This is a genomic window from Serratia sp. Tan611 (assembly GCF_905188235.1).
GTDB classification, from domain to species: Bacteria; Pseudomonadota; Gammaproteobacteria; order Enterobacterales; family Enterobacteriaceae; genus Serratia_B; species Serratia_B rhizosphaerae.
In genome coordinates this window covers 2,523,537-3,441,736 of sequence record NZ_LR994655.1, presented here as the reverse complement: position 1 = coordinate 3,441,736, position 918,200 = coordinate 2,523,537, and the positions used below count along the sequence as shown (strand labels likewise).

858 protein-coding genes, 11 tRNA genes, 3 other RNA genes, 8 pseudogenes, 1 riboswitch and 1 other annotated feature (2 of these 882 cut by a window edge) are annotated in these 918,200 nt (G+C 57.9%); of the genes and pseudogenes, 471 read left to right on the top strand and 409 right to left on the bottom strand.

Annotated features, from left to right (window positions below):
* Positions 1-1,096 carry the 3' portion of a sensor histidine kinase gene (locus tag TAN611_RS16250; protein WP_105231967.1) on the top strand. Its footprint begins 320 nt before the window's first position, so only the last 1,096 of its 1,416 coding nucleotides appear in the window; its start codon lies beyond the left edge, outside the window; its stop codon occupies positions 1,094-1,096.
* A gap of 47 nt (positions 1,097-1,143) precedes the next feature.
* On the opposite strand, the gene TAN611_RS16245 is transcribed toward TAN611_RS16250, so the two are convergent.
* On the bottom strand, positions 1,144-2,043 hold the full coding sequence (locus TAN611_RS16245; RefSeq protein ID WP_105231966.1) for a DMT family transporter: 900 nt from the start codon (positions 2,041-2,043) through the stop codon (positions 1,144-1,146).
* A gap of 121 nt (positions 2,044-2,164) precedes the next feature.
* Here TAN611_RS16245 and TAN611_RS16240 point away from each other — a divergent pair, with 121 nt between their 5' ends.
* The 15 genes from TAN611_RS16240 to hisP all read left to right on the top strand — a co-directional run bounded on the left by TAN611_RS16240 (position 2,165) and on the right by hisP (position 16,444).
* On the top strand, positions 2,165-2,938 hold the full coding sequence (locus tag TAN611_RS16240; RefSeq protein WP_105231965.1) for a helix-turn-helix domain-containing protein: 774 nt from the start codon (positions 2,165-2,167) through the stop codon (positions 2,936-2,938).
* Between the two features lie 99 nt (positions 2,939-3,037).
* A complete protein-coding gene (gene pdxB / locus TAN611_RS16235; protein WP_105231964.1) occupies positions 3,038-4,159 on the top strand; it encodes a 4-phosphoerythronate dehydrogenase PdxB in 1,122 nt (373 codons plus the stop codon).
* Between the two features lie 83 nt (positions 4,160-4,242).
* On the top strand, positions 4,243-5,253 hold the full coding sequence (locus tag TAN611_RS16230; RefSeq protein WP_105231963.1) for an aspartate-semialdehyde dehydrogenase: 1,011 nt from the start codon (positions 4,243-4,245) through the stop codon (positions 5,251-5,253).
* Positions 5,253-6,065: a tRNA pseudouridine(38-40) synthase TruA gene (gene truA / locus TAN611_RS16225; RefSeq protein ID WP_105231962.1), complete on the top strand. Its 813-nt coding sequence runs from the start codon at positions 5,253-5,255 to the stop codon at positions 6,063-6,065. Before TAN611_RS16230 ends, truA begins: the two co-directional genes overlap by 1 nt.
* A 100-nt stretch (positions 6,066-6,165) precedes the next feature.
* On the top strand, positions 6,166-6,828 hold the full coding sequence (locus TAN611_RS16220) for a DedA family protein (RefSeq protein WP_203066733.1): 663 nt from the start codon (positions 6,166-6,168) through the stop codon (positions 6,826-6,828).
* Positions 6,829-7,063: 235 nt separating this feature from the next.
* On the top strand, positions 7,064-7,975 hold the full coding sequence (gene accD, locus TAN611_RS16215) for an acetyl-CoA carboxylase, carboxyltransferase subunit beta (RefSeq protein ID WP_105231960.1): 912 nt from the start codon (positions 7,064-7,066) through the stop codon (positions 7,973-7,975).
* A 153-nt stretch (positions 7,976-8,128) separates the two neighbouring features.
* Positions 8,129-9,394, top strand: coding sequence for a bifunctional tetrahydrofolate synthase/dihydrofolate synthase (folC, locus tag TAN611_RS16210; RefSeq protein ID WP_187044351.1), 1,266 nt, complete (start codon positions 8,129-8,131; stop codon positions 9,392-9,394).
* Positions 9,395-10,075, top strand: coding sequence for a cell division protein DedD (dedD, locus tag TAN611_RS16205; RefSeq protein ID WP_203066732.1), 681 nt, complete (start codon positions 9,395-9,397; stop codon positions 10,073-10,075). It begins immediately after the preceding gene.
* 246 nt (positions 10,076-10,321) lie between these two features.
* Positions 10,322-10,822: a colicin V production protein gene (cvpA, locus tag TAN611_RS16200; protein WP_015673187.1), complete on the top strand. Its 501-nt coding sequence runs from the start codon at positions 10,322-10,324 to the stop codon at positions 10,820-10,822.
* 27 nt (positions 10,823-10,849) lie between these two features.
* Positions 10,850-12,367, top strand: a complete 1,518-nt coding sequence (purF, locus tag TAN611_RS16195) for an amidophosphoribosyltransferase (protein WP_105231957.1) — start codon at positions 10,850-10,852, stop codon at positions 12,365-12,367.
* Between the two features lie 125 nt (positions 12,368-12,492).
* Positions 12,493-13,065, top strand: a complete 573-nt coding sequence (locus TAN611_RS16190; protein ID WP_111736714.1) for a UbiX family flavin prenyltransferase — start codon at positions 12,493-12,495, stop codon at positions 13,063-13,065.
* 312 nt (positions 13,066-13,377) lie between these two features.
* Positions 13,378-14,160 carry a lysine/arginine/ornithine ABC transporter substrate-binding protein ArgT gene (gene argT, locus TAN611_RS16185; protein WP_105231955.1) on the top strand — a complete coding sequence of 261 codons (783 nt, stop codon included), beginning with the start codon at positions 13,378-13,380 and terminating at the stop codon, positions 14,158-14,160.
* Positions 14,161-14,263: 103 nt separating this feature from the next.
* Positions 14,264-14,950: a histidine ABC transporter permease HisQ gene (locus tag TAN611_RS16180; protein ID WP_105231954.1), complete on the top strand. Its 687-nt coding sequence runs from the start codon at positions 14,264-14,266 to the stop codon at positions 14,948-14,950.
* Positions 14,947-15,654, top strand: a complete 708-nt coding sequence (locus TAN611_RS16175; protein WP_105231953.1) for an ABC transporter permease — start codon at positions 14,947-14,949, stop codon at positions 15,652-15,654. Before TAN611_RS16180 ends, TAN611_RS16175 begins: the two co-directional genes overlap by 4 nt.
* 16 nt (positions 15,655-15,670) lie before the next feature.
* Complete coding sequence (hisP, locus tag TAN611_RS16170) at positions 15,671-16,444, top strand: histidine ABC transporter ATP-binding protein HisP (RefSeq protein WP_105231952.1); 774 nt, start codon at positions 15,671-15,673, stop codon at positions 16,442-16,444.
* Positions 16,445-16,463: 19 nt separating this feature from the next.
* On the opposite strand, the gene TAN611_RS16165 is transcribed toward hisP, so the two are convergent.
* From TAN611_RS16165 to yfcG, 3 genes are all read right to left on the bottom strand, one after another.
* Positions 16,464-17,369 (bottom strand): TIGR01777 family oxidoreductase, encoded by a 906-nt coding sequence (locus TAN611_RS16165; protein ID WP_203066731.1) that lies wholly within the window; start codon positions 17,367-17,369, stop codon positions 16,464-16,466.
* A gap of 36 nt (positions 17,370-17,405) precedes the next feature.
* Positions 17,406-17,780: a dihydroneopterin triphosphate 2'-epimerase gene (folX, locus tag TAN611_RS16160; RefSeq protein WP_105231950.1), complete on the bottom strand. Its 375-nt coding sequence runs from the start codon at positions 17,778-17,780 to the stop codon at positions 17,406-17,408.
* Positions 17,781-17,900: 120 nt separating this feature from the next.
* Complete coding sequence (gene yfcG / locus TAN611_RS16155; RefSeq protein WP_105231949.1) at positions 17,901-18,530, bottom strand: GSH-dependent disulfide bond oxidoreductase; 630 nt, start codon at positions 18,528-18,530, stop codon at positions 17,901-17,903.
* A gap of 264 nt (positions 18,531-18,794) precedes the next feature.
* Between yfcG and yfcE the strand changes: the two genes are divergently transcribed.
* Complete coding sequence (gene yfcE, locus TAN611_RS16150) at positions 18,795-19,346, top strand: phosphodiesterase (RefSeq protein ID WP_111736715.1); 552 nt, start codon at positions 18,795-18,797, stop codon at positions 19,344-19,346.
* 88 nt (positions 19,347-19,434) lie between these two features.
* Positions 19,435-20,010, top strand: a complete 576-nt coding sequence (gene yfcD / locus TAN611_RS16145; protein WP_105231947.1) for an NUDIX hydrolase YfcD — start codon at positions 19,435-19,437, stop codon at positions 20,008-20,010.
* Positions 20,011-20,065: 55 nt separating this feature from the next.
* Here the strand turns inward: yfcD and TAN611_RS16140 are convergent, their stop codons facing one another.
* Entirely contained in the window at positions 20,066-21,085 is a 1,020-nt protein-coding gene (locus TAN611_RS16140; RefSeq protein WP_105231946.1) for a LacI family DNA-binding transcriptional regulator, read from the bottom strand.
* Positions 21,086-21,544: 459 nt separating this feature from the next.
* Here TAN611_RS16140 and TAN611_RS16135 point away from each other — a divergent pair, with 459 nt between their 5' ends.
* The 6 genes from TAN611_RS16135 to TAN611_RS16110 all read left to right on the top strand — a co-directional run bounded on the left by TAN611_RS16135 (position 21,545) and on the right by TAN611_RS16110 (position 26,084).
* Positions 21,545-21,988 carry a PTS sugar transporter subunit IIA gene (locus tag TAN611_RS16135; protein ID WP_105231945.1) on the top strand — a complete coding sequence of 148 codons (444 nt, stop codon included), beginning with the start codon at positions 21,545-21,547 and terminating at the stop codon, positions 21,986-21,988.
* A 92-nt stretch (positions 21,989-22,080) separates the two neighbouring features.
* Complete coding sequence (locus tag TAN611_RS16130; protein WP_105231944.1) at positions 22,081-22,362, top strand: PTS sugar transporter subunit IIB; 282 nt, start codon at positions 22,081-22,083, stop codon at positions 22,360-22,362.
* Positions 22,363-22,385: 23 nt separating this feature from the next.
* Entirely contained in the window at positions 22,386-23,765 is a 1,380-nt protein-coding gene (locus TAN611_RS16125; protein WP_105231943.1) for a PTS ascorbate transporter subunit IIC, read from the top strand.
* Between the two features lie 13 nt (positions 23,766-23,778).
* The gene (locus TAN611_RS16120) at positions 23,779-24,618 is read left to right on the top strand and encodes a transketolase (RefSeq protein WP_160030466.1); all 840 of its coding nucleotides are present in this window, start codon (positions 23,779-23,781) and stop codon (positions 24,616-24,618) included.
* Positions 24,611-25,564, top strand: coding sequence for a transketolase family protein (locus tag TAN611_RS16115; protein WP_203066730.1), 954 nt, complete (start codon positions 24,611-24,613; stop codon positions 25,562-25,564). Before TAN611_RS16120 ends, TAN611_RS16115 begins: the two co-directional genes overlap by 8 nt.
* A 94-nt stretch (positions 25,565-25,658) precedes the next feature.
* Positions 25,659-26,084 carry a putative T6SS immunity periplasmic lipoprotein gene (locus TAN611_RS16110; RefSeq protein ID WP_105231940.1) on the top strand — a complete coding sequence of 142 codons (426 nt, stop codon included), beginning with the start codon at positions 25,659-25,661 and terminating at the stop codon, positions 26,082-26,084.
* A 77-nt stretch (positions 26,085-26,161) separates the two neighbouring features.
* Here TAN611_RS16110 and pta read toward each other — a convergent pair whose 3' ends face one another.
* Together pta and ackA are read right to left on the bottom strand one after the other, a co-directional pair.
* Positions 26,162-28,297 (bottom strand): phosphate acetyltransferase, encoded by a 2,136-nt coding sequence (gene pta, locus TAN611_RS16105; protein ID WP_172606333.1) that lies wholly within the window; start codon positions 28,295-28,297, stop codon positions 26,162-26,164.
* Between the two features lie 162 nt (positions 28,298-28,459).
* Positions 28,460-29,662, bottom strand: a complete 1,203-nt coding sequence (gene ackA / locus TAN611_RS16100; RefSeq protein ID WP_105231938.1) for an acetate kinase — start codon at positions 29,660-29,662, stop codon at positions 28,460-28,462.
* Between the two features lie 363 nt (positions 29,663-30,025).
* On the opposite strand from ackA, the gene yfbV reads away from it, so the two are divergent.
* The 4 genes from yfbV (at position 30,026) to TAN611_RS16080 (ending at position 33,717) form a co-directional block, all read left to right on the top strand.
* Positions 30,026-30,481 (top strand): terminus macrodomain insulation protein YfbV, encoded by a 456-nt coding sequence (gene yfbV / locus TAN611_RS16095; RefSeq protein WP_105231937.1) that lies wholly within the window; start codon positions 30,026-30,028, stop codon positions 30,479-30,481.
* A 134-nt stretch (positions 30,482-30,615) separates the two neighbouring features.
* Positions 30,616-31,110 (top strand): YfbU family protein, encoded by a 495-nt coding sequence (locus TAN611_RS16090; RefSeq protein WP_105231936.1) that lies wholly within the window; start codon positions 30,616-30,618, stop codon positions 31,108-31,110.
* Positions 31,111-31,127: 17 nt separating this feature from the next.
* Positions 31,128-31,784 (top strand): sugar phosphatase, encoded by a 657-nt coding sequence (locus tag TAN611_RS16085; RefSeq protein WP_105231935.1) that lies wholly within the window; start codon positions 31,128-31,130, stop codon positions 31,782-31,784.
* 100 nt (positions 31,785-31,884) lie between these two features.
* On the top strand, positions 31,885-33,717 hold the full coding sequence (locus TAN611_RS16080) for an SLC13 family permease (RefSeq protein ID WP_105231934.1): 1,833 nt from the start codon (positions 31,885-31,887) through the stop codon (positions 33,715-33,717).
* A gap of 46 nt (positions 33,718-33,763) precedes the next feature.
* Here TAN611_RS16080 and yfbR read toward each other — a convergent pair whose 3' ends face one another.
* Together yfbR and TAN611_RS16070 are read right to left on the bottom strand one after the other, a co-directional pair.
* On the bottom strand, positions 33,764-34,363 hold the full coding sequence (yfbR, locus tag TAN611_RS16075) for a 5'-deoxynucleotidase (protein WP_015673162.1): 600 nt from the start codon (positions 34,361-34,363) through the stop codon (positions 33,764-33,766).
* Between the two features lie 77 nt (positions 34,364-34,440).
* Entirely contained in the window at positions 34,441-35,655 is a 1,215-nt protein-coding gene (locus TAN611_RS16070) for a pyridoxal phosphate-dependent aminotransferase (protein ID WP_105231933.1), read from the bottom strand.
* A gap of 846 nt (positions 35,656-36,501) precedes the next feature.
* Between TAN611_RS16070 and lrhA the strand changes: the two genes are divergently transcribed.
* The 14 genes from lrhA to nuoN all read left to right on the top strand — a co-directional run bounded on the left by lrhA (position 36,502) and on the right by nuoN (position 53,266).
* Positions 36,502-37,425 (top strand): transcriptional regulator LrhA, encoded by a 924-nt coding sequence (gene lrhA / locus TAN611_RS16065; protein WP_105231932.1) that lies wholly within the window; start codon positions 36,502-36,504, stop codon positions 37,423-37,425.
* Positions 37,426-38,136: 711 nt separating this feature from the next.
* Positions 38,137-38,574: an NADH-quinone oxidoreductase subunit NuoA gene (gene nuoA, locus TAN611_RS16060; protein WP_015673159.1), complete on the top strand. Its 438-nt coding sequence runs from the start codon at positions 38,137-38,139 to the stop codon at positions 38,572-38,574.
* Between the two features lie 29 nt (positions 38,575-38,603).
* A complete protein-coding gene (locus tag TAN611_RS16055; protein WP_015673158.1) occupies positions 38,604-39,278 on the top strand; it encodes an NADH-quinone oxidoreductase subunit B family protein in 675 nt (224 codons plus the stop codon).
* Between the two features lie 96 nt (positions 39,279-39,374).
* Positions 39,375-41,171, top strand: a complete 1,797-nt coding sequence (nuoC, locus tag TAN611_RS16050) for an NADH-quinone oxidoreductase subunit C/D (protein WP_203066729.1) — start codon at positions 39,375-39,377, stop codon at positions 41,169-41,171.
* Positions 41,172-41,173: 2 nt separating this feature from the next.
* Positions 41,174-41,725 carry an NADH-quinone oxidoreductase subunit NuoE gene (nuoE, locus tag TAN611_RS16045; RefSeq protein ID WP_105231930.1) on the top strand — a complete coding sequence of 184 codons (552 nt, stop codon included), beginning with the start codon at positions 41,174-41,176 and terminating at the stop codon, positions 41,723-41,725.
* Positions 41,725-43,068, top strand: coding sequence for an NADH-quinone oxidoreductase subunit NuoF (gene nuoF, locus TAN611_RS16040; RefSeq protein ID WP_105233457.1), 1,344 nt, complete (start codon positions 41,725-41,727; stop codon positions 43,066-43,068). Before nuoE ends, nuoF begins: the two co-directional genes overlap by 1 nt.
* Before the next feature lie 123 nt (positions 43,069-43,191).
* A complete protein-coding gene (gene nuoG / locus TAN611_RS16035) occupies positions 43,192-45,927 on the top strand; it encodes an NADH-quinone oxidoreductase subunit NuoG (RefSeq protein WP_111738031.1) in 2,736 nt (911 codons plus the stop codon).
* Complete coding sequence (nuoH, locus tag TAN611_RS16030; RefSeq protein WP_105231929.1) at positions 45,924-46,901, top strand: NADH-quinone oxidoreductase subunit NuoH; 978 nt, start codon at positions 45,924-45,926, stop codon at positions 46,899-46,901. The genes nuoG and nuoH overlap by 4 nt, the downstream gene beginning before the upstream one ends.
* Positions 46,902-46,915: 14 nt before the next feature.
* A complete protein-coding gene (gene nuoI, locus TAN611_RS16025; RefSeq protein WP_015673152.1) occupies positions 46,916-47,458 on the top strand; it encodes an NADH-quinone oxidoreductase subunit NuoI in 543 nt (180 codons plus the stop codon).
* Between the two features lie 13 nt (positions 47,459-47,471).
* Entirely contained in the window at positions 47,472-48,032 is a 561-nt protein-coding gene (nuoJ, locus tag TAN611_RS16020; protein ID WP_105231928.1) for an NADH-quinone oxidoreductase subunit J, read from the top strand.
* Positions 48,029-48,331 (top strand): NADH-quinone oxidoreductase subunit NuoK, encoded by a 303-nt coding sequence (gene nuoK / locus TAN611_RS16015; protein WP_004960562.1) that lies wholly within the window; start codon positions 48,029-48,031, stop codon positions 48,329-48,331. Before nuoJ ends, nuoK begins: the two co-directional genes overlap by 4 nt.
* On the top strand, positions 48,328-50,175 hold the full coding sequence (gene nuoL / locus TAN611_RS16010; protein WP_187044360.1) for an NADH-quinone oxidoreductase subunit L: 1,848 nt from the start codon (positions 48,328-48,330) through the stop codon (positions 50,173-50,175). The genes nuoK and nuoL overlap by 4 nt, the downstream gene beginning before the upstream one ends.
* A gap of 97 nt (positions 50,176-50,272) precedes the next feature.
* Positions 50,273-51,802 carry an NADH-quinone oxidoreductase subunit M gene (nuoM, locus tag TAN611_RS16005; protein WP_105231926.1) on the top strand — a complete coding sequence of 510 codons (1,530 nt, stop codon included), beginning with the start codon at positions 50,273-50,275 and terminating at the stop codon, positions 51,800-51,802.
* 6 nt (positions 51,803-51,808) lie between these two features.
* Complete coding sequence (nuoN, locus tag TAN611_RS16000; protein ID WP_105231925.1) at positions 51,809-53,266, top strand: NADH-quinone oxidoreductase subunit NuoN; 1,458 nt, start codon at positions 51,809-51,811, stop codon at positions 53,264-53,266.
* 59 nt (positions 53,267-53,325) lie between these two features.
* Here nuoN and TAN611_RS15995 read toward each other — a convergent pair whose 3' ends face one another.
* Positions 53,326-54,201 carry a LysR family transcriptional regulator gene (locus TAN611_RS15995; RefSeq protein ID WP_187044361.1) on the bottom strand — a complete coding sequence of 292 codons (876 nt, stop codon included), beginning with the start codon at positions 54,199-54,201 and terminating at the stop codon, positions 53,326-53,328.
* A 307-nt stretch (positions 54,202-54,508) separates the two neighbouring features.
* Here TAN611_RS15995 and TAN611_RS15990 point away from each other — a divergent pair, with 307 nt between their 5' ends.
* From TAN611_RS15990 to menE, 13 genes are all read left to right on the top strand, one after another.
* Positions 54,509-56,332: a thiamine pyrophosphate-binding protein gene (locus TAN611_RS15990; protein WP_203066728.1), complete on the top strand. Its 1,824-nt coding sequence runs from the start codon at positions 54,509-54,511 to the stop codon at positions 56,330-56,332.
* A 47-nt stretch (positions 56,333-56,379) separates the two neighbouring features.
* On the top strand, positions 56,380-56,808 hold the full coding sequence (locus tag TAN611_RS15985) for a cupin domain-containing protein (protein WP_234008591.1): 429 nt from the start codon (positions 56,380-56,382) through the stop codon (positions 56,806-56,808).
* A 55-nt stretch (positions 56,809-56,863) separates the two neighbouring features.
* Positions 56,864-57,736 carry a DMT family transporter gene (locus TAN611_RS15980; RefSeq protein ID WP_105231923.1) on the top strand — a complete coding sequence of 291 codons (873 nt, stop codon included), beginning with the start codon at positions 56,864-56,866 and terminating at the stop codon, positions 57,734-57,736.
* Positions 57,737-58,158: 422 nt separating this feature from the next.
* Positions 58,159-59,403, top strand: coding sequence for an MFS transporter (locus TAN611_RS15975; RefSeq protein WP_105231922.1), 1,245 nt, complete (start codon positions 58,159-58,161; stop codon positions 59,401-59,403).
* 29 nt (positions 59,404-59,432) lie between these two features.
* Positions 59,433-59,621, top strand: coding sequence for a hypothetical protein (locus tag TAN611_RS15970; RefSeq protein ID WP_187044363.1), 189 nt, complete (start codon positions 59,433-59,435; stop codon positions 59,619-59,621).
* Positions 59,618-60,109, top strand: a complete 492-nt coding sequence (locus TAN611_RS15965) for a DUF1097 domain-containing protein (RefSeq protein ID WP_105231920.1) — start codon at positions 59,618-59,620, stop codon at positions 60,107-60,109. Before TAN611_RS15970 ends, TAN611_RS15965 begins: the two co-directional genes overlap by 4 nt.
* A 139-nt stretch (positions 60,110-60,248) precedes the next feature.
* Positions 60,249-60,560 (top strand): stress response protein ElaB, encoded by a 312-nt coding sequence (gene elaB, locus TAN611_RS15960; protein ID WP_105233449.1) that lies wholly within the window; start codon positions 60,249-60,251, stop codon positions 60,558-60,560.
* Between the two features lie 158 nt (positions 60,561-60,718).
* A complete protein-coding gene (gene menF, locus TAN611_RS15955) occupies positions 60,719-62,011 on the top strand; it encodes an isochorismate synthase MenF (RefSeq protein WP_203066727.1) in 1,293 nt (430 codons plus the stop codon).
* A 319-nt stretch (positions 62,012-62,330) separates the two neighbouring features.
* Positions 62,331-64,004 (top strand): 2-succinyl-5-enolpyruvyl-6-hydroxy-3-cyclohexene-1-carboxylic-acid synthase, encoded by a 1,674-nt coding sequence (gene menD, locus TAN611_RS15950; protein ID WP_203066726.1) that lies wholly within the window; start codon positions 62,331-62,333, stop codon positions 64,002-64,004.
* Positions 64,004-64,771, top strand: coding sequence for a 2-succinyl-6-hydroxy-2,4-cyclohexadiene-1-carboxylate synthase (gene menH, locus TAN611_RS15945; protein WP_203066725.1), 768 nt, complete (start codon positions 64,004-64,006; stop codon positions 64,769-64,771). The genes menD and menH overlap by 1 nt, the downstream gene beginning before the upstream one ends.
* Before the next feature lie 11 nt (positions 64,772-64,782).
* Positions 64,783-65,640: a 1,4-dihydroxy-2-naphthoyl-CoA synthase gene (gene menB / locus TAN611_RS15940; RefSeq protein ID WP_111736723.1), complete on the top strand. Its 858-nt coding sequence runs from the start codon at positions 64,783-64,785 to the stop codon at positions 65,638-65,640.
* Positions 65,640-66,623, top strand: a complete 984-nt coding sequence (menC, locus tag TAN611_RS15935; protein ID WP_203066724.1) for an o-succinylbenzoate synthase — start codon at positions 65,640-65,642, stop codon at positions 66,621-66,623. Before menB ends, menC begins: the two co-directional genes overlap by 1 nt.
* The gene (gene menE / locus TAN611_RS15930) at positions 66,611-68,002 is read left to right on the top strand and encodes an o-succinylbenzoate--CoA ligase (protein ID WP_203066723.1); all 1,392 of its coding nucleotides are present in this window, start codon (positions 66,611-66,613) and stop codon (positions 68,000-68,002) included. The genes menC and menE overlap by 13 nt, the downstream gene beginning before the upstream one ends.
* Positions 68,003-68,041: 39 nt before the next feature.
* On the opposite strand, the gene katA is transcribed toward menE, so the two are convergent.
* Positions 68,042-69,478: a catalase KatA gene (gene katA / locus TAN611_RS15925; protein WP_105231914.1), complete on the bottom strand. Its 1,437-nt coding sequence runs from the start codon at positions 69,476-69,478 to the stop codon at positions 68,042-68,044.
* 345 nt (positions 69,479-69,823) lie between these two features.
* Here katA and TAN611_RS15920 point away from each other — a divergent pair, with 345 nt between their 5' ends.
* Positions 69,824-70,366: a YfaZ family outer membrane protein gene (locus tag TAN611_RS15920; RefSeq protein ID WP_105231913.1), complete on the top strand. Its 543-nt coding sequence runs from the start codon at positions 69,824-69,826 to the stop codon at positions 70,364-70,366.
* A gap of 47 nt (positions 70,367-70,413) precedes the next feature.
* Here the strand turns inward: TAN611_RS15920 and tyrP are convergent, their stop codons facing one another.
* On the bottom strand, positions 70,414-71,622 hold the full coding sequence (gene tyrP, locus TAN611_RS15915; RefSeq protein ID WP_187044371.1) for a tyrosine transporter TyrP: 1,209 nt from the start codon (positions 71,620-71,622) through the stop codon (positions 70,414-70,416).
* Between the two features lie 244 nt (positions 71,623-71,866).
* Between tyrP and TAN611_RS15910 the strand changes: the two genes are divergently transcribed.
* Positions 71,867-73,063, top strand: coding sequence for a nicotinamide mononucleotide deamidase-related protein YfaY (locus TAN611_RS15910; RefSeq protein ID WP_111736726.1), 1,197 nt, complete (start codon positions 71,867-71,869; stop codon positions 73,061-73,063).
* Positions 73,064-73,229: 166 nt separating this feature from the next.
* A complete protein-coding gene (locus TAN611_RS23720) occupies positions 73,230-73,445 on the top strand; it encodes a Hok/Gef family protein (RefSeq protein ID WP_015673130.1) in 216 nt (71 codons plus the stop codon).
* 132 nt (positions 73,446-73,577) lie between these two features.
* Here the strand turns inward: TAN611_RS23720 and yfaE are convergent, their stop codons facing one another.
* The 4 genes from yfaE to ubiG all read right to left on the bottom strand — a co-directional run bounded on the left by yfaE (position 73,578) and on the right by ubiG (position 78,516).
* On the bottom strand, positions 73,578-73,838 hold the full coding sequence (yfaE, locus tag TAN611_RS15900; protein ID WP_105231910.1) for a class I ribonucleotide reductase maintenance protein YfaE: 261 nt from the start codon (positions 73,836-73,838) through the stop codon (positions 73,578-73,580).
* Between the two features lies 1 nt (position 73,839).
* Positions 73,840-74,970, bottom strand: a complete 1,131-nt coding sequence (nrdB, locus tag TAN611_RS15895) for a class Ia ribonucleoside-diphosphate reductase subunit beta (protein ID WP_105231909.1) — start codon at positions 74,968-74,970, stop codon at positions 73,840-73,842.
* 98 nt (positions 74,971-75,068) lie between these two features.
* Positions 75,069-77,357: a class 1a ribonucleoside-diphosphate reductase subunit alpha gene (gene nrdA, locus TAN611_RS15890; RefSeq protein ID WP_105231908.1), complete on the bottom strand. Its 2,289-nt coding sequence runs from the start codon at positions 77,355-77,357 to the stop codon at positions 75,069-75,071.
* A gap of 433 nt (positions 77,358-77,790) precedes the next feature.
* Positions 77,791-78,516 carry a bifunctional 2-polyprenyl-6-hydroxyphenol methylase/3-demethylubiquinol 3-O-methyltransferase UbiG gene (gene ubiG / locus TAN611_RS15885; protein ID WP_105231907.1) on the bottom strand — a complete coding sequence of 242 codons (726 nt, stop codon included), beginning with the start codon at positions 78,514-78,516 and terminating at the stop codon, positions 77,791-77,793.
* A 191-nt stretch (positions 78,517-78,707) separates the two neighbouring features.
* Between ubiG and gyrA the strand changes: the two genes are divergently transcribed.
* Together gyrA and rcsC are read left to right on the top strand one after the other, a co-directional pair.
* Positions 78,708-81,350, top strand: a complete 2,643-nt coding sequence (gene gyrA, locus TAN611_RS15880; protein ID WP_105231906.1) for a DNA topoisomerase (ATP-hydrolyzing) subunit A — start codon at positions 78,708-78,710, stop codon at positions 81,348-81,350.
* A 157-nt stretch (positions 81,351-81,507) separates the two neighbouring features.
* Positions 81,508-84,387 carry a two-component system sensor histidine kinase RcsC gene (gene rcsC, locus TAN611_RS15875; protein ID WP_187044373.1) on the top strand — a complete coding sequence of 960 codons (2,880 nt, stop codon included), beginning with the start codon at positions 81,508-81,510 and terminating at the stop codon, positions 84,385-84,387.
* Positions 84,388-84,441: 54 nt separating this feature from the next.
* Here rcsC and rcsB read toward each other — a convergent pair whose 3' ends face one another.
* From rcsB to TAN611_RS15855, 4 genes are read right to left on the bottom strand one after another with little or no spacing between them, the layout of a single operon-like run.
* Positions 84,442-85,092: a response regulator transcription factor RcsB gene (rcsB, locus tag TAN611_RS15870; protein ID WP_105231904.1), complete on the bottom strand. Its 651-nt coding sequence runs from the start codon at positions 85,090-85,092 to the stop codon at positions 84,442-84,444.
* Positions 85,085-87,799 (bottom strand): phosphotransferase RcsD, encoded by a 2,715-nt coding sequence (gene rcsD, locus TAN611_RS15865; RefSeq protein ID WP_203066722.1) that lies wholly within the window; start codon positions 87,797-87,799, stop codon positions 85,085-85,087. The genes rcsB and rcsD overlap by 8 nt, the downstream gene beginning before the upstream one ends.
* A 20-nt stretch (positions 87,800-87,819) precedes the next feature.
* The gene (locus tag TAN611_RS15860) at positions 87,820-88,974 is read right to left on the bottom strand and encodes an MFS transporter (RefSeq protein ID WP_105231902.1); all 1,155 of its coding nucleotides are present in this window, start codon (positions 88,972-88,974) and stop codon (positions 87,820-87,822) included.
* Positions 88,975-89,028: 54 nt separating this feature from the next.
* Positions 89,029-89,433 carry a DUF4186 domain-containing protein gene (locus TAN611_RS15855; protein WP_105231901.1) on the bottom strand — a complete coding sequence of 135 codons (405 nt, stop codon included), beginning with the start codon at positions 89,431-89,433 and terminating at the stop codon, positions 89,029-89,031.
* Positions 89,434-90,147: 714 nt separating this feature from the next.
* On the opposite strand from TAN611_RS15855, the gene TAN611_RS15850 reads away from it, so the two are divergent.
* Entirely contained in the window at positions 90,148-91,248 is a 1,101-nt protein-coding gene (locus TAN611_RS15850; RefSeq protein ID WP_187044377.1) for a porin OmpC, read from the top strand.
* A gap of 129 nt (positions 91,249-91,377) precedes the next feature.
* Positions 91,378-91,794: a VOC family protein gene (locus tag TAN611_RS15845; RefSeq protein ID WP_203066721.1), complete on the top strand. Its 417-nt coding sequence runs from the start codon at positions 91,378-91,380 to the stop codon at positions 91,792-91,794.
* A gap of 87 nt (positions 91,795-91,881) precedes the next feature.
* Here TAN611_RS15845 and TAN611_RS15840 read toward each other — a convergent pair whose 3' ends face one another.
* On the bottom strand, positions 91,882-92,325 hold the full coding sequence (locus tag TAN611_RS15840; RefSeq protein WP_203066720.1) for a DUF2946 domain-containing protein: 444 nt from the start codon (positions 92,323-92,325) through the stop codon (positions 91,882-91,884).
* 157 nt (positions 92,326-92,482) lie between these two features.
* On the opposite strand from TAN611_RS15840, the gene TAN611_RS15835 reads away from it, so the two are divergent.
* The 3 genes from TAN611_RS15835 (at position 92,483) to TAN611_RS15825 (ending at position 94,655) form a co-directional block, all read left to right on the top strand.
* On the top strand, positions 92,483-93,877 hold the full coding sequence (locus tag TAN611_RS15835; protein ID WP_111736730.1) for a PepSY domain-containing protein: 1,395 nt from the start codon (positions 92,483-92,485) through the stop codon (positions 93,875-93,877).
* Between the two features lie 115 nt (positions 93,878-93,992).
* Positions 93,993-94,322, top strand: coding sequence for an osmotically-inducible lipoprotein OsmE (gene osmE, locus TAN611_RS15830; protein ID WP_105231897.1), 330 nt, complete (start codon positions 93,993-93,995; stop codon positions 94,320-94,322).
* A 245-nt stretch (positions 94,323-94,567) separates the two neighbouring features.
* Positions 94,568-94,655, top strand: a tRNA-Ser gene (locus TAN611_RS15825).
* Between the two features lie 94 nt (positions 94,656-94,749).
* On the opposite strand, the gene purU (TAN611_RS15820) is transcribed toward TAN611_RS15825, so the two are convergent.
* The 10 genes from purU (TAN611_RS15820) to TAN611_RS15775 form a co-directional block, all read right to left on the bottom strand.
* On the bottom strand, positions 94,750-95,613 hold the full coding sequence (purU, locus tag TAN611_RS15820) for a formyltetrahydrofolate deformylase (RefSeq protein WP_203066719.1): 864 nt from the start codon (positions 95,611-95,613) through the stop codon (positions 94,750-94,752).
* A gap of 12 nt (positions 95,614-95,625) precedes the next feature.
* Positions 95,626-96,270, bottom strand: coding sequence for a sarcosine oxidase subunit gamma (locus TAN611_RS15815; protein WP_105231895.1), 645 nt, complete (start codon positions 96,268-96,270; stop codon positions 95,626-95,628).
* Positions 96,263-99,289, bottom strand: coding sequence for a sarcosine oxidase subunit alpha family protein (locus TAN611_RS15810; RefSeq protein ID WP_203066718.1), 3,027 nt, complete (start codon positions 99,287-99,289; stop codon positions 96,263-96,265). Before TAN611_RS15810 ends, TAN611_RS15815 begins: the two co-directional genes overlap by 8 nt.
* Positions 99,286-99,657: a sarcosine oxidase subunit delta gene (locus TAN611_RS15805; RefSeq protein WP_105231893.1), complete on the bottom strand. Its 372-nt coding sequence runs from the start codon at positions 99,655-99,657 to the stop codon at positions 99,286-99,288. The genes TAN611_RS15810 and TAN611_RS15805 overlap by 4 nt, the downstream gene beginning before the upstream one ends.
* A 14-nt stretch (positions 99,658-99,671) precedes the next feature.
* Positions 99,672-100,922 (bottom strand): sarcosine oxidase subunit beta family protein, encoded by a 1,251-nt coding sequence (locus tag TAN611_RS15800; RefSeq protein WP_105231892.1) that lies wholly within the window; start codon positions 100,920-100,922, stop codon positions 99,672-99,674.
* A gap of 18 nt (positions 100,923-100,940) precedes the next feature.
* On the bottom strand, positions 100,941-102,257 hold the full coding sequence (gene glyA / locus TAN611_RS15795) for a serine hydroxymethyltransferase (protein ID WP_105231891.1): 1,317 nt from the start codon (positions 102,255-102,257) through the stop codon (positions 100,941-100,943).
* 147 nt (positions 102,258-102,404) lie between these two features.
* Positions 102,405-103,496 (bottom strand): GlxA family transcriptional regulator, encoded by a 1,092-nt coding sequence (locus TAN611_RS15790; RefSeq protein ID WP_203066717.1) that lies wholly within the window; start codon positions 103,494-103,496, stop codon positions 102,405-102,407.
* A gap of 96 nt (positions 103,497-103,592) precedes the next feature.
* Complete coding sequence (locus TAN611_RS15785) at positions 103,593-104,351, bottom strand: 3'-5' exonuclease (RefSeq protein WP_105231889.1); 759 nt, start codon at positions 104,349-104,351, stop codon at positions 103,593-103,595.
* A gap of 7 nt (positions 104,352-104,358) precedes the next feature.
* The gene (locus TAN611_RS15780; RefSeq protein ID WP_203066716.1) at positions 104,359-106,245 is read right to left on the bottom strand and encodes a DUF294 nucleotidyltransferase-like domain-containing protein; all 1,887 of its coding nucleotides are present in this window, start codon (positions 106,243-106,245) and stop codon (positions 104,359-104,361) included.
* Between the two features lie 35 nt (positions 106,246-106,280).
* Positions 106,281-107,936, bottom strand: a complete 1,656-nt coding sequence (locus TAN611_RS15775; RefSeq protein ID WP_105231887.1) for a BCCT family transporter — start codon at positions 107,934-107,936, stop codon at positions 106,281-106,283.
* 283 nt (positions 107,937-108,219) lie between these two features.
* Here TAN611_RS15775 and TAN611_RS15770 point away from each other — a divergent pair, with 283 nt between their 5' ends.
* Together TAN611_RS15770 and TAN611_RS15765 are read left to right on the top strand one after the other, a co-directional pair.
* Positions 108,220-109,596, top strand: a complete 1,377-nt coding sequence (locus tag TAN611_RS15770; RefSeq protein WP_203066715.1) for an L-serine ammonia-lyase — start codon at positions 108,220-108,222, stop codon at positions 109,594-109,596.
* 290 nt (positions 109,597-109,886) lie between these two features.
* The gene (locus TAN611_RS15765) at positions 109,887-111,041 is read left to right on the top strand and encodes a GlxA family transcriptional regulator (protein WP_105231885.1); all 1,155 of its coding nucleotides are present in this window, start codon (positions 109,887-109,889) and stop codon (positions 111,039-111,041) included.
* A 151-nt stretch (positions 111,042-111,192) separates the two neighbouring features.
* On the opposite strand, the pseudogene TAN611_RS15760 reads toward TAN611_RS15765, so the two are convergent.
* Positions 111,193-111,309: pseudogene (locus TAN611_RS15760) on the bottom strand (AbrB/MazE/SpoVT family DNA-binding domain-containing protein); the annotation flags it as partial.
* 102 nt (positions 111,310-111,411) lie between these two features.
* On the opposite strand from TAN611_RS15760, the gene TAN611_RS15755 reads away from it, so the two are divergent.
* Genes TAN611_RS15755 through TAN611_RS15730 form a run of 6 tightly spaced genes read left to right on the top strand, consistent with a single transcriptional unit; the run spans position 111,412 to position 119,101 of the window.
* Positions 111,412-112,389 (top strand): dipeptidase, encoded by a 978-nt coding sequence (locus TAN611_RS15755; RefSeq protein WP_187044385.1) that lies wholly within the window; start codon positions 111,412-111,414, stop codon positions 112,387-112,389.
* Between the two features lie 31 nt (positions 112,390-112,420).
* Positions 112,421-112,951, top strand: a complete 531-nt coding sequence (locus TAN611_RS15750; RefSeq protein WP_105231883.1) for a 4-vinyl reductase — start codon at positions 112,421-112,423, stop codon at positions 112,949-112,951.
* A 56-nt stretch (positions 112,952-113,007) separates the two neighbouring features.
* On the top strand, positions 113,008-115,071 hold the full coding sequence (gene dgcA / locus TAN611_RS15745; protein WP_203066714.1) for a dimethylglycine demethylation protein DgcA: 2,064 nt from the start codon (positions 113,008-113,010) through the stop codon (positions 115,069-115,071).
* A 40-nt stretch (positions 115,072-115,111) separates the two neighbouring features.
* Positions 115,112-117,070 carry a (Fe-S)-binding protein gene (locus TAN611_RS15740; RefSeq protein WP_203067792.1) on the top strand — a complete coding sequence of 653 codons (1,959 nt, stop codon included), beginning with the start codon at positions 115,112-115,114 and terminating at the stop codon, positions 117,068-117,070.
* Positions 117,070-118,308 carry an electron transfer flavoprotein subunit alpha/FixB family protein gene (locus TAN611_RS15735; protein WP_203066713.1) on the top strand — a complete coding sequence of 413 codons (1,239 nt, stop codon included), beginning with the start codon at positions 117,070-117,072 and terminating at the stop codon, positions 118,306-118,308. The genes TAN611_RS15740 and TAN611_RS15735 overlap by 1 nt, the downstream gene beginning before the upstream one ends.
* Positions 118,298-119,101, top strand: a complete 804-nt coding sequence (locus TAN611_RS15730; RefSeq protein ID WP_203066712.1) for an electron transfer flavoprotein subunit beta — start codon at positions 118,298-118,300, stop codon at positions 119,099-119,101. Before TAN611_RS15735 ends, TAN611_RS15730 begins: the two co-directional genes overlap by 11 nt.
* Positions 119,102-119,189: 88 nt before the next feature.
* On the opposite strand, the gene TAN611_RS15725 is transcribed toward TAN611_RS15730, so the two are convergent.
* The gene (locus TAN611_RS15725) at positions 119,190-120,512 is read right to left on the bottom strand and encodes an aromatic ring-hydroxylating dioxygenase subunit alpha (RefSeq protein WP_105233441.1); all 1,323 of its coding nucleotides are present in this window, start codon (positions 120,510-120,512) and stop codon (positions 119,190-119,192) included.
* Between the two features lie 344 nt (positions 120,513-120,856).
* On the opposite strand from TAN611_RS15725, the gene TAN611_RS15720 reads away from it, so the two are divergent.
* Positions 120,857-121,984: a hybrid-cluster NAD(P)-dependent oxidoreductase gene (locus TAN611_RS15720; protein ID WP_105231879.1), complete on the top strand. Its 1,128-nt coding sequence runs from the start codon at positions 120,857-120,859 to the stop codon at positions 121,982-121,984.
* A 75-nt stretch (positions 121,985-122,059) separates the two neighbouring features.
* Here TAN611_RS15720 and TAN611_RS15715 read toward each other — a convergent pair whose 3' ends face one another.
* Both TAN611_RS15715 and TAN611_RS15710 read right to left on the bottom strand, forming a co-directional pair.
* Positions 122,060-123,349 carry an MFS transporter gene (locus TAN611_RS15715; RefSeq protein WP_105231878.1) on the bottom strand — a complete coding sequence of 430 codons (1,290 nt, stop codon included), beginning with the start codon at positions 123,347-123,349 and terminating at the stop codon, positions 122,060-122,062.
* A complete protein-coding gene (locus TAN611_RS15710) occupies positions 123,346-124,761 on the bottom strand; it encodes a M20 family metallopeptidase (protein ID WP_203066711.1) in 1,416 nt (471 codons plus the stop codon). The genes TAN611_RS15715 and TAN611_RS15710 overlap by 4 nt, the downstream gene beginning before the upstream one ends.
* 171 nt (positions 124,762-124,932) lie before the next feature.
* On the opposite strand from TAN611_RS15710, the gene TAN611_RS15705 reads away from it, so the two are divergent.
* Together TAN611_RS15705 and TAN611_RS15700 are read left to right on the top strand one after the other, a co-directional pair.
* A complete protein-coding gene (locus TAN611_RS15705; protein ID WP_203066710.1) occupies positions 124,933-125,853 on the top strand; it encodes a LysR family transcriptional regulator in 921 nt (306 codons plus the stop codon).
* 170 nt (positions 125,854-126,023) lie between these two features.
* Positions 126,024-126,099: transfer RNA gene (locus TAN611_RS15700), tRNA-Thr, on the top strand.
* Positions 126,100-126,180: 81 nt separating this feature from the next.
* Here TAN611_RS15700 and TAN611_RS15695 read toward each other — a convergent pair.
* From TAN611_RS15695 to TAN611_RS15665, 7 genes are all read right to left on the bottom strand, one after another.
* Positions 126,181-127,332, bottom strand: a complete 1,152-nt coding sequence (locus TAN611_RS15695; protein ID WP_105231875.1) for an acyltransferase — start codon at positions 127,330-127,332, stop codon at positions 126,181-126,183.
* 149 nt (positions 127,333-127,481) lie between these two features.
* The gene (locus TAN611_RS15690; RefSeq protein WP_156484018.1) at positions 127,482-127,634 is read right to left on the bottom strand and encodes a hypothetical protein; all 153 of its coding nucleotides are present in this window, start codon (positions 127,632-127,634) and stop codon (positions 127,482-127,484) included.
* A gap of 162 nt (positions 127,635-127,796) precedes the next feature.
* Positions 127,797-128,342 carry an AAA family ATPase gene (locus TAN611_RS15685; RefSeq protein WP_203066709.1) on the bottom strand — a complete coding sequence of 182 codons (546 nt, stop codon included), beginning with the start codon at positions 128,340-128,342 and terminating at the stop codon, positions 127,797-127,799.
* 340 nt (positions 128,343-128,682) lie between these two features.
* Positions 128,683-129,321 carry a hypothetical protein gene (locus tag TAN611_RS15680; RefSeq protein ID WP_111736742.1) on the bottom strand — a complete coding sequence of 213 codons (639 nt, stop codon included), beginning with the start codon at positions 129,319-129,321 and terminating at the stop codon, positions 128,683-128,685.
* A 197-nt stretch (positions 129,322-129,518) separates the two neighbouring features.
* Positions 129,519-129,595, bottom strand: a tRNA-Pro gene (locus tag TAN611_RS15675).
* 77 nt (positions 129,596-129,672) lie between these two features.
* Positions 129,673-131,451, bottom strand: a complete 1,779-nt coding sequence (yejM, locus tag TAN611_RS15670) for an LPS biosynthesis-modulating metalloenzyme YejM (RefSeq protein WP_105231872.1) — start codon at positions 131,449-131,451, stop codon at positions 129,673-129,675.
* 10 nt (positions 131,452-131,461) lie between these two features.
* Positions 131,462-131,689, bottom strand: a complete 228-nt coding sequence (locus TAN611_RS15665) for a YejL family protein (RefSeq protein WP_105231871.1) — start codon at positions 131,687-131,689, stop codon at positions 131,462-131,464.
* 190 nt (positions 131,690-131,879) lie between these two features.
* Between TAN611_RS15665 and yejK the strand changes: the two genes are divergently transcribed.
* Complete coding sequence (gene yejK / locus TAN611_RS15660; RefSeq protein WP_015673075.1) at positions 131,880-132,887, top strand: nucleoid-associated protein YejK; 1,008 nt, start codon at positions 131,880-131,882, stop codon at positions 132,885-132,887.
* A gap of 89 nt (positions 132,888-132,976) precedes the next feature.
* Here the strand turns inward: yejK and rplY are convergent, their stop codons facing one another.
* Together rplY and TAN611_RS15650 are read right to left on the bottom strand one after the other, a co-directional pair.
* Complete coding sequence (rplY, locus tag TAN611_RS15655; protein WP_105231870.1) at positions 132,977-133,261, bottom strand: 50S ribosomal protein L25; 285 nt, start codon at positions 133,259-133,261, stop codon at positions 132,977-132,979.
* Positions 133,262-133,424: 163 nt separating this feature from the next.
* Complete coding sequence (locus TAN611_RS15650) at positions 133,425-135,182, bottom strand: DEAD/DEAH box helicase (protein ID WP_105231869.1); 1,758 nt, start codon at positions 135,180-135,182, stop codon at positions 133,425-133,427.
* 258 nt (positions 135,183-135,440) lie between these two features.
* Between TAN611_RS15650 and rsuA the strand changes: the two genes are divergently transcribed.
* From rsuA to TAN611_RS15635, 3 genes are all read left to right on the top strand, one after another.
* Complete coding sequence (gene rsuA, locus TAN611_RS15645; RefSeq protein WP_105231868.1) at positions 135,441-136,157, top strand: 16S rRNA pseudouridine(516) synthase RsuA; 717 nt, start codon at positions 135,441-135,443, stop codon at positions 136,155-136,157.
* Positions 136,158-136,190: 33 nt separating this feature from the next.
* On the top strand, positions 136,191-137,402 hold the full coding sequence (locus TAN611_RS15640; protein ID WP_105233437.1) for a Bcr/CflA family multidrug efflux MFS transporter: 1,212 nt from the start codon (positions 136,191-136,193) through the stop codon (positions 137,400-137,402).
* 648 nt (positions 137,403-138,050) lie between these two features.
* Positions 138,051-138,395 (top strand): YejG family protein, encoded by a 345-nt coding sequence (locus TAN611_RS15635; RefSeq protein ID WP_105231867.1) that lies wholly within the window; start codon positions 138,051-138,053, stop codon positions 138,393-138,395.
* Positions 138,396-138,553: 158 nt separating this feature from the next.
* On the opposite strand, the gene TAN611_RS15630 is transcribed toward TAN611_RS15635, so the two are convergent.
* From TAN611_RS15630 to TAN611_RS15605, 6 genes are all read right to left on the bottom strand, one after another.
* A complete protein-coding gene (locus TAN611_RS15630) occupies positions 138,554-140,356 on the bottom strand; it encodes an extracellular solute-binding protein (RefSeq protein WP_203066708.1) in 1,803 nt (600 codons plus the stop codon).
* Positions 140,357-140,440: 84 nt separating this feature from the next.
* A complete protein-coding gene (locus TAN611_RS15625; protein WP_105231865.1) occupies positions 140,441-142,033 on the bottom strand; it encodes a cyclic di-GMP phosphodiesterase in 1,593 nt (530 codons plus the stop codon).
* A gap of 100 nt (positions 142,034-142,133) precedes the next feature.
* Positions 142,134-142,787 carry a TetR family transcriptional regulator gene (locus TAN611_RS15620; protein WP_105231864.1) on the bottom strand — a complete coding sequence of 218 codons (654 nt, stop codon included), beginning with the start codon at positions 142,785-142,787 and terminating at the stop codon, positions 142,134-142,136.
* A 181-nt stretch (positions 142,788-142,968) separates the two neighbouring features.
* Positions 142,969-143,547, bottom strand: coding sequence for a bifunctional murein DD-endopeptidase/murein LD-carboxypeptidase (gene mepS, locus TAN611_RS15615; protein ID WP_105231863.1), 579 nt, complete (start codon positions 143,545-143,547; stop codon positions 142,969-142,971).
* Positions 143,548-143,958: 411 nt separating this feature from the next.
* The gene (locus tag TAN611_RS15610) at positions 143,959-144,669 is read right to left on the bottom strand and encodes a phosphatase PAP2 family protein (protein WP_105231862.1); all 711 of its coding nucleotides are present in this window, start codon (positions 144,667-144,669) and stop codon (positions 143,959-143,961) included.
* A gap of 48 nt (positions 144,670-144,717) precedes the next feature.
* Positions 144,718-145,692 carry a GTP-binding protein gene (locus tag TAN611_RS15605; protein WP_105231861.1) on the bottom strand — a complete coding sequence of 325 codons (975 nt, stop codon included), beginning with the start codon at positions 145,690-145,692 and terminating at the stop codon, positions 144,718-144,720.
* A gap of 320 nt (positions 145,693-146,012) precedes the next feature.
* On the opposite strand from TAN611_RS15605, the gene TAN611_RS15600 reads away from it, so the two are divergent.
* Entirely contained in the window at positions 146,013-146,324 is a 312-nt protein-coding gene (locus TAN611_RS15600; protein WP_105231860.1) for a type 1 fimbrial protein, read from the top strand.
* A 45-nt stretch (positions 146,325-146,369) separates the two neighbouring features.
* On the opposite strand, the gene TAN611_RS15595 is transcribed toward TAN611_RS15600, so the two are convergent.
* Positions 146,370-147,848, bottom strand: a complete 1,479-nt coding sequence (locus TAN611_RS15595) for a mannitol dehydrogenase family protein (protein ID WP_197949957.1) — start codon at positions 147,846-147,848, stop codon at positions 146,370-146,372.
* 331 nt (positions 147,849-148,179) lie between these two features.
* On the opposite strand from TAN611_RS15595, the gene uxuA reads away from it, so the two are divergent.
* Positions 148,180-149,373 carry a mannonate dehydratase gene (gene uxuA, locus TAN611_RS15590; RefSeq protein ID WP_111736747.1) on the top strand — a complete coding sequence of 398 codons (1,194 nt, stop codon included), beginning with the start codon at positions 148,180-148,182 and terminating at the stop codon, positions 149,371-149,373.
* Positions 149,374-149,510: 137 nt separating this feature from the next.
* Here uxuA and yeiP read toward each other — a convergent pair whose 3' ends face one another.
* Positions 149,511-150,083 (bottom strand): elongation factor P-like protein YeiP, encoded by a 573-nt coding sequence (yeiP, locus tag TAN611_RS15585; protein ID WP_105231857.1) that lies wholly within the window; start codon positions 150,081-150,083, stop codon positions 149,511-149,513.
* 131 nt (positions 150,084-150,214) lie between these two features.
* Positions 150,215-151,456: a tryptophan permease gene (mtr, locus tag TAN611_RS15580; protein WP_105231856.1), complete on the bottom strand. Its 1,242-nt coding sequence runs from the start codon at positions 151,454-151,456 to the stop codon at positions 150,215-150,217.
* A gap of 299 nt (positions 151,457-151,755) precedes the next feature.
* On the opposite strand from mtr, the gene TAN611_RS15575 reads away from it, so the two are divergent.
* Entirely contained in the window at positions 151,756-152,010 is a 255-nt protein-coding gene (locus tag TAN611_RS15575; protein ID WP_111736750.1) for a YkgJ family cysteine cluster protein, read from the top strand.
* 76 nt (positions 152,011-152,086) lie between these two features.
* Here TAN611_RS15575 and torA read toward each other — a convergent pair whose 3' ends face one another.
* The 3 genes from torA to TAN611_RS15560 all read right to left on the bottom strand — a co-directional run bounded on the left by torA (position 152,087) and on the right by TAN611_RS15560 (position 156,413).
* Entirely contained in the window at positions 152,087-154,567 is a 2,481-nt protein-coding gene (gene torA / locus TAN611_RS15570) for a trimethylamine-N-oxide reductase TorA (RefSeq protein WP_203066707.1), read from the bottom strand.
* Positions 154,568-154,580: 13 nt separating this feature from the next.
* Positions 154,581-155,735, bottom strand: coding sequence for a NapC/NirT family cytochrome c (locus TAN611_RS15565; RefSeq protein ID WP_187044398.1), 1,155 nt, complete (start codon positions 155,733-155,735; stop codon positions 154,581-154,583).
* A 255-nt stretch (positions 155,736-155,990) separates the two neighbouring features.
* The gene (locus TAN611_RS15560) at positions 155,991-156,413 is read right to left on the bottom strand and encodes an NUDIX hydrolase (RefSeq protein WP_111736753.1); all 423 of its coding nucleotides are present in this window, start codon (positions 156,411-156,413) and stop codon (positions 155,991-155,993) included.
* A gap of 247 nt (positions 156,414-156,660) precedes the next feature.
* Here TAN611_RS15560 and fruB point away from each other — a divergent pair, with 247 nt between their 5' ends.
* Genes fruB through fruA form a run of 3 tightly spaced genes read left to right on the top strand, consistent with a single transcriptional unit; the run spans position 156,661 to position 160,435 of the window.
* Positions 156,661-157,794, top strand: coding sequence for a fused PTS fructose transporter subunit IIA/HPr protein (gene fruB, locus TAN611_RS15555; protein WP_203066706.1), 1,134 nt, complete (start codon positions 156,661-156,663; stop codon positions 157,792-157,794).
* Positions 157,791-158,732: a 1-phosphofructokinase gene (gene fruK / locus TAN611_RS15550; RefSeq protein WP_105231850.1), complete on the top strand. Its 942-nt coding sequence runs from the start codon at positions 157,791-157,793 to the stop codon at positions 158,730-158,732. The genes fruB and fruK overlap by 4 nt, the downstream gene beginning before the upstream one ends.
* A gap of 11 nt (positions 158,733-158,743) precedes the next feature.
* Entirely contained in the window at positions 158,744-160,435 is a 1,692-nt protein-coding gene (gene fruA / locus TAN611_RS15545) for a PTS fructose transporter subunit IIBC (protein WP_187044400.1), read from the top strand.
* 65 nt (positions 160,436-160,500) lie between these two features.
* Here the strand turns inward: fruA and nfo are convergent, their stop codons facing one another.
* The 3 genes from nfo to TAN611_RS15530 all read right to left on the bottom strand — a co-directional run bounded on the left by nfo (position 160,501) and on the right by TAN611_RS15530 (position 164,668).
* Positions 160,501-161,340, bottom strand: a complete 840-nt coding sequence (gene nfo, locus TAN611_RS15540) for a deoxyribonuclease IV (protein ID WP_105231848.1) — start codon at positions 161,338-161,340, stop codon at positions 160,501-160,503.
* Positions 161,341-161,498: 158 nt separating this feature from the next.
* Positions 161,499-162,575, bottom strand: coding sequence for a YeiH family putative sulfate export transporter (locus TAN611_RS15535; RefSeq protein WP_111736756.1), 1,077 nt, complete (start codon positions 162,573-162,575; stop codon positions 161,499-161,501).
* A gap of 146 nt (positions 162,576-162,721) precedes the next feature.
* Entirely contained in the window at positions 162,722-164,668 is a 1,947-nt protein-coding gene (locus tag TAN611_RS15530) for an acyltransferase family protein (protein WP_234008589.1), read from the bottom strand.
* 171 nt (positions 164,669-164,839) lie between these two features.
* On the opposite strand from TAN611_RS15530, the gene yieE reads away from it, so the two are divergent.
* The 6 genes from yieE (at position 164,840) to TAN611_RS15500 (ending at position 171,076) form a co-directional block, all read left to right on the top strand.
* On the top strand, positions 164,840-165,718 hold the full coding sequence (gene yieE / locus TAN611_RS15525) for a DNA-binding transcriptional regulator YeiE (protein WP_105231845.1): 879 nt from the start codon (positions 164,840-164,842) through the stop codon (positions 165,716-165,718).
* A 168-nt stretch (positions 165,719-165,886) separates the two neighbouring features.
* A complete protein-coding gene (locus TAN611_RS15520) occupies positions 165,887-167,359 on the top strand; it encodes an amino acid permease (RefSeq protein WP_105231844.1) in 1,473 nt (490 codons plus the stop codon).
* Between the two features lie 244 nt (positions 167,360-167,603).
* Positions 167,604-168,686 carry an iron ABC transporter permease gene (locus tag TAN611_RS15515; protein ID WP_105231843.1) on the top strand — a complete coding sequence of 361 codons (1,083 nt, stop codon included), beginning with the start codon at positions 167,604-167,606 and terminating at the stop codon, positions 168,684-168,686.
* Complete coding sequence (locus TAN611_RS15510) at positions 168,686-169,474, top strand: ABC transporter ATP-binding protein (RefSeq protein WP_197949951.1); 789 nt, start codon at positions 168,686-168,688, stop codon at positions 169,472-169,474. Before TAN611_RS15515 ends, TAN611_RS15510 begins: the two co-directional genes overlap by 1 nt.
* Before the next feature lie 178 nt (positions 169,475-169,652).
* A complete protein-coding gene (locus TAN611_RS15505; RefSeq protein WP_187044403.1) occupies positions 169,653-170,651 on the top strand; it encodes a hypothetical protein in 999 nt (332 codons plus the stop codon).
* Between the two features lie 17 nt (positions 170,652-170,668).
* The gene (locus TAN611_RS15500; RefSeq protein ID WP_105231841.1) at positions 170,669-171,076 is read left to right on the top strand and encodes a hypothetical protein; all 408 of its coding nucleotides are present in this window, start codon (positions 170,669-170,671) and stop codon (positions 171,074-171,076) included.
* A 77-nt stretch (positions 171,077-171,153) separates the two neighbouring features.
* Here the strand turns inward: TAN611_RS15500 and TAN611_RS15495 are convergent, their stop codons facing one another.
* Together TAN611_RS15495 and puuR are read right to left on the bottom strand one after the other, a co-directional pair.
* Complete coding sequence (locus tag TAN611_RS15495; RefSeq protein WP_187044404.1) at positions 171,154-173,145, bottom strand: ligand-gated channel protein; 1,992 nt, start codon at positions 173,143-173,145, stop codon at positions 171,154-171,156.
* Positions 173,146-173,420: 275 nt separating this feature from the next.
* A complete protein-coding gene (gene puuR, locus TAN611_RS15490) occupies positions 173,421-173,978 on the bottom strand; it encodes an HTH-type transcriptional regulator PuuR (RefSeq protein WP_105231839.1) in 558 nt (185 codons plus the stop codon).
* Positions 173,979-174,875: 897 nt separating this feature from the next.
* Between puuR and TAN611_RS15485 the strand changes: the two genes are divergently transcribed.
* Positions 174,876-176,243 (top strand): APC family permease, encoded by a 1,368-nt coding sequence (locus TAN611_RS15485; RefSeq protein WP_105231838.1) that lies wholly within the window; start codon positions 174,876-174,878, stop codon positions 176,241-176,243.
* Positions 176,244-176,322: 79 nt separating this feature from the next.
* Here the strand turns inward: TAN611_RS15485 and TAN611_RS15480 are convergent, their stop codons facing one another.
* Positions 176,323-177,351, bottom strand: a complete 1,029-nt coding sequence (locus TAN611_RS15480; RefSeq protein ID WP_105231837.1) for an HlyD family secretion protein — start codon at positions 177,349-177,351, stop codon at positions 176,323-176,325.
* 2 nt (positions 177,352-177,353) lie between these two features.
* Positions 177,354-178,958, bottom strand: coding sequence for an MFS transporter (locus tag TAN611_RS15475; protein ID WP_187044405.1), 1,605 nt, complete (start codon positions 178,956-178,958; stop codon positions 177,354-177,356).
* A 164-nt stretch (positions 178,959-179,122) separates the two neighbouring features.
* Here TAN611_RS15475 and TAN611_RS15470 point away from each other — a divergent pair, with 164 nt between their 5' ends.
* Together TAN611_RS15470 and TAN611_RS15465 are read left to right on the top strand one after the other, a co-directional pair.
* The gene (locus tag TAN611_RS15470; RefSeq protein ID WP_105231835.1) at positions 179,123-179,911 is read left to right on the top strand and encodes an IclR family transcriptional regulator; all 789 of its coding nucleotides are present in this window, start codon (positions 179,123-179,125) and stop codon (positions 179,909-179,911) included.
* A gap of 9 nt (positions 179,912-179,920) precedes the next feature.
* Positions 179,921-180,373, top strand: a complete 453-nt coding sequence (locus tag TAN611_RS15465) for a universal stress protein (protein WP_105231834.1) — start codon at positions 179,921-179,923, stop codon at positions 180,371-180,373.
* A gap of 33 nt (positions 180,374-180,406) precedes the next feature.
* On the opposite strand, the gene sbcB is transcribed toward TAN611_RS15465, so the two are convergent.
* From sbcB to TAN611_RS15440, 5 genes are all read right to left on the bottom strand, one after another.
* The gene (sbcB, locus tag TAN611_RS15460) at positions 180,407-181,837 is read right to left on the bottom strand and encodes an exodeoxyribonuclease I (RefSeq protein ID WP_160030564.1); all 1,431 of its coding nucleotides are present in this window, start codon (positions 181,835-181,837) and stop codon (positions 180,407-180,409) included.
* An 830-nt stretch (positions 181,838-182,667) separates the two neighbouring features.
* Positions 182,668-183,078 carry a hypothetical protein gene (locus TAN611_RS15455; protein ID WP_111736761.1) on the bottom strand — a complete coding sequence of 137 codons (411 nt, stop codon included), beginning with the start codon at positions 183,076-183,078 and terminating at the stop codon, positions 182,668-182,670.
* Between the two features lie 12 nt (positions 183,079-183,090).
* Positions 183,091-184,128, bottom strand: a complete 1,038-nt coding sequence (locus TAN611_RS15450) for a hypothetical protein (protein ID WP_111736762.1) — start codon at positions 184,126-184,128, stop codon at positions 183,091-183,093.
* Positions 184,129-184,205: 77 nt separating this feature from the next.
* Positions 184,206-184,448 carry a DinI family protein gene (locus TAN611_RS15445; RefSeq protein WP_105231830.1) on the bottom strand — a complete coding sequence of 81 codons (243 nt, stop codon included), beginning with the start codon at positions 184,446-184,448 and terminating at the stop codon, positions 184,206-184,208.
* 157 nt (positions 184,449-184,605) lie between these two features.
* Complete coding sequence (locus tag TAN611_RS15440) at positions 184,606-184,764, bottom strand: hypothetical protein (RefSeq protein ID WP_172606270.1); 159 nt, start codon at positions 184,762-184,764, stop codon at positions 184,606-184,608.
* Between the two features lie 254 nt (positions 184,765-185,018).
* Between TAN611_RS15440 and TAN611_RS15435 the strand changes: the two genes are divergently transcribed.
* Positions 185,019-186,128 (top strand): SDR family oxidoreductase, encoded by a 1,110-nt coding sequence (locus TAN611_RS15435; RefSeq protein ID WP_203066705.1) that lies wholly within the window; start codon positions 185,019-185,021, stop codon positions 186,126-186,128.
* Between the two features lie 6 nt (positions 186,129-186,134).
* On the opposite strand, the gene TAN611_RS15430 is transcribed toward TAN611_RS15435, so the two are convergent.
* Positions 186,135-186,881, bottom strand: coding sequence for a S24 family peptidase (locus TAN611_RS15430; protein ID WP_105231828.1), 747 nt, complete (start codon positions 186,879-186,881; stop codon positions 186,135-186,137).
* A 177-nt stretch (positions 186,882-187,058) separates the two neighbouring features.
* Here TAN611_RS15430 and TAN611_RS15425 point away from each other — a divergent pair, with 177 nt between their 5' ends.
* The 4 genes from TAN611_RS15425 (at position 187,059) to mgrA (ending at position 190,690) form a co-directional block, all read left to right on the top strand.
* On the top strand, positions 187,059-187,826 hold the full coding sequence (locus tag TAN611_RS15425; RefSeq protein WP_203066704.1) for an N-acetylmuramoyl-L-alanine amidase: 768 nt from the start codon (positions 187,059-187,061) through the stop codon (positions 187,824-187,826).
* Positions 187,827-187,957: 131 nt separating this feature from the next.
* Positions 187,958-189,022 carry an FUSC family protein gene (locus tag TAN611_RS15420; RefSeq protein ID WP_203066703.1) on the top strand — a complete coding sequence of 355 codons (1,065 nt, stop codon included), beginning with the start codon at positions 187,958-187,960 and terminating at the stop codon, positions 189,020-189,022.
* A 162-nt stretch (positions 189,023-189,184) separates the two neighbouring features.
* Positions 189,185-189,502: a PTS system regulator TmaR gene (gene tmaR, locus TAN611_RS15415; RefSeq protein WP_105231825.1), complete on the top strand. Its 318-nt coding sequence runs from the start codon at positions 189,185-189,187 to the stop codon at positions 189,500-189,502.
* 153 nt (positions 189,503-189,655) lie between these two features.
* Positions 189,656-190,690: an L-glyceraldehyde 3-phosphate reductase gene (mgrA, locus tag TAN611_RS15410; protein WP_105231824.1), complete on the top strand. Its 1,035-nt coding sequence runs from the start codon at positions 189,656-189,658 to the stop codon at positions 190,688-190,690.
* A gap of 54 nt (positions 190,691-190,744) precedes the next feature.
* Here the strand turns inward: mgrA and TAN611_RS15405 are convergent.
* Positions 190,745-190,820: transfer RNA gene (locus TAN611_RS15405), tRNA-Asn, on the bottom strand.
* Positions 190,821-191,300: 480 nt separating this feature from the next.
* Here TAN611_RS15405 and TAN611_RS15400 point away from each other — a divergent pair.
* The 3 genes from TAN611_RS15400 (at position 191,301) to TAN611_RS15390 (ending at position 194,661) form a co-directional block, all read left to right on the top strand.
* Complete coding sequence (locus tag TAN611_RS15400; RefSeq protein ID WP_203066702.1) at positions 191,301-191,705, top strand: hypothetical protein; 405 nt, start codon at positions 191,301-191,303, stop codon at positions 191,703-191,705.
* Positions 191,706-191,875: 170 nt separating this feature from the next.
* Positions 191,876-193,063, top strand: coding sequence for a sugar transporter (locus tag TAN611_RS15395; protein WP_197949927.1), 1,188 nt, complete (start codon positions 191,876-191,878; stop codon positions 193,061-193,063).
* Positions 193,064-193,260: 197 nt separating this feature from the next.
* Complete coding sequence (locus tag TAN611_RS15390; protein WP_203067791.1) at positions 193,261-194,661, top strand: MFS transporter; 1,401 nt, start codon at positions 193,261-193,263, stop codon at positions 194,659-194,661.
* 45 nt (positions 194,662-194,706) lie between these two features.
* On the opposite strand, the gene TAN611_RS15385 is transcribed toward TAN611_RS15390, so the two are convergent.
* Positions 194,707-196,167: an AMP nucleosidase gene (locus TAN611_RS15385; protein WP_105231820.1), complete on the bottom strand. Its 1,461-nt coding sequence runs from the start codon at positions 196,165-196,167 to the stop codon at positions 194,707-194,709.
* A 207-nt stretch (positions 196,168-196,374) separates the two neighbouring features.
* Here TAN611_RS15385 and TAN611_RS15380 point away from each other — a divergent pair, with 207 nt between their 5' ends.
* Positions 196,375-197,811 (top strand): EmmdR/YeeO family multidrug/toxin efflux MATE transporter, encoded by a 1,437-nt coding sequence (locus TAN611_RS15380; protein WP_105233436.1) that lies wholly within the window; start codon positions 196,375-196,377, stop codon positions 197,809-197,811.
* Here TAN611_RS15380 and TAN611_RS15375 read toward each other — a convergent pair.
* Positions 197,808-198,164: a DUF805 domain-containing protein gene (locus TAN611_RS15375; RefSeq protein WP_105231819.1), complete on the bottom strand. Its 357-nt coding sequence runs from the start codon at positions 198,162-198,164 to the stop codon at positions 197,808-197,810. The two genes, TAN611_RS15380 and TAN611_RS15375, sit on opposite strands and share 4 nt — an antisense overlap.
* A gap of 68 nt (positions 198,165-198,232) precedes the next feature.
* Positions 198,233-199,135, bottom strand: a complete 903-nt coding sequence (locus tag TAN611_RS15370; protein WP_203066701.1) for a LysR substrate-binding domain-containing protein — start codon at positions 199,133-199,135, stop codon at positions 198,233-198,235.
* Between the two features lie 131 nt (positions 199,136-199,266).
* Here TAN611_RS15370 and TAN611_RS15365 point away from each other — a divergent pair, with 131 nt between their 5' ends.
* Both TAN611_RS15365 and TAN611_RS15360 read left to right on the top strand, forming a co-directional pair.
* Positions 199,267-199,842: a hypothetical protein gene (locus tag TAN611_RS15365; protein ID WP_203066700.1), complete on the top strand. Its 576-nt coding sequence runs from the start codon at positions 199,267-199,269 to the stop codon at positions 199,840-199,842.
* Between the two features lie 118 nt (positions 199,843-199,960).
* Positions 199,961-200,128, top strand: a complete 168-nt coding sequence (locus tag TAN611_RS15360; protein WP_158684826.1) for a hypothetical protein — start codon at positions 199,961-199,963, stop codon at positions 200,126-200,128.
* Positions 200,129-200,225: 97 nt separating this feature from the next.
* Here the strand turns inward: TAN611_RS15360 and TAN611_RS15355 are convergent, their stop codons facing one another.
* The 6 genes from TAN611_RS15355 to TAN611_RS15330 all read right to left on the bottom strand — a co-directional run bounded on the left by TAN611_RS15355 (position 200,226) and on the right by TAN611_RS15330 (position 206,168).
* Positions 200,226-201,464, bottom strand: coding sequence for an acetyl-CoA carboxylase biotin carboxylase subunit family protein (locus tag TAN611_RS15355; protein ID WP_203066699.1), 1,239 nt, complete (start codon positions 201,462-201,464; stop codon positions 200,226-200,228).
* A gap of 92 nt (positions 201,465-201,556) precedes the next feature.
* A complete protein-coding gene (locus TAN611_RS15350) occupies positions 201,557-202,756 on the bottom strand; it encodes a sugar efflux transporter (RefSeq protein ID WP_203066698.1) in 1,200 nt (399 codons plus the stop codon).
* 47 nt (positions 202,757-202,803) lie between these two features.
* Complete coding sequence (locus TAN611_RS15345; protein ID WP_203066697.1) at positions 202,804-203,400, bottom strand: hypothetical protein; 597 nt, start codon at positions 203,398-203,400, stop codon at positions 202,804-202,806.
* Between the two features lie 52 nt (positions 203,401-203,452).
* Positions 203,453-203,683: an acyl carrier protein gene (locus TAN611_RS15340; protein WP_203066696.1), complete on the bottom strand. Its 231-nt coding sequence runs from the start codon at positions 203,681-203,683 to the stop codon at positions 203,453-203,455.
* Positions 203,680-204,648 carry a hypothetical protein gene (locus tag TAN611_RS15335; protein WP_203066695.1) on the bottom strand — a complete coding sequence of 323 codons (969 nt, stop codon included), beginning with the start codon at positions 204,646-204,648 and terminating at the stop codon, positions 203,680-203,682. Before TAN611_RS15335 ends, TAN611_RS15340 begins: the two co-directional genes overlap by 4 nt.
* Complete coding sequence (locus tag TAN611_RS15330; RefSeq protein WP_203066694.1) at positions 204,645-206,168, bottom strand: amino acid adenylation domain-containing protein; 1,524 nt, start codon at positions 206,166-206,168, stop codon at positions 204,645-204,647. The genes TAN611_RS15335 and TAN611_RS15330 overlap by 4 nt, the downstream gene beginning before the upstream one ends.
* 593 nt (positions 206,169-206,761) lie before the next feature.
* On the opposite strand from TAN611_RS15330, the gene TAN611_RS15325 reads away from it, so the two are divergent.
* The 9 genes from TAN611_RS15325 to TAN611_RS15280 all read left to right on the top strand — a co-directional run bounded on the left by TAN611_RS15325 (position 206,762) and on the right by TAN611_RS15280 (position 218,565).
* Positions 206,762-207,802: a hypothetical protein gene (locus tag TAN611_RS15325; RefSeq protein WP_203066693.1), complete on the top strand. Its 1,041-nt coding sequence runs from the start codon at positions 206,762-206,764 to the stop codon at positions 207,800-207,802.
* Positions 207,803-207,822: 20 nt separating this feature from the next.
* Positions 207,823-208,065: a phosphopantetheine-binding protein gene (locus TAN611_RS15320; RefSeq protein ID WP_203066692.1), complete on the top strand. Its 243-nt coding sequence runs from the start codon at positions 207,823-207,825 to the stop codon at positions 208,063-208,065.
* A 23-nt stretch (positions 208,066-208,088) separates the two neighbouring features.
* The gene (locus tag TAN611_RS15315; RefSeq protein ID WP_203066691.1) at positions 208,089-209,261 is read left to right on the top strand and encodes an acyl-CoA dehydrogenase family protein; all 1,173 of its coding nucleotides are present in this window, start codon (positions 208,089-208,091) and stop codon (positions 209,259-209,261) included.
* Positions 209,239-211,470 (top strand): polyketide synthase, encoded by a 2,232-nt coding sequence (locus tag TAN611_RS15310; RefSeq protein ID WP_203066690.1) that lies wholly within the window; start codon positions 209,239-209,241, stop codon positions 211,468-211,470. Before TAN611_RS15315 ends, TAN611_RS15310 begins: the two co-directional genes overlap by 23 nt.
* Positions 211,471-211,484: 14 nt before the next feature.
* Positions 211,485-213,038, top strand: a complete 1,554-nt coding sequence (locus tag TAN611_RS15305) for an amino acid adenylation domain-containing protein (RefSeq protein ID WP_203066689.1) — start codon at positions 211,485-211,487, stop codon at positions 213,036-213,038.
* A gap of 62 nt (positions 213,039-213,100) precedes the next feature.
* Entirely contained in the window at positions 213,101-214,756 is a 1,656-nt protein-coding gene (locus TAN611_RS15300) for a hypothetical protein (protein WP_203066688.1), read from the top strand.
* Positions 214,753-215,547, top strand: coding sequence for an alpha/beta fold hydrolase (locus TAN611_RS15295; RefSeq protein WP_203066687.1), 795 nt, complete (start codon positions 214,753-214,755; stop codon positions 215,545-215,547). The genes TAN611_RS15300 and TAN611_RS15295 overlap by 4 nt, the downstream gene beginning before the upstream one ends.
* A gap of 1,334 nt (positions 215,548-216,881) precedes the next feature.
* Positions 216,882-217,175: an SDR family oxidoreductase gene (locus TAN611_RS15285; protein ID WP_203066685.1), complete on the top strand. Its 294-nt coding sequence runs from the start codon at positions 216,882-216,884 to the stop codon at positions 217,173-217,175.
* Positions 217,168-218,565 (top strand): MFS transporter, encoded by a 1,398-nt coding sequence (locus tag TAN611_RS15280; RefSeq protein ID WP_203066684.1) that lies wholly within the window; start codon positions 217,168-217,170, stop codon positions 218,563-218,565. Before TAN611_RS15285 ends, TAN611_RS15280 begins: the two co-directional genes overlap by 8 nt.
* A gap of 388 nt (positions 218,566-218,953) precedes the next feature.
* Here TAN611_RS15280 and TAN611_RS15275 read toward each other — a convergent pair.
* Positions 218,954-219,029, bottom strand: a tRNA-Asn gene (locus tag TAN611_RS15275).
* A 162-nt stretch (positions 219,030-219,191) separates the two neighbouring features.
* Complete coding sequence (gene dpiA / locus TAN611_RS15270; RefSeq protein ID WP_105231799.1) at positions 219,192-219,878, bottom strand: two-component response regulator DpiA; 687 nt, start codon at positions 219,876-219,878, stop codon at positions 219,192-219,194.
* 306 nt (positions 219,879-220,184) lie between these two features.
* Between dpiA and citC the strand changes: the two genes are divergently transcribed.
* The 10 genes from citC (at position 220,185) to alkB (ending at position 229,789) form a co-directional block, all read left to right on the top strand.
* Complete coding sequence (gene citC / locus TAN611_RS15265) at positions 220,185-221,255, top strand: [citrate (pro-3S)-lyase] ligase (RefSeq protein ID WP_105231798.1); 1,071 nt, start codon at positions 220,185-220,187, stop codon at positions 221,253-221,255.
* Entirely contained in the window at positions 221,255-221,563 is a 309-nt protein-coding gene (citD, locus tag TAN611_RS15260) for a citrate lyase acyl carrier protein (protein WP_111736787.1), read from the top strand. Before citC ends, citD begins: the two co-directional genes overlap by 1 nt.
* Positions 221,547-222,467 carry a citrate (pro-3S)-lyase subunit beta gene (citE, locus tag TAN611_RS15255; protein WP_203066683.1) on the top strand — a complete coding sequence of 307 codons (921 nt, stop codon included), beginning with the start codon at positions 221,547-221,549 and terminating at the stop codon, positions 222,465-222,467. The genes citD and citE overlap by 17 nt, the downstream gene beginning before the upstream one ends.
* Positions 222,464-223,969: a citrate lyase subunit alpha gene (gene citF / locus TAN611_RS15250; RefSeq protein WP_105231796.1), complete on the top strand. Its 1,506-nt coding sequence runs from the start codon at positions 222,464-222,466 to the stop codon at positions 223,967-223,969. The genes citE and citF overlap by 4 nt, the downstream gene beginning before the upstream one ends.
* 3 nt (positions 223,970-223,972) lie before the next feature.
* Positions 223,973-224,521: a citrate lyase holo-[acyl-carrier protein] synthase gene (gene citX / locus TAN611_RS15245; protein WP_203066682.1), complete on the top strand. Its 549-nt coding sequence runs from the start codon at positions 223,973-223,975 to the stop codon at positions 224,519-224,521.
* Positions 224,499-225,389 carry a triphosphoribosyl-dephospho-CoA synthase CitG gene (gene citG / locus TAN611_RS15240; RefSeq protein WP_203066681.1) on the top strand — a complete coding sequence of 297 codons (891 nt, stop codon included), beginning with the start codon at positions 224,499-224,501 and terminating at the stop codon, positions 225,387-225,389. The genes citX and citG overlap by 23 nt, the downstream gene beginning before the upstream one ends.
* 25 nt (positions 225,390-225,414) lie before the next feature.
* Positions 225,415-226,878: an anion permease gene (locus TAN611_RS15235; RefSeq protein WP_111736792.1), complete on the top strand. Its 1,464-nt coding sequence runs from the start codon at positions 225,415-225,417 to the stop codon at positions 226,876-226,878.
* Between the two features lie 141 nt (positions 226,879-227,019).
* Positions 227,020-228,249: a bifunctional glucose-1-phosphatase/inositol phosphatase gene (gene agp, locus TAN611_RS15230; RefSeq protein WP_203066680.1), complete on the top strand. Its 1,230-nt coding sequence runs from the start codon at positions 227,020-227,022 to the stop codon at positions 228,247-228,249.
* Between the two features lie 96 nt (positions 228,250-228,345).
* On the top strand, positions 228,346-229,041 hold the full coding sequence (locus tag TAN611_RS15225; protein ID WP_203066679.1) for a 4'-phosphopantetheinyl transferase: 696 nt from the start codon (positions 228,346-228,348) through the stop codon (positions 229,039-229,041).
* 100 nt (positions 229,042-229,141) lie between these two features.
* Positions 229,142-229,789: a DNA oxidative demethylase AlkB gene (alkB, locus tag TAN611_RS15220; RefSeq protein ID WP_203066678.1), complete on the top strand. Its 648-nt coding sequence runs from the start codon at positions 229,142-229,144 to the stop codon at positions 229,787-229,789.
* On the opposite strand, the gene TAN611_RS15215 is transcribed toward alkB, so the two are convergent.
* Positions 229,767-230,723: a LysR family transcriptional regulator gene (locus tag TAN611_RS15215; protein ID WP_203066677.1), complete on the bottom strand. Its 957-nt coding sequence runs from the start codon at positions 230,721-230,723 to the stop codon at positions 229,767-229,769. The genes alkB and TAN611_RS15215 overlap by 23 nt on opposite strands.
* Before the next feature lie 76 nt (positions 230,724-230,799).
* Between TAN611_RS15215 and TAN611_RS15210 the strand changes: the two genes are divergently transcribed.
* The 9 genes from TAN611_RS15210 to TAN611_RS15170 all read left to right on the top strand — a co-directional run bounded on the left by TAN611_RS15210 (position 230,800) and on the right by TAN611_RS15170 (position 241,187).
* The gene (locus TAN611_RS15210; RefSeq protein ID WP_105233431.1) at positions 230,800-231,429 is read left to right on the top strand and encodes a hypothetical protein; all 630 of its coding nucleotides are present in this window, start codon (positions 230,800-230,802) and stop codon (positions 231,427-231,429) included.
* 231 nt (positions 231,430-231,660) lie between these two features.
* Complete coding sequence (locus tag TAN611_RS15205; protein ID WP_054307116.1) at positions 231,661-231,984, top strand: PTS sugar transporter subunit IIB; 324 nt, start codon at positions 231,661-231,663, stop codon at positions 231,982-231,984.
* Positions 231,981-233,303: a PTS sugar transporter subunit IIC gene (locus TAN611_RS15200; protein ID WP_187044430.1), complete on the top strand. Its 1,323-nt coding sequence runs from the start codon at positions 231,981-231,983 to the stop codon at positions 233,301-233,303. Before TAN611_RS15205 ends, TAN611_RS15200 begins: the two co-directional genes overlap by 4 nt.
* Before the next feature lie 14 nt (positions 233,304-233,317).
* Positions 233,318-234,709, top strand: a complete 1,392-nt coding sequence (locus TAN611_RS15195; RefSeq protein ID WP_187044431.1) for a glycoside hydrolase family 1 protein — start codon at positions 233,318-233,320, stop codon at positions 234,707-234,709.
* Complete coding sequence (locus TAN611_RS15190; protein WP_105231788.1) at positions 234,709-235,032, top strand: PTS lactose/cellobiose transporter subunit IIA; 324 nt, start codon at positions 234,709-234,711, stop codon at positions 235,030-235,032. The genes TAN611_RS15195 and TAN611_RS15190 overlap by 1 nt, the downstream gene beginning before the upstream one ends.
* Positions 235,033-235,237: 205 nt before the next feature.
* Positions 235,238-236,158: a LacI family DNA-binding transcriptional regulator gene (locus TAN611_RS15185; RefSeq protein ID WP_105231787.1), complete on the top strand. Its 921-nt coding sequence runs from the start codon at positions 235,238-235,240 to the stop codon at positions 236,156-236,158.
* A 241-nt stretch (positions 236,159-236,399) separates the two neighbouring features.
* Complete coding sequence (locus TAN611_RS15180; protein ID WP_203066676.1) at positions 236,400-238,295, top strand: glucose PTS transporter subunit IIA; 1,896 nt, start codon at positions 236,400-236,402, stop codon at positions 238,293-238,295.
* 15 nt (positions 238,296-238,310) lie between these two features.
* Positions 238,311-239,741 (top strand): 6-phospho-beta-glucosidase, encoded by a 1,431-nt coding sequence (locus tag TAN611_RS15175; protein WP_172606335.1) that lies wholly within the window; start codon positions 238,311-238,313, stop codon positions 239,739-239,741.
* Between the two features lie 186 nt (positions 239,742-239,927).
* The gene (locus TAN611_RS15170) at positions 239,928-241,187 is read left to right on the top strand and encodes a DUF2254 domain-containing protein (RefSeq protein ID WP_238404476.1); all 1,260 of its coding nucleotides are present in this window, start codon (positions 239,928-239,930) and stop codon (positions 241,185-241,187) included.
* A 53-nt stretch (positions 241,188-241,240) separates the two neighbouring features.
* On the opposite strand, the gene TAN611_RS15165 is transcribed toward TAN611_RS15170, so the two are convergent.
* Entirely contained in the window at positions 241,241-241,714 is a 474-nt protein-coding gene (locus TAN611_RS15165) for a FidL-like protein (protein WP_203066674.1), read from the bottom strand.
* 1 nt (position 241,715) lies between these two features.
* Positions 241,716-242,621 (bottom strand): winged helix-turn-helix domain-containing protein, encoded by a 906-nt coding sequence (locus tag TAN611_RS15160; protein WP_203066673.1) that lies wholly within the window; start codon positions 242,619-242,621, stop codon positions 241,716-241,718.
* A gap of 502 nt (positions 242,622-243,123) precedes the next feature.
* Here TAN611_RS15160 and TAN611_RS15155 point away from each other — a divergent pair.
* The 12 genes from TAN611_RS15155 (at position 243,124) to TAN611_RS15100 (ending at position 255,428) form a co-directional block, all read left to right on the top strand.
* Positions 243,124-243,645 carry a fimbrial protein gene (locus tag TAN611_RS15155; RefSeq protein ID WP_105231781.1) on the top strand — a complete coding sequence of 174 codons (522 nt, stop codon included), beginning with the start codon at positions 243,124-243,126 and terminating at the stop codon, positions 243,643-243,645.
* A 78-nt stretch (positions 243,646-243,723) separates the two neighbouring features.
* Positions 243,724-244,269, top strand: coding sequence for a fimbrial protein (locus tag TAN611_RS15150; RefSeq protein ID WP_158684824.1), 546 nt, complete (start codon positions 243,724-243,726; stop codon positions 244,267-244,269).
* Positions 244,270-244,308: 39 nt separating this feature from the next.
* Entirely contained in the window at positions 244,309-246,840 is a 2,532-nt protein-coding gene (locus TAN611_RS15145; RefSeq protein WP_203066672.1) for an outer membrane usher protein, read from the top strand.
* A 55-nt stretch (positions 246,841-246,895) separates the two neighbouring features.
* Positions 246,896-247,651: a fimbria/pilus periplasmic chaperone gene (locus TAN611_RS15140; RefSeq protein ID WP_105233427.1), complete on the top strand. Its 756-nt coding sequence runs from the start codon at positions 246,896-246,898 to the stop codon at positions 247,649-247,651.
* A 21-nt stretch (positions 247,652-247,672) separates the two neighbouring features.
* Complete coding sequence (locus TAN611_RS15135) at positions 247,673-248,305, top strand: fimbrial protein (RefSeq protein WP_238404475.1); 633 nt, start codon at positions 247,673-247,675, stop codon at positions 248,303-248,305.
* 90 nt (positions 248,306-248,395) lie between these two features.
* Positions 248,396-248,917: a fimbrial protein gene (locus TAN611_RS15130; protein ID WP_203066671.1), complete on the top strand. Its 522-nt coding sequence runs from the start codon at positions 248,396-248,398 to the stop codon at positions 248,915-248,917.
* Between the two features lie 32 nt (positions 248,918-248,949).
* Positions 248,950-249,471, top strand: coding sequence for a fimbrial protein (locus TAN611_RS15125; protein WP_203066670.1), 522 nt, complete (start codon positions 248,950-248,952; stop codon positions 249,469-249,471).
* Positions 249,472-249,551: 80 nt separating this feature from the next.
* Complete coding sequence (locus tag TAN611_RS15120) at positions 249,552-250,565, top strand: fimbrial protein (RefSeq protein ID WP_203066669.1); 1,014 nt, start codon at positions 249,552-249,554, stop codon at positions 250,563-250,565.
* A 79-nt stretch (positions 250,566-250,644) separates the two neighbouring features.
* Positions 250,645-251,661 (top strand): fimbrial protein, encoded by a 1,017-nt coding sequence (locus TAN611_RS15115; protein WP_203066668.1) that lies wholly within the window; start codon positions 250,645-250,647, stop codon positions 251,659-251,661.
* 79 nt (positions 251,662-251,740) lie between these two features.
* Positions 251,741-252,778, top strand: coding sequence for a fimbrial protein (locus TAN611_RS15110; protein WP_203066667.1), 1,038 nt, complete (start codon positions 251,741-251,743; stop codon positions 252,776-252,778).
* A 413-nt stretch (positions 252,779-253,191) separates the two neighbouring features.
* The gene (locus TAN611_RS15105) at positions 253,192-254,826 is read left to right on the top strand and encodes a Wzy polymerase domain-containing protein (RefSeq protein WP_370576230.1); all 1,635 of its coding nucleotides are present in this window, start codon (positions 253,192-253,194) and stop codon (positions 254,824-254,826) included.
* Positions 254,823-255,428 carry a LuxR C-terminal-related transcriptional regulator gene (locus tag TAN611_RS15100; protein WP_203066666.1) on the top strand — a complete coding sequence of 202 codons (606 nt, stop codon included), beginning with the start codon at positions 254,823-254,825 and terminating at the stop codon, positions 255,426-255,428. The genes TAN611_RS15105 and TAN611_RS15100 overlap by 4 nt, the downstream gene beginning before the upstream one ends.
* Before the next feature lie 130 nt (positions 255,429-255,558).
* Here the strand turns inward: TAN611_RS15100 and TAN611_RS15095 are convergent, their stop codons facing one another.
* The 5 genes from TAN611_RS15095 to TAN611_RS15075 all read right to left on the bottom strand — a co-directional run bounded on the left by TAN611_RS15095 (position 255,559) and on the right by TAN611_RS15075 (position 260,279).
* On the bottom strand, positions 255,559-256,674 hold the full coding sequence (locus tag TAN611_RS15095) for an FAD-binding oxidoreductase (RefSeq protein ID WP_105231773.1): 1,116 nt from the start codon (positions 256,672-256,674) through the stop codon (positions 255,559-255,561).
* Between the two features lie 38 nt (positions 256,675-256,712).
* Positions 256,713-257,786, bottom strand: coding sequence for a Gfo/Idh/MocA family oxidoreductase (locus tag TAN611_RS15090; protein ID WP_105231772.1), 1,074 nt, complete (start codon positions 257,784-257,786; stop codon positions 256,713-256,715).
* Positions 257,787-258,563 (bottom strand): amino acid ABC transporter ATP-binding protein, encoded by a 777-nt coding sequence (locus tag TAN611_RS15085; protein WP_105231771.1) that lies wholly within the window; start codon positions 258,561-258,563, stop codon positions 257,787-257,789. It lies immediately after the preceding gene.
* A 2-nt stretch (positions 258,564-258,565) separates the two neighbouring features.
* Positions 258,566-259,384: an amino acid ABC transporter permease gene (locus tag TAN611_RS15080; protein WP_203066665.1), complete on the bottom strand. Its 819-nt coding sequence runs from the start codon at positions 259,382-259,384 to the stop codon at positions 258,566-258,568.
* Between the two features lie 73 nt (positions 259,385-259,457).
* Positions 259,458-260,279 (bottom strand): ABC transporter substrate-binding protein, encoded by an 822-nt coding sequence (locus TAN611_RS15075; RefSeq protein WP_105231770.1) that lies wholly within the window; start codon positions 260,277-260,279, stop codon positions 259,458-259,460.
* A 199-nt stretch (positions 260,280-260,478) separates the two neighbouring features.
* Between TAN611_RS15075 and TAN611_RS15070 the strand changes: the two genes are divergently transcribed.
* Entirely contained in the window at positions 260,479-261,570 is a 1,092-nt protein-coding gene (locus TAN611_RS15070) for a LacI family DNA-binding transcriptional regulator (RefSeq protein ID WP_111736809.1), read from the top strand.
* A gap of 40 nt (positions 261,571-261,610) precedes the next feature.
* On the opposite strand, the gene TAN611_RS15065 is transcribed toward TAN611_RS15070, so the two are convergent.
* From TAN611_RS15065 to TAN611_RS15030, 8 genes are all read right to left on the bottom strand, one after another.
* Positions 261,611-262,408, bottom strand: a complete 798-nt coding sequence (locus TAN611_RS15065) for a class II aldolase/adducin family protein (RefSeq protein ID WP_105231768.1) — start codon at positions 262,406-262,408, stop codon at positions 261,611-261,613.
* A 54-nt stretch (positions 262,409-262,462) separates the two neighbouring features.
* Entirely contained in the window at positions 262,463-263,251 is a 789-nt protein-coding gene (locus tag TAN611_RS15060; RefSeq protein WP_203066664.1) for an ABC transporter ATP-binding protein, read from the bottom strand.
* On the bottom strand, positions 263,245-264,243 hold the full coding sequence (locus TAN611_RS15055; RefSeq protein ID WP_105231766.1) for an ABC transporter permease: 999 nt from the start codon (positions 264,241-264,243) through the stop codon (positions 263,245-263,247). Before TAN611_RS15055 ends, TAN611_RS15060 begins: the two co-directional genes overlap by 7 nt.
* Entirely contained in the window at positions 264,224-265,273 is a 1,050-nt protein-coding gene (locus TAN611_RS15050; RefSeq protein WP_111736811.1) for an ABC transporter substrate-binding protein, read from the bottom strand. Before TAN611_RS15050 ends, TAN611_RS15055 begins: the two co-directional genes overlap by 20 nt.
* Entirely contained in the window at positions 265,270-266,238 is a 969-nt protein-coding gene (locus tag TAN611_RS15045; protein ID WP_203066663.1) for an ABC transporter substrate-binding protein, read from the bottom strand. Before TAN611_RS15045 ends, TAN611_RS15050 begins: the two co-directional genes overlap by 4 nt.
* Positions 266,225-267,418: an acyl-CoA dehydrogenase family protein gene (locus TAN611_RS15040; RefSeq protein ID WP_203066662.1), complete on the bottom strand. Its 1,194-nt coding sequence runs from the start codon at positions 267,416-267,418 to the stop codon at positions 266,225-266,227. The genes TAN611_RS15045 and TAN611_RS15040 overlap by 14 nt, the downstream gene beginning before the upstream one ends.
* 24 nt (positions 267,419-267,442) lie before the next feature.
* Positions 267,443-268,525, bottom strand: coding sequence for an LLM class flavin-dependent oxidoreductase (locus tag TAN611_RS15035; RefSeq protein ID WP_105231762.1), 1,083 nt, complete (start codon positions 268,523-268,525; stop codon positions 267,443-267,445).
* Between the two features lie 173 nt (positions 268,526-268,698).
* Complete coding sequence (locus TAN611_RS15030) at positions 268,699-269,586, bottom strand: LysR family transcriptional regulator (RefSeq protein WP_203066661.1); 888 nt, start codon at positions 269,584-269,586, stop codon at positions 268,699-268,701.
* A gap of 110 nt (positions 269,587-269,696) precedes the next feature.
* Here TAN611_RS15030 and TAN611_RS15025 point away from each other — a divergent pair, with 110 nt between their 5' ends.
* From TAN611_RS15025 to TAN611_RS15015, 3 genes are read left to right on the top strand one after another with little or no spacing between them, the layout of a single operon-like run.
* Positions 269,697-270,296, top strand: a complete 600-nt coding sequence (locus tag TAN611_RS15025) for a cysteine dioxygenase (RefSeq protein WP_105231760.1) — start codon at positions 269,697-269,699, stop codon at positions 270,294-270,296.
* A gap of 2 nt (positions 270,297-270,298) precedes the next feature.
* Positions 270,299-271,879 carry a rhodanese homology domain-containing protein gene (locus tag TAN611_RS15020; RefSeq protein WP_203066660.1) on the top strand — a complete coding sequence of 527 codons (1,581 nt, stop codon included), beginning with the start codon at positions 270,299-270,301 and terminating at the stop codon, positions 271,877-271,879.
* Positions 271,880-271,924: 45 nt separating this feature from the next.
* Positions 271,925-272,881, top strand: coding sequence for an ABC transporter substrate-binding protein (locus TAN611_RS15015; protein ID WP_232251568.1), 957 nt, complete (start codon positions 271,925-271,927; stop codon positions 272,879-272,881).
* 242 nt (positions 272,882-273,123) lie between these two features.
* On the opposite strand, the gene TAN611_RS15010 is transcribed toward TAN611_RS15015, so the two are convergent.
* The 3 genes from TAN611_RS15010 to TAN611_RS15000 form a co-directional block, all read right to left on the bottom strand.
* The gene (locus TAN611_RS15010) at positions 273,124-273,342 is read right to left on the bottom strand and encodes a hypothetical protein (RefSeq protein ID WP_203066659.1); all 219 of its coding nucleotides are present in this window, start codon (positions 273,340-273,342) and stop codon (positions 273,124-273,126) included.
* The gene (locus TAN611_RS15005) at positions 273,332-273,982 is read right to left on the bottom strand and encodes a hypothetical protein (protein ID WP_203066658.1); all 651 of its coding nucleotides are present in this window, start codon (positions 273,980-273,982) and stop codon (positions 273,332-273,334) included. Before TAN611_RS15005 ends, TAN611_RS15010 begins: the two co-directional genes overlap by 11 nt.
* 281 nt (positions 273,983-274,263) lie before the next feature.
* Positions 274,264-274,339: transfer RNA gene (locus tag TAN611_RS15000), tRNA-Asn, on the bottom strand.
* 318 nt (positions 274,340-274,657) lie between these two features.
* Between TAN611_RS15000 and nac the strand changes: the two genes are divergently transcribed.
* From nac to TAN611_RS14980, 4 genes are all read left to right on the top strand, one after another.
* On the top strand, positions 274,658-275,581 hold the full coding sequence (gene nac / locus TAN611_RS14995; protein ID WP_105231756.1) for a nitrogen assimilation transcriptional regulator NAC: 924 nt from the start codon (positions 274,658-274,660) through the stop codon (positions 275,579-275,581).
* Between the two features lie 157 nt (positions 275,582-275,738).
* The gene (locus tag TAN611_RS14990; RefSeq protein ID WP_203066657.1) at positions 275,739-279,827 is read left to right on the top strand and encodes an autotransporter domain-containing protein; all 4,089 of its coding nucleotides are present in this window, start codon (positions 275,739-275,741) and stop codon (positions 279,825-279,827) included.
* 166 nt (positions 279,828-279,993) lie between these two features.
* A complete protein-coding gene (locus tag TAN611_RS14985) occupies positions 279,994-285,342 on the top strand; it encodes an autotransporter domain-containing protein (protein ID WP_203066656.1) in 5,349 nt (1,782 codons plus the stop codon).
* A 258-nt stretch (positions 285,343-285,600) separates the two neighbouring features.
* Complete coding sequence (locus TAN611_RS14980; protein WP_160030604.1) at positions 285,601-286,605, top strand: LacI family DNA-binding transcriptional regulator; 1,005 nt, start codon at positions 285,601-285,603, stop codon at positions 286,603-286,605.
* Here TAN611_RS14980 and TAN611_RS14975 read toward each other — a convergent pair.
* The 5 genes from TAN611_RS14975 to mtfA form a co-directional block, all read right to left on the bottom strand.
* Positions 286,598-287,482 carry an NAD(P)-dependent oxidoreductase gene (locus TAN611_RS14975; RefSeq protein ID WP_203066655.1) on the bottom strand — a complete coding sequence of 295 codons (885 nt, stop codon included), beginning with the start codon at positions 287,480-287,482 and terminating at the stop codon, positions 286,598-286,600. The genes TAN611_RS14980 and TAN611_RS14975 overlap by 8 nt on opposite strands.
* A 54-nt stretch (positions 287,483-287,536) precedes the next feature.
* Positions 287,537-288,892 carry an NAD(P)H-dependent oxidoreductase gene (locus TAN611_RS14970; RefSeq protein WP_160030606.1) on the bottom strand — a complete coding sequence of 452 codons (1,356 nt, stop codon included), beginning with the start codon at positions 288,890-288,892 and terminating at the stop codon, positions 287,537-287,539.
* A gap of 34 nt (positions 288,893-288,926) precedes the next feature.
* The gene (locus TAN611_RS14965; RefSeq protein WP_160030607.1) at positions 288,927-290,285 is read right to left on the bottom strand and encodes an MFS transporter; all 1,359 of its coding nucleotides are present in this window, start codon (positions 290,283-290,285) and stop codon (positions 288,927-288,929) included.
* Between the two features lie 354 nt (positions 290,286-290,639).
* Positions 290,640-290,715 (bottom strand) — tRNA-Asn (locus TAN611_RS14960).
* Between the two features lie 102 nt (positions 290,716-290,817).
* Entirely contained in the window at positions 290,818-291,606 is a 789-nt protein-coding gene (gene mtfA / locus TAN611_RS14955) for a DgsA anti-repressor MtfA (RefSeq protein ID WP_203066654.1), read from the bottom strand.
* Between the two features lie 376 nt (positions 291,607-291,982).
* On the opposite strand from mtfA, the gene TAN611_RS14950 reads away from it, so the two are divergent.
* From TAN611_RS14950 to TAN611_RS14935, 4 genes are all read left to right on the top strand, one after another.
* Complete coding sequence (locus tag TAN611_RS14950; RefSeq protein WP_203066653.1) at positions 291,983-292,786, top strand: alpha/beta hydrolase; 804 nt, start codon at positions 291,983-291,985, stop codon at positions 292,784-292,786.
* Positions 292,783-293,154: a RidA family protein gene (locus TAN611_RS14945; protein ID WP_187044450.1), complete on the top strand. Its 372-nt coding sequence runs from the start codon at positions 292,783-292,785 to the stop codon at positions 293,152-293,154. Before TAN611_RS14950 ends, TAN611_RS14945 begins: the two co-directional genes overlap by 4 nt.
* A gap of 102 nt (positions 293,155-293,256) precedes the next feature.
* The gene (locus tag TAN611_RS14940; protein ID WP_203066652.1) at positions 293,257-294,447 is read left to right on the top strand and encodes an amino acid aminotransferase; all 1,191 of its coding nucleotides are present in this window, start codon (positions 293,257-293,259) and stop codon (positions 294,445-294,447) included.
* A 16-nt stretch (positions 294,448-294,463) separates the two neighbouring features.
* Positions 294,464-295,867 carry an amino acid permease gene (locus TAN611_RS14935; RefSeq protein WP_111736820.1) on the top strand — a complete coding sequence of 468 codons (1,404 nt, stop codon included), beginning with the start codon at positions 294,464-294,466 and terminating at the stop codon, positions 295,865-295,867.
* Positions 295,868-295,923: 56 nt separating this feature from the next.
* Here the strand turns inward: TAN611_RS14935 and TAN611_RS14930 are convergent, their stop codons facing one another.
* Both TAN611_RS14930 and TAN611_RS14925 read right to left on the bottom strand, forming a co-directional pair.
* Complete coding sequence (locus tag TAN611_RS14930) at positions 295,924-296,352, bottom strand: hypothetical protein (protein WP_203066651.1); 429 nt, start codon at positions 296,350-296,352, stop codon at positions 295,924-295,926.
* Positions 296,349-297,047, bottom strand: a complete 699-nt coding sequence (locus tag TAN611_RS14925; protein WP_187044451.1) for a hypothetical protein — start codon at positions 297,045-297,047, stop codon at positions 296,349-296,351. The genes TAN611_RS14930 and TAN611_RS14925 overlap by 4 nt, the downstream gene beginning before the upstream one ends.
* 192 nt (positions 297,048-297,239) lie before the next feature.
* Here TAN611_RS14925 and TAN611_RS14920 point away from each other — a divergent pair, with 192 nt between their 5' ends.
* Positions 297,240-297,647, top strand: coding sequence for a putative T6SS immunity periplasmic lipoprotein (locus tag TAN611_RS14920; protein ID WP_203066650.1), 408 nt, complete (start codon positions 297,240-297,242; stop codon positions 297,645-297,647).
* Between the two features lie 45 nt (positions 297,648-297,692).
* Here TAN611_RS14920 and paaY read toward each other — a convergent pair whose 3' ends face one another.
* The 13 genes from paaY to paaA all read right to left on the bottom strand — a co-directional run bounded on the left by paaY (position 297,693) and on the right by paaA (position 309,002).
* Positions 297,693-298,289, bottom strand: coding sequence for a phenylacetic acid degradation protein PaaY (gene paaY / locus TAN611_RS14915; protein WP_105231745.1), 597 nt, complete (start codon positions 298,287-298,289; stop codon positions 297,693-297,695).
* An 11-nt stretch (positions 298,290-298,300) separates the two neighbouring features.
* A complete protein-coding gene (gene paaX / locus TAN611_RS14910) occupies positions 298,301-299,242 on the bottom strand; it encodes a phenylacetic acid degradation operon negative regulatory protein PaaX (RefSeq protein ID WP_105231744.1) in 942 nt (313 codons plus the stop codon).
* Between the two features lie 91 nt (positions 299,243-299,333).
* The gene (gene paaK, locus TAN611_RS14905) at positions 299,334-300,641 is read right to left on the bottom strand and encodes a phenylacetate--CoA ligase PaaK (RefSeq protein ID WP_197949866.1); all 1,308 of its coding nucleotides are present in this window, start codon (positions 300,639-300,641) and stop codon (positions 299,334-299,336) included.
* Positions 300,642-300,651: 10 nt separating this feature from the next.
* Positions 300,652-301,863: a 3-oxoadipyl-CoA thiolase gene (pcaF, locus tag TAN611_RS14900; RefSeq protein ID WP_203066649.1), complete on the bottom strand. Its 1,212-nt coding sequence runs from the start codon at positions 301,861-301,863 to the stop codon at positions 300,652-300,654.
* Complete coding sequence (paaI, locus tag TAN611_RS14895; protein ID WP_203066648.1) at positions 301,860-302,300, bottom strand: hydroxyphenylacetyl-CoA thioesterase PaaI; 441 nt, start codon at positions 302,298-302,300, stop codon at positions 301,860-301,862. Before paaI ends, pcaF (TAN611_RS14900) begins: the two co-directional genes overlap by 4 nt.
* A complete protein-coding gene (locus TAN611_RS14890) occupies positions 302,297-303,832 on the bottom strand; it encodes a 3-hydroxyacyl-CoA dehydrogenase (RefSeq protein WP_105231740.1) in 1,536 nt (511 codons plus the stop codon). The genes paaI and TAN611_RS14890 overlap by 4 nt, the downstream gene beginning before the upstream one ends.
* Before the next feature lie 2 nt (positions 303,833-303,834).
* The gene (paaG, locus tag TAN611_RS14885; RefSeq protein ID WP_105231739.1) at positions 303,835-304,626 is read right to left on the bottom strand and encodes a 2-(1,2-epoxy-1,2-dihydrophenyl)acetyl-CoA isomerase PaaG; all 792 of its coding nucleotides are present in this window, start codon (positions 304,624-304,626) and stop codon (positions 303,835-303,837) included.
* A 3-nt stretch (positions 304,627-304,629) separates the two neighbouring features.
* Positions 304,630-305,403 carry a 2,3-dehydroadipyl-CoA hydratase PaaF gene (gene paaF, locus TAN611_RS14880; protein ID WP_105231738.1) on the bottom strand — a complete coding sequence of 258 codons (774 nt, stop codon included), beginning with the start codon at positions 305,401-305,403 and terminating at the stop codon, positions 304,630-304,632.
* A 9-nt stretch (positions 305,404-305,412) separates the two neighbouring features.
* Complete coding sequence (gene paaE, locus TAN611_RS14875; protein WP_203066647.1) at positions 305,413-306,471, bottom strand: 1,2-phenylacetyl-CoA epoxidase subunit PaaE; 1,059 nt, start codon at positions 306,469-306,471, stop codon at positions 305,413-305,415.
* Between the two features lie 14 nt (positions 306,472-306,485).
* Complete coding sequence (gene paaD / locus TAN611_RS14870; RefSeq protein ID WP_105231736.1) at positions 306,486-306,983, bottom strand: 1,2-phenylacetyl-CoA epoxidase subunit PaaD; 498 nt, start codon at positions 306,981-306,983, stop codon at positions 306,486-306,488.
* An 11-nt stretch (positions 306,984-306,994) separates the two neighbouring features.
* On the bottom strand, positions 306,995-307,753 hold the full coding sequence (gene paaC / locus TAN611_RS14865; protein ID WP_105231735.1) for a 1,2-phenylacetyl-CoA epoxidase subunit PaaC: 759 nt from the start codon (positions 307,751-307,753) through the stop codon (positions 306,995-306,997).
* A 7-nt stretch (positions 307,754-307,760) separates the two neighbouring features.
* Positions 307,761-308,048: a 1,2-phenylacetyl-CoA epoxidase subunit PaaB gene (paaB, locus tag TAN611_RS14860; RefSeq protein ID WP_105231734.1), complete on the bottom strand. Its 288-nt coding sequence runs from the start codon at positions 308,046-308,048 to the stop codon at positions 307,761-307,763.
* A gap of 15 nt (positions 308,049-308,063) precedes the next feature.
* Positions 308,064-309,002: a 1,2-phenylacetyl-CoA epoxidase subunit PaaA gene (gene paaA, locus TAN611_RS14855; protein ID WP_111736826.1), complete on the bottom strand. Its 939-nt coding sequence runs from the start codon at positions 309,000-309,002 to the stop codon at positions 308,064-308,066.
* A 319-nt stretch (positions 309,003-309,321) separates the two neighbouring features.
* On the opposite strand from paaA, the gene paaZ reads away from it, so the two are divergent.
* Entirely contained in the window at positions 309,322-311,400 is a 2,079-nt protein-coding gene (gene paaZ / locus TAN611_RS14850) for a phenylacetic acid degradation bifunctional protein PaaZ (RefSeq protein WP_203066646.1), read from the top strand.
* A gap of 56 nt (positions 311,401-311,456) precedes the next feature.
* Here paaZ and TAN611_RS14845 read toward each other — a convergent pair whose 3' ends face one another.
* Entirely contained in the window at positions 311,457-312,995 is a 1,539-nt protein-coding gene (locus TAN611_RS14845; protein WP_105231731.1) for a GGDEF domain-containing protein, read from the bottom strand.
* Positions 312,996-313,141: 146 nt separating this feature from the next.
* On the opposite strand from TAN611_RS14845, the gene TAN611_RS14840 reads away from it, so the two are divergent.
* Entirely contained in the window at positions 313,142-313,336 is a 195-nt protein-coding gene (locus TAN611_RS14840) for a hypothetical protein (protein WP_105231730.1), read from the top strand.
* Positions 313,337-313,358: 22 nt separating this feature from the next.
* Here TAN611_RS14840 and TAN611_RS14835 read toward each other — a convergent pair whose 3' ends face one another.
* Positions 313,359-313,778 carry a VOC family protein gene (locus tag TAN611_RS14835; protein ID WP_105231729.1) on the bottom strand — a complete coding sequence of 140 codons (420 nt, stop codon included), beginning with the start codon at positions 313,776-313,778 and terminating at the stop codon, positions 313,359-313,361.
* A 253-nt stretch (positions 313,779-314,031) separates the two neighbouring features.
* Here TAN611_RS14835 and TAN611_RS14830 point away from each other — a divergent pair, with 253 nt between their 5' ends.
* Both TAN611_RS14830 and TAN611_RS14825 read left to right on the top strand, forming a co-directional pair.
* On the top strand, positions 314,032-314,805 hold the full coding sequence (locus tag TAN611_RS14830) for an SDR family oxidoreductase (protein ID WP_105231728.1): 774 nt from the start codon (positions 314,032-314,034) through the stop codon (positions 314,803-314,805).
* A 59-nt stretch (positions 314,806-314,864) separates the two neighbouring features.
* Positions 314,865-315,782 carry a LysR family transcriptional regulator gene (locus TAN611_RS14825; RefSeq protein ID WP_203067789.1) on the top strand — a complete coding sequence of 306 codons (918 nt, stop codon included), beginning with the start codon at positions 314,865-314,867 and terminating at the stop codon, positions 315,780-315,782.
* Here TAN611_RS14825 and TAN611_RS14820 read toward each other — a convergent pair.
* A complete protein-coding gene (locus TAN611_RS14820; RefSeq protein WP_111736828.1) occupies positions 315,779-316,699 on the bottom strand; it encodes a Kdo(2)-lipid IV(A) acyltransferase in 921 nt (306 codons plus the stop codon). The two genes, TAN611_RS14825 and TAN611_RS14820, sit on opposite strands and share 4 nt — an antisense overlap.
* Before the next feature lie 341 nt (positions 316,700-317,040).
* Between TAN611_RS14820 and TAN611_RS14815 the strand changes: the two genes are divergently transcribed.
* From TAN611_RS14815 to TAN611_RS14800, 4 genes are all read left to right on the top strand, one after another.
* A complete protein-coding gene (locus TAN611_RS14815; protein WP_105231726.1) occupies positions 317,041-317,238 on the top strand; it encodes a DUF883 family protein in 198 nt (65 codons plus the stop codon).
* A gap of 15 nt (positions 317,239-317,253) precedes the next feature.
* Entirely contained in the window at positions 317,254-317,502 is a 249-nt protein-coding gene (locus tag TAN611_RS14810) for a GlsB/YeaQ/YmgE family stress response membrane protein (protein WP_054307869.1), read from the top strand.
* A 102-nt stretch (positions 317,503-317,604) separates the two neighbouring features.
* Positions 317,605-318,009: a YidB family protein gene (locus tag TAN611_RS14805; protein WP_105231725.1), complete on the top strand. Its 405-nt coding sequence runs from the start codon at positions 317,605-317,607 to the stop codon at positions 318,007-318,009.
* A 221-nt stretch (positions 318,010-318,230) separates the two neighbouring features.
* Positions 318,231-319,313, top strand: coding sequence for an endonuclease/exonuclease/phosphatase family protein (locus TAN611_RS14800; RefSeq protein WP_105231724.1), 1,083 nt, complete (start codon positions 318,231-318,233; stop codon positions 319,311-319,313).
* Between the two features lie 31 nt (positions 319,314-319,344).
* Here TAN611_RS14800 and TAN611_RS14795 read toward each other — a convergent pair whose 3' ends face one another.
* Positions 319,345-320,349 carry an NAD(P)H-quinone oxidoreductase gene (locus TAN611_RS14795; protein ID WP_203066645.1) on the bottom strand — a complete coding sequence of 335 codons (1,005 nt, stop codon included), beginning with the start codon at positions 320,347-320,349 and terminating at the stop codon, positions 319,345-319,347.
* Positions 320,350-320,510: 161 nt separating this feature from the next.
* The gene (locus TAN611_RS14790; protein WP_105231722.1) at positions 320,511-320,720 is read right to left on the bottom strand and encodes a hypothetical protein; all 210 of its coding nucleotides are present in this window, start codon (positions 320,718-320,720) and stop codon (positions 320,511-320,513) included.
* Between the two features lie 808 nt (positions 320,721-321,528).
* Here TAN611_RS14790 and cspE (TAN611_RS14785) point away from each other — a divergent pair.
* Positions 321,529-321,741, top strand: coding sequence for a transcription antiterminator/RNA stability regulator CspE (gene cspE, locus TAN611_RS14785; protein WP_015672942.1), 213 nt, complete (start codon positions 321,529-321,531; stop codon positions 321,739-321,741).
* Between the two features lie 423 nt (positions 321,742-322,164).
* Here the strand turns inward: cspE (TAN611_RS14785) and TAN611_RS23550 are convergent, their stop codons facing one another.
* Positions 322,165-322,350, bottom strand: a complete 186-nt coding sequence (locus tag TAN611_RS23550) for a hypothetical protein (protein ID WP_238404474.1) — start codon at positions 322,348-322,350, stop codon at positions 322,165-322,167.
* Between the two features lie 498 nt (positions 322,351-322,848).
* On the opposite strand from TAN611_RS23550, the gene dsrB reads away from it, so the two are divergent.
* Positions 322,849-323,049 (top strand): protein DsrB, encoded by a 201-nt coding sequence (gene dsrB, locus TAN611_RS14775; RefSeq protein ID WP_111736829.1) that lies wholly within the window; start codon positions 322,849-322,851, stop codon positions 323,047-323,049.
* Positions 323,050-323,285: 236 nt separating this feature from the next.
* On the opposite strand, the gene rcsA is transcribed toward dsrB, so the two are convergent.
* Complete coding sequence (rcsA, locus tag TAN611_RS14770; protein ID WP_105231680.1) at positions 323,286-323,918, bottom strand: transcriptional regulator RcsA; 633 nt, start codon at positions 323,916-323,918, stop codon at positions 323,286-323,288.
* A gap of 722 nt (positions 323,919-324,640) precedes the next feature.
* Between rcsA and TAN611_RS14765 the strand changes: the two genes are divergently transcribed.
* Entirely contained in the window at positions 324,641-325,378 is a 738-nt protein-coding gene (locus tag TAN611_RS14765) for a GNAT family N-acetyltransferase (RefSeq protein WP_203066644.1), read from the top strand.
* Here the strand turns inward: TAN611_RS14765 and TAN611_RS14760 are convergent.
* Complete coding sequence (locus TAN611_RS14760; RefSeq protein WP_203066643.1) at positions 325,365-326,780, bottom strand: pyridoxal-dependent decarboxylase; 1,416 nt, start codon at positions 326,778-326,780, stop codon at positions 325,365-325,367. The genes TAN611_RS14765 and TAN611_RS14760 overlap by 14 nt on opposite strands.
* Positions 326,781-326,884: 104 nt before the next feature.
* Between TAN611_RS14760 and TAN611_RS14755 the strand changes: the two genes are divergently transcribed.
* A complete protein-coding gene (locus TAN611_RS14755; protein WP_105231677.1) occupies positions 326,885-327,751 on the top strand; it encodes a LysR substrate-binding domain-containing protein in 867 nt (288 codons plus the stop codon).
* Between the two features lie 617 nt (positions 327,752-328,368).
* Positions 328,369-331,068, top strand: coding sequence for a magnesium-translocating P-type ATPase (gene mgtA / locus TAN611_RS14750; protein ID WP_105231676.1), 2,700 nt, complete (start codon positions 328,369-328,371; stop codon positions 331,066-331,068).
* A gap of 11 nt (positions 331,069-331,079) precedes the next feature.
* Here the strand turns inward: mgtA and TAN611_RS14745 are convergent, their stop codons facing one another.
* The 3 genes from TAN611_RS14745 to TAN611_RS14735 form a co-directional block, all read right to left on the bottom strand.
* A complete protein-coding gene (locus TAN611_RS14745; RefSeq protein ID WP_105231675.1) occupies positions 331,080-331,853 on the bottom strand; it encodes a DUF3307 domain-containing protein in 774 nt (257 codons plus the stop codon).
* A 2-nt stretch (positions 331,854-331,855) separates the two neighbouring features.
* On the bottom strand, positions 331,856-332,455 hold the full coding sequence (locus TAN611_RS14740) for a hypothetical protein (RefSeq protein WP_105231674.1): 600 nt from the start codon (positions 332,453-332,455) through the stop codon (positions 331,856-331,858).
* A 153-nt stretch (positions 332,456-332,608) separates the two neighbouring features.
* On the bottom strand, positions 332,609-332,788 hold the full coding sequence (locus TAN611_RS14735; protein ID WP_105231673.1) for a hypothetical protein: 180 nt from the start codon (positions 332,786-332,788) through the stop codon (positions 332,609-332,611).
* A 213-nt stretch (positions 332,789-333,001) separates the two neighbouring features.
* Here TAN611_RS14735 and TAN611_RS14730 point away from each other — a divergent pair, with 213 nt between their 5' ends.
* The 3 genes from TAN611_RS14730 (at position 333,002) to arsC (ending at position 335,130) form a co-directional block, all read left to right on the top strand.
* Positions 333,002-333,337: a metalloregulator ArsR/SmtB family transcription factor gene (locus TAN611_RS14730; protein ID WP_111736834.1), complete on the top strand. Its 336-nt coding sequence runs from the start codon at positions 333,002-333,004 to the stop codon at positions 333,335-333,337.
* A gap of 65 nt (positions 333,338-333,402) precedes the next feature.
* On the top strand, positions 333,403-334,692 hold the full coding sequence (locus tag TAN611_RS14725) for an arsenic transporter (protein ID WP_111736835.1): 1,290 nt from the start codon (positions 333,403-333,405) through the stop codon (positions 334,690-334,692).
* Positions 334,693-334,704: 12 nt separating this feature from the next.
* The gene (gene arsC, locus TAN611_RS14720) at positions 334,705-335,130 is read left to right on the top strand and encodes a glutaredoxin-dependent arsenate reductase (RefSeq protein WP_105231670.1); all 426 of its coding nucleotides are present in this window, start codon (positions 334,705-334,707) and stop codon (positions 335,128-335,130) included.
* 39 nt (positions 335,131-335,169) lie between these two features.
* Here the strand turns inward: arsC and benD are convergent, their stop codons facing one another.
* The 11 genes from benD to TAN611_RS14665 all read right to left on the bottom strand — a co-directional run bounded on the left by benD (position 335,170) and on the right by TAN611_RS14665 (position 344,730).
* Positions 335,170-335,952, bottom strand: coding sequence for a benzoate diol dehydrogenase BenD (benD, locus tag TAN611_RS14715; protein WP_197949849.1), 783 nt, complete (start codon positions 335,950-335,952; stop codon positions 335,170-335,172).
* A 10-nt stretch (positions 335,953-335,962) separates the two neighbouring features.
* The gene (gene benC / locus TAN611_RS14710) at positions 335,963-336,982 is read right to left on the bottom strand and encodes a benzoate 1,2-dioxygenase electron transfer component BenC (protein WP_105231668.1); all 1,020 of its coding nucleotides are present in this window, start codon (positions 336,980-336,982) and stop codon (positions 335,963-335,965) included.
* A 12-nt stretch (positions 336,983-336,994) separates the two neighbouring features.
* Positions 336,995-337,480: a benzoate 1,2-dioxygenase small subunit gene (benB, locus tag TAN611_RS14705; RefSeq protein WP_111736838.1), complete on the bottom strand. Its 486-nt coding sequence runs from the start codon at positions 337,478-337,480 to the stop codon at positions 336,995-336,997.
* The gene (locus TAN611_RS14700) at positions 337,477-338,838 is read right to left on the bottom strand and encodes a Rieske 2Fe-2S domain-containing protein (protein WP_105233414.1); all 1,362 of its coding nucleotides are present in this window, start codon (positions 338,836-338,838) and stop codon (positions 337,477-337,479) included. The genes benB and TAN611_RS14700 overlap by 4 nt, the downstream gene beginning before the upstream one ends.
* Before the next feature lie 89 nt (positions 338,839-338,927).
* Entirely contained in the window at positions 338,928-339,857 is a 930-nt protein-coding gene (gene catA / locus TAN611_RS14695; protein WP_105231666.1) for a catechol 1,2-dioxygenase, read from the bottom strand.
* Between the two features lie 135 nt (positions 339,858-339,992).
* Positions 339,993-340,283: a muconolactone Delta-isomerase gene (gene catC / locus TAN611_RS14690; RefSeq protein WP_105231665.1), complete on the bottom strand. Its 291-nt coding sequence runs from the start codon at positions 340,281-340,283 to the stop codon at positions 339,993-339,995.
* A gap of 13 nt (positions 340,284-340,296) precedes the next feature.
* Positions 340,297-341,412, bottom strand: a complete 1,116-nt coding sequence (locus TAN611_RS14685) for a muconate cycloisomerase family protein (RefSeq protein WP_203066642.1) — start codon at positions 341,410-341,412, stop codon at positions 340,297-340,299.
* Between the two features lie 3 nt (positions 341,413-341,415).
* Positions 341,416-342,174 (bottom strand): 3-oxoadipate enol-lactonase, encoded by a 759-nt coding sequence (gene pcaD / locus TAN611_RS14680; RefSeq protein WP_203066641.1) that lies wholly within the window; start codon positions 342,172-342,174, stop codon positions 341,416-341,418.
* Positions 342,174-343,376 carry a 3-oxoadipyl-CoA thiolase gene (pcaF, locus tag TAN611_RS14675; RefSeq protein ID WP_203066640.1) on the bottom strand — a complete coding sequence of 401 codons (1,203 nt, stop codon included), beginning with the start codon at positions 343,374-343,376 and terminating at the stop codon, positions 342,174-342,176. Before pcaF (TAN611_RS14675) ends, pcaD begins: the two co-directional genes overlap by 1 nt.
* Positions 343,354-344,034 carry a 3-oxoacid CoA-transferase subunit B gene (locus tag TAN611_RS14670; RefSeq protein WP_111736841.1) on the bottom strand — a complete coding sequence of 227 codons (681 nt, stop codon included), beginning with the start codon at positions 344,032-344,034 and terminating at the stop codon, positions 343,354-343,356. Before TAN611_RS14670 ends, pcaF (TAN611_RS14675) begins: the two co-directional genes overlap by 23 nt.
* A gap of 9 nt (positions 344,035-344,043) precedes the next feature.
* Positions 344,044-344,730 carry a 3-oxoacid CoA-transferase subunit A gene (locus tag TAN611_RS14665; protein ID WP_203066639.1) on the bottom strand — a complete coding sequence of 229 codons (687 nt, stop codon included), beginning with the start codon at positions 344,728-344,730 and terminating at the stop codon, positions 344,044-344,046.
* A gap of 241 nt (positions 344,731-344,971) precedes the next feature.
* On the opposite strand from TAN611_RS14665, the gene TAN611_RS14660 reads away from it, so the two are divergent.
* Positions 344,972-345,805: an IclR family transcriptional regulator C-terminal domain-containing protein gene (locus tag TAN611_RS14660; RefSeq protein ID WP_105231659.1), complete on the top strand. Its 834-nt coding sequence runs from the start codon at positions 344,972-344,974 to the stop codon at positions 345,803-345,805.
* A 35-nt stretch (positions 345,806-345,840) separates the two neighbouring features.
* Here the strand turns inward: TAN611_RS14660 and TAN611_RS14655 are convergent, their stop codons facing one another.
* On the bottom strand, positions 345,841-346,806 hold the full coding sequence (locus TAN611_RS14655; RefSeq protein ID WP_203066638.1) for a Dyp-type peroxidase: 966 nt from the start codon (positions 346,804-346,806) through the stop codon (positions 345,841-345,843).
* 308 nt (positions 346,807-347,114) lie between these two features.
* Between TAN611_RS14655 and TAN611_RS14650 the strand changes: the two genes are divergently transcribed.
* Positions 347,115-349,430 (top strand): FdhF/YdeP family oxidoreductase, encoded by a 2,316-nt coding sequence (locus TAN611_RS14650; RefSeq protein WP_203066637.1) that lies wholly within the window; start codon positions 347,115-347,117, stop codon positions 349,428-349,430.
* Between the two features lie 68 nt (positions 349,431-349,498).
* On the opposite strand, the gene TAN611_RS14645 is transcribed toward TAN611_RS14650, so the two are convergent.
* From TAN611_RS14645 to TAN611_RS23545, 4 genes and pseudogenes are all read right to left on the bottom strand, one after another.
* Positions 349,499-350,416 (bottom strand): bestrophin family protein, encoded by a 918-nt coding sequence (locus TAN611_RS14645; RefSeq protein ID WP_203066636.1) that lies wholly within the window; start codon positions 350,414-350,416, stop codon positions 349,499-349,501.
* A gap of 225 nt (positions 350,417-350,641) precedes the next feature.
* Positions 350,642-351,430 carry a formate dehydrogenase accessory sulfurtransferase FdhD gene (gene fdhD, locus TAN611_RS14640; protein ID WP_238404473.1) on the bottom strand — a complete coding sequence of 263 codons (789 nt, stop codon included), beginning with the start codon at positions 351,428-351,430 and terminating at the stop codon, positions 350,642-350,644.
* A 158-nt stretch (positions 351,431-351,588) separates the two neighbouring features.
* Entirely contained in the window at positions 351,589-352,293 is a 705-nt protein-coding gene (locus TAN611_RS14635; RefSeq protein WP_238404542.1) for a LysR substrate-binding domain-containing protein, read from the bottom strand.
* 63 nt (positions 352,294-352,356) lie between these two features.
* A pseudogene (locus TAN611_RS23545) lies at positions 352,357-352,482 on the bottom strand (LysR family transcriptional regulator); the annotation flags it as partial.
* Positions 352,483-352,599: 117 nt separating this feature from the next.
* On the opposite strand from TAN611_RS23545, the gene TAN611_RS14630 reads away from it, so the two are divergent.
* From TAN611_RS14630 to TAN611_RS14615, 4 genes are all read left to right on the top strand, one after another.
* Positions 352,600-353,544 carry an amidohydrolase family protein gene (locus TAN611_RS14630; RefSeq protein ID WP_203066634.1) on the top strand — a complete coding sequence of 315 codons (945 nt, stop codon included), beginning with the start codon at positions 352,600-352,602 and terminating at the stop codon, positions 353,542-353,544.
* Between the two features lie 202 nt (positions 353,545-353,746).
* Positions 353,747-355,018, top strand: coding sequence for an MASE1 domain-containing protein (locus TAN611_RS14625; protein WP_111736847.1), 1,272 nt, complete (start codon positions 353,747-353,749; stop codon positions 355,016-355,018).
* 2 nt (positions 355,019-355,020) lie between these two features.
* A complete protein-coding gene (locus TAN611_RS14620; protein WP_105231653.1) occupies positions 355,021-356,304 on the top strand; it encodes an MFS transporter in 1,284 nt (427 codons plus the stop codon).
* Complete coding sequence (locus TAN611_RS14615; RefSeq protein WP_105231652.1) at positions 356,304-357,059, top strand: DUF4105 domain-containing protein; 756 nt, start codon at positions 356,304-356,306, stop codon at positions 357,057-357,059. Before TAN611_RS14620 ends, TAN611_RS14615 begins: the two co-directional genes overlap by 1 nt.
* Here TAN611_RS14615 and TAN611_RS14610 read toward each other — a convergent pair.
* The 4 genes from TAN611_RS14610 to TAN611_RS14595 all read right to left on the bottom strand — a co-directional run bounded on the left by TAN611_RS14610 (position 357,051) and on the right by TAN611_RS14595 (position 360,201).
* Positions 357,051-358,181, bottom strand: a complete 1,131-nt coding sequence (locus tag TAN611_RS14610; RefSeq protein ID WP_160030649.1) for an MFS transporter — start codon at positions 358,179-358,181, stop codon at positions 357,051-357,053. The two genes, TAN611_RS14615 and TAN611_RS14610, sit on opposite strands and share 9 nt — an antisense overlap.
* 110 nt (positions 358,182-358,291) lie before the next feature.
* The gene (locus TAN611_RS14605) at positions 358,292-358,720 is read right to left on the bottom strand and encodes a universal stress protein (RefSeq protein WP_203066633.1); all 429 of its coding nucleotides are present in this window, start codon (positions 358,718-358,720) and stop codon (positions 358,292-358,294) included.
* The gene (locus tag TAN611_RS14600) at positions 358,717-359,160 is read right to left on the bottom strand and encodes a universal stress protein (protein WP_105231649.1); all 444 of its coding nucleotides are present in this window, start codon (positions 359,158-359,160) and stop codon (positions 358,717-358,719) included. Before TAN611_RS14600 ends, TAN611_RS14605 begins: the two co-directional genes overlap by 4 nt.
* A gap of 126 nt (positions 359,161-359,286) precedes the next feature.
* Positions 359,287-360,201: a LysR family transcriptional regulator gene (locus TAN611_RS14595; RefSeq protein ID WP_203066632.1), complete on the bottom strand. Its 915-nt coding sequence runs from the start codon at positions 360,199-360,201 to the stop codon at positions 359,287-359,289.
* Between the two features lie 125 nt (positions 360,202-360,326).
* On the opposite strand from TAN611_RS14595, the gene TAN611_RS14590 reads away from it, so the two are divergent.
* The 3 genes from TAN611_RS14590 to kynA all read left to right on the top strand — a co-directional run bounded on the left by TAN611_RS14590 (position 360,327) and on the right by kynA (position 363,168).
* Entirely contained in the window at positions 360,327-361,706 is a 1,380-nt protein-coding gene (locus tag TAN611_RS14590) for an MFS transporter (protein WP_203066631.1), read from the top strand.
* Positions 361,706-362,098: a DUF4440 domain-containing protein gene (locus tag TAN611_RS14585; protein WP_105231646.1), complete on the top strand. Its 393-nt coding sequence runs from the start codon at positions 361,706-361,708 to the stop codon at positions 362,096-362,098. The genes TAN611_RS14590 and TAN611_RS14585 overlap by 1 nt, the downstream gene beginning before the upstream one ends.
* 227 nt (positions 362,099-362,325) lie before the next feature.
* A complete protein-coding gene (kynA, locus tag TAN611_RS14580; RefSeq protein ID WP_105231645.1) occupies positions 362,326-363,168 on the top strand; it encodes a tryptophan 2,3-dioxygenase in 843 nt (280 codons plus the stop codon).
* Positions 363,169-363,188: 20 nt separating this feature from the next.
* Here kynA and TAN611_RS14575 read toward each other — a convergent pair whose 3' ends face one another.
* The 48 genes and pseudogenes from TAN611_RS14575 to ydgT all read right to left on the bottom strand — a co-directional run bounded on the left by TAN611_RS14575 (position 363,189) and on the right by ydgT (position 409,160).
* Entirely contained in the window at positions 363,189-363,566 is a 378-nt protein-coding gene (locus TAN611_RS14575; protein ID WP_203066630.1) for a DUF6508 domain-containing protein, read from the bottom strand.
* Between the two features lie 122 nt (positions 363,567-363,688).
* A complete protein-coding gene (locus TAN611_RS14570; protein ID WP_187044474.1) occupies positions 363,689-363,964 on the bottom strand; it encodes a hypothetical protein in 276 nt (91 codons plus the stop codon).
* Between the two features lie 47 nt (positions 363,965-364,011).
* Positions 364,012-365,103 carry an ADP-ribosylarginine hydrolase Tri1 gene (gene tri1, locus TAN611_RS14565; protein ID WP_203066629.1) on the bottom strand — a complete coding sequence of 364 codons (1,092 nt, stop codon included), beginning with the start codon at positions 365,101-365,103 and terminating at the stop codon, positions 364,012-364,014.
* Between the two features lie 213 nt (positions 365,104-365,316).
* Entirely contained in the window at positions 365,317-365,649 is a 333-nt protein-coding gene (locus TAN611_RS14560; RefSeq protein ID WP_203066628.1) for an RHS repeat domain-containing protein, read from the bottom strand.
* Between the two features lie 21 nt (positions 365,650-365,670).
* Positions 365,671-365,997: a hypothetical protein gene (locus TAN611_RS14555; protein ID WP_203066627.1), complete on the bottom strand. Its 327-nt coding sequence runs from the start codon at positions 365,995-365,997 to the stop codon at positions 365,671-365,673.
* Between the two features lie 58 nt (positions 365,998-366,055).
* Positions 366,056-366,427: an EndoU domain-containing protein gene (locus TAN611_RS23540; protein WP_370576264.1), complete on the bottom strand. Its 372-nt coding sequence runs from the start codon at positions 366,425-366,427 to the stop codon at positions 366,056-366,058.
* Positions 366,400-366,544 (bottom strand): annotated as a pseudogene (locus TAN611_RS23715) (RHS repeat-associated core domain-containing protein); the annotation flags it as partial. The pseudogene TAN611_RS23715 and the gene TAN611_RS23540, both read right to left, overlap by 28 nt.
* A gap of 119 nt (positions 366,545-366,663) precedes the next feature.
* Positions 366,664-367,143, bottom strand: coding sequence for a hypothetical protein (locus TAN611_RS14545; RefSeq protein ID WP_203066626.1), 480 nt, complete (start codon positions 367,141-367,143; stop codon positions 366,664-366,666).
* An 18-nt stretch (positions 367,144-367,161) separates the two neighbouring features.
* Complete coding sequence (locus TAN611_RS23620; protein WP_255520060.1) at positions 367,162-367,284, bottom strand: hypothetical protein; 123 nt, start codon at positions 367,282-367,284, stop codon at positions 367,162-367,164.
* A gap of 49 nt (positions 367,285-367,333) precedes the next feature.
* Positions 367,334-367,633, bottom strand: a complete 300-nt coding sequence (locus tag TAN611_RS14540) for a hypothetical protein (RefSeq protein ID WP_203066625.1) — start codon at positions 367,631-367,633, stop codon at positions 367,334-367,336.
* Positions 367,634-367,642: 9 nt separating this feature from the next.
* Complete coding sequence (locus tag TAN611_RS23710) at positions 367,643-368,017, bottom strand: hypothetical protein (protein WP_370576229.1); 375 nt, start codon at positions 368,015-368,017, stop codon at positions 367,643-367,645.
* A gap of 42 nt (positions 368,018-368,059) precedes the next feature.
* Positions 368,060-368,125, bottom strand: a pseudogene (locus TAN611_RS23705) (hypothetical protein); the annotation flags it as partial.
* A gap of 77 nt (positions 368,126-368,202) precedes the next feature.
* Entirely contained in the window at positions 368,203-368,601 is a 399-nt protein-coding gene (locus TAN611_RS23700) for an RHS domain-containing protein (RefSeq protein WP_370576228.1), read from the bottom strand.
* A 45-nt stretch (positions 368,602-368,646) separates the two neighbouring features.
* Positions 368,647-368,994: a hypothetical protein gene (locus TAN611_RS14530; RefSeq protein ID WP_105231641.1), complete on the bottom strand. Its 348-nt coding sequence runs from the start codon at positions 368,992-368,994 to the stop codon at positions 368,647-368,649.
* Positions 368,994-369,446 (bottom strand): hypothetical protein, encoded by a 453-nt coding sequence (locus TAN611_RS23695; protein WP_370576227.1) that lies wholly within the window; start codon positions 369,444-369,446, stop codon positions 368,994-368,996. The genes TAN611_RS14530 and TAN611_RS23695 overlap by 1 nt, the downstream gene beginning before the upstream one ends.
* A 42-nt stretch (positions 369,447-369,488) precedes the next feature.
* Positions 369,489-369,554, bottom strand: a pseudogene (locus tag TAN611_RS23690) (hypothetical protein); the annotation flags it as partial.
* A gap of 77 nt (positions 369,555-369,631) precedes the next feature.
* The gene (locus tag TAN611_RS23685) at positions 369,632-369,931 is read right to left on the bottom strand and encodes an RHS domain-containing protein (RefSeq protein WP_370569835.1); all 300 of its coding nucleotides are present in this window, start codon (positions 369,929-369,931) and stop codon (positions 369,632-369,634) included.
* Positions 369,932-370,315: 384 nt separating this feature from the next.
* The gene (locus TAN611_RS14520; protein WP_203066624.1) at positions 370,316-370,711 is read right to left on the bottom strand and encodes a hypothetical protein; all 396 of its coding nucleotides are present in this window, start codon (positions 370,709-370,711) and stop codon (positions 370,316-370,318) included.
* 1 nt (position 370,712) lies between these two features.
* On the bottom strand, positions 370,713-375,164 hold the full coding sequence (locus TAN611_RS14515) for an RHS repeat-associated core domain-containing protein (protein WP_203066623.1): 4,452 nt from the start codon (positions 375,162-375,164) through the stop codon (positions 370,713-370,715).
* 3 nt (positions 375,165-375,167) lie between these two features.
* Positions 375,168-375,605 carry a DcrB-related protein gene (locus TAN611_RS14510; protein WP_105231637.1) on the bottom strand — a complete coding sequence of 146 codons (438 nt, stop codon included), beginning with the start codon at positions 375,603-375,605 and terminating at the stop codon, positions 375,168-375,170.
* Positions 375,602-377,539 (bottom strand): type VI secretion system Vgr family protein, encoded by a 1,938-nt coding sequence (locus TAN611_RS14505; protein ID WP_111736857.1) that lies wholly within the window; start codon positions 377,537-377,539, stop codon positions 375,602-375,604. The genes TAN611_RS14510 and TAN611_RS14505 overlap by 4 nt, the downstream gene beginning before the upstream one ends.
* A 119-nt stretch (positions 377,540-377,658) precedes the next feature.
* Positions 377,659-379,095: a serine/threonine-protein kinase gene (locus tag TAN611_RS14500; protein ID WP_105231635.1), complete on the bottom strand. Its 1,437-nt coding sequence runs from the start codon at positions 379,093-379,095 to the stop codon at positions 377,659-377,661.
* Positions 379,096-379,141: 46 nt separating this feature from the next.
* Positions 379,142-381,850, bottom strand: a complete 2,709-nt coding sequence (gene tssH, locus TAN611_RS14495) for a type VI secretion system ATPase TssH (RefSeq protein ID WP_105231634.1) — start codon at positions 381,848-381,850, stop codon at positions 379,142-379,144.
* 84 nt (positions 381,851-381,934) lie between these two features.
* Positions 381,935-383,005 carry a type VI secretion system baseplate subunit TssG gene (gene tssG, locus TAN611_RS14490; RefSeq protein WP_203066622.1) on the bottom strand — a complete coding sequence of 357 codons (1,071 nt, stop codon included), beginning with the start codon at positions 383,003-383,005 and terminating at the stop codon, positions 381,935-381,937.
* The gene (tssF, locus tag TAN611_RS14485) at positions 383,002-384,888 is read right to left on the bottom strand and encodes a type VI secretion system baseplate subunit TssF (RefSeq protein WP_105231632.1); all 1,887 of its coding nucleotides are present in this window, start codon (positions 384,886-384,888) and stop codon (positions 383,002-383,004) included. Before tssF ends, tssG begins: the two co-directional genes overlap by 4 nt.
* Before the next feature lie 4 nt (positions 384,889-384,892).
* Positions 384,893-385,471, bottom strand: a complete 579-nt coding sequence (locus TAN611_RS14480) for a type VI secretion system baseplate subunit TssE (RefSeq protein ID WP_105231631.1) — start codon at positions 385,469-385,471, stop codon at positions 384,893-384,895.
* Between the two features lies 1 nt (position 385,472).
* Positions 385,473-386,294 carry a type VI secretion system accessory protein TagJ gene (locus tag TAN611_RS14475; protein ID WP_105231630.1) on the bottom strand — a complete coding sequence of 274 codons (822 nt, stop codon included), beginning with the start codon at positions 386,292-386,294 and terminating at the stop codon, positions 385,473-385,475.
* A 17-nt stretch (positions 386,295-386,311) separates the two neighbouring features.
* Positions 386,312-387,313, bottom strand: coding sequence for a type VI secretion system-associated protein (locus TAN611_RS14470; RefSeq protein WP_105231629.1), 1,002 nt, complete (start codon positions 387,311-387,313; stop codon positions 386,312-386,314).
* A 26-nt stretch (positions 387,314-387,339) separates the two neighbouring features.
* The gene (locus TAN611_RS14465) at positions 387,340-388,113 is read right to left on the bottom strand and encodes a PP2C family serine/threonine-protein phosphatase (protein ID WP_105231628.1); all 774 of its coding nucleotides are present in this window, start codon (positions 388,111-388,113) and stop codon (positions 387,340-387,342) included.
* On the bottom strand, positions 388,113-389,960 hold the full coding sequence (tagH, locus tag TAN611_RS14460; protein WP_203066621.1) for a type VI secretion system-associated FHA domain protein TagH: 1,848 nt from the start codon (positions 389,958-389,960) through the stop codon (positions 388,113-388,115). Before tagH ends, TAN611_RS14465 begins: the two co-directional genes overlap by 1 nt.
* 449 nt (positions 389,961-390,409) lie before the next feature.
* Entirely contained in the window at positions 390,410-391,171 is a 762-nt protein-coding gene (locus TAN611_RS14455; protein WP_203066620.1) for a DUF4225 domain-containing protein, read from the bottom strand.
* A gap of 34 nt (positions 391,172-391,205) precedes the next feature.
* The gene (locus TAN611_RS14450; protein ID WP_203066619.1) at positions 391,206-392,027 is read right to left on the bottom strand and encodes a lysozyme inhibitor LprI family protein; all 822 of its coding nucleotides are present in this window, start codon (positions 392,025-392,027) and stop codon (positions 391,206-391,208) included.
* Positions 392,028-392,036: 9 nt separating this feature from the next.
* Positions 392,037-392,471 carry a T6SS amidase immunity protein Tai4 family protein gene (locus TAN611_RS14445; protein ID WP_203066618.1) on the bottom strand — a complete coding sequence of 145 codons (435 nt, stop codon included), beginning with the start codon at positions 392,469-392,471 and terminating at the stop codon, positions 392,037-392,039.
* A gap of 81 nt (positions 392,472-392,552) precedes the next feature.
* On the bottom strand, positions 392,553-392,918 hold the full coding sequence (locus tag TAN611_RS14440) for a T6SS amidase immunity protein Tai4 family protein (RefSeq protein ID WP_111736867.1): 366 nt from the start codon (positions 392,916-392,918) through the stop codon (positions 392,553-392,555).
* Positions 392,903-393,388 carry a type VI secretion system amidase effector protein Tae4 gene (locus tag TAN611_RS14435; RefSeq protein ID WP_370576226.1) on the bottom strand — a complete coding sequence of 162 codons (486 nt, stop codon included), beginning with the start codon at positions 393,386-393,388 and terminating at the stop codon, positions 392,903-392,905. Before TAN611_RS14435 ends, TAN611_RS14440 begins: the two co-directional genes overlap by 16 nt.
* A 47-nt stretch (positions 393,389-393,435) precedes the next feature.
* Complete coding sequence (locus tag TAN611_RS14430; RefSeq protein WP_015672867.1) at positions 393,436-393,918, bottom strand: type VI secretion system tube protein Hcp; 483 nt, start codon at positions 393,916-393,918, stop codon at positions 393,436-393,438.
* Positions 393,919-394,507: 589 nt separating this feature from the next.
* Positions 394,508-396,013: a type VI secretion system contractile sheath large subunit gene (gene tssC, locus TAN611_RS14425; protein WP_105231618.1), complete on the bottom strand. Its 1,506-nt coding sequence runs from the start codon at positions 396,011-396,013 to the stop codon at positions 394,508-394,510.
* A 3-nt stretch (positions 396,014-396,016) separates the two neighbouring features.
* Positions 396,017-396,556, bottom strand: a complete 540-nt coding sequence (tssB, locus tag TAN611_RS14420; protein ID WP_105231617.1) for a type VI secretion system contractile sheath small subunit — start codon at positions 396,554-396,556, stop codon at positions 396,017-396,019.
* Positions 396,557-396,686: 130 nt separating this feature from the next.
* On the bottom strand, positions 396,687-397,712 hold the full coding sequence (gene tssA / locus TAN611_RS14415) for a type VI secretion system protein TssA (RefSeq protein ID WP_203066616.1): 1,026 nt from the start codon (positions 397,710-397,712) through the stop codon (positions 396,687-396,689).
* 29 nt (positions 397,713-397,741) lie between these two features.
* Positions 397,742-398,461 carry a type VI secretion system-associated protein TagF gene (gene tagF / locus TAN611_RS14410; protein ID WP_187044489.1) on the bottom strand — a complete coding sequence of 240 codons (720 nt, stop codon included), beginning with the start codon at positions 398,459-398,461 and terminating at the stop codon, positions 397,742-397,744.
* A 22-nt stretch (positions 398,462-398,483) separates the two neighbouring features.
* Positions 398,484-402,131 carry a type VI secretion system membrane subunit TssM gene (tssM, locus tag TAN611_RS14405; protein WP_105231614.1) on the bottom strand — a complete coding sequence of 1,216 codons (3,648 nt, stop codon included), beginning with the start codon at positions 402,129-402,131 and terminating at the stop codon, positions 398,484-398,486.
* Positions 402,131-403,354, bottom strand: a complete 1,224-nt coding sequence (locus tag TAN611_RS14400; protein ID WP_105231613.1) for a DotU family type VI secretion system protein — start codon at positions 403,352-403,354, stop codon at positions 402,131-402,133. Before TAN611_RS14400 ends, tssM begins: the two co-directional genes overlap by 1 nt.
* A gap of 3 nt (positions 403,355-403,357) precedes the next feature.
* A complete protein-coding gene (gene tssK / locus TAN611_RS14395; RefSeq protein ID WP_111736869.1) occupies positions 403,358-404,704 on the bottom strand; it encodes a type VI secretion system baseplate subunit TssK in 1,347 nt (448 codons plus the stop codon).
* Positions 404,705-404,746: 42 nt separating this feature from the next.
* Positions 404,747-405,274, bottom strand: a complete 528-nt coding sequence (tssJ, locus tag TAN611_RS14390; protein ID WP_105231611.1) for a type VI secretion system lipoprotein TssJ — start codon at positions 405,272-405,274, stop codon at positions 404,747-404,749.
* A 26-nt stretch (positions 405,275-405,300) separates the two neighbouring features.
* Positions 405,301-405,804 (bottom strand): type VI secretion system accessory protein TagV, encoded by a 504-nt coding sequence (gene tagV / locus TAN611_RS14385; RefSeq protein ID WP_105231610.1) that lies wholly within the window; start codon positions 405,802-405,804, stop codon positions 405,301-405,303.
* A 1,439-nt stretch (positions 405,805-407,243) separates the two neighbouring features.
* Positions 407,244-408,278, bottom strand: coding sequence for an NADP-dependent oxidoreductase (locus tag TAN611_RS14380; protein WP_203066615.1), 1,035 nt, complete (start codon positions 408,276-408,278; stop codon positions 407,244-407,246).
* A gap of 89 nt (positions 408,279-408,367) precedes the next feature.
* Positions 408,368-408,787, bottom strand: coding sequence for a universal stress protein UspC (uspC, locus tag TAN611_RS14375; protein WP_203066614.1), 420 nt, complete (start codon positions 408,785-408,787; stop codon positions 408,368-408,370).
* Between the two features lie 157 nt (positions 408,788-408,944).
* Positions 408,945-409,160: a transcription modulator YdgT gene (ydgT, locus tag TAN611_RS14370; RefSeq protein ID WP_105231607.1), complete on the bottom strand. Its 216-nt coding sequence runs from the start codon at positions 409,158-409,160 to the stop codon at positions 408,945-408,947.
* A gap of 1,437 nt (positions 409,161-410,597) precedes the next feature.
* On the opposite strand from ydgT, the gene flhD reads away from it, so the two are divergent.
* The 15 genes from flhD to TAN611_RS14295 all read left to right on the top strand — a co-directional run bounded on the left by flhD (position 410,598) and on the right by TAN611_RS14295 (position 426,587).
* Positions 410,598-410,948 (top strand): flagellar transcriptional regulator FlhD, encoded by a 351-nt coding sequence (gene flhD, locus TAN611_RS14365; RefSeq protein ID WP_203066613.1) that lies wholly within the window; start codon positions 410,598-410,600, stop codon positions 410,946-410,948.
* A gap of 2 nt (positions 410,949-410,950) precedes the next feature.
* The gene (gene flhC, locus TAN611_RS14360; protein ID WP_105231605.1) at positions 410,951-411,532 is read left to right on the top strand and encodes a flagellar transcriptional regulator FlhC; all 582 of its coding nucleotides are present in this window, start codon (positions 410,951-410,953) and stop codon (positions 411,530-411,532) included.
* Between the two features lie 147 nt (positions 411,533-411,679).
* Positions 411,680-412,570 (top strand): flagellar motor stator protein MotA, encoded by an 891-nt coding sequence (motA, locus tag TAN611_RS14355; RefSeq protein WP_105231604.1) that lies wholly within the window; start codon positions 411,680-411,682, stop codon positions 412,568-412,570.
* Entirely contained in the window at positions 412,567-413,610 is a 1,044-nt protein-coding gene (motB, locus tag TAN611_RS14350; protein ID WP_203066612.1) for a flagellar motor protein MotB, read from the top strand. The genes motA and motB overlap by 4 nt, the downstream gene beginning before the upstream one ends.
* On the top strand, positions 413,607-415,580 hold the full coding sequence (gene cheA, locus TAN611_RS14345; protein WP_203066611.1) for a chemotaxis protein CheA: 1,974 nt from the start codon (positions 413,607-413,609) through the stop codon (positions 415,578-415,580). Before motB ends, cheA begins: the two co-directional genes overlap by 4 nt.
* A 30-nt stretch (positions 415,581-415,610) precedes the next feature.
* Complete coding sequence (gene cheW / locus TAN611_RS14340; protein WP_105233410.1) at positions 415,611-416,111, top strand: chemotaxis protein CheW; 501 nt, start codon at positions 415,611-415,613, stop codon at positions 416,109-416,111.
* Between the two features lie 169 nt (positions 416,112-416,280).
* Complete coding sequence (locus TAN611_RS14335; protein ID WP_203066610.1) at positions 416,281-417,948, top strand: methyl-accepting chemotaxis protein; 1,668 nt, start codon at positions 416,281-416,283, stop codon at positions 417,946-417,948.
* Positions 417,949-418,051: 103 nt separating this feature from the next.
* Positions 418,052-419,656 carry a methyl-accepting chemotaxis protein gene (locus tag TAN611_RS14330; protein WP_203066609.1) on the top strand — a complete coding sequence of 535 codons (1,605 nt, stop codon included), beginning with the start codon at positions 418,052-418,054 and terminating at the stop codon, positions 419,654-419,656.
* Between the two features lie 28 nt (positions 419,657-419,684).
* Positions 419,685-420,545: a protein-glutamate O-methyltransferase CheR gene (gene cheR / locus TAN611_RS14325; RefSeq protein WP_197949791.1), complete on the top strand. Its 861-nt coding sequence runs from the start codon at positions 419,685-419,687 to the stop codon at positions 420,543-420,545.
* The gene (locus TAN611_RS14320) at positions 420,545-421,594 is read left to right on the top strand and encodes a chemotaxis response regulator protein-glutamate methylesterase (protein WP_187044501.1); all 1,050 of its coding nucleotides are present in this window, start codon (positions 420,545-420,547) and stop codon (positions 421,592-421,594) included. Before cheR ends, TAN611_RS14320 begins: the two co-directional genes overlap by 1 nt.
* A gap of 109 nt (positions 421,595-421,703) precedes the next feature.
* A complete protein-coding gene (gene cheY / locus TAN611_RS14315; RefSeq protein ID WP_105231597.1) occupies positions 421,704-422,093 on the top strand; it encodes a chemotaxis response regulator CheY in 390 nt (129 codons plus the stop codon).
* 12 nt (positions 422,094-422,105) lie between these two features.
* The gene (gene cheZ / locus TAN611_RS14310; RefSeq protein ID WP_105231596.1) at positions 422,106-422,750 is read left to right on the top strand and encodes a protein phosphatase CheZ; all 645 of its coding nucleotides are present in this window, start codon (positions 422,106-422,108) and stop codon (positions 422,748-422,750) included.
* Between the two features lie 207 nt (positions 422,751-422,957).
* The gene (flhB, locus tag TAN611_RS14305; RefSeq protein ID WP_105231595.1) at positions 422,958-424,109 is read left to right on the top strand and encodes a flagellar biosynthesis protein FlhB; all 1,152 of its coding nucleotides are present in this window, start codon (positions 422,958-422,960) and stop codon (positions 424,107-424,109) included.
* A complete protein-coding gene (gene flhA, locus TAN611_RS14300) occupies positions 424,102-426,183 on the top strand; it encodes a flagellar biosynthesis protein FlhA (protein ID WP_203066608.1) in 2,082 nt (693 codons plus the stop codon). The genes flhB and flhA overlap by 8 nt, the downstream gene beginning before the upstream one ends.
* The gene (locus TAN611_RS14295) at positions 426,183-426,587 is read left to right on the top strand and encodes a flagellar protein FlhE (protein ID WP_203066607.1); all 405 of its coding nucleotides are present in this window, start codon (positions 426,183-426,185) and stop codon (positions 426,585-426,587) included. Before flhA ends, TAN611_RS14295 begins: the two co-directional genes overlap by 1 nt.
* A gap of 4 nt (positions 426,588-426,591) precedes the next feature.
* Here TAN611_RS14295 and TAN611_RS14290 read toward each other — a convergent pair whose 3' ends face one another.
* From TAN611_RS14290 to flgA, 5 genes are all read right to left on the bottom strand, one after another.
* Entirely contained in the window at positions 426,592-426,894 is a 303-nt protein-coding gene (locus tag TAN611_RS14290) for a DNA-binding transcriptional regulator (RefSeq protein WP_105231592.1), read from the bottom strand.
* The gene (locus TAN611_RS14285; RefSeq protein WP_111736879.1) at positions 426,875-427,261 is read right to left on the bottom strand and encodes a type II toxin-antitoxin system RelE/ParE family toxin; all 387 of its coding nucleotides are present in this window, start codon (positions 427,259-427,261) and stop codon (positions 426,875-426,877) included. Before TAN611_RS14285 ends, TAN611_RS14290 begins: the two co-directional genes overlap by 20 nt.
* Before the next feature lie 238 nt (positions 427,262-427,499).
* On the bottom strand, positions 427,500-427,934 hold the full coding sequence (locus TAN611_RS14280) for a flagella synthesis protein FlgN (protein WP_203066606.1): 435 nt from the start codon (positions 427,932-427,934) through the stop codon (positions 427,500-427,502).
* 30 nt (positions 427,935-427,964) lie between these two features.
* Positions 427,965-428,276, bottom strand: a complete 312-nt coding sequence (flgM, locus tag TAN611_RS14275; RefSeq protein WP_105231589.1) for a flagellar biosynthesis anti-sigma factor FlgM — start codon at positions 428,274-428,276, stop codon at positions 427,965-427,967.
* A gap of 127 nt (positions 428,277-428,403) precedes the next feature.
* Positions 428,404-429,054 carry a flagellar basal body P-ring formation chaperone FlgA gene (gene flgA / locus TAN611_RS14270; RefSeq protein WP_187044504.1) on the bottom strand — a complete coding sequence of 217 codons (651 nt, stop codon included), beginning with the start codon at positions 429,052-429,054 and terminating at the stop codon, positions 428,404-428,406.
* Positions 429,055-429,240: 186 nt separating this feature from the next.
* Here flgA and flgB point away from each other — a divergent pair, with 186 nt between their 5' ends.
* From flgB to flgL, 11 genes are all read left to right on the top strand, one after another.
* Positions 429,241-429,651, top strand: coding sequence for a flagellar basal body rod protein FlgB (gene flgB, locus TAN611_RS14265; RefSeq protein ID WP_111736882.1), 411 nt, complete (start codon positions 429,241-429,243; stop codon positions 429,649-429,651).
* A gap of 5 nt (positions 429,652-429,656) precedes the next feature.
* Positions 429,657-430,061, top strand: coding sequence for a flagellar basal body rod protein FlgC (gene flgC, locus TAN611_RS14260; protein WP_111736883.1), 405 nt, complete (start codon positions 429,657-429,659; stop codon positions 430,059-430,061).
* Between the two features lie 12 nt (positions 430,062-430,073).
* Positions 430,074-430,763, top strand: coding sequence for a flagellar hook assembly protein FlgD (flgD, locus tag TAN611_RS14255; RefSeq protein WP_105231585.1), 690 nt, complete (start codon positions 430,074-430,076; stop codon positions 430,761-430,763).
* A 64-nt stretch (positions 430,764-430,827) separates the two neighbouring features.
* Positions 430,828-432,066 (top strand): flagellar hook protein FlgE, encoded by a 1,239-nt coding sequence (flgE, locus tag TAN611_RS14250; RefSeq protein ID WP_105231584.1) that lies wholly within the window; start codon positions 430,828-430,830, stop codon positions 432,064-432,066.
* A gap of 24 nt (positions 432,067-432,090) precedes the next feature.
* The gene (locus TAN611_RS14245) at positions 432,091-432,846 is read left to right on the top strand and encodes a flagellar basal body rod protein FlgF (protein ID WP_187044506.1); all 756 of its coding nucleotides are present in this window, start codon (positions 432,091-432,093) and stop codon (positions 432,844-432,846) included.
* Between the two features lie 10 nt (positions 432,847-432,856).
* Positions 432,857-433,639: a flagellar basal-body rod protein FlgG gene (gene flgG, locus TAN611_RS14240; protein ID WP_203066605.1), complete on the top strand. Its 783-nt coding sequence runs from the start codon at positions 432,857-432,859 to the stop codon at positions 433,637-433,639.
* Positions 433,640-433,726: 87 nt separating this feature from the next.
* Positions 433,727-434,431, top strand: coding sequence for a flagellar basal body L-ring protein FlgH (gene flgH, locus TAN611_RS14235; RefSeq protein ID WP_187044722.1), 705 nt, complete (start codon positions 433,727-433,729; stop codon positions 434,429-434,431).
* A 9-nt stretch (positions 434,432-434,440) separates the two neighbouring features.
* Positions 434,441-435,541, top strand: a complete 1,101-nt coding sequence (locus TAN611_RS14230; protein ID WP_105231581.1) for a flagellar basal body P-ring protein FlgI — start codon at positions 434,441-434,443, stop codon at positions 435,539-435,541.
* Positions 435,541-436,488 carry a flagellar assembly peptidoglycan hydrolase FlgJ gene (gene flgJ, locus TAN611_RS14225; protein WP_203066604.1) on the top strand — a complete coding sequence of 316 codons (948 nt, stop codon included), beginning with the start codon at positions 435,541-435,543 and terminating at the stop codon, positions 436,486-436,488. The genes TAN611_RS14230 and flgJ overlap by 1 nt, the downstream gene beginning before the upstream one ends.
* A 238-nt stretch (positions 436,489-436,726) precedes the next feature.
* On the top strand, positions 436,727-438,376 hold the full coding sequence (gene flgK, locus TAN611_RS14220) for a flagellar hook-associated protein FlgK (protein ID WP_111736888.1): 1,650 nt from the start codon (positions 436,727-436,729) through the stop codon (positions 438,374-438,376).
* Between the two features lie 16 nt (positions 438,377-438,392).
* A complete protein-coding gene (flgL, locus tag TAN611_RS14215; protein WP_105231578.1) occupies positions 438,393-439,358 on the top strand; it encodes a flagellar hook-associated protein FlgL in 966 nt (321 codons plus the stop codon).
* 181 nt (positions 439,359-439,539) lie between these two features.
* On the opposite strand, the gene fliR is transcribed toward flgL, so the two are convergent.
* The 13 genes from fliR to fliF all read right to left on the bottom strand — a co-directional run bounded on the left by fliR (position 439,540) and on the right by fliF (position 450,262).
* Entirely contained in the window at positions 439,540-440,322 is a 783-nt protein-coding gene (gene fliR, locus TAN611_RS14210; protein WP_105231577.1) for a flagellar biosynthetic protein FliR, read from the bottom strand.
* Between the two features lie 2 nt (positions 440,323-440,324).
* Positions 440,325-440,594: a flagellar biosynthesis protein FliQ gene (gene fliQ / locus TAN611_RS14205; protein WP_105231576.1), complete on the bottom strand. Its 270-nt coding sequence runs from the start codon at positions 440,592-440,594 to the stop codon at positions 440,325-440,327.
* A gap of 48 nt (positions 440,595-440,642) precedes the next feature.
* Complete coding sequence (gene fliP, locus TAN611_RS14200) at positions 440,643-441,431, bottom strand: flagellar type III secretion system pore protein FliP (RefSeq protein ID WP_232251561.1); 789 nt, start codon at positions 441,429-441,431, stop codon at positions 440,643-440,645.
* Positions 441,428-441,823, bottom strand: a complete 396-nt coding sequence (gene fliO, locus TAN611_RS14195) for a flagellar biosynthetic protein FliO (protein WP_111736889.1) — start codon at positions 441,821-441,823, stop codon at positions 441,428-441,430. The genes fliP and fliO overlap by 4 nt, the downstream gene beginning before the upstream one ends.
* Complete coding sequence (gene fliN / locus TAN611_RS14190) at positions 441,820-442,236, bottom strand: flagellar motor switch protein FliN (protein ID WP_105231574.1); 417 nt, start codon at positions 442,234-442,236, stop codon at positions 441,820-441,822. The genes fliO and fliN overlap by 4 nt, the downstream gene beginning before the upstream one ends.
* Complete coding sequence (fliM, locus tag TAN611_RS14185) at positions 442,229-443,233, bottom strand: flagellar motor switch protein FliM (RefSeq protein WP_015672814.1); 1,005 nt, start codon at positions 443,231-443,233, stop codon at positions 442,229-442,231. Before fliM ends, fliN begins: the two co-directional genes overlap by 8 nt.
* 6 nt (positions 443,234-443,239) lie before the next feature.
* On the bottom strand, positions 443,240-443,728 hold the full coding sequence (gene fliL, locus TAN611_RS14180) for a flagellar basal body-associated protein FliL (protein WP_197949779.1): 489 nt from the start codon (positions 443,726-443,728) through the stop codon (positions 443,240-443,242).
* Positions 443,729-443,890: 162 nt separating this feature from the next.
* Positions 443,891-445,069 carry a flagellar hook-length control protein FliK gene (locus tag TAN611_RS14175; RefSeq protein ID WP_203066603.1) on the bottom strand — a complete coding sequence of 393 codons (1,179 nt, stop codon included), beginning with the start codon at positions 445,067-445,069 and terminating at the stop codon, positions 443,891-443,893.
* Positions 445,066-445,512 (bottom strand): flagellar export protein FliJ, encoded by a 447-nt coding sequence (gene fliJ, locus TAN611_RS14170; protein WP_105231572.1) that lies wholly within the window; start codon positions 445,510-445,512, stop codon positions 445,066-445,068. The genes TAN611_RS14175 and fliJ overlap by 4 nt, the downstream gene beginning before the upstream one ends.
* Positions 445,513-445,532: 20 nt before the next feature.
* Complete coding sequence (gene fliI / locus TAN611_RS14165) at positions 445,533-446,897, bottom strand: flagellar protein export ATPase FliI (protein WP_203066602.1); 1,365 nt, start codon at positions 446,895-446,897, stop codon at positions 445,533-445,535.
* A complete protein-coding gene (fliH, locus tag TAN611_RS14160; protein WP_105231570.1) occupies positions 446,894-447,598 on the bottom strand; it encodes a flagellar assembly protein FliH in 705 nt (234 codons plus the stop codon). Before fliH ends, fliI begins: the two co-directional genes overlap by 4 nt.
* Positions 447,591-448,583: a flagellar motor switch protein FliG gene (gene fliG / locus TAN611_RS14155; RefSeq protein ID WP_105231569.1), complete on the bottom strand. Its 993-nt coding sequence runs from the start codon at positions 448,581-448,583 to the stop codon at positions 447,591-447,593. The genes fliH and fliG overlap by 8 nt, the downstream gene beginning before the upstream one ends.
* Complete coding sequence (fliF, locus tag TAN611_RS14150; RefSeq protein WP_203066601.1) at positions 448,580-450,262, bottom strand: flagellar basal-body MS-ring/collar protein FliF; 1,683 nt, start codon at positions 450,260-450,262, stop codon at positions 448,580-448,582. The genes fliG and fliF overlap by 4 nt, the downstream gene beginning before the upstream one ends.
* Before the next feature lie 270 nt (positions 450,263-450,532).
* Between fliF and fliE the strand changes: the two genes are divergently transcribed.
* Together fliE and TAN611_RS14140 are read left to right on the top strand one after the other, a co-directional pair.
* Positions 450,533-450,847: a flagellar hook-basal body complex protein FliE gene (fliE, locus tag TAN611_RS14145; protein WP_187044514.1), complete on the top strand. Its 315-nt coding sequence runs from the start codon at positions 450,533-450,535 to the stop codon at positions 450,845-450,847.
* A 349-nt stretch (positions 450,848-451,196) separates the two neighbouring features.
* On the top strand, positions 451,197-451,646 hold the full coding sequence (locus tag TAN611_RS14140) for a PaaI family thioesterase (protein ID WP_105231566.1): 450 nt from the start codon (positions 451,197-451,199) through the stop codon (positions 451,644-451,646).
* 70 nt (positions 451,647-451,716) lie between these two features.
* On the opposite strand, the gene TAN611_RS14135 is transcribed toward TAN611_RS14140, so the two are convergent.
* Positions 451,717-452,169 (bottom strand): GNAT family N-acetyltransferase, encoded by a 453-nt coding sequence (locus TAN611_RS14135; protein WP_203066600.1) that lies wholly within the window; start codon positions 452,167-452,169, stop codon positions 451,717-451,719.
* A 501-nt stretch (positions 452,170-452,670) separates the two neighbouring features.
* Between TAN611_RS14135 and lpxO the strand changes: the two genes are divergently transcribed.
* Positions 452,671-453,579 (top strand): lipid A hydroxylase LpxO, encoded by a 909-nt coding sequence (gene lpxO, locus TAN611_RS14130; RefSeq protein WP_105231564.1) that lies wholly within the window; start codon positions 452,671-452,673, stop codon positions 453,577-453,579.
* A gap of 46 nt (positions 453,580-453,625) precedes the next feature.
* Here the strand turns inward: lpxO and TAN611_RS14125 are convergent, their stop codons facing one another.
* The 4 genes from TAN611_RS14125 to fliD all read right to left on the bottom strand — a co-directional run bounded on the left by TAN611_RS14125 (position 453,626) and on the right by fliD (position 456,965).
* Positions 453,626-454,456 (bottom strand): helix-turn-helix transcriptional regulator, encoded by an 831-nt coding sequence (locus TAN611_RS14125; RefSeq protein WP_105231563.1) that lies wholly within the window; start codon positions 454,454-454,456, stop codon positions 453,626-453,628.
* A gap of 302 nt (positions 454,457-454,758) precedes the next feature.
* Complete coding sequence (gene fliT / locus TAN611_RS14120; RefSeq protein WP_105231562.1) at positions 454,759-455,127, bottom strand: flagella biosynthesis regulatory protein FliT; 369 nt, start codon at positions 455,125-455,127, stop codon at positions 454,759-454,761.
* Entirely contained in the window at positions 455,127-455,537 is a 411-nt protein-coding gene (gene fliS, locus TAN611_RS14115; RefSeq protein WP_105231561.1) for a flagellar export chaperone FliS, read from the bottom strand. Before fliS ends, fliT begins: the two co-directional genes overlap by 1 nt.
* A gap of 30 nt (positions 455,538-455,567) precedes the next feature.
* Positions 455,568-456,965 (bottom strand): flagellar filament capping protein FliD, encoded by a 1,398-nt coding sequence (gene fliD / locus TAN611_RS14110; protein ID WP_111736898.1) that lies wholly within the window; start codon positions 456,963-456,965, stop codon positions 455,568-455,570.
* A gap of 285 nt (positions 456,966-457,250) precedes the next feature.
* Here fliD and TAN611_RS14105 point away from each other — a divergent pair, with 285 nt between their 5' ends.
* From TAN611_RS14105 to TAN611_RS14055, 11 genes are all read left to right on the top strand, one after another.
* Positions 457,251-458,312 (top strand): FliC/FljB family flagellin, encoded by a 1,062-nt coding sequence (locus TAN611_RS14105; protein WP_105231559.1) that lies wholly within the window; start codon positions 457,251-457,253, stop codon positions 458,310-458,312.
* A gap of 186 nt (positions 458,313-458,498) precedes the next feature.
* Complete coding sequence (locus TAN611_RS14100) at positions 458,499-459,218, top strand: RNA polymerase sigma factor FliA (RefSeq protein ID WP_203066599.1); 720 nt, start codon at positions 458,499-458,501, stop codon at positions 459,216-459,218.
* 25 nt (positions 459,219-459,243) lie between these two features.
* Positions 459,244-459,750, top strand: a complete 507-nt coding sequence (fliZ, locus tag TAN611_RS14095; RefSeq protein WP_111736900.1) for a flagella biosynthesis regulatory protein FliZ — start codon at positions 459,244-459,246, stop codon at positions 459,748-459,750.
* 122 nt (positions 459,751-459,872) lie between these two features.
* Positions 459,873-460,862, top strand: a complete 990-nt coding sequence (locus TAN611_RS14090; RefSeq protein ID WP_105231556.1) for a D-cysteine desulfhydrase — start codon at positions 459,873-459,875, stop codon at positions 460,860-460,862.
* 120 nt (positions 460,863-460,982) lie between these two features.
* The gene (gene tcyJ / locus TAN611_RS14085) at positions 460,983-461,783 is read left to right on the top strand and encodes a cystine ABC transporter substrate-binding protein (protein WP_105231555.1); all 801 of its coding nucleotides are present in this window, start codon (positions 460,983-460,985) and stop codon (positions 461,781-461,783) included.
* Positions 461,783-462,445 (top strand): cystine ABC transporter permease, encoded by a 663-nt coding sequence (gene tcyL, locus TAN611_RS14080; RefSeq protein ID WP_054306766.1) that lies wholly within the window; start codon positions 461,783-461,785, stop codon positions 462,443-462,445. Before tcyJ ends, tcyL begins: the two co-directional genes overlap by 1 nt.
* A gap of 4 nt (positions 462,446-462,449) precedes the next feature.
* The gene (tcyN, locus tag TAN611_RS14075; protein ID WP_105231554.1) at positions 462,450-463,202 is read left to right on the top strand and encodes an L-cystine ABC transporter ATP-binding protein TcyN; all 753 of its coding nucleotides are present in this window, start codon (positions 462,450-462,452) and stop codon (positions 463,200-463,202) included.
* A gap of 175 nt (positions 463,203-463,377) precedes the next feature.
* Positions 463,378-464,427, top strand: coding sequence for a cell division protein ZapE (gene zapE / locus TAN611_RS14070; protein WP_203066598.1), 1,050 nt, complete (start codon positions 463,378-463,380; stop codon positions 464,425-464,427).
* A gap of 36 nt (positions 464,428-464,463) precedes the next feature.
* The gene (locus TAN611_RS14065) at positions 464,464-465,219 is read left to right on the top strand and encodes a sulfite exporter TauE/SafE family protein (RefSeq protein ID WP_203066597.1); all 756 of its coding nucleotides are present in this window, start codon (positions 464,464-464,466) and stop codon (positions 465,217-465,219) included.
* A gap of 284 nt (positions 465,220-465,503) precedes the next feature.
* Positions 465,504-466,541, top strand: a complete 1,038-nt coding sequence (locus tag TAN611_RS14060) for a hypothetical protein (RefSeq protein WP_203066596.1) — start codon at positions 465,504-465,506, stop codon at positions 466,539-466,541.
* Between the two features lie 140 nt (positions 466,542-466,681).
* Positions 466,682-466,960 carry a hypothetical protein gene (locus TAN611_RS14055; protein ID WP_238404471.1) on the top strand — a complete coding sequence of 93 codons (279 nt, stop codon included), beginning with the start codon at positions 466,682-466,684 and terminating at the stop codon, positions 466,958-466,960.
* 176 nt (positions 466,961-467,136) lie between these two features.
* On the opposite strand, the gene putA is transcribed toward TAN611_RS14055, so the two are convergent.
* Complete coding sequence (gene putA, locus TAN611_RS14050) at positions 467,137-471,108, bottom strand: trifunctional transcriptional regulator/proline dehydrogenase/L-glutamate gamma-semialdehyde dehydrogenase (RefSeq protein WP_105231549.1); 3,972 nt, start codon at positions 471,106-471,108, stop codon at positions 467,137-467,139.
* 595 nt (positions 471,109-471,703) lie between these two features.
* On the opposite strand from putA, the gene putP reads away from it, so the two are divergent.
* From putP to TAN611_RS14015, 7 genes are all read left to right on the top strand, one after another.
* Positions 471,704-473,188, top strand: a complete 1,485-nt coding sequence (gene putP / locus TAN611_RS14045) for a sodium/proline symporter PutP (RefSeq protein WP_105231548.1) — start codon at positions 471,704-471,706, stop codon at positions 473,186-473,188.
* A 132-nt stretch (positions 473,189-473,320) separates the two neighbouring features.
* Positions 473,321-474,574 carry a nitrate regulatory protein gene (locus tag TAN611_RS14040; RefSeq protein WP_203066594.1) on the top strand — a complete coding sequence of 418 codons (1,254 nt, stop codon included), beginning with the start codon at positions 473,321-473,323 and terminating at the stop codon, positions 474,572-474,574.
* A gap of 269 nt (positions 474,575-474,843) precedes the next feature.
* Positions 474,844-476,121 carry a CmpA/NrtA family ABC transporter substrate-binding protein gene (locus TAN611_RS14035; protein WP_203066593.1) on the top strand — a complete coding sequence of 426 codons (1,278 nt, stop codon included), beginning with the start codon at positions 474,844-474,846 and terminating at the stop codon, positions 476,119-476,121.
* Positions 476,118-477,020, top strand: coding sequence for a nitrate ABC transporter permease (gene ntrB, locus TAN611_RS14030; RefSeq protein ID WP_111736907.1), 903 nt, complete (start codon positions 476,118-476,120; stop codon positions 477,018-477,020). Before TAN611_RS14035 ends, ntrB begins: the two co-directional genes overlap by 4 nt.
* A 10-nt stretch (positions 477,021-477,030) precedes the next feature.
* Positions 477,031-477,819: an ABC transporter ATP-binding protein gene (locus TAN611_RS14025; RefSeq protein ID WP_187044522.1), complete on the top strand. Its 789-nt coding sequence runs from the start codon at positions 477,031-477,033 to the stop codon at positions 477,817-477,819.
* 9 nt (positions 477,820-477,828) lie between these two features.
* Entirely contained in the window at positions 477,829-481,971 is a 4,143-nt protein-coding gene (nirB, locus tag TAN611_RS14020; RefSeq protein ID WP_203066592.1) for a nitrite reductase large subunit NirB, read from the top strand.
* Entirely contained in the window at positions 481,968-484,616 is a 2,649-nt protein-coding gene (locus TAN611_RS14015) for a nitrate reductase (RefSeq protein WP_203066591.1), read from the top strand. The genes nirB and TAN611_RS14015 overlap by 4 nt, the downstream gene beginning before the upstream one ends.
* Before the next feature lie 16 nt (positions 484,617-484,632).
* Here the strand turns inward: TAN611_RS14015 and TAN611_RS14010 are convergent, their stop codons facing one another.
* On the bottom strand, positions 484,633-485,886 hold the full coding sequence (locus tag TAN611_RS14010; RefSeq protein WP_203066590.1) for an EpsG family protein: 1,254 nt from the start codon (positions 485,884-485,886) through the stop codon (positions 484,633-484,635).
* 201 nt (positions 485,887-486,087) lie between these two features.
* Positions 486,088-487,377, bottom strand: a complete 1,290-nt coding sequence (locus TAN611_RS14005; protein ID WP_203066589.1) for an acyltransferase — start codon at positions 487,375-487,377, stop codon at positions 486,088-486,090.
* A 254-nt stretch (positions 487,378-487,631) separates the two neighbouring features.
* Here TAN611_RS14005 and TAN611_RS14000 point away from each other — a divergent pair, with 254 nt between their 5' ends.
* Positions 487,632-489,116 (top strand): YchO/YchP family invasin, encoded by a 1,485-nt coding sequence (locus tag TAN611_RS14000; protein ID WP_105231539.1) that lies wholly within the window; start codon positions 487,632-487,634, stop codon positions 489,114-489,116.
* Here TAN611_RS14000 and narL read toward each other — a convergent pair.
* Positions 489,109-489,768 (bottom strand): two-component system response regulator NarL, encoded by a 660-nt coding sequence (narL, locus tag TAN611_RS13995; protein WP_111736911.1) that lies wholly within the window; start codon positions 489,766-489,768, stop codon positions 489,109-489,111. The two genes, TAN611_RS14000 and narL, sit on opposite strands and share 8 nt — an antisense overlap.
* A gap of 53 nt (positions 489,769-489,821) precedes the next feature.
* The gene (gene narX, locus TAN611_RS13990) at positions 489,822-491,588 is read right to left on the bottom strand and encodes a nitrate/nitrite two-component system sensor histidine kinase NarX (RefSeq protein ID WP_105231537.1); all 1,767 of its coding nucleotides are present in this window, start codon (positions 491,586-491,588) and stop codon (positions 489,822-489,824) included.
* A gap of 354 nt (positions 491,589-491,942) precedes the next feature.
* On the opposite strand from narX, the gene TAN611_RS13985 reads away from it, so the two are divergent.
* From TAN611_RS13985 to TAN611_RS13900, 18 genes are all read left to right on the top strand, one after another.
* Entirely contained in the window at positions 491,943-493,337 is a 1,395-nt protein-coding gene (locus TAN611_RS13985) for a NarK family nitrate/nitrite MFS transporter (RefSeq protein WP_105231536.1), read from the top strand.
* A gap of 673 nt (positions 493,338-494,010) precedes the next feature.
* Positions 494,011-494,913 (top strand): helix-turn-helix domain-containing protein, encoded by a 903-nt coding sequence (locus TAN611_RS13980; RefSeq protein ID WP_105231535.1) that lies wholly within the window; start codon positions 494,011-494,013, stop codon positions 494,911-494,913.
* Positions 494,914-495,087: 174 nt separating this feature from the next.
* Positions 495,088-496,050, top strand: a complete 963-nt coding sequence (locus TAN611_RS13975) for an NAD(P)-dependent oxidoreductase (protein WP_105231534.1) — start codon at positions 495,088-495,090, stop codon at positions 496,048-496,050.
* A 74-nt stretch (positions 496,051-496,124) separates the two neighbouring features.
* Positions 496,125-497,174 (top strand): UDP-N-acetylglucosamine--undecaprenyl-phosphate N-acetylglucosaminephosphotransferase, encoded by a 1,050-nt coding sequence (gene wecA, locus TAN611_RS13970; protein ID WP_187044527.1) that lies wholly within the window; start codon positions 496,125-496,127, stop codon positions 497,172-497,174.
* A 20-nt stretch (positions 497,175-497,194) separates the two neighbouring features.
* The gene (locus tag TAN611_RS13965; protein WP_203066588.1) at positions 497,195-498,325 is read left to right on the top strand and encodes a polysaccharide export protein; all 1,131 of its coding nucleotides are present in this window, start codon (positions 497,195-497,197) and stop codon (positions 498,323-498,325) included.
* Positions 498,326-498,353: 28 nt separating this feature from the next.
* Positions 498,354-500,540, top strand: coding sequence for a polysaccharide biosynthesis tyrosine autokinase (locus TAN611_RS13960; protein WP_203066587.1), 2,187 nt, complete (start codon positions 498,354-498,356; stop codon positions 500,538-500,540).
* 4 nt (positions 500,541-500,544) lie between these two features.
* Positions 500,545-501,828, top strand: coding sequence for a flippase (locus TAN611_RS13955; RefSeq protein WP_187044529.1), 1,284 nt, complete (start codon positions 500,545-500,547; stop codon positions 501,826-501,828).
* A complete protein-coding gene (locus tag TAN611_RS13950; protein WP_105231530.1) occupies positions 501,821-502,669 on the top strand; it encodes an ATP-grasp fold amidoligase family protein in 849 nt (282 codons plus the stop codon). Before TAN611_RS13955 ends, TAN611_RS13950 begins: the two co-directional genes overlap by 8 nt.
* A gap of 84 nt (positions 502,670-502,753) precedes the next feature.
* Positions 502,754-503,659 carry a glycosyltransferase family A protein gene (locus tag TAN611_RS13945; RefSeq protein ID WP_105231529.1) on the top strand — a complete coding sequence of 302 codons (906 nt, stop codon included), beginning with the start codon at positions 502,754-502,756 and terminating at the stop codon, positions 503,657-503,659.
* A gap of 1 nt (position 503,660) precedes the next feature.
* Positions 503,661-504,716 carry a glycosyltransferase family 4 protein gene (locus tag TAN611_RS13940; RefSeq protein ID WP_105231528.1) on the top strand — a complete coding sequence of 352 codons (1,056 nt, stop codon included), beginning with the start codon at positions 503,661-503,663 and terminating at the stop codon, positions 504,714-504,716.
* A gap of 7 nt (positions 504,717-504,723) precedes the next feature.
* Positions 504,724-505,467 carry a glycosyltransferase family 2 protein gene (locus TAN611_RS13935; RefSeq protein ID WP_105231527.1) on the top strand — a complete coding sequence of 248 codons (744 nt, stop codon included), beginning with the start codon at positions 504,724-504,726 and terminating at the stop codon, positions 505,465-505,467.
* On the top strand, positions 505,464-507,296 hold the full coding sequence (locus TAN611_RS13930; RefSeq protein WP_238404470.1) for a carbohydrate-binding protein CenC: 1,833 nt from the start codon (positions 505,464-505,466) through the stop codon (positions 507,294-507,296). The genes TAN611_RS13935 and TAN611_RS13930 overlap by 4 nt, the downstream gene beginning before the upstream one ends.
* A gap of 333 nt (positions 507,297-507,629) precedes the next feature.
* Complete coding sequence (locus TAN611_RS13925; protein ID WP_203066586.1) at positions 507,630-511,391, top strand: nitrate reductase subunit alpha; 3,762 nt, start codon at positions 507,630-507,632, stop codon at positions 511,389-511,391.
* The gene (gene narH / locus TAN611_RS13920; protein WP_105231525.1) at positions 511,388-512,932 is read left to right on the top strand and encodes a nitrate reductase subunit beta; all 1,545 of its coding nucleotides are present in this window, start codon (positions 511,388-511,390) and stop codon (positions 512,930-512,932) included. Before TAN611_RS13925 ends, narH begins: the two co-directional genes overlap by 4 nt.
* Positions 512,929-513,654, top strand: a complete 726-nt coding sequence (narJ, locus tag TAN611_RS13915; protein WP_203066585.1) for a nitrate reductase molybdenum cofactor assembly chaperone — start codon at positions 512,929-512,931, stop codon at positions 513,652-513,654. The genes narH and narJ overlap by 4 nt, the downstream gene beginning before the upstream one ends.
* 2 nt (positions 513,655-513,656) lie before the next feature.
* The gene (gene narI / locus TAN611_RS13910; protein ID WP_062778904.1) at positions 513,657-514,334 is read left to right on the top strand and encodes a respiratory nitrate reductase subunit gamma; all 678 of its coding nucleotides are present in this window, start codon (positions 513,657-513,659) and stop codon (positions 514,332-514,334) included.
* 173 nt (positions 514,335-514,507) lie between these two features.
* Positions 514,508-514,732, top strand: a complete 225-nt coding sequence (locus TAN611_RS13905; RefSeq protein ID WP_105231522.1) for a hypothetical protein — start codon at positions 514,508-514,510, stop codon at positions 514,730-514,732.
* Positions 514,732-515,001, top strand: a complete 270-nt coding sequence (locus TAN611_RS13900) for a hypothetical protein (protein ID WP_105231521.1) — start codon at positions 514,732-514,734, stop codon at positions 514,999-515,001. Before TAN611_RS13905 ends, TAN611_RS13900 begins: the two co-directional genes overlap by 1 nt.
* Before the next feature lie 30 nt (positions 515,002-515,031).
* Here TAN611_RS13900 and TAN611_RS13895 read toward each other — a convergent pair whose 3' ends face one another.
* Genes TAN611_RS13895 through TAN611_RS13885 form a run of 3 tightly spaced genes read right to left on the bottom strand, consistent with a single transcriptional unit; the run spans position 515,032 to position 517,600 of the window.
* A complete protein-coding gene (locus tag TAN611_RS13895) occupies positions 515,032-515,187 on the bottom strand; it encodes a DUF2474 domain-containing protein (protein WP_370446954.1) in 156 nt (51 codons plus the stop codon).
* Positions 515,187-516,194, bottom strand: coding sequence for a cytochrome d ubiquinol oxidase subunit II (gene cydB / locus TAN611_RS13890; RefSeq protein WP_105231519.1), 1,008 nt, complete (start codon positions 516,192-516,194; stop codon positions 515,187-515,189). The genes TAN611_RS13895 and cydB overlap by 1 nt, the downstream gene beginning before the upstream one ends.
* A 2-nt stretch (positions 516,195-516,196) precedes the next feature.
* Positions 516,197-517,600: a cytochrome ubiquinol oxidase subunit I gene (locus TAN611_RS13885; protein ID WP_105231518.1), complete on the bottom strand. Its 1,404-nt coding sequence runs from the start codon at positions 517,598-517,600 to the stop codon at positions 516,197-516,199.
* Between the two features lie 231 nt (positions 517,601-517,831).
* On the opposite strand from TAN611_RS13885, the gene TAN611_RS13880 reads away from it, so the two are divergent.
* The 7 genes from TAN611_RS13880 to TAN611_RS13850 all read left to right on the top strand — a co-directional run bounded on the left by TAN611_RS13880 (position 517,832) and on the right by TAN611_RS13850 (position 527,673).
* Positions 517,832-519,250 (top strand): PLP-dependent aminotransferase family protein, encoded by a 1,419-nt coding sequence (locus TAN611_RS13880; RefSeq protein ID WP_203066584.1) that lies wholly within the window; start codon positions 517,832-517,834, stop codon positions 519,248-519,250.
* Between the two features lie 550 nt (positions 519,251-519,800).
* Entirely contained in the window at positions 519,801-521,015 is a 1,215-nt protein-coding gene (locus tag TAN611_RS13875) for an aspartate aminotransferase family protein (protein WP_105231516.1), read from the top strand.
* Between the two features lie 52 nt (positions 521,016-521,067).
* The gene (gene astA / locus TAN611_RS13870) at positions 521,068-522,102 is read left to right on the top strand and encodes an arginine N-succinyltransferase (protein WP_105233402.1); all 1,035 of its coding nucleotides are present in this window, start codon (positions 521,068-521,070) and stop codon (positions 522,100-522,102) included.
* On the top strand, positions 522,102-523,574 hold the full coding sequence (gene astD, locus TAN611_RS13865; RefSeq protein ID WP_105231515.1) for a succinylglutamate-semialdehyde dehydrogenase: 1,473 nt from the start codon (positions 522,102-522,104) through the stop codon (positions 523,572-523,574). The genes astA and astD overlap by 1 nt, the downstream gene beginning before the upstream one ends.
* Positions 523,575-523,616: 42 nt before the next feature.
* Entirely contained in the window at positions 523,617-524,957 is a 1,341-nt protein-coding gene (gene astB / locus TAN611_RS13860; RefSeq protein WP_203066583.1) for an N-succinylarginine dihydrolase, read from the top strand.
* Positions 524,958-524,991: 34 nt separating this feature from the next.
* A complete protein-coding gene (astE, locus tag TAN611_RS13855; protein ID WP_187044537.1) occupies positions 524,992-525,975 on the top strand; it encodes a succinylglutamate desuccinylase in 984 nt (327 codons plus the stop codon).
* Between the two features lie 618 nt (positions 525,976-526,593).
* A complete protein-coding gene (locus TAN611_RS13850) occupies positions 526,594-527,673 on the top strand; it encodes a porin (RefSeq protein ID WP_105231512.1) in 1,080 nt (359 codons plus the stop codon).
* Between the two features lie 70 nt (positions 527,674-527,743).
* Here TAN611_RS13850 and TAN611_RS13845 read toward each other — a convergent pair whose 3' ends face one another.
* A complete protein-coding gene (locus tag TAN611_RS13845) occupies positions 527,744-527,935 on the bottom strand; it encodes a YebW family protein (RefSeq protein WP_105231511.1) in 192 nt (63 codons plus the stop codon).
* 258 nt (positions 527,936-528,193) lie between these two features.
* Between TAN611_RS13845 and lysM the strand changes: the two genes are divergently transcribed.
* From lysM to TAN611_RS13830, 3 genes are all read left to right on the top strand, one after another.
* The gene (lysM, locus tag TAN611_RS13840) at positions 528,194-528,640 is read left to right on the top strand and encodes a peptidoglycan-binding protein LysM (protein WP_111736922.1); all 447 of its coding nucleotides are present in this window, start codon (positions 528,194-528,196) and stop codon (positions 528,638-528,640) included.
* A gap of 189 nt (positions 528,641-528,829) precedes the next feature.
* Positions 528,830-529,045, top strand: coding sequence for a hypothetical protein (locus TAN611_RS13835; RefSeq protein ID WP_187044797.1), 216 nt, complete (start codon positions 528,830-528,832; stop codon positions 529,043-529,045).
* 24 nt (positions 529,046-529,069) lie between these two features.
* Entirely contained in the window at positions 529,070-529,234 is a 165-nt protein-coding gene (locus TAN611_RS13830) for a hypothetical protein (RefSeq protein ID WP_187044538.1), read from the top strand.
* Between the two features lie 822 nt (positions 529,235-530,056).
* On the opposite strand, the gene TAN611_RS13825 is transcribed toward TAN611_RS13830, so the two are convergent.
* Positions 530,057-530,443 (bottom strand): helix-turn-helix domain-containing protein, encoded by a 387-nt coding sequence (locus TAN611_RS13825; RefSeq protein WP_105231509.1) that lies wholly within the window; start codon positions 530,441-530,443, stop codon positions 530,057-530,059.
* Positions 530,444-530,884: 441 nt separating this feature from the next.
* Positions 530,885-531,097: a YccJ family protein gene (locus TAN611_RS13820; RefSeq protein ID WP_061323113.1), complete on the bottom strand. Its 213-nt coding sequence runs from the start codon at positions 531,095-531,097 to the stop codon at positions 530,885-530,887.
* A 177-nt stretch (positions 531,098-531,274) separates the two neighbouring features.
* Between TAN611_RS13820 and TAN611_RS13815 the strand changes: the two genes are divergently transcribed.
* Positions 531,275-531,514: a DUF2766 family protein gene (locus tag TAN611_RS13815; protein ID WP_015672738.1), complete on the top strand. Its 240-nt coding sequence runs from the start codon at positions 531,275-531,277 to the stop codon at positions 531,512-531,514.
* Between the two features lie 39 nt (positions 531,515-531,553).
* On the opposite strand, the gene TAN611_RS13810 is transcribed toward TAN611_RS13815, so the two are convergent.
* Positions 531,554-531,787 (bottom strand): YobH family protein, encoded by a 234-nt coding sequence (locus TAN611_RS13810; RefSeq protein WP_105231508.1) that lies wholly within the window; start codon positions 531,785-531,787, stop codon positions 531,554-531,556.
* Positions 531,788-531,948: 161 nt separating this feature from the next.
* Between TAN611_RS13810 and TAN611_RS13805 the strand changes: the two genes are divergently transcribed.
* Together TAN611_RS13805 and TAN611_RS13800 are read left to right on the top strand one after the other, a co-directional pair.
* On the top strand, positions 531,949-532,107 hold the full coding sequence (locus TAN611_RS13805; RefSeq protein ID WP_071889299.1) for a PhoP/PhoQ regulator MgrB: 159 nt from the start codon (positions 531,949-531,951) through the stop codon (positions 532,105-532,107).
* A gap of 91 nt (positions 532,108-532,198) precedes the next feature.
* Positions 532,199-532,471: a YebO family protein gene (locus TAN611_RS13800; protein WP_105231507.1), complete on the top strand. Its 273-nt coding sequence runs from the start codon at positions 532,199-532,201 to the stop codon at positions 532,469-532,471.
* A 58-nt stretch (positions 532,472-532,529) separates the two neighbouring features.
* On the opposite strand, the gene fos is transcribed toward TAN611_RS13800, so the two are convergent.
* Positions 532,530-532,955, bottom strand: coding sequence for a fosfomycin resistance glutathione transferase (gene fos / locus TAN611_RS13795; protein ID WP_105231506.1), 426 nt, complete (start codon positions 532,953-532,955; stop codon positions 532,530-532,532).
* Between the two features lie 164 nt (positions 532,956-533,119).
* Between fos and TAN611_RS13790 the strand changes: the two genes are divergently transcribed.
* From TAN611_RS13790 to TAN611_RS13780, 3 genes are all read left to right on the top strand, one after another.
* Complete coding sequence (locus TAN611_RS13790; RefSeq protein ID WP_187044539.1) at positions 533,120-533,434, top strand: phage protein NinX family protein; 315 nt, start codon at positions 533,120-533,122, stop codon at positions 533,432-533,434.
* 60 nt (positions 533,435-533,494) lie between these two features.
* Complete coding sequence (locus tag TAN611_RS13785; RefSeq protein WP_105231504.1) at positions 533,495-533,731, top strand: DUF4060 family protein; 237 nt, start codon at positions 533,495-533,497, stop codon at positions 533,729-533,731.
* A 174-nt stretch (positions 533,732-533,905) separates the two neighbouring features.
* Positions 533,906-535,294: an amino acid permease gene (locus TAN611_RS13780; protein ID WP_197949731.1), complete on the top strand. Its 1,389-nt coding sequence runs from the start codon at positions 533,906-533,908 to the stop codon at positions 535,292-535,294.
* 37 nt (positions 535,295-535,331) lie between these two features.
* Here TAN611_RS13780 and TAN611_RS13775 read toward each other — a convergent pair whose 3' ends face one another.
* The gene (locus TAN611_RS13775) at positions 535,332-535,628 is read right to left on the bottom strand and encodes a hypothetical protein (RefSeq protein WP_105231502.1); all 297 of its coding nucleotides are present in this window, start codon (positions 535,626-535,628) and stop codon (positions 535,332-535,334) included.
* A 188-nt stretch (positions 535,629-535,816) separates the two neighbouring features.
* Between TAN611_RS13775 and TAN611_RS13770 the strand changes: the two genes are divergently transcribed.
* Both TAN611_RS13770 and TAN611_RS13765 read left to right on the top strand, forming a co-directional pair.
* Positions 535,817-536,827, top strand: coding sequence for an MBL fold metallo-hydrolase (locus TAN611_RS13770; RefSeq protein ID WP_187044541.1), 1,011 nt, complete (start codon positions 535,817-535,819; stop codon positions 536,825-536,827).
* 259 nt (positions 536,828-537,086) lie between these two features.
* Complete coding sequence (locus TAN611_RS13765) at positions 537,087-537,569, top strand: type VI secretion system tube protein Hcp (protein WP_203066582.1); 483 nt, start codon at positions 537,087-537,089, stop codon at positions 537,567-537,569.
* Between the two features lie 55 nt (positions 537,570-537,624).
* Here the strand turns inward: TAN611_RS13765 and TAN611_RS13760 are convergent, their stop codons facing one another.
* Positions 537,625-538,113: a lysozyme inhibitor LprI family protein gene (locus tag TAN611_RS13760; RefSeq protein ID WP_105231499.1), complete on the bottom strand. Its 489-nt coding sequence runs from the start codon at positions 538,111-538,113 to the stop codon at positions 537,625-537,627.
* Positions 538,114-538,701: a hypothetical protein gene (locus tag TAN611_RS13755; RefSeq protein WP_145961118.1), complete on the bottom strand. Its 588-nt coding sequence runs from the start codon at positions 538,699-538,701 to the stop codon at positions 538,114-538,116.
* Between the two features lie 284 nt (positions 538,702-538,985).
* Here TAN611_RS13755 and TAN611_RS13750 point away from each other — a divergent pair, with 284 nt between their 5' ends.
* The 3 genes from TAN611_RS13750 (at position 538,986) to cspE (TAN611_RS13740) (ending at position 539,856) form a co-directional block, all read left to right on the top strand.
* Entirely contained in the window at positions 538,986-539,192 is a 207-nt protein-coding gene (locus tag TAN611_RS13750; protein WP_111736925.1) for a hypothetical protein, read from the top strand.
* A gap of 293 nt (positions 539,193-539,485) precedes the next feature.
* Positions 539,486-539,605: a DUF2627 domain-containing protein gene (locus TAN611_RS13745; RefSeq protein WP_071823832.1), complete on the top strand. Its 120-nt coding sequence runs from the start codon at positions 539,486-539,488 to the stop codon at positions 539,603-539,605.
* 41 nt (positions 539,606-539,646) lie between these two features.
* The gene (gene cspE / locus TAN611_RS13740; RefSeq protein ID WP_002221949.1) at positions 539,647-539,856 is read left to right on the top strand and encodes a transcription antiterminator/RNA stability regulator CspE; all 210 of its coding nucleotides are present in this window, start codon (positions 539,647-539,649) and stop codon (positions 539,854-539,856) included.
* 56 nt (positions 539,857-539,912) lie between these two features.
* Here cspE (TAN611_RS13740) and pgeF read toward each other — a convergent pair whose 3' ends face one another.
* A complete protein-coding gene (pgeF, locus tag TAN611_RS13735; RefSeq protein ID WP_187044544.1) occupies positions 539,913-540,626 on the bottom strand; it encodes a peptidoglycan editing factor PgeF in 714 nt (237 codons plus the stop codon).
* Positions 540,627-540,785: 159 nt separating this feature from the next.
* Between pgeF and rlmA the strand changes: the two genes are divergently transcribed.
* Complete coding sequence (gene rlmA, locus TAN611_RS13730) at positions 540,786-541,604, top strand: 23S rRNA (guanine(745)-N(1))-methyltransferase (protein WP_111736927.1); 819 nt, start codon at positions 540,786-540,788, stop codon at positions 541,602-541,604.
* Positions 541,605-541,667: 63 nt separating this feature from the next.
* Here rlmA and mntP read toward each other — a convergent pair whose 3' ends face one another.
* The 5 genes from mntP to manX all read right to left on the bottom strand — a co-directional run bounded on the left by mntP (position 541,668) and on the right by manX (position 545,843).
* Complete coding sequence (gene mntP, locus TAN611_RS13725) at positions 541,668-542,237, bottom strand: manganese efflux pump MntP (protein WP_105231495.1); 570 nt, start codon at positions 542,235-542,237, stop codon at positions 541,668-541,670.
* A gap of 12 nt (positions 542,238-542,249) precedes the next feature.
* Positions 542,250-542,432, bottom strand: a riboswitch (yybP-ykoY riboswitch).
* A gap of 205 nt (positions 542,433-542,637) precedes the next feature.
* Positions 542,638-543,108 (bottom strand): DUF986 family protein, encoded by a 471-nt coding sequence (locus tag TAN611_RS13720; RefSeq protein WP_105231494.1) that lies wholly within the window; start codon positions 543,106-543,108, stop codon positions 542,638-542,640.
* A 56-nt stretch (positions 543,109-543,164) separates the two neighbouring features.
* Positions 543,165-544,007, bottom strand: coding sequence for a PTS mannose transporter subunit IID (locus TAN611_RS13715; protein ID WP_105231493.1), 843 nt, complete (start codon positions 544,005-544,007; stop codon positions 543,165-543,167).
* Positions 544,008-544,022: 15 nt separating this feature from the next.
* On the bottom strand, positions 544,023-544,823 hold the full coding sequence (locus TAN611_RS13710) for a PTS mannose/fructose/sorbose transporter subunit IIC (RefSeq protein ID WP_105231492.1): 801 nt from the start codon (positions 544,821-544,823) through the stop codon (positions 544,023-544,025).
* A 54-nt stretch (positions 544,824-544,877) separates the two neighbouring features.
* Positions 544,878-545,843: a PTS mannose transporter subunit IIAB gene (gene manX / locus TAN611_RS13705; RefSeq protein WP_203066581.1), complete on the bottom strand. Its 966-nt coding sequence runs from the start codon at positions 545,841-545,843 to the stop codon at positions 544,878-544,880.
* 547 nt (positions 545,844-546,390) lie between these two features.
* Here manX and TAN611_RS13700 point away from each other — a divergent pair.
* Positions 546,391-547,938 (top strand): TerC family protein, encoded by a 1,548-nt coding sequence (locus TAN611_RS13700; RefSeq protein ID WP_105231490.1) that lies wholly within the window; start codon positions 546,391-546,393, stop codon positions 547,936-547,938.
* A 23-nt stretch (positions 547,939-547,961) separates the two neighbouring features.
* Here TAN611_RS13700 and TAN611_RS13695 read toward each other — a convergent pair whose 3' ends face one another.
* From TAN611_RS13695 to pabB, 4 genes are all read right to left on the bottom strand, one after another.
* Positions 547,962-549,572, bottom strand: a complete 1,611-nt coding sequence (locus TAN611_RS13695) for an EAL domain-containing protein (RefSeq protein WP_203066580.1) — start codon at positions 549,570-549,572, stop codon at positions 547,962-547,964.
* A 277-nt stretch (positions 549,573-549,849) separates the two neighbouring features.
* Positions 549,850-551,214, bottom strand: a complete 1,365-nt coding sequence (gene sdaA / locus TAN611_RS13690; RefSeq protein ID WP_015672717.1) for an L-serine ammonia-lyase — start codon at positions 551,212-551,214, stop codon at positions 549,850-549,852.
* A gap of 446 nt (positions 551,215-551,660) precedes the next feature.
* Positions 551,661-552,239 carry a CoA pyrophosphatase gene (locus tag TAN611_RS13685; protein WP_203066579.1) on the bottom strand — a complete coding sequence of 193 codons (579 nt, stop codon included), beginning with the start codon at positions 552,237-552,239 and terminating at the stop codon, positions 551,661-551,663.
* Entirely contained in the window at positions 552,236-553,609 is a 1,374-nt protein-coding gene (pabB, locus tag TAN611_RS13680) for an aminodeoxychorismate synthase component 1 (protein ID WP_187044547.1), read from the bottom strand. The genes TAN611_RS13685 and pabB overlap by 4 nt, the downstream gene beginning before the upstream one ends.
* 286 nt (positions 553,610-553,895) lie before the next feature.
* On the opposite strand from pabB, the gene TAN611_RS13675 reads away from it, so the two are divergent.
* Positions 553,896-554,906 carry a glycosyltransferase gene (locus tag TAN611_RS13675; protein WP_203066578.1) on the top strand — a complete coding sequence of 337 codons (1,011 nt, stop codon included), beginning with the start codon at positions 553,896-553,898 and terminating at the stop codon, positions 554,904-554,906.
* A gap of 68 nt (positions 554,907-554,974) precedes the next feature.
* A complete protein-coding gene (locus TAN611_RS13670) occupies positions 554,975-555,220 on the top strand; it encodes a YoaH family protein (RefSeq protein ID WP_105231485.1) in 246 nt (81 codons plus the stop codon).
* Between the two features lie 41 nt (positions 555,221-555,261).
* Here the strand turns inward: TAN611_RS13670 and purT are convergent, their stop codons facing one another.
* Positions 555,262-556,440 (bottom strand): formate-dependent phosphoribosylglycinamide formyltransferase, encoded by a 1,179-nt coding sequence (gene purT / locus TAN611_RS13665; protein ID WP_203066577.1) that lies wholly within the window; start codon positions 556,438-556,440, stop codon positions 555,262-555,264.
* Between the two features lie 243 nt (positions 556,441-556,683).
* Between purT and cspC the strand changes: the two genes are divergently transcribed.
* The 7 genes from cspC to TAN611_RS13630 all read left to right on the top strand — a co-directional run bounded on the left by cspC (position 556,684) and on the right by TAN611_RS13630 (position 562,606).
* On the top strand, positions 556,684-556,893 hold the full coding sequence (cspC, locus tag TAN611_RS13660) for a cold shock-like protein CspC (RefSeq protein ID WP_015672709.1): 210 nt from the start codon (positions 556,684-556,686) through the stop codon (positions 556,891-556,893).
* A 174-nt stretch (positions 556,894-557,067) separates the two neighbouring features.
* Positions 557,068-558,450 carry an ATP-dependent RNA helicase DbpA gene (gene dbpA / locus TAN611_RS13655; RefSeq protein ID WP_105231483.1) on the top strand — a complete coding sequence of 461 codons (1,383 nt, stop codon included), beginning with the start codon at positions 557,068-557,070 and terminating at the stop codon, positions 558,448-558,450.
* Positions 558,451-558,535: 85 nt separating this feature from the next.
* Complete coding sequence (locus TAN611_RS13650; RefSeq protein ID WP_111736929.1) at positions 558,536-558,856, top strand: YebG family protein; 321 nt, start codon at positions 558,536-558,538, stop codon at positions 558,854-558,856.
* Between the two features lie 38 nt (positions 558,857-558,894).
* The gene (gene yqfB / locus TAN611_RS13645) at positions 558,895-559,203 is read left to right on the top strand and encodes a N(4)-acetylcytidine aminohydrolase (RefSeq protein WP_111736930.1); all 309 of its coding nucleotides are present in this window, start codon (positions 558,895-558,897) and stop codon (positions 559,201-559,203) included.
* A gap of 63 nt (positions 559,204-559,266) precedes the next feature.
* Positions 559,267-559,632 (top strand): protein YebF, encoded by a 366-nt coding sequence (gene yebF / locus TAN611_RS13640; RefSeq protein ID WP_203066576.1) that lies wholly within the window; start codon positions 559,267-559,269, stop codon positions 559,630-559,632.
* A gap of 181 nt (positions 559,633-559,813) precedes the next feature.
* Positions 559,814-560,467, top strand: a complete 654-nt coding sequence (locus tag TAN611_RS13635; RefSeq protein ID WP_105231479.1) for a tellurite resistance TerB family protein — start codon at positions 559,814-559,816, stop codon at positions 560,465-560,467.
* Positions 560,468-560,572: 105 nt separating this feature from the next.
* Positions 560,573-562,606 (top strand): S9 family peptidase, encoded by a 2,034-nt coding sequence (locus TAN611_RS13630; protein ID WP_105231478.1) that lies wholly within the window; start codon positions 560,573-560,575, stop codon positions 562,604-562,606.
* A gap of 34 nt (positions 562,607-562,640) precedes the next feature.
* Here TAN611_RS13630 and exoX read toward each other — a convergent pair whose 3' ends face one another.
* Positions 562,641-563,309 carry an exodeoxyribonuclease X gene (gene exoX / locus TAN611_RS13625; RefSeq protein WP_105231477.1) on the bottom strand — a complete coding sequence of 223 codons (669 nt, stop codon included), beginning with the start codon at positions 563,307-563,309 and terminating at the stop codon, positions 562,641-562,643.
* 263 nt (positions 563,310-563,572) lie between these two features.
* Here exoX and pip point away from each other — a divergent pair, with 263 nt between their 5' ends.
* On the top strand, positions 563,573-564,532 hold the full coding sequence (gene pip / locus TAN611_RS13620) for a prolyl aminopeptidase (RefSeq protein ID WP_111736933.1): 960 nt from the start codon (positions 563,573-563,575) through the stop codon (positions 564,530-564,532).
* A gap of 39 nt (positions 564,533-564,571) precedes the next feature.
* Here pip and TAN611_RS13615 read toward each other — a convergent pair whose 3' ends face one another.
* Positions 564,572-564,802, bottom strand: a complete 231-nt coding sequence (locus tag TAN611_RS13615; protein ID WP_105231475.1) for a DNA polymerase III subunit theta — start codon at positions 564,800-564,802, stop codon at positions 564,572-564,574.
* 387 nt (positions 564,803-565,189) lie between these two features.
* Between TAN611_RS13615 and ftnA the strand changes: the two genes are divergently transcribed.
* The 4 genes from ftnA (at position 565,190) to TAN611_RS13595 (ending at position 567,814) form a co-directional block, all read left to right on the top strand.
* Positions 565,190-565,711: a non-heme ferritin gene (gene ftnA, locus TAN611_RS13610; protein ID WP_105231474.1), complete on the top strand. Its 522-nt coding sequence runs from the start codon at positions 565,190-565,192 to the stop codon at positions 565,709-565,711.
* Between the two features lie 424 nt (positions 565,712-566,135).
* Entirely contained in the window at positions 566,136-566,519 is a 384-nt protein-coding gene (gene yobA, locus TAN611_RS13605; RefSeq protein WP_203066575.1) for a CopC domain-containing protein YobA, read from the top strand.
* A 3-nt stretch (positions 566,520-566,522) separates the two neighbouring features.
* Positions 566,523-567,404, top strand: coding sequence for a copper homeostasis membrane protein CopD (gene copD / locus TAN611_RS13600; RefSeq protein ID WP_111736935.1), 882 nt, complete (start codon positions 566,523-566,525; stop codon positions 567,402-567,404).
* Between the two features lie 68 nt (positions 567,405-567,472).
* Complete coding sequence (locus TAN611_RS13595) at positions 567,473-567,814, top strand: YebY family protein (RefSeq protein ID WP_111736936.1); 342 nt, start codon at positions 567,473-567,475, stop codon at positions 567,812-567,814.
* A 337-nt stretch (positions 567,815-568,151) separates the two neighbouring features.
* On the opposite strand, the gene TAN611_RS13590 is transcribed toward TAN611_RS13595, so the two are convergent.
* The 7 genes from TAN611_RS13590 to TAN611_RS13560 all read right to left on the bottom strand — a co-directional run bounded on the left by TAN611_RS13590 (position 568,152) and on the right by TAN611_RS13560 (position 577,852).
* Positions 568,152-568,463, bottom strand: coding sequence for a DUF1493 family protein (locus TAN611_RS13590; RefSeq protein WP_203066574.1), 312 nt, complete (start codon positions 568,461-568,463; stop codon positions 568,152-568,154).
* 175 nt (positions 568,464-568,638) lie between these two features.
* Entirely contained in the window at positions 568,639-569,730 is a 1,092-nt protein-coding gene (locus TAN611_RS13585) for a Rieske 2Fe-2S domain-containing protein (RefSeq protein ID WP_203066573.1), read from the bottom strand.
* Positions 569,731-569,754: 24 nt separating this feature from the next.
* Positions 569,755-571,458 (bottom strand): NAD(P)/FAD-dependent oxidoreductase, encoded by a 1,704-nt coding sequence (locus TAN611_RS13580; RefSeq protein WP_203066572.1) that lies wholly within the window; start codon positions 571,456-571,458, stop codon positions 569,755-569,757.
* Positions 571,459-571,501: 43 nt separating this feature from the next.
* On the bottom strand, positions 571,502-572,587 hold the full coding sequence (locus TAN611_RS13575) for a monodechloroaminopyrrolnitrin synthase PrnB family protein (protein WP_203066571.1): 1,086 nt from the start codon (positions 572,585-572,587) through the stop codon (positions 571,502-571,504).
* The gene (locus TAN611_RS13570; RefSeq protein WP_203066570.1) at positions 572,587-574,173 is read right to left on the bottom strand and encodes a tryptophan halogenase family protein; all 1,587 of its coding nucleotides are present in this window, start codon (positions 574,171-574,173) and stop codon (positions 572,587-572,589) included. The genes TAN611_RS13575 and TAN611_RS13570 overlap by 1 nt, the downstream gene beginning before the upstream one ends.
* Before the next feature lie 308 nt (positions 574,174-574,481).
* Positions 574,482-576,254 (bottom strand): acyltransferase family protein, encoded by a 1,773-nt coding sequence (locus tag TAN611_RS13565; protein ID WP_203066569.1) that lies wholly within the window; start codon positions 576,252-576,254, stop codon positions 574,482-574,484.
* A 1,223-nt stretch (positions 576,255-577,477) separates the two neighbouring features.
* Positions 577,478-577,852, bottom strand: a complete 375-nt coding sequence (locus tag TAN611_RS13560; RefSeq protein ID WP_105231464.1) for a VOC family protein — start codon at positions 577,850-577,852, stop codon at positions 577,478-577,480.
* A gap of 175 nt (positions 577,853-578,027) precedes the next feature.
* Here TAN611_RS13560 and TAN611_RS13555 point away from each other — a divergent pair, with 175 nt between their 5' ends.
* Entirely contained in the window at positions 578,028-578,549 is a 522-nt protein-coding gene (locus TAN611_RS13555) for a hypothetical protein (protein ID WP_105231463.1), read from the top strand.
* 74 nt (positions 578,550-578,623) lie between these two features.
* On the opposite strand, the gene TAN611_RS13550 is transcribed toward TAN611_RS13555, so the two are convergent.
* The 4 genes from TAN611_RS13550 to TAN611_RS13535 all read right to left on the bottom strand — a co-directional run bounded on the left by TAN611_RS13550 (position 578,624) and on the right by TAN611_RS13535 (position 582,266).
* A complete protein-coding gene (locus TAN611_RS13550) occupies positions 578,624-579,652 on the bottom strand; it encodes a fatty acid desaturase (RefSeq protein ID WP_203066568.1) in 1,029 nt (342 codons plus the stop codon).
* A gap of 330 nt (positions 579,653-579,982) precedes the next feature.
* A complete protein-coding gene (gene ampC / locus TAN611_RS13545) occupies positions 579,983-581,116 on the bottom strand; it encodes a class C beta-lactamase (RefSeq protein WP_203066567.1) in 1,134 nt (377 codons plus the stop codon).
* A gap of 161 nt (positions 581,117-581,277) precedes the next feature.
* Complete coding sequence (locus TAN611_RS13540) at positions 581,278-581,598, bottom strand: AzlD domain-containing protein (protein ID WP_105231461.1); 321 nt, start codon at positions 581,596-581,598, stop codon at positions 581,278-581,280.
* Positions 581,598-582,266, bottom strand: coding sequence for an AzlC family ABC transporter permease (locus TAN611_RS13535; protein ID WP_203066566.1), 669 nt, complete (start codon positions 582,264-582,266; stop codon positions 581,598-581,600). The genes TAN611_RS13540 and TAN611_RS13535 overlap by 1 nt, the downstream gene beginning before the upstream one ends.
* 103 nt (positions 582,267-582,369) lie before the next feature.
* Between TAN611_RS13535 and TAN611_RS13530 the strand changes: the two genes are divergently transcribed.
* The gene (locus TAN611_RS13530; RefSeq protein WP_105231459.1) at positions 582,370-582,918 is read left to right on the top strand and encodes a helix-turn-helix domain-containing protein; all 549 of its coding nucleotides are present in this window, start codon (positions 582,370-582,372) and stop codon (positions 582,916-582,918) included.
* A gap of 249 nt (positions 582,919-583,167) precedes the next feature.
* Positions 583,168-583,590, top strand: a complete 423-nt coding sequence (locus tag TAN611_RS13525) for a hypothetical protein (RefSeq protein ID WP_203066565.1) — start codon at positions 583,168-583,170, stop codon at positions 583,588-583,590.
* A gap of 69 nt (positions 583,591-583,659) precedes the next feature.
* On the opposite strand, the gene TAN611_RS13520 is transcribed toward TAN611_RS13525, so the two are convergent.
* The 6 genes from TAN611_RS13520 to TAN611_RS13495 form a co-directional block, all read right to left on the bottom strand.
* Positions 583,660-584,499, bottom strand: a complete 840-nt coding sequence (locus TAN611_RS13520; RefSeq protein WP_105231457.1) for an alpha/beta fold hydrolase — start codon at positions 584,497-584,499, stop codon at positions 583,660-583,662.
* A 150-nt stretch (positions 584,500-584,649) separates the two neighbouring features.
* Complete coding sequence (locus TAN611_RS13515) at positions 584,650-585,225, bottom strand: hypothetical protein (RefSeq protein ID WP_105231456.1); 576 nt, start codon at positions 585,223-585,225, stop codon at positions 584,650-584,652.
* A gap of 455 nt (positions 585,226-585,680) precedes the next feature.
* Positions 585,681-586,397: a two-component system response regulator DcuR gene (gene dcuR, locus TAN611_RS13510; RefSeq protein WP_105231455.1), complete on the bottom strand. Its 717-nt coding sequence runs from the start codon at positions 586,395-586,397 to the stop codon at positions 585,681-585,683.
* A gap of 4 nt (positions 586,398-586,401) precedes the next feature.
* Positions 586,402-588,003 (bottom strand): sensor histidine kinase, encoded by a 1,602-nt coding sequence (locus TAN611_RS13505; RefSeq protein WP_105231454.1) that lies wholly within the window; start codon positions 588,001-588,003, stop codon positions 586,402-586,404.
* A gap of 127 nt (positions 588,004-588,130) precedes the next feature.
* Positions 588,131-588,973: a class I fructose-bisphosphate aldolase gene (locus tag TAN611_RS13500; RefSeq protein ID WP_111736942.1), complete on the bottom strand. Its 843-nt coding sequence runs from the start codon at positions 588,971-588,973 to the stop codon at positions 588,131-588,133.
* Between the two features lie 125 nt (positions 588,974-589,098).
* Positions 589,099-589,422, bottom strand: a complete 324-nt coding sequence (locus TAN611_RS13495) for a cupin domain-containing protein (RefSeq protein ID WP_105231452.1) — start codon at positions 589,420-589,422, stop codon at positions 589,099-589,101.
* 219 nt (positions 589,423-589,641) lie between these two features.
* On the opposite strand from TAN611_RS13495, the gene TAN611_RS13490 reads away from it, so the two are divergent.
* On the top strand, positions 589,642-590,196 hold the full coding sequence (locus TAN611_RS13490; RefSeq protein WP_145961120.1) for a hypothetical protein: 555 nt from the start codon (positions 589,642-589,644) through the stop codon (positions 590,194-590,196).
* A 15-nt stretch (positions 590,197-590,211) separates the two neighbouring features.
* Here the strand turns inward: TAN611_RS13490 and TAN611_RS13485 are convergent, their stop codons facing one another.
* Positions 590,212-591,024 (bottom strand): DeoR family transcriptional regulator, encoded by an 813-nt coding sequence (locus TAN611_RS13485; protein WP_105231450.1) that lies wholly within the window; start codon positions 591,022-591,024, stop codon positions 590,212-590,214.
* Positions 591,025-591,274: 250 nt separating this feature from the next.
* On the opposite strand from TAN611_RS13485, the gene kbaZ reads away from it, so the two are divergent.
* The 11 genes from kbaZ (at position 591,275) to TAN611_RS13430 (ending at position 603,793) form a co-directional block, all read left to right on the top strand.
* The gene (kbaZ, locus tag TAN611_RS13480; RefSeq protein WP_105231449.1) at positions 591,275-592,570 is read left to right on the top strand and encodes a tagatose-bisphosphate aldolase subunit KbaZ; all 1,296 of its coding nucleotides are present in this window, start codon (positions 591,275-591,277) and stop codon (positions 592,568-592,570) included.
* A gap of 19 nt (positions 592,571-592,589) precedes the next feature.
* Positions 592,590-593,063, top strand: coding sequence for a PTS N-acetylgalactosamine transporter subunit IIB (gene agaV / locus TAN611_RS13475; protein WP_105231448.1), 474 nt, complete (start codon positions 592,590-592,592; stop codon positions 593,061-593,063).
* A 10-nt stretch (positions 593,064-593,073) separates the two neighbouring features.
* A complete protein-coding gene (agaW, locus tag TAN611_RS13470) occupies positions 593,074-593,853 on the top strand; it encodes a PTS N-acetylgalactosamine transporter subunit IIC (protein WP_111736944.1) in 780 nt (259 codons plus the stop codon).
* Positions 593,843-594,724, top strand: coding sequence for a PTS N-acetylgalactosamine transporter subunit IID (gene agaE / locus TAN611_RS13465; RefSeq protein WP_111736945.1), 882 nt, complete (start codon positions 593,843-593,845; stop codon positions 594,722-594,724). The genes agaW and agaE overlap by 11 nt, the downstream gene beginning before the upstream one ends.
* Positions 594,725-594,740: 16 nt before the next feature.
* Positions 594,741-595,175, top strand: a complete 435-nt coding sequence (gene agaF, locus TAN611_RS13460; protein WP_105231445.1) for a PTS galactosamine/N-acetylgalactosamine transporter subunit IIA — start codon at positions 594,741-594,743, stop codon at positions 595,173-595,175.
* A gap of 85 nt (positions 595,176-595,260) precedes the next feature.
* Positions 595,261-596,415 carry an SIS domain-containing protein gene (locus TAN611_RS13455; RefSeq protein ID WP_203066564.1) on the top strand — a complete coding sequence of 385 codons (1,155 nt, stop codon included), beginning with the start codon at positions 595,261-595,263 and terminating at the stop codon, positions 596,413-596,415.
* A gap of 8 nt (positions 596,416-596,423) precedes the next feature.
* On the top strand, positions 596,424-597,302 hold the full coding sequence (gene kbaY, locus TAN611_RS13450) for a tagatose-bisphosphate aldolase subunit KbaY (protein WP_105231443.1): 879 nt from the start codon (positions 596,424-596,426) through the stop codon (positions 597,300-597,302).
* A 49-nt stretch (positions 597,303-597,351) separates the two neighbouring features.
* Positions 597,352-599,241 (top strand): enterotoxin, encoded by a 1,890-nt coding sequence (locus TAN611_RS13445; protein WP_203066563.1) that lies wholly within the window; start codon positions 597,352-597,354, stop codon positions 599,239-599,241.
* Between the two features lie 480 nt (positions 599,242-599,721).
* Complete coding sequence (locus TAN611_RS13440) at positions 599,722-600,180, top strand: (2Fe-2S)-binding protein (protein WP_105231440.1); 459 nt, start codon at positions 599,722-599,724, stop codon at positions 600,178-600,180.
* Positions 600,177-602,414: a xanthine dehydrogenase family protein molybdopterin-binding subunit gene (locus tag TAN611_RS13435; protein ID WP_203066562.1), complete on the top strand. Its 2,238-nt coding sequence runs from the start codon at positions 600,177-600,179 to the stop codon at positions 602,412-602,414. Before TAN611_RS13440 ends, TAN611_RS13435 begins: the two co-directional genes overlap by 4 nt.
* Positions 602,415-602,440: 26 nt before the next feature.
* On the top strand, positions 602,441-603,793 hold the full coding sequence (locus TAN611_RS13430; protein ID WP_203066561.1) for a cytochrome c: 1,353 nt from the start codon (positions 602,441-602,443) through the stop codon (positions 603,791-603,793).
* A 69-nt stretch (positions 603,794-603,862) separates the two neighbouring features.
* On the opposite strand, the gene ychF is transcribed toward TAN611_RS13430, so the two are convergent.
* Positions 603,863-604,954 carry a redox-regulated ATPase YchF gene (gene ychF / locus TAN611_RS13425; RefSeq protein WP_105231437.1) on the bottom strand — a complete coding sequence of 364 codons (1,092 nt, stop codon included), beginning with the start codon at positions 604,952-604,954 and terminating at the stop codon, positions 603,863-603,865.
* 355 nt (positions 604,955-605,309) lie between these two features.
* On the opposite strand from ychF, the gene TAN611_RS13420 reads away from it, so the two are divergent.
* Both TAN611_RS13420 and TAN611_RS13415 read left to right on the top strand, forming a co-directional pair.
* Positions 605,310-606,785, top strand: a complete 1,476-nt coding sequence (locus TAN611_RS13420) for a SulP family inorganic anion transporter (RefSeq protein WP_105231436.1) — start codon at positions 605,310-605,312, stop codon at positions 606,783-606,785.
* A 204-nt stretch (positions 606,786-606,989) separates the two neighbouring features.
* Complete coding sequence (locus TAN611_RS13415; RefSeq protein ID WP_145961122.1) at positions 606,990-607,238, top strand: hypothetical protein; 249 nt, start codon at positions 606,990-606,992, stop codon at positions 607,236-607,238.
* A gap of 11 nt (positions 607,239-607,249) precedes the next feature.
* On the opposite strand, the gene pth is transcribed toward TAN611_RS13415, so the two are convergent.
* The gene (pth, locus tag TAN611_RS13410) at positions 607,250-607,840 is read right to left on the bottom strand and encodes an aminoacyl-tRNA hydrolase (RefSeq protein WP_105233394.1); all 591 of its coding nucleotides are present in this window, start codon (positions 607,838-607,840) and stop codon (positions 607,250-607,252) included.
* 310 nt (positions 607,841-608,150) lie between these two features.
* Here pth and ychH point away from each other — a divergent pair, with 310 nt between their 5' ends.
* Entirely contained in the window at positions 608,151-608,429 is a 279-nt protein-coding gene (gene ychH / locus TAN611_RS13405) for a stress-induced protein YchH (protein WP_105231435.1), read from the top strand.
* 171 nt (positions 608,430-608,600) lie between these two features.
* Here ychH and prs read toward each other — a convergent pair whose 3' ends face one another.
* The 4 genes from prs to TAN611_RS13385 form a co-directional block, all read right to left on the bottom strand.
* Entirely contained in the window at positions 608,601-609,548 is a 948-nt protein-coding gene (gene prs, locus TAN611_RS13400; RefSeq protein ID WP_015672655.1) for a ribose-phosphate diphosphokinase, read from the bottom strand.
* A 178-nt stretch (positions 609,549-609,726) separates the two neighbouring features.
* Positions 609,727-610,587 (bottom strand): 4-(cytidine 5'-diphospho)-2-C-methyl-D-erythritol kinase, encoded by an 861-nt coding sequence (ispE, locus tag TAN611_RS13395; RefSeq protein ID WP_187044572.1) that lies wholly within the window; start codon positions 610,585-610,587, stop codon positions 609,727-609,729.
* Positions 610,584-611,207, bottom strand: a complete 624-nt coding sequence (gene lolB, locus TAN611_RS13390; protein ID WP_187044573.1) for a lipoprotein insertase outer membrane protein LolB — start codon at positions 611,205-611,207, stop codon at positions 610,584-610,586. Before lolB ends, ispE begins: the two co-directional genes overlap by 4 nt.
* Positions 611,208-611,441: 234 nt before the next feature.
* Positions 611,442-612,593 carry a porin gene (locus tag TAN611_RS13385; protein ID WP_105233392.1) on the bottom strand — a complete coding sequence of 384 codons (1,152 nt, stop codon included), beginning with the start codon at positions 612,591-612,593 and terminating at the stop codon, positions 611,442-611,444.
* Between the two features lie 557 nt (positions 612,594-613,150).
* On the opposite strand from TAN611_RS13385, the gene hemA reads away from it, so the two are divergent.
* The 6 genes from hemA to kdsA are packed head-to-tail and all read left to right on the top strand — an operon-like array spanning position 613,151 to position 618,491.
* Positions 613,151-614,413, top strand: coding sequence for a glutamyl-tRNA reductase (hemA, locus tag TAN611_RS13380; protein WP_105231432.1), 1,263 nt, complete (start codon positions 613,151-613,153; stop codon positions 614,411-614,413).
* A gap of 32 nt (positions 614,414-614,445) precedes the next feature.
* The gene (prfA, locus tag TAN611_RS13375) at positions 614,446-615,531 is read left to right on the top strand and encodes a peptide chain release factor 1 (RefSeq protein ID WP_105231431.1); all 1,086 of its coding nucleotides are present in this window, start codon (positions 614,446-614,448) and stop codon (positions 615,529-615,531) included.
* Positions 615,531-616,370, top strand: a complete 840-nt coding sequence (gene prmC, locus TAN611_RS13370) for a peptide chain release factor N(5)-glutamine methyltransferase (RefSeq protein ID WP_203066560.1) — start codon at positions 615,531-615,533, stop codon at positions 616,368-616,370. Before prfA ends, prmC begins: the two co-directional genes overlap by 1 nt.
* Before the next feature lie 28 nt (positions 616,371-616,398).
* The gene (locus TAN611_RS13365; RefSeq protein ID WP_105233390.1) at positions 616,399-616,797 is read left to right on the top strand and encodes a SirB2 family protein; all 399 of its coding nucleotides are present in this window, start codon (positions 616,399-616,401) and stop codon (positions 616,795-616,797) included.
* Complete coding sequence (gene sirB1 / locus TAN611_RS13360) at positions 616,794-617,603, top strand: invasion regulator SirB1 (RefSeq protein ID WP_111736956.1); 810 nt, start codon at positions 616,794-616,796, stop codon at positions 617,601-617,603. Before TAN611_RS13365 ends, sirB1 begins: the two co-directional genes overlap by 4 nt.
* 33 nt (positions 617,604-617,636) lie before the next feature.
* The gene (kdsA, locus tag TAN611_RS13355; protein WP_015672646.1) at positions 617,637-618,491 is read left to right on the top strand and encodes a 3-deoxy-8-phosphooctulonate synthase; all 855 of its coding nucleotides are present in this window, start codon (positions 617,637-617,639) and stop codon (positions 618,489-618,491) included.
* A 170-nt stretch (positions 618,492-618,661) separates the two neighbouring features.
* Here kdsA and TAN611_RS13350 read toward each other — a convergent pair.
* From TAN611_RS13350 to TAN611_RS13340, 3 genes are all read right to left on the bottom strand, one after another.
* A non-coding RNA gene (locus TAN611_RS13350) (RtT sRNA) lies at positions 618,662-618,783 on the bottom strand.
* A 44-nt stretch (positions 618,784-618,827) separates the two neighbouring features.
* Positions 618,828-618,917: transfer RNA gene (locus tag TAN611_RS13345), tRNA-Ser, on the bottom strand.
* A gap of 204 nt (positions 618,918-619,121) precedes the next feature.
* Positions 619,122-620,009, bottom strand: coding sequence for a LysR substrate-binding domain-containing protein (locus tag TAN611_RS13340; RefSeq protein ID WP_203066559.1), 888 nt, complete (start codon positions 620,007-620,009; stop codon positions 619,122-619,124).
* Between the two features lie 119 nt (positions 620,010-620,128).
* On the opposite strand from TAN611_RS13340, the gene TAN611_RS13335 reads away from it, so the two are divergent.
* Positions 620,129-620,752: a glutathione S-transferase family protein gene (locus TAN611_RS13335; RefSeq protein WP_203066558.1), complete on the top strand. Its 624-nt coding sequence runs from the start codon at positions 620,129-620,131 to the stop codon at positions 620,750-620,752.
* A gap of 79 nt (positions 620,753-620,831) precedes the next feature.
* Here the strand turns inward: TAN611_RS13335 and TAN611_RS13330 are convergent.
* Positions 620,832-620,953, bottom strand: a non-coding RNA gene (locus TAN611_RS13330) — RtT sRNA.
* 43 nt (positions 620,954-620,996) lie between these two features.
* Positions 620,997-621,086 (bottom strand) — tRNA-Ser (locus TAN611_RS13325).
* 491 nt (positions 621,087-621,577) lie between these two features.
* Between TAN611_RS13325 and TAN611_RS13320 the strand changes: the two genes are divergently transcribed.
* The 4 genes from TAN611_RS13320 to TAN611_RS13305 all read left to right on the top strand — a co-directional run bounded on the left by TAN611_RS13320 (position 621,578) and on the right by TAN611_RS13305 (position 625,575).
* Positions 621,578-623,047 carry a peptide MFS transporter gene (locus tag TAN611_RS13320; protein WP_105231426.1) on the top strand — a complete coding sequence of 490 codons (1,470 nt, stop codon included), beginning with the start codon at positions 621,578-621,580 and terminating at the stop codon, positions 623,045-623,047.
* A 141-nt stretch (positions 623,048-623,188) separates the two neighbouring features.
* Positions 623,189-624,130 (top strand): glyoxylate/hydroxypyruvate reductase GhrA, encoded by a 942-nt coding sequence (gene ghrA, locus TAN611_RS13315; RefSeq protein WP_203066557.1) that lies wholly within the window; start codon positions 623,189-623,191, stop codon positions 624,128-624,130.
* An 81-nt stretch (positions 624,131-624,211) separates the two neighbouring features.
* Positions 624,212-624,949 carry a phosphatase gene (locus TAN611_RS13310; RefSeq protein ID WP_203066556.1) on the top strand — a complete coding sequence of 246 codons (738 nt, stop codon included), beginning with the start codon at positions 624,212-624,214 and terminating at the stop codon, positions 624,947-624,949.
* Positions 624,950-624,993: 44 nt separating this feature from the next.
* Positions 624,994-625,575, top strand: coding sequence for a molecular chaperone (locus TAN611_RS13305; protein ID WP_105231423.1), 582 nt, complete (start codon positions 624,994-624,996; stop codon positions 625,573-625,575).
* Positions 625,576-625,618: 43 nt separating this feature from the next.
* On the opposite strand, the gene TAN611_RS13300 is transcribed toward TAN611_RS13305, so the two are convergent.
* The 4 genes from TAN611_RS13300 to TAN611_RS13285 all read right to left on the bottom strand — a co-directional run bounded on the left by TAN611_RS13300 (position 625,619) and on the right by TAN611_RS13285 (position 629,051).
* On the bottom strand, positions 625,619-626,182 hold the full coding sequence (locus TAN611_RS13300; RefSeq protein ID WP_105231422.1) for a lipoprotein: 564 nt from the start codon (positions 626,180-626,182) through the stop codon (positions 625,619-625,621).
* Between the two features lie 158 nt (positions 626,183-626,340).
* Positions 626,341-627,984: an AarF/ABC1/UbiB kinase family protein gene (locus tag TAN611_RS13295; protein ID WP_187044576.1), complete on the bottom strand. Its 1,644-nt coding sequence runs from the start codon at positions 627,982-627,984 to the stop codon at positions 626,341-626,343.
* A 34-nt stretch (positions 627,985-628,018) separates the two neighbouring features.
* Positions 628,019-628,666, bottom strand: a complete 648-nt coding sequence (grxB, locus tag TAN611_RS13290) for a glutaredoxin 2 (protein WP_111736960.1) — start codon at positions 628,664-628,666, stop codon at positions 628,019-628,021.
* 133 nt (positions 628,667-628,799) lie between these two features.
* Positions 628,800-629,051: a hypothetical protein gene (locus tag TAN611_RS13285; protein WP_105231419.1), complete on the bottom strand. Its 252-nt coding sequence runs from the start codon at positions 629,049-629,051 to the stop codon at positions 628,800-628,802.
* 328 nt (positions 629,052-629,379) lie between these two features.
* Here TAN611_RS13285 and rimJ point away from each other — a divergent pair, with 328 nt between their 5' ends.
* The 4 genes from rimJ to murJ all read left to right on the top strand — a co-directional run bounded on the left by rimJ (position 629,380) and on the right by murJ (position 633,197).
* Positions 629,380-629,964: a ribosomal protein S5-alanine N-acetyltransferase gene (gene rimJ / locus TAN611_RS13280; protein WP_105233388.1), complete on the top strand. Its 585-nt coding sequence runs from the start codon at positions 629,380-629,382 to the stop codon at positions 629,962-629,964.
* 10 nt (positions 629,965-629,974) lie between these two features.
* Positions 629,975-630,622, top strand: a complete 648-nt coding sequence (locus TAN611_RS13275) for a DUF480 domain-containing protein (protein WP_105231418.1) — start codon at positions 629,975-629,977, stop codon at positions 630,620-630,622.
* Positions 630,615-631,550, top strand: coding sequence for a Gfo/Idh/MocA family protein (locus tag TAN611_RS13270; protein ID WP_105231417.1), 936 nt, complete (start codon positions 630,615-630,617; stop codon positions 631,548-631,550). Before TAN611_RS13275 ends, TAN611_RS13270 begins: the two co-directional genes overlap by 8 nt.
* Before the next feature lie 111 nt (positions 631,551-631,661).
* The gene (murJ, locus tag TAN611_RS13265) at positions 631,662-633,197 is read left to right on the top strand and encodes a murein biosynthesis integral membrane protein MurJ (RefSeq protein ID WP_203066555.1); all 1,536 of its coding nucleotides are present in this window, start codon (positions 631,662-631,664) and stop codon (positions 633,195-633,197) included.
* 101 nt (positions 633,198-633,298) lie between these two features.
* Here murJ and argS read toward each other — a convergent pair whose 3' ends face one another.
* Entirely contained in the window at positions 633,299-635,029 is a 1,731-nt protein-coding gene (gene argS / locus TAN611_RS13260; RefSeq protein WP_187044578.1) for an arginine--tRNA ligase, read from the bottom strand.
* Between the two features lie 889 nt (positions 635,030-635,918).
* Here argS and TAN611_RS13255 point away from each other — a divergent pair.
* The gene (locus TAN611_RS13255) at positions 635,919-636,482 is read left to right on the top strand and encodes a VOC family protein (RefSeq protein WP_187044579.1); all 564 of its coding nucleotides are present in this window, start codon (positions 635,919-635,921) and stop codon (positions 636,480-636,482) included.
* Here the strand turns inward: TAN611_RS13255 and TAN611_RS13250 are convergent.
* Positions 636,479-637,627 carry a MalY/PatB family protein gene (locus tag TAN611_RS13250; RefSeq protein ID WP_203066554.1) on the bottom strand — a complete coding sequence of 383 codons (1,149 nt, stop codon included), beginning with the start codon at positions 637,625-637,627 and terminating at the stop codon, positions 636,479-636,481. The genes TAN611_RS13255 and TAN611_RS13250 overlap by 4 nt on opposite strands.
* Positions 637,628-637,728: 101 nt before the next feature.
* On the opposite strand from TAN611_RS13250, the gene cutC reads away from it, so the two are divergent.
* Both cutC and TAN611_RS13240 read left to right on the top strand, forming a co-directional pair.
* Entirely contained in the window at positions 637,729-638,487 is a 759-nt protein-coding gene (gene cutC, locus TAN611_RS13245) for a copper homeostasis protein CutC (protein ID WP_105231412.1), read from the top strand.
* A gap of 135 nt (positions 638,488-638,622) precedes the next feature.
* Positions 638,623-639,330 carry an HPP family protein gene (locus TAN611_RS13240; protein WP_105231411.1) on the top strand — a complete coding sequence of 236 codons (708 nt, stop codon included), beginning with the start codon at positions 638,623-638,625 and terminating at the stop codon, positions 639,328-639,330.
* Between the two features lie 45 nt (positions 639,331-639,375).
* Here TAN611_RS13240 and cmoB read toward each other — a convergent pair whose 3' ends face one another.
* The 5 genes from cmoB to TAN611_RS13215 all read right to left on the bottom strand — a co-directional run bounded on the left by cmoB (position 639,376) and on the right by TAN611_RS13215 (position 643,159).
* Entirely contained in the window at positions 639,376-640,347 is a 972-nt protein-coding gene (gene cmoB / locus TAN611_RS13235; RefSeq protein ID WP_105231410.1) for a tRNA 5-methoxyuridine(34)/uridine 5-oxyacetic acid(34) synthase CmoB, read from the bottom strand.
* On the bottom strand, positions 640,344-641,087 hold the full coding sequence (cmoA, locus tag TAN611_RS13230) for a carboxy-S-adenosyl-L-methionine synthase CmoA (RefSeq protein WP_105231409.1): 744 nt from the start codon (positions 641,085-641,087) through the stop codon (positions 640,344-640,346). The genes cmoB and cmoA overlap by 4 nt, the downstream gene beginning before the upstream one ends.
* Before the next feature lie 113 nt (positions 641,088-641,200).
* Positions 641,201-641,596: an MAPEG family protein gene (locus TAN611_RS13225; RefSeq protein WP_105231408.1), complete on the bottom strand. Its 396-nt coding sequence runs from the start codon at positions 641,594-641,596 to the stop codon at positions 641,201-641,203.
* 102 nt (positions 641,597-641,698) lie between these two features.
* Positions 641,699-642,511 carry a DUF72 domain-containing protein gene (locus TAN611_RS13220; protein WP_203066553.1) on the bottom strand — a complete coding sequence of 271 codons (813 nt, stop codon included), beginning with the start codon at positions 642,509-642,511 and terminating at the stop codon, positions 641,699-641,701.
* 75 nt (positions 642,512-642,586) lie between these two features.
* Entirely contained in the window at positions 642,587-643,159 is a 573-nt protein-coding gene (locus tag TAN611_RS13215) for a hydrolase (RefSeq protein ID WP_187044582.1), read from the bottom strand.
* A 202-nt stretch (positions 643,160-643,361) separates the two neighbouring features.
* Between TAN611_RS13215 and TAN611_RS13210 the strand changes: the two genes are divergently transcribed.
* From TAN611_RS13210 to ruvB, 7 genes are all read left to right on the top strand, one after another.
* Complete coding sequence (locus TAN611_RS13210) at positions 643,362-643,649, top strand: zinc ribbon domain-containing protein (protein ID WP_232251557.1); 288 nt, start codon at positions 643,362-643,364, stop codon at positions 643,647-643,649.
* Between the two features lie 11 nt (positions 643,650-643,660).
* Entirely contained in the window at positions 643,661-645,454 is a 1,794-nt protein-coding gene (gene aspS / locus TAN611_RS13205; RefSeq protein WP_203066552.1) for an aspartate--tRNA ligase, read from the top strand.
* Positions 645,454-645,900 (top strand): dihydroneopterin triphosphate diphosphatase, encoded by a 447-nt coding sequence (gene nudB / locus TAN611_RS13200; protein WP_105231404.1) that lies wholly within the window; start codon positions 645,454-645,456, stop codon positions 645,898-645,900. Before aspS ends, nudB begins: the two co-directional genes overlap by 1 nt.
* A gap of 19 nt (positions 645,901-645,919) precedes the next feature.
* Positions 645,920-646,663 carry a YebC/PmpR family DNA-binding transcriptional regulator gene (locus TAN611_RS13195; RefSeq protein WP_105231403.1) on the top strand — a complete coding sequence of 248 codons (744 nt, stop codon included), beginning with the start codon at positions 645,920-645,922 and terminating at the stop codon, positions 646,661-646,663.
* 73 nt (positions 646,664-646,736) lie between these two features.
* Positions 646,737-647,258 carry a crossover junction endodeoxyribonuclease RuvC gene (gene ruvC / locus TAN611_RS13190; RefSeq protein WP_015672619.1) on the top strand — a complete coding sequence of 174 codons (522 nt, stop codon included), beginning with the start codon at positions 646,737-646,739 and terminating at the stop codon, positions 647,256-647,258.
* Positions 647,259-647,604: 346 nt separating this feature from the next.
* Positions 647,605-648,219, top strand: a complete 615-nt coding sequence (ruvA, locus tag TAN611_RS13185) for a Holliday junction branch migration protein RuvA (protein WP_105231402.1) — start codon at positions 647,605-647,607, stop codon at positions 648,217-648,219.
* Positions 648,220-648,240: 21 nt separating this feature from the next.
* Positions 648,241-649,245 carry a Holliday junction branch migration DNA helicase RuvB gene (ruvB, locus tag TAN611_RS13180; protein ID WP_015672617.1) on the top strand — a complete coding sequence of 335 codons (1,005 nt, stop codon included), beginning with the start codon at positions 648,241-648,243 and terminating at the stop codon, positions 649,243-649,245.
* Positions 649,246-649,304: 59 nt separating this feature from the next.
* Here the strand turns inward: ruvB and znuB are convergent, their stop codons facing one another.
* Together znuB and znuC are read right to left on the bottom strand one after the other, a co-directional pair.
* Positions 649,305-650,090, bottom strand: coding sequence for a zinc ABC transporter permease subunit ZnuB (gene znuB, locus TAN611_RS13175; RefSeq protein ID WP_105231401.1), 786 nt, complete (start codon positions 650,088-650,090; stop codon positions 649,305-649,307).
* Complete coding sequence (gene znuC, locus TAN611_RS13170; protein WP_105231400.1) at positions 650,087-650,845, bottom strand: zinc ABC transporter ATP-binding protein ZnuC; 759 nt, start codon at positions 650,843-650,845, stop codon at positions 650,087-650,089. The genes znuB and znuC overlap by 4 nt, the downstream gene beginning before the upstream one ends.
* Before the next feature lie 77 nt (positions 650,846-650,922).
* Between znuC and znuA the strand changes: the two genes are divergently transcribed.
* The 3 genes from znuA (at position 650,923) to lpxM (ending at position 654,362) form a co-directional block, all read left to right on the top strand.
* Positions 650,923-651,849 carry a zinc ABC transporter substrate-binding protein ZnuA gene (gene znuA / locus TAN611_RS13165; RefSeq protein WP_105231399.1) on the top strand — a complete coding sequence of 309 codons (927 nt, stop codon included), beginning with the start codon at positions 650,923-650,925 and terminating at the stop codon, positions 651,847-651,849.
* Positions 651,850-651,870: 21 nt separating this feature from the next.
* Positions 651,871-653,193, top strand: a complete 1,323-nt coding sequence (gene mepM, locus TAN611_RS13160; RefSeq protein WP_105231398.1) for a murein DD-endopeptidase MepM — start codon at positions 651,871-651,873, stop codon at positions 653,191-653,193.
* A gap of 200 nt (positions 653,194-653,393) precedes the next feature.
* The gene (lpxM, locus tag TAN611_RS13155; protein WP_203066551.1) at positions 653,394-654,362 is read left to right on the top strand and encodes a lauroyl-Kdo(2)-lipid IV(A) myristoyltransferase; all 969 of its coding nucleotides are present in this window, start codon (positions 653,394-653,396) and stop codon (positions 654,360-654,362) included.
* 50 nt (positions 654,363-654,412) lie between these two features.
* Here the strand turns inward: lpxM and TAN611_RS13150 are convergent, their stop codons facing one another.
* The 3 genes from TAN611_RS13150 to TAN611_RS13140 all read right to left on the bottom strand — a co-directional run bounded on the left by TAN611_RS13150 (position 654,413) and on the right by TAN611_RS13140 (position 657,931).
* A complete protein-coding gene (locus tag TAN611_RS13150; RefSeq protein ID WP_238404469.1) occupies positions 654,413-655,303 on the bottom strand; it encodes a leucine-rich repeat domain-containing protein in 891 nt (296 codons plus the stop codon).
* Positions 655,304-655,401: 98 nt separating this feature from the next.
* Entirely contained in the window at positions 655,402-656,844 is a 1,443-nt protein-coding gene (gene pyk, locus TAN611_RS13145; RefSeq protein ID WP_105231396.1) for a pyruvate kinase, read from the bottom strand.
* Between the two features lie 214 nt (positions 656,845-657,058).
* Positions 657,059-657,931, bottom strand: a complete 873-nt coding sequence (locus TAN611_RS13140) for a MurR/RpiR family transcriptional regulator (protein WP_054304816.1) — start codon at positions 657,929-657,931, stop codon at positions 657,059-657,061.
* 458 nt (positions 657,932-658,389) lie between these two features.
* Here TAN611_RS13140 and zwf point away from each other — a divergent pair, with 458 nt between their 5' ends.
* From zwf to mdtI, 4 genes are all read left to right on the top strand, one after another.
* Entirely contained in the window at positions 658,390-659,865 is a 1,476-nt protein-coding gene (zwf, locus tag TAN611_RS13135) for a glucose-6-phosphate dehydrogenase (RefSeq protein ID WP_111736968.1), read from the top strand.
* Between the two features lie 142 nt (positions 659,866-660,007).
* Positions 660,008-660,649, top strand: coding sequence for a bifunctional 4-hydroxy-2-oxoglutarate aldolase/2-dehydro-3-deoxy-phosphogluconate aldolase (locus TAN611_RS13130; protein WP_105231394.1), 642 nt, complete (start codon positions 660,008-660,010; stop codon positions 660,647-660,649).
* 565 nt (positions 660,650-661,214) lie between these two features.
* Positions 661,215-661,583 carry a multidrug/spermidine efflux SMR transporter subunit MdtJ gene (mdtJ, locus tag TAN611_RS13125; protein ID WP_105231393.1) on the top strand — a complete coding sequence of 123 codons (369 nt, stop codon included), beginning with the start codon at positions 661,215-661,217 and terminating at the stop codon, positions 661,581-661,583.
* Positions 661,570-661,899 carry a multidrug/spermidine efflux SMR transporter subunit MdtI gene (gene mdtI, locus TAN611_RS13120; RefSeq protein ID WP_105233382.1) on the top strand — a complete coding sequence of 110 codons (330 nt, stop codon included), beginning with the start codon at positions 661,570-661,572 and terminating at the stop codon, positions 661,897-661,899. Before mdtJ ends, mdtI begins: the two co-directional genes overlap by 14 nt.
* Positions 661,900-661,959: 60 nt before the next feature.
* On the opposite strand, the gene TAN611_RS13115 is transcribed toward mdtI, so the two are convergent.
* On the bottom strand, positions 661,960-662,304 hold the full coding sequence (locus tag TAN611_RS13115; protein WP_105231392.1) for a RidA family protein: 345 nt from the start codon (positions 662,302-662,304) through the stop codon (positions 661,960-661,962).
* A gap of 123 nt (positions 662,305-662,427) precedes the next feature.
* Between TAN611_RS13115 and TAN611_RS13110 the strand changes: the two genes are divergently transcribed.
* From TAN611_RS13110 to rnd, 5 genes are all read left to right on the top strand, one after another.
* Positions 662,428-664,329: an ATP-dependent DNA helicase gene (locus TAN611_RS13110; protein WP_111736969.1), complete on the top strand. Its 1,902-nt coding sequence runs from the start codon at positions 662,428-662,430 to the stop codon at positions 664,327-664,329.
* A gap of 102 nt (positions 664,330-664,431) precedes the next feature.
* Positions 664,432-665,133, top strand: coding sequence for a tRNA (adenosine(37)-N6)-threonylcarbamoyltransferase complex dimerization subunit type 1 TsaB (gene tsaB / locus TAN611_RS13105; RefSeq protein ID WP_203066550.1), 702 nt, complete (start codon positions 664,432-664,434; stop codon positions 665,131-665,133).
* 105 nt (positions 665,134-665,238) lie between these two features.
* Positions 665,239-665,829, top strand: coding sequence for a Slp family lipoprotein (locus TAN611_RS13100; RefSeq protein WP_105231389.1), 591 nt, complete (start codon positions 665,239-665,241; stop codon positions 665,827-665,829).
* Between the two features lie 207 nt (positions 665,830-666,036).
* Complete coding sequence (gene fadD, locus TAN611_RS13095) at positions 666,037-667,725, top strand: long-chain-fatty-acid--CoA ligase FadD (protein ID WP_105231388.1); 1,689 nt, start codon at positions 666,037-666,039, stop codon at positions 667,723-667,725.
* 85 nt (positions 667,726-667,810) lie between these two features.
* Positions 667,811-668,932, top strand: coding sequence for a ribonuclease D (gene rnd, locus TAN611_RS13090; RefSeq protein ID WP_203066549.1), 1,122 nt, complete (start codon positions 667,811-667,813; stop codon positions 668,930-668,932).
* A gap of 237 nt (positions 668,933-669,169) precedes the next feature.
* On the opposite strand, the gene minE is transcribed toward rnd, so the two are convergent.
* Genes minE through minC form a run of 3 tightly spaced genes read right to left on the bottom strand, consistent with a single transcriptional unit; the run spans position 669,170 to position 670,981 of the window.
* Positions 669,170-669,439, bottom strand: coding sequence for a cell division topological specificity factor MinE (gene minE, locus TAN611_RS13085; RefSeq protein WP_105231386.1), 270 nt, complete (start codon positions 669,437-669,439; stop codon positions 669,170-669,172).
* 3 nt (positions 669,440-669,442) lie between these two features.
* The gene (gene minD / locus TAN611_RS13080) at positions 669,443-670,255 is read right to left on the bottom strand and encodes a septum site-determining protein MinD (protein WP_105231385.1); all 813 of its coding nucleotides are present in this window, start codon (positions 670,253-670,255) and stop codon (positions 669,443-669,445) included.
* A 24-nt stretch (positions 670,256-670,279) separates the two neighbouring features.
* A complete protein-coding gene (minC, locus tag TAN611_RS13075) occupies positions 670,280-670,981 on the bottom strand; it encodes a septum site-determining protein MinC (protein WP_105231384.1) in 702 nt (233 codons plus the stop codon).
* Between the two features lie 136 nt (positions 670,982-671,117).
* Between minC and TAN611_RS13070 the strand changes: the two genes are divergently transcribed.
* From TAN611_RS13070 to TAN611_RS13055, 4 genes are all read left to right on the top strand, one after another.
* On the top strand, positions 671,118-671,387 hold the full coding sequence (locus tag TAN611_RS13070) for a YcgL domain-containing protein (protein WP_105231383.1): 270 nt from the start codon (positions 671,118-671,120) through the stop codon (positions 671,385-671,387).
* 59 nt (positions 671,388-671,446) lie between these two features.
* Positions 671,447-672,532, top strand: a complete 1,086-nt coding sequence (locus TAN611_RS13065; protein WP_203066548.1) for a lytic transglycosylase domain-containing protein — start codon at positions 671,447-671,449, stop codon at positions 672,530-672,532.
* Positions 672,533-672,629: 97 nt separating this feature from the next.
* Positions 672,630-673,286 (top strand): fumarylacetoacetate hydrolase family protein, encoded by a 657-nt coding sequence (locus TAN611_RS13060; RefSeq protein WP_105231381.1) that lies wholly within the window; start codon positions 672,630-672,632, stop codon positions 673,284-673,286.
* A 184-nt stretch (positions 673,287-673,470) separates the two neighbouring features.
* Positions 673,471-673,917, top strand: a complete 447-nt coding sequence (locus TAN611_RS13055; RefSeq protein WP_203066547.1) for a YcgN family cysteine cluster protein — start codon at positions 673,471-673,473, stop codon at positions 673,915-673,917.
* Positions 673,918-673,958: 41 nt separating this feature from the next.
* Here TAN611_RS13055 and TAN611_RS13050 read toward each other — a convergent pair whose 3' ends face one another.
* Positions 673,959-674,111, bottom strand: a complete 153-nt coding sequence (locus tag TAN611_RS13050) for a hypothetical protein (protein ID WP_203066546.1) — start codon at positions 674,109-674,111, stop codon at positions 673,959-673,961.
* Between the two features lie 305 nt (positions 674,112-674,416).
* Between TAN611_RS13050 and TAN611_RS13045 the strand changes: the two genes are divergently transcribed.
* Complete coding sequence (locus TAN611_RS13045) at positions 674,417-674,554, top strand: hypothetical protein (protein WP_203066545.1); 138 nt, start codon at positions 674,417-674,419, stop codon at positions 674,552-674,554.
* Positions 674,555-674,673: 119 nt separating this feature from the next.
* Here TAN611_RS13045 and TAN611_RS13040 read toward each other — a convergent pair whose 3' ends face one another.
* The 4 genes from TAN611_RS13040 to nhaB all read right to left on the bottom strand — a co-directional run bounded on the left by TAN611_RS13040 (position 674,674) and on the right by nhaB (position 679,546).
* Positions 674,674-675,459, bottom strand: coding sequence for a radical SAM/SPASM domain-containing protein (locus tag TAN611_RS13040; protein ID WP_238404468.1), 786 nt, complete (start codon positions 675,457-675,459; stop codon positions 674,674-674,676).
* Between the two features lie 241 nt (positions 675,460-675,700).
* Positions 675,701-676,933, bottom strand: coding sequence for an O-antigen ligase (locus tag TAN611_RS13035; RefSeq protein ID WP_238404467.1), 1,233 nt, complete (start codon positions 676,931-676,933; stop codon positions 675,701-675,703).
* Between the two features lie 402 nt (positions 676,934-677,335).
* Positions 677,336-677,848: a disulfide bond formation protein DsbB gene (gene dsbB / locus TAN611_RS13030; protein WP_187044594.1), complete on the bottom strand. Its 513-nt coding sequence runs from the start codon at positions 677,846-677,848 to the stop codon at positions 677,336-677,338.
* Positions 677,849-677,974: 126 nt separating this feature from the next.
* Complete coding sequence (gene nhaB, locus TAN611_RS13025; RefSeq protein ID WP_105231378.1) at positions 677,975-679,546, bottom strand: sodium/proton antiporter NhaB; 1,572 nt, start codon at positions 679,544-679,546, stop codon at positions 677,975-677,977.
* A gap of 238 nt (positions 679,547-679,784) precedes the next feature.
* Here nhaB and fadR point away from each other — a divergent pair, with 238 nt between their 5' ends.
* A complete protein-coding gene (gene fadR / locus TAN611_RS13020; RefSeq protein WP_105231377.1) occupies positions 679,785-680,504 on the top strand; it encodes a fatty acid metabolism transcriptional regulator FadR in 720 nt (239 codons plus the stop codon).
* 57 nt (positions 680,505-680,561) lie between these two features.
* Here fadR and TAN611_RS13015 read toward each other — a convergent pair whose 3' ends face one another.
* The gene (locus tag TAN611_RS13015) at positions 680,562-682,097 is read right to left on the bottom strand and encodes a SpoVR family protein (protein WP_105231376.1); all 1,536 of its coding nucleotides are present in this window, start codon (positions 682,095-682,097) and stop codon (positions 680,562-680,564) included.
* Between the two features lie 526 nt (positions 682,098-682,623).
* On the opposite strand from TAN611_RS13015, the gene TAN611_RS13010 reads away from it, so the two are divergent.
* Positions 682,624-683,928, top strand: a complete 1,305-nt coding sequence (locus TAN611_RS13010; RefSeq protein WP_105231375.1) for a D-amino acid dehydrogenase — start codon at positions 682,624-682,626, stop codon at positions 683,926-683,928.
* A gap of 61 nt (positions 683,929-683,989) precedes the next feature.
* A complete protein-coding gene (gene dadX / locus TAN611_RS13005; protein WP_187044596.1) occupies positions 683,990-685,063 on the top strand; it encodes a catabolic alanine racemase DadX in 1,074 nt (357 codons plus the stop codon).
* 2 nt (positions 685,064-685,065) lie between these two features.
* On the opposite strand, the gene TAN611_RS13000 is transcribed toward dadX, so the two are convergent.
* Together TAN611_RS13000 and TAN611_RS12995 are read right to left on the bottom strand one after the other, a co-directional pair.
* Entirely contained in the window at positions 685,066-686,259 is a 1,194-nt protein-coding gene (locus TAN611_RS13000) for a multidrug effflux MFS transporter (RefSeq protein WP_160030893.1), read from the bottom strand.
* 138 nt (positions 686,260-686,397) lie between these two features.
* Entirely contained in the window at positions 686,398-686,964 is a 567-nt protein-coding gene (locus TAN611_RS12995; RefSeq protein WP_203066543.1) for a 3'-5' exonuclease, read from the bottom strand.
* Positions 686,965-687,101: 137 nt separating this feature from the next.
* On the opposite strand from TAN611_RS12995, the gene TAN611_RS12990 reads away from it, so the two are divergent.
* On the top strand, positions 687,102-687,278 hold the full coding sequence (locus tag TAN611_RS12990) for a hypothetical protein (protein ID WP_172606275.1): 177 nt from the start codon (positions 687,102-687,104) through the stop codon (positions 687,276-687,278).
* Between the two features lie 245 nt (positions 687,279-687,523).
* Entirely contained in the window at positions 687,524-689,641 is a 2,118-nt protein-coding gene (locus TAN611_RS12985; RefSeq protein WP_203066542.1) for a TonB-dependent siderophore receptor, read from the top strand.
* Between the two features lie 53 nt (positions 689,642-689,694).
* Here the strand turns inward: TAN611_RS12985 and TAN611_RS12980 are convergent, their stop codons facing one another.
* Positions 689,695-689,871: a GhoT/OrtT family toxin gene (locus TAN611_RS12980; RefSeq protein WP_105231371.1), complete on the bottom strand. Its 177-nt coding sequence runs from the start codon at positions 689,869-689,871 to the stop codon at positions 689,695-689,697.
* Positions 689,872-690,110: 239 nt separating this feature from the next.
* Between TAN611_RS12980 and TAN611_RS12975 the strand changes: the two genes are divergently transcribed.
* Positions 690,111-690,272: a YqaE/Pmp3 family membrane protein gene (locus TAN611_RS12975; protein ID WP_072186051.1), complete on the top strand. Its 162-nt coding sequence runs from the start codon at positions 690,111-690,113 to the stop codon at positions 690,270-690,272.
* A gap of 44 nt (positions 690,273-690,316) precedes the next feature.
* On the opposite strand, the gene TAN611_RS12970 is transcribed toward TAN611_RS12975, so the two are convergent.
* Both TAN611_RS12970 and yeaG read right to left on the bottom strand, forming a co-directional pair.
* Positions 690,317-691,585, bottom strand: coding sequence for a YeaH/YhbH family protein (locus tag TAN611_RS12970; RefSeq protein ID WP_111736978.1), 1,269 nt, complete (start codon positions 691,583-691,585; stop codon positions 690,317-690,319).
* Positions 691,586-691,687: 102 nt separating this feature from the next.
* Positions 691,688-693,622, bottom strand: a complete 1,935-nt coding sequence (gene yeaG / locus TAN611_RS12965; RefSeq protein WP_105233378.1) for a protein kinase YeaG — start codon at positions 693,620-693,622, stop codon at positions 691,688-691,690.
* A gap of 606 nt (positions 693,623-694,228) precedes the next feature.
* On the opposite strand from yeaG, the gene TAN611_RS12960 reads away from it, so the two are divergent.
* On the top strand, positions 694,229-694,975 hold the full coding sequence (locus TAN611_RS12960) for a MipA/OmpV family protein (RefSeq protein ID WP_304621751.1): 747 nt from the start codon (positions 694,229-694,231) through the stop codon (positions 694,973-694,975).
* A gap of 68 nt (positions 694,976-695,043) precedes the next feature.
* On the opposite strand, the gene TAN611_RS12955 is transcribed toward TAN611_RS12960, so the two are convergent.
* Both TAN611_RS12955 and gapA read right to left on the bottom strand, forming a co-directional pair.
* Positions 695,044-695,919 carry a D-hexose-6-phosphate mutarotase gene (locus tag TAN611_RS12955; protein WP_203066541.1) on the bottom strand — a complete coding sequence of 292 codons (876 nt, stop codon included), beginning with the start codon at positions 695,917-695,919 and terminating at the stop codon, positions 695,044-695,046.
* 107 nt (positions 695,920-696,026) lie between these two features.
* Positions 696,027-697,022 (bottom strand): glyceraldehyde-3-phosphate dehydrogenase, encoded by a 996-nt coding sequence (gene gapA, locus TAN611_RS12950; RefSeq protein WP_015672573.1) that lies wholly within the window; start codon positions 697,020-697,022, stop codon positions 696,027-696,029.
* Positions 697,023-697,370: 348 nt separating this feature from the next.
* On the opposite strand from gapA, the gene msrB reads away from it, so the two are divergent.
* Together msrB and TAN611_RS12940 are read left to right on the top strand one after the other, a co-directional pair.
* Complete coding sequence (gene msrB / locus TAN611_RS12945) at positions 697,371-697,784, top strand: peptide-methionine (R)-S-oxide reductase MsrB (protein WP_105231368.1); 414 nt, start codon at positions 697,371-697,373, stop codon at positions 697,782-697,784.
* Between the two features lie 69 nt (positions 697,785-697,853).
* On the top strand, positions 697,854-698,126 hold the full coding sequence (locus tag TAN611_RS12940; protein WP_015672571.1) for a YeaC family protein: 273 nt from the start codon (positions 697,854-697,856) through the stop codon (positions 698,124-698,126).
* A gap of 55 nt (positions 698,127-698,181) precedes the next feature.
* Here TAN611_RS12940 and pncA read toward each other — a convergent pair whose 3' ends face one another.
* The 3 genes from pncA to sppA all read right to left on the bottom strand — a co-directional run bounded on the left by pncA (position 698,182) and on the right by sppA (position 701,795).
* Positions 698,182-698,814 (bottom strand): bifunctional nicotinamidase/pyrazinamidase, encoded by a 633-nt coding sequence (gene pncA / locus TAN611_RS12935; protein ID WP_105231367.1) that lies wholly within the window; start codon positions 698,812-698,814, stop codon positions 698,182-698,184.
* Positions 698,815-698,830: 16 nt separating this feature from the next.
* Positions 698,831-699,847, bottom strand: a complete 1,017-nt coding sequence (gene ansA, locus TAN611_RS12930) for an asparaginase (protein WP_105231366.1) — start codon at positions 699,845-699,847, stop codon at positions 698,831-698,833.
* Positions 699,848-699,941: 94 nt separating this feature from the next.
* Complete coding sequence (gene sppA, locus TAN611_RS12925; protein WP_105231365.1) at positions 699,942-701,795, bottom strand: signal peptide peptidase SppA; 1,854 nt, start codon at positions 701,793-701,795, stop codon at positions 699,942-699,944.
* Between the two features lie 161 nt (positions 701,796-701,956).
* Between sppA and TAN611_RS12920 the strand changes: the two genes are divergently transcribed.
* The 5 genes from TAN611_RS12920 (at position 701,957) to TAN611_RS12900 (ending at position 707,121) form a co-directional block, all read left to right on the top strand.
* Positions 701,957-702,508: an NAD(P)H nitroreductase gene (locus TAN611_RS12920; protein WP_105231364.1), complete on the top strand. Its 552-nt coding sequence runs from the start codon at positions 701,957-701,959 to the stop codon at positions 702,506-702,508.
* A gap of 242 nt (positions 702,509-702,750) precedes the next feature.
* Positions 702,751-703,794 (top strand): selenide, water dikinase SelD, encoded by a 1,044-nt coding sequence (selD, locus tag TAN611_RS12915; protein WP_203066540.1) that lies wholly within the window; start codon positions 702,751-702,753, stop codon positions 703,792-703,794.
* Positions 703,795-703,796: 2 nt separating this feature from the next.
* Positions 703,797-704,912, top strand: a complete 1,116-nt coding sequence (gene mnmH / locus TAN611_RS12910) for a tRNA 2-selenouridine(34) synthase MnmH (protein ID WP_197949642.1) — start codon at positions 703,797-703,799, stop codon at positions 704,910-704,912.
* Entirely contained in the window at positions 704,912-706,837 is a 1,926-nt protein-coding gene (locus tag TAN611_RS12905; RefSeq protein WP_172606276.1) for a DNA topoisomerase III, read from the top strand. Before mnmH ends, TAN611_RS12905 begins: the two co-directional genes overlap by 1 nt.
* On the top strand, positions 706,834-707,121 hold the full coding sequence (locus tag TAN611_RS12900) for a DUF1496 domain-containing protein (RefSeq protein WP_111736982.1): 288 nt from the start codon (positions 706,834-706,836) through the stop codon (positions 707,119-707,121). The genes TAN611_RS12905 and TAN611_RS12900 overlap by 4 nt, the downstream gene beginning before the upstream one ends.
* 5 nt (positions 707,122-707,126) lie before the next feature.
* Here TAN611_RS12900 and TAN611_RS12895 read toward each other — a convergent pair whose 3' ends face one another.
* The 8 genes from TAN611_RS12895 to TAN611_RS12860 all read right to left on the bottom strand — a co-directional run bounded on the left by TAN611_RS12895 (position 707,127) and on the right by TAN611_RS12860 (position 711,367).
* Positions 707,127-707,531: a pyrimidine (deoxy)nucleoside triphosphate diphosphatase gene (locus TAN611_RS12895; protein ID WP_203066539.1), complete on the bottom strand. Its 405-nt coding sequence runs from the start codon at positions 707,529-707,531 to the stop codon at positions 707,127-707,129.
* Between the two features lie 45 nt (positions 707,532-707,576).
* The gene (xthA, locus tag TAN611_RS12890) at positions 707,577-708,383 is read right to left on the bottom strand and encodes an exodeoxyribonuclease III (protein WP_105231358.1); all 807 of its coding nucleotides are present in this window, start codon (positions 708,381-708,383) and stop codon (positions 707,577-707,579) included.
* A 100-nt stretch (positions 708,384-708,483) separates the two neighbouring features.
* Complete coding sequence (locus TAN611_RS12885) at positions 708,484-709,056, bottom strand: TIGR00730 family Rossman fold protein (RefSeq protein ID WP_105231357.1); 573 nt, start codon at positions 709,054-709,056, stop codon at positions 708,484-708,486.
* 225 nt (positions 709,057-709,281) lie between these two features.
* Positions 709,282-709,408, bottom strand: a non-coding RNA gene (locus TAN611_RS12880) — RtT sRNA.
* 45 nt (positions 709,409-709,453) lie between these two features.
* Positions 709,454-709,538, bottom strand: a tRNA-Tyr gene (locus tag TAN611_RS12875).
* A gap of 107 nt (positions 709,539-709,645) precedes the next feature.
* Positions 709,646-709,730: transfer RNA gene (locus TAN611_RS12870), tRNA-Tyr, on the bottom strand.
* A 255-nt stretch (positions 709,731-709,985) separates the two neighbouring features.
* The gene (gene purU, locus TAN611_RS12865) at positions 709,986-710,834 is read right to left on the bottom strand and encodes a formyltetrahydrofolate deformylase (protein ID WP_105231356.1); all 849 of its coding nucleotides are present in this window, start codon (positions 710,832-710,834) and stop codon (positions 709,986-709,988) included.
* Between the two features lie 68 nt (positions 710,835-710,902).
* Entirely contained in the window at positions 710,903-711,367 is a 465-nt protein-coding gene (locus TAN611_RS12860; RefSeq protein WP_187044604.1) for a YchJ family protein, read from the bottom strand.
* 147 nt (positions 711,368-711,514) lie between these two features.
* On the opposite strand from TAN611_RS12860, the gene rssA reads away from it, so the two are divergent.
* The 5 genes from rssA to TAN611_RS12835 all read left to right on the top strand — a co-directional run bounded on the left by rssA (position 711,515) and on the right by TAN611_RS12835 (position 717,057).
* Positions 711,515-712,414 (top strand): patatin-like phospholipase RssA, encoded by a 900-nt coding sequence (gene rssA / locus TAN611_RS12855; protein ID WP_203066538.1) that lies wholly within the window; start codon positions 711,515-711,517, stop codon positions 712,412-712,414.
* 104 nt (positions 712,415-712,518) lie between these two features.
* A complete protein-coding gene (gene rssB, locus TAN611_RS12850) occupies positions 712,519-713,532 on the top strand; it encodes a two-component system response regulator RssB (protein WP_105231353.1) in 1,014 nt (337 codons plus the stop codon).
* A gap of 205 nt (positions 713,533-713,737) precedes the next feature.
* Positions 713,738-714,655, top strand: coding sequence for a UTP--glucose-1-phosphate uridylyltransferase GalU (galU, locus tag TAN611_RS12845; protein WP_105231352.1), 918 nt, complete (start codon positions 713,738-713,740; stop codon positions 714,653-714,655).
* 38 nt (positions 714,656-714,693) lie between these two features.
* Complete coding sequence (locus TAN611_RS12840; RefSeq protein ID WP_105231351.1) at positions 714,694-716,037, top strand: UDP-glucose/GDP-mannose dehydrogenase family protein; 1,344 nt, start codon at positions 714,694-714,696, stop codon at positions 716,035-716,037.
* A gap of 9 nt (positions 716,038-716,046) precedes the next feature.
* Entirely contained in the window at positions 716,047-717,057 is a 1,011-nt protein-coding gene (locus tag TAN611_RS12835) for an NAD-dependent epimerase (RefSeq protein ID WP_105231350.1), read from the top strand.
* A gap of 174 nt (positions 717,058-717,231) precedes the next feature.
* Here the strand turns inward: TAN611_RS12835 and hns are convergent, their stop codons facing one another.
* Positions 717,232-717,636 carry a histone-like nucleoid-structuring protein H-NS gene (gene hns / locus TAN611_RS12830; RefSeq protein WP_105231349.1) on the bottom strand — a complete coding sequence of 135 codons (405 nt, stop codon included), beginning with the start codon at positions 717,634-717,636 and terminating at the stop codon, positions 717,232-717,234.
* Between the two features lie 661 nt (positions 717,637-718,297).
* Here hns and TAN611_RS12825 point away from each other — a divergent pair.
* The gene (locus TAN611_RS12825; protein WP_105231348.1) at positions 718,298-718,882 is read left to right on the top strand and encodes a thymidine kinase; all 585 of its coding nucleotides are present in this window, start codon (positions 718,298-718,300) and stop codon (positions 718,880-718,882) included.
* A gap of 66 nt (positions 718,883-718,948) precedes the next feature.
* Here TAN611_RS12825 and adhE read toward each other — a convergent pair whose 3' ends face one another.
* A complete protein-coding gene (gene adhE, locus TAN611_RS12820; protein WP_105231347.1) occupies positions 718,949-721,615 on the bottom strand; it encodes a bifunctional acetaldehyde-CoA/alcohol dehydrogenase in 2,667 nt (888 codons plus the stop codon).
* Positions 721,616-722,112: 497 nt separating this feature from the next.
* Here adhE and TAN611_RS12815 point away from each other — a divergent pair, with 497 nt between their 5' ends.
* From TAN611_RS12815 to oppF, 7 genes are all read left to right on the top strand, one after another.
* The gene (locus TAN611_RS12815; RefSeq protein WP_015672549.1) at positions 722,113-722,757 is read left to right on the top strand and encodes a YchE family NAAT transporter; all 645 of its coding nucleotides are present in this window, start codon (positions 722,113-722,115) and stop codon (positions 722,755-722,757) included.
* A 686-nt stretch (positions 722,758-723,443) separates the two neighbouring features.
* On the top strand, positions 723,444-725,078 hold the full coding sequence (locus TAN611_RS12810; protein ID WP_203066537.1) for an ABC transporter substrate-binding protein: 1,635 nt from the start codon (positions 723,444-723,446) through the stop codon (positions 725,076-725,078).
* Positions 725,079-725,228: 150 nt separating this feature from the next.
* Positions 725,229-726,860: an oligopeptide ABC transporter substrate-binding protein OppA gene (oppA, locus tag TAN611_RS12805; protein ID WP_203066536.1), complete on the top strand. Its 1,632-nt coding sequence runs from the start codon at positions 725,229-725,231 to the stop codon at positions 726,858-726,860.
* A gap of 80 nt (positions 726,861-726,940) precedes the next feature.
* Positions 726,941-727,861: an oligopeptide ABC transporter permease OppB gene (gene oppB / locus TAN611_RS12800; protein WP_061323594.1), complete on the top strand. Its 921-nt coding sequence runs from the start codon at positions 726,941-726,943 to the stop codon at positions 727,859-727,861.
* A gap of 14 nt (positions 727,862-727,875) precedes the next feature.
* Positions 727,876-728,784: an oligopeptide ABC transporter permease OppC gene (gene oppC, locus TAN611_RS12795; RefSeq protein ID WP_105231343.1), complete on the top strand. Its 909-nt coding sequence runs from the start codon at positions 727,876-727,878 to the stop codon at positions 728,782-728,784.
* 11 nt (positions 728,785-728,795) lie between these two features.
* On the top strand, positions 728,796-729,812 hold the full coding sequence (locus TAN611_RS12790; protein WP_105231342.1) for an ABC transporter ATP-binding protein: 1,017 nt from the start codon (positions 728,796-728,798) through the stop codon (positions 729,810-729,812).
* Entirely contained in the window at positions 729,809-730,810 is a 1,002-nt protein-coding gene (oppF, locus tag TAN611_RS12785; protein ID WP_187044608.1) for a murein tripeptide/oligopeptide ABC transporter ATP binding protein OppF, read from the top strand. Before TAN611_RS12790 ends, oppF begins: the two co-directional genes overlap by 4 nt.
* A gap of 62 nt (positions 730,811-730,872) precedes the next feature.
* Here the strand turns inward: oppF and TAN611_RS12780 are convergent, their stop codons facing one another.
* The gene (locus TAN611_RS12780) at positions 730,873-731,196 is read right to left on the bottom strand and encodes an HI1450 family dsDNA-mimic protein (RefSeq protein ID WP_105231340.1); all 324 of its coding nucleotides are present in this window, start codon (positions 731,194-731,196) and stop codon (positions 730,873-730,875) included.
* A gap of 54 nt (positions 731,197-731,250) precedes the next feature.
* Positions 731,251-732,711: a cardiolipin synthase gene (cls, locus tag TAN611_RS12775; RefSeq protein ID WP_105231339.1), complete on the bottom strand. Its 1,461-nt coding sequence runs from the start codon at positions 732,709-732,711 to the stop codon at positions 731,251-731,253.
* A 262-nt stretch (positions 732,712-732,973) separates the two neighbouring features.
* On the opposite strand from cls, the gene TAN611_RS12770 reads away from it, so the two are divergent.
* The gene (locus tag TAN611_RS12770) at positions 732,974-733,150 is read left to right on the top strand and encodes a YciY family protein (RefSeq protein WP_145961123.1); all 177 of its coding nucleotides are present in this window, start codon (positions 732,974-732,976) and stop codon (positions 733,148-733,150) included.
* 56 nt (positions 733,151-733,206) lie between these two features.
* Here TAN611_RS12770 and TAN611_RS12765 read toward each other — a convergent pair whose 3' ends face one another.
* Positions 733,207-734,679: an MFS transporter gene (locus TAN611_RS12765; protein ID WP_203066535.1), complete on the bottom strand. Its 1,473-nt coding sequence runs from the start codon at positions 734,677-734,679 to the stop codon at positions 733,207-733,209.
* Positions 734,680-734,796: 117 nt separating this feature from the next.
* Here TAN611_RS12765 and TAN611_RS12760 point away from each other — a divergent pair, with 117 nt between their 5' ends.
* Positions 734,797-735,351 (top strand): TetR/AcrR family transcriptional regulator, encoded by a 555-nt coding sequence (locus TAN611_RS12760; protein ID WP_105231337.1) that lies wholly within the window; start codon positions 734,797-734,799, stop codon positions 735,349-735,351.
* A gap of 124 nt (positions 735,352-735,475) precedes the next feature.
* Here TAN611_RS12760 and TAN611_RS12755 read toward each other — a convergent pair whose 3' ends face one another.
* Complete coding sequence (locus TAN611_RS12755) at positions 735,476-735,772, bottom strand: YciI family protein (RefSeq protein ID WP_203066534.1); 297 nt, start codon at positions 735,770-735,772, stop codon at positions 735,476-735,478.
* Between the two features lie 166 nt (positions 735,773-735,938).
* Here TAN611_RS12755 and TAN611_RS12750 point away from each other — a divergent pair, with 166 nt between their 5' ends.
* On the top strand, positions 735,939-736,595 hold the full coding sequence (locus TAN611_RS12750; protein WP_203066533.1) for an epoxyqueuosine reductase QueH: 657 nt from the start codon (positions 735,939-735,941) through the stop codon (positions 736,593-736,595).
* Between the two features lie 39 nt (positions 736,596-736,634).
* On the opposite strand, the gene TAN611_RS12745 is transcribed toward TAN611_RS12750, so the two are convergent.
* On the bottom strand, positions 736,635-737,441 hold the full coding sequence (locus TAN611_RS12745; RefSeq protein ID WP_203066532.1) for a helix-turn-helix domain-containing protein: 807 nt from the start codon (positions 737,439-737,441) through the stop codon (positions 736,635-736,637).
* Between the two features lie 276 nt (positions 737,442-737,717).
* Here TAN611_RS12745 and TAN611_RS12740 point away from each other — a divergent pair, with 276 nt between their 5' ends.
* Positions 737,718-739,394: a 2-isopropylmalate synthase gene (locus TAN611_RS12740; RefSeq protein ID WP_187044610.1), complete on the top strand. Its 1,677-nt coding sequence runs from the start codon at positions 737,718-737,720 to the stop codon at positions 739,392-739,394.
* Between the two features lie 366 nt (positions 739,395-739,760).
* Positions 739,761-740,513, top strand: coding sequence for a TonB system transport protein TonB (gene tonB, locus TAN611_RS12735; protein WP_105231332.1), 753 nt, complete (start codon positions 739,761-739,763; stop codon positions 740,511-740,513).
* A gap of 69 nt (positions 740,514-740,582) precedes the next feature.
* Here tonB and yciA read toward each other — a convergent pair whose 3' ends face one another.
* The 4 genes from yciA to TAN611_RS12715 all read right to left on the bottom strand — a co-directional run bounded on the left by yciA (position 740,583) and on the right by TAN611_RS12715 (position 743,195).
* Positions 740,583-741,011 (bottom strand): acyl-CoA thioester hydrolase YciA, encoded by a 429-nt coding sequence (yciA, locus tag TAN611_RS12730; RefSeq protein WP_105231331.1) that lies wholly within the window; start codon positions 741,009-741,011, stop codon positions 740,583-740,585.
* Positions 741,012-741,087: 76 nt separating this feature from the next.
* Complete coding sequence (locus TAN611_RS12725) at positions 741,088-741,627, bottom strand: septation protein A (RefSeq protein WP_111736991.1); 540 nt, start codon at positions 741,625-741,627, stop codon at positions 741,088-741,090.
* Between the two features lie 343 nt (positions 741,628-741,970).
* Entirely contained in the window at positions 741,971-742,723 is a 753-nt protein-coding gene (locus TAN611_RS12720; RefSeq protein WP_105231329.1) for a YciC family protein, read from the bottom strand.
* Positions 742,724-742,754: 31 nt separating this feature from the next.
* On the bottom strand, positions 742,755-743,195 hold the full coding sequence (locus TAN611_RS12715) for a YkgJ family cysteine cluster protein (protein ID WP_105233374.1): 441 nt from the start codon (positions 743,193-743,195) through the stop codon (positions 742,755-742,757).
* Positions 743,196-743,483: 288 nt separating this feature from the next.
* Here TAN611_RS12715 and ompW point away from each other — a divergent pair, with 288 nt between their 5' ends.
* Positions 743,484-744,137: an outer membrane protein OmpW gene (gene ompW, locus TAN611_RS12710; protein ID WP_145961170.1), complete on the top strand. Its 654-nt coding sequence runs from the start codon at positions 743,484-743,486 to the stop codon at positions 744,135-744,137.
* 47 nt (positions 744,138-744,184) lie between these two features.
* Here ompW and TAN611_RS12705 read toward each other — a convergent pair whose 3' ends face one another.
* The 6 genes and pseudogenes from TAN611_RS12705 to TAN611_RS12675 form a co-directional block, all read right to left on the bottom strand.
* The gene (locus tag TAN611_RS12705; protein ID WP_105231327.1) at positions 744,185-744,499 is read right to left on the bottom strand and encodes a BON domain-containing protein; all 315 of its coding nucleotides are present in this window, start codon (positions 744,497-744,499) and stop codon (positions 744,185-744,187) included.
* Between the two features lie 171 nt (positions 744,500-744,670).
* Complete coding sequence (trpA, locus tag TAN611_RS12700; protein WP_203066531.1) at positions 744,671-745,477, bottom strand: tryptophan synthase subunit alpha; 807 nt, start codon at positions 745,475-745,477, stop codon at positions 744,671-744,673.
* Positions 745,477-746,667 carry a tryptophan synthase subunit beta gene (trpB, locus tag TAN611_RS12695; RefSeq protein WP_105231325.1) on the bottom strand — a complete coding sequence of 397 codons (1,191 nt, stop codon included), beginning with the start codon at positions 746,665-746,667 and terminating at the stop codon, positions 745,477-745,479. Before trpB ends, trpA begins: the two co-directional genes overlap by 1 nt.
* Positions 746,668-746,712: 45 nt before the next feature.
* Positions 746,713-748,074: a bifunctional indole-3-glycerol-phosphate synthase TrpC/phosphoribosylanthranilate isomerase TrpF gene (trpCF, locus tag TAN611_RS12690; RefSeq protein ID WP_172606339.1), complete on the bottom strand. Its 1,362-nt coding sequence runs from the start codon at positions 748,072-748,074 to the stop codon at positions 746,713-746,715.
* A 3-nt stretch (positions 748,075-748,077) separates the two neighbouring features.
* Positions 748,078-749,675, bottom strand: a pseudogene (trpD, locus tag TAN611_RS23525) (bifunctional anthranilate synthase glutamate amidotransferase component TrpG/anthranilate phosphoribosyltransferase TrpD).
* On the bottom strand, positions 749,675-751,231 hold the full coding sequence (locus TAN611_RS12675; RefSeq protein ID WP_203066529.1) for an anthranilate synthase component 1: 1,557 nt from the start codon (positions 751,229-751,231) through the stop codon (positions 749,675-749,677). The pseudogene trpD and the gene TAN611_RS12675 overlap by 1 nt, the downstream one beginning before the upstream one ends.
* Positions 751,232-751,259: 28 nt before the next feature.
* Positions 751,260-751,362 (bottom strand) — a sequence feature (Trp leader region).
* Positions 751,363-751,605: 243 nt separating this feature from the next.
* On the opposite strand from TAN611_RS12675, the gene TAN611_RS12670 reads away from it, so the two are divergent.
* The 4 genes from TAN611_RS12670 (at position 751,606) to rluB (ending at position 755,037) form a co-directional block, all read left to right on the top strand.
* Positions 751,606-752,481, top strand: coding sequence for a PHP domain-containing protein (locus tag TAN611_RS12670; protein ID WP_203066528.1), 876 nt, complete (start codon positions 751,606-751,608; stop codon positions 752,479-752,481).
* Positions 752,482-752,552: 71 nt separating this feature from the next.
* Positions 752,553-753,173: an L-threonylcarbamoyladenylate synthase gene (locus TAN611_RS12665; RefSeq protein ID WP_111736995.1), complete on the top strand. Its 621-nt coding sequence runs from the start codon at positions 752,553-752,555 to the stop codon at positions 753,171-753,173.
* Between the two features lie 103 nt (positions 753,174-753,276).
* Entirely contained in the window at positions 753,277-753,636 is a 360-nt protein-coding gene (locus tag TAN611_RS12660) for a Rap1a/Tai family immunity protein (RefSeq protein ID WP_105231318.1), read from the top strand.
* A gap of 486 nt (positions 753,637-754,122) precedes the next feature.
* Positions 754,123-755,037, top strand: coding sequence for a 23S rRNA pseudouridine(2605) synthase RluB (gene rluB / locus TAN611_RS12655; RefSeq protein WP_105231317.1), 915 nt, complete (start codon positions 754,123-754,125; stop codon positions 755,035-755,037).
* Between the two features lie 46 nt (positions 755,038-755,083).
* Here the strand turns inward: rluB and cobO are convergent, their stop codons facing one another.
* Positions 755,084-755,674 carry a cob(I)yrinic acid a,c-diamide adenosyltransferase gene (cobO, locus tag TAN611_RS12650; protein ID WP_111736997.1) on the bottom strand — a complete coding sequence of 197 codons (591 nt, stop codon included), beginning with the start codon at positions 755,672-755,674 and terminating at the stop codon, positions 755,084-755,086.
* A 12-nt stretch (positions 755,675-755,686) separates the two neighbouring features.
* Positions 755,687-756,448, bottom strand: coding sequence for a YciK family oxidoreductase (locus TAN611_RS12645; RefSeq protein WP_105231315.1), 762 nt, complete (start codon positions 756,446-756,448; stop codon positions 755,687-755,689).
* A gap of 359 nt (positions 756,449-756,807) precedes the next feature.
* Between TAN611_RS12645 and sohB the strand changes: the two genes are divergently transcribed.
* Positions 756,808-757,854, top strand: a complete 1,047-nt coding sequence (gene sohB / locus TAN611_RS12640) for a protease SohB (protein ID WP_105231314.1) — start codon at positions 756,808-756,810, stop codon at positions 757,852-757,854.
* Positions 757,855-757,901: 47 nt separating this feature from the next.
* Here sohB and TAN611_RS12635 read toward each other — a convergent pair whose 3' ends face one another.
* Positions 757,902-758,153 carry a YciN family protein gene (locus TAN611_RS12635; RefSeq protein ID WP_105231313.1) on the bottom strand — a complete coding sequence of 84 codons (252 nt, stop codon included), beginning with the start codon at positions 758,151-758,153 and terminating at the stop codon, positions 757,902-757,904.
* A 425-nt stretch (positions 758,154-758,578) separates the two neighbouring features.
* On the opposite strand from TAN611_RS12635, the gene topA reads away from it, so the two are divergent.
* From topA to acnA, 5 genes and pseudogenes are all read left to right on the top strand, one after another.
* Entirely contained in the window at positions 758,579-761,182 is a 2,604-nt protein-coding gene (gene topA, locus TAN611_RS12630; protein ID WP_203066527.1) for a type I DNA topoisomerase, read from the top strand.
* A gap of 359 nt (positions 761,183-761,541) precedes the next feature.
* Positions 761,542-762,516, top strand: a complete 975-nt coding sequence (gene cysB / locus TAN611_RS12625; RefSeq protein ID WP_015672511.1) for an HTH-type transcriptional regulator CysB — start codon at positions 761,542-761,544, stop codon at positions 762,514-762,516.
* A gap of 428 nt (positions 762,517-762,944) precedes the next feature.
* Positions 762,945-763,643, top strand: a pseudogene (locus TAN611_RS12620) (hypothetical protein).
* 2 nt (positions 763,644-763,645) lie between these two features.
* Positions 763,646-764,071, top strand: a complete 426-nt coding sequence (locus TAN611_RS12615) for a hypothetical protein (RefSeq protein WP_105231311.1) — start codon at positions 763,646-763,648, stop codon at positions 764,069-764,071.
* Between the two features lie 293 nt (positions 764,072-764,364).
* Positions 764,365-767,037: an aconitate hydratase AcnA gene (gene acnA / locus TAN611_RS12610; RefSeq protein ID WP_203066526.1), complete on the top strand. Its 2,673-nt coding sequence runs from the start codon at positions 764,365-764,367 to the stop codon at positions 767,035-767,037.
* A gap of 43 nt (positions 767,038-767,080) precedes the next feature.
* Here acnA and ribA read toward each other — a convergent pair whose 3' ends face one another.
* Positions 767,081-767,674, bottom strand: coding sequence for a GTP cyclohydrolase II (gene ribA, locus TAN611_RS12605; RefSeq protein WP_105231309.1), 594 nt, complete (start codon positions 767,672-767,674; stop codon positions 767,081-767,083).
* A 295-nt stretch (positions 767,675-767,969) separates the two neighbouring features.
* On the opposite strand from ribA, the gene pgpB reads away from it, so the two are divergent.
* From pgpB to lapB, 3 genes are all read left to right on the top strand, one after another.
* Positions 767,970-768,734, top strand: coding sequence for a phosphatidylglycerophosphatase B (gene pgpB, locus TAN611_RS12600; protein WP_105231308.1), 765 nt, complete (start codon positions 767,970-767,972; stop codon positions 768,732-768,734).
* 291 nt (positions 768,735-769,025) lie between these two features.
* Positions 769,026-769,328 (top strand): LapA family protein, encoded by a 303-nt coding sequence (locus TAN611_RS12595; RefSeq protein ID WP_105231307.1) that lies wholly within the window; start codon positions 769,026-769,028, stop codon positions 769,326-769,328.
* A 6-nt stretch (positions 769,329-769,334) separates the two neighbouring features.
* On the top strand, positions 769,335-770,507 hold the full coding sequence (lapB, locus tag TAN611_RS12590) for a lipopolysaccharide assembly protein LapB (protein ID WP_105231306.1): 1,173 nt from the start codon (positions 769,335-769,337) through the stop codon (positions 770,505-770,507).
* A gap of 41 nt (positions 770,508-770,548) precedes the next feature.
* Here the strand turns inward: lapB and TAN611_RS12585 are convergent, their stop codons facing one another.
* On the bottom strand, positions 770,549-770,830 hold the full coding sequence (locus TAN611_RS12585) for an Arc family DNA-binding protein (protein WP_187044617.1): 282 nt from the start codon (positions 770,828-770,830) through the stop codon (positions 770,549-770,551).
* Positions 770,831-771,105: 275 nt separating this feature from the next.
* Here TAN611_RS12585 and pyrF point away from each other — a divergent pair, with 275 nt between their 5' ends.
* Positions 771,106-771,834 (top strand): orotidine-5'-phosphate decarboxylase, encoded by a 729-nt coding sequence (gene pyrF / locus TAN611_RS12580; RefSeq protein WP_105231304.1) that lies wholly within the window; start codon positions 771,106-771,108, stop codon positions 771,832-771,834.
* A gap of 13 nt (positions 771,835-771,847) precedes the next feature.
* The gene (gene yciH / locus TAN611_RS12575; RefSeq protein ID WP_054307362.1) at positions 771,848-772,174 is read left to right on the top strand and encodes a stress response translation initiation inhibitor YciH; all 327 of its coding nucleotides are present in this window, start codon (positions 771,848-771,850) and stop codon (positions 772,172-772,174) included.
* Between the two features lie 185 nt (positions 772,175-772,359).
* Here yciH and osmB read toward each other — a convergent pair whose 3' ends face one another.
* On the bottom strand, positions 772,360-772,578 hold the full coding sequence (gene osmB, locus TAN611_RS12570) for an osmotically-inducible lipoprotein OsmB (protein ID WP_015672500.1): 219 nt from the start codon (positions 772,576-772,578) through the stop codon (positions 772,360-772,362).
* Positions 772,579-773,021: 443 nt separating this feature from the next.
* Between osmB and araD the strand changes: the two genes are divergently transcribed.
* Entirely contained in the window at positions 773,022-773,717 is a 696-nt protein-coding gene (gene araD, locus TAN611_RS12565; protein WP_105231303.1) for an L-ribulose-5-phosphate 4-epimerase, read from the top strand.
* A 10-nt stretch (positions 773,718-773,727) separates the two neighbouring features.
* On the opposite strand, the gene TAN611_RS12560 is transcribed toward araD, so the two are convergent.
* Positions 773,728-774,474: a DNA-binding transcriptional regulator YciT gene (locus TAN611_RS12560; RefSeq protein WP_105231302.1), complete on the bottom strand. Its 747-nt coding sequence runs from the start codon at positions 774,472-774,474 to the stop codon at positions 773,728-773,730.
* 173 nt (positions 774,475-774,647) lie between these two features.
* On the opposite strand from TAN611_RS12560, the gene fsa reads away from it, so the two are divergent.
* Together fsa and kdgT are read left to right on the top strand one after the other, a co-directional pair.
* The gene (gene fsa, locus TAN611_RS12555) at positions 774,648-775,313 is read left to right on the top strand and encodes a fructose-6-phosphate aldolase (protein ID WP_203066525.1); all 666 of its coding nucleotides are present in this window, start codon (positions 774,648-774,650) and stop codon (positions 775,311-775,313) included.
* A gap of 229 nt (positions 775,314-775,542) precedes the next feature.
* Positions 775,543-776,526, top strand: coding sequence for a 2-keto-3-deoxygluconate transporter (gene kdgT, locus TAN611_RS12550; protein ID WP_105231301.1), 984 nt, complete (start codon positions 775,543-775,545; stop codon positions 776,524-776,526).
* A 71-nt stretch (positions 776,527-776,597) separates the two neighbouring features.
* Here kdgT and araA read toward each other — a convergent pair whose 3' ends face one another.
* Together araA and TAN611_RS12540 are read right to left on the bottom strand one after the other, a co-directional pair.
* Complete coding sequence (araA, locus tag TAN611_RS12545; protein ID WP_111737002.1) at positions 776,598-778,100, bottom strand: L-arabinose isomerase; 1,503 nt, start codon at positions 778,098-778,100, stop codon at positions 776,598-776,600.
* 24 nt (positions 778,101-778,124) lie between these two features.
* On the bottom strand, positions 778,125-779,819 hold the full coding sequence (locus TAN611_RS12540; RefSeq protein WP_203066524.1) for a ribulokinase: 1,695 nt from the start codon (positions 779,817-779,819) through the stop codon (positions 778,125-778,127).
* 367 nt (positions 779,820-780,186) lie between these two features.
* Here TAN611_RS12540 and TAN611_RS12535 point away from each other — a divergent pair, with 367 nt between their 5' ends.
* The 6 genes from TAN611_RS12535 (at position 780,187) to TAN611_RS12510 (ending at position 786,947) form a co-directional block, all read left to right on the top strand.
* Entirely contained in the window at positions 780,187-781,170 is a 984-nt protein-coding gene (locus TAN611_RS12535; RefSeq protein WP_105231298.1) for an arabinose ABC transporter substrate-binding protein, read from the top strand.
* Between the two features lie 60 nt (positions 781,171-781,230).
* Complete coding sequence (araG, locus tag TAN611_RS12530) at positions 781,231-782,766, top strand: L-arabinose ABC transporter ATP-binding protein AraG (protein WP_105231297.1); 1,536 nt, start codon at positions 781,231-781,233, stop codon at positions 782,764-782,766.
* Between the two features lie 17 nt (positions 782,767-782,783).
* Positions 782,784-783,767: an L-arabinose ABC transporter permease AraH gene (gene araH / locus TAN611_RS12525; protein ID WP_105231296.1), complete on the top strand. Its 984-nt coding sequence runs from the start codon at positions 782,784-782,786 to the stop codon at positions 783,765-783,767.
* 68 nt (positions 783,768-783,835) lie between these two features.
* Positions 783,836-784,765, top strand: coding sequence for an arabinose operon transcriptional regulator AraC (gene araC / locus TAN611_RS12520; RefSeq protein ID WP_105231295.1), 930 nt, complete (start codon positions 783,836-783,838; stop codon positions 784,763-784,765).
* 79 nt (positions 784,766-784,844) lie between these two features.
* Positions 784,845-785,885: an oxidoreductase gene (locus tag TAN611_RS12515; protein ID WP_105231294.1), complete on the top strand. Its 1,041-nt coding sequence runs from the start codon at positions 784,845-784,847 to the stop codon at positions 785,883-785,885.
* Between the two features lie 66 nt (positions 785,886-785,951).
* Complete coding sequence (locus tag TAN611_RS12510) at positions 785,952-786,947, top strand: bile acid:sodium symporter family protein (RefSeq protein ID WP_105231293.1); 996 nt, start codon at positions 785,952-785,954, stop codon at positions 786,945-786,947.
* Positions 786,948-786,966: 19 nt separating this feature from the next.
* Here the strand turns inward: TAN611_RS12510 and TAN611_RS12505 are convergent, their stop codons facing one another.
* Positions 786,967-787,932: a LysR family transcriptional regulator gene (locus TAN611_RS12505; RefSeq protein ID WP_203066523.1), complete on the bottom strand. Its 966-nt coding sequence runs from the start codon at positions 787,930-787,932 to the stop codon at positions 786,967-786,969.
* A gap of 134 nt (positions 787,933-788,066) precedes the next feature.
* Here TAN611_RS12505 and TAN611_RS12500 point away from each other — a divergent pair, with 134 nt between their 5' ends.
* Positions 788,067-788,768: an SDR family NAD(P)-dependent oxidoreductase gene (locus TAN611_RS12500; protein ID WP_105233368.1), complete on the top strand. Its 702-nt coding sequence runs from the start codon at positions 788,067-788,069 to the stop codon at positions 788,766-788,768.
* 41 nt (positions 788,769-788,809) lie between these two features.
* On the opposite strand, the gene add is transcribed toward TAN611_RS12500, so the two are convergent.
* The 9 genes from add to TAN611_RS12455 all read right to left on the bottom strand — a co-directional run bounded on the left by add (position 788,810) and on the right by TAN611_RS12455 (position 795,996).
* Complete coding sequence (gene add / locus TAN611_RS12495; protein ID WP_105231291.1) at positions 788,810-789,808, bottom strand: adenosine deaminase; 999 nt, start codon at positions 789,806-789,808, stop codon at positions 788,810-788,812.
* Between the two features lie 163 nt (positions 789,809-789,971).
* Positions 789,972-790,586, bottom strand: coding sequence for an AAA family ATPase (locus TAN611_RS12490; protein WP_105231290.1), 615 nt, complete (start codon positions 790,584-790,586; stop codon positions 789,972-789,974).
* Complete coding sequence (locus TAN611_RS12485; RefSeq protein WP_203066522.1) at positions 790,583-791,020, bottom strand: PTS sugar transporter subunit IIA; 438 nt, start codon at positions 791,018-791,020, stop codon at positions 790,583-790,585. The genes TAN611_RS12490 and TAN611_RS12485 overlap by 4 nt, the downstream gene beginning before the upstream one ends.
* Positions 791,021-791,029: 9 nt before the next feature.
* Positions 791,030-791,296 carry a hypothetical protein gene (locus TAN611_RS12480; RefSeq protein WP_105231288.1) on the bottom strand — a complete coding sequence of 89 codons (267 nt, stop codon included), beginning with the start codon at positions 791,294-791,296 and terminating at the stop codon, positions 791,030-791,032.
* A gap of 76 nt (positions 791,297-791,372) precedes the next feature.
* The gene (locus TAN611_RS12475; RefSeq protein ID WP_105231287.1) at positions 791,373-792,215 is read right to left on the bottom strand and encodes a class II fructose-bisphosphate aldolase; all 843 of its coding nucleotides are present in this window, start codon (positions 792,213-792,215) and stop codon (positions 791,373-791,375) included.
* On the bottom strand, positions 792,202-793,569 hold the full coding sequence (locus TAN611_RS12470) for a PTS sugar transporter subunit IIC (protein WP_111737009.1): 1,368 nt from the start codon (positions 793,567-793,569) through the stop codon (positions 792,202-792,204). The genes TAN611_RS12475 and TAN611_RS12470 overlap by 14 nt, the downstream gene beginning before the upstream one ends.
* Positions 793,566-793,877 (bottom strand): PTS sugar transporter subunit IIB, encoded by a 312-nt coding sequence (locus TAN611_RS12465; RefSeq protein ID WP_105231285.1) that lies wholly within the window; start codon positions 793,875-793,877, stop codon positions 793,566-793,568. Before TAN611_RS12465 ends, TAN611_RS12470 begins: the two co-directional genes overlap by 4 nt.
* Positions 793,878-793,888: 11 nt before the next feature.
* Positions 793,889-794,869 carry a 6-phosphofructokinase gene (locus TAN611_RS12460; RefSeq protein WP_187044625.1) on the bottom strand — a complete coding sequence of 327 codons (981 nt, stop codon included), beginning with the start codon at positions 794,867-794,869 and terminating at the stop codon, positions 793,889-793,891.
* A 371-nt stretch (positions 794,870-795,240) separates the two neighbouring features.
* A complete protein-coding gene (locus TAN611_RS12455) occupies positions 795,241-795,996 on the bottom strand; it encodes a DeoR/GlpR family DNA-binding transcription regulator (RefSeq protein WP_203066521.1) in 756 nt (251 codons plus the stop codon).
* Between the two features lie 99 nt (positions 795,997-796,095).
* Between TAN611_RS12455 and TAN611_RS12450 the strand changes: the two genes are divergently transcribed.
* Together TAN611_RS12450 and TAN611_RS12445 are read left to right on the top strand one after the other, a co-directional pair.
* Entirely contained in the window at positions 796,096-796,692 is a 597-nt protein-coding gene (locus TAN611_RS12450) for an NUDIX domain-containing protein (RefSeq protein WP_197949601.1), read from the top strand.
* Complete coding sequence (locus TAN611_RS12445) at positions 796,689-797,054, top strand: NUDIX hydrolase (protein ID WP_111737012.1); 366 nt, start codon at positions 796,689-796,691, stop codon at positions 797,052-797,054. Before TAN611_RS12450 ends, TAN611_RS12445 begins: the two co-directional genes overlap by 4 nt.
* 34 nt (positions 797,055-797,088) lie before the next feature.
* On the opposite strand, the gene TAN611_RS12440 is transcribed toward TAN611_RS12445, so the two are convergent.
* Both TAN611_RS12440 and malX read right to left on the bottom strand, forming a co-directional pair.
* A complete protein-coding gene (locus tag TAN611_RS12440) occupies positions 797,089-798,270 on the bottom strand; it encodes a MalY/PatB family protein (protein ID WP_203066520.1) in 1,182 nt (393 codons plus the stop codon).
* Positions 798,263-799,885, bottom strand: coding sequence for a maltose/glucose-specific PTS transporter subunit IIBC (gene malX, locus TAN611_RS12435; RefSeq protein ID WP_203066519.1), 1,623 nt, complete (start codon positions 799,883-799,885; stop codon positions 798,263-798,265). Before malX ends, TAN611_RS12440 begins: the two co-directional genes overlap by 8 nt.
* A gap of 214 nt (positions 799,886-800,099) precedes the next feature.
* Between malX and malI the strand changes: the two genes are divergently transcribed.
* Positions 800,100-801,125 carry a Mal regulon transcriptional regulator MalI gene (gene malI, locus TAN611_RS12430; protein WP_111737015.1) on the top strand — a complete coding sequence of 342 codons (1,026 nt, stop codon included), beginning with the start codon at positions 800,100-800,102 and terminating at the stop codon, positions 801,123-801,125.
* Positions 801,126-801,144: 19 nt separating this feature from the next.
* On the opposite strand, the gene TAN611_RS12425 is transcribed toward malI, so the two are convergent.
* From TAN611_RS12425 to manA, 3 genes are all read right to left on the bottom strand, one after another.
* Positions 801,145-802,383: a hypothetical protein gene (locus tag TAN611_RS12425; RefSeq protein WP_203066518.1), complete on the bottom strand. Its 1,239-nt coding sequence runs from the start codon at positions 802,381-802,383 to the stop codon at positions 801,145-801,147.
* A gap of 339 nt (positions 802,384-802,722) precedes the next feature.
* A complete protein-coding gene (locus TAN611_RS12420; RefSeq protein ID WP_203066517.1) occupies positions 802,723-804,264 on the bottom strand; it encodes a YdgA family protein in 1,542 nt (513 codons plus the stop codon).
* A gap of 176 nt (positions 804,265-804,440) precedes the next feature.
* The gene (manA, locus tag TAN611_RS12415; protein ID WP_203066516.1) at positions 804,441-805,619 is read right to left on the bottom strand and encodes a mannose-6-phosphate isomerase; all 1,179 of its coding nucleotides are present in this window, start codon (positions 805,617-805,619) and stop codon (positions 804,441-804,443) included.
* A 168-nt stretch (positions 805,620-805,787) separates the two neighbouring features.
* Between manA and fumC the strand changes: the two genes are divergently transcribed.
* Positions 805,788-807,185: a class II fumarate hydratase gene (gene fumC, locus TAN611_RS12410; protein ID WP_105231272.1), complete on the top strand. Its 1,398-nt coding sequence runs from the start codon at positions 805,788-805,790 to the stop codon at positions 807,183-807,185.
* A 60-nt stretch (positions 807,186-807,245) separates the two neighbouring features.
* Here the strand turns inward: fumC and TAN611_RS12405 are convergent, their stop codons facing one another.
* From TAN611_RS12405 to TAN611_RS12395, 3 genes are all read right to left on the bottom strand, one after another.
* On the bottom strand, positions 807,246-807,623 hold the full coding sequence (locus TAN611_RS12405; protein ID WP_234008573.1) for a hypothetical protein: 378 nt from the start codon (positions 807,621-807,623) through the stop codon (positions 807,246-807,248).
* 259 nt (positions 807,624-807,882) lie between these two features.
* The gene (tus, locus tag TAN611_RS12400) at positions 807,883-808,821 is read right to left on the bottom strand and encodes a DNA replication terminus site-binding protein (RefSeq protein WP_187044630.1); all 939 of its coding nucleotides are present in this window, start codon (positions 808,819-808,821) and stop codon (positions 807,883-807,885) included.
* A 172-nt stretch (positions 808,822-808,993) separates the two neighbouring features.
* Positions 808,994-810,280: an MFS transporter gene (locus TAN611_RS12395; RefSeq protein WP_172606340.1), complete on the bottom strand. Its 1,287-nt coding sequence runs from the start codon at positions 810,278-810,280 to the stop codon at positions 808,994-808,996.
* A 126-nt stretch (positions 810,281-810,406) separates the two neighbouring features.
* On the opposite strand from TAN611_RS12395, the gene TAN611_RS12390 reads away from it, so the two are divergent.
* The 3 genes from TAN611_RS12390 (at position 810,407) to bioD (ending at position 813,528) form a co-directional block, all read left to right on the top strand.
* Positions 810,407-811,315, top strand: coding sequence for a LysR family transcriptional regulator (locus TAN611_RS12390; protein ID WP_105231269.1), 909 nt, complete (start codon positions 810,407-810,409; stop codon positions 811,313-811,315).
* 150 nt (positions 811,316-811,465) lie between these two features.
* On the top strand, positions 811,466-812,683 hold the full coding sequence (locus TAN611_RS12385) for an ROK family transcriptional regulator (RefSeq protein ID WP_105231268.1): 1,218 nt from the start codon (positions 811,466-811,468) through the stop codon (positions 812,681-812,683).
* 173 nt (positions 812,684-812,856) lie between these two features.
* Positions 812,857-813,528, top strand: coding sequence for a dethiobiotin synthase (gene bioD / locus TAN611_RS12380; protein WP_203066515.1), 672 nt, complete (start codon positions 812,857-812,859; stop codon positions 813,526-813,528).
* Here bioD and clcB read toward each other — a convergent pair.
* The 6 genes from clcB to TAN611_RS12350 all read right to left on the bottom strand — a co-directional run bounded on the left by clcB (position 813,525) and on the right by TAN611_RS12350 (position 819,931).
* Positions 813,525-814,805: a voltage-gated ClC-type chloride channel ClcB gene (gene clcB, locus TAN611_RS12375; protein WP_111738052.1), complete on the bottom strand. Its 1,281-nt coding sequence runs from the start codon at positions 814,803-814,805 to the stop codon at positions 813,525-813,527. The two genes, bioD and clcB, sit on opposite strands and share 4 nt — an antisense overlap.
* A 117-nt stretch (positions 814,806-814,922) precedes the next feature.
* The gene (locus TAN611_RS12370; RefSeq protein ID WP_111737022.1) at positions 814,923-816,293 is read right to left on the bottom strand and encodes a cytochrome c peroxidase; all 1,371 of its coding nucleotides are present in this window, start codon (positions 816,291-816,293) and stop codon (positions 814,923-814,925) included.
* A gap of 206 nt (positions 816,294-816,499) precedes the next feature.
* Positions 816,500-817,639, bottom strand: a complete 1,140-nt coding sequence (gene osmV / locus TAN611_RS12365) for an osmoprotectant ABC transporter ATP-binding protein OsmV (RefSeq protein ID WP_197949586.1) — start codon at positions 817,637-817,639, stop codon at positions 816,500-816,502.
* The gene (osmW, locus tag TAN611_RS12360; protein ID WP_105231264.1) at positions 817,639-818,286 is read right to left on the bottom strand and encodes an osmoprotectant ABC transporter permease OsmW; all 648 of its coding nucleotides are present in this window, start codon (positions 818,284-818,286) and stop codon (positions 817,639-817,641) included. The genes osmV and osmW overlap by 1 nt, the downstream gene beginning before the upstream one ends.
* Before the next feature lie 9 nt (positions 818,287-818,295).
* Positions 818,296-819,204, bottom strand: a complete 909-nt coding sequence (locus TAN611_RS12355; RefSeq protein ID WP_105231263.1) for a glycine betaine ABC transporter substrate-binding protein — start codon at positions 819,202-819,204, stop codon at positions 818,296-818,298.
* Positions 819,205-819,214: 10 nt separating this feature from the next.
* The gene (locus TAN611_RS12350; protein ID WP_105231262.1) at positions 819,215-819,931 is read right to left on the bottom strand and encodes an ABC transporter permease; all 717 of its coding nucleotides are present in this window, start codon (positions 819,929-819,931) and stop codon (positions 819,215-819,217) included.
* Positions 819,932-820,446: 515 nt separating this feature from the next.
* Between TAN611_RS12350 and TAN611_RS12345 the strand changes: the two genes are divergently transcribed.
* Positions 820,447-821,934 (top strand): MDR family MFS transporter, encoded by a 1,488-nt coding sequence (locus TAN611_RS12345; RefSeq protein WP_105231261.1) that lies wholly within the window; start codon positions 820,447-820,449, stop codon positions 821,932-821,934.
* Between the two features lie 36 nt (positions 821,935-821,970).
* On the opposite strand, the gene TAN611_RS12340 is transcribed toward TAN611_RS12345, so the two are convergent.
* Positions 821,971-822,270 carry a DUF1161 domain-containing protein gene (locus tag TAN611_RS12340; protein WP_105233362.1) on the bottom strand — a complete coding sequence of 100 codons (300 nt, stop codon included), beginning with the start codon at positions 822,268-822,270 and terminating at the stop codon, positions 821,971-821,973.
* A gap of 90 nt (positions 822,271-822,360) precedes the next feature.
* Positions 822,361-822,729, bottom strand: a complete 369-nt coding sequence (locus TAN611_RS12335; protein WP_105231260.1) for a DUF1283 family protein — start codon at positions 822,727-822,729, stop codon at positions 822,361-822,363.
* Between the two features lie 167 nt (positions 822,730-822,896).
* Here TAN611_RS12335 and TAN611_RS12330 point away from each other — a divergent pair, with 167 nt between their 5' ends.
* Positions 822,897-823,223, top strand: a complete 327-nt coding sequence (locus TAN611_RS12330) for a YnfA family protein (protein ID WP_197949584.1) — start codon at positions 822,897-822,899, stop codon at positions 823,221-823,223.
* A gap of 34 nt (positions 823,224-823,257) precedes the next feature.
* On the opposite strand, the gene ydfG is transcribed toward TAN611_RS12330, so the two are convergent.
* From ydfG to TAN611_RS12315, 3 genes are all read right to left on the bottom strand, one after another.
* A complete protein-coding gene (ydfG, locus tag TAN611_RS12325; RefSeq protein ID WP_105231258.1) occupies positions 823,258-824,007 on the bottom strand; it encodes a bifunctional NADP-dependent 3-hydroxy acid dehydrogenase/3-hydroxypropionate dehydrogenase YdfG in 750 nt (249 codons plus the stop codon).
* A gap of 134 nt (positions 824,008-824,141) precedes the next feature.
* Positions 824,142-824,666 (bottom strand): GNAT family N-acetyltransferase, encoded by a 525-nt coding sequence (locus TAN611_RS12320; protein ID WP_105231257.1) that lies wholly within the window; start codon positions 824,664-824,666, stop codon positions 824,142-824,144.
* 140 nt (positions 824,667-824,806) lie between these two features.
* Positions 824,807-826,240: an MFS transporter gene (locus TAN611_RS12315; RefSeq protein WP_111737025.1), complete on the bottom strand. Its 1,434-nt coding sequence runs from the start codon at positions 826,238-826,240 to the stop codon at positions 824,807-824,809.
* Between the two features lie 633 nt (positions 826,241-826,873).
* On the opposite strand from TAN611_RS12315, the gene guaD reads away from it, so the two are divergent.
* The 5 genes from guaD to dcp all read left to right on the top strand — a co-directional run bounded on the left by guaD (position 826,874) and on the right by dcp (position 835,085).
* Entirely contained in the window at positions 826,874-828,205 is a 1,332-nt protein-coding gene (gene guaD, locus TAN611_RS12310; protein ID WP_203066514.1) for a guanine deaminase, read from the top strand.
* Positions 828,202-829,626, top strand: a complete 1,425-nt coding sequence (gene xdhA, locus TAN611_RS12305; RefSeq protein WP_203066513.1) for a xanthine dehydrogenase small subunit — start codon at positions 828,202-828,204, stop codon at positions 829,624-829,626. The genes guaD and xdhA overlap by 4 nt, the downstream gene beginning before the upstream one ends.
* Positions 829,619-832,021 (top strand): xanthine dehydrogenase molybdopterin binding subunit, encoded by a 2,403-nt coding sequence (xdhB, locus tag TAN611_RS12300; protein ID WP_203066512.1) that lies wholly within the window; start codon positions 829,619-829,621, stop codon positions 832,019-832,021. Before xdhA ends, xdhB begins: the two co-directional genes overlap by 8 nt.
* Positions 832,005-832,787 carry a xanthine dehydrogenase accessory protein XdhC gene (gene xdhC / locus TAN611_RS12295; protein ID WP_203066511.1) on the top strand — a complete coding sequence of 261 codons (783 nt, stop codon included), beginning with the start codon at positions 832,005-832,007 and terminating at the stop codon, positions 832,785-832,787. Before xdhB ends, xdhC begins: the two co-directional genes overlap by 17 nt.
* Before the next feature lie 96 nt (positions 832,788-832,883).
* Positions 832,884-835,085 (top strand): peptidyl-dipeptidase Dcp, encoded by a 2,202-nt coding sequence (gene dcp / locus TAN611_RS12290; protein WP_105233360.1) that lies wholly within the window; start codon positions 832,884-832,886, stop codon positions 835,083-835,085.
* Positions 835,086-835,172: 87 nt separating this feature from the next.
* Here dcp and TAN611_RS12285 read toward each other — a convergent pair whose 3' ends face one another.
* Complete coding sequence (locus TAN611_RS12285; protein ID WP_187044639.1) at positions 835,173-835,877, bottom strand: SDR family oxidoreductase; 705 nt, start codon at positions 835,875-835,877, stop codon at positions 835,173-835,175.
* 106 nt (positions 835,878-835,983) lie between these two features.
* On the opposite strand from TAN611_RS12285, the gene TAN611_RS12280 reads away from it, so the two are divergent.
* From TAN611_RS12280 to TAN611_RS12270, 3 genes are all read left to right on the top strand, one after another.
* Positions 835,984-836,865 (top strand): LysR substrate-binding domain-containing protein, encoded by an 882-nt coding sequence (locus TAN611_RS12280; RefSeq protein WP_111737030.1) that lies wholly within the window; start codon positions 835,984-835,986, stop codon positions 836,863-836,865.
* 258 nt (positions 836,866-837,123) lie between these two features.
* A complete protein-coding gene (locus TAN611_RS12275) occupies positions 837,124-837,822 on the top strand; it encodes a hypothetical protein (protein ID WP_203066510.1) in 699 nt (232 codons plus the stop codon).
* Positions 837,819-838,250 carry a hypothetical protein gene (locus tag TAN611_RS12270; protein ID WP_105231248.1) on the top strand — a complete coding sequence of 144 codons (432 nt, stop codon included), beginning with the start codon at positions 837,819-837,821 and terminating at the stop codon, positions 838,248-838,250. The genes TAN611_RS12275 and TAN611_RS12270 overlap by 4 nt, the downstream gene beginning before the upstream one ends.
* A 54-nt stretch (positions 838,251-838,304) precedes the next feature.
* On the opposite strand, the gene TAN611_RS12265 is transcribed toward TAN611_RS12270, so the two are convergent.
* Positions 838,305-838,838, bottom strand: a complete 534-nt coding sequence (locus TAN611_RS12265; protein WP_105231247.1) for an SRPBCC family protein — start codon at positions 838,836-838,838, stop codon at positions 838,305-838,307.
* Between the two features lie 3 nt (positions 838,839-838,841).
* Positions 838,842-839,189 carry a helix-turn-helix transcriptional regulator gene (locus tag TAN611_RS12260; RefSeq protein WP_105233358.1) on the bottom strand — a complete coding sequence of 116 codons (348 nt, stop codon included), beginning with the start codon at positions 839,187-839,189 and terminating at the stop codon, positions 838,842-838,844.
* Between the two features lie 219 nt (positions 839,190-839,408).
* Between TAN611_RS12260 and TAN611_RS12255 the strand changes: the two genes are divergently transcribed.
* Entirely contained in the window at positions 839,409-839,651 is a 243-nt protein-coding gene (locus TAN611_RS12255; RefSeq protein WP_105231246.1) for an acyl carrier protein, read from the top strand.
* Positions 839,652-839,664: 13 nt separating this feature from the next.
* Here TAN611_RS12255 and TAN611_RS12250 read toward each other — a convergent pair whose 3' ends face one another.
* Entirely contained in the window at positions 839,665-840,537 is an 873-nt protein-coding gene (locus tag TAN611_RS12250) for a LysR family transcriptional regulator (protein WP_203066509.1), read from the bottom strand.
* Between the two features lie 107 nt (positions 840,538-840,644).
* Between TAN611_RS12250 and TAN611_RS12245 the strand changes: the two genes are divergently transcribed.
* Positions 840,645-841,742 (top strand): tRNA-dihydrouridine synthase, encoded by a 1,098-nt coding sequence (locus TAN611_RS12245; protein WP_197949566.1) that lies wholly within the window; start codon positions 840,645-840,647, stop codon positions 841,740-841,742.
* A 31-nt stretch (positions 841,743-841,773) separates the two neighbouring features.
* On the opposite strand, the gene TAN611_RS12240 is transcribed toward TAN611_RS12245, so the two are convergent.
* The 4 genes from TAN611_RS12240 to TAN611_RS12225 form a co-directional block, all read right to left on the bottom strand.
* The gene (locus TAN611_RS12240; RefSeq protein ID WP_105231243.1) at positions 841,774-842,784 is read right to left on the bottom strand and encodes a transketolase family protein; all 1,011 of its coding nucleotides are present in this window, start codon (positions 842,782-842,784) and stop codon (positions 841,774-841,776) included.
* Entirely contained in the window at positions 842,781-843,632 is an 852-nt protein-coding gene (locus TAN611_RS12235; RefSeq protein WP_187044642.1) for a transketolase, read from the bottom strand. The genes TAN611_RS12240 and TAN611_RS12235 overlap by 4 nt, the downstream gene beginning before the upstream one ends.
* Before the next feature lie 15 nt (positions 843,633-843,647).
* On the bottom strand, positions 843,648-844,946 hold the full coding sequence (locus TAN611_RS12230) for an MFS transporter (RefSeq protein ID WP_105231241.1): 1,299 nt from the start codon (positions 844,944-844,946) through the stop codon (positions 843,648-843,650).
* Positions 844,947-845,013: 67 nt separating this feature from the next.
* Complete coding sequence (locus TAN611_RS12225) at positions 845,014-845,763, bottom strand: SDR family NAD(P)-dependent oxidoreductase (protein WP_105231240.1); 750 nt, start codon at positions 845,761-845,763, stop codon at positions 845,014-845,016.
* A 201-nt stretch (positions 845,764-845,964) separates the two neighbouring features.
* Between TAN611_RS12225 and TAN611_RS12220 the strand changes: the two genes are divergently transcribed.
* The 9 genes from TAN611_RS12220 to dpgD all read left to right on the top strand — a co-directional run bounded on the left by TAN611_RS12220 (position 845,965) and on the right by dpgD (position 855,638).
* Positions 845,965-846,873: a LysR substrate-binding domain-containing protein gene (locus tag TAN611_RS12220; RefSeq protein ID WP_105231239.1), complete on the top strand. Its 909-nt coding sequence runs from the start codon at positions 845,965-845,967 to the stop codon at positions 846,871-846,873.
* Between the two features lie 178 nt (positions 846,874-847,051).
* Positions 847,052-847,228: a hypothetical protein gene (locus TAN611_RS12215; RefSeq protein ID WP_160030994.1), complete on the top strand. Its 177-nt coding sequence runs from the start codon at positions 847,052-847,054 to the stop codon at positions 847,226-847,228.
* A 448-nt stretch (positions 847,229-847,676) separates the two neighbouring features.
* Positions 847,677-848,861 carry a sugar efflux transporter gene (locus tag TAN611_RS12210; RefSeq protein ID WP_203066508.1) on the top strand — a complete coding sequence of 395 codons (1,185 nt, stop codon included), beginning with the start codon at positions 847,677-847,679 and terminating at the stop codon, positions 848,859-848,861.
* Between the two features lie 206 nt (positions 848,862-849,067).
* The gene (locus TAN611_RS12205; RefSeq protein WP_187044644.1) at positions 849,068-850,309 is read left to right on the top strand and encodes an ATP-grasp domain-containing protein; all 1,242 of its coding nucleotides are present in this window, start codon (positions 849,068-849,070) and stop codon (positions 850,307-850,309) included.
* Positions 850,310-850,630: 321 nt separating this feature from the next.
* Positions 850,631-851,665, top strand: a complete 1,035-nt coding sequence (locus TAN611_RS12200; protein WP_238404466.1) for a PLP-dependent aminotransferase family protein — start codon at positions 850,631-850,633, stop codon at positions 851,663-851,665.
* Positions 851,666-851,689: 24 nt separating this feature from the next.
* On the top strand, positions 851,690-852,847 hold the full coding sequence (dpgA, locus tag TAN611_RS12195) for a 3,5-dihydroxyphenylacetyl-CoA synthase DpgA (RefSeq protein ID WP_238404465.1): 1,158 nt from the start codon (positions 851,690-851,692) through the stop codon (positions 852,845-852,847).
* A gap of 22 nt (positions 852,848-852,869) precedes the next feature.
* Complete coding sequence (gene dpgB / locus TAN611_RS12190; RefSeq protein WP_187044646.1) at positions 852,870-853,511, top strand: enoyl-CoA-hydratase DpgB; 642 nt, start codon at positions 852,870-852,872, stop codon at positions 853,509-853,511.
* Positions 853,512-853,518: 7 nt separating this feature from the next.
* Positions 853,519-854,778: an enoyl-CoA hydratase/isomerase family protein gene (locus TAN611_RS12185; RefSeq protein WP_187044647.1), complete on the top strand. Its 1,260-nt coding sequence runs from the start codon at positions 853,519-853,521 to the stop codon at positions 854,776-854,778.
* A gap of 47 nt (positions 854,779-854,825) precedes the next feature.
* Positions 854,826-855,638 carry an enoyl-CoA-hydratase DpgD gene (gene dpgD, locus TAN611_RS12180; RefSeq protein ID WP_105231233.1) on the top strand — a complete coding sequence of 271 codons (813 nt, stop codon included), beginning with the start codon at positions 854,826-854,828 and terminating at the stop codon, positions 855,636-855,638.
* Between the two features lie 43 nt (positions 855,639-855,681).
* Here the strand turns inward: dpgD and TAN611_RS12175 are convergent, their stop codons facing one another.
* Complete coding sequence (locus tag TAN611_RS12175; protein ID WP_203066506.1) at positions 855,682-857,661, bottom strand: sigma 54-interacting transcriptional regulator; 1,980 nt, start codon at positions 857,659-857,661, stop codon at positions 855,682-855,684.
* Between the two features lie 206 nt (positions 857,662-857,867).
* Between TAN611_RS12175 and TAN611_RS12170 the strand changes: the two genes are divergently transcribed.
* The 8 genes and pseudogenes from TAN611_RS12170 to TAN611_RS12135 all read left to right on the top strand — a co-directional run bounded on the left by TAN611_RS12170 (position 857,868) and on the right by TAN611_RS12135 (position 866,826).
* Positions 857,868-859,316: a sugar porter family MFS transporter gene (locus TAN611_RS12170; protein WP_203066505.1), complete on the top strand. Its 1,449-nt coding sequence runs from the start codon at positions 857,868-857,870 to the stop codon at positions 859,314-859,316.
* A 32-nt stretch (positions 859,317-859,348) separates the two neighbouring features.
* Positions 859,349-860,356 (top strand): Gfo/Idh/MocA family oxidoreductase, encoded by a 1,008-nt coding sequence (locus tag TAN611_RS12165; protein WP_105231230.1) that lies wholly within the window; start codon positions 859,349-859,351, stop codon positions 860,354-860,356.
* Positions 860,357-860,368: 12 nt separating this feature from the next.
* Positions 860,369-861,145, top strand: a complete 777-nt coding sequence (locus tag TAN611_RS12160; protein WP_160031004.1) for a TIM barrel protein — start codon at positions 860,369-860,371, stop codon at positions 861,143-861,145.
* 173 nt (positions 861,146-861,318) lie between these two features.
* Complete coding sequence (locus TAN611_RS12155; RefSeq protein WP_160031005.1) at positions 861,319-862,302, top strand: LLM class flavin-dependent oxidoreductase; 984 nt, start codon at positions 861,319-861,321, stop codon at positions 862,300-862,302.
* A 52-nt stretch (positions 862,303-862,354) separates the two neighbouring features.
* Positions 862,355-864,628, top strand: a pseudogene (locus TAN611_RS12150) (NtaA/DmoA family FMN-dependent monooxygenase).
* A 10-nt stretch (positions 864,629-864,638) separates the two neighbouring features.
* The gene (locus TAN611_RS12145) at positions 864,639-865,148 is read left to right on the top strand and encodes a GNAT family N-acetyltransferase (protein ID WP_160031008.1); all 510 of its coding nucleotides are present in this window, start codon (positions 864,639-864,641) and stop codon (positions 865,146-865,148) included.
* A 9-nt stretch (positions 865,149-865,157) separates the two neighbouring features.
* The gene (locus TAN611_RS12140) at positions 865,158-866,069 is read left to right on the top strand and encodes an amino acid ABC transporter permease (protein ID WP_160031009.1); all 912 of its coding nucleotides are present in this window, start codon (positions 865,158-865,160) and stop codon (positions 866,067-866,069) included.
* The gene (locus TAN611_RS12135; RefSeq protein ID WP_187044729.1) at positions 866,053-866,826 is read left to right on the top strand and encodes an amino acid ABC transporter ATP-binding protein; all 774 of its coding nucleotides are present in this window, start codon (positions 866,053-866,055) and stop codon (positions 866,824-866,826) included. The genes TAN611_RS12140 and TAN611_RS12135 overlap by 17 nt, the downstream gene beginning before the upstream one ends.
* Positions 866,827-866,847: 21 nt before the next feature.
* Here the strand turns inward: TAN611_RS12135 and TAN611_RS12130 are convergent, their stop codons facing one another.
* Positions 866,848-867,762 (bottom strand): LysR family transcriptional regulator, encoded by a 915-nt coding sequence (locus TAN611_RS12130; RefSeq protein WP_105231228.1) that lies wholly within the window; start codon positions 867,760-867,762, stop codon positions 866,848-866,850.
* 108 nt (positions 867,763-867,870) lie between these two features.
* On the opposite strand from TAN611_RS12130, the gene TAN611_RS12125 reads away from it, so the two are divergent.
* Both TAN611_RS12125 and TAN611_RS12120 read left to right on the top strand, forming a co-directional pair.
* The gene (locus TAN611_RS12125) at positions 867,871-868,311 is read left to right on the top strand and encodes an ester cyclase (protein WP_203066504.1); all 441 of its coding nucleotides are present in this window, start codon (positions 867,871-867,873) and stop codon (positions 868,309-868,311) included.
* Positions 868,312-868,396: 85 nt separating this feature from the next.
* Positions 868,397-869,134, top strand: a complete 738-nt coding sequence (locus tag TAN611_RS12120) for an SDR family oxidoreductase (RefSeq protein ID WP_105231226.1) — start codon at positions 868,397-868,399, stop codon at positions 869,132-869,134.
* 30 nt (positions 869,135-869,164) lie between these two features.
* Here TAN611_RS12120 and TAN611_RS12115 read toward each other — a convergent pair whose 3' ends face one another.
* Positions 869,165-869,770, bottom strand: coding sequence for a hypothetical protein (locus TAN611_RS12115; RefSeq protein WP_158684811.1), 606 nt, complete (start codon positions 869,768-869,770; stop codon positions 869,165-869,167).
* Between the two features lie 142 nt (positions 869,771-869,912).
* On the opposite strand from TAN611_RS12115, the gene TAN611_RS12110 reads away from it, so the two are divergent.
* Complete coding sequence (locus tag TAN611_RS12110; RefSeq protein ID WP_203066503.1) at positions 869,913-870,767, top strand: AraC family transcriptional regulator; 855 nt, start codon at positions 869,913-869,915, stop codon at positions 870,765-870,767.
* A gap of 56 nt (positions 870,768-870,823) precedes the next feature.
* Positions 870,824-871,234: a DUF2000 domain-containing protein gene (locus TAN611_RS12105; protein WP_111737046.1), complete on the top strand. Its 411-nt coding sequence runs from the start codon at positions 870,824-870,826 to the stop codon at positions 871,232-871,234.
* A 94-nt stretch (positions 871,235-871,328) separates the two neighbouring features.
* Here TAN611_RS12105 and TAN611_RS12100 read toward each other — a convergent pair whose 3' ends face one another.
* The 3 genes from TAN611_RS12100 to TAN611_RS12090 form a co-directional block, all read right to left on the bottom strand.
* Positions 871,329-872,129, bottom strand: a complete 801-nt coding sequence (locus TAN611_RS12100; protein ID WP_105231222.1) for a MetQ/NlpA family ABC transporter substrate-binding protein — start codon at positions 872,127-872,129, stop codon at positions 871,329-871,331.
* Positions 872,130-872,323: 194 nt separating this feature from the next.
* The gene (locus TAN611_RS12095) at positions 872,324-872,638 is read right to left on the bottom strand and encodes a hypothetical protein (RefSeq protein WP_203066502.1); all 315 of its coding nucleotides are present in this window, start codon (positions 872,636-872,638) and stop codon (positions 872,324-872,326) included.
* Between the two features lie 553 nt (positions 872,639-873,191).
* The gene (locus TAN611_RS12090; protein WP_203066501.1) at positions 873,192-874,085 is read right to left on the bottom strand and encodes an alpha/beta fold hydrolase; all 894 of its coding nucleotides are present in this window, start codon (positions 874,083-874,085) and stop codon (positions 873,192-873,194) included.
* 85 nt (positions 874,086-874,170) lie between these two features.
* On the opposite strand from TAN611_RS12090, the gene TAN611_RS12085 reads away from it, so the two are divergent.
* Positions 874,171-874,536 carry a MerR family transcriptional regulator gene (locus TAN611_RS12085; protein ID WP_105231220.1) on the top strand — a complete coding sequence of 122 codons (366 nt, stop codon included), beginning with the start codon at positions 874,171-874,173 and terminating at the stop codon, positions 874,534-874,536.
* On the opposite strand, the gene TAN611_RS12080 is transcribed toward TAN611_RS12085, so the two are convergent.
* The 3 genes from TAN611_RS12080 to TAN611_RS12070 form a co-directional block, all read right to left on the bottom strand.
* Positions 874,533-875,150 carry a GrpB family protein gene (locus tag TAN611_RS12080; protein WP_105231219.1) on the bottom strand — a complete coding sequence of 206 codons (618 nt, stop codon included), beginning with the start codon at positions 875,148-875,150 and terminating at the stop codon, positions 874,533-874,535. The two genes, TAN611_RS12085 and TAN611_RS12080, sit on opposite strands and share 4 nt — an antisense overlap.
* Positions 875,151-875,233: 83 nt before the next feature.
* Positions 875,234-876,244, bottom strand: a complete 1,011-nt coding sequence (gene gap / locus TAN611_RS12075) for a type I glyceraldehyde-3-phosphate dehydrogenase (RefSeq protein WP_203066500.1) — start codon at positions 876,242-876,244, stop codon at positions 875,234-875,236.
* A gap of 79 nt (positions 876,245-876,323) precedes the next feature.
* Positions 876,324-877,301, bottom strand: a complete 978-nt coding sequence (locus TAN611_RS12070) for a GlxA family transcriptional regulator (protein ID WP_203066499.1) — start codon at positions 877,299-877,301, stop codon at positions 876,324-876,326.
* Positions 877,302-877,585: 284 nt separating this feature from the next.
* Here TAN611_RS12070 and TAN611_RS12065 point away from each other — a divergent pair, with 284 nt between their 5' ends.
* From TAN611_RS12065 to TAN611_RS12055, 3 genes are all read left to right on the top strand, one after another.
* Complete coding sequence (locus TAN611_RS12065; RefSeq protein WP_203066498.1) at positions 877,586-878,419, top strand: alpha/beta fold hydrolase; 834 nt, start codon at positions 877,586-877,588, stop codon at positions 878,417-878,419.
* Positions 878,420-878,657: 238 nt separating this feature from the next.
* Entirely contained in the window at positions 878,658-879,692 is a 1,035-nt protein-coding gene (locus TAN611_RS12060) for a LacI family DNA-binding transcriptional regulator (protein ID WP_105231215.1), read from the top strand.
* 353 nt (positions 879,693-880,045) lie between these two features.
* Positions 880,046-881,218, top strand: a complete 1,173-nt coding sequence (locus TAN611_RS12055) for a Gfo/Idh/MocA family protein (RefSeq protein ID WP_203066497.1) — start codon at positions 880,046-880,048, stop codon at positions 881,216-881,218.
* Positions 881,219-881,311: 93 nt separating this feature from the next.
* Here the strand turns inward: TAN611_RS12055 and TAN611_RS12050 are convergent, their stop codons facing one another.
* The 3 genes from TAN611_RS12050 to TAN611_RS12040 all read right to left on the bottom strand — a co-directional run bounded on the left by TAN611_RS12050 (position 881,312) and on the right by TAN611_RS12040 (position 883,019).
* Positions 881,312-881,758 (bottom strand): hypothetical protein, encoded by a 447-nt coding sequence (locus tag TAN611_RS12050; protein WP_232251552.1) that lies wholly within the window; start codon positions 881,756-881,758, stop codon positions 881,312-881,314.
* 69 nt (positions 881,759-881,827) lie between these two features.
* On the bottom strand, positions 881,828-882,049 hold the full coding sequence (locus TAN611_RS12045) for a hypothetical protein (protein ID WP_105231212.1): 222 nt from the start codon (positions 882,047-882,049) through the stop codon (positions 881,828-881,830).
* 136 nt (positions 882,050-882,185) lie between these two features.
* Positions 882,186-883,019: an oxidoreductase gene (locus TAN611_RS12040; RefSeq protein WP_203066496.1), complete on the bottom strand. Its 834-nt coding sequence runs from the start codon at positions 883,017-883,019 to the stop codon at positions 882,186-882,188.
* Positions 883,020-883,180: 161 nt separating this feature from the next.
* On the opposite strand from TAN611_RS12040, the gene TAN611_RS12035 reads away from it, so the two are divergent.
* Positions 883,181-884,122, top strand: a complete 942-nt coding sequence (locus tag TAN611_RS12035) for an AraC family transcriptional regulator (RefSeq protein ID WP_203066495.1) — start codon at positions 883,181-883,183, stop codon at positions 884,120-884,122.
* A 24-nt stretch (positions 884,123-884,146) separates the two neighbouring features.
* Here the strand turns inward: TAN611_RS12035 and TAN611_RS12030 are convergent, their stop codons facing one another.
* Entirely contained in the window at positions 884,147-884,491 is a 345-nt protein-coding gene (locus TAN611_RS12030) for a GlpM family protein (protein ID WP_105231209.1), read from the bottom strand.
* Between the two features lie 446 nt (positions 884,492-884,937).
* On the opposite strand from TAN611_RS12030, the gene TAN611_RS12025 reads away from it, so the two are divergent.
* The 7 genes from TAN611_RS12025 (at position 884,938) to TAN611_RS11995 (ending at position 892,758) form a co-directional block, all read left to right on the top strand.
* Positions 884,938-885,366 (top strand): putative T6SS immunity periplasmic lipoprotein, encoded by a 429-nt coding sequence (locus TAN611_RS12025; RefSeq protein WP_105233354.1) that lies wholly within the window; start codon positions 884,938-884,940, stop codon positions 885,364-885,366.
* 82 nt (positions 885,367-885,448) lie between these two features.
* Positions 885,449-886,342 (top strand): PhzF family phenazine biosynthesis protein, encoded by an 894-nt coding sequence (locus TAN611_RS12020; RefSeq protein WP_105233352.1) that lies wholly within the window; start codon positions 885,449-885,451, stop codon positions 886,340-886,342.
* Between the two features lie 243 nt (positions 886,343-886,585).
* The gene (locus tag TAN611_RS12015; RefSeq protein WP_234008571.1) at positions 886,586-886,942 is read left to right on the top strand and encodes a MarR family winged helix-turn-helix transcriptional regulator; all 357 of its coding nucleotides are present in this window, start codon (positions 886,586-886,588) and stop codon (positions 886,940-886,942) included.
* Between the two features lie 35 nt (positions 886,943-886,977).
* Positions 886,978-887,718 carry an NADPH-dependent F420 reductase gene (locus TAN611_RS12010; RefSeq protein ID WP_238404464.1) on the top strand — a complete coding sequence of 247 codons (741 nt, stop codon included), beginning with the start codon at positions 886,978-886,980 and terminating at the stop codon, positions 887,716-887,718.
* A gap of 155 nt (positions 887,719-887,873) precedes the next feature.
* A complete protein-coding gene (locus tag TAN611_RS12005; RefSeq protein ID WP_105231206.1) occupies positions 887,874-888,488 on the top strand; it encodes a TetR/AcrR family transcriptional regulator in 615 nt (204 codons plus the stop codon).
* Between the two features lie 74 nt (positions 888,489-888,562).
* Complete coding sequence (locus TAN611_RS12000; protein WP_187044663.1) at positions 888,563-889,672, top strand: efflux RND transporter periplasmic adaptor subunit; 1,110 nt, start codon at positions 888,563-888,565, stop codon at positions 889,670-889,672.
* A complete protein-coding gene (locus tag TAN611_RS11995) occupies positions 889,669-892,758 on the top strand; it encodes an efflux RND transporter permease subunit (RefSeq protein ID WP_203066494.1) in 3,090 nt (1,029 codons plus the stop codon). Before TAN611_RS12000 ends, TAN611_RS11995 begins: the two co-directional genes overlap by 4 nt.
* Positions 892,759-892,873: 115 nt before the next feature.
* Here the strand turns inward: TAN611_RS11995 and fdhA are convergent, their stop codons facing one another.
* From fdhA to TAN611_RS11980, 3 genes are all read right to left on the bottom strand, one after another.
* Positions 892,874-894,061, bottom strand: coding sequence for a formaldehyde dehydrogenase, glutathione-independent (gene fdhA, locus TAN611_RS11990; protein WP_203066493.1), 1,188 nt, complete (start codon positions 894,059-894,061; stop codon positions 892,874-892,876).
* Positions 894,062-894,240: 179 nt separating this feature from the next.
* Entirely contained in the window at positions 894,241-895,257 is a 1,017-nt protein-coding gene (locus tag TAN611_RS11985) for an NADP-dependent oxidoreductase (RefSeq protein WP_203067782.1), read from the bottom strand.
* 41 nt (positions 895,258-895,298) lie between these two features.
* Positions 895,299-896,090, bottom strand: coding sequence for an SDR family oxidoreductase (locus tag TAN611_RS11980; RefSeq protein WP_203066492.1), 792 nt, complete (start codon positions 896,088-896,090; stop codon positions 895,299-895,301).
* A gap of 356 nt (positions 896,091-896,446) precedes the next feature.
* Between TAN611_RS11980 and TAN611_RS11975 the strand changes: the two genes are divergently transcribed.
* The 3 genes from TAN611_RS11975 (at position 896,447) to TAN611_RS11965 (ending at position 900,019) form a co-directional block, all read left to right on the top strand.
* Positions 896,447-897,016, top strand: coding sequence for a TetR/AcrR family transcriptional regulator (locus TAN611_RS11975; RefSeq protein WP_197949531.1), 570 nt, complete (start codon positions 896,447-896,449; stop codon positions 897,014-897,016).
* 615 nt (positions 897,017-897,631) lie between these two features.
* Complete coding sequence (locus TAN611_RS11970; RefSeq protein WP_203066491.1) at positions 897,632-898,981, top strand: MFS transporter; 1,350 nt, start codon at positions 897,632-897,634, stop codon at positions 898,979-898,981.
* Positions 898,982-899,122: 141 nt separating this feature from the next.
* Positions 899,123-900,019 carry a PhzF family phenazine biosynthesis protein gene (locus tag TAN611_RS11965; RefSeq protein ID WP_203066490.1) on the top strand — a complete coding sequence of 299 codons (897 nt, stop codon included), beginning with the start codon at positions 899,123-899,125 and terminating at the stop codon, positions 900,017-900,019.
* A 116-nt stretch (positions 900,020-900,135) separates the two neighbouring features.
* Here TAN611_RS11965 and TAN611_RS11960 read toward each other — a convergent pair whose 3' ends face one another.
* Positions 900,136-900,480: a helix-turn-helix domain-containing protein gene (locus tag TAN611_RS11960; protein ID WP_105231198.1), complete on the bottom strand. Its 345-nt coding sequence runs from the start codon at positions 900,478-900,480 to the stop codon at positions 900,136-900,138.
* A gap of 96 nt (positions 900,481-900,576) precedes the next feature.
* Between TAN611_RS11960 and TAN611_RS11955 the strand changes: the two genes are divergently transcribed.
* Both TAN611_RS11955 and TAN611_RS23680 read left to right on the top strand, forming a co-directional pair.
* A complete protein-coding gene (locus TAN611_RS11955) occupies positions 900,577-901,326 on the top strand; it encodes an SDR family NAD(P)-dependent oxidoreductase (protein WP_197949528.1) in 750 nt (249 codons plus the stop codon).
* Between the two features lie 146 nt (positions 901,327-901,472).
* Positions 901,473-901,727, top strand: a complete 255-nt coding sequence (locus TAN611_RS23680; RefSeq protein WP_370576224.1) for a DUF4440 domain-containing protein — start codon at positions 901,473-901,475, stop codon at positions 901,725-901,727.
* 373 nt (positions 901,728-902,100) lie between these two features.
* Here the strand turns inward: TAN611_RS23680 and TAN611_RS11945 are convergent, their stop codons facing one another.
* On the bottom strand, positions 902,101-902,565 hold the full coding sequence (locus TAN611_RS11945) for an NUDIX hydrolase (RefSeq protein WP_203067781.1): 465 nt from the start codon (positions 902,563-902,565) through the stop codon (positions 902,101-902,103).
* Between the two features lie 276 nt (positions 902,566-902,841).
* On the opposite strand from TAN611_RS11945, the gene TAN611_RS11940 reads away from it, so the two are divergent.
* The gene (locus TAN611_RS11940) at positions 902,842-903,444 is read left to right on the top strand and encodes a hypothetical protein (protein ID WP_203066489.1); all 603 of its coding nucleotides are present in this window, start codon (positions 902,842-902,844) and stop codon (positions 903,442-903,444) included.
* 49 nt (positions 903,445-903,493) lie between these two features.
* Here TAN611_RS11940 and TAN611_RS11935 read toward each other — a convergent pair whose 3' ends face one another.
* On the bottom strand, positions 903,494-903,805 hold the full coding sequence (locus TAN611_RS11935; RefSeq protein WP_111737064.1) for a cupin: 312 nt from the start codon (positions 903,803-903,805) through the stop codon (positions 903,494-903,496).
* A 405-nt stretch (positions 903,806-904,210) separates the two neighbouring features.
* Here TAN611_RS11935 and TAN611_RS11930 point away from each other — a divergent pair, with 405 nt between their 5' ends.
* On the top strand, positions 904,211-906,187 hold the full coding sequence (locus tag TAN611_RS11930; protein ID WP_203066488.1) for an alkyl/aryl-sulfatase: 1,977 nt from the start codon (positions 904,211-904,213) through the stop codon (positions 906,185-906,187).
* 63 nt (positions 906,188-906,250) lie between these two features.
* Positions 906,251-906,547: a YicS family protein gene (locus tag TAN611_RS11925; RefSeq protein ID WP_197949522.1), complete on the top strand. Its 297-nt coding sequence runs from the start codon at positions 906,251-906,253 to the stop codon at positions 906,545-906,547.
* 3 nt (positions 906,548-906,550) lie between these two features.
* Here TAN611_RS11925 and TAN611_RS11920 read toward each other — a convergent pair whose 3' ends face one another.
* The gene (locus tag TAN611_RS11920) at positions 906,551-907,678 is read right to left on the bottom strand and encodes a GGDEF domain-containing protein (RefSeq protein ID WP_238404463.1); all 1,128 of its coding nucleotides are present in this window, start codon (positions 907,676-907,678) and stop codon (positions 906,551-906,553) included.
* Between the two features lie 237 nt (positions 907,679-907,915).
* Positions 907,916-908,683, bottom strand: a complete 768-nt coding sequence (locus TAN611_RS11915) for a lytic polysaccharide monooxygenase auxiliary activity family 9 protein (protein ID WP_105231192.1) — start codon at positions 908,681-908,683, stop codon at positions 907,916-907,918.
* Positions 908,684-909,440: 757 nt separating this feature from the next.
* On the opposite strand from TAN611_RS11915, the gene TAN611_RS11910 reads away from it, so the two are divergent.
* Entirely contained in the window at positions 909,441-910,826 is a 1,386-nt protein-coding gene (locus TAN611_RS11910; RefSeq protein ID WP_172606278.1) for a diaminobutyrate--2-oxoglutarate transaminase, read from the top strand.
* A gap of 15 nt (positions 910,827-910,841) precedes the next feature.
* On the top strand, positions 910,842-912,308 hold the full coding sequence (locus TAN611_RS11905; protein ID WP_203066487.1) for an aspartate aminotransferase family protein: 1,467 nt from the start codon (positions 910,842-910,844) through the stop codon (positions 912,306-912,308).
* Positions 912,309-912,365: 57 nt separating this feature from the next.
* Here the strand turns inward: TAN611_RS11905 and TAN611_RS11900 are convergent, their stop codons facing one another.
* Positions 912,366-912,767 carry a helix-turn-helix domain-containing protein gene (locus TAN611_RS11900; protein ID WP_105231189.1) on the bottom strand — a complete coding sequence of 134 codons (402 nt, stop codon included), beginning with the start codon at positions 912,765-912,767 and terminating at the stop codon, positions 912,366-912,368.
* A 135-nt stretch (positions 912,768-912,902) separates the two neighbouring features.
* On the opposite strand from TAN611_RS11900, the gene TAN611_RS11895 reads away from it, so the two are divergent.
* The 4 genes from TAN611_RS11895 to eutB all read left to right on the top strand — a co-directional run.
* Positions 912,903-913,958, top strand: a complete 1,056-nt coding sequence (locus TAN611_RS11895; RefSeq protein WP_105231188.1) for an NAD(P)-dependent alcohol dehydrogenase — start codon at positions 912,903-912,905, stop codon at positions 913,956-913,958.
* Positions 913,959-914,683: 725 nt separating this feature from the next.
* Positions 914,684-916,171 (top strand): NAD-dependent succinate-semialdehyde dehydrogenase, encoded by a 1,488-nt coding sequence (locus TAN611_RS11890; protein WP_203066486.1) that lies wholly within the window; start codon positions 914,684-914,686, stop codon positions 916,169-916,171.
* A gap of 2 nt (positions 916,172-916,173) precedes the next feature.
* Positions 916,174-917,577 carry an aminotransferase gene (locus TAN611_RS11885; protein ID WP_203066485.1) on the top strand — a complete coding sequence of 468 codons (1,404 nt, stop codon included), beginning with the start codon at positions 916,174-916,176 and terminating at the stop codon, positions 917,575-917,577.
* A gap of 14 nt (positions 917,578-917,591) precedes the next feature.
* A protein-coding gene (gene eutB / locus TAN611_RS11880) for a hydroxyectoine utilization dehydratase EutB (protein ID WP_105231185.1) crosses the window boundary here: on the top strand, positions 917,592-918,200 show its 5' portion. The gene runs 405 nt beyond the window's last position; the window shows 609 of its 1,014 coding nt (coding positions 1-609); its start codon is at positions 917,592-917,594; the stop codon falls past the right edge of the window.

The window sequence follows — 918,200 nt, the reverse complement described above, 5'->3', positions numbered from 1 at the left end:
GCCGCCGCCGCACCTGGCGCGTTCCACGCTGTACCCGGCGCTGGTGCATTTTTACGACGCTGAATATGCCGGGCGGCCGATCCGCGTCGCCGCGCTCTATCAGCCGGTGAATGAAGGCGGCATGATGGGCATGGCGACCATCCTGGTGGCGGAAACTCTGGAATCGCGCAACTATCTGGCGCGTCAGATGCTGCTGTCCGCGCTGCTCAGTCAGGGGACGGTGGTGGTGTTGACGCTGACGCTGGCGTTTGTGCTGCTAAAAAAGCTGCTCAAGCCGCTGCGTAAACTGTCGAGCGTGATGATGCGCCGCGATCCGGGCGAGCTGACGCCGTTGCCGACCCTGCTGTTGCCGTGGTCGGAAATGCAGCCGCTGCTGCTGGCGTTTAACCGCTATACCGAACGGCTGCGGGTGATGGTGGCGCGTCAGGAGCGTTTCAGCGCCGACGCCTCGCACCAGCTGCGTACGCCGCTGACGGTGCTGAAGACGCAGGTTGGCGTGGCGCTGGCCAGCGATGATCCGCAGCAGTGGCGCGAAAGCCTGCTGGCGATCGGCAAGACGCTGGATAACACCGTGGCGCTGACCGACCGGCTGCTGTATCTGTCGCGGCTGAAGGCGCACGAGCCGCACGGTGAACGCCGGCTGCAGCCGGTCAATCTGGCGCAGGTGCTGCGCGACGCCTGCTTTTCCCGTCTGCCGCAGGCGCGCAGCAACGGTATCGACCTGGGTTATGAAGGGGAGGCGGTGTGCTGGATCGGCGGCGAGGCGCTGCTGCTGACGGAGATGTGCGCCAATCTGCTGGATAACGCGCTGAAGTATACGCCGCGCCGCGGCACGGTGACGGCGCGCCTGAGCGCATTAAATGGAGAAGGCATACTGGAAATCGAAGACAGCGGGCCGGGCATTACCCAGCAGGATGCGCAGCAGGCGCTGCAGCCTTTCCGTCGTCTGGATAATGTGGGCGAGCAGCCGGGCGCCGGGCTGGGGTTGGCGCTGGTGAAGGATATTGCCGCCTATCACGCGACGCGGCCGGAGCTGCTGAGCTCTGCTGAACTCGGCGGCCTGTTGGTGCGGGTGCGTTTCCGCTTATTGTCCTGAGCCGGCAGGCCGGGGCGGAGACGCCGTTCTCCGCCCCGGCGGCGTCCTTATTTGGATACCGCCGTCTGCGGTTTTTTACGGCCCAGCGGCGTGCGCAGGCGCTGAGAGAGGATCACCCCCAGCAGGGTGATACCGCCGCCGACCAGGTGGTAGGCGTGCAGCTGTTCATGCAGGAACAGCACGGCGATCACCGCGGTGAACACCGGTGCCAGGTTCATAAAGATAGAGGTGGTATTGGCGCCGAGGCGGACAACGCCCTGAATCCACAGGAACGGCGCGATAATCGATGCCGGAATGCCGGCAAACAACACCAGCGACAGGTTCTGACTGTTCAGGCTGACGTCCGGCGCCATCAGGAAGTTCGGCAGTAGCAGCAGCACGCCGAGGGCGATCTGCACGTACAGCGATTGCCAGTTGGACAGAGCAATCGCCCAGCGTTTGGTCAGCACGCCGTACAGCGCGTAGGAGGCGGTGGCGGCAAACATCATCAGTTCGCCTTTGCCGATGCCGTGCTGCAACAGCGCTCCCGGCTGACCGGCGCTCACCAGCCAGATCAGGCCGCATAATGAAGTCACGCTCCCCAGCGCTACGCCGACGGTCGGCGCCACCCGCAGCAGTACGATGCTGATCAGAATGGTCAGCAGCGGGATCAGCGACACGATAATGCCCATAAACAGCGCGCTGACGCTGTGCGCGGCGTAGTAGGCCAGGCTCTGATAGAGCACCATGCCCAGCAGCCCCAATACCAGCAGTTTGCCGCCGTTAGCGCGCACCGTGCGCCAGTTGCGGATCACGCCGGGCAGCACAAACGGCGTCAGCGCGATCAGCGCCAGCAACCAGCGATAGAAAGAGATCGCTGCCGGGTCGATCGCGCCGGCCGACAGTTTGCTGACCACGGCGTTGATGGACCAGATCAGTACCGCCACCAGAGGGAAGAATATGTTCATGATAATTATTCTCAACAACGTACAAAGTGATGCCTAGTTTACGCATGTCTGGTTTATTGCATATACTGAAAACCAGACAAAAATCACCGTAAACAAGACAACCTGCAGGGGAGATAGCGCTATGCCGGAAATCCGTCATTTCTCAGAAACGCTGATCCCGGCGCCGCAGCTGGTGCAGTTTCGCTGTGAGGCGTTCAATGTGCGCACCGAATTTCAGCCGCACAGCCACTCCTGGGGACAGCTGATGTGGGTGACCAGCGGCGTGATGGTCACCCGTATCGGCGGGCAGCGCTTTCTGGCGCCGCCGGAGTTTGTGCTGTGGGCGCCGGCGGGCGTGGAGCACTCCTGTTATAACCATAAATTGGCGAAGTGCCGCATGGTGGACATCGCTCTGCCTTTATGCCGTCAGATGCCGGCAACGCCCTGTCTGGTCAGCGTCACGCCGATTTTCCGCGCCATCGCGGATGATTTCTACGCGCGCGAACAGTATATCCCGCAGAGCCGGGCGGATCTGCGCCTGTGCCGCGTACTGATTGACCAACTCCACCTGTCGCCACGGCAGCAGACCTATTTACCTTCCTCGCAGGATAAGTTTCTGGCGCCGATTCTGGAGGCGCTGGAGCACTGTCCGTCGGACAACACCTCGCTGGCGCAGTGGGCACGGCGGGTCTATACCACGGAGCGCACGCTGTCGCGCCGCTGCCAGCAGGATCTCGGCATGTCGTTCAGCGAATGGCGCCAGCGGCTGCGCTTTCTGCACGCGGTGTCGCTGCTGGAGCAGGGGAAGACCGTGCAGGAGGTGGCGCTGGACGTCGGGTACAGCTCCGCTTCGGCGTTTATCGTGATGTTTCAGCAGATTGCGGGTGCTACCCCCGAACGTTTTCGGCGCGCATAGATATGCGCGCCGGGTTGCCGTTGCGTGCAATGCCGTGACGCAGGCATAACTCGAGTATATGATCGGGCGGCAAATGGCCGTCCTGGGTTGGAGAAAGAAGTGAAGATACTGGTTGATGAAAATATGCCGTATGCGGTTGATCTGTTCAGCCGTCTGGGAGACACGCTGGCGGTGCCGGGCCGCCCGATCCCGCAGGATGCATTGGCGGACGCCGATGCGCTGATGGTGCGCTCGGTCACCAAAGTGAACGAGGCGCTGCTGAACGGCACCCGCGTCGGCTTTGTCGGCACCGCGACTGCGGGCACCGACCATGTGGACGACGCCTGGCTGCAGCAGGCGGGCATTGGTTTTTCCGCCGCGCCCGGCTGCAACGCCATCGCCGTGGTGGAGTACGTTTTCTCCGCGCTGATGCTGCTGGCTGAACGTGACGGCTTCCAATTGCGTGACAAAACCGTTGGCATCGTCGGGGTCGGCAACGTCGGCGCACGGTTGGATGCGCGCCTGCGGGCGCTGGGCGTACGTACGCTGCTGTGCGACCCGCCGCGCGCCGATCGCGGCGACGCCGGTGAGTTCTGGCCGCTGGAAAAACTGGTAGCGGAAGCCGATGTGCTGACCTTCCACACGCCGCTGAATAAATCCGGCCCTTATCACTCGCTGCACCTGGCCGACGCCGAATTGCTGGCGGCGCTGCCGGACAACCGCATCCTGATTAACGCCTGTCGCGGTGCGGTGGTGGATAACGCCGCGCTGCTGCAGGCGCTGGAAAAGGGCAAAAAGCTCAGCACGGTGCTGGACGTCTGGGAGCCGGAACCGGAGCTGTCGCTGCCGCTGCTGGCGCGGGTGGACATCGGCACCGCGCACATCGCCGGCTATACGCTGGAAGGCAAGGCGCGCGGCACCACGCAGGTGTTTGAGGCCTTCTGCCGCCATCTGGGCCAGCCGCAGCAGATTGAGCTGGCCTCGCTGCTGCCGACGCCGGAATTCAGCGAAATCCGTCTGAACGGGCCGCTCGATCAAGGCAGGCTGAAACGTTTGATGCACTTAGTGTATGATGTGCGCCGCGATGATGCGCCGCTGCGCAAAGTTGCCGGCCAGGCGGGCGAATTCGACCGCCTGCGCAAGCAGTATCAGGAGCGACGCGAATGGTCGTCGCTGCGCGTGGCGTGCGATGACGACGCCAGCGCCGAGCTGCTGGCCCGGTTGGGCTTTAGCGTACGCTAAACGGCGCGCGGTTTTAAATATCAGGGCGGTGATGCACCGCCCGTTTGTTTTGCATGTTAATGAAATACTCGGGAGATACCCCAATGTCTGACGGCTGGAATATCGCTCTGCTTGGCGCCACGGGCGCGGTAGGTGAAGCATTGCTGGAATTGTTACAGGAACGTCAGTTCCCGGTGGGCGAACTCTATCCGTTGGCCAGCGAACGCAGCGCCGGCGAAACGGTGCGCTTTAACGGCAAAACCCTGCAGGTGGAAAATGCCGACGAGTTCGACTGGTCGCAGGCACAGCTGGCCTTTTTCGTCGCCGGTGCGGAAGCCTCGGCGCGCTATGCCGTCGACGCCGGCAATATGGGCTGTCTGGTGATCGACAGCAGCGGCCTGTTTGCGCTGGAGCCGGACGTGCCGCTGGTGGTGCCGGGCGTCAACCCGCAGGTGCTGGCCGACTACCGCAACCGGAATATCGTTGCCGTGGCCGACGGCATGGTCAGCCAGTTGCTGACCGCCATCAAGCCGCTGACCGAACAGGCCGGCCTGTCGCGCCTGCACGTCACCACCCTGATGTCGGTGTCCGCCCGTGGTAAAGCGGCGGTGGACGATCTGGCGGGCCAGAGCGCGCGCCTGCTGAACGGTATGCCGGTGGAAGAGGGGCTGTTCGCCAAACAGCTGGCGTTCAACCTGTTGCCGCTGCTGGCGGACGAGCAGGGCAGCGTGCGCGAAGAGCGTCTGATCGTCGATCAGGTGCGTAAGGTGCTGCAGGACGAAGGGCTGCCGATGTCGGTGACCTGCGTACAGTCGCCGGTGTTCTACGGCCATGCGCAGGCGGTGCAGGTGGAAGGGCTGCGTCCGATCGACGCCGATGAGGCGCGTGCCGAACTGCAGGACGCGGAAGATATCCAGCTGAGCGACGAAGACGACTATCCGACCCAGGTCACGGAAGCCTCCGGCAGCGATGCGCTGAGCATCGGCTGCCTGCGCAATGACTACGGTATCCCGCAGGTGCTGCAATTTTGGTCGGTGGCCGACAACGTGCGCTTTGGCGGCGCGCTGATGGCGATTGAAACCGCAGAGCGTCTGCTGCAGGAGCAGCTGTACTGATGTCCGAACCGGCTGTAGCGACCCAGAAAATCGCGCTGGGCATTGAATATGACGGCAGCGGCTATTACGGCTGGCAGCGTCAGCAAGAGGTGCCGAGCGTGCAGGCCTGCCTGGAACAGGCGCTGAGTAAAGTGGCGGACGCGCCGATCACGGTGCTCTGCGCCGGCCGCACCGACGCCGGGGTGCACGCCACCGGCCAGGTGGTGCATTTTGAAACCACGGCGCGCCGTAAGGATGCCGCCTGGACGATGGGGGTCAATACCCATCTGCCGCCGGATATCGCCGTGCGCTGGGTCAGCCCGGTGGCGGAGGATTTCCATGCGCGTTTCAGCGCCACCGCCCGCCGTTATCGCTATGTGATCTTCAACCACCGCTATCGTCCGGCGGTGCTGCAGCAGGGGGTGACGCATTTCTATCACCCGCTGGACGCCGAGCGCATGCAGCGCGCAGCGCAGGCGCTGCTGGGAGAGAACGACTTTACCTCATTCCGCGCCGTGCAGTGTCAGTCGCGCACGCCGTGGCGGAATGTAAAACACGTTAAGGTCACGCGTCACGGGCAGTATATCGTGGTAGATATAAAGGCGAATGCCTTTGTGCATCATATGGTGCGCAACATCGTCGGTAGCCTGATGGAGATTGGCTGCGGCAACCAGGATGAAAACTGGATGGCGGAGCTGCTGGCGTTAAAAGACCGTAATCTGGCGGCGGCCACCGCCAGAGCGGAAGGTCTGTACCTGGTTTCCGTGGATTATCCTGAGCGTTTCGCGCTGCCGCAACCGCCGATGGGGCCGCTGTTTTTAGCCGATGACTAAAGAAGACGCGCAGTTGCGCCAGGCTCCGCCAAGGGGATCCTGCGCGGTGCGTCCTGATTAATCCGCCGGCGGGGGAGACCTCCGGCACAAGAGAGAAGCTATGGACATCATCAAGTTTGTTATTGATTTCATTTTGCATATCGACGTGCATTTGGCTGAGTTGGTGGCGCAGTACGGCATGTGGGTGTACGGGATTTTGTTCCTGATTCTGTTTTGCGAAACCGGTTTGGTGGTAACGCCGTTCCTGCCGGGAGATTCTCTGCTGTTCGTGGCCGGGGCGCTGGCCTCGCTGCCGACCAACGATCTGAACGTGCACACCATGGTGGCGCTGATGGTGGTCGCCGCGGTGGTGGGCGATGCGGTCAACTACACCATTGGCAGGCTGTTCGGCGAAAAGCTGTTCAGCAACCCGAACTCAAAAATTTTCCGCCGCAGCTACCTGGATAAAACTCATCAGTTTTATGAAAAGCACGGCGGGAAAACGATTGTTTTGGCGCGCTTTGTGCCGATCGTGCGTACATTTGCGCCGTTCGTCGCCGGTATGGGGCATATGTCCTATCGCCACTTCGCCGCCTACAACGTGATTGGCGCGCTGGTCTGGGTGCTGCTGTTTACCTATGCCGGTTACCTGTTCGGCAACGTGCCGGTGGTACAGGAAAACCTGAAGTTGCTAATTGTTGCTATTATCGTTGTGTCAATTTTGCCGGGCGTCATTGAAATCTGGCGCCATAAGCGCGCGGCTGCCCGCCAGCAAAAACAGTAAAAAACATCGCTTAACCTATCGGTTCGACCAGTTTTTTATCTACAGCGTCGGGCCGATATGGTTTAATGAGCGACATTTATGGTCTGTTCCTGCGGACAACCCTGAATTCAGTGCCTTGGTTGCGCGCCTGTCGCGCTGAGTCCCGGGCGCTTTTTCATTGGCTGTTGCTGCGAAGGGATTGTTAAAGCATGAACTGCGAACTGGCGTCTGCCAGGTTCAAACAGAAAGGTCTTCGATGAGCTGGATTGAACGAATTCTTAACAAGAGCAATATCACCCAAACCCGTAAGGCGAGCATTCCTGAGGGCGTTTGGACCAAATGTGACAGCTGCGGTCAGGTTCTCTACCGCGCCGAGCTGGAACGTAACCTGGAAGTCTGCCCGAAGTGTGACCACCATATGCGCATGTCTGCGCGCATGCGTCTGCACACGCTGCTGGACGAAGGCAGCGAAGTGGAAATCGGCAGCGAGCTGGAACCGAAAGACGTTCTGAAATTCCGGGATTCCAAAAAATACAAAGACCGCCTGCAGGCCGCGCAGAAAGCGACCGGTGAAAAAGATGCGCTGGTGGTGATGAAAGGCACGCTGTACGGCATGCCGGTTGTCGCCGCCTCCTTCGAATTCGCCTTTATCGGCGGTTCAATGTCTTCTGTCGTCGGCGCGCGCTTTGTCCGTGCCGTTGAGCAGGCGCTGGAAGACAACTGCCCGCTGGTGTGCTTCTCCGCCAGCGGCGGCGCCCGTATGCAGGAAGCGCTGATGTCGCTGATGCAGATGGCGAAAACCAGCGCCGCGCTGGCCAAAATGCAAGAGCGCGGTCTGCCGTACATTTCCGTACTGACTGACCCGACCATGGGCGGCGTTTCCGCCAGTCTGGCGATGCTGGGTGATATCAACATCGCCGAGCCGAAAGCGCTGATCGGCTTTGCCGGCCCGCGCGTTATCGAGCAGACGGTGCGCGAAAAGCTGCCGCCGGGCTTCCAGCGCAGCGAGTTCCTGATTGAGAAAGGGGCGATCGACATGATCGTGCGTCGTCCGGAAATGCGCCAGACGCTCGCCAGCATTCTGTCCAAGCTGACCAACCAACCGCAGCCGGCGTTTGACGAGCCTGAGCCGGTGGTAGTGACGCCGGAGAATCAGGCGGACGAATAAGGCATGCATACGCCGCGACGGCCTGTTTACGCCGTCGCGGCGCTCAACCGCCGCTGAGTGGCCATGCGGCGGTTGAAACGCAGAGCATCGCCTTTCCCGCGGTGAGGGTGGTGCCCTGATGGATTAATGAACCCAAGTTCAGTGATGGGACTCATGCAAAACCACCAAATTCCTCAAGCCACGTCGCCATTGAGCTCGTGGCTTTACTATCTGGAACGTCTGCACAGTCAGGCGATCGAACTCGGCCTGGAACGCGTGCAAAGCGTTGCAGCGCATCTTGATCTTCTTACTCCGGCCCCGACGGTGTTCACCGTTGCCGGTACCAACGGCAAAGGCACCACCTGTCGCACGCTGGAGGCCATTTTGCTGGCGGCCGGCCTGCGCGTCGGCGTTTACAGCTCGCCGCATCTGGTGCGCTATACCGAACGGGTGCGTATTCAGGGGGAAGAGCTGAGCGAAGCGGAGCACTGCCGCTCGTTTGCCGCCATTGAAGCCGGACGCGGCGACACTTCCCTGACCTATTTTGAGTTCGGCACGCTGTCGGCCCTGCAGCTGTTCCGTCAGGCCAGGCTGGACGTGGTGATCCTGGAAGTCGGCCTCGGCGGGCGGCTGGACGCCACTAATATCGTCAACCCGGACGTTGCGGTGGTCACCAGCATCGCGCTCGACCACACCGACTGGCTGGGCGACGATCGCGACAGCATCGGCCGGGAAAAAGCCGGTATTTTCCGCGGCGGCAAGCCGGCGGTAGTCGGCGAGCCAGATATGCCGGACTCGATCCGTCAGGTAGCGGAAACGCTGGGGGCGCAGCTGTATCGGCGCGGCGACGCCTGGACGTTCAGCGAGCAGGACGAGCGCTGGCAGTGGCGTAGCGAAGGCACCGAACTGAACGACCTGCCGAGGCCCAACGTGCCGCTGGCCAACGCCGGTACGGCGCTGGCGGCGCTGCACTATTCCGCGTTGGAAATTGACGAGCGTGCCATTTTCGCCGGGTTGCAGCAGGCGACGCTGCCGGGGCGTTTCCAGACCGTGCAGCAGTCGCCGCGGCTGATCCTTGACGTGGCGCACAATCCGCACGCCGCCGGCTATCTGGCCGGGCGGCTGGCGCAGCTGCCGCACGATGGCGGCAAGGTGCGCGCGGTGGTCGGCATGCTGGCGGACAAAGATATTGCCGGTACGCTGGCCTGCCTGCTGCCGCAGGTGGATGAATGGTACTGCGCGCCGCTGGACGGGCCGCGCGGCGCCAGCGTAGAGCAGCTGGCGCAGCATCTGCCGCAGCCGCGCTCTTTCACCGATGTTGAAAGCGCCTGGCGACAGGCGATGCAGGATGCGGATAATCAGGATATTGTGATCGTCTGTGGATCGTTCCACACCGTCGCGCAGGTCATGGCGGCGTTAGACGAGATGCGGGGAGAGTGAGTGGCAAGTAAATTTCAGAACCGACTGGTCGGTACCGTAGTGTTAGTGGCCCTGGGGGTGATTATCCTGCCAGGTCTGCTGGACGGTAAGAAAAAACATTATGAGGACGAATTCGCCGCGATCCCGCTGGTGCCGAAGCCGGGCGATGCGCGGGAAAACGACGCCATTCCGCCGGTGAGCCAGCCGCTGCCGTCGCAGCCGCCGGCGGGCACCGGGGCGTTGATGGAGCAGCAGGCGGCCAACGAGGCGGCGACGCAGCAGGCGGTGACTCAGCCGCAGCAGAACACCGCGCCGCCGCCGGCGGTGACGACGCCTTCGCCAGCGCCGCAGCCAAAACCGGTTGAAACCAAACCTGCGCCGCCGCCGAAGCCGAAACCGGAAGTGAAGCCGAAGCCGGAGGTGAAACCGCAGCCGAAACCGGCTGAGAAAGCGCCGTCCGGTCAGGCCTATGTGGTGCAGTTAGGGGCGCTGAAAAACGCCGCCAAGGTTAACGAGATCGTCGCGTCGCTGCGTCTGTCCGGCTATCGCGCCTTTACCGTGCCGTCTACGCCGGTGCAGGGGCAGATCACCCGTATTTACGTCGGTCCGGACGCCTCGAAGCAGAAGCTGCAGTCTTCGCTGTCGGCGCTCAATTCGCTCAGCGGGTTGAACGGGCAGGTGAAGCCGTACAGCGCGCGTTAACCCCATTCTTCTGCCGCGTTTGCAAGGCGGGGCAGAAGAATCAGCTATGTAGGCGCGGCGATTGAGAATTTTTTTATCGCCGCTTTTTATTTGTAAATTGCGAGGGAAATCCCCTACGCAAACGTTTTCTTTTTCTGTTAGAATTCGCCGCGCATGGGAAATACCCCAGTGCATTCGGGCTGTGGCCGCTGTGCGACAGCCGGAAGGATGAGGGGACGTGCGGGGCATTTCATTATTGGAATGGTCATGGTCTGGATTGATTACGTCATTATTGCGGTAATTGGATTTTCGGCTCTGGTGAGCCTGATCCGAGGGTTTGTTCGCGAAGCATTGTCACTTGTGACATGGGGATGTGCGTTTTTTGTCGCCAGCCATTTTTATTCTTACCTCGCCGTCTACTTCACCCGTTTTGACGATGAACTGGTGCGAAACGGCATCGCGATTGCGATTTTGTTTATCGCGACCCTGATCGTGGGGGCGATAGTGAACTACGTGATCAGTTCGCTGGTCGAAAAGACCGGGCTGTCAGGAACCGATCGGGTGCTGGGCATCTGCTTCGGCGCATTGCGCGGCGTGTTGATTGTCGCCGCGATACTGTTCTTCCTCGACAGTTTTACCGGCTTCTCGCAAAGTGAAGACTGGAAGCAGTCGCAGCTGATTCCCCAGTTCAGCTACATCATCAGGTGGTTCTTTGACTACCTGCAAAGCACGTCGAGTTTCTTACCGTCTCACTTACCGGGGCGGTAGCGGCTTAGGCTTAGAGGAAAAGACAACATGTGCGGTATTGTCGGTATCGCCGGTTTTATGCCGGTAAACCAGTCGATTTATGATGCGTTGACGGTGCTGCAGCACCGTGGCCAGGATGCCGCCGGCATCGTCACCATCGATGCCCATAACGGCTTCCGTTTGCGTAAGGCGAACGGTCTGGTGAAGGATGTTTTTGAAGCACGGCATATGCAGCGCCTGCAGGGTAATATGGGGATCGGCCATGTGCGTTACCCTACGGCCGGCAGCTCCAGCGCCTCAGAGGCCCAGCCTTTTTACGTGAACTCACCGTTCGGCATTACGCTGGCTCACAACGGTAACCTGACCAACGCGCATGAACTGCGGCAGCAGCTGTTTGAAAGCGGTCGCCGTCATATCAACACCACCTCCGATTCCGAAATTCTGCTTAACGTGCTGGCCGCCGAGCTGGATCGTTTCCCGCACTATCCGTTGGAATCCGACAATATCTTTACCGCCGTGGCGGCGGTGCATCAGCAACTGCGCGGCGCTTACGCCTGCGTGGCGATGATTATCGGCCACGGTCTGGTGGCGTTCCGCGACCCTAACGGCATCCGTCCGCTGGTGATCGGCAAACGCGCGCTGGAGGATGGCCGCAACGAGTATATGGTGGCCTCCGAAAGCGTGGCGCTGGATACGCTGGGCTTTGAGTTCCTGCGCGACGTGGCGCCGGGCGAAGCGGTGTACGTGACGGAAAAAGGCCAGCTGTTTACCCGCCAGTGCGCCGAGAACCCGAAAACCAACCCGTGCCTGTTTGAATATGTCTACTTTGCCCGTCCTGACTCCTTTATGGACAAGATCTCGGTATACAGTGCGCGCGTGCGCATGGGCCAGAAGCTGGGCGAGAAGATCGCACGCGAGTGGGAAGATCTGGACATTGACGTGGTGATCCCGATCCCGGAAACCTCCTGCGATATCGCTCTGGAGATCGCGCGTATTCTGGATAAACCGTATCGTCAGGGTTTTGTGAAAAACCGCTACGTCGGCCGCACCTTTATCATGCCGGGCCAGCAGGCGCGCCGCCAGTCGGTACGCCGCAAGCTGAACGCCAACCGTGCGGAGTTCCGCGACAAAAACGTGCTGCTGGTGGATGACTCCATCGTGCGTGGCACCACCTCCGAGCAGATCGTCGAGATGGCGCGCGACGCCGGCGCCAAGCGCGTCTATCTGGCCTCCGCCGCGCCGGAAGTCCGCTTCCCGAACGTCTACGGCATCGATATGCCAAGCGCCAATGAGCTGATCGCCCACGGCCGCGAAGTGGATGAAATCCGACAGATCATCGGCGCCGACGGGCTGATTTTCCAGGACCTGAGCGACCTTATCGACGCGGTGCGTGAGGAAAACCCGGATATTACCCAGTTCGAATGCTCGGTATTCGACGGTATTTACGTCACCAAAGACGTCGATCAGGGGTATCTGGAGTACCTGGAGTCGCTGCGTAACGATGACGCCAAAGCGCTACGCGGCCAGGCCGAAGCGGAGAATCTGGAAATCCATAACGAAGGCTAAGCCTGCCTCGCCATACCGATGCGCCGTGCACCGCCGCGGCGCATCGTTCCCGCCTGAACCTTGCTTATCCGCCGTGATTACGGCAAAGTTGCTGCGACCCTTGGAATTTTTGGCAGAGACCCTTCATGAAACGACTCATCATCGGCATTTCCGGCGCCAGCGGCGCTATCTACGGCGTACGCCTGCTGCAGGTGCTGCGCGACGTGGCGGAGGTGGAAACCCATTTGGTGATGAGCAACGCCGCCCGGCAGACGCTGGCGCTGGAAACCGCGTTCAGCCTGCGTGAGGTGCAGGCGCTGGCCGATGTGGTGCACGACTCGCGCGATATCGCCGCCAGCATCTCTTCCGGCTCCTTCAAAACGCTGGGCATGGTGATTTTGCCCTGTTCGATCAAGACACTGTCCGGTATCGTCAACAGCTACAGCGACGGTCTGCTGACGCGCGCCGCCGACGTGGTGCTGAAAGAGCAGCGGCGTCTGGTGCTGTGCGTGCGTGAAACGCCGCTGCACCTGGGGCATCTGCGTCTGATGACCCAGGCGGCGGAGATGGGCGCGCTGCTGATGCCGCCGGTGCCGGCCTTCTATCACCGGCCGACCAGCGTGGAAGACATTATCGATCAGACGGTTAACCGCGTGATTGACCAGTTTGACATTGAACTGCCCCAGGATTTATTCACCCGCTGGCAAGGCGCAAATTAACAAACACACCCTCAAATTTGCACATTTGTGCAACAACGCACTGTATTGATGCGCGGCCCGCACCATAATGGGGCCGTTTCACCACGCTCGCTGTTTCATGGTATGGGCATCCTGTCGTTGCCCGTGGCGCGGCCCGAACGGCCGGTTTCATTTTGCGGTTCTCGTCCAGGAAACAGTTTTGCGCAGGGCGGAGCCGTTCCCTCCGTGGCCTGACGCATGCAATGTGGCACGATTACTGCAAATTGATATTGATTCGGTGGGGCACGCTTCCCGCAAGGCATCAAAAAAATAAAATCAATTTGAGGGTAATGTATGAAAAAGCTGGTTAAGGTTCTTCCGCTGGTTATGGCCTTGGCTGCGGCGAACGGCGCATTGGCCGCCATCCCGTCGACGCTGAAGATCGGCACCGATCCGACCTATGCACCATTTGAATCCAAAGATGCCAACGGCGAGCTGGTCGGTTTTGATATCGATCTGGCCAAAGAGTTATGCAAACGCATCAACACCAAATGTACTTTCGTCGAAAGCGATTTCGACGCGCTGATCCCATCGCTGAAAGCCAAAAAAATTGATGCCATCATTTCATCGCTGTCGATTACCGAAAAACGCCAGCAGGAAATCGCCTTTACCGACAAGCTGTTTGCCGCCAACGCCCGCCTGATCGCGCCGAAAGGCTCGAAGCTGCTGCCGACGGTGGAATCCCTGCGCGGCAAGAGCGTCGGGGTGCTGCAGGGCACCACGCAGGAAGCCTATGCCAACGCCTACTGGCAGCCGAAAGGGGTGACCGTGGTGCCGTATCAGAACCAGGATCTGGTGTACGCCGATCTGGCCTCCGGCCGTATTGACGCCGCCTTCCAGGACGAAGTGGCCGGCAGCGACGGCTTCCTGAAGCAGCCGCCGGGCAAAGATTACGCGTTTGCCGGTGAATCGGTGAAGGATGACAAATTCTTCGGCGTCGGCACCGGCATGGGGCTGCGCAAGGCGGATACCGAGCTGAAGGCGGCGCTGGATAAGGCCTTTGCTGAAATGCGCAAAGATGGCACCTACGATAAGTTTGCGAAAAAATACTTCGATTTTGACGTCTACGGCGGCTGACCGCCCGTTCGCCTGCCGGTAGCCGTGGCGGCGCAGCGTGCTGCGCCCGCCCGTGGCTGTCCGGCGGGGATTGCTTACGCCTACTGACGACAGGATGAGGTACATGCTGCAAGGTTATTCCCAACTGATATTTGAGGGCGCGCTGGTGACGCTGGAGCTGGCGCTCAGTTCCGTTCTGCTGGCGGTGGCGATTGGCCTGATCGGCGCCGGCGGCAAACTCTCCAAAAACCGTCTGCTGGCTTCGCTGTTCGGCGCCTATACCACGCTGATCCGCGGCGTGCCCGATCTGGTGCTGATGCTGCTGATCTTCTACGGCCTGCAGATCGTGTTAAACAGCCTGACCGAGGCGCTGGGTATGGCGCAGATCGATATCGATCCGCTGACGGCGGGCATTATTACGCTGGGCTTTATTTACGGCGCCTACTTTACCGAAACTTTCCGCGGCGCCTATCTGGCGGTGCCGCGCGGGCAGATTGAGGCGGCGACCGCCTATGGCTTCAGCGGCGGGCAGACGTTTCGCCGCATTCTGTTTCCGGCGATGATGCGTTTTGCTCTGCCGGGTATCGGCAATAACTGGCAGGTGGTGCTGAAGGCGACGGCGCTGGTGTCGATCCTCGGTCTGAATGACGTGGTGAAGGCGACCCAGCTGGCGGGCAAGGGCACCTATCAACCCTTCTTTTACGCGTTGGTGGCCGGCGCGGTGTACCTGCTGTTTACCACCGTCTCCAACGGCGTCCTGCTGTGGCTCGAGCGGCGTTACTCATTAGGCGTCAAGAGGGCCGAGCTATGATGGAGATCCTGCAACAGTATTGGCAGTCGCTGCTGTGGAGCGACGGCTACCGTTTTACCGGCGTGGCGGTGACGCTGTGGCTGCTGATAAGTTCGGTGGTGATGGGCGGGCTGCTGTCGATTCCGATGGCGGTGGCGCGCGTCTCTTCCCGGCGCTGGCTACGCTTCCCGGTGTGGCTGTATACCTATGTCTTTCGCGGCACGCCGCTGTATGTGCAGCTGCTGGTGTTTTACTCCGGCATGTACAGCCTGGAGATGGTGCGCGGCAGTGAATTGCTCAATGCCTTTTTCCGCAGCGGGCTGAACTGCACCATTCTGGCGCTGACGCTGAATACCTGCGCCTACACCACCGAGATTTTCGCCGGCGCGATCCGCGCGGTGCCGCACGGAGAAATTGAAGCAGCCAACGCCTACGGCTTTTCGCGCTTCAAACTGTACCGCTGCATTATTCTGCCTTCGGCGCTGCGCACCGCGCTGCCGGCCTACAGTAATGAAGTGATTCTGATGCTGCACTCCACCGCGCTGGCGTTTACCGCCACCGTGCCGGACCTGCTGAAAGTGGCCCGCGATATCAACGCGGCGACCTATCAGCCGTTTTACGCGTTCGGCATCGCCGCGGTGCTGTATCTGGCGATTTCCTACACGTTGATCAGCCTGTTCCGCAAGGCGGAAAAACGCTGGATGGCGCACGTGACTCACCGATAAAAAACGGAAGAACATCATGTCTGAGATTAAATTAGCCGTCAGCGATCTGCACAAACGCTATGGCGACCATGAGGTGCTGAAGGGCGTATCGCTGGCGGCCAACGCCGGTGACGTGATCAGCATCATCGGCTCTTCCGGCTCTGGCAAGAGCACCTTTCTGCGTTGTATCAACTTTCTGGAGCAGCCCTGCGCCGGCAGTATCAGCCTGAATAATGAAGATATCCGCATGGTGCGCGATAAAGACGGCCAGCTGCAGGTGGCCGATAAAAAACAGCTGCAGCTGCTGCGCACCCGGCTGACGATGGTGTTTCAGCACTTTAACCTGTGGAGCCATATGACGGTGCTGGAAAACGTAATGGAGGCGCCGGTGCAGGTGCTGGGGCTGAGTAAACAGGAGGCGCGGCAGCGCGCGGAGCGCTATCTGGACAAGGTCGGCATCGATCAGCGGGCGCGCGCCAAGTATCCGGTGCATCTCTCCGGCGGCCAGCAGCAGCGCGTTTCCATCGCCCGTGCGCTGGCGATGGAGCCGGAGGTGCTGCTGTTTGACGAACCAACGTCGGCGCTGGATCCGGAGCTGGTGGGCGAGGTGCTGCGCATCATGCAGCAGCTGGCGGAAGAGGGGAAAACCATGGTGGTGGTGACGCATGAAATGGAGTTTGCCCGCCACGTCTCCAATCAGGTGATTTTCCTGCACCAGGGGCTGATTGAAGAACAGGGGCCGCCGGCGCAGCTGTTCGATAACCCGCAAAGCCCGCGCCTGCGGCAGTTTCTGTCAGGAGCGCTGAAGTAATCCCACGGCGGCGCGGCGGCTAGGCCGGCGGCTGAATCACCGATGCCAGCGCCTGCTCCAGGTCGACATACCGGAAGCGGAAGCCGGCATCTTCCAGCCGCTTGGGCACCGCGTGCTGGCCGCCCAGCACCAGCACCGCCGCTTCGCCCATCATCAGCCTGATCGCCCAGGCCGGCATGCGCAGCCAGGCCGGACGCCCCAGCGTTTTGGCCAGCAGGGCGGCAAACTGTTCATTATGCGCCGGATAGGGGGCGACCATATTGAACGGGCCGCTCAGAGTGGGGGTGTCGAGCAGAAATAGAATGCCGCTGACCATATCGTCAAGATGAATCCACGGCAGATACTGCCGGCCGTTGCCGATCGGGCCGCCAAGTCCCAGGCGGAAAGGCGGCAGCATCTTCGCCAGCGCGCCGCCGTGCGGGGCCAGCACCACACCGGTGCGCAGCAGGCACACCCGCGTGCCGTTACTTTGCGCCCGCAGCGCCAGCGCTTCCCAACGCTGACAGAGCCGGTGAGTGAATTCGTCGTGCGGCGCTTCCTCTTCGGTCACCACCGCCTGATCCTGATCGCCGTAATAGCCCACCGCAGAACCGGAAATCAGCACCGCCGGCGGCCGTTCGCTGACGTGGATCAGCGCCGCCAGCCGTTCGGTCAGATCCCAGCGGCTGTGGCACAGGCGCGCCTTCTGCGCTTTGCTCCAGCGTTTATCGGCGATCGGTTCGCCGGCCAGATTAATGACCGCGTCAATGCCGTCGAGGGACGGCTTATCCTGCAGTGAGGGCCAGTAGTCGACATGCTCGCCGAACAGGCCGCGTGCGCGCGCCACGTCGCGGGTCAGCACGCTCACCGAGTGGGAAAGGGCCAGCAGACGCTGCGTCAGGCGGCGGCCGATAAGCCCGGTCGCGCCGGTAATCAGGATATGCATGGTGGATACTCCCCCTGGCGGCCCTGCCTGGCGCGTTTACCTTTCCCGACGATAGCTCATGGTCATCGACACCGAATCGGCGTAGCGCAGGGCCAGTAGTTTATCGATCTCTACCTCAGCATAGGTCACCCACGGATGTTGTTTCACGATATCGAGCACATCCTGGGTTAATTTTTCCAGCAGCGCGAAGCGGTTATCTTCCACGTGACGGATGATGGCCTTGGTGATGGTGCGGTAGTTGAGCGCGTCGGCGATATCTTCGCTGTTGCGTGCCTGGTCGGCCGGGTAGTGGATCTCGACGTTGATCAGTACATCTTGCCGGTTGTTAATCTCTTCTTCCTTGATCCCGATAAACGTGCGCAGCCGCAGGTTTTTTATGCGAATGACGGCGTCGGGTTGGCTAAATGACATCAGCGGTTCTCCATATAATCTGATTATTTGCGTCCAGAATACACGGAAAGTAGGGAAATGATAACGCCGCGGGGGGAAACTCTGCCGGCTGCGGCAGGAAACCGCGCCGGCAGGGGAAGATTACGCCGGATCGGCCAGCTTGTAGGCGCGTTCGGTGGCCGGACGGTTGCTGATGCGTTCGAACCAGTTGCGTACCGCCGGGAAGTCGGCCAGATCGATGCGCTGGCGCGGATGAGAGACGACCCACGGATAGGTGGCGATATCGGCAATGCTGTAGTTGTCGCCGCCGAGATACGGGTGTTTCTGCAGTTCGGCTTCCAGCACGCCGTACAGGCGTTTGGTTTCCAGATGATAACGCTCGATGGCGTAAGGCACCGGCTGCGGCGCGTAATGGTTGAAGTGGTGATTTTGCCCGAGCATCGGCCCGAAACCGGCAACCTGCCAGAACAGCCACTGCAGAGTGGCGGCGCGTTCACGCAGGCCCTTGCTCAGCAGTTTGCCGGTCTTCTCCGCCAGGTACAGCAGAATTTCGCCGGATTCAAACAGGGAAATGGGGTCGCCGCCGTCTACCGGCTGCTGATCGACAATGGCGGGAATTTTATTGTTCGGGGAAATCGCCAAAAATTCGGGGTTGAACTGTTCGCCGGCGCTGATATTGATGGGATGCAGGCGGTAGGGTAAGCCCACTTCTTCCAGAAACAGCGTGATCTTGTGACCGTTGGGAGTAGGGGCGTAATACAGGTCAATCATACTCTAATACTCCTTGTAAAACATCATGATAAGATGAAGCATGAACCAGTCGGCAGCGTGTGAACCATGAGATCATTCTTATACTGTTGCGCCGGTTTGTCCATTAAACCCGGCGGCGCGTCAGCGTCGATCGCAGACGACCCGCAGTCCAGCTTAGACGATCATCGCCATTTTCGGAAATTGGCCGCCCCTGTTGGCGCGTGTTTTTTTAACCGTCTGTTCTACGCTAAAATAGCGCCTGTTTCGCAGAAAGGAGGAAAGGGGATGAAACTGATGTTTGCCTCGGACCTGCACGGTTCGCTGCCGGCGACGGCCAGGGTGCTGGAGCTGTTTGCACAACAGGGCGCCGACTGGCTGATTTTGCTGGGCGATTTGCTGAATCACGGCCCGCGCAACGCGCTGCCGGACGGTTACCAGCCGGCGCAGGTTGCCGAACAATTGAATCGCTATGCGCACAAGATCATCGCCGTTCGGGGCAATTGCGACAGCGAGGTCGATCAGATGCTGCTGTCTTTCCCGATGGATGCGCCTTGGCAACAGGTGCTATGGCAAAAAAGACGATTGTTTTTAACCCACGGTCACCTTTATCATCCCTCCGCACTGCCGCCGTTATCGGCCGGGGACGTGCTGGCTTACGGCCATACGCACCTGCCGCAGGCACAGCGCTGCGGGGAGATTTATTGCTTTAATCCGGGGTCGGTCAGTTTGCCCAAAGGCGGCTTCCCGGCCAGCTACGGCATGCTGGAGGACCAGACTTTGCGCGTGGTCACGCTGTACGGCGGCGAGGTTGTTGCAGAGGCGGCATTAACGCACTAATTTATACACACAATAAGAATCATTGAATACGGCTAATTGGTCAACCAGCGCGCGATGACCCTCGCGCCAAAATAGAAGGTTTTATAGGATGGCGGAACAGGATCAGGCTGCAGCGAGCGAGTGGGTTGATATCGTCAACGAGCAAAATGAGGTGATTGCTCAATCCAGTCGTCAACAGATGCGTGCGGAACGGCTACGCCATCGTGCGACCTATATTGTGGTGCATGATGGGATGGGGAAAATACTGGTTCAGCGCCGTACCGATTCCAAGGATATCTATCCGGGACGGCTGGATGCGACTGCCGGCGGCGTGGTGCAAAGCGGCGAGAACGTGCTGGACTCCGCACGCCGTGAAGCGGAGGAAGAGCTGGGGATTGCCGGCGTGCCGTTCGCCGAGCACGGCCAGTTCTATTTTGAAGAGGAGCAGTGCCGCGTCTGGGGCGCGCTGTTCAGCTGCGTATCACACGGGCCGTTTGCGCTGCAGGAAGAAGAGGTGGTGGAGGTGACCTGGCTGACGCCGGAAGAGATCACCGCGCGCTGCGACGACTTTACACCGGATTCGCTGAAAGCGCTGTCGCTGTGGCTGACACGCAACAACGAACAGGATTACGGCAAGCCGCTGGCGCGGGCGGAAAAGCCGGAGGACGGCGCGGAAAACGCCTGATTTTGCACGGATATATTAAAGTATAACGCCGGTCTTCTGACCGGCGTTGTCGTTTTCAGCAGCTGTCGCGGCGGCACAGCGTTGAGGGCAGCGAACCTTCAGCATGCCATTCCTGATCATTCAGCCGCGCCAGCAGCGCCTTGCCGGCCTGAATGCCGATCTCCCGGTGCGGCACCGTCATGGTGGTCAACGGCGGCTGGCAGACCCGGCTGACCTCGCTGTTGCCGAAGCCGACCACCGCCAGCTGTTCCGGCACCTTGACGTGCCGGCGCTGGCATTCATACAGCGCGCCGCAGGCCAGCTCGTCCGAGGCGCATACCAGGGCGTCCAGCTCCGGCCAGGCCAGCAAAAACTCCGGCAGCTGGTGAGCGCCGGTGGCGAAACTGGCGGGCTGTGCGGCGTTGATCACCCGGTGCGGCGACATATGGCTGCGCAGCAGCGCCTGATGCCAACCCTGCAGATGCTGCTGGAAAATCCACTGCTCCTGGTTGGCGCACAGCAGGCCGATATTCTGATAGCCGCCGGCGATCAGCGTGTGGGTTAACTGGTACATGGCGGCGACATAATCGATGCCGATGGTGATATCGATCGGGTCATCGCGCAGGGCGCCGATTTCCACCACCGGGATATTGGCGGCCTGCAGCGCCTGACGGGTGGTCGGCGAGTGTTCGACGCTGAGCAGCACCGCCGCCGCCAGATTGTAGGACAGCAGGGTGGTCAGCAGTTTCTCTTCACGTTCCGGATAGTGCTGCGACTCCGCCAGCATGATCTGATAACCCGCCGGCTGCAGCACCTGCTGCAGGCCGGCGAACATCTCGGCGCAGCCGGACTCCGAAAAACTCGGCACCACCATGGCGATGGTATAAGACGACGCCGACGCCAGCGAACTGGCGGCCAGATTGGGCAGGTAGCCCAGCTCATTGACCGCCGCTTCAATTTTCTCTCTCAGTTTGTCTGAAACCTGTTCCGGCGTGCGTAACGCGCGCGACACCGTCATGGTGCCGACGCCTGCCAGCTGGGCGACCTCGGCCAGCGTAACCCTGCCGGTACTGCGGCGTTTTTTACCGATCGACATGCGTAATCCCGACTGAAAATGCGCATCGTGCGCATAAGCGCCAACCCCAGTAGGCGTTAAATGTTACCGACAGTCTGGCCACGGACAGCGCGGAAGAACCGGAGCGTACACAGGGTACGCGGGGGTTCTGAGCCCTGCCCAGGGCTAAACGGTAAAATGGCCTAATGGGATAGGCGCCAAGTGAATGTGGCTGTAAGAAGCGCTGTCACTGACCCTTACTATCCCGGTATGGGATCCATTTTAACGCGTTCCTTCCATCAGCGATAAAAAACTGTGCGACAACGGCAGCGGCGCTGCATTTTTTTGATAGCGCTATCACAGAACCGGGCGATAACGTTTTGGTAGCGCTATCTTTGAGATCTTTATCACAGTGAGGCGTAAAAACGTTGATTAAAGTTTCTTCGTTGCCCGGGCAAACGGGCGTCGACGGCGACGCTGTATCGGGCTGAAGGAGGAGATGTGCTGAAAGACTGGCTGAAGGCAGAGCATATCCAGCTGTGCGAGCAGGTGGAAGACTGGCGGCAGGCGATAACGCTGAGCGCGCAGCCTTTGCTGCGGGGCGGGATCATCAGCGCCGACTATCTGACGGCGATCTTTCGTCAGTATCAGACGCTGGGACCCTATTTTGTGCTGGCGCCCGGCATCGCCATGCCCCACGCCAGACCGGAAGAGGGGGCAAAGGCGCTCGGCCTGTCGCTGCTGAAGCTGCATCAGGGCGTGCGTTTCCATTCACAGGACAACGACCCGGTGTTTGTGGTGGTGATGCTGTCGGCGCCGGATGGTGACAGCCATATCGAACTGATTGCGCAGTTGGCGGAATTATTTGCCGATGAACGGGCGATGAGTGCGTTATTCGGCGCCACCGATATAAAACAGATTGAGGAGATTATCGCCCGCTATTAATTCCCAGGTTTATTTATTCTTACCGGAAAAGACCCAGCGCAGAATAATTTCTGCGGCCTTACCCTACGCTTAAAATTTGACAGGTGAAAATAATGAAGATTATGGCAATTTGCGGTTCCGGCCTCGGCAGTAGCTTTATGGTGGAAATGAATATTAAAAAGGTGCTGAAAAAAATGGCGGTTGAGGCAGAGGTGGAGCACTCGGATCTTTCCTCCGCCACGCCGGGCGCCGCCGATATTTTTGTGATGGCAAAAGATATCGCCGACAGCGCCAGCGTGCCGGCAGATCAGCTCGTGGTCATCAGCAATATCATTGATATTAACGAGCTGGAAAACAAACTGCGCGCTTACTTTATTGCGCACTCCATTATCTAAGCAACGCAATTGGCGAGGTGGATATGTTTATCCAGGAAACGCTCAGATTTGTGGTTGATATATTAAAAGTCCCTGCGGTGCTGGTGGGGGTTATTGCGCTGATTGGTTTATTAGCGCAGAAAAAATCGTTTTCCGATGTGGTAAAGGGCACGGTAAAAACTATTCTCGGTTTTATTGTATTGGGCGGCGGCGCGAGCGTATTAGTCAGCTCGCTGAATCCGCTGGGGGGGATGTTTGAACACGCATTTAATATCCAGGGCATCATTCCGAATAATGAGGCGATCGTTTCTATTGCGCTGGAGAAGTACGGGGCCTCTACCGCATTGATTATGGCGTTTGGCATGGTGGCGAATATTATCGTCGCCCGCTTTACCCGGCTGAAATACATTTTTCTTACCGGTCATCACACCTTCTATATGGCCTGCATGATCAGCATCATTCTGTCGGTGGCCGGCTTTGAGGGGATCCCGCTGGTGTTTACCGGCGCCCTGACGCTGGGTTTGGTGATGGCGTTTTTCCCCGCCATTGCCCAGCGCTATATGCGGCGGATTACCGGCAATGATGATATCGCCTTCGGTCATTTCGGCACCCTGGGATATGTGCTGTCCGGCTGGATTGGCGGCCGCGTCGGCAAAAACTCGCGTTCCACCGAAGAGATGAACCTGCCGAAAAATCTCAGCTTCCTGCGCGATAGCTCGATCTCCATTTCACTGACCATGATCATTATCTACCTGATCATGGCGATCAGCGCTGGGCAGAGCTATGTGGAAAGCGCGCTGAGCGCCGGGCAGAACTATCTGGTGTACTCCATTATTCAGGCCATCACCTTCGCCGCCGGGGTGTTTATTATCCTGCAGGGCGTGCGTCTGATTCTGGCGGAAATCGTGCCGGCGTTTACCGGCTTTTCCGAAAAGCTGGTGCCGAATGCGCGCCCGGCGCTGGACTGCCCGGTGGTGTATCCCTACGCGCCTAACGCGGTGCTGATCGGCTTCCTGTTCAGCTTCCTGGGCGGGCTGGTCGGCCTGTTCTTGCTGGGACAGTTCAAGCTGGTATTGATCCTGCCGGGCGTGGTGCCGCATTTCTTCACCGGCGCGACGGCGGGCGTCTTTGGTAACGCCACCGGCGGTCGCCGCGGCGCCATGCTGGGTGCGTTTGCCAACGGCGTACTGATTACCTTCCTGCCGATGCTGCTGCTGCCGGTGCTGGGCGCGCTGGGTTTTGCCAACACCACTTTCTCCGACGCCGATTTTGGCGTGCTGGGCATCGTGCTGGGCAATATGGCGCGCTTTATGAATACCGAAGCGATTATGGCGACGGTGGTGATCATTTTCGCACTGCTGGTGGCGCATAACCTGCTGGGGAAACGCAAAGGCGCGCCTTCCGGCGACGGCGTTAAAAAATAGTGAGGGCCATATAATGACAACGACAGATATCAGGGAACTGCGGCTGCTGGCGAAGGCAATTCGTCTGGAGACGCTGAAGGCGCTGACCGGGCTGGGCTTCGGCCACTACGGCGGCTGCATGTCGGTGGTGGAGACGCTGGCGGTGCTGTACGGCGAGGTAATGCGCATCGATCCCGGCGATCCGGACTGGCCACAGCGCGACAATTTTGTGTTGTCGAAGGGGCATGCCGGCCCGGCGCTGTACAGCACGCTGGCGCTGAAAGGCTATTTCCCGCTGGAAGAGCTGGGCACGCTGAACCAGAACGGCACCCGCCTGCCCAGCCATCCGGACCGGCTGCGCACCCGAGGGGTGGATGCCACCACCGGCTCGTTGGGACAGGGCGTCTCCATCGCCGCCGGCATGGCGCTGTCGCACCGGCTGGCGCAGCGCGATAACCGGGTGTTTTGCCTGCTTGGGGACGGCGAATTGAACGAAGGTCAGTGCTGGGAGGCGTTCCAGTTTATTGCGCACCATAATCTGCACAACCTGACGCTGTTTATCGATTACAACAAACAGCAGCTGGACGGCCTGCTGGATGAGGTGATCAAACCCTTCGATCTGGCGGGCAAGTTCCGCGCCTTCGGCTTCGCGGCCGAGAGCGTCAAAGGGGACGATATTGCGGCGATCCGTGCGGCGGTAGCGCCGCGCCGCAGCGGCGAGCAGCGGCCGCTGGTGGTGATTCTCGACAGCGTTAAAGGCCAGGGGGTGCCCTATCTGGAGCAACTGAGCAACTCGCACCACCTGCGGCTGACGCCGGAGGTGCGTCAGCATATCGAACACGCCATAGCCGAACTGGAGGCCGCCCATGTTTAACGACAGAACGCAGATGGAACAAGACCGCGTTGAAATGCGACAGGTGTATGCCGGCATGGTGCGCGGCCAGATAGAGCAGGGGGCGCCGATTATCGCGCTGGAGGCGGATCTGATGAGCTCGATGGCGATGGATGGCGTACAGCGCGATCATCCGCACCACGTGATTAACTGCGGCATTATGGAGGCGAATGTGATCGGCGTGGCGGCCGGCCTGTCACTGACCGGGCGGGTGCCGTTCGTGCACACCTTTACCGCCTTCGCCAGCCGCCGCTGTTTCGATCAGCTGTTTATGTCACTGGATTATCAGCGCAATAACGTCAAGGTGATCGCCTCCGATGCGGGGGTGACCGCCTGCCATAACGGCGGCACCCATATGTCGTTTGAGGATATGGGCATCGTGCGCGGGCTGGCGCACTCGGTGGTGCTGGAAGTAACCGACGCTACCATGTTTGCCGATATCCTGCGCCAGCTGATGACGCAGGAAGGCTTTTACTGGGTGCGCACCACGCGCAAGCAGGCGACGCGTATTTATCAGGATGGCGCGCAGTTCACCATCGGTAAGGGCAACCTGCTGCGCGACGGCGAGGACATCACGCTGATCGCCAACGGCATTATGGTGGCCGAAGCGCTGCAGGCGGCGCAGATGCTGGCGCGGCAAGGGGTTAGCGCGGCGGTGATCGATATGTTCACCCTCAAGCCGATCGACCGCGATATCATTACCCGCTATGCGACCAAAACCGGGCGCATCGTCACCTGTGAAAACCACAGTATCCATAACGGGCTGGGTTCGGCGGTGGCGGAGGTGCTGGCGGAACACTGCCCGACGCCGATGCGCCGGGTAGGCGTGAAGGAGCGCTACGGCCAGGTCGGCACACAGGCATTTTTGCAGCAGGAGTATGGTTTGACGGCGGAGCATATTCTGGCGGCGGCGCAGCAGCTGTTGTAAAAACGGGGCCGGCAGTGCCGGCCTTGGGTTCGAAAGCGTTATAATTGGCCACCGAAAGGATTGCGGTACACTCTTACAGACAGGAAAGTCTAAAATGAAAAGAATCTATACGCTGATAATCACCGTGTTACTCAGCGGCTGTATGCTTGAGAAGCAGCGTTTTTATGCGGCAGAGGTCGTTTTACAGGGGAGCAATCTCTGTTTCTCTCTGCCGGCAGAGCATCTGAGCGCAGATGCCAAGGTTAACCTTGTCAGCATTGCTATCGATCAACGGCAGGATAAGCAAACGCGTGAAGTCTGGCGCAGGAGTGTTATGCCGCCGCAGCCGGCGGAGTCGGTGAGTGCCGGGCAATGCATCCCTTATTCCTTTAGCGCTTTTGAGAACGATGTACTTTATACCGTGGCAATCAGTACCGTAGCGTCGCAGGACGCCGATAGCAAACGCTTCTGGCAACGCAGTTTTTCGCTGAAAATCGACGACGGCCGTATCTTACAGGTTATCACCGGTCAGGAACCTTGAATCGGACGGAGTGCGGATAGCGGAAATGGCAGGGGCCAGCATTGCCGGCCCCTGTATTTTTTTGTCAGGCGTTTGAATTACGCCTGGGCATCAGCCTGGGAAGACTGAATGGCCGTCAGCGCTACGGTATAGACGATATCGTCTACCAGCGCGCCGCGCGACAGGTCGTTCACCGGTTTGCGCATGCCTTGCAGCATCGGCCCGATGGACACCAGATCGGCGGAACGCTGCACCGCTTTATAAGTGGTGTTGCCGGTGTTCAGATCCGGGAAGATGAACACGGTGGCTTTACCGGCAACCGGCGAGTTCGGCGCTTTGGATTTCGCCACGTCGGCCATGATGGCGGCGTCGTACTGCAGCGGGCCGTCGATGATCAGGTCCGGACGTTTTTCCTGCGCCAGGCGGGTCGCTTCGCGGACTTTTTCCACGTCGCTGCCGGCGCCGGAGTTACCGGTTGAGTAGGAGATCATCGCCACGCGCGGCTCGATGCCGAATGCGCTGGCGGAGTCCGCCGACTGGATGGCGATCTCGGACAGCTGTTCGGCGGTCGGATCCGGGTTGATCGCGCAGTCACCGTAGACCAGCACCTGATCCGGCAGCAGCATAAAGAACACGGAAGAGACCAGCGAGCTGCCCGGCGCGGTTTTGATCAGCTGCAGCGGCGGACGGATGGTATTGGCGGTAGTATGCACGGCGCCGGAAACCAGGCCGTCGACTTCGCCTTTTTCCAGCATCAGCGTGCCGAGCACCACGTTGTCTTCCAACTGCTCACGTGCCACCACTTCGGTCATGCCTTTGTTTTTGCGCAGTTCAACCAGACGCGGCACGTAGTTTTCACGTACCTGCTCCGGATCGACGATCTCGATGCCTTTGCCCAGTTCCACGCCCTGCGCTGCGGCAACGCGCTGGATCTCATCCGGGTTGCCGAGCAGTACGCATTCGGCAATGCCGCGTTCGGCGCAGATTGCCGCCGCTTTCACGGTGCGCGGCTCGTCGCCTTCCGGCAGAACGATGCGTTTACCGGCTTTACGCGCCAGTTCGGTCAGCTCGTAACGGAACGCCGGCGGCGACAGGCGACGCGAGCGCTCGGAGGCGGCGGTCAGCGATTCGATCCACTCGGCGCTGATATGGCTGGCCACGTAGTTCTGCACTTTTTCGATGCGCTGATGGTCGTCGGTCGGGACTTCGAGGTTGAAGCTCTGCAGGCTCAGTGAGGTCTGCCAGGTGTTGGTGTCCACCATAAACACCGGCAGGCCGGTGGCGAATGCGCGTTCGCACAGCTTTTTGATCGGCTCGTCGATTTCATAGCCGCCGGTCAGCAGCAGCGCGCCGATTTCCACGCCGTTCATCGCCGCCAGACAGGCGGAAACCAGCACGTCCGGGCGGTCGGCGGAGGTCACCAGCAGCGAGCCAGGGCGGAAGTGTTCCAGCATATGCGGGATGCTGCGCGCGCAGAAGGTCACGGACTTCACGCGGCGGGTCATGATATCGCCTTCGTTAATCACGCGCGCCTTCAGGTGGCGTGCCATATCAATGGCGCGGGTGGCAATCAGATCGAAGCTCCACGGCACGCAGCCGAGCACCGGCAGCGGACTGTTGGCGAACAGCTGCTTCGGATCGACATTGGCGACGCTGGCCTTGGTGGAGTCGTCGAAGATTTCCGACAGGTCAGGGCGGGTGCGACCCTGCTCGTCGACCGGCGCGTTCAGTTTGTTGATGATAACGCCGGTGATGTTTTTGTTCTTGCTGCCGCCGAAGCTGGTGCGCGCCAGTTCGATGCGTTCTTTCAGCTGCGCCGGCGAGTCGTTGCCCAGCGCCAGCACGAAGACGATCTCGGCGTTCAGGGTTTTGGCGATCTCATAGTTCAGCGCGCTGGCGAACTGGTGCTTGCGGGTCGGCACCAGGCCTTCGATCAGCACCACTTCCGCGTCTTTGGTATTTTCGTGGTAGCGCGCCACGATCTCTTCCATCAGCACGTCCTGCTGATTGGAGCTGAGCAGGCTTTCCACATAGCTCATGCGCAGCGGCTCGGCGGCCGGAATGGTGGAGTTGCTGCGGATGATGGTGGTGGTCTGGTCGAGGGTATCGTCGCCGGTGCGCGGCTGGGCGATAGGTTTGAATACGCTGAGGCGAACGCCTTGCTGCTCCATGGAGCGGATGACGCCCAGGCTGACGCTGGTCAAACCGACGCTGGTGCCAGTGGGGATCAACATAATTGTACGTGACACAGAATAGTCCTCTTCACGATGGATATGCGGTAGTCGCCTGATCGTGCGCTGCGGCCGGGCGGCAAAGCAGTGCGGCCAACGGGGCCGTCTGCGGCGGCGATAAGGCTGAAACAACACCGCCAGCCGGAGCTGACGGTGTTTGGTACGTTACGCAGTCAGGCGGGCTGCGTCCTGCGCGATAACCAACTCTTCGTTGGTCGGGATCACCAGCGCCAGACGGCTGCCGTCTTTGGTGATGGCCCCGGCTTTGCCGAAACGGGCGGCCAGGTTGCGTTCATGGTCGACTTCGAAGCCGAGCAGGCCCAGCTTGTTCAGGGTCATTTCACGCACCATGCCGGCGTTTTCGCCGATGCCGCCGGTGAAGATCACCGCGTCCAGACGGCCGTCCATCAGCGCGCTGTAGGCGCCGATGTATTTCGCCAGGCGGTGGCAGAAGACGTCCATCGCGCGCTTGGCATCTTCTTTGGTGGCGTAGTTGTCTTCCACATAGCGGCAGTCGCTGGTGACTTCGGTCAGACCCAGCAGGCCGGACTCTTTGGTCAGCAGTTTGTTGATCTGATCGACGCTCATGCCCAGCGCGTCATGCAGGTGGAAGATGATCGCCGGGTCGATGTCGCCGCTGCGGGTGCCCATCACCAGACCTTCCAGCGGGGTCAGACCCATGGAGGTGTCGACGCATTTGCCGTTGCGCACTGCGGTCACGGAGCCGCCGTTGCCCAGGTGGCAGGTGATGACGTTGACCTCATCCACCGGCTTGTTCAGCATTTTGGCCGCTTCCTGGGTCACGAAGAAGTGGCTGGTGCCGTGTGCGCCGTAGCGGCGTACGCCGTGGTCGCGGTACAGGCTGTACGGCAGGGCATACAGATAGGATTCTTCAGGCATAGTCTGATGGAACGCGGTGTCGAACACGGCGACGTTCTTGTCAGCCAGCGCAGGGAAAGACTTCAGCGCCTCATTGATACCGATCAGGTGCGCCGGGTTGTGCAAAGGTGCAAACGGCACGGAATCTTTGATACCCTGCAGCACTTCATCGTTGATCAAGGCGGAGGCGGTAAACTTCTCGCCGCCGTGTACGATACGGTGACCAATGGCGGTCAGCTGGGCGGAAAGTTCAGGTTTTTGTGCAAGGATGGTGTTAACAATAAAATTCAGCGCTTCGCTGTGGGCCGCACCGGCACCGAGTGCCGCTTCTTGCTTGCCGCCGTCCATTTTCCACTTAATGCGCGCCTCGGGGAGGTGGAAGCATTCAGCCAAACCGGAAAGATGTTCTTCACCGTTGATAGCATCAATGATCGCGAATTTCAGGGAAGAACTGCCGCAGTTAAGAACCAGTACTAGCTTACTCGACATGGAAGTACCTACTTATAGTTCGTGTTGTTAAAAGAAAATCAAAAAACACGTAGTGAATTAATCGTCAATCAGACAACAAGCGTAGCGCATAATGCCGTTGACATTTATGATTAACATCATGTGAAGCACAGAAAACACATGATGGTGAAAAAACCGGGTGTTTCTCCACGGTTTAAGTAATCTTGCTTGTTATAGGGCTAAAAATTGACAAAATTTGACAAACTTGTCGTCATCTTCTAGCTGGCCAAAAGGCCGGTTTAGGATACCGATAGCCCGCGGTAAACACAAAATAAATTTAAAGCTTCAAATTTTTTAGTATTGTGGTTGGCGCCACCCCATTTTTCTGCGACGTTGAGGTACGCGATGACGAGCAAACCGTCCGGTTCCGTAAGTTGGTTTCAGGTATTCCAACGCGGACAGCACTATATGAAAACCTGGCCGTCGGACAAACGTCTGGCCCCGGTCTTTCCGGAGAATCGCGTTGCGCGCGCCACTCGTTTCGCCATTCGTTTTATGCCGCCGCTGGCGGTGTTCACCCTGACCTGGCAGATTGCGCTGGGCGGCCAGCTCGGCCCGGCGATCGCCACCGCGCTGTTTGCCTGCAGCCTGCCGATGCAGGGACTGTGGTGGCTGGGGCGCCGTTCGCTGACGCCGCTGCCGCCAGCGTTGCTCGGCTGGTTCCATGAGGTGCGCGACAAGCTGGCGCAGGCCGGTCAGGCGCTGGCGCCGGTGGAAGGCACGCCGACCTATCAGTCGCTGGCGGATCTGCTCAAGCGCGCGTTCAAGCAGCTGGATAAGACCTTCCTGGACGATCTCTGAGGTCCGCCGCCGCCGGGCGTAACGCCCCGGCGGCGTCAAACTTGGCGCAAATCAAAGAAGCGGCGGGTTGTGATTCCATGCCTCAAATCAGTATGCGATGCTCACGCCAATTTGCAGAACTGAGGACCCTAAACATGGAAATGACCCACGCCCAACGCCTGATCCTGTCTAACCAGTATAAGATGATGACGATGCTCGACCCGGGCAACGCCGAGCGCTACCGCCGCCTGCAAACCGTGGTGGAGCGCGGTTTCGGCCTGCAGCTGCGTGAACTGGATCGTGATTTTGACGAGATGAGCGAAGAGGTTTGCCGCACCATCATCAATATTATGGAAATGCACCATGCGCTGCAGGTGTCCTGGGAGAATCTCAAGGATCGCCAGGGGCTGGAGGCGCGTCGTCTGGCGTTCCTCGGCTTTGATGCGGCGACCGAGGCGCGCTACCTGAGCTATGTGCGTTTCCTGGTCAACACCGAGGGACGCTATACTCACTTCGACGCCGGCAGCCACGGCTTTAACGCCCAGACCAAAATGTGGGATAAATATCAGCGCATGCTGGCGCTGTGGCTGTCCTGTCCGCGTCAGTATCATTTGAGCGCCGTCGAAATAGCGCAAATTATTAACGCTTGATTAAAAAGAGGTTTCCTGTGGAGTGTAAAGGTTTTCTGTTCGACCTGGATGGTACGTTGGTAGATTCATTGCCCGTCGTGGAGCGCGCCTGGACCCAGTGGGCCAACCGGCACGGCGTCGATCCGCAGGAGGTGCTGGATTTTATTCACGGTAAACAGGCCATTACCTCTTTGCGCCACTTTATGCCGGGCGCCAGCGAGGCCGATATTCAGCATGAGCACGACCTGCTGGAGCAGGTGGAAGCGCAGGATACCGACGGCGTACGCGCCCTGCCGGGTGCGGCGGCGCTGCTGGAACGGCTGAACACGCTGGGTATTCCTTGGGCGATCGTCACCTCCGGTTCGGTGCCGGTTGCCAGCGCGCGCCGCGAGGCGGCGGGGCTGCCGCTGCCGGCGGTATTTGTCACCGCCGAGCAGGTCGAGCGCGGTAAACCGCAGCCGGACGCTTATCTGCTGGGTGCGGAGCGCCTGGGGCTGGCGCCGCAGGCGTGCGTGGTGGTGGAAGACGCGGCGGCGGGCATCGCTTCGGGCCTGGCCGCCGGCTGTCAGGTGATTGCGGTCAATGCGCCTGCCGATGCGCCGCAGCTGGAACAGGTCGATCTGCGCCTTTCCTCCCTGGAGCAATTGCAGGTTGACGGCGGGGCGCACGGCGCGCGCATCACGCTGCGCGACTGATCGCCGCTATTCGCCGGCAAATTGATTAGACCCCGCATGCGCGGGGTTTTTTTGTGCTAATTTTTAAGACCTTGGAACCTGGCGGACGGACGAGGCCGATTTGAACAGCGAATTACTGTGGGTGTTGTGTTTGTTGCTGGTGGCGATTGTGCTGTTTACCACCAACAAACTGCGCATGGATGTGGTCGCCTTATTGGTGATCATCGCCTTTGTGTTAAGCGGAACGCTAACCTTGCAGGAGGCGACGGTCGGCTTTAGCGACCCGAACGTAATTCTGATCGCCGCGCTGTTCGTTATCGGCGAAGGGCTGGTGCGCACCGGCGTGGCCTATCAGGTCGGGGACTGGCTGGTGAAGGTGGCCGGCAGCAGCGAAACCAAAATGCTGGTGCTGCTGATGGTGACGGTGGCCGGGCTGGGCGCGTTTATGAGCTCCACCGGCGTGGTGGCGATTTTTATCCCGGTGGTGCTCAGCGTGGCGGCGCGGATGAAAACCGCGCCGGGGCGGCTGATGATGCCGCTGAGCTTTGCCGGCCTGATCAGCGGGATGATGACGCTGGTGGCGACGCCGCCGAATATGGTGGTGAACAGTGAGCTGGTGCGCGAGGGCATTCGCGGCTTCGGTTTCTTCGGCGTCACGCCGATCGGCATCGTGGTGCTGGTGCTCGGCGTGGGCTATATGCTGCTGGCGCGGCGCTGGCTGGGCGGCGAATCGCCGGACAACCGTAAAGAGAGCTGGCAGCGACGCACTTTCCGCGATTTGATCCGCGATTACAAACTGACCGGGCGGGCGCGACGCCTGGCGCTGCGCCGCGGCTCCCCGCTGGTGGGGCGTTCGCTGGATGAGCTGCATCTGCGGGCGCGCTACGGCGCCAACGTGGTGGGCATTGAGCGCTGGAAGCGTTTCCGGCGGGTGATGGTCAGCGCCTCCGGCAGTACCGAGCTGCGCGAACGTGATGTGCTGCTGATCGATATGTCGGCCAGCGACGTTGATCTGCGTGAATTCTGCAGCGAGCAGCAGCTGGAACCGATGGTGTTGCGCGGCGACTATTTCTCTGAACAGTCGCGCAACGTCGGCATGGCGGAGGTATCGCTGATCCCCGATTCGGCGCTGCTGGGTAAAAGCCTGCGGGAAAACGGTTTTCGCAGCCGCTACGATCTCAACGTGGTCGGCATTCGCCGCAATGGTGAGACGCTGGCGGGCAAGCTGGTGGATGAGCCGTTGGCGCTGGGGGATATGCTGCTGGTGATTGGCGACTGGAAGGCCATTCGCCAGCTGCAGAGCAAAACTCACGACTTTATCGTACTCAACCTGCCGGCGGAGGTGGACGAAGTGGCGCCGGCGATGACGCAGGCGCCGCACGCGCTGTTCTGTCTGGCGCTGATGGTGGCGATGATGCTGACCGATGAGGTGCCGAACCCTATCGCGGCGCTGATCGCCTGCCTGCTGATGGGGAAATTCCGCTGTATCGATATGGAAAGCGCCTATAAATCGATCCACTGGCCGAGCATTATTCTGATCGTCGGCATGATGCCGTTTGCGCAGGCGCTGCAGAAGACCGGCGGGGTGGATCTGATCGTGCAAGGGCTGATGGACGTGGCCGGCAATATGGGGCCGCGCGTGATGCTGCTCTGTCTGTTTGTGCTGTGCGCCACGATCGGCCTGTTTATCTCCAATACCGCCACGGCGGTTCTGATGGCGCCGATTGCCATCGCAGCGGCGCGGGAAATGGCGGTATCACCGTATCCGTTCGCCATGATTATCGCCATTGCCGCTTCCGCAGCCTTTATGACGCCGGTCTCTTCGCCGGTGAATACGCTGGTTCTGGGGCCGGGTAATTATAAGTTCGGTGATTTTGTGCGCCTTGGCGTGCCGTTCACCGTGTTGGTGATGCTGGTCAGCGTCGCGCTGGTGCCGTGGCTGTTTCCGTTCTGAGAATGGTAAATTGCAGGGCGCGTACGTGGTTGCTGCGCCCTGACGGTTACAGTTCGGCGTCCAGACTGATCTCATCCAGCGACAGGCTGAAACTGGGGATAAACACCGTCATGAAATACTCCATTTCCGGGCTGTTGCGCAGTTGCAACGTCTTTTCCAACCGGGCTTTGGCCAGCGTGAACTCCTGATTGCCCGCCGACAGCTCTTCCAGGCACTTCAGGTAGGCGCACAGGGCGTCGGCCTGCTTGACCACCAGCTTTTCATCTTCGCTGTAGCAGTGCTCGTCCAGGATGCTGCGAAAGTCATTGCGCAGTTCTTCCGGGATCATCGCCAGCAGTTTTTGCTGCGCCACTTTTTCGATCTTCTTATATTCGTGGGCAATCTGCGGATTGTAATATTTGATCGGCGTCGGCATATCGCCGGTGATCACTTCGCTGGCGTCGTGATACATCGCCAGCAGCGCTACGCGTTCGGCGTTCAGGTTGCCGTTGAACTTGCGGTTTTTGATCACCGCCAGCGCGTGGGCGACAAACGCCACCTGCAGGCTGTGCTCGGAGACGTTTTCGGTGCGCACGTTGCGCATCAGCGGCCAGCGGTTGATAAGTTTCAGACGGGACAGGTGGGCAAAAAAATGGCTCTGGCTCATGGGGTGTTCTCTACGGCGGCAAGGAGCTTTATTCTGATCACTACGGCGCGTTTATGCAAACGCGCCGTGAATGACATTTACTGGCGGTAGTTTTCCAGGAAACGCCCCAGTTTGCCGACCGCCATTTCCAGCTCGTCGACGCGCGGCAGGGTAACGATGCGCACGTGATCGGGGTAAGGCCAGTTAAACGCGCTGCCCTGCACCAGCAGCACTTTTTCCTGCAGCAGCAAATCCAGCACCAGCTTCTGATCGTCGTGAATATTAAAGCGTTTGGCGTCAATGCGCGGGAACATATACAGCGCGCCCTGAGGCTTCACGCAGGAGACGCCGGGGATCTCATTGAGCAGTTCCCAGGTGCGGTTGCGCTGTTCGTACAGGCGGCCGCCCGGCTGGATAAATTCGCTGATGCTTTGGTAGCCGCCCAGCGCGGTCTGGATAGCGTGCTGCATCGGCACGTTGGCACACAGGCGCATCGATGCCAGCATTTCCAGCCCTTCGATATAGCCTTTGGCGTGCTTTTTCGGGCCGTTCAGCACCATCCAGCCCTGGCGGAAGCCGGCGACGCGGTAGGTCTTGGACAGACCGTTAAAGGTGACGGTCAGCAGGTCCGGTGCCAGCGAGGCGATAGAGATATGTTCGGCGGCGTCATACAGAATTTTGTCGTAGATTTCGTCGGCGAAGATGATCAGGTTATGTTCGCGCGCTATCTCGACGATCTGTTCCAGCAACGCTTTGCTGTACACTGCACCGGTCGGGTTGTTCGGGTTAATGATCACGATGCCGCGGGTGCGCGGGGTGATTTTACTGCGAATATCGTCGAGGTCCGGAAACCAACCGGCTTCTTCGTCACACAGATAGTGGACGGCTTTGCCGCTGGACAGGGAAACCGCCGCGGTCCACAGCGGGTAATCAGGCGCCGGCACCAGCATTTCGTCGCCGCTGTTCAGCAGCGCCTGCATCGACTGGACGATCAGCTCGGACACGCCGTTGCCAATATAGATATCCTCGACGGTGACGTCGCGCATGTCGCGCGCCTGATAGTGCTGCATAATCGCCTTACGCGCCGAGTAGAGCCCTTTGGAATCACAGTAGCCCTGAGCGGTCGGCAGGTTGCGGATCACATCGACCAGAATTTCATCCGGCGCTTCAAAGCCGAAAGGGGCGGGGTTGCCGATGTTGAGTTTGAGGACTTTGTTGCCTTCTTCTTCTAGGCGTTTGGCTTCTTTGAGCACCGGGCCGCGAATGTCGTAACAGACGTTGTCCAGTTTGCTGGATTTCTCAATGGGGGACATAAAAAAACTGTGCCTTCTGCTGGGATAGGGCATTCCTACCGTGGAACGCCGCAACCTGACCAATGTACTCCTGGTACCTGCGCTTTTGAAGGGCTGCGCACACCTTTGGTGCAAATGATCGGCTAAAATGGCGATTTTAACGATGATAAGTCTGGTTAAAAAATTTTGTTGGCGTTAAATTCTGTTTTTTATTTTATTGTTGGTGTTTTATTGTGTTGGGCGATCAGGGGCGTAAACCTGACTGCACAGCGTGAGCAAGGGCGCTTTGGCTTTCGGCAGCAAGCCGTTATGTTTCCCTTTTGATGCCGAATCTGCGTGATATTCCCGGACTAGTCTTATGGCTTGACGGGGAATTCATCACCACACTGCTACATAAATAATATTTATATTAGAAAACTTTCACTTTGTGACTTAACTAACATTTAAGTTATTATTTTGGCTTTCAGATTGGATGGTTTTTTACTGGTTGAATTTATTGATTTATTTTTATGCCTGACGCGTATTATCGGCGAAAAATGCCAAGTTTTCATGAGCTTTTACGCTAAGGTTGCGGGCGTATATGAGAAAAAAGAAGCACGTTTAGTGTGGTAATTCAGCGGGGGGAATGAGTAAAATTCTTGTTCCCACTCAAATCAATCACTTTAGCAAAGCGCAGATCCGTGCCCGTTAAGCGGCTGCGATCGGTTGCATTCTAAAAGGCGATAGAGGTAACGAAATATAAGGAATTTTTTGCCCTCTACTTATGAGTGGGGTAGTGTCGTACCTGGCGCCGTTCTTTTAAACAGTGCCTTAGAAATACACCAGGGTAGTTTCAAATATAGAATTTAAAAAGTGAAGAAAAACACTATGACCAATGCAAATCGTCCGATACTTAATCTCGACCTCGATCTGCTAAGAACTTTTGTGGCTGTTGCCGATCTGAATACGTTTGCCGCAGCGGCCGTCGCCGTCTGCCGTACTCAGTCCGCGGTCAGCCAGCAAATGCAGCGATTAGAGCAATTGGTAGGCAAAGAGTTATTCGCCCGTCACGGCCGTAATAAACTGCTTACCGAGCATGGCATACAGCTGCTGGGTTATGCCAGAAAAATATTGCGCTTTAACGATGAAGCCTGCGCCTCGTTGATGTTTAACAATATCAAGGGCGTGCTCACCATCGGCGCTTCCGATGATACGGCCGACACCATTTTACCGTTCCTGTTAAACCGCGTAACCGCCGTCTATCCGAAGCTGGCGGTCGACGTACGGGTAAAGCGTAGTCCATTTATGCTGGATATGCTCAATAGCGGCGAAGTGGATCTGGCTATTACCACCGTTGATACCGTGGGCCACCCGCATGTGGTGCTGCGCACCTCGCCAACGTTGTGGTACTGCGCGGCGGATTACCACTTCCAGGCGGATGAGCCGATTCCGCTGGTGGTGCTGGATGAGCCTTGTCCTTTCCGCGCGATGGCAATTGAGCATCTGGATGAGGCCGGGATCCCATGGCGTATCGCCTATGTGGCTTCCACGCTGTCGGCGGTTCGCACCGCATGTAAGGCGGGGCTGGGCGTAACCGTCCGGCCGGTGGAGATGATGAGCCCGGATCTGCGCGTGCTGGGCGCGGCGGAAGGCCTGCCGACGCTGCCGGAGACGCAATACACGCTGTGCAAAGATATCCAGTGCGAAAATGAGCTGGCAATGGCGATTTTCGGCGCGGTACAGCACGGCAATACCAGCTACAACTTCCAGAATGCCACCCCCACAGAAGATGTGGTGGATGAAGACGAATAACGCCGAACAGCGCGTTGCGTAACCACAAAACCTCTGCTACGGCGGAGGTTTTTTTTGGCCTTTTTTAGTAAAAATCCAATTTATTATCACTTCAGTATAAATCCTTTCCGTAACGTCTATTTGTATAACTCTTTATTGCCGTTAAGCCACGTTTATTCGTATGAAAATATTTATCTTCGCTTTTTTGTCTATTGTGCGAAAATCGAGAAGGCAGGTTTTTTCTGTGGATATCTTATGGTCTGACTGTGTGGTTAAAATTTGCGCTTAAATTTATAAAAAATGTTAAAGAGCCACACTTTTTTTGAGGATTTCTGCTGAAAACGTGTCCTGGATCAAAAAAATACCCCTAGGTAGTGAGTGGAACAACAGGGAATACCTGAGAGAATGGTATAGTAAAACTGAAATGTGCATATTGGTTGATATCTATCTGTTTCTACACAGCAAATGACTGACACGATTTAGCCTGAAAGCTGGCGCATGAAATGTTAATTAAATGATACGTATGTAAACTAATGTGTAGATACTTTTGTCAAAGTTGACAAAAGGTTATAGAAAGGAGTAAAAAGCCCACAGTAAAAACGCTGCTTAACGCATTGTGATAGCAGTTGGTTTTTTGTGGTTATTTATCCTTCCCTTAAATCGATGTGGTGCACTAACTGCCGTGATAAGAGCAGAATGATCGACGCCACTTTTGATGAGTAAGCAAAGAGTATGTCAACAACCACTGAAGTTATCGCTCATCACTGGGCATTCGCCGTATTTCTTGTCGTGGCCATCGGGCTGTGCGGCCTCATGCTGCTGGGCGCGTATTTCCTGGGCGGGAGAGCCCGTGCGCGTGCCAAAAACACCCCGTTTGAATCCGGTATCGACTCGGTCGGTTCGGCGCGTATGCGCCTGTCCGCCAAGTTCTATCTGGTTGCCATGTTCTTCGTTATTTTCGATGTAGAAGCCTTGTATCTCTATGCCTGGTCGGTCTCGATTCGCGAGAGCGGCTGGGTGGGCTTTATCGAAGCCGCCATTTTCATTTTGGTGCTACTGGCCGGTCTGGTTTATCTGGTGCGCATCGGCGCATTGGACTGGACGCCTGCACGCTCAAAGCGTCAGGTCAAACCAAGCACGATCACTAACACCAACCGTCATCCGCAGTAGTTATTTGTGGTTAAAAACGAGGCATTAAGATGGACTATACGCTCACCCGCATAGACCCGAACGGTGAGAACGACCGTTACCCCCTGCAAAAACAGGAGATCGTCGCCGATCCTCTGGAACAACAGGTTCACCGCACGGTTTACATGGGTAAACTCGAACATGCATTGCATGACATGGTGAACTGGGGGCGCAAAAACTCTCTTTGGCCGTATAACTTCGGCCTTTCGTGCTGTTATGTAGAGATGGTGACCTCGTTTACCGCCGTTCATGACGTTGCGCGTTTTGGTGCGGAAGTGCTGCGTGCTTCCCCGCGCCAGGCCGACTTTATGGTGGTGGCGGGTACCTGCTTCACCAAAATGGCCCCGGTCATCCAGCGGCTGTACGAGCAGATGCTCGAGCCGAAATGGGTGATCTCCATGGGCGCCTGCGCCAACTCCGGCGGCATGTACGATATCTATTCCGTGGTGCAGGGCGTGGACAAGTTCCTGCCGGTCGACGTGTATATCCCAGGCTGCCCGCCGCGTCCGGAAGCGTATATGCAGGCGCTGCTGCTGCTGCAGGAATCCATCGGTAAAGAGCGTCGTCCGCTGTCGTGGGTGGTTGGCGATCAGGGTGTGTATCGCGCCAACATGCAGTCGGAAAGAGAACGCAAGCACGGCGAGCGTATTGCAGTCACCAATCTGCGCACGCCTGACGAGGTTTAAGACGTTCATTTAACGTCCATCTTAATGCGCTATTGGTAAACACAGCGAAAGTTAAGCTTGCAGCGATTTGACCCTTCAGTGTGGTGAAAAAATATTATGACAGATTCAACGACGCACGACGCTCTGCCTGACTGGCACACCCGCGATCATCTTGACGATCCGGTGATCGGCGAACTGCGCAACCGTTTTGGGCCGGAAGCCTTTACTGTTCAAGCAACCCGTACCGGTATGCCCGTGGTATGGGTCAAGCGTGAGCAGCTCCTGGAAGTAATGACGTTTTTAAGAAAACAGCCGAAGCCGTATGTCATGCTTTTCGACCTGCATGGCGTTGACGAGCGTCTGCGCACTCACCGCCAGGGTCTGCCTGCTGCGGATTTCTCTGTTTTCTATCATCTGATTTCCATCGAACGCAACCGCGATATCATGCTGAAGGTGGCGCTGGCTGAAAAAGACCTGCACGTGCCTACCGCGACCAAGGTGTTCCCGAACGCCAACTGGTACGAGCGTGAGACCTGGGAAATGTTCGGCATCACCTTCGACGGCCACCCGCACCTGACGCGCATCATGATGCCGCAGACCTGGGAAGGCCACCCGCTGCGTAAGGATTACCCGGCGCGCGCCACCGAATTCGATCCGTTCGTGCTGACCAAGCAGAAAGAAGATCTGGAGATGGAGTCGCTGACCTTCAAGCCGGAAGAGTGGGGCATGAAGCGCGGCAATGAGAACGAGGACTACATGTTCCTCAACCTCGGGCCGAACCACCCGTCGGCGCACGGTGCGTTCCGTATTATCCTGCAGCTGGACGGCGAGGAGATCGTCGACTGCGTGCCGGATATCGGTTACCACCACCGCGGCGCGGAGAAGATGGGCGAACGTCAGTCCTGGCACAGCTACATTCCGTACACCGACCGTATCGAATACCTGGGCGGCTGCGTTAACGAAATGCCGTACGTGCTGGCGGTGGAAAAACTGGCCGGCATCAAGGTGCCCGAGCGCGTCGACACCATCCGCGTGATGCTGTCCGAGCTGTTCCGCATCAACAGCCACCTGCTGTATATCAGCACCTTTATTCAGGACGTCGGCGCCATGACGCCGGTATTCTTCGCCTTCACCGACCGTCAGAAAATCTACGACCTGGTGGAAGCCATCACCGGTTTCCGTATGCACCCGGCATGGTTCCGCATCGGCGGCGTGGCGCATGACCTGCCGCGCGGCTGGGATCTCCTGCTGCGCGAATTCCTGGAGTGGATGCCGAAGCGTCTGGACTCCTACGTCAAGGCGGCGCTGAAAAACACCATCCTGAAAGGCCGTTCCGTCGGCGTGGCGGCGTATAACGCCAAAGACGCGCTGGACTGGGGCGTTACCGGCGCCGGCCTGCGCGCTACCGGCATCGAGTTCGACGTGCGTAAATGGCGTCCGTACTCCGGCTATGAAAACTTCGACTTTGAGGTGCCGGTCGGCGACGGCGTCAGCGACTGCTACAGCCGCGTGATGCTGAAAGTGGAAGAGCTGCGCCAGAGCCTGCGCATCCTCGAACAGTGCCTGAACAATATGCCGGAAGGCCCGTTCAAGGCCGATCACCCGCTGACGACGCCGCCGCCGAAAGAGCGCACGTTGCAGCACATTGAAACGCTGATCACCCACTTCCTGCAGGTTTCCTGGGGCCCGGTGATGCCAGCGAACGAATCATTCCAGATGATTGAAGCCACCAAAGGGATTAACAGCTACTACCTGACCAGCGACGGCAGCACCATGAGCTATCGCACTCGGGTACGTACGCCAAGCTTTGCGCACCTGCAGCAAATCCCGGCGGTTATCCGTGGCAGCCTGGTTTCCGACCTGATCGTCTATCTGGGTAGTATCGATTTTGTAATGTCAGATGTGGACCGCTAACTATGCATGATCAAAAAGATAATCACGTGAGTCACCATGTGCCTGAGCCTATCGACGCGGCCGCTCCAGCGAGCGGCGTTGATGCGTTTGAGCTGAGTGCGGCAGAGCGTGATGCGATTGAGCATGAAAAGCACCATTACGAAGATCCGCGCGCCGCTTCGATTGAAGCGCTGAAAATTGTGCAGAAGCAGCGCGGCTGGGTACCGGATGGGGCGATTTATGCCATCGCAGAAGTGCTGGGCATTCCTGCCAGCGACGTAGAAGGCGTTGCCACGTTCTACAGCCAGATTTTCCGTCAGCCGGTAGGACGTCACGTGATTCGCTACTGTGACAGCGTGGTGTGTCACATCACCGGTTACCAGGGCATTCAGGCCGCGATCGAGAAGAAACTGAACATCAAGCCGGGTCAAACCACCGGCGATGGCCGTTTCACGCTGCTGCCGACCTGCTGTCTGGGCAACTGCGATAAAGGGCCGACCATGATGATTGATGAGGATACTCACAGTCAGCTGAAGCCTGAAGATATCGATAATCTACTGGAGCAGTACCAATGATCAAAGACATTGTACGCACTCCCGAGATGCATCCGTTGACCTGGCGTTTGCGCGACGACAAACAGCCGGTGTGGCTGGATGAATACCGCAGCAAAAACGGCTACGCGGGAGCGGAAAAGGCCATCAAAGGCATGGCGCCGGATGAAATCGTCAGCCTGGTCAAAGACTCCGGCCTGAAAGGGCGCGGCGGCGCGGGCTTCTCCACCGGTCTGAAGTGGAGCCTGATGCCGAAAGACGAAACCATGAACATCCGTTACCTGCTGTGTAACGCCGATGAGATGGAGCCGGGCACCTACAAAGACCGCCTGCTGATGGAACAGCTGCCGCACCTGCTGGTGGAAGGCATGCTGATCTCCGCCTTTGCGCTCAAGGCGTACCGCGGCTACATCTTCCTGCGCGGTGAATATGTCGAGGCGGCGGAACGCCTGCGTCGCGCCATCGCCGAAGCCACCGAAGCGGGCTATCTGGGCAAAAACATTATGGGCAGCGGCTTCGATTTCGAACTGTTTGTCCACACCGGCGCCGGCCGCTATATCTGCGGCGAAGAGACGGCGCTGATCAACTCGCTGGAAGGCCGCCGCGCCAACCCGCGCTCCAAGCCGCCATTCCCGGCCTCCGCCGGCGTCTGGGGCAAGCCGACCTGTGTCAACAACGTGGAGACGCTGTGCAACGTGCCGGCGATCCTGGCCAACGGCGTGGAGTGGTATACCGGTATTTCCGGCAGCGAAGACAAAGGCACCAAGCTGATGGGCTTCTCCGGCCGGGTGAAGAACCCGGGCGTCTGGGAGCTACCGTTCGGCACCACCGCGCGTGAAATTCTGGAAGATTATGCCGGCGGCATGCGCGACGGCCTGAAATTCAAAGCCTGGCAGCCGGGCGGGGCGGGGACCGACTTCCTGACCGCCGACCACCTCGATCTGCCGATGGAATACGGCACGATCGGCAAGGCCGGCAGCCGTTTGGGCACCGCGCTGGCGATGGCGGTCGATCACGAAATCGGCATGGTTTCCCTGGTGCGCAATCTGGAAGAGTTCTTTGCGCGCGAGTCCTGCGGCTGGTGTACCCCGTGCCGCGACGGCCTGCCGTGGAGCGTGAAAATCCTGCGTGCGCTGGAAAAAGGCGAAGGGCAGCCGGGAGATATTGAAACCCTGGAGCAGCTGTGCCGCTTCCTTGGCCCGGGTAAAACCTTCTGCGCACACGCGCCGGGCGCCGTAGAGCCGCTGCAAAGCGCAATTAAATATTTCCGTGACGAGTTTGAAGCCGGTATCGCCGTACAGCATTTTAGCAATGCTCATGCCATCAGCGGTATTCAGGCCAACAACTTGCTGAAGCAACGCTGGTAAGCCCGCTTTTAGCCCGCCGTACGTCCGCGGGCGGCCAACGGTGCCGCCGGGGCAGTACGCAGGGATAACAGAATTTTTGATTAACGCCTGCCGCAAAGCAGGCCATTTGGAAGCATGCTGACTATGGCTACGATTCATGTAGACGGCAAAGAATACGACGTTGACGGAGCAGACAACCTGTTACAGGCCTGTCTCTCCCTCGGCCTCGATATTCCTTACTTTTGCTGGCACCCGGCGCTGGGAAGCGTCGGCGCTTGCCGCCAATGTGCGGTAAAGCAATACCAAAATGCGGAAGACACGCGCGGCCGCTTGGTGATGTCCTGTATGACGCCGGCGTCCGATGGCACCTTCATTTCCATCGATGACGACGAAGCCAAACAGTTCCGCGAAAGCGTGGTTGAGTGGCTGATGACCAACCACCCGCACGACTGTCCGGTGTGTGAAGAAGGCGGCAACTGTCATTTGCAGGATATGACGGTAATGACCGGCCACAGCTTCCGCCGCTACCGCTTCACCAAACGCACCCACCAGAACCAGGAGCTGGGGCCGTTTATCTCTCATGAGATGAACCGCTGCATCGCCTGCTACCGCTGCGTGCGTTACTACAAAGACTATGCCGACGGCACCGATTTCGGCGTCTACGGCGCGCACGACAACGTCTACTTTGGCCGCCCGGAAAGCGGCACGCTGGAAAGCGAGTTCTCCGGCAACCTGGTGGAAGTGTGCCCGACCGGCGTCTTTACCGACAAAACCCACTCCGAGCGCTACAACCGTAAATGGGACATGCAGTTTGCGCCAAGCATCTGCCAGCAGTGCAGCATCGGCTGTAACACCAGCCCGGGCGAGCGCTATGGCGAGCTGCGCCGCATTGAGAACCGTTACAACGGCAGCGTGAACCACTACTTCCTGTGTGACCGCGGCCGCTTCGGCTATGGCTACGTCAACCTGAAGGACCGTCCTCGTCAGCCGCAGCAGCTGCGCGGCAATGACTGGATTGCGCTGAACGCCGAGCAGGCGATGGAAGGGGCGGCGGATATTCTGCGTCAGGCCAAGAAAACCATCGGCATTGGCTCGCCGCGCGCCAGCCTGGAAAGCAACTTCGCGCTGCGTGAACTGGTCGGCGCCGAGAACTTCTATACCGGCATTGCGCAGGCGGAACAGCAGCGTCTGGAACTGATGCTCAACGTGCTGCAAAACAGCGGCGTGCATACGCCGGCGCTGCGTGAGATCGAAGAGTACGACGCGGTGCTGGTGCTGGGTGAAGACCTGACGCAAACCGGCGCGCGTATCGCACTGTCGGTACGTCAGGCGGTGAAAGGCAAAGCCCGGGCGATGGCGGCGGCGCAGCGCGTGGCCGACTGGCAGATCGCGGCGGTGCAGAACATCGGTCAGCATGCCAAATACCCGCTGTTCGTCACCAACGTCGACAGCACCCGTCTGGATGATATCGCCGCCTGGAACTACCGTGCGCCGGTCGATGAGCAGGCGCGTCTCGGCTTCGCTATTGCGCACGCGCTGGACGCGGCGGCGCCGGCGGTCGATGGCCTGACGGACGATCTGAACAAGAAAGTCGACATTATCGTGCAGGCGCTGACCGGCGCGCGTAAACCGCTGATCGTGACCGGCAGCAGCGCCGGCAGCGACGCGGTGATCGCAGCGGCGGCCAACATTGCCACCGCGCTGAAGGGACGCGGCTCCGAGGTGGGCATCACCCTGGTGGCCGGCGCTGCCAACAGCATGGGGCTGGCGATGATCGGCGGCGGTTCGCTCGATCAGGCGCTGGCGCAGCTGGCGGACGGCCAGGCCGACACCGCCATCGTGATGGAGAACGATCTGTACCGGCATGCGTCGGCGGACAAGATCGACGCCGCGCTCGCCAAGGTCAGCAACCTGATCGTCGCCGATCACCAGCGCACCGCGATTATGGACAAAGCCAGCCTGGTGCTGTCAGCCGCCAGCTTTGCCGAAAGCGACGGTACGCTGGTCAACCAGGAAGGTCGCGCGCAGCGCTTCTTCCAGGTTTACGATCCGGCTTACTACGATGACGCCAAAAACAACGTGCGGACGGAAATTCTGGAGAGCTGGCGCTGGATGCACTCGCTGCACTCCACCTATACCAGCCGTCACGTGGACTGGACCCAGCTTGACGATGTGATTGAAGCTTGCGTCGAGGCGCTGCCGCAGCTGCAGGGCATCAAGGATGCCGCGCCGGACGCCAGCTTCCGCATCCGCGGGCAGAAACTGGCACGTTCACCGCACCGTTACAGCGGCCGCACCGCGATGCGCGCCAATATCAGCGTGCATGAACCGCGTCAGCCGCAGGATAAAGACACCATGTTCGCCTTCTCCATGGAAGGGAACAACAGCCCGCTGGCCGATCGTCAGCAGATCCCGTTCGCCTGGTCGCCAGGCTGGAACTCACCGCAGGCGTGGAACAAATTCCAGGCCGAGGTCGGGGGCAAGCTGCGCCACGGCGATCCGGGCGTGCGCCTGATCGAAGCGGGGGAGGGCAGCCTTGGCTACTTCACCAACGTGCCTGCCGCATTTAATGCGCAAGGCTGGCAGGTAGCGCCGTATTACCACCTGTTCGGCAGCGACGAGATGTCGCAGCGTTCCGAGGTGATCCAGCAGCGTATGCCGGCGGCGTATGCGATGGTCAACCCGGCCGACGCCGCGCGCCTGGGCGTTAACGAAGGGGCGCTGGTGGAGTTCAGCTGTGCGGGTCAGACGCTGCGTCTGCCGGTGCGCCTGAGTGAAACCCTGACCCAGGGCCAGGTTGGTTTGCCGCTCGGCTTGCCAGGGATCCCGCCGGTACTGGCGGGTGCGAAGGTTGAAAATCTGCGGGAGGCGGTACGATGAGCTGGTTTACCCCTGAGGTGATCGACATATTGATCGCCGTATTGAAAGCGGTCGTGATCCTGCTGGTCGTGGTCGCCTGCGGGGCGTTCATGAGTTTCGGCGAACGCCGCCTGCTCGGCCTGTTCCAGAACCGCTACGGGCCAAACCGCGTCGGTTGGGGCGGCTCGCTGCAGCTGGTCGCCGACATGATCAAAATGTTCTTTAAGGAAGACTGGGTTCCGACCTTCTCCGACCGGGTGATCTTCACCCTGGCGCCGATGATCGCCTTTACTTCCTTGCTGCTGGCATTTGCCATCGTTCCGGTCAGCCCGACCTGGGCGGTGGCCGATCTCAACATCGGTATTCTGTTCTTCCTGATGCTGGCCGGTCTGGCGGTCTACGCCGTGCTGTTCGCCGGCTGGTCGAGCAACAACAAATACTCGCTGTTGGGGGCGATGCGTGCCTCGGCACAAACCCTGAGCTACGAAGTGTTCATCGGCCTGTCGCTGATGGGGGTTGTGGCGCAGGCAGGTTCATTCAACATGCAGGACATCGTTGAATCACAGGCTCACGTCTGGAATGTCATCCCGCAATTCTTTGGTTTTGTAACCTTTGCGATTGCCGGCGTGGCGGTGTGTCACCGCCATCCGTTTGACCAGCCGGAAGCGGAGCAGGAACTGGCCGACGGTTACCACATTGAATATTCCGGTATGAAATTCGGTCTGTTCTTCGTGGGGGAATATATCGGCATCGTGACCGTTTCCGCCCTGATTGTGACGTTGTTCTTCGGCGGCTGGCAGGGGCCATTCCTGCCGCCGTTCATCTGGTTCGCGCTGAAAACGGCATTCTTCATGATGATGTTCATCCTGATCCGCGCCGCGCTGCCGCGTCCGCGTTATGACCAGGTGATGTCATTCGGCTGGAAAGTGTGCCTGCCGCTGACGCTGCTGAACCTGCTGGCGACCGCCGCAGTTATTTTGTACAACGCTCAATAAGGGGTGAATAAACCATGACATTGAAAGAGTTAGTGGTTGGTTTCGGCACCCAGGTACGCAGTATTTGGATGATTGGCATGCACGCCTTCGCCAAACGCGAAACCCGGATGTATCCGGAAGAAGAGGTTTACCTGCCGCCGCGCTACCGTGGCCGCATCGTGCTGACGCGCGATCCGGACGGCGAAGAGCGCTGCGTCGCCTGTAACCTGTGTGCGGTTGCCTGCCCGGTCGGCTGTATTTCGCTGCAAAAGGCAGAACAGAAAGATGGCCGCTGGTATCCGGAGTTCTTCCGCATCAACTTCTCGCGCTGCATTTTCTGCGGCCTGTGTGAAGAGGCCTGCCCGACCACCGCAATCCAGCTGACGCCGGATTTCGAACTGGGCGAATTCAAGCGCCAGGATCTGGTGTATGAGAAAGAAGATCTGTTGATCTCGGGCCCGGGTAAATATCCGGAATATAACTTCTACCGGATGGCCGGTATGGCGATCGACGGCAAAGCGAAAGGCGAAGCCGAAAACGAAGCCAAGCCGATCGACGTGAAAAGCCTGTTGCCGTAAGGAGCCAGCAAGCATGGAAATTGCATTTTATCTGGCAGGTTTGATTGCGATTCTCGCGACGCTTCGCGTGATTTCGCATACCAATCCTGTGCATGCGCTGCTGTATTTAATCGTCTCACTGTTGGCGATCTCGGCAGTCTTTTTCTCACTGGGCGCCTATTTTGCCGCCGCGCTGGAAATCATCGTCTACGCCGGCGCCATCATGGTGCTGTTCGTCTTCGTGGTGATGATGCTGAACCTCGGCAATGCGGTGCAGCAGCAGGAACGCGAATGGCTGAAGCCGTCGGTGTGGATTGGCCCCGGCCTGATGTCGCTGGTGTTGCTGGTGGTGCTGGTTATCGCCATTCGCAGCGTCTCCGACCAGGGCATCAGCGGCGAGATGGTCGACGCCAAGGCGGTCGGCATCAGCCTGTTCGGCCCTTACGTACTGGCGGTTGAGCTGGCCTCAATGCTGCTGTTGGCCGGCCTGGTGGTTGCCTTCCATATTGGCCGTGAGCACAAACCGGGCGAAGTGCTGAGCAACGCCCCGGCAAGCAGCGAAATGGCGAAAAGAAAATCGGAGGAGCAAGCATGATCCCTCTTCAACATGGGCTGATTCTGGCGGCGATTCTGTTCGTACTCGGGCTGACCGGGTTGCTGATCCGCCGTAACCTGCTGTTTATGCTGATCAGTCTGGAAGTGATGATCAACGCCGCGGCGTTGGCGTTTATCGTGGCGGGAAGCTACTGGGGTCAGGCGGACGGACAGGTGATGTATATCCTGGCCATCAGTCTGGCGGCAGCGGAGGCCAGTATCGGCCTGGCGCTGTTGCTCCAGCTCTACCGTCGTCGTCATACCCTGAATATTGATACTGTCAGTGAGATGCGCGGATGAACCTATTATATTTAACTATTCTGCTGCCGCTGATCGGGTTCCTGCTGCTGGCGTTTTCACGCGGCCGCTGGTCTGAAAATACGGCGGCGACCGTCGGCGTCGGCTCAATCGGCCTGGCGGCGGTGGTCACCCTTTACGCGGCGATGGATTTCTTCAGCCAGAAAGCCGCCGGCGTAGAGCTGTTTGAGCAAAACCTGTGGAACTGGATGACGGTCGGCAACTTCAATATCGGCGTAACGCTGGTGTTGGACGGCCTGTCGCTGACCATGCTGTCGGTGGTGACCGGCGTTGGTTTCTTCATCCACATGTTCGCGTCCTGGTACATGCGTGGCGAAGAGGGCTACTCGCGCTTCTTCGCCTACACCAACCTGTTTATCGCCAGCATGGTGGTTCTGGTACTGGCGGATAACCTGCTGCTGATGTACTTGGGTTGGGAAGGCGTGGGCCTGTGCAGCTACCTGTTGATCGGTTTCTACTATAAAGATCCGGCCAACGGCGCGGCGGCGATGAAAGCCTTTATCGTCACCCGCGTGGGCGACGTGTTCCTGGCCTTTGCGCTGTTTATTCTGTACCACGAGCTGGGTACGCTGAACTTCCGCGAGCTGATGGTGCTGGCGCCGCAGAAACTGGCGATGGGCGACACCGCGATTACCTGGGCGACCCTGATGCTGCTGGGCGGTGCGGTCGGTAAGTCAGCGCAGCTGCCGCTGCAGACCTGGCTGGCGGACGCGATGGCCGGCCCGACGCCGGTATCGGCGCTGATCCACGCCGCCACCATGGTGACCGCGGGCGTGTATCTGATCGCCCGTACTCACGGCCTGTTCCTGATGGCGCCTGAAGTGCTGAACCTGGTGGGCATCGTCGGGGCGGTGACCCTGCTGCTGGCCGGTTTCGCCGCGCTGGTGCAGACCGACATCAAACGCGTGCTGGCCTACTCCACCATGAGCCAGATCGGCTATATGTTCCTGGCGCTGGGCGTACAGGCCTGGGACGCGGCGATCTTCCACCTGATGACCCACGCGTTCTTCAAGGCGCTGCTGTTCCTGTCGTCCGGTTCGGTGATCCTGGCCTGCCACCATGAGCAGAACATCTTCAAGATGGGCGGCCTGCGTAAGAGCATTCCGCTGGTGTACGTCTGCTTCCTGGTGGGCGGCGCGGCGCTGTCGGCGCTGCCGCTGCTGACCGCCGGCTTCTTCAGTAAGGATGAGATCCTGGCGGGGGCGATGGCCAACGGCCATATCAACCTGATGATTGCCGGTCTGGTCGGCGCGTTTATGACCTCACTGTATACCTTCCGCATGATCTTCATCGTGTTCCACGGTAAAGAGCAGATTAAAGCGCATGCGGGCAAGGGCATCACTCACCATCTGCCGCTGCTGGTTCTGCTGGTGCTGTCCACCTTCGTCGGCGCGATGATTGTTCCGCCGCTGCAGGGCGTACTGCCGGCAACCACCGAACTGGCGCACGGCAGCGTGCTGCAGCTTGAAATCACCTCCGGGGTGGTCGCGGTTATCGGCATTCTGCTGGCTGCGGCGCTGTGGCTGGGCAAACGTCGCCTGGTCAGCAGCGTGGCCGCCAGCGCGCCGGGCCGCTTCTTCTCGACCTGGTGGTTCCACGCCTGGGGCTTCGACTGGCTGTATGACAAAGTGTTCGTCAAACCTTATCTGGGCATCGCGCGTCTGCTGCAAAGCGATCCGCTGAACAGCCTGATGAACATTCCGGCGGTGTTCTCCCGCTGGGGCAACCGCGGTCTGACGGTCAGTGAAAACGGACAGGTGCGCTGGTATATCGCGTCTATGGGTGTGGGTGCAGTGGTCGTATTGGCGCTGTTGATTTTGGTTTAACTGAATAATTTAAGCAGACGCAATTTTGGGTTCGGCCCTTGATAAGCAAGGGCCAGATACATGTTTTAGATTATTCATATTAGGGACACAAAACGCCATGCTATTACCTTGGCTAATTCTTATCCCCTTTATCGGCGGCCTGCTGAGCTGGCAGTTCGAGCGTTTCGGCACCAAGGTGCCGCGCTGGATCGCGTTGATTACAATGGGGCTGACACTGGCGCTCTCGCTGCAACTGTGGCTGCAGGGCGGCTATACCTTGACCACGCCGCAGGGCATTCCGCAGTGGCAGGAAGTGTACCTGCGCTCGTGGATCCCGCGTTTCGGCATCAGTTTCCACCTGGCGCTGGACGGTCTGTCGCTGCTGATGGTGGTGCTGACCGGCCTGCTGGGCGTGCTGGCGATTCTCTGCTCCTGGCGTGAGATTCAGAAGTATCAGGGGTTCTTCCACCTGAACCTGCTGTGGATCCTGGGCGGCGTTATCGGCGTGTTCCTCGCTATCGACATGTTCCTGTTCTTCTTCTTCTGGGAAATGATGTTGGTGCCGATGTACTTCCTGATCGCGCTGTGGGGCCACAAGGCGTCTGACGGGAAAACCCGTATCACCGCGGCCACCAAGTTCTTCATCTATACCCAGGCCAGCGGTCTGGTGATGCTGATTGCGATTCTGGGCCTGGTCTTCGTGCACTACAACGCTACCGGCGTCTGGACCTTCAACTATGAAGATCTGCTGAAAACGCCGATGTCGCACAACGTGGAATACCTGCTGATGCTGGGCTTCTTCATCGCTTTCGCGGTGAAAATGCCGGTGGTGCCGCTGCACGGCTGGCTGCCGGATGCGCACAGCCAGGCGCCGACCGCCGGTTCCGTTGACCTGGCGGGCATCCTGCTGAAAACCGCGGCCTACGGCCTGCTGCGTTTCAGTCTGCCTCTGTTCCCGGAAACGTCCGCCGAGTTTGCGCCAATCGCCATGTGGCTGGGCGTTATCGGCATCTTCTACGGCGCCTGGATGGCGTTCGCGCAGACCGATATCAAGCGCCTGATCGCGTACACCTCGGTGTCTCACATGGGCTTCGTACTGATTGCCATCTACACCGGCAGCCAGCTGGCTTACCAGGGCGCGGTGATTCAGATGATTGCGCACGGCCTGTCTGCGGCCGGTATGTTCATCATCTGCGGTCAGCTGTACGAGCGTCTGCATACCCGTGATATGCGCCAGATGGGCGGCCTGTGGGGACGTATCAAATATATTCCCGCGCTGTCGCTGTTCTTCGCGGTTGCTACGCTGGGGATGCCGGGCACCGGTAACTTCGTCGGTGAATTTATGATCCTGTTCGGCAGCTTCCAGGTCGTACCGGTGATCACCGTGATTTCTACCTTCGGTCTGGTGTTTGCTTCGGTTTACTCGCTGATCATGATGCAGCGCGCCTACTACGGCACGCCAAAGTCTGACCAGCCGCTGCCGGGCATGACCGCACGCGAACTGTTCATCATTCTGCTGCTGGTGGTTCTGCTGGTGCTGCTGGGGGTTTACCCGCAGCCGATTCTGGATACCTCTGCTGCCGCAATGAGCAACGTGCAACACTGGTTTGGTTCGTCAGTTTCTGCAATTTCAACAACAAGGCCGTAATTCGCCATGACAATAACTCCTCAACAACTGATCGCACTGTTGCCGCTGTTGATCGTCGGATTGACGGTGGTGGTTGTGATGCTAGGCATTGCGTGGCGACGCGACCACTTTATCAACGCGACCCTGACCGTGATCGGTCTTAACCTGGCGCTGCTTTCGCTGTACTTTGTCGGCCAGGCTGGCCCGATGGACGTTACCCCGCTGCTGCGGGTTGACGGTTACTCCATGTTCTACACCGGGCTGGTGCTGCTGGCGAGTCTGGCCACCTGCACTTTTGCCTATCCATGGCTGGTCGGCTACCCGGACAACCGCGAAGAGTTCTATCTGCTGGTGCTGATTGCCGCGCTGGGCGGCATTCTGCTGGCGAGCGCCAATCACCTGGCCTCGCTGTTCCTGGGGATTGAGCTGATCTCGCTGCCGCTGTTTGGCCTGGTGGGCTACGCCTATCGCCAGAAGCGTCCGCTGGAAGCCGCCATCAAGTACATGCTGCTGTCCGCCGCCGCCTCCAGCTTCCTGCTGTTCGGCATGGCGCTGCTGTACGCGGAATCCGGCACGCTGGCGCTGTCCGGTCTCGGTAAGAGCCTCGGTGAAAACATGATGCACCAGCCGCTGGTTCTGGCGGGGATGGGCATGATGATCGTCGGTCTGGGCTTCAAGCTGTCGCTGGTGCCGTTCCAGCTGTGGACGCCGGATGTGTATCAGGGGGCGCCCGCGCCGGTTTCCACCTTCCTGGCCACCGCCAGCAAAATCGCCATCTTTGCGGTGGTGATGCGTCTGTTCCTGTACGCGCCGGCGGCCGACAGCGAGGCGCTGCGCACGGTGCTGGCGATTATCGCCTTCTGCTCCATCCTGTTCGGTAACCTGATGGCGATCAGCCAGACCAATATCAAGCGTCTGCTGGGCTACTCCTCCATCGCTCACCTGGGCTATCTGCTGGTGGCGCTGATTGCGGTGCAGACCCATCAGCTGTCGCTGGAGACCGTCGGCGTTTATATGGCCGGTTATCTGTTCAGCAGCCTGGGCGCCTTCGGCGTGGTCAGCCTGATGTCCAGCCCGTACAGCGGGCCGGATGCCGATTCACTGTTCTCCTACCGCGGCCTGTTCTGGCATAAACCGATTCTGTCGGCGGTAATGACGGTGATGATGCTTTCGCTGGCCGGTATCCCGATGACGCTGGGCTTTATCGGTAAGTTCTTCGTTATCGCGATGGGCGTCAGCGCACACCTGTGGTGGCTGACCGGCGCGGTAGTGGTGGGCAGCGCCATTGGCCTGTACTACTATCTGCGCGTGACCGTCAGCCTGTATCTCAACGCGCCGGAAACGCTGTCGCGCGATACGCCGCGTAACTGGGCGCTGACCGCCGGCGGGGTGGTGGTGCTGATCTCCGCAGCGCTGGTACTGGTGCTGGGTATCTATCCGCAGCCGCTGATTACGCTGGTGCAGATGGCGCAGCCGCTGTTCTGATAGCGCGTTGTAAACGTAAAAAGGTCGCCACGGCGACCTTTTTTTATGCCCGCAGGCAATTATTGCGGATAGTTTTGAAAGGAAGTTTCCAGCGCCTGTACCACCGCGCGTACCCGCGCGGCGCGCTGCAGATCGGGATGCAGCACCAGCCAGATATCCACCCAGTCCTGATTTTCCGGCAGTATCCGCACCAGTTCAGGATCGTTATCCGCCAGGAATGAGGAGAGCAGGCCGATGCCGAGGCCGTTGCGGGTGGCTGAGCGCAACAGCAGCTGCGAGTTGCACTGCAGCACCACGTTGGGGTCGATCAGCGTTTCACCGCAGAAGCTGCTCCAGTGACGCGGCACCAGTTCACGCGGAAACATCAGCAGATTATGGCCGCGCAGATGTTCGCCCTTGACCGGCATACCGTGAACGTCCAGATAGTGCTGCGTTGCGTACAACCCCATCTCAATGGTCGCCAGCCGTTTGATAATCAGTTCATCGGACTCCGGGCGCGCGCCGCGGATCGCCAGATCGGCGCCGCGATAGGAAATATCAGAGATATTTACCGCGGTCAGCAGCGTCACGGTGATCTGCGGGTGTTGCTCGCGCAGCCTTTGCAGCGCCGGGATAACGAAGGCTTCGGCCAGGGTGTCGGTGGTGGCGATGCGCACATTGCCGCACAGGCTTTCATCGCCGCTGGTCGCCTTGCGGGCGATGGCCTGTACCGCGTTCTCCATATTCATCACATCCGCCAGCATCTCCTCGCCCAGCGGGCTGAGGGAGAATGCTTTGGGCGTGCGGATAAATAATTTGGAACCCAGGGATTCCTCAAAGGCGGAAATGCGTCGCCCGACGGTGGCCTGGTCGACGTGTAGCTCATTTGCGGCCTTACGTAAAGTGCCGCAGCGGGCTACGGCGAGGAAAAAGCGGGCATCATCCCAATTCATCAACGACTTCCTTCTCTGAGAGCGGCGGGATACCACTGGGGTTGTATTGGCTTATCCGTGGTGCAATGGGGGTTGCGCTAAAAATGAGGCAGCCGTATCATAATTATCTATTATGTTTTATGGTATAAAAAAATGCATCATTGTGAAGCAATTTTGCATCTTTATTTTTACCTGCCGAACTTTATGCTAACGGATGAGCTGGCGTGATCTGCCGCACATTTCATCGTTAGCGACTCATTGGAGCCAGTCTCGATAGGCGGCGATGCCTGATGGGATTCGCTCGATTCTCTATTGTGACTGGACATTAAACATGGCGTCTCACGCAGGAAATACGTGCGCTCCCGCAGCATTGGCTAACGCGGACGCAATCGCAGGAGGCTTCCCGGCCGCCGCTAAATCAGCGGTACAAAGTAATAACGCCGATGTTATTATCCAGGCGCTCGCCGAGCGCGGCATTCAGCATATCTTTTTGGTGCCGGGCAAACTGATTTATCCATTGATTAAGTCCATTGACGAATCCGCGATCGCCGGGATTGTCGCTGCTCATGAAACCGCCTGCGGTTTTATGGCCGACGGCTATGCGCGCGCCAGCGGCAACTTCGGCGTCTGCCTTGGCATCTCCGGGCCGGGCACCATGAATTTCCTGCCGGCAATGGCGGCGGCGCAGGCGGATAAGATCCCGGTGATGTATCTGGCCGGCGGCATCGCCACCTATCATGAAGCGCAGGGCGCGTTCCAGGACGGCAGCAACAGCGGCATCGATGAGCTGACCATTGTCAAACCGCTGCTGAGCAACGCCATCGAGGTGAAACAGCCGCATACGCTGCAGCATGAGCTGCGCCGCAGCCTGTCATGCCTGAACGGCCAGCGGAAAGGGCGTACCTATCTGAGCGTGCCGGTCGATATGCAAAAGCGTCCGGCGGTTGAGCCGCCGGCATCGCGCACGTCGCAGCGCCGTGAAACGGCGATTGACCTGCCGGCGCTGGAGGCGGTGCTGGATAATTATCTGCTGCGCGGCCTGAATATCGCCTGTCTGGCCGGCAATCGGGTGAATAACCCGCAGGACGCCGAACTCCTGCGGCAGGTGGCGGAAAAATACCATCTGCCGGTCGCCACCACGCTCGCAGGGAAGGGCGCATTTCCGGAAGGACATCCGCTGGCGCTGGGCCTGTACGGCTTTGCCGGCCATACCCGGGCGGTGGAGACCATCAACGGCGACGAAGTCGATGTGCTGCTGGTGCTGGGGTGCGATCTCAATCAGCGTGACAGCCTGAACTGGCACCCGAAATTGCACGGCACCAAGACGTTGGTGGTGATTGATGAAGATTTCGATCAAGTCAGCTCGCACTATCAGCCGGACGTGCAGATTTTCTCCAGCCTGAGCGCTTCTCTCCAGTACCTGCTGACGGCGGTTGACGCTGATGACCCGCATCTTGCCTGCGTCAATAAGCTGCGTAATCAGTGGATGGAATACGTCGGCCAACTGCCGCTTGAACAGCGTCAGCCGGACCGGACTGCGCGCATGATGGCGGAGGAAAAACACCTGTACCCCGGCGAAGTGATTGAGCATTTACGCCGCAGCACCGCTGCGGACGCTAATGTGGTGGTGGACTCCGGCGCGCACCGTGTTTTTATGGCGCACCATTGGCAGAGCAGCGGCGTGGGCGATTATCACACTTCCAGCGCCTTGGCACCGATGGGCTGGGCGATTTGCGCCGGAATCGGCATCAAGCTGGCGGCGCCGCAGCGCGACTGCCTGGTGGTGACCGGCGACGGCTGTATGCTGATGCACGGGATGGAAATTCAGACCGCCGCCCGCTACCGCCTGAAAATGACCTTTGTGGTGATGAATAACTGCGCACACGGCGCGATGCATATCGACACGTTACAGCAGAGCGGCGTGGGAGAAGCATACACCGCGCTGCCGTCGCACGACTGGCGGGCGTTTGCCGGCAGTCTGGGCGTGGCCGCCGCCAAGGCCGCCACGCTGGCCGAGCTGGATGATGCGCTGGCCGCCGCCGCCGCACATGACGGACCATATCTGATTGAAATGATGGTAGGAAACCATCGGGCACCCAATCGTTATTATGCCGAGAGCGTTGCTGAATATGAGCAGCGTATCCGGGAACAATAACCGGGAGTGTTCACGCTGTTTTTTTATAAGATTGCGGGGTGATGACAATGATGTATCGATCTGGCGTAATTGCCGCCATGATGGTGGCCTGTACGAATGCGTTGGCGGAAGAGACCCATGGTGAAGGCATTAATAAAGAAACGTTGCTGAAAACCGAAAAATCATGGGAAGGGACGCCTTACGGCCACTATCCCGCCGGCGCGCCGCAGATCACTATCCTGAAGGTGACCGTTGAGCCGAATCGGGTGCTGGCCTGGCATACGCATCCCTGCATCAGCGCGGTGCATATGACCGCGGGCAGCATTTCGCTGACGGTGGCGAAAACCGGCGAGAAGAGAACTTTCCGCCAGGGGGATTCGTTTACCGATACGGTAGATATTGTGCATCAGGGCCAGGCCGGCGCGCAGGGGGCGGAGATGCTGGTGTTTTTTGCCTGTTCGGATAACCGCCCGCTGACCGTCGCCGAAGCTAAATAATCCATCCCGGCGTATAAGCCGGCGATCTGTCCGAACCGCTATTAATGAGGAAGTTATGGTTGCGTTATGGATGTTGGTGGCCAGCGTGTTTTTTGCGCTGATGGGCGCCAGCATAAAACTGGCGTCGGCGAAGGTCGGTTTTTTTGACATTATCTTTTATCGCTCGTTCATCAATGTGCTGATTGTCGCGGCGCTGATAAAGATCAAGAATCTCGGCTTCCGCACCCGGCATCTGGGGCTGCATATGAAGCGTGCGGCGATTGGCAATGCGGCGATGTACTGCGGTTTCTATTCCCTGATTCATTTACCGATCGCCACCGCCACGACGCTGGGTTACACCAACCCGATTTTTCAATCGGTGATTACTTTTGTCACCGCCAAAGGCCAACTGACCGGCAAACTGCTGTTTTCGGTCCTGCTGGGCTTTGTCGGTATTTTGGTGCTGTTGCGGCCGGATATGCCGCACGGCGAGTATGCGGCGACGCTGATCGGCCTGTTGTCCGGCCTGCTGACCGCGCTGGCCTATTTTAACGTGGGCAAACTGGTGCGCACCGGCGAGCCGGAACTGCGGGTGGTGTTCTATTTTTCTCTGGTCGGCACGCTGGTGGGGCTGGTGATGGCCGGCGCCATCGGTTTTGCCGCGTTGGATGCCATTACCTTACTCAATGTCTGCGCAATTGGCGTTTTCGGCAGCCTGGGGCAAATTACCATGACGCGCGCCTACGGCAGCGGCAACCCGGTGATTGTCAGCATTCTTTCTTACAGCACGATTATCTTCTCTACGCTGCTCGGCTATCTAATCTTTGATGAGAAACAGTCGTATATTGCCGCCGTAGGCATGGCGCTGATTATTCTTTCCGGCGGTCTGGCGATTCTGCGGCGCACGCCGGCGAAGGCACGCCAGCCGGCCGCGGCGGGCAGGGGGTAGATCGCTGATAATTTCTCCGATCTCTAATATGGCGCTGCAGGTTATTCGCGCGCCATTTTATTTTTTATAATTTCACTTTTTCTTTTTTCACTTATTTTTAGATTTATTGCTGATAAATAACGGGAAATTTTATTTATCGCTTAGTCCTTTCTCTTATATCCTTATGCATAATTTATCCATCGGCGGGCTAGGTTTCTGAGTGAGTAACAGTAATAATAGATACTTATAAAGTATCCGCCCGATAGCGTTTGATGGTATATGCCCTTAAAAGGGCGGTATGCATAATTGAATCACTCTGATGCATTCTTGGCTATTTTGACGGTTATTCCTGAACGGTATGATAAACGCGTTTCCTGATACGTTTTGGTTTTCAGGAGGGTGTGTTTATTACGGCCTTGCGCCGAGAGTTTCAGGAGAATGAGATGTCTGACGGAGTGGCCGTAGAAGAAGCCGCTAAAGTGAATTCGGGTGCGTCGCACTTTGCTATTTTGCTATTTTTGGCGCTGGCGTTAATGTCGGCTTTATTGAATAGCAGTGCGCCGACGCCGCTGTATCCGCTTTATCAACATGAGTTGGGCTTAACGTCAGTCAGTCTGACGATTATTTATGGTGCTTATGCCGGCGGCGTGCTGATTTCGCTGTTCGGCGTGGGCAACATGGCCGGCAAAGTGCGCGATCTGCGCAGTATGATTGTGCCGGCCCTGCTGGTGGTATTAGCCGGCGCGCTGCTGTTCGCCATGGCGGATTCGTTTGTGATGATGTTTATGGCGCGCCTGCTGGCCGGCATCGGCACCGGGGCTTTAACCGGTGCAGCGAACATTGCGCTGGTGCGCTTCGGGCCTAAAGACGGCGGTAAGGTGGCGGCGCTGATTGCTACGCTGTCCTTTACCACCGGCCTGGCGCTGGGGCCGATTTTTAGCGGTCTGGCGTTGCAGACAGGGTTTTACACCACGTCACTGCCGTTTATCATTATTATGGCGGTCGCGGCGGTGGCGGCTCTGGGCGTGATGCTGAAGTGGCCGGGTGAGGCGGCGGTTGCGCCGGCGGGTGATGCATCGGCCAGCGCGGCGACGCCGGCAAAGAGTTCGCTGGCTGACGGCCTGCGGGCCACCGGCATCAAGTTTTATCTCTGCGCCGGCGCGCTGTTTACCTGCTGGGCGGTGGCCGCCAGTATTCTGGCGATTGGTCCGAACGTAGCGGAAAAACTGCTGAATATGCACAGCCGCGGTATGTATGGCTATGTGATTGCGGTCTATCTGGTGATTGCCGGCATCAGCCAGATTCTGAGCCGCCGGATTAACGCGCGCCACTCGCTGATGTTTGGCTGTCTGGCGCAGGCGCTGTCGGTGGTGGTGTTTGCCGAAGCGATTCAGATCCACTCGCTGGGTCTGGCCGCTGCCGGAATGGTAATTGCCGGCTATGCTTATGGTGCGATTTTTGTCGGCAGCGCGACGCTGGTGAATCTGATTTCACCAAAATCCAGCCATGCGCGACTGATTTCGCTGTTTTATGTGATTGCTTATATCGCCAACTGGGTGCCTATCCTGTTGGGGGTAGTTATCGACCATGCCAGCCTGCAGCTGGCGGTCAACTTACTGTTTATGGTCAGTGCAGTGGTATGTCTCGTTTTGGGACTGCTGGTGACGCGAGCGGGGTTCCCGCGCTAAACGTGCGTTAACCGCATACTGTACGACCGATGATTTCCCTGGTGTTGTTGTGTGTCATTTCCAGCGTGCTTGCACGCTGGTTTTTTTTTGCCTTTTTCCTGCCGCTGCGTGCCTTGCCATCCGCCGCTTATTACATGCGTTTGCTGATCGCGATCATATACAGCCGGGTGCTTTTCGGTAAACTGCACGCTCCTTTTTTACCAGGGTCGGTATTATGAATGTACTTGTTGCCATTGCCGTTACCACCGGCATTCTTTCTGGCATCTGGGGCTGGGTTGCGGTCAGTCTCGGGTTGATTAGCTGGGCGGGCTTTTTGGGCTGCACGGCCTATTTCGCCTGTCCGCAGGGCGGCGTAAAGGGATTGTTAGTCAGCACGCTGACCTGCTGCAGCGGCGTTTTCTGGGCGATGCTGATTATTCACGGCAGCGCGCTTGAGCCGGCCTGGAGCCTGCTCGGCTATGTGTTGACCGGCGTGGTGGCGTTTCTGATGTGTATCCAGGCCTGGCAGCAGTGGCTCAATTTTGTGCCGGGGACCTTTATCGGCGCCTGCGCCACCTTCGCCGGTGGCGGCGAGTGGCGTCTGGTGACGCTGTCGCTGCTGGTGGGGCTATTGTTCGGCTTTGCGATGAAAAACAGCGGCCTGTGGTTGGCGGCGCGTGGGCGGCGGGCGGCGTTACGCTCGACCTCGGCGACGGGAGACGCCTGAAGAAGAGCACGCGTCAGCCGTTAACATCTGGCAAGCGCCGGGAATTGTTGTCTATAGTGTAGAGACGGCGAACCGCTATGCCGTACGGATTTCGGCACGGCGCTGAAATCCGACGGCGACAACAATGGAGAACGGTGAAATGACAAGATATACGGACGAAAGTCGTACCACCCTTGATGACGATCTGCGCATGCTCAGCGATACCCTGCAGGAAGTATTGGACTATTCGGGCGACCGCGCCGATCAGGCTTATGTGGATATTAAGAGCCATGCGGAGCAGGCGCTGAAAGAAGTAAAGTCTCGCTTGAGCGGCGCTTCCGAGGGATATTATGCGCGCGCCAAAGAGGCGGTGCATCGCACCGACGATTATGTGCGTGATAATCCCTGGCATAGCGTGGGCATCGGCGCGACGATTGGTCTCGTCTTCGGGCTATTGCTGGCCCGGAAGTAAACCATTGTGCTGATAGGCGGCCGCAATGCGGTCGCCTGCCATTTCACTTTTCCCGCCGCCGCTTCTGTCTCACCTTTGGCCGCGGGGCTTTATTTTTCCGACTCTCTGGCGGTTTTACCGTATAATCCCCCACATTTCGTTTGGTTAATGAGGTGGCGGTGGAACATATCTCAGCATTGTTGCAGCAGTTGCGCCAGCGGCTGGCGCAGCCTTCCTCGGACGCCGCTGGCTTCCGGCAGATGTCCCTCCCCGTGAGCGACGCGCTCAGCGACGATTTGCTGGCATGGCTGGCGGCGCAATCCACTTTCCCGCAGTTTTACTGGCGCCATCGGGATGAGCAGGAAGAGGCGGCGGTGTGCGGCGCGCTGCGGCAGTTCAGTGATGTGGCCGCCGCGCAGGCGTTTATTGCGGCGAACCCTGCGGCGCGCGTCTGGGGGTTAACGGCATTTGACGGCTCATCCTGTCTGTTTTTACCACGGCTGGCGTGGCTGAGACGTGATAATTGCACGAGTTTGACGCTTAACCTGTTTACGGAAAACGCATCAGCAACGGCTGATTGGCTGGCGACATTGGCGCCGGCGACGCCGATTGCTCCGCTGCGGACGACGGTTGAGGCGGTAGAGCATCGTCCCGATGCCGCCGGTTGGGCGCAGATGCTGCAGCAGGCGCTGACGGCGATCGCCGCAGGGCGGCTGGAGAAGGTGGTGCTGGCGCGCAACAGCCGGTTGACGCTGACGCAGCCGCTGTCCGCCCCCGCGCTGATGGCGGCCAGCCGGCGGGTTAATCACCGCTGCTACCACTTTATGCTGCGCTTTAGCGCACGTTCGGCCTTCCTCGGCTCCAGCCCGGAACGGCTCTATCTGCGTGACGGACGACATTTGCTGACCGAGGCGCTGGCCGGCACGGTTGCTAATGACGGCGATGATGTTCGGGCGCAGCGGTTGGCGCAGTGGTTGCTGGACGATCGGAAGAATCAGCATGAAAACCTGCTGGTAGTGGATGATATTTGCCAGCGCCTGCAGGGCGGCGTCAGCGCGCTGGACGTGCAGCCGCCGGAAGTGCTGCGTTTGCGTAAGGTGCAGCATCTGCGCCGACGCATCTCCGGGCAGTTGCAGGCGGCGGATGATGCGGATTGCCTGCAGCGTCTGCAGCCGACGGCGGCGGTTGCAGGCCTGCCGCGCCGGGCAGCCCGGGTATTTATCGCCGCCCATGAGCCGGTGACGCGCGGCTGGTACGCCGGCTGCGCCGGGTATCTGTCCGCCGGGCGCGCTGAGTTTTGCGTTGCGCTGCGTTCCTGCCAGATTGACGACGATAGCCTGCAGCTGTATGCCGGCGCCGGCATCGTCAGCGGTTCGGACCCACAGCAGGAGTGGCGGGAGCTGGACAACAAGGCGGCGGCGCTGCGCAGTCTGCTGCAGCCGGAGTCAACGGCTGCAGATGCTGCTGATTAACTGCGCGTATCTCTCCTAAATAATTCGAGTGACAGGATAGCGGCAAGGAAAGGGAGCCTGATGGGGGCTGATACAGGTAAGTGACTCAGGGACTGAGTACAGTCAACGCGGCTGTAACTTGAAGTGTGACGGCTATAAATCTCTAAAATTGATCGGCGGGGGGATTGGCCGCATTTCCTGCTGCCGGGATATCGCGTGTTTTTGCGCTGGCGCAAGAGTTGCCAGGATAACTACTCATATAATTCTTGTTAATGACTTTTAGTGAATCAGACAGCGATGGCTATATCCCCGGCCGATTGCTTTGACTTGTGAGCCAACTATGTCGACAAGTGTCTTTAACCGCCGTTGGGCGGCGTTGTTGTTGGAGGCGGTGTCCCGCCACGGCGTACGACATGTGTGTATTGCCCCGGGCTCACGCTCTACGCCGCTGACGCTGGCGGCGGCAGCCAATCCTGCTTTTATTTGCCATACCCATTTTGATGAACGCGGGCTGGGCCATCTGGCGCTTGGGCTGGCGAAGGCCGCTCGCGAGCCGGTGGCGGTGATCGTTACCTCCGGCACTGCAGCCGCTAACCTGTATCCGGCGCTGATTGAAGCCGGGCTGACGGGGGAGCGGCTGGTGTTTCTCACCGCCGACCGGCCGCCGGAGCTGATCGACTGCGGCGCCAATCAGGCGATTCGCCAGCGCGGCCTGTATGCCTCCCATCCGACCCTCAGTATTGACTTACCACGGCCAACGCCGGATATCCCCGCCAGTTGGCTGGTTTCTACCGTCGACGATGCGATGGCGCGGCTGTCGCACGGCGCGCTACATATTAACTGTCCGTTTGCCGAGCCGCTGTATGGCGGCGACGAGCAGCACTATGCCGGCTGGTCTGCAGAGCTTGGAGACTGGTGGACAGGCAATCAGCCGTGGCTGCGCGAGATGGATACGCACCAGGTGCCGCTACAGCCGGACTGGTTCTTCTGGCGGCAAAAGCGCGGCGTGGTGGTGGCCGGGCGTATCAGCGCCGAAGAGGGCGCTCAGCTGGCGCAGTGGGCGGCGACGCTGGGCTGGCCGCTGATTGGCGACGTACTGTCGCAGACCGGCCAGCCGCTGCCCTGCGCCGACCTGTGGCTGGCGCAGCCGCGGGCTCGCCAAGTGCTGGACAATGCGCAGCTGGTGATTCAGTTCGGCGGCAGTCTGACGGGAAAACGCCTGCTGCAGTGGCAGGCGAGCTGTCAGCCGGAGGAGTACTGGCTGATTGACGCTCTGCCGGGACGGCTCGATCCGGCGCATCATCGCGGCCGACGTATTTGTGCTGCGGTCAGTGACTGGCTGGCGCAGCATCCGGCGCAGCCGCGTACGCCCTGGGCCGTTGAGTTGTCTGCATTGGCGCACGACGCGTTCGAGACGGTGGCGGGCGACGTTTATCACCGCTTCGGCGAAGCGCAACTGGCGCATCGCCTGCCGGAGCTATTGCCGCAGAACGGGCAGCTGTTTTTGGGCAACAGTCTGGTGGTGCGGCTGGTTGACGCGCTGGCGCAGTTGCCTGCCGGCTATCCGGTGTTCAGCAACCGCGGCGCCAGCGGCATCGACGGCCTGATTTCCACCGCCGCCGGCGTACAGCGCGCCGGCGCCAAACCCACGCTGGCGCTGGTGGGCGATTTATCCGCGCTGTATGACCTGAACTCACTGGCGTTGCTGCGTCAATGCTCGGCGCCGACGCTGCTTGTGGTGGTGAATAACAACGGCGGACAAATTTTTTCGCTGCTGCCGACGCCGGAAGAGGAAAGAGAACGTTTTTACTGCATGCCGCAGGCGGTGGACTTTAGCCATGCCGCCGCCATGTTCCAACTGGAATATGCGCAGGTTAGCGACTGGGAAGCGCTGCAGCAGGCGGTTGAGCGCGGCTGGCGTCACCACGGCGCAACGCTGATTGAGCTGCAGGTCACGCCTGCCGCTGGGGCGGAAACCTTGCAGCGCCTGCTGGCGCAGATGGCGGCGCGCTGATGCTGGCCGCACGCATACTGCAGCAGGGCGAGCGCCAGCGTCCGTGGCTGGTTTGGCTGCATGGCCTGCTGGGCAACAATAATGAGTGGCGGGTGATCGCCGCCCGCTGCGCGCAATGGCCGTCGCTGGCCATCGATCTGCCGGGGCATGGCGAATCGGTCGGTCAGCGCTGCCATAGCTTTGCCGAGGTCAGCCGCCAGATTGGCGCTACGCTGCGGCAGCATAAGATTGAGCGCTACTGGCTGGTGGGGTATTCGCTGGGCGGACGCATTGCCATGTATCACGCCTGCTGCGGCGAAACGACCGGTTTGCAGGGGCTGGTGATTGAAGGCGGCAATCCGGGGCTGACCAGCGATGAACTGCGCCGTCAGCGTTGTGAGCACGACGCCCGCTGGGCGGCGCGTTTCCGCAGCGAACCGCTGCCGCAGGTGCTAGCTGACTGGTATCGGCAACCGGTGTTTCACGAACTGAGCGCGCCTCATCGCGAGGCGCTGATTGAAGCGCGCTCGCTCAATGACGGTCCGGCGGTGGCGGCGATGCTGGAGGCCACCTCGCTGGGGCGTCAGCCCTGGCTGGCGCCGCAGTTACGGCGGCTGCAACTGCCGAAACTGGTGTTGTGCGGTGCCGACGACGACAAATTTCAAGCGCTGACGCGCACGGCCGGTCTGCCGCTGCGCACCGTCGCGCAGGCCGGGCACAATGCACATCTGGCCAATCCGCGCGCGTTTGCCGCGCAGCTGAATGATTTTCTTGTTAATCCTGCTTAAAGGAATCGAACATGCTTTATCCGAATGAAGAACACCTGTACGCCGCCATCGACTGGCAAGACTGCAGCGGCGATTTCAGCGATATCCTGTATCACAAGTCACACGACGGCATCGCGAAAATCACCATCAACCGCCCGCAGGTGCGCAACGCTTTCCGTCCGCAGACGGTAAAAGAGATGATTGAGGCGCTCAGCAATGCGCGTTACGACGACGGCATCGGCGTGATTATCCTGACCGGCGCGGGGGACAAGGCGTTCTGCTCCGGCGGCGATCAGAAGGTGCGCGGCGACTACGGCGGCTATCAGGACGACAGCGGCGTGCACCACCTGAACGTGCTCGATTTTCAGCGCCAGATCCGCACCTGCCCGAAACCGGTGGTGGCGATGGTGGCGGGCTATTCGATCGGCGGCGGTCACGTGTTGCATATGATGTGCGATCTGACCATTGCGGCGGACAACGCGATATTCGGCCAGACCGGCCCGAAAGTCGGCTCCTTTGACGGTGGCTGGGGCGCTTCCTATATGGCGCGCATTGTCGGCCAGAAAAAGGCGCGGGAAATCTGGTTCCTGTGCCGTCAGTATGACGCGCAGGCGGCGCTGGATATGGGGCTGGTCAATACCGTGGTGCCGCTGGCCGAGCTGGAAAGAGAGACGGTGCGCTGGTGCCGCGAGATGCTGCAGAACAGCCCGATGGCATTGCGCTGTCTGAAGGCGGCGCTGAATGCCGACTGCGACGGCCAGGCCGGTCTGCAGGAGCTGGCGGGCAATGCCACCATGCTGTTCTATATGACCGACGAAGGGCAGGAAGGACGTAATGCGTTCAACGAAAAGCGCCAGCCTGACTTCAGCAAATTCAAGCGTAATCCGTAATGACGGCCCCTGAGCGTAGTGCCGGCGTTTACCGCTATTGCCTGCCGATGGAGGCGGGCGTGGTGCTGCGTCACCAGCGGCTGAAAACGCGCGACGGGCTGTTGGTGCATCTGCAGCAGGGCGAACGCAGCGGCTGGGGCGAGATCGCGCCGCTGCCGGAATTCAGCCGCGAGACGCTGGAGCAGGCGCAGCAGGCGCTGCTGGCCTGGTTGCCAGGCTGGCTGGACGGCGATTTACCGGCCGAGAGCGGGTTGCCGTCGGTGGCGTTCGGCGTCAGCTGCGCGCTGGCGGAGTGCGGGCAGCAGCTGCCGGCCGACGCCGATTACCGCAAGGCGCCGCTGTGCACCGGCGACCCCGATGCGCTGTTTGCCGAACTGGCGGCGCTGCCGGGCGACAAGATCGCCAAGGTGAAGGTCGGGCTGTATGAAGCGGTACGTGACGGCATGGTGGTCAATATGCTGCTGGAGGCGCTGCCGGATTTGCGTCTGCGACTGGACGCCAACCGCAGCTGGACGCTGTCGCGGGCCGCCGGCTTCGCCAAATACGTCAACCCGGCGTGGCGCAAGCGCATCGCGTTTATTGAAGAGCCCTGCAAAACCCGCGCAGAGTCGCGTGCCTTTGCGCAGGAGAGCGGCATCGCCATCGCCTGGGATGAAAGCGTGCGCGAGGCGGACTTTGTGGTGCAGGCCGAGCCGGGCGTGGCGGCCATCGTGATAAAACCGACGCTGACCGGCAGCCTGAACCGCTGCCGCGCGTTGATTCAGCAGGCGCATCGGGCCGGGCTGACGGCGGTGATCAGCTCCAGCATTGAGTCCAGCCTGGGGTTGACTCAATTGGCGCGGATGGCGCACTGGCTGACGCCGGATACCGTACCGGGGCTGGATACGCTGGGGCTGATGCAGGCGCAACTGCTGCGGCGCTGGCCGGGCAGCCCGCTGCCGCTGCTGGATATTGAGGCGCTGGAGTGCGTATGGCGCAGTTGAACGACTGGCCGTGGCGTTACTGGGCGCGGCAGCGGCCGGCGGACACCGCGCTGACGGTAGGCCAGGAGGCGATAAGCTGGCGGCAGCTGCGCCAGCGGATCGATGCGCTGGCGGCGGGCTTTCAGCGTCAGGGCGTGACGCCGGGCTGCGGCGTGGCGCTGTGCGGTAAAAATGATTATCCGCTGCTGCTGGCCTATCTGGCGCTGCTGCAGTGCGGCGCCCGGCTGCTGCCGCTCAATCCGGCGCTGCCGTTGCGGACGCGGGAAGCGCTGCTGCCGGCGCTGGATATCCGGTTCGCCGTAGCGCCGGACGGGACGCCGGCGGAGATCGGCGGGCTGTCGGTGCTGGACGCCGATGCGGCCGGCGGCGGCGAACCGCGCGACATCGGCTGGCAACCCCAACGCCTGGCGACGCTGACGTTGACCTCCGGCTCCAGCGGTCTGCCCAAGGCCGCGGCGCACAGCTGCGCCGGGCATCTGGCCAGCGCGGAAGGAGTGCTGCAGCTGATGGCGTTTCAGCCCGGCGACAGCTGGCTGCTGTCGCTGCCGCTGTATCATGTTTCCGGGCAGGGCATCATCTGGCGCTGGCTGGCGGCGGGGGCGCAGCTGGTGGTGCGAGCCGGAATGCCGTTGGCGCAGGCGCTGGCCGGCTGCAGCCACGCGTCGCTGGTGCCGACTCAGCTGTGGCGTTTGCTCAGTCAGCCGCAGGCGTCACTGGCGCTGAAAGCGGTGCTGCTTGGCGGCGCAATGATCCCGGTCTCCCTGACGGAGCAGGCGGAGGCCAAAGGCATCCGCTGCTGGTGCGGCTACGGCCTGACCGAATTTGCCTCGACGGTGTGCGCCAAGCGTGCCGATGCGCTGCCGGGCGTCGGTTTGCCGTTGGCAGGGCGGGAAATCAGGCTGGTGGATGAAGAAGTGTGGATCCGCGCGGCGAGCATGGCGCTGGGATACTGGCGCGACGGCCGGCTGCAGCCGATTGGCGATGCGCAGGGCTGGTTCCACAGCCGCGATCGCGGCGTGATGGCGCAGGGCGAGCTGCGTGTTATCGGGCGCCTGGATAATCTGTTTTTCAGCGGCGGCGAGGGCGTGCAGCCGGAGGATGTGGAGCGGGTGCTGGCGGCGCATCCGCAAATCTCGCAGGTGTTCGTGGTGCCGGTGGATGACGCCGAGTTCGGTCAGCGTCCGGCAGTGGTGATTGAAGGGGACGGCGCGCTGTCGCTGGAAGCGCTGCTGCTGTGGGCGCAGGATCGGCTGGCGAATTTCCAGCGGCCCGTGGCGCTGTGGCATTTGCCGGAGCAGTTAAAAAGCGGTGGCATCAAGATTGCGCGACGGCAGGTGCAGGAGTGGGCCAGCCGACAGTGGCGGGCGACGAGTCAATAAGGGGCCGGATAGAAACGGCCCCTGACGCTGCATTACCTTTTATTTCAGACCCAGCGCCTTGGCGACGCCGGCGCCATAGTCCGGATGGACGCGGGTGAACAGGTCGACCTGACGACGCTGGATAGCCTCGGGCACCTGCGACAGCTCACCGGCGATGCGGGTGAACATCCGCTGATGCTCTTCGGCGCTTAACAACTCAAACAGCGCGCGCGGCTGGCTGTAGTAATCATCGTCTTCGCGGTGGTTCCAGTGGTCGGCCGCACCCTCAATGCTCAATGGCGGTTCGCTGAAATCCGGCTGCTCCTGATACAGGCCGAAGCTGTTCGGCTCATAGGTGGCGCCGTTGCCGCTGTTGCCGTCCACGCGCATGGCGCCGTCGCGGTGGTAGTTATGGAACGGGCATTTGGCGGCATTGACCGGGATCTGGTGATGATTAACGCCCAGGCGGTAGCGGTGCGCATCGCCATAAGAGAACAGGCGGCCCTGCAGCATTTTATCCGGCGAGAAACCGATGCCGGGCACCACGTTGGCCGGGTTCATCGCTACCTGCTCAACCTCGGAGAAATAGTTGTCCGGGTTGCGGTTCAGCTCGAAGAAACCGACGTCGAGCAGCGGGTAGTCGGCGTGCGGCCACACCTTGGTCAGATCGAAGGGGTTATACGGCGTTTGCGACGCCTCATGTTCCGGCATGATCTGCACCTGCAGCTTCCAACGCGGGAAGTCGCCTCGCTCGATCGCCTCGAACAGATCGCGCTGTGAGCTTTCACGATCTTTGGCGATGATCGCTTCGGCCTGATCGTCCATCAAATTCTCAATGCCCTGTTCGCAGCGGAAGTGGAATTTCACCCAGAAACGCTGGTTGTCGGCATTGATCAGGCTGAACGTATGGCTGCCGAAACCGTGCATATGGCGATAGGACTTCGGCAACCCGCGGTCGCTGAAGTCGATGGTCAATTGGTGCAGCGACTCCGGCAGGTGGGAGAAGAAGTCCCACTTGTAAACCGGGTTGCGCAGGTTAGTGCGCGGATCGCGTTTGACCACGTGGTTGAGATCGGGGAATTTCAGCGGATCGCGCAGGTAAAATACCGGCGTGTCGTTGCCCACCAGATCCCAGTTGCCTTCCTCGGTATAGAACTTCATGGCAAAGCCGCGGATATCGCGCTCGGCATCGGCCGCGCCGCGTTCGCCGGCCACGGTGGAGAAGCGCACGAACATCTCGGTCTGTTTGCCGATCTCAGAGAAGATCTTGGCGCGCGTGTACTGGCTGATGTCATGGGTGACGGTAAAGGTGCCGTAAGCGCCGGAACCTTTGGCGTGCATACGGCGTTCCGGGATGACTTCCCGGTCAAAGTGGGCGAGTTTCTCCAGAAACCAGACGTCCTGCAGCAGCATTGGGCCGCGTTTGCCTGCGGTGATGACATTATTATTATCCACAACCGGCGCGCCGGCCGTGGTCGTCAATCCTTTCTTGCTCATCCTATGCTCCTTGATATAGCAGTTAAATGTGATAGCGCATACTCGGGTGACTCAGCGTTCACGGTGTTTACCTGCGGAGCGGATTGTCGTCCCGCGTCGGTAAAGCACTATTATTTGTAGACCTATTAATCCGCAGCGGCAAATAGGTCTGAGTTATTGTTGCCGGTAACAGTGAGAATTTTCCTGTCGATCGGCAAAAATTTACATTCATTTGATTGGAAAAGGTTTTTCTCACGCAGGCTGCGCTGATAGGCTGTTGCGCTTCGGTATAGGTATTTCGCGTTACGATGGCGCGTTCAGCCATCGCATATCAGGCGAACAGATCAACGCAAAAAGGGAAAGCACATGAAGAAAAGTTTAGTGGCATGCGCAGCAGGTCTGCTGCTGGTCAGCGGAACGGCAAGCGCCATCGGTGTTTCTGCACAAGCCGGGCGCCATTACACCAATCTGGGCGTCGGCCTGGGCAGCAACAGCGCCGGGTTTGGCCTGAACGGCAACTGGGCGCGCAGCGACCATGACGGCAACGTCGGCAGCCTGGGGCTGACCTTCAGCCTGCCTGCCGGCCCGCTGAGTGCGACCGTCGGCGGCAAGGCGCTGTATCTGAGCCCGAAAGAGGGCAAAGACGGCGGGGCGCTGGCGCTGGGCGGCGGCCTGGAGTGGACGATTAACCGTTACTTCAGCCTGTACGGCGAAGGCTACTTCGCGCCGGAGGCCTTTACCAGCGGCGTGAAGTCGTACAGCGAAGCCAACGGCGGCCTGCGCTGGAATGTCCTGCGTCCGCTGAGCGTGGATGTCGGCTATCGCTATATGAAGATGAAAGGTAAAGACGGGCACCGTGATAACACGCTGGCCGACGGGCCATATATTGGCGTCGGTTTGAGTTTCTGACCTGACTCAATCATAACGGGGGCCTCGGCCCCCGTTGTTATTTTCGCTTAGCCCACCGCCGGCAACAGGCCGCCGGCAATGCTTAACTGAATGGCGATCACCGCGATACCGCAGATGAATACCAGCGCCAGCGCGGGCGTTCCTCCCCACACGCGGTATGAAGTCTGATGCTGACGGCGGGTTTTCCAGACCAGCAGCGAAGGCAGCAGCAGCGCCAGCACCGCCAGCGCAATGGCGGCAAAGCCCAACGCCAGCACGAAGCCACGCGGGTAGAACAGCGCGAAGGCCAGCGGCGGCAGGAAAGTGATCAGACCGGTCTGCAAACGCCCCCCGATGTTATCTTTGCGTTTGCATAAATCGGCCAGGAAATCGAACAGACCGAGCGACACGCCGAGGAAGGAGGTTGCCAGCGCCAGGTCAGCGAACAGGTGCACCGTCAGTTCAACGTGCGGAGACGCCACCACGTCGCGCATCGCCTGAAGCAGCCCGTTTAAGCCCGCCTGCTGCGCCAGAATGCCGATAAAGGTGTCTGAGCTGATGGTGCCGAGCGTCGCCAGCTGCCAGAAGATGTAGGCCACCAACGGAATCGCGCTGCCGATGATAAAAATCCAGCGCAGCCTGCGGATATTGCCGCCCATATAGTTGACGATGCTCGGCACGCTGCCGTGGAAGCCAAAAGAGGTGAAAATCACCGGAATGGCCGACAGCGCCAGCCCTTGCTCCAGCGGCAGCGTCATCAGATTGGTTTGGTGAATATTCGGCAGCATCAGGCCGAGCATCACGATCAGGAACACCACCTTGGCGCTGAACAGCAGGCGATTGAACATATCGACCGAATGCGTGCCGATACACACCACGCCGCCGGCAATCAGGGTAAACAGCAGCACGCCCAGCGCATTGGGCATGTGGCTGTCAGTCCACTGGCTGATGCTGGCGGCCAGCAGTTCGCCGGCGCCGCTGATATAGGCGGCGGTCAGAGCGTACATCAAAAACATCATGCTGAAACTGGTGAGCCACTGCCCGCCGCCGCCCAGATAGCGTTTTGCCAGGGTGCCGAGGCCGGTATCGGCCTGCTCATGCTGATAGACCTCTACCAGCAGCAGGGCGGTGTAACACATCAACAACCACAGCCCAATCAGTAAACTCAAGGTTACGCCGAACCCGACGCCGGCTGCCGCCAGCGGCATGGCCAGCATTCCGGCGCCGATAGAGGTGCCGGCTACGATAAAAACACTGCCAAGAGTGCGATTCTTCACGTTTTTCTCTGCGGTTGATGAGTTTGGAAAAATTATAGGTAACGATTTGCGTGAGCGGCAGGATAGTTGAAGGTGCAAATCATGTCAAACATGCGTTACATGGTATGTAAAGTTATGCTTACATCATCGTGGGCGGTGCGGTTATTCAGAAAAATGCTTAGTGTGATAAGAAACGATTTATAGATAGTGAAAAGTTATTTACAGACTTCTATAGTGGAATGACCAGAAAATGTGGGAGAGATCAATGTTAAGGGTTGAGATGCTCAGCACCGGCGACGAAGTGTTGCATGGGCAAATTATTGATACCAATGCGGCCTGGCTGGCTGATTATCTGTTCCAGCAGGGAATCCCGATGAGCGGGCGTGAAACGGTGGGGGACAGCCTCGCTTCCCTGATTGAAACGCTGCAGGAACGCAGTCAAATCGCTGACATCTTGATCGTCAACGGCGGTCTGGGGCCGACCAGCGACGATCTCAGCGCGCTGGCGGCGGCGACGGCCTCCGGCGTTGAGCTGGTGGAGCAGGCGGCATGGATCGCCCGCATGGAGGCGTATTTCGCCGAGCGCGGCCGGCCGATGGCCGATTCGAACCGCAAGCAGGCGCAGATTCCGGCTAACGCCGAACTTATCGATAACCGCGTCGGCACCGCCTGTGGGTTTATGCTACGGCTGAATAAGTGCCTGATGTTCTTTACGCCCGGCGTACCGTCTGAATTTAAAACCATGGTCACGGAACAGATTGTGCCGCGTCTGCGTCAGCACTTTACGCTGTCCGCGCCGCCGCTGTGCCTGCGGTTGACTACCTTCGGCTGCTCGGAAAGCGATCTGGCCGCCGAGCTGGACGGTATGCCGTTGCCGGAGGGCGTGGTGCTGGGTTACCGCTCTTCCAGCCCGATTATCGAGCTGAAGCTGACCGGCCCGGAAACACAACGCGCGGCGATGGAAGCTGCCTGGCAGCGAGTGCGCCAGGTCGCCGGCGACAATACAATTTTTGAGGGCACGGTGGGGCTGCCGGCAACGCTGGCGCAGCAACTGCGTCAGCAGGGGCTGAAGCTGGCGCTCAGCGAACAGTTCAGCGCCGGCCTTATCAACCTGCAGTTGCAAAGCGCAGATGCGCCGCTGGCCGGGGGCGAACTGTTGCCTTCGCACTGTCTGGAAACGCTGGAAACGGTCATCGCGCGCGCACAATCGCTGGCGCAACTGGCGGGCGCACAGCTGGCGCTGGCGGTCAGCGCGATGCAGGATGAGCAGGTCAGCATTGCGCTGCATACGCCGCGCGGCAGCGTCGGGCAGACGGTGCGCTATCGCGCCTCACGTCATGGTCTGCGTCTGCGGCAGGAGTCGGTGGCGATGCTGGCGCTGGATATGCTGCGTCGCTGGCTGGCCGGTGGGCAGGTATGCGGTAAAAACGGCTGGTTGGAGATGGTGGAGATTATCGAGTAAGGAACCGTTGATGTTAATGATATATCCCTTATTAATCATAATATTATAGGGGATATTCGTCGCGGGACAATGCTGTTATTCTGCTTGCGGGTGCTTGAGTCTGTTCGTCTTGAGCATGGTGTGGCAGGGCGGATAAATGAAAGCCCCAGACTGACTCTAAATCAGAATGGGGCTGCTCATACCGCCTAGACACCGGTATGGTAGCCCCTTCACCGCAAGGAGGCAAGCAGTGCATAAAAAATATGCGCTACACCTGTTAGTCGTTGTATGTATTACGGTTTTAATATTCTTTGGGATGATAAAAGGTTCGCTCTGCGAGCTGAAGATTGACCAGGGGAATATTACTATCCACATGACGCTGGCATGTGATGTGAAGCGGTAATCATAGCGCGGGGTAACCTCAGATGGCGAAAGGCGGACAAGGCTGTCGCAGCGTTTTGCCAGGGTTGAGGCGGAGCTGCAACCGGGTTACCCCGTCTATTTCTGGTATCCAGGCGTTGGCTCAGGCACCCTTTTACAATTCCAGCTCGATATCCGCCTGCGGCATACAGCAGCAGGGCAGGATCTCGCCGTCATTGATAAACGCCAGCGGCTGCTGGCGATAGATCACCTGGCCTTTCACCAGCTTGAGCCGACAAGCGCCGCAATAGCCGGAACGGCACTGATATTCCACCTGCACGTCGTGCAACTCCAGCACGTCGAGCAGGCTGTTTTCATGCGCCGGACAGTTTAGCTGCGTGCCGGAAGCCCGCAGCGTGACGGTTGGCGTTGCCATCTTAGAGCTCGAAGTCGCTCAGGTCGTCGGCGTTGACTTCAGAGTCGATCTGGCCGACCAGGTAGGAACTGACTTCCACTTCCTGCGGCGCCACCTGGACGTTGTCGGACACCAGCCAGGCGTTGATCCACGGGATAGGGTTGGAGCGCGTTTCGAACGGCGCGCCCAGCCCGACGGCCTGCATGCGGATGTTGGTGATGTATTCCACGTACTGGCACAGGATGTCTTTGTTCAGGCCGATCATCGAGCCGCCACTGAACAGGTATTCGGCCCACTCTTTTTCCTGCTGTGCGGCCAGAACGAACAGGTCATAGCACTGCTGCTGACATTCGACGGCGATCTCGGCCATTTCCGGGTCGTCGGCGCCGGAGCGCATCAGGTTCAGCATATGCTGGGTGCCGGTCAGGTGCAGCGCTTCGTCACGGGCGATCAGCTTGATGATTTTGGCGTTGCCTTCCATCAGCTCGCGCTCGGCAAAGGCGAATGAACAGGCGAAGCTGACGTAGAAGCGGATCGCTTCCAGCGCGTTGACGCTCATCAGGCACAGATACAGCTGTTTTTTCAGCGCGCGCAGATTGACGGTAATGGTTTTACCGTTCACCTGATGCTCGCCTTCCCCCAGCAGATGGTAATAGCCGGTCATCGCAATCAGATCGTCGTAGTAGGACGAAATGTCTTTCGCACGTTTTTTGATCTCTTCGTTGGTGACGATGTCGTCAAACACCAGCGCCGGATCGTTGACGATATTGCGGATGATATGGGTGTAGGAGCGGGAGTGAATGGTCTCGGAGAAGGACCAGGTTTCCACCCAGGTTTCCAGCTCAGGGATCGAAATCAGCGGCAGCAGGGCGACGTTCGGGCTGCGTCCCTGAATGGAGTCCAGCAGCGTCTGATACTTCAGGTTGCTGATGAAGATATGTTTCTCGTGTTCCGGCAGAGCCTGATAGTCGATGCGGTCGCGGGAAACGTCCACTTCTTCCGGACGCCAGAAGAAGGACAGCTGTTTTTCGATCAGCTTTTCAAAAATTTCATATTTTTGCTGGTCGAAACGCGCGACGTTGACCGATTGGCCAAAGAACATCGGTTCGAGCAGTTGATCGTTTTTATTCTGAGAAAAAGTGGTGTAAGCCATGAGCCTGAATCCTTTGATACCACACAGATAGGGGCCGGATTATACCGGCCCCTACGTGCGAACTTTGTAGGGGCCGAACGCCCGGCCCTCAGCGTTAATTAAATCTTGCAGGCGCCGCTTTCGCAGTCGTCATCGCCGCCTTTGGCCGGCAGAATATCTTCCTGAACGTCTTCGGCGCCGTCACGGGTGTTTTGATAATACAGCGTCTTCACACCGAACTTGTAAGTGGTGAGCAGGTCTTTGAGCAACTGCTTCATCGGCACCTTGCCGCCGGTAAAGCGGGTCGGGTCATAGTTGGTGTTGGCCGAAATCGACTGGTCGATAAACTTCTGCATCAGGCCGACCAGCTGCAGATAGCCGTCGTTGCTCGGCATGTCCCACAGCAGCTCGTAGGCTTCTTTCAGACGTTCGTATTCCGGCACTACCTGGCGCAGAATGCCGTCTTTCGACGCTTTGATGCTGATGTGGCCGCGCGGCGGCTCAATGCCGTTGGTGGCGTTGGAAATCTGCGAGGAGGTTTCCGACGGCATCAGCGCGGACAGCGTGGAGTTACGCAGGCCGGTTTCCTGAATCTCTTTACGCAGCGTTTCCCAGTCGTAGTGCAGCGGCTCCTGGCAGATGACATCCAGATCTTTCTTGTAGGTGTCGATCGGCAGAATGCCTTGCGCATAGGTGGTTTCGTTGAACCACGGGCAGGCGCCTTGCTCCTGCGCCAGACGGTTGGAGGCTTTCAGCAGGTAGTACTGAATGGCTTCAAAGGTCTTGTGCGTCAGGTTGTTGGCGCTGCCGTCGGAGTAACGCACGCCGTGTTTCGCCAGGTAGTAGGCGTAGTTGATAACGCCGATGCCCAGAGTACGACGGCCCATGGCGCCGCGGTGGGCTGCGGTGATCGGGTAATCCTGGTAGTCCAGCAGCGCATCCAGCGCACGTACCGCCAGGGTCGCCAGCTCTTCCAGTTCATCCAGGTGCTCAATGGCGCCCAGGTTGAAGGCCGACAGCGTACACAGCGCAATTTCGCCGTTTTCGTCGTTGACGTCTTCCAGCGGTTTGGTCGGCAGGGCGATTTCCAGGCACAGGTTGGACTGGCGCACCGGCGCGATCTGCGGATTAAACGGGCTGTGGGTGTTGCAGTGGTCAACGTTCTGGATGTAGATACGGCCGGTAGAGGCGCGCTCCTGCATCATCAGCGAGAACAGCTCAACCGCTTTCACACGTTTCTGGCGGATGCTGCTGTCCTGCTCGTATTGGGTGTACAGGCGCTCGAATTCGTCCTGATCGGCGAAGAACGCATCGTACAGGCCCGGCACGTCGGACGGGCTGAACAGGGTGATGTCGCCGCCCTTGATCAGACGCTGATACATCAGGCGGTTCAGCTGCACGCCGTAGTCCATGTGACGTACGCGGTTGCCTTCAACGCCGCGGTTGTTCTTCAGCACCAGCAGGCTTTCAACTTCCAGATGCCACATCGGGTAGAACAGCGTCGCCGCGCCGCCGCGTACGCCGCCCTGAGAGCAGGATTTCACCGCGGTCTGGAAGTGTTTGTAGAACGGGATACAGCCGGTGTGGAACGCTTCACCGCCGCGGATCGGGCTGCCCAGCGCGCGGATGCGGCCGGCGTTGATGCCGATACCGGCGCGTTGGGAAACGTATTTCACAATGGCGCTGGAGGTGGCGTTGATGGAATCCAGGCTGTCGCCGCACTCGATCAGCACGCAAGAGCTGAACTGGCGGGTCGGGGTGCGCACGCCGGACATAATCGGCGTAGGCAGAGAAATCTTGAAGGTGGAAATCGCGTCGTAGAAACGTTTGACGTAGTCCAGACGGGTTTCACGCGGATAGTTGGAGAACAGGCACGCGGCCACCAAAATATACAAGAACTGCGCGCTCTCGTAGATTTCGCCGCTGACGCGGTTCTGCACCAGGTATTTCCCTTCCAGCTGTTTAACCGCTGCGTAAGAGAAGTTCATGTCGCGCCAGTGGTCGATAAAGTCATTCATCTGCTCGAACTCTTCGACGCTGTAGTCTTCCAGCAGATGCTTATCGTATTTACCCATCTCAACCATGCGCACCACGTGCTCGTGCAGCTTCGGCGGCTCAAACTGGCCGTAAGCTTTTTTACGCAGGTGGAAGATCGCCAGACGCGCGGCCAGGTATTGGTAATCCGGCGCGTCGCGCGAGATCAGATCGGCAGCCGCCTTGATGATGGTTTCATGGATATCGGCGGTTTTGATGCCGTCATAAAACTGGATGTGTGAACGCAACTCTACTTGAGATACCGAGACGTTGTGTAAACCTTCCGCGGCCCAGTCGATGACCCGGTGGATTTTGTCGAGGTTGATGCGCTCTTTACGCCCATCGCGTTTAGTTACAAGTAGACTTTGGTTCATTTTTACCTGTCCGTGTGATTCCCCTAAGCAGAAGTGTAGTCGCTCTGCTCAGTATGTAAACACTATATATAGGGGGTGTGTATTGATGTGGTAACAAGATAGTGAGAAAGCCGGGGGTTTGCAAGTGAACAAAATGGCCCGATTTTGTGGATAACTTGGGGGTGAAATGTGGGGGTGCGTTGCCAGTGCGCGCCGTGTCTGGCCCCGAAGGTTGTCAATAAGCGCGATAAGATTTTCCTCTGGTTTACAAAAATTTGATCGATTGCCGATTTCTTAAACGTTAGATAAAAACGGCATATTGATCGAACTTAATATGATTAAAAACAGTTTATATAGCGTTTTCAGTATCAAAGCGGAAAAAGCGCGACATTCTGTGTGTAATGCTTGACACGCCGGACGTTATCAGAGCACGTCCGGCGCGGGGTGAGGGCACTTAGCCAACGTGTTGGGTATGAACCATATAGTTCACGTCAACGTTGCGTCCCAGCTTGAAATGGTCGGTGATCGGGTTGTAATGCAGGCCGATCATGTGCTTTTCCCGCAGCGCGGTGCCGTCGACCCAGCGGATAAGCTCGGAAGGGCGGATAAACTTCTTATGGTCGTGAGTGCCCTGCGGCACCATCTTCAAAATATACTCGGCACCGACCACCGCCATCAGCCAGGCTTTGGTGTTGCGGTTGATGGTGGAGAAGAACACATGGCCGCCCGGCTTGACCAGTTGCGCACAGGCGCGCACCACCGAGGCCGGATCCGGCACGTGCTCGAGCATCTCCATGCAGGTGACGACGTCATACCGTTGCGGATTGGCTTCGGCATGGCTCTCGACCGTTTCCTGTACGTAGCTGACGTCAACGCCGCTTTCCAGGGCGTGCAGCCGCGCCACCTGCAGCGGTTCCGCCCCCATATCCAGTCCGGTGACCTGTGCGCCTTCGCGCGCCATGCTTTCGGCCAGAATGCCGCCGCCGCAGCCGACGTCGAGCACTTGTTTGTCAAAGATGCCGTCGGCGTGCTGCATAATGTAGTTCAGGCGCAGCGGATTAATGCGGTGCAGCGGTTTGAATTCACCTTCCAGATCCCACCAGCGTGAGGCGACGGCTTCGAATTTGGCGATTTCCTGTTGGTCGACGTTGGCAGCGCGGCCGGATGATTCAGCATTCATGGGCGTGTTGGGCTCCTTGTTCTCTTTGCGGCGGATTATACATGTTCTGTCGTCTCCCTGTCGCCGTCGGCGCATTTTTGCCGACAAAGGCGGGTATATTTTTCCCGTAAAGCGCGCTTTGTGATATAGTTTTACACCTTTGGCACTATGCCAGGGCAGATGAATCATTCAGTATGAGGGATAGCAGCTCCATGAGCGACCTTGCCAGAGAAATCACACCGGTAAACATCGAAGAAGAGCTGAAAAGCTCGTATCTGGATTATGCAATGTCCGTTATTGTCGGACGTGCGCTGCCGGATGTTCGCGATGGATTGAAACCGGTGCACCGCCGCGTTCTGTACGCGATGAATGTACTGGGTAACGACTGGAATAAACCCTATAAAAAATCCGCCCGTGTCGTCGGTGACGTGATCGGTAAATACCACCCGCACGGTGACAGCGCGGTCTACGACACAATAGTGCGTATGGCTCAGCCGTTCTCACTGCGCTATATGCTGGTGGACGGTCAGGGCAACTTCGGTTCTGTCGACGGCGACTCCGCCGCGGCGATGCGTTATACCGAAGTGCGCATGTCGAAAATTGCTCACGAACTGCTGGCGGATCTGGAAAAAGAAACCGTCGATTTCGTGCCGAACTATGACGGCAGCGAGCAGATGCCGGCGGTGATGCCGACCAAGATCCCCAACCTGCTGATCAACGGTTCCTCCGGTATCGCCGTAGGTATGGCGACCAATATTCCGCCGCACAACCTGTCTGAAGTGATCAACGGCTGTCTGGCCTATATTGATGATGAAAACATCAGCATCGAAGGGCTGATGGAACATATCCCGGGGCCGGACTTCCCGACCGCGGCGATTATCAACGGCCGTCGCGGCATTGAAGAAGCTTACCGCACCGGCCGCGGCAAGATGTATATCCGCGCCCGCGCCGAAGTGGAAGCGGACGCCAAAACCGGCCGCGAAACCATCATCGTTCATGAGATCCCGTATCAGGTGAACAAGGCGCGGCTGATCGAAAAGATCGCCGAGCTGGTGAAAGACAAGCGCGTGGAAGGCATCAGCGCGCTGCGCGACGAGTCTGATAAAGAAGGCATGCGCATCGTGATCGAAGTGCGCCGCGACGCGGTAGGGGAAGTGGTGCTGAACCACCTCTACGCGCAGACGCAAATGCAGGTGACCTTCGGCATCAACATGGTGGCGCTGCATCAGGGGCAGCCGAAGCTGCTGAACCTGAAAGACATCCTGGAAGCCTTTGTGCGCCACCGCCGTGAAGTGGTGACCCGTCGTACCATCTTCGAACTGCGCAAAGCGCGTGACCGCGCCCATATCCTGGAAGCGCTGGCCGTTGCGCTGGCTAACATCGACCCGATTATCGAGCTGATTCGTCAGGCGCCGACGCCGGCGGAAGCGAAGGCCGGGCTGGTGGCCAAGCCGTGGGAACTGGGCAACGTGGCCTCGATGCTGGAGCGTGCCGGCGACGACGCCGCGCGTCCTGAGTGGCTGGAGCCGGAATTCGGCATTCGCGACGGTAAATACTACCTGACCGAACAGCAGGCTCAGGCGATTTTGGATCTGCGTCTGCAAAAGCTGACCGGTCTGGAACACGAAAAACTGCTGGACGAATATAAAGAGCTGCTCAACACGATCGCCGAGCTGATCTTTATTCTGGAAAGTCCGGAACGTCTGATGGAAGTGATCCGCGAAGAGCTGGTGGCGATCCGCGATCAGTTCGGCGACGAGCGCCGCACGGAAATCACCGCCAACTCTTCCGATATCAACATTGAAGATCTGATCAACCAGGAAGACGTTGTGGTCACCCTGTCGCATCAGGGATACGTCAAGTACCAGCCGTTGAGCGACTATGAAGCCCAGCGTCGCGGCGGCAAAGGCAAGTCCGCCGCGCGGATCAAAGAAGAAGACTTTATCGACCGTCTGCTGGTGGCCAACACCCATGACACCATTCTGTGCTTCTCTAGCCGTGGCCGTCTGTACTGGATGAAGGTTTACCAACTGCCGGAAGCAAGCCGCGGCGCGCGCGGGCGTCCAATCGTCAACCTGTTGCCGCTGGAAGCCAACGAGCGTATCACCGCGATTCTGCCGGTGCGCGAGTATGAAGAAGGGCGTCACGTGTTTATGGCGACCGCCAGCGGCACGGTGAAGAAAACGGCGTTGACCGAGTTCAGCCGTCCGCGCAGCGCCGGCATCATTGCGGTTAACCTCAATGAGGGCGATGAGCTGATCGGCGTCGACCTGACTGACGGCAGCAACGAAGTGATGTTGTTCTCCGCCAACGGTAAAGTGGTGCGTTTCCCGGAATCTCAGGTGCGCTCCATGGGCCGTACCGCCACCGGCGTACGCGGCATCAACCTGGGCGAAGGCGACAGCGTGGTTTCCCTGATTGTGCCGCGCGGCGAAGGCGATATCCTGACCGTTACGCAAAATGGTTACGGTAAACGCACCGCGGTCACCGAGTATCCGACCAAGTCGCGCGCGACCCTGGGGGTTATCTCCATCAAGGTCAGCGAACGTAACGGCCAGGTTGTCGGTGCGGTGCAGGTGGAAACCACCGACCAGATCATGATGATCACCGATGCCGGCACGCTGGTGCGTACCCGCGTCTCGGAGGTCAGCGTGGTGGGCCGTAATACCCAGGGCGTGACGCTGATTCGTACTGCGGAAGACGAAAATGTCGTCGGCCTGCAGCGCGTGGCCGAACCGGTTGAAGATGAAGAGCTGGACAGTCTTGAACCGGGTGAAGTACCGGAAGAAGACGCCGCGCCGCTGGACGATGACGGCGACGCTGCCGCTGACGATACGGACGGCGAAGAAGCCTGATCCGTAGGGGATTTCCCCGTCGGTGAGAGTGATGAAAACAGGGCTTAGCAGCGATGCTAGGCCCTTTTTCAGATATATGGTTTAATTGCGTCAGATTTCCAGGCGCTGACCCGCGCTTCACGCGTGCGTTACCCCTTCACTTTTGTATGGTATCCGATTGAAATACTTGGCCTCTTTCCGTACCACGCTAAAAATTTCCCGCTACATGTTCCGGGTGCTGGCCGTTTTGCTGTGGTCGCTGGGCGCGCTGCTGAGCACGTTTTATATTCTGAATATCCTGCACGATAAAGAGTCGGAATTGCGGCAGGAATATAACCTGAACTTCGATCAGGCGCAGGGCTACATCCGCCACTCGGCGGATATCATTCGTGATATCAAATATATGGCGGAAAACCGGTTGAACGGTTCCGTCAGCAGCCTGGATATTCTGGGCGGGATTTTCCCGGGTAAAAGCGCGCCGCCGGAATTTTTCCCGCTGTATCCGGAGTCAAACTGTTCGCTGAACACCAACTATCGCACTTCCCTCGATTCACTCAGCAGCCTGATTCAGTATTGGAAAGAAAACTTCGTCGCGGCTTACGATCTGAACCGGGTCTTCTTTATCGGCGGCGACAGCCTGTGCATGGCGGAATTTGGCAAGGGCAATGACGTCGCAGACCGCGAAAACACCCTGAAGTCGCTGCATGAACGCATCCTGACCTACCGCAACGCCAAAAACCAGGATAAAGACAGCAACCTTTATTGGATAAGCCCCAGCCAGCAGCGTCCGGATGTGGGGTATCTGTATGTGCTGGCGCCGATTTATATCGGCAATAAGCTGGAAGCCTTGCTGGGCATTGAACAGACCATCCGGCTGGAAGATTTCGTCACGCCGGGCACGCTGCCGGTCGGCGTAACGTTGCTGGATGAAAACGATCAGCCGATACTGCGGCTGACTGACGGTGAACGCTACGCGTCAGCGCTGAACAGCTATCCCGAAGAGCATGCCTATTTCGGCTATGTGGACAGCTATCATGATTTAATCATGAAAAAGGCGCTGCCGCCTTCGTCGCTCAGCATCGTCTATTCGCTGCCGGTCAAGAGCGTGCTTGAACGCTTCAAAATGCTGATTCTCAACGCGGTGCTGCTGAATCTGCTGTCGGCCATCATACTGTTTACCCTGGCCTGGCTGTTTGAGCGCAAAATGTTCCTGCCGGCGGAGGAGAATGCCTTCCGGCTGGAGGAGCATGAGCAGTTTAACCGCAAGATTGTCGCGTCAGCGCCGGTGGGCATCTGTATTTTGCGTATCAGCGACGGCACCAATATCCTCAGTAACGAACTGGCGCACAACTATATCAATATGTTGACGCATGAGGATCGTGACCGCATCACGCGCATTATCTGCGAGCAGCAGGTGAATTTTGTCGATGTGATGACCAGCGACAACAACAATCTGCAGATCAGCTTCGTCCATTCCCGCTATCGCAACGAAGATGTAGCGATTTGCGTGCTGGTGGACGTCAGCGCGCGCGTGAAGATGGAAGAGTCGCTGCAGGAGATGGCGGCGGCGGCGGAACAGGCCAGCCAGTCGAAATCCATGTTTTTGGCGACGGTCAGTCATGAGCTGCGCACCCCGCTGTACGGCATTATCGGCAACCTTGACCTGCTGCAGACCAAGGCGCTGCCGGAGGGGGTCGACCGGCTGGTCAACGCGATGAATAACTCATCCAGCCTGCTGCTGAAAATCATCAGTGATATTCTGGATTTCTCGAAAATCGAGTCCGAACAGCTGAAGATTGAGCCGCGCGAGTTTTCTTGCCTGGAGGTGATTACCCACATTGCCGGCAACTATCTGCCGCTGGTGGTGAAAAAGCGCCTGGGGCTGTACTGCTTTATTGAACAGAGCGTGCCGGAGCGCATTTCGGGCGATCCGGTGCGTCTGCAGCAGGTGCTGTCGAACCTGTTGAATAACGCCATCAAGTTTACCGATACCGGCTGTATTATTTTGCAGGTCTGCGCGCAGGATAATTACCTGATCTTCAGCGTGCGCGATACCGGTGTGGGGATCCCGGAGAAAGAGGTGAGCCGGCTGTTTGATCCGTTCTTCCAGGTGGGCACCGGCGTGCAGCGCCATTTCCAGGGCACCGGTCTGGGGCTGGCGATCTGTGAGAAACTGATCAACATGATGGACGGCGATATCGCCGTGGAGTCCGAACCGGGGCTGGGCAGCATGTTCTCTGTTCGCCTGCCGCTGTTTAACGCGCAATACCCGGCGCCGCAGCCGAGCGACGCCTGGCAGGGCAAAACGCTATGGCTGGACGTACGCAACCAGCGGCTGGAGCAGTATCTGATGGCGTTGCTGGATGCGCGCGGCGCGGCGGTATTGCGCTACGAAGGTCAGGCCACTGCCGCCGGCGACGTACTGCTCAGCGATTACGATCTGCAGGTGAATACGCCGCTGCTGGCGCATATCTATTTCTCGACCGAACATATCGGCCCGTCGCAGGAGCTGCATCCGGGCTACTGGCGGCACAGTACTTCCACGCCGCGTGAGACCATTGGCCTGCTCAACCGGCTGTTTGGTCTTGAGGACGGTCATGCCAAGGCGCTGATGCCGCTGCCGTCGCCAAGTAAAAACTGCGGCGTCGACAACGGAGATATCCGCCTGCTGGTGGTTGATGACCATCCGATCAATCGCCGCCTGCTCTCCGACCAGCTGACATCGCTGGGATATCGGGTAGTGACCGCCAATGACGGCGTCGACGCGCTGGGGGTATTGAACCATGAGAGCGTGGATATCGTGCTGACCGACGTGAACATGCCGAATATGGACGGCTATCGCCTGACTCAGCGGCTGCGTGAGCTGAATTTCACCTCGCCGGTGATTGGCGTAACGGCTAACGCGCTGGCGGAAGAAAAACAGCGCTGTATTGAGGCCGGCATGGATAACTGCCTGTCCAAACCGGTAACGCTGGATACGCTGGCAGAGACGCTGGCGGTCTATTCCGCCATCGTGCGCAAGCAGAATCAGGATACGGCGCGCGAAGATGCGGAGTAGGGCAGGTTTGCGGGGATAAAAAAACGGGGCCTTCAGGCCCCGTTTCAGGATGGATTAGTCTTTATCCAACTGTGTCATACTGACGGAAGAGAGGTAGTTGAGCAGGGCGATGTCGTTGTCGACGCCCAGCTTCATCATTGCCGATTTTTTCTGGCTGCTGATGGTTTTGATGCTGCGGTTCAGTTTCTTGGCGATTTCGGTCACCAGGAAGCCTTCGGCGAACAGGCGCAACACTTCGCTCTCTTTCGGCGACAGACGTTTGTCGCCGTAGCCGCTGGCGCTGATTTTCTCCAGCAGTTTCGACACGCTTTCCGGCGTAAACTTCTTGCCTTTCTGCAGCGCCGCCAGTGCTTTCGGCAGATCGGTCGGCGCGCCCTGTTTCAGTACGATGCCTTCGATGTCCAAATCCAGCACCGCGCTGAGAATGGCCGGGTTGTTGTTCATGGTCAGGACGATGATCGACAGTTGCGGATAATGGCGTTTGATGTATTTAATCAGCGTAATGCCATCGCCGTATTTGTCGCCGGGCATGGACAGGTCGGTGATCAGTACATTGGCGTCCAGTTTGGACAGACTGTTGATCAGCGCTGTTGAGTCTTCAAATTCCCCAACGACATTCACCCATTCAATTTGCTCGAGTGACTTCCGGATGCCAAACAGTACGATAGGATGGTCATCAGCAATAATTACGTTCAGGTTATTCATGTAGTTGGTTACCTTGCTGCAGCAGTCTACTGACGAAAAAATCAATCTGACTGATGTTGTTCTCGATCTTAAGCGCATCACCGTCAGCGATGTGCTGTTCTAGCGATTCACACAGTTGCTTGCCGGGAAGCAAGTTTAACATGGCAAACACCCCCTTCAGGCGGTGAGCAGTTTGAGACAGCGCCTCGAAATCACCGCTGCCCGCCTCAGTATACAGTTTTTTGATGTCATCGGGTACTGTGTCGATAAACAAGCCATAGTAATCACTTGATTTCAGCTGTTTTTCATACAGTTGGATATCATCTGCGCCGATTTCAGGCGGGTTTTCCGGCTGATCCAGCGCCGCCATCTGCTGTTCAATCAGCAGCAGAATGGCATCGATCATCGCGCTGCCGAGGTTGTAGTTGACGCGAATATAGCGTTTGTTCAGCTGCTGCCAGCCGTTCTCGTCGCTGCTGAGCAACAGGGTATAGTCATCGGCCCGCTGCGGATTATCGGTCAGCAGCACGTCGTAGTCGCGCTTGATTTTCCGGTCGTCGGCAATGATGCAGTCAGCGCCGTAGGCATGCAGCAGACGGGTGACGATGCCGCGGATCTCGTCGGAGGTCACTTCCAGCAGGGCGGTGACGCCGTCCAGCAATTTCTCCTGCTCTTCCTCGTCCTGGCGCTCCAGCGCCATCGGTACGCGAATGGTGTAACGCGTGCCGATATCCACCTTGCTGCGGATATCCAACTGGCCGTTAAGTTTTTTACACAGCTGGTTGCAGAGGAAAAACGTCAGGCCGGAACCGTGGTCGAAGCGGTCGACCAGCGTCTGGCTGAGGAACGGATAGTTCAGGTTGCTGATCTCTTCGTTGGAGATGCCTGCGCCGGTGTCGTTGATATGGAACACCAGCTGCTCCGGACGTTCCGGCTCGTGGTTAACGACGACGGAAATCTTGCCGTAGGCAGTGGTGATAATGGCGTAGCGGATCAGCAGCGACAGCGCCTTGCGCAGGGCGTTGGCATCGCCGATATACGTTTGGTTGACGTCGAGCTGATAGTGGTTGAACAGCGCCAGACCTTTACGGTTGAGCGCCGGCAGCACCTCTCTAAGCAGTTCATCCACCAGCGCGGCCGGGCTGAACGGCTGGCTGGCCGGCTGCCAGTCCTGCGTTTCCAGGCGGGTAAGCAGGGTGATATTGTCGATCAGCGCCAACACCGACGCCGACTCATCAAACAGTTGGTTCACCAGCTGCTGTTGCTGCTGCGGGTCCGCCTGGGTGCGCAGCCGGTCGGCCATGTCGTGAATCTGCTGCATCGGCTGGTTCAGCTCAATGCCGAGGTTATGCAGCATCAGCTTGCGCGCCTGCACGTTTTTATCGTATTCGCGGCGTGCCTGCTGCAGGCGTTTGTTGACCATCACCTCTTTGTCCTGATCGTTCAGCAGGAACAGATAGGTTTCCGGCGTCAGCTGGCTGCGGAAGATGCGTATCTCATACACTTCGTTGTTGACCGTGGCCTGGATTACGCCGTGATGCTGCTGCGCCATATGGGCGATTTTCTGCAGGCTGAGATGCGGCAGCAGGTGCTCGGCAATCTTGTTGCTGGCGATCACCGTATTGCTGGCGAAGTCATACACCAGCAGTCCCGAAGGCAGGCTGGCGATAATCTCCTGATTCAGCGCCCGCTCGGCGTCCAGCTCGTCGGCCAGCGTTTCGCTCGGTTGGACATACTGGTGACGGATAAAATAGATGGCGATCAGCGACAGCATGAACAGCACCAGATTGGTCACCAGCAGCCACATGTTGTTGCGCAGCAGGTCGATGGCCAGGCTGAGCACCGATACGCGGTACACCATGTTCAGCGGCGCGTTGGGCAGGCTGGCGCTGAACTCGACCCAACTGCCTGACAGCGTCACCTGCGGGGTGTTGGGCATGCTGGTCGTAGTGTCGTCTTCGCTGCCCGCCGGATCGATACCGTCGTCGACCGGCTGTAGCTCGAAGTTGGCGCGAGCCATATTGAACGGAATAATGTCGTTGATCGGCAGATCGAAGGCGATCACCGTCGCCAGATGGCCCGGTTGGTTAAAGGTGGTGCGGATAGAGAACGAATAGGCGTTCTGGAAACGCTGTTTGCGCAGGGTGGAGAAACTCTCGCGTTCGTCCAGCATATTGGCCTGCTGCAGCATTTCGGTGCGGCGATCCTCGGCCGAGTTGGTCAGGTAGCTATCCCGGAAGCGTGACGTCAGATCTTTCAGCGATTGGGTGGTCACCAGGCTCAGGCTGTTATCCTGCCCGTTCAGGTAGTACATCGCGTAGTTTTCGGTGTTTGCGCCCCAGCGGTTATCCAGATAGTCGGAGATATGGGCCATCATCGCCAGCGTGTTGGCGTCGTGATTGCCGAAAATCACCGCGTCGGTTTTTTTATACGGCTTATCGACGTAGTAGACGTCCGGGCGCAGACGCGTTTCCATCACCGACGGCGCGGCTTGCAGCATCGGCGTATTGCCGAAGCGTTCATAAACCTGTTCGGTGACGTAGCGGTAGGTATCCACGCGCTTTTGCAGGCTTTTGACGATGGTGTTCAGCGCCGATTTTTTATCGCTCAGATAGGCGTTGGTATAGTTGTAGCCATACAGGCCGAGGCTGACAAACAGCAGCACAATAAACACCAGAAAACAGCGGATGATATTGCCGGAACTGATGGTCAGTTGTTGATTTTGCATAGTTGACGCAGCGTCCTGAGTTAACGGGTAACGGCTTTGGCGCTGGCGGCTACCGCCAGCAGCAGCGCGGTGACGCAGCCGAAGGCCACGGTCAGGCTGGAGACCTGAGCGATAAATCCGATCAGCGCCGGCCCGGCCAGAATACCGGCATAGCCGAGGGTCGTTACCGACGCGATCGCCAGATTGGCCGGCATATCACGCTGGTTACCCGCCGCGCTGAATAAAATCGGCACCACGTTGGAAGCGCCCAGCCCTACCAGCATAAAGCCCAGCAGGGCAATAACGGCGTTGTCGCAGGCCACCGCCAGCGTCAGCCCCAATGCGGCGCACAGGCTGCCGAGCAGCAATATCTTATAGCGTCCCAGGGCGTTGACCACCCGGTCGCCGTTCAGCCTGCCGATGGTCATGGCGATGGAAAACAGCGCATAGCCCAGTCCGGCCTGGCTGTGTTCGACCCCGCGCAGCGTCGTCAGAAACAGGGCGCTCCAGTCCAGCATGGAGCCTTCCGCCAGAAACATAATAAAGCACAGCGTGCCGAGAAACATCACCCAGCCGCGCGGCAGCACAAACAGCGGGCCGTCGTCTTGTGCGTCGCTGTCGCGCAGCAGGTTCTTCTGAGCCAGAGCGAGCAGCAGCGCGATGGCCAGCACCGTGGTCAGCACGGCAGAGAGCGGGCTAAGCCCCAGCCACATTAACAGGCTGACGCCGCCGGCGCCGGCGATCCCGCCGATGCTGAAGAAGCCGTGAAAACCGGACATCATCGCCCGGCCGCTGGCGCGTTCGACAATCACCGCCTGGATGTTCATTGCGACGTCAATCATGCCGATGGCGGCGCCGAACAGCAGCAGCGCCAGTCCCATGCCCGGCGTCGAATCCATCAGCACCAGCAGCGGCAGATCGACGCACAATGCCAGCCCGGCCAGCAGGATAACGCGCCGGCAGCCGAGCTTGCCGGTCAGCAACCCGGTCAGCGGCATGGCCAGCAGCGACCCGGCGCCGATGCACAGCAGCAACAGTCCCAGCGAACCATCATCCAGGTTCAGACGAAGTTTGGCGAAAGGCACCAGCGGCGCCCAGGCCGCCATGCCGAGGCCGGAGACAAAAAAGGCGATGCGGGTGGCTATCTGTTCGGGAACGCCGGGCTGTTGCTGTTCGGTGCACAAAGTGGATGTCATGTGGGCATCAAGGATCTGTTAGGAAATGGTGGCTTAAGTTGTGGTGTGTTTTTATCACAAAGCGCGATCGGGGTCGAAAACATTTGCGCACTCGTCGGCCTGCGCGCCGGCTTTGCGCACCAGCCACAGGGCAATTAACTGCACGATGTAGCGCCGCTGTTGTTCGTTCAGCGCCTGGCCGGCGGGAATGGCATGCCATTTCGCCAGGCAGCCGCGACAGCAGGTAGCGGTGGCGTGTTGGGCGACAAACGCCGGGTGGCCGCGCATCGGCGTCTGTTTACCGTCGTTTTTGGGCTGGGCGTCGGCCAGACGCTGGTCGATGAAATCGCGTGCGTGGCTGAGGATCACGGCGAGGCCTTTCTTTTCCAGGTAGAGCCGATCTTTATCGTTCAGGCGGAATTTGGCGCGGAATGGCGAGGTCTGTAGCCGCTGCCATCGGGTTTCGAGTTGAGAGTGCATATGGGGTTGCCGTAAGCAATAATCACCCGGCAAGAATAACAGATTTTATGACGGGCGACGAACGCTGGCCGGCGGCGATATTTATTATCTCGCTGGTCAATAATTACGCCGAAAGTGTTTATTTATTTTCCAGCTATCAATGTGTAGACCAAAATAAATAAAACGTTTAGCGATAAGTGCGGAAGTTTAAATCAGGGATTATTTCTGTAAGTGATTATTTCTGGTCGGATAGTTTGCCGCTGGCGTATGGTCGGCGGTAAAAAGACAATAAAAAACCGGCCCGGGGGCCGGCTGTAAAGTACAGGGGTTATCATTACGATAATGAAGGTAATAATGAAAATAATGATGATAGCGAGTGAATTATAGTGGCTGTTTGCGGGGAATATTTTGACAGTATGTGCTTATTGATCGCTATTTTTGTATGGAATTCTACATTAGTTTAAGGTTTTGTATAACTTAGTGAATTTATTAAATTAAATTCATTTTTTGTCTTTAGATGCGCTATTTTGTTTGTCGGTAAGTTTTTGTGAAAGTTCGCCGGTATTTACATTTTGCAACCTTTACTTGCTCGATAGAAACACTCTTGGACACTTGGTATCATTTTCTTTCTGGATTAATATAACCCGTGTTACCAGAATGGTAATGCACAGTCGTGCTAATAATGCTCAAAAGGGCAGTGGCCGTAGCTCGACATAATTAACGAGGATAATAACGATGAAACTTCGAGTACTCTCCCTGATTGTCCCTGCGATGCTGGTTGCCGGCACCGCAGGCGCAGCGGAAATCTACAACAAAGACGGTAATAAACTGGATTTGTTCGGTAAAATCGATGGTCTTCACTATTTCTCTGACGACAATGGCACTGATGGCGACCAGTCTTACCTGCGTTTCGGCCTGCGTGGCGAAACTCAGATCAGCGACCAGCTGACCGGTTACGGTGAGTGGGAATATCAGGTTCAGCTGAACAAGACTGAAAACGAAAACGATTCCTACACCCGTGTCGGCTTCGCCGGTCTGCGTTTCGGCGACTACGGCTCACTGGACTACGGCCGTAACTACGGCGTTCTGTACGACATCGGCGCCTGGACCGACGTGCTGCCGGAATTCGGCGGCGACACCTACGGCGCGGACAACTTCCTGTTCCAACGTTCTAGCGGCGTGCTGACCTACCGTAACAATGACTTCTTCGGTCTGGTTGACGGCCTGAACTTCGCCCTGCAGTACCAGGGTAAAAACGACAGCGCTACCGAGTCCAACAACGGTCGCGACGTGCTGGCGCAAAACGGCGACGGTTACGGCATGTCTGCCACCTACGATCTGGGCTACGGCATCAGCGCGGCGGCGGCTTACTTCTCTTCTGACCGTACCAATGAGCAGAACCGTCTTGCGTTTGGTCATGGCGACAAGGCTGAAGCGTACAGCGGCGGCCTGAAGTATGACGCCAACAACGTCTACCTGGCGGCGATGTACACCCAGTCTTACAACGCAACCCGCTTTGGTAACAGCGGCAGCAGCACTGCTTACGGCTACGCCAACAAAGCGCAGAACATTGAACTGGTTGCTCAGTACCAGTTCGATTTCGGTCTGCGTCCTTCCGTGGCTTACCTGCAGTCTAAAGGCAAGGACATCGATCGCGGCTACGGCGATCAGGACCTGATGAAGTATGTTGACGTGGGCGCGACCTACTACTTCAACAAAAACATGTCCACCTATGTTGATTACAAAATCAACCTGATGGACGACAACGACTTCACTCGTGCGGCGAAAATCAACACCGACGACGTAGTAGCGCTGGGTCTGGTTTACCAGTTCTAAGCCTCAAGTTGTTTTGCATAACGCGGCCTCCGGGCCGCGTTTTTTTTGCCTGCCGGTTGGGCACGGATTGCTAGCCTGTCTTATCCACGCTGGCTAGGCTTGCTGAGTAGTCATTGCTCAGGAGGCCCTATGCCGCTCACGATTGAACGCATTATCGAAACGGCGCTGTATGTCAGCGATATGCCGTGCGCCAGCCATTTTTATGAAACCGTATTACAGCTGCCGGCGATGGTGGCGAAAGCACGCTTTCGTGCTTACAACGTTGGCGGTCAGAACGTGCTGCTGCTGTTTGTCAAAGGTGACGCACAGGAAGGCTTCCGTGAAGAGGCGGGCTACATACCGCCTCACGACGGCAGCGGCCCCTATCATCTGGGGTTCGCGGTCAGTAAGGCGCAGCTGCCGCAGTGGGAGCAACGCTTAAACCAGCACGGGGTGGAAATCGAAGGGCGCATGAGCTGGCCGCGCGGCGGGGAAAGTATTTATTTCCGTGACCCGGACGGCCATCTGTTGGAATTAGTGACGCCCGGACTGTGGGAAAATTATTAAATACGATGGTGAAAACGATTAATAAAAATCACTGAATGGGGTAGGGGAAGTCTAATTAATAAATACGCTACCTCCTACCTTAATAAATTAAAGTATAAATGTGGAAACAATATTATTGGCGTTAATATTTTTTGGCGGCGCGCGCGTTTGGTAAGGCAGGAATAATTCACTGATAACCGGTTCTGGAATAATAACGGCAATAGCCTTACCGGCGGAAAACGGCGCGTGCAGGAAGGGCGGCAGCGTAAAGTGCAACGGTGGATTATGATGGAACAGGCTGCAGTAACCGCAAAGGTCGCCGCTGCCGTCATCCGTCATACCGGAGGCGTGCTGCCGTGCGGCGGGGGCGTCGCCTGTCTGATGATGCATCATCATCATATGCTCACCCATCGGCATGTTCATGCCCATCTCACTGTTATATTGTGAGTTTTTTACCAGCTGCGCGGAGATTAACGGCCCGGCAAATACCATCAGCATGGCAAACAGGCCCAGCCAGGCCAGCGTGCGTATTGAGTGCTTTGACAGTTTCACCAGTAATCGGCCCTTGAGGAATGGAAAAGGCGGCATGCTGTGCCGGCGCCAGTGTAACATCATTCACAAATTACCAACACCGCAAGAAAATCATTTGTTAATTAAATATAGATCGGATAAATTCCGCAGGTATTAAATTCACCTGTGGAAAATAATAATGACTGAACGCGTAAACGCGTTACCTTCGGCTGCCCGAAATATGCGGCAGCGGGTAACGACTCGCAGCTGGTTTATTCCGTTGATGATGCGTCTGCATTTCTATATTGGCGTATTTGTCGGTCCCTTTTTACTTATTGCCGCATTAAGCGGAATTTTTTATGCCCTGACGCCGCAGCTGGAATCTTATTGGTACGCCGAACAGTTGTATCACCACAGCAGCGGACAGCCGCAGACGCTACAGCGGCAGATTGCGGCCGCACAGGCGGTGGCGCCGACGGAGGCGCAGCTCTCCGCCGTACGTCCGTCGCCGGCAGCCGGGGAGAACACGCGGGTGCTGTTTAACGTCAGCGGCTTGACGTCTGGCGAACGTCTGGCGGTGTTTGTCGATCCCGTCACGCTGCAGACCCACGGCGCGCTGGCGGTGTACGGCACCAGCGGCGTGCTGCCGCTGCGCACCTGGCTGGACCAGTTGCACCGCAGCCTGTTGCTGGGGGAGCTTGGCCGCAACTACAGCGAGCTGGCGGCATCCTGGCTGTGGGTGGCGGCGCTGGGCGGCCTGATCCTATGGGGAGCGCGCAAACGCGCGGCGCGGCGTCAGCGCGGCGTGCGCGCTCTGCACCGCCAACTGGGCGTGCTGTTGTCGCTGGGGCTGCTGTTTTTCTCGATTACCGGCCTGACCTGGTCGAACTGGGCCGGCGATAATATCAGTGTATTACGTCATCAGTTTGGCTGGGCGACGCCGTCGCTGTCTACCGCCTTGCACGGCGCATCCCATGAGGCGATGGATGAACATGCGGAGCACCGCGGTCACGCCATGGCGTCAGGCGAGATGGCGCCTGTGGCGGATGCCGCTATGTATGACCGGGTATTGCAGCGGGCGCGCATCGCGGGCATTGACGCCAATAAAGTAGAGATTCGTCAGCCGCAGGGGGCGGGCCAGGCCTGGTCGGTCAGCGAAATCGACCGCAGCTGGCCGACGCAGGTCGATGCGGTGGCGGTAGACCCGCATACCATGATGGTTGTCGACAGCGTGCATTTCGCCAGTTTCCCGCTGGCGGCCAAGTTGACGCGCTGGGGCATCGATCTGCACATGGGCATTCTGTTCGGTCTGGTGAATGAGCTGGTGCTGGTGGTCTTTGCCGCCGGGCTGGTGGCGATGGTGATCATGGGGTATCTGATGTGGTGGCGCAACCGGCCGACGCGGGCGGCGGAACGCGCGCCGCGTTCGCCGCTGATGCTGCTGCGTCGCACGCCAAAAGGGCCGCTGGCGTTGATTTTACTGGCGACGCTGCTGCTGGGTTACAGCCTGCCGGTTCTTGGGGCCAGCATCGTGTTGTTCTTGCTGGCTGATGCGCTGCGTTACGGTTGGCTGCGCTGGCGGCAAGCCGATTAACGCTGCTGATGAATCGCCGGATTGAAATAGCACCAAGAGTTAAAGCGGAATTTGTGGAAAAGCCTTTCGCCATCTAGACTTAGAATACAATAAACGCACTCTAAGAGGACAAGCTATGACGAAGAAGTTGGTTTTAGCCGTTTGTACTACAGCAGCACTTTCCATTCTTGCCGGCTGTACCGCTTATGACCGGGCGGCGAGCTATGTGAAAGAGCCGGTGGTCAGTGATGTGAAAGTCGGGATGACCAAGGAGCAGGTGCGTGCGATTGCCGGGCCGCCGTCAACCTCTGCGACGCTGGTTCATGCGCAGGGCACCTGTGATACTTATGCCGTCGCGCCGCGTGATGGCAAGGCGCAAACCTATTTTGTCAGCTACAACGATACCGGTCATGTAATGAACAAAGGCTATCAAAGCTGTTCAGACTATGACTCGCAGCCGAAGTAATCGGCGCCAGATGCCAAAGGCCGGACGACTGTCCGGCCTTTTTGTTGTTGGGGCCAGCGGAAAATCCACCGCCGTGCGGTAGAAAAAAACAGGTCAGGCTGATGAGATATTGTGCTGTTTTCGGCGTGGTTTGCACTTTTTAACCACTCTTGGTCTGAAGTTTGAGCAAACGCGCCGAAATGCCTATTTTTTTGTATGGCAACGCTAGACATTTCATAACGGTACCGTTAATATCTGCGCCCATTGGAAGGATGGCTGAGTGGTTTAAGGCAGCGGTCTTGAAAACCGTCGAGTGTAACAGCTCCCAGAGTTCGAATCTCTGTCCTTCCGCCAAATTCGAAACCCCAGGCTTTAATCAGCCTGGGGTTTTTTCGTTGTGCCGTGGGCAGAAAAGAGAAGAGGCCCTGTGGGGCCTCTTGTTTCATGTTCAGCGCGGGAACACCACCGTGCGGTTCTCATAGAGAAATACCCGCCGTTCCACGTGCCAGCTGACGGCGCGCGCCAGGGTCACGCGTTCGATATCGCGTCCTTTTTCAATCAGATCTTCCGGGTAGTCGGTATGGGTTACCGGCTCTACGCTCTGGGCGATGATCGGCCCTTCGTCCAGTTCCTCATTGATGTAATGCGCCGTGGCGCCCACCAGTTTGACCCCTTTGGCCCAGGCCTGATGGTAGGGCTTGGCGCCCTTAAAGCCCGGCAGCAGCGAATGGTGGATATTGATCGCCTTGCCCGCCAGCCGGCGGCACATCGTGTCCGACAGCACCTGCATATAGCGCGCCAGAATCACCAGCTCGGCGCCGGTCTCCTCAATGATTTTCCACACCTGCGCTTCCTGCTGCGGTCGGGTGTCGGCGGTGACCGGCAGGTAGTGGTAGGGCAGGCCGTGCCATGTCACCAGCGGTTCCAGATCGCGGTGGTTGGAGATCACGGCGCACACCTCCACCGGCAGCTGGCCGGTACGGTAGCGGTACAGCAGGTCGTTCAGGCAGTGATCGGTACGCGAGACCATAATCACCACCGGCACCCGATGCCCGGGAGCGGTCAGTCCGAAGGTCATCTCGAACCCCGCCGCCCGCTCTTCGAAGCGCGCCTCGAAGGCCTGGCAGTCAAAACCGGACGGCGGCCGAAACTCGGTGCGGATAAAGAAGCGCCCGGATTCGCGATCGTCAAACGAGTTCTGCTCGGTAATGTAGCAGCCGTTTTCCCGTAGGAAACCGGTCACGGCATCTACCGTGCCGAGCCGCCCCGGACACTGGGCGGTCATAATCCAGCAGTCATTATTACGACTCATTTCTGTTCTCCGTCAGGGGATCGCGCCGATGCCGTACTCTTCTCCGGCGTCCAGCAGCCAGCGCCAGAGGTAATCCGCGAAGCTGCGTCTGACCACCAGTTCCCAGCGAACATCGTCGGGCCGGCGCAGTACCGCGGTGGTTTTGGCGAAGACGGTGGTCACCGCCTTGCCCGCAGGGAAATTGTCCGGGTGCACGTCGTAGACCACCGACTTCATCAGCAGCTCGCGAACTTTTTCCCCCCGCAGTTCCAACAGCGTCTGGCCGCCGCTGACGTTGGTGATGGCGTAGTGGGCATCGCCCAGCGCCGCCCGCAGCCGGTTTTCCACCTCAAACTCGCTGCCTTCCGGCACGATCAGCAGCCATTCGTCCGGCGACAGCCACTGGGTACTGATCTCGCCGCCGTTTTCACTGACCAGCCCCAGCGGCTGGCCCGGAAGCCCGATCCCCAGCACGTCGCGCAGCGCCTGATCGAGGACGATGGCGCCGCCGCGCAGAATCAGATGCCCGCAGAACGGCCGTTCCCGCAGCGTCACGCCGCTGCGCTCATCGGCCTCCGGGCGGCCCGTGTTGCGGTAAGACAGCGCCAGCGGCGATTCGCGCGTCACCTGCGCCTCGGGGTGGCTGTTAAAGGTGCTTATCTTTACGGCATCAGACATTTTGGCGCTCTCCTTTGGGATCGACGAAGATCGGGCTGACAATTTCGGCCTCATGGACCTGGCCGTCGACCATCGGCAGCCAGACGGTATGGCCCATTTTCTGGTGGCCGTCTTTCACCACCGCCAGCGCGAAACCGCTGTCCAGGGTTGGGCTGTAGTAGCTGGAGGTGACGTGGCCCACCATCGGCATCGGGATCGGATGGTTGGGATCCAGTACAATCTGTGCGCCTTCTTCCAGCACCACTTTCGGATCTTTAGGCCGCAGGCCGACCAACTGCTTACGGTCGGTGCGCCGGGTATCGACGCGCGTCAGCGCCCGCTTGCCCACCCAGGAAAAGCTTTTGTCATAGCCTACGCACCACTGCATGCCGAGATCTTCCGGCGTCATGGAGCCGTCGGTGTCCTGGCCGGCGATAATAAAGCCTTTCTCGGCGCGCAGAACGTGCATCGTTTCGGTGCCGTAAGGCGTCAGGCCATACTTTTCTCCGTGCTCGAACAGCGCTTCCCAGACGTGGCGCGCGTAGTTGGCCTGCACGTTAACTTCATAGGCGAGTTCGCCGGTAAACGAGATGCGGAACACCCGCGCCGGAACGCCGGCCACCGTGCCGGCGCGCCAGTCCATAAACTTAAAGGCTTCGCGCGACAGATCGATATCGCACACTTCTTCCAGCAGGCGGCGGGATTCCGGCCCGGACAGGGAGAGAGTGGCCCAGTGGTCGGTCACCGAGGTGAAAAACACCTGCAGCTCCGGCCATTCGGTCTGGTGCCACAGCTCCAGCCACTCCAGCACTGCCGCCGCGCCGCCGGTGCTGGTGGTCATCAGGAAGTGGTTAGCCCCCAGGCAACTGGTGGTGCCGTCATCCATCACCATGCCGTCGTCCTTGCACATCAGGCCGTAGCGCACCCGGCCAAAGCCCAGCTTCGCCCACTTGTTGGTGTAGATACGCTCCAGGAAAGTACGGGCGTCCGGCCCCTGAATATCGATCTTGCCGAGGGTAGAGGCATCGAGGATCCCCACGCCGCTGCGTACGGCGCGGCACTCCCTGGCCACGGCTTCTTCCAGCGTTTCGCTGCGTCCGTTGACGCGCTGCGGGAAATACCACGGGCGCTTCCACTGGCCGACCTCTTCAAATTCCGCCCCCCGATCAAGATGCCACTGATGCAGCGCGGTATGGCGCTCCGGCTCGAACAGTTCGGCGCAGTGGCGTCCCGCTACGGCGCCAAAGGCGACGGGCGTATAGTTGGGACGGAACACGGTGGTGCCGACTTCCGGGATGGTGCGTCCCAGACAGCGGGCGGCGATGGCCATGCCGTTGATATTGCCCAGTTTGCCCTGATCGGTGCCGAAACCCATCACGGTGTAGCGCTTGATATGTTCGATGGACTCAAAGCCTTCGCGTATCGCCAGCTCAATGGCGGCGGCGGTGACGTCATTTTGCAGGTCGACAAACTGCTTCGGCGCCCGCGAGGTGGGCCGATCGTGCGGCACCTGATAGAGCGCCAGCGCTGCGCCGTCGTTGCGGTTTGCCACTTCAGGCAGCGCAATTTCCACTGGCTCGCCGCCGGTTTCTGCGGCAGCCTGAGCACCCGCCGCCGCGCCGTCTTGCAGGACTTTTCCGGTAGCGAACGCGCCGGTCACTGCGCCGGCGGCGATCATACCGTCCACCTGCGGCGCGACAAATCCCGGCACCTCATCGCGCCAGACCGGTCGCGCGCCGGTGTGCACGGCCAGGTGAATCACCGGGCTATAGCCGCCAGAACTTGCCACGGTATCGCACTCCAGGGTGTCCACCCGATCCACCACCCGGAAGCCGGCGTGGTCGATGCGGGCGACCCGCACGCGGTTAACTCTGGAGCCGCCCTGGGCCTCAATCACGGCGCTGCCGCTGATGATACGAATGCCTCTGGCGCGCGCCTGGGCCACCAGTTCGCCCTGCGGGTTATCTCTGGCATCGACAATCGCCGCCACTTCCCGGCCGCTGTCCAGCCAGTCCAGCGCGGCGCAGTAGGCGTGGTCGTTGCTGGTCGACAGCACCAGACGCTGGCCCGGCGCCACGCCGTAGCGGTGAATATAGGTGGAGAGGGCGCTGGCGATGAAGTTGCCCGGAATATCGTTGCCCGCGTAGACCAGCGGCCGCTCGTGGGCGCCGCTGGCCAGCACAATGCGTTTGGCCCGTACCCGGTGCAGGCGCAGACGCGCCTGATGGTCCGGCGCGGTTTCGTCCAGATGGTCGGTGCGTCGCTCCAGCAGGGTGACGAAGTTGTGGTCATGACGGCCGGTGGCGGTGGTGCGCGGCAGCAGCTGTACATTATCCAGCGCCGCCAGCGCGTTCAGGGTTTCCGCCACCCAGTGTGCGGCGTCGCGGCCGTTTAACGGCTCACGGCTGTCGAGCAGCGAACCGCCCATCTCTTCCTGCTCATCCGCCAGCATTACCCGTACGCCGCTGCGGCCGGCGGCCAGCGCCGCAGCCAGACCGGCCGGGCCGGCGCCGATGATCAGCACATCGCAGTGCTGGTTAAGATGATCGTAGCGATCCGGATCGCGCGCCACGGGGCTGCGCCCCAGTCCGGCGCCCTTGCGGATATACTTCTCCCAGGTCATCCACATCGAGGCCGGCTTCATAAAGGTCTTATAGTAAAAGCCGGGCGGCATAAAACGCCCGAGCATTTTACCCACGGCGCCCATCAGGTCGCGTTCGGTGCTGGGCCAGCCGTTGGTACTGCCCGCCGTCAGTCCGTCATACAGCGCCTGCTGGGTGGCGCGCACGTTCGGCACCTGGCTGGCTTCGGTGCTGCCCAATTGCACCACGGCATTGGGTTCTTCGGCGCCGGCGGCGACAATGCCGCGCGGGCGCCCGTACTTAAAGCTGCGGTTGACGATATCCACGCCGTTGGCCAGCAGCGCCGAGGCCAGGGTATCGCCGGCAAACCCCTGCAGGGTCTGGCCGTTAAAACGAAAACTCAGCGGTCGGTTGCGGTCAATACGGCCGCCGTCGGCCAGACGATTCACCTGTTTCATACGCCACCTCCGGCCTGGATCCGCTCATCAGGGGTCACGGTTTCAGTTTTGCTGTCGTCGCGGCGCGGCAGGGGCACCACATCGGCCCCGGCGCCGGTTTTCGGCTGTTCGCCAATCCGGTAGGTTTCCAGAATTTCGTAGCTCACCGTATTGCGCACCATGTTAAAGAATTTGCGGCAGCCGGCGGCATGCACCCAAAGTTCCCGGTGAATGCCGCGTGGGTTATCGCGGAAAAACAGATACTCTCCCCACTCTTCGTCGCTACAGGCGTCGGGATCCGCCGGGCGCACGATATGCGCCTGGCCTTTGGGGTGGAATTCTTCTTCTTCCCGGTGTTCGCCACACCAGGGGCACCAGATATGCAGCATCTTGCTTCCTCCTCTCAGTGGGCAACGCCGGCGGCGCCGTGTTCGTCCACCAATGCGCCGGTATTGAATCGATCGATCGAGAACGGGGCCGCCAGCGGGTGCGGCTTGCCTGCCGCCAGGCTGGCGGCGAAGACGTGGGCCGAACCCGGCGTGGCTTTAAAGCCGCCGGTTCCCCAGCCGCAGTTAAACCACAGCCCTTTGACTTTGGTGGCCGACAGAATCGGGCTGGCGTCCGGCGTGGTATCGACGATGCCGCCCCATTGCCGGTTCATGCGCACCCGCGAGAACGCCGGGAACATCTCGACGATCGCCTGCAGCGTATGCTCGATGGTGGAGTAACTGCCGCGCTGGCCGTAGCCGTTGTAGCCGTCGATACCGGCGCCGATCACCAGATCGCCTTTATCCGACTGGCTGATGTAGCCGTGCACGTGGTTTGACATCACCACGGTATCCAGCACCGGTTTCAGCGGTTCGGACACCAGCGCCTGCAGCGGGTGGGATTCCAGCGGCAGCTTCAGCCCGGCCATGCCGGCCAGCACCCCGGAGTTGCCCGCCGCCACGCAGCCGACGGTGCGGGCTTCGATATCGCCGCGGGTGGTGTGCACGCCGTAGACCTGGCCGTCACGCATCATAAAGCCGGTGACCTCGGTCTGCTGCAGGATATCCACCCCCAGGGCGTCCGCCGCGCGCGCAAAGCCCCAGGCGACCGCATCATGGCGCGCCACGCCGCCGCGAGGCTGCCAGGAGGCGCCCAGCACCGGATAGCGGGCGTTTTTCGAACAGTCGAGCATCGGCACCAAATCCTGCACCTGGCGGGCGTCCAGCACCTCGCCGTCGATGCCGTTCAGGCGGTTGGCGTTTACCCGGCGGCGGATGTCGCGCATATCCTGGAGGGTATGCCCCAGATTGAGCACGCCGCGTTGGGAGAACATCACGTTGTAGTTGAGATCCTGCGACAGGCCTTCCCACAGTTTCATTGAGTGTTCAAACAGCGCTGCGGCCTCGTCCCACAGATAGTTGGAGCGCACGATGGTGGTGTTACGGGCGGTATTGCCGCCCCCCAGCCAGCCTTTTTCCACCACCGCCACATTGGTGATGCCGAACTCTTTCGCTAGGTAGTAAGCGGTGCCCAACCCGTGGCCGCCGCCGCCGATGATAATTACGTCATAAGATTTCTTCGGCACGGGGCTGCGCCACATCCGCGGCCAGTCTTCATGGTGGTTGAGGCCATGGCGCAGCAGACTCAAACCTGAATAATGTTGCATAGCGTCTCTTCCTGTCTGTTAGGCGAAAGCGGGGCGGGGCAGCGTCATGCCCTGAGGGTCGCCGTAAACCGGGTAGCGGGCGCACAGCTCCGCCACGTTGGAGCGTACCCAGGCCTCGATATTGCTGCTCTCTTCGTGAGTGCCTTCTTTACCGCGAGCCAGGGTATCCAGAATGTCGCAGATCCAATGCGCCAGCATTTCGCACTCGCGCAGATCAAAGCCGCGGGTGGTGATCGCCGGGGTGCCGATACGCAGTCCCGATGTGACGAAGGGGCTGTGGGGATCGTTGGGCACGGCGTTTTTATTGACGGTGATATGGGCGCGCCCCAGCGCGGCATCCGCCTCTTTGCCGGTAATGCCCTGGCGAATCAGTGAGACCAGGAACAGATGGTTGTCGGTGCCGCCGGAGACCAGATCGTACCCGCGCCGGATGAACACCCCCGCCATCGCCCGGGCATTGTCGATAACCCGTGCCTGATAGCGGACAAACTCTTCGCTCATCGCTTCGCGCAGCGCCACCGCCTTGGCGGCGATCACGTGCATCAGCGGGCCGCCCTGCTGCCCAGGGAAGACTGCGGCATTCAGTTTTTTGTACAGCTCCTCATCGCCGCAGGCGGAGAGGATCATGCCGCCGCGCGGGCCGCGCAGCGTTTTATGGGTGGTGGTAGTGACCACGTGGGCGTGGGGCAGCGGGTTGGGGTAGCAGCGGGCCGCCACCAGCCCGGCGACGTGGGCCATGTCCACCAGCAGCCAGGCACCGACTTCATCGGCGATCTCGCGGAAACGGCGCCAGTTCACCACCCGGGCGTAGGCGGAGAAACCGGCGATAATCAGCTTCGGCTGGTGTTCAAGCGCCAGTCTCCGCACCTCATCGTAATTGATCTCGCCGCTTTCCGGGTCGAGGCCATACTGCACCGCGTTGTAGTGTTTGCCGGAAACGTTAGGCGCCGCGCCGTGGGTCAGGTGGCCGCCGTGGGCCAGGCTCATCCCCAGGATGGTGTCCCCCGGCTTCACCAGCGCCATAAACGCCGCAGCGTTCGCCTGAGCGCCGGAGTGCGGCTGCACGTTGGCGTAGTCGGCGCCGAACAGCAGACAGGCGCGCTCGATAGCCAGCCGCTCCACCACGTCGACGTGTTCACAGCCGCCGTAGTAGCGCTTGCCCGGATAACCTTCAGCATATTTGTTGGTTAACTGGCTTCCCTGAACCGCCATCACCTGAGAGCTGGCGTAGTTTTCGGAAGCGATCAGTTCGATATGGTTTTCCTGACGCACCATTTCGCCAACGACGGCGGCGAAGAGCTGCGGGTCGGTCTTGTTCAAATCATCGGCATTCATCTGCTTATCCTCAGGGTTAGCGCTGCGGCGGCACCATCCGCCTACCGTCAGCCAAGATAGATCGGGGCGTACCCCTGAAGATTGAACAGATGCGACAACTTTATGTCACAATCGCGACATATGTATTTAACTTGCTGTTATTTATGCTTATTTTTTGATGGTGTCGTTTTGTATTTTTGCGTTCAATCGCAAAACGGCCGCTGGCTCGTGGCGACGCTGAGCGCTTTCGGGCTGGCCGATATGCAGAAAGAAGGGATCGACCGCCTGTTCGTGGCCGGTTTTGCGCGCCCGCGACGGAGAGTAGCCGAAGGTTTCACGGAACTGACGCGAAAAGTGAGCGGTATCGGAAAAGCCGCACTGCTCGCCGATATCGGTGACGGTGCGCGGGGTATAGTGCAGCAACCACAGGCCGTAGCGCAGCCGCAGGTTACGCATAAAGCGCTGCGGGGTGACGCCGAGTTCATCGCGAAACTTGCGCTCGATATTGCGCCGTGAAGTGCCTACCCGTCGTGCCAGATCGTCAATCGACAGCGATTCGCCCAGGTGCTGGGAAATAATATCGATTGCCCGGCGCAGCGCCCGATCCGCCACCCGTTCAAACACCACGGGCTGCGGCTGGGGATGCTCGCCGCGCCGCCCTTCGTCAATCAGCATAATATGCAGGCTTTTCATCGCCCAGGCGCGGCCCAGATGGCGTTCCACCAGATAAGCGGCCAGATCCGCCGCCGCGCTGCCGCCGGCGCAGGTGATCAGATCGCCGTCGTCGACGAACAGCCGGTCGGCCACCGGCGTCACCTGCGGAAAGCGCCGGGTCAGATCGCCATGGTGATACCAGCTGACGCAGCAGCGCCGCCCGGGCATCACGCCGGCCTGAATCAGCGCAAACACGCCGGTACAGACGCCCACCAGCGGCACGTTGGCTGCGGCGGCGCGGCGAATGTAGTCCAGCGCTACGCGGTCGGTGTGGTCTTGCTCATCCTGCACGCCGCCGATTACCACCAAATAGTCAAAGCGCGTCGGATCCGCAAAAGGCTGGCAGGGCGCAACGGCGGCGCCGCAGCTGGAGAGCGCCGGTTGGCCGTCGCCGGTCATAAAGGTCCAATGGCAGCGCAGCTGGCGGCTGCGATCTCCCTCATCGGCGGCCAGCCGCAGACAATCGACGAAAGCGGCAAACGGCAGCAGCGTAAAGCGCTGCAGCAGAACGAAACCTACCGTTAGCAAGGGCGACGCATCGGTCATCAGAGATTCCTCGTGGGGGTAGCAGGCTGACTGCCACAGCTTAGCAAGGTAACGGCGGGGACGGTGACCGCATTGTGCCGCCGTCCTGGTATCGGCTCAGCACCACAGTGCCTCGACCGGCGTATCCGCAGAAAAATGGTGGGCGACCTGAGCCTGAAGCAATTCGGCGCAGGCCAGGGCGTCGGTGAGGGCATTGTGCGCCGGGTAGCGGGGCAGATTATAGCGGGTGCGGCTTTCGGGCAGGCGCAGCGAAACCCGCGGCCGGCGACTGAACAGCCGCGCCGCCAGGCTGACGGGGCGATGACGGTGCTGGCGCGCTTCCAGCGCCAGGGTATCGATACAGGGAAAGGTAATCCCTTCCCCGATGCGCCGCTGCAGGGCGGCATCGAGAAACTGCCGCTCGATGCCGCGGTGGTGTACCACCAGCACTTTACCGGCCATCAGTTCGAGCAGCGTGATAAACAGCGCGTTCAGGTCCGGCGCCTTTTCCACTTCGGAATGGGTAATACCGTGGATCACCACCGACTCGTCGCGCAGCACCGCCCGTGGTTTCAGCAGCCAATGGCGGCCGTGCCGCAGGTGAATGCGCTGCAGCGTCATGGGTACCAGCCCGATGCTGACGATATCGTCGCGGCGGGCGTCGGTGCCGGTGGTTTCAAAATCCATCGCCAGCAGCGGCGCCTGGGCGATCGCCGTGTCGGGTGCTATGGCGCCAGCCTGGTAAAATGCCCGCAGCGCCGGATGACGCGCCTGGTGCGCCAGCTCAGCCATCCGCTCCGGCCATACCGGGGGGGCGCATTCGGCGATGGGTTGCCGCGACGTCGTGTTGAACGGGTGCTTGCCGATATAGAACATGGCGACCTCAGCGTATTCGTCCGGCCTGATAGCGGTATTTCAGGAATTTCTGGGCATTGCTCAGGATCTGGAAGGCATCCTTGAGGTTTTTGCGTTCGAAATCCGACAGGTTTTCCGGCTCGATATTGTTATCCGGCTGGCGTTCGGCATCCAGATCCAGCGCCTGATGGCGGATGCGCACCATCGAGATAAACTCCAGCGCGTCACGCAGATCCTGGCCGCGCCCGTGCGGCAGAATATCCGCCTCGATAATCTCCTGCAGGCGTTCAAAGGAGTTACGGGCGCGGGAGCCGATCGCCAGCGCATGCACGCGGATCAGATCCGCCAGCGGGGCGGTGCCGCGCCGTTTCATATTGATGGAGCGGCTGTGCTGGCCGGAAGGCTCCATCACAAACCCCTTAAAAAAGCCGAGCGGCGGCGTGCGCAGCAGCGCGTTGCGCGCCATGCAGGCCAGAAAACGGGCGTTATGGCGCGTCTGCTGTGTAATGCTCTGATTCAGATGTTCCGCCCACTCGGTGTTGCCCCAGACACCGTCGAGGTCGAAAAAGATAGCGCTGTCGAGCAGGGTTTGCGGTGTGGGTTTGCCGATCCAGTCGGCAAAGTAGCGCTCCCACACGGCGAGCGGCTGGCGCCATTTGGCGTTGGTGGCCATAATTCCGCCGTTGCAGTAGCGATAGCCGCAGGCCGCCAGGCCGTCGCTGACGAAGGTCGCCAGCTCAAGGAACCAGCCGTCGTGGCGTAGCGGATCGAAACTGTTGTCGAGCACCAGCGCATTGTCCTGGTCGGTGACGATCAGCTGCTCCTGACGCGCCATCGATCCCAGCGCCAGAAAACAGTAGGGCACCGGCGGCGGCCCCAGCTGCTGTTCCGCCAGCTCCAGCAGGCGCTGGGTAAAACTGCGGCCGATGACCGCCATGGCGCTGCCGATCATCTTCGAGTTGGCGTCTTCACGCACGATGCGCCTGAAGCAGGCGCGGACTTCGCTGCTCAGGGCGCTCAGTTCGGCGACGCTGTTGGCGTGGAAGATGCGGCTGACTACGAACAGGCTGTTCTGAGATTCATAGCGCAGGATATCCGACTGCGATATCACGCCGATGGGCTGACCCTGTCTGAGCACCGGCAGATGATGCACATTGTGACGCATCATGGTCAGCATGGCTTCGAACACCATCTGATGATGTTCGCCGTAAATCAGCTCTGGCGTCATGATCTCGCTGACCGGCGTATCAACGCTCAGCCCTTTGGCGACGACCCGGGTGCGCAGGTCGCGGTCGGTGAGCATGCCGGCCATACGGGCGGCGTTGCCCATTGCGCCCTCCGGCACGCCGGGGTGCATCACCAGTAACGAAGAGACCCCTTCCGTGCTCATTGTGATGGCGGCCTCGCGCACGGTGCCGGAGGTTTCGATGGTGACCGGCTGACGGCCAATCAGCGTATCGATGCTTGAGGTGAGCAGTTCGTTGGCGTCCTCGGTGCGAGCCACGGTGTGGCGCAGCCGGGTGCGGTCTTCCACCTCCACGATGTCGGCGAATGCCTCATACTGCGCAAACAGCTGGTGGAATACCGGGGCAGGGATCAGCCAGGCCAGCGTGTCTTCCAGTGCGGTCACCGGAAAGCGCACGCTGCTTTCGCGAAGCAGGCCGAACTGGCCGAAATATCCTCCCGCGCTGAGGCGATTGTAGAGATCGCCGTTGCGTCGGTAGACCTCGACGGCGCCGCTGCGGAGCACATACCAGGCGTCCACCTGCTGGCCGAAGGACAATATGTGGCTGCCTGCCTTGAAGTAGCTGACTTCGATATTGGCGGCCGCCAGAGCCAGCGCTTCAACGGGCAGCGCGTCGAAGGGCGGATAGCGCCGCAGAAAGTCGATCATGTCCTGATGTTCGGCCTGCATGGTGACCTCCGTGGCAGCCGGAATACCGGAACGGCTCAGCTGCGTTCCGCGCTGGCGTTAGTACGCAGCCGAGGTTCCGTTGCCAGACCTTTCAGCACCGAGACCGCCGCAATCAGCAGCACGATGGCGAACGGCAGCCCGGTGGTCAGCACCATGGTCTGCAGCGCCACCAGTCCGCCGCCCAGCAGCAGCGCTATCGCGACGACGCCCTGGAAGCTGCACCAGAACACTCGCTGCGGCGTGGGCGCGTTGACTTTTCCGCCCGCCGAGATGATATCGATCACCAGCGAGCCGGAGTCCGACGAGGTGACGAAAAACACCACCACCAGCAGAATGCCGATCAGTGAAGTAATCTGCGCCAGCGGCAGCGTGTCGAGCATGGTAAACAGCTGCAGCGGCAGTTCCGCTTCGGCAACGGCCTTGTGTCCCAGGTCAAAAAACTGATGGATGGCGGTATTGCCGAGGATGGTCATCCACATCACACAGGCCAGCGACGGGACAATCAGCACCGAGATAATAAATTCGCGCACGGTCCGGCCACGGGAAACGCGGGCGATAAACATGCCGACAAACGGCGACCAGGAGATCCACCAGGCCCAGTAGAAGGCGGTCCAGCTGGCGACGAAGTTGCCGTCTTCACGGCCGAAGGGGTTGGAGAGCGCCGGCAGGTACTGCAGGTAGGAGGCCAGATTAGAGAAGAAGCCGGTCAGCAGCGCCAGGGTCGGGCCGACGATGATAACGAACAGCAGCAGCAGCGCCGCCAGCATCATATTGATTTCCGACAGGCGGCGTACGCCTTTCTCCAGCCCCGCCACCACCGACAGCAGGGTAATGGCGGTAATGCCGATCACCAACAGGATCTGCGTGGTTTCGCCCATCGGGATGCCGAACAGGTAGTTCAGCCCGGAAGCGGCCTGGGAAGCGCCCAGTCCCAGCGAGGTCGCCAGGCCAAACAGCGTGGCCAGCACCGCCAGAATATCGATGATATGCCCGGGCCAGCCCCAGACCGCATCCCCCAGCAGCGGATAGAACACCGAGCGCATGGTCAGAGGCAGCCCTTTGTTAAAGGAGAACAGCGCCAGCCCCAGCGCCAGCATCGCATAGATGGCCCAGGGGTGCAGCGCCCAGTGGAAGATGGTGGTGGCCATCGCCAGTTGGCGGGCGGCATCCGGGTCGCCCGCGGCGGCGGCCAGCGGCGCGGTGTCGCTGCGTACGCCGTTTTCGATACTGACGCCGCCAAGCGCGCTGGAGAAGTGCGACAGCGGTTCCGAAACGCCGTAGAACATCAGGCCAATCCCCATACCGGCGGCGAACAGCATGGAGAACCAGGCCAGATAGTTGTAGTCCGGTCTGGCCAGGGTGCCACCCAGCCGCACCTTGCCGAGCGGGGAAAACACCAGCACCAGACAGAGAATCACGAAGATATTGCCGACGCTCAGAAAGAACCAGCTCAGGTTGGTGGTCAGCCATTTAAGCACGCTGCTGAAGATGGGTTCCATCTGGCTGTGAAACGCCAGCGTCAAGACGACAAAGATAACGATCGCCACTCCGGAGATGACGAAGACGCGGTTATGAATATCCAGCCCGAAAGGGCCGACGCTGACCACGATATTGTCCTGGCCCACCTGATAGTCGGTATCGTACGGGTTAACCTCACCATCGGGTACCATCGGATCTTTTGAATCCGGCATAGTGATTCCTCCTAGGGAATGGTTGGTGATTGCCTGAACTCTGCGTGGGGCTGGACACGGCCTCTGGTTAGTCAGCCCGTCCAAGACGGATGATAGCGACGGGATGGCGGTGTGAAATGCCTGTCAACGTCTTGACGGGGTCGATTTGCGACATGCGGCTCAGGCGAGGAGCGGCGGTGATTTTCGGTCGGTGTGACGCTTGAAAACGTCGTGAATCGGCATTTCCTGACCTGCGTCCGCAGCGATAATGGACGCTGACATTTCAGGCTCTCGGGAGAAGGTAATGAGTATCAGCGTCTTTGATCTGTTCAAGATTGGGGTCGGCCCCTCCAGTTCACATACCGTAGGGCCGATGCGTGCCGCGCAGCGCTTTGTCCGGCAGTTAAGCGAGCAGGGCGTGCGGGATGCGGTGACGCGCGTCAGGGTGGCGTTGTTTGGCTCCCTGAGCGCCACCGGCGTGGGGCACGGTACCGATAAGGCGACGCTGATGGGGCTGATGGGCGAGTCGCCGGAAACGGTCGATCCCCGCACTATCGACCCCGCGATCCGAGCGGTGTGCGAAACCGGCTTTCTGACCCTGGCCGGCGGGGCTGGCGTGGAGTTTGACTGGAACCGCGATCTGCATTTCGTTGATGAAGTGCTGGCATATCATCCCAACGCCATGCGTTTGACCGCCTTCAACTCGCGGGGCGTGGCGTATGAGAACACCTACTATTCGGTAGGGGGCGGTTTTGTGCTGGATGAGAGCGAGGCCACCGCGAGCGCGCATCTGGTGCCGCAGGTGGAACTGCCTTACGACTTTAACACCTGCGCGGAACTGCTGGCGCACTGCCGGCGGCAGGGGTTAAGAATCAGTGAGCTGATGCTGGAAAATGAAAAGGTATGGCGCGATGAAGCCGAAATCCGCGCCGGTATCGCCGCCCTCTGGCAGGCGATGCAGGATTGTATTGCCCAGGGGCTGGAGAATGAGGGCGTCCTGCCGGGCGGGCTGAACGTCAAGCGCCGTGCTCCCGGGCTGTATCGTTCCCTGCAGCGGGCGACAGGGGCGAATGTGATTGGCACCACGCTGTCGGCGATGGACTGGGTCAATCTCTATGCGCTGGCGGTCAATGAGGAGAACGCTGCAGGGGGGCGTATGGTGACAGCGCCCACTAACGGTGCGGCCGGTATCGTGCCGGCGGTGTTGATGTATTACATGCGCTTCAGCGAGCAGACGCAGGAGCAGGACGTGGTGGACTTTCTGCTGGCAGCGGCGGCGGTAGGGGCGCTGTGTAAGAAAAATGCCTCGATTTCCGGCGCAGAGGTGGGCTGCCAGGGCGAGGTCGGCTCAGCCTGTGCCATGGCCGCCGCCGGGCTGACCGAGGTGCTGGGCGGTACGCCGGAGCAGGTGGAAAATGCGGCGGAGATTGCGCTGGAGCATAACCTGGGGCTGACCTGCGATCCGGTGGCCGGGTTGGTGCAGGTGCCCTGCATTGAGCGCAATGCCATCGCCGCGATGAAAGCGATCAACGCCGCGCAGATGGCGCTGCGGGGAGACGGACAGCACTTTGTTTCGCTCGATAAAGTGATCCGCACCATGCGCGATACCGGACGGGATATGCAGGACAAGTATAAGGAGACGTCGCGCGGCGGTCTGGCGGTGAACGCGATAGAGTGCTGAAGGTTGCCTGATGTCTGCCCGTTTATTGGGCAGATGCACCAAAAAAGCATGGGGTGGCAGGGAATTACCCCGGCCTTATCCGATCAGCATAAACCGTGCCACCTCTGTTTTTTTAATCGCAACAGCGGCGCTAAATCACTATCGATGAATGATTATCGAGATATTGCGCATACATTTTAAATGTAAAAAGGAAGTGGCACATTTGTTGCCTTATTGTTTTCTGTGGAAGTGAAGAAGTATCAGACCCGTTTGTTCCCTCTCCTGACGAGAGACCACAGAGGCAAGAGCATATGTCTGAAACAAATGCATCATCCCGGGATTCTATCAATAACAATAAGACGCATACCGTTGGTTTTTTACTGGTGAACAATTTCACCATGATGGCGCTGGCGACGGCGGTTGAGCCGCTGCGCATGGCGAACCAGTTAAGCGGCCGCGAGCTGTATGACTGGCATACCATCAGCGAGGATGGCGGCGTGGTGATGGCCAGCGACGGCATTCACATTACGCCGGATTGCTCCATGGCCGATTCCAGCGCGCTGGATGTGCTGATCGTGGTCGGCGGCGTCAATATTACCCGCAGCTACAGCCGACGACAGGTGAGCTGGCTGCAGGCGATGGCGCGCAAGCAAATTCTGATTGGCGGCGTCTGTACCGGCCCTTATCTGCTGGCGGAAGCCGGGCTGCTGGACGGTTACCACTGCAGCGCGCATTGGGAGTGTATCGCCTCGATGCAGGAAGCCTATCCCAAAGTGCGATGTACCAATCAATTGTTCGTTATCGAGCGCGACCGCATGACCTGCAGCGGCGGCACGGTGCCGATGGATATGATGCTCAGCATGATCAAGCGCGATTTTGGCTATCAGCTGACGGCGGCGATCTCGGAGATGTTTATCTGCGATCGGGTGCGCAACGAGTCGGACTACCAGCGCATCCCGCTACGCCACGTGCTGGGGACCGCGCAGCCGAACCTGGTGGAGGCGGTGTCGCTGATGGAGGCCAATATCGAAGAGCCGATCGATCTGGACGAGCTGGCCACCTATGTGGGGCTGTCCCGGCGCCAGCTTGAACGTCTGTTTCAGAAGTATCTGCAATGCTCGCCCTCCCGTTACTATATGAAACTCCGCCTGTTCCGGGCGCGGCAACTGCTGAAGCAGACTTCGATGTCGATTATCGAAATCGCGCTGGCCTGCGGTTTTGTCTCGACGCCGCACTTTAGCAAATGCTACCGCGAGCATATTGGCATTCCGCCGCGCGAGGAGCGACGCGGTATACGCAGCCAGGTGCTGAGCGAAACCCTGCCGCAGTTGGTGACCACTGCGCTGCCCGGCCTGAACGGCAAGAAGGAGCGCGTGGCGTCGGCGGTGGCGGTGCGCGCCCTGAGCGAGGCGCGCTTTGAGCCGACCTACGGTTCGGTGACGCTGGGCTGGAGCTCGCCGCCCTGAAGTGCTGAACATCATGCTTATTCTGCTGCCGCCTGCCCGCAACGGGCGGGCGGCGGCTATGTAGCCCAGTCTTCCAGCATGTGGGCGTGGCCTATGGCTCGACGCGTCCTCCACGTTCCGTCATAACGTCCGCATCGGCTTTCTCTTCCTACAGGAACGAACCCCAGCTCGGCTTTACCGGCCGCAGGATGATGGCGTCGCCTTCGCGGGCGATCTCCGGTTCATTGACGCCTGCAGAATCCAGATAGCTCGGCGCCGGCTGCGCTCTGGGTCAGTCAGGTGACGTTTTCAGAACACTTTCTTTGTGGGGTTAACCCTATGCTGTCAAACATCAGGGCCGCTCTGGCCGTTACAGACAGGGGGTGAAAAGATGGACGCAGAACAGTTGCACAACGACGCCATTATTATCGATGGTCTGGTGATTGCGAAGTGGGATCGCGAGCTGTTTGAGGATATGCGGCGCGGCGGCCTGACCGCGGCGAACTGTACGGTGTCGGTCTGGGAAGGGTTTCAGAGCACCGTGGACAATATCGTCGCGATGAACGCGCTGCTCGAGCAGAATTCGGATCTGGTGATAAAGGTGCGCACCACCGACGATATTCGCCGCGCCAAAGCGGCGGGCAAGACCGGCGTGCTGATGGGGTTCCAGAATGCTAATGCCTTTGAGGATCAGCTCGGCTACGTGCAGATATTCAAGGATCTTGGCGTTGGGGTGGTGCAGATGGCCTACAACACCCAGAACCTGGTGGGCACCGGCTGCTATGAGCGCGACGGCGGTCTGTCCGGCTACGGCCGGGAAGTGGTGGCGGAAATGAACCGTGCCGGCGTCATGTGCGATCTCTCCCACGTCGGCGCCAAAACCTCTGAAGAGGTGATTCTGGCGTCGGAAAAGCCGGTCTGCTATTCGCATTGTCTGCCTTCCGGCCTGAAGGATCATCCGCGCAATAAGTCCGATGCGGAGCTGAAGTTTATTGCCGATCACGGCGGCTTTGTCGGCGTCACCATGTTTACGCCGTTCCTGAAAAACGGCATTCACTCCACCATCGACGACTATGTCGAGGCCATCGAATACATCTTCAACCTGGTGGGAGAGGATCAGATCGGTATCGGCACCGACTTCACCCAGGGCCAGGATCAGGCCTTTTTCGAGTGGCTTACCCATGACAAAGGTTACGCCCGCCATCTGACCAGCTTCGGCAAGATCATCAACCCTGAAGGGATCCGCACCCTTGGTGAATTCCCCAATCTGACCGAGGCCCTGCTGCGTCACGGATTCAGCGAACATCAGGTGCGCAAGATTATGGGCGAGAACTGGGTCCGCGTTCTGGCTGAGGTATGGGGCGAATAACCGCCAAGATGAAGATTGTCCGGGAGAAACCATGAGCTCACATGCACCTGAACTGCCGATTGCGGTGGACGACGAAACCGGCGTCTGGACCAGCGATGCGCTGCCGATGCTGTACGTACCGCGTCACTTTTTCGTCAACAACCATATGGCGATTGAAGAAGAGATTGGCGCAGAACGCTATGCGGCGATCCTGTATAAGGCGGGTTACAAATCCGCCTACTACTGGTGTGAAAAGGAGGCGGAAGCCCACGGCATCAGCGGCGCTGCGGTGTTTGAGCACTATATGAAACGGCTCTCCCAGCGCGGCTGGGGGCTGTTTATCATCGAGGCGCTCGATCTGGAGCAGGGCACGGCCCGTATCCGTCTGGAACACTCCGCGTTTGTTTATCAGTACGGCAAGGTCAACCGCAAAGTCGATTACATGTTTACCGGCTGGTTCGCCGGCGCCATGGATCAGGTAGCCCAGAGCCTGGGCTATGCGGTCAGAACCCGGGCGGTCCAGACCCGGAGCGCTGCCGAAGAGGGAAGTGACTACGGCGTGTTTGAGGTAACGCCGCTGTAATACGCGATGGCCGCCTGCGGGCGGCCTGGGTTTAAGCATTGAATCAGGGTGTTGCCATGTCCCAGTTTGATCTCCTGTTCCAGCCGTTGAATATCAATAAGCTGACCATCCGTAACCGCATCGTCAGTACCGCCCACGCCGAGGTGTATGCCACCGACGGCGGCATGACCACCGATCGCTACGTCAAATATTACGAAGAGAAAGCGAAAGGAGGCTGCGGCCTCTGTATCTGCGGCGGCTCCAGCGTGGTGTCGATCGACAGCCCGCAGAGCTGGTGGAGCTCGGTGAACCTGTCGACCGACCGCATCATCCCTCATTTCCAGAACCTGGCCGATGCGGTGCACAAACACGGCGGCAGGATCATGATCCAGATTTCCCATATGGGGCGTCGCTCACGCTGGGACGGTGAAAACTGGCCCAACCTGATGTCGCCGTCGGGCATTCGCGAGCCGGTGCACCGCGCGACCTGCAAAACCATCGAGGTGGAAGAGATCCGGCGGGTGATCGGCGATTTCGCCCGGGCGGCGGTGCGCGCCAAAGAGGGGGGCCTCGACGGCGTGGAGCTTTCCGCCGTGCATCAGCACATGATCGATCAGTTCTGGTCGCCGCGGGTCAACAAGCGTACCGACGAGTGGGGCGGCAGCTTTGAAAACCGCATGCGTTTCGGTATGGAAGTGCTGAAGGCGGTGCGCGAAGCGGTAGGCCCGGATTTTGTGGTGGGCATGCGCATCACCGGTGATGAGTTCCACCCTGACGGCCTGAGCCATGAGGATATGAAGCAGATCGCTGCCTACTACGACGGAACCGGCATGGTGGACTACTTTGGCGTGGTCGGCTCGGGCTGCGATACCCATAACACGCTGGCCAACGTTATTCCGAATATGAGCTACCCGCCGGAGCCGTTCCTGCACCTGGCGGCCGGGATCAAAGACGTGGTGTCGGTGCCGGTGATCCACGCTCAGAACATCAAGGATCCGAACCAGGCGCAGCGCATTCTGGAGCAGGGCTATGTTGATTTTGTCGGCATGACCCGGGCCCATATCGCCGATCCGCACCTGATCGCCAAGATCAAACTGAATCAGGTTGACCAGATTCGCCAGTGCGTGGGCGCCAATTACTGCATCGACCGCCAGTATATGGGGCTGGACGTGCTGTGCATCCAGAACGCGGCGACCTCGCGCGAGTATATGGGGCTGCCGCATAGTATTACCAAGAGCGACGGCCCGCAGCGCAAGGTGGTGGTGGTCGGCGGCGGTCCCGGCGGGATGGAGGCGGCGCGGGTGGCGGCCGAGCGCGGTCATCAGGTCACGCTGCTGGAACGCGGCGCGGAGCTGGGCGGGCAAGTATCGATCGCCGCCAGAGCGCCGCAGCGCGATCAGATGGCGGGTATTACCCGCTGGCTGGCGATGGAGCTGCAGCGGCTGGGAGTGGCGATTCAGTTGAATACCGAAGCGGATGCCGCCACGGTGCGCGATCTGCGGCCGGATGTCTGCATTCTGGCGACCGGCGGTCGTCCGTTCCTGGAGCAAAACCCGGAATGGGGCGCGGACGACGGGCGGGTGGTGTCCAGCTGGGATATCCTGACCGGCGCCGTCGAGCCGGGTAAAAACGTGCTGATTTACGACACCATCTGTGAATTCACCGGCATGTCGACCGCCGACTACCTGACCGCCAAAGGGGCGCTGGTGGAACTGGTGACCGATGATATCAAGCCCGGCGTCGGCATCGGCGGCACCACCTTCCCGACCTATTATCGCAGCCTGTATGAAAAGGCGGTGATCATGACCTCGGATCTGGCGCTGGAGGCGGTATACCGCGAAGGCGACAAGCTGGTGGCGGTGCTGGAAAACGAGTACACCGGCCAGAAAGAGGAGCGGGTGGTGGACCAGGTGGTGGTCGAAAACGGCACCCGGCCAAACGAAGAGCTGTACTACCAGCTGAAGGCGGAATCGCGCAATCAGGGGCAGATCGATAACGAGGCGCTGTTTGCCGCTCAGGCGCAGCCGGTACTGGCAGAGACGGGCGAGGGCATGATCCTCTGGCGGCTGGGGGACTGTGTGTCGCAGCGCAACGTCCATGCGGCGATCTACGACGCACTGCGCCTGTGCAAGGATCTGTAACCCAACGCCCACCCGGCTTATTGCGAGAGAGGACACCATGATACTCGACAGATTACTCCCCGTGTTGCTGGTGATGGCATTGCTGCTGGCGGCGGTCGGTATGATCCGGCGGATCCGCCTCTGGCGCGCCGGCCGGCCGGAAAAAGTGGCCCTGCTGGCCGGGCTGATGGCGATGCCGCGCCGCTATCTGGTGGATCTGCACCATGTGGTGGCGCGGGATAAGGTGATGTCGAACACCCACGTGGCGACCGCGGGCGGCTTTGTGCTGTCGATGCTTTTGATCCTGGCGGTTCACCTGTTCGGCATCCATAGCCGTTGGCTGGCTGGCGCGCTGTTAGGTGCGTTGGCGCTGATGCTGACCGGGGCGCTGTTTGTCTATCGCCGCCGTCGCCATCCGCCGGCGCGGCTGTCGAAGGGGCCGTGGATGCGGCTGCCGAAAAGCCTGCTGGTCTTCGCGGCCAGCTTTTTTATCGCCACGCTGCCCGCGGCGGGCATCCTGCCTGAAGGCAGCGGCGGCTGGCTCTTGGCGGCGCTGCTGGCCGGCGGGATCGTCTGGGGGCTGGTGGAACTGCTGTTCGGCATGGCCTGGGGCGGGCCGATGAAGCACGCTTTTGCCGGCGCGCTGCACCTGGCATTTCACCGGCGGCCGGAGCGCTTTGGCGGCGGACGTTCCACCGCGCTGAAAGCGGTGGATTTGGCTGCGCCGAAGCTGGGGGTGGAGAAGCCCGCCGATTTTACCTGGAACCAGCTGCTCGGTTTCGACGCCTGTGTGCAGTGCGGCCGCTGCGAGGCGGTGTGTCCGGCGTTTGCCGCCGGGCAGCCGCTGAACCCCAAGAAACTGATTCAGGACATGGTGGTTGGCCTGGCCGGCGGCTCGGACGCCCGTTTTGCCGGCAGCCCCTACCCGGGCATCGAGGTCGGCAAGGCGTGCGGCGCTCCGCATCAGCCTATCGTCTCCGGGCTGATCAGTCCGGAGACGCTGTGGTCCTGCACCACCTGCCGCGCCTGCGTTGAGGAGTGCCCGATGATGATCGAGCACGTGGACGCCATCGTTGATATGCGCCGCTTCCTGACGCTGGAGAAAGGCAGCACCCCGAACAAGGGGGCCGAAGTGCTGGATAACCTGATCGTGACCGACAACCCGAACGGTTTTAACCCGCGCAGCCGCACCAACTGGGCGGCGGATCAGAACCTGCGGGTGATGAAAGAGGTGAAGCAGGCGGACGTGCTGTTCTGGGTCTCCGACGGCGCATTCGATATGCGCAGCCAGCGCATTCTGCGCGCCTTTGTGAAGATCCTGAAGGCGGCGGGAGTGGACTTTGCCGTGCTGGGGGACGAAGAACTGGACTGCGGCGACGTGGCGCGCCGTCTGGGGGATGACGCCACCTTCCAACGGCTGGCGAAGCGTAATCTCGCCACCCTGGGCAAATACCGCTTCAACCGCATCGTCACCACCGATCCGCACGCTTTTCACTGCCTGCGCAATGAGTACCCGGAATTCAGCCCCGAAGGCGAGAAGCCGGATTACGAAGTGCTGCACCATACCACCTTTATCAATGAGCTGGTGAAGGCGCAGCTGCTGACCCTGAATGACTACAAGGGCGGCAGCGTGACCTGGCACGACCCCTGCTATCTGGGGCGCTATAACGGCGAATATGAAGCCCCCCGCGAGCTGCTGGCGGAACTGGGTATTCAGCCGGCCGAGATGGAACGTTCCGGCTTTCGTTCCCGCTGCTGCGGCGGTGGCGGCGGCGCGCCGATTACCGATATCCCCGGCGAGAGGCGGATTGCCGATATGCGCATGGAGGATGCCCGCGCCACCGGCGCCGAACTGGTCGCCGTCGGCTGTCAGCAGTGCACCGCGATGCTTGAAGGCGTGGTGGAGCCGCGTCCGGTGGTGAAGGATATTGCCGAACTGGTGGCCGAGGCGCTGGTGGAGCCGAGCGCACCGCCGGCGGCCAGGCGCAAGAGTGAACAACCTGCGATGGAGGTAGCCTGATGAGCGAGATTCTGCGCAGAGACCCGCGCGCCGAATGGATTGCGCGCAACCGCCTGCACCCGCAGCATGCGGCAATGATGATGCCGGCGGGCGAATCACGTGGCCCGTCCGGGCTGATTCGCCGCAACCCGCACGCCGTAGGTTTTATCGGCCCGAACGGCCTCCGCCGCATTGACCGGATGAATGTCGGCGCGCCGGTCGGCCGCGCCGGGCCGCGGACGGTCAGCGCGCTGCAGACGACGGCGCTGCCGCTGCACCGGGTGGAGCAGGTGGAATACTACATTGCGGTAGTGCCCGATATGGAGGGTGGCCGGCTGAGCGATCACGACCGGGATGTGTTGGGTCAGGCCCATGCGCTGATTCGCGAAATCGGCGGCGCCGGAGCGGTGCTGGCCGTGGTGTTCGGCGATCACCGCGAACAGGCGTTTGATACCGCTGGCGTCGACCGGCTGTTGGAACTGAACGGCGACGGCTATCAGGCGTATGCGCCGGAGCTGCGGGTCGCCGCCCTGAACGAGGTCGACAGCCAGTTTGCACCACGTCACTGGCTGCTGCCGGACAGCGTAGCCGGCGGCTTTGAGCTGGGATGCCGGCTGGCGGCGCGTCTTGGCGAACGACCGGCGACGCAGGCCTGGCGGGTTGATGCCGCACAGAGCGTCTGCCGCGGCGCCGGCGGCAGCACCGATATTACCCGCGCCACGCCGCGTATGCTACTGCTGGCATCGGAGTGCGCCGAACCGGTTGATGAAACCCGCCACGAGGCATTGCCGGTGCAGTTGCAGCAGACGGTAAGCGTGGCGGCGCGCATTCGTGATGACGGGCAGGTGGCGGTGGATCCCAACGCGGTGGCGCTGGCAGAGGCGGAGTTTATCCTTTCGGCGGGCAACGGTGTGCAGGACTGGACGCTGTTTCACCAGTGCGCCGAAGCGCTCGGCGCGACGGAAGGCGCCAGCCGGGTGGCGGTGGACGATGGCCATATGCCGCGCCAGCGTCAGGTTGGCGCTACCGGCACCTGGGTCACCGCCCGGGTTTATGTGGCGGTGGGCATTTCCGGCGCCATTCAGCATTTGCAGGGCATCGGGCAGTGCGACAAGGTGATCGCCATTAACACCGATGCCGGCTGCGATATGGTGAAGCGCGCGGCGCTCAGCGTGATTGGCGACAGCAGCGAGATTATGGCCCAGCTGATCCGGCTGGTCAGGGAGCACCATCAGGGGGAGTTTGAACATGCAGCCTGAAAAGCATCATGCAGACCTGCGCGTGACAGCGCTGGTATCGATTGGCAAGCACCCCGGCTCTGCGCGCGAGCGCCGCGCTGGGCAGGACGCCCGGGCCGTCGAGCTGGGCATGACGCTGGCGTCTGACGGGCTGGAGGTGCTTCATGCGGGCGATCCTCAAGCCGAGGCGCTGCGCAGCTATGCAGGGATGGGGCTGGACGTCCTGCGGGTTCTGGATCAGGAGGAGAATGCGGATGTGGTGCCGGCGCTGTGCCGTTATCTGAGCCAGGACAAACCGGATATTATCCTGACCGGCGTACGGGCCGAGAGCGGCGAATCGTCCGGTATGCTGCCTTACCTGCTGGGGGAGGCGCTGGGCATGCCGGTGGTGACCGGCATTGCCGATATTGTCGCTGTCGATGGCGGCGAGGCGCAGCTGCTGCAGGCGTTGCCGCGCGGCCAGCGCCGGGCGCTCAGGGTGCCGCTGCCGTTTATCGCCAGCGTTGATATGGCGGCGCCGGCGCCGCGCCAGAGCGCGTTTGGCCCCGCCAGCCGGGCGCGGCTGGAAAGCACGCCGGCAGGCATTGCCTGTCCCGATGAGGTCAGGGCGCAGTGGAGCGAAGCGCCGGCCCGCAAGCGGCCGAAGCGCCTGCAGGTGGTGAAGGCGAAAACCGCCGCCGACCGTTTCAAGGCGGCGACCGCGAAGTCGCAGGGCGACGGCGGCCGTATCCTGCGCGATAAGCCGGCGCCTGAGATGGCACAGGCGATATTCGATCTGCTGTTGGAGGAAGGCGTGGTGCGCGGCGGCCGGTGAGGCGTGTTGTTCAGGTTGTTTTTTATACCAAGAAAAGATCGTACCGTTGCCCGGCCCTCTCAGGCGAGAGGGCCGGGGCAAAGGGGAATCAGCCATATTGTCGTTCGACGTCGGGCACGCCGATCGGGTAGTGCTCGCTGTTATCCGTCTCGCCCAGATTTTTCAGCACGGTATCGCTGTACCACTCCAGGAAGTTGATCACGCCGAACTCGTAGGTTTCGGAGTAAGGACCGGGCTGATAGCCGATGGAGTTAATGCCGCGCTGGTTCTCTTCACCCAGAACGCGATCCTGATCGTTGGTGGCATCCCAGACCTGGCGCAGGCGCTCCGGATCGTAATCGACGCCCGGCACCGCATCCTTATGCACAAACCATTTGGTGGTCACCAGTGACTCCTGGGCCGAGATCGGCAGCACCCGGAACACGATAAAGTGATCGCTCTGCATGTGGTTCCAGGAGTTGGGCAGGTGCAGGATGCGCATCGATCCCAACTGGCGGCTCTGAATGCGGCCGAGCAGTTTGGTGCAGCCTTCGCTGCCGTCGATGGTCATCACGTTGGCCCCCGGTTTCAGCGGCATACGCACGATGCGGTTGCGCTGGCCAAAGCTTTGGTGGCGATGCGGGATCCCTTCCTGATCCCACCGTTCGGCCTGCTGGTTGTAGTAGTCGATAAACTCCGGCGTGGCGCGCGGATCGTTGGTGTCGTCCCACTCCAGCAGGGTGTTGAGCAGTTCCGGGTGGCTGCCTGCGCAGTGGTAGCATTCGCGGTTATTTTCCAGCACCAGCTTCCAGTTGGCCTTTTCATACATCTCGGATTCGGTCGCCAGCTTGGTGTTCTCCACGTCGTACGGCGCCATATATTCTTCGAGCGTCGCCAGGAAGTCATCGAAGTCGGATTCCGGCTGCTGCTCCGCGATGCAGACAAAGATAAAACCACCGGCGGTGCGGCAAAACGCCGGCTTCAGGCCGTGCTGACGCGGCTCGAAGCCGTCCCCCATATGGGTGCCGGCAAACAGCAGGTTGCCCTTCAGATCGTAGGTCCACTGGTGGTACGGGCAGACCAGGTTCGCTACCTTGCCGCGCGGCTGCTGACAGATGCGCGAGCCGCGGTGGCGGCAGGTATTGTGGAAAGCGTTGACCGCGCCGTCGGCGTCGCGCACCACCAGCACCGGGTTCTGGCCGATTTCAAGGGTGAAATAGTCGCCCTTTTTCGGGATTTCGCTGGTCATGCCAACGAACAGCCACTCTTTCTGAAACACTTCCTCCATATCAATGCGGAATAGGGCCGGATCGTTATACAGCGGCTGCGGCAGCGAATAGTTCGGCTGGCGCCTTTTGAGCAAGTCGGCCATCTGTTCGCGCGCATCGGTAATGCTGGCGCAGGTGATATTCAGCAGATCGTTATGACTCATGATGTTGCTCTTCTCATTCAGATCAAAGTGTTTCGCGCCCGCGCGCGGACGCATCCTGGTTGCAACAACGCCCCGTTCCCGGTCACCCCATTGGAGAAATGGGTCACTGTTGGATCAGATGCTGCACCCGGTCGAGAATAAGGAATGTTCTGGCTGCGACATCGATCCCCTCCGTTAGAGACGTCGAGGGAAAGTATTGTTGTCCGGTGGTTTTTTCAGATATCTCGATGTCGTGAATAAGTAAATGGCAAAGGGGGGTTGAACTGAAAATTCAGTCCGTATTGCGGCCGCGCCGAACCATCGCGAGCTATTCATCGACACCTGGCCCACAGGAAGCATTCCCTATGACCAACCAGACTATTTCGGTAGTAAATAGCGGCGCTTTTGAGCCCGTAACCACCCAGACTTGGATCAACGGTCGTCATGCTGTGCGTTGCGTCAAAGTGATTCAGGAAACCTGGGATGTAAAAACCTACTGCTTTATGGCCGAGCAGCCGATCATGTTCTTCTTTAAGCCCGGCCAGTTCGTCACCCTGGAGCTGGAGATCGACAGCGAGCAGGTGTTCCGTTCCTACACCATTTCCAGCTCGCCGTCGGTGCCCTACAGTTTCTCGATCACGGTCAAACGGGTGCCGGGGGGTAAGGTGTCCAACTGGCTGCATGACAACATGAGCGAGGGGATGGAGCTGGCGGTGCATGGTCCGGTTGGCCAGTTTAACTGTATCGATAACCCGAGCGACCGGGTGCTGTTTCTGTCGGGGGGCGTCGGCATTACGCCGGTGATGTCGATGGCGCGCTGGTATTTTGATACCAACGCCGACGTCGATATGGTGTTTGTTCACAGCGCGCGTACGCCGCGAGACATTATTTTCCAGCGCGATCTGGAGAATATGGCCGCGCGCATCGCCAACTTTAAGCTGAACCTGATTTGCGAACGCTATGAGTCAGGCCAGAACTGGGGCGGCTATCGCGGCTTCTTTAATCACGCGATGCTGGAAATGATGGCTCCCGATTTTATGGAACGCGAAGTCTACTGCTGCGGTCCGGCGCCTTATATGAAGGCGGTGCGCAACATGCTGCAGGAAGCCGGGTTTGATATGCGTCGCTATCACGAGGAATCGTTCGGCGCGACGCCGGAGCCGGTCAAAGAGCAGGCGCAGCAGGATGCCGAACAGGCGGCCGAAGAGGCCGAAGCGATACCGCGTTCCGACCTGATTCAGGTGTTCTTCGCCAGCACCGGCAAGAGCGTGCAGATCGCGCCGGGGGAAACCGTACACGCCGCCGCCGCCAAACTGGGGCTGCACATCCCCAAAGCCTGCGGCATGGGAATCTGCGGCACCTGCAAGGTGAAGAGGCTGGAGGGCGCGGTCGAGATGGCGCATAACGGCGGCATTACCGATGAGGATGTCGAAGAGGGCTATATTCTCTCCTGCTGCAGCGTGCCGACGGGGGATGTGGTGGTGGAGTATTAAGGCAGATGCGGCCACGGAGGGCGCAGTTTCTCTTGACTGACGGGAAAACCCCGGGCGGTCAGCCCGGGGTGTGATTTATGATGCGCGCGCGACGCCGCGCAGCTGGTGTTGGCTGCTCAGCAACGCCCAGCCGCTCAGCAGCGCCACCATCATCAGGTAGTAGCTTGGCGCTAGGCTGGTGCCGGTCATGCTGATCAGCAAGGTGCAAATCAGCGGCGCAAAGCCGCCGAACACCGTCACCGCCACGTTATAGCCGATCGCCATACCGCTGGCGCGGGTCTCCATCGGGAACAGATCCGCCATCACCGACGGCACCGTGGAGAAATACACCGATTTCAGCAGCGCCATCCAGCCGACCAGCAGCATCAGGGTCAGCGGCGTGGTGTGGTTGACCACCAGACGGAATGCCGGGTAGATGCTGACCACCAGCAACAGCAGCGAACCCCACATCAACGGCAGCCGGCCGACTTTTTCCGCCCATAGTCCCACCAGCGGCGTCACCACCGTCAGGATTACGCCGGCCAGCAGCGTTGCGCTGAAGGCCACCGACCCCGGCAGATGCAGGTTCTTGGTGGCGTAGGTCGGCACATAGTTGAGCATGTAGTTGATGGCGGTGGAGATCACCATCAGCCCGATAGCCAACAGCAGCAGTCGTTTTTGACTGCCCAGCAGCGTCTTGAGCGGCGCTCTGGCTTTCACATGCTGTTTGAAGCTGGCCGGCTCATGGACGTGACGGCGAATATACAGCCCTACCGGGCCAATCAACAGGCCGAAGGCGAAGGGAATGCGCCAGCCCCATTCCTGAATCTGCGCTTCGCTCAACCAGTAGGTCATGCCCAGACCAAACGCCGAGGCCAGCAGGGTACTGGCCCCCTGGGTAGCAAACTGCCAGCTGGCGATAAACGCCTTGCGTTCGGGGAAGTGTTCTACCAGAAACGCGGTTGAGCTGCCGAACTCGCCGCCGGCGGAGAAACCCTGGATCAGACGGGCGAGCAGGATCATCAGCGGTGCCGCCAGCCCGATGGTGGCGTAAGACGGCATAAAGGTGATGATAACGCCGCCGAGCATCATCAGGCTGATTGACGCCAGCAGGGCTTTTTTACGTCCGACGCGGTCGGCGTAGGCGCCCAGCACTACGGCGCCCAGCGGGCGGATCAGAAAGGAGACGCCGAAGCTGCCGAAGGTCAGCAGCATTGAGACGGCGGGATCTTCGGTGGGAAAGAAGGCATGGGCGATATAGTTGGCGAAAAAGCCGTAAACGGCGATATCGAACCATTCCAGGGCGTTGCCGATGCAGGTGGCGAACAGCGTTTTGTAGAGATGCGGCTTATTGCCGGCAACCGGTGTGTGGGCGGACGTACTCATCGTGTCGCCTCCCGCCGGCGCTGCGCCAGCACGTCACCACCGTTCTCGCCGAGATCCCAGAACAGGCGCGTCATAATCTGCAACCCCTCACGGGCGATAGATTGCAGCATATGTTCATTTACGCCGTGCTGGCCGCAGGCCGGATAGGAATGCGGCACCCACAGCGTGGGCAGCCCCAGAATATCGGCGAACACGTCGTTAGGCAGCGAACCGCCGAGGTTAGGCAGCAACGCCGGTTTTTTACCGCTGGTGCGCTGCATGATATCAAGCGCCCAGTGCACCAGCGGATCCTGAGGATCGAGGCGGGTGGCGGGGGAGCCGCGCAGCCACTCCACCTCGACATTGCCAAAGCCGTGCGCTTGCAGGTGGGCCTGCAGGTGCTCGACCAGCCGCTGCCAGTCGGTGCCGACCACAAAGCGCAGCTGGCAGACCGCCGTGGCGCTGGCAGGGATGGCATTCATCGGCCGTTGCGGATTGCCGGTCTGGTAGGCCAGTACTTCCAGCGTATTCCAGCCGTAGAGCCGCTCGCTGGGCGTTAATCCTGTTTCACCCCAGTTTTCATCAATCTGCGGGTCGTGGGGTTGGCCGCCGACATCCAGCTCGCGCAAAATAGCGCGCATGGCGTCATCCAGCGCCGGCGGCTGTAATGCGGCGACCTGCAGCTGACCGTGCTGATTGACCAGCGAGGCGAGGGCGTTGGCAAGCTGGATGCCGGGGTTGCTGAGCAGGCCGCCCCAGTTGCCGGAATGGTAGGCGTTATCCCGCGCGCGAATGCTCAGGCGGAAATTGACGCAGCCGCGTGAGCCGAGGAACAGCGTCGGCTGCATGGCGTTCAGCCGCGGGCCGTCGGAGGCGATAAACAGATCGGCCTGCAGCAGATCTCGCTGACGGCGGCAGATCTCCGCCAGTCCCGGGGAGCTGATCTCTTCCCCCATTTCGAAGATCAGTTTGCAGTTAAAACCCAGCCTGCCGCCGCGCGCCTGAAACACCTGCTCCAGAGCGGCGAGGTTGATGCTGTGCTGCCCTTTGTTATCGGCGCTGCCGCGCCCGTACCAGCGATCGCCTTCCTCATGCAACTGCCACGGGGAGAGATCGCTGCGCCAGTTGTCATCATCGCCGAAGACGACGTCGCCGTGGCCGTAGCTCAGCAGGGTCGGCAGCGCAGGATCCTCGATGCGTACGGCGATCAGAAACGGTCGGTTGGCCGCTTCCGGGTTATCGCACAGATGAAGTTCAAAGCCGAGCGCGCGCAGCGGCGGCATGATCTCCTGCTGCAGGTATTGCATCAGCAGCGCATCGCGATCCTGCCGCTGGCTTTCCGTTTGCAGGGCAATACGGCGCGCCAGCTCCTGCCGAAAAGCCCCGCTGTCAAAATAGGCGTTTGCCTGTTGTACCACCTGTTCACCCGTCATGGTTGCTTCCCGTTGTGTTTGTTGTTGATGTTGTGTTGGTTTTCATTGTTATGCGGGTATCTAAGCTAAAATTGAGGTTTGCCACAATTGTCTATTTAACAAACAAGCTTTGCTGTTATAACAAGGCTTGTTTGCCCTGTTGTGAAGCATGCGCCGCCAGGAGGCCCCGGAATGATCAGTAGTGAAGTGCGTTTTTTTCTGGCGGTGGCCAGCAGCGGTTCGCTGAGTGCCGCCAGCGAACAGTTATTTGTGGCGGTATCGGCCATCAGCCGCAAGATTCAGCGCCTGGAAGCGCAGGTGGGGGCGCCGCTGTTTGAGCGCCATGCGCGCGGTATGGTGCTGACCGAAGCAGGGCAGATTTTTGAGAATCACCTGCGCAAGAGCTTGCTGAATATTGAACAGGCGATGGCGGAAATTAAGGGGCTGAAAGCGGTGCGGCGCACGGCGCTGCGCGTGGCGTGTTCCAACGGCCTGGCCTTTTCGCTGCTGCCGCAATTGATGGCCCGTTTTCGTCAGCAGAATCCGGCGGTGACTTTTGTGCTGACGGTGGCGGACAGCAAAACCCTGGCGCGTCTGGTGCGCAACGGCGAATGCGATCTGGCGCTGCAGTTCAGCCTGCACCCCGAGCAGGGGGTGGACGTGCTCGCCTCGTGGGCGGCGCCGGTATTGCTGCTGATGCACAGCGATCATCCGTTGGCGAATCAGCAGGTGGCGCTGACCGACCTGTGTCAGTATCCGGTGTGTTTGCCGGAGCCGAGCACCACCATACGCCAGCTGTTTGATATCTGCTGCCAGATGAGCGGCACCTTTATTGAGCCGGTTTTGACCTGCGATAACTTTGCCGCGTTGTTCAATTTTTTGCAGGTTTCACCGCGCGCGGTGTCTATTTGCAGCCAATTCACCGTATTGCCGCTGTTGCAACAGCCCATCACCATCAAATCTTTTGGCGTTGATCAGCTCAGCCAGCGTACGCTGCAGTTACAGCTGCCGCCGGGCCGGCAGCGCAGCGCCGCGCTGCAGCTGTTTGTTGAATTTGTCAGCGACACGCTGAACCAGGAGGATAGCACTGTACGCCGGCGCTATGCGCTATAGATGGATAACGTAATGGAAACCGGGTAAAAAAACGCCTTTTCCCCGGCAATGCCGTCGGCCGCGTGTTTTTTAAACAACCGGTGCCATAGCCCGTTGATTAGGCTTGCTTGTCGGCCGGGCGCTGTATTATATTGCGCAGCACGGAAACGGAACGTTTTCCGACAGAATTCGCCGGCTTAGCTCAGTAGGTAGAGCAACTGACTTGTAATCAGTAGGTCACCAGTTCGACTCCGGTAGCCGGCACCAATTAAAAAGCCACCTCAATGAGGTGGCTTTTTTGCGTTATATCATCGTCGAATCCGCCGGCATGTTGCCGGCGGCATCGTTTTACGGCAGCGCCACGGCTTTGGCTTTCTGGCCGCGTTCAATAATGGTTTTACCCAGCTTAATGCCTGGTTTTTCCACAAAGCGATACAGCAACAGGCTGATGCCGTAGGTCACGGGCAGGATAATCGCGGCGGCGGCGGCAAACCTCACCGGGCCAGCCAGATCGGCAAATGCACTGCCTGTGAGCAGGTGAGCGATAACCGGCAGCACGATCAGCAAATGCAGCAGATAGACCGAGTATGAGACATCGCCCAGGAATACGCTGAATTTATTGGTAAGCACCCAGCGCGGGAAGCGCAGGAGTTTGGCAACGGCGCTGTTTTCGGCACGGCTCCACAAGATGGTTGCCATCATGACAATCATACCAAGCTGTGCGGCATAGCGGAGCTTATTCATGCTGTCATGTTGATACAAGCTGGCGACCGTGGCCAGCAGAGCCAACAGGATATAGCCGACGTTTTTGTTACGTACGCCGTTGGCGATCAGCATACCGGCGATGAACAGATTCAGCTTTATCAATATCATCGATGGCATGGGGAACGCGGCGAAGTAATCAGGCCACAGCGTTCTGGCGCCGACGCACAGTAAAATCACCGCAATGCAGGCTGGCGCAAAACCAAAGCGCATCACACCCAGCATAATGAACGGGAACAGGAAGTAGAACTGCATTTCCAGCCCGATGCTCCAGTCCGGCAATACGGTATTAAATGAATAGTAGGGCAGGAAACCAAACAGGAAACTGACGTGGGTAAAGAGGTTCATCAGCGAGCCGTCGCTGTAGCGGCTGGTATTGGTCTGCGTGCCCGGATAGAAGTTGGCGATGGCGTCGCGCGCTTCACCGAAATAACTGCCAAAGCCAATGGCGAACACCAGCAGCACATAATAGAGCGGGGCGATACGGAAGAAGCGGCGCAGCCAGAATTTCTTAAAGGTGCTGGCGGCGGTCCAGGGTTCTTTCTCTTTACGCTCCATGTAATTCTTTGCCATCAGATAGCCTGACAGCAGGATAAACAGATCAACGCCCATGGCAGGGTCTGACAGGATGGGGAAGTGAAAATCGACCAGGATGCAAATATGTCCCAGAACTACCCACAGGGAAGCCAACCCCCGTAGCCCTTCCAGTTCTTGTGACCACTTCTTAGCAGGCTGCATTGGCGGTAACCCTCAATTGATGCACATTGTCACTGCAAAACGAATAATCGAATGACTATAGCATCTTGCTCAAATGTTACTTATTGGTAGTAATCTGATTATTAATAAGTAACTGGCAACGCGGTGGTGAATGCCGTGTTGCCATGCCATCAATAAGTTTGCGGGCCGACGGAAGGTGCGCATTGTGCGTCGCTACAGTGAGATACCGGTGGGCCGCCGTTATCTTCTGGTGGCGGTCCTTCCCCGGAAGAGCAGGCCGCCAGCATCAGCAGCGCTAATAATAGCGGGATTGAACGTAGCATCAGACCTCCTTGCATAGAGCGTTAGGGTTCACTTTAAAAGGTATAGCAGAGAAACCCGTAGAAGGATGGCGGGAAAAGGGAAATCTGGAAGGTTAACAGCAGGAAAGGGATGCGGTTGTGTGGGGATGAGATCATGCAGAAGGGGCCGGTATAGCGTTAATCTCAGTCTGAATGTCGCAGGGCGGCGAGCACGAAACTTACTCTTTCAGCGACCGACGCGCGCGGCAGTTCCAGCAGCTGGTAACCGTATTGCTGATAGGTTTCGCGCATTACCCGGTATGTCATCTCCGCCTCGGTGAACGACTGCTTGCGCTCTGCATCCTGAGCATAAATTTCACGCCACGGCGGGGCGATAAACACACGCTCGGCATAGCGAAAGTGCGCTATCGCCTGCTCCAGATGAGCAGGTACGGAAAGTTGGCAAAGCGTTAGATAGCCCGCCACGTCAGGGATGCCGCGGTCGAAAAAGTATGGAGCGTCGGTATTGCCGGCGCTGTGCCATGCACGTATCTCCCGGCTCAGCATCAGTTCGGCAAACGCCTGGCGCTCTTCCCAGGGCAGCGCATTACCGCCACTGGCGACTTGTTCCTGAATAATGGCTCTGCCTGATTCCGTGGTGCATGCATAGCCGCGCCGGGTCAGGGCGTCAATCAGTGTGCTTTTGCCCGATCCCGGGCCACCGGTCAGAATAATTCTTTGATTAGTCATCTGTATTTCCTTGAGGAATGGGAGAGTAATCGATCTGGCGGATTAATTATCAAAAAACGATCGGTTTGAATGATCGTTTCTGTCTTGGTATAGATATGAAAAGCCCGGCTATGCCGGGCAGAAATGATTGGGAAGAGGGGGGATTTCTTATCGTTCGCCTCTGGCGTAACCGCATATGGCGAACACAATTACGGTAATTGCAAAGAACCCACCGGCCGCCAGTAGGCCCTTCCACCACTCGCCGAACCAGAATAAGGAACCGAACGCGGCAATAGAACACACTGTGGCTACGGTTATCTCAATTGCATACAACGCCGATATTCCCACCGCTTTCCCTAACTTACTTCCCAAGGATCTGAGTGAGCTCATGATTTACACCTGCGCAGAACATTTTCGAGTGGATGTTTGCATATGCAACGAATGGCTCCAGGTACTCTTGGGCTAAGAAATAAAGCATATCCAAATTACGGGGCGTTAGTTTGTGGTATGTAGCTGGGTATTTGTTGCGTAAATGTCTTGATGCGACCGCTGCCTGCTCGATAAATCCTTGGAGCATTATCGTGTTTATGCTGAAGAATAATCCGGCTTGAACTACTTTGCGGAACATGAAGCCAGCAGCAACTTTCTTGAAAATATTGTGGGCTATGTAAAACGTTAGGGCTCCTTGGGTGCCAATTCGGCCGCCGGCGAACCCTTTAGCGTGGGTTACTTTTTGGTTAAGGGTATTCTGGGTTTGCTGATCCATATGCTTGTAGCAGTCATTGATAATGATACTGATTAGTTCGCGCAGGGGAGCTTCTATGCCATACCCCATTTTTATAACCCTGAAAAACCTTTCAGTCTCTAACTGATTACGCCGTTTTAAATCTGAGCCAGCAAGGCCAGATCCTTCCCATGTCCTACGCACACTGAGAGCAATACCTTCAGGAACAGATTCGATTCCATCGATGATACCCAGCGCTATCATTTTTGCATCCATCACTTTTCCTTGTAAATTGTCCTGTGCATAACATAGCCAATAAAGCATAGGCATTCAATGATCACAGGTTAGGTATGTTACTCATGATTAGTGGCCCGATAAGTATGCTGGGGGTCTGTTTCTACACCAGTTTTACACCGCTGAAAATTCATGCATAAAAAAACCAACCATAAAAGGTTGGTTTTTAAAGGAATGTTTGGTCGGCATGAGAGGATTCGAACCTCCGACCCCCGACACCCCATGACGGTGCGCTACCAGGCTGCGCTACATGCCGACGCGATGCAATCAGTCTACCTCTTCCCGATGGCAATGCAAGATCGCTGACGCCCGATTGCTATAGTTTTAAGCAACTTAGTTGGCGATAAAGCGTTTTACATCGGTCAGAACCTGCAGCAGCAGGGCCAGCTGCGGTTTTTCATCTTTTATCTCACGGTCGTTCTTATCGTATGAACGGTAGCTGCCGTTATTATCCAGCACGATGGTCTGTTCCGGCGTGGTAATCACCAACTGCTTGCTGTCGCCGGTCGTCACCCAATTATGGCGGCGTTGGGCGGTAAACAGATCCTCGCCCTGGGAATAGTCGTTGGCAGCGGTTTTTACGTGCAGCAGGCGTTGCATCAAGGTGCGCATCACGTCGTTGTGGCTGGTCATCTTATTGATGGTCTGCGCTGGCGTACCCGGCCAGTGGATCACCAATGGCACCTGCAGTTGCAGCGGGCTGAAGCTGCTGCCCGCGCCCCATTGATCCTTACCGCTGTCGTTGAACTCTACGCCATGCTCGGCGGTGATGACCACCACGGTTTTCTCCAGCATGCCGCGGGCTTTCAGCGTGTTCAGCACCTGGGCGATTTGCGCATCGACATCCTGCGCGCCGCTGCGGTAGCGTTGCATAAAGTCGTCAGGCGCTGTCGGAGTCGCGTCCTGCGCGTCGCCGCCGCGGAAGTTGAGGTACGAGAACCATGGCATAGCGCCGCCCTGAGCTGTCAGCCAATGCTGCCACTGCTGCGTGGTGGCGGCATCGCTTTGCGCCTGCGGGGCAGGCAGCGAGAAGTCGGTCAGCAACGCCTGACGATACAGCGGCGCATTAAAGCCGTCTGAGGAGAACAGGCCGAACTGATAGCCCTGCGCGCCGAGCGCGTTAATCAACGCCGAAGGCTTGCGCGAGGCCAGAATGCCGTCCAGATAGGTCGGAGAAATGCCGTAGAACAGCCCCATCAGGCCGGTGTCAGCGCGGTTGCCTGAACTGTAATGATCGGTGAAGCGTACATTTTCCTGCGCGAAGCGGGTGAGGGCCGGCATATCCTGCGCCACATCCTGATTGCGGATACCGTTCACCACAATCATCAGCAGGTTGTAGCCGCTGCCGTTATCACGGTAGCTCAGATCGTTAAGCGGATACTCGACCGTTGCCGCTTCCGGATCGCCCTGCTGCACCAGCCGTCGCTCAAACTCTTGCGGGTCGAGCAGACCATGCTTCTCCAGGAACTTGCGCGCGGTCATCGGGTATGACAGCGGCAGGTTGGCGCGCTGCATGGTAATAGGGCGATAGAAATTGGCGTCCGCCCAGATATAAATCAGGTGCGAGGCAAAAAAGGAGACGATAAACAGTGCCGCCAACGGTTTGCCGAAGCTGCGTCGGTTCAGGCTGCGCAGCTTCTGCCAGCTCCAGGTGCCGAACAGCATCTCGATCAGGAAAATGACCGGCACGCAGATAAACATCAGCTGCCAGTCGCGCGCCAGTTCGCTCTGGTCCGGGTTGACCACCAGTTCCCACACCACGGGGTTGAGGTGCAGGTGGAAGCGGGTGAAGACCTCGCTGTCGACCAGCAGCAGCGTCAGCCCGGCGGTCGCCAGCGTGGCGGAGATAAAGCGCAATAGTCGCTGCGACATCACCACGAAGGTGAGCGGGAAGATGATCAGCAGATAGCTGGCGAACACGATAAAGCTGAAGTGTCCCAACACGCTGACCATGGCATAGACGCGGCCGAGCAGCGAGGCCGGCCAGTCGGTGACAAACAGGTAGCGGCTGCCCAACCCAATGCTGAGCAGAATATTGAACAAGGCGAACCAGTGCCCCCAGCTGATCATCTGGGAGACTTTTTCACGATAACGCTGACGGTTTGTCACCATAAATTAAGTATTAATGCGCTTTATCTTCATGAATTGAAGCCTGCAGGGCCTCAGCAAACGATTTTGCCAGCGTTTGCCGCTGTGCGGGAGAGACGCTGGTGTTAATCAAGTTGGTTACCATGTTACCCAACACCATCAAAGACAGATCGGTGGGAGTATGGTGTTTTTCCAGAACATTGACCAGCTCAGCGAGCAGTTGTTCAACGTGTTCGTCACTATAACGCGATGATTGTGGCATAAAAATTGAGCTCAAAACCTGACAAAGTCCCATATCTTACCGTATAGAGCCGTGATTTTCCGCTCTTTTATCAATTCAGTTTATCTTTCTGCCTGACGCTGCGGCAATGCGTTGCCGAACGCCATCTTTCGAGTTGCAGCACCGGGCCTTCAGTGTTTGAATACGCGCTCAAAGAACGGGAGGATTTATCATGAGTCTGGATATTGACCAGATCGCTCTGCACCAGTTGGTAAAGCGCGACGAACAAACGCTGGATGTGGTGCTGCGCGATTCCCTGCTGCCGGCCAACGCGGCGGTTGAAGAGATGATGGCGGAGCTGCACCGCGTATACAGCGCCAAGAGCAAAGCTTATGGCCTGTTCAATGAAGAGAGCGAACTGGCGCAGGCGCTGCGCACCTGCCGCAAGGGCGACGAAGATTTCCTCGCCTTCAGCCGTGCGGCGACCGGTCGGCTGCGCGATGAGCTGGCCAAATATCCGTTTGCGGAAAGCAGCGTGGTGCTGTTTGGTCAGTACCGTTATCTGGCGGTGGAATATCTGCTGATTGCGGTGTTGAACAGCTGCAACAGCATGCGCGTTAATGAAGAGCTGGATATCAGCACCACGCATTATCTGGACATTAACCATGCCGATATCGTGGCGCGCGTCGATCTGACCGAATGGGAAACCAACCCGGAATCCACACGTTACCTGACCTTCCTGAAAGGGCGGGTGGGGCGTAAGGTCTCCGATTTCTTTATGGATTTCCTGGCGGCGTCCGAAGGGCTGGATACCAAAGCGCAAAACCGCGGTCTGCTGCAGGCGGTGGACGATTACTGCGCCGAGGGACAACTGGATAAAAATGAGCGTCAGAACGTGCGTCAGCAGGTGTACAGCTACTGTAACGAACAGCTGCAGGCGGGCGAGGAGATTGAGCTGCAGGCGCTGTCGGCGGAAATCGCGCCGGTGGGAGAAAAAGATTTCCTGCAGTTTTCCAGCGAGCAGGGTTATGAGCTGGAAGAGAGCTTCCCGGCCGATCGCGGTACGCTGCGCCAGCTGACCAAATTTGCCGGCAGCGGCGGCGGCATCAGTATCAACTTTGACGCCATGCTGATGGGCGAGCGCATCTTCTGGGATGCGGCGACCGATACGCTGACCATTCGCGGCACGCCGCCGAACCTGCGTGACCAGCTGCAGCGTCGTCTGAACGGCGGGAAATAAGGCCGGATAACAGACAATAAAAAACGCCGCGATTGCGGCGTTTTTTACTTCGGCGTCCCGAAATACTAAAGCTCGATAACGTTGTGCGATTAAGCGCGAACGAAGTCGATGTGAGCCAGTTTAGGCTTGAACGGGTGACGTTGCACTGCCTGAACTTTCACTTTAGTTTCTTTGCCGTCGATAACCAGCACGATAGCTTCATCGTAGAATTCTGGCTTAGCTTCCATGTTCTTTACAGAATCATGGTCCAGTTCGATAGCGATTGCAGCCTCTTCGCCACCGTAAATGATAGCTGGGAATTTGCTGGCTGCGCGCAGGCGGCGGCTCGCACCCTTACCCTGCTCTTTACGTACTTCTGCATTGATAGTGAACATTATTTTTTCTCTTAAAAGAAAATGTACCCTGCTACAGGCGACCCAGTAACAGGTTCGATAATTCGACCCACCCGGGCGGACCCAGGTAAAGCGGGCGGCATTTTAACGGAAAGCCGCCGCCAGGGCAACGAAAACCTGCCCGCGGCGGCGGGCAGGGCGCGCATCAGTACAGGGCGTCGGCGCGGCGGAAGCGGCCTTGATAATCAAACACTTTTTCCCGGATTTGCCAGAACTGGCCGCGTTTGCGCGCCACCACAAAGTCGGGGTGGCGCAGCAGCGCCTGCTGATTAAGCACGTCGGCCGCCTGCTGCCAGTTGAACGGCACGCCGGGCGCCCGCTGGTGCGGCCGCAGAAACAGCATCTCAAAGGCTTTGCGCTGCGCCGGCGTCTGCAGCCTGAAGCGTTCGCTGGCGCTGGCGCCGTCCTCATCGTAGTAGATGGCTTTCAGCCATTCGCCCTTATCATCGCGGCCGCTGCTTAGCTCCATGCCGCCGCAGCGCAGCACCAGCGCGTCTTTCAGCTTGAGCGCGGCCTTGAGCATATCGTCAGGATCCACCAGTACCTCCTGGCACTGATGGCAGCGGCGGGCGGCGATATCATTTTCCGCGCCGCAGTGCGGGCAGCTTTTAAAGCGGAAGCGGTAGTCGCACTGCTCGCGGTTGCCGTCATCATCCTCCAGCCAGCCCTGACAGCGGCGGCCGTAGTGTTCGATAATCTCGCCGCTTTCGGTGCATTTGCCCCAGAACAGGTTGGCGAAGCCGCAGCCGGGGCAAAAGACTTGCACCGGCTGGCTGTCGCCGTGCGGCTTGCGTACGCCCACCTCCGGGGTGAACAGATCGTGCGGGTTGCCGGCGTAATCGAGGATCAGACAATCTTCCTTGCCCGGTGCCAGCCGCAGGCCGCGGCCGACGATCTGCTGGTACAGGCTGACGGATTCGGTCGGGCGCAAAATGGCGATCAAATCCACGTGCGGCGCGTCAAAGCCGGTGGTCAGCACCGCGACGTTAACCAGATAGCGCAGCTGCTGCTGTTTGAACGCCTCGATCAGCGCGTCGCGCTCCGCCGGCGGCGTTTCCGCACTGACCAGCGCTGCTTCGCCCGGCGGCAGCAGGCCGTGGATTTCACGCGCGTGTTCAACGGTGGAGGCAAAAATCATCACCCCTTTGCGCGTTTCGGCATATTCCACGATCTGGCTGATAATGTGCGGCGTAATACGATCCTGACGCTTCAGCTCGCGGTTCAGGTCCGCCTCGCTGAACAAACCGCTGCTGTTGGCCTGCAGCCGGCTGAAGTCATACTGCACAATCGGCATATCGAGCCGCTCCGGCGGCACCAGATAGCCGTTCTTGATCATGTAGCGCAGCGGCAGCTCGTAAATACAGTCACGGAACAGGCTGCTGCCATCGCCGCGGGTAAAGCCGTGGTAGTGGTATTGATAAATCCAGCCTTTGCCCAGCCGGTAGGGCGTTGCGGTCAGCCCCAACAGGCGCAGCTGCGGGTTACGCTGCTGCAGATGCGTGATGATCTGTTGATACTGGCTGTCGTCGTTGTCGCTGATGCGGTGACACTCGTCGATAATCAGCAGGGAAAACGCACCGTCAAACAGCGGCAGGTTGCGTGCGACGGACTGTACGCTGCCGAACACCACCTTGCCGTCGCTCTGCTTTTGCTGCAGCCCGGCGGCGAAGATATCCGCCTCCAGCCCGTAAGCGCAGTATTTGGCGTGGTTCTGCGCCACCAGCTCTTTGACGTGCGCCAGTACCAGCACCCGGCCGCGCGCCCGCTTCGCCAGCTCGGCGATCACCAGGCTTTTGCCGGCGCCGGTAGGCAGGACAATCAGCGCCGGCTCCGGGCGTTGGCGGAAGTGGCTGATGGTGGCGTTGACCGCTTCCAGCTGATAGGGGCGTAGGGTAAATGCCATGTTATAACGTCTCTGGCCGCAAAAAAGATTGCGCTTATAGTACCGTTTGCCGGCATGGGTTGCGACCTGCAACAAAATTGCCCTGTTACGGCAACCTTTCCGTGGCTATAATCAGCGGACAGCAATCGCTGTTTCCCCACGCGATGTTACTGATTCACCCTCTTCGAACCGGCTATTGCACCTGGTGCAAGGGCGGGACGTCATATTTTTTAGCAATACGATCGAAGCGATCTGACAACGACAGGCAAAGCAGACTCAATGCGACTGGACAAGTTTTTATCTCAGCAGTTAGGTATCAGCCGTGCGCTGGTGGCGCGTGAACTCCGTGCGAAACGCGTCACGGTTGACGGCGAAGTAGTAAAAAGCGGGGCGCTGAAGCTGACCCCGGAGATGACGGTGACGTTTGACGGCAACGTGCTGGAGCAAATGAACGGCCCGCGCTATTTCATGCTTAACAAACCGCAGGGCTACGTGTGTTCCACCGACGATCCGGACCATCCGACGGTGCTGTATTTCCTCGACGAGCCGGTCGCCTACAAACTGCATGCCGCAGGACGATTGGATATTGATACCACCGGGCTGGTGCTGATGACCGATGACGGCCAGTGGTCGCACCGCATCACCTCGCCGCGTCACCATTGCGAGAAAACCTATCTGGTGACGCTGGAGCAGCCGCTGGCGGCGGACACCGCACAGCGCTTCGCAGAAGGGGTGCAACTGCATAATGAAAAAGATCTGACCCGCCCGGCGCAGCTGGAACAGCTGGAAGAATGTCTGGTGCGGCTGACCATCAGCGAAGGGCGCTATCATCAGGTCAAACGCATGTTTGCCGCCGTGGGCAACCGGGTGGTGGAGCTGCATCGCGAGCGGATCGGCGCGATTACGCTGGATGAGGATCTGGAACCGGGCGAATACCGCCCGCTGACGGAAGAAGAGATTGCCAGCGTGGGCGCGCCACACTTGCAGCAAAACTAATGATAAGCGCGGCTGACTAAGGAGTCGTTGAAGGTGCAACATAACCGGACATCTCATCTCGGTTTGATTTTTATTCTGGGTCTGCTTTCCATGTTGATGCCGCTGGCCATCGATATGTATTTGCCCAGCATGCCGGTGATCGCCCAGGAGTTCGGCGTTGCATCCGGCAGCGTGCAGATGACGCTCAGCGCCTATATGCTCGGCTTTGCCGTCGGCCAGCTGTTCTACGGGCCGATGTCGGACAGCATCGGGCGTAAGCCGGTGATTCTGTGGGGAACGCTGATTTTTGCCCTGGCCGGCTGCGCCTGCGCGATGGCGCAGTCGGTGGAGCAGCTGATTAACCTGCGCTTTTTGCACGGGCTGTCGGCGGCGGCGGCCAGCGTGGTGATCAACGCCCTGATGCGCGATATGTTCACCAAGGATGAATTCTCGCGCATGATGTCCTTCGTGATCCTGGTGATGACCATCGCGCCGCTGCTGGCGCCGATGATCGGCGGGGCGCTGCTGCTGTGGTTCAACTGGCACGCGATTTTCTGGACCATGGGCGCCGCGGCGCTGATTGGCTCGCTGCTGGTGGCGCTGTTTATCAAAGAAACCTTGCCCAGAGAGCGGCGGCAAAAGTTTCACCTGCGCACCACGCTGGGGAATTTCGCGTCGCTGTTCCGCCATCGGCGGGTGCTGAGCTATATGCTGGCCAGCGCGTTCTCCTTTGCCGGCATGTTTTCGTTCCTCAGCGCCGGCCCGTTTGTGTATATCGAGCTGAACCACGTATCACCGCAGCATTTTGGCTACTACTTTGCGCTGAATATCGTGTTTCTGTTCCTGACCACCTTGGTGAACAGCCGTAATGTGCGGCGCGTCGGCGCGGTGAAGATGTTCCGGCTGGGGCTGAGCGTACAACTGACCATGGGGCTGTGGCTGCTGATAGTCAGCGCGGCCGGCCTGGGGTTCTGGGCGCTGGTGATTGGTGTGGCGGTCTATCTGGGCTGTATCGCGATGATCTCTTCCAATGCGATGGCGGTGATTCTTGACGATTTTCCGCACATGGCAGGCACCGCTTCTTCGCTGGCCGGTACGCTGCGCTTTAGCATCGGTGCGCTGGTCGGCGCGCTGTTATCACTGCTGCCGGGTAAAAGCGCCTGGCCGATGGTGTCGTCAATGGCGCTGTGCAGCATCATCGCCATGTTGCTGTATCTCTATGCCAGCCGGCCTCGCGCTGGCGCGGCATCCTCCTCTCGCGGATAAAATAAGCGGGAACCGCCATCCCGGTTCCCGCTATTGCCGCCGCACCACGCACCCCACCAATATGCCGCTTCGGCTTATCGTCCTGCCGGCGCCATTTTTACGCATCATCATGATCTCCCTCAGCAAGCAACGTTTAATTTGTTGCTAAATATAAGCTTGCTAACTTGTTGGGCGGGTGGCGCGGCGCGACCTGTTGTTAAAACTGGCTGTCTATCCGGCCACGATTCTGACGTGATAAATCGCTGGGAATACGGCGGTGGCGAAGAGGCAGTTTGTTTTTTGTTGGTTTGTTAATCAAAAGGTTAGCTAGGAGTCGGCGTAGCGCGGAGATGAAAAAATGTTTAATGCATGTAAAATTATGGCGATATAAAGGTAATCGCAATGCAATAAAAAAGAGTTGAGATTGTGAGCGGAAAGGGTTACATATAACGCAAAAATGCGAGCTGAGTCGCAAAATAAGCCAAGAGGCACGCCCGTCAAGGGTAAAAACAGCGACAAATCAGCAAGTGCCGGTTTCTGTTAATAGTTTGTGACATAATATACTGATGAAAGCGGGCAATTCGCAGCAGAGTCAGTATTGAGCGGCTATAACTTAGTTACCCGGTGATGTAAAAAAAATGTTTCAACTTTTCAAACTAGGGATTTCATGTGGACAGTATCCAACTTTCGGTAGTGCATCGCTTGCCGCAAAGTTACCGTTGGCTATCGGGGTTCACCGGCGTTAAGGTTGAGCCGCTGCCGTTGAACGGTATCGACGAAGATAACAACCTGATTGGCCTGAAACTGCTCAGTCACGATGGCAATGAAGCCTGGCGCGTGATGCAACAGCTTAAACTTTCCCTGCAGGAAATTCAGGTCGACTGCGCCGTGGTGGAATGGGAAGGGGAGCCTTGTCTGTTCGTTCACAGCCGGGACGAGAGCGCCACCATCTGTCGCCTGAAAAATGTCGGTGCGGCGATCGCCGAACCGATGAGCGCGCAATATCCTTTCTGACCCCGCTGACTTTCTCCACAGCCGTTGCCGCATACTGGCTGCGGCAGACTGATTCCGTTCCCCTGCACCGCACCTGTTTTGCACCGGCATGCGTTTAACGCGCCTGCCATGTGCAGGAACGCCCGTCAGGACGCCCCAAGTCAGCGTTGGCCCGGGCCTTACCGCTGCGCCGGTAAACGCGCGGCTTTATTTACGTCGAACCACCAGTCATCAAGACCGATAGCGTTGGCAGGGCGGATCGCCGGGGAGGAAAACTTATCCCAGAAGGCGTAGCGAACGTGGCTGGAGTACCACATCGGCAGCATATAATGGTTCCAGGTCAGCACCCGATCCAGCGCGCGACCGAGCGGCAGCAGCGCTTTCGCGTTATTTTGGTTTTTAACGATCTGCGCGATCAGTGTATCGACCGCCGGATCGCTGACGCCGGAGGCGTTATGGCCGGCATCAAGCCTGCCGCTGCTCCAATAAAACGGTAAATCGGCGTTGGGATACGGCATGGCCGGATAGACTATCGCAACCATATCGTAATCGCGCTTGCGCAGGCGCTGGGCGTACTGGGTTGCACTGACGTTGCGCAGCTTCATACTGATGCCCAGCCGCTGCAGGTTGCGCTGGAACGGCTGTACATACTGGAATGTGCTGTTGTCTGGCAGCAGCAGTTCAAAGGTCAGCGGTTGACCTTGGGCATTAACCAGCCGCTGGTCGCCGGGTTCCCAGCCGGCCTCTTTCAACAGCTGGGCCGCTTTAAGCAGGTTTTGCCGCTCGTTGCCGCTGCCGTCCGAGCGCGGAGGCTGATAAATACCGGTAAACACTTCCGGCGGCACTTTGCCCTTCAGCGGCGCCAGCAGCGCCAGTTCTTCGGCGTTCGGGTAGCCTTTGGCCGCATAAGGCGTGTTCTGAAAATAGCTGTCGGCGCGTTGGTAGGCATTGTTGTAGAGGGTTTTATTCATCCACTCGAAGTCGAAGGCCAGCGTAATGGCTTCACGCACCCGACGGTCGTTAAAGGGCGGCCGCTGAATATTGAACGCCAGCCAGCGTGCGTTTTGCGCCGCCTGACTGACGTCGTCGCGTTTGACGATATAGCCGCGGGTGAAATTGTCGCCCTGATACTGGCTGGCCCAGCTTTTGGGCGAACTTTCACTGCGGAAATCATAGGCACCGGCCTTAAAGGCCTCCAGCGCCGCCTGCTCGTCCGGGTAGTACTCGTAGCGGATAGTATCGAAATTGAAACGGCCACGGTTGACCGGCAGACCTGCGGCCCAGTAATTACGCACGCGCTGATAGGTGATGGATTGGCCGAGCCGATAGTCGCTGATTTTATACGGCCCGCTGCCGAGCGGCGGCGTGCTGAGCGGTTCGCTGAGCTTATGGTTTTGCCAGAAGCTCTGCGGCAGCACTTTCAGGCCGAGCAGGCTGAGCATCTGCACGCGATCCGGTCTGGACTGTTCAATGCGCACCGTCAGGCGGGAGATCGCTTTGACGGTAATGCCCCGGTAATAAGCCCGGAACTGCGGCACGCCTTCAGTCATAAACTTATTGAAGCTGAACGCCACGTCGGCGGCGGTAATCGGGCTGCCGTCCTGAAAACGGGCAAGGGCGTTGATATTCAGCTCCATCCAGCGCATATCCTGCGGATAACGCGCCGATTCGGCAATCAGCGGGTAGTAGCTCCCCGGTTCGTCATCCGAGGTGGCGAACAGCGGATCGTACAGCTCGCCGGTGCGTTGACCCGGTACGCCGCGGCTGGCGTAGCGGTTGAAGCTGTCATAGCCGCCGATGGCCGCCAACCGGATATCGCCGCCCTTGGGCGCCGCCGGATTGACGTAGTCGTAGTGGCTGAAATCGTTTGAGTATTTGGGATCGCCGAGCAGCGCGAAAGCGTAGCTCTCATTAAGCTGTTCGGCGTGTACACCTAAACTCAGGGCTGAAAGCACCAGAGCAGCAAAAACGCGCATGGACATTTTTACGGTAGGCTCCTGCTGTATCCATTGGGTACCCGGCGTATCCGCGTCTTACCGGCGGCTGAGGCGCTGGGCGTAAAAAACTCAGGGACCGGTGGTTTCGCCGGTCAGGCTATTATAGACCGAGTTTGTTTGACAAAAATCAACAAAATCATCTATTTTCAACGGCTTGCTAAAGTAGTATCCCTGCATGAAACTCACTCCGCGCTGCTGCAGGAAACGAACCTGTTCGGTGGTTTCCACCCCTTCGGCCACCGTACGCATCTTCAGTTTATCCGCCAGCGCCAACACCGCATCCAACACCGGTGCGGTGACGGTCTCCCGGCCGATGGTATTGACGAATCCGCGGTCGATTTTCAGGTAGTCCATGCTAAAGCGTTGCAGATAGATCAGCGCGCTGTGGCCGGTGCCGAAATCATCAATCGCGATTTCGATCCCCTGGCGGTGTAGCCAGTCAAACTCTTGCTGTGCGCAGTCTTCCTCCACCATATCGCGCTCGGTGATTTCGAATACCAGCGTAAGGTCGTGCTGCGGCAACTGGGTTAATAGCTCCAGCACATCCTGATGGAAGCTCGGAGCGCGCAGATGCGAAGGCGCGATATTCATCCCCAGTTTGGCGCCCGGTGGCAGCGCCTGGGCCAGCCTGGCGGCATCGTCGGCAATCAGTTTGAACAGGTGGCGCGTCAGCGGCACGATCAGGTTTTCGCTTTCGGCATAGGGAATAAACAGATCCGGCGGGATGCGTCCCTCTGTCGGGTGTTGCCAGCGCAGTAGCGCCTCCAGACCGGAAACGGCATTGCTGGCGGTATGGAATACCGGCTGATATTCAATGAAGAATTCATTGCGCTTTATGCCGCGTATCAGCGCGCGTTCCGGGCTTTGCCGCAGCAGCATGGCGTAATAGCACAGCACGCCGATCAACAGGGACAGGATCAACCCGGCAAGCAACGTCAGGCGGATATCGTTGCTGGTGAGCTTCTGATTATAGAACAGCAGCGCCAGCGGATAGCCGGGGATGGATAATCGGTCGGACTGATAATCTGGCAAACGGTTCAGCGGGATCAGATCGGTAGAGAAGGTGGTTAAGGCGCGGGTGCCCATAATCACGGCCACGCCGGATCTTTTGGAGCCGGGGGCACTGAGTAAGTAGGGCAGCATATCGATATCCAGCGTGGCGAGGACGCCGTCGGCGCTGCTGCCGGGTTTACGCAGCCAGATCATCACCGCCGGCCGGTACGGGATCATTGGCGTGCCTGACTGCAATTTCATATCCAGCGGCTGATGCCAGTTAATTTCCGGTGAAATGGCTTTCAGGCCGAGCCTCATATCGCCGGTGGCGGATGAACAATAAGCGACGCCGTTTTTGATCAGCAGAAAAGTGCGAACATCGGGGGTAAAAGCGGCGCGATAGCCGATATTCGGCTGCGCCGACCGACAACTTTCCTGGGTCAGCGGCAGTATATTGCGCATCACGCCGGTCAGGGTATTTAAATAATTAATGGTGAACCGTTGCGTGCGCTGTGCCAGTTCGTGATGAAATTGCGCGCGCTGGTGATAGATCAGGGACAGCGTTACCGAGCTGAAAAGGATAAAAAAGACCAGAGCCACCATACAACTTTTAACCAGACTACGCCGACGATGTGATAGATGGCGGGTAAATGCCTTTTTTAAACCCATGAGCCAGCCCCCTGAGCACGGCGTAATAATTTGTTCTGCTTTTACTATATCTTATTCGCGCCGCTTTGAGCACAAAGGAGTGGGGCGCCGTGCGGTTTATTTATTCGCACTGTAAATAACGCATCACCACTTCCACCGTCATTTGTCGGTAGTGGGCCAATTTTTCTTCCGCCGTGCGGTTGCCTTCAAATAAGGTATCGAACGTATATTGGTTAGCGGCGTGGTGAAAACACAGGGCGCTGATAATACGGTGCACATCGCGCGCGTTCATTTTTTCGGAGAATAATCCCGACCGTTTACCCCGCTGTAAAATATCCTCCAGCGTCTGCAGCGCGCTGATATTGAGTAATTTCAACTTTTCCGACTGGCGGGCGTACTGACCGCGCTGCATGTTTTCCAGGCTGACCAGACGGATAAATGCCGGATGGGCGATGTGATAGTCGAAGTTGGCCTCAATCAGGCGCTGCATGGCGGCCTGCGGCGGCAGCGTCGCCAGATTGAGCGCCATCTCATCCTGGCGGATATGCGCATAGGCGTATTCCAGCACGGCGATATACAGCGACTCTTTATTCTTGAAGTGATAAACCACCATGCGTTTGGTGGTGTCAGCCTGCTCGGCAATGCGCTCCAGGCGCGCGCCCTTCAGGCCTGCCTCGGAGAACTCCGCCAGCGCACTGGCGAAAATACGTTGCTTCAGCCCTTCGGGGTCATTTTTGCGGGTGTTTTTTGCGGATGTTTCGCGAGGTGTACTCAAAATAGGCTCCGTAAAGTATGCCGTCGCGGCGGGCTATTGCTGGCGTCGTGCGCGGGAGGTCAGCCGCCACTGTAAAATCCGGCGGACAAAAGTGCAAATTTCACCGCGGCGGCCGGAATAAAAACGCCGCCCGGAGGGCGGCGTTACAGCGTTCAGTTTGGTATTCAGGACTTCTTTCAGGTCAGCTGTTGTTGGTCAACACCCGCCGCGCTTCGTGGTAGCGCTTGTTCCAGTAAACGTTGGACAGTTTGGAAATCATCACGCCATTGCTGGTCGACGCATGAACGAACTGATCGTTACCCAGATAGATGCCGACATGGCGACCGGTGGAACCGGAACGGAACAGTACCAGGTCGCCCGGACGCAGCTTGCTACGCTGCACTCTCTTGCCCATATCTTCCTGCTGATAGGTCGAGCGCGGCAGATCCATGCCGAACTGCTCGCGGAAGGTGCGTTGCACAAAGGCAGAGCAGTCGATGCCGCGTTTGCTTTCGCCGCCCAGACGGTAGCGAACGCCTTTCCAGTCGGCATACTGGTCCAGAATTTTTGACTTGATGTCAACATTACGCACCATGGCCTCGAATTCATCCTGAGAGGCTTGCAGTAAAAGACCGTCTTTGTCATTAACTGCACGCATCTCAGTTTGCGCGCTATCCGGATTGGCCGTGTGAGTCGAACTACATGCGGAGAGCAGGACCGCTGCCGCCATTGCGGGTACCAACCGCAACATGTATCTCAGAAAAGGTTGAGATTTGACCATTGTTCTCGAATTCCCTTGAAGTCCTTAACGACGAATGTCGCTACCTGAAAAATGCCAAACTGAACGAGGCTGAGCCGCATCCCGGTTTATCAGCCATCGGAAAACGGCAAAAAAATGTGCTGTAACGCACACTTTTCACGGTTTTAATACCGAAAAGTGATAAAACGGGCGCAAACGTTAAAGAGATTACCGGAAGATATAGGGGATTGCGAGCCTTTTTCTCTGACTTTTTTGTGTGAGTTCGCGATGTAACATAATGTAAAACTTCAGATAAAAAAAACCAAACCTGCTCAGGCGATTTTAACGAGTAACGACGGGGCGAAATAAGGCCGGAGGCGGGGGCAAAGATGCGGACGATTTGAGGGGGATTTCCCCCACAGCGGATGCGTTGCGGGGGAAGATAACGTTGACTTATGACCGGCCCGGGCGGTGTTTGCCGGGCAACAGGCGATTTAACCCGTCAATCAGGGCGTCGCTGGCCGGCGTCATCAGCCACCAACTGGCGCCGACCAGCACCACGGACAGCGAACCGACCGCAATATCGGTGAACCAGTGCGCGCCGATCATCACCCGCGGCAGCGAAAATACCACAACGATCGCCAGGGCGACCATAAAGGCCCAGACGCTAAAGTAACGCAGCATAAAGCAGGCGAAAATAATCAGCATCATGCCGTGGTCGCCGGGAAAACTGTCGCTGGAGGCATCTTTGGTCGGGATGCCGGTCAGCTCGCTGACGCGATTGATATTGTCAAAGGTCAGAGTCGGACTGGGGTGTTTTACCGGCAGCAGGTGCCCTAACTGGTTCAGCACTACCGCAGTCAGCAGCATCACCACGCCGGTCACCAGTAAACGACGGCGGCCGCTGGCGTCCTGTTTCAGATAAAAATGGAGATACAGCAGCCCCATGGCGATCAGTGAAATGCCGTCAAAGGCGCGGTTATTGGTAATGGCGACCAGGTGCAAAAACGTTGGGTCGCTGGCCAGGTGCTGGTTAAAGAAGAAGAAAATGGCCGAATCCATTTTAAACCACAGCCCGTGGTTGGCAGGTAAATACCAGGACAAAAATAAGGCGATGCCCAGGATATTAAGGAGCAGAATACGGGGAAGATTACGGCGCGTCATGAAATAACCTGTGTCGATAGTCAGAAAACGATAATAACGGTAAAGCCGTCAGCCTAAACGAATCTTAAACAAAGCCGATTGCAGCGCATTCCAGTCGGCATCCTCGCTGTGAATCAACTCAATGCGGCTATCCAGCGGCGGCGCGGGGCGGGTTTCAATACTCAGATCCTGCCCCTGACGGTTGATCACCAGCGTGCCTTCAGCGATGCGCACTACGCCTTTGGCGCGGTCAACCGGTGCCAGTCGGATCCACTCCATCATGCCAATGGTGTCAAACTCGGTATCGCCGTCAAAAATCCAGCCGCAGGCGGTGTAGCCTTGCCCCTGGTTCAGCGCCCGGCGCCAGCGCGCGTTGGACGGCAGACGCAATGCGGCCAGCCCCTGCGTCGCGGCGTGCGCATGGTGATGTTGTCCATCGGGTAATTCCGCGTGGTTGGTGCGCGGCAGGTCGAGCAGCGCGACGTCCATCTGCCCGCGCTCAATCTGGTATACCGGCCGGCCGGCGGCGGCATTTTCCTGCCAGCTTTGCAGCGCGTCGCGATCGGCGTCCTGCCAGACGTCGCGTTTGTTCGCCATAATCAGGTCGGCGGCTGCCAGCTGATCGCGGAAGTTTTCATTATCGCGGTAGCGCGTTTCCCGTAGCTGGCGTGCGTCCAGCAGACAAACCGTGGCGCGCAGATCGATCCAGCCGCCGTAGGTTTCCTGCGTCAGCAACGACAGGATCTGCTTCGGGTGGCCGAGCCCGGTGGGTTCAATCAGCAGCCGATCGGGTTTAGCCTGCTGCAGCAACATGTTCAGCCCGACCTGCATCGGCAGCCCGTTGACACAGCACATACAGCCACCGGGGATCTCTTTCAGCACGGCGCCGGAATCGGCCAGCAGCGCACCATCAATTCCGATTTCTCCAAACTCATTGACCAATACCGCCCAGCGTTCATTTTCCGGCTTATTCGCCAACAGATGACGAATGGTGGTGGTTTTGCCGCTGCCGAGGAAGCCGGTGATCAGGTTGGTTTTCGTCATAAATAGATTCCTGATGTTAATTTATTTAACAGTACAATTATTGAACATTATTGATGGGATTATCGGCGGCCATCCCGGGCACGTGTGCTGAATCACAAATATTGCAGATAAAAATGCGCCTTTCTGGTTTCAAAATCCATCTTGCGATACAAGAAATTTCCTAAGGAAAATCATTACAGTCAGTGTGTTTTTTGTTGTTATTAGCTTGTTTTTCTTCTGTTAATTGAGCAAGCAGTCGACAAAGTTCACGTCTGTTCTTGAGATTATTCCCAAGGATATCTCCTATGTTTAAATTGGCTTAATAAAAATATGAGGTGGCCATGAATACCCATAGGTTTGTCACTGCCGTAGGCGCATTGTGTTTATGGATGGCGGCCGGCGATGTCGGTGCGCTCGGCGGCACCGTCCATTTTATTGGTGCAGTGGTGGAAAGCCCTTGCGAGCTGAATATTACGGCAACGGCGGCGCGGACGGAATGTTATCGTAACGGGCGCGACTATCAAAGCCTGCAGCACACCCTGCCAAACTTCGATACTACACGCAAAGAACTGCCGCGGAATTTAGGCACTACAGAAATTCGCTGGGTGGACCAGCAGCAGCAACTCGCCATGATGACGGTGGACTATCGTTAACGTCCGGCCATGCCGGGAGCAGTCGCCCGGCATGGCCGATTGTTCTTATTCCCCTTTACTGACCCACGCTTGCACCGTCTGGCGCGCGCCGCGATCGCGCAGCGACAGATAGGCCTGCGTCACCGCTTCGACAAATGCCTGGCTCTCCGGCAAGGCCTCGCCGAAAATGGCGTTTAACGCCAGCAGCGCCTGTACCCGGCGTTCGTCGTCCGGCGTGCTGCCGACCACCTGCTGCAGGGTGCTCAGCATCGGGTCGCGAATGTCTATCGGTTGCCCGGCGTCGTCAATGCCGCCGACATAGCGCATCCAGCCTGCAACGCCCAGCGCCAGGCCGGTATAATCGCCGCCGTGCGCCAGATGCCAGCGCACGGAATCCAGCATACGCTGTGGCAGTTTTTGCGAGCCGTCCATGGCGATCTGCCAGGTGCGGTGCTGCAGCGCCGGGTTGCTGTAACGTTCGATCAGCTGGTCGGCATAGGCGGCGAGATCGATACCGCTGACGCTGAGCGTCGGCGCCTGTTCCGCCAGCATCAGCCGGCGGGCGGCCTGACGGTAGCTGGCGTCGGTCATACAGTCATTGATATGTTGATACCCGCCAAGATAGCCGAGGTAGGCGAGGAAGGAGTGGCTGCCGTTCAGCATACGCAGCTTCATCTGTTCGAACGGCAGCACATCGTCCACCAGTTGTGCGCCGGCGACCTCCCACTCGGGGCGGCCGGCGACGAAATTGTCTTCCACCACCCACTGAATAAATGGCTCGCAGGCGATGGCGCACTCATCCTGGACGCCGCCCAGCGCGGTTGCAATTTCATCCAGCGTTTCCGGCGTGGCCGCCGGCACGATGCGGTCGACCATGGTGCTGGGGAAGGTGACCTGCTCCGCGATCCATTCCGCCAGGTCGGCATCGCGCGCCTGCGCCAGATCGATCACCGCATGGCGCACGACGCGGCCGTTTTCCGGAATATTATCGCAGGACAATACGGTAAACGGCGGCAGGCCGCGCTGACGGCGCAGGCGCAGGGCTTCAACCAGCAGTCCCGGCACGCTGCTCGGCTGGCCGGGGTTGGCCAGATCGTCGCGAATCGCCTGATGCTGCAGATCCAGTCGTCCGCTGCCGGGTTCGATGCAGTAGCCTTTTTCGGTGATGGTCATGGACACGATCGCCACCTGCGGTTCGGCGAGTTTTTCCAGCACCGCCTCCACGCCTTCCAGTTTACGGTGGACGCTTTCATGCACCGCGCCGATGACGATCGCCTGATTACCGGCGGCGCCTTTTTCCAGCACCGTATAACGATGATCCTGCCGGCGCAGCGTTTCAAACAGCTTGTCGCCGCTGAACTGGCTGATTTCACACAGCCCCCAGTCGCCGCCCTGACGGTTAAGCACCCGGTCGGTCAGTAATGCCTGATGAGCGCGGTGAAATGCGCCGAAGCCGATATGCACGATGCGGCTGCGCAGGGCGCTGCGGTCGTAGGTCGGCTGTTGGACATCGGCGGGAAGCGGCTGGTTGGCGATCGTGTTCATGCAAAGCTCCGTAGCAAAGTAAAAGGCTGGCCGGCAGCGCTAAAGCTATCAGACCAGTTGGCCGTGCGTTATCGGTGAGGCTGCGTGCGGACGGCATTGCATCCAGAGTGCCATAGCCGCCGCTGCAAAGTTAGTCATTACGCCGCTGTCATGGCAAATAAACTGGGAAGCGTGAGATGGATCAATCAAACGAAGTTTGCATTTTGACAGCCGGCTACGAAAGAGTAAGTTAAAGATGAATGACATCTATCGCAAGTTGGTATAACAACATTCTCTAAAATATGCGATCTGCCTCACCACCGGCGATCGGCAAGCGCAATAAGGATACGGTATGGAACAAACGTGGCGTTGGTACGGGCCGAATGACCCGGTTTCTCTGGATGATGTGCGTCAGGCAGGCGCCAGCGGCGTGGTGACGGCGTTGCACCATATTGCCAACGGGGAGGTGTGGCCGGTCGACGAGATCAAGGCGCGTCAGGCACTGCTGGCGGAGAAGGGGCTGGTCTGGTCGGTGGTGGAAAGTATCCCGGTGCATGAGGATATTAAAACCCAGCGCGGCGATGCTGCACGCTACATTGCCAACTATCAGCAGTCGCTGCGTAATCTGGCGGCCTGCGGTATCGATACCGTGTGCTACAACTTTATGCCGATCCTTGACTGGACGCGCACCGATCTGGCGTATCAATTGCCGGACGGCTCCAAGGCGCTGCGTTTCGATCAGATCGCTTTCGCCGCCTTCGATCTGCATATTCTGCAGCGCGCCGGCGCGGAACAGGATTACAGCGCCGAGGAACAGACGCAGGCGCAGGCGTATTTCGCCGCGATGAGCGAGGCGGACATCGCCAAACTGACCGGTAATATTATCGCCGGTTTACCGGGGGCGGAGGAGGGCTACACGCTTGAGCAGTTCCGCGCGCGTCTGGCCGAGTATGACGGTATTGATAAGGCGCAGCTGCGGCAGAATATGGCCGTCTTCCTGCAGGCGATCGTGCCGGTGGCGGAAGAGGTGGGCATTCGTCTGGCGGTGCACCCGGACGATCCGCCGCGTCCGATCCTCGGCCTGCCGCGCATCGTCTCTACCATTGAGGATATGCAGTGGCTGAAAGCGTGCGTCGACAGCCTCCATAACGGCTTCACCATGTGTACCGGCTCTTACGGCGTGCGCGCCGATAACGATCTGGTCAAGATGATTGAAACCTTCGGCGATCGCATTCACTTCACCCACCTGCGCGCCACCTGCCGCGAAGAGAACCCGAAAACCTTCCACGAGGGCGCGCACCTGCAGGGGGATGTCGATATGGTGGCGGTGATTGAGGCGATCCTGAGCGAAGAGCAGCGGCGGCTGCGCGCCGGCGACCGCCGGCCGATTCCGATGCGTCCGGATCATGGTCATCAGATGTTGGATGATTTGCGTAAGAAAACCAACCCCGGCTATTCGGCCATTGGTCGCCTGAAAGGGCTGGCGGAAATTCGCGGCGTGGAGTTGGCGCTCAAACGACGCTTTTTCCCGGACCTCTTGCCGTAAAAGGTCGGGGGAAAACCCAATGGATTTCAAGTCGCAGCCAGGCGGCAAGTCCGTGAATCCCCGGGAGCTTACATCAGTAAGTGACTGGGGTGAGCGGACGTAGCCAACGACGCTGCGGCTTGAAAGACGCAGGGTTTTTAGTCGGCACGGCTCATATAGCGCCGCTCGGCGATATGAATTCTGATCTTGTCGCCGTTGCTCAGATACTCCGGCACGTGGATCACCAGGCCGGTGGCCATGGTCGCCGGTTTGTTGCGCGCGCTGGCGGAAGCGCCCTTGATGCCCGGCGCGGTGTCGACGATTTCCATATCCACGGTCTGCGGCAGTTCCAACGCCAGCACCTGGCCGTCCAGCGTCAGTACCTGCATCCCCGGCAGGCCGCCTTCCGGAATAAACAGCAGTTCGTCTTCTATCTGCTCTTTTTTGAAGATATACGGCGTGTAATCTTCTTCGTCCATAAACACATACTCTTCACCGTCGATGTAAGAGAAGGTCACCTTACGGCGCGACAGCGAGATGGTGTCGAGGATATCGTCGCCTTTGAAGCGTTCTTCTACTTTCAGCCCGGTGCGCACGTCGGAGAAGCGCATTTTGTACAGCGTGCTGGCACCGCGTGCGCTCGGGCTTTGTACGTCGATATCTTTCACCAGCAGCAATTTACCGTTGTGGTTGATCGCCATGCCGCGTTTAATTTCGTTAGCTCTTGCCATAAAAATAAACCTGTTTGTGAGGAGTCTTGGGAAGTTGCGACAAGTTACTCGCGCCGCGGCTTGCAGGCAAGTATCGCGCGCTAAAATAAAACGGCGAAAAGGCGGGGCGGCGCGCCGTCCCGCCGGCAGGGTTATTTAAATTCAGGCAGCATGCCCAGCAGCGCCAGACAGTGTGCGACGGCGTTAATCAGGCCGAACAGAATAATAAAGGCAATCATGCCGCGGCCGCCGGGCGCACGATAGTCTGACTGCGCGAAGCGGCGGCGGCTGGCGCGCGCCATCAGCGCCGGCACGATCACCGCCCACACCGTCGCCGCCAGGCCGGCAAAGCCGATGGCGTACAGGAAACCGTTCGGGAACAGCAGGGCCGCCAGCGTTGGCGGCGCGAAGGTCACCAGCGCGCTTTTGGCCCGTCCGCAGCCGTCGTCGCTGAATTTGAAAAAGTCGGCAATATAGTCAAACAGGCCGAGCGATACGCCGAGGAATGAACTGGCCAGCGCCATATAGGAGAACACGTTCAGCAGCTGGCTGACGGTCTGGCTGCTGCTGTTGCCCATCTGCTTCAGCAGGCTGCCGATATTGCCGCCTTCGGCGATCACCTGTTTAAAGGCGTCGCGCGCGATATTGCCCTGAATCACATATTGCCACAGGATGTAAATCGCCAGCGCCAGCAGCGTGCCGTACACCAGGCTGCGCACCACCGCGCGGCTGTCTTTATGGTAATACTTCACCAGCCCCGGCACGTTGCCGTGATAGCCGAACGATGTCAGCAGATAGGGCAGCGCGGCCAGCGCATACGGCATGTAGCTGGCGTCGCTGTTATGCAGATCGAACAGCACCGCCGGCTGCACCTGAGTGAACATATTGCCGACCGACAGCGCGAAGGTAATCACCATGCCGCCGATAAGAATGGTGCTGAGCCGGTCGACGGCGCGAGTCGACAGCCAGACGATAAACGCCACCAGCACGGCAAACACCAGGCCGGCGCCGGTCTGGCCCGCGCCGACGCTGTTCCCCAGCGTATGGGCGATAATCGAGCCGCCGGCGGAAATATAGGCGTAGGTCAGAATATACAGCACGAAGGCGATCGACAGGCCGTTGATACCGCTCCAGACGTTGCCGAGCAGATCTTTGACCACGGTATGGAAGCTGGCGCCGGCCGGGTAGTGCAGCGTGGCTTCCAGGATCATCAGGCCGGAAATCAGCATACAGGCCCAGGTATAAATCAGCAGCGCGACCGAACCGCTGAACCATACGCCGGAAGTTACAATAGGGATGGAGAACATACCGGCGCCGACGGCGGTGCCGGCAATGATCATGGCGCCGCCAAGTACTGAGGGGCGGGAAATTTTCTGGATACTGTCCGCAGACATACTGGCTCCTGGTGTGGCCGTTTAGCGCGCTGGTTCTTTTGTACTAGCGTGATGGTACGCGGTGGTGAGGTGCATGTAAAGGGCTTATTACGCATAAAGAGTGCATGATTGGCGGGCAACCTGGCGCTATCTTGCATACCGAACCGAGTCAGCGGCGCTGACATCGCATTGTGCCCGCAGTGGTTACCGGATGCCGACGCAGCGCGCCGCCGCCATCCGCGCAATAAAACTCAGGGGGCTGTATCGCTGCCGGGGCGCTTCTGGTATCGTCGCGCCTTTACCGTTACCGGGAGTTGCGTATGGAATGCCGTATTGATTGTGGGGCCTGTTGTACCGCGCCTTCCATATCCAGCCCGATACCGGGCATGCCGGATGGCAAGCCGGCCAATACTCCTTGTATCCATTTGGATGAGCGCCTGCGCTGCGGGTTGTTCCACTCGCCATTGCGCCCGAAAGTCTGCGCCGGTCTGCAGCCCAGCCGCGAGATGTGCGCCGACAGCCGGGATGAGGCGCTGATCTATCTTATCCGCCTGGAGGCGGACACCGCCCCTTAACATGTTCAGTGTGCGGCAGATAAAAAACGGGGCGCCGTCACCAGCGCCCCGTGATTCTCTGCCCTCTAATGCCGCATCAGGCGCCGGCCGGCACCGCATGCGCGGTGTTTTTCGGCGGTTCTCCCTGATACTTCTCGATCTCCAGCTGCGCCATCTGGCCGCAGTTGCCCTGCGCCAGGCTGGAGGTGCCGATATCGAACGTCAGACAGTTGACGTTGCCGTTCTTGCAGAGGGAGCCAGGCTGCGACGGATCGGCCGGATCGAACCAGGCTCCTTCGCTGATGCGCACCGCACCCGGACGCACGTCTTCGCTGACCCGCGCGCCGACCAGGATCTGGCCGCGGTCGTTAAAGGCGCGCACCAGATCGCCCTCGCTGATGCCGCGCGCCTTGGCGTCCTGCGGGTTGATCATGATCGCTTCGCGGTCGGCCACGGCAAGTTTCAGGCGCAGCGGCGTATTATCGAGCTGCGAATGCAGGCGGTTGGCCGGGTGCGCGGTATTCAGCGACAGCGGGTATTTTTCCGCTTCCGGCCCGCGATACCATTCGTGCGGCGGCATCCAGCTCGGCATGCCGCGGCAGTCCTGATAGTGCATTTTGGCGATGGCGTCGGAGTAGATCTCTATCTTGCCGGACGGCGTGCCGAGCGGGTTCAGCAGCGGGTTTTCCCGGTAGTCGGCAAAGCGCACCCACTGGGTGTTGGCCTCCGGCACCGGGAAGCGCACATAGTTGTTGGACTGCCAGAACATATCGAACGGCGGCAGGGCGACGCGGGCGTTGCGCGCCTGCTGTTTCATATCGTCATACATGCCTTTCAGCCACTGGGTTTCGTCTTTGCCTTCGGTAAAGGCTTCCTGCACACCCAGCTTGGCCGCCATGGCGGCGAAGATATCAAAATCACTGCGCGCCTCGTGCTGCGGCGGTACGCACTGGTGCATCGGGAACACATACAGCTGCGAATAGTCGCCGCCCATTTCCAGGTCGTTGCGCTCATAGCTGGTGGTGGCCGGCAGTACGATATCGGCATATTTGGCGGTGGCGGTCCAGTACGGTTCGTTGACCACGATGGTGTCCGGCCGCTGCCAGGCCTTGATCAGATTGTTGGTGTCCTGATGCTGGTGGAAGGTGTTGCCGCCCGCCACATACACCATCTTCACTTCCGGATAGGTGACGTCTGCGCCGTTGAACTGAATGGTTTTGCCCGGATTGGCCAGGCAGTCGGCGATGCGCGCCACCGGAATCGGCGTCGGCGAGTTGCGCGGGGCGTTGCCGGCGGAAATCCCGGCGACGATGCCGCCTTTGGCCGTTGGGCTGCCGCCGGAGGAGTAGTGATAGCTGAAGCCGAAGCCGCCGCCCGGCAGGCCGATCTGGCCGAGCATTGCCGCCACGGTCACCAGCAGCCAGTGCTGCTGTTCGCCGTGGTGCTGGCGCTGAATGCCCCAGCCGCCCATGATCATGGTGCGGTGGCCGGCCATATCGCGCGCCAGTTGGCGCAGCGCCTCGGCTTCCACGCCGCAGATATCGGCGGCCCAGTCGGCAGTTTTAGCGACGCCGTCGTCATCGCCCAGCAGGTAGGCGCTGAATTTGTCAAAGCCAACGGTATAGGTGTTCAGGAAGTCGGCGTTATGCAGCTTTTCCGTCAGCAGGGTGTGGGCGATGCCGAGCAACATCGCGCCGTCGGTATAGGGACGCGGGGCGAGCCACTGCGCATTGACGAATTTGGCGCTGTCGCTGTGCACCGGGTCGATACTGATGACGCGGGTGCCTTTCTGCTTCAGCGCGGCAAAACCGGTCTGGCCGTAATGGTCCGGCACGTTCCAGCTGTTTTTCAGCGTCACCATCGGGTTGCAGCCCCACAGAATCACCAGCTGGCTGTGCTCCACCACGTTCGGCCAGGCGGTCTGCTGCTCGTAAACTTCCATCGAGCCGACCACGTGCGACATGATCACCTGCGCTGCACCGGTAGAATAGTCGCCGGCATAGCCGAGGAAGCCGCCGGTCAGGTTCATCAGCCGCTGCAGCAGCGTACGGCTGTTGTGCAGCATGCCGACGCTCTTCCAGCCGTAGGAGCCGGCGTAGATCGACTGCGGGCCGTGATCTTTTTGCAGGCGGGTGATTTCGCCGCACACCAGCTCAATCGCCTTCTCCCAGCTGACGCGCACCCACTCGTCATGGCCGCGCAGATCGGTGCGGCTGCCGGGGCCGCCTTCCAGCCAGCTTTTGCGCACCATCGGGTATTTCACGCGGTTTTCCGCATGCACCTGATAGGGTGCCATGGCGATCAGCTCGTTCGGGTAAGGGTCGTCTTTTACCGGCTGGACGCCGACCATTTTGCCATCCTGCACGATGGCCTCAAAGGCGCCCCAGTGGGCGCCGGTCAGAATGCCTTTCTGCGCCTGACGCAGCGCCGTAAACTGCGGCAGAGCCTGACTGATGGCCTGCGCCAGCGCGGATTTTGGCCACAGGCCCGCCAGCAGCGGGGCGGCGGCCAGCGCGGTGACACCGGTCAGAAAGCGGCGGCGGCTGAGGGTTAACGGCTGTTGTAAATATTTGCTCATCTTCGTATCTCCCTTAAGACTTGGCCGCCGGTGGCATATCGCTGGCGTGTTTCTGTACGTACTGGGTCAGCACGCGCAATTGTTCCTGCGTCAATGAGGTACGCGGCGCCATGCCTTTGATTACGCCGATCCACTGGTTGGCGTTGAAGCGGTCAAGGGCGGTCAGACCGTGGCAGCCGGTGCAGTTGGCCGACATCATCTCCGCGCTGTAGCGCCAGATTTTTTGCTGGTCATCAATCAGCTGCTTGCGCGGCAGCCAGACCTGCAGGGAAACCTGATGCCAAACCAGGCCGGTTTCCGCATCGGTCAGGGTATCGCTAGTTTTCAGCTGTTTACGCGCCTCTTCACCCAGCAATACGCTGAGGATGCGTTTGCCTTGCGCGGCATAAAATACCTCGCTGACGCCGTCCTGCTGCCAGCCGTCGACCTGGGCCAGCACCTTGTCGCCGTCCTGTTTGATCACGTGCACCTCGGTGGACGGCATCAGGTTGCCGGCGTTGTGGCTATCCTGCGGCTGCAGGAAGAACGGCTCGGTGGCGATGGTGTACAGCGTGGTGGCGCTTGGCGAACTTGCCGCTGCAGCCTGCGCCAGTTCGGCTGCGCCAGCCTGGGTGGTGCCGCTCATATCGGGCAGAATGTGGGCGACGCCTTTATGGCAGTCGATACAGGTTTCGCCCTGTTTGATGGCGACCGGATGCTGCAGACGCGCTTCCGGGCGTTGCGCCGTGATGTCCATGGCGTCAAAGCTGTGGCAGGAGCGGCAGGTGGCGGAATCATTGTCCTTCAACGTCTTCCAGACCGACTGCGCCATCGCCAGTTTATGCGCCTCGTATTTCTCCGGCGTATCGATCACCCCGGTCATTTCACCATAAATATCTTTGACCGCGCGGATCTTGGTCCATAAATAGTCGATGGGCTGATGTGGCACGTGGCAGTCGGCGCATTCGGCGCGGATGCCTTTAGGGTTCTGGAAGTGTACGCTACCCTGATATTCCGCCAGGGGCTGCTGCATGCTGTGGCAGGAGACGCAAAATTCGCTGTCGCTGGTTTTATGGAACACGGTGGCGGTGGCGGCCAGCAGCGCCGCGCCCAGCACAATGCCAAGCAGTAACAGCCATAACCATCCCCACCGGCGTCGCTTTTCATTGTTCGTCAGTTTTTTGCTCATAGTAAACCCGCTTATAATGATGAAATGCCCGATAAAAACGCGTTGAAAACCGGCTCTTTCGGCCGTTATAACCGCGAGATTATAAAGGTTATCATTAAAGTCACCTAACACATTAGGGTTATTAGCGGTAAAAGTGACACTTTCAGGAAAAAGCAGCGCGATATATCGCTGATATATCACGCTGTTGTGAACAACGGTGACGAAACAGATGGCGCGGGTATCACGGATTTGTTGCCAAAGCGTGATGTTCGGCGATCAGCGTGGGGCGTGGTAGGCCAGCTGGTGCTGCCAGAGGTAGATCGCCATGCGGCTGGCTTCAAAGTGGGGCTCGGGCAGCGCCTCCGGCCGGCACCAGCGCCATTCGGCACACTTTTCCGGCTCTTTCAGCACCGCTTCGCCGCCGGGGTGTGCGGTGACCAGGCAGATGGATACGGTGTGTTTGCCTTCTTCGCGCCAGGTTTGCAGGTTATTACATACGCCGACAAACTGCGGTGTAGCGATATGCAGCCCGGTTTCTTCCGCGACTTCGCGTTGGGCGCAGCGTTCGAAGCTTTCGCCGGCCTCCAGATGGCCGCCGGGAATCGACCAGTAGGGCGCGTGTCTGCCGCAGCGTTTGCCCACCAAGACTTCCCCCTGTGGGTTGACGATAATCACCCCGATGCCCGTTAACACCGCCATGCTTTTCTCCTTCAGCTAAACTTCAGCAATCTGCCTTTTCCGCCCGTTCGCGCGTGCGGAGCGAGGGAAAAATGTGCGTAAGCTCAAAAATCTATCATATCAAACGCGGCAAAGCTTGCTTTCAGCCAGTGCGCCTCACATATTGATTGAAACGTTTCAGCGTTATCAGGCCGATTGCTTTTCGATAGATAACGCTCCTTTTTCTCAATAAAGCTGAAACGATTCAATTCAGCAGGAGAGGAGAACCATGTTCCAGTTGTCACAGCAAGACATCCACTTGGGCGCCGCCGCCGGCGGCAAACAGGATGCCATCCGGCAGGTGGCGGCCGCACTGACCGAGGCCGGCTGCGTCAGCGCCGCCTATGTCGACGGCATGCTGCAGCGCGAGCTGCAAACCTCCACCTTCCTGGGTAACGGCATTGCCATTCCGCACGGCACCACCGACACGCGCGATCTGGTGCTGAACACCGGTGTGCAGGTCTTTCAGTATCCGCAGGGCATTGAGTGGGGTGAAGGCCAGACCGCCTATGTGGTGATCGGCATCGCCGCCCGTTCCGATGAGCACCTGGCGCTGCTGCGTCAGTTGACCCATGTGCTGAGCGATGACAACGTTGCGCAGCAGCTGGCGCAGACCACCAGCGCGGAAGAGCTGCGCAGCCTGCTGATGGGCGAGAAACAGGCGGCTGAATTCCAGTTTGACGCTTCGCTGATTGCGCTGGACGTCAGCGCCGACAGCCTGATGACGCTGCAGGCGCTGAACGCCGGCCGTCTGCAAAAGATTGGCGCGGTGGACGCAAACTTCGTCAGCGATGTGATTACCCGCAAGCCGCTGAATCTGGGGCAGGGCATCTGGCTGAGCGACAGCAACGAAGGCAACCTGAGCAGCGCGGCGACGGTCAGCCGCCCGGCACAGGCGTTTACCGAAGACGGCGAGCCGGTAGCGCTGCTGCTGACCGTGGCGGTCGCCGATGAGCAGCCGCTGACGGTGCTGAACTACCTCAGCGATCTGCTGCTGGCGCAAAAAGCTGAACGTCTGCTGAAGGCGGATGCCGCCGGCGTGCTGGCGTTGTTGACCAGTGAGGTGGCGGAACAGAGCGAAGTGCTGACCGCCGAATATGTGATTCGTAATGAACACGGTCTGCATGCCCGTCCGGGCACCGCCTTGGTGAACGTGATCAAACAGTTTAACTGCGATATTACCGTCACCAATCTGGACGGCAGCGGTAAACCGGCCAATGGACGCAGCCTGATGAAAGTGGTGGCGCTGGGGGTGAAGAAAGGTCACCACCTGCGCTTTACCGCCAGCGGAGAAGATGCTGAAGCGGCGCTGACGGCGATTGGTGAAGCCATCGGCAGCGGACTGGGCGAGGGTGTGGCATGAGCAGAAGAGTCGCAACCATTACGTTAAACCCGGCTTACGATCTGGTGGGCTTTTGCCCCGAGATTGAGCGCGGCGAAGTCAACCGGGTGAAAACCGCCGGTCTGCACGCCGCCGGCAAAGGCATTAACGTAGCCAAGGTGCTGAAGGATCTGGGCATCGACGTGACCGTCGGCGGGTTCCTCGGCAAAGATAATCAGGACGGCTTCCAACTGCTGTTCAGCGATTTGGGCATCGCCAACCGTTTTCAGGTGGTGCCGGGCCGCACCCGCATTAACGTCAAGCTGACGGAAAAAGACGGCGAAGTGACCGACTTTAACTTTTCCGGCTTTGAGGTGACGCCGCAGGACTGGGAACGTTTTGTGACGGATTCCCTGAGCTGGCTCGGCCAGTTCGATATGGTGGCGGTCAGCGGCAGCCTGCCGGCCGGCGTGGCGCCGGAAGCCTTTACCGATTGGATGACCCGCCTGCGCACCCAGTGTCCGTGCATTATTTTCGACAGCAGCCGCGAGGCGCTGGTCGCCGGGCTGAAAGCGTCGCCGTGGCTGGTGAAGCCTAACCGCCGCGAGCTGGAAATCTGGGCCGGCCGCCCGCTGCCGACGCTGAAGGATGTGGTGGAGGCGGCGCATGCGCTGCGCGATCAGGGCATTGCTCACGTGGTGATTTCTCTCGGCGCCGAAGGCGCGCTGTGGGTGAACGCTTCCGGCGAATGGATCGCCAAGCCGCCGTCCTGCGAAGTGGTCAGCACCGTCGGTGCCGGCGATTCGATGGTTGGCGGGCTGATCTACGGCCTGCTGATGCGCGAATCCAGCGAGCACACCCTGCGCCTGGCGACCGCGGTCGCCGCCCTGGCCGTGAGCCAGAGCAACGTAGGCATCACCGATCGTCCGCAGTTGGCCGCGATGATGGCGCGCGTCGACCTGAAACCTTTTAATCAATAGCAGGAGGCAGAATGAAAACGCTGCTGATAATTGACAGTTCACAGGGGCAGGCGCGCGGGCACCTGGCGCAACGCATGCTCAGCGCTGCGGCGGCCAAAGCCGGCCTGCAGTTGGTTGATGCGCCGGCGGAGGCCGAACTGGTGGTGGTCGCCGGGGCGGCCGTGCCGGCGGACGAAGCGCTGAGCGGCAAGGCCGTGTATCTGGGCGATGTTGAACACGCGGTGCGTGATGCCGACGCCTTCCTGGCGCAGGCCAAACGCGACGCGGCGCCGTATCAGGCGCCGGCCGCCGCGCCGGTTGCGGCGCAGGCCAGCGGACAAAAACGTATCGTGGCGGTGACCGCCTGTCCGACCGGCGTGGCGCACACCTTTATGGCCGCCGAGGCGATTGAAAGCGAAGCGAAGAAACGTGGCTGGTGGGTGAAAGTGGAAACCCGCGGCTCCGTCGGCGCCGGCAATGCCATTACGCCGGAAGAGGTGGCCGAGGCGGATCTGGTGCTGGTAGCCGCTGATATCGAAGTGGATTTGGACAAGTTCGCCGGCAAGCCGATGTACCGCACCTCTACCGGGCTGGCGCTGAAGAAAACCGCGCAGGAGCTGGACAAGGCGCTGGCGGAAGCGGAAGTGTTTCAGCCGCAGAAAGGCGGCGCCGCCCAGTCTACCGGTGCGCAGAAGAAAGAGGGCAATGGGCCGTATCGCCACCTGTTGACCGGGGTCTCCTATATGCTGCCGATGGTGGTGGCGGGCGGCCTGTGTATTGCGCTGTCCTTTATGTTCGGCATCAAGGCGTTTGAAGAGCCAGGCACGCTGGCGGCGGCGCTGATGCAGATTGGCGGCGGTTCGGCGCTGGCGCTGATGGTGCCGGTACTGGCCGGCTATATTGCCTTCTCCATTGCTGACCGTCCGGGCCTGACGCCGGGCCTGATCGGCGGCATGCTGGCGGTGAGCACCAACGCCGGCTTCCTCGGCGGGATTATCGCCGGTTTCCTGGCGGGCTATGTCGCCAAAGCCATCAGCGGCAAGCTGCGTCTGCCGCCGAGTATGGAAGCGCTGAAACCGATCCTGATCATTCCGCTGTTCGCCAGCCTGATCACCGGTCTGGTGATGATCTATGTGGTCGGTACGCCGGTCGCGAGAATCATGGAAGGCCTGACCCACTGGTTGCAGTCGCTGGGTACGGCGAACGCGGTGCTGCTGGGGGCGATTCTGGGCGCCATGATGTGCACCGATATGGGCGGCCCGGTCAACAAGGCGGCCTACGCGTTTGGCGTGGCGCTGCTCAGTTCCTCAGTCTATGCGCCGATGGCGGCCATTATGGCGGCGGGCATGGTACCGCCGCTGGCAATGGGGCTGGCGACCTTGCTGGCGCGGCGTAAATTCGACAAGTCGCAGCAGGAAGGCGGCAAGGCGGCGCTGGTGCTGGGGCTGTGCTTTATCAGTGAAGGGGCGATTCCGTTTGCGGCGCGTGACCCGATGCGCGTCCTGCCGTGCTGCATCGCCGGCGGTGCGCTGACCGGCGCGCTGTCCATGATGTTCGGCGCCAAGCTGATGGCGCCGCACGGCGGCCTGTTTGTCCTGCTGATCCCGGGCGCGATTTCACCGGTGCTGATGTATCTGCTGGCGATCGTTGCCGGCACGCTGCTGGCGGGTATTTCCTACGCGCTGGTCAAACGCGCCGACGTGGCGGTGAAAGCGGAAGCCTGAGTCAGATCTGCGGCCATAAAAAACCGGAAGCCTTTGGCTTCCGGTTTTTTTATCGCTGCGGCCGGTTACTGCTGGGCTTTCAGCCAGGCAATCTCTTCCGCCCAGATATCGGGATTGACGGTTTCAAGGATCAGCGGAATATTATCGAAGCGCGCATCGCGCATGATATAGCTGAACACCGTTTTTCCGATATTGCCTTCTCCCAGACTGTGGTGGCGGTCAACGCGGCTGTTGAACTCGCTTTTCGCATCGTTCAGGTGCATACCGCGCAGATAGTTGAAGCCGACCACCTCTCCCAACTGCTTAAAGGTGTGTTCACACGCTTCTTCGCTGCGCAGGTCATAGCCGGCGGCAAAGGCGTGGCAGGTGTCAATACAGACGCCGACGCGGCTTTTGTCTTCCACGCCGTCGATGATCGCCGCCAGATGCTCGAATTTAAACCCCAGGTTACTGCCCTGGCCGGCGGTGTTTTCAATCACAGCGGTCACGCCTTCAGTCTGATCCAGCACGATATTGATGGATTCGGCGATGCGCGCCAGACACTTGTCTTCATCAATCTGCATCAGATGGCTGCCGGGGTGGAAGTTCAGCAGCGTCAGCCCCAGCTGTTCGCAGCGCTGCATTTCGTCGAGAAAGGCCGCGCGGGACTTCTCCAGCGCTTCGGTCAGCGGGTGCCCCAGATTAATCAGATAGCTGTCGTGCGGCAGAATTTGCCCCGGGCCATAGCCATAACGCGCGCAGGCGCTCTTAAATTTATCAATAACTTCGGCAGACAACGGTGCTGCTTTCCATTGACGCTGATTTTTGGTGAACAGGGCGAACGCGGTCGCCTCTAATTCGTGTGCGCGGATAACCGCCTGATCCACGCCGCCTGACGCGCTGACATGTGCACCGACAAACTTCATTTGCAATCTCCTGTGTTAACCCCGCGCCAGTTCCTGCCGTCTCCTGAGCGAAGCGGTCGAACCGGCGAGGGTGTCGCACTGCCATTATGGCATTGATGGACGGCGGTTTGAATGGCAGGAAGGGGGCAGGCCCGAATTACGGACCTGCCGGGAGGCGATTAGAACAGATGCTGCACGGCCTGGTTAATCACGCCGCCGCCGACAATCAGCCAGATAAACAGCAGGGTTGCCAGCAGAATCGGTTTGACCCCCGCCTGACGTACGGCGCTGATATGGGTGGTGAGGCCCAGCGCCGCCATCGCCATTGCCAGCATCCAGGTGTCGGCGGTAATCAACTGCTGCACCAGCGCGGCCGGCAGCAGGTTGAAGGAGTTGAACCCGGCAACGGCGATAAACAGCACGGCGAACCACGGGATGGTGATGGCGGATTTTTCCGCTTTGCCGGCGCCGCTGCCACGGCTGATATAGCCTGACAGCAGCAGCAGGAACGGGGCCAGCATCATCACGCGGATCATCTTGGCGATCACCGCGGCGTTTTCGGCGTCAGGGCCGATGGCATGACCGGCGGCCACCACCTGCGCCACCTCATGAATGGTCGAGCCGGTATAAATGCCGAAGGTTTCCTGGCTGAACGGCAGCCACTGATACTGCAGGTTTAAATGGTACAGCCACGGATAGGCGAAGATCGCCAGCGTGCCGAACACCACCACGGTGGATACCGCAACGGCTACCTTGCTGGACTCGGCTTTCAGCACCGGTTCGGTGGCCATGACCGCCGCCGCGCCGCAGATGCTGCTGCCGGCGCCGATCAGCATGGCGGTCTGGCTGTCGATGCCGAACACCTTTTTACCCAGCCAGCAGGCCAGCAGAAAGGTGCTGCTCAGCGTCAGCGCATCGATCAGAATGCCGGTGGCGCCGACGTCGGCGATTTGCTGAAAGGTTAAACGGAAGCCGTACAGGATAATGCCCAGACGCAGCAGGCGCTGTTTCGCCAGCTGTACGCCGGCGTGGCAGCTGGGCTGCAGCCAGGGATACAGCGTATTGCCTATCACGATGCCGAACAAAATGGCCAGCGTCAGCGCGCCGAGGCCCAGCCCGGCTATCCAGGGTACGTCGCCCGCCCAGACGGCGAGCGCGGTTAACGCGGCGGTCAGTGCCAGTCCGGGCACCAGACGCGGCAGGCCCAATAACGGGAAGCGCCGTTCAGGATAGGTTGTTGTTGTTTCAGTCGCCATTGCTCAGGTCCTTTCTCTGATTCTCTGCGGACAAGAGTAGGGCGTGGCGCTATAAAAGAGAAATTGATTATATGGTTATAATCAATCTGAATAAGTGGTAAATAAAAAGGGCCGCACGATGTGCGGCCCCGGTTTTAACGTCGACGTTATTGGAAAAAGAAGTGGTTACTGTTGAGCTGCGCGACGATGCCCTTCGCAACGTAGTTCGCTCCGCTCAGGGTAAAGTGGCCATAATCGAAGGCGGCAGGTTGCCCGCTGGTTGTCATTTCCAGGCAGCGATCTCCCGGACAGATCAAATCGTAAACCGAGATGTAGTTGGTTTTCATCGAGGTAGACAGGGCTTTGAGTTCACTGTCCATCAGTTTACGGCTTTTCACGACGGAACGACTGGCCAGCGCCGGATCGCCATTTTCCTGATAGGCCAACAGTTCCGGCAACGGCCCTTTATACTCTACGGTCGGCCCCAGGATGTAGAAGTTCTTAGTGTGTTGCTTCAGGTAGTTGATGGTGTTGATCAGCGCCGGCTTATCGTGTTCATTCCAACGCGCAGAGACGATGACGCCGTCGATCTTATTATTGATAATCAAATCTTTATAGACATAGTCCATAATGGCGGTGCAGCGGTTGCTGAACTTTTGTTCGGTAACCGGTTTACAGCCGGAGGCGGTGGCCTGCATCAGGTTGACGTTTTCACCCGCCGCCAGGCTGATGGCGCGCCACAGGTGAGCGCCGTGGCTGTCGCCGATCAGTACGACGTTCTTTTTGGTGTCGGACAGTTTCAGGCAGTGCTCTTTGTTGTAATTGCCCGTCGCGCCCACTTCACCATTGATAAAGCATTCGCCGAAGCGGTATTGATAGTTGTATTCGTCGGTGGTGCGGTAATTAATGTAATCGGCAATTTTTAACGAATTATCGGAGAAACTGCCGTTGTCATACTGCCAGTAGCCGATAATCGACGTCAGCGAGGCGGCTAGCACCACGCTGGCGGCTGAAGCGGTAACAATACGTTTTGACGGCACGTTCTTCAGTTTATAGCGGAACGGAATTTCGATCAGATAACGGGAAGCAATTGCCAGAATAAAGGTGCTGGAAAGCACCAGCAGGCTTTTTTGCCACAGCGCGCCGTCAAACAGAATATTGGTATACACGATAATCGGCCAGTGCCAGAGGTACAGGCAGTAAGAGATCATACCGATATACACAATCGGCTTGATTGCCAGGATCTTGTTGATGATGGCATCGCGGCCGGAAATAATAATCAGAAATGCGCCTACACACGGGTAGAGGGCATTATATGACGGGAACTTTTTGGTGGTATCCAACCACAGGAAACCAAATACGATTAGCGCCAACCCCAGCAGGCTTAAAGCGTGGCGGGTTGCAGATTTTTTCAGAAAAGCGGCCTGTTCCAATCCGCCAACCGCCAGCAGGGCGCCGAGCGCCAATTCCCAGGCGCGGGTCGGCAGCATATAAAAAGTCATGCTTGGCTGGAACTTCAACCCCAGCAGGCTGAGCATAAAGGAGCCGATGATAATAAGTACAATCATCATCGTAGTGCGGTTGCGGAAGAATTTTAATGCGGTAAATAAAATAATCGGGAACAGAATATAGAACTGTTCTTCAACCGCCAGCGACCAGGTGTGCAGCAGGGGTTTTAATTCTGCTGGGCCGTCGAAGTAACCGGTTTGACTAAAGAAGAAAAAGTTTGAGGAAAATAACGTTGTGGCCAGCGCGCTTTTTCCCAATTCGGCGACCTGCACAGGTAGCAGAATATGGTAGCCGATAACCAGCGTGACGAGTAAAACGACAAATAAAGGGGGGAGAATCCTTAAGCTGCGGCGTTTATAAAAGTCTACGTAAGAAAAATCACCCTTAATATATTCTTGGAAGATAATACCGGAAATTAAATAACCGGATATTACAAAAAATATATCAACACCGGTAAATCCGCCGGGAATGCCAGGAAATCCCATATGGTATGCGATGACCGGCAGAACGGCGAGCGCCCGTAACCCGTCGATATCTGCTCTATATTTCACAATCCCACCTAAAGTAAGCAAAATGATGCGAAAGTATAAGCAAATCGTTAACATTATTTGAAGAGCGTTACAGTCGATTGGGAGTGATAATGTATAAAATAGGATTAAGCTCAGCCTGCCCGGCGCCGGTGCGTCAAGACAGGGCTTGCGAATCCGCGACGCTGCGGTAAGGTTATTCGTCTATTTTGGCCGTTTGCTCCTTCCATTTATTGTACTGAGACCGTTATGCATATCACTTTACGTCAGTTGGCCGTCTTCACCGAGGTGTTGAAAAGCGGCTCCACGACCCAGGCATCGCAGGTCTTGGCGCTGTCCCAGTCGGCGGTGAGCGCCGCGCTGGCCGATCTGGAAGGGCAACTCGGCGTGCAGCTGTTCGACCGGGTAGGCAAGCGGCTGGTATTGAATGAGCACGGCCGTCTACTGTATCCCAAGGCGCTGGCGCTGCTGGAACAGGCGGGTGAGATTGAGCAACTGTTTCGCCACGACGGCGGGGCGCTGCGCATTGCCGCCAGCAGCACCATCGGCAACTATATGCTGCCGGCGATGATGGCGCGCTACCGGCAGGATTTTCCGGCCACGCCGCTGGAGCTGAACGTCGGCAACAGTCAGGACGTGATTAGCGCGGTGGCGGATTTTCGCGTTGACCTGGGGCTGATCGAAGGGCCGTGCCATATGCCGGAACTGGTGACTCAGCCCTGGCTGGAGGATGAGCTGGTGGTGTTTGCCGCGCCCGACAACCCGCTGACCCGGCAGCCGCTGACCCTGACGGCACTGGCCGAAGCGCCGTGGATCCTGCGCGAACGCGGTTCGGGAACGCGTGAAGTGCTGGACCATCTGCTGCTGGCGCATCTGCCGCATTTCCAACTGGTGATGGAGCTGGGCAACTCTGAGGCCATCAAACATGCGGTGCGTCATGGCATCGGTATCAGCTGTCTGTCACGCCGGGTGATCGCCGAACAGCTGGCGAGCGGCGCGTTGGTGGAACTGCCGGTGCCGCTGCCGCCGATGATCCGTACCCTGTATCTGATCCATCATCGCCAGAAGCATATCTCCAACGCGCTGCAGCGTTTTCTCAGCTACTGTTTGCCGCCTGCCGAAGCATAAAAATCTGTGTTGCGTCACATAACTGACAGGAAGTCAGGGTATTAGGGGTGTTGCTAATAATTGCCTCTGAATTATGAAGCTATCTTATATCACTGGAATGTTACTAGTGCGCCGGCGGGTATTTGCTACAATCCGCCCTCAATTTTTGGACGAGCAGATAGGGTAAGAATGGCTCAGCAGGATATAAAAACATCGGGGCAGCAAGAACCCGGACTCCGCCGCGAGTTAAAAGCGCGGCACTTAACCATGATTGCCATCGGCGGCTCTATCGGTACCGGTCTGTTTGTCGCCTCCGGCGCTACCGTTTCACAGGCCGGCCCCGGCGGGGCGTTGCTGTCCTATGCGCTGATCGGCCTGATGGTCTACTTCCTGATGACCAGCCTGGGCGAACTGGCGGCGTTTATGCCGGTGGCCGGTTCGTTTTCCACCTATGGCGCCAAATATGTGGAAGAGGGCTTCGGCTTCGCGCTGGGCTGGAACTACTGGTACAACTGGGCGGTGACCATCGCGGTCGACCTGGTGGCCGCGCAGCTGGTGATGAGCTACTGGTTCCCCGATACGCCGGGTTGGATCTGGAGCGCGCTGTTCCTCGGCGTCATGTTCCTGCTGAACTACATTTCAGTAAAAGGGTTCGGCGAAGCGGAATACTGGTTCTCACTGATCAAGGTCACCACCGTAATTATCTTTATTATCATCGGCATTCTGATGATTGTCGGCATTCTGAAAGGCGGCGAGCATGCCGGCTGGCAGAACTGGAGCATCGGCGACGCGCCGTTTGCCGGCGGTTTCTCGGCGATGATCGGCGTGGCGATGATTGTCGGTTTCTCATTCCAGGGGACTGAGCTTATCGGCATCGCCGCCGGTGAGTCGGAAGATCCGGGGAAAAACATCCCGCGGGCGGTGCGTCAGGTGTTCTGGCGTATTTTGCTGTTCTATATCTTTGCGATCCTGATCATCAGCCTGATTATTCCTTATACCGATCCGAGCCTGTTGCGTAACGATGTCAAAGACATCAGCGTCAGCCCATTCACGCTGGTGTTCCAGCATGCCGGCCTGCTGTCGGCGGCGGCGGTGATGAATGCGGTAATCCTGACGGCGGTGCTGTCGGCGGGCAACTCCGGCATGTACGCCTCGACGCGTATGCTGTTTACCCTGGCGCGTGAGGGCAAGGCGCCGCGCATTTTCGGTAAACTGTCGAAAGGCGGCGTGCCGCGCAACGCGCTGTATGCCACCACGGTGGTGGCCGCGCTGTGCTTCCTGAGCTCAATGTTCGGCAACCAGTCGGTATACCTGTGGCTGCTTAATACCTCCGGTATGACCGGCTTTATCGCCTGGCTGGGGATCGCCATCAGCCACTATCGTTTCCGCCGCGGCTATATGCTGCAGGGGCATGATCTGAATGCGCTGCCGTATCGTTCCGGTTTCTTCCCGCTGGGCCCGGTCTTTGCCTTTATTCTGTGCCTGATCATCACGCTGGGGCAGAACTATCAGGCCTTCCTGGAAGACAAGATCGACTGGTACGGCGTTACCGCCACCTATATCGGCATTCCGCTGTTCCTGATCATCTGGTTCGGCTATAAGCTGGTGCGCGGCAGCCGTTTCGTGAAGTACCGCGATATGGAATTCCCGACGTTTAAATAAGGGTTGTTGCGGAACGCGGCGTTATGCGCCGCGTTCTTTTACTCTTTGTCCCGCCTGACATTTTTCCTTTTCTGATGCATACATCGTTACAAATTCCTCCTCACGCGGCATAGTCATCGACGTGATTGATAAGTATTATCGTTTGCTCTATTGTTGACGTCCGCAGCATCCCCGAAATGATGCTTTCCAGATTCTTTTATCGCCGCCGCGGGCGGTGATGTCGTCGTAACAGGTACCCGAAATCATGAGCGTAACCACCGATCCTTTACCCGACGCGAGCGGCAAATCCGGCGTCCAGGTTATGGGGCGTTATCAGCATATCCTCCGCCACCGTTTATTGATTATGGGCGTGCTGGGAATCGCGATAGTGGCTTCGCTGGTACTGGATTTCACCATGGGGCCGTCCGGCCTGTCCTTATCCAGCCTGTGGCAGACGCTGATTCATCCGGCCAGCGCCGACGCCGGCACGCGGGTGATCGTCTGGGACATCCGCATGCCTTATGCGCTGATGGCGGTGGTGGTCGGCCTGGCGCTGGGGCTGGCGGGGGCGGAGATGCAGACCATTTTGAACAACCCGCTGGCGAGTCCCTTTACCCTTGGCGTGTCATCGGCGGCGGCCTTCGGCGCGGCGCTGGCGATCGTGCTCGGCATCGGCCTGCCGGGGATCCCGGACCAGTGGTTTATTTCGGCCAACGCTTTTATCTTTGCGCTGCTGGCGGCGCTGATGCTGGACGGCATCACCCGCTGGACGCGGGTGGCGACCTCCGGCGTGGTGCTGTTCGGCATTGCGCTGGTGTTTACCTTTAACGCGCTGGTGTCGATGATGCAGTTTATCGCCAGCGAGGATACGCTGCAGGGGCTGGTGTTCTGGACCATGGGCAGCCTGGCGCGCGCCTCATGGGAAAAGCTGGGCATCCTGCTGGCGGTGTTCGCCGTACTGCTGCCGCTGTCGATGATGAGCTCCTGGAAACTGACCGCACTGCGTCTGGGTGAAGACCGCGCCGTCAGCTTCGGCATTGACGTACGCCGTCTGCGACTGACCACGTTGCTGCGCATCAGCATTCTCTCCGCGCTGGCGGTGGCGTTTGTTGGGCCGATCGGCTTTATCGGCCTGGTGGCGCCGCATATCGCGCGCCTGATTTTTGGTGAAGATCACCGCTTCTATTTACCGGCCAGCGCGCTGATCGGCGCGCTGGTGCTGTCGATGGCCTCGGTGGCGTCGAAAAACCTGGTGCCGGGCATCATTATTCCGGTCGGCATCGTGACCTCGCTGGTGGGGGTGCCGTTCTTCCTCAGCATTATTCTGCGTCACCGGGGGAACGTCTGATGAGCCAGGGGCTGCGCATTGAGCATTTTTCCGCCGGCTATCCCAAACGCCGGGTGATTAACGACCTGTCGGTGCCGCGTCTGGCGCGCGGCGATATTACCGTGCTGCTGGGGCCGAACGGCAGCGGCAAATCGACCCTGCTGCGTTCGCTGGCCGGCCTGAACCCGGCGCAGGGCAAGCTGTGGCTGGATGATAACGATCTGATGGCGATGCCGTTCGCCCGTCGCGCCGAACAGGTGGTGTATCTGCCGCAGTCGCTGCCGGCCGGGGTGCATCTGCACGTGCTGGAGTCGATTATCGTCGCCCAGCGCGCGTCCGGCGGCCGCAGCAATGCCGGCAGCGAAGCCGAGGTGATGGCGCTGCTGGAACAGTTGGGGATCGCCCATCTGGCCCTGAGTTATCTGGACCAACTCTCCGGCGGGCAGAAACAGCTGGTGGGGCTGGCGCAGTCGCTGATCCGTCAGCCTTCGCTGCTGCTGCTGGATGAACCGCTGAGCGCGCTCGATCTGAACTACCAGTTCCACGTGATGGATCTGGTGCGGCGTGAAACCCGCAAGCGTAATATCGTCACGGTGGTGGTGGTACACGATATCAATATCGCGCTGCGTCACGGCGACCATGTGCTGATGCTGAAGGACGGCGACCTGATTGCCGATGGCGTGCCGGAGGCGGTGATCACCCCGCAAAGCCTGGCGCAGGTGTACGGCGTGCGCGGGCGTATCGAGCGCTGCTCGCAGGGAACGCCGCAGGTATTGATTGATGGGTTGGTGAAGGCGCCGGTGATTTGATTATCTTGAAAGTGACCATTAAAGGTTATACTGGCTCCGGGATTATGATATTAAATAGTATTATTCTTTATAGATTAACCATGGGTAATACAGGGATTAAATGGTTGCTGTGATCGGTGGCTGGTGTGTTACTAGCCATGTATACTTTTAGTAATTATCCATTACAAGGAGGTATGATATGTCGCGTTTTTTAGCCCCGGGATACTGTATTGTCGAGCAGGCAGGGACATTATCCTTCCAGACAAATATGCTATTTCGCCATCGTATGTCTTCAGCATCGAAGCTATTCATGCAGCTAAATGCAGATTCTCCATGGCTGAAACCAGGGCAAGTTTTAATTGTTGCTGACCCCGCCAGAGATATCCCACAGAATACACTACGGCTTTTACGATTGGCAAAACAGCATGTAAATAGAAATATCAATGAATTAAGTTGTGATGAGTCTGGGTTTTTACAAAAAAACTATGGAGTTATTGCTGCATTGACAAGCGTTGGAGATAAACTTTTTGGAACAGTCAGTGATGCTGGGAATAAATATTTTTCTCATATTGAAAACGCTCTGAGGAAAATTGAAATAAGCTATCAGAACCAATACCGTTCTCAGGGAACCCTTGTTAGTCAACAATTCTATGTCGAACGGGCGGCTTTATTTAATGAATTGAAAGGATTAATTAATAAACCAGTTCTGCAACAGCTGACCCGAAGGGCAGTAAAGATAATGCCTTATGAAAGCATGAAGAGAGCACTTAATTTATCAAGTAAATCAATAGTGCATGAGTGGTCAACGGTAGGTGTCGGTGCGATAAAGGGTTATTCAACGTACCTCGATAGCGCAGCTCGAGCGGCTAAATTTTTAAAAGCCGGGGGATATGTCGGGATTGGGCTTTCTTTTGCGAATACAACTAATGAAGTAACTCACTCCTGTACCGTTGGACGTAAAGAAGAATGTCCGAAGGTAGCTGTTCGGGAATATTCGAAATTCGGACTCAGTACCATTGGTTCTATTGGCGGAGGAACCGCCGGGGCTTTTGCTGGAACGGGGGTGTGTATTGCTTTAGGTGCGATCAGCGCTCCCGCCGCAGGTGTCGGAGGCTTTGCATGTGCTGCTATTGGCTCTTTAGTTGCAGGTTATGCTGGTGGTAAAGCTGGGGAAGCAATGGGTGATTTGCTTTTCTAAATAATTAAGGTGGCAATATGGAGCTTGACGCTAAATCAGTAGGTGCTATTTTTGCGTGGTTGGCTATCGCGCTGTTTATCTGTTCATTTTTTTATTTTGGTATCAAAAAGAAAAAATATACGGAGCTGATTGAGCTATACAAGGCTAATGGTTTTTCTTTCCCTGGCCTTTACGCTTTCTTTTCACTGGCTGGTTTTTTTGGTTGTTTTCCTATGGCTTTATACTTTAAACGTTTATTGGCGGGAAATAGTGTTCGTATGGATGATGGTGGAAACATACCTTTGGCCGCTTATCGTTTTATCAAGTCTCAACCTACGGCTCTAACTGGTTGGGTGCATAAGTTGTATTACCTCTGGTTGTCAAGCATGCTGTTTTTCGTACTGGCGGCGATTTGCGCCGCCTTGGTTAGTTTTTCCCCCGACTGATATTTTTGTTCCTCTCTGATGGGACAAGGGAGATCAATACGCGATAAAAAGGCCCGTTGCCGAGCCTGATATTACCATCAGAAGTTATAGCTCATCCCTACGGTATAGCGACGGCCGTCCAGCGTGGTGTTGTAGTGCTCGTAATCCACGGTTTTATCGAGGATGTTATATACCCCGCCGGTCAGCTGCAGGTTTTTCGCCGCCTGATAGCTGACGCCGACGTCGACAAAGGTATAGGACGGCGTGCTTTTGGCCATCGAGGTGCGGCTCAGGTACTCCGAGGTTTTACTGCGGAAGTTGACGCGGGTCCACACATCGAGATCGTGCGCCGCCTGCCAGTCCAGCACGGTGTTGAACATATGTTTCGGCATCTGGTTCAGCGGCTGGCCCTGGAACTGGCCGCTTTTCTGTTCCGATTCGGTATAGGTATAGTTGGCGGTCAGCTGCCAGTCTTTGGCGATCTTCCAGCCGGCGGTGGCTTCTACACCGCGCATATTGGCCTTGTCGACGTTGACGCGGTCGCTGATAAAGTCGTAATCGGTGCCGCCGAGAGAGCAGCCCGGCTCATCCTCGCAGCGTCTGACTTCGGTGATCTTGTCTTTGAAGTCGGTGTTGAACAGGGTAATCCCGGCGTTCAGATTTTGCTGGTTATCCCACAGCAGGGCGATCTCTTCGCTCAGGCTCTTTTCCGGCTTCAGGTCCGGGTTGCCGACAATCATGCCTTTGCTCGACCCGCCGCCGGTGGCCTGGCCCCAGCTGGCTGACGACTGGCGCAGATCCGGCGAGCGGTAGCCGGCGGAAACGCCGCCCTTCAGCGTCCACTGCTCGGCCAGATGCCAGACGCCGTACAGGCGCGGCGTCCAGTGGCTGCCGTAGTTTTGGTCGCGGTCCATACGGATGCCGCTGGTCAGGCTGAAATCATTGGTCATTGCCCATTCATCTTCGGCGAACAGCGCCCAGCTCCAACGGGTCAGCTGGTTGACGCCCTGCGCAGATTCCAGCTGGTTGCCGCTGTCGCTCAGTTTTTCATAGCGGTACTGGCCGCCGATATTCAGCATATGGTCACCCAGCGCGAACTGATTCTGGGTATTGAAGATGGTGTTGTACATCTTCATGTTGCGGCCCGGGTTGTTGGTCTCTTCACGCTGGATATAGCTGGTGGTATTGCCGATATCGTAATAGCCGTTGTGCGTCAGCGAGTAGTTGGTGCGGGTATACAGGCTGTCGCTTGGCTGGTTGGGTTTACAGCTGCCTTTGCGGCAGCTTTCCGTCGCCGTGGATTTGCCCGGCGTGCTGTTGCGGTCCTGCAGCGAGCGGCCGACTTCAAACTCAAACTCATTCTGCTCATCCGGCGTCAGGCTGAAGACAGCGGTACCGCTGCGCATGCGCTGTTCATTATAGCCGTTGACGATTTTGTCTTCGGCGCGGTGGGACAGCAGGCCGTTGACGCGCAGGCCGAGCAGGCCTTCAATCAGCGGGCCGGAGGCGTAGGCGTTGGTCTGGTACAGGTCGCCGGAGTCGCGGTTTTCCTGGAAGGTGGCGTCGGCGTGCACCGAGCCGCGCCAGCCCTGCGTGGTGGAGGTTTTACGGGTGATGATGTTAATCACGCCGCCCATCGCGTCGGAGCCGTACAGCGAGGACATCGGCCCGCGCACCACTTCGATGCGTTCGATGGCTTCCAGCGGCGGCAGCCAGCCCTGCTCAATCCCGGCGTTGTCGCTGTTAGGGCGGGTGCCGCGGGTATCCACGCGTTTGCCATCGATCAGAATCAGGGTGTATTTGGACGACATGCCGCGGATGCTGATATCGCTGCTGCTGCCGCCGCCGGTGACCACCACGCCCGGCACGTCTTTCAGTGCGTCGGTCACGTCGCGATAGGCTTTATTTTCGATCTGCTGACGTGGGATCACCGAGATGGAGGCGGCGGAATCCTGGATCTTCTGTTGGAAACCAGAAGCGGTGACCACCATGGTGTCTTGCGCGCTTTCCGGATCGGCGGCGAGGGCGGCCTGGCTGGTGAGCGCGGCGATAATGAATGCGGTGAGTTTGTTATAGCTTGGCTTTTCCATGAAATAGCAATTCCTGGCCCAGAGCGGCAGAACAACGTTGTCTGCCAAAAGAGTAAGTACAAATGAAAACCCATTAAATTCCGGGGAATTCAATGGCCCGCGTGAAAACGTGAGGCTATTGTAAGGAAATAATAGAGAATGTAAATGCAAATGATAATCCGTATCATTTGTATATTTGATCAGGGTTTTTGATACGGTGCAGTGCGTGGCGCAGAGACGTAGGCAGCAATACGGCGGCCCTCTTCAGCAGAAGAGGGCGCAGGCAGGGCAGAGATTTAGAAGGTGGTAGGGGTATGGGCGCTGATGATGCGGCACTCGCGGGCCGAAGTATTGCTGAAGCTGTGCGGGATGCCGGTGTTGATGGCGTAACTCTGGCCGGCGCTGAGCGGGTAGCTCTGGCCATTAATCGTCAGAATAATTTCGCCCTCCAGTACGGTGCCAATCTCTTCGCCCTGATGCTTGATTTTTTCCCCGGTGGTGGAGCCGGGCTGATAGGTTTCCAGCATCATCGCCAGGTTACGCGTCGGGCTGCCGTTATGCACCAGTTTCATCGAAACGCCCTGGCTGCCGATTTCGATCAGCTCTTCCGCCTCGATCACCACTTTCGGCTCATCCGGCCGCTCCGGCTCGGCAAAGAACTCGGACAGCGACAGGTCATAGACCTTCAGCAGTTTTTGCAGCGTGCTGATCGCCGGGCTGACCTTGTCCTGCTCAATGGTGCTGATGGCGCTGTGGGTCAGGCCGGACAGCTCGGCGACCCGCCGCTGCGACAGGCCTAACTGCTGACGGATTTGCGACAGGCGCTTTCCTGGCGCCAGGGGGATTTCGCTCATAGTGGTACTTCCTTCTGGTGGCTGCGACAGGCAGAGATAAAACCGTTATACGGCGGGAATGCGCCGCACGATTGTGATATCCCGGATATCAGATGTATCCATCATACGGAGGAAAGGATGGAAAATATATTGCCCATGCTTGTCTCCGATAAGACGGCAAGAATATAGATGAAAACGACGTTAACGGTTTTATTGGTGCAGCTGATGAAAAATCATGCGCCATTGTAACATTCGCTCCCTTACTATGTTAATAGTATGTTTCTCTTTGCGGCCGTTATTTTGAGCGCGGAGCGCGGGACGGGCAATTTGCCGCGCAGCTACGCACCGTCGTCGGCGATTGGGTGTTGAAAAATGATTGAAAGGGTGTAAGGTAAAACCTAAGAAACAACTTAAGGTGATGTCAGCCGCTGAAATATCCATCTAAACGAAGGATTTTAGTGCGATCGCCAAAAAGAATTTGCAGTTGGAGGGCTTCTGGATCTTGTCATCCAGAGGTTTTCTGATGCAAAATACCCGTAATGCAGAGATAGCCGACGTTTTAAAGCGTCGGTTATTTTTTTGCATCTAGTTTTGTAAACCGAGCGTTTCATACACAAGCGAGGCCGGACTCCGAGCCGGATAGATAAACAGTTTTGTGCACGATCAACCAAAAACTTCATTGGTCGTGACTCATGAGGAAAAGAAAGATGGGGCAATTTTTCAATACAGCACCGGTGCCCGCCGGTTTCCGCTGCACCCGCGGCGATTACGGACCAGCAGCCAAGGTTTCCTTGATGCATATCCCAGCTCCCCTTACCCCTCTTTTAGAATTAAGTCGCCTGTTGCGAAGTTTCCCCGCAACCTTGAGTCTTAGCGTGTCTACTCTCCGCAAGTCTGAAGGTAAGGGGGGGCTGAACAATGTCCGATAATATCGTCAGCGCCGCTCCGGCACAGCGCACTCAACTGCGTAAAACCCTTACTCTGGTACCTGTGGTCATGATGGGCTTGGCTTATCTGCAGCCGATGACCATCTTTGATACCTTTGGCATTGTTTCCGGCCTGACCGACGGTCACGTCGCCACCGCCTACGCCTTCGCGCTGCTGGCGATTTTGTTCACTGCGCTCAGCTACGGCAAACTGGTGAAGAAGTTCCCATCGGCCGGTTCTGCTTATACCTATGCGCAGAAGGCGATCGGGCCGCACGTCGGCTTTATGGTGGGCTGGTCATCGCTGCTTGATTACCTGTTCATGCCGATGATCAACATCCTGTTGGCCAAAATTTACCTGGAAGCGATCTTCCCGGGCGTGCCGTCGTGGATCTTTGTTGTGGCGCTGGTGGCGCTGATGACGCTGTTCAACCTGCGCGGCATCAAGCTGGTGGCGAACCTGAACTCCATTATCGTGGTGGTGCAGGTGGCGATCATGGTGGTGTTCCTGGGGCTGGTGATCAACGGCGTGTATCACGGCGAAGGCGCCGGTACGCTGGTGAGCAGCCGTCCGTTCTGGTCCGACAATGCGCACGTGGTGCCGATGATTACCGGCGCGACCATTCTGTGCTTCTCATTCCTCGGCTTTGACGGCATCAGCTCGCTGTCTGAAGAAACCAAAGACGCAGAGAAGGTGATCCCGAAGGCCATCTTCCTGACGGCGCTGATTGGCGGCGTGATCTTTATCGTGGTGTCTTACTTTGTGCAGCTGTACTTCCCGGACATCTCCCGCTTCAAGGATCCGGACGCGTCCCAGCCTGAAATCATGCTGTACGTGGCCGGCAAGTTCTTCCAGTCGGTGATTCTGGTGTTCTCCTGCGTGACCGTTCTGGCATCCGGTATGGCGGCGCACGCCGGCGTATCCCGCCTGATGTATGTGATGGGCCGCGATGGCGTGTTCCCGGAGCGTTTCTTTGGCTATGTGCATCCGAAATGGCGTACCCCGGCGATGAACGTGCTGCTGGTGGGGGCGATCGCCCTGTCTGCGGTGTCGTTTGACCTGGTGACCGCGACGGCGCTGATCAACTTCGGCGCGCTGGTGGCCTTCACCTTCGTTAACCTGTCGGTGATCTCGCAGTTCTACATCCGCGATAAGATGAACCACGGAGTTAAAAATACCGTGAACTATCTGATTCTGCCGGTGCTGGGCGCGTTGACCGTCGGTGCGCTGTGGCTGAACCTGGAAAGCAGCTCGATGACGTTGGGCCTGGTTTGGGGCGCTATCGGCCTGATCTATCTGGCGTTCGTCACCCGCAGCTTCCGTCTGCCGGTGCCGCAGGCGAGTGAAGACGTGGCGTAAACGGTAAGCGTTACCGCTGAATAAAAAAGGGCTGAACAGTGTTCAGCCCTTTTTTGTGCCCGCAGATTGGCGGATGAAATCAGCGCATTTCCAGCCGCGGGATTACCGACATGCCGACGCGCAGGCGCGCGACGTCGCGCTGGTTCGGTTCCAGCTGGATTTTCACCGGCAGGCGCTGCACCACTTTGGTGTAGTTGCCGGTGGCGTTGTCGGCGCTGATGGCGGCAAAGGTGGCGCCGGTGGCCGGTGCGATGCTGTCGACGTGGCCGCGCAGGGTGACGCCGGGCAGGGCATCGACGCTGATGGTGACCGGCTGGCCGCGGCTGACGTTAGACAGTTGGGTTTCCAGGAAATTGGCCAGCACATAGCTCTGCTCAAGCGGCACGACCGCCAGCAGCCGCGTACCGGCGCTGACCCAGGCACCCTGACGCACCGCCCGCTGGCCGATCATGCCGTCGATAGGCGCCACGATGCGGGTATAGGAGAGGTTCAGACGTGCCTGATCGACGCTGGCCTGCGCGGCGGCGATATCGGCGGTTGCCTGCTGCCGGCTGGCTTGCAGCACGCCGACTTGCTTGCGTGCGGATACGACGGCGGCCTGATTCTGCTTAACCTGTGCGGCGGCGCTCTGCATCGAGGAGGCGGACTTCAGCTGTTCATCGGCCGAAATGGCATGGCTTTTCAGCAGGCGGCGGTAGCGCTCGGCATTTTGACCGGCGTAGTTCAGCGTTGCCTGGCTGGCGCTGACGGCCGCTTCGGCCTGGGCGATATTGGCCTGCTGCTGTTCCAGCTGGGCCTGAATGCTGGCCAGCTTGGCCTGACTGAGCTGCAGGCTGGCTTCGGCGGTTTCCAGCGCGACGCGGTAATCGCGGTCATCGATCGTCGCCAGTACATCGCCGGCTTTAACCTGTTGGTTGTCCTCGACGTTGACGCTGCGGATATAGCCGGACACCTTGGGGGCCACCAGCGTATAGTCGGCGGTGACCACTGCATCGGTGGTGCTGTAGTCGTGACGGTTGCTGAATGACCAGATGGCAAAGGCGCAGGCCAGCAACAGCAGCAGTAGCAGCGCCAGGATGAATGTCCGTTTGGCAGGTGTAAAACTCATAGTTATGGTCTCGATGTTTTAGGAGCTAAAGGTAACAGCGTTTGTGGCGGATAGACGCGTTTTGGCAGCCAGAGGGTCAGCAGTACCAGCAACAGCGCGCAGCCGATGATCAGTAAATAGGCATCGCTGATGCCGAGGATCAGCGCCTGATGTTTCACCAGCGTTGAAAAATGGCCGAGGTTTTCCGCCGAACTGACGGTGCCGTCGGGCAGCAGCGGCGTACTGTAGCCGGCGCTGTCACCGGTGGCGGCGGTCATCAGCCATGGGCGGTTGCCCAGTTGGTCGACCAGAATGTGTGAATGGAACTGCTCGCGCCGGTTGAGGAAGTGGGTAACGAATACGCCGGCCGCCACGCTGGAAAAACCGCGCACGGTATTGAACATGGCGGAGGCGAACGGCCCTTCCGGCGGCGCCACCACGCTGGTTGAGCCCATCAGGATCGGCAAGATCATCATCGGCTGGCCGAACGCCTGCAGCGTCTGGATCAGCCAGAAGTTCTGCCGCGCCCATTCGGCGGTCAGCTGCATGCCCAGCAGGCAGGAGAGCATCATCGCGCCGGCGCCCAAGGCCAGCATCCAGCGGCTATCGACCCAGCGCCAGTTCAGCAGCATGGCGATAAACGGCGCGATAATCAGCTGCGGCAGGCCGACGGCCAGCGCCAGCGGCGCAAACTGGGTGGTGCGGAACCCTTCCACCTGTGCGAAATAGGCGGACGGCAGTGACGAGCCGGACAGCGACAGCGTCAGCACCGCGGCGAGCGCCAGCAGGCCGAAAGCCAGGTTTCTGCGTTCCAGCATCTGCAGCTTGAACAGCGGTAGCGGATGGAACCACTCGTTAATCAGGAAAACGACCAGCAGCGCGGCGGAGGCCAGCAGCATGGCGCCGATCAACGGCGAATTCAGCCAGTCCAGCCGTTCCCCCTGGGTGAGCGCCAGGATCAGCAGTGCAATCCCGCTGCAGCCGGTCAGCATGCCGAACAGATCGGCCTGCTTCAGCCGCTCCAGTCGCAGCGGGTCCTGCGGCAGTCCCCAGCCTATCAGCGGCGCGGCGATCAGACATAGCGGCACGGCCTGCCAAAAGGCGAACTGCCAGCCGACGCTGTCGGTCCACAGCGCTGTCAGCGATGCGGCGACGTTAGGCCCGAAGGTGGCGGTCAGCGCATAGGCGGCCAGACCGTAGAGTTTAATTTTGGGCGGCAGAAAGCGCAGCGCCACCGTCATCAGCAGCGGTGGCAGTGCGCCGCCGAACAGTCCCTGAATCACCCGCAGGGTAATAAACGGCGCGGCGCCGGTGGCGAAGGGCTGCAGTATGCCCACCGCAGCGAAGCCGGTGATGACGATCAGGGCGAAGCGCCGCAGGGAAAAGGTGACGGCCAGCCAGGGCGCTACCATCATCGCCGCCACTTCGGCGGCCTGATAGGCGGAGGTGATCCAACTGCCCGTGTCATAATCAATACCGATCGCCGCGCGGATATCCGCCAGCGCCAGACTGGAGATACGATCGTTCAATCCGGACGTCAACGCGGCAATCAGCACGCCGACTAACCCCAGCGCTAAACGCAGGGTAAAAGGGTGCGGCGGCGGCGCGGCCGCAGGCTGGGTTGTCATATGAGTACTCCAGAGAGGGGAATTAATCGATGCGGTGTACTGTATTGTGATACAAGTCGCGATTTATATTATATTGTGATGCATTGTATTGCAATGTGGTACAGTGCGCGCGTCAAAGTATGAGTGTTACAATGGACGTGAACCGCACGAAAAGGGAAAGTGTTATGTCTGAATCGCCAATAGCCCGCGACGACGAAAGGACGAGGGGTATTCAGGTCATCGCTCGCGCAGCGAAGATCCTCAACGCGTTGGGCGAAAAGCCAAACGGTATGAGTCTGGGCGAGATCGCCCAGCGGGTCGATCTGCCGCGTTCTACGGTGCAGCGTATTGTCGGCGCGCTGGACGATGCTCAACTGGTACGCAGCCACGGCAGCGTCGGCGGGGTACGTCTGGGGCCGGCGCTGCTGCGTCTGATTACCAACGTGCATACCGACGTGGTGGCGATCGCCCAGCCCTGGCTGCAGGCGCTGAGCGATGCGACCGGGGAAACCGTGTCGCTGGCGCGGGCCAACGGCCTGCAGCTGGCGGTGGTGCACTATATTGTTGCCGAGCGCGAGCTGCGCGTGGTGCCGCGGTTGGGTATGAACCTGCCGCTGTACAGCACCTCCGGCGGCCGGGCGCTGCTGGCGCTGGATAACGACGATGCGGCCCGCACGCTGCTGGGTGAGGCCTACCCGGCGATTACTGATTTAACGGTGCGTGATTTTCCCGCGCTGATGACGCGTCTGGCGGAGATTCGCCGAACTGGGCTGGCTTACGATCGCGGTGAGACGCTGGAAGGCATTTCCACTATGGCGGTGGCGATCGACACCATCCTGGGGCGTTTCTCCATCAGTCTGTTGATCCCCGGCCCGCGCCTGCAGAAAAATGAGGCGCATTACCGGACTGAAATTCTGAAGTGCAAAGAGGCGCTGATCGATGAAATCGGCAAGGCGGCGCTGCGTGATGAATAGGAGCCTGAGATGAAAACGTTGTTGGTGGCGGTGGATAATTCGGACGCGACGCAATATGTGCTGGCCCTGGCCGCCGAACAGGCGCGGGCGCTGCAGGCGCAGGCGCTGGCGGTATGCTGCATCGATGCGGGTTACGCGCTGGTTGTGAACGGCGATGAAGAAGGCGGCGAAGATCCGGCTGACTTTGCCTATGCCAATGACGAGCAGCAGGCGGCCGAAACGGTGGTACGGCAGGCGCTGGCGGTGCTGAGCGAGGCCGGTGTCAGTGCCAGCGGCAAGGTGCTGGTCGGCGAGCCGGCGGAAGCGATTGTCGCGGAAGCGAAGGCGCAGAAGGCGGCGATGATCGTGATGGGGCGTCGCCAGATGTCATCCTTTAACCGCCTGTTGAAAGGTTCGTGCAGCGTGGCGGTGATTGAACATGCGCCTTGCCCGGTGCTGATCGACGTGCGCATTGACGAATAACCTGCGGTGGGCCAGGCCCACCGCACTCCTGCCTTACCCGACCAGCTGCTTACCATAATCAAACAGCGCTTTTAGCTGCGCCATTTTGGCGTTGTCGCCTTCATGCAGGTTATACAGCGCTTCCAACTGCAGAATATAGGCCTGCACCCGCTCGGCGTTGAGCACTTCCCGACGGTGCTGCAGCCAGCGTTGTTGTTCGGCATCGTCCAGCGTGTTCGGATAGTTGCGTGCGCGGTAGCGGAACAGCAACTCCTTCATGCGGCCGTCGCCAAAGGCCAGATCCAGCGCCGGCAGGTTTTGCGGCTTGGTTTGCAAAATGATTTTCATCGCCGCTTTATCGGCATCGCTGAAGAAACCATCGTACAGTTTGGCGTCGACGTCATCGGCCGGGGTGAAGGGCTCCGCTTCGGCATACAGCGCTACCACTTTCTCGCGGACTTCCGGGTGCTGACGCAGAATCTGCAGGTTATCCAGGCAGGCCTGGCGATCGATGCCCAGCCGTTCGGCATTTTCCGGCAGCAGGGTTTTGGCCGGCGCCAGCACCGGGCATTTATTGATATGCACCAGTTTGATCGGCGCCGGCGGCTGATCGGCCGCCAGCTGGTCGCGGCGGGTATATAAACGTTCGCGCAACTGATCGGCATTCAGATCCAGCAGCGGGGAGATGTCGCCGGCCAGATCGCAGACGATCACCGCATTTTTATTCTCCGGGTGCCAGGCCAGCGGCGCGATCCAGCTGGTGTTGCTGCGTGCCGCGCCGAACATGCCGGAAACGTGCACCAGCGGCGTCATCTCGGCAATGTCGATCAATGCATTCAGCTTGTGCTTGTTGCGGTGCTGCAGCAGGTAGTCGAACAGGCGCGGCTGCGCCTGCTTCAGCAGCTTGGCCATGGCAATGGTGGCATACACGTCCGACATTGCGTCGTGCGCTTGTTCATGTTCGACGCCGTTGGCGCGGGTCAGGTGCTCCAGACGGAAGCTGGGGAAGCCCTCGTCATTTTCCGGCCAGACAATTCCCTCTGGCCGCAGGGCGTAACAGGCGCGCATCACATCCAGCAGATCCCAGCGTGAATTACCGTTTTGCCAGCTGTAGGCGTAAGGATCGTGGAAGTTGCGGTAAAAAATATTGCGGCTGACCTCATCATCGAAACGAATATTGTTGTAGCCGAGGATACAGGTGCCGGGAACGCTGAAGGCTTCGTTGATCTGACGGGCAAACTCGGCTTCGCAAACGCCTTTGGCCAGCGCTTCCTGCGGCGTAATGCCGGTAATCATCACCGCTTCCGGATCCGGCAGGTAGTCATCCGCCGGGGTGCAGTAGATCACCAGCGGCTCTTCGATGATATTGAAGTCCATATCGGTGCGCACGCCGGCAAACTGGGCCGGACGATCCAGCGACGGACTTTTGCCAAAGGTCTCATAGTCGTGGATGTAAAACGTATTCTGTCTGCTGTTGTTTTTCACTGTCTGAGCTTGTCCGCGTTTGTCATCTGATTGACAGATTTAAAGGTGTTTCACCCTGTTGATCCGCTGCGTTTGCTACATGGTAAACCATCTTCGGGCAGTCCAGAAGGGGAATGCGGCCGGTTTTGCTGCGCAGGTTCAGTCTAAAAGAAATTATCGATAGGCTGCATGGTTCAGCGCTCGAACATTGGTAGGAGGGCCTTTGAAGTGTCTGAGAGGTTCATCGCGCTATGGAATATGAAACCATTCGGGTATGTGCATGAGTAGACCTCCTCCAAGTATTGAAAACGACTCATGGGATTTTTGAAGGCTATGAGGCAAGACTATCAATAAACATAAGGGTAAAACCAACGGAAATTAAAGTGGCCGCTACCATATGCATACTATAATACCTATTTATCCATGCCTTCAAAGGTTCGGGTAATGATTGCACATATTCATAGGAGATTTTTGGCATTTTGGTACCCCTCCCCAACTTAATGGTTTTATTTTTGAGAAGCTTCCTGAAAAATCCAACGACAAATAGGCTTGTAAAAAAACCACCCTTGGAATAAACAACGTAAACATCCGGCATGATAAGATCACTGGATAAATACCGGGATAAAACCTCCTCATATCTTTTCTTTGTGAAACCGAAGTACACCATAATAAATATGAAAAAAGTAGTACCAGAGAAACCAAGCACTGTCCCGAGAAACATTAAATAGAAACTCATTGGCGATATCTCATCATTATTTTTAAACAATATCGGCAGCGTAATCACTATACTTTCTGCCCATATAGCCGTTAACAGCCCTCCTACCAGATAGCAATAATGGTTTTAGTCTCCGTCACGAGATAGGTAGCCAGTCGGGTAGATACATCAGCACCCCTCCCAAGAGCATTGAAAATGACCAGATTAAAAAGAGGTGAAAGTAGCGTTTAATCCAACGTGTTTCACTCTCTGGTAAAGCATTGACAAAATCGTAAGATTCATTCCCAAGGTACTCATTTTTGGACAGTTGAATGCGCTTTCGGGTCAGAAGCTGCCAAAAAAATATGGTAACGATCATGCTGCCAAAATATCCCGCAGAAGCGGCAAGCATATCAAATCGCCTCATAAACAAACCATGTGATAAATATTTTGAAATCGTGTTGTTATAATCTTTTTTTATGTAAGAAAAATAGGCAATGCTAAAAATAAAGAGCAACATCCCTAGGAAGGCTATTATTGTACCAAAATTTCTAACTGCATCACTCATAATTTACCTATGTTACTTAAACAAGATATCGGCCATACCGCGTCCTACACCTCTACCAATAGCTTCACCTGCGGTGGTCCCAGCGTATGCTCCAATACCACTGCCTATGATGGCACATGCTACGCCGGCACTACCGGCCATAGGGGCACTGATAATTCCTAAGGCAACACAAACTCCACCCCCAGCCAGAGCTCCCCAGGTACCTCCAGCTGAACCTAATCCTACTCCGCCAACAAAGGCGCCGTATTCTTTGAAGGCAACATGACCGCATTCATTCTCGCGGCCGGTTGTACAGGCATGATACACGTCATTGGTCGTGCTGGTCGCTGATATTGCCAAACCCACCCATCCAGCATTCTTCATAAATTTAATGGCTCTGCTGGTTCCATCCAGATAAGTCGAATAACCTCTAATCGCGCCCACCCCAACCGTAGACCACTCATGGACAATTGAGCGGCTTGACAAATTCAGGGCGCTTTTGATGCTGTCATACGGACGCAGATTCAGGATTTTACGCGTTAGTCGGCTGAATACAGGTTTATCCAGCATCACTTTGAGTTCCCCAAACAGGCGATTCCGTTCGACAAAAAACTGCTGTCCAATCAGCGTACCTTGGGTGCGGAACTGGTTCTGATACGTAGCTTCTACTTTTCGCAATATTTCATCAATTCGTTCAAAGTAGCGTTTCCCTGAATCACTGGCGATGCCTAATCCGGTGCTGCTGCCATTAAGTATGGTGGCGAGAGTGTCGTAATTGCGCTGCAGAAATGTCGCTTGTTCGGCATCCACCTGCGCCATCGCTTTATTCACCTGGTTTTTGGCCCGGCGTAAATGGTGTAGGGCTGGGCCTTGGTGGGGGTTGTGCGGATCGGCAACGATCAGAATATGTCCCGGCTTCACCCATGGAGTATCGGCATTAAGCTGCAGGTAATAGCGGGCGGCTTCGCTGTTTGGGTTTCTGAACAGCATGTTTGCCTGCGAAGTGAGCGAACCAGGGGTTTCAACAACGCAGTAACCAGGTTCAATCCGTTGACGGGGAGGTAAGGCCATGGGGTGACTCCTTGTCATAGTCGATAGGGACTTTTAGCCTATGTACCTTAAACTAACCTTACCTAATATTTCAACGGCTACAGGTCGCTAACCAGCCACTGATCGGCTTCTTCAAACATCTCTTCCAGCAGGCGGTTCAGTTTTTCTTTGTCGCTCTTGCTGACATCCGTATTCAGGCCGTTGGCCTGCATGGGTTTTACCCTCACTTCGGCATCGGGAAAAATCTTGTGCACCCGCCTTGTCAGTTCGTCCTTGATAATCCCGGCCGCGCCCGGCAATCCCTGCACATTACGTTGGTCAAAAATCAGCTCTACAAACATATCATCATCTTTAGGTTACTGTGATTGTGTACAGTATTCTTATCCGTAAGGTGTCTTTCCGTCAAGCAGAGCAGAGCGCACATGCCTCTATGCGTAGATAAAAGAGAGCCAGGAAAAGAGCGGATGATGAAATAGGTTTAATTTCAATGCATTATTCTTAACATGTCGGATGCTTGGCAACGCTGTTTTTTTGCTCGGCGTAGCTTCCTGGCTGGTGATGATGGTCATTCAACGTGCAGAACGTGCCGATGATTGCTGTCCAGAACAGGGCGCACATCAAGAGTACCGCTGACCAGACTTTTTGGTTGTAACTCATAGTGGTTCCGAAATAAAAGGGAAAAATCACGCGTATTAAGACAGAGATAATATAAATAATCCTTCAACGAACCGATTAAATATCTTGAGTGTGAATATAAGAGTGTAACTAAAGATATTGTATGGATTTCAGTTCAAACCTTAATGAAGCCTTAACGGCGATATTTATTTTCTCTCCGCATAGTTGATTGATGATGCGTTTAATTATTGCCATTTAAAATCCGTTTTATTCTATCCTTCTACGAGTAAAACGAAATGAAAACTTTGTTGCTGACAGGTGCTACCGGCTTTCTGGGTGGTGCGGTTCTGGAAAAATTATTAATTGAAAATCAGCAGGTAAACTATCTGCTTCTGGTGCGTGCGGAAAATAAAGAGCAGGGATTGGCACGGATTAAAAATAATATGGCCAAGTTTAACCTGACGCCTGAAGTATTAGATAGAATTACACCGGAAAGTATTTTGTTGGGGGATTTGGCCGACGCGGAAAGTTTCCTGAGCGATGTGCGCTTGAATAATGTGACGCACGTGATTAACTGTGCGGCGGTGGCGTCATTTGGCAATAACCCGCTGATCTGGAAAGTTAACGTTGAGGGTACGCTGGCACTGGCCAGCAGAATGGCGCAGGTGGAAGGGCTGCAGCGTTTTTTACACGTCGGCACCGCCATGTCCTGTACGCCGGAACCGGGCACGCTGGTGGCAGAAAGCGGCGAGTTCGCCGAAGACGCCGAGCATCTGGTGGAATACACCCGTTCCAAATCTGCCATTGAACAGCTGATGCGTCAGCAACTGCCGCAGCTGCCGTTGGTGATTGCCCGGCCGTCGATCGTCGTCGGCCACACGCGCCTTGGTTGCCAGCCATCCAGCAGCATTTTTTGGGTATTCAGCATGGCGCTGATGCTGCGCAAATTTATGTGTTCGCTACAGGACAAAATTGACGTGATCCCGGCGGATTACTGCGCCGATGCGTTGGTGATGTTGCTGAACGGCGAACGGCTGGAGAACGATGTGTACCATATCTCCGCCGGGGCGGAGCGCAGCGTCAGCTTTGCCGATATCGACCGCGCCATGGCCAGCGCTTTGGAGCAGGCGCCGGTTGGCGAACACTATGCGCAGGTCAGCTATGAGGCGCTGGTGAAGATGCGCCGTCAACTTAAGGATATCTTCGGCCCGTGCAACGAACGGCTGATGCTGAAAGCGATGCGCCTGTACGGCTCGTTCGCCATGCTCAACGTGCGTTTTAGCAATGATAAACTGCTGAAGCTGGGGATGCCGCAGCCGCCGCGTTTTACCGATTATCTCGCACACTGCGTGGCCAGCACCCGCGGCCAGTCGATTCCGCAGCAGATGGCGGTGGACTTCAAATAAGCGCGCTTACCAGGATGAGGATGACCAGAACACCCGGCCGAGCACCACCAGCTGATCTTTACGCTGCTGATAGCTGAGGTACTCATCCTGGTACTCCTCACGGTTCAGCGAGCGGATAATCACGCCGCCGTCCGGCTGCTCCAGCAGCACTTTGACACGCAGGAGATTGCCGTGGCGGATGGCGTAGGTTTTGCCTTCACGGATGCGTAAATCGTCGGTATTGATACCGACCACGTCACCGTCCTGCAGGCGCGGCTCCATGCTGGAGCCGGAGATGCGGATAATCCGCGCGGCATTCACCGGTACGCCCATCTTGTGCAGATAGTAGCGGCGGAAAATCAGCGAAAATTCTTCGCGGTCGACGATTTCATAGCAGCCGTCGCCCGCAGAGAAATCGATATCCAGCAGGGGGATCTCCACAAACTCTTCCTTGTCCTGGTTGGTGTCTTCCCACACCACCGGCTTCAGGCGGGCAGGCTGAAAGTCTGACGCCGTATCGACGTTATCAAAGGGTTTGGCCAGCTGCTTTTCATGGAAAACATCGAACCAGCCCTTGGGTAAATTCAGCCTGGCTTCAATTCGCCTGGCGAGGTTGTCGCCAAGATTGCGTGAAGATTTGTCCCCGATAATTTGGCTCAGCGTGGGCGCGGAAGACTCCACCAGGGCGGCGAACTCGTTCTGGTTGGTGCCGTTGCGTGCGTAGCGGGCCATCAGGTCGCGCAAATTATTGCGTCTTATTTCTTTGGTTTCCATGGGCGGATAATCGCACTCTTTAGCAAAAAGGTAAATATTTTATCCGCTAAAAACGCTTGCTAAAAATTTAGCGTTTAGCTAAAAATAAAGCGTGGTGATGTTCATACCACCCAGCCTTCGCGTATCATGATGCTATGCGAATACCTTTGGACAGCTAACGCAAAGAGGGAATCTGCGATGTTCACTATCGATTACAACAGCTACCGTTCGGTGGCCAGCTTTAACCGCCGCGTGCGCTTTCTGGTGCTGCATTATACCGCGCAAAATTTTGCCGACTCGGTCACCTCGCTGACCGGCAACGCCGTCAGCGCGCACTATTTGGTGCCGGATCCGCAGGATCCCAGCTATCAGGCGGCCGGGTTCGACGGGCTGCGCATCTTTAACCTGGTGGATGAGCAGGAGCGCGCCTGGCACGCCGGCGTCAGCCAGTGGGGCGCGCGCAACAGCCTGAACGACACCTCGATCGGCATTGAGATCGTTAATCTGGCCAGCGGCGACGGCGAAGATATCACGTTCCCACCGTTTGAGCCGCAGCAGATTGAGGCGGTGATCCAGCTGACGCGCAATATTCTGCAGCGCTACCCGGACATTTCTCCGGTCAACGTGGTGGCGCATTCGGACATTGCGCCCGGCCGCAAGAGCGACCCCGGTCCGCAGTTCCCGTGGCATCAGCTGTATCAGGCCGGCGTCGGCGCCTGGTATGAGGAAGAAACGCGTCAGCGCTATCAGCACTACTATTGCAACCAGGGGCTGCCTGACCGGCAGCAACTGCTGGCGCTGTTTGCCAAATATGGCTATGACGTCAGCGCCGCCGGCGATGACGAAGGCTACCGCCAGCTGGTGCGGGCATTTCAGTTGCATTTCCGTCCGCAGAAATATGACGGCGTAATGGATGCGGAAACCGCGGCGATCCTGCAGGCGCTGGTGGATAAATACGTTGCATAATAGCTAAGCCGGGCGTAGCGGCTGCGCCCGGTTTCCCGCTGCGGTACATATTCTTCTACATTCCCGGTTATCCATTTTTGTGCTGGCTCCGCTACACTGAGGGTTTTCCGTTATCAGTAAGTGGACTAACCGTGCGTCTGGATCGTGGCATTTCCTCATTTGAACACCTGATATACCGTCATTACCGCATTGTGCACGGTGTGCGCATCGGGCTGGCGTTTATTCTCACCTTTTTACTGATCCGCCTGCTGGAGGTTCCGGAAGGCACCTGGCCGCTGATTACGCTGGTGGTGGTGATGGGGCCGATATCGTTTTGGGGCAATGTGTCGCAGCGGGCGCTGCAGCGCATTGCCGGCACGGTGTTCGGCGCCGCCTCCGGGCTGGTGGCGTTGTATCTGGCAATCTATTCATTGCCGCTGATGCTGCTGTGGTGCGGGGTAGTGATGTTTGTCTGCGGCTACTTTACTCTCGGCAAGCGGCCCTATATGGCGTTGCTGATCGGCATTACGCTGGCGGTGGTGTGCGGCGAAGGCAGCGGCGATATGCAAACCGCACTGTGGCGCAGCGGCGATGTCATCTTCGGTTCGATACTGGCGCTGCTGTTCACCAGCATTTATCCGCAGCGCGCCTATATTCTGTGGCGGATGCAGATGGCGGACTGTTTTCGCACCGCCGGGCAGGTTTACGGCGCCTATTTGTCGCCGAACGTGGTGGAGAGGCCGCGGCTGGAGCTGCGCCTGAAGCGCCTGCTGAATCAGGTGGTGAAGCTGCGCAGCCTGATTGCCCCCAGCAGTAAGGAAAGCCATATCTCCATCGAAGTCTTTGAAGCGGTGCAGACCCTGAGCCGCAATCTGGTGTGCACGCTGGAACTGCTGGCCGATGCCTATTGGGCATCGCGTGAAACGCACTTTATTATGCTGAACGCCAAAAAGCTGCGCAGCGCTCAGCTGCTGACGCTGCATTCGCTAGAGGCGCTGGCGGCGATGATGGAGCACGGCGGCCCCGGTCTGCCACAGCAAACCATTGGCGAGCTGGGGGAGATCTCCGCCGAGCTGAAAACCCTGATGCAGGAAGCCGGCGGGCAGCACGTTGAAGCGCCGATTTACGGCTATGTGTGGCTCAGTATGCAGCTGGCGCAGCAGTTGGAAGAACTGGGCGATCTGCTTAAAGTCTGTACCGCCGACAGCGCGGAATAGTGGGTGAGATCATTAAGCGTGCGCTTCGGGTTTTGGCCGCGACGCTAAAGTGGGTAAGATAGCGGTATTGGGAGTTGTGCCGCACCGCCACAAACCTGTATCTTGAGAACATTGTGGCCGTAAGCAAATGAATCTGTGTATTACTAAAGCAAGGGTATAAAGATGGATAATGCAACTAAGCCGAGTTTCCAGGATGTTTTGGAGTTTGTGCGTATGTTCCGCCGTAAAAACAAGCTGCAGCGCGAAATCGTCGATAACGAAAAGAAAATCCGTGATAACCAGAAGCGTGTACTGCTGCTGGACAACCTGAGCGAGTACATCAAGCCGGGCATGAGCATCGAAGACATTCAGGCCATCATCGCCAATATGCGCAGCGACTATGAAGATCGCGTTGATGACTACATCATCAAAAATGCCGATCTGTCGAAAGAGCGTCGCGAGCTGTCTAAAAAGCTGAAAGCCATGGGCGAAGTGAAGTAACCCAACGTTCCCCACAGGCCAGATCTACGATCTGGCCTGCTTTATTTTACCTGCCTCAAAGTTATGTGTTTTACCCGTTGCCAGCCGGTGAACCACGCTTTAGTCTGATATTGAAACAATGTTTTAATATTAAACAATGCGTAGGGATCACTCATGACTTATTGTGCAAATGCTTCCCGATATGACCAGATGCAATACCGTTACTGCGGCAACAGCGGGCTACAGCTGCCTGCGCTGTCGTTGGGACTGTGGCACAACTTTAGCGATGGTCACAGTCTCTCTTCCCAGCGGGCGCTGCTGCGTAAAGCGTTTGATCTGGGAATTACCCACTTCGATCTGGCAAACAACTACGGTCCGCCGCCGGGTTCGGCGGAAAGCCATTTCGGCCGGCTGTTGCAGCAGGACTTTCTGCCGTATCGCGATCAGCTGATTATTTCCACCAAGGCGGGTTACGATATGTGGCCCGGCCCTTACGGCAGCGGCAGCTCACGCAAATACCTGCTGGCCAGCCTCGACCAGAGCCTGAAGCGCATGGGGCTGGATTACGTCGATATCTTTTATTCGCACCGGGTGGATGAACATACGCCGATGGAAGAAACCGCCGCGGCGCTGGCGCAGGCGGTGCAGAGCGGCAAGGCGCTGTACGTGGGGATTTCTTCCTATTCCACCGACCGTACCGTCAAAATGGCGGCGCTGCTGCGGGAATGGAAAATACCGCTGCTGATCCATCAGCCCTCGTACAGCATTCTGAACCGCTGGGTCGAAAGCAGCGGCCTGCTGGATGCGCTGGAACAGCAGGGGACGGGCTGCATCGCCTTTACGCCGCTGGCACAGGGGCTGCTGACCAATAAGTATCTGCACGGCATTCCGGAGGATTCGCGCATGAAGCGCGAGCAGGGCGGTTCGCTGAAAGAGAGCATGCTGTCCGCGCAGAACCTGCAAAGCATTCAGCTGCTGAACCAGCTGGCGCAGCAGCGCGGGCAAACGCTGGCGCAGATGGCGCTGAGCTGGCTGTTAAAGGACAATCGAGTTACCTCGGTGCTGATTGGCGCCAGCCGGCCGGAGCAGCTGGAGGAAAACTGCCAGGCGCTGAACAACCTCACATTCAGCGCGGCGGAGCTGCAGCAGATTGATGAGCACGTGGCCGACGGCCAGCTTAATCTCTGGCAGGCATCGTCCGATCGCTAAACGCCGGATAGCAAAAAGCCCGCTTAAGTTGCCTTAAGCGGGCTTTTCTAAATATGGCTCCTCTGACTGGACTCGAACCAGTGACATACGGATTAACAGTCCGCCGTTCTACCGACTGAACTACAGAGGAATCGTGTGAACGGGGCGCATAGTAACGAGCCGGAAGGGCTTTGTCAAAGCGTCAGGAGGGTTAAACGGTGCGTTCGCTGGCTTAATAAACAATTTGCGCCATTTTTCAGCATCTTAATGTTGAACCGTGCGGTTTTTGCGTGCAGAAACCTTGTTATTGCCATCGCCTGGCGTGTTGCCGTTAACGAAGGCGCGGTTATCAGGCGATGGCGGAGCGGCAGGCGACGGCCTGACCGGTGACCTGCTGACTTTTAGCTACTTTCCAGAGAGTTAACAAAAAAACGATAGCCCTGTTTATATTAATACTTTCCATTTCACCTTACTGTTTGTTGGGATTTTTCTGTGTTAGCATGGCGGCTTGTTTGGGAATATCCCTGATAAACAAGCCGCTACGCGCTTGCCTGGCGGTTTGATACCTATAACAGCACGTCTGACGGCGTATATAGTCCGCCGTTGCCGCATTTCTGGGATTTTGAAAGTTATGAAAAGAACCATCGCAGTAGTAACGTTTTGCGCGTTACTGGCGGGTTGTCAGCAGGCTGGCAACCGTTCCGTCGCCAAGGCGGAGCAGGCGCAAGCCACGGAAACATCCTCCATGTTATCAACCCGGCCGGCAGTGAATGTGGGCAACGACGCCGCCCTGTATACCTGCATGAAAGAACTGAATGCGTTGCAGCAGGTTTCGCCGGCGGCCTATCAGAGCAAAAACGCCGAATTAAATCAGATTCTGACGCAGGCCAAACTCTATACGCAGGTGCGCGCCAATCTGAGCCGTGAGATCAACGGCATTCTGGACTCCGGCTATCAATACCGCATCGGCAAAGCCTGCAATGACATTCGTACGGCGTTAACTCAGGCGCTAGTTGAGCGGGTGGAAAACATCTGACGGACGGCGCGGTTGGATGACGTTCGCTGCCGGACGTCATCCTTCTCTCCTGCGCGAATAGACGGCGTAAGTAAAAAAATTGGCATAAAAGTGTGATGGGTGTCGCGTTTTTTCCGGCAATTGGATAAAATATCCCCATTGCTACCCACCTGTTCTGGATCTGTTTACTCATGAACGAAGTCGCCGCTTCCCGCCGCACAGCCTGGCTGCGCGTTGTCGTGCTTGCCGTTTCCGCCTTTATCTTTAATACCACCGAGTTTATTCCGGTTGGTTTACTGAGCGATATAGCACAAAGTTTTGCCATGCAGACCGAGCAGGTGGGGCTGATCATTACGATTTACGCCTGGATTGTTGCCGCTGCCTCGCTGGTGTGCATGCTGCTGACCAGCAAAATCGAACGGCGTAAATTGCTGATTGGCGTATTTATCCTGTTTATCGGCAGCCATGTGCTGACGGCGGTTGCCTGGAACTTCACCACGCTGGTGATTTCCCGCGCCGGCGTGGCGCTGGCGCACTCGGTGTTCTGGTCGATTACCGCTTCGCTGGCGATCCGCGTGGCGCCGGCGGGCAAAAAAGCGCAGGCGCTGAGCATGCTGGCGGGCGGCACCGCGCTGGCGATGGTGCTCGGCCTGCCGCTGGGGCGCGTCGTCGGGCAGCTGCTGGGCTGGCGGATGACCTTTATCGGCATCGCGGTGGCGGCGACGCTGGCGCTGCTGATGCTGTGGCGGCTGCTGCCGGTGCTGAAGAGCGAGCACTCCGGCTCGCTGGCCAGCGTACCGGTACTGTTCAAGCGCCCGGCGCTGGTCAGCCTGTATATGCTGACCATCATTGTGGTGACGGCGCACTTTACCGCTTACAGTTATATCGAGCCGTTTATCCAGCGGGTGGCCGGCCTGAGCGATAACTTCACCACGCTGATGCTGCTGCTGTTCGGCGCGACCGGCATTATCGGCAGCCTGCTGTTCAGCCGCTACAGCGAACGCTTCCCGTCCGGGCTGTTTATCAGCGCGATCGGTCTGCTGGCCGTCTGCCTGCTGCTGCTGCTGCCGGCCGCCGACAGTGAGCTGCACCTGACGCTGCTGTGCGCGTTCTGGGGGATGGCGATTATGGCTATCGGCCTGTCGATGCAGGCGAAGGTGCTGAGCCTGGCGCCGGACGCCACCGACGTTGCGATGTCGATTTACTCCGGTTTGTACAACCTGGGCATCGGCGGCGGGGCGCTGCTGGGCAACCAGGTCAGCCTGCACCTTGGCATGCCGAGCATCGGTCTGGTGGGCGCGCCGCTGGCGCTGATTGCGCTGGGGTGGTGCGTGCTGAACTTCTACCGCAGCGAGCGCCTGCAGCATCATCGCGCCTGAGCCGCATAGACCGGCTGGCGAACCCCCTTCGTCAGCCGGTTAAATTTTCCCCCAGCCAAACCGCATCCCCGCAGTTTTTTATGCTTAATTAACTTCTTTAGCCTGCTAATTAAAAATTTAACTCCGTCCGCGAATCATTAGCATAGACAGCCTATGTCAATGTTATCGAGAGGTTGCTGGTGAGTGATACTTTTGTGATGGATAACCGGCGGGCCGATGCGCAATCGCCGATTCATGAGCAGGACCTGTCGGCCAGAATCGATGCGCTACCCGCCTCGGCCGGGCTATGGCGCTTTATTACCCTGTTGTCGTTAGGCGGTTTTTTTGAGCTGTACGATCTGTTTCAGACCGGCTATATCAGTGGCGCAATGATCGCCGAAGGCATTTTCCATCTCGGCGCCGACGGCGTGTTCGGCGTCTCCGATCAGGCGGCGTTTGCCTCGGTGACTTTTCTTGGCCTGTTTGTCGGCGCCAGCCTGCTGAGCCCGTATGCCGACCGCTTCGGGCGGCGGGCGACCTTTATGTTTGCGCTGGCCTGGTACGGCGCATTTTCGCTGCTGCTGGCGCTGCAAAATCAGGCGGAATGGATATTGCTGATGCGCTTTCTGGTCGGCGTCGGCCTGGGCATCGAGCTGGTAACCATCGACACCTATCTCACCGAATGGATCCCGGCGCATTTACGCACCCGCGCGTTCGCCTTTGCTTTCTTTATCCAGTTTTTATCGGTGCCGGCGGTGGCGCTGATGTCATGGTGGCTGGTGCCGCAGACCATTTTCGGGCTGACCGGCTGGCGCTACGTGGTGATTATCGGCGCGCTGGCCTCGCTGGTGATTTGGCTGGTGCGTAAAGGCCTGCCGGAGTCGGCGCGCTGGCTGGTGCAGCAGCAACGCTATGGCGAGGCTCGTCAGGTTATGGCGGGCATGGAGCAGCGCTGCGGCGTGACGAATGCGCCGCCGTTTCCGCAGCGCGACGCGCCGGCGGCGGAAGAGGGGCGACAGGGGCGTTTTCGCGATATCTGGTCGCCGCGCTACCGCGGCCGTACGCTGATGCTGGTAGTGATGAACTTCTTCCAGGCGATCGGCTTTTTCGGCTTCGGCAACTGGCTGCCGGCGCTGCTGTCCGGCAAAGGCGCCTCGGTGACCCACAGCCTGCTGTATGCGTTTTTTATCACGCTGGCCTATCCGCTGGGCTCGTTAATCTGCAGCCGCTTTGCCGACCGGATGGAAAACAAGTGGCAAATCGTTCTTTCCTGCCTGGTGACGGTTATTTTCGGCTCGCTGTTCGCCTGGCAGAGCAACCCGCTGTGGCTGGTGCTGTGCGGTATTTTCATCACCTGGTCGAACGCCTGGCTGACCTACAGTTACCACTCTTATCAGTCGGAAGTGTTCCCCACCTTTATCCGCGCCCGCGCGGTGGGTTTTTGCTACTCCTTCAGCCGCTTATCGACGGCGTTCAGCAGCATTATTATCGGCGTGATCCTGCAGTACGGCGGGTCGGCCGGCGTCATCGGCTTTATCGTCTTCAGCATGCTGATGGTGATGGGAGTGATTGGCATTTTCGGGCCGAAGACTCGCGGCCGCGACCTGGAAGTGATTTAAACGCAGATAAAAACAAACGGCCTGGATTTTCCGGGCCGTTTACCGTCAGCGGAACGGTGGCTCGTTAAAGGTGCGCAGCTTGCGGGAGTGCAGCCGTTCGCCTTCGGCGCGCAGCAGGTCGATGGCGCGGATGCCGATCTGCAGGTGCTCGGAGATCGCCCCCTCATAAAAGCGGTTGGCCTGCCCCGGCAGCTTGATCTCGCCGTGCAGCGGCTTATCGGAGACGCACAGCAGCGTGCCGTAAGGCACGCGGAAGCGGTAGCCCTGTGCGGCGATGGTGGCGCTTTCCATATCGACCGCCACCGCGCGGCTGAGGTTAAAGCGCAGCGCCGAGGCGGCGTAGCGCAGCTCCCAGTTGCGGTCATCGGTGGTGACCACCGTGCCGGTGCGCAGCCGCTGTTTGACCTCTTCCCCCGGCATGCCGCTGACCTGCTTGGTGGCGTCGTACAGCGCCCGCTGTACTTCGGCGATGCTGGGGATCGGGATATCCGGCGGCAGTACCGCATCCAGCACGTGGTCGTCGCGCAGGTAGGCGTGCGCCAGTACGTAATCGCCAATCGACTGGCTTTCACGCAGGCCGCCGCAGTGGCCGATCATCAGCCAGGCGTTCGGCCGCAGCACCGCCAGATGGTCGCAGATGGTTTTGGCGTTGGAAGGGCCGACGCCGATATTAATCAGCGTAATGCCCTGACCGTTGGCGCCAATCAGGTGGTAGGCCGGCATCTGGTTGTTTTTCCATGCCAGATCGGACACGGCCTGCTCCGGCGACAGAGTATCGGCGGTGATGTAGATACCGCCGGCGCAGGAGAGCGCCTGATACGGGCTGTCCGGATCGGCGATCTCGCTGCAGGCCCAGCGGACAAATTCGTCCACATAGCGGGTGTAGTTGGTGAACAGCACAAACTGCTGGAAGTGTTCCACCGGCGTGCCGGTGTAGTGGCGCAGGCGCGCCAGCGAGAAGTCGGCGCGTAGCGCGTCGAAGTGCGACAGCGGGAAGGTGTCGCTGGCCTGAGACAGACCGTCGGCGGTGTCATCGCCGATCTGCGCCAGCTCCGGCACCGGAAAATGTTGCGCCAGCCCGGCGCTCATCGAACGCTCCAGCTCCAGAGTAGAGCCGTCTATCACATACGGATAGGGGATTTCACGCTGCGAGGGCGCCACCTCGATGGCGGCGCCGTATTCTTCCACCAGCAGCGTCAGTTGGTCTTCCAGGTAGTGGCGGAACAGCGCCGGCCGCGTCACGCTGGTGGTGTAGCAGCCGGGATGGGTGAAGCGGCCATAGGCGCGGGTTTTCTTTTCGCTGGGGGCGGTGCCGTGCCAGCTGACGCGCAGCTCCGGGTAGACAAACAGCCCGGCGGCCCGCGCCTGCGCGTCCGGCAGCGTGCCGTTATCAATAAAATCGCCGATCGCCGTACGCAGCGCTTCGACCGCACCCTGGTAGAGGGCTTCCAACTGATCCAGCGCGTCTGCGACCGCGTGGTGACTGCCTGTTTTGCTATGAGCCATAGTACCTCTGAACGTGTTGATGTCCGACTGCGGGTATTGTTAGAAAGTAGCATATTCTCAATATGTTACAAATCCATATCAGCGCCGTGGCGCAGGGTGCCAGCCCGCCAGCGCCCGGCATGCTCAATCAGCACAAAAAACTTTGCAGGATCGGCAGGGATCAAACATGATTTAAAACAGAGTTTCGTTTTATGCCATGGAGCAATGTTGAACTTATTTGCGCAGCTTCGTCAACGGGTGATCGCCACGCCGTGGTACCCCAAACGGAAAAGTTACCGCGTGCTGTTTCGGCGCGAGATCGTGCCGCTGGCGGTGCCGATCTTGCTGGAAAACACCTGCGTCCTGCTGATGGGCGTATTGAGTACGTTTCTGGTGAGCTGGCTGGGCAAGGAGGCAATGGCCGGGGTCGGGCTGGCGGACAGCTTCAACATGGTGATCATCGCCTTTTTCGCCGCGGTGGATCTTGGCACCACGGTGGTGGTGGCGTTCAGCCTGGGCAAACTGGATCACCAGCGGGCGCGCGCGGCGGCGCGTCAGTCGCTGGTGCTGATGACGGTGGTGGCGCTGCTGCTGGCGGCGGCGATCCACCTGGCCGGCGAGCAAATTATTGATGTGATTGCCGGCGCCGCCACGCCGGAGGTAAAGGCGCTGGCGCTCTCCTATCTGCAGACCACCGTGTGGAGCTACCCGGCGGCGGCGATTGCGCTGATCGGCAGCGGTGCACTGCGCGGCGCGGGCAACACCAAAATTCCGCTGCTGATCAATGGCGGCATGAACATCCTCAATATCATTATCAGCAGCGCGCTGATATATGGCATTCCGGGCTGGGACGGTCTGGGCTTCATCGGGGCCGGACTGGGGCTGACCCTGTCACGTTATATTGGCGCCGTGGCGATTATTTATGTGCTGGCGATCGGCTTTAATCCGTCGCTGCACATTACCCTGAAGAGCTATTTCAGCCGGTTGCAGCTGTCGATCCTGAAAGAGGTGCTGGGCATCGGCATTCCCGCCAGCATTGAGTCAGTGCTGTTTAACGGCGGCAAATTGCTGACGCAGATGTTTGTGGCCGGCATGGGCACCAGCGTGATCGCCGGTAACTTTATCGCTTTCTCGATCGCCTCGCTGATTAACCTGCCGGGCAATGCGCTGGGCTCGGCGTCGACCATTATCGTGGGACGGCGGCTGGGCAAGGGGCAAATTGGCCAGGCGGAGAGGCAGCTGCGGCATATTTTCTGGCTGTCGACCCTTGGCCTGACGCTGCTGGCCTGGGGCAGCGCGCCGTTCGCCGGGCTGTTTGCCGCGTTCTATACCCAGCAGGATGATGTGAAAGAGGTGGTGAAGGTGCTGATCTGGCTGAACGCCGCCTTTATGCCGATTTGGGCCGCCTCCTGGGTGCTGCCCGCCGGGCTGAAGGGCGCGCGCGACGCGCGTTTTGCCATGTGGGTGTCGATGCTGGGCATGTGGGGCTGCCGGGTGGTGGCCGGCTATACGCTGGGGATCGTGCTGGGCATGGGGGTGACCGGCGTCTGGCTGGGGATGTTTATGGACTGGGCGGTACGCGGCGCGCTGTTCTACTGGCGTATGGTCAGCGGCCGCTGGCTGTGGAAGTACCCACGTAATAAGGAAAATGCGTCCCGGGATTAATTTTGCGGGTAGCGGGTGTAGGGATTGTTGTTATTGAGCGACGACAGAAACATGGTGCCAATCAGCGCCAGGTGCGGCATCACAAACCAGCAGAAACACCAGGTGCCGCTGTAGCCGCCGTCATGCAGGCGGCGGATATTGCTGGCCAGCAGCGGCAGCACAAAGATAATGACCACGATCCATGAAAGCGGGTAATTCATCACCACCTTGACAGCCAGGTAAAGCACAAACCACAGGTGCTGAAATACCACCAGCGTGATATAGAATGCGCGGCTGTCCCGGCCTTTGATGCTGAACGACTGTCGATATCCCTGATAGATCACATTTAACAGGTAAATGATAGCATCCTCCATGATGGATATATTTTATATATCAATAAGTTAATAACTTATAGATCATGAAGGGGAAGGGCAAGCGTTTATCATTTATCTGCAGGTTGCCCCGCCATTTGCTGCAATAACCAGTGCCGCAGGGCGATAATATCCGCCCGCAGCGCCGCTTCCTCCGTTGTCACCAGATAATAGCGCGCGCCGGGCAGCGACTCGTCAAACGGTGCGGTCAGCACGCCGCGCTGTAGCAGATCGTTCGCCAGCAGCCGGCTGGCGATCACCACGCCTTGTCCAGCCACCGCCGCCTGCAGCGCGTGCGTTTCATCGCTGAAAATCAACCCGCCGTTGCAGTCCAGCCCGTCAGGCCCGTAGCGCCGCTGCCAGTTTTGCCAGGTGGGCGAGTCGGCGGGAACGTGCCGCTGCTCCACGTGAAACAGTGTGGCGGTGTGTAGATCTTCCCTCGTTTTGATGCCGAGCGACGGGCTGGCCACCAGGATAAAGCGGTCTTCATACAGCAGGGTACTGTGCAGGTGAGTTTCCGGCGTTTCGCGGTAGCGGATGGCGGCATCGACGGTGCGCTGGGTTAAATCCACCCGCTCAACGCTGGTGTGCAGACGTAAATCAATGGCCGGCAGCTGCGCTTTAAAATCGGCCAGGCGCGGCACCAGCCAGTGGGTGAGAAAATTGGAGGTGGTGGTGACCGTCAGCGCCGGCGGCTGAGCGGCCTGCATAATCTGCGCGGTGGCGGTCTCCAGCGCGCTGAAGGCGCTTTGCGTTGCGCCGTATAACAATTCCCCGGCATGGGTTAGGCTGACGCCCTGGGCGCTGCGTTCACAGACCCGGCATTCCAACATCGACTCCAGCAGTTTGATCTGATGGCTGACGGCGGTGGCGCTGACGCCCAACTGTTCGGCGGCCAGCTTAAAGCTCAGGCAGCCCGCAACGGCATGGAAGGCGCGTACGGCGCCCAGCGGCGGTAAGCGTGGTTTTCTCATGGCTGAGTTATTCTCATCTATGAATGAAATCTATGACTTTGATTACCTGATTATACGCGAGATAAGCTTATTGCAGTTGCTCACTGAGGGTGAGTTTATCTCATGATTATTGCGTATGATGCAGGAGGACGATGATGATACCGTTAGCCAAACAGCCGGACGCAGGCGCGATCGCGCCGCCGGGTGCGGTGCTCCGGGCGATCGTGCTGAGCGTACTGCTATCTGCGGCGCTGCTATTGTTCCGGCAGTATGGCTGGGCGCAGCCGCTGCCCGGTGTTGCGCTGCCGCTCAGCCTGGCGCTGGCCTTTGCCTGCGGCGTGGCGCTGGGGCGTTACCGTCCGCTGGCGCAGCCGTCGCCGCTGGTGGTGGCGCGCTATGGCTTATTGATCGCTGCCGCAGGGTTGCTATGGATCCTGCTGGCGCTGCACGGACGGCTGGAATGGACGATGCTGCTGCCGGGCGCCTGGCTGACCGGCGCCGGTCTGGGCGCGGTCTACCAGCGCCATCGCGCTAGCGCGCCGCCGGGGCGACATCCTGTTTGGGGGCGCGCCGCGCTGGCGCTGATCTGCGGCGCGGCGCTGGCGGCGACGCAGTGGCTGCAGTGGCAGGCGGCGGGCGGGTTTAACTTCGCTTTTGCGCTGCTGGTGGATATGGTTCTGTTTGGCGCACTGCTGGTGCGCATTGTCGAACGCGACCGTGAAAGCTGACACCGGCGCAGCGGTTAACCCGGTTTTCAGCTAAGCAACGCAAAAATGCATATTTCCTTTCCGGGCCGGTAAGCGTTTTACTTCTCTCAGGCGTCAATCATTGACTGAGGAGGGGAGCATGAAGCGTTTACTGGCTTTTTTGCGGTTCAGCCGTGGGGTACAGGCCGAACCGCAGCAGACGAAGCAGCCCGGCGACAGCGCCGCACTGTTGGAAACCATGCTGGCCACCAGCCAGCTGTACGGTTTTGAGTTCCATCCTTCGCTGCTGCGTCATTATGGAAAATAATCGCTACCGCCGCGCGATGCGCTACAGCTACTGGAATGAGCTGTGCATTTTATAGAGTCCAGGCATGAAAGCTGATTATGCCTGGACGTTAATAGGGCTATTTCTCCATGGGCTGGCCTGACACTTTTACGTCGTCGAGTAATGCCTGGCATAATTGTTCGCCGTCAATACCATCCTGGTAAAGACATAGTGCGTATGCAGCGCGAGATACATACCCTGATGGCGGCAGTGCCAGTTTATCTCCTTGCTCGGCAAGCTGAACGCAATAGGCCTGTGCTGTTTCGGTAGTAATAGGTTCAGGCAGCCTGATATCGCATACCGTCATATCAAAATCAGGATATTTGAAGCTTATTGCTGCATTTTTTGCATTCTTATGTATTACTGCTTCCACCACATCGCCACAGGCTATTTTACCAGCAATGAGTCCCGGGGAGATGCCCATTGCATTTGTTGCTAACCACGGTATCAAGTCACCACCTAGGCGCCCATTGATTTCGATAATCAAGAAACCTTTTGGGGTTATTTTTAACTCAGTATGCGTCACGCCATTTTGGAAATTGATGGTCTGATGCGCTTTAACTAAAACATCGATCAGTGTTTGCTCGCCAAGTAAAGGATCATCATGGTGTAACACATGGCCCAGTTCTTCAAAGTGAGGTTCTAGACCAATACGTTTTCTGGCGACAAACAGTGGCTGATAATGCCCGTTGACGATCATACCATCGACGCTGATTTCCTGACCTTCAATATATTCTTCCAGCAATGCACCACTATGGAAATCTTCCGCCCCCTGATGGCTAATAGCATCCGCTTCAGTAAAGCGCAGAATCAACTCCTCGTGATTTTTAGCCAGAGCAACGCCAATACTTCCGCCCATCCCCCGAGGCTTAATAACCAATGGATAGTTTATTCGTTCAGCAAACTCCTGGGCTTCATTGAGTGTGTGGCAAAATCGACTTTGCGGCTGCAATAAACCTGCATCGGATAATAACTTACGGCAAAGTGCTTTATCACGGCAGCCGCGTATTCCTGCTTTTCCAGCCGTAGGCAGATTATAGTGTTCAGCGACATCGGCGGTTACCATAATAAAGCGTTCATCCCAGCAAATCAGACCGTGAACAGGAAAGTCTTTTTGTATGTCTTCAACAGCGTTGCTGATAGCTTCAAAGGTATAGTTACTGATCTTTACCGCATCTGTTATTAATGGTGATTGCCATGTCGGATTTTCAGTGCTGATAAGCCACACATGGTATTCGGAAGCGAGCTGCTCAAGAAGGTATTTTCTATAAAGCTCCTTCCCGCAGGCGATAAGAACTATGTTTTTTTCTTTCATCATTTATTCTCTTCTGTTTTTTAATTTTCAGTTTTTTACTTCATTTGCTCATATTTAAATTCACATTTCAACATGAGTTTTAATATGTTTTTAATTTATAACTCATTGGATAAGCTGACATTTTTTTGTGTTGGTTTCAACATGGCTGATACCCATGTTAACAATGTGATTGACAGAAGGATCGATATAATTGGCGCAATCAATGCAACTTTAAAGCTATATAGCTGTGCTAAAATCCCAGCCAATGATGTGCCGCTCATCATACCGATACGCATGGCGTTAGAATAAAAAGCAGACGAGAAGCCACTTCTTTCCGGTATTGCCTCTTGAATAATGGTGATACCTAGTCCAATAAATATTCCATAAAATAGCGCATTGAATATTTGCAGCAATAGGAAGCCGAACATCGAATGGGTGAACTGAAGAGCGGTATAATAGATCATGGCAAAAAAGAATCCGAACAGCATCATCCTAAACTTACCAGTCTTTTCAGAAATACTGGATGCAGCCAGCATTACTGGGATTTCTAGCAATGCGGTAAGACCAAGTAATAACCCTGGGAAGAACATAGGAAGTTTCTCTTCGTGTGTGATATATAATGGCATTGAGGTTATATAGAGGTTATTCGCCAGATTGGATAACACCATTACACCACCCAATAGCCAAACGGTCATAGGTATTGAATTTTTTTTCTGGGTACTATCATTATGTGCAGCAGGTTGTACATCTGCAGGAGATAGCATGATTGTTGAGTAAATAATAACACAGCATGCTAACACCGCTGAGGCGATAAAGTTGAATTTAAACCCGTACATATCCGTCACGATAAAGGCCAGGGCAGGGCCGATGATCCATACAAGGGAAACGCCTGAACGCATTTGGCTATTCAAGCGTGTAGCATTCTTCCCTGCGGTGACAGAATATCGGCGTATCATTGATAAAAGTAAAGGGATCGAGGCATTTCCTGGCCCCATAAGGAAAATCCCTATCAGTAATGCTTGCCAGGCATTAGAGCAAAGTAGAAAGGCTATGCCTGACATCAAAATAGCTAACAGAGAAAAGATGAACAACTTTTTATTGCTGTAACCTTTATCTACTAGTCCCCCCATCCACTGGCTAAAGAGTATGCCTGAGAGGGCAAAACCAATGCTATAAAAGGTTATAAATGTTGGTTGTGATTTTAATCCTTCAACCAAAAATGTGCTCATTATTGGTAATATAAATGCGTATGATAAGGCTGTTAGCCCGTTGATGATAAATAAACTACCTGCCGTACTGCTCAAAAACTTTCTCATACCATCAAAACCCCATTATTTTATTTAAAAATCAATATGTTATGATTTTATGGGCAGCAAAGACCAACGTATTGTGGCTCCAATGCGCAATTGCTAATTAAGAATACTGGCCATGATGTAGCACGTGGACTTTGATAGAACCAATATTCTCCTATCACCACGTGATCGCCAGCATAAAGACGGCATGACTTTTTTAAATTTCCGCTTCTGAGCGTATATTCGGTAAAGTAATTATTATTCCCCGAGCTATTTTTTGATGTCATTTCTATATCGACCTGCAGGTTAACCGTAGCACTGAGGGCCTGAAACATGATGGATGCCCCCTCCCTGGCCTGAAAGAAAGGGAAGGGAAATGACGTTATCTCACAGTTTAAATAATAGCTTATGCCATCAGGAATACAGAACCAGAAACGATCACCGTTAAAGTAAAGTTTCTTTTTCAATATCGCGTTATCAGCCATGAAGAAGGTAAAGCATAGCTCTCCCTCAACACTGCCTACAGCAATCAACGGCTCGGGGATATTCCACTCGATGAGCTGTTCGGAACCTTGATAGCTTAATAACAAAGCGCTGTCCTGCTTTTCGATGCTGACCACTCCCGCCAGGGGATGATTGATTGTTAAGGATATAATGGGAATATTCATAGTTCCGTATTTTTTCAGCTATAAGGGCGAAGATATCGCCCTTATAATTTATTCACGCTGAAGCGAATTTACTGCTCAGCAGTTCATAGGTTTCATTGAATGAAGAGGTGATATTGAAATTCTCCCATTCGAGGCGAATGCCGGTAAGTTTGAATATGGCCTCTGAAATATCAATGACTTTAATGGAGTCCATACCTTGGTCAAACAGTGTCTTATCCAGATCGACCTCATTTTCCTGTAGGGCATCCTTCCAGATTTCTAACAATTTCTCTTTACTTATCATGGTGCTTCCTTTTGTCTTACTGTTAATACAACCATTCCCCAAAAATATAAGCCTGTACCTATAACGGCAATATGTTCCGGAGATGCTATGGGATCTGTTCTCTCTTGATGATAACTGTCAAGATTGATCAAGCTGTCGCAGGTATAGGCGTGACCAAACTTAGGGATATTATTTTTATAGAATATATTTTCGTTAACGCTAATGGCATTGGCAATCTGTCTTAATGCGCTATAACTGAAGTTGTGGCAGATGATCTGCTTTAAATTCTGTGCATACAGTCGGCTTTGGCTTAATGCCGTGTCGAAAACATGACGAATCCCTGCCAGATAATTTTCATGTACCTCAAGATTCATTGAATTACTGTGTGGATCAATGAGGTCATCAGTTGTCAACTTGGTTTTTTTACTGATACCAGAAACTTCAAACTCAAGTTCAATCTCAGTATCGCTGGAAACTATGCAGGCAACGGCAGCATCGCTGTTAATCGCTAGGTTTTTAAAACGCGTAGCCTCATCTAATACGCGATCGGCAAACACCAGTAGCGCTGTTTTCCCAACCTCATTCTTCAGATATTGTACGGCGATATCCAATGCGGCGAAGAAATTATTACATTGAGAAAGGTAGACGCCGATTGGATAAACATCCTGCAGCCCACAGTTAATCAGACACTGTGCGACATCTTTATCAATAACGTCGCCATGACGGTCGCCAAATGTACTGGAGGCATAGACCACAATATCGACTTTTTCAGCAGGAATATTGGCCTTGCTGAGCGTTTTCTTAATGGCGCATTCTGACAATTCGCCGAGGGTTCGATCGGTACGCTGATACTCAGCGAACCCCATTGTACGCAAAAACAGCTGGCTTTTACGCTCATTGGTCAAACGAACGTTATCCTCAAGAGCGACGGGATGTTCGCCAAGCTCATAGCCGATGGCGCCGATGTTTATAGTGATGTCTTTCATACCAGATAATCCATTTTTAACTTCACTTTGTCGCGCTTACCATTGCTGGTTAAAGGCAATGCGTCGAGAAAGAAAATGTTCCGCGGTAACATATAAACGGGCAGGTATTCTGCTAATTTCCGTCGCAATGCCTTAGGATCTTGTTGCTCGGTAACCACAAAAGCCGCCAGTTCATAACGTTCATTTTTCAACACGGGGAGCACGCAGGCATCCCGGGCGCCAAAATGCTCGACGATGTTTCTCTCTATTTCACTTAGTTCAATGCGATAACCATTGATTTTTACCTGATCGTCGACACGACCCTGGTACTCAATGTCACCGTTGTCATTTAAACGTCCAATATCGCCGGTACGGTAATAACGAGGACGTGGGGCATCATTCTCAATGAAAGCCTGCCGCGTTTTTTCTTCATCAAGGTAGCGCAAAGCCAGGTGTTCACCGCTGACTTGTATCTCCTGTGTCCCATCACCGAAGTCTTTCAGCGTAATATGTGCGTGCTTAAGGGGTTTACCTAGTGGAACGACGGTTAGATCGCTATTGAGGTACTCATAGGCCCAGCACCAGGAAACCTGAACTGACGCTTCTACAGGGCCGTAAAGGTTTAGAGGCTGAGCTGAGGTGTGGGTAAATGATGCTTTGAATTTGGCAACGAGCGACACCTCCAGCGGTTCTCCACAAAACATCATTATGCGCAGCGAATTAAGTGCATCGCTCTGCGGATAAAAATGAAGAATTTGTCTCATTAATGAAGGAACCGATTGCCAAATCGTGATGCGGTGTTTGTCTAACCAAGGGAGCAGAGAGAATGGGTCCCTTACGGTAGATTGAGAGGGAACATACAATGCCGCACCGGATACAAGGGCAAGCACAATTTCTCCCAATGAAAGGTCGAAACTATGGTTGGTGGTTAGGGCGACACGATCGTTGGGTTTTACCGACATCAATTCTTGCACGCCTTCAAACCAGCGTTGATAACCGATGTGGCAAAGCTCAACGCCTTTCGGTTTACCGGTAGAGCCGGAGGTGAAGAAAACCACGGCCGGCATTTCCGGCGTTAACTGTGGCAGTTCCCCTGGAGTGATGGTGAATCCTAGATGATGCGTCAGAGGTTGGGGTGAACCGGCATCAATTACCGCCAGGGGAACGTTAAGCCGGGAGGCAATGGCGGTACAGCTTTGCAGATTCTTACCGTCGGTCAAAATCAAAGACGGTGAGGCTGCGGCAAATATTGCGTCGATTCGAGCATCAGGAATCTTAGGTTCCAAAGGGATATAGGCGCCACCGGCGAGCTGCACCGCTAAAATGGCAATGACCATTTCCGCTGAACCATCAAAGAAAACGGCTACGCGTTTTTTGCTTGCCCCATTGATCTGTGATGAGATGGATTTTGCGGTATTAATCACTGAATTTTTCAGCTCAGACCAGGTTAATTCACTATTATCATCGGACAGTGCGATGTTATTCGGTTGTTTTTCAGCATGTGCCATCATGCTTAATACAGGTATCAGCCTATCACTCACGTTCAATCCTTAAATTTACCATTAGGAGACATCATCACTTATTTGCAACTCGATGTAACATTCTCTTACTTTTACTATGGCCTGCTTGATCACATCCGGACTGCATCCTTAGTTGTTTGCAGAGTGTTGCAAGAAAACGAATCCGAATTTATATCTGCCATATCTATTTTTTTTGGAGTTTCATATTGGCTGATGGAATATCTGCAGCAATACATCTGACGCACCAGCTTATGCCATTTTCCTCTATTCAATCCCACTTTTATGCATACTCCCTAAACTTGCATTGATAAGAAATGTTTTCATATTAACCATGATAATCATTAGATACTGTTACCATTTTTTTCAGGTTAATTGTAATGATGGTTATTAATTTTCATTGAAAAATAACGTCACTTGTCACAATGTATTGTTTTTTCATGTATTTTTAATGTTATGCCTATCGCTATCAATGAGGTGATATGGATGGTTTTTTTCTATCATAATGGTTTGGCGTTGTACACATTAAATTATTTTCTTTATCTTGTAGACATGCTTTTATGACTCTGATAGTTTTTTTCGCAAAAATCAGGATGCATAGCCAGAGATCAAAAGCCATGAGTCAGCAAGTTCAGGATGATTGTTTTATTCGCTATCAAACCATGCCATCGCAAGACAGTATTAACTGCTTTATGGCAACTCTTGAATGTTTTGCTCAGCGTAATCAATTGACGGATGATTTATCGCTCGCGCATTTTGAGCATGAGTTTTATCTTAAAAATAGTGAAAGTAATGATTTTATTTCGGTGCATTCAAAGTTTGGAATAGATACAGCCTGGGCCTGCGTGGATAGCCTTGAGATGATGAACGACCGAGTGGTTGAGAGGATCAGGGCGCGGTGCGGTGTGGCGATTTCTTTAGAGATGGTTTTTGATTGTGAAGGGTTAATACAGCGACTTCACGCCATGAATGATCATGCTGTTTGTATTTTTGACCCATTTTATCTTCCAAGAAGTATTAATTTTGGTGTCAAACATAGTTTAAGTGTATGTATTGTTAATGGTTATGATCCTGAGCAGGGCGTGTTTGGCTTGATTGAGCGTAAAAATGGGCAATCGTTTGTATCTCTGGATGCAATGCGGGAGAGCACGAAGCATTTTATTCGCTCGAGAGGGTCTTGCCATATCTTTCACTTGGCTAAGGTAAAGCGTGTGGTCTCACCTGATAATATTGATATTAGATCAGACCTGGAAAGGATTATAAAGCATTTCTATTCTAAAGATAATGATACAGGCCTGCAGGCATTGAAGAGATTTCCCAAGCGTTATGCAGAGCTTTTAGCGTTTGAAAAACCTTTTATCATTCCCTGGGCTGAGCGTTGTTTTGGTGAACGCTATGGTAATGCTCGCTTTTTGCAAAAACTGCTGAATGAGAAACATCCGATGGTCAGCGAAGAGCATCATCGCTGTTGCGAACTCATTGAGTTATATCAGGAGTTGGGGGGATTATGGCGATCTTTTGAGGTGTTCCATATTTATTCTGTTACCCATAATAATCCTACTATCTTACAGCGGAATCTGCCGCTGTTGGAAAACATCATTAATAATGAAAATCGTTGTCTGCAAGTCTTAGAGAAGTTGTTGACATCACTACGTTGATATTTATCGGGATGAGAATCATGCATATTGAAAAAATTAAAGCCATTGCTACTGAGAACTTATCTGAATTAATCGGTTCAACTCCATTGGGAGATGAAGATAATCTCTATGATCTTGGGATGACGTCTCTGCAAGCAGTAACGCTTATGATCGCGTTAGAAGAAAATTTTAATATTAGGTTCCCGCATACCGCATTAAATGCAGTGAGTTTTGAATCTGTTAAAAATATAAATTCAGTTATTGCGTCGGTATTACCTAATTAATTCTCGATGCCAGGGAGAAGACAGTGAATTTGACAGGGCAACAGATAAAAAGAAATTTAGAACAGTATCGGGATGTTTTTCTAAAGTTGGCGGATGAGGCAGAGTCTGCGGGGCAGATGCCGACAGAACTAAAAAGCATCATGAAAGAATGCGGCATTTGGCAGTACCTCTATCCGCAGGAGGCTGGGGGTAACTGTCGTGAAGCCGCCGACTTGATTGACATCTGGCAGGCGTGCGCGGCAATTGACGGCTCATTTGGTTGGTTGGCTATTGCTTACGTATTAGCGGCAAGCCATTGCGCGATTTACCTGCAGCCATCTGCTTATCAGCAGGTTTTCGCCAGCGGCAGCCAGCCGATTATCGCTGGACAGTATCAGCCTAACGGACGGGGCACTATGGTTGAAGGCGGCTATCTGCTTTCGGGTAAATGGGCATTTGGCAGCGGTATTCATCATGCAGATTGGGCCGTAGCCGGTTTTATTCCGCTTGATGGCGATAGTGTTGTTAAAGGTGATGATGGCAAACCAGAAATTATGATTGCTGTCATACCTCGGGAAGCAATTACGCTCTCCGGCTGTTGGGATACGACAGGGCTGCGTGGTACGGGCAGCATCAATTACAGCTGTGAAGAACTCTTTATTCCTCATGCATTTTGTTACCGCTTTGAAGCTCCGGAAGCCGTGCGCGGCGGTGCGCTGCACCGCATTGGGATTACGGAAATATCTGCTGTTTCTCACGGCAGTTGGGCTTTAGGTATGGCGCAGCGGGTTGTCGATGAAATGACGTCGATGGCGCGGAAAACCCTGAGAGCAAACGAAAGTTTGCCGCTGGCTAAAAAGGAAACGTTCTTGCTGGATTTGGCGCGTGCCGCTGCAAGAGTGAAATCGGCTCGCGCTTTTTTGACGGCTGCGACTGAACAAGCTCAGCATGAGGTGGCGCAATCATCCAGTATTTTGCCGCAAACGCAAAAAGAGATCCGTTTATCGGCCACCTTTGCCAATGAGATTTGCGCGGAAATTGCTGAAATGGCCTATCGCCAGATGGGGACATCAGCGATTGCGCGACGCAACCCGTTAGAGAGGGTGCTTCGGGATATCCAAACCGGTAGACAGCATATGATGATCAGTCCGCAAAGTTATATTTCCGTGGCGAAAACATGGTTTGAGGTGGGTTGTGACAACGTACAAAGCAGGTAAACTGGCCGTAATTGGCTATGCTGGAGTTTTTCCACAGGCTGACTCGCCAGAAGCATTGTGGGATCTTCTCTGTGCGGGGCAGGATGCTTTCACAGAGATCCCTGCGGATCGTTGGCCAGTGGTGGACTTCTATAGTGAAGATCGCTTTGCCCGTAACAAGAGCAGTTCAAAATGGATGGCTGCGATAGATCTACCGGCTCTTAAACAAAGCTTTTGGGCTAATTTTCCGGTGGCGGAACATGCTACGGTTGATCCTCAGCAGCTTTTGTTATTGCGTGAAACCGAGCGCGCGCTGGCACACGCGGGGTTATCTGCCGAGGCTTTGGTAGGGAGACGCGTTTCCGTTTCTGTTGGGTGCATGGACGTTGACAATTTGCACAGCCAATGTATGAGCGATCTACCTGTTGGCCCAGGCACAGTCTTCGGTAACTATCAGGCACTGTTGGCTAACCGTATCAGCCAACATTTTGGTTTTACGGGCGAAAGCAAGGCAATCAATACCGCATGCAGCGCATCGTTTATGGCGCTTTCAGACGCGCGTTCCCAATTGACGGCGAGTCGAGCCGACTATGCTATTGTTGCCGCCGCCAATCTTAATTTACACCCGTTGAAATATTATGCCTTCTCAAAGGCAGGTATGCTCTCGCGTACTGGCCGCTGCAGGCCTTTTGATATTACGGCAGATGGCTATGTGCCGGGAGACTGCGTTGCTGCACTTTGTGTGACAACGCTTGAAAGGGCGGTAAAGGAGCGACATAAAATACATGCCGTGATTGATGGAATGGCGGGGAATCACAATGGTAACCGTTCGTTATCCCCCACCGCTCCCAGCGTTACGGCGCAAATAGAATTGCTGGAAGCGGCGCTGGAGGATGCGCAAGCGCTAGCACAAGATGTTTCTTATATTGAAGCCCATGGAACCGGTACGTCATTAGGTGATCCGATAGAAATCGAAGCGCTGGCGCATGTCTATGGCCAACATCCTTGCCATGTCGGCAGCATCAAAGGTGTGATTGGTCATACGGAAGCTGCAGCCGGTCTGGCTGCAATGATTAAAACTATGCTGATGTTTCGTTTTCAGACCATACCGGGTAATCACTGGATTACAGCACTAAGCCCTTTGGTCGCTGAACGACTTGACCATATCCAAGTTACACAACAAGGTCTTGAGTGGAACGCGAAGCCAAAGCGTATTGTTGGCATTAGCTCTTTTGGCTCCGGTGGGGCAAATGGACATATTATTCTGAGCGAGTGGTGTCCGGAAACGGGTGAGACAGCGCCGCCATTAAAAGATGGTTTTTATCTGTGCCAAGATTATTGCCCGCCAGCCCATCAGATTATGCAATGGGCAGCCGATAAGACCTGGCAGCGTTCTGCGCAGGAAGATCGGGTATATCGTACGGCATTCCAGGTTCATCAGGAACGGTTAGAGTTGTTGGCGCCGTTGTCTGATACGCCGAGATTGGCGGCAAGCAATGCGCTTCGTGATATTCAGCGTTTCAACTTGCTATGTAGTCCGCTTGTCATCCTGGCCGATGCGGCATGTCGTGTGACGGACGTTTCCGAACTGCTGTCTGCACTGCCTAATGGCAGCTTTTATGTGACGTCAAGTGGTCTGTCAGCCAAATTACCTACAACTTTTCTTCAAGAATTGAGTTGTCTAAGGTCGCTGCTAGCGGGATTAGATCGTGAATGGCTCGAACGGGCCGGTCAGCTGGAACACCACCAGTTTACGTTTAAATTATTGGTCGCCAAGTGGAGGAAATATCTTCCCGGTGACTTGAATGATGTGGCGGAACGGTGGGTTTATGCGATGGCGTATAGCGATCTCTACGATAAATGGTCGCTTGTGCCCAAGACGATACCGGCCTGTCTTGGCGTAATTAAGCGGTTATTGAGCGCCAACATGCTGAAAGATCGAGAGATTAGCGAGTGGTTTCATAGTGGTAAACCGCTGATCAATCCTATTTTATCTACTATCGGTCGAGCGCTGACGTCTGGCGAAGTATTACCGGTTGATATGTTTGAGTGCAAATCCACAGGAGAAATAGTGCATTGCACGTGGCCTGAAGATGATAGGGCGGTGGGATTCCAGGCGGAAGGCGAGACATTTGACATGTTAATTGTCAGATCCTGGCTCAATAAACAGCACATGGTGAGAACCGAACGGGAAAATAATCTCTCACCGCAAACATATTTCTCCGAGTAAATAAGGGAAGCATTATGACTAATTCGGTACAACACTATCTTAATGAATCTGCAAAACTTTTCCCTAATAAAGTTGCTGTGAGATGTCGGACTGATGAAGTTAATGAATTCATTACTTATCAGGAGCTTGATAATTTCACTAATGCTTTTGGCGCATATCTTCAACGACTTGGAGTAGAAAAAGGAGACATGGTCGCCTTTTATATGCCTAAGTCTGTTTCTGCTGTTAAGGCATTGCTCTCGATTGTCAAGTCTTCAGCTGCGTATATTCCACTGGACTACCGGACGCCAGAGAACCGCTTAGCATCTATTTTGAAGGAAAGCGATGCTAAGATCGTCATTGTCAATCAATATAGTGTCGATCGTGCAGTCGAAGTTTTTGGCAAATTGGACCATCGAATAAAAATCATCAATATTGATGATTTCTCAGCGGACACGAGTGTTTTGCCGGCATTGAATGACAATACAATCTCTGTCGATCTGGCCTACGTATTATTTACGTCGGGTTCGACGGGAACGCCTAAAGGTGTGATGATTCCACATGGTGCGATTGTCGATTACATTGACTGGTGTGTAGAGACCTATGGGTTGACCGCCGAAGACCAAATTGCCAATCATGCGCCGCTTTATTTTGATAATTCGACGTTTGATATTTATACCGCACTAAAAACGGGAGCAACGCTGAATTTAGTGCCTGAAAGCGTTAATATGATGATCCCAAGATTGGCGGATTGGATTCGGGATGAATCTATCAGTATCTTTTTCTGCGTACCTTCTGTTTTATCGATGTTACAACAGACAGGGCGCCTGCATGCAGATATGTTCCCTGAGTTAAAACAAATTTTGTGTGCTGGAGAGGTCCTGCCGATAAATGTACTAAGAACCTGGATGAATCTTTTTCCGCATATACAATTTACTAATATGTACGGGCCTACGGAGATCACCGTGGACTGCTCTTATCACATTATCGATAAAATCCCCGGGCCGGAAAAAAAACATGTGCCTATCGGTCAGCCTAGAGGAAATATGGAAATGTATATTCTCACCGATGAAGGGGAGCTAACCCAACAGCGAGGTAGCCGTGGTGAGCTATTGGTGAGAGGGTATTCCGTAGCTTATGGTTACTTGGGAAATCAAGAAAAAACTAATGAAAGCTTTATTCAAAATCCCAAGCATAATAAATACAGCGATATTTTATATAAGACCGGTGATTTGGCCCTTATTGGTGAGGATGGCCTGTTCTACTATTCGGGACGTAAGGATAGCCAAATAAAACACCTCGGATATCGTATCGAGTTGGGTGAAATAGAGAGTAATGTGCTACGTTTAGCCTTTGTTGAAGAGGCGGTCGCTATCTATCGGACCTCTGGCGAGAATTTAGGCTCATTTATAGGTATGGCATTGAAAACAAATCAAAATATTGAGTTTAGAGCATTACGTAGTGCTTTGGCGACGGTTCTTCCTAACTATATGATTCCTTCCAAGTTTGTTTTCATTACAGATTCATTCCCAAGAACGGCAAATGGGAAGTATGACAGGAAGGCTATATCAGAGCTTTTCTCATCCTGAGACATAATGACGGCTTCTCGCATATGTATGCATTAAACAACGAACAATAAAAGAGATTTAATATGTCAGGTAACTCATTAACCAACGGGGTTGATATTACCCCGACACCGTCACAGTATTTATTTTCTATCTGGAATGGTTTGTGTGGAAATACGGTTGTTTGCAGTGGTGTAACATTGGCTGCTAGGCAGGGTTTTTCAGAGGAAACATTTTTATCCGCATGGCGGAGCTGGTTTCGTACCAGCTATGAATTAAATATTAATGTAGGCTATCATAGTGGGCGAGATGAGCCATTAACGTTAACATTAGATGAGCGGGATACCGACGAAAGCTGCTTTCGGTATATTGAAAATAGTAATACATCGATGAGTGACGTGGTGGCTGACGAAATGCGCACTCTGCTAAATACACAGATGAACATTGGAGAGAAACACAGCCATAATCTATTGGTTATCCGATTTGAAAATGGAGAATTTGCCATATTACTGGCCGTAGAACATATGTTTGCTGATGGTCTTGGCGTGGACGTATTACTTAATCGTTATTTGGCTCTTATTGACTCGCCGGATGATTCACCCATTTCCGCCAAGGAAAGGTATTTTGAAGACAAAATCCACCTGGATAAATATGCTGATTATCAAGAGTACGATGGTGAATTTGTACGTAGCTATGCGAAAGATGTTTTGGCTAAGCGGTTTTTCTGGGATCCTGAAGGGCGGGCGTTAGCTCATCGAAAGGGGAATTATGCAACACTGCAGAAGAGAATATCATTCTCTGCACTAAAAAATATCAACCATTATCTTACTGCGCATAAAATCTCGCTTTTTTCTTATTTAACCGGGACTTTTGTCGAGAGTTTTTTTGCATCACAGCCGTTACAGAGCGAGTTGTTATTGCAGATACCGACTCACGGCAGGAAGTATAATCAGAATAGTTTGGATAAGCACGTTGTGGGATGCTTCGCACAGGCTTTTTTATTACATGCGCGACGGGATGAGCATGAAGCACTGCCGGCTGAACAGCGATTCAGCCGCTTGCAACGTTATGTTCTGGACTGTATGGGAAGTGAAATAGATCAGTTGACAGCGCGAAGGAATGCGGCATCTATCAAGAAATCCGCAGTGCAAAGTAAGTTAACGGATGATGCATACGCACTCTCTTTGCGTAAAAGTATGCCGACCAATATTTATTTCTCGTTTTATGGCGCATCATCGCTACCGATTCAGCATACGAGTTTTGATATTGACCGCTACTATCTGGCAACGACCAATTTAGCCGGAGCATTGGATGTTATGGCGATACAGTATGGCGAATGTCTGGAAATATCGTTTAACTATGATGCACTCTTCTTTCAGGAACAGACCATTGCCGGTTTGGCGGAGTGTTATGAACGGCTGCTGCTGGACGCCGTAGCTCCTTCTGTCGGACTCGTTGATGAAACCACGAGGGCTCCAAAGTCGGATAACCGTAATAATACATTACTCATTGATATCATAAATAAATATAGCCTGGAAACCATAAGTGCTCAGGATCTGGATTCACATTTGGAAATAGATCTGGGACTTGATTCATTGTTAAAAACGCGCATTCTCTCTGAATTTATGGCGCGGGGAACATATGGTGAGCAGGATATCAACCGGGAGCATTTCTACTCCGCCGCAACATTGGCAGAACTGTTAGATACTGTTATTCCTGAGAATGGACATATTCGCCAATGAAATACTATGAGGTCAGGCCGGAGGGGGACAAGGTTGTCATTATGTTATCCGGCTATATGTTTGGCGCCTGGAGCTTGATGCCGCTGGCCCGTTGTTTTACTGATCAACGGGTTTATTGTATAGATAGCATTGCGGATGGTGAAAACCATGATGAGACTTTTGACGAATTTAATGAGAGTTTATCAGGCTTTCTGAACGACAGAGATATTGATAAAGTTACACTTATCGGCTATTCGATGGGGGGATTTGCTGCACAGTATTTTGCCAGTAAGTACCCTGAGTATATCGATACGCTCATCTTGTTGGGCAGCTGTCATCCACGCGATCATCAGGACTTTTGCTATAAAAGCTCAAGTGAGTTTGGCGATTATCTGTTTACGTTATCCCCAGATGATATTTACAGAATTACTACGTGGAACTTGCTGAGTGTGCCGGCAAGAAACGATATGGGATTGATGGCGGCGTTAAGGGACGATTTTTTGCGTGCGCCCCCTGATAAAGCCTGTTGTATGAACCAACTGCGCGCTATGGCGCAGTTGATTGAACATCAATCTCAATTTAGTACGGATGTTGATTGTCTCTCCTTGTATGCCCGCCAAGATTTGGTGATTAAGCCAGAGTCCACTCTGAAATCCCACGGCAATAAACAGATTGAATTACAGTCTGTTGAGGGGGGACACCTGTTTGTGTATGAGAAGCCTGTAGAAGTATACGATATTATAAATACCTGGTTGACGCGGCGTGGCGCATCACTCGCTTGCTCTCATCCGAACCTCTCTCTCGGCGGGTAGCCAGCAATAGGCGTATACAGCATACGGTCGGAAAACATACCTTTTGCAGGTCATACCGTAATTTATGGCGGGGCGTGGTATTGGCACCTTCGCCGAATGGTGTGAAGCGCGATTTTTGTACATACTGTTTAAGTCAGTAGATATTTTCCGGACGCGTGCTGGATTAGGGTAATTTAATGTGTTCATAGTGGTAATACATAAGTGTTTTTTAATTCCATGCTGGACTTGATTGATTGTTTTTTGGTTTTAAATATTTTTTGTTTATATATCAATGCGTTAATGTGGATGCTGTTATGTTTTGTTTTTATGGTGATTTTATTTGGTAAATTAAATTTACATATCCTTACTCGAAATCATGAGCCACATCAAAAAAATGTGATATTTTTGTTAAGCAGACCTGCAGCATGTTTAGGCTTGCGAATGTAATCCTTGATAAATGAAATAAGCAGTAATCAAAATTTTCTAAAACTTGGTGTAGGAAGCGCAGCGCAATGAATAAAGTTGTCCAAGGAAGCAGAGATGATTTCTTTAACGTTGTAGTCGTGAATGTATTCTCAGAGAGAAACGTAGAGTGCTACTTGTTGACTGCTTTGTCGATTAGGCAATGAAAAATATCTTGAAAGCAACGGACACTTTCTTGCCAAAGGAAATTATTCTGAGGTAAGCAGAATAATTTGATATCTTCGGTTGTATGGACATTGATAGAGATAAAGGGGGCATAAACTTTTTCGGGGGGTATTTTAAATACTAAATAATTTCTCCGGTTCTTTTGTTTTGGTCTATTCCATGATTTAGGCTGGTCCGCCAATTGTTCGTTTGAAACAGTATTAACGCTCATGTGGGCGAATACTCTGATGTTTGCTGGTTCGCAGGCGAAACTCTCGCGCTCTATTAAAGAGAACACGTTCTGTGTGTCATCACCCTATGTTTCAGATTCTATATTTAAAGTAAATACGTTAATTGACGCGCGGATTTTATCTAAAAATGTCCGCTCAGGTCGTTCACGCTTATTTCGGAGTTTGCTGGCAACTGGCGCGGTGACAGATTTCGAAAATTCATTAGGCGGCGATGTATTTAATACCGCGGTGTTGCAGTAACGCGAGCACCATTCAACGCTTTAACCAAGAAGGGCCAGAAAGCTCTGTCCATGCTATCGGCATTCTTGTTGTACATACTCGCTGGTGAGGCCATTCGGTTCAGGGAGAGCGGGCGTGCGGGGATAGTTTACGAAAGATGCTGACGCAATAGCGGAAAGGGGGGACTGCTTTCTTAAGCATGTCAGTTGCTGCAAATGAATCAGAAGTCGCTACCAATATTGAAAAGGAGAAATGTAGATGTATGAGGTGGACAAGAAAAACAAAAAACAGAGGGTGCTTGAAAGCCTGACAGAAGGGCTTGCGCTTGAGAAAGTATCAACCCGAGTGAATGTTGCATCTCCCGGGATAGCGGGTAATGCGTCGGCGCCTGCATATTTGAGTGACGAGGAACGGCCGTCTATCGAAGCCCGCCAGCCTGCCAGGACAATTTTTCATCCTGAGCTCACGGCAGATGCTGTCTTCCTCTTGACGAATAACAACCATATCACTGGCACAATGTTGGTCGTCGATGGAGGTGGCACCCTTGTCTGACAACAATATCATCAAATCCAGGATCAAGAAGGTTGTAACCCCGGAACAAGAGACCGTTAAATCACGTGCACTGCTCACGGTTTGTATCGGTTTCTTTATGGTCAGTTTGGACGCAACCGTAGTTAATGTTGCTCTGAGCAGCCTAGGCTCCAGCTTAAATATTGGTCTAAGCGGATTACAGTGGACGGTTGATGCGTACACGCTTGCGTTTGCGGCTCTGCTGCTGAGTGCTGGAGCGTTGGGGGATATTTTTGGCCCCAAACGCATCTTTAATCTGGGTCTGATCGTTTTCTCGTTGGCATCTGCTTTGTGCGGCATAGCGATGAATCTGGATGCGCTGCTTGCATCCCGTGTTCTTCAGGGAGTGGGGGCGGCGCTTCTTGTCGCAACGTCACTCTCACTTTTACAGAAAATATTTACTGAGCCAGCAGACAGGGCACGTGCGTTCGGCGTCTGGGGCGGCGTTGGCGGCGTTGCTGTGGCGACAGGTCCCGTGCTGGGCGGGTTTCTTATTTCGACGTTCGGTTGGCCCTCTATATTTCTGGTCAATGTGCCATTTGGCATTTTGGGCGTGATTCTTTCAGCGCGTTATTTGCCGAATGTGTCCGGGGAGGCTCGGCGAATTAACTTTGCTGCGCAACTGCTTTCGGCTTTGGCGCTGGGGTCATTGGCGTTTTTGTTCATCGCCGCCGGTGAAAATGGATGGTCGAGCTATGACGTCAAAATTGCAATAAGCGCATTCGCCATTACGACCTGTCTGTTCCTGTTAATAGAGCGGTCTTCCGCTAATCCTATGTTGCCACGAGGTATTTTCAGAACGCGGACTTTCTCGGCTGCCACGACCGTCGGGATGATTATTAACTTTGGGTTCTACGGACAGCTTTTTTTATTGAGCCTCTATTTTCAGCAGATCTGTAAATATTCGACGATGGAGACGGGATTGGCTTTGCTCCCGCAGGCGATAGTCTGTTCACTTACCGCTTTTTATTGCGGGAGAGTGACCGCCCGGACCGGCCCAAGTTTCCCAATAAAGGTCGGTTTATTGGCCGGGGCCGCGGGTTTTCTGGGGCTTATGTTTGTCAACGGACATAGCCCCTATGTAGCCGTTCTGATACCGATGCTGGCCGTGGGATTCGGTATGTCATTCACTGCGCCAGCGACCGTTGCTGCCGGTATGTCAACGGCCCCTGCTGGCAAAGGTGGAATTATCTCCGGAGTAATTAACGCAGCACGTCAAAGTGGCAGCGTAATGGGAATTGCTGTTCTTGGCGGCCTTATAGGACTGAGTGCTAATTTTGAATACGGTATGCATTTAGCGTTTGGCGTTGCATGTGTCCTTTTTGCCATCGCGTTGCTCATAACGACTTTGCTTGTTCGTAAAGAAATGTGACGTGTCGCTTCAGTGGATGTTGAACTATCGCATCCCGGCGACGAAAGCCATGTGGGGAGTCTATATCAGGCTCCCCACAAATATTCTGTCTAATCTTGATGCAACATGTGATAGAGCAACTGTATGCGGGCATGCCCAGGATGACATACTCGGTGCTCTATTTCAGTCCATTGGCAATTGTCACCTGCAGATGAATCATTTTAACTGGCATCTGCCTTGATATGAGGCTTGTTGGTTCTGTGAGTATGCCCCGATTTATTTTTCATTTACCGCCAAAGGATAGGGCTTCACGGGGCGAGTGAAAGGGAGTAAGCAGAGAAAAGCAATAATCAACGGTAAGAAAAGCAAAAAGCCCGCTTAAGTTTCCTTAAGCGGGCTTCTCTAAATATGGCTCCTCTGACTGGACTCGAACCAGTGACATACGGATTAACAGTCCGCCGTTCTACCGACTGAACTACAGAGGAATCGTGTGAACGGGGCGAATCATAGCGAGCCGCTGCGGGCATGTCAAAGGGGGAATACGCATTCTGTGACCGTTTGCTTACAGAATGCGCAATCGCTTGAGTTTTTTGCAGATTTAGCGCATTTCACCGCCAAAATGCCGGCCCTGTATCGGGGCACAGCCGTCAGGATGCGGCGACGCCGCGATAAATCCGCTGTGGCCGGCCGACCTTGCCGTATACCATCTCCGCCGTCAGCTGCTGGTGCGCACTGCAAAACTCCAGGTAGCGGCGGGCGGTGGTGCGGCTCAGCCCCAGCTGCTGCGCCACGCTTTCGGCGGTGTGGCGGATGGCCGGGTCGGCGAACAGCTCGCGCACCTTAGTCAGCGTCAGCGCGTCGATGCCCGCCGGCAGCGTCGCCTGCCGCTCGCTGCGGGCATAGGTATTGAACATCTCGTCAATGCGCTGCTGGCTGACGCGGGTTTTGCCCTTCAGCGCCTGCCGCCGCTGGCTGAAGCGTTGCAGGGTCTGCGCCAGCCGGTCGTAGGCCAGCGGTTTAATCAGATAGTCGAACACGCCGTAGCGCAGCGCTTCGGCTACCGTATCCATATCGCTGGCGGCGGTGATAAATACAATACCGCCGCCGTAGCCCTGCAGCGTCAGCTCGCGCAGCAGCTCAATGCCGCGGCCGTCGGGCAGAAAGTTATCCAGCAGGATCAGATCGGGTTTAAAGCGTTCGCACATTGCGCGCGCCTGCGCCAGATTGCCCGCCAGCCACATCTGCCGGCAGTTGCCGTGCTGCCTGATAAACTCGGCGTGCATCTCCGCCAGCGGCGTTTCGTCCTCAACGATTAAGATATTCAGCCATTCCATATGCTCCCCCTGATGAAATAACGCTTAAGCTGAAGGTAATGGATCTTCTGGCATTGGAGCGCCGTGCCAGATCAATAAAAACGATAAAAATAATTAAGTAAATAAAAACCATTAAATAACTTATTAATCGCCAACGCTTTGTGAATTAGGTCAATTATTGCCGTAATAATTCCCTTTACCATAATTTTTAGCTTACCTCTTTATTGTTATCTCCGGCGTAAGGTGGTGGTTTTTAAGGTGTTATTTTACCTGGTTGTTAACTTTACCCGGTATTTGTATTTGAATTGTTATATTAGCGAGCGAGTTATGTTGGCGGGCGCCATATTTAATCGAGTCTACAGAACGGAACATCAGGCCATTGCCGATATTCGCGCATTTCTGCGCGCCAATGACCTGAATATTGATACGACGGTGGAAGTGTTTATTACCGTTACGCAGAACGATAAATTGATGGCCTGCGGCGGCATCGCCGGCAATATTATTAAATGTGTTGCCATCAGCCCGCAGCTACGCGGCGAAGGGCTGGCGCTGTCGCTGGCGACCGAGCTGGTCAACCTGGCGTACGAACGCCATCACAGTCAGCTGTTTATCTATACCAAAACGCAAAACGAAGGCCTGTTCCGCCAGTGCGGCTTTTACCCGATCGCCGATGTGCCGGGCATTGTGGTGCTGATGGAGAACAGTCCGTGCCGCCTGCAGCGCTATGCGGCGCGGCTGGCAACGCAGCGCCGGCCGGGCGAGGTGATCGGCAGTATCGTGATGAATGCCAACCCGTTCACCCGCGGTCACCAGTATCTGATCCGCCGCGCCGCCGCACAGTGCGACTGGCTGCACCTGTTTCTGGTGCGTGAAGACACCTCGCGTTTTCCCTATGAAGACCGGCGCCGGCTGGTGATGCAGGGCAGCCGCGACATCGCCAACCTGACGGTACACGAAGGTTCGCAGTATGTGATCTCGCGCGCCACCTTCCCCTGTTACTTCATCAAGGAGCAGGGGGTGGCCGACGACTGCTACACCGAAATCGATTTAAAAATCTTCCGCCAGTATCTGGCGCCGGCGCTGGGCATTACCCACCGCTTCGTCGGCAATGAGCCTTTCTGCGCCGTCACGGCGAAATATAACCGCGATATGCGCCACTGGCTGGAAACACCGGCGCTGTCCAGCCCGCCGATCCAGCTGGTGGAGATTGAACGGCTGCAGTATCAGGGCACCGCCATCTCCGCCTCCTGGGTTCGCAAACTGCTGGCCGCCGGCGATTTCCACGCCGCCGCGCCGCTGGTGCCGGAAGACACCCTTTACTACCTGCAGGATCTGCAGGCGCGACGCCAGTCTAACGCGGCGTCGCCGGAATTTGAGTCCGCACAATCAGGTGAATGATGAAGATAATCCGAGAAGCAATGGCCGGCACGCTGGAATCCAGCGATGTGATGGTGCGCATCGCGCCCTGCGACGGCCCGCAGCATGACCTGCTGATTGCCAGCAGCGTGGAAAAACAGTTCGGCGCGGCGATCCGCAACACGCTGCTGCAGGTGCTGAACCAGTACGGCGTCGAGCCGGTACAGGTGATGGTCGACGACAAAGGCGCGCTGGACTGCGTGCTGCGCGCCCGGCTGGAAACCGCGCTGATGCGCGCCAGCGACGACGGCCAACTGCCCTGGGAGGTGAGCGATGAAAACGCTGAGTAAATCCCGTCCGCGCCGCAGCATGCTGTTTGTGCCGGGGGCCAACGCGGCAATGGTCAGCAACGCCTTTATCTATCAGGCCGACGCGCTGATGTTCGATCTGGAAGATTCGGTGATCCTGCGGGAAAAAGACGCGGCGCGCCGTCTGGTGTACCACGCGCTGCAGCACCCGCTGTATCAGGAGGTGGAAACCATCGTGCGGGTCAACGCGCTGGATTCCGCCTACGGCCTGGCGGATCTGCAGGCGGTGGTGCGCGGCGGCGCCGACGTGGTGCGGCTGCCGAAAACCGACGGCGCGCAGGACGTGCTGGATATGGAGCGTGAAATCAGCGCCATCGAGCGCGCGTGCGGTCGTCCGCAGGGCAGCACCGGGCTACTGGCGGCGATTGAGTCGGCGGCGGGCATCACCCACGCCGTCGCCATCGCTCAGGCATCGCCACGCCTGATCGGCATCGCGCTCGGCGCGGAAGATTACGTACGCAACCTGCGCACCGAACGTTCGCCGGAGGGGATTGAGCTGCTGTTCGCCCGCTGCTCGATTCTGCAGGCGGCGAGAGCGGCCGGCATTCAGGCGTTCGATACCGTCTATTCCGATGCCAACAACGAGGCCGGTTTCCTGCAGGAGGCGGCGCTGATCAAGCAGCTGGGCTTTGACGGCAAGTCGCTGATCAATCCGCGGCAGATTGAGCTGCTGCACAACCTGTACGCGCCGAGCGCCAAAGAGGTGGCGCACGCCGAGCGGGTGGTGAATGCCGCCGAAGCGGCGGAGCGTGAAGGGCGCGGCGTGGTGTCGCTGAACGGCAAGATGGTCGACAGCCCGGTGATTGAGCGGGCGCGTCTGGTGCTGCAACGCGCGGCGTTGTCCGGCATTCGTGAAGAAGCAACGCACAGCGGGGAGGCGCAATGAAACGTCAACAAGGACCGATCGATCTGCAGCAACTGGCCGGCCTGGCCGTCTATCAGGAGAGTTCAAAAGCCAATCAGCAGGCGGCCAAACCGCGCGACAGAAAGCGCTGCGACTCGCTGCAGGAGGCGGTGCGCCGCAGCGGCCTGCAGGACGGTATGACCATTTCGTTCCACCACGCGTTTCGCGGCGGCGATCTGACGCTGAATCAGGTGATGGACACGCTGGCGGCGATGGGCTTTCGCAACCTGACGCTGGCTTCCAGTTCGCTCAGCGAGTGCCATGCGCCGCTGGTGGAGCATATCCGCCACGGCGTGGTCAGCCGTGTTTACACCTCCGGCCTGCGCGGCCCGCTGGCGGAAGAGATTTCTCGCGGCCTGCTGGCACAGCCGGTGCAGATTCATTCCCACGGCGGGCGGGTCAACCTGATTGAGTCCGGCGAGCTGCATATCGACGTCGCCTTTCTCGGCGTGCCGGCCTGCGATGAGTTCGGCAACGCCAACGGCTACAGCGGCGACGCCTGCTGCGGTTCGCTCGGCTACGCCAAAGTGGATGCGCAGCACGCCGATACCGTGGTGCTGCTGACCGAGGCGCTGGTGCCGTACCCGCATCATCCCGCCAGTCTGGCGCAGGATCGGGTCGATCTGATCGTACAGCTGGAGCGGGTCGGGGATGCCGACAAGATCGGCGCCGACGCCACCCGCATGACCTCCAACCCGCGCGAACTGCTGATCGCCCGCCGCGCCGCCGAGGTGATCGCCGCTTCCGGCTATTTCAGTGAAGGTTTCTCGCTGCAGACCGGCACCGGCGGCGCGTCGCTGGCGGTAACGCGCTTTCTGGAAGACAAGATGCGCGCCCGCGGCGTGCGCGCCGGTTTTGCGCTCGGCGGCATCACCTCCACCATGGTGGATCTGCACGAGAAGGGGCTGATCGGCAAACTGCTGGACGTGCAGAGCTTTGACCGCGCCGCGGCCGGCTCGCTGGCGCGCAACCCGCAGCATATCGAAATCAGCGCCAATCAGTACGCCAACCTGACCTCGAAAGGGGCGGCGGTGGATCGGCTCGACGTGGTGGTGCTGAGCGCGCTGGAAATTGACGCCGGGTTCAACGTCAACGTGCTGACCGGTTCCGACGGCGTGCTGCGCGGCGCTTCCGGCGGCCACTGCGACACCGCCGCCGCCGCGCGGTTGGCGATTATCGTTGCGCCGCTGGTGCGCGGGCGCATCCCGACGCTGGTGGATGAGGTGACCACCTGCGTCACGCCGGGATCCAGCATCGACATTCTGGTTACCGATCACGGCATTGCCGTCAACCCGGCGCGCCCGGAACTGGCGCAGCGGCTGCGCGACGCCGGGCTGGCGGTGGTTGATATCGGCTGGCTGCGCCAGCGCGCTCTGACGCTGACCGGTGAACCGCAGCCGATCGCCTTCAGCGACAAGGTGGTGGCGGTAGTGCGCTACCGCGACGGTTCGGTGATTGACGTGGTGCGTCAGGTGGCGGAGTAGCGTATGACGATCCTCCCCCCCGAACAGGCTGCCAACCGCGCCGTCGGCCTGACGGAACTGCTCGCCGCCCGCGAGCGGCGGCGCGACCGTCAGCAGGCCTGGCTGACGCGCCATCCGGCGACGCTGGTGGTGCTGACGCCGCTGGCGCCGGGCGCGCTGAAAGACAGCCCGCTGACGCGGCGCATCTTCAACCTCGGCTGGCAGGCGCTGCGCGCCGAGCAACGGCGGCAGGGGTGGCGCTGCCTGCGCGCCGAGGCGCAGGGGCTGCCCAGCGGCGGCGAAGGTTTTTTGTCGCTGCAGGCGGCGGCACGGCAGGTGAAACAGTGCTGCATCCGGCTGGAGGATATGCATCCCGCCGGGCGGCTGTGGGATATCGACGTGCTGGACGCGCAGGGGCGCATTCTGTCGCGCGACGATGGCGGTCTGCCCGCCCGGCGCTGTCTGCTGTGCGATCGGCCGGCGCGCGTCTGTGCGCGGCAGCGCCGCCACGACGTTGAACGGCTGCTGGCCGCCATGGAGGAGACGCTTAATGCTGCACTCGCTGCCCGCTAGTTCCGCCAGTCCGTCGCCGCTGTCTGCGGCTGAACGGCGCTTTGCCCTGTATGCCTATCGCGCCTTGCTGACCGAGGTCAACCTGACGCCGAAGCCCGGACTGGTCGACCGCGACAACAACGGGGCGCATCAGGATATGCATATCGGCCATTTCTATCGCAGCGCGCGCGCCATCGGCGTCTGGCTGCCTCGCTTTATCCGTCAGGGGCGGCAGGACGCGGCGCTGCCGGCCGATCGCGTGCTGGCGCGGCTGCGGCCGCTTGGTCTGGCCTGCGAAAACCATATGTTCCACGCCACCGGCGGGGTCAACACCCACAAGGGCAGCGTGTTTGCGCTCGGGCTGCTGTGCTACGCATTCGGCCGTTTGTCGTCGCCGACGCCCGCTGCGCTGTGCGCGGAGGTGGCGGCTATCTGCCAGGGGCTGACGGTGCGCGAGCTGCAGCGCAACAACGCCGGGCAGAGCGCCGGCCAGCGGCTGTACCGCCGGTTCGGCCTGAGCGGCGCGCGCGGCGAGGCCGAAGCCGGCTTCCCGCTGGTGCTGCACGGCGCATTACCACGCTATCTGCGGCGGCTGCGGCAGGGCGATAACGCGCAGAGCGCGCTGCAGGACTGCCTGTTGTGGCTGATGGCGCACAACGGCGATACCAATGTCGCCGCGCGCGGCGGCATGGAAGGGCTGCGCTGGCTGCAGCAGCGCGCGGCGCAGTTGCTGGCACAGGGCGGCGCCGGCGGCAGAGACGGTATCGCGCGGCTGCGCCAGTTTGACGCCGAGTGCACGGCCCGTCATCTCAGCCCCGGCGGCTGCGCCGACCTGCTGATAGTCACCTGGCTGCTGGCGCAGATATCGCCACCGGCCTTACAGGAATAATAATGCTGCGTTCAGGAGAACCTCTATGAGTCCGTTGAAACAAAAATTCGCCAAGGCGCTGGCGCCGCTGGTGGTGCTGGCGATCCTGCTGCTGATACCGGCGCCTGCCGGTATGCCGCCGCAGGCGTGGCGCTATTTCGCCATTTTTGTCGCCATGATTATCGGCATGATCCTGGAGCCGATCCCGGCGACCGCCATCAGCTTTATTGCGGTAACGGTGGGCGTGCTGGCTGCGCCCTGGGTGCTGTTCAGCCCGCAGGAACTGGCCGGGCCGGGCTTTAAGGCCGGCAAAGAGGCGCTGAAGTGGGGGCTGGCCGGCTTTTCCAGCACCACGGTGTGGCTGGTGTTCGGCGCATTCATCTTTGCGCTCGGTTACGAGGTCACGGGGCTGGGGCGGCGCATCGCGCTGTTTCTGGTGAAGTTTATGGGCAAGCGGACGCTGACGCTCGGCTATGCGGTGGTGATTATCGATATCCTGCTGGCGCCGTTTACTCCGTCCAACACTGCGCGCACCGGCGGCACGGTGTTCCCGGTGGTGAAAAACCTGCCGCCGCTGTTTGACTCGTTCCCGAACGATCCGTCGTCGCGGCGCATCGGCGGCTACCTGATGTGGATGATGGTGGTCGGCACCAGCCTCAGCTCGTCGATGTTCGTCACCGGCGCGGCGCCGAACGTACTGGGGATTGAGTTTGTCAGCAAAATCGCCGGCGTACATATCAGCTGGATGCAGTGGTTTATGGCGTTTCTGCCGGTGGGGCTGGTGCTGCTGATTGTCGCGCCGCTGCTCTCCTATTACCTGTATAAACCGGGCGTCACCCACAGCAGCGAGGTGGCCGGCTGGGCCGACGGCGCGCTGGCGGAGATGGGCAAACTGAGCCGTCAGGAGTACACGCTGATCGGCCTGGTGCTGTTGAGCCTGTGCCTGTGGGTGTTCGGCGGTAAAGTGGTGAACGCCACGGCGGTGTGCCTGCTGGCGGTGTCGCTGATGCTGGCGCTGCACGTGGTGTCGTGGAAGGCGATCACCCAATACTCCAGCGCCTGGAATACGTTGGTGAATCTGGCGACGCTGGTGGTGATGGCCAATGGCCTGACGCGCTCCGGCTTTATTGACTGGTTCGCCACCACCATGAGCACCCACCTGAGCGACTTCTCGCCGACGATGACCGTGGTGGCGCTGGTGCTGGTGTTCTACTTCGCCCACTATCTGTTTGCCAGCCTGTCGGCCCATACCGCCACCATGCTGCCGGTGATTCTGGCGGTGGGCAAAGGGCTGCCGGGCGTGCCGATGGAGCAGCTGTCGATTCTGCTGGTGCTGTCGATCGGCCTGATGGGCGTGCTGACGCCGTACGCCACCGGGCCGGGGGTGATCATCTACGGCTGCGGCTATGTGAAGTCGAAAGACTACTGGCGGCTGGGGGCGATCCTCGGCGTGCTGTATATCGCCGCCTTGCTGCTGATCGGCTGGCCGATCCTCAGCCTGTGGTATTAAGCGTGATGCCGGCGGCCCGTTAGCGGGCCGCCGCTGTATTGCGCCGCGCGTGACCCTCCTCACACCTTTTCTTGCCGAACCCCGCCATGATGTCCGGTCAGGCTAACTGATTAAAAACACACACAACAGGGACCCTTCGCGATGAAAAAAAACAAGATGCTGCTCTGCCTGCCGCTGCTGTTTTCCGCCTCGGCGTTGGCGGAAACCGCCGACTATCAGCTGGAGCAGGTGCTGGTGATGAGCCGCCACAACCTGCGCGCGCCGCTGGCCAACAACGGCAGCGTGCTGGCTAACTCAACGCCGCAGGCCTGGCCGCAGTGGGATACGCCGGGCGGTGAGCTGACCACCAAGGGCGGGGTGCTGGAAGTGTATATGGGGCACTATTTCAACGCCTGGCTGAAGCAGGCCGGCCTGCTGCCGCAGCAGGGCTGTCCGACACCGGGCAGCGTCTACGTGTACGCCAACAGCCTGCAGCGCACGGTGGCCACCGCGCAGTTCTTTACCAACGGCGCGTTCCCGGGCTGTGACGTGGCGGTGCATCATCAGGATAAAATGGGGACTATGGACCCGACCTTTAACCCGATTATTACCGATAACAGCAAGCAGTTTAACCAGCAGGCGCTGAAGGCGATGAACGACAAACTGCACTCGCTGCAGCTGGATGCCGCCTACCGGCAGCTGGCGAAAATCACCGACTACGCCGACTCCAGCGCCTGTAAAACCGACAAGCAGTGCGACCTGACCGCAGAAACCAGCACCATGAGCGCGGTGCCGGGTAAAGAGCCGGGCGTCGCCGGCCCGCTGCGGGTGGGCAACTCGCTGGTGGACGCCTTTATGCTGCAGTATTACGAGGGCTTCCCGGCCGATCAGGTGGCGTGGGGCAAGGTGACCACGTCGGAGCAGTGGCGGCAGCTGGCGCAGCTGAAAGACGGCTATCAGGATTCGCTGTTCACTTCGACGGTGGTGGCGCAGAACGTCGCCAAGCCGCTGCTGACCTACATCAGCTCGGCGCTGATCGGTAAGGAGAAGGGCGATGCGCCCAAGCTGACGGTGCTGGTGGGGCATGATTCCAATATCGCCTCTCTGCTGTCGGCGATGCAGTTCAAACCTTATCAGCTGCCGCAGCAGTATGAAAAAACGCCGATCGGCGGCAAGCTGGTGTTCCAGCGCTGGCACGATAAGCAGGGCGATCGCGACCTGCTGAAGATTGAGTATGTCTATCAGTCCACCGAGCAGCTGCGCAACGCCGATAAGCTGACGCTGCAGCATCCGCCGCAGCGGGTGACGATGGCGCTGGAAGGCTGCCCGACCGATAAAGACGGCTTCTGCAGCTGGAGCGACTTTGAAAAAGCGATGAAAACAATGTTGTAACGGCCATCGCCCCTTTCTCCGGTGAGAGAGGGGCTGTACGCCCGCCCGTCACTCGCATTACACTGCTCCCCGTCGATCCTAAACTGCGGAACCGCCGTGCTCACTACGTTTCTTACCGATATCTGCTGGCTGCCGGTCAGCGACTTTCCCGGCCGGGTTATCCGCGGCCGTTTCAGCCTGACGGCCTACCATGACGCACTGTGGCAACAGGCGGCGCTGCCGTTCCCCGACCATCTGTCCGCGGCGGTGGCGAAGCGCCGCGCGGAGTATCTGGCCGGGCGTCTGCTGGCGCGCCAGGCGCTGGAGGCGTTGGGGTATCTGCAACGGGTGGTGGCGCGCGGCGCCGATCGCGCGCCGGTCTGGCCTGACGGTATCGTCGGCGCGCTGAGCCACAACGCGGATACCGCGCTGTGTGCCGTCGCGCCGGCGGCCGATAGCGGCGGCGTCGGGCTGGATGTGGAAACGCAGATGCCGATGCAGCGCGCCGAGCAACTGTGGAGCGGGATCGTCAACCCGGCAGAGCAGGCGTGGCTGCGGCAACAGCCGCTGCCGTTCAACCTGTCGCTGACGCTGACGTTCTCCGCCAAAGAGAGCTTGTTCAAGGCGCTTTATCCGCAGGTGCAGCGCTACTTTGATTTTCTCGATGCGCAGATCGTCGCATTGGATCCGCAGGCGCAGACCTTTACGCTGGCGCTGCTGCAGGATTTAACGCCGCAGTGCCCGGCCGGGCGGCGTTTTGGCGGACGCTTTACGCTTGGTGGTGACAACGTAACCACATTTATTTTCTTTTAAATCAACCAACTAAATGCATTCCGCCGCCGGTTGCGGCGGCGCTGGACAAGCGTATTTTCGCCGCTACAATAAATACTGTTTAAATAAACAGGTGTTGGCGATGACGATCGACCTTTTTGAAGACGCGCTGCCGGCGCCGTGGCGTGAGGAGATAGCGCCCGGCGCGGTGGTGCTGCACGGCTTTGTCCGCGACCACGGCCCCGAGCTGCTGGCGGCGGTGCGCGGCGTGGTGGTGCAGGTGCCGTGGCGGCATCTGACCACGCCCGGCGGCTATACCATGTCGGTGGCGATGAGCTGGTGCGGCAACGGCTGGACCAGTGACAGCCGCGGCTACCGCTACGCCGAACGCGACGCGGGCAGCGGCCGCCGCTGGCCGGCGATCCCGCCCATTCTGCTGGCGCTGGCGGACGAGGCTGCGCTGCAGGCCGGCTTTGGCCACTTTACGCCGGACTCCTGCCTGATTAACCGTTACGACCCCGGCAGCAAGCTGTCGCTGCATCAGGATAAAGACGAGCGCGATTTCGGCGCGCCGATCGTATCGGTGTCGCTCGGGCTGCCGGCGGTGTTTCAGTTCGGCGGCCTGCAGCGCAGCGACCGGGCGCGGCGTATTCCGCTGGCGCACGGCGACGTGGTGGTGTGGGGCGGTCCGTCGCGCCTGTGCTTCCACGGTATTTTACCGGTGAAGGAGGGCTACCACTCGCTGGTGGGATCGCACCGCATCAACATCACTTTGCGCAAGGCGCTGTAAGACGCGGCTGCTGCGCCAGGCAGGCGACCAGATGGTCGATAAACACCCGCAGCCTGGCGGGCAGGTGCGGCGTCGGCGCATACAGCAGCCACAGCCCGCCGCGATAGTTACTGAGAAACTCCCAGTCCGGCAGCACCTGCACCAGTTCACCGTCCTCCAGCGCCTGTCGGGCGGTAAAGTACGGCAGGCTGCCGATGCCGATATGCTGTCTGACCGCATCCAGCCGTACGCCGGTGTGGTTGGCGGCATAGCGCCCGCGCACGTTGACCGTCTGCGTCTTGCCTGCCCGGCGGAAGCGCCAGCGCGCGTCGTTCGGCGTCTCTCCCAGATAGATGCAGCTGTGCTGCGTCAGCGCCTGCGGCTGCTGCGGCGTACCGTGCTGCGCCAGATAGTGCGGCGTGGCGCACAGCAGGTGCTCAATATCCATCAGTTTACGGCCGATCAGCCCCGGCGACGGGCTGTCGGTGATGCGCAGCGCCAGATCCACGCCGTCGTCAATCAAATCCATATAGCGGTCTTCCAGCCGCAGGCGCACGTCCACCTTGGGGTAGCGTTGCAAAAATGCCGGCATATGCGGGTGCAGCACAAAGCGGCCGACCGCTTTCGGCACGCTGATGCTGACCAGCCCTTCCGGTTCGGCGTCGTTTTGTCCGCTGAGGCTGAGCACCGCGTCGGCCGCCGCCAGCATCTGCCGGCAGTATTGCAGGGCGGTTTCTCCCTGCTCGCTCAGGCGCAGCTTACGGGTGGTGCGGTGCAGCAGGCGCAGCGCCAGCGCCCGTTCCAGCTTGCTGACGCTGCGGCTGACGGCCGAGGGGGAAGCACCCAACTGACGGGCGGCGGCGGAGAAACTGCCGCTTTCCGCCACCTGGACGAATACGGCCATCTCGGCCAGTAATGCGGTGGCTTGATTTGTGATCACAGCGCAAAAGTCCATTCTTCTGATAACGGATTATCCTCTGATTATGACATGAATATACTGGGTGCAGGGTCAATTAACCGGGGAATAAACGATGACAGAACGACATTACTATCACAGCGATGCACTGCAGTTGCAGGCGCAGGTGCTGGCCTGCCAGCCGCTGGAGGACGGCAACTATGCGCTGGAGCTGGATGCTACGCTGTTTCATCCGCAGGGCGGCGGACAGCCGGCCGATGGCGGCACTCTGAACGGCGAACCGCTGCTGCGGCTGGTGCCGCGCGGTGAGGATATTCTGCACGTGGTGGCGCGCCCGCAGCCGCCGGGCGCCATCGATATCGAGGTCGACGGCCGGCTGCGGGTACTGCATGCGCGCTGGCACTCCGCCGGCCATCTGATCGGCTATCTGGGGGAAACGCAGGGCTGGCGCCCGGTGAAGGCGCATCACTGGCCGGGGGAAGGGCGCATTACCTTTATGCCCGGCGACGGTGTGAAAGCGCTGGAGCAGGCATGGCTGCAGGAGGCGCTGACGCGCCTGATCGCCGCCGATTTACCGCGCCGTCAGCGGCAGGAAAACGGCGTTCGCCAGGTCGGCTTCGGCGATCTGCCGGCCTACGGCTGCGGCGGCACCCACGTGCGCTCGCTGGCTGAGCTGGGTGAGGTGACCATCAGCGCGCTGAAAATGAAAAAAGGCCAACTGGTGGTTTATTACGATCTCAGATAACGGCGCGACATTTCGCCGGTAATTTTTCTGCCCCGTAGCACGTGCTGCGGGTTTTTTATGCCGCCATGCCTGCCGCTTGCGTAACTTGTGAGCCGCCTCACGCCGTTTCCCTTATTTTATTCCTGATGCTTGAGAACGCTCTCATTCCTTTTTATTGGTGTTGGAAACCGGTTTCCATATCGTTTCCAATGGCGGTGAGAAATACATCCAACCATCACTGGGGTAATAACAATGAAGAAAATTATGCTTTGCTGTTCTGCGGGGATGTCGACCAGTCTGCTGGTAAAGAAAATGACGGCGGAGGCCGCCAGCCGCGATCTGCCGGTGGAGATTGCCGCCTATAGCGCGGGGGAATTTGATGAGCAGTTCAGCCGCTATCAGGTGGTGCTGCTGGGGCCGCAGGTGAAATATATGCTGCCGGCGCTGTCTGCGCGCGCGGCGGAGCAGGGCATTCCGGTCGCGGCGATCGATATGATGGATTACGGCATGCAGCGCGGCGATAAGGTGCTGGATTTCGCCCTGGCGCTGATCGCGCAGCAGGGAGAGCCGGCATGACCTCTCTCTATCAGGCGATGGTCAACCTTATCGAGCAGAAGGTGACGCCGCTGGCCGGCAGCGTCGGCCAGCAACGCCATGTGATTGCCATCCGCGACGGCTTTGTCTCCGCGCTGCCGTTTATGATCATCGGCTCATTTATGCTGGTGTTTATCTTTCCGCCGTTCTCCGCCGACAGCAGCTGGGCGTTCGCCCGCGGCTGGCTGAATTTTTCACTGCAATACCGTGAACAGCTGATGCTGCCGTTTCACCTCAGCATGGGGGTGATGACTTTCTTTATCTCGGTGGGGATCGGCGCCAGCCTGGGGCGGCACCATAAACTGGACCCGATCATGACCGGCCTGCTGGCGCTGATGGCGTTTTTACTGGTGGCGGCGCCGTACCGCGACGGCGTGATCGATACGCAGTATTTCTCCGGCGAGGGGATTTTCACCGCTATCGTTACCGCGCTGTATGCCGGTGAACTGTACGCCTGGCTGAAGCGGCACAATATCACCATCCGGTTGCCGCAGGAGGTGCCGACTGGCGTCGCGCGATCGTTTGAGATCCTGATCCCGGTGGTGGCGATCGTCGCCACCCTGCATCCGCTTAATCTGCTGGTGCAGAGCTACACCGGCATGATCATTCCCCAGGCGATTATGCATCTGCTGCAGCCGCTGGTGTCCGCCTCGGACTCGCTGCCGGCGATCCTGATTTCCGTGTTTATCTGCCAACTGCTGTGGTTCGCCGGTATTCACGGCGCGCTGATCGTCACCGGCATCATGAACCCGTTCTGGATGACCAACCTGGCGCTGAACCAGACCGCTCTGGCGGCGGGCGCGCCGCTGCCGCATATCTACCTGCAGGGCTTCTGGGACCATTACCTGCTGATCGGCGGCGTCGGCTCTACGTTGCCGCTGGCGTTTTTACTGCTGCGCAGCCGGGCGGCGCATCTGCGCAGTATCGGCAAGATGGGCGTGGTGCCCAGCGTGTTCAATATCAACGAGCCGATTCTGTTCGGTGCGCCGATCATCATGAATCCGGTGTTTTTCCTGCCGTTTATTCTGGTGCCGATGATTAACGCCACCTTCGCCTATATCGCCACCAAACTGGGCTGGGTAGCGCAGGTGGTGTCGCTGACGCCGTGGACCACGCCGGCGCCGATTGGCGCCTCATGGGCGGCGAACTGGGCGGTAAGCCCGCTGCTGATGTGCCTGTTCTGCATGGTGCTGTCGGCGCTGATGTATTACCCGTTCCTGAAGGCTTATGAGCGCACGCTGCTCAAGCAGGAGCAGGAAAAACAACAACCACAGGGCGGAGAAGCCGCCGTTAATTCCTGACGTAAGGGGTCGTGATGAAATATGCATTCCCGCAAGATTTCTGGTGGGGCAGCGCCAGTTCGGCGCCGCAGAGTGAAGGCGAGAGCCTCAGTTTCGGCAAAAGCGCCACCATCTGGGACGAGTGGTTCCGGCTGCAGCCGGAGCGTTTTCACCAGCAGGTCGGCCCGCAGCAAACCTCGGATTTCTACCGCTGCTGGCGCGACGACATCGCGTTGCTGAAACGGCTGAACCACAACAGTTTCCGCACCTCCATTTCCTGGGCGCGGCTGATCCCGCAGGGGCGCGGCGAGGTTAATCCGCAGGCGGTGGCGTTTTATAACCAGGTGATTGACGAGATGTTGGCGCAGGGCATTACGCCGTTTATCAACCTGTTTCACTTTGATATGCCGCTGGCGATGCAGCAGCAGGGCGGCTGGGAAAGCCGTGAAGTGGTGCAGGCCTACGCCGAGTTTGCCGATGTCTGTTTCCGCCTGTTCGGCGACCGGGTCAAGCACTGGTTTACCTTTAACGAGCCGATTGTGCCGGTGGAGGGCGGCTATCTGTATGACTTCCACTACCCGAACGTGGTGGACTTCAGGCGCGCCGCGACGGTGGCCTACCACACCATGCTGGCGCACGCGCTGGCGGTGCGGAACTACCGCGCCCGCGGGCAGGACGGGGAGATCGGCATCATCCTCAATCTGACGCCTTCCTATCCGCGCTCCGCCAACCCGGCCGATGTGCAGGCGGCGCATGTTGCCGATCTGATGTTTAACCGCAGTTTCCTCGACCCGGCGCTGCGCGGCAGCTACCCGCAGGAGCTGGTGGCGCTGCTGCGTCAGCATGACCAGCTGCCGCCATGCCAGGCGGAGGACGCCGCGCTGCTGGCGCAGGGCGTGGTGGATCTGCTGGGCATCAACTATTACCAGCCGCGCCGCATTCAGTGCCGCGACAGCCTGGTCAATCCGGACAGTCCGTTTATGCCGGAGTGGTTTTTCAGCCACTATGCGATGCCGGGCCGCAAGATGAATCCGTACCGCGGCTGGGAGATTTACGAAAAGGGCATCTACGATATTCTGACCAACCTGCGGGAAAACTACGGCAACCCACGCTGCTTTATTTCCGAGAACGGCATGGGCGTGGAGGATGAACGGCGTTTTGAGCAGAACGGGCAGATTCAGGACGACTACCGCATCGATTTTATCCGCGAGCATCTGCAGTGGGTGCACCGGGGCATCAGCGAGGGCAGCCGCTGCCTGGGCTACCATATGTGGACCTTTATCGATAACTGGTCATGGAGCAACGCCTACAAGAACCGCTATGGCTTTGTGCAGCTGGATCTGGCGAGCCAGCAGCGCACTATCAAGAAAAGCGGCGAATGGTTCGCCGCAACCGCCGCCGCCAACGGTTTTGAGGAGCAACGCTGATGGACGATTTGGAAAGTACGGTGATGGAGATTATCGTCAATGCCGGCCAGACGCGCAGCCTGTGTTTCAGCGCGCTGCAGGCGGCGCGTGACGGCGATTTTGCACTGGCGCAGACGCAGCTGCAGCAGGCCGATGAGTTTTCCCGCGCCGCACACCGGGTGCAGACCCGGCTGATTGAGCAGGACGGCGGTGAGGGCAAAACGCCGATGACGCTGATTATGGTGCATGCGCAGGATCATCTGATGAATGCGATACTGGCGCGGGAACTGATTGCCGAAATGGTCGAACTTTATCAACGACAACGGCCATCGGCTCAGGGATAATCACTAGCGGGCCGCCGGCCCGTTTGAGGTTGATGACAACGTCGTCTGATGATTCGTGATACCCGGGCCTAGCGTAACGAGGGGCGCTTCGGCGGCTTACGCCGCTACGACCCCATCGTCACGCTCTCCCTAATAGTTGGCTTTATCAGTCGTCTGTAGCGGGCCGCCGGCCCGTTTTTCTCTATCAGCAGGAAGACCCGCAGTTATGGCCAATATCAATGATGTTTCCCGCCTGGCGCAGGTATCGAAAGCCACGGTGTCCCGGGTGCTGAGCGGCAGTCGCGGGGTAAAGGAAGAGAGCCGGCAGGCGGTGCTGCGGGCGGTGGAAACGTTGAACTATCGTCCGAACGCCGTCGCCCAGTCGCTCACCAGCCAGAGCACCGGCTGTATCGGCGTGATTTGCGCCACGGAACATATTCAGCAGGCGACCGGTTATCTCCAGGCGCTGGAGAAGCAGCTGAGCCGTCAGCAGAAGCATCTGCTGCTGCGTTTCGCCAACGACGCCGCCGCGCTGGCGGCCGCGGCGGCGGAGCTGAGCAGTGGCTGGTGCGATGCGCTGATCGTGGTCGGCGCGCGTTTCGCGCTGCCGCCGCTGCCGGACAGCACGGTGTGTCTGGACTGCGTCACCGCGTCCACGGCGAAAAGCGTGGGTTTTGACCACCAGTTTGCGGCAGAAACCGCGGTGCATTACCTCGCTAGCCAGCAGCGGCGGCAGATCGCCCTGATTAACTTTGCCGCCGGCGATGCTGCCGAACAGGTGCTGCAGGGCTATTGCCACGCGCTGGAAACGCACCTTATCCCCTATAACCGCCAGCTGGTGGTGGAAGACGAAGCGGTGACGCGCATTGCGCTGCAGCGCCTGCTCAACAGCACGATGCCGTTTAATGCGCTGCTGGTGACCGACGACTGTCAGGCGCAGGAGGCGCTGACGGTGCTGGCGCAGTATCAGCGTCAGGTGCCGGCGCAGGTGATGGTGTTCAGTCTGGACGGTTCGCTGCAGTGGCCCGGCGCGCCGACGGTGCCGTCGATTGAGTATTCGCTGGATGCGCTGGCGCAGCGTGCGCTGGCGCTGCTGAGCGGCGCAGAAGAGCCTGGTTTACTGCGCGGCAGCCTGACGGCGCGCTGACGCGCCGCAGCCCCCGTCGTTCTGGCGGGCGGCCGTTTCTCCCCGCTATTTTTTGTGTCTCCCGCAGCGACGCCGCTCTGCCGCCGTCGCTCATGGCCGCGCGCCGCAAACTGTTATCCCTGACACACTTCTCACTGAAACCGGTTGCAGAAAAGAAGCCTCCCACTTATTCTGCAACCGGTTTCATTTTTGAGAAACACGTAGGCGGAAGTCATAACCTTTACGATAAGGTATTAAAATAATGACGAAAATAAGAAACTATGCCCAGTTGGCCGGCGATATTCTGGCGGAGGTCGGCGGGCAGGATAATCTGGTCAGTTTTACCCGTTGCGCCACCCGTCTGCGGCTGGTGCTGAAGGAGACGCCGCCGCAGGCGGCGGAGCGGATTAAACAGCTGCCGGGCGTCATCATGGTGGTGCAGAGCGGCGGACAGTTTCAGGTGGTGATCGGCGTACATGTGGCGGAGGTGTTTGACGCTTTTTCCGGCCTGGTCGATCAGAGCCAGCTAAAAACCGAAGGCGCGAAAGTCCGGCTGCTGGACGCGGTCATCGGCTCCATGTCGGCGATTTTCGCGCCGATCGTGTTTGTGCTGGCGGCGGCGGGCATCCTGCAGGGCGGCCTGATCGTCGCCAGACATTTTGCGCCGCAGCTGGCGAACGGCGGCACCTTCGAGGTGCTCAACTTTATGTCTTGGACGCCGTTTGCCTTTCTGCCGGTGCTGATTGCCATTACCGCGTCGCGCTTTTTCCGCTGTAACACCTTTATCGCGGTGCTGTGCAGCTGCGCGCTGATTAATCCTGAGTGGGGCGCCATCGCCGCGCGTATCGCGCAGGGCGAAGCGATCCACTTCCTCGGCCTGCCGCTGGCGGAAACGGTGTACACCTCGTCGGTGCTGCCGCCGATCTTTATGATCTGGTGCCTGTCATACGTGGAAAAATATGCCCGCCGCGCGATCCCCGACGTCGTCAACGAATTATTTACCCCGCTGGTCTGCATGCTGATTATGGTGCCGTTTACGCTGTTGCTGATCGGCCCGATCACCAGTTCGGCGGCGTTCGCCATTGCCGGCGGCTACAACTGGCTGTTTGACACCGCGCCGGCGCTGGCCGCCGCGCTGATCGGCGGCGTATGGCAAATGGTGGTGATCTTCGGCGTGCACTGGGGGATTACGCCGGTGGTGATGGCCAACTTTGATGCGCACGGCCGCGACTCTTTTCAGGCTTTCCAGACCATTGCGGTGGTGGCGCAGATGGCGGCGGCATTGGCCGTCGGTTTTAAATCACGCAACCCGCAGTTTAAAACTACCGCGCTTTCCGCCGGCGTCACCGGCGTGTTCGGCATTACTGAACCAGCGCTGTACGGTGTGACCCTGCGCCTGAAAAAGCCGTTTATCTGCGGCTGTATCGGCGGCGCGCTGGGCGCTTTGGTCACCAGCTTCTTCGGCAGTTACTACTATGCTTATGCTGGATTACCCAGCCTGCTGACCGTGGTAAACGCTATCAGCCCGGAGAACCCGATGTCGTTTATCGGCGAACTGGCGGGCGTTGCTACGGCGATAATCAGCACCATGGCGATGGTGTACGCGGTGGGCTTTGACGATCCGCCGCTGGCGGCGGGCGGCGCGGCGCCTGCGGCACCAAAGACGCCAGAAATGCCTGCGGCTGATGAGCCGGCGGCGCAGCCGCAGGCGGTGACGCTGCTGTCCCCGGCGGCGGGGCATTATGTGCCGTTGGAGCAGGTGAACGATCCCAGCTTTGCGCAGAAATTGCTGGGCGAAGGCGTGGCGATCCGCCCGGTGGACGGTCAGATCCTGGCGCCCTGCGACGCGGTGGTCTCCTCGGTGATCGACAGCCGGCATGCGGTCGGGCTGACCTGCGCCAACGGCGCCGAATTGCTGATCCACGTCGGGCTGGATACGGTCAAGCTGCAGGGGCAGCATTTTGACACGCTGGTGGCGATGGGCCAGCAGGTGAAAGCGGGCGACCCGCTGATCCGCTTTGAGCAGCAGGCGATAGAAGCGGCGGGGTATGACGTGACCACGCCGTTTGTGGTGCTGAACAGCGATGAGTTCGCGGTGCGCCTGCTGGACGTAAACAGAGAGGTTGCCTGCGGGCAGCCGGTTATGCAGATTGGGTAACAAACAGGAGCGATGATGAAAAGCGTATTTCCGCAGGATTTTCTTTGGGGCGGCGCGGTTGCCGCACACCAGGTTGAAGGTGGTTGGGATCAGGGCGGCAAAGGCCCGAGCATTTGTGATGTGCTGACCGGCGGCGCGCACGGCGTGCCACGCGAGATCACCCAGGAAGTGGTGCCGGGCAAATATTACCCGAACCATGAGGCGGTGGATTTCTATCATCACTACAAAGATGACATCAAACTGTTCGCCGAGATGGGGTTCAAATGCTTCCGCACCTCGATTGCCTGGACGCGCATTTTCCCCAAGGGCGATGAGGCTGAGCCGAATGAAGAGGGGCTGCGTTTCTACGACGACATGTTCGACGAGATGCTCAAGCACAATATTGAGCCGGTCATCACCCTGTCGCATTTCGAAATGCCGCTGCATCTGGTGCAGCAGTATGGCGGCTGGACCAACCGTCAGGTAGTCGATTTCTTTGTCCGCTTCGCCGAGGTGGTGTTTGAACGTTACAAACACAAGGTGAAGTACTGGATGACCTTCAACGAGATCAATAACCAGCGCAACTGGCGCGCGCCGCTGTTCGGCTATTGCTGCTCCGGCGTGGTGTACACCGAACATGATAATCCTGAAGAGACCATGTATCAGGTGCTGCACCACCAGTTTGTCGCCAGCGCGCTGGCGGTGAAAATCGGCCACCGCATCAACCCGGCGATGAAGATCGGCTGCATGCTGGCGATGGTGCCGCTGTATCCGTTCTCCTGTAAGCCGGAAGATGTGATGTATGCGCAGGAATCCATGCGCGAACGCTATGTCTTCACCGATGTGCAGCTGCGCGGCTATTATCCGTCCTACGTACTGAACGAGTGGCAGCGACGCGGCTTCAACATCAGGATGGAAGCGGGCGACGAGCAGATTCTGCGCGAAGGCTGCTGCGACTATCTGGGCTTCAGCTACTACATGACCAACGCGGTGCAGGCCGCCGGCGGCGAGGGTGACGCCATTTCCGGCTTTGAGGGCAGCGTACCGAATCCGCACGTCAAAGCCTCCGACTGGGGCTGGCAGATTGACCCGGTCGGCCTGCGCTATGCGCTGTGCGAGCTGTATGAGCGTTATCAGAAGCCGCTGTTTATCGTCGAAAACGGCTTCGGCGCCTACGACAAGGTGGAAGACGACGGCAGCATCAATGATGATTACCGCATCGACTACCTGAAGTCGCATATCGCCGAAATGGGCAAGGCCGTCAGCTATGACGGGGTGGAGCTGCTGGGCTATACGCCGTGGGGCTGCATCGACTGCGTTTCCTTTACCACCGGCCAGTACAGCAAACGCTATGGCTTTATCTATGTGAACAAACATGATGACGGCACCGGCGATCAGTCACGTTCGCGCAAGAAGTCGTTCTACTGGTATCAGGGGGTGATTGCCTCTAACGGTGAAACCCTTTAATCGTGGAGCCACCTCGCTATTGGTAGCGGACGTCATACTGAAAAACCTGCCCCGGCGGCAGGTTTTTTTATCTCCCGGTGGTGATAACGGCATAAAACGACGGGATTCTGGCCGGCGCGAAACGTGGTGCAGATGAAACAGTCTGGGCTATAGTGATTAGCATGTGCTCACAACGGATTGTTTACCATGTCAAAATGGCATTGGCTGTTTAGCCAGTTAACGCGCAAACTCTGGTTTCGCGCATGCTTATTCGCGCTTCTGGCCGTCATTTCAGCGTTAGTTTCCATCGTCATTAAACCATTTATTCCTGCCAGCATCGGCGGCATGGTCGGCGCCGATGCGGTAGATAATATCCTCAATATTCTGGCGTCCAGCATGCTGGCGGTAACGACATTTTCATTAAATATCATGGTGTCCGCCTACAGCTCGGCAACCACCAGCGTGACGCCGCGCGCGACGCGGCTGGTGATGGAAGACAGCACCACGCAAAACGTCCTGGCGACCTTTATCGGCTCCTTCCTGTTCAGCCTGGTCGGGATTGTGGCGCTGAGTATGGGCGCCTATGGGGAGCGGGGGCGGGTTGTATTATTCGTTGTTACGCTGCTGGTCATTGCATTAATCGTTATCACGCTCTTGCGCTGGATCCAGCATCTTTCATTATTGGGGCGCGTAGGGGAAACGACGTCGCGGGTGGAAGAGGCGGCGCGCAATGCGCTGGAAAATCGCGTTAACATCCCTTACATGGGGGGCAAAGCGTGGTTATCCCCTCAGCACTCTCCTGCGGATGCCATCGCGCTCTATCCGACAGAAATTGGGTATATTCAGCATATTGATATGCAGATGCTGGATGACCGGCTGCAAGAAATTGAAGGGGAGCTTTATTTGGCCTGCCAGACCGGCGCCTTTGTGCATCCGGGGCATCCTGTGGGCTGGATCGTTGCACCAGATACTGACCTCGAGACGGCAGCACTATTGGCTGCCATCACCATCGGAGCGGAGCGCTCGTTTGATCAGGATCCTCGCTTTGGCCTTGCTGTGTTGGCGGAGATCGCCTCTCGCGCGTTGTCACCGGCCGTTAACGATCCTGGCACGGCGATTGATGTTATCGGCCGCGCGGTGAGACTGTTGGCGGTATGGGGCAGAAACAAGCCGGAATCTGACGCGGTGATCTATCACAACGTGTGGGTCAAACCGATCGTGACGGCAGATCTCTTCGATGACATTGTGAATCCCATAGCTCGCGACGGCGCAGCGCTGATTGAGGTACAACTCCGTTTGCTCAAAGGATTACAGGCGCTCGATCGGATGAATACGGCCGTTTTTGCTGCGGACGTGCGCAGATATGTCGCCATCATTCAGCAACTGGCTGAAAAACAGATGGTGTCGCAGCAAGATTGCGCCAGACTCCATGCATGGATACGCCAATCGGGGTTAGACAATCACTGAACCGCTTCTCCCCGTTGCAGGCAGCGGCCGGTCAGCCCGGCCGCGAAGGTGGTTCAGATCTTCTGGCACAGCATGGTGGGGAAGGACAAATGGCTGAACAGGATCAGGTTATCGTTCAGTTTTGAGATATCCACCGGGTAACCGGGCGTTTCCTTGCCGATCTCATAAAAATAATCCAGCATTGCCTGCGGCGTATTGTCGAGCGGTTTGGGCCGGCTGTGGGTAAATTTCACGGTGTAAAAACCATCGCGCGCGGCGCGGGCGTAAGTGAAGTAAATGATCCTGTCCAGATGGGCGGCTTGCCGTTTATTTTGTACGGTGCCGATAATATCCACATAGCCTTTCCCTGCCGGGTCGAAGAAGTAGTGTGCATTTGCATGCAGTGAAATGGGATCGTTTTCCGTCACGTTTTTACGGATCAGCATTTCGGCTTCACAATGCAGCAGCGCCGTGGCGGCATTGGCAGGAATAGAGGGAACCGATAACAGCGCTATCAGGCTAACCATAAAACAGACCAGTTTCTTCATGCTAGTTCCCTGCAAAATTTTTGATGGTGAAACAACGTTCGTATTTTTCCGTGGTGGTGACCGAACAGATGCCCATAAAGGTGACTTCGTTGAATTTATCCTCGGCCCACATTTTTTTATAAAAGATCACGTTTTTGATGTGTTGGCAGTCCAGTTTCTCCCGGGCTATATCCTGTCTGGCCATGGCGATCAGCGTTTTTTTGCTGTAGGCGTTTTTATAGTCCAGCGAGTACACCTCGCAACCGCCAAGGGTGAAAAGATAGGAATAGGGCTCCGATACAATCTTCAACAGTCGCGGCGTGTGAAAATACGCATACCCCAGCCAGGCGATTAACGCGAATGCCATGGCCATGACCACACCGAGTTTATAGCTGCGCTGGCGGGAGCTGTTTGGCACTGCCGGCGGCGTGTGTGTTGATGCCTCTACGGGAGCCGCTTTATTATTAACGCCGCTGTACTGTCGATCAGCGTTGTTTCTTTTATCCTCACTCATTTCCAGCTCTTCCTGTGGCGGTGAGGTGGTGCGTTGAGCGACCACCTCGGCGTCGGCACGCGTTTCCGCATGTGCATCAGGGTGTAATGCCGGTTCTATTTCTGCTTCCAGACGAAAGCCGACCTTAGGGACGGTGGTGATGATTTTTATGTTTTCACTGAGGCTGGAAAATGATTTCCGCAGTTCGCTGATATAGGTGTTTAAGTTGCTGTTGGAACCGGTAAAACCATACTCCTCCCATACGTTATGCAATAACGTTTCTCGCTCCAGCGTTTTTCCATTGTACCTGATTAACTCCAGCAGTAAGCGATTAGCCGGATTCGACAGATTCACTTTTTGCGACGGGTCGTTATGTAAAGCGAGCGTTTTTTCCGATGGTGTATAAACGATAATCAGATTTATTATGTATTTCATAAGGATAGGATGATTCCTAGTTATAATAATGTTTATAGGGTTATACACTCGGCAAATGACCGTCAAGTCACTATGGTAAATATTTTCACTTAATATAATCCAGCTAAACTTTAGCCTGGTTAAAAAAACTCTATGGCATAAATAAAAACTTAGTATCCATTATTAAAATCTATGTGTTTATGTTTTTGTGGTGTAAAAAACTATATATTTACTTGTTTAAGGCATGTTTTGCTGGTTGTTGTCGGTGTGTCTATCATTGTCATCGCTGTCACGGCAGACCTGTATACCTGTTTGATGGGAGTCTGTTTCCTGACATTCAGAGGTAAAAATTCTCTAATAATGGAATGAGAAAATTCTTCTGTTTATAGGTTGATTCTAAATGCATATCACTTTCATTGCGTAAAAATGAGGCGATATGCAGAGAAGGCAGGGAGGCATGACAATGCGCATTAATAATGCACAACCATGACATTACATTGGAATTTAATAAGGAATTTAACAAATGAAATTAAACAAAATCATGATGGCCAGCGTATTGGTATTCGGTGCTTCAACCATGGCGCACGCAGGCAATCAGGGGCAAGGGGTGGTTAATTTCAAAGGAGCGATTATTGATGCGCCATGTTCCATCTCGCCAGAAACCGTCGATCAAACTGTCGACCTGGGGCAGATCTCTAAAGTGGTACTGAAAGACGGCGGTAAATCTGTCAAGAAAGAGTTCCAGGTACTGCTGGAAAACTGCGAGCTGGAAAAAGATAAGAGCACCGTTTCTCTGACCTTTACCGGCGTTGAAAACAGCGACGGCCGCCTGGAAATCAACGGCACCGCGAAAGGCGCCAGCATCGCGCTGGTGGATACCGAAGGTAAACCAATCAAACTGGGTACTGCGACTGCCGCACACAAGCTGACCGAAGGTAAAAACATTCTGCGTTTCGGCGCTTACCTGCAGGGTGACGGCGCGTCTGCAGCCGTGGTCCCGGGTGATTTCACCAGCGTTGCTGACTTCACCATGTCTTACCAGTAATAGCCAGTACGTAAATGAACACATGCGGGTAGCGATACCCGCATGTTATCCCATAAAGGATTGTGTGGTGGAAACGTGATGCGTTGGTTGAAACCCTGGATAACTGTGGTTCTTTTATTGTTGTTGGGCATGCTGGCCATGGGCCCTGTCGCGTTTGCCGGTTTATCCGGCCGGGGAACGGTGCATATGGGCGGGGCGATTATTGACAGCGCCTGTGCGATTGCGGCCGGAGAACGCGATCAAACGGTCGATATGGGGACGGTTCCCGTCAGTCAGATTGTCAGTCAGGGGCAGGGTAGCGCCATTCCTTTTAGCGTGCGCCTCGTTAACTGTTCGCTGGAAAGATACACCTCAAGGCTGCCTGACTGGCAATATTTTCAAATCACGTTTGACGGGCCGACGGAAGGCAACGGGTTCGGCCTGCAGGGCGAGGCACGGGGTCTGGCCATCCAAATCAGCGACGAACAAGGCAATGTTGCCGCGCCTGGCGTAGCGATGCCAAAGAGCGACATTCACTCGGGAAATATGCAGCTGAATTATTTCATCAGGCTGATTGGGGATAAAAAAACGCTGCGTACCGGCGATTATTTTTCAACCATCAGATTCAAGCTCGATTATTACTGATTCGTCGTCATAAGTTTATATTACGAAAGGTCTGCAGATATGGATTGGTTTTCTGCTGGGGCACTCTTTCGCCCGAAAACGATAGGGATATTAATTGCGTTAGCCATTAACGGGTTGCCTGGTTATGTACTGGCAGGCGACGCAATTGAATTTAACACCGATGTGTTGGATTTGAATGACCGAAATAATATTGACCTCAGCCAATTTTCGCGTCGCGGATATATTATGCCGGGTGCATATAACATGACGATTCGGCTGAATAAACATGAATTACCGGAACAGCAGGTTATGTTCTATGCGCCTGACGATGACGACAAGGGGAGTCAGGCCTGTCTTACCCCGACGCAGGTGGCGCAGCTGGGGCTGAAAGAGGACATCAGCAAGAAACTGACGTGGTGGCACAACGGCGAATGCCTGGATATGCATAGCCTGAAGGGAATGGAGGCCACCGGCGATCTGTCGGCGGCGTCGCTCTATCTAAATATGCCGCAGGCTTACCTGGAATATACCTCCGAGGATTGGGACCCGCCTTCACTGTGGGATGACGGTATTGCCGGGCTGTTGTTTGACTACAACGTCAATGCGCAGGGCACCCGCCAGCAGCGGGACGGCGCGCGCGATTACGACTTCAGCGGCAACGGCACCGCCGGCCTGAACATCGGCGCCTGGCGTTTGCGTGCCGACTGGCAGGGCAATATCAGCCACCAGAGCGGGAGCGCTCAGGGGACGGAAAAGAAACTGGACTGGAGCCGTTACTACGCGTTCCGCGCCCTGCCGTCCTGGCGATCACGCTTGACGGTGGGGGAAGATTACCTGGATTCGAACGTGTTCGACAGCTTCCGCTATACCGGCGCCAACCTGCGATCCGACGACAATATGTTGCCGCCCAACCTGCGCGGCTATGCGCCGGAGGTGGTCGGCGTGGCGAAAACCAACGCTAAGGTCACCGTCAGCCAGCAGGGGCGCGTGCTGTATGAAACGCAGGTGGCGGCGGGGCCGTTCCGCATTCAGGACATTAATGACGCGGTGTCGGGCAAGCTGGACGTACGGGTGGAAGAGCAGGACGGCAGCGTGCAAAAGTTCCAGATGGACACCGCCAGCATTCCGTACCTGACCCGACCGGGCAGCGTGCGTTACAAACTGGCGGCGGGCAAACCCTCTGACTGGCGGCATCGCACGCGCGGACCGATGTTTGCCAGCGGCGAGTTTTCCTGGGGCATCAGCAACGGCTGGTCGCTGTTTGGCGGCAGCATTCTCGGCGGCGATTATAACGCGCTGTCGCTGGGGGTCGGCCGCGATCTGTGGGTGTTGGGGGCGATTTCGTTCGACGTGATTCAGTCGCGTGCGCATATCCCGCAGGAGGGGACGTTCAGCGGCGGTTCATATCGCGTGAACTACTCAAAAAACTTTGATGAGTACGACAGCAATATCACCTTCGCCGGCTATCGTTTCTCGGAAAAGAACTTTATGACCATGAGCGAATATCTGGATGCGCGTTACTACGGCTATCAGATCGGCAGCAGTAAAGAGATGTATACCCTCAGCTTTAACAAGCAGTTCCGCGATCTGGGGGTCAGCACCTTTATCAGCTACAACCACCAGACCTACTGGGATCGGGCGGCGAACGACCGCTACAACCTGACGGTATCGCACTATTTCGATCTGTGGTCGATGCGTAATTTGAGCCTGTCGCTGTCGGCTTACCGCAATACCTATGACGGCGTCAAAGATGACGGCGCCCACCTGTCGCTGTCGATTCCCTGGGGCAACAGCGGCAGCCTGAGCTACAACGCCGCCTTGGCGAAAGGGGATAACAGCAACAGCCTGAGTTATTACGACCGCATTGATGAACACAATAACTATCAGGTCAGCGTCGGCAAGACGCGCAGCGGCGCCTCGGTCAGCGGTTATATGAACCATGAAGCCGATGCCGCGCAGCTGAGCGGCAATATCAGTTACCAGGAAGGGCAATATACCGCGCTCGGTCTGTCCGCTCAGGGCGGGGTCACGCTGACGATGGAAGGCGGCGCGCTGCACCGCGTCGGCACGATGGGCGGTACGCGGCTGATGCTGGATACCGGCGGCGTGGCGGATGTGCCGGTGCGTGGCTACGGCAGCACCAGCCGCAGCAATATGTTCGGTAAAGCGGTGGTGACCGACATTAACAGCTACTACCGCAACAAGGCCAGTATCGATCTGAACAAGCTGGCGGACAATGCGGATGCCAGCAATTCGGTAGTGCAGGCGACCCTGACGGAAGGGGCGATCGGTTTCCGGCGTTTTAATGTGATTGCCGGTGAAAAGGCCATGGCGGTCATTCGCCTGGCGAATGGCGATGCGCCGCCGTTCGGCGCTACGGTGTTTAATCTGCGCAAGCAGGAGACCGGCATCGTTAACGACGGCGGCAAGGTTTACCTTAGCGGCATCAAGGCGGGCGAAAAAATGCGGGTGTTCTGGAACGGTGACGCGCAGTGCGCCATTTCGTTGCCGGATCCGCTGCCGAAAGACGGTTTCAACAACCTGTTGCTACCGTGCCAGCCGCTGGAACAGGCGGTCAACGCGGCGAAGTAGCGCGGACTTTCGGTCTATGACGGTTTTTATGATGATTGAATGGAGTAATAAAGGAATGAAACCAAGTACTTTGCTGATGATGTCCGCCTGCCTGTTTAGCGGCGCGGCGGCGATGCAGCAGGCCAATGCCGCCATCGCCCTGGATCGCACCCGGGTGGTATTCGACGGCGGCGCGAAATCCGTCAGCCTGAACGTCAGCAATCAGAACCAGCAACTGCCCTATCTGGCGCAGGGGTGGATTGAGGACGAGCAGGGCAACAAGATCAGCGATCCGCTGGTGGTGTTGCCGCCGGTGCAGCGCATCGAGGCCGGCAAGCCGAGCCAGGTGAAAATCCAGGCGCTGCCGGGCGTTAAACAACTGCCGCAGGACCGGGAAACGCTGTTCTATTTCAACCTGCGTGAAATTCCGCCCAAGAGTGATAAGCCCAATACGCTGCAGATCGCCCTGCAGACGCGGGTCAAACTGTTTTACCGCCCGCACGCGATTATGCAGGACGTGGAGGCGCTGACCAAGCCCTGGCAGGAGAAGCTGACGCTGACCAGGCACGGCGATCGCTACACGGTGAATAACCCGACGCCATATTACGTCACGCTGGTGGACGCCAGCAGCCAGAAGAACGGCAAGAGCGCGGCGGGTTTTGAACCCTTTATGGTGCCGCCGCTGGGTGCGGCCGAGATGTCGGTCAGCGCGGCGGCGCTGGGCAGCGCGCCGGTGCTGACCTATATCAACGATTACGGCGGTCGTCCGCAGCTGACTTTCCGCTGCGCCGGCAATGACTGCCAGGCCGTGGCGGAAAATCACCGCAGCTAAACCGGTAAGGGGGACAAGGGAATGACCATCAAACGCAGTCTGTCGGGTAAAGCCCGTTTATGCCCGACACGTCAGGTTCTACCGCTCGCCGCACTGTTGCTTTGCGCGGCGGGACTGGCTCCGGGCATCGCCGCGGCGGCGGATAACTGGCAGGTGGAAGGCGCCAACGGCGTGCTGCACGTGCACGGCGTGTTGACGGAAAGCGCCTGTCGGCTGGAGATGAATTCTGCCGAGCAGGCGGTATCGCTGGGCAATACCGGCACCGGACGCCTGCAAAAGGCCGGCGACCGTGGCGAACCGGTCGCTTTCCAACTGCGGCTGCGCGACTGCATTCGCACCACCGGCAGCAGCCGGGACGAGCGCGGCGGCATGTTGAGCTGGGACGCCAACCAGCCGGTGGTCAGCGTGCGTTTTATCGCGTCGGCGGATGCTGACAATGCACAGCTGATTAAAGTGCAGGGCGTTTCCGGTTTAGGCCTGCGCATGCTTGATGCGAAAGGGCGGGATATTCGCCTGGGTTTCCGCGGTAAGCCGCAGTTTCTGACGCCGGGTCAGGACGTTCTGACTTACCGGGTGATGCCGGAGCGCACCGCTGCGCCGCTGCAGGCCGGCGCGTATCGCAGCCAGGTTAATTTCAGTTTGAATTATGACTGAGCGGTACAAACGCCGTCAGCGCATAGCCAGTGATTAAAAGCCGATGGCAAAAGGACGCGGGCTATTTTCTCAAGCCTATGGAGAGGGTATATGCACAGTTATTTAAGCCGCAGCAGGGGGTTTTGGCTGGCGATGGGGGGATGCCTGCTGGCGCCGATTTTTTCCCCCGCTCTGGCTGCGCCGGGCGGCAGCGGCGGTACGGAAATCAAAATTTATGGCACGCTGGTTGAGCCGCCGCCGTGCCAGATTAATAACAACAAGGTGATCGACGTGCCGTTTGGCGAGATCGGGATCAACCGGGTAGACGGTAAGAATTACTTAAAGCAGGTTGAAGCGCCGCTGAAGTGCGATGAAAGCCAGCTGAAATGGGATCTCTGGCTGGAGGTGCACGGCCAGGCAACGGCGTTTGATAAAGCCGCGATCCAGAGCTCCGTGACCGATCTGGGCATTCACATGCTGCTGGATGGTAAACCGCTGGAGCTGAATAAGCCGGTGCGGATTACGCCTGTCCCGACGCTGAAGTTGCAGGCTGTGCCGGTAAAAAAAGCGGGTGCCGAGCTGCCGGAAGGGGCGTTTGACGCCTCTGCCACGCTGCTGGTCGAGTACCAATAATGTTTACGAAGAATTGGCGAAAAGGAGCTGCCATGCGTACCCAGTGCGTTGCGCTGTTATTAAGCCTGCTCATTCCATGTGCTGCGCTGCAGGCCAAAGAGAATTTGTATTTCCACGGCTCACTGGTGGCGGAGCCTTGCATGCTGGAGCCTGATGATGCGGAGATCGAGCTCGACTTCGGCAACGTGGTGGATAAATACCTGTACCTTAACCAGCGCACGACCGGTAAGGCGTTTGCCATCCGTTTGACGCAGTGCGATACCAAGCTGGGTAATTTGGTGGAAATCACCCTGAAAGGGGCTGAAAGCGGCCCGTTGCCCGGCCTGCTGCAGCTGGCGGGCGGCAGCCTGGCAAAAGGCATTGCTATCGGGCTGGAGTCCGTTGAAGGAAAGTCGCTGCCGATCAATCGGGCCTACCGTCATGAACTGCACGACGGCAGCAATATTTTTAGCCTGATGGGTTACGTGCAGGCTGAACCTGACGCGCTGAAGAACCATACGATTACGCTCGGTAGCTTTAGCGCTACGCTGACGCTGATGATTGACTATCCCTGAGTGGGATACGAAGAAATACCGTTTCACGCGGTCATGGCGGATGATCACGGAATAGATGAAGAAAAACGGGGAGTAAGGGAATGCGAGTATTGGCTTTATTATTGGGGGGACTGACGGCGTTATCCGTTCATGCAGAGCCGGATAATACCTGTTGGGGCGACCCAGTGAATGTTGCTGTGCTGGATATTTCCTCCGCACCTTTTACGAGTAATAAAAAAGGTGCGGAGGCAACAATGAAATATCAAACGAATCCTAACTGGTTTAGTGGGGTTTGTAATCGCAGTGTACCATTTAGCTCAATGACTCATTATATTGATGTGGGACCGGCACTTATACCTTCAGATATTAACCCGGGGTATTTTAAACTCAGTGATGACATTGACATTCTTTTAGGTTCCTACGGTGATGATACGATAATGAAATACTTTCCTTTGGAACCATCTGATTCATTAATTGGTAGTGCTGGCCCAGGCAGTTTTGGGAAAAATATACCTACCACAGGATTCGCAGTGGCCGGTTCTGGAGTGGCGAAATTCAAATTAAGGCGGGATATCATTGGCGGAGCTATCGTGGTGCCGCCAGATACTGAACTTTTTTCAGCTTACCGGGTAATGGATTGGAAACCTTATCCGCCACGCCCCAGCAGACCGTTGGTTCAGGCGCGCACCAAAGGCAGCGGGCAGGTAATACCGGTGATGCCGGAGTGTTCGATTAATCAAGGGAACACCATTGAAGCTAATTTTCATACGTTACAAACGAATTTGGTTCCAAGTCGCAGCGATGATGAGGGGTACCGCAAAGATATTGCGTTGCATTTTAGCTGTACTACCAGCCTAACGCAGGATATTCAGGTACAGCTGGTGGCAGGCAGCGCGGACTTCTCCTCAGATCTTATCCGCTCTGATAATCATCAACTGGGGTTTGCGCTAAAACATAACGGAGTTTTGATCAGACCCATGGAGTCATTTTCTGCCCGATTGGAAAACGGAGTGGATAATGAGAATATTACTTTATCGCCGGTAAAGGATGTTTATCGTGAGCTAAAAGGCGGTAGGTTTAACGCTTCGGCTACGTTAGTTATTTTGTCTATTTGAACGTGCTGAATGTGATTTCGTCGACATGCTTGATATTGAGTTGATGATGAGAGTCTTACTTTTCTGAGGGTAGACTTAAATGAGGCATTTTTTATTCATTTTGCTAGCGGTGTTTTCGTCATGCTCCCATGCAGAGCCGGATAATACCTGCTGGTCTGATCCGGTTAATGTTGCTTCGGTAGATATTGCGTTGGCATCTTTTTCCAGTAATCAGGCTGGTGCAGAGGCACAGATGAAATATGCAACCAATCCGCAGCGGTTCAACGCTATTTGCAACAGAAGTGCTGCCGGTTATACGATGACGCATTACGTTGATATGGGGCCGAGTTTGATACCGTCTGGTATCAATCCCGGTTATTTTAAGTTGAGTGATGACATTGATATAAAAATTGGTAGCGAGGGAATGGATCATCCAGGATATCAGTATTTCCCTTTGACTCCTCCCAACTCATTATTAGCAACCGGTAGGCCGTCTGTCGGACAAGGCGTCAGAGTGGATGATTTCTATGTCGCTGGCAGTGGAATAATAGATTTAAAATTAAGGCGGGATATTATTGGCGGGGCGATTGTGGTGCCGTCTAATACCGAGTTGTTTTCCGCCTACCGGATTATGAATTCTCGGCCTTTTGCTCCACGGGCCAGTCGCCCGGTAGTCCAGGCACGTACGCGTTCTGGTGGGCAGGTGATACCGGTGACGCCGAAGTGTTCGATAAACCAGGGGAATGTTATAGAAGTGAATTTCAATACATTGCAAACAAAAAAAATCCCCGCGTCCAGCAGCCTCGATGGAGGTTACAGTAAAAATATTGCGTTGCATTTAAGCTGTACTACCAACCTGACGCAGGATATTCAGGTACAGCTGGTGGCAGACAGCGCGGACTTCTCCTCAGATCTTATCCGCTCTGATAATTATCAACTGGGGTTCGCGCTAAAACATAACGGAGTTTTGGTCAGACCCATGGAGTCATTTTCTGCCCGATTGGAAAACGGAGTGGATAATGAGAATATTACTTTATCGCCGGTAAAAGATGCTTATCGTGAGCTAAAAGGCGGTAGGTTTAACGCTTCGGCTACGTTAGTTATTTTGTCTATTTGAACGTGCTGAATGTGATTTCGTCGACATGTTTGATATTGAGTTGATGATGAGTGCCTTACTTTTCTGAGGTTAGACTTAAATGAGGCGTTTTTTATTCATTTTTCTAGCGGTATTTTCGCCATGCTCCCATGCGGAGCCGGATAATACCTGCTGGGGGGATCCGGTTAATATTGCGGTGGTGACGATGTCCTCTGCGTCGTTTTCCAGTAATAAGAAAGGCGCTTCGGCACGGATGCGCTACTCAACGGTTCCCGACAGGTTTCCTGCTGTTTGTAACCGGAATATGGAAGGCTCCGGTCTTATGATGTCGCACTATGTCGATATGGGAAGCGGCTTGGCGCCGTCTGATCTTAACCCTGGTTACTTTAAATTAAATGAGGACGTAGACATTCGCATTTCCAGTGCCGCGACGGGGAGTGCGGCCTATGAGTATTTTCCCTTAGCCCCTCCTAGGTTGAAAGCTTTTACGGTTCCCCCTGTCGGGCAGGGAACCCGTGGGATGATGTTCTCTACGACCAGTCAGGGATATATTTATTTAATGTTGAGGCGGAATATTATTGGTGGTGCCGTTGTCGTCCCCTCAAATACTGAACTGTTCTCTGTTTATCGGGTCATGTATACCAATGATATTTCTGTACCCCGGCCATCCCGACCCAGTAAGCCGCTGGTACAGGCGCGGACGCGGCCCGGGGGGCAGGTAATCCCGGTGCCGTCAGAGTGCTCTATTAATCAAGGAAATGTCATTAACGTTAACTTCGGCATGTTGCAAACCGCGCTGATCCCTGCTTCCAGTTCTGGCAAAAAAGGCGAAGGGTATAGTAAAGATATTACGTTGTCCTTTAACTGCAACAGCAGCCTGACACAGAATGTTAAAGTTAAATTGGTGGCGGATACGTCAATATTTTCATCGGAGTTAATCCGTTCTGACAATGCTGATTTAGGCTTTGCGCTAAAAAACAATGAGAGGTTGGTCAAACCAATGGGGGCATTTCCCATTCGGTTGGAAGACGGTTTGGGGCGTGCAAGCATCACCTTGATGCCGGTAAGAAACCCTCAGGCTGAATTAAAAGGCGGTGTATTTAATGCTTCGGCCACGCTGGTTATTCAGTCTCTTTAATGAAATGTGAATGAAAGCACACAAAATAGCTATGTCATATTGTGACTTGACACACTGCAGTCCGTGTTTGTCGGCAGGGGATGCGAGGGGAGTTACATAATACGTACCCTATCAATATTGGCTTGTAAAATATTATTTGTCCGGATAATTCCTGCTGGCGGAGGTCAGTAAACGTTGCCGTGGCAGGTAGTGTTGTTGCCACCTTTTATTATTAATGCTCACTGTTCAGTGGGGTTTGTTTTTTTAGGTGAGCTATTGATTATTTTTTCGGAAGTTATTTGAGGATGGCGCGCTTGTATTTAGAACATTGTTCTACCTCTTTTTTGGCCTATCAGCGGCTGCCAGCAATGATTTTTTGCCTGTGGTTCATCATTGTCATGCAAATTTACCTGCCAAACGGTGGCGGAATTGGTTTGAATTTACCGCTAAATAGTCTTGCCTGGATGGCGATGGCTGCGGTAACGCTGGTTATTTGGCAATGCCTGCCTAAGCATAAATACCTGACGTTAACATCGGTCAGCAGGTTGTTTATTGGCGGCGCGGCGCTGCTGTTTATTCCGCTGACTTATACGCAGCCGGAATGGCTGGCGCATGCCGGCTGGCGCCTGGCGGGGCTGGCGGGAGGCCTGCTGTTTTACTTGATCTTGTCGCAATACCGCATGCCGCTGCGTTTTCGTTGTTTGCTGCTGCATATGATGCTGTGCGCAGTGGCGCTGCAGGCGGCGCTGACGCTGTTTCAGCTGTTCTGGCCGGATGTGGCGCAGGCGTGGATGGATTATGTGCCCGGCGGTCGCCCCTACGGTATTTTCCAACAGCCGAACGTGCTGGGCAGCTTTATTGCCATGGGCGTGGCGTTGACGCTGATGCTGTGGCTACAGCCGCAGTTTGGCCTGCCCGGTTTGGTTACTGAACGCTGGCGCAGCGGGCTGCTGGCCGCGCTGCTGTTACTGTTGCCGGCGGTGCTGGTCTGGGTTCAGTCGCGCACCGGCTGGCTGGCGGGAGGCGTGGCGGCGGCGTTGATGCTACTGACACAGTGGCGCATTGCGCCGCGGCGTAGCCGGATCGCGGCACTGTTAATCACGCTGGGTGCGGGGTTGGCGCTGTTGGCCCTGTGGCAGGGGCTGTTGACGGAACAGGGATTGCGCTATGTCAGTCATACCGCCTCCAACCATGCGCGTTACACCATGCTGCGCGACACGCTGGCGATGATTGCAGAGAAACCGTGGTCAGGCTGGGGATACGGCGGTTTTGAGTACAGCTTTCAACACTTCCGCGTGCATCAGGCGGTGCCGACCGTGGTGACGGAAATTGCCCGTCATCCGCATAACGAGCTGCTGCTGTGGTGGGTGGAGGGCGGTGTAATCGCCCTGGCCGGCGCCTCGCTGCTCATCGCCGGCGGCATCGTCCTGCTGCGGCACACGCTGCGTTTGGCGCAGGGGGAAAGACGTGCGGAAGGCATCGCGCTGTTTCTCGTGCTGTTGCCGCTGCTGCTGCACACTCAGACGGAATATCCCTTTTATCTGTCGTTTCCGCACTGGATGGCGTTTTTAATCCTGCTGGCGATGCTGGAGCGACGGGCCATGCCGGTTATGCGCCGACGGCGTTTGTCACCGCGCTTACGCGCGCCGATCGCCTGGGGAACGCAGCTGCTGGCGGTGGTGACCCTGGTGATGATGGCGGGCGCGTTAAGCGGCGGCTATACGCTGACGCAGGCGGAAAGGGGCGGTTTCAGGCAGATGGAGGATGTGGACGCCATGTCGCCGTTTACCTACTGGGCGTATCGCGATCGCCGTCAGTTTGACCGGCAAATGTCTTCCCTGCTGACGTTTAACCAGACGGGGGATGAACGGCGTTTACAGCAGTATGCATCTTGGGCGGAGCGTTATTTGAAGCATCGCGTCGATGCCAACGTGTACGCCACATTCATCCAGATTTTGCAGTATCAGCAACAAGATGTGCCGGCAGAACAGCAACGCCGCGAGGCAGCGCTGCTGTTTCCTATGGACGCGCGTTTTCAACCCGTGGCATCTGATGAGGGAACACAATGACCCGGACACTCTCCATTTATATCGACGACTCCAATCTTTTTTTTGCCACAGGCTTAAGGTTGGCGCTGGAGCAGCATTTTAGCGCCCGCAGCGTCGGAGTCTGCCATTTATACAGTACGGCTTCACCGGCCGATCTGGTGATTATTGCCGCCGGCGAAGGTGTGGCCGGCCAGTTCTGCCGGCTGCCGCGTCCGGACTATCGACTGTCTACGGCGTACCTGACCCTGCGCGATCGGCCGGAGGTGCCGATGCTGATGCTGCCGGCCTGCCAGCGGGAAACCGGCCGCCTGTACCGCCGCGACCCGCTGGAAAAAATTATGCGCCAGGTTGACGCCGCACTGGAAGCCTGTGAGATGCGGTACGATTTTGCGCACCGCTGTTATTGGTGTGACAAGCATGCGTTAACGTTGCGCGAGCATGATATCGTGCGCCGCCTTGGCCGTGGGGAAACGCCGTACGACATTGCAGAGCGCTTACAAATCAGCGTAAAAACCGTCAGCCTGTACAAGCGCTCGATGATGCGCAAGATGCACCTGAAGAGCACGTCGGACCTTTATCACTGGCTGCAGAACGGCGGCCTGAAGCACCAGCCTGTGGCGTAACGTTGGCCGTTGGCGAGAAAAGGCAAACACCAAACCCCCCGGCTGTTTACCGCCTAGTGGTTTGGTGTCATACGCATAATCTGACGCTGGACGCATTTCTGATTCCCCGCCGGTGAAGGCGGGTTGATCGTCAGTGGAAACGTTCGGCGCGGAATGTCGCCAGCATCGGGTGTTGCTTACCGTCAACAATCTCGTCGGCCAGCAGTTCGCCGACGATCAGCGCCAGCGTGGCGCCGGAGTGGGTAAAGGCGACGAAACATCCGGGCACTTTCTGCAGTTCGCCGAGTACCGGCTCGCCATCGCCCGGGATAGGTTTAAGCCCCAGCTTCCAACTCTGAGCGTGCAGCGGGGCGCCGCGACCGATGAGTGCGCCGGCTTCCTCCATCAGTTGATCGACCACGCTTTCGGCAATGGTGTAGCCGCCATCAGGCTGTGGAACGATCTGCTCTTCATACCAATCGTGATCCACGGCAATGGTGCTCCCCGGGTTCGGGCGCACCGCCGCGCGCGGCGTATTCATCACCAGCTTGATGCTCTGCGCGACGGGCTGGCTGATCGCCAGCATCGAAACCGGCGAACCATTGGGAATAGCGACGCCCAGCGGCGCGACGACATCCGGCGTCCACGGCCCGCAGGCCACCAGGACCGCATCGGCACGAAAGGTGCCTTTCTGGCAATGGATACCGCAGGCCCGCCCCTTATCGGTCATAACCTCCGCTTTGCCGGCATGCTCGATCACCTCCCCGCCAAGCGCCTGAAATTGCTGATGAAGATGGCGGATTAAGTCGGGCAGGCTAACCCAGCCTTCTCCCGGATTGACGATGGCGCACTCAGCCGGCGCAGCCGGATTCACCGCGCTGTCAATTTCCGCGATACCGTGCGCGTCAACCACATGCGAATCGTAACCGTGCGCCTTTTCATAGGCGTGCCGGGCCAGCGTACCCGCCGTGTCGTTGGCCGCCCAGAACAGCCCGCCGTCAAAGCGCAGCCAGTCGCGGGCAGGATCCTCCGCGAACAGCGTCCGGTAACGATCGATGCCCATCATCCGCAGCGCGTGATATTCCGCCGATCGTTCCCCGGCCGAATTTAACCATGATAGCGAGCGGCCGGAAGCGCCGGAGCACAGCGCGGCTTCGGTGACCAGCGTCACCTGCGCGCCTTTTTTCACCAGCTGCAGGGCGGTGGAGACGCCCAGCACGCCGCCGCCAAGCACCACAACCGTTTTACGTTCAGATTTCACAGGCATGTCTGTTTCCTTTTCTGCAAAGATAAAATTCACGCCGTTCAGGCGCAGCGGACGGCAAAGCGTTGATGGAGATCGTCGATCAGCCGGAGTACCGTCAGCGCTTCTCCGGCATCAACCGGGGAAGGGCCGCCGTCCAGCAGGGCGCCGGCCAGCTGCTGATAAAACGCGGGGTAATTCCCGCGCTGATGCGGTACGGCATGGCGCGTTTCGCCATTGCTCAGCGTCCCCCAGTCCGGCTCCGGCGTGACGCCATATTGCGAGTCGCTTGGTAACAGACCGGCGGCGAGCGACGGCTCCTGGTTATCCAGGCCCCAGCAGGTATAGCCGCCCCGGCTGCCCAGCAGGTGAAAGCGCGGTCCGTTCTGCGCCGCCTGGCCGTTCATCCACAGGCGGGAACGTACGCCGTTCTCATGCAGCAGTGAGACAAACGCATCGTCATCGCTGTCCGATTGGCGGCCGTAGCGAACCAATTCGGCGGAGGCCTGCCGTACCGGGCCAAACAGCTGAATCGCCTGATCGATAAGGTGGCTGCCGAGGTCAAGCAGCAGGCCGCCGCCTTCGGCCAGCGGAGTCCGGTCGCGCCAGTTGCCGAACCCCTGCGGACGCCACCACTCAAAGCGGGACTCAAAGGTGCGGACGGCGCCAACCGCGTCCTCACTCAGCAGCTTTTGCAGCGTCAGGAAATCGCCGTCCCAGCGGCGGTTATGAAACACGGTCAGCAGCGTATTCGCACGCCGGGCGTCGGCGAGCATCTGCTCGGCCTGCGCGGCATTGGCGGCAAACGGTTTATCGACCACCAGGTGAATGCCGCGCGCCGTGGCGTCGCGCGCCTGTTCGGCGTGCAGCGCGGGCGGCGTCCCCAGCACGATCAGGTCAATCTCCAGCTCACCGCTATCGATATGCCGTAATAACGCCTGCCAGTTGGCGAGCAGGCGCGCCTGCGGATAACGCTGCCGCGCCTTGCCGATGCGCTCCTCATTAGCGGTGACGATAGCGTCCAGCCGGAACCGCGTATTGGCGGCCAGCAAGGGCGCGTGAAAGACCTGCCCGGAAATGCCAAAACCGACCAGCGCTGTCCGAATCAGGCCGGTGGCGATGCTTTTGTATGCCATTTACAGTACCTCCGATAAAAAACGCTGCAGGCGGGCCGACCGCGGGCGTTCAAAGATATTTTCCGGCGAGCCGTACTCAACGATTTCGCCTTCATCCATAAACACCACCTGATCGGCAACCCTGCGGGCAAAACCCATCTCATGCGTAACCACCACCATCGTCATGCCGCAGCGGCACAGATCCGCCATCAGCGTCAGAACGCCCTTGACCAGCTCCGGGTCAAGCGCTGAGGTGGCTTCATCAAATAACATCACTTCAGGATCCATCGCCAACGCCCGGGCAATGGCCACGCGCTGCTGCTGGCCCCCGGAGAGATCCCGCGGCCGGTGATCGGTGCGCTGGCCCAGACCGACCTCATCCAGCCGCCGTTGTGCAATCGACATCGCCTGGGATTTCGGCAGCCCTTTGACTTTCCACGGCGCCAGCGCCACGTTCTCCAGCGCGCTATGGTCCGGGAACAGGTTGAAATGCTGAAACACCATGCCGATACGCAACCGCAGCGCATCCGGCTTGTCCTGCAGCACCGATTTGCCCGACAGCAGCACGTCCCCTGACTTTGGTTCATGCAGGCGGTTAATCCCCCGCAGCAGCGTCGACTTGCCGGAGCCGGACGGGCCGATAATGCAGGTGGTGGTGCCGGGTTCGACGCGTAGCGAGACCTTGCGCAACACCTCCAGCGGCCCATAGGCCAGCGTAAGCTCCCGCAGTTCCAGCCCGGCCCCGTGGTAGGTGGGCTGCGGCGTCGGGTGGGTTTCATGAATCACTGACTGGCTCATGGTTACTGACCTCTCTCGGTGATAAGCGCGTTAGCCGAACCGTTTTTCAGCGTGGTGTCGGCGTGGTGTTGAACTTCATCGACCTCTTTCAGACCGCTTTTCGGCGCTGTTAAACGGCGGCGGCCGGTGCGGAAGCGCACATCCACATAATTCACCATATGGGTCAGCGGAACGGTGATGGCGAGATAAAACAGGCCGGCCAGCATCAGCGGCGAAAGGTTGCCGGTCAGAACGGCCGCGTCCTGGCTGACGCGAAACAGCTCGCGCTGGTCGGTCATCAGCCCAAGCAGATAGACCAGGGATGAGTCTTTAATAATCGCGATAAACTGATTCACAATGGCCGGCAGCACCCGGCGTATCCCCTGAGGAATAATCACCAGCCTCATGGCGCGGCCGTAGCTCATGCCCAGCGCCCGGCAGGCTTCCATTTGTCCTTTTTCTACGCTCTGAATACCGGAGCGGAATATTTCTCCCATATAAGCGCTGGCGATCAGGCTGAGGGCAAAAATACCGAGCGGATAGGGCGTCGGGCCGAAAAGCTGGTAGCTAAAGCGGGCCAGGCCCTGGCCAATCACCAGGATGGTCAGAATCGCCGGCAGCCCGCGGAACAGGTCGGTATAAATGCGGGCCGGCAGACGAAGCCAGCGCGACGGCGAGATCCCCATCAGGGCCAGCAGTAAGCCAAACAGCGTGCCCAGCACCGTCGCCGACAGTGAGATGATGATGGTATTTATCAGCCCGGTGCCGATCAGCTGCGGCAGTACCTCCAGCATCGACGGGATATCAAAGAAGGTGCGCGAGAGAATGGTTAACAGGTCCATAACCGTGCCTCATTTTCTTCAGGGTGAGCGCGGCTCACCCCCGGTGGCATTCAGAACGTGAACGTTCGCGGAGTTACTGCCCGTCGGGCAGATACTGCTTCGGCATCGGTGAACCCGGGAACCACTTCTGATACAGGGTCTTCCAGGTGCCATCTTTCATGGCGTCGTTGATCGCCTGATCCAGCGCGGCCTTGAAGGCGGGCTTGTTCTTGGCGATCGCGATGCCGGCGGGGGCATCAAACGAGGGAACATTGGCGGCGTTAACCAGATGAAAACGATCGCTGTAGCTTTTTGCGGCTTCGTAATCGAGGAACATGGCATCCAGGGTGCCGTTGTTCACCGCCGAGACGGCGGCATTGTTATCGGGAAAACGCACGACGTCGGTCTGGGTAAAGTGCTTGACGGCATAGCTTTCCTGCAGTGTCCCCTGGACGACGCCAAGGCGTTTTTTCGCCAGCGAGGCGACATCCTTCACCCCCGAATCTTTACGGGTCAGTACGGTGAGGTAGCCCGCCAGATAACCGGTAGAGAAATCGACGGTCTTTGCCCGGGCCGGGGTAATGCCAATAGCGGCGACGCCGGCATCGTACTGGCCGTTGGCTACGGCGGGCAGAATGGCGGAAAAATCCTGGCCGATAAAATCGACCTGATTGATCCCAATCCGGTGCGCCACGTTGGTGAAAAACTCCACGTCAAAGCCGGTGAACTGGCCGTTTTTATCGGTGAACGTATAGGGTTTGGCATCGCCGAGGCTGGCTATCCGCAGGTGGCCGGGCTGGATCAGCCCGTAGGGATTATCATTATCGGCGGCCAGAGCGCCGTATGGCGCGCTAAGGAGAACTGCTGAGCCAAGGAGTATGGCCGTCATGTTGTGCAGGTATTTGTGCGATTTCATAGCTCATCCGTCATTATTGTTTAAACATCAGAGACTGCCGAAGTGACGGGATTATGGTGTTGTATTGTCAGCATCGGCGCAGGTGTCTGTTAAGCCGTCTCATCGTTGTGAGACCGGTCTCAATCAGTTATTATGATAATATGCACACCGTTTACGCAGCGTCAATCTTCACGTTATTAACTTGTGATTCGGAATACTTATGACAAACAGGATGCCTAAAACCAAATCGCCGACCGTGGCTGATGTCGCCCGGGAAGCCAACGTCTCCAAGGCGCAGGCCGCCCGTGCCCTGGGCGGCTATGGCGCAGTGAGTGAAGAGGTACATAAGCTGGTGCATCAGGCGGCGTTAAAGCTCGGCTACCGGCCGAACGAGCTGGCGCGCAGTATGAATACGGGGCGTTCCAATACGATAGGCGTCATCGTCGGCGATATCGAAAACCCGCACTTTGGCCTGGCGCTGCGCGGCATTGCCGATGTCGCCCGACAGTCCGGCTATCATCTGCTGTTAAGCAACAGCGATGAGCAGCTTGAGGAAGAGCAGGAGGCCGTGCGCGTGATGATGGAAAAACGCGTGGACGGCATCATCGTCGTGCCGTGCAGTTCCGCCGCCAATGATAATCAGCACCTGGCGCAGATTATCGCCGACGGTAAAGCGCTGGTGCTGTTTGACCGGGCGGTTCATGGCCTTGGCGTTGCCACCATCTCGGTGGATTTTACCGATACCGCGCAGGAAGCGACCCGGCTGATGCTGGATGGCGGCCACCGGCGTATTGCCTATGTGACGAGCATGCGCTGTGAGGAACCCTGGCGCTATCCTGAAGATTTAGGCCCGACGCCGGTAGCGCAGCGTCTGGCGGGGATGGAGAAAGCGTTTCTTGAAGCCGGCGTGCCGTTTGACACGTCGCTGATCAAGGCGAATGCGGTGGATGACGCTTCGATTGCGCGCATTGTGGCGGAACTGTGGGAGAGCGCTTCTCCGCCGACGGCGCTGGTGGCCTCCGATAGCCTTATCGCCATGTCGCTGCTGCGTGAGTTGACGCAGCGGGGATTGCGCATACCCGACGATCTGTCGTTTATCATGTACGATAATTTCCCGTGGACCGAGATCGTCACGCCACCCTTGAGCGTGGTGGCGCAGCCGGTGTATGAAATGGGGCGAGAAGCCGCCCGGCATGTGATCGCCCAGATACGGCAGGAACCGCTGACCGATCGGGTTGAGTTTACCGCCAGACTGCTGGTGCGCGGCTCTGTTGTGCCTTGCGCCGACAAGAGCGGGAACGCGGGCCGTTGACGGCGATGTCTCATGGCTGACGGAGAAAGAGCGCCAAAAGTTACTGGTTAAAGCGGGATAAACCGCTGGCTTCCAACTGGCGGATGGCCGCCGCCCAGTGTTTTTGCGTGATCTCATCCGTGCCGCTGCTAAAACGCGCAGACTGCGCCTTAACCTTTTCGATCGCGGCCGGCGGCGCGTAGTGTAAATTGTCCCGCCCGCCGGCGAGCGCCGCCACCTGAATGTTGCAGGCGCGCTCCAGACCGTGCAGCTCGCGGAACGCGTGTTCGATGCTCACGCCGCCGGCCAGCAGGCCGTGGTTGCGTAAAATCATCACGTTGCTGTGGCCCAGATCGTTCACCAGCCGTTCCTGCTCATCCAGATCGAGCGCCACGCCTTCGTATTCGTGATAGGTCATACGCGAATAGTAAGCCAGCGCATGTTGCGACAGCGGCAACAGACCCTCTTTTTGCGCCGAGACCGCCGCGCCGTCTTTGGTGTGGGTGTGCAGCACGGCTTGCAGATCGGGCCGGGCGCGGTGTATGGCGCTGTGGATCACAAAGCCGGCCTGATTAATGCCAAGCCCGGTAGGGTCGGCAAGGATATTGCCGTCCAGGTCGATTTTCACCAGATTGGAGGCGGTGATTTCACTGAATAACAGGCCGTAGGCGTTAATCAGGAAGTGCTCTTCCACCCCCGGTACGCGCGCCGAGAAATGGGTATAAATATGATCGGTCCAGTTATACAGGGCAGCCAACTGATAGGCGGCTGCCAATTTGACGCGCACCTGCCACTCTTCCTGGCTGACGCCGTTTTTTACCGGGTCGATAGAGGGGGTAGGGACAGACAGTAAAGACATAACAACTCCCGTTAGCGGTGGTTTGATCGGTGTTGGCCGCGATTGGCAGTAAAGTTACCAATCGATCTCCTGGCCGAGAATTTTCAGAATGTCCTGCCGGTGTTTAATCAGCAGCGGGGCGTCCCGGTGGCGCGGGTAGGCGAGCGGCACCGTAAACTGCGCCAGAATCCGGCTCGGACGCGGCGACAGCACGATCACCCGATCGCACAACAGCAGCGCTTCTTCAATATCGTGCGTGACCAGCAGGCTGGTGTAGCCCTGGCTTTGCCACAGGTTAATCAATTCGCGCTGCATACTGATGCGGGTCAGCGAGTCCAGTTTTCCCAGCGGCTCGTCGAGCAACAGTAGGCGCGGCTCGTTGAGCAGCGCGCGCGCCAGCGCGGCGCGCTGGGCCATGCCGCCGGAGAGTTGCTTCGGGTAGGCGTTGGCGAACTCGTTAAGGCCGATACGGCTAATCAGGCTGTCGGCCCGTTGCTCCTGGCCGCTCAGCCCCTGCGCCTGCGGCCCGAGCAGCACGTTCTGCCGCACCGTCCGCCAGGGGTAGAGCGTGGGATCCTGGAAAACCAGAATGCGCTCGGGGCTGGGGGCGCCGAGCGGGCGGCCGTCAGCAAGCAGTTGGCCGGTCTGCAGCGGTTCCAGCCCGGCCAGCAGGCGCAGCAACGTGGATTTCCCGCAGCCGGAAGGGCCGAGCAGGGCGACGCTTTCACCGGGGGCAACGTTCAGGCTGATGTTATCCAGCACGGCTATTTCCCGTTGCCCCAGGGTGAAGCGGTGGCTGACGTTGCGCACGTCAACCGCCGTCCCTCTGGCGTTTATCCGGGCCTGTGCGGCTTGCGCTACCATTTCATCACTCCTTTTTGCCAACCGAGCAGCCGATCGCGGACGAAAAACAGCAGGCCGATCAGCCCTGAACACAGAAAGGCCATCACAAGCAGCGCTGCGTACATATTGGGATAGGCCGCCCAGCCCTGCGCCCACTGCAGATAAAAGCCGATGCCTGCTTTCACTCCGACCATCTCAGCAACGATCAGCACTGAAAACGACGCCCCCAGCCCCATAAACAAGCCGACAAACACGCTGGGCAGGGCGGCGGGGATCGCCACGTGGAAAATTAAAAAGCGCTGGCTGGCGCCGAGGGTGCGCGCCACCTCGTAGTAGGCTTTATCGATGTTGGCGACGCCCGACCAGGTGAGCACGGTAACCGGGAACCAGGTCGCCAGCGCGATCAGGAACACGCTGGCGGCAAAGCTGCTGGGGAAAATAAACAGGCACAGCGGCAGCAAGGCGGTTGAGGGCACTGGCCCGAGAATGCGCAGTATCGGGTGCAGCCAATAGCCGATGCGCTGCGACCAGCCGATCGCCACGCCGCTGACAAAGCCGCTCAGGGTGCCGATCGCGACCCCCAGCAACAGTAACGATAGCGAGTGATACAGGCTGTTCAGCAGGCGCGGCCAGTCGGTGAGGTAAACCTCAATCAGCGCCTGCGGCGGGGCGAAAAACGGCACCGGCAGCAGCCCGGTTTTCGCCGTGAGCAGCTCCCACAGGCTGAAAAACAGCGGCAGCGCGATCAGCCACTGCCCGGCGCGCTGTAAGCGCTGCCCGCGGCCGCGCCAGCGCCGATAGCCAAGCGCCAGGGCCAGCAACGCCACCCCGAGCGTCAGCTGCAGACAGGACCAGGCCCGGCTGTATGGCCATTGGCGGCTGGCGTCAGGCCAATAGGTGGTGATAAGCCCGGACGCCAGCCACGCGGCGGCGGCCAGCAGGCCGGTAAGCCAGATCCGTTCGCCGGCGGTTTTCTCTCTTTTCAGAGTGCTATCAAGCAAATACGTTGGCATAGATGCTCTCCGCAAATTGGTGGGCATCGGTACCGGGTTTAATTACCTGTACCCGCTGTAAATCGCTGACGTATTGGGTCAGCTCTTTGACGAAGGCTTCCCCCACTGCGTGATGCCCGTGGGCCTGGCCATGGATAATGCCGGCCACTTCTTTGACATTGGTGTTTAACGCGTGGGCCATAAAGGCGTCGGCAACGCTTTCCGGGTGCTCTGCCGCGTAGCTGTGGGCATCCAGCAGCGCCTGGGTTAACGCCGCCGCTGCGGCCTTGTGTTTACGCGCCAGCGATCCGCTGACGCCAACCACGCAGCAGCTGAGATTGGCGTATTCCCCGGTCATATTGCTTGCCAGCAGTTGGTATTTGCCGCTCGCCAATAAGCGGTAGCTAAAGGGTTCGCTGCCGCTGATGGCGGCAATTTCCTGCTTATCCAACGCGACGCTCAATAAATCGGCGGGATAAACCTTCCACTGCACGTCGGCGATCGGGTCTACGCCGTGGCGTTTGAGCAGGATGGCAAAAAAGTTTTTGTCCGGGCCGGCCATATCGGTCACGCCGATGGTTTGTCCTTTCAGCTTGTCCAGGCTGGTAAAGGGCGCATTTTTGGCGGTCAGCAGATTCAGGCAGCCGCCGTGGGTGCCGGCGGTGAGCTTGACGTCAAAACCTTGCTCCAGCGCCTTCAGCCAGCGCAGCGCCATGCCGATGCCGGCGTCGGCTTTGCCGGTGGCGATCGCTTCCAACAGCAGATCGGTCGAGTTGCCGAAGTTGACAAATTCAACGTCCAAATTGTACTTGCTGAAGAAGTGCTGCTGCTCCGCCACGGTGACGGGAGCAATACATATCGCGCTCTGGTTGATGGCGAGTTTCAACTTATAAGGCGCGGGCAGGCGCAGTGCGTTGCCGCCCTCCTGATGCATGGCGGTCATATCATGGGCGAACAGCGTCGGCGATAGGGCGGCCAACGCGGGGGCTGCCAGCAGGCTGCCTCCCAAACTGAGAAATCTGCGGCGTGAATACTGGGCAAGGTGTTTCATGGCTGACCTTCCTGTGGCGTTTGCGGCGGCACGCTAAAGCCCTTATCAAAGGTATGAGTAACGTCAAGCGGTTGCCGGATCAGCCCGTTAGCCTGATAGAAATCGGCCGTGGCCTGCTGTTGGCGCACGGTCTGTGCGTCAATCGGTTGCCAGCGTAGTTGGCGGTTGGCGAACTGCTCGCGGGCGATATCGGGCGGGAAACGGATAATTTTTCCCAGCGTTTTGCCGTAGCTGTCGAGGTTGGCGTAGGCCCAGCGCTCCGCATTGGCCAAGCGGCGGAGATAATCCTGCAGCGCCTGGCGTTTGGCGCTATCGCGCAGCGTGACATCGGTGGCCGCCAGGAAGGTATTCCCCGGCAGCAGACCGCTACCGCTGACCAGCACATGCCCTTGCCCGGTTTTAACCAGTTGGGTGGTGTAAGGCTCCCAGGTGGCCCAGGCGTCGACCGAGCCGCTGAGCAGCGCGATCTTGGCATCCACGGGGCCTAAAAAGACCAGCTGTACGTCCGCGGTTGTCAGGCCGGCCTGTTGCAGCGCCTTCAGCGCCACGAAGTGGCCGATCGAACCTTTACCGGTGGCGATGCGCTTTCCTTTCAGGTCCTGGCCGCTTTTCAGCGGCGAGTTCTCGCCCACCAGCACCGCGGTGCCCGCCGGATTGCTTTTATCCACGGCGACCGCTTTCACCGGTGCGCCCTGCGCAAGGGCAAACAGCAATGGCGCATCGCCGATAATGCCGGCGTCGACCGCGCCGGCGTTCAGCGCTTCGGCAAGCGGGGCGGCAGCGGGGAACTCGGCCCATTTGATATCGTAAGGCAGGTTGGCGAGTTCGTTGGCCGCTTCCAGCTGTGAACGCATCCCGCCTTTTTGATCGGCGATATGCAAGGTGATACGTGCGTCGGCGAGCAGCGGCAGGCCTGCCAGGCCTAGCAGCAATAGGGCGCCCAGGGGGGATTTAATACGCAACATGTTGATTATCGTCCTGTGGTCTTAACGCAGCCTGGCCGGCTTTGATCCATGCGCTGTCGTTTTGTGGGGTATGTACCCGTCCGCAGAGTACGTTACGGTAGTGGCGTTCCAGCGGGTTATGGCGCGTCAGGCCGTGGTTGCCGCTCTGCGTCAGCGCTTTTTCCACCGCCGCTATCGCATTTTCGGTGATGGTCACTTTCGCCAGATTGGCTTGTTCCGTGCTGAATGCCTGCGCCGCAGCCTGACGCAGCAGGCTCTGATTGACCAGCAGCAGGCCGTCGATTTGCCCAACGGTTTCCTGTACGCGGGCCAGGCTGGCTAACGGTGCGCCCAGACTGGTCGGCGTCCGTTGTTGCAGCCAGGCGATCAGCCAGCGGCGCGCCGCCTGTGCAATGCCGTCATAGATGGCCGGCAGCAGGGCGGCGTGCGCATTGGCGGCGGCCCGGATCTGCGCCGTATCCGGCGGCGGCGGCCGATCGGCCGGGTAAATATCCGCCGCATGGCTCAACGGCACCGTCACATCGTGCAGGATCACCTCATGGCTGCCGCTGGCGCGCATGCCCAGATGATCCCAACTGCGTTTAATGGTGATGCCCGGGCTGTTGCGCGGCACCAGCCAGGTGCCCACCTGCGGGTTGGCATCATCGCTGCGCGCCCAGATGGCCAGCCAGCTCAGCCCGTCAATGCCGGTGGTATAGAGCTTGTGGCCGTTGAGCCGCCAGCCGGCCGAGGTGCGGGTCGCCACGGTGCGGGGCAGGCCGCCGCGCGCCGGGGAACCCAGTTCCGGCTCGACCCGCAGGCTGTTGATGAGCGCCCCGTGTTGAACCGCGCTTTGGCTGATTGCGCAGCGCAGCGCTTCTGACCACTTGGGATTGGCGGCCAGGCGCAGGTGGTGCAGGTACTGCATGCAGACGATCAGCGCCGTTGACGGTTCGCCCTGTGCGATGGCGCTGACAACCTGCTGCAGAGTGGGCAGGTTGGCGTCGGCGCCGCCATAACGCTGCTCACAGGCCAGGCCCAGCAGCCCATATTCATGCAGCAGGGCCAGATTGGCGTGCGGGAACTCGCCGCTGCGATCCAGCGCTGCGGCCTGCTGCGCCAGTTGCTCGGCGATCTGCGCGAGCGGCGCCGGTATGCGCTGTCGCCGCGCAAGGAGAGGGATAGACTGAACGGAGCTCATACGAGGTGCCTCTTCCGTAGGCCATCAGGCGCTTTGTTTGGCGTTGCGTTGGGCGATTTTGGCACGGGCGATCGGCAACAGTGCTTTACCGTATTCCTGCGCGTCATTCAGGGGATCGAAGCCGCGGATCAGGAAGTTGCGCACGCCCAGATCGTAGTAATCAAGCAGCGCATCGGCCACCTGCTCCGGCGTGCCCACCAGCGCAGTGGAATTGTGCCCGCCGCCGACCAGTCTGGCGATGCCGGTCCACAGACGTTTATCCACCACGTCGCCCTGCGCCACGGTTTGCTGCAGGCGTTGCGCGCCCACGCTGTTGGGCTTGTTCTTATGGCTCACGCCGGTTTGCGCGGCATGTTCGGTGGCGACATGCAGGATCTCTTCGGCCTTTTCCCAGGCCTGCGTTTCGGTGTCGGCGATAATCGGCCGGAATGACACGCTGAAGTCGATGTGGCGCTGGTGTTTGGCCGCTTCGGCCCGTACACGCTGGATGGTTTCCTGGGTTTGCGCCAGCGATTCGCCCCACAGGGCAAACACGTCGGCGTGCTTGCCGGCCACGGCGATCGCTGCGTCTGATGAGCCGCCGAAAAAGATCGGGATATGGGGTTGTTGCAGCGGTTTTATTGCCGAAAAGGCCTGCTCGACCTGGTAAAAATCGTTAGCGGCGTCAAACGGTCGTTCCTGAGTCCAGACCTGACGCACAACGTCTAAAAACGCATCGGTGCGGGCATAGCGCCGATCGTGATCGAGGTAGTCGCCGTCGCGGCGCTGCTCGGCGTCGTTGCCGCCGCTAATGATATGCACCGCCAGGCGACCGTTCAGCAGATGTTCCAGCGTGGCGAATTTGCGCGCCGCCAGGGTCGGCGAGACAAAGCCCGGACGGTGTGCCAGTAAGAAGTTGATTTTTTGCGTGGATAGCCCGGCCAGCGCCGTGACTAAAAAACCGTCGGGCTGATCGGACCAATGCCCGACCAGCAGGCGGTCAAAACCGGCGGCCTCGTGGGTCTGCGCAAAGCGCACAATGTAGTCGCGGTCAAATATCGGGCCTGCCGGGGGGATGATTTCCGAAGACAGGCGGTGGCCGATCATGCCTAAAAATTGGACGCTCATTAGAACTCCTTGCCAGGATGCGTGATAGGGTTGGGCTGCCGGCCAAAGGTTTGGCGATAAGCAGCGTTGTTTTTATACCCTATACGCGATGCTCTAATGATCTAAATGCATTTTTATCATATCTTAATATGCGAAAAGTTAATTATAACTCTAACTTGTTATTTTTAATCTCATTAATCGCGAAGCGACTGCACGATCTTCTCGGCAAAAAAGGTAGTGGGCCGCTGCAGGTTGCCCAGTCCCGGGCTGCTGACCTGCCACAGCTGGACCTTCGGCTGGAAGTCGGTCAGCTCAACAATGGCGATCTCGTCCTGATGCGGGCTATGGGTTAATGCGGCCCGGGGCACCAGCCCGAGCCCCAACCCCTGGGCCACCAGGCTGATTTGCAACTGCGCGCCGGCGGTTTCCACGTTGATTTTCAGCCCGAGCCCCTGCGACTGCAGGTCGCGGTTTAAGCCGGCGCGCAGGCCGCAACCGTCGGGGTTCAATACCCAGCCGTGGTGTGCGCAACGGCCGAGACGGCTGGCGTTGAGATTAAGGTTTTTGCCGGCGATCACCACAACCTCCAGCGGGCACAGCGCCTTGGCCGTCAGACTGTCATCAAAGGTTTGCTGAGCCGGCCCCATGGCGAGCAGGCTGTCCAACTCAACGTTTTCCAGGCGCTTTATCAGCTGCCCGCCCCAACCGCAGACCACCTGCGGGCGCAGTTGCGGGTAATGTTCGCCGAGGGCCAGCAGCGCCGGGCGTAAGGCAATTTCACTCAGGCTCTGCGGAATTCCCAGGCGCAGCGGGCCGCGCGGTTCCGCATCCTGATTAAGCAAACTTTCCAACCGCTTGGTTTCGCGTTTGATCGTCAGGCACTGCTCATAGACGCGATGGCCGATGGCCGTCAGTTTAAGCGGTTTGGTTTGGCGATCCAGCAGCGTGGTGCCCAGGCTCTGTTCAAAGCTTTGCAGACGGCGGGTCATGGCGGATTGGCTAATGCCAAGGTATTCCGCGGCCTGGCTAAGAGAAGCGAATTGCACCACCGCCAGCAGTGCGTCAATGTCGTCTGTACGCATGAAAACTCTCTTTATGTGAATAATGCATTTTAGTTTATTACAAAAATGCATTTAGATAATAAAAACTTCTTTGTTAGCGTGATAGGCACGGTTTCAGACAGGAAAACCCTATGACAGTGCCATTACGCTTAGACCGTTTACGCGGGTTCATCGAACAATTGGCCCGACTGCATCAACAGCCGCTGGGCGATACGGCGCGGCTGGAACAGGCGGCGCAATGGCTGTCCGAACTGGTCAGCCAGGATGACTGGCTGGCCGAAGAATACGCCCGCCCACACCCTCAGCATTACCAGCAGTACCTGCTGCACGTTGATTCCGCCCAGCGCTTTTCCATCGTCAGCTTTGTTTGGGGGCCGGGGCAGGTTACGCCGATCCATGATCACCGCGTGTGGGGACTGATTGGCATGCTGCGCGGCGCCGAAATCAACCAGCGTTACGTGCTCGACGGCCAGGGCGTGCCCCGGCCCGAAGGCGGCGCCGAGCGGTTAACCGCCGGGCAGGTGGTGAAACTGTCCGAGCAGGAGGGCGATATTCACCAGGTCAGTAATGCGTTTAACGATCGCGTATCAATCAGCATTCATGTGTACGGCGGCAATATCGGTGCCGTCAAGCGGGCGGTGTATGGCGAAAGTGGCGCGGTGAAGCCTTTTATCTCCGGCTACTCGAACACCCAACTGCCTAATATCTGGGATCTTTCTAAGGAAGTATAAGTATGTCTGCCTTTGTTTACCGTGATTTTTCCACCCTGCGCGCCGCGTTGTTGGCACGGCAGGAGTTGGCGTTGATCGATGTGCGCGAAGAGGCTGAATTTGCGCAAAGCCACCCGCTGTTTGCCGTCAATATTCCGCTGAGCAAGCTGGAGCTGGAGGCCTACCGGCGCATTCCGCGCCGTGGCACCCCCATTACCGTTTACGACAACGGTGACGGACGGGCCGAACAGGCGGCAGCGCGGTTACGGCAGTTCGGCTATGGCGACGTCGCTCTGCTGGCCGGCGGTCTGGCGGGCTGGCAAGCCGGTGGCGGCGAGCTTTTCCAGGACGTCAATACGCCAAGCAAGGCCTTTGGCGAGCTGGTGGAAAGCCGCAGGCATACGCCATCGCTGACCGCGCAGCAGGTTAAGGCGCTGATCGATCAGCATGCCGATGTGGTGATCGTCGATGCGCGCCGTTTTGATGAATACCAAACCATGAGTATCCCCACCGGCACCAGCGTGCCGGGGGCGGAGCTGGTGTTGCGGATCAACGCGTTGGCGCCGGATCCCAATACGCAGGTGATTGTTAACTGCGCCGGGCGTACCCGCAGCATTATCGGTACCCAGTCGTTAATCAATGCCGGCATCAGCAACCCGGTAGCGGCGCTGCGCAATGGTACGATCGGCTGGGAGCTGGCGGGGTTTGCGCTGGAAAGCCAACAGCAGCGCCGCTACCCGGACGGCGTGGAGAATCGGGCGCAGGCTCAGCAACAGGCCCGGCGGGTGGCGGACGCGGCCGGTGTCGTGCGTATCGATCGCGAGACGTTTGGGTTGTGGCGGCAGGATACGACGCGCACCACCTATCTGTTTGATGTGCGCAGCCCCGAGGAGTATCACGCCGGGCATGTGCCGGGCAGTGATAGCGCGCCGGGCGGGCAATTGGTGCAGGAAACAGATCACTATGCCAGCGTGCGCGGCGCCCGCGTGGTGCTGGTGGATGATGACGGCGTGCGCGCCAACATGAGCGCCTCCTGGCTGGCGCAGATGGGCTGGGAGGCGGCGGTGGTGGACGGGCTGTCCGCCGCCGACTTTACCGAGCAGGGCGGCCCGGCGGCGCAGCTACCGCCGTCGCCGCCGACGGATGACATCACCCCGGCGCAGTTGGCCGCACTGCTGGCGAAGGAAGGCACGGTGCTGCTGGATTTCACCACCAGCGCCAACTATGTGGCGCGCCATATTCCCGGTGCGTATTGGGTCATCCGTTCACAGTTGCCGCTGGCGCTGGAAAAACTGCCGCCGGCGGAACGCTATGTTGTGACCTGCGGCAGCAGCCTGCTGGCGCGCTATGCCGTGCCGGAAGTGGCCGCGCTGACCGGCAAGCCGGTGCAGCTGCTTGCCGGCGGCACCCAGGCGTGGATAGCTGAAAACCGGCCGTTGGAAAAGGGCGAAGGGCGGTTGGCCGCGCCGCGCATCGATCGCTATCGCCGCCCGTATGAAGGCACCGACAATCCGCGTGACGCGATGCAAGCGTATCTGGACTGGGAGTTCGGATTGGTGGAACAGCTGGCGCGTGATGCAACCCATGGCTTTAACGTGCTCTGACCCATCGGACAATACGCATCACCGTCACTGATAAAGAGGAAAAGTATGGCGCAGTTTTCTGTTTTACTTAGGGTTGTGGGGCTGGGCGCCATGTTATTGACGGCGCCGCTGGCACAGGGGGCGATCGGCGACGCCAAACTGGTGCTGGGCGATCAGGCCCGCGGGCTGCGCAGCCTGGTGGAGGCCGCCGGCGTGATGAAAGATGCGCCTTATCAGTATCAATGGGCCAATTTCCAGGGGGCGGCGCCGCTGTTTGAAGCGCAGCGCGCGGCCGCCGTAGATACGTCCTATGCCGGGGATCTGCCGGTATTAATGGCGGCGGCGGGCGGGGTGGATTTTAAGCTGATTCAAACCAACGTCGGCTATGGCCAGTCTAACGGGATTATTGTGCCGAAGGATTCGCCGTTGCACAGCGTTCAGCAGTTGAAAGGGCAAACGGTGGTGGTTTCCTCCGCGCGTGGCAGCATCTCGCAAAACTTGCTGTATGCGGCATTACAGGAGGCCGGGCTGAAGCGGGAAGATGTGAAGGTTCAGTTTGTGATGCCCACCGATGCCAGCGCGGCGTTTAGCACCGGCAGGGTGGCGGCCTGGGCGGTTTTTGATCCCTATTTGGGCGTTGCGGAGCAAAGCGGCGCGCGCCTGCTGCGTGATGGTCAGGGATTAACGCCGTCGCTCGGTTTCCTGACCGCCACGACGCGCTCATTGGCCGATGCGGACAAGCGAGCGGCCATCAAAGATTTTGCCGAACGCGTCGCCAGAGCACGGCAGTGGGCGATCGACCATCCGGAGGAATACGCCAAGGTTTACGCTCAATTGACGCGTTTACCGCTGAAAACCGCCCGGCACATTGCGGGTCGGACGTCAAAGGGCGCGCATAGCGTCAATCAACAGGACATTCAGGTGCTGCAGCCCGTGGCCGATTTGTTTTATCAGTTAAAGATTCTGCCAAATCGCGTGACGGTTAATGACCTGATCGATAAGGAGTTTAGCTTGATTAAATGAACAGCGGATGGGACTCAGTGGTGGCGATGCCTGTTTCCGGGTTTGGCCGCCCATTTTTCCGATACGGCGGAGGACATCACAATGCACCGGGAGGTGTTTTCACGCTCGCTGATTGAATTGTAAGTATGCCGCATGCGCTGCTTGCAGAATACTCAACCGTGAAACAGCCGCTCAACGTGGGCTGAGTTCTAAAATATAACTCAGCCCACGTTGAGCGCTCATAAAACTAAACGATTAAAACTTTACTCTTCTGGTCTTTCGGGGAGAAGCTTAACAATAAGATATACAACAGCTATACTAACAGCAATATATATAAATCTTTCATGCCATGTTTCAAAGTGGAAGAACCAATAGATACATAAAAAAACTAATACTCCGCCAAGTAAAGAAACAGAGTACTCCAGAAAACTATGGAATATGCGTTTTCCGATTGGTAACTTTCCTTTTTTATCATTTCCCATAATTAACCTCTTTCTCTACAAGCTCTAGAATCTGATTGAATGCTGCTTCTCCCTGCGTTCTTCTCACTCTTAATGCTTCAACAAAAGGATGTAAAGCCGGCTCAACAATAAAATAAAGGAAGTCATAATTTTTTGGGCGCAACGCGTTATATATTTTTGGTTCAGTGCGTTGAAGCCTTTGAGACGTATAAATGCTACGTTCTGCCATGCCTCCTGCTAAGAGCGTATTGCCGACAATGCCACCTCGCAGAGCGATCATAAGAGTACTACGTTGAGCTATAGATGTTGCTATTTTTTTTGATATTATGGAGTTGGTGACTGTACGACCCACTATAGACGATCCGATTTTAGCGTAAATGTTATCTCTTTTGTTTTTCGGTACGTATTGATTGAATTTTTTTAATATGGTTTCTATTGTGTTTATAAAGCTTTCATTTTGAAGAATGCCAAAGCGAACCGCCTTAATTAACCTGATGCGTTCCGTGTCTCTGTTATATCTGGATTCTGTATTCAGATAACCATAGGCCAGATAACCTAAGTCTTGAGGTACGGATAATACACCGTGCACAAAACCAATTGCCGTTTCGGGAGAAACAATAATCTTCGCGATGCGTTTTGCTATCTCTTTGTAAGTACTCATTAAGATTCCCTTCTTATCTATTTTCGTTAGACTAAAACAAAAATAAAATAAAAACAACTCCAATTTTAATTTGTAATTTTTTCACGCACTGAAAATAAATGAACTATCAATATGGCAATTAATTGACCCTGGAAATACCGGTAACAATGAATCAATCACCGTTTACGATTGAGCAATTGACCGGGTGAATGATAAAGCGCGTAGGCTGACTGAAGGGGATAGTCTATATATAGAAAAGCAAAAAGCCCGCTTAAGTTGCCTTAAGCGGGCTTTTCTAAATATGGCTCCTCTGACTGGACTCGAACCAGTGACATACGGATTAACAGTCCGCCGTTCTACCGACTGAACTACAGAGGAATCGTTTGAACGGGGCGCATAATAGCGAGGCGGCAGGGGCTTGTAAAGCATGAAAAAACGCATTTTGACGCGTTTGCTGTAAGAATACCCAACCTGCTGCATTATTGAGTGATTGGGCGTGTTTCTGCGGGCGGCGCTGCTTCTTTTTGGTGCAGCGCGCCGGCGTAGCCGGCCTTCGGCGGCGGGCGGCGGCGGCCGGAGTGCGCCGGTTTTCCCTGCCTTTTTAGCCTGTTGGCGGCGTCATTGGCTTTTTCCCCCGATTATGGCCCGGATCTTGCTGTGGGGTTAGCGTTGTTTTTTGCGCATAACGGGGGCTCCATGAATTTCAGACGTCTTAAATACTTTGTCAAAATCGTCGATATCGGCAGCCTGACGCAGGCAGCGGAAGTGCTGCATATTGCGCAACCGGCGTTAAGCCAGCAGCTGGCGACGCTGGAAGGCGAACTTCAGCAGCAACTGCTGATTCGCAGTAAGCGCGGCGTCATGCCGACCGAAGCGGGCAACATTCTCTATGCCCATGCGCAGACGATTTTGCGCATGTGTGAGCAGACTCAGGCCGCCGTCAGCAACATCGGGCTGGCGGTCAGCGGGCAGGTTGCCCTTGGCGTCGCCTCCGGCTGCGCCGCCGCGCAGCTGGCGATGCCGCTGCTGCAGGCGATGCGCGATGCGCACCCCGGCATTCTGCTGCGCCTGCATGAGGATACCGGCCCGGCGCTGACCGATCAGGTGGCCAACTGCGCGCTGGATATGGCGGTTATTTATGGCACCAAGGCGCCGCAGGGGTTTAATACCACGGTACTGGCGAAAGAGGATCTGTATCTGGTGGCGTCACGTTCGGTGCCTAATCCCGGCGACTATATCGATCTGCGGGCGCTGGCGCGGCTGAATCTGTTTTTACCGCACCGGGGAGACAGCGTGCGCGATCAGATTGAAGACGCGATGGCGGTGCGCAAACTGGCGTTGAATGTCGTCGGCGAGATCGAATCGCCGACCATGCTCAGCGCCGCCATCGCCGGCGGGCTGGGGGCGACCATTTTGCCGGAGTCCGCCGCGCGGGCGCTGACCGGCCCGGCCAGAGCCTGGATGGCGCGTATCAGCAATCCGTCGCTGGCATTGCCGCTGGCGCTGTGCGTGTCTGTTCAGCAGCCGCTGTCTGAAGCGGCGCAGGCGGTGAAAGCGCAACTCTTGGCGATGATTGCCGCACCGGGCCAGCCGAAACGCGCGCTGACGCTGGTGCAGTAACGCGAGGCTGACTTTTCTCCTCAATCTCTCGCCGTATGAGAGATTTTCGCACGTCTTTTCTGAATTATTGCGCCCGTGTGGCGCATTCCCCGTCCCTATGCCAGCCTTATTGTGCCGCGGTTGGCGGCGCAATAATAATCAAAAAGAGGGAGGGTATATGGAGAAGCTCTGGGGGCATCCATCGTTACCGGTCAAAACCCGGCTGTCGCGGCTGTATGTCGCGCTGACGGCGGCGCTGACGCTGGCCGGCACGGTCGGCGCGGCCTATGCGGAAAACATCAGCGTCGAAAACGGCGAAAAGCGGATCAGAGAGGTGGACTTTGCATCGTTAGGTAAGGTCAGCGGTAAGGGCAGCGAGTGGCGGGTTAGTGATGCGTTGGCGATCAGCGACGGGCTGTATGTGCTGGATGGCGGCGTGATGAGCGTCGGCCGGCTGGAAGCATCAGGCTCGTTTGTTGGCACTAACAGTTCGACGGAAATTGTCGTCAGCGGCAGCGGTTCGCATCTACAAATAGAAAATTATCCAAGGATGGAAATCCTCTCGCTGTCCGATCATGGCCGTTTTAGCAGCGCGAGTAATGCGTTAGAAATCCATGGCGGCCTGATAATAGGCAGTCGTGGCACCCTGGATGGCCATGCGCAGGATGATGAGGATGTGGTGGAGAAAGGGTGGGATATTTTTACCCTGGGGGAAGCGCAGGCGCCCGGCGTATTGGATCCTAATATTGTCGTCTTCTTTGATCGGGATACGTATTTGGGCGGGCGCTGGAACTCCCTCATCTTCAACCATACTGCGGATGACTATCAGTTTGTCAACAGCGTCAGGGACGACGAGGGACATGCGTCGATAGCCAATTTTGCCGGCAATACCACCATGTCCGGCGATCTCAGCAATTTCCATGGCGATATCTTCGTCAAAGGCGGCAAGCTGACGATTAACTCTGATGTGGGGCGCTACAAGATTGATCCTCCTTATCAAGGTCTATACGTTGAGCGAGGCGGTACGCTGATCCTCAACGGCACCATCGGGGGATTTGGCCGCGGCATCGGTTTTACCACTTCGCTGTTTGTTGATCCCGGCGCGAGGCTGGGCGGCGATGCGACCATCGGCCGTACGATTATCGAGGGCGGCGGCCATATTGCTCCCGGCGACGGCAGCACGGGCAAGTTCGACATTAACAGCTATCTGACCTTTAAAGACGGCGCGTTTTATGACGTGGATATCGCCGCCGACGGCCGCAGCGATACCATGGCGGTGGTCGGCCAGACGACGATCGGCAACAACGTGAAGGTGCTGGTGAATATGCTGGATCCCTACACCAGCTATCAGGATGAACAGACCTACCGCATACTCACCTCCGAAAAAGATATTGCCGGCATGTTCAGCGAAGCGGTGCTGGATTCGGCCTTTCTGGAAGCGACCTTTAAACGCGGCCAGCAGTTTATCGATCTGCTGATTAAACAAATTACCCCCGGCGGCGATGTGACGCTGGACGGCGATCGCCACGTTTCTCAGTCGGTCTCCTATGCCGGCGCGGTCAGTATGGGTCAGGATAAAGCCAGCGAGTGGTTGATAGACGGCGGTACGTTCAGCGCTAAAAAGCTGATTATCGGCTCTGAACGCCAGTCGCAGGCGGCGGTGCGGGTGGAAAACGGCGCTAAATTGGTGACCGAACGGGCAAGGATCGACTACGGTCTGGATGATGCCGACTATCAACACCGGCCGATGGCGACTATCAGCGGTAAAGGCAGCGAATGGCGGGTCAATGACTGGCTGTCGCTTGCCGGCAAGTTGGACGTGCTGGACGGCGCGCAGGTGAGCGTCGGCGATCTGCTGGCCTCTGAACGTCCCGCCGAGGCGAAAAAGTCTGCGGATATTTACGTCAGCGGTGAAGGCTCGCATCTGCACACCCGTGGAACTACCGACGCCGATGTGCTGGCGCTGGCGAACGGCGGGCGCTTCAGTAACGATAATAAACAGTTAACGCCGCGCAGCGCGCTGGTGATCGGCAGCCGCGCCTCTTTTGACGGCTATTCGGCGGATGGCCCTTACGGCCGCGAGATCTGGCCGCTGCCTACGCTGGGCGAGGCGCAGGCGCCCGGCGTGATTGACCGCGATATTGTGATCACCACGCCAACCGACCATCGGGGTATGCGGGGGTCGATTATTTTTAACCATACGTCGGACGACTATCAGTTCGCCAATACCATCATCGGCAGTGGATCGATGGCCAACGTGGCCGGGCAGACCACGCTGACCGGCGATCTCTCGCAATACGGCGGGCGCATTTTCGTGAAGGGCGGCAAGTTAACGATTGACGGTGATGTAGGCACGAACGTGGAGGAGTCCGAAAAACTACAAGGGTTGGCGGTAGAGAACGGCGGAACGCTGCTGCTTAACGGTAATGTGGGGCATATCATCGAGATTTCTCCAGGGTTTACGGATTTTTCAACGGCATTGTTCGTAGGCGGCGGCAGTGTACTGCGCGGTAATGCGACGACAGGCCGGGTGAGTATCGGGCGCGGAAGCCATCTTTCCCCCGGGGATCCTGACAATAACGCTATCGGTCAATTTATCATTAAGAGTAATTTGGGCTTCAATGAGGGCGCGTTTTATGACGTTGATATCGCCGCGGATGGCCGCAGCGACTATGTGAGGTCGCAGGGCGGCGCTTATATCGACAAGAACGTCAAGGTGCTGGTCAATACCCTTGATCCGCACACCAGCTATCAGGATGGGCAAACCTACCGCATTCTGACCGCCGGCGGCGGCGTTAACGGTATGTTCAGTGAAGCGGTGCTGGATTCGGCCTTTTTGGACACGGAGTTGACGCGCGATCATCAAAACGTCGATCTGACCATCCGGCAGAAAGAGACCGGCGGCGGTGACGACGGCCATACCGGTGGCGGTGATGACGGCCATACCGGCGGTGGTGACGACGGCCATACCGGCGGTGGTGATGACGGCCATACCGGCGGTGGTGATGACGGCCATACCGGCGGCGGTGATGACGGCCATACCGGCGGTGGTGATGACGGCCATACCGGCGGCGGTGATGACGGCCATACCGGCGGCGGTGACGACGGCGATATCGGCGGCGGTAAACCGGACGTGCCAGGCATCTTCCAGACGGTGGCGACCAGCGACAACCAGTGGAACACCGCCGGTGCGCTGAGCTCGCTGGCGCAGCAGGGGCCGTCGCTCGGCCTGTACAACTCGCTGCTGATGCTGAATGCGGGGCAGGCGCGCGAGGCGTTTAACCAGCTGTCCGGCGAGCAGTATGCGTCGGTGCAGGCGAGCCTGCTGCAGAGCGGTACGCTGGTGGGCAGCGTGGTGAACCAGCATATGCAGACGATGTTCGACGGCGACAGCCTGACGGTGCCGCCGCTGGCGATGAGTCTGGTGCAGGGTCCGGAGCGCGAGCGCAACGGCGCCTGGGGACAGATGTTCGGCAGCTGGACGCGCAGCAAGGGCGACGGCAACACCGGCAAGCTGGACAGCAACACCGGCGGCTTCCTGGTGGGGGCGGACCGTGAGCTGAGCGACGGGGTGCGCGCCGGCGCCTACGCGGGCTACAGTCGTACCCATTTCGACGTTGACAGCCGTGCGTCGTCGGGCCACAGCAACAACTACCACCTGGGTCTGTATGGCGCGGGGCAGCGCGATGCGCTGGCGCTGCGCGGCGGCCTGGGCTACAGCTGGCACCGGATTGAGAGCGAGCGCAACGTCGGCTTCGGCGGCTATAGCGACCGGCTGAAGGGGGATTACGACGGTAATACGCTGCAGGCGTTTACGGAGCTGGGCTACCGGCTGCGCTATGAGTCATCGAGCGTGGAGCCGTTCGTCAACCTGAGCTACGTGCGTCTGCATACGGATGCGGTGCAGGAGCAGGGCGGCGCGGCGGCGTTGAGCGTGCAGGATGAGACGATGAACACCTTCTACTCGACGCTGGGCCTGCGCGGTGCGACGGATATCCCGGTCTCGGGCGTTGACGTCACGCTGCACGGCAATCTGGGCTGGCAGCACGCCTACGGCGACACGGACACCTCGGCGCGGATGGCGTTCACCACCGGCGACAGCTTTGCCACCAAGGGCGCGCCGGTGGATAAGGACGTGGCGGTGGTCGGCGTCGGTCTGGACGTGCCGCTGACGCGTTCGACGCGTGTCGGGGTGTCCTATCAGGGACAGTACGGCTCGCAGCTGCAGGCCAACTCGGTCAATGCACAGCTGACGGTCTCGTTCTAACCCGCCGTATTTACAGGTGCGGGCTGCCGGATTCTCCGGCAGCCCTTTTTATTTCAAACAATCCTATTCTGAATTCCGGCGCCCGCGTGGCGCATTCCCCGTTCCTATGCCAGCCTTATTGTGCCGCGGTTGGCGGCGCAATAATAATCAAAGAGAGGGATGGTATATGGAGAAGCTCTGGGGGCATCCATCGTTACCGGTCAAAACCCGGCTGTCGCGGTTGTATATTGCACTGGCGGCGGCGTTGACGCTGGCGGGTAATATCAGCGCGTCCTATGCGGAAAATATTAAGGCAGAGGATAGAGCGGGACGCGCGGGCGATGTTGACGGCATGTATGGCAATGAACGGCGTCTCGCTAACTTTCAGGGGGGCTTTGACGTTTTGAACGGCAAGGTGATGAACCTTGAGCCGCTGGGTTTTGGTCATGATGGACAGGGCGGCGAGTCGACGGAAGCTTATGTCAGCGGCGTTGGTTCGAGTTTGCATGTTACTGGGGAGCCTCCGGCTGATGTGCTGGCTTTATCCGAACGCGGGCGCTTTAGCAGCGATGTTAACCCGGTATATGTGAACGGCGCATTTATTATCGGCAGCCTGGATGGTACTCCGTCCCAGGATGAAAACGGTGAGGTATGGCGGCTGTCGACGTCGGGGCCGGCGCAGGCGCTCGGTGTGCTGGATGCCGACATCGTGGTGGATACCGGCACGTATAATATGGGAATGTCGAATTCTATTACCTTTAACCATACCGCAGATGGTTACCGCTTTGTGAATGCCATCATCGGCGACGGGGCAATAGCGAATGTTGCCGGAAATACGGAGTTAACCGGCGATCTTAGTCGTTATAACGGGCACATTTTCGCCAAAGACGGCAAGCTGACGGTTAATACCGATATCGGCACGGAAGATGACCTGCTGATCAGAACGCAGCATCTCTATGCCGAAGATGGCGGGACGTTGATCCTTAACGGCACGATAGGGAGATTTGCGCGCAATATCGGTTTTTCAACCTCGCTGTTTGTTGAATCCGGCGGCGTACTGGGCGGCAATGCGACCATCGGCCGCACGGTGGTGGAGCGTGACGGACATTTTTCCCCCGGCGACGGCGGCATCGGCAAGTTTGATATCAACAGCTATCTGACCTTTAACGACGGCGCGCTCTATGATGTGGATATCGCCGCGGACGGCCGCAGCGACAGTACGGCGGTATTGGGCCAGACCACCATCGGCAAGGACGTCAAGGTTCAGGTCAATGCCCTTGACCCGCATGCCAGCTATCAGGATGGACAAACTTACCGCATCCTCACCTCTGAAAAGGATATCGCCGGCACGTTCAGCGCCGCGGTGCTGGACTCGGCGTTTTTAGACGCAACGCTTGAGCACGGCAAGCAGTTTATCGATCTGATTATTAAGCAGCTCCAGCCCGTCGGCGATGCGATTCTTGATGGCAGCCGGCATATCTCCCAGTCGGTCTCCTACGGCGGTACGGTCAGCGTCGGGCAGAATCAGGTCAGCGATTTACTGATTGACGGCGGCACCTTCAGCGCCAAAAAACTGGTGGTCGGCTCCGAGAGCCAGCCGCAGGCGACGGTGCGGGTGGAGAACGGCGCCCACCTGGTCACCGATGATGCCACGGTGAACTACGGCCCGGACGATACCGACTACCGATACGGCCCGAAAGTGGCCGTCGCCGGTAACGGCAGCGAATGGCAGATTGCCAACCGGCTGGCGCTGGCCGGCAAGCTGGACGTGCTGGACGGCGCGCAGGTGACGGCTGGCGAGCTGGCGGTGGCCGACCGGCCCTGGAACGGCACAAAAAGTTCGGATATTTACGTCAGCGGTGAAGGCTCACGCCTGCATTCCCGGGGGCGCAGCGATATTGATGTCCTGTCATTAGCTGACAATGGCCGTTTCAGCAACGACGGCGGCAGGCTGGCGCTGAAAACGGCGCTGATTATCGGTAGCCGTGGTTATTTTGACGGTCATGTGCCTGCAGATGATGATAACAGTTGGACGCCGCCTATGCTGGGTGGGGCGCAAGCGCCCGGCATCCTTGATCCGGGCATTGCCCTGACCGCGCCGACCATTATTTTTAACCATACCGCGGATGATTATGCATTCGGCAATACCCTCACCGGCAGCGGTGTAATGGCTAATGTCGCCGGTCAGACGATATTGACGGGCGATCTCGGCAATTACTTTGGCGATGTGTTCGTCAAAGAGGGTAAGCTGACCATCAATACCGATCTGGGCACTAATCCTGATTATCAGTTGTTAAAAGAGCATAAACTGCGCGTTGAGGACGGCGGAACGCTGATCCTTAATGGCACCATGGGAATGTTTGCCCGCAATGTCGGCTTTTCGACCTCACTGTTTGTTGAGCCCGGCGGCGTACTGGGCGGCGATGCGACCATTGGCCGCACGGTGGTGGAAAACGGCGGCCATCTCTCCCCCGGCGACGGCGGTATCGGCAAGTTTGATATCAACAGTTATCTGACCTTTAACGATGGCGCCTTCTACGACGTGGATATTGCCGCGGACGGCCGCAGCGACAGCACGGCGGTGTTAGGCCAGACCACTATCGGCAAAAACGTCAAGGTACAGGTCAATGCCCTTGACCCGAACGTCAGCTATCAGGACGGGCAAACCTACCGCATACTCACTTCTGAAAAGGATATCGCCGGCACGTTCAGCGCCGCAGTGCTGGACTCGGCGTTTTTAGACGCAACGCTTGAGCACGGCAAGCAGTTTGTCGATCTGATCGTGAAGCAGCTCGGGCCCATCGGCGATGCGCTGCTTGACGGTAGCCGGCATATTTCCCATTCGGTTTCCTATGGCGGTACGGCCAGCGTCGGGCAGGATAAGGTCAGTCATTTACTGATTGACGGCGGCACCTTCAGCGCCAAAAAACTGGTGGTCGGCTCCGAGAGCCAGCCGCAGGCGACGGTGCGGGTGGAAAATGGCGCCCGGCTGGTCACCGGCGATGCCACGGTGAGCTACGGCCCGAACAATACCGACTACCGATACAGCCCGAAAGTGGCCATTGCCGGTAAAGACAGTGCATGGCAGGTAGGCAACCAATTGGCGCTGGCCGGGGAGCTGGACGTGCTGGATGGCGCGCAGGTGACCGCCGGCGAATTGGTGGTGGCCGACCATCCTTGGGACAGTAAAAAAACGTCAGAGATTTATATCAGCGGTGACGGGGCGCACCTGCACTCTCGGGGATTCAGCGGAGTGGGCGTGCTGTCATTAGCCAACAATGGCCGTTTCAGCAACGACGGCAGTAAACTAGCGCTGAATACGGCGCTGATTATCGGCAGCCGCGGCTATTTTGACGGTTATTCACCTACGGATGTCAATGGTCATGAGATCTGGACGCTGCCGGCGTTGGGTGAGGCGCAGGCGCCAGGCATCCTGGACCCGAACATTGTGGTGGATACCTTAACCTACAATATGGGTATGCAGCGCTCCATCATCTTTAATCACACTGCAAGCGATTACCAATTTGCCAATACCGTCAACGGCGACGGCACGATGGTTAATGTGGCCGGTCAGACGACGCTGAGCGGCGATCTTACCGGATACAATGGGTATATTTTCGTGAAGGGCGGCAAGTTGACGGTTAACGGCGACATGGCGACCAATATTAGTTTTTACCCGAGGTACCAGGAGCTGCGTGTGGAAGATGGCGGTACGCTGATTCTCAACGGCACCGTGGGTGCATTTATCGAGCAATCGCTGGGCAATCCGGGTTTTTCCAGTTCGCTGTTTGTTGAATCCGGCGGCGTTCTGGGCGGCAATGCGACCATTGGCCGTACGGTGGTGGAACGTGGCGGCCATCTTTCCCCCGGCGACGGCGACATCGGTAAACTGACCGTCAGGAGCTACCTGACCTTCAAGGACGGCGCGTTCTACGACGTAGATATTGCCGCGGACGGCCGCAGCGATACGGTGGGGATGCAGGGTGAAACGACTATTGGCAAGAACGTTAAAGTGCTGGTTAACGCACTCGATCCGCATAGCAGCTATCAGGATGGACAAACCTATCGCATTTTAACTTCTGGCGACGGTATTAAAGGCATGTTCAGCGAAGCGGTACTGGACTCGGCCTTTTTAGAGACGGCGCTGACGCGCGACCGGCAAAACGTCGATCTGACCATCCGGCAGAAAGACACCGGCGGTGGTGACGACGGCCATACCGGCGGCGGTGATGACGGCGATACCGGCGGTGGTGACGACGGCGATACCGGCGGTGGTGACGACGGCGATACCGGCGGTGGTGACGACGGCCATACCGGCGGCGGTGATGACGGCCATACCGGTGGCGGTGATGGAGGCAATACCGGCGGCGGTGACGACGGCGATATCGGTGGTAACCCGAACGCACCGGGCATCTTCCAGACGGTGGCAACCAGCGACAACCAGTGGAACACCGCCGGTGCGCTGAGCTCGCTGGCGCAGCAGGGGCCGTCGCTCGGCCTGTATAACTCGCTGCTGATGTTGAACGCAGGACAGGCGCGCGAGGCGTTTAACCAGCTGTCCGGTGAACAGTATGCGTCGGTGCAGTCGAGCCTGCAGCAGAGCGGCACGCTGGTAGGCAGCGTGGTGAACCAGCATATGCAGACGATGTTCGACGGCGACAGCCTGACGGTGCCGCCGCTGGCGATGAGTCTGGTGCAGGGTCCGGAGCGCGAGCGCAACGGGGCCTGGGGACAGATGTTCGGCAGCTGGACGCGCAGCAAGGGCGACGGCAACACCGGCAAGCTGGACAGCAACACCGGCGGTTTTCTGGTGGGGGCAGACCGTGAACTGAGCGAGGGGGTGCGCGCCGGCGCCTACGCGGGCTACAGCCGTACCCATTTCGACGTTGACAGCCGTGCGTCGTCGGGCCACAGCAACAACTACCACCTGGGTCTGTATGGCGCGGGGCAGCGGGATGCGCTGGCGCTGCGCGGCGGCCTGGGCTACAGCTGGCACCGGATTGAGAGCGAGCGCAACGTCGGCTTCGGCGGCTATCGCGACCGGCTGAAGGGGGATTACGACGGTAATACGCTGCAGGCGTTTACGGAGCTGGGCTACCGGCTGCGCTATGAGTCATCGAGCGTGGAGCCGTTCGTCAACCTGAGCTACGTGCGTCTGCATACGGATGCGGTGCAGGAGCAGGGCGGCGCGGCGGCGTTGAGCGTGCAGGATGAGACGATGAACACTTTCTACTCGACGCTGGGCCTGCGTGGTGCGACGGATATCCCGGTCTCGGGCGTTGACGTCACGCTGCACGGCAATCTGGGCTGGCAGCACGCCTACGGCGACACGGACACTTCGGCGCGGATGGCGTTCGCCACCGGCGACAGCTTCACCAGCAAGGGCGCGCCGGTGGATAAGGACGTGGCGGTGGTGGGCGTCGGTCTGGACGTGCCGCTGACGCGTTCGACGCGTGTCGGGGTGTCCTATCAGGGACAGTACGGCTCGCAGCTGCAGGCCAACTCGGTCAATGCACAGCTGACGGTCTCCTTCTAACTACAGGCACCCGGTTAACGCGCCGGGTCAAGCGTAATCAGGCCCGCTCACGTTCTCTTGAGCGGGCTTTTCCAATTATGGCGATCTGAACGGGAGTGCTTTGGCGGGTCACTGGCTAATTGCCCGCCTGTCCTGCAAACGGCATCATTCAACCCGGCGCCTTGTAAACCATGATGATGATGCAAGAACATTTATCTTGTCAGGTGATTAATCTACCATGAGCTTATCCGGGCGAATGATGCGAGGCTGAGTATTACATTGACAGGTAAAAAGAAAAGTACCATCAAAGAGGTCGCAGCCTTGGCGGAGGTGTCGATCGGCGTGGTTTCCCGGGTGTTGAACCCTGGCTCTGGCTCCGTGTCTGAACGCACCCGCCAGCGTATTCTCAAAGCCATGCAAACGCTGAACTATACCCCGCAGAGCGCCGCCCGTGAGCTAAAAACCAGTTTGAATAACACCATTGGCCTGGTGGTGGCAGATATCGCCAACGATTTTTTCGCTGAAATTGCCGATCTTATTGTCCGTCGCGCCAGAGAAATGGCGATGAATGTCATTTTGGTCACCACCCAGGAGGATCCGCAGCTGGAGCGGGAAAGCCTGGAAATGCTGATGCAAAAACGGGTAAAGGCCATCATCGCCACGCCGACCAGCGACAACAGCGATATGTGGCAATCCATCAGCGAAATGGGGATCGCGGTGATCTTCATCGATCGCTATCTCAAGGACGTGGCGCACGCCAGCGTCATTGGTTTTAATAATGAAGCTTCTGCCCGTGAGGCCACCTGCTATCTTGCCCGGCAGGGACATCGGCGCATTGGCTGGATCAGCGGGCCGCTGAACACGTCAACCTCTTTGCAGAGGCTGGAGGGGTACCAGCAAGGATTGCAAGCCAGCGGCATTGGCTGGGAGCCGCAGTATGCGGTGGTGAAGAACTTTCGCGATCCGCTTGCCAGCCAGGCGCTTGACGAGCTGCTGGCGCTGCAGAACCCGCCGACGGCCATTATTATCGGCAATACTTCAATTGCGCCGATGATTATGTCGCGCATCCGGGCGCTGAAACTTGCCGTCCCGGAAGATCTGTCGCTGATTGTTTATCACGACAGCCACTGGAGCCGGTTACTGAGTCCGTCCATCAGCGTTATCAAACATCCGCTGGAAGCGCTGGCCGATAAGGCGTTATCCAGCCTGTCTGGCGAGAAGCAGGAACCCTGTGAACTCAACAGCCGGTTAATCAAGCGCGAGAGCGTGCTCCGGATTAAATAGGCGAACCGTTCAACCGCCGGATTTGCCTGATAATGGCGCAGTGATCCAGTTCCCCGTCGCCGGCGGCAATCATCTGGCTGAAGAGCGTATTTATTTTTTCCGTCAGCGGTAGTGTCAGACCCAGTTGCTGAGCCAGCGCCACAGCGCTGCGCGTGTCTTTGAGCTGCCACTTTGCCGCACCGCGCGCCTTAAAGTCCTCGTTCACCATCCGCGCGCCGTGTTGCTGCAGCAGGGTCGAATCGGCAAATCCGCCCAGCAGTGCTTCGCGTACTTTTGCCGGGTCGGCGCCGCCTCGCTGGGCGAGCGTAAAGGCTTCCGACAATAAACTCAGGGTGCCTGCGACAATGATCTGATTGGCGAGTTTAGCCAACTGCCCGGCTCCGACGTCACCGATACGCGTGACGGTTCCCAGATGAGCGAGCAGGGGGCGCAGGCGATCGATGTCCTCAGCATTACCGCCGGCCATTAATGATAACGTACCGTTTTCTGCTCCCGCCGTGCCGCCGGACACCGGCATATCGATATACTCAGCCTGCGCGCTCATTGCCTGACGTTGCTGCTCCATCACTATCGCGGGCGACAGGGTGCTCATCATGACAATCACCGTGCCGTTGGCGATATGCCGCAGCGCGTTAGCGTCGAAAATCACCTCATTGCAGGCCTGCGCATCGCTTAATAAACAGATGATGACCTGACTGCCGGCCAGCAACTGGGCGGAGGAGTCCGCGACTGCAATACCATATTCCTTCAGGGCGCGCGCTTTTTCCCTGGAGCGATTCCACACCGTGACGGTATAACCGGCGGCGGCGAGGCGTCTCGCCACCGGTTGCCCCATGAGTCCGGTCCCTAACAATCCAATGCGTGTTTCGGCTGCCATGTTTCCTCCTGAGATAACCGCCGCGCCGTATAGCGCAGCGGGTCATGCCGTTATTTATAAGCCTGCCAGACTGACCATCTGCTTACGCAGCTCGACGATATCCAGATTGTTGTCAAACTGAACATCGGAGAAGCGCACCGCCTGGTTTTTGGCAACATCGCGAACCAGACGGACGTGGTGCGCCAGCCCCATCGGCAAGAGATCCTGCGCCACGCTGATGCTGGCCGGCAGCGCATTGGCCCAGACGGTGAAGCCACCTTCGCCATCCAGCATTTCTCCGGCTTTCAGATCGCGCTTGGCGGTCGCCACCGCATCGCCCCGGAAGCTTAATGCCGAACCGGTGGCCTCTCCGCGCAACACCGCAGAAAGAATGCTGATGCTGGTCTCAAGGCCAATCAGGTGGAAGGGGCGCCACATGGAGGCATACCATCCGCTGGGGTCTGTCAGCAAGCCATACTGTTTGAAACAGGCGCGGCTGTACTCATCTTTGGCTTTAAAGGTGACAAATACGCCGTAGCGGATGTTGTTGAGCACTTCCCGCCCGTCCGGCTCCTGGCTGGCGGCAATGTCGACCAGACCGCTGCGGCTCAGCCGCCCGCCGTCAGATTCCGGTGAGAACACGCGCGCCAGGTCATGCACGCCGGCAGGGGGGAAAGCCAGCCCGTTATCGGGGCAGTCCAGCCCGGTGGCGTTGGCCACCGCCGCCATTTCAATCGCCGCTTTGGTGCCGTCGGTGAAAGAGTTGTACATCTTGGGGTTGAAGTCGCCGGCCGCCACTTCCTCTTCGCTCCAGCCGAAAAACCCCCACACGGTATCGGGCGTGGAGTAGCGATAGCGCGGTTCAAAATTCATGCCTTTACCTGCGGCCACGATGTCAAATCCGCAGGCCCTGGCCCAGTCCACCAGCTCACAAATAATGGCCGGCTGATCCCCGTAAGCCATGCTGTAAATGACGCCGTTTTTACGCGCACGTTCGGCGATCAACGGCCCGCACAAGACATCGGCTTCGACATTCACCATCACCACGTGCTTGCCATGTTCGACGGCATGGAGCGCGTGACGCGTGCCTGCCAGCGGGTGTCCCGTCGCTTCGACAATACAGTCAATCTGCTCACAGCGGAACAGCTCTTCCGCGTCCTCAACCACGCAGGTTGATCCTTCGCGCAGTGCCGCCTCAATATTTGCGGCCTGATACTGGGAATCCGGCCAGCCGACACGCGCCAGCGCCGTCCGTGCTTTTTTCACATCAAGATCGGCGACGGCCACCACCTGCAAGCCGGCAAGATGGCGTAACTGGGCAAGGACCATCGAGCCAAATTTACCTGCGCCGATAATGCCAACCCGGACGGGCTGCGCGGAACCTGATTTTACGGCACCGGCGCGCTCGGCTAACAATGCTGCTAAGTTCATGTGCTACTCCTTTACAAGGTGTGATGTGTCGGATTTAACGCCAGCCAGCGACCTGGCGGCGGCTTTTACTCAGGAGATAAATCAGTAACGGCGAAAACAGCACCAGAATCGATAACAGGTAGAGACCATTTTGCGATTTACCGCTAAGGGAGATGGTGAGCCCCACCAGGAAGGGGCCGAAAAAACCGCCGATATTGCCGATGGAATTAATCAACGCCAGACCGCCGGCCGAACCTTGGCGGGTCAGGAAAGAGGCGGGCAGGGTATAGAACGTCGGGACGCACGACAGCATGCCGACGGTCGACAGCGTCAGCCCCAGCATGGAAATCACCGGCGAATCACTGATGGCGGCAACCACAAATCCGACAGAAAACAGCAGCGAAGGCAGGATGAAATGCCAGGTGCGCTCATTGGTTTTATCAGAATGGTTTGACCACCAGCACATCACGACGGCGCCAACAATATAGGGAATGGTGCCCAGCAGTCCGACCACGGTATCAGAGTAATCAAAGCGCTTAATAAATTGCGGCATCCAAAAGCCGAGGCCGGTCAGGCCAATCACCGTAAAGAAGTAAGCCATGCCTAAAACCCAGACGCGGCGATCCTTGAACATCGCCTTTAAGCCGGCGTGGCCGACCGCTAATGTCGCCTGCCGCTCTTTTTCCATCAGCGTCTGGTAGGCCCGGCGCTCTTCAGAACTGAGCCAGGAAGCCTTGGCCGGTTCGTCGGTGAGGTAAAGAAAGACAATCAGCGATAAAATGACCGGCGGGCAGCCTTCAAGTAAAAACAGCCACTGCCAGCTTTCCAGGCCGCCGACCTGATGAAAATTGTCCAGAATATAGCCGGAGAGGGGGTTGGCGATAATCGCCGCCAGCGGCACCCCCAGGTAGTAAATGGAAAATACCTTGGCCAGCTCCTGTTTAGGAAACCAGGTGGTGAGATAGAAAATAATGCCCGGCGCCAGACCCGCTTCGGCCACGCCGAGTAAAAAGCGCAAAATACTGAGGCTGACCACCCCTTGGGCAAAGGCCATCGCCATGGAAATCACGCCCCAGGTGATCATTATCCTGGCCAGCCAAAAGCGCGCGCCGTAGCGTTCCAGCAGCACATTGCTGGGGATCTCAAACAGGATATAGCCAAAAGAGAAAATGCCGACGGCAAAACCAAACTGCTCCGGCGTTAACCCGAGAGCGTGGTTCATGGTTAATGCCGCCATGCCGATATTGGAGCGATCAATAAACGCCAGCAGATACATCATCAGGATCAGCGGCATTAAACGCATCCGAGCTTTTTTGATCGCGCCACTCGCCAGTGGCGAGATTTCTGTCTGAGGCTGGCCCGGCGTAACGTCAGCGCCGGCCAGTGAACTGTCATACTCTTCTACGTGTTTCATGATGAATCCCAGTAGTGTTTTAACCCCCGGAAATATCACGGAAAATGCATAGATACCGCGATGCCTGAATAAAAGTAAAACGTTTTACTTTTTTGTGAGTTTTACGACAGACCGTTAAACAGTCAAGGGGATGTCGCAGAGAAGTTAAAAAATTGTGACTAAGTTAACGTGTCGCCTTGGCGGCTAAAAAGCGCGCCGAGGGCGAAGACTTACCGCTGGCGGCAGGGGAGGCGGGAACTGTTGTTTGATACCGAACGGCTGAAGATAACGTCGATTGCCGGGGCATCTGCCGGCACAGAGAAATGGAAAAGCAAAAAGCCCGCTTAAGTTTCCTTAAGCGGGCTTCTCTAAATATGGCTCCTCTGACTGGACTCGAACCAGTGACATACGGATTAACAGTCCGCCGTTCTACCGACTGAACTACAGAGGAATCGTGTGAACGGGGCGCATCATATCCAGCCGCTCCGGGTGTGTCAACGCTAATTTAGCGCTTTTGATTCAACTGCTCAGCAACTGAGCAGGGCGGGCGTAGTTAGGCCTCGCCGCCGCCGTGTTCGCTCTGCCAGCGCTGCAGCCGCGCCAGCGGATCCTGGCGGTAGAAGCGGCAAAACTGCGGGTATAGCGTGGGGAAACGCTGGGCCAGCAGATCCGGCGCGCTGAAGAAATATTCCGACAGCACCGCAAAGCACTCGGCGGGATCGCTGGCGGCATAGGCGTCGATGCTGGCGGCTTCCTCGCCGACCAGATCGATCTCGTCCTGAATGGCGTCCATCGCGCCGTGCAGTTCGTGCTCCCAGGCCGCCACCTCGCGCAGCGGCATCGGTGGTACGCCGTTGGCGACGCCGCCGTTGCGCATATCCAGCTTATGCGTCGCTTCGTGGATCACCAGGTTAAAGCCGGACAGATCGAACGAGTCCTGCACGTCCTGCCAGTTCAGCACGATGGGGCCTTGCTCCCAGCTCTGCCCGGACTGCACCACCGGCCCGGAATGCACCAGCCCCAGATCGTCCTGCCACTCTTCTTCCACCACAAACGGGGAAGGATACAGCAGGATTTCATTGAAGCCGTCCAGAACGTCGACGCCCAGCTCCAGCACCGGCAGGGCGAACAGCAGGGCAATGCGCATCTGCATCAGCGGCGTCAGCGGCAGCTCCTGCAGCGGCACGATGCGCTTTTGCTGCAGCAGTTTCTCGGCAAGCGCCGCCAGTCGGCGGCATTCATCGTCATCAAGCGGCATCAGCAACGGAATTGCCAGCGCTTCCTGCCATTGGGCGGGCGTCAGCGCCGGGGAGGGCGTGGTTTTCCATGGCCATCTAATCATCAGGGCACTCATCAATGCTTATAGGTTCGGTAGCGTCAGGCTTGCTTGAGTAAAAATGCCGCAAAATCAGCCGTGATAGCAAGTGTTTTAAGCGAGAGGCATCGCCGCCAGGGCAAAAATGCGTATAGTGACCATTCAAACACTTAGCGCTGTTTTAGTCAGCGACCGCAATCACAGTTAAGCAATATGATGACGACGCGATGTCGCAGGTATTTATTGGCTGATTTGCGGAAAAAAGTTTCACCGGTAAAACTTTATCGCGCAATCATTTATTTTATTCTACCGGACGCGCATTGCGTTTGTTCACTTCTTGACAACATTTTGACCGGTTGCTAATAGTTAATCCATATATTAAATAATAAACAAAGTTCAATATATGAAACTAATGCCGGGGAGTTATGATAATGGCACTACGGTGGATAATGAGGCGGAAATTCTGGCTTCATTTCAGCACCGCAGCCGCGAGATTTATCAAAGATTCAATTTTGACGGTGATATTCCCTATGGAGAATTGCTGCGTCAAACCATTGATTGGCTATATTCTCCCCATTCGGTTGTCGGCACGCTGATATTTATTCACGGCGGTTACTGGCAATTTTGTAATAAAGAAGATTTTGCCTTTATCGCTGCGGTGCCGCTGACTCTGGGGCTGGACGTGGTGTTGGTGGAGTATAGCCATGCGCCGCAGGCGACGCTGACGGATATCGACGGGGAAATCGGCGCGGCGCTGAGCGAGATCCAACGCCGGCTGGCGCAGCGACCGCCGTGCGGGCCGGTCTATCTGGCCGGGCATTCGGCCGGCGGGCAGCTGGTTGCCCGCTGGCAGCAGCATCCGCTGGCGGATGCGGTATTCCCGATCAGCGGTATCTTTGAGCTGGAGCCGCTGCTGTCTACCTACGTCAACCACCGCCTGCAGCTGACGGCGGCCGAAATTGCCGCGCTCAGCCCGGCGCGGCATATTCCCGCACGGCTTACGCCGATGACGCTGTTCTACGGCGCGCAGGAGCTGCCGGAGCTGATCGGCCAAAGCGAACACTACTGCCAGGCGCTGCGTCAGCAGGGCTTGTCGGTCGGGCTGCAGGCGGTGGCCGGCGCCAATCATTACAACGTGCTGGACGCGCTGTTTGCCGCCGACGGGGCGTTGATTCATCTACTGCAACAGGGGGAAGATGGCCGATGAGAACCATCGTCGACACCGGGCTGCCGGATATCGGGCAGCCCTTTTCATGGGCGACACGCGGCGGCGGTATGCTGTTTACCGCCCACGGCCCGGTGCGTGCGGACGGCACGATTGAAACCGGCGCGGCGGAGCGGCAGATAGCGCTGACGTTCGATAATCTGGCGCAAACGCTGCGCGCCGCCAACAGCCACAGCGATAACGTGCTGCAGGTGATTATTTATCTGACCGACGTGAATGACGTCAAACTGCTCGATGAAATATATAAACGCTATTTTAATCCGCCTTATCCCAACCGTTCGACGGTCATTGTCGATAAACTGGTGGTGCCGGGAATGAAAATAGAAATTACCGTCAGCGCCTGCGATTAAGTTATTTAAATAATCTGCTTATTAACGCCGTGCCATTTTTATTTGGCGGCGTTATTTATTCCATTTACCTGCCGGCCCATTAATGATGGGCTAAGGATAACTATGTTCGCACATCTGCAACCTTCCGCCGCCGATCCTATTATGTCGTTAATGGAGGCCTATTTACGGGATGATAATCCGCAAAAGGTTAATTTAGGTATCGGCCTGTATTACGACGGACAGGGCAATATCCCGCTGATGCAGGCGGTGCGGCAGGCGGAGCAACGCTTACTGACGCAGGGTCATCCGCACGGTTATCCGCCGATTGAAGGCAGCGCGGCCTTTGCCGCGCAGGTACAGCGTCTGCTGCTGGGCGAGGAGGTCTCCGCATGCGGACTGGCGACGGTGCAGACGGTCGGTGGTTCCGGGGCGCTAAAGCTGGCGGCGGATTTTCTGCGTGATTATCTTTCCCGCGAGGAGATCTGGCTGTCAGACCCGACCTGGGCCAACCACGGGGCGATTTTCGCCGGCGCCGGCCTGCAAACGCACAGCTATCCCTATTTTGACGATATCGCCGGCGAGCTGCGCTTTGAGGCGATGCTGGAGTGCTTCAACGGCCTGCCGGCCGGGGCGGTGGTGTTATTGCATCCCTGCTGCCATAACCCGACCGGCACCGATCTGACGCCGGCGCAGTGGCGCACGGTGATTGAGGTGATGCAGCAGCGTCGCCTGCTGCCGCTGTTTGACATCGCCTATCAGGGATTCGGCGACGGTCTGGAGCAGGACGCCTATGCGCTGCGCGCGGCGCATCGGGCCGGGCTGGACTGCCTGATCGCCAACTCATTTTCCAAAAACGCGGCGCTGTACGGCCTGCGGCTGGGGGCGTTGACGCTGTGCTGCGGCGATGCGCAGACGGCGTCGAATGCGCAAGGCGCGCTGAAAACCCTGATCCGCCGCAGCTACTCCTGCCCGCCGACCCACGGCGGCCGAATTATGGAAACCATTCTGACGGATGATGCACTGCGTCACCTGTGGCGCAGCGAACTTGACGCCATGCGCGATCGCATCCGTCAGATGCGCCTGCGGCTGGCCAGCGGGCTTGAGCAGGGCGGTTCGGCGCTGGACTACCGGCGAATTCGCGACCAGCGCGGCATGTTCAGCTACACCGGCCTCAATCCGCAGCAGTTGGAGACGCTGCGGCGGCGCTACGCCATCTACCTGGTGGCGCCCGGCCGCATGTGCCTGCCGGGCCTGAACCTGAACAATATCGACTATGTCGCCGACGCCATTCTGGCCGTTTCCCGCAGCGTGTGAACAAGGTGGATTAACGATGAAAGATCAGGCGCGTTTTGATGAAATCGCCCGGCGGCAGGGCGGGCTGAAAAAGCAGCTGACGGCCGGGCAGATGTCGATGCTGGCCATCGGCGGCGCGATAGGCACCGGCCTGTTTCTCGGCAGCGCTTACGCGATACAGATGGCCGGGCCGAGCGTACTGCTGAGCTACCTGATTGGCGGCGTGGTGGCGCTGCTGCTGATGGGCTGCCTGGCGGAGATGACCTCGCAGCACCCGACCTCCGGTTCGTTCGGCGATTACGCGGAGTTTTACCTCAGCCCGCTGTGCGGTTTTTTAGTGCGTTACTCCTACTGGTCGTGCGTGGTGCTGGCGGTGGGCACCGAGGTGACCGCCATCGGCATGTATATGCAGTTCTGGTTCCCGGATACGCCGGCCTGGCCGTGGGTGCTGCTGTTCTCCGCCGCGGTGGTCGTCATTAATCTGGTCGGCGTGAAGTCTTTCGGCCAGGTGGAGTATGCGCTGTCGGCCATCAAGGTGCTGGCGATTGGTGCGTTTATCGCCATCGGCGTCGGCATCCTGATCTTTTCCGCCAACCCGCATTTTGGCCTGCACAACTTTACCGCCGGCGGCGGCTTTTTCCCGTTTGGCCTGAGCGGCATGTGGTTTGCGGTGATCGTGTCGATCTTCAGCTACCTGAGCATTGAGATGATTGCGGTAGCCGCCGGCGAGGCGAAAAATCCGGTGGTGGCGGTACGCAGCGCCTTTAAGGGCACTATCTTACGGCTGTTTATCTTCTATATGCTGTCGATTGCGCTGATGCTGGCGATTGTGCCCTGGCGCCAGTCCGGTACCGGGGAAAGCCCGTTTCTGGTGGCGATGAACGTCATCCACCTGCCGGCGGCCGGCGGTATCTTCAACTTTGTCGTGCTGATTGCCGCCCTGTCGGCGATGAACAGCCAGCTGTATATCACTACCCGCATGATGTTTTCGCTGGCGCGCGCCGGGCAGGCGCCGGCGGCGCTGGGGCGGGTCAGCAAGCGCGGAATCCCGCTCAACGCGCTGGCGATGTCATGCATCGGCATTGTGGTGTCGATTGTGCTGAGCCTGGTGGCGCCGGAACAGTCCTTCGCCGCGATGATGTCGATATCGGTGTTCGGCGCCTGTTTCACCTGGCTGATGATTTTTATCACTCACCTGTTTTTCCGTCGCCATCACGGCGGGACGCATCTGAAGTTCCGCATGTGGGGCTTCCCCTATACCACGTTGCTCGGGGCGGGGCTGATGCTGGCGCTGATGATCTCCACCGCCTTTACCGACTTTTTCCATATGACGCTGTGGTTCGGCATCCCGTTTACCCTGCTGCTGGCGGGCATCTATCTGTATCGCCTGCGCCGCCGGCCGGCGGCCCACGCGGTGAGGCCGACGCCGGGCATGGAGTAGCGGGGCGGAAGCGCCTCCTGCAGGAGGCGCGAAGTGTCCGTTAAGATACCGGAAAATTATGATGTGAAATCATAGACTACTTGCACAACGACACCTTTTTCACTTTTCAGTTTCATGACCATGACCGTTTCCACGGGGTCTTTGCCTTTCCAGCATTCATTGTCAATATTACAGTTATCCTGACGCTGGTAGCCAATGGATGTCAGGTAATTATCAATTTTGCTGGTATCCTCAGTCGCGTAAAAGTTTACGGCGTACACATGCGTTGAAGGACCTGTAATGTTGGCGAAGTCAAAGTCATAACGCGGGGAGATTCGTGGCATTTTTTTCAGGATATCTGGGGTATAAAATGCATACTCTCGCTGATCCTGCTCGGTATAGTGTGCACTGCCGGCAAACTCCATCTGGATTAACGGCCAGGAATAGAGCAACCCCGCGACAATCAGCACTGCCACGATGCCAACGATTTTCGACGACTTTTTCATAATGGCAAGATTCCCCCTCGTGCTCTGTCGATAAATGAGCCATTGCGAGACGCTACTACAACGTTGCCAGATTTGAAATCGCTATAAGGCCGGATTGTCTTCATAAAAGGGGGCAATTCTCCCAGACGTGGTTTGGCATGGGGGTATCTGACCGGGTCAGGGAATAATATTGGCAAGAAACAGGTGTTTTTGAACGATCCAATCGGACCATAGTGATCCCAACGTTTTAGAGCTTCTGCTTTACTGACAGGGCGCAGCAGTGGAAATGGGTTGTGAATAGACATCACGCGATAGAAACCCAGTAAGTCGGAAACCAGATCTTCACCACTAAAACCGCTGTCCGTCACTAGGTTGATGGGGAATGATGATTGGAATGCTTCAAACTTTCGCGCTAGTGTTGTCATCATCGCGAGAGCAATACTTTGTCGTTCATTATATGAACGCCCCCTCTTAATGCGCCAGGTAATGAATTTACCCATTTTAATGGTGTAGGTGGGATCGGTCATCGATTGTGAATACGTAACATTGTATTCATCCTGTCCGGAAGATTCACCAGCGTTAATTTTTCGCATCAATCCCCTGATGTCATTGCCCCGCGCATGACCTAAATCAATCCATCCAAGAACTTCGGTGTAAATCAATCCGTTGGATCTACCGTAATCCCGTCCATCAATGATGTCCTTTTTTTTACTCATCCTTAATCCTATCTTCCTGTTTGATAGATAGGTTTTAATATACGGCTAGGCTAACGTATGGCAATATATTTTCTCTTTCGTTGAACCTGAATATCGACTCGCTCTCATTATTTCTCAGATAAATAAAAAAATTAAATACATTATCTGAAAATAATGTGGAAAATTTATAAATTCGGGTAAGGACTCACCATTGTGCTAAATATCAAATTAACCATTGTGGTCTGTAGCGCTGTGCTGCTGGTCGCCTGCGAGTCCAGGCTGCTGGATATCCAGCCTGCCGACGTGACTATTAAAGATAACCGTCTGTGCGTGTCTATCCCGGCAGGGAAAAATGAATACCTGAACGGATTACAAATCGTTGATGCTGAGGGCCGCATTTTCCGCAAATACTTGGCTGCAGACGCCAGCGTGGCGCCTATTCCTGTACTTTCCGGCCGCTGTATTCCTGATTTCGGTTATCCGTTTAACGCGGGCGGCCAATATGGTATCCAGGTGGAAACTTTCTTTACCGATGCCCGGCGGCCCGGTGGGAACAGCTACTCGGCGTCGTTCAGACTGTACCGCGAGCAGGGCGTGCTCAAGGTGGCCAGGGCAGGGTGACGGGGCGTCCGTGGCGGCAGGGTCAGCGTTAACCCCGCCGGCGGATTACAGCTGGCTTTTCGGCACCAGACGATCGCCGAAGGTCAGGCGCTGGCGGTCTGGCTCGGCTTCGCTCAGCGGCGCGACTTCCCGCAGGGTGGTTTTGCAGCGCGTCACCAGATCCTGATACTCCTGGGTGCCGACGCGTTTCCAGGCCAGCTCCTGTTCGCTCAGCTCGCGCAGCACCCGCGCCGGGCTGCCGAGCACCAGCTTATTGGCGTCGAACACCGCCGCGGCCTTGATAAACGAACAGGCGCCGACGATGGTGTTTTCACCGACGACCGCGCCGTCCATCACCACCGCATTCATGCCGACCATCGCGTTGCGGCCGATGCGGCAGCCGTGCAGGATGGCGCCGTGGCCGATATGACCATCCTGTTCCACCACCGTGTCCTGCTGCGGGAAACCGTGCATCACGCAGTTGTCCTGAATATTGGCGCCGTCCTCAATCACCAGCCGGCCAAAGTCGCCGCGCAGGCTGGCGTTGGGGCCGATATACACCCCTTTGCCGATAATCACATCGCCGATCAGCACCGCCGTCGGGTGAACATAGCTGCTGGGGTCGACCACCGGCGTCAGGCCGTCAATTTGATACACAGGCATGTGGCTACTCCTCAATAGGTGACGTTATCGCGCGGCAGGCCGCCAAAGCGCCGGTAATAGCCGGCGGCGGGCGCCGGCAGGGCGCCGATGGTGGTTTCCGCCAGCGCGCTGACATACTCCGTCGCGGCGCGGTCGACGCGCTGATAAATATTGATGCACAGGTTGCGGGCGATTTGTCCCTCCCACTGGGCGGGCAGCAGCGCATCCGGCAGCAGCGGGTCTTTCAGCACCACGCGGCGGAAGAAGTGAATTAATAATAGCTTGATCTGGAAGCAGCGCCGGGGCGTCAGCACCGCGTCGTCCGCCTCGCGCAGCAGCGCCATCAGCGGGCGAAAAGAGACGATAAACTCATGGTAATAACCGGCGACCTGCTCCAGCGCCCAGCAGTCGGCCACCCGCTGGCGCAGGGTGGTTTCGGAGCGGGCGTAGGGGTAGTCGGCGCGGAAGTAGATCACCTGTTCGCTGGCGTTCAGCTCGCCGAGCAGGGCAGTGACGTCGGTCTGCGCGTGCGTCGGCGCCGCCATCAGGTTACTGGCCAACTGGCCGAACCCCAGCCAGCCCAGCTCCTTCTTCAGCCGCGCGCGCTCGCTTTTTTCCGCCGTTTCCAGCAGCAACAGCTCCCACTTGCCGTCCCATTCCGGCTGTTCACTCAGGTAAATTTTGGATTCGGCGTGGCGAAACTGGCGCATGCCCTGTTCGGTTACACGGTAATAGCTGCGGCGGCCGATTTTCTCCACGTCGAGCCAGCCCTCTTTTTGCAGCCGGAATACCGAGGTGCGCACAAAGCGATCGCCAAACCCCATCGATTCCAGCAGGGCGCTCAGGCTGCCCAGCCACACTTCGCCGCCGCGATGGCTCAGCGCATCGCCATACAGGGAAATAATCAGCGACGTGCCGCTAATCGGCTGAGCCTCTAAAGCATGGTGGATAAAGTCATCCAGTTTTTGTTCCATATTTTTCCACGAGTTAGGCTACGGTGACTCACCACATTACCATATCCCCCGGCGGCTGCCAGCGGCGGCGCCATCCCTGGCGTCGGCGTCGTCAGCGGGGACGCAGGTCGACCACCCGCTGCGCCTTGCCTTCCGAGCGCGGAATATCGCCGCAGTTGGCGATGCTGACGTCGGTGCTGACGCCGACGATCGATTTGATATGGTGGCGCAGCTGATGGCAGATATCGCAGCGCTGCTGGTGGCTGAGACTGAGCGCCGACTCTTTGAGTTCCACCCGCACCGCGAGCGTATCCAGGTGGCCGGCGCGGCTGACCTGCAGCTGATAATGGGGCGACAGCTGCTCGAACTGCATAATCTGCTCTTCAAGCTGCGACGGGAAGACGTTGACGCCGCGGATGATCAGCATATCGTCGGAACGACCGGTGATTTTGCCCATGCGCCGCATCTGGCGCGCGTCGCCCGGCAGCAGGCGGGTCAGATCGCGGGTGCGGTAGCGGATCACCGGCAGCGCCTCTTTGGTCAGCGTGGTGAACACCAGTTCGCCGTGCTCGCCGTCCGCCAGCGGCGCGCCGCTGTCCGGGTCGATAATTTCCGGCAGAAAGTGGTCTTCCCAGATGGTGGGGCCGCCGCCGCTTTCGGCGCACTCCATCGCCACGCCTGGCCCCATCACTTCTGACAGGCCGTAAATATCCAGCGCCTTGATGCCCATGCGGCTTTCTATTTCATGGCGCAGCGCTTCGGTCCACGGCTCGGCGCCGAACACGCCGATACGCAGCGAGCAGCCGCGCGCGTCGCCGCCCAACTTGCGCTCCAGCTCGTCAATCAGCGTCAGGCAGTAGGACGGGGTGACCATAATCACGTCGGGCTTAAAGTCGAGAATCAGCTGCGCCTGCTTTTCCGTCTGGCCGCCGGACATCGGGATCACCGTCGCCCCCAGCCGCTCTGCGCCGTAGTGGGCGCCCAGCCCGCCGGTAAACAGGCCGTAACCGTAGGCGACGTGCACCTTATCCCGCGGCGTGGCGCCGGCGGCGCGCAGGCTGCGGGCGACGATGTCGGCCCAGTTGTCGATATCGCGCTGGGTATAGCCCACCACCGTCGGCCGTCCGGTGGTGCCGGAGGAGGCGTGGATGCGCACCACCTGTTCCATCGGCACGGCGAAAGTGTCGAACGGGTAGTTATCGCGCAGATCCTGTTTGGTGGTGTAGGGGAACAGCGCCAGATCGCTCAGCTGGCGTAAATCGTCAGGGTGGACGCCGGCCTGATCGAATTTGCGTTTATACATCGGCACGTTTTGGTAGGCGTGGTTCAGGGTCCACTTCAGGCGCCGTAGCTGCAGTGCTTCAATCTCATCGCGCGAGGCGAATTCAATGGTGTCGAGGGGCTGGGGATTGGTTGTCATTATTTTGGCCTCAGTGTTGGACGCGTTCAATAATCATGGCGATGCCCTGACCGACGCCGATGCACATGGTGCACAGCGCATAGCGGCCGTCCCGCCGTTCCAGTTCGTGCATGGCGGCCAGCGCCAGTCTGGCGCCGCTCATGCCCAGCGGGTGTCCGAGTGCGATGGCGCCGCCGTTGGGGTTGACCTGCTCGGCGTCGTCCGGCAGGCCGAGCTGGCGCAGCACCGCCAGCGCCTGGGCGGCGAACGCCTCGTTAAGCTCAATCACGTCCATTTGCGCCAGGCTCAGCCCGGCGATTTCCAGCACCCGGCGGGCGGCCGGCAGCGGGCCGATGCCCATCAGACGCGGCTCCACGCCGCAGGCGGCGGTGGCGACAATGCGCGCGCGCGGCGTCAGCCCCTGCTGTTGCGCCATTGCCTCCGAGGCGACGATCAGCGCCGCCGCGCCGTCGTTAACCCCGGACGCGTTGCCGGCGGTCACGGTGCCGGGCTGGCGGAACGGGGTTTTCAACGCCTGCAGTTGCGCCAGCGAGGTTTCAGGGCGCGGGTGCTCATCGTCACTGACCTGGATAAGCGCACCTTTTTTCCCCGCAATGCTGACCGGCACGATTTCCTGCGCCAAAATGCCGGCGGCCTGCGCCCTGGCGGCGCGCTGCTGGCTGCGCAGGGCGAAGGCGTCCTGATCGGCGCGGCTGATGTTGAACTGTGCGGCGACGTTTTCGGCGGTTTCCGGCATCGAGTCGGTGCCGAACTGCTGCTGCATCAGCGGGTTGACGAAACGCCAGCCGATGGTGGTGTCGAACAGCTGCGCCTGACGGCTAAAGGCGCTGTCGGCCTTGCCCATCACCAGCGGCGCACGGGTCATCGACTCTGCACCGCCGGCCAGCACCCAATGGGCTTCGCCGGCCTTGATGCTGCGGGCGGCCATTGCCAGCGCGTCCAGGCCGGAGCCGCACAGACGATTGATGGTGGTGCCGGAAACGCTCTGCGGCAGCCCGGCCAGCAGCAGCGCCATGCGCGCCAGGTTGCGGTTATCTTCCCCGGCCTGGTTGGCGCAGCCGAGGATCACATCGTCAACCTGCGTCCAGTCGGCCTGCGGGTGGCGCGCCATCAGCGCCCGCAGCGGCAGGGCGGCCAGATCGTCGGCGCGCACCGTCGCCAGCGCACCGCCGTAGCGGCCAATCGGCGTGCGTACGCCGTCGCAGATGAAGGCGTGGTTCATGGCTGTTCCTCCAGGACCTGATGGCCAAGGCGATGGGCGCGGCCGCGGAACCAGGCCACGGTTTTCCCCTGTTGGTTGATAATTTCCACGTCGTACAGCCCGGTGGTTTTTCCCTGATGGCGCACTTCGGCGCTGGCGATCAGCCGGTCGCCGGCCAGCGCCGGGCGGATAAAGTCGATGCTGCAGCCGGCGGCGACCGCCGCCAGCCCCTGACTGTTGCAGGCGTAGGCGAAGGCGGTATCGGCCAGGCTGAACAGCTGGCCGCCGTGGCAGGTGCGGTGACCGTTCAGCATCTGCTGGCCGACCTCCATACTGACCTGCGCAAAACCGCAGTCGACCGCATCCAGACGCATGCCCATCGCCTGGGCGCAGCTGTCTTGTTGAAACATATGTTCGGCGCAGCGTTGCGCCAGCGCGCGCGGCGTATTGGCGTTCATTGTTCGGCTCCTGAAGGGGGAAGGGCGTGACCGGCGGCGCAGCGGCGCAGCAGCGGCATCGGGCGGTAGCGTTCTTCAAGGTAGAAGCGCTGCAGGTTTTCCAGCGTGGCGAGGATCTGTTTCCAGCCCAGCGCCTGTCCCCAGGCCAGCGGCCCGCGCGGATAGTTAACCCCGAAACGCATGGCGTTATCGGTATCGGCCGCGCTGGCGATGCCTTTGTTGACCACGTCCAGTGCCTCGTTGACCAGCATGGCGACGGTGCGCATCACCAGCAGACCGGGATAATCCGGCAGTGTGATGACCCGTTTGCCCAGCGACTGCAAGCATTGAATCACTTTGGCGTTGTCCTGAGGGTTGTTTTGCGCCGCGCAGCCGATCGCCAGGGTATTTGCCTGCCGGTAGTCGGCTGACAGATCGAACAGCACCACCGGCGTGCCGATGTCTTCGGCGACCTGACTGGCTGACTTACCATTTGTTAACATAAAAGTAACATCATCGATCATCGCCAGCGGGCTGGTCTGGCCGGGTTGTTTGACCGACGCCGCATTTTCCGTCAGCAGCGCGGCGAAATCCGCCAGCGGCGACCAGTCGCCGTGCAGCGTGACCCGAGCAGCCGGGCCGGCGTTAGCGGCAGCGGCGTAGCTGGCCTGCGGTGCATCGACATCGTCGCCATAGCGGTAAAAACCACGGCCGCTTTTGCGCCCCAGATGGCCGGCGGCCACCCGCTCCTGCTGCAACAGCGACGGGGTGAAGCGCGTGTCGTTGAAGAAAGCGTCGAACACCGATTGGGTAACGGCGAAGTTAACGTCCTGGCCGATCAGATCGGTCAGCTGCAGCGGCCCCATGGCGAAGCCGCCGGCGTCGCGCAGCACGGCATCCAGCGTCGCCGCATCGGCGAGCTGCTCCTCCAGCGCCCGCAGCGTTTCGGCATAGAACGGCCGGGCGACGCGGTTGACGATAAAGCCCGGCGTCGAACGGCACACAACCGGTCGTTTGCCCCATTGCTGCGCCAGCTGGCTCAGGCGATCGCACGTCGCGGCGCTGGTTTCCAGCCCGGTGACGATCTCTACCAGCTGCATCAGCGGCGCCGGATTGAAAAAGTGCATGCCGGCCATGCGTTGCGGGTGGCGCAGCGCGGCGGCGATAGCGGTAATCGACAGCGATGAGGTGTTGCTGGCGAACACCGTGTCGGCCGGACAAATCGCTTCCAACTCGCGGAACAGGCTCTGTTTGACCGCCAGCTTTTCCGCTACGGCCTCGATCACCAGCGCGCTGTCGGCCAGTTCTTCCAGCGCCTCGGCGATGCGGATGCGGGCCAGCAGCTGTTCGCTGGCGCGGCGATCCGCCTTGCCGGCCTCGACCCGGCGCATCAGGCGCTGGCTCAGTGTCTCGTAGGCGCGCTCGGCGGCGGCGCGGTCAATATCGAACACGGTGACCGGATGCCCGGCGGCGGCGGCCACCTGCGCGATGCCGATGCCCATGGTGCCCGCGCCAATCACCGCAACGGGTGAGGTAAGGGGAATTGCGTTCATGATTATTTTCCGCTGAAGACCGGTGGGCGTTTGGCGAAGAATGCGCTGACGCCTTCGCGATAGTCGTCGCTGCGGCCGCCAAGGCGCTGCAGGTCGCGCTCCAGATCCAACTGTTGGTCCAGCGTGTTGGTGGCGGCGCTGTAGATGGCTTTTTTGATCAGCCCCAGGCCGTAGGTCGGCTGGGTCGCCAGATGGCGCGCCAGCGCCCGGGTATGGGCCTCCAGTTCGCTGCCGTCCACCACCTGCCAGATCATGCCCCACTCCTGCGCCTGACGGGCGCTGATTTTATCGCCGAGCATCGCCATGCCCATTGCGCGCGCGTGGCCTGCCAGACGCGGCAGGAACCAGCTGCCGCCGGAGTCCGGCACCAGCCCGAGTTTGCAGAAAGATTGGATAAAATTGGCGTTGTCGGCGGCGATAACGATATCGCAGGCCATCGCCAGCGCCGCGCCGGCGCCGGCGGCTACGCCGTTCACCGCGCAGACGATCGGTTTGGGCAGCGCGGTCAGACGGCGGATCAGCGGGTTATAGAAACGCTCGACCGACAGGCCGAGGTCCGGCGCCTGTTGGTCGGCGTTGACGGTGCGATCGTTCAGATCCTGCCCGGCGCAGAAGCCGCGTCCGGCGCCGGTCAGCAGGACGCAGCGCACCGCCTCGTCGCGTTCGGCGAGAGTCAGCGCTTCCGCCAATTGGTGGTGCATCTCATCGTTAAAGCTGTTCAACCGGTCGGGGCGGTTCAGCGTGATGGTCAGTACGCCGGCGTCGAGGTGAGTGAGAATCAGGTTGTTGTCCATGGATCAGCGCCCTTTATAGTGTGGGGTACGTTTTTCGAAGAAGGCGGCAATGCCTTCACGGCGGTCTTCGGTGGCGGCCAGCGCGGCAAACTGCTGGCGCTCCATGGCCAGCCCCTGCGTCAGCCCGGTTTCCTCCGCCTGGCGCAGCGCCTGTTTGGCGGCGCGCAACGCCAGCGGCGCCTGTTGCGCTATACGTGCAGCCACCTGCTGCGTGCGCTCCAGCGTCAGCGCGTCGACGCATACCTCGCTCGCCAGTCCGCTCTGCAGCGCCAGGCGGGCATCAATGGCCTCGCCGCTCAGCACCATCTGGCTGGCGCGGGATTTACCGACGCAGCGAATCAGCCGCTGAGTGCCGCCGGCGCCCGGCATCAGGCCGAGGGTGATTTCCGGCAGGCCGAAGCGGGCGCTTTCGCCGCAGATGACGATGTCGCAGGCCAGCGCCAGCTCGCAGCCGGCGCCGAGCGCATAGCCGTTGACCGCCGCCAGCAGCGGCTTGCTGAACTGGGCCAATTGCTGCCACAGCAGCGGGCGCGGGTCACGCAGGGTGGCGGGCAGATCTTGCTGCTGCAGTTCACGCAGGTCGGCGCCGGCGGCAAAAAAACGCGCGCCGCCGGCGATCACCACCGCGCCGGTGTCGTCGTCGGCCTCGGCCTGTTCCAGCCGTTCGATCAGCTGTTGCAGGCAGGGGGTGCTGAGCGCGTTACGCGCCTCCGGGCGGTGCAGCGTCAGGGTAAGAACGCGACCCTGCCGCTCGTGCAATATCCAGGGGGTAGTCATCGGCGGCTCCTAAACGTCGAAATCCAACGTCACGCCGTCGCCTTTCGGCCACGACTGACAGCTGAGGATGTAACCGGCGGCCAGCTGGTCCGGCTCGAGGCTGTAGTTGACGCCCATCTCGACTTCGCCGGCGGTAAGCTTGCATTTGCAGGTGGCGCAGACCCCGCCTTTACAGGCGTAGGGCAGGTCCGCCCCCTGACGCAGCGCGGCGTCGAGAATGCTGTCGTCCTGCGCCGTGACGTCGATCTCCTGCCGGCGACCGTCGAGCTGAATCGCCACCCGGGTGGCGTTGCGGCTGGCGGCATCGGCCGGTCTGGCGCTGACGCCGCTGGTGTTGAAGCGTTCGCTGTGGATGCGCCCGGCCGGAATGCCGGCCTGCTCCAGTACGCTGTGGGCGTCGTCCATCATCGCTTCCGGGCCGCAGATAAACGCATGTTGATAGTCGCGGTAGTCGAGCAGCGTGGCGCCGATAGCCTGCAGGCGTTCGCGGTCAATGCGGCCGCTGAGCAGCGGGCTGTCCAGACTCTCCTGGCTGAACAGGTACAGCGGCTGGAAGCGTTGCGGGTAGCGGTTTTTCAGATCGGACAGCGCTTCTTTGAACATCACCGAGCGACTGCTGCGGTTGCCGTAGATCAGCGTGAACTGGCTGTCCGGTTCCAGCAGCAGCGTGGCTTTGATAATCGACAGCATCGGCGTGATGCCGGAGCCGGCGGCGATGGCCAGATAGTTGCCGTGGCGCTCCGCCTGCGGCTGGTAGCCGAAGCGCCCCTGCGGCACCATCACCTCCAGCGCGTCGCCGACCTTGAGCCGTTGATTGACAAATGAGGAAAAACGCCCCTGATGAATGGCCTTGACGCCGATTTGCAGCAGCCCGTCCTGCGGCGCGCTGCAGATGGAGTAGCAGCGGCGCAGCTCTTCGCCGTCGAGGCTGGCTTTCAGCGTCAGGTGCTGGCCGGGGGTATAGCGGTAGGCGCTTTTCAGTTCGTCGGGCACGCGCAGGGTAATGGCGACGGCGTCCGGCGTTTCGCGTTCAATAGCGGCGACATTCAGGCGATGAAAAACCGTCATGATGTTCTGCGCTCCTAGATGCATTTGAAATAATCGAACGGCTCGCGGCAGGCGCAGCAGCGGTAGAGCGCTTTGCAGGCGGTGGAGCCGAACTCGCTGATTTTCTCGGTATTGTCACTGCCGCAGCGCGGGCACTGCACCGGGCCGTGGCTGTCCGGTCTATCGCAGGTATGGCCCTGCGGCGGCGCGACGCCGTAGGCGCGCAGCCTGGCGCGCGCGTCGGCGTTCATCCAGTCGGTGGTCCAGGCGGGATCGAGCCGGATGGCGACCGTCACCGGGCTGAAACCGGCGGCGGCCAGCCGCTGTTTGATCGCGTCCTGCAAAAATTCGCTGGCGGGGCAGCCGGAATAGGTTGGCGTAAAGATAATGCGCCAGCCGTCGCCGTCGCGCTCCACCTTGCGCACCATGCCCAGATCGGTAATCGACAGCGCCGGCAGTTCCGGGTCGCTGATCTGCTGTAGGCAGTGCCAGATCTGCGGGATTTCGGCGGGCTCCAAGTGGGGGAGGATCATCAGTCACCTCGCTACCAGTTGCAGTTGGGGTAGGCGCGCTGCAGGAATTGCATCTCGGCGAGGATAAAACCGAGGTGCTCGCTGTGCTGGCCCTGTTTGCCGCCGAGGCGGAACGCCGGCTGCTCCGGCAGCGTCAGCGTCGCCTGGCGCAGCGTATCGTTCACCAGTTCCTGCCACGGCGCCTGCAGCTGACGCGGATCGGCGGCGATGCCCTGTTCGGCCAGCATCAGCTCGGTGTCATCGGCGTGGAACAGTTCGGCGGTAAAGCGCCACAGCGCATCCAGCGACTGCTGAATTTTTTGATGGCTGGTTTCGCTGCCGTCGCCGAGGCGGATCATCCAGCCCTGGCTGAAGCGCAGATGGTATTCCGCTTCTTTCAGCGATTTGGCGGCGATGGCCGCCAGCTGCGGATCGCGGCTGCGGCTGAGTTCGCGCTGCAGCAGCAGGTGGTAGGCATCCAGCAGGAACTGGCGCACCAGCGTATCGTTGAAGCCGCCGTTTGGCTGTTCGGCCAGCAGCAGGTTATGGAATTCGCGCTCGTCGCGACCGAAGGCCAACTGGTCTTCACTGCATTCGGGGCCGATCAGCGTCGCGGCGTAGCTGAGGATATTGCGCGCCTGGCCGAGCAGATCGAGGCCGATATTCGCCAGCGCCAGATCGATCTCCAGCTCCGGCGCGTGGCCGCACCAGGCGCACAGGCGCTGCGCCAGAATCAGCGGCGTATCGCCCTGACGCAAAAGATAGGTAATACGGGGATCGCGTTGCGTCATGGCCGCCTCACATGTTCTTGATGCCGTCGGGAATGGTGTAAAACGTCGGGTGGCGGTAGATCTTGTCCTCCGACGGATCGAAAAAGGCGTCGCGGTCTTCGGCCTGCGAGGCGATCAGGTGGCAGGACTGCACCACCCAGATGGAACAGCCTTCGTTACGCCGGGTGTAGGCGTCGCGGGCATTTTCCAGCGCCATCCGGTCGTCGGCGGCATGCAGGCTGCCGACGTGACGATGCGCCAGTCCTTGTTTGCTGCGGATAAATACTTCATACAGCGGCCATTCGGCGTGAGTCATGGAAGAATCCTCTTGTTAAGCCGCTCGCGTGCGGTTTTTTTCGGCATGCGCCATGGCGCCTTCGCGCACCCAGGCGCCGTTTTCCCAAGCCTGACGCTTGGCCTGCAGGCGTTCGTGGTTGCACTGGCCCTGGCCCTTGATCACCTGGAACAGCTCGCTCCAGTCGATGTTGCCGAAGCGGTAGTGGCCGCTGGCCTCATCCCAGGCCAGATCCGCATCGGGGGCGGTCATGCCCAGCGCTTCCAGCTGTGGAACGGTGTTGTCGACAAACTTCTGCCGCAGCTCGTCGTTGCTGTGGCGTTTGATTTTCCACGCCATGCTCTGCGCGCTGTGCGGAGAGTCGTTGTCGCTGGGGCCGAACATCATCAGCACCGGCCACCAGAAACGGTTAATGGCGTCCTGCAGCATGGCCTTTTGCTGTTCGCTGCCGTGCGCCAGCGCCATCACCGCCTCATAGCCCTGACGCTGGTGGAAGCTCTCCTCTTTACAGATTTTCACCATTGAACGGGCATACGGGCCGTAAGAGGCGCGGCACAGCGCCACCTGATTGACGATGGCCGCGCCGTCGACCAGCCAGCCGATCACGCCGACGTCGGCCCAGTTCAGCGTCGGGTAGTTAAAAATGGAGGAGTATTTCATCTTGCCGTCGAGCATCTTTTGGTAGATGTCCTGACGCGAACAGCCCAGCGTTTCGGCGGCGCTGTACAGGTAGAGGCCGTGGCCGGCTTCGTCTTGCACCTTGGCCAGCAGCACCGCTTTGCGCCGCAGGGTCGGGGCGCGGGTCAGCCAGTTGGCTTCCGGCAGCATGCCAATCACTTCCGAATGCGCGTGCTGGCCGATCTGACGGATCAGGTTTTGCCGGTAGGCGTCCGGCATCCAGTCTTTGGCCTCGATGGAGATATCGGCGGCCAGCTTGGCGTCGAAATGCTGCTGATGTTGTGCGTCGGTGGTCATGGTTACCTCATTGATGATTCGTATTTTTAAAGTGAACAATAAAAATGTGAATCACTTTAATAACCATAAAGCTACAAGTTGATAACCTAAAGATCAAACAAGGTTCTTAGGGTTTTGCGACGGCCTTCACAACTAATTTTCTTATTTTATTGATTTGTATTTACTTTTTGTGCCGTAAGTTCGCACGGATGCTGACGTACGGCCAGCTTTACACTCCCGTTGTTTGTTTTTTGTTAAATTTTAACTTGGCGATGACTGGAAAATATGTGATACGTAATTACGCTTTATGACGTCACTTTATGAATTCAGGAGAAGCCGCATGCAGCAGTTGAACAGTTACCTCTCGGGGCGTTGGCTACACGGCCAGGGGCCGGCTCGCGAGATCCGTCACGCGCTCACCGGCGAGCCGTTGTATCAGGTTTGCTCTGAGGGGCTGCCGCTGGCCGACAGCCTGAACTATGCGCGGGAGCAGGGCGGCCGAGCGCTGGCGGCGATGACCTTCCAGCAGCGCGCGCAGATGATGAAGGCGGTGGCGAAGTATCTGCTGGCGCATAAAGAGACGCTGTATGAGATCTCCTACCAGACCGGCGCGACGCGCAGCGACGGCTGGGTGGATATTGAAGGCGGCATCGCTACGCTGTTTGCCTACGCCGGCCTGGCCGGGCGCGAGCTGCCGGACGACACGCTGTGGCCGGAAGACGAGCCGATTCCGTTATCGAAACAGGGCCAGTTTATGGCGCGTCACGTGTTGACCTCGCGCCCCGGCGTGGCGCTGCATATTAACGCCTTCAACTTCCCCTGCTGGGGCATGCTGGAAAAACTGGCGCCGACCTGGCTGGCCGGTATGCCGGCGATTGTGAAACCCGCCACCGCCAGCGCGCAGCTGACGCAGGCGATGGTGCAGCTGATTATCGACAGCGGTCTGGTGCCGGACGGGGCGCTGCAGCTGATTTGCGGCGGCGTCGGCGATCTGTTTGACCATCTGGACTATCAGGATGCGGTGACCTTTACCGGCTCGGCGCAGACCGGCCGGCAGCTGCGCGCCCACCCGCGGCTGCTGGAAAAATCGATTTCGTTCACCATGGAGGCCGACTCGCTGAACTGCTGCGTGCTGGGAGAGGACGTGACGCCGGAGATGCCGGAGTTTGCGCTGTTTATTAAAGAAGTCTGCCGTGAGATGACCAGCAAGGCGGGGCAGAAATGTACCGCCATCCGCCGGGTGATGGTGCCGGCGACGCAGGTTGAGGCGGTGAAACAGGCGCTGTTGCAGCGCCTGGCCGCGGTGAAGGTTGGCGACCCGCGGCTGGAGCAGATCAGGATGGGGGCGCTGGTCAGCCTGGAGCAGCGGGATGATGTGCAGCAGAAAGTTGAACTGCTGCTGCACAACGGTTGTGAACCGCTATGCGGCGCCAGCCTGCAGTCATTCAGCGCGCAGGGCGATGACGATCGCCAGGGCGCATTCTACCCGCCAACTCTGTTGTACTGCGCCGAGCCGCTGCGTAACAGCGCGGTGCACGATATTGAGGCCTTTGGCCCGGTCGCTACGCTGATGCCGTACGACAGCGGCGAGCAGGCGATTGAGCTGGCGCTGCTGGGGCAAGGCAGCCTGGCCGGCTCGCTGGTCACCGCCGATGCCGCCGTGGCGACGCGCTTTATCCGCGCCGCCGCCTGCGCCCATGGACGGATGCTGGTGCTGGACCGTGCGGCGGCGGAAGAGTCCACCGGCCACGGCTCGCCGCTGCCGATGCTGATGCACGGCGGGCCGGGACGCGCCGGCGGCGGCGAGGAGCTGGGCGGCCTGCGGGCGGTGAAGCACTATATGCAGCGTACCGCGCTGCAGGGCAGCCCGAGCATGCTGGCGGCGATCGGCCAAGAGTGGGTGCGCGGCGCCGAGGCGCTGGAATCGCCGGTTCATCCGTTCCGCAAGTATTTTGAACAGCTGCCGATCGGCGAAAGCCTGCTGACCGCGCGGCGTACGGTCACCGAGGCGGATATCGTCAATTTCGCCTGTCTGAGCGGTGACCATTTCTATGCCCATATGGATAAACTCGGCGCGGCGGAGTCGCTGTTCGGCGAGCGCGTGGCCCATGGCTACTTTGTGGTTTCCGCGGCGGCGGGGCTGTTTGTCGACCCGGGCGTCGGGCCGGTGATCGCCAACTACGGCATGGAAAATCTGCGCTTTATCGAGCCGGTGAAGATCGGCGACACCATTCAGGTGCGGCTGACCTGCAAGAAAAAGATCCGCAAGCCGCAGAAAAGTGCGGAGGATAGGCCGCACGGCGTGGTGGTGTGGGATGTGCAGGTGCTGAATCAGCATCAGCAGGCGGTGGCGCTGTACAGCATTTTAACGCTGGTGGCGCGGCAGCAGGGCGACTTCCCGCAGCAAGAGGCGCAGTAAGCGCCGCTTCTCTCCTTACGCGGGGCCGTTGTGGCCCCGTTGTTATTGGCGCCGCCTCAGGCGTGACACACCTGGTTCTTACCGTTTTTCTTGGCCTGATAGAGCGCCGCATCCGCCTGTTTGATCAGCGCGACCGGCGTGCTGTCGGCGTCGCCGGGAGCCTGAATGGCGACGCCGATGCTGACGGTAATCAGGCCCAGCGGGCTGCCTTCGTGAGGGATTTGCAGCCGGCGCACATGCGCCAGCACCCGTTTGGCGCAGCTCATCGCCTCTGCCAGATCGGTATCCGGCAGGATGATCGTCAGCTCTTCACCGCCGTAGCGCGCGATCAGATCGCCGACGCGGTTAGGCATCTCTTTCAGCAGCCGGCCGATCTGCTGCAGGCAGCGGTCGCCGGCGACGTGGCCGTAGATGTCGTTGTACTGTTTGAAATAGTCGATATCCAGGATCAGCAGCGCCAGATCGCGCTGATAGCGTACGGCGTGATTGATATGGTTGGCCAGCGCCATATCGAAGCGGCGGCGGTTGGCTAGCCCGGTCAGGCCGTCCAGCAGCGCCAGCTCCTCCAGCGTCTGGTTCATCTGCGTAAGCTGATCGCGGGTGCGCACCAGTTCCGCCTCCGTCTGCAGGCTGTGGTTGATTTGCCGGATCAGCGCCATGCCCAGCGCCAGCAATATCGCCAGCAGTATGCCGCCGCCGAGGGCGAACAGGCCGGTGTCCTTGCGCCAACTGCTCAGTACATCGTGTTTCGACAGCCCGGCGGCGATCACCAGCGGGTAATGCGGTACGCGGGAGTAGCCGTAAATACGCTCCACGCCGTCAAACTGCGACACCAGCGTGGCGTTGCCGAACGCCGAATACGGCAGAATCTGCCGGAACAGCACCCCGAGGGCGACGTTCTTGCCGATGTTATTCGGCGCGTAAGGGCGGCGGTACAAAATGGTGCCGTCCGCCAGCAGCAGGCTGAGCGCATCGTTGTCCTCAAGGGCGAAGTCATCGTAAAAGTTGCGGAAATAATCGACATACAGCGTCGACAGCACCACGCCGGCAAAGCTGCCGTCCGGGTGGTTAAGCCGGCGTGAGATGGGGATCACCAGATCGTCGGTGGAGCGGCTGCGGATTACTTTGCCAATATAGAAGTTATTATTGTTGTGGTTCTTATGATATTGGAAATAGGCGCGGTCGCCGTTATTGGCGTGGGCGCCGGTCAGGCCGAACGAGGTCACCACCCAGCGCCCCTGCGCGTCAAAGATAAAGCTGCCGTGCAGCTGCGGCGAATTGGTGACCTGGTCATGCATCACTTTTTGCAGGCGACGCTGTTGCGGAGCGCCAAATCCGTCGTGTTCGGCGCGTTCTTTCAAATCCAGCAGGCCGTTATCCACCTGCTTGAAGGTGTCGTAGGCATGCTGCGCCAGCGAGCGCGCCAGATTAGAGGTGCCGTTATCCGCACTTTGCAGATCGAGTTTGCGGGCATGCCAGCTCTGCCAGACGTTAAACACGATCAGCGTAACGACGACGATCACCACGAACACGGCGGCTTGAAACAGCAACGGCGAAGTTCTGGACTTTGCTGACTCTGAGGACGGTGGCGTCATATCATCCTGATTTTCGGGTAGTGATTAATGCGAACAAAACGTTGGGCGATGCGCGTTGAAACCTGCCCGCCGGCCGAATGAACGGGCGGACGTGGAAGGAATAAATTTAGTACAAGTTAACTGATTAATACAGGAAGGGGGACAAGGTGTCGGACTACATTATCATTACGCTGTTGACGTTGTCGGTCTATTATCCGCTGACGCTGGGAGCGTTGGCCGTGATGATGGCTATCGCCGTGCGCCGGCGGCAATCGCCTTACTGGCGGCTGGCGCTGCTGCTGTTTACGCTGCTGTTTGTGCTGTTCGCCATGGCGGCCTACAGCTGGCATCACTCGCGCTGACGCCCGCTGCAGGCCTATGGGCTTATTCCACGTTAATCATCCAGTTGACGCCGAACTGGTCGGTCAGCATGCCGAAACCTTTGGCCCAGAACGTAGGCTGAAAAGGCATGGTGACCGTGCCGCCCTGCGCCAGTTTGTTAAAAATTTCTTTACCTTGCTCCACGCTGCTGGGGTTCAGCGACAGCGAGTAGCCCCGGTGCGCGCCGTTGTCGCCGTCTTCCTGCGGGCAGCCGTCGGAAGCCATCAGCGCGCCGTCGCCAATCAGCAGGTGCGCGTGCATTACCGCCTGCGGGTCTACCTCCGGCATGTCGTCCTGTTTCGCCTCGGCGGGCAGATCTTTATAGCGCATCAGCATTTCCAGCCTGGCGCCCAGTTGCTCGACATAAAAATTAATCGCCTGTTCGCAGTTACCGTTAAAGAACAGATAGGGTTGAATCTGCATGGTATTGCCCTCGGATTATCTTCAGCCCCCACCGCCTGAGGGCGCTGATAAAATGGTTACGCCCGGCAACTGTTGCAGAGCGTGATTGGTTAGTGTAGCGGCTGGCAGGGAGAAGATCGGGCGGGGGATCACGCTCTGTGCATTTGCCATGATTAAACGAAAAAGCGGGACAGTGCATCCCGATTTTCGCTGATTATCTGCGCGATAAGACTTCCTATACTCAACGGCACCTTCACTAAAGGAGTTTATGGTTATGGGAAGTCAATCTCTTAATGGCAAAGTGGTCCTGATTGCCGGCGGGGCAAAGAACCTGGGCGGCCTGGTGGCGCGCGATCTGGCGCAAAACGGCGCGGCGGCGGTCGTGGTGCACTATAACAGCGACAGCAGCCGCCCGGCGGCGGAAGAGACGCTGGCGGCGGTCAAGGCCGCAGGCGCGCAGGCGATCGCCGTACAGGGCGACCTTTCCCGGCCGGACAACGTCGCCCGGCTGTTTGAAGAGGCGGTGAGCGCGTTCGGCAAGGTGGATATCGCGATCAATACCGCCGGGTTGGTGATTAAAAAGCCGATCGCCGAAGTGACCGAGGCGGATTACGACACCAGCTTTGACGTGAATGCCAAGGCGGCGTTCTTCTTTATTCAGCAGGCGGGGAAACATCTGGCGGATAACGGCCGGATTGTCACCATTGTCAGTTCGCTGCTGGCGGCCTATACGCCGTTTTATGCGGTGTATCCCGGCAGTAAGGCGCCGGTAGAACACTTCACCCGCGCCGCCTCGAAAGAGTTCGGCGAGCGGGGGATCAGCGTCAATGCCATCGGTCCTGGCCCTATGGATACGCCGTTCTTCTACGGGCAGGAAAGCGAGGAAGCGGTAGCCTATCACCGCAGCGCGGCGGCATTGAGCAAGTTCTCCAAAACCGGCCTGACCGATATTGAAGATATTGCGCCGATCGTGAAATTCCTGGTGACCGACGGTTGGTGGATCACCGGGCAAACGCTGTTCGCCAACGGCGGCTATACTACCCGTTAATTGACGATATCGTTCAACCTGGCTGCGGCGTGACGCCGCAGCCGCAGCGTGAGGCGCCGGTGGATAAAATAGGGAGACTGCGGGTATTTATCCAGGTCGCCGAAGTGGGCAGTTTTGTGCGCGCATCGGAAATCATGCTGATGCCGAAAACTACGGTGTCCTCGGCGATCCAACAGTTGGAAAGCGAGATGGGCGCCCGGCTGTTCCACCGCACCACGCGACGGGTGCAGCTGACCAGCGACGGCGAGCGCCTGCTGGAACGCGCGCGCATGTTGCTGGATGAGATAGCGGCGCTGGATCGGCTTTTTCTGCCGCCGGATGCGTCGATCGGCGGCCGTCTGACGGTGGATGTGCCCAGCCGCATTGCGCGGCGCATCATCGTGCCGGCGCTGCCGGACTTCTTTACCCGTTACCCCGATATTCAACTGTTTCTCAGTTCCAGCGATCGCCATATCGATCTGGTGCAGGAAGGCGTGGACTGCGTTGTGCGGGTCGGCGAGCTGCACGACAGTAGCCTGATCGGCCAGAGCCTGGGGCAACTGGGCATGATCAACTGCGCCAGCCCGGCGTATCTGCAGCGGCAGGGCGTTCCGCTGCGAACCGAACAGCTGACTGCGCATTGGGTGGTGGGCTATGCTCAGCCGAATTTGATGACCGCGAACGTCTGGCAGTGGCGACAGGATGGCGCGGCGCAGGAGAAAGCGCTGCCCAGCCGGGTGACGGTGAATAATGCGGAAAACTACATCGGCTGCTGTCTGGCAGGGATGGGGCTGATTCAAATCCCGCGTTTTGACGTGCAGCACTATCTGGATGCCGGACAGTTGGTGGAAGTCTTACCGCAGGCGCGCGCGCCTGCGATGAATCTTGCGCTGCTGTATCCGCACCGTCGCCAGCGCACGGCGCGTTTCAGCGCCTTTGCGGACTGGTTTAGCCGGCTGATTGCGCCTTTTTGTGAAACGGCGCAATCAGCAAACTAGTAAAGGGACGCTTCGCCTGCGGGGCGCGTCTTGAAACGGCGGTGCAGCCACATGTACTGGTCAGGGGCGAGTAAAACCTGCTCCTCTACCACTTTATTCATGTAGGCGGCCGCTTTGGTGTCGTCATCCAGCGGAAAATTGTCCAGCGGCGGCTGAATAATCAGCTCATAACCTTTGGCGTGCGGCAGACGGCGCGGCACGAAAGGTACGATGGCGGGCCGGCCCATGCGCGCCAGCAGATAGGTGCCGGTGGTGGTGGCGGCGTTCGGCACGGCAAAAAACGGCACAAACACGCTGCTCTGCCGGCCATAGTCATGGTCCGGCGCGTACCAGATGATTTCGCCCTGTTTCAGACAGCGAATCATGCCTTTTACGTCCTTACGGTCGATCATGTATTTGTTGGAGCGCAGGCGGCCCCAGGTCTGTACATACTCCATCAGCTTGTTGTTATGCGGGCGATGCACGCCGATGCCCGGGTTCTGCATGCCGAAGATGCGTGCGCCCAGTTCCAGCGTCAGGAAATGCATGCCGATCAGCAGGACGCCCCTGCCGTTTTCGCGCGCTTTTTGCATATTTTCCAGGCCGCTGACGGCAAACCAGCGGGAAATCCGCCAGTCGGGCCAGAACCAGGCCATGCCGACCTCAAACAGACCCATGCCGACCGACTCAAAGTTGCGGGTCACCAGGGCTTCGCGTTCCGCTGCGGGCATGTCGGGGAAGCACAGTTCCAGATTCCGTCGGGCTATTTTTACCCGACGTGGCATAAAGCGTTTGGCGATTCTGCCGAGCAGATGGCCGAGGCGATAAATAAGCGGGTAGGGGAGAAGAACTAACAAATAGAGTATGCCGAGACCGATCCAAAGCAGCCAGTATCGAGGGCGCAAGAAAGAGCGCTCAAAAGTTGGGCTTAATAACATTTGCTTTCAACTTCCTGCTGTTACGTGTTTTTTCTCAAAGATGGATTTGGTGAATGATAATAATATAATTTGAATCAACCGATCGACTTTTTCCCTTTAATGCCATTGCACGCCTGACGTCAGGGGCGCGTGAATCCGCCCGACGATTCAGATGATGTGAAATAGGTAACGCGCTGATTTTTGACTATAGTAATAAAGTGCAAACGCGTCGTTTCGTTGGGCACCCTGTCGCTGCCGGCGGCGTATGCGGGCGGCGGAGCAGGTGAAACATAAGGCGGAAAGACGCGCTCACACGCGGTGTGATGCGGGGCTTCCAGATTATGTTATGCTAAGGAATTGAAATGTTTGTTAAAAATGACAGTAAAGATCGTGTAGAATCGGCATGCGGCAGCGCCAGAGGGTGCGCATGTGAAGTGCGCGCCTGTGTGAAGGACGCTGTCGATTGTTCTTGTCGTTATGTAAAAGACAACCCGTGGGCTGGGGTTGGCGCCGGCGCCGTTGTTGGACTGGTCGTCGGTTTCCTTTTAGGCAAAAAGTAAATAGGGAGAGTATAAATGGGCATCATTTCTTGGATTATTTTTGGTTTAATCGCCGGTATTCTGGCTAAGTGGATTATGCCGGGCAAAGATGGCGGCGGTTTTATCATGACCATCATCCTGGGTATTATCGGTGCAGTTGTCGGCGGTTGGATCAGTACCTTCTTCGGTATGGGCCGCGTCGATGGCTTTAACCTGGGCAGCTTTGTGGTTGCCGTGATCGGTGCCCTGGTGGTGCTTTTTGTCTACAGAAAGATCAGAAGCTAATCCGGTGCTGATCAATGAGGGTCGCCCACGGCGGCCCTTTTTCGTTTAATTACAGGTGACGATCGCCCGGCGTATGGCCGGCGATCTGAGAAGGGGAATACTATGGGTTTGTTAGATGGCGCATTAGGCAATGTTTTAGGCAACGTGCTGGGTAATGCATTGGGTAATGGCGGTAAAGGCGGGATCGATATCGCGGCCATTCTGCAGTGGGTTGAGCAGCAGGGTGGTTTGCAGGCAATCCTGAACAAACTGCAGCAGGGACAGCTGGGCGATATCGTCGGCTCCTGGCTGGGCAACGGTGAAAACCAGGCCATCAGCGGCGACCACGTTCAGCAGGCACTGGGCAGCGATGCGATTGCGCAGCTGGCCGCCAAATTGGGCGTTGACAGCAACCAGGCGTCTGAAACCGTGGCGCAGCTGCTGCCGACGCTGGCGGATAAAGCCTCGCCAAACGGTGAAGTGAAACAGGACGAACTGGCCAACTACGTCGGTAAACTGTTCAGCTAAGCCTTGATGCCCCGGTTTGCCGGGGCATGTTTCTCTCCTGCCATCCGCGTCTGCGCCGCAGACGGTTTACAGAATTTCCTCGCTTTATACGCAAAATATTCCTTGCACCGCCGCTGGCGGAAACAAGGTCGTTTGTGGCAACCTTTTGGCTGCCGCATAGATGTGTGCGGTAGGTCGGTGCGTAAATCCGCCGACGATTAACTAAAAAAGAGGAACGTTGCGTGACAGGGATTATCTCAATACTGACGTGTTTACTGGCGTTGGTGACTATTGCGCCGATTTCAACGCATCCGGCCTGGTGGGTCCGCGTATGGGATTTCCCCCGTTTGCAGATACTGGCGCTGGCGTTATTGACGCTGTTGCTGAATGTGACGCTGCTGCCCTGGTCATCGCCGTGGGTTTGGGGCCTGGCGGTAGTCAATCTGGCCTGTGTGATTTATCAGGCGCGCTGGATTTATCCTTATACGCCGCTGAGCAAGCCGCAGGTGCTGGATTTTACCGGTTATGAGAAAAAGCCGCGCGTGCGCATACTGGTCGCCAATGTGCTGACGCCGAACCGCCATGCGGAAAAGCTGCTGGCGCTGGCGGCGTCAGAGCGGCCGGACGTGCTGGTGGCGGTGGAAACCGACGGCTGGTGGGAGCAACAGCTGGCGCCGCTGGAACAGGATTATCCCTATACGCTGAAATGCCCGCAGGACAACCTGTACGGCATGCACGTCTATTCGCGCCTGCCGCTTGTCGACGCAGAGATTCAGTATCTGGTGGATAAGGAGATTCCGTCGATGCATATGCTGGTACAACTGGATAACGGGCCGCAGGTGCGCTTGCACTGCGTACACCCGATGCCGCCCAGCCCGACGGAGAATGATGAATCGGAAGACCGCGATGCAGAACTGGTGCTGGTGGGAAAAAGCGTAGTGGATGCCAAAACGCCGGTGATCGTCACCGGCGATCTGAACGATGTCGCCTGGTCCACCACCACGCGGTTATTCCTGAAAATCAGCGGGCTGCTTGATCCGCGCCGCGGTCGCGGCATGTACAGCACCTTCCATGCCGGCTATCCGTTTTTACGCTGGCCGCTGGACCACGTTTTTCACAGCGATGATTTTGTGCTGGGCAGCCTGCGCCGCCTGCCCTCTATTGGCTCTGACCACTTCCCGATCATGGCCGAACTGGTGTACTCGCCGAAGAAGGGCGCACAGCAAGAGAGCCTGCAGCGGGAGAGCGAGGATGAGGCGCTGGCTCAGGAGAAACTGGCCAGCACCGACGCCACGCCGGCGGACGTCCACGCCCCCGGCGCCTGATGCCTTGCCCCACCGCAGGGTGGGGCAAGGATTATAGGGTGAGCATAATCTTGCCGATGTGCGCGCTGGATTCCATCAGCCGGTGCGCTTCGTCCGCCAGCGCCAGCGGGAAGGTCTGAAAGATTTGCGGTTTGATGGCGCCGCGCTCCAGCAGCGGCCAGACTTTTTGCTGCAGGTCGGCGGCGATTTGCGCTTTATCCTGCACGCTGCGCGCGCGTAAGGTGGAGCCGGTATGCGTCAGGCGCTTCAGCAGCAGCGGCATCAGGTTGAGCTCTTTCACCACGCCGTTTTGGGTGCCGATTTGCACAATGCGCCCCTCCATCGCCGCCGCCTGATAGTTTTTCGCCAGGTACTCTCCGGCGATCAGATCGACAATCACGTTGGCGCCCTTACCGTTGGTCGCTTTCATCGTCTGTTCGACGAAGTCTTCCGTGCGGTAGTTGATCGCCACATCGGCGCCGAGCGCCAGGCTGGCCGCCCGTTTTTCTTCTGAACCGACGGTGGTGATCACATGGGCGCAAAACGCTTTGGCCAGCAGGGTGGCGACCGTGCCGATCCCGGAAGTGCCGCCGTGGATCAGAACAGTTTCACCGGCCTGCAGGTGGCCGCGCTGAAAGACGTTCACCCAGACGGTGAAGAAGGTCTCCGGAATGGCAGCGGCTTCAGCCATGCTGAAGCCTTTGGGAACCGGCAGCGCATTGCTTTCATGCACCTTGCAGTATTCGGCATAGCCGCCGCCGGCGATCAGGGCGCAGACGCTGTCGCCGAGCGCATAGTGCTGGACGCCCTCGCCGACGGCGACCACTTCCCCGGCGATTTCCAATCCCGGGATATCGGATGCGCCCGGCGGCGGCGCATAGTGTCCACGCCGCTGCAGCACATCCGGGCGGTTAACCCCTGCGGCGGCAACCTTCACCAGTATTTCGCCCTGCGCCAGCACAGGCAGCGGGCGCTGGGCGGGCTGCAGCATTTCCGGGCCGCCGGCGGCGGTAATCTCAATAACGCGCATCTGCTCGGGCAGGTGTGTGACGGTCATGCGGTTCTCCTTATTGAATGGGGTGACGCTACTCTCTCAGTGTAGATAAGCGTTACGTTACATCATGATAAGAATGTTACCGCAAGCCGGCGCGGTGGATGTAGAAGAAAGGGCGATGGACGCCAGAGGCGAGGAAAGCGCCGCCGGAAGGCGGCGTAGGATTAATCATTGGGAGGAATGCGGAATCCTTTCAATGAAACAACGAAGTGTTCTTTTCCCTTGGTGATTTTGGCGCCGCGATCGCACCATAAACTGGCGAGCTGAAAGAAATCATCGCTGCCGATATCGTACGCCAGCTCAATTTTTTTCGCCGTGCCGGAGCGGATTAACGTTTCCGCCTGCTGATGGTTAACTGCTTTTATTGTAGCCATAGACGATCCCTGGAATAAACCGATAAGGATAGGGCGCTCACTATAATATGGCTTTATTGTGACGACGGTGTGACGGTAATGTTACCGTCGGCGAGGGAGGCAAACCGGGGCGTTTCCCCGGTTATTCATCGATTAACGGTCGTTTGGACGCACCAAACTGCTTTTTTTAACGTTTTTGAAGTGTTTATACATCGCAAAGCCTGCGACGCCAGCCAAACCGGCCAAGAGTAGTAAGTATTCAGTCGCCATAACGTGACCTCGGTAAAGTGCCCTGGAAGGGGCATATTTGTGACGGAAGTCACTCTGAACAGCAATGAGAAGATTCCTGAAGCGCGGGGCCGGGATACGGGGATAAAAAAAGCGCCTATAGGGAGGCGCATAAAATTTACAACACAGCTTGTAGTGTCCATCACCAGGAGGAGTGGTGAACTTATTGTTATTTTATGGTCTTGTTCGGTGAGACGATATAGGGATAACTCTGAAAGCAGTCGTCGGCAATATATCTGTAAAAATAACGAACAGTGCGCTAAAAACGCGCATAAGGCGTGAAATATGAACAAATGATGTTCTTTGGCGTCGTCAATGACGAAAAGAGTTGCTATTAAATGCCCATCGTGCGTTAATGCAGTTGGCCTGTGGTACAGACCTATTTATGCACGACATTTTGAGTAAAGTAGTTCAATTTTAGAGCGTTATCCCTGATAGCCTTCTTTGACGAATTTCCTTTCCGGTGCCTCCATAAGTAACTGATAACCGGCTATTAAACGCTGCCAATGGCGGCTAACATATTTTATTAAAGGAAATCGACATGTCCAACATGATCAAAGGTCAAGTGAAGTGGTTCAACGAGTCTAAAGGTTTTGGTTTCATCACTCCTGCAGACGGCAGCAAAGACGTGTTCGTACACTTCTCTGCAATCCAGGGTAACGGCTTCAAAACTCTGGCTGAAGGCCAGGACGTTCAGTTCTCTATCGAGAACGGCGCTAAAGGTCCATCTGCGGCTAACGTTACCGCTATCTAATCGGCATCCACGCTGATTAACTAAAAACCCGCCAAGGCGGGTTTTTTTGTGTCTGGTGGAAAAGACTTTTTGTTGGATGATGAGCACACTCTCTAGTGGCGCTTCGCATAACCAATCGATCGCCTGCAGGCCAAGCCTGTAAACTTGGGAAGTCGAATCCAACCCCTGCTTCACCGTGGTTACTCGGTATACTCACTGCGATAAATTTCGACACTCACTAAATTTAATTCCGTTGATTGATAAAAAGATACGACATCTTTGCTGTGTGGAGAGCGCCAGCATTCAGCTTCTGTCTGGCATTGCTTCTGTGGCTCATAACCTTCAGAAGTCAGGTAGTCGCGAATCTTGCTGGTATCGGTTGTGCCGTTGAACTGTATACCAAATACAAACGCCTGCGGACCACTGATATTGCTATAATTAAACTCATAATTTTTTGAAATTTTGGTATTTTTTTAGCAGGTCCGGTGTGTAATATTCATACTGCCGCGTATCTTGTTCGGTATAGTGGGCGCTGCTGGCAAATTCCATCTTCACGTATGGCAAGACCGCTGTCAGTACCATACCGGCGGCTAATATTACGCCCATCGCTACAGCTACACTTTTTCTCACAGACCACTCCTGTTGTTGTCGGCACCTAAAACTATAAAGGTTTTATCATGCTGGGGAAGCATCACATTCCCAGACTGAAAGTCGCTATAAGGAACGACCGTGCGCATAAACGAGGGAAGAACGCTTTTATACGGTTTAGCGTTAGGAAATAATCTGCACCAGTATGCATCCGTTGCGCTACGATAATCATTTAAGGTGTTGTATAACTATTTGTTTTTATTATGATTAATGTGGGCATTGCCGGGTTTGAAAATGAGATTTGCCGATGAAAAAAAGCCCGCCGGTGCCGGCGGGCAAAAGTTCCTTGTTACTTCTTCATTTGCAGGCACCTCTCTGGGGGGAGATACCGTGATACAGACTACCCGTCGGCGGTGTAAGATTCTGCTGGCAGAGTGTTAAGAATGCGAAAAGTCATGGCGACAGATAAAATAGTGGCCGGATGCCAGGCAGTGGCGCACGGTGTTATACACTGAGAGCAACGAATGAGGAGAGTTAGCGATGAAAGTCAACGATGTGGTAACGGTGAAGACCGACGGCGGCCCACGGCGCGAGGGAACCATTCTGGCGGTGGAAGTTTTTAATGAGGGGACGATGTATCTGGTGGCGCTGGAGGATTACCCGGCTGGCGTGTGGTTCTTCAATGAAATCGACAGCCGTGACGGCACCTTCGTTGAGCCGCGCAATCCGGAAAAATATTAGCTGCGCTGACCAGTTGTGCTGGCCGGAAAGTAGTTTTGTCGGTTATTTTCACTCTGCGTAATGATAACTTGCGTATCTGTATGTCAGCACAGGCGGCGATAAAAATGAATAACCCGCTGCGGCAAAAAATGTCGCAGTCAGGCGTTTCATATTTAGTGGCGAAATACGTTGCTATACGTAATCTGATGGTTATTTAAACCTGCTTATCGCCGATTGTTGCGGTGATATTCTCGCCATTAGCGGCTATTAACAAATATTCCGCTGGTCAGCGTATCGGTTAAACGCACCACGTGATAGATGATCTGTTTATTATGCGTTTTAATCTTGCGCTTGATATTCCCTTTATGAGAAGAGACCGTTTTTGCTTTAATTTGCATCTGGTCGGAGATCTGGATTGTACCTTGCCCAGACATCCACATACGCAACATATTCGATTCGGTTTGGCTTAGCGTGACCGGCGTTTGATCGAGAGCGGTTTTTTCAGAGCGGGTTGCCGGCTTGCGTTCCAGGTAGTGGCTCAACAGCTGGTTCATCGTCTCCGGTTTGATGGATTTTGACGAGATGATGACATTTTTACGAACATATAAGTAATCGTCAAAATGCACATTGGTGATGGCCATAAAGATGAAGAACAGCGTATCCGGATGTAGTGAGATCACCCGTTTAATGCGTTCCGTTGCGTTGCTCTCATGGATGAAACAGTCTTCGTTAATAAATACCAGACTGGGTTTCAAACGTGTGCACTTTTCGTGCAGATTATCAATGTCGGTCGCGGCGTTTATTTGCCGTTTTTTCACACCGTTCGATGTCAGGTAATCCGTTAGACCCAATCGCGTATAGCTGCATGAGTCCATGATGATCGTTGGCATAGTTGCACCCCCACTTAAATCCGTTTTACCGCGGTAATAATGAGAAAAAGCCTGAAAGCCAAAAAGGCAAAAAAATCAAAATATCACTAATTAAGAATGTTCTACCAACAAAAGCGAAACGGCTCAATGATATTTTCTGACTAACCTTATCAAACAGATGAATTCATAAGTTTGGCTTAAGTCAGCACAAGGCTTCACCAATGCCTCCAGAGCACCACACATGCTCTACAGCCTAAGGCATCTTAAGCACCGCTCGCCTGTTCATTGAGTCTGTTTATCATGTCACGATTTTAAATTTCAGATTGCTAGGAAAATTCTTAAAAAAAATTCATGTGTTGTTTTTTTGACTGATAACCGTCCATTTTTTATGCGCATTTTGCCTTCCCGATCGTTGTTTGTAGGGGAAAATTCCTATAATTCACTATGTTAGCATGGCTCATCGTATTGTTGAGAATGGTAATCTTTTCATTTTGTATCATTGTGCTTCTTTGCTTGTCACATTTTTTTAATATTTTCGGTGTATTTTTCGTTCCGCAATGCGATATGGAACAAAGAATTAGCGCTTTGTTGATGATTCGTTAATGGAAAAGTGACGAGGGAATACCTACCTATTGGTTTTTCTGAACTATTGCCGGCGAAATTTTCTGCGTAGCGCTTGCGTCCTATGGGCGTTCCGCTTAGTTTGCTTGAGCTAACCAATTTACTGGGAGAGGTCAACGACGATGGGGAATAACCTGTTTGGTCAATGTGTCGGCGATGCGTTACCCGCGTGGCAGCCAGCCGGAGAACCGGGAGCACAGACGCTGTCCGGGCGTTTTTGCCGGCTGGAGCCGCTGGATATCCAGCGCGATGCCGCAGCGCTGTTTCAAGCCTATCAACTGGCTGAAGATGGGCGCGACTGGACTTACCTTCCCTATGAACGTCCGCAAACGCCGGATGAATTTACCCGTTATCTGCAAAGCCAGGCTCAGGCCGGCGATCGAAAAACCATGACGGTGATCGATCAGCGCAGCGGCAGAGCGCTTGGCACCTGCGCTTTTATGCGTATTGACCGGGCCAATGGCGTGGTTGAACTGGGCATGATCAACTGGTCGCCGCGGATGCAGCGCCAGGCGAGCGGCAGCGAAGCGATTTTTCTGATGCTGCGTCACGTCTTTGACGATCTGGGCTATCGCCGCTGCGAGTGGAAATGCGACCAGCTTAATGCGCCGTCGCGTGCGGCGGCACTACGCTTTGGCTTTAGCTTGGAAGGCACCTTCCGCCAGGCCGTGGTGGTTAAGGGGCGCAACCGGGATACCGACTGGCTGTCAATGCTGGACCATGAGTGGCCGCAGCGTCGTGCTGCCTTTAACGCCTGGCTCTCTGCCGGCAACATTGACGATGATGGCCGGCAAAGGCAGCGGCTGCAGGCGTTTGCCACGTGGCATGCAGACCATTCTGCTGTAGTCAGTTCGCTGTAAACCGGCATGCCCGCAACGAATCCAGCGCCAGTGCGATATCGCTTTCTTCGGTCATCCAGTTAACCAGCGCGGCGCGGATCGCCGGCTGGCCCTGATAGTGGGTGGCGGTACAGCGTATAATGCCGTGCCGATCGAGCCGCGCCAAAAAGTTATCGCGCTCCGCTTCTGCGTCGCCGCTGATTCCCGTCAGTGCGAAACACACCACGTTAAGGTTGACCGGCGCCAGCAGACAGAATCCCTCACTGGCCGTCAGGCCATCGCCCAACTGTTTAGCCAGCAAGATATTGCGTTCAACCATATCGCGTATACCATCGCGGCCATAGGCTTTCAGCGCCATCCACAGCGGCAGCGCGCGAAAGCGCCTTGAGTTTTCGGGCGTCAGGTGCAGGTAATGATCCGGGCGCAGGGCCGGCGCTTCCATATAAGCCGACACGTTCTGGAACACCTGCATCTGCAACGCCAAATGACGGGTAAACTGGATGGCGCTGTCATAGGGCACGTTCAGCCATTTATGGGCATCGACGGTGATGGAATCCGCCTGTTGCCAGCCTTCCAGTAATGGGGCGTAGGCGGGGGAGCAGGCGGCGACGCCGCCGAATGCCGCATCGACATGCAACCAGAACCCGTAGCGTTCGCGCAGCGCCAGCAGACGGGAAATATTGTCGAACGCCGTGGTATTCACCGTACCGGCGCTGGCCAGTACGATGGTCGGCGTGGCCGGGTGTGCGGCCAGATGGCGCGCCAGCGCATCGGGGTCGATGGCTTCCGAATCCGGCAGGGGGGCTATAGGCACCAGAGCATCACGGCCGATGCCCAGCATGCCGAGCGCTTTCTCACTGCTGGAGTGGGGGTTGGCGGCCAACACCTGCACCGCGCCCAGCGCCGCCACGCCCTGCTGCGCCACGTTGATGCCGCGCTGGGCGCCCAGCCATTGGCGGCCAATCGCCAGTCCGCAAAAATTGGCCATCGTTGCGCCGCTGACCAGGCTGCCGCTGAATGTCTTCGGCAGGCCGAGTAAACTTTTTAGCTGTTCAATCGCTGCCAGCTCGATGGCGGCGGCTACCGTGTCATGGCTGAGCAGGCTGTTTTGGTCGAAAACGCTAACCAGCCAGTCGCCGGCCAGCGCGGCGGGCGTGGCGCCGCCGGTGACAAAACCAAAGTAACGTGGTCCGGCGCTGGCGGAAAGGCCGTCGGCATAATGTTGCCAAAAGTGCTCCAGCGCAGCCTGGGCGCCTACGCCCTCTGCAGATAAGCGATCGTCGCCGAGCTTGAGTTGCTGCGCTGCCGCCGGCGGGCAGACGGGGCGTTCATTCAGGCCGGCCAGAAAGGTTTCGGCCAGCCGGCGGGTGTGATCAAGGATCAGTGGAAAGCGGGTTAAATCTTGTTGCAGCGTTGGGTGCATTATCGGCTCCGGGTCAGAGTGGAGAGTGTTAAGCGTAGAGTAAACAGGTTGTCAGCCGGTGAAAATCGAGAAAGAATGACGCTTTTGGATAGAAGGGCTAACCAGTGAAATTTGACCGCTTGCCTCTGCAGTGTTTGCCGACCTTTATTATCGCCGCGCGGTTGGAAAATTTGCGCGCTGCGGCGCTACAGGTTCATCTGACGCATGGGGCCGTCAGTCAGCAGATTCGGCAGCTGGAACAGGCGCTGGGATACCGGTTATTTGAACGTCGCGGTCGCGGCGTACGCCTAAACGGTGCCGGTCGCGAGCTGTTGGCGGCCGCAGAGCCGGCGATGCAAGCGCTAGAGCAAGGGGTCTTGCGGGCGCGCGCCGTTGCTGCCGGTCAGGGGTTGCGCATCAGCGTATTGCCGTCATTTGCCCATTATTGGCTGCTGCCGCGTCTGCCCGCGTTTCAGGCGGCGCATCCGGATATCGTGTTGGATATTGACGCCTCCCTGACGGTGCAGGATTTGGCCCACCAAGGATTTGACGCGGCGGTTCGCATCGGCGCTGGCGAATGGCGCGGCGTGCAGGCGCAGCGGATTGCTGATGGTGACGTTATTCCGGTTGCGGCTCCTGACCTGGCGCAGCGCTGGCAAGCGGCGCTGTTGCAAGGTGGCGAAGAACTGCCGTTACTGGAGCATGATGTGACGCCGTGGCGTACATGGTTTCAGGCAAGGGGAAGGGAGGCGTGCGGGCAAACGCTGGCGCTGTTCAATGATGCGGGGCTGCTGCTGCGCGCCGCAGAGCAGGGGTTTGGTATTGCATTGGTGAAGACCCTGCTGGCCAGGGATATGCTTGCCGCCGGCAGGCTGGTTGCGTTGGCTGATGCCTGGCGGCCGGAAGGCGTCGATTACTACCTGGTCTGGCCGCAGGCCAATGATAACCCTGCCGTGCAACGGCTGCTGGCGTGGCTGCAGCAACAGCTGTGACGGCCGTTTCCGGCAGATTATCGGCGCCGGTAATTATTTCGCCGTCAGGTTGACGCTTCGTTTAATAAAACCTGCTTTACTTAATAATTCCGCATTATTATACTTCGTGCAAAATCTATCAGGAGAAATTAATTGGACAGTTTTAGTTGCGATAAAATAAACAAGGCAAGCTGAACTATCTTCTTCTGATATGTTGCTTGCCGACTTTGGCGGGCAGCACCTTCCCAGTATTCCTGTGTTGTGCATTCCCGAATAATAACGCCGTATCCACCGCCTGCGCGTCGTGGATGATTGAATTCGGATATCGATATGGCACTTTTCCGCTTCAGCCTGTTCCCTCCAGGCCTCCTTTCGCACCTGCGCTGAGCATCGCTCGGCGTGCGTCCGGCCATGCTCTGCGCAGTCCGGCCGGTTCATTCTGATCAATGTGCTTCACCCGCTGGGTGATAAGGAGGCGTCATGGACGATCATCCCGGATTTTTATTGTCTGCATTACCGGCGGAATAACATTCACGTCGGGTAAGTCTTATTAAATAAAATTCTTTCTGCGTAACGTCGTTAATTTATTTTCGGCGGAGGAACCCTTGTGCGCAGAATAAAAATAAGAGCATAGCATTATGACTTATTTCAGCAACAAAACTCATCGCCGTCCGCAGGGGCATGAGTCGTATGCCATCGCGCAAGAGGCGACAAACAGCATTGACCAGACGTTGGCGCAGCTTAACTGTAATCGTCTTGGTTTGACGCAGGACGATGCGCAGGAGCGGCTCGCCTATTACGGGGCAAATCAGGTCGCTCATGAAAAAGCGCCGCATGCGCTGTGGCAGTTGGTCAGCGCTTTCAATAACCCGTTTATTTTTGTGCTGATGGTATTGGCGGCGATCAGTTTCTTTACCGACTACTGGCTACCGGCCCAGCAGGGTGACGAAACCGATCTGACCGGTGTCAGCATCATCTTGATTATGGTGGCGCTGAGCGGTTTGCTGCGCTTCTGGCAAGAGTACCGCACCAATAAAGCGGCGGAGGCGCTGAAAAGTATGGTGCGCACCACCGCGACGGTGCTGCGGCGCAGCAGTTTCAGCGCCCAGTCGCTGGTGGTGGAAATTCCGCTGCGTGAGCTGGTGCCGGGGGATATTATCCAGCTGTCGGCCGGCGATATGGTGCCGGCGGACGTGCGGCTGCTCAGCTCGCGCGATCTGTTTATCAGCCAGGCTATTCTGACGGGGGAAGCGATTCCGATTGAAAAATATGACACGTTGGGAAGCGTCAGCCAGAAGTCCTGCGATGCCGAGGCCGCCAGCGAAAGCGAGCTGCTCGAGATGGCCAATGTTTGCCTGATGGGCACCAACGTCGCCAGCGGCACCGCCAGCGCGGTGGTGGTGGCCACCGGCGGACAAACCTATTTTGGTTCGCTGGCAAAATCGATCGTCGGCAGCCGGGCGCAGACGGCGTTTGACCGTGGGGTCAACAGCGTCAGCTGGCTGCTGATCCGCTTTATGCTGGTGATGGTGCCGGTAGTGCTGCTGATTAACGGTTTTACCAAGGGCGACTGGGGGGAGGCGGCGCTGTTTGCGCTGGCGGTCGCCGTCGGCCTGACGCCGGAAATGTTGCCGATGATTGTCAGCTCTAACCTGGCAAAAGGCGCTATTGCCATGTCACGGCGTAAGGTCGTGGTTAAACGGCTTAACGCCATCCAGAACTTTGGCGCGATGGACGTGCTGTGTACCGATAAAACCGGCACCTTGACGCAGGATCGCATCATTCTCGAGCATCACCTGGACGCCAGCGGCGCTTCGGATAGCCAGGTGCTGCATCTGGCCTGGCTGAACAGCTTTCACCAGAGCGGCATGAAGAACCTGATGGATCAGGCAATCGTGCGTTTTGGCCGCGGTAAGACGGGCATAGAGGCCCTGGGGCGTTACAGCAAGGTGGACGAACTGCCGTTTGATTTTATCCGCCGCCGCCTGTCGATCGTGGTGCAGGACGAACGGCAGCAACAGTTGCTGATCTGCAAAGGGGCGGTGGAGGAGATGCTTGCTATCGCCAGCCATGTGCAGGAGGGCGACTGCCGGGTTACGTTGGATGAGACGCGTCGTGCGGCGCTGCTGGCGCTGGCCAATCAATATAATGAGGACGGCTTCCGCGTACTGCTGCTGGCGACGCGCGAACTGGGCGTACAGGGCTGCACGCTGCCGCTCAGCGTGGAGGATGAGCGCGATCTGGTGATCCGGGGGCTGCTGACATTCCTGGATCCGCCGAAAGAAAGCGCGCAGGCGGCGATCGGCGCGCTGCAGGAACATGGTGTGGCGGTGAAGGTGCTGACCGGCGATAACCCGGTGATTACCTGCAAAATCTGTCGCGATGTCGGGCTGGAGCCGGGGGTGCCGCTTTCCGGGCCGCAAATCGAGCTGATGGACGATCGTCAGCTGGCGCAGGAGGTGGAGCTGCGCACCGTGTTCACCAAGCTGACGCCGCTGCAAAAGTCCCGCGTACTGAAAATGCTGCAGGCGAATGGCCACACCGTCGGTTTTCTCGGCGACGGCATCAATGACGCCCCGGCGCTGCGCGATGCCGACGTGGGTATTTCGGTAGACAGCGGCACCGATATTGCCAAGGAGTCGGCGGATATCATCCTGTTGGAAAAAGACCTGATGGTGTTGGAGGAAGGGGTCATCAAGGGGCGCGAGACTTTTGGCAATATCATCAAATATCTGAATATGACTGCCAGCTCCAACTTCGGCAATGTGTTCTCGGTACTGGTCGCCAGCGCGTTTATTCCGTTCCTGCCGATGTTGGCGATTCATCTGTTGATTCAGAACCTGATGTATGACATCTCACAGCTGTCGCTACCGTGGGACAAAATGGATAAGGAGTTTCTGCGTAAGCCGCGCAAATGGGATGCCAAAAATATCGGACGCTTTATGATCTGGATTGGCCCGACGTCGTCGATTTTTGATATGACCACCTATGCGCTGATGTGGTTTGTGTTTGCCGCCAACAGCGTTGAGCATCAGGCGCTGTTCCAGTCGGGCTGGTTTATTGAAGGGCTGCTGTCGCAAACGCTGGTGGTGCATATGCTGCGTACCCAGAAGATTCCGTTTATCCAGAGTACGGCGGCACTGCCGGTGCTGCTGATGACCGGGCTGATCATGGCGATTGGCATCTATATTCCGTTCTCGCCGCTCGGCGCCTGGGTGGGTTTGCAGCCGTTACCGTGGGAGTATTTCCCGTGGCTGGCGGCGACGCTGGTCAGCTACTGCGTGGTCGCGCAGCTGATGAAGCGCTTCTATATCCGCCGGTTTGGCGTCTGGCTGTAAGCGGCGGTCGGTTACCATAACAGGGTAATCAGCAGCCCCAGCATAATCGTCAGGGTGAAAGAAAACAGCGTACCGAGCATCACATACTCGGTACGCATTTTATCGTCGCTCTGTCGCAGATCGCCAAAGCGGAAAATAGATTTGGCCGCCAGCAGAAAGCCAATGGCCGGAATATGCCCCAGCAGCACAAAGGTCAGGATCAGCGTTCTTTCCAGATAGCCGATCTGTTTGCCGGCGCGCAGCAAAGAATCGTTGTCCGTCTTGGCGTTCGGCTGCATCTGCGGCGTCCAGCTTGCCAGCAACTGCCCGATCAGCAGCCCCATCGGCATATAAATCAGCCCGTATCCCAGCGCCGCCAGGCCGACGCGCCAGCCGTCGAAACGCTGCCATAACGCCTCGAACAGCGTAGCGACATGCGGCACGATTGCCAGCCACAGCAGAATAATCACCAGCAGATGCAGGCCCTGATCCAACAGGAAGCTTGCCGCCGGCTTCATCGGCGCCATCAGCGTCACCTTGGCCAGATCAATCACGTAGTGACTGATGCCGACCACCAGCAGCGCCAGCAGCACATCCGCCGACGAGACGCCGCCGTGCAGCAGACCGAAGCCGGCAACGGCCCAGGCCGCCACGACGCCGTGCAGCAGGGCGTGCAGCAGTAAAAAACGCGACCGGTGGCGGTATTGAGCCTTATCCTGCACCCAGGCGCGCGGTTGCAAAGGGAAGTCCGCCAGCAGATGGAGCACCAGCAGCCAGATCAACAGTGGCGCATAGGTTAAAGCCATACTTAAATGATCCTGTTAATTGCATCAATGAACCGGATAATTTCATCATAGGCCGCGCGTTTGAGCGTTGCGGAGACGGTTGACGCTGCCTTGCGCACCGCGGCGGCCGCTTGCGCGTTGGTCGTTGTCAGCATGCGTGCCTGGACGACCTGCGCTTCTGCCTGTGACAAACGGCTGAGGGTATGATCTAGCATCGGTAGCAGATCGCTGACAATGGCATTGGCGCGTTCATTGTCAATTTTCAGAGCCAGCCTGCAATTTTTTGTCATCAGGTCCAGCGCGTTGCCGGAATTGAGGAAGGCGCTGCCGTAACCGTCGCCCCGGCCCCGGCGTTTGCCCAGGCCGACGGCGATGCGCGCGTCCCAGAGCGCGGCATCATGTTGCGCTTTTAAGGCGGTACGCAGGTAGACGGCCAGCCACAGGCCGGACTCGGGCTGGCCCACGGCCTGAAAGGCGTCGCCGCGAAAAATTTCAAACTGCGTCAGCAGGCCGGCCTGTTGAAGCGCCGTGAGTTCGGTGCGTAACTGCGCGATGTAACGTGGGGTGTCAACACGTCGTGAGTTGACGAGATCGCCGGTGATAACGCTGATTTGCGCTTTCATAGTAGGCTGTCCAGAAAAAGAACGGACATTTAAATTCGCATCTGAAGGCGAATTTGTCAATTATTCGTACTCAGATGCGAATTTTTATGATATTCGTATCCAGAGACGAATTTTATGTATGGAAAATATGAGTAAATCCAGGCGTACCAAGCTTCAGAAGCTTTTCATCATCACTTCACGCGGCTGTTCTGCGCCATACTTGAGCAGATGTTCGAATGACTTTTCCGTCTGCTTAAGCTGCTGCAGGAATGCCTGCGGCGAGAGATCGTGCTGTTTGCCGCTCATATAGGCTAATGCCAATTCTTTGGCCTGATAACGTGAAAAATTGTACATGGCGCCCCCCTTGGCGATGTCTGGTTGTCAGTGCGGCGATTGTAGAGTGCTGCTTAGAACATGAACAGCGGCTTTACCGTATCGATTCGATAGCTGAAACTTTCACGATGTGCGGCGCGGCCGCTCAATAACATATGAATTTCCATATATGTTGTTGACAGCGTGTCGTGCAGGGTTAAGATTGGCCGGGCAATGGGATAAGGAGCCTGCGGAATGATGCTGACGCCATTACAACTGTTTAAAAACCTGTCGGACGAAACCCGACTGACGATGGTGCTGCTGTTGCGGCAGGCTGAAGAGCTGTGCGTGTGTGAACTGGCGGCGGTTTTAACGCTGCCGCAGCCTAAAATCTCCCGTCATCTGGCGATGCTGCGCGCAAGCGGCCTGCTGCTGGACCGCCGTGAGGGCAAGTGGGTCTATTACCGGCTTTCGCCGCATATGCCGGCCTGGGCGGCGGGCATTATCGAGCAGGCTTACCTTAGTCAGCAGGAGCAGGTGAGCAATCTGGCAAAACGCGCCGCCGCGGACGGGCGGACGGTGTGCCGCTAACGTAAAAATTTTAACTTTTCATATTTGAAATTTCGAATATGAAATCCAAGAGACAAGGAGTACGTATGTGGCTGGCGGGCGCGATTTTTATCCTGACCATCGTATTGGTTATCTGGCAGCCGCGGGGGCTGGGCATCGGCTGGAGCGCCTCGTTGGGCGCCGTTCTGGCGCTGCTGAGCGGGGTGGTGCAGCTTGGCGATATTCCGGTGGTGTGGCACATCGTCTGGAATGCTACCGCCACCTTTATCGCGGTGATTATCATCAGCCTGCTGCTGGATGAGTCCGGCTTTTTTGAGTGGGCGGCGCTGCACGTTGCGCGTTGGGGTAAAGGACAAGGGCGGCGGCTGTTCAGCTATATCGTGCTGCTGGGGGCTACGGTGGCGGCGCTGTTCGCCAATGACGGCGCGGCGCTGATCCTGACGCCGATAGTGATTGCCATGCTGCTGGCGCTGGGGTTTGGTCCGGCGGCGACGCTGGCGTTTGTCATGGCCGCCGGCTTTATTGCCGACACGGCCAGCCTGCCGCTGGTGGTTTCCAATCTGGTGAACATCGTCTCGGCAGACTTCTTCCAGCTTGGTTTTAATGACTATGCGGCGGTGATGGTGCCGGTGAATATCGCCGCCATTATCGCCACGCTGGCGATGCTGCACCTGTTTTTCCGCAAGGATATTCCGGCCCGTTACGATGTGGCGCTGCTGAAGGCGCCGCATGAGGCCATTCGCGATGTGTCGACTTTCCGCGCCGGCTGGGGCGTATTGCTGCTGTTGCTGGTCGGTTTTTTTGTGCTGGAGCCGCTGGGCGTGCCGGTCAGTCTGGTGGCGGCGGTGAGCGCGCTGGTGCTGTTGCTGGTGGCGAAAAGCGGCCGGACGATCGCTATCGGCAAGGTGCTGCGTGGCGCGCCGTGGCAGATTGTGATTTTCTCGCTGGGGATGTATCTGGTGGTATACGGCTTGCGCAACGCCGGGCTGACCGATCTGCTGTCGGCAGTGCTGAACCGCCTGGCGGAACAGGGGCTGTGGGCGGCGACGTTGGGCACCGGTTTTATCACCGCTTTCCTGTCTTCGGTGATGAACAATATGCCGACGGTGCTGATCGGCGCGCTGTCGATTGACGGCAGCAGCGCTGGCGGCGTGATTAAAGAGGCGATGATCTACGCCAACGTGATCGGCAGCGATCTGGGGCCGAAGATTACGCCGATTGGCAGCCTGGCGACGCTGCTTTGGCTGCATGTGCTGGCGCGCAAGAATATCAATATCACCTGGGGTTACTATTTCCGCGTAGGTATTGTCATGACGCTGCCGGTGTTGTTCGTGACGTTAGCCGCCCTGGCGCTGCGTTTGTCGGTCTCATCGTAAAAAGGGGCAACCATGAAAACGATCACCATCTACCATAATCCGGCCTGCGGCACGTCGCGCAATACGCTGGCGCTGATCCGCAACAGCGGCGTCGAACCGACGATCGTACTGTATCTGGAAACACCGCCGAGCCGTGACGAACTGTGCCGGCTGATTGCCGATATGGGCATCCCGGTGCGGGCATTGCTGCGCAAGAACGTCGAGCCGTATGAACGGCTGCAACTGGCGCAGACGCACTGGCGTGATGAACAGCTGATCGATGTTATGCAGCAGCAGCCGATACTGATTAACCGGCCGATCGTGGTGACGCCGCTCGGCACCCGGCTGTGCCGGCCGTCGGAGGTGGTGCTGGATATCTTACCGGACGCGCAGCAAGGCGAGTTTATCAAGGAAGACGGAGAAAGGGTGGTTGATGAGCACGGGCGGCGGCGGCGTTAGAGCGGGACGGCAGAGCGGAGGCCCGCTCTGCCGGGTCTGTCAGCCTAAATCGCCGCCGGCCACCGGCAGCACGGTGCCGTTAATATAGCTGGCCGCGTCGCTGGCAAGGAATAAAATGGCGGCGGCCTGTTCGTTTACCGTGCCGTAGCGGTGCATCAGGCTGCTGTTTAGGGTCTGATCGACCACCTGCTGATACCACGCCTCCTCCTGCGGTGTCGGCGTTTCCCGGTTGCGCGGCGTCAGGCGCGGCGGCGCTTCGGTGCCGCCCGGCGCGGTGGCGTTGATGCGGATGCCGGCGTCGGCGTACTCAAACGCCAGCGACCGGGTGAGCGCATTCACCCCGCCTTTGGCGGCCGAATAGGGCACCCGGTTGACGCCGCGGGTGGCGACCGAAGAGACATTGACGATCGCGCCGCCGCCCTGCGCCAGCATGTGCGGCAGCACGGCGCGGCAGCCCCACAGCGTCGGGAACAGCGAACGCTGAATCTCCGCCTCAATCTGCGCCGGCGCATACTCGGCGAACGGCCGCGCCCAGATGGTGCCGCCGACGTTGTTCACCAGTATATCCAGCCGGCCGAAGCGTTGCTGCGCCTCATCGATGGCCGCCTGCGTCTCCTCCCAGCGTTCCAGATCGGCATGAATCGCCAGCGCGTCGCAGCCCAGCTCCCGCAGCGCTGCGGCCGCCTCCTGCAGATAGGGCGCGCGGTCGATCAGCGCCAACTTCGCGCCTTCCCGCGCGGCCTGTTCAGCGACCGCTTTGCCGATCCCCTGCGCCGCGCCGGTGATGACCATTACCTTGTTGCTAAAACGTTGCTGTAGCATCAGCGACTCCTTACGCCGTCTGACTGGGGGCGAATTTTTCATAGTGGAAACTGGCCGGCGTGAAGGCGCGCTGACGGAAGTCGTGCAGCACCGCCTCGACCATCGGCGGCGGGCCGCACAGGTAGACGTCCACATCGCCGTCGTGCAGCTGGCTGTCATCAAGATGCTGGGTGACATAGCCTTTGCGCGCCGCCTGCGAGGCGTCGCTGGCGACGCAGGTCAGGTAACTGAAATCGCTCAGCCGTGCGCGATAACTGTCCAGCTGTTCCAGCTTCACCAGATCGCAGTCGTGGGTGACGCCGTAGATCAGCCGCACCGGCTGCCGGACGTCGTCCTGCGCCAGTTGCTCCAGCATCGACAGAAAGGGCGCCAACCCGGTGCCGCCGGCGAGGAACAGCAGCGGCCGCGTCACGCTGCGCAGATAAAAGCTGCCCTGCGGGCCGTGCAGACGCACTTTATCGCCGGGGCGCGCCCGGCCGCTCAGGTAGCTGCTCATCATGCCGCCCGGCACATTGCGCAGCAGGAACGACAGCCGGGGCGCGTTGGGCAGGGAGCTGAACGAATAGGCGCGGCGGGCGTCGCTGCCCGGCACTTCAATGTTGACGTACTGGCCGGGCAAAAAGGCGACGCCGCCGTGGGCGTCATCCAACTGCAGGCTGAACTCAATCGCGCTGTCCGACAGCGCGGTGGCGCTTACCACGCTGGCGGAAAAGGTTTCGCAGCCGGTTTTACACTGCGTGGAGGCCATCGGCACGTCGATCACGCAGTCGGACTGCGGCACCATCTGGCAGGTCAGCACCTGGCGTTGTCCGGCTTCCTCTGCGGAGAGGGCGTCATCCAGGTAGTCATCGCCCAACTGGTAGTCGCCCTGTTCGCAATGGCATTTACAGCTGCCGCAGACGCCGTCGGCGCAGTCCATCGGCAGATTGACCTGCTGGCGATAGGCGGCGTCGAGCACGGTCTCATCGGGATTGCACTGGATAAAACGGCTGACGCCGTCCTCAAAGTTAAGCGCAACGGTATAGCTCATCATCGCCTCCCATTAAACATGGTAAATATCAATCACATGACTGATGTAGTCGTTATTGAGACGGATCGTTTTGCTCAGGATCTGCGGCTGTTCGCCGCCAAGCGCGATGCGGCAGCGGCAACTGCCGAAAAACAGATCGGTTTTCTGATAGCGGTGGCTGTAGGTGCTCCAGTTGTAGCGTACGTCCACTGCATCCGCCGTTTCGCCGATCAGCTCCACGTTGCTGATATGGTGGGTGGTGCGCGGTTCCGGCGTGCTGGCCGCTGAACGCTCGGTCTTGATGCGGTAGACGCGGTCTTCCAGCCCTTCGCGGTTCGGGTAGTAAATCAGCGATACTTCGCGCTGCGGATCGCGGGTGAGCCGGTCATCCTCGCCCCAGGAGGGCATCCAGTACTCGACCTGCGGGCTGTAGCACGCCAGCCACTCATCCCACTGGCGGTCATCCAGCAGCCGCGCCTCGCGGTATAAAAACTGCTCAATACGTTGTTGCTGGCTCATGACTGCACCTCGGTGTCGTTCAGGCTGCGCAGCAGGGTCTGCTGCCAGTGATGGTGGTGGGGGACATACAGCGCTTCATCCTCGGCGCGCACGCCGCTCATCAGCGGCCGGATCGCCATCGCCTGCGCGTTGTCGTCGGGGCCTTCCAGCCAGCGCGTGGCCCCGCGGCTGATATCGCTCCAGGGCATGTTGCCGGCGAGATAGCCCTGCTGGCAGGCGCGGAACTCTTCCAGATCGTCCGGCGTGCCCATGCCGCTGACGTTAAAGAAGTCCTCATACTGGCGGATGCGCAGGGCGCGATCCTCGGCGCTTTCTCCCTTCGGCGCGAAGCAGAAAGTGGTGACCTCGGTTTTATCCACCGCGATGGGGCGCATCACGCGAAGCTGGGTGGAGAACTGATCCATCAGGTAGAGGTTGGGGTAAATGCACAGGTTGCGGGTATGGTTGACCATAAAATCGGCGCGCGTCTCGCCGAAGCGGTCGCTCAGGCGGCGGAAGTGTTTGAATACCGGCCGCACCTCCGGGTTCAGCGCCCGGGTCCACAGCAGCATATGACCATGTTCGAAGCCGTAGACGCCGCCGGTGCTTTTCGACCAGCAGGTGGCGTCCAGCGTCTGGGTACTGCTGGCGTCGTGGCTGCGGCGCGACATGGTCGAGACATAGTTCCAGTGCACCACGCTGACGTGATAGCCGTCGACGCCGTTTTCCATCTGCAGCTTCCAGTTGCCGTCATAGGTATACGAGGAGGCGCCGGTCAGCAGTTCGATGCCGTCTTCCGCCTGATCGACAATCAGGTCCAACACCTGCCGGGTATCGCCCAGGTATTCCTCCAGCGGCAGCACCTTGTCGCTCAGGCTGCCGAACAGAAACCCTCGGTAAGAGGCAAAGCGCGGCAGGTGCTTGAGATCGTGCGAGCCGGCCTGTTTGAAGCACGGGGGATAGCCGCCGCTCTTTTCGTCTTTGGCCTTGAGCAGATTGCCGGCGTTGTTAAACGTCCAGCCGTGAAACGGACAGGTAAAGGTGGCTTTGTTGCCCTTTTTGCGGCTGGCCAGCATCGCACCACGGTGCGAGCAGCTGTTGATCATCGCATGCAGTTCTCCCTGCTTGTCGCGGGTAATGATCACCGGCTGGCGGCCCATCGTCAGGGTATAATAGTCGCCCGGCTCGGCGACCTGGCTTTCGTGCGCCATATATACCCAGTTGCCTTCAAAAATAGCCTTCATTTCCAGTTCAAATATCGCCGGGTCGGTAAATATGCCGCGGTGACACTGGTAGACGCCTTGCTCTTTATCTACCCGCAATGCATTTTTTATTTTCTGTTCCAGCGTGGAATAAATAGCAGTTGTTGATGAGTTCATACTAATGACCTCGTTAATCACGTTGCGTAGGGTGCCCTGGGGAAATTTATTCCCCATGGCGCAGGTATTATTGTTGTTCTTTTTCCGGTTTAACTTTCCAGCGCGCGCGGGCGTTTAATTCGCTGTTCCTCTGCGCTGTCGCCGGCGGCGTAAATCATGAAATCAAAGCGGATTTCGGTATGTTCGCCGGGCAGATCGCGCTGTGCGGCCAGCGCCGGATCACTGATTTTGATCGGATCGGCGATCAGTTCATCGCGGGTAGCGAAGGCAAAATCGTCCCACAGGTAGCGGTCGCCGTTCAGGTTGATCTGAGTGGTGAGGTGCTTGTGGCCGGGAGCGGAAACAAAAAAGTGGATATGCGCCGGCCGGTTGCCGTGGCGGCCAAGGCGATCGAGCCAGGCCTGCGTCGGGCCGTCCGGCGGGCAGCCGTAACCGGAGGGCAAAATACTGCGCACCGCGTAGCGGCCGTCGGCGTCGGTTTGCACCCGGCGACGCAGGTTGTAATTGCTCTGCGACTTATCGAAGAACGAATAGTTGCCCAGCGTATTGGCGTGCCAGATATCGACGATGGCGCCGGCCAGCGGGCGGCCGTGCTGGTCGCTGACCTGGCCGTGCAGCCACATGACTTCGCCGCTGTCCGTACCGTCGTCCATCCGTGCGTAGCCGTCGCTCAGCGGCGCATTGGCGACATACAGCGGCCCTTCGATGGTACGCGGCGTGCCGCCGTTCAGGCCCTGCTGGCGTTCTCGCGCGTCCTCACGCATATCCAGATAGTGCTCCAGCCCCAGGCCGGCCGCCAGCAGCGCCGCTTCCTGACGGCCGCCGAGCTGATGCAGATAGTTAATCGCCCGCCAAAACTCTTCGGCGCTAATATCAAAGTCGTCGATCAACTGACAGATATTACCCAGCAGCTGGCGGGTGATGGCTTTAAAACGCGGATCGCCGTCGTTTCCGGTTAAACCGCTGCTGATATCCAGCAGCTTGCTGACGTCTTCAGACTGATTGAAGGATACGGACATTGCAGACTCCTCATTATAATAGAGCCGTAAATAACGGCGATGGCCGGCAGCGGCGCATCGCAATTATTCGGGCTGAGCTCGGGTTTACGGCGCCGAAAATAACCGGCTAACCCGTGGAGATGAATTATTTCTGCTTTATTTATCGTCGTCGTAAATGGATGACGGATGCCGGCACAAGGCCTCAATATGCATTTCCATATACGGGAACAGCGGCAGCGCCGATAAGATATCGTGCAGTTCGCTATTACTTTCCACGTCAAAGATACTGACGTTGGCGTATTTTCCCGCCACGCGCCAAAGGTGGCGCCATTTTCCCTGCGTCTGCAGCTCTTGCGCATAGCGCTTTTCACGCAGTTTGATCTCATCGGCGACGGCGGCCGGCATATCGGACGGCAGTTGCACGGACATTTCAACTTTGAACAACATCAGGCAGGCTCCTCTAGGTGCGCTGATAAAAACGCAGTTTGTCTTCATCGACCTCAATGCCGAGGCCCGGGCCGTCCGGCAGCGTGACCTGTCCGTCGGCGAAATTCAGCGGTTCGGCGATGATGTCGTCTTTTAGCAGCAGCGGACCGAACATTTCCGTTCCCCAGGCCAGCTTCAGCGTTGACCAAGCGTGCAGCGACGCCACGCTGCCGATGCTGCCTTCCAGCATGGTGCCGCCGTACAGCGCGATGCCGGCCGCATCGGCGACGTGCGCCAGTTTCAGCGCCTGCGCCGGGCCGCCGGCCTTGGCGATTTTCAGCGCATAGGCGCCGCGGAAACCGCCGGCGGCCAGCGCGTAGCCGTCATGGGCGTCGGCTACCGCTTCATCGGCCAGAATCGGCAGGGTGAACCGTTGACTCAGCTGCGTCAGCGCGGCGCGGTCCCACAGCGCCACCGGCTGCTCCACCAGATCGATGCCGATTTCCTGCAGCGCAGTCATGCCGCGCACCGCGCTGGCGGCGTCCCAGGCCTGATTGACGTCAACCCGGATACTGGCGTCGGCCCCCAGCGCCCGGACGATCGCCGCGGTGTGGCGCAGGTCGTCGGCCAGCGGTCTGGCGCCGATCTTGAGTTTAAAGGCGTTATGGCGGCCTTCCGCCAGCAGGCGCTGCCCCTCGGCGATATCGCGCTCGGTGTCGCCGCTGGCCAGCGTCCACAACACCGGCAGCTGCCGGCTCTGCGCGCCGCCGAGCAGGGTGCTGAGCGGCTGACGCAGCGCTTTGCCCTGCGCGTCGAGAAACGCGGTCTCCAGCGCCGATTTGGCAAAGGTATTGCCTTTGACGCTGGCGTTCATCAGATTGACCAGCGGCGTCAGGCCGTCAAACTGCTGGCCGGTCAGCAGCGGCGCCAGATAGGTATCGATGGCGGACTTGATCCCTTCCGGGCTTTCCGGGCCGTAGCTCAGGCCGCCGATGGTGGTGGCTTCGCCCCAGCCGACCAGGCCGCCCGCACAGGTGAGGCGAACGATGGTCAGCGTCTGGCAGCCCATGGTCGCCATCGACAGTTTGTGCGGCCGGATGGTGGGAATATCCAGCAGCCAGCTTTCAATGCGTTCAATACACAGCGTCATGGGTTATACCTCTGTCAGAAAGTCGAGTACGCGGTGGGCGAACAGCGCCGGACACGCAATATTGCTGATGTGCGAGGCGGGCAGGGTCGCCAGTTCGGCCTGCGGCGCGTTCGCCAGCAGGAAGCGTGCGTCGTCCGGCGTGGTGACCGGATCCAGCTCGCCGGCGATCGCCAGCATCGGCTGCGGCATGTGGCGGACTTCGGCCCGCAGATCCGCCTGCGCCAGCGCGTCGCAGCAGGCGGCATAACCGGCGGCGTTGCCCTGCGCCAGCTGCGCGGCCAGTGCCGCCACCTGCTGCGGTTCGCGGCGTTGGAATTCCTCGCTGAACCAGCGCGCCGGCGACGCGGCGGCAATCTCCGCCAGGCCGTCACGGCGCACCGTTTGCGCGCGCTGATGCCAGCCTTCGGCTTTGCCGATGCGCGCGGCGCTGTTGGCCACCACCAGCCGCTGCAGGCGCTGCGGCTGATAGCGGTTGAGCCACAGGCCGGTCAGCCCGCCCATCGAAATGCCGCAGAAATGGGCGCGTTCAACGTCCAGGCTGTCGAGCAGGGCGACGACATCGCGGCCAAGGATCTCCAGCGTCAGCGGGGCGGCGGGCAGCGGCGTTCCGCCGTGGCCGCGCTGGTTATAGCGCAGCACGCGGAAATGGGCGGTAAAGAGCGCCATCTGCGGCTGCCACAGATCCAATGTAGTACCCAGCGAATTGGACAGCACCAGCAGCGGCGCGCCGGCCGGGCCGTCAAGGCGGTATTCAATCTCCATCACACCCTCTCGATAATCATGGCGATGCCCTGACCGACGCCGATGCACATGGTGCACAATCCGTAGCGTCCGCCGCTTTGCTGCAGCTGATAGGCGGCATTCATCACCAGCCGGCCGCCGGAGGCGCCCAGCGGGTGGCCGAGAGCGATGGCGCCGCCGTGCGGGTTAACCTGCGGCGCATCGTCCGGCAGCGACAGGGCGCGGGTCACCGCCAGCGCCTGCGCGGCGAAGGCCTCATTCAGCTCAATCACGTCCATCTGTTCGAGGCGCAGGCCGGCGCTTGCCAGCACTTTACGCACCGCCTGCGCCGGGCCGAAACCCATAATCGACGGCTCGATGCCGGTGACCGCGCTGGCGACGATGCGCGCCAGCGGCTGCAGGCCGTGCCGGCGCATACCGCGTTCGCTGGCCAGCAGCAGGGCGCAGGCGCCGTCGTTCAGCCCGGAGGCGTTACCAGCGGTGACGCTGCCTTGCGGATGCACCACCGGCTTGAGTTTTTCCAGCGCCGCACGGCTGGTGGCGCGCGGGTGTTCATCGCGGCTGAAGCTCAGCGCCTCGCCTTTTTTCTGCGGAATGGTTACCGCGATCAACTGGCTGGCGAAGAAGCCGCTTTCCTGCGCGGCGGCGGCGCGCTGCTGGCTGCGCAGGGCGAAGGCGTCCTGATCCTGCCGGCTGATGCGGAACTGCTCCGCCACGTTTTCGGCGGTTTGCGGCATGGAGTCGACGCCGTACAGCGCTTTCATCTGCGGGTTGATAAAGCGCCAGCCCATGGTGGTGTCTTCCAGCCGCATGGCGCGGCTGAAGGCGCTTTCCGCTTTGCCCATGACGAACGGCGCGCGCGACATGCTCTCGACGCCGCCGGCGATCAGCAGGTCGCCTTCACCGCTTTTAATCACGCGCGCCGCCATTGCCGTCGCATCCAGGCTGGAGCCGCACAGACGGTTGACGGTGCAGCCGGGTACGGAAACCGGCAGCCCGGCCAGCAGCAGCGCCATGCGCGCCACGTTGCGGTTGTCCTCGCCGGCCTGATTGGCGCAGCCGAGCAGCACATCGTCCAGCGCGCTCCAGTCCAGCTGCGGGTGGCGTTGCTGCAGCGCCTGCAGCGGCAGCGCCGCCAGATCGTCGGCGCGGATCCCGGCCAGGCTGCCGTTCAGCTTGCCGAACGGGGTGCGCACCGCGTCACACAGATAAGCGTGAGTCATCGTGTTGTTCTCCGTGTTGCAGGGCAAAAGTCAGCTCAACCGGGGTGACCTCCTGGAGCTGGCGTGGCGTCAGGCCGGCAAAAATCTCGCGCACCACCAGCCCGTGGTCGGTGACGTCGATCACCGCCAGGTCGCTGTAGATGCGGGTAATGCAGCCGACGCCGGTCAGCGGATAGCTGCACTCTCTGACGATTTTGCACTCGCCTTTTTTGGTCAGGTGTTCGGTCATCACATACACCTGACGCGCGCCGATCGCCAAATCCATCGCGCCGCCGACCGCCGGGATTGCCCCCGGCGCGCCGGTGCTCCAGTTGGCCAGATCGCCCCGTTCCGACACCTGATAGGCCCCCAGCACGCAGATATCCAGATGGCCGCCGCGCATCATGGCGAAGGAGTCGCCGTGGTGGAAAAAACAGCCGCCCGGCAGCAGCGTCACCGGCTGCTTGCCGGCGTTAATCAGTTCGGGGTCTTCTTCTCCGGCCGCCGGCGCCGGCCCCATGCCGAGGATGCCGTTTTCACTGTGTAAAAAGATCTCTTTATCGGCGGGCAGATAGTTGGCGATCTGGGTCGGCATGCCGATGCCCAGATTGACGTAGGCCCCTTCCGGAATATCACGCGCGATACGTTCGGCCAGCTGTTGATGCGTCAGTTTTGACATGATGGTTCCTCAGGCCGAAAGCCGTTGTGGGGTGGACGGTGCGCTGACCACGCGCTGCACGAAAATCCCCGGCGTGATCACCGCTTCGGCATCCAGCTCACCCAGGGGCACCAGATGATTGACCTCGGCAATGGTGCAGCCGGCGGCCATCGCCATGATCGGGCCGAAGTTGCGGCCGGTCTGGTTATAGACCAGATTGCCCCAGCGGTCGGCGCGCTCGGCCCGGATCAGGGCAAAATCGGCCTTCAGCGGCAGTTCGAACACATAGTGCCGGCCGTCGATTTCGCGCACCTCTTTATCTGTCGCCAGCTGGGTGCCGTAGCCGGTCGGGGTATAAATACCGCCGAGGCCGGCGCCGCCTGCCTGAATGCGCGCCGCCAGGTTGCCCTGCGGGATCAGCTCCAGTTCCAGCTCCCCACGCCGGTAGAGGTCGTCAAACACCCAGGAGTCGGACTGGCGCGGGAATGAGCAGATGATTTTGCGTACGCAGCCGGCTTTCAGCAGCGCCGCCAGCCCGAAATCGCCGTTGCCGGCGTTGTTGCTGATTACCGTCAGGTTACGCGGGCGTCGGCGGATCAGGGCGTCCAGCAGGGCATAAGGCTGGCCTGCCGGACCGAAGCCGCCCACCATCACGCTGGCGCCGTCGGGAATATCGGCAACGGCGGCGTCGGTGGACTGCACGCTTTTATTAATCATTTCTTCTCCTTGGTAGGCTGATTCTTTAACGCCATATGGCCTGGCTTGAATTCAACTTAGGGGAGGAAAAAATCACCAGCAAGTGCGAATATCAGATCTTTGTGCGATTATCGGACGGTTTGTTATTTTGATGTTAATTTTGTGATGCAGCTAACTAATTCACCCATTTGCTGTAGCAGGTGGTTGCATACGCTGACGTAAGACGCTATTTGCATGATTATTAACGAAAAGGAGAGGCGGAATGAGCGATATGCCGGAATTAGGCGACGGCGAACTGCAGCGGCTGCAGGAGATCGGCGAGCTGAGCAATGATAAATATAAGGGCGACCCCAACTTTATGGCGTCGCTGGCGCGCGGGCTGGAAGTGCTGCAGGCTTTCAAGCCGCAGTATTCGCAGATGTCGGTGTCGGAAATCAGCCAGATTACCGGCATTCCGCGCGCGGCGGTGCGGCGCTGCCTGTACACGCTGAAGGCGCTGGGGTTTGTGCACTGCCCCGACGGCCGCCACTACCGGCTGCTGCCGCGGGTGTTGACCCTGGGGCACGCCTATCTGTCCTCTTCGGAACTGGCGAAGGCGGCGCAGAATTCACTGGATTACCTGAGCAAGCAGCTTAATCAGTCCTGTTCGGTGGCGACGCTGGACGGCGACAATATCCTGTATATCGCCCGCGCCTCGGTAAAGCGCATTATGACTATCGATCTCGGGCGCGGCAGCCGCCTGCCGGCCTATGCCACGTCGATGGGGCTGGTGCTGCTCAGCGCGCTGGATGAAGCGCAGCTGGAGGCGTATTTGTCGCGGGTGACGCTGGAGCCGCTGACGGCGCATACCGTCGTCAGCGAGGCGCAGCTGCGCGAACAGCTGGCCCGGGTGCGGCGCCAGGGCTATGCGATTAACGACCAGCAGTTGGAGATTGGCCTGCGTTCCATCGCGGTGCCGATGCATTCGCGCAAAGGCGGCGTGGTGGCGGCGATGAACGTCGGCGTCAATGCCTCGCAGGTGTCGGCGCAGGAGCTGCGTGAGCGCGTGTTGCCGCTGCTGCAGCGCACGGCGATGGAGCTGGCGCTGCTGCTGTAGAGGTTAACTTTTTATGGCATACGCCGTTACCGGAATCAGTGCAGGTTGACGGGGAGCGTGCGCGTTGATAACTGCTCCAACAGCGTCGCCGACGGAATAAAGAACAGGCTGCCGGTCACCGCGTGGCTGAAGTCGAGCAGCCGGTCGTAATTGCCCTCCGGCCGGCCGATAAACATGTTTTCCAGCATCTGTTCAATCGGTTCCGGCGAGCGCGCATAGCCGATAAAATAGGTGCCGAATTCACGCATGCCCGGGCGGCCGAACGGCATGTTGTCACGCAGGATTTTCACCTCGTTGCCGTGTTCATCTTCAAGGGTGGTGAGGGAACTGTGGGAGGAGGAGGGTTTCACATCGTCGTCCAGTTCAATATTGGACTGTTTATGGCGGCCGATAATACCTTCCTGCTGCTCCACGCTCAGGGCGTTCCAGCCCGTCATATCGTGCAGATACTTTTGCACCAGCGCGTAACTGCCGCCGCTAAACTCGGCGTCTTCTTCGCCAATCACCGTAAAATCAACGGCTTCTCGGCCTTCCGGGTTTTCCGTACCGTCGACGAAGCCGATCATCGCGCGTTGATCGAAATAGCGGAAGCCGTGCACTTCATCAACCACGCTGACGGCGTCGCCCAGTTTGTCCAGCAGCTGGGTCGCCAGTTCAAAACAGAGATCCATATCATCGGCGCGAATATGCAGCAGAATATCCCCCGGCGTGGCGACGGCGACGCGTCCGCCGGCGCCTATTTCGCGGAACGGGTGCAGTTGCGCGGGGCGCGGCTGGCCGAACAGCGTATTCCAGGCGCCGGAGCCGAAGCCGCAGACGCAGGATAATTTTCCGGCCGGCGCTCTTTTCCCGACCGAACGCACCAGCGCAGCGACGTCGGCGCACCAGTCGCGTACCGTATCGTAGTGTTCAGGGGCGGGGTTAAGGGTGGCGACAATAAAAATGGCGCTGCGCGTTATCGGGCTAAAAACTGCTTGTGAATCATAATTATGGTTGTTCATGAGTCCTTTGCCGTAAAAGTGAGAATGCCACTGATATTTTAGAAGTAAAAAGTAGCGAGCGCCAAAATCGTCACGATATCGATTGGATATTTCCCCACATCATGAGCTTCAGATTGTTTCCTTTAAATACAGTGAGATAGGTCGATATTGTGTGTGATAGACCGTATCTATTGCGCCATAAAGTTAACCAATTTGACGGTATGTTATACAGAGGTAAAATGATTTTACATCGCAGAAAATAGCCGGACACAAATAAAAAATTGATTAGCCAGCGGCCGGTTATTTATTAAAAAGACATCGAGACAATTATGAAATTCAAATCAAAAATAAAGCCGTATAAAGCGGCCGCGGGCGGTTGGGGCTCATTGGAGGCCACCACGCGGTTTGTTTTTGACAGTAAACAAGCACTGAAGAACATGGTCAACCTGATGCGGATGAATAAATCCAAAGGGTTTGACTGCCCGGGCTGCGCCTGGGGTGACGATAATAAAAGCACCTTCAGCTTCTGTGAGAACGGCGCCAAAGCGGTGACCTGGGAAGCGACACGGCGTCACGTCGATCGCGAATTTTTCGCCGCGCACCGCGTCAGCCGCCTTTATCTGGAAAGCGATTATTTTCTGGAGTATCAGGGCCGGGTGACCGAGCCGATGCGCTATAACGTCGCCACCGATCATTATGAACCCATCAGCTGGGATGACGCTTTTGCCCTGATCGGCAAACACATCAAGGGGATGGAGAATCCGAACCAGCTGGAGCTGTACACTTCCGGACGCGCCAGCAATGAAGCCTCGTGGCTGTATCAACTGTTTGGCCGGGTGCTGGGCACCAATAATTTCCCCGACTGTTCCAACATGTGCCACGAAGCCAGCGGCTTCGGCATGCGGCAAAGCCTGGGCGTTGGCAAGGGCACCATCCGCCTGGAGGATTTCGACCAGGCGGACGGCATCTTTGTCTTCGGCCAAAACCCCGGTACCAACCACCCGCGCATGCTGCACAGCCTGCGCCATGCCGCAGAACACGGCGCGCGCATCGTCACCTTCAATACGCTGCGCGAGCGTGGGCTGGAACGCTTTGCCGACCCGCAAAAACCGTTGGAAGTGGTGACGCCGATGGCCGGCGAAATCAGCCATCGCTATTACCAGCCGAACCTGGGTGGCGATATGGCGGTGGTGCGCGGCATGGTGAAAGCGCTGGCGGAAACCCACCACGCGCGCATCGCCGCCGGGGAATCCGGTCTGTTCGACACGCAGTTTATCGCCAACCATACCGGGGGCGTGGAGCGCTATCTGCAGGAAGTGGCGGCCAGCAGTTGGGCGTTTATTGAGCGGCAGTCCGGCCTGAGCGAGGCGCAAATCCGCGAGGCGGCAGAGATTTATCAGCACGCAGAACGGGTGATTTGCACCTGGGCGATGGGCATTACCCAACATAAACATTCGCTGGCGACGGTGCGTGAGATCGTCAACATGCAGCTGCTGTTCGGCCAACTGGGCAAACCGGGCGCCGGTCTGTGCCCGGTGCGCGGCCACAGCAACGTGCAGGGCAACCGCACCATGGGTATCGATGAGCAGCCGCCGGCCGCCTTTCTGGACAGCCTGGGCGCGCACTTTGGCTTCGAGCCGCCACGCGCCCACGGCCACAATACGGTGGATGCGCTGAGCGCCATGCTGCGCGGCGAGGTTAAGGTATTGATCGCGCTGGGCGGCAACCTGGCCGCGGCGGCTCCCGATAGCCGCCGTACGGAAGAGGCGCTGCGCAACTGCGATTTGACCGTGCATATCAGCACTAAACTTAACCGCAGCCACCTGGTGACCGGCAAAAAAGACGCGCTGATTCTGCCGGCGCTGGGGCGCACCGAGCAGGATGTTCAGGCCGGTGGCAAACAGTTCATCACGGTGGAAGACTCCTTCAGCATGGTGCACGCCTCCGAAGGTATTGGTAAACCGCTGTCTGACAGCCAGCGCTCTGAAACGGCGATCGTCGCCGGCATCGCCAACGCGGCGTTCGGCAATACGCCGACCATCAACTGGCTGGAACTGGCCGGAGATTACAACAAGATCCGCGACCATATTGCCGCCACCATTCCAGGCTTTAGCGACTTTAACCACAAGTGTGAGCAGCCGGGGGGCTTTTACCTGGGCAATGCGGCCGCCGAGCTGCGCTTCCCGACGGCGTCTGGCAAGGCGCAGTTCAGCCATGCGCCGCTGCCGGCCACGCTGTTCCCGCAGTTGGCGACGCAGCAGGACGTGCCGTTCGTACTGCAGACGTTACGCTCCCATGACCAGTACAACACCACCATTTATGGCCTGGATGACCGTTACCGCGGCGTTTACGGCCAGCGTGAGGTGCTGTTTATGAACCCGGAGGATATCGCCGCGGCCGGCTATCAGGCCGGCGATCTGGTGGATATTGAAACCATCTGGAACGACGGCGTGCAGCGAGCGGTCAGCGGCTTCAAACTGGTGAGCTACGCCATTCCCCGTGGCAACCTGGCCGCCTATTACCCGGAAACCAACCCGCTGGTGCCGATGAACAGCATCGGCGACGGTACCGGTACGCCTACCTCAAAATCCGTTCCGGTAAAAATTACCCGCACCATGAGCAGATCAACTCAGCGGATTGCATAACCTGTTTTCCGCGCCGTCGGCGGATGATAAAAAAGCCTGTTTCGACAGGCTTTTTTATCGTTGGCGGCTCAGGTCAGGTTGAAGTGGCGATCCGGCTTATGCAGCGCCGGCAGCGGCTGCTGATCGTTCATTTCCATCAGGCTGCGTTCAATACCGTTACAGATGGCGCTGAGCGGCAGATCGTTGGCGGTGGTGCCGAACGGGTCCTCCAGCTCTTCGGCCAGCGAGTCCCAGGACAGGAAGGTGTAGGAAATAAATACCGAGACGAACGGCGTCATGTAGTGCAGGTCGGCCACCAGCGCGAAGGGCAGCAGGGAGCAAAACAGGTACACGGTACGCTGCAGGATCAGGGTATAGGCAAACGGCACCGGCGTATTGGCGATGCGTTCGCAGCCGCCGAGTACGTGGGCGAGTTCGTCGAGTTTATTATCCAGCATCCTGTAGGTGATGTCGCTGAGCCGGCCGGCCTGACGCAGCCGGCCGATTTCATGGCCGAGCAGCAGCAGGATACGGTTGGTCGGCATCGGGCTGACGTTCACTTCTGCAAACGCCGGCTTCGGCAAAATGCGGTACAAATCGGCGGTCGCATCGGTGTGGCGCAGCTGGTGCTTCAGGCTCCAGGCGAAGGCGATCAGATACCGGGCGATATGGCGATGCAGCGCTTTCTCTTCCGGCAGCAGGTTTTGCAACTGGCGCAGCAGGGTGCGTTCGGCGATCAGCAGCGTGCCCCACAGCATGCGCGCCTCGACGAAGCGGCTGTAGCCGGCGTTGTTGCGGAAGCCGAGAAAAATGGCGATGGCGATCCCAAGCAAACTGAAAGGGGCAACGGTTAAATGAATGCCGAATTGCTCATACCATTGATAAAAGACAATGGCGATAATCGACATCAGGACATTTAAGGCCAGACGAAAAGTTATTTTTGACAGCACCGAGCCGCGCCAGTCAAACAGGCGCAAAAACCAGTGCTGGTTTGGACGAATGATCATAAGGTCAATATTTCCTGATTTTTACTGAAATATTTTATGGGATTAATAATAGGTTGTATTTTAACGGATGGTGGCGTCATTGAGAATAAGCTATTTAATCAACAACGGATTTTTATTATCCATCCGGATGACGGAAAGCTTCCTGATTAATTTATTACGCCGGAGGTCATGTTTTTCTCCGAAACAAAATAAAACCGGCCCTGCCGGGGGCCGGAAACAGCGAGCCTATGCGCTGCCGGAGCGCCACAGACGCTGCGGATGCGTATAGACGGTGGCGCGCCCCGGCTTGCTGAAGCCGACCAGGGTTAGATTGCAGCGCTCGGCCACCTCAACCGCCAGGCTGGTGGCGGCGGAGACGGCGAACAGAATTTCAATGCCGCACATCGCGGTTTTTTGCACCATTTCATAGCTGGCGCGGCTGGAAACCAGCACCGCGCCGGCCTGCCAGCCCTGCTGGCTGCGGTATCCCAGCAGCTTATCCAGCGCCACGTGACGGCCGACGTCTTCATAGCCGCCGCTCAGGTTACCGTCCGGCTGCAGCCAGGCGGCGGCGTGGGTGCAGCCGGTCAGCTGCCCGACGGTCTGATAGCTTTTCAGCTGCGCCAGCCCGGCATCAAGCTGTGTTAAATCAAAACGTTGGCTGAACGGCAGCGGGGCGATGGGGCGGGTGACTTCCTGCAACTGCTCCACGCCGCAAACGCCGCAGCCTGTGCGCCCGGTCATGCTGCGGCGGCGCTCTTTCAGCTGCATAAAGCGCCGGCTGGAGAGTTCGATATGCACTTCTATACCGTTGCAGGCAGGGTACTGCTGAATATCATAGATCTCGTCGGCTGAGGTGATAATGCCTTCCGACAGGGAAAAACCGATGGCAAAGGCCGGCAGATCCTTTGGCGTTGCCATCATCACCACGTGGGAAATGCCGTTATACACCAGCGCGACCGGCACCTCTTCCGCCAGCCAGTCTTCTTCCGCCTGTTGCAGATTATCGCGCTGCCAGACCGGGCGTTTAACCATGCACGTATCGGTGTTATTTTCAGGCGCATTTGTTATTAAATGTTTATTCATCATATCTTCTTGCCGGCTGTGATTCAGATAACGACGCGGCTAAACGGTCGAGGTTTTATTATACACGGATGACGGTGGAGATTCCCGAAAATATTGGCGGATTGTTATTATCCGGCATCAGCAGTTTTATTTTTTATAATCTGAATAAAATCATCAAGCAGTACGCTGTCATCATCGCTTCTGAATATATAATTTAATGTCGAGCGGCTGAGATTTTTTGCCGTCAGCGGCCGGTAGATGACCTCCGGCATATTGATATTCTCTGCCCATTGGGTCGTGATGCAGGAACCGTACCCGCCGGACACCAGCAGAAGGCTGGTCATGATATCCTCGCAGTAATTGGCAATATTAAGGCTGACGTTTTCAGCGATAAACGCGTCGTACACACGCTGCGCCATGCCTGACAGCGACGAGGAGGGATAGAGGATCATGGGTTTATCGGCCAGATCGGCCAGATCGATGTGCGTTTGTTGGCTGAGCGGGTCGTTGGCGTTGATGGCCACCAGGTATTTTTCCTTCCCGATGCAGCCTATGCTCAGCCCGCCCTGGCTGGCGGCAAAGCGGCAAAAACCAATATCGATTTCCTTGTTTCTGAGTGCTTCCACCTGTTTTTCTTTGGAAATATTGAGTAGCCGGACATTGACGTCTGGTTTCAGTTCGCGCAGCGTTTTCAGGTAATTTGGCAACTGGTGGATGACCCCCCAACTGAATATGCCGATGACCAGTTCGCCGCTGCAGCCGCGGGCGCTGAGCTGTACGCGGCTGGTGACACCCTGCGTTAAGGCAATGATTTTACCTGCTTCGTTCAGCAACACTTTGCCGGCAGCCGTCAGTTCTACTTTGCGGGTGCTGCGTTTAAACAGTGCGGTGCCGAGACTGTGTTCCAGCTGTTGTATCTGACGGGTGAGCGGCGGCTGCGTCATATTGAGTTTTTCAGCCGCGCGGCGAAAGCTGAGTTCGGTAGCGACGTAAACAAAGCTTCTGAGCTGATGGATTTCCATGTTTACTACTCTCATTGATGCTATCTGGGTATCAATACTAACAGATAAAGCAATTCTCAGCGTGTCGCCAATCTCCTAACCTGAAAAACATCCGATCAAACAAGAAGAGAGAGCGGCATGAAAATTATCGCGATAGAAGAACACTGGATATCTGAGGAATTTCAACGTTATTACCCCAAAGCCGGGAGCGTAGGCTACGACGCTGATATCGCTGTACTGACCGATATCGGCGAACGGAGAATCGCCGTTATGGACCAGCACGGCATTGATATGCAGGTGTTGGGACACGGCATGTTTCCCGTCACGACAGTGAGCGTGGAACAGGTAATGAAAACCAACGATCAGGCCGCCGCCGCGGTTGAGCGGTATCCTGACCGGTTTGCTGCGTTTGCCGCCTTACCGCTGGCGAATATCGGCGCGGCCGTGGAGGAGCTGGCAAGAACCGTGACCCAGTTTGGCTTTAAAGGTACGATGATCAACGGCACGGTGGAGGGCAAGTTCCTTGACCACCCAGACTTCTGGCCGCTGTTGGCAAAGGCTGAAGAGCTTGGCGTCCCGATTTATTTGCACCCGGCCTATCCGGTAGCGGCGGTCAGCAAACCTTATTACGACGGTAACTTCAGCGATTTGGTGTCATTCACGCTGGGCTCTACGGCCGCAGGCTGGCACTGGGAAACCGGTTTGCACGTACTGAGAATGATCGTTTCCGGTATTTTCGATAAATTTCCCCGGTTGCAGATTATTATCGGCCATCTCGGCGAGCTGATTCCTTTTTACTGGGAACGGATTGAATACTGGCTGGAGCCGCGGGTGGAAAATCTGCGCAAACCGGTCAGAGAGTATTTTCGCAGCAATATCCATATTACAACCAGCGGATACAGCACGCAGGCGCCTTTTCAACTGGCACTGCAAACCTTCGGGCTGGAGCGGTTGATTTTTTCCGTCGATTATCCATTTAACCCGCTGGCGCCGGCCATATCGTTTTTGCATAATCTGCCGTTGACGCAGGAACAGAAAGCGCAGGTCGCTGGGCTGAATGTTGCACGGCTGCTGCGGCTTTAATGCCGTAAAAATAATAAACATCATCGCCGCATTGCGATGACGTTTTCGAAGGCATTGCAGGCAGGCGCCGTTTACTGAGAACCGATGGTGAAGGGGGCCTGCTTTACTGATGGAACGTCCGACACCAGCAGGCATGTCCCTACCATTTGCCCCATGCTGCACTATTCTTAAGTCACGCTGATTTTGCTCTTGGAGGCACGACGTGTCTTACCTGTCCGGGCGCTCGTTGCTGGCTTTACTGTTCTGGTGCGCGCTCTATTTTCTTACCGGCTATATCTCTTTGTATATGGATGCGCCCGTCAGCCGGGTCGCCGCCGTCTGGTTCCCTGCCGGGGTAGCGGTCAGCGCATTTCTGATCTTCGGCCGGGGTTATTGGCCGATGCTGTTTCTGGTGCTGTTCCTTACCCGGGTGCTGCTGGATGCCACGTTGCGGCATACGCTGGAAACCTCCCTGATTCTATCCGCGATCTCCCTGAGTAACAGCCTGGCGGTGGCGTGGTGCGTCAGGCATTTTTCCTCACCACAAGATCAACTGCGCAGCGTGGGCGTCTGGCTGTTGGCGACGTTGGGCACCAGCGTGCTCTCCGGTCTGCTGGGCGGTGGCTGGCTGGCGTTAAGGCACGAGGTTGATTTTGTGCAGGCCGCTTGGACGTGGTGGGCGTCCAACGTGGTCGGCACCATTTTGCTGACCACCATCCTGATGGGGCTGCGCTGGCGTTCCGGGCCATTAAGCGTTCGCCAACTGCTGTCCGGCGGTGTGCTGTGGTTGCTGCTATGCCTGAGTGCCTGGTACGTTTTTCATCAGCCGATCGGCGGAGCGCACGGAACGGCGCTACAGTTTGCCCTGGCCTGCCTGCCGGTGATGCTGATGATTGCGATTCCGGTGATGAGCGGCAACCGGTTCGGTGCATTTTCCTTCCTGTGTTTTAGCATCATCGTGATTTATTACTCCTGGCAGCGCTATGGCCCATTTTTTATCCCCGGGCTGCGCGACGGTGAATCGTTGCTGCTGGCGCAGTGTTACCTGTCCGCCACGGCGTTGCTGCTGAGTTTTGTCTATGTGCAAAAGCGTGCGGCGGTAAGCGCGTCAGAGGCGGAAGAACGCATGGCCGGCCCCGGACAGGGGAAGGCGGCCTACCATCTGGAGCCGCAGAGCGGGCGGCTGACGTGGGATGAAAACATCCATACCCCGCTGAGCCAACAACTGGCCGCGATAAGCAATGTCGAACAATTGTTTGCGCTGCTGTCGGCAGAGGACAGCAGCGCCATGCAGCAGCGTTGGCAGCAGGTGTTGCAGCAGGGGGGCAACAGTGAAACCTTCCGCTTCCATCTGGCGCTGCCGCCGTCAAACCGGATTGCGGTCAGCGAAAACCGTTTGCTCGGCCTGCGCGGGCCTGCTGGCGTGGTGATTGTCGGCTACTGGAGCGAAGAGCCGCACAGCAAAGTCTCTATTCACTCACCGCAGGGGGCGTAAATATGTTACAGCTTGCCTTGTTGCTATCCGGTGCTGATTTCGTAAGAAGGAATGCCCCGCTGCTGGCGGTAATCGGGCTGTTGTGGGGCGGGTTGGGCGTCTCCATATTTATTGACGGTTTGCAGGGCATTCGCTATTTCCCTCTGCATATCTTTGGCATTCTGCTGCTGATTGAGAGCCTGGCGACGCTGATGCTGGCCCCTGGCGGCGTCGGTGCGCAAAAGGCGGTGCTCTATTTTAAAGGCGGCATTTTTTGTTTTGTTGCGCTGCTGATTTTATCCGGGCGTAACAGCAGTAATCTGTTACTGGCGGTCATTTTTGGTTTTGCCTTCTTTATTACCGGGCTGTTTGTGATGGCCTCGGCCTGGGTGGTGCGCTATCACGGCTGGCGGCGGGCGTTTGCCGCCGGCGTTGCGCAACTGCTGTTCGCGCTGTTTCTTTTCTTCCCGTACCCGACGCACCATCATGGCACCGTTTCGCAGTTTCTTGGCGCGATTATGATGGCCGGCGGCCTGCAGTGCCTGCGGCTGGCCTGGCGTGCATTCCGCCTGCGCGACGGCGCGGCGGTGTTTAATTTGCTGGCGCCGGGCGGGCTGCTGCCGGAAACGGCAGCGCCGCCGCAGGAACCAGATCCGTTGCCCTATGACGGCTCGCTGGTGGTGCATATCTGGACGCCGGAAGGCTCGGCAGCCAGTAAACCGATCCGCCGGCCGGTGTTTAACCGCTATATCGCTGCGGTTGACGCCAACGGCGTGATTTCTACCGGCCATGCAGCGCTGGAAATGCCGCCGGAACTGTATATCAGCCTCTATCCGGCGGTGGATATCGACCGCTCGCCGTCGGAATTTTTCAACACCCTGAAGGCAATTCAGGAGAACAACGTCGCCGGGCAGTACCAGCAGAGCTACGCCAGCGAGTCGGCGGCGTGGTGTGAGTCCGACCGCAAGATTGTCTTCCACGACTTTAATCCCGAAGGGCTGCGGCGCTACTGGGCCAGCTATCGCCAGGCGGAGGTGTACAACCTGACCTGGCGCAACTGTTCCAGCAGCGTGGCCTACGGGCTGGAGGCGGCGTTGGACGGCGTTTTTGCCCGCGGCGGCTGGCTGACGTTTTTACGCCTGTTTTTTATTCCCGAACTGTGGATTGCCGCCCAGTTGCGCAAGCGCGCCACCACCATGGCCTGGACGCCCGGCCTGGCGCTGGACTATGCCCGGGCGCTGCATGCCATTGTGCATCCGGCGCGCCTGTCATGGCGACGCCGGCGGCGTCAGGATGACGCTTCCTGATGCTTCGCCCGGTAGAAAACGGTGCGCCCTGGCTGGCGGAATACGCCCGGCTGGCCGGCGTGGTCTGGCTGGATAATGACCGCTTTCAGATTCGCAACGTACGCAATTTTCGCTACCGCAGCGTTGCTGAACCGCTGCCGGCGTGGGACGATCGCAGCTTTCGCCTGAGTGAACTGAACGCCACCGATCTGGTGCTTTCTTACTGGGGCGGCAACGCCATTGCCCACGTATTTCTCAGTTTTGGCTTTAGTAACGGGGAGTGGCTGGCGATCTCGATTGAGACCCGTCGCAGGGAGGATCAGCCGTGGTCGGCCATGGGGGGATTTTGGCGCAACTACCCGGTGATCTATGTCGTGGCCGACGAGCGCGATCTGATCGGCGTGCGCAGCGATGTGCGCCACGAACGGGTCTGGCTGTATGGATTAACGCTGACGGCCGAGCAACGTCGGCTGCTGCTGCGTGATTACCTGCTGCGTATTGAGCAGGTGAATGCACAGCCGGAGTGGTATCACACACTGTGCAATAACTGCACCACCAATATTCTGCGTCACGGCCGGGCGGTATCGCCGGCGGTCAAGTATGACTGGCGGCTGCTGCTCAGCGGCTTTGCCGACCGTTACTGTTACCGCATGGGGCTGCTGGACAGCCGGCTGCCGTTTGCCGATCTAAGGCGTCGCAGCCGGTTGCAGCGTCCGCCCGGCGCGCTGATTGACGGCGAGTTTTCCCGGGCGATCCGCCGCGGGCGCTCAACGTGATGCCGTCCGGCGGCTGAGCGACAGCACGGTAAACAGCGCGCACAGCAGCGCGGTCATATACGGCAAACCATGGGTAGCGGCTTCCATCGCTGCGCCTCCCAGCAGCGGGCCGAGCAGGGCGCCGGCGCCCCAGGCGACCGACATGGCGGCATAGATGCCCGCCAGCTGCGCGCCGCGAAACCGTGAACCTACCCAGGTGATGGCGACGGTATAGATGCCGACAAAGACCCCGCCCCAGACAAACAGCAGGCAGTAGGCCAGCAGCGGCGTGGTCAGCAGCAGTGGCCACACCAGCGCGCCGAGGGCTGAAATTGCCGCCAGCAGCGTCATCAGGCGGCGGCGATCCACTTTGTCCGCCAGCCAGCCCAGCGGCAGCTGCAGTACGATGGCGCCAAACATCAGCACCGAGATCAGCAGCGTCGCCCGTGATTCACTCCACCCCAGGCTGATGGCGTACAGTGACAGAAAATTCATTCCCGCCACTTCAATCGCGGCGTTGAGCGCGGTGGCGACGATCGCCAGCAGGGCCAGCTGCAGGCTCTGCCGCAGCCCGATCGGCGTCAGCTCCTCGCCTGGCTGCCGCACCATACCGGCTCTGGCGATCAATGGCACGGCGGCCAGGGCGATCAGCGCGCCAACCACAAACGGCCCGGCGCTGTCGCTGCCCATCATCGTCAGGATCAGCGGACCGGAAGCGAACCCCAGCGACATCCCGGCGGTATACAGCGCCATGGTTTTCCCTCTGGCCTGCTCGACGGTGGCGTCATTCAGCCAGGTTTCGGTCAGCACCATAATGATTTCGGTAAATATGCCCAGCCCGAAGCGCAACACAAACCATGCCGGCAGCGGCAGCCAGGGAAACAGCAGAAACAGCAGCGCGATGGCGCTGAGCGAGGCGCACATCAGCGCCAGCGGGCTGAAGCGGCGGAACAGCCGCGGCAGGAACGGGGCGACGGCGAATACCCCAAGGGCGTGCATGGCGGCGTTAAGCCCGATAGTGGTCTCGCCATAGGCGTTATCCGCCAGCTGCAGCGCGATAAGCGGTGCGCTGAGCCCATAGGTCAGGCTGAAGACCGACACGGAAAAAATGACGGACAGAATGTTACGGTGCGCCTGTTGCATGGACGATCGATCCTTTCTGCAGAGAGCGGCCAGGGGTGACGGTGTGAGGTGTGAGAAGTATAGCAAGTGCGGAGAAAGGCGCGCCGGCGATGCACCGGCGCGGCGCGCGGTTATTTCCTGATGGGAACCACCAGAATATCCGTATGCAGGGTATTAATGGCGTTTCTGGCGGAAGAGAACAGGTTGCCCCAGAGATCCTGATGGTGGCCGAAGATAAACAGATCGATGCCTTTTTCTGCGGCGGCGTATTTCAGCTCATAAGCCAGCTCGCCGCGTCTGATAATAACTTCCGCGATCGGATAGGAGGCGGCCTGCAGCAGCGGCTGCATCTCCGTTCTGATCTTCTCCTCAAACTGGGTTTCGGAGAAGTTCGCCACCGGGCGGCCCAGTTCCGAATAGTAAGAGGCGTGATGCTCATCGACATAAATCAGCGACAGCTTCGTCCCGAGCGCCGAGGCGAGGGCGATGCCTTTGTCGATAAGCAGGCGTTCCTCATCCAGCAGTGAGGTGGCGACGGCGATATGCTGGTAGCTGCTCATAAGGCCTCCTGATTGGTCACTAACGGTACAACGAGGACATCGACGTCGAGATGATTAATCGCCTGCCGCGTAGTGGAGAACAGGTTGCTCCACACGTCGTGATGGTGGCCGAAAATAATCAGATCGATACCGCGCGCGTCGATTTCTTTTCTCAGTTCCGGCAGCAGTTCGCCCGACACGACGATCGAATCCGGTATCGGATAAGACGATTGCTGGGCAATGGCGGCTAGCTGCTTGCTGGCGGTGACTTCGGCGGGCACCTCGCCGCTGTAGTGGTAGGTCTGCAGGCCCAACGCCGAGTAGTAGGGCGCGTGGTGAATATCGACGTGAATTAATGACAGCTTGGCATCACAGGCGTCGGCCAGCGCCGCACCTCTTGCTAACAGTTGCCGGTTGTCGCCGTTAAGGTCGACGGCAATCACGATATGTTGGTAGCTCATGGCGCCTCCTTGGGGTTCTGACCCAATGCAGAGAGCGGTCCCACGCATCCATCCGCTGTTGGCGGGGTATGTAATTAGTTTAGTACAGAAATTACCTGCGGCCCGGCGACCGTTGCAAACGCAGCGCTAAAGGGGGGCATCGGGAGCGTCAATACGGCGTTGCAGAAAATCGATAAACGCCCGCACCTTCTCGGAGACATGGCGGGTATTGGGATAGAGAGCGTAGATGCCCTGTCTGGGAAAACGGTGGTCGGGCAGCAGCCGGGTTAAGGCGCCGCTGGCGATGTCCTCCCGCACCAGCCAGGCGGGCAGTAACGCTACACCCGCGCCGCTGCGGGCAAACGCCAGAAGTGCCGCCGCGCTGTCTGCCATGATTGTGGCAGGGGTGCTGGCCCGGAACAGCACGCTGTCGCCGGCCGGCGTCACCACCTGCCAGCTCAGCGGCGTGGCCAGACGGCTATGGGCGATCCAGCGTGCGTTTTGCAATTGCTGCAGGTCCGCGATTGTCCCGTCATGATGCGTCGTCAAGTAATCCGTTGAGGCTACAGGGAAAATATCAAACCACTCCAACAGTTTTGCATGGTGCGTCGAGTCCGCCAGCTGGCCAAGGCGTATCGCCACGTCAAAACGCCCGGCGATCAGATCGTCGTTTTTTGACGAGGAGACGTGTTGAATGCGCAGCTGCGGATGCAGAGCGGCAAACGCCGAGAGCGCGGGCACCACGACGTTGGCGCCATATTCCGGCGTGGTGGTGATGCGCAGTATGCCGTGCAGGCCGCGATGGTCGCTGCGCACATCGTCCAGAATTTTTTCTGCATCCTGCAGCAGCTGCAGACAGCGCAGATAAAAACGCTCGCCGGCATCCGTGACGGCAACTTTCCGGGTGCTGCGGGTGAGCAGGGAGACGCCCAGCTTTTCCTCCAGCTGCTTGATATTAAAACTCACCACCGCCTTGGTCAGCCCCAGCGTCTGCGCCGCGCCGGTAAAGCTGCCGGCTTCCACCACCGCCACAAATATCTCCAGGCGCTGCATATTCAACATGGGTTTTCCTCGCGTGGGTGAATAATTGTCAAAATAATTTTGACAGTGTAACCGCCAGGCGCCGATTTATCTTTTTTTTTATGATTTTATACTACGCGCACTGTGCTGTTTTTTATGGAAAACCTATGAATTACCGGCTGCGTGTCGCCAGCGTCTATCTGCTGGGATTTTTTATCGATCTGGTCAACATGTTTATCGCCAACGTTGCCTATCCGGATATCGGTCGGCAGCTTGATGCGCCGGTCAGTCAGCTGGCGTGGGTGAGCAACGGCTATATTCTGGGACTGACGCTGGTTATTCCCCTGAGCAGCTGGCTGGCAAAACGGATGGGATCAAAGCGCCTGTTGATGCTCTCGCTGGGGGTTTTCATTATCGGCACCTGCGGCGTAGCCGCCGCCGGCAATATTGGACAGCTGATAGCCTGGCGCGTGCTGCAGGGGCTGGGCGGGGGGCTGCTGATCCCGGTCGGCCAGACCATGACCTACGCCCTGTACCGCAGCCATGAGCGGGCCAGGCTCTCTGCCGTCGTGATGCTGGTGGCGCTGATGGCGCCGGCGCTCTCTCCGGCTATCGGCGGGGCGCTGGTCGACAACGTTAGCTGGCGCTGGGTATTTTTGGCCAGCCTGCCCCTGGCGTTCGCCGCATTAATTCTCGCCGCCTGCTGGCTGAAGCCCGACGCCGAGGCCGGCGCCGCCGAACGGCTGGACTTCAGCGGCCTTATCTCGGGTTGCCTGGCGCTGAGCCTGATCCTGTTAGGGCTGACCAACATGGGGGAGTCTGGCCGTCTGGGCGTGGGGGCGATGCTACTGCTTGCCGGTCTGGCGCTGATGGGCGGTTATGTGCGCGCTTCATTACGCAAAACGCAGCCGCTGCTTAACCTGCGCCTGATGCAGGAGCCGATGCTGCGAACCGCGATGCTGATTTATCAGCTGATTCCCGGCATTTTTACCGGCGTCAGCCTGGTTGCGATGCTGTATCTGCAAAATCAGCTGGGTATGCACGCCACGCTGGTGGGGGTGATGATGCTCCCGTGGGCGATCGCCGCGTTTGCCGCTATCTCCCTTACGGGCAAAACGTTTAATCAGCTTGGGCCGCGTCCGCTGTTTATCATCGGCTGTCTGGTGCAGGGGAGCGGTATCGGCTTACTGTCGCTGATTGGCAGCGGCGATGACGTGGTGCTGGCGGCCTCCGCCTACGCGTTGATGGGGTTTGGCGGCAGCCTGTGCAGCAGCACCGCGCAGAGTTCGGCGTTTATACAGGTAGACGATACTGAACTGGCGGATGCCAGCGCGCTGTGGAACATTAACCGCCAGCTCAGCTTCTGTTTCGGCGTCACGCTAATCAGCTTATTGCTTAACGTATTACTCAATATGACCGGTATGCCGGCAGCGCGGGCTTACCACCTGTGTTTTGTCCTGGCGGCGGTCAGCACCGTCATCCCCGTTCTGCTCTGCCTGCGGATCGCCAATCGCAGCGTTATTCTTATGCTTAATCAGGAGAAATGATGAACCGTTATTTTCAGGAAGTTTTAGATGCCCATACGCTGATTCGCCGCTGGCTTGGCGATGGCGACAGCCCGGTGGCCGTGTGTGACGATTTATTGGCGCGTTTCAGCCCGGACTATTCCATGGTGACGCCGGGCGGCGCACTGCTTGATTTCCCCTCGCTGACTACATTTTTCCGCGCCCAGTGCGGCGCGCGGCCGGGGCTGGAGATTGAAATTGACAACATGCAGCTGATTGCAGAGAGCGCCGCCGGGGCGACCGTGACCTATCAGGAGCGGCAGCAACTGCCGGGCCAGGAGGCGACGCTGCGCTTTTCGACCGTGGTGTTTGAATTGGGGGCGGATAATCAGGTGGTATGGCGTCATCTGCATGAAACCATGCTTCCCCTGTAAGCGCGCTGCCCGCGTAACGCCGGTGGTTTGAGCCACGGCGGGTATGGAGCGGGCGGCGTAGCCGAAAGCGTCAAGAAAAGTGAACACCGGACGCCGGTAGCAGGCGTACATTCTGCGAGGTAACTCTCGTTTATTGTTGAGCAGTTGTTGCACGCATGGGCTATTGTTTTCTCTCAGTTTAGTAATCGGAACCCTGTTTCATATTTGAAACTGCGCGGAGAGAACAGATGAATCAACGGGAAATAGAGAGCACGGTTGTTACCGATTTTTCCAAGCGTATGAGCTACGGCGACTATCTGTGCCTGGACCAGCTGCTGGACTGCCAGCACCCGCTGTCCAACCCGCAGCATCATGATGAAATGCTGTTTGTGGTGCAGCATCAGACCTCCGAACTGTGGATGAAGCTGATGCTGCATGAGCTGCAGGGCGCGCGCCAGCTGGTACAACAGGATAAACTCAGCCACTGCTTCAAGATCCTGGCGCGGGTGAAGCAGATCCAGCGTCTGCTGTTCGAACAGTGGGCGGTGCTGGAAACCTTAACCCCGTCGGAGTACGTCGAGTTTCGCAACGTGCTGGGCAATTCGTCCGGTTTTCAGTCGCATCAGTACCGTTCGATTGAGTTTTTGCTGGGGAATAAGAATGCGGCGATGCTGGAGGTGTTCCGCAACGACGAGGGGAAATACGCCGCGTTGAAAGCGATTTTGGACGCGCCGAGCCTGTACGATGAGTTTCTGCTGTACCTGGCGCGCAAAGGGCTGCCGGTACCGCAGGCCTGCGTCGAGCGGGACTGGACGCAGCCTTACCAGCGCAACCCCGATTTATTGCCGGTGTTTAAAATCATTTATGACAATCCGCAGACTTACTGGGAAGCCTATGAAATGGCGGAGAAGCTGGTGGATATTGAGGAGAGTTTCCACCTGTGGCGCTTCCGCCATATGAAAACGGTGGAGCGGATTATCGGCTTTAAGAGCGGCACCGGCGGTTCCAGCGGCGTCAGTTTCCTCAAAAGGGCGCTGGAGCTGACCTTCTTCCCGGAGCTGCTGGATGTGCGCACCGAGATCGGCAACTGATGGGGCAGGGCGCCGGCGGGTTACATTGCCCGGCGCAATTCTTGCAGGCGATCCAGACAGGCCTGCCAGTATCCGCAGATGATAAGGCTGGCAAGGTGATTTTCGCAGAAGCGATCCATGCGGAGATGGGCGGTCATTAGTTTGCGCAGCAGCGTCAGGTCGGCCTGCGCCAGCGTGCGCCGGCAAGTGAAACGCGGATCGCCCCCGCGGGAAAACTCATTCGTCCAGTCGTAGACAAAGATAAACCGGCTGTGGCTCAGGGCCTGAATATGGCGCAGCAGAGGCTCATGAGGTACATCGTCAAATCGCCATTGGGCGCCCGGCGGCGGCGTAACGCCCGCAGCGCTGTCCAGCACGGCGTCGATGTCTTCTTTACCCAGTGGGGGGATGGAGGTCATAGGGAGAGATCCGTGTTTTTAATGAGATGTTTATTGTTTATAAGAAGTTTAACCACTTTTTTCAGTATAAGCACGGTTCTGCCGGATCGGCGACAATGTCGTGTTCTTCGTAAGCGAAGATATCAACCGAATTTTCTGTGAAGACGTTTTTTTATTTCTCCTGGGTTAATTTCCTTATCTTTATAATATGATGGATTATTTCTTATCGCGTGGGATAATTCATTGAATATAAAATCGTTTGTTTTTAATGGGCCAATCTCAGTAGTTAAATCATAATATCGCTCAATGTCTACTTTGCAATCACCTTCTGAAAACATAACTTTAATAATATATTCCCCGGTTTCGGTTAGGTATACCGTGAAGTCCCAAGGTTGAGAGTGTAACGTTTTAAAACTCACTTTTTACCTCCATGTATTATTACCCTTTTAGCGTGATTATGCTGGTTTCAATTCGGCGATAACTCAAATAGGCTTTCGGCTAATTGCGAGATTCTTTCTCGTTGAGCCAGTTTGGCAAGCCATTCATCAGGAATACCCGAATAGCCATAAAGCGCCCCGGCCAGTTGCCCAGCGGTTGCTGCCACGCTGTCTGCATCATCACCGAGATTTGCAGCCAGTAAAATAGCATCACGGAAATTATCAGTATTCCATACGGCCCACATGGCGGCTTCGAGAGTATCAATGACATAGCCGCTTGAACGGATCTGATCTCGTGTTTTATCTTTATACTCACCGGCATTGATTAATAATAAACGCACTGATAAAGGCATAACGTGAGGAGCGAATGCTTCCTCTTTGCTGGCGCCATTGAGCAGGTAGTGCAGGATGAAACCCAGATATTGGCAGCTGTGAATTGACTCGACGGCACCGTGAGTTGCCATGCTCTGTCGTTTTGACTCCAGATACGTATTGTGTAAGGATTTTCTGCATAAAATGGCGACAGGCGCGTGGCGTATGATTGCGGCATTGCCTGCTGTATCTGGCGATGTATTACCAAACCACGAATTGCCGTGTTGTATATATTGCTCAAGAGCATACCGAGTGGTGTTACCAATGTCGAAACAGCGACCGTTGGAGCTGTTTTCACCATAACGATACCAGCGCACCAATTTTTCTCTGAATAAACCGATGTCTAATTTTCCTGACTCGATATAACTTTCAGCAAGGCATAGCGCCATGGAGGTGTCATCGGTCCATTCGCCAGGGGCGAGATTGAAGGGGCCACCTCCAACCATATCATCAATATTTTTTTTATCCCGAGGTAAAAACTCCAGGGTGGTACCAACGGCATCCCCCACAGCCAGACCTATAAGTGCGCCTTTGGCCTTATCAAGCGCCTGGCTGTCTGAGACTGCCTGCTGATAACTGGCTGACCATGCTGGACGGTTACCTATCATAGCCCGAGGTGAAGGGCCTACAGGTGTGTTGTAGTCATACTCCATCCTCTGTTGCAATTCTCGCGAGACAAAAGGACGTAAGTGTTGGTAGCGCTCGGCATAGGCTTCAAGTTGTTTCTTGCATTGGTGCAGGTCAATCATAGTCTCTCGTGGTCAATAGTAGGTAACGGTTGATAAATTGCGCTAGATTGCGATTGCTGGAACTGTTTCCCATGGATTAAATGATTATTTACAACCAGATCTTTGAATATTACCTATCTTTCCCTGTCTATTTTTCGATAAAATCCAATCAATAATAAAGAACAGAGTCTGTGGTTTTAGTGGTTTGATTTCATTATGGATGAATATTCTTGACTATAAAGAAGAGAGCCAGTTTTTCCAGTATGTAACTTGTTCTTCTGGATCGGAGACAATATCATTGTCTTCGTAATCAAATATATCAACTTGCGCCAGCGGGTACTCGGTTATGGCGCTGACCTGTCCCAGCGGGTTGTAACGGTACTGCCTGCGGCGGCCGGCAAAGTCGCTCTGGGCCAGCAGACGGTGGCCGGCGTCGTAGTCAAACTGCCAGCGTTTATTGTTGGGGGAGGCTGAGTTGTGAGATGGATAAAACGGCCGTACTGATAATGTGTCTCGATATTGACTTGGATTAGCGTAAAAAAAGATAAAAAAACAGAAAAGTTCCAATAGGAACTTTTCTGCCTAAAATTATTCTTTTGCTCCATTTCTTATAAGTAATTTTTTCCAGCCTCCAAGATATTCTTCGAATTTTTCTATGGATTTTATGGTTAGCTCTTCTTCAGAGTATTCATTGAAAACATTCACACCATCTTTTTTTATAGTAACGGTGTGAGCATTTCCTGTTCCTGACCATGTTTCCATTTTCCCTGAAACAACACTCTTACAAGCTTCAATATATTCATTTACGCCAAATAAACTGCGTTGTATATCCCCAGATAAGAAATCAGCCAATACATGATAATCATAATCTATATCTAAAGATGGATACCCTTGTTTATCAATGAGAAATTTCATGATGCCTCCACGATTAATATATTGGATAAGCTGTGTTTATATTCCCGGAAGGAGTCAGTCATCCCTCAATTTTCACACCACTTGGAGATATGCCTGACCATTTTCTATTGGGTAATACTATTCCGTTGTTATAAGTACCTCTAATTTCTTTCATTACCTGATTTCTATTCCATGATTTTGGGAAAAATGACGACTGTGTCCCTTTTAGTATCCATTGACCTGTGGCTGCATTAAATATTTCTACTTTTCCTTGATAAACACCCTGAGCATTGGGAGTGTTAGTGATTTGCGTGATCCTTGCTTTACCCTGATGGCCTATACTTGCTTCATGGTGGAAACCTACGGCATTTCCTCTTCGGTTTATTTCACCATGAAAAACATGTTTAGCATTAATTTTGGGAGCACATCCTGCCAACCCCAACGGATCCACCCAGCTAATCGGATCTGGGGTATACGCATAGGTATTCACCCCGCCCGCCAGCCCGATCGGATCTGACTGGGTAAACCTGCCGCAGTTCGGATCGTAGTAGCGGAACAGATTGTAATGAGTTCAGACTTCTCTCACCAGACACTATTAAAAAACCGGAAGATCCATCAAGAGTACTTCCGGTCATATTTAAAGCTGAGCTGAGGATGATAAAAATGATATTAGTGGTATAATTTTTATTAGATGGCCACTATATGATCTTTAGAAAATCCGATAGGCCAGTGCCCTGCATAGTATACGTTAACAATATCCTCCCATTTGTTTCCTAGTTCGAAATATCGTTCGGATACATATTGTCGGAAAGCAAAGCATATTCCATTTCTTGCCGCTTGGCTAAAGTCATGAGGTAGGCATATAAATTTATCCTTAGATGTGTTTTTTACTGATTCCGTTATGACTTTGCTTATTTCCACCCTAATTTCTGATAACTCTTTTGGAATATCTTGTTTTTTATAGAAAGGGTCATCTTGAGTAGCTGATGTCGGAAGCCATTCGACACTATTGTATAATCCTTTAAATTCTAAATCAGATGGGTTTATGAATGCATTCTCAACATTTTTGATCAGAATGATTTTATCATCCAGGATATCAGGTATGCCCATATTTGAAAAAAAATCGGCACTATTTACTTTGTTTGAAATTTCATCAATATTATACATATCATAATATTTAGTTGGTTATGGCGTCAGTGAGGAAGAGTCCTCCTGCTGCTTGTTGCGCTGCCAACCGGCAGCCAGCAGTGCAGTTTGCAGCAGCTGGCCGCTATCGTAGCACTGCTGGAGTGTGCTGCCGTCGGACATCCGGGGCGGTCAGGCTACCCAGCTCATCATATTTGTTAAGGGTAGGGGGTTAGTCTCCCGTTACTCGTAGTGACTTTATTTCTTTATCTTTTAACTTCTCTATTATGGTTTGAAGTTCATCTTTATTTTTTTCAATGCTTATCTTTATTTCACTTAAATCTGAAATGAAATCATTTAGGTTTTTTTTTGTAAATGTTATATTTGTTTTGTAGTAGTCTTTTATTTTTCTTAACTCTTTGTGAGAACTCCATCTGGTTTTTTCACTAAATATCTCTGAGTGAAGGTTTTCAGTCATCTCTAACCGGCCTATTTCGTTGTTGTCAGAAATAATTAATAAGTCCAATCCCATAATCATGCCTCAATTTAAAAATACCACAGAATCGTTAGGTTTTATTTCCCGAAAAATTTCTTGAGGGAATTCTGTGACAAGGTCTCCATTTGACTCAACAACCACCCTGACTTTATTTAATTCTACACCCTCTGGTGTGATTCCTATTTTTTTATTTTTTATTGTTTTTTCATATATAAATCGCTCTCCATCTTTTATGATTCTATCAGGATTTCTGAAAACACTTCGAACAGTACTCTTCCATTCGCCATTACTCATTGTCCATTTGCTTTTGTGCTCCCATCCTAATTTATTTCCTACATGGCGTTCTTTTACGTGTTTAACACCATCTTTTGTTAATTTTATATTTTTGGGTGAGCAACCTCTCAACCCCAACGGATCCACCCAGCTAATCGGATCCGGGGTATACGCGTAGGTATTCTCCCCGCCGGCCAGCCCGATCGGATCTGACTGGGTAAACCTGCCGCAGTTCGGATCGTAGTAGCGGAACAGATTGTAGTGAAGCCCGGAATACTCGCCTCATACATGAGGCTCGCCCCTTCGGGGCCAGCGCTGAAGCGCTGTTCAAATCAGCCGTTGGCTGATTTGTCTCTGTCCAGATACTGGCCCTGATAGCGCAGATTCTGCGCCGTGGCGAGGGTGCCGCTCTCGGCGTCGGTGGCGCCCCAGGCGGAGAAACGGCCGTGCCAGACGACCTTGCCCTGCGCGTCGGTCATACGCTCCGGCAGGCCGTTGAGTTCGCTGTGGTACCAGTACACCTCGCTGCTGTCGCCGTGGCGGTCGACGCGGGCCAGCGGCTCGTAGCTGTCTTCCTTGTACAGATACTGGGTGCTGCGCTGCGGCTGGTCGGGACTGTGCTCGCCGACCATCTGCAGGCCGTTCCAGTGGAACAGGGTGGTCTGCGGCTCGCCGTGGTGCGGGTAGAGGGTTTTCCGGGGTTGTAAACGGAGGCTGTGAATAAAAAACATAAAGCCGGAAGAGCATTAGAAGCTCTCCGGCTTTTTATTCAATTATTAATATTTCCCTGTGAACATAAACTCTTCAAGCATGTTAATGAACATAGATTTATCTTTTGTCTGCTTACTACCTAGGAATTTTTCCTCTTCTGTCTTTCCTGTCTTTTTATTTATTTTTATGATGAAAAAATCCAATACAAAGAAACCATTAGGTTCTCCTTCTGGTTCATATCGTGAATCGAAGCAAAGACCATCAAGAGAATTATGACCGCTAATCAAAATTGATCCATAGAACCAATCCATGTTTTCTTTAGTAGGTTCATAGTTGTAGAAGTTATTTACATCAATTACCCATCTGCTTGGTACTCTTAAAGGTTGAATGTTTTTCCATATTTCTTCTTTCATTAACGAACTCCTGGAATGTATTTTCCTACTTGTTCTAACGATGCGGGGAAACTATGAATTGTAGGGACTGGAGCATTTGTCATTTCAATCCTTACCCAATCAGTTAATTTCCCTTCATTGTATCCCACGTGTCCTTTAGGGTTTTTGTAAAACATGAATCGAGTTCCGCCATGATCGAAAGCATGACCATTCCGAATAGCTCCATATGCGGCTTGTTTCTCAAAACCAGACACTTTACCTGCATATTCCGGGAAGTAAGATGCTTCAGATCTTTTATCTAAACTTCCTTTGCCTACGCTCAGGTTTTTAGCTTCATCTGCATCTTTTGCATTAATATGTTTTGTTGCATGGCGACCAGCAGTAGGGCGTTGAGCATTATAGACATCTGTTCGAAGAGCTTTGCGTTTATGGTATCCGGTAGGGTCACACCTAGCCAACCCCAACGGATCCACCCAGCTAATCGGATCCGGGGTATACGCGTAGGTATTCTCCCCACCCGCCAACCCAATCGGATCTGACTGGGTAAATCTACCGCAGTTCGGATCGTAGTAGCGGAACAGATTGTAGTGAAGCCCGGAATACTCGCCTCATACATGAGGCTCGCCCCTTCGGGGCCAGCGCTGAAGCGCTGTTCAAATCAGCCGTTGGCTGATTTGTCTCTGTCCAGATACTGGCCCTGATAGCGCAGATTCTGCGCCGTGGCGAGGGTGCCGCTCTCGGCGTCGGTGGCGCCCCAGGCGGAGAAACGGCCGTGCCAGACGACCTTGCCCTGCGCGTCGGTCATACGCTCCGGCAGGCCGTTGAGTTCGCTGTGGTACCAGTAAATTTCACTGCTGTCGCCGTGGCGGTCGACGCGGGCCAGCGGCTCGTAGCTGTCTTCCTTGTACAGATACTGGGTGCTGCGCTGCGGCTGGTCGGGACTGTGCTCGCCCACCATCTACAGGCCGTTCCAGTGGAACAGGGTGGTCTGCGGCTCGCCGTGGTGCGGGTAGAGGGTTTTCCGGGTACGGCGCCCGAGCGCGTCGTAACGGTATTCGGCGCGCTGATGGCGGCTGTCGCCGTCGAAGGTGACGGCGGTCAGGCGGTGCGAAGAGAGAGTAAATGAAATGATGCACCTAGAGAAATTTAAGGGGGCTCGTATTTATTACAGGGGGATAAGTGTTTGATTTTCAAAAAAATAAAAACTCGCCCCATGATTGAATAAGTTAACAAACCTATGAATCTTATACGTTATAAAATATCATTTGGATTAATAAAGTAATGGGAAGTTCATAGTGAACTACCCATATCTTTTTTAATGAAGATGATTTCAGGTGATCTTTTAATTTCCAAGCTTTTGGTTTGCCACTTCCCTTATTGTTTCTTCATGATCGTTTGATAGTTTTTTTAAAATCTCAGTTGGAACCTTTTTATTTCTTGCGATACAAAGTCTTACGGAATAATCCTCATCACTAGCTAATTTATCAAATAAATCGAAATCTAACTTCCTTTTCATTGCGATACTAAATCGAACATCTTTGTTCTGGTCGTTAACTAATTTCTTTAATATTCTAAGTGGAACATTCTTATTAGCAATAATCCAGACTTTCATATCGGGGTGATTATCAATCACATCATCCCATACATCTGCATGTATATCTTCATGTATGGCTCTGTGGTAATCATCAGGGTTGTCACTCTCCCTAAGAGTAATGAATTCTTTTGCTGAATTTATCATATTAAAAATCTGCTCCTTTCATTTCTTTCCAAGGAATAAACTTACCTGTGTCACCTTTATGTTTTCCTACAATGAAATCACCAAATTCATCGGCGTCTCTGTACCAATCTAAACCTTTTTTACCTTCTTTAAATACTTTCCATTGAGAACCACCATGTCCGGCTGTATCTTTGGACCACCATAGACCATCGGATTTGCTTCTGTAAATCTTTCCAAATTTACCATGCTGAACTACTTTATCAGTACCTTCTTTAGTTATTCTCCAAGGCTTTCTAGCACCTGTAGTTGGGCGGCACATCAACCCCAACGGATCCACCCAGCTAATCGGATCCGGAGTATACGCGTAGGTATTCACCCCGCCCGCCAGCCCAATCGGATCTGACTGGGTAAATCTACCGCAGTTCGGATCGTAGTAGCGGAACAGATTGTAGTGAAGCCCGGTTTCCCTGTCCAGATACTGGCCCTGATAGCGCAGGTTCTGCTGTGTGGCGAGGGTGCCGCTCTCGGCGTCGGTGGCGCCCCAGGCGGAGAAACGGCCGTGCCAGACGACCTTGCCCTGCGCGTCGGTCATACGCTCCGGCAGGCCGTTGAGTTCGCTGTGGTACCAGTAAATTTCACTGCTGTCGCCGTGGCGGTCGACGCGGGCCAGCGGCTCGTAGCTGTCTTCCTTGTACAGATACTGGGTGCTGCGCTGCGGCTGGTCGGGACTGTGCTCGCCGACCATCTGCAGGCCGTTCCAGTGGAACAGGGTAGTCTGCGGCTCGCCGTGGTGCGGGTAGAGGGTTTTCCGGGTACGGCGCCCCAGCGCGTCGTAACGGTATTCGGCACGCTGGTAGCGGCTGTCGCCGTCGAAAGTGACGGCGGTCAGGCGGTGCTCGGCGTCGTACTGAAAACGCTGCTCGACGCCGGTGTTGCCGTCGCGGCGCCAGCTGAGCCGGCCGAAGCCGTCATAGCCCCAGCGGTGGCCGTTCAGGCGCTGGAGCAGGTTGCGCCAGACGGTGACGGCCGGGCCGTCGCTGCGGTTGCCGGCGGGGTCGTAGTAAAAACGTTCCTCGCGCTGCGGCAGGATACTGTGGGTCAGCTGCCCACGGGCGTCATAGCCGAAGCGGCGCTGCTGGAACCGCGGCCCGTCGGTGAGGTTGTCGTTCTCAATCAGCTTCTGCTGCACCACCAGGTCCTGACGGTCCCACTGGTAGCGGCGTTCGAACACCAGCGGGTGGCTGCGTTCGCTGCTGGCGCGGCGCAGGGTGATGCGTCCGACGCTGTCGTAACGGGTCTCCTGGGTGACTTCGCCGAGGGTGCAGGTCACTTCCCGGTGCAGCTTGTCGCGCTGCCAGCCGGCGATATTGAGCCGCTGGCCGGCGGTCTGCAGTGCGGTCTGCAGCAGGTGGCCACTGCCGTAGCGCAGCTGGGAGAGGGTGCTGCCGTCGGGCATGTGGGTGGCGCTCAGATTGCCGAGCGGGTCATGGCTGTGCTGCCAGAGTCCGCTGTGGTTCTCTTCGGCGCACAGGTTGCCGGCGGCGTCGCGGCTGAAGCGCAGCGTCTCCTGCCAGTCGGGCTGCTCGCCGCGCGCCTGCGCCTGCTGCCACAGCGCCAGCGGGGTGCGCCGTACCTCCAGCGTTCGCGCCTGGTAGCGGTATTCGGTGCGGCTGTCGGCGGTCTCTTTGGCGGTCAGGCGGCCCAGCGCGTCATAGCTCAGACGGGTGTGGAGCGGCTGCGCCGCGTCGCCGTCCTGCGCCAGCGGGTACTCGGTTATGGCGCTGACCTGTCCCAGCGGGTTGTAACGGTACTGCCTGCGACGGCCGGCAAAGTCACTCTGGGCCAGCAGGCGGTGGCCGGCGTCGTAGTCAAACTGCCAGCGCTCGTTGTTGGGGTTGACCAGCGCGGTGAGACGGCCGAAGCGGTCGTACTGATAGCGGGTCTCGATGCCAGCCGGGTCGACGGCGCAGGTTATCTGGCCGCGCACGTTGCGCTCGACGCGGCGTTCGGAGAAGGCGTCGATGTTCTCGCGGCAGGGCAGACCGGCGTGGTCGTAGTCGTAGCGGGTTTCCCGGCCGTCGGGACGCACCAGCGCCTGCAGACGTCCGGCGGCGCTCCAGCGATAGCGGGTGGCGTTGCCTTCGGCATCGCAGGTGCGGAGCAGATTGCCGGCGTCGTCATACTCGCGGCGGCTCTGGTGGCCGGAGCAGTCTTCGTCGCGGGTCAGCTGGCCGAGGGCGTTCCACCAGAACTGCTGGGTATTGCCGAGCGGGTCGGTGCGGGTCAGCAGGTCGCCCTGGTCGTTCCAGGTAAAGCGGCTGACGTTGCCGAGCGGGTCGGTCATCTCCACCACGTCGCCGAACGGGTTGTAGCGGTATTGCCAGCAGGCGCCGTCGGGCAGCACCTCTTTTAACGGCAGCGCCCAGGCGGTGTGCCAGGTGGTCTGGGTGGTGTTGCCGAGCGGGTCGCGCACCAGTATCAGGTTGCCGCGCTCGTCATAGCCCAGCTCCCAGCGCTGGTCGTCGGGGGTGATGACGGCGCTGAGGTTCTCGCGCAGGGCGGCCCAGCGGAAGCGCCAGCGGGCGCCGTAGCTGTCGGTATAGTCGGTAATGCGCAGCAGGCTGTCCCAGCGGTGTTCGGTGGTGCCGCCGGACAGGCAGGTGACGCTGGCGCGGCGTGCGGCTTCGTCCGCCTCCAGCAGCCAGTGCTCCAGACACTGCAGCTGCGCGTCCAGCACCAGATACTCGCTGACGCGCCAGTGGTCGCCGTCCGCCGCGCGCTGCCAGCGGTAGCTGACGCGCAGATCGGTGGCGTAGCTGTGCCAGGCCAGCAGGCCGCTGGCGTCGTCCCAGCCGTAACGGCGGGTGACGATGGCGTCGGCGTCGCGCACCGCAATCAGCTGCCCCTGCGGGTTGTAGTCATACTGCACCAGCAGGTGTTTTTCCTGTCCGACGTGCTGATGCACCGCAAGCAGACGACCGTTGCGCGCGTCGTAGCTGAGCTCGACGTCCAGCGCCTGGTTGTCGCTGGAGATGGTGACCAGCTGGCCGGCGCTGTTCCAGGCGAAGTGGTGGCAGTTCTCGTGGCGGTCATAAATGCGCGCGATGCGCCATTCGCCGACGCGGGCAGGATCCGGCTCGTACAGCTGGTGTTCGCCCTCGGCGGTCTGCAGCAGCATCACGCCCTGCAGCGAGCAGTAGAGGGTAAAGCCGTCCTCGGTAAAGCGAATGACGTCGCCGGGGGTGACGTTGCCGAGGCCGGTCTCGCGGCCGGAGGCGTCGCGCAGGATAAACTGCGGCTGGCCGCTGTCGTCCAGCATGCGCAGCAGGCGGGTTTCGAACGGCAGCATCCAGCCGACGCCGAGCATGCCGGCGGCGCGGTTGCGGCTGTTGTACAGGCGCTGCCAGTAAAGCGGGATGCGGTCGGGGAGGGTGAAGTCAAGCTCCTCCTCGCCGGCGAGGATTTTGGCGCCGGTGGGGATATGCACCGGGTGGCCGGTCTGGGTGGCGGCCACCAGCGTTGTACCCACGGCAGCGCCGGCGGCGTTGCCCGCCAGATCGGCGGCGGCCACGGCGGCCAGAGCGCAGCCGGCATCCTTCAGCGCCAGACGGGGCATTACGCGGCGGAACAGCGACTGACCGAGCGCCAGGCCCTGCTTGCCCAGGCCGCCAATCAGGCCGCCGGCAAAGTAGGCCAGCGCGTTTTTACCGCTGCGGATATCGCGCACCACGATGCCGTCGCCGCCAATGCGTACGCGCGGGTTGTCCGCCACCTCGATCTTGGCTTCGCAGGTGCTGCGGTCGCCGTTGCGTGCGGCTGGGTGGCCGTTGATCAGCACCTTCTTCGAACCTTCGGCCAGGAAGTTGACGTTCTCCGCCATATGGCCCTTGGTGCAGGCGACGGTGTCTTTGTTGGCCGGGGTGGCGTACGGGCTGGCGCTCTCGACGGTGGGCTGGGTGATGTCGTCCCAGACGTCGCCGAGCCAGTTTTTCACCGATTCGCCGTCGATGCTGGCGATCTTGTCGATCAGCGGGCCGGGATGCATCACGCTGGAGATGATGCCGCCGGCCACCGCCAGGGCGCTGTCGATCAGGCCCGGGCCTTCTTCAGCGCCAACGTCGGGACTGTTGAGAAAATCGTGGTCGACGGTGCCGGCGGCGCGGGCCGCCGGTTTGCCGTTCATATGGACGTTGTCGGAGCCGCTGGTGATAAAGGCGTCGGGCGGGCCGGTGCCGATCAGCGTATCCACCAGCGCGCCGGCGGCGGTGCCGATTTTCTCCGGAATGCCGGACACCATGGCACCGACGACCAGGCCCAGGCCAATCGGCGCGCCGAGCCCGGAGGAGATCAGAAAGGTGGCGCCGGCGTAGATGCCGGCATAGATGGCGCCCTCAACCAGGCCGCTGACAAAGTCGGCCAGCAGCGAGCTGTGCACCAGCGGGTCGCCGAGACTCGCGGCGGTTAAATCAGACATCGCTTACGCCTCCGCTGCGTTGCCGGCCGGAATAAATCCCTGGCGGATCTGTTCCCAGGTGGCCTGCGCCTCGGCGGCGAAGGCGGCGCTGGTGCTGAAGGTCAGCACCATCAGGTGGCTTTCCAGGCGTACGACCAGCAGTTGCTGCTCGATGGCGATGCCCTGGTTTTCAAAACGCACGCTGACCGCCCGTGCCGGCAGCGGACCGAAGCTGCTGTCCTCCACGGCGCGGGCGCTGAATTTCTTCATATCACGCTTCACCTTGGCCAACTGCTGTTGCAGGTAGGCTTCTTCCTGGCCCGGTTTGACGTCATAGGCGCGGGTGACCACCAGCGTGGCGCGCGCCTGCGGCAGTTTGAGGATGGTGACGCTGGTATCCTGCGCCGCTTCCGGCAGCGTCAGGGTGCCTTCGGACAGGGCGTAACGGGTCTGCTGCGTCATGCGTTGCCCTCCGAAGAGCTGTTGAACACCTTGGCGACTTCCTGCGTGATCTCCGCCGGGGTTGGCGTCGGCGTTTTACCTTTGGCCGGTTTTTTGATGTTGAGATCCAGCGTGCCGCCGGTGTTGATTTCGCCCTGCGCGCTGGCGTTGATTTCAAACTGGGTGCACTGAATCGAGACGGTGCCGTTCGGATTGAGCGTCAGCTTGCTGTCGCCGCTTACCAGCGTGATGCCTTCGCCGGAGCTCAGCATGATCTGCTGCTGCGTCTTCATCGCATAGTCGCCGCCCACCAGTTCACTACGGTTGTACTGGGTCGACTGGCGGTATTCGCCGTTAACCTGGCTTTCATGGTTTTTAGTGACGATAAAGTTGTGGTGGCCGCCGACGGAGTGGCTCTCGTCATTTTTGACGTTGGTATCCATATTGCGCTCGGCCTGGATCCACACCTGCTCGGAGCCGGCCTTGTCCTCAAAGCGCAGGGCGTTGGCGTTGTCCGGCGTGCCGTCTTTGGAGCGGCTCATAAAGCCCATCTGGGTGGCGGCGGCCGGCAGCGCCCACGGCGGCATGCTGGCTTCGTTGTACACGCGGCCGATGACGATTGGCCGGTCCGGGTCACCGTTGATAAAGTCGATCACCACCTCGTCGTTGACGCGCGGGATCTGCACGCCGCCGAAGCCCTGGCCGGCCCAGGCGCTGGAGACGCGCACCCAGCAGGAGCTGGTGTCGTCGCCTTTGGCCAACCGATCCCAGTGGAACTTCACCTTGATGCGGCCGTATTTGTCGGTCCAGATCGACTCGCCCTGCGGGCCGACCACGCGGGCGGTCTGCGGGCCGTGGGTTTTCGGCCACGACGCGCTCTGCGCCGGGCGGAACTGCACATCGGCCGGGATGACGGTGAAGTCGATGCGGTGCAGGCTGCCCTGCGTATCGCCGCTGGCGTAGCTGTTTTCGCGCAGGTGATAGCGGGCGGAGAGCGTCAGGTATTCGCCGTTATCGGACATATAAGGCGCTTTGATCAGCGTAAAGGTGTTGCCGGGGGCGATGCCCAGCGCGGTAGCGGTGCCGGTCACCTGCTGATGCTCGGCCTGCCAGGATTCCTGACGCACGCGCGCGTAGAACTCGCCCTGCTGATGCTCGGTATAGCGGCCGGGCCAGTCGTAGACGTCAATCTGGCCGGGGGCCGGCGAGGCCGGGTTCTGCCGCGCCTGGAACAGCCAGGCGTTGGGCTTGCGGAAGTCGTAATCGTCCACGCTGTAGATGCCGGGGGTCACCTGATCGGCCAGCGTCCACTGGCTGATGCCTTCTTCACTGGTGACGCCGCCGGACGGCGTGACGTGGTACGGAATGGTCTCATAGCCGGGGAACGGCTGGTGATGGTGCGGGTTATCGGCCAGCACCATGGTGTGTTTGTCCTGCTCGTGCTTGAAGTAGTAGTAAATGCCTTCCAGCTCCATCAGGCGGCTGATGAAGTTAAAGGTGGATTCACTGTACTGCACGCAGTAGCCCCATTGGCGATACTCGCCGGTCAGCTGGTCTTCCAGCTGAATGTTCTGTTCGGCCAGCAGCGCTTTGACGATGTCCGGAACGGTCTGCTCCTGGAAGATGCGGAAGTTGCGATCCTTGAGCATCGGCCACAGGTCGGGCTGTACGCGCAGGGTGTACACGGAATAGCGGGTGCCGCTGATTTCTTCGCTGCTGACGGCGATGGCGGTGATCTTGCCGTTGAGATAGCGGGGCGGGCGCAGCAGGCCGGGGATCGGGATTTCCAGCGTCAGCGGCTGGCCGAGCAGCGCCTTGCGGTCCAGACGTGCGTCGGTGCTCAGCAGTTCGATGCGGAAATCAAACGGCGTGGACAGGGCTTCGGTGCCTTCCAGCGAACGAAACAGCAGTTGTTCAGGGCCAAGCGGCGTATAAGCTGTGATGCGGTCTAACATAGAAACATCCTTGGTGAATGACACTCCTCGTTACGGCGGCGTGGCCTTGGACCGGGGTAGTGATGTCAATCGCGTGGAGGTAAAACGGCGCCGTCTGACGGCGCCGGAATAGGGGACAATTAACCGGCGTCGGTCGGCGCGACCAGCCAGGTGCCGGCATGCTCGATCGTCAGCTGTTGGCGGCGCAATCTATCGTCGTTACGGTGGATTTCCAGCTGATAGGTGCCCGGCGCCAGATCCAGGCTGGCGAAGCCGTTAGTGCTTGGCTGCAGCGACTGGACTTTGCCGTCCAGCGTCACTTTTTCACCCGGGCGCAGTTTGAAATAGACCATCGCCACCGGCGCAGGCGGCGGTGCGGCTTCCTGCGCAGCGCTGTCCAGCTGCGGCGCACTTTGCTGCGGTGACAGCGTCTTGTCGGCCGGCGCGCCGTTTTCCGCCGCCGCGGTCGGCGCGGCGTCGTCCGGAGAGCTGCTGAGCCAGGAGATGATGCCAATCACCAGCAGCGCGGCAACGCCCGCCCCGATCATCATCGGCCGGGAGAACGTCATACCGCCGACGGTTATGCTGCCGGCGGCGGCAGTGCCGGTCGCCGGAGTGCTGGCCGGCAGTGGGGGTTCCGGCGCGGCGGCCGGCGTGCTGATGATTTCCGCTTCGTCGGCCACCGGCAGGTGCAGCAGCTCGGCCATTTCATCGATGGTTTGCGGCCGTTCTTCCGGTTTCAGCGCCAGCGTCTGGTCGATTACGCGCAGCAGCTCCGGCGAGTAGCCTTCGGGGCGGCGCTCGCTCAGCGGCTGGTAGCTGTCTTCAATGCTGCGCACCACGCTGACCGGCGGCGGGTTGCCGACGATCAGGGTATGCAGCACCGCGCCGAGCGCATAGATATCCGTCCACGGACCCTGCTCGCCGTCGCTGTTTTCGGTGTATTGCTCGATGGGCGCGTAGCCCGGCTTCAGCATGATTTCCGTTTCGTCGGACAGGTTGCCGATCTCTTTACGGGCCGAGCCGAAGTCCAGCAGCACCGGCAGCTGATTCTCCTGGATTTGGATATTATCCAGCGAGATATCTCGGTGCAGGTAGCCTTCCTGATGGATGGTGTCGATCGCGCTGAACAGCGGCGGCAGCAGCCGGCGGATCCACGCCTCGTCAATCATCGCCGGCTGTTGCAGGCGGAAGTTTTTCAGCGTGGTGCCGCTGTAGAACTGGGTGCCCATATAGGCGGTGCCGTTCTCTTCCCAGAAGCGCAGCACGTGCAGCAGCCCCGGGTGGGAGAAACGGGCCAGCAGGCGCGCCTCCTGAATAAAGCTGTTCAGGCCGGCCTGAAAGGTTTTGCTGAAACGTTCGCCACGCAGGCTGAGGGTCAGATCGTCATTGCGTTGGGCCAACTGGGTCGGCATGTACTCTTTAATGGCGATGGTGCGTTCAAGCTGGTGGTCGTAGGCGCGATAGACGATGCCGAAGCCGCCTTCGCCGATCACTTCCTTGATCTCAAACTCGTTGAACCGATAGCCGATCGGCAGGCTGTTTGAGTTCGGTTTTTTGATCCCGTTTCCGGACATAGTGACTACTCTCTGTGATCAACTGGCCGCCGCGGCGGCCGGGGCGTTAAGCCTGAAATTGACAAATAAACTCGTTGTTTTGCAGTGCGATATGCAGCTGGCGGTAGCGCTGGTCGTTGGCGCTGGCCGACAGCAGGGTATGGCTGATCTGCGGCAGCAGGGTGTTGGTCAGGATGGCGTCGACCATACGCCCGCCGGATTCCACCTCGGTGCAGCGGCTGACGATCTGTTCGATCACCGCGTCGTCGAAGGTGGTGGTAATGTCGTGGTTTTCTGCCATCCGGCGTTGGACGCGGCCCAGTTGCAGACGCACGATGTTGCCCAGCGTGGCGTCGGTCAGCGGGTAGTAAGGCACCACCAGCAGACGGCCGAGCAGCGCCGCCGGGAACACCTCCAGCAGCGGCTGACGCAGCGCGCCGCTCAGCGCTTCCGGCTCCGGCATCAGGTCAGGGTCGCTGCACAGGCCGGCGATTAAGTCGGTGCCGACGTTGGAGGTCAGAATAATAATGGTGTTGCGGAAATCGATATGGCGGCCCTCGCCGTCCTCCATCCAGCCTTTATCGAACACCTGGAAGAAGATTTCGTGCACGTCCGGGTGCGCTTTTTCAATTTCGTCCAGCAGCACCACGCTGTAAGGACGGCGGCGCACCGCTTCGGTCAGCACGCCGCCTTCGCCGTAGCCGACGTAGCCCGGAGGCGCGCCTTTCAGCGTCGATACGGTGTGCGATTCCTGGAACTCGCTCATATTGATGGTGATAACGTTCTGCTCGCCGCCGTACAGCGTTTCCGCCAGCGCCAGCGCGGTTTCGGTCTTGCCGACGCCGGACGGGCCGGCCAGCAGGAAGACGCCCACCGGTTTGTTCGGGTCGTCCAGCCGGGCGCGCGAGGTGCGTACGCGGCGGGCGATCAGGTCCAGCGCGTGGCGCTGACCGATGACCCGCTCGTTCAGGGTGTCGGACAGCTGCAGCACCGCTTCGATTTCGTTTTTCACCATGCGGCCCAGCGGGATGCCGGTCCAGTCGGCGACCACGGCGGCGACGATATTGGCGTCCACCGCGGCGAAGATCAGCGGCGCTTCGCCCTGCAGCGTAGCCAGCTGCTGTTGCAGCACGGCCAGTTGGGCGCGCAGTTCATCTGCCGACGGCGCCGGTTCTGCGGCTTCAGCCGCCTCGGCGGTTTCCGCCGGCGTTTCCGCGTCGCTGTCGGTTGTGGCGTCGTCGTCCGGTTCCGCTTCCTGCTGATGCAGTCGGGCGCGCAGATCGATGATTTGCGCAATCAGCCCCAGTTCTTCCTGCCAGCGCTCGGTCAGTTGCGTCAGCTGCTGCTGCAGCTCGCTCAGCTGCGCTTCGATCGCCGCCGGGCGCTGCGGATCGCCGATGCCGACCTTGGTTTCGCGGCGGGCGATATCCAGTTCAATCTGCAGCGCGTCGATGCGGTGGCGGCAGTCTTCCACCTGAGCCGGCTCGGCGTGCTGGCTGACCGCGACGCGGGCGCAGGCGGTATCCAGCAGCGCCACGGCCTTATCCGGCAACTGACGCGCCGGGATATAGCGGTGGGAGAGACGCACCGCGGCGTCGACCGCTTCGTCGAGCAGCAGCACGCGGTGGTGCTGTTCCAGCGGGCTGACGGTGCTGCGCAGCATCAGCAGCGCTTTCTCTTCGTCCGGCTCGTGCACCTGCACCACCTGGAAGCGGCGGGTCAGCGCCGGGTCCTTCTCGATGTATTTTTTGTATTCCGCCCAGGTGGTCGCGCCGATGGTGCGCAGCTGACCGCGCGCCAGCGCCGGCTTCAGCAGGTTGGCGGCGTCGCCGGTGCCCTGCGCGCCGCCGGCGCCGACCAGCGTATGAATTTCATCGATAAACAGAATAATCGGCGTCGGGCTGGACTGGACTTCGTCAATCACCGTCTGCAGGCGTTTTTCGAACTCGCCCTTCATGCCGGCGCCGGCCTGCAGCATGCCGATATCCAGCAGGTACAGCTGCACGTCGCGCAGCTGCGGCGGTACGTCGCCGGCGACGATGCGCAGCGCCAGGCCTTCCACCACGGCGGTTTTACCGACGCCGGCCTCGCCGGTCAGCAGCGGGTTGTTCTGCCGGCGGCGCATCAGGATATCGACGATCTGGCGGATCTCTTCGTCACGGCCGCTGACCGGATCGATTTCGCCGTTGCGCGCGCGCGCCGTCATATCCTGCGCATATTGCGCCAGCACGCTGCCGCCGGACTGGCCCGGTACGGACACGGCGGCCGGTTCGCCGGCGGCGCTTTGTGCCTGAGCGTTTTCCGACGAATTGCCGACAATGGCGGCAAACTGGTCCATCAGCAGATCGGCGTTGATGCGTTCGAACTGGCCGGAAATGGCTTTCAGCAGATGGCGCAGGCTGTAGGTTTTCAGGATCCCCAGCAGTAAATGGCCGCCACGGATGGCGTGCGCGCCGAACTTCAGCGAGCCGTAGACCCAGGCGCGCTCGACCGCGCTGTCGATATGTTCGGACAGATCGGAGATGGCGCTGGCGCCGCGCGGCAGGCGATCCAGAGCGTCGACGATATCGCGCGTCAGTTGGTCTTCGTCGAGGGCGAAGTGGCGGATAATCTGCTGCAGATCGCCATCCTGCGCCTGCATCAGCTGATGCAGCCAGTGCGCCAGTTCAACATAAGGGTTGCCACGCAGCTTACAAAAAGCCGTGGCGCTTTCCAGGGAGGTGAAAAGCAGGCTATCCAGTTTGCCAAAGAGTACCGAGCGGCTGATTTCTGACATGGTTTTCCTCGTAGGGGCAGGGCAAGTCCTGCCTGCGTTTTAAACATATCGATGTAATTGACGGACGCGGCAGTGCGCGCCCTGCTAAATATCTTCCAGCGGTTCCGGGCTGAAAGTCAGATCGCCGGCGTCGTGCTGACGCCGTTCGGCGGCCATCCAGCTGCTGAGCCCCAGCCGCTGAGTGCCGCCGAGCTGGGTGCCGATCAGCTGTTCTTTTGCCAGAATCAGCCGGACTTCCCAGACAAATTCGATGCCCAGATACTGGCGCACCCAGTCGCGCAGCTGTTCGCATAGTTCGGCGCCGGGCAGGAAACGGTCGTATTCCTGCTGCGACATCGGGCCTAGCTCGATGCGGAACTTGTGCTGCACGTCGCGCACCGCCACGCCGAGAAACGCCGACTCGCCCAGCCGCGGTGCGCCGCGCCCGGCCTTAAGCCGCGCCTGTTCTCGCGGGTCGACGCGCAGCCAGTGCGGCACGTTCTCCACGATGCGCACCGGCACCTGGAAATAGCCGCGTAAAATTTTGCTCAGGCCTTCCGGGTCGCGGCTGTGGCGAATCAGATGACCGGCCATAAAATGCTTGGCGTGCGCATTGATGCTGTCGCGCTGGCGCTGCGCCGGCTGGCCGTTGCCGATCAGGCTCGACAGGTAGTCATTAAAGCTGCCGTTGTCGGGCCGGTCGAGCGACACCGTCGGCTGCGCATCGGCCCAGGCGCGGTAAAACAGCAGCGTCAGGCGGTGATGAAACAGGTCGGCGAAGGCCGTCAGGGTGGTGTCCTGATGGTGGTAAATCCGTTCGCGCGCGTATTCGGTCAGGTGCAGCGGCAGCGGGCCGTTGGGGCCGAACAGGCCGAAACTGAGGATCGACACGTCATGCAGCGGGCTGCCGCTGCGCGGCGTGACCTTGGCCAGCGTCGACGGTGCGAAAGAGAGCGACGGCTCCTGCCCCAGACGCAGCATTTCATGGCGCGGCAGCGGGGCGCGCCCCAGCAGATAAGCCTGGCCGCCCTGAGCGTCCAGCCGGCGCAGCAGCTGGAACAGATCGTAACGGTAAGGCGCGGCGCGCAGCCGCGGCCAGAAGTCGTCCGGCAGGCGGTGCAGCGCGTTGATCTGCGGCGCGTCGCCGGCCGGCAGTTCGGTTACGCTTTCACTCATATCAGCGTCCTTTTGCCCATGCGCGCCTGCCAGTGGGCGATTTCACCGCGCTGCTGACTGGACAGCGTCATTTCGGTAAAGGTGTTCATCGCCACCAGCCGTGAGAACAGCCGTTCCAGCACGCTGCCGAGCAGATAAGGGCTGTTGCCGGAGAACGCCTGATCGTCAACGGTCAGGTCGATGGCGATGCCGCGGGCGAACACGATCGGCCCCGGCTCCGGCACCCGGCGGTACACCGGCCGCAGGTTGCAGCTGCGCACGCCCTGAATCTGTTTGGCGATTGCCGGCTCGCTCAGGTTGCCGTACAGGCCGAGCAGCTGACGCAGGCTGGCGGCGCCCTGTTCTGGATCACCGTCCATCAGGCTCAGGTAGTTAAGCTGCAGCTGACTGATCAGCCGCCAGGTGATCATGCCTTCCGCCAGCGCCGGCCGCGGCGGCGTCGGCCCTTTGCGCAGGAACACCCGCTTGATTGGGATAGAGTCCGGCATCACGAAGTTGCCCTGGTCCTGCTGCATCAGCATCAACGGCAGATCGCGGCTGGTGCACAGCACGTCGGCCGTCAGGTATTTGAGATCGCTGTGCCAGGGCGACTGGCGCTCATCCACCAGCGAGACGAACACTTCGGAACCGACATAGCCGGTGCGGGTGCCGTAGCGCCGGGCGTGAGAGGAAAGGGTGCGCTGTTCGCGCCGCAGCGAGAAGTAGGCGCCGTAGTTGCCGTCGTCTTCGCTCAGCGTGCTGTAAAACGGCCGGAACTCCTGCTCATAGCGTTTCTCGCTGGCGCTGCCGCCCAGCCTTTGCACCGAGAACACTTCATAATCCAGCGGACGGATATTATCGACCACCAGATGGTATTCGTGATTTTTTTCGTTGAGGGTGATGCGTTCGGCCACCTTCGGGAACAGGTTAATCACCGGCGTGCAGTGCAGCGCCAGATGGCTGACGTCAATCACCCGCTCCAGCGCGGCGTCGTGGCGGTCCAGCAGTACCACGATCTCAAACTGGCGCAGCGTTTTCTTGCCTTCGCGCACGCTGCGCAGCAGCGGCTGCAGCCCGCTGATGCTGAAGAACTGGAAGCGCGCCGGGAAGGCGAAGTATTCCTGCAGCAGACGGTAGCCGTCGAAGTTGCGCAGGTCGTTCGGCAGCAGCGCCTGTTCCGGGGCGAAGCCTTCCTGACGCAGCGCGTCATCCGCCAGCACGCGCCGCTGCGGCTGCGCTTCCACCGTCTGGCACAGCATGCCGACGCTGTGCTGCATCAGCAGCTCCAGCAGTTGCTGCGCCTGCATATCCGGCCCGGAGAGGTAGAACATCAGGTTGTCGAGATCCAGACTGTTCAGCGTGACGGTGTCATAGCACTCCAGCCGGATGCGCAGTGCGCTGACGCAGCCGCGGTTTTGCAACCCGAGGGAGGAAAACGGAATATCGGCCGGAATGCCGCCCAGTTCCACGCTGGCCAGCCGCACCGGCTGCAGCGTGACGTCGTGGGCGGTGGTATAGCTACAGGTGATGCCGTTCTTTTTCAGCGTCTGGCTGTCCATCATGGTGCCGCGCGGTACGGTAAAACCGTTGCTGATGTCGCCTTTGCTGCTGTCCGGCTGCAGTTCGGCAATCGCCATCGACGGCGTCGGCGACAGATAGTTCGGATAGATAATTTCCAGAAGCCGCTGCGAGAAACGCGGGAATTCCGCGTCCATTTTCAGCTGTACGCGCGAGGTCAGGAAGGCGAAGCCCTCCATCAGACGCTCGATATAAGGATCCGCCACGTCGATGCCGCGCATGCCGAGACGCCCGGCGACCTTCGGGTACTGTTCGGCGAACTCCGCGCCCATCTCGCGCAGATAGGCCAGTTCGCGGTTGTAATACTCTAACAGTTTACTGTCCATCGCCTTACCCTATGTCTTTCAGATCGAAGTGACCGTTTTCCAGGTCGACGTCGGTTCTGAACAGAAACTCCAGCGGATAGGGCACGCACCACAGGCGGCCCTTGATTTCAATCGATAACACGTTGTGCAGCTCCAGTGAGCCGGTGTCGGAGATGCAGCGCACCTGCAGGCCTTCAGGCAGAATGCGCGGCTCGAAATTCAGGATCGATTCGGTCAGCGCGCGCTGGATATCCTGCCATTCAATGTCCGACATTCGTTTGCCCGCCAGCGAGGCGACGCCGTAATTCACCGTGGAGCGGCGCACCTGAGGAAAATCGCCGAGGTCGAGATTGGATTCGCTGTTGACGCAGTTAAACAGCCACTGCAAATCGCGCAGCACGCGCCGCCGCAGTTCGCTGTGCGACACCAGATTGCGGATCTGCGCTTCCTGTTTTTTATGCGGTTCATCATCGGTCAGCAGGTCGAGCAGCACCGGCTGCATCTTGTCGCGTGACGTCAGGCGCTCGCTGTCCTGCCGCTGGCGATAGCCCTGCCGGCGCAGATCGTCGCCGTTATGAGCGCCCCATAGGTGCTTGTCGTTCATCTCAGGCGTCCTGATCGAAGCTCAACTGGCGCAGGCTGTGCAGCGGAAACTCGTCGCTGTCGCTCAGCCAGGTTTTCAGGCCGTAACCGAGATAGTGCGGGCTGTCGCCGAGCGGCTGCCATTCGGTGCGCTTGCCGAGCAGCAGAGCGTCGTCGCTGTCTGCCGCCAGCGGATAGCGCGCCGGCAGCTGACATACCTGCTCGCGGCCGTCGGTCAGGCGCACCAACGCGTGGCTCCAGACCAGATCGATGGCGCTTTGCGGCGCCTGGAACTGGATTTCGGCGATGGCGGAGAACGGCAGCCAGTAGTACACGCCGTTGAGCGCCAGTTCACACACCGGGCCGAGGCGGCCGTCGCCGTCGGTCAGCCAGTCGAAGGCGACGGTTTTTTCATCATCGCCGTCCGCCAGCAGCAGGCTGCCGCCGCTGGCCGGCGCGTCTTCCAGCGCCTGGTCGCGCAGCGCCTGCGCCTGTGCGGCGTCGCCGGCGACGTCGAGCTGCAGGGCCTTGACCATCTGTCCGATCCAAGGCTGATCCTGTTTCAGCAGCGCCGGTGCGGCCTGGCCGGCAAACACCGCCTGGCGTTGCAGCTCGGCCTCGACCGACTGCAACAGCAGCAGGGTGGTCGGCTGCGCCATCGGTTTCAGCGCCTGCCAGGATTTCAGCTGCGCTTTGGCGCGCTGCCAGTTGCCGCTCAGGCACAGCAGCTGCACCAGCGCGGCGCGCAGATCGGCGTCGGCCGGGCGCGCTTTGATATCGGCTTCCACCGCCTGGGTGGCTGCGCTGACGGAGCCGCCTTGCAATACGTCGGTTAATGATTTCACAACAAAATACCTCTTAATCAGTGGGCGGCGTTCTGGACGGTCAGATAACTGCCGCTGGCCGGGTCAACCCGGTCGGCGGCCAGCTGATCCACCAGCCGTACGCTGAGCGGCTCGCGATAGGCGCTCAGCAGCGGCAGCCAGGTTTCACGCACTTTGGCGACGCGCTGTTTCACCCGATCGGCATCGGCGGCCTGCTGGCGGGGGAACTCGGCAATCAGCGTGCCGCTGAAGAACCAGGCGTGCTGAGCGGCGTCAAACGGCAGCACCAGATAGCTGCCGGCCACCTGCGGATTGGCCAGCACCATGCGCTGGCGGTTGGCGCTGACCACGGTCAGCGTCTGGCCGGCCACGTCAATATTCATCAGCGGGTAGCCCTGCAGGAAGCTGATGGTCGGCGAGCTGCTTTTGCCATTGCTCTGCAGCTGGACTTTATCGCTGCCGCTCAGCCAGCCGTCGCTTTGGCAGGTGAGGTTACCGCCGGCAGGTACGAACATCGCGCTGCCGGCGTCGTTGCCTTGCCAGTAAGTGCGGAACTTGCAGCCTTTCGGCAGCTCGAACACCTGCGCCGGCGCGGCATCGGCCTGCGGTGAACTGACGGCGACCGCGGCCGGCGGCATGGCGGTTGCCTGCTGTGCTTCCGGCGTTGTTTCCGGCTGCGCCTGCGGCGCCGTTTTAACCTGCGGCTTCCAGCGCTGGTTTTTCAGCGCATCGCCGGCTGCCAGCGTGTTGCCGGCCTTATCGGTCAGCGTCCACGGCAACTGGCTGACTTTGGGGCACTGTTTCGCCAGCAGGCTGCCTACCCGCGGCAGGAAGCCGTCCAGGATGGCGGCGTCCTTTGCGTTAGCGGAAACAATACGCAGCGGGATGCTTGGCGCACACCAGCTTTCCGGTTTGTTGTTTTTGACGTTGTCGATAAAGACTTCGAGTTTCTGGCTGGGAGAATACACCAGCCGGTAATTTGCCGCGTGAACGGCGGGTACCGCCATCAGGGCGATCACACCGGGCATCCAATATTTCATCGTTAACCTTAGCTGTGTTATGCGGTTCAGTCGCGCGTGAGGAAACGTTCTGCATCCGCCAGCGAATGCAGCAGCGTGGTCTCTTGCGGTGAACCAATCCATACGGCGATAGCGCTGTAGTTATCGCTGTTGTTGTCTTTCTTCCATGCTTGCTGCATCAGGGCGATCCACTCGCTGGGGGAGTTGACCATATGCAGCGATTGCTCCAGTTCGGCCTGGGTAAAGCTGTGCCAGAAGCCGTCGGTGCACAGCAGGAAAACGTCGCCGTCCTCTAACTGCAGTACGTCGCTGTAGGTAGCGTCGCGCTCTTCACTCAGCCCCAGCGCAAAGTACAGCAGGTTGCTGTTGATGCCGCTGGTCTGGTAACCGGCGTCCTGCATCTGCTGGATCAGGCTGTGGTCGGTGGTAACCGCGTGCAGGTAGCCGCGACGGAACAGGTACAGGCGACTGTCGCCGGCGTGAGCCCAGTAGGCCAGCTGGTAATCCCGGTCGATAAACAGGCTGACCAGCGTGGTGCCCATCTTGCTGTACTCTTCGGACTGATTCTGCTGCTGGTGGATGGCCGCATTCGCCTGCGAGATATGCTGTCGGATGCTCTGCGCATCCAGATGTTTTTCGCCGTTAAAATTGTCCAGGATGGTGTCGCGCGCCAGTTTGGCGGCGACTTCGCCGCCGGGAAAACCGGCGATGCCGTCGCACACCACGAAACAGGCTGCACGGTTGCCAACCACTTCGCCGGTCTGATCCTGATTTGAGGCGCGGCCGCCCTGATTAGAGGTAGAGGCTATGGTGATATTCATTACACGTCCGGTTTGGTTTGGGAGTCTTTGTACTGATTCACTTCAACATCATAGGCATGCAGGAAGGCTTCACCAAACAGCGTATGGAAGTCATCTTCGATCTCGCCCGAGGTCTGCTGGTAATTTTTTACAAAATAGTCCCACAGTGCCGCTTTACGGTTGGAAGGCAGCGCCAGCCGCGGCGCGGAGCCTTCTTTACGCGCTTCTTCTTCCAGACGGTCCGGGTTAAAGGACTGCAGCATGGCGGCGATGATGGCGCGAATGCCGGCGATCATCCCCAACTGGTGCGCCTGCAGATCGATCAGCGCATCGCGCACCGCCTGCTCCGGTGGCATAAAGCCCGGCATCTGGCTGCCGAACATCTGCATCAGCACGGTTTTACCGGACGGCAGCAGTTTGAACGGGTTATTGGCCTCGTCGAGAATCATGGTCATCTCTGCCTTCACGCCGCGCTTGAGGATAGAGCGCGAAGAGAGCAGGGCGACGGTGCCTTGAGAGAACAGGCTCAGCAGGCGACCGACCTGACGTACCTGCTGCTCGTCAAAATGTGGCTGCGGCTGCAGGTCGTCCAGGCCGATGCCCTGCAGCAACGCTTTGAGCAGCGGGCCTTCCAGCACGTCGCCGTTAGACGCCGCCGAGCCTTGGGCGCGGGCGTTCTGATAGGCGATAGGATCGATACCCAGCCGGTTGCCCGGGCGAGAACGCTGCTGGGGTTCCACATGCGGCGCGGCTTCAGGCGGCACGAGCGGTTCCGGCTGCGCGCGTGGCGGCTCCTGCGGTGCGGCGGCCTGCGGCTGTGGCTTCGGCGCTGGTGTTGGCTGAGCCTGTTGTTGCGGTTGCGGTTGCGGTTGCGGTTGCGGCTTGGCCTTTGGCGCTGCCTGCGGCTGCGGTGCAGGCTGAGGCTTTGCCGGTTCAACCGGGGCTGCCGGCGTTTGAGGTGCGGCCACGCTTGGTGCTGCTTCCGGCTGTGTCAGCGGTACGGCGCCGCCCATCAGCAGCCCCAGCGGATCGTTGCTGTTTGATGCGCCAGGCGTGCTGGGCGCGGAAGAACCGCCGAACAGCGCCAGCGGATCCAGCTCTTCATCTTTATTGCCGCTCTCCGTCACCGCCGCTTGCGGGCGTTTTGACGTTTCCGGTTTGGCCGGTTTCGGCTGGTTTTCCGCCAGCAGCGTGCTCGGCGTGGTATCGGTCAGGATATTGTCGCGCTCGAAGGTGCTGTCGGTTTTGAACAGTTCGGCCGGGTCAGTCTGTTTTTGCTGCAGCTGGTGCAGATCGACATCGCCGTCCAGTTGGCCCAGCGGGTCGCTGGGGTTCAGTTCGCGCTGTGGCCGATCGAGCAGCGGGTTATGGTCGGGCTGCGCTGCTGGCTCCGCTTTCGGCGGTACGGCCGCGGCGGCGCTTGCCGGTGTGAACTCTTCCACCAGGCTGTCCCAGATTTCGTTGGGGATCGGCGCGGCGCCGTTTGCCTTGGCGGCCGGCGCGGCATCGGCCACCGGCGCCTGAGGCACCGGTTGCGCAGCGGCTGCCGGCTGATTCAGATCGTTGACCTGGATCTGATAATCATCGATACCGAGGATATCGCCATCCTGCAGCTCCACCTGACGGCCGCGCTCCAGCGGAATGTCGTTCAGCAGGACGCGGGTGACGTTGCCACGGTTGGTGATGCGGCACTCGCCGTCAGCGGAAATATGCACAATGGCCTGCAGGCGGGAAATCGCGCGCTCTTCATCCGGCAGAACCAGGTTGTTGTCCACGCTGCGGCCGATGGTGCCGCCCGGCGGCAGGAAGTCGCAACTGCTTTGCGGCGGGTTTTGGCCATTTTTGTTTTTTACAATAGAAAATCGCATAAGGCATTCCTGCTGATTAGGTTTGATGCAAACTGACCATGTTGTCCGAGGTTGTTAAAGTGGAGGGACAAGATGAGTAGGCAAAGGCAGTGTTTGAGTTTTTACTGGGTGATAACTTAGTATTTAATGCCGTTTTTTATAGTAGTTATTGCCTGGAATTAATACTAAGTATGCAAGCATAAAGGCAAGGCTGCTTTTCCAAACAACATCGTATTCAATGAAGTTTATGGAATAAAAGTGATTAATAAAAGAATCACCATGTCTAAAAATAAGCCCTTGTATAGTGCTAAAACATACATTTATGAGAATTGCCATAATGTACAGTGGATAGCTGTGTTTCTTCTTTACGATTTTTCTGAGGAAGAAAAGGCCAAGTAATATTAGGAATGATAAAACGAAATAGGTGACCGTGAATCCATATGAATAGGTGGACAGAGTGACGTCGTTACTCATTGTTGCTTGCCGCCCTTATTAATATCATAAATTGTATAGCCTGTAATAGCATCACCGACGATCTCTGCTCCCAATGGGATCGCACCTAATTGCCTCCAACCACGAATATAATCGCTTTGTATATACCTAAATAGACGACGGGCATCTGGTCTGACTATTTGACGAACCATTCCATAACCGGATAGAGCTAGGTCAACACTGCCATATACAGTATCGGCGACTTGCGAATTATAACCTAACTTGCTTGCGGCATAGCGATAAGCATCTTTGACTAAACCTACTTTCTCCTCACGAAATAGTAGGTAGTAGCCATTCTCGTAAATATTATTCGCACCTTGTAGCATTAGCGAGGCTCCTAAGGTTCCGCACCCTAACCCTAGAGTCCCAGCGCAAGCACCAACACCTGCAAAAAATTGAGAACCTCCACTGACAAATCCAACTTGCTTTAATGCTAAGACCGAGTCTTGTTTTCGTCTCTCTTTTTCTATAGCCAAAAAGAATTTAGCTTTAGCTAAATTAAGATCAATAGCTTGTTGTTCTAAATTTCTCAACTCATCATTTATCATACTATAGGCACCATAGTATGATACGCAATGTAAACGGCTTTCTTGCTCCGCATGCTGAATGAGTCGTTCAATTTCAAGAGAGAAATCAGCTTTTGACTCATTGGTATATAAATACTGCAAGGAAAAAATAAACGCTCTTTTTCTTAGCTCTTTGATAACATCTTCAACATCTTTTTTTGTTTTATATTGCATATTGAAAATCCTCCTTGATAATTACCAGTTAGCCTTACCAATATGATGAAAGTGAGTCAATACGAGTCGACATTGCGTCAGTCAGACACTTTTTGTCATTCATGCATTTATCTCTTTGCTGTAACCATGATTTTTGTGATTTCATCAATGATGTGGATAAATTTTTATCACCGACATTGTTGGATTGTTTTTTAGCCAGCAACCAGGCACGAGCGACACTTTTATCATAAGCGGCTAAATTAAAATCCGAACATATCGCTTTCTCAACGTTGCTTTTAGCATTAGAGCACTCGAATGAGGCAACGGGTTTAGGGTTTGCAGGCAACCTGTTAAGCTGCAATAACGAACCATCATACCAATTGACCAGTAATTTATTTGCGTTGAGTACGGCAATGCGGGCATTCATGGTGTTGTCGGCAGGGCCGAATGAGCCTGAGGCACAAGTTATTTCTTGGGCCAAAACATGCTTGTTACCATCCTCGTTTAATTCATAGCTTTTAGTCGTGATGGTGTGTTCGCCGCCCATCGTGTCGGTAATATATTGGTCAAGACTGATTGTCTTTTCAGCAAGCTTTGGGGTGAAGCAGTTGCTGCCTTCCGGCAAGTTTGTTTGGATTTTACTATTGCTAATAGTAATGACTCTACCGACCAGTTGCGGATCGTTAAACTGATAGCTAAGTGTGCGTGTGGCATCGTTATTGATATTTGCCTGGTTAACTTGCCATTGACCTTCAATCGAGTTGACTATGGCTTCGCGAGCATTTTTATCTGCTGCATTGGTAGCATAGGGTATCAGGCAGCAAACTAGGCTAAGTGACAATGCTCTTTTTATTTTTCGTGTTCTTGGCGAGATCACAGCATTACCCTATTTATGGCTTACTCTCTCAGGGTTGTCTTGTACCCAGTTGGCGGAAGGTCTTTCCACATACTCTTTGGCCAGTGCATCCAACTTTTCGCTGTGGTACATATCCATGCATTTCATGAGGTTTAGCGGACTCTTGCCATCTTTAGCGTGATATGTCTTTGCCAGGTACTCTTTTGTTAATGCAATAACAGGAGATGCTTCATCACGGATGATGTAGTCTGACCATGCATCAATACCGTTGGATGAGGTAATGGCATCTTTACTGGCTTCAGGTGATTTTTTATAGGCAACAGAGATACAGTACGTCAGGGCAATATCTTTATAGTTCTGTAAATAACTACGGTACGCTGCCTGAGGGGGCCAATCAGCCATGCTGTTTTGAGCCGTGGCGTAACCTGCAAATACAAATAATGCAAATGCCATTGTTTTTTTCATTTCAGCATCCAAAATATTGCATGGTTAGTCGTATAGCGGGCACCGGTTTGTCAAAGTGACTATGTTACTAATATCGGTCTATTAATTTTTATCTTTATATTCGGCTATGATGTTATCGAGTTCCCGGCTATGATAAAAGTCTATACATTTAGCCAGCGTCATTGGTTCCCCTGACATACTGTCATAGTGCCTTGTAAGGAAGGTTTTAGCCAAATTACGCACGGCAGTATATGCTTCAATTGGATAATCACCGAATTCGTTGTAGCCTCGTGCGGCTGCGGCCGCATCGTTTTTGACTTCCAGTGCAGAATAACCCTTTGCTACACAAACGCTGAGTGCATAGTTTTTTAGATATTGCTCCGGATTGTATTTTTCTTTCGCATGCACTGTATTGCCGCCGATTAATAGGAGAATGGCTAGGCAGAATGTTGTTACTTTAATTGCCATATTGATGCCTCACTTGCCTTGGGGAAATAACAATGGTCGGAGCAGGCTTTGCCATCCCACAGTGTTACATGCCCACTTGCGTCATTCCACCCCGGTACAGTGAAGACAAGAACCCCTTTATCATTGGCAAAATCAGAAGGTGTAGGATTTCTAACGGTTTTATCTGGGCGGCCAAATTTATAAGTAAGGAATTTAATGATGTCCTGAACGCGATAAATATACCAGTTCTTATCTTTTCCTGAGACGGTTTTCCAACTGCCTCGTTCCACTTTAAAACCTGAGTAATTCAATGTGTAGCTCATGCGTATTGCACAAGCATTAGTGAATCCTTGCAGGGGGTCATCAATACCTAATTGTATGTTCAGGTTAACATTGCCGCCAATTTTCTTTCCGACTTCAGATATATCTACGTTAATCTCTGAAAATCGTTGCCAGGCTTGCTGAAATGAAGGGCGTTTCATCTTATTCATCCTTGATGGACAGATGTCCCTCAAAGAGGGACATCTGTTGAAAGCGATTAAGCTTCGCGGTTTTCTTTGATGTTCCAACCTGCGCTGCTTTCTGCGCCTTTACCACCTTTATCGCTCTGCTCCCAGTACTGCTGTTTAACTTTAGCAGCCTGGAAGGAGTAGGTTACGCCGACGGTGTCTTCACCGCCTGAACCGGTGTACTGCACAGCGGTAACCAGTACGTCGTCCAGGGTGATTTTTACATACTCAACCTGAGTACCGCCGGCTTTACAGACGGACAGTTCGATTTTGGTCAGGTGCTTACCGCTGGAGCAGTGCTTCAGCAGAGCCGGGGTGGATTTATCAACCAGCGCGTTAACGTGCAGGTCGTTAAAGCACACTTTACCGGCGCCGCCGCCGCCGCCCACGCTCATGTTGCCCGGTTGGGACGCGCCCCAGGAGAAAGAAGTAATGTCGGTCCAGCCTTTGTGGTTGGAATCTTTAGATTCACCGCTGGCGCCTTCAACTTTCAGGAACATATCAATAGCCATAGTTTATTCACTCTTTTTAAGGGTTAATAATATTAACGTTGCGTTGAAAAATCAGGTAATAGCAGCAGGAATTGGAAAGTTGGCAATGCACTACCATTTAACGCTCCTTGTGCCATGCACCTTATGAAATACCGAAAACTATCGGTATTGTTTATCGAGATACTATTCTAAATAGTAATAACTCAATAATTATTTATGCGGGTTATCTTTGCTCCAATAATAATTTGAAGCGACAAAGGCTGTCATGTGCAACAAATTACCCACTCAGGAGCGCTAATATAACCGCAAACGGTTCAAAGTTACACCTTTGCCGTTGGTATTAGCTTTACTGCGGAATTCTGGTCTTTGAAGCTGAGCCGGCCAATAAACATATTGACTGTATCACCTCCAGATTTGATATCAAACGGTATCGATTCCCTTATTGGCCTGTATCACAGGAAAAGTGTTTGCCTGAATCAAAACTTGAAACATAGTGTCAGTACGATCATCACCTGGCGATGGTTATGAGCACTTAATAAGACCACATTGGCTTGTGCCAAAGATATTCCTGCAGATTATCGGGCCGCGTTATCGGCCCGATAGTGTTGCATCAGGACGCGTCATTCTTCTTCAGCGAAGGCAGTTTCGACACCAGACGCAGGGAAACGGTCAGGCCTTCCAGCTGGTAATGCGGACGCAGGAAGAACTTGGCGCTGTAGTAGCCCGGGTTATCTTCGATCTCTTCCACCTGAACTTCCGCCGCAGCCAGCGGTTTGCGGGACTTGGTTTCCTGCGAGGAGTTGGCCGGATCGCCGTCCACGTAGTTCATGATCCAGTCGTTCAGCCAGCGTTCCATATCGTCGCGTTCGCGGAAGGAACCGATTTTGTCGCGCACGATGCACTTCAGGTAGTGCGCGAAACGGCAGCAGGCGAACAGGTACGGCAGGCGTGCAGACAGCTGGGCGTTGGCTGAGGCGTCGGCGTCGTAATATTCCGCCGGCTTCTGCAGTGACTGTGCGCCGATAAAGGCGGCAAAGTCGGAGTTTTTGCGGTGCACCAGCGGCATAAAGCCGTTTTTCGCCAGTTCCGCCTCGCGACGGTCGCTGATGGCGATCTCGGTCGGGCACTTCATATCCACGCCGCCGTCGTCGCTCGGGAAGGTGTGGCACGGCAGGTTCTCTACGGCGCCGCCGGATTCCACCCCGCGGATCGCGGTGCACCAGCCGTACTCTTTAAAGGAGCGGTTGATGTTGGTCGCCATCGCGTAGGCGGCGTTGGTCCAGGTATAGTTGCCGTGCGTTGCGCCGTCGGTATCTTCTTCGAAGTCGAACTCATCAACCGGATTGGTGCGGATGCCGTAAGGCAGGCGCGCCAGGAAGCGCGGCATCACCAGGCCCAGGTAGCGCGCATCTTCCGACTCGCGCAGGCTGCGCCAGGCGGCATATTCGGTATTCTGGAAGATTTTGGTCAGGTCGCGCGGGTTGGACAGCTCCTGCCAGGATTCCATCTGCATCACGCTTGGCGCGGTGCCGGCGATGAACGGGCAGTGGGACGCGGCGCTGATCTTGGCCATTTCACCCAGCAGTTCAACGTCCTGCGGGCTATGGTCGAAGTAGTAGTCGCCCACCAGGCAGCCGAACGGCTCGCCGCCGAACTGGCCATACTCTTCTTCATAGATTTTCTTGAAGATAGGGCTTTGGTCCCAGCCCACGCCCTTGTGGCGCTTCAGCGTGCGGCCCAGCTCTTTCTTCGAGATGCTCATAAAGCGAATTTTCAGCAGCTCATCGGTTTCCGAGTTGTTAACCAGATAATGCAGGCCATGCCAAGCGCCTTCCAGCTTCTGGAAATCTTCATGGTGAATGATTTTGTTGATTTGCTGCGACAGCTTTTCATCAATCTCCGCGATCAACGCCTGAATGGTGCGATAGGCGTCGGAGGAAACGGTCACGGTGTTTTCCAGCGCCTGCTGCGCCAGCGTTTTCACCGCGTTGGCGACGGCTTCTTTCGCCTGATCGGTCTTCGGACGAAACTCTTTGTTCAACAGTGCGCTGAACTCGTCGTTGGATAAGGTTTCGTTAGTCTGTAACGCTTGTTGTTGCTGAGGCGAGTTGCTCATCAATTAATCCTCACGCTCGTTATTGTCGTCTTTTTTCTCCGCCGGTTTCGGCGCGTTAGTCAGAGATTTCAACAGCTCCGGGTTTTGCAGGATCTGGGAGATCAGCTCTTCGGCGCCGTTTTTACCGTCCATGTAGGAAAGCAGGTTGGAAAGTTGGGTGCGTGCTTCCAGCAGGCCGCCCAGCGAATCAACCTTGCGGGCGATGGCGGCAGGGGAGAAGTCGTCCATGCTTTCAAAGGACAGATCGATGTTCAGCTTCCCTTCACCGGTCAGGGTATTGTCTACCTGATAGGCCACGCGCGGCTTCAACGACTTCATGCGTTCGTCGAAGTTGTCGATATCGATATCGAGGAACTTGCGTTCGTCGACGCTCGGCTGCGGGTCTACCGGTTTACCGACCAAATCCGCCATCACACCCATTACAAACGGCAGCTGAATTTTGCGTTCTGCGCCGTAGATTTCGACATCATATTCAATCTGGACGCGCGGCGCGCGGTTGCGGGCGATGAACTTCTGTCCGCTGCGGGATTTCGAGTTTGCCATGAGTTACTCCATCTAATGACGATTAGGAACGATTGCCATCGGTAACGGCGTCGTTCAAATTCTGGCCTGTTTCTGTTACTACAGGCAACGATAGTGGTCGAAACGAAAAACGACAAGCCGGGGTTCAGTTTCAGTGGTTGTCGTCGTTATCAGTGCGCCCAAGAATGGTTTCCAGTTGGTTAAGACCATCGGGCGCCAGGTCGCGGACGATTTGCATAAAGTCCAGAGCGATCAGGCGCTGCACGCGGTCAATCATCAGCGGCGCCGGATGGCTCGGTTCATTCAGCTGAAAATAGCTTTTTACTTTTTCCAGCATTAGTTGGGCATCGTCTCGCGACTGAATCTGCGCGCTGCGCCAGTTGAGCACCGCCGCTGCGGCTGGTACAGCGCTGACGGCTTGCTCGGCGTGCTGCTCGTCGTGTGCTTCCGGCGTTGCGACGTCCGGCGCCGTGGTGCCGCCGGCCTGCGCAATCACGTTGAACATTTTCAGCAGGGTGTGCATTTCCGGCAGAGCGCTTTCGCCCAAGTGGCGCGTCACGATGTCGCGAATGGCGGCCAGTTGCAGAAGGATAGTGCGCACCAGTGCCACCGCCGGCTGTTCCGGCTGGCCCAGCTCATCCTGCAGGCGGGCGCGGCCGCCGGGGAAGGTAGGGCACTCCTGCTTGCTGCCGTCCAGCAGCGAGCAGGCATCGCGCAGCATAATCTCGCCGGCGGCGCTTTTCAGCAGCCAGGCGGATCGTACACAGCCGGCCAGGGCGGACTTGTCGCCGAGATCCGCCAGCACGTTAATGCGGAACAGCGGGTCGGCTTCGCCGTCAAATTCCAGCTGCGGCAGCAACGGTTCCCAGTAGCGATCCAGCGCCTGATGAATCAGCGTCAGGCCGTCGGCATAGCCTTGCAGGCCGCGCAGCTGTGTCCAGGCGCGCGTCAGCGGCAGCATTACCCGCAGATCCTTGGTGCGTTCCAGCAGTGCGGTCGCCAGGCGCTCCACCTGCACCCAATCCGGCGCTTCAGCCGGAATAATGGTGTCGCCGAACTGCTGCTCAGCCTTGCCGGCACAGGCCTGCTCCATCGCTAAAAAGTCAGCGTCATATTCCAGATTGTCGCCGCAGGGAGAATCCGCGTTAATCGGGGTCAGCAGGGTTTCGATAGCCATACACAGTCTCTAGATAAATGAAAACGCTGTTAATCAAACATTTGCGGATATTGCCCGCCGCGGCCGGGACGCGCCCAGCCGTTAGGCTCAAACAGCAGCGAGAACAGCTGCACCGTCAGGTTACCGCTGTGTACATGGGTATAAAGCGGATGACCATCGGCCTGATTGGTCCACCAAAAGCTGGTGTACTGCGCCGGGTCGAAACAGTCGGCGGCCTGTTGCCAGCCAAGCCCCGGCAGATCCGGATGGCGAAAGCCGATAATCGACAGGATTTCGGACTCGCTCTCTTCCGGCGGTGTCGGCAGCGCCGGTATGTTCAGCAGGCTCTGGTCGATCTGCTCGGCGGAAAAACTGTTGCGCACGCCGTTGAGCAGGGTGTGGCCCAGTTGCCGATACCATTCCGCCGCCATATTCAACTGCTGGATATGCCACTCTTCCGGCGTAAACAGACGGATGGCGCAGATCGGGTAGTGGCGCCCCACGCGGTCGCGCGCCGGCAGCAGGCAGCCCATCTGGATATATTGGCTGCCGAGCGTTGCGGGAATCACAAAATTCCACACCGGCGCATTGCTGAACGGGTTGCTGGCGTTATCGGGCAAGTTTTGTTTCTGGTTGACTAAACCGTTGTGAAACCACTGGGCCCAGTTGCTGACCACTAAGTCGGGCAGGCGGCGCTGTAAAAAATCACCGGCGGTGGGAATCTTTCCATACCAGCCGATGCTCGCTGTCGGGCTTTGGTCGTTGCTCATGGTGATGAATGTCCTTTCGGGGCTACGGGCAAGAGAATGCCGGCAGCTGGAACGGATTGCGGATACTGTTGGCGGTGAATTCCAGCGTGACGCGGTGGCCGTCGAGGTTAAACGTCGCCTGACGGCTCAGGCTGCTGCCGCCGGCCGACAGGCTCGCCATATCGACCATGCGATTCAGCGCCCAGGGGCCGCTGGTCAGCAGGCTGGCGGTGGTGCCGTTCGCCAGCGCCAGCTGCAGGTGCACCTGATTGGTATTACGGGTGCCCGGCCAACTGACCACCAGCGGCACCAGCGGACCATGGCTGTATTTGAACAGCTGCCCGTCAATATCCAGCGTCATATTGAGAATATCGTTATCCATCCGCACCGGACGCACCGTCACGCGGTACGACGGCGTAGCGGTGCCGTTGGCAAAGAAGGCGTCGCGAATACGCTGCGCCTGCTGGAACGAACGCAAGATACCTTCGCCGCCCGGCAGCGTTTTGCCATCGACGCCCGGAGTGAAACGCCAGTTGGCGCGGGTCGTGTCCACTTTGCCCTGCAGGTTTTCACGGAAGAAGCTGTCCATCAGCCCGCTGTTGGGCGCGAACATGCGCGCCAGGTCATCCGGCGTGACGTCACGTTTTGAACGCGAGGAGAGGGGATAGCGGCCAGCTATCGCCTGTCGGCAGAAGCTGCCGACCTCAAAGCTGATGCGCTTTTTTACGTTCTCCATCTCCTTGCGTTGGGTATCGCTGCTGGCGCCGATCGCCAGCGATAACAGCATCTGTTTAAACGGCGTCGGCAAACGGCCGGATTCCGCCTGCAGGCGTGGGATCACGTCGCTCGGCGGCGCCGACATGCCGCTGTTGGCTGCGCCCTGAACTGCCGTCAGATAGCTGTACAGCTCGTCGACCTGTTTCAGAACGCCGTCAAACACAATCGCTTTGCTGCCTTCGCCCTGGCCCTGGGCCAGTTCCAGCAGCGGTGCGAAGTGCGCCATCACCACCTGTTCCGGCTGGGCGGAGACGTCGCCGTCGGCGTTGCTCGGGCGGTTGGTGAACAGGGCTTCCAGCGTACGGTTGGCGCTCTGGTTGATGGATTCGCCGGCTTTATTCGCCAGCGAGCGTGCTTCCTCACCCTCTTTCTCTTCCCGCAGCGTGACGTTTTTACCGACGTTGACCAGCAGGTTGCGCATCGGCGACGGGTTGCCGGACAGCAGGCGTGCGCTGCTGATGCGTTGCGTCAGGTTGCCGATGTGGGCCAGCTGAATATCGCCCAGCAGTTCATCCCAGACGGCGATAAAATCCTGCATATAGAGCTGACGTACGGTTTTCGTCAGATCGGCGCTTTTCTGCTCCGGCGTCTGGGTGTTCAGCACCCAGACATCTTCTTGGCGCAGCGTATCGGTCACTTTGTCGATATTGCTGTCGAACGCTTTCCAATATCCCTGTGGCGTAAACAGGCCGGGGATGCCGTCGGTGATTGGCTTGCCGCTTTTGCGCGAGAACGCCAGCTCGGTTTGCGGGCCGGCGAGATCCACCAGACGAACCGGTTTAATCTCGGTCTGATTCAGCAACAGACGCTTCAGACGACCATACACGCGCTGCGACAGCGGAGCGCGGTTGATGGCGGCCTGCGCCTGACTAACCAGCGCCTCATCCTTGGCGTAAGGCGAAGCCTGAATCTGGCCGTCGAGCAGCTGGCTCAGGTGCCATTCCAACTGCTGCAGCTGTTTTTGGGTGCTGCCCTGCGGCAGATTGCGCTGCAGGTTGAGCATTACCCAGGCGCGCAGGAATTTGCCGTCGTACTGCTTCGGCAGATACAGCATCTGGTAAGCCTTCAGCGCTTCGTAGCTGAAATCGGCGTCGCTGTGGTTATCGTTGCGCAGGGTAGTGGCGATCTGTTGCGCCACCTGCGGCAGCAGCAGCTCTTGCAGCGTTTTCTGATACAGCGCGTTGCTGGCGTCGCTGACCTGATCGCCGCGATACAGCCCCATGCGGTAGGTGAACGGCGGATCGTCCAGCGAAAAGTTCTGGCTGTCCGGCAGATGCAGCACGCTGTTCAGGAACGGCAGCAGGGCGAACATATCGCCGGAGTTCAGCTGGGTCAGCCCCTGGCCCTGACGCTCCACCGACGGCGCCTTGGCGGAGACTTCGGCCAGATAGGCCTTGTTATTGCCGTAGCTGGTGAACCAGAAAATCCCCAGAATCGCCAGCACCACCGCCAGAGCGATGTAACCGGCCCAGTGCAGCGCACGGTTGCGGTACTCCCACCAGCGGTTGCTGCCGGCCAGCCCGGACTCCTGGAAGATCACCGTTTCCAGCGTCTCTTTCAGGAAGAAGCTTTGCCCTTTGGCCGCCGGGATTGGTGCATCGTCGTTGACGCTGTCCCAGGAGGTCTGCGCGCCGTTGCGCTGGCCGTTGCCGGCTGACGGCAGTTGCAGATAGCGGTTCAGTTCGCCCATCACCCGGTCGAACGGCAGGCCTTCCTGGGTGCCGCTGGTAAAGTAAATACCGCGCGGCGTGAAGCGCGTTTCAAAGCTGGAGGTGGCGAACACCACGTCCAGGTACTGCGCCAGCAACGGTCGCAGTGCGGCGAATTCCTGCGGGAACAGGTAACTTTCCGAGCGCTGGCGGGCATCGTGTTCCACCAGCAGCGTATCCGGCAGTGCCGCGTCGAGACGCTGTTGCAGCAGCGTATACTGCTGCTCAAATTCGCCGCTGAGGTTGAAGTCGGGCTGGCGCGAGCGCTCATACGGGAAGGTGAATCCCCAGATCTGGTCGCGCTGCGCTTTGTCAAAGCCGCTGAAGTAGGCCATAAAACCGTTGAGCAGGTCGGTTTTGGTCACCATCACATACACCGGGAAGTGGATGCCCAGCTGTTCGTGCAGTTCAATCAGCCGTTTGCGCAGGGCGCTGGCCTGCGCATTGCGTGCTTCGGCGCTTTCCGTCATCAGGTCGGCGACGCTGATGGTCACCATCACGCCGTTGATCGGCTGGCGGGTGCGGTATTTCTTCAGCAGGTTGACGAAGCTTTTCCATTCGCCGGCGTCTTCTTCCCGCTGGCTTTCCTGAGTGGTGTAACGGCCGGCGGTGTCCAGCAGCACGGCATCGTTGGTGAACCACCAGTCGCAGTTGCGGGTGCCGCCGACGCCGCGCAGCGCCGATTTGCCGAAGCGATCCGCCAGCGGGAAGTGCAGGCCGGAGTTCACCAGCGCGGTGGTTTTCCCTGCGCCCGGCGCGCCGATAATCACATACCAGGGCAACTGATACAGATACTGGCGGCTGAAACGGGTCATCCAGCGGTGTTTATCCCCCTGGCCGGGGGCAAAACGCGCTTTTTTCAGCAGTTGGGCGGCTTCGTCAAAGCGCTGCGCCAGCAGTTGATCCTGCTGCGGCTCCGCCTTGGCGTCGGCGTCGTCGGCCGGCGCCTGCTCACTGGCGCGCAGGTTGCTGAGCAGCTTACGGTTGAACCAGGCGCTGTAGATGCGCGGTACAATACGGCACAGCACCCAAATCAGATAGATCACCGCGATCGTAATGATGCGGTTCAGTTCCGGCTCCAGCGGACGGTAATCGCCGATGGCCACCAGCGGGCCGATCATCCAGATGATGAACGCCATGGCGCTGATGCCGGCAAAACCCCATAACAGGCGGCTGGTGATGATGGAGAATAACGTACTAAGCATTACTTTCCGTTTCCTTGCTGCAGTCCGTTGATTTCCGCCTGAGTATTCTCTGGCGCAACCAACAGCGTAATTTCAACCCGGCGGTTCAATGCGCGGTTCTCTTTACTGTTGTTCGGCGCGACCGGGTTGCTTTCGCCGCGGCCTTCCGCTTTCACCCGCTGAGGGTTATCAAGATGTTTTTGCAGCCGTTCGCTGACGGCTTCTGCGCGCGCCAGCGAAAGTTCCCAGTTCGAGGCGAAACGGGCGCTGCGGATCGGCTGGCTGTCGCTATAGCCGGTCACCAGGATTTTGCCGCTGACGCCGTTCATCGCCTTGGCGATGCGGTCGATGACCGGGATATACGCCGGGCGTACGCTGGTGGCGGCAGAGTTGAACAGTCCATCGCCTTTGAGGATCACCACGCTTTGCTGCGCTTCATCACGCACTACGACCAGGCCTTCGGCGATCTCCTTACGCAGGAAGCTTTTCAGGCTCAGCACCGGCGGCGCGGCCGGCGCCGGGTTGCCGATCGTCACCTGCGGCAGGTTGGTCTGGTAGATGGAGGCCAGCACCGGGCTGGTGGCATCGCCCAGACGCCAGTTCAGTACGATAAACAGCAGCGAGGCGAGGAAACCGGTCAGCGCCGCGCAGGCCCACAGCGGCACCAGCGGTCGCCACAGTTTTTGCTGCACCGGCAGATCGACCGCGTTCGGCGACAGCGGCGGAGCATAGCCACCGCGCACCGAGCGAATCAGCTGCAGCAGGCGCTGTTTCATGGTTTCCAGCTGCGAACGGCCGTTTTCCATCACCCGGTAGCGGCCTTCAAAGCCCAGCAGCAGGCAGTAGTTGACCAGCTCCAGCAGGTTAATGTGCTCGCGTGGGCTCTGCGACAGCTTGGCCAGCAGTTGGAAAAACTTTTCGCCGCCCCAGGTCTCGTTATGGAAGGTGACCAGCAGGCCGCTGCCCGACCAGACGCTGTTGCTGCCCCAAGGGGTGAGGGCGGCGGCTTCATCCAGCGCGGTGCACAGGCAGTAGCGCGCGCCGATAATCACTTCATACGGCAGATTGGCGCGTTGGCCGCGGACTTCAAAACGGCGAACTTCATCGATCAATTGCTGACGCAGCTGCGCCGGATTGGCGTGCGTCGCCGACTGCCGGATTTGCGAGATCGCATTCAGCAGCGGATTGGCGGCGGCCACCAACGGGTTATCCCACTGCGCGGCCTGGATGTTTTCCTGTGTCATAGCTTATCGGTCCGTATGGCTGCGAATAGCCCAGAATTCCATATCCAGACCCGGGAATTCCCCTGCCAGATGCAGGGCGAAGGCGCTGGACTTTTCCATCTGTTTCCACAGATCGCCGCCTTTCTCCAGCTCGAAGTAGGTATAGCCGGCGTGGTACGGAATCTGACGCGGCGCGGCTGGCATGGTGCGCAGGCCGATGCCCGGCAGCTGTAGCTGCACCAGATCGCGGATGCGCGTCACCGGGGCAATTTTCATCTGCGCCGGGAAGTGGGTCAGCAGCACGTCGGCGGCGACGTCGGCGCGTACCGCCAGTACAAAGCCGAAGTCGCGCATCATTTTGGTGTCCTGCACCGTCGCCACGTTCAGCCCGTGCGAGCGTTCGACCAGCGTCAGCTGAATAGCATTGTCTTCCAGCACCACCGACAGCCCCTGGCGCAACAGCAGCATCAGTTTACCGAAGCACAGCGCCGGGTTGTCGTGATCGTACACCGGCAGGCGGCCTTCCGGCGTGCGCTGCGGTGAAAAGCTGGACAGCTCGGTGGCGAACTGCAGCCATTCGGCAAACAGGCGTTCCGGGTGCAGATGTTCCAGGTGCCAGGCATGGCTGACCTGGCCGAGATAGCGGTTCACCAGCTGCAGCAGCATAAAATCGACCATTTCGGAGCTGCCGCCGCGGCCCGGCTGCAGCAGACGCTGGCTCATCTGCTGGCTGCGTTGCTGCAGCAGGCCCTGCAGATCGTTGATAAAAGTTTTCAGCGCCGGGCTGCTCTGGCAGTTGAGCGTCGGCGGAATCAGGTCTGGCTCCAGGCGCAGGCTGTTGTCGCCGCGTTTTTCCAGCACGCGGGTGACGGTCATGGCGGTCCATTCGGCGTTCAGATCGCTTTCCAGCATCAGGCGCAGGCGCAGGTTGCCGAACTGCAGCGCAGCGCTGCCGACGGAGACCGCATTGAGATCGTCCACCTCATTTTCGTAAGCCAGATAGCGCGCCAGCGCGTCCGGCGACTCCTGGAAGATAACGTCTTCACGGCCGGCGCGGTACGTCGGCAATGCCAGTACAACATTTTCGCCGGTTTTGTTCTCGGCAATGGCCAACGGGGCCGGTGCCTGCTGTGCGCCGTTGAAACGGAATGGCGTGCCGTCCGGCATAATGCCGCTGGCGGCGGTCAGGGCAATTTTCCCCTGACGCAGCAGGGTCTGATCCAGCTCAAGGGTCAAAAAGCCCCAGAAACACCCGTTATGCGCCTGTCCCCAGTTACGCACGTAACTTTCGAGGTAGTTTTCCGCCTGCTGGAAATGGTGGGGACGCAGAAACATCCCTTCACTCCAGACCACTTTATGAGCATCTTTCATCATCACACCTATGTAGAGGGCGGGCGCGCCCGCCCCAAATAATCAGTCTTCGTCTTTGACGATGCGCAGACCGTTAACATCGGCCACAACGTGCGCTTGCAGCTCATCCGGCGAGAATTGCCAGACCTTATAGAAATTGGTTTCGGTCGGGGCGGGTAGCGGCAGTGAAATGCGCCAGGCTTTGCCGTCCAGATTCTGGTATTCGGCGATTACGCCGATATAGCGCGTTTCCAGAGTGCTTTGGCCGTTCAGTTTTTTACCATTTTGGCCAGGCGTCAGGAAAAACTGGTCGCTGTCCAGCAGGCTGTTGCCCAGTACGCTTTTGGCGTCGTTTTGCAGGCTGAAGAAGTCGGCATCCATAAATTCCGCGTCAGAACGCAGCAGCAGCACGCGCACCTTGATCGGCGCGGGGCGCTGGCCGGCGGCGGCATTGACCTGCGGGACGGCGTCAAACGTCAGGCTGTAGCGCGACGGCACGCTTTTTGCCGAAGACATACAGCCGCTGAGCAGCAGCGCGCCCAGCATCAGCAGGCTAAAACCCCACGCACGCGGGGCGAATGATGATTTCATTATCAATGACTCCCAGCGAAAGGGGACTACTCAAGGATCCAGGTGGCCGATTTGGCGTCTTTACAGGCTTTGCCGTCGCTGCCGACCTGAACGCAGTTTTGCGGTTTGGCGGCGGCGCGTGCACGGCGCGGTCGGTCTTTTCGCAAGGTTGATTTGTATTTGTTTTCGGGCACGCCGGCGTTGTTCTGGATATAACCCATCAGGTCGCCGCCGCGTACGGCGGAGATGGCCAGCCAGTCGTTTTCCACTTCGCCGAGCGCGTAGAAGGAAGCGGCGTTGTCGAGGCGCGTAACGGTGGCGCCACCGTAACCCGGCTGGGTCATGACGCTGGCGGCGTACAGGCTGCGGTACTCTTCATTAATCGGTTTGAACTGTTTCGGTGCGGCGATCGCCATACGGTGCTGCAGCTTCACGCCGTTGATTTCGCTGGTGACCAGGGTATCTGAACTGATGACCGGCGGCGGCGGCGGCGTCGAACAACCGGCAAGGATCAGGGCGGAAAGCAGTGTCATCGTAATCCGTATTTTCACAATATCCTCTTTATATCTTTTGTTGTCTGTCGGCTAGAAGCGCGGTGATTAATCAACGTTCATCGTCACTGCGGCTGCGCATTGGCGATGTGGATGACGGGGTACGACGCGCGTTGCCATAGGGAAATGGTTCTGGACTGGCGCCGCCGAGTGCCGGTGCGGCAAAGGGCTTAGGCCTGCGCGATGGCGCCAGTGCGGATGCATTTCTGTCAGGGGTGGGGAGTAACGCGGCAGGGCAGGACGAGGCCGGCGGGAAAAACGGCTGCCGGCATCCCGCCGTGAAACGGCAGCGCCTGGTCGTCGCGTTTTCCCTGCGGTGGTGTGGGCAGCAGGCACGGAGAAGCCGCCGTTTTTACCCAGGTAAAAACGGCGGCTTCCCAGAAGATAATGTTCCTGCTGGTGGCCCAGACAAGGAGAGACGCCGTAGCGTAACAACATGGTAGTGGTAGCTTTCATTGTGTGTGTAAGGCTTCCTGTGGATATCAGCGCACTGCCACGCAGCACCGCTCAAAACAGTCCCGTTTTAGGTTTTATAGATATCAGGCTACGTCACAAGAAATTATGTAAACGACAGGGAAATAAAAGGTAACGTTCCCTAAAACAAATGATTATGCGTATGCATGGCATCAGGCGCACATCCGTTCGGGCGCAGGGACCGGGGAATAGCGAGCCTTGTTGCATGCGACGGTTACGCGTTATTAAGCTGGAAAACAGCGGATAATGTGATGATTTTTGCTTAATGATTAGCGAGCGATTGAACGTTGCAGGTGCCGCTCAGACTGGCGTCTGGCAGCGCCGTGTGCCTCAATTCGCGCCATGTTTAATGATAAGCAGACACATACTATTTTTGCCGTTCAGGCATGGCTACCGCACGGGATTAACGCGCGATCCCGAGGGCGTATCTGTCACAAATAGAGCGTTTTATTATCCGAATATTTAACAATCTTTACACATCCACGGGTCTGGCTGCAGTTTACAATAGCCACAGGCATTTGCAAAATGACCGCGATTAACCCATTTTGGTGAAGCTAACTTACGCAATTTTTTATTTTTATGCAATATAAACAGCGAGTTAAAATGCATCCCATTTTCCATGTGTATGGTTTGGTGAATTGGTAATACCAAAAGCTTATGAGTCAGGTGTCTCTTAACCCTCTTAATTAAAACTATTTTTTAACGAAAATTAACTTTTCGCTGATTTTCTATCCTTACCATTCACATGATAAATATAGAGAAATACATAAATTAATCGAATATTATTTCAGATAAATCTCATTGGTGGCGGGGGTGGGGATGGCGATTTTTGATTGTAAAGCACTCATGCCATGGTGGGCTGAACGCATGAGTCTAGGTTTTTTCTGGTAAAAAAGTTAATGGGTTGAGCTAAATCTTAGGTTTACCCATGCTGGGGGCGAGCGCCCCCAGCGGCATGATATTGATTACTCTTCTGCGACGCGAATAACCAGTTTGCCGAAGTTTTTCCCTCTGAGCAGGCCGATAAAGGCCTGCGGGGCGTTCTCCAGGCCGTCGATGATATCTTCGCGGAATTTTATGTGGCCCTGATTGACCCAGGTTTCCATTTGCTGCAGGAACTCAGTGAAGCGCGGCGCATAGTCGTCAAAAATGATAAAACCTTGCATGCGAATGCGTTTACGCAGGATCAGCGCCTGCAGCATTGGCAGGCGATCCGGTCCGTTGGGCAGGCCAGTGGCATTATATTGGGCGATAATGCCGCAGACGGGAATGCGCGCCCTGGTGTTCAGTAAAGGCATTACCGCGTCGAACACCGCGCCGCCGACATTTTCAAAATAAACGTCAATGCCATTTGGGCAAGCCTGGGCGAGCCGTTCGGCAAAATCGTCGGCGCGATGATCGATGCAATCATCGAACTGCAGCTCATCCTTCACATAGCGGCATTTTTCTGCGCCGCCGGCGATGCCGACCACGCGGCAGCCTTTCAGTTTCGCCACTTGGCCGACCACCGAACCGACCGCCCCACTGGCGGCGGCAACCACCACGGTTTCGCCGGGCTGCGGCTGGCCGATGTCCAGTAATCCCATATAGGCGGTAAAACCGGGCATGCCTAATACCCCGAGCAGGCGTGAGGGGTGTTCCAGGTGTGCGCCAAGATTGCGCACGTTGCTGCCGTCGGTAAGTGAGTAGTCCTGCCAACCCGTGGCGCCCAGCACCCAGTCGCCGGGTTTAAAATCCGGATGTTGTGAGGTGACGACGCGCGACACGGCGCCGGCGACCATGACGTCGTCAACTTCTACCGGGGGAGCATAAGAAGGGGCATCGCTCATCCGGCCGCGCATATAAGGGTCGAGCGACAGATAAACAGTGCGCAGTAACGCCTGGCCTGCGGCGGGCTGCGGTACGTCGGTCGTTTCCAGACGTAAATTTTCCGGGGTGGGTTCGCCGTGCGGCCGTGAAGCAAGCACGATCCGGCGATTGTTTTGTGGTTGTTGAGACATAAAACGCTCCTGAGCTGCGGGTACCAGCCCCTAGTCTAGTCAGAAGCGGTGGGGAACAACCAACGGAAAGTGCTCCGCGCCGCGCCGGGTCAGAGCGGGACGATCAGCACATCTGTCCGGCTGGTATCGATAAACCGCGCGGCTGAACAGCTCAGCTTGTTCATCAGATGGCCGCTGTGATTGCCGCAGATAACCAGATCAAAACTGCGCTGCTGGCAGGCGTAGCTGAGGCCGTCCCCCAGTTCTCCCTGCACCACCAGTAAGTCGGCGATCGGATAGCCGGCCTGCTGGCGGAGTTGTTCCAGGAACAATCGGGTCTCTTCTTCCATCAGGTTGCGCAGATCGCCGAGCATCGGGCCGGCGAAACTATTATAAAGCTCAGGGTTCGCCACCATGCTTAACAACGTGAGCTGTCCGTTGTAGGGACGGACGATGGAGACCGCTTTTTGCACTAATAATTGACTGTCGGCGGCCACGGCGACGGCAACCAGCACCTTTTGATATCCCATATTTCCTCTCCATCTATTGTCCCGATAAATAATCGTAGAAGCTGATGAGGGAAATAACCGTGTTTTGCATCACGCGCGACAATAAATTTTCCAAAAAGCCTTTATTGAGCAATTAAAGATAACGGTGGTTGCGCACGTTATGATTCGCAGGAAAAAATTAAAGCACGCGGGCCCATAATGTTTTAGGAATTTTTCCCAGGTCAAACAGTTTACCTGAAACCAACTCGGCGCGCCGGTGGTCTGCCGCACGGTACATGTTGCTCATTTCTGTATCATTATCAATCGAGTAGTGTAGCTTGTCGTAAACCTTTTCCAGGCTGTCCAGGCTGGAGCATTTACGAAATGTCATCAGGTATTCTAGGGTAGTTGTCATGATTTAAATATAGCCTGTTAATAGTTGTGATTAGGAAAAATCACATATGTAGAGTGATTGCACCGTTGCCGTGTATGGACGACAGACTAAAAAGTAGAAACTATGGTGAAAAACGAGCACCGGTGAAAAATAACGCGCCAAGTGCGCATAAGCGCCAGAATAGTAATATGCCCGTGCGTTGTCAGCAATGCGGCAACGCCCGATTTTTTATGAATTCAGCCTAGTCTTAAGCTGGCCGGCAGCGTTCAGGCTGCATTTTCAGATTTATGTCAGTCATGGCGTGTTGAATATTTCCGGAAGGCGGCGGGGAAGTGTGGCGTATCTGTGCCGATGGGCGGGATGCGCCGGCAACCTGTTTTGCGTTGCTTGGGGGCCGCGATAACCCCGAGTGAGAAAACGTCCGGCTATTCGGGGGACATTTGGTGTCGAACACTGGCCTGGCACATCGGCGGGAAAACGATAAACAGGCGAGTGTCTGAGCCGTTGGTTTTGAGCGATGAATGGCAGGGATAAAGGAAATATACACCTGGCATAAAAGACGGGAAAATACAAAACTCCGCGAATGTATTAATCTGGCGCAGTTTTTCAGATTGTTTTTTTGCGGAAATATAAAAAAACAATTAAAGGATTAAACCATCCTGCCGATAGTTAGATTAACGCGCTCTATACATTTATTTTATGCAGATGGCCCGCGTCGGTGGATATGCTTTGTTACATCTCTTGGCTTTTGTCCCGCACTAGCCCGGCGCTTTGCCAAGACTATTCGCTATTGTCGAATAGTGATTCACTGAAATCTGCACTTTTTGCGATATCTTACCTACAAACAACCTTATAGTTGATGCGGCTAATTGTTAGCGTGCTGATGGTTAGATTGCTGTTAACTAGCTATTTACTCTGTATTTATCCGAGATGTGCAGATTTTTGTTCTGTGATTTTGGTTTGGTGACGCTTTTGTTCGAATTGATCTAAAAAAGCTATTTTTTTGGCTGATAAATATCTCTTTTCAGACGTTTTTTTACTTGTGGCGCTTTTTTACGCACTAATCTGTGCAAAAAAATGCTGCCAACCTGATATTTGAGTTAAAAAGGCTGCATTTTTGTGATCTACGTCACATTGTATTTAAAATTGCCGTATGCTTGCGTTGTGTGTGCTAACGGATCGGGGGTAGAGTTGCTGTTGTTTAGGAATAATCTTATTAACTTGTAAAAAAGCTTCACCGTGATTTCGCAACCAGCGGAGCAGGGTGTTGCATACCTATTCACATGGATTTGAGAGCGAATTATTTACTGAATGACGTTCCGGGAGCGTGAAATCGGCACTCTCTTTTCACGGATGATAATCAGGATTCATTTGCCAACTTCGAGAAAACCCAAGTCACGGGCGATAAAATTATCACCCAGCGTATGTTTTTAAACATAGTCTGTCGGGATGGGAAATATGGGTACGTCTGAATTACTTAAGCATATATACGACATCAATTTGTCGTACTTACTTTTAGCACAGCGTTTGATTAATGATGAAAAAGCATCGGCAATGTTCCGTCTGGGGATTGATGAGGATATGGCCGACGCCCTGTCGCAATTAACGTTACCGCAAATGGTCAAGCTGGCGGAGACCAACCAGCTGGTGTGCCATTTCCGTTTTAACGATCATCAAACCATCACACAGCTGACAAAAGAGTCGCGTGTTGATGACCTGCAGCAGATCCACACCGGGATTTTGCTCTCAAGCCATTTATTGCAAGAGCTCTCCGGTAAGCAGGACTGCGCGATGAAGAAAAGGGCTTGAAGATGGCGGATAAGAGTATTGTCAAGGAAGCCAAGGATATCCAGCTTGCCATGGAGTTGATCGCTCTGGGAGCACGGCTGCAGATGCTGGAAAGCGAGACGCAGCTCAGCCGCGGCAGATTAATCAAGCTGTACAAGGAACTGCGCGGCAGTCCGCCGCCGAAAGGCATGCTGCCGTTCTCTACCGACTGGTTTATGACCTGGGAACATAACATTCACTCGTCGATGTTCTATAACGCCTATTGTTTCTTGCTCAAAAGCGGGCAATGCACGGGCGTTGAGGCGGTGATCAAAGCCTACCGTTTATATCTGGAACAGTGTCCCCAGCAGCCGGGCGAGCCGCCGTTGCTGGCGCTGACCCGCGCCTGGACGCTGGTGCGCTTTGTCGACAGCGATATGCTGCAGCTTTCCGCCTGCAGCAGCTGCGGCGGTACGTTTATCACTCATGCGCATCAGCCGCTGAGCAATTTCGTCTGCAGTTTATGCCAACCCCCATCCCGCGCCGTAAAAAGACGTAAACTTTCGCCGCAACTGGCCGATATTATTCCACAACTGTTGGACGAGCCGGTTAAACGCGCAATGTAAGCCGGGGTTCCTCCGGCTTACGGCATCAATTTATCACCCATACGTAGGGGAGCCGGCGGCTCCCGTCGGCGCAGGCTGTTGCGCCGCTACGATGGCGTTTGGCATTGCTCCCGTCCTCCATCCACCTCGTTTAATTAAGGAATGCGTGTGTTAGTTATTTTGGGTTACGTAGTGGTTCTGGCCACGGTATTTGGCGGCTATATGATCGTGGGTGGCCACCTCGGCGCGCTGTATCAGCCGGCGGAGTTCCTGATTATCGGCGGCGCCGGCGTTGGCGCGTTTATCGTCGGCAACAACGGTAAAGCGATCAAGGCCACGCTGCGCGCCATACCTACGCTGATGCGCCGCTCAAAATACAACAAAGCGCTGTATATGGATTTGATGGCGTTGCTGTTTCGCCTGCTGTCCAAATCACGCCAGCAGGGGATGCTGTCGCTGGAGTTCGATATTGATAACCCGCAGGAGAGTGAAATTTTCTCTAATTATCCGCGCATTCTTGCCGATAACCATTTGGTGGAATTTATTACCGACTATTTACGGTTGATGGTGAGCGGCAATATGAACGCGTTTGAAATTGAGGCGCTGATGGATGAAGAGATTGAAACCTTCGAGCAGGAAAGCGAGGTGCCGGCCGGCAGTCTGGCAATGGTCGGCGATTCACTGCCGGCGTTCGGCATCGTCGCCGCCGTGATGGGCGTGGTGCACGCGCTGGCCTCGGCTGACCGGCCGGCGGCGGAGCTGGGGGCGCTGATCGCCAATGCGATGGTGGGGACTTTCCTTGGGATCCTGCTGGCTTACGGTTTTATTTCTCCGCTTGCCACCCTGCTGCGGCAAAAGAGCGCGGAGAACGTCAAAATGATGCAGTGCATCAAGGTGACGCTGCTCTCCAGCCTGAACGGCTACGCGCCGCAAATTGCCGTCGAATTCGGCCGTAAAACCCTGTACACCACGGAGCGGCCGTCCTTTGTGGAACTGGAAGAACATGTTCGTCAGGTGAGGGCGCCGGCGCAGCAGGCAGCGGAAGAAGAGCAGGCATGAAGCAGAATCACCCGGTCGTCCTGGTTCGCAAGCGTAAGGCGCACCATAACGCGCATCACGGTGGTTCCTGGAAAATCGCCTATGCCGACTTTATGACGGCGATGATGGCGTTCTTTTTGGTGATGTGGCTGTTGGCCATCGCCAGTCCGCAGGAGTTAACGCAAATCGCCGAATATTTCCGTACGCCGCTGAAAGTGGCGCTGACCGGCGGCAACAAAAGCAGTGCCGAAAGCAGCCCGATTCCCGGCGGCGGCGAGGATCCCACCCGGCAGGACGGGCTGGTAAAAAAACAGCCGAACGCCGAACAGCAGGCGGAAGCGCGGAGGTTCAATAAGTTGCGCGAGCGGCTGGATCAGCTGATTGAGTCCGACCCGCGCCTCAGGGCGCTGCGGCCGCACCTGCTGATTAACCTGATGGATGAAGGGTTGCGCATCCAGATTATCGACGGCAAGAACCGGCCGATGTTCAAAACCGGCAGCGCGCAGGTGGAGAATTATATGCGCGATATTCTGCGGGCAATTGCGCCGATCCTGAATGACTTACCCAATAAAATCAGCCTGTCTGGCCATACTGACGATCTGCCGTACGCCACCGGCGAGCGCTATTACAGCAACTGGGAACTGTCCGCCGATCGCGCCAACGCCTCACGGCGAGAGCTGATTGCCGGCGGGCTGGCGGAAGGCAAAGTGCTGCGCGTGGTGGGCATGGCCGCCACCATGAGTCTGAAGCAGCACGGGGCGGATGATTCGATGAACCGGCGCATCACGATCCTGGTGCTGAATAAACAAACGCAGCAGGGCATCGAGCATGAAAACGCCAAAAGCGAGGCGGCGGAAATCAGCCGGCCGCAGGCGCTGAAGCAACTGGCGCCGCAGCCTGTTGCCGCGTCGACACAAAAGACGCCGGCTGGAGAAGCGGCGGTTCAGCCGTCAGCGCCGGAGGCTCCACAGCCGGAGGCGCCGACGACGGCCATCTCACCAGCGCCGGCGGCAGGCCCATCGACTAACCCACAGCGTCTCACAGTAGAGGTGATCCCGTGAGTATGGATATTAGCGCTTTTTATCAGACCTTTTTCGATGAAGCAGACGAGCTGCTGGCCGATATGGAACAGCACCTGCTGGAGCTGGATCCGCTGGCGCCGGATATCGAACCGCTGAACGCCATTTTCCGCGCGGCCCATTCGATTAAAGGCGGTGCGGCCACCTTCGGTTTTAGCATTCTGCAGGAAACCACCCATCTGTTGGAAAACCTGCTGGACAGCGCGCGGCGCCAGGAAATGAGCCTGAGCACCGAGATTATCAACCTGTTTCTGGAAACCAAAGACATTATGCAGGAGCAACTGGACGCCTATAAAACGTCACAACAACCCGATGCCGACAGCTTTGCCTATATCTGTCAGGCGCTGCGGCAGTTGGCGCTGGAAGCGCAACAGGACGCTCCCGCACCGCCGGCAGCGGAGCCTGAGGTGGCCGCCCCGGCGATGCCGCCGTCCGCGTCAGCCGGAGCCGGCGGGCTGCATATTTCACTGACCGATCTGAAACCGAACGAAATCCCGCTGTTGCTGGAAGAACTGGGTAACCTCGGCGAAGTGCGCGATCCGCAGCAGGGTGAAAACAGCCTGTCGGTGACGCTGCTGACGTCCGTCAGCGAAGAGGATATCAGCGCGGTGCTCTGCTTTGTGCTGGAGCCTGAGCAGATTGCCTTCGCTGCGACCACAGTCTCGCCGGCTGAGGCGGCAAAAGTGGCCGGGCCTGTTCCACCGGCGGTGCAAACGGCGGCGCCGGCGGCAGACGCGCCGAAGCCGCGCAGCAAAGCGGCGACGGAGTCCAGCAGTATCCGCGTGGCGGTCGAGAAGGTGGACCAGTTGATCAACCTGGTCGGCGAGTTGGTGATCACCCAGTCGATGCTGGCGCAGCGTTCCGGCACGCTGGATCCGGTCGCGCACGGCGACCTGCTCAACAGCATGAGCCAGCTGGAGCGCAACGCACGTGACTTGCAGGAGTCGGTGATGTCGATCCGCATGATGCCGATGGAGTACGTGTTCAGCCGCTTCCCGCGGCTGGTGCGGGACCTGGCCGGCAAGCTGAACAAGCAGGTAGAGCTGACGTTACAGGGCAGCTCCACCGAACTGGATAAGAGCCTGATAGAGCGCATTATCGATCCGTTGACCCACCTGGTGCGCAACAGCCTGGACCACGGGATTGAAGACCCGCAGGTGCGTCTGGCTGCGGGCAAGCCGGAGGTCGGCAACCTGATTCTGTCGGCGGAGCATCAGGGCGGCAATATCTGCATTGAGGTGACTGACGACGGCGCCGGGCTGAACCGGGAAAAAATCCTGGCCAAGGCGGCCGCGCAGGGGCTGGCGGTCAGCGACAGCATGAGCGACGAAGAGGTTGGTATGCTGATCTTCGCGCCGGGCTTTTCCACCGCGGAACAGGTGACCGACGTCTCCGGCCGCGGCGTCGGCATGGACGTAGTGAAGAGAAACATTCAGGAGATGGGCGGCCATGTAGAAATTCATTCGCAGGCGGCCAAGGGAACCTCTATCCGTATTTTGCTGCCGCTGACGCTGGCGATCCTGGACGGGATGTCGGTCAAGGTGAATGACGAGGTGTTTATCCTGCCGCTGAACGCGGTGATGGAGTCGCTGCAGCCGCAGGCGGAAGATCTGCATCCGCTGGCCGGCGGCGAGCGGGTGCTGCAGGTGCGTGGCGAATACCTGCCGCTGGTTGAGCTGTACCGTATCTTCGACGTTGCCGGCGCGAAAACCGAAGCGACGCAGGGCATCGTGGTGATACTGCAAAGCGCCGGCCGGCGCTACGCGCTGCTGGTGGATCAGTTGATCGGCCAGCATCAGGTGGTGGTGAAAAACCTGGAAAGCAACTACCGCAAGGTGCCGGGCATTTCCGCAGCGACCATTTTGGGTGACGGCAGCGTGGCGCTGATCGTCGATGTGTCGGCGCTGCAGACGTTGAACCGTGAAAAGCTGCTGCCGGAGGCGGCGGCGTAACTCGTTAACCGACTTGGATAGGGCATGAATATGGCTGGATTGGCAAGCGTCAGCAAAATGGCTGGTGAAACCGTAGGGCAGGAGTTCCTGATTTTTACGCTGGGTAATGAAGAGTACGGCATTGATATTCTGAAGGTGCAAGAGATCCGTGGTTATGACCAGGTGACGCGCATCGCCAATACGCCGGCGTTTATTAAAGGGGTGACCAACCTGCGCGGCGTGATCGTGCCGATTATCGATCTGCGGGTGAAGTTTGCCCAGCAGGACGTCTCTTACGATGAAAACACCGTGGTGATTGTGCTCAACCTCAGCCAGCGGGTGGTAGGTATTGTGGTGGACGGCGTGTCCGACGTACTGTCGCTGACCGCCGAGCAGATCCGGCCGGCGCCGGAATTTGCCGTCACGCTGGCGACTGAATACCTCACCGGGCTGGGGGCGCTGGGTGAACGGATGCTGATCCTGGTGGATATTGAAAAACTGCTGAGCAGCGAAGAGATGTCGCTGGTCGACAGCGTGGTGAAAAGCGCCTGATTCACAGATGGCCGTCGCCGTTGTGCCGCCGTCTCCGGGCGGTGCAACGGCGGTAACCGACTCACACAAAATAGTTACCCGCAACCATAAAGTTCTCTTCGGCGCCGCCGATAACCCAGACAGATAACGTTTTGGGATTTATCCGAGTGGCATTCCAAGAAGGGGACACATGTTTAATCGTATGAAAGTCGTGACCAGCCTGCTGTTGGTGCTGGTGTTGTTTGGTGCGTTGCAGCTGATTTCCGGCGGACTGTTCTTCTCCTCGCTCAAGAGCGATAAGGAAAACTTCACCGTATTGCAGACTATCCGACAGCAGCAGTCCGAACTGAACGGCAGCTGGGTAAGCCTGTTGCAGGCCCGCAATACGCTGAACCGCGCGGGCATCCGCTACATGATGGATGCCAATAAAATCGGCAGCGGCGCCAGCGTGCAGGATTTACTGGCATCGGCCCGCAGCGCGCTCGGCGAGGCGCAGCAGCGTTACGCCGCTTACGAAAAAGTCCCGCTTGGCGAGCGACAGGACCGGCAGGCTGCTGAAAAGCTTAAGCAGCAGTATCACATTTTATACGGCGCGCTGTCGGAGCTGATCCAACTGCTGGACGCCGGCAAAATCAACGCCTTCTTCGACCAACCGACTCAAAGCTACCAGGACGCCTTCGAACAGGTCTATGTCGCGTATCTGATGAAAAACGGCGAGCTGTATCACGATGCGGTAGAGGCCAACGAACGCTCTTATAGTTCGGCGCTCTGGACATTGGTGACCGTGCTGCTGGTGGTGCTGGCGGCGATCGTGCTGGTATGGAGCGGTATTCATCATATTCTGGTGCGTCCGCTTAACCGCATTATCGAACATATCAAACACATTGCCGCCGGCGATCTGACCCGGTCGATCGACGTCGGCAGCCGCAACGAGATGGGCGTGCTGGCCGCCAGCCTGCAGCATATGCAGGCCGAACTGACTAACACCGTCAGCGGCGTGCGTCAGGGGGCCGACGCTATCTACAGCGGCGCGTCGGAAATCGCCGCCGGTAATAACGATCTCTCCTCCCGCACTGAACAGCAGGCGGCTTCGCTGGAAGAAACTGCCGCCAGCATGGAGCAACTGACCGCCACGGTGAAACAGAATGCGGAAAATGCGCGCCAGGCCAGCCAACTGGCGCTGAGCGCCTCTGAAACCGCGCAGAAGGGCGGCAAGGTGGTCGCTGACGTCGTGCAGACTATGCACGATATCGCCGGCAGTTCGCAGAAAATCGCTGATATTACCAGCGTGATCGACGGCATTGCCTTCCAGACCAATATTCTGGCGCTTAACGCGGCGGTGGAAGCGGCGCGCGCTGGTGAACAGGGGCGCGGTTTTGCCGTGGTGGCCGGCGAAGTGCGCAATCTGGCGCAGCGCAGCGCGCAGGCGGCAAAAGAAATTAAAGGACTGATTGATGACTCGGTCAGCCGTGTCGATATGGGATCGGTACTGGTGGAAAGCGCCGGCGAAACCATGGGCGATATCGTCAATGCGGTGACGCGGGTCACCGACATTATGGGAGAAATCGCCTCCGCGTCCGACGAGCAGAGCCGTGGGATCGACCAGGTCGGCCAGGCGGTGGCGGAAATGGACCGCGTCACGCAACAGAACGCCTCACTGGTGGAAGAGTCGGCCTCTGCGGCCGCGGCGCTGGAGGAGCAGGTCAGCCTGCTGACGCGCTCCGTCGCGGTGTTCCGCCTGCATAACAACAGTCAGGAAACCGTCAACGCGCCGGTCATCAGCAAGGCGGCTGTCCCGAGCATTACGCCGCGTAAAGCCAGCGTCGGCGAGACGCAGGATAACTGGGAAACGTTCTGACTCTGAGGTGCCGTAACCGCCGCATGCTGTAGCGCGGCGGTTGCGGAGAAAGCGCCTCTGTTCCGTCGTCGGCTGGCCGCGTCCGGATGAAAGGAGATTCATCATGTTTAACCGAGTCCGTATTTCCATCAGCCTGTATCTGCTGATGTTCTGTTTTTGTCTGATGCAGCTGATCAGCACCGGTCTGTCGTTCAGCGCCTTCCGCGCCGACAGCCGCAGCTTTGAGGTGATAACGCAGGGAAGTCAACAGCGTGACGTGTTGACGATGAGCCGGATTGCATTGCTGCAGGCGCGCAATAGCCTGAACCGCGCCGGCACCCGTGCTGCGCTGCAGCTGCCGCAGGAGCAGGTGAACCCCCTGATGGATGACGCCCGCCGTTCGCTGCAGAGCGCCGAGCAGGGTTTTGGTCAGTTTCAGACGCTTGCGCCCGCCGGCGAGAGTGAACGCCGCCTGACGGCCCGCTATCAGCGGTTGCGCGCAGCGCTGCTGGAGCTGATCGGTTTGTTGGAGAGCGGCAACCTGCAGGCTTTTATGGCGCAGCCCACGCAGCAAATACAGGCGCAGTTTGACACGGAGTTCACGCATTACCTGCAGCACTTGAGGGGCGAGATGGCGCAGGCGCAGCAGGCCAATCAGCGGGCCTACGCCTTGGGCGGCTGGATGCTGGCGGGCGCGGTGCTGATGCTGTTCGTCGTCGCCGGCAGCGCCATTTGGTGGCAGCAGACCGTGCTGCTGGGGCCGCTGAAAACCATGCGCCGCCATTTTGAACGCATCGCCGCCGGCGATCTGGCGATGCCGGTGGAGGTGAAAGGCAACAATGAAATCAGCGCGCTATTCGCCGGGCTGCGGCAGATGCAGCAGTCGCTGGCCAATACCGTCGGCGCAGTGCAGGACGGGACACAAGCCATGCTGATCGGGCTGCAGGAGATTGCGGCAGGCAATAACGACCTCTCTTCCCGCACCGAGCAGCAGGCCGCCTCGCTGGAAGAAACCGCCGCCAGCATGGAGCAATTGACCTCAACGGTGAAACAGAACGCCGACAATGCGCGCCAGGCCACGCAACTGGCGCGCGATGCGTCGACCATCGCCGCCAAAGGCGGCGAACTGGCGGGCGAGGTGGTCGATACCATGTGCGCTATCTCCGGCAGTTCGCAGAAAATCGGCGCCATTACCGGCGTCATCGACGCTATTGCCTTCCAGACCAATATCCTGGCGCTTAACGCGGCGGTGGAGGCGGCGCGCGCCGGCGAACAGGGGCGCGGTTTCGCCGTGGTGGCCGGTGAGGTGCGCAGTCTGGCGCAGCGCAGCGCGCAGGCGGCGAAAGAGATTAAAGATTTGATCGATGAGTCGGTGGCGCGGGTGCAGCAGGGGTCGACGCTGGTGGAACACTCCGGCGCCACCATGCAGGACATCGTGCGTTCGGTAACGCGGGTTACCGACATCATGGGGGAAATTACGTCCGCGTCCGATGAGCAAAGCCGCGGCATTGAACAGGTGACGCAGGCGGTGACGCAAATGGATCAGGTGACACAGCAGAATGCGGCGCTGGTGGTCGAGGCGGCCTCTGCCGCCAGCGGTCTGGAAGAGCAGGCGATCGCCCTGGCGGATGCGGTGTCGGTATTTCGTCTGGCGGACGCGCACGTCAGCGTGCCGGCCGCAGAGTGGTTACAGAGGCAAAAGGAGACGCCAGATTGTCAAACAGCATAAAACCGAGTTCTTTTCCGGGTAAGACTCGATGAAGCCTTTACCTCATGGCGCGGCGACGCCGCTGGCGCAGATGGCGCAGCGTCTGCCGCTGTCCGACGTGCATTTTCGCCGTATCAGCCAGCTGATTTATCAGCGCGCCGGCATCGTGCTGGCGGAGCATAAACGGGAAATGGTGTACAACCGCCTGGTGCGCCGCCTGCGCCTGCTGGGCATCAATGATTTCGGCAGCTATCTGGCGCAGTTGGAGAGCGACGTCAACAGCGCCGAATGGCAGGCGTTTATCAATGCGCTGACCACCAACCTGACGGCGTTTTTTCGTGAGGCTCACCACTTTCCTATTCTGGCCGAACATGCCCGCACGCGCCCGAACGGCTACTGCGTCTGGAGTACCGCCGCCTCGACCGGCGAAGAGCCGTATTCCATCGCCATCACCCTGAGCGAAACGTTGGGGCAACGGGGCGGCGGCTTTCAGGTATGGGCCAGCGATATTGATACGCAGGTGCTGGAGAAGGCGCAGGCGGGCATCTACCGGCAGGAGGACCTGCGCACGCTGACGGCGGGGCAGATGCAGCGCTACTTTTTACGCGGCACCGGGCCGCATCAGGGGCTGGTGCGTATCCGGCCGGAACTGGCGGCGCAGGTGCACTTTCAGCCGCTGAACCTGCTGGCGCCGCAGTGGGATCTGCCGGGGCAGTTCGACGCTATTTTTTGCCGCAACGTGATGATCTATTTCGATAAGGCGACGCAGGAAAAGATTCTGCGTCGGTTTGTTCCCCTATTGAAGCCTGGCGGGCTGCTGTTTGCCGGTCATTCCGAAAACTTCAGCCAGATCAGCCGGGATGTCTACTTGCGCGGGCAGACCGTGTATGGCCTGACCAAGGAGAGGTAATGAGTAAAATCAGAGTGTTAAGCGTAGATGACTCCGCCCTGATGCGGCAGCTGATGTGTGAAATTGTCAACAGCCACGCGGATATGGAAATGGTGGCGACCGCGCCGGATCCGTTGGTGGCGCGCGATCTCATCAAAAAATTTAATCCGCAGGTGCTGACGCTGGACGTCGAAATGCCGCGCATGGACGGATTGGAATTCCTTGAAAAGCTGATGCGTCTGCGGCCGATGCCGGTGGTGATGGTGTCATCGCTAACCGGCAAAGGCTCGGAAATTACCCTGCGGGCGCTGGAACTGGGGGCGATTGATTTCGTCACCAAGCCGCAGTTGGGCATCCGCGAAGGCATGCTGGCGTACAGCGAGCTGATCGCCGAAAAGATTCGCACCGCCGCCCGTGCGCGCCTGCCGTCGCGTACGCGCGCCGCCGCGCCGCCGATCCTCAGTCATACGCCGCTGCTCAGCAGCGAAAAGCTGATCGCCATCGGCGCCTCCACCGGCGGCACCGAGGCGATTCGTCAGGTGCTGCAGCCGTTACCGGCCACCAGTCCGGCGCTGCTGATCACGCAGCATATGCCGCCGGGGTTCACCCGCTCCTTTGCCGAGCGTCTGAACAAACTGTGCCAGATTACGGTGAAAGAGGCGGAAGACGGCGAGCGCGTGCTGCCGGGGCACGCTTACATCGCGCCGGGTGATCGTCACCTGGAGCTGGCGCGCAGCGGCGCCAACTATCAGGTGAAGCTGCATGACGGACCGCCGGTCAACCGGCACCGGCCGGCGGTGGACGTGCTGTTCCGTTCGGTGGCGCAGTTCGCCGGGCGCAATGCGGTCGGGGTGATCCTGACCGGCATGGGGAACGACGGCGCCGCCGGCATGCTGGAAATGCACCGCGCCGGCGCCTATACCCTGGCGCAGGATGAAAACAGCTGCGTGGTGTTCGGTATGCCGCGCGAGGCTATCGCCGGCGGCGGCGTCAGCGAAGTGGTGGAACTGGAACGGATAAGCCAGCGCATGCTGGCGCAAATCGCCGGAGGGCAGGCGCTGCGTATCTGACGCCGCCTGCGTCGGGGGCGAACGGATTTAGCCGGCGTCGCCGGAGTAGCGGCGGCGCGGCTGTTGCTGCAATTGGCTCAATAATGAGCATTAAACCTTAGGACTAACTATGGCAGATAAAAATCTCAGATTTCTCGTGGTGGACGACTTCTCAACCATGCGTCGCATCGTCAGGAACTTACTGAAAGAGCTGGGCTTCAATAATGTGGAAGAGGCGGAGGACGGCGCCGACGCGCTGGGCAAACTGCAGGCTGGCGGTTTTGACTTTGTGGTCTCCGACTGGAACATGCCGAACATGGACGGCCTGGAGCTGCTGCAGGCGATTCGCGCCGACGGACAGTTGGCGAAACTGCCGGTGCTGATGGTGACCGCCGAAGCTAAGAAAGAGAACATTATTGCGGCGGCGCAGGCCGGCGCCAGCGGCTATGTGGTGAAGCCGTTCACGGCGGCGACGCTGGAAGAGAAGCTCAATAAGATCTTCGAAAAACTGGGCATGTAAGGAGAAAGCGCCATGACAAATATTCCGATGCCTGCCAGCGATGCGGCGAGCGCGGGGGAGATTATCGCCCGTATCGGCCAGTTGACGCGGATGCTGCGCGACAGCATGCGCGAGCTGGGACTTGACCAGGCGATCGCCCAGGCGGCGGAGGCGATACCGGATGCGCGCGACCGGCTGGACTATGTCGTGACCATGACGGCGCAGGCGGCGGAACGCGCCCTGAACTGCGTTGAAGCGGCGCAACCGCGCCAGGCGGAGCTGGAAACCGGCGCGAAGGCACTGCAGGGGCGTTGGGATGAGTGGTTCGCCAATCCGATCGAGCTGGCGGAGGCGCGCGTGCTGGTCAGCGATACCCGTCAGTACCTGGCGCAGGTGCCGGAGCACACCGCCTTTACCAACGCGCAGCTGCTGGAAATCATGATGGCGCAGGACTTCCAGGATCTGACCGGTCAGGTCATCAAACGCATGATGAGCGTGGTGCAGGAGATCGAAAAACAGCTGCTGATGGTGCTGATGGAGAATATTCCGGAGCAGCCGGTTAAAGATAAGCGGCCGAATGACAGTTTACTCAACGGTCCGCAGCTCGATCAGAACGGCGTCGGCGTGATCGCCAATCAGGAGCAGGTGGACGACCTGCTCGACAGCCTCGGTTTCTGAGGGATACCGGGCGCGGGTCGCCGCGTCCGGTGATATTTTTTGTGTAATCGATGCTCTGCGGCGGCAAAACTGACCGTAATCTCCGCGTCCGGTCGTTCCCCATCCCCGAAATAACTCACCTTTTCCCGCGCTGTTCCATCAATAAACTCCGCATTTTTTTGTCATGCTGACCGCAATTTTATTCCTTTCCGGCACGGTGAACAGGCAGTGGCTGAAGACAGCGATCTGGAAAAAAGCGAGGCCCCCACGCCCCATCGGTTGGAAAAAGCGCGGAAAGAGGGGCAGATCCCGCGTTCGCGCGAACTGACGTCCATGCTGATGCTGATCGTGGGGTTGGCGTGTCTGTGGCTGGGGGGCAGCAATATGGCCCGGGAGCTGTCGCAGATGCTGGCCGGCGGCCTGCATTTCGATCACGCCATGGTGAATAACGATAAGCAGATGCTGCGCCAGCTGGCCACGTTGCTGCGTCAGGCGGTGTGGGCGCTGTTGCCGGTGCTGGCGGGGCTGGTGCTGGTGGCGCTGACCGCGCCGATGCTGTTGGGAGGGCTGCTGTTCAGCGCCAAATCACTCAAGTTCGATCTCAAACGGCTGAACCCGCTGTCCGGCCTGAAACGCATCTTTTCCAGCCAGGTGCTGGCGGAGCTGCTGAAAGGCGTGCTTAAAGCGCTGCTGGTGGGCTGGGTGACCGGTCTGTATCTGTGGCACAACTGGGCGGCGATGCTGCATCTGGTGACGCAGCAGCCGCTGGATGCGATGGCCAACGCGCTGCAGATGGTGGTGTTCTGCGGCCTGCTGGTGGTGCTTGGCCTGGTGCCGATGGTGGCGTTCGACGTGTTTTATCAGCTGTGGAGCCACTTCAAAAAGCTGAAGATGACCAAGCAGGATATTCGCGACGAGTTTAAGGAGCAGGAGGGCGATCCGCACGTGAAGGGGCGGATTCGCCAGCAGCAGCGCGCCGCCGCCCGCCGCCGCATGATGGCGGACGTGCCGAAGGCGGACGTGATCGTCACCAACCCGACGCACTACGCGGTGGCGCTGCAGTACAACGATAAAAAGATGAGCGCGCCGAAGGTGCTGGCGAAAGGCGCCGGCGAGATTGCGCTGCGCATCCGCGAACTGGCGGGAGAACACCGTATCCCGCTGCTGGAGGCGCCGCCGCTGGCGCGCGCGCTGTACCGTCACAGCGAGATTGGCCAACATATTCCCACTACCCTGTATGCCGCGGTCGCCGAAGTGTTGGCCTGGGTGTACCAGCTACGCCGCTGGCAGCGGGAAGGGGGGCTGATCCCGAAAAAACCTGAACATTTACCGGTGCCGGACGCACTGGATTTTGCTGGAGAAAGTAACGCTGATGGCTAATTTGGCCTCCCTGCTTCGTTTGCCGGGGAATTTTAAAGATACGCAGTGGCAGGTGCTTGCCGGCCCGGTGCTGATTCTGCTGATTCTGTCGATGATGGTGCTGCCGCTGCCGTCGTTTATCCTCGATCTGCTGTTCACCTTCAATATCACACTGTCGATTATGGTGCTGCTGGTGGCGATGTTTACCCAGCGCACGCTGGAGTTCGCCGCGTTTCCCACCATTTTGCTGTTCTCGACTCTGCTGCGCCTGTCGCTGAACGTGGCCTCGACCCGCATCATTCTGATGGAAGGGCATACCGGCTCTGCGGCGGCGGGACGGGTGGTGGAAGCCTTCGGCCACTTCCTGGTCGGCGGTAACTTCGCCATCGGCATCGTGGTGTTTATTATTCTGGTGCTGATTAACTTTATGGTGATCACCAAGGGGGCCGGGCGGATTGCCGAAGTGGGCGCGCGTTTTGTGCTCGACGGCATGCCGGGCAAGCAGATGGCGATCGACGCCGACCTGAACGCCGGACTGATTGGCGAAGAAGAGGCGAAAAAACGCCGCGCCGAGGTGACGCAGGAGGCGGATTTCTACGGCTCGATGGACGGCGCCAGTAAATTTGTGCGCGGCGATGCGATTGCCGGCCTAATGATTATGGTGCTGAACGTGGTCGGCGGCCTGTTGGTCGGCGTGGTGCAGCACGGTATGCCGTTGGGGGCGGCGGCGGAGAGCTATACGCTGCTGACCATCGGCGACGGGCTGGTGGCGCAGATCCCGGCGCTGGTGATCTCTACCGCCGCAGGCGTGATCGTCACCCGCGTGGCGACCGATCAGGACGTTGGCGAGCAGATGGTCGGCCAGCTGTTCAACAACCCGCGCGTGATGCTGCTCAGCGCCGGGGTGTTGGGGCTGTTGGGGCTGGTGCCGGGCATGCCGAATCTGGTGTTCCTGCTGTTTACCGCCGGGCTGCTGGGGCTGGCCTGGTGGCTGCGCGGCCGTGAGCAGCAGGCGCCGCGTCAGGCGGAAGCACCGGCCGCGCCGCAGGATAACCCGCAGGCGCTGGAGGCCAGCTGGTCGGACGTTCAGCTGGAAGATCCGCTGGGCATGGAAGTGGGCTATCGGCTGATCCCGATGGTGGACTTCCAGCAGGATGGCGAGCTGCTGGGGCGTATCCGCAGCATCCGCAAAAAATTCGCCCAGGAGATGGGCTACCTGCCGCCGGTGGTGCATATCCGCGACAATCTTGAGCTGCCGCCGGCCCGCTACCGTATTCTAATGAAGGGCGTGGAAATCGGCAGCGGTGAAGCGCATCCGGGGCGCTGGCTGGCGATTAACCCCGGTAATGCGGCGGGGGAACTGCCCGGCGAGAAAACCGTCGATCCGGCCTTTGGTCTGGAAGCGGTGTGGATCGACAGCGCGCTGCGCGAGCAGGCGCAAATTCAGGGTTTCACGGTGGTGGAGGCCAGCACCGTGGTGGCTACCCACCTGAATCATCTGATCGGCCAGTTCGCCAGCGAACTGTTTGGCCGTCAGGAGGCGCAGCAACTGCTGGACCGCGTGACGCAGGATATGCCGAAGCTCACCGAGGACTTTGTGCCCGGCGTGGTCTCGCTGACCACGCTGCACAAGGTGCTGCAAAATCTGCTGGCGGAACGTATTTCGATTCGCGATATGCGCACCATTATTGAAACGTTGGTAGAGCATGCGCCGACGCAGAGCGATCCGTATGAACTGACCGCCGTGGTGCGCGTCGCGCTGGGAAGGGCGATAACCCAGCAGTGGTTCCCGGGCAACGGTGAAATTCAGGTGATTGGCCTGGATACCCAACTGGAACGTCTGTTGCTGCAGGCGCTGCAGAACGGCGGCGGGCTGGAGCCGGGGCTGGCCGAAAGGCTGTTGGAACAGGCGCAGCAGGCGCTGCAGCGTCAGGAAATGCACAGCGCGCCGCCGGTGTTGCTGGTCAATCACGCGCTGCGGCCGCTGCTGTCGCGCTTTCTGCGCCGCAGTCTGCCGCAACTGGTGGTGCTGTCGAATCTGGAAATCAATGATGATCGCCAAATTCGCATGACCGCCACCATCGGCGGCGTCTGATGAGGCGTCTGTGGCTGCTGCTGTGGCTGTTCGGCGTGCCGGCGGCGCAGGCGGTCTCCGGCTCCTGGGCGGCGGACGGGCTGGGGGCGACGCTGAGCCACGGCGGTATCAGCGCGCAGTCGTCCGCGCTGCGGCCGCCGAATGTCTTGCCGAGCGATGAGGCGCGCATCGTCAGCGTCAGCTGGCGTTATCTGCTGACATCACCGCCGCCGGCTGGTTTACAGGTGCAGCTGTGCATGCCGGGACGTTGCGTACCGCTCGCAGGCGCCAGCGGCACTACGCTGGCGTTGCAGGACGCGCCGGCGGCCAGCGAGCTGCGCTTCAGCTATGTTGTGCAGACGCGCGGCGCGCTGTTTCCTCCGCTGCGGGTGCTCAGCAACCAGGTGATTGTCAATTATCAGTAATGTCTCAGGCGAGGATCGCCAGTCCGCTGCGTTCAACCAGCGACAGCAGCTTCATCGCCGCGGAGTTGGGTTTTGCCTCGCCGCGCTCCCACTTTTGCACCGCTTTTTTACTGACGTTGAGGTGCAGGGCGAACACCGGCTGACTGACGTTTTCACGTTCACGCAGGGCACGGATGTCGGCGGGCGAGTAGTGTTTAACCGGGTGTAAACAGAGCATATCGAAGGTGCGCATTGTCACATCGTCGACGAAGCCCGTTTGGTGCAGTCCCTGCACTTCCTGGTGGATCTCAGACAGAATTTTGCTCATCACACAGCCTCTTTAATTCCTTGTTGTTAACCAACTGATAAAGTCTATAAGGCGAGAAATCCAGATACAGAGCCGCCAGGCACTTTAATGCAGCCAGTTCGTCGCGGCTCAGGTTCTCCCTCTCGCTTTTGGCGAACCCGCGCATAAAAAACAGCCGGTTCTCCTCACGGAAGGCGATTAACAGGCGGTAGCCGCCGCGTTTTCCCCCGCCGTGTCTCGCGACCCGTTTTTTGTACACGCAGCCGCCGAGGTTGGCCTCGTAGTTTTCATGCCGTATTTCTCTGGCGGCTTTGATCACGGTGGCGTCGCTGATGCGTTCACGCGCGGCAAAAGCCTGAAACGTTTTGGTCAGGTAGATATCCGTCATTCACGCTCCCTGTGAAATCTATACCCTTGGTGGGTATATTTCAAGCGGTTTAACAACGCGCTCATCATGCCGCGTCAAACGGGGGAGGCACAGAGGAATAGAGGGATTATGCGGGGCGTGATGAATTTAAAAATGACGATATAGCGGCATTTATCAAAGGAATGCGCACGGCTGCGCAAAATGGTAAACGTCGTCCGGCGTTATGGGGCAGCCGGACGACGCGAAGAGGGATTTGGATTTAAACGCCGATTTTGCGCCCCAGCAGGCTGCCGCCGCGCGACTGTCCGTCCGGCCCGTACAGGTTTTTATTCTGTTTGTTCAGCACCGTCAGTGCCTGAGCGTTGTGGTCGATATGGCGGCTGAGCAGCAGGCCGTTATGCTGATTTTTCTCACGTAATTGCTGGCTTTGCTGCTGAACCTGCCGCCAGCGCGCGGTCAGCCCGTCGTGGCCGGCATAGGGCGCTTTCGGGCCGCCGCTGTTTTCCAACAGCTGTCGCTGCTGTTCCAGATGATTGACCGTCGCCAGCAGCTGGCTTTTGTCATCGGTAACGCGCTGCAGCGCAGGCCCCGGCAGCGTGCCGGCGCACAGCAGGGCGTGTTCTTCCGCCAGCACGCTCTCCAACTCGCTGAGCGTTTCCAGTAGCTTGTCCAGGTGCAGTGCCAGACTTTCCATGGTGATTGTTTACCTTTTCTCTCTGTACGTTCAGCGCGGTCCGGATGTCCACTGGCTGTCGTTTTGCATTTCCTGCAGCAGCGCGTCGGCAATCTTGCCGGCGTCCATAGTGAGATCGCCGCTGCGAATCGCCTGCTTGATCGCCTCAACCCGGTTCATGTCGATATCCTGGCTGCCGGGCTGCATCAGCTGCGCCTGCGCGTCGCTGAGCCTGACCTGCGTACCGCTCTGGCCGTTTTCCGCCTGGGCGTTTTTACGCGGTTTCAGCGGCGTTTCCGCCGAGGTTTCTCGGGGCTGCACGGCGGTAATGGCCTGCAGCCGTTGGGTGCGATCGATACTCATGTCCCATCTCCATCTACATCGCGCGTCTGCGGCGACGGAAGTCGTTATTACTCTGGGCGGCGCGCTCGGCCGCTGCCGTTGATAGTGTAACTATCGGCAGGCCGGCGCAAACCTTTAATCGCGTTCTTTATAACGTGATACGCACTTCGCCATCTTCGCCGACATGGCCGCTGACGATCCGCCCGGAGGTCATTCTCACCCGCACGTTGTCATCGGCGGCGGCGTTGTTCATCGCCTTACCGTTGCCGCTGATAGTAAAACTTTCGCCCTGTACCCGTACCTGCACCGGCTGGCCGGCTTTCACCAGCCAGGGGCGGCGCAGCATCGGGGCGGTTAGCGGCTGCGCACGGCCGATATTGCGCAGGCTGACGGCGCCGAGGGCGCGGCGAGCGTCGCTGAGTGCACGCGGCGGCAGCGTATCCAGCCGCCCGCGCATGACTTTTACGTCTGCCGCCGTCAGCGCATGGCCGGCGCGGATCGCGCGTGCGGCCACCAGATAGCGGCCGGTCGCTGCAACCTGCGTCTGGATAAAGCGACGTTCATTGCCGCAGCGGGCGGACAGGGTGACGGCGCCCCAGAGGCGGACGCTTTGCGTCAGCGCCAGCTGCGGTGTGGCGCAGGCGGGCCATTGCGCCTTCGGCGTGCGCACCTCGACGTTGACCGTCACCGGGCTGTTGGCAAACTGCGCCTGGATAAAACGGTCGATTTGCCCGGCGAGATCGTCGGCATAGGCCGGCAGGCCCGGCAGCAGCGCCAGCAGTATGAGTAATAATCGCAATCCCGGCCTCCCGGAGGTTAGCGTCGCACGCGCCGCCGCGGCGACCTGTCTGATGGCGTCCAGTGTACCCGGAGTCCGCGCCGGTTAAGCGGGCAAATAGCGACGCATTTGACGTTTATTCTGGCGATAGGTTGGCAATGGCGGCGTTTATGCTGTCGGCTCCAAATTCTAACCTCGTGAGGGAGCATGCTCGACAAACTGGATGCCAGCCTGCGTTTCGGGCAGGAGGCGCTGAACCTGCGCGCGCAGCGCCAGGAGATCCTGGCGGGCAATATCGCCAACGCCGACACGCCGGGTTATCAGGCCCGGGATATTGATTTTGCCAGCCAACTGAACAAGGTGATGGCGCAGGGCCGCCCCGGCGGCAGCGGCGTGGCGCTCAGCCTGACCTCGGCGCGTCATATTCCGGCGCAGAACCTGCAGCCGCCGCAGCTGGAGCTGTTATACCGGGTGCCGGACCAGCCGGCGAGCGACGGCAACACGGTGGATATGGATCGCGAACGCACCAACTTTGCCGATAACAGCCTGAAATACCAAGCCGATCTGACGCTGCTTACCGGTCAGATCAAAGGCATGCTGTCGGTGATTCAAGGATAAGGCGTATGTCACTACTGAACATTTTTGATATTTCCGGTTCGGCGCTGAGCGCGCAGTCGCAGCGGCTGAACGTCAGTGCCAGCAACATGGCCAACGCCGACAGCGTCACCGGGCCGGACGGCCAGCCGTACCGCGCCAAACAGGTGGTGTTCGAGGTGGCCTCAGCGTCCGGCCAGCCTACCGGCGGCGTACGCGTCGCGCAGGTGGTGGAGGACCCGGCGCCGGCGCGCAGGGTGTATCAGCCGGGCAACCCGCTGGCGGACGCCCGCGGCTACGTCAAGATGCCCAACGTCGATGTGGTCGGTGAAATGGTCAACACCATCTCGGCCTCGCGCAGCTATCAGGCCAACGTCGAGGTGTTGAATACCACCAAGTCGATGATGATGAAAACCCTCACGCTGGGCCAATAACCGGAGCTTTTTATGGGCATTGCCGCAACCACCAATGAACCGCTGGACAACACCGTCGCCGGCGCCAACGCCAGAAGCGGCGCGGCCGGCAACAGCAGCCAGGATCTGCAAAACAGTTTCCTGACCCTGCTGGTGGCGCAGTTGAAAAACCAGGACCCGACCAACCCGATGCAGAACAACGAATTGACGACCCAGTTGGCGCAGATCAACACCGTCAGCGGCATCGAAAAACTCAACACCACGCTGGGATCGATTTCCGGCCAGATCAACAGCAACCAGTCACTGCAGGCCAGCGCGCTGATCGGCCACGGCGTAATGGTGCCGGGCAAAGACATCCTGGTGGGCAGTAAAGAGGGTCAGGTCAGCACCACGCCGTTCGGCGTCGAGCTGGAACGCGCCGCCAGCAGCGTTACCGCCACCATCAGTGACGCCACCGGTAAGGCGGTGCGCACCATCGAGATCGGCGGCCTGGGCGCCGGCGTGCACGCCTTTACCTGGGACGGCAAGCTGGAAGACGGCAGCAACGCGCCGGACGGCGCCTATACCGTCGCCATTAACGCCAAGGGCAACGGCGAGCAATTGGTGGCAAACCCGCTGCGCTTCGCCATGGTGAACGGCGTCACCCGCGGCGCAGACGGCGCCAAACTGGATCTCGGCCTGGCGGGCAGCGCCACGCTGGAAGATGTGCGCCAGATCCTATAACACGCAGCGCCAGATTCAGCGACGGCGGTTTTAACTTACCTATTTGTTTTTTTGGAGACTACACATGGCTTTTTCTCAGGCAGTCAGCGGCCTTAATGCGGCGGCGACCAACCTTGACGTTATCGGCAACAATATCGCCAACTCCGCCACCGCCGGGTTTAAATCCGGCAGCGTATCCTTTGCCGATATGTTCGCCGGCTCGCAGGTCGGGCTGGGGGTAAAAGTGGCGGGCATTACGCAAAATTTTAACGGCGGCACGCCGACCAGCACCAACCGCGCGCTGGATATCGCCATTACCGAAAGTGGTTTCTTCCGCCTGCAGGACAGCGACGGCGGCATCTTTTACAGCCGCAACGGCCAGTTCAAACTGGATGAAAACCGTAACCTGGTGAATATGCAAGGCCTGCAGCTGACCGGCTACCCGGCAGCTGGTACGCCGCCAACCATTCAGCAGGGGGCGGATCCGCAGCCGCTGAGCATTCCTGAAGGGATGATGAACGCCAGAGCATCCACTTCCGGCGCGATGGTGGCCAACCTGAAGTCCACCCACAAGGTGCCGGAAAATACGACCTTCGATCCAAGCAAAACGGACTCCTATAACTACGTCAACGTTATTACCACCTACGACTCGCTGGGCAATGCGCACAACATTAACGCCTATTTCGTCAAAACCGCCGACAACAAATGGGATGTCTACACCCAGGACGGCAGCGTTGACGGCGCTCCGGCCGACAAGGCCGGCAGCCTGAACTTCAACACCAGCGGCACCCTGACTGAAACCCTGGACGCCGACGGCAACCCGAGCGCCACGGCGTTCAGCCTGACGATCCCGATGTCGGCCAAAGACGGCGCGCCGGCGCAGGACTTCACCCTCAGCTTTGCCGGCAGCATGCAGCAGAACGTCGGCAGCGACTCGGTGAGTAAAGTGTCGCAGGACGGCTACAGCGCCGGCGAATACACCAACTTCCAGATTGAGCAGGACGGCACCGTGGTCGGCCTGTACTCCAACCAGCAAAAACAGGTGCTGGGGCAGATCGTGCTGGCTAACTTCTCCAATCCGGAAGGGCTGGCGTCACAGGGCGATAACGTGTGGCAGGAAACCGGCGCCTCCGGTCAGGCGCGCGTCGGCGTGGCGGGCGGCGGCGGCTTCGGCAAGCTGACCAGCGGCGCACTGGAGTCCTCCAATGTCGATCTGAGCCAGGAACTGGTCAATATGATCGTCGCACAGCGCAACTATCAGTCGAACGCGCAGACCATCAAGACGCAGGACTCCATCCTGCAGACGTTGGTCAGCCTGCGCTGACGGCGGGGTTAAAGGAACCAAGCTATGGATCACGCGATTTATACCGCGATGGGGGCGGCGCGTCAGACGCTGGACCAGCAGGCGATCACCGCCAACAATCTGGCCAACGTTTCGACGCCGGGATTTCGCGCCCAGCTGGCGGCGCTGCGCGCGGTGCCGGTCGACGGGCCGAGCCTGCCGACGCGTACGCTGGTCGCCGCCTCGACGCCGGGCGCCGATATGCGCCAAGGGGCGCTGAACTACACCGCGCGCCCGCTGGACGTCGCGCTGCAGCAGGATGGTTTTCTGGCGCTGCGGCTGGCCGATGGCGGCGAAGCCTACACCCGCAACGGCAATATCCAGATTTCCGCCGAAGGGCAGCTGACGGTGCAGGGGCGGCCGCTGCTGGGCGACGGCGGGCCAATCGAGGTGCCGCCGCAGTCTGAGATCACCATCGCCGCCGACGGCACCATCTCGGCGCTCAATCCGGGCGACCCGCCGAACACCATCGCGCAGATCGGCCGGCTGAAGCTGGTCAAGGCGGAGGCTGCTGAGGTGGCGCGCGGCGATGACGGGCTGTTCCATCTGACGCCGGCAAGCCGGCAGCAGCGCGGCAACCAGCTGGCGAACGACCCGCAGGTGCGGGTGATGCCCGGCGTGCTGGAAGGCAGCAACGTCAACCCGACGGAAACCATGGTCGATATGATCGCCAACGCCCGCCGCTTCGAAATGCAGATGAAGGTCATCCACAGCGTGGATGAGAATGCACAACGCGCCAACTCGCTGCTGTCAGTGAGCTAAGGAAAACAACATGATCCCATCATTATGGATTGCCAAAACCGGTCTGGACGCGCAGCAGACCAATATGGACGTGATCGCCAACAACCTGGCGAACGTCAGCACCAACGGCTTCAAGCGCCAGCGCGCGGTGTTTGAAGACCTGCTGTACCAGACCATGCGCCAGCCGGGGGCACAGTCCTCCGAGCAGACCACGCTGCCGTCGGGCCTGCAGATCGGCACCGGCGTGCGGCCGGTGACCACCGAGCGCCTGCACAGTCAGGGCAATCTGTCACAGACCAACAACAGTAAAGACGTGGCGATCAAGGGACAGGGCTATTTTCAGGTAATGCTGCCGGACGGCAGTCAGGCCTACACCCGCGACGGCTCGTTCCAGATCGACCAGAACGGCCAGTTGGTGACCGCCAGCGGTTTCCAGGTACAGCCGGCGATCACCATTCCTGCCAACGCGCTGAGCATTACCGTGGGGCGCGACGGCATCGTCAGCGTGACCCAGCAGGGGCAGACGGCGGCGCAGCAGGTCGGCCAGCTGACGCTGACCACCTTTATCAACGACAGCGGTCTGGAGAGCGTCGGTGAAAACCTGTACCAGGAAACTGAAAGCTCCGGCGCGCCGAATGAGAGCACGCCGGGGCTGAACGGCGCCGGGCTGCTGTATCAGGGCTATGTGGAAACCTCCAACGTCAATGTGGCGGAAGAGTTGGTAAACATGATTCAGGTACAGCGCGCGTATGAAATCAACAGTAAGGCGGTGTCCACCTCCGATCAGATGCTGCAGAAACTGACGCAGCTGTAACCGATGCGGACGCATCAGGGCGCAGCTTGCTGCGCCCGCTTAACTCTCTCGTAAACAAAGGCGATATTTGTTGTGCTAACCACTCTTTTGACGGCGCGCCGGCCATCGCAGGGCAAACGCGCGCTGGCCGCCACGGCGCTGTTGGCGCTCAGCGGCTGCGCCTACATACCGCACAAACCGCTGGTCGACGGGGCCACCAGCGCGCAGCCGGCGCCGGCCACCGCGCCGGTGCCGAACGGCTCGATTTTTCAGACGGTACAGCCGATGAACTACGGCTATCAGCCGCTGTTTGAAGACCGGCGACCGCGCAATATCGGCGATACCCTGACCATCGTGCTGCAGGAAAACGTCAGCGCCAGCAAGAGCTCGTCAGCCAACGCCAGCCGCAACGGCGCCAGCAAATTCGGCGTCGCCACCGCACCGCGCTACCTCAGCGGGCTGTTCGGCAACGCGCGCGCCGATATGGAAATGTCCGGCGACAGCAGCTTCGGCGGCAAAGGGGGGGCGAACGCCAACAACACCTTTAACGGCACCATTACCGTAACCGTCAACCAGCTGCTGACCAACGGCAACCTGCACGTGGTGGGGGAAAAGCAGATCGCCATCAATCAGGGCACCGAATTTATTCGTTTCTCCGGCGTGGTGAACCCGCGCACCATCAGCGGCAATAACTCCGTGACCTCGACCCAGGTGGCGGACGCCCGCATTGAGTACGTCGGTAACGGTTATATCAACGAAGCGCAGACCATGGGCTGGCTGCAGCGCTTCTTCCTCAATCTCTCCCCGTACTAAGGAATCGCGATGCTGAAGAAATTACTGATTGCCGCGCTGCTGGCGAGCCTCAGCCTGCCGGCCGCGGCGGAGCGGATCCGCGATCTGGTGACGGTGCAGGGCGTGCGCGACAATGCGCTGATCGGCTACGGACTGGTGGTGGGGCTGGACGGTTCCGGCGACCAGACCATGCAGACGCCGTTCACCACCCAAAGCCTGAGCAATATGCTGTCGCAGCTGGGCATCACCGTGCCGCCGGGCACCAATATGCAGCTGAAAAACGTGGCGGCGGTGATGGTGACGGCCAAGCTGCCGCCGTTCTCGCGCGTCGGGCAAAATATCGACGTGGTGGTCTCCTCGATGGGCAACGCCAAAAGCCTGCGTGGCGGCACGCTGCTGATGACGCCGCTGAAAGGGGTGGATAACCAGGTATACGCGCTGGCGCAGGGCAACGTGCTGGTCGGCGGCGCCGGCGCGGCGGCCGGCGGCAGCAGCGTACAGGTCAACCAGCTGGCGGGCGGGCGCATCAGCAACGGCGCCACCATCGAACGCGAGCTGCCGACCACCTTCGGTCAGGGCGGCGAAATCAATCTGCAGCTGAACAATGAAGACTTTACGCTGGCGCAGCAGATCAGCGACGCGATTAACCGCCAGCGCGGCTACGGCACCGCGACGCCGCTGGACGCGCGCACCATCAAGGTACTGGTGCCGCAGGGCAACAGCTCTCAGGTGCGTTTTCTGGCGGATATTCAGAATATCAATGTGCGTGTCGGCGCGATCGACGCCAAGGTGATCATCAATTCGCGCACCGGCTCGGTGGTGATGAACCGTGATGTGGTGCTGGATTCCTGCGCGGTGGCGCAAGGCAACCTGTCGGTGGTGGTGGATCGGCAAAACAGCGTCAGCCAGCCGGATACGCCGTTCGGCGGCGGTCAGACGGTGGTGACGCCGAATACCCAGATCTCGCTGCAGCAGCAGGGCGGTTCGCTGCAGAAGGTCAACGCCAGCGCCAATCTGAATAACGTAGTTCGCGCGCTGAATGCGCTGGGTGCGACGCCGATCGACCTGATGTCCATCCTGCAGGCGATGCAGAGCGCCGGCTGCCTGCGCGCCAAACTGGAAATTATCTGATGAGCAGAGACGTCACCAGTATGGCCGGCGCGGCCTACGACGCCCAGGCGCTGAACGGGCTGAAAAGCGCCGCCGCCGCTGACCCGCAGGGCAACCTGAAGCAGGTGGCCCGCCAGGTGGAGGGCATGTTCGTGCAGATGATGCTGAAAAGCATGCGCGCGGCGCTGCCGAAAGACGGTATGCTGAGTAGCGACCAGACCCGGCTGTATACCTCGCTGTACGATCAGCAGATCGCCCAGCAGCTGTCGCAGAAGGGGCTGGGGCTGGCGGATATGATGGTGCGCCAGCTCGGCAGCGCCGGCAGGCCACCGAGCGAAACGGCCGGCACGGTGCCGATGGCGTTGGACGGCGACAGGCTGCAGGCTCTGCCGCGTCAGGCGTTGGAGCAACTGGTGCGGCGCGCGCTGCCGCCAATGCCGTCGGTGCCGGGGAATCCTGCGCCGCTGAACAACGGCAACTTTGTCGCCCGGCTGTCAACGCCGGCGCGCCTTGCCAGCCAGCAGAGCGGTATTCCCCATCAGCTGATCGTGGCGCAGGCGGCGCTAGAGTCCGGCTGGGGACGGCGTGAAATCCCGGCCGCCGACGGTTCGCCGAGCCATAACCTGTTTGGCATCAAGGCGGGCAGCGGCTGGCGCGGGCCGGTGACGGAAATTACCACTACCGAGTTTGAACAGGGGGCGGCGAAGAAGATCAAGGCGCGTTTCCGCGTGTACGGCTCCTACGTGGAGGCGATCGCCGACTACGTCAAACTGCTGACCGGCAACCCGCGTTACGCCGGCGTCGCCGCCGCCCGCACGCCGGAACAGGCGGCGCATGCGCTGCAGCAGGCGGGTTATGCCACCGATCCGCACTATGCCCGCAAACTGGTCAGCGTGATTGCGCAGATGAAAAGCGCCGGTGAGCAGGTGGCGAAGGCTTACAGCCACGATTTGCAGGATCTGTTCTGATTACCATGCCCGGCGATGTGTCAGATTAAATGTCACGTCTGCCGGCAAAGTATCCTGGGAATAGGCTTTCAATAGCGTTTCATCAACCCTGTCACGTATTTTCCCGCATGCCGCGCCGCCGTGAGTTTTCCCTCAAGTTTTTCGCCGCCCGGCCGATAACCCAGACAGGCTGGGCGGCGTCGTTCAGCAACCTGATGAAACCCTGTGGGCCTCCGGCGCCGCAGCACAAGGAATCTCTATGTCCAATAGCTTAATCAATACCGCGATGAGCGGCCTGAATGCGGCGCAGGTGGCGCTGAGCACCGTCAGTAATAATATTTCCAACTACAACGTGGCCGGCTACAACCGTCAGACCGCCATTCTGGCGCAGAACGGCGGTATGGGCACCATGGCCGGCTTTATCGGCAACGGCGTCACGGTCACCAGCGTGAACCGTGAATATAACCAGTTCATCACCAATCAGCTGCGTGGCGCGCAGAGCCAGGCCGGCGCCCACAGCGCCTATTATGAAAAAATTTCGCAGATAGATAACCTGCTGGCGGACAAAACCAACAACGTGTCGACCAATATGCAGGATTTTTTCACCAGCCTGCAGAACGTGGTCAATAACGCCGGTGATGACGCGTCGCGCAACACCGTGCTGGGCAAGGCCAACGGCCTGGTGAACCAGATCGGTAATGCCGATAAATATCTGCGCGATCTGGATGCCGGCGTCAATCAGCAACTGAGCGAAAGCGCGGTACAAATTAATAACTACAGCCAGCAGATTGCCCGACTGAATGATGAAATCACCCGCCTGCGCGGCAGCAGCGGCAGCGAACCCAACGCTCTGCTCGATCAGCGCGACCAACTGGTGACCGAGCTGAACCAAATCGTCAATGTGCAGGTGACGCAGCAGGACGGCGACACGTACACCGTCTCTTTCGCCAACGGCCTGACGCTGGTGCAGGGCAGTAATACCTATCAGGTGGAGGCTGTTCCCTCCAGCGAGGATCCGGCGCGGCTGACGCTGGGCTATAACCGCGGTAACGGCGCCAGCGAGATCCCGACCGGGCAGATTACCGGCGGCAGCGTCAGCGGCGTGCTGAAGTTCCGCAGTGAGGCGCTGGACGGGGCACGCAACCAGCTGGGGCAGATGGTGCTGGCGCTGGCCGACAGCTTTAACCAGCAGCACCGCGCCGGTTTTGATATTCATGGCGAACCGGGCGGCGATTTCTTCAGCTTCAGCGGCGGCCGGGTGGTGGAAAACAGTCGCAACAGCGGCGACGCCGAACTGAGCGTGAGCTATACCGATACCGGCAAAGTGCAGGCCAGCGATTACCGCGTCGAGTTTGACGGCAGCAACTGGCAGGTGACGCGCCTGTCGGACAACGTCAAAGTGAACGCCACCCCCGGCACCGACGCTGACGGTAAACCGACGCTGGAATTTGAAGGACTGCGGGTCGGCATCGACGGCACGGCCAATAAGAACGACAGCTTCACCGTCAAGCCCGTCAGCGATGTGGCCGGCAACCTGAAGGTGGTGATTAGCGACGCCGGCAAGCTGGCCGCCGCCGGCAGCGAGGACGGCGGTAGCGGCGATAACGACAACGTGAAAAAGCTGAGCGACCTGCAGACGCAAAAGCTGGTGGACGGCAAGGCCACGCTGAGCGGCGCCTATGCCAGCCTGGTCAGCAACGTCGGCAACCAGACCGCCACGGCAAAAACCAACAGCGTTGCGCAGGGCAATATCGTCAAGCAGCTGACGGAACAACAGCAGTCGGTATCCGGCGTCAACCTGGACGAGGAGTACGGCGAACTGCTGCGTTTCCAGCAGTATTACATGGCGAACGCGCAGGTGATTCAGACCGCCAGCTCGATGTTCGATGCTCTCCTGTCCATCCGTTGATTGAGGAACCCAGACTATGCGTATGAGCACCAGCATGATGTATCAGCAAAACATGCAGAGCCTGACCGACCGGCAGTCTTTGTGGATGAAGTCCGCCCAGCATCTGTCCAGCGGCACCCGGGTGTTGACGCCGTCCGACGATCCGCTGGCGGCCTCGCAGGCGGTGATGCTGACGCAGTCCCAGTCGGAAAACAGCCAGTATGCGCTGGCGCGTCAGTTCGCCCTGCAAAGTATCACCATGGCGGAGAAAGTGACCGCCAGCGCCGCCGGCAGCATCAAGGATATGAAAGGCCTGCTGGTTAACGCCGGCGACGGCGTGCTGAGCGATAACGACCGCGCCTCGCTGGCGACCCAGCTGCAGGGGTTGAAAGACCAGCTGCTGGGTCAGGCGAACAACTCGGACGGCAACGGCCGCTATATGTTCGGCGGTTTTAAGGATGACCAGCCGCCGTTTGTCCAGCAGGACGACGGCAAGGTGGTGTATCAGGGCAGCAGCCGGGCGATTGAGCAGAAGGTTGACGCCAACCGCACCATGACCGTCGGCTATACCGGTGATGCGATCTTTATGTCGCTGACCAGCAACCCGAAGCCGGAGCCGGACGGCAGCGCGCCGGTGAGCAACGTGTTTGACAGTATCGATCTGGCGCTCAAGGCGCTCAATACCCCGCTGCAGGACGCCGACGACGCGACGCGTCAACAGGTACAGGCGGATTTGGACAAGGCGCAGCGCGGTCTGGATAACGCTTACAACAACGTGCTGACGGTCAATTCCAAGCTGGGTACGCAGATGCAGGAAATTGAGACGCTGGATAATATCGGCAAAGTCCGTGATACGAACAATCAGGTCCAGATGAGCGCGCTGGTCGACGTGGACGTTGTCGAGGCTATCTCGTCTTATTTCCAGCAGCAGGCCGCGCTGCAGGCTTCGTATAAGACCTTCGGCGATATGCAGGGCATGTCGTTGTTTCAGATGAATCGCTAACGCTGACCATTGTGCGCCGCCGGTTGGCGGCGCATGCCGATTTGGCTGCGCGAAAGGGAACGTCCCGTGCTGACGCGGGGCGACCATTCCCTTACAAACCGGGCGCAGTCGTTTGGCCCGTTGCTCTTTTTCCCACTAAGGTTTGGAGCAACGGGCTTTTTTTATGCGCGGAATCGGCGGGCTAACTGCGCATGCCGCTGAGCACATCCGCCAGCCGGTTAAACACCTCGCCGAACAGATGTTCACAAAACGGCGCCAGCATCGGCATCATCATGCCGAGCGTCAGGATGCCGATGGTCATGGTGACGGGGAAGCCGATCACGAATACCGACAGCTGCGGCGTGACGCGGTTGAGCAGCCCCAGCGACAGGTTCAGCGTCAGCAGCAGGCAGATCAGCGGCAGCGCCAGCATCACGCCGTTGATAAAGATCAGCGAACCGGCCTGAGTCAGCGCCAGGAAGCCGTTGCCGTTAAGGGGCCGAGTGCCGATCGGCAAGGTGTGGAAACTGTCCGCCAGCAGCGAGATCAGCCACAGATGACCGTCGAAGGATAAAAACAGCAGCATCGCCAGCAGATTGAGCAAGCGCGCCAGCACCGGCATATTCGGCCCGCCGGAGGGATCGAAGAAGGTGGCGAACGACAGGCCCATCTGCATGCCGATCACTTCGCCGGCGGTGCGCACCGCGGCAAAGGCGAACTGCATGGTCAGGCCGAGCGCCACGCCGATCAGGATTTGCTGCAGCGCCAGCCACAGGCCGGCGGCGGAGAAAATCGGTATCTCGCTGGCCGGCAGCGTCGGCGCAATCAGCATGACGATCAGCCCGCCCAGCCCCAGCTTCACTTTTTTACTGATTTGCTTTTCGCTCAGCAGCGGGGCGGTGGCGATCAGCGCCAGAATACGCAGCAGCGGCCAGAAATAGTGGCTGAGCCAGAGGGTGAACTGCGAGCTGTCGAGGTTGAGCATGGTTAACCGATAATGTTGGGCAGATTGCCAAACAGCGTGCGCATATAGTCCAGCAGCAGGTTGAGCATCCACGGGCCGGCGATAATGATGGTGGCGACCACCGCCAGGATTTTCGGGATAAAAGACAGCGTCATTTCGTTGATCTGGGTCGCCGCCTGCATGAGGCTGACCACCAGGCCGCTGACCAGCGCCGCCAGCAGCAGCGGGGCGGCCAGCGCCAGCGCGACTTTCATCGCTTCGACGCCCAGCGCCATTACCGATTCAGGAGTCATTGCGTTTCTCTCCGCATAGTGCGGCGCTGAGCGCCGGAGGGGACGGGGTCAGGAATAAAAGCTCTGCGCCAGCGAACCCAGCAGCAGCTGCCAGCCGTCGACCAGCACAAACAGCATCAGTTTGAACGGCAGCGAGATGGTGGCCGGCGGCACCATCATCATCCCCAGCGCCATCAACACGCTGGCCACCACCAGATCGATAATCAGAAAGGGAATAAACACCGTAAAGCCAATCTGGAAGGCGGTTTTTAACTCGCTGGTGACGTACGCCGGCAGCAGGATGCGCATCGGCACCGCTTCCGGGCCGGCCAACGGCGGCTGATTGGCCAGCCGGGCATACAGCGCCAGATCGCTCTCCCGCGTCTGGCGCAGCATAAATTCGCGCAGCGGCTGCGCGCCTTTTTCCATGGCGGCGTCGAGCGCGATCTTGTCCTGGCTGAACGGCAGGTAGGCGTCCTGATACACCTTGTCGAATACCGGCGACATAATAAAGAAGGTCAGAAACAGCGTCAGTCCCAGCATCACCTGATTCGGCGGCGCGGTGGGGGTGCCCAGCGCGTTGCGCAGCAGGCCGAGCACGATAATGATGCGGGTAAAGCTGGTCATCATCAGCAGCATCGCCGGCAGGAAAGTCAGCGAAGTCAGTAGCACCAGCGTCTGCACCGACAGCGACCAGCTCTGGCCGCCACCGGCGAGCGGCTGGCTGATAAGGCCCGGCAGTTGCGCCAGCGCCGGCGGGCTGATCAGCAGCAGGGCGGTGAGCGCCGGCGCACAGCAGCGGCTCAGACGGGTGAGGCGCGTCGGCGACGCGCAGGAAGGGCGTTGGGGTGCATTCATGCCGATTTTTCCGGGCGTTGCAGGACATTGCGTATCAACTGGCGAAAATCCGCCGGCGGCGTGGCGCTGGCGGCATCAGGCGCGGCCGGCGGCGCGCTCAGGGTATGCAGCGGGGTGATGTGCTGCGCGGTGACGCCCAGCACCAGCCAGGTGTTGTCCACTTCCACCACCACCACGCGTTCGCGCTGGCCGACCTGGCAGCTGGCGCGCAGATTCAGCAGCGCGCCGCGGCGTTTTTGCGGCGTAAAACCCAGGCGGCGAAACAGCCAGCCCGCCAGCACGATCAGCAGCAGCACGCCGCCGAGCGCGCTGCTGACCTGAGTCAGCACCGAACCGGCCGGCAAGACCGGTTCGGCAGGCTGGCTGGTGTGGGTCTGCACGGTCGCGCTCATCGGCTCAGGCGCCGCATGCGTTCGGACGGGGTGATGATATCGGTGATGCGGACGCCGAACTTATCGGCCACCACCACCACTTCGCCCTGGGCGATCAGATAACCGTTGATCAGAATATCCAGCGGCTCGCCGGCCAGCCCGTCCAGCGCCACCACGGAACCCTGCGACAGGCGCAGCAGCTCTTTGATGGTCATTTTGGTGCGGCCTAGCTCCACCGTCAGTTTGACCGGAATATCCAGAATCAGGTCGATGTCCTGCAGACTGCCGATGGCATCCTGCGCCTCCAGCGTTTTGAACACGCCTTCGGTGGTGACGCCCGGCTTTTCCGCCGCCTGTTGTTCGTTAAACGCGTCAGCCCACAGGGAGTCGGCGGATTCCTTTTCTTCGCCAGACGGTTGTTTCGGGTCACTCATTGGGCCGTTCCTCACTCAGAGCATGCAAAATAGGGTTAATCAAATGTTCAACGCGCAGGGCATATTGCCCGTTCAGGGTGCCGTATTGGCTGGTCAGCACCGGCACGCCGTCGACATGAGCGATCAGGCGTTCCGGTTTGTCGATCGGCAGTACGTCGCCGGGCTGCAGCTTCAGCACCTTCGACAGCCGCATCGGGATGTCGACAAAGTTGGCGATCAGCTCCAGTTCAGAGTGTTGCACCTGCTTCGCCAGCGTTTCGCGCCAGCGGTTGTCCTCCTGACGTGAATTCTCCAGCGGCGGATTAGTCAGCAGTTCGCGCAGCGGCTCAATCATCGAGAAGGGGATGCAGATGTTGAATTCGCCGGTCAGCGCGCCGATCTCCACCTGGAACGGCGTGGTGACTACGATATCGTTCGGCGAGGTGGTGATATTGGTGAATTTCACCTGCATCTCGGCGCGGACGTATTCCACGTCCACCTTATAAATCGCGCTCCAGGCGTCGCCGTAGGCGTCCAGCGCCAGCCGCAGCATGCGCCGGATCACCCGCTGTTCGGTCGGGGTAAACTCGCGGCCTTCCACTTTGGTCGGGAAGCGACCGTCGCCGCCGAACAGGTTATCGACGGCGATAAACACCAGGCTGGGGGCGAACACGAACAGCGCGGTGCCGCGCAGCGGATTCAGATGCACCAGATTCAGGTTGGTCGGCACCGGCAGGTTGCGGGCGAATTCGTGATACGGCTGGATCTTGATCGGGCCGACGGTAATGTCCGGGCTGCGGCGCAGCAGGTTAAACAGCCCCATGCGGAACTGACGGGCAAAACGTTCGTTAATGATTTCCAGCGCCTGCAGACGTTCACGCACCACCCGGCGTTGGGTATTGGGATCGTAAGGCTTGACCTCGCTCTCGTTGCCGACCATCGCCGCAGGTTCATCGCCTGAGCTGTCGCCGTTGAGTAATGCGTCGATCTCCGCCTGAGAAAGGATACTGTCGCCCATAGTGGATTACCGCAGGATGAAGGCGGTGAACAGCACATCGCTGACCACCTGATTGGGTTGGCCGTTAACCAGCGGCGGGCTGAGCACTTCTTTGATCTGCGCCACCAGCTGCTGTTTTCCCTGTTCGTTGGCCAGTTGCGCGGCTTCCTGACGGGACAGCAGCATCAGCAGACGGCTGCGCACCTCCGGCAGAAAATCGTTCATCCGGCGGCGCGTCGCCTCATCCGGCAGCCGCAGCGTCAGGCCGATGTAAAGCACGCGGTCGGGGTTGTTGTCCGGCGTCAGCAGATTGACGGTAAAGGTGTCGAGCGGCATAAATACCGGCGCCGCCGGCGGCTGCGGTTTGGCTGCGGCGGTGCCGTCGCCGTGGCCTTTTTGTTGCAGCAGCCACCAGCTGTAACCCGCCGCACCGCAGGCGGCGACGGTGATCAGCAGCAACAGGATGACCAATAGCGGGCGCTTTTTCGGCGCCGTTGGCAGGGTATTTTGTGACATTACTTAATCAAATTCCTGTTATTGGCACGCGCAGAGCTCGCCCGTGCGTCCCCCTGACAAATAGGGGAGATAAAGATGGCGTTATTATCCCGTCTATCCCGGCATGCAATAGCCTGAATAGACGGGGAAAAACGTGTCAGCTTCGGCGTTTGCCGCGCTGCGTCAGGCGAAGATATCGACGCCGTCAACCGCCCGCGCCAGCGCCTGCAGGGTTGGCGGAGCGGCCGTCGTTTCCGCCGGCAGATCCGCACCGCCGTGCTGCTCACGGTAGGAAGGCGACCGGCCGTGCTCCTGTGAGGCCTGCTGCTGCGACTGTTGCGGCGTCGCGTCGCCGCCAACGCTGCTCTGGCCCAGATTGATGCCGCTTTCCGCCAGCGCATGGCGCAGATGCGGTATGGCGGCTTCCGCCGCGGCGCGCACCTGACCGTGCGCCGAGGCGATGTGCAGCTGCGCCTGCTGATCGTCCAGCTTCAGCGTAATCTGCAGCGATCCCAGTTCCTGAGGATGCAGGCGCAGTTCGGCGCTTTGCTGGCCGCCGCGGTGGAACATCAGCACCTGCTGGCTTAATGCCTGCTGCCATTCCGAGCTGCCGAGCGGCGCGTTCAGCAGCGGCGCGGCCGGAGCCGCTACCGCCGCTGCGGGCTGTGATGCGGTGAACTGCGGGGCTGGCGTCATGGCGTGCTGTGGCGCCGGCGACGATGCGCTATCGGTACTCAGCGGTACGCGATCGGCGGTGAAGAGGTCCGTTTTGATCGCCTGCGGTGCGGCGTCGGCCTCGCTATTTTGCGCTGCCGGCGTCTGACGAGGCGTTACCGGCGTAGCGACGCGCTCGGCAGACGGCGTGGCATCGTCATGCAATGCGCCGATCAATGAGACCGCCGGGGCGGACGGCCTGCCGGGGGGGCGGTTATCCGCGGGCGCTGGGACGGCGCGTTGTTCATCCGGCTGCGGCGCCGCAATCGCCGGCAGCATAGCCAACAGCGCCTGTAAGGTAGCGGCATCCGGCGCGTCATGGGTTTTCAGTGCGGATACGGTCGGGGGTTCCGACGTATCATCCTGCGCCACCGCCGCGTCGGCCGGCGCTCGTGCGGTGAGGTTCGCCAGCGTTTCGAACTGTTCCGGGACGTTCAGCAGTTGGCTGAGCGCACCATCGCCCGGCGTCGGCTCCGCATCGGCGGCCAAAGGCTGCGGCACGCCCGAGCGCTGTCCGGCGGGGCGAAAACGCTCGCCGAGCAGCTGCGCGAACGCCGATGACAGCGCATCGTTATCGGCAGCCGGCACCAGGCCGTCGGTTGCGGCGTCGCCTGCCGGCGTGAGGCCGGGCAGAAGGGTGAGGTTCATAGGTTACTGTTCCTGTGTGAGCGACGTTGAGCAAACTCATCCATCAGTTTTTGGTCACGTTTATTTTCCCGCTGCTGTTCGGCGTGCAGCGCGCGCGTATGCAGGGTGTCGAAGGCGTTCAGCCGCTGCCGTTTGTCCTGCCACTGTTTCATCGCCTGTTCCACTTTCTGGCTCCACTGTTGTAACTGCTGGCGATGCTGGCTGATGGCCTGTTCCAGCGTGGCGATAAACTGCTGATAGTTTTGCCAGCTGGCGGAACCCATGCCGTGGCTCAGCGTGGCGTTGAGTTTTTGCCGGTACTCATCCTGGTAATTAAGCAGCATGGAAAGCTGCTGCTCCGCCGCCTGCTGCGCCTGACGCGCCTGGCCCAGCTGCTGAGTGGCCTGTTCCACCGCCTCTTGCGCCAGGTCGCGCAGCGTCAGCAGTGGCGAGTCTGATTTCATCGTGCCTGGCTCCCGTGTGGTTAAACGATCAGCTGTTGCAGTTGCTGACAGGCTTCGTCATAGCCGCTGCGTTCGAAAATGCCCTGCTGCAGATAGGCCTCCATCTGCGGATACAGCGCCATCGCCTTGTCCAGCAGCGGATCGCTGCCGGCCGAATAGGCGCCGACGCTGATCAGGTCGCGGTTACGCTGGTAGCTGGCCAGCATCTGTTTGAAATCGCGCACCCGACGGTAGTGCTCCTGGTCGATCAGCGTGGTCATCGCACGGCTGATGGACGCTTCGATGTCGATGGCCGGATAGTGGCCGGATTCCGCCAGCCGGCGCGACAGCACCACATGGCCGTCGAGAATGGCGCGCGCCGAATCGGCAATCGGATCCTGCTGGTCGTCGCCTTCGGTCAGGACGGTATAAAAGGCGGTGATGGAACCGCCGCCGCTGATGCCGTTGCCCGCGCGTTCCACCAGCGCCGGCAGTTTGGCGAACACCGACGGCGGGTAGCCTTTGGTAGCCGGCGGTTCGCCGATCGCCAGCGCGATTTCCCGCTGTGCCATGGCGTAGCGGGTCAGGGAGTCCATAATCAGCAGCACGTGCTGACCGCGATCGCGGAAATCTTCGGCAATGCGCGTGGCGTAGGCGGCACCCTGCATCCGCAGCAGCGGCGACACGTCGGCCGGCGCGGCGATAACCACCGAACGGGCGCGGCCTTCGGCGCCGAGAATATTTTCGATAAAGTCTTTCACCTCCCGGCCGCGCTCGCCGATCAACCCGACCACGATCACATCGGCCTGGGTATAGCGCGCCATCATGCCGAGCAGCACGCTTTTACCCACCCCGGAGCCGGCAAACAGTCCCATGCGCTGGCCGCGGCCGACGGTCAGCAGGCCGTTGATGGTGCGCACGCCGACGTCCAGCACCTGTTCGATCGGCGTGCGCTGCAGCGGGTTGAACGGCGCGGTGGCCAGCGGCGCGCGATAGCCGGTCTCCGGCGCCGGCAGACCGTCGAGCGGTTTGGCGCCGCCGTCTAATACCCGGCCGAGCAGGGCGGGGCCGAGCGGCAGCTGTTTGCCGGCGCTTTGCCCCTCCGGCGCCAGACGGGCGTACACCCGCGCGCCGGGCACGATGCCTTCCACATCTTCCAGCGGCATCAGAAACAGGTGCTGGCCGTTAAAACCGACCACTTCGCTTTCCACTTCCTGGATCTCGCCGGCGCAGTGCCGCTCTATCAGGCAGGTGGCGCCGAGCGGCATCTGCAGGCCGGTGGCTTCCAGAACCAGCCCGGTGGCGCGGGTCAGGCGGCCGTAACGGCGCACCGGCGGCGCATGTTGAATGCGCTGCTCCAGCGTATCCAGCGCGCTGAGCCAGCGGCTGAGGCGGGGCGTCGTCATACGTCCCCCGGCGCCGCCAGGCGGCAGATTTCGTGCCAGCGGGTGGCCAGGCTGGCGTCGAGATCGCCTTCCTCAGCGCTGACTTTGCAGCCGCCGGGGTGCAGATCGCCGTCGGCCAGCAGCCGCCAGCCGTGCAGGCTCAGGGTTACGCCGAGCTGCTGCTCCACGCGCGGATAATCATCGGGATGCACACGCAGCTGCGGCTTGCCGCTGAACATCGGTTCTTGCTGAATCAGTTGCTGGATCTGCGCCAGCAGGGCGGTGCCGTCGCAGACCGGCGGCTGGCCGAGCACCTGTTTGGCGGCAGTAAGCGCCAGCTGCATCAGGCGTGCGGCGATCACGCTGTCCAGCGCATCCAGCGTATGCTGGAATTCGCCGACCATCTGCCGCCACTGTTCGGTCAGCGGCTGCTGCTGCTGTTCGCCCTGTTCGATGCCCTGCTGGCGCCCTTCAGCAAGGCCTTGCTGATAGCCTTCCTGATAGCCCTGTTGCCGGCCTTCGTCATGGCCCAGCTGATGGCCCTGCTGCTGCGCCTGCAGGCGCAGCGCTGCCAGATGCTGCCGCTCGCTTTCCGCCTCATCAGGCGTCGTGTCCGCCGGCATCGGCGCGGCTTCCGTCGCGTCCTCCTCCGGCGGCATCGGCGTCGCTAAATCGTTAAGCTGCCACGGCTGCCAGGCGAGTGGGGAGCTGCTGTCAGACATAGGTATCCTCGCCGCCGCCGATAATCATTTCGCCGCTTTCCGCCAGACGACGGACGATCAGCAAAATTGCCTTCTGTTCGTTTTCCACCTGCGACATCCGTACCGGACCACGGTTGGCCAGATCGTCGCGCAGAATGTCGGCGGCGCGCTGCGACATATTCTTGAGAAACTTCTCGCGTAGCGGCTGCTCCGCGCCTTTCAGGGCGATCAGCAGCGACTCGCTTTCCACGTCCTGCAGCAGGCGCTGGATGCTGCGATCGTCGACTTCCACCAGGTTTTCGAACAGGAACATCTCGTCGATGATCTTCTGCGCCAGCTCGCCGTCGTAGTCGCGCATCGCGTCGATCACCGCCTCTTCCTGATGGGTCTTCATCAGGTTGATGATTTCGGCGGCGGTGCGCACCCCGCCCATTTTGCTGCGCTTGAGGTTCTGGCCGTCGAGCAGGTTGTTGAGTACTTCGGTCAGCTCCGCCAGCGCCGCCGGCTGCACGCCGCCGAAGGTGGCGATTCGCAGCATCACGTCGTTGCGCAGGCGTTCCTCGAACTGCGCCAGAATATCCGCCGCCTGGCCGCGTTTCAGATGCACCAGAATGGTGGCGATAATCTGCGGGTGTTCGTCGCGGATCAGGTCGGCAGCGCTCTGCGGCTCCATAAAGTTGAGCGTTTCCATCCCGGAGGTGGTTTCCCGCGATTCGAGAATATCTTCCAGCAGGCTGGAGGCGCGCTCTTCGCCCAACGCCTTTACCAATACCGAACGCAGATAGTCGCTGGCATTGACGCTGAGCGCGGCATACTGCTCGGCATCGTCCTCAAACTCCGTCAGAATATCGCCCAGCTGTTTGTGCGATACCTGCCGCATGCTGGCCATGGTGCCGCTCAGCTGTTGCACTTCGCGCGACGAGAGGTGTTTGAATACCTCGGCGGCGCGGTCTTCTCCCAGCGTCATCAGCAGGATGGCGCTTTTTTCTGTACCTGTCAGACTCATAATTCGTTACTCATCCATTGGCGGATTACCAGGGCGATGATGCGCGGATCTTTATCCGCCAAATCGCGGATGCGCTGGCTCTGAACTTCGGAGCTGACGCGCTGCTGTGAACGCCTGCGCTGCACCAGTTCCTCATTGCTGGGTTTGCTGCCGCCTTCGGCGGCGTGGGCCGGTGCGGCTGTGGTTGCGGCGGTGGCCTGCTGTTGCGCCTGACGGTTTTGCCACTGCGGACGCACCAGTTTGCGCCACAGCAGCCAGGAAATCAGCGCGATCAGCAGATAGCGGCCGGCGTTCAGCAGTTGATCGATAAAGTGCTGCGACTGCCAGAACGGCAGTTCGCCGCCGCCGACCTCTACATCACTGAACGGCGAGTTGACCACGTTCAATGAGTCGCCGCGCGCGCTGGAGTAGCCCATCGCCTCGCGCACCAGCGATTCCACCTGCGCCAGCTGCGCTTTGTCCATCATGACTGGCTTACCGTCTTTATCCGTGCCGAGGGTGTTGACCACCACGGCCACGGACAGGCGCTGTACCGTACCGGCCTGGTGCTGGGTATGGCGGATGGTGCGGTCGACTTCGTAGTTGGTGGTTTCATCGCGGCGGCTGTTTTGTGGCCCGCTGACGGCGTTGTTGCCGGCATTGGTTTGCGCCTTGGTCTGGGCATCGGCGTTATTGGCCGGCGGCGTTTCAATCGGCGCAGCAGGCGCTGCGCTTGGCTGATTGGAGAGTGCGCCCGGCACGCCGCCCACCTGCGGGCCGCCGATCTGGTCGCTCTGGCTCAGCTGACGCGAGCGGATGGCGGCCTTCTCCGGCGTTGGGTTGGGCTGGTACTGTTCATCGGTCTGTTCACGGGTAGCGAAATCAATCTGTGCGGTTACCTGCGCCCGTACGTTGGCGCTGCCGACGATCGGCGCCAGAATCGCTTCAATGCGGCGCTGGTAGCGGCTTTCCACTTCGCCGGCGTATTTCAGCTGCGCGGCGTTAAGATCGCGCCCGCTGCCGTCGGACTGCGTCAGCAGCCGGCCGGCCTGATCGACCACCGTCACGTTGCCCGGCGGCAGGCCGGCCACGCTGCTGGCGACCATATAGACGATGGCGTTGATTTGGCCGTCATCCAGCGCCCGGCCCGGCTGCAGCGTCAGAGTGACCGAGGCGGAAGGGGATTTTTGCTCACGCACAAACAGCGACGGCTTGGGCATCGCCAGGTGCACCCTCGCATTCTGCACCGGCCCCAGCGATTCGATGGTGCGCGACAGTTCGCCCTCCAGCGCCCGCTGGTAATTAATCTGTTCGCTGAACTGGCTGATGCCGAATTTTTCCTGATCGAGCAGTTCAAAGCCGACGGCGCCGCCTTTCGGCAGCCCCTGCTGCGCCAGACGCAGACGGGTTTCGTGCACCTTATCGGCGGGAACCATCAGCGCCGCGCCGTTATCGGCAAAGCGGTAGGGGATGTTCATCTGCGTGAGCTGAGTGACGATCGCGCCGCCGTCCCGGTCGTTTAGGTTGCTGTACAACACGCGGTAATCCGGACTTTTCACCCATAACAACAGCGCCACCACGATGGCTATCGCAGCGGAGGCTGCAATCAGCAACGGGATTTTAGGATTGGCGCGCAGGCGGTTCCACTGGGCCTGAAGGCCATTTTCACGGTTTTCACCGCTGGTGATTGAGGCACTCATGCTGGCCCCTTACCTGGCTGAACAAAATGCTTAGCGTTGTGTGGTGACAAAACAGACTCCATGATGCACATAACTTGACGGGTTAAAACTGTCCCCATTTTGGGCATGCCATTATTTGCCCCGGACGATGATTTTGATGGCCCGATAAGCCGCGTTTTTTGCAGTTAATTAACCGCTTTAGCGGCAAAAGCCTGTGCTAGGGTGTGCATCATCAAAATTGTGTCGGGCGTACAGCAACCCGGTGACGATAACCACTAACAGGGGAACGGAATGGCGATTCAGGGGATTGAAGGCGTGCTGCAGCAGTTGCAGGCAACGGCGCTGCAGGCCGGCGGCTCAGGCGCGGCGCAGCCGGCGAAGGGCGTCAGCTTCGCCGGTGAGCTGAAGGCCGCGCTGGGTAAAATCAGCGATAACCAGCAGGCGGCGCGCAAACAGGCGCAGGATTTTGAGCGGGGCGTGCCGGGCATCAGCCTGAATGATGTGATGGTGGATCTGCAGAAATCATCGGTGTCGATGCAGTTGGGTATTCAGGTGCGCAACAAGCTGGTGGCGGCGTATCAGGATATTATGAATATGCAGGTGTAGCGGGATAAGACGGCTGACAGATGGGTGATGCCATGGCAGGAAAGGTGAGAGTCCCAGATAATAAACCGTCCGCTGGTCGGCGCCGCCACTCGGTGGCGGAAATAGTCGCTTGGCCCCACTGCGCACATCTTTTCTTTGGGTTAACTCACGCATTTATGGCATAAGCCGTTTTTCTTGAACGCACCGAAGTTGCCTGTGCCCCCTTACTGTTTTTTATGGCCATTCTGGATGATTCGAACGTGTTAAAAAGAAACTGGTGATTGTTTTTTGCTCAACTATCCTAAGTATGAAAGTGAAATAATTTTTATGTATTTTCCAGAGTACTCTTTCATAACTGGAGGTGGTTGCCATGCAGAACGATCCCTACTTTTTACGCGTAGTTAAAGGTGACGTTATTCTGTCGCAGGTCTCAAAGATGTTGGGATGGAAATTCGTTCACTATGATGATGATGCGATGAAAGTTCAGGTGGAGTACGACGCAGAACAGGTGTTGACCAATCCGCTGGGTTGTATTCAGGGAGGGATCCTGTCGGCAATGCTGGATGATGCGATGGGGCCGGCGGTCTATATTACGCTGCCGACGCCGCTGCTGGCGGTAACGATTGAATCAAAAACCAGTTTTATCAGTCCGGCGCAGCCGGGAAAGATCAAAGGCATTGGCAAAATAGTGCGCAAGACAGGTTCCATCGTGTTTACCGAGGGTTTTTTGCATAATGCCGAGGGCGATCTGATTGCAACAGGCAGCGCGACATTCAAACTGGGTAAGTACGGCAGGATGCCGATTCCCTGGCAGGGGTAGGTGATTTTCTGGCGCCGGCCGGCGGCATAGAGTGAGCCGGCGTCATAATATGTTGATTAATCAAGTTGAACTATAATTTCAGCGTATAAATACGCGAGCTTTCTCCCCACGGATGGTAGCCGATGCCGTTGGAAACGAACTGCAGTTTTTCGTAAAAGCCTGTCAGGTCGCTGCACAGGTGCAATTGAGTAAACCCCAGCGCCCTGGTCTGCGCCGCGATATGCTGAATCAGCCGGGTGGCGTGGCCCTGGCCGCGATGCTGTTCTTCAATAAACAGCGCGCATAGCCAGGGATAAAGCTCGCCACGGCTGATAAAATCATTGGTGATTAACCCTGCGCAGCCGATAACTTCCTGGTTCTGCATCAGCAGATACCACTGCGGCAGCGGATTTTCAGCGTTGATGGCATGGATAATGGCATCGCGGTACATCATCATCGTTTCTGGCGTGGCCCACTGGCGTTGAAAATAGGCGATGGCGGTTTCGGCTAACTCCGGGTGTTCCCGTACGGATATTATTTTCATAGTAAGCAGCAGGATTAATGTGTTATTTGAAATGGCATTCTAATTGAAAATTGTTATGCATGGAATTAAAACACGATATTTTTGGCTGCAAGGTGATTTTCATCGACTTATTAAATATTCGCGAAGAAAAAAAACGACAGGCGATGGTTATTTAAAATGTAATGAATTAAAATATCGGCGTTATTATTTGATGCAGTTAACACAGGGAACAGTATGAGTTTAAAAAGTGAAGCCGGATGGCGTAGAATAAGTTTTGTGATAATAGCTATTCTGATTGTATTAATTTATCTCATGATTACACAGTAACCGTTTACGCGGCCATGGCGACATGGCCGCTTGCCTTCTCCGCCGTTAACTGGCCCGCCGTCGACGTGAGATTAGCGGCTAAAAACTATTTGTTTAACATTCATTTAACTAAAAGGCACAAAATAATTAAATTTTTTTGGGCGTGAAATTATAATTCCTGCGATTTTGACAGAACGACTCTATAGGACGGATTCTATGGTTGCAGTAATTATCATCGGCATTTTTATTATCAGCTTTATTTACGCCCACTCCCGCGGGCAGGAAAAACAAAAAGTTAGCAGACAACTTTTCGATCACTCCACCTTTATGGGGCCGATCAACATGTTTATGACCGGTTTCTCCCGCCTGCCGGCCAAACAGCCTTACTTTGCGCCGCAGACTTTTCCCGAGCTGCAGCACCTGACTGACAGCTGGCAGGTGATTCGCGAGGAAGCCCTGCGTTTGCAGGACCATATCAAGGCGGCGCAAAGCCACAACGACGCCGGGTTCAATACCTTTTTCAAGCGCGGCTGGAAGCGTTTTTACCTTAAATGGTATAGCGATACCCATCCTTCGGCGTTGGAACTGTGTCCCAACACCGTGGCGTTGCTAAACCAGATCCCGTCGGTTAAGGCGGCGATGTTTGCCGAGTTGCCCGCCGGCAGCCATCTGGGCAAGCACCGGGATCCTTATGCCGGATCGGTGCGCTATCACCTGGGGCTGGTGACGCCGAATGACGACCGCTGTTTTATTGAAGTGGATCGCCAGCGCCACAGCTGGCGTGACGGTCAGGCGGTGATTTTTGACGAAACCTACGTGCACTGGGCGCAAAACGGCACGGATCAGACGCGCATCATCCTGTTTTGCGATATCGAGCGGCCGATGAAATGGGGCTGGGCGCAGGCGGTGAACCACTGGGTCGGCAAGACGCTGATGTCGGCGGCCAGTTCGCCTAATGACGAACAGGATCGCACCGGTTTTATTAACCGTATTTTCAAATACGTCAATGCAATCCGCGATGCGGGGCAACGGCTGAAAAAACGCCACCGTCGCGGCTATTATCTGCTGAAATGGCTGGTTATTGCCGCCGTCTTTGCCGCCATTATTATCCCGAGCCTGAGTTAAGCCATCACGCCACTTGCCCTGTCCTGGGGCAAATGGCGTGATGTTCTCAGCCGGTCGCCGCCTCCATAACGCGCTGATGCCCGCGGATGGCGGTGGGGGCGAAACCGAAGCGTTTGCGGAAACGCTCGGCAAAGCGGGAGGCGCTCTCATAGCCGACGTGTTGGGCAATGGCGGAGATCGGCCAGTCGGTGGATTGCAGCAACGCCAGCGCGCTGCTCATGCGCACGTCGATCATCAGGTTGCGCAGAGCGGTATTTTCTGCTGACAGCTTACGCCGCAGCACCACTTCGCTCATCGATAAACTGGCGGCCACCTTTGCCGCGCTCCAGATGCTGTGCGGATCGGTCGCCAGGCAGCGGCGTACGCGCTGCGTCAGATCTTTGACTTCGCCGTGGACAAATTTGATGCCGTATTGCGCCAGCCAGAGCAAAATTTCCAGCAGTTTATGGCGGGTGATCGCCTGAGGAAAACTGTGGTGTAACGTGAGTGCCAGGTGCGTGGTTTCAAAGCTGTGAATAAATCCACAGGGGATATCCGGCAGCGTCCGGACGCCGGAAAACGCGCTGGCTGCAGATAAATCAACCGGCGCAGGCGAGGCGCTGAACAGCAACGGATCGCAGGTGATCAAATGGCAGCTGAAGCGGCCCTTATCGGAAATACTGTTAATAATGTCAACGGTCTGTCCGCCATCAATCAGCAGCAGATCGCCGGCGTTCGCCACCACTTCCTGCTGTTGCCAACGGATGCGTTTGCACCCCTCCTGAATCAGGTACAGGTGAGGTTGTTCGAAATACACTGAAGGGAGTAATAATTCAGTATGTTGAATAATATGCGCCGAGCTACCGATCCCGGGACAAAGATTAATTGTGCGTTCCATCGATATTCGCTTCGCAGCCAGTCTCTGAGAATATCTTTACGCGTTGCCGCCCATTGGAGCAACTTTTTTCCATACGCGGTGACGCGCAGTTCTGCTTATTTCCTGCCAAAAATTAATTTCCTGCTGAACAGAAAACGTCCATGTCGGGATGATATTTATCCATTGTTTTTCCCGCCGGCTAAACGGCGTCTGCCAAAGAAACCGTTGCCACCGTGAATAAAGTAAACAGGATAAACGAAAACCGTGCCGGACGTTAAAGCGTTATCAACGCTGCGGCCTGCGGCGGGAATCGGGTAGGGCGATTATGGGTTCTGCGGCTCCCCTAACAGCAGGGCGCGGTCGTGGAATTGCCCGTAGGCGGCGTTAACGGCGCTTTGCCGCGTTGACCGATCGATTAAAGACTTTAGCTCTGTCAGGCGCTGCTGCAATAAGGCGCGCAGTTGGGTTTCATTATCCAGAATCTGCTGCAGCTTATGGCGCAGCAGTTCCTGCAGCGCCATGGATGAAGCCATCACGTCAGAAAAGTCTGCGGTTTTTTCCACCGCGGTGACGTAGGTCAGCTCAAGTTCCACCAGGCGATCCCAGTCGCCGTTTTGCGCCAGCGCGAGCATTTGTGCGCTGAGGCCGGCAATGTGCTGATAGACGGATAACAGTTGCTGTTGGCGTTCCATTAAATGGCGTCCTGCGCGGGTTGATAATTGGGGCCAATCTGTCGCCAGGCGTCGGCGATATTTTCCAGCAGCTTCGCCACTTCGTCGAGCGCCTGCGGGTCGTTATGCAGATTAGCCTGCAGCAGACGGCGTTTCATATAGTCGTACAGCGCGTCGAGCTGCGCGGCGATCTCGCCGCCCTGCTGGTGGTCGAGCCCGCTTTTCAGGCCGTTGTCGATAATGTTTATCGCCTTGGACAACGCCTGGCCTTTACCGGTGATATTGCCTTGTTCCATCAGTATGCGCGCGCGCGACAGGGCATTTTGCGCCCCGTCGAATAGCATTACGATTAACTGATGCGGACTGGCGCTCATGACGCCGCTTTCTAAACCGACCTGTGCGTAGGCCTGTGTTCCGCTACGGTTATACATGCTGTTTTATTTACCTGTGGTTAATCTGTGTTAAGAGAACTGCTGAGTTAAGTAGTTACTGGTGCCGTTCAGTTTCGACATCATGGTGTCCAGCTGTACGAACTGTTGTTTATAGCGGTCGATGGTGTTCTGAATACTTTCCGTCACGCGGGTGATTTGCGTATTCAGCCGGTCAAGGCTGCTGTTGATGCTCTTGGTAGAGTTCTCAATAATGCCGCCGGCCTTGATATAGTTCTGGATTTCGTTATGAATCTCCGTCGCCATGCCGCTGTCTTTACCGTTGCCGGCAAAAAAGTTCGCCACCTGATCCGGCTTTTCCTCAATCGCTTTTTTCAGTTTTTCACTGTCGACTTCCAGCTTGCCGGTTTTGATATCGGTCTTGATGCCCAGGTTGCCGAGCCCCTTCAGCTCCGGGTTGTCCTGCGCGGCGCTCAGCGCGTTTTTGATCGATGACTGAATGCCGCGCAGGGTGTTGTCGCCCAGCAGCGCGCCGTTGCTGTTTGACTGCGCCTCGCCGCTTTTTACCGGCGTGTACTTGGTCAGCGAGTTAAAGGTATCCAGCAGGGAGTTGTAACTGTCGGCCCACTCTTTGATCTTATCGGCGGAGCCGCCTTTATCGGCTTCAATCACCAGATTCTGCGATTCGCCGGGCTTGGTGAGGGTTTTCAGATCCAGCGTCACGCCCTGCAGCGCATCGGAGATAGCGTTGGTGCTGCGCTGAATCTGCGTGCCGTTGATGGTGACTTTGGCATCCTGGCCTTTCACCGTTTCCTGCAGCGCGCCTTTGCCGCTGACGCCGTCGTAGTTCAGTACCGCGCCCAGTTTGTCGTCGTTATTCACCTGCACGGAGATTTTGCTCTCTGCGCCCGGGGTGCTGGCGCTGATGGCCAGTTTGTACTCATTATCACCGACGCGCATGATGCTGGCGTTGACGCCCGCCTTGGCGCCGTTGATGGCGTCACGCATCTCCACCAGCGAGGTCTGGTCGTCACTGAGCGGGATGTTCACCGCTTTCGGCGGGTTGCCGGTGGTCAGGGTGAGGGAGCGGTCGCCGGCGCCGGTTGTGCCCAGCTTCTCCGTCTGACTGGCAATCTTGGCGTCGGTAGTCAGCGTTTGCGGCTGCGCCAGCTGGTCGACGGTGATGGTGTAGTTGCCCGGCACCGCTTTGGCGTTGGTGGTGACATTAAACTGATCGTGCTTGCTGGCGGTGGTATTGGTGAAAAACTCGGGTTTAGCCAGCTCTTTACTCAGGTTGTCGAACTTCTCCAGCGCGCCCTTCAGCGTGCCGTAAGCGGTCAGTTTGGCGTTGTAGCTGCTTTGCTGTGTGGTGTAGGGCGTCAGACGCTGCTGCTCCGCCTGGCTTAATTTGTCCAGTAATCCATTCAGATCCATGCCGGTACTGATGCCTAATGAACTGATCGATGCCATGGGTCGTGCTCCTTGGTTGATGTATTCGCTTACTGCGTTATCGGCCCAGCGGTGGAAAAGTTTATGCAAAAAAGCAAAAACCGATAGGGCAATGAAGAGGGAAAAAGCGTGTTATTTGCGTCATTGGCCAGGCATGAAAAAAAAATAAAAAAAATCTAAAGGTTGCAAGGGCAGCGCCGATACCTGAGTGGACGGTGATTGACGCCGTGGGCAACAGCCCGAACCTTTAATTGTGAATATGAATGACCCCGTGCATTCATACTGATTCGTAAGGAAACTCACACTATGGCACAAGTAATTAACACCAACAGCCTGTCGCTGATGGCGCAAAACAACCTGAACAAATCTCAGTCTTCTCTGGGTACCGCGATCGAGCGTCTGTCTTCCGGTCTGCGCATCAACAGCGCGAAGGACGATGCGGCCGGCCAGGCGATCTCCAACCGCTTCAGCGCCAACATCAAAGGCCTGACTCAGGCGTCCCGCAACGCCAACGACGGTATCTCCCTGGCGCAGACCACCGAAGGCGCGCTGAACGAAGTGAACGACAACCTGCAGAACATCCGTCGTCTGACCGTACAGGCGCAGAACGGCTCTAACTCTGACAGCGATCTGAAATCCATCCAGGACGAAATCACCCAGCGTCTGTCAGAAGTTAACCGCATCTCTGAACAAACTGACTTCAACGGTGTGAAAGTGCTGAGTAAAGATCAGTCTCTGACCATTCAGGTTGGTGCGAACGACGGCGAAACCATCAATATCGATCTGCAAAAAATCGACGCCAAGCAGCTGGGTCTGGAAGGCTTCGACGTGACCGTCAAAGGCCCGACCGCAGGCAGCGAAGTCGCCAAGGGCACGACCATCAAGGCGTCTACCGGTGAAGATGTCAGCTATGACCCGGATACGGCGAAGAGCGGCCTGGCGGCAGGTAAAACGCTGATCACCGGTAAAGATGCGGACGGTAAAGACAGCATGTTCGTTGAAACCACCGATGCGACCACCGGCGAGAAAACTTACGCGTCAGCGACCGTGGATAAAGACGGTAAAGTCACCGAAGGCGGTACCGCCGTCACCATGAAAACGCCGCTGGATACCCTGGATAAAGCCCTGTCTCAGGTTGATAAGCTGCGTTCTTCCCTGGGTGCGGTACAGAACCGTTTCGATTCTGTCATCAACAACCTGAACAGCACCGTCAACAACCTGTCTGCTTCCCAGTCCCGTATTCAGGATGCCGATTACGCGACCGAAGTGTCCAACATGAGCCGCGCCAACATCCTGCAGCAGGCGGGGACGTCCGTACTGGCGCAGGCTAACCAGTCAACTCAGAACGTGCTGTCTCTGCTGCGTTAATCACCTCTCTCCGATTAACCGTCGCTTACCACCCCGCCTGCCTCGGCGGGGTTTTTTTATCCTTGCGTACCGGTGCGTTGCCGCATGGGGCAAATAAGGCCCGTTTTCTGCGGCTGTTCCGTCGATTGTCATTACCGCCGCTGCGGATAATAGCGCTGACTCCTTTACCCGCAGGTTTTAGACATAGTGAGCGATCTGTATACCGCCGAAGGCGTGATGGACAAAAACTCTCTCTGGCTGCGCTACGTTCCGCTGGTGCGCCATGAGGCGCTGCGTCTGCAGGTCAGGCTGCCGGCCAGCGTGGAGCTTGACGATCTGCTGCAGGCCGGCGGTATCGGGCTGTTGAACGCCGTCGAACGTTACGACGCCCTGCAGGGAACGGCTTTCACCACCTATGCGGTGCAGCGCATTCGCGGCGCGATGCTCGATGAACTGCGCAGCCGCGACTGGGTGCCGCGCAGCGTGCGGCGCCACGCGCGCGAGGTGGCGCAGGCGATGCAGCGGCTGGAGCAGCAACTGGGGCGCCCGCCCGCCGAACAGGAAGTGGCGCAGGCGTTGGATATCTCGCTCAGCGATTATCGTCAGATCCTGCTGGATACCAATAACAGCCAGCTGTTCTCTTACGACGAGTGGCGAGAGGAGCAGGGCGAAAGCGCCGAACTGATGCTGGACGGGCATGAGGAGGTCAATCCGCTGCAGCAGTTGCTGGAGGGGAGCCTGCGTCAGCGGGTGATTGGCGCCATCGAGGCTCTGCCGGAGCGCGAGAAAATGGTGCTGACGCTGTATTACCAGGAGGAGTTGAACCTGAAGGAGATTGGCGCGGTGCTGGACGTTGGCGAATCACGCGTCAGTCAATTACACAGCCAGGCGATCAAACGCTTGCGCGCCCGTTTGGCTAATGATTGATCGGCGATAACAGGAGCCCTCATTAATGTCTGGAACAGTATTGAAAAAGCGGCCGCTGAGCCGTTATGTAAAAGATTACAAACACACTCAGACCCACTGCGGTCAGTGCGGTAAACAGCTGGACCGCATGGCGCTGGTGTTTCGCGGTAAAATCATCAACAAAGAAGCCATCGCCCGCATGGACCAGCCGATCGATGAACAGGTGTGGCAGAGCGTGCAGCAGGAGCTGACCGCACTATGCCGTTTCTGCAGCGAAATCTCCTGCAACAGCCACCCGAGCTACTTCGACATTATGGCGTTCAAACAATATCTGTTCGAACAGACCGAAATGAGCCACAGCACCGTGCGTGAATATGTGGTGCGCCTGCGGCGGCTGGACGAAATGCTGAGCGCGCGCAATTATCCGGCGGAGAAACTCAGCAACGGCTGCTGCCATCACCTGATTGACGACCTGCCCAGCGCCGGACATAACAACTATCGCATTGCCCTGCGCAAATACGACCAGTACCTCGCCTGGCAGAAGAGTTACTAAGCCTGTGACGGTCGCCCTAGGGCGGCCGTCGGCGCTCCCGCGATCGATAATAAGTGATTATTGACGTCACTTCTGTTACACCTAGCTGTCAGACGTTAATACCGCTTTACTGGGAGTAAGCTGTGAATCTGCAACAGCAACTGGCGCAATTCCCGCGCCTCGATTTGGTTGGCTCCGCCACGCCGCTGGAGAAACTGTCCCGCCTTTCTGACTACCTTGGCCGTGAAATATACGTTAAACGTGACGACGTCACGCCGATGGCGTTGGGCGGCAACAAACTGAGAAAACTGGAGTTTTTGGCCGCCGATGCACTCGAGCAGGGAGCCGACACGCTGGTGACCGCCGGCGCAATCCAGTCCAACCACGTTCGCCAGACCGCCGCCGTCGCCGCCAAACTTGGCCTGCACTGCGTGGCGCTGCTGGAAAATCCCATCAATACTCAAGCTGAAAACTACCTGACCAACGGCAACCGCCTGCTGCTGGATCTGTTCAACGTGGAAGTGGTGATGTGCGATGAACTGCACGCGCCGCAGCAGCAGTTGGAGGCGCTGGCGACGCGCCTGGAAGCGCAGGGGTTCCGGCCTTACGTGGTGCCGGTGGGTGGCTCCAACGCGCTTGGCGCGCTGGGCTATGTGCAGTGCGCGCTGGAAATCGCCAGCCAGGGCAAGGACGTTGCCTTCAGCTCCGTGGTGGTGGCCTCCGGCAGCGCCGGCACCCACGCCGGTCTGGCAGTCGGGCTGCAGCAACTGCTGCCGGAGAGTGAACTGATTGGCGTCACCGTTTCACGCCGCGCCGGAGAACAGCTGCCGAAAGTCGAACAGATTCAGCAGGCGCTGGCCCGTTCGCTGGGGCTGGAACAGGCGCTGGCGCCGATTACGCTGTGGGATGACTATTTCGCGCCGCAGTACGGTATGCCGAATGACGAAGGGATGGCGGCGGTGCAACTGCTGGCGCAGCAGGAAGGCCTATTGCTCGACCCGGTGTATACCGGCAAGGCGATGGCCGGATTGATCGACGGTATTGCCCAAGGGCGCTTCCGCGATGACGGCCCGATCCTGTTTGTGCATACCGGCGGTGCGCCGGCGCTGTTCGCTTATCACCCGCAGGTGTAGGCCGGGGGTGTAGTGATATTCCATTCTGAACTATATTTATTAGGTAATATTCCTTTATACCGCCATGCAGGCTGTTAAAGTCCTGAAATCAAAAAAGATAACATTCTATACGGGGTAGCTATGCTCTTTTCTAACGTTCGACGCCAGCTGGTTCTGGGGATGATGGCGGTGGCGCTGACCACCGGCCTGAGTGCAAACACCTTCGCGGCAGACAATCTGCTGGATCAGGTAAAACACAACGGTACGCTGAAAGTGGGCCTGGAAGGCACCTATCCACCGTTCAGTTTCCAGGGGGAAGACGGCAAGCTGACCGGCTTCGAAGTGGACTTCGCCAACGCGCTGGCGCAGCATCTGGGCGTTAAAGCCAAACTGAGCCCTACGAAATGGGACGGTATGCTGGCGTCGCTGGATTCCAAACGTATCGACGTGGTGATCAATCAGGTCACTATTTCCGACGAGCGTAAGAAAAAATATGATTTCTCTACGCCGTACACCGTGTCCGGTATTCAGGCGCTGGTGAAGAAGGGCAACGAAGGGCAAATCAGCAAGCCGCAAGACCTGAAGGGTAAAAAGGTCGGCGTTGGCCTCGGCACCAACTACGAGCAATGGCTGCGCGAAAACGTGCAGGGCGTTGACGTGCGCACCTATGACGACGATCCGACCAAATATCAGGATCTGCGCGTAGGCCGCATCAACGCGATTCTGGTGGATCGTCTGGCGGCGCTGGATCTGGTGAAGAAAACCGGTAACACGCTGGCGGTCGCCGGCCCGGCGTTCTCCCGTCAGGAGTCCGGCGTGGCGGTGCGCAAAAATAACCCGGAGTTGCTGAACGCCATTAACCAGGCGATTGCCGAGATGCAGAAAGACGGCACGCTGGCGAAGATCTCTGACAAATGGTTTGGCGCGGACGTAACGAAATAATGCAAGAGAGTATCCAACTGGCGCTGGATTCAGCGCCGTTTTTATTGAAGGGCGCCATACTTACGCTGCAACTGAGCCTCGGCGGCATGGCGCTGGGGCTGATTCTCGGTTTTCTGCTGGCGCTGATGCGCCTTTCGCATTTCTGGCCGCTGTCGTGGTTGTCGCGTATTTACGTATCACTGTTCCGCGGCACGCCGCTGATTGCCCAGCTGTTTATGATTTATTACGGCCTGCCGCAGTTCGGCATTGAGTTTGACCCGTTCCCGGCGGCACTGATCGGCCTGTCGCTCAACACGGCGGCCTACACGTCGGAAACCCTGCGCGCTGCGATCTCCTCGATCGATAAAGGGCAGTGGGAAGCCGCCGCCAGTATCGGCATGTCGCCGTGGCAGACCCTGCGCCGGGTGATTCTGCCGCAGGCGGCGCGTACCGCGCTGCCGCCGCTGGGCAACAGCTTTATCGGGCTGGTGAAAGACACCTCGCTGGCGGCGACCATTCAGGTGCCGGAGCTGTTCCGCCAGGCGCAGCTGATCACCTCGCGCACGCTGGAGGTGTTCACCATGTATCTGGCGGCATCGCTGATCTACTGGCTGATGGCGACGCTGCTGTCTGCGCTGCAGAACCGTCTGGAATCGCACGTTAACCGTCAGGATAAGGAATAAGCCCATGAGCGCCATCGAAGTAAAGGACGTAGTGAAAAAGTTCAATGGCCATACGGTGCTGCACGGTATCGATCTCGAGGTGAATTCCGGCGAAGTGGTGGCGATCATCGGGCCGAGCGGCTCGGGGAAGACCACGCTGCTGCGCTGCATCAACCTGCTGGAAGTGCCGGATTCCGGCACCATCCGCGTGGGTGATATCGAGATCGACAGCGCGCGTTCGCTCGGCAAGCAAAAGAGCCAGGTGCGCGAGCTGCGTCAGCAGGTGGGGTTTGTGTTTCAGAACTTCAATCTGTTCCCGCACCGTTCGGTGCTGGAGAACATCATCGAAGGGCCGGTGATTGTGAAGGGTGAGGAGCGCGCCAAGGCTGAGCAGCGCGCCCGCGAACTGCTGGCGAAGGTCGGGCTGAGCGGTAAAGAGCAGGCCTATCCGAAGCGACTGTCCGGCGGCCAGCAGCAGCGGGTGGCGATCGCCCGCGCGTTGGCGATGCAGCCCGAAGTGATCCTGTTTGACGAACCCACCTCGGCGCTGGACCCGGAGCTGGTGGGCGAGGTGCTCAACACCATCCGCGCGCTGGCGGAAGAGAAGCGCACCATGGTGATCGTCACCCACGAGATGAGCTTTGCCCGTGACGTCGCCGACCGCGCCATCTTTATGGACAACGGCCGCATCGTCGAACAGGGGCCGGCGAAGACGCTGTTTGCCGACCCTCAGCACCAGCGCACCCGTCAGTTCCTCGATAAGTTTATTAACCAGTAAATAGAGCGCCGGGCGCTGATACGCCCGGCTTCGTGCTGTGAATTCAATCACACAATATATATTCTGCGGAACAAAGCGCGGACGCAGGCTCTATCCTTCACTTAACTAAAAATAACATTACCGACAGGGCCGGTATTGCGATGACAATTCCGCCCGTTATGCATGGAGCAATGCTATGGCGAGCATTGGGACGCCTTTTGATTTCCCGGCAATCATGGAAACCAAAGCCAGGGCGAATAAATTTACGCTTGATTCCTATCAACGACAGGTTATTTCCAGCTTAAACGCGCTGATTGCTGCCAACCTGAATCCGCAGAACGGTCACGCTCACCGCGACGGCGTTTATATTTGGGGAAAAGTAGGGCGGGGAAAAACGTTTATTCTTGACGCTTTTTATGACGCGGCGCCGATAAAAGATAAACGCCGCATACACTTTCATCATTTTTTCCGCGAGTTGCATCAACGACTTGCCGCGCAGGATACCCAAGGGCAGCCGATAGCCGAGGTATTAAGCGCTCAGTTGGGCGACTGCCGGTTATTGTGTTTCGATGAATTTCATTTGCACGATATTGGCGATGCAATGTTAATCAAACCCCTGCTGGACTTTATTTTTCACCAGAAAATCCTGCTGGTGGTGACTTCCAACTATCCACCGGATGAATTGTTAGCCAATCCCCTTTATCACCAACGGTTTTTGCCTTCGATCGCCCTGATAAAACAGCATATGGAGATCTTCGCATTGGCCGGCGGCCAGGACTACCGTTCGCTGGGCGCGAATGACAGCACGCCGTTTTGCCGGGGCGTCTATCTGTGTCCCGGCAATGCCGCGCAGCGCCGGGAGTGCGGGCTGCCGGAGCCTGACGGCCTGCCGCATGCCCTTGAGGTCGGTTACCGTACCCTGACGGTGCTTTCTCCCGCCGGGGATGTTCTGCACTTTTCCTTTGCCGCGCTGTGCGCGGCGCCTACGGCGGTGATGGACTATCTGGCGTTATGCGAGCGCTGCCGCTGCTGGATTATTGAGGATGTTCCGGCGCTGGCGACCCAGTCTCCGGCGGCGCAGCAGCGTTTTATCAACGTGATTGACGTGCTCTACGACCAGAATTGCCGGCTGTATGTGATCAGCGACTATCCGCTGGCGGTGATGACCGACGGCGTCGAACTGGATGATATCCAGCGCACCCGCAGCCGCCTGAGCCAGCTGAAACACTACCTGCCCGCGGTATAGCGCAGGCCACGATCATACAATTAGACGGATACTGACATGCAAGACGCACTGCAGCTTTCCCACTATCTGGTATTGGCCGGTGCACTACTGGTGGCTTACATCATCTTCGGCATTGCCGGCTTCGGCACTGCGCTGATCGCCAGTCCGGTGATGGCGCTGTATATCCCGGTAGCGAAAATCGTGCCGTTGCTGGCGCTGCTGGATATGTGCGCGGCGATGGTCAATGTGAGCCGCGACGGGCGCAACGCACAATGGCCGGAATTAAAACGGCTGGTGCCGCTGATGATCGCCGGCAGCCTGATCGGCGCGCTCATTCTGCTGAGAACCCGGCCTGACATTCTGCTGCTGGCGTTGGGGATCTTCGTGGTGCTGTATGCCGCCTACGCATTAAGCGGGCTGAAGCCGGATCGCCGTTTCTCTGCCAGAGCTTCCGTTCCGTTTGGCCTGGTCGGCGGGGTGTTCAGCGCGCTGTTCGGCAGCGGCGGCTTTATTTATGCGATTTACCTCAGCGGACGCATTGAGCGCAAAGAGGCATTGCGGATCACGCAGACCACCCTGATTGGCCTGAGTACGCTGACCCGCGTGGCGATCTTTGCACTGGCCGGGGTCTATTTTGATGCCGATCTGCTGCTGCTGGCGTTGGCGCTGGTGCCGGGTATGCTGTTAGGGATCACGCTTGGCCGCTATTTCACGCTGAACATGTCGCGCGAACAGTTCCTGAAGCTGATTAATGTGATCCTGCTGGCGTCGGGCAGTATGCTGATCTTCCGCTATCTGACCATCTCACTGTGAATACTGACCATGTTCCATACCAATAAGGGCGAGGCTGAAAATAAAGTCGCCTGATGGTTAAAACTCGCTCCCGCACAGGTATTCGTTCTACCGCCATACTCTCCTTGATTACGGGAGCTGTCAGTAGCTGAAACCGTAACACGCAGCTGTTTTCCTTGGTGTTTTCTGTGCTTTGTATTCTGTGATATATGCCCATTGTAATCGTTGAAACCTTGGACAGAGATCGTTTAAGGTACGTCACTCACATACCCCCTATGGCGTCATTATGACAAGGAGTCTTATTAATGGCCTTTCCTCCCCGTCAACGTATTGAGCCCGGTTATTGCGTCGTTGAAACGCCGGGTACGCTCTCTTCACAAGGCAATATTCTGTTCAGAAACCCACGCAGCGAAGCCGCACGTTATTTTATGCAGCTTAATGCCGATACGCCCTGGGTGAAACCCGGACATATCCTGATCGTTGCCGACCCGAACAACGCCCGACAAGGGCCAGCCCTACAGCAGTTACGCCAGGCGAAAAATCAGGTTAATCAGGCGATGTCGCAGGTGGATGCGGAACAGGCAAACTTTCTTCATCGTCATTATGAGACTATCGCAACCGTCCTCAATGGCAGCAGCATGGGGTTGGGAACGGCCAGCGATGCTGGAAAGCGTTATTTCAGTCGTATTGAGGAGATTCTCAAGAAGATTGAGAGCACCTACCAGAACCAGTTTCGTACGCAAGGAACATTGATTAGCCAGCAGTTTTTTGTCGAGCGTAACCACTTGTTCAACGAACTGAAGACGATGTTGGATAAGCCTATTTTTAATCGTCTGCCGCGCAAAATCCTGAATTTGCATCCGTATGAAAGCATGAAAAGGGCCTTAAATTTATCAAGCCGCTCCATCGTGCATGAATGGGCGACGGTGGGCGTTGGCGCGATTCATGGCTATTCGACCTACCTGGACGGCACCAGCAGAGCCATCAGGTTTATGCGCAACGCCGGCTGGGTGGGGTTGGGCGTTGCTGCGACCAGTACCACCAATGATATCTATAATTCCTGTACGGTCGGCCGTGAAAACGAATGTGGTCGTGCCGCGTTAAAAGGATATGGTTCATTTATTCTTGGTGCTGGATTTGGAGCTTTAGGTGGTAGTTGGGGGGCGTTGGCCGGGGGCGGTGTTTGCGTTGCGTTGGGAGTGATCAGTGCGCCCATGGCCGGCAGCGCGGGCGTTGCCTGTGCGATAATTGGTGCTTCTGCCGGAAGTCTGGCTGGTAGTACCGCAGGGAGTACGCTCGGTGAGTTTGGCGGTGATCTTATCTATAAAATAGTAGGTGGCTAATGCTTTTGATGTTGGGATATACCGGGGCAATACTCTCTTTTTTGGCCTGTTTTATTGGTTTCCTTACCATGATTTTTTTCGGGATAAACCGCAAAAAGTATGAACGCCTCGTTGCTGTATACGAAAGGGAGGGTTTATATATGAACGATTTTAATCAACTTGCGGTGTATTTTGGCTATTTCGGTAGCTACTTCCCGACCGTGTTTTTTTATAATTTGTTGAAAAATAAAAAGATAAAAACAGGAAAAGATACCTTTGCGCCCGCTGATGCCTATACCTTTATGCAGTCCCTACCTCGCGAGCTGACGGGATGGATCACGATATACTACTGGATGCATTTTATCTGGATGAACACGATTGCGGTTGGCGGCGTCATGTTGGCGATTGCCAAACTCGCGGGCGTCGATCCTAATGCCTGAGCCTGAACGAAGAGCGGTGCGTTGGGTGATGAAACCGCTCTGATAACCTGTTTGGTGAGCGCAGTGCTTGATTATCCGGTATGGATAGTCGGATTTTCAACAGGGTAATCATCGATGCTGCCCACAAAAGACAAACCCCGCCAAAGGCGGGGTTTGTCTTACCGAGTAGTAACTAATCAGCCGATAGTCATCAGGCTGGCGTTACCGCCGGCGGCGGCGGTGTTGACGCTCAGCGAGCGTTCAATCAGCAGGCGCTCCAGCAGGATATTGGTTTCGCCGTAGGCGAAGCCCTGCACGGAGACGATGGCGCCGCTGCGCTGGGCGATCTGCTCGCACAGGATACGCAGCTGATCGGCGTCGCCGTGATGCATGGCGGCGTCGAACTCCACCTTATCGCTCTGCCAGTCTTTAGTGAAGGCGATGCGCGCCTGCACCTCGTTTGGCAGGCGGCGGTACAGCGTGCGCTGCAGCTCCGCTTCCGGCCACAGCGCCTGGCTGCCGACCGCCAATACGGCAGCCAGCTGCGTCAGCGCGTCGGCGTCGTTATCCGCCAGACACAGCACGCGCTCGCGCGGCAGCAGGGCATAGGTGTTGCGTTCGCCGGTCGGGCCAGGCAGCGGACGTACGGTACCGCCCTGGCCTAGCTCGGCATAGCGCTGCGCGAGCTGCGCCAGATCGCGCAGGTTCTCCGCCACTGCCCATTTCTCCAGCGCCTGATGCGGCGCCAGCAGGGCCGGACGCGCGCTGGCTTCCATCGGGCGCTCGGCATCCTGACGGTCCAGCGTGCGCTGCACCGCGTCTTCCGGACGGTTAGCCAGCAGGCGATAGAGATACAGCGGGCCGCCGGCTTTCGGACCGGTGCCGGACAGGCCTTCGCCGCCGAACGGCTGAACGCCGACCACCGCGCCGACCATATTGCGGTTAACGTACAGGTTGCCCACCTTGGCGCGCTCGGTCACCCGTGAGATGGTTTCATCAATACGGGTGTGAATGCCCAGCGTCAGGCCGTAACCGGCGGCGTTGATCTGATCGACCAGCGCTTCCAGGTTGGCGCGACGGTAGCGCACCACGTGCAGCACCGGGCCGAAGATCTCTTTTTGCAGCTCGTCGAAGCTCTCCAGCTCGATCAGCGTCGGCTTGACGAAGGTGCCGCGCGGCCACTCTTTCTCATCCTGCGCGTTGTTCTGCGCCGCCTGATACACGTTGCGGCCTTTGGAGCGCATGGTCTGAATGTGGCGGTCGATGCCGGTTTTGGCTTCGGCGTCGATCACCGGGCCGATATCGGTGGACAGACGTTCCGGGTTGCCCATGCGGCACTCCGCCATCGCGCCGCGCAGCATCTGCAGCGTGTGTTCCGCCACGTCTTCCTGAATGCACAGCACGCGCAGCGCGGAGCAGCGCTGGCCGGCGCTGTCGAACGCGGAAGCCACCACGTCGGTGACCACCTGCTCGGTCAGGGCCGAGGAGTCGACGATCATCGCGTTCAGGCCGCCGGTTTCGGCGATCAGCGGCGTCGGCCGCCCCTGCGGATCCAGACGTCCGGCGATGCTGCGCTGCAGAATGCCGGCCACCGCGGTGGAGCCGGTGAACATCACGCCGCGCACGCGCTCGTCATTAACCAGCTGCGCGCCGACGGTTTCCCCCAGGCCCGGCAGCAATTGCAGCACGCCGTGCGGAATGCCGGCCTCCAGCAGAATGCGCACCGCCTGCGCCGCCACCAGCGGCGTCTGTTCCGCCGGTTTGGCCAGCACGCTATTGCCGGCGGCCAGCGCCGCGGCGATTTGCCCGGTGAAGATCGCCAGCGGGAAGTTCCACGGGCTGATACAGACCACCGGCCCCAGCGGACGGTGGCTGTCGTTGGCAAAATCGTCGCGCACCTGGCCGGCGTAGTAATGCAGGAAGTCGACCGCTTCACGCACTTCGGCGATGGCGTTGTTAAAGGTTTTGCCCGCTTCGCGTACCAGAATGCCAATTAGATTCTGCAGTTGGCTGTCCATCAGCTCGGCGGCGCGTTCCAGCACCGCGGCGCGCTCTTCCGGCGGGGTGGCGAACCAGATAGGGCCGGCGGCGGCGGCGGCGTCCAGCGCGCGGCTGACTTCGCCTTCGGTGGCTTCACGCACGTAACCGACGATATCGCTCGGTTCGGCCGGGTTAATCACCGGTTGTTCCACGCCCTGATCGGCGTCGGCGTCGATAATCGGATCGGCGCGCCACTCTTGCGCGGCGCTGGTGAGCAGGGCGCTGGACAGGGAAGCCAGACGCTGTTCGTTCGACAGATCCAGACCGCTGGAGTTAACGCGTTTTTCGCCGTACAGATCGCGCGGCAACGGAATTTTAGGATGCGGCAGGCCAATCTGACCTTCGCTGGCGGCCAGCGCTTCCACCGCCAGCACCGGGTCGGCCACCAACTCGTCGAGGGACAGCGTGGTGTCGGCAATACGGTTGACGAACGAGGTGTTGGCACCGTTTTCCAGCAGACGACGCACCAGATAGGCCAGCAGCGTTTCATGGGTGCCGACCGGTGCGTAGATGCGGCACGGACGGTTCAGTTTACCGTCGGCGATTTTGCCCACCACCTGCTCGTAGAGCGGCTCGCCCATCCCGTGCAGGCACTGGAACTCGTACTGCCCCGGATAGTAGTTGTTGCCCGCCATATGATAAATCGCGCTCAGCGTGTGGGCGTTATGGGTGGCGAACTGCGGATAAATCAGGTTCGGCACCGACAGCAGCTTGCGAGCGCAGGCCAGGTAGGAGACGTCGGTGTAGATCTTGCGGGTGTAGACCGGGTAACCTTCCAGGCCGTCCATCTGGGCGCGTTTGATTTCGCTGTCCCAGTAGGCGCCTTTCACCAGACGGATCATCAGGCGGCGACGGCTGCGCTGCGCGATGTCGATCACCGCGTCAATGGCAAACGGGCAGCGCTTCTGATAGGCCTGAATAACGAAGCCGATGCCGTTCCAGCCGGCCAATTGCGGTTCGAAGCAGAGTTTTTCCAGCAGATCGAGCGAGATCTCCAGACGGTCGGCCTCTTCGGCGTCGATATTGATGCCGATATCGTACTGACGCGCCAGCAGGGTCAGCGACAGCAGCTGCGGATACAGCTCCTCCATTACCCGCTCGTACTGCGCGCGGCTGTAGCGCGGGTGCAGGGCGGACAGCTTGATCGAGATCCCCGGGCCTTCATAAATGCCGCGGCCGTTGGAGGCTTTGCCGATGGCGTGGATCGCCTGCTGGTAGGATACCATATAGGCCTGTGCGTCAGCCTCGGTCAGCGCGGCTTCGCCCAGCATGTCGTAAGAATAACGGAAGCCTTTGTCTTCCAGCTTGCGCGCGTTGGCCAGCGCTTCGGCGATAGTTTCACCGGTGACGAACTGCTCACCCATCAGGCGCATCGCCATATCGACGCCTTTGCGGATCAGCGGCTCGCCGCTCTTGCCGATAATGCGGTTCAGCGAGCGCGACAGGTTGGCTTCGTTATGGGTGGACACCAGTTTGCCGGTGAACAGCAGCCCCCAGGTGGCGGCGTTGACGAACAGCGACGGGCTGCGTCCCAGGTGGGAGTGCCAGTTGCCGGTGCTGATTTTGTCGCGGATCAGCGCGTCGCGGGTCGGTTTGTCCGGAATGCGCAGCAGCGCTTCCGCCAGACACATCAGCGCCACGCCTTCCTGTGACGAAAGCGAGAACTCTTGCAGCAGGCCTTGCACCATGCCGGCGCGTCCGTGTGCACTCTTTTGGTTCCGCAGCTTCTCGGCGATGCCGTAGGCCATCTTGTGGGTGGCCTGTGCAAGATCGGCCGGTAATCGCGCCTGTTCGAGCAACATCGGCACCGCTTCCTGCTCCGGGCGGCGGTAAGCGGCGGTAATGGCGGCGCGCGTGACCGACTGCGGCAGGATGTGTTCGGCAAATTCCAGGAACGGCTGGTGGGACTCTTCCTGCGGTTGCGGCATAATGTCGTCCGCGTCGCCACTGCTGGCGGCATTAACTGCAGGAATTTCAGGGATATCGGAACCGCTCTCAAGACGTTCGAGATAATTAAAAATGGCTTGCTTGATTAACCAGTGCGGCGTGCGATCGATGCGTTGTGCAGCGTTTTTAATGCGATCGCGCGTTGCCTCGTCAAGCTTGACGCCCATTGTGGTCGTGCCCATACCATCCAGCTCCTGTGTGTTTAGAACCTATCCCGGCAGGCTATACAAATTCCGGGCCGCTTTTAGCCTGCGGGGATAGGCTCGTGAAATATGTTGTGTATGTCTGAAGGCAGACAATATCCTGCATGTTGCAACTTTGTGCAACCTTGTTAAATCAGGCTGATTAACGAAGTGTGAGTTAACTCGATTTTTTGGCCGCAGGAAGCGGCATGGTTTTTGCTCGTTATTCAGTGGCTGCCGGGGAATATGCAGTATAACCGGTCACCCCTGAATTTTTATGGTTTATTCTGCCGGGGTGCAACTACGGGTGCGTAGGGGGAGTGCAACCGATAACCTGGTTAAATGTGACGCAGGGTGAACTTTGTGTAACTTTGTTGTTAAAAGTGTTGTTGAATGGCAAAAAGGTCATCTAGGATAGCCAGCGGTCTGACAATACCGGGCAAAAACGAGATTGACTACGCACTGCGCCGACGGCGTTTCGTTCCGACGCGTCGGCAGGCGACAGACACCGCACTACAGCGCGAATTAAAACACCCGAAAGAATTCACGGCGTTGCCGGCGAAGGATGAAGGGGAAAATGAAAGTGGAGAGTTGAATGACAATAAGCACACCTATGCTGGTGACCTTCCTGGTGTATATCTTCGGGATGGTGCTGATCGGCTTACTCGCCTACCGGGCGACCAACAACTTCGATGATTACATCCTTGGTGGCCGTAGCCTGGGCAGCGTGGTGACCGCGCTCTCCGCCGGCGCATCCGATATGAGCGGCTGGCTGCTGATGGGGTTGCCGGGCGCGATTTTCATGTCGGGCATTTCCGAAAGCTGGATCGCCATCGGCCTGGCGATCGGCGCTTATCTGAACTGGAAACTGGTGGCGGGCCGGCTGCGGGTGCATACCGAAGCCAACAACAACGCGCTGACGCTGCCGGACTACTTCACCAGCCGCTTTGAAGACAACAGCAAACTGCTGCGGATAATTTCGGCGGTGGTGATCCTGGTATTCTTCACCATCTACTGCGCTTCCGGCATCGTTGCCGGCGCACGCCTGTTTGAAAGCACCTTCGGCATGAGTTATGAAACCGCGCTGTGGGCCGGCGCGGCGGCGACCATTCTGTACACCTTTATCGGCGGGTTCCTGGCGGTGAGCTGGACCGACACCGTGCAGGCCGGCCTGATGATCTTTGCGCTGATCCTGACGCCGGTGTTCGTGATCCTGGCCGTCGGCGGCATTGATACCTCCATGATGGTGATTGAGGCGAAGAACCCGGCCAACCTGGATATGCTCAAAGGGCTGAATCTGGTGGCGATCCTGTCGCTGCTCGGCTGGGGGCTGGGCTACTTCGGTCAGCCGCACATTCTGGCGCGTTTTATGGCGGCGGACTCTCACCGCACCATCCGCAGCGCGCGCCGCATCAGCATGGCCTGGATGATCCTGTGCCTGGCGGGCACCATCGCGGTCGGCTTCTTCGGCATCGCCTACTTCGCCAATAACCCGGCGCAGGCGGGCAACGTATCGGAAAACGGCGAGCGGGTGTTTATCGAACTGGCGATGATCCTGTTCAACCCGTGGGTGGCCGGTATCCTGATGTCGGCAATTCTGGCGGCGGTAATGAGCACCCTGAGCTGCCAGCTGCTGGTGTGCTCCAGCGCTATTACCGAAGATTTCTACAAAGCCTTCCTGCGCAAAGGCGCCAGCCAGCGTGAGCTGGTGTGGGTCGGCCGCGTTATGGTGCTGGTGGTGGCATTGATCGCCATTGCCTTGGCCGCCAACCCGGAAAACCGGGTGCTGGGGCTGGTGAGCTACGCCTGGGCCGGCTTCGGCGCCGCCTTCGGGCCGGTGGTGCTGCTCTCCGTCACCTGGTCGCGCATGACGCGCAACGGCGCGCTGGTCGGCATGTTGGTGGGTGCGATCACGGTACTGGTGTGGAAACAGTACGGCTGGCTGGATCTGTATGAAATCATCCCTGGCTTCCTGTTCGCCAGCATTGCGATCGTGCTGGTCAGCCTGATGGGCCGCAAGCCTTCAGCCACCATGACCAAACGTTTCGACCAGGCGGAAGCGGAATTTAAAACCGTGTAACGCCTGCTGACGACAGCATGGATGACCAACGGCCTCCCACTGTGGAGGCCTTTTTTATGCCGTATCCGGCGATGACGCCCCGGCACGGTTTTTGCAGGTTTCCGCCTATTCTAGCTGAACGGAGCCTGCACCATGAGCCGCAATTCTGCCTTTCCGCCCAGCGCCGCCGATTTCCTGCTGGCGTCGAAACGCTGTGAGATCGCCGTACTGCAACAGCTGCTGCACATGGGGCAGCTGGTGGGACAGGTGAGCCAACTGATCCATATGCTGCAGCGCGAGCGGGGCACGGTAAATATTTATCTCTGCTCGCAGGGTGCGCTGTTCGGCGATCGGCTGGCGGCGCGGCGCGACGATGTGGCGCAGGCCGAGCGGGCGGTGCAACGTCTGCTGGCGCAGATGGATGCCACCACCGCGCCGCTGGCGGCCGCCGGCCGGCTGTTTGGCCGTATCGCCGGCGCGCTGCAGCATCTCACCGCTTTGCCGGCGCTGCGTCAGCAGGCGGATGCGCGCAGCCTGACGCCCGCCGAGGCGATGCAGCATTTTAACGCGATCATTCACAGCCTGCTGGCGCTGGTGTATGAAGCGACGGATGCCTGCCTGGAACCGGCCATGGCGCGCCGGCTGATCGCCATGTTCAGCTTTATGCAGGGTAAAGAGCTGGCCGGGCAGGAGCGGGCGCTGGGGGCGGCGGGCTTTGCCGCCGGGCAGTTTGACGACGCGGCGCAGCAGCGGCTGCCGCAGCTGATGGACGGACAGGATCGCTGTTTTCACACCTTCGCCGAGTTTGCCGACCCCGCGTCGCTGGCGCAGTGGCGGCGGCTGCAGCAGCAGGACGATCGCGAGTTTGAACGCCTGCGGCGCGTTGCCTGCACCCAGCGGCAGCCCGGCGGCGATCTCAGCCTGCGCTGGTTTGATATCACCTCGGCGCGCATTGATGCGATGAAACAGATTGAGGATCGCCTGGAGGTTGCGCTGATGGACGGCTGCCGCGCCAGCCTGGCCGCGGCGCAGCGGGCGCTGACGCAGCAGGAGTCGACGTGGCCCGCGCCGGAGCAGGGCTATACGGTGTTTGTCAGCGCAGCGGCCGACGGCGACGCACTGCTCGACGACGGCGTTAATCCGCAGTTGGGGCGTTCGCTGATGGCGATGATCCGGCAGCAGTCGCAGCGCCTGCAAACGCTGTCGGAGGAACTGGCGGCGACGCGCGCCACCCTGCAGGAGCGGCGGGAAATCGATCGCGCCAAAAGCCTGCTGATTCAGTATCGCGGTTTGACGGAAGAGAGCGCCTACCAGCTGCTGCGCAAAATGGCGATGGACCAGAATAAGCGTCTGATTGATATTGCCCGCGCCATGCTGGCGGTGGCGGATATCCTGCCGGGGAAATAGCCGAGGGATTTGCACGGCCTCAGTGCAGGCGATGCCTCGCCGTTGTGCAATCGCCGCCATACCGCGTGGTCGCCGTGCGCGTTGGCCCGCGCCAGCCGGCACTGACAAACATTGGCACGTAAACTGCATTGTTTTATGCGTTATCAGCCAACGGCGGTTGATGACCTGACTAATTTGGATAAAGGCGTCCTTTCTGTGCGTTTCACCGTGGGTGAAGCGCGCCGACGGGACGCCTTTTTTGTTTTTCGCACCCAGATGAGGAGCTGTTGATGACGCACACCAAATCGGCGGGAATGGCGCTGTCGCGCCGCCGCTTTCTGCTCGGCAGCGCGGCGTTGGGCGGCAGCATGATGGCGCCGGGTCTGTTCAATGCCGCCTGGGCGGCAGGGTCGGACGCGCCGGAGAAAAAACGGCTGCGCGTCGGCTTTATTCCGCTCACCGACTGCGCCTCGGTGGTGATGGCGGCGGTGAAAAAGTTTGATGAGAAATACGGCATCGAAATCATTCCCAGCAAAGAGGCCAGCTGGGCAGCGGTGCGCGACAAGCTGCTGTCCGGCGAGCTGGACGCCGCCCATGCGCTGTACGGCATGATTTACGGCCTGCAGCTGGGCGCCGCCGGCCCGCAGCGCGATATGGCGGTGTTGATGACGCTGAACAATAACGGCCAGGCCATCACCCTGGCCAACCAGCTGAAACAGGCCGGCGTGCGTGACGCCGCCGCGTTGAAAACGCTGATCGACCGCGAGGAAAAGGGCGCCTACAGCTTCGCGCAGACCTTCCCCACCGGCACTCACGCCATGTGGCTGAATTACTGGCTGGCCCACGCCGGCATTCACCCCTACAACGACGTGCGCAATCTGGTGGTGCCGCCGCCGCAGATGGTGGTGAACATGAAGATCGGCAATATGAGCGGTTTTTGCGTCGGCGAGCCGTGGAACCAGCGTGCGATTGCCGAAAACATCGGCTTTACCGCCGTCACCACGCAGGAAATCTGGCCGGATCATCCGGAAAAGGTACTGGGCACCACCGACGACTGGGTGCGCGCCCACCCGAACAGCGCGCGCGCCCTGACGGCGGCGGTGCTGGATGCCGCGCGCTGGATCGACGCCTCCGACGCCAACCGTGTGGCAAGCGCCAACCGGCTGGCGGGGCGCGCCTACATCAACACCAGCGCGGCGTTTCTTACCGGGCGCATGCTGGGCGACTACCAGAACGGCCTGGGCAAACGCTGGCAGGACGCGCATGCCATGCGCTTTTTCCACGACGGCGAGGTGAGTTTCCCGTATCTGTCCGACGGCATGTGGTTCCTGACCCAGCAGCAGCGCTGGGGGCTGCTGAAGGCCGAACCGGATTATCTGGCGGTCGCCACGCGCATTAACCGTATCGATATCTACCGGCAGGCGGCGACGGCGGTCGGCGGCGTCAGCCTGCCGGGCAGCGCGATGCGCGCCAGCACCCTGATCGATGGCAAACGCTGGGACGGCAGCAACCCGGCGGCGTACGCCAACAGTTTTGCTGTTAAACGTGACGTGAGAGGTAGGCAATGAAAAATCTGGCTGAACGTATCGACGCCGCCGCCGAGCCGGTGAGCGCGCAGATTGTCCCGTTGAAAGAGGTGCAGACTGCGGCTGCCCCGGTTCCGGAAACCAAGACACCGCCGCGCCGCCGCCTGCGCTGGCAGCCGCTGCTGCGGCGTGCGCTGCCGGCGCTGCTGGGCCTGCTGCTGGCGATCGCCGTCTGGCAGATTGTCGCGCAAAACAGCGAGGGCATCCCGACGCCGCTGGCTACCTGGCAGGCGGCGCTGACGCTGTTTGCCGACCCGTTTTATTACGCCGGGCCGAACGATCAGGGGCTGGGCTGGAACGTGCTGGCGTCGCTGCAGCGCGTGGCGGGCGGCTTTGCGCTGGCGGCGCTGGTGGGCATTCCCGTCGGCTTTCTGGTCGGCCGCTTCGCCTTTATGGCGCATATGCTGGGGCCGATTATCTCCCTGCTGCGTCCGGTCAGCCCGCTGGCCTGGCTGCCGATCGGCCTGCTGCTGTTCCAGCGTTCCGAACCGGCGTCGACCTGGACCATTTTCATCTGCTCTATCTGGCCGATGATCCTCAATACTGCCGAGGGCGTCACGCGTATCCCGGCGGATTACCTCAATGTGGCGCGGGTGTTGAAACTGTCGGAGTGGACGGTGATGCGCAAGATCCTGTTTCCGGCGGTGCTGCCGTATGTGCTGACCGGTGTGCGGCTGTCGATCGGCATCGCCTGGCTGGTGATCGTCGCGGCGGAGATGCTGACCGGCGGCGTCGGCATCGGCTTTTGGATCTGGAATGAGTGGAACAACCTCAACGTCGAAAACATCATCGTCGCCATTCTGGTGATTGGCGTCGTCGGCCTGCTGCTCGAGCAGGGGCTGATGTGGCTGGCAAAACGTTTTAGCTATCAGAACCCTTAAGGAGTCCGCGATGAAACCGATTATCCAGATCCAGAACGTCAGCCAGCGCTTTGATACGCCGCAGGGCGAGTTTGTCGCCCTGCATCAGGTCAGCATCGATATTCAGCCGGGTGAAACCGTCAGCCTGATCGGCCACTCCGGCTGCGGCAAATCCACGCTGCTGAACCTGATTGCCGGGCTGACGCTGCCGAGCGACGGCGTGCTGCTGTGCGATAACCGCCAGATCGACGGCCCCGGCCCGGAGCGTGGGGTGGTGTTTCAGAACCACTCGCTGCTGCCGTGGCTCACCACCTACGAGAACGTGGCGCTGGCGGTGCATCAGGTGTTCCGCGGCCAGATGACCCGCGCTGAAATGCGCGACTGGATCGAACATAACCTGGCGCTGGTGCATATGAGCCATGCGCTGCATAAACGGCCGCATGAAATTTCCGGCGGTATGAAGCAGCGCGTCGGCATTGCCCGCGCGCTGGCGATGAAGCCCAAAGTCCTGCTGATGGATGAGCCGTTCGGCGCGCTGGACGCGCTGACCCGCGCTCATCTGCAGGATGCGGTGATGGATATTCAGCGGCGGCTGCATACCACCATCGTGCTGATCACCCACGATGTCGACGAAGCGGTGCTGCTGTCTGACCGGGTGATGATGATGACCAACGGCCCGGCCGCCACGGTCGGTGAAGTTCTGCAGGTAGCGCTGGAGCGCCCGCGCTCGCGCGTCGCGCTGGCGGATGACCCGGCCTATCACCGTTACCGCCAGCAGGTGCTGACGTTTTTGTACGAAAAGCACGCCAAGGCGGCGTAGGAGATGAGTATGGCAACGCAGCAACGCCTGGTGGTGATCGGCAACGGCATGGCGGGCATGCGGCTGGTGGAGACGCTGTGCCGGCTGGCGCCGCAGCGCTATGCCATCACGGTGATCGGCGAGGAGCCGCGCGGCAACTACAACCGTATTCTGCTGTCGCCGCTGCTGGCGGGCGAGAAATCCTTCGACGACGCGCTGCTGCATCCGCTGGCGTGGTATCGCCAGCAGGGTGTCGCGTTGCGGCATGGCGAAACGGCGCTGGCGCTGGATCGGCAGACGCGGCGGGTTATCACCCGCGCGGGCAGCGTCGCCTATGACCTGCTGGTGTTCGCCACCGGTTCGCGGCCGTGGATGCCGCCGACGCCGGGGATTGAACTGCCCGGCGTGTACGGCTTCCGCACGCTGGATGACGTCGAGGCGATGCTCGGCCGCTGCCGTCCGGGGGCGCGGGCGCTGGTGGTGGGCGGCGGCGTGCTGGGGATTGAGGCGGCGGCGGCGCTGGCCGCCCGCGGCGTGCGCAGCGCGGTGGTGCACCGGGGCGAGTGGCTGATGGAGCGTCAGTTGGATGCGCGCGCGGCGGGCATGCTGCAGAACAACCTGGCGGCACGCGGCATCGACAGCCATCTGGCGACGCAGGTCAGCGCCTTTTACGGCGACGGCGAACTGCAGGGCGCCAGACTGAGCGACGGGCGCGAACTGGCCTGCGATCTGGCGGTCATTGCCGCCGGCGTGCGGCCGGCCATCGCGCTGGCGCAGCAGGCCGGGCTGGCCTGTCAGCGCGGCATCATGGTGGACGAGCACCAGCAGACCGACGATCCGGCGATCTACGCCGTGGGCGAGTGCAGCCAGCTGGGGGAAACCACCTTCGGTCTGGTGGCGCCGTGCTGGCAGCAGGCGACGCTGCTGGCGCAGCGGCTGGCCGGGCAGGCGAGTGAACCCTTCCGGCCCGCGCCGCTGAACACTCGCTTAAAGGTCAGCGGCATCGACATGCTGTGCGCCGGCGAGGTACAGCCGGCAGAGGGCGATGAGGTTCATTACGCCGAAGATCCGCAGGCGCAGCACTACCGCCGCCTGCTGCTGCGCGACGGCGTACTGCACGGCGTGCTGCTGTATGGCGACGCCGGCGACGCGCAATTTTATCTGCAACGGCTGGGCCGCCCGGTGACGGATCCGGCGGCGCTGCTGTTCGGCAGGACAGAGTGTGAAGCCGCAGTGACGGCGAACGAGAGGAAAAGCGATATGCACAAACCCGTATTGTTGGTCGCCGGTCACGGCATGGTGGGACATCACTTCCTGGAACAGCTGGTGGCGCGCGAGCTGCATCAGCGCTACCACATTGTGGTGTTTGGCGAAGAACCGGTGGCGGCGTATGACCGCGTGCACCTGTCCGAATTCTTTGCCGGCCGCAGCGCGCAGTCGCTGTCGGTGGTGGAAGATGGCTTTTTTGACCGCTACGGCATTGAACTGCGGCTGGGCTTGCGGGTATGCGCCATCGACCGTCAGCGCAAGTGCGTCACGGATAGCGAAGGGCGGGAAACCGCCTATGACCAACTGGTGCTGGCTACCGGTTCTTATCCGTTTGTGCCGCCGATCCCCGGTAACCAGCGGCCGGACTGTCTGGTGTACCGCACGCTGGACGATCTGGCGGCCATTGCGGCCAGCGCGGAGAGCGCCCGGGTCGGCGTGGTGGTGGGCGGCGGCCTGCTGGGGCTGGAGGCGGCCAACGCGTTGCGTCAGCTGGGGCTGGAAACCCACGTGGTGGAATTCGCGCCGCGCCTGATGGGCGTACAGTTGGATGACGGCGGCGCCGCCATGCTGCGTAAAAAAATTGAGGCGCTGGGGGTCAACGTGCATACCGGCAAGGAAACCCGGGCGATAGAGGACGGCTTGTTACACCGTCACAGCATGCACTTTGCCGACGGCGGGCGGCTGGAGGCCGACCTGATCCTGTTTTCCGCCGGCATCCGCCCGCGCGACCAGCTGGCGCGGGATGCCGATCTGGCGCTGGGCGAACGCGGCGGTATCGTGATTGATGACCAGTGCCGCACCAGCGATGCGGCGATTTTCGCCATCGGCGAGTGCGCGCTGTGGAACGGGCAGATTTTTGGTCTGGTGGCACCGGGCTATCAGATGGCGCGCACGCTGGCGGATACGCTGGCCGGCGGCGTCGCGCAGTTTTGCGGTGCGGATATGAGCACCAAGCTGAAACTGTTGGGGGTGGAGGTGGCGTCAATCGGCGACGCCCACGGCCGCAGCGCCGGCAGCCAGAGCTACAGCTGGGTTGACGGACCGGCGGAGGTCTACAAAAAGCTGGTGGTTTCCGCCGACGGCAAAAAACTGCTGGGGGCGGTGCTGGTGGGCGACAGCGCCGAATACAGCACGCTGTTGCAGATGATGCTGAACGATCTGCCGCTGCCGGCGGCGCCGGAAAGCCTGATCCTGCCGGCCGCCGCCGGCGGGGCGCCAAAAGGGCTGGGGGTGGCCGCATTGCCGGCCGGCGCGCAGATCTGCTCCTGCCATAACGTCAGCAAGGGCGATATCGGCGCGGCGGTGGAACAGGGCTGCGGCGATCTGGCGGCGGTGAAAAGCTGCACCAAGGCGGGCACCGGCTGCGGCGGCTGCGCGGCGCTGGTGAAACAGGTGCTGGAGCATGAACTGGCGCAGCGCGGCGTCGAGGTGAAAAAAGACGTCTGCGAACATTTCGCCTATTCCCGCCAGGAGCTGTACCACCTGGTGCGGGTCGGTAATATCCGCAGCTTCGACGAACTGATGGCAAAACATGGCCGCGGCCAAGGCTGCGAAATCTGCAAGCCGCTGGCAGCGTCGATTCTGGCCTCCTGCTGGAATGAATACCTGCTGGAGCCGCAGCACCTGCCGCTGCAGGACACCAACGATCGCTTCTTCGCCAATATTCAAAAGGACGGCACTTATTCGGTCGTGCCGCGGGTACCGGCCGGCGAAATCACGCCGCAGGGGCTGATCGCCATCGGGCAGATCGCCCAGCGCTATCAGCTGTATACCAAAATAACCGGCGGCCAGCGGGTGGATATGTTCGGCGCGCGCCTGGAGCAACTGCCGGAGATCTGGCAACAGCTGGTGGAGGCCGGTTTTGAAACCGGCCACGCCTACGGCAAATCGCTGCGCACGGTGAAATCCTGCGTCGGTTCCAGCTGGTGCCGCTATGGCGTGCAGGATTCCACCGGGCTGGCGATTGAGCTGGAGAACCGCTACAAGGGGCTGCGTTCGCCGCACAAAATCAAGATGGCGGTATCGGGCTGCACGCGTGAATGCGCCGAAGCGCAGAGCAAAGACGTGGGGGTGATCGCCACCGACAAGGGCTGGAACCTCTACCTGTGCGGCAACGGCGGCATGAAACCGCGCCATGCCGATCTGTTTGCCAGCGATCTGGACAGCGCTACGCTGATCCGCACCATCGACCGTTTCCTGATGTTCTATATCCGCACCGCTGACCGGCTGCAGCGCACCAGCACCTGGATGGATAATCTGGAGGGCGGGCTGGACTATCTGCGCCAGGTGGTGCTGGAGGACAGCCTCGGCATCGCCGCTGAACTGGAAAACGAGATGCAGGCGGTGATCGCCAGCTACCAGTGCGAATGGCAAACCACGCTGGCCAGCCCGGAGAAACTGCGTCAGTTCCGCGCGTTCGTCAACAGTGACCAGCCGGACGAGACGGTAGTGTGGCAGCCGGAGCGCGGACAGCGCCGCCCGGCCGAGGCGCGCGCTCAGGTGATTGAGGTGCAGCCGGCGCGGGAACCTGGGGCGCAGTGGGAAGATGTGTGTGCGCTGGGCGATATTCCGCCGCACAGCGGCATCGCCGCCCGGGTGGCCGGACGGCAGGTGGCGCTGTTTCACCTGCCGGGCGCCGGCGTGTACGCGCTGGCCAACCGCGAGCCGGGCAGTTCGGCCAACGTACTGGCGCGCGGTCTGCTGGGTGACGCGGCGGGCGAGCCGGTGGTGATCTCGCCGCTGTACAAGCAGCGCTTCCGCCTGCGTGACGGCGTCAGCCTGGAGGACAGCAATGTGCGCCTCGAGGTCTGGCCGGTGCGGGTGGATCAGGAGCGGGTGTGGGTGTACGGCGAGCCTGGCCCGCTGCAGCCACAGGCGCAGGAGATGGCGGGGGCGGCGTTATGAACGCGCCGCACTGCACCACCTGCCCGTATTGCGGCGTCGGCTGCGGCGTGGCGGTGACGACGCAGGGCGACGGTATCAGCATCAGCGGCGATGCGACGCATCCGGCCAACGGCGGCCGGCTGTGTGTCAAGGGCAGCGCGCTGGCGGAAACGCTGGATCTGCAGGGGCGGCTGCTGCAGCCGCAGGTTGACGGTCATCAGGTCGATTGGCCGCAGGCGCTGGAGACGGTCGCCCGGCGCTTTGCGCAGATCATTGCGCAGCACGGGCCGCAGGCGGTGGCGTTTTACGCGTCCGGCCAGCTGCTGACGGAGGATTACTATGTCGCCAATAAGCTGATGAAAGGTTTTATCGGTGCGGCCAATATCGACACCAATTCGCGTCTGTGCATGGCGTCGGCGGTGGTGGGCTACAAACGCGCCTTCGGCGGCGATGCGGTGCCCTGCAGCTATCAGGACGTTGAATTGACGGATGTGGCGATCCTGTGCGGATCCAACGCCGCCTGGGCGCATCCGATCCTCTACCAGCGCCTGATGCGCGCCCGTCAGCAGCGGCCGGCTATGAAGGTGGTGGTGATCGACCCGCGCGCCACCGCCAGCTGTGACGACGCAGATCTGCATCTGGCGCTGCGTCCCGGCAGTGACGCCGCGCTGTTTAACGGCGCGCTGCACTGGCTGGCGCAGCAGGGCTTGCTGGATGAGACATTTTTACAACGCCACACCGAAGGCGCATCGGCGGCGCTGCAGGCGGCGCAAGCGTGGACGCCACAGCGGGTGGCGCAATACTGTCAGCTGCCGCTGGCGCAGGTGACGGCCTTCTTCCACCTGCTGGCGGAGGCGAAAAACTGGCTGACGCTGTATTCCATGGGGGTGAACCAGTCGTCGAGCGGAGCGGATAAATGCAACGCCATTATCAACCTGCACCTGGCCGGCGGCCGCATCGGCAGGGCGGGCTGCGGGCCGTTTTCGCTGACCGGTCAGCCGAATGCCATGGGCGGGCGCGAAGTGGGCGGGCTGGCTAACCAGCTGGCGGCACACATGGGCTTTGGCGAGGAGGAGGTCGACCGCGTGCGGCGTTTCTGGCAGGCGCCGAACATTGCGCGCCGGCCGGGGCTGAACGCGGTGGATCTGTTCCGCGCGGTGGCCGACGGTACGGTGAAGGCGGTATGGATTATGGGCACCAACCCGGTGGTGTCGTTGCCGGACGCCGATCGGGTGCGTCAGGCGCTGAAAGAGTGCCCGCTGGTGGTGGTGTCCGAGGTGATGGCCGACACCGATACCGCCGCGCTGGCGCATATCCGCCTGCCGGCGCTGGCATGGGGGGAGAAAGAGGGCAGCGTGACCAATTCGGAGCGCTGCATTTCCCGCCAGCGCGCTTTTCTGCCGCCGCCGGGCGAAGCGCGCGCCGACTGGTGGATCCTCAGCCGGGTAGCGCAGCGCATGGGCTACGGCGCGGCGTTCGGCTACCGCCATCCGGCCGAGATTTTCAGCGAACATGCGGCACTGTCCGGTTTTGAGAATCAGGGGACGCGGGCGTTTGATATCAGCGGGCTGGCCGGGCTTGACCGCCAGGCCTGGCGGCAGATGACGCCGCTGCAGTGGCCGGTGAACGCGCAATACCCGGCGGGGTGTCAGCGGCTGTTTGCCGACGGGCGTTTCTTCCACCCCGACGGCAAAGCGCGTCTGCTGCCGATCGCTCCGCGTCTGCCGCAGCATGCGCCGACGTTGCGCTACCCGCTGGTATTGAATACCGGACGCATTCGTGACCAGTGGCACACCATGACGCGTACCGGCAAAACGGCGCGACTGATGCGCCATATCAGCGAGCCATTCTGCGCGCTGCACCCGCAGGATGCGGCGGCGCTGGACATTGCCGACGGCGAGCTGACGCGCCTTGCCACGCGCCACGGTTGGATGATCGCGCGTGCGCAGCTGACGACGGACCAGCGCCGCGGCAGCGTCTTCGTACCGATGCACTGGAATGACCGTTTCACCGCGCAGGGGCGGGTGGACAGCCTGATCCCGCCGGTGGTCGACGCGCTGTCCGGCCAGCCGGAGAGCAAGCATGCGCCGGTACGCGTCAGCCGCTGGCCTGCCTGCTGGCAGGCGGAGATCTTTTTGCGCGGCACGGCGACGCCGCCGGCAGGCATCTACTGGAGTCGGGTCACGCAGGCACAGGCGACGCATTTTATTATGGCCGGCCAGCAGCCGGTGGCGGATTGGGAAGCTTGGCTGCAACAGCACTTTGGCCTGGAGGGGTTGACGCTACAGAGCGCGTCGCTGTCGCAGTACGGCTATCACCTGATCGGCTGGCGGCGGGGAGAGGTGCAACTGGCGTTTTACGTGCGCCGGCAGGCGCTGGCGCTCGATCGGGCGGCAATCCTGGCGGCCTTTGCGCAGGCGCCGCCGTCGGGGCCGCCACGGCTGGCGCTGCTGGCCGGCCGCGCCGCGCCGGGGCAGGCGGCGCAGGGGCGGACGGTGTGCAGCTGTTTTGGCGTCGGGGAGCCGCAGATTATGGCGGCGATCGCTCAGGGCTGCGGCAGCACTGAAGCGTTGGGCGAAGCGCTGCGGTGCGGCACCAACTGCGGCTCCTGCCTGCCGGAATTGAAGAAGCTGCTGGCGCAGCACGCCGGCCGGCAGGTGGCCTGAAGGCCGGGCGTTTTGACTACAGCGCACCGCTGATCTGTAGCTTGGCGAACACCGCCGGCAGGCTGTCGGTCAGCAGCGCCTGCAGATCGCCGTACCAAAACTGCTGTACGCCAATCAGATTGATGTACAGATAGGAAGCGACGCCGAGGCTGAAACACAGCAGCGTCAGCAGCACCCGGCTGACGGCGTCTTTCAACTGGCCGCAGATAATGACGATGAAGATCAGCACGAAAATCATCATATTGAACGAGTAGCGGTTAGCGACCTCTTCAAAACTGCTGGTGGCGAAGAAGATGGCGCAGGTATAGAGAAACATCAGCCGCACCGCGTAGGCGCTCTGCAGCGCCGGGTGGTCGCGGTGGCGGAAGTAAAAGCGGGAAAACTGATACAGCGCCTCCACCACGGCGATATACAGCAGCGTTATCTGAATTTTCCGCAGCGGATTATTGCCGAAGCTGCCGCTGACGTAGGCCTCGGCGCGCGTCGCCAGAAAGTCGTTGCCGACCAGCGCCAGCAGTTTGGGCATCAGCAGCGCGCCGCCCAGGTAGCAGGCGGCGAACGCCGCCAGCGCCGGCAGGGTGCCGATAGTGCGCCAGCGCGCCGGCAGCAGCAGGAAAGGCAGGAACAGGTAGGACGAGAAGTGACTCAGGGAGGCCAGGATAATCCACAACAGCATTGGCGCGCGTCGCTGCTCTGCCGCCGCCAGCACCAGAAAGGACAGCGCCAGCCCCTGACGCAGCAGATTGCCGTACAGCCCCTGAAAATTGTACTGACAGCAGAACAGAAACAGGATGACGGCAAAGTAGACCCGCGTCAGACGATAGACGCCCAGGGCCAGCAGCGAGAAACTGACAATAAAGAAAGCGGCGAAGGCGGCGTTGCCGCTGCCGAACAACATGGCGCTCAGTTTGAACAGCAGGTGTGAGAGAAAGTCCGCGCCGGAAAACTGCGTCAGCCACTCCGTCAGGCCGTAGCCGCTGGCCTGCAGCATCTCAAGGTAGTAATTCACCTTGTCGTTCATCCGCGGCTCCAGCGTTTTGGTCGCCAGCGGCACCGCTGATATCAGCGTCAGGATCAGAAAGGCGGCCAGGCTCAGGCTGCGGCTGGGCCGCTGGCGCAGCAGCATCACGGCGGCGATCAGCCCGCAGCCCGCTACCAGCGAGATATAAGGCGCGAACCAGACGCACAAAGCCAGCGGCGGCAACAGCCACCCCAGCGCGGGAAAGCGCGTTTCCGGCATGCCTGCGGTCGCGGCGGATGAGTTTGGCATAAGCGGTTCTCCGTTGCCCGAATGTCCCTGAATGCGTAGTGCAGGCTAACATTCGTCGCTTCCCGCGCGCATGTGAGTTTTGGTGAAATGACGCAGGTTTCACCCCGCTGCCGGTTGGCAGCGGGGTGAAGAAGGAAAACGGGAGAGATGAAATTCAGTGAAATGGGGCGAATAAATCGGCAAAAGGCGAGCGCGCCGCGCTTATGCGCCGCCGTTGCCGGCCGGCTGGCGCTTGGCCGGCAGGAAGCGACGGGTCAGCGCGTTGCGCAGCGGCACGACGAAACGCTCCTGGAACAGCAGGCACAGCATCACGCTCAGCAACAGATACAGCAGATAGCCGGTAATCGACAGTTTCACCTCGCCGGCGGCGGCGATACAGGCGCTCCAACTGCTGAAACAGCCCAGCGGATCGCCGCGCAGCCACTGTTCAACGGTGCGGAACAGGTTAAACAGCGGCACGTGCAGCGCGAAGATCGACAGCGAGGCGGCCCCCAGCCGTGGCGACCAGTGCTGTACCCAGCGGCTGGCCGGGGTGCGGGCCAGCGCGCTCAGATAGACCAGCGCGCACTGCGCCGGCAGCAGCAGGCCGTTATGCAGCAGGAAGTACCAGTATTTGGCACCGCCGTGGGTGAACAGGAAGGTGGCAATCACAAAGCAGGCGGCGATAAAGGTGACGCAGCCCCAGCGCCAGACGGCGCCGTGCGGCACCGCATCGGCGCGCCGCTGACGGAAGATGGCGTAACAGACGATGCCGGCCAGAAACTCCGGCAGGCGGAACAGCGGGCCGCGCTGCAGCAGGCCGGTATACGGCATGCCATATTGCTGCTGCCAGATCACCCATATAGCCGGCAGCAGATACAGCCCCCACAGCAGCACAAACCACAGCTTTTTATTGCGTACGGCCAGCAGACGCGGCGCCAGCAGCGGGAACAGCAGGTAAAAGAAGAACAGGGTAGACAGTGACCACAGCGGGGCGTTAAAGGTCAGGAAGTAGGGGTTCCAGGCCTGCAGCATCAGCAGTTGCAGCAGCGTGTTAAACGCCAGCTGCGGGTTGGTCATATAGTGACGGAACATTTCCGGGTTGGTCCGCCCCAGCTCTTCATTGGTGTCGTAAATCACAAAGCGCAGGCTGGCGGCGGGGCCTTCCGGCGGGATCGCCCACCACTGCATCAGCGTGACCGTCAGGATGGCAATCAGCAAGGCCGCAATATGAATCGGATACAGGTTAAAGAAGCGCTTGGCCCAGAAAGTGCGTGCCGGTTCGCGCATTTGATTGCCGTTGAAATAGACGTGGCTCAGCAGAAAACCCGACAGGATAAAGAAGGTACTGGTGGCGAAAAAGCCCATGCTGGTGAATTCCGGCAGCATGGGAATACTGCGGATTTGCGGGTACTGGTGGGCGGTGTGGTACACCATCACATAGCACCCCAGCAGAAATCTCAGCCACTCCAGGCCGATAAAGCGCTCTTTACTTGGTTGTTTCTGGCTCACTCAGCCTCCTGCTCTGCACGTCAAAGTGGTTCGAAGCATAGCAGGTTTCATGCCATTGCCGATTGAGTTTTATCTGATTGTTTTCTGGGGGCTACGGACTATGCTGCGGTATCGTCGTTTACCCCGGCGACTCACGGATAACGGGCGCGGGCCTGTGCTATAGTGAATACATCTTTGGCTGTCTGCGGTTCGGAGTAACCGTAGCAAAAATTGAGTTTACCCTCTCCCGTGGACGGGGACGTGGTGCGAGTTTAATGGCAGTTTTGATTCAACATTTCCGCAAAGTTAGACCTATCGCTGACGGCAGTGCGGCCCGCCGGGTTTCGCTGCTGTGTCTGTTAGTTCCTCTGCTTCCCATCTTGCCTGTTGCGGCAGAGTCGCCGCCGGCGCCCGACTCCGTGGTGAACCGGAATAAAAACGCCGCCGCCGACCTGCCGGAGCTGGGCGGCAGCACGCTGCTGGAAAGCGCGCGGGAAAAAGAGTGGGCGACCAAGGCCAAATCCTTTGGTGAGAGTAACCTGAATAAGGTGTCGAGGGAGCAACTGCGCACCCAGGCGGAGAACTACGCCATCGGCCAGGCGACCGGTCTGCTGCAGCAGCAGGCGCAGGAACTGCTGTCGCCGCTGGGAACGGCGAATGTCTCGCTGGCGCTGACTTCGGACGGCGACTTTTCCGGCAGTAAAGGGCAACTGTTCAGCCCGCTGTACGATGTTAACGGTCTGCTGACCTACAGCCAGCTCGGTTTCCAGCAGCGCACCGACAGTTCATTGGCCAATCTGGGGCTGGGTCAGCGCTGGGTCAGCGGCGACTGGCTGCTGGGCTACAACACGGTGTTTGACAGCGATCTGGAGAACCAGCGCAACCGCGCCAGCGTCGGCGCCGAAGCCTGGGGGGATTACCTGCGTTTTTCCGCCAATTACTATCAGCCGCTTTCGGCGATGCGCGAGCAGCAAAGCGACGGCGTTTTCCTCAGCCGTCCGGCGCGCGGCTATGATATTACCACCCAGGGTTATCTGCCGTTTTACCGGCAGCTTGGCGCTACGCTGAGCTATGAGCAGTATCTCGGCGACAATGTCGACCTGTTCGGCAGCGGCAATAAACAGCGCGATCCGCGCGCCATGCAGCTGGGGCTGAACTATACGCCGGTGCCGCTGATGACGCTGAAGGCGCAGCACAAGCTGGGCGACGGCGGTGAAACGCAAGACAGGGTGGAGCTGTCGGTCAATTACCGTTTCGGCGTGCCGTTGTCGAAGCAGATCTCGCCGGAATACGTGGCGCAGGCCAAGTCGCTGCGCGGCAGCCGGTACGATCCGATCGAACGCAACAGTGTGCCGGTGCTGGAGTTTAAACAACGCAAGACGCTGCAGGTGTTTTTGGCGACGCCGCCGTGGAACCTGCAGCCGGGTGAAACGCTGCAGCTGGTGGTGGATATTCGCGCCAGCAACAAGATTACCCGCGTCAGCTGGCAGGGTGATACCCAAACCCTGAGTCTGACGCCGCCGCGCAACAATACCGATCCGCACGGCTGGAGCGTGATTATGCCGGCCTGGGACGATACGCCGGGAGCGGAAAACCGTTACCGGCTGTCGGTGACGCTGGAAGATGAAAAACAGCAGCGCGTGACTTCCAACTGGATCACGCTGCAGCTGACGCCGCCGCTGAGCGCCGGCGGCGGCCGGGAAGACGAACTGTCCGAGCCGAAAATGCTGCAGACGCCGCAGGTGCCGGCGCTTAACTGACGGTTTTTCCCTGCAGCACCCATACGGCGGCCTCGACGCGGGATTTTAGCTTCATTTTTTTCAACAGGTGTTTGACGTGCACTTTCACCGTGCTTTCGGTGATCATCAGTTTGCGGGCGATCAGTTTGTTCGGTAACCCCTGGGCGATCAGCTTCAGAATATCGCGCTCGCGCGGGGTCAACTGCTGGATATCGCGTTCGGCGGCCGGACGGTTGTCGCGCAGGCTGGCGGCCAGGATCGGCGTTAGGGTTTCGCTCAGCACCATCTGACCGGCGGCGGCCTGATGCAGCGCCTTCAGCAGGACTTCCGGCTCCATATCTTTCAGCAAATAGCCGTCGGCGCCGCGTTTGAGCGCGCTGACGACGTCGTCTTCGTGATTGGAGACGCTGAACACCACCACCCGGCCGGACAGGGCGGTCAGCCGCAGCTGGTCGAGGGTTTCCAGCCCGTTCATGCCGGGCATATTCAAATCCAGCAGGATCAGATCCGGGTCAAACTGTTCCGCCAGCTCAACGCCCTGCGCGCCGTTACTGGCTTCGGCGATGACCTGCAAGCGGGAATCCATGCTGATTAACTGTTTGACGCCGTTGCGCAGCATGGGGTGATCGTCAATCAGCAGTATGGTGGCGGCACCTTCAGTTTCGGTGGTCATAACTTCTCCTGTAAATGTTCAATGGCCGGCGACCGGCGCTATTCCCTGATATATCAGGGGATCTCCGGGCGGAATACCACGCTGACCGTTGTTCCGCCTGCGTCTCCGGAGACGATCTCACAGCGGCCGTGCAGGTTTTTGGCGCGATCGCGCATAATTATCAGCCCGTAATGGTCGGGGCGTTCGCTGTTGGGCGGCAGTCCACAGCCGTTATCGCTGACGGTCAGCGTCACTTCCCCCTGACGGTTGGTCACCTGAATGCGGACTTCCGTCGCCTTGGCGTGTTTGTGAATATTGCTGAGGGCTTCGCGGGCGATTTGCAGCAGGTGGATTGCCTGGTAAGCCGGGACGGTGCGTGGCCCGAGCTGATAATCCAGCGCAATGTCGATGCCGAGGCGTGTGTTGAACTCCCGCACCGTGCTCTGCAGCGCCGCCAGCAGGCCTGGCTCGCTCAGCTGCAGACGGAACGTGGTCAGCAGTTCGCGCAGTTGGCGGTAGGCGGTATTCAGCTCCTCGCGCATCTGCTGCACCAGCGTCAGACTGTCGGCCGGCAGGCCCGCTCCCTGCATCTGCAGACAGCTGGTCTGCATCTTCAGACACGACAGGGATTGGGCGATCGAATCGTGCAGCTCGCGGGCGATAGCGGCGCGCTCTTCCATCAGAATCAATTGCTGCTGATGGTCGACCTGCCGCTCAATCGCCAATACGCTGGTAAGCTGTTCGACCAGCGTACTGACCAGTTGTTGGTGTTCATCGCTTAATGGCTGCCGGCTTTGCGCCAGCAGGAGGCCGTAGTTACCCAGTTTATCGCTCAGGCTCCAGCTGAGCGTCGGGCCTTCATCCACTATGACGTCGTCACTCAGGCAGGCGCGGCAGGACGGATTGTGGCAGTGCTCCGGGCGCAGCGGCTCATGGCTGCTGAGCTGCTGGAACTGCTCCTGGCTGTTGTTTTCGTACAGTCTGACCTGCATGGCGCGCAGCGGCGTCAGGGTTTGCAGCTGGCTGAGCACCGGCATCAGCCGGCTGCACATCGGATCGCTGGTATGCAACTGGCGGCTGGCGTGATAAAGAAAGCGCAAAACCTGGTTTTTCTGCTGCAGATCGGCGGTTTTTTCCGCCACGCGCTGTTCCAGCCGTGCGTACATGGTGGACAGTTCATCCGACATGCCGTTCAAGGCGCCGCCGAGCGAGGCCATTTCATCCTGCCGCCCGCGCTGGGGGAAGCGCCGGCTGAAATCGCCGCGTCCGACCGCCATCGCCATGGTGACCAGCTGACGCCAGGGGTGCAGCAGGCGGCGGCGCAGGTAGCAGATGGTGCCGGCCAGCAGCAGCAGCGTCAGGGCGATAAACACCCACTGCACCAGCGTTGCCGCCAGCAGCCGGCGTTCGGTCTGACGGTCGATATCCGATACCAGCGCGTCCAGCAGGCCGACGAAGTGCGCCACCTGCGCGTCGGCGTCGGCGGGGTGCTGCGCCTGGCGCAGGCGGGGCTGCAGCGTGTGCTGCCAGTAGTCGCGCAGCGCATAAAATTGCGGCGTAAGGCCTTCCTGCGCCACCGAACGTTGTAAATCCTCGCTGTCGGCATCGCGGTTCAGTTCAGCAATCAGCTTCTCGCTGCGCGCATCCAGCGGTAACGATGCCAGCAGACGATAGCTCTGCATACGCAGCGATCCCGCCTTGTTGATGGCATGCGCATTGCCCTGAATGCTTTGCGCCATCCAGGCGGAGATGCTCATGCCGCCGATGCCAAGCAGCGCCAGCAGCAGCATCAGCACGGCGACCTGATTAACGATGGAGAGCGGAGCCAGTAATGATTTCATACGGCGCAGATTCCTGAAAACAACGACGGCGAAGTGAGGAACAATCGGAAGACGGGCGAGCCGTTCCGATAACAATTTGGCGCTATTTTTCATTATCCCTGCAGATAACCCCATACCTATAACGAAGTAACCATTAGTTTCCCCGCCTCCGGCACACCGGCTTTCCTGCGTATTGAGCGATGGCTATCTGGTTGAATATAAAAACCATTTAAACGATTTGGCGTTTACTCCCTAATAGAGTTGGGGGCATTTTGCGGCGGCGGCTACCTGCATCCGGGTTGATTTATGTCAACTTTGCACTAAGGGGGGAGCTCTAGGGTGAGCGCAATTATCAGCGTGCTTTCGAGGTTATTTATGTCGCACATAGCAACGTCATCAAACAAAAAAACGGGCGCGGTTATTCAGGACTGGCGGCCCGAGGACAGCGAGTTTTGGCAGCAGCGTGGGCAGCGTATCGCCAACCGCAACCTGTGGATCTCGATTCCCTGTCTGCTTCTGGGGTTCTGCGTCTGGATGCTGTTCAGCGCCGTTGCCGTCAATCTGAACAAGGTCGGTTTTAACTTCACCACCGACCAGCTGTTTATGCTGACGGCGTTACCTTCGGTATCCGGCGCGATTATGCGCGTGCCTTACTCCTTCGTGATACCGATTTTCGGCGGCCGGCGCTGGACGGCGATCAGCACCTGTCTGCTGATCGTCCCCTGCCTGTGGCTGGGGATGGTGGTGCAGGATCCCGCTACGCCTTTCCACATCTTTGTGATTATCGCGCTGCTGTGCGGCTTCGGCGGCGCCAACTTCGCCTCCAGCATGGCGAATATCAGCTTCTTCTTCCCTAAAGCGAAGCAGGGCGGTGCGCTGGGGCTGAACGGCGGCCTGGGCAATCTCGGCGTCAGCGTGATGCAACTGGCGGCTCCGCTGGCGATTACGCTGGGGATGTTTACGCTGTTTGGCGGCAGCGGCCATCAGCAGCCGGACGGCAGCCAGCTATGGCTGGAAAACGCCGCCTGGATATGGGTGCCGTTTCTGCTGGTCGCCACCTTGGCGGCCTGGTTCGGCATGAACGACCTGGCGGCATCCAAGGCGTCGTTGCGCCAGCAGTTGCCGGTCCTGAAGCGCGGGCACCTGTGGTTGCTCAGCCTGTTGTATCTGTCCACCTTCGGTTCTTTTATCGGTTTTTCCGCCGGGTTCGCCATGCTGTCGAAAACCCAGTTTCCGGATGTGGTGATCCTGCACTATGCCTTCTTTGGCCCGTTCCTTGGCGCGCTGGCGCGTCCGGTCGGCGGTGCGTTGTCGGATCGCTTTGGCGGCATCCGCGTGACGCTGATCAACTTTGTACTGATGGCGGTATTTGCCGGGCTGCTGTTCCTGACGCTGCCGGACGCCGGTTCATCCGGTTCCTTTATCGCCTTTTACGGCGTCTTTATGCTGCTGTTCCTGACGGCAGGGCTGGGGAGCGGCTCCACCTTCCAGATGATCGCAGTGATCTTCCGTAAAATTACCGTCGACCGCGTCAAGGCCGCCGGCGGCAGCGATGAAGAGGCACAGCGCGAAGCGGTGACCGACTCTGCCGCCGCGCTGGGTTTTATTTCCGCTATTGGCGCGGTGGGCGGATTCTTTATCCCCAAAGCCTTTGGCACCTCATTGGCAATGACCGGCTCGCCAGCCGGGGCGATGAAGGTATTCCTGGTGTTTTATATTCTCTGCGTGGTGATTACCTGGCTGGTATACGGGCGTAAGCCGCGCGGATAATACGCCTTTCCCTGCAGGTATCTCCGCGCTAGGAGAGATACCTGCAACAATATGATTAAGCCCTGTAATATCAATAATATTAAATAACAGGATGGGTATTCTTCCTAAGAAAACATGCGCCAACACCCAATGGTTAATTATGTTATTTAATAATGGATTGGGTGTCAGATTATTTATTCTAATGATTTCCATGCTTCCTTCCCTGTAATATAAATAGTAAAAACTCCCCAGAATTTCCCATTTTAAATTAATTGTCCGGCACTCATTCAATGAGATTAGTCTCATTCTTCTTTCATGCCACTTTTCACGATTGCTTTACAATAGGATTAGGTCGAAATGCCGAATGCTTATTGTTTTCACTTGATTGATTTTATGATGAAATTTTATGATTTCATTGTCTGTTTTTTGTTTGTGTTGGTCTGCTTTTCTTTTTTAATTCATCTGGTTGGGTGCGGTGTTGTGCCGGGTGATTGCGCAGGGAAACAGTTTTCCACCAGGGGTTAAAAAGGCATTTAAATTATATGGATATGTATAAATAGCATGAGTGAAATTGACTTTTCATATGGGTAAAAATATAAATTCGCCAACTTGCTAAGTTTAGATTTGATTTCTTTGTCGTTTTTTCTTATTTCTATATCACGCGTGCAGGAGTGGGCTCATTAAGGAAATTAACGTGGATCTCGATAAAAGAATAACGATTAGGAATCTCAATGTATTGATCCCTTCCAGGAAAAGCACCCGCCTACGTTGGAAGGAGTATCAAATACTCTCACTGTTGGTTGCCAACTCCCCCGAACTGGTGACTCGGGCAGAGATTATAGAAAGCATATGGAAAGGTACTTACTGCTCTGATTCAACGATAAATCAGACCATTAAATCCATTCGCCAGAAGATCGGCGATAGCGATCATACCATTATCAGAACCATCCCTCGCTTAGGTTACAGGGTTGAAAACCGTGCAATATTTAATTTCTTGAGCGATGACAGCCATGATGATGAAGCTATTTTAGAGCACGAATCTTTGGTGGAAGAGGATATTCAACAGGAATCATCTGAAAGTGTTGGTCGGGGGAGTTTTTCTGAGGATATGGCAATAAGCGCCGAGCGCGATTCTGAGATGAATCAAGAAAAAATAGCGGCTCAGCATCCGCTTTGGCATACGCAGCCGTTTAAACCGCAAAAGAGACAAACGGGGACTTTTTCCCTGTTGATTACCCGCGGCGTCAAACTGGTGTCCGTGCTGGCGTTATTCGCGGTTATCGCAAATGTTTTCTTTTACCTGGGAAGTCAGGCGCGTCCGCTCGCGGAAGGAAGCCGCATATACAGCCCGACGCGGGTGATGCTGACGTTAAAGTTCAGCAATGCCGATAATCCTGATGCACCTTCGTCGCGCTCGCTGCTGTGCATGTATCAGGGAAATAAGTCCTTGCAGGTGACGATTGAATGCATTGATCCCAAGAAGGGGCGGTTCCGGCAGCAATATCGTTATGATGAAATAAAGGAGAGCAGCGAAATTCAGCTTACCCTGCCGGACAATCTGATGAACTCATTTGTTTCTCGCGAAAGAGAGAATTAGACAAAGAGAAATTTCACTTTTAATCCTGTTTTACATGGCGTGACGACTGCTATTTTATTTTTTGTTATTTGAAAGGGGAAGTTAATTTGTTCAGTCTGTGTCCGATAGTTAATCGCTATTGGCTTTCTGCCAGAATCACTGGCGGAAATAACGATAACAGGCTGAGTGAATATTATGGATGAGCGTAAAGTAGCTATTATCGGTGGCTCCGGCTTTATTGGCACACGGTTAGTCAAACGTCTGCGTTCGCGCAGCGATCTCACGCTGCGCATTATTGATAAAAATCCGAGTGAGGATTACCCCGAACTTTATCAATACGGCGATATCACGCAACCGCAAACCCTGCGCTCCGCGCTGGACGGTTGTGACGTGGCGATCAATCTGGCGGCGGAGCACAAGGATAACGTGCAGCCCAGTTCGCTTTATTATCAAGTGAATGTGGAGGGCGCACGCCACCTTTGCCAACAGGCTGCGGCGCTGGGTATTCGTCAGATCATTTTTACCTCTTCGGTGGCGGTATATGGCTTTGTCCAGCAGGAAACCGGCGAAGACGGCGCCTTTGATCCTTTTAACCACTACGGCAAATCCAAACTGGAAGCGGAATATGTTTATGAAGCCTGGCGCAAGGCGGATAAGCAAAACAAATTGACGATAATCCGGCCGACGGTGGTCTTTGGCGAAGGCAACCGCGGCAATGTGTATAACCTGCTGCGCCAAATTGCCGGCGGGCGGTTTGTCATGATTGGCAGCGGGAATAATTTCAAGTCGATGGCGTATGTCGAGAATATCGCCGCCCGGCTGGAACACGCGCTCGATCAACAGCCCGCCTATCAGATCTGCAATTATGTCGATAAACCCGATTTGACCATGAATCAGCTGGTGACCACGGTGTCGGCTTCGCTGGGCAAAAATAGCAAAACGTTACGCATCCCTTATTGGCTGGGATTGTGCGGCGCCGGCGCTCTGGATTTGGTGAGTAAAGTCACCCGGCGTCAGTTTCCCGTCAGCCGCATCCGCGTGCAGAAGTTTTGCGCCAGAACGCAGTTCAAAAGCGATGTGCGCACTGATTTTGTTGCACCGGTGCCTTTGGAGGATGCGATTGCCAAAACCATCAGGCATGAGTTTCGCGCGCGCTGATGCCATGGTGCGCTGACGCACCAGGAAATCGGAGGACGGCAGGCGGCGTCATTTCAGGGAGCAAGGAGGGAGAAATGGTTTATCAACTGGGAGTGATATTTTTTCTGGCGTTGCTGCTGATGGCGATCGCCAGGGGAGTGGCGCTGAAACTGGCGCTGGTCGATAAGCCCAGCGCCCGCAAACAGCATCAGGGCCATATTCCGCTGTGCGGAGGCATCGCGATTTATCTGTCGGTGGCTCTGTTCTCGCTCTGGCAGCCGGACGGCGTGCCTCATATGGCGGTCTACCTGTGCTGCGTGACGGCGCTGCTGCTGCTGGGCGTGCTGGATGACCGCTTTGAGCTGTCGGTCGCGCCGCGTATGGCGGTACAGGGCGGGCTGGCGCTGGTGATGATGCTGGCGGCCGGCATGCGGCTCTCTTCGCTGGGCAGCCTATGGGGCGGCGAAGCGTTGCAGCTTGGCTACGGCGCCTTGCTGGTGACGCCGCTGGCGGTGTGGGGCGCGATTAACGCTTACAACATGGTCGACGGTATTGACGGTCAGTTGGGCATACAGTCCTGCGTGACGCTGGCCGGACTGGCAGTGCTGTTCGCTCTGGGCGGCCGTCTGGACACGGCGTTCTGGTGCCTGAGTCTGATTGTCACCCTGGCGGCCTACTTGTTGTTTAACCTAGGTTTTTTTGGGCGCCGCAACCGAATCTTTATGGGCGATGCCGGCAGCATGGTGATGGGATTTACCGTGTTGTGGCTGTTGTTGAGCGCGACGCAGGGCGACGGTGCGGTGATGCGTCCGGTCGGCGCGCTGTGGCTGATTGCCATGCCGTTGATGGATATGGTGAGCGTCATGCTGCGTCGTATCGCCCGGCGTCAGAGCCCGTTTCGAGCCGGTCGCGATCATCTGCACCATATTTTGATGCGCCGTGGTCTTAGCGCCCGCCAGGCATTGGCGGTAAGCGGTCTGCTGGCTTTGGCTCTGGCCGTTGTAGGCCTGTCCGGCGAGCTGATGGCGTGGCAGGAAAGCCTGATGCTGGCGGCATTTATGCTGTGTTCCGGCGGCTATTTCCTGCTGGTACGTGAACCTCGGCGGACAACAATGGCCGCCGGCTCGCCGGCAGCCGACCGTTAATTTTGTAGCAGGATGCTTGCATGAATTTTGATTTTACCCGTCTGGCACTGGCGCTATCCGTCACATTGCTTGGCAGTTGTAGCCTGTTCCCCGGTTCCCATTTGCCGACGGCCGGCAAGTTTAAGGTGACGACATCGGACGATCGTGACGCCCCGGCGCAGCCGGTCGCGGTATACCGCATGACGCCGATGCTGCTGGCCAAGATGCGGCGGGTGCAGCCGTCGGCGCGGCCTAATCCGCAGTTGGAACTGTTCCGGCAGAATTATCAATACCGCATCGGCGTCGGCGACGTGCTGAACGTTACGGTGTGGGATCATCCTGAACTGACCACACCGGCCGGGCAATACCGCAGCGCCAGCGATACCGGTAACTGGGTACACACCGATGGCAGCATTTTTTATCCGTATATTGGCCGGCTGCAGGTAGTGGGAAAAACCCCCGGCGAGGTGCGCGGTCTGATCGCCGCCAGGCTGGCGGCATTTGTCGAGAATCCGCAGGTGGACGTCAATATCGCCGCATTTCGTTCACAAAAAGTATATGTCACCGGCGAAGTCAACGTCTCCGGCCACCAGCCAGTCACCAATATACCGCTGACGGTGCTGGATGCGATCAACGCCGCAGGTGGCCTGACCGAATCTGCGGATTGGCGCAATGTTACCGTGACGCATCAGGGAAAAGAGCAGGTTATCTCCTTGCAGGCGCTGATGCAGTACGGCGATCTGAGTCAGAACCTGCCGTTGACGGCGGGGGATATTCTCTACGTGCCGCGTAATGATGACCAGAAAGTCTTTGTGATGGGCGAGGTTGGCAGACAGGCCACTCTGAAACTGGATCGCAGCGGCATGACATTGACCGAAGCGCTGGGCAACGCAGACGGCGTCAGCCAGTCGCTGGCGGACGCCACCGGGGTATTCGTTATCCGTCCCGGGCGTGACAAAGACGGGGAGCCATTGGCGGCGTTGTATCAGTTTGATCTTTCGGATGCGACCGCGTTGGCGATGGGGACAGAGTTTCACTTACAACCGTACGACGTGGTGTATGTCACCGCTGCGGCGGTGACGCGCTGGAACCGGCTGATTAGCCAATTGGTGCCGACCATTTCCGGTTTGAACGATCTGAGCGAGGCCGCGCTGCGGCTGCGTAATTGGTAAAAGGTAATGGTCGATGCAAGGAGCAGCGATGATAAAAAATAGTGCACAACCCGGTGCGGTGGCCGATGTGGAAGAGAAACTGGAGTGGGAGCGCCTGATCGGCCTGCTGTGGGATAACCGTTGGCGTCTGGCGCTGGCGACCATCTTGGCGGCGTTGCTGGGACTGCTGTACGCGCTGCTGGCGACGCCGATCTATGAGGCGACGGCGATGGCGCAGGTGGAGCAGCCGACCACCGGCGCGTCGCTGCTGCGCCAATCGCTGGACAATGCCGGCGAGCAGTTTTCCGCTACGCAGGATGAGATTGCGCTGGTTAACTCCCGCTACGTGCTGGGGAAAACCGTGGACAGCCTGGGACTGACGGTGCGGGTCAGCGCGGATGCTTTCCCGCTGGTGGGCAAAGGCGTAGCGCGTTTGCTTGGCCGGCCGGTCCCACAGTTGGCGATTGCCGAATTGGCGGTGCCGACGGACATGTTGGGTAAAGTCCTGACCCTGAGCGTGCGGGAGAACCAGCGCTTTACGTTGAGCCAGGACGGGCGGACGGTGCTGCGCGGCCGGGCGGGGGAGACGCTGCAGGACGGCGCATGGCGTCTGCGCGTGACGACGCTGTCCGCCGAGCCGGGCGCGACGTTTAGCGTGGTAAAGCTGGCGCGTCAGCAGGCCATCGACGATCTGCGCCGCAATCTGAGCATCACCCTGGCGGGTAAAGAGAGCGGCATCATGACCTTCAAACTGGAGAATGAAGATCCGCAGTACGCCAGACGGATTCTGCAGAGCATCACCGAAAACTATCTGCAACAGAATGTCGACCGCAAAACCGAAGAGGCGCAGCGCATGCTGGCGTTTTTGGCGCGTCAGCTGCCGCAGACTCAATCTTCGCTGAATCAGGCGGAAAACCGGCTGAACCAGTTCCGCCGGCAAAATGATTCGGTGGACCTGTCGCTGGAAGCCAAGTCGGTGCTGGATACGCTGGTGCAGCTGGAGGCGCAGCTTAATGAACTGACCTTCAAAGAATCGGAGATTTCCAAGCTGTATACCCGCGCGCACCCGGCATATCGCGCCCTGCTGGAAAAACGCGCCACGCTGGAGCAGGAAAAAAAGCGTCTGGGCAAACAGGTGCAGAAGCTGCCGAAAACCCAACAGGAGGTGCTGCGCCTGACGCGTGATGTACAGGTTGATCAGCAGGTGTATATGCAGCTGATGAACAAACAGCAGGAGTTGAGCATCAGCAAGGCGGGTACGGTGGGGAACATCCGCATTATCGATGCGGCGGAAACGACGATTAAGCCGGTAAAACCGCAAAAAATGCTGATCGTCATACTGTCGCTATTGAGCGGCGGGACGATTGCCGCCGCGGTGGTTCTGTTGCGCGGTGCTTTTCACCGGGGCATTGACGATAGCGCCGTGTTGGAAAAGCGCGGTATCAATGTGTATGCCACGGTGCCGCTGTCATTATGGCAGACGAAGCGCAACCGCAGTCAGCAGCTGTTGCTGACGCGCTCCGGCGGTGAGCGGCTGCCGATCCTGGCGCTGGAACAGCCGGAGGATCTGGCCGTTGAAGCGCTCCGCAGTCTGCGCACCAGTCTGCACTTCGTGATGATGGAGGCGAGCAACAATATCCTGATGGTGTCCGGCGCCAGTCCGGCCAACGGGAAAAGTTTCGCCAGCATTAATCTGGCGGCGGTGCTGGCTCAGGCCGGCCAGCAGGTACTGCTGATTGACGGCGATATGCGCAAGGGGTTTTTGCATCGCTGGCTGAGCAACGACGCACGGCACGGGTTGTCCGACGTGCTGGTCGGCCGCACTGAGCCGAGCCTGGCGGTGCGCACCACGGCGCAGGCCAATCTGGATTTTGTCCCGCGCGGTCAGGTGCCGCCAAACCCTTCCGAACTGCTGATGCACCCGCGTTTTACGGACTTTTTGCGCTGGGCAGGGCAGCGTTACGATATCGTGCTGATTGATACGCCGCCGATTCTGGCGGTCACCGATGCGGCGATTATCGGCCATCATGCGGGAACCTCTTTGATGGTGGTGCGTTTCGCGGTTAACAGCATAAAACAGGTTGAAGCCAGCCTGCGCCGCTTTGAACAGAACGGCGTATCCGTCAAAGGCGTGATTCTCAACGGCGTGGTGAAAAAGGCCGTTACCGATGTCGGTTATTACAACTTTGCCTACCCCAGCCACCGGGAAGAGGGCGACACGGTGCACAGGACCTAGCCCTATGAAGGCGATTTTGCACAATGCGTTCTGGCTGATGCTGGAGCGGGTATCGCTCAGCCTGTCGGGCGTGTTCGTTTCCGTCTATGTGGCGCGTTATCTGGGGCCGGCGCAGTTCGGCGCGCTGAACTATCTGCTGGCGACGATCGCTATTGTGGTGCCGCTGGTGCAGCTGGGCGCCGACAGCGTGATCTTCAACCGCGTTGCCCGCCGCCCTGACAGCGGCGTCCGGCTGATGATGGCCTCTATGCAGCTGCGGCGGCGGCTGTTTTTACTGCTGGCGCTGCCGCTGTGGTTATGGAGTTTTTATCACCATCCGGCGCCGCAAACCTGGATGAGCACGCTGCTGCTGGCAAGCGCCTATTTTTCCGTCCAGGACGTTTACAAGATTTACTACGATGCCCGGCTGCAGGCGAAGCGCAATACGCTGATTAACAACCTGGCGTTAGCGCTGGCGATCGTCCTGCGGCTGGCGTTGATCGGCGCGGCGCTGCCGCTGGTGTGGTTTGCCGTGCCGTATCTTATCGCCAGCGCGCTGCCTTACCTGACGCGTCTGTGGCTGTTTCGTCGCGGCTCACCGCCGGCGCCGTTTAACGCGCGCGCGACGCGGCGCTATGGCCGCTACCTGCTGCGTGTCGGTCTGCCGCTGGCCGCTGCCGGGCTGTCGATCGTCATCTATACCCGCATCGATCAAATCATGCTCGGCAATCTGCTCGGGCCGCAGGCGGTAGGCTGGTACAGCGCCGCCGTAACGCTGGGCCAGGGCTGGATCTTTATTCCTCTGGCGCTGGTGACGTCGCTGATGCCGGGGATTGCCCGCTGCGCCGCCGGTCCGGAACGGGAATACCGTATCCGTCTGCTGTGCCTGCTGGCGCTGCTGATTTCTCTGCCGGCGCTGCTGATACTGGGCGGCTACGCCACGCCGCTGGTGACGTGGCTGTATGGCGAGGCATTCCGCCCGGCCGCCGATGTTTTGGCGATGAGTACCCTGACCGCGCTGTTTTCGGTGCTGGGGACGGTGGCGTATCGCAGCATGGTGCTGTTGGCCGGTTACCGTTTTATTGCGCTGAAGATGCCGCTGGTGGCGTTGGCCAACGTGGTGATGAACGCCATGCTGATCCCGCGTTACGGGTTGCCCGGCGCGGCGCTGTCGACGCTGCTGGCTGAATTTTTCTCACTGTTTGTGTTAAACGCTTTTTTCCGCGGCGGACGGATCGTCCGTTTGCAACTGACCTGTTATTACGCTCTGCCACGTTTTATTCGCACGCTAAGGAGGCGGCATGCTTAATCGTTTATTGAAAGGGATCGTTCGGTGTTTGCCCGATGCGCTGCACCATCAGGTGAAATATGCGATGTACTTTAAGCGGTGGCCGCGTCTGGCGCACCCGCGCGGCTATAGCGAGAAGTTGATGCGGCGCAAGATTTATCCGCGCAGCGTTTACACCATGCTGTCGGATAAATACAAAGTGCGCGAGTTTATCGCCGGGCTTTGGGGTGACGCCTATCTGATTGAACTGTACGCGCACGGCGCGGAACTGAGTTATGACGTATTTCGCCGTCTGCCACGCCAGTTCGTGCTCAAGGCCAACCACGGCAGCGGTTATAACCGGCTGGTGTTTGATAAGGAACAGGTCAGCTACGCCGAACTCTACGATCAAACCCGGTGCTGGATGCGCGCCAATTTTTATCAGCAAAGCCGTGAGCGGCACTACCGCGATATTGAGCCATGCATCATGGTCGAACGGTTGCTGCTGGAAAACGGCGAGGTGCCGCACGATCTCAAGTTTCACTGCTTCAACCGCGATGGCGTGATTCGCATTTTTATTCAGGTGGATTACCAGCGTTTTGGCGAACACCGGCGGGATGTTTTCGATGAAAACTGGAACCGTACGGAAATTCGCCTTGTCCTGCCTAACGCCGAGCAGCCTCTGGCCGCACCGTCGCAATTGGCGGACATGCTGCGCCTGGCGCGCCTGACGGCGCAGCAGTTTTCCTATCTGCGGGTCGATTTTTATCAGGTGGGGGAGCGGGTCTACTTCGGCGAGCTGACGTTTACGCCCGGCGCAGGTTTATCCCGCCTGATGCCGGAGCGCATCGAGCAGGAATGGGGCGGCTACTTTACCGAGTAACGGAGGGCATGCCGCCGACATTGCTCCATGCCCTCCGTTACCGCAGATAAACGCGATTACCCACCATTATCCTTGAGGTAAGAAATGGATTTCTCAATTGTTATGCCAATTTATAACAGCGCAGGATTTTTACCGAAGACGCTCTCCCGCATTTTTGCCGCCTGTCGGGGATTCGACTACCAGGTGATTCTGGTGGATGACGGCTCGGATGCGATTGATATCGCTCAGGTGCGGCAAATTGCCTGCGCCCACAGTCAGGTAATGCTGCATGAGAAGAAGCAAAAGAGCAATGCGGCGGTATCGCGCAATCTGGGCGTGCGGCTGGCGGAGGCGGAGGTGGTGTTTTTTCTCGACGCCGACGACTACTTCACCACCAACTATATTATCCGCCGTCTGAAATACCACGAAGACGTCAGTATTGACATTATTTTTGGTAATTACGCCGAGGTGAGCGGCGTATCGGTGCGCGACTATACCTTCCAGTATCAGAGCGGCAGCGCCGGGGAAGATTTCCTGTTCCTGGAGATGGGCGACATCCGTTCTTCCACCATCAGCATGCGTAAAAAAAGCGATCGACGCTTTTTGTTTCCCGAATTTCTGTATAAGCACCAGGACTGGGGTTTTCTGGTCAACGCCACCAATCTGGGGGCGCAGATTGCCCACGATGCCGGCGGAGGAGTGTATCTGGACGTTGGCCGCGCCAGTCGGATGAGCACGCGACTGAACCTGGAAGCCAGCGATCTGTTTATCGACGCGTTCCTGTCCTCAAGCGCGCAGCATATCAGCGGCTTCGCCTGCAAACATCTGCTGGCTTCCCTCTACAGCGAGAATCAGCAGGCGTTCAGTTATTACTCTTCGCGCACTCTTCAGCACTCGCTGAGCGGCAAATTCAAACTGATCAAGCTGTACGGCGACTGCCTGACGCGGTTAGGTCTTTTTCCGCTGGGCGGTCGTCTGCTGCGCCATGCCCGCAACGGTTTTCGGAGGTGAAATGACGTCACGCAATATTGCCATTGTTATTGAGAATATCGCCGGGAAAGGCGGAACCGAACGCGTCGCCAGCGGCCTGGCCAATGCGCTGGCTGACAGCGACGACATGCGGGTCACGCTGTTCTCTTTCGGCGGCGAGCGGGCGTTTTTTCCGCTGTCGCAGTCGGTGACGCTGCGCCCGATCGGCAGCCGGGCACCGTGTTGGCCATGGCGGCTGGCGTGGGCGCTGCGGCGCGGGCGTTACGACGCCATCATTGTCGTCTCGATGGGGCGTTTGTCGGTGGTGATGACGCCGTATTTGCGCCTGCTGTGTCCCGATAGCCGGCTGCTGCTCAGTGAACACGTCAGTTTTCAGCAGTATCCGTGGCCGATGCGCTGGCTGAAACTGCTGATTTATGCCTTGGGCGACCGGGTGATTTTGCTGACGCACCGAGATCGGGCGCGGATCGGCCGCTGGATCCGGCAGGATAAATGCCTGGTGATCGAGAACGTTTCGCCGTTTACGCCGCAGCCGCCCGACTGCGGTCAACGGCGCAACGTCGCCTTGGCCATCGGCCGGCTCACCGAACAGAAAGGCTTTGACCGGTTGATTGACGCCTGGCGGCAGATCGCCCGTCAGGCGCCGTCATGGCAGCTGTTGATCGTCGGTGATGGCCCGGCGCGGCCGGCGCTGCAACGGCAGATTGCGCAGGCGGGGTTGGAGCGTCAGGTCTCTTTGCTGCCGGCGACGCCGGACGTGGCGCGCTATTACCGTCAGGCCAGTCTGTATCTGATGACCTCCCGTTACGAGGGGTTGCCGATGGTGCTGATTGAAGCGCTGAGTTTTGGCCTGCCGCTGGTGGCTTATGACTGTCAAACCGGGCCGGCGGAACTGATTGAGTCCGGGGTGAACGGCTATCTGGTGCCGGACGGCGACAGCCCGCAGTTCTGCGAACGGGTGCTGGCGCTGATGGCGGATAACGCACTGCGGCTACGCTTTGCGCACGCTTCGTGGCGGCAGGCGCAGCGCTTTACGCCGGAACGTATTTACCCCTTGTGGCAACGGATTATCACGTGAGGAACATATGGAAAAAGTATCAGTTATTATGCCGGCCTATAACGCAGCGGCATCCGTCAGGGCATCGATTCTGGGCGTGCTCAACCAGAGCTTTACCGACTTTCAGCTGTATGTGATTGACGACGCCTCCACCGATGAGACGGCGGACATTGTGGCGTCGCTGAGGAATGAGCGTGTGACCTATATTCGCAACCCGCGCAACCTGGGGGTGGCGGCCACGCGCAATATCGGTATCGATATGGCCCGCGGCGACTACCTGGCGTTTTGCGACAGCGATGACGTGTGGCTGGGCAACAAGCTGGCGCGGCAGGTGGAGATTTTGCAGTCCGGCCGCTACGACGTGGTGTGCTCGCACTATTACACCTTTGAGCAGGATCTGCATCAGGTGAAGAACTACCGCGGCGCGGCGGAGGTTATCGACTACCCGGCGATGCTCAGGAGCAACCGCATCGGCAACCTGACCGGTATCTACAATCAGCGGCGCACCGGTAAGGTCTATCAGCAGCCGGTGGGGCATGAAGATTACCTGATGTGGCTGGCGGTGCTGGAACGGGCATACAACGGCCTGGCGTACTGCGTGCCGGAACCGCTGGCATTTTACCGGGTTTCCGACCATTCGCTGTCCGGCAATAAGCTGCAGGCGGCGGACTGGCAGTGGAAAATCTACCGTCAGTATCTGGGGCTGTCGTACCAGAAATCTTGTTACCTGTTTTTTGCTTACCTGTTGAATGCGGCGATGAAGCGGCAATGAGCGGTTTGATGCCGGCGATTGCCGCCGCCGCGCTGCTGCAGGGGATGCCGCCGCAGGAGTGTGCGCCGAATCTACTGCAAAACCCCGGTTTCGAACAGGGGCTGCAGGGCTGGCGCGGCGAAGGTGCCGGAGAGGATAGCGCGGCGCACGGCGGCAGGGCCAGCCTGCGCTATCACAATCAGGATGCCGCCCGTTACCACACCTTTAGCCAGACGGTCGCGGCGCAGCCCGGACAGGCTATCGCGTTTGGCGCCTGGCTGAAAGGGCACGGGCTGCAGGGGGCGCCGCAGGATCGCGGCGCCAGCGTGTATATCCAGAGTTTTGATGCACAGGGGCGTTTTCTGGAGGGGCGCTATCCGACGGGAATCGTCGGCAACAGCGGTTGGCGGCATATCTCGGCCTTGTATCGCGTGCCCCGGCGGGCGGCGCGGGTGACGCTGGGGCTGTATCTGCGCCGTGGCACCACCGGGACGGCGTGGTTCGACGATGCGTATGCCTGCGTGCTGTCGCCGCAGGCGGCGCTCTATCCGGCGGGCGGTCGCACGCTGATTGAAACGCCGCATCCACAGTGGGTGACGGTCAGCAGCGTGCTGCTCGATCGGCAGCGCAAAGTTGTCGACCAGACGAACCAGCGGCGCTATATCGCCGGGCGCTATTGGCTGGGTTATACGCCGCCGCCGTTGCCGCCGGGGGAATATCGCCTGCGTCAGCAGGTGACCGAAGCGCCGACGGGGCGCAGCCGCAGCAGTGAGATCGCGCTGGATATCGGTCAGCCGACGCCGACGGTGGCGATTGACGGACAGGGGTTTACCCGTCGCCGCGGCGAACGGATATTTCCGCTGGGGATTTACACCACCCGCAGCGGCGATGATGATCTGGCGCGTATCGCCGCCGCCGGTTTCAACAGCGTGCTCAATTACCGTTATGGCGTTGGCAAGGACGCCGACGCTTTTTTTCGCCGCAGCCGGCGTCACGGGCTGCAGGTTATCTACGCCATCAAAGATCTCTATGCCGGCAGCCGTTTTGCGCCGGCGACGCGCGGCAGCTATGCGGCGTTGGCCGCCGCCCAGATTAACCGGCTGAAAAACCAGCCTAATTTACTGGCCTGGTATATCAATGATGAGCTGGGGCTGGAGTTTCTGCCGCAGATTGCGGCCAGGCACCAGCAGGTGCAGCGGCTTGACCGCCACCACCCGACGTTTCAGGTGCTGAATAAAACCGCCACGCTGGATGACTATTTCAACAGTGCGGATATTTTGGCGACCGATCCCTATCCGGTCGGTTCGGAGCCTCACCTGCGCCGCACCCTGCATGATACGCAGCAAACCGTGCGCGCGGCGCGCGGGGTGAAGGGCGCCTGGATGGTGATTCAGATTATGGATCATGCCGCCTATGATGACCGGCGTTCTGCGCGGGCGCCGACGGAAGATGAAGTCCGCACCCAGGCCTGGCTGGCGCTGATCGGCGGCGCGCGCGGGCTGCTGTTTTATTCCTATAACGACCTGTTTTATCAGCAGCGGCGTGGCCATTTTGACCGCGCGGCGTTTGAGACGCAGTGGCGCGGTATCGCCCGTGTGGCTCGTCAGGTTAACGGTTTCAGCCCTTACTTGCTTACGGGTGACGGTGTAACGCTGAAATTGCCGGGATCCGCAGCGGCGGCGCGAATCTTCGTGCGTGGCGACCGTGCGCTGCTGCTGGTCGCCAATCCGGAGGCGCGCCCGGTGACGCTGCGTCTGCAGTTGCCGGATGGCTGGCGTCATCAGACACGCCGCGAGCTGGAGATACCACTGCCGCCGCTGGGCAGCACCCATCGGTGGCTGCATCGCTGAATCCGGTTTGCCGCCGCTGCGGCGCAGGAGTACCCCCAAATAGCCGGCAGCAATGCGCAAGATATGCACCGGCGGCGACGTTTTTAATTTCTTGTTATAAATCAATATCAAATTGAGTTTTCTGGCGTTATCCAAAAGGGGTATTGCCGCGCCTGCCCGCGTTTTTCCCATCATGTTGTGTTGATCGCAATCAATTTGCCGCCGCCTTTGCATCAGTAGCCTTGGCCGCAGATTGAGCAATGACGTCCATCATGATGACCCCAGACCCGAACCCCGGCGCAGGCGCCGGGCAGTGAGGGAAAATAACGATAAGAGCCTTCAGGAGAACTCCGGATGAGCAAATTTTTAGACCGGTTCCGCTACTTTAAACAGCTGGCGGAACCGTTCTCTGGCGAACATGGCCAGACGCTTGACAGCAACCGAGATTGGGAAGACGGCTACCGCAGCCGCTGGCAGCACGACAAAATCGTGCGTTCGACCCACGGCGTCAACTGCACCGGTTCGTGCAGCTGGAAGATCTACGTGAAAAATGGCCTGGTCACCTGGGAAACCCAGCAGACCGACTATCCGCGCACCCGCCCCGACTTGCCGAACCACGAACCGCGCGGCTGCCCGCGCGGCGCCAGCTACTCCTGGTATCTGTACAGCGCCAACCGCCTGAAATATCCGCTGATGCGCAAACGCCTGCTGAAACTGTGGCGTGAAGCCAAGGCGCAGCACAGCGATCCGGTCGAGGCCTGGGGCGCTATCGTCAGCGATCCGGACAAGGCCAAGAGCTATAAAATCGCCCGCGGCCGCGGCGGCTTTGTGCGTTCCAGCTGGCAGGAGGTGAACGAACTGATTGCCGCCTCCAACGTCTATACCGCAAAAACCTTCGGCCCAGACCGTATTATCGGTTTTTCGCCGATCCCGGCGATGTCGATGGTGTCCTACGCGTCCGGCGCGCGTTACCTGTCGCTGATCGGCGGCACCTGTCTGAGCTTCTACGACTGGTACTGCGATTTACCTCCCGCGTCGCCGATGACCTGGGGTGAGCAGACCGACGTGCCGGAATCCGCCGACTGGTATAACTCCTCCTACATTATCGCCTGGGGTTCCAACGTGCCGCAGACTCGCACGCCGGACGCCCACTTCTTTACCGAGGTGCGCTACAAGGGCACCAAAACCGTGGCGGTGACGCCGGACTACGCCGAAGTGGCGAAACTCTGCGACCAGTGGCTGAATCCGAAGCAGGGCACCGACAGCGCCATGGCGCTGGCGATGGGCCATGTGATGCTGAAAGAGTTTCATCTGGATCGTCAGGTCGGCTATTTCCGCGATTACGTGCGCCGCTATACCGATATGCCGATGCTGGTGCTGCTGGAGCCGCGCGACGAGGGTTATTACGCCGCCGGCCGCATGCTGCGCGCCAGCGATCTGGTGGACGCGCTGGGGCAGGACAACAATCCGCAGTGGAAAACCGTCGCGCTGGATGAAAAGAGCGGCCAACTGGTGGCGCCGCAGGGGGCGATCGGCTTCCGCTGGGGAGAGCAGGGTAAATGGAACCTGGAGCAGCGCGCCGGCCAGGCGCAGCAGGAGGTTGAGCTGCAGCTGAGCCTGCTGGGGTCGCACGATGAGGTGGCCGAGGTCGGTTTCCCGTATTTTGGCGGCGCGGAAAGCGAACACTTCAACAGCGTGGCGCTGGAGCAGGTGCTGCGCCATAAGCTGCCGGTGAAACGTCTGCAGCTGGCGGACGGCAGCGAGGCGTTGGTGGCCAGCGTCTACGATCTGACGCTGGCGAACTACGGCCTCGATCGCGGGCTGGACGACGCCAACTGCGCCGCCGGCTATGACGACATCAAGGCCTATTCCCCTGCGTGGGCGGAGCAGATTACCGGCGTTTCCCGTCATCACATCATCCGCATCGCGCGTGAATTTGCCGAGAACGCCGAGAAAACCCACGGTCGTTCCATGATCATCGTCGGTGCCGGTATGAACCACTGGTATCACATGGATATGAACTACCGCGGTCTGATCAATATGCTGATCTTCTGCGGCTGCGTCGGCCAGAGCGGCGGCGGCTGGGCGCACTACGTCGGCCAGGAGAAGCTGCGGCCGCAGACCGGCTGGCTGCCGCTGGCCTTCGGCCTCGACTGGCAGCGACCGCCGCGCCAGATGAACGGCACCTCATTCTTCTACAACCACTCCAGCCAGTGGCGTTATGAAACCGTCGCTACCGAGGAACTGCTGTCGCCGCTGGCGGATAAATCCCGCTTCAGCGGCAGCCTGATCGATCTCAACGTGCGCGCCGAACGTATGGGCTGGTTGCCGTCCGCGCCACAGCTGAACACCAACCCGTTGCGGATTGCGGCGCAGGCGGCCGCGGCCGGACAATCGCCGTTGGATTACACCGTCGACAGCCTGAAGCAGGGGGCGCTGCGTTTTGCCGCCGAGCAACCGGACAACCCGCAGAACTTCCCGCGCAACCTGTTCGTCTGGCGCTCCAATCTGCTGGGATCCTCCGGTAAAGGCCATGAATACCTGCTGAAGTACCTGCTGGGGACGGAAAACGGTATTCAGGGCAAGGATTTGGGACAGCAGGGCGGCGTTAAACCGCAGGACGTGGAGTGGCAGGATCAGGGCGGCGAAGGCAAGCTGGATCTGGTGGTGACGCTCGATTTCCGCATGTCCAGCACCTGCCTCTATTCCGATATCGTGCTGCCGACCGCCACCTGGTATGAAAAAGACGACATGAATACCTCGGATATGCATCCGTTTATTCATCCGCTGTCGGCGGCGGTCGATCCGGCCTGGGAGTCGAAGAGCGACTGGGAAATTTACAAGGGCATCGCCAAGGCCTTCTCTGAGGTGTGCGTCGGCCACCTGGGGCAGGAAACCGACGTGGTGACGTTGCCGATCCAGCATGACTCCGCCGCCGAGCTGGCGCAGCCGCTGGGCGTACAGGACTGGAAAAAAGGCGAATGCGACCTTATTCCGGGCAAAACCGCGCCGCACATCATGGTGGTTGAGCGTGACTATCCGGCTACCTATGAGCGCTTTACCTCGCTAGGCCCGCTGCTGGACAAGCTCGGCAACGGCGGTAAGGGCATCAGCTGGAACACCCAGACGGAGATCGATTTCCTGAAACAGCTGAACTACGTGAAGACCGACGGCCCGGCGGCCGGCCGGCCGAAGATCGATAGTGCGATTGACGCGGCGGAAGTGATTTTGTCGCTGGCGCCGGAGACCAACGGCCAGGTGGCGGTAAAAGCCTGGCAGGCGCTCAGCAACATCACCGGTCGGGATCACACGCATTTGGCGCTGAACAAGGAAGATGAAAAGATTCGCTTCCGTGATATTCAGGCCCAGCCGCGCAAGATTATTTCCAGCCCGACCTGGTCCGGTCTGGAAGACGAGCACGTCTCCTACAACGCCTGCTACACCAACGTGCACGAGCTGATCCCGTGGCGCACCCTCAGCGGCCGTCAGCAGCTTTATCAGGATCATGAGTGGATGCGCGCCTTTGGCGAGAGCCTGTTGGTCTACCGTCCGCCGATCGACACCCGCGCCGCGCAGCCGCTGCTTAACCGGCAGCCGAACGGCAATAAAGAGAAGGCGCTGAATTTCCTGACGCCGCACCAGAAATGGGGTATCCACTCCACCTACAGCGACAACCTGCTGATGCTGACGCTGTCGCGCGGCGGGCCGATCGTCTGGATGAGCGAGGAGGACGCCGCCGATCTGGGCATTGCCGATAACGACTGGATTGAGGCGTTCAACGCCAACGGCGCGCTGACCGCCCGTGCGGTGGTCAGCCAGCGCATTCCGGCCGGTATGACCATGATGTACCACGCGCAGGAGCGCATCGTTAATATTCCGGGGTCAGAGATCACCAGCCAGCGCGGCGGTATCCACAACTCGGTCACCCGCGTCTGCCCGAAACCGACGCATATGATCGGCGGCTATGCGCAGCTGAGCTATGGCTTTAACTACTACGGCACCGTCGGCTCCAACCGCGATGAGTTTGTGGTAGTGCGCAAGATGAACCGTATCGATTGGTTGGATGGCGAAGGTAACGACGACACCCAGGGCAGCCAGCAGGAGAAAGCCAAATGAAAATTCGTTCGCAAGTCGGCATGGTGCTGAATCTGGACAAATGCATCGGTTGTCATACCTGTTCGGTCACCTGTAAGAACGTCTGGACCAGCCGCGAAGGTATGGAATACGCGTGGTTCAACAACGTGGAAAGTAAGCCGGGCGTCGGCTATCCGCACGCCTGGGAAGATCAGGACAAATGGAAAGGCGGCTGGATCCGCAAAATCAACGGCAAACTGGAGCCGCGCATGGGCAGCCGCGTCGGCGTGCTGTCGAAGATTTTCGCCAACCCGCACGTGCCGGCGCTGGATGATTACTACGAACCGTTTGATTACGACTACCAGCATCTGCATACCGCGCCGCAGGGCAAGCAGCAGCCGATCGCCCGGCCGCGCTCGTTGATCACCGGCCAGCGCATGAAGAAGATCGAGAACGGCCCGAACTGGGAAGAGATCCTCGGCGGCGAGTTTGAAAAGCGCTCGCAGGATAAAAACTTCGCCAATATGCAAAAGGCGATGTACGGCCAGTTTGAAAACACCTTCATGATGTATCTGCCGCGCCTGTGCGAGCACTGTCTGAATCCGGCGTGCGTGGCGACCTGCCCGAGCGGCGCTATCTATAAGCGCGGCGAAGACGGCATTGTGCTGATTGACCAGGACAAGTGCCGCGGCTGGCGCATGTGTCTGACCGGCTGCCCGTACAAGAAAATCTACTTTAACTGGAAAAGCGGCAAGTCGGAGAAATGTATTTTCTGCTACCCACGCATCGAGGCCGGCCAGCCGACCGTCTGTTCGGAAACCTGCGTCGGGCGTATCCGCTACCTGGGCGTGCTGCTGTATGACGCCGACCGTATCGAACAGGCGGCGGCGACGGAAAATGAGCAGGATCTGTATCAGAGCCAGCTGGATATCTTCCTCGACCCGCACGATCCGGCGGTGATTGCCCAGGCGCTGGCGGACGGCGTGCCGCAGAGCGTGATCGACGCCGCGCAGCAGTCGCCGGTATACAAAATGGCGATGGACTGGAAGCTGGCGCTGCCGCTGCACCCGGAATATCGCACCTTACCGATGGTGTGGTACGTGCCGCCGTTATCGCCGATTCAGTCGGCGGCGGATGCCGGCGAGCTGGCGCACAACGGCGTACTGCCGGACGTCGACAGCCTGCGTATCCCGGTGCAGTACCTGGCGAACCTGCTGACCGCCGGCGATACCGCGCCGGTGCTGCTGGCGCTGAAGCGTATGCTGGCGATGCGCCACTACAAGCGCGCCGAAAGCGTGGACGGCGTGGTGGACACCAGCGCGCTGGAACAGGTGGGCCTGAGCGAAGCGCAGGCGCAGGAAATGTACCGCTATCTGGCGATCGCCAACTACGAAGACCGCTTTGTGGTGCCGTCCAGCCATCGTGAGCTGGCGCGCGAGGCCTTCCCGGAAAGCAAAGGCTGCGGCTTCAGCTTCGGCGACGGCTGCCACGGCAGCGACGGTAAGTTCAACCTGTTCAACAGCCGCCGTATCGATGCGATTGACGTGTCGCAGAAAACTGCGCGTCCGGAGGATGCCTCATGATGACATTACGGATTATCGCCCGCCTGCTGGACTATCCCGATCAGGCGTTGTGGGATCATCAGGATGAGCTGCTGGCGGCGCTGGAGCCGGCCTGCGAGCTGGATCTGCACTACAGCGCGCAGTTGATGCAGTTTATCCGCGAGTTGTGCGCCCGCCCGCTGCTGGACACGCAGGCCGACTATTGCGAGCTGTTTGACCGCGGCCGCGCCACCTCGCTGCTGCTGTTTGAGCATGTGCACGGCGAATCGCGCGACCGCGGGCAGGCGATGGTCGACCTGATGGCGCAGTATCGCGCCGACGGGTTGCAGATCGACAGCCGCGAACTGCCGGATTTTCTGCCGCTGTATCTGGAGTATCTCGCCAGCCGCAGCCATGAGGCGGCGCGCGAGGGGTTGCAGGACATCGCGCCGATTCTGGCGCTGCTGGGCGCACGCCTGCATCAGCGCGGCAGCGCATACGGCGTGCTGTTCGACATTCTGCTGGCGCTGTCCGGCAGCGATATTCAGGCGCAGGCGCTGCAGCAGCAGGTGGCCGCAGAGGCGCGCGATGATACGCCGCAGGCGTTGGATGCGGTATGGGAAGAGGAACAGATTAAGTTTCTCGGCGAACCGCAGGGCTGTGCTTCCGCGCAGCAAACCGCACACCAGCGGCGCTTCGCCGGTGCGGTGGCGCCGCAGTATCTCGATCTGTCGGATGCGTTAACCGGAACCAAAGGACGCTAATCATGCAATTTCTCAATCAGTTTTTCTTCGATATTTATCCGTATCTGGCGGGGACGATTTTTCTGGTCGGCAGTTGGCTGCGCTACGATTACGGCCAGTACAGCTGGCGCGCCGGCTCCAGCCAGATGCTGGATAAAAAGGGGATGCGGCTGGCCTCCAACCTGTTTCACATCGGCATCCTGGGAATTTTCTTCGGCCACCTGTTCGGCATGTTGACGCCGCACTGGATGTATCAGGCATTTTTGCCGATCGACGTGAAGCAGAAGCTGGCGATGATCGCCGGCGGCATCTGCGGCCTGATGACGTTGGCGGGCGGCGCACTGCTGCTGAAGCGGCGTCTGACCAACCCGCGGGTGCGGGCAACCAGCAGCGTCGCCGATATTCTGATCCTGACGCTGCTGGTGGTGCAGGTCTGTCTGGGGCTGCTGACCATTCCGTTCTCCGCCCAGCATATGGACGGCAGCGAGATGATGAAGCTGGTGGGCTGGGCGCAGGCGGTGGTGACCTTCCAGGGCGGCGCGTCGCAGCACCTTGACGGCGTGGCGCTGATCTTCCGCCTGCATATGGTGCTGGGGATGACGCTGTTCGTGCTGTTCCCGTTCTGCCGTCTGGTGCATATCTGGAGCGCGCCGGTCGAGTATCTGACCCGCCGTTATCAGTTGGTGCGCAACCGTCGTTAATCCTGCCATCCGCGCTGTCTGCCAGCGCGGATTTTTTTCCCTTTGCTGTTTCCCGATGATTTTCCGAGAAAAACCTGTCGCTTCTGCGAAGCGTTACGCAGTTCACTAATTGAACAGCGACGTCAATGGCGTTACAGTCTTCCCACCTTAGCCAAGGCCACAGGAGGTGGAATATGCGTCGTTTGCCGTTACTGGTTTCCAATGAGATTGATGACAGTTTAAACGCCATGGCCGCACGTCATGGATTAGCCAAAACCGAGGTGATTGTGAAAGCCTTTTCGTTACTGGCGCTTGCCGACCATCATTGGTTAAGGCAGGACGGCACCACGCTTGCCGTGGTGCGCGACACCGACGGCGGTGAACTGGAAGTGATCGGCAAGGTGCAGGGGCTGTTTTAATGTGCGCGCAACGGCGGGAGAAGCTGGTGGACGTCGGCGCGCTGTACCTTGACGCCACGGCGACATTTGACGAAATGGAGCGGTTGCGCCTGGCCAGGCAGGTATTGAGCGGTCTGTTTGTGATTAGCGCCGGCGTATTTGCCGCCCATGCCTACTGGGATGACAACCAGCCGCTGCGGCAGATGTTCGAACTGCTGAAAATCGGCGCATTGCCGTTGGTGACGCTGGTGGTGTCGTTTTACTTTCCGAACGGCGCCGCCGGCAAATAGTGCCGGCGGCGCGGGAGATGATGGCGGGGGTCAGTGCGACTTCATCCCCGCGGCGGTCATCAGCATGCGGAAAATCGTCGCCACCACAAACAGCCCCAGCACGCTGGCGCTCCAGATGATCACCAGCCAGCCGACGCGTTTCCACCAGGGGGCGGCGTCTTTCTCTTTCATCGTCGCCTCCTTCATCAGTGGTAACCCTGCTCATGGCTCACCTTGCCGCGGAATACGTAGTAGCTCCAGAAGGTGTAGACCAGAATAATCGGGATGATGAACAGCGCGCCTACCAGCATAAAGCCCTGGCTCTGCATCGGCGATGCCGCTTCCCACAGGCTGATGGACGGCGGGATCAGCAGCGGCCAGATGCTGATGCCCAGCCCGCTCAGGCCAAGGAACACCAGCAACAGCGTCAGCAGAAACGGCGAGTAGTGCGCGTCGTGATTCACCCCGCGCCAGATGCCCCAGGCGCTCAGCAGCACCAGAATCGGCACCGGCAGCAGCCAGAACAGGTTCGGCAGGCTGAACCAGCGGTCGGCGATTTCCGGATGCGCCAGCGGTGTCCAGATGCTTACCAGCGCCAGAATCACCAGCAGAGCCAGCAGCAGCGGCGTCGCCAGGCGGTACATACGCGCCTGCAGTTCGCCGGCGGTTCTCATCACCAGCCAGGTACAGCCGAGCAGGGCGTAAGCCGCCACCAGTCCCAGGCCGCAGAACAGCGCGAACGGCGTCAGCCAGTCGAGCGGGCCGCCGGCATAGGCGCGGTTCTCAACCGGGAAGCCGTTCAGAATGGCGCCGACCACGATACCCTGACAGAAGGTGGCGAGCAGCGAGCCGCCAATAAAGGCCTTATCCCAGATATGACGCTTGTCGGCGGTGGCCTTGAAGCGGAATTCAAACGCCACACCGCGGAAAATCAGGCCGATCAGCATCAGCGTCAGCGGAATGGCCAGCGCGTCAAGGATCACCGAATAGGCCAGCGGGAAGGCGCCGTACAGCGCGGCGCCCCCCAGCACCAGCCAGGTTTCGTTGCCGTCCCAGACCGGTGCGACGGTGTTCATCATCACGTCGCGGTCTCTGCTGTCTTTGACCCATGGAAACAGGATGCCGATGCCCAGATCGAAACCGTCCATCACCACGTACATCATGGTGCTGAACACGATAATCAAAAACCAGATAAGCGGAAGATCGATACCCATGTTCAACTCCTGTCGTCCAGATGCTCTTTGACCGCGGAAAGCGGACGCGCCGGCCGGCCTTCGGTGTCGTCCGGCTGCTCGCCTTCATGCGGCTGCGGCCCTTTGCGGATTAGCCGCATCATATAGGCGTAGCCGACGCCGAACACCGAGCAGTACACCACGATAAACGCCAGCAGGCTGATGCTCATATGCAGTTCCCCGTGGGCGGAAACCGCGTCCTTGGTGCGCAGCAGGCCATAGACCACCCACGGCTGACGGCCTATTTCGGTGGTGAACCAGCCCGCCAGCAGGGCGATCAGCCCCGAAGGCCCCATCCACAGTACGAAGTAGAGGAAGGGCTTCGAGTGGTACAGGCCGCCGCGCCAGCGCAGCCACAGGCTCCAGACGCCGGCCAGAATCATCAGCAGGCCCATGGCCACCATGACGCGGAAACTCCAGAATACGATGGTGGAATTGGGGCGATCTTCCGGCGGGAAGGACTTCAGCGCCGGGATTTGCTCCGTCAGGCTATGGGTCAGGATCAGGCTGCCGAGGTAGGGAATTTCCAGCTTAAAGCGCGTCTCTTCCCGCTCCATATCCGGCCAGCCGAACAGGATCAGCGGCGTGGCTTCACCGGCGACGTTCTCCCAGTGTCCCTCGATGGCGGCGATTTTGGCCGGCTGGTGTTTAAGGGTATTCAGACCGTGCGCATCGCCGATAAACGCCTGAATAGGGGCGACGATCAGCGCCATCCACATCGCCATCGACAGCATGGTGCGCATTGCCGGCGTATCGCGTCCGCGCAGCAGGTGCCAGGCGGCGGAGGCGCCAACAAAGAAGGCGGAAGCCAGGAACGCCGCGGTGGACATATGCAGCAGCCGGTAGGGGAATGACGGGTTGAAAATCACCTTCAGCCACTCCACCGGCACCACCTGGCCGTTGATGATTTCATGGCCCTGCGGCGTTTGCATCCAGCTGTTCGACGCCAGGATCCAGAAGGTGGAAATCAGCGTGCCGAGCGCCACCATACAGGTGGCGAAGAAGTGCAAGCCAGGGCCGACGCGATTCCAGCCGAACAGCATGACCCCCAGGAAACCGGCCTCAAGGAAGAATGCGGTGAGCACTTCATAGGTGAGCAACGGTCCGGTGATATTGCCGGCAAATTCGGAGAAAAAGCTCCAGTTGGTGCCGAACTGGTAGGCCATCACCAAACCGGAGACCACCCCCATGCCAAAGTTGACGGCAAAAATTTTCGACCAGAAATGATAGAGCTGCCGATAAGTGTCGTCCTGTGTCTTCAGCCATAAACCTTCCAACACTGCCAGATAGCTGGCTAGCCCAATGGTGATTGCGGGGAACAAAATATGGAAGGATACGGTGAAGGCGAACTGTATTCTGGCAAGCTCGAGTGCATCAAGACCCAGCATAGCGCCCCCTAGGGTTGTACATAACATGACCTCTTCAGTATAGACGTGTTTTTTTCAATGACCTCCCGGCGAGAAACCGCGTTCGGATGGCCGTCTGGCGGCGGAAAAATCACCCGTAAATCATCGCCGGAAAGCAAAGAAAACTTGGTGGTCAGTTAAACACGGAGTACATTGACTATAATAGTGACAGTTATTTTACTTTTACCTATAACAGTTTCTTTTGGCGCATTTATGACACGATATGAACAATTGGCGCAGCAAATCCGCGAACAGATCCAAAACCGGGTGTGGCGCGCCGGCGATAAATTGCCTTCTCTGCGGGAAAGCGGCAGGCGTGCGGGACTCAGCCTGATGACGGTGGTGCAATCCTACCAACTGCTGGAAAGCCAGGGCTGGATCGTGGCGCGCCCGCAGTCCGGCTATTACGTGGCCGCCCGGCCGCAGCCGTTGCCGCAGGCGACGCACGGCGAAAAGCTGCTGCTGAGCGAGCAGGTGGATATCAACGCCTTTATTTTCGACGTGTTGCAGGCCTGCAAGGATCCGCAGATTGTGCCATTCGGTTCGGCGTTTCCGGATGCGACGCTGTTTACCCAGCCGAAACTGGCGCGGGCGCTCAGCAGCGTGGCGCGCAAGTTCACGCCGCACAGTTCGCTGGTTAACCTGCCGCCGGGCAATGATGCGCTGCGGCGCAATATTGCGCAGCGCTATGCGTTAAGCGGCATGCAGGTGGCGCCGGATGAAATTGTCATTACCGCCGGCGCGATGGAGTCGCTCAGCCTTAGCCTGCAGGCTGTCACACAACCCGGCGACTATGTGGCCATTGAGTCGCCGGCTTTTTACGGCGCGCTACAGGCGCTGGAGCGGCTGCGGCTGAAAGCGGTGGCGATACCGACCCATCCGCAGCACGGTATTGAACTGGAGCCGTTGGAACAGGCGCTGACGCAGTATCCGATCAAGGCCTGCTGGCTGATGACCCATTTCCAGAACCCGCAGGGCGCCACGATGCCGGAGGTCAATAAACAGCGGCTGGTGGCGCTACTGCGGCAGCGGCAGATCGCGCTGATTGAGGATGATGTCTACGGCGAGCTCTATTTTGGCGCTGAACGGCCGCTGCCGGCCAAGGCGCTGGACACGGACGGACTGGTGCTGCACTGCTCGTCCTTTTCCAAGTGTCTGGCGCCGGGGTTTCGCGTCGGCTGGGTCGCCGCCGGCCGGCATGCCGCACAGATCCAGCGTCTGCAACTGATGAGCACCGTATCCGCCAGCGTACCGATGCAGATGGCGATCGCCGATTACTTGCTGCACGGCGGTTATGACACGCATTTGCGGCGTTTACGTCGCCTGCTGGCGCAGCGGCAAAGCGCGATGCGTCAGGCGATTGCGCATTATTTTCCCCCGACGGTCAACGTCAGCCAGCCGGACGGCGGCTATTTTTTATGGCTGGAGCTGGCGCCGGGCTTGTCGGCGATGGCGCTGTACCAGCGCGCGCTGGCGCAGGGCATCAGTATTGCGCCCGGCCGTATGTTTACGACCGGCGACCATTTCAACCACTGTTTCCGCCTGAACGCCTCGTTTGAGTGGAGTGACCGGCTGGAGGCGGCGATCCGCACCCTCGGCGAGCTGATCCGCCAGCTGTCGGCAGAATCCTAGGGAATTTCCCCCCCATATTGCTGGGGCAAAATAGAGCATTTGCACCGTAATGGCGCATGGCCGGGCGGCCGACATTCGTTAGGCCGCTTATTTTTTGCGAGCGCGATCAGAAAAAACAAAACTTTTTGCTAATGAATAGTATTTCGTTGCCTATGGCGTTTTCAGGCTGCGTTTTTACATTTATGCAGTACAAATGCATAAAACTTGCATACATATGCAATATAAGCCGTTGTTTTAACGAAAAAAAATGAGAAATACCTCCCAAATCCGCTATTGGCACGATAACTGCTCTACACTCTTTATCAGACGGCATGTATTTTAACTGTCCGTTAACATTAATGGCCCGTTGCTGGCTGAGCTACACGACAGATATAGTAAAAAATCGCCTTTATGTAACAGATTTGTATCTCAAACGCCGGTGAAAGAGAGCATTATCATCGCCAGGCGCCATCAGATTCCGAGCGGTTTTTTGTATTGTTGTATCGCTTTACCGTGCAGAAACGGCCCTTCGGCTCAAAAATCTGTTTTTCGCTTACGTCATGAGGTCACTATGGAACAGCCAATCGCAGTTACCCGCCAGTCTTTCGACGACTGGATGATCCCGGTTTATGCTCCCGCCGATTTTATTCTGGTGCGCGGCGAGGGTTCCCGCGTCTGGGATCAGCAGGGTAAAGAGTATATCGACTTTGCCGGCGGTATTGCGGTGAACGCGCTGGGGCATGCGCATCCGGTGGTGAAGGCGGCGCTGGTGGAGCAGGCCGGCAAACTGTGGCACCTGGGCAACGGTTATACCAACGAGCCGGTGCTGCGCTTGGCGAAGATGCTGATTGACGCCACTTTCGCCGACAAAGTCTTTTTCTGTAACTCCGGCGCTGAAGCTAACGAAGCGGCGCTGAAGCTGGCGCGCAAATATGCGCTGGATAAGTTCGGTGCCGAGAAAAACCAGATTGTGGCCTTCAACAATGCCTTCCACGGCCGCACGCTGTTTACCGTTTCCGCCGGCGGGCAGCCGAAGTATTCGCAGGACTTTGCGCCGCTGCCGGGCGGCATCACCCATACGCCGTATAACGATCTGGCCGCGGCGGCGGAAATGATTAACGACCGCACCTGCGCGGTGATCGTCGAGCCGATTCAGGGGGAAGGCGGCGTGCTGCCGGCCGACGGTGAATTCCTGCAGGGGCTGCGCGAGCTGTGCGATCGCCACAACGCGCTGCTGATTTTCGATGAGGTGCAAACCGGTATGGGCCGCACCGGCGATCTGTACGCCTATACGCAGTACGGCGTGGTACCGGATGTGCTGACCACCGCCAAAGCGCTGGGCGGCGGCTTCCCGATCGGCGCGATGCTGACCACCGATGCGCTGGCGACAACCCTCGGCGTCGGCACGCACGGCACCACCTACGGCGGTAACCCGCTGGCGACGGCGGTGGCCGGTGCGGTGTTCTCGCTGATCAATACGCCGGAAGTGCTGAACGGGGTGAAGCAGCGCCATCTGTGGTTTATCGAGGAGCTGAATAAAATTAATCAGCAGTACCCGATTTTCTCTGAAATCCGCGGCGGCGGCCTGCTGATTGGCTGCGTGCTGAAGCCGGACTATGCCGGCAAAGCCAAACAAATTACCCAGTATGCCAATGAAGAAGGGGTGATCGCGCTGATCGCCGGGCCGAATGTGGTGCGCTTCACGCCGTCATTGGTGATCCCGGAAGCGGACGTACGCGAAGGTCTGGCGCGCTTTGCGCGAGCGGTAGCACGTATTTGCAGCTAATTTCTCGGCGGCGTCGTCAGCGGCGCCGCCGAATGACGTAGAGGTTCGCATTATGATGATTATTCGCCCCATTGAGCGTCGTGATTTGTCAGATCTGCTGACGCTGGCCGGTAAATCCGGTATTGGCCTCACCTCTTTGCCGCAAAATGAAGATACCTTGTCGGCACGCATTGAGCGGGCGCTGAAAACCTGGCAAGGCGAACTTCCCCCCGGTGAACAGTGCTATCTGTTTGTGCTGGAAGACAGCGAGCGCCAGCAGGTAGTGGGCGTCAGCGCCATTGAGGTCGCAGTGGGACTGACGGAGCCGTGGTACAGCTTCCGGGTTGGCTCACAGGTGCATGCCTCCAAGCCGCTGGGCGTCTACAAAACGGTGCCGACGCTGTTTCTCAGCAATGACCACACCGGCCATTCCGAACTCTGCACGCTGTTCCTCGATCCGGACTACCGTCACGGTGAAAACGGCAAATTATTGTCTAAAGTGCGTTTCTTGTTTATCGCCGCTTTCCGCGAGCGCTTCGCGCGCAAACTGATTGCCGAAATGCGCGGTTTTTCCGATGAAGACGGCCGTTCGCCGTTTTGGGAAAACGTCGGCAGCCACTTCTTTTCGATTGAGTTCGCCGAGGCGGACTATCTGAGCGGCACCGGCCAGAAAGCGTTTATCGCCGAGCTGATGCCGAAGCACCCGCTATACGTTGATTTTTTGTCGCAGGATGCGCAGCAGGTGATTGGCGAAGTGCATCCGCACACCGTGCCGGCGCGCCGTTTACTGGAGGCCGAAGGCCTGCGCTATCAGGGTTATGTCGATATCTTCGACGGCGGCCCGACGCTGGAAGCGGAAATCGACGATATCCGCGCGGTGAAACACAGCCGGCTGGTAAAAGTGGTGCTAGATGAGAAGCCGATGCGCGCCGATGCGCCGCTGCTGCTGGTGGCCAACGAAAACTATCAACACTATCGCGCGCTGCTGGTCGCGGCCGATCTGTATGACGACCGTCTGCACATGAACGCCGCCACCGCTGCGGCGCTCGGCGTGGAGCAGGGCAGCCCGGTGCGCGTGGTGGCCCTTTTTACACAGGAGAAAGTTTAATGTCACATGCGGCACAGTTAATTAATGGCGTCTGGCGCCCGGGACACGGCGCGGCGTTCAGTAAAACCGACCCGGTTGATAATCAACCGTTGTGGCAGGCCAACGGCGCCGATGCCGGCGACGTGGATGCCGCCTGCGAAGCGGCGCGCAGCGCGTTTCCTGCCTGGGCGCGCACGCCGTTTGCCGAACGCGAGCGGCTGGTGAAGCGCTTCGCTGCGCTGCTGGAAGAACATAAGGCGCAGCTGGCGGAAACCATCAGCCGTGAAACCGGAAAACCACGCTGGGAAACGCTGACCGAAGTACAGGCGATGATCGGCAAGGTGGGCATTTCCTTGCAGGCTTACCAGGCCCGCACCGGCGAAAGCCGCAGCGAAATGGCTGACGGCGCGGCGACGCTGCGTCACCGTCCGCACGGAGTGTTGGCGGTGTTCGGCCCTTACAACTTCCCGGGGCACCTGCCTAACGGCCATATTGTTCCGGCGCTGCTGGCGGGTAACAGCGTGGTGTTCAAGCCCAGCGAGCTGACGCCGTTAACGGCGGAAGTGACGCTGAAGCTGTGGCTGCAGGCCGGGCTGCCGGACGGGGTGATCAACCTGGTGCAGGGCGGGCGGGAAACCGGTGAAGCGCTGGCGGCCAACCCGCAGATTGACGGCCTGTTATTTACCGGCAGCGCAGGCACCGGTTACCAGCTGCATCGCCAGCTGGCGGGGCAACCGGAGAAGATTCTGGCGCTGGAAATGGGCGGCAATAACGCGCTGATCGTGGAAGAGATCGACGATTGCGATGCCGCGGTTAATCTGGCTATCCAGTCGGCGTTCATCTCCGCCGGACAGCGTTGCACCTGCGCACGGCGTATTCTGGTGAAACGCGGCGCGCAGGGCGATGCCTTTATCGAGCGTCTGGTGCAGGTAGCGGCCGCGCTGCGCGTCGGCCGCTGGGACGCCGAACCGCAGCCGTTTATGGGCGGGGTGATCTCTTCGCCGGCGGCAGAGAAAATGCTGGCGGCGCAGCACCACCTGCTGTCGCTCGGCGGCAAGGCGCTGCTGACCATGCAGCGGCTGGAAAGCGGCAGCGCGCTGCTCAGCCCGGGAATCATCGATGTCAGCGAGGTGCCGGCTCTGCCGGACGAGGAGTACTTCGGGCCGCTGACCACCATTATTCGCTATGACGACTTCGACCAGGCGCTACGCATCGCCAATCAGACGCGTTACGGCCTGTCGGTGGGACTGATCTCGCCGCAGCGCGCCCAGTTTGAGCAACTGCTGCTGGAAGCGCGCGCCGGTATCGTCAACTGGAATAAACCGTTGACCGGCGCATCCAGCGCCGCGCCGTTCGGCGGGGTTGGCGCGTCGGGCAACCATCGCCCCAGCGCTTACTACGCGGCGGACTATTGCGCCTGGCCGATGGCGTCGTTGGAAAGCGAAACCTTGCAGATGCCGGCCAGTTTGTCCCCTGGCGTGTCCTTTAATTAATCGCGAAAGGGGCCGGCTGATTGCCGGCCCTGGGAGAGCCGTATGGCGGGATATGAGGTCAATTTCGACGGATTGGTGGGGCTGAGTCACCATTATGCCGGACTGTCGTTTGGTAATGAGGCATCTACGCAGCATCAGAACAGCGTTTCCAATCCCAAACTGGCGGCCAAACAGGGGCTGCTGAAAATGAAGGCGCTGGCCGATCTCGGTTTTCAGCAGGGCGTGCTGCCGCCGCAGGAGCGTCCGCATTTACCGACGCTGCGGCGTTTGGGGTTCAGCGGCAGCGATGAAGCGGTGCTGGCGCAGGCGCAGCGCACTTCACCGCGCCTGCTGTCGGCGGTAGGTTCAGCCTCGTCGATGTGGACCGCCAATGCGGCCACCGTATCACCGTCGGCCGACAGCGCCGATGGCAAAGTACATTTCACCCCTGCCAACCTGAATAATAAGTTTCACCGCGCGATTGAGGCGGACACCACGTCCGCCGCGCTGCAGGCGATATTCAGCGACGCGCGCCATTTTGTCCATCACGATCCGCTGCCGCAGGTGGCGCTGTTCGGCGATGAGGGCGCGGCTAACCATAACCGCCTGGGGAGCGACTACCACCGGCGCGGGGTGCAGGTGTTTGTCTATGGCCGGCAGGAGTTTGGCGGCGAATGTGAGCCGACACGCTACCCGGCGCGTCAGACGCGTGAGGCCAGCGAGGCGATTGCCCGTCTGCACCAGTTGGATGAGCAGCATACGGTCTTTATTCAACAGAACCCGGCGGTCATCGATCAGGGCGTGTTCCATAACGATGTGATTGCGGTCAGTAATCAGCAGGTGTTGTTCCATCACCAGCAGGCGTTTTTGCATCAGCGACAGGCGCTGGACGAGCTGCGCCGCAAAATGGCCGCTGTCGACAGCGAACTGATGGCGATTGAGGTGCCGACGGCGCGGGTTTCCGTCGCAGACGCGGTGGAAACCTACCTGTTCAACAGCCAGCTGCTGACCAAGCCCGACGGCAAAATGATGATTGTGGTGCCGGAAGAGTCACGTGAGCACGCCGGCGTGTGGAGCTATCTGAATGATATGGTGGCCGGCGCAGGGCCGATCGACCAGATCCAGGTGTTTGCGCTGCGCGAGAGCATGCGCAACGGCGGCGGCCCGGCCTGTCTGCGGCTGCGGGTGGCGCTGAACGAGGAAGAGCTTAGCGCCGTCAATCCGCGGGTGATGATGAGCGATCAACTGTTCGCCACGCTGAATGACTGGGTCGATCGCTATTACCGCGACCGCCTGACGGCCGCCGACCTGGCCGATCCGCAGCTGCTGCGCGAAGGGCGGGAGGCGTTGGATGCGCTGACTTCCATCATGGGATTAGGGTCGATTTATCCCTTCCAGCAGTGAGCCAGATAAATATATTTAAACCGACGGAGGATGCATGTTTGATCTATTGGCCATGACCTTGGCGGGTGAAGTGCCTGCGGCGCAGCAGGGGGAGACGGCGACGCTGCGCTGGCGCTGGTTAGGGGAAGGGCTGCTGGAGATCTGTCCGCAACAGGGCTACCAACAGGCGGTGCTGCTTTCCGCCGGTATTCATGGCAATGAAACCGCGCCGATTGAGCTGCTTAACCAACTGGTCGGCGATGTTTTACGCGGCGTGCGGGCATTGACGGTGCGTTTGTTGGTGGTGCTGGGCAACCCGGCGGCAATGCGCGCCGACCGGCGCTATCTGCATGCCGATATGAACCGCATGTTTGGCGGCCGCTACCGTGATTTTCCGGCCAGCGGCGAAACGGCGCGCGCGCAGCAGCTGGAGCAACTGGCGACGAACTTTTTTCAGCATGAAACGGCAGAGCGCTTCCATTACGATCTGCATACCGCCATCCGCGAATCACGCCTGCCGCGCTTTGGCATTTTACCGTTCCAGACGCGTAGTTATCATCCGCAGCTGCTGGCCCGGCTGGATGCGGCAGAGCTGGACGCGCTGGTGGTTCACCGGGCGCCGGGCGGCACCTTCAGCCACTTTACCAGCGAGCACCTGGCGGCGGCCAGCTGTACGCTGGAGTTAGGCAAGGCGCGTCCGTTCGGACAGAACGATCTGGCGCAGTTTGCCGCCATCAACCGTGCGTTGCAGGGGCTGGTCAGCGGCGAAGCGCCGTCGCCGCGTCAGGGGCCGGCGATCCGCGTTTTCCACGTAGAGCAGTCGCTGATTAAGCGCCAGCAGGACTTTGTGCTGCACCTGAACGATGATACAGCCAACTTTACCGAGCTGGAGCAGGGCCGGCTGATCAGCGAGCAGAGCGGTGAGGCCTATCGGGTGCAACATGCCAAGGAATGGATTTTGTTCCCCAATCCGCAGGTTGCGCTGGGGTTACGGGCCGGTATGCTGCTGACGGAGGTTGAACGCAGTACGCTATTTTAGCCGCCGGTGCGGATGCATAGTTTCTCTTATTAATAAGGCCCGGCTCCGGGCCTTATGATTTTTTGTCATAGACAAAATTTATAACAACAGGCCGATATTACTTGGTGATGGTGATGTATGCCATCATCCCGGAGTTTATTAATCTTAAAATAGTCCATCAGGATTTGTTTTGTTCCGTCTGTTGCCGGCAGGGTTCCTATTATGCGAGTTTTGGCTAAAGAACCGCGCTGAATTAGCAAAGCAAGAAATGTGAATTAAATAACGCTTTTTATTAACGCACTAATAATTTCATTGCGATAGCGTCTGCCGATAAATTGCGCCACCTCTCATTTTTATGCACCAAAAAGGTGCGTCGCACCATTTTGGTTATAACTTATTGTGCAAAAGTATTTATAAATCATATCGTTAAATAAAATCTTTCATTAACATAACGTTACATTAAATCATGCTTTATCCACGTTGTTTTGCGCAAATTTTTATTTGCAGTGAGGATTCATGATGCTAATGTCACATGGCCCCTTATTAGGGGCGTTTATAAGATATTAAATGATAGCAATCACAGCCCAAAGTATAAATTGGGCGTGAGGGGCAGGGTTTAGCTAAATAAACAGGAAAATAATGATGAAACGCAGTGTATTAAGCGCGGCGCTTGCGCTGGGCGCAATGTCCTCATTAGCCAATGCGGCAGAAATCTATAATAAAGACGGGAATAAGCTGGATCTCTACGGCCGGGTCAACGCCAAGCACTACTTTATTCATAACGATGAAAGCGGCGGCGATAAGACCTATGTGCGTTTCGGTTTCAAAGGTGAAACGCAAATTAACGATCGGCTGACGGGGTATGGCCAGTGGGAATACAATGTCCAGGCAAACAACTCGGAGGGCAGCGACGCCAGCAACGGTACTAAAACCCGCTTGGGTTTTGCCGGTTTGCGCTTCGGCCAATACGGCTCTTTTGACTATGGCCGCAACTACGGCGTGGTTTACGACGCGGAATCCTACACCGATATGCTGCCGGAGTTCGGCGGTGATTCCTACAGCTATACCGACAACTTTATGACCGCCCGCTCCACCGGCCTGGCGACTTACCGCAACCGCGATTTCTTTGGCCTGGTCGAGGGACTGAACATTGCGCTGCAGTATCAGGGCAAAAATGAAAGCCGCGAGCTGCGGCGGCAAAACGGCGACGGCTACGGCCTGTCGCTGGACTATCAGGATATCGGCGGCAGCGGCATCGGCTTTGCGGCGGCCTACTCGGATTCCAACCGTACCGGCGATCAGAAACGCGCGAAAATCGGTGAGGGCGACAAGGCCAGCGCCTGGACGACGGCGGTAAAATATGACGCCAACCAGGTGTATCTGGCGGCGATGTATGCTGAAACTCGTAATATGACGCCAATCAGCGTCAACGGTGAGCAGGGCTTTGCCAACAAGACACAGAACATTGAGCTGGTGGCGCAGTACCAGTTTGAGAACGGCCTGCGTCCGTCACTGGCCTATGTGCAGTCGAAAGGCAAGGATATAGAAGGAATAGGGGATGCCGATCTGGTGAAATATTTTGATGTTGGCGCGACCTACTACTTCAACAAAAACATGTACGCCTATGTGGATTATCAGATTAACCAGCTGAGCGATGATAACAAGCTGAAGCTCAGCAACGATGATATCGTGGCGGTCAGCCTGACTTATCACTTCTGACGCCGCGTTTCTGGCTGGTCAGGCAAAGATAAACAGCGGGACTGCGTATTGGCGCAGTCCCGGCATGCTGTCAAAACGTGGCATACTCATTGGCGGGCAGCCAGAAGCCGTCAATAAAGTCCTCCACCGGATAGCAGCCGGCGTGGCGCAGGTTCTGTTCTTTCATTGCCACCAGACACTGCTGTTCGTCACGCAGAATATCCACCATGATATCGGTGCAACCGCCGTCCAGATAGCAGACAAACATCACCAGGGCGTACATCGTTCAGATTCCTCCTCTGCCATTATTCGCGAGGCTGTCACTATTGTGGCACGGTTTTTCTGCTTAATCATTAACCCTAGTGATGATTTAATCATCGATAGGGCCAATTTCAGATTACTCTAACCGCCTAATCCATTGGGTTTTATTGAAAATTCACCCGGCGATGCTAAGCTTAACGGGTCTTATTGCAATGAACGTGGTGCTTACCGCCTTGCTGCGGCAACGGTGGGGTATCTCTTCCTCAACTCAGGAGTGAATATGGGATTGTTTAACTTCGTTAAAGAAGCAGGCGAAAAACTGTGGGACACAGTGACCGGTAATGCAGACGCGGCCGATCAGAGCGCTAAACTGAAAGAGCACCTTAACAAGAGCGGCCTGCCGGATACCGACAAGGTAGATGTACAGGTGGTTGATGGTAAGGCGGTGGTCAGCGGTGACGGTATTTCGCAGGAACTGAAAGAGAAGATTCTGGTTGCCGTGGGTAACGTGGCCGGCATCAGCGGCGTGGAAGATCACATCACCGTTGCTCAATCAGCGGGTGAAAGCACGTTCTATACCGTGAAAAAAGGCGATACGCTGAGTGCGATCTCGAAAGCGGTCTACGGCGATGCCAACCAGTACAACAAGATTTTTGAAGCCAATAAGCCGATGCTGTCCAGCCCGGACAAAATTTATCCGGGACAGGTGCTGCGTATTCCGCAGTAATCACGCATTGATAAGCCCGATCGTCGGTCGGGCTTTTTTATGTCATTTTTAATTAGTTTTTCTTATTAAAGTTTTGTTTTTATAAAACATGTGAATATTGCGTGCCGGTATCAGGCCGGTCTGGCGGGGATTGTTGACCGTCGGGGGGAAAGTTGGTAGCGTCTGCGGGATTCGGGGTTTGAAGCGGATGTGCAAACGACGGCCTGCGCCAGTGTGCGGCGGGTATCGCTTCAAAAAAACAATAAAATGCTGAAGACAGAACTCGTGAGACAACGGCGTAACACCCCGCAGGATAAAACATACCGCGACACCTTGGGTGACGCACAATTTGCCGTTTTGGTGTTGCTTGTTGCATCGGGCACGCTGATTTTTTTCACTTTGGCGGCCACGTTATGGCTGATGTGATTCTTTTTAACAACGGGAGAGAAAATGGAGCATGAACTCCATAACGAAACCAAACTGATTGCCATTATCGGGCTGCTGGTTTCCGCTTTGCTGGTGGTATCCGTTCTGTTTGGCATGACCTACTTTTCCGATCTAAAACACACCGATGATAAATTGGATGTGAAAGGCTGTTATATCAAAAACCCATAGCTATAATCTGCCGGCCTGCTGAACGTAACATCCCATTACCGCCTGGCTGAACGAGCAGCGTATTATTGACGCGCTTGGAGCAGGGTTATTGGCTGGGTAACCGCTCCGGTGGCACCCATTATTATCGAAATGGCTTTAACCTTATTATAAATGCGGTAATTGGCGGTCTTGCTACGGGCGCTTTAATGTGACGGGACGTTCATTGAGCATGGGTGGCATGTCCGGCGTGAAGCTCCCGCGTTATCCGCTTGCGGCGCTTATGGCCACATCCTGCCGCCCCCGCTGGCTTATTGATATCAGTTATTTTTATATAACCTAATATATATGAACGCCGATTAAAATCGTTGCCGACTGGCTCCATTCAGCCATTGTGATTACAGCAATGAATATCATTTACATCTCTTATTCTTTTTTCGCCTTTTTTATTGATTTATTGTGATCAATGAATCATGTTTGTTAATAAATAGTCTTGTTAAGCTAAATAGTGATCTGAAGCAAGTTATTCTCTGGCATAAACGACTAGGATCTTTCCTAGAAAGACCCGGGTTATCAGCCCTTCAGAAAGAAGTAAGAGAGGTAGTATGAGCCAAATACTCTATCGTGCAAGATTATCCCATGTTGTTGTTGCAACGGCGGTGTTTTGGATCTCACTTGCAGCTATGGTAGTAGCTGCGTTTTATTAAACCAGCAGACAATATAAAAAAACCCGCTGCGGCGGGTTTTTTTATATTTATAAATTATTGATAAAGATTTTTATATAACCAACTGGTCGGATGTCGATCTGATTAATCCACCCGGCAGCCGTTTTGTTTCCGGCGAGGCTCAGGCCATTTTTTGATGGATAACGTGCAACGGTGGGTCAATATGCAGATCGACACTGAGATCCTGGCGAAAATCATAGGGTGTAATATTGAAACGCTTACGGAACATGTAGGTAAAGTGGGACTGCGAGCCGAAGCCAAAATCCAGCGCGATATCGAAAATCGAGGCGTTGCTGCTGCGTAGCTGATAAACCGCTCCCGCCAAGCGCCGTTCGCGGATATATTTGCCGAGTGAGATGCCGGTCGCTTCCTTAAACAGTTTTTGCATATGCCACAGAGAGTAGCCCGAGTATTCCGCCAGCTCTTCAAGGTGAATCACACGGCCAAGGTGGGTTTCAACCCATTGACTCAGGGCGCAGACCAACGAGAGGTGATGTTCTTGTATCATCAGTGCATCTGTGTGGGATCGACATACTGCGAGTATACACAACTTGCCGCCGCCGACAAAAAACGCCGCGCAGTGGCCAACCTGCGTCACATAATCCGACCGCTAATGCTTGTCAGTCGATAACGAATACCGCTAATCTGAACCCCAGCCCCGCTGCGCTGATATCAGGTAGCCCGGCCGCATATGCACCAAACAGCAGAAAGTCCACCGTACAACGCAGCGTTGATGGGGTGATTCTATGTTAGCGACCATGATTATTACTCTGGTTGTCATTGTTGGCGTAGCCGTATTTCTAGCGGCGCCGGCGGCGAGAGTGAAGAAAGCGGAAGGCGTGGGAGGTGAGAAACGGTGACGCTCTTTTTGGCCGCGCTCGGGAAAGGGCGCTGAGACTCCATGAAAAAGCCTGGGTATGCGACACCCGGGCTTTTTGTTCTTTGGCCGTCAGACGTTTTTACGTTCGACCGTTTCTTCACCCCAGTACAGCTGGTCGGCGTCGGTTTTGGCGAAGGCCATTTCCAGTGCTTTATCGCTGCCTTCCTCCCAGATCTTTTGCGCCAGCGCCTCATCATTCCCTGCCAGTTCGAAAATCGCTTCGGCAATCTCAACCGAAGTTTCACGCAACGTAGCCCAAGATTTCACGTTGTGGTTCGCCATAACTCATCTCCTGTGTGATGTTGGCTGATGATGCTTACCAGTATAGGTCAAATACGCCGCAGATTTTGATGCCGAATGCGCCGTTTTACTGAAAATTCAGGCTGAAGCGGCTTTGGTGCGGCAAAGCCGCAATCAGCATGATATTCTGTGCGGCGTTTGTTTAAAGAGGAAATGATTATGTCCAATGCGTTAACTCACGATCAGGAAATCGCCTCCGATCTGGTCGCCTGCCAGCTGGTGATTAAGCAGATTCTGGATGTCATTGATGTGATTGCGCCGACTGAGGTGCGTGACAAAATGGCCGGCCAGCTGAAGAGCATTGATTTTTCAACGCATCCGGCGGGCGCCGATCCGGTGACCAAGCGGGCGATTGAAAAAGCCGTTGCCTTGATTGAGCTGAAGTTCAAGCAGGATTAAGCCAGGCCGCCCAGGACAGGCGGCCGGTCGGTGGTGCGCTTAGTCCACCACCGTTTCTATTTTCTTGAACAGCGGGCAGTCGGAAATGCCGATAACCCCGTTGTCGCCGTGTAAATATTGTGCGGTTACCACATTACGCGCGGTGAGATATTTGCACTGTAATCCCAGCCCGGCGACGTTTTGTTGACTGCCGATCAGTACCCCATAGCCGGAAAACAGCAGCGCACCGTACAGCACGGCCACCACGACCACCAGTTTGATTAACTTACTCATTCCTACTCCTTGTTAAATAGGCTGCTGTGATATAGCCACGCCGGAGGGCGGGACGCAACCGTAACATTCTTAAATTCATACCGGCAAGGGGAAATCTAAACGGCGAGTTAAACTTCGTTTAACTTTCCTGTGATAGACTGCAGGAAGTCAACTGAGTAACAATGAGGCTGCTAAGTTTGTTGCGAAACAAAATTCTGCTGATCGTTGCGACCGTGCTGGCATGCCTGTTCTTTAATCTGCTTGCCCTCGATAGCTATTGTGATCAAGGTGGAAACTTTGCGTTAGGGATCTGTTCGATAACTCGGATTATTCCTTGGTAAATCCCGCTATAACAGTGCGTACAAGGATGTTTTTGTTCAGCGAGGGAGTGGTAAGATAGCGACTGATATTTAGCTGTAGGTAGGGTTGTATATGTCTGATGCAGGGTTTTCTCCGTCGCTGCTCTCTTTGGGGATTGCGCTGGTCGCGCTGTTGCTGGGATTGTGGGTGTGGTTTTTGGTAAACCGCGCCAGCGTGCGGGCCAACGAACAGGTTCGTCTATTGCAGGAAATCGCCGAGCAGCAACAGCAGCAAACGGCGCTGCTGAAGCAGATAGCGCGCCAGTCGCGCGGTGAATCGGTGTCTGCTGTCGATGACGATTTCGGGCCGGCGATGGAATTCAAAGATGTCATCCCCGAGCGCTAAGGCGCTTCATCTCTGGTGAGAAGGCGGCAGGACACGGTCGGTTATCTCAGTTTCAGTTTTAACCATCAGCCTTCTCACCATCCTCAAAAAAAGTCATCTCCTGATAGGGTTGCCGCCGGCAGGCCGCCAGACGGCTGGCGAGGTCGCCTGCGTGCAGTTCCAGCCGGTGGCCGTCAGGATCGAGAAAATAGAGCGATTCGCCTTCGCTACGGTTACTTTTCCATTCGCGAATGCCGGCCTGACGCAAACGCGCGACGCTGGTAGCAAAATCCGCCTGCGGGACGCTGAAAGCATAATGTGTGTAATCGGGCGAGGGTGAAGCTGCGTCGTCCAGCGACAGGCATAGCCAAAGGTCGCCGGCGGCCAGATATGCCCCCTGTCGCCAGCGTGCCAGGGGTTTTAACCCCAACGTGCGTACATAAAAGTGAAAACTGCGTTCAATATCGCGTACCGCGAGCGTCAGGTGGTTCAGTCCGGCGATCATGCCATTTTCTCCAGAGATTCAGTAATAAATACGGCGTAAATCGCCGTTGACGGCCAGTATCGGGCGAAATCCATTAATACAGATAATGTAAATCCTGTATGTCATAAAACTGTCGCATTGCCATCGTAATGTAGCGCCAACCCTACGAAAGATGGATAAAGCTGATGATTAAATGGTACGAAGAAAGTGACGCCGAGGTAAACCGCAGTATTGCATTGATTACCGGAGAAAATCCGGACAAATGGTACCCTTACGGCGGCGTCAAAGGTAAAGACTACTGCAAGAACCCCTCCGATGCCTGGCCGATTATCTGCGCCAACAAAATCAGTCTGAATCCCGCCGAACACTGCGACCAATCGCAGTGGCAGGCGCGTATCTCCACCGCTCACGGAGAATGGCAGGCGGACAGCAGCAGCCCGCTGCGCGCCGCGATGATCTGCTTTCTGCTGAGCCAGCAGCCGGACGACGCGTCTTACTAAAACACAATGTTAATGTTTTCCATAATCTGACAACGGAACTGTCTGTGGCGGAGGCTGTTTATGAAACGCATTATTAAAGGTGATACTAACCTGGCCCATCTGGTGGTTGCCCACGCGGCGATTGACCGTCATGCCGAAAGTTTCGGCCAGCGTCGTCAGGGCTGGCCCTCTACCTACCTTATCAAATATCAGAACGATCGCGTGGCGGTTGAAGTGGTCACGCGTCGTCAATCCTATGTCGCAACGCTGATGATCGGCGCGCGCACGCTGACGAAACTGTGCAGCCTGGTGGGCTGAACAGGTTGTTTGCCATCCTTCCCCGGGTGAAAAACAGCGCCGGAGACAGCACGCTTCCGGCGCTAATCCTTGATGCACTCGGGGTTAAGTGTTAAAAAGCCGCCCGCAGATACAATAATTGATTGGCGAAACGTTGTGCAGTTGCGGCAGGGTTTCTAGCCATATGAGGATAAGATGGGCGGTCAGCATCAGGATACTCCGTTAAAACGCGGTTTAAAAAACAGACACATACAACTTATTGCCCTTGGGGGCGCCATCGGAACCGGCTTATTTCTCGGCATTGCGCAGACCATTAAAATGGCCGGCCCGTCGGTGCTGCTTGGGTACGCCATCGGTGGTTTTATCGCTTTTCTGATTATGCGCCAACTGGGTGAAATGGTGGTGGAGGAGCCGGTTGCCGGCTCGTTCAGTCATTTTGCCTATAAATACTGGGGCGAGTTTGCCGGCTTCCTTTCCGGTTGGAACTACTGGGCGATGTTTATCCTGGTGGGTATGGCGGAACTGACCGCCGTCGGCATCTATATTCAATACTGGTGGCCGGAGATCCCTACCTGGGTATCTGCCGCGGTGTTCTTTGTGCTGATCAATCTTATTAACCTGGTGAACGTGCGCATTTATGGTGAAACGGAGTTTTGGTTCGCCATTATTAAGGTTTCCGCCATCATGGGGATGATTTTCTTTGGCGCCTACCTGCTGGCCAGCGGCACCGGCGGCCCGGAAGCCGGCATCGACAACCTGTGGCAGCAGGGCGGCTTCTTCCCGCACGGGGTGGAAGGGCTGGTGATGGCGATGGCGGTGATCATGTTCTCCTTCGGCGGCCTGGAGATGGTGGGGATTACCGCGGCCGAAGCCGCCGATCCGCGTCGCAGTATTCCCAAGGCCACCAATCAGGTGGTGTACCGTATTTTGATTTTTTATATCGGTTCGCTGACCGTGCTGCTGTCGCTGTATCCGTGGGCGAAAGTGGTGGAGGGCGGTAGCCCGTTCGTGATGATTTTCCACGCGCTGGATAGCAACCTGGTGGCGACGTTGCTGAATGTCGTGGTGCTGACGGCGGCGCTGTCGGTGTATAACAGCGGAGTATACGCCAATAGCCGCATGCTGTTCGGGCTGGCGACGCAGGGGAATGCGCCAAAGGCGCTGACGCGCGTTAATAAGCGCGGCGTGCCGATTCTGTCGATTGGCCTGTCGGCGCTGGTGACCTCGATCGGCGTGCTGATTAACTACGTTATGCCGGGCAAGGCCTTTGAATTACTGATGGCGCTGGTGGTGTCCACGCTGGTGATTAACTGGGTGATGATCTGTCTGGCGCACCTGAAATTCCGTGCGGCAAAAAATCGTCAGGGAGTGATCCCGCACTTCAAGGCTTTGTGGTATCCGTTCGGTAACTATCTGTGTCTGGCGTTTCTGGCGATGATTTTGCTGATCATGTACTGCACTGACAGCATTCGTATTTCCGTTCTATTGATGCCGGTCTGGGTAGGGGTGTTGTGGTTAGGCTTTACGCTCACTCGCCGCCGCGCCGCGACCGTCAAGAAAAACGGCACGCGCCGCATGCCATAAGCTTTAAGGGAGGCGCAGCAGGCGCCTCCCGAACGATTTAGCGGCTGCCGGCGGGCATAGTGCGTTTGCCCTGCGGATGACGGCCCGCACCGAACACTTTTCTACACAGCAGGAACAGCGTGGTGATGATATCGATCGCCACGACGCTGGCCATCATCAGCCCCAGAACAAAAAAGCTCATGACGGCGCCGGCCAGCAGCACCAGCGGCGTCGGAACGCGCAGGCGGCGCAGTTTCATGGCGGCATACATTTTCCAATACTGCGCCTGCGCCCGCATCGCGCTGCGAAGGCGCCCCAGACGGCTGCGTGATTGGCGTGATGATGAACGACCCATAACTTCTCCTTTTCTGATTGTCCCGAACAGTAAAACATAAAGTTCTTAAGAGATACTTAACAGGCTCTTGTCGGCCCTGCAAAACTTACAGTGACTCAGACAACGCGATTGGCGAAAAGGTCAGCCTCACCGTATGCTATTTTGCCGGGGCGTCTTAACGTGGCGGAGATTAACAGCAGGAGTCAGCCGTGAAGCGAGCAGCAAACAAGAAAGGGGCGGTTAACCGCTACTATGACGCCGGTAAGGCGCATCATACGCCGCAAGGGTTTCGCAACCCGGAACCGTCGCTGCGGCGCGAAGGGGATTTACGCCGCTGGCAGGACGAGCGTAAGCGGCTCGGTTTGCCGTCGCCGCCGCAGGCCGGCTACCGGCGTTTTGTTGAGCAGTGGTGGCAACCGGCGGATCTCGGCGGCGCACATGACGGCGTCTGGTGGCTGGGGCATGCGGCGTTGCTGCTGCGGCTGTCAGGGCGTTATATCCTGATCGATCCGGCGTTGTCGGAGCGGGCGTCGCCGCTGAGTTTCTACGGCCCGAAGCGCAAAACGCCGGCGCCGCTGTCGGTGGCGCAACTGCCGGCGCTGGACGTGCTGCTCATCTCTCACAACCATTATGACCACCTTGACCGGCGCACTATCCGGCAACTGGCGCGGCGCTTCCCGCAGGCGACCGTGGTGGTACCGCTGGGGCTGAAGCGCTGGTTCCGCCGTTATCGCTTTGCCCGGGTTGAGGAGCTTGACTGGTGGGACAGCCTGACGCTGGGGGAGACGGCGCTGCATGCCGTGCCGGCTCGGCACTGGAGCATGCGCTCTCTCTGGGACCGCAACCGGTCATTGTGGTGCGGCTGGGTGATTCACCACCCGGCGCTGCGCTTTTATTTTTCCGGCGACAGCGGTTATTCCGAACGCCTGGCGGAGATAGGCCAGCGACTGGGGCCGTTTAATCTGGCGGCGCTGCCGATTGGCGCCTATGCACCGCGCTGGTTTATGCAAGAGCAGCATATGGATCCCCAGCAATCGGTGACGTTGTATCAACAATTGGGCGCGCCGCGCGCCATTCCGATGCATTGGGGCGTTTTTGAACTGGCGGATGAGTCACTGGATGAACCGCCTGAGCAGCTTAGGCAAGCGCTGCAGGCTGCCGGCGTTGAACCGGACGGCTTCCGGCCGATTAAAATCGGCGCGCAGATCGCATTGCCCTGACGGTATGGCGACTGTCATTGTGCTTGTTACCTTCACCGCAGGCGAACTGTCGCCGGAATGATTAATGCGTTGTTTGTGCTCTCGCTGGGAAGCCGTTATTGCCGGCGGCATGCTGTGAATAACCCGTTATTCGGACGCGTAAGCGAGGCGAGAATATATTTAACATAGGCCGGAATTCCATTCAGAAACCTCTCTTTTGATAGGGGGATGCCTCATCTATGATTGGCCCTCAATCAAACCAAAAGGATGGGTGAGAGCAATGGCATCAAATGCGTTTTTAAAGGTGGATGGCGTTTCCGGTGAGTCTCAAGATTCAGGGCATAAGGGATGGATTGATGCTTCCGGCTTTGACCTGGGCGCCACGCAACCCGGTAATATGCACGTCGGCAACGGCGGCGGGGCGGGTAAGGTTCATTATGACGATCTGGTTATTTATACCAATGTCGACAGGGCGACGCCGACGCTGTTTCAGTATGCCGCCAGCGGTAAACATATCAGCAAAGTTGAACTCGCTATCCATAAAGCCGGCGGCGAGAACATTGAGTATTTACGTTTGACGCTGGAAGATGTTTTAGTCACGGAGGCCCGCTATGAAGGCGATCTGAGGCAATCGATCATTCCTGTTATCTATAAATTCCAGGCGGCTAAGGTTTTGCATAAATACTGGGAGCAAACAGATAAAGGCGGAAAAGGCGCGGAAGTCTCTGCTGGCTGGAACATCAAAGAGAATCAGAGCTGTTAAAACGTCAGCATGCGCCTGCGCAGGACACCTGACGCAGGCGCGATATGCCGATGGCTTAACTTGAGCCAAAGCGACGCAGTGAGGTTTCCAGCTGGTAGTTTTCTGCTGCCTGGCAGGTATGCGTTTCTATATATTTACCAGGATCCTTGAATTCAAAATACAGAAAACCGCATTTAGCGCTGACATACTCACGCCACGTTGCCAAATATTTATTGAACGCTGCCAGGTACTCTTTTCCGTTGTCTTCATAGCCCTTGGTGCTGCGGTCGTAATAAGCCAGGTAGTCTTTGACTTCGGCCATTCGGTTATCCAGCTGCTGTTGAGAGTCTGACAGCAAAAGATCGGCGCATTCGGCCATCGCACGCGAGCTAGAGCCACGGGAGTCTTCAGTGATGCATAATTTCTCTTGTTGTATAATAATTATCTGCTGGGCAACATTTGGCACAACCGCGAGTTTCCTTTCATCGGCAAAAGAAGAACATACACCAGAGAGTAGCAGCAGGATGGCTTGCGCCGAATATTGATATATTTTTTTATTGTTCATTTACTGTTTACTGTTCCTCAGGTAATTGATTCTGGCGTTGTGTCTTGCCAGGTCTCCATTAATATTATCCCGAATGTGGTTAATCAGTTCCTCTTTGTTATCTCTCGCTGCTGATCTATATGTTTTTATGTTGGCGACGCCGTGATACACCATATCTGTAATAATCTCTCTGGTTTCAGATGATAAGTCCTCCCAAAGGATATAACCATTTTCTGATGCTGCGTGACGTTTATATACACGTTTTGCCACTCGTTCATATTCAGCATAAACTCGGTTAAATAACAGAATCTGCTGACTTGTGGTGATCTCTCCGATTTGATCGCGATGAGTACGTACAAAATTTCGCGCTGCGTCGCGCGTCAGTTTGACGCCACCGGCAATCAGTTCGGCTTTCTCCTGGCTGATGCCTGCGCAGGTAAGATCGCGAATGACCTGTTCCCTTTGGCGGTGTTTTAAGTCGTAGCCGCGGCCGATAGTGACGCCAGAGTATTTTTCTGGCCAATGTAAATGTCGTGAATTCCATTTTCCTGAATCATTACCCTCGTTATCATAAGTAAACTTTCCTCTCGCCACCGTTGGCTCTGACATAACTCAATCTCCATCCGTAGAAAATGACCTGGTCGATGTATAGAAAATAAACGCACCACCGATTTTGAATAATCGTTCTGCAAAGAGAAAGGGGAATTGTCCGCATTGAGTGTGATACGGCGCTCAAATACTCGTTGTAATAATCAGTTTTTTCGGGGGAGGGAAATAACGGACGGGTTTCTACGGAAACAAATTAGAAAAAAGAGAGAAAACACGGGCGAATTCCTAACGGTTTGTGATGACGTCATAAGGCAGCAAGATGGATATTCAAAGCAACCTGTAACGTGACACATTTATCGCTTACGGCGGCAGAGGCCGATTCGCTGTTGATGCTGTGGCCATATCGAATGAGCCGGGTGGGCATCCGCATGCACGCCTTAACACTAACACCGCTGTTCCTCATCGCCGCAGGCGGCGTTAACCTGCATGCTGTTACCGGGAACGCTCAGGAGCAAATGCGGAGAATATTGTTCGGCGAAGATTATTCATAAATATTCAAAAAACTTTAATCTTAAAGTCAGAAAACGTGCCCTGTAGCGTTTGCTCAGCGACGCATATGCAGCGAAAGTTTTGTTAAATTCCCGATGGGGCGGGGAGTACAGAGCATGCGTGATGCAGAGCAGAAAAGAGGAAAAGCTTCAACATATTTTAGCGTGTTCAGCCCGTTGCCGCGGCTGACCGTTTCAATTATGTGCGACGCGTCCATCAGTGATTAAAAATGGCTTGCCATTGCATACAGAGTATGTGATAACGCAATTGGGTAAAACGAGGTACAGTTCTGTATATGTGTGGCATTTCTATCAGTAAAGAAGTTCTGAGTAAAGACGTTAACGTTGAATACCGCTTCTCTGCCGATCCTTATCTTAGTGCCTCAAGCAGTAACGACTCTAGTTTGTCTATGTAACGCCTACGGGCGGTTTAAACAATCCAAAGGAAATACTCAAGATGGCAAAGATCAAAGGTCAAGTTAAGTGGTTCAACGAGTCTAAAGGTTTCGGTTTCATCACCCCGGCTGACGGCAGCAAAGACGTGTTCGTACACTTCTCTGCAATCCAGGGTAACGGCTTCAAAACCCTGGCTGAAGGCCAGAACGTTGAGTTCGAAATCCAGGATGGCCAGAAAGGTCCATCAGCAGTAAACGTTACTGCTATCTAATCAGCGTCAGCTGTAAAAAAAGCCCGCCAGCGTGCGGGCTTTTTCGTATCTGTCATTCAGGGATTGATAATGATGGCGGCGTACTGATTACGCCCTTTGATATCGGGATGTTGCGGATCCTGCGCCCGACGTTGGCTGTTGCGGCGAAAACTGGTGTATTTAAAGCGCTGCGGCTGTTGTGGCTCATGGTTGAGTGTACAGATGGTGCAACTGCCGGTGTGATCGACGGCGGAAAAACCCAGCGCCGTCAGCTTATCGTGGGCGATGGCGGCCAGATCCAGGTGACGAAAGCGCGGGCTGATCAGCGCGGGCGGCTGCGGCAGACGCTGCTGAAACTGCGCTACCAGCTCTTCATTGACTTCATAGCAGCAGGGGCCGGCAGCCGGTCCGATGGCGGCCACCCAGTTGGCGGGATCGTCATCGTGCGCGATGCGCTGCGCCATCTGTTCCAGAATACCGTCCAGCAGGCCGCGCCAGCCGGCGTGTACAGCGCCGATCGCCGCACCGTCGCGGCGGCTGAATATCACCGGCAGGCAGTCTGCGGTCAGCACGCTGAGCAAAATGCCCGGCTGCGTGGTGTAAAATCCGTCTGCCTCGCCGCAGAGCTGCCCTGGCTGCAGCACATCGACGATGCGTGTGCCGTGCACCTGCTTTTTCTCGGGCAGCGTATCGCGGTAGGGCAGCAGCGATTCGGGCAGCAGCGCGCTTTTGTTGCCAAAGCCGTGCTGAATGGCCGGGATGGCGCTGAGCAGTGCGGAATAATCGGTCATGGTCTGATAACAATCCGTATTTGAAAGACAGGCACCCAGTGTAGCGAGCTTTTTCCCGCTTTGGCTAGCGTCGGCTGTATACCGCGCGCTGGCGCGCCTTGCATCAATACCCGGGCTTATTTAGACTAGCCGCGCCGTATCTCTCTGGAAGCCAAACCCATGTCCTATCTTTGCCCGTTGTGCCAGTTGCCGCTGCTGCTCACCCAGCAACAGTGGCGTTGTGAAAATAACCATCAGTTCGATTGTGCAAAGGAAGGCTACGTCAATCTGTTGCCGGTACAGCACAAGCGCTCGAAGCAGCCTGGCGACAGTGCGGAGATGATGCAGGCGCGGCGCGCCTTTCTGGAGGGCGCATTTTACCAGCCGCTACGTCAGCGAGTGGCTGAGCTGCTGGATAATGCGCTGGGCGCCGATGCGCAGACGCTGCTGGATATCGGCTGCGGCGAGGGCTATTACACCGCCGCGGTGGCTGAACGGCTGCGAGAGCAGCGCCAGATGGCCGTTTATGGGCTGGATGTGGCCAAGGTGGCCATTCGCTATGCCGCCAAGCGTTACCCTGAGGTGGCGTTCTGCGTCGCCTCCAGCCATCGCCTGCCGTTTGCCGATGCATCATTGGACGCGGTATTGCGCATCTATGCGCCTTGTAAGGCGGCCGAGCTGGCGCGCGTGGTGCGTCCGGGCGGGGTGGTTGTGACGGTGTCACCGGCGCCGCGCCATTTATATCAGCTGAAAGAGCAGGTTTATCAACAGGTTCAGCTACATGACGAGCATGATGAGACGCTGAGCGGTTTTCAACGTGAACACAGCGAACGGCTGGCGTATACGATGGCGCTGCCGGGCGAGCAGGCGGCGAATTTGCTGCAGATGACGCCATTTGCCTGGCGCGCCTCGCCGGAGGTGCAGCAGCGGCTGGCGGCCAGCGACGTCTTTGATTGTGAGACGGACTTTGCTATCAGCCTGTACCGCCGCGAGGCGTAGCATAGGCCGGGCGAAAAAAAGGGCTGAACAGCGTTCAGCCCTTAACGATGCCTGATGTGACCGTCAGGACAGGTAGCCCAGATGGTCCAGCAGAATATTCACCCCGATGCCGATCAGCACCAGCCCGCCGAGGATTTCGGCGCGTTTGCCCAGCAGCGGGCCGATAAAGCGGCCGATCATCATACCCAGCGTGGCCATTATCATGGTGGCGCAGCCGATGGCCATGGCGGTATGCACGATATTCACCTGTAAGAAGGCCAGACCGACGCCGATTGCCATGGCGTCGAGGCTGGTGGCGATTGCGGTGGCGACCAGCAGCCAGAATCCGTGGCGTTTGACCTTTTCAACCTCGTCCGGGCGGTTGCGTATCCCCCCGACGATCATGCGCACGCCGAGAATAAGCAGCAGGCCGAAGGCGACCCAGTGATCCCACTCCATAATGTATTGGCTGGCAAGCAGGCCCAGCGACCAGCCGATCAGCGGGGTAATTGCTTCAATGACGCCGAAGATAAGGCCGGTACGGAGTGCTTCGCGAAAACGGGGTTGATGCAGACTGGCGCCTTTGCCGATAGACGCAGCAAACGCATCCATAGACATGCCGAAAGCGAGGATCAGGGTAGCAGATAGATTCATGTGAAATAGTCTCGGCCGGGCGGCTCCATATACACGCAACCCACCCCCAACCAAACGACGGAGTTACGTGCCTATGGTCTCGCCAACCTGACTCTGGCTGCCCGCACCACGTTTCAAACGACAAAACGAGTATGTTGATACGGGCGTTTCTGATTGTGCATAATCAGAAACCGGCTACTCCCCAATGACGGACGCAACCTTATCATATTATTTTTGCCAAAGACAACGTTTAATTCTTGGGGGTATTTAATGAAATTGATAATTGTTTTCATTAAATGATTGCAGGAGAAAAATAAAGCAGATAGTGATGATGTTATTGTGGAAATAATAAGCAGAGGGATCGGCGTCGTCGTGGATAAATTAACCGTTTTTGACGCCGGATTCGATAGGAAGTGAACGGCTACGTTTTAATGTTTTGATTTTCAATGAAAAAATCATAAATCTTTTGCAGGTCGTCTAACTGGGTGACCTGAATCAATAAGCGCCGCTGTTCCAGCGCAATCACCAGAATGCCATCTTCGGTTAAATTCATTGCCTTGATGCGGGAATAGGCAATAAAGGCATTGGCATAAAAGAAACCCTGCGTTTTAAATAATAATGTCGGCCAGCGAATATAAGCAAGATATATGGCGACCAGCGCCAAAGAGATTAATAACCAGTTGGTCAGCGGCGCTCCCTGATTGACCAGATTGCGGTACAGTAAAATTGCCAGCAGCGCGACAAAAATCAGGCTGTCGATGCGGTGGCGACGTTTGAGTTTTACTTTAAGCAGCGTAGGGCCTTTGAGCCGCTCCTGGATGATTTGGTCATAAATGGCGTACAGCAACAGCAAGACAATAAACAGCACGATGGCGATATCCGTCAGCGACATCTTACACTCCCTAACTGAAAAAGCCGGGGGCAAGCCCCCGGCGTGACGGTGGTTAACTAGCCCAGCAGGCCAATCCAGTAGCCGAAGATGCCGATGACGAAGAACCCCAGGATAATCCACAACGCATTGACCTTTTTACGCAACAGCCACATACAGCCGAAGGTCAGCAGCAGCGGGATCAGGCCCGGCATCAGCTGGTCAAGAATTGTCTGTACCGTGGTAACGGTGGTATGTCCGGTCTGATCGGTGATTTTCGACACCACCAGCGGAATGTTAACGGTAGTCCACTTATTGACCAGCGCTCCCATGACAAACAGGCCGAGAATCGACGCTCCCTCCGTCAGTTTCTGCAGGAAGCCGCCGCCCATATCGTTAACGATATCGGCGCCTTTACGGTAGCCGTAGGCCACGCCGTAGTAACGCACCAGTATACGCACCAGGTTAAACAGCACGAAGAACAGTATCGGCCCCAGCAGGCTGCCGGTCAGGGCGATACCGGCGCCCAGCGCGGCGAACACCGGCCGCATGGTGCCCCAGAAAATCGGGTCGCCGACGCCGGCCAGCGGCCCCATCAGCCCGACCTTGATGCCGTTGATGGCGGCGTCATCGATGGGGGCACCGTTGGCACGCTGTTCTTCCATCGCCAGCGTTACCCCGAGGATTGGCGCAGCGACGTAAGGGTGGGTGTTGAAAAATTCCAGGTGGCGTTTGATCGCCTGCTTGCGCTGGTCGTTGTTTTCCGGGTACAGGCGGCGGATTGCCGGCACCATGGAGAAACAGAAGCCCAGCGCCTGCATACGTTCGAAGTTCCACGATCCCTGAAACAGGTTAGAGCGGATAAATACGCCGCGAACGTCGGCCGGCGTCAGTTTCTTTTGAGCTGCAGTGGTATCAACCATTTCTCTCACCTATTCCTAGTCCAGTTCATTATCAAGGTCGTTCGATTGGGCGGGACCGCCCTGAACCACCTGCGGCTTGTTATATTTAGGGCTGAGCTGGATATACAGCACGGCCATCACCACGCCGATGACCCCCAGCGCCACCAGGTTGAAATCGGTAAAGGCGGCGGTGACAAAACCGGCGTAGAAGAACGGCATCAGATAGCCGGCACGCATCATATTGATCACCATGGCGTAACCGACCACGACGATCATGCCGCCGGCGATATTCAGGCCGGTGGTCACCACTTCCGGGATGGAGTTCAGCAGCGCGTGCACCCCGGCGGTGCCGACGGATACCGCAACGATCACGGCCGGAATGGCGATACGCATCGCCTGCAGCAGCAGGGCGGAGACGTGCAGCCAACTGATGGCGCGCAGGCTGCCGCGCTCGGCCGCGCTGTCCGCCGCGTGCTGGAAGGCGACGGTCAGCGTACGCACGATGATGGTTAAGACCTGGCCCGCCGCGGCCAGCGGAATGGCCAGCGCGATACCGGCGCCGACGCTTTGTCCGCCGGCGATAACCAGAATGGTGGAAATAATGGAGGCCAGTGCGGCATCGGGCGCAACCGCGGCGCCGATGTTCATCCAGCCGAGGGCGATCATTTCCAGCGTACCGCCGATAATGATGCCGGTTTTCATATCGCCGAGGATAACGCCGATCAGCGTACAGGCGACCAGGGGGCGGTGAAACTGGAATTCATCCAGCACGGAACCCATGCCGGCAATACAGGCAACGATAAATATCAGTACAACCTGAAGCGTGGTTATCTCCATTGCACTTCTCCTATTGACCAAGAGCGCTGAGTAGAATAATGACGGCTGTCGCCATTAATTAAGTTTGTTGATCAGGTCCATCATTTTTAAACGCGTATCGGACGAGACCTTACGGACTTCCAGTTCAATGCCGCGTTCATTGAGTTTTTTAAACGCCTCAATATCTTTCTCATCCACCGACACGGCGTTGTTCACCTGGGTTTTTCCCTGACGGAACGCCATACCGCCGATATTGACCGACTTTATGTCAACGCCGTCTTCCACCAGACGCCAGACGTCGGTCGGGTTGGTAAACAGCAGCATCACGCGGTCATTGGCGTATTTCGGGTTGTTCCACACGCGGATCATTTTTGCCACATCGACCACGTGGGCGGTGACGCCCGGCGGCGCAACCTGGGTGAGCAGGGTTTTGCGCACGTTGTCGGCGGCGACTTCATCGCTGACCACGATAATGCGCGACACATTGGTTTCCTTGGTCCAGCGGGTGGCGACCTGGCCGTGGATCAGGCGATCGTCAATGCGCGCCAGGCCGATTTTCATATGGTCGTTGGGGCCGAGGGCGACGGCAGGCGCGGCCTTGGCCGGTGCGGGCGAAGGGGCGGCAGGCGCGGGGCTTTCCTCCGGCGGTTTTTTCAGCGCTTTCACGCCTTCGCGGCCGGTTTCCACCGCGATGGCCACCAGCTCATCAAAGCCCGGGTCGTCATCGCGTGCCATAAAGGTTTCTACCAGCATGGGAATGTTAACGCCGGTGACCACTTCATAATTCTGCTGGTCGACGGCGACCCTGCTGGCAGCGTTGAACGGACTGCCGCCCCAGGTATCCACCAGAAACAGCACGCCGCCGCTGGTATCAAGGCCGCTGATTTTTTCCTGGTATTTTTCAATTAAAGTTTCGGCATTCTCTCCGGGAACGAAATCGATAAAGGCGACGTTGTCTTGTTCGCCCAATAGCATTTCCGCCGTTTTCAGCAACTGCTCTGCGGCGCTCCCGTGTGTGCCGATGATAATAGCTATTGCCACTCGCTACCTCCTCGTTAAACCTCAGGTACAGATCGTTGTTTTTGCCGTCTTCCTGACGGTCAGTTTCACGGTTCAGATCCATTATGGGTGAAATTCGGCAAGGCAGAGTCGGCCCTGGTCGTACAGCGTTAGCCGGCCGGCCGGATAGACCGCTGCTTTCGTCATTTATTTTAGTGGGCGAAAAAATAAATAGTGTGACGCTGCTCCGCTATTAACTAAGAGAAATCGCATGTTTTTTCAGCTTGTTGGCAGATCAATGCGGCGATTTAAAATTGGCTTGGACAGTAAAATTTTTCCTGATAGAGTATCCGCTTCTTTCATTATTAGGAGTGAAGGGCCTCAGCCCACCCTATGGACTGTCACCGAAGTCGCTGTTTTCCAAGGTTATACCCGCCACCTGCTGGCATCACACAAGCAATCACGGCCGCCCGGCCATATCCCGGTACTACCACCCCGAACTTTTGCTATTTCCGCCGCACTGCGTCCGACATGCGATTCATCGCCCCTGCGCGTCGCTTAGCTAATCTGTCTTTTTCCGGAGTCTGACATGGAATTTTTAATGGACCCCTCAATTTGGGCAGGGTTACTGACCTTAGTGGTATTGGAGATCGTACTGGGTATCGACAACCTGGTGTTTATCGCCATTTTGGCAGACAAACTGCCGCCGAAGCTGCGGGATAAGGCGCGAATTCTGGGCCTGTCGCTGGCGCTGATTATGCGCCTGGGGCTGTTGTCGGTGATTTCGTGGATGGTCACGCTGACCACGCCGCTGTTCAGCGTGGCGGAGTTCAGCTTCTCTGGCCGCGATTTGATTCTGCTGTTCGGCGGTGTGTTCTTGCTGTTTAAGGCCACCATGGAATTGCATGAGCGGCTGGAAGGGCACTCGCACCAGGATGAGGGCAACCGCGGTTATGCCAAGTTCTGGGCGGTGGTGGTGCAGATTGTGATCCTTGATGCGGTGTTTTCGCTTGATGCGGTGATTACCGCCGTCGGCATGGTGAACGATTTGCCGGTGATGATGACCGCGGTGGTGATCGCCATGGCGGTGATGCTGCTGGCGTCCAAGCCGCTGACCAATTTCGTCAATGCGCACCCGACCATTGTGGTGCTGTGCCTGAGCTTCCTGCTGATGATCGGCCTGAGCCTGATCGCAGAAGGTTTCGGCCTGCATATTCCGAAAGGCTACCTGTATGCGGCGATCGGCTTCTCGATTCTGATCGAGCTGTTTAATCAGATTGCGCGTCGCAACTTTATCAAGCATCAGGAACGTCGGCCGATGCGTGAGCGTACGGCAGAGGCCATTATGCGTTTGATGGGGCAGCAGCGTGCTCAGCAGCAGGCGACGGAAGACGTACTGCTGCCGGCGGATGAAGCCTTCGCGGAAGAAGAGCGCTACATGATCAGCGGCGTACTGACGCTGGCCTCGCGCTCGCTGCGCAGCGTGATGACGCCGCGTACTGAGATCTCGTGGGTCGATTGCGATCGCTCACGCGACGAAGTGCGGGCGCAATTGCTGGATACGCCGCACAGCCTGTTCCCGGTGTGCCGTGATGAGCTGGATGAAGTTATCGGCGTGGTGCGCGCCAAAGATCTGCTGGTGGCGTTGGAACAGGGCGAGGATATCGCCGAGTTTGCCGCACGTACGCCGCCGATCGTGGTGCCGGAAACCATGGACGTGATTAACCTGCTGGCGGTACTGCGCCGTGCCAAGGGCCGTCTGGTGGTGGTCACCAACGAGTTTGGCGTGGTGCAGGGGCTGGTAACGCCGCTGGATGTGCTGGAGGCGATCGCCGGCGAATTCCCGGATGAGGATGAAACGCCGGATATCGTTGCCGACGGCGACAGCTGGCTGGTGCAGGGCGGTGCGGATCTGCATTCTCTGGAGCAGGCGCTGAACTGTCAGGATCTGGTGAGTCCGACGGAGGATTATGCGTCGCTGGCCGGTTTCCTGCTGTCGCATTACGGCCAGATGCCGGCGGTGGGCGAAGTGCTGGAACAGAACGGTTTACGCTTTGAAATCCTGGCGGCGTCCGAATACCGCATTGAACTGGTGAGGATCAGTCAGGGAATGCCGGAACAGGCAGACCCCGAGTAATCGAGTAATCACCCACCGGAGGCTCAGGCCTCCGGTTTCATTTCTCCCCCCGCGTGGGGGACTTCCGACGCTGCACGCTGGTGCGTTTCATAGTGCTGCAGCCACTGCGGGAACTCCTGAATCGGCATCGGCTTGGCAAAGTAATAGCCCTGCAGCGCATAGACCTGACGCAGGCACAGGTAGTCGGCCTGTTCGGCCGTTTCCACCCCTTCGGCCACCAGTTTTAACTTCAGCCGGTGGGCAAGCGTGATGATGGTATCGGTGACGGTGGCGTTGATGGCATCGGTGCCGATCGCGGCGGTAAAGGCGCGGTCGATTTTCAATACGTCCGGACTCAGCTTTTTCAGATAGCTGAGCGAACTGTGGCCGGTGCCGAAATCATCAATCGCCAGCATGACGCCCAGTTCTTTCAGCGCGCGAATATGTTCGTATTGAATCTCCGACAGCGCGGTGCGTTCGGTCAGCTCCAGCATCAGCGACGGCATGGGGTTGGCCGGCAGCCAGATGCGGCGGATATCGGCGAGGATCGTCTGCGTGTTGAAGTGCTCGGCGGCGACGTTGATGCTGATATAAAACGAAGGGCGTGGCGGGAACAGCGCCAGATTTTCCACCACCGTGGTCATCAGAAAGCGGGTCAGGGGGGTGATTAACCCGTGCTGCTCGGCCAGCGGGATAAACACGTCCGGCGAGATCCAGCCTTGTCGTTTGCTGTTCCAACGCAACAGAATTTCTATGCCGAGACAGTGACCGCTGGCGCCGTTAATGATTGGCTGGCAGTAAACCTGGAACTCGCGGCGGTTGATGGCATGACTGATATGGTAAGACAGGCTCATGCGATTGGCGGTAATCAGATAGACTACATAGGCAGCCAGCAGGCTGATCAGCAATGCCAGCGGTATATGGGCGGGCAGCGCGTCGAGCGCCATTCGCTGGGTTGAGGGACCGAACAGCGAGATGGTGAAGGGATACAGTCCGGAGGCTGAGGTATAGCGCAGGTTACCGCGTAGGGTGTTGCTGTCGATGATTTCTCGTTTGGCATACTCCAGGCTCTGTGCGCCGACGTTAAGCACGATACGCTGGCCGTAGGGCTGTTGCGGCTCCAGCAAAAAATCCGACAGCAGGTCGATATTGAACACGTGCAGAATGCCGCTGTGGACGTCCTGAGCCTGCGGCGTCCACATGACAAGCGTCGGCAGGCCTTTGGTCACCGACAGCGACGGACGCAGCACCAACTGCGTCTCGGCGGTCGGGCGCAGTTGTGGCAAGAGGGCGTCGAGCTGATACTGACGTTGGCCGAACAGGCTGGAACAATAAATGTCGTTATCTTTGACCAACAGCACGGAGCGCAGCGCCTGGTTCTGCGCCGCGCGATAACGCAGCGTCGCGGTCAGTGTGCTGCAGGGGCGGCCGACCAGCGCCATCGTGTGCCGGGCCTGCTCGCTGGCCGGCTGCAAAAGGCGTTCTATTTTGGTAATGGTGTGCGCCGCCAGCCGCTGTTGGCTGCGTTCGATGGTTTTAACTTCCTGATAGTAGCGAATGTATAATGAGATTAACAGGATAGCCAACCCAACCGCGCCGGCGAGCAACCAGCGATAATGGCGGTACTTGTTGACAGCAAATTGGGTCATTAACATCGACGTTGAATCCTTGTTGCGCTAAGTCATCCAATGTACAGCATCGGACTTGCTCCTACCTTCTGATTCTCGGCTAATTTTAGCCGTGATGGTAGAGGAGGAAATGATAGCGTAATAATTTATTTCAGTTGGCGTGAACAAAGGGATAAAACGCGGGTTAAACCGGAGATAGAGGCACAGCATGTCAGGGATGACGGGGGTGACGTTGTCACTTATTGTTTTTAATTGGCTGAAAAACAAACAAAAACCCCGCCGATTGGCGGGGTCTTATTATGGTTTAGTCACACTGGACTTTGATTGCCAGGCCGCCGCGCGAGGTCTCGCGATATTTGGCGTTCATATCTTTACCGGTTTCGTACATCGTCTCGATCACCTTATCCAGCGATACGCGCGGCTCGCTGGTGCGGCGCAGCGCCATTCGCGCCGAGTTGATCGCTTTAACCGAGGCGATGGCGTTGCGTTCAATGCATGGCACCTGTACCTGCCCGGCCACCGGATCGCAGGTCAGCCCCAGGTTGTGTTCCATGCCGATTTCCGCCGCGACGCACACCTGTTCCGGGCTGCCGCCCAGCAGTTCGGCCAGGCCGGCGGCGGCCATGGAGCAGGCGACGCCGACTTCGCCCTGACAGCCGACTTCCGCACCGGAAATGGAGGCGTTCATCTTATACAGCGCGCCGATAGCGCCGGCGGCCATAAAGTAGCGGATATAGATATCCGGGCTGACCGACTCAATAAAGTGGTCGTAATAGGCCAGCACCGCCGGCACGATGCCGCAGGCGCCGTTGGTCGGTGCGGTAACCACGCGGCCACCGGCGGCGTTTTCCTCATTGACCGCCAGGGCGAACATGTTGACCCAGTCGATGACGTTCATCGGATCGTTGGACAGTTTGTCGGAGGCGACCAGCATGCGGCGCAGCGCCGAGGCGCGGCGCGGTACGCGCAGCGGGCCGGGCAGCACGCCTTCGGTATTCAGACCACGGTCGATACAGGCGCGCATGGTTTGCCAGACGTTGCCGAAGTAGGCTTCGATATCCTGCTTGCTATGCAGCGCCAGCTCGTTTTGCATCACCATGCCGGACAGCGACAGGCCGGTATTATGGCAGTGCTCGAGCATTTCACGCGCCGAATGGAAAGGATAGGGCACTGTGACTTCGCTGACGTCGGCTTTGCCAAAATGCGCTTCGTCGACGATAAAACCGCCGCCGATGGAATAGTAGGTGTTGCTGTAGACTTCTTTATCGCCGGCGAAGGCGTGGATGCACATGCCGTTTTCATGCAGCGGCAGGTTGTCGCTGCGGAACACCATGCCGCCGTCGCGCGGGAAGTCAACTTCGTGCAGGCCGCCTGCCAGCATCAGGCGCTGACGCTGTTCGACATCGCGAATAAAACCCGGAATACCGTCAATATCCACGCTGTCCGGCAGGTTGCCGGCCAGGCCGAGAATAATGGCGATATCGGTGTGGTGACCTTTACCGGTCAATGAGAGTGAGCCGTAAACATCAACGGCAACACGCGTGATAGAAGGCATCAGGCCTTTATTTACCAGATCGTCGACAAACTGTTTGCCGGCTTTCATCGGTCCAACCGTGTGAGAGCTGGACGGGCCGATGCCGATCTTAAACATGTCGAAAACGCTAATCACGCTAGAACTCCTTAAAGAGGCATATTGTTATGGCTGCAGCGGTTAAAAACCGCGCAGGGAACAGCGATATTGTAAAGAGGCCTTACGGGTTTGGCGCTCTTTTTCGCATGAAATTAAATAATCCGTGGCGTCACAAAATGGGTGATGGCTACGGGCATGGCGCCTGCCGTAAGCAGCGTCGTACCGAGCGTCTCTCGGGCCATCGCGCCGGCGTTCCTTAACCGCACGCGGTCGGCATAACCCTATTTGCTTAGAGGTTTATACCGATTGAGCGTATTTTACAGGCATATCGTAATGTTTAAGAGAGGGTTTACAGTTTTTTTAAAACCTCAATGGCCTGCAAGATAGTTGAATTGGCAGGCCGATGAAGTGATGGCGATCGCTTTCGTGCCGAAACCCGGAATAGTCCGTGAGCGGGATGTGACGGAGATCACTTAAAGGCGGGATTACAGGCTGACCTGCTGCGCCAGACGACGGATGATGGCGGCGGTCAGCCCCCAGACGAAGCGGCGCTGATACCAGGACAGATACACCCGGTGGCGGTAGCCGTTGCGGTGAATATCCAGCGGGTAATAGCGTGACAGCGTCAGGGCTTCGTGCAGCGGCATTTCGAACACGTCCGCCACTTCGCCCTCATTGGCGTGAAAGCGGATATCGGCCGGCACCAGACCGACGATCGGCGTCACGCGAAAGCCGGTGCTGCTGTCGAGCGGCGCCATCTGACCAAGTACTTGCACCGCGGCGGGCGGAATAGCGACTTCTTCCTCGGCTTCACGCAGCGCGGTGGCAATCAGTGAGGCGTCTTGCAGATCGGCCTTGCCGCCGGGGAACGCCACCTGTCCGGCATGTTTGCGCAGCGTATCGGCGCGTCGGGTCAGCAGCAGCGTAGGCTCCTCACGGCATACTATCGGCACCAGCACGGCGGCGGCGCGTACGCCGTGCGGCGTTTGTACCGCCTGCGGCAGCTGTAGTTGAAAACGGCTGATAAAGGCGGCCAGCGAATCGGGATAGGTCGGTGGGTTCACGAAGGGTTAAACTCCCCCAGAAGCGGTAAGATTCTGCCTACTTTATCAAAAGTTTCCTGATATTCCGCCTGTTCCTGGCTGTCGGCCACGATGCCGCCGCCAGCGGCGCAGTGAATGTGACCGTTTTCAGTCATCAGCGTGCGGATGGCGATATTGGTGTCCATGGTGCCGCAGGCGCTGATATAGCCGATGCTGCCGCAGTAGGCGTTGCGCCGCTGTGGTTCCAGCTCTTCAATAATTTCCATTGCCCGAACCTTGGGCGCGCCGGTAATGGAGCCGCCGGGAAAGCAGGCGCGCAGCAGTTCGCTCGCCGGCGTGGCGGCCGGCAGGCGGGCGGTAATGGTGCTGACCAGGTGGTGCACGGCTGGGAAGGGTTCGACGACGAACAGTTCGGGAACGCGCACGCTGCCGGGCTGCGCGACGCGGCCGATATCATTGCGCAGCAGATCGACGATCATCAGGTTTTCGGCGCGGTCCTTCGGCGACTCGGCCAGCCGCTGCGCCTGAGCCGCGTCCTGTTGCGGGTCGGCCAGTCGCGGCAGCGTGCCTTTAATCGGCCGGGTTTGTACCTGCTGGCGCTCCAGCCATAAAAAGCGCTCCGGCGAAATACTGATCACCGCATTGTGCGGCAGACGTAAAAAGGCGGAAAACGGCGCGCGGTTGCTGTCGTTCAGCCGCAGAAAAGCCTGCCATTCGTCGCCCTGATAAGGCGCGGAGAAGCGCTGTGCCAGATTGATTTGATAGCAGTCGCCGCTGCGCAGGTAATGTTGAATGCGCTGAAATTTCTCGCCGTACTGCGCCCGCGTCATATTCGCCTGCCAACTGCCGGTGAGCTGGAACGTCGCCGCCGGCACCGGCCGTTGGCTGTTTAGCCACTGCCAGCGTTGTTCAATATCGCCGTAGCTCAGCAGGGTGAGCCGCTGTTGCTGGTGGTCGGCGATCAGCGCCCAGTCATAAATGCCGACGGCCATATCCGGCAGCGTCAGTTCCGCCCGGGCCAGCGTCGGCAGCGTTTCCACCCGTCGTCCCAGATCGTAACCGAACAGCCCCAGCGCCCCCCCTTGAAACGGCAGATTGTCATCGGCTGACGGGGTGAAAGGCAGCGCTGACAGCTGCTGTTGCAGCAGAGTAAAAGGGTCGTCCGTCGAACTCAGACAGTCGTCGCCATGGCGGATGTCCGTTGCCGCGCCGCGGGTGGTCAGCGTAACGCAGGGATCGGCCACCAAAATATCAAACCGGTTATGGGAGTGCTCGGCAAAGCCGGAATGCAGCAGCATGGCCCACGGCTGTGCGGACAATGGGGAAAACAGCTGCAGCAGCATGTCGCGGGTATAAGGCAAGGATTTAAGGTGCGGAGCGGTAGCAGTCATGAATTGTTATAAACCTGGCTAACGGGAACGTCGGTGTTGGGGCGTTAGTTTGCCACATTAGCGCATTGTGCGCATGTTTGACGCGCAGGGCAAAGGATAGCCGGCGAAGCATTTTTTGCTCCTTAAACGAAATTTAAATATGCAAAGATTCACGAATATTTACACGGTGTTTACATTGCTCTGGGCGATACCAGACTTTTCCAGCCAGCGGTAATCATGCGGTGTTGGGCGATGTGACATTAAACAGGTTAACTTTCCGCCTGATAATAAGTAATAGAGCAAATTTATGTCGTTAATGCTGAGCGTTATCGTCCCGATGCATAATGTGGGCGAATTACTGGTGCCATTCCTTGAGTCTTTATTGGCGCAGCAGGAACAACGTCTGGAAATTATTATCGTCAATGACGGCGCTACCGATGGTTCCGCGGAAATAGCACACGACTATGCCGCACGTTATGAACATATTCAGGTCATCGATCAGAATAATGCCGGCGTTTCAGTGGCGCGCAATCGCGGCCTGGCGGTGGCGCGTGGTAAATATGTCGCGTTCCCTGATGCCGATGATGTATTGTCGCCGGAGATGTACGCAACATTAATCGAGCAGGCGGAAAAACATCAGCTGGATGTGATGCAGTGCAACGGTGAGCGTTATTTCGAGCACAATGGTGAGCTGCTGCCGATTATTCCACCGCAGCGTTTGGCATCCACCGATGTTATTAGCGGGGTTCGGTGGTTTGAACGCGCATTAAATTCGCGTAAGTTTATTCACGTGGTATGGCTGGCGATTTATCGGCTTGATTTTATTAAACAACACCGGCTCTATTTTGAACCGGGTTTACACCATCAGGATATTCCGTGGACTACCGAGGTGATGTTTAACGCCAGGCGGGTGAAATATCTCAGCACGCCGCTGTATCGCCAGCGCGTACATGGCCAGTCGATCAGTAACCGCCGCCGCACCGGCGTGGCGAACGTCGACTATCAGCGTCATTATATGAAGATCATCGATATGCTGGTGGCGTTGAATCAACGCTACGCCGATCGTATTGCCATCCGCCCGGCGTTTCACTGGCAGATTACCCGCGAGGCGCTGGGAATTTGCCATAGCGTTCGCCGCGAGCCGGAACCGGTAGCGCAGCAGCAAATCGTACGTGAGTTCTATCAGCGTGGTATGGACGTAGTGATGGCGGCCAATGCGCGCGGAATTAAACAGGGCTGGCATGTGCTGCTGTGGCGCCATCGTCTGAAGCGGTGGCGAAGCGAGGATGTCGGCTATTCACAGGCCGCGCGACCCTAAGCTTGCGGCGGCGGCGGCGCGCGGTATAATCCCTCTCCAAATTTGCCGGAGATAAGAACATGCTTGGAATGCCGTCGCTGAACCACCAGGAACAGCAGGAAGCCGCAGAGCGCATCCATCAGCTGATGGAGCAGGGCATGAGCAGCGGCGAAGCTATCGCCCGCGTTGCACAGGAAATTCGTGAAAAGCATCAGGGAGAACGGGTTGCCGTGCTGTTTGATGAGGAAGACGAGGCCGATGATAGCGCGCCCGATGGGCAGGATACGCCCCGTCAGGATGCCGACCCGCAACACGAAGACGACGACGATTATTGATATCATTTCCGGGCGCAGCGTCCTGCTACGCCCGCATCAGTTTAACCTTGCACCACAACCGATGCAGCCGCCTGTTTGGCGCGCTCCACTGCCTGCTCGGTGCTGTCGCCGCAGGCCAGCGCGACGCCTAAACGACGCCGTCCGGCAATCTCCGGTTTACCGAACAGCCGCAGCTGATTGGTGCCGTCCAACGCCTTATCCAGTCCGCTAAAGCGCAGATCGCCGCTGTCGAGCGTCGGTAAAATCACGGCGGATGCCGCCGGGCCGAACTGGCGGATGGCGCCGATTGGCAGACCGAGAAAGGCGCGCACGTGCAGCGCAAACTGTGATACGTCCTGCGAAATCAGCGTGACCATGCCGGTGTCGTGCGGACGTGGCGAAACCTCGCTGAAAATGACGTTGTCACCGCAGACGAACAGCTCTACGCCGAACAGGCCGTAACCGCCGAGCGCTGTAACGACCTGGGCGGCAATCTGTTGCGCACGCTCCAGCGCCAGGGCAGACATCTGCTGTGGCTGCCAGGATTCACGGTAGTCGCCATCTTCCTGACGATGGCCGATAGGCGCGCAGAAATGCACGCCGTCGACGGCGCGGATAGTCAGCAGGGTAATTTCAAAATCGAATTTGACCAGCCCTTCGATTATCACCCGGCCGCCGCCGGCGCGGCCGCCCCGCTGGGCATAGTCCCAGGCGGCGCTCAGTTGGGAAGGATCGCGCAGCAGGCTCTGGCCCTTGCCGGAGGAACTCATCACCGGTTTGATAATGCAAGGGTAGCCGATATGTGCGATTGCCTGTCGGCAGCTCTCTTCATCATCGGCAAAGCGGTAGGTGGAGGTGGGCAGCCCGAGCGTTTCCGCAGCCAGACGGCGAATGCCTTCGCGGTTCATGGTAAGGCGGGTGGCTTCGGCGCAGGGGACGACCCGGTGGCCTTGTTGTTCCAGCTGCACCAGCATTGCGGTGGCGATGGCTTCAACCTCCGGCACGATATAGTCAGGGCGCTCCTGTTCGATAACGCTCTTCAGCGCTTCGCTATCCAGCATATTGATCACATGGCTGCGGTGCGCCACATGCATTGCCGGTGCGTCGGCGTAGCGGTCAACGGCGATCGTCTCCAGCCCCAGACGCTGGCATTCGATAGCCACTTCTTTCCCCAATTCGCCGGATCCGAGCAGCATCACACGGGTGGCGGAAGGGCGCAGGGCGGTTCCAATAGTTAGCATAATTTCGTACCTGATGTGAAAATGAAGCCAATGTAAATCAGCGCGCAGTATATACGAAAACGATTGCGTTGCCAGCCGGTGCGCCCGCCGGCCGACAGACCGTATAGGCGGCAGAAACGAAAAAATTTGCCCTGTAGGCATGATTATGCGTTAATAATCAGCGGTGAAAGAAGACCTACATAACGCAGGGCCTTCGCGCCGTAAGTGCCGTAAAGGCAGGTTTATCAAGTAAAGGAAAGTCAAATGGCTAAGATCACTGGTCACGTAAAATGGTTTAACGAAAGCAAAGGCTTCGGCTTTATCACTCCAGCCGACGGTTCTAAGGACGTTTTCGTTCATTTTTCCGCAATCGTTAGCGATGGCTTCAAGACTCTGGCTGAAGGCCAGCAGGTTGAGTTCTCCATCCAGGACAGCCAACGTGGCCCGGCTGCAGCCGATGTTGTTGCTATCTAATTAGCGACATCGCTGCCAAAAAAACCCGCTTAAGGCGGGTTTTTTTATGCGCAGTCGCCGGGAACGGCCGCCAGGTATTATGACGGCGCCGGGCCTTCTCTGTTATCATCTGCCCCTGATAAGCTGCCGACCGGCAGCGCCGCCTTTTCATCCGCCTATAAAGAGTTTATCGCCGTGAGCACAGTTTCCTTTTCTTCCCTGTCGCTGCCAGCCGCACAGTTGGCCAACCTCAACGAACTGGGGTATGCCGCCATGACGCCAGTGCAGGCCGCGGCGCTGCCCGCAATTTTGCAAGGGCAGGACGTACGCGCCAGAGCAAAAACCGGCAGCGGTAAAACGGCGGCGTTCGGCATTGGCCTGCTGGATAAAATCAATGTCGGGCAGGTGGCGACGCAGGCGCTGGTGCTGTGCCCGACGCGCGAACTGGCCGATCAGGTCAGCAAAGAGCTGCGCCGTCTGGCGCGCTTTACCCAGAATATTAAAATCCTGACGCTGTGCGGTGGCCAGCCGATGGGGCCGCAGCTGGATTCGCTGGTGCATGCGCCGCATATCGTGGTGGGAACGCCAGGGCGGGTGCAGGAGCACCTGCGTAAAAAAACGCTGCAGTTGGACGCGCTGAACGTGCTGGTGCTGGACGAGGCCGACCGCATGCTGGATATGGGGTTCGCCGACGATATCGACGATGTGATTGCCTATACGCCGCCGCAGCGCCAGACGCTGCTGTTTTCCGCCACCTATCCTGACGGTATTGAGCGTATCAGCGCCCGCGTACAGCGTACGCCGCTCAGCGTGGAAGTGGACGACGATGATGCGCCGCTTACCATCGAACAGCGCTTCTATGAGACGACGCGCGACCAGCGTCCGGCGCTGCTGCTGGCCGCCATCCGGCATTATCAGCCGGCTTCCTGCGTGGTGTTCTGCAACACCAAGCGCGACTGTCAGAGCGTGTGCGATGCGCTGGAAGCACGTGATATCAGCGCCTTGGCGCTGCATGGCGACCTGGAACAGCGCGACCGCGATCAGGTTCTGGTGCGTTTTGCCAACCGCAGCTGCCGCGTATTGGTGGCGACCGATGTCGCCGCGCGCGGGCTGGATATCAAAGATCTTGAGCTGGTGGTGAACTACGAAATGGCTTTCGACCCGGAAGTGCACGTGCACCGCGTTGGCCGTACCGGCCGCGCCGGCATGAGCGGCCTGGCGATTACGCTGTGTACGCCGCAGGAAATGGCGCGGGCACATGCGTTGGAAGAGTATCTGCAACTAGATCTGAAGTGGGCGCGGGTAAGCGAACTGAGCGGGGCGAGCAACGCGCCGCTGGAAGCAGAGATGGCCACGCTGTGCATCGACGGCGGCCGCAAGGCGAAAATTCGTCCCGGCGATATTCTGGGAGCGCTGACCGGTGAAGCGGGGCTGACTGCGGCGGAGGTCGGAAAAATTGATATGTTCCCGATGCATGCTTATGTGGCCATCCGCAAGAACAGCGCCCGTAAAGCGCTGCAGCGCCTGCGTGAAGGCAAAATCAAAGGGAAAAACTGCAAGGCGCGCCTGCTGAAATAATTAACCGCGGAGGCCGCTTGTGCCTCCGCGTGGTATTACTTATACTGTGTTTATATACAGTATTTAAATCTTTTGGGGAATACGCATGGCGGTTGAAGTTAAATACGTAGTGGTCAGAAACGGTGAGGAAAAAATGACGTTCGCCAGCAAAAAGGAAGCCGACGCTTACGACAAAATGCTCGATCTGGCCGATAATCTCGGTGAATGGCTGCAGCAGGCGCCGCTGGTGCTGGATGAAGAGCAGCGTGACACGCTGAGCTTCTTCCTGGCGGAACATAAAGAGATGCTGACACACATTCTGCGCGGCGGTGCACCACAGCAGGCGGACGCTAAGGCGGCAAAACCGAAGAGTGACAAGAAGGCGGCGACAAAAGCGGGAAGCGCGTCGGAAAAACAGGCTGCTTAATCACTATGTTGCAGCATTGTGATGAAAAAGGATCTAAGATGGGCGGTGAAATCACGTTCTTCAGCCGTTTCGAGCAGGATATTTTAGCCGAACGTAAAACCATCACCCTGCGTGATGCCAGCGAATCGCATTTCCAGCCCGGCGACGTATTACGCGTCAGTCGCCACGAAGACGGAGCGTTTTTCTGTTTTATCGAGGTGTTGTCAGTGACGCCGGTTCGTCTGGACGCGTTGACCGAACAGCACGCCAGGCAGGAAAACATGTCGCTCGATGCGCTGAGGCAGGTTATCAAGGAGATCTATCCGGGGGTGGATGAACTGTTTGCGATCGTGTTTCGTAAACGTTGATCGCCTGCCAGGCCTGATGCCAGTCAGCGCTCTCCGGGTAGTGTAATGACAACTGGAGGGTATATGAGAGCAACAGGATTGGGGCTGGCCACCGTGCTGGCGGTTATTTTGGGTTTTACCGGCAGTGCTCAGGCGCAGCAGCATGAGCAGCGGACGGCGAAGGTTGGTCTGTGCGCCGGGCTGCAGGCGGCGGACGTCGCCGCACAGGTAAAGCGCGATTTCCTGCAAAACCGCATCACGCGTTGGGCATCGGATAAAAAACTGCTCGGTACCGCAACGCCGGTCGCCTGGGTCAGCCCGGATGCGGTCAGCGGTGAGGACGACCTTTGGCAGGTGCCGCTAACGGTGCGCGGCAGCAAGGCGGATAAAACCTATCGCGTCACGCTTAACTGCAAGACCGGCGATATCACTTACAGCGAACCGCAGTAACTCCTGCGCCAGGGCGCGACGCAGGCGCCCTGATTGGCGAATCTTTCCTGTCAACTTGCCTAATGCCTCACACAAATTTTCCCCGCCATACGTTAATTGACAAAAAATCCCCTAATCTGGAGTTTTAGCAGCGTTCCGGCACAGGTGCCCGTTCGCTTTACTATCCATGCGAGGGGATGCAATGAAAAACAGTTGGATGCAGCAGATTCAATCGCTGTTGGGGCAAAAAAAAGGCGCGAACAGCAGTACAGAAGGCATCGGCAAATTGTTGGCGCCCGGCGCGCTGGGCGGATTGGTTGGCGTATTACTGGCGAATAAATCCTCGCGCAAGCTGGTCGGTAAATTCGGTAAAAACGCACTGATTATCGGCGGCAGCGCCGCGGCAGGCGCGGTGCTGTGGAACAAATACAAATCACGGGTGAAAGATACCCATCAGGATGAGCCGCAGTTCGGCATGCAGTCGACGCCGGTCGATCTACGCGCCAAGCGGCTGGTGCAGGCGCTGGTGTTTGCGGCGAAAAGTGACGGTCATATTGATGATGACGAGCGTCGTGCCATTGACGACAGCCTGACGCAACTGCAGATTGGCGACGAAGCGCAGGCCTGGGTGCAGCAGGCGATAGAACAGCCGCTCAATCCCGATGCGCTGGCGCTCGGCGTAAAGAACGAAGAGGAAGCGTTGGAAGTGTATTACCTCAGCTGTATGGTGATCGATGTCGATCACTTTATGGAGCGCGGCTATCTTGACGCGCTGGCGCGCTCGCTGAAAATTCCCGACGATGTGAAACAGGGCATCGAGGGCGATGTGAATCAGAAAAAGCGTGAGTTGGCGTAATGCAATGCGGCGCCGCAGGATAAAAGCTGCGGCGCCTACTTGTTAAGGCAGGGGCAATCATGCCACCCTTACGCCCATCAATAGACGTAAGTGGATGATTTGGTAATGATGACCCCTCCGAAGGCGGAAAAACGCCCGTATCCGATGACGCTGCACGGCGATACCCGCGTTGATGACTACTACTGGCTGCGCGATGACGAGCGCAGCGATCCGCAGGTGCTGGCATATCTGCAGGCGGAAAATGCCTACACCGACGCGATGCTGCAGCCGCAGCAGCCGCTGCGTGAAGCGTTGTATCAAGAGATGGTGGCGCGAATTCCGCAGCAGGAGCACTCGGCGCCTTATGTACGCAACGGCTACCGCTACCAGACGCGCTATGAACCCGGCAATGAATATGCGCTCTATGTACGCCAGCCGGCGGCGGAAAGCGATGCCTGGCAGACGCTGCTGGACGGTAACCAGCGGGCGCAGGGGCGAGAGTTTTATACCCTGGGCGGTCTGGACATCAGCCCGGACAACCGCATGATGGCAGTGGCGGAAGACTTCCTGTCGCGCCGCCAATATGACATCCGCTTTAAGCATCTTCAGAATGACGCCTGGGCGGAAGAAGTGCTGGAAAACACCTCCGGCAACTTCGAATGGACCAATGATTCCGCCAGCGTGTATTACGTGCGCAAACATCCGCAGACGCTGCTGCCGTATCAGGTCTACCATCACATCGTGGGGACGGATCCAGCAAACGATCGGTTGGTATATGAAGAAACCGACGATACCTTTTACGTCGGGCTGGAAAAAACCACCTCAGAGCGCTATATCCTGATCCACCTCAGCAGCACCACCACCTCGGAAATCCTGCTGCTGGACGCCGATCGGCCCGATGCGACGCCGCAGATTTTCGTGCCGCGCCGCAAAGATCATGAATATGCCATCGATCACTATCGGCAGACGTTCTATATCCGCTCGAACAAAGACGGTAAAAATTTCGGCCTGTACCAGAGCGACGTTGCGGACGAAGCGCAGTGGCAGACGCTGATTGCCGCGCGCGATGACGTGATGCTGGAAGGCTTTGAGTTGTTCCGCGACTGGCTGGTGGTGGAAGAGCGCAGCGCCGGCCTGACGCAACTGCGGCAAATCCACTGGTGCAGCGGTGAAGAACAGCGTATCGCCTTCGACGATCCGACCTATGTCACCTGGCTGGACTACAACCCGGAGCCGGAAACCGCGCTGCTGCGCTATGGCTACTCCTCCATGACCACCCCGGCCAGCCTGTATGAACTGAACCTCGACAGCGGTGAGCGCAAACTGCTCAAACAGCAAGAGGTGAATAACTTTACGCCGGAAAATTACCGCAGCGAGCGGGTGTGGGTGAAGGCGCGCGACGGCGTTGAAGTGCCGGTTTCGCTGGTGTACCGGGCGGACCGTTTTAACCAGGGCGGCAATCCGCTGTTGGTGTACGGTTATGGCTCATACGGCAGCAGTATGGATCCGGCCTTTAGCGGCAGCCGCCTGAGCCTGCTGGACCGCGGCTTTGTATTCGCGCTGGCGCATATTCGCGGCGGCGGCGAACTGGGGCAGCTGTGGTATGAAGATGGCAAACTGTTCAACAAGCAAAATACCTTTAACGACTTTATTGATGTCACCGAAGCGCTGGTTGAGCAGGGCTACGGCGCCGCCGGGCAGGTGTACGCCATGGGCGGCAGCGCCGGCGGTTTACTGATGGGGGCGGTGATCAACCAGCAGCCGGCGCTGTTCCACGGCGTGGTGGCACAGGTGCCGTTCGTTGACGTGGTGACCACCATGCTGGACGAGTCCATTCCGCTGACCACCGGCGAATACGATGAGTGGGGCAACCCGAATGAGAAGCCGTATTACGATTACATCAAACAGTACAGCCCTTACGATCGGGTACAGGCGCAGGCGTATCCGCACCTGCTGGTGACTACCGGCCTGCATGATTCGCAGGTGCAGTATTGGGAACCGGCCAAGTGGGTGGCGAAGCTGCGTGAGTTGAAAACCGATGACCGTCAGCTGCTGCTGTATACCGATATGGATTCCGGCCACGGCGGTAAATCCGGCCGTTTCAAAGCCTATGAGGATATAGCGCTGGAATACGCCTTTATTCTGTCGCTGGCCGAGTAAAGCAGAACGGGCGGCCGCGCTGCCGCCCGTTCTGTCAGCCAATCAGATAGTACTTCAGCGTGTGTTTCATATCCGGGTTGAGATCGGTGAGATTTTTCAGCATCCACTGTAAATAGCCCGGATCTTCCTGGGCGATCTGCTCAATCAGCCGGCCGCGATATTTGCCGAACTTAAACGTTTTTATCAGCGACGGCCGCTCGGTGATATCGGCCATCTCTTCGGCGCTCCAGGATGAGTCCTTGATAATACGCTGCAGCAGGGCGGCGGTGACGTAGCAGTCATACAGTGCCCGGTGCGGATACAGCGTATTGTCCTGCGGCAGCTGCACGTCGAGATTCAGCGCATAGCGCAGATACTGGTTGCCGTACTTGATATCCGGATACAGCATGCGCGCCAGTTTGAGGGTGCAGATCCAGCGGCCCCGCATCTCCGGCAGCACGCCGCGATCGAAGGCGGCATTATGCGCCACGTAGTAATCACTGCCGAGATAGCGGCTAATGGCGACGGCGATACGGGGTTTATCCTCGACCATCGCCTCCGTAATATGATGGATGGCCATCGCATCAATGCTGATGGGGCGGTCCGGGCATACCAAATCACTCATCGGATTGGCCAGTTGACCGTCGATCAGATCGATGGAGGCGACTTCAACAATGCCGCCGTCCAGGCCGCAGGTTTCAGTGTCAATAATGCGTAACGTCATGTCATGCTTTCCTCTTTTTCCTCCCAGCATAACGGTTGTTGAGTTTGTCGCCAAACGTTCGTTGCCGTAGAGGCGCTGGCCGCTGGTGAGAAAAACGCCGAAAGGTGACGTAATGATAAGCAATGCAATAGCCGGTCGTATTCATTTTAAGCAAACGAACGTGAACTGCCCGTTATCTGTCGGAGTTTTCAGGTTTTGCCGTTGACCTGATGGCATGCATGGGCTTTGATGAAAGCATCATTCACAGAGAGACGGAAAGCGCAATGGAACAATTACGCGGGTTATATCCGCCGTTAGCAGCGTATGACAGTGGCTGGTTGGATACCGGGGACGGTCATCGGATCTACTGGGAATTAAGCGGTAACCCGGAGGGGAAACCGGCGGTGTTTATCCACGGCGGGCCGGGGGGCGGTATTGCCCCTTATCATCGGCAGCTGTTTGACCCGGAGCGTTATAAAGTCTTGCTGTTCGACCAGCGCGGCTGTGGGCGCTCCCGGCCGCACGCCAGTTTGGACAACAATACCACCTGGCATTTGGTCGACGACATCGAACGGCTGCGTGAAATGGCCGGCGTGGAGCAGTGGCTGGTTTTCGGCGGTTCCTGGGGCTCGACGCTGGCGCTGGCCTATGCGCAAACGCACCCGCAGTGCGTCAGCGAGCTGGTGCTGCGCGGCATCTTTACGCTGCGTAAACAGGAACTGTCCTGGTATTACCAGGATGGCGCCTCACGCTTCTTTCCGGAAAAATGGCAGCGCGTGCTGTCGATTCTTTCCGCCGAGGAGCGTAAGGATGTGATCGCCGCCTATCGCCGGCGACTGACCAGCGAAGACCTGGAGGTGCAGCTGGAAGCGGCGAAACTGTGGAGCATCTGGGAAGGGGAAACCGTCACGCTGTTGCCAAGTACCGAGTCGGCGGCGTTTGGTGAAGATGACTTTGCGTTGGCGTTTGCCCGCATTGAAAATCACTATTTCACCCATCAGGGCTTCTTGCAGAGCGACGATCAGCTACTGCGCAACGTGCCGCTGATTCGCCATATCCCTGCGGTGATTGTACATGGCCGCTATGATATGGCCTGCCAGGTGCAAAACGCCTGGGATTTGGCGCAGGCATGGCCGGAAGCTGAACTGCATATCGTAGAAGGGGCAGGGCATTCGTTTGATGAACCGGGGATTCTGCACCAGCTGATGCTGGCTACCGATCGTTTTGCCGGTAAAACGGTGTAAGCGCGCGGCGGATGCGGAGAGCCGCATCCGCCGCTGTTGTTATTTGCTTTTCGGTTCGTAAGGCAGGCGAGAGAACTTGTGCGACGCCATCCGGTAGTGGATGACGCGTTCGCGGAAGTAGTCGCGCAGGTATTCCGGCTGTTCACGCTCCACCACTTCAGGAATCACCGGCATATTATAGCGCTCTTTGAACGCCACGCCGGAAGCGGCTAAATCCACGTTAACCTTGTCCATCTCTTCTTTCGAGAGTTCTGCCAGATTGTATCCCACGCTATGCTCCTTACTGATACCGCATTTATCTGCGCAGAAGGTAATGCACCGCGCAGCGCTTGGCAAGCCCGGCGTGACGCTGCGAGCGCCTTACGGGGTAATGATAATTATTTTTATATAGCTGGGCAGCTAATGTCGTCATTATTTTTATTTGTGATATCTATTGTTGTTATTTCAAATAAGAATGATTCGCCTTTAGATCTCAGGCAAGATGAAAATAATTATCATAAATATTAACACTGGCGGGTTTTAATTTTAACCAAATGATAAATAAGAATATTTAAATTAATCATAATTTGATGTAAATCAACTGTTTTTATTTTGTTTTTGGCAGTGCATAATACGGCACATATAAAATATTGGCCTGCAAAATTGAAAGGAATAACTATGCTGACGCAAGAAATGACAAAGCAGTTGAATGAACAACTCAACCTTGAGTTTTATTCAGCGAACCTGTATTTGCAGATGAGCGCATGGTGTGCGGATAAAGGCTTTGAAGGCGCTGCAGCCTTCCTGAAAGAGCACTCACAGGAAGAAATGCAGCATATGCAGCGTCTGTTTGATTACCTGAGCGATACCGGTGCGCTGCCAGTGCTGGGCAGTATTGCCGCGCCGCCGGTAGAGTTTGAGTCGCTGGCCGATGTGTTCCAGCAGACCTACGAACATGAGCAACTGATTACCCGTCAGATCAACGAACTGGCGCATGTGGCGATGACCACCCATGATTACTCGACCTTCAACTTCCTGCAGTGGTACGTTGCCGAGCAGCATGAAGAAGAGAAACTGTTCAAATCCGTACTGGATAAGCTGGCGCTGGTCGGTACCAGCGGCAAAGCGCTGTTCTTTATCGACAAGGATCTGAAGAAAATGGGCGCGGCCGGCGGCGAAGACAGCAACGGCCAGCTGTAATTTTCAGCCCGGAAACAGCCGCGCCTGGCAGATAATGCCGGCGCGGTTTTTTTATGCCTGCCGTTATTGCGGTTATACAGCGAAACGTGCTGCCATTTTGAAAAATGGCAGTGATGTGCTCGACTTGATGATAACTCATCGTTATGATCTAACAGAATACGCTGTTCGGAAGAGGTTTTCTGCGTGCGTCACGCACGGTTTGTTCCTGTTCCCACGGCGTTGCCATCATGCCGGGTCGGGGCTGCTGACTCCCCCTCAATGAATTGGGTTGCCGCGCGCAACGCGGGTCGTAGGGGATATATGGCTCAGGCGTGGTCGTGACCCGCGAGTACCCGTATTATTCGGCTGGCAGGAGCGCCAGGCTGCCTGCACCCCGAAGGCTGACGGGTATTCCGTCCTCATCTTTGTATTAAGGGATACCACTGTGATCGGTAAAATTCGCTCCTCATCTCGTCTGCTCGCCACGCTGTTCGCGCTGTTTGTCGGTTTGTCTTCGCAGCAGGTTTTAGCGCATGCCCACCTTAAATTGCAAACGCCCGCGGCGGATGCCACCGTCAGCCCGGCGCCGCAGGCGTTGACGCTCAGCTTCTCGGAAGGTATTGAACCGGGCTTCAGCAAAGTCAAACTGATCGGCCCGGATAATAAAGCGGTCAAAATCGGCAAACTGCAACTGGACGCCAAGGATAATGCCAAAGCCACCATTCCGCTTCCGGAAGCGCTGCCGGCGGGGAAATATCAGGTCGACTGGCACGTGGTTTCCGTTGACGGACATAAAACCAAAGGCCAATACAGCTTTACCGTAAAATAACCGATGACCCTGGCGACTCTGTTTGTCCTGTGTCGCTTCGTGCACTTTACGGCGGTGATGCTGATGTTTGGCATTGGTTTGTTCACCGCCTTACTGTCGCCGCAGCGGCTCTCTGCGTTACTTTCCCGCGATTTGCGTCCCTGGCTGACGATGTCGGCGCTGGCGGCTGCCGTTTCTGCCGTGGCGCTGCTGGCCGTGCAGGCCGGTCAGATGGGCGACGGCTGGCAGGATACCTATCAGTGGGATGTCTGGCTGGCGGTGCTGGGCACCACCTTTGGTGAAGTGTGGCGCTGGCATCTGGCGTTGTCGGCATTATCGCTGGCGGCGCTGTGGTTGCCGCTGCGCCTGCGCGCCGGGGCGAGCGCCCTGTTGGGCGGGCTGCTGCTGATCAGTATGGCTTTTATCGGCCATGCGGCGATGCACACCGGTCTGTTCGGCACGCTGCATCGTGTTAGCCATGCGCTGCATCTGCTTGCCGCCGGCTACTGGTTTGGCAGCCTGCTGCCGCTGCTGGTCTGCCTGCGTTATCTGCACCCGGCAGCGTGGCGTGCAGAAGCGGTGAGCACACTGATCCGTTTTTCCCGCTGGGGACATCTGGCGGTGGCGGTGGTGCTGATAACCGGCGTCCTCAACAGCCTGATGATCGTCGGCGGGTGGCCGCTGGACGTGTCATCGCCGTATCAGCGTTTGCTGCTGATAAAAAGCGCGCTGGTGCTGCTGATGGTGGGCGTGGCGCTGACCAACAGGTATGCGATCGTCCCGGCGATGCGCAGCGTGCCCAACCTTGCCCAGCGCGGCGTGGTTTGGGCCTGCTGGAGCGAGCTGGCGCTGGGCGGGGCGGTGTTGCTGCTGGTCAGTCTGTTTGCCACCTATGCGCCAAATTGATATTGCGACTTGCGGTACTCCCCTGAATTACGGGAAAATTGAATCAAATAGCTACTTAAGGTCATCACATGAAACGTGCATTATTAGCCCTCGCACTGCTGGCGGGCGCAGGCGGCGCACTGGCCGCGGAAGGTCTGGAAAATGTCACCAAGCTGGAATTCGGCAAGCAGTGGGCGTTTACCAAAGAGGAAGTCACCCTGCAGTGCCGTAAAGACGGCGCGCTGTTTGTGCTGAACAACAGCACGCTGATGCAGTATCCGCTGAACGATATTGCGCAGGCACAGGTGACATCCGGCCAGCAGCGCGCACAGCCGCTGGCAACCATCCTGCTGGATGACGCCAATAACCCCGGGGAAAAAATGAGCGTCGAGCCGTTCCGCGAGCGTGCACAAACGCTGTGCGCCAAGTGAGGCAAAGCGCCGCGTAGGCTTATCAATAAGTTAACGACTGGGTGAATTCTGTACGCATTTGATGCCGCTTGCAAACTATCACCCGCCGTGCGTCTGGCTGGCAAAAGCCGCCGTGTAGGCTACGCTTAAAGTGCATGGCTGAACAAGCCCTGCAATAAATGCCAACTTTTAGCGCACGGCTCTCTCCCAAGAGCCATTTCCCTAGACCGAATATAGGAATCGTATTCGGTCTTTTTTTAAGTTGTTGATTTTAATGGTTTATTTTTGGTTTTCTGAAAATCATCATGCGAAAGGGTGCCTCTATGGCGCGACAGGCGTTGGCGGGACTGAATCCGGCCTAATATAGCCAGCGGCCAGCCTTGGCGGATTCAATCAGCATATCGACGGTTAACGCTTCGGGTTCGTGGTTATCTGTCTGCATGTACTTGGGGAGAATTATATTAGGCAGGAACCAAATCCCCGCGTTTGGAAAATATTGGCGAAACTCAAAATTGCCCATATCAACATGCAGTAGATCGGCATACTCTGCCAGAAAATTGTGGGCATCTTCAGGCAGCACGATCTTGTTACCAGTGCTCAGCGAAGCATCATTCGTCATTTCCCAGAAGTGTTTTTTAAGTAGCTGATGGATATCATTCACCGTATCCATAGACGCTCTTTGTAGATTGGTATGACCGTGGCAGTATACATACCACGCACTGCGGCTGGCCGCGAGTCCGATCTGGCCCACCGGCCTTACGCTGTGACGCCGCTCGTCAGGTTTGCCAGCAGCCGGCGAAACGACGTCTCCGAACCTCATCCGGGCAAGACCCCCAACTCACGCATCACCGCTCGCTGACCGCGCGGTCGGCCCATCCCCGGTAGAACGCCCGGTACTTGAGCACCAGCTTGTCGTACTTGCTGTATGCGCCGCCGCCGTCCGGCTTCATCCCGTTCCAGATTTTGACGTCGTACTGCGCTGCCTGTCTGGTCTGCAGTCCGAACAGCATGTAGTCGGTCGCGCGGCGCAGGGCGCCGCCCACCTTTTTGATCGAAATAAGCATGTGCATGATGTTCTTGTCGTCGCTCACCGGCGTCACACACTGGAGCAGCTTGTATTTGAAGTCTCCGTCCAGAGAGACGGTCATGACACATCCGCCGGGGTAGCCATCGAAGTGCAGGTTCATCTGCGACATGTTCAGACCGAGCGCACGCGCCAGCATGCCGAAGGGCCCGAAGTAGCGGTCCACGGTGAAGTCGATCCCGGCGCCGAACCACGCGCCTGACTGGGCCAGCGGCCCGACCTCCGGCCATTGGCGCCAATCGTCGAACAGCCGGAGTTCGAAGGCCGAGATCGGGAGCTCGTGCACCGGGGCCGCGTGCTGCGCGTCGTAGAAGTTCTCGACGATGCGCAAGACCGCCGTCGTGGTTTCGAACGCGAAATGCAGGTGCATAAAATTATCGTTGTCGACGTCGGCGGCGGCGATGTCGGGCAGTGGATGCTGCGGCTCGGGGGAGCCGTACCAGACCCACACGTAGCCGTATCGTTCGGCGGTGACCAGCGTCGGCTGACGCACCGAGCGTGGCACAGGTTCCAGGCTGCGCACCGTCTGACTGTGGCCGGGAATGTGAACGCACTGGCCTTGCTCGTCGTACTGCCAATGATGAAACGGGCACTGGATGCAGCCGTCCTTGACCTGCCCGTCGGCCAGGTTCGCGCCGAGGTGCGAGCAATGGCGATCCATCACCACGGCCTGTCCTGTCGCGCCGCGCCACGCCACGCACGGACGGCCGAAGAGCGTCAGCGCCTTCGGTTTGTCCTTGAGGTCGCTTGAGCGTATCGCAACGTACCAGCTTGCGGCCACGGATGTTGTTGCGTCGTATGCCTTCGGGGGATGCGCCTTGACGCTTGCCTGATTCAATTGAATATCGTTCATCGTTTTTGGCTCCTCGACGGCCGGCTACTTCTTCTGCATCAAGCCGATGCGGGTGGTGATGTACGCCTTGAGTAGCGCAAACATCGGGTTGTAGTCGAAGTACTTTTTCACCTCTGCCGGCGCGCTGGTCTGTGTCCAGTACATCAGCTTCATCGCCGGCAGCAGGCTGTGCTTCGAGTTGTTGAGCTGCGGTTTTTCCCCGGTGATACAATAGCCGAAGCCGAACATATGCTTGGCGAAGTCCCGTTCGTCGATGAGGGCGTGGATCCGCGCTGCGGCCTCCTCGGGCGGCTTATGCCCGGCGCTTACGGCCTCGATCTCGGCTTTGGCGTCGTTGAACAGCTGATAGTAGCCCTCCATGTCCGCGCACAGGTACCCGAGGTACGGGGGATCGTTGTCAAGGTGGTCGAGATCGCCTTCGTTGCGCGACGCGCGGAACCTTGCGTGCGCCTGCACGAGCCGGAACTGCCCGAGGATCGTGCCGACGGCCCATAGCCGGTGGAACGCGTCCCACAGGCGGAAGTCCGAAAACGCCGTGTAGCAGCAGCTGACGAAGTCGTCGTTGTGGTCCAAAAGTTTTTGCTGTAGGCGTTCGATGTATTCGAAGCGTTCCGGGGAGAAGTCGTCGTCGTTCAGTGCCTTGATGAGGCGAGCCGCGAGCGCATGGATAGTCACCGCGGTGTTCTCTAGCCCACGGGAGAAGAGCGGGTCGATGAAGCCGTTCGCGTGCAGCATCAGGCAGTAGCGGTCGCCGACGCAGCTGCTTGATGAGAACTGCAGGCGGTCGGTCCTGATCCAGTCGCGCACCGGCACGGCGTCGCGGAACTGCGCCCCGATGCTCGGGAAGCGTGCGAGGAACTCGTCGAATTCTTGCTGCGCGGAGATGTCCGTTTTCGGGTAGACACGCGGGTCTAGCTGCAGGCCGACGCTCACCAGGTTGTTGGTCGAGCGCGGGTGGTTGTTGAACGGAATCACCCAGAGCCAGCCGCCCTTGAACATGTGGTGTAAGGTCCCCTCGTGCCAGCGCCAGCGCTGTCCTTTGACTTTAAAGATGTCGTCGAACGGTTTGACCCCGAGCATGTGCGTGTAGAGGCTGCGTGAGTGCGTCTTGAAGCGACACGGCTCTTCGCGGAGATTGAACTTGACCGCGAGCGGCGCGCGGGGCCCTCCGCAGTCGATCATGTAGCGGCCGGTGAAGCGTTCGCTCTGCGCGGTGGTTACCGCGACGCCGTCTTTATCGGCGTGGAATTCGGTCACTTTCGTATTCTGGAGGACCGTGCAGCCGTATTTAATGGCGACTTGCAACAAATAGGCGTCGACGTCCTGCCGGTAATAGTGGCTCTCCGGCCCCCAGGGCAGCTCGGGAATGACGCACTGCGTGAACTCCTTCGGGTTGTGTTCTTGACCCGGCCTGTGGAACACGAAGCCGAAGTTGCGTTTGATGCCGGTGCTCGACGCCACATAACGCTGCGTTGAGTAGAACGACGTGATGTGATCGAGTTCCGGAATGCCGTAGCGATCGGCAATGATGCGGTTCATCAGCGACGTCTCGGGAATCGACGATTCGCCGATCGTGAAGCGCGGGTGCGACGACGCCTCGATAATCAGCACGCGAAACTGCTGTTTGGCCAGAATCGCTCCCATTTGGGTGCCGGACATGCCCGAACCGATGATGATCACGTCAAAGTGGTTGTTATCGCGCCCGTTTGCGGGGCTCTTCTGAGTCATGAGGGCAAATCTCCTAATGAGAGGAAACAGATGGCCGCGCGCGTCAGGACGGGTTGAGGGCGGCGCGGATGCGGGTGCGTGCGGCAAGCGTGAGCGTGAGCAGATCGCCGAGCATGCTGGGCGCGTATCCGCCACTGCCGACAGCGGGGCCGCTGCGCCCGGCTTCGTACACCCGCTCCGCCAATTGATGATGCGGCGCCCGGAAGCGCAGCAGAATCACGAAGACCCGGTTGAGAGCCGCCAGCCCGGCCCGGACGTGCTTGTCCTGCGTAGCGGCCGCTTGCGCTTCGCCGATCGCGCGGTCGACGAGCGCCGGCTTCCCGGCAAAACGGGCGTAGACAGCCCGGTACGCGGGAAGTACATAGGGCAGATAGGTCTCTTTGAATTCCAGATAGGCGGGATGATCCGATTGCGATCCCCACAGGACATGCTCCAGCACGAAGAGGGGCATTTCTACGGCGCCGGGGCCAAGGTAGCTCTGGCCCCCGACTTGAATCGGTTCGTAGAAGGGGCGGAGCTCATCGTAGAAGACCTGCGGCGAGATAAAGCGGTACGCGTAGACGATCGATTCAACCATTTTTTGCAGATAGGCTGCCAACTCGTCGCATTCTTGTGCGAACGCGGGCGAGCGTAGAGGCACGTCGGACAGCTCGACGGTCACCGCGATGGCGGCCTCGAGAGCCGCCATCGAGATACGCACGCTCTCAAGCAGGTGCATTTCGTCGCTGAGCCCGGTATAGCTCCGCTGCGCGTCGGCTTCTGCAGGGTTCCAGACCGTCACATGCAGGAGCGTCTCCCGCGGCGGCAGGTCGGTTATGCGCGCCAGGTCGAGCAGCAGCGGCTCAAGCCCGGGCACCACGTCCGCAGGTTCGTGTCCGTGCCGCTTGAGCGACCCCAGAAAGAATCCGATGTCCCGCATCGCGGCGGCAGCTTCGGTGAAGCCCCAGCCGGAGGGCACGCCGCGCACCGGCAGGAGATCGCGCAGCAGGCCGACGATGCCGGGCACGTCCTGATTACGGTTCAACCCTGGCAGTTGCAGAACAAGCGAGCTGGCCTGTAGAGGATCGCAGGCCGCCACGGCCGTGTGCGTGGCCGCGAATGCACGTGCCCGCTCCAGAGTGCGCTCCACTACAGGCTCTCCGTCGATGCGGGCCTGTTGCCTTGGTGCAGCGACCGCAGGTAGTCATAGTTTGTCGGCAGGCTTGCCCGCAGGCGCTCGGCCTCGCGCTGAATGCGGGCGAACATTGCCTCGGCTTTTTCGACAGACTCCGGCCGCAGTTGCAAGAGCGGCAGCGATCGGTCGGGCAGCATGTCCAGGCCGGCAAAGATGCAGTAGTAGTTGCCATTCAGCCAGAAGTTCTTGAATTCGTAGTCGAAGGTATCATAGTACGTGGCATCGTCGAACGACGTGGTGGTCAACGGCAGCCCCGCCTTGTAGCGTTCAATCTTCTCCTGGATGGCGTCAGAGAGCCGCAGGTCGTGCCGGTTCGCGAGCCAGAACGATGTGTCTTCTCGCGACGTTGTGAAGTAGTGCGCTTGGACAAAGTCTCGGCAGTCGTCGAACATGTAGACGATCTCGGCGTTGAACGCGTCGGCCAACCGCGGGTCGAACGCGGTGTCGGGGAAATGCTTCACGAGTTGGTACAGCGCCGCATAGATGAAGTAGATACCCGTCGATTCCAGAGGCTCCAAAAAGCACGACGCCAGCCCGATAGCGACGCAGTTGTTGACCCACGATCGCTTGTTGCGCCCGACCCGGAACGAGATCTGGTTGAGCGGCTGATTGTCCGAAAGGCCCCAGAGCTTGAGGAAGTCGGCGGTGGCCCGATCGCGAGAGGTGAACTTGCTGGAGAAGACGTAGCCGCTGCCAAACCGGCCCAGCATCGGAATCTTCCAGGTCCAGCCCGCGTTCATGGCGATCGAGGAGGTGTAGGGTTCGACCCCCGCTTGAGCGTCGTCATTGGGGACGGCGGTGGCGACCGCGCTGTCGCACAGCAGGTAGTCGGACATGTCAATAAAGGGCTCTTTCAGGGCCTGGTTGATCAAGAGCCCGCGCATGCCGGAGCAGTCGATAAACAGATCCGCCTCCAGCTTCCGGCCCTCCTTGGTGGATAGACTGGAGATGAAGCCGTGGTCGTTCAGGTTAACCTCCACGACCTCGTCGACCACGCGGTTCACCCCGCGGTCGACGGCCCAGCGTTTCAGGAAGTCGGCCACCAAATGCGCGTCGAAGTGCCACGCGTGGGACATCTGGCGGCTGCCGTCATGCAGGCACGGTGCCAGATTGCCATCGAGCGCTCCGGGCTGCGGATAGCAGGCGTACGCCATCGACTGTTGAAAACCCTGCTCGCGTTTGCGCAGCCAGTAGTGGGTAAGCGGCACGCCGTCGCAGTTCGGCACATTGCCGAACAAATGGTAGAAATAATCGTTGTGCGAGCGATCAGGAGACTCTCTCCAGTTCACGAACTTGATGCCAGCCTTGAACGCGCCGTTCACCTGGGGCATCCACTCCCGCTCCGGTATCCCGAGAAAGTCGAAGAACACCTTCTGCAAACTCGGGATGGTCGCTTCGCCTACGCCGATCCGAGGGATCGCTGCAGACTCGATGAGCGTAATGTTCGCCTGCTGCTGGAGCGCCCGGACGAGGTACGAAGCGGACATCCAGCCCGCAGTGCCGCCGCCCACGATGACGATATTCTTGATCGGTTTGCTCATGACACTCTCCCATGGGAGTTTATGGGTATTTTAGACTGTAGTCTAATTTAGGTCGGATTCTAACCAGATTAGACTCTGGTCTAAAAAGTGCAAATGCCGCTTCCGAATTAGCTGAATCGCTCCGGATTTCCGGGAGATTAAACGTGCGGTGAAAGATGCCCCTGTATGACGTAGAAATCCGCTAATCGCGATTACGGCGTGATGATGACGTAAAGAGAACGCGCATTGGGCGAAGAGAGGGGCAGAGGATACAGCGTAAATAATGGTAAAGAAAAAGGGTTGTTGCCAACCCTTTCAGCAAGTGGGTTTTATATACCCACACGGGTTCTGATATGTTTGACATAGGAATCAGCCCATGTCTTGGTCAGGTGATTTTTATCGAACATCATCGGCACGTTGTCTTGATCAATATAATTACAGCGGCCTTGGTTGCAGTTCAGATCAAAGACATCAATGTAGTTAATACCGCTCTGTGCCAACTGTTCTGACATCCAGCTATTACTCAACCTTGACTCTTTGGTTACCAGTTTTTCTATTTTACTTTCCGGCGTTTTTTGCGCAATTTTGTAAAAGTCGATACTGAAAGTTTTGGTCTGCCCGATAATAAACACCTTATCCTTACCAATTTTATTAATCACCTCGGTAAGTTTTTTTCCCAGATCCTGATCCTTGTTAACCATCCAGTTGGCGGATAGCAGAATATAATCAACCTTGTTGTTTACCAGGAAATCGTTATAGATATAGTTGAATAAATCGGTACAGCGTTTTTCGCCATTCTTGCTGTTTACAGGCATACAACCGGATGCTGCAGCCTCCATCACATTGTAGTCAGGGAATATGTCATTGACGGACTGATAGAGTTCAGCGGCATGGCTGTCGCCGAGCACCAGGATATTCTTCTTATTTTCAGCGCTTTTTAAACAAACCTCTTTATCAAAAAATGAAATATCATTGGTCTTGGTTGACAGGAAGCAGGTACGGTTCTGGTTACCAAACTGTCTTATCCCTTCAGGACTTGCCGCATAAGTTTTGAATTTTTCCAGTGCGATACTGTTAGTCGAAACCCAATGTTTGTTGACTTCCGTTGCCGTCGCGCCGAAGGATACCGCAGCGAATACGGCAGCGGCTGAAACCAGGTAGGCGTAGCTTTTGCTGAACAGGCGCTCAAAGTATTTGTAAGAGATATAGCCCAGCACGAAAGACAGAATGATACCGATGGTTGCATTGAGCGTTGTAAACTCAATGGAGTTGTTGGCCATAAATGAGACCACCGGCCAGTGGAAAAGATAGATGGAATATGACGCTGAACCAATGCTCTGTATAACACTGTTTTTAAACAGTGTTTCGCTATTACTGAGATTGGCGTGAATGATTGCGCCAGTCGCTAATACAGGGATTAGCGTCATCCCGCCCGGCCAGGGGGCGCTTTCTTTTACAAACAGGAAGAAGGCGACCAGAGTCAGTACGGCGACGATTTCGGTTTGTTTAGCGTAGGGGTTTTTAAGTCTTGAAGCAGAGACATAGGCACCGATCATCAATTCCCACATGCGGGTGGGCAGTAAATAAAAATTTGCGCTAAGATGCGATTTGCCGAATAAAATACATATCATCACCGAACACAGGATAATCATAAAATAAAAGTGGCTCTTGTAGCTTTTAAATAAATTACCAATAATCAGAATTAACGGGAAGATTAAATAAAACTGCCATTCAACGGATAGCGACCAGGTGTGTAATAACCAGTTAAAGTCAGAGGTTGCGGAAAAATATCCGCCGCTGTGCAGCAGGTAGTAAATATTGGATGTGAAGGTTAGGGCACTAAGCGTTTGCTTAAACTCTTCTTTGGCGCCGTTAGGTGTTTCAGAGTACAGTGCGAGTAAAAAGGTGAAGATAACCATCATCAATAATGCAGGGTAAATCCTCTTAAACCTTTTTCTATAAAAATCAAGCACCCATGATTTGTTGCCTATCTGCTTTTGACATATTTCGTTCATCAAAAAACCTGAAATGACGAAAAATATATCAACCCCAGCAAAACCACCATATGCAAATTCGAATTTAAAATGGAATAAGACCACCATCGTAACGGCAAGAAACCTTAATCCATTAATATCAAGTCTAAAGTTCATTTTTTACTAACACCCATAAAAACAAGGAAGATCCTAGAAAATATCATCTTGTCAGAGAGAGCAGCAACGCGGTTAATTCTTATTTTTGACGGATTGACGAGTGGGTTAAGTTTTTTAATCTTTAGGAAAAAGGCCAATTATTTATTATTCTTGTAGAGTGGAAGGGGGGAGGGTTTTATTAAAATAAATAAAAAATCATAAATTACAGTGTGTTAATGATTTGTAAGGGGTGCGTGACTACCAGTGTCAAGATATGTAAGTAACAAATTTTTAATGTAAAGGAGGCATGGGTGAAAGATCCCGGATCGGGTGATGCGGTGATTTATAGGAAAAATCCCTGTTGCATGGAAATGTAATGTTACACGCCATTGCAGATGCTGCTTAACGTATCATCGTTGGTGCTGGCGTGTGAATGTTGCATGGTCCCAGGCTGCTTACTGCCCCCAAGGCTGCTCGCTGACATATTGCAAGAAGCTCATCATACCAAGGCAAACCAGTACGCCGACGATCACTATTACCGCTAATCTCATAATGTTTCCTTCCAGTCGTTTAGTTATCTGTTTCATTATTCGCGCGCAGACGGGGGCGCTAGTAAAACGAATTTATTTACCTTATGAATCATTGGCAACCCAGTATAGCCGGAACTGACGAAGGTTGTGAGTAAGGAGACGCAACGATGAGACTACGGGTGTAAAGCGGGGCGGTATTTATAACCAGCATGTCGATATCTGCTTTACCAAGTCGTTGGCCGTTACTTTACGCGCCAGGGCTACGCAGACCCTTTTTTTTACGCTGCTGCTAACTTATTGATATATAGATGGCTAATCGGGGAGTTAAAAAAGATCCATTTTGGGCGCAATTGCCGGTAGCGCTTTTAAAAACAATAGGCTAGTGCTAATCTGCAACAGTTCACTGCCGTACAGGCAGCTTAGAAAGAGCAGTCGCTGGGTATCAATGCCAATTTCTCGTTCACTGCCGTACAGGCAGCTTAGAAAATCGTGTCGCTAAACCACCCGTCATTCCCTACGTTCACTGCCGTACAGGCAGCTTAGAAATTGCGCTGGGTCAGCACGTTCACTGCCGTACAGGCAGCTTAGAAAAAATAGCCACCAACTACGGGTTTCCAGTCCCGGTTCACTGCCGTACAGGCAGCTTCCATTTCCTTATCGCTATTTTCATTCATCAGGCCGATGGCAGACCATTTCAATATTATGGCCGTCCGGCGCAATCACAAAGGCGGCGTAGTAATTGGTGTGATAATTGGGGCGCAGGCCCGGTGCGCCGTTATCTGTACCGCCGGCCGCCAGCGCCGCGCGGTAGAAATCATCCACCTGCCGACGGCTGTCGGCGACAAACGCCAGGTGCAGGTGCGCCGGCCGTTCTGCGGTTTGGTACAGACACAGTGATGCGTTGCTGGGAGAACTTAACTCTACGCCGTAGTCCGGCGTTCCTTCAGCAACCACGCTTACACCCAATGGCGCCAATGCGTTGAGAAAGAAGGTCTTGCTGGCGGCATAGTCGCTAACGCCGAATTTAACGTGGTCAAACATAAGCTCCCCTTAAAAGTGGGCAGTGCGTGCCACTCCAGTATAGCCACACCGGCGGTGTGCGTGCCGCCATGCTGTGACTTTTCTTATTCATCCAGCGTGTTTTTGACGGGGTGAGGCTTTACAACTATAAAAATAAGACCTGAGTATCACAATTGATGGTTTATCTGGGGGTACTATGTTCGACAAGTTCGAAAATGAAGATGATTTCCTGAGTTCGTTACCGAAATATTTGCGCGATCCCATTGTTAAATTTCATACCGCTATTAAAGAAACAATCGATAGTTTATCGCCTGAATCCTCTGAGCTTTTCCAATCCACGCTGAAACAAATGAAATCATTATCCCATGAGGTAGGGGAGTTTATTCACATTCGTGCCAGTCATCTTTCAGATTTATTTAGCAAACCGCTCACGTTTTTCAAGGATACCTTGGAAGGCGCTAAGAACCTTGCTGATAAAGTGGGGAATTCTTTCCATGAGATTAAGGAAAAGTATGATCAGCTGACGGATAAACCCAGCCATATTTTCGAGGGGATCAAACATTGGTTCGATGGCCTGCTGGGGGATAAGCAGGAAAAAACCAGCGCTGCGGAATTTAATTTGTACCTTGATGGACACGATCATGCGGCACCGGCGCACAGCGCTATCGACGTTAACGGCATTGCAACGTCTCATGCGGATATGCATTCAGTGATGTAAGCAGGCGCGAGAATCGCCCGGCCCGGCCCTGACTCAGGTGGTGCAGGGGCGCGCAGTTCTCGCGTTTTTACCGTTTACTCCGCGGCTCCCCAACGGTTGGCCCGGCCGCATGAGCCATAGTCGTTAAACCTGACGCCCATCTCTCTCATTACGCGGTGCGCCTTTGCCGCAGTCAACTGGCGGATATAGAACGGCTCATTAACCACGAAGTGGTGAATGCTGTGCGTGCTGCCGAAATTAAAACAAAACAGCTGCAGCGGCCATAGCCACCAAGGGTTCATCACCTGCGTCTGCTGCAGGATATTGTTGTGCTCTATATCGCCATGATAATGCATATTTGAACTGACGAAGTGCAGGCAAAAGCTCCAGAGAATATTGGGGCCAATCAGTACCACCACCAACATGTCGAGATAGCCGATCGGCGCTTGTGCTGCGCCGGACCAGGTAATCGGCATGCCGCTCAGCGTAGCAGCAAAATCGATGCCGTGTACGATCAGGAACAGATACCACAGCCCCCAGGTAAGAAAAGCGACGGGGAAGAACGCTTTGAGGCCGGTCAGTAATACCCCTCGTAGGTCGCCTTTGCCTTTGTCCTGCCAGGCGACGACGGCCAGTGCCACCATCAGATCCGCCGTCATCAGCAGCCGGAGCACTCCCCATCGAGTGCCGTTGCTGAGCGCACGTTCTTCAAGATCCTGCTCTGAGCCGGAATACTGGTGGTGTTTAAGGTGCAGCGTTTTACGCGCCCACGGGTTAGCGCTGCTTGGCCTGACGATCCACACTAAGGTCATCATCAGGTGATACATAAAGCGATTTTTTTTAAAATAGAGGTTATGAATTAAATCGTGTTCTATTTCATGGGCTAAAGAGAGACACAGTGCATTCAGCAGCAGGCATAACCACCAGGAAATCTGCTGATGAATATAGAGCGTCGAGACGGCAACCAGTGAAAATATCGAGAAGAGCAAGATGCCTAAGCCGATGGCGTTCTGATATTTCAACACGGGGAAGCGCAGTTTAACGTCATTACCTGCCGCGATAATCTGTTGGCGGATGTATTTTACCCTGGCGGGCAGGCTGAGCGGTGGGGCCTCGTCGACCATTTTCATCTCCTCACTATCCAAGTAAATCGGCGGATACTACTCACCACATTCCCTGAGTGGTTATCTTCGGCCACGGTAGCTGAGATGATTTCCTTGTAATAAGTAAAGGTAGAAACAATGAGGTGATTAACAAGTAGCGCTTAAGTTTGGCGTGTGCGATAGATTTGCCAGGAAATGATTAATGTACCAATTATTCAACGGATAATGATTAATTCCGCCTGTTTTTTTAGACGCTTGTTTCAGACTTTTACGCAAAAAAACTGTCGCATTATGACTCAGCATTACCAGAGGAAAACCGGGGGACGCATGCCCCCCGAAAGGCGATGATGCTCAGCGCGTCAGGCTCTGTACAATCTGGTATACCGCTTTTACACGCTCATCATTAGGGAAGTTTTTATTTGCCAGCATCACAACGGCGGTTTTCTGCGCGGGGATAAATACCGCGTAGGTGGCAAAACCGTTGGTCGAGCCGGTTTTGTTGTACCAGGCCTGCTGCTGAGGAGCCTGCGGCGGGGTTATTGCCTGTGCCGGCACGCCATTCATGATCACTTTCGCATCATTGCCCGCCAGCAGCGTATCCAGCGTGACCGGGTAAGGGTAGCTTTCCCACATCAGGTCCTGCGTGAACTCGCTGGCGTGGTAGTAGCCGCGATGAACGCCATCCAGCGCCTGCCGCCAGTCAGGCGCTACCTTGACTAGCCCCATATTGGCGTTCAGGTAACGGATCAGATCGCTGCTGCTGGATTTCAGGCCGTAAGATTCAGCATCCAGCGGGCCGGGGGTAACGCGCACCGGTTTATCTTCTTTATTGTAGCCCTGAGCATAATCTTTCTGAGCGGCCGGCGGCACATTGACATAGCTGTGCGTCATGCCCAGAGCTGGCAGCAAACGTTGCTCCATCGCGATGGTAAACGGCTGCGCCAGGCTTTTGGCGGTGATCATGCCCAGCAGACCAATTCCCAGATTGGAATATACCCGGTAGCTGCCTATTGGGTGCGAGGGCTGCCACTGGTGGTAATAGTCCATCAGCTGTTGTTCATTGGTGATCTCATCCGGCACAAACAGCGGCAGACCGGAGGTATGGGTCGCCAGGTTCAGCAGGCTGACGCGGTCAAAGGCGCTGCCTTGCAGTTGCGGCAGGTAATGGCTGGCCGGTTGCGCCCAGTCAAGCTTGCCGGCGTGTTGCGCATAGGCGGCCAGCGTGGCGGTAAAGGTTTTGCTCAGCGAGCCGATCTCAAACAGCGTGTTCTGCGTAACCGGCAGCTTGCTCTGTTTGGATGCCACGCCGTAATTGTAGAATTGCGGTTTGCCGTCAACGGAAACGGCGATGGTCATACCCGGCACCGCGTATTTTTCCATTAATGGTTGTACGACTTTATCGATCTCTGCCTTATCGACGGCGTGACCGAACGCCGGCAGTAAAGCCAGGCACAGGGGAAGCAGGGGAAGCGTTTTTTTCAGCATAATAAAGTTAACCGAAGCGATGCATCACATGTCTTGGAAGTGCCGAACTGTCAGTCCGGCACCGATGGTTAATGCGCAATTTATCCCGTTGCGCTGAAATTACATCATAGAACAGTTACGCTTGGTTATTATCATTATTTTGGTTATGCGAATCATTCCGCTCAGGGCAGGCCAAGCCAGCGCAGCAGTGCGGTCACTGCGGCCGCGGCGACCAGCACGATAATTAACGGTACTTTACGCCAGGTGAGCAGTAAGCCGGTCAAGACGCCGACCACCCGCGCCGCGCCGGCGAAATGCTGATCTTCGAACAGCGTGGCGATAACGGCGACCGCCAGCAACAGCGTGGTGGCGGCATCCGCAAGCAGGTCGCGGGTGGTGGTGGAAAAGGCCATTTTTTGGCCGAGCAGGGCGCCGCTCAGGCGCAGCAGGTAGGTGCCGGCGGCCAGGATAATCATGCCGGTAACAATGGAGTGCAGTGACATCAACGCGTCCTCTTTCTGATCAGCAGCCCTAACAGGGCAAACAGCACCGGCATGCCAATGGGCGCCCAGGGTACGGCCGCCAGCGCGAACGTCGTGCCGGAAACGGCGGAGAGCAGGGTGCGGCGGTTTTTCAACGCTGAGACGATCAGCGCCAGCAAAATCGTCGGGAAGACGGCATCCAGACCAATGCTGTGCACGTCCGGGATTAAATTGCCGATCGAACCGCCGACAATCACCCCCAGCGGCCAGCACAGCGCGATACCGAGACCGCACAGCCAGTAAGCCGCCTTGCGCGCTGGCAGCGTCGGTTGCGATACGCCGAACACCACGCTTTCATCGTTCATAATATGGCAGCCGAGAAAGCGCGCCGGGCCGTGGCCGATCAAATCCTTCACCGCCATGCCGAAAGGCATATGGCGCGCGTTGACCAACAGCCCGGCGGTCGCTGCGGCAAATGGGCTGCCGCCGCCGGCGACGATGCCAATAAACAGAAATTCGGATGCGCCGGCCAGCACCAATACTGACAGCGCCAGCGGCACCCACAGCGGGAAGCCGTAACCGGTAGCCAGCGAGCCGTAAGAGACGCCCACGATCCCATCGGCGAGGCAGACCAGCACGATGCCTTTGACCACCTCACTGTTTAGCACGCTCAAGCGGTTGAACTTCATCTCCATGACCTTATAACGAACGAAAGTTTTGTTATAATGAACAACGCTGAAGTGTTTTACAAGTCGAACGATCGTTCGTTATAGGATTAAGGTGCCGTAATTTATGACGCAACCGATAACCATTATTGCCGATGCGCTGGTGCGTGAACGCCAGCGTGCGGGCCTCTCTCTGGCTGAGGTCGCCCGGCGTGCGGGCATCGCTAAATCGACGTTGTCGCAGTTGGAGGCGGCTAACGGCAACCCCAGTCTGGAAACGCTGTGGTCGTTGTGCGTCGCCCTGGATATTCCGTTTGCCAGACTGATGGAACCACAGCAAAACAGCACGCAGGTGATCCGCCGCGGCGAAGGGCCGACGGTGGTGGCGGAAATGGCCGACTACACCGCTGCGCTGTTGGCGACCTGTCCGCCGGGGGCGCGGCGTGATATCTATTTGCTGACGGCCCAGCCCGGCGCCGACCGCATTTCGCAGCCGCACTCGCCCGGTTCGGTGGAACATATCATCATCACTCAAGGCCGGGCGCTGGTCGGGCTGATTGATACGCCGGTCGAGCTGTATGCCGGCGACTATATCTGTTATCCCGGCGATAGGGCGCATATCTTCAAGGCGCTGGAGCCTGATACGCTGGCGGTGCTGGTTTCGGAGCAGAATTGAGTCGATGGCGCCGGTTATCCGCCAGATTAATTAACTATTGTAATTAGCGTAATCACTTTCATTCTCATTTGGCCGTCATTTATAATCCTGCGGCCTGCCGTTTTTATAGCCATTAATAAGAATGCTAATTAACTCTGTCCCAAGCTTTCGGCGCTCAGCGCCGCAGCGGTGGGGCCAGGGGGAGATCTTTACGGCAGGCGTCCCCCTCGGAATGGCATTCGCATAAACAGGGATTTCAGGAGAATGTTGATGAAACGGAGCTTACCGCTACTGACGGCGGTGCTGATGGGCGCGGCGTCTGCGGCCGCAGGCGCGACCTTTGATTTACAATATCACCCGCCGGAAGCGGCCGATCGGAAAGCGGGTAATGCGCAGCAGCCCCTCAAGCCTGTGCCGCGCCACCAAATATGGAATGCGGAAAAACTGGCGCAGGACAATCAGCGGGCGGAGAGTGAAGAGCAGGCTCAGGCACTGGCGGATTACCAGCGCCAGCGGCAACGCGCGCATATTCTGGGGGAGCAGCGGGAGCGGATTCGACGGCACCCGAACAGCACGCGACCGGCGGCCAGAGACTATCTGGTGAACTGTATGCCGCCGGGGGACCGCGGCAGCCTGAAATGGGATGATGAAGGACGCGACCCGAGCCTGTGCGGGCGCATCAGCTGGGACTGAACATTCGCAAAAAAAACAAAAGGCCGGTCGCTGTTGACGTCCGGCCTTTCAGCGTGCGGCGACACGTTTTCAGGATGCCATCGCCTCTTCAACCAACAGAAAACCGTTCATCACGTCGTTGAAATAATCTGCCGCAAAGCGGCTTTCCATATAAATAAAGTGGCCAGCCTGCGGTACGGTAATAAATTCGCAGTTATTGATATAATTACTGAGTTCCTTAATATCTTGCGCTGTAGTGTATTCGTCCTGCTCGCCGTTAATGAACAGTATCGGCGTATCGATTTGTCGGAAGGTATCGATATAATCCGCCTGATTAAACTCGGTAATCTGCGCAACGTGGTAACGAACCTGCTTTTGCGCTGACTCATCAAACTGCCGCAAATGTTCGTAGTTCACCTGCTTTAACAGATTCGGCAGATATTTGCCGACCTCGGTGTTCAGCAGCATAGCCGCTTCATCGCCTTTGCCTTCATCCAGTAGTTTTTTACCCTGGCTGACGTAGTAATTCATCGCGTCGTTAACCTTGGTGGAGAACGAAGCAACGACGGCTTTGCGGATGGAGCGCGGGCGGGAGGAGAGCGCCATCAGTGCTGCCAGTCCGCCCCAGGAGATAGAGAGCAGATAAGACGGTTCATAATGGTTAATCAAACTCTGCAGAATGAAAACCTCATCGCTTTTCGCCAGCGGTTTGGTTAAATCATTGTGCTGACGGGACTGACCAAGGAACGGTAAATCGAAGAGAATGACGTTAACCCGGTTCTTGAAGTTTCGTACGCAGCTGCGAAAAGCCAGCGTGGTTGAAAAAGATCCATTAACGCAGATGACGGAATCCGTGACGCCGGGGTACATATATCGCTCTACATAGACCTGCCAGTCACCGACGCGAACAATTTCTGTTTCTGGTTTCATTTCCCACCCCCATGAATAACAATAAAATGATGCCGGCCCCTCAGAATGGCGCAGCAAACCCTGGCAAATATGTGAAAATTATTGCGTTCCGGTTATTTTGTTTCTGCGGCCAGAACGACCGCAGAGCGATATTATGAATCCGGGTATGGCTTACGCTGCGTGGTGTACGGCAGCGTCTGCGGCGTCAGTCACGCCGTTAACTTCTACAGCAGCAGGAGTAGCAGCAGCGGCAACGTCGCCACCGGTCTGCTCCAGTGCAGAGATCAGCGCGTCGGTTGCGTCAGTCGCACCGGATACGCCGTCGGTGACGTGGTCAACCACACCAGATACGCCGTCGGTGACGTGGTCAACAACTTTGCCGACATCGCCGCCCAGGTCGCTGATTTTATCCAGTACGCCGCCAACAAAATCAGTCACATTGCCGGCCAGGTCGCCTACGGTGCCAGCCACATCACCCACCAGACCCAGCAGAGAGCCTGCTACGCCGGAAAGCAGGCCGCCAACGCTGCCGGCTACGCCGCTAATCACACCCCACAGGCCGCCGCTGCCTGAAGTTACAGCGTCAACGACACCGCCGATAGCGCCGGTAGCGTTGTCAACGGTAGAGTCGACCAGATCGCCTACGGTGCCAGACACGCCGCCAACCAGATCGCCCGCAGTACCGGTAACGGAACCAACCAGGTCGCTTGCGGTGTCAGCGACGTCTTTCACGATATTATCAGCCATAAATCCTCCTAAAAACCTTGCAGGGTTTTGCATTAACAGGGTAAGCATCCAAGCGAGAGTTATTCATCCATTCGCCTATAAAGTTAGAACCAGATCACGCTGATGATCAAAGTTTAATTAAGTATTAAACCCATGTTAAAAAGTTATAAATCGTGTGATTTTTTATAAAATAATTAAATATCAATGGATTGAAATTCTGGTTCGCTCATCGGATAAGTGAAATTTTTAGGAATAATTCTATTCACACAGTTTTATTACTGTTGTTTTATTAATTAATTGTGACGCAAACATTACCGTAGCGATATGTTCTGAATTTGTTAATAAAATTTACGTTTAGCGCTGAACTTTGCCGGCTTTATCCGCTGGCAGTGCAATAAACGCCCGATGCCGGCGACGGGCAGAAGAAGGGGGGAAGCGCGCATGTGTTATGCCGGCGCGCGGGGCGGCGAAGAGGGTCAGCGGCAATACGATTGCAACAGGCCCAGCGCATCAGCGTTGAGCTGATAGAGATACACCGGCCGGCCGGTGGTGCCGTACATAATGCGGGTGCTGAGGATCTCGCTGTCAGCCAGATAAATTAAATATTTACGGCATGAGACCCGTGATATGCCGATGGCGTTGGCCAGGTTGTCGGTGGAAAACTCCTCATCACGCTGCTGTTCAATCCACTCACATACCGTGCGCAGCGTAATGCTGGTTAACCCTTTCGGCAGTTTCTTGTTTTCGCTGCCGTTCGGCTGGCGGCGCAGCAGATTATCCACGTCAGACTGCGCGCAAAATGTACGCTGCGCCAACAGCTGTGACTGCTGCTGATAGTGGCTCAGCGCCTGTTTGAAACGGGTGAACTGAAAGGGCTTGATCAGATAATCCACCACGCCGTAATGCAGCGCTTTTTGCACCGTGTCGACGTCGCTGGCGGAAGAGATGACGATGACGTCAGTTTTCTCCCCCAGTTCGCGCAGCGCCGGCAGCAGGTCTAACCCATTCTCCTGCTTCATATAAATATCCAGCAGCACCAGGTCGATACGGGCGCTGGCGTCGGTGAGCAGGGCATGTGCCTGCGCCAGCGTTGCCACCGTGGCCTGGCAGTGAAAGCCCTTGACCTGGCTCAGGTAATATTTATTGAGTTCCGCCACCATGGGATCGTCATCGACAATCAGTACGTTAATCATGTTTTCAGCTCTTGGCCTGATAGGGAATATGCACATAAAACTGGGTCAGTTCACCCGGTTCAGAGTCAAAATCAATACTGCCGCCCAGCTTTTGCAGGTGGCTGAGAATTAATGCCAGGCCGATGCCGCGTCCTGACCCTTTGGTTGAAAATCCCTGTTCAAAAATGCGCGAGCCGACGATCGGATCGATGCCCGGACCGTCGTCACTGACGGTACAGTGTAAATGATTGCCATTGTGATGGAAGCTCAGGGTAATTTCATGTCCTTCCTCACCGTCGATGGCCTCAATGGCGTTTTCGATTAAATTACCCAGCACGCTGATCAGCACATGGGTGGTTTCCGCCTCTGCCGCTTCCGGCAGCAGGCTGTCCTCATCAATCACCAGATCGATGCCGGCCTCCTGCGCACGGTTGATTTTGGCGATAAAAAAGCCTGCGACTTCAGGCGATTTTATCCGGCGCAGCAGGGTGCCGATCTCTTCCTGATAGGTGCTGGCGGTATTGATCACATAGTTTTCCAACTGCTGATACGCCTTCATATGCAGCATGCCGAGGATCACGTGCAGCTTGTTCATAAACTCATGCGACTGCACCCGCAGCGCATCGGCATATTGCGTCATGCCGCTGAGGCGCTGCAGCAGTTGGCTGACCTCGGTTTTGTCACGAAAGGTCGCAATCGCGCCGACCACCTGTCCCTGAACGATCACCGGCACGGTATTGACCAGCAGTTCACTGCCGTTAAAGGCGATCTGCCGGTCGCGCCGCGGTTTACCGCTGGCCAGTACCTCTGCCAGATGCAATTGCGCCGGCCAGTGTTTGCTGGCGGCGCTGAGCAGCAGGTTTTCAACCGGCCCGCTCTGCCGCAGCAGCCGCTTAGCCTCATCATTGACGATACTGATGCGTGATTGATTATCGACGGCAATCACGCCTTCTTTAATCGATTGCAGCATCGCATTGCGCTGTTCGAACAGGTTGGAAATTTCGTAAGGCTCAAAACCGAGCATAATGCGTTTCAGCGCTTTTACCAGACAGAACGTGCCCAGCGAGCCGACCAGTGCGGCGAAGGCCAGCGTCCAGTAGATGATCCAGCGGCTCTCGTCGATAACCCGCTCGACGGTATCCAGCGCAATGCCCAGCGCTACCACGCCGATCTGCTGGTGGCGGGCGTTATAAACCGGCACAAACACGCGCAGCGCCGGAGCCAGCGCGCCGCGGTTAATGGCGCTGTTTAACTGGCCGCGCAGCGCCGGCGCCAGGTCGTTGCCGATAAAATGATGGCCGATCAGCGCCGGTTTGGGGTGCGAATAGCGGATGCCGTCCATATCCAGCACCACCACGAACAGCAGTTCATTATGCTGACGCACCTGCTCGGCGAAGCGCTGAATAGCGCCGTCCTGCCGCCGGTTCTGCAGCCCGTCGACGATGGTGTCGGACAGCGCCAGCGTTTCGGCGATAGCCATGGCTTTACGCTGCAGCTGGCTTTGTCCTTCATGGTCCATCTGGACAAAAAACAGCGCGTAAACCACCATCAGCACCGAGGCGATAATGGCGGACACCATCAGCGTAACCGAGGTGCTGAGCTTCAGCGGAAGCCTTGGCTGTGACATAAGAATTCTCCGGAGCAGGTTGTGACGCGCTATTCTAACGGGGAAAGGGGACGGGTGCAGTTACCGGCTGCAGATTACCACGGCCGGCAGCGGAGAACGGGAGTTATTTTAGTTACATAACGATGCGCTATGCCTGATGGTAAATCTCCAGCGCCTGCTCGCCGCCGGCGCCCTGGTGGATAATCGCCATCAATGCGCGCACCACCTGCGCCGGGTTATCGTGCTGATAAACGTTGCGGCCATACACCATTCCGCTGGCGCCTTGCGCCATCAGCGCGGCGGACTTGTCCAGCACCGCGCGCAGCTCGCCTTTGCCGCCGCCGCGCACCAGCGTCGGGCAGCGGGCCGCTTCGACGATGCGGTGAAAATCTTCCACCCGTTCGGTCGGGTCGGCCTTGATGATATCGGCGCCCAGTTCGCGCGCCAGCCGCACCAGCGGCACCATTTTCTCCACATCACCGATCGAGCCGTAGGCAGCACCCTGGCCGGCCGGCGCCATCACCAGCGGCTCGATCATCAGCGGCATGGCGTAACGCTCGCAGGCGTGACGCAAACGGCCGATGTTCTCCACGCACTGGCGGAAAATGCCGGGCTCATCCGGGATCATATACAGGTTGACCACCACCGCGGCGGCATCCATTTGCAGGGCGGCGAGGATCGGCTGCTCCGGATTATGCAGCACCGCCCACATTTCACGATGGCGGGCGGCGTTATAGGCATTGCCGACGTCGGTGCGCATTACCAGCGCCGGCTTGTTGCGCTGCGGGGCAGCCTGCAGCAGGTCGGCCTGGCCGTAATTGACCTGAATGGCGTCCGGGCGGGCGTCGATCAGGCTGCTCATCACCCGTTCGATATTCTCCAGGCCGGACAAAAAATCCGGCTCGTTGGCGATACCGTGGTCGATCGCCACATCCAGACATTTACCCTGATTAAACAGCCGGTTCATCCTTGCTTGATTACCGATTTGCATACCCTGTCTCCGCCCGGTTTACCGTCTACACAGTATTGGCGAGGATGCGCCGCGCTGAGCGAACAATCGCTTAAATTGCGCTGCGGCTCGCAATTTTTAACCGGGGAGAACAGGGAGGACGCGGCTCAGGTCAGGAAATCCTCCCGCTGCGGGGTAAAAGTATCCAGCAGGACGCCGGCTTCCAGACAGACGCAGCCGTGCACCACGTGAGGCCGCTTATACAGCGTATCGCCGGCGCTGACCTGATGCGTCTCCTCGCCGATGGTGAATTCAAAACGGCCGGACAACACGTAGGTCAGCTGCTCATGGGGGTGGCTGTGCAACGGCCCCACCGCGCCGGCGAGAAAGTGCACCTCCACGGCCATCATGCCGCCGCCGTGAGCCAGAATACGGCGCGATACGCCATCGCCCAGCGTTTCCAGCCGGGTATCTTGTTTAAATACAAACATCATGCGCTCCTGATAACGGATGAGTCCGCTGAGGATAAATTAAAACGATGTTTTAATTTTTGCAAGGGCTGCGCGCGCCGCTGGCGGAGCATGGAATATTGAACCAGGCAGCAACCGGGGGCGCGTTGGCAGTTGCGCGCGCGGACCCGGCGACAGTATGCTAATCCTGCCCGATTTTACGGGGCGCTCGATTATCGCCAGGAAATAAGGGAATCCGTTATGCAAGTTACACGTCGGTTATTACCACTGATGATGCTTATACCGCTGTCGGCGCCGTTACTGGCGATAGCGCAGCAGGAGCCGCTGCCGAAGAGCCATGCCGCGTCTGCGTCGCAAAGCAAAGCGCCAATCCCCAGCCTGCTGCTTGGCCGGTGGCGCGTGACGAAGACGCTGCCGACACAGGCCGCCGTCTGCTGGGATCGGCAGCAGATCGACAGCGTGCTGAATACGCAGATCAGCTATCAGCCGGACGGTTTTAGCTGGAACAACCAGCAGCGGCGCAGTCTGGGCGTGGTAAGCAGTACGGTTGAGGAGCAGGAGTTTGTTGAGGATAACTCGGATGCCGATTCCGAGACGCCGGCCGTCGATTTCGCCATGCTTGGCATCATTGCGCCAGCGGTGGAGCGGATCGCCATCATGCATACCGCGAAAGACTCAGCCTCCAATACGCCGGATGACGACGAATTCCCCGGCGCGACGGTGCTGATCAAGAACCCGGACACGCTGATCTTCTCAATGTGCAACCAGTACTTTGAGGCCCAGCGTCAGCGCTAAATGCTGACGTTGGCGTCAGACCTTCACCCGCACTACCTCGATCCCGCTTTTTTGCAGCTCGCCGAGGCTGTCTGCGGGAATGCCCTCATCGGTGATAATGGTATCGATACGCTGGGTATCGATGATTTTGTGCAGGCTGGAACGGTTGAACTTGCTGGAGTCGGTCACCACGATGATACGTTCCGCCACTTCGCACATCCGGCGGTTCAGGCGCGCTTCGTCTTCATTGTGGGTGCTGATACCGCGCTCCGGATCGATAGCGTCGACGCCGAGAAACAGCATATCGAAGTGGTAATTCAGCAGCGCCTGCTCCGCCTGGTCGCCGTAAAACGAGAGCGACTGGCGGCGCAGGTGGCCGCCGGTCATTAACAGCTCTACGCCTTCCGCCTCCAGCAACGCGTTGCCGACGTTCATGCCGTTGGTCATCGCGATCACCTCATGGTGGTGACGCATCAGCCGGGCTATTTCGCAGGTGGTGGTGCCGGAGTCGAGTATCACCCGACTGCCGGGCAGGATCATATCGGCCGCGACCTGGGCGATGCCGTGTTTTAACGCCGTATTCAGCGAACTTTTCGCTGCGACACTGGGTTCGGCTGCGGGGAGCGTACCGTCGCAGATTAGCGCGCCGCCGTAGGCGCGCACGGCAATGCCCTGTTTTTCCAGGAATGCCAGATCGTTGCGAATGGTCACCGTTGAGACGCCAAACCAGGCGGAAAGATCGTTAACCTGCACGCTTCCTTGCTGCCGCAACCGCTGGATAATCTGTTCACGCCGTTCGCTGGTGCCGGTGGCGCGCTTGTCGGCGGAAAAGTCGCTGCTGCTGCTCATATGAGCTCCTTTCATTAAATCTTTCGTTTCATTTCGATTCGCCTATTAACCCCTTTCCTTTGACAGAATGCAAGCGTAAAAATGCCGCCTTCAGTGCGCTTCCTCACGTCTGAACTCTTTCATTTGCTTTCTTTTGTGAAACAGATCGGAAAATTAATATCTTTCGTTTTGTTTTTTAAACACCCTGCAGCAGGATAAAAGAAACGAAACGAAATGCATCGCCGCGCGTCAGCCGGAGAGGGGGAGGAAAGTGAAGCAGCTAACCGAGATGGTAAACAGGCACAAACAAGGGCAGACGAACGGCATTTATGCCGTGTGCTCTGCGCATCCGCTGGTGCTGGAGGCGGCATTGCGCTACGCCCGGCAGCGGCAGACGCCTTTACTGATTGAGGCGACGTCCAATCAGGTCGACCAGTTTGGCGGTTATACCGGCATGACGCCGGCGGACTTTCGCGGCTTTGTCTGCCAGCTGGCGCAGAAGCTGGATTTCCCCGCATCGCAGATTATTTTCGGCGGCGACCACCTCGGCCCCAACCGCTGGCAGAGCCAGCCTGCCGAGCAGGCGATGACGCAGGCGGAAACGCTGATCGAAAGCTACGTCGCCGCCGGCTTTAAAAAGATTCACCTGGATTGCAGCATGCCCTGCGCGGATGATCCGCAGCCGCTGAGCGATGCGATCGTCGCCGAACGCGCCGCGCGGCTGGCGCAGGTGGCCGAGCGTACCTGCCGCACGCAGTTTGGCGTTTCCGATCTGGCGTATGTGATCGGCACCGAGGTGCCGGTTCCCGGCGGCGCGCATGAAACCCTGACGACGCTGGCGGTTACCGCCCCGGACGCCGCGCGGGCGACGCTGGCCGCACATCGTCAGGCGTTTGAACGGCAGGGGCTGGGCGACGTCTGGCCGAGGATTATCGCGTTGGTGGTGCAGCCCGGCGTCGAGTTCGACCATACGCAGGTAATTGATTACCAGCCGCAACAGGCCGTGGCGCTCAGCGCCATGGTGGAGTCCTGCGATACGCTGGTGTTTGAAGCGCATTCCACCGATTACCAGACGCCGCAGGCGCTGCGTCAACTGGTGAAAGACCATTTCGCGATACTGAAAGTCGGGCCGGCGCTGACCTTCGCCCTGCGCGAGGCGCTGTTTGCGCTGGCGGCGATCGAGCAGGAACTGCTGCCGGCGAACGCCTGCTCCGGCCTGCGTCAGGTGCTGGAACAGGTGATGCTCAAACGGCCGGAATACTGGCGCAGCCACTATCACGGCGATGAGTCCGCCCGCCGGCTGGCGCGCGGCTACAGCTACTCCGACCGCATACGCTATTACTGGCCGGATGAACAGATTGAGCAGGCATTTACACAGCTGCTGCGCAACCTGACGGACACGCCAATCCCGCAGCCGCTGCTCAGCCAGTATTTACCGCTGCAGTACCCCAAGGTGCGGGCGGGAACGCTGGCTGCCGCGCCGCGTGCGCTGATTATCGACCATATCCAGAACGTTTTGGGCCAGTACCACGCCGCCTGTCAGGGCGAGGCCCTGCGTTCCGCATAACAACAACGAGGAAAACGCTATGCCGAACATTGTATTAAGCCGTATCGACGAACGTTTGATTCATGGTCAGGTGGGCGTTCAGTGGGTCGGGTTCGCCGGTGCGAATCTGGTGCTGGTGGCCAACGACGAGGTGGCTGCGGATCCGGTGCAGCAAAACCTGATGGAGATGGTGTTAGCGGAGGGCATTGCGGTGCGCTTCTGGTCGCTGCAGAAGGTGATCGACAACATTCACCGCGCCGCCGACCGGCAAAAAATCCTGCTGGTCTGCAAGACGCCGGCGGATTTTCTCACGCTGGTGCAGGGCGGGGTGCCCGTGACGCGCATCAACGTGGGCAATATGCATTACGTCGAAGGTAAACGGCAAATCGCCAAAACGGTCTCCGTCGACGCCGGCGATATCGCCGCGTTTCACGGCCTGCAAACCGCCGGGGTTGAGTGCTTTGTGCAGGGCGTACCGACGGAACCCGCGTTGGATCTGTTCAAACAACTGTGAGGGACAGGCAATGGAAATCACTCTGCTGCAGGCCTGCGCGCTGGGCATTCTCGCCTTTATCGCCGGCCTGGATATGTTTGACGGTTTAACCCATATGCACCGCCCGGTGGTGCTTGGTCCGCTGGTGGGGCTGATCCTCGGCGACCTGCATACCGGCATTCTGACCGGCGGCACGCTGGAGCTGGTGTGGATGGGGCTGGCGCCGCTGGCGGGCGCGCAGCCGCCCAATGTGATTATCGGCACCATCGTCGGCACCACCTTTGCCATCACCACCGGGGTAAAACCGGACGTCGCCGTCGGCGTCGCGGTGCCGTTCGCCGTGGCGGTGCAGATGGGAATCACCTTCCTGTTCTCGGTGATGTCCGGCGTGATGTCACGCTGCGACAGGATGGCGGCCAACGCCGATACCAAAGGCATTGAGCGGGTGAACTACCTGGCGATGCTGGCGTTGGGATGCTTCTACTTTCTGTGCGCGTTCCTGCCGATTTACTTTGGCGCGGAACACGCCAAAACCGCGATCGATGTGCTGCCGGCGCGGCTGATTGACGGCCTTGGCGTGGCGGGCGGCATTATGCCGGCCATCGGCTTCGCCGTGCTGCTGAAGATCATGATGAAAAATGTCTATATCCCCTATTTTATCATCGGCTTTGTGGCGGCGGCCTGGCTGAAGCTGCCGGTGCTGGCGATTGCCGCGGCGGCGCTGGCGATGGCGCTGATTGATTTGTACCGCAAAGGCCCTGAGCCCAATGCGCCGGCCCCACAGCAGGAGGAATTCGAAGATGGCATCTAACCCGAGCACGCTGCCGAACAACGTTTCAGACGGAGAGGAGACGCTGTTGACCGGCGCTAATGAGAACCGGTATGAAGACCAGCGCGTCGGCGCGGAGCTGAGCCGCAAGGACATCAACCGCGTCGCCTGGCGCTCCATGCTGCTGCAGGCCTCGTTCAACTACGAACGCATGCAGGCCGCCGGCTGGCTGTACGGTCTGCTGCCGGCGCTGAAAAAAATCCATACCAACCCGCGCGATCTGGCGCGGGCGATGAAAGGACATATGGGGTTCTTTAACACCCACCCGTTTCTGGTGACCTTTGTCATCGGCATTATTCTGGCGATGGAGCGCTCCAAGCAGGACGTGAACAGCATCCAAAGCACCAAAATCGCCGTCGGCGCGCCGCTCGGCGGCATCGGCGACGCCATGTTCTGGCTGACGCTGCTGCCGATTTGCGGCGGTATCGGCGCCAGCCTGGCACTGCAGGGTTCGATCCTCGGCGCGGTGATCTTCCTGCTGTTGTTTAACGTGGTGCACCTGGGGCTGCGCTTTGGGCTGGCTCACTATGCCTATCGCATGGGCGTGGCGGCGATCCCGCTGTTGAAAGCCAATACCCGGCGGGTCGGCCATGCGGCGTCGATCGTCGGCATGACGGTGATTGGCGCGCTGGTGGCGACCTACGTACGTTTGTCGACGACGCTGGAGATCACCGCCGGTGACGCGGTGGTCAAGCTGCAGAGCGACGTGATCGACAAGCTGATGCCGGCCTTCCTGCCGCTGATGTATACCTTGCTGATGTACTACCTGGTGCGGCGCGGCTGGAGTCCGCTGCGGCTAATCGCGATCACCGTGGTGTTGGCGATAGTCGGTAAGTTCGCTCACTTTCTGTAAGCCGGAGGCGTTCACGATGATAGGCATTATTCTTTGCGGCCACGGCGGCTTCGCCAGCGGGCTGGCGCGGGCGATGACGCAGATACTGGGCGAGCAGCCGCAGTTTATGGCGATCGATTTTACCGAAAGTTCGAGCACATCGCTGCTGACCGCACAGTTGGAGCAGGCGGTTGCGGCACTCGATGCGCACGAGGATCTGGTGTTTCTGACCGACCTGCTAGGGGGCACGCCGTTCCGCGTCGCGTCGACGCTGGCGATGCAGCAGCCGGGGCGGGAAGTGATTACCGGCACCAATCTGCAACTTTTGTTGGAGATGGTGCTGGAGCGTGAGGGGCTGAGCAGCGAAGCATTTCGCCGGCAGGCGCTGGCGTGCGGACGCCGCGGGTTGACCAGCCTGGCGGATGAGCTGGGGCGCTGCCGAGAGGAAAAGCCGCTGGAAGAGGGCATATAACCCACTGCATGCGAATAGCCCAAAACGTCATCAGGCGAAATGCCGCCACGCCCGATATTGATGTCACACGACTAAGGATGAAGTTATGCCACAAACCGAGACTTGCCCGACCGTTGCTACGGGCACCTGGACAGAAGCCGAGATCCGCCAGCAGCCGGCCAGTTGGCTACGGGCGTTAAATGCTATCGATAACCTGCGCCAGTCGCTTGAGCAGTTTCTTGCGCCGCTGCTATTGAATGAGGATTTACGCATTGTGCTGACCGGCGCCGGCACCTCGGCGTTTATCGGCGAGATTATCGCCCCCTGGCTGACGCGCTTTACGGGCAAGAATTTCAGCGCGTTGCCCACCACCGATCTGGTCACCAACCCGATGGACTACCTGAACGCCGCCCACCCGCTGCTGCTGGTCTCCTTTGGCCGCTCCGGTAACAGTCCGGAAAGCCTGGCGGCCATTGAGCTGGCGAATCAGCTTGTGCCGGAATGCCATCACCTGGTGATTACCTGTAATGAGGGCGGCAGCCTGTATCAAAACGCGCGTGACGACGGCAATGCCTTCGCACTGCTGATGCCGGCAGAAACGCACGATCGCGGTTTTGCCATGACCAGCAGCATCACCACCATGATGCTCAGCTGTCTGGCGGCGTTTGCGCCGGCGGTATTTAACGTCGGGGCGTTCCGCGACGTAGCCGAGCGCTGCCGCAGCATTCTGGCGTCGCTGGACGATGTCCGTGAGGGCGTGTTCGGCAGCCTGCCGTGGAAGCGCGTCGCCTACCTCGGCAGCGGCGGCCTGCAGGGGGCGGCGCGCGAAGCCGCGCTGAAAGTGCTGGAGCTGACCGCCGGCCGGCTGGCGGCGTTTTACGATTCGCCGGCCGGCTTCCGCCACGGCCCGAAATCGCTGGTGGATGACGAGACGCTGGTGGTGGTGTTTATTTCCAGTCATCCCTATACGCGGCGTTACGACCTGGATCTGCTGGCCGAGCTGCGGCGTGATAACCAGGCGATGCGCGTGCTGGCGATCGCGGCGGAGCCGGACGCGATGGTTGAGCAAGGCCCGCATATCCTGCTGCCGCCTTCACGCGGGTTCAACGATGTGGAGCTGGCGTTCTGTTTCCTGATGTATGCGCAGATGTTCGCACTGAGCGAATCGCTGAAAGCGGGCATCACGCCGGATACGCCTTCCGCCAGCGGCGCGGTAAACCGGGTGGTGCAGGGCGTGGTTATTCATGCATGGCAAGCGTAGGAGGCACCATGAGCATTATTTCCACCAAGTATCTGTTACTGGACGCGCAGGCCAACGGCTACGCCGTGCCGGCGTTCAATATTCATAATGCCGAGACTATTCAGGCAATTTTGGAAGTGTGCGCCGAACTGCGCTCGCCGGTGATTCTGGCGGGGACGCCCGGCACCTTCAGGCATATCGCCTTTGACGAGATCTATGCACTGTGCCGCGCCTATTCCGACAGCTACCGGATGCCGCTGGCGCTGCATCTCGACCACCATGAATCGCTGGACGATATCCGCCGCAAGGTGCAGGCCGGGGTACGCAGCGCGATGATCGACGGCAGCCATTTGCCGTTTGACGATAACGTCCGGCTGGTGGCGTCGGTGGTGGCGTATTGTCACCGTCATGACTGCAGCGTGGAGGCCGAGCTGGGCCGCCTGGGCGGCGTGGAGGATGATATGGCCACCGACGCAGAGCAGGCGTTTATGACCGATCCGCAGGAGGCGCGGCGCTTTGTGGAACAAACCGGCGTCGACAGCCTGGCCGTCGCCATCGGCACCGCACACGGCTTATACACCAAGCGGCCGAAGATTGATTTTCAGCGGCTGGCGGCCATTCGCGATGTGGTCAGCGTGCCGCTGGTGCTGCACGGCGCCAGCGATGTGCCGGACGACTTCGTGCGCCGGGCGATTGAACTCGGTGTCTGCAAAGTCAACATTGCCACCGAGCTGAAGATCGCCTTCGCCGGGGCGGTGAAGCAGTGGTTTGCCGATAACCCGCAGGGCAACGATCCCCGTTATTACCTGCGCGTGGGCATGGATGCAATGAAAGAGGTGGTCAGCAATAAAATCAGCCTGTGCGGCTCGGCGGGCCGCATCGGCGCGGAGACGGCGCTGACGGCGTAATGCGCCGTTATTACCGTTACCTTCGATAACAACAATAAGGACCTCTGGAATGAAGAAAGTCACCTGCGTGGCGCTGTTGGCGCTGCTGGTTGCCAACGGCGCGACCGCCGCGCAATATGCGCTCGACAATGAGAAGATTGCCGTAACCTTTGACGAGGGCAAATCGGCGCTGGCGATTAAAGATAAGGCCGGCGGAAGCCGGCTGGCGCCGCAGGAGCTGTTTTTTCTGACGTTGCCGGATGAAACGGTAATTCATGCTGCGGATTTCACGCTGAATAGCGTCAGCCAGCAGGGCGATGCGATCGTGCTGGCGTATACGCGCCCGGACTTCAACGTCAGCGTGACGCTTAACACGCTGCACGGCAAGTATGCCCGCATCGATTATAAGATTACGGCGCTGAAGCAGGCGCGCAGCGTGGCGAAGATCACGTTCTTCCCGACGAAGAAGCAGTCCCAGGCCCCGTATGTTGACGGTGCGATTAACAGTTCGCCGATTATCGCCGACTCATTCTTTATCATGCCGGAAAAACCGATCGTCAATACCTACGCCTACGAGGCCACCACCAACCTGAATGTGGAACTGGCGACGCCGATACAGCCGGAAACGCCGGTCAGCTATCGTATCTATTTCGGCACCTTCCCGCAGGTCGGCCAGCTGCGCCGCAGCGTCAACCAGTTCATTAATACGGTGCGCGCGCGGCCGTATCAGCCTTATCTGCACTACAACAGCTGGATGGATATCGGCTTTTTCACCACCTATACCGAACAGGATGTGCTGAAACGGATGGACGAGTGGGACAAAGCCTTTATCAGCGGGCGCGGCGTGAAGCTGGACGCGTTCTTGCTGGACGACGGCTGGGATGACCGCACCGGACGCTGGCTGTTCGGCCCGGCCTTCCGCCACGGCTTTGGCACGGTGAAAAAGAAAGCGGAAAGTCTGCACAGTTCGGTCGGCCTGTGGCTGTCGCCGTGGGGCGGCTATAACACACCGCGCGATATACGCGTCTCCCACGCCAAAGAGTACGGCTTTGAAACCGTTGACGGCAAGTTGGCGCTGTCCGGCCCGAACTACTTTAAGAATTTTAATCAGCAGATCGTCAAGCTGATCAAGAACGAGCATATCACCTCGTTCAAGCTGGACGGCATGGGCAACGCCAACGCGCATCTTGCCGGCAGCCCGTTCGCCTCGGATTTTGATGCTTCGATCGCGCTGCTGGACTCTATGCGCGCCGCCAATCCGAATCAGTTTATCAACCTGACCACCGGCACCAACGCCAGCCCGTCCTGGCTGTTTTATGCCGATTCCATCTGGCGGCAGGGGGATGATATCAATCTGTACGGTAAAGGTTCGCCGGTGCAGCGGTGGATGACCTACCGCGATGCGGAAACCTATCGCTCGATCGTCAGAAAAGGGCCGCTGTTCCCGCTGAATTCACTGATGTATCACGGCATTATCAGCGCGGAAAATGCCTACTACGGCCTGGAGAAAGTGCAGAGCGACGACGACTTTGACGACCAGGTGTGGAGCTTCTTCGCCACCGGTACGCAGCTGCAGGAGCTGTATATCACCCCGTCGATGCTGAACGACCATAAGTGGGATACGTTGGCGCAGGCGGCGACGTGGTCGCGGGATAATGCCGATGTGCTGGTCGATACCCACTGGATCGGCGGTGACCCGACGCGGCTGGAGGTATACGGTTGGGCGTCGTGGCAACCGGAGAAGGCGATTTTCGGCCTGCGTAATCCGCTGGATAAGCCGCAGGCCTATTACCTGAACCTGAGTAAAGACTTCGAAATCCCGCAGGGCGCCACCACCCGCTTTAGCCTGAAGCCGGTTTACGGCAACAATGCCACCTTCCCGCAGGCGTATCAGCAGGCGCTGGTGGTTACCCTGCAGCCGCTGGAAACGCTGGTGTTTGAGGCGACGCCGGTCAAATAGGCGCAGCTTAATTCCGACTAGTAAAAATCCACGCTGCGGCGTGGATTTTTACTATCGGCTCAGACCCGTTCGCCGCCAATCACCTCGCGGATGCGTTTGGCGATGTGCGCCACGTGGGTTTCCAATGCAAAGTGGCCGGTAACGCGTGTTCAGCGGTACAGGCCAATTCTCCCGTCCCTTATCCCCGACCTCCATTTCATGATGTCCGCGCCTTAAACAGCGCGGGCTGCGCTTCGGCCACGGGAAACGGCCTGGCGCGCTGACGCATCCGACGTAGCGATTTGTGAATTTTTTTCATAACCACATTGAGCAGGAAACTGTTAATTATTTGTCTAATATTTGTAAATATAAAAAGTCTTCTTCATCTCCGTCATTTTTCTGACGTACCCACCCTTATCAGCATTGCGGGGTAGCCATTGCCTGAGCCTGCAAGCTGAACAGCCGTCATTGTGAGCACTATTTTATCTGGAGCGGTTAGCGATGGAACTCGATATCAACAACAAGATTTATCAGACCGATGCGGACGCGGATACGCCGCTGTTATGGGTTATCCGCGACGATCTGGCCATGACCGGCACGAAATATGGCTGCGGCCTGGCGCAGTGCGGCGCCTGCGCGGTTATGGTGGACGGCCAGGCCGTGCGTTCCTGCGTGACGCCGCTGGAGACCGTCGCCGGGAAAAAAATTACCACTATTGAGGCGATCGAAAGTGATGACGTCGGCAAGCGCGTGGTGGCGGCGTGGGTTCGGCATCAGGTGCCGCAATGCGGTTATTGCCAGTCTGGCCAGGTGATGGCGGCAACCGCCTTGTTAAAGCATAACGCTCATCCTTCGGACGAGGAGATTGCTGCGGCGATGGTGAATTTATGCCGCTGCGGTACCTACAACGCTATCAGCGCCGCCATTCATGAGGTTGCGGGGGAGGGAGACAACGCATGAAACGACGCGATCACGATCTGACAGCTCTGGATGAGCAACCGGTTAACCTTTCACGGCGTCGTTTTCTGCTGGCCGGCGGCAGCCTTGCCGGCGCTTTGGTGCTGGGCGTCGGTTTGCCGATTGGGCAGAGCCGCGCTCAGGCGGCTGAAGCCGTTTTAGCGCCGGGGACGCGGGTGCCGGCATTCCTAGAAATCCGCCCCGACAGCTCGGTGAAATTCCTTTCGCCGTTTATCGAAGGCGGACAGGGGATATTTACCGCGATGGCGCAGATAGTCGGTGAGGAGCTGGATGCCGATCCGGCGACCTTTATCGTCGAGAATGCGCCTGCCGGTTCACAATATCAGGTGATGGAGGGAGGGATGCGCATCACCGGCGGCAGCCAGTCGGTGCGGGCCAGCTACACCACCATGCGTCGTCTCGGCGCGCTGGCGCGGCAGATGCTGCTGCAGGCAGCGGCGGCGGAGCTTTCCGTGCCGATTGACCAGCTGCAGACCGAGCCGGGACGGGTTATTCATGCGGCTTCCGGTCGTTCGCTGAGCTATGGCGAACTCGCCGCCCGCGCCCGCGATTTATCCGTACCGTCGCCGGATTCAGTGACGCTTAAAGATCCTGCCCGCTTCCGTTGGATCGGCAAACCGGTTCAGCGCCTCGATATGCATGAAAAGTCGACGGGCAAGGCCGTCTATACCATCGACTGCCGCGTTGACGACATGTTGCATGCCGCCGTCCAGCATGCGCCACGGCTTGGCTTGCATGCCGGCAAGTTGCGTAATGAAGATAAGGTCAAGGCGATGAAAGGCGTGCACTCGGTACATGTACTGCCGGGGGCGGTGGCCGTGGTGGCGGAGCGCTGGTGGCAGGCGAAACGCGCCGCCGAAGCGCTGCAGGTTGAGTGGCTGGAGCCAGATGCGCCGGACGGTAATTATATGCCTGCCGATTTCTCCTCTGAAGCGTTTGCCGCCGTGCTGGCGCAGGAGCCGGGCAAGGGCGAAAACGCGGAAGTGAAGGGTGATATTGCGCAGGGGATGTCAGCGGCGGAAACCACGCTGAACGCGACCTATCACAGCCAGTATCTCAATCATGCCCAGCTTGAGCCGCCTTCCGCGCTGGCGCGCTTTAATAACGACGGCACCCTGGAGCTGTGGATACCGAATCAGGCGCCGGAAATGTTTCAGGCCGACGTGGCTAAACGCACCGGACTCGCCCCTGAAAAAATCATTATCCATTCACCGCTGCTCGGCGGTTTCTTTGGCCGCCACTTTGTCTATGACACCGCGATGGTGTATCCGCAGGCCATTGCGCTGGCCAAAGCGGTTGGCCGGCCTATCAAGCTGATCTGGAGCCGGGAGGAGGAGTTTCTGCGCGACACCCACCGGCCAATGGCCGCGGTGCGTTTCCGTGCCGGGCTGGATGCGCAGGGCTACCCCGTGGCGCTGGAGGCGGTCAGCATCTGTGAAGGGCCGACAGAAGGGCAGGCAGGCAAACACGGCGAGCAGCTGGATCCCACGGCATTGGAAGGCTTGACGGGTAAAGCGTATGCCATTCCCAACGTGCGTATCGCGCAGATCTATAAAAAGGGGCCGGTCAAGCTGGGCTACTGGCGCTCGGTGGGCAACTCAATGAATGATTTTCTCTATGAGTGTTTCCTCGATGAGATCGCCGATAAGAGCAAGCTGGATCCTTTCGCCTTGCGACTGCATTTGTTGAAGGGGAATCAACGGCTGACGACGTTGCTCAACACGGTGGCGGAGATGTCCGGCGGCTGGCAGGCCGGCCCTTATACCGCGTCTGACAGCAGCCGCCGGGCGCGTGGGGTGGCGATGGCCTCGCCGTTTGGCTCTGAGGCGGCGGCCATTGCCGAGGTTTCCATCGAGAATGGTCAGGTTAGGGTGCATCAGGTCTGGGAGGCGATCGATCCCGGCAGCATTGTTAATCCGGCAATCATTGAGGCGCAGGTCAATAGTGCGGTTGCCCTTGGGCTATCTCAGGTGCTGCTAGAAGAGAGCGTGTATGAAAAAGGCCAGCCGGTCGCGCGCAATTACGATATGTACCCGATTCTGCCGCCCTCGCGCATGGCGCCGGTGCAGGTACGCATTGTGGAGAGCGGCGCCAAAATGGGCGGCATTGGTGAGCCGCCACTGCCCGCCATACCGCCGGCCGTGGCGAACGCCGTCTCCCGCTTGACCGGCGAGCGGATCCGCTCCATGCCGCTGTCACGTTTTAACTTCAGCTGAGCCGCAGGCGCTTAAGGGAAAGAATCATGAAACTGAAAAGGCTCGGCCTGATAGTGGCCGGTTTGGTGGGCGTCGCCGCGGTGGCGACCGTGTGGCTGCTGCGTACGCCTGCTTCAACGTTTGATCATGAGCCGACGGACACGTCGGCAATCTCAGCCGATCTGATTCGCCAGGGGGAGTATGTCGCCCGGCTCGGCGACTGTGTGGCATGCCACAGCACGCCGGACGGCGCGCCTTTCAGCGGTGGCCTGGCGATGGCGACGCCGGTAGGGAAAATCTACACCACCAACATTACGCCTGATGACGAGACCGGCATCGGGCGCTACACGCTGGCCGATTTCGATCGCGCGGTGCGCCACGGCGTCGCACGTGACGGCCATCGCCTGTACCCAGCCATGCCGTTTCCTTCTTACCAGAAGCTGAGCGATGAGGACGTGGCGGCGCTGTATGCCTTTATGATGCAGGGCGTTAAACCGGTATCCCGCCAGAATAGCCCGACAGAAATTCCGTGGCCGCTGAATATGCGCTGGCCGCTGGCGCTGTGGAGCGCGGCGTTTTCCCGCGGCGGGCCTTATCAGGCGCAGGAGAGCCAGGACGAACAGTGGAACCGTGGCGCGTATCTGGTGGAGGGGCCGGGGCATTGCGGCAGTTGCCATACGCCGCGCGGGCTGGCCTTTAATGAGAAGGCGCTGGACGCCGGCAGCCAGGAGTATCTGGCCGGCGCGCTGCTGGACGGCTGGTATGCGCCAAGTCTGCGTAACGATGCCAATACCGGCATCAGCCGCTGGAGCGAAGAGGACGTTGTGACATTCCTTAAGCAGGGGCGCAACCAGCATGCCGTGGTGTTCGGCTCAATGACCGATGCGTTCAACAACTCAACCCAGTTTATGAGCGATGACGATCTGCGCGCGATCGCCCACTATCTGAAGGCGTTGCCGGCCGGCAGTAATAACAGCGGCAACGCCTGGCGATATCCGCAAAGAGAAGCCTCAGCTGCTGCGCCGGGCGGCAGCGGGAGTCATCCCGGCAGGCAGACCTATATGGCGCGCTGCAGCAGCTGCCACGGTGCGGATGGTCGCGGTCAGGCGCCGTGGATCCCGCCGCTGGCCGGCGCGACGTCAATGCAGGTTGATGCGTCGTCTTCCATCAACGTGGTGCTGAACGGCTCCGCGCGTATTGTGGCCGACGGCGTGCCGGATGCCTACCGTATGCCGCCGTACCGTAAACAGCTTACCGACCAGCAGACCGCCGACGTACTTAACTTTATTCGTACCTCATGGGGGAATCAGGGCGCGGAGACGGATGCCAAGGCGGTAGGGGAGCTGCGCGAGAAAACCGATCCCGCCAGCAGCAACGTTATTATCCTGCAGATGCGTTAAGGACGAGCGGTGATGATGAATAAAAAAACCACGCGTTAGCGTGGTTTTTTTATGGGGAGAGGTTATCTATCAGACGTTAAACAGGAAGTTCATTACGTCGCCGTCTTTGACGATGTACTCTTTACCTTCAGAGCGCATCTTGCCGGCTTCTTTCGCGCCTTGCTCGCCCTTGTAGGTAATGAAGTCGTCAAAGGCGATGGTCTGCGCGCGGATAAAGCCCTTCTCGAAGTCGGTGTGGATCTTGCCGGCTGCCTGCGGTGCGGTAGCGCCGACCGGGATGGTCCAGGCGCGCACTTCTTTGACGCCGGCGGTGAAGTAGGTCTGCAGGTTCAGCAACTGGTAACCGGCACGGATCACGCGGTTCAGGCCCGGCTCTTCCAGACCCAGTTCGGCCATAAACTCGTCGCGCTCTTCATCATCCAGTTCGGCAATGTCGGATTCAACGGCGGCACAGACGGCGACCACCACGGAGCCTTCGCCGGCGGCGATTTCACGCACTTTGTCGAGGTATGGGTTGTTTTCAAAGCCGTCTTCGTTCACGTTGGCGATGTACATGGTCGGCTTCAGCGTCAGGAAGCTCAGGTAGCGGATGGCTGCTTTCTCTTCCGCGCTCAGATCCAGCGCGCGCAGCATGCCGGCGTTTTCCAGGTGTGGCAGGCATTTTTCCAATGCGGCCAGCTCTGCCTTGGCGTCTTTATCGCCGCCTTTGGCTTTCTTCTGGATGCGGTGCATGGCGCGTTCACAGGTATCCAGGTCGGACAGCGCCAGCTCGGTGTTGATCACATCAATATCCGATGCCGGATCGACCTGGCCGGAAACGTGAATGATGTTGTCGTTTTCAAAGCAGCGCACCACGTGGCCGATTGCTTCGGTTTCGCGGATGTTGGTCAGGAACTGGTTACCCAGGCCTTCGCCTTTGGAGGCGCCTTTCACCAGGCCCGCGATATCGACGAATTCCATGGTGGTCGGCAGGATGCGCTGGGGTTTGACGATCTCGGCCAACTGGTCCAGACGCGGATCGGGCATCGGAACCACACCGGTGTTCGGTTCAATGGTGCAGAACGGGAAGTTGGCTGCTTCGATACCCGCTTTGGTCAACGCGTTGAACAGGGTGGATTTGCCTACGTTTGGCAGGCCGACGATACCGCATTTGAATCCCATGTTGTTATCACCTTAAATATCTTAACTAACAACCAGTTAGCATTAACTGGCCGCATAAAGGGCAGAATAATTGCGTCATTATACACGTAATGCGCATCTATCACGATCCCGGCGTGAGGGCGGAGAGCTTTGCTTACGAAGTTTGTGTTGAGATCTTGCTCACGTTTCAACATACTGTTTACTATCTTTAACCAACAGGAAACGCGCGGATGTACTTCTTGCTTACTCCACCCTGAGTTTTCCCGCCCGCTTACTCTCTCTGTAACAGCATTGGCCTTGCGCCGGCGCTGATGTTTTTTGCTGCCTGCATCAGGCATGCACTGTTTTTTGCAATCTCAGACTATCTGGAAAATTTATGCTTAACCTGAGCAACTTCAGGCTGGCGGACGTCAAGAATGAAGTCCTGGCCGGCTTTGTTGTCGCGGTATCCATGATCCCGGAAGCCGTCGGCTTCTCCCTGGTCGCCGGGCTGTCGCCCATCGTCGGCCTGCATACCGCATTTATTATCGGCCTGACCACGGCGCTGTTCGGCGGTAAACCCGGCATGGTGTCCGGCGCGGCCGGCTCCATCGTGGTGGTGTTAATGAGCCTGGCGGCCCAGCACGGGATGGATTACGTGCTGTGGGCGACCATTTTTGCCGGCGTGATTCAAATCCTGATCGGCATTTTCCGCCTGGGGAAATTTATTCGTCTGGTACCGCTGCCGGCGATTCATGGCTTCGTCAACGGCCTGGCGATCGTTATTATGCTGGCGCAGCTGCATATGGTCGCCGGGCAGGGGCCGCTGATGTACGGCCTGGTGCTGCTGGCGATTCTGGTGGTGGTATTCTTCCCGCGTCTGACCAAGGCGATCCCGGCATCTTTGGCGGCGCTGATCGTGGTGTCGGCGCTGGCGATCGGGTTTGGACTGAATACGCTGCGGGTGGGGGATTTGGCGGATATCTCCGGCAGTCTGCCGCACTTTAGCCTGCCGATGGCGCCGTTTACGCTCGATATGTTGAAGGTGGTGCTGCCATACGCCGTGATTATCGCGCTGGTCGGTTTGATTGAATCGCTGTTGACCATGACGGTGCTGGATGAAATGGGCAACAGTAAAGGCAACGGCAACCGTGAAAGCATCGCCCAGGGGGCAGGGAATACTATTTGCGGGCTGTTTGGCTGCTTTGCCGGTTGTGCGATGATCGGCCAGTCGATCATCAACTTCACCTCCGGCGGCCGTGGCCGCATCTCTGCAGCGGTTGGCGCTATTTTGCTGATTCTGTTTGTGGTCAGCCTGTCATCCTACATCGGTTATATTCCCGTTGCCGCGCTGGCCGGCATTATGCTGGTGGTGTGCTATAACACCTTCGAGTGGAGTTCGCTGCGCCGCTTAAAAAGAATGCCGAAAGAAGACGCCTTTATTCTGCTGACCGTCACCGTTATTACGGTATTTGCAGATTTGGCCGTGGCGGTTATCAGCGGTGTCATTATTTCGGCGTTGGTCTTTGCCTGGAAACAGGCAAAAATATCTATCCGCGATAAAAAAGAAGAAAACAACACCGTTGTTTATTCTTTAGCGGGGCCGCTCTTTTTCGGATCCACGACGGACTTTGCCGAGCTCTTTGACCCTGCACACGATCCGGCGTTGGTTATTTTAGACTTTGCACAGACCCGGGTGATGGATTCCAGCGGCGTAGAGGCGATTGATAAGCTCACGGCGCGCTACCTGGCCGCCGGCAAGACGGTGCGTCTGCGTCATCTAAGCGCTGACTGCGTCAGTCTGCTGAAGCAGGCCGGTCCGTTCTGTCTTCATGAATTGGACGATCCCACCTATCGCGTTGCCGCAGACTAAAATATCAAACCCCAATAATAAAGATTATTGGGGTTTCTCTAAGTATTATCTAATTAAAAAATAATCATATTCCATTTATTAGTTCTACGTATCTAAACTTTTTTGTAAAGTTTTGCTTGTGCTTTATTGTTGTATTTACTGAGCCGCTTACCTCATATTTAAATTGTTTTGGCGTGTGGGAGGATATCAAGGAGGATAGTTTAAATGAATGGGATTTTAATTTATATAGCGCCAAGTTTATCAATATTGTCATTGCTTTCTTTTTCACTGCACAGTCGTAATATGCTGAGAAAAAAGCCTGTGCAGCGTCATTGGTTAAAGAAAAAGCGTCGTTCCGTCCGCAGGCGTTTAGGCCTCACCTGTCTGACGCCATATTGCCAGTTGCCTCAGGCGGCAAATGGCGGCGGAGCGGGAGGAGGAAAAACCAGGCTACATGGCAATCATGCAGCCTGAAAGGAGGGGCTTCAGTTACCGGCTTTAAATGCATGCAGACGGTTCATGGCCTTGGTCATACCGTCTTTTAACAGCACTTCGGTGCAGCGCAGCGACTCGTCGATTGCTTCATCGATCAGGTTCTGTTCGCTGGCCGGCGGTTTGCCCAGTACGAATCCCACGACTTTGTTGCGGTCGCCCGGATGACCGATGCCAATACGCAGACGATAAAAGTTCGGGTTGTTCGCCATCTTGCTCTGAATATCTTTTAAGCCGTTATGACCGCCGTTGCTGCCGCCCAGTTTTAACTTGGCGACGCCCGGCGGCAAATCAAGCTCATCATGAGCGACCAGGATTTCATCTGGCTGGATGCGATAGAACGACGCCATGGCCGCCACGGCCTTACCGCTCAAATTCATAAACGTGGTTGGCACCAACAGCCGGACGTCGTTTCCGGCCAGGTTCAGGCGTGCGGTATAGCCGAAGAATTTGCCTTCTTCTTTCAACGCCTGGTTATGGCGTTGCGCCAGTTGATCTACGTACCAGGCGCCTGCATTGTGGCGCGTTTGCGCATATTCGGCGCCGGGGTTGGCCAGGCCGACAATCAATTTGATACTGCTCACGGAGAGATTCACTATGCTCAAAATAATGGAAAGGGCATTAGTCTACCTTCCGTTGCGCCGAATGACAAAACACGTCGTGTTCGGTAATAAACGACAGCCCTTTACTTTGAAAAGTGAATAATGCACACGGGTTATAGTTCAACTTTATAGCTAGTTGCTGCTTCTAAAGTAAAGATTTGTCAGTGTTAATTACACATCTGTGATCGCCAACGCAATACCCTTGCCCCGGGAGTGTCTATAATTAATTCATCGCAGGGAGTTAACAATGACTTATTCATCCCGCTGGCATTTAGCGCTATGGAGGTGACATATGAAACGTAAAAACGCGGATGTGATGGGTAACGCTCTGATGGGGCTTGGGCTGTTGGTGATGATTGGCGGCGTTGGCTATTCCATTGTCGCCGAGGTCTCTCAGTTCAATTTACCGCAGTTTTTCTCCCACGGAGCGATATTCAGTATCTTTATCGGCGCCTTGCTGTGGCTGGCCGGCGCGCGTATCGGCGGACGTGAACAGGTTGCGGATCGTTATTGGTGGGTAAAACATTTTGATAAGCGTTGCCGCAATAGCCATCATCGTTCATCGCATTAGTCATTACGTCAGGGAGACAGAGGGGCACAGGTACTGTGACGCGTAACCAGGTTTAACGCTATGAGCGCTTTAAAATAGAAAACCCGTTGTTGCCGAGGCGCCAACGGGTTTTTCTTTTACTGCGTCTGACCATGTTCAACGGCGGCGCGGAATGCCCGCGCCGACGGAGAATTAATGTTCGAACATCGCAGAGATTGACTCTTCATTGCTGATACGGCGGATAGCTTCAGCCATCATGCCGGACAGGGTCAGCGTACGTACGTTTTTCAGTGCCTTGATTTCTGGTGACAGCGGGATGGTGTCGCAGACGATCACTTCATCAATCACGGAATTCTTGATGTTGTCTACGGCGTTGCCGGAGAAGATCGGGTGCGTCGCGTAGGCGAATACGCGCTTGGCACCGCGTTCTTTCAACGCTTCAGCCGCTTTACACAAGGTGCCGCCGGTATCGATCATGTCATCGACCAGAATGCAATCGCGGCCGGCAACGTCACCGATGATGTGCATCACCTGAGAAACGTTGGCGCGTGGGCGACGTTTATCAATAATGGCCATATCGGTATCGTTGAGCAGCTTGGCAATTGCACGTGCGCGCACGACGCCGCCGATATCCGGAGAAACAACGATCGGGTTTTCCAGGTTCTGCTGCAGCATATCTTCAAGCAGAATCGGGCTGCCGAAGACGTTATCAACCGGTACATCGAAGAAGCCTTGGATCTGTTCAGCATGCAAATCCACGGTCAGCACGCGGTCAACCCCGACGCTGGACAGGAAGTCGGCAACCACTTTAGCGGTGATTGGCACACGCGCGGAGCGAACGCGACGGTCCTGACGGGCATAGCCGAAGTAGGGGATAACGGCGGTGATGCGGCCTGCAGAAGCGCGCCGCAGGGCATCGACCATGACAACCAGTTCCATCAGGTTGTCATTGGTGGGAGCGCAGGTGGACTGGATGATGAAAATATCACCACCGCGTACATTTTCGTTGATTTGCACGCTCACTTCGCCGTCGCTAAAACGACCTACAGCGGCGTCACCAAGGCTGGTGTACAAACGGTTGGCAATACGTTGTGCTAGTTCCGGGGTGGCGTTACCAGCAAAAAGCTTCATATCAGGCACGAGAAGAACCTCAGGCTTGCGTCCAGAGAAGATGCTATTGACAGTCGGCCAGCACAGGGGGCTGTTGAGCATGGCTGACGCAATAGACATACGGGTATGTAAAACTATGAGGCGTAGTAGCGCAGGGATACAGGGCCGAATAAAACGGGCCCTGCGCAACGAAACGTCGAGCTACGACTCAAATTTGCCCGGAACGGGTACGATGTAGTGGTGAAATGTTAACGCCACGCGCTACAAAACCACGCAACCACGCCGGGGCTTGATTTAACACCTGGCGGGCTTCGGACTCGGTGTTGAACTCTGCAAACACACAAGCACCTGTGCCGGTCAGGCGTGACGGCGCGTATTGTAACAGCCAAGAAAGAAGCTGTTCAACCTCGCGAAAACGTTTTCTTGCGATCGGTTCGCAATCATTGGCGTACGGTAATTGAAACAGTTCATTTAGCGTGCGCACCGGCGTATCCCTTTTCAGTTCGGCATCGCCGAAAATCAGCGGTGTAGGAATACTGACGCCGGGGTGGGCGACCAGGTACCATTTTTCCTGCGGATCGGCAGGCTGCAGCCGTTCGCCGATGCCCTCGGCGAACGCGGCGTGGCCGCGCACGAACACCGGCACGTCGGCGCCGAGGCTCAGACCCAGTTCGGCCAGCCGTTCGTCGCTAAGGCCGCACTGCCACAGGCTGTTCAGCGCCACCAGCACCGTCGCCGCGTTTGATGAGCCGCCGCCCAGGCCGCCGCCCATCGGCAGAACTTTCTCAACCCGGATGTCGGCGCCGCGCGGCGGGGTGGCGATCTGCTGTTCATCACAGTAACGCTGCAGCAGGCGGGCGGCGCGTACGATCAGGTTGTGCTCATCCTCAACGCCGTCAACCGGCGTCAGCAGGCAGATTTTATCATCCTGACGCGGAGTGATGGTCAGCGTGTCGCCGTAATCAAGGAATTGAAACAGTGTCTGCAGCTGATGGTAGCCGTCTGCGCGACGGCCGGTGATATATAAAAACAGGTTTAACTTTGCCGGCGAGGGCCACTGCTGAATCATTTGAGCGTCCAGTTATCCATTTTCAGCTTGATGCGTTGGTCGCCCTGCTGCAGCTCCAGACGGCTCGGCAACTGGGGCTGAATATCGCTGTTATAGTCCTGATAGCTGACTTTCCAGCTCAGGCCTTCCTGCTGGTAATTCAGTTTGCTCAGGCGGTAGCGGTCATCCAGGGTAAAGTCGGTCGCTTCTCCGGGCAGGCCGAGCATCCACTGACGCAGATTATTCATCGGAATCGCCATGCCGGTCATCTTACGGATCATCTCCTCGGCATTGTCGCTGACGTAGCGTTTGCCCTGATTATCGGTCAGCTGCACCACGTTTTTCTGCACGTTCAGCTCCAGCTCGGTGCTGCCGAGCGGGTTGGTCAGCAGCAGACGGTAGCGATCCGGCGAATATTGCTGCCAGAAGAAGCGGGCGTAGACTTTTTTGCTGTCGGAAAGATAGGCGAAAGCGCCGCGGGTCTGATACTGGTTTAACTGCTGCACCGCTTGCTCATGGGCTCGCCACTCAGGAGACGTCGGGCTGGTGGCCGGGCCGGTCGGTCTGGTGGTGGTACAGGCCGCCAGCACCAGGCTGGCCAGCGGGATAAGGCGTAGCAAACTGACTTTGCGGATAGGCATAACGATTTTTTGTCCTTTTGTCCTGGCGGGCTGACGTGACGCCACCCATTTTTGCCACCACGCTAACGGCACAGGCGCGCAGCGTCAATATTATGATTCAGCGCGTCGGCGTCAGGGCGGACGAATGTTCATAGTGTACGCGGAGATAGGGGGAAGGATGTAGCAAGAAGATGAAAAATGCGGTTTTTTCTCAGAAAACGGGGCGCCGCGCCGGCAAGGCGGGCGCCCGTACGATCAGAAGTCGTAACGCAGACGTACGACGGTCATATCGCCAAGGTTGTCGGTGCTGGAGGTGAACACGTGTTCCACATCGGTACGGAAGCCGTAGTCGAACTGGAAGGTGACGCCCAGACCGTTATCGATACGCTGATAGTTGCGGCCGCTGACGTATTCCAGGCGGTCGCCCATCACATAAGGGGTGACGGATTTCAGCGCATACTGGCCGACCGGTGCGGTGTAGCCGGCGTAGTATTCAATACCCCAGGCGTCGCCGGCGAAGTAATTGTGCACGTCGGTCTGCTTGGTGGTCAGGAAGTTATTGTACCAGCCGCCGCCGAAGCTGAAGGTCCAGTTGTCAGGTTTCCAGCTCAGCGCCGTGCCCAGGATGTTCTGGTCGTAGGTTTTGCTGTCTCCGCCGGTCGGATCGCGCATTTCCGCACGGGTGTAGTTCCACGCGGTGCCCCAGGTCAGGTCGCGGGTCAGATGGTAATCGACGCCCAGTGAGCCGCCGCCTTTGCGCTTATAACGCAGGCCGTTGCCCGGCAGGTAGTCGCTGTCGCTGAACAGGTAAGAGGCGTAGACGTCGGCATCACCGAAGGTCTTCTTGTACTTCAGCATTTTGCGGGAACGGTAAGAGCCGTCGTAGTCGCCGTTGATGCCGTTGCCCGGCGCCTGGGCGAGCATGTCGTAATCCCAGATATCGGTTTTGGCGCCGACCACATCATAGTAAACGCTGTTTTGCTGGCCGAAAGTCAACTGGCCCCAGGTATTGCTCTTCAGGCCGGTGTACAGCATGCGGCGGCTGGTGTTGTTGGCGCCGTCGGCGTAGTGGTTGTCCCAGTCAAACAGCGCCGGGATGTTGACGCCCAGTTCGTAGTAGCTGATCCAGCTGATGTCATCGAACAGGTAGTAGTCAGCGGCAAAGCGGAAGCGGGTGCCGCCGTCAAAGCCGTTGCGTTTGTAAGAGCCTTTATCGCCGTCGCCGGTCATCATATTGAACTGTGGACGGATGCTGCCGCCGACGGTGAAGTTGAGACGGCTCAGCGGATCGCCGGCCTGCGGATCCTGTTTCAGTAAGGTGATTTCTGCCTGCGCGGCAAAGGCGGTGCAGCCAGCTATCAGACCAACGGCCACGCCGCGGGCTAAACGACTAATTTTATGTGCCATATCCATACCTGCTTTTTATATTTATACAATTTTTTAATTCCGACGAATGGTTCGCACCGATGCTCAAACCACCCGCGGCGTCCTTTATATAATGCATTATCACTTCGGGCGCCGATGTTATCGGGGCTGAACGGATAAACCGATATTATTCGCTATGTACGAATTTATACGGCGCGGAATTATGCGAACAGGCGGACAGAAATTCAATAATAACAATTGGGAAGGTTGCCAGTGGTTATAATCATAACCAACTATTGATTAATATCCGTACAGGTTCAGCGCAGGAGCGCCATGGCGCGGCGAGTTTTATCTGGCCGGCAAAAAGCGCTAAACTACACATAACACGCGATCGTTACCTGATTTAATCGGCCAGCGGCGTCGGTTCTTTAGTTTTGATCGTCATTATAAATTAATGGTTTGTTTTTAAGCGGTTGTTTGATGTGTGCCGACGATGGCAGCGATTGGGCGTAAGATGCGCTTGTTGCTTTTATTGATGCCGCGCATCAAGTAGAATGCCGTCAACGAAACCCGTACCAACAGAAGTATTACTTGAAGCAATGACCCTGCTTGCCTTAGGCATTAACCACAAAACCGCACCGGTTGCTTTGCGGGAAAAAGTCACCTTTTCTCCAGAGAGCATTGACCAGGCGCTCAATAGTCTGCTCCAGCAGCCGCTGGTGCAGGGCGGCGTCGTGTTGTCCACCTGTAACCGCACCGAGCTGTACCTCAGCGTGGAGCAGCAGGAGCACATTCACGAGCAACTGGTGGCCTGGCTGTGTGAATACCATCAGCTGAGCCCGGAAGAGGTGAAAAAGAGCCTGTACTGGCATCACGGTAATGATGCGGTCAGCCACCTGATGCGCGTTGCCAGCGGTCTGGACTCACTGGTGCTGGGCGAACCGCAGATTCTTGGCCAGGTGAAAAAAGCCTTTGCCGAGTCCCAACGTGAGCAGTCGCTGTCCGGTGAGCTGGAGCGCCTGTTCCAAAAGTCCTTCTCCGTCGCCAAGCGCGTGCGTACCGAAACCGAGATTGGCGCCAGCGCCGTGTCCGTGGCGTTTGCCGCCTGTACGCTGGCGCGCCAGATTTTCGAGTCGTTGGCGGATCTGAACGTGTTGCTGGTGGGCGCGGGCGAAACCATTGAGCTGGTTGCGCGTCATCTGCGGGAACATCAGGTCAAGCATATGATCATCGCCAACCGTACCCGCGAGCGGGCGCAACTGCTGGCGGATGAAGTCGGCGCCGAGGTGATTACGCTGCCGGAAATTGACGCGCGCCTGGCCGATGCTGACATCATTATCAGTTCGACGGCCAGTCCTCTGCCGATCATCGGCAAAGGCATGGTTGAGCGGGCGCTGAAGGCGCGCCGCAATCAGCCGATGCTGCTGGTGGACATCGCCGTTCCGCGCGATATCGAGCCGGAGGTCGGCAAGCTGGCGAACGCCTATCTGTACAGCGTTGACGACCTGCATGCGATTATTCAGAACAACCTGGCGCAGCGTAAGGCGGCGGCAGTGCAGGCGGAATCCATCGTTCAACAGGAAAGCACCAATTTTATGGCCTGGCTGCGCTCGCAGGGTGCGGTGGAAACCATTCGCGACTACCGCTCGCAGGCCGATCAGATCCGCAGCGAAATGGAAGCCAAAGCGTTAGCGGCCATCGCGCAGGGTGCCAATGTGGAGCAGGTGATCCATAAATTGGCCCATAATCTGACCAATCGTCTTATTCATGCCCCTACCAAATCCCTCCAGCAGGCTGCCGGCGACGGCGATGTGGAGCGGTTACAAATATTACGCGACAGCCTCGGGCTGGATCAGCACTAGTTTCTCTCTATTTACAGGGTTTAAAACCACGCATGAAGCCTTCTATTGTTGCCAAACTGGAAGCGTTACAAGAGCGCCATGAAGAAGTTCAGGCGCTGCTCGGCGATGCCGGCGTTATTGCCGATCAGGACCGGTTCCGGGCATTGTCGCGCGAATATGCGCAGCTGACCGATGTCAGCAACTGTTTCCTGCAGTGGCGCCAGGTGCAAGACGATCTTGCGACCGCCGAGATGATGCTGGAAGACCCGGAAATGCGCGAGATGGCGCAGGAAGAGATTAAACAGGCCAGAACGGTGATCGAAGAGCTGGAGCAACAGCTGCAGCTGTTACTGTTGCCGAAAGACCCCGACGATGAGCGCAGCTGCTTCCTCGAAGTTCGCGCCGGCACCGGCGGCGACGAGGCGGCGCTGTTCGCCGGCGACCTGTTCCGGATGTACAGCCGCTATGCCGAAACGCGCCGCTGGCGGGTAGAAGTGATGAGCGCCAACGAAGGCGAGCACGGCGGTTTTAAAGAAGTGATCGCCAAAGTCTCGGGCGAGGGCGTATACGGCCAGCTGAAGTTTGAATCTGGCGGCCATCGCGTGCAGCGCGTGCCGGAAACCGAATCTCAGGGGCGCATTCACACCTCGGCCTGCACCGTTGCGGTGATGCCGGAGGTGCCGGAGGCTGAACTGCCGGATATCAACCCCGGTGACCTGAAAATCGACACCTTCCGTTCTTCCGGCGCCGGCGGTCAGCACGTTAACACCACCGATTCGGCGATCCGTATTACCCACCTGCCGACCGGCATTGTGGTGGAGTGTCAGGACGAGCGCTCACAGCATAAAAACAAAGCGAAAGCGATGTCGGTTCTGGGCGCGCGCATCCGTGCCGCCGAGGTGGCCAAACGCCAGCAGGAAGAGGCATCAACGCGGCGTAACCTGCTGGGCAGCGGTGACCGTTCCGATCGTAACCGTACCTATAATTTCCCGCAGGGCCGCGTGACCGATCACCGCATTAACCTGACGCTCTACCGGCTGGACGAAGTGATGGAAGGGAAGCTGGATATGCTGATCCAACCTATCGTGCAGGAATACCAGGCGGATCAGCTGGCTGCGTTGTCCGCCGAGCAAGAGTGATGGATTATCAAAGCTGGCTGAAGGCGGCAACGGCCCGGCTGACGGAGAGCGACAGCGCCCGGCGGGACGCGGAAATCCTGTTGGGGTTTGTCACCGGGCGCGCCAGAACCTATCTGCTGGCGTTTGGCGAGCGTTGCCTGACCCCTCAGGAGATCGCCCGGCTGGAAATATTGCTGACGCGCCGGGCGCGCGGCGAGCCGATTGCCTATCTGGTGGGCGAGCGTGAATTCTGGTCGCTGCCGCTGTCTGTTTCCCCCGCAACCCTGATTCCACGGCCGGACACCGAATGTCTGGTCGAGCAGGCGCTGGCACGTCTGCCTGCCGGCGCCTGCACCATTCTCGATCTGGGTACCGGCACCGGCGCCATTGCGCTGGCGTTGGCCAGCGAACGTCCCGACTGTACGGTAACCGGCGTTGATTTCCAGCCTGAAGCGGTGGCGCTGGCGCGCCATAACGCGCAAAAACTGGCGATTACCAATGCGCAGTTTGTTCAGGGCAGTTGGTTTTCGCCGCTGGCCGGGCAGCGTTTCCAGCTGATTGCCAGTAACCCGCCTTATATCGACGCCGCCGATCCGCATCTGTCGCAAGGGGATGTCCGCTTTGAGCCGGACAGCGCGCTGGTGGCGGAGGAGAACGGCCTGGCGGACTTACGCGCCATCGTGCGCCAGGCGCCGGAGTATCTTTTGCCGCAAGGCTGGCTGCTGCTGGAGCACGGCTGGCAACAGGCGGCCAGCGTGCGTGAACTGCTGGCCGAGGCGGGCTTTGGCGCCGTGGAGAGCCGCCGTGACTATGGCGGCAACGAGCGGGTAACGCTGGGGCAGTATCTGCCGGCCCAATAATAATTACTGGAAAGCAAAGGGAATGACCATGACAGCCTACGCCGCGTTAAAAAATTTGCATCTGTTGACGGTAACCATCAGTATTGTTTTGTTTGTATTGCGTTTTTTCTGGAAATGGCGTGATTCGGCGATGATGAACCGGCGCTGGGTGAAGATAGCGCCGCATATTAATGACACCGTGCTGTTTCTGAGCGGCATTGCACTGGTGGTGATGTTCCAGCTTTACCCGCTGCTGGGCATGGACTCCTGGCTGACCGAAAAGCTGTTTGGCGTTATTATCTATATCCTGCTGGGCTACGTTGCACTGAGCAAGAAAGTCCGCAGCGCGGGGTTACGCACGTCGGCGTTTATTCTGGCTCTGGGCTGTCTCTACCTGATTATTAAACTTGCCACGACGAAAATACCGTTTCTGATGGGATACCTATGAGTAGCATTGCTGATTTTGAATTTAATTCTTCACCGCTGAGCGCAGGGGTCATTCTGGTGTCTCAGCGCGTGCGGCGAGATTTTCCTGCTGCCGACGTGGCGCGCCAACTGCAGCGATTGTCTGAAGAAGCGCGGGCGGCAGTGCCGGACGATCTCAGTCAGGAACAGCGATTAGAGGCACTCATTGAGCTGTTTTACCGTACCTGGGGGTTTGGCGGGGCGAGCGGCGTCTACCGTCTTTCTGATGCCATCTGGCTGGATAAGGTGTTGGAAGGGCGCCAGGGTACGCCGGTATCGCTGGGCACTATCTTTTTGCACATCGCCCATCAGCTCGGTTTACCGCTGATGCCGGTAATTTTTCCGACCCAGTTAATCCTGCGGGCCGACTGGATGGATGATGAGATGTGGCTAATCAATCCGCTTAACGGCGAAACGCTGAATGAGCATACGCTTGAGGCCTGGATCAGGGGCAATCTGGGTTTATCCGCCGAACTGGAAGATGACGATCTGGATGAAGCGGAGAATAATATGGTGGTGCGTAAGATGCTCGATACGCTGAAAGCCGCCCTGATGGAAGAAAAGCAGATGGAAATGGCGCTGCGCGCCAGTGAAACGGTGCTGTGCTTTGACCCGGACGATCCGTATGAAATTCGTGACCGTGGTTTAATCTATGCGCAGCTGGAGTGCAACCATGTGGCGATTTCTGACCTCAACTATTTTATCGAGCAGTGTCCTGAAGATCCGGTCAGCGAAGTGATCAAAGTACAGATCCACGCGATCGAACCCAAACAGGTGACGCTGCACTAATTTTGGCGACTTACCCTCAATAAAGGCGAAAGCATGAAACAGAAAGTGATTAGCATTGGCGACATCAACGTAGCGAACGACCTGCCGTTTGTGCTGTTCGGTGGTATGAACGTGCTTGAATCGCGCGATTTGGCGATGCGCATCTGCGAACACTACGTCACGGTGACGCAAAAACTGGGTATTCCTTACGTCTTCAAGGCTTCATTTGATAAAGCCAACCGCTCTTCCATTCACTCTTATCGCGGGCCGGGCCTGGAAGAGGGGATGCGTATTTTTGAAGAGTTGAAGCAAACCTTCGGCGTAAAAACCATCACCGACGTGCATGAGGCTGCTCAGGCTCAGCCAGTGGCGGAAGTGGTTGATGTTATTCAGCTGCCTGCGTTTTTGGCGCGTCAGACCGACCTGGTGGAAGCGATGGCGAAAACCGGCGCGGTGATCAACGTTAAAAAACCACAGTTCGTCAGCCCGGGCCAGATGGGCAACATCGTGGAGAAATTCAAAGAAGGCGGCAACGACCAGGTTATTCTGTGCGACCGCGGCAGCAACTTTGGCTATGACAACCTGGTGGTTGATATGTTGGGCATCAACGTGATGAAGAACGCCACCGGCGGCCATCCGGTGATTTTCGACGTGACCCATGCGCTGCAAACCCGTGATCCGTTTGGCGCCGCTTCCGGCGGTCGTCGCGCTCAGGTAACTGAACTGGCGCGCGCCGGTATGGCGGTGGGCCTGGCCGGCCTGTTTATTGAGGCGCACCCGGATCCGAACAACGCCAAGTGCGACGGCCCGTCAGCGCTGCCGCTGGATAAGCTGGAGCCGTTCCTGGTACAGATGAAGGCGATCGACGATCTGGTGAAAAGTTTCCCGGAACTCGATACCAGCAACTGATTCCCAGCTGTTGAATGGAAAAAAGCCCGACATGACGTCGGGCTTTTTTATTGCGGTGTTGAGCCGGCTTCAGGTTGCCGCCAAACGGGCATGATGAGTGATACCTGCCAATCCTGTCGCGGGAGCTGGGAATATAGCCTGAACGAGAGTTCAGGCTTTCTCTTGGAATATGGCGGTGAGGGAGGGATGTATTCGCTGCGCTCACCCTGCGGGCAGCCTGACGGCTGTGCAAAACGCGTTGCGTTTTGTCGAACCCTGTCGAGGGTTCTCACCCTCCCGGACGGGGAATATAAAGCAAAAAAGCCTGAACGTGAGTTCAGGCTTTCTCTTAGAATATGGCGGTGAGGGAGGGATTCGAACCCTCGATACACTTTCGCGTATACACACTTTCCAGGCGTGCTCCTTCAGCCACTCGGACACCTCACCATATTGTCGTTGCGCTGAATGCGTCAGGGCAACGGGGCGCTACTATAGGGAGTGAGAGCGGGTGGGTCAAGCATATTTTTTTGGTTTCGTAACGGGTGGTTAAGTTGTGTTCTTTTTGGCTGAAAGTCAGGCTGAGTTGGCGATGATCATGGGGTCAGCTGTCAGCTCTTTGGCAACAGGAAGGCCGCTCGGCGCATTTCCCTGTCAGGGGACAGCGACCGCCTCGGTTAACAGCCACGCGATAAAGGCGCGTACCTCGGGACGAAGGGCGGCATCGGGCTGGTATACGATGTAGTAGGCAAATCTCGCGGGCCAGGGTTTATCCAGTATTTGTACCAGGCGACCGGCGGCGATCTCTGTCTGCGCATAGGCTGCCGGCACCAGTGCCAGGCCTTGTCCTGCCTCTGCCGCACGGATGAGCAGAAAGTCATCTTCAAACACATTGCCACGGTCGGCTCGAGGATCTGTAGCCACACCGTGCGCACTTAACCAGAGCGACCAGTCGGTGCGATCACTGTTATGCAACAGAGGATAATTCAGGCAATCTGCAGGTTCGCTCAGCATCTGGTCAGCGGTGAGCAGATGGAGGGAGGCCACCGGCACCAGCACGGGCGACATCAACGGAGTGACGGCCAAACCTGGATAATCACCCAACCCGTGGCGTAGGGCAATATCGACGCGATCGCGGCGTAAATCCACCAGGTTTGCCGTGGCTTCTACTCGGACTTCAATACCGGGGTGACGCTGCTGAAAATTTCCCAGGCGTGGAACCAGCCAAGAGGCGGCAAACGCGGCCACCGTGCTGATGGTCAGGCACTGAGGGCTTTCACGTGTTTTCAACTCTTCTAGCGACCGATCAATTTGCGCAAATGCGTCACTGAGCCTCGGGTGGATGCTGGCACCGGCCTCCGTCAAACGCATTCCCAGGCGGTTGCGCTCAAGTAGTACGACGCCAAGCCGTTCTTCCAGCGAGCGTAGCTGTTGGCTGATAGCACCGGGCGTAACATGTAGCGCCTGCGCTGCTGCCTGGACGCTGCCGCGATGTCCGATTTCAACAAAGGTGCGCAATGCCTGAAGAGGAGGTGCTTTCATTTAGATTTCCTAAATACTGATGTTAAGAAGTATCGCTTTATCCATGCTGATTAAAGAAGGAGTATGGGCGGGTGATGGTTACCATCATCGAGTTTAGTAAAACTAAATAAAGGTGTCATATGTTGAATCTCTATACTGACAGTTCACCTAACGGCTTTAAGGCAACGATCGCTCTTGAAGAACTGGCGCTGCCTTATCGTCTACACCATGTGCGTATCGAGGCTGGTGAGCATCGTCAGCCGGATTTTTTGGCCTTGAACCCGTATGCCCGCATCCCCGTCCTGACTGACGATGAGACTGGTGTGGTACTGTTCGAGTCGGCGGCTATTTTGCTGTACCTTGCCGATAAAACCGGCCGGCTGATGCCGGATGATATCAAGGGGCGTTGGGAGGCGATCAAGTGGTTGCAATTTCACGCTTCAAGCGTGGGGCCGATCGTCGGGCAGCGTGTACACTTCGAGTTATTTGCCGCTGAACGTATTCCGGCCGCGATTGAGCGTTATCGTAGCCTGACGGAGGATGCTTTCGCGGTACTTGATCGCAGATTGGCCGCAAACAGCTATCTGGCTGGTGATGCCTATTCCATTGCCGATATTGCTCATTTTGGTTGGATGCACATCGCCCGCATCATCCGGTTTGACTTCAGTCGCTATCGTCACCTGGACGCCTGGTTCCAGCGGATAGCGGAGCGCCCTGCTGTCCAAAAGGGAATTACCTTGCCTGCGCTAGCAACGGGAGCGTAAGTTGAGGGGGCTCACCCTCCCGGACGGGGAATATAAAGCAAAAAAGCCTGAACGTGAGTTCAGGCTTTTTCTTGAAATATGGCGGTGAGGGAGGGATGTATTCGCTGCGCTCACCCTGCGGGCAGCCTGACGGCTGTGCAAAACGCGTTGCGTTTTGTCGAACCCTGTCGAGGGTTCTCACCCTCCCGGACGGGGAATATAAAGCAAAAAGCCTGAACGTGAGTTCAGGCTTTCTCTTGGAATATGGCGGTGAGGGAGGGATTCGAACCCTCGATACACTTTCGCGTATACACACTTTCCAGGCGTGCTCCTTCAGCCACTCGGACACCTCACCATATTGTCATCGTCAGCGCCTTGCGTTGTCGACGGGCGCTAATGTAGGAGAAACTGATCCCAGCGTCAACACTCTTTTTACGCTTTCAGTTTGTTTAGCTAAACTTGCAGCAATTTGCTGATTTCACGCACAATAATCAGCTATTTATTCTTCACCTGCCGCCGAGAATGGCCGATAAGAAACTTGGAACTGTCGTCTGGTTTGTTATTTGAGCAAATTATCCATTTGTAGATTAATATTCCACCGTTTCGTTATGTCGTATTGCCAATGTATTCATTAATACTGGATTATTAGTCAAATATGCCGCTAAATGGAGTGACGAGCGTGCGGGGATTTTTGCAAGGAAACATCAACGTCCGCGCCGCTTACCGCGCTATTGATGCCATTTCCTTATCGGTTGCACCGGCTCTCCGCCGCGTGTAGCGAAGGCGTAGGGCAGATAGCGCAGACAGGGATAAAACCATCAAATAATAATGCAGTAGAGGTTTGCTTTGACTGACTCAGATTCCACACTGGCGGCGTCGTCACGCCATGTTGCCCCTTCCGGCGCGGGAGCGCTGTTCTTTATCCAAATCTTCGCTACGCTAGGCTTTGCCGTGCTGTATTCCACGCTGGTGCTGTATGCCACCAAGCGTTTGGGGTTCAGCGAAAGCAGCGCCAACGCCATGATGGGCGTATTCGGCGCGTTCAACTATGGCCTGCACCTGTTCGGCGGCTACCTGGGCGGACGCTATCTCAGCAACCGCAACCTGTTTGTCCTGGGGATGGTGCTGCAGGTGGCGGGGTGCGCGACGATTGCTCTGGCCGGCGTCTGGGGGCTGTATTGGGGGCTGGCGATGTTCCTCACCGGCAGCGGGCTGAACGTCACCTGCATTAATATGATGCTGACGCAGCGGTTCAAGCCCGAGGATGACCGGCGCGAGATGGCGTTTTTGTGGAACTATGCCGCGATGAACCTGGGTTTTTTTGTTGGCTACAGTGCCGCCGGCTATTTCCAACTGACGGAAAGTTACCGCACGCTGTTTCTGTTCGCCACGCTGGGCAACGCCGGGGCGATTATCGTTGCGGCGCTGCGCTGGCGCATGCTGGCCGATATCAATACCCCATTGCTTGATACGACGCCGTCGCAGTATCGCCGTCGGTTGTTGGCCGGTCTGGCGGTATTAGTGATTCTGGTGCCGGTGATTCGTCTGATGCTGACCCATGCTGAATTCAGCGGTTACTTTGTGATTGGCCTGGGATGCGCCATTTTCTTGCTGCTATGTCTCGTTACGCTACGCCATCATCCGCGCGATGAGCGTCGGCGGATGAGCGCCTACCTGATTCTGGCCTTGGGATCGCTGGTCTTCTGGATGCTGTATCAGCTGGCGCCGATGGGGCTGATGCTGTTTTCGGAGCACAATATCAATCTGAACCCGTATGGCATCCATGTTGCCCCGCAGTGGATCCAGAACATCAACACGCTGGTGATCGTCATCGGCGGCCCACTGCTGGCCTGGTGGTTTAACCGCCTGCGCGCCCGCGGCTGCAAGATTGATATTCCCCTGCAGTTTTCCGGCTCCTTGTTCTGTATGGGGCTGGGGATGCTGGTGCTGCCGCTGGGCATCAGCCTGGCGGGCGGCGACGGACTGGTGGCGTTTAAATGGATCGTTATCAGTTACGTGTTGCAGAGCATTGGCGAATTGCTGATTTCGCCCATCGGTTACGCCATGATCGGCAAGTTGGCGCCGGCGCGTTACCAGGGCGTCATGATGGGCTGCTGGATGATGGTGACCGGCGTCGGCTCAGTGCTGGCGGGCTATGTATCCGGCCTGATGCCGGAAAACAGCGGCAGTACGCCGTTGTTAACCAACCCCGGCTACAGCCATGTCTTCAGCATGCTGGGGTGGGGAGCGGCCGGCGTGGGCGTGGTGCTGTTGATCCTGATACCACTGCTGCGCCGCCTGATCCAGCGCGTCTGACGGCGCAGCGGCACTAGCCTGAGCGAAACAGCCCCACTGGTCGGGGCTGTTTTTATTTGTCGGTTTTACTCTTGCATCTTCTGACGATTCGCGGAAACCTGAGGGGACAATAACAGCGAACAAGCAGGAGCCTCTCTTACCATGAACATTATGTTTTACCATCCTACGTTTAATGCGCAGCAGTGGCAGGCGGGCATGCAGCAGCGTTTGCCCGGTTCCACGCTGCGCATCTGGCAGCCGGGGGACGATCGTCCGGCAGACTATGCGCTGGTCTGGCTGCCGCCGTATGAAATGCTGGCCGGGCGTCATCAGCTGAAAGGTGTGTTCGCCCTGGGAGCCGGCGTTGACGCCATTTTGCAGCAGGAGAGGCAACATCCCGGTACGCTGCCGGCGGGGGTACCGCTGTTACGGCTGGAAGATACCGGTATGGCGCAGCAGATGCAGGAGTATGCGTTGAGTTACGTACTGCGCTATTTCCGCTGTTTCGATGAGTACCAGCGGCAGCAGCAACAGGGAGAGTGGCAGCCGCTGGAGCCGCATCAGCTACAGGATTTCACTATCGGTATTCTCGGCGCCGGCGTGCTGGGCAGGGCGGTGGCGCAAAAACTGGTGGACTTCGGCTTTAACGTCCGCTGCTGGAGCCGCAGCGCCAAGCAGATTGACGGCGTGAGCAGTTTCGCCGGCGAGGCGCAGCGGCCGGCATTCCTGGACGGCGTCAAGCTGTTGATTAACCTGCTGCCCAATACGCCGGAAACCCAGGGGATCCTCAACGGTGAGATGTTTGCCCATTTAGCGCCGCAGGCTTATCTGCTCAACCTGGCGCGCGGCGCGCATCTGGTTGAGGAGGATCTGCTGGCGGCGCTGGAGCTGGGGCAGATTAAAGCGGCGACGCTGGATGTCTTTGTGCAAGAGCCGCTGCCGCCGGCGCACGCCTTCTGGCGTCATCCCGCCGTTACCATCACGCCGCATATTGCCGCGATTACCTTGCCTGAGCAGGCGATGGATCGGGTTGCCCAGAATATTTTAGCGATCGAAGCCGGAGAGACGCCGACGGGAATTGTGGATATTCGCAGAGGTTATTAATGAGCCGGTTAACTGCTATGCTAAGGCGCAACTGCGCCCGCCGTTTGCGCATGGCGGCTGACCCACGAATAAGGAGAAGCAATGTACCCCGTTGATTTACACATGCATACCGTTGCCAGCACCCATGCCTACAGCACGCTGCATGATTATGTCGCCGAAGCCAAGCAGAAGGGCATCCAGCTGTTTGCCATTACCGACCACGGCCCGGATATGGCCGATGCGCCGCACTACTGGCACTTTATGAATATGCGCGTCTGGCCGCGGTTAGTGGACGGCGTCGCCATTTTGCGCGGTATTGAAGCCAACATTAAGAATCTGGACGGCGATATTGACTGCACCGGCCCGATGCTGGATGCCATTGATGTGATTATCGCCGGTTTCCATGAGCCGGTGTTTGCACCGCAGGATCGGGCCGCCCATACGCAGGCGATGATTGCCGCGATGGCGCAGGGCGATGTCCACATCATCAGTCATCCGGGCAATCCGCGTTATCCGATTGATATCACGGAGGTTGCCGCCGCCGCTGCGCGTTATAATGTGGCGCTTGAGCTGAACAACTCATCGTTTACGCATTCACGTAAGGGCAGTGAAGCCAACTGCCGGGCGATCGCCGCTGCGGTGCGTGATGCCGGAGGCTGGCTGGCGCTGGGCTCAGACTCGCATATTGCCTTTTCGCTGGGAGGTTTTGAGCACTGTGAACGCATCCTTGCCGAGGTTGAATTCCCGCAGGATCGCATCCTCAACGTCAGTCCGCGTCGTTTACTGAACTTTCTTGAGCAACGCGGCAAACCAGCGATTGCGGAATTGGCCGATCTGTGACATCGTCACGGCAAAAAATTTCCGCCTTTGCATAGGATTTCATCATGAATGAGTTTTCCATCGTCTGCCGCGTGCTGGGGACGCTGTTTTACCGTCAGCCGCAGGACCCGCTGCTGGTGCCGCTGTTCAGCCTGATTCAAGAGGGTAAACTGCAGCAGCACTGGCCGCTGGAGCAGGATGAATTGCTCCAGCGTTTGCAGCAAGGCTGCGAGCCGCACCTGCTGGCTGCCGACTTTAACGCGTTGTTCGTTGGCGCTGAATGCAGCGTATCGCCGCTGCGCTCAACCTATGTTGAGGGGGCGACGGAAAGCGAAGTGCGCAGTTTCCTACAGCAGCGCGGTATGCCGCTCGGCGAGGCGCCGGCGGATCACTTCGGCTCGCTGCTGCTGGCGGCATCCTGGCTGGAAGATCAGTCGCAGGAAGATGAGGCGCAGGCGCAAATTACGCTGTTTGATGAATATTTGCTGCCGTGGTGCGGACGTTTCCTCGGCAAGGTTGAAGCCCATGCAACCAGCGGTTTTTATCGCACATTGGCGATGATTACCCGTGATGCATTGCAGGCGATGCGCGATGAATTGGCGGAGTATGAAGAGCAGGAAGGCTCTGAAGACGACGAGCAGGCGTAAAACCTGTCAGGCGCAGCGGTTGCTGCGCCTTCATGCGCTGAATTTAATCAGTAAACGGAATCACCAGTTCGCCCGGCTTCACTTCCAGCCCTTTGGCCAGTTTGCGCGCCATGGCTTCGGTTTTGCTCTTGTTCGGGTCCAGCACATAGGCCGGTTTCTGGTTGAAGTAACTTTTCAGTGACTGATTCAGATAAGGCGAAATCGCCTTCATCACGGTATCCATTTTTTCCGGCTGCACTTTATAGTCGGTCAGCTCCATATCTTTCAGGAAAATGGCTCCTTTCTCACGGTCATAGGTCGGCTGCGCCTTCAGCGTCAGCTGCATGTCCGCCTGCTGTGGCCCCAGAATCGAGGTGATGTCCACTTTGGCATTGCCGGAAAGGGTAACCTTGCCCGGTTCGCTGCGGCCGATCTGGCTCTGCAGCTGCGTCAGCACGATATGCGCATCCACCAGCCCTGGCACGCCGATCTGCTTCTGGTAATCATTATGTTTCTGCAGGTAGTCATTAACTTCCTGTTCGCTGAGCGTGTACTGGGTCAGCTTGTTGCAGCCGGCTAGCGCGCCGACAAACATCAGGGCGGCTGCGCCCATAACCATCTTTTTCATACGTGCCTCATAACTACTGCTAATAAAAATGCCAATAATGAATTGATTATCATTATAAACATGCGCGCATTCGCAACCCAAGCGATAAACCCCGCGCGCGTTGATAGTGCGCGGGAATCGGTGGTGCGCCTATCGGATAACGCCGAATCTCCTGCTCCTCATCGCCGCAGCCGCAGAACCAGAAGGACGATGCCGCCGATGCAGGCCAAACCGCCGAGCAGCGGAAACAGCGGCACGCCCCATAAGCGTGGGGAGACGTGCATCAGATAGGGCGCCAGGCCCAGCGCAAAGGCGGCGGTGACAATGGCGATAGCCAGCGTCACCGCCGCACGTTCCAATGCTTTACTCAGCTGTGAAAGATTGCTGACGTTGATGTCGGCATTGAGCTGGCCGCGCGTCAGACGCCGCAGCAGCAGGCGCAGGTTTTGCGGCAGTTCATCACTGGCATCCAGCGCGTCGGCACCCAGCGCAAACATGCGCTGACGCAGCGCTTCCGGCGCGTAACGCTGCAGCGTGAGCTGTTGCAGCATCGGTTTCAAGGTGCTGATAATGTCAAAGTCTGGATCCAGCCGGTGCAGCACGCCGTCGGCGGTGATCAGCGCTTTAAACAGCAGCGCCAGATCGGGCGGCAGCGCCAGCTGGTGTTCGCGGGACATCGCCAGCAGGTCGGTCAGCGCTTTGCCGAGCGTTAAGGTGCCGAACCCCTGTTTGTCCAGATAGTTCTGCGCCGCCAGTTCCAGATCCTGCACGTCGGGGTTATTGCTGTCTGACCAGGCGAGCAGCGTGTTGACGATGCCTTCGCTCTGCCGCTCGGCAATTGCCTGCAGCACGCGCAACAGCTGATTGCGCCGCGTTGCTGACAGTTGCCCGACCATCCCGAAGTCAATAAAACCCACGCGGTCGCCGTCAAGAGCCATCACGTTGCCGGGGTGCGGATCGGCGTGATACAGGCGGTGTTCCAGCACCATACGCATAAACGCCTGCGCGCCGCGCTGTGCCAGCAGTGGGCCGTTAAAGCCGGCCTCCGCCAGCTGCTGCGGGTTTTCCGGCGCGATGCCGGGCAGAAACTCCTGCACCAGCAGCCGTTTACCTGACCATTGCCAGTAAATTTTCGGGATCTTCACCTCTGGCCGATCGCTAAAGCGCTGCGCGACCTGTTCGCAGTTATTCCCTTCGTGGGTCAGATCCAGTTCGTTATTCAGCGCGGTGGCCAGCGTCTGCACCATCTGCACCGGGCGATAGCGCGCTAGCGCCGGGCTTTGCTGTTCCACAGTTTCGGCCAGATAGCGCAGCAGACGGACATCGGCCTGAATGGTTTTTGCCAGGCCCGGACGCAATACTTTGACGATCACCGCTTCGCCGCTGTGCAGCCTGGCGCGATAAATTTGCGCCATGGATGCCGCCGCCAGCGGTTGGGTATCGAACTGCGCAAAGATCTGCTGCGGGTCGCCGCCCAGATCGGCATGCACCTGGCCGGCCAGCGTTTGCCAGGGCAGTGTGGACGCCTGACTGTGCAGCTTGTCCAGCTCGCTGGTCCAGCCGGCGTCGAGCAGATCGGAGCGGGTCGCCAGTATCTGGCCGAATTTGACAAAAGTCGGCCCCAGCGCTTCCAGCGCCGCGCGCAGACGTTCGGGCAGTGAAAGCGGGCTGTCATCCGTCTGCGGGGTGCCTTTGCCGGCGGTTAGCAGCGGGCTTAAACCCAGCAGACGCACCACATCCTGTAGACCGTAGCGGATCAGCACCGCAGAAATTTCAGCCAGCCGCGCCCGATCGCGCGCGGTGACGAACACCATTTTCAGCATCTGTGCGCTCCTCCTTTGACCGCAGCGGCGGTGATTACTGTTCCATATTCAGCAGCAGCGGGATATCGCTGCGTTCAGCCATGCGGTTACGGTAGGCCTCAACCGGCTCCGGTAGCGCAACGCCGGCGACGATGGACAGCGAACGCAGCAGCGGGAACAGGTGTATATCGTCTTCCGACAGCGTGCCGTTGACCGCCTCCGGCGAGACGATCAGCGCCGCCAGCGCCGGCAGATCCTGCTCCAGACGGGCGATAAGGTCGGCGCTGTTCGCCAGGTGTTGGGAAAAGTCGCCGATCGCCGCCTGTTTTTTATTAATAAAGTACTGACGGGCGCTGTCGGTGGCGAACTCTTCAAAGTCGGCCTGGGCGAAGCGCGGCAACAGCAGCTGCGGCGTATATTCCGCAGTCTGCGCCAGCCATTCGCCGATAGCCGGGTTGCTGGGGCCGGTCAGCAGCGGCTTATCGGCCAGCCGATCGATATAGTGCACGATGTCCATGCTTTCCGGCAGATAGCTGCCGTCATCTTTTTGCAGAATAGGCGCCATCTTTTTACCAATCATGGTGGTCGGCGTGATTTCGTCGTCGTTAAGCAGGGTGACCAGCCGCACCGGCTGACCTTGCAGACCGAAAATCATGCGCGCCTTAACGCAGAATGGGCAGTGATCGTAGATAAACAGTTTCATACTCGCTCCCGTTGTCAGGTGATTGCCGCAATAGTTAGCACAGCTTACGGATGCTGTCGCCCGCTATTCTTGCCGGAAGATGCCTAATAGGCGTAACCCACCGTACCACGGCAGGTTGCGCCTGGGGGAGAGGTTATTCTTTGGCGGGAATGGAATTGAACACGTCAATCAAATGCTGGCGGGCCTGCTCTAAATCGACTTTATCGCGCTCGGTGGCGGCGTTAACCTGCTGAAGCTGTTCAATCACATCGCTTTTCAGCGCGTTGTCATCCGCCAAAATACGCGCCAGAGCTTTCTCCATCAGCGTGGAGCGGGCATAGATCATACGCAGGTTCAAAACCATATGTTCCAACAGCTGGGGCAGGTGATTGTTTTCTTCGGACATGCTGACGACTCCTGATGTGAATGTACTACCAGAATAGCAGTTGATATAAATATTGCTGATTTTCTGGTGACTTAGCGCGTATTTTACGTCTGTTTGCCGAAGCGTTGACCACCTGTTTCCGGATGAGGTCGCCGAAATAACGGGAGCATGCCGACAAAAGCGCGGGAAAAAAAACTGACCGCTTATTTACTGAGCGCTTGGGGTTTTACCTGTGAGGCAGGCTACGGTTATATTCAATGACGGGAAATACGGTTTATGCCGCTTGATGCATAGGGCGCAGTTCCATCACTCTCTTTTTATCGAACCGTTCCGAATAGCGGGGGAAATGATGTTCGGCTATCGCTCTGCATCACCAAAAGTACGTCTTACCACCGATCGCCTGGCCGTCCGTTTAGTGCATGAGCGCGATGCCTACCGCCTGGCGGATTATTACGCGGAGAATCGCGCCTTCCTCAAACCCTGGGAGCCGGTGCGTGATGAAAGCTATTGCTATCCTTCCGGCTGGCAGGCGCGGCTCGGCATGATCACGGAAATGCAAAAGCAGGGCAACGCCTACTACTTCATTCTGCTTGATCCGGATGAAAATGAGGTGCGCGGCGTTGCGAACTTCAGCAATGTGCTGCGGGGCTCTTTTCATGCCTGTTTCCTTGGCTATTCACTCGGTGAGAAATGGCAGGGACAGGGATTGATGTATGAAGCGCTACAGGCGGCGAACCGCTATATGATGCGTCAGCAGCGAATGCACCGCATTATGGCGAACTATATGCCGCATAATCAGCGCAGCGGCGCGCTGTTGGCGCGTCTGGGCTTTGAGCGTGAAGGATACGCCAAGGACTACCTGCTGATCGACGGCACGTGGCAGGATCACGTGCTGACCGCGTTAACCAATAAAGAATGGCTTCCGCCACGTTGAGATAACGATAATGAAATATCAATTAAGCACGCAAGAGGCGCGGGTGATCGGCTGTCTGCTGGAAAAGCAGGTGACGACGCCGGAGCAGTATCCGCTGTCATTGAACGCCATCACATTAGCCTGTAATCAGAAAACCAACCGTGAGCCGGTGATGGCGTTGAGTGAAGGCGAGGTTCAGGAGGTGCTGGACGAACTGGTGAAAAAACACTTTCTGCGCACGCAAAGCGGTTTTGGCAACCGGGTGGTGAAATATGAGCAGCGTTTCTGCAATTCCGAATTCGGTCAGTTGAAGCTCAGCGACGCGGAACTGGCGTTGGTCGCCACCTTGCTGCTGCGCGGTGCTCAGACGCCGGGCGAGCTGCGTACGCGCGCCGCGCGGCTATATGATTTCAACGATGTCGCCGAGGTAGAACAACTGCTGCAGCAACTGGCCGGGCGGGAAGACGGCCCGTTTGTACAGCGCCTGGCGCGTGAACCGGGCAAGCGTGAAAGCCGCTTTGCGCATTTGTTCGGCGCCGAACAGGCGGTAGCGACCGCCGCCGTCGAAGATGAGCAGGAAAATATGTCATTAAGCCAGCGCGTCGCCGTGTTGGAACAGCAGGTCGCGGCGCTGACGCAGCAACTGCAGCAACTGACGGCGGAGGGGCGGGATGACTAAGCTACGTATTGGTGTGGTCGGCCTGGGCGGCATCGCGCAAAAAGCGTATCTGCCGATCCTCAGCCACGCGGCCGACTGGCAACTGGTGGGCGGCTTTTCGCCGAACCGCCAGAAGGCGCAGCCGCTGTGCGACAGCTACCGGATGGCCTGTTTCTCCCGCCTGGATGAACTGGCGCAGCAGTGCGATGCGGTTTTCGTACACAGCAGCACCGCCAGCCATTTCAGCGTAGTGAAAAGCCTGTTGGAGCAGGGCGTGCATGTCTACGTTGATAAACCGCTGGCGGAGACGCTGGAGCAGGGCGAACAACTGCTGGAACTGGCGCAGGCGCGCGGTAAGGCGCTGATGGTCGGCTTCAACCGCCGTTTTGCGCCGCTGTACGGGCATTTGCAGCAGCAGATGCGCCAGCCGGCGTCGATCCGTATGGATAAGCACCGTGCCGACAGCGTAGGGCCGAATTTGCTGCGCTTCACCCTGCTGGATGACTATCTGCACGTGGTGGACACCGCGCTGTGGCTGGCCGGTGGCGAAGGCAAACTGCTGGGCGGCCGGCTGAGCGCTAATGACGCCGGTGAAATGCTGTATGCCGAGCATCATTTCCGCTGCGGTGAGACAATGGTGACCACCAGCATGCACCGCCAGGCGGGCAGCCAGCGGGAAAGCGTGCAGGCGGTGACCCGCGGCGCGGTGTATCAACTGGACGATATGCGCCAGTGGCGGCGTGAAGACCGCGACGGCGTTCTGGAGCAACCGGCGCCCGGCTGGCAGACCACGCTGGCCCAGCGAGGTTTTGAGGGGGCGGTGCGTCACTTTATTCAGTCGGTGGCAAATCAGACGCCGCCGCAGACCGGAGGTGAACAGGCACTTTACGCCCAGCGGATGATTGAACAGATACTGCGCGACGCGGATTTGCCGGGTAACCCCATGTAACATATGGCGTTGGCTATTCTGCCGCGGATGCGTAAACTGAAGCCGTTTCTTGACTGACGCCTGCTGTTGCAGGCGTTGATATTTACACGTAGTACTCACCAGAAAAACCACATGAACCTACTAAAATCACTGGCGGCCGTCAGCTCGATGACGATGTTCTCCCGGGTGCTGGGCTTTGCGCGTGACGCCATTGTCGCACGCGTTTTTGGCGCCGGGATGGCGACGGATGCCTTCTTCGTGGCGTTCAAACTGCCGAACCTGCTGCGCCGTATCTTTGCCGAAGGCGCGTTCTCTCAGGCGTTTGTACCGATCCTCGCCGAATATAAAAGCCAGCAGGGGGAAGAGGCGACGCGTACTTTTATTGCCTATGTCTCCGGCCTGCTGACGCTGGTGCTGGCGCTGGTGACGGTGGCCGGGATGCTGGCGGCGCCCTGGGTGATCTATATCACTGCGCCGGGCTTTACGGATACGCCGGACAAATTCGCCTTAACCTCGTCGCTGCTGCGCATTACGTTCCCCTATATTTTGCTGATTTCGCTGGCGTCGCTGGTGGGGGCGATTCTCAATACCTGGAACCGCTTTTCGATACCGGCGTTTGCGCCGACGCTGCTTAACGTCAGCATGATCGGTTTCGCCCTGTTCGCCGCGCCTTATTTCAATCCACCGGTGCTGGCTTTGGCCTGGGCGGTGGTGGTCGGCGGCGTACTGCAACTGGGTTACCAATTGCCGCACCTGCGCAAGATCGGTATGCTGGTGCTGCCGCGCATCAAGTGGCGCGACGCCGGCGTATGGCGGGTGATGCGTCAGATGGGGCCGGCGATCCTCGGGGTGTCGGTCAGCCAGATTTCACTGATTATCAACACCATTTTCGCCTCGTTCCTGGTGTCTGGTTCGGTTTCCTGGATGTATTACGCCGATCGCCTGATGGAGTTTCCTTCCGGGGTGCTGGGCGTGGCGCTGGGCACCATTTTGTTGCCGTCGTTGGCAAAAAGCTTCGCCAGCGGCAACCATGATGAGTATTCTCGCCTGATGGACTGGGGGCTGCGCCTGTGCTTCCTGCTGGCGCTGCCGAGCGCGATTGCTCTGGGTATTCTGGCTAAACCGCTGACCGTATCGCTGTTCCAGTACGGCAAATTCAGCGCCTTTGATGCGGCGATGACGCAGCGTGCGCTGGTGGCTTACTCTGTCGGCCTGATGGGGCTGATCGTGGTGAAGGTGTTGGCTCCCGGCTTTTATTCGCGTCAGGACATCAAAACGCCGGTGAAAATCGCCATTGTCACGCTGATTATGACGCAGGTAATGAACCTGGCCTTTATTGGTCCGCTGAAACATGCCGGGCTGTCGCTGTCGATCGGTTTGGCGGCTTGTCTGAACGCCTCACTGCTGTACTGGCAGCTGCGTAAGCAGGATATTTTCCGTCCGCAGCCGGGCTGGGCGCTGTTCCTCACCAAGCTGGTGATGGCGGTGCTGGTGATGTCGGCGGTGCTGGTCGGTATGCTGTGGCTGATGCCGGCCTGGGATAACGGCAATATGCTGGAGCGCCTGCTGCGCCTGGCGGCGGTGGTGGTGGCCGGCGTGGTGGCCTACTTCGGCGTGCTGGGCGTGCTGGGCTTCCGGCCGCGCGACTTTGCCCGCCGCGTCGCCTGATGCGGCATCATGGGCGCGGCACGCCGCGCCTTAGCCCGCGCTGGCGGGACAATAAAAAAGGGTCGCCTTTGGCGACCCTTTTGCTATGCGGTGTTCGGCAATTACATCCGCTCGACGGTTTCGATCCCCAGCGTATCCAGACCGGTTTTCAGCGTCTTGGCGGTCAGCAGCGCCAGTTTCAGGCGGCTCTGGCGCGCTTCTTCGCTGTCGGCGTTAAGGATCTGGCAGTGCTCATAGAAGCCGGAGAACAGGCCGGCCAGATCGTACAGATAGCTGCACATCACGTGCGGGGTGCCTTCGCGCGCCACCACGGTGATAGTCTCTTCAAACTGCAGCAGGCGAGTTGCCAGCGCAATCTCACGCTCTTCGGTCATCGCCAGCGGCAGCGTCAGATCGCTTTCGTCGACGCCGGCGCGTTTGAACACCGAGGCCACGCGGGTATAGGCGTATTGCATATAAGGCGCGGTGTTGCCTTCGAAGGACAACATGTTGTCCCAGTCAAAGATATAGTCGGTGGTGCGGCTTTTTGACAGGTCGGCGTATTTGATCGCGCCGATGCCGACGGCGTTGACCACTTTTTGCAGTTCATCGGCCGGCATATCCGGGTTTTTCTCGGCGATCAGCTTGCCGGCGCGCTCAATGGCTTCATCCAGCAGGTCGGACAGCTTGATGGTGCCGCCGGAGCGGGTTTTGAACGGCTTGCCGTCTTTACCCAGCATCATGCCGAACATATGGTGTTCGAGAGATACCGAATCCGGCACGTAACCGGCTTTGCGCACGATGGTCCAGGCCTGCATCAGGTGCTGGTGCTGGCGGGAGTCGATGTAGTACAGCACGCGGTCGGCACCCAGGGTTTCATAACGGTATTTGGCGCAGGCGATATCGGTAGTGGTGTACAGGTAGCCGCCATCCTTTTTCTGGATGATGACGCCCATCGGGTCGCCGTCTTTGTTTTTGTATTCGTCCAGGAACACCACGGTAGCGCCTTCACTTTCCACCGCCAGCCCTTTGGCTTTCAGATCGGCCACAATACCCGGCAACATGGCGTTGTACAGACTTTCACCCATGACATCATCTTCGGTCAGCGTGACATTAAGACGGTTATAGGTGATTTGGTTCTGCGCCATGGTGATGTCCACCAGCTTGCGCCACATTTTCAGGCAGTAGTCGTCGCCACCCTGGAGTTTAACCACGTAAGCGCGCGCGCGCTCCGCAAACTCGGCGTCTTCGTCGTAGTGACGCTTGGCTTCGCGGTAGAACTGTTCCAGATCTGACAGCCCCATCTCATTGGCGCTTTCATTCTGCATTTTTTCCAGATAGGCAATCAGCATGCCGAACTGCGTGCCCCAGTCACCGACGTGGTTGGCGCGAATCACTTTATGGCCGAGGAAGCTCTGAGTACGGGCGGCGGCGTCGCCGATAATGGTGGAACGCACGTGACCGACGTGCATCTCTTTCGCTACGTTAGGCGCCGAGTAATCGATCACGATAGTCTGCGGCGCGACCGGCGCAATGCCCAGTTTTGGCGCGCGCAGCACGGCGTCGGCCTGCTGGGCGACCCACGCGGCGTCAAGGAAGATATTGATGAAACCCGGACCGGCGATTTCGACCTTGCTGGCGATGCCGTCCAACTGAAGCAGTGCGACGACTTTTTCTGCCAGTTGTCGTGGCGGCATGCCAAGCTTTTTGGCAACGGACATGACGCCGTTGGCCTGATAATCACCAAATTGCGCTTTAGCAGACTGACGGACCTGTGCTTCGCAATCGGCAGGCGCGCCTGCGGCAATCAGCGCCTGGCTGACTTTATCTGAGAGAAGTGCCTGAATATTCACCGGGATACCTTAAATGACAAATGCAAAGACGCCTGTTGCGCCCCTGCGGATTCAACGGTGGCTCTATAGGAGGACTCACGTCCGCAGCCAACCACAAAACAGCCCATAATTGTAACCGATTGATGACGTCACGTCAGCAGTTGCGGCGGTGGCGAGATATAAAGTCTGCAAGAGAAAAGGGGACGGAAAACGAAGGACGTCACCCACAGCTTCCGCAAGTGGGTGGACGGATTCACAGGTGTTGTTATCTGGATGATAAAAAGAGTACGGGAGAGATTCCGTTACTTCTTGCGACGACGACCATCGAACGCACTGCCACGGCGCGTTTTGAAATGGCGTAAAATTGCATAAACGGCAATAACGATGAGTACTACAGATATCGTTAAAAGAAACATAATCATTTTCTCAGCTATAACATGGTCTCAAGCTAACTTAATTACTATGCTGAATCAATTAACGATGATTGATTTAAGATAAGTCTCAGGATGTGTGCTCGCTAAATGACTGTTTAAACAGTCGGATAGATGGGTTTTGGTACAAATAATAAGCGCTCGTGGTGCAGGGGTTGCCTCAGTGAAATACTATTGTAGAACCTAGTTTAAACAGCAATAAAGATATTTTTATTATTTTAATTTGCATGCAAACTGTGAATATTCTATTTCTCAGATATTATACTATTTTTCTTATGGGATAAATCCTAAAAAATATAAGTGGCACGAATAGTTAACGGGGAGAAAAATAATTCTACGGGCCGTACTTTCTCTTTCCTACGCCCGCCATATTGCCCATCGGCGGTCATGTGATGATTTCCGCGCCGGCAGATGTAGCCCTCGTCGCTCAGGCGCGGTAAATTACGCCCCTAAAAACAGCTTTAGCGGACAACAATACTATGAATCCTTTCTCAACCATCGCCGAATTGCAGGATCTGGCGCTGGACTTACCCCGTTTCGAACAAACGCTGGCACAGTTCGCCCAGAAGCTACAGCTTGATCTGGCGCAGTTTGATGCCGACCATATTTCGGTACGCTGCCACCAAAACGCTACGGCGGAACGCTGGCTGAGTGGCTTCCGGCAATGCGCTGACGTGATGTCCGACGCCATCATCAACGGTCGGCCGATTTATCTGTTCGACCTGCATCAGCCGTTGCAGGTGGGGCCGTGGCAAATTGATTGTATTGAACTGCCGTTTCCCGGTAACAAGCGTTACCCGCATGAGGGGTGGGAGCATGTGGAGCTGGTGATCGCCGGCGATCCGCAAACCCTGTATGCGCGCGCGCTGGCGCTGTTACCGGACGAAGCCCTGCTTGCGCCGGGCATTAAGCTGAAGCAGAGTGCGCCGCAGGGGGAAGGTGAGCGCTTGCCGAACCCGACGCTGGCGATTACCGACGGCAGCGTCACCATCAAATTCCATCCTTACGCCATTCGCGAGATCGTCGCCAGCGAGCGCGATTAGCCGGTCAAAGCATGCACTGCATGCTCGATACGCTCCAGCGCGCGTATCAGCAGTGCGCGCTGGCAACCGAAGTTTAAGCGTACGAAACGGCGGTCGCCAAAGTCCAACCCGGGGCTCAGACCAACGCCGGCCTGCTCAAAGAAGACATGCGGGTTATCGACCGGCAACCCGCTGCAGTCAATCCATGCCAGATAGGTGGCTTCAACCGGCGACAGATGCAGACCCGGCAGGGCATTGATGCGCGTCATTACCAGATCGCGGTTGGCACGCAGGTAATCCAGCTGCTGGTCAAGCCACGGCTGTCCGTGCTGATAGGCGGCCTGCGCGGCGACCAGCGCCAGCACGTCGACCTCCGGCACCAGACCGCGACGCGTGCGACACAGCGAGCGGCGCAGACGATCGTTGGGAACGATCGCCATTGATGCGCCAAGTCCGGCGATATTAAAGGTTTTCGACGGAGACATCAGCGTCACGCTGCGCTGGGCGGCGTCCTCATTCAGCGCGGCAAACGGAATATGTTGCAGACCTGGCTCCAGCAGTAAGTCGCAGTGGATCTCGTCGGAACAGACGATCAAATCATGTTGCCGGGCAAACTGCTGCAGCGCCAGCAGTTCATCGCGGCGATACACCGTGCCGCCCGGATTGTGCGGGTTGCACAACAGCATCAGTTTTTCCCGGCCGTCAAGCTGCGCGGCGAGCGACGGCAGGTCTGGCAGCCAACGCCGGTTCTGCATGCGCATCGGCATCGACAGCTGGCGTCGTTCGGCAAACTGCGCGGCTTTGCGAAATGGCGGATAAATGGGGGAAGGCGCAATGGTGCCTTCGTCTTCAGCGGTAAACGCGCGCACGCACAGGTTCAGGCCGCAGACCAGTCCGGGCAGGAACACCAGCCATTCGGGCCGGATATGCCACTGGTAACGTTCCGCCATACGCTGAACGAAAAGCGCGATCAGCGCGGGAGAAGGGTGACCATAGCCGAACACACCGTGTGCGACTCGCTGGTGCAGCGCCTCGATCACCGCCGGCGGCGACTGGAAGTCGGTATCGGCCACCCACAGCGGAATAATATCGCGATCGTGATATTTATCCCATTTCACGCTGTCACTGTGACTGCGGTCTATCCATTGATCAAAATTGAATGCCATAGTTACTCCCTGAACTGTTTTTCGCTGATACTTGCAGCCTACGCGACAAGTATGCGGATAAACAAGACGGGTAGTGAGCTGGCCGTCATCTGGAGGTGATAATGATTAAACTGGAAGTTTGTTGCTATAGCGTCGATTGCGCGCTGACGGCTGAACGCGCAGGAGCGGATCGAATTGAATTATGCTCCAGCCAAAGCGAAGGGGGCCTGACGCCCAGCTATGGATCATTGGCGCTGGCACGGGAGAGGCTGGCGATTCCGGTGCATCCCATCGTCCGGCCGCGCGCCGGCGATTTTTGCTATAGCGCCGTTGATTTCAGCGTGATGAAAAACGACGTGGCGCAGGTGCGCGAGCTGGGCTTCCCCGGCGTGGTAATTGGCATGCTGGACGAAGAGGGCCACATCGACCTGCCGCGCATGCGGGAAGTCATGGCGCTGTGCGGTGATATGGCGGTGACCTTCCATCGGGCGTTTGATATGTGCCAGAACCCGATGCAGGCGCTGCAACAGCTGACCGACTTGGGCGTGGCGCGCATTTTGACCTCCGGCCAGCAGCAGAATGCCGAGCTGGGGTTGCCGCTGCTGCGTGATTTACTGCAGGCCAGCCAGGGGCCGGTGATTATGGCCGGCGCCGGCGTGCGCTTAAGTAATCTGCACAAGTTTGTCGATATCGGCATTCGGGAGCTGCACAGCTCTTCCGGCCATACCGTGCCGTCCACCATGCGCTACCGCAAGGCCGGTGTTACCATGTGCGCTGATAATGAATTCGACGAGTTCAGCCATTATTGCGTTGACGGTGAAATGGTGGAAGCGATGAAAGGCGCGCTGGAGCTGGTCGACCCGCTGGCGCAGAGCGCCTAGTTACCGAGACTGAATCTACACAAATCCTCTCTCGCCCGGCATTCGCCGGGTTTTTTACCTTCTATAAAAGCTTAACTAAGATTTTTCCTGTGATATATTCCCGCCGCAACGTTAATTTTTACATTATTAGGCAACATGATTAACCCGATAGTAACGAAGTTGAAAGTAGGGGGCGCGCGTTTGTGGCCGCATCCGTTAGCCGCAGGGAATAAAGAGATTGCGCTCGCCAGCCTTGGCGCGGGTCTGGGGCTGATGGTCGCCGGCTGGGTCAGCCACTGGATGTTGGGCAGCGTCAATTTATGGTTTGTCGCGCCGATGGGCGCCTCGGCGGTGCTGCTGTTTGCCGTACCGGCCAGCCCGCTGGCACAGCCCTGGTCGATTGTCGGCGGTAATCTGGTGGCGGCGCTGATTGGCGTCAGCTGCGGCAAACTGATCGGAGATCCGGGCATTGCCTGCGGCGTGGCCGCGTGCCTGGCGATTGGGATAATGTTTAAGCTGCGCTGCCTGCATCCCCCGAGCGGGGCGGTGGCGCTGACGGCGATCCTCGGCGGCGATGTCGTTAAACAGCTGGGCTATGCGTTTGTCTGGTCGCCGGTGTTACTCAACTCCGTGCTGATGGCGCTGCTGGCAATAGTGTTTAATAACTTGATGGGCAGACGCTACCCGCATGCGCTATCGCCCGCCGAAGCGAAGCCGGAACCGGTGCCGCTTGATGTGCCGATTACCCGCGCCGATCTGCATCAGGCGCTGATGGACGGCGAATTTCTGGATATTGATGAAGACGATCTGCAGGCGGTGCTGCAGCGCGCGGAACAGCTGGCGCAGCAGCGGACGGCGTCTTAACGCTGATTGATGCGGCGCATCGTTGGATACGCCGCGGAGAAAGTATCAGGGCTTTCTCGCCACCAGCACGGCGCGGCGCGGCGCCGGGTAGCCTTCCCGGGTTTTCGTCGGGTCGTCGGGGTCGAGGAAGTCGGCCAGCGATTCGCTGGTCATCCAGCCGGTGCGGCGCTGCTCTTCAAGGCTGGTGACGCAGACGTCGGCCACCTTCACATCGACAAAACCGCATTTTTCCAGCCAGCCCTTCAGCGCTTCGGTGGACGGGATAAAGTAAACGTTGCGCATCTGCGCGTAGCGGTCGCCCGGCACCAGCACCTGATGGCGATCGCCTTCCACCACCAACGTCTCCAGCACCAGTTCGCCTTCACGCACCAGCTGATTTTTCAGCTGATACAGGTGATCCAGCGGCGAGCGACGGTGATACAGCACCCCCATGGAGAAGACGGTGTCGAACGCAGCCAGCTCCGGCAGCTGTTCGATCCCGAGCGGCAGCAGATGCGCGCGCTGGTCGCCGCCCAGCAGCTTGCGCACCGCCTCAAACTGGCACAGGAACAGCTGCATCGGGTCGATACCCACGACAAACTGCGCGCCGGCGCCGAGCATCCGCCACATGTGATAGCCGCTGCCGCAGCCGACGTCGAGCACGGTGCGTCCCGCCAGCGGCGAGATATGCGGCAGCACGCGATCCCACTTCCAGTCGGAGTGCCATTCGGTTTCGATATCGATGCCGTACAGGGAGAACGGCCCTTTACGCCACGGCATCAGCGTGCGCAGCATGGTTTCAATGCCCTCAAGCCGGCCGGCGGACAATGGCTGGTTCATATCGGCGTGCACGCCGTTCAATAGGTCAAGCCGCTCCGGCGTCAGCAGCGGCAGGTGTTCCACCGCGTTGAACCATTGTTTGAATTTGCCGTGCAGCGATTCGCGCTGCCAGGCGCTGAGCTGTGCGGGCAGGGTGTCCAGCCAGTGGCTGAGCGGGCTTTTGGCTATTTGCTGGTAAAAATCGCCGAACTCGATCATGCGCTTTCTCCCGCTTTCAGGGCGATCAGCGAACCGAAGTTAAAGCACTGGAACCACACTTCCGCGTGTTCAAAGCCGGCCTGCTGCAGGCGCGCTTTATGGGCTTCGACCGAGTCGGTCAGCATGACGTTTTCCAACATGCTGCGTTTCTGGCTGATTTCCAGCTCGCTGTAGCCGTTGGCGCGCTTGAAGTCGTGGTGCATATTGAACAGCAACTCGCCGACCGGCGCGTCCTCGAAGCTGAATTTCTCCGACAGCACCAGCGCGCCGCCCGGGCGCAGCCCACGGTAAACCTGTTGCAACAGGCGCAGGCGGTCGGCAGGTTCGAGAAATTGCAGGGTGAAGTTCAGCACCACCATCGAGGCGTTCTCGATCTTGATGTCGAGAATATCGGCTTCAATCACCTCGACCGGCGTCTCGGCGCGAAAGGCGTCGATATGGCGACGGCAGCGCTCGACCATGGCCGGCGAGTTGTCCACCGCAATGATTTTACAGTCCGCCACGCTGATATTCCGCCGCATCGACAGCGTGGCCGCACCCAGTGAACACCCCAGATCATAGACCTGGCTGTGCGGCTGCACGAAGCGTTCCGCCAGCATGCCGATCATGGAAATAATATTGGAGTAGCCGGGCACGGAGCGCTGGATCATATCGGGGAACACTTCAGCAACGCGTTCGTCAAAGGTCCAGTCGCCCAGCTTGTCGATAGGGGCGGAAAACAGAGTATCGCGGTTTGGCATAGCGGCAAAAAATCAGGTCAGAATTCGAAGGGGCGTATTCTAACAGATATCGGCGTGAGAGATCACATTATCGATGCGGAAACAGGCGGCATCGCCGCCTGGAAAGTGAGGGTTCAGTGCAGCGAAAAGATCAGTTCCCATGGCAGATAGTAGGTATTCGCCAGCACCATCAGCACCAGGGAGATATAGGTGGCGGCCATACCTGAACGGCGCCAGCGGACTTCGCGGTTGCGCAGGCCATAGAAATGCACCAGACGTCCGGCGATCAGCATCAGGCCGCTGAGGTGAATCAGCCATATTTCTGCGCCGTTCATCTCCATCAGCACCAGCAGTACGGCGGCGATCGGAATATATTCTACGGCGTTGCCGTGTACGCGGATGGCGGTCTGCAACTCGTAAAAGCCCCCGTCGCCGTAAGCGACGCGGTACTGCATCCTGAGTTTGACTACGTCATAAGAGAGTTTGATTAACAACAATGCGCCGAGCACCACATAGAGCGCGCTTACCATTTTTAACTCCATTCCCTAACCAAAAACTGGCCCCTGCATAATAGCCGCCATTTGTTTGGCTGTCGCGGAGAAAAATCTGATGTAATACGCCAGATTAATTGGTTAAAACAGTGAATCCTGTTCGGGCCAGTCGGGTGCAGCAGGCAGCGACGGTATCTTTTCCCGCAGCAACTGCCAGATCTTTTGCGCCTGCTGCGGCGAATCACCGTTATCCGGCGTATGGATAAACAGATAAGGCGTATGCTGTTGCCAATTCGCCAGCTTATGTTGCCAGGCATCGAACCAGCGCAGGTTGTCGCCCAGTACGTTGCCGCCGATAAAACGCACCAGCGGATTGTCAGCGGTAACCAGAGCGTGTACCGGCAGCTTCGGCTTCTTTTGCTGGGCATCGCGTACCGCCGCACTGTTCGGCGCGGCGTGGTGCACCGGTCGGCTGTCTAAGATCACCCGGTTAATGCCGCGTTGGTGCAGCCCCTGGTTCAGCAGACGCTCTTCTTCGCCTTTGGCGAAGAAGGCGGGGTGGCGCACTTCGACGCCGTAGGTGAATGCGCCGGGCAGGGTGTCGAAAAACGCCCACAGCGCCGGCAGTTCCGCCGGACCGAAGGCCGCCGGCAGTTGCAGCCACAGCTGGCCGATACGCTGCTCCAGCGGCGCCAGGCACTGGTAAAACGCCTGCACGTCGGCGTCGCAATGGCGCAGCGCCGCCTTATGGCTGATTTCAGCGGGGAATTTGAAACAGAAGCGAAAATCGTCGTGGGTCATCGCTCGCCAGCGCTGCACGATCTCAGCTTTCGGCAGGGCATAAAAGGTGGTGTTGCCCTCGACGCAGTTAAAATAGCGGCTGTAGTCCGCCAGATCCCGCAGTCCGATGCGGTTCCAGGCGGGATGGTGCCATTGCGGTAATCCGATATACATCCGTTCCTTCGCAAGTTATCGGCTGCCCGGCGGGCGGGCAGCGCAAAATAGAAAGTGCTTACGTTAACCCGTCGCTTACAGCGCGGCAAGAATTTCGCTGGTGCTGCGTACGCGCGCCAGGCGCGGGAAGATATTCTGGAAGGCGAACTGGTGCATGTCCGCGTTCTGCGCGCTGCACATATCTTCGGCGATCACCAGTTCGAAGCCGCGTTCCCACGCGTCGCGCGCGGTGGATTCTACGCCGATATTGGTGGCGATGCCGCCGAGCACGATGCTTTTAATGCCGCGGCGGCGCAGCTGCAGCTCCAGGTCGGTGCCGTAGAAGGCGCCCCACTGGCGTTTGGTGACCAGAATATCGTCATCACTGACCGCCAGCGTTTCCGGGAAGGTCCACCAGTTATCGGGCAGGCCGCCGACCGGCGGTGGAGAAGGCTGATCAACCGGCTGTTGCAGCGCTTCGGCAAAGCTTGCGGACCAGCCGACGCGCACCAAAATCACCGGTGCGCCAAGTGCGCGGAAGCGTCCCGCCAGATGGGCGGCGTGAGTGACGACCTGTTCAGCGCTGTGCGGGCCGCCGGCAAAGGGTAAAATACCCTGTTGCAGGTCAATCAGTACCAGAGCGGTGGTTGAGGTATCAAGTTTCAGCATGGCGTTGTCTCATTGCGAAAAGGGGGTTGGGCGGTTTGCCGCCGGGTTTGTAACAATCAAGCGTAAATCTAGGCTACGTGAACATTTGCGCCGCTGTTAACGGGAAATTTGTTAATCAATGTGTGGTTCGGACAAAAAGGCAGCATTTAGTCGCAGAACAATACGCGCTTCGCACTTATCGGGCGGATGAATTTCCTTTATAATGACCGCCTTTTTTCAACTCTCTTTAATCCAACGACCTATGCCGATTTATGAATATGCATGTGGTGCTTGCACTCATCGATTAGAGAAATTGCAGAAATTTTCCGATGCGCCGCTGACGGATTGTCCGGCGTGTGGGCAGCCTGCGTTGACAAAATTGATCTCCGCAGCCGGATTCCAGCTGAAAGGCACCGGCTGGTACGCGACTGATTTTAAACCGGGCAACAAGAGTTCATCAGATAACAGCGGCGCCCAGGGCAACACGTCCGGCGCGGCATCGGCTGAGTAAAAGGATAGCGTATGCGTACTGAATATTGCGGGCAGTTGAATCTGTCCCACGTGGGCCAGGAAGTGACTTTGTGCGGCTGGGTAAACCGTCGCCGTGATTTGGGCGGCCTGATCTTTATTGATATGCGCGATCGCGAAGGCATCGTGCAGGTGTTCTTCGACCCGGATAAAAAAGCGGCGTTCGACAAAGCGTTCGAACTGCGCAACGAATTCTGCATCCAGATCGTCGGCACCGTACGCGCGCGTCCGGACAGCCAAATCAATAAAGATATGGCCACCGGCGAAGTGGAAGTGTTCGCCCATGCGCTCGAGATTATCAACCGTTCCGAGCCGCTGCCGCTGGACGCCAACCAGACCAACAGCGAAGAAGCGCGTCTGAAATACCGCTACCTGGACCTGCGTCGCCCGGAAATGGCCGACCGTCTGAAGACCCGCGCCAAGATCACCAGTTTTGTCCGTCGTTTTATGGACGACCATGGCTTCCTGGATATTGAAACGCCGATGCTGACCAAGGCGACGCCGGAAGGCGCGCGCGACTATCTGGTGCCGAGCCGCGTACATAAAGGCAAGTTCTACGCGCTGCCACAGTCGCCGCAGCTGTTCAAACAGCTGCTGATGATGTCCGGTTTTGACCGCTACTATCAGATCGTCAAATGTTTCCGCGACGAAGACCTGCGTGCCGATCGCCAGCCTGAATTCACCCAGATCGATGTCGAAACGTCCTTTATGAGCGCCGAGCAAGTGCGCACCGTAATGGAACAGCTGGTGCGTGAACTGTGGCAGGATGTGAAGGGCGTGGATCTGGGCGACTTCCCGATCATGACCTTTGCCGAAGCGATGCGCCGCTACGGTTCCGACAAACCGGATCTGCGTAACCCGCTGGAGCTGGTGGACGTGGCCGAACTGGTGAAAGACGTCGAATTTAAAGTGTTCTCCGGCCCGGCCAATGATGCCAAAGGCCGCGTGGCGGCGATCCGCGTACCGGGCGGCGCGCAGCTGACCCGTAAGCAGATCGACGAGTACGGCGCATTCGTTAACATCTACGGCGCCAAAGGGCTGGCGTGGCTGAAAGTGAATGACCGTGCCGCCGGGATGGAAGGGGTACAAAGCCCGATCGCCAAATTCCTCAGCGCGGACGTGCTGGAAGCGATGCTGGCGCGCACCGACGCACAAAGCGGCGATATTCTGTTCTTCGGCGCGGACAGCAGCAAAATCGTCACCGATGCGATGGGCGCGCTGCGTCTGAAGCTGGGCCGCGATCTGCAGCTGACCAAGCTGGACGCCTGGGCGCCGCTGTGGGTGGTTGATTTCCCGATGTTCGAAGAAGACGACGAAGGCGGTCTGGCGGCGATGCACCATCCGTTTACCGCTCCGCGTGACTCCTCGCCGGAAGCGCTGGCGCAGGCGCCGACCGAAGCCATCGCCAACGCCTACGACATGGTGTTGAATGGCTACGAAGTGGGCGGTGGCTCGGTGCGTATTCACCGCAGCGAAATGCAGCAGACGGTGTTCAGCATTCTGGGCATCGACGAACACGAACAGCGTGAGAAGTTCGGCTTCCTGCTGGACGCGCTGAAGTACGGCACGCCGCCGCACGCCGGCCTGGCCTTCGGCCTGGATCGCCTGGTGATGCTGCTGACCGGCACGGAAAATATCCGTGACGTGATCGCCTTCCCGAAAACCACCGCTGCCGCCTGTCTGATGACCGACGCACCGAGCTTCGCCAACCCGGCGGCGCTGCAGGAGCTGTCCATCAGCGTGGTGAAAAAGGGCGCGGCGGACGACGCTAACTCAGAGAACGCGTGATGAACTATAAACGCCCCGAGTCGGTTCTGGTGGTGATTTATGCGCGTTCCAGCGGCCGGGTGCTCATGTTACAGCGGCGGGACGATACCGAATTCTGGCAGTCGGTGACCGGCAGCCTGGAGGCGGATGAATCGCCGCTGCATGCTGCGCAGCGTGAAATCAAAGAAGAAGTCGGCATCGATGTGGTGGCGGAGAATCTGCCGCTGTTCGATTGCCAGCGCTGCGTGGAGTTTGAACTCTTTGTCCACTTGCGACATCGCTATGCGCCGGGAACCACGCGCAATAAAGAGCACTGGTTCTGTCTGGCATTGCCCGCAGAGCGCGATCCGGTGATTACCGAGCATCACGCCTATCGGTGGCTTGAGGCGGCGGAAGCCGTCAAACTGACCAAGTCATGGAGCAACCAGCAGGCGATTGAAGAGTTTGTGATTAATTCAGTCCAGTAGTTTTTTTTGGAGATTTTTTATGGCAGGTCATAGTAAGTGGGCCAACACAAAACACCGTAAAGCGGCGCAAGACGCCAAACGCGGTAAGATTTTCACCAAAATTATTCGTGAACTGGTCACCGCGGCCAAACTGGGCGGCGGCGATCCCGACGCCAACCCGCGTCTGCGCGCGGCGATGGATAAGGCGCTGTCCAACAACATGACGCGCGACACCATGAACCGCGCCATTGCCCGCGGCGTCGGCGGTGAAGACGACAGCAACATGGAAACCATCATCTATGAAGGTTACGGTCCGGGCGGCACCGCCATCATGATCGAATGCCTGAGTGACAACCGCAACCGCACCGTGGCGGAAGTGCGTCACGCCTTCACCAAGTGCGGCGGCAACCTCGGCACCGACGGCTCCGTGGCGTACCTGTTCACCAAAAAAGGCGTGATCACCTTTGCGCCGGGCCTGGATGAAGACAGCGTGATGGAAGCGGCGCTGGAAGCCGGCGCGGAAGATATCGTGACTTATGATGACGGCGCGATCGACGTTTACACCGCGTGGGAAAACCTGGGCGAAGTGAAAGACGCGCTGGCGACCGCCGGCTTTACCGCCGAAGCGGCGGAAGTGTCGATGATCCCGTCGACCAAAGCCGATATGGATGCGGAAACCGCGCCGAAGCTGCTGCGTCTGATCGATATGCTGGAAGACTGCGACGACGTGCAGGAGGTTTACCACAACGGTGAGATCTCCGACGAGGTGGCGGCTACGCTGTAATGCGTGGTGAATATGGCGCTGCGCTGTTGCAGCGCCTGACGCCGTTGGCGGGCAAGACGGAGCGGACGACATAATGGCGATTATCCTCGGTATTGACCCGGGTTCGCGCATCACCGGCTATGGCCTGATTCGTCAGCAGGGGCGCCAGCTGTCGTATATCGCCAGCGGCTGCATCCGCACCGTCGTGGACGATATGCCGACGCGGCTGAAGCTGATTTATGCCGGCGTCAGCGAGATTATTACGCAGTTCCAGCCGGATTTCTTCGCCATCGAACAGGTGTTTATGGCCAAGAACCCGGACTCGGCGCTCAAATTGGGGCAGGCGCGCGGCGTGGCGATCGTTGCTGCGGTCAACCAGAATCTTGAGGTGTTTGAGTACGCCGCCCGTCAGGTCAAACAGACGGTGGTCGGCACCGGCGCGGCCGAGAAGGCGCAGGTGCAGCATATGGTGCGTTCGTTGCTTAAACTGTCCGCCAGTCCGCAGGCGGACGCCGCCGATGCGCTGGCTATCGCCATCACCCACTGCCACCTCAGCCAGAATGTGCTGCGGATGAGCGAAGGGCGGTTAAGCATGGCGCGCGGGCGTTTAAAATAAGCGTTATCAGGCTGCGAAGAGATTACGGGCGGATAACGGGCAGGCCGGATATTCATACTGCCTCAGACTGCTGACAAAGCGCGTTATAAGAAGAGCGTGGCGATGGGGTCGTAGCGGCGTTAGCCGCCGGACAAATTTGCCGGGAGCAAATTTGAACAACCGACAGGTTGGCCCGCAGGGATGCGTCCCATAATGCTCCTCGTTACGCTAGGCCTGGGTATATCGGGCCATCAGATGGCTTTGCCATCAACTTCAGGCTGGATATTCATCCAGCCTTTTTTATGTTATAAGCTTAGCAGCATGGCATGGCCGCGGGCCGTGAACAAGAATTGAAGCTGGAGGGTAAATGATAGGTCGTCTCAGAGGTAATATCCTGGAAAAACAGCCGCCGCTGGTGTTGTTGGAAGCGAACGGCGTCGGTTATGAAGTGCATATGCCGATGACCTGCTTCTACGAACTGCCGGAGCTGGGGCAGGAAGCGATCGTATTTACCCATTTCGTGGTGCGTGAAGATGCGCAGCTGCTGTATGGTTTTAACGATAAACAGGAACGCGCGCTGTTTCGCGAGCTGATTAAGGTTAACGGCGTAGGGCCGAAGCTGGCGTTGGCGATCCTGTCCGGCATGTCGGCGCAACAGTTTGTCACCACGGTAGAGCGTGAGGAAATCACCGCGCTGGTGAAGCTGCCGGGCGTGGGCAAAAAGACCGCCGAGCGTCTGGTGGTGGAAATGAAAGACCGCTTTAAAGGGCTTAACGGCGACCTGTTTGCCAACAGCAGTGAGATCAACCTGCCGGCCAACGCCGGCAAGGCATCGGAAGCGGATATTGAAGCCGAGGCCGCTGCGGCGCTGGTGGCGCTGGGATACAAACCGCAGGAAGCCAGCCGTATGGTCGGTAAAGTGGCCAAGCCGGGCGCTGATTGTGAAACCCTGATCCGCGACGCGCTGCGCGCGGCCCTGTAACCGCCGGGATAAGGATAAGAAATGATTGAAGCCGACCGCCTGATCTCAGCCGAGCCGATCACGGAAGAAGAGGTGATCGATCGCGCCATCCGCCCCAAAATGCTGGCGGAGTACGTGGGCCAACCGCACGTTCGCGAGCAGATGGAAATCTTTATTCAGGCGGCCAGACTGCGGGGCGACGCGCTCGATCACCTGCTGATTTTCGGGCCGCCGGGGCTGGGGAAAACCACATTGGCCAATATCGTCGCCAATGAAATGGGTGTCAACCTGCGCACTACCTCCGGTCCGGTGCTGGAAAAGGCCGGCGATCTGGCGGCGATGCTCACCAACCTTGAACCGCACGACGTGCTGTTTATCGATGAGATTCACCGGCTGTCGCCGGCGGTGGAAGAGGTGCTGTACCCGGCGATGGAAGACTATCAGCTGGATATTATGATCGGCGAAGGGCCGGCGGCGCGTTCGATCAAAATCGATCTGCCGCCTTTCACCCTGGTCGGCGCCACCACCCGCGCCGGCTCGCTGACCTCGCCGCTGCGCGATCGCTTCGGCATTGTCCAGCGGCTGGAGTTCTATCAGGTGGCCGATCTGGAGCACATCGTCTCGCGCAGCGCCAGCTGCCTGGGGCTGACGCTGTCGCCGGACGGCGCACACGAGGTGGCGCGCCGGGCGCGCGGTACGCCGCGTATCGCCAACCGCTTATTGCGCCGGGTGCGGGATTTCGCCGAGGTGCGGGCCGACGGCCAGATGACAGGCGAAGTCGCGGCGCAGGCGCTGAATATGCTGAATGTGGATGCGGAAGGGTTCGACTATATGGACCGTAAGCTGCTGCTGGCGATTATCGATAAGTTTACCGGCGGGCCGGTAGGGTTGGATAACCTGGCGGCGGCGATTGGCGAAGAGCGTGAAACGATTGAAGACGTGATTGAGCCGTTCCTGATTCAGCAAGGCTTTATTCAGCGCACGCCGCGCGGACGCATGGCGACCAACCATGCCTATAAGCATTTCGGTATTGAGCGCGAAGAGTGACAGGAAGAATTGACGAAAAAAGGGTCGCGTAAGCGACCCTTTTTGCTGGCTAACGGCGATTACGCTTGCTGTTTTTTCGACAGGCTGAAGACAAACAAAATGGCTGCGCACAGCACCACCGACGGGCCGGCCGGCGTATCGTAAAACGCCGAGAAGGTCAGGCCGCCGGTTACCGCCAGCATGCCGACCAGTACGGCGATGCCGGCCATTTGCTCCGGCGTGCGGGCAAACCGGCGCGCGGTGGCTGCCGGGATAATCAGCAGCGAGGTAATAATCAGCGCGCCGACAAACTTCATTGCCAGGCCGATGGTCAGCGCGGTCACCATCATCAGCACGATGCGCGTGCGCGCCAGATTGACGCCGTCAACGTGTGCCATTTCCGGGCTGATGGTCATCGATAGCAGATTGCGCCACTGCCAGTAGAGCACCAACAGGACGATCGCCACGCCGACGGCAATCATCGCAATGTCATCCGTGGTCACTGACAGTAAATCACCAAACAGGTAGGCCATCAGATCGACACGCACATCGGACATCAGCGCCACCACCACCAGGCCGAGCGACAGCGCACTGTGCGCCATAATGCCCAGCAGGGTATCCAGAGAGAGCTGCGGACGCCGTTCCAGCCATACCAGCAGCAGAGCCAGCAACAGGGTAACGGCGATTACCGCGTAAAACGGATTGATGTCCAACAGCAGGCCGAAGGCGACGCCCAGCAGCGACGCGTGCGCCAGCGTATCGCCGAAATAGGACATCCGGCGCCAGACGACAAACGAGCCCAGCGGGCCGGCGGCGGTGGCCAGCAGAATGCCGGCCAGCCAGCCGGGGAATAACAGTTCGATCATGCGTCACGACTCCCGGTTTTCTTTAATACGATACGTCCCTTTAAATCGTGACGGTGATTATGGTGATGGCGGTAAATAGCCAGTTGCTCTGCGCCGCGGTTACCGAACATGGCAATAAATTCGGGATGTGTCGACACCGCCTCCGGTGTACCGGAACAGCAGATATGCTGATTCAGACACAGTACTTCGTCGGTTTTTGCCATCACCAGATGCAGATCGTGGGAAACCATCAGCACGGCGCAGTCCAGCTCATGGCGCAGTTGGTCGATCAGATCGTACAGCGCCAACTGGCCGTTGACGTCGACGCCCTGCGTCGGTTCATCAAGCACCAGCAACTGCGGGCGGTTTAGCAGCGCCCGGGCCAGCAGCACGCGCTGTGTTTCGCCGCCGGACAGCTTTTGCATCGGCTGTTCCAACAGATGCGCCGCCTGTACCCGTTTGAGCGCCGGCAGAATATCTGCCTTTTTGACCCCGGGCTTGAGCCGCATAAACCGGCTGACCGTCAGGGGCAGGGTGGCATCCAGATGCAGCTTTTGCGGCACATAGCCGATACGCAGGCCCGGCTGGCGCTCAATGTCGCCTTTGGTCGGCGCAATAAGGCCGAGCACCACGCGCACCAGCGTCGACTTACCCGCACCGTTCGGCCCCAGCAGCGTTAGTATGCGGCCAGGTTGCAGGCTGAGAGAAATATTCGACAGCACATTGCGGCTGCCGAACGAAACGGAGATATTTTTTAACGTTGTCAGTGTAGACATTTCTGATTACATCTTGCAGAACTTACCGAATGTTATAATATCACGCTTCGCTGACAAACACGACGGGATAACACACGATGATACAGAAAAAAAAATGGCTGCAGCGTGCGCTGTTGGCAAGCGCGCTGATGATGGCCGGTAGTGCGACGGCGGCGGTGGTGACATCGGTTCGTCCGCTAGGGTTTATTGCCTCCGCCATCGCCGATGGCGTGACGGAAACCGAAGTTCTGCTGCCGAACGGCGCATCGCCCCATGACTTCGCGCTGCGTCCCTCCGATCTGCGCCGTCTGCGCTCGGCTGACTTGGTGGTGTGGGTCGGCCCGGAGCTAGAGGCGTTCCTCAGCAAGCCGCTGCAGCCGATTGATGCGCAAAAGCAGCTGTCCGTGGCCGCGCTGCCGGCGATAAAACCGCTGCTGCTGAAGGATGCCGAAGGGGGCGAACATCATCATGAAGGGCATGACGATGAGCACGAACACGGTCACCATCACGGCGAATACAATATGCACCTCTGGCTGTCTCCGGAGATGGCAAAAGTGACTGCGATCGCGATTCATGACAGATTGTTGGAACTTATGCCGCAAAATAAAGACAAACTAGACGCGAACCTGCGTCAGTTCGAGAATCTGCTGACGCAAACTGACAAAAATGTTGGTAAGATGCTTACGCCTGTGCAAGGCAAGGGATATTTTGTTTTTCATGACGCTTACGGTTATTTTGAAAAACACTACGGCTTGAGTCCACTGGGCCATTTTACCGTTAACCCTGAGATTCAGCCTGGAGCACAGCGCTTACACCAAATTCGAACACAGTTGGTTGAGCAGAAAGCAGTATGCGTTTTTGCTGAGCCACAATTCAGGCCGGCCGTAATCACTGCCGTTGCCAAGGGTACCAAGGTGCGTTCTGGAACGCTGGACCCGTTGGGTAGCGGCATCGCATTGGGGAAGGACAGCTACGGGAACTTCCTGACAGCGCTGTCGAACCAATACGTGAGCTGCCTGAAGTAAAGCTTATGAGGATATCCAAGAGTGCAGCAGATAGTCCGAACTATCGCTCTGGCGTATAACAACCTGCCTCGGCCCCATCGCGTCATGCTGGGGTCGCTGACAGTCGTCACATTGGCCGTTGCTGTTTGGCGGCCTTTTGTTTATCACCCAGACCATAACCCCATCGTTAAGAACGTCGAACTAGAATCCAGCCAGCTACATTCGCTGTTGCCTGAGGCCAGCGAACCTATCGATATCGATCAACCTACCCCAGATGATGAAATCCCGCAGGATGAGCTGGACCAAAAGGTCGCCGGCGAGGAAGGGGTGCATGAATATGTTGTATCTACCGGCGATACCCTGAGCAGCATTTTGACACAGTACGGCATCGACATGTCGGATGTCGCGCTGCTGGCGTCGCAAAACCGCGACCTGCGTAATTTAAAAATCGGCCAGCAGCTCTCCTGGACGGTGAACGAGGCCGGCGATCTGCAAACGCTGACCTGGGAAGTATCCCGCCGCGAGACCCGCACCTATGAGCGCGTAGGCAACAATTTCAAATCCAGCGAAGAAACCCAAGAGGGCGTGTGGAGCAACAAGGTTATCAGCGGCCGGTTGAACGGCAGCTTTGTCGCCAGCGCTTCCTCCGCCGGGTTGAGCCGTGCTGAAATCAGCGCGGTGACCAAGGCGCTGCAGTGGCAGCTGGACTTCCGTAAGCTGCGCAAAGGCGACCAGTTTGCGGTGCTGATGTCGCGTGAGCACTTTGAAGGCAAGCGTGAGCAAAGCCAACTGCTGGGCGTGCGTATGCGTACCGGCGGTAAAAACTACTATGCAATTCGCGCCGAGGACGGCAAATTCTACGATCGTCAGGGTTCCGGCCTGGCGCGCGGCTTTATGCGTTTCCCGACCATGAAGCAGTTCCGTATCTCCTCCAACTTCAACCCGCGCCGTGTTAACCCGGTCACCGGTCGTATTGCGCCCCATAAAGGCGTCGACTTTGCGATGCCGGTCGGGACGCCGGTATTGGCTGTGGGTGATGGAGAAGTGGTTATCGCCAAGCGCAGCGGCGCGGCGGGCAACTATGTGGCTATTCGTCACGGCCGCCAATACACCACGCGCTATATGCACCTGAAGAAACTGCTGGTGAAGCCAGGTCAGAAAGTAAAACGCGGCGATCGCATTGCGCTTTCCGGCAATACCGGGCGCTCTACCGGGCCGCACCTGCACTATGAGTTCTGGGTTGGCAAGCAGGCGGTGAATCCGCTGACGGCCAAACTGCCGCGTTCTGAAGGCCTGAGCGGTAAAGATCGCCGTGAATACCTGGCGCAGGTGAAGGAAGTGGTGCCGCAGTTGCAGCTGGACTGAGTCCGCCGTTAAAATTTATTCATTGGCCCGATCCGCGATCGGGCCTTTTCCTTATTTGGCGTTTCGCCGTGGCGAATTGCAAATTCATCATCTGCAATTATTATACCCAATAGCCTTTGAATCGCGTGCGAGTGGGAAAATCGCCGTGCAGCGCGTAATGTCTGGGATAATAGCCGAATCGCTAAGTTAAGAGTTGGTGCATGCAAAACGAAAAAAAGTCGAACGTAGAATTTATCCCGCAGTTTCAAAAAGCCTTCTTCCATCCGCGCTACTGGGGCGTCTGGCTGGGGACGGGGCTGATGGCCGGCGTCTCGCTGATACCTGCGCGGATGCGTGATCCGCTGCTGGGCGGCTTGGGCCGGTTGGCCGGTCGGGTGGCAAAAGGCGCCCGTCGTCGCGCCCGTATTAATCTGTTGTATTGCCTGCCGGACGTGCCGGAAAGCGATCGCGAGCATATCATTGATGAAATGTTCGCCACCGCGCCGCAGTCGATGGTGCTGATGGCGGAGCTGGCTTGTACTAACCCGCAGCGGGTACTGAAGCGCGTGCGCTGGCACGGTGAAGAGGTGCTGGATAAGGTCCGCGCAGAAGGGCGCAACGTTATTTTCCTGGTACCGCATGGCTGGGCGGTGGACGTGCCGGCGATGCTGATGGCGGCGCGTGGTCAGCCGATGGCGGCGATGTTCCATAACCAGCGTAACCAACTGGTGGACTATCTGTGGAATGCGGTAAGACGCAAATTTGGCGGCCGCATGCATGCACGTAACGACGGCATTAAACCCTTTATCAGTTCAGTTCGCCAAGGGTACTGGGGCTATTATCTGCCGGATCAGGACCATGGTGCAGAGCACAGCGAGTTTGTCGACTTCTTCGCTACCTATAAGGCAACGCTGCCGGCGGTCGGACGCCTGATGAAAGTGTGCCGCGCGGCGATCGTGCCATTATTCCCGGTGTATGACGGTAAAACCAGCATGTTGGATATCTATATCCGCGAACCGATGGACGATCTGGCTCAGGCTGACGACAACCGCATTGCCCGGCGGATGAATGAAGAGGTGGAGAACCTGGTGGGGCCGAACCCTGAGCAGTACACCTGGATCCTCAAACTGTTGAAGACGCGTAAGGAAGGGGAGATTGAACCCTATTCGCGCGATGATTTATACCGCTGATGCGTAGGTGAAATAATGTAAAAAGGCGCCCAAATGGCGCCTTTTGTTATTTACGCGTGCACCATACACCCTCGTTCGATCAGCAGATCGAGAACCGCAGGATAGCGGGTGAAATCATTCCAGCGTAAATCAAGCCGGCGCAAACTTTTCATCTCGGCCAGACTGGCCGGTAACGTCGTGAGCCGATTAGCGCGCAGATCCAGAGTTTGCAACTTGCTCAGCTGTCCTATGTTTTCAGGCAGGTGAGTGAGCTGATTAAAGCGCAAATTAAGCTCACACAGTTGGGAAAGCTGACAGAACGTATCCGGCAGGTGGGTAATGACGTTGTTGGAGACATCCAATATGTTGAGCGTGCCTAACTCACCAAAGCTGGCCGGCAATGACGTTAACTGATTGTGCATCAGATGTAATTCCCGCAGCAGTGACAGCCGATGGATGGATTCAGGCAGATGAACGAGCTGATTATGGTAAAGCCTGAGCTCTTGCAACGACGTGAGCTGACAAAGGGAATCCTGCAGGGTGGTCAGGCGGTTGTCAGTAACGTTCAGATAGCGTAGCGCTGTTAGCCCGGACAAGGATACCGGCAAATCGCTGAGTTGATTGTCGCTGAGGTAAAGGTATTTCAGCTTGTCGAGCTGACCGATTTCGTCAGGGATCACGCTAAGTTGGTTGTGTCCCAGATCGAGCATTTCCAATTGCCGCAGTTGAACAATTTCATCCGGCACAGCAGTTAACTGATTCACGGATATGTTCAGCACTTGCAGTTGGCTGTGGTTGACGATCTCCGGCGGAAATACTTTCAGTTGGTTGTTATAGAGGCTTATTTTACGCAGCCCCGATCCTGCCAGCATGGCGGCATCAAGCTGGTCGAGCTGTTGACCGTCCAGTTCTAAATTTACGGAGCGATTTGTATCAAGATGCGGGGTATGTTGATGCAGCACGCCGTACTTTCCTTATGGTTAGGACAACGTTGAAGGGTTCCATCATTGGTAAAAGAACACCGGCCTGCTCAGGGCAGGCCGGTCAATTGAGTATAAGATTACTCGATTCGCAGGATACGGCTGGTATTAGTGGTGCCGACGGTGCCCATCACGTCGCCCTGCGTGACCAGCACTAAATCGCCGGACAGCAGGTAGCCTTTGTCGCGCAGACGGTTGATGGCGTCATTGGCGGCGGCAACGCCGTCGGTGTGGCTGTCGAAATAGACCGGCGTGACGCCACGGTACAAAGCAGCCAGGTTTAATGTGTGCTCATGGCGTGACATGGCGAAAATCGGCAGGCCAGAGCTGATGCGGGACATCATCAGCGCGGTGCGGCCGGATTCGGTCATGGCGATAATTGCCGTGACCCCTTTCAGGTGGTTGGCGGCGTACATCGAAGACATGGCGATTGCTTCTTCGATGTTGTCAAACTGCACGTCCAGACGGTGTTTGGAAACATTGATGCTAGGGATCTTCTCCGCACCGAGACACACGCGCGCCATGGCGGCAACGGTTTCCGCCGGGTATTGGCCGGCAGCGGTTTCCGCCGACAGCATTACGGCATCGGTGCCGTCCAGCACGGCGTTTGCCACGTCCATCACTTCCGCACGGGTTGGCATCGGGTTGGTAATCATCGACTCCATCATCTGGGTAGCGGTGATGACCGCACGGTTCAGCGTACGGGCGCGGCGGATCAGCGTTTTCTGAATGCCTACCAGTTCCGGATCGCCGATTTCCACTCCCAAGTCACCGCGTGCCACCATCACCACGTCGGACGCCAGGATGATATCGTCCATCGCTTCTTCATCGCAGACGGCTTCCGCACGTTCAACCTTGGCAACGATTTTGGCATTACAGCCCGCATCACGCGCCAGACGGCGTGCGTAGTGCAGGTCTTCACCGGTACGCGGGAAGGAGACCGCCAGGTAATCAACGTCAATTTTGGCGGCGGTGATGATGTCGGCCTTGTCTTTTTCGGTCAACGCCGCGGCAGACAAACCGCCGCCCAGTTTGTTAATGCCTTTGTTGTTGGACAGCGGGCCGCCGACGGTCACTTCGGTAAACACCTTCATGCCTTTGACTTCCAGCACTTTCAGCTGTACGCGTCCGTCGTCGAGCAGCAGCACATCGCCCGGCACCACATCGGCAGGCAGGCCTTTATAGTCGATGCCGACTTTTTCTTTATCGCCTTCGCCTTTCGCCATTTCGGCATCGAGCAGGAATTTATCACCAACGTTCAGGAAGACCTTGCCTTCCTTGAAGGTGGATACACGAATTTTTGGCCCCTGAAGATCGCCGAGGATAGCAACGTGCCGACCCAGCTTCGCGGCGATTTCACGCACTTTATCCGCTCGAGCCTGGTGGTCTTCCGCATTGCCATGGGAAAAATTAAGCCGGACTACGTTGGCGCCGGCAGCAATGATCTTTTCCAGATTATTGTCGCGGTCGGTAGCCGGACCCAGTGTAGTAACGATTTTGGTTCTTCTGAGCCGTCTGGACATGTATTACTCCGTTGACTGGTGAAGCAAATAAAAAAAGTGTTGCGATAAGCATCGGATAACGCGAACCAGCGTGAAACGTTACCATAGCCACGTTTCATTACGCTGGCGTCACACCCGGGTTATCCGCAGGAACGTGTTACACGGTACAACCTATAGTGCCGCCGATCAAATCGCCTCGCAGAGGCTGTCCGGCGGCGAAAGAGGGCCATTTCGATTATGACTCGAAACTGTTGGGGATCTCTACGTCTTTATCAAAGCGCGATTCTTTCAACGCTTCCTTGACCCGCTTCAAGTTATCTCTGAATTTATCCCCGCGGCGCAGGGTAAAACCGGTCGCCAATACGTCAATCAGCGTAAGCTGCGCGATGCGCGATACCATCGGCATGTAGACGTCGGTATCTTCCGGCACGTCGAGCAGCAGCGCCAGCGTCGCTTCACGCGCCAGTGGCGAATCATGCGAGGTGACGGCGATCACCGCGGCATCGTTGTCGCGCGCCAGACGCGCCATTTCCACCAGATTCTTGGTGCGGCCGGTGTGTGAAATCAGCACTACCACGTCGCCTTCGCCGGAGTTCATGCAGCTCATACGCTGCATCACAATGTCGTCGAAGTAGGCGACCGGGATATTGAAGCGGAAGAACTTGTTCATGGCGTCATGGGCTACCGCCGCAGAGGCGCCGAGGCCGAAGAAGGAGATTTTTTTCGCCTGGGTCAGCAGGTCTACCGCACGATTTATTGCGGCAATATCTAAATTTGCCTTTACTGTATCCAGGCTGGCCATCACCGATTCAAAAATTTTACTGGTGTAAGCCTCGACGCTGTCGTCTTCCTCGACGTTGCGATTGACGTAAGGCGTACCGTTAGCCAGGCTCTGCGCCAGATGCAGTTTAAAATCGGGAAAACCTTTGGTATCAAGACGGCGGCAAAAGCGGTTTACCGTTGGCTCGCTGACGTCGGCCATACGCGCCAGCGTGGCGATGCTGGAATGGATCGCCGTCTGCGGCGATGCGAGGATCACTTCGGCGACTTTTCTTTCGGATTTGCTCAGCTGTTCTAAATGGCTCTGAATTTTTTCCAGCGTATTCATATAACGGGTGTCACTCATGGTTTTTTACCCTGCATATTTCCGGTTGCCGGTGCGTAAAAAACGCGCCTGATATGTACGGGGCGGCGCGAGTGGCCGGCCTGCGCCAGGATGCAACGAGAAATCAATTGGGTATATCGATTTCAATCAAAGGAGAAATCAATGCCGGTTTAGTGAAAATATACTACGTGCTGGTAACCGTTGGCAGTCTCGACAGAGCGTTTGCTGGGATTTTTCACCAGAATATGAGCTGTGTCTAACTTTCATAATGGTAAAAGAGCGACAAAAAAGACAGAAAATTACAATTTTGGCTAACGTTGGCGGTATCGGCAGACTTTCAACGTATAGCCGCAAAGTTTCTGGCGTTTTTCTGCTTTTAATCCGGGTTTACTGGCCGTAGGTAAAGAGAGTACATTAGTAATGTAAGAAAATTACAAATATCCTGCAACGAGGAGATGAACATGGCGGTAACCTCTACAGCCCAGGCGTGCGACCTGGTTATTTTCGGCGCGAAGGGGGATTTGGCGCGCCGTAAGCTGCTGCCTTCCCTGTACCAATTAGAAAAAGCCGGTCATATCCACCCGGACACCCGCATTATCGGGGTGGGCCGTGCAGAGTGGGATAAAGACGCTTATACCAAGATCGTCAAAGAAGCGCTTGAAACCTTTATGAAGGAAAAGCTGGATGACGAACTGTGGGCTACGCTCAGCGCGCGATTAGATTTCTGTAATCTTGATGTCAACGACAGCAAAAATTTTGCCAAACTGGGCAAAATGTTGGATCAGGAAAACCGTACCACCATCAACTACTTTGCGATGCCGCCAAGCACCTTCGGCGCGATCTGCAAAGGGCTAGGCCAGGCCAAATTGAACAAAGAGCCGGCGCGCGTAGTGATGGAGAAACCGCTGGGCACCGATCTGGCCTCTTCACGCCTGATCAACGATCAGGTTGCCGAGTTCTTCAATGAAAGTCAGGTGTACCGTATTGACCACTATCTGGGCAAGGAAACGGTGTTGAACCTGCTGGCGCTGCGTTTCGCCAACTCGCTGTTCGCCTCCAACTGGGATAACCGCACCATTGACTCGGTGCAGATCACCGTTGCGGAAGAAGTGGGCATTGAAGGGCGCTGGGGTTACTTCGATCAGGCCGGTCAGATGCGCGATATGATTCAGAACCACTTGCTGCAGGTACTGACCATGATCGCCATGTCGCCGCCGGCGGATCTGACCACCGACCGTATTCGCGACGAGAAGGTGAAAGTGCTGCGTTCTCTGCGCCGTATCGATCAGCGCAACGTGCGTGAAACGACGGTGCGCGGCCAGTACACCTCCGGCTTCGTGCAGGGGCGTAAGGTTCCGGGTTATCTGGAGGAAGAGGGCGCCAACAAGAGCAGCAATACGGAGACTTTTGTCTCCATCCGCGTGGATATCGATAACTGGCAGTGGGCCGGCGTGCCGTTCTATCTGCGTACCGGCAAACGTCTGCCGGCTAAATGCTCCGAAGTGGTGGTGTACTTCAAGAACCCGCCGCTTAACCTGTTCAGCGACTCATATCAGCAGCTGCCGCAGAACAAGCTGACCATCCGCCTGCAGCCGGATGAAGGGATTGAGATCCAGGTACTGAATAAAGTGCCGGGCCTTGACCATAAGCACCATCTGCAAACCACTAAGCTGGATCTGAGTTTCTCGGAAACCTTCAACCAGGAGCACGTAGCCGACGCCTACGAGCGTCTGCTGCTGGAAAGCATGCGCGGTATTCAGGCGCTGTTTGTCCGCCGAGATGAGGTGGAAGAGGCCTGGAAGTGGGTCGATTCCATCATGGACGCATGGAAAGCCGACAATGACGCGCCTAAGCCTTATCAGGCGGGTACCTGGGGACCGGTGGCATCGGTGGCGATGATCACCCGCGACGGCCGTTCCTGGAACGAGTTCGAATAAGTTGTTACGCCGGCAGCGAGTCTGCCGGCTTTTTTTTGCCTGTCGATCAGGCTGAGGGTACGGCCGGACTTTTCAGACCATGATCTGAAGGCCCTGTGGCAGGGGCGTGCCATACACCAACCTCAATGTGGAGAAAATGACGATGAATCACTGGAAAACCAGCGCGCAGCAGATTCTGACCGCGGGCCCGGTTGTGCCGGTTATTGTGATTAACAAGCTGGAACATGCGGTGCCGTTGGCGAAGGCATTGGTCGCCGGCGGCGTGCGCGTGTTGGAAGTGACGCTGCGTACCGAGTGCGGGCTGGATGCTATCCGAGCTATTGCCAATGAAGTGCCTGAGGCGATTATCGGCGCCGGTACGGTGATCAACCCGCAGCAGCTGCAGGCGGTGACCGAGGCAGGCGCACAGTTTGCTATCAGCCCGGGGCTGACGGCCGATCTGCTGCAGGCGGCGACAGCCGGCAGCATTCCGTTGATTCCGGGTATCAGCACCGTGTCTGAACTGATGCTGGGGATGGATTACGGCCTGCGTGAGTTCAAGTTCTTCCCGGCGGAAGCCAACGGCGGTGTGAAAGCGCTGCAGGCGATCGCCGGTCCGTTCCCGCAGGTGCGCTTCTGCCCTACCGGCGGGATCTCGCCGGGTAACTATCGTGATTATCTGGCGCTGAAAAGCGTGCTGTGCATCGGCGGTTCCTGGCTGGTTCCTGGCGATGCGTTGGAGCAGGGCGACTATGCGCGTATTACCAAACTGGCGCGTGAAGCGGTGGATGGTGCGCGTGGCTAAGCCTTGTCGCGCCTGAGTTTGCCGCATCCTTGTACAAGGCATGCTACTCAGAGGCTCAATCATTGATTGAGCCTTTTTTAGTTTTCTATTTATATAACTTTCTTATTTTTAACTTATTTTTTGTCACTTGTTTATCAAAATGGCGGTTTGCTTTATTTTAAAGCCTATGGTACAACTATCTCCGTTAAACTTTTCCATAATGAGGATATTGAGCAAATCGTACGGGTTTTGTGATATGTACGGCTGAAGATAGCGAGATAACTATGATGACTACAAATAAAAACCCCCTTAGAACCTCAACCTGTCAGCTTTTCCTGTCTGCCATCCTTGCCAGTGAACACCACTGGTGCAGTGAGCTATAGCACCTTTCTCCCTTAACCGGTTGCGATAAGGCTGCGTTTTTCAAGCTTTATCTCCGCATAACCGGACACTCTGTTTTTACAACATTTGGGTCAGTTTATCCCCAGGGATCTCTACGTCCCGATGCGGTGAAATGCCGCTCGGACGAGATAAATCGGGATAAATATACCTTTGCGTGCGTTATTCGCCGTTTGGGAGAGAAATCATGATTTATTGGCTGTTTTTAGGTTTGGCTATCGTTACTGAAATTATCGGCACCTTGTCGATGAAATATGCCAGCGTCAGTGGGGGCATGCTGGGGCATATGGTGATGTATGTGATGATTACCACGTCATATATTTTGCTGTCCGTTGCGGTCAAGCGTGTCGCCCTGGGTGTGGCCTATGCGCTGTGGGAAGGCATCGGCATTTTGTTTATTACTCTGTTCAGCGTGCTGTGGTTCGATGAACCGATTTCCCTGCTGAAGGTATTGGGTCTGGCGACGTTGATTGCGGGCATTATGTTGGTGAAGTCCGGCACCCGTAAGACGCCGAAGTCTGACGATGAGCGAGGTGCGCAGCATGCAACAGCTTGAGTGGGTTCATATCGGTTTTCTGGTGCTGGCTACGGCGCTGGAGATTGTCGCCAACATTTTTCTGAAAATGTCAGACGGTTTCCGCAGGGTGTGGCTGGGGTTGCTGTCGCTGCTGTCGGTACTGGCCGCCTTTAGTGCGCTGGCGCAGGCGGTTAAGGGGATAGACCTGTCGGTTGCGTATGCGCTGTGGGGCGGTTTTGGTATTGTCGCCACCGTGGCCGCCGGCTGGATCCTGTTCGGTCAGCGTCTCAATGGCAAAGGCTGGTTGGGCGTTACGCTGTTGTTGACGGGAATGGTGCTGATTAAGCTGGCATAACGGCGCCGCGGCAGCGCCATGGCCATTATGCCGCGGTCTGTAAGGTCCGCGGCATGACAATTATTGGGCGGCGATGATTTTGATTTCAACCTTGTATTTCGGATTCATCAGCTTCGCCTGCACGGTGCAGCGCACCGGTGCGCTACCGGGCACCACCCAGGCGTCCCAGGCGGCGTTCATGGCGGCAAAATCCGCCGCGTCGGCGAGAAACACGGTGGCGTCCATGACGCGGCTTTTGTCTGAGCCTACGCGCGCCAACAGGACGTCAATCGCTGCCAGGGCGTTTGCGGTCTGCGCCGTCGCGTCCTCATCCAGATTTTCCGGCACGCTGGTGTAATAGATGGTTTCGTTATGCACCACGGCTTCCGACCAGCGCTGTTCAGGATCAATGCGTTCGATATTCATTCAGTTATCTCCATATTGTTGGCTCGCTTAGGGTAGCACAGCATAGCGTCCGTTGCTGCCATCTGCACGGCGCTGCGGAATGTGTATATAATCACAGCTGAATTTTTTCGGCGGTGAGGCAGCGTGGCAGACGATTTCGCAACAGACGGCGCATTGGCGCAGGCAATTACAGGGTTTAAACCGCGCGAAGCGCAGCGGCTGATGGCCGAAGCGGTCGCCGAGGCCATCAATTTTAAACAGGAACTGGTGGTGGAAGCGGGAACCGGAACCGGTAAAACGTTTGCCTATCTGGCGCCGGCGCTGCGTTCGAATAAAAAAGTGATTATCTCTACCGGTTCCAAGGCGTTGCAGGATCAGCTGTACGCGCGCGATCTGCCGACTATCGCCAAAGCGTTGCAATTCAAGGGTAAACTGGCGTTGCTGAAAGGGCGCTCCAATTACCTGTGCCTGGAGCGTTTGGAGCAGCAGTCGCTGGCCGGCGGCGAACTGGCGGGGCAGACGCTGATCGATCTGGTGCAGCTGCGCGGCTGGTCGTCGCAGACCGTGGAAGGCGACATCAGCAGTTGCAGCGACGTGGCTGAAGACAGCTTCGTCTGGCCGCTGGTTACCAGCACCAATGACAACTGCCTGGGCAGCGATTGTCCGCAATATCAGGACTGCTTCGTGGTCAAAGCCCGCCGTAAGGCGATGGACGCTGACGTGGTGGTAGTTAACCATCACCTGTTTTTGGCGGATATGGTGGTGAAGGAAAGCGGTTTTGCCGAGCTGATCCCCGAGGCGGATGTGATGATTTTCGATGAAGCGCATCAGATCCCGGATATCGCCAGCCAGTATTTTGGCAAACAGTTGACCAGCCGTCAGCTGATGGATCTGGCGAAAGATATCACCATCGCTTACCGCACCGAGGTGCGCGACGCGGCTCAGTTGCAAAAGAGCGCCGATCGCTTAAGCATGAGTACGCAGGATTTTCGGCTGGCGCTGGGGGAGCCGGGCTTTCGCGGCAACCTGCGCGACGTGGTGAACCAGCCCAATGTACAGCGTGCTTTGCTGTTGCTCGATGATGCGCTGGAGTTGTGTTACGACGTGATGAAACTGTCGCTCGGGCGCTCGGCGCTGCTGGATGCCGCGTTTGAGCGCGCAAGCCAGTATCGCACCCGCCTTAAACGCCTGAAATCGGTCAATGAACCCGGCTTTAGCTACTGGTATGAGTGTAATGCGCGCAATTTCGTGCTGGCGCTGACGCCGCTGACGGTGGCGGAACGTTTCCGTGAGCTGCTGGATGATAAACCGGGCAGCTGGATTTTCACCTCGGCGACGTTGTCGGTGAATGAACAGATGGGGCACTTTACCGAACGGCTGGGGCTGAACAAGGCGAAGACGCTGCTGTTACCCAGCCCGTTTGACTATGCCAACCAGGCGCTGTTGTGTGTGCCACGTTTTCTGCCGTCGCCGAATCAGCCGGGTGGAGCGCGCCAGTTGGCGCGGATGCTGCGTCCGATGATTGAGGCCAACCAGGGGCGCTGTTTCTTCCTGTGCACCTCGCACCAGATGATGCGTGAGTTGGCCGAAGAGTTTCGCGCGTCGATGACGTTGCCGGTACTGGTGCAGGGGGAAACCAGTAAGGGGCAGCTGTTGGCGCAGTTTGTCGAAGCGGGCAACGCGCTGCTGGTGGCGACCAGCAGTTTCTGGGAAGGGGTGGACGTGCGCGGCGATGCGCTGTCGTGCGTGATTATCGATAAACTGCCGTTTACCTCGCCGGACGATCCGTTGCTCAAGGCGCGCATTGAAGATTGCCGCCTGCGCGGCGGCGATCCGTTTAATGAGGTACAGCTGCCGGATGCGGTGATTACCCTCAAGCAGGGTGTCGGCCGCCTGATCCGCGATACGGATGACCGCGGCGTGCTGGTCATTTGCGACAACCGGCTGGTGATGCGTCCCTATGGCGAAGTCTTTCTCAATAGCCTGCCGCCTACGCCGCGCACGCGCGATCTGAGCAAGGCGATCGCCTTTTTGCAGCAGGAATAACCGGGGAGCCGCGCCCGTGTGGCTGCGGCTATGCCGGTAATCGGGGCTGTGCTACAATGCGCGCCCTGTAAAAAATACTGATATTTCCCGCCTGAGGTTGGCATGTCCACGCGAATTTTAGCGATCGATACCGCAACGGAAGCCTGTTCCGTTGCCCTCTGGAATCAAGGCGAAACCCACGCCCTGTTTGAACTGTGCCCGCGTGAACACACGCAGCGTATCCTGCCGATGGTGCAGCAGGTCCTGGCCGAATCCGGCGTGACGCTCGCCGAGCTTGATGCGCTGGCCTTTGGGCGTGGCCCCGGCAGTTTCACCGGCGTGCGTATCGGCATTGGTATCGCACAGGGACTGGCGTTAGGCGCCGATTTGCCGATGCTGGGCGTTTCTACCCTACAGACCATGGCGCAGGGCGCCTGGCGTATGACCGGTGCGCAGCGCGTGCTGGCGGCGATCGACGCCCGTATGGGCGAGGTTTACTGGGGCCAGTTTGAGCGTCAGTCCGATGGGCAATGGCTGGAAAGCGAAGGTGAGGCGGTATTGTCGCCCGAGCAGGCGCTGGCGCGCGCGCAGGGCCTGCAAGGCGACTGGGCGCAGGTAGGCACCGGCTGGCAAACCTACCCGCAGCTGGTTGCCGGTGCGCCGATTACTCTGCATGATGGTCAGATATTGCTGCCGCGAGCGGAAGATATGCTGCCGCTGGCGCTGCATACCTGGCAGCAGGGGCAGGCTTGCCCGGTTGAACAGGCTGAACCGACGTATCTGCGTAATGAAGTCACCTGGAAGAAGTTACCGGGGCGCGAATAGCCCTTTGCACGTTATGTGCGCTTTATACGTGACAGGGATGAAACGTTCTGCAACTTGCGGCGAAAATAACAGTCGAAGTGACAGATATTTCAGGAGATTGCGACCATGTTAATCCGTACCGTAATTCAACGATTCACGCTGCCGGCATTGGCCGGCGGCGTTCTGATGCTGTCCGGCTGCGTCACCGTCCCTGATGCGATTAAAGGCTCATCCCCAACGCCGGTCACCGAGCTGGCGTCGGTGCAAAACGCGCCAAGCCTGTTTAACGGTGCGGAGGCCCGCTTTGGTGGTAAAGTGGTGAATGTGGCGAACGAGCAGGGCAAGACGGTACTGGAAATCGCCGCAGTGCCGCTGGACGATGGCGCGCGGCCGATTCTCGGTGAACCATCGCGCGGGCGAGTGCTGGCGACGGTAAACGGTTTCCTTGAGCCGACGGACTTCAAGGGGCATCTGGTCACCGTAGTCGGTTCGATAACCGGCGTGCAGCCTGGCAAAATCGGTGCGACGCCGTATAAATTCGTTACGATGAACGTCAGCGGCTTTAAACGCTGGCGGGTGACGCAGCAGGTAATGATGCCTCCAGCGCCAATGGGCCCTTGGGGTTGGCGTGGCGGCCCGTGGGGACCTGACTGGGGCCCGGGTTACGGCTGGTACAGCCCTGGCCCGGCACAGGTGCAAACGATCGTTACCGAGTAAGTTACGCGAAAATTCAATAGATTGTGAAGGCGGCTTATGAGCCGCCTTTTCTTTTGGCGTAGGGAAGCGCCGGTAATTAGTGACACGCATCGCAACCTGCAAATTGTTTAAAACCTAAACTGGTCTGCTGAGTTAAAATATTGTTATAACCTGGCTGCGCATTTAGGGGCTGCGATGATAATGAGAAATGATTTCGGGAGTAATACCTTGGAAAAGGTCTGGTTAAAACGTTATCCGGCAGATGTGCCAGCAGAGATTGACGCCGATCGCTATCCGTCTTTGGTTGAAATGTTTGAAAATGCCGTACAGCGTTATGCGGATCAACCAGCATTTATCAATATGGGCGAGGTGATGACCTACCGCAAGTTGGAAGAGCGCAGCCGGGCATTCGCCGCCTACTTGCAAAATGAGCTGGGGCTGAATAAAGGCGACCGTGTCGCTTTGATGATGCCAAACCTGCTGCAGTACCCGATTGCGCTGTTCGGCATTCTGCGGGCCGGCATGGTGGTGGTTAACGTGAACCCGCTGTATACGCCGCGCGAACTGGAGCATCAGCTCAACGACAGCGGCGCCAGCGCTATTGTCATCGTCTCCAACTTTGCCCATACGCTGGAAAAGGTGGTCTTCAAAACCCAGGTTAAGCATGTGATCCTGACGCGGATGGGGGATCAGCTCTCGGCGGCCAAAGGCACGCTGGTCAACTTTGTGGTGAAGTATGTCAAACGCCTGGTGCCGAAGTACGATCTGCCGGACGCCATCTCTTTCCGTACGGCGCTGCAGCGCGGCCGACGTCTGCAATATGTAAAACCGGACATCATTAACAGCGATTTGGCTTTTTTGCAGTACACCGGCGGCACCACCGGGGTGGCGAAAGGCGCGATGCTGACCCACCGCAATATGCAGGCCAATCTCGAACAGGCCAAGGCGGCTTATGCGCCGCTGTTCCGTGCCGGACAAGAGCTGGTGGTGACCGCGCTGCCGTTGTATCACATTTTTGCGCTGACGGTGAACTGCCTGCTGTTTATCGATCTTGGCGGCCGTAACCTGTTGATCACTAACCCGCGCGATATCCCCGGCCTGGTTAAAGAGCTGGCCAAATACCCGTTTACCGCGCTGAGCGGCGTCAATACCCTGTTCAATGCGTTGCTGAATAACGAGGAGTTCCTCAAACTGGACTTCTCGACGCTGCGTTTTTCGGTGGGGGGCGGTATGGCGGTGCAAAAGGCGGTGGCGGATAAGTGGGAGCAGACCACCGGGAAGCACCTGCTGGAAGGCTATGGCCTGACCGAGTGCGCGCCGCTGGTGGCCGGCAACCCGTATGATTTGCAGCATTACAGCGGCAGTATCGGGTTACCGGTACCGTCGACCGATGTGCGCCTGGTGGATGAGCAGGGTGAAGACGTCGCCATGGGCGAACCGGGTGAACTGTGGGTCAAAGGGCCGCAAGTTATGTTAGGCTATTGGCAACGTCCCGACGCCACGGATGAAGTGCTGAAAGACGGCTGGCTGGCGACCGGCGATATCGTCACGGTGGATGAACAAGGCTTTATTCGCATCGTCGATCGTAAAAAAGATATGATTTTGGTATCGGGTTTTAACGTTTATCCGAATGAAATTGAGGATGTCGTCAGTCAGCATGCTAAAGTGCTGGAGTGCGCGGCAATTGGCGTGCCGAGCGAAGCCTCCGGCGAGAGCGTGAAAATTTGCGTAGTGAAGAAGGATCCTTCGCTGACCAAGGACGAGTTGCTGACCCATTGCCGTCGGCACCTGACCGGGTATAAAGTGCCTAAAATTGTTGAGTTCCGCGACGAGTTGCCGAAATCGAACGTCGGCAAAATTCTGCGACGCGAACTGCGTGACGAACAGACAAATGCCAAGGCGGCCGATGCCGCCTGATGTTGTCCGGTCACACTTACTTATCAACAGCGCCGGTGAATGCCGGCGTTGTTGTGTTTGGCTCATGAAATAAGAGAATGAAGTTTTGAATTATACGTTGATCACTACCGATGCCGGATTGCAGCAGGTCTGCGAACAGGCCAGAACACATGCTCAAATCGCGCTTGATACCGAATTTGTCAGAACGCGCACCTATTACCCGCAGCTTGGCCTTATCCAGTTATACGATGGTGAACAACTCTCCCTGATTGACCCTTTGCCGATTACACAGTGGCAGCCGTTTATTGACCTGCTGAGCGACAAGGCCGTGGTGAAATATCTGCATGCCGGCAGCGAAGATCTTGAAGTATTCCTGAACGCTTTCCAAACCTTGCCGACGCCGCTGGTGGATACCCAGATCCTGGCGGCATTCACCGGTCGGCCGCTGTCGTGCGGGTTCGCCACGCTGGTTGCTGCCTATATGCAGGTCGAATTGGACAAAAGCGAATCGCGTACCGACTGGCTGGCCCGGCCGCTGACCGAGCGTCAGTGTCAGTATGCGGCGGCCGATGTGTTCTATCTGTTGCCGATGGCCGGCCAACTGGTGCAGGAAGTCGAGCTGGCCGGCTGGACCGATGCGGCGAGCAATGAGTGCCTGCTGCTGTGCCAACGCCGTAGCGAAACGCTGGCGCCGGAGCTGGCCTACCGCGAAATCAATAATGCCTGGCAGCTGCGCCCGCGCCAGCTGGGCTGTTTGCAAAAACTGGCCGCCTGGCGACTGCAGCAGGCGCGGCAACGCGATCTGGCGGTTAATTTTGTGGTGCGGGAAGAAAACCTGTGGGCGGTGGCGCGCCATATGCCGTCTTCAATGGGCGAGTTGGACGCACTGGGTCTGAGTGGCCCGGAGATCCGGTTCCACGGTAAAACGCTGCTGGCGCTGGTTGCTGAGGCTAACGCGCTGGATGAAGCCGAGCTGCCGGCACCGGTGGCCAATCTGGTAGAGCACCCGGGTTACAAAAAGGTCTTCAAGGATATCAAGGCGGCGATCGTTACCGTCAGTGAGCAAAGCGGTTTAAGCAGTGAACTGCTGGCATCGCGCCGGCAAATTAATCAGCTGCTGAATTGGCATTGGAAACTGAAAAACAGCGACTGCCAGCCGGAATTAATCAACGGGTGGCGTGCGGAGTTATTAGCCGAGCCGTTATTGGCAATCCTACAGGGTTATTAATAGAACAGAAGCGGATGCGGGGCAGGGGAAAAGGAAACTGCTCCGTTTATTGTGGGATGGATTTAATTTCAGATAATACTGGCGCCAGTATTAAGTTTAAATAACATTACCACCAGATTAATTGGGATTAATCTCAAACGGTAAAAATAGATATTTTGCTGTTTTCCCGTTCAATGTCTGGACGCATATACAGTATCCCCCTGCAAAAAATACAGGGGGATATTTATTGCGTCGCGATCATTTAGCGGCTTCTTCTGACTCCGGTAACGTGACGTTGAGTTCCAGTACCGAAATATCGTCTCCTTTCTGCTCAAACTGAAGGTGCAGCATGTCAGGGTCAATCTGAATGTACTTGCAGATGACCGCCAGGATGTCACGCTTCATATCGGGCAGGTACGGGGGTTCACTGTCTCCCCGACGACGCTCTGCGACGATAATTTGCAGCCGCTCCTTGGCTACAGTGGCTGTACTTTTTTTGCGGGACAGAAAGAAGTCTAACAAAGCCATGGTTTATCCCCCAAAAAGGCGTTTCAGGAAGCCCTTCTTCTCTTCTTCAATGAAGCGGAAGGGGCGTTCTTCTCCTAACAAGCGGTTAACGGTATCGTCATATGCCTTGCCGGCATCGGACTCGAGATCCAGAATCACAGGTTCACCCTGGTTGGATGCGCGCAGTACGGACTGGTCTTCCGGGATAACCCCGACCAGAGGAATGCGCAAAATTTCCAGCACGTCTTCCATGCTCAGCATGTCGCCGCGGCTGACGCGGCCCGGATTGTAACGGGTCAGCAGCAGGTGCTCCTTGATCGGGTCCTTGCCTTGTTCGGCGCGGCGCGATTTGGAGGACAGAATGCCGAGAATACGGTCGGAGTCGCGTACCGAAGACACTTCCGGGTTGGTGGTGATGATGGCTTCATCCGCGAAGTACAGCGCCATCAGCGCACCGGTTTCAATACCGGCTGGTGAGTCGCACACCACGAAGTCAAAGTCCATCTTGCCAAGTTCGTTGAGCACTTTCTCAACGCCCTCGCGGGTCAGCGCGTCTTTATCGCGCGTTTGAGATGCGGGCAGAATGTAGAGGTTTTCGGTGCGTTTGTCTTTGATTAACGCCTGGTTCAGCGTGGCATCACCCTGAATTACGTTAACGAAGTCATAAACCACGCGACGCTCACAGCCCATAATCAAGTCAAGGTTACGCAGACCGATATCGAAGTCGATAACGACGGTTTTCTTGCCTTGTTTGGCCAGACCGGTCGCGATGGCTGCGCTCGAGGTGGTTTTACCAACCCCCCCTTTACCCGATGTAACAACAATAATGCGTGCCATGAAGTGGTTCCTTGTCAAAAGGGCTCAATTTAAAGGTTGTATGGTTAAAGCGTTATCCAACAGGCTGAGTCGTACTGCCTGCCCGAACGAGTCGGACGGGATCTGGTCGCTCAACCAGTACTGCCCTGCGATAGAGACTAGCTCAGCGGCCAGATGCGTGCAAAAAATCTGACATGAGGCATCGCCGGATGCGCCAGCCAGCGCACGACCGCGCATCATGCCGTAGATGTGAATATTGCCGTCGGCAATCACTTCTGCACCGGCGCTGACGCTGCTGGTTACGATTAAATCGCAGTTACGGGCATAAATCTGTTGGCCGGAACGGACAGGCGTGCTGATGACGCGTGTTTTGGCGGGAGCGTTGTCGGCTGCCGGCTCGGGAGCCGGAGCCGGCACCTCGGCAGCGGCCACTTTGTGGCCTTTTCCTTCACTCAGCAACGGCAGACCGGCACGGGCAACCGCCCGTTTTTGCCGCTCATCTTTGCAACCGCTGATGCCAACCACCCGCAGACCTGCCGCTGCGACCGCCTGTTGGAGTTCTTTCCAGTTTGCGTCGCCGTTAAGCGCTGCAATGTTGATAACAACAGGGGCGTTTTTCAAAAAAGCGGGAGCTTGTTCCACTTTTTCTTGCAACGCCTCGCGAATTACCTCGGGTTCCGAATTATGCAAATGAACAACCGATAGGGTAAAACTGCTGCCTTTTAGCTCAATTGGCGATTGTGACATCTATCCTGACTCAGTTTCAGCAACTTTAAATCCCCGGAATTCCACTCGGGGTGCGATATTCCGATGTACTAGAAGCATGTTATAGTCAGAGTTATATCCAGGCAAGACACTGCCCCAATTAAATAGAGTTAAAAATATGCTTTGTGTGATCTATAGAAGTTCAAAACGCGATCAAACTTATCTTTATGTCGAAAAAAAAGACGACTTCTCGCGCGTGCCGGAGGATTTGCTGAAAAGTTTTGGCGCGCCGCAGTTCGCTATGTTGCTTAATCTTGATGAACGGAAAAGATTAGCCAATGCGAATATTGACAAGGTGAGAGAGGCCCTGAAGGAAGAAGGGTTTTATCTGCAGGTGCCGCCGCCGGTTGAGAATTTATTGAGCCAGCATTTGGGCGGCGGGAAATAATTGTCGTCTGCCCCGCATGTTGAGCGGGGCGGAATTGAGTTGCAGAAAAGGACACCGCGATGAGATTGTCGACCACGGCTTTGACACTGACGGCTTTGATACTGGCCGGCTGTGCCGGCCATAAGAACCAGGCGCTAGCGGCGCCAACCGCCATGCCGCCTGCGTCGGGAGGGATGCTGAAGCCTGCGGCCGGCAGTCCCGGAGCGCCGGCTGCGAATACGCTGGCCGCTACCGGTCGCGATCCGGCGCAGTTTCCCGCCTATGTTGAACAACTTAAAAGTCAGGCATTAGCGCAGGGACTGAGCCGGAAAACGGTCGACAGCGCTTTTGCCAATATCCATTTTGTCGATAGGGTGATTAAATCCGATCGCAATCAGCTGGAAAAGAAGATCACCCTGGACGTTTATCTGCAGCGCGTGCTGTCGGCCAGTAAAACGCGGCAGGGGCGCGAGATGATGCGTAAATACCAGCCGCAGCTGGCACGGGCGACGGCGCGTTACGGCGTGCCGGAACGCTATATCGTGGCGCTGTGGGCGATGGAAAGTCATTTCGGCAAGATTCAGGGTAAGGAAGACGTGGTTTCCGCGCTGGCGACGCTGGCGTTTGAAGGGCGCAGAGAGGCGTTTTTCCGCAAGCAGCTGATGGCGGCGTTGCAGATTATTGAGCAGGGACACGTGACGGCCGGACAGTTGACAGGCTCCTGGGCGGGTGCGATGGGGCAAAGCCAGTTTATGCCCAGCTCATTCTTGACCTATGGCGCTGACGGCGATGGCGATGGACGCATTGATATCTGGAACAATGTCGATGATGTTTTTGCCTCGACGGCCAATTACCTGTCGACAGAAGGTTGGCAGGCAGGCAGCAGCTGGGGGCGTGAAGTCAAACTGCCGGCAGGCTTCAGCGCTGCCGATCTGGGGCTGAAAACCCGCGGACGCACGGTTAATCAGTGGGCGGCAATGGGCGTCACGCAGCCTGACGGCGCCGCGCTGCCGGATGCTACGCTGCGCAGCTGGGTCATTACGCCGGACGATGCGCAGGGGCGAGCGTTCCTGGTGTATGATAATTTCCGTACCATCATGCACTGGAACCGTTCATATTATTTTGCCATCAGCGTGGGTATGATGGCGGATGCCGTTGGCCAATAAGCCGCACCGGCGGGCCGTCAGCGATACGGCGCTACTGTAACGACAACGGGCCTGGCCTGCGGGCTGAGCCCCTACATGATTTGTAGGGAGAAACGGAATGTATCAACATCGAGACTGGCAGGGGGCATTGCTGGATTTTCCGGTAAGCAAAGTGGTGTGTGTCGGCAGCAATTATGCCGATCACATCAAGGAGATGGGCAGCGCCAAATCCGCCGAGCCGGTGCTGTTTATCAAACCTGAAACCGCATTGTGTGATATCCGCCAGCCGGTGGCGATCCCGAAAGATCTTGGCGCGGTGCACCACGAGGTTGAACTGGCGGTGCTGATCGGTACGCCGCTGAAACAGGCCAATGAGGATCGCGTGGCGCGGGCGATCGCCGGCTACGGCGTGGCGCTGGATCTGACGCTGCGTGATTTGCAGGCGGGGTTCAAGAAAGCCGGCCAGCCGTGGGAAAAGGCCAAAGGCTTCGATGGCTCTTGCCCTCTCTCCGGTTTTATTCCGGTCGCCGAGTTTGGCGACGCGCAAAATGCTGAACTGACGCTGAATGTTAACGGCGAGATCCGCCAGCAGGGCAATACGCGCGATATGATCACACCGATCCTGCCGCTGATCGCCTACATGAGCCGTTTCTTCACGCTGCGCGCCGGCGATATCATTCTCACCGGCACGCCGCAGGGCGTCGGGCCGATGGCCTCGGGCGATATGCTGACAATCTCCCTGAACGACAAGACGCTGACCACGCGCGTGATCTGATCCTACGGCCGTCGTGTAAAAACGGCGGCAAGGCTTGCATCTGCAGGCTAAAATGTCTATATAGTGCCCCTCGCAGTCTGTATGCAGGCTAACATTCATTTACTCATCCTTAATCGCCGATCGTGCGGCTCGGGCAAGCATGCCGGGCTGGCTGAGGTATTAAGGGGTTATACCGGATTTCAACATGTCACAACGTCCTTTTTGGCGGAGCAAAACGCTGGCGGAAATGTCAGAAGAAGAGTGGGAATCGCTGTGCGACGGTTGTGGGCAGTGCTGTCTGAATAAGCTGATCGACGAAGATACCGACGAAATCTACTTTACCAACGTTGCCTGCAACCAGCTGAATATTAAATCCTGCCAGTGTCGCAACTATGAACGACGCTTCGAACTGGAAGAAGACTGCATCAAACTGACGCGGGAAAATCTGGTGACTTTCGACTGGCTGCCGCCAACCTGCGCCTATCGTCTGATCGGCGAAGGCAAGCCTCTATACCCTTGGCACCCGCTGATCAGCGGTTCAAAGGCAGCGATGCACGGTGAGCGTATTACCGTACGCCATATTGCCGTGCGCGAGAGTGAGGTGGTGGATTGGCAGGACCATATCCTCAATAAACCGGATTGGGCGCGCTAAGCAGAGTCATAACATCAACCCCGCTACGGCGGGGTTTTTTGTCAGTGTAGTTTGATACGAGAACTGTGTACCGGCTCTTCAGCGATCACCTCATAACGGCTTCTGCTGCGTCGCATGACATCACCCGATTTGGAAAACAGCAGGGTGGTGAGAATGATACAGACCACCACCAAGGCAATTTCAATTCTGTTCATAGTATCTGTTGCTGGATAACCAAGCGTTCAGGACTCGATGGCGGGCAAATGCCGATTCCCTCTGTAAGGTAAGGGACATTTTGCCGTGCCGGCGGAAACGATGGCGCAACATACCCGGCTAGTTGACAAGAGTAAATACTTTACAACAACGCGGGGAATATGATTGTTGGTGTAAAAAATGTACAAACCATTAACCAGTCTTATTAATAATGTTTCATTTTATGTGTGGCTATTGAAGTGGAGGACATAGTTGCCTAAGTTTTAAAGGCGTGTTTATTGTGGGTAGTTACAAGGAGAAGTGAAGTATGGCTGATGATAAACGTCTTAATCTGCTGGAAAAAATAGCTATCGTGATGTTTGCGGCATTGGTTGCCTATTTTGCGCTAACGCTTGGTCTGTCGCTCTCGGGTCTGGAACATTCGTGGCCCTATCCGATGAGATAAATGCAAACGTTTTTACCAGGGAAACATATAATAAATAAAGTTATACCTCATTGTTTGCGCAGCAGACGACCGTATTCACCGCATTACAGGGGAGCCTGCAATACGGTGAGAGCATAAGACTAGGTCTCATTAAGCGCGCATTTTCTACACATTGGCAGCGTGAATTTTCCTTGTCGCACTTCTTTGCGCAGCCGGCGAAAATCATCGCTGTGCCAGATATCCAGCAGGCTCTGCTCTTTTACGTTACCGAAGCTGTGCGTAATGTGGTAATCGTTGGTGCAAACCACTTCGCCGGTATAGGTAATGGAAATTTCATCCGAGACATAATGGCAATGCTTCATTTTCCGCTCTTTTTTGGGTTTAACCGTGCCACCTCGGTTAAACAACGTCAACCCGTCGAGCGATCGAATCTTGATTTCCCCGTGTTTGACATAGTTGCTATCCACCATGTTGGTTAACTTCTTCGGCAGGTTCTTCGTGTGTTTAGTCACCAAAAAACCGCTGACGCCGGCCTGCATGCACTTGTCGTATAGTTCTTTATCTAACAATAATCCGTTGGTGTGGATAATAATTTCGGCATTCGGCAGTTTTTTCCGTGCATAGGCCATCAGCTCAGGTAGTCGTTGATCCAGCAACGGTTCGCCAAAGAAGTGGGGTGAAATTCGCCCTTTATAATTTATTGACGACAGATCATCAATTGCCTTTTTGAAAACATCCTCTGGCATATAATTAACCCCGCGCCCACCATTAAATGAGGTAGGGCAGTAGCTGCATTTGAGGTTACACTGCGAATTTATTTCAAAATCGAGAGCAGTAAAGATGTCTCTATTTTTATAGCCGTAAGTCAGTACTTTATTAAATGCGTTATACCATCCTCGTAGCGTAGGTTTAACCGGTTCAGGCATGTTTTGTGCCATCAGTCGGTAGAATGAATTAAGTACTAGAGGTAACCTCATAACATTTTCCCGCCATTGCTAAAAATTTTAGGTATAGCAGATGGGGTGAGGAAATCCAGGCAGCAAATACGCAAAGAGACAGAAGACTGGACGAGGGGGTGGTATTTCTTGTTAGATTGCTTGATGTTATTTTTCTGTTAGGATTTTTCCTAAATAAAACATGGGCGCAGTGCGCCCATGTTTCAATGAGTTATGAATCGCCGCGTTTATATAGCGTATGGAATTTAGCCGTCATAAACAAAATAGATCCCCCCGATGCGCCGAATAGCAGTGGGTTAACCGAACCGGAAAACAGCCACATTGCCAAGAAGATGAGTGGCATAATAAATGTGAAGGTGCCGCTGCTTTCTTTGGATACGGCCTTCAGGCAGGTGAAGGCGATCAGCAGTAGCAGGCCGGCGCAGCCAATGATGCCGAGGGACATCAACATTGATAGCGTCTGGCTTTCATAAAGGTACTTCGTGGTTTCTGAACGCAGGGCGTTCGGAATGTAGTAACCGATACCATGGCCGAAAATAGGCATTTCCATAAATGAGTTATAGAGAGATCTATTTTGCCATTCACGGTAGGAGTCTGATACCGAGTTGTTGGTGTTATTACCGAAGCGCGTTTCGATAACTTTGAACAGCATATCCCCGACTGGCGTGAATATAATAATAAATGACAGGATAATTGCTGTAATTATGCTGATTTTAAATATTTTAGAGGCCTTGGCTTCAATGAAAATGGCAGCAAATACCATGAACAATGTCTCAGCCCAAAAGGCACGCGACAGTGTCAGGATCATGGATATCATTAAGAGCACAAAGGTGATCGATGTCTTTAACTTATTGTCTTCGTTATGAATCAGCTCACGGGTGACAAAGTATAAAAAGAATGGCACTGCGGAATCCAACGGGATTTGCAGACGGGCAAGGACCGTATCCTCAACGCCCAGCGACATCATCTGTATATTCCATGTGTCACGTAACCAAGAGATAATATCGTTAACGCTGATGCCTGCAACAACGGAAAGAACGATAATAAATATCTTGGCAATGGCGACATAAACAAAACAGTATTTTAAAGTGCGGTATATCAGTGTTCTGTTGTTCTCGCTGATGTCACTGCTGGCGAGAAGAAATACGGCAACCACAATCGCCAGGAAAATATCCCTGGTCTGGCCGATTATGTTGCCAAATTCATTACCCATGATAATGGAGTAGATATCTGCAGCCAACAGAAAGAGAATAAATGGGACCAGCTTTAAAATTGAGCGCTGCAGCATCTCCTTGCGTGTGAGCATATATAATGCCATGCTGACAATGATCAACGGGCTTCTCAATGCCATCAGATAGATTGACATCTTGATATAAATTGACTTGCTTATCTTCATATTTCCTTGCCAACCTGAATTTTGATTAACATATACTGTTTTTGCCATGAATTTTTAAGATTATCGCTATTCACAGTGAGAGCCTACATGGTGACGTGGCATCTCGCTATAGCCGAACGTCATGCGAGCTGACGTGACTGACGGCACATTTTCGGAAGCAACCATAGCATTATGACTGAGCGTAACATGACAGGGAAAGTTGTTTTTATTCACTTGGTTAACCTATTGACGGTGTGAGCATCGTCGGAGCTCAGGTTGATCATCATGGTATTCTGGCATTCAACAATAATTGTTTCACGCTTTTTGCTGCAATTTAGAGTTTTCCGACTGATGGGTAATGAATGGCGCATAATCAGAAAAATTACGCTAAAACGTGCTGTATTGATACGAAAAAAGGCGCCGTCAGGCGCCTTTCAGATTGATACCGATACGTTTTACTCTGCGTCAGCTTTACTGACGTGAACGCACTACCTGGCTGAGCAGCACGATCGCGGCGACCAGCAGGTAGGCGGCGAAGATGCCGACCAGCCACTGCGGCATTTCCAGCGTCAGGAACTGCCATTGGCGCACCGAACAGTCGCCGGAGGCATGAAATACGGCCGGCATCCACTTGTCCAGCGGCAGCCAGGAAGGGAAACTGACGAAAAAGTCGCAGGTATTGAACGGTGAAGGGTGTAGCATAATCATGGTGTGCTTCCACGCCAGCTGCAGCCCTTCCCAGGCGCTGTAGATCCACAGCAGGATGGCGGCGTAGCGCAGTGGCGTTTTCGGTGCCATTGCCCCTAACAGAGAGGCGCCCAGAATGCCAAACAGCGCGCAGCGCTCATAAATACACATCACACAAGGTTGCAGCAGCATAACGTGCTGGAAATAGAGCGCAGTCAGTTCCAGCGCCAGCGCGGTGATAGCCATCAACAGCCAGGCGCGGCGTCCTTGTGAGCAGCGCTTAAAGAATCGCAACATATTTTGAGTCTTCCATGCAGTAAGCAATTGAACCGGCAGTGTAAACCACAATTCAACCGTGTTGCCAGCCATCAAAGACCCTTTTCGAGGTAACAAAGTATGGCTGGCAACGTCACGGGGGCTGAATCAGTGCCCCGCAGCCTCCAGATGCGGCAGCGTGAGCCAGTGCCACTGCGTCAGCAGGTCGGTCACGGGCGCCAGGGTAAACTCAACGCACAGCAGCCCGACCAGCGCCAGAACGATGGTATATGGCAGTGCCATCCAGACCATACGTCCATAGGAAAGGCGCACCAGCGGGGCGATCGCCGAGGTCAGCAGAAACAGAAACGCCGCCTGTCCGTTTGGCGTAGCGACCGAAGGCAGGTTGGTGCCGGTGTTGATCGCCACCGCCAGCATTTCAAACTGCTTCAGCGAGATGGCGCCGCTGGTGAGGGCGGCTTTGGCTTCGTTGATATAGACCGTGCCGACAAAGACGTTATCGGAAACCGCCGACAGCAAGCCGTTAAACACGTAGAACAGCATCAGCTGCGCCGACGGCTCGGCCTGCAGCACAAACGCGATAACCGGGCTAAACAGATGCTGTTCGATGATTACGGCCACCACGGTGAAAAATACCGTCAGCAGGGCGGTGAACGGCAGGGCTTCCTGGAAGGCCTTGCCGATGGCATGTTCGTCGGTTACGCCGCACAGTGAGGTGGCGAGAATAATGACCGACAGGCCAATCAGACCGACCTCCGCCAGATGTAGAGCCAACGCCGCCACCAGCCAGATGCCGATCAGCGCCTGCACCACCAGTTTGACTTTTTCCTGGCGGTTGCGCTTGGCGCTGGCCTGGCGGTCAAACTCGGTCAATACTTCGCGCACGCGCTCAGGCAGTTGCGCACCATAGCCGAAAACGCCAAAGCGCTCCACCAGCAGACACACCACCAGGCCGCATACAAAGACCGGCAGGGTAACCGGCGCCATACGCAGGAAGAAATCAATAAAGCCCCAGCCGGCGCTTTTGGCGATAATCAGGTTCTGCGGTTCGCCGACCATGGTCATCACGCCACCGAGCGCGGTGCCGACGCCAGCGTGCATCAGCAGGCTGCGCAGAAAGGCGCGGAACTGTTCCAGCGTCTGTTTGCGGTCATCGCCGTCGATGCCGCTGTCGTCGTTCACGTTATGCGCATCTTCCGGCTGGTTGGAGGCGACATTGTGGTAGATAGAATAAAAACCGCTGGCGACGCTGATTACCACGGCGACGACCGTCAGGGCGTCAAGAAACGCCGAGAGCACCGCCGCAGCCAGACAGAACGCCAGCGACAGCAGCATTTTGGAGCGGATGTTCAGCAGCAGCTTGGTAAATACGAACAGCAGCAGCTGTTTCATAAAGTAGATGCCGGCCACCATAAAGATCAGCAGCAGCAGCACTTCAATATTGTTGGCGATCTCTTCACCGACGTGCGCCGGGCTGGTCATGCCGATAGCTACCGCCTCCAGCGCCAGCAGGCCGCCGGGCTGTAGCGGGTAGCACTTGAGCGCCATCGCCAGGGTGAAGATGAATTCCGCGACCAGCAGCCAGCCGGCAGCGAAGGGGCTTATCAGGAAAAAGACCAGCGGATTGATAACCAAAAATATCAGGATGGTTAATTTATACCAGTCAGGGGATTGGCCGAGAAAATTTTTCACAACGGCGCTGCGTGTTGTCATTTCCATATATGTCTTACTACCTTGAAGAAAAATTGTTGCTACCCTACCAACGCCGGCGGTTGCGATGCAACTGCGGCAGAAATTTCAACCTAAAATTCATGGGTTTCGCCGTTTTCGGCTGTTTTTTGCCAGGTTATGCACACTTTCGTTTATAGTTTCCCGCTCGCACTATGTCATACCAGCATGATCTGGTATGATCAGCGGACTACTATTACTGATATCGTTGCAACGGAACGTCAAACACATGGTCATTAAGGCACAGAGTCCAGCCGGTTTTGCGGAAGAGTACATTATTGAAAGTATTTGGAATAATCGCTTCCCTCCTGGCTCTATTTTGCCCGCGGAGCGTGAGCTATCTGAACTGATAGGTGTCACGCGCACCACGTTACGCGAGGTTTTACAGCGTTTGGCGCGAGATGGCTGGCTGACGATTCAGCACGGCAAGCCGACCAAAGTGAATAACTTTTGGGAAACATCCGGCCTCAACATTCTGGAAACGCTGGCGCGCCTCGATCATAACAGCGTCCCGCAGTTGATCGATAATTTATTGTCGGTGCGCACCAATATTGCCTCTATCTTTATCCGCTCTGCGGTGCGTAACCACCCTGAGGAAGCGCAGGCCGTCCTGGCGAAGGCGTCGGAGGTTGAAGATCAGGCCGAGGCGTTCAATACGCTGGATTATGAAATTTTCCGCGGTTTGGCCTTCGTGTCCGGCAACCCGATTTACGGGCTGATTTTCAACGGTCTGAAAGGGCTGTATACCCGCGTTGGCCGTTACTACTTCTCCAACCCGGAAGCGCGCAAGCTGGCGCGTTCGTTCTACAGTAAGCTGTCGATGCTGTGCCATGAGAAAATGTACGACCAGGTGATGGATACCGTGCGTAATTATGGCAAGGAGAGCGGCGCGATCTGGCAAAGCATGCAAGGTACCATGCCGAGCGATCTGACCGAAGCGCGCCGTTAACGGCGGCGTCGCGTTGGTAAAAAACAAGGGCGCATCATGCGCCCTTTTTGCTGCGTGTTACAGCGCGCTGGGGCGCGGAGGGCAGCGTTCCAGCAGTTCGACGCTGCCGTCTTCGTTTTGCTGTTCCAGAATCACGTCGAACCCCCACAGCCGGTACACATGTTTCATCACCTCGCGGCGGCTTTTATCCAGCGGCGCGCGTTCCTGCGGCACATAGCGTAGCGTCAATGAACGATCGCCGCGCAGATCAACGTTCCAGACCTGGATGTTGGGTTCGTGATTGCTCAGGTTGTACTGTGCCGACAGCTCTTGGCGAATCGCCCGATATCCCGCCTCATTGTGGATGGCCGAAATCTCCAGATAGTTGTTGCGGTCGTCATCCAGCACGGTGAACAGGCGGAAGTCGCGCATCAGTTTCGGCGACAGGAACTGGCTGATAAAGCTTTCGTCCTTAAAGTCGCGCATGGCGAAATGCAGCGTTTCCAGCCAGTCTTTGCCGGCAAAATCCGGGAACCAGTAGCGATCTTCTTCCGTTGGCGACTGACAGATGCGCTTGATATCCTGGAACATGGCGAAGCCCAGCGCATACGGGTTAATGCCGTTGTAATAGGGGCTGTTGTAAGGCGGCTGATACACCACGTTGGTGTGGCTGTGCAGGAACTCCAGCATAAAGCGCTCGCTGACGCGGCCCTCGTCATACAGATGGTTGAGTATGGTGTAATGCCAGAAGGTGGCCCAGCCTTCGTTCATCACCTGCGTCTGCTTTTGCGGGTAGAAATACTGGCTGACCTTGCGCACAATGCGCAGGATTTCCCGTTGCCACGGCTCCAGCAGCGGGGCGTTTTTTTCCATAAAGTAGAGAATATTTTCCTGCGGCTCGCTGGGGTAACGACGTTCTTGCTCCGGCGCGTCTTCGCGTTCGACGCGTGGCAGCGTTTTCCACAGCGAGTTCACCTGGCTTTGCAGATACTCCTCCCGGCTCTTCTGACGCGCTTTCTCTTCCTGCAGTGAAATTTTTTGCGGACGTTTATAGCGGTCCACGCCGTAGTTCATCAGCGCGTGGCAGGAATCCAACAGTTTCTCTACCTCTTCTACGCCGTAGCGCTCTTCACATTCGCTGATGTAATGGCGGGCGAACAGTAGGTAATCGACGATCGAACTGGCGTCGGTCCAGCTGCGAAACAGGTAGTTGTTCTTGAAGAATGAGTTGTGCCCGTAGCAGGCGTGCGCCATCACCAGCGCCTGCATGGTGATGGTGTTCTCTTCCATCAGGTAAGCAATACAAGGATTGGAGTTGATGACGATCTCATAGGCCAGCCCCTGCTGCCCATGTTTGTAGAGCTGTTCGGTTTCGATAAATTTTTTACCGAATGACCAGTGCGTATAGTTAATCGGCATCCCGACGCTGGAATACGCATCCATCATCTGCTCAGAGGTGATGACCTCAATTTGGTGCGGATAGGTATCCAGTTTGTAATGTTTGGCGACGCGGTCAATCTGCTCCAGATAGACCTGCAGCAACTCAAACGTCCAGTCTGGTCCATCGCTCAGACGTTTTTCATCCATAATTTGATCATGTGTTGAAGTTGTCATCAGCGCACCCTCGTTTTGTACGGGCCAGGCTCATTACGGCGGCCCTTAATCAATCGTAGCTCAAAAAAGAACGGGGCGAGGGGGTTATAAAGCCTAAAAATTCAACGTCCTGTCTGAACTTAACGGGAGGAGCGGATAGCGGGTGAGTTTTTTCTGCTGTTTTGCCGCCGATGTGGCCTCGCAGGATATGTTGATGTTTTGCGTGTTTTGTAGATTAATATTTTGTTTTGTATGGCAGGGTTGATTTTATATTCTGTTAACAACCTGTTGCACATGAGGGCGATTTTTAGTGACTTCAATGCAGTCATTGATTGCATGAGGGGGCGCTATTCTCTCCAGAAACCGGCTTTCACCGCAGGTTATCGCTATTTAAATCCGCCTATTGCAAAAGGAAGCGGCTTGAACGATAAATTAATTGTGAAATCTGTCACGATTAAAAACTAATTTGTTGGATGGTTTTTTCTACTGAGTTAATTTGCCGTCAACAGAAGATTATGCTTTGTTAAACCTCGGGCTGGAGTCAGTGATGCGAGTTTTGATTTTAGGTAGTGGAGTGGTTGGCGTAGCCAGCGCCTGGTATCTGGCGAAAGCCGGGCATGAAGTGACGGTGGTTGATCGTCAGCCAGGGCCGGCGCTGGAAACCAGCGCCGCCAACGCCGGTCAGATCTCGCCGGGTTATGCTGCGCCATGGGCCGCGCCCGGCGTGCCTCTGAAGGCCATCAAATGGATGTTCCAACGCCATGCGCCGCTGGCTATCCGCCTGGACGGCACCGGCTTTCAGATCAACTGGATGTGGCAGATGCTGAAAAACTGCAATACGTCCCATTATGCCACCAACAAAGGGCGGATGGTGCGTCTGGCGGAGTACAGCCGCGACTGCATCAAGGCGTTGCGTCAGGACACCGGTATCGAATACGAAGGGCGTCAGCGTGGCACGTTGCAACTGTTCCGTTCGCAGCAGCAGTTTGAGAATGCGGCGAAAGATATTGCGGTATTGGAAGACGCCGGCGTGCCTTACAAACTGCTGGAGTCCAGCCAGTTGGCCACGGCGGAGCCGGCTTTGGCGCAGGTGGCGCACAAGCTGACCGGCGGTCTGCAACTGCCGAATGATGAAACCGGTGATTGCCAGCTGTTTACCCAGCGCCTGGCCAAAATGGCGGAGCAGGCGGGCGTGACCTTCCTGTATGACCAGCACGTCGATCGCCTGCTGGTGGATGGCGATAAAATTACCGGCGTGCAGTGCGGCGGGCAGACTTTGACGGCGGACAGTTATGTGGTGGCCTTCGGTTCCTATTCGACCGCGCTGCTGCGCGGGCTGGTGGCGATCCCCGTTTATCCGCTGAAAGGCTACTCGCTGACCATCCCGATTACCGATGAGACGGCGGCGCCGTACTCAACGGTGCTGGATGAAACCTATAAAGTCGCTATTACCCGCTTTGACCAGCGCATTCGCGTTGGCGGTATGGCGGAAATCGTCGGCTTTAATACCGAACTGGAGCAGAAGCGACGCGAGACGCTGGAGATGGTGGTGCGCGATCTGTACCCCAACGGCGGCCGGGTTGAACAGGCTACGTTCTGGACCGGACTGCGGCCGATGACGCCGGACGGTACGCCGATTGTCGGCCGCACCTCATTGAAGAACCTGTACCTCAATACCGGCCACGGCACGCTGGGGTGGACGATGGCCTGCGGTTCCGGCCAGTTGCTTGCCGACCTGATCTCCGGCATCACGCCGGCGATCCCATTTGACGATCTCTCCGTGGCGCGTTACAGCGGTGGTGTGACCCATTCGCGGCGTGCACCGTTGAACGACGTGCATCCGGCGCGTTAATCCTCATCGCCGGCCGCAGCGGCAGACTGCGGCCGGCGTCAAACCGGCTGAAGGAGAGCCCATGCCCCGCCCAATTACCGCAACGCTGCACCTGGCGGCGTTCGACAACAATTTACAGGTTATCCGCCGCCATGCGCCCGCTGCGAAAGTTTGGTCGGTGGTGAAGGCTAATGCCTATGGCCACGGTATTAAACACGTCTGGCGCAGCCTGGCGAATACCGATGGCTTTGCGTTACTGGATCTGGCGGAGGCGGTGCTGCTGCGTGAATCCGGTTGGCAAGGGCCGATCCTGCTGCTGGAGGGGTTCTTTCAGCCGCAGGACCTGGCGCTGATTGACCGTTATCAGTTGACCACCGCCGTACACAGCGACTGGCAGCTGGCGGCGATCGCCGAGGCACGGCTCGCGGCGCCGCTGAATATTTATCTGAAGCTGAATAGCGGCATGAACCGGCTGGGCTTTGCGCCCGAGCGGATACGCAGCGTCTGGCAACGGGCGCAGGGCATCGCCAATATCGGCGCTATGACGCTGATGAGCCACTTCGCGACTGCCGATGATGCGCGTGGCGTAGCGCAGCAAATGACGACCATTGATCGCGCGGCGGCGGAACTGCCGCTGCCGCGCTGTCTGGCCAATTCGGCGGCGACGCTGTGGCATCCGGATACGCACGGCAGTTGGGTGCGGCCGGGCATTATCTTGTACGGCGCATCGCCGAGCGGCAACTCGGCGGATATTGCCGCGACGGGGCTACAGGCGACGATGTCATTGCGCAGTGAGATTATCGCGGTGCAGACGCTAAAATCCGGCGACAGCGTCGGCTATGGCTGGCGCTATACCGCCAGCGCCGTACAGCGGATCGGTATTGTCGCCTGCGGCTATGCCGACGGTTATCCGCGCCATGCGCAGAGCGGCACGCCTATCTGGGTTGACGGCGTATTGACGCGCACCGTAGGTACGGTATCGATGGATATGCTGGCGGTGGATCTGACGCCGTGCCCGCAGGCGGCTATCGGTGCTGAGGTGGAATTGTGGGGGCGGCATTTGCCGGTGGATGACGTGGCCGCCGCAGCCGGTACCCTGGGGTACGAGCTGCTGACGGCATTGACGCCGCGGGTGCCGGTGGAAGCCGGCGCATAAGCTCAGCCGATCCGGTTTAACTGTCCCTTTAATTGTTTACTGCGCTGCCGGGCGTGCAGCGCCAGTAAACAGCCCGCCGCCATCACCAGCGCCAGCGCCATTTTCGGCTGCAGAGGCAGCGCCATCGCCAGCAGTCCCAGCGCAGCGCCGCCGGCCATCTGTACGAAACCGACCAGCGCCGAGGCTACTCCGGCCTCGTTGGAATACGGCTCCAGCGCATAGCTGGTGGCCGGGCCCATCACAAACGCCAGCCCGGCGCAGCCGATGGCAACCGGCAGCATATAGGCCAGCCAGTGGGTTTGCGCATCGGCCGTCAGGAAGGTGATATCAAACAGCAGGGCAAGGCATCCCAGCCCCATCAGCACGCCGCCGGTTGCCAGACAAAAAGGCCGGCCGACCTTGCGAATCACCCGGTTGGCGAAGAAGCTCACCAGCATAATCCAGAAACCGTTGGCGCCGAACGCCAGGGAAAATTGCAGCGGCGTCAGGCCAGCGGTACCCATCAGCACATTAGGCGCCAGCGACACGTAGGTGAGCGCCATGCCCATGGCCCCGGCATTGACCACGGCGAAAGAGAGAAAGCGTGACTGACGCAGGATCTGTGCGTACTGGCGTACGGGGAGCCCTTTGACCGGCCGCGTATCTGCCGGTCGGGTTTCCGGCAGACGCAGAGCGATCAGCACGAAGACCAGCAGCGCGTAGCCGACCAGGAACCAGAAAGGGGCGCGCCAGCCAAACGCTTCCGCCAGTAATCCGCCCAACAGCGGCGCCAGCGCCGGGATAATATTCAGCGTACCGTTGAGGAAACCAAAGGCGCGCGCGGCATCGTCGCCGTTCATACGGTCGCGCACGCCGCTAAACGCCACTACGGCGGTGCAGCATACCGCGATGCCCTGCAGCAGGCGTGAGGCGATAAACAGCGTCGGGCTGTTGGCCAGCGCGGCCATGGCGGCGCCGATCATATACAGGATAATGCCGGCCAGCGCGACCGGCTTGCGTCCGTAGTTGTCGACCAGCGGCCCGGCGACGATCTGCCCCAGTCCTAGCACCAGAATAAACAGCGAAATGGTGGATTGGATCACCGCTTCGCTGCTGTTCAGGCCCAGCGCGATGGCCGGTATCGCCGGCAGATAGAGGTCGATGCCTAACGGGCCCAGCAAGACCAGACTCAGCAGGAGAAGGAGAAATTTTTGCATAATGAAAAATAGCACATCCAAGTGACAAAGTGGCTTAGGGTAGTGCCTTCGCAGTGAAATGGAAAGGGCGGTGCGCCAGGTTGTTATACAGAGAGAGCGGCAGGCGCGATACCGGCAGCGGAACAGCGCCTGTCCGGATCAGGGCAGCAGTGCGGCATCGTGGCGGAAATAGCAGTTGGCCACCACGTCGGCGACATATCTGGCCTGATGCTTGGCATCGTCCAGCGCCCTGTGTGGCGTACCTTCAAACGGCCGTGCCTTTTTGGGGGTAAAGCCGTGCAGCTCTGCCAGCGTCACCAGGGTGCGGACATCCTGCGTGTGCCAAAACTTCCACGGGCAGGGCATCGTCAGTTGCTGGAAGGCGTGCTCCAGGATGGCGCAGTCAAACTCTTTGCCGTTGCCCCAGACTTTTACCGTGTCGCTGCTGTGCATATGAATAAAGCGGCTCAGGTTGGTCAGCACGCGTTTTAAGCTGTCGCTGCCGCCAAAGGCCAATTTACGCGCCTCATCGGATTGCCTGGCCCACCAGGCGACGGTGTCCAGGCTTATTGTCCTGCCGTCTTGCTCCTTCTGCGGGCTGACGGCCGCTTCAAATTCCTCGCCCAACTGACCGGTTTTGGGATCGAAAAATACGGCGGCAACCACCAGAATGACCGCGCTTGGCTTCACATCCAGCGTTTCTATATCCAACATCACATGGTGCATCAGGTTTCTCTGCTCGCCAAAAGAGAGTGACAGGATACTACAAAGCCGGCATTGCCGCGCAGCGTCAATTCCAGGCAGGCGAAAAAGGGCGAATCACGGTATGATACGCATAGGTTTTGTTGAAGGTGGCTGCCGGAGTGAGAACGCTGATCTTTATTTGTTGCATGTTGGGGTATGCGCTGGTGCTGGGGTATCTGGGCACCTTTGTGGCAGACAAAGTCTGCGAAGGTTACAGCAACTACAGCAAAATCTGCCGCATGGTGGATATCTCTGAACCACATATCTCCAAAACGCCGCCACATCCGGCGAAGTAATCGCCTGCCTTTTGTTCCTCACCTTGATTTTACTGCGATAGTCCTCGTAATTTTCTGATAGCAAACGCCAGGCGTACTTGAACTCCCTACCTGTAAAAGATAATAATTATCATTGTTATTATCTTTACCAATATTTTCATTTTCTTAACACCAGCGCACCGCATCACGTTCTGACCAGACTGTCATCGAAATTGTCTTGTCTTGTTGCGGTGTACATTTTACGGCTTCCAATAGGAATTACGGCTATGTCTGGGATTTTTCCTGTCAAACGCTCCCGTCTGTTATGCGCTATTGCCCTGTTTTTACCGCTGTCCTCCTGGGCGGAGGATACGCTACTGGTGACCGCCAAGCCGGCGGACACGGCGGATTCGGCAACTCATGGTTATACCGCCGGCACCAGCCAGGGGGCGACAAAAACCGACCGACCGCTGATTTTAACCGGGCAGGCGGTATCGGTGGTGACGCGTCAGCAGATGACCGACCAAAATGCCTTAACGGTCAATGATGCGTTGAAGTATACGCCGGGTGTGTTCACCAACTTTGCCGGCGGGGCGACGCGTTATGACACCATTGCGCTGCGGGGCTTTCACGGCGGCGATGTGAATAACACTTTTCTGGACGGGCTGAGGCTGCTGAGCGACAGCGGCAGTTACAACGCATTGCAGGTTGATCCCTGGTTCCTGGAGCGGGTTGACGTGATTAAAGGGCCGTCTTCGGTAATGTACGGCCAAAGCATTCCTGGCGGTCTGGTGGCCTTGACCAGTAAGCGGCCGCAGTTTGCCACCGAAGGGCACCTCACCCTGACGGGCGGCAATCACCATACCCAGGGCGGCGCGTTTGACGTGACCGGTGCGCTGTCGGATCAATGGGCATACCGCCTGACGGGCATGACGCGCAGCAGCGATACCATGTATGACCACCAACGTGAAGAACGCTACGCGATTGCGCCGTCGCTGTTATGGCAACCGAGTGAAGATACCTCGCTGTTGCTGAAGGCCTACCTGCAAAAAGATCCGTCCGGCGGCTATCACAGCGCGGTGCCGGCGGACGGCAGCCTGTATGCCAGCCAGGGCGACAAGCTGGGGCGCGGGTTCTTTGACGGCGACAGCCGCCATAACGTATTCAAGCGTTGGGAGCAGATCTACAGCTATGCCTTCTCGCACCGGTTTAATGACGTCTGGACGTTCCGCCAAAACGCCAGCTACACCCATTCGAACGTCGAGTTGGAGCAGGTGTATCAGGCGGGCTGGAATGAAGAGCATACCTTGCTGAATCGCTATTACAGCGGATCCAGCACCTCACTGGACGCCTATGCCGTGGATAACCAGCTGGAAGCCGAGTTCGCCACCGGTCCGTTGGACCATAAAGTGTTGCTGGGGCTGGACTACCAGCGCTTCCGCAATAATCTGTGGGATGAAAGCGGCGGAGCGTCACCGTTGAATCCCTATACCGGCGTAGCGGGGGAGCCGTTGCTGACCGACGTGGTGCGCACCGACTCGCGCCGTCACTATCAGCAGACCGGCGTCTACCTGCAGGATGAGATCGCCTTGAACAACTGGTATCTCAACCTGGCCGGCCGTTACGATCGCCTGGAGAGTAAAAATACCAATCTGACCACCGACAGCACCGATTCGCGTAACGATCACCACTTCAGCGGTCGCGCCTCGCTGCTGTATCACTTCGACAGCGGCTTCTCGCCGTACGCCAGCTACAGCTCGGCGATCACCCCAGAGGCGCTGGCGGATAATGACGGCCATATGCTGAAACCCAGCACCAGCAAGCAGTATGAGGTCGGCCTGAAGTATCAGCCGCCGGGCAGCACATCGTTGTACAGCGTGTCGCTGTATGACCTCACGCAAAAGGACGTGGCGAACCGGGTGGTGCAGCAAAGTTATTATGAACCTGCCGGTAAGGTGCATTCGCAGGGGATTGAGCTGGAAGCGCGTTCCCAGGTGACCGATCGCCTTAATGTGATTGCGGGTTACACCTATAACAAGGTGAAATTTAAAGACGCCATCGACGGCAATAACGGCAATACGCCATATTTGGCGCCGAACCAAATGGCGACGCTGTGGGGACAATATGATGCGGGCTACGGGCTGAATCTTGGCGCGGGCGTGCGTTATATCGGCAAGCAGTGGGCGGATAATGAAAATACCCAACGCATTCCGTCCGTGACCTTGCTGGACGCATCAGTACGTATGAACCTGGCGCAGGTGGCGCCGAGCCTGAAAGGGGCGTACGTACAGCTGAACGTCAATAATCTGGCGGACAGAAAGTATGTCGCGGCCTGTTACGGCACCAGCTATTGCTATTGGGGGCAGGAACGTAGCGTGGTCGCGACGGTCGGTTACGACTTCTGATTGGGCATCGCCGCGCCGGCATGGATGAACGGCGCGGCGATCTCGGCGGGTGCTCAGAACAGGGAAAACATGAGCACGACCGGTAAACTGAGCGGCCAGGTGAGGCCGATGGTGAGGGCGCTGAGACAGCGAATTTTAATCGTATCCCGGCTGACCAGATAAGTAAAAACCACAGAGAATAAAAAGCCAAACAAATAAAAATATTGTGTTGCAACCCACAGCGACGACATGAAACCCATTCCAGTAATATTTCTCAGCGCGCATTTTAGGAGTATCGCCACGTATAATCAACGACCAGCGCCGACTAATCATGGCGCGCGTTATTCCCTAGGGTCATATATCCCTATAAACAACAAGCTATCACCAGGCGTAAGACTACGCCGAAAAAGAGATACAGTGCTGATAACTTTTTGAAAATATTAAGCAGATATAATATGTTGGCAGGGAACAAGCACATTGAGGAGGCATTATGGGCTTTTGGCGTATCGTATTTACCATCCTTATACCGCCACTGGGCGTGCTGCTGGGCAAAGGATTAGGCGGCGCATTTATTTTGAATATTATTCTGACGTTGCTGGGATATTTCCCGGGCCTGATTCATGCGTTTTGGGTGCAGACCAAAGATTCCTGATGGAAGAGGAGGGCCGGGGAATACCCGGCCCTGAGAGACGGCCTTCAGGCGGTTTGGGTGTGGAACAGCTCGCGGAATACCGGATAGATATCGTCCGGTTCACGAATATGCTGCATGGCAAAGTTGTCGAACCTGGCCTGTAAGTTTTCATATTCACGCCACAGAGTTTGATGCGCCCGGCGGGTAATTTCGATATAGCTGTAGTAGCGCACGATCGGCAGCAGTTTTTTCGCCAGCAACTCATGGCACAGCGGGGAGTCATCGGCCCAGTTGTCGCCGTCCGACGCCTGCGCCGCGTAGATGTTCCACTGCGCCGGGTTGTAACGCTCCTCCACCACTTCGCTCATCAGCTTCAGCGCGCTGGAAACGATGGTGCCGCCGGTTTCCTGCGAGTAGAAGAACTCTTGCTCGTCGACTTCTTTGGCCTGCGTATGGTGGCGGATATACACCACCTCGACGTTTTTGTAGGTACGGCTAAGGAACAGATAGAGCAGGATATAAAAACGCTTGGCCATATCTTTCGTCGCCTGATCCATTGAACCAGAAACGTCCATCAGGCAGAACATCACCGCCTGGCTGGATGGCTCCGGACGGCGTTCATAATTCTTGTAGCGTAAATCGAAAGTATCGATAAAGGGAACGCGTTCGATTTTCTGCCGCAGTTCGGCAATCTCTTTACGTAGCCGCTCCTCTTCCAGCAGTTGCACCGGTTCGGTATTTTCCATGGTGGTCAGTTGCTCTTCCAACTGACGCAGTTCGCGGCGTTTGCCGGCGGTCATTGCCGTACGCCGCGCCAGCGAGTTTTGCAGGGAGCGTACGATACTGATGTTGGCGGGCACGCCGTTGGCGGTGAAGCCGGCGCGATGGGTTTTGAATTCGGTGAGCTGTTTGTACTCATTTTTTTTCAGGTTCGGCAGCGCCAAATCTTCAAACAGCAGGTCGAGATATTCGTCTTTGGAGATCTGGAAAACGAAATCATCCTGACCTTCACCGTCCTGGCTGGCGTTGCCCTGACTGCTGCCGCCGCCACCGCCGCCCTGTGGCCGTTCGACGCGATCGTTCTGTACGAAATGATCGTTACCGGGGTGGACGCGATGGCGCGTGCCGCCGCGCCCCTGATGAAACATCGGTTCGTTGATATCGGCGTTGGGAATCGATACGGATTCGCCACTGTCTATGTCGGTGACCGAACGCTTGTTGATGGCCTCGGCGATCGACTGTTTAATTTGCGACTTGTAGCGGCGCAAAAAGCGCTGGCGATTCACCATGCTTTTGTTTTTGCCGTTCAGCCGTCGATCAATGAAATAAGCCATAGTTCCCCCAACCATTGCCAACTTTCTATGCCCTGGCGCCCGCGAACCGCAGCCCGCGGGCTTATTAAGGCATCCCTCTACGACGTCACTCGCAGCGCGTTATCAGGAGGATTTTCTGACCCGCAGATACCATTCGCACAGTAAACGCACCTGCTTACGGGTATAGCCTTTTTCCATCATGCGATCGACAAAGTCGTCGTGTTTCTTCTGCTCGTCCGTGGAGGTTTTCGCGTTAAAGGAGATGACCGGCAGCAGTTCTTCGGTATTCGAGAACATTTTCTTCTCGATAACCGTGCGCAGCTTCTCATAACTGGTCCAGTTAGGATTGCGGCCATTGTTGTTTGCCCGGGCGCGCAGCACGAAGTTGACGATTTCGTTGCGGAAATCCTTCGGATTGCTGATGCCGGCAGGTTTTTCAATTTTCTCCAGTTCGGCGTTAAGGGATTCACGGTCAAACAGCTGGCCGGTATCCGGATCGCGGTATTCCTGATCCTGAATCCAGAAGTCCGCATAGGTCACGTAGCGGTCGAAAATATTCTGACCATACTCGGAGTAGGACTCCAGATAGGCGGTCTGGATCTCTTTGCCGATAAACTCGGCGTATTTCGGGATCAGATAACCTTTCAGATGCTCCAGGTATTTTTCCGCCAGATCCTGCGGGAACTGTTCGCGTTCTATCTGCTGTTCCAGCACGTAGAACAGGTGCACCGGGTTGGCCGCCACTTCGGTATGATCGAAGTTGAACACGCGTGACAAAATTTTGAAGGCGAAGCGGGTCGACAGGCCGTTCATCCCTTCGTCCACGCCGGCATAGTCGCGGTATTCCTGATACGACTTGGCCTTCGGATCGGTATCTTTCAGGCTTTCACCGTCGTAAACGCGCATTTTTGAGTAGAGGCTGGAGTTTTCCGGCTCTTTCAGCCGTGACAGCACGGTAAAGCGCGCCAGCGTTTCCAGCGTGCCCGGCGCGCACGGCGCGTGGGTCAGTTCACTGTGATCGAGCAGTTTGTCGTAGATTTTTATCTCTTCCGACACCCGCAGGCAGTACGGCACCTTGACGATATAGACACGGTCAAGGAAGGCTTCGTTGTTTTTGTTGTTGCGGAACGTCACCCATTCCGATTCGTTGGAGTGGGCCAGAATAATGCCGTTAAACGGCAGGGCGGAGATGCCCTCGGTACCGTTATAGTTACCTTCCTGCGTGGCGGTCAGCAGCGGGTGCAGCACCTTGATCGGCGCCTTGAACATCTCGACGAACTCCATCAGCCCTTGGTTGGCCCGGCACAGGGCGCCGGAATAACCGTAGGCGTCGGGATCGTTCTGCGCGTGGTTTTCCAGTTTACGGATGTCCACTTTACCGACCAGAGCGGAAATGTCCTGGTTGTTTTCATCGCCGGGTTCAGTTTTGGCGATGGCGATCTGTTCGAGAATCGACGGACGCACTTTCACCACTTTGAACTTGGTGATGTCGCCGCCAAATTCATTGAGGCGTTTCGCCGCCCATGGCGACATAATGGTGCCCAGGTAGCGGCGCGGAATGTTGTACTCTTTTTCCAGGATGCCGGCGTCTTCCTGCGGGTTGAACAGGCACAGCGGATGATCATTGACCGGGCTGCGTTCGCCGTTGGCGCTTAGCGTATAGATAGGCACCAGCTGCATCAGTGCTTTCAGCCGTTCGGCCAGCGAGGATTTACCGCCGCCGACCGGCCCCAGCAGATACAGGATCTGTTTTTTCTCTTCCAGGCCCTGTGCGGCGTGTTTCAGGTAAGAGACGATCTGCTCGATAGCCTCCTCCATACCGTAGAACTCTTCAAAGGCCGGATAGCGCGCGATCACGCGGTTGGAGAACAGGCGCGACATGCGGGACTCAAGCGCGGTGTCGACCATGACCGGTTCACCGATAGCCATCAGCAGACGTTCCGCGGCATTGGCGTAGGCACTGCGATCTTCCCGGCAAATGGTAAGAAATTCCTGCAGTGTGAACTCTTCGTCCTTGGCAGCTTCATAGCGCTGGCGATAGTGGTCAAATATGTTCATGGCGATGCCCGTCCTTTCGTTATTAGCACAGGTTAAAGGGAGCAGGTGATAGACCCGTTGGGATTGAGACTGTGGCCGTAGCGCCGCAACTCAATAACATTGAGTACCCATTCCGGCCCCCGAAAGAAGAAGTTAAAACCTGAGTACAGCAACCCGTATGCCAACCTGTTGCGCTTATTATCGCGAGTTGCGCTGTATTGCCACTGGGCTCAGGGTAATTTCAGCTTCTGATTTAAGCTTAGTTGGCATAGCGGAAAATTTCCTGTCAGCGAAAAAGCTTTTTTTAAGTCATATCAATGACTCAGTTATTTCAGGGTCAACGGAGGGCCTTATTGGCTGCGGCCTGAGGGGGGAAACGTCATGTTTCTGACATGCCTTATACATATTTCAACATTAATGTTGCCGATCCGGCGTGATTTAACATGTAAAGATAAAGCGCGTCACTAAAATTTCACCTAGAATATGACGCTATTTTAACGGCTCCGATCCGAGCATGGCATGACAACGCAGTATCACGGATGGCCTAGGGACGTCTGTATCGGGGAGCGCGTTGCCGGGCTGGCGACGCAACGTGTTTATACAAGAACAACGAGGGGAATCGAACGGGTGAAAATTTTCAAATTCAAAACGTTGGCAATCGCCGGTGCGCTGCTTTGCGCGCAGGGTGCTCAGGCGGGAACCTGGTCGCTGGGGGCATCGGCGCTGTTGACGCCGGACCCTTACAAGGGCAACAACACCCGCCTGTATCCGGTGCCGGTGATCAACTATGACAGCGAGGATTTTTACTTCCATACGCTGACCGCCGGTTATTACCTGTGGAACGATGAGGTCAACAAACTCAGCGTGATGGCGTACTATTCACCGCTGCACTTTAAGCCCGGCGACAGCGATGACGATAGCATGAAGCGGCTGGACAAACGTCGCGGCACGCTGATGGCCGGGATGGCCTATTCGCATAATGCCGAGTGGGGCACGCTGCGTGTAGCCTTCAGCGGCGATACGCTGGATAACAGCAATGGATTGGTCGGCGATCTGGCCTATCTGTACAAGTTCCAGCTGGGCGACTGGAGCCTGGCCCCGGGCGTCGGCGTGACCTGGAGCAGCAAAAACCAGAATAAATACTACTACGGCGTGAGCGACAACGAGTCGCGCCGCAGCGGCCTGAACAGCTACAAGCCAAGCGACAGCTGGGCGCCATACCTGGAGCTGACGGCGAACTATCAGATCAACAAGAGCTGGAACGCCTTCTTTATGGGACGTTACGTGCGCCTGTCTGATGAAGTTAAAGACAGCCCGATGGTGGACTCGTCTTACGACGGCATGCTGTGGAGCGGTGTCACGTACACCTTCTGACGGCGGCTGTACGCCAAGAGAAAAGGGGCGCTATCGCCCCTTTTGCTTATCTGTCGTCCGGTACGGACTTAGGCGTCTTTGCGGCAGCGGAAGGTCACCGCCAGACGGGCCGGCTGTTCGCCCTGCGCCAGCAGCGGCTTGCTGAGTCGTCCGGTTTCAACACACACCATGGTTTTGTAGCCGTCGTTGGCCATATCCGCCATGCTGCAGGAGAGTTCAGCGCCCGGATTCCAGGCGATCACATCGCTCATATAGTGGTGTTGCACTTCAATCGTGCGTTGCAGCGCCTGATCCTTGATCAGGCTGCATGTCGTCGGCTGGGTGTAAATACGGTCGGTCTGGCCGCTGAAGGTCACATCGCCGCTCTGGCGGGTTTCAGCGCCGTTTGCCACTTTATCCAGATACGTTTCTCCAAGCCCGGCAACGCTGACCCTGGCGATATCGCCGATTTGGAAATAGCTGTGCAGCGCTGCAGTGGCCTGATAGTCGCCGTGTGATTCCAGCTCGATTTCACAGCTCTCCCCCAGCTTGAAGCGGGCGATTAGCGTAAAGGCGTGCGGCCACAGCTTGCGGGTCTGTTCGTTATCCTGCAGCGTAAAAGTGAGGATGACGCCATCCTGATCTTCGTCATGCGCGGTCAGGCGCCAGGGTTGATTACGTGCAAAGCCGTGCGAAGGCTTGCCGGCCGGGCCGAACCATGGCCAGCAGATCGGTACGCCGCCGCGGATGGCGTTGCCGGCTTTAAACGGCGTGTTTTCGCTCAACCAGATGACGGGCCGTTCGCCGCTCGGCTGCCAGCCGATCAGATGCGCGCCTTGCAGCGTTACCGCCGCGCGAACTTTGGGGTGAGACACCACCACGACGCTTAACTCGTCCAGCTGTCGTTGGCTGATATACGGAGAAATCTGTTTGCTAATGGGCAGGGTGAAAACTTTTTCGTTCATCGAGTCACCTTATCTATCGCCATATACTCTTGCTGAGCAGGGGAGAAAAACCAATAAAAAAGGGCGACATTAATGTCGCCCTCGTCAATCAGCTGTACATCACGCCATTATTTGGAGATGTGAGCGATCAGATCCAGTACTTTGTTGGAGTAGCCAGTTTCGTTGTCGTACCAGGAAACCAGTTTCACAAAGTTGTCGTTCAGCGCGATACCTGCTTTGGCATCGAATACGGAAGTCAGCACTTCACCGTTGAAGTCGGTAGAAACCACGTCGTCTTCGGTGTAGCCCAGAACGCCTTTCAGCTCGCCTTCTGCGGCTTCTTTGATGGCTTTCTTGATGTCTTCGTAAGTGGCAGATTTTTCCAGACGCACGGTCAGGTCAACCACAGATACGTTTGGAGTCGGAACGCGGAACGCCATACCGGTCAGTTTGCCTTTAAGTTCAGGCAGAACAACGCCTACCGCTTTTGCTGCGCCGGTAGAAGAAGGGATGATGTTCTGGGATGCGCCGCGGCCGCCGCGCCAGTCTTTGTGAGACGGGCCATCAACGGTTTTCTGCGTTGCGGTGGTAGCGTGAACGGTGGTCATCAGGCCTTCAACGATGCCGAACTTGTCGTTGATGACTTTAGCCAGCGGAGCCAGGCAGTTAGTGGTGCAAGATGCGTTGGAAACGATATCCTGGCCAGCGTATTTTTCAAAGTTGGCGCCGCGTACGAACATTGGGGTCGCATCTTTGGAAGGGCCGGTCAGCACAACTTTCTTCGCGCCTGCGGTGATGTGTTTACGTGCGGTTTCGTCGGTCAGGAAGATACCGGTGGCTTCAGCAACAACGTCAACACCCACTTCGTTCCACTTCAGGTTAGCCGGGTCTTTCTCTGCGGTAACACGGATAGTTTTGCCGTTAACAACCAGGTGGCCGTCTTTAACTTCTACCGTACCGTTGAAACGGCCGTGGGTAGAGTCATACTTCAGCATGTAAGCCATGTACTCCGCGTCCAACAGATCGTTGATTGCAACGATTTCGATGTCGGAACGTTCCTGAGCAGCACGGAAAACAATGCGGCCGATACGGCCAAAACCGTTGATACCTACTTTGATAGTCATATATTCCACCAGCTATTTGTTAGTGAATAAAAGGTTGGTTGTAAAATTACAAAAACCTTACCCAGCGTCAAGCGGAATCGTGTCAATTCTTGCGGCAAGTCAAAGCTGAGAGCTGAGTTTGCACGCTTATTGTACATTCCGTTTGCGTTCGGCCTCATTGGGAAAATGGGGGCAAACCGCCGAGTTTAAAGAGCGCTTGGGTCAGATATGTGATCGCCATCACATAACGCCCCGGCGTGGACTTTATGCGCTACAGTTTAGGCTAAAAAGGCCTGCAGCGCTGTTAATTTTTTGTTATCATTAATCATTGTTTTCGTTGACATTATCCATATTTCGGGAATCGCATCTATGAGCAAAGATCACGCCCCCCACACCCCGGTCACGGAACTGAATGAAATACAACGTTATGTGACCCAGGAACACGGTACGGAAGCGCCGTATTCCGGCAAATTGCTGCAGAACAAACGCGATGGTCTCTACCATTGCCTCTGCTGTAATGCGCCGCTGTTTTATTCCGAAAGCAAGTATGACTCCGGCTGCGGCTGGCCAAGTTTCTATGAGCCGGTGTCCGACGATGCCATCCGCTATCTTGATGATAATTCACATAATATGCAGCGAGTTGAGATTCGCTGCGGTAACTGTGATGCGCACCTGGGCCACGTGTTCCCCGACGGCCCGCAGCCGACCGGCGAGCGTTATTGCGTTAACTCCGCCTCGCTGAGTTTTACCGACGCCGCCAACGGCGAGAAGACGGCAGGCTGAGCGAATTTTTTAGAAAAATCGATTCAGCTATTATTCAACGGCAGTAGGAATAAGTGAAGGACGGCCCTGATGGACGTGAAGGATTTGGTTGCGGCGATGACGCCGGAGATTTACCAGCGCCTGGCGCAGGCGGTTGAGCTGGGTAAATGGCCGGACGGCGTGGCGCTGACGCCGGAACAGAAAGAAAACAGCCTGCAGGCGGTGATGCTGTGGCAGGCAATGCATAACCACGATCCGCAACATATGAGCATCGGCACCGACGGCCAGATCGTGATGAAGAGCAAGCAAGAGTTGAAGCAGCAGTTCGCCGCAGAGCCGCTGATTAAGCTGAAACCGCAGTAAGCGGCGGGCAGGGCGCAGTGTGCAAACGGGCGATGTCAGATCGCCCGTTTGTCGTTTAGCGCTGCAGAAATTGTGACAAGGTCACTAATTGCGCGCCGGTCTGCTGCATTGCCTGCAGCGCCCGATCGCTGTCATCGGGCTGCAGGTTGACGCCGCGGCAGCCGTCGCTAATGACCTGAACGGCGTAACCCAGCTGCAGGGCGTCCAGCACGCTGAACTTTACGCAGTAGTCGGTTGCCAGCCCCATGATCGTCAGCGTGCTGACGTTGCGTTGTTGCAGCCAATCATCCAGCGCGGTTTTTGCTCGGTGGCCGTTATCAAAAAACGCGCTGTAGCTGTCGATGGCCGGATCCTGTCCCTTGCGAAATACCGCATCGATTTGCCGCTGCTGCAGGCGCGGATGAAACTCGGCGCCGGCGCTTTCCTGGACGCAGTGAACCGGCCACCAGACCTGCGGCAATCCTTCCAGCTCACCCAATTCGCCGACCAGCCCTGATGAATTAACGGCAAAACTGCGATGCTGCATCGGATGCCAGTCCTGACTGGCAACCACCCAGTCGCCGCGGTCGTGGCTGGCGGCGATCGCCTGGTTGGCCACTGCGATGACGGCATCGCCATCTGTGACCGCCAATGCGCCGCCGGGGCAGAAGTCGTTTTGCAAATCAATCAATAACAGGGCGCTGTTCATCGTCTCTCCCGGTATTTTAGCCCGCGGCGCTCAGTTCGCCGCGCAAGTCTTGCTGCATCTGCTGGCGGATCTCGGCGGGCGTCAGCGGCAGGCTCAGCAGATAGTGCAGTTTCGTCAGCGCGGCTTCGACGGTCATATCAAAACCGCTGATGACGCCGGCATGCGCCAGTGCGTTGCCGGTGGCGTAGCCGCCCATATTTACCCGGCCGGACATGCACTGGGTGAGGTTGACCACCACGATGCCACGTTCGGACGCGGCGCGCAGTTCATCGACCAGTTCAGCTTTTTGCGGCGCGTTGCCAACGCCGTAGGAGCGTAAAATCAGCGCCTTGACCGGCTGCAGCAGGAAATTACGCACCACCGCGCCGGAGATGCCAGGGTAAATGGTCACCACGCCGATCGGCTGCGGCGTAATATTGTGCACCTTCAGCTCACCATGACAAGCCGGCGACGCGATGCCGCTTTGACGGCGGATGTGGATACCGGCTTCCAGCAGCGGCGGCAGGTTGGGCGAGGCGAAGGCGTCAAAGCCGTCGGCATGCGCCTTGGTGGTGCGGTTGCCGCGGAACAGCTTATTGTTGAAGAACAGGCTGACTTCGTTCACCGGGTGGTTAGCGGCCAGATACAGCGCGTTCAGCAGGTTGGTTTGCCCGTCGGAGCGCAGTTCCGCCAGTGGAATTTGTGACCCTGTCACTATTACCGGCTTATCCAGATTCTCCAGCATAAAGGAGAGCGCGGAAGCGGTGAACGCCATGGTGTCGGTGCCATGCAGGATCACAAAGCCGTCGTAACGGTGATAGTTATCTTTAATATCGTCGGCGATATGCTGCCAGTCTTCCGGGGTCATATCGGAGGAGTCGATCAGGGGCGCATATTCATGAATGGTGAAGTCAGGCATTTCCGGGCGATGGAACTCTGGCATCAGCGCCAGCTGGCGCTGTAAGTGGCCAGAGGCGGGGATATAGCCTTGTTCGGAACGCTGCATACCGATGGTGCCGCCGGTATAGGCGACGTAAATGGATTTTTTTTGCATGGCAGGGAATCGGTAGAGAATAAGATGGGCTGAATTATAGGACGATAAATCCAGAAAAAAAGCCCGGCGTTACGCCGGGCCGAAGATTAATGACTTAGCGCACCTCGCCGCAGGTCAGACAAATGGCGTAGCGGTTCTGCGGATCGTTCATGTTATTGAACAATCCCGGCTGCTCTTTCATCGCCATCGCCACCGAAGCCAACGGTGCCGGCAACATGGATTGGATGGCGGCAGGCAGCATGGCGTGGATGGAGACGCCAAACTGGCTGAGCACCATATCCGCCATGCTCGGTGAGTCAACAAACCAGTTCAGCTGCCACTGCTTCAGTTTGGCCAGCTCGGCGGCTTTCTTCACCGCGTCATCGAAATCACCCAATTGATCGACCAGACCGTTGGTTTTGGCGTCGCTGCCGGTCCAGACGTGGCCCTGCGCAATTTTATCCACCTGTTCCGGCGTCATTTTGCGCGAGTCCGCCACCAGGCCGATAAAGCGCTTGTAGCCGTTCTCAATGTTGAGCTGCATCATCTGCGCAAACTCCGGCGGCAGCGCTTTGGTTACCGCCAGATCGGCCAGCGGTGAGGTCGCCACGCCATCGGTGTGCACGCCGATGCTGCCCAGCGTGTCCTGATAGGTATTGATCACGCCGAAGATGCCGATCGAGCCGGTCAGGGTGCTTGGGCTGGCGATAATGTAATTCGCCGGCGTAGAGATCCAGTAACCGCCGGAGGCCGCCATGCCGCCCATTGAGACCACCACCGGTTTGCCGGCGGCGCGGGCGGCCGCCAGTTCGGAACGGATCACCTCGGAAGCGCTGACGCTGCCGCCCGGGCTGTTAACCCGCAGTACGATGGCTTTTACTTTCGGGTCCAGACGCGCCTGGCGCAGTTCCGCAGCGGTGGTGTCGCCGCCGACCGTGCCCGGCGTCTGCTGGCCGTCCATAATGGCGCCATTGGCGAACACGACGGCGATCTGGCCGCCTTGCTCCGGCGTTGGCGCAGGCTGGTAGTCGTAAATGCTGATGGCGTTAAAATCGTTGGTCTGTTTATTCCAGCCAAAGGCCTTGACCAGCTTATTTTCCATTACTGTGCGTGAAGCCAGCTCATCCACCAGTTTGTTGTCGAGCGCATACTTGGCGGTGTCGCCCTGGGCGGCCTGCAAACCGCTGAGAACGCCGGCAGCGCCGGGGAACAGCTGCTGCGGCGTAATTTGGCGGTTGGCTGCCACGGTGTCCAGGTAGTTCTGCCACAGGTTGCCTATCCAGCGGCTGTCCGCTTCGCGCGCGGCCGGCGACATGTCGTCGCGCAGCAGCGGCTCAACCGCCGATTTATAGGTGCCGACGCGGAAGATATTGGTGCTGACCTTCAGTTTGTCGAGCAGGGTCTTGTAATACAGGTTGTTGGTGGCGAAACCGTGCAGGTCGACGTTGCCCTGCGGCGACAGGTAAATCTTGTTGGCGTAGCTGGCCAGATAGTATTGCGTCTGGTTATAGCTATCGCCAATGGCGTAGATCGGTTTGCCGCTGTCGCGGAACTCCCGTAGCGCTTTGCCGATATATTGCAGCGATGGCTGATCGGCACCGGCAAAATCATTCAGCTGCAGTACCAACCCGGTAATGTTTTTATCGTCCTTGGCCTTGCGGATGCTGTCGACCAGATCGAACAGAGAGTTCTCCTGCAGCTCGCTGGCGGAGGCGCCGAGGAATTCGCGGCTGCGTTGCAGGAGACGGTTTTTCATGCTGGGCTGATCGACCACCACGCCGCTCAGGTTGACCAACAGTGCGCCACGGGTGCTTTCAGCCGGCGGGGTGCTCTGGAAGGCAAAATAGATGCCGACGCCGATCAAAATCAGCACGATTAAAAACAGGTTGAGAATAAACTCTCTGACAAAATTCAGCAGACGCCATGTCCACCTGAACGTTCCGGCAATGATACGCCACAAAGTATGCATGTTTTCTCCAAACATGGGCTGAGGATGTCCCGTTATCCTAATGAGCGGCCAGCCAAATGTCAGCTTTAAATCACTGTCGACAGCCGTTATTGTCAATGCTGTAACTTGCTGTTTAGCTGTGCTACCGTGATGAAAATGAAAATTGTTATCAGGAGTTTGTGATGGATGCGCTGGATCTGTTGTTGAACCGCCGTTCGGCCGCTCGCCTGGCGGCCCCTGCGCCGAGTGGTGAAGTACGGCAAAATATTATCAATGCCGGTTTACGCGCGCCCGACCACGGCGCGCTGCAGCCTTGGCGTTTCGTGCTGATTGAAGAGCAGGGGCTCGAGCGTTTCAGCCAGCTGTTGCAGACGGCCGCCAGACAGGATGGGTTGGACGATGCGGCGATTGACAAGGCCAGACAGGCGCCGTTCCGTGCGCCGCTGATTATTACCGTGATCGCCCATTGCAGCGACAACCCCAAGGTACCGCAATGGGAGCAGGTGGTGTCCGCCGGCTGCGCAGTGCAGGCGATGCAGATGGCCGCGCTGGCGCAAGGATTTAACGGTATCTGGCGCACCGGCGCCTGGACCGCGCATGCGCAGGTGCGTGAAGCGTTCGGCTGCCGTGAGCAGGACGAAATCGTCGGTTTCCTGTATCTGGGCACGCCGCAGCTGAAGGCGGCCAGCAAAGTTGTCGCGCCGGATAGCGCGCCGTTCGTCAGCTACTTCTAAATTTTTCCGGGCGAGACGCAAAAAACGCGCAATACCCTGTGTTTTTGTACTGTTTATGAGCAGGTCGACGCATTATCGTCGGCTTGCTCTTATCAATCCCTCCGGCAAGCGCTACCCTATATTCCAATTGATTGAAGTTGTACCCAGGTGGCATATCAATGCGCCTTCAGCCGGGTGATGCATCGGGCTGGCATCGCGGCATATATGTTATCTTGAAGGCTGTTAACCGAAGGAAGTGGACTATGACATCGCCAACCATCCGCCTGACCCAGTACAGCCACGGTGCTGGCTGCGGCTGCAAGATTTCTCCGCAAGTACTCGAAACTATTCTGCACAGCGAACAGGCCAAATTCGTCGATCCGCGTTTGCTGGTGGGTAATGAAACCCGCGATGATGCGGCGGTTTACGATATCGGCAACGGCACCGGCGTGATCAGCACGACTGATTTCTTTATGCCGATCGTCGACGATCCATTTGATTTCGGCCGTATCGCCGCGGCCAACGCCATCAGCGACGTGTATGCCATGGGCGGCAAACCGATCATGGCGATTGCCATTCTTGGCTGGCCGGTGGACAAACTGCCGCCAGAAGTGGCGCAGCAGGTGATCGACGGCGGACGTTATGCCTGCCGGCAGGCGGGGATTGCGCTGGCCGGCGGCCACTCCATCGATGCGCCGGAGCCGATCTTTGGCCTGGCGGTCACCGGCATCGTCAGCACCGAACGGGTGAAAAAGAACAGCGCTGCGCAGGCCGGCGCCAGATTATTCCTGACCAAACCGCTGGGGATCGGCGTGCTCACCACCGCCGAGAAGAAAAGCCAGCTGCGGCCAGAACACGCCGGGCTGGCGACCGAGGTGATGTGCCGGCTGAACCTGCCGGGCGCTGAATTTGCCGAGGTCGACGGCGTGAGTGCGATGACTGATGTGACAGGCTTTGGCCTGTTGGGCCACCTGAGCGAAATGTGTCAGGGCTCCGGGCTACAGGCGACGCTCTGGTTTGACCGGGTGCCGAAGCTGCCGGACGTTGAATGCTATATCGCCGAAGGCTGCGTGCCGGGCGGCACCGGCCGCAACTTTGACAGTTACGGCCACCTGATAGGCCCGATGAGTGACGTACAGCGTCAGCTGCTGTGCGATCCGCAGACCTCAGGCGGACTGCTGCTGGCGGTGATGCCGGAGGGCGAAGCGCAGGTGCAGGCGATTGCCGCGCGCCACGATCTGCGGTTGGAAGCGGTTGGCGAACTGCACGACGCGGTGGCCGGTAAACCGATGATCGAGGTTCAGTAGCGGTGACGGTACAAAGCAGGGCGGATTGCAACGACTACCGCCAGATTTTCCTGCAGGATGTGCCGCTGATTGACGTGCGCGCACCGGTTGAATTCAGCGCCGGCGCGTTCCCGCAGGCGGTGAATTTGCCTTTGATGAATGACCGGGAACGGCAGGCTGTGGGCACCTGTTATAAGCAGCATGGCCAGCAGCAGGCGATTGCCTTGGGCCATAGCCTGGTGAACGGCACACTCCGCCAGGCGCGAACCGAAGCCTGGCTGGCCGCCTGCGCCGAACGGCCGGCGGGTTATATTTACTGCTTCCGCGGCGGGTTGCGCTCACAGTTGGTGCAGCAATGGCTGCACGAAGCGGGCGTTGACTACCCGCGCATTGTCGGCGGCTATAAGGCGTTACGCCATTATCTGCTGAATATCCTCGAATACAGCGCCGAGCTGCCGATGGTGATCGTCGGCGGCAATACCGGCAGCGGCAAGACCCTGATGGTGAACGAGCTGTCGACCGGTATCGATCTGGAAGGGTTGGCGCGCCATCGCGGGTCATCGTTTGGTCGCACGCTGGCCGGGCAAAGTGCACAGATCGATTTTGAGAATCGTCTGGCTGTGTTATTGCTGAAAAAACAGCATGGTGGCTGCCGTCAGTGGGTGCTGGAAGATGAGAGCCGCCTGATTGGCGCCAACAGCGTACCGCTGCCGATGTTCAATCGTATGCAGCAGGCGCCGGTCGTGGTGATTGACGACCCGTTCGACGTGCGTCTGGCGCGTCTGCAGGCGGAGTATATTGACGATATGCGCCAGGCATTTACCCAGGCCTACGGCGAACAGGACGGCTGGCAGCGCTACGGCGAATATCTCCACCACGGGCTGTTCGCCATTCGGCGTCGTTTAGGCATGGAACGCTACCAGTTGCTGACGCAGCGGCTGGAATGGGCGCTGCAGTTCCAGCTAGCCAGCGGCAGCAGTAACGCCCACCAAGAGTGGCTGGTGCCGTTGCTGCAGTACTATTACGACCCGATGTACCGTTTCCAGTTGGAAAAGAAAGCCCGGCGGATTGTGTTCCGCGGCAACTATGCTGAAGTAAGAGAATTCCTGATGACGTATAGCCAGAAAAACGGTGAATAATGCGACTGTTTATAGCCGAGAAACCGAGTTTGGCGCGCGCCATTGCTGATGTGTTACCCAAACCCCACCGCCGCGGCGATGGTTTTATCGCCTGTGGCAAGAATGATGTGGTCACCTGGTGCGTCGGCCACCTGTTGGAACAGGCCCAGCCTGATGCCTACGACAGCCGCTTTGCGCGCTGGTCGCTGGCAGATTTGCCGATCATTCCCGAAAAATGGCAGCTGCAGCCGCGCCCGTCGGTCAGCAAACAGTTGAATGCGATTAAAAAGCTGCTGCTGGAGGCGGATGAAGTAGTACACGCCGGCGACCCGGATCGTGAAGGGCAATTGCTGGTGGACGAGGTGCTGGATTATCTGGCGCTGACGCCGGAAAAGCGTCAGGCGGTGCGCCGCTGCCTGATTAACGATCTTAACCCGCAGGCGGTTGAGCGGGCGGTTGAGCGTCTGCGCGATAACCGGGACTTCATCCCGCTGTGCGTGTCGGCGCTGGCGCGTTCACGCGCCGACTGGCTGTATGGCATCAATATGACCCGCGCCTATACGCTGCTGGGGCGTAATGCCGGCTACGACGGCGTGCTGTCGGTAGGCAGGGTGCAGACACCGGTACTGGGGCTGGTGGTACGCCGTGACGAAGATATTGAAAACTTTGTACCGAAAGACTTCTTCGACGTAAAAGCACATATTGTCACGCCGCAGGAAGCGCGTTTTGTCGCCCTGTGGCAGCCGAGCGAATCCTGTGAGCCATACCAGGATGAAGAGGGGCGCTTACTGCACCGTCCGCTGGCCGATCACGTGGTGAAGCGCATTGAAGGACAGCCGGCGCTGGTTACCGCTTATAACGATAAGCGTGAGTCCGATATCGCACCGCTGCCGTTTTCGCTTTCTACCCTGCAGATTGAAGCAGCGAAGCGTTTTGGCCTCAGCGCCCAGCAGGTACTGGACGTTTGCCAACGCTTGTATGAAACCCACAAACTGATCACTTATCCCCGCTCCGACTGCCGCTACCTGCCGGAGGAGCATTTTGCCGGCCGCCATGCGGTGCTGAACGCCATCAGCGTTCACCAGCCGGATCTCTACCCTCAGGAGGTGATCGACAGCGAACGCCGCAACCGCTGCTGGGATGATAAAAAAGTCGATGCGCACCACGCGATTATTCCTACCGCGCGCGCCAGTAAGGCCAACCTCAGCACTGACGAGCTGAAAGTGTACGGGCTGGTGGCACGACAGTATCTGCTGCAGTTCTGTCCGGATGCGGTATTCCGTAAATGCGTGATAGAACTGGACATTGCCGGCGGCAAGTTTGTTGCTAAGGCGCGTTTTCTGGCCGAGGCCGGCTGGCGTACCCTGTTAGGCAGTAAAGAGCGGGATGAGGAGAACGAGGGCGCGCCGCTGCCGGTGGTTGCCAAAGGTGATGAACTGCTGTGTGAACGCGGCGAAGTGGTGGAGCGGCAGACCCAGCCGCCGCGGCCATTTACCGACGCCAGCCTGTTATCGGCGATGACCGGCATCGCGCGTTTTGTACAGGATAAAGCGTTAAAGAAAATCCTGCGGGCGACCGATGGTTTAGGTACTGAAGCCACGCGTGCGGGTATTATCGAACTGCTGTTCAAGCGCTCGTTTCTGTATAAAAAGGGGCGTTATATCCATTCGACGGAAACCGGGCGGGCGTTGATTCACTCTTTACCGGAGCTGGCGGCGAGGCCGGATATGACCGCGCACTGGGAGGCAACCCTGACGCAGATTAGTGAGAAATCCTGTCGCTACCAGGATTTTATGCAGCCGCTGGAGGGAACCTTGCAGGAGCTGATTTATCAGGCTAAACAGAGCAGAGCCAGCCTGGCGTTTCGCGGGTTGCCGCCGCCGGCCAGCGCCGGTGGTAAAAAACGCAAAAAAAGCGCCGCCAAGGCGCGGGGGAAAAGCGAATGAATTACCCGATGCCGTTGGCGATCGCCGTCGCTGGCATGCTGTTTTCCTCAATGGCCGGGGCACACCGCGGCGACGTAGACGTGGTGCTGCCGGTCGCGCCGGAGATCTGGGGCGCAGCGAAGAGTACGGCGGCACCTGCGCCATGCCTGCGCTGCTGTATATATCAAGATCAGAACTATTCGGAAGGGGCGCTGCTGAAGGTTGAGGGTGAGTTATTGCAGTGTCAGCGTGATAAAACACAGGTAGGCACCCATTCGTTGATTTGGGTGCGCCTGAGCAGGTGACGGTGTCACGAATGATGTGGCGTTTCGCCGCGCAGATAGTCAGCCAGCAGCGGAATGTCCGCCGGCGCCAGCGGGTAGGCGCCGGCCCGTTGCGGCTCTACCCAAACCAGCGCTGAATGACAGCGGTGCTGCAATTCGCCGCTGAACGCACCAACCCGCCAGGCATGCAGACGAATAAGGCGTTCACCCGTCTGCCAGTTATTGCTGGCGACATAGTCGCCGATAACCGCCTCAATGCCCAGTTCTTCCGCCAGCTCTCTGGCTAACGCCTGCGGCTGGCTCTCGCCGGCCTCGACCTTTCCGCCGGGAAACTCCCATAAGCCGGCCTGATCGCTTTGCGCATCGCGTTGTGCCAACAGAATTTTGCCGTCGCGTTCAATAATGGCCGCAACCACGTCTATGGTTTTCATACTTTTTTTGAATAAGACCCCGGCAACGTTACCGGGGTGGGATGATTACAGCGAGAACTCGGCCCATACGGGCGCGTGGTCGGATGGCTTTTCCATACCGCGGATCTGATAATCGATGCCGGTAGCCACGCACTGTGCCGCCAGCGGCGTGCTGGCTAACAGCAGATCGATGCGCAGGCCGCGGTTGTCATCGAAACCTTTGGAGCGATAGTCGAACCAGGAAAACTCATCGTTGCGCTCCGGATTGGCATGGCGGTAGGTATCAACCAGGCCCCAGTTCAACAGACGCGCCATCCACTCGCGTTCTTCCGGCAGGAAGGAGCATTTGCCGGTGCGCAGCCAACGTTTACGGTTCTCTTCGCCGATACCGATGTCGTAATCGCTTGGGCTGATATTCATATCGCCCATAATCAGTACCGGGTTTTCTACCGACAGCTGCTGTTCAAGATAGTCTTGCAGATCTTGATAGAAGCGGGTTTTTGCCGGGAATTTTACCGGATGGTCGCGGCTTTCGCCCTGCGGGAAGTAGCCGTTAATCACCGTCAGCGTGCCCTGCGGCGTGGCTAGATCGGCCATGATAATGCGGCGCTGCGCATCCTCTTCATCGGTCGGGAAACCGCGACGTACGGCGATAGGCGCCTCTTTGGTCAGCAGGGCGACGCCGTAGTGGCCTTTCTGACCGTGGTAGAACACGTGGTAGCCGTGCTTGCTGACTTCTTCCAGCGGAAACATGTCATCGTGAACTTTGGTTTCCTGCAGGCCGATTACGTCGGGCTGGTGCTGTTCGATAATTGCGGCCAACTGATGGGGACGCGCGCGCAGTCCATTGATATTAAAAGAGACAAACTTCATGAGCGGTGCCGTTTTCACGAGAAAAATGTGTTGTGATAGTAGCAGAGTTTGGCGCTAAATGTAACGTAAGCCAGCGACCGCCGCCGCTGGCCGTCGGCCATTATTTTGCCCAGCGATCGTAATTTTTCGGTTGGTAGTCATCGAACTGCTGCAGCAATGTAGACGCTGAGTCGCTGGTATGCAGGGTGCCGAGATAGTCATGGCGCATAAAGCCCTGATCGGCAACGTGCTGCAGGAAGTGATTTAAAGGGCGGTAGAAGCCATTGATATCCAGCAGCCCGACGGGTTTATTGTGATAGCCGATTTGGCCCCAGGTCCAGATTTCGAACAGTTCTTCCAACGTGCCGATGCCGCCCGGCAGGGCGATAAACGCGTCCGCCTGTGCGGCCATGCGCGCCTTACGGGTATGCATATCGGGCACCACTTCCAGGCTGGTCAGGCCGCGATGCGCGGTTTCCGCTTCGACCAAACGCTCAGGGATAATGCCAATGGCTTCTCCTCCCGCCTCCAGTACCGCATCCGCGACAATGCCCATCAAGCCTTTCTTGCCGCCTCCATAGATTAAACGTCGTCCCTGAGTGGCTAAAGCGTGTCCGAGCTTGCGGGCGTGCTCGGCATAATCGGGGTTAACGCCTTCACTGGCGCCGCAAAAAACGCAAATATTATGACGCATGCACTTTTCCTTTCCTTACTGCGTAAAAGAAGCATGTGGTATAGCTAATTGCGCCAGGGAGTTCAAGTTTGGGCGTAGGAAAGTGGTCAGGATATTGCCGTTTCGCGATGTTTGGCACGCAAAACAGCGCGCGTCGCGAACCTTGTCGAAGCTTCTCATCCTTCCCCAGTGCGGAGAATTATGTGGCTTTTGAGACGCTGGTATGCGTTGAGAGCTTTGAAGAGATGGTGGTGGGGGAAGGATTATTCGTCGCTACGCTCCTCACCCTTCGGGCCGCGCTGAAGCGCGTTGTTTCGCTACGCTCAACTCGAACCTTATCGAAGCTTCTCATCCTCCCCCTGTGTGGAGAATTATGTGGCTTTTGAGACGCTGGTATGCGTTGAGAGCTTTGAAGAGATGGTGGTGGGGGAAGGATTCGAACCTTCGAAGTCTGTGACGGCAGATTTACAGTCTGCTCCCTTTGGCCGCTCGGGAACCCCACCATGATATTCATGGATTTACAAATTGTAGACGCAAACATAGAAGGTGTAACGCACATGAGTGCACTGCATCATAATGCTTGCTAAGCATCCTCTTGAAAAGAGGAAGATGGTGGTGGGGGAAGGATTCGAACCTTCGAAGTCTGTGACGGCAGATTTACAGTCTGCTCCCTTTGGCCGCTCGGGAACCCCACCACGAAATTCGTGGATTTTACGAATTTTAAACTACCAGGAAGCTGACCGGCTTCCCTTGCTACCTTGGCTGCGTAAGCGCTGTCTCGGTAAGCGGGGCGCATCATATCAAATGAAGCGCCGGTGTAAAGCATTGAAATGCAGAAAATGAATTGTTTGCCGTTTTTTTATTCTTGGCGCTGCATCTGTGAACAGAGTGCGATGTTTTTATGCAATCTCCCGCCGCCGACCAAGCGGCAGGAGATGGCGGGGTAACGATTACAGAATAACGGTTCGGTTGCCGTAGACGAACACCCGCTGCGCCAGCACGTGATACAGCGCGCGGCTGAGAACGTTTTTCTCTACGTCGCGCCCGGCACGCATCATGTCTTCGGCAGAATAGGTGTGGTCGACGTGGATCACGTCCTGCATGATGATTGGGCCTTCATCCAGATTATCGTTCACATAGTGTGCCGTGGCGCCGATGATTTTAACCCCGCGCTCGTAGGCCTGGTGATAAGGGCGCGCGCCGATAAACGCCGGCAGGAACGAATGGTGGATATTTATGACCTGATTAGGGTAATGCTGGACGAATGCCGGCGTCAGCACGCGCATATATTTGGCCAGCACCACGTAGTCGGGCTGATATTGATCGATCTGGGCGATCATCTGCTGGTCATGCTGCTCGCGCGTCAACCCCTCATGACTTACCAGATGGAAAGGAATGTCGAAGCGCTCCACCAGCGTTTGCAGGGTATCGTGATTGCCGATCACCGCAGCGATTTCAACATCCAGGCCGCCGTAGGCGCTTTTCATCAGCAAATCGCCCAGACAGTGGGCTTCTTTGGTGACCAGCACCACGATGCGGCGGCGTCCTGCGCTGTGCAATTCGCGCGCTGAGCCTTCCGGCAGTGCGTCGTCCAGGTCGGCCAGCAGCGTGCTGTCGTTGAAGATGCCTTCCAGTTCGGTGCGCATAAAGAAACGCCCGGTGCGATGGTCGACGAACTCATTGTTTTGCACAATATTGAGCTGATGCTTGTAGCAAATATTGGTGATCTTGGCGATCAGCCCTTTCGAGTCAGGGCAGATAGTGCGTAATACTTTACGTTGTATATTTTGGTGTGGCATGGATGAGGATCCTGTCTGATACTGAAGCGCCGGTCATTGCCGGCGTCAGCGTACTTTTCACCGCGAACTTAACGCCCGCAGCATTTTTTATATTTTTTCCCCGAGCCGCAGGGGCAAGGGTCGTTTCGTCCCGGTTGCGGCCGGGTGCCGTCGATATAGTACCAGCGTTGCTCCTGGCGAAGGAAGCGGGAGCGTTCATGCATGGCCTGAGGGCTGGCATGGTCGCCGTCGGTAAAGCGGGCTATAAACTCGACGAAGCCTTCATCGTCGTCTCGGCCGTTTTGTTCCGCCACAATCGTTAGGCCCAGCCAGCGGGTGGTTTGAAAACTTTCGACGATGGCGTCGCGCCACTGTGCGGCGTTGCAATCCGGATGCCAGCTGGCGATCAGGTAATCGACCTGCTGCTTGACATAGGCCGTATAGCGCGAGCGCATCAGCTTGCCTGGCGTTGGTGCGGTTGCAACGCCGCTGATATAAGGCTCACAGCAGGCGTTGTACCCGGCGCCGCTGCCGCAGGGGCATAATTCAGACAAAATAACTCCTAAAACCTGCGGCCATTGTCGATACTGGCCGATATTCAGACACATTGAGCGCATATGTTACCTAACAATATTTATTGGTGACAATGTACCCTTTAAGGCAATGTGCAAAACAATTTCACCGGCAGAAGGCGGACGATCATGCGACAAATCAAAATTGGACTGGCGTTAGGGGCGGGATCGGCCAAAGGATGGGCGCATATCGGCGTCATCAATGCCCTGAAGAAAATGGGGATCGAGCCTGATATTGTTGCTGGTTGTTCCGTCGGTTCGCTGGTGGGTGCGGCTTATGCCTGTCACCGGCTGCCAGCGATGGAGAAATGGGTGCGCTCATTCAGCTACTGGGACGTGATTCGTCTGATGGATCTGTCCTGGCGGCGCGGCGGCCTGCTGCGCGGTGAACGGGTCTTTAATGCGGTGGGGCAACTGCTGAATATTAACGACATTGAACAGTGTTCGCTGAAATTTGGCGCGGTGGCCACTAACCTTAGCACCGGCCGCGAATTATGGTTAACCCGGGGGGATATTCATCAGGCCGTGCGGGCGTCGTGCAGTATGCCGGGATTGCTGTCGCCGGTTTGGTTCGACGGTTACTGGCTGGTGGACGGCGCGGTGGTGAACCCGGTGCCTATCTCGTTGACCCGTGCGCTGGGGGCGGATATCGTCATCGCGGTTGATTTGCAGCATGATGCGCATCTAATGCAGCAGGATCTGTTTTCGGTACGCAGCGAAGCGGAGGAGCCGGTGGCGATGGCGGATAACTGGCGCGGACGGTTGCGTGAGCGTATCGGTAAAATGCGCATCAAAAAAACCAACTTTACGCCGACCGCGATGGAAATCATGAGCACATCGATTCAGGTGTTAGAGAATCGTCTGAAACGAAACCGTATGGCGGGCGATCCGCCGGATGTCCTGATCCAACCTTACTGTCCGCAAATATCCACGCTGGATTTTCATCGGGCAGAGGAAGCTATCGCCGCGGGAAGCCTGGCGGTGGAAAAACAGCTTGAGCAGCTGTTGCCGTTGATAAAACAAAAATAGTTACCGCGATTCACGGCAAAGCGCAACGTCAGGCTGATTTCCGGCAGGCGCAAGTGGCCATTTTGAGCCACTATTACAACATGAAAAGGGAAGAGGCTCGGCTAATGGCACTACCACTGACAGGCAAGCGCATTTTGATTGTTGAAGACGAACAGGTCTTTCGTTCGGTGCTTGTCGGCTATCTGAAATCGTTGGGCGCGCAATCGCATGAGGCCAGTAATGGTTTACAGGCGCTGAGTGCCGTTGAGGATGTGCAGCCCGATCTGATTCTGTGCGATCTGGCGATGCCGGAAATGGGCGGGATCGAGTTTGTTGAGCATCTGCGTCTGCAAGGGGACAAGATCCCGATTCTGGTGATTTCGGCCACCGATAAAATGGCGGATATCGCTAAAGTGCTGCGTCTGGGCGTCCAGGATGTACTACTGAAGCCGTTAACCGATCTTAATCGCCTGCGCGAAGCGGTGCTGGCCTGCCTATACCCCAATATGTTCACCTCACCGGCGTTAGAGGAAGCCGACCTGCTGCAGGACTGGGATGCGCTGAGTAAGAACCCTTCCGAGGCGGCGCGTTTGCTGAAGCAGCTGCAGCCGCCGGTTCAACAGACGATTGCCCATTGTCGTATAAATTACCGTCAGTTGACCACCGGTGAGAATCCCGGCCTGGTATTGGATATCGCGGCGCTGTCAGAGAACGATTTGGCGTTTTATTGTCTGGATGTCACTCGCGCCGGCGATAATGGCGTGCTGGCCGCGTTATTATTGCGCGCTTTATTTAATGGCTTGTTACAAGATCATTTAGCTAATCAGCGTCACCGTCTGCCGCAAATGTCAACATTGTTAAAACAAGTTAATCAATTATTGCGTCAGGGGAAATTGGATGGGCAATTTCCCCTGCTGCTTGGTTACTACCATGCCGAATATAAAAACCTGATTCTGGTTTCTGCCGGCCTGCACGCCAACGTCAATACCGGTGATAATCAAATACAACTGAGCAACGGCGTGCCGCTGGGCACCCTGGGCGCGGCCTACATGAACCAAATCAGCCAGCGCTGCGCGGCTTGGCAGTGTCAGGTGTGGGGGACGGGTGGCCGATTACGCTTGATGCTCAGTGCGGAATGAATACGCAATTGTGTCCATATATTCGACATAATTTACCACGCAATTAAGGGTTAATAATCATCGTAAACCCGGCACTTGGGTAATTGTCCTAATTTCTCCCGATTTCAATAAGGGGTAATGCTCGCTGCTATTTAGCTGGTATACTCCGAGAGTTTTGTATAACGGATAAAAGCTCATAAATTGAGCGTAGTTTAAGAGAGGAATAATGTCTGCTTTAAATCGGAAAGTCAGAAAAGCAGTGATCCCGGTGGCTGGATTAGGCACACGGATGTTACCGGCAACAAAGGCGATACCGAAGGAGATGCTGCCGCTGGTGGATAAGCCTCTGATCCAATACGTCGTCAATGAATGTATTGCCGCTGGGATCAACGAAATCGTTCTGGTAACGCACTCCTCTAAAAACTCTATCGAAAACCATTTTGATACCAGCTTTGAACTGGAAGCCATGCTGGAAAAGCGCGTGAAGCGCCAGTTGCTTGACGAGGTTCAGTCTATTTGTCCGCCAGGCGTAACGGTTATGCAGGTACGTCAGGGGGTTGCGAAAGGCTTGGGCCACGCGATCATGTGCGCCTATCCGTTGGTCGGTGATGAGCCGGTAGCGGTGGTGCTGCCGGATGTCATTCTGGATGAATACAGCGCGGATCTGACCAAAGACAATCTGCATGACATGCTGACGCGTTTCGAACAGAGCGGCACCAGCCAGATTATGGTTGAACCGGTACCGCAGGAAAACGTCGGCAGCTACGGCGTGGCCGATTGTAAAGGTTACGATCTGCAGCCGGGCGAAAGCGCGCCAATGGTCAGCGTGGTAGAAAAACCATCGCCGGCGCAGGCGCCGTCCAACCTGGCGATCGTCGGGCGCTATGTGTTGTCTGCCGATATCTGGGCGCTGTTGGCTCACACCCCGCCGGGAGCCGGTGATGAAATCCAGCTGACTGACGCTATCGATATGCTGATGCGTAAAGAATCGGTTGAGGCTTATCACCTGAAGGGTAAAAGCCACGATTGCGGCAATAAACTGGGCTATATGCAGGCGTTTGTCGAGTACGGGCTGCGCCATGCCAGCCTGGGCAAAGAATTTTCCCAGTGGTTGCAGCAGTTTGCCGCCGCTGAAAAGATCTGATCCATTTTCCGTCTTAATTTGAAAAACTAGGATTTCCCATGAAAGTAACCGTTTTTGGTATTGGCTACGTAGGCTTGGTACAGGCTGCGGTGCTGGCTGAGGTTGGTCATGACGTAATGTGTATTGACGTTGATGAGCGCAAAGTCGAAAACTTGAAGAAAGGGAACATCCCTATTTTTGAACCGGGCCTGACCCCGTTGGTGCAGCAGAACTATGAAGCTGGCCGGTTGCACTTCACTACCGATGCCAAAGCCGGTATTGAACACGGCATCATCCAGTTTATCGCCGTAGGTACGCCGCCGGATGAAGACGGCTCCGCCGATCTGAAATATGTGACGGCAGTAGCCCGTACCATTGCAGAACATATGGCCGATCATAAAGTGGTGATTGACAAATCTACCGTGCCGGTCGGCACTGCAGATAAAGTGCGCCAGGTAATGGCCGAGACGCTGGAAAAACGTGGCAGCACGTTGACCTTCGACGTGGTTTCCAACCCTGAGTTCCTGAAAGAAGGGGCGGCGGTTGCCGACTGTATGCGTCCGGAGCGTATCGTTATCGGTACGGATAACAAAGATGTTATCGAGCCGATTCGTGAGCTGTATGAGCCGTTTAACCGCAATCACGATCGTATGATTCTGATGGATATCCGCAGCGCCGAGCTGACCAAATATGCGGCTAACTGCATGTTGGCGACCAAAATCAGCTTCATGAATGAAATCTCTAACCTGGCGGAACTGCTGGGTGCCGATATTGAAAAAGTGCGTCAGGGCATCGGTTCCGACTCGCGCATTGGCTACCACTTTATCTACCCGGGCTGCGGCTACGGCGGTTCCTGTTTCCCGAAAGATGTGCAGGCGCTGATCCGCACCTCTGAAAATATTGGCTACCAGCCGAAACTGCTGCAGGCGGTGGAGCAGGTGAACTACCAGCAGAAGAGCAAACTGGTGCAGTTTATCAAACACTACTTCGGTGAAGATCTGCGTGGTAAAACCTTCGCACTGTGGGGATTGGCGTTCAAGCCGAACACCGACGACATGCGTGAAGCTTCCAGCCGTGTACTGATGGAAGCATTGTGGGAAGCAGGCGCCAGCGTGCAGGCTTATGATCCTGAAGCGATGAACGAAACGCAGCGCATCTATGGCGACCGCGACGATCTGAAACTGATGGGGACCAAAGAAGCAGCGCTGAAAGGCGCCGATGCACTGGTCATTTGCACCGAATGGCAGAACTTCCGCGCGCCGGACTTTGACGCGATTAAAGGCGCATTGAAGGAGCCGGTGATCTTCGATGGCCGTAACCTGTACGATCCTGAGCGTCTGCAAAACCGTGGCTTCACATACTATGCGATTGGCCGTGGTGCATCGGTGCAGCCGGTCATTTAAGAGGTGAGTATGAAATTTTTGGTTACAGGCGCCGCTGGGTTTATTGGCTATCACGTTGCCGAGCGTTTGTTGACCGCAGGGCATCAGGTTGTCGGTATCGACAACCTGAATGACTACTATGACGTCAGCCTGAAAGTCGCGCGTCTTGACCTTTTGGCCGGGTATCCGGCCTTTCAGTTTATCAAGCTGGACCTGGCGGACCGTGAAGGGATCGCAACATTGTTTGCCGAACACCAGTTTCAGCGGGTGATTCACCTTGGCGCTCAGGCCGGGGTACGTTATTCGCTGGATAATCCAATGGCCTATGCCGATTCCAACTTGATCGGTCATTTAAACGTATTGGAAGGGTGTCGGCATAATAACGTTGAGCATTTGCTTTACGCGTCTTCCAGTTCGGTTTATGGCCTTAATCGCAAGCTGCCGTTCTCTACGGAGGATTCTGTCGATCATCCGGTTTCTCTGTACGCAGCGACGAAAAAAGCCAATGAGCTGATGTCACACAGCTACTCGCATTTATATGGCTTACCTACCACAGGCCTGCGTTTCTTTACCGTCTATGGCCCGTGGGGGCGCCCTGATATGGCGCTGTTCAAGTTTACCAAGGCAATATTGGCCGGTGAAAGTATCGATGTATATAATCACGGCGAGATGCATCGTGATTTTACCTACATCGATGATATTGCCGAAGCCATAGTGCGTTTGCAGGATATCATTCCGCAACCGAACGCCGAGTGGAGCGTTGAGCAGGGGTCTCCGGCCACCAGTTCCGCGCCATACCATGTATATAATATCGGCAACAGTTCACCGGTTAAGCTGATGGAATATATCAGCGCGCTGGAAAATGCGTTAGGCGTGACGGCGCATAAAAATATGCTGCCGATGCAACCTGGCGACGTTTTGGATACCAGTGCAGATACCAAGGAGCTGTATAGCACGATTGGCTTTAAGCCGGCGACCAGCGTCGAGGAAGGGGTGAAGCGTTTTGTCGATTGGTATAAAGCGTTTTATCACGTGCAGTAAACAAGCTGCTTACTGCGAAAATTAAAGGGGCTACGGCCCCTTTTTCTATTTCCGCTTATGGCATCATTTGACATGCCTGGCTCATTTCACGTAACGAAACGTGATATTGCGAGAGGGCGACAGACAGCAAAAAGGCCCCCGCAGGAGCCTTTTTAATGCGATTAAGCAGCGCTATTACAGCAGGAAATCTTCCAGAGATTTACCTTGCTCTTCGATAGCTTTCTTGATCACGGCTGGAGTACGGCCCTGGCCAGTCCAGGTTTTGGTTTCGCCGTTTTCATCTTTATATTGGTATTTAGCCGGACGTGCAGCACGCTTTGCTTTACCAGCGGATTTAGCGGCCATGGTCTGCAGCAGTTCGTTAGGATCAATACCGTCTGCAATCAGCATTTCACGGTATTGCTGCAGTTTACGGGTACGCTCTTCGATTTCTGCTTGAGCCTGGCTGTCTTCTTCGCGACGTTCGTTCACAACAACTTCCAGTTTCTCAAGCATCTCTTCCAGAGTGTCCAGGCTGCATTCTCTGGCTTGCGCGCGCAGAGTACGGATGTTGTTCAAAATTTTTAAGGCTTCGCTCATTGTCCTAGTCTCAATTTATATTGGTGGGGGCGTCTGGATAATAATAGAGTGCTCTTTTCTTTTCTGCAATAGCCAAATTGCGAAGAGTCCCCAAATATGCCATTTAAAAACCATTACTCGGAACAGTCCGGGTTATTACACCGCTTTATGTTCGGTTTTAATGGTGGGCTTTTTAAGCCAATTTTTCAACAGCAATTGTGCATGTTTGTGAGCTGCAGGCTTTCATTGCCGGGAAATAATTGCATTTTATATCGATATTAGCCTCTGCATTGACGAGTCAATCCGACATGATGGTATGTAAACAATAGGGGTATATGCGTAAAGATTTTGTCAGGATGTGATGTTTGAGGATGACGAACTATAAATAGCAGTTCGCGCCCTGTGGGTAATTTATTTAGCTAACAAGGATGGTGTCTGGGCTATACGGCGTTACATCTAAACGTAATGGGTAGCCCGTATCTTTTATCTCAGGGCAAACCATTAGCATTAATTAATAGTGTGTGGGCCATCCTCCGGCGGTAAATAGCCTAAAGGGGGGGAGGGACAGCAGGGCGTTTTACGCTACGCGGTTATCGATACTGGCGCATCGTCAGCTTGTGATACACTTGATTCTCAGAATCGATATCTGAATATTTCTTATACCACCTGGAATTGCTGGCTCATGGCTCAACTTTATTTTTATTACTCGGCAATGAACGCGGGGAAATCCACCGCGCTGTTGCAATCTTCATATAATTATCAAGAACGTGGTATGCGTACGCTGGTGTTCACTGCAGAGATTGACCACCGCTTTGGCGTCGGGAAGGTAAGTTCGCGGATTGGTCTCTCATCACAGGCGCAGCTGTATAATAATGACACGTCGCTGTTTGCCATGATTAATCAGGAGCACCAGCAACAGACGGTACACTGTGTGCTGGTGGACGAAAGTCAGTTCCTGAGTAAAGCGCAGGTCGAGCAACTGTGCGACGTGGTTGATCAGCTGGATATTCCGGTATTGTGTTACGGTCTGCGTACCGATTTTCTCGGTGAACTGTTTATCGGCAGCCAGTACCTGCTGGCATGGGCGGATAAGCTGGTGGAGTTGAAAACCATCTGCCACTGCGGCCGTAAGGCGAATATGGTGTTGCGGCTTGATGAACACGGCAAAGCGATGCAGGCGGGCGCTCAGGTGGTGATTGGCGGCAATGAGAGCTATGTGTCGGTGTGCCGCAAACATTACAAAGAGGCGATGCACGCGGAGGATTAATCTGCAGCGTGATATCGCATAAAAAAACCCGCCTGACGGCGGGTTTTTGTGTTTAGCTGCGGAAGATTACTTCTTGGCTTTTTTCTCCGCCTTGGCGGCGGCCGGCGCTTTTACGGCTTCTTCAGCTTCGCTGAACTCACGGCCGTAGAAGGTATCCAGCATGATTTGTTTCAGCTCGGCAATCAGCGGATAGCGCGGGTTGGCGCCGGTGCACTGGTCGTCAAATGCGTCTTCGGACAGCTTATCGACTTTCGCCAGGAAATCGGCCTCTTGTACGCCCGCTTCGCGGATAGAGGCGGGGATACCCAACTCGGTCTTCAGCTCGTCCAGCCATGCCAGCAGCTTCTCAATTTTCTGTGCGGTACGGTCGCCCGCAGCGCTCAGGCCCAGGTGGTCGGCGATTTCTGCATAACGGCGACGAGCCTGCGGACGGTCATACTGACTGAAGGCCGTCTGCTTGGTCGGGTTGTCGTTGGCGTTATAGCGAATGACGTTGCTGATCAGCATGGCGTTAGCCAGACCGTGCGGAATATGGAACTCAGAGCCCAGTTTATGGGCCATGGAGTGACAGACCCCGAGGAAGGCGTTGGCGAAGGCGATGCCGGCGATGGTCGCCGCGTTATGCACGCGCTCACGCGCCACCGGGTTCTTCGCGCCTTCTTTATAGCTGACCGGCAGATACTCTTTCAGCAGTTTCAGCGCCTGCAGCGCCTGGCCGTCGGAATATTCGTTTGCCAGTACCGACACATAGGCTTCCAGCGCGTGGGTTACCGCATCCAGGCCGCCGAAGGCACACAGCGATTTCGGCATGTTCATCACCAGGTTGGCATCGACAATCGCCATATCCGGGGTCAGGGCATAGTCCGCCAGCGGGTATTTCTGGCCGGTTTCATCATCGGTCACCACGGCGAATGGCGTAACTTCAGAACCGGTGCCGGAGGTGGTGGTAACGGCGATCATCTTCGCCTTCACGCCCATTTTCGGGAACTTGTAGATACGTTTACGGATGTCCATAAAGCGCAGCGCCAGATCTTCGAAGTGGGTTTCCGGATGTTCGTACAGCACCCACATGATTTTGGCCGCATCCATCGGCGAACCGCCGCCCAGCGCGATAATCACGTCCGGCTTGAAAGCGTTCATCTGTGCAGCGCCTTTACGCACGATACTCAGCGTCGGGTCGGCTTCCACTTCAAAGAATACTTCTGTCTCAATGCCGTGGGACTTCAGCACGCTGGTGATTTGGTCGGCATAGCCGTTATTGAACAGGTAGCCGTCGGTGACAATAAACGCGCGTTTTGCGCCATCGGCCGCCACTTCTTCCAGCGCGATAGGCAGAGAGCCACGGCGGAAGTAGATAGATTTCGGAAGTTTATGCCACAACATGTTTTCTGCTCGCTTCGCTACGGTTTTTTTGTTGATCAAGTGTTTTGGACCGACGTTTTCCGAGATGGAGTTGCCCCCCCATGAGCCGCAGCCCAGCGTCAGCGAAGGCGCCAGTTTAAAGTTGTACAGGTCGCCGATGCCCCCTTGCGAGGCCGGAGTGTTGATCAGGATACGGGCGGTTTTCATCTTGTCGCCGAAGAAGGCGATACGTTCCGCCTGGTTGTCCTGGTCGGTGTACAGGCAGGAGGTATGGCCGATGCCGCCCATCGCTACCAGTTTTTCGGCCTTGTCGACGGCGTCGGCAAAATCTTTGGCGCGGTACATCGCCAGCGTCGGTGAGAGTTTTTCATGGGCGAAAGGCTCGGATTCGTCCACCAGTTTGACTTCACCGATCAGTACTTTGGTGCTGGCCGGTACGCTGATTCCCGCCATTTCGGCAATTTTCGGCGCCGATTGGCCGACGATGGCCGCGTTCAGGCCGCCGTTTTTCAAAATAATATCCTGTACCGCCTTCAGCTCTTTGCCCTGCAGCAGGTAGCCGCCGTGCGAGGCGAAGCGTTCGCGCACCGCGTCATACACCTCATCGACAACGATCACGGACTGCTCAGAGGCGCAGATCACGCCACTGTCAAAGGTCTTCGACATCAGAATAGAGGCGACGACGCGCTTGATATCGGCGCTCTCATCGACCACCACCGGCGTATTGCCGGCGCCGACGCCGATGGCCGGTTTACCGGAGCTGTAGGCCGCTTTGACCATCCCCGGGCCGCCGGTGGCGAGAATCAGGTTGATATCCGGGTGGTGCATCAGTTGGTTGGACAGCTCGACGGAAGGCTGATCGATCCAGCCGATGATGTCTTTAGGCGCACCGGCGGCGATTGCCGCCTGCAGCACGATATCTGCAGCTTTGTTGGTGGCGTTCTTGGCTCTTGGGTGCGGCGAGAAAATAATGCCGTTACGGGTTTTCAGGCTGATCAGCGCTTTGAAAATGGCCGTAGAGGTCGGGTTGGTGGTGGGCACGATGCCGCAGATAAGACCGATAGGCTCGGCAATGGTGATGGTGCCGAAAGTATCGTCTTCGGACAGCACGCCGCAGGTTTTTTCATCTTTATACGCGTTGTAGATATACTCGGAGGCAAAGTGGTTTTTAATCACCTTGTCTTCAACGATACCCATACCGGATTCTTCAACGGCCATTTTGGCCAGCGGAATACGCGCATCGGCAGCGGCGAGGGCAGCAGCACGGAAGATAGCGTCAACCTGTTCCTGGGTGAAGTTGGCGTATTCGCGCTGGGCTTTTTTGACACGTGCAACAAGCTCGTTCAATTCAGCGATATTTGTTACAGCCATAATGCTCTCCTGATAATGTTAAACTCTTTCAGTAAATAAGCCGTGTAAGCAGCAAGTATAGTCAGGTATCGGAACACCATGGAAAACGTCGGTTTTCTTTACTGGTCAGCTACCTATGATGCTGATTTGCTTAAAGAGCTTTGCTCAGGAACTTGATGTCGCTCAGGCAACGGCGGAAGTTGCACGCTGTCTGACTACGACTAAAAGCTTAACTACTCTTGGGTAGTGTTTTTATGATTTAAATCACAAAAAGTGCAAGCTGACACCTTTCAGCTTGGCGTTATCGAGAAAATTCTTATTTGAAGCGCATTGCTGTCTTCTTGAAACATAAAAACCACTAAAAAACACATTGCGATAACATATTGGCAAGGTGGTTATTACAAACCTTGTCTGAAAGAAAAATGCTGTCTTCGGCGGATGGATTAGCCGCACTATTTCCATTACATTAGCGCGCATGGGGCAGTGCGCCCTAATACAGCGATTAATGCGGAGTTCTTGTGGGGCAATCATTGTTGGATTTTTCCGGCTATATCAAATTCTTTGTCGGCCTGTTTGCGCTGGTGAATCCAGTGGGGATTTTGCCGGTTTTTATCAGTATGACCAGCTACCAGGCGGAAGCCGGACGTAATAAAACCAATCTCACCGCCAACCTTTCCGTAGCGATTATCCTGTGGACGTCGTTGTTTATCGGCGAGGGGATTTTGCGCCTGTTCGGCATCTCTATCGATTCGTTTCGTATTGCCGGCGGGATTCTGGTGGTGACCATCGCCATGTCAATGATCAGCGGCAAGCTGGGGGAAGATAAACAGAACAAGCAGGAGAAGTCGGAAAGCGCGATTCGCGAAAGCATTGGCGTGGTGCCGTTGGCGCTGCCGCTGATGGCCGGGCCGGGCGCCATCAGTTCGACCATTGTCTGGAGTTCCCGCTACCACAGTTGGCAGAACCTGCTGGGGTTTACGCTGGCGATCGCGCTGTTTGCCTTCTGCTGTTGGCTGCTTTTTCGCGCCGCGCCTTTATTAGTCCGTCTATTGGGGCAGACCGGCATCAACGTAATCACGCGCATTATGGGCCTGTTGCTGATGGCGTTGGGCATTGAATTTATTGTTACCGGCGTGAAGGCTATTTTCCCCGGTTTACTCTGAGGGTGTAATTTGAGCCGGAAGCGTCATTTTCGGCTCAAATTATTTTTAAACTTTAAACTTATTTAATTAATGCATTAATAGGGTGCACGATGCGTCCGTTTTTTATACCAATGCACTATTTTGTGGCATAGCTCTCACTTTATTTGGCGATAAAGTACCCATCACGTTATTTTTTTAACCTTTATTTGCGCCTTCCCCGCTGTTTTTGATTATCTGGTGAACTTTTGTTGTTAATTTAATCACATCATTCTGTGGGGCTTGTCTCGGCCTCATCCAGGTGATATTAGTGACTAGGCTCGCATTGCCAGATGTTTATTCTTTGAATGTTCTATTTGTTAATTTAATGTTTGTTTTAGGTGGCGCGCGACGTGTTGGCGGTGTGCCGGATGGCTATCTTTGTTGGTTTTATCAGTAAAATCATTGTGATAATGTGACTTTTCTCTATGGGGACCTGATGGGAAGCGCTGAGGATGCCGCTAACAAAAGAGAATTGCTTAACATTTTTATAAAATTTATTGGCGGTGGATTTTGGCATCTGCTAATTTCCGAGCAACTTTTCCGCGCTGTTTGCACGCGTCGCTGACAAACAGGAATGATTTTTGCTGGTATCCGATTATTTAAAATAATTATAAGCATTTCACAAAATTCCATAAGTCATGCTTATTGATAGCGAGGAGCCCCCGACTATGCAGCAAGTCGTAACGCGTACGCCTTTAGCCGTTTTTATTACCGGATTGTTTTTTTCTGCGCTGAATGTCAGCCAGGCGGCTCAGGTGCCTGCCGGTATTCAACTGGCACCGCAGCAAACTATTGTGGTGAATAATGGTTCGGAAGTGGCGTCACTCGATCCGCATAAAGTAGAGGGCAACCCGGAAAGCAACATAATTCTCAATTTACTGGAAGGGCTGGTGAGTTCCGACGCCAACGGCCATGTGGTGCCGGCGGTTGCGGAGCGTTGGGAGAATGAGCAGTTTAAAGTCTGGACTTTTCATCTGCGTAATACGGCACGCTGGAGCGACGGCTCCCCGGTGACTGCGGAAGATTTCGTCTATAGCTGGCGTCGTCTGGCGGATCCTAACGTCGCGTCGCCTTATGCCAGCTACCTGCAGTACGCCAAGATTGCCAATGCCGACGCGATTCTGAGCGGTAAAAAGCCGCCGCAGGACCTGGGCGTGAAAGCCCTTGACGCACACACCCTGCAGGTGACGCTGAGCGAGCCGGTGCCTTATTTGCTCAGTATGCTGACGCATACCTCGATGAAACCGGTCAAGCAGTCGGTGGTAGAGAAGTTTGGCGATAAATGGACGCTGCCGCAGCATTACGTCGGCAATGGCGCCTACCGGCTGAAGCAGTGGGTGGTTAACGAGCGCATCGTGCTGGAACGCAGCAACACCTATTGGAACAATGCGGCGTCGGTGATTGAGCAAGCCACCTTCCTGCCGATCGCCTCAGAAGTCAGCGACGTTAATCGCTACCGCAGCGGTGAGATCGATATCAGTAACAGCGCCATTCCGCCAACGCTGTTTGGCAAGATGAAACGTGAAATCCCTGAGCAACTGCACGTCAATCCTTACCTGTGTACGTTCTATTACGAAATCAATAATAAGAAGGCGCCGTTTACCGATCCGCGGGTGCGTGAAGCGGTGAAGCTGACGCTGGACCGCGACATCATCGCCAACAAAATTATGGGGCAGGGACAGATCCCGGCTTACGGGTTTACGCCAACCTTTACCGAGGGTGGCAACTTCACCGTGCCTGAGTGGGCGACATGGACACAGGCCCAGCGCAATCAACGCGCCAGGCAACTGCTGAGCGAAGCCGGCTACGGTGCGGATAACCCGCTGAAATTCTCGCTGCTGTACAACACTTCCGATCAAAACAAACAGCAGGCGATAGCCGCTGCGTCGATGTGGAAAAAGAACCTCGGCGCAGACGTTACCCTGAGAAACCAGGAGTGGAAAACGTCACTGGAAAGTCGCCATCAGGGGGAGTTTGACGTTGCACGTGCCACCTGGTGCGGCGATTACAACGAACCGAGCGCCTTCCTGAATTTGGCGCTCTCCAACAGCAGCAACAATACCCTGTTCTATAAAAATGCACACTTTGACACGCTGATGGCCGCCAGCCTGCAGGCGCCGGACGCCGCCGCGCGCACCGCGGTGTATCAGCAGGCGGAGACGCAGCTGGATAAAGATTCGGCGCTGGTGCCGGTTTATTACCGCGTCAGTGCGCGCCTGATCAAGCCGACGGTGGGTGGGTTCACCGGTAAAGATCCGCTCGATTATATCGATGTGAAAAATCTGTACATGATCAAGCAGTAATGGGTATTACACCATGCCGGCAACGGCGGGTAATACGGGGGAGAAGCCAGCCGCCGCAGTCGTTCCGCGACGGCTGGATACACGGCCCGCATAACGGGCCACGCCGTCTCGACATCGAGCCGGTGATAATAAAAAACTGGAGTGGATAATATGACCAACATCACAAAGAAAAGCCTGCTGGCCGCGGGGATTATGGCCGCGCTAGGCATCAGCGCCGGCGCGTTCGCCGCCGAGGTGCCGGCGGGGGTTCAACTGGCTGACAAACAGGAGATCGTTAAAAATAACGGCTCTGAAGTGCAGTCGCTGGATCCGCATAAAATTGAAGGGGTGCCGGAAAATAACGTCACCCGCGATTTGATGGAAGGCCTGGCCAACAATACGCCGGACGGCGGCATTGAGCCGGGCGTGGCGGAAAGCTGGGACAACAAGGATTATAAGGTATGGACTTTCCACCTGCGCAAAAACGCCAAATGGTCGAATGGCAAACCGGTAACGGCGCAGGACTTCGTCTATAGTTGGCAGCGTCTGGTGGACCCGAACACCGCCTCGCCATATGCCAGCTACCTGCAGTACGCGCACGTTGAAAACGTTGATGACATTATCGCCGGTAAAAAAGATAAATCGACCCTGGGCGTGAAGGCGCTGGACGACCATACCTTCCAGGTGACGCTGACCGAACCGGTGCCTTATCTGGTGGAAATGACGCCGCACTACGCCATGAAGCCGGTGTATAAAGAGGCGGTGGAGAAGTTTGGCGAGAAGTGGACGCTACCGCAAAACTATGTCAGCAACGGCGCGTATAAGCTGAAGAACTGGGTGGTTAACGAACGCATCGTGCTGGAGCGCAACCCGGAGTATTGGAACGACGCCAAAACCATCATCAATAAAGTGACGTTCCTGCCGATTTCTTCCGAGGTGACCGACGTTAACCGTTACCGCACCGGCGAGATCGACATGACCTACAACAATATGCCGATCGAACTGTTCCAGAAACTGAAAAAAGAGCGGCCGAAAGAGGTGCACGTCGATCCTTATCTGTGCACTTACTACTACGAAATCAACAACCAGAAAGCGCCGTTTACCGATGCGCGCGTGCGTGAGGCGCTGAAACTGGGCCTCGACCGCGACATTATCGTGCATAAAGTGAAGAACCAGGGCGATCTGCCGGCCTACAGCTTTACGCCGCCGTATACCGACGGGGCGAAACTGACGCCGCCGGCGTGGTTCGGCTGGACGCAGGACAAACGCAACGAAGAAGCGAAAAAACTGCTGGCGGAAGCCGGCTACGGCCCGGATAAGCCGCTGACCTTCAGCCTGCTGTATAACACCTCGGATCTGCATAAAAAACTGGCCATCGCCGCCGCCTCCATCTGGAAGAAAAATCTGGGCGTCAACGTCAAGCTGGTTAACCAGGAGTGGAAAACCTTCCTCGATACCCGTCATCAGGGCAACTATGACGTGGCGCGCGCCGGCTGGTGCGCTGACTATAACGAACCGAGCACCTTCCTGAATATGATGCTGTCCGACAGCAGCAGTAATACGCCGCACTATAAGAGTGAAGCCTTCGATAAGCTGATGGCCAATGTGTTGACGGCGAAAAGCAAAGATGAGCGCGCCGCTCTCTACCAGAAGGCGGAAGTGCAGCTGGATAAAGACTCAGCCATCGTGCCGGTCTATTACTATGTGAACGCCCGTCTGGTGAAACCTTACGTGGGCGGTTATACCGGTAAAGACCCGCTTGATAACGTGTACGATAAAAATCTGTACATCATTAAACATTGATACGGTAAGGGCCGATGACGTTGTCACCGGCCCGGTCAAAATAATAAGCCGTTATCAGGCTGTAGCACAGGGTTAGGGCAATGCTGAAATTTATACTTCGACGCCTGTTAGAGGCGATCCCGACACTATTTATCCTTATTACCATTTCATTCTTTATGATGCGCCTGGCGCCCGGCAGCCCGTTTACCGGCGAGCGCGCGTTACCGCCGGAAGTGCTGGCGAATATCGAGGCCAAATATCATCTCAACGATCCCATCTGGAAACAGTACGGCAATTATCTGCTGCAGCTGTCAAAAGGGGATTTCGGCCCGTCGTTTAAATACAAAGACTATTCGGTGAATGATCTGGTGGCCGGTTCATTCCCGGTATCGGCCAAGCTGGGGGCGGCGGCGTTTCTGCTGGCGGTGATCCTGGGCGTCAGCGCCGGGGTGATCGCGGCGCTGAAGCAAAATACCAAATGGGACTATACGGTGATGGGGTTCGCCATGACCGGGGTGGTGATACCCAGTTTCGTGGTGGCGCCGCTGCTGGTGCTGATCTTCGCCATCACGCTGAAGTGGCTGCCGGGCGGCGGCTGGAACGGCGGCGCCTTCAAATTTATGGTCCTGCCGATGGTGGCGCTGTCGCTGGCCTATATCGCCAGCATCGCGCGTATTACCCGCGGCTCGATGATTGAAGTGCTGCACTCCAACTTTATCCGTACCGCGCGCGCCAAAGGCCTGCCGATGCGGCGCATTATTTTCCGCCATGCGCTTAAACCGGCGCTGTTGCCGGTGCTGTCATATATGGGCCCGGCGTTTGTTGGCATCATTACCGGCTCGATGGTGATTGAAACCATCTACGGCCTGCCGGGCATCGGGCAGTTGTTCGTCAACGGCGCGCTGAACCGCGACTACTCGCTGGTACTGAGCCTGACGATCCTGGTCGGCGGCCTGACGATTCTGTTCAATGCGATTGTTGACGTGCTGTATGCCGTTATCGATCCGAAAATTCGCTATTAATCTGGAGCACGCCAATGATGTTGACCAAAAAGAACAGCGAAGCTCTGGAAAACTTCAGCGAAAAGCTGGAGGTCGAGGGGCGCAGCCTGTGGCAGGACGCCCGTCGGCGCTTTATGCATAACCGCGCGGCGCTGGGCAGCCTGATCGTGCTGGCGCTGATTACCCTGTTTGTGATTATCGCGCCGTGGCTGTCGCAGTTTGCGTATGACGACACCGACTGGGGGATGATGTCGGCGCCGCCGGATCTGGAGTCCGCCCACTATTTCGGCACCGACTCCTCCGGTCGCGACCTGCTGGTGCGCGTGGCCATCGGCGGGCGTATTTCCCTGATGGTCGGCGTGGCGGCGGCGCTGGTGGCCGTCGTGGTCGGTACGCTGTACGGCTCGCTGTCCGGCTATCTGGGCGGCAAAGTCGACTCGGTGATGATGCGCCTGCTGGAGATCCTCAACTCCTTCCCGTTCATGTTCTTCGTGATCCTGCTGGTGACCTTCTTTGGGCAGAATATTTTTCTGATCTTCGTGGCGATCGGCATGGTGTCGTGGCTGGATATGGCGCGTATCGTACGCGGGCAGACGCTGAGTCTGAAGCGTAAAGAGTTTATCGAAGCGGCGCTGGTGTGCGGCGTCTCCACCCGCAACATTGTACTGCGCCATATTGTGCCGAACGTACTGGGGGTGGTGGTGGTGTATGCCTCGCTGCTGGTGCCCAGCATGATCCTGTTTGAGTCTTTCCTCAGCTTCCTGGGGTTAGGGACGCAGGAGCCGTTAAGCAGCTGGGGCGCCTTGCTCAGCGACGGCGCCAACTCGATGGAGGTTTCACCGTGGCTGCTGCTGTTCCCGGCCGGTTTCCTGGTGGTCACCCTGTTTTGTTTCAACTTTATCGGCGATGGCCTGCGTGACGCCCTCGACCCGAAAGATCGTTAAGGAGCGCCATCATGACTACCCTTGAATATCCGCAAGCTGCGGCCGCACAGGCGGCCGACGGCGCGCCGCTGCTGGACGTGCGCGATCTGCGCGTGACGTTTTCGACGCCGGACGGCGACGTGACGGCGGTTAACGATCTCAACTTCGACCTGCGCGCCGGTGAAACGCTGGGCATTGTCGGCGAATCCGGTTCCGGCAAGTCGCAAACCGCGTTCGCCCTGATGGGACTGCTGGCGGCCAATGGCCGTATCGGCGGCTCGGCACGCTTTAACGGCCGGGAAATTCTCAACCTGCCGGAGAAGCAGCTCAACAAACTGCGCGCCGAAGAGATTTCGATGATCTTCCAGGATCCGATGACGTCGCTCAATCCTTATATGCGCGTGGGCGAACAACTGATGGAAGTGCTGATGCTGCATAAGAACATGAGCAAAAGCCAGGCGTTTGAAGAGTCGGTGCGGATGCTGGATGCGGTTAAAATGCCGGAGGCGCGCAAGCGCATGCGCATGTATCCGCATGAGTTTTCCGGCGGGATGCGTCAGCGGGTGATGATCGCCATGGCGCTGCTGTGCCGGCCGAAACTGCTGATTGCCGATGAACCGACCACCGCGCTGGATGTGACGGTACAGGCGCAGATTATGACCTTGCTGAACGAGCTGAAGCGCGAATTCAATACCGCCATCGTGATGATTACCCACGATCTGGGCGTGGTTGCCGGCATCTGCAACAAGGTGCTGGTGATGTATGCCGGGCGCACCATGGAGTACGGCAGCGCCCGCGACGTGTTCTACCGGCCGAGCCATCCGTACTCGATTGGCCTGCTCAATGCGGTGCCGCGTCTTGACGCCGAAGGGGAATCGCTGCTGACCATCCCCGGCAATCCGCCGAACCTGTTGCGGCTGCCGAAAGGCTGCCCGTTCCAGCCGCGCTGTCCGTATGCCATGGATCAGTGTGCGAGCGCTCCCGCGTTGGAGCCGTTTGGTGAAGGGCGCCTGCGCGCCTGTTTCAAGCCGGTGGAGGCCTTGGTATGACGACAGCAACCGAAAAGAACGTTCTGCTCGAAGTGGCCGATTTAAAGGTGCACTTTGATATTAATGATGACAAAAAGTGGTTCTGGCAGCCATCGAAAACGCTGAAAGCGGTAGACGGCGTGACGCTGCGCCTGTTTGAAGGGGAGACGCTGGGCGTGGTGGGGGAATCGGGCTGTGGCAAGTCGACCTTTGCCCGGGCGATTATCGGCCTGGTCAAGGCCACCAGCGGCAGGGTGGCCTGGCTGGGCAAAGATCTGCTCGGCATGAGCGACACCGACTGGCGCAAGGCGCGCAGCGATATCCAGATGATCTTCCAGGACCCGCTGGCGTCGCTGAACCCGCGCATGACCATCGGCGACATCATCGCCGAACCGCTGCGCACCTACTATCCGAAGATGCCGCGCCAGGAAGTGCGCGACAAGGTCCAGGCGATGATGATGAAGGTCGGCCTGCTGCCGAACCTGGTCAACCGTTATCCGCACGAGTTCTCCGGCGGCCAGTGTCAGCGTATCGGTATCGCCCGCGCGCTGATTCTGGAGCCGAAGCTGGTGATTTGCGATGAGCCGGTATCGGCGCTGGACGTCTCCATTCAGGCGCAGGTGGTCAATCTGCTGCAGCAACTGCAGCGTGAGATGGGGCTGTCGCTGATCTTTATCGCCCACGACCTGGCGGTGGTGAAGCATATCTCCGACCGCGTGCTGGTGATGTATCTCGGCCATGCGGTGGAGTTGGGCACCTATGACGAGGTGTATCACAACCCGCAGCATCCTTATACCAAGGCGCTGATGTCGGCGGTGCCGGTGCCCGATCCGGATAAAGAGCAGGACAAGCAAATCCAGCTGTTGGAAGGGGAGCTGCCTTCGCCGATTAACCCGCCTTCCGGCTGCGTATTCCGTACGCGCTGCCCGATTGCCGGGCCGGAGTGCGCCAAAACGCGTCCGCTGCTGGAGGGCAGTTTCCGCCATGCGGTCTCCTGCCTGAAGGTGGACCCGCTGTAACCAACGGCGGAAAAAACAAAAAAACCTGCCGTTTGGCAGGTTTTTTTATCAGTACCTTGTGGTTACTCTTTCCACAAAATATGGCACAGCTTGTGGTCTTTCTCGCGGCAGATCAGCACGCGGGCAAACACGTCGTTGATCGGTTCGCCGTCGCTTTCCGCCAGGCCAATCACCACTTCGGCAAAGAAGTCCGGGTTTAAGTCGTAATCGACATGCTCATGCCAGTCTTCCGACGGATCGTACAGCTCGGCGCCGCCGCGCTCCTCAAACTGCAGGTTGAACAGCAGAATATCCGCCGGATCCAGATTGTCGCCGGCCAGTTCGAGGAAGATATCGTATGCCTGTTCCAGCGTTTCATCTTCGGTAAGGCGGTTATTCAAATCCATAAAAAATTCCAGTCATAAATGATGTGGCAAATAGTAAACCATGCCCGGCGCTAATTACAGCAGCGGGCTGAAAAAGTAAAATACGCGCTCAAGGATACGGTGCCAGAATGGCCGTTTCAGCCACTCTTTGGACTCCAGCAGTCTGGAGCGGGCGATATAATCGTCCTGAACGCAGGCCAGATCGCTGCCGAAACCGTCATCATCGATCACCAGCGTGATTTCAAAATTCAGCCACAGGCTGCGCATATCCAGATTCACGGTGCCCACCAGGCTCAGCTGGCCGTCGACCAGCACGCTCTTGGTATGCAGCAGGCCGCCTTCGAACTGGTAAATTTTCACCCCGGCCTCCAGCAGCTCGGAGAAGAAGGCCCGGCTGGCCCAGCGCACCATCATCGAGTCGTTATCGCGCGGTACGATAATGCTGACCTCAACGCCGCGCAGTGCGGCGGTGCAGATGGCGTGCAGCAGGTCGTCGCTCGGCACGAAGTAGGGGGTGGTCATAATCAGCTGCTCGCGCGCAGAATAGACCGCCGTCAGCAGCGCCTGGTGGATCATCTCCTCCGGGAAGCCGGGGCCGGAGGCTATCACCTGAATGGTATGGCCGCTTTCCTGCTCGAACGGCATAATATTCATATCCGGCGGTGGCGGTAATATCCGCTTGCCGGTTTCAATCTCCCAGTCGCAGGCGTACACAATCCCCATTGTTGTGGCAACCGGGCCTTCCATTCGCGCCATCAGATCGATCCACTGACCGACGCCGGCGTCCTGCTTGAAATAGCGCGGGTCTACCATATTCATGCTGCCGGTATAGGCGATGTAATTGTCGATCAGCACCACCTTACGGTGCTGGCGCAGGTCCATGCGACGCAGGAATACGCGGAACAGATTCACCTTCAGCGCTTCGACCACTTCGATGCCAGCGTTGCGCATCATGTTCGGATAAGGGCTGCGGAAGAACTGCAGGCTGCCGGCGGAGTCGAGCATCACCCGGCAGTGGACGCCGCGGCGCGCGGCGGCCATCAGCGACTCGGCAACCTGATCGGCCAGCCCGCCGGGCTGCCAGATATAGAACACCATCTCGATATTGTGGCGCGCCAGCTCAATATCGCGAATCATCGCCTTCAGCGTGGCGTCGGTGGTGGTCAGCAGCTGCAGCTGGTTGCCTTTGACGCCGTCGATGCCCTGACGCCGGTGGCAGAGCTGAAACAGCGGCCGCGCCACTTCACTGTATTGCGTGGCGAAAATACGACGGCTTTCCTTCAGCTCATTCAGCCAGCGCGCGGTGGAAGGCCACATGGCCTTGGCGCGTTCGGCGCGACGTTTCCCCAAATGCAGCTCGCCAAAGGATAAATAGGCGACGATGCCGACCAGCGGCAGAATGTAGATAATCAACAGCCAGGCCATAGCCGAAGGCACGGCGCGACGTTTCATCAAAATACGCAGGGTAACACCGGCGATAAGTAGCCAGTAGCCGAACACCAGCAGCCAACTGATTACGGTATAAAATGTTGTCATAAAGGCGAAAAATCCCGTTCGCAAACCACCAACGATGAGTGTACGCACAGATCATCAAAGGGGAAACCTTTTCCCGGATCTTAAGTGACATAAATGCGTCGAAGAGAAACGGGATGTACAGCGTGGAAATAACTTTTTATTTGGCATAACGCGCCGTTTATTACTGTTTCATTGCATCACTGCCGGCCAGACGGGGTGCAGCCGGGGGGGCGAAAGGTATATAATGCCCCGCGTTTGGCAATGACGTATAAGTGGTAAAATTATGAGACGCAGTAGAAATGAAGTGGCCCGTTGGCGGATGATGCGACAGAATCAGCGGCGCAGGCACCGTTGGCTGGAACGCCAGTCGAGAGGGTATCGGCATATTATGCAGGTGCGGCGGCTCCTGGATAATCAGCACCGGCGAGCCTTGCTGTTTACTGTGTCTTGTGAATGGTGAAGCGACGGCGAGAGCGATAAAAACAGTCCCTGACGGGACTGTTTTTCGTTGGGGCGTTACTTTTTCATCGCGCGGGAAAGCACAGCGGCGCCGATGGCCATCAGGGCGGCGGCGGCGGCCAGCACGGCGATAAAGGCCTGGTCAAAGGAGGAGCGCGCCAGTTTAATCAGCGTTGCTCCCTGATCCGCACTCAGTTCACCGGCCTGGCGTAATGCCTCATCCAGGCTGTCATAGGCCAACTGCGTCACCGGCAGATCGGCAGGCAGGAGCAGGCTGTAACTGTAAACCACGGTCATCAGGCCACCCAGCAGCGTGATGCCCAAAACGCTGCCCAGCTCATAGGCCACGTCCTCAATTGACGCCGCCATACCGGACTTTTCCTCCGGCGCATTGAGCATAATGGCGGTGGATGCGGCGGTGATGGCGGCGCCCAGACCAAAGCCGGCGGCAAATAGCAGCGCCAGTTGCCATAGCGGCGCACCGTGATAACACCCAATCAGTCCGGCGATGGCCAGCGTGGTCAGCAGCAGACCGCCCAGTATCAGAGGCCGCTCTCCCCAGCGCGGCAGCAGCAGCCCCGCCAGCGGGCCGGAAAGGGCGGAAGCCAGCGGAATCGGCAGGATAAACAGCCCGGCCTGCAGCGGCGTCAGGCCGCTGACCAGTTGCAGGCGCTGGCTCAATACCAGCTCAATGCCCACCAGCGCGATCATCGAGATCACCGCCACGGTGACGCCGCTGGCGAACAGCCGGTTGCTGAACAGCGAGAAATCAATCATCGGCGATGCCGCCCGACGCTGCCGACGCGCGAACAGGATTAAAAACAGCACCCCCAACGTAGCGGAAAGCGCCAGAATCGGCAGTGACGGCTGGGTCTTGCTCAGTTCTTTTAACGCATAAATGCTGCTGACCAGCCCTACCATAATCTGCAGCGAACCCACCACGTCAAAGGGACGCTGGCTGTTGCCGCCGCACTGGGGAATCAGCCGCCAGGCCAGCGGCAGCACGACCAATACCACCGGAACGTTGATCAGAAATACCGATCCCCACCAGAAGTATTCCAGCAAGATGCCGCCGACTACCGGCCCGACCGCCGCGCCGCCGGAGGCGACCGCCGACCAGATGCCGATCGCCAGCGCCCGTTCGCTTGGCTCGGTAAATACGTGGCGTACGATAGAAAGCGTCGCCGGCATCATCATGGCGGCACCGACGGCCAAAAAGGCGCGGGCGGCAATCAGCATTGCGGCGCTGGGGGCAAAGGCGGCGCACAGCGAGGCGACGGCAAACATCGGCAGACCGGCGATAAACATTTTTTTGTGGCCGATACGGTCGCTGAGCATGCCGGCGCCCGGGAGCAGACCGGCGACCACCAGCGGATAGGCGTTAACGATCCATAATTTTTCCGATGCGCTGGCTTCCAACGCCGTCGTCAGCCGCGGCAGCGCGGTGTACAGCACGGTCATATCAATGATAATTAAAAAAAGCGCGCTGGAGATCATTGCCAGGATCAACCAGCGGTTATTTGCGTGCATAATGACATCCTAAATAGAAACGGGGCGGCGAAACGCTGCCGTAACCTATCCCCAAGTTTTTGTGGGGTTAACGCGCATACTATAAATCCATACGTTCGTATTGAAAAGGGGAATGCAATGGGGCGACAGCGAAGTATCGATCGCGATCGAGTGTTGGATGCGGCGGAAGAAATCATTGCAACGCAAGGGGCATCCGGCCTGACGATTGATTCCGTGGCGAAGGCAATGGGGATTTCGAAGGGCGGCGTACAGTACTGTTTCGGCAGTAAGGATGCGCTGATTGACGCCATGTTTGACCGCTGGGGCAAGGCGTATGATAACGTTTTCGACCAGATTGCCGGCGACGACCCTGCACCGTTGACCAGGGTGCGGGCGCATATGCTGGCGACCTGCAACTCCGATCACACCTCCAGCGCCAAGGCGGCAGGCCTGATGGCGACCCTGATACAAACGCCGGAACATCTGCAGAGCAGCCGGGAGTGGTACCGCGAGCGGATTGATGGCCTCGATCTGGCCTGCGAAGAGGATAAACGCGCCCGGCTGGCGTTCCTGGCCACTGAAGGCGCCTTTATGCTGCGTTACTTTGGTTTGATGGATATCTCGGAACAGGAGTGGGAATCCATGTTTGCCGATATGCAGCGCTATATTCTGGATACGCAGTCGGCGTCATAACGCGGCGGCATCGCCTATCGCACCGATAGATGGCGATGCCCGGCGCGGCGGAGTATGTTTACACCACAACATATTCCCTCGAAGAACCCACTTGGCCAGCGACTCCGCGCTGGCTTTTTTTTGCCTAAAATACCTGTTTGAAGGGTTTGACCACCACGTCGCCGTACACGCCGGCGGCAACGTAGGGATCCTGCTGCGCCCACTGCTGCGCAGCGCTCAGCGACTCAAACTCGGCGATCACCGTCGAACCGGTAAAGCCGGCGCTGCCGGGATCGTTACTGTCGATGGCGGGGTTCGGCCCGGCCACCACCAGACGGCCCTCATCGCGCAGCGCCTGCAGGCGGGCGAGGTGCGCCGGGCGCACCGCCAGACGGTTTTCCAGCGTGCCGGGCAGGTCTTGCGCATAGATCAGATACAGCATGTTTCACCTTTAAAATCATCGTTATATCAGGGGTAAACCAAAGTAGCCTAAAAGCATCGGCAAAGAAATGATTTTTGCGGAGGCTGGCGTTAATGCCTTGAAGGCGCTAGTTTTTATTCGTATAGTGCGGCCCGCATCGGGACGAGAGAAGAATTAAGGTGAAAGTATGACGGAATTTGTGCGGGAAAAACTCAATCTGCCGGCGGGGAAAAACAAACTGCTGCTGCACTCGTGTTGCGCACCCTGTTCAGGCGAGGTGATGGAGGCGATTCAGGCGTCCGGTATCGATTATGCCATCTTCTTCTATAACCCCAATATTCATCCGCAAAAAGAGTACCTGCTGCGCAAAGAGGAAAATATTCGTTTTGCGGAGAAACATGGGGTGCCGATCATTGATGCTGACTACGATACCGATAATTGGTTCGCGCGCGCCAAAGGGATGGAGCACGAGCCGGAACGCGGTATCCGCTGCACCATGTGTTTCGATATGCGCTTCGAACGTACGGCGCTGTACGCCTATGAGCATGGTTATGACGTGATCTCCAGTTCACTGGGTATTTCGCGCTGGAAAAATATGCAGCAAATCACCGACTGCGGCATTCGCGCGGCGCAGAAATATCCTGAACTGACGTATTGGGATTATAACTGGCGCAAGAAGGGCGGCGCGTCGCGCATGATCGACATCAGCAAACGCGAACGTTTTTATCAGCAGGAATATTGCGGCTGCGTCTATTCGCTGCGCGATACCAACCTGCACCGCAAAGCGCAGGGACGCCCGTTAATCAAGTTGGGCGTACTGTATTATGGTGATGACGAGGAATAATCCTGCTCTGTCAGGCTGAACGAGGCGGGGAATGGCGAATTATAGATTCGCAGCAAATACCGAAGGCGGCCGGCCGAATTGCTTACTGAATGCCGTGCTGTAGGCGCTGTGGCTATCGTAACCACTCGCCAGCGCCACCTGCGTGATCGGTATTCCCTGCATCAATAGCGTTAACGACGACATCAACCGCAGTTGCTGACGCCATTTGCCGAAGGTCATGCCGGTCGATTGAAGAAAGCGCCGGTGGAACGTTTTGTCGCCCATTGCCAGCCTGTTTGCCCACTCGACGGCGGTGGCGCTATCGCCTGGGTTATCCAGTAGCGCCTGGCATACGTGCTGCACCGGGTTGCCGGCATCGCCCGTTGGCCACGGCAGATGAAGCGGCAGCGCCGGCTGGGTATGTAGTTCTTCAACCAAAAGCTCACCGAGCAAATGTATACGTTTAGACGGTATGATCTGGTGGTCGGCCTGGGCCAGCGCCATGATCAACTCGCGCAGCAGGCCGGAGACATGGACGACGCAATCGCGCTCCGGCAGGCGGGGGCAGACATCTTCGCGCACGAACAGGCCGCATGCTTGCAGCGCCACGGGGGCAACCAGACGGTGCGCCACGCCAGAGCGCAGCCAGACCGCCGCCGTAGGCGGCACCAGCCATTGTCCGCTTTCAGCTTCCACACGTAACAGACCGTGATTGGCATATATCAGATGACCATACGCATGTTTATGCAAGGGTACGATATGGCCCGCAGGGTAGCGCACGGCTACGCCGAATACCGGCAGGCCGCAGGTATCTTTGGTGCTCAGGTCGAGCGCGTGACCGCCGTTTTCAGGAGAGGAAAAGCCCATACCGCTGCAGTTTGTCCAAATAAATAAAGAATATGTCTATTTTTATGTAGATGGCCGAGGTGCGCAAGCCTAATATCGAAGGCAGGCAATCAACCGGGACTATTTACTCATGCACGCACTTGGGCTTTTGCAACGGCTACTAACACTGGCTCCCGGTCGGGGTCTGCGCGCGCCCGTTCGCGCCATGACCCATCCTGATTCCCCCTGACCCCGACCATCGTCAGCTTGTTCCGAGCCAGGGGAATCGGGTGTCAACGATTCCCCTGGAGTGTTTTTATGCTGACCGATCCTTCCCAAAAATACCGTCCCATCTCACCGGTCGTTCTTGCCGAGCGTCAATGGCCATCACGTACCCTGACGCAGGCCCCGATCTGGCTGTCCACCGATTTGCGCGACGGCAATCAGGCGTTGTTTGAGCCGATGAATCGCGAACGCAAGCTGCGCTTGTTCCACAAATTGGTGCGCATCGGTTTCAAAGAAATTGAAGTCGGTTTTCCCGCCGCATCGCGCACTGATTTTGACATTGTTCGCCACCTTATTGACGCAGGGCAGATCCCTGATGACGTCACCCCGATGGTCATGACGCAACTGCGGGATGATCTGATCGCCGAGACGGTGCGCAGTGTGGCAGGCGCGCGGCGCGTGATCGTGCATTTCTACAATGCCATCGCACCCGCATGGCGCGAGATGGTGTTCGGCATGGGCGTACCGCAGATTATCGAAATGGTAGAACGCCACATTACGCTGTTCAGGCAACTGACGGATGCCCATCCGGAAACCGAATGGGTCTTGCAATACTCGCCTGAAACTTTCTGCATGGCCGAGCTGGATGTTTCACTGGCCGTCTGCAACGCCGCTATTCGTGCCTGGGATGCCGGGCCACAGCGGGCGATGATCATCAACCTGCCAACCACGGTAGAAGTCTCTACGCCCAACGTCTTCGCCGACCAGATTGAATGGATGGATCGGCGGTTGGAACGGCGCGAGCACATTGTGCTGTCCGTGCATCCGCATAATGACCGGGGGACAGGCGTGGCCTGCGCCGAACAAGCCATGCTGGCCGGTGCGCAACGGGTCGAAGGCTGCCTGTTTGGCAATGGCGAACGCAGTGGCAACCTCGATGTGGTGACGCTGGCGCTGAACCTGTATACGCAAGGCATCGCGCCTGGGTTAGATTTTTCCGACATTGCGGCGATTGCCCGCGTGGCCGAGGAGTGTACCGCGCTGCCCATTCACCCGCGACATCCGTATGTGGGCGACCTGGTATTCACGGCGTTCTCCGGCTCGCACCAGGATGCCATCGCCAAGGGTCTGAACGCGCAAAAGGGCGATGCGATTTGGCGTGTGCCTTATTTGCCCATTGACCCCAAAGACCTGGGCCGAACCTACGACAGCATCGTGCGCGTCAATAGCCAGTCGGGAAAGGGCGGTATCGCATTTTTGCTGCAACGCGATCACGGCATCACCATGCCGCGCCGCATGCAGGTGGAGTTCAGCGCCATCGTTCAGGCTCTGGCCGACGGCAGCGAAACGGAACTGACCAGCGAGCAAATATGGGCGGTGTTCGAACGCACTTATCTTGCCCCGACATGGGAACAGACCCGTTTCATTTATCGCGGGCATCGCCTGTTCGAGCACGCGGACGGGCAAGGTATCGCGTTGGAAATGGCGGATGCGGAGGGCAATATCAAGACGGTCGAGGGGACAGGCAACGGCCCGATTGCCGCGACGGTAGCGGCGTTAGGCCAATCGTTACGCATCGATAGCTATGAGGAGCGCAGCCTGGGCGCGGGTTCCGGTGCGGCGGCGCTGGCCATTGTGGAGGCTGCCATGCCCGGCGTGCCCGGCTCACGTTTTGGCGTGGGTCAACACGCGAACATCGTCACTGCTTCGGTACTGGCGGTGTTGAGCGCGGCGGCCAGGTTCTCGCCGCCAGATGAAACGGTCGGCTGACCTGGCCTATCTGTTCGCGGATTCGTGATGCGTTGCGACTTGGCGCGCATCACGAATGACGTACACCAACGGTATCTGCAGTTCCCTCCACAACGTCACATTTCCTGCAGCTGTTAATTTATTGGTTTTACATCCTGCGTCATTTATACGCAGGCTTGATACGGTTTTTTTGTGCCCGGCGGGAGAAACACAGGTTAAAAAAACGTGTAGCAGCGGCGTATAAAGGCTAACGGTCAGTTAACCATTTTACGTTTTTGGCGGCGGAAGTGACGAATCATGCCGATTACAGCGATAGTTTGCCGTTCGTTATTGAATATGATTGCTATTTGCATTTAAACTTGGCGAACCAGAGGAAACTGAACCATTATGCTGCTAAAAAAGATGTTCCCAATTCGCCGTTTGTCAGTGCCGATTGTCCTCTCCGTTGGCTTACACAGCGCCCTGGTGGCCGCTTTACTCTATGCCTCCGTCAAGGAGGTGATGATGCCGCCCAAGCCAGAGGATGCGCCGATCAGCGTCATGATGGTCAATACCGCCGCGCTGGCGGAACCGCCGCCGCCGGCGCCTGCCGAGCCGGAGCCTGAGCCGCAGGTAGAACCAGAGCCGGAACCTGAACCGATCCCGGAGCCGCCGCCGGTGCCGAAAGCGATTCCCAAGCCGGAACCGGTGAAGCCGAAACCAAAGCCTAAGCCAAAACCGAAGCCGAAGGTGGAAAAAACGGTAAAACGCGAGCCGAAGAAAGCCGAGCCGCGTCAGCCTTCGCCGTTTGAAAATGATGCGCCGGCCAAACCGGTCGATAAAGCGCCGGTGAAGCAGGCGCCGGCAGCGCCGGTGCAGGGGCGTTCAACCGATACCGGGCCGAAGCCGCTGAGCCGCGTGGCGCCATCATACCCGCCGCGTGCACAGGCGCTGCAGATTGAGGGCAGAGTGCGGGTACAGTTCGACGTCGACAGCGATGGCCGCATCAGCAACGTACGCATTTTGTCGGCCCAGCCGCGCAATATGTTCGAGCGTGAGGTGAAACAGGCGATGCGTAAATGGCGTTATGAACCGAAAGCAGCGAAAGACCGCATCGTCAATATTCAGTTCAAACTGGACGGCACCGCCTCGCTGAATTAATGCCGGCAAACAGCTAAAGAAAAAGGGTCGCTAGTTAGCGACCCTTGTTATTTTTGCGTTTGTTGCGGCTTACTCTTCAAAGCCGACGCGGAAGTTCATCTTGCCGTCCGGCAGCGCACGCGGGTTGCCTTCGTCGTCCACCGCCACATAGGTAAACAGCGCTTCGGTCGCGCGATAGCGTTGGCCAATCGGCGAGGTGGACACCTTCTTCACCCACACTTCAACATTGATGGTAATCGAGCTGCGGCCGGTGCGGATACAGTGGGCATAGCAGCACACCACATCGCCGACGGCGACCGGTTTAAGGAACGTCATGCCGTCGACGCGCACCGTAACAACGCGGCCTTCGGCGATCTCTTTGGCCTGAATCGCACCGCCGATATCCATTTGCGACATCAGCCAGCCGCCAAAAATATCGCCGTTGGCGTTAGTATCCGCCGGCATGGCCAGCGTGCGGAGCACCAGCTCCCCGCTGGGTAAAGGTCGTTGTTGTGTCATAGTCGTTTATTTTTTTGAGAAGTGGATCACATTATATTGCCCGCAGTTGCCGCCGCGGGCATTAACAATTTTGTAACTATTTTTTCTGTTCTTCCGGCATATGCTTATAAATATAGACGCCGCTCAGCAGGGTAAACACCAACGTCAGCGCGGTTAGGCCGAATACTTTAAAGTTGACCCACACGCTCTGCGGCAGCCAGAAGGCCACATAGATATTGGCCAGCCCGCAGGCGAGGAAGAACAGCGCCCAGGCCAGATTGAGGTTGCTCCAGATACGGTCCGGCAGCGTCAGCTCTTTGCCCAGCATCCGCTGGATCAGCGGTTTTTTCAGCACCAGTTGGCTGACCAGCAGCGCGATGGCGAACAGCGTATAAATCACCGTGACTTTCCATTTGATAAACAGATCGCTGTGGAACACCAGCGTCAGCGTGCCAAATACCGCCACCATCAGGAAAGTGATCAGCGTCATTTTTTCTACCTTGCGGTATTTCACCCAGGTGAACACCAACGCCAGTGCGGTCGCCACGATAAGCGCGCCGGAAGCGACGTAAATATCGTAAAGCTTATAAAACGCAAAAAAGACAATTAACGGGAGAAAATCAAGAAACTGCTTCATAAATCAATCCATCATCTGTTCGTCGGCCGACTATACCGGATTCGGCCGGATCTGTGTACCGCCGGAGGGCGCTGATTATCGGCGTTTTGTCCGCGGATTTCCGCTTTCCGGGCAAGAATTTGCATAAAATTACCAAAGGGCATCCCGCCCGCGGCTGTCTACCTGGCGCAATAGCGTCCGTTGATAATTTACCATGGAAAGTGGTTGGCATCAGAACGTCGGAGGAGGCAGGGTTGTGGAGGGGAGGATTATAGTGACATTGTCACTTTATGGGGCGTCGTGCGCGACGGTGAAAATAAAAGGGCACGCCGAAGCGTGCCCTTAAAGCGTTCCACGGCCGTAATCAGTTGCGCAGCAGCATATACAGACGGAACAGATATACCAGCAGCAGCGCGGTCACCAGATTGCTCAGCGCGGTCAGCACCACGCCGGCAACGCTTGGCGCCAGCGCCGACAGGTGGCTGACCAGCAGCAGCACCAGCAGCTTGGCCGCCAGCCACAGCATCATGGCCGGTACAATCAGCCGGGCGTTGGCAAAGGCCAGCTTGGCGCTCTGCCGCAGCGACGCGAACACGCCTTGCTTATCTGCAGAGCAAATCACCGGCGCCAGCGAAAATGCGACGGCGATAATCACCCCGGGCACGACAAACAGCGTCAGGCCGAGCTGAATCAGCAAGGTGCAGATAAACAGCAGCAGCAGCAGGCGCGGCAACTCCGGCGCGGAAGCGCCGATCGCACGCAGCGCGCTGACCGGCTGCCCCTGAGAAACCAGACGGATCAGCGTCAGCATACCGCCGACCAACAGTAAATTCCCCACCAGCGCGGCAAAGGTGGCCGCGGCTGATTTTTTCAGCATCACCATTTGCTGTTCCGGGGTCATCTGCGCCACAAACTCCTGCAGCCCCATTCCGGTGGATGTAGATAGCTCATTAAACGCGGCGTCCAGTATCTTGAGCTGTTCGGCGTCGGGTTGGAATGCCTGATCGAGCAGTATCGAAATAAACGCGGTCAGCAGCGCCAGCAGCAGAATCGTAGCCAGCTGGTTGCGGAAAAAGTTAAAACTGTCACGGTACACAGTGTTAGCCGTGATGGACATGCAGACTCCTTGGCGTCGGGAACAGAGATAATCAGTGGTGGATTGTACCTTGTTCCGGCTCGCTGTGGCACCCCGCAAGCGCTATGGCGCTGATTTCTTCAGCGATTATCGTTTCCGGCAGCGCCAGCGGCTGAGGAACGGGCAGCGGCGGCAGGCCGTAGCGTTCGCGTGCGCGATCGCAGGCTTCATTGCGCAGCCCGTTTTCGCCCGAGGCGTCAAATTCGCGGCACGGCGTCGGCCGGTTAAGGTAAATAGAACAGGATACGGCCTGGCCGATTTCACCGTCGAGCGCGGTGCAGCGCGGAGACCTGCTGTTGGTTCCCTGCATACAGCGCAGGAACGGGGTTAACGGCTCGGTGAGCGCGCTTGGCACCACGCCGCCGCCGTCATCGCCTTCAGCCCAATAGAATGACACTCGAAAATAGGCGCAGCACGCGCCACAGCTAACACAGGGATTGAGAATTTCGCTCATCTTGATTGCCACCATCTCCTAACGGTCACCAACCAAAACCAACACGGAGCGAAAAAATTACTCAGCGCCGCGCATTTCTGCAACTGATATTTCACTTGTTTACATTTTTCACAACAAATGACCTTTTTTGATTTAGATCAATTCTTGATTTATTAATCGCTTAGGTAACCCTGATTTTTGTGCGAATTAATAGTTTTACACATAAGATGTGATCTCTATGCGATCAAAAATACCTTGTAATAGGTATATTCGGCAGGGCTAGAAACCACACATATGGAATGGATGATGATGAAGAAGACTACTTTAGCGGTATTGGCGGCGATGGTCGCGCCAATGGTGCCAATGGCGGCAAATGCGCATCAGGCCGGGGATTTCCTGCTGCGCGCTGGCGCGGCGACGGTGCGTCCGACCACCGGTTCGGATGACGTGCTGGGTCAGGGATCATTCGACGCCAGTAACAATACCCAGCTTGGGCTGACTTTCGGCTATATGGTAACGGACAATATCGGCGTTGAATTGCTGGCGGCAACCCCGTTCCGCCATAAAGTGTCGCTCAGCGGCCAGGCGGTCAGCGGCGATATCGCTACCGTGCACCACCTGCCGCCGACGCTGATGGCGCAATATTACTTTGGCGACCGTCAGGATAAGCTGCGTCCTTATCTGGGCGTGGGCGTCAACTACACCACCTTCTTTGATGAAAAATTCAATCAGAAAGGCAAGGACACCGGTCTGAGCAACCTGAGCCTGAAAGACTCCTGGGGCGTTGCGGCGCAGGCTGGCCTGGACTATAACCTGGATGAGCACTGGATGCTGAACATGTCAGTGTGGTGGATGAACATCGAAACCAAAGCCCGCTTTGACGATGCGTCCGGCGGCCATCACAGCATTGATACGCGCCTGGATCCGTGGGTATTCATGTTTGGTGCCGGCTACCGTTTCTAAGCAGCGCGTGTTTCACGGGGAGGCGCCTTGCGGCGCCTCCTTGGGTTTTACTTCAATTGCATCACGTTTTCTACCGACTTCACGCCGGCGACGCCGCGGGTAACCTGCACCGCACGGTTGGCGTCTGCGCTGGTGCTGACAAAACCGCTTAGCTGCACGCGCCCTTTAAAGGTTTCGACGCTGATCTCCCGCGATTTGATGTTTTTATCCGCCAGCAGCGCCGATTTCACCTTGGTGGTGATTACCGTGTCGTCAATATAGCCGCCAGTTCCCTCTGATTTCGCCGTCGGCGCGCAGGCCGTTACCGCCAGCGCCATCACACCGGCCATACACAGTGCCGCAAGGGTTTTAAATAGCTTCATAGTTACTCTCCATGCCATGTTATTTTTTTAACGACAGACTACGTTGGCGTACGGATTGCCGCAGCCATCATTAGTGTGAAACAAAGGACAGATTAGTCAATCGGATATTGGGAAATATGATGAGGTTATTCTTAAAGCCGGGTGCGTGGGGCGCACCCGGTAAAGCAAGGTTCAGCCGAGGGTGGCGTCCTTCATCTCACTGACGAATTTGCCCAGCTTGGCGAGCATCTCTGCCGGCTGTTGCTGGTACTGCTCAATGATTTTCACGATGGCGGAGCCGGAAATCGCGCCGGCAGCGCCGGCCTGCAAGGCCTCACGCACCTGAGACGGCTCTGAAATACCAAACCCCTGTAGCGCAGGCGCGGCATGATATTCACGCAGCGTATTGATCAAGTGGTTCAGCGGCTGCTGCGCGCGGCTTTCGGTGCCGGTGACCCCGGCGCGGGACAGCAGGTAAGTATAACCGCGCCCGTGAGACGAAATCTCGCGCAGCAGATCGTCATTGGCATTCGGCGGACAAATGAAGATCGGCGCGATATCGTGACGCAGCGCGGCGGCGCGGAACGGCGCGGATTCTTCAAAGGGCACGTCGGCGACCAGCACCGAATCCACACCGACGTCGGCACAGCGCTGATAAAAATTATCGATGCCTTTATGGAACACCAGGTTGGCATACATCAGCAGGCCGATAGGAATATCGGGATGCTTCTGACGGATGGCCGCCAGCATTTCAAAGCACTGGCTCGGCGTTACGCCGGCGGCGAAGGCGCGCAGCGTGGCGTTTTGAATGGTAGGGCCGTCCGCCAGCGGATCGGAGAAGGGGATGCCCAGCTCCAGTGCGTCCGCACCGTTCTCAATCAGCGTATCGATAATCTGCAGCGACAGCGTCGGGTTAGGGTCGCCCAGCGTGACGAACGGCACGAAGGCGCCTTCCTGCCGGCTCGCCAGGCGCTTGAACAGTTGCTGATAACGTTCCATCACATTTCTCCCCGTGCTTTCAGAATATCGTGAACGGTAAATATGTCTTTATCTCCGCGGCCGGACAGGTTCACCACCAGAATCTGCTCTTTCTGCGGCGTTTCACGGATCATTTTCAGGGCGTGCGCCAGCGCATGGGAGGACTCCAGCGCCGGAATAATGCCTTCGTGACGCGAGAGCGCCTTGAAGGCCTCCAACGCTTCGTCATCGGTGACGGAGACATAATCCGCCCGGCCGATGCTGTTCAGATGGGCGTGCTGCGGCCCGACGGACGGGAAATCCAGGCCGGCGGAGATCGAGTAGGATTCTTCGATCTGGCCTTCCGCAGTCTGCATCATTGGCGATTTCATGCCAAAGTAGATGCCGACGTGGCCGTGTTTCAGCGGCGCGCCGTGCTGGCCGGTTTCGATGCCCAGCCCGGCAGGCTCGACGCCGATAAGTTTTACGCTGGTCTCATCGATAAAATCGGCGAACATGCCGATGGCGTTGGAGCCGCCCCCCACACAGGCCAATACCGCATCCGGCAGGCGGCCTTCGCGTTCTTGCATCTGGGCCTTGGTCTCTTCGCCGATCATGCGCTGGAATTCGCGGACGATGGTCGGATAGGGATGCGGACCGGCGGCGGTGCCTAACATATAGTGCGCCTTGTCATAGCTGGCGGACCAGTCGCGTAGCGCTTCGTTACAGGCATCTTTCAGCGTGGCGGAGCCGCTGTGCACCGGGATCACCTCGGCGCCCATCAGCCGCATGCGGAATACGTTCGGCGACTGGCGCTCAACGTCTTTGGCACCCATATAGACGCGGCACTTCAGCCCCAGCAGCGCGCTGGCCAGCGCCGACGCCACGCCGTGCTGGCCGGCGCCGGTCTCGGCGATAATTTCAGTTTTGCCCATGCGTTTCGCCAGCAGCGCCTGTCCCAGAACCTGGTTGGTTTTGTGGGCGCCGCCGTGCAGCAGGTCTTCACGTTTCAGATACAGTTTGGTGTTGGTGCCGGCGGTCAGGTTTTTACACAGCGTCAGCGCGGTAGGGCGCCCGGCGTAGTTTTTCAGCAGGTCGATAAACTCGGCCTGAAACTCTGGATCGCGCTGGGCGCTGACAAAGGCTTCTTCCAGTTGGATCAAAGCCGGCATCAGAATTTGCGGCACGTACATTCCGCCAAATTCACCAAAATAAGGGTTAAGCAGCGTCATCGAGGTTCCCGTCCTATGCGTTAATTCGTTAAAAATGTCTGCCGTTCAGTAAGCGCGCAGCGTCTGGAAGACGGCGCTCAGACGCTGCGCGTCTTTAATGCCGGGCTCGCTTTCCACCCCGGAATTGAAATCCAGACCGGCGCAGCCGAGCTGTGCGGCCTCAATACAGTTATCGGCGCTCAGGCCGCCGGCCAGCAGCACGTTATCCAGCGGCTCGGCGTGCAGTACGCTCCAGTCGAAGCGCTGTCCGGTGCCGCCGGCGCCGTTATCCAACAGATAGCGGTCGACGTGCTGCAGATCGCGCGCCGGCACCTGCGTTTTAACGCTCAGGGCCTTCCAGATCTGGCAGTCGGCGGGCAGGCGGGCGCGCAGGGCGCTGATATAATCCTGGTCTTCGGCGCCGTGCAGCTGTACGGCGCGCAGGCCCAGACGCTCAACGGTTTGCGCCACGGTGTCGACCTGCGCGTCGCAGAACACGCCGACGTACTTCAGCGGCGCGCCGGCGATCACTTCGCGTGCGCGGCTGATATCCACATAGCGCGGTGAACGGCCGACAAAAATCAGCCCGCCATAGTTGGCGCCGGCCTGATACGCCGCCGCCGCGTCCTGCGGCCGGGTCAGGCCGCAGACTTTATTGTCGCCGAGGATCACGCGACGCACCGCCGCACGCAGATCCGGCTCCGACATCAGCGCGCTGCCGATCAGGAAACCGTTGGCAAAGCGGCTGAGCTCGCGGATCTGCGCGTAGTTATTGATGCCGGATTCGCTGATCACCGTGACGCCGTGCGGCACCTGCGGCGCCAGCGTGCGGGTGCGGTTCAGGTCGATGCTCAAATCGCGCAGGTCGCGATTATTGATACCGACGACTTTGGCGCCGAGCGTAACCGCCCGCTGCAGCTCTTCTTCGCTGATGACTTCGGTCAGTACGCCCATCTTCAGGCTGTGCGCGACCGCCGCCAGCTGTCGGTACTGCTCGTCGCTGAGCACCGACAGCATCAGCAGAACGGCGTCGGCCTGATAGTGGCGCGCCAGGTAAATCTGGTAAGGGTCGATGATAAAGTCTTTACACAGCACCGGCTGGCTGACGGCGTTACTGACCAGCGGCAGGAAGTCAAAACTGCCCTGGAAATACTTTTCATCGGTCAGCACGGAAATCGCTGAGGCGTACTCTTTATAGACGCCGGCAATCTCCGCCGGATTGAAATCTTCCCGAATCAGCCCCTTGGAAGGCGAGGCTTTCTTACATTCGAGAATAAACGCCGTTCTGGCGCCCTGCAGGGCATGGTAAAAACTGCGTTCGCTGGGGACCAGTTCGTTCTGAAAGCTGGCCAGCGGCTGTTGTTGCTGTCGTGCTGCGACCCAGAGCGCTTTATCACGAACAATCTTGTTGAGCACGGTTTCCTGCATCATTTATCCTCTTGCTGCCAACGCGGTTACTCGCTCATAGGCTTGGCCGCTGTCAATCATCGCTAATGCCTGCTGCGCGTTTTGGCGCAGGTCTTCCTGTCCGAATAATTTCAGCAGTAACGCGACGTTAGCCGCCACTGCTGCGGCGTGAGCAGGCTCGCCTTTACCTTGTAACAACCGCGCAAGAATGTCACGGTTTTCTTCCGGCGTCCCACCCAGCAGCGCTTCCAGCGGGTAGCTCGGCAGGCCGAATGACTCCGGCGTCAGGGTATAGGTGGTGATATCGCCGTTGTTCAGCTCCGCCACCTGCGTGCTGGTGTGGATCGCCACCTCGTCCATGCCGCCGCCGTGTACCACGGCGGCGCGCTGATAGCCCAGCACCCGCAACGTTTCGGCGATCGGCAGCACCAGTTCGGGGCTGTAAACGCCAATCAATGCCAGCGGCGGTCTCGCCGGGTTAATCAGCGGCCCCAGCACGTTGAACACCGTGCGGGTTTTCAACTGCTGACGTACCGGCATCGCATGGCGGAACCCTGTGTGGTACTGCGGGGCGAACAGAAAACAGACGCCCAAATCGTCCAGCGCCTGACGCGCCTGTTCGGCCGGCAGATCCAGACGGATGCCGAAGGCCGCCAGCAGGTCGGAAGATCCAGAACGGCTGGAGACGCTGCGGTTGCCGTGTTTGGCCACCCGGGCGCCGCAGGCCGCTGCGACAAAGGCGCTGGCGGTGGAAATATTGATGCTGTTGGTGCCGTCACCGCCGGTGCCGACGATATCGGCGAACAGGTAGTCCGGGCGAGGGAACGGTTGAGCATCCGCCAGCAGCGCCTTGGCCGCGCCGGCAATTTCCGCCGGCCGCTCGCCGCGTACTTTCATGCTGATTAACGCGGCGGCCAGCTGACTGGCTTCCAGTTCGCCGCGCACGATGGCGCTGAACAGCTGCTGGCTTTCCTGCTGGCTCAGCGACTCGGCGCGGTACAGTTTTTCAAGAATAGGCTGCATTATTCTGCCCCCTTTGGCGGCTGAGCCAATGCCCAGGCCAGCGTTTGTTCCAGCAGGCGCGCGCCGTGCGTGGTTAAAATCGATTCCGGATGAAATTGGAAGCCGCAGACGCGATCGTCATCGTGCCGCACCGCCATCACCATGTCGCCAAAGCGGGCGTTCACCGTCAGGGCGGCGGGGATGTTGCTGCCCACCAGAGAATGGTAGCGCGCGACCGGCAGCGGGTTCGCCATGCCGGCGAACATTGCGTCATCGTCGTGGCGAATGGCCGAGGCCTTACCGTGCAGGATTTCGCCGGCCTGGCCGACGTGGCCGCCGTAGGCTTCCACAATCGCCTGATGCCCCAGACAGATGCCGATAATCGGCAGCCGGCCGCGCAGACGCTGCAGCAGCTCCGGCATACAGCCGGCGTCGGCCGGTGCGCCAGGCCCCGGCGACAGCATCAGCACCGGCTGTTCCAGCTGGCTCAGCCGTTCAATAATCACTTCGGCGGCAATCTGGTTGCGGTAGATCACCACCTGATGACCGCTGGCGCGCAGCTGATCCACCAGGTTGTAGGTAAAAGAGTCGATGTTGTCGAGCAGTAAGATATCGGCCATCAGAACACCTCCTTGGCATGATGCGCGGTGGCGATGGCGCGCAGCACGGCGCGTGCTTTATTGCGGGTTTCGTCGGCTTCCGCCTGCGGGACAGAGTCGAGCACTACGCCGGCACCGGCCTGCACGGTGGCGATGCCGTCCTCCACATAGGCGGAACGAATCACGATGCAGGTATCCAGATCGCCGGTGGCGGTGAAATAGCCCACGGCACCGCCGTAGCTGCCGCGGCGGCTGCCTTCGCTGGCGGCGATCAGCTGCATGGCGCGCACCTTCGGCGCGCCGCTCAGCGTGCCCATATTCATGCAGGCCTGATAGGCATGCAGCACGTCCAGATCCTGACGCAGCGTACCAACCACGCGTGACACCAGATGCATCACGAAGGAGTAGCGGTCCACTTTGGTCAGATCGGCCACGTAGCGGCTGCCGGCCTGACAGATGCGCGCCAGGTCGTTACGCGCCAGATCGACCAGCATCAGGTGCTCCGCCAGCTCTTTATGGTCGGTGCGCATCTCCAGTTCAATGCGGCTGTCGAGGTCCCGATCCAGGGAGCCGTCGGCTCGGCGGCCGCGCGGGCGGGTGCCGGCAATTGGATAGATTTCAATCTGCCGGTTGCCGGCGTCATATTTCAGTGCGCTTTCCGGCGATGCGCCGAACAGCGTGAAATCGTTGTCCTGCATAAAGAACATATACGGGCTGGGGTTGTTGTCCTTCAGCGTCTGGTAGGCCGCCAGCGGCGTCGGGCAAGGCAGGGAGAAGCGGCGTGACGGCACCACCTGGAAGATTTCTCCGTGGCGGATCGCCTGCTGCAGTTCGCTGACCGCCGCGCCATATTGCTCATCGCTCTGGTTGCAGCTTAGCTGCATGTTTTCCAGCGTCTGGTGGGGAATCGGCTGCGGCGTTTGCTTCAGCTGCTGCTGTATCTGTTGCAGACGCTGTTGCAAACGCTGCTGCTCCGCATCGTCGCCGGTAAACACGCTGGCCTGCAGGCGGGCGACGCCGCGCTGGTGGTCCAGCACCAGCAGTGTTTCCGCCAGATAGAAGCAGAAATCCGGGCAGCGCTGGTCCTGACGCAGCTGCGGCAGCTCTTCAAAACCGGCCACCAGGTCGTAAGCGAACAGCCCGCCCAGCATCATTGCCTCGCGCTCGTCGGCCGGGGAGTCGACCAGCTTCAGCAGCGTGCGCAGCGCATCGAATACCGACAGCGAACGCAGACGCGCATCTTCATCCTGCACTGCATCAATCTGCGGGAAGGTCAGCTCACGGCCATTGGGGCGTACGGCAATCTGCACCTCGGCCGGCAGCGCCTCATCCAGCAGCGGCAGCAGCGCGGCGCCGTTGGCGCTCAGCGCCTGCAGGCTGACCTGACGCCCCAGCGCGGTAATGCGCAGTGCGCTATCGATCACCAGCAGGCTTTGCAGGTTCTGTTTGCTTTCAATTTCCGCCGACTCCAGCAGCAGTGTGGCCGGCTGGGCGCCGCACAGTTGGTGGAACAGGGTGGTGGGGTCGCCCCGGTAGTCGGCTTGCGCCTTGAGTAATGTCAGTTGTGGTTTGCTCATTGACTGTACTTCCCGTTAAATTTTGCCCATAAAAAAGCCCGCATTACTGCGGGCCTGGAGAATCTGCATTGTCGGATGACAGGTATGCGTGATTACACCGCCCGCGAAAGGGAGGTACGCCACCAACGAAGAAGAGAAGTTTGTTTGCTCATTATCGCGCTCTCGCTAATTATCATCCAACACGGGGATTGCCGTGAACTTGTGTACTAGTTAACTGGTTCATGGCTGCGATGTCAATACTTTTAATCAGCAATGTTTTTATCAGCGTCGTGAATTATTTTCATCCAACGCATCGTCGGGGCCGGAGAATAGATTTCCGTCCGGACGGCATTAGCGGTTATGATAAAAAGCTAAGCCATTGCAGGATATTTCTTTTGACTGACACCACTGCTCCATCCTCCGCCTTTACCCTGTACGATCTCCACAGCCACACTACCGCTTCAGACGGGTCTTGCACGCCAGCACAACTGGTACAGCGTGCGGCGGAGATGCGCGTCGGCGTACTGGCGATTACCGACCACGACACCACCGATGGCCTGGCGGCGGCGGCGGCGGCCATCGAGCAGCAGGCGCTGCCGCTGCGGCTGGTCAACGGCGTGGAGATCTCCACCCTGTGGGAAAATCACGAGATCCATATCGTCGGTCTGGGCATCGATCCGGCACATCCGGCGATGGTGCAGCTGTTGGCGGATCAGATTGAACGGCGGCAGCAGCGCGCGCAGGAAATTGGCGTCCGTTTGGCCAAAGCGCGTATCGAAGGCGCCTTTGAAGGCGCACAGCGGCTGGCCGACGGCGGGGCGGTAACGCGCGGACATTTTGCCCGTTACCTGGTGCAGGTCGGCGTCGCCGACAATATCGCCCAGGTGTTTAAAAAATATCTGGCCAAGGGGAAAACCGGCTACGTTCCGCCACGGTGGTGTACAATAGAACAAGCCATTGATGTGATTCATCAATCCGGCGGACAGGCGGTTGTCGCGCATCCCGGTCGTTATGATCTGACGGCAAAATGGCTAAAACGCCTGCTGGCGTATTTTGCCGAACACGGCGGCGATGCGATGGAAGTTGCCCAGTGTCAGCAGGCGCCGAATGAACGTACGCAGCTGGCGCAATATGCCCAGGATTTTCAGCTGCTGGCGTCGCAGGGCTCAGATTTTCACCAACCCTGCGCCTGGATTGAACTGGGACGCAAACTGTGGCTGCCCGGCGGCGTAGAGCCGGTGTGGCGTGACTGGCCGCTGGCGCGGCAATGATTGGTTAGCCTGACGCATCAGGCATGAGTGCGGGCGGCGGCGTCCGCGTGCAGCACTTTTAGGAGTAACAGATGAGCCAGCTTTTTTATATTCACCCGGACAACCCGCAACCGCGTTTAATCAATCAGGCGGTTGATGTGCTGCGTAAAGGCGGGGTGATCGTGTATCCGACCGACTCCGGTTATGCGCTGGGGTGCCGGCTGGAAGAGAAATCGGCCATGGAGCGTATCTGCCGTATCCGTCAACTGGACGGCCACCATAACTTTACGCTGATGTGCCGCGACTTGTCGGAGCTGTCGACCTATGCCTACGTGGATAACACGGCATTCCGCCTGATCAAGAATAATACGCCGGGGCATTACACCTTTATCCTCAAGGCGACCAAAGAAGTGCCGCGTCGCCTGATGAACGACAAGCGTAAAACTATCGGCCTGCGCGTACCCTCCAACCCGATTGCGCTGGCGCTGCTGGAAGCGCTCAATGAACCGATGATGTCGACCACGCTGATGCTGCCGGGCAATGATTTTGCCGAATCCGACCCGGAAGAGATTAGCGATCACCTGGGTAAACAGGTCGATCTGGTGATCCACGGCGGCTTCCTGGGGCAGCAGCCGACCACGGTGGTAGACCTGACTGAGGCCGCGCCGGAAGTGATGCGCGAGGGGGCCGGCGACCCGTCGCCGTTCCGCTGATAACTCTATAGAAATTCTGAAAATCGGCTTTCGCGACCGCAAACGTGGCGAAAACCGCTATTCTACGATAACAAAATAATAAGTAATGGCAGGGCGCGTAACAATGATAAAACAGACTTTACTGGTCGCTTCCTTACTGGTTTCTTCGGCGGCGAACGCCGGTTTTTATTCTGGCAGCGCGCTGTTAGCGGAAAGTGACGGCTATGTGAAGAATAAAAACGGCGTGGCGACCGTCGCCGAGGCGTTGAACGGCGGTATGTTCATGGGCTATGTCGCCGGGGTATTCGATACTTATTCGATGCAGGGCAACCGCAACATCTGCCCGGATGCCGGAATGAGCGTCGGCACGGCGTCCGACGCGGTGATGCAATACCTCAACGACCATCCTGAACAACTGCACTATTCGGCGCCGTCGGTGATTATGCTGGCGCTGGCAGCCGCTTATCCTTGCGAGCGTCACTAATGTTGTCAGAGGGCTGGCGCTCGCCGGCCCTGTCTTGCGGCTGATGCCGTATTCCCCACTTTGTAAGATTCTCAGCGTTTACCCTTGGCACCTGATCCCTGGTGATATCTGGCTAGCATAAAGTAACGCCTGTGTTGTGGCCGAGGCGGTTACTGATAATTCCTGGCGGTACACCGTCATTCCACATGCTTTGCGCTGGCGTCATGCGCATGGTGTGCGTAGAAACGTGCTTATGCGTTATTAGGCTTATTTCAGGCTGTCAGCGCTGGGTGAAAAACGAACATTCTTTTTAGAATCATTAATTCTAAAATTTGTGTAGAATGTGCGGCCACGTTGAATGATGCGTGGTAGCTGGTGTGGTGCCGCGTGTGCCATGCAGCGTGCCAAAAAGTGTGCAAGATTATAGGGTTATGGCGCCGATTGCCGTAACTGATTGAACGTATAGTATACGCAGACGCCTGTGAAGGCGACGCAAGAGGTTGCTCCATGAGCGAAAAATTACAGAAAGTTTTAGCGCGTGCCGGTCACGGTTCGCGTCGTGAAATTGAAGGCATGATTGAAGCCGGACGCGTCAGCGTCGACGGTAAAGTGGCGACGCTGGGCGATCGCGTGGAAGTGAATCCGGCGATGAAAATCCGTATTGACGGCCATGTGGTGTCGGTAAAAGAGTCGGAAGAGGCGGTGTGCCGCGTACTGGCTTATTACAAACCGGAAGGCGAGCTCTGCACCCGCAGCGATCCGGAAGGGCGCCCGACGGTGTTCGATCGTCTGCCGAAACTGCGTGGTTCGCGCTGGGTGGCCGTGGGCCGTCTGGATGTGAATACTTCGGGGCTGCTGCTGTTCACTACCGACGGTGAACTGGCCAACCGTCTGATGCACCCGAGCCGTGAAGTTGAACGTGAGTATGCCGTGCGCGTATTCGGTCAGATTGACGACGACAAGGTGAAACAGCTGAGCCGTGGCGTACAGCTGGAAGATGGCCCGGCGGCGTTCCGCACCATCAAGTTCCAGGGCGGGGAAGGCTTGAACCAGTGGTACAACGTAACGCTGACCGAAGGACGCAACCGCGAAGTGCGTCGCTTATGGGAGGCGGTCGGCGTACAGGTCAGCCGTTTGATCCGCGTGCGTTATGGTGATATCGATCTGCCGAAAGGCCTGCCGCGCGGCGGCTGGGCTGAACTGGATCTGTCATCGATCAACTACCTGCGCGAACTGGTGGAGCTGAAGCCGGAAACGGTCAGTAAGCTGCCGGTCGAGCGTGAGCGTCGCCGCGTGAAGGCCAACCAGATTCGCCGTGCGGTGAAGCGTCACAGCCAGGTCTCTCCAGGACGCCGTGGCAACGGCGGCGGCAAGCCGGCGGGCGCTAAATCTGCCGCTAAGCCGACGCGTAAACGCAGCTAATCCGCAGCCCTGCGTAACCGCCAATCGACGGCTACGCGGAGGATGATTACCAGTCGATGCCCTGTTGGGCTTTGATGCCGGCGTCAAACGCATGTTTCACCGGTCGCATCTCCGTCACCGTATCCGCCAGTTCCAGTAAATCACGATGGCAGCCGCGGCCGGTAATTATCACCGTCTGATGGGCCGGGCGCTGCGCCAGCGCCGTCATTACCGCTTCCAGTTCCAGATAGCCGTATGCGACCATATAGGTCAGCTCATCCAACAGCACCACATCCAGCGACGCATCGGCCAGCATGCGTTTACCGTGCTGCCAGACCGCCTGACAGGCCGCCGTATCGCTCTCTTTACTTTGCGTCTCCCAGGTAAAGCCGGTAGCCATCACCTGAAACTCCACGCCATGCTGCTGCAGCAGATTCTTTTCACCGTTGGGCCATTCGCCCTTGATAAACTGAATGACGCCGGCCTGCATGCCGTGGCCTACCGCGCGGGTGACCGTGCCGAACGCCGCGGTGGTTTTCCCTTTCCCGTTGCCGGTGAATACCAACAGTAACCCCCGGCTTTCCTGCGCGGCGGCAATACGCGCGTCGACCTGCTCTTTTAACCGCTGCTGACGCTGCTGGTGGCGATCTTCAGCCATAAGGCATTCTCCCTATTCGGCGGCGCCGGGTTTGCGGTTGGGCTGGGCGTCAAAGCTCATGCCGGTTTTACGGCGGCTGTCATCACCCATCAGATACAGGTACAGCGGCATGATATCCGCCGGGGTTTTCAGCTTGTTTTTGTCTTCATGCGGGAAGGCGGCGGCGCGCATACTGGTGCGCGTTCCGCCCGGATTGATGCAGTTTACCCGCAGATGGCGGCTTTTATACTCTTCCGCCAGCACCTGCATCATGCCTTCGGTGGCGAATTTGGAGACGGCATAAGCGCCCCAGCCGGCGCGTCCCATGCGGCCAACGCTGGAGGTGGTAAAGATCAGCGAGCCGGCAGGGGATTTTAACAGCAGCGGCAGCAGCGCCTGGGTCAGCATAAAGGTGGCGTTGACGTTGACCTGCATCACATCGTGCCACATTGCCATATCGATCTCGGCCATTGGCACGATATCACCCAACAGGCCGGCGTTATGCAGTACGCCGTCCAGACGCGGCAGCTGATCCGTCAGGTCGGCGGCGACCTGGCGGCATTGCTCCTGCGTGGCATGCAGCAGATCCAGCGTGACGGTCAGCGCCGGCGCGCCGCCTTGGGCGGCAATTTCGTCGCGAACAGCCAACAGTTTGCTTTCGGTGCGGCCCAGTAGCACCAGCTGTGCGCCGAAACGCGCATAGGTTAATGCGGCTTCGCGGCCGATGCCGTCGCCTGCGCCGGTAACCAGAATGATGCGTTGCTCCAGCAGATCGTGTTTAGGGTTGTAATGCACAATAATTCCTCGCGCTGTGACGGGCAATTTCCACCGTTTTCGGGGAAATGCAGTGGGTGTGGGAGGCCGGCGGCGGGCGTGTCGGTTCGACGGTCGCGCTGGCCCCGCAGCGAATGCGATGATCACATTGATAAATAATGCGTGTTATATGCCTGAAACGGATCGCATTTTCAATGATAAGGCGGGCGAAACGGCATTCTTTTGTAACAAAAACGGAACAATCCCAGCGTGCCGCCCGGGTGAAAACGCTCATCCGATGCGTAGCGTATTCCAGGAAGGGGAATTTGCCGCGACAGCCGGGGGAACAGTTGGCTAGAATGAACGAAGACAACTAACAACCTGTTATCAAGGCGGAATCTGTGGAGTTTATATCTGTTTACGGCCTGTTTTTGGCCAAGGTCGCCACGGTGGCGATCGCTATCGCCGCGCTGGCGCTGCTGGCGGTAAGTCTGGGACATCGCAAGAGCCAGCAAAAAGGGGAGCTGCGGCTGACCGATCTCGGCGAACAATACCGCGATATGCAGCGCGATATGCGTCTGGCGCGGATGGATGCGGCAGAGCAAAAAATCTGGAACAAGCAGTTTAAGAAGCAGACCAAGGCCGACGATAAGCTCAAAAAGCAGCGGGCGAAGGCGGGCGCGGTGGAGGCGGGTAAGCCTTGTCTCTACGTGCTGGATTTCAAGGGCAGCATGGACGCGCATGAAGTCTCTTCACTGCGCGAAGAGGTCTCTGCCGTGCTGGCGGTGGCGACGGCGCAGGACGAAGTGCTGCTGCGTCTGGAAAGCCCTGGCGGCGTGGTACACGGTTACGGCCTGGCCGCTTCGCAGTTGGAACGCCTGCGCAACGGCGGCATCCGCCTGACGGTGGCGGTGGACAAGGTCGCCGCCAGCGGCGGTTATATGATGGCCTGCGTGGCGGATCGCATTGTGGCGGCGCCGTTTGCCATCATTGGCTCCATCGGCGTGGTGGCGCAGATCCCCAACTTCCACCGCCTGCTGAAAAAGAACAATGTGGACGTCGAGTTGCACACCGCCGGCCAGTTCAAACGTACGCTGACGCTGTTTGGTGAAAACACCGACGAAGGGCGTGAGAAGTTCCGCGAGGAGCTGAATGAAACCCATCTGCTGTTCAAGCAGTTCGTCCATCAGCAACGTCCTTCGCTGGATATCGACAGCGTGGCGACCGGTGAGCACTGGCTCGGCACGCAGGCCCGGGAAAAAGGGCTGGTCGACGCGGTGGGCACCAGCGATGACCTGCTGATTGCCGAAATGGAAACCCATGAGGTGATCGGGGTGCGCTATACCCGCCACAAACGGCTGATCGACCGCTTTACCGGCAGCGCGGCGGAAAGCGCCGATCGTCTGCTGCTGCGCTGGTGGCAGCGTGGAGAAAAGCCGCTGCTGTAAGCCGAACTCTGGCACGGGGGCTTTGGCTCCCGTTTTTTATCCGTCGCTCAATCGACCAAGTGGTATTTTTCCGAAAGTCGGTGGGCGAGATGTTTAAACATATTAAATACCGCCGTGGTTTTTGCCGTAGGCAAACCGTCCGGGTCTAAAAAGAATTCGCCGCGAAATACCAGCACGCCGTTTTTTTGTTCGACATCGGTGGCGACCATGCCGTGGAGATAATCCTCATGCTGACGGATGATGTTATTTGCTTCTTTGAGTAACGTCTCACGGTTAATCGGTGAAGTATTATTGTTCATTTATTGCACTCCGGATATCTTTACTGCGCATATACTAGCGCCGCTTTCCGTTTATCCGCAAATAAACTAAGGTTTAGCCGCCGTCCGGACGGCTGGCAGGCTATAGAAGTTGGCGAAAAAGCGTTTTCCGTGCTAATTAGGTTGCGTGGCGCTTTTTATCAGGTACAGTGTGGGATTTTGCGGCCTCAGGTGGAAATTTTTGTTTACGCCAACGGCGAGCCATAGACGGCCATACCTCTGGAGCATGGCTGAAAGGCGGGGGCGATCAGCAACTTGCGTTCAGGTTGAGCAGTTAAGCAGCCAACGGAAAAAAACATGTTGATCTCCGGCCAGACTGCCGCAATATAAAAAAGAGATGTGAATTGCCGCGGCACGGCGAGATAAAAGACTTCTTTTCAGAAGAAATAAATTAGGTAAAGGTAAATATGGGTAAAGCTCTTGTAATAGTTGAGTCCCCGGCAAAAGCCAAAACTATTAATAAATATTTGGGTAATGACTACGTGGTGAAGTCCAGCGTCGGTCATATCCGTGATTTGCCGACCAGTGGCTCAGCCAGCAAAAAGAGCGCTGACTCAAGCGAAGACAAAACCAAGGCCAAGAAAAAAGTTAAAAAAGACGCAACGACGGCGCTGGTAAACCGAATGGGCGTCGATCCTTATCACGGCTGGAAAGCGCATTATGAAATCCTGCCTGGTAAAGAAAAAGTTGTCGCAGAGTTAAAATCGTTAGCGGAAAACGCCGACCACATTTATCTCGCAACCGACTTGGACCGCGAAGGGGAAGCCATTGCCTGGCACCTGCGGGAAGTGATCGGCGGCGATGATCAGCGCTTCAGCCGCGTGGTGTTTAACGAAATCACCAAAAACGCCATTCAGCAGGCGTTCAGCGAGCCGGGCGAACTGAATATTGACCGGGTTAACGCCCAGCAGGCGCGTCGCTTTATGGACCGCGTTGTGGGCTATATGGTCTCGCCGCTGCTGTGGAAGAAAATTGCCCGCGGCCTGTCCGCCGGCCGCGTACAGTCGGTGGCCGTCCGCCTGGTGGTGGAGCGCGAGCGTGATATCAAAGCCTTCGTGCCGGAAGAGTACTGGGAACTGCGCGCCGACCTGCTGGCGCAGGGTGAAACCGCGCTGCAGATGGAAGTGACCCATGCGCACGGCAAACCGTTCAAACCGGTAAACCGCGACCAGACCTACGCGGCGGTGGCGTTGCTGGAGAAAGCGCGCTACACGGTGCAGGATCGTGAAGACAAACCGACCAGCAGCAAGCCGGGCGCGCCGTTTATTACCTCCACGCTGCAACAGGCGGCCAGTACGCGTCTGAGCTTCGGCGTGAAGAAAACCATGATGATGGCGCAGCGTCTGTATGAAGCGGGCCACATTACCTATATGCGTACCGACTCCACCAACCTGAGCCAGGATGCGCTCAATATGGTGCGGGGTTATATCGGCGACAGCTTCGGTGAGAAATACCTGCCGAAAGCGCCGAATCAGTACAGCAGCAAAGAGAATTCTCAGGAAGCGCACGAAGCGATTCGTCCTTCGGACGTGAACGTGGTGGCCGAACAGCTGAAAGATATGGAAGCGGATGCGCAAAAACTGTATCAGCTGATCTGGCGTCAGTTTGTCGCCTGTCAGATGACGCCGGCGCAGTACGATTCCACCACGCTGACGGTAAAAGCCGGTGATTACCAGCTGCGCGCCAAAGGCCGCACGCTGCGTTTCGACGGTTGGACCAAGGTGATGCCGGCGTTGCGCAAGGGCGACGAAGATCGCACTCTGCCGTTTGTCGACATCGGCAGCGAGCTGGATCTGCAGCAGTTGATCCCGAGCCAGCACTTTACCAAGCCGCCTGCGCGCTACAGCGAAGCATCGCTGGTGAAAGAGCTGGAAAAACGCGGCATCGGCCGTCCTTCCACCTATGCCTCGATCATCTCCACCATTCAGGATCGCGGCTACGTGCGGGTGGAAAACCGCCGTTTCTATGCGGAAAAAATGGGCGAAATCGTCACCGACCGGCTGGAAGAGAACTTCCGTGAGCTGATGAACTACGATTTCACCGCCCGCATGGAAGATGGCCTCGACCAGGTGGCGAACAACCACGCGGAGTGGAAAGCGGTGCTGGACGAGTTCTTTGCCGAGTTCAGCGAACAGCTGGAAACGGCGGAAAAAGCCCCGGAAGAAGGCGGGATGCGCCCGAACCAGATGGTGCTGACCAGCATCGACTGTCCGACCTGCGGCCGCCAGATGGGCATTCGCACCGCCAGCACCGGGGTGTTCCTCGGCTGTTCCGGCTATGCGCTGCCGCCGAAAGAGCGTTGCAAAACCACCATCAACCTGGTGCCGGAAGCCGAAGTGCTTAACATACTGGAAGGGGACGATGCGGAAACCAACGCCTTGCGCGCGCGCCGTCGCTGCCAGAAGTGCGGCACCGCGATGGACAGCTACCTGATCGATAACCAGCGCAAACTGCACGTGTGCGGCAACAACCCGGCCTGTGACGGTTACGAGATTGAAGAGGGCGAGTTCCGCCTGAAAGGCTATGACGGCCCAGTGGTTGAGTGTGAGAAGTGTGGTTCCGAAATGCACCTGAAAATGGGGCGCTTCGGTAAATACATGGGCTGCACCAACGAAAACTGTAAGAACACGCGTAAAATCCTGCGCAGCGGTGAAGTCGCGCCACCGAAGGAAGATCCGGTGCCGTTGCCGGAATTGCCATGCGCCAAGTCGGACGCCTATTTTGTGTTGCGTGACGGCGCGGCCGGCGTGTTCCTGGCGGCCAATACGTTCCCTAAATCGCGCGAAACCCGTGCGCCGTTGGTGGAAGAACTGCAGCGCTTTAAGGACCGTCTGCCGGAAAAACTGCGTTACCTGGCCGATGCGCCGGTGGCCGATCCGGAAGGCAACAAAACGCTGGTGCGCTTCAGCCGTAAGACCAAGCAGCAGTACGTCTCTTCGGAGAAAGAGGGCAAGGCCACCGGCTGGACCGCATTCTTCGTGGATGGCAAATGGGTTGAAACCAAAAAGTAATCGTTGCTGACGGCAGCAATCTTAAAAAACCAGCCCGGGCGGCTGGTTTTTTTATGCCCGTGCCCGGGGAAATCGGCCATTCTGGTGCGTTTTAATCACCGTGGACCGGCGTTGCGCATTGATAGTAATGCGAAATAATCGTTATCATAGTGTGACGTGGATCTATACTTGAAGCTATGGCGTGATATAGTGGTTATATAAAAATATGTATTTATGATTAAAGCTTATTAACAACGGCGTTTTCTGCAGCATCTGGGTTAACACTGTGTTATGGCTCACCAACTTTTCAGCATACCGGGAAACACCGATATACCTGAATGCGGCCTGGCCGCAGTGTTTAACCTAGGATGGTATAAGATATGAAATTGCAGCAGCTTCGTTACATTGTGGAAGTGGTTAATCACAACCTGAATGTGTCATCGACAGCGGAAGGGCTTTATACCTCTCAGCCTGGCATCAGCAAACAGGTGCGTATGCTGGAGGATGAACTGGGTATTCAGATCTTCGCCCGCAGCGGCAAACACCTGACGCAGGTGACGCCGGCAGGCCAGGAGATTATCCGCATCGCGCGCGAGGTGCTGTCCAAGGTCGAGGCAATCAAAGCGGTTGCCGGCGAACATACTTATCCGGATAAAGGCTCCCTGTACGTCGCCACCACCCATACGCAGGCGCGCTATGCGCTGCCTAACGTGATCAAAGGCTTTATCGAACGTTATCCGCGCGTCTCATTGCATATGCATCAGGGGTCGCCGACGCAGATCGCCGAAGCGGTGTCCAAAGGCACCGCCGACTTCGCTATCGCCACCGAGGCGCTGCATCTGTACGACGATCTGATTATGCTGCCGTGCTACCACTGGAACCGCGCGGTGGTGGTGAAACCCGATCATCCGTTAGCCGGCAAAAGCCATATCACCATTGAAGAGCTGGCTGAATATCCGATAGTGACCTACACCTTCGGCTTTACCGGTCGTTCAGAGCTGGATACCGCCTTTAACCGCGCCGGGCTGACGCCGCGTATCGTGTTCACGGCTACCGATGCCGACGTGATCAAAACCTACGTCCGCCTGGGGCTAGGGGTGGGAGTGATTGCCAGCATGGCGGTCGACCCGGTGCAGGATCCGGATCTGGTGACCGTCGACGCCCGCGATGTGTTCACCTACAGCACCACCAAAATCGGTTTCCGCCGCAGCACCTTCCTGCGCAGCTATATGTACGACTTTATCCAGCGCTTTGCGCCGCATCTGACGCGCGACGTAGTGGACACCGCGGTGGCGCTGCGCTCGAATGAAGAGATCGAGGCGATGTTCAAGGACATCAAACTGCCGGTGAAGTAGGGCGTAAAATTAACGACTTACCGCAGGATCAACACTCGGGTGTTCGCTCACCTGTTTCAATCTGTTGATTGAAACAGGCTGTAAAGCCAGACTTACCGGGAGGGAACATTTATCCCTCCCGTTTTCATATCTCCTTAGAGCGCAGCGCCAAGGCGATATTGATTCACGTTACATACTCACCACACATCCCTTCTAACGTGCCCTCGACGCTATCATCTATAGAGCTGAGTTATGGTCTGATAGCTTTTTACTAACATGGAGTGGGTCACGCATTCAAAAGTGTCATCGGGGCTATTCACTGTAAATTTACTCTAGACCTAGGTCACATCTTTTTCTGTTTATACCCTTAAAATAATCTGCAGATTTTCCAGCGTGCATGTGATAAATATTAATAAAAATCAATATGTTAACCTGAAAGGATGTAGGTTATGAGTACTCGACGGGATATACAGGATGGAGCGAAATTTGAATGGCTGACAAGCGGGCTTGTTTATACCGAGGTCTTAGGGTGGCTTGATATGGGGCACGCTCGCGGTGATGATATCATTGCCCTGAAACGCCAGTTCTTGGCGGGTGAGAATAGCGGGAAAGATTTTTATACCGTGATGTATCGCCAAGATATGCGTATTGCCAGATTTGGGAGCCGGTTGGGTATCGGGAAATTTTCACGGTGGCAGATCAAGTGAGGGCGCAGCGGTAGTGATGTTAACCGTATTATGTTGGCGATGATGTTGAATACATCGTTTTTCTTTGAAAACTTACAAAGCCAGCGTGTTTTTTCGTGGTATACAGACAGCGGCTATAGTGGTGAAGATCTCGTTTCTAACCTGTTTGGATTTTATCGTTATATGATTCCTGGCCGATATGATTATCGAGTCAGGCCCGTGAGTTATACTGCGGCTGTGCGTCGATGGGATTATTACGGCTCTATCGGCTCCCATAAAAATAGCGGTTTTCTACCGATACTTTTTCCTGATCCAAGCGACCCTTGTGTCAGGCGCCAACCGTACAAGGTAAATCTTCCACATTTTATGACGTGGATGCGTCCGTGGGATGACTTTACGTCCGGGACTGTCAACGTTCTTACGGGCAATGGAACATCATTTGAATTCAAAGGAGTGAGGTAACCGTGAGAACGTTGTTGAAGTGGGGCAGTTTGACGCTGATGGGCGTGCTTCTTCTTAGTGGTGTGTTTATCTATGTCGTTGCATCAGGCGTTAATGAGGTGACTGAATACACGGAAAACGACTTTTTTACCTATCGCATCCTGACGGATAAAGAGATCGCGCAAGCGCCGCGTATTTCAGCGGATTACGTTTTTGTCTCGCAGCCCGGCGACGGGCATGCACCATCAAACGCTATTATTTTTCAACGTGCCTCTGACATCGAGCCGCTCAGGATTTATCTGCGGGGCTTGGGTTACGCTCTGGATAAGCGGCGACTTGGCGCTAATGAGGTTTGGTCGCAGCAGGAACGACATGGCGGCGCGGTTTTTTATCTCTCTTTTAATCGCGGCACTGGTGAAGCGGTATTGACCAAAGTGCAGAACGATTAATTCCTGCCGGATCCCGGCGTTACTTTTTGCCTGCCGATGCCTCGGTGTTTTCCTGTCTTTTGTCGCACGCGGCGTCCACAATCCTTGCCAATGATGTGGTTATTTATTACTCCTTTTTTGGTGGGTTTCATCCTAACCCTTTGACTTAGCTAACACTTGTCGGCGCGCCATCGCTTTTGCCTATCGCTGTGATCAAATCGTGTTGTTATCAAAACGTTACATCACGTTTGTGTTATCTTTAAACAAGACCTCAGTAATTACCCTGTTTTTGACATAATAAAAATGGAGGAGCTATGTCGTCCAATCTTAGTGAAACGAGTATGGATAAGCTGGTTGCACTGAATAGCGAATATCACTATTACAGCCTGCCACAGGCGGCCAAACAGCTCGGAGATATCGACCGGCTGCCGAAGTCCATGAAAGTGCTGTTGGAGAACCTGCTACGTCATATCGACGGCGATACGGTGCAGGTTGAGGATTTACAAGCGATCGTCGACTGGCAGCGCAGCGGACATGCCGACCGTGAAATTGCCTACCGCCCGGCGCGTGTGCTGATGCAGGATTTTACCGGCGTGCCGGCGGTGGTCGATCTGGCGGCGATGCGCGAAGCGGTGCAGCGGCTGGGCGGCAATGTCGACCAGGTCAACCCGCTGTCGCCGGTAGATCTGGTGATTGACCACTCGGTAACCGTCGATGAGTTCGGCGACCAGCAGGCATTTACCGATAACGTGCGCATCGAAATGCAGCGCAACCACGAACGTTACACCTTCCTGCGCTGGGGGCAGCAAGCCTTTAACCGCTTCCGTGTGGTGCCGCCGGGCACCGGGATCTGCCACCAGGTCAACCTTGAGTATCTGGGCCAGACCATCTGGCATGAGGAGCAGGACGGCAAACGCATCGCCTACCCGGATACGCTGGTGGGTACCGATTCCCACACCACCATGATTAACGGCCTGGGCATCCTCGGCTGGGGCGTCGGCGGTATCGAAGCGGAAGCGGCGATGCTGGGGCAGCCGGTATCGATGCTGATCCCGGACGTGGTGGGCTTTAAACTGACGGGTAAACTCAGTGAAGGCATCACCGCCACCGATTTGGTGTTAACCGTCACGCAGATGCTGCGTAAGCACGGCGTGGTCGGCAAGTTCGTGGAATTTTACGGCGACGGCCTTGCGCAATTACCGCTGGCGGACCGCGCCACCATCGCCAATATGGCGCCGGAATATGGCGCTACCTGTGGCTTCTTCCCGGTGGATGAGGTCACGCTCGGCTACCTGAAACTGAGCGGACGCAGCGACGAGCAGATCGCGCTGGTGGAAAGTTACGCCAAAGCGCAGGGCATGTGGCGTCATCCCGGCGATGAGCCGGTCTTCACCAGTTCGCTGGCGCTGGATATGTCGACGGTGGAAACCAGTCTGGCCGGGCCGAAGCGGCCGCAGGATCGGGTGGCGCTGTCGGCAGTGCCGCAGGCCTTCCAGGCCGCGACCGAGCTGGACATCGGCGGCCAGAAAAACCGGGCGGACTCCGTTCCTTTCACGCTGGACGGCGCAACACATCCGCTCAGCAACGGCGCGGTGGTGATTGCCGCCATCACGTCGTGCACCAACACCTCTAACCCCAGCGTGATGATGGCCGCCGGCCTGTTGGCGAAAAATGCGGTGGATAAAGGCCTGCAGGTGAAGCCATGGGTGAAAACCTCGCTGGCGCCGGGTTCCAAAGTCGTGACCGACTACTTCGCCAGCGCCGGGCTGATGCCTTATCTGGAGGCGCTGGGCTTTAATCTGGTGGGTTACGGCTGCACCACCTGTATTGGTAACTCCGGCCCGCTGCCGGAGCCGATCGAGCAGGCGATTAAAACCGGCGATCTGACCGTCGGTGCGGTGCTGTCCGGCAACCGTAACTTTGAAGGTCGTATCCATCCGCTGGTAAAAACCAACTGGCTGGCGTCGCCGCCGCTGGTGGTCGCCTATGCGCTGGCCGGTAATATGCAGCTGGATCTGGCCAAGGATGCATTGGGAGAAGGGCACGACGGTAAACCGGTGTACCTGAAAGACATTTGGCCAAGCAATACCGATATCGCCAAGGCGGTAGAGGAAGTCCGCACCGAGATGTTCCGTAAGGAATACAGCGAAGTGTTTAACGGCGACGAGGAGTGGCGGGCAATCGAGGTGGCTGCGTCGGCAACCTATAACTGGCAGGAGGACTCCACCTATATCCGCCATCCGCCGTTCTTCAGCACCATGCAGGAAAAACCCGAGCCGGTGCAGGATATCAACAACGCGCGTCTGCTGGCGATCCTGGCGGATTCTGTCACCACCGACCACATCTCCCCGGCGGGCAATATCAAGCACGACAGCCCGGCGGGACGTTACCTCAGCGAGCACGGGGTGGCGGACGGCGACTTCAACTCCTACGGCTCACGTCGCGGCAACCATGAGGTGATGATGCGCGGCACCTTCGCCAATATCCGCATCCGCAACGAGATGGTGCCGGGGGTGGAAGGCGGCTATACGCGCCATATCCCGTCACAGGAAGAGATGGCGATTTATGACGCCGCGATGCGTTATCAGCAAGAGCAGGTGCCGCTGGCGGTGGTCGCCGGTAAAGAGTACGGCTCCGGCTCCAGCCGCGACTGGGCTGCCAAAGGGCCGCGCCTGCTCGGGGTGCGCGTGGTGATCGCCGAGTCTTTCGAACGTATTCACCGCTCAAACCTGATCGGCATGGGGATTCTACCGCTGGAATTTCCGCAGGGCGTGACGCGCAAAACGCTGGCGCTGAGCGGGGATGAGAGCATCAGCGTCGGCGGCCTGCAGAGTCTGCAGCCGGGGCAGACGGTGCCGCTGCATATCACCTATGCCGACGGCCGTGAAGAGGTGGTGGATACCCGCTGCCGCATCGACACGCAAACCGAGCTGACCTACTACCAGAACGATGGCATCCTGCATTACGTCATCAGGAAAATGTTGTAATAAAAAAGGGCGCCTGCGGGCGCCCTGATTATTTTAGCGTGGGTTACTTCTGGTCCAACAGATGGCCCATTTTGGCCGCTTTGGTCGCCAGATAACGCTCATTTTTCGGGTTGCGGCCGACGATCAACGGCACCCGTTCGACGATGTTAATCCCGGCTTCACTCAGGATTTCCACCTTTTTCGGGTTATTGGTCAGCAGACGCACCGCATCCACGCCCAGCAGTTTAAACATGTCCGCACACAGGGTGAAGTCACGCTCATCCGCCGCGAAGCCCAGTTGATGATTGGCCTCCACCGTATCGGCGCCTTTGTCCTGCAGCGCATAGGCGCGGATTTTGTTCAGCAGGCCGATGTTGCGGCCTTCCTGGCGGTGATACAGCAGGATGCCGCGGCCTTCTTCGGCAATGTGCTCCAGCGCGGCTTCCAGTTGGAAACCGCAGTCGCAGCGCAGGCTGAACAGGGCGTCTCCGGTCAGACATTCCGAATGTACGCGCGCCAGCACCGGCGTATCGCCGCTGATATCGCCGAAAACCAACGCCAGATGATCGTGCCCGGTGGCGAGTTCTTCAAAACCCACCATCAGGAAATCGCCCCAAGGTGTCGGCAGTTTAGCCTCTGCCACCCGTTTAAGCTGCATGTTACTCTCCAACACTTTCGATTCAATCGCTGCAACGCATGGTACGTCCGACATGAACGCCTGACCAGCATTAAACGCGCCGCCGCGTATTCTAATGGCTTATTATCGACTATTCTGCCATAACTTCTTGCCCAGTGGTGCTCAGCAAACCAGCATCCGGCGCCGTGCGCCACCTATTGATGCAATAGGGGGCCGGGCTTTCCTCCGCCTGGCGGCCTGCGTCCGTGCCGTCTGCTATGTTCTTGAGATTACAAGGTTGTTACACTGCGCTCTGAACCATAACCGGGATGATAAAATGTTTGATATCGCAAAACGCACCGCCGGCGGAACCCTGTTGCTGTTGTTAATACCGCTGGCCGTTTGGCTGACCGGCTGGCAATGGCAGCCCGGCGGCGATAATGCGCTGCTGAAAGTGATGTTCTGGATGACGGAAACGGTCACCGCGCCGTGGGGCATACTGACCAGCGTGCTGTTGTCGGCCTGGTTTTTGTGGTGCCTGCGCTTTCGTCTTAAACCGGCGATCGGGCTGATGGTGCTGCTGCTGGCCTCGATCCTGGTGGGCCAGGGGATAAAATCGCTGATAAAAGAGCAGGTGCAGGCGCCGCGACCGTTCGTGATGTGGCTGGAGCAGCAGCACAATATCAGTGAGGAACACTTTTATTCGCTGAAGCGTAAGCAGCGCGCGGCGCTGGTGAAAGATCAGCTGCAGGGGCAGCCGCTGGTGCCGGAGTGGCTGCGCAAGCACTGGCAGTTTGAAACCGGCTTTGCTTTCCCTTCCGGCCATACCACGTTTGCCGCCACCTGGGCACTGCTGGGCGTTGGTCTGCTGTGGCCGCGCCGGCACTATAAAACCGTGGCGGTGCTGATGGTCTGGGCCGCCGGCGTGATGATCAGCCGTCTGCTGCTGGGGATGCACTGGCCGCGCGATCTGGCGGTGGCGACCTTAATCAGCGCATTACTGGTGGCGATCGTCTGCTGGCTGGCGCAGCGCTGGTTCGGGCCGTTGACGCCGCCGCCGGAAGAACAGCAGGAGATCGCGCATCGCGGCCACAGGCGTTAGGCCGTTGTTGTGACGATGTCACGTTGGCGACGAATGCCCGTCGCCAACGTATTAATCCCCCCGCCTTGTAATTGATCGCTTTCGCCCCCATTTCATTATTAATTCACTATTTTGAGATGCGTTCTCATCTGGGTGTCCGGTGACGTCGTTATTGCCGAATATACCAGCGTCTTTATGCATTTATCGCACGCCAGGGTTTCCCTGCTGCTGCGGGAAATGCTAACTTAATGTATTACGGACGCCACCCTTGGGCATAATTCATCCGATAAACTCGGCATCGCGGGAAAGAATGTGAAATATTTACTTATTTTTTTGCTGGTTCTGGTGATCTTCGTTATTTCCGTAACGCTTGGCGCGCAGAACGATCAGGTTGTGACGTTTAATTATCTGGTGGCGCAGGGCGATTACCGGGTATCCACACTTCTGGCGACGCTGTTCGGCATGGGGTTCGTACTTGGCTGGATTATCTGCGGCCTGTTTTATCTGCGTACGCGCCTTGCCCTGAGCCGCGCCGAGCGGAAAGTAAAAAGGCTGGAGTCGCAGCTGGAAACGCCAGCTGAACCGGTGACTCAGCCCGTTGTCAGCAAGGAATAACCTTCTATGTTAGAGCTGCTGTTTCTGTTGCTGCCCGTGGCTGCCGCCTATGGCTGGTACATGGGGCGCAGAAGTGCTCAGCAGGATAAACAGCAGGAAGCCAACCGTCTGTCGCGTGAATATGTGGCCGGGGTTAACTTTCTGCTTTCCAACCAGCAGGACAAAGCGGTCGATCTGTTCCTCGATATGCTGAAAGAGGACAGCAACACCGTGGAGGCCCACCTGACGTTGGGTAACCTGTTTCGTTCCCGCGGTGAAGTCGATCGCGCCATCCGTATTCACCAGGCGCTGATGGAAAGCTCGTCGCTCACCTTTGAGCAACGCCTGCTGGCAGTTCAGCAGCTGGGGCGCGACTACATGGCCGCCGGGCTGTATGACCGCGCTGAGGATATGTTCAGCCAGTTGACCGGTGAACAGGACTTCCGGCTGGCCGCGCTGCAGCAACTGCTGGTGATTCACCAGGCGACCAGCGACTGGCAGAAGGCCATTGAAGTAGCCGAGCGTTTGGTCAAGCTGGGTAAAGACAAACAGCGCGGCGAAATCGCGCATTTCTACTGTGAGCTGGCGTTGCAGGCGATGGGCAGCGACGATCTCGATAAGGCGATGTCGCTGCTGAAACGTGCCGCCGCCGCGGACAAGCAGTGCGCCCGTGTATCGATCATGGTCGGCCGCATCTGTATGGCGCAGGGCGAGTATGCCAAGGCGGTGGAGTCGCTCAAGCGCGTGCTGGATCAGGATAAGGATCTGGTGAGTGAAACCTTGCCGATGCTGCAGGAGTGCTATCAGCACCTGCCGCAGCAGGAAGCCGCCTGGGCCGAGTTCCTCAAGCGCTGCGTGGAGGAGAACTGTGGCGCGACGGCAGAGCTGATGCTGGCCGAAGTGATCGAGCAGCATGAAGGGCGCGACGTGGTGCAGGTGTATATCAACCGTCAGCTGCAGCGTCACCCGACCATGCTGGTGTTCTACCGCCTGATGGACTACCACCTGGCTGACGCGGAGGACGGCCGTGCGAAGGAGAGCCTGCTGCTGTTGCGCGATATGGTCGGAGAACAGATCCGCACCAAGCCGCGCTATCGCTGCCATAAGTGTGGCTTTACCGCCCATTCGCTCTATTGGCACTGTCCGTCATGCCGCTCCTGGGCTTCGGTGAAGCCGATCCGCGGTCTGGATGGCCAATAAAAAACGGGGCGAATCTTTCGCCCCGTTTTTTTAAGCGTGACCTATTTCTTCTTGCCGCTTTTGACGTTTATCTTCAGCAACTGCCGCAGTTTTCTCAACTCCTTCTGGCTCAATGGGGCTTCAACCACTTCTGTGGTTTCCTGGCTGTCAATCTCCGCCTGTCGCTGCGCCTTTTTCTGACCGGCGGCCGGCGTGGTGAAACTGTCCGCCAGGCGCTGGCAAACTTCCGCGCTCAGCGAGCATTCGCCGGCCAGCGCTGCGGCTCTGACTTTCTCTTTCAGCTCAAGAGGGATTTTTATCGTTAGGGTAGATATCTCGCTCATGTCACAGCCTTGTATGAGATAGGGAGACTTCACGCTAATCCAGCCAGGCTACACCGTCTAGTGAGTCACAAAAATTTAATATTGGGCCTGTCAGCGGAGGCTGGCTCCGCAGGTAAAAGAAGTGCGGGGCAGAATGCCCAGACATCGTGCAGTTAACGTCTTGCGGCTGGGATTTCCGGCGGCCGGCATGTAGAATGCGGCGTGCCGTTTTTGCGGGTTCGCCCTGCGGAGTACTCCGGGGAAGGCCGATGTCCATTTTACAAAGGGTAAAAGCAATGAGTTCTGAAAGTAACGTTAATAACAATGGCTTAAAATCATCTCCGATCGTTGTTGCGCTGGATTATGCCGATAAGAACGCCGCGTTAGCCTTTGTCGATCGCATCGACCCGCAGGATTGCCGCTTAAAAGTGGGCAAAGAGATGTTTACCCTGTTCGGCCCGCAGCTGGTGCGCGATCTGCACCAGCGCGGCTTTGACGTATTCCTCGATTTAAAATTCCACGATATTCCCAACACCACGGCGCATGCGGTGGCGGCGGCGGCCGAGCTGGGCGTGTGGATGGTTAACGTCCACGCCAGCGGCGGCGCGCGCATGATGAGCGCGGCAAAAGAGGCGCTGCAACCATATGGCGCCGATGCGCCATTGCTGATTGCCGTCACGGTGCTGACCAGCATGGAGGCGGAAGACCTGCGTGCGATCGGCATCGACATCAGCCCGGCGGAGCAGGCGGAACGTCTGGCGCGCCTGACGCGCGACTGTGGCCTGGACGGCGTGGTGTGTTCCGCACAGGAAGCGCAGCGGTTGAAAGCCGCCTGCGGCAGCCAGTTCCAACTGGTGACGCCGGGGATCCGCCCGCAGGGCAGCGCGACCGGCGATCAGCGCCGCGTAATGACGCCGGTCGAGGCGCAGGCTGCCGGCGTCGACTATATGGTGATCGGTCGTCCGATTACCCAATCCGCCGATCCGGCCGCTACGCTGGCCGCTATCCGCGCATCATTGCGATAATTCGGAGGTCAGGATGAAAGACAGCAATAGCCGGCTGGTTTACTCCACCGACGGCGGGCGGGTGAAAGAAGAAGAGGCCAAACCGCAGCGTCCGCGCGGCGACGGTATCGTACGCATTCAGCGGCAAACCAGCGGCCGTAAAGGCAAGGGCGTTTGCCTGATAAGCGGTCTCGATCTGGATGACGGCGCACTGGACAAACTGGCGGCGGAGCTGAAGAAGAAGTGCGGCTGCGGCGGTTCGGTGAAAGACGGCGTCATCGAAATTCAGGGCGACAAGCGCGATCTGCTCAAACAGCTGCTGGAAGCAAAAGGCATGAAGGTCAAGCTGGCGGGCGGTTAAGCGGATTTATTGCCATGCCGCGGTGGTGCATTGCGGCATGGCTTATCGTGTGTTTGGGTGGTGAACCCGGTGACTGCAGGAAAAAGCCACAGACAAAACAGAGCGACCTGAAATTATTTTTTTCGTTATCTACAAACTTGCCGCTTTTGCCGGTTTACCGACAGCGGTCTGCGCCATCCGCCGGGTTATTTACCAACCTGATGACCGATGATCCCACCGACTGCCGCGCCGCCAAGCGTACCTAACGCGCTGCCGTCGGTCAGTACTGCGCCGCCGACTGCGCCGGCGCCGGCGCCGATAGCGGTATTACGATCGCGCTTGGACATGTTGGAGCAGGCGCTCAGCGAAAATGCCAGCGTAATCGCCAGAGCGGCGGTAGCAAAACGTTTGTTAATGATCATCATAATGACTTCTCCTTAGCATGGGCTATATGGAAGTGCCTTAAGTAAGTATATACCCTGTCACTTTCCTGCTGCTTTTTTGTTGACGCCGGCGTTGAGTGCCGCCGCCAGCGTATGCTGCAGAAAGGGGCCGGGCACAGGCGTAAACCATACATCAAGCCTGCTATTCACACCCATACAGTAGCAAATAAACCGCCGGCGCCATGCCGGCAGATAAAAACGCGGCAGGTTGTGCCGCAGTAATTCAGTATAAATAGTTACATTTCCATTTGCAGGTAAATATTCTGAAACTTTTGGCGTGTTCTATCGCCAGAATCCGAAGTATGCCCGATCGCACGCTTTGCCCGCGGCAGCAGAAAGCTGCCTGTCTTTAGCCAATTTGCCCATACCCGTTGCCGCCGGCGCCTTTGACAATAGCGGCAAAGCCGGTGAATTGAGGAAAGACGATGCTTAACGCGCTAAAACAACAGGTTCTGGCGGCGAATTTGGCGCTGCCGCGCCACCGACTGGTCACCTTTACCTGGGGCAACGTCAGCGGCGTGGATCGCCAGGCGGGGCTGATGGTGATCAAACCGTCCGGCGTCGAATATGAGGCGCTGTCGCTGGAAGATATGGTGGTAGTGGAGCTGGAGAGCGGCAAGGTGGTGGAAGGCAACAAAAAGCCGTCATCCGATACCGAAACGCACCGCGCGCTGTACCTGAATTTTGACGACGTCGGCGGCGTGGTGCACACCCATTCCCGCCATGCCACCATCTGGGCGCAGGCCGGTCTGGATCTTCCCGCCTGGGGCACCACGCATGCCGATTATTTTTACGGCGACATTCCCTGCACCCGCAAAATGCACGATGCTGAGATCGAAGGCCGCTATGAGTGGGAAACCGGTCAGGTGATTGTGGAAACCTTCCGCCAGCGTCAGCTGGACGCCGCTGCGGTGCCGGCGGTGTTGGTGCATTCACACGGTCCTTTTGTCTGGGGCGCGGACGCCGCTAATGCGCTGCATAACGCCGTGGTGCTGGAGGAGATCGCCTATATGGGGATCTTTTCACGCCAGCTGTCGCCCGATCTGCCACAGATGCAGCCGACCCTGCTGGATAAGCACTACCTGCGTAAACACGGCAAGCATGCCTACTACGGCCAGTAAGCGCAGGGCGTTATTCGCCCACCATATCGAGCTGCACGCCCTGATGCTGCAGTAATTGCTGATAGGCCGGCGCCAGCCGCGTGTCGGTGATCACCCGGCTGATTTGCTGCGGCGTCGCCAGCGGGTTGGGCTGTATCTGGCCGAATTTGGAGGCGTCGGTCAGCACGATATTCTCCACGCCTTTCGCCAGTACGGCGTTGACCACGTCGGCGCGCATCATATCGCGGCCGGTAAAGCCGGTATCGGCGTGATAACCGTCGATACCGATAAACGCTTTGCTGAAATGCACCTGCTGAATGCACAGGCGCGTCAGCGGGCCGACCACGGTTTCGCTCTGCTTCTGATACATCCCGCCGAGGACAATCACCTCACAGTCGCTCTCTTTCAGCAGATGGGCGATGTAATGGCTGACGGTGATCAGCGTGATATGCCGGCGTTCCGCCAGGTAGCGGGCCAGCAGGGCGTTGGCGCTGCCGCTCTCGATGAAGATGGTTTCGCCGTCGTTGACCAGCGACGCGGCATAGCGCGCCAGCTGCTGTTTAAGCACGAAGTTGGACATCATGCGGGCATCGACGTCATCGCTTTCCAGCGCCACGGCGGCGCCGTGGATGCGCTTTAGATAGCTGCGCTTTTCCAGCAGATTCAGATCCTGCCGGATGGTCACTTCCGAAACGCCAGACGCGCGCGCCAGTTCGCCGACGCTGATGCGCCGCCGCTCGTTGACCCATTGCAAAATGTTCTGTTGTCTTGCGTTCATAGGCTCCTGATGGGCGGAGTGCGCCTGTTTTCAAAGAGATAGATGGGGGGATAATAGCATGCTGCGTCGGCAGGGTAATGCGCTAAAGCCCCTCGCATCGTCAGCGGCGCGCTTTTGGTTTAGCATAGGGCAAACGGCGTTTGAATCAGCAGATAACTATGCAGGAGTCCGAAATGGAGATTTACCTCGATAGCGCGGATGTCACGGCGGTAAAGCGTCTGGCGCGGGTGTTGCCGTTACAGGGGGTGACCACCAACCCGAGCATTGTCGCTAAAGAAGGCAAGCCGCTTTGGGAGGTGTTGCCGGCGCTGCGTGATGCATTGGGCGGCACCGGCAAACTGTTTGCACAGGTGATGGCGAACGATGCGGAGCGGATGGTGGCGGACGCGGTGCTGCTGAATCAGCGCGTACCGGGGCTGATTGTGAAGATCCCGGCGACGGGCGAAGGGTTGGCGGCGATGAAAAAGCTGCAGTCGATGTCGATTCCGACGCTGGGCACGGCGGTGTACGGCGCCACGCAGGGGCTGCTGGCGGCGCTGTCCGGCGCCGAGTATGTCGCGCCGTACGTAAACCGCGTCGATGCGCAGGGTGGCGATGGAATTGGGACGGTGCGTGAGCTGCAGCAGTTGCTGACGCTGCATGCGCCGCACGCCAAAGTATTGGCCGCCAGCTTTAAAACGCCGCGTCAGGTGCTGGCGTGCATGCTGGCGGGCTGCCGCGCGGTAACGCTGCCGATCGAGGTGGCCGAGCAGCTGATCGCCACGCCGGCGGTGGACGCCGCGCTGGCGACGTTTGAGCAGGACTGGCAGGCGGCGTTTGGCAGTACGGTATTGAGCTGAGCAGACCTCCATGTCACTAGGCGGCAGCTGCCGCCTTTTTTGTGCGCTGTGTTTTATTTTGGAATGGCGGCCCTATAAAAATAAAACATCGTTTTAATTTTATGCATGCGATCACTTTTATTCCTGTCGTGAACCGTTAGTGTGGATAACCCAATCGTTTCGCAGCGGCCCGGGAAGGCGGCAGTCGACGATGCGTTGCTATAACCAGTTCATCCAGACGGAGTGAGTGATGCAGATAAAACGTGCGATAGACAAGATCCCGGGCGGCATGATGTTGGTGCCGTTGTTCATCGGTGCGGCTTGCCACACCTTTGCGCCGGGGGCAGGCAAATATTTCGGTTCGTTTACCAACGGGTTGATGTCCGGCACGGTGCCGATCCTGGCGGTATGGTTCTTCTGTATGGGGGCGGCGATCAAACTGAGCGCCACCGGCACCGTATTGCGCAAATCCGGTACGCTGGTGGTGACCAAGATCGCCGTCGCCTGGGTGGTGGCGGCGGTGGCCTCGCGCCTGCTGCCGGAACATGGGGTGGAAGTCGGCTTCTTTGCCGGGCTGTCGACGCTGGCGCTGGTGGCGGCGATGGATATGACCAACGGCGGCCTGTACGCGTCGATTATGCAGCAGTACGGCACGAAAGAAGAGGCCGGGGCGTTTGTGCTGATGTCGTTGGAATCCGGGCCGCTGATGACGATGATTATTCTCGGTACCGCCGGTATCGCCTCGTTTGAACCCCATGTGTTTATCGGCGCGGTGCTGCCGTTCCTGGTGGGATTTGTGCTGGGCAATCTTGACCCGGAACTGCGCGAGTTGTTTGGCAAAGCGGTGCAGACGCTGATTCCGTTTTTTGCCTTCGCGCTCGGCAACACCATCGATCTGAGCGTTATCGCCCAGACCGGCCTGCTGGGGATCCTGCTGGGCGTCGCGGTGATTATCGTCACCGGCATTCCGCTGATCGTCGCCGATAAACTGATTGGCGGCGGCGACGGCACCGCCGGCGTGGCGGCTTCCAGTTCGGCCGGCGCTGCCGTGGCGACGCCGGTGCTGATTGCCGAAATGGTGCCGCAGTTTAAGCCGGTGGCGCCAGCGGCGACCGCGCTGGTGGCCACCTCGGTGATTGTGACGTCGATTCTGGTGCCGATCGTGACCGCTGTCTGGTCGCGGCGGGTAAAGGCGAAAGCGGCGATGCGTGAACAAATCGCGATGGTGAAATGAGTGCTCAGAATAATGGGCAGGAAATGCCGGTCAGTGAACCTGACCGGCATCCGGACCGTGTGGTGAAAAAATCACCGGCGGTTCAGTTGGTAATACACTTCATTCCAGCGCAGTTCATTCTTGAATGCCGGCAGCGTCGTCTCATTATCAATCAGCAGAAACTCAATGTTGTGCATCTCTGCATATAAACGCAGGTAGTCGGCGTTCAGCGCCTGTGAGAACACCGTATGGTGAGCGCCGCCGCCGAGGATCCAGGCTTCGGCGGCGGTGGCGAGCGACGGCTGCGCCCGCCAGATGGCGCGCGCCACCGGCAGCTTCGGCAGCGGGTGCGGCTGCTCTATGGTATCGACCTGATTCACCAGCAGACGGAAGCGGTCGCCCATGTCGATCAGGCTGGCGTTGACCGCCGGCCCGGCCGGGGTGGAGAAGATCAGCCGCGCCGGATCGTCTTTACCACCGATGCCGAGCGGCTGCACGTCCAGCAGCGGTTTCTGCTCGGCAATCGACGGGCAGACCTCCAGCATATGAGAACCGATCACCAAATCATTGCCTGGCTGGAAGTGATAGGTATAGTCCTCCATAAAGGAGGTGCCGCCTTGCAGTCCGTCGGCCATCACTTTCAGAATGCGCAGCAGCGCGGCGGTTTTCCAGTCGCCTTCGCCGCCGAAGCCGTAGCCCTGCTGCATCAGGCGCTGCACCGCCAGCCCCGGCAACTGCCGCATGCCGTGCAGATCTTCAAAGTTGGTGGTGAAGGCGTGGTAACCGCCCTGTTGCAGGAAACGCTGCATCCCCAGTTCGATACGTGCGGCGTCCAGCAGGTTCTGCCGCTTGGCGCCGTGCAGGGTGACCGCCTCGCTCAGCGTGTAGCTGGCTTCATAGTCGTCGATCAGCGCGTCCACCTCGCCGTTGCCGACCTCGTTAATCACGCTGACCAGGTCGCCGATGCCGTGCGCGTTGACCTCATAGCCGAACTGAATCTGCGCGCCGACCTTATCCCCTTCGGTCACGGCCACCTGACGCATATTGTCGCCAAAGCGCGCTACCTTCAGCTGCTGGCTCTCCTGACGCGCGGCGGCGACGCGCATCCACTGCGCAATGCGCTGATGAGACTGCTTATCCTGCCAGTGGCCGGTGATCACACTGTGCTGCTGGCGCATGCGTGCGCCGATAAAGCCGAACTCGCGGCCGCCGTGCGCGGTCTGGTTCAGGTTCATAAAGTCCATATCCATACTGTCCCACGGCACCTCGGCGTTGAACTGGGTATGGAACTGCAGCAGCGGCTTGCTGAGGATTGACAGACCGGCGATCCACATCTTGGCCGGTGAGAAGGTGTGCAGCCAGGTGATAATACCGATGCAGGCCTGCTGATAGTTGGCGTCGCGGCAGACGGCGCTGATTTCATCCGGCGTGGTGAGCAGGGGTTTTAACACCAGTTTCACCGGCAGGCCGGCGTCCTGATTAAGGCTGTTAACCACCTGTTCGGCGTGTTGTTTCACCTGCTGCAGGGTTTGCGGGCCATACAGGTGCTGGCTGCCGATGACAAACCAGACTTCGCGTTGTGTAAATACGTCCATCAGAAACTCCAGGTCGGTTGGCGGTTATTGGGCATGGTCAGGGCATGATGCCGGCGCGGCATAGCGCAGTTCGGCGGCCTGACACCACTGTTGATAGCGTTGATAAAGCTGTTGGTAGCGCGCTACGCGCTGCGGGTCGGGCTGCAGGGTGCGCTCCAGGCCGCAGGCCATATGGCGCTGTGCCGTCGGGATATCGGCATGCCGTCCGGCGGCGACGGCGGCGAAAATCGCCGCCCCCAGCGCGCAGCACTGATCGGAGGCGACAATCTGCAGCGGGCGGTTCATCACATCGGCGCAGGCTTGCATGATGGTCGGCGATTTACGGGCGATACCGCCCAGCGCCAGCACGTTTTCCACCGGAATATCCTGCTGCTCAAAGCACTCCATAATGGCGCGTGCGCCAAAGGCGGTGGCGGCGATCAGGCCGCCGAACAGCGTCGGCGCGTCGGTACCGAGATTAAGATCGCCGATCACTCCCTGCAGGCGCTGGTTGGCATACGGCGTGCGGCGGCCGTTGAACCAGTCCAGCACCACCGGCAGATGTTCCAAAGAAGGATTGGCGGCCCAGGCGTCGGTCAGCGTCGTCAGCAGCTGCTGTTCAATCTGCGCTAGCTGCGGCTGCAGCTCCGGCCGGCTGCGGGCGGCTTCGCGCAGCGGCCAGCTCAGCAGGCGGCCGAACCAGGCGTACATGTCGCCGAATGCCGATTGGCCCGCCTCCATGCCGATCAGCCCAGGCACCACGCTGCCGTCGACCTGGCCGCAGATGCCGGCGATCGCCCGGTCGCCGACGCGTTGAGGCTCGGCCAGCAAAATATCGCAGGTCGAGGTGCCAATCACTTTGACCAGCGTATGGGGACGGGCGCCGGCGCCCACCGCGCCCATATGGCAGTCGAACGCGCCGCCGGACAACACCACCTGCGGCGACAGGCCGAGCCGCTGCGCCCACTCGGCGCTCAGCGTGCCGACCGGCTGTTCGGCGGTCCGGGTTTCTTCAAACAGCGGATAGGGCAGACAGTCAACCAGCAGCGGATCCAGCGCGGCGAAGAACGCCCGCGGCGGCAGGCCGCCCCAGTCCGGGTGCCACAGCGTTTTGTGGCCGACGCTGCAGCGTCCGCGGATAAGGTGCTGCGGCGCCGTAGTGCCGGACAACAGCGCCGGCACCCAGTCGCACAGCTCTACCCAGGAGGCCGCCGCCCGGCGCACCGCCGCATCTTGGCGTGAGACGTGCAGGATCTTGGCCCAGAACCATTCCGATGAGTAAACGCCGCCGATATAGCGGGTGTAATCCGCAAACTCGCCGCTGCGGCACAGGCGGTTGATCGCCTCCGCCTCATCGATCGCCGTATGATCTTTCCACAGGACAAACATGGCGTTCGGGTTATCGGCGAACTCCGGCCGCAGCGCCAGCACCTGGCCATGTTCGTCGATTGGCGCCGGCGTAGAGCCGGTGGAATCAACGCCGATGCCGATCACGCTCTGACGCTGCGGCGGCGTCATACGCTGCACCAGCGCGACAATCGCCTGTTCCATGGCGTCGATATAGTCGCGCGGGTGATGGCGGAACTGATTCTGCGCCGCGTCGCAGTAGTCGCCGCGCTGCCAGCGCGGGTAATAGGCCACTTCGGTATCCAGCTCCTCGCCGCTGCGGCAATCTACCGCCAATACGCGCACCGAGTCGCTGCCGAAGTCCAGTCCCAGGGCGATTGCGTCTGCCGTCATGATAGTGACTCCTGATTAAAAAGGACGGCTATCACCATAAAAGCGCGCCGGGTGGGCCGGTGAGGATACGTTGGCTGGATGTATGCACATTTCTGCTTCCCGCAGCGATTTTGTGATGGCTATCAAAAGTTGGCGACAGACTGAATCGGCTAAATATATGGACTTGTCTGCTGTTATCTCTGGATGTGATAGCGCTCTACATTTCATTAACAAATAACCGCTAAAACTTATCCGGTCTGCATGCCGACGCCGGGCAGGGCGCGCCAATAAGCGCCTTACCGATGAGGCAACCGAAAATACCCTAATGAGAACGTTTTCACTGCGCGAGATTTTCAGCGCCGGGGAGAACCACACAGCGGAGAGCACTATGCATAAATTCACTAAGGCGCTGGCGGCGATAGGACTGGCGGCGGTTATGTCACAATCAGCTATTGCCGAAACCATGAAACTGGGCTTTCTGGTGAAACAGCCGGAGGAGCCGTGGTTCCAGACCGAATGGAAATTTGCCGATAAAGCCGGTAAGGACCTCGGCTTTGAAGTGATAAAAATCGCGGTGCCGGACGGCGAAAAAACCCTGAACGCCATTGACAGTCTGGCGGCCAGCGGCGCCAAAGGGTTTGTAATCTGTACGCCGGATCCGAAACTGGGTTCGGCGATCGTCGCCAAAGCGCGCAGCTATGACCTGAAAGTCATTGCCGTTGACGATCAGTTCGTCACTGCCAAAGGCAAACCGATGGACAGCGTACCGCTGGTGATGATGGCGGCCAGCAAAATCGGCGAGCGGCAGGGGCAGGAGCTGTGGAAGGAGATGAACAAGCGCGGCTGGAACGCGGCAGAAACCGGCGTGATGGCGATTACCGCCAACGAGCTGGATACCGCGCGCCGCCGCACCACCGGCTCAATGGACGCTCTGAAGGCCGCCGGCTTCCCGGAAAAACAGATCTATCAGGTGCCGACCAAATCCAACGATATCCCCGGCGCCTTTGACGCAGCCAACTCCATGCTGGTACAGCATCCGAAGGTGAAACACTGGCTGATTATCGGCATGAACGACAACACCGTGCTGGGCGGCGTGCGCGCCACCGAGGGCCAGGGCTTCAAGGCGGCGGACGTGATCGGCATCGGCATCAACGGCGTTGACGCCGTCAGCGAACTCTCCAAGGGGCAGGCCACCGGCTTCTACGGCTCGCTGCTGCCAAGCCCGGATATCCACGGCTATAAGAGTATCCAGATGCTGCATGACTGGGTAGCGAAAGACGTTGAACCGCAGAAGTTTACCGAAGTGACCGACGTGGTGCTGATCACCCGCGACAACTTTAAAACCGAACTGCAGAAAAAAGGCCTGATGTAATGCCTGAGCCGCCCGGTTTACGCCGGGCGGCGTGTTTTCGCAAGCCATGAGGAAAGCATTATGACCGCCAGTACGCCTTATCTGGCCTTCCGCGGCATCGGCAAAACCTTCCCCGGCGTCAAGGCGCTGGACGATATCAGTTTTAGCTGTCAGGCCGGGCAAATTCACGCGCTGATGGGTGAGAACGGCGCCGGCAAATCTACGCTGCTGAAGATCCTCAGCGGCAACTACGCCCCCAGCCAGGGGGAGATCTTACTGCAGGGACAGCCGGTGCGTTTTAACGCCACCACCGAGGCGCTGGACGCCGGCGTGGCGATTATCTATCAGGAGCTGCATCTGGTGCCGGAAATGACGGTGGCCGAGAATATCTACCTGGGGCAGTTGCCCAGCAGGCGCGGCCTGGTGGATCGTAAACTGCTGCGCTATGAGGCGCGGCTGCAGCTGGAGCATCTCGGGCTGGATATTGACCCGGATACGCCGCTGAAATACCTCTCCATCGGCCAGTGGCAGATGGTGGAGATCGCCAAGGCGCTGGCGCGCAACGCCAAGATTATCGCCTTTGATGAGCCGACCAGCTCACTGTCGGCGCGCGAGATTGAACACCTGTTCCGGGTGATCCGCGAACTGCGCGCCGAAGGGCGGGTCATTCTGTACGTGTCCCACCGTATGGAGGAGATCTTCGCCCTCAGCGACGCCATCACGGTATTCAAAGACGGGCGCTACGTGCGTACCTTTGACGATATGAGTCAGGTAGATCACGAGCGGCTGGTGCAGGCGATGGTCGGCCGCGATCTGGGGGATATTTACGGCTATCAGCCGCGTGAACACGGCCCGGTGCGGCTGCAGCTGGATAATCTGCAGGCGGCCGGAGTGAAAACGCCGATCAGCCTCAGCGTGCGCGCCGGCGAGATCGTCGGCCTGTTCGGGCTGGTGGGCGCCGGGCGCAGCGAACTGATGAAAGGCATTTTCGGCGCCACGCGCGTCGGCGGCGGCCGGTTGACGCTGGACGGCGCGCCGCTGACCATCCGCTCGCCGATCGACGCCATCCGCGCCGGCATCATGCTGTGCCCGGAAGACCGCAAAGCCGACGGCATCATCCCGGTGCACTCGGTGCGCGACAATATCAATATCAGCGCGCGGCGCAAAAGCCTGCGGGCGGGCTGCCTGATCGACAACGCCTGGGAAAACCGCAACGCGGAGCAGCATATCCGTTCGCTCAATATCAAAACCCCCAGCGCCGAACAGCTGATTATGAACCTCTCCGGCGGCAACCAGCAGAAGGCGATCCTTGGCCGCTGGCTGTCGGAGGAGATGAAAGTGATGATGCTCGACGAGCCGACGCGCGGCATTGACGTTGGCGCCAAGCATGAAATCTATAACGTGATTTACCAGCTGGCGCAGCAGGGCATCGCGGTGCTGTTTGCCTCCAGCGATCTGCCCGAAGTGCTGGGGCTGGCGGACCGCATCGTGGTGATGCGCGAAGGCGCGATTTCCGGCGAACTGGCGCACGATGAGGCCAGCGAGGAACAGGCGCTCAGCCTGGCGATGCTGCGCACCCCCGATATTACCCCTGATGCCGCGGCGGCGGTGGCCTGACCGTGGAGGAGAAAAAGATGTCGACCCTAACGACCAATTCGGTAAAAAACCGTGGCAGCCTGGGGCTGTCGCGCATCTGGGACAGCTACGGCATGCTGGTGGTCTTCGCGGTGCTGTTCCTGGCCTGCGTACTGCTGGTGCCTAACTTCGGCTCATTTATCAATATGAAAGGGCTGGGGCTGGCGATCTCCATGTCCGGCATGGTGGCCTGCGGCATGCTGTTCTGCCTGGCCTCCGGCGATTTTGACCTGTCGGTGGCGTCGGTGATCGCCTGCGCCGGGGTGACCACGGCGGTGGTGATCAATATGAGCGAAAGCCTGTGGATCGGCGTCGGCGCCGGGCTGCTGCTGGGCGTAGCCTCCGGCCTGATTAACGGCTTTGTGATTGCGCGGCTGAAAATCAACGCGCTGATCACCACGCTGGCGACCATGCAAATCTTCCGCGGCCTGGCGTATATCATTTCCGACGGCAAGGCGGTGGGGATTGAGGATGAACGCTTCTTCGCCCTCGGCTACGCCAACTGGCTGGGGGTGCCGGCGCCAATCTGGATCACCATCGGCTGCCTGATCCTGTTCGGTTTCCTGCTGAATAAAACCACTTTCGGCCGCAACACGCTGGCGATCGGCGGCAATGAAGAGGCGGCGCGCCTGGCCGGGGTGCCGGTGGTGCGCACCAAAATCATCATCTTCGTGCTGTCCGGGCTGGTGTCCGCCGCGGCGGGCATTATTCTGGCGTCGCGCATGACCAGCGGCCAGCCGATGACCTCGATCGGCTATGAGCTGATTGTGATCTCCGCCTGCGTGCTGGGCGGCGTTTCGCTGAAGGGCGGCATCGGCAAGATTTCGTACGTGATTGCCGGGATACTGATTCTCGGCACGGTGGAAAACGCCATGAACCTGCTGAATATCTCACCGTTCTCGCAGTACGTGGTACGCGGAGCGATCCTGCTGGCGGCGGTGATTTTCGACCGCTACAAACAGCAGAGCAAACGTACCGTTTAAGGCACGCTATCGCGTTGTCGGCGCAGGGCCGGCAGCGCGGCAGGATAACCGAGTATTATGGAGGCCAGATGTACCATCGTATGGCGCAGGAATCCCAGTCAGACCCGCTGATGCCGGGCTACAGTTTTAACGCCTACCTGGTGGCCGGCCTGACGCCGATTATGGCGGAAGGGCCGTTGGATTTCTTTATCGACCGGCCGGGCGGCATGAAGGGCTACATCCTCAATCTGACCATCAAGGGTCAGGGCAAGGTGTTTGACGGCGAGGAGACGCTGTACTGCAACCCCGGCGATCTGCTGCTGTTTCCGCCGAAGGCGGCGCACTATTACGGCCGCTCGCCGGAGAGCGACTGCTGGCACCACCGCTGGGTCTATTTCCGCCCGCGGGCCTACTGGGCCGACTGGCTGGAATGGCACAGCAAGAATCATCAGGTCGGACGGCTGACGCTGCCCAACGGCCAGCTGCTGCAGGAGTTCGACCGCCTGTTCGCCAATATCGAGCAGACGCAGCGTTCCGGCAGGCGGCTGGCGGAAGAGATGAGCATGAACCTGCTGGAGCGTCTGCTGCTGCGCGCGATGGAAGAAGACCCGCTCAGCCCGCAGAAAATTATGGACCCGCGGGTGATTGAAGCCTGTCAGTTTATTACCGGCAATCTGGCGGGGGAGCTGCGTATTGAGGAGGTGGCGCGCCACGTCTGCCTGTCGCCGTCGCGGCTGGCGCACCTGTTCCGCGAGCAGGTGGGCATCAATATTCTGCGCTGGCGCGAAGACCAGCGGGTGATCCGCGCCAAACTGCTGCTGCAGACCACTCAGGAGTCGATCGCCGCCATTGGCCGTGTGGTGGGCTATGACGACCAGCTTTACTTCTCGCGGGTGTTTCGCAAGCGCGTCGGGGTCAGCCCCAGCGACTTTCGTCGCCGCAGCGTGGAGATTAATTATCCGGCGCAACGAGGCCGCGAACGGGCCTGGAACAACCCGGGCGTTGCGGCTGCAGATTAACATTTAATTTACTTCTTGTTCCGTCCGGCATCATGGTGTCAAATCACAGGGTGATAACTGGCCTTGCAGAGGAAACACCATGGCTGAAACTCTTCGCGTTGGGCTGGTGGGCTACGGCTACGCCAGCAAGACCTTTCATGCGCCGCTGATTGCCGGCACGCCGGGCCTGGAACTGGCGGCGGTGGTCAGCAGCGACGCCGGCAAGGTGCACGCCGACTGGCCGGCGCTGCCGGTAGTCAGCGAACCTCAGGCGCTGTTCAACGACCCCTCACTGGATCTGATCGTCATTCCCACCCCGAACGATACCCACTATCCGCTGGCGCAGCAGGCGCTGGCGGCGGGCAAGCACGTGGTGGTGGATAAACCGTTTACCGTGACGTTGTCACAGGCACGTGCGCTGCAGCAGCAGGCGCAGCAGCGTGGCCTGCTGCTGTCGGTATTCCATAACCGCCGCTGGGACAGCGATTTTCTGACCTTGAAAACGCTGCTGCAGGAAGGTTCGCTGGGGGACGTGGTCTACTTTGAATCGCACTTTGACCGCTTCCGGCCGCAGGTGCGCCAGCGCTGGCGCGAACAGGGCGGCGCGGGCAGCGGCATCTGGTACGATCTGGGGCCGCACCTGATCGATCAGGCGCTGCAGCTATTCGGCAAACCGCAGACGCTGTTTGTCGATCTGGGCCAGCTGCGGCCCGGCTCGCAGTCGGTGGACTATTTCCACGCGCTGCTGCAGTACGGCAAACGGCGCGTGGTGCTGCATGCTTCCATGCTGGCGGCGGCGGAAGGCCCGCGTTATATCGTGCACGGCACCCAGGGCAGCTATATCAAATATGGCCTGGACCCGCAGGAAGACCGGCTGAAGGCCGGCGAACGGCTGCCGCAGGCCGACTGGGGCTATGATATGCGCGACGGTGTGGTGACGCTGTCACGTGATGATGTGCTGGCGGAACAGCCGCTGCTGACGCTGCCCGGCAACTATCCGGCCTACTACGCCGCCATCCGCGACGCGATTAACGGCGACGGCGCCAATCCGGTGCCTGCCGCCGAAGCGATCGCCGTGATGGAAATGATCGAACTGGGGATTGAGTCGGACAAACAGCAGGCCGCTTTGCCGGTCAGCTAACCCGTACGTCTTTTTTATGACGGGCTCAGCCGCTGAGCCCGTTTTTTTGGCAAGGAATTCTGATTGATGTCTTGGTTACAACGTCTGCGTATCGATAAATTTTTACTGGTTTTGATTCTGGTCGTCGTGGTGGCTTCGCTGTTCCCGTGTGAAGGGGTATGGCAGGTGTTTTTTGAGCGGCTGACCACCGCGGCGATCGCGCTGCTGTTCTTTATGCACGGCGCCAAGCTGTCGCGACAGGCGATTATCGCCGGCATGAGCCACTGGAAACTGCATCTGGTGGTCTTTCTCAGCACTTTTGCGCTGTTCCCGCTGCTGGGACTGGCGATGAACCTGCTGGTGCCGAGCTTTATGACGCCGACGGTGTATCTCGGCTTCCTGTATCTGTGCGCGCTGCCGGCGACGGTGCAGTCGGCAATCGCCTTTACCTCCGCCGCCGGCGGCAACGTAGCGGCGGCGATCTGCAGCGCTTCGGCCTCCAGCATCCTCGGCGTATTTCTGTCGCCGCTGCTGGTCGGCGCGCTGATGCATACGCAGGGCGGCAATACCGACGTGCTGCACGCCATCGGCGCGATTATCCTGCAGCTGATGGTGCCGTTTGTGATTGGCCACCTGGCGCGCCCGCTGATTGGCAAATGGGTCGACCGGCACCGCAAGCTGATTAACCTGACCGACCGCTCCTCGATTCTGCTGGTGGTGTACACCGCCTTCAGCGCCGCGGTGGTTGAGGGCATCTGGCATAAAATCGACGGCATGTCGCTGCTGGTGATTCTGGTTATGTCGCTGGTGCTGCTGACTGTGGTGCTGATCATCAATACCTACGCCGCACGCCTGCTGGGCTTTAATACCGCCGATGAGATCACCATTGTGTTCTGCGGTTCGAAAAAGAGCCTGGCGAACGGTATTCCGATGGCGAACGTGCTGTTCCCGGCCGCAGCGGTGGGGGCGATGGTGCTGCCGCTGATGATTTTCCACCAGATCCAACTGATGATCTGCGCGGTGCTGGCGCAGCGCTATGCGCGTAAAACGGCGCGTGAGCAGCAGGCTGCGGCGGCGGAATAAGTCCGGTGGCCGGCAGGGGTTAACGGAACCAGGTCGGCCATTCGCGCTGAGCGCAGCGGTGTAACTCGTCCGCCTGTCGGCGGCAAACCGTCAGCAGCAGCTGCCGGAGCCACTGATGGGCGGGATCGGCTTTTCTGCGCGGATGCCACATCTGGGAAACGGTGATTTCCGGCGTGGCGACGGGCAGACTGAAAGCCTGCAGCGTCTGCCGGGTGCCGCCGCCCAGCGTTTTCTGCATAAAAAACGATGCCGGCACCAGCGCCACCAGATCCGACTGCGCGGCGATGGCCAGCGCGGCGGAAAAATCCGGCGTGACGGCGGCGATGCGGCGCGTCAGCCCGTGTGCGGCCAGCGCCTTATCCACCGGCCCCGCGAGTTTGCCCTGCCGTGAGGTGATGACGTGCCGGCAGGCGGCGTAACGCTCGGGCGTGACGGGCATTGGCGTGACCAGCGAATGCCCCAGCCTGACGGCCGCGATAAACCGATCCCTGAACAGCGTCTGGAGGTGGATTTCCGGCCCCATGCCGTGTAATACCCCGACCTCTATATCAATGTCGTCCTCTCGCAGCGAGCGCGGGGTTTTCTCCGGCTTCGGCACAAAGCGCAGACATACCTCCGGCGCCGCCTGCGCCGCCGCCGTCACCAGCGCGGCGCCAAACGTCTCGACAAAGCCTTCGTTAGTCCGCAGACGGAACGTTTGCCGCAGCGTCCGCAGATCCAGCCCCGAGGCCGCAGGCAGCAGCAGGGAGCGCGCCTCGGTCAGCGTCTGCCGGGTACGGTCGCGGATCTGTTCGGCATGCGGGGTCAACACCATGCCGCGTCCGGCCCTGACCAGCAACGGGTCGCCGGTCACCTGGCGCAGGCGGCTGAGGGTTCTGCTCATCGCCGAGGCGCTGAGCCCCAGGCGGCGGGCCGCACCGGCCACGCTGCCTTCTGCCAGCAGCGCATCGAGGGCGGCCAGTAAATTAAAGTCGGGGTTACTCATGTTCGACTCCTGTTTTGGCATGGCGTCTGCTGCACTTTATAAATGCAAATGCTGCGTCTTCCGCCTTATATCATGGAAGCCTATATTGCCTGAACAGACTTTACATGCGGTAAATGCAGGAGTGAGCCATCATGATGAAGAACACGCAGAGCGGCAGTATTTTAATCGTCGGCGCATCACGCGGCCTGGGCCACGCCATTGCGCAGGAGTTTCTCCGGCATGGCTGGCAGGTTACCGGCACGGTGCGCGGCGACAATACGCCGCTGCATCAGCTGGCGCAGAATTATGGCAGCCGTCTGCAGCTGGAACAGTTGGATATTTGCGAAGAGGCGCAGCTTGACGCCTTACAGCAGCGCCTGGCGAGCCGCCGCTTCGATATGCTGTTTGTTAATGCGGGCATCACCAACCGCGATCCTACTCAGACGATTGGCGAGGTGAGCGCGCAGGAATTTATGCAGGTGATGCTGACTAATGCGCTGGCGCCGATGCGCGTCATCGAGCGTTTGGCAGAACGGGTGGCGGACGACGGCCTGATTGGCGTGATGTCCTCCGGCCAGGGCAGCGTGGCCAACAACCATACGGGGCAGCGCGAACTGTATCGCGGCAGCAAGGCGGCGCTGAATATGTTTATGCGCAGCTTTGCCGCCCGCCAGCACGGCGGCGCCCGCGCGCTGGTCGCCATGGCGCCGGGATGGATCAATACGGAATTGGGCGGTGCAGACGCGCCTTTGACGATTGAGCAGACGATTCCGCAGCTGGTCAGGGTGTTGCTGGCCAAACGGGAGCGGCCGGGGCTGGAATATCTGGACTATCTCGGCCGGACGGTGCCGTGGTGAAGGCGACAGCGGCATGACGCCGCTGTCGTGATGAGCCGGCGTTAACCGGCCACTTTGGCGCGCAGCGCCTGTTTTTCCTGCTCGCTGAGAAACGCCATGGTCAGGCCGTTTTCCTGCGCGCGGCGCATCTCTTCCGGCGTCAACCCCGCCTGCGGCGCGGCCACGCGGTATTCATGCTCAATCTCGATGCCCTGTACGGCAGGATCGTCGGTATTGATGGACGCCGTCACGCCGTGGCGCAGGAAGGTCGCCAGCGGGTGCTGCGCCAGCGCCGCTACGGTGCTGGTCTGAATATTGGAGGTCAGGCAGGACTCAATGCCGATGTCGTGCTCGGCGAGGTAATCCATCAGCGCCGGGTCTTCCACCGCTTTCACCCCGTGGCCGATACGTTCGGCGCCCAGCTCGCGAATCGCCTGCCAGATGCTTTCCGGCCCGGCGGCTTCGCCGGCATGGACGGTAATACGCAGCCCGGCGTCGCGCGCCCGGTTAAAGTGGGACAGGAACAGGCTGCCGGGGAAGCCCAGCTCGTCACCGGCCAAATCGAGCGCGGTGATCGCGTCGCGGTGCGCCAGCAGGCCTTCCAGCTCTTGCAGACAGGCTGCCTCGCCGAAGGTGCGGCTCAGAATGCCGATCAGGCGAATATCGATATCATGGTCGCGGCAACCGGAACGAATACCGTCGACGACCGCCTCGACCACGCCGGCTACCGGCAACTGATGCTGCAGCGCCATGTAGTAGGGGGAAAAGCGCAGCTCGGCATAGTGCAGGCCGGCGTTGACCGCATCCTCGACGTTTTCATAGGCGACGCGGCGGCAGGCGTCCAGATCGCCCAGCACCGCCACGCCCCAGTCCAGTTTTTGCAGAAAACTGACCAAATCCGGTTCGGTATGGGTGATCTGCACGTGCGGACGCAGGCTTTCCAAATCGTTCGCCGGCAGGTCGAGGTTGAACTGGCGGCCCAGATCGAGAATGGTTTGCGCACGAATGTTGCCATCAAGATGGCGGTGGATATCGGTAAGCGGGAGGCGTGGGTCAATCATGTTGTGCACTCGCTGATGAGGGAAGGTAAAGTGCAGAACAGTATAAAAACAATTTGATGAAAATAGCCATGCCGTTACATAAAAAAGTGACCACAATCACAATAAAGCCGCGCTGTGGCGTGTTTTTATGCAACGGCAGAGGCAAGCCTGCCGTTGCGTCGGATCAGTCGCGCACCCCAAGCGCCGCAACGGACCGCCGTTCTGAGTGCGCGTGGACGGGCTGCAGGCGGTGCGTCTGCAGCCAGCGTTCAATATGCGGCAGGCAGAGTGGCTGGGACTGATCGAGCGTCAGCACCGGCCCCAGCGCCATCGGCGTCGCGCGCTCGGCCAACTGGCGCAATTCCGGTACATACTCCGCGCCGGGGTGGCCGTCGGCACGCTGGTGCAAGCGGCTGGCATAGCGTTCAGCCGCCAGATCGCCTGATATCTGGTTCCAGATTTCCACGACGTGCGCGATCCCGGCCTGCTGCAGATAGCGCTGCAATTCACTTCTGGGCTGGAAACCGAACCAGGCGTCAATCACATAGACGCAGTTCGCCGGCGCATGCGCGACAATCGACCAGATCGTCTGATACGCCGCCCGGCCGATGTTACGGTTCAGCTGGCGATCGACCGGGGCGAACAGCTCCATAAAAGGCTCTTTGATGCCGTCAATGGTCAGATAGGGGAAACCAAAGCGTTCGGCAATGTGGCGAGCCACGGTGCTTTTCCCCGAGGCGGGAACGCCGTTGACCAAAATGACGCATTTATTGCCGTTGGTAGAGAATGCTGCACTCATAAGATCTCCACAACTTGCTGCCGTTGGGTTGCGGCCCGCAGTTTTGCCATCGTCTGCGGGTCGTCCAGCCATTCAACAATCGCACGCAGGCCGGCTTCAATGTGGTCATCACTGCTGGTGGCGCCGAACAGGATCACGATATCGGCTTTTTCGCTGCCCTGGAAAGCGATGGGCTGGTCAAGCACCACCAGACTAAAGCAGTTCTTAATCACGCCGCACTCGGGCCGTGCGTGAGGAATGGCGATGCCTTCATCAAAAACGTAATATGCGCCATGCGCCAGCGTATTGTTGATAACCGCCTGGCAGTAGGATGCTTCAATATAACCTTGTGTCACCAGCGGCTGCGCCGCCAGGGTAATCACCCGTTGCCAGTCCTGCTCCTTAACGCCGAGCTGGATGGCGTCGGCTTCGATCAACAATTGTTTTATCGACATAGCTGGTCCTCAGATACTTTTTCTTATGACATTGCGTAACTCATCAATCTTCACAAAGAGTTCATCAACCCGATCGCGATACGCTTTACTTTTAGCGTATATTTTTAGCGCCCGGTTATATTCCAACATTAATTGTTTCTGTATTTCGCCGTCCTGCGGATGGCTGTCTAACTGGCGTTCCTGGCGGGCGATACTTTCCGCGATTTGCGCCGCCTCCCGGTGATATTGATCGTCATCGGCAATCACCGTTTTATGCCGCTTCATAAATTTAAACATGGTTGTCTCCAGCCCCGGAGCGCGCCGGGGCGCCAGGCATGATTTTCTTTCAACGTTTAAAAGGGAATAAAATTATTCAGCGAAATAAATTCATTTTTTCAGTTAATACATTAGTCACCGCTTCATTCGCCGGGATCAGAAATTTACGTACGCTGTCGCTGACTTTGCCTTTCTCAAACGTTTCTTTGCAGCGTCCGACCCATTGCACATTCATTTCCGTGCCGACGTTAACCTTATCAATGCCGCCGCTTACCGCCCGGCGCATATCATCATCGCTGACGCCGGTACCGCCGTGCAGCACCAGCGGCGTAGCGGTGGCGGCGGTAATTTCCATCAGGCGCTGATGCTGGATTTGCGCCTTGCCGGTATACAACCCGTGCACCGTGCCGACCGATACGGCGAGCATATCGACGCCGGTTTCATCGACAAAACGCTTGGCATCGGCCACCGTGGTGAAACTGATGTCTTCGGCGGCGACCATCTTCCCATCCTCGGCGCCGCCGATGGCCCCCAGTTCCGCCTCCACCGAAACGCCGCGCGGCCGGGCCATCTCAATCACCAGGCGCGTATTGGCGATATTCTCATCGATGTTCAGGTGGGAACCGTCATACATGACCGAGCTGAACCCGGCGTCGATGGCCGTACGGATCGCGCGCGGGTCGGAGCAATGGTCCAGATGCAGGCAGGTTGGTATCTGCTCGCTGGCGGCGAGAGAAGAGACGGCGTCGACCAGCAACTGATAACCCAGATATTCGGCGGTGCCGGTGGATATCTGAATCATCAGCGGGCTGTCGGCGCGCTGCGCCGCGCGGAAATAGGCGGGCAGCATTTCCAGACAGTGAAGGTTGAAAGAGCCGAGCGCTTTGTAGTTGCGGGCTTTGGCCAGCTGTAACAACGCGGGAAAGTTATAAAGTTTCATGGACTTTTTCCTCATGGTGCTTGGTTGATTTACCGTTAACGAACCACGCGAGAAGCGCGACAAAAGCAATAAACAGGCCGGCGAACAGCCAGTTGTGCTGCAGAGCATTGCCCAGCACCAGCCCGCTGCTGATGACGTCGGAGTCGCTGAAGGTCAGCCCGACGAAGCCATAGCTTTCGAGCATGGGCACTAACAGCGCCGGCAGCAGGGTGATAAACAGGCCGTGCACGACGCCGCCGATCATGGCGCCGCGCCGTCCGCCCAGCGCATTGCCGAAGATCCCGGCGGTGCCGCCGGCGAAGAAGTTGGTCAGCAGGCCGGGCAGAATCATCGCCAGGCCAAACATCGGGAAGACGATCATGCCGATGACCGAGCCGAGCGTGGTGGCGAGAAAACCGACGATCACCGCGTTGGGGGCGTAGGGAAACAGCACCGGGCAATCGAGCGCCGGTTTCGCGTCGGGCACGATGCGCAGCGCTATGCCGCGGAAAGCCGGCACCAGTTCGTTGAGCAACAGGCGTACGCCGCTGTAGAGGATGAACACCCCGGCGACAAACTGAATGGACTGCATAAAGGAGTACATCAGGTAGTTCATGCCGTCGGCGTATTGGGCGATATACTGCGGGCCGGCGGCCAGCGCCGGGATCAGGTACATCGGGACCATCACCACCGCCATCGATACATAGGTGTCCTGCAGGAATTTAAAGTTGTCCGGCAACTGCAGATCTTCTGTGGAGCGGGAGCCTCTGCCTACCACTTTGGCCACCGCCGCCTGCACCAGATAGCCCAGCGTGCAGAAGTGTCCCAGCGCCACATCGTCGGCGTCGGTAATACGGCGCACCACCGGCTGCGCCAGCGCGGGCATCAGCACCGCCATCACGCCGCCAAAGATCCCGCCGGTCAGAATCAGCGGCAGCCCGCTCAGCCCGGCCTTATAGCCGACCACTGCGCCGATGGTGGCCATCCACAACAGCGCCTGACCGGTCAGAAAGATATATTTGAACGGTGTCAGCCGGGCGATGATGATATTGACCACAAAGATGACCAACAGCGTCAGCGCCACTTCAGAACCCAGTTCGCGATTAGCCACCCCGGCTATTGCGGCGACGTCGGTAATATAGCCGTGCATGCCGAAACCGTGAGTGAATATATCGTTTAGATAGGTCAGGGCGCCGACGATAATATTAATGCCGGCCATCATGATTAAAAAACCCAACAGCGTTTTAAAGGTGCCTTCGGCCACTTTACCCGCGGACTTTTTCTGTAGCAGCAGTCCTAACATGGCAATCAACGCAATAAGCACCGATGCCTGACCCAGCAGGTCCTTTACGATGAAATTTATCATGCTGTTCATGATGGCAGCCCTTGCATATTCCGTTCTTTAAGAAACGCGACGATCTTCTGCTCAATCTCCGCTTTATCCGTCAGCTTATTAAGAATGATGACCCGTTTCTTTTCTTCCTCGCTGGCATCGGCATTGAGAATATCCGCAAACGTTTTTTGAGTGAGAATAATATCGGACTTAAAGGCTCCGGCTTCTGAAATAGTGGTGTGGTCGATATCCGCGTCGATCTCTAGTTTTTTGAGTACTGCCTTGGCGCTCATTTCAATAGCAAAGCTTGAACCTAAACCACAGCCGCATACGCAGAGTATTTTTAACATGACGTTGCTCCTCAAATAATATTTAACTGTTTGGCCAGTTTGTAATGGTGCCCTTCGGTATCTACCAGACGCTTTTTCATACTGATTAAATCAATGGGAATTGCCTGATTGCCGGCATTAATCACGATGGCTTTATTTTTCATGCCGGATTGAATGCAGCGCGCGACCTCATTGGCCATCAGCGTGCCTTGATAAATCTCTTCGCCGGTGGGGTCGCCGTTGCGCAGGCCATACCCAACGATGGTCTTGCGAATACGGACGCCGATATGCGGCTCCAGCTGCTTGATCATGGTGTCGATCGCCCCCTGGAAGCCCGGTGAATACTCTTTGGTGTAGCCCTCGGAACACAAAATAATTACGCTGTTTTGCGATGTCAGCTTGTGTTTTATTCTCTCGGCCAGCTCCGGCAGGTTATATTGACACTCCGGAATGAGCGCGAAATCGGCATTGGATTTAATGGCGGACTGCAGAGTCAGTTCGCCGCAATATCCGCCAAGCAATTCCAACATAAATACGCGGCCGGGCAGTGCCCTGCCGGTATTACGTAATTTGGCGACCTCTTTGAGTATTTGTTCGCAGGCGGTAGAAAAACCGACGGTATAGCTGCTGCCGAATACGTCATTATCAATGGTCATGCCGATGCCAAAACAGTTGACGCCAAATTCGCTCAGGGTATTTAAAAACTGCAGGGAGCCGTCGCCGCCGGCCATAATAATGACGTCAATCCGCAGTGCCTTGAGTTGTTTACTGATGCCTTCATATTCCGATGCGTAGAGTTTCCGGCTGGTTCTGCCGGAGCTAAGAAGCGGAATAGCGGAAATGGCATAATCGATCAGATCGCGTTGTGTCATAGGGCGGTGCCGGTTTGCCAATAACCCCGGAATGCCGCCGTCAAATAAAACTATTTCGGCCTGCGTCAGATTGGCTATTTGAAAAATAAAATTATTAATACCGCTGACATCGCCGCCGCTAATCACTATACCGATTTTCATCGTAGGCCCCCTTCGTTGCTTTAACGTCATTGTTGAATTTTAAATAGGGGTAAATTTGCAAGCGACATCACAAAATAATGACAAAAATCGTCGTTATAGCGATTGACTCATTAGTTTTATGGACATTTTTTGCGAATTAAATCACATTTCTAGAATCAGGCCATACTGGGGACGCTGAGGTTTTTTTATTTTTATTCAAGGAGTTGATTGATTTAGCCGCTGAAATCATGGGCTGATGGGAAGGGCGCTCCGCTAATTCGGAAAAACTTAATACAAATGTGAGATTCATCGCATTTTATTGCGGATTTGGCATTTTTCGCCGGTAAGCGGCGTCTGGCGCACCGTTAAACGGCGCGCGCAGATGTCGCCCGTCAGGCTTTAATGACGCTGACGCCCGCCTGTTGCAGCGGGGATATCAAGGCCTCGTCGGTGGCGCGCTCCACAATAATGGACTGCGCCAGCGTAATATCGCCGATGGCATACTGTGAGGCCGCGTTAAGTTTGGCGGCGGAAGCCAGCACCACGGTTTCTGCCGCGCGCGCTGCCAGCGCGCGTTTGATATAGGCCTCCTCCAAATCGCCGGTGCTGAGACCGGCGGTAGGGTGAACGCCGGTCACGCCCATAAAGTAGAGATCGGCGCGAATATGCGACATCGCCTCTACCGCGGCCGCGCCGACGGTGACGATCGAATGTTTAAACAGCCGGCCGCCAATCAGGATCACCTCGATCTGCGGGTGGTCCACCAGCCCGACCGCCACGCTGGGGCTGTGGGTGACAATGGTCGCCTGTAAAGACAGCGGCAGCTGTTTCACCAGCTCGGCAGAAGTGGTGCCGCCGTCCACGATCGCCACCTGGCCCGGCAAAATCATGGCGGCGGCGGCGCGGGCAATGGCGCGTTTGGCACCGGACTCCTGCTTGTTGCGTTCGGCAAATGGAGCGATGGCGGGGGATACCGGCAGCGCGCCGCCGTGCACGCGCTGGAGTAAGCCTTCGCTGTCCAGCTCGCGTAAATCACGCCGGATGGTGTCTTCCGACAGCCCGAACATCTCACTTAACTGTTTGGCCAATACCTGGCCCTCGCTGGCAAGTTTCTCCAGGATTAGCTTCTTGCGCTGGCTGGTCAGCATACGTCCCCGTCAATTTTTTGTTTGCACGAATGATCTTGATCATACACGAAACTGCACGATAGTATCAATGCGACCCTCAACCCCTTTGGAGCAGACAAGATGATCCCAACAAAAGATCGCGTACGCATAGTGTCAACGCAGGTGTTATCCGATGACTGGTATGTGCTGAAAAAGAACACCTTTGATTTTCTGCGTCGCGACGGCAGCTGGCAGCGGCAAAGCCGTGAAACCTATGACAGAGGCGACGGCGCCGTGATTTTACTGATCAACCGCCAGGCGCAAACGGTGATCCTGACGCGGCAGTTTCGTTTTCCGGTGTTCGTCAACGGTCACGACGGCATGCTGATTGAAGCGGCGGCCGGCCTGCTGGATAACGCGTCGCCGGAACAGCGTATTCGTGCAGAAGCCGAAGAAGAAACCGGCTATTTCGTGCAGAACGTGCGGAAAGTCTTTGAGGCTTATATGAGCCCCGGTTCGGTGACCGAAAAACTGCATTTCTTTATCGGTGAATATGACGCCTCGGCGCGTATGCATCAGGGCGGCGGCCTTGAGGATGAGGGTGAAGATGTCGAGGTGCTGGAGATGACGCTGAAAGAGGCGCTGCAGGCCATCAGACAGGGAACGATCGTCGATGCCAAAACCATCATGTTATTACAATTTATCGCTCTGAATCCTGACTGGGAGAACGCCTTATGAAAGCGCAACAAATTCTGATTGCTGGCCCTTATCGCAGCGGCACCAACGGCAATACGGCGCGTATTGCCGCCAATCTGCATCGTCTGGAGCAGGCGGCGCTGGCGGTCTATCAGCGCGGGCATGTGCCGGTGATTGGCGAATGGCTGGCGCTGCCGCTGGCCGGCGCCGCCGGCTCACAGCAGGTGGGGGATGAGATCAGCGAGGCCTACCTGTATCCGGTTGCGCATCGGCTGATTGCCCAGTGCCAGGGGATTTACCGTATTGAGGGCGCTTCGCAAGGGGCGGATAAGGACGTGGAAGTGGCTGAGGCGCTGGGACTGACGGTCTATCGTCAACTGGCGGATATCCCTGCTGTGCAGTAATCGACAACGGCGGGCGTTGGCCCGCCGTGATGCGTCAGACTGGCGTTGCCACAAACCGCAGGCCGGCGATCAGCCGGTCCATGCCATCCTCCAGCTTGCTGCGCGGGCAGCCGACGTTGAGACGAACAAAGCCGCGCCCCTCTTCGCCGTAGGTAAAACCGGGCATGATCGCCACCTTTTCCCGCTCGATCAACGCCTGTTGCAGCGCATGGTCGTCAATATTCAACGGACGCAGGTCGATCCACGCCAGGTAGGTAGCCTGCGGCGGCTGCCACGCCAGCTGCGGAAAGGCCTGATTAAACCGTTCGGCGACGTAGCGCAGGTTGCCCTGCAGATAGTCGCGCAGCGCGTCCAACCAGGGGGCGCCGTGGCGGTAGGCGGCAATATGCGCCACAATTGCCAGCACCGCCGGGGAGGAGAGGCCGTCGCGGCCTTTAAGCTGGTGCAGATAGGCGTCGCGCGATGCCTCATCGCTGATAAAGCCGTAGGCGCCGGTCAGCGCCGGGATATTGAAGCTTTTTGAGCCGGAGGTCAGCAGCGCCCACGGCGAGGCACCGACCTGGCTCCACGGCAGATGCCGATGTTCGCCCCAGGTCATATCCATATGGATCTCGTCGCTGATGACCCGAACCTGATGGCGCTCGCACAGCGTTGCCATCTGCTGCAGCTCTTCGGCGCTCCACACTTTACCGGTCGGGTTATGCGGGCTGCACAGCAGCAGAATTTTGCTTTGCGGCCGGGCCAGCAGCGCCTCCAGGTGGGCCATATCGCAATGCCATTGGTTACCGGCCTTCTGTAGCGGGCAGGCCAACAGCTGACGCTGGTTGCCGAGAATCGCCTTGTAAAACGCGTCGTAGGCGGGGGTATGGGTGACCACGTATTCCCCCGGCGCTGACCACTGGCGGATCAGTTGGGAAACCATATAAATCACCGATGGCCCATACACTGCGTCGGCGGTATCGATCGCGGTCTGGAAGCGCAACTGATACCAGTGGCGCAGTGCGCCGAGGAAATCTTCATGCTGCCAGCGGCTGTAGCCCAGCACGCCGTGCTGCAGCCGCTGCTGCAACGCATCCAGAATGCAGGGCGCAGTAGCGAAGTCCATATCCGAAATGGTGAACGGCAGCAGATCGGCGCTGCCGAAGCGGTCGGCGATATAGTCCCACTGGGTGCACCAGGTGCCGTGACGGTCGATCGGGGTGGAAAAATCAAACATGGGTTGCTCCAGACAGTTCTGCTGCAGGCCGGCTTGCCGCTATCAATGAGTCTAATTCATCTTTGACCGACTGTACCTGCGGGCCGATCACCACCTGCAGGCTGTGCGCGTTCAGGCGCACCACGCCGATGGCGCGGTTCTCCTTCAGCGCCGCATCGTCGACCTTGCTGATATCCGCCACCGACAGCCGCAGGCGGGTAATGCAGTTATCCAGCGAAACGATATTGCCGGCGCCGCCCAGCGCGGTGAGGATCGCCGGAACATTATAGCCCGACTGGCCCACCGTACCTGACGGGGCGTGCGCCGCGCTGCCGGCGTTGTCACTGTCGCGGCCCGGCGTCTTAATGTTAAAGCGCAAAATGGCGAAACGGAAAATGGCGTAGTAGGCGGCGAACCAGATGGCCGCCACCAGCGGCACCAGATACCATTTGGTGGCGGTGCCGTGCAGAATGCCGAACACCACAAAATCGATGATGTTGCCATCGGTATTACCGATGGTGACGCCAAGCAGCGCCATCACGGTAAAACCGAGGCCGGTGAGGATCGCGTGGATCAGATACAGGAACGGCGCGACGAACAGGAACAGGAACTCGATCGGTTCGGTGGTGCCGCCCACCACGCAGGCGACCACGCCGGAAATCAGCAGCCCTTTGATCTTATGCCTGTTCTCTGGCTTGGCGCAGTGATACATCGCCAGCGCAGCGCCCGGCAGCCCGCCGAGGAAGGCCGGCATTTTACCCTGCGACAGGAAGCGGGTGGCGCTCTCCGCAAAGCCGTGGGTGGTCGGGCAGGAGAGTTGGGCCTGGAAAATGGTCAGCGCGCCGCTGACGCTGTGGCCGCAGACGTCCAGCGTGCCGCCGGCGTCGGTAAAGCGGATCAGAGCCACCAGAATATGGTGCAGGCCGAAGGGCAGCAGCAGGCGTTCACCGCTGCCGAAGATCATCGGACCAAAAGCGCCGGCGCCGTTAATCACCCAGCCCAGGCCGTTAATGCCGGCGGCAAACCACGGCCAGATCAGCGGCACTACCAGCCCGCACACGCCAAGCGTCAGGGTGGTGATAATCGGGACAAAACGCGTGCCGCCGAAGAACGCCAGCGCATCCGGCAGGCGGATGGTATTAAAACGCTCATGCAACAGATAGACGATAATGCCGACCAGCACCGCGCCGAGGATGCCGGTATCGATCGACTGAATGCCGAGCACGTTCTGGATATTATGCGCCTTGAGCACCAGCGGATCGCTGCTGGGCAGTACGCCGCTGGCGGTCAGATAGAAATTGGTCGCCAGATTGAGCACCGCGAAGCCGACGAAGCCGGAAAAGGCGGCGACGCCTTTATTGTCCCGCGCCATGCCGAGCGGGATGGCGATGGCGAACATCACCGGCAGGAAGCTGAAGGCGAAAGACCCCACCTTGCTCATCCAGGTAAACAGCAGCTGGCAGGCAGGGTGGCCGAGGAACGGCAGCAGGCTGATGACATCGCTGCTGCTGAGCGAACTGCCGATACCGAGCATAATGCCGCAGAACGAGAGCAGCGCAACGGGTAGCATAAAGGTTTTGCCCAGGCTCTGGAAAAACTCCCAGAGGGTAACTTTGGGTTTTTGACTTGCTGGCATTACCGGAGACTCCTGGCGAATGAAAATGAGCAGGCAAGCGCGCCTGCCGAAGGTAAAAATAAGATAAAACGATTTACCTATTAAAAATGCGCCGATTATCACAATTAAACGGTGAACTTTTCACCGCTATACAGAAAGCCGGTAAATCGTTTTACTGTATCGGACTGATGGGTATACATTTAGCGCCATGGCCATCGTTTGTTGAGGTTACACCATCAAAAAGATCACCATTACCGATGTTGCACAGCACGCCGGGGTGTCCGTCAGTACGGTTTCGCTGGTGCTGAGCGGCAAAGGGCGCATTTCTTCGGCTACCGTGGCGCGGGTGCATCAGGCTATCGAACAGCTGGGCTATGTGCGCAACCGACAGGCGGCGACGCTGCGCGGCGCGGCGTCCGGCGTGATTGGTCTGATCCTGCGTGATATCGGCGATCCTTTTTATGCGGAGATGACCGCCGGCCTGAGCGAAGCGCTGGAAGCGCAGGGCAAGGTGCTGTTCTTGATGCAGAGCGGACGCGACGGCGCCGGGCTGATGCGCTGCTTTGACACCTTGTTGACGCACGGCGTCGACGGACTGGTGCTGGCGGGGGGCGCACGCGCTGTCGACGGCCTGCAGGCGCAGGCGGCTGAACAGGGCGTACCGCTGGTGTGCGCCGCGCGCTCCGGCGGCGTGGCGGAAGTGGACGTGGTGCGGCCGGACAATATGCAGGCGGCGCAGATTGCCACCGAATTCCTGATTAAACGCGGCCACCGGCAGATTGCCTATCTGGGCGGGCGCAGCGACTCGCTGACCCGCGCCGAGCGGCTGGGAGGCTTTTGCGCCACGCTGGTGCAGTACGGTTTACCTTTTCGCAGCGAGTGGATTATCGAGTGTGAGAGCCAGCAACAGGCGGCGGCGCTGGCCGCCGAACAGCTGCTGCGTCAGCACCCCAACATCAGCGCCATGGTGTGCGATAAAGCCTCGGTGGCGCTGGGCGCCTATTTTGGCATTATCCGCAGCGGGCGCGGCATCGGCTCGGACGGCATCGACAGTTTCCTCAGCCAGCAGGTGGCGCTGATCGGCTTTGGCGACGCGCCGGATGCGGCGTTGAGTGAACCGCCGCTGACGCTGGTTTCCACGTCGGCGCGCGACGTCGGGCGCAGCGCCGCCGCCCGTTTGCTGCAGCGGATTGAGTCCCCCGAACTGCCGCCGCAGGATGTGATTCTGGCGCCGAAACTGATTGAGCGGGCGTCGGCATAGCGGCCGGGTTTCCTTTGTTTCAGAAGTAATAACCGATATTGACGTTGGTGCGAAAATACCATTTGTTGCTGCCGGCAGATTGTGTGCTGGTCCAGCCGGTGGCATTTTCTGCACCGCCCCACGGGTTGACGTTTTGCGCCCAGGTCAGATCGACCCACAGCATCACCGGCAGGGCGAAAACTTGTACTCCAAGGGTGTTCATTTTCGAGTCTGAACCGCCGTTTGCATCTTTCCACAGCACGCTGTAGTCATTGTAAAACCGTAGCTTTTGTACCGGCCCCCAGTCCAGCGCCACATCGCGAGCCAGGTTAAGTGATGCCGTTGTGGCCTGTGCCGGGATCAGATAAGAGGGCGTCAGGCCATTGCCGCCCATCAGGATCGTTGAGTTGTCCGCACCGCTTGGCCCTTTGGCGGAATAGGAGTAGCGGATAATCTGGCCGGATAAATGCCAGGGATCGTGATTCACCAGCGTGTGCAGACCTGCGGCCCAGAAACTGCCGTTATCGCCGGTTGCCTGATTGTACAGGCGAGAGGCCGCCAGTGAGGCGCCCAGCTCATTGCGCCAGTTGCCTTGCTGAAATTCGCGCGCCAGGCGCAGATTGACCTGATCGCGCTTTTCGTTCTGCTGCAACCGCTGCGCGCCGGCGTTGGTATTCTTTAAATCATTGTAGCTGCCCACGTCGGGCGCATAGCGCACTCCGGCCGGCATCATACGGGGATAGTAGGCTGCATCAAAGGTCCAATCGCTGCTGTGATACTGGTATTTAGCTCCCAGCCCGGCATTAACGCCAAATCCCAGATAGAAAGGGATACCGTAGGACCAGCCAAATTGCGGATAGGGCATCAGACCAAAAGGCTTGAACGGTGCACCCAGTTGAATATCGGCATGTTGGTTGAGGTGATAGCCGATATAGGCGCGGTCAATGGCGTATTTTCGCCGATCCTGCAACCAGAACCCGGCATCGAAAAAAGCATCCTGATAATTTCCGCTGGCGTCGATACGAAAGGCATCAAAACGTAAATGTGGCGGATTGCGATAATTGCTGCTACCCCAATCTTCGTAGCGATAATTAGCGCGCAGCGCGCCGCCAATATCCAGATTGTTTTTATTGTCAGCACTTTGCCAATGCAGATGCGGAAAAGCCGATTTGCTTTTTACTGCAGGCGCGGTGGCCGCGGCGTTGCTTTTGCTCGAGACATTCTCCGCAGCGTAACACATTGGTGATGCAAGTAAAATTAAAGCGATGACCTTGCGCATATCTTCCCCGGTAAAGAGTCAATGTTTTATTGGCGCGAGCGCGTACCGCCAACAAATAATGACGGCGTTAGTTTTATTGGTGAAACTAATTGTTTTACCCACGAGACAGGCTGTTTATTTATGTTCCATATGTTAACTTCGTTTTAAATATGAAACTGCGTTTCTTTTTTAATATGAAAACTATATTCCTGACATATGGTAAGTCAAGAGATATAAATAATTGGCGTTATTTTCTCAGTCGGGAATATGAGCTTTGCTTAGTAGGATCAGCGGCGAAATTTTATGGAGGGGGGGAACAGACAGCGTAAAAAGGGGGCTGTAACAGCCCCCATAATGCGATTATTGTGCCGGAGCCGGAGCCGGAGCCGGAGCCGGGACTGGCATTGGCGCCGGCGGTACGCCCTGTTCCGGGCCGGCCAGCATGCCGAACATGCCGAGGAATTCCTGCAGCGACATCTTGTTGCCGTTCAGCTCCACCTGATTATCGGCATAGTGGAAACGGGAGCCGATCACATCGTCCTTCAGCGTGGTCAGCTTAAACATCTGCCCCATGGCCGCCAGACCCTGCACCTGCTGTTGCGCCAGCTTCTGCGCCTCTTCGGCGTTGTAGCCCTGCAGTTTGGCGGTTTGCGCGGTGGCTTCCGTCGCCATCGGCACAGGAAGATTCAGGCTGGCGTCGAGTTTCTTCACCGCGCGCGCCAGCAGCAGATCGTCCGGCGCCTGCGGGGAGACGCCCTGGGTCGGATCGACCAGATCCAGGTTCAGCGTGAAGGTGCCTTCGCCTTTACCGTTCTTCCAGCTCAGCGGCGCAACGTTAATGGTCGGGTTGCCTTTCAGCAGCAGCGGCAGGTTCTGCATCACGATGGCGCTGGCCTGCTCCTGATAGGCTTCAGGCGGCAGCGACTGGCTTTGCTGCAGCAGGGCGGTCATCTGCTGATTGTAGCGGTCGGCGAACTCTTTCAGCGATTTGCCGTCCAGCTTGTCGATTTTCAGCGTCAGCTTGCCGGAGCCGAAGTCGGCGCCCTGCAGCTTCAGCGCATCCATGGTGTAATCGATCTGGCCGTTCAGGTTGCCGTCCTGCTCGCCAAATTTGCTCGCCAGATTGAAACCGTCCAGCGTCAGCGCCTCTTTGTTATCGACCGCGACTTTCAGCTGCTTGATGTTCAGCGCCTGATCGCCGAGGCTCAGATCGAACTGGCCGGTGCGGGTGTCGGTTTTCAGCGTAATGCCCTGTAGGGTGATCTGCTCGGTCTGGCCAAATTCGGTACGGCCGGACAGCGTGGCGCTGTCGCTGCTGCCGTCCACCTGCACCGCTTTCAGATCGCGGGCGACGTCAATGGTCAGATCCGCGCCGGCGAATGTCAGCGCGTTGCCGTCCTTCTGGTAATCCAGCGGCAGTACCTTGAGCGCCGTGGAGGTATCGCCGTTATAGGCAATGCGTGAATCGGCGGTAAACGGCGCTTTGCCTTTGGCGATATCGAACAGCGTTTTCACCGCCGGGGTATTGGCCAGCTCGGTGCGTACCGATGCCATGCTGGGGATCAGGTTAAAGCGCTTGAGCTGGGCGAACGGGAAGGGGCCGTGGTCGATCACCTCCTGCAGCACCACTTCCTCACCCGGCTGCAGCGCCGCCTGCTCGCCGCTGGCGGTGCCGTCCGGACGGATGACAAAGCGCAGGTGGCTGCTGAACAGGCCGCGCTGGTAATCTTCATAGCTCAGTTTGATGCCGGCCTGCGGCAGGTAGCTTTCCAGCTGGCTGTTGGTGCTGCTCACCACTTCGCCCATCCGCTGCTCAATGAGTTTACCGGTGTACCATGAAGCCCCGGTCCATGCTGCGCCAAGAATCGCAATAACGCCGACGGCGACGACTGAATTTTTCATCGTTCTCTCATCCTGTTGTAAAGGGTTTGGCATTCCTGTGGCGCTTAACACTGCGCGTAAGCGGTGGCTGCATCGTCGCAAGGCGAACAGGGCCAACAAAAAAACGCCCGCAGGCGTTTAATTGTGAAGGCATGCGCCTGCTTTTAGCAACCCATTTGCTGAAATTTACCAAATGGTTACGACAAAAGAGTATAAACCCGCGCGATGCGGCCGCTGCCGCTGACGCTCACCGGCGACTCGCAGGCGGGGATAAAGCAGGATTCGCCCGGCTGCAGCCGCAGCTGCTGATCCTGTCGTTCCAATATGGCTTCGCCGTCCACGCAGAATACGATGGCCGCGCTCTGTTGCGCCAACGGCTGGGGCGCGGCGGACAGCGTATGCAGCGAAAAGGCGAAATCGTCCACCGGAATCGGGAAGAACAGCTCGTCGCCGCGCGGCTCCGGCCGGGTCAGCAGCGCGTCGGCGGACTGCGGGCGGAACTGCAGGTTGACCAGCAGCTCCGGGATATCAATAAATTTAGGCGTCAGGCCGGCGCGCAGCACATTGTCCGAGTTGGCCATCACCTCCAGCGCCACGCCTTGCAGATAGGCGTGCGGCGTTTCTGCGTACAGAAACATCGCTTCGCCCGGCGCCAGCTGCACGACGTTCAGCAGCAGCGGCGAGAACAGGCCGTTATCATCCGGGTAAAAACCGGCGATAAAGCGGATGGTGTTCCAGGGTTCGCCCTGCTGATTGTTGAGCGCCGCTTTCAGCACGCCCAGCGCCCGGGCTTTTTGTTCGCCCTGCATACTGAGCAGGCCGGCGAACAGCTTCGCCAGGCGTTCCGTGTCCGGCTGCTGCAGGAAAGCGGCGATATCATGATGGGCGCTGGCGATGGGCTGCAGTAGGGCGGCAATATCGTCCAACTGGCGGAAACCGTTCATCGCCAAAAACGGCGTCAGGGCGAATACCAGCTCCGGCTTATGGTTCGGATCCTTGTAGTTGCGCTCGGCGGCGTCCAGAGGAATACCGGCGGCGTTCTCTTTGGCAAAACCGATTTCTGCGGCGGATTTGCTGGGGTGCACCTGGATCGACAGCGGCTGATCGGCACACAGCACTTTAAACAGGAACGGAAGCTCGCCAAAGCGCTCGGCGACCTGGCGCCCCAACTGCTGCGGTTGGTTTTCATTAATAACATCACGTAATGCGCGCTGCGCGCCCGTGGCGTCCGTCACCTGAGAACTGCTTTTGGGGTGTGCGCCCATCCACAGTTCCGCCATCGGTTTTCCCTGCGGGTTGGCAATGCCGTACAGTTTGGTGAGCGCGTCGTGGCTGCCCCAGGCGTAGTTTTGCACCGTATTGGTCATTTTTTGCATGATGACTCCCTGAGTGAACAATGAATTGCCGCCAGTAAACAACGCCGCTCGGGGGCTTGCAAGCGGATAAGTCGAAAAGCGGGCCATCATCATTCGCTAAATGCGAATAATTATTATATCGCTATACTGGAGTGGTGAGTTTTTAGGCGATGTACTAAGGAGAAGGTAATGGCAGTCATGCGTAGCGAAAAAGATTCGATGGGGGCGATTGACGTTCCGGCCGATCGTCTGTGGGGCGCTCAGACGCAGCGCTCTCTGGAACACTTTCATATATCTACGGAAAAGATGCCGACCGCGCTGATTCACGCGCTGGCGCTGACCAAGCGCGCCGCCGCCGAAGTTAACCGGCAGCTTGGCCTGTTGCCGGACGAGCGCGCCGGGGCGATTATCCAGGCGGCGGACGAAGTGCTGGCGGGGCAGCATCCGGATGAGTTCCCGCTCTCTATCTGGCAAACCGGCTCCGGTACCCAGACCAATATGAATATGAATGAGGTGCTGGCTAATCGCGCCAGCGAGCTGCTGGGCGGCGAACGGGGAGAGGGGCGCCGGGTACATCCCAATGACGACGTCAATAAAAGCCAGAGCTCTAACGATGTATTTCCTACCGCGATGCACGTCGCCGCCGTGATTGCGCTGCGTCAGCAGCTGATCCCGGCGCTGCAGACGCTGCAGCGTACGCTGAGCGCTAAGGCCGAGGCGTTTCACGACATCGTTAAAATCGGCCGCACCCACCTGCAGGACGCCACGCCGCTGACGCTGGGGCAGGAAATTTCCGGCTGGGCGGCGATGCTGGCGCACAGCCTGCGGCATATCGACGCCAGCGTGCCGCATATCGCCGAACTGGCGTTGGGCGGCACCGCCGTCGGCACCGGGCTTAACACCCATCCGGAATATGCGGTGCGGGTTGCCAAGGCGCTGGCGGAGCTGACCGGCGAACCGTTCGTCACCGCGCCGAACAAGTTTGAGGCGCTGGCCACCTGCGACGCCCTGGTGCAGGGGCACGGCGCGCTGAAGGGGCTGGCGGCCTCGCTGATGAAAATCGCCAATGACGTCCGCTGGCTGGCTTCCGGTCCGCGCTGCGGCATCGGCGAAATCGCCATCCCGGAGAACGAACCGGGCAGCTCGATTATGCCGGGGAAGGTCAACCCCACCCAGTGTGAGGCGATGACCATGCTGTGCGCGCAGGTGCTGGGCAATGACGTCGCGCTGAATATCGGCGGCGCATCGGGTAACTTTGAGCTGAACGTCTTCCGCCCGATGGTGATCCATAACTATCTGCAGTCGATCCGCCTGCTGGCCGACGGGATGAACGGTTTCAACACCTACTGCGCCTCCGGCATCGAGCCGAACCGCGAACGCATCGGCCAGTTGCTGAATGAATCGCTGATGCTGGTGACGGCGCTGAATACCCACATTGGCTATGACAAGGCGGCAGAAATCGCCAAAACGGCTCATAAGGAAGGGCTGACGCTGCAGGCTGCGGCGCTGAAGCTGGGGTATGTGACGGAGCAGCAGTTCGGCCAGTGGGTGCGGCCGGAAAATATGGTCGGCAGTATGAAGCCGTAGCGGTTGCCGGGCGGTGTAAAATGGGCCTGCCGGGAGGCAGGTCCTGTTTGAACGTGGTTATTATCGGTTCAAACTTTCCTCATGGCATAGTGCCGTTATACGGTTAATTACCGGCTGAATATTATTATTAACGTAATCCATCGTGCTGAGATGGATGATGTTTTTTGGCTCAAATCCTTGGCTATAGAACTGAAAGCGCAGCCCGGGGGCGCAAACCAGGAGTTTGACCCGCTGTGCGATAATCTTCTCTATATCGGATTCGGTATTATCACTGGCTACGGTCCATGTAGTGTGCTTTTCTTTTAATCCTTGTCGTAAACAGGCAAGGTATTCCTCTTCTTTATAGTGACCAAAAAGCCCTCCGCCCATGCCGTGGAGTGGGGAGCGGCCGAGCGTCGGTGAGGGGCTGGAAATAAAATAAATCGTTTCAGTGTCCATTTTACTCCTCATGATTCATCCGATTTGGTGGCACGCTAGCGTTGAGTTTCATTGCGATTGTTCCTTAATCAAGCAACGACAGGTTCATCGTTAGGGGTATTTATGGCGTTGATGCTTTCAGATAAGGCTAATAATTTTCTGTATTCTTTGGCTTCGGCAAATATTATCCAGTTTACATCGATACCCACGGCTTCGATATCTGTTCGGTATCTTTAATCCTGATAGTAAAGCGGATTAACCCTTGTTCAAGGGGAGTCCCTCAGCGCGTAGGCGCATCGGTATACAGGTGCAGACGCTTTACCACCAACCGCAGCGGTTTGGCCTGCGGCTTATGCTTATGTTTTACCGCGTTGGCGTCGTAGTTGAGCAGCTCGCCAATCTTTGGCACCGCCGCGCCGCGCTCCAACTGACACAGCGCCAGCAGCGGCAGCGGGCAGGGGTGCTGCACCTGCTTTTGTTGCTGCTGATACCACACCCGGGCGATAGGCTGCACCTTGACCGGGCGCTTGATCTTCAGCGTTGCCTGCTGCGGCAGGCGGCTGACGTCGTCAATTTCCCGGCTGACCAGCTCCGCCCACTGTTGGCGGTTATACGGCGGCACCGCGCGTCCGGCCTTCAGGCTTTTTTCCAACTGCTGCAGCACGTCGTCGCGCTTTACCTTCTTGATAATATGCTTATTGGCCCAGCCGAAACGCACCGAGTCCGGGTTGGTGAGGAGGGTAATGGTGCGGTAGGCGCTGAGGGTGATCAGCCCGTGAAGATGGGTATGGACAAAGTCGAAGCGCTGTTCCGGCGCCAGCCCGGATTCGACGGTGATGATATGTTCCAGTTCTGCCTTCAGACGGTTGATCCGTGAGATCTGTTGCTGCAGGGCGGCGTACTGCAGCGGCTCCACCGCCAGACAGAGCACGCCCGGCAGGCGAACCGCCGCCTTGCTGCTGACGTGCTGCTTATTGTGATGGATAAACAGCCGCTGGTAGTGCTCAAGCGCCAGGTCGCGCGCCGCCTGGCCGAGGTGCTGCTCAACGGCGATCTGTTCGATGGCCTGGTGTTCTTTACCTTTCTCAATCTCCGGCAGGCTGAACACCCGCGCGGCCAGCAGCCGCAGCGGCACGATCTGCTGGTGGAGTTCCGCCAGCGCCGCCTCCAATTGATTAAAGCACTGGTTCATCCGGGCAATCAGGTCGTAGTTGCTCATCGCTACCTCGTATTTTAGTTACAACATACATTGTAGGACAGGCCAACCAAGGGGGCAACCTCAGCAACGGTAAATAAGGGGAATAACGGTGTAGTCAAGGCCAAACAGGACAGACAAGGTGAGACGGGCGGAGAATATAGGCGCGGCGAGGGCCGCGCCCACAGCGGCAGAGTTAAACGCGTGCGGCTTCAGGCAGTTTGCGCAGGTAGTGCACCACGAACAGCGACAGCAGCAGCATCACGCCGATAAAGGCCACCACGCCGCTCCAGCCGAAGCTGTGCCAGAACACGCCGCCGAGCGTGCCGGCGACGCTGGATCCGGCGTAATAGCTGAACAGATATAGCGAGGAGGCCTGGCCTTTGGCGCGGCGAGCGCGGCGGCCAATCCAACTGCTGGCCACCGAGTGGGCGGCGAAGAAGCCGGCGGTAAACAGCATCATGCCGACAAAGATCACCGCCACCGGCGCCAGCGCGGTGAGAAGAATGCCGCTCAGCATAATCAGGATCGATCCCAGCAGCACCGGGCCGCGGCCAAAACGCGCCGTCATCGCGCCGGCTTTCGGCGAACTGTAAGAACCGGTGAGATACACCACCGACAGCAGGCCGACAATCGCCTGGCTCAGGTGGTAAGGGTTTGCCAGCAGCCGATAGCCGATGTAGTTGAACAGGGTGACAAAGCTGCCCATCAGCAGAAAACCTTCGGCAAACAGCAGCGGCAGCCCTTTATCGTGCCAGTGCAGCTTGAAGTTGATCATCAGCGTGCGCGGGCGCAGCGAACTGGCGCGAAAATGTTTAGAGGCCGGCAGAATGCGCCAGAACACAAAAGCTGCGATCAGCGCGAACAGGCCGATTACCGCCAGCGATACGCGCCAGGAGAAGAAATCGGTCAGTACGCCGGTCACCAGACGGCCGCTCATGCCGCCGATGGAGTTACCGCTGATATACAGCCCCATGGAGAACGCCACAAAGCTGGGGTGAATCTCTTCGCTCAGGTAGGTCATGCCCACCGCCGCCAGCCCGCTCAAGGACAGCCCGATCAGCGCGCGCATCAGCAAAATGCCGTGCCAGCTGGTCATCACCGCGCAGATCAGCGTACACACCGCCGCCAGCAGCAGCGCCACCACCATCACCGATTTACGGCCGATGGCGTCGGACAGCGGGCCGGTAAACATCAGGCCGATTGCCAGCAGCCCGGTGGAGAAGGAGAGCGACAGGCTGCTTTCGGCCGGAGAGATGCCGAAGTCCTGCGACAGCACCGGCAGGATCGGCTGTACGCAGTACAGCAGTGCGAAGGTGGCCAGACCGGCGGAAAACAGCGCCAGCGTCACGCGCATAAACTGCGGCGTACCGCGTTCAATATAGGGGAGTTTGTTCAACGAAGAGCGTTGGGTTTTTGGCGCAGCGGCCGCCGTTTCATCATTGGCGGCCCGCGTCGACGGCGTCTTGGCCGCAGAACGCATTGGGGAATTCACACAGGTTCCTTACCGGACTTCGGAAATACACAGCGATGGTTGCTGTATAAAATCATAGGGAGCGGCGAATTTTTTGTCTAATATATTAATAATTAAAATTGAGACGTTTTAAATATGAATATCGAACTGCGCCACCTGCGTTACTTTATCGCCGTTGCGGAAGAGCTGCACTTTGGCCGCGCCGCCCAGCGCCTGCGGATTTCGCAGCCGCCGCTCAGCCAGCAGATACAGGCGTTGGAAGAGATGGTCGGCGCGCGTTTGCTGGCGCGCAACAACCGCAACGTCAGCCTGACGCAGGCCGGCGAAATGTTCCTGAAAGAGGCCTGGCAGGTGATCGACCAGGTGAATCGTGCGGCGGAAAAGGCGGCACGTCTGGAGCGCGGCGAATCGGGAGAACTGACCATCGGTTTCACCTCGTCGGCGCCGTTTATCGGCGCGGTGTCGCGTAATCTGCGCGCATTCCGGCAGCAGCATCCCGACGTGCATATTAAAATGCGTGAAATCAATACCAAGCAACAGTTGGAACCGTTATTGAACGGCGAGCTGGATCTGGGCGTGATGCGCAATACCAAGCTGCCGGATGCCTTGCGGCACACGCTGCTGCTGCGCGAACCGATGCTGGCCGTGGTGCCGGAAGGGCACCCGCTGGCGCAGCTGGCGCCGGATGCTCTGCGTTTTAGCCATCTGGCGCAGGAGCCGTTTGTGTTTTTCTCGCGTGAGGTCGGCACCGCGCTGTACGATGAAACGCTGCTGCTGTTGGAGAACGCCGGCATCACGCCGTATATCACGCAGGAAGTGGGCGAGGCGATGACCATTATCGGCCTGGTGTCCGCCGGGTTGGGGATTTCCATCCTGCCGGCTTCGTTCGGCCGGGTGAAGCTTGACGGCGTAAAATACCTGCCGCTGGCCGAACCGCAGGCGCAAACCGAAGTCTGGCTGGTGCACCATCGCCAGCGGCCGTTAACCGCTGCCGCCCGTGCGCTGATGCAAATGATGCTGACGCGCGCCGAAGCGCCGGTTTAACCGGCGTAAATACGATGAACTTCACTGAAACAAAGCGGAATTTGTGCTGCTAATCACATAACGAATCAAATAGTTGACGCTTTATTATAAAAGCTCCACCATACCCTTTAGTCTTTATTTAGCAGCGCGAAAAATAGTAGGAGCCGGTTTGTGATTGCGGACGCTCAGCCTGGGCATATTGATCAGATCAAACAAACAAATGCAGGGGCGGTGTACCGACTGATCGATCAGCACGGGCCGATTTCGCGAATTGAACTGTCAAAGCGCGCCCAGCTGGCGCCGGCCAGCATCACCAAAATCGTGCGCGAACTGCTGGAAGCCCATCTGGTCAGAGAGACCGAATATCAGGAAGTGGGCAGCCGCGGCCGCCCGGCCGTCGGGCTGGTGCTGGATACCGAGGCCTGGCACTACCTGTCCGCCCGCATCAGCCGCGGCAGCATTACGCTGGCGCTGCGCGATCTCAGTAGCAAAATGGTGGTGGAAGAGCAACTGCCGCTGGCGGCGGAGCATGACGAGCCGCTGCTGACGCGTATTCTGACGGAAGTCGATCAATTCTTCAGTCGCCATCAGCGTCTCCTGGAGCGCCTGACGGCGATCGCCATCACCCTGCCGGGGATGATCGATGCCGCCAATGGTATTGTGCACCGTATGCCGTTTTATACGGTGGAAGATATGCCGCTGGGGCCGGCGCTGTCGGCCCGAACCGGTTTGCCGGTGTTCCTGCAGCATGACATCGGCGCCTGGACCATGGCCGAGGCGCTGTACGGCGCCTCACGCGGCTGTCAGAACGTGATTCAGGTAGTGATTGACCATAACGTCGGCGCGGGAGTGATTACCGGCGGGCGGGTGCTGCACACCGGCAGCCAGCGGGTGGTGGAGATTGGCCATACCCAGGTCGATTCGTACGGCAAGCGCTGTTATTGCGGCAACCACGGCTGCCTGGAAACGGTGGCCAGCATTGAGAATATGCTGGAGATAGCCCAGCAGCGGTTGCAGGTATCCGCTGGTTCTACGCTGCGCGATCAGCCGCTGACGGTGGAATCCTTGTGCGATGCGGCGCTGACCGGCGATCGACTGGCTAAAGATATTATTTTAAGCGTCGGGCACAGCGTCGGACGCATTTTGGCGATAATGGTCAATCTGTTTAATCCGGAAAAGATCCTGATCGGCTCGCCGCTTAACCGTGCGGCGGAGATTCTGCATCCCGCGATCATGTCCTGTATTCTCCAGCAGTCCTTACCAATTTATAGCCAGGCGCTGCAGGTTGAGTCCACGCAATTTTTCAATCAGGGCACCATGCCCGGCGCAGCGTTGGTGAAAGAGGCGCTGTACAACGGTTCGCTGTTGGTGAAACTGTTGCAGGGCTAGCGCTTTTGTCGCTGCACGCCAGCTCGTATCAGAGATTGTTATTATTTAACGACAAAATATTGAGCTACCTCAATCCGCCCGCATTTTGTATCCCCTAGAATTTCTCCGTTCTACCTTCCGCCGAAGTGATGGCATTTTTTTTGGTTAACGGAGCATCCCGGGGCATTTTATTCATGTTAAAGCGTTTATTTGTTACAGGTACGGACACCTCTGTGGGTAAAACGGTGATTTCCCGCGCTTTACTGCAGGCTTTCGCCGCACAGGGGCGTAGCGCCGTAGGCTATAAGCCTATTGCGGCGGGCTGTCAGGAAACCAGCGAAGGTATTCGCAATAAAGACGCTTTGGTGCTGCAGGCCTCTTCCTGCGTGCCGCTGAGCTATGAGGAGATCAATCCGATCACCTGTCTGGATGAAGTTTTTCATGCCCACGCCAGCGATGGCGTCAACTACGAGCTGATGAGCTGCGGCCTGAAACAGATAGCGGAAAAGGCCGAGGTGGTGGTGGTTGAGGGCAGCGGCGGTTGGCAGGTGCTGATGAGCGATCTGCGCCCGTATGCCGATTGGGTGGCGCAGGAACAGCTGCCGGTGGTGTTGGTGGTGGGGATTAAAGAAGGCTGCGTCAGCCATGCGCTGTTGACCGCGCAGGCGATCGCCCATGCCGGCCTGCCGCTGCTGGGCTGGGTTGCCAACCGTATCAACCCGGGGCTGGCGCACTATGCGGAAACCATCGATGCCCTACAGCAGCGGATTGCGGCGCCGCTGCTGGGGGAAATTCCTTACCTGCCACGCGCGGAGCAGCGCGAACTGGCCCATTATCTGGACATCAGCGCGCTGCTGAATGGCTAAGCGTTGTGGTAGACCGATACCGGACGTAACCCGCGGGAGATAGTGGTGGCGATCACGCAGGAGAGCAGGATGCCGGGCAGCAGGGTGTATTCGCCGGTCATCTCGAACACCATCAGCGCCGCCATAATCGGCGCATGGGTGGTGGCCGCCAGCAGGGTTGCCATGCCGGTCAGCGCCATCAGCAGCGGGATCGCGCTGCCCAATTCCGGCCACAGGGCGCACAGCTGGCCGACCAGCGAACCGAGCGCCGCACCGACGAACAGCGTTGGCGTAAATACGCCGCCGGGTGCGCCGGAGCCGCTGCTGGCCAGCACCGCCAGTAGTTTGCAGATCAGAATCGCGCCGACCAACAGCACGCCCGGCGGTGCGCTAAGCAGCGCCTGCACCACGCTATAACCGTTCCCCCACACTTCAGGAAACAGCAGCGACAGCAGCCCGACGATCAGCCCGCCCAGCGCCAGCTGCAATGGCGGCGGCAGGCGTAATGAGCGGAAAGCGTGTCCGGTGGCGGACATCGCCGACAGAAACAGCGGCCCGCAGATGCCGGCCAGCACGCCGAGCAGCGCCATCAGCAGATATTGCAGCGGCAACGGAGCCGGCAGCGGTTCGACGTTATACAGCGGCGCCTGGCCGCCGCTCAGCAGATTGGTCACCAGCAGGGCGCTGACGGCGGCGATCACCACCGGCCCCAGCGACGCCAGCATCAGCGTGCCAAACAGAATTTCCGCAATAAACAGGCTGCCCGCCAGCGGGGCGTGGTAGGCGCTGGCCATCCCGGCGGCGGCGCCGCAGGCCACCCACAGTTTCCATTCGCTTTCACGGGTAAAACGCTGGGCAAACACCGAGGCAATCAGCGCCGCCAGCAGGATCATCGCGCCTTCGCGGCCAATGGCGCTGCCGCTGGAGACCACCAGCAACGACGCCAGACACTTCACCAGACTGGCCTTGACGTCCAGCCGGCCGTCGCCGGTTTCAATCGCTTCCATATAGTCGGTCGGCGCGTTGGGCTGCTGATGCTGATAGCGCTGATAGATCCACAGCAGAAAGCCGGCCGCCAGTCCGCCCAGCGCCGGCGTCAGCACGCGTCGCCAGGCGGGCAGCGAGGCAGCGGCGGCCACCAGGCTGCCGTCTTCATGGTCGAGCAGCAGCCACTCCAGCCCCAGCATGGCGCGGTGAAACAGCCAGACCACCAGCGCGGCGGCAATACCGAGGAAGACCGCAATGAACAGGCGGCGCAGCAGGGCGCGATAGTGGCGCAGATGAATCCGTCTTTTCATGCGTCCGTCAAAATAAAATAGTGAATAAAATGAATGAGGCAGGAAGGCATTGTGCTTGTCTGGCGGTGGGAAAACCAGCGAATCTTTGCAGATCCGCTGGTGAGACGACATTCTGGCTTAGTTCGCCGGCGGGGAGGAGGGTTGGTATTTGCCGGTCATGCCATCCAGCAGCGCGACCAGGTCGTCGACGTCGCTGTCAGGCAGCGTGACGCCGACCTGATACTTCAGCATATCCTTCACCGCCTGGTGCAGGCTGGTGACGCTGCCGTCGTGGAAATACGGGGCGGTCAGTGCGACGTTGCGCAGGGTCGGCGTCTTGAAGCGGTGACGGTCGGCTTCATTTTTGGTGACATTGTAACGCCCGTTGTCGGCCTCGGTCAGATTGCCGCGGTCGGCGAAGTAGTCGGCTTTCAGCCCCATCACTTCATACGACTGGCCGCCGAGGTTTTCGCCGGTATGGCAGGTGCCGCATTTGTTGTCGCGGAACAGCTGATAGCCGCGCTTTTGCTGGGCGGTCAGCGCGCTTTCGTCGCCTTTCAGATAGCGATCGAACGGGCTGTCCGGCGTCAGCAGGGTTTTTTCAAACTCGGCGATGGCGTCGGTAATGTTATCGCCGGAGAAACCGTCGGCGTAAACGCGCTGGAAATCCGCCTTCAGTCGCGCGTCCTGGTCCAGCTTGCCGATAATCTGATCCCAGGAGGTGGAGGCCATTTCAACCGGGTTGAGCGGCGGTCCGCCGGCCTGCTGCTGCAGATCCGCGGCGCGGCCGTCCCAGAACTGTGAAAAGTTCAGCGCGGCGTTAAACACCGTCGGCGCGTTGATCGGCCCGTGCTGGTCGTTGACCCCCAGTGAAGTGACGCGACCGTCCACGCCGCCGGCGCCCAGTTGGTGGCAATGGGCGCAGGAGATGCTGTTATCGGCAGACAGACGCGGATCGTGGAACAGGCGGAAGCCCAGCGCCACTTTTTGTGCGTCGGTCGGCAGCGAGTCAGGCAGCGGCTGCAGCGCCTGACCGCGCAGCGCTTCCGGCGTACCCGGACGGGTATAGAAGCGTTCACGCTGGGTGCGGATCCAGTTCAGCAGGGTCTGCCGGTCGGCGTCACCCAGTTCGCCGGACCAGTGCACCGCTTTATAGCGCATCGGTGGCATTTCACCGCTTTGCAGCACCGCTTCCATTTTCGCCAGATCCACTTCCGGCACCGCGCCGTCCTGGCTCAGTGCCTTCAGGGTCGGGTTCAGGTCGAAATGTTGCGAACCGGTTTTGATATCGTACTGCATCAGCTGCTTGGCCACCGGCAGGCTGGCGTAGAAGGGCAGTTCGGCGGATTGGGTATGGCAGTAATCACAGCCATGCTTGGTGAAAATAGCGTTGATGTCATTATCGGCAGTCGCGGGCTGGCGCTGCTGATCGTAATGATAGATATAACCGACGATGCCCAGATACCCCGCGATCGCCAGGATCGCACACCCCAAAATAATTTTTTTCATCTTGCTCTCGCTCCATTGAGTTTGCTTACAGTGATTGCCGCGCCATCCAACGGGATGGCGAAAAAAACGGCAGTATGGATTGTCGGAGGACGGGCGCGGATGATACTTGATTGATATCAAGCAATTATAGAGTTATGGGCTATCGCTGGAATAGGTTTTGGCTATGGTTCAGAGAAACGGCGGCCGGGGCCGCCAAATTTCAGAATTTACTGAGGATTCAAGGCCCTGCGGGTACGCCCGGAGCTAAGATAATCAGCGATATAATCTTGCGAAATCTCCCCGCTGTAGCGGCCGTCTTCATCGACGATCGGCATCCATGAGGTGTTGTGCTCATACAGCTTCGACAGCACCACGCGCAGGTTTTCCTCGGCTTTGCCGTGCACGCGGAAGTGGTGAATGGCGTCGGCGCAGACGCCCTGTGCGCCGCGCGCCTCACGGCGTTTGACGTAGCCCAGCGGCTTACCGTCATCGTCCACCACCGTCACCGAACGCGCATCGTTGTCATCCATCAGGGCGAAGGCGTCGGCCAGCGAGGTGGATTTACGCACCGTGACGGTGGGCTGCTGGTCGGTGACGTCGCCGGCCTGCACCAGCAGCAGGCGCTTCAGCGTACGGTCCTGGCCGACAAATGAGGCGACGAACTCATTGGCCGGGCGCGCCAGCAGCTCGTCCGCGCTGGCGTTCTGCACGATTTTGCCCTGACGGAACACGGCGATGCGGTCGCCCAGTTTAAGCGCCTCATCAATATCGTGGCTGACCAGCATCACGGTTTTCTTCAGCTGGCGCTGCATATCGAGAAACTCATTCTGGATAGTCTCGCGGTTAATCGGGTCGACGGCGCCGAACGGTTCATCCATCAGCAGCACCGGCGGATCGGCGGCCAGCGCGCGGATCACGCCGATACGCTGCTGTTGGCCGCCGGACATCTCTTTCGGATAGCGGCTGAGAAAACGCTTCGGATCCAGCGCCACCATGCTCATCAGCTCTTCGGCGCGCTCGCGGCAGCGCTGTTTGTCCCAGCCCAGCATGCGCGGCACCACGGTGATGTTCTCCTCAATGGTCATATTGGGGAACAGGCCGATTTGCTGGATCACGTAGCCGATATTGCGCCGCAGGGTGACGGTGTCCAGGCCGGCGGTATCCTCACCGTTAATCAGGATTTTGCCGCTGGTCGGCATAATCAGGTGGTTAATCATTTTCAGCGTGGTGGTTTTGCCGCAGCCGGACGGGCCGAGCAATACGCAGATTTCGCCGGCGGGCACTTCCAGATTAACATTATCGACGGCGTTGAACGCTTTGCCGTTCTTCTGTACGAACTGTTTGGTCAGGTTTTCTAATTTAATCATTAGCGGATCCCCTTGGGCGTGAGGGCAATTTGTAAGCGGTGCAGCAGCCAGTCAAGCACGATCGCCAGCAGGCTGATCATGACGGCGCCGGTAATCAGTTGGCGGATGTCGCTGCCGCTGATGCCGTTAAGCAGCAGCAGGCCGAGGCCGCCGGCGCCGATGACGGCGGCAATCGCCATCACGCCGATATTCATCACCACGGCGGTGCGGATGCCGCCGAAAATTACCGGCAGCGCCACCGGAATTTCGACCCAGCGCAGCCGCTGCCAGAAGGTCATGCCGATACCCTGGCCGGCTTCACGCAGGCCGCCGGGCAGATTGTCCAGCGCGGTGTGGGTATTGCGCACGATCGGCAGCAGCGAGTAGAGGAACACCGCGGTGACCGCCGGCAGGTAGCCGATGCCGTGACCGATCAGCGAAAACAGCGGAATCATCAGGCCGAACAGCGCAATGGACGGAATGGTCAGCACGATGGTGGCCAGGCTGAGAATGGGCGTCGCCAGCCATTTATGGCGCACGATCAGCACGCCGAGCGGGACGCCGATCAAAATGGCCAGGCCGACGGCCAGCCCGACCAGCATCATATGTTCCAGCGTCAGACCGGCGATGTAGCCCCAGTTCTGCCATGCATAGATTAAGGTTTGCATCATCTCTCCTTAAATCAGGCCCTGTTGCTTCAGGAAGTCGCGGGCGACCTGCTGCGGCGTCTGATAATCGATATCGACTTTGGCGTTCAGGCGGGTGATCACCGGGTTGGTCAGCTGCTTCGACAGGGTATTGAGCGCCTTTTCCAGCCCCGGCGTGTTTTTCAGCACGTCGGCGCGCACCACCGGCGTGACCGCATAGCTGGGGAAGTAGCCTTTATCATCGTCCAGCACCTGCAGGTCGAAGCCCTGCACCCGGCCGTCGGTGGTGTAGATCAGGCCGGCGTCGACAAAGCCGTCGCGGATGGCGTTATACACCAGACCCGGATCCATCTGACGAATCTGCGGGCGATCGAGCGGCATGTTGTACAGCTTCTGCAGCGGCTTCAGGCCGTCGGAACGCCCGGCAAACTCCAGGTCCAGTCCGAGCAGCCAGTTATTATCGGGGTCGTCCCGGCGCACCTGCTCGATTTTGGCCACCAGTTGCGACATGGTGCGGATATTTTCCTTTTCGGCGCGTTTGCGCTGCATGGCGAAGGCGTAGGTGTTGTTCATATCCGCCGGCTGCAGCCACACCAGGCCGAGTTTGGCGTCGAGTTTTTTCACCGTGTCGTAGGTTTGCTGCGGCGTCATGCGCTGCTTAATATGGTTAAAGATAATCAGCGAGGTGCCGGTGTATTCCCAGGTCATATCGATCTGCTTATTGATCATCGCATTGCGGGTGATCACCGTGGCCAGGTTGGTTTTCGGCTCCACCTGGAATCCCTGCGTGCGCAGATACTGCACCGTGATTTCCGACAAAATACGCTGTTCGGTAAAGTTCTTGCTGGCCAGCGTCAGCGGAGCGGCCCAACTGACGCTGGTAAACAGCAGCAGCGCGCTGAGCAGCGCCGCTTTACCTTGTTTCAGCCAAGGGGTCATGGTGTTCTCCTCAGGATGCGGTGTGCGGGCTGAGCCAGCGGCCCAGCCCGGCCAGTGCCAGATCGAGCAGCAGCGCAATCAGCGCGGTGGCGGCGGCGCCCAGAATCAGGGTCGGGAAATCGTTGAGATAGATGCCCGGGAAGATCAGTTCGCCGTAGCTGCTGGCGCCGATCAGGAAGGCCAGCGGCGCGGTGCCGACGTTAATCGCCATCGCAATGCGCACGCCGGCCATAATCACCGGCAGCGCGTTGGGCAGTTCGACCTGGCGCAGGCGCTGGGCGGCGGTCATGCCGATGCCGTTGGCCGCTTCCAGCAGCGGCGCCGGTACGGAAATCAGCCCGGAATAGGTGTTGCGTACGATGGGCAGCAGCGACGCCAGAAACAGCGCCACCACCGCCGGCTTGTCACCGATACCGACGATCACCATCGCCAGTGCCAGCACCGCCAGCGGCGGCAGAGTGTTGCCGACGTTGAAGATTTGCATGACGTATTCGGCCCAGCGACGGGCGAAGGGGCGGCTGAGCAGGATACCGCTGGGAATGCCGACCAGCAGCGCCAGCAGCATGGAGCAGAACACCAGGAACATATGCTGCTCGCCGAGATAAATCAGGTCGACCTGCCGCGCTTTTATCGTCTCCCAGCCGATGCCGTAGATCAGCAGAGCGATCACGGCCAGCAGCAGCAGGCCGCCGAGAACAAAGCGCCGTTGGTGCGCTGAGGTAGTCATGTGGTGCGTCCTCCGTAGTGCGTAACGCCGGTTATAGGGCGCAGTGACGCGCGATGGCGACCCACAGTTGCCGGTGGGGGCCAAACGGGCGTATCGCATTAAAAATGGTGTTATTGGGCAGAAGGCGGCCTCGTCCATGCATTACGCAGAGTGCTGTCCCAATAAGGCTTTAAAATCAATTGTTAATAATGATTTTAACGATTACGAAAGCTGCCGGATCGTGCTGCGTCCGGCTGAATCAAGGTATAACATCCTGTTGTTTTGCTTGACAAGTTTTGCCAGCGAAATCAGGCGATTGAATTTAACAATTTTTTTACCTTAGCCCGCATGGTAGCTAGCCGTAGGCGGTAATGAAAAAAATTACCCGACTTTTCGTTACGCTGTCACAAAATGTTCAATTGATGCCTTTTTAAACTACCGAGATCGCAGAGCGGACAGCGAGCCGGCGGCTTGTCGAGCTGCGCTGATATACTTGATTCTTATTGCCTCACACTTGCGGATTTACTGGTTAAATAATGACTAATGACCTTTTTGCCACCAGGGTGGCGCACCGGCCGCTGATTCTGATCGCCTGTATGCTGGCGATGTTTATGTCGGCCATTGAAGCCACCATTGTGGCGACCGCCATGCCGACCATCATCGCCGATTTGGGCGGCTTTTCGCTGCTTGGCTGGGTGTTTGCGGTCTATTTGCTCACCCAGGCGATTACCATTCCGATTTATGGCCGGCTGGCGGATCTCTATGGTCGCAAGCGGGTCTTTTTCTTCGGCGCTGCGCTGTTTTTGCTGGGGTCTATCCTGTGCGGCTTCTCGCCGAATATGTACTGGCTGATTGGTTTCCGTCTGCTGCAAGGGCTGGGCGCCGGGGCGGTGATGCCGATCGCCACCACCATTATCGGTGACGTCTACGGACCGGACGAACGGCCGAAAGTGATGGGCTATCTGTCCAGCGTGTGGGGGTTTTCCGCCATTATCGGCCCGCTGCTGGGGGCGTTTATCGTCGAACATCTGCCGTGGGCGCTGGTGTTCTGGGTCAATCTGCCGATCGGCCTGCTGGCGATGGCGCTGCTGGGGCGCTACCTGCCGTCCGGCGAGCGGGTGCGCAACCACGCGCTGGACTGGGCGGGCACCGCCTGGATGACGCTGTTCGTCGCCAGTCTGCTGCTGGCGCTGCTGCAGGCGGATACGCTGGGGATAGGGATCGTGCCGATGCTGCTGCTGGCGGCGCTGTCGCTGTGGCTGCTGATTCGTCAGGAGCGCCGCGCGCCGGAGCCGCTGTTCCCGCTGGCGCTGTGGCGCAGCCGGGTGATCGTCGCCGGCAACGTCGGCGGCCTGGCGATCGGCGCGGCGATGATGGGCATCAGCGCATTTCTGCCCACCTTTATTCAGGGCGCGATGGGCGGTACGCCGCTGCAGGCCGGCACCACGCTGGCCCTGATGTCGATAGGCTGGCCGCTGGCCAGCACCTTCAGCGGCCGGTTGATGCTGCTGACCTCTTACCGCACCACGGCGCTGCTGGGGGCCGGGCTGCTGGTCGCCGGCGGGGCGATTTTACTGCTGTTACAGCCGGACGGCGGTCTGCTGTGGGGGCGGGTGGCGGCCTTTATGGTCGGCGCCGGCATGGGGTTGTGCAACACCACTTTTCTGGTGTCGGTGCAAAACGCCGCGCATCACAGCATCCGCGGCATCGCCACCGCCTGTACGGTGTTTACCCGCATGATGGGCTCGGCGATCGGCACCGCGATTCTCGGCGCGACGCTGAATATCAACCTGCAGCTGCGTTTGCCGCAGACCGCTGATCCGGTACAGCAGCTGATGGATCCGGCGCGGCGTGCGGCGCTGGATGCGGAAACGCTGGGGGCGTTGAGTCATCAGGTTGCGCTGTCATTGCACTGGGTATTTCTGGTTTCGGCGCTGGTGTCGCTGTGCGCGTTGGGCGCCGCGCTGCTGGTGCCGGCGCATCAGCGGCCGCAGAGCGAAGAGGGCGAGGCGGAGCGGGTCTGAAAGAAAGCGGGCGCAGCGTGCTGCGCCCGTGAACGGTTATTGCGGTGCGTTGGCATCCTGGCTGGTGCCGGTGGCCGCTGCATCGCTGCCGTCATCGCCGTTGGCGAGACGGGTGTAGACAATTTTCTGTGTGTCGTTTTCGCAATGGCCGACAACCTGGCCGCCGGCCTGTTCGGCCTGATCGTTCGGCACGATATCCAGTTTGAAGCCGGATTCCGGTACGCCGTTGGCGATAATTTTTTGCGAAATTTCCGCCTTCACGCTTTCGCATGAGGCAAAGGCCGCCAGCGGCGCCGTGGCCAATAACAGTGCACTCAGTATCAGCGCTTTTTTCATCATTCTGTCCTTGGTTGAGAATGAATTTCCTTTATCAGGATAGCAGTTGCCGATGTGAAAATTAACGCCTACGCAGCGGCTGCAGGCGGTTTAAGGATTAATCCGACGGCCGGTGGTGCGGTCAAGACATTTCAGCGTTGACGGCTCCCAATAGGCGTTGACGTTCAGGCTGTCGTTACAGCGATCTTCATCATCCGCCGCTCTGTCCAGCTTATCGAAGTCTTTCTCCACGCGGGTATTGACCTTGTGGCGCAGGTTACGGGTGTCGTTCCACTGCTCTTTGCTCTGGCGCGCGTTTTCATTGGACATGGCGGTGCCGCCGTTGCCGTCAACGGTAACGCAGGTACTGCCCTGGGTGCAGCTGGCGGCCAGCGCCGGCAGTTGCCAGGCGCCAGACAGCGCCAATGCCGCGACCGGCAGCATCCTGCGCAGCAGTCGTTGGGAGAAAAGTGATTTCATCTTGTTATCCTTATGAGTTAGTGTTGCGACGCCGGACGCGCCGCGGCTGCGGCGATCCGGCACCTGACACGCGCTCGATGAGCGTTTGGTTAATAATAACACTGCGCACTTGCCGGAGACCAGCCAGGCGCGCTTTTCGTTTACCTTTTAGAGAGCTCAGGCACATCATGCTAAAAACCACCTTGCTCTTTTTCGCCACCGCCCTGGCGGAGATCGTCGGCTGCTTCCTGCCGTATTTGTGGCTGAAAAAGGGGGCGAGCGCCTGGCTGTTGCTGCCGGCGACGCTGAGTCTGATGGCGTTTGTCTGGCTGCTGACGCTGCATCCGGCGGCCAGCGGCCGGGTCTATGCGGCCTACGGCGGCGTATACGTGGCGACCGCGCTGCTGTGGCTGCGGGTGGTGGATGGGATAAAACTGACGGCGTTCGACTGGCTGGGTGCCGGGGTGGCGCTGGCGGGGATGCTGATTATCGTGGCCGGCTGGCGTGCAGCCTGAGAAACGGCGGCAGACAGCGTCTGCCGCGTGAGGGTCAGGCGTCGCGGTGGACGCTCAGTCCGGCGAAGGACTGGCTGACCGGCATGATTTCCAGCGTATTGATATTCACGTGCGACGGCAACGTCGCCACCCAATACACCGATTCGGCGATATCCTGCGGCGTCAGGGCGTTGGCGCCCTGATAGGTGCGGTCCACCTTGTCGTCGTCGCCTTTAAAGCGCACGTTGGAAAACTCGGTGCCGCCCACCAGGCCTGGCTCAATATCGGTCACGCGCAGGCGGGTGCCCTGCAGGTCGGCGCGCAGGCCGAGGCTGAACTGCTTGACGAACGCCTTGGTGGCGCCGTAAACGTTGCCGCCGGCATACGGCCAGTTGGCGGCGACAGAGCCGATATTGATCACATGGCCGACGTTGCGTTCCACCATGGCCGGCAGCAGTTCACGGGTCATATTGACCAGCCCTTTGGCGTTGGTGTCGATCATGGTTTCCCAGTCATCGGCGTTGGCCTTGTGCGCCGGCTCCAGTCCCAGCGCCAGCCCGGCGTTATTCACCAGCACGTCCACCTGACGCCACTGCGCCGGCAGGGCGGCGATGGCCTGATGAATGGCGGCGCGGTTGCGCACATCGAGTTGCACGGTATGCAGGGCGTCGCCCAGCTCATCCTTCAGGCTATCCAGACGGTCGATGCGACGACCGGTGGCAATCACCTGATGGCCCTGCTGAACAAACTTACGTGCAATAGCCTCGCCAAAACCGGCGGTGGCGCCGGTAACAAAAATAATCATCCCTCTGTTCCTCAACTGTTTTTACCCATGTCTGCATCTATGATTAGCATATTCCGCGCCACGGCGGCAAAGGAAGATGGCGGTGCGGCGCAGATTTGCCGTAGCGTGCTGCCGGGTGGCGAAATCAGCGCAGATTATTCGCTGAACGGCGGGATATGGTAGACCAGGCAGTCGAATTTGATGTTATCCCGACGGCCGTTGAATTCACCGTCCAGCGACTCGGCCAGCCGGCGGCTGGGAAGGTTCTGCTCCGCAACCGGATAGATAAAGTAGTGCGGCCGATAGCGTTCGCCGGCCCAGCGGGCAATCGCCTGCAGCAGTTCGCGGCCGTAGCCCTGATGCTGCTGGTCCTCTTTTACCCACAGCCCCAGCTCCGGCGTCGGCGAGCGCAGATTGTGCACGCCGCCCATACCGACAAACTGTTTGTCTTCGCGTCGGCGGACGACAAAAAAGATCTCTTCCCCTTCACGCATCAGCGGCAGCCAGCCCTGCCATACCTCGGCAAACGCCTCGGCGGAGGGTTCCGGCTCAAAACTCATAAAGCGGGTCAGGGTCGGTGTAATCGCCTGGTAAACCTCATCGGCGTCGGCTGCGCTAAAAGGGGTCAGCAACAGCCGTTCGCTGTTTACGCGGCACTGAGAAAGGTCACTGTGAATCATTATTCTTACCTCGCTTTTCAGGCCCGAATGGCAAAAAATCCGCCGGGCTGACGCCGGGCGGATCGTCGATATTACGTGGATTGTCAGCCGATGCGAGCCATTTTTACCCACCGGCGGATAAAAGGGCACAAAGCGTGCGGTTAACCGCGTTTTCCGCTCTCCGGCGCTGAGATAGGCGGCGTTTGCCGGCGGATTTCATTGCCGGCTTCGGCAGGCAGGCCGAAGCTGTCAACCACCGACAGCAGCGCAATACCGCCGATCACTACAAACGCCAGCTGGAAGTTGGCCAGCGGGATTGCATCGCCCGCCGGCGGGAACCAGATCTCCGCCAGCCGCAGAACCAGCGCGCCCACCGCGATACCCAGCCCGCCGCCCATCTGCTGCGCCACGTTGAACAGCGTATTGGCGTCGTTCATTTTACTTTGCGGCACTTCGGAAAATGCCAACGTATTGAGCGCGGTGAACTGCATGGAGCGCGTCAGGCCGCTGACGAACAGCAGGGCGATAATCAGCCAGATTGGCGTCTCCGGCGTCAGCAGCGCGCAGCCGAAGATAGCGGCGGCGTTGAGCAGGCCGTTGACCATCAGCGTGGTGCGGAAATTAAAGCGGTACAGAATGGCGGAGGTAAAGGGCTTCATCGCCAGGTTGCCGGCAAACACCGCCAGCACCAGCAGCCCGGCTTCAAAGGCGCTCAGGCCGAAACCGATCTGGAACAGCAGCGGCAGCAGAAAGGGCACCGCGCCGATGGCCAGCCGGAACAGCGTGCCGCCCCAGATAGTGACCGCGTAACTTTTGACCCGCATCGCCCACAGGTTGATCAGCGGAGCGGCATGCCGTTTGGCGTGGCGCACCGCCAGCGCGCCGACCGCCAGGCTGGCGGCGATGCACAACAGCGGCACCAGCCAGGAGAGCTGCGGATGGTTGATCAGATCCAGACCGAACATCAGGCCGAAGCAGGCAACGCCGGTCAGCACAAAGCCGATGCCGTCAAACGGTGCGCGCTCCTGCTGCGCCTCATCCGGGATCAGCCGCCAGGCCAGCGGCAGCGCCAGCAGCCCCAGCGGCAGGTTGAGAATAAAAATCCAGTGCCATGAGGCATAGGTGGTGATGAAGCCGCCGACCGGCGGCCCGAGGATCGGCGCCACCAGCCCGGGCCAGGTAATGGTGGCGATGGCTTTAATCAAACCGCTTTTATCGGTGTTGCGCAGCACCGCCAGCCGACCCACCGGCACCATCAGCGCACCGCCGAAGCCCTGCAGAATACGGGCGGCGGTAAAGGTGACCAGATCCGCGCTCAGCGCGCACAGCACCGAGGCCAGCGTGAAGATGACAATCGCCGCCGAGAACACGCGGCGTGCGCCAAAGCGGTTGGCGATCCAGCCGCTGGCGGGGATAAATACCGTCAGCGTCAGGATGTAGGCAACAACGCCGATATTCATATCCACCGGCTGCACGCCGAACGCGGCCGCCATCTGCGGCAGCGCGGTGACAATCACCGTACCGTCGAGGTTCTCCATAAAAAATGCGCCTGCCACCAGCAGCGGCAGCGCGCCGACGCGTGAAAAAACGCTCATAACAGAGCGTCCAGAGTAAAACAGCGGCGATTTTCCGGCATAACGGCAACCCAGTGGCGTAGATATTGGTACAGACAAGAGGGTGAGCATAGCGCAATGCGCCATTGTTAAAAAGTGGTTAATAAAGTGAAGGCATCTTTTGAGAATTACCGTAAATGTGAATACCGGATGGCAAAGGAGCGAGCGGCAAGCCGGCCTGCTGCCGCTGGCGCGAGCGGGGCTGCAGCCGTCTGCATGCTGATGGTGCAGCGTCGGGGATATGTGGCGTAACTGAACAGAAATGCTAACGCGTTGGCTCAAGGCTAATACGCATAGCCATTGGCCGGACGGCGAAAAATAATCGTTGCGCAACAATGGTGCAGCGCAATATTGCATGAATAAAGGCAAACGGTTGCTATTTAACCGCAACCGTTTGCTTATGCGGAGGATATTTATCCTGTGATTTTACGCATAATGGAGTGTTTTTTAATTGACTGATTTTTCAGTGTTTATTCTGTTTTCTGCATGCTGGCATGGCGATTGCTATCTTTAATTTATCGCCTGCAATTGATGATAAATTCGCCATGCGTTAACCGGTGAAATATTTATCGCCGCCGGTTGCGCTATGCGCGCCAGAAAAATAGGAACAGCATTATGAGCATGTCATTTACCCACGCCATTCGTGGCAATTTTTTCGATATTGCCGCCTGCGTGGAACAACCGGAACAACTCGGCGCCCAACTGCGGCATCTGCCGGACGGTCTGCTGCTGCTGAATCAGGGGCGCATCGTCTGGTTCGGCGAGTGGCAACAGGGCGCAGCGCTGCTGCCGGCCGGCACGGCGGTGACGGACTACCGCGATAAACTGGTGGTGCCGGGCTTTGTCGACTGCCACATTCACTATCCGCAAACTGAAATGATCGGCGCCTACGGCGACCAGCTGCTGGGCTGGCTGCAGCGCTACACCTTTCCGGTCGAAGGGCGCTTTGGCGACGCGGAGCATGCTGAGAATATCTCTGCATTTTTCCTGCAGCAGCTGTTGAGCAACGGCACCACCACCGCGCTGGTGTTCGCCACCGTGCATCCGCAGTCGGTCGACGCGCTGTTCACACAGGCAGCTGCGCTCAATATGCGGCTGATTGCCGGCAAAGTGATGATGGACCGCCACGCGCCGGAGGCGCTGCTGGAGACGCCGGCGCAAAGTTATCAGCAAACGCGGGCGCTGATCCGCCGCTGGCACGGCAAACAGCGGCTGGGCTATGCCCTGACGCCGCGCTTTGCGCCCACCAGCTCCCCGCAGCTGCTGGCGCAGGTGCAGCGCCTGCGGCAAGAGTTTCCCGACGTCTGGCTGCATACCCACCTGAGCGAAAATCGCGATGAAGTGGCCTGGGTGAAAGAACTGTTTCCGCAGCAGCGCAACTATCTGGACGTTTACCATCAATACGGGCTGACCGGTGAGAAAAGCGTCTTCGCCCACTGTCTGCATCTGGAAGACGCCGAATGGCAGTGCTTGTGTGATACCCGCTCATCGATCGCCTTTTGCCCGACCTCCAACCTGTTTCTCGGCAGCGGGCTGTTTAAGCTGCAGCAGGCCTGGCGGCGGAAGGTCCGGCTGGGCATCGGCAGCGACGTCGGGGCCGGCACCACCTTTAATATGCTGCAGACGTTGGGGGAAGCCTACAAAGTGGCGCAGTTACAGGATTACAAACTGGCGGCCGGCGAAGCCTTCTATCACGCCACGCTGGGCGGCGCGCGCGCGTTGGCGCTGGACAGCCATATCGGCAACTTTGACGTCGGTAAAGAGGCGGATTTTGTGGTGCTCGATCCGGCGGTCTCGCCGCTGCAACAGCTGCGCTACGCCAACAGCCGCACGCTGGATGAAGTGCTGTTTATGCTGATGACGCTCGGCGATGACCGCAACGTGTATCGCACCTATGTGGACGGCAAAGTAGTGTTTCAGGCGCCGCAGCGGCAGGAGGCGGCATGATCCAGTTTCTGCTGAACGATACGCTGAAAAGTGAACGGCTCGATCCCAATACCACGGTATTGCAGTATCTGCGTCGCCATCTGCGCCGCTGCGGCAGCAAAGAGGGCTGCGCCTCCGGCGACTGCGGCGCCTGCACCGTGGTGCTGGCAGAGGCCGACGGCGAGCGGCTGCGTTACCGCAGCGTCAATGCCTGCCTGACGTTTGTCAGCGCGCTGCATGGCAAACAGTTGCTGACCGTTGAGGATCTGCGCCATCAGGGGCGGCTGCATGCGGTGCAGCAGGCGATGGTGGACTGCCACGGCTCTCAGTGCGGCTTTTGCACGCCGGGGTTTGTGATGTCGCTATTTTGCCTGCAAAAGAACAGCGACGGCTATCAGCGCGAGCAGGCTTTGCAGGCGCTGGCGGGCAACCTGTGCCGCTGTACCGGCTATCGGCCGATCGTCGCGGCGGCGCAGCAGGCGTGTACGGCAAAAACGCCGGATCAGTTCGATGCCCGACAGGCGGAGACGCTGACTCGTCTGCGCCAGATCCCCGCCGCAGACGAGTCGGGCGGCGACGGCAAACGCTGCCTGATGCCGCAAACGCTGGATCAGCTGGCGCAATGGTATGTGCAGCATCCGCAGGCGAAATTACTGGCCGGCGGCACCGATCTGGCGCTGGAAGTGACGCAACGCCACCAGGATCTGCCGCTGACCATCGCCATCGGCCAGCTTGCCGAACTGCGGCAGATTGAGCGGGGCGCGCAGTTACGCATTGGTGCCGGCGTGACGCTGAGCGAACTTTACCGCGCGCTGGGGCATGAGCATCCGGCGCTGGGGGCGCTGCTGCAGCGTTTTGCATCGCAGCAAATCCGCAATCAGGGAACGCTGGGGGGCAATATCGCCAATGCCTCCCCGATCGGCGACGGCGCGCCGCTGTTGCTGGCGCTGGATGCGGTACTGACGCTGCGCTGCGGCGCCCAGCGGCGTGAACTGCCGCTGGACGCCTTCTTTCTCGCCTACCGGCAGACGGCGCTGCAGCCGGGGGAATTTATCGAAAGCATCCAGCTGCCGGCGTCGATCCCGGCGGATTTCCGCATCTGGAAAGTCTCCAAACGGTTGAAGGATGATATTTCCGCAGTGTGCGGCGCGTTTAACCTGCAGATTGAAGACGGCAGGGTGCGCTCTGCGCGCATCGCCTTCGGCGGCATGGCCGCCACGCCGAAACGGGCGGTTGCCTGCGAGCAGGCGCTGCTTGGCGCGCGTTGGGAGCACGCCAGCGTGGAGCGGGCGGCACAGGCGCTGACGCAGGATTTCACCCCGCTCAGCGACTTTCGCGCCAGCGGCGCCTACCGCATGTTGGTGGCGCAAAATTTGCTGCGCCGCTATTTCATCGCGCTGAGCGCGCCGGCCACCGTTATTGAGGTAACCAGCCATGAGTAAGCGACCCCAACCAGAACGCAGCCAGGCCGAGCTGGCCGCACAGTTCGGCCAGCCGCTGCGCGGCGGCGTCGGACGTAGCCAGCAGCACGAGAGCGCCGATAAGCACGTCAGCGGCGAGGCGCAATACATTGATGACCAGCTGGAGTATCCGCGGCAGCTGCATCTGGCTGCACGGCTGAGCGAGCGTGCACATGCGAAGATTGAGGCGCTGGACTGCGCCGCCTGCGCGCAGTTTCCCGGCGTGGTGCGGGTGATGACCTGGCAGGACGTACCGGGAGAGCTGGATATCGCCGCGCTGACCGCAGGCGATCCGCTGATGGCCAAAGATCGGGTCGAGTATGTCGGTCAAGTGGTGGCGGTGGTGGCGGCGGAAGATGAGGAAACCGCCTGGCGCGCGGCGCAGGCGATCGTCATCGACTATCAGGATCTGCCGGCGCGCCTGGACGTTGAACAGTCATACCGCAACGGCTGGCTGGTCGAGGAGAGCCATCGCCACCGTCGCGGCGACGCGGAGGCGGCGTTGGCGCGTGCGCCACACCGGCTGCAGGGCGAGCTGCGCATCGGCGGCCAGGAGCATTTCTATCTGGAAACCCAGATTTCTGCGGTGGTGCCCGGCGAGGACGGCAGTATGCGGGTCTCTTCCTCTACCCAGAACCCGAGTGAGGTGCAGAAACTGGTGGCCTCGGTGCTGGCGCTGCCGCTGCATAAAGTAACGGTCGACACCCGGCGGATGGGCGGCGGCTTCGGCGGTAAAGAGACGCAGGCCGCCGGGCCGGCGTGCCTGTGCGCACTGGCGGCGCACCTGACCGGCCGGCCGGCGAAGATGCGCCTTAACCGCCGTGACGACATGATGATCACCGGCAAACGTCACCCGTTCTACATTCACTACGACGTGGGGTTTGACGACAGTGGCCTGTTGAGCGGTATCAACATCGACCTGGCGGGCAACTGCGGCTATTCGCTCGACCTGTCCGGTTCGATCGTCGATCGGGCGATGTTCCACGCCGATAACGCCTATTTCCTGCAGGATGTGGTGATAACCGGCCACCGCTGCCAGACCCATACCGCGTCGAATACCGCCTATCGCGGCTTCGGCGGCCCGCAGGGCATGATGGCGATCGAGAACATTATGGACGTTATTGCCCGCCACCTGGCGCTGGATCCGCTGGCGGTGCGGAAAACCAACTACTACCGGCAGAAAACGCGCAATGTGACCCATTATCAGCAGCCGGTCGGCCAGAACCTGCTGGCGGAGATTACCCGGCGGCTGGAGCACAGCGCCGACTACCGGGCGCGCCGCGCGGCGGTGCGGGCGTTCAATGCGCGCAGCCCGCTGCTGAAAAAGGGGCTGGCGCTGACGCCGGTGAAATTCGGCATTTCATTTACCGCCAGCTTCCTCAATCAGGCCGGGGCGCTGCTGCTGATCTATACCGACGGCAGCATGCAGCTTAATCACGGCGGCACGGAGATGGGTCAGGGTCTGAACACCAAGGTGGCGCAGGTTGTGGCCGAAGTGTTCCAGGTGGATATTGCGCGGATTCAGATCACCGCCACCGATACCGGCAAAGTGCCGAACACCTCGCCGACGGCGGCGTCGTCCGGCACCGATCTGAACGGCAAAGCGGCGGAAAACGCCGCGCTGACCATTAAACAGCGGCTGATCGACATGCTGGTCAAACAGCACCAGGTGCCGGCGCGGCAGGTGGTGTTCAGCAACGGCCAGGTGCGGGTCGGCGAGCGCTACTTCAGTTTTGAACAGGTCGTCCAGCAGGCCTATCTGAACCAGATTTCGCTGTCCAGCACCGGCTATTACCGCACGCCGAAGATTTTCTACGATCGCGAGGCCGGCGCCGGGAATCCCTTCTATTACTTCGCCTACGGCGCGGCCTGTTCTGAAGTATTGATCGACACCCTGACCGGCGAGTATCAGCTGCTGCGCGCTGATATCCTGCATGACGTCGGCGACTCGCTCAATCCGGCCATTGATATCGGGCAAATCGAAGGGGGATTTGTGCAGGGCATGGGCTGGCTGACCTGCGAGGAGCTGGTATGGGATGAACAGGGCCGGCTGCTGACCAACGGGCCGGCCAGCTACAAGATCCCGGCAATAGGTGATGTGCCGGCCGATCTGCGGGTATCGCTGCTGGAAAACCGCCGCAACCCGCAGCAGACGGTATTCCGCTCCAAAGCGGTGGGCGAGCCGCCGTTTATGCTGGCGATTTCGGTCTGGTGCGCGATTAAGGACGCGGTCGCCAGCCTGAGCGATTACCGGCGTCAGCCGGATATTGACGCGCCGGCTACGCCGGAGCGGGTGCTGTGGGGCGTACAGCAGATGCTTTCAGGTGACGGTGTCACCAAAAATCTGCGGGAGGGTGAAGATGGCGCACTGGATTGATGCCTTGGCCGCCCTGCGGCAGCGCGGCGAACCCTGCGTGCTGGTCACCGTGATTGATGAGCACGGCTCCACGCCGCGCAACCGCGGCGCGAAGATGCTGGTGACCGCCGGGCAGGCGCTGGACACCATCGGCGGCGGGCACCTGGAGTTTCAGGCGCTGGAAATTGCCCGCGCCATGCTGCAGCAGGGCGAGACGGCGCTGCGGCTGGAGAGCTTTCCGCTGGCGGCGCGGCTGGGGCAGTGCTGCGGCGGCCACGTCCGCGTGCTGTTTGAGCCGCAGAACGCGGCGCGGCCGCAGGTAGCGCTGTTCGGCGCCGGCCATGTGGGACGCGCGCTGGCGCAGATCCTGGCGACGCTGCCGCTGCAGGTGCGCTGGTTCGACAGCCGGGTAGAACAGTTTCCGCCGCAGGTGGCCGCCAATATTTTGCCGCAGCTGTGTGAGGATCTGCCGGAAGCGGTCGATGACTTGCCGCCGGGTTGCCTCTATATTGTGATGACCCACGATCATGGTCTCGATCTGGCGCTGGCGGAGCGTATTCTTAAACGTAACGACGCCGCCTATTTCGGGCTGATCGGTTCATTGACCAAGCGGAAGCGTTTCGAGTATCAGCTCGGTTTGCGCGGTGTAGCACCGACGGCGTTGGCGCGGATGCGCTGCCCGCTGGGGCTGGCGGACGTGAAGGGCAAACTGCCGGCGGAAATCGCCGTCGCCGTTGCCGGTGAAGTGATCGCCCATTACGCCGGCGGGCAAGAAGCGCGGCGCTAATCAGTTGTTTTTGCTGAATCTGACAACTGCGCCTAAGCTTGGGATGGCATTGGGGAAGCGTGATTCCCCGCACCCTACATGGAGGAGTTTGAATTGATGCGTTTATCCACTTTAGTGTTAGCGATGAGCATGGCATTGGGCACGCAGGCGCAGGCTGAGGAGAGCAAAACCCCCTCCGAACATGCGGCGCTGCCCAGCGGCCAGGCGAAGGAGGCGACGGTGACCGGCGAAGCCAATCAGCACGAGAACCAAAAAAGCGACAACCCGTTCTTCTACCAAAGCCGTCTGCCGTATCAGGCGCCGCCGTTCGATCAGATTAAAGAGAGCGACTACGCGCCGGCGATTGATGAGGGCATCAAACAGAAACTGGCGGAAGTGGACAAAATCGCCAATAACCCGGCCAAGGCGGATTTTGACAATACCCTGGTGGCGCTGGAAAAAACCGGCGCGCTGCTGACCCGGGTGATGAGCGTATTCGGCGCCATGACCTCCGCCAATACCAGCGACGCCCTGCAGAAACTGGATGAAGAGGTGTCACCGAAGCTGGCGGCGATGGACGACGCCATTATGCTCAACAGCAAGCTGTTTGCGCGGATTAAAGCGGTGTATGCGCAGCGTGACTCGCTGAAGCTGGATGCGGAATCCCGCCGTCTGCTGGAAGTGGCTTACCAAAGCTTTGAGCTGGCCGGCGCCAACCTGTCGGACGCCGACAAAACCAAGCTGAAGGCGCTGAACCAGGAAGCGGCGACGCTCAGCACCCAGTTCACCAATAAGCTGCTGGCGGCGGCGAAGAACGGCGCGCTGGCCATCAGCGACAAGAGCAAACTGGACGGCCTGTCCGCCGGCGAACTGGCGGCAGCGGCCCAGGCGGCCAGCGAACGCAAGCTGGATAAACAGTGGCTGCTGGTGCTTCAGAACACCACCCAGCAGCCGGATCTGCAGACCCTGAAGGATCGCGACACGCGCAAGGCGCTGTTTGACGCCTCATGGACGCGCGCCGAGAAGGGCGACGGCAACGACACCCGCCAGACCATCGCCCGGCTGGCGAAGATCCGCGCCGAGCAGGCCAAACTGTTAGGCTTCCCGGATTACGCCTCGTGGAAACTGCAAAATCAGATGGCGAAAACGCCGAAGGCGGCGCTGAGCTTTATGCGCGATATCGTGCCGGCGGCGACCGCGCGTGCGCAGCGCGAGGCGAAGGATATTCAGGCGGTGATCGACCAGCAAAAAGGCGGCTTTAAACTGGCGGCCTGGGACTGGCAATACTACGCCGAGCAGGTGCGCAAGGCGAAGTACGACCTGGATGAATCACAGATAAAACCTTACTTTGAGCTGAATAACGTGCTGAATAACGGCGTGTTCTACGCGGCTAACCTGCTGTACGGCATCACCTTTAAACAGCGTAAGGATATCCCGGTTTACCAGCCGGACGTGCGGGTGTATGAGGTGTTTGATAAGGACGGCAAATCGCTGGCGCTGTTCTATACCGACTACTTTAAGCGCGATAACAAGGGCGGCGGCGCCTGGATGAGCAACTTCGTCGAGCAGTCGAAGCTTAACGGCACCAAACCGGTGATTTACAACGTCGCCAACTTCACCAAACCGGCGCCCGGCCAGCCGGCGCTGCTGTCGTATGACGATGTGATCACCATGTTCCATGAGTTTGGTCATGCGCTGCACGGCATCTTTGCCGATCAGGAGTACCCGAGCCTGTCCGGCACCAATACCGCGCGCGACTTCGTCGAGTTCCCGTCGCAGTTTAACGAGCACTGGGCGCGCGATCCGAAAGTTTTTGCCCACTTCGCCAAGCATTATCAGAGCGGCGAGGCGATGCCGCAGGAACTGGTCGACAAGATCAACAAGGCCGACAAGTTCAACAAAGGCTACGACATGACCGAACTGCTGTCGGCGGCGCTGCTGGATATGCACTGGCATATGCTGAGCGCCGATCGGCCGCAGCAGGACGTCGACAAGTTCGAGGCGCAGTCGCTGCAGAAAGATAACATCGATCTCAGCTATGTGCCGCCGCGCTACCGTTCCAGCTACTTCCAGCATATCTGGGGCAACGGTTATGCCGCCGGCTACTACGCCTATCTGTGGACCGAAATGCTGGCGGACGACGCTTTCCAGTGGTTCAGCGAGCACGGCGGCCTGACGGCGGAAAACGGCCAGCGCTTCCGTGATATGGTGCTGTCGCGCGGCAACAGCGAAGATCTGGAAAAGCTGTATGAAACCTGGCGCGGTAAAGCGCCGAGCATTGAACCGATGCTGATCAACCGTGGGTTGAAAGAGCAGTGATTGATCGCGAGGGATATCTCACGGTGAAATAGGGGATCCGGGCAGCGATCCGCCTTCCATCAGAGAAGGCGGATCGTTCAAAGGCAATCAGATGGAGCGGCTTACGCCGCCATCGACGCGGATATTCTGGCCGGTGACGTAGCCCGCGCCTTCCGACAGCAAAAAGGCCACGGTGTCTGCGATTTCCTCAACGGTTCCATAGCGGCCCATCGGCACGCTGTCGCGGCGTTCAGCGACTTCGGGAAGGCTGTCGATCCAGCCGGGCAGCACGTTGTTCATGCGGACATTCTGCGCCGCATAGGCGTCCGCAAAGAGCTTGGTGAAGCTGGCAAGACCCGCCCGGAATACCACCGACGTCGGGAATAGGCTGGACGGCTCGAAAGCCCAGGTCGTCGAAATGTTGACGATGGCGCCACCACCTTGCGCGGCCATGATCGGCGCGACCAGACGAATCGGGCGCACGGCGCTCAGAAAATAGACATCCATGCCCTGGTGCCACTCCTCGTCAGTGATGTCGAGTAGCGGTGCGCGCGGACCATGGCCTGCGGAATTGACCAGTGCGTCGATCCGTCCCCATGTTGCCATTGTCAGATCTACGATTTGCTTCACGTCGTCGATGGACTGGTTCGAGCCGGTAACGCCGACGCCGCCCAGTTCCTGGGCCAGCGCCTCGCCCTTGCCCGACGAGGAGAGAATAGCGATACGATAGCCACTCTGAGCCAGTCTGCGTGCGGCAGCGGCCCCCATACCGGATCCGCCGCCCATGATGAGTGCAACTTTTTCTTCAGCCATAACAGTCTCCTTTGGTTAGGTTATACAGGTATTGTGTCAGGTGACAGCTGAAGTTTCGTGTGATAAATAAACGCGTAAGACTGTAGAAAAACTATAGGGTACCGCTATGACGCCATCCCGCCGTAAACTCCCCCCGCTTAATGCTCTGCGGGCCTTCGAGGTTTCAGGCCGCCGGCTGAGCTTTCGGGCCGCCGCCGAGGAATTGGGCGTCACCCAGGGCGCCGTCGCACAGCAGGTGCGCGCGCTGGAAGAGCACCTGGGCCAGAGCCTGTTCCAGCGTCTGCCGCGCGGTCTTGCTCTGACGCCACAGGGCGCGGCCTACCTGACGGAAGTGACCCGCGCCTTCGATACGCTCGGGGACGCCACTGGGCGGCTACTTGAGCGGCCAGACACGGTCACGATCAGCGTTACGCCGACCTTCGCCGCAAAGCTGCTGATCCCTCGTCTGGCCGAGTTGAACGCCGCGTTACCCGGCGTGGAATTGCGCACGGTCGCCACCGAGGCGCTCTGCGATTTTGAGCGTGACCAGGTGGACATCGCAATGCGGCTAACCCGTCCCCCGTTCCCATCCGAGCTGGAGGCCAGGCTGCTGTTCCATCAGGAACTGGTGGCGGTCGCCAGCCCTCATCTGGTCAAAGATTTACCGCTCCCGCTATCTAGAGAACGGCTTAGGGAACTTCCGCTCCTGCATGATGCGCTCGACCATTGGCCGCTGTTTCTGCGTGCCGACGGCAAACTGCCCGGTGCGGTATTTAACCAGACGACGCTGGCGCTGGATGCGGCCCTGGCCGGCCAGGGCATCGCCTTGGCATGCCGCGCGTTTGTGGCGAGGGATCTCAAGGCCGGGCGTCTCATGCAGGTCACGAATGAGACCATGATGATAGAGCCCAGCTATTTCCTTGTCCGCAAGCGCTCATCCTTGCCGCTTGCCCCGCAGGATGCGGTATGGGACTGGTGCGTGGCCCGGCTTTCGCTTGCTGCCGATTAGCGGGGCGCTCTCCCCGGCATAACGGGCGAAGCGCGCTTCGTCCGTTAAAAGCAAAGCGTTACGTGAAATACAACGTAACGGCCGCACACGTATCCAAGATTGTTCCTGAACTTAACTTTTTCAATCGGTTATCTGCGTTTTCTCTCCCGGACGTTATTGAACTGACCGCGGCGGTTGGTTATGTTGTGCGCACGCGATTTAACAGGGAATAAAGATAGAGCGGAATCTATCTGTCGTTAATCAGGGAGATAATCAGGGATGAGTAAGCGCAGCGATATTATTGACAGCAGTCAGGCGCACACCGCGTCTTATGGGCTGGTTTATACGGAAGTGCTTGGCTGGGTGGATCTGGGTCATGCTCAGGGAACCGATATCAAATTGCTTATGGATAAACTCAATACTGGAGAACTATCAGGCGATGAACGGTATGATGTGACTTACTCACAGTCTATGACTGACAGATTTAAACTTACTCGTATGGGGAGGTTTATTAAATGGCGTATCAGACGGGGGCGATCGTATTATGAGCGGCAAAGCATCGCGCTGGCGATGATGATGACGCTAGCACGCAAGTTTGAGGCATTCCAATCATCATTTCCTATCAACCTGGTTACCGACAGCGGTTTTAGCGGTGAAGATCTGGTTTCCGATTTACTCGGGTTTTACCGCGTGATGTCTATTGAAAATCCGTTTCCTTTCCTGCGTCCCGTTAGTAAAGTTGAAGCCTTAAGGCGTTGGGACCATTATGGCCCGATCGGTTCGTTCAAGAACGAGAGTTTTTTACCGATACTATTTCCCGATCCGGTCAGGTATCCCCATGCTAAACCGCGCAGAGGAGATCTGCCGCCCTTTATGAAAACCATCAGACCCTACGGTGATTTTAACTCTGGGAATGTTGCTGTCGCTACTCGGAATGGCTCTTTTATGCAGGGTGGGAAAGGAGAACCCATAGTATGAAGACGTCAGTAAAAGTTACCCTTGTCCTGATTATCGGTATTGTCGCAGCATGGACTTATTGCTGGCCGTTCATAAAAATGAATTTTGCCGGCAGTGCACAATATACCGAGCAAGATTCTCGACAGTATGAGTTCTACACTCCTGAATTATTCAAGAACATGCCGCGCATTACTGACCACTATGATTTCAATTATGCAAATGTTGCCGGCCCAGAAGCCTTGATCTATGCGGTGACATTTTATGGGACTGACGATACTCGTCATGTGAACGACTATCTGACCGCCATGGGTTACCAACCGCAGCCTACCTGTATGGTTGTGGCCGAGTGCTGGCGCACAACGGGTTCAAAAGATGTGGTGATGGTTGCGCAGCTATCAGAACCGGAAAGGGTATTTATCCAGATTTACAGCAGTCCCTATACGCGTTAATAAAAACGGCCAGGCTTTAGCCTGGCGCGTAATCACCAATGCGACTTTCATTGACTACAGCTTGGCGCGGTATGCCTCTTCGGCCTGCGTCAGCGTGGCCCAGAACGGCCGTGGCGGCTGATTGTTCAGGCGATCGACCAAAATATCCAGATGGGTGTGCCAGCCGCCGGCGACGCTCAGCATCTGGCTACGGTCGGCCAGGCGGCGGTGGGTGACGGTCAGCAGCACGTTGTCACCTTGCTCGGTCAGCTCAAAGGTGACTTCCGACGGGCGTTCTTCGCCTTTTTCTTCCCAGGTGAAGCTCAGAACCTGCGGCGGAAACAGGCAGATAATATGCCCGGGATTGGTGACCGGGCCGCTGTAAGCCTTGTACTCCGCCGGCGTGGGTTCGTCTTTGCCCGCCAGTTCGCCGTTATTGAACACCAGCTCGAACGGCGCGCCGCGTTCCAGCTTCATTTCGCCCGCCGCCAGCCAGGTGGCGCGTTTGTCTGACTCGGTCAGATAGGCCCATACGCGCTCAATCGGGCCGGGCAGCAGACGCTGGATCCTCAACGTGCCGGTTTCAATTACCATACCGTAATCATTCATCGTTCACTCCTTGGGAGTGGACGGCTCCGACTGCCGCAGCGCCTGTTCCAGCGCGTCGAGTCGTTCCGTCCAGAAATGTTCATAGGATTGCAGCCATTGCATGGCCTGCGCCATCGGCTCTGGTTCGAGTCGGCAAATATGGTTTCTTCCCTGCACGGTGCGCTGCACCAGTCCTGCCTGTTCCAGGGCTTTGATGTGCTTGGAGGCGCCGGCGAAACTCATGTTAAGCGGCGCGGCCAGCTCGCCGATACTGCGCTCGCCCTGCGACAGCCGCGTCAGGATCGCGCGTCTTGTCGGATCGGCCAGCGCATGAAAAACGGCGTCCAGCTGAGAGTGCGGTAATTTAACCATATGGTTGAATATAGAACGATGCGTCGGATATTCAATCTCTTTTTGTCTGGTTTTTTCCGGCGACGTGATACAGGTGGCAAAACGGCATCCGAGGAATAAAACGTGACGAATGGGGATTTTTTTGGCAAAAATGCGGCATTTTTTCAACATAATCCTATATTTTCAGCCACTGGCGTCGGCAATGATCGCCCATCTTGGAAGATTTTTCGGAGAAAACGTATGGAAACCATTGGGCAACGCGTGCTCGGCACACTGGCCAAACTACAGGGGATTAATAAATCCAACATGTCGATTGATGCAGATTTCTTTTTCGATCTGGAAATGGACTCGCTGGATCGGGTGGAGGCGCTGACGCTGCTGGAACAGGAATTCGGCATGACGATCCCGCTGGCGGATGCGGCTAAATTCAGCCGGGTGCGCGACGTGGTCGACTACCTGACGCCGCACCTGAGCGGCGTCTGAGGGGACGGCGACGCTAGCCCATCGCTTTCGCCAGCGCGTCAAGAAACACGCCGACCCGCAGCGGCAGGTAACGATGACTGGGAAACAGCGCCCAGACGGCCAATGCCTGCGGCTGAACATCCTGCAGTTCAATGGCGACCAGCTCACCGCGGCGCAGTTCCTCCCGAATATCCCAGTGGGTGAGCTGCGCCAGCCCCAGCCCCGCCTTGCACAGTGAACGCACGCCCTCAACGCTGCTGCAGCTAAAGCGCCCGTCGATACTTATTCCGGAGGTCTGAGCGTCGTCGGAAAATGTCCACTGCAGCACGTTACTCAGCCGCAAGCAGGCAAAGCTGGCAAGATCCGCCAGCCGCTGCGGCCGGCCGTGCCGTTGCAGATAGGCCGGCGCCGCGCACAGTACGCGCGGATTATCGGCAATCTTGCGGGCGATCAGGTTGGAATCACGCAGCGGGGCGACACGGATCGCCACGTCAAAGCCCTGGGCGACGATATCAACGACCTCGTCGCTCAGTTGCAGATCCACTTTCATATCAGGATTTTCCGCCAGCAGCGTCGGAATGAGCGGCACCAGAATACGCTGCCCGAGCCCGGAGGGGGCGGTGACGCGCAGCTGACCGCCAGCGCCTTGCCGCCCGCTGGAAAACAGGACGCGTGCGCTTTGTTCCGCTTCCAGCATGGTGCGGGCGTAAGGCATAAACTCCACGCCTTCTGGGGTGAGCGACACCGCGCGGGTGGTGCGGTGCAACAGGCGCACGCCGAGCGAGGCTTCCAGCGCCGCCAGCCGCCGCGAGACCGACATCGGCGACATGTCCAGACGGTGCGCCGCCTGCGTCAGGCTGCCGGTCTGGGCCACCTGCAGGAAAATTTCAATCTCTTTCAGGTTCATTATAACGAATTCCGTTATACGGGTTTATCTGGCCCCGGTGTTTTTCCTGACCAAACCCGGGATTACAATTGGTTTTGTTTATAATAAGCTAACCGGAGAGGCCTGTCATGAATCATTCCGCGCTGTTCCAGACGCAGCAAATCAACCAACTGTTGTTGCCCAACCGGCTGGCGGTGGCGCCGATGACGCGGGTTTCCGCCTCCGCTGACGGCGTGGCGGGCGAGAGAATGCGCCAGTATTATCAGCGCTTCGCGCAGGGCGAGTTTGGCCTGATCGTCAGTGAAGGCATCTATATCGACAGCGCCAGCTCGCAGAGCTATGACTTTCAGTCCGGGCTGGTGAACCAGGCGCAGCAGCGCGGCTGGCAGCAGGTGACGCAGGCGGTGCATCAGCACGGCGGCAAAATCTTCGCCCAGCTCCAGCATGCCGGCGCGTTGTCGCAGGCAAACCGCCATCGTATGCATACCGTCGCCCCTTCAGCGCTGCGGCCGAAAGGCGAGCAGATGGCCTTTTACCGCGGTGAAGGGCAATATCCGCTGCCGCGAGCGCTGGACGACGAGGAGATTCAACAGATTATCGCGGATTTCGCTACCGCGGCGGAACGTGCGCTGCACGCCGGTTTTGACGGTATCGAGATTCACGGCGCCAATGGCTACCTGCTGGACCAATTTTTCACCGACTACAGCAATCAGCGCGATGACCGCTGGGGCGGCGATATTATCGGCCGGCTGTCGCTCAGCCTGGCGGTGATCGACGCGGTGCGTCAGCGGATTGGTCGTGCGGCGCCGCTGGGGATTCGCCTGTCGCAGGGCAAGGTGAATGATTTTGACCATAAATGGTCCGAAGGTGAGGCCGGGGCCAAAGCGGTGTTCCAACGGCTGGCGGCCTCGGGCATCGATTTTCTGCACGTTACCGAACATGAGGCGTGGCAGCCGGCATTCGACGCCGACGGGGCGTCGCTGGCGGCACTGGCGCATCGCCATGCGCCGTCGCTGACGCTGATTGCCAACGGCGGGCTGCATCAACCGCAGCGGGCGCTGCAGCTGACGGAGCAGGGGGCCGATGTGATTGCGTTGGGGCGCGGCGCGCTGGCTAACCCTGACTGGCCGCGACGGGTGCGTCAGGGGTTGGCGCTGCAGGAATTCGACCGCGCGCTGCTCGGGCCTATCGCCGATATCAAAGAGAGCGAGCTGCGGCTGGCGTAATGCGACTTCCCTGTCGCGGTGCGGCCTACAGCTACAGCCAGCCCTTGATCTGCCGGATGATTTCGGTGGTGGAGATGCCGTAACGGTCATGCAGGGTCGGCAGCGCGCCGGCCAGCAGGAAGGCGTCCGGCAGAGCGATCTGCCGGAACGCCGGCGTCACGCCGTTGCGCAGCAGGGTTGACGCCACGGCTTCCCCCAGACCGCCAATCTGTGAATGGTTCTCCGCAACGATCACCAGCCGGCCGGAGACGCCGGCCTCGCGCAGAATGGTCTCCTCATCCAGCGGTTTGATCACCGGCGAATGCACCACCGCCACGCTGACGCCGCTCTGCTCCAGCTGTTCCGCCGCCTCCAGCGCACGCATGGTCATCAGGCCGCTGGCGATAATCACCACATCTTTACCGTCACGCAGCCGCTGGGCCTTACCGTGACGGTACTGATAATCGTAACGGTCGAGCACCAGCGGTACTTTGCCGCGCAGCAGGCGCATATACACCGGCCCCTGATGCGCCGCCACCGCCGGCACCATCTGGCTCAGCTCCAGCGCATCGCAGGGATCGATCACCGTCAGGTTCGGCATGCCGCGGAAGATCGCCAGATCTTCGGTGGCCTGATGGCTCGGGCCGTAACCGGTGGTCAGCCCCGGCAGGGCGCAGGCGATTTTAACGTTCAGGTTCTCCTCGGCGATCGCCATACAGATAAAGTCATAGGCGCGCCGGGCGGCGAACACCGCATAGGTGGTGACGAACGGCGTAAAGCCTTCGCGCGCCATGCCGGCGGCGGCGCTCATCAACAGCTGCTCCGCCATGCCCATCTGATAGAAACGCTCGGGAAACGCCTTGGCGAACAGGTGCAGATCGGTGTATTTGCTGAGATCGGCGGTCATGCCGACGATGTCGTCGCGCTGCCGGGCCAGCGCAACCAGCGCTTCACCAAACGGCGCGGACTGTGTCGGCTGGCCTTCGGCGGCGATGGAGGCGATCATCGCCGAGGTGGTTAAACGCTTTTTGCCGCCGGCGGGCGTGGTGGTGGTCTGGCTCATGGTTGTTCTCCGATTTCCAGGGCGGTCAGCGCCTGATCCCATTCATGTTCATCCACGCGGATGAAGTGCGTTTTCTCCCGCGCCTCCAGAAAAGGGACGCCTTTGCCCATGCGGGTGTCGCACAGGATCACCCGAGGCTGGGGTTTATCGTGGCGGCGCGCGACGTCGAAGGCGGTCACCAGGGCGTCGAGGTCGTTGCCGTCTACCCGCTGCACATGCCAGCCGAACGCCTGCCAGCGGTCGGCCAGCGGTTCGAAGGAGAGGATCTCCGACGAGTGGCCGTCCGCCTGCTGATTGTTGACGTCCACCAGGGCAATCAGGTTATCCAGCCGCCAGTGCGCGGCGGACATCACCGCCTCCCAGGTGGAGCCTTCATTGAGTTCGCCGTCGGACAGCAGGTTGTAAATAAACGCCGGGTTGTTTTTGCGCTTCAGCCCCAGGCAGGCGCCCACCGCGATGCCCAGTCCGTGCCCCAAGGAACCGCCGGTGATCTCCATACCGGGGGTGTAGGCGGCCATGCCGGACATCGGCAGACGGCTGTCGTCGGCGCCGTAGGTTTCGCGCTCATCGAGCGGCAGAATGCCGGCCTCCAGCAGCGCGGCGTAGAGCGCGATAGCATAGTGGCCGATCGACAGATAGAAACGGTCGCGCTGTTCCCATTCGGGATCGTCCGCGCGGTAGCGCAGGGCGTGAAAATAGCTGACCGCCAGCAGGTCTGCAGCGCCGAGCGCCTGGCCGATATAGCCTTGCCCCTGCACCTGGCCCATAATCAGCGCGTGCCGGCGAATGTTGTACGCCCGCTGCTGCAGTGAGAGCGCGGCGGTCTGCGGTACATCGATTGTGGTCATGTTTTAACTCCGTGATTATCGGTTAACCTGCGCGGCCGGAATGCGGAACACCAACAGCGAACCGGCCAGCAATACCAGTGTGATCAGATACATGCCCCAGGCGGGCGAGCCGGTGATGCTGCTGATGCCGCCGATCAGGTAAGGGGAGAAGAAGCCCGCCAGGTTGGCGAAGCAGTTCACCGCGGCGATGCCGGCGGCGGCGGAAACGCCGCCCAGCAGATTGGTAGGCAGCATCCAGAACAATGAGGAGGCGGAGAGGATGCCCGCCGCCGCCAGGCAGAGAAAGGCGACCGACAGCGCGACATAATGGCCGAACTGGGTGGCCAGCAGCAGCGCCGCAGCGCCCGCCAGCATCGGGATAGCCAGATGCCAGCGCCGTTCACGATGACGGTCGCCGCTGCGCCCGGCCAGAATCATCGCCACGATGGCGCACAGATACGGCAGACTGCTGAGCAGACCGATCTGCAGCGGTTCGCGGATGCCGGCGTTTCTGACCAGCGTCGGCAGCCAGAAGGTGAGCGCATACTGGCCCATCACCACGCAGAAATAGATCAGCGCCAGCAGCCACAGCCGCCTGTCGCCGATAAACGCGGCGATGGTGCCGTGCTGGTGTTTATGCTGATCGTCGGCGTCGAGATCGGCGCGCACCAGGCGTTTTTGGTGTTCATCCAGCCAGGGCGCGTCCTCGACCCGATCCTTCAGCGCCATCAGTACCACCAGCCCCATCAGCAGCGTAGGCACCGCCTCCAGCGCAAACATCCACTGCCAGCCGGCCCAGCCGTGCACACCGGCAAAGCGCTCCATAATCCAGCCGGAGATCGGGCCGCCGATCATGCCGGACAGCGGAATGGCGATAAACCACAGCACCGTCATGCGCGCGCGCCGCGCCGCCGGGAACCAGTAGGTGAGATACAGCAGCAGGCCGGGCGCCAGGCCGGCTTCCGCCACGCCAAGCAGAAAGCGCAGCAGGTAAAACTGCCAGGCGGTTTCCACCAGGGCGAACAGGCCGGAAATCAGTCCCCAGGTGATCATGATGCGGGCGATCCAACGTCTGGCGCCCACCCGGTGCAGGATCAGATTGCTCGGTACTTCGAAGAAAAAATACCCGATAAAGAAAATGCCGGCGCCGAGACCGTAGACGGTTTCGCTGAGAGCCAGATCGTCCATCATCTGCAGCTTGGCGAAGCCGACGTTTACCCGATCAAGGTAGGCGCACAGGTAGCACAGCATCAAAATCGGCATCAGCCGCCAGGCGATCTTGCGGTAAGCCGTGTCGCGCACGCCGGCGGCGGCGGTCAGGTTAAGCGTTGTCATGATGTCCACTCCTGAAACAGACGGGGATCCCCCGCGGTGCGGGGGCCGTAAGGCGGGCGAGGCCGGGTCAGTGAATCAGCATGCCGCCGTTCACGTCCAGCGTGATGCCGGTCAGGTAGCTGGAGAGGTCGCTGGCCAGGAACAGCGCGGCGTTGGCGACGTCCTGCGCGTTGCCCAGCCGGCCGAGCGGAATGCCGTCGATAATGGCGTGCCGGCGCTCGTCCTGCATCAGGCCGCCGGTGATATCGGTCTGGATCAGGCCGGGGGTGATGCTGTTGATGCGGATCTGCTCCGGGGCGAACTCGCGCGCCATCGCCTTCGCCAGCCCGAGCACGCCGGCCTTGGCGGCGCTGTAGTGCGGGCCGCCGAAGATGCCGCCGCCGCGCTGGGCGGATACCGACGACAGGCAGACGATGCTGCCGCCGCCGTTGGCGCGCATCGCCGGGATCACCGCCTGCGACATCAGCAGCGTACCGCGCAGGCTGACGTCCAGCACGCGGTCGTAGTCCTGCATGCCGATCTCCAGCGTTTTTACCGGCTGGGTAATGCCGGCGTTGTTGACCAGTACGTCGATGCGGCCGTAGTGCTCGAGGATTTGCGCCACGGCCTGATTGACCGCCTGCGGGTCAGCGACGTCAACCGCCAGTCCCAGATGGCCGTCGCCAAGCTGCTGCGCGGCATGGGCCGCCGCGTGGCGATCCAGATCCAGGATTGCCACGCGTGCGCCGTGGGCGGCAAAGCAGGCGGCGGTGGCGCGGCCGATGCCGCGCTCGGAGGCGGCGCCGGTGATAACGGCGATTTTATTGTTCAGTAACATCTGCGACTCCTGAGTATTTTTATGTTTTTACGGCCATCGCGGCCGGTAGGGTGTGTTCAGCATTGAAGGAGATGCACTTTTCGGCAATGCAAAAAAATTCAGTCGATGATGAATTAAACTTATGTTTTGATCGGCTTAACATTTTCAGCTCCGGCGACGTGACAGGCTGTGACGAAATCACGGCAAGTGGAGGTACGGCGGTTGGAGATACAAAAGGCGGCGATCCCCTCAATCAAGGCGCTGCAGGTGTTTGAGCAGGTGGCGCATTTCGGCAATGTGGCGCGCGCGGCGGAAGAGCTGAATATCACGCCCTCGGCGGCCAGCCACCAGTTGGCCAAGCTGGAGAAACTGGTGGGCAACTCGCTGTTTAACCGCTCGGCCAAAGGGGTGAGCCTGACGCTGGCGGGGGAAACCTACCTGCGTGAAATCAGTCAGCTGCTGCTGAACCTGGCCCAGGCCACGGCGCAGATCCGCGACCAGAAAGAGAACAATGCCTTGCGCATCCATTGCGCCCCCAGCTTCGGCCTGCTGTGGTTGCTGCCGCGGCTGAAGCAGCTGCATGAGGCCTGTCCGGAGCTTAACGTGACACTGTCATGTTCTTATGAAAACCTGTCGTTCAGCCGCGATAACATCGACGTGGCGATCCGCCACGGCTTCCCGGACTGGTCGCCGTTTGATATCAAAACGATACGTGATGAATGCATTACCGCCATGGCATCGCCGGACTATCTGCAGCGTCATCCGGCGCCTTCGCCGGCAGCGCTGGCGGAGCACCAGCTGATTCTGTCGGAAACGCCGCTGATCCAGTGGCCGCAGTGGTTCGCCGCCCACCATCTGCCCCAGCCGGAACGCCCCTGGGTGTTCAGCTTTGACCGTTCCTACATGAGCCTGCAGGCCGCGCGACTGGGACACGGCGTGGTGCTGGAGAGCGAACTGCTGGCGCGGGACTACCTGCGCGACGGCTCGCTGGTGCGGCTGTTTCCGGCGGCGCTGAGCCTGCCGGTCAGCGCCCATCATCTGGTTTATCCGCGCGGTTTCGGCCAGTTGGCGCGGGTGAAGCGCTTTTTGCACTGGATGCAGCAGGCGCTGGACAGCGACAGGATGTACTGACGGCCCGGACGCGCTATCATCGCGCCTGGTTGTCAGACACAGACATTGGAGATCGCCTATCAATCTTGAACACGCGGATCGGCTGTCGCGCGATAAAACGGATTACCGCAAACGCCTGGCGCTGATCGAACAGCTGCGCCAGCGGCCGATCGACGGCGGCCAGGCGATTTTGCTGCGCATGCTGCGGCAAGATTTTGTTCTGAGCGTGCGGCAGGCCGCCTGGCAGGCGCTGGATGAGCAGGGCGTTGCCTGCAAGCGACCCAAAGCACCGCAGCCAGAGACGTTACTGCCGCCAAACCGGCGGCGCAGAAACGTCCTGGAATTCCTCTATGACCTACTGTGGCCGTGGGTATGAGGCGCAGACCACTGCTAATATGCGTCATGTTGATGCAAATGTGCATGTTGCTGCCGAGACCGGCGCCATCTGGCAGATAAGTCCGAGTTAACCGGCAACGCCAGTGGAATCCCCAGCCTTTCGTTTCCGTTTCAGTGATTTATGTCAAAAAAAATGCAAGTCACTTTTTTGGCATAAGGATATAACGCCTACGATGAAAAATGGCGCATTGTAAAAGACCAAAAGTCTGTTAAATATATTCACCAGCTTTTTAACGAAACGGTCACTTAAAAAGACATTATTATTCCCCATCAGATATTGTCGCGCTAAAAACGATCAATAAAACATGTGAACAGCAGCATGAAAAATAACCGTAAGATGATCCTTTCGGTCGTGCCGCTGCGATATAAATATAGGGTGTTTTTCCCCTGTGTTTTTTATTTCTCTATTTAAATAACGGAATGGGTTTATGGAGTTGGAGCGTGATACGGTAAGCCAGGGACAGGGCGTCAATATTGTTTTTATGGCAGTAGCCTTAATATTGGGAATGGCGGGCGCGTTACAAATGCCGGTTGTCAGCCTGTTTCTGACGCGGGAAATCGGCGCCAGTCCGTTTATGGTGGGGATGTTTTATACCGTTAACGCGTTGGCCGGCGTAGGCGTCAGCCAACTGATGGCGCGAAAGTCGGATGCGGGCGGTAATCGCCGCCGTCTGATCCTGCTGTGTTGTTCGGTTGCCATAGCCAATGCCTTGCTGTTCGCGTTTAGCCGGGATTATCGCATTCTGGTGTCGGCAGGCGTAATACTGTCGGCGCTGGCGACAACGGCGATGCCGCAACTGTTTGCTCTGGCGCGTCAGTATTCGGTCGGCGCCGATTTTGACGTTATCAAATTCACCACCCGGATGCGTGCCCAGATTTCGATCTCCTGGGTGATCGCGCCGCCCGTTGCTTTCTTTATCATCGCGCATTTCGGTTTTACCGCCTTGTATCTGCTGGTGGCTCTGCTGTTTGTATTGGGCGGACTTTTCGTCCTGTCCTCGCTGCCTGCGGGGGACGTGCCGCCACGTTCAGCGACGCCGGCGACGTCCGCTACCCCGACGGCCACGGGTCGGTTGCAAGAAGCCTGGCTGCTGTTTGCCGCTTTGGCGCTGCTGTGGGGCGGCGATACGATGTACCTGATCGATATGCCGATATATATCAGCAGCCTGCCGGGTATGGGCAGTAGTTTCGCCGGCTGGCTGTTGGGAGGCGCGGCAGGGCTGGAAATTCTGATCATGCTGTTCTGCTCGCCGGTGATCAAGCGCGTTGGCACGCGTCCTATGATGCTGCTGGCCGCCGGTTGTTCCGCGCTGTTTTACCTGGGCATGACGCAGGCGGTTTCTCCGTGGGCGCTGGCGGCGATTCAGGTGCTGAATGCTGTTTTTATCGGTATTGTCGGCGCACTGGGTATGCTCTATCTGCAAGAATTGATGCCGGAGAGCCCGGGAACGGCCAGTACGCTGTACAGCAACAGTATTGCCACCGGGGCGATTTTTGCCGGTTTGCTTCAGGGCGCCATCAGTCAGCATTGGAATCATCAGGCAGTTTATTATGCGGCGCTGTCACTGTCGCTGCTGGCATTATTGTTGTTGTTAAAGGTTAAAGACGCTTAGACGATATTCGCAAGAACAAAATAGTAAAATATCAGGAATAATATAACGGCCGTTATTTTGGCAGGGGATGCCTGTTTTTACTTTCTGATAAATAATTAATGCACCGCTGGCGATAGCCCGCCAGATAATGGCGCGAGAATATTCGTGTCGTTTATTTTGGGTGTTTATTTTCCCGGTTTTATTCTTACGTAAGACAGGAGTGGTTGGTGAAAAATACGATTGTTATTATTGATGCGCTATCAACGGGAAATGAACTGGCGGCGGCATTTATGTCGCGCGGCTGCGACGTGGTGCATATCTGGCAAGATTTTTCGCGCCAAACGCGTACTCAGGGATTTGTCGAAACCATTAATTATGCCGGATCGCTGGATGACCTTATCCAGCAGCTGAGACCGTATGATATTCGCTATGTGATTGCCGGTGCGGACAGCGGCATTGCATTGGCGGATATGCTGGCGTCAGCCATGGGGATACCGGCGGCGAATGACCCAGAAACTACCGACTGGCGACGGAATAAGTATATTTCGCAGCAAAAGCTGGCGGAAAAAGGTATTCGCTCAATCAGGCAGTGCAAGGCCTCTTCAGCCGCGGAACTGGTGTCCTGGGCCGAGCTGAACGGTTATCCCGTGATTGTAAAACCGCTGAACAGCGGCGCCAGCGACGGCGTAACGCTGTGTGAGAGCGGGGAGGACGTGCAGCGTGCGGCAGAACAACTGCTGGGCAAAGAGAATCTGCTGGGTTATGTGAATGATGAATTGTTGATCCAGGAACTGATTGACGGCACCCAGTATTTCGTCAACACGCTGAGCTGGCACGGACAGCATTATGTGACGGACATCTGGGAGCAGGTGCGCAGTCGGGTGAGCGGCGGCGCTTACAATTTTGAAGGGATGCACCTGATCGATGCGCAGGAAACGTACGCCAGAGCGCTGGCGACCTATACCCTTGAGGTATTATCCGCCTTGGGCGTCGATTATGGCGCGGCGCACAATGAGGTGATCCTGACGGCGGAAGGGCCGGTGCTGATTGAAACCAATGCCCGCCTGATGGGCGCCTCCATCAATGACGTGACATTCAGCGCCTGCCTCGGTTACACCCAGGTCAGCCTGTGTGCGGCCATGTATCTGGCGCCGCAGGATTTCATCGACCGCTACGTGGGCACGCATTACCGCATGCATGCCTATGTGTCTGAAATATCCTTTTTGTTCAAGCGCGACGGCGTGCTGGAGGCGATGCCGGGGAAACGCGCGATAGAGCGGCTTCCTTCCTTTTCCAATTTCTTTGCGTTGCCGCGTCCGGGACAGCGCGTCACCCGCACGGCGGACACCAAGGGATTGCCCGGATTCGCTTATTTACTGCATCAGGATCAATCCCAGTTAACGCGTGATTTTAATCAAATCCTGGCATGGCAGCAGCGGGATGATATTTATCGCATCGTCGATGAATAAATAACATGCGGCACGCCGGCGACGAGCGTGTGACAGGCAACGCGTCTGGCCGGCCTTATTGCGGCCCGTCATCACTATCTACATGAATCAACGGATGTTTGTATGCCAACTCAGGAGAGTGTTTTATCCATCGTGGGCGCGCTTAACCAGCGCTATCCTCATGCCTGTTCACTGTCATTAGGGCGTCCCAACCCTGATATTTACGCCAGACTGGATCTTGAACGTTATGCGCGGATCTATCAGGCGTTCTTACGGACAGAAAAGCACTATGACAACGCGAAAATCAGAGAGAATCTTTACACTTACGGACCTAGCCAGGGGATGATTACTGCTCATCTCGCCAAATGGTTGGCGAATGATGAGGGGATCCACGCTGGCGAGAAGGAGATTCTGGTGACCAATGGTTGCCAGGAAGCCTACAACCTGGTGCTACTGCACGAATTACGCCAGCCCGAGGATTGCGTGCTGATTATTGAGCCCAGCTACTTCGGATTTACCGATTGCGTCGCGGTCCTGGGGAAGTCATCCGTTAAAATCGCTATCGACGATCTTGCCGATCCTGCCGGCGGCGTTGATTTTACGCTGCTGCCGGCGGTTATCGAGCAGTATCGCCGGCAGGGTAAGCAGATAAAACTTATCTATATCAATCCTGATTTTAATAATCCGATGACCTACCAACTGAGCGAGGCGGAGAAAAGCATGCTGCTCGCGGTCTGCACTCAGCAGGGGGTGAAGATTATTGAGGATGGCACCTATTCGGCGTTCTATTACGATGGCATACAGCCCCGCGCAATAAAAACCCGGGATAACGCAGGCCAGGTCTATTATATCGGCTCGTTTTCCAAAACGTTATGTCCGTCGCTGCGTCTGGGCTATCTGGTAATAAGCCGGCACGGCGACGCAACCTTTAACCATTTGCTGCATATTAAAGATCACACCAGCCTGAGCAGCAGTGCGCTGAATCAGCAAATTGTCGCCGGTTTTTTAATCGAGCATCAATACTCACTGGAAAACTGGATCCGTCCGATCCGCGATGAATACCGTGCCCGGCGTGACGCGATGCTGCAGGTGCTCGAGCAGGAATTGGACGCCGGTCTGCTGCAGTGGCACGCGCCTGCCGGCGGCTTTTTCGTGTATATCCGCTTGCCGCAGGAGATCAACACCGCGCACCTGCTCGACTGTGCGGAGGGGTATCAGGTGACATTTCTGCCGGTCAGTTATGCGGTGCGGGACGGCCGGCGGCGCGCTCACGGTATCCGGCTCGCCTTCAGTTATTACCCGCCGGCCGCGATTGCGGCGGGAACCCGCAAGTTTTGTCAGTTTCTCAATGAAAAACTCTTGCCGCAACAGATCTGAACGTTAAACAGCTTCATTCACAGAGTGATATTTCATTTTCCCGCTAATCGAATGGAATTCGATCGGGTATTTATAGATGACGGTGGGTATTTGCAGATGAAAGAGAGAACGAATAACGGAATGAACGCCTATATTCTGGCCTGTGCGCATGATGTACCGGAAACCGCCTATTCACAGAGCGAGGTCTGTGACAACCTTAATATTACGGATAGCCGCATTCGCTCCATATTTATTAACAGCGGAATCAGCAAAAGATATTTGTCGATAGACAATATGGCGGGAAGCGCCGCCGAGGGTGAAACGCATGCGCAAATGCTGGCGCGTCATGAAAAAAATGCGCTCAAACTGGGGGGGAATGCAATCCGCAAGTGTCTGGATAAAATCGGCATGCGGATTGAAGATATTGACTGTATTTGCTGCGTGACGTCGACGGGTTTTTTAGTGCCGGCATTAAGCGCCCGTTTTTGTGAATCGCTGGGGGTGTCGGACTTTTGCAACCGGATTGATATTGTCGGCATGGGCTGTTCCGCCGGGCTGAACGGCCTGGACGCGGTAAAAAACTGGTCGCTTGCCAATCCGGGCAAGCTGGCGGTGGTGGTCTGCACGGAAATCTGTTCTGCGGCCTACATTGAGGACGGCACGCTCCCTACCGCGGTGGTTAACAGCCTGTTTGGCGACGGCGCCAGCGCTGCGGCGGTCGTCAGCTCGTCGGAAGACGATGCGCCACCCGCCGGCGCGATCAAACTGCGGGCGAAGCTCAGCCTGACCGAACCTTCGGCCATCGGCATGATGAAGTTTGATTGGAATGATGAGCAGCATAAAAACCGCTTTTACCTCTCAAAAGACGTGCCGTATGTGGTGGGATCGAAAGTTGAAAAAGTGGTGCATAAACTGCTGGGCGAACATCAGCTCAACGTCAGCGATATTGATCACTGGGTCGTGCATTCCGGCGGCAAAAAAGTGCTCGATTCAATTTGTATCAATTTGGGATTAACGAAAAGCGATCTGCGCCACACGCGCAGCGTATTAAATGATTTCGGCAATCTTTCCAGCGGTTCATTCCTGTTTTCTTTAGAACGTCTGCAAAATGAAAAAATAACGTCAGCCGGAGATATCGGGGTCTTTATGACGATGGGCCCCGGCGCGGCGATTGAAACTGCCCTGGTGCAATGGGAAAAATAATTTAACGTAATTGAGGTCATTTATGGAACGTCTAACAATCAATTTTACCGGCTCAGCGGCAATTACCAGCGACATGATTGAACAACTTAATCAACTTTGCGCTCAGGTTGAAAATACTCCGGCGATCGATCAGGTGCTGTTCGCTTTTGCGGGCGGCGCTGCGCCGGCGCAGGGAACAGAGAGTATGGATGTCGGTCTGTTGCACAAGTGGGAAAAGGCGCTGCGCCGGGTGGAAAACCTGAATGCGCTGCTGATCGCCACCACCGACGGCGAATGCGGGCTGGTGGCCTTATCCATTATCGCCATTGCCGATCTGCGTCTGGGCACGCCTGACAGCACCTTTGCCCTGCGCGGGAAAGATATCACGCTGCCGGGGATGCTGATTCATCGCTTAACCAATCAGCTGGCGGCCAACTGGGTGCGTTTGCTGCTGGTGCTGGGGAATACGCTGTGCGCCGAGGAGGCGTTGGCGAGCGGCCTGCTGGACCGCACCAGCACGCAGCCCGCTGCGCTGGCGGAGGATCTGGCGATGGGCATGAACCCGCACGCCTTTACCGATATCCGCGTACGCCGCAAGCTGATGCTGGAGGCCTGTCATACCTCGTACGAGGACACGATCGGCCTGTCGCTGTCCGCCAGCGACCGTACGTTGCGTCAGGGGTAAGCGCCGGATGATGAGTGAACATACCGATGAGTTCTCCCATGCGCTGCGGCAGCAGGCCGCGGCGTTAAAGACCGCGCTGCAGGCGCATTACGGCAATAGCGCCCTCAGAGACGATATGATCATTGCCGAATGCGCTGCCGACCCGGACGTTACGCAGTTTTTCTCGCGCTACGGGCTGGCGTTGTACCGGTTATGGACGGGGCACTATTGCCGCTCTCAGCGTATTGAGGCGCTTTATCAGTCTGCTGCGGAACTGCTGTTTGGCGAGATCGCGCAAGGCACGCCGCAGCAGGCGGCTGCCGACTACTGTTTTTCGCTTTTCCTGGCGCAGGTGCTGCAGGACGAGGACGCCGGTACGCATCTGCTAAACGCCATGCTGCAACCGAAAGACGCGTCGCTGCCGTTGGTCGAGGCCTTTAACCGCAGCGGTTACGTCAGACTGACGGCGCTGGAGATCCGTCAGGAAGGCGAGGCGGCGGTGGTCACTTTCCTTGATGGTGATACGCTGCATGCCGAAGACGGCGACTTTGTCCGCGATTTGGAAACGGCGGCGGATATTGTCCATTTATCGGACAAGGTTAAAGCCGGTGTACTGCGCGGCGGCGTGGTCAGCCATCCGAAATATGCCGGCCGCCGGGTGTTCTGCTCGGGCATCAATCTGAAAAAACTGCACGATGCCGGCATCTCTTATCCGGAATTTTTGATTGGCAGAGAGATGGGGTGCATTAACAAGCTGATCCACGGCGTCGTTTGCCCGTCAGAGGGGGCGGCGGTCAGCATCACGAAACCCTGGATCGCCCTGGTGGAGACCTTCGCCATCGGCGGCGGTATGCAGATGGTGCTGGCCTGCGATTATGTGATCGGCGAGCAGGGGTGCTATGTCTCGTTGCCGGCAGCCAAAGAGGGCATTATTCCCGGCGTTTCCAATCTGCGGCTCACCAGCGCGACCAGCGAGCGCTTTGCCAAGCAGGTGATTTTGCATGGGCGTAAAGTCAGGGCTGACGATGCTGATGCCGGATTTATCTTCGATCGGGTCGTGGCTGCAGAGGCGCTGGAACGAACCCTGCAGGAAGCGATTACGCTGATGGCGGCGCCGGCCGTACCGGTGAATAAACGCATGCTGGTGCTTGCCAAAGAGCCATTGGCGGCGTTCCGCGACTATATGCAGGCATTCTGTCGCGAACAGGTCATCAGAATGTATGCCGTCGATGTAAAAGAAAAGACCGGTAAATTCGCCAAAAAAATCCCTGAGGTGCCGGTGGTGTAATGACAGGCGCGCTGACCGGCGCGCCTGATGAAACAGGATGAGGCAATATGGCAGAACGAGACAATCTACCGCCGGCGGTGTTATACGAGAAAAGGGGGCATGTCGCCTATATCACCCTGAACCGCCCGGCAGTGCTTAACGCGATGAATCTTGACATGCACCGGCAGTTGCTGACGGTATGGGAAGATTTTAACCATGACGACGAACTGTGGGTGGCGGTGCTGGCCGGCGCGGGCGGCAAGTCCTTCTCCGTCGGTCAGGATTTGAAGGAACTGAAAACGCGCTACGCCGACGGCGAACCTTTTTCCAGCCTGGGCAGCGCCGGACGTCCAGGCTGGCCGCGACTGACCGAACGCACTGATATTTACAAGCCGATTATTGCGGTGGTGGAGGGGTACGCCTTTGGCGGCGGTTTTGAACTGGCGCTGGCCTGCGATTTGATTGTCGCCAGTGAAGCGTCAGTTTTCGCTCTGCCTGAAGCCAAGCTTGGTTTGATTCAGGGGGCGGGGGGAATTTTCCGCTTGACCCGGCAGATGCCGATGAAACTGGCCATGGAGATGCTGCTGACGGGCAAACAGATCTCGGCGCGTCAGGCGCAGGCGTTCGGCATTGTCAATCAGGTGGTCGACGGGGCGAAACTGGCGGATACGGTTGAACAACTGGTGAATGATATTCTGCGCTGCTCGCCGGCGGCGACGCGCGCGATTAAAAATATTGCCTACGACAGCGCCGATAAAAGCCTGCCGGAGGCTTTTCAGGCGCAGTATGCCGCAGAACAGCGGCGCTTGCACAGCCAGGACCTGCTTGAGGGGGTGGACGCTTTTCTGGAAAAAAGGCCGCCGGTTTGGTCGGGCACGTGAATATCGTCAGGCTATCTGCCGGCCCGGCGCGGCAACGACGGGGTTAACGCGCCGCTTTGCCGCGCCGGTAATCGTCGGCATCAATACCATAGCGCTTGAGCTTGTTATACAACGCGCCGCGCGACAGGTTCAGCGCCAGCGCCACCTGGCGCAGGTTGCCGGCCTTTTCCGTCAGACACAGGATAATCAGATTTCTTTCACTTTCCTGCAGGCTGTGGCTGCCGCTTATCGCGTGGCCGCACGCCGCGCCGGCGGTTTGCAGAACATCCGGCAGATCCTGCTCGTCAATCACCCGGCTGTCCGTCAGGTTGAGGGTGCGCTCGACGATGTTCTCCAGTTCACGCACGTTGCCCGGCCAGCCGTAGGCCTCCAGCCGGCGCAGGGCGGCGGCGGTAAAGCGCGCCTTCTCTCGCCCCAGCGTCCGGCAGATCTGCTCGCAGAATCCGTCCGCAAGTTCGCTGATGTCTTCTTTACGCTGACGCAGCGGCGGGATCTGCAGGTCGATGACATTCAGGCGGAACCAAAGGTCACGGCGGAAAGCGCCGCCGGCGACCTCTTTTTCCAGATCGCGGTGGCTGGCGGCAATGATGCGTACGTTGACCTTCAGCGGGCGGTTACCGCCGATGCGCGTCACCTCGTTCTCTTGCAGCACGCGCAGCAGGCTGGCCTGTGCATCCAGCGGCATATCGCCGATCTCATCCAGAAACAGCGTGCCGCCGTCGGCCAGTTCAAATTTGCCCGCCGCGCCGCCACGGCGTGAGCCGGTGAACGCGCCGTCTTCATAGCCGAACAGCTCGCTCTGCACCAGATCGCGCGGGATTGCGCCGCAGTTGACCGCCAGAAAAGGGCCGTTACGCCGCGCGCTGCTGTTGTGGATTGACTGGGCAAACAGCTCTTTCCCCGTGCCGCTTTCGCCGCCCAGCAGCACGGTGCTGTCGCTGCGGCTGGCGGTGCGCGCCCGGTTGCGTACTGCCTGCATGGCGGCCGACTGGCCGAGGATCATGTCGAAGTGGTAGCTGGCGCTGCTGCCGATTACCTTGTGGGTGATATCGCGGATGCGGCGGTTTTCCCGCAGTGAAATGACTTTACCGCCGTCCGGCGTACAGACGACGGAAATCAGGCAGGTGATGCGGCTGCCGCCGTCCGGGCAGAAAGTAATGCTGCGGTCTTTACAGGCGTTCAGCGTCTTCAGCGAGCAGGCTTCCGGCTGCAGAACGTTATCGATATCCTGATTGTCCGCGCGCGGAGAGATGCCCAGCACCTGGCGGGCGTAGCTGTTGAGCTGGCGGATATTGCCCCGTTGCCCCAGGACGATCACCCCTTCGTTGATGGATTCCAGCACCGATTGCTGCTCCTCGAGCAGCTGACGCAGCATCAGCTGCTGGGAAATCGCCTCTGCCGCCGCCTGCACGGTGCCCAGCGTATGGTAGTGGAAGTTGCCGGAGTTGGCGGTCAGCGTCAGCACGCCGATCGTCACGCCGTTTTCGTCCCTGACCGGCGCGGCGGCGCAGTGTTTATCACGTTGACGCAGGGCGCGCTTGTAATTCTCGCCGTTCAGCAGATACACCAGGCGGTTTTCGCTCAGGCAGCGACCGGTGCAGTTGGTGCCGGAAACGTCCTCGCTGAGCATACTGCCCACCGGCGTCAGATCCTGGCCGCAAAAGTAGAGCGTAATGCCGCTGGCGTCGGTGAGATTAATATGTCCGTTGGGATTATAAGCCAGCAGGTTGCGCATCACGCCGCGCGCGATGGCGATCAGCGGGGCGTTGTGCGCCAGTATCGTCTGCAGCCGTTTCTCTTCGCAAAACCGGTATTGAAAATGATCGGGATCGATGCCGTTGCTGCGGCTGCGCGCCCAGGAGGCGTGCACGGCGGCGCGCACGCCGGACGGCGTCTCACCGCGCCAGAACACCCGCCAGGCTTGGTGCAATGCCTTGATATAACGGCTGAAAGCCTGCTCATTATTAAGCCTGGCAATCAACTCCCACTCCTCATCCCAGTACCGTTCCGGTGTGTAATCCATGGGTAGTGTCCGCAGATCATAAAGTGTTCAGTATAGAGACATGTGGCGTGAACATGTCTTGTTTGTGAACATAATGTGATCACGATCGTTTTTTATTTTTCCTTATAAAACAGTGCGTTAATTTTTGGCATGGCGGTTGCTAAGCAATATCGCTCTTACCGATAAGACCGATAAATCTAACAATAAAAACGTGGAGAGAAAGCGCCATGTCGCAACGCAAACACAACGTATCTTACATCCTGTTTATCTGCGCGATCGCCTCACTCAGCGGCGTGATCCTGGGCTATGACGCCTCGGTGATTTCGGGGGTGATCGACCCGCTGACCGAGCATCTGTCGCTGTCGCCGGCGGAGAGCGGCTGGGCGGTGTCCAATGTGATTCTGGGCTGCGTCATCGGCGCCTGGGGCGTCGGCTACCTGTCTGACCGCTGCGGGCGCAAAAGCACCCTGATCGTCACCGCCGTGCTGTTTATTATCTCCGCCGTCGGCTCGGCGCTGGCGCACGACCTGACCGACTTTGTTATCTACCGCATGATCGGCGGGCTGGCGGTTGGCATGGCCTCCGCCGTGACGCCGCTCTATATCGCCGAGGTCTCGCCCAAGGATCTGCGCGGGCGAATGCTGGGCATGCAGCAGATGCTGATGGTCGGCGGCCAGCTGACCGTCTATGTGGTGAATTTCCTGATCGCCAAGGGGATGCCTCATGAATGGCTGGTCGCCACCGGCTGGCGCTGGATGCTGGCGTCCGGTCTGGTGCCTTGCGCGCTGTTCCTGCTGCTGGCGTTCTTTATGCCGGAGTCGCCGCGCTGGTATGCCATGCGCGGCAAGCAGGACAAATCGTTGAAGGTGCTGGGTTCGCTGTCGAATCCGGAACACGGCCAGCGGCTGCACGGAGAGATTATGCGTTCGCTGGCGTCCGAGCAGGCGCAGGCAAGAAAAAAGCCGGGCATCCTGCAGGATAAAAAAGCCAGCTACATTCTCTGGATCGGCTGCGCGATTGCCGTGCTGCAGCAGGTTTCCGGCATCAATATTTTGCTCTATTTCGCGCCGTCGCTGTTGCAGAACGTGACCGGCAACACCCAGGACTCGCTGTTTCAGAGTATTTTCCTCGGCGCCGCGCTGCTGGCGGGCGTTGTTATTGCGCTGTTCGCCGTTGACCGCCTCGGCCGTCTTCCGTTGCTGCGCTGGGGCTCGTTAGGCTGCGCGCTGTTTCTGTTCTTCACCGCCTGGACGTTTATGCAGGAGATGAAAGGCTATCTGCCGATCGTCGGGCTGGTCGGCTTTGTGCTGGTGTTCGGCCTCTCCTGGAGTCTGGGCGCCTGGCTGCTGATCTCTGAAATTTTCCCCAACCGCATGCGCGCCGTGGCGATGGGCTTCGCATTTTGCTCCATGTGGGCGGCCAATTTTATCGTGACGCAAAGCTTTCCGATGATGAACCGCAGTCCTGCGCTGATGGCGCATTTCCACGGTGCATTTCCGCTGCTGTTGTGCGGCGGGTTCAGCCTGATCGCGTTTTGGTTTGTCGGGCGATTCCTGCCTGAAACCAAGGGCGTCTCCCTGGAGCATATCGAACCGCTGATGCTGTCGAAATCCCGGCGCTTTGGCGGTGAACAGGCGGAGATCTCCGCTACACAGCCGGTTTCCCACACTAAATAGTCAGTACCTTACCGATAAAAAAGGAGAACGTTATGGCAGTTGCAAAGATGGTGCGCGTTGGTTTGATTGGCGCAGGACGGATGGGGAGTTTCCACGGCCAGACGCTGGCGCAGCGTATTCCGGGGGCGACGCTGGCGGCGGTGGCCGATCCGGTGCCGGGGGCGGCGGAGAAGCTGGCGGCGACGTTGGGGGCGGCACGCGCCTATACCGATCCGCAGGCGCTGTTTGACGATGGCGATATCGACGCGGTGGTCATTGCTTCGCCGGCCCGTACCCACGCCGAACTGGTGACGGCGGCGGCCCGGGCCGGGAAAAGCATCTTCTGCGAGAAGCCGATGGCGGTGACGCTGGAGGAGGCGGATGCGGCGATCGCGGCGGCGCAGCAGGCGGGCGTGGTGCTGCAGGTCGGCTTTAACCGCCGCTTTGCCAGCGGTTTTGCCGCCGCCTATCAGGAGATTAAGGCGGGCCATCTCGGCGTGCCGCAGCTGATGCGCTCCGTTACGCGCGATCCGGGGCTGGGCGATCCGACGCCGATCCCGCACTGGACGATTTTCCTGGAAACCCTGATCCACGACTTCGACATTCTGCTGCACCTCAACCCCGGTGCGAAACCGGTTGAAGTGTACGCGATGGCCGATGCGCTGGTGCGACCGGACTTTAAAGCGCGCGGCCTGCTGGATACCGCGGTGGTCAACATTCGTTTCGACAACGGCGCCATCGCTACCGCCGAGGCCAACTTCCAGGCGGTGTACGGCTACGATGTGCGCGGCGAGGTGTTCGGCAGCCAGGGCATGCTGCAGGCGGGCAATATCAATATCAACAACTGCGTGCGCTACAACGCGCAGGGAATATCCATCGATACCGCCCGCCGGGATACGGATCTGCTGCGCGATGCCTATATCGCGGAGCTAGGCGATTTTGTGCGCTGCGTGGCGACGGGGGATACGCCGCAGGCGACGGGGCAGGATGCGCGCAACGCGCTGGAAATCGCGCTGGCCTGCATTGCTTCCGTGCAACAGTCCAAACCGATCGTACTGTAAGGGAGAACGCGCATGTCAGACTTTACGCTTTCCGTCTGCGCCGAAATGGTGTTTCTCGATTTGCCGTTTATTGAGCGGGTGCGGCGCATTCATCAGCTGGGATTCGGCGTTGAAATCTGGGACTGGACGCAGAAAGACATCGAGGCGCTGGTGCAGACCGGCGCACGCTTTACCTCGATGACCGGCTATATCAGCGGCAATCTGCATGACGAGGATGCCATTGGCCAACTGCTGGACAGCGCGCAGGAATCGCTGCAGGTGGCGCAGCGTCTGAATTGCCCGGTGCTGAACCTGCACGGCACCGGGCTGGATCACCGCGGACTGCCGGTCAGGCCGGTGGCGACGGCCAGCGGCGCGATGTGGCTGCAAGCCTATCAAACGCTGCAGTCGTTGGCCGTGCTGGGAGAGCGGGCGGGCCGCGTGTTTACGTTGGAGAACCTGAATACGGCGGTCGATCATCCCGGCACGCCGTTCGCCAGGGCGGAGGAGACGCTGGCGCTGGTCAGCGCGGTGGACAGCCCCTTTGTGAAGATGAATCTCGATCTCTACCACGCGCAGATTGGCGAAGGGAACCTGTGCGAGCTGATTCGCCGCAGCGCCGCGCATATTGGTGAAATACAGGTGGCCGACGTGCCGGGCCGTTGTGAACCCGGCAGCGGGGAGATCAACTATCCGGCGATCGCCCGCACGCTGCGGGAGATTAACTATCAGGGCGTGGTGGCGCTGGAAGGATGGGCGTCCGGCGATCCGGAGCCGGCGCTGCAGGCGTTCCGCGCGGCATTTGCATAACCGGTGTTGGTATTCGGCGCCGGCGCGGCCTTCACGCCGGCGCTCTTTAACCCCTCACGGTTAGCAGGGAATACATTGCCGGATTTCGGCAATCCAAAGGTAAATTAATTGTTTTTCAGTAGGTAAATCGCCCTTTAATAATAACGACATGTTAAATCACATGAGATAACAACATGTCCTGGCGAATCAGCATTCTGGATAAAAGCCCCGTCGCGGAAAACGAAACCGCCGCCGAGGCGCTGGCGCGTACTTTACACCTGGCGCAGCAGGCGGAGGCCGCCGGTTTTCACCGCTTCTGGCTGGCCGAACATCATAACTCCCCCCAACTGGCGAGTCCGTCGCCGGAACTGCTTATCGCCTGGATCCTCGGTCAGACACAGCGCATCCGCGTGGGGTCCGGCGGCGTGATGCTGCAGCATTACAGCCCGTATAAAGTGGCGGAAAATTTCAACCTGCTGGCGTCCCTTGCCCCGGGCCGCGTGGACCTTGGCGTGGGTAAAGCGCCCGGCGGTTTGCCGCTTTCCACGCGGGCGTTACAGCACGGGCTGAACCCACAGGATAAAGGCAGTTTTGCCGACCAACTGACGCAGCTGAACCGCTGGTTGTCGCCCGGGGCCGACGAACCGGTGCGCGCCACGCCGCTGCCGCCGCAGCCTGCGCAGGGCTTTTTGCTGGGGGCCAGCGTGGAAAGCGCATTACTGGCGGCGCGGCTGGACTGGCGCTTTGTCTTCGCCGCGCACCTGAACGGCGATACCGAATTGATGCGCACGGTGCTCGACGCCTGGCGGGCGCACAGCACCCGTGAAACTCTGGTTGCCGTTCAGGCGATTGTCGCGCCGACACAGGCCGAGGCGCAACGGCTGGCGCGTCACGTCGAGGTATGGGGCGTCGAGCTGGCGAACGGCCAGCGCGTCAGCGTGGCCAGTGAAGAGCAGGCCTATGCCTTTGCCCGTCAGGCGGGCAGTGAACCGTTGCGCATCGCCAGACGCGCCCAGTCGCTGCTGGCCGGTCAGGCGGATACGGTGCTGGCGCAGCTTGAGGCGCTGCATCAGCGCTGGGGCATTGATGAGTTCATTATTGACACGCCTATCGCCGACGGCGCGGCGCGCCTGCGCTCGCTACGGCTGCTGGCACAGGCCCGACAGGTGGCGGCATGACGTTAACCGGTCAGCGACAAGCGCTGCACTCACTTTAACCAAGGGGAAAACGATGTCCGTATTACGACAGCTGCGCCTGGGCACGATGCTGCATGGCGCATCCGGCAATATGTCCGCCTGGCGCCATCCGGCAGTGGCCGCCGACGCCAGCATCAATATTGATTTTGCCAAAGCCACGGCGCTGAAGGCGGAAGAGGGAAAATTCGATTTTCTGTTCGTCGCTGACGGGCTGTATATCAATGAAAAATCGGTCCCGCATTTTCTTAACCGTTTCGAGCCATTGACCGTGCTGTCGGCGCTGGCCGGCGTCACCCGGCACCTGGGGCTGGTCGGTACGCTTTCCACCTCCTACAGCGAGCCGTTTACCGCCGCGCGTCAGTTCGCCAGTCTGGATCACCTCAGCCACGGCCGCGCCGGTTGGAACGTGGTGACCTCGCCGCTGGAGGGATCGGCGAAAAACTTTTCCCGTAGTCAGCATCCGGAGCATGCGCTGCGCTATCGCATTGCCGACGAGTATCTTGAGGTGGTGAAAGGACTGTGGGACTCCTGGGAGGCGGACGCCTTTGTGCGTGACAAACAGAGCGGCCGCTTCTTTGATCCGCAAAAACTGCATACGCTGAACCATCACGGTGATTTCTTTCAGGTGGCGGGGCCGTTAAATATCGGCCGCACGCCGCAGGGCCGGCCGATTATTTTCCAGGCGGGCGCCTCCGACGACGGTAAAAAACTGGCGGCGCGCCATGCCGACGCCATTTTTACCCACCATGACACGTTGGCCGACGCGCAGGCGTTTTACCGCGACGTGAAACAGCAGTTGGAACAGCATGGCCGCCGCGCCGAGGAACTGCATATCTTCCAGGGCGTCAGCGTGATTGTCGGCCACGACGCGCAGGATGTGGAGCAGCAGTACCAGACCACGGCGGCGCTGGTTTCACTGCCGGATGCGCTGAATTATCTGGGCCGCTACTTTGAGCATCATGATTTCAGCCGGTATCCGCTGGATGAGCCTTTCCCGGAACTGGGCGAACTGGGGCAGAACAGCTTTCGCAGCACCACCGACGCAATCAAACATCGTGCCCGTGAACGCGGTCTGACGCTGCGTCAGGTGGCGCTGGAGGCTGCCTCGCCGCGACCACGTTTTGCCGGCACGCCGGAGCAGGTGGCCGACGGGCTGCAGCACTGGTTTGAAGAATACGGCGCCGACGGCTTTATTATTCAGGGCGGCACGCCGGATACCTTCCCGCGCTTTGTGGATCAGGTAGTGCCGATCCTGCAGGAACGCGGCCTGTTCCGCCGAGAATATCCCGGCAATACGCTGCGCGCCAGCCTGGGGCTGGCGGAGCCGCGCAATCAGTTCACCTCACGATAAAAAATACAGAGAAACGCTATGCAGAAACCCTTGTTTATTCTGGCGTTGGCGTTGGCGCTGGCCGTTACGCCGGCCGTCCGGGCTGAGAACGTCACCATCAACGGCGCGGGCGTGAGCCTTGATGCCAACAAAACGCCGATCCACACGGCGAAAAACGCCGCCGCCGTCGCGCAACTGCCGCCGGGCTATCGCTTTGCCGTGCCGGGAAAATTTACCGTCGCCATTGCCGGACTGAATTCGCCGCCGCTGACGCTGTTCGCCGATGACAATAAAACGCTGCTCGGCAGCGAGGCGGATATCGCGCGGCTGGTCGCCGACAGCCTGGGGCTGGAACTCAATATTGTGCCCACCTCGTGGGAGGATTGGCCGCTCGGCGTCACCTCCGGCAAATATGACGCGGCGATCAGCAATATCACCGTCACCAAAGCGCGCAAGGCGAAGTTTGATTTCGCCACTTACCGCAAGGATTCGCTGGGTTTTTATGTGAAAACCTCCAGCCCGATTGCATCGCTGCAAAAGGCGGCGGATATCGCCGGGCGACGCATTATTGTCGGCTCCGGCACCAATCAGGAAGCGATCCTGCTGGCGTGGAACGCGCAAAACCTGCAGGCCGGGCTGAAGCCGTTTACGCCGATCTATACCAAAGACGATGCGGCGCAGACGCTGGCGCTGCAGTCCGGCCGCGCCGACGCCTGGTTTGGCCCCAACGTCACCGGCGCGTGGAAGGCGGCGCTGAGCGGTAAAACCCGCCTGGCGGGCAGCGTGGACGGCGGCTGGCCGAAAGCGGCGCATATCGCCGTGACGTTGAAAAAGGGCAGCGGCCTGGCGCTGCCGGTCCAGACCGCGCTGAACGGCGCGATCAACAACGGCGACTACGCCCGGGTGCTCAATCGCTGGGGGGAAGGCGTGGAGCGTATTACCGCCTCGGAAGTCAATCCCGCCGGGCTGGGTGATTAAGGAGGCCGTGATGAGCGAGCAATTTCGCGACGTATCGCCGGAGGACGCCGAACTGCAGCCGATTCTCGCCGGGCTGTTTGACGAATACGCCGCGCGTTATGACGACTACTTTTCCCGCCATGCGGAGGTCGAGTTGACCGAATGGTATCTGCCGCCGCAGGGGCTGTTTATCGCCCTGGAGCGCGACGGCGCGATTATCGCCACCGGCGCCTACAAGCCGTACGACGCGCAAACCGCCGAGATTAAACGCATCTGGACCGATAAGACGCTGCGTCAGCAGGGGCTGGCCGCCCGCGTGGTGCAGGAGCTGGAGCGCCGGGCGCGTCTGGCGGGCTACCGGCACATCTATCTGACCACCGGCTTTCGTCAGCCGGAGGCGGTGAAACTCTACCTGAGCCAGGGCTATACCCCGCAGTTTGACCCCGGCCGCGATCCGGAAGAGTACGCCCGGCCGCCGTTTGACGGCCGGCTGCGCTTTACCAAAACGCTGCTGCACGCCGCATTACGCCAAACTGCATGAGGAATGATAATGAAAAACGGTGAAACCATTAAAGTGGTGCCGGCGCGTTATCCGCTGCGCGCCGTCGGCGCCGCCGTCGCGCTCCTGCTGCTGGCGGCGGTGGTGCAGTCGGTAGCCTTTAACCCGCGCTGGGAATGGCGGGTGTTCGCCCGCTGGTTCTTCGACCCGGTGATTCTGCAGGGACTGGGGCAGACCCTGCTGCTGACCCTGCTTGGCACGCTGTTAAGCGTGATTTTCGGCGGTATTCTGGCGCTGGCGCGGCTCTCTTCTTCCTGGCTGCTCAGCACGCTGGCGTTCGGCTATATCTGGCTGTTCCGCTCGCTGCCGCTAATCGTGGTGCTGATCGTGCTGTATAACTTTTCCTACCTGTACGACACCTTATCGCTCGGCGTGCCCTTTACCGGCATCCGTTGGGGCAGTTTTGCCACTATTGACGTGCTGGGGCAGTTTTCCACCGCGGTGGTTGGCCTGACGCTGGTACAAAGCGCCTACAGCGCCGAGATTATCCGCGGCGGCTTTTTAGGCGTCGATCACGGCCAGTACGAAGCCGCCGCCGCGCTGGGGCTGCCGGCGTGGCGGCGCACCGTACGCATTATTCTGCCGCAGGCGCTGCGCACCATCCTGCCGGCCGGTTTCAACGAGATTATCAGCCTCGCCAAGGGCACGGCGATGGTATACGTGCTGGCGATGCCGGAGTTGTTCTACACCATCCAGATGATCTACAACCGTACGCAGGAGGTGATCCCGCTGCTGATGGTCGGCGCGGTCTGGTATCTGGTGATCACTACCGTGCTGTCGCTTATTCAGTATGCCGTTGAACGCGCGCTGGCCCGCAGCGAGCGCCGTTCGGCGGTCAATACCACACGCACCGCAGGCCGCGCACGCGCGGTCACCGCACAGGAGCCTGCCCATGTCAGCTGAAGGTCATATTTCCATTACCGGCGTCAGTAAATACTTCGGCCGGCATAAGGCGCTGGATGACGTGTCGCTGGAGATCCCGCCCGGATCCGTCACGGTGATCCTCGGGCCGTCCGGCTCCGGCAAATCGACGCTGCTGCGCGCCATCAACCACCTGGAGCGGGTGGATGAAGGATTTATCCAGATTGACGGCGACTATATTGGCTATCGGCGGCAGGGCGACAGACTGTATGAACTGAAGGAGAAAGCGATACTCAAACAGCGGATTAACGTCGGCTATGTATTCCAGAATTTCAATCTGTTCCCGCACCTGACCGTGCTGGAAAATCTGATTGAAGCGCCGGTGGCGCACAAACGGCTGAGCCGCAGGGCCGCCGTGGAGCAGGCGTATGCGCTGCTGGATGTGGTCGGACTGCGCGATAAGGCCGACGCCTGGTCGCGGCACCTTTCCGGCGGACAGCAGCAGCGCATTGCCATTGCCCGCGCGCTGGCGCTGCGTCCACGGGTCATATTGTTTGACGAGCCAACCTCGGCGCTGGATCCGGAACTGGTGGGTGAAGTGCTGGACGTGATTAAAAAGCTGGCGCGATCGGGCACCACGCTGGTGGTGGTGACCCATGAGATTGGCTTTGCCCGTGAGGTGGCCGATCAGGTGGTATTTATGGTGGACGGTAAAGTTGTCGAGCAGGGCAGCGGCGATGAACTGTTAAACCACCCGCGCCATCCGCGCACGCGTCAGTTTTTGTCGAAAGTACTGTAAGGGCATGGCGCCGGGGGACGGTCAGTCAATCTCCCGGCACACCGCGCCAATCATCTCTCTGAGCCAGCGGTGCGCCGCATGCTCCTGCGTGCGTTGATGCCATAACAGGTGAAACTGAATCTGCGGCATCGGCAGCGGCGGCTCGGTGATGGTAAGCGCCTCGCGGCAGGCCGAGGTTGCCGCCACCCGGCGCAGCACCGTGCTGACATAGTGCGAACCGGGCAGCAGCGCCGGGATGGCGAACATGCTGGGCAGCGTCAGCGCCACCTGGCGGGTCAGCCCGCGTTCTCTGAGCATCTCATCCATCAGTCCGTAGCGGTTGCCTTCCGGCGACGCCAGGATGTGCTTCATCGCCAGAAAGCGTTGCAGCGTCATTTCGTCGCGCGCCGTCTCGTCGTCTTTTGCCGTCAGCGTGACAAACTCATCGCTCAGCAACGGAACGGATACGATCCGGCGCTGCGTCTTGGTGGGCGTTACGCTCAGGGCCGCGTCAATTTTACCGCTGTCCAGCAGCGCCACCGTTTCATCGCGGTCGGTAAAACTGCGGATGTGCAGCGTGCCGTTCGGCGCCAGCGCCGCAAATTTCTTACTCAGCGCCGGCAGCGCGATATGCAGCGGATACTCCGTCAGCCCCAGGGTAAAGCTGAGCGTTTGCGCCGCCGGATCGAATGCCTCGGCGGGATGCATAATGCCGCGGATGCGCGCCAGCGCTTCGGCAACCGGCGGGGCGATGGCCTGCGCCTTGGCGGTCGGTTGCAGGCCTTCCGCACTGCGGATAAACAGCGGATCGTCGAACGCGCGCCGCAGACGCGCCAACGCCGCGCTCATCGCCGGCTGGCTGACGCCCGCCATCGCCGCCGCTTTGGTGACATTGCGTTCCGCCATCAGCGCGTCAAACGCCGCAAGGAGATTAAGATCGAACCCCTCAAAATTCATATTTTATATATTACTCTATACATGAAATTTGTTGGATTGATGATGGCACGGCGGTGAATACTGCGCAAGGCGGTGAGCTGCACCGCCGATAGCAAAAGGCTTCCAGGCATGACCGATACTGACGATCTGACCCAACGTTTACAAACCGAGCGCGCCGCCGTCGAGACGCTGTACCGCGCGTTTAATGATAAAGACCCGGAGCTGGTGCACCTGGCGGTTACCCGCGACTGGCAGGATATTCCGCTGGCGCCGGGACAGGGGCCGGGGCCTGACGGCTTCAAGCCGCTGCTGGCCGGATTTATCGCCGCGTTTCCCGATATCCGCATCACCATTCACGAGATGCTGCAGGAGCCGGGCAAAGCCGCCGTTCGCGCCGAAATTACCGGCACCCATCTGGGCGAATTTATGGGCATGGCGCCGAGCGGGCGCAGCATCAGCGTCAGGCTGCACGAGTTTCATACCCTGAACGGCGAGCGTGTAACCGCCACCTGGCACATGGAAGACTGGCTGGCGCTGTATCAGCAGCTCGGCCACGTGCCGCCGCTATAATTACTACTCGTGCCGGCGGCGCGGCCGTGCGCTGCGCCGTTAATGACCAACCAACCCGGCGACCGTGCCGGACAGGAGAACACGTATGTCGGTGGAGAACAAAAGCGCCATTGTGACCGGCGCCAGTAAAGGCATAGGGCGCGATATCGCGCTCACGCTGGCCCGGGACGGTTTTGATATCGTGCTGGGTTTTGGCAGGGATCGCGCAGCGGCGCAGGCGGTGGCGGATGAGATCGCCGCGCTGGGCAGAAAAGCCGTCCTGGTGGCGGGAGACGTCGCCGAACCGGACGTGGTAGCCAGTCTGTTCAGCGCCGCGCAGGCCACCTTTGGCCGGCTTGATACGGTGGTTATCAATGCCGGCATTATGCGCATGGCGCCGATTGCCAGCGCCAGTCTTGCGGACTTTGACGCCATGATGAACGTCAACGCCCGCAGCGCTTTTCTGATGATGGCGGCGGCCGGCGAGCAGTTGTCGGCGGGCGGCAGCATTATCGCGCTGTCTACCAGCGTGATTGCCAAATCGATGCCCGGCTATGGCCCTTATATCGCCTCGAAGCTTGCCGTGGAAGGGCTGGTCAGAGTGATGGCGAATGAGCTGCGCGGGCGGGATATTACCGTCAATGCGGTCGCGCCCGGGCCGACCGCCACCGAACTGTTTATGCACGGTAAGAGTCAGCAGCAAATTGACGCGCTGGCGCAGGCCGCGCCGCTGGAAAGACTGGGCGTGCCGCAGGACATCAGCGAGGTGGTGGCGTTTCTGGCCGGCGGACAGGGGCGCTGGATTAACGCGCAGGTGATCAGGGTCAACGGCGGTTTCGCCTGATCGCCTGCGCGACAGGATCCGGGCGGGGCGTTAGTAGATCTGGGTCACCGCGCTGCGGGGGATATCGCCGTCCAGGTAGAACGCCTCGGACTCCCCATCACTTTGTAAATGCTCCAGCGCATTTCTGACCGTGCTCGGCGAGACTTTCTTCGCCGCCATCAGGCGGTCCGCATCGTCCAGCAGGATCTGCGCGGTGGTTTTAAAGCGACCGGAAAAGGCGCTGGCGTCGATTTGCACCACGGTGCGGCCGGTGGCAAAACGGCGCGCGGTCTGCAGCGAGCCGGACAGCGACAGCACGCCGCCGCTGCTGCCGCCGGTGCGCGAGGTGTGCTTGATAATATCCGCCAGATAGTCGTCGCCGCTCTTTTTATCCGATGCGTCGGAACGTTCCAGGCCGTAGGCGTCAATCTCGTCGCGATCGCCAAAATGGGCGCGATACAGCGTGTTAGGCAGCGGGTTGTTGCGGGCAAAATCCCGCAGCTCATGAATCGAGTTAAAGCCGGTTGGCTCCACGCTTCTGTCGTTCTGGTTGGCGCCGCGTTGCAGTAAATCCGCCACGGTGACGGGACGGGCGGTTTCTTGTTGCGGCGGCGGATTGACCCGGTTGCTGCTAAAGACGTTTTTGATCTGTGGCATTTTCACCTTGATGACTCCTGACTGAATACATAGCCATTGAGTGGCGGCAAAGCGGCATGAGTTTCAATTTTTTTGTAACGCCCGGGGATGAACGTATGATAATTCTGACATCCATCCATACCGCTTCGGAGAACAGAATCCCATGGCGTCAACGCATAATGCGCCGCGCAGCGAAGACTGGCTTACCCTGCGGCGTGATGACGACACCGGTATCGAAAGCGTTCACGCTCATTTTCGCGGGCACGCTTACGATCCCCACGATCATGACGAGATGCTGGTCGGCGTTACCCAGCAGGGATTACAGCGCTTCAACTGTCACCGTTCGCTGCATACCAGCCGCCCCGGGCGCGCGATCCTGATAGAACCGGGTGCGGTGCACGATGGCCACGCGCCGCAGGATGAGGGCTTTACCTACGGCATGCTGTATCTGCCGCAGAGCTGGGTATCCGGCGTGATGCGGCGGCGCGGGCTGGGCGATGTGTCGACGTTGGAAGGGGCGTTCCGCCACACGCTGACCGACGATGCCCGGTTGAGTGCGGCGATCCAGCAGGCGTTCTGCGCCGTGCACCACAACGAAGGCCGGCTGGCGTGCGACCAGAGTCTGGACCGGCTGATCGATCTGCTGGCCCGCCATATCCAGGTGAGGCCCTCGTCGCTGAGCGATGAGTCGCAGGTGTTGATCCATCGCCTCAGGGAATACCTGCACGCACATATGGCCGACAATATCGGGCTGGACGAACTGGCCCGGCAGAGCGGCATCGATCGCTTTCGCCTGACTCGCCAGTTTAAAAAAGCTTTTGGCCTGTCGCCCCACGCCTATCTGGTGCGGCTGCGTCTGCGCGCCGCGCGTATGCGGCTGGCGCGGGGCGAGCCGCCGGCGCAGGTGGCGATGCAGGTGGGGTTTGCCGACCAGAGCCACCTGGGCCGCTGGTTCCAGCGCGCCTACCGGCTGTCGCCGCAGGCCTATCAGCGCCAGTGCACAAACGTTCTATACTGACGGACGGCCGATCTCCGATGATGCGTTTTTTAGCAACCAACGGAGTACCGGCAGTGATGTTTGATAGCAAAATCGCCTTTATCGTGCGTGACGATCTGGCCGCCTGGCAGCGGCTGAATGTGGTGGCTTTTCTGGCGACGGGGATTGCCGCAGCCGCACCGGAGATACTGGGCGAGCGCTACGTGGACGCGCACGGCCGCCATTACGGCGCGATTTCCGGCCAGCCGATGCTGATTTTTGAGGCGGATATTGCCGGGCTGCAGACCAGCCACCGAAAAGGGCTGGAGCGTGAACTCACCCTGATCCCCTACGTGCACGCCATGTTTACCACCGGGCACGATGAAGCCAACCGTCAGGCGTTTTTGGCGGAGGATGCTGATAATCTGAATCTGGTCGGTCTGGCGCTGCTCGGGCCGAAGAAGGCGGTGGATAAGGCGATCAAGGGGTTGGCGCTGCACGGTGCCTGATTTTCAATACGCCGTGGTTTTTCCCGGTGAAGATCCGGGCAGAGGGCAAAGACGGCGGTATGGCCGCCGTCTTTTAGCTGGCCGAGGATGTTAATTACCAGCCTTTAATCGCGTCGCCTTTATACACTTCCATCGCCTTGTCGGCGACGGCCTGGGACTGGAAGGCGTCTTTCAGTTCCTGAATCTTCTTGCTGTCCTTATTATCTTCGCGCGCCACAATCGCGTTGACGTACGGCGAGTCTTTCTCTTCCATGAACAAGCCGTCGCGCACCGCAGACAGCCCGGCCTGGGCGGAGAAGTTGGTGTTGATAATCGAGATCGCCACGTTCGGATCGTCCAGCGTGCGCGCCAGCTGCGGCGTATCCACCTCAACAATCTTCAGGTTTTTCGGGTTGGCGGTGATATCCATTTTGCTCGGCAGGTAACCCACGCCGTCTTTCAGCGTAATCAGCCCCTGCGCCTGCAGCAGCAGCAGGCTGCGGCCCAGCGTGGTGACCTCGTTGGAGATGGTGATGGTGGCGCCGTCTTTTAACTCGCTGATATTTTTTATCTTGTGCGAGTAGGCGGCGATCGGGAACACAAAGGTTTTGCCGACGATGGCAAACTTATAGCCGCGCTCCTTCGACTGATCCTCCAGGTAAGGCAGCGTCTGGAAGGCGTTGGCGTCGACATCTTTATTGTTTAACGCTTCGTTAGGCAGCACGTAATCGTTAAAGGAGATAACGTCGACATCCAGATTATATTTGTCTTTTGCCACCTGCTGGACGACTTTCCAGATGGCTTCATCCGGGCCGGTATTGATCGCCACTTTAACGTTATGATCGTTATCCGGTGAACAGGCGGATAACAACACGGCGGACGTGGCGATTAACGCCGAAAACAGCAGTTTTTTCATCAACAATACTCTCCGGTATCAATTAGTTAACCGATACTATGATATTCATTATCCGGTGTATAGTTGTTTGCTGAAAATACCTCATTGGTCACTGCTGGCTCGTGGGGCAGGCGGAGGATAACGGTGTGAAATATTGCGGGGGAGGCGTTGGGCACAGGAAATGACAGTCACCCCTGTGCCTCTTTCTTCGGCGCTTAGCAGCCTTCAGGCAGTCCTTTTAACTGACAGAACGTCATCCCGGGGCCGTTTGACGACATTTTTTCAATACGCCCGCCAGGCCAGGATGCGCCATTATTGAATACGCCTTGCACCAATTGGTTGGCGGCATAACCGGATCCTGCCAGCGCCGCTCCAGCGATGGCACCGGGAATAGCGCCGATACCTCCGACGGCTGCACCAGCAAGACCTCCCGTTACGGCTCCGGCGGCGACGGTTCCGGCTAACTCGGCATAGCTAAAACCACCACCGCCGGCCACTGCGATTAATTCGATATTATTCAGCGTCTTCATAACCATTTCCTTATTTTCCGCTTTTATTTATTGTCCACCTTGCTTTCTTATTTTTGTAAATAACAAAGACATAACTCCTGAAAATATAAACGATAATATTATTGCGCTATCCGCTCTGAAGTGTTCTCCGAACAGAACGGCAAAGAAATAGATCGAAAAATAAAAAATTAAAAAAAACACTATCCAAGAGATGATTATTTTCATGATTCATAATCCATATAAATGATGTTTTATAAAAACATCTGCTAATTACCGGGCTCCTATCATTCTGAACTGAAAGGACATTTTTGGGTAAATGCGCCACACATCCTTTTGATAATGATAATGATAATTATTATCCTTTATAAAGGAAAAGAATCGGCGATGATATGAATTCATCAGAAAAGCGTGATATATGCCGTAATTTTTTACCCTGATCAGGTTTTATCCTCACGCTGTCTGTGACAAATTCCGCGAGTTGAATGTAAGAAAGCACGGAGAGTTTGCTATTTGGTTGAAATTGTCAGGCAACAACACCGCCGGCGACGGTGTTGTCAGTCGTACTTTTCATTGTTTAGCGCGCGGTATGCCGGGCGGCAAACGCCGCCAGTTGACGGTTGAAGCGCGGCGCCTCCTCAATAAACGGCGCGTGGCCGGAGTCGTCATAGATCTGGCTCTCAATGCGCGGGTTGACGCTTCGCGCTCTGGCCAGTGATGCCTGCGGATTGACCAGCGCATCATGTCGGCCATAGATAAACAGCAGCGGCGCACGGACGTTTTTCAGCCCCTGCTCAAGCGGGATCGTCATCGTCGGTACCGCACGCTGCATCGGCCAGGCGGCAAGCGCCGCATTGGCCAGCAGCCGTTCGAACGTTACCCGATCCGGCTGCTGATAAAAGCACAGGCGCAGAAAGGCGCGCTCGCCGTCCAGGTGGGTGCCGAGCCGCTCGGCGGTCATCGCGCTATAAACCTGCGGATGGGCGGGGATCAGGTCAGGGGTTAATTCCACCACGCCGTCGACATAGACGGCGCCGCTGATGTTGCTGTCGCCGTAGGCCGCCAGGTAGTTGGTGATCACCGCGCCGCCCAGCGACCAGCCGACCAGCAGCGGTCGCCGGGCCTGCGCGTTGTTGATGACGGCAGCCAGATCGTCCGCCCAGCGTTTGCCGTCGCGGTACGCCGCTTCCTGCTGCGGCTTGCCGGACAGACCGTGGCCGCGCAGATCAAAGGTGATGAGCCGGTAGCGCTGCAGCTGCGGGGCCTGTTGCTGCTGCGTCCAGTTCAGATGGCTCCCCAGCAGGCCGTGGATAAAGATAATCGGCGGGCCGGCGGGGTTGCCCGATTCCTGCACGGCGATCTGCACGCCGTCGGGCGCGCTGACGATGTAGTGTTTCTCTGCGGCGGGCAGGGTGGCGGAAACCAGCGCCAGCATCAGCGCCAGAATAAGGTGACGAAGGGATAACGGCATAAAAAGCTCCTGTCTCAATAACGATTCCCGGCTATGCTAAACCCTGACATTAATGTCAGGGTCAAGCGCTGATTCAGGGGGAGCAATGCAGTTATCAATCGGGGAGCTGGCGCAAAAAACCGGCGTCAGCGTACGGGCGATCCGTCATTACGACGCGCAGGGGCTGGTAACTTCAACGCGCGCCGAGAATGGTTACCGTTATTTTTCCGAACGGGCGGTCACTCAGGTACGCCAGATTCGGCGGCTGATTGGCATCGGGTTCAGCATTGCGGAGATCCGTGCGTTTCCGGACTGCATGCTGTTGGTAGAAGGCGCCGCGTTTTGTCCGGAAACGCAGGCGGTGCAGTATCAACGCCTGGCGGATATCGAACGGCAGATTGACGAACTGGAGCAGCGGCGGGCACGGCTGATGGCGACGCTGGCCAGCGCGCTGCCGGGGAATAACGCTTAATTCGCGCCGTTAGCCAGTGCGGCGAAAATTTTTGCGTAAATCTGCCGCACGGTCTCCTGCTTGTTGCGGTTGTAATCGGTCATGGTGTTTACGCCTTGCTTTGCGCGCCGTTTACTGGCGGCGTACAGCTGCCGATCTTCAGGATGCGCGATCAGCCAGTCGCGGAACAGCCGGTGACGCAAATGCTCGGGGCTGCCGGCGGCAAAAACGTGCAGATTGATCTGCGGCGCGTCCAGCCGCAGCATCCGGTGCTGATACCATGACGGCTCGCGCACGGTATGGGTATAGCCTAATGCGGTCAGCGGCGGTATGTAGCCCGCTTCATCCGCCGGGTCGGCCACCAGCAGATCGATATCGATAATCGGCTTGGCCGCCAGCGCCGGCACCGCGGTGGATCCCACATGCTCAATATGCAGCGCGTATGACCCCAACGTGCGCTCAAGCCGCACCTTTTCCTGTGCGAAGCGCTGCGGCCAAGACGGGTCATAGTCGACGACGTCGATCTCCTCCACCCGTGGTTTGCCGGCAACCCAGGGGTTTTCATCAGGATCGCCGTCGGCGAAGGTCATCACGGCGACGCGTTCGGCGGGGGTGAGGGGAAATGGCGCTGGCATAATGACTCCGTTATCGAAAGAGACAAAAAAACACCGCCGTCGGCGGTGTCGTCAGTATAGCCTTGAACCTTGCGCAAAGGGACTTATAAGCCGCGTTTTTCCATCAGCAGCGCCAGATCGATCAGGCGGTTGGAGAAGCCCCATTCGTTATCATACCAGGCGAGGATTTTCACCATCTTGCCGCCAATCACCAGCGTCGACAGCCCGTCAATAATTGAAGAACGCGGATCGCCGCGGTAGTCGCTCGATACCAGCGGCTCATCGCTGTAGCCCAGAATGCCCTGCAGCGGGCCGGATGCGGCGGCGCTGCGGAACGCGTCATTAATTTCTTCAGCCGTCGCCTCGCGCTGCAGGTTGACCGTTAAATCGACGATGGACACTACCGGTACTGGAACACGCAGCGAATAGCCGGTCATCCGGCCGTCCAGTTCGGGGATCACTTTGCCGATCGCCTTGGCGGCGCCGCTGGAGTACGGCACGATGGAAACGGCGGCGGCCCGTGCGCCGCGCAGATCTTTTTCCGGCTGGTCGTGCAGCGCCTGGCTGTTGGTATAGGCGTGGGTGGTGTTCATCAGGCCATGTTCAATGCCGAATGCCTGATGCAGCACCTGGGCGGCAGGCGCCAGACCATTGGTGGTGCAACTGCCGTTGCTGACCACCTGATGCCGCGCCGGATCGTACTGCGCGTCATTGACGCCCATCACGATGGTGATGTCGTCATCCTTGCCCGGGGCGGAAATAATCACGCGTTTGGCGCCGCCGTGGGTGATATGCGCCATCGCTTTGGCTTTCTCGGTGAATAAGCCGGTGGCTTCGATAACCACGTCCACCCCGGCGCTGCGCCAGGGGATCGCCGCCGGATCCCGTTCTGAAAACACGCGGATCGTCCGGCCATCAACCTTCAGCTGACCTTCACCGGCCTCGACCTCCGCCGCGAATGTGCCGGCCAGTGAATCATATTTCAGCAGATGGGCCAGGGTGCGGCTGTCGGTGAGATCGTTAACCGCCACGACCTGAAAATCTGTCCGTCCAAGCGCGGCGCGCAACACGTTACGTCCAATCCTGCCGAAGCCGTTGATGCCTACGTTGACCATGATGAACTCCTTCGTTATTGGTGTCTGTCATCAATGTAGTGCGGCGCAGTTTTGGCGTAAATGACAATAAACAATCAATTCAGGACAGGTGTCGTGCGCAAAAGCGCTGCCGGTACTCCGTCGGCGTCAGCTGCAGGTTTCTCTCGAACACCCGGCGCAGATTGAGGCCGCTGCCGAAACCGGTGTCCACGGCGATCTGCTCAATGCCCTGCGTCGTTTGCTCCAGCCGCTGTCTGGCGGCGTTCAGGCGTACTTCTTCCACGTATCTGGCCGGCGTGACGCCGGTGGTGCGGGTAAACACCCGGGTGAAATTGCGCGGGCTCATGGCGACGCGTTCCGCAAGCTGGGTGACGGAGAGCGATTGCGTGAGGTTCTCCGCCAGCCAGGTCTGCAGCTGACAGATAGGGCCGTCACCGGCCTGATGCAGCAGGTAACGGCTGAACTGCGCCTGTCCGCCGGGACGCCGCAGGAACATCACCAAATCCTGCGCCACATCCCGCGCCAGGCTGAAACCGTGATCTTCTTCAACCAGCGCCAGGGTCAGGTCGAAGCCGGAACTGACGCCGGCCGAGGTCCAGATATTGCCGTCCTGCACATAGATCGGCCCTCTGTCGACCGTTACCTGCGGAAACTCCGCCTGCAGACGTTCCAGCAGCCGCCAGTGGGTCGTGGCGTGACGGCCGTTCAGCAAGCCGGCCTGCGCCAGCAGCAGCGCACCGCCGCAGATTGAGGCGATCCGGCGGGCGTGGTGCACCGCCTGCTGCAGCCAGTGCACCACGCTCAGGTTCTCGGCGTCGGACTGGCCCTTATTGGCGACCATCACGGTGTCGTAAGGATGCGTAGGGTCAAGATCGCACAGCCGCCGATCGGCCAGCAGATTCAGGCCTGAGACGCCGTGCACCACCCGGTGCGACTGGGTGGTGGCCACCATTACCCGATAGGGGGCGCCGGGGGCATCCTGCGGCAGCAGGCGGTTGGCCTGCGTCAGAATATCGGCGACGCCCGCCGCCTCAAACAGCATGCCCCCGTCGGGGACGATAATCAGAAAATCATGCATGGCGGATAAAGTCTTATTGATATGAATAGAGACAAGTTTAAGGCCTGCGCGGGGGGCGTGCCAGTCCTGATGTAACCGGCAGGGTCATCCCCGCTTGTGATGCTGGGCAGAGCTTCTGCCCGTCACACGGTATTGATTAAAATGGCGCATTGATCAATCAAAACGATAGAAAATAGCGTCGTGATGAATGCCCGTACCACCACTATCCTTAAACAGAGCCGCTGCCGGCATAACCGTGCAGTCGGCGAAGTGAGTTCACACCATAAACCTGAGGGAGAAATGCAATGGGATTTGTCACAACGAAAGACGGCGTCGATATTTTCTACAAAGACTGGGGCCCGAAGGATGCACAGGTTATCTTTTTCCACCACGGCTGGCCGTTGAGTTCAGATGACTGGGATGCGCAGATGCTGTTTTTCCTGGCGCACGGCTACCGCGTCGTTGCCCACGATCGCCGTGGGCATGGGCGTTCCAGCCAGGTTTGGGACGGACACGATATGGACCACTATGCCGATGACGTGGCGGCGGTGGTTGATCACCTCGGTATTCAAAAAGCGGTGCACGTCGGCCACTCAACCGGCGGCGGCGAGGTGGCGCACTATATTGCCCGCCACGGTGACAGCCGCGTCGCCAAGGCGGTGCTGATCAGCGCGGTGCCGCCGCTGATGGTGAAAACCGACGCCAACCCCGGCGGCCTGCCCAAATCGGTGTTCGATGATATGCAGGCGCAGCTGGCCGCCAACCGGGCGCAATTTTATCATGACGTGCCGGCGGGGCCGTTCTACGGCTACAACCGTCCCGGCGCGCAGCCTTCCGAAGGCATCATCAGAAACTGGTGGCGTCAGGGTATGATGGGCAGCGCCAAGGCGCACTATGACGGCATTGTCGCCTTTTCACAGACCGACTTCAGCGACGATCTGCGTAGCATCACCATTCCGGTGTTGGTGATGCACGGCGACGACGATCAGATTGTGCCTTATGACAATTCCGGTCCGCTGTCGGCCAAGCTGTTGCCCAACGGCACGCTGAAAACCTATCACGGTTTCCCGCATGGCATGCCGACCACCGAGGCAGAGACGATCAACGCCGATCTGCTGGCATTTGTCCAGAACGGTTAATCCGCTTGCCTGAGCCGGGGGAAACCCCGGCTTTTTATATTACCCTGCAGAATCGCGAAGCAATGCCTTTTACTTACTGAAATCTCCCTGCCGCCAGTTCCTACCTCAACGAGGCAATAAACCGCTCGTCCTCCGTGGCCGATCTCGCAATCCCCGGGTAAAGTCATGGCGCCATGGCTGTTTTTCGCGTAACGTCTTCTGATAATTTTTTATCATTTTATCTCATGTTGGAAGAGCGATGGCGGCAAAAAAAGTGACGCTGGCGGAGATCGCCAGGCAAGCGCAGGTGGGGATCGCCACGGTTGACCGGGTGTTGAACAACCGGGCGCCGGTGAGGCCGGGTACGGAACGTAAGGTGCTGGAGACCGCCCGGCGGCTGGGCTTTAATCTGGAGCAATCCCATTACCGACTGGTGGCCGGCAAGTCAGCGGTCAGCCTGAAAATGGGTTTTATTCTGCTGCGCGAATCGCACTCTTTTTATCACCTGCTGAGCGAGGCGCTGCAGCAGCATGCGGCACCTTACCATCACTCACAACAGGCGCCGATATTTATCCATCACGATATTAACGCCATTGAACATACCGTGGCGGCCATTGAGCAGCTCAGCGAACAGGTGGATGTCATCGGCCTGGTCGCGCTGGATAACCCGCTGATTCGCCATGCCGTGGAGCAGGCGGTCGCCAGAGGGGTACAGGTTTTCACGCTGTTTTCGGATCTGTCCGCACCAGGGCGGACGGGCTATATCGGCATGGACAACCAAAAAATGGGGCGTACCGCCGCCTGGGCCATTGACCGTATGAGCCGGCCCGACGGCGACATCGGGATTATCATTGGTGATAACCGGTTTATGTGTCAGGAGACCTGTGAGATCAGCTTTCGCTCCTATCTGCGGGAGCAGGGTAAAGGGCGAAGGGTACTGGAGCCGGTGCTGGGCCATGAGCAACAGCAGCAGGCGTTTGCCGTCACGGAACGCCTGCTGCAGCAGTACCCCGCGCTGACGGCTCTCTATGCGCCGTGCGGCGGCGTGGAAGGCATCATCGACGCGCTGCGCCAATACGGCAGGCAGCAGGAGGTGATGCTGGTCTGCCATGGCCCGGTTCAGGGCGGCGAACTGGCGCTGATCGACGGCAGCGTGGATGTGATGCTGTCGCAGCGGCTGGATGCGTTGGCGGCGGCGGTGATCCGCACCTTCGTCAATGCCGCGCTGCAGACACCGGGCGGCTTTATCAGCGCTCTCCAGCCGTTTGATATCATCACCAAAGAAAACCTCTGATTCCGTAAAAAACCTTCACCTTGTCATCGCTCCATGCCTCATGCGTGGAGCCGCGTCGGTTTGTCGCTATTTTTGATAAAAAACCATCATATAGACTATCAAAATAAATATGACCCTCGTCAAAAAATGAAAATTTCATCGTTGCTTACAATGAAATTTTCATTCAATACTGAGGGCATTTCCTCGACAGCGTGAACGCATGAAGGCTTCAGGCACAAAACATCATATCCGCTACGTGATGGCCATTTGCTGTTTGACTATGATTCCTCGGTGATTTCCGGCGCGATTGAACCGCTGGTTAGCGAAAGTTTGCGTTACTTACAGTCCGTCGGTTTTAAACAGGAGACAGCAGTATGATTAATGGCGTTAAACCACTGGAGAGATCGCTGCGCTGGGGCATGGTGGGCGGCGGCGGCACCAGTCAGATTGGCTATATTCACCGTTCCGCCGCGCTGCGCGACGGCACGTTTACGCTGCTGGCCGGCGCTTTCGATATTGATGCGCAGCGCGGACGCGCATTTGGCGTAAGCCTGGGGGTGCCGGTGGAGCGCTGCTATGCGGATTATCAGACGATGTTTCAGGCAGAGGCGGCGCGGGAAGACGGCATTGAGGCGGTTTCCATCGCGACCCCCAATAACACGCACTATGCCATTTGCCGTGCGGCGCTGGAGGCCGGTCTGCATGTGGTCTGTGAGAAGCCGCTGTGCTTCAACAGTCAGGAAGCCGAGGAACTGGCCGCGCTGAGCCGCCGGCAGAATAAAATTATCGGCGTGACCTACGGCTATGCCGGCCATCAGCTGATTTTGCAGGCGCGGCAGATGATTGCCGACGGACAGCTCGGCGAGATCCGCATCGTTAATATGCAATTCTGTCATGGTTTCCACGCCCAGCCGGTTGAGCAGGACAACCCCAGCACCCGCTGGCGCGTTGACCCGCGCTTTGTCGGCCCCAGCTATGTGTTGGGCGATCTGGCAACCCATACTTTATTCCTCGCGGAGACCATGGCGCCGATGCTGAAAATTCAGCGCCTGATGTGTTCGCGCCAGAGTTTTGTCAAAAGCCGAGCGCCGCTGGAAGATAATGCCCATGTCCTGATGGAATTTGATAACGACGCCATCGGTTCACTGTGGTGTTCGGCGGTCAACAGCGGTTCGATGCACGGGCAGAAAATCCGCATCGTCGGCGAAAAGGCCAGCCTGGAGTGGTGGGATGAACAGCCCAACCAGCTGCGGTTTGAAGTGCAGGGCGAGCCGGTGCGCATTCTGGAGCGCGGCATGGGCTATCTGGACGCGCTGGCGCTGCAGGACGATCGCATCGGCGGCGGCCATGCGGAAGGGCTGTTCGAAGCCTGGTCGAATCTGTATCGCCGCTTTGCCGTCGCCATGGACGCCAGCGATCGTCACGATGAAGCGCTGCTGAAAGACTTCTGGTATCCCGATGTGAACGCCGGCGTAATGGGGGTGCGCTGGGTGGAAAACTGCGTCCGCTCGGCAGACAACGGCGCCAGCTGGGTGGCGTTTAGTTAGTCGGACAAACGCAGCCGGCGAGGTGGCGCTGCGCGAAACGGCCAGAGCGGCGATAGGGAAATTACCGTTCTGGCGCTGAGTAACGGATACTGCCTACTTAATCACAATGCCCTTAAAGAAACATTGCGTTAATGTCCCCGGTACGTGCAGGCCATGTGCCCATTGGGTTACCGTGCGTTTTTCTTTTGCTTCCACCATCCCGCCCCAGACATCAATAAATTTATTGTCGTTAAAGAAAAACACGCCGGGATCGGAGATCTCCGTGGATGCAAAAACGGCCAGCCATTTATCTTCGGCCAGCACCTCGGTGATGTCGATGGTTGCCAACTTTACTTTCTCGGTTAACGCGCTTTGGACCAATTCCTGATAAACATGCCTGTTGTCTGCATTAATCGTGGTTTTCAGCGGTGCGCAACCGTCAGCGGCGCTGGCCAGGTCGGTAAATAAGAAGAGCGGGAGGGTAAACGCCAGTGCTGTTGTTCTCATTTGCGGGTCTCGCGTTGTTTGGTGGCCTGGAGTATAAAAAGTGGAGTCAGGCATAGCGAAAAACACCTCCGCCACCTGCTGAAAACGCGCTGCCCACAGGGTTGGCTGGCAGCGCCTGAAGGGCTATTTTTTCTTTCTCGCCTCCCGGTCCAAGGCGCGCTGTTCATCGGCATCTTCGAGTTCATCCTGCCGCATCAGGCAATTGGCATACGCCTCGGTTCCCCGGGTAAAACCATAGCCGTCACAGACTTTTTGGTGATTTTCCAGCGTGATCGCATCAAGTTCGTCACTGAGCCCGCATCCGGATAAAAGTACTACTGCCGCCGTAAACAATACCGTTCGCATGTGATTCCCCGCGTTTAAAAGACAACCTGTCCTTGAGACGTTTGCGTTTAATCATAGGTAAGGCTTTACCGTTGCGCCAACCCTGGTCGCGATTGCGCATACGGACGAGCGCTGCGCGGGGAATCAGAGCGCTGCGTCAGCCGTCAGTTGAGCGACTGGCCGCTTCCCAGGCATCGATCTCGGTGATCATCCGCTGCAGCTTGTCCCTGACCAGCGTTACGGCATCACTCCCCAACAGCAGCGACGTCGGGGGCGCGGGGCTGTCAAGTAACTGCAGAATGGCACTGGCCGCTTTAACCGGATCGCCGGGCTGATGGCCGCTGCGCTTCATGCGCGTCTCACGGATGGGAGCGAAGCTGCGGTCGTAATCGCTGATGCTGCGTGCCGCACGCACCATGGAACGCCCGGCCCAATCGGTGCGGAAAGATCCCGGTTGAACGGCCGTCACGGCAATATTAAATGGCTTCAGCTCCTGCGTTAACGTTTCTGAAATACCCTGCAGAGCGAACTTGCTGCCGCAGTAGTAACTGATGCCGGGCATGGTGATAAATCCGCCCATTGAGGTGATGTTAAGAATATGGCCAGCGCGTCGTGCGCGGAAATAGGGCAGAAACGCTTTAATCAGCGCGACGGCGCCAAAGACGTTGACGTTAAACTGCTGGATCATGTCATCCATGGGTGACTCTTCCATCACGCCTTCATGGCCGTAACCGGCGTTATTGACCAGCACATCGACGGCGCCAATGTCCTGCTCTACGGCGTCAACCAGCGGCGGAATGGCGCTGAAGTCCGTAACGTCCAGGATCCTGCCGAAACACCGGCCGGGCGACAGCGCCTCGAACGCTTCTTTAGCCTGTTCATTTCTTAACGTGCCGACGATCCGGTGCCCGGCCTGCAGCGCCTGTTCCGCCAGCGCGCGGCCAAACCCGCTGCTGACGCCGGTGATAAACAATAACTTTGCTGATGTCATCAGGTATTCCCTCCGTTATGTAGAGCCGCCAGCATACGGCGGGGGAAGCGTTGCGCGTAGCCCGGATCCTCTCGGTGTTTTGCCTATTCCTATGAGCGGGCTGGACGCGTCAGAACCGCAGTGGCACACTGGAAATCCCTCCCACGGCTAGCACAGGCGCTATGACACACACATCCCGACAGATCCGCCGCCAGATGGTTACGCTGCTGGATCGTCTGACGCCGCATGAAGGCTATAACCTCACCGCGTTGCCCGATGTCCGTTTTTTACGTTCCAACCGGCCGCTGCTGCGCACGCCGGTGCTGTATGAGCCGGGGATCGTGATTGTGGTGCAGGGAAGCAAGCGCGGTTTTCTGGGAAATGATGTCTATTTGTATGATGCGCAGCATTATCTGATGGTCTCGGTGCCGGTGCCGTTCACCATGGAAACGGACGCCAGCGCGGCGGAACCGATGCTGGCGATTTACATCCGGCTGGATTTTAACTTGGCCGCCGACCTGATGCTGGCGCTGGATGGCCGCGGTGTTGCCGATACCGACGCCCCGCGCAGTATGATGTCGAGCCGCATGGATGCGCCGCTCAGCCGTTCCGTACTGCGTTTTCTGCAGATTATGGCGTCGCCGCTGGATGCGGAGGTGCTAGGGCCGTCGATGCTGCGGGAGCTTTACTACCGGGTGCTGAGCGGCGAACAGGGGCCGGTGATGAGAAGCGCGCTCACGATGCAGGGCCAGTTTGGCAAGGTGGCGAAAGCCTTGCGCAAGCTGCACGCCGAGTACGCTTCACATCTGGATGTGGCGGCGCTGGCGCAGGAAGCCGGCATGAGCGTGCCGACCTTCCACAGCCATTTCAAAACTGTGACCAATACTTCGCCGATACAATACCTGAAATCGACGCGGCTGCATCAGGCTCGCCTGCTGATGCTGCGCAATAACTTCACGGTGTCGGCCGCTGGCGTCCGGGTGGGTTATGAGAGCGTTTCGCAGTTCAGCCGTGAGTTCAAGCGCCTGTTCGGGCTGACGCCGCTGCAAGAGGTTGAGCGAATGAAACGCACCTTCGCCATACCCGCGTCGATGACGCCTTCAGCGTTTGTCTCTTCGCATTGAACGGGGGAATGCTGCGTGGCCGTATTATCCCTGGCCGTGCCAGCGGTTCCAGGCCAGAATCAGCAGCCAGGCGGCGACCAGCCAGCACACCACCGCAGCAGTCAGCGCCGTCGGCAGTTTGACATAGCCCAGCAGCACATAGAGCGAAACCAGGTAGGCCATGTAGGGGAACACCGCCCACATGCCAAACAGGATGGTGGTGCGTAAATCTTCCAGAGAGCGTTCGGTGCCGACAATATAGTGGGCGATCAGGGCGAAGGTAGGAAAAAGGGGAACCAGACCGGCAATATAGTAGTTGCGTGATTTGGATAATACGCCGATCAGAATGACCACCAGCGCACCGATTAACGCCTTGATTCCCAGCCCCATATCGTACCCTTGTAAGCTTTAAGCCACTGATTTGGCTATGTTGGCACGTCTGTTGGTTTTTTGCACGTGCAAAGTGGGGCGGGTTTGGCGGTGTAGCGAAACAGGGGGCAAGGTGATATGCAGGATATGGCCGTTAGGATATTGAAATACATATCTCACTTTGTATGAGTAAAAATCAGGGAGTGTTTTGACCTATTTATATGTTATTTTTAGATAAAAGGAGGGAACGTATGAGTGAATTGGTTAGATGGCAGACCCTTGAGACGTTACCCTATGGAACAACAGGCCCAGATTATCGCTGATTACTTTATCCTCCATAATTACGGCTATCCGGTTTGGTTGACACTCAAACGAAGGGGCGACGTCACGTTAGATGGCGACTTCTCCGAGTCTGTTATCCGACGACAGTATCAGGAAGCAATGCGTTATTTCCCATGGGGATGATGATGAAAACTAAAATCTTAAATCGTGCCACTTTGCTGTTCGCATCGGTTCTTCTGCTGTCAGGATGTCCCGGAACTGGCGACAGGCTAACGTCTGACGAGACAGCCACGGCGAGTAAGGTCGGGGAAGACGTTTGTTTCCAGGTTCCTGACAGCAAAGACTATCAGCCATCTCTTATCTCTATAAATCCCAGGAATACTCCGCCGCAGCGATTATCGGTGACCGATTCACCCGATTTAACGGTAAAAAACGGCATGCTGTGTATCCCCCCCGAGTTTTATCAGTTTCCGCTAACAGGGCAATTTATCGTGCAATATATACTGGCCTCGCCGACGGAGAGCACATCATCAAGAAGCGTGGTGGCCGGGATTGAGTTATCGGGCGGGCAAGTTAGAAATATACCGCTCACTGACGCGGAGATAACGCGTTGATGCATAATGCCGCCAAACAGGATGGTGGCACCTAAGCACCAAAATGCGTTTAATACCTATAACAGTCAACTCAGGGCAGACGATGAAAAGACGCTATGTTATTGCGGATGTTTTTACGGATCGGCCGTTTCTCGGTAATCCTGTCGCGGTCGTTTTAGACGCCGAGGGGATGAGCACGGAGCAGATGCAGCGGATTGCCGTTGAATTTGGTTATAGTGAAACAACGTTTGTGCTTCCTCCGGAAGAGACGTCCAATACGGCACGCGTCCGAATTTTCACGCCATCGCGTGAAATTCCGTTCGCCGGGCATCCTAATGTCGGCACCGCTTTTGTGCTGGCAAGCTATGCCGCAGTCAAGGGAGAGGCGCTTCCTGATACTGTGCTTTTTGAGGAAGGCGCCGGTCTGGTGCCGGTCAGGCTGATAAAAGACAACGGGGCAGTCACCGGCGCAGAGCTTCTGGCGCCAGAGGCATTGTCATGCCGTTCCGAAGTCAGTCTGGAAAACGTGGCCGCCTGCCTTTCACTGGCAACGGAAGATATCCGCACACAAGTGCATAGGCCGCAGGTTGTTTCGGTTGGCTTGCCTTTCCTTGTGGTGGAGCTGGTGTCCCGTGATGCGCTTCGCCGCTGCGTGCCAAATCTGCAGGGATTTCGTGCCGTTCTGCCGCTTGATGGTGCGGTGTCAATCTATGCGTATACGTCAGACACCACTCCCGAAGAGCGGTGCGACCTGCAGGCGCGCATGTTTACTCCCCGTATGACGGAAGATCCGGCGACAGGCAGTGCGACCGCGGCGGTGACGGCTCTGTTGGCACAGCGCCATGGTAAAACGCTGCTGTCTCTGCGCGTCAGCCAGGGGGTAGATATGGGGCGTGCAAGTTTACTTTGTGCAAGCTATGACGCCACGTCGACAAGGCCGTGTATCCGGGTAGGAGGCAACAGCGTCATCACGATGGAAGGGACATTTAGCCTGTGACGCCGGATCGGCTCCGTCAGCAGAGCCGGCTTCGGTCAGATATTTGAAGTCCGCTTTCTCGCGGCAGCGCACGATCATCCATTGATATTGTTTGCTGATGGCGGGAGAATTCGCTTACTTTATCTAGTGCACTAGAATATCAACCAACAGATTTTGGCGATGACGATGAATAAAAGAGAGCCGCGGGGGATTGGCACAGAGCTTTCCTTCGCGTTGTACGGTGCGGCAAACCGGATGCACCGGATGCACAAACCTTTTCTCGACCCGCTGGGGCTGACTTTCCCGCAGTACCTGGTGATGCTGGAACTGTTCAGCGGGACGCCGCGTTCTGTCGGGGAACTGGGTAACAGTCTGGGGATGGATACCGGGACGATAACGCCTTTACTAAAGCGGCTGGAGGCTTCGGGCAGGGTATTGCGCCGGCGCGATCCGAGCGATGAACGCCGGGTGCTGATCACGCTGACCGCCGGTGGCGAAGCGCTGCGTGAGGAACTCTGGTCCGTCACCGACAAAATCCGCTCGGCGTGCCAGCTGACGGAGGAAGGATTGGTTCAGCTGCGCGATACGCTCAACGACTTTGCGCATCCGGCAGCGGAATAAGTCATAAACGATTCAGGATACTGAGGAGACCTACAATGAATATCAGCATTATTGGCGCAGGCAGCATCGGCGCGACACTGGCGAGTAAACTTTCTGCCTGCGGCCATCACGTGAAGCTGGCAAACTCCAGGGGGCCGGCGACGATCGTTGATATCGCCCGCCAGGCCAACGCCGTGGCGGTGAGCCGGGAAGAGGCCGTCAGTGACGCCGAGGTGATTATCCTGGCCATCCCGTTTGCTAACCACACCGACGTCGCGACCTGGCTGAGCAACGCGCCAGCCGGCGTGACGATTATTGATACCTCAAATTATTATCCGTTCCGCGATGGCGCTATCGCCGAGATTGAGCAGGGCAAGCCGGAGGGCGTTTGGGCCAGCGAGCAGCTCGGACGGCCTCTGATCAAAGCGTGGAATGCGGTGCTTGCCGCCACGCTGGCGGATAAAGGCTTGCCGGACGGCGCCGCTGAACGCATCGCGATTCCCGTGGCCGGAGATGATGAAAACGCCAAATCCATTGCCATGGCATTGGTCAGTGACACGGGATTCGAGCCTGTCAATGCGGGCCAACTGGCAGAATCCTGGCGTCAGCAACCCGGCACGCCTGCCTATTGTACGGAATTGTCTCCTGCCGAGCTAAAGGCGGCTCTGCAGCATGCGGATAAAGCCCGCGCAGCGAAAAACAGGGATGTGCTGCTGGATGAGTTTATGTCTGCGGGCGAAACGCTGACCCACGATCGCATCGTGGCCCGCAACCGGGCGGTAACCGCTCCACGGTAGAGGGGCGTTTGGCGACGGACAATTCCCCCTGCCGGTCACGACGTAACAGCACGCCACAGGAATAATAGGGAAGCCCTGGGTCGAACCACTCGTGTAACCTTATCGCAAATTGGTCACTTGTTGTCGCTCAGGGCGCATTACGCTAAGCTGGATAAATGACTAAACATATCAATACAACCCCCGCACGGGGCCCCGCGGACCACAGCGTCCGCGATCAGGTCGTGGACGCCGCCACCGAGCATTTCGGGCACTTTGGCTACGAAAAAACCACCGTGTCCGATCTCGCCAAAGCGATCGGTTTCTCCAAGGCGTATATCTATAAGTTTTTCGATTCCAAGCAGGCGATCGGCGAGGTGATCTGCAGTAACCGGCTGGCGATGATCATGGAGATTGTCCATGCGGCCATCGCCGATGCGCCGACGGCCGCCGAGAAGCTGAGACGCCTATTCAAAGCCCTGACGGAAGCCGGCAGCGACCTGTTTTTTCACGATCGCAAGCTTTATGACATCGCTGCGGTCGCTGCCCGTGACAGCTGGCCTTCAGCCGCGGCGCATGAGGAGCGTCTGCGGCAACTGATCGAGCAAATCATCCTTGAGGGCCGGCAGAACGGCGAGTTCGAGCGAAAAACGCCGTTGGATGAGGCGGCGCATGCGATATACCTGGTCATGCGGCCTTACATCAACCCGGTTCAGCTGCAGTACAACCTGGAAACGGCCTCATCGGCTGCCGTATTGTTGTCGTCATTGATACTGAGAAGCCTGTCGCCTTGAATGGTGACTATTGACAATATTGGTCACTAGTCTGAGAATGCGGTTACTGTCCTGTTACCTCAATAAGGGAACCCATGCTCAGGCTCAAACCTGTCTCTATTGCCATTTGCTCGTTGTCCTTTGCCCTGGCGGCATGCGGCGACACGTCGGGGAGCGATGATCCGCGCAATCAGCCCCCTCTGGTAAGAACGGCGGCGGTGGCCGCTGCCGTCGATGCTTCCCGCGCGTTCACCGGCGTTGTCGTTGCCCGGACGCAAAGCGATCTTGGCTTCCGGGTGTCAGGAAAAATCCTTGAGCGTCTTGTTGATACCGGCCAGACCGTTGAGCGCGGGCAACCGTTGATGCGTCTCGATCCCGCCGATCTGAACCTACAGGCCAAGGCTCAGCAACAGGCGGTTGCTGCCGCACGGGCGCGCGCCAGACAGACGGCGGGTGATGAGGCGCGCTATCGCGGTTTGGTTGCTACCGGCGCCGTATCCGCCTCCGCCTACGCCCAAATAAAAGCCGCCGCTGACACGGCCCGGGCAGAGCTCAGTGCCGCCCAGGCGCAGGCTGACGTAGCGAAAAATGCGTCGGCATATACCGTATTGCTGGCCGATGCCGACGGCGTGGTCATGGATACGCTGGCTGAACCGGGGCAGGTTGTCAGTGCCGGGCAGCCGGTGGTCAGGCTCGCCAGAGCAGGGCAACGTGAGGCCAGCGTGCAGTTGCCCGAGACGCTGCGGCCGGCTATCGGCAGCGAGGCGCGGGCCTCACTATACGGAAACCATACTCAGGCAGTGGCGGCGAAACTGCGCCTGCTGTCCAATGCGGCCGACCCGGTGACCCGCACCTTCGAGGCGAGGTATGTGCTGGAAGGTGCGCTGGCGGGTGCGCCGCTGGGTTCAACCGTTACGCTGCAAATAGCGAAAGATAAAATAGCCCGCGATGTTATGCAGGTGCCTTTGGCCGCCCTCTACGACCCGGGTAAAGGTCCGGGGGTCTGGAGTATTTCAGGCAAGCCTGCCAGGGTGACGTGGCGGGCGGTTCAGGTGCTGAGTCTGGGGGACGATGCGGCAAGCGTGAGCGGTAACCTCAAACCCGGCGATCGGGTGGTTGCACTGGGCGCGCATCTGCTGCATGACGGCGAGACCGTCAGAATGGCTGAACAGGGCGATGCCCGCGTAGCCGGGAGCAAACCATGAGCGACGGGCGTTTTAATCTTTCGGCGCTTGCCGTTCGCGAGCGTTCCATCACCTTATTCCTGATTATTCTGATTACCGTGGCCGGGATCCTCGCGTTCTTTGGGCTGGGGCGTGCGGAGGATCCGCCGTTTACAGTCAAACAGATGACGATTATCTCCGCCTGGCCGGGAGCGACGGCGCAGGAAATGCAGGACCAGGTTGCCGAACCGCTGGAAAAGCGTCTGCAGGAGCTGAAGTGGTATGATCGCAGCGAAACCTACACCCGCCCCGGTATGGCCTTCACCATGCTGTCGCTGCAGGACAGCACGCCGCCTTCGCAGGTGCAGGAAGAGTTTTATCAGGCGCGCAAGAAAATTAATGATGAGGCAAAAAACCTGCCGGCCGGCGTCATCGGGCCGATGGTCAACGATGAATTTGCCGATGTCACCTTTGCGCTCTTCGCGCTGAAGGCGAAGGGGGTGCCGCAGCGTTTGCTGGTGCGTGATGCTGAATCACTGCGCCAGCGGCTGTTGCACGTTCCGGGGGTTAAGAAGGTCAATATTATCGGCGAGCAGTCGGAGCGCATCTTTGTTTCCTTCTCCCATGACCGGCTGGCGACGCTGGGTATTTCTCCCCAGGATATTTTCTCGGCGCTGAACAGTCAGAACGTCCTGACGCCGGCAGGGTCGATTGATGCGCGCGGGCCGCAGGTCTTTATCCGTCTGGACGGCGCCTTCAACAAGCTGGATGCGATCCGCGCGACGCCCATCGTCGTACAGGGCAGAACCCTGCAGCTTTCAGACGTCGCAACCGTGGAACGTGGTTATGAAGATCCGGCGACTTTCCTGGTGCGCAATCAGGGGGAACCGGCGCTGCTGCTCGGCATCGTGATGCGCGAAGGCTGGAACGGACTGGAGCTGGGGAAGGCTCTGGATGCGGAAACGGCCAACATCAATGCGGATATGCCGCTGGGCATGGCGTTGACCAAGGTCACCGATCAGTCCGTCAACATTAGCTCAGCCGTCGACGAGTTCATGATCAAATTCTTTGTCGCACTGCTGGTGGTGATGGTGGTCTGCTTTATCAGTATGGGGTGGCGCGTGGGGGTTGTCGTCGCCGCGGCGGTGCCGCTGACGCTGGCGATCGTCTTTGTGGTGATGGAGGCATCCGGCAAAAACTTCGACCGTATCACGCTGGGCTCACTGATTCTGGCGCTGGGCCTGCTGGTCGATGACGCCATCATCGCCATCGAAATGATGGTGGTGAAAATGGAAGAGGGCTATGACCGCATCAAAGCCTCCGCCTATGCCTGGAGCCATACGGCGGCTCCGATGCTGGCGGGTACGCTGGTAACGGCCGTTGGCTTTATGCCCAACGGCTTTGCGCAGTCCACTGCCGGCGAGTATACCAGCAACATGTTCTGGATTGTGGGCATCGCCCTGATTGCATCCTGGGTGGTGGCGGTCGTATTTACGCCTTATCTGGGCGTGAAAATGCTGCCGAAAATCAAAACGGTGGCAGGGGGCCACGCGGCGATTTACGACACGCGTCATTACAACCGTTTTCGCCGGCTGCTGACCCGCGTCATCGCGCGCAAATGGCTGGTGGCAGGCGCCGTGCTTGGCATATTTACCGCGGCCATTCTCGGCATGGGGCTGGTTAAAAAACAATTTTTCCCCACCTCCGATCGCCCGGAAGTGTTGGTAGAAGTACAAATGCCTTATGGCACCTCAATAGCACAGACCCATGCCGCAACGGCGAAAATTGAAGACTGGTTACATCAGCAAAAAGAAGCAAAAATTGTCACCGCTTACATTGGGCAGGGTTCGCCGCGTTTCTATCTGGCCATGGCGCCAGAATTGCCCGATCCATCATTTGCCAAAATTGTGGTGCTGACGGACAGCCAGGAAGCGCGTGAAGCGCTCAAGTTCCGGCTGCGTGAAGCGGCGGCCAACGGGCTGGCGCCTGAAGCCCGCGTGCGTGTGACGCAGCTGGTGTTTGGCCCGTATTCCCCGTATCCGGTGGCCTACCGCGTTATGGGGACGGATCCCGCCAGGCTGCGCGAGATCGCAAAGCAGGTGAAAACCGTCATGCAGGCCAGCCCGATGATGAGGACCGTCAATACCGACTGGGGGCCGCGGGTGCCGACGCTGCATTTTACGCTCGTTCAGGACCGACTGCAGGCGGTCGGGCTGACATCAAATGCCGTTGCCCAGCAGCTTCAGTTTCTGCTTTCCGGCGTGCCGATCACCGAAGTGCGCGAAGACATTCGTTCCGTGCAGGTCATGGGGCGCGCGGCGGGGGATATCAGGCTCGATCCGGCCAAAATAGCCGGTTTTACCCTGGTGGGGTCTGCTGGCCAGCGGGTGCCGCTGTCGCAGATTGGCGAGGTTGACGTGCGAATGGAAGATCCCGTACTGCGGCGCCGGGACCGTACCCCGACGATTACCGTGCGCGGGGATATTGCTGAAAACCTGCAGCCGCCGGATGTGTCTGCGGCGATAACCAAAGAGTTGCAGCCGATCGTGGATAAACTGCCGGCCGGATACCGCATTGAGCAGGCAGGGTCGATTGAAGAGTCCGGCAAAGCCACCAAAGCGATGGCGCCGCTGTTTCCAATCATGATTGCCATCACGCTGTTGATTATTATCCTGCAGGTACGCTCAATGTCGGCGATGGTGATGGTATTTCTTACCGCGCCGCTTGGGCTGATTGGGGTGGTGCCGACGCTGCTGCTGTTTAACCAGCCTTTCGGCATTAATGCGCTGGTTGGCCTGATTGCGCTGTCGGGCATTTTGATGCGCAACACGTTGATTTTGATTGGCCAGATCCACCATAACGAACAGGAAGGGCTTGCGCCGTTCCATGCGGTGGTGGAGGCGACCATCCAGAGAGCCAGACCGGTGTTGCTGACCGCCCTGGCGGCAATTCTGGCGTTTATCCCGCTGACGCACTCGGTGTTCTGGGGGACGCTGGCTTATACCCTCATCGGCGGCACGTTCGGCGGCACCATCATCACGCTGGTGTTCCTGCCGGCGATGTATGCCATCTGGTTCAAAATCCGCCCGGAGGGCGCAAAACAGGCAGGAACCCCGATAACGGATTAGCAGGATGTGAACGTGGCGGGGTATGCCCGCCCGTTCACGGGGTGAAGGCGGGATAACCTGACAGATAGCAGCAGACCCGCCGCTAACTGTCAGAACAAACGTGAACGTATCATGATTAAGCGAGGATGCCGTGGGGATCCAGAACGTATTTCGCCGCCACGCCGGCATCAAAGCTGGCATAGCCCTCGGCGGCGCTTTCCAGCGGGATCACCTTGGCATTCACAATCTTGGCGATCGGCAGGCGGTCATGCAAAATCGCATTCATCAGCTGCCGGTTGTAGCGTAGAACCGGCGTCTGCCCGGTATGGAAGGTTTGCGCCTTGGACCAGCCGAGACCAAACTTCAGGCTTAACGATCCTTCGCGCGCCGCCTGCTCATGGGCGCCCGGGTCATCCGTTACATACAGCCCCGGAATACCGATATTGCCAGCCACGCGGGTAATGTCCATCATACTGTTCAACACTACCGCCGGCTGTTCTTTACCGGAGTGGCCCTTGGCTTCAAAGCCTACCGCATCAATGGCCGAATCGACCTCCGGCACGCCGACCACTTCGGCGATCATCTCGCCAAGCCGATCGTGTTTGCCTAAATCGATCGGCACAAAGCCCATTCTTTCGGCGTGCGCGAGGCGTTCTTTATTAAAATCGCCGACCATCACCACCGCTGAACCCAGGATCTGCGCGGAGGCCGCAGCAGCCAGACCCACCGGGCCGGCGCCGGCGACATAGGTGACAGAACCGACGCCCACGCCGGCGGTGATCGCCCCGTGAAAGCCGGTCGGCAGGATATCTGACAGCATGGTCAGATCCAGAATTTTTGCCAGCGCCTGATCGCGGTCGGGGAATTTCAGCAGGTTGAAATCGGCATACGGCACCATAACGTATTTGGCCTGTCCGCCGACCCAGCCGCCCATATCCACATAGCCAAAGGCGCCGCCCGCGCGCGCCGGGTTAACGGTCAGGCACACGCCGGTATCAAGCTCGCGGCAGCAGCGGCAGCGGCCGCACGCCACATTGAAGGGGACGGAGACAATATCGCCGACGTTAAGCATTTCAACATCGGAACCTTTCTCAATGATTTCCCCGGTGATTTCATGCCCCAGAACCATGCCGGCCGGCGCCGTGGTGCGGCCGCGGACCATATGCTGGTCCGAACCGCAAATGTTGGTCGACAGAACTTTGAGAATTACCGCGTGGTCGATTTTCTTGCCTGACGGGCTGACGAACTTTGGTTCATCAATATCCATCACCTCAACGTTTCCCAGCCCCTGGTATACAACGCCTCTGTTTGATGAGTGTCCCATAGTTGCTCCATATCATGCTGTAAGATGTCTATCTCTGAAGCAGAGTGAGCACTAAGTACCGCGATAGCGCACTGGTTCTGCACGCCCAGTCTAGGTGAATGGCGTTCCTGCCACTGATCTGATAACGACATAGGGAATTCTTATAACCTGCCTGATCGCGACATGCGGGGCGTTTATTGTCAGGATGCGGACGGCGAGTCTGTCAGTTGCACGACAACTTTCCCTTTTGCATGGCCAGCGGCGAGATAAGACAACGCGTTGATGCTGTCAGCAAATGAAAAAGTCTTATCGATTACCGGCTTCAGTTTTCCGGCATCAATCAGTGCGGCAATCTCTGATAGCTGGTCACCGTTTGGCGAAACAAACAGGAAAGAGTAGCGGATCTGGCGGCGGGCGGCGCGGCTGATGATTTTCCGGCTTAACAGCCAGAACAGCGCTTTCATCACGCTATTCATTCCCCGCTGACGGGCGAACGGAAGATCCGGCGGACCGACGAGAGAAACAACCTCGCCATGGGGTTTCAGGATCTCAAGCGTCTTTTCAAGACCGTCACCCCGAACGGTTGCCAGCGCCAGATCGTAATTGCTCAGGATTTTATCAAAGTCGGCTTTCTTGTAATCGATCGCCTCATCGGCCCCCAGAGCGCTGACCAATTCCATGTTGGCCGCACTGGTCGTGGTGCCGACGCTGGCGCCAAGATGTTTTGCCAGCTGAATGGCGAATGTCCCAACCCCGCCGGAACCGGCAGGGATAAAGACGCGCTGGCCGGCGCTTAACTTCGCTCGCGAAAAGGCCTGCCAGCAAGTCAGGGCAACCATCGGGAGGGACGCCGCCTCGATAAAATCAAGGCTGGCCGGCTTCAGGGCGGCGGCACGCTCAGGCACCGCGGCATATTCCGCCAGCGCCCCTTGGTCCATATCAAACAGGCTGGCGAATACCGCGTCGCCCGGCTTGAAGCGGGTGACGTTTTTACCGACTTCCTCAACCACTCCGGCCAGATCGCTGCCCATAACCGCGGGCAGCGTCAGCTTGAGAATGGGTTTAAAACTCCCTGTCGGGATCATACAGTCGATCGCATTCAGCCCTGCGGCATAAACCATGACCAGCAACTCATCATCGTTGATCGCCGGTCGGGGGATATTTTCAAACTGTAACTGGGCTGATTTACCATAACTTTTCAGCTGTAGTGCTTTCATCATGTATGTCCGTCGCTCTTTAAGGGAGATAGATTGCCGGGTTACTCGGTATCACGGGTATAACGTGGCGCCGGCTGCGCCTGCTGGAAGTTTGGCAGCATCGCCTGACGCGCCTGGTCAAACTCCGTCCATAGCCGTTCTTCGTGCAGTGGGGGAATGGTCACCGGTTCGCGGCGGTCAAAACCGGCAAGGGCCGCATCCACCAGATCGCCGGCTTCCATCACGCCGCTCATCGTCGTAATGTCCGCCCCCGAACGCTGCCATATTTCGGTACGCGTCACGGCGGGCAGCACGGCCTGAACATATACCCCCTGCGGCGCAAGTTCGAGGCTCAATCCCTGGGAGAGGAACTGCACAAACGCTTTGGTGGCGCCGTAAGCCGTCAGGCCGAGTTCAGGAGCCAGCCCAACGACGGAACCGATATTGATGATGGCGCCGTTGCCGGCCGCAGCCAGACGCGGCGCCACGGCGTGCGCCAGGCGGACAACCGCAGACAGATTTACGGCTATCATCCGATCGATATCGGCAGCGCTCTGCGACGTAAAGCTGCCTGACAGACCCATCCCGGCGTTATTCACCAGCACGGTGATGTCCTTATCGTCCCGCAGCCGCTGCGCCACGTTTTCGACCTCTGAAGGCTGGCTGAGGTCAGCCGGCAGGATGTCGATGCTCACGTTATATTGCTCACGCAGCCGTTCAGCCAGCGCCGCCATACGCGTGGTATCGCGGGCAACCAGGATAAGGTTGTGTCCACGGCGGGCAAAACGATCCGCATAAACAGCGCCGATTCCCGTTGAAGCGCCGGTGATTAATACCGAGGTGGTGTCTTTCATCGCAATCTCTCTTAGGTTGTGGTTGTGGCAAAAACGCATGCTTTTTTAAATGATGCTCGACATGTATAATAAATGTCAACCATCATTTAAAATGAAAGGCGATCGATACCAAACGTTCAGGCGTTTGTGAGTGGGGGGCTGGGTAGGGATTCAATGGCTGGTGGTATGTACGATGAATCCACACTAGCCACACAGGGTGGCTGAAATGAGAAGCAATGGGCTTATATCCACCAGATTGCTGCTCTCTGCCGCGGGGCGGAGTATGTTAACATCATCCCGCCGCACGCCAGACAGGCTGGGGATGCGGCGGTTGGAGCGATTGATCCGCGCTGATATTACGGGCTACAGGAGGAAAAATGGGACGCGTATCTAAAGAACAGATGGAACATAACCGAAAAAATATCATTAAAGCGTCCTCAGAACTGTTTCGTGAGCGGGGGCTTGACGGTGTCAGCGTAAACGACATTATGTCGGCCGTCGGCCTGACCCATGGCGGCTTTTATGGCCACTTTAGTTCCAAGGATGAGTTAGAGGCGTTGGCCTGCCGTCAGGCATTTGATGATACGGATGCTTTCCTGGATCAAGGCGAGATGGGCAGCTTTGCACAACTGGTTGAATACTATCTTTCAACGGAACACCGTGATAACACCCGTAGCGGATGTACGGTCTCGGCGCTGGCCAGCGATGTGTTGCGTAAAGATCGTGAAAAGCCGGTTCGCGAGACTTACAAAGCTGGCGTCAAAAAAATGGCAGAGCGCCTGGCCGCGATTGAGGAAGATAAACCGGATACGGCGCCTGCCGACAAGCATCTGACACAGCTAGCGCTGATGGCGGGGGCGTTGATGTTGGCAAGGGCAACGGAAGGGGATGAAATTTCCGAACGTTTCCTTTCGGCAGCAAAAACAGCGCTACTCGGGACAAAGTGAAAGTGGCGTTAAAAATAGTGAAAACTTAAAAATACATTTAGGGGGTATTTTAATTTCAATCGGATGAGCAGATGTTAATAGCCTATAATAGGATTTAAATGAAATATAAAAACATGAAAAACGACGCTTTGATATCTAAAAGCGACAGGTGAATAAATAGTATTTAATATCTGGCGCGCCTCCCTAAAAAATCACGCCGTAATAAAAAATAAAATCAATAGGTTATCCTAAGCAGGTGACAAAACCGGCAGCGATTAATGTTATCCCTCCAGTATTTTTCTCTAAATGAAAATCATATGGTAGCCAATGATTTTACATAACTTATTGATATTTATTGTGTTTTATTGATAGATTCATTCGTGAATGTTGTTGTTATTTGGTGTGTGACGACGGTTTTGTTGAACACCCAAAAACTTTATGCGACTCTGCGGTTGAACTTGTCTGTCATTAATTTTCGAATTAGAAGTTAATCTGTTATCAATAACGGACTAATGACTTAATGACAGAATCAAAAAGACAGCGAATATTCCACGCTATAACCGCGCAGGGGAAGCGCATTCCCCTGTAATTTCGACCTACATCTGGTTAGAACACCCAAACAGGGGGAAGATGGCTATGGATAATATGACGTCCGTCTCGGCAGCCACGCTGCGTAAGGTGACAACCGCCGCAGCGATTGGTAATTTTGTCGAGTGGTTTGATTTCGCCGTCTATGGCTTTCTGGCGACGATCATTGCGCAACAATTTTTTTCGGCAGATCTGCCGCAGGCGGCATTGTTACAGACATTCGCCGTATTCGCCGTGGCTTTTGCACTGCGCCCGCTGGGCGGGGTGATATTCGGTATGCTGGGCGACAAACTGGGCCGCAAGCGTATTTTGTCTTTAACCGTGTTACTGATGGCGGGATCGACCACGATCATTGGTCTGCTGCCCACCTATGCCAGCATTGGCATGCTGGCGCCGCTGTTTCTGACGCTAACCCGCTGTGTTCAAGGGTTTTCTGCTGGTGGTGAATATGCCGGGGCCTGCGCCTATGTGATGGAGCATGCCCCTAACCACAAACGCGCCTGGTACGGCAGTTTTATCACGGTTTCTACCTTTTCCGCCTTTGCCGCAGCGGCGACGATTACCTATCTGCTGGATGCCAGCCTGAGCGCGGAGCAGATGAGCCGTTGGGGTTGGCGTATTCCTTTTCTGGTGGCGGCACCGCTCGGCCTGGTTGGCGTTTATCTGCGGCTGCGTATGGAAGAGACGCCGGCGTTTCGCGCGGCGCTTGCTGAATCCGCCACTGCCCACGCACCGTTAAGCGAGACGTTACGCCAGCAGGCGGGGAATATCTTGCGGCTGGGGGCGTTTATCTCTTTGACGGCGCTGTCGTTTTATATGTTCACCACTTATTTTTCCACCTTCCTGCAACTGGAAGGGCATTTTAGCCGTGCTGCCGCGCTGTTGGTTTCCACCGTTGCGCTGCTGTTTGCCGCTGGAATGTGTCCGCCGGTCGGTGCGCTGTGCGATCGGATAGGGCGCAGAAAAACCGTCGCCCTGACCGGAGTCTGGGTGATACTGAGCGTCTATCCTGCCTGGCAGTTGGCCAGCTCAGGCCATCTTTGGGCAGCGATTCTCGGCGATCTGCTGTTGGCGACCGGGGCGGTATTGTCCGGCGTGGTGACGGCGGCGCTGCTCTCGGAAGTTTTCCCCACCCGAGCGCGCTATACCGCCTCCGCGATTACTTATAATCTGGCCTACACAATTTTTGGCGGAACGGCGCCTTTAGTCGCGACCTGGCTGATCGGCTACACCGGCAGCAGCGTGTCACCGGCATTTTATCTGGCGCTGGTGTCATTACTGGCGCTGGCTGGTGGCCTGGCGCTGCCGGAAACCTCGCGCATTTCGTTGCATGGAGAACAAGATAAACGGTCGGCGCAGGCAGGCTTCAAGGCATTGAAAGCAGGGGGAGAGGGTTAGACGTCTCGTCGAGGTGTATAAGATCCCGGCACCGTCCGGGATCCACACGTTAAGGTGTATCTATCCGACTGAGCTATTGAATAATCTGCATATTTCGGTAGATTGAGAACCCTCTCAGTCAAACCTAGCGGGTTAGGGTAAATGCACAAAAGTGATAACGTAACGCCACGCGCTTACAAACAGGTGGATGTATTTACCACCTCGCCACTACAGGGAAACCCCCTGGCGGTGATCCTGGAAGCGGAAGGGTTGGATGAAGCGCAGATGCTTGCGTTAGCGCGCTGGACCAACCTTTCGGAAACCACCTTCGTTTTCAAGCCGACGCATCCGGCCGCAGATTACCGGGTGCGCATCTTTACCCCTGAAAAAGAGTTGCCCTTTGCCGGGCATCCGACATTGGGCACGGCCCATGCCTTACTGGAAGCTGGTTTGGTGACCAAACAACCGGGGGTGATGATGCAGGAATGCGGAGTCGGTCTGGTGGCGGTCAATATCCTGCCGGAAGGCACGCTGGCGTTTGCCGCGCCGGAGGTCACGCTGCGCACGCTGACACTTGAGGAACGGCAGCAGTTGGCGGCCGATTTTCAACCGGCGGTAATGGCTACAGAGATTCTGCCGGTGGTGGCCGACATGGGCATCCGTTGGCTGATGGTGCGTATGCCAGACGCGCAATCCTGTCTGGCGATGACGCCAAACCAGGCCATGATTAAGAAGATGCAAATTGATTATCAGGTTGACGGCGTGGTGATTTATGGCGCTTATCCATCCGGCGATCCCGCAGATTACGAGATACGGGCGTTTCTGGTTGAGTGGGACAAGCTGGTCGAGGATCCGGTGACCGGCAGCGCTAATGCGTGTCTGGCCCGTTTGCTGCAGACCAATAATTTCCCCGACGGTGGTGTAACAGCACAAGGATATCAGGTCCGGCAAGGCACTCAACTGCATCGCGAGGGCCGGGTCAGCGTAAGTTTTATTCGCGATGAGCCGTGGATTGGCGGTCAGAGCTGTACGCTGATTGAAGGGGTGCTGAAGATTTAGGTGTATTTGGTGAGATTAAAAACGCTGAACGAGCTAATTGCTTATACGTAGCGGTTCAGCTGCATCTGCCGGCAACGCGTAATTTCTCAGTGTGATGCCGTTGATAAGGCAATCCGTCACGCTTTTCGATTACGCACGATATTTTCAATCTGCTCCGTATGCCGCTCTCCCCACTGACAGAGCGGTGCTAACGCGCGGGCCAGAGAGTCGCCGAAACCGGTTAAGGCGTACTCAACCCTGGGCGGGATTTCGCCGTAGTCGGTGCGCTCAACCACGCCATCTTGCTGAAGTTCTTTCAGCTGTTGAATCAATACCTTATCGCTTACTTTTCCAATAGCGCGCTTCAGCTCCCCGTAACGATGTACTTTATGGGCGAGGTAAAACAGTATCAGCGGTTTCCACTTTCCGCTTAGTACCGCCAACGACGCTTCCAGACCGCAGTTGAATTTTTTATTTAGCATAAGCTCTCATTCGCCGGGTACTTACCAAAAGGTGCATACTATACTAAATATTTAACTCTGTTTATGCTAGGGCTTTCCACTGTTGAGGAGAGCGTTATGAGCAGATTAGCGGGAAAAATCGCGGTGATTACTGGCGGAAATAGCGGTATCGGTCTGGCTACGGCTAGGCGCTTTGCCCGGGAAGGCGCTCAGGTGATCATCACAGGGCGACGTCAGAAAGAGCTTGATGAAGCCATTGCGCTGATTGGTCATGAGGCGCTTGCGATTCAGGGTGACGTATCAAAACTGGCCGATCTGGAGCGTATTTTTTCTCATATCCAGCAAGTGAAAGGAAAAGTTGATGTCCTTTTCGCTAATGCGGGCTTGGGTGAGCTTCAGCCGCTTGGCGCGATTACCGAGGAATCGTATGAGTATACGTTTAACGTTAACGTCAAAGGGACGCTGTTTACCGTGCAAAAGGCACTGCCGCTTATGTCGCAAGGCGGTTCGATTATTCTTACCGGCTCGACAACTGGCTCAATGGGCACGCCAGCATTTAGCGTTTACAGCGCTTCGAAAGCAGCAGTCCGTAACTTTGCCAGAAGCTGGGCGCTGGATCTGCAGGGAACAGGGATCCGTGTAAATGTCCTTTCACCTGGCTCCACAGCGACGCCAGGGCTGTTTAATGTACTGGAAAGCTCAGGGAAAAAAGAGAGTTTGTTGGCCAATTTCGCGCAGGAAGCGCCGCTTGGACGCATTGGTGATTCGGATGAGATCGCCGCCGTTGCCTTATTCCTGGCCTCTGACGAGAGCAGCTTTATGACTGGCAGCGAGGTCTTCGTTGACGGTGGTCTGGCGCAAATTTAAGGATACTCTGTATAAACCTGTAATGCCGCTCGGCAGACATAGCGCTGCCGGGCATAAATAAGCCGTGCGTTTTGGTGAAATCTGCAGAGGTAAGATAGCCATTCATTCTCAGATTTCACGTAGCGCGATCAAAATAGGAGGGCGTTTTGACCGATTATTGCGGGCTTTTGTCGGTACTCCAGTCATTGGAGATTCAGCTGCATCTGCCGGCGATGCGTAACAACACAGAGATCGTTGGCGAGTTGCTGCATGATGAGTTTGAAGAAGTCGGTCGTTCAGGACGGCGCTATGACAAACGGCAAACCGTTGCGGCGCTGGCAACGGAAACTGAGCAGCTGCAAATTTTCGCCGAAGGGTTCCAGCTGACGATGATTAGCGAAGGCGTCGCATTGCTGAGGTAAAAAGTTTTCAGCGTGATACCAGTGGCAAAGTTGTGCGTCACACGGAACGTTCGTCAATCTGGCTGCTATCATCATCAGAAAAAGAAGCTCGTTGGCAGATGCGTTTTCATCAGGGCACGCCGATCGATGATTAAGCCTGGAGAAAATCTTTAAACCAGAATGATGGCCAAGGGATAAACCTTAGCAAATACTGTCGAAGACATCGAGCAAAGGTTGAAGGTGAGGTGAGATAGAGCACCAAGAGATAGCCGGGTGCGCATCCATCAATCCAATTTAACATAATATACATTATGCGCACCTAGGTGCCGGTACACGGAATCTGTGTCTTTGGGCTTTATCATGGGTTTTCTACGTAATCCCACCTTTCTACATTCTATCCGGCAGATTCACTTTTTCCCCGGATCGACATCAACAGCTCAACCATATTCTGCGGATAAACAACTTCGCAGGTTGTTTTGAGTTCTTCCTCACTCCACCAGTGATGCTCGCTGATAACCTGCTTTTCATCATGGCTCCAGTTGTCACCATTGATCTGATGGTTAGCCACCCGCACGACGAAAAACCTTTCTTCAGCTTTTACTGTTTCACCGCTCGGTAACGTCATAACGAAATTTCGCTGTGCGACGCTTGCACCTATCTTGTCGCTTACAATGCCGGTTTCTTCCCACAGTTCTCTGATGGCCGCTTGCTCAAATGACTCGCCGCATTCAACGCCGCCACCCGGCGTTGCCCAATATGTTCTTCCTGCCAGCGCATCGTTACCGTGCGTAAACTTGAACAGTAAAATGCACCCTGACGGATTGATAACTAAAAGCCTGGCTGCAGGCCGTGATCGCATACTTTCTCCCGATTGCGCTACGTGAATTCTGGTAATCATTGGCTACCTTACCTCTACAGATTTCACCAGAACGCGTCATTTTTTTAGTGCAATTTATGCTCAACTCTGCCAGTTGCTCATCTCATCCAGGCCGATAATTGATGGTCTACACCATGATATACACGGCTTGATAGCAATTATGGTGACCGGGAGTTTTTTATGTTAACTTAACGGAATTAACCATGATAAATCATGTAGATAGATATTCACCATTCATAAATTAGGCTATACCCGATAATGATAAACCACATTAAAAAGAGCCTTGAACTGGGCGCTGCCGTCGAGAAGCAGATAACAACGGACGATCCCCAGCATCTTGAGTCTGTTAAAGATGACTTAAAGGAAAAAATGGGCGCGCCGGTGGGTTTGCATACTGCCGGCGTGCCGTTAATCTTCAGCGCACTCTTCGCGCTTCTCAGCTTTGCCATACCGCAGCTATCCATTTGGGATACGATTTTCGGCTGGATGGAATGGCCTCAACATGCTGTCTTTATAGGAATAATTATAACCGGGTTGGTCTACTGTCTATTGGTTTTCCCATCGCTAACGCTTGTTTCCAGAGGCTGTTTGCCGGCACTGAAATTTTATCTTGTGCTGTTGTTGTTCACTGCGGTGCTGGCCGTGTTGTATTTGCTCTGCACCATCATCATGTTGCTGTCCGGCATTGAAAGCCATATGGGATTTCTGATCGGCGCGATCATCGGATTCGTCTTTATCCTTGCAAGTGTCAAATGCCTCAATAGCGCCATGTTGGTTAAAACCATGGCATTCTATTTACATAACCGCGTATGGCGCCGGCAGCTCAAGATCCATCACCGCCAGTTGACCAAACGGAAATGATGGCCGATCTCCGTAATACAACATCGGGATGCCTTGCATCCCGCCTGGTTTAAACGGACCCTTCTTTTTCGATTACCAAGATCCGGGCCTCTCCCTGTGGATGCGCTACGTGCTCGCACCCGACATTGGCATAAAAAATATCGCCGGCATTAAGCAGCACTTTTTTGATCTCGCCTTGCTGTTTGTAATGCATCTCTACGCTGCCGTCCATCACGGCAAAAACCTCTTGCCCGTCATTGATGTGCCATTTATAGGGTCGATCGGTCCAGTGCAGACGTACCGTGGTGCCATCAAAGTTGGCGATATTGAGCGCGTCCCAGGCCCGATCTGAAACAAACTCTTTGCTGATATATGTCTTCATTAAGTAAGTCATCCAACTGATTTATTGATTAAAACCACGATTTCATACTTTACCCCTGGAGCGTGCAGATTGGTATCATTCAGTAGATTTATCAAACCAATGGCCGGCGCTTCACCCTGGCGTAATCATGACTGGCCCTTGCCCCTTGCATTTAACATAACTCCTGATTTTTGCATCAAAAAAGTGACATTGTCACCATGGCGTCATCCTGCCTTTACCCCAATCAGATCAAATTTTTGTGTGATTTATCCGTTGGTTCGCCAGTTTTCATCTACGTTTAAGACGTAGCGTCAAAAAATGACTTAATTCGCCGCCTGCCGGAGAGCCAACGCTGCGCGCCGCCAGGTAAGGCGGCACAAAATTTCATTATCTATCAAACAGTTGAAGATAACCTCTGAGGATGCTATGAAACTGAAACCTCTTATCCTGTGTATGATATTGGCCGGTTCGTTTTCGCTATCTCCCGGCGTGTATGCAGCCGATGACGCCAGGAAGGATGCCACCTCGGCGACACAAAAAACCAATGCCGAACTCTACGACCAACTGCCCTTCTCCGATAAAACCGATTTCAGCGATGCGCATAAAGGGTTTATTGCTCCCTTGCCTGCTGAGGTGATTAAGGGCGAAGCCGGCAACGTGATCTGGGATCCGCAGCAGTACGCCTTTATCAAAGAAGATGAAAAATCGCCGGCTACCGTCAACCCCAGCTTATGGCGTCAGTCGCAGCTGATTAATATCAGCGGGCTGTTTGAAGTGACCGATGGTGTCTACCAAATCCGCAACCTCGATCTGTCAAATATGACCATTATCGAAGGTAAAGAAGGCATCACGGTGGTCGACCCGCTGGTCTCTGCAGAAACGGCGAAAGTGGGTATGGATCTCTATTATAAGAACCGCGGTAAAAAACCGGTGGTGGCGGTGATTTATACCCACAGCCACGTTGACCACTACGGTGGCGTACGCGGCGTGGTCGATGAGGCGGACGTCAAAGACGGCAAGGTGAAGATCTATGCGCCGGCCGGCTTTATGGAAGAGGCAGTCTCGGAAAACATCATGGCCGGCAACGTAATGAGCCGCCGGGCGAGCTATATGTACGGCAACCTGCTGAAAGCCGATCCTAAAGGCCAGGTTGGCGCAGGTCTCGGCACCACCACCTCCGCAGGCACCGTGACGCTGATTGCACCAACGGATTACATCACCAAAACAGGTGAAAAACGCACCATCGACGGGTTGACCTACGACTTTATGATGGCGCCCGGCTCTGAAGCACCGGCAGAAATGCTGTGGTATATCGAAGAGAAGAAACTGATTGAAACCGCAGAGGATGTCACCCACACCCTGCATAACACCTATTCACTGCGCGGCGCCAAGATCCGTCAGCCGCTGCCTTGGTCTAAATATATCAACGAGGCGCTGACCCTGTGGGGCGATAAGGCGGAGATTATCCTGGCACAGCACCACTGGCCAACCTGGGGCAATGAGAACGTGCAGAAGCTGCTGCGCAGCCAGCGAGACCTGTATCGTTATATCAACGACCAGACGTTACGTATGGCGAACCAGGGGCTGACGCGCGATGAGATCGCCGCCAACTTTAAACTGCCGCCCAGCCTGGAAAACACTTGGGCAAACCGGGGCTATTATGGCTCCGTCAGCCATGACGTGAAGGCAACCTACGTGCTCTATCTCGGCTGGTTTGACGGTAACCCGGCGACGCTGGATGAACTGCCGCCGGAAGAAGCGGCGAAGAAATTCGTCGAATATATGGGCGGCGCCGACAGCATCCTGCAGAAAGCAAAAGCGGACTTTGACAAAGGCAACTACCGCTGGGTGGCGCAGGTGGTCAGCAAAGTGGTGTTTGCCGATCCGCAAAACAAAGCGGCACGCGAGCTGGAGGCGGATGCGTTAGAGCAACTGGGCTATCAGGCAGAATCCGGGCCGTGGCGTAACTTCTACCTCACCGGCGCCCAGGAGCTGCGCAACGGCGTGATGAAGCTGCCGACGCCAAACACCGCCAGCCCGGATACGGTGCGGGCGATGACGCCGGAAATGTTCTTTGATTATCTGGCGGTGCACATTAACGGAGAGAAAGCGGCCGGCGCCAAAGCGGTGCTGAATGTCGATCTCGGCGACGATGGCGGCAAGTATAAGCTGGAGCTGGAAAACGGCGTATTAAACCATACCGCCAATGTCCAGGCGCAAGACGCCGATGCCACCCTCACCCTGTCGCGCGACACGCTGAATAAAATCATCCTGAAAGAGGAAACCCTGCAACAGGCTGAGAAAAACGGCGGGCTGAAAATCAAAGGCAGCGCTGATAAGGTCAATGAACTCTTGAGTTATATGGATAAGTTCGAGTTCTGGTTTAATATTGTTACTCCGTAAGGAATAGCCAGCGCCCTGCGGGGCGCTGGCTACGCATGTTTTCACCGTTTGAGGAAAGAGATCATGATAAAAACATGGGTGTTATCCGCCGCTCTGCTGCTGCCCGCCTTTGGTGCAACCGCCGGAGCCTACGACAGCCTGGCCTTTGCGCTGAATCAGCAAACGCTGATTAACGATCTGCGCGCGCACTGCCAGATCGCCAAAGAGGTGTCGGACGAGAAGATCAAATCGGTATTTATCAACAGCAAGGAAAACCACGACGCGCTCAGCGCCACCGCCAGCGCGTTGAAGAACCACCAGCAGGAACGGTATCAGCAACAGCTGAAACGCATTCACTGCCCGGACTTCACTCAGCAGTGATAATCAGTATGACCAGCGATCGCGCCCGGCCTGCTTGGCGCGGTACAACGCCTCATCGGCCTCGGCAATCATCTGCGGCGGCGTCAGCCGCCCGGCCGAGGCGGCAATTCCCAGGCTGACGGTAACCAACCGGCTGACTGCCGATGCGGCATGGGGTAATGCCGCCTGCTCTATCCGGGCCCGAATCCGTTCGGCAACCTGCGCAGCCTGCTCCGCATTAGCGTGCGCCAATACCAGGGTGAATTCTTCCCCGCCGTAGCGGGCAACCAGATCTTCCGGCGTTCTGACCGCCGCTGCCAGCAGCGCGGCGACGTCCGCCAGGCACGCATCCCCCGCCTGATGACCATAGCGATCGTTGTAGTGCTTGAAGTAGTCGACGTCGACCATGATCAGGGCGAACGGTACCTGTACGGCGCACAGGCTGGCGAGATGGGATTCCAACGCCCTTCTGTTGGCCAGCCCCGTCAGCGGGTCCTGCAACGCCAGCGTCTCCAGGCGAGAGATCAGCAGTTGGTTTTCCTGATAGCGTGACCAGGCTTCATCAAACCAGCGCAGCAAGGTCTGACGACCGTAAATCACAATAACGGTGAAGATCAGCCATATCACCGCAAAATGGCCGTTGACGCCATGATTAAGCTGAATGCTGGCCAGCGGCGTGATAAGCCACAGCGGAGTAAGAAACAGCGCGAACCCCGGAGGATAAAAATAGAGTGAGGTCATGCCGGTCAGCATCAGTATGCATACCAACGGCCAGGCGAACGGCAACTGCCAATAAGCCACGAAGCCAAAACAGCTGATAGCCCAGAGCACGCCCAGCAACGGCAGCAGCAGTAAGGCCCACAGGCGGACACGGCGACCGTCGCCACCTTTTCCGATGCGGGAAACACCCCACAGAACAAGTGACAGCGTCACTACTGTCGCCATCATGCCATCCATAATAAAGGGGATAACGGCGCCGATATGCAGCGTGGCGTCGAAACCGGGGAACAGCAGATTACGCAATACCACCAGCATGGCGAAGGCGATATTGATGGACGCCAGCCAGGGAAGACTGCTGCATATCGCCTGGTTGACCATATCATCCCGATGCGCCAATACCCCGGGTTGTCGCCGTTTATTCTCTTTTCCCATATCTACGTTCTGCCGCTAGCCAAGGTTATCACGTTCCCCTTCCCTTAACGCCAAGAGCCGGAAGGTCACACGGAGATAATTCTCCATTATTCTCCGCGTATTTTCCTGTTTTAGCTTAGGTAAGACGTTGCGGAACCGCAATGATGGGGCATTCTTTATCAGAAACGCGGGTTACATGCGAGGGAGTGCGGAAACATGCCGGACAGCGCTTCCGGCATGTCAATTTACGCTATGGCGTTACTTGCTCAGTTTTGCCTTGGTGGGCGTGGCGGTAAAACTGACGTCACTACAGCTGAAGAAAGTTTCCCGCGCCGGATCGATACGTTCCCACTGCACATAGAGCAAAGTGTGTTGACCGTTCACCCGATCCTGCGGAATGTCCACCTCGATCTGATAGACCCCGGCATTGTCACCCGGCGGAACAATCACCTCGGTCACCGTCAGCGGTTCCAGTACGCCCCAGCTCAGCGTTTGCGTGGTTGGATCGAACTCTTTTTTGGCGATATAGATATTCCACTTACTGGGTTCGTGGATCTTGGTGGCGTCATAGTACAGCGTTGCTTTGCCGTCTTTGACCGTTACGCTGGAAACCTGCCAATCCTTATGCGGCTGGTCGATACCTTCAAACTTGGCCACCCCGGCGGAGCACAAATGGCCATCGGGCACTTTATCCGCCGGCGAGCTGGTGCCCTCCAGGTTTTGCGAATAGGCCGGCCATTCGACAAACATCTGCCGGCGTTCCCAGACCGGGATGCTGTCCTGTTTAAACAGAAAAGCGGCGCGGCAGGCGGCGTTGGGTATGTTGGAACCGTCATCGGGGTAGTTATAGCCGCCGTCGTTCTCGCAAATCACCTGACGCGCCTTGGGGATCTGCGTGGCGCCATGCTTGGGGCCAATACTTTGTTGGACTTCACTTCTCTTACTGGCCTCCTCTGCCTGAGCGGACAACGAGCAGGTAAACGCCAGCAGTGCACATAATGACAAGGTCTTGGTGCGGTTACTCATCGGGTACTTTCCTTATGCGAACGTTCCCGCCTTCAGGGAATGAAGGCGGAGCTTGATACGGCAGGGGTAATAACTGCCCTGCCACCTACAAAAATCCGCATGGTGTTGAAGTCATGAATAACAAGCAAAGTCGGACAAGGAATATGACAGTTTCGTGACGCCAGCTTACTGTAGGCCAGGAGTCAGGAACGCGCAAACTTGCTTCTGCGCACCAATTATTCGCTGAGTAACGGTTGTCGGTTGACGTCAGTGAAAATTCAGAGCTTTCTGTCTGTCGCTCTCCTGGCGTTATGCATATGCCCTTTCCTTGTTTATCCGTGGCTCAATCAATAACTTTTTGCTCTATGCCTGCGCACTTTATATCGTCGAATAAAGCCTTATTATTTATCCCAGAAAAGGTTATCGAAGAAATAAATGTGGTTTATAAATAATCGCTTAGCCTTTGTTGCGGCCGCCCAACGGGGCGCCTTTTATCACTAAACGATAAAAAACTCGTTACAAGACAATATGTTGCAAAAAAGTAACAGTTCGCCCTCTTGTTAAACCCGGCGCGATTCTGTTATGGCGCATATTTTCGGCCACAAAATCAACAACGTATTGATTCATATAGGGAAAATCTAAACAAAATTAAACAAAATAAATGATTGAGCCACAGGTTAAAAACAAATATATTGGGCGCGCTTTTATGCAGAGCAAATCATTTGTTAATTCAATTATTCAATCAGGCGTTGTCAATAACCCTGGTTGTAGGAGTGATATGATGACGGATAAAGTCCGTATTGATACTTTAGGTGCCGATTCATTTAATGGAAACAACGAAACCTATTTGGCCAGACAGGCTGAATTTGAATCAAACGTTAGGAGTTATCCTCGTAAATTGCCATTAGCGATTGCGAAGGCTCAGGGTGTCTGGCTGACCGATGTTGAAAACAAACAATATCTTGATTGCCTGGCCGGCGCGGGTACGCTGGCGCTGGGCCATAATCATCCTGATGTCCTGCAGAGCATCCAAAATGTCATTACCAGCGGCTTGCCGTTACATACGCTCGATCTGACTACGCCGTTAAAAGACGGCTTCTCTGCCCACCTGCTCTCTCTGCTGCCGGGTCAGGGGAAAGAGTACTGCCTGCAGTTCTGCGGCCCTTCTGGCGCCGACGCGGTGGAAGCCGCGCTGAAACTGGCGAAGAAGCACACCGGCCGCAGCGGCGTGATCAGCTTCTCCGGCGGCTACCACGGCATGACCCACGGCGCGCTGTCGGTCACCGGCAACCTGTCGCCGAAAGAAGCCATCAACGGCATGATGCCGGAAGTGCAGTTCATGCCTTACCCGCATGAATACCGTTGCCCGCTGGGTATCGGCGGCGAAGCCGGCGTCAAGGCGCTGAGCTACTACTTCGAAAACCTGATTAACGACGTTGAAAGCGGCGTGCGTAAGCCAGCGGCAGTGATCCTGGAAGCAGTTCAGGGCGAAGGCGGCGTGAACCCGGCGCCGGTCGAGTGGCTGCAGCGTATCCGTAAGGTGACGCAGGAGCACGGTATTCTGCTGATTATCGACGAAGTGCAGGCCGGCTTTGCCCGTACCGGTAAATTCTTCGCCTTCGAGCACGCCGGCATAGAGCCGGACATCATCGTAATGTCGAAAGCGGTCGGCGGCGGCCTGCCGTTGGCGGTGCTGGGCATCAAGAAGCAGTTCGACGCCTGGGAGCCTGGCCACCACACCGGCACCTTCCGCGGCAACCAGCTGGCGATGGCGACCGGCCTGACCACGCTGAAGTACCTGCAAGAACACAACATTGCCGACAAAGTGGCCGCTCAGGGCGAATGGCTGAAAGGCAAGCTGGCTGAACTGCAGCAGCGTTACCCGGTGATTGGCCACGTACGCGGCCTGGGTCTGATGCTCGGCATCGAGATCGTCAAACCGCACGAAGCGCCGGATCATATGGGCAGCTACCCTGCCGATGGCGAGCTGTCCGCGCTGCTGCAGAAAAAATGCTTTGAAGGCGGCCTGATTCTGGAACGCGGCGGCCGTCACGGCAGCGTGCTGCGTCTGTTGCCTTCCCTGCTGATCAGCAATGAAGAGCTGGGCGTATTCCTGGATAAATTTGAAAACGCTCTGTTGAGCGCGGGCGTTAAGCCTGTCTGAGTGGAGTTGAACGCAATGTCCAAGTCAAACCCGATCCTGGCCGGTTCAGCGCAAAGCATTGAAGCCTACCAGCAGGCGATCGCCCAGAGCAGCGAGGCGGTGGCACAGTGGCTGCAGCAGCCTGAGATGTATCAGGGTAAAACCGTGGCCGAACTGCGCGAGCGCATTCAGCTGGACTTCAATCCGCAGGGCCTGGGCAACCAGGCGGCGATTGAACGTGCGGTTGAATACTTCCTGCAGGACAGCCTGGCGGTACACCATCCGCAGTGCGTGGCGCACCTGCACTGCCCGAGCCTGGTGGTCAGCCAGGCCGCCGAGGTACTGATTAACGCCACCAACCAGAGCATGGACTCCTGGGATCAGAGCCCTTCCGCCACCATCATCGAGATGAAGCTGGTCGAATGGCTGCGTGAACGCGTGGGTTACCAGCCTGGCGACGCCGGCGTGTTCACCAGCGGCGGCACCCAGAGCAACCTGATGGGGCTGATGCTGGCGCGCGACGCCTTCTTCGCCCGTCAGGGACACTCGGTGCAGCAGGACGGCCTGATCGGCGATCTGCGTAAAATCAAAGTGTTCTGCTCTGCCAATGCCCACTTCTCGGTGCAGAAGAACATGGCGCTGCTGGGCTTCGGCTATCAGTGCGTGACGCAGGTGAAAACCGACGAGCGCGCGCGGATGGATCTGAACGATCTGGCGGAAAAAGTGGCGCAGGCGCATGCCAACGGCGAACAGATTATGGCGATTGTCGCCACCGCCGGCACCACCGACGCCGGCGCGATCGACCCGCTGCGTGATATCGCACAGATTGCGGCGCAGCACCAGATCTGGCTGCACGTTGATGCCGCCTGGGGCGGCGCGCTGCTGCTGTCCGAGCAGTACCGCCACTATCTGGACGGTATTGAACTGGTGGACTCCATCACCCTGGACTTCCACAAGCAGTTCTTCCAGACCATCAGCTGCGGCGCGTTCCTGCTGAAAGAGGCGCGCCACTATGAGCTGATGCGCTATCAGGCGGCTTACCTGAACTCCGAGTTTGACGAAGCGCAGGGCGTGCCGAACCTGGTGTCCAAATCGCTGCAGACCACCCGCCGTTTTGACGCATTGAAACTGTGGATGGGGCTGGAAGCGCTGGGGCAGCAACAGTACGCCGAGATTATCGATCACGGTATTACCCTGTCGCAGCAGGTGGCGGAATACGTCAACGCGCAGCCGACGCTGGAACTGGTGATGCAGCCGCAGCTGGCCAGCGTACTGTTCCGTTCACGTCCGGCACTGCTGGCGGACGACGCCGCGGTGGCGCTGCTGAATCAGCGTATCGGCGATAACCTGCTGGAATCCGGTCAGGCCAACGTTGGTGTGACCGAATTTAACGGCGTCACCTGCCTGAAGCTGACGCTGCTGAACCCGACGGTAACGCTGGACGACGTCAAGCGCCTGCTGGATCTGGTAGACAGCGCCGCACAGGGGCTGGCAAACGCCTAAGCGCCCTGCCGACAGACAACAAGCCGATAACCCAGGTTATCGGCTTTTTTTATCGCCTTACGGCTCTGCGCCGGCGTTCTGGCCGTTGCGCGCCAGATTTTGCTCCATCTCATCCAGCGCCGCCTGATTATCCAGCCCCCACTGATACATCTGCTCAATCGGCTGCGCCAGCGTGCACCCCAGCGGGGTCAGCGAATATTCCACCTTCGGCGGCACTACCTGATACACCTTACGCTCAATCAACCCGCGCAGCTCCAGTTCACGCAATGTCTGAAACAGCATCTTCTTGGAAATGCCCTGCAGGCTGCGCTGCAGTTCACCGGTGCGCGCGCCCGGCTGCGGCCAGTGCCACAGCGCATGGAGCACCATGGTGCTCCACTTGACGGCAAACAGCGACATCAGCCGGCGCGGCGCCGAGTCGGCATAAAAATAGACTTTCCCATCGATCCAATCCGGCATCGGAGACTCCTGAATATCATGGTTACCAAATGGTGACTACTATCAATAAAGGAACCTTTTGTCTATAGTCTGCCGCCCTCAACGCAAGTTTGTCCGTACCGCTGCGGACAGATGCCGATAACGAAAGGTGAAACAATGAAAATTAACGCTATCGCGGCCAGCCATGCCGACCGCCCTTTGGCCCCCGCCCAGATTACGCTGCGTGATGTACAGCCGGAAGACGTCAGCATTGAAATCCTGTATTGCGGGGTATGCCATTCCGATCTGCATATGGCGCGCAACGAATGGGGCGTCAGCAACTATCCGCTGGTGCCGGGCCATGAGATTGTCGGCCGGGTGCGGGCCACCGGCGCGGCGGTAACGCGCTTTCAGCCGGGCGATCTGGTAGGCGTCGGCGTGATGGTGGATTCCTGCGGCGACTGCCATTTCTGCCGCCAGCAGGAGGAGCAGTACTGCGAGACGGGCTTTGTGCCAACCTATAACGGCACCGACAGATATACCGGCCGGCTGACGACCGGCGGCTATGCCGAGCAGATCGTGGTAGACCAGCATTTTGTGGTATCGGTGCCGCAGAACCTGCCGCTGCACGCGGTAGCGCCGCTGCTGTGCGCCGGCGTGACCGTCTGGTCGCCGCTGCAGCACCTGAAACTGCAGCCGGGCGATAAGGTCGGCGTGATCGGCCTGGGCGGGCTGGGCCATATGGCGGTGAAGCTGGCCAGCGCACTGGGGGCGGAGGTGACGCTGTTCACCACCTCGCCGGAAAAAGGCGCCGATGCGCGCCGTCTGGGCGCCAGCCAGGTGGTGGTATCCAAGGATGCACAGCAGATGGCCGCCCAGCAACACAGTCTGGACATTATTCTCGACTGCGTCGCCGCGCCGCATCAGCTTGATCCTTACCTGGCCTGCCTGAAGACCAACGGCCATCTGGTGCTGGTCGGCATTCCGGACAGCCCGCACCCGCCGACGGACGTGACGCCGATGGTGTTCCGTCGCCTGAGCATTACCGGCACCTCGATCGGCAGCATTGCGGAAACGCAGGCGATGCTCGACTTCTGCGGCCAGCACAATATCACCGCCGACGTAGAGCTGATTGATGCCGGCGAGGTAGAAACCGCGTTTAGCCGCATGCTGCAGGGCGACGTGAAATATCGTTTTGTTATCGATATGCAACGCGCCCGCTGGGATCAATAAGCGATACTTTTCAGCCCTCCTTTCCCGGGGGGCTTTAATACTTTTCCGGCGGATGAAATATGCGCCATAGCGATTCCTTATCATTCAAGCGCCGCATCATAAAAACTATTCTGCCGTTATTATTGCTGCGTCTTTCTGTTATTAATCTTGCAGCCGCTTACGGTAAGCATCATTTCTGTGAACTCCGTCATCATTAATAACCTGCTCGTGTCAGTTTAAATTTATGAGCCATATCACGAAAAATAACTTTGGCTTATTGCCCTATGCGGCGGCACTGGCCGACGGTGTCCCGGATGTGCGGGGAATTTTGCCCGAAACCTACTCGGCACCCCATTATAATCAAACACCTATGATAATCCCCGACGTTAACGGTGTTCCTGTGGATCACGTATTTACCAGCGGATTATGCCATTTCTTCAGACAATCATTCCGCCATCTGCGGGCGTGTCCAGCATTCTGTTTGGCTAGCGGCATACCGTTTCACCGGCGGCGTAATAAATAAAAACAATGTGGTCATATTTATTTCCTTAGTGCCTGTTGCGCGGCGTTGATTTAGCGTCTATTGCAATAACAACAGAAAAAAACCAATAATTACGACGCTGAAACAGAAATTATTTATTCACACTTTCTCTTATCTTCAAAGCATCCCATGTGCCTTTCCCCCGGTAATCTTGACGGGGGAGCAGACTAAGCGCCGCGTCTATTCGGCGCTAAGGAGAACGCAGATGAAGTTAGAGGATCCCCGTCTGTTTCGTCATTTCGCCTGGATTAACGGCGAGTGGTGCCACAGTGAGTCCGGCGCTGAATGGCCGGTGTATAACCCGGCCGATAACAGCCTGCTGGGGCATATCCCGCTGCTGGAGCCGGCGCAGATCGAACGGGCAGTGGATGCCGCCGAACAGGCCTTCAGCCGCTGGCGTCAGGTGCGTACCGACCGGCGCGCGGCATTGCTGATGGCCTGGTATCAACAGTTGCTGGCGCACCGCGACGATCTGGCCACCCTGCTGGTGAATGAACAGGGCAAACCGCGCCGCGAGGCCGAAGGCGAAGTGGACTACGCCGCCAGTTTTATCCGCTGGTTTGCCGAAGAGGCGGTGCGGATCAACGGTGAAACGCTCGCCGTACAAATCGACGGCACCCTGCCCGGCACGCTGAAACAGCCGGTGGGCGTCTGCGCATTGATTACTCCCTGGAACTTTCCGCTGGCGATGATCACCCGCAAAGCGGCCGCGGCGTTGGCCGCCGGCTGCAGCGTGCTGGTAAAACCCGCCAATGAAACGCCCTTTTCCGCGCTGGCGCTGGCCGAGCTGGCGGAACGCGCCGGGCTGCCGAACGGCGTGTTTAACGTTATTACCGGCGATCCGCCGGCGGTCTGCGCCCAGCTGTGTGAAGAACCGCGCGTGCGCGCCCTGTCGTTTACCGGCTCCACCCGGGTGGGCAAGCTGTTGCTGGCCCAGTGCGCCGGCAGCGTGAAGCGCGTGTCGCTGGAACTGGGCGGCAACGCGCCGTTCGTGGTGGCGCCGGACGTGGATATCGATGAAGCGGCGACGGCGGCCATCGCCGCCCGCTTCCAGACCAGCGGTCAGGACTGCCTGGCCGCCAACCGCATTATGGTGCATCAGCAGATCCACGACGCGTTTATTGAGGCGTTTACCGCACGGCTGCGCGAACTGAAAGTCGGCCCCGGCGACAGCCCGGACAGCGATATCGGCCCGCTGATCCACCGTGAGGCGGTCGAGAAGGCGCAGGCACTGGTGGATGACGCCTTGTCCCGCGGTGCGCGCCTGATCCACGGCGATCAGCGTCAGGCGCCGGGCGCCAACTACTTTATGCCCACCCTGTTGGCCGGCGTGACGCCGGCGATGCGGGTCTGGCAGGAGGAGAGCTTTGCCCCTATCGCCACCGTCGCCGCCTGGCAGCAGGATGATGAGGCGATCGCTAAGGCCAACGCCACCGAATACGGGCTGGCGGCCTACCTCTGGACCCGCGATCAGCGCCGGGTCTGGCGCTACATCCGCGAGCTGGAGTACGGCATGGTGGCGGTGAACAGCGTCAAAATGACCGGCCCTACCGTGCCCTTCGGCGGCGTCAAACAGTCCGGCCTGGGGCGCGAAGGCGGCCGCACCGGCATCGATGAATATCTCACCACCCGCTACTTCTGCCTTGGTGGTTTGTCAGGCGAACCCACTCTGCCCTCAGTAACAGGAGAATGATCATGGAACAGCGCAACGACTTGATTTCCCGCGACCGTCAGGTGACGTTTCACGCCTCCACCCATCTGCGCGACTATGCGCACGGCGAACTGCCGGGCCGGGTGATGACCGGCGGCAGCGGTATTATGGTGCACGATGCCGACGATAATCAGTTTATCGACGGGTTTGCCGGCCTGTACTGCGTCAATATCGGCTACGGCCGTGAAGAGATGGCCGAAGCCATCTATCGTCAGGCCAAAGAGCTGGCCTACTACCACACCTATGTCGGCCATACCAACGAGCCTCTGGTGGCGCTGTCGGAAAAGATCATCGCCAAAGCCGGGATGAACATGTCCAAAGTCTATTACGGTATGTCCGGCTCCGACGCCAACGAAACCCAGATCAAACTGGTGCGTTACTACAACAACATTCTCGGTCGGCCGCAGAAGAAGAAAATCATCTCACGCCTGCGCGGCTACCACGGTTCCAGCATCGCCGCCGGATCCCTGACCGGGCTGGCGTCGTTCCACGACCATTTCGACCTGCCGATTGACGGCATATTGCACACCGACGCCCCCTACTACTACCAGCGGGCGCCGGAGCTGGCGGGCGTCAGCGAACTGGCGTTCTCGCAGCACTGCGCCGAGCGGCTGGAGGCAATGATCCTGGCGGCGGGGCCGGACAGCGTGGCGGCGTTCATCGGCGAACCGGTACTGGGCACCGGCGGTATCGTGCCGCCGCCGGAGGGCTACTGGCCGGCGATACAGGCGGTGCTGGATAAGTACGACGTCCTGCTGATTGCCGATGAAGTGGTCTGCGGCTTCGGCCGTACCGGCAGTGAGTTCGGCTCTCATACCTACGGTATGCGCCCGGATCTGATCACCATCGCCAAAGGGCTGACCAGCGCCTATCAACCGCTGTCCGGCGTGATCGTCGGCGACAAGGTGTGGCGCGTGCTGGAGCAAGGCACCGGCGAATACGGTCCGATCGGTCACGGCTGGACCTATTCCGGCCACCCGCTGGGGGCGGCGGCGGCGCTGGCGAATCTGCAGATTATCGAGCGGGAAAACCTGGTGCAGAACGCCGCCGACACCGGCGCGTACTTCCAGCAGCGCCTGCACGACAGTTTTGCCGATCATCCGCTGGTCGGTGAGGTGCGCGGCGTCGGGCTGATGGCGGCAATTGAATTCTCCGGCGACAAAACCCGCTGCCGACCGTTCGATCCGGCGCTGAAAGTGGGGCCGCGCGTGTCGGCGGCGGCGCTGGACAACGGACTGATCGCCCGCGCCATGCCGCAGGGGGATATCCTCGGCTTTGCGCCGCCGCTGGTGATCAACCGCGCCGAGGTGGATGAACTGGTCGACCGCGCCCTGCGGGCGGTGAACCGCGTGGCCGATGAGCTTGGCTCCGCCGGCCAGCTACGCTGACAGAAGGAGCAACGATGAATCCTGAACTTCCCGGCGGCGTTACGCTGGCTGATGTCTGGCAGGCGCGCCGGCGCATCCGCGCTCAGGCGGATAACACGCCGCTGCGCTATTCGCCGTACCTGTCGCAGCGCTATGACGCCAAGGTCTGGCTCAAGCTGGAAAATCTGCAGCCTACCGGCGCGTTTAAACTGCGCGGCGCCAGCAACATGATCGCCGCCCTGCTGGAGCAATACGGGCCGCAGCGGCTGCAGGCCGGCGTGATTACCGCCTCCACCGGCAACCACGGCCGGGCGGTGGCCTGGGCCGCCCGGGAACTGGGCATTCCGGCCACCGTCTGCCTCTCCTCGCTGGTGCCGGCCAATAAGGTAGCGGCCATTGAGGCATTGGGCGCCGAGGTCTGCCGCTGCGGCGACAGCCAGGATGAGGCGTTTGAGACGGTGGATGAACGGGTGACGAGCCGCGGCCAGGTGGCGATTCCGCCCTTCGACCACCCGCTGATTATCGCCGGTCAGGGCACGTTGGCGTTGGAGATCCTCGAGGCGCGGCCGCAGCTCGATATGGTGTTCGCGGGCCTGTCCGGCGGCGGGCTGCTGGGCGGCATCGGTCTGGTGATGAAGCAGCTG

Bases quoted from the DNA above. Each gene is read 5' to 3' on its own strand.
- TAN611_RS16245 (WP_105231966.1), bottom strand. From the start codon at position 2,043: ATGAACATATTCTTCCCTCTGGTGGCGGTACTGATCTGGTCCATCAAC.
- TAN611_RS16240 (WP_105231965.1), top strand. From the start codon at position 2,165: ATGCCGGAAATCCGTCATTTCTCAGAAACGCTGATCCCGGCGCCGCAG.
- TAN611_RS16230 (WP_105231963.1), top strand. From the start codon at position 4,243: ATGTCTGACGGCTGGAATATCGCTCTGCTTGGCGCCACGGGCGCGGTA.
- truA (WP_105231962.1), top strand. From the start codon at position 5,253: ATGTCCGAACCGGCTGTAGCGACCCAGAAAATCGCGCTGGGCATTGAA.
- TAN611_RS16220 (WP_203066733.1), top strand. From the start codon at position 6,166: ATGGACATCATCAAGTTTGTTATTGATTTCATTTTGCATATCGACGTG.
- accD (WP_105231960.1), top strand. From the start codon at position 7,064: ATGAGCTGGATTGAACGAATTCTTAACAAGAGCAATATCACCCAAACC.
- folC (WP_187044351.1), top strand. From the start codon at position 8,129: ATGCAAAACCACCAAATTCCTCAAGCCACGTCGCCATTGAGCTCGTGG.
- cvpA (WP_015673187.1), top strand. From the start codon at position 10,322: ATGGTCTGGATTGATTACGTCATTATTGCGGTAATTGGATTTTCGGCT.
- purF (WP_105231957.1), top strand. From the start codon at position 10,850: ATGTGCGGTATTGTCGGTATCGCCGGTTTTATGCCGGTAAACCAGTCG.
- TAN611_RS16190 (WP_111736714.1), top strand. From the start codon at position 12,493: ATGAAACGACTCATCATCGGCATTTCCGGCGCCAGCGGCGCTATCTAC.
- argT (WP_105231955.1), top strand. From the start codon at position 13,378: ATGAAAAAGCTGGTTAAGGTTCTTCCGCTGGTTATGGCCTTGGCTGCG.
- TAN611_RS16180 (WP_105231954.1), top strand. From the start codon at position 14,264: ATGCTGCAAGGTTATTCCCAACTGATATTTGAGGGCGCGCTGGTGACG.
- TAN611_RS16175 (WP_105231953.1), top strand. From the start codon at position 14,947: ATGATGGAGATCCTGCAACAGTATTGGCAGTCGCTGCTGTGGAGCGAC.
- hisP (WP_105231952.1), top strand. From the start codon at position 15,671: ATGTCTGAGATTAAATTAGCCGTCAGCGATCTGCACAAACGCTATGGC.
- TAN611_RS16165 (WP_203066731.1), bottom strand. From the start codon at position 17,369: ATGCATATCCTGATTACCGGCGCGACCGGGCTTATCGGCCGCCGCCTG.
- folX (WP_105231950.1), bottom strand. From the start codon at position 17,780: ATGTCATTTAGCCAACCCGACGCCGTCATTCGCATAAAAAACCTGCGG.
- yfcG (WP_105231949.1), bottom strand. From the start codon at position 18,530: ATGATTGACCTGTATTACGCCCCTACTCCCAACGGTCACAAGATCACG.
- yfcE (WP_111736715.1), top strand. From the start codon at position 18,795: ATGAAACTGATGTTTGCCTCGGACCTGCACGGTTCGCTGCCGGCGACG.
- yfcD (WP_105231947.1), top strand. From the start codon at position 19,435: ATGGCGGAACAGGATCAGGCTGCAGCGAGCGAGTGGGTTGATATCGTC.
- TAN611_RS16140 (WP_105231946.1), bottom strand. From the start codon at position 21,085: ATGTCGATCGGTAAAAAACGCCGCAGTACCGGCAGGGTTACGCTGGCC.
- TAN611_RS16130 (WP_105231944.1), top strand. From the start codon at position 22,081: ATGAAGATTATGGCAATTTGCGGTTCCGGCCTCGGCAGTAGCTTTATG.
- TAN611_RS16125 (WP_105231943.1), top strand. From the start codon at position 22,386: ATGTTTATCCAGGAAACGCTCAGATTTGTGGTTGATATATTAAAAGTC.
- TAN611_RS16120 (WP_160030466.1), top strand. From the start codon at position 23,779: ATGACAACGACAGATATCAGGGAACTGCGGCTGCTGGCGAAGGCAATT.
- TAN611_RS16115 (WP_203066730.1), top strand. From the start codon at position 24,611: ATGTTTAACGACAGAACGCAGATGGAACAAGACCGCGTTGAAATGCGA.
- TAN611_RS16110 (WP_105231940.1), top strand. From the start codon at position 25,659: ATGAAAAGAATCTATACGCTGATAATCACCGTGTTACTCAGCGGCTGT.
- pta (WP_172606333.1), bottom strand. From the start codon at position 28,297: ATGTTGATCCCCACTGGCACCAGCGTCGGTTTGACCAGCGTCAGCCTG.
- ackA (WP_105231938.1), bottom strand. From the start codon at position 29,662: ATGTCGAGTAAGCTAGTACTGGTTCTTAACTGCGGCAGTTCTTCCCTG.
- yfbV (WP_105231937.1), top strand. From the start codon at position 30,026: ATGACGAGCAAACCGTCCGGTTCCGTAAGTTGGTTTCAGGTATTCCAA.
- TAN611_RS16090 (WP_105231936.1), top strand. From the start codon at position 30,616: ATGGAAATGACCCACGCCCAACGCCTGATCCTGTCTAACCAGTATAAG.
- yfbR (WP_015673162.1), bottom strand. From the start codon at position 34,363: ATGAGCCAGAGCCATTTTTTTGCCCACCTGTCCCGTCTGAAACTTATC.
- TAN611_RS16070 (WP_105231933.1), bottom strand. From the start codon at position 35,655: ATGTCCCCCATTGAGAAATCCAGCAAACTGGACAACGTCTGTTACGAC.
- lrhA (WP_105231932.1), top strand. From the start codon at position 36,502: ATGACCAATGCAAATCGTCCGATACTTAATCTCGACCTCGATCTGCTA.
- nuoA (WP_015673159.1), top strand. From the start codon at position 38,137: ATGTCAACAACCACTGAAGTTATCGCTCATCACTGGGCATTCGCCGTA.
- TAN611_RS16055 (WP_015673158.1), top strand. From the start codon at position 38,604: ATGGACTATACGCTCACCCGCATAGACCCGAACGGTGAGAACGACCGT.
- nuoC (WP_203066729.1), top strand. From the start codon at position 39,375: ATGACAGATTCAACGACGCACGACGCTCTGCCTGACTGGCACACCCGC.
- nuoE (WP_105231930.1), top strand. From the start codon at position 41,174: ATGCATGATCAAAAAGATAATCACGTGAGTCACCATGTGCCTGAGCCT.
- nuoG (WP_111738031.1), top strand. From the start codon at position 43,192: ATGGCTACGATTCATGTAGACGGCAAAGAATACGACGTTGACGGAGCA.
- nuoH (WP_105231929.1), top strand. From the start codon at position 45,924: ATGAGCTGGTTTACCCCTGAGGTGATCGACATATTGATCGCCGTATTG.
- nuoI (WP_015673152.1), top strand. From the start codon at position 46,916: ATGACATTGAAAGAGTTAGTGGTTGGTTTCGGCACCCAGGTACGCAGT.
- nuoJ (WP_105231928.1), top strand. From the start codon at position 47,472: ATGGAAATTGCATTTTATCTGGCAGGTTTGATTGCGATTCTCGCGACG.
- nuoK (WP_004960562.1), top strand. From the start codon at position 48,029: ATGATCCCTCTTCAACATGGGCTGATTCTGGCGGCGATTCTGTTCGTA.
- nuoL (WP_187044360.1), top strand. From the start codon at position 48,328: ATGAACCTATTATATTTAACTATTCTGCTGCCGCTGATCGGGTTCCTG.
- nuoM (WP_105231926.1), top strand. From the start codon at position 50,273: ATGCTATTACCTTGGCTAATTCTTATCCCCTTTATCGGCGGCCTGCTG.
- nuoN (WP_105231925.1), top strand. From the start codon at position 51,809: ATGACAATAACTCCTCAACAACTGATCGCACTGTTGCCGCTGTTGATC.
- TAN611_RS15990 (WP_203066728.1), top strand. From the start codon at position 54,509: ATGGCGTCTCACGCAGGAAATACGTGCGCTCCCGCAGCATTGGCTAAC.
- TAN611_RS15985 (WP_234008591.1), top strand. From the start codon at position 56,380: ATGATGTATCGATCTGGCGTAATTGCCGCCATGATGGTGGCCTGTACG.
- TAN611_RS15980 (WP_105231923.1), top strand. From the start codon at position 56,864: ATGGTTGCGTTATGGATGTTGGTGGCCAGCGTGTTTTTTGCGCTGATG.
- TAN611_RS15975 (WP_105231922.1), top strand. From the start codon at position 58,159: ATGTCTGACGGAGTGGCCGTAGAAGAAGCCGCTAAAGTGAATTCGGGT.
- TAN611_RS15970 (WP_187044363.1), top strand. From the start codon at position 59,433: ATGATTTCCCTGGTGTTGTTGTGTGTCATTTCCAGCGTGCTTGCACGC.
- TAN611_RS15965 (WP_105231920.1), top strand. From the start codon at position 59,618: ATGAATGTACTTGTTGCCATTGCCGTTACCACCGGCATTCTTTCTGGC.
- elaB (WP_105233449.1), top strand. From the start codon at position 60,249: ATGACAAGATATACGGACGAAAGTCGTACCACCCTTGATGACGATCTG.
- menD (WP_203066726.1), top strand. From the start codon at position 62,331: ATGTCGACAAGTGTCTTTAACCGCCGTTGGGCGGCGTTGTTGTTGGAG.
- menH (WP_203066725.1), top strand. From the start codon at position 64,004: ATGCTGGCCGCACGCATACTGCAGCAGGGCGAGCGCCAGCGTCCGTGG.
- menB (WP_111736723.1), top strand. From the start codon at position 64,783: ATGCTTTATCCGAATGAAGAACACCTGTACGCCGCCATCGACTGGCAA.
- menC (WP_203066724.1), top strand. From the start codon at position 65,640: ATGACGGCCCCTGAGCGTAGTGCCGGCGTTTACCGCTATTGCCTGCCG.
- menE (WP_203066723.1), top strand. From the start codon at position 66,611: ATGGCGCAGTTGAACGACTGGCCGTGGCGTTACTGGGCGCGGCAGCGG.
- katA (WP_105231914.1), bottom strand. From the start codon at position 69,478: ATGAGCAAGAAAGGATTGACGACCACGGCCGGCGCGCCGGTTGTGGAT.
- TAN611_RS15920 (WP_105231913.1), top strand. From the start codon at position 69,824: ATGAAGAAAAGTTTAGTGGCATGCGCAGCAGGTCTGCTGCTGGTCAGC.
- TAN611_RS15910 (WP_111736726.1), top strand. From the start codon at position 71,867: ATGTTAAGGGTTGAGATGCTCAGCACCGGCGACGAAGTGTTGCATGGG.
- TAN611_RS23720 (WP_015673130.1), top strand. From the start codon at position 73,230: ATGGGGCTGCTCATACCGCCTAGACACCGGTATGGTAGCCCCTTCACC.
- yfaE (WP_105231910.1), bottom strand. From the start codon at position 73,838: ATGGCAACGCCAACCGTCACGCTGCGGGCTTCCGGCACGCAGCTAAAC.
- nrdB (WP_105231909.1), bottom strand. From the start codon at position 74,970: ATGGCTTACACCACTTTTTCTCAGAATAAAAACGATCAACTGCTCGAA.
- nrdA (WP_105231908.1), bottom strand. From the start codon at position 77,357: ATGAACCAAAGTCTACTTGTAACTAAACGCGATGGGCGTAAAGAGCGC.
- ubiG (WP_105231907.1), bottom strand. From the start codon at position 78,516: ATGAATGCTGAATCATCCGGCCGCGCTGCCAACGTCGACCAACAGGAA.
- gyrA (WP_105231906.1), top strand. From the start codon at position 78,708: ATGAGCGACCTTGCCAGAGAAATCACACCGGTAAACATCGAAGAAGAG.
- rcsB (WP_105231904.1), bottom strand. From the start codon at position 85,092: ATGAATAACCTGAACGTAATTATTGCTGATGACCATCCTATCGTACTG.
- rcsD (WP_203066722.1), bottom strand. From the start codon at position 87,799: ATGCAAAATCAACAACTGACCATCAGTTCCGGCAATATCATCCGCTGT.
- TAN611_RS15860 (WP_105231902.1), bottom strand. From the start codon at position 88,974: ATGACATCCACTTTGTGCACCGAACAGCAACAGCCCGGCGTTCCCGAA.
- TAN611_RS15855 (WP_105231901.1), bottom strand. From the start codon at position 89,433: ATGCACTCTCAACTCGAAACCCGATGGCAGCGGCTACAGACCTCGCCA.
- TAN611_RS15850 (WP_187044377.1), top strand. From the start codon at position 90,148: ATGAAACTTCGAGTACTCTCCCTGATTGTCCCTGCGATGCTGGTTGCC.
- TAN611_RS15845 (WP_203066721.1), top strand. From the start codon at position 91,378: ATGCCGCTCACGATTGAACGCATTATCGAAACGGCGCTGTATGTCAGC.
- TAN611_RS15835 (WP_111736730.1), top strand. From the start codon at position 92,483: ATGACTGAACGCGTAAACGCGTTACCTTCGGCTGCCCGAAATATGCGG.
- osmE (WP_105231897.1), top strand. From the start codon at position 93,993: ATGACGAAGAAGTTGGTTTTAGCCGTTTGTACTACAGCAGCACTTTCC.
- purU (WP_203066719.1), bottom strand. From the start codon at position 95,613: ATGAGTCGTAATAATGACTGCTGGATTATGACCGCCCAGTGTCCGGGG.
- TAN611_RS15815 (WP_105231895.1), bottom strand. From the start codon at position 96,270: ATGTCTGATGCCGTAAAGATAAGCACCTTTAACAGCCACCCCGAGGCG.
- TAN611_RS15810 (WP_203066718.1), bottom strand. From the start codon at position 99,289: ATGAAACAGGTGAATCGTCTGGCCGACGGCGGCCGTATTGACCGCAAC.
- TAN611_RS15805 (WP_105231893.1), bottom strand. From the start codon at position 99,657: ATGCTGCATATCTGGTGCCCCTGGTGTGGCGAACACCGGGAAGAAGAA.
- TAN611_RS15800 (WP_105231892.1), bottom strand. From the start codon at position 100,922: ATGCAACATTATTCAGGTTTGAGTCTGCTGCGCCATGGCCTCAACCAC.
- glyA (WP_105231891.1), bottom strand. From the start codon at position 102,257: ATGAATGCCGATGATTTGAACAAGACCGACCCGCAGCTCTTCGCCGCC.
- TAN611_RS15790 (WP_203066717.1), bottom strand. From the start codon at position 103,496: ATGACCGATGCGTCGCCCTTGCTAACGGTAGGTTTCGTTCTGCTGCAG.
- TAN611_RS15785 (WP_105231889.1), bottom strand. From the start codon at position 104,351: ATGTTCTATATCGGCAAGCACCCGTTCAACACGACGTCGCGGCAACCC.
- TAN611_RS15780 (WP_203066716.1), bottom strand. From the start codon at position 106,245: ATGCAGGCCGAACATCAGGACATGATCGACTTTCTGCGGCGCTATCCG.
- TAN611_RS15775 (WP_105231887.1), bottom strand. From the start codon at position 107,936: ATGCCGGATTCAAAAGATCCGATGGTACCCGATGGTGAGGTTAACCCG.
- TAN611_RS15770 (WP_203066715.1), top strand. From the start codon at position 108,220: ATGAGTATCAGCGTCTTTGATCTGTTCAAGATTGGGGTCGGCCCCTCC.
- TAN611_RS15765 (WP_105231885.1), top strand. From the start codon at position 109,887: ATGTCTGAAACAAATGCATCATCCCGGGATTCTATCAATAACAATAAG.
- TAN611_RS15755 (WP_187044385.1), top strand. From the start codon at position 111,412: ATGGACGCAGAACAGTTGCACAACGACGCCATTATTATCGATGGTCTG.
- TAN611_RS15750 (WP_105231883.1), top strand. From the start codon at position 112,421: ATGAGCTCACATGCACCTGAACTGCCGATTGCGGTGGACGACGAAACC.
- dgcA (WP_203066714.1), top strand. From the start codon at position 113,008: ATGTCCCAGTTTGATCTCCTGTTCCAGCCGTTGAATATCAATAAGCTG.
- TAN611_RS15735 (WP_203066713.1), top strand. From the start codon at position 117,070: ATGAGCGAGATTCTGCGCAGAGACCCGCGCGCCGAATGGATTGCGCGC.
- TAN611_RS15730 (WP_203066712.1), top strand. From the start codon at position 118,298: ATGCAGCCTGAAAAGCATCATGCAGACCTGCGCGTGACAGCGCTGGTA.
- TAN611_RS15725 (WP_105233441.1), bottom strand. From the start codon at position 120,512: ATGAGTCATAACGATCTGCTGAATATCACCTGCGCCAGCATTACCGAT.
- TAN611_RS15720 (WP_105231879.1), top strand. From the start codon at position 120,857: ATGACCAACCAGACTATTTCGGTAGTAAATAGCGGCGCTTTTGAGCCC.
- TAN611_RS15715 (WP_105231878.1), bottom strand. From the start codon at position 123,349: ATGAGTACGTCCGCCCACACACCGGTTGCCGGCAATAAGCCGCATCTC.
- TAN611_RS15710 (WP_203066711.1), bottom strand. From the start codon at position 124,761: ATGACGGGTGAACAGGTGGTACAACAGGCAAACGCCTATTTTGACAGC.
- TAN611_RS15705 (WP_203066710.1), top strand. From the start codon at position 124,933: ATGATCAGTAGTGAAGTGCGTTTTTTTCTGGCGGTGGCCAGCAGCGGT.
- TAN611_RS15695 (WP_105231875.1), bottom strand. From the start codon at position 127,332: ATGCAGCCTGCTAAGAAGTGGTCACAAGAACTGGAAGGGCTACGGGGG.
- TAN611_RS15690 (WP_156484018.1), bottom strand. From the start codon at position 127,634: ATGCTACGTTCAATCCCGCTATTATTAGCGCTGCTGATGCTGGCGGCC.
- TAN611_RS15685 (WP_203066709.1), bottom strand. From the start codon at position 128,342: ATGACTAATCAAAGAATTATTCTGACCGGTGGCCCGGGATCGGGCAAA.
- TAN611_RS15680 (WP_111736742.1), bottom strand. From the start codon at position 129,321: ATGGATGCAAAAATGATAGCGCTGGGTATCATCGATGGAATCGAATCT.
- yejM (WP_105231872.1), bottom strand. From the start codon at position 131,451: ATGGTGACAAACCGTCAGCGTTATCGTGAAAAAGTCTCCCAGATGATC.
- TAN611_RS15665 (WP_105231871.1), bottom strand. From the start codon at position 131,689: ATGCCACAATCATCGCGTTATAGTGACGAACACGTTGAACAACTGCTC.
- yejK (WP_015673075.1), top strand. From the start codon at position 131,880: ATGAGTCTGGATATTGACCAGATCGCTCTGCACCAGTTGGTAAAGCGC.
- rplY (WP_105231870.1), bottom strand. From the start codon at position 133,261: ATGTTCACTATCAATGCAGAAGTACGTAAAGAGCAGGGTAAGGGTGCG.
- TAN611_RS15650 (WP_105231869.1), bottom strand. From the start codon at position 135,182: ATGGCATTTACCCTACGCCCCTATCAGCTGGAAGCGGTCAACGCCACC.
- rsuA (WP_105231868.1), top strand. From the start codon at position 135,441: ATGCGACTGGACAAGTTTTTATCTCAGCAGTTAGGTATCAGCCGTGCG.
- TAN611_RS15630 (WP_203066708.1), bottom strand. From the start codon at position 140,356: ATGTCCATGCGCGTTTTTGCTGCTCTGGTGCTTTCAGCCCTGAGTTTA.
- TAN611_RS15625 (WP_105231865.1), bottom strand. From the start codon at position 142,033: ATGGGTTTAAAAAAGGCATTTACCCGCCATCTATCACATCGTCGGCGT.
- mepS (WP_105231863.1), bottom strand. From the start codon at position 143,547: ATGGTCAAATCTCAACCTTTTCTGAGATACATGTTGCGGTTGGTACCC.
- TAN611_RS15610 (WP_105231862.1), bottom strand. From the start codon at position 144,669: ATGACGCGCCGTAATCTTCCCCGTATTCTGCTCCTTAATATCCTGGGC.
- TAN611_RS15605 (WP_105231861.1), bottom strand. From the start codon at position 145,692: ATGACGAAAACCAACCTGATCACCGGCTTCCTCGGCAGCGGCAAAACC.
- TAN611_RS15600 (WP_105231860.1), top strand. From the start codon at position 146,013: ATGAATACCCATAGGTTTGTCACTGCCGTAGGCGCATTGTGTTTATGG.
- TAN611_RS15595 (WP_197949957.1), bottom strand. From the start codon at position 147,848: ATGAACACGATCGCCAACCAGCCGCTTCCCGCCGATGTCCAACAGCCG.
- uxuA (WP_111736747.1), top strand. From the start codon at position 148,180: ATGGAACAAACGTGGCGTTGGTACGGGCCGAATGACCCGGTTTCTCTG.
- yeiP (WP_105231857.1), bottom strand. From the start codon at position 150,083: ATGGCAAGAGCTAACGAAATTAAACGCGGCATGGCGATCAACCACAAC.
- mtr (WP_105231856.1), bottom strand. From the start codon at position 151,456: ATGTCTGCGGACAGTATCCAGAAAATTTCCCGCCCCTCAGTACTTGGC.
- TAN611_RS15575 (WP_111736750.1), top strand. From the start codon at position 151,756: ATGGAATGCCGTATTGATTGTGGGGCCTGTTGTACCGCGCCTTCCATA.
- torA (WP_203066707.1), bottom strand. From the start codon at position 154,567: ATGAGCAAATATTTACAACAGCCGTTAACCCTCAGCCGCCGCCGCTTT.
- TAN611_RS15565 (WP_187044398.1), bottom strand. From the start codon at position 155,735: ATGAGCAAAAAACTGACGAACAATGAAAAGCGACGCCGGTGGGGATGG.
- TAN611_RS15560 (WP_111736753.1), bottom strand. From the start codon at position 156,413: ATGGCGGTGTTAACGGGCATCGGGGTGATTATCGTCAACCCACAGGGG.
- fruB (WP_203066706.1), top strand. From the start codon at position 156,661: ATGTTCCAGTTGTCACAGCAAGACATCCACTTGGGCGCCGCCGCCGGC.
- fruK (WP_105231850.1), top strand. From the start codon at position 157,791: ATGAGCAGAAGAGTCGCAACCATTACGTTAAACCCGGCTTACGATCTG.
- fruA (WP_187044400.1), top strand. From the start codon at position 158,744: ATGAAAACGCTGCTGATAATTGACAGTTCACAGGGGCAGGCGCGCGGG.
- nfo (WP_105231848.1), bottom strand. From the start codon at position 161,340: ATGAAGTTTGTCGGTGCACATGTCAGCGCGTCAGGCGGCGTGGATCAG.
- TAN611_RS15535 (WP_111736756.1), bottom strand. From the start codon at position 162,575: ATGGCGACTGAAACAACAACAACCTATCCTGAACGGCGCTTCCCGTTA.
- TAN611_RS15530 (WP_234008589.1), bottom strand. From the start codon at position 164,668: ATGTTAACGATTTGCTTATACTTTCGCATCATTTTGCTTACTTTAGGT.
- yieE (WP_105231845.1), top strand. From the start codon at position 164,840: ATGCATATCACTTTACGTCAGTTGGCCGTCTTCACCGAGGTGTTGAAA.
- TAN611_RS15520 (WP_105231844.1), top strand. From the start codon at position 165,887: ATGGCTCAGCAGGATATAAAAACATCGGGGCAGCAAGAACCCGGACTC.
- TAN611_RS15515 (WP_105231843.1), top strand. From the start codon at position 167,604: ATGAGCGTAACCACCGATCCTTTACCCGACGCGAGCGGCAAATCCGGC.
- TAN611_RS15510 (WP_197949951.1), top strand. From the start codon at position 168,686: ATGAGCCAGGGGCTGCGCATTGAGCATTTTTCCGCCGGCTATCCCAAA.
- TAN611_RS15505 (WP_187044403.1), top strand. From the start codon at position 169,653: ATGTCGCGTTTTTTAGCCCCGGGATACTGTATTGTCGAGCAGGCAGGG.
- TAN611_RS15500 (WP_105231841.1), top strand. From the start codon at position 170,669: ATGGAGCTTGACGCTAAATCAGTAGGTGCTATTTTTGCGTGGTTGGCT.
- TAN611_RS15495 (WP_187044404.1), bottom strand. From the start codon at position 173,145: ATGGAAAAGCCAAGCTATAACAAACTCACCGCATTCATTATCGCCGCG.
- puuR (WP_105231839.1), bottom strand. From the start codon at position 173,978: ATGAGCGAAATCCCCCTGGCGCCAGGAAAGCGCCTGTCGCAAATCCGT.
- TAN611_RS15485 (WP_105231838.1), top strand. From the start codon at position 174,876: ATGTCCGATAATATCGTCAGCGCCGCTCCGGCACAGCGCACTCAACTG.
- TAN611_RS15480 (WP_105231837.1), bottom strand. From the start codon at position 177,351: ATGAGTTTTACACCTGCCAAACGGACATTCATCCTGGCGCTGCTACTG.
- TAN611_RS15475 (WP_187044405.1), bottom strand. From the start codon at position 178,958: ATGACAACCCAGCCTGCGGCCGCGCCGCCGCCGCACCCTTTTACCCTG.
- TAN611_RS15470 (WP_105231835.1), top strand. From the start codon at position 179,123: ATGTCTGAATCGCCAATAGCCCGCGACGACGAAAGGACGAGGGGTATT.
- TAN611_RS15465 (WP_105231834.1), top strand. From the start codon at position 179,921: ATGAAAACGTTGTTGGTGGCGGTGGATAATTCGGACGCGACGCAATAT.
- TAN611_RS15455 (WP_111736761.1), bottom strand. From the start codon at position 183,078: ATGAGTGATGCAGTTAGAAATTTTGGTACAATAATAGCCTTCCTAGGG.
- TAN611_RS15450 (WP_111736762.1), bottom strand. From the start codon at position 184,128: ATGGCCTTACCTCCCCGTCAACGGATTGAACCTGGTTACTGCGTTGTT.
- TAN611_RS15445 (WP_105231830.1), bottom strand. From the start codon at position 184,448: ATGTTTGTAGAGCTGATTTTTGACCAACGTAATGTGCAGGGATTGCCG.
- TAN611_RS15440 (WP_172606270.1), bottom strand. From the start codon at position 184,764: ATGAGTTACAACCAAAAAGTCTGGTCAGCGGTACTCTTGATGTGCGCC.
- TAN611_RS15435 (WP_203066705.1), top strand. From the start codon at position 185,019: ATGAAAACTTTGTTGCTGACAGGTGCTACCGGCTTTCTGGGTGGTGCG.
- TAN611_RS15430 (WP_105231828.1), bottom strand. From the start codon at position 186,881: ATGGAAACCAAAGAAATAAGACGCAATAATTTGCGCGACCTGATGGCC.
- TAN611_RS15425 (WP_203066704.1), top strand. From the start codon at position 187,059: ATGTTCACTATCGATTACAACAGCTACCGTTCGGTGGCCAGCTTTAAC.
- tmaR (WP_105231825.1), top strand. From the start codon at position 189,185: ATGGATAATGCAACTAAGCCGAGTTTCCAGGATGTTTTGGAGTTTGTG.
- mgrA (WP_105231824.1), top strand. From the start codon at position 189,656: ATGACTTATTGTGCAAATGCTTCCCGATATGACCAGATGCAATACCGT.
- TAN611_RS15400 (WP_203066702.1), top strand. From the start codon at position 191,301: ATGAAAAGAACCATCGCAGTAGTAACGTTTTGCGCGTTACTGGCGGGT.
- TAN611_RS15395 (WP_197949927.1), top strand. From the start codon at position 191,876: ATGAACGAAGTCGCCGCTTCCCGCCGCACAGCCTGGCTGCGCGTTGTC.
- TAN611_RS15390 (WP_203067791.1), top strand. From the start codon at position 193,261: ATGGATAACCGGCGGGCCGATGCGCAATCGCCGATTCATGAGCAGGAC.
- TAN611_RS15385 (WP_105231820.1), bottom strand. From the start codon at position 196,167: ATGGCTCATAGCAAAACAGGCAGTCACCACGCGGTCGCAGACGCGCTG.
- TAN611_RS15375 (WP_105231819.1), bottom strand. From the start codon at position 198,164: ATGGAGGATGCTATCATTTACCTGTTAAATGTGATCTATCAGGGATAT.
- TAN611_RS15370 (WP_203066701.1), bottom strand. From the start codon at position 199,135: ATGAGAAAACCACGCTTACCGCCGCTGGGCGCCGTACGCGCCTTCCAT.
- TAN611_RS15365 (WP_203066700.1), top strand. From the start codon at position 199,267: ATGATGATACCGTTAGCCAAACAGCCGGACGCAGGCGCGATCGCGCCG.
- TAN611_RS15360 (WP_158684826.1), top strand. From the start codon at position 199,961: ATGAAGCGTTTACTGGCTTTTTTGCGGTTCAGCCGTGGGGTACAGGCC.
- TAN611_RS15355 (WP_203066699.1), bottom strand. From the start codon at position 201,464: ATGATGAAAGAAAAAAACATAGTTCTTATCGCCTGCGGGAAGGAGCTT.
- TAN611_RS15350 (WP_203066698.1), bottom strand. From the start codon at position 202,756: ATGAGAAAGTTTTTGAGCAGTACGGCAGGTAGTTTATTTATCATCAAC.
- TAN611_RS15345 (WP_203066697.1), bottom strand. From the start codon at position 203,400: ATGAATATTCCCATTATATCCTTAACAATCAATCATCCCCTGGCGGGA.
- TAN611_RS15340 (WP_203066696.1), bottom strand. From the start codon at position 203,683: ATGATAAGTAAAGAGAAATTGTTAGAAATCTGGAAGGATGCCCTACAG.
- TAN611_RS15335 (WP_203066695.1), bottom strand. From the start codon at position 204,648: ATGAAAGACATCACTATAAACATCGGCGCCATCGGCTATGAGCTTGGC.
- TAN611_RS15325 (WP_203066693.1), top strand. From the start codon at position 206,762: ATGAGTCAGCAAGTTCAGGATGATTGTTTTATTCGCTATCAAACCATG.
- TAN611_RS15320 (WP_203066692.1), top strand. From the start codon at position 207,823: ATGCATATTGAAAAAATTAAAGCCATTGCTACTGAGAACTTATCTGAA.
- TAN611_RS15305 (WP_203066689.1), top strand. From the start codon at position 211,485: ATGACTAATTCGGTACAACACTATCTTAATGAATCTGCAAAACTTTTC.
- TAN611_RS15300 (WP_203066688.1), top strand. From the start codon at position 213,101: ATGTCAGGTAACTCATTAACCAACGGGGTTGATATTACCCCGACACCG.
- TAN611_RS15295 (WP_203066687.1), top strand. From the start codon at position 214,753: ATGAAATACTATGAGGTCAGGCCGGAGGGGGACAAGGTTGTCATTATG.
- TAN611_RS15285 (WP_203066685.1), top strand. From the start codon at position 216,882: ATGTATGAGGTGGACAAGAAAAACAAAAAACAGAGGGTGCTTGAAAGC.
- dpiA (WP_105231799.1), bottom strand. From the start codon at position 219,878: ATGGAATGGCTGAATATCTTAATCGTTGAGGACGAAACGCCGCTGGCG.
- citC (WP_105231798.1), top strand. From the start codon at position 220,185: ATGTTGGCGGGCGCCATATTTAATCGAGTCTACAGAACGGAACATCAG.
- citD (WP_111736787.1), top strand. From the start codon at position 221,255: ATGAAGATAATCCGAGAAGCAATGGCCGGCACGCTGGAATCCAGCGAT.
- citE (WP_203066683.1), top strand. From the start codon at position 221,547: ATGAAAACGCTGAGTAAATCCCGTCCGCGCCGCAGCATGCTGTTTGTG.
- citF (WP_105231796.1), top strand. From the start codon at position 222,464: ATGAAACGTCAACAAGGACCGATCGATCTGCAGCAACTGGCCGGCCTG.
- citX (WP_203066682.1), top strand. From the start codon at position 223,973: ATGACGATCCTCCCCCCCGAACAGGCTGCCAACCGCGCCGTCGGCCTG.
- citG (WP_203066681.1), top strand. From the start codon at position 224,499: ATGCTGCACTCGCTGCCCGCTAGTTCCGCCAGTCCGTCGCCGCTGTCT.
- TAN611_RS15235 (WP_111736792.1), top strand. From the start codon at position 225,415: ATGAGTCCGTTGAAACAAAAATTCGCCAAGGCGCTGGCGCCGCTGGTG.
- agp (WP_203066680.1), top strand. From the start codon at position 227,020: ATGAAAAAAAACAAGATGCTGCTCTGCCTGCCGCTGCTGTTTTCCGCC.
- alkB (WP_203066678.1), top strand. From the start codon at position 229,142: ATGACGATCGACCTTTTTGAAGACGCGCTGCCGGCGCCGTGGCGTGAG.
- TAN611_RS15215 (WP_203066677.1), bottom strand. From the start codon at position 230,723: ATGGACTTTTGCGCTGTGATCACAAATCAAGCCACCGCATTACTGGCC.
- TAN611_RS15210 (WP_105233431.1), top strand. From the start codon at position 230,800: ATGACAGAACGACATTACTATCACAGCGATGCACTGCAGTTGCAGGCG.
- TAN611_RS15205 (WP_054307116.1), top strand. From the start codon at position 231,661: ATGAAGAAAATTATGCTTTGCTGTTCTGCGGGGATGTCGACCAGTCTG.
- TAN611_RS15200 (WP_187044430.1), top strand. From the start codon at position 231,981: ATGACCTCTCTCTATCAGGCGATGGTCAACCTTATCGAGCAGAAGGTG.
- TAN611_RS15195 (WP_187044431.1), top strand. From the start codon at position 233,318: ATGAAATATGCATTCCCGCAAGATTTCTGGTGGGGCAGCGCCAGTTCG.
- TAN611_RS15190 (WP_105231788.1), top strand. From the start codon at position 234,709: ATGGACGATTTGGAAAGTACGGTGATGGAGATTATCGTCAATGCCGGC.
- TAN611_RS15185 (WP_105231787.1), top strand. From the start codon at position 235,238: ATGGCCAATATCAATGATGTTTCCCGCCTGGCGCAGGTATCGAAAGCC.
- TAN611_RS15180 (WP_203066676.1), top strand. From the start codon at position 236,400: ATGACGAAAATAAGAAACTATGCCCAGTTGGCCGGCGATATTCTGGCG.
- TAN611_RS15175 (WP_172606335.1), top strand. From the start codon at position 238,311: ATGAAAAGCGTATTTCCGCAGGATTTTCTTTGGGGCGGCGCGGTTGCC.
- TAN611_RS15170 (WP_238404476.1), top strand. From the start codon at position 239,928: ATGTCAAAATGGCATTGGCTGTTTAGCCAGTTAACGCGCAAACTCTGG.
- TAN611_RS15165 (WP_203066674.1), bottom strand. From the start codon at position 241,714: ATGAAGAAACTGGTCTGTTTTATGGTTAGCCTGATAGCGCTGTTATCG.
- TAN611_RS15160 (WP_203066673.1), bottom strand. From the start codon at position 242,621: ATGAAATACATAATAAATCTGATTATCGTTTATACACCATCGGAAAAA.
- TAN611_RS15155 (WP_105231781.1), top strand. From the start codon at position 243,124: ATGAAATTAAACAAAATCATGATGGCCAGCGTATTGGTATTCGGTGCT.
- TAN611_RS15150 (WP_158684824.1), top strand. From the start codon at position 243,724: ATGCGTTGGTTGAAACCCTGGATAACTGTGGTTCTTTTATTGTTGTTG.
- TAN611_RS15145 (WP_203066672.1), top strand. From the start codon at position 244,309: ATGGATTGGTTTTCTGCTGGGGCACTCTTTCGCCCGAAAACGATAGGG.
- TAN611_RS15140 (WP_105233427.1), top strand. From the start codon at position 246,896: ATGAAACCAAGTACTTTGCTGATGATGTCCGCCTGCCTGTTTAGCGGC.
- TAN611_RS15135 (WP_238404475.1), top strand. From the start codon at position 247,673: ATGACCATCAAACGCAGTCTGTCGGGTAAAGCCCGTTTATGCCCGACA.
- TAN611_RS15130 (WP_203066671.1), top strand. From the start codon at position 248,396: ATGCACAGTTATTTAAGCCGCAGCAGGGGGTTTTGGCTGGCGATGGGG.
- TAN611_RS15125 (WP_203066670.1), top strand. From the start codon at position 248,950: ATGCGTACCCAGTGCGTTGCGCTGTTATTAAGCCTGCTCATTCCATGT.
- TAN611_RS15120 (WP_203066669.1), top strand. From the start codon at position 249,552: ATGCGAGTATTGGCTTTATTATTGGGGGGACTGACGGCGTTATCCGTT.
- TAN611_RS15115 (WP_203066668.1), top strand. From the start codon at position 250,645: ATGAGGCATTTTTTATTCATTTTGCTAGCGGTGTTTTCGTCATGCTCC.
- TAN611_RS15110 (WP_203066667.1), top strand. From the start codon at position 251,741: ATGAGGCGTTTTTTATTCATTTTTCTAGCGGTATTTTCGCCATGCTCC.
- TAN611_RS15100 (WP_203066666.1), top strand. From the start codon at position 254,823: ATGACCCGGACACTCTCCATTTATATCGACGACTCCAATCTTTTTTTT.
- TAN611_RS15095 (WP_105231773.1), bottom strand. From the start codon at position 256,674: ATGCCTGTGAAATCTGAACGTAAAACGGTTGTGGTGCTTGGCGGCGGC.
- TAN611_RS15090 (WP_105231772.1), bottom strand. From the start codon at position 257,786: ATGGCATACAAAAGCATCGCCACCGGCCTGATTCGGACAGCGCTGGTC.
- TAN611_RS15085 (WP_105231771.1), bottom strand. From the start codon at position 258,563: ATGAGCCAGTCAGTGATTCATGAAACCCACCCGACGCCGCAGCCCACC.
- TAN611_RS15080 (WP_203066665.1), bottom strand. From the start codon at position 259,384: ATGGACCTGTTAACCATTCTCTCGCGCACCTTCTTTGATATCCCGTCG.
- TAN611_RS15075 (WP_105231770.1), bottom strand. From the start codon at position 260,279: ATGAAATCGCACAAATACCTGCACAACATGACGGCCATACTCCTTGGC.
- TAN611_RS15070 (WP_111736809.1), top strand. From the start codon at position 260,479: ATGACAAACAGGATGCCTAAAACCAAATCGCCGACCGTGGCTGATGTC.
- TAN611_RS15065 (WP_105231768.1), bottom strand. From the start codon at position 262,408: ATGTCTTTACTGTCTGTCCCTACCCCCTCTATCGACCCGGTAAAAAAC.
- TAN611_RS15060 (WP_203066664.1), bottom strand. From the start codon at position 263,251: ATGGTAGCGCAAGCCGCACAGGCCCGGATAAACGCCAGAGGGACGGCG.
- TAN611_RS15055 (WP_105231766.1), bottom strand. From the start codon at position 264,243: ATGCCAACGTATTTGCTTGATAGCACTCTGAAAAGAGAGAAAACCGCC.
- TAN611_RS15050 (WP_111736811.1), bottom strand. From the start codon at position 265,273: ATGAAACACCTTGCCCAGTATTCACGCCGCAGATTTCTCAGTTTGGGA.
- TAN611_RS15045 (WP_203066663.1), bottom strand. From the start codon at position 266,238: ATGTTGCGTATTAAATCCCCCCTGGGCGCCCTATTGCTGCTAGGCCTG.
- TAN611_RS15040 (WP_203066662.1), bottom strand. From the start codon at position 267,418: ATGAGCTCCGTTCAGTCTATCCCTCTCCTTGCGCGGCGACAGCGCATA.
- TAN611_RS15035 (WP_105231762.1), bottom strand. From the start codon at position 268,525: ATGAGCGTCCAATTTTTAGGCATGATCGGCCACCGCCTGTCTTCGGAA.
- TAN611_RS15030 (WP_203066661.1), bottom strand. From the start codon at position 269,586: ATGCGTACAGACGACATTGACGCACTGCTGGCGGTGGTGCAATTCGCT.
- TAN611_RS15025 (WP_105231760.1), top strand. From the start codon at position 269,697: ATGACAGTGCCATTACGCTTAGACCGTTTACGCGGGTTCATCGAACAA.
- TAN611_RS15020 (WP_203066660.1), top strand. From the start codon at position 270,299: ATGTCTGCCTTTGTTTACCGTGATTTTTCCACCCTGCGCGCCGCGTTG.
- TAN611_RS15015 (WP_232251568.1), top strand. From the start codon at position 271,925: ATGGCGCAGTTTTCTGTTTTACTTAGGGTTGTGGGGCTGGGCGCCATG.
- TAN611_RS15010 (WP_203066659.1), bottom strand. From the start codon at position 273,342: ATGGGAAATGATAAAAAAGGAAAGTTACCAATCGGAAAACGCATATTC.
- TAN611_RS15005 (WP_203066658.1), bottom strand. From the start codon at position 273,982: ATGAGTACTTACAAAGAGATAGCAAAACGCATCGCGAAGATTATTGTT.
- nac (WP_105231756.1), top strand. From the start codon at position 274,658: ATGAATTTCAGACGTCTTAAATACTTTGTCAAAATCGTCGATATCGGC.
- TAN611_RS14990 (WP_203066657.1), top strand. From the start codon at position 275,739: ATGGAGAAGCTCTGGGGGCATCCATCGTTACCGGTCAAAACCCGGCTG.
- TAN611_RS14985 (WP_203066656.1), top strand. From the start codon at position 279,994: ATGGAGAAGCTCTGGGGGCATCCATCGTTACCGGTCAAAACCCGGCTG.
- TAN611_RS14975 (WP_203066655.1), bottom strand. From the start codon at position 287,482: ATGGCAGCCGAAACACGCATTGGATTGTTAGGGACCGGACTCATGGGG.
- TAN611_RS14970 (WP_160030606.1), bottom strand. From the start codon at position 288,892: ATGAACTTAGCAGCATTGTTAGCCGAGCGCGCCGGTGCCGTAAAATCA.
- TAN611_RS14965 (WP_160030607.1), bottom strand. From the start codon at position 290,285: ATGAAACACGTAGAAGAGTATGACAGTTCACTGGCCGGCGCTGACGTT.
- mtfA (WP_203066654.1), bottom strand. From the start codon at position 291,606: ATGATTAGATGGCCATGGAAAACCACGCCCTCCCCGGCGCTGACGCCC.
- TAN611_RS14950 (WP_203066653.1), top strand. From the start codon at position 291,983: ATGAAACTAATGCCGGGGAGTTATGATAATGGCACTACGGTGGATAAT.
- TAN611_RS14945 (WP_187044450.1), top strand. From the start codon at position 292,783: ATGAGAACCATCGTCGACACCGGGCTGCCGGATATCGGGCAGCCCTTT.
- TAN611_RS14940 (WP_203066652.1), top strand. From the start codon at position 293,257: ATGTTCGCACATCTGCAACCTTCCGCCGCCGATCCTATTATGTCGTTA.
- TAN611_RS14935 (WP_111736820.1), top strand. From the start codon at position 294,464: ATGAAAGATCAGGCGCGTTTTGATGAAATCGCCCGGCGGCAGGGCGGG.
- TAN611_RS14930 (WP_203066651.1), bottom strand. From the start codon at position 296,352: ATGAAAAAGTCGTCGAAAATCGTTGGCATCGTGGCAGTGCTGATTGTC.
- TAN611_RS14925 (WP_187044451.1), bottom strand. From the start codon at position 297,047: ATGAGTAAAAAAAAGGACATCATTGATGGACGGGATTACGGTAGATCC.
- paaY (WP_105231745.1), bottom strand. From the start codon at position 298,289: ATGCCTGTGTATCAAATTGACGGCCTGACGCCGGTGGTCGACCCCAGC.
- paaX (WP_105231744.1), bottom strand. From the start codon at position 299,242: ATGGAACAAAAACTGGATGACTTTATCCACCATGCTTTAGAGGCTCAG.
- paaK (WP_197949866.1), bottom strand. From the start codon at position 300,641: ATGACAACCAATCCCCAGCCCCTCGACACCATTGAATTCGCCTCGCGC.
- pcaF (WP_203066649.1), bottom strand. From the start codon at position 301,863: ATGAACCACGCCTTCATCTGCGACGGCGTACGCACGCCGATTGGCCGC.
- paaI (WP_203066648.1), bottom strand. From the start codon at position 302,300: ATGAACGCCAATACGCCGCGCGCGCTGGCGCAACGCTGCGCCGAACAT.
- TAN611_RS14890 (WP_105231740.1), bottom strand. From the start codon at position 303,832: ATGAACGCAATTCCCCTTACCTCACCCGTTGCGGTGATTGGCGCGGGC.
- paaG (WP_105231739.1), bottom strand. From the start codon at position 304,626: ATGGACAACAACCTGATTCTCACTCACCTCGACGCCGGCGTACTGACC.
- paaF (WP_105231738.1), bottom strand. From the start codon at position 305,403: ATGACTACCCCCTGGATATTGCACGAGCGGCAGGGTCGCGTTCTTACC.
- paaE (WP_203066647.1), bottom strand. From the start codon at position 306,471: ATGACGGTTTTTCATCGCCTGAATGTCGCCGCTATTGAACGCGAAACG.
- paaD (WP_105231736.1), bottom strand. From the start codon at position 306,983: ATGATCCTCCCCCACTTGGAGCCCGCCGAAATCCCGCAGATCTGGCAC.
- paaC (WP_105231735.1), bottom strand. From the start codon at position 307,753: ATGACGCAACGCGATCCCCGTATTACCTATCTTTTGCGTCAGGGCGAT.
- paaB (WP_105231734.1), bottom strand. From the start codon at position 308,048: ATGACTCACGCCGAATGGCCGCTGTATGAAGTATTTATCCGCAGCAAA.
- paaA (WP_111736826.1), bottom strand. From the start codon at position 309,002: ATGACCACCGACGCACAACATCAGCAGCATTTCGACGCCAAGCTGGCC.
- paaZ (WP_203066646.1), top strand. From the start codon at position 309,322: ATGCAGCAGTTGAACAGTTACCTCTCGGGGCGTTGGCTACACGGCCAG.
- TAN611_RS14845 (WP_105231731.1), bottom strand. From the start codon at position 312,995: ATGACGCCACCGTCCTCAGAGTCAGCAAAGTCCAGAACTTCGCCGTTG.
- TAN611_RS14835 (WP_105231729.1), bottom strand. From the start codon at position 313,778: ATGCAGATTCAACCCTATCTGTTCTTTAACGGTAACTGCGAACAGGCG.
- TAN611_RS14830 (WP_105231728.1), top strand. From the start codon at position 314,032: ATGGGAAGTCAATCTCTTAATGGCAAAGTGGTCCTGATTGCCGGCGGG.
- TAN611_RS14820 (WP_111736828.1), bottom strand. From the start codon at position 316,699: ATGTTATTAAGCCCAACTTTTGAGCGCTCTTTCTTGCGCCCTCGATAC.
- TAN611_RS14815 (WP_105231726.1), top strand. From the start codon at position 317,041: ATGTTTGTTAAAAATGACAGTAAAGATCGTGTAGAATCGGCATGCGGC.
- TAN611_RS14810 (WP_054307869.1), top strand. From the start codon at position 317,254: ATGGGCATCATTTCTTGGATTATTTTTGGTTTAATCGCCGGTATTCTG.
- TAN611_RS14805 (WP_105231725.1), top strand. From the start codon at position 317,605: ATGGGTTTGTTAGATGGCGCATTAGGCAATGTTTTAGGCAACGTGCTG.
- TAN611_RS14795 (WP_203066645.1), bottom strand. From the start codon at position 320,349: ATGACCGTCACACACCTGCCCGAGCAGATGCGCGTTATTGAGATTACC.
- TAN611_RS14790 (WP_105231722.1), bottom strand. From the start codon at position 320,720: ATGGCTACAATAAAAGCAGTTAACCATCAGCAGGCGGAAACGTTAATC.
- cspE (WP_015672942.1), top strand. From the start codon at position 321,529: ATGTCCAACATGATCAAAGGTCAAGTGAAGTGGTTCAACGAGTCTAAA.
- dsrB (WP_111736829.1), top strand. From the start codon at position 322,849: ATGAAAGTCAACGATGTGGTAACGGTGAAGACCGACGGCGGCCCACGG.
- rcsA (WP_105231680.1), bottom strand. From the start codon at position 323,918: ATGCCAACGATCATCATGGACTCATGCAGCTATACGCGATTGGGTCTA.
- TAN611_RS14765 (WP_203066644.1), top strand. From the start codon at position 324,641: ATGGGGAATAACCTGTTTGGTCAATGTGTCGGCGATGCGTTACCCGCG.
- TAN611_RS14760 (WP_203066643.1), bottom strand. From the start codon at position 326,780: ATGCACCCAACGCTGCAACAAGATTTAACCCGCTTTCCACTGATCCTT.
- mgtA (WP_105231676.1), top strand. From the start codon at position 328,369: ATGACTTATTTCAGCAACAAAACTCATCGCCGTCCGCAGGGGCATGAG.
- TAN611_RS14745 (WP_105231675.1), bottom strand. From the start codon at position 331,853: ATGGCTTTAACCTATGCGCCACTGTTGATCTGGCTGCTGGTGCTCCAT.
- TAN611_RS14740 (WP_105231674.1), bottom strand. From the start codon at position 332,455: ATGAAAGCGCAAATCAGCGTTATCACCGGCGATCTCGTCAACTCACGA.
- TAN611_RS14735 (WP_105231673.1), bottom strand. From the start codon at position 332,788: ATGTACAATTTTTCACGTTATCAGGCCAAAGAATTGGCATTAGCCTAT.
- TAN611_RS14730 (WP_111736834.1), top strand. From the start codon at position 333,002: ATGATGCTGACGCCATTACAACTGTTTAAAAACCTGTCGGACGAAACC.
- TAN611_RS14725 (WP_111736835.1), top strand. From the start codon at position 333,403: ATGTGGCTGGCGGGCGCGATTTTTATCCTGACCATCGTATTGGTTATC.
- arsC (WP_105231670.1), top strand. From the start codon at position 334,705: ATGAAAACGATCACCATCTACCATAATCCGGCCTGCGGCACGTCGCGC.
- benD (WP_197949849.1), bottom strand. From the start codon at position 335,952: ATGCTACAGCAACGTTTTAGCAACAAGGTAATGGTCATCACCGGCGCG.
- benC (WP_105231668.1), bottom strand. From the start codon at position 336,982: ATGAGCTATACCGTTGCGCTTAACTTTGAGGACGGCGTCAGCCGTTTT.
- benB (WP_111736838.1), bottom strand. From the start codon at position 337,480: ATGAGCCAGCAACAACGTATTGAGCAGTTTTTATACCGCGAGGCGCGG.
- TAN611_RS14700 (WP_105233414.1), bottom strand. From the start codon at position 338,838: ATGAACTCATCAACAACTGCTATTTATTCCACGCTGGAACAGAAAATA.
- catA (WP_105231666.1), bottom strand. From the start codon at position 339,857: ATGTCCGTATCCTTCAATCAGTCTGAAGACGTCAGCAAGCTGCTGGAT.
- catC (WP_105231665.1), bottom strand. From the start codon at position 340,283: ATGTTGTTCAAAGTTGAAATGTCCGTGCAACTGCCGTCCGATATGCCG.
- TAN611_RS14685 (WP_203066642.1), bottom strand. From the start codon at position 341,412: ATGACGCTGTGTATTGAACGCATTGAAAGCTGGCTGCTGGATATTCCC.
- pcaD (WP_203066641.1), bottom strand. From the start codon at position 342,174: ATGGAGATTGAATACCGCCTTGACGGCCCGGCCGGCGCGCCGCTGCTG.
- pcaF (WP_203066640.1), bottom strand. From the start codon at position 343,376: ATGACTCACGCTTATCTGTGTGACGCGGTGCGCACCCCGTTCGGCAAG.
- TAN611_RS14670 (WP_111736841.1), bottom strand. From the start codon at position 344,034: ATGTCAAAACTGACGCATCAACAGCTGGCCGAACGTATCGCGCGTGAT.
- TAN611_RS14665 (WP_203066639.1), bottom strand. From the start codon at position 344,730: ATGATTAATAAAAGCGTGCAGTCCACCGACGCCGCCGTTGCCGATATT.
- TAN611_RS14660 (WP_105231659.1), top strand. From the start codon at position 344,972: ATGAGCGATATGCCGGAATTAGGCGACGGCGAACTGCAGCGGCTGCAG.
- TAN611_RS14655 (WP_203066638.1), bottom strand. From the start codon at position 346,806: ATGAACAACCATAATTATGATTCACAAGCAGTTTTTAGCCCGATAACG.
- TAN611_RS14650 (WP_203066637.1), top strand. From the start codon at position 347,115: ATGAAATTCAAATCAAAAATAAAGCCGTATAAAGCGGCCGCGGGCGGT.
- TAN611_RS14645 (WP_203066636.1), bottom strand. From the start codon at position 350,416: ATGATCATTCGTCCAAACCAGCACTGGTTTTTGCGCCTGTTTGACTGG.
- fdhD (WP_238404473.1), bottom strand. From the start codon at position 351,430: ATGGTTAAACGCCCGGTCTGGCAGCGCGATAATCTGCAACAGGCGGAA.
- TAN611_RS14630 (WP_203066634.1), top strand. From the start codon at position 352,600: ATGAAAATTATCGCGATAGAAGAACACTGGATATCTGAGGAATTTCAA.
- TAN611_RS14620 (WP_105231653.1), top strand. From the start codon at position 355,021: ATGTTACAGCTTGCCTTGTTGCTATCCGGTGCTGATTTCGTAAGAAGG.
- TAN611_RS14615 (WP_105231652.1), top strand. From the start codon at position 356,304: ATGCTTCGCCCGGTAGAAAACGGTGCGCCCTGGCTGGCGGAATACGCC.
- TAN611_RS14610 (WP_160030649.1), bottom strand. From the start codon at position 358,181: ATGCAACAGGCGCACCGTAACATTCTGTCCGTCATTTTTTCCGTGTCG.
- TAN611_RS14605 (WP_203066633.1), bottom strand. From the start codon at position 358,720: ATGAGCAGCTACCAGCATATCGCCGTCGCCACCTCACTGCTGGATGAG.
- TAN611_RS14600 (WP_105231649.1), bottom strand. From the start codon at position 359,160: ATGAGCTACCAACATATCGTGATTGCCGTCGACCTTAACGGCGACAAC.
- TAN611_RS14595 (WP_203066632.1), bottom strand. From the start codon at position 360,201: ATGTTGAATATGCAGCGCCTGGAGATATTTGTGGCGGTGGTGGAAGCC.
- TAN611_RS14590 (WP_203066631.1), top strand. From the start codon at position 360,327: ATGAATTACCGGCTGCGTGTCGCCAGCGTCTATCTGCTGGGATTTTTT.
- TAN611_RS14585 (WP_105231646.1), top strand. From the start codon at position 361,706: ATGAACCGTTATTTTCAGGAAGTTTTAGATGCCCATACGCTGATTCGC.
- kynA (WP_105231645.1), top strand. From the start codon at position 362,326: ATGAATCAACGGGAAATAGAGAGCACGGTTGTTACCGATTTTTCCAAG.
- TAN611_RS14575 (WP_203066630.1), bottom strand. From the start codon at position 363,566: ATGACCTCCATCCCCCCACTGGGTAAAGAAGACATCGACGCCGTGCTG.
- tri1 (WP_203066629.1), bottom strand. From the start codon at position 365,103: ATGATTGACCTGCACCAATGCAAGAAACAACTTGAAGCCTATGCCGAG.
- TAN611_RS14555 (WP_203066627.1), bottom strand. From the start codon at position 365,997: ATGAAATTTCTCATTGATAAACAAGGGTATCCATCTTTAGATATAGAT.
- TAN611_RS14545 (WP_203066626.1), bottom strand. From the start codon at position 367,143: ATGTATAATATTGATGAAATTTCAAACAAAGTAAATAGTGCCGATTTT.
- TAN611_RS23620 (WP_255520060.1), bottom strand. From the start codon at position 367,284: ATGTCCGACGGCAGCACACTCCAGCAGTGCTACGATAGCGGCCAGCTG.
- TAN611_RS14540 (WP_203066625.1), bottom strand. From the start codon at position 367,633: ATGGGATTGGACTTATTAATTATTTCTGACAACAACGAAATAGGCCGG.
- TAN611_RS23700 (WP_370576228.1), bottom strand. From the start codon at position 368,601: ATGTTTTTTATTCACAGCCTCCGTTTACAACCCCGGAAAACCCTCTAC.
- TAN611_RS14530 (WP_105231641.1), bottom strand. From the start codon at position 368,994: ATGAAAGAAGAAATATGGAAAAACATTCAACCTTTAAGAGTACCAAGC.
- TAN611_RS23685 (WP_370569835.1), bottom strand. From the start codon at position 369,931: ATGGTGGGCGAGCACAGTCCCGACCAGCCGCAGCGCAGCACCCAGTAT.
- TAN611_RS14520 (WP_203066624.1), bottom strand. From the start codon at position 370,711: ATGATAAATTCAGCAAAAGAATTCATTACTCTTAGGGAGAGTGACAAC.
- TAN611_RS14515 (WP_203066623.1), bottom strand. From the start codon at position 375,164: ATGTCTGATTTAACCGCCGCGAGTCTCGGCGACCCGCTGGTGCACAGC.
- TAN611_RS14510 (WP_105231637.1), bottom strand. From the start codon at position 375,605: ATGACGCAGCAGACCCGTTACGCCCTGTCCGAAGGCACCCTGACGCTG.
- TAN611_RS14505 (WP_111736857.1), bottom strand. From the start codon at position 377,539: ATGTTAGACCGCATCACAGCTTATACGCCGCTTGGCCCTGAACAACTG.
- TAN611_RS14500 (WP_105231635.1), bottom strand. From the start codon at position 379,095: ATGTCCGGAAACGGGATCAAAAAACCGAACTCAAACAGCCTGCCGATC.
- tssH (WP_105231634.1), bottom strand. From the start codon at position 381,850: ATGTCAGAAATCAGCCGCTCGGTACTCTTTGGCAAACTGGATAGCCTG.
- tssG (WP_203066622.1), bottom strand. From the start codon at position 383,005: ATGAGTGAAAGCGTAACCGAACTGCCGGCCGGCGACGCGCCGCAGATC.
- tssF (WP_105231632.1), bottom strand. From the start codon at position 384,888: ATGGACAGTAAACTGTTAGAGTATTACAACCGCGAACTGGCCTATCTG.
- TAN611_RS14480 (WP_105231631.1), bottom strand. From the start codon at position 385,471: ATGAACGACAAGCACCTATGGGGCGCTCATAACGGCGACGATCTGCGC.
- TAN611_RS14470 (WP_105231629.1), bottom strand. From the start codon at position 387,313: ATGAAATATTGGATGCCCGGTGTGATCGCCCTGATGGCGGTACCCGCC.
- TAN611_RS14465 (WP_105231628.1), bottom strand. From the start codon at position 388,113: ATGAATATCACCATAGCCTCTACCTCTAATCAGGGCGGCCGCGCCTCA.
- tagH (WP_203066621.1), bottom strand. From the start codon at position 389,960: ATGCGATTTTCTATTGTAAAAAACAAAAATGGCCAAAACCCGCCGCAA.
- TAN611_RS14455 (WP_203066620.1), bottom strand. From the start codon at position 391,171: ATGCAATATAAAACAAAAAAAGATGTTGAAGATGTTATCAAAGAGCTA.
- TAN611_RS14445 (WP_203066618.1), bottom strand. From the start codon at position 392,471: ATGAAAAAAACAATGGCATTTGCATTATTTGTATTTGCAGGTTACGCC.
- TAN611_RS14440 (WP_111736867.1), bottom strand. From the start codon at position 392,918: ATGGCAATTAAAGTAACAACATTCTGCCTAGCCATTCTCCTATTAATC.
- TAN611_RS14435 (WP_370576226.1), bottom strand. From the start codon at position 393,388: ATGAATAAGATGAAACGCCCTTCATTTCAGCAAGCCTGGCAACGATTT.
- TAN611_RS14430 (WP_015672867.1), bottom strand. From the start codon at position 393,918: ATGGCTATTGATATGTTCCTGAAAGTTGAAGGCGCCAGCGGTGAATCT.
- tssC (WP_105231618.1), bottom strand. From the start codon at position 396,013: ATGAGCAACTCGCCTCAGCAACAACAAGCGTTACAGACTAACGAAACC.
- tssB (WP_105231617.1), bottom strand. From the start codon at position 396,556: ATGGCAAACTCGAAATCCCGCAGCGGACAGAAGTTCATCGCCCGCAAC.
- tssA (WP_203066616.1), bottom strand. From the start codon at position 397,712: ATGGCTATCGAAACCCTGCTGACCCCGATTAACGCGGATTCTCCCTGC.
- tagF (WP_187044489.1), bottom strand. From the start codon at position 398,461: ATGAGCAACGACCAAAGCCCGACAGCGAGCATCGGCTGGTATGGAAAG.
- tssM (WP_105231614.1), bottom strand. From the start codon at position 402,131: ATGCTTAGTACGTTATTCTCCATCATCACCAGCCGCCTGTTATGGGGT.
- TAN611_RS14400 (WP_105231613.1), bottom strand. From the start codon at position 403,354: ATGACACAGGAAAACATCCAGGCCGCGCAGTGGGATAACCCGTTGGTG.
- tssK (WP_111736869.1), bottom strand. From the start codon at position 404,704: ATGAAAGATGCTCATAAAGTGGTCTGGAGTGAAGGGATGTTTCTGCGT.
- tssJ (WP_105231611.1), bottom strand. From the start codon at position 405,274: ATGAAATCATCATTCGCCCCGCGTGCGTGGGGTTTTAGCCTGCTGATG.
- TAN611_RS14380 (WP_203066615.1), bottom strand. From the start codon at position 408,278: ATGTCTCAACAACCACAAAACAATCGCCGGATCGTGCTTGCTTCACGG.
- uspC (WP_203066614.1), bottom strand. From the start codon at position 408,787: ATGGGATATCAAAAGGTGCTGGTTGCCGTCGCCGTGGCCGCCGACAGT.
- ydgT (WP_105231607.1), bottom strand. From the start codon at position 409,160: ATGACAACTACCCTAGAATACCTGATGACATTTCGTAAATGCTCCAGC.
- flhD (WP_203066613.1), top strand. From the start codon at position 410,598: ATGGGTACGTCTGAATTACTTAAGCATATATACGACATCAATTTGTCG.
- flhC (WP_105231605.1), top strand. From the start codon at position 410,951: ATGGCGGATAAGAGTATTGTCAAGGAAGCCAAGGATATCCAGCTTGCC.
- motB (WP_203066612.1), top strand. From the start codon at position 412,567: ATGAAGCAGAATCACCCGGTCGTCCTGGTTCGCAAGCGTAAGGCGCAC.
- cheW (WP_105233410.1), top strand. From the start codon at position 415,611: ATGGCTGGATTGGCAAGCGTCAGCAAAATGGCTGGTGAAACCGTAGGG.
- TAN611_RS14335 (WP_203066610.1), top strand. From the start codon at position 416,281: ATGTTTAATCGTATGAAAGTCGTGACCAGCCTGCTGTTGGTGCTGGTG.
- TAN611_RS14330 (WP_203066609.1), top strand. From the start codon at position 418,052: ATGTTTAACCGAGTCCGTATTTCCATCAGCCTGTATCTGCTGATGTTC.
- cheR (WP_197949791.1), top strand. From the start codon at position 419,685: ATGAAGCCTTTACCTCATGGCGCGGCGACGCCGCTGGCGCAGATGGCG.
- TAN611_RS14320 (WP_187044501.1), top strand. From the start codon at position 420,545: ATGAGTAAAATCAGAGTGTTAAGCGTAGATGACTCCGCCCTGATGCGG.
- cheY (WP_105231597.1), top strand. From the start codon at position 421,704: ATGGCAGATAAAAATCTCAGATTTCTCGTGGTGGACGACTTCTCAACC.
- cheZ (WP_105231596.1), top strand. From the start codon at position 422,106: ATGACAAATATTCCGATGCCTGCCAGCGATGCGGCGAGCGCGGGGGAG.
- flhA (WP_203066608.1), top strand. From the start codon at position 424,102: ATGGCTAATTTGGCCTCCCTGCTTCGTTTGCCGGGGAATTTTAAAGAT.
- TAN611_RS14295 (WP_203066607.1), top strand. From the start codon at position 426,183: ATGAGGCGTCTGTGGCTGCTGCTGTGGCTGTTCGGCGTGCCGGCGGCG.
- TAN611_RS14290 (WP_105231592.1), bottom strand. From the start codon at position 426,894: ATGAGCAAAATTCTGTCTGAGATCCACCAGGAAGTGCAGGGACTGCAC.
- TAN611_RS14285 (WP_111736879.1), bottom strand. From the start codon at position 427,261: ATGACGGATATCTACCTGACCAAAACGTTTCAGGCTTTTGCCGCGCGT.
- TAN611_RS14280 (WP_203066606.1), bottom strand. From the start codon at position 427,934: ATGGAAAGTCTGGCACTGCACCTGGACAAGCTACTGGAAACGCTCAGC.
- flgM (WP_105231589.1), bottom strand. From the start codon at position 428,276: ATGAGTATCGATCGCACCCAACGGCTGCAGGCCATTACCGCCGTGCAG.
- flgB (WP_111736882.1), top strand. From the start codon at position 429,241: ATGCTCGACAAACTGGATGCCAGCCTGCGTTTCGGGCAGGAGGCGCTG.
- flgC (WP_111736883.1), top strand. From the start codon at position 429,657: ATGTCACTACTGAACATTTTTGATATTTCCGGTTCGGCGCTGAGCGCG.
- flgD (WP_105231585.1), top strand. From the start codon at position 430,074: ATGGGCATTGCCGCAACCACCAATGAACCGCTGGACAACACCGTCGCC.
- flgE (WP_105231584.1), top strand. From the start codon at position 430,828: ATGGCTTTTTCTCAGGCAGTCAGCGGCCTTAATGCGGCGGCGACCAAC.
- TAN611_RS14245 (WP_187044506.1), top strand. From the start codon at position 432,091: ATGGATCACGCGATTTATACCGCGATGGGGGCGGCGCGTCAGACGCTG.
- flgG (WP_203066605.1), top strand. From the start codon at position 432,857: ATGATCCCATCATTATGGATTGCCAAAACCGGTCTGGACGCGCAGCAG.
- TAN611_RS14230 (WP_105231581.1), top strand. From the start codon at position 434,441: ATGCTGAAGAAATTACTGATTGCCGCGCTGCTGGCGAGCCTCAGCCTG.
- flgJ (WP_203066604.1), top strand. From the start codon at position 435,541: ATGAGCAGAGACGTCACCAGTATGGCCGGCGCGGCCTACGACGCCCAG.
- flgK (WP_111736888.1), top strand. From the start codon at position 436,727: ATGTCCAATAGCTTAATCAATACCGCGATGAGCGGCCTGAATGCGGCG.
- flgL (WP_105231578.1), top strand. From the start codon at position 438,393: ATGCGTATGAGCACCAGCATGATGTATCAGCAAAACATGCAGAGCCTG.
- fliR (WP_105231577.1), bottom strand. From the start codon at position 440,322: ATGCTCAACCTCGACAGCTCGCAGTTCACCCTCTGGCTCAGCCACTAT.
- fliQ (WP_105231576.1), bottom strand. From the start codon at position 440,594: ATGACTCCTGAATCGGTAATGGCGCTGGGCGTCGAAGCGATGAAAGTC.
- fliP (WP_232251561.1), bottom strand. From the start codon at position 441,431: ATGAATGCACCCCAACGCCCTTCCTGCGCGTCGCCGACGCGCCTCACC.
- fliO (WP_111736889.1), bottom strand. From the start codon at position 441,823: ATGAGCGCGACCGTGCAGACCCACACCAGCCAGCCTGCCGAACCGGTC.
- fliN (WP_105231574.1), bottom strand. From the start codon at position 442,236: ATGAGTGACCCGAAACAACCGTCTGGCGAAGAAAAGGAATCCGCCGAC.
- fliM (WP_015672814.1), bottom strand. From the start codon at position 443,233: ATGGGCGACAGTATCCTTTCTCAGGCGGAGATCGACGCATTACTCAAC.
- fliL (WP_197949779.1), bottom strand. From the start codon at position 443,728: ATGTCACAAAATACCCTGCCAACGGCGCCGAAAAAGCGCCCGCTATTG.
- TAN611_RS14175 (WP_203066603.1), bottom strand. From the start codon at position 445,069: ATGAACCTCACCCTTCTGCCCGGCCTCACGCCGGCAGGCGACGCCGCA.
- fliJ (WP_105231572.1), bottom strand. From the start codon at position 445,512: ATGAAATCAGACTCGCCACTGCTGACGCTGCGCGACCTGGCGCAAGAG.
- fliI (WP_203066602.1), bottom strand. From the start codon at position 446,897: ATGACGACGCCCCGCCTCAGCCGCTGGCTCAGCGCGCTGGATACGCTG.
- fliH (WP_105231570.1), bottom strand. From the start codon at position 447,598: ATGTCTGACAGCAGCTCCCCACTCGCCTGGCAGCCGTGGCAGCTTAAC.
- fliG (WP_105231569.1), bottom strand. From the start codon at position 448,583: ATGAGTCTGACAGGTACAGAAAAAAGCGCCATCCTGCTGATGACGCTG.
- fliF (WP_203066601.1), bottom strand. From the start codon at position 450,262: ATGAGTGCCTCAATCACCAGCGGTGAAAACCGTGAAAATGGCCTTCAG.
- fliE (WP_187044514.1), top strand. From the start codon at position 450,533: ATGGCGATTCAGGGGATTGAAGGCGTGCTGCAGCAGTTGCAGGCAACG.
- TAN611_RS14140 (WP_105231566.1), top strand. From the start codon at position 451,197: ATGCAGAACGATCCCTACTTTTTACGCGTAGTTAAAGGTGACGTTATT.
- TAN611_RS14135 (WP_203066600.1), bottom strand. From the start codon at position 452,169: ATGAAAATAATATCCGTACGGGAACACCCGGAGTTAGCCGAAACCGCC.
- lpxO (WP_105231564.1), top strand. From the start codon at position 452,671: ATGGTTGCAGTAATTATCATCGGCATTTTTATTATCAGCTTTATTTAC.
- TAN611_RS14125 (WP_105231563.1), bottom strand. From the start codon at position 454,456: ATGGAACGCACAATTAATCTTTGTCCCGGGATCGGTAGCTCGGCGCAT.
- fliT (WP_105231562.1), bottom strand. From the start codon at position 455,127: ATGGAACGCCAACAGCAACTGTTATCCGTCTATCAGCACATTGCCGGC.
- fliS (WP_105231561.1), bottom strand. From the start codon at position 455,537: ATGTATAACCGTAGCGGAACACAGGCCTACGCACAGGTCGGTTTAGAA.
- fliD (WP_111736898.1), bottom strand. From the start codon at position 456,965: ATGGCATCGATCAGTTCATTAGGCATCAGTACCGGCATGGATCTGAAT.
- TAN611_RS14105 (WP_105231559.1), top strand. From the start codon at position 457,251: ATGGCACAAGTAATTAACACCAACAGCCTGTCGCTGATGGCGCAAAAC.
- fliZ (WP_111736900.1), top strand. From the start codon at position 459,244: ATGTCTGGAACAGTATTGAAAAAGCGGCCGCTGAGCCGTTATGTAAAA.
- tcyJ (WP_105231555.1), top strand. From the start codon at position 460,983: ATGCTCTTTTCTAACGTTCGACGCCAGCTGGTTCTGGGGATGATGGCG.
- tcyL (WP_054306766.1), top strand. From the start codon at position 461,783: ATGCAAGAGAGTATCCAACTGGCGCTGGATTCAGCGCCGTTTTTATTG.
- tcyN (WP_105231554.1), top strand. From the start codon at position 462,450: ATGAGCGCCATCGAAGTAAAGGACGTAGTGAAAAAGTTCAATGGCCAT.
- zapE (WP_203066598.1), top strand. From the start codon at position 463,378: ATGGCGAGCATTGGGACGCCTTTTGATTTCCCGGCAATCATGGAAACC.
- TAN611_RS14065 (WP_203066597.1), top strand. From the start codon at position 464,464: ATGCAAGACGCACTGCAGCTTTCCCACTATCTGGTATTGGCCGGTGCA.
- TAN611_RS14060 (WP_203066596.1), top strand. From the start codon at position 465,504: ATGGCCTTTCCTCCCCGTCAACGTATTGAGCCCGGTTATTGCGTCGTT.
- TAN611_RS14055 (WP_238404471.1), top strand. From the start codon at position 466,682: ATGAACGATTTTAATCAACTTGCGGTGTATTTTGGCTATTTCGGTAGC.
- putA (WP_105231549.1), bottom strand. From the start codon at position 471,108: ATGGGCACGACCACAATGGGCGTCAAGCTTGACGAGGCAACGCGCGAT.
- putP (WP_105231548.1), top strand. From the start codon at position 471,704: ATGACAATAAGCACACCTATGCTGGTGACCTTCCTGGTGTATATCTTC.
- TAN611_RS14040 (WP_203066594.1), top strand. From the start codon at position 473,321: ATGAGCCGCAATTCTGCCTTTCCGCCCAGCGCCGCCGATTTCCTGCTG.
- TAN611_RS14035 (WP_203066593.1), top strand. From the start codon at position 474,844: ATGACGCACACCAAATCGGCGGGAATGGCGCTGTCGCGCCGCCGCTTT.
- ntrB (WP_111736907.1), top strand. From the start codon at position 476,118: ATGAAAAATCTGGCTGAACGTATCGACGCCGCCGCCGAGCCGGTGAGC.
- TAN611_RS14025 (WP_187044522.1), top strand. From the start codon at position 477,031: ATGAAACCGATTATCCAGATCCAGAACGTCAGCCAGCGCTTTGATACG.
- nirB (WP_203066592.1), top strand. From the start codon at position 477,829: ATGGCAACGCAGCAACGCCTGGTGGTGATCGGCAACGGCATGGCGGGC.
- TAN611_RS14015 (WP_203066591.1), top strand. From the start codon at position 481,968: ATGAACGCGCCGCACTGCACCACCTGCCCGTATTGCGGCGTCGGCTGC.
- TAN611_RS14010 (WP_203066590.1), bottom strand. From the start codon at position 485,886: ATGCCAAACTCATCCGCCGCGACCGCAGGCATGCCGGAAACGCGCTTT.
- TAN611_RS14000 (WP_105231539.1), top strand. From the start codon at position 487,632: ATGGCAGTTTTGATTCAACATTTCCGCAAAGTTAGACCTATCGCTGAC.
- narL (WP_111736911.1), bottom strand. From the start codon at position 489,768: ATGACCACCGAAACTGAAGGTGCCGCCACCATACTGCTGATTGACGAT.
- narX (WP_105231537.1), bottom strand. From the start codon at position 491,588: ATGAAATCATTACTGGCTCCGCTCTCCATCGTTAATCAGGTCGCCGTG.
- TAN611_RS13985 (WP_105231536.1), top strand. From the start codon at position 491,943: ATGTCGCACATAGCAACGTCATCAAACAAAAAAACGGGCGCGGTTATT.
- TAN611_RS13975 (WP_105231534.1), top strand. From the start codon at position 495,088: ATGGATGAGCGTAAAGTAGCTATTATCGGTGGCTCCGGCTTTATTGGC.
- wecA (WP_187044527.1), top strand. From the start codon at position 496,125: ATGGTTTATCAACTGGGAGTGATATTTTTTCTGGCGTTGCTGCTGATG.
- TAN611_RS13965 (WP_203066588.1), top strand. From the start codon at position 497,195: ATGAATTTTGATTTTACCCGTCTGGCACTGGCGCTATCCGTCACATTG.
- TAN611_RS13960 (WP_203066587.1), top strand. From the start codon at position 498,354: ATGATAAAAAATAGTGCACAACCCGGTGCGGTGGCCGATGTGGAAGAG.
- TAN611_RS13955 (WP_187044529.1), top strand. From the start codon at position 500,545: ATGAAGGCGATTTTGCACAATGCGTTCTGGCTGATGCTGGAGCGGGTA.
- TAN611_RS13950 (WP_105231530.1), top strand. From the start codon at position 501,821: ATGCTTAATCGTTTATTGAAAGGGATCGTTCGGTGTTTGCCCGATGCG.
- TAN611_RS13945 (WP_105231529.1), top strand. From the start codon at position 502,754: ATGGATTTCTCAATTGTTATGCCAATTTATAACAGCGCAGGATTTTTA.
- TAN611_RS13940 (WP_105231528.1), top strand. From the start codon at position 503,661: ATGACGTCACGCAATATTGCCATTGTTATTGAGAATATCGCCGGGAAA.
- TAN611_RS13935 (WP_105231527.1), top strand. From the start codon at position 504,724: ATGGAAAAAGTATCAGTTATTATGCCGGCCTATAACGCAGCGGCATCC.
- TAN611_RS13930 (WP_238404470.1), top strand. From the start codon at position 505,464: ATGAGCGGTTTGATGCCGGCGATTGCCGCCGCCGCGCTGCTGCAGGGG.
- TAN611_RS13925 (WP_203066586.1), top strand. From the start codon at position 507,630: ATGAGCAAATTTTTAGACCGGTTCCGCTACTTTAAACAGCTGGCGGAA.
- narH (WP_105231525.1), top strand. From the start codon at position 511,388: ATGAAAATTCGTTCGCAAGTCGGCATGGTGCTGAATCTGGACAAATGC.
- narJ (WP_203066585.1), top strand. From the start codon at position 512,929: ATGATGACATTACGGATTATCGCCCGCCTGCTGGACTATCCCGATCAG.
- narI (WP_062778904.1), top strand. From the start codon at position 513,657: ATGCAATTTCTCAATCAGTTTTTCTTCGATATTTATCCGTATCTGGCG.
- TAN611_RS13905 (WP_105231522.1), top strand. From the start codon at position 514,508: ATGCGTCGTTTGCCGTTACTGGTTTCCAATGAGATTGATGACAGTTTA.
- TAN611_RS13900 (WP_105231521.1), top strand. From the start codon at position 514,732: ATGTGCGCGCAACGGCGGGAGAAGCTGGTGGACGTCGGCGCGCTGTAC.
- TAN611_RS13895 (WP_370446954.1), bottom strand. From the start codon at position 515,187: ATGAAGGAGGCGACGATGAAAGAGAAAGACGCCGCCCCCTGGTGGAAA.
- cydB (WP_105231519.1), bottom strand. From the start codon at position 516,194: ATGGGTATCGATCTTCCGCTTATCTGGTTTTTGATTATCGTGTTCAGC.
- TAN611_RS13885 (WP_105231518.1), bottom strand. From the start codon at position 517,600: ATGCTGGGTCTTGATGCACTCGAGCTTGCCAGAATACAGTTCGCCTTC.
- TAN611_RS13880 (WP_203066584.1), top strand. From the start codon at position 517,832: ATGACACGATATGAACAATTGGCGCAGCAAATCCGCGAACAGATCCAA.
- TAN611_RS13875 (WP_105231516.1), top strand. From the start codon at position 519,801: ATGGAACAGCCAATCGCAGTTACCCGCCAGTCTTTCGACGACTGGATG.
- astA (WP_105233402.1), top strand. From the start codon at position 521,068: ATGATGATTATTCGCCCCATTGAGCGTCGTGATTTGTCAGATCTGCTG.
- astD (WP_105231515.1), top strand. From the start codon at position 522,102: ATGTCACATGCGGCACAGTTAATTAATGGCGTCTGGCGCCCGGGACAC.
- astB (WP_203066583.1), top strand. From the start codon at position 523,617: ATGGCGGGATATGAGGTCAATTTCGACGGATTGGTGGGGCTGAGTCAC.
- astE (WP_187044537.1), top strand. From the start codon at position 524,992: ATGTTTGATCTATTGGCCATGACCTTGGCGGGTGAAGTGCCTGCGGCG.
- TAN611_RS13850 (WP_105231512.1), top strand. From the start codon at position 526,594: ATGATGAAACGCAGTGTATTAAGCGCGGCGCTTGCGCTGGGCGCAATG.
- TAN611_RS13845 (WP_105231511.1), bottom strand. From the start codon at position 527,935: ATGTACGCCCTGGTGATGTTTGTCTGCTATCTGGACGGCGGTTGCACC.
- lysM (WP_111736922.1), top strand. From the start codon at position 528,194: ATGGGATTGTTTAACTTCGTTAAAGAAGCAGGCGAAAAACTGTGGGAC.
- TAN611_RS13830 (WP_187044538.1), top strand. From the start codon at position 529,070: ATGGAGCATGAACTCCATAACGAAACCAAACTGATTGCCATTATCGGG.
- TAN611_RS13825 (WP_105231509.1), bottom strand. From the start codon at position 530,443: ATGATACAAGAACATCACCTCTCGTTGGTCTGCGCCCTGAGTCAATGG.
- TAN611_RS13820 (WP_061323113.1), bottom strand. From the start codon at position 531,097: ATGGCGAACCACAACGTGAAATCTTGGGCTACGTTGCGTGAAACTTCG.
- TAN611_RS13815 (WP_015672738.1), top strand. From the start codon at position 531,275: ATGTCCAATGCGTTAACTCACGATCAGGAAATCGCCTCCGATCTGGTC.
- TAN611_RS13810 (WP_105231508.1), bottom strand. From the start codon at position 531,787: ATGAGTAAGTTAATCAAACTGGTGGTCGTGGTGGCCGTGCTGTACGGT.
- TAN611_RS13805 (WP_071889299.1), top strand. From the start codon at position 531,949: ATGAGGCTGCTAAGTTTGTTGCGAAACAAAATTCTGCTGATCGTTGCG.
- TAN611_RS13800 (WP_105231507.1), top strand. From the start codon at position 532,199: ATGTCTGATGCAGGGTTTTCTCCGTCGCTGCTCTCTTTGGGGATTGCG.
- fos (WP_105231506.1), bottom strand. From the start codon at position 532,955: ATGATCGCCGGACTGAACCACCTGACGCTCGCGGTACGCGATATTGAA.
- TAN611_RS13790 (WP_187044539.1), top strand. From the start codon at position 533,120: ATGATTAAATGGTACGAAGAAAGTGACGCCGAGGTAAACCGCAGTATT.
- TAN611_RS13785 (WP_105231504.1), top strand. From the start codon at position 533,495: ATGAAACGCATTATTAAAGGTGATACTAACCTGGCCCATCTGGTGGTT.
- TAN611_RS13780 (WP_197949731.1), top strand. From the start codon at position 533,906: ATGGGCGGTCAGCATCAGGATACTCCGTTAAAACGCGGTTTAAAAAAC.
- TAN611_RS13775 (WP_105231502.1), bottom strand. From the start codon at position 535,628: ATGGGTCGTTCATCATCACGCCAATCACGCAGCCGTCTGGGGCGCCTT.
- TAN611_RS13765 (WP_203066582.1), top strand. From the start codon at position 537,087: ATGGCATCAAATGCGTTTTTAAAGGTGGATGGCGTTTCCGGTGAGTCT.
- TAN611_RS13760 (WP_105231499.1), bottom strand. From the start codon at position 538,113: ATGAACAATAAAAAAATATATCAATATTCGGCGCAAGCCATCCTGCTG.
- TAN611_RS13755 (WP_145961118.1), bottom strand. From the start codon at position 538,701: ATGTCAGAGCCAACGGTGGCGAGAGGAAAGTTTACTTATGATAACGAG.
- TAN611_RS13745 (WP_071823832.1), top strand. From the start codon at position 539,486: ATGTGTGGCATTTCTATCAGTAAAGAAGTTCTGAGTAAAGACGTTAAC.
- cspE (WP_002221949.1), top strand. From the start codon at position 539,647: ATGGCAAAGATCAAAGGTCAAGTTAAGTGGTTCAACGAGTCTAAAGGT.
- pgeF (WP_187044544.1), bottom strand. From the start codon at position 540,626: ATGACCGATTATTCCGCACTGCTCAGCGCCATCCCGGCCATTCAGCAC.
- rlmA (WP_111736927.1), top strand. From the start codon at position 540,786: ATGTCCTATCTTTGCCCGTTGTGCCAGTTGCCGCTGCTGCTCACCCAG.
- mntP (WP_105231495.1), bottom strand. From the start codon at position 542,237: ATGAATCTATCTGCTACCCTGATCCTCGCTTTCGGCATGTCTATGGAT.
- TAN611_RS13720 (WP_105231494.1), bottom strand. From the start codon at position 543,108: ATGTCGCTGACGGATATCGCCATCGTGCTGTTTATTGTCTTGCTGTTG.
- TAN611_RS13715 (WP_105231493.1), bottom strand. From the start codon at position 544,007: ATGGTTGATACCACTGCAGCTCAAAAGAAACTGACGCCGGCCGACGTT.
- TAN611_RS13710 (WP_105231492.1), bottom strand. From the start codon at position 544,823: ATGGAGATAACCACGCTTCAGGTTGTACTGATATTTATCGTTGCCTGT.
- TAN611_RS13700 (WP_105231490.1), top strand. From the start codon at position 546,391: ATGGAATTTTTAATGGACCCCTCAATTTGGGCAGGGTTACTGACCTTA.
- TAN611_RS13695 (WP_203066580.1), bottom strand. From the start codon at position 549,572: ATGTTAATGACCCAATTTGCTGTCAACAAGTACCGCCATTATCGCTGG.
- pabB (WP_187044547.1), bottom strand. From the start codon at position 553,609: ATGACTGCTACCGCTCCGCACCTTAAATCCTTGCCTTATACCCGCGAC.
- TAN611_RS13675 (WP_203066578.1), top strand. From the start codon at position 553,896: ATGTCGTTAATGCTGAGCGTTATCGTCCCGATGCATAATGTGGGCGAA.
- TAN611_RS13670 (WP_105231485.1), top strand. From the start codon at position 554,975: ATGCCGTCGCTGAACCACCAGGAACAGCAGGAAGCCGCAGAGCGCATC.
- purT (WP_203066577.1), bottom strand. From the start codon at position 556,440: ATGCTAACTATTGGAACCGCCCTGCGCCCTTCCGCCACCCGTGTGATG.
- cspC (WP_015672709.1), top strand. From the start codon at position 556,684: ATGGCTAAGATCACTGGTCACGTAAAATGGTTTAACGAAAGCAAAGGC.
- TAN611_RS13650 (WP_111736929.1), top strand. From the start codon at position 558,536: ATGGCGGTTGAAGTTAAATACGTAGTGGTCAGAAACGGTGAGGAAAAA.
- yqfB (WP_111736930.1), top strand. From the start codon at position 558,895: ATGGGCGGTGAAATCACGTTCTTCAGCCGTTTCGAGCAGGATATTTTA.
- yebF (WP_203066576.1), top strand. From the start codon at position 559,267: ATGAGAGCAACAGGATTGGGGCTGGCCACCGTGCTGGCGGTTATTTTG.
- TAN611_RS13635 (WP_105231479.1), top strand. From the start codon at position 559,814: ATGAAAAACAGTTGGATGCAGCAGATTCAATCGCTGTTGGGGCAAAAA.
- TAN611_RS13630 (WP_105231478.1), top strand. From the start codon at position 560,573: ATGATGACCCCTCCGAAGGCGGAAAAACGCCCGTATCCGATGACGCTG.
- exoX (WP_105231477.1), bottom strand. From the start codon at position 563,309: ATGACGTTACGCATTATTGACACTGAAACCTGCGGCCTGGACGGCGGC.
- pip (WP_111736933.1), top strand. From the start codon at position 563,573: ATGGAACAATTACGCGGGTTATATCCGCCGTTAGCAGCGTATGACAGT.
- ftnA (WP_105231474.1), top strand. From the start codon at position 565,190: ATGCTGACGCAAGAAATGACAAAGCAGTTGAATGAACAACTCAACCTT.
- copD (WP_111736935.1), top strand. From the start codon at position 566,523: ATGACCCTGGCGACTCTGTTTGTCCTGTGTCGCTTCGTGCACTTTACG.
- TAN611_RS13595 (WP_111736936.1), top strand. From the start codon at position 567,473: ATGAAACGTGCATTATTAGCCCTCGCACTGCTGGCGGGCGCAGGCGGC.
- TAN611_RS13590 (WP_203066574.1), bottom strand. From the start codon at position 568,463: ATGGATACGGTGAATGATATCCATCAGCTACTTAAAAAACACTTCTGG.
- TAN611_RS13585 (WP_203066573.1), bottom strand. From the start codon at position 569,730: ATGAACGATATTCAATTGAATCAGGCAAGCGTCAAGGCGCATCCCCCG.
- TAN611_RS13580 (WP_203066572.1), bottom strand. From the start codon at position 571,458: ATGACTCAGAAGAGCCCCGCAAACGGGCGCGATAACAACCACTTTGAC.
- TAN611_RS13570 (WP_203066570.1), bottom strand. From the start codon at position 574,173: ATGAGCAAACCGATCAAGAATATCGTCATCGTGGGCGGCGGCACTGCG.
- TAN611_RS13565 (WP_203066569.1), bottom strand. From the start codon at position 576,254: ATGGTGGTCTTATTCCATTTTAAATTCGAATTTGCATATGGTGGTTTT.
- TAN611_RS13560 (WP_105231464.1), bottom strand. From the start codon at position 577,852: ATGTTTGACCACGTTAAATTCGGCGTTAGCGACTATGCCGCCAGCAAG.
- TAN611_RS13555 (WP_105231463.1), top strand. From the start codon at position 578,028: ATGTTCGACAAGTTCGAAAATGAAGATGATTTCCTGAGTTCGTTACCG.
- TAN611_RS13550 (WP_203066568.1), bottom strand. From the start codon at position 579,652: ATGGTCGACGAGGCCCCACCGCTCAGCCTGCCCGCCAGGGTAAAATAC.
- ampC (WP_203066567.1), bottom strand. From the start codon at position 581,116: ATGCTGAAAAAAACGCTTCCCCTGCTTCCCCTGTGCCTGGCTTTACTG.
- TAN611_RS13540 (WP_105231461.1), bottom strand. From the start codon at position 581,598: ATGTCACTGCACTCCATTGTTACCGGCATGATTATCCTGGCCGCCGGC.
- TAN611_RS13535 (WP_203066566.1), bottom strand. From the start codon at position 582,266: ATGAAGTTCAACCGCTTGAGCGTGCTAAACAGTGAGGTGGTCAAAGGC.
- TAN611_RS13530 (WP_105231459.1), top strand. From the start codon at position 582,370: ATGACGCAACCGATAACCATTATTGCCGATGCGCTGGTGCGTGAACGC.
- TAN611_RS13525 (WP_203066565.1), top strand. From the start codon at position 583,168: ATGAAACGGAGCTTACCGCTACTGACGGCGGTGCTGATGGGCGCGGCG.
- TAN611_RS13520 (WP_105231457.1), bottom strand. From the start codon at position 584,499: ATGAAACCAGAAACAGAAATTGTTCGCGTCGGTGACTGGCAGGTCTAT.
- TAN611_RS13515 (WP_105231456.1), bottom strand. From the start codon at position 585,225: ATGGCTGATAATATCGTGAAAGACGTCGCTGACACCGCAAGCGACCTG.
- dcuR (WP_105231455.1), bottom strand. From the start codon at position 586,397: ATGATTAACGTACTGATTGTCGATGACGATCCCATGGTGGCGGAACTC.
- TAN611_RS13505 (WP_105231454.1), bottom strand. From the start codon at position 588,003: ATGTCACAGCCAAGGCTTCCGCTGAAGCTCAGCACCTCGGTTACGCTG.
- TAN611_RS13500 (WP_111736942.1), bottom strand. From the start codon at position 588,973: ATGCAAATCGGTAATCAAGCAAGGATGAACCGGCTGTTTAATCAGGGT.
- TAN611_RS13495 (WP_105231452.1), bottom strand. From the start codon at position 589,422: ATGTTTGTATTTAAACAAGATACCCGGCTGGAAACGCTGGGCGATGGC.
- TAN611_RS13490 (WP_145961120.1), top strand. From the start codon at position 589,642: ATGCAAGTTACACGTCGGTTATTACCACTGATGATGCTTATACCGCTG.
- TAN611_RS13485 (WP_105231450.1), bottom strand. From the start codon at position 591,024: ATGAGCAGCAGCAGCGACTTTTCCGCCGACAAGCGCGCCACCGGCACC.
- agaV (WP_105231448.1), top strand. From the start codon at position 592,590: ATGCCGAACATTGTATTAAGCCGTATCGACGAACGTTTGATTCATGGT.
- agaW (WP_111736944.1), top strand. From the start codon at position 593,074: ATGGAAATCACTCTGCTGCAGGCCTGCGCGCTGGGCATTCTCGCCTTT.
- agaE (WP_111736945.1), top strand. From the start codon at position 593,843: ATGGCATCTAACCCGAGCACGCTGCCGAACAACGTTTCAGACGGAGAG.
- agaF (WP_105231445.1), top strand. From the start codon at position 594,741: ATGATAGGCATTATTCTTTGCGGCCACGGCGGCTTCGCCAGCGGGCTG.
- TAN611_RS13455 (WP_203066564.1), top strand. From the start codon at position 595,261: ATGCCACAAACCGAGACTTGCCCGACCGTTGCTACGGGCACCTGGACA.
- kbaY (WP_105231443.1), top strand. From the start codon at position 596,424: ATGAGCATTATTTCCACCAAGTATCTGTTACTGGACGCGCAGGCCAAC.
- TAN611_RS13445 (WP_203066563.1), top strand. From the start codon at position 597,352: ATGAAGAAAGTCACCTGCGTGGCGCTGTTGGCGCTGCTGGTTGCCAAC.
- TAN611_RS13440 (WP_105231440.1), top strand. From the start codon at position 599,722: ATGGAACTCGATATCAACAACAAGATTTATCAGACCGATGCGGACGCG.
- TAN611_RS13435 (WP_203066562.1), top strand. From the start codon at position 600,177: ATGAAACGACGCGATCACGATCTGACAGCTCTGGATGAGCAACCGGTT.
- TAN611_RS13430 (WP_203066561.1), top strand. From the start codon at position 602,441: ATGAAACTGAAAAGGCTCGGCCTGATAGTGGCCGGTTTGGTGGGCGTC.
- ychF (WP_105231437.1), bottom strand. From the start codon at position 604,954: ATGGGATTCAAATGCGGTATCGTCGGCCTGCCAAACGTAGGCAAATCC.
- TAN611_RS13420 (WP_105231436.1), top strand. From the start codon at position 605,310: ATGCTTAACCTGAGCAACTTCAGGCTGGCGGACGTCAAGAATGAAGTC.
- TAN611_RS13415 (WP_145961122.1), top strand. From the start codon at position 606,990: ATGAATGGGATTTTAATTTATATAGCGCCAAGTTTATCAATATTGTCA.
- ychH (WP_105231435.1), top strand. From the start codon at position 608,151: ATGAAACGTAAAAACGCGGATGTGATGGGTAACGCTCTGATGGGGCTT.
- ispE (WP_187044572.1), bottom strand. From the start codon at position 610,587: ATGATTCAGCAGTGGCCCTCGCCGGCAAAGTTAAACCTGTTTTTATAT.
- lolB (WP_187044573.1), bottom strand. From the start codon at position 611,207: ATGCCTATCCGCAAAGTCAGTTTGCTACGCCTTATCCCGCTGGCCAGC.
- TAN611_RS13385 (WP_105233392.1), bottom strand. From the start codon at position 612,593: ATGGCACATAAAATTAGTCGTTTAGCCCGCGGCGTGGCCGTTGGTCTG.
- hemA (WP_105231432.1), top strand. From the start codon at position 613,151: ATGACCCTGCTTGCCTTAGGCATTAACCACAAAACCGCACCGGTTGCT.
- prfA (WP_105231431.1), top strand. From the start codon at position 614,446: ATGAAGCCTTCTATTGTTGCCAAACTGGAAGCGTTACAAGAGCGCCAT.
- prmC (WP_203066560.1), top strand. From the start codon at position 615,531: ATGGATTATCAAAGCTGGCTGAAGGCGGCAACGGCCCGGCTGACGGAG.
- TAN611_RS13365 (WP_105233390.1), top strand. From the start codon at position 616,399: ATGACAGCCTACGCCGCGTTAAAAAATTTGCATCTGTTGACGGTAACC.
- sirB1 (WP_111736956.1), top strand. From the start codon at position 616,794: ATGAGTAGCATTGCTGATTTTGAATTTAATTCTTCACCGCTGAGCGCA.
- kdsA (WP_015672646.1), top strand. From the start codon at position 617,637: ATGAAACAGAAAGTGATTAGCATTGGCGACATCAACGTAGCGAACGAC.
- TAN611_RS13340 (WP_203066559.1), bottom strand. From the start codon at position 620,009: ATGAAAGCACCTCCTCTTCAGGCATTGCGCACCTTTGTTGAAATCGGA.
- TAN611_RS13335 (WP_203066558.1), top strand. From the start codon at position 620,129: ATGTTGAATCTCTATACTGACAGTTCACCTAACGGCTTTAAGGCAACG.
- ghrA (WP_203066557.1), top strand. From the start codon at position 623,189: ATGAACATTATGTTTTACCATCCTACGTTTAATGCGCAGCAGTGGCAG.
- TAN611_RS13310 (WP_203066556.1), top strand. From the start codon at position 624,212: ATGTACCCCGTTGATTTACACATGCATACCGTTGCCAGCACCCATGCC.
- TAN611_RS13305 (WP_105231423.1), top strand. From the start codon at position 624,994: ATGAATGAGTTTTCCATCGTCTGCCGCGTGCTGGGGACGCTGTTTTAC.
- TAN611_RS13300 (WP_105231422.1), bottom strand. From the start codon at position 626,182: ATGAAAAAGATGGTTATGGGCGCAGCCGCCCTGATGTTTGTCGGCGCG.
- TAN611_RS13295 (WP_187044576.1), bottom strand. From the start codon at position 627,984: ATGCTGAAAATGGTGTTCGTCACCGCGCGCGATCGGGCGCGGCTGGCT.
- grxB (WP_111736960.1), bottom strand. From the start codon at position 628,666: ATGAAACTGTTTATCTACGATCACTGCCCATTCTGCGTTAAGGCGCGC.
- TAN611_RS13285 (WP_105231419.1), bottom strand. From the start codon at position 629,051: ATGTCCGAAGAAAACAATCACCTGCCCCAGCTGTTGGAACATATGGTT.
- rimJ (WP_105233388.1), top strand. From the start codon at position 629,380: ATGTTCGGCTATCGCTCTGCATCACCAAAAGTACGTCTTACCACCGAT.
- TAN611_RS13275 (WP_105231418.1), top strand. From the start codon at position 629,975: ATGAAATATCAATTAAGCACGCAAGAGGCGCGGGTGATCGGCTGTCTG.
- TAN611_RS13270 (WP_105231417.1), top strand. From the start codon at position 630,615: ATGACTAAGCTACGTATTGGTGTGGTCGGCCTGGGCGGCATCGCGCAA.
- murJ (WP_203066555.1), top strand. From the start codon at position 631,662: ATGAACCTACTAAAATCACTGGCGGCCGTCAGCTCGATGACGATGTTC.
- TAN611_RS13255 (WP_187044579.1), top strand. From the start codon at position 635,919: ATGAATCCTTTCTCAACCATCGCCGAATTGCAGGATCTGGCGCTGGAC.
- TAN611_RS13250 (WP_203066554.1), bottom strand. From the start codon at position 637,627: ATGGCATTCAATTTTGATCAATGGATAGACCGCAGTCACAGTGACAGC.
- cutC (WP_105231412.1), top strand. From the start codon at position 637,729: ATGATTAAACTGGAAGTTTGTTGCTATAGCGTCGATTGCGCGCTGACG.
- TAN611_RS13240 (WP_105231411.1), top strand. From the start codon at position 638,623: ATGATTAACCCGATAGTAACGAAGTTGAAAGTAGGGGGCGCGCGTTTG.
- cmoB (WP_105231410.1), bottom strand. From the start codon at position 640,347: ATGATCGAGTTCGGCGATTTTTACCAGCAAATAGCCAAAAGCCCGCTC.
- cmoA (WP_105231409.1), bottom strand. From the start codon at position 641,087: ATGCCAAACCGCGATACTCTGTTTTCCGCCCCTATCGACAAGCTGGGC.
- TAN611_RS13225 (WP_105231408.1), bottom strand. From the start codon at position 641,596: ATGGTAAGCGCGCTCTATGTGGTGCTCGGCGCATTGTTGTTAATCAAA.
- TAN611_RS13220 (WP_203066553.1), bottom strand. From the start codon at position 642,511: ATGTATATCGGATTACCGCAATGGCACCATCCCGCCTGGAACCGCATC.
- TAN611_RS13215 (WP_187044582.1), bottom strand. From the start codon at position 643,159: ATGCTGAAACTTGATACCTCAACCACCGCTCTGGTACTGATTGACCTG.
- TAN611_RS13210 (WP_232251557.1), top strand. From the start codon at position 643,362: ATGACCGCCTTTTTTCAACTCTCTTTAATCCAACGACCTATGCCGATT.
- aspS (WP_203066552.1), top strand. From the start codon at position 643,661: ATGCGTACTGAATATTGCGGGCAGTTGAATCTGTCCCACGTGGGCCAG.
- nudB (WP_105231404.1), top strand. From the start codon at position 645,454: ATGAACTATAAACGCCCCGAGTCGGTTCTGGTGGTGATTTATGCGCGT.
- TAN611_RS13195 (WP_105231403.1), top strand. From the start codon at position 645,920: ATGGCAGGTCATAGTAAGTGGGCCAACACAAAACACCGTAAAGCGGCG.
- ruvC (WP_015672619.1), top strand. From the start codon at position 646,737: ATGGCGATTATCCTCGGTATTGACCCGGGTTCGCGCATCACCGGCTAT.
- ruvA (WP_105231402.1), top strand. From the start codon at position 647,605: ATGATAGGTCGTCTCAGAGGTAATATCCTGGAAAAACAGCCGCCGCTG.
- ruvB (WP_015672617.1), top strand. From the start codon at position 648,241: ATGATTGAAGCCGACCGCCTGATCTCAGCCGAGCCGATCACGGAAGAA.
- znuB (WP_105231401.1), bottom strand. From the start codon at position 650,090: ATGATCGAACTGTTATTCCCCGGCTGGCTGGCCGGCATTCTGCTGGCC.
- znuC (WP_105231400.1), bottom strand. From the start codon at position 650,845: ATGTCTACACTGACAACGTTAAAAAATATCTCCGTTTCGTTCGGCAGC.
- znuA (WP_105231399.1), top strand. From the start codon at position 650,923: ATGATACAGAAAAAAAAATGGCTGCAGCGTGCGCTGTTGGCAAGCGCG.
- lpxM (WP_203066551.1), top strand. From the start codon at position 653,394: ATGCAAAACGAAAAAAAGTCGAACGTAGAATTTATCCCGCAGTTTCAA.
- pyk (WP_105231396.1), bottom strand. From the start codon at position 656,844: ATGTCCAGACGGCTCAGAAGAACCAAAATCGTTACTACACTGGGTCCG.
- TAN611_RS13140 (WP_054304816.1), bottom strand. From the start codon at position 657,931: ATGAATACGCTGGAAAAAATTCAGAGCCATTTAGAACAGCTGAGCAAA.
- zwf (WP_111736968.1), top strand. From the start codon at position 658,390: ATGGCGGTAACCTCTACAGCCCAGGCGTGCGACCTGGTTATTTTCGGC.
- TAN611_RS13130 (WP_105231394.1), top strand. From the start codon at position 660,008: ATGAATCACTGGAAAACCAGCGCGCAGCAGATTCTGACCGCGGGCCCG.
- mdtJ (WP_105231393.1), top strand. From the start codon at position 661,215: ATGATTTATTGGCTGTTTTTAGGTTTGGCTATCGTTACTGAAATTATC.
- mdtI (WP_105233382.1), top strand. From the start codon at position 661,570: ATGCAACAGCTTGAGTGGGTTCATATCGGTTTTCTGGTGCTGGCTACG.
- TAN611_RS13115 (WP_105231392.1), bottom strand. From the start codon at position 662,304: ATGAATATCGAACGCATTGATCCTGAACAGCGCTGGTCGGAAGCCGTG.
- tsaB (WP_203066550.1), top strand. From the start codon at position 664,432: ATGTCCACGCGAATTTTAGCGATCGATACCGCAACGGAAGCCTGTTCC.
- TAN611_RS13100 (WP_105231389.1), top strand. From the start codon at position 665,239: ATGTTAATCCGTACCGTAATTCAACGATTCACGCTGCCGGCATTGGCC.
- minE (WP_105231386.1), bottom strand. From the start codon at position 669,439: ATGGCTTTGTTAGACTTCTTTCTGTCCCGCAAAAAAAGTACAGCCACT.
- minD (WP_105231385.1), bottom strand. From the start codon at position 670,255: ATGGCACGCATTATTGTTGTTACATCGGGTAAAGGGGGGGTTGGTAAA.
- minC (WP_105231384.1), bottom strand. From the start codon at position 670,981: ATGTCACAATCGCCAATTGAGCTAAAAGGCAGCAGTTTTACCCTATCG.
- TAN611_RS13070 (WP_105231383.1), top strand. From the start codon at position 671,118: ATGCTTTGTGTGATCTATAGAAGTTCAAAACGCGATCAAACTTATCTT.
- TAN611_RS13065 (WP_203066548.1), top strand. From the start codon at position 671,447: ATGAGATTGTCGACCACGGCTTTGACACTGACGGCTTTGATACTGGCC.
- TAN611_RS13060 (WP_105231381.1), top strand. From the start codon at position 672,630: ATGTATCAACATCGAGACTGGCAGGGGGCATTGCTGGATTTTCCGGTA.
- TAN611_RS13055 (WP_203066547.1), top strand. From the start codon at position 673,471: ATGTCACAACGTCCTTTTTGGCGGAGCAAAACGCTGGCGGAAATGTCA.
- TAN611_RS13050 (WP_203066546.1), bottom strand. From the start codon at position 674,111: ATGAACAGAATTGAAATTGCCTTGGTGGTGGTCTGTATCATTCTCACC.
- TAN611_RS13045 (WP_203066545.1), top strand. From the start codon at position 674,417: ATGGCTGATGATAAACGTCTTAATCTGCTGGAAAAAATAGCTATCGTG.
- TAN611_RS13040 (WP_238404468.1), bottom strand. From the start codon at position 675,459: ATGCCTGAACCGGTTAAACCTACGCTACGAGGATGGTATAACGCATTT.
- TAN611_RS13035 (WP_238404467.1), bottom strand. From the start codon at position 676,933: ATGGCAAAAACAGTATATGTTAATCAAAATTCAGGTTGGCAAGGAAAT.
- dsbB (WP_187044594.1), bottom strand. From the start codon at position 677,848: ATGTTGCGATTCTTTAAGCGCTGCTCACAAGGACGCCGCGCCTGGCTG.
- nhaB (WP_105231378.1), bottom strand. From the start codon at position 679,546: ATGGAAATGACAACACGCAGCGCCGTTGTGAAAAATTTTCTCGGCCAA.
- fadR (WP_105231377.1), top strand. From the start codon at position 679,785: ATGGTCATTAAGGCACAGAGTCCAGCCGGTTTTGCGGAAGAGTACATT.
- TAN611_RS13015 (WP_105231376.1), bottom strand. From the start codon at position 682,097: ATGACAACTTCAACACATGATCAAATTATGGATGAAAAACGTCTGAGC.
- TAN611_RS13010 (WP_105231375.1), top strand. From the start codon at position 682,624: ATGCGAGTTTTGATTTTAGGTAGTGGAGTGGTTGGCGTAGCCAGCGCC.
- dadX (WP_187044596.1), top strand. From the start codon at position 683,990: ATGCCCCGCCCAATTACCGCAACGCTGCACCTGGCGGCGTTCGACAAC.
- TAN611_RS13000 (WP_160030893.1), bottom strand. From the start codon at position 686,259: ATGCAAAAATTTCTCCTTCTCCTGCTGAGTCTGGTCTTGCTGGGCCCG.
- TAN611_RS12995 (WP_203066543.1), bottom strand. From the start codon at position 686,964: ATGCACCATGTGATGTTGGATATAGAAACGCTGGATGTGAAGCCAAGC.
- TAN611_RS12985 (WP_203066542.1), top strand. From the start codon at position 687,524: ATGTCTGGGATTTTTCCTGTCAAACGCTCCCGTCTGTTATGCGCTATT.
- TAN611_RS12980 (WP_105231371.1), bottom strand. From the start codon at position 689,871: ATGTCGTCGCTGTGGGTTGCAACACAATATTTTTATTTGTTTGGCTTT.
- TAN611_RS12975 (WP_072186051.1), top strand. From the start codon at position 690,111: ATGGGCTTTTGGCGTATCGTATTTACCATCCTTATACCGCCACTGGGC.
- TAN611_RS12970 (WP_111736978.1), bottom strand. From the start codon at position 691,585: ATGGCTTATTTCATTGATCGACGGCTGAACGGCAAAAACAAAAGCATG.
- yeaG (WP_105233378.1), bottom strand. From the start codon at position 693,622: ATGAACATATTTGACCACTATCGCCAGCGCTATGAAGCTGCCAAGGAC.
- TAN611_RS12955 (WP_203066541.1), bottom strand. From the start codon at position 695,919: ATGAACGAAAAAGTTTTCACCCTGCCCATTAGCAAACAGATTTCTCCG.
- gapA (WP_015672573.1), bottom strand. From the start codon at position 697,022: ATGACTATCAAAGTAGGTATCAACGGTTTTGGCCGTATCGGCCGCATT.
- msrB (WP_105231368.1), top strand. From the start codon at position 697,371: ATGAGCAAAGATCACGCCCCCCACACCCCGGTCACGGAACTGAATGAA.
- TAN611_RS12940 (WP_015672571.1), top strand. From the start codon at position 697,854: ATGGACGTGAAGGATTTGGTTGCGGCGATGACGCCGGAGATTTACCAG.
- pncA (WP_105231367.1), bottom strand. From the start codon at position 698,814: ATGAACAGCGCCCTGTTATTGATTGATTTGCAAAACGACTTCTGCCCC.
- ansA (WP_105231366.1), bottom strand. From the start codon at position 699,847: ATGCAAAAAAAATCCATTTACGTCGCCTATACCGGCGGCACCATCGGT.
- sppA (WP_105231365.1), bottom strand. From the start codon at position 701,795: ATGCATACTTTGTGGCGTATCATTGCCGGAACGTTCAGGTGGACATGG.
- TAN611_RS12920 (WP_105231364.1), top strand. From the start codon at position 701,957: ATGGATGCGCTGGATCTGTTGTTGAACCGCCGTTCGGCCGCTCGCCTG.
- selD (WP_203066540.1), top strand. From the start codon at position 702,751: ATGACATCGCCAACCATCCGCCTGACCCAGTACAGCCACGGTGCTGGC.
- TAN611_RS12905 (WP_172606276.1), top strand. From the start codon at position 704,912: ATGCGACTGTTTATAGCCGAGAAACCGAGTTTGGCGCGCGCCATTGCT.
- TAN611_RS12900 (WP_111736982.1), top strand. From the start codon at position 706,834: ATGAATTACCCGATGCCGTTGGCGATCGCCGTCGCTGGCATGCTGTTT.
- TAN611_RS12895 (WP_203066539.1), bottom strand. From the start codon at position 707,531: ATGAAAACCATAGACGTGGTTGCGGCCATTATTGAACGCGACGGCAAA.
- xthA (WP_105231358.1), bottom strand. From the start codon at position 708,383: ATGAAGTTTGTCTCTTTTAATATCAATGGACTGCGCGCGCGTCCCCAT.
- TAN611_RS12885 (WP_105231357.1), bottom strand. From the start codon at position 709,056: ATGCGTCATAATATTTGCGTTTTTTGCGGCGCCAGTGAAGGCGTTAAC.
- purU (WP_105231356.1), bottom strand. From the start codon at position 710,834: ATGCCACACCAAAATATACAACGTAAAGTATTACGCACTATCTGCCCT.
- rssA (WP_203066538.1), top strand. From the start codon at position 711,515: ATGCGACAAATCAAAATTGGACTGGCGTTAGGGGCGGGATCGGCCAAA.
- rssB (WP_105231353.1), top strand. From the start codon at position 712,519: ATGGCACTACCACTGACAGGCAAGCGCATTTTGATTGTTGAAGACGAA.
- galU (WP_105231352.1), top strand. From the start codon at position 713,738: ATGTCTGCTTTAAATCGGAAAGTCAGAAAAGCAGTGATCCCGGTGGCT.
- TAN611_RS12840 (WP_105231351.1), top strand. From the start codon at position 714,694: ATGAAAGTAACCGTTTTTGGTATTGGCTACGTAGGCTTGGTACAGGCT.
- TAN611_RS12835 (WP_105231350.1), top strand. From the start codon at position 716,047: ATGAAATTTTTGGTTACAGGCGCCGCTGGGTTTATTGGCTATCACGTT.
- hns (WP_105231349.1), bottom strand. From the start codon at position 717,636: ATGAGCGAAGCCTTAAAAATTTTGAACAACATCCGTACTCTGCGCGCG.
- TAN611_RS12825 (WP_105231348.1), top strand. From the start codon at position 718,298: ATGGCTCAACTTTATTTTTATTACTCGGCAATGAACGCGGGGAAATCC.
- adhE (WP_105231347.1), bottom strand. From the start codon at position 721,615: ATGGCTGTAACAAATATCGCTGAATTGAACGAGCTTGTTGCACGTGTC.
- TAN611_RS12810 (WP_203066537.1), top strand. From the start codon at position 723,444: ATGCAGCAAGTCGTAACGCGTACGCCTTTAGCCGTTTTTATTACCGGA.
- oppA (WP_203066536.1), top strand. From the start codon at position 725,229: ATGACCAACATCACAAAGAAAAGCCTGCTGGCCGCGGGGATTATGGCC.
- oppB (WP_061323594.1), top strand. From the start codon at position 726,941: ATGCTGAAATTTATACTTCGACGCCTGTTAGAGGCGATCCCGACACTA.
- oppC (WP_105231343.1), top strand. From the start codon at position 727,876: ATGATGTTGACCAAAAAGAACAGCGAAGCTCTGGAAAACTTCAGCGAA.
- TAN611_RS12790 (WP_105231342.1), top strand. From the start codon at position 728,796: ATGACTACCCTTGAATATCCGCAAGCTGCGGCCGCACAGGCGGCCGAC.
- oppF (WP_187044608.1), top strand. From the start codon at position 729,809: ATGACGACAGCAACCGAAAAGAACGTTCTGCTCGAAGTGGCCGATTTA.
- TAN611_RS12780 (WP_105231340.1), bottom strand. From the start codon at position 731,196: ATGGATTTGAATAACCGCCTTACCGAAGATGAAACGCTGGAACAGGCA.
- cls (WP_105231339.1), bottom strand. From the start codon at position 732,711: ATGACAACATTTTATACCGTAATCAGTTGGCTGCTGGTGTTCGGCTAC.
- TAN611_RS12770 (WP_145961123.1), top strand. From the start codon at position 732,974: ATGAGACGCAGTAGAAATGAAGTGGCCCGTTGGCGGATGATGCGACAG.
- TAN611_RS12765 (WP_203066535.1), bottom strand. From the start codon at position 734,679: ATGCACGCAAATAACCGCTGGTTGATCCTGGCAATGATCTCCAGCGCG.
- TAN611_RS12760 (WP_105231337.1), top strand. From the start codon at position 734,797: ATGGGGCGACAGCGAAGTATCGATCGCGATCGAGTGTTGGATGCGGCG.
- TAN611_RS12755 (WP_203066534.1), bottom strand. From the start codon at position 735,772: ATGCTGTATCTGATCTATGCGCAAGACCTGCCCGGCACGCTGGAAAAC.
- TAN611_RS12750 (WP_203066533.1), top strand. From the start codon at position 735,939: ATGACGGAATTTGTGCGGGAAAAACTCAATCTGCCGGCGGGGAAAAAC.
- TAN611_RS12745 (WP_203066532.1), bottom strand. From the start codon at position 737,441: ATGGGCTTTTCCTCTCCTGAAAACGGCGGTCACGCGCTCGACCTGAGC.
- TAN611_RS12740 (WP_187044610.1), top strand. From the start codon at position 737,718: ATGCTGACCGATCCTTCCCAAAAATACCGTCCCATCTCACCGGTCGTT.
- tonB (WP_105231332.1), top strand. From the start codon at position 739,761: ATGCTGCTAAAAAAGATGTTCCCAATTCGCCGTTTGTCAGTGCCGATT.
- yciA (WP_105231331.1), bottom strand. From the start codon at position 741,011: ATGACACAACAACGACCTTTACCCAGCGGGGAGCTGGTGCTCCGCACG.
- TAN611_RS12725 (WP_111736991.1), bottom strand. From the start codon at position 741,627: ATGAAGCAGTTTCTTGATTTTCTCCCGTTAATTGTCTTTTTTGCGTTT.
- TAN611_RS12720 (WP_105231329.1), bottom strand. From the start codon at position 742,723: ATGTCCATCACGGCTAACACTGTGTACCGTGACAGTTTTAACTTTTTC.
- TAN611_RS12715 (WP_105233374.1), bottom strand. From the start codon at position 743,195: ATGAGCGAAATTCTCAATCCCTGTGTTAGCTGTGGCGCGTGCTGCGCC.
- ompW (WP_145961170.1), top strand. From the start codon at position 743,484: ATGAAGAAGACTACTTTAGCGGTATTGGCGGCGATGGTCGCGCCAATG.
- TAN611_RS12705 (WP_105231327.1), bottom strand. From the start codon at position 744,499: ATGAAGCTATTTAAAACCCTTGCGGCACTGTGTATGGCCGGTGTGATG.
- trpA (WP_203066531.1), bottom strand. From the start codon at position 745,477: ATGGAACGTTATCAGCAACTGTTCAAGCGCCTGGCGAGCCGGCAGGAA.
- trpB (WP_105231325.1), bottom strand. From the start codon at position 746,667: ATGACGCTGCTTAACCCTTATTTTGGTGAATTTGGCGGAATGTACGTG.
- trpCF (WP_172606339.1), bottom strand. From the start codon at position 748,074: ATGCAGGAAACCGTGCTCAACAAGATTGTTCGTGATAAAGCGCTCTGG.
- TAN611_RS12675 (WP_203066529.1), bottom strand. From the start codon at position 751,231: ATGAGCAAACCACAACTGACATTACTCAAGGCGCAAGCCGACTACCGG.
- TAN611_RS12665 (WP_111736995.1), top strand. From the start codon at position 752,553: ATGAGCCAGCTTTTTTATATTCACCCGGACAACCCGCAACCGCGTTTA.
- TAN611_RS12660 (WP_105231318.1), top strand. From the start codon at position 753,277: ATGATAAAACAGACTTTACTGGTCGCTTCCTTACTGGTTTCTTCGGCG.
- rluB (WP_105231317.1), top strand. From the start codon at position 754,123: ATGAGCGAAAAATTACAGAAAGTTTTAGCGCGTGCCGGTCACGGTTCG.
- cobO (WP_111736997.1), bottom strand. From the start codon at position 755,674: ATGGCTGAAGATCGCCACCAGCAGCGTCAGCAGCGGTTAAAAGAGCAG.
- TAN611_RS12635 (WP_105231313.1), bottom strand. From the start codon at position 758,153: ATGAACAATAATACTTCACCGATTAACCGTGAGACGTTACTCAAAGAA.
- topA (WP_203066527.1), top strand. From the start codon at position 758,579: ATGGGTAAAGCTCTTGTAATAGTTGAGTCCCCGGCAAAAGCCAAAACT.
- cysB (WP_015672511.1), top strand. From the start codon at position 761,542: ATGAAATTGCAGCAGCTTCGTTACATTGTGGAAGTGGTTAATCACAAC.
- acnA (WP_203066526.1), top strand. From the start codon at position 764,365: ATGTCGTCCAATCTTAGTGAAACGAGTATGGATAAGCTGGTTGCACTG.
- ribA (WP_105231309.1), bottom strand. From the start codon at position 767,674: ATGCAGCTTAAACGGGTGGCAGAGGCTAAACTGCCGACACCTTGGGGC.
- pgpB (WP_105231308.1), top strand. From the start codon at position 767,970: ATGTTTGATATCGCAAAACGCACCGCCGGCGGAACCCTGTTGCTGTTG.
- lapB (WP_105231306.1), top strand. From the start codon at position 769,335: ATGTTAGAGCTGCTGTTTCTGTTGCTGCCCGTGGCTGCCGCCTATGGC.
- TAN611_RS12585 (WP_187044617.1), bottom strand. From the start codon at position 770,830: ATGAGCGAGATATCTACCCTAACGATAAAAATCCCTCTTGAGCTGAAA.
- pyrF (WP_105231304.1), top strand. From the start codon at position 771,106: ATGAGTTCTGAAAGTAACGTTAATAACAATGGCTTAAAATCATCTCCG.
- yciH (WP_054307362.1), top strand. From the start codon at position 771,848: ATGAAAGACAGCAATAGCCGGCTGGTTTACTCCACCGACGGCGGGCGG.
- osmB (WP_015672500.1), bottom strand. From the start codon at position 772,578: ATGATGATCATTAACAAACGTTTTGCTACCGCCGCTCTGGCGATTACG.
- araD (WP_105231303.1), top strand. From the start codon at position 773,022: ATGCTTAACGCGCTAAAACAACAGGTTCTGGCGGCGAATTTGGCGCTG.
- TAN611_RS12560 (WP_105231302.1), bottom strand. From the start codon at position 774,474: ATGAACGCAAGACAACAGAACATTTTGCAATGGGTCAACGAGCGGCGG.
- fsa (WP_203066525.1), top strand. From the start codon at position 774,648: ATGGAGATTTACCTCGATAGCGCGGATGTCACGGCGGTAAAGCGTCTG.
- kdgT (WP_105231301.1), top strand. From the start codon at position 775,543: ATGCAGATAAAACGTGCGATAGACAAGATCCCGGGCGGCATGATGTTG.
- araA (WP_111737002.1), bottom strand. From the start codon at position 778,100: ATGGACGTATTTACACAACGCGAAGTCTGGTTTGTCATCGGCAGCCAG.
- TAN611_RS12540 (WP_203066524.1), bottom strand. From the start codon at position 779,819: ATGACGGCAGACGCAATCGCCCTGGGACTGGACTTCGGCAGCGACTCG.
- TAN611_RS12535 (WP_105231298.1), top strand. From the start codon at position 780,187: ATGCATAAATTCACTAAGGCGCTGGCGGCGATAGGACTGGCGGCGGTT.
- araG (WP_105231297.1), top strand. From the start codon at position 781,231: ATGACCGCCAGTACGCCTTATCTGGCCTTCCGCGGCATCGGCAAAACC.
- araH (WP_105231296.1), top strand. From the start codon at position 782,784: ATGTCGACCCTAACGACCAATTCGGTAAAAAACCGTGGCAGCCTGGGG.
- araC (WP_105231295.1), top strand. From the start codon at position 783,836: ATGTACCATCGTATGGCGCAGGAATCCCAGTCAGACCCGCTGATGCCG.
- TAN611_RS12515 (WP_105231294.1), top strand. From the start codon at position 784,845: ATGGCTGAAACTCTTCGCGTTGGGCTGGTGGGCTACGGCTACGCCAGC.
- TAN611_RS12510 (WP_105231293.1), top strand. From the start codon at position 785,952: ATGTCTTGGTTACAACGTCTGCGTATCGATAAATTTTTACTGGTTTTG.
- TAN611_RS12505 (WP_203066523.1), bottom strand. From the start codon at position 787,932: ATGAGTAACCCCGACTTTAATTTACTGGCCGCCCTCGATGCGCTGCTG.
- TAN611_RS12500 (WP_105233368.1), top strand. From the start codon at position 788,067: ATGAAGAACACGCAGAGCGGCAGTATTTTAATCGTCGGCGCATCACGC.
- add (WP_105231291.1), bottom strand. From the start codon at position 789,808: ATGATTGACCCACGCCTCCCGCTTACCGATATCCACCGCCATCTTGAT.
- TAN611_RS12490 (WP_105231290.1), bottom strand. From the start codon at position 790,586: ATGAGTGCAGCATTCTCTACCAACGGCAATAAATGCGTCATTTTGGTC.
- TAN611_RS12485 (WP_203066522.1), bottom strand. From the start codon at position 791,020: ATGTCGATAAAACAATTGTTGATCGAAGCCGACGCCATCCAGCTCGGC.
- TAN611_RS12480 (WP_105231288.1), bottom strand. From the start codon at position 791,296: ATGTTTAAATTTATGAAGCGGCATAAAACGGTGATTGCCGATGACGAT.
- TAN611_RS12475 (WP_105231287.1), bottom strand. From the start codon at position 792,215: ATGAAACTTTATAACTTTCCCGCGTTGTTACAGCTGGCCAAAGCCCGC.
- TAN611_RS12470 (WP_111737009.1), bottom strand. From the start codon at position 793,569: ATGAACAGCATGATAAATTTCATCGTAAAGGACCTGCTGGGTCAGGCA.
- TAN611_RS12465 (WP_105231285.1), bottom strand. From the start codon at position 793,877: ATGTTAAAAATACTCTGCGTATGCGGCTGTGGTTTAGGTTCAAGCTTT.
- TAN611_RS12460 (WP_187044625.1), bottom strand. From the start codon at position 794,869: ATGAAAATCGGTATAGTGATTAGCGGCGGCGATGTCAGCGGTATTAAT.
- TAN611_RS12455 (WP_203066521.1), bottom strand. From the start codon at position 795,996: ATGCTGACCAGCCAGCGCAAGAAGCTAATCCTGGAGAAACTTGCCAGC.
- TAN611_RS12450 (WP_197949601.1), top strand. From the start codon at position 796,096: ATGATCCCAACAAAAGATCGCGTACGCATAGTGTCAACGCAGGTGTTA.
- TAN611_RS12445 (WP_111737012.1), top strand. From the start codon at position 796,689: ATGAAAGCGCAACAAATTCTGATTGCTGGCCCTTATCGCAGCGGCACC.
- TAN611_RS12440 (WP_203066520.1), bottom strand. From the start codon at position 798,270: ATGTTTGATTTTTCCACCCCGATCGACCGTCACGGCACCTGGTGCACC.
- malX (WP_203066519.1), bottom strand. From the start codon at position 799,885: ATGCCAGCAAGTCAAAAACCCAAAGTTACCCTCTGGGAGTTTTTCCAG.
- TAN611_RS12425 (WP_203066518.1), bottom strand. From the start codon at position 802,383: ATGCGCAAGGTCATCGCTTTAATTTTACTTGCATCACCAATGTGTTAC.
- TAN611_RS12420 (WP_203066517.1), bottom strand. From the start codon at position 804,264: ATGAAAAATTCAGTCGTCGCCGTCGGCGTTATTGCGATTCTTGGCGCA.
- manA (WP_203066516.1), bottom strand. From the start codon at position 805,619: ATGCAAAAAATGACCAATACGGTGCAAAACTACGCCTGGGGCAGCCAC.
- fumC (WP_105231272.1), top strand. From the start codon at position 805,788: ATGGCAGTCATGCGTAGCGAAAAAGATTCGATGGGGGCGATTGACGTT.
- TAN611_RS12405 (WP_234008573.1), bottom strand. From the start codon at position 807,623: ATGGACACTGAAACGATTTATTTTATTTCCAGCCCCTCACCGACGCTC.
- tus (WP_187044630.1), bottom strand. From the start codon at position 808,821: ATGAGCAACTACGACCTGATTGCCCGGATGAACCAGTGCTTTAATCAA.
- TAN611_RS12395 (WP_172606340.1), bottom strand. From the start codon at position 810,280: ATGCGTTCTGCGGCCAAGACGCCGTCGACGCGGGCCGCCAATGATGAA.
- TAN611_RS12390 (WP_105231269.1), top strand. From the start codon at position 810,407: ATGAATATCGAACTGCGCCACCTGCGTTACTTTATCGCCGTTGCGGAA.
- bioD (WP_203066515.1), top strand. From the start codon at position 812,857: ATGTTAAAGCGTTTATTTGTTACAGGTACGGACACCTCTGTGGGTAAA.
- clcB (WP_111738052.1), bottom strand. From the start codon at position 814,805: ATGAAAAGACGGATTCATCTGCGCCACTATCGCGCCCTGCTGCGCCGC.
- TAN611_RS12370 (WP_111737022.1), bottom strand. From the start codon at position 816,293: ATGAAAAAAATTATTTTGGGGTGTGCGATCCTGGCGATCGCGGGGTAT.
- osmV (WP_197949586.1), bottom strand. From the start codon at position 817,639: ATGATTAAATTAGAAAACCTGACCAAACAGTTCGTACAGAAGAACGGC.
- osmW (WP_105231264.1), bottom strand. From the start codon at position 818,286: ATGCAAACCTTAATCTATGCATGGCAGAACTGGGGCTACATCGCCGGT.
- TAN611_RS12355 (WP_105231263.1), bottom strand. From the start codon at position 819,204: ATGACCCCTTGGCTGAAACAAGGTAAAGCGGCGCTGCTCAGCGCGCTG.
- TAN611_RS12350 (WP_105231262.1), bottom strand. From the start codon at position 819,931: ATGACTACCTCAGCGCACCAACGGCGCTTTGTTCTCGGCGGCCTGCTG.
- TAN611_RS12345 (WP_105231261.1), top strand. From the start codon at position 820,447: ATGACTAATGACCTTTTTGCCACCAGGGTGGCGCACCGGCCGCTGATT.
- TAN611_RS12340 (WP_105233362.1), bottom strand. From the start codon at position 822,270: ATGAAAAAAGCGCTGATACTGAGTGCACTGTTATTGGCCACGGCGCCG.
- TAN611_RS12335 (WP_105231260.1), bottom strand. From the start codon at position 822,729: ATGAAATCACTTTTCTCCCAACGACTGCTGCGCAGGATGCTGCCGGTC.
- TAN611_RS12330 (WP_197949584.1), top strand. From the start codon at position 822,897: ATGCTAAAAACCACCTTGCTCTTTTTCGCCACCGCCCTGGCGGAGATC.
- ydfG (WP_105231258.1), bottom strand. From the start codon at position 824,007: ATGATTATTTTTGTTACCGGCGCCACCGCCGGTTTTGGCGAGGCTATT.
- TAN611_RS12320 (WP_105231257.1), bottom strand. From the start codon at position 824,666: ATGATTCACAGTGACCTTTCTCAGTGCCGCGTAAACAGCGAACGGCTG.
- TAN611_RS12315 (WP_111737025.1), bottom strand. From the start codon at position 826,240: ATGAGCGTTTTTTCACGCGTCGGCGCGCTGCCGCTGCTGGTGGCAGGC.
- guaD (WP_203066514.1), top strand. From the start codon at position 826,874: ATGAGCATGTCATTTACCCACGCCATTCGTGGCAATTTTTTCGATATT.
- xdhA (WP_203066513.1), top strand. From the start codon at position 828,202: ATGATCCAGTTTCTGCTGAACGATACGCTGAAAAGTGAACGGCTCGAT.
- xdhB (WP_203066512.1), top strand. From the start codon at position 829,619: ATGAGTAAGCGACCCCAACCAGAACGCAGCCAGGCCGAGCTGGCCGCA.
- xdhC (WP_203066511.1), top strand. From the start codon at position 832,005: ATGGCGCACTGGATTGATGCCTTGGCCGCCCTGCGGCAGCGCGGCGAA.
- dcp (WP_105233360.1), top strand. From the start codon at position 832,884: ATGCGTTTATCCACTTTAGTGTTAGCGATGAGCATGGCATTGGGCACG.
- TAN611_RS12285 (WP_187044639.1), bottom strand. From the start codon at position 835,877: ATGGCTGAAGAAAAAGTTGCACTCATCATGGGCGGCGGATCCGGTATG.
- TAN611_RS12280 (WP_111737030.1), top strand. From the start codon at position 835,984: ATGACGCCATCCCGCCGTAAACTCCCCCCGCTTAATGCTCTGCGGGCC.
- TAN611_RS12275 (WP_203066510.1), top strand. From the start codon at position 837,124: ATGAGTAAGCGCAGCGATATTATTGACAGCAGTCAGGCGCACACCGCG.
- TAN611_RS12270 (WP_105231248.1), top strand. From the start codon at position 837,819: ATGAAGACGTCAGTAAAAGTTACCCTTGTCCTGATTATCGGTATTGTC.
- TAN611_RS12265 (WP_105231247.1), bottom strand. From the start codon at position 838,838: ATGAATGATTACGGTATGGTAATTGAAACCGGCACGTTGAGGATCCAG.
- TAN611_RS12260 (WP_105233358.1), bottom strand. From the start codon at position 839,189: ATGGTTAAATTACCGCACTCTCAGCTGGACGCCGTTTTTCATGCGCTG.
- TAN611_RS12255 (WP_105231246.1), top strand. From the start codon at position 839,409: ATGGAAACCATTGGGCAACGCGTGCTCGGCACACTGGCCAAACTACAG.
- TAN611_RS12250 (WP_203066509.1), bottom strand. From the start codon at position 840,537: ATGAACCTGAAAGAGATTGAAATTTTCCTGCAGGTGGCCCAGACCGGC.
- TAN611_RS12245 (WP_197949566.1), top strand. From the start codon at position 840,645: ATGAATCATTCCGCGCTGTTCCAGACGCAGCAAATCAACCAACTGTTG.
- TAN611_RS12240 (WP_105231243.1), bottom strand. From the start codon at position 842,784: ATGAGCCAGACCACCACCACGCCCGCCGGCGGCAAAAAGCGTTTAACC.
- TAN611_RS12235 (WP_187044642.1), bottom strand. From the start codon at position 843,632: ATGACCACAATCGATGTACCGCAGACCGCCGCGCTCTCACTGCAGCAG.
- TAN611_RS12230 (WP_105231241.1), bottom strand. From the start codon at position 844,946: ATGACAACGCTTAACCTGACCGCCGCCGCCGGCGTGCGCGACACGGCT.
- TAN611_RS12225 (WP_105231240.1), bottom strand. From the start codon at position 845,763: ATGTTACTGAACAATAAAATCGCCGTTATCACCGGCGCCGCCTCCGAG.
- TAN611_RS12215 (WP_160030994.1), top strand. From the start codon at position 847,052: ATGCTGCGGCAAGATTTTGTTCTGAGCGTGCGGCAGGCCGCCTGGCAG.
- TAN611_RS12210 (WP_203066508.1), top strand. From the start codon at position 847,677: ATGGAGTTGGAGCGTGATACGGTAAGCCAGGGACAGGGCGTCAATATT.
- TAN611_RS12200 (WP_238404466.1), top strand. From the start codon at position 850,631: ATGATTACTGCTCATCTCGCCAAATGGTTGGCGAATGATGAGGGGATC.
- dpgB (WP_187044646.1), top strand. From the start codon at position 852,870: ATGGAACGTCTAACAATCAATTTTACCGGCTCAGCGGCAATTACCAGC.
- TAN611_RS12185 (WP_187044647.1), top strand. From the start codon at position 853,519: ATGATGAGTGAACATACCGATGAGTTCTCCCATGCGCTGCGGCAGCAG.
- dpgD (WP_105231233.1), top strand. From the start codon at position 854,826: ATGGCAGAACGAGACAATCTACCGCCGGCGGTGTTATACGAGAAAAGG.
- TAN611_RS12175 (WP_203066506.1), bottom strand. From the start codon at position 857,661: ATGGATTACACACCGGAACGGTACTGGGATGAGGAGTGGGAGTTGATT.
- TAN611_RS12170 (WP_203066505.1), top strand. From the start codon at position 857,868: ATGTCGCAACGCAAACACAACGTATCTTACATCCTGTTTATCTGCGCG.
- TAN611_RS12165 (WP_105231230.1), top strand. From the start codon at position 859,349: ATGGCAGTTGCAAAGATGGTGCGCGTTGGTTTGATTGGCGCAGGACGG.
- TAN611_RS12160 (WP_160031004.1), top strand. From the start codon at position 860,369: ATGTCAGACTTTACGCTTTCCGTCTGCGCCGAAATGGTGTTTCTCGAT.
- TAN611_RS12155 (WP_160031005.1), top strand. From the start codon at position 861,319: ATGTCCTGGCGAATCAGCATTCTGGATAAAAGCCCCGTCGCGGAAAAC.
- TAN611_RS12145 (WP_160031008.1), top strand. From the start codon at position 864,639: ATGAGCGAGCAATTTCGCGACGTATCGCCGGAGGACGCCGAACTGCAG.
- TAN611_RS12140 (WP_160031009.1), top strand. From the start codon at position 865,158: ATGAAAAACGGTGAAACCATTAAAGTGGTGCCGGCGCGTTATCCGCTG.
- TAN611_RS12130 (WP_105231228.1), bottom strand. From the start codon at position 867,762: ATGAATTTTGAGGGGTTCGATCTTAATCTCCTTGCGGCGTTTGACGCG.
- TAN611_RS12125 (WP_203066504.1), top strand. From the start codon at position 867,871: ATGACCGATACTGACGATCTGACCCAACGTTTACAAACCGAGCGCGCC.
- TAN611_RS12120 (WP_105231226.1), top strand. From the start codon at position 868,397: ATGTCGGTGGAGAACAAAAGCGCCATTGTGACCGGCGCCAGTAAAGGC.
- TAN611_RS12115 (WP_158684811.1), bottom strand. From the start codon at position 869,770: ATGCCACAGATCAAAAACGTCTTTAGCAGCAACCGGGTCAATCCGCCG.
- TAN611_RS12110 (WP_203066503.1), top strand. From the start codon at position 869,913: ATGGCGTCAACGCATAATGCGCCGCGCAGCGAAGACTGGCTTACCCTG.
- TAN611_RS12105 (WP_111737046.1), top strand. From the start codon at position 870,824: ATGTTTGATAGCAAAATCGCCTTTATCGTGCGTGACGATCTGGCCGCC.
- TAN611_RS12100 (WP_105231222.1), bottom strand. From the start codon at position 872,129: ATGAAAAAACTGCTGTTTTCGGCGTTAATCGCCACGTCCGCCGTGTTG.
- TAN611_RS12095 (WP_203066502.1), bottom strand. From the start codon at position 872,638: ATGAAGACGCTGAATAATATCGAATTAATCGCAGTGGCCGGCGGTGGT.
- TAN611_RS12090 (WP_203066501.1), bottom strand. From the start codon at position 874,085: ATGCCGTTATCCCTTCGTCACCTTATTCTGGCGCTGATGCTGGCGCTG.
- TAN611_RS12085 (WP_105231220.1), top strand. From the start codon at position 874,171: ATGCAGTTATCAATCGGGGAGCTGGCGCAAAAAACCGGCGTCAGCGTA.
- TAN611_RS12080 (WP_105231219.1), bottom strand. From the start codon at position 875,150: ATGCCAGCGCCATTTCCCCTCACCCCCGCCGAACGCGTCGCCGTGATG.
- gap (WP_203066500.1), bottom strand. From the start codon at position 876,244: ATGGTCAACGTAGGCATCAACGGCTTCGGCAGGATTGGACGTAACGTG.
- TAN611_RS12070 (WP_203066499.1), bottom strand. From the start codon at position 877,301: ATGCATGATTTTCTGATTATCGTCCCCGACGGGGGCATGCTGTTTGAG.
- TAN611_RS12065 (WP_203066498.1), top strand. From the start codon at position 877,586: ATGGGATTTGTCACAACGAAAGACGGCGTCGATATTTTCTACAAAGAC.
- TAN611_RS12060 (WP_105231215.1), top strand. From the start codon at position 878,658: ATGGCGGCAAAAAAAGTGACGCTGGCGGAGATCGCCAGGCAAGCGCAG.
- TAN611_RS12055 (WP_203066497.1), top strand. From the start codon at position 880,046: ATGATTAATGGCGTTAAACCACTGGAGAGATCGCTGCGCTGGGGCATG.
- TAN611_RS12050 (WP_232251552.1), bottom strand. From the start codon at position 881,758: ATGCCTGACTCCACTTTTTATACTCCAGGCCACCAAACAACGCGAGAC.
- TAN611_RS12045 (WP_105231212.1), bottom strand. From the start codon at position 882,049: ATGCGAACGGTATTGTTTACGGCGGCAGTAGTACTTTTATCCGGATGC.
- TAN611_RS12040 (WP_203066496.1), bottom strand. From the start codon at position 883,019: ATGACATCAGCAAAGTTATTGTTTATCACCGGCGTCAGCAGCGGGTTT.
- TAN611_RS12035 (WP_203066495.1), top strand. From the start codon at position 883,181: ATGACACACACATCCCGACAGATCCGCCGCCAGATGGTTACGCTGCTG.
- TAN611_RS12030 (WP_105231209.1), bottom strand. From the start codon at position 884,491: ATGGGGCTGGGAATCAAGGCGTTAATCGGTGCGCTGGTGGTCATTCTG.
- TAN611_RS12025 (WP_105233354.1), top strand. From the start codon at position 884,938: ATGAAAACTAAAATCTTAAATCGTGCCACTTTGCTGTTCGCATCGGTT.
- TAN611_RS12020 (WP_105233352.1), top strand. From the start codon at position 885,449: ATGAAAAGACGCTATGTTATTGCGGATGTTTTTACGGATCGGCCGTTT.
- TAN611_RS12015 (WP_234008571.1), top strand. From the start codon at position 886,586: ATGCACAAACCTTTTCTCGACCCGCTGGGGCTGACTTTCCCGCAGTAC.
- TAN611_RS12010 (WP_238404464.1), top strand. From the start codon at position 886,978: ATGAATATCAGCATTATTGGCGCAGGCAGCATCGGCGCGACACTGGCG.
- TAN611_RS12005 (WP_105231206.1), top strand. From the start codon at position 887,874: ATGACTAAACATATCAATACAACCCCCGCACGGGGCCCCGCGGACCAC.
- TAN611_RS12000 (WP_187044663.1), top strand. From the start codon at position 888,563: ATGCTCAGGCTCAAACCTGTCTCTATTGCCATTTGCTCGTTGTCCTTT.
- TAN611_RS11995 (WP_203066494.1), top strand. From the start codon at position 889,669: ATGAGCGACGGGCGTTTTAATCTTTCGGCGCTTGCCGTTCGCGAGCGT.
- fdhA (WP_203066493.1), bottom strand. From the start codon at position 894,061: ATGGGACACTCATCAAACAGAGGCGTTGTATACCAGGGGCTGGGAAAC.
- TAN611_RS11985 (WP_203067782.1), bottom strand. From the start codon at position 895,257: ATGAAAGCACTACAGCTGAAAAGTTATGGTAAATCAGCCCAGTTACAG.
- TAN611_RS11980 (WP_203066492.1), bottom strand. From the start codon at position 896,090: ATGAAAGACACCACCTCGGTATTAATCACCGGCGCTTCAACGGGAATC.
- TAN611_RS11975 (WP_197949531.1), top strand. From the start codon at position 896,447: ATGGGACGCGTATCTAAAGAACAGATGGAACATAACCGAAAAAATATC.
- TAN611_RS11970 (WP_203066491.1), top strand. From the start codon at position 897,632: ATGGATAATATGACGTCCGTCTCGGCAGCCACGCTGCGTAAGGTGACA.
- TAN611_RS11965 (WP_203066490.1), top strand. From the start codon at position 899,123: ATGCACAAAAGTGATAACGTAACGCCACGCGCTTACAAACAGGTGGAT.
- TAN611_RS11960 (WP_105231198.1), bottom strand. From the start codon at position 900,480: ATGCTAAATAAAAAATTCAACTGCGGTCTGGAAGCGTCGTTGGCGGTA.
- TAN611_RS11955 (WP_197949528.1), top strand. From the start codon at position 900,577: ATGAGCAGATTAGCGGGAAAAATCGCGGTGATTACTGGCGGAAATAGC.
- TAN611_RS11945 (WP_203067781.1), bottom strand. From the start codon at position 902,565: ATGCGATCACGGCCTGCAGCCAGGCTTTTAGTTATCAATCCGTCAGGG.
- TAN611_RS11940 (WP_203066489.1), top strand. From the start codon at position 902,842: ATGATAAACCACATTAAAAAGAGCCTTGAACTGGGCGCTGCCGTCGAG.
- TAN611_RS11935 (WP_111737064.1), bottom strand. From the start codon at position 903,805: ATGAAGACATATATCAGCAAAGAGTTTGTTTCAGATCGGGCCTGGGAC.
- TAN611_RS11930 (WP_203066488.1), top strand. From the start codon at position 904,211: ATGAAACTGAAACCTCTTATCCTGTGTATGATATTGGCCGGTTCGTTT.
- TAN611_RS11925 (WP_197949522.1), top strand. From the start codon at position 906,251: ATGATAAAAACATGGGTGTTATCCGCCGCTCTGCTGCTGCCCGCCTTT.
- TAN611_RS11920 (WP_238404463.1), bottom strand. From the start codon at position 907,678: ATGGGAAAAGAGAATAAACGGCGACAACCCGGGGTATTGGCGCATCGG.
- TAN611_RS11915 (WP_105231192.1), bottom strand. From the start codon at position 908,683: ATGAGTAACCGCACCAAGACCTTGTCATTATGTGCACTGCTGGCGTTT.
- TAN611_RS11910 (WP_172606278.1), top strand. From the start codon at position 909,441: ATGATGACGGATAAAGTCCGTATTGATACTTTAGGTGCCGATTCATTT.
- TAN611_RS11905 (WP_203066487.1), top strand. From the start codon at position 910,842: ATGTCCAAGTCAAACCCGATCCTGGCCGGTTCAGCGCAAAGCATTGAA.
- TAN611_RS11900 (WP_105231189.1), bottom strand. From the start codon at position 912,767: ATGCCGGATTGGATCGATGGGAAAGTCTATTTTTATGCCGACTCGGCG.
- TAN611_RS11895 (WP_105231188.1), top strand. From the start codon at position 912,903: ATGAAAATTAACGCTATCGCGGCCAGCCATGCCGACCGCCCTTTGGCC.
- TAN611_RS11890 (WP_203066486.1), top strand. From the start codon at position 914,684: ATGAAGTTAGAGGATCCCCGTCTGTTTCGTCATTTCGCCTGGATTAAC.
- TAN611_RS11885 (WP_203066485.1), top strand. From the start codon at position 916,174: ATGGAACAGCGCAACGACTTGATTTCCCGCGACCGTCAGGTGACGTTT.